At 71.2% G+C, this 922,746-nt stretch carries 761 protein-coding genes, 13 tRNA genes, 2 other RNA genes, 18 pseudogenes and 1 riboswitch (2 of these 795 cut by a window edge); of the genes and pseudogenes, 389 read left to right on the forward strand and 405 right to left on the reverse strand.

Annotated elements, in window-relative coordinates; genetic code table 11:
• From urtB to urtE, 4 genes are all read left to right on the forward strand, one after another.
• On the forward strand, positions 1-437 hold the 3' end of the coding sequence (urtB, locus tag WMF17_RS28625) for an urea ABC transporter permease subunit UrtB (protein ID WP_437596352.1). The gene continues 460 nt to the left of window position 1, outside the view; only the last 437 of its 897 coding nucleotides appear in the window; its start codon lies off the left edge, out of view; it ends in the stop codon at positions 435-437.
• Between the two features lie 14 nt (positions 438-451).
• Complete coding sequence (gene urtC, locus WMF17_RS28630; RefSeq protein ID WP_437596353.1) at positions 452-1,615, forward strand: urea ABC transporter permease subunit UrtC; 1,164 nt, start codon at positions 452-454, stop codon at positions 1,613-1,615.
• Between the two features lie 152 nt (positions 1,616-1,767).
• Positions 1,768-2,589: an urea ABC transporter ATP-binding protein UrtD gene (gene urtD / locus WMF17_RS28635; RefSeq protein WP_437596354.1), complete on the forward strand. Its 822-nt coding sequence runs from the start codon at positions 1,768-1,770 to the stop codon at positions 2,587-2,589.
• Positions 2,590-2,594: 5 nt separating this feature from the next.
• On the forward strand, positions 2,595-3,296 hold the full coding sequence (urtE, locus tag WMF17_RS28640; protein ID WP_437596355.1) for an urea ABC transporter ATP-binding subunit UrtE: 702 nt from the start codon (positions 2,595-2,597) through the stop codon (positions 3,294-3,296).
• Positions 3,297-3,465: 169 nt separating this feature from the next.
• Here the strand turns inward: urtE and WMF17_RS28645 are convergent, their stop codons facing one another.
• Positions 3,466-4,326: a DUF4351 domain-containing protein gene (locus tag WMF17_RS28645; RefSeq protein ID WP_437644235.1), complete on the reverse strand. Its 861-nt coding sequence runs from the start codon at positions 4,324-4,326 to the stop codon at positions 3,466-3,468.
• A 515-nt stretch (positions 4,327-4,841) separates the two neighbouring features.
• Between WMF17_RS28645 and WMF17_RS28650 the strand changes: the two genes are divergently transcribed.
• Positions 4,842-6,191, forward strand: coding sequence for a formylglycine-generating enzyme family protein (locus WMF17_RS28650; protein WP_437644236.1), 1,350 nt, complete (start codon positions 4,842-4,844; stop codon positions 6,189-6,191).
• 298 nt (positions 6,192-6,489) lie between these two features.
• On the opposite strand, the gene WMF17_RS28655 is transcribed toward WMF17_RS28650, so the two are convergent.
• Positions 6,490-6,843: an RNA-directed DNA polymerase gene (locus WMF17_RS28655; protein ID WP_437644237.1), complete on the reverse strand. Its 354-nt coding sequence runs from the start codon at positions 6,841-6,843 to the stop codon at positions 6,490-6,492.
• An 83-nt stretch (positions 6,844-6,926) separates the two neighbouring features.
• Between WMF17_RS28655 and WMF17_RS28660 the strand changes: the two genes are divergently transcribed.
• Positions 6,927-8,459 (forward strand): serine/threonine-protein kinase, encoded by a 1,533-nt coding sequence (locus tag WMF17_RS28660; RefSeq protein WP_437644238.1) that lies wholly within the window; start codon positions 6,927-6,929, stop codon positions 8,457-8,459.
• A 222-nt stretch (positions 8,460-8,681) separates the two neighbouring features.
• Complete coding sequence (locus WMF17_RS28665) at positions 8,682-9,755, forward strand: hypothetical protein (RefSeq protein ID WP_437644239.1); 1,074 nt, start codon at positions 8,682-8,684, stop codon at positions 9,753-9,755.
• A gap of 127 nt (positions 9,756-9,882) precedes the next feature.
• On the opposite strand, the gene WMF17_RS28670 is transcribed toward WMF17_RS28665, so the two are convergent.
• Complete coding sequence (locus WMF17_RS28670; protein WP_437644240.1) at positions 9,883-10,080, reverse strand: DUF433 domain-containing protein; 198 nt, start codon at positions 10,078-10,080, stop codon at positions 9,883-9,885.
• Complete coding sequence (locus tag WMF17_RS28675) at positions 10,062-10,199, reverse strand: hypothetical protein (protein WP_437644241.1); 138 nt, start codon at positions 10,197-10,199, stop codon at positions 10,062-10,064. Before WMF17_RS28675 ends, WMF17_RS28670 begins: the two co-directional genes overlap by 19 nt.
• Before the next feature lie 359 nt (positions 10,200-10,558).
• Between WMF17_RS28675 and WMF17_RS28680 the strand changes: the two genes are divergently transcribed.
• A complete protein-coding gene (locus WMF17_RS28680) occupies positions 10,559-11,755 on the forward strand; it encodes a formylglycine-generating enzyme family protein (protein WP_437644242.1) in 1,197 nt (398 codons plus the stop codon).
• A 10-nt stretch (positions 11,756-11,765) separates the two neighbouring features.
• Here WMF17_RS28680 and WMF17_RS28685 read toward each other — a convergent pair whose 3' ends face one another.
• A complete protein-coding gene (locus WMF17_RS28685; protein ID WP_437644243.1) occupies positions 11,766-12,734 on the reverse strand; it encodes an ornithine cyclodeaminase family protein in 969 nt (322 codons plus the stop codon).
• Between the two features lie 279 nt (positions 12,735-13,013).
• Here WMF17_RS28685 and WMF17_RS28690 point away from each other — a divergent pair, with 279 nt between their 5' ends.
• From WMF17_RS28690 to WMF17_RS28700, 3 genes are all read left to right on the forward strand, one after another.
• Positions 13,014-14,594 carry a DUF4215 domain-containing protein gene (locus WMF17_RS28690; RefSeq protein WP_437644244.1) on the forward strand — a complete coding sequence of 527 codons (1,581 nt, stop codon included), beginning with the start codon at positions 13,014-13,016 and terminating at the stop codon, positions 14,592-14,594.
• A gap of 67 nt (positions 14,595-14,661) precedes the next feature.
• Positions 14,662-15,714, forward strand: a complete 1,053-nt coding sequence (locus WMF17_RS28695) for a hypothetical protein (protein WP_437644245.1) — start codon at positions 14,662-14,664, stop codon at positions 15,712-15,714.
• 773 nt (positions 15,715-16,487) lie between these two features.
• Complete coding sequence (locus tag WMF17_RS28700) at positions 16,488-17,063, forward strand: HPF/RaiA family ribosome-associated protein (RefSeq protein ID WP_437596361.1); 576 nt, start codon at positions 16,488-16,490, stop codon at positions 17,061-17,063.
• 73 nt (positions 17,064-17,136) lie between these two features.
• On the opposite strand, the gene WMF17_RS28705 is transcribed toward WMF17_RS28700, so the two are convergent.
• The 20 genes from WMF17_RS28705 to WMF17_RS28800 all read right to left on the reverse strand — a co-directional run bounded on the left by WMF17_RS28705 (position 17,137) and on the right by WMF17_RS28800 (position 31,049).
• The gene (locus WMF17_RS28705; protein ID WP_437596362.1) at positions 17,137-19,302 is read right to left on the reverse strand and encodes a protein kinase domain-containing protein; all 2,166 of its coding nucleotides are present in this window, start codon (positions 19,300-19,302) and stop codon (positions 17,137-17,139) included.
• A gap of 113 nt (positions 19,303-19,415) precedes the next feature.
• The gene (locus WMF17_RS28710) at positions 19,416-19,934 is read right to left on the reverse strand and encodes an HNH endonuclease (protein ID WP_437596363.1); all 519 of its coding nucleotides are present in this window, start codon (positions 19,932-19,934) and stop codon (positions 19,416-19,418) included.
• Positions 19,935-20,065: 131 nt separating this feature from the next.
• Positions 20,066-20,139: transfer RNA gene (locus WMF17_RS28715), tRNA-Glu, on the reverse strand.
• Between the two features lie 99 nt (positions 20,140-20,238).
• A tRNA-Gly gene (locus WMF17_RS28720) sits at positions 20,239-20,312 on the reverse strand.
• A 166-nt stretch (positions 20,313-20,478) separates the two neighbouring features.
• A tRNA-Ala gene (locus WMF17_RS28725) sits at positions 20,479-20,550 on the reverse strand.
• Positions 20,551-20,719: 169 nt separating this feature from the next.
• A tRNA-Asp gene (locus tag WMF17_RS28730) sits at positions 20,720-20,791 on the reverse strand.
• 7 nt (positions 20,792-20,798) lie between these two features.
• Positions 20,799-20,919: transfer RNA gene (locus tag WMF17_RS28735), tRNA-OTHER, on the reverse strand.
• Between the two features lie 75 nt (positions 20,920-20,994).
• Positions 20,995-21,066: transfer RNA gene (locus tag WMF17_RS28740), tRNA-Arg, on the reverse strand.
• Between the two features lie 84 nt (positions 21,067-21,150).
• On the reverse strand, positions 21,151-22,830 hold the full coding sequence (locus WMF17_RS28745; RefSeq protein WP_437644246.1) for a TROVE domain-containing protein: 1,680 nt from the start codon (positions 22,828-22,830) through the stop codon (positions 21,151-21,153).
• Between the two features lie 97 nt (positions 22,831-22,927).
• Positions 22,928-23,002: transfer RNA gene (locus WMF17_RS28750), tRNA-His, on the reverse strand.
• Positions 23,003-23,014: 12 nt separating this feature from the next.
• A tRNA-Pro gene (locus tag WMF17_RS28755) sits at positions 23,015-23,087 on the reverse strand.
• 104 nt (positions 23,088-23,191) lie between these two features.
• Positions 23,192-23,263 (reverse strand) — tRNA-Asn (locus WMF17_RS28760).
• Positions 23,264-23,416: 153 nt separating this feature from the next.
• Positions 23,417-23,490: transfer RNA gene (locus WMF17_RS28765), tRNA-Lys, on the reverse strand.
• Positions 23,491-23,977: 487 nt separating this feature from the next.
• Positions 23,978-24,154: a hypothetical protein gene (locus WMF17_RS28770; protein ID WP_437596365.1), complete on the reverse strand. Its 177-nt coding sequence runs from the start codon at positions 24,152-24,154 to the stop codon at positions 23,978-23,980.
• Between the two features lie 256 nt (positions 24,155-24,410).
• Positions 24,411-25,646, reverse strand: coding sequence for a tetratricopeptide repeat protein (locus WMF17_RS28775; RefSeq protein WP_437596366.1), 1,236 nt, complete (start codon positions 25,644-25,646; stop codon positions 24,411-24,413).
• A gap of 25 nt (positions 25,647-25,671) precedes the next feature.
• Positions 25,672-25,905 (reverse strand): hypothetical protein, encoded by a 234-nt coding sequence (locus tag WMF17_RS28780; protein WP_437596367.1) that lies wholly within the window; start codon positions 25,903-25,905, stop codon positions 25,672-25,674.
• Between the two features lie 19 nt (positions 25,906-25,924).
• The gene (locus tag WMF17_RS28785; RefSeq protein ID WP_437596368.1) at positions 25,925-27,004 is read right to left on the reverse strand and encodes a protoporphyrinogen/coproporphyrinogen oxidase; all 1,080 of its coding nucleotides are present in this window, start codon (positions 27,002-27,004) and stop codon (positions 25,925-25,927) included.
• A gap of 108 nt (positions 27,005-27,112) precedes the next feature.
• On the reverse strand, positions 27,113-27,526 hold the full coding sequence (locus WMF17_RS28790) for a hypothetical protein (protein WP_437477975.1): 414 nt from the start codon (positions 27,524-27,526) through the stop codon (positions 27,113-27,115).
• Positions 27,527-27,672: 146 nt separating this feature from the next.
• Positions 27,673-29,151 (reverse strand): hypothetical protein, encoded by a 1,479-nt coding sequence (locus WMF17_RS28795; protein WP_437644247.1) that lies wholly within the window; start codon positions 29,149-29,151, stop codon positions 27,673-27,675.
• 239 nt (positions 29,152-29,390) lie between these two features.
• Complete coding sequence (locus WMF17_RS28800) at positions 29,391-31,049, reverse strand: Ppx/GppA phosphatase family protein (protein WP_437596370.1); 1,659 nt, start codon at positions 31,047-31,049, stop codon at positions 29,391-29,393.
• 50 nt (positions 31,050-31,099) lie between these two features.
• On the opposite strand from WMF17_RS28800, the gene WMF17_RS28805 reads away from it, so the two are divergent.
• The 4 genes from WMF17_RS28805 to WMF17_RS28820 all read left to right on the forward strand — a co-directional run bounded on the left by WMF17_RS28805 (position 31,100) and on the right by WMF17_RS28820 (position 34,948).
• Positions 31,100-31,720 (forward strand): hypothetical protein, encoded by a 621-nt coding sequence (locus WMF17_RS28805; RefSeq protein ID WP_437596371.1) that lies wholly within the window; start codon positions 31,100-31,102, stop codon positions 31,718-31,720.
• Positions 31,717-31,980 (forward strand): hypothetical protein, encoded by a 264-nt coding sequence (locus WMF17_RS28810; RefSeq protein WP_437596372.1) that lies wholly within the window; start codon positions 31,717-31,719, stop codon positions 31,978-31,980. Before WMF17_RS28805 ends, WMF17_RS28810 begins: the two co-directional genes overlap by 4 nt.
• A 39-nt stretch (positions 31,981-32,019) precedes the next feature.
• Complete coding sequence (locus tag WMF17_RS28815) at positions 32,020-32,196, forward strand: hypothetical protein (protein ID WP_437596373.1); 177 nt, start codon at positions 32,020-32,022, stop codon at positions 32,194-32,196.
• A 412-nt stretch (positions 32,197-32,608) separates the two neighbouring features.
• Complete coding sequence (locus tag WMF17_RS28820) at positions 32,609-34,948, forward strand: hypothetical protein (protein ID WP_437644248.1); 2,340 nt, start codon at positions 32,609-32,611, stop codon at positions 34,946-34,948.
• A gap of 104 nt (positions 34,949-35,052) precedes the next feature.
• Here WMF17_RS28820 and WMF17_RS28825 read toward each other — a convergent pair whose 3' ends face one another.
• Positions 35,053-35,856: a class I SAM-dependent methyltransferase gene (locus WMF17_RS28825; protein WP_437644249.1), complete on the reverse strand. Its 804-nt coding sequence runs from the start codon at positions 35,854-35,856 to the stop codon at positions 35,053-35,055.
• Between the two features lie 374 nt (positions 35,857-36,230).
• Here WMF17_RS28825 and WMF17_RS28830 point away from each other — a divergent pair, with 374 nt between their 5' ends.
• Entirely contained in the window at positions 36,231-37,160 is a 930-nt protein-coding gene (locus WMF17_RS28830) for an aldo/keto reductase (RefSeq protein ID WP_437644250.1), read from the forward strand.
• A 50-nt stretch (positions 37,161-37,210) separates the two neighbouring features.
• On the opposite strand, the gene WMF17_RS28835 is transcribed toward WMF17_RS28830, so the two are convergent.
• Positions 37,211-38,827 (reverse strand): ABC-F family ATP-binding cassette domain-containing protein, encoded by a 1,617-nt coding sequence (locus WMF17_RS28835; RefSeq protein WP_437596377.1) that lies wholly within the window; start codon positions 38,825-38,827, stop codon positions 37,211-37,213.
• Positions 38,828-38,994: 167 nt separating this feature from the next.
• Between WMF17_RS28835 and WMF17_RS28840 the strand changes: the two genes are divergently transcribed.
• The gene (locus WMF17_RS28840) at positions 38,995-39,339 is read left to right on the forward strand and encodes a hypothetical protein (RefSeq protein ID WP_437644251.1); all 345 of its coding nucleotides are present in this window, start codon (positions 38,995-38,997) and stop codon (positions 39,337-39,339) included.
• A gap of 8 nt (positions 39,340-39,347) precedes the next feature.
• Here WMF17_RS28840 and WMF17_RS28845 read toward each other — a convergent pair whose 3' ends face one another.
• Complete coding sequence (locus WMF17_RS28845) at positions 39,348-39,764, reverse strand: VOC family protein (protein WP_437596378.1); 417 nt, start codon at positions 39,762-39,764, stop codon at positions 39,348-39,350.
• A gap of 20 nt (positions 39,765-39,784) precedes the next feature.
• Positions 39,785-40,645 carry an alpha/beta fold hydrolase gene (locus WMF17_RS28850; RefSeq protein WP_437644252.1) on the reverse strand — a complete coding sequence of 287 codons (861 nt, stop codon included), beginning with the start codon at positions 40,643-40,645 and terminating at the stop codon, positions 39,785-39,787.
• A 936-nt stretch (positions 40,646-41,581) separates the two neighbouring features.
• Here WMF17_RS28850 and WMF17_RS28855 point away from each other — a divergent pair.
• A complete protein-coding gene (locus WMF17_RS28855; protein WP_437644253.1) occupies positions 41,582-43,093 on the forward strand; it encodes a hypothetical protein in 1,512 nt (503 codons plus the stop codon).
• A gap of 279 nt (positions 43,094-43,372) precedes the next feature.
• Here the strand turns inward: WMF17_RS28855 and WMF17_RS28860 are convergent, their stop codons facing one another.
• The 11 genes from WMF17_RS28860 to WMF17_RS28910 all read right to left on the reverse strand — a co-directional run bounded on the left by WMF17_RS28860 (position 43,373) and on the right by WMF17_RS28910 (position 59,722).
• Positions 43,373-45,247 (reverse strand): hypothetical protein, encoded by a 1,875-nt coding sequence (locus WMF17_RS28860; protein ID WP_437644254.1) that lies wholly within the window; start codon positions 45,245-45,247, stop codon positions 43,373-43,375.
• A 1,389-nt stretch (positions 45,248-46,636) separates the two neighbouring features.
• The gene (locus WMF17_RS28865) at positions 46,637-47,086 is read right to left on the reverse strand and encodes a hypothetical protein (RefSeq protein ID WP_437596382.1); all 450 of its coding nucleotides are present in this window, start codon (positions 47,084-47,086) and stop codon (positions 46,637-46,639) included.
• Positions 47,087-47,094: 8 nt separating this feature from the next.
• A complete protein-coding gene (locus WMF17_RS28870) occupies positions 47,095-48,069 on the reverse strand; it encodes a hypothetical protein (protein WP_437644255.1) in 975 nt (324 codons plus the stop codon).
• Between the two features lie 227 nt (positions 48,070-48,296).
• On the reverse strand, positions 48,297-53,324 hold the full coding sequence (locus WMF17_RS28875) for an AAA family ATPase (RefSeq protein ID WP_437644256.1): 5,028 nt from the start codon (positions 53,322-53,324) through the stop codon (positions 48,297-48,299).
• Between the two features lie 308 nt (positions 53,325-53,632).
• Positions 53,633-53,902: an Imm10 family immunity protein gene (locus tag WMF17_RS28880; protein ID WP_437596385.1), complete on the reverse strand. Its 270-nt coding sequence runs from the start codon at positions 53,900-53,902 to the stop codon at positions 53,633-53,635.
• 422 nt (positions 53,903-54,324) lie between these two features.
• The gene (locus WMF17_RS28885) at positions 54,325-55,254 is read right to left on the reverse strand and encodes a hypothetical protein (protein ID WP_437644257.1); all 930 of its coding nucleotides are present in this window, start codon (positions 55,252-55,254) and stop codon (positions 54,325-54,327) included.
• A gap of 264 nt (positions 55,255-55,518) precedes the next feature.
• Positions 55,519-55,887, reverse strand: coding sequence for a DUF5615 family PIN-like protein (locus WMF17_RS28890; protein ID WP_437644258.1), 369 nt, complete (start codon positions 55,885-55,887; stop codon positions 55,519-55,521).
• Positions 55,887-56,123, reverse strand: coding sequence for a DUF433 domain-containing protein (locus WMF17_RS28895; RefSeq protein WP_437644259.1), 237 nt, complete (start codon positions 56,121-56,123; stop codon positions 55,887-55,889). The genes WMF17_RS28890 and WMF17_RS28895 overlap by 1 nt, the downstream gene beginning before the upstream one ends.
• Before the next feature lie 262 nt (positions 56,124-56,385).
• Complete coding sequence (locus tag WMF17_RS28900) at positions 56,386-58,347, reverse strand: hypothetical protein (RefSeq protein ID WP_437644260.1); 1,962 nt, start codon at positions 58,345-58,347, stop codon at positions 56,386-56,388.
• Positions 58,348-58,437: 90 nt separating this feature from the next.
• Positions 58,438-59,022 carry an ATP-binding protein gene (locus tag WMF17_RS28905; RefSeq protein WP_437644261.1) on the reverse strand — a complete coding sequence of 195 codons (585 nt, stop codon included), beginning with the start codon at positions 59,020-59,022 and terminating at the stop codon, positions 58,438-58,440.
• Positions 59,023-59,032: 10 nt separating this feature from the next.
• The gene (locus WMF17_RS28910; protein ID WP_437651406.1) at positions 59,033-59,722 is read right to left on the reverse strand and encodes a DUF6531 domain-containing protein; all 690 of its coding nucleotides are present in this window, start codon (positions 59,720-59,722) and stop codon (positions 59,033-59,035) included.
• 117 nt (positions 59,723-59,839) lie between these two features.
• Here WMF17_RS28910 and WMF17_RS28915 point away from each other — a divergent pair, with 117 nt between their 5' ends.
• A complete protein-coding gene (locus WMF17_RS28915; RefSeq protein WP_437651482.1) occupies positions 59,840-60,310 on the forward strand; it encodes a hypothetical protein in 471 nt (156 codons plus the stop codon).
• Positions 60,311-60,424: 114 nt separating this feature from the next.
• Here the strand turns inward: WMF17_RS28915 and WMF17_RS28920 are convergent.
• From WMF17_RS28920 to WMF17_RS28930, 3 genes and pseudogenes are all read right to left on the reverse strand, one after another.
• A pseudogene (locus WMF17_RS28920) lies at positions 60,425-60,651 on the reverse strand (dihydrofolate reductase family protein); the annotation flags it as partial.
• 152 nt (positions 60,652-60,803) lie between these two features.
• Positions 60,804-61,253: a hypothetical protein gene (locus tag WMF17_RS28925; RefSeq protein WP_437596399.1), complete on the reverse strand. Its 450-nt coding sequence runs from the start codon at positions 61,251-61,253 to the stop codon at positions 60,804-60,806.
• A 130-nt stretch (positions 61,254-61,383) separates the two neighbouring features.
• Positions 61,384-61,563: a hypothetical protein gene (locus WMF17_RS28930; RefSeq protein ID WP_437596400.1), complete on the reverse strand. Its 180-nt coding sequence runs from the start codon at positions 61,561-61,563 to the stop codon at positions 61,384-61,386.
• Between the two features lie 388 nt (positions 61,564-61,951).
• Between WMF17_RS28930 and WMF17_RS28935 the strand changes: the two genes are divergently transcribed.
• Complete coding sequence (locus WMF17_RS28935; protein WP_437596401.1) at positions 61,952-62,143, forward strand: hypothetical protein; 192 nt, start codon at positions 61,952-61,954, stop codon at positions 62,141-62,143.
• A gap of 472 nt (positions 62,144-62,615) precedes the next feature.
• Positions 62,616-63,443 carry an NAD-dependent epimerase/dehydratase family protein gene (locus WMF17_RS28940; protein WP_437644262.1) on the forward strand — a complete coding sequence of 276 codons (828 nt, stop codon included), beginning with the start codon at positions 62,616-62,618 and terminating at the stop codon, positions 63,441-63,443.
• Positions 63,444-63,762: 319 nt separating this feature from the next.
• Here the strand turns inward: WMF17_RS28940 and WMF17_RS28945 are convergent, their stop codons facing one another.
• From WMF17_RS28945 to WMF17_RS28955, 3 genes are all read right to left on the reverse strand, one after another.
• Positions 63,763-65,106 carry a DUF1552 domain-containing protein gene (locus tag WMF17_RS28945; protein ID WP_437644263.1) on the reverse strand — a complete coding sequence of 448 codons (1,344 nt, stop codon included), beginning with the start codon at positions 65,104-65,106 and terminating at the stop codon, positions 63,763-63,765.
• Between the two features lie 522 nt (positions 65,107-65,628).
• Positions 65,629-66,246 carry a hypothetical protein gene (locus tag WMF17_RS28950; RefSeq protein WP_061626173.1) on the reverse strand — a complete coding sequence of 206 codons (618 nt, stop codon included), beginning with the start codon at positions 66,244-66,246 and terminating at the stop codon, positions 65,629-65,631.
• A gap of 104 nt (positions 66,247-66,350) precedes the next feature.
• Positions 66,351-66,737 carry a hypothetical protein gene (locus tag WMF17_RS28955; protein ID WP_437644264.1) on the reverse strand — a complete coding sequence of 129 codons (387 nt, stop codon included), beginning with the start codon at positions 66,735-66,737 and terminating at the stop codon, positions 66,351-66,353.
• A 350-nt stretch (positions 66,738-67,087) separates the two neighbouring features.
• Here WMF17_RS28955 and WMF17_RS28960 point away from each other — a divergent pair, with 350 nt between their 5' ends.
• Together WMF17_RS28960 and WMF17_RS28965 are read left to right on the forward strand one after the other, a co-directional pair.
• Positions 67,088-67,339 (forward strand): hypothetical protein, encoded by a 252-nt coding sequence (locus WMF17_RS28960; RefSeq protein ID WP_437644265.1) that lies wholly within the window; start codon positions 67,088-67,090, stop codon positions 67,337-67,339.
• A gap of 35 nt (positions 67,340-67,374) precedes the next feature.
• A pseudogene (locus WMF17_RS28965) lies at positions 67,375-67,809 on the forward strand (AAA family ATPase); the annotation flags it as partial.
• A 2,122-nt stretch (positions 67,810-69,931) separates the two neighbouring features.
• Here the strand turns inward: WMF17_RS28965 and istB are convergent.
• The 3 genes from istB to WMF17_RS28980 are packed head-to-tail and all read right to left on the reverse strand — an operon-like array spanning position 69,932 to position 72,589.
• A complete protein-coding gene (gene istB, locus WMF17_RS28970; protein WP_437644266.1) occupies positions 69,932-70,720 on the reverse strand; it encodes an IS21-like element helper ATPase IstB in 789 nt (262 codons plus the stop codon).
• Positions 70,713-72,218 carry an IS21 family transposase gene (gene istA, locus WMF17_RS28975; RefSeq protein WP_437644267.1) on the reverse strand — a complete coding sequence of 502 codons (1,506 nt, stop codon included), beginning with the start codon at positions 72,216-72,218 and terminating at the stop codon, positions 70,713-70,715. Before istA ends, istB begins: the two co-directional genes overlap by 8 nt.
• Entirely contained in the window at positions 72,215-72,589 is a 375-nt protein-coding gene (locus tag WMF17_RS28980; protein ID WP_437644268.1) for a hypothetical protein, read from the reverse strand. Before WMF17_RS28980 ends, istA begins: the two co-directional genes overlap by 4 nt.
• 876 nt (positions 72,590-73,465) lie before the next feature.
• On the opposite strand from WMF17_RS28980, the gene WMF17_RS28985 reads away from it, so the two are divergent.
• The gene (locus tag WMF17_RS28985; protein ID WP_437644269.1) at positions 73,466-74,629 is read left to right on the forward strand and encodes an integrase core domain-containing protein; all 1,164 of its coding nucleotides are present in this window, start codon (positions 73,466-73,468) and stop codon (positions 74,627-74,629) included.
• Between the two features lie 962 nt (positions 74,630-75,591).
• Here WMF17_RS28985 and WMF17_RS28990 read toward each other — a convergent pair.
• From WMF17_RS28990 to WMF17_RS29020, 7 genes are all read right to left on the reverse strand, one after another.
• Complete coding sequence (locus WMF17_RS28990) at positions 75,592-75,726, reverse strand: hypothetical protein (protein ID WP_437644270.1); 135 nt, start codon at positions 75,724-75,726, stop codon at positions 75,592-75,594.
• Positions 75,727-75,758: 32 nt separating this feature from the next.
• Complete coding sequence (locus WMF17_RS28995; RefSeq protein ID WP_437644271.1) at positions 75,759-76,679, reverse strand: restriction endonuclease; 921 nt, start codon at positions 76,677-76,679, stop codon at positions 75,759-75,761.
• A gap of 616 nt (positions 76,680-77,295) precedes the next feature.
• Positions 77,296-78,225: a hypothetical protein gene (locus WMF17_RS29000; RefSeq protein WP_437644272.1), complete on the reverse strand. Its 930-nt coding sequence runs from the start codon at positions 78,223-78,225 to the stop codon at positions 77,296-77,298.
• Between the two features lie 653 nt (positions 78,226-78,878).
• A complete protein-coding gene (locus WMF17_RS29005; RefSeq protein WP_437644273.1) occupies positions 78,879-79,592 on the reverse strand; it encodes a hypothetical protein in 714 nt (237 codons plus the stop codon).
• A gap of 130 nt (positions 79,593-79,722) precedes the next feature.
• Complete coding sequence (locus tag WMF17_RS29010; protein ID WP_437644274.1) at positions 79,723-80,244, reverse strand: hypothetical protein; 522 nt, start codon at positions 80,242-80,244, stop codon at positions 79,723-79,725.
• Between the two features lie 122 nt (positions 80,245-80,366).
• A complete protein-coding gene (locus tag WMF17_RS29015) occupies positions 80,367-80,906 on the reverse strand; it encodes a hypothetical protein (RefSeq protein ID WP_437644275.1) in 540 nt (179 codons plus the stop codon).
• Positions 80,903-81,769 (reverse strand): TIR domain-containing protein, encoded by an 867-nt coding sequence (locus tag WMF17_RS29020; RefSeq protein WP_437644276.1) that lies wholly within the window; start codon positions 81,767-81,769, stop codon positions 80,903-80,905. Before WMF17_RS29020 ends, WMF17_RS29015 begins: the two co-directional genes overlap by 4 nt.
• A gap of 413 nt (positions 81,770-82,182) precedes the next feature.
• On the opposite strand from WMF17_RS29020, the gene WMF17_RS29025 reads away from it, so the two are divergent.
• Positions 82,183-83,133: an integron integrase gene (locus WMF17_RS29025; protein ID WP_437335414.1), complete on the forward strand. Its 951-nt coding sequence runs from the start codon at positions 82,183-82,185 to the stop codon at positions 83,131-83,133.
• Positions 83,134-83,498: 365 nt separating this feature from the next.
• Here the strand turns inward: WMF17_RS29025 and WMF17_RS29030 are convergent, their stop codons facing one another.
• Positions 83,499-83,777, reverse strand: coding sequence for a helix-turn-helix domain-containing protein (locus tag WMF17_RS29030; protein ID WP_020464947.1), 279 nt, complete (start codon positions 83,775-83,777; stop codon positions 83,499-83,501).
• A gap of 505 nt (positions 83,778-84,282) precedes the next feature.
• Between WMF17_RS29030 and WMF17_RS29035 the strand changes: the two genes are divergently transcribed.
• From WMF17_RS29035 to WMF17_RS29070, 8 genes and pseudogenes are all read left to right on the forward strand, one after another.
• The gene (locus tag WMF17_RS29035) at positions 84,283-84,600 is read left to right on the forward strand and encodes an RNA polymerase sigma factor (RefSeq protein ID WP_437651408.1); all 318 of its coding nucleotides are present in this window, start codon (positions 84,283-84,285) and stop codon (positions 84,598-84,600) included.
• A gap of 5 nt (positions 84,601-84,605) precedes the next feature.
• Positions 84,606-85,232 carry a JAB domain-containing protein gene (locus WMF17_RS29040; RefSeq protein ID WP_437651410.1) on the forward strand — a complete coding sequence of 209 codons (627 nt, stop codon included), beginning with the start codon at positions 84,606-84,608 and terminating at the stop codon, positions 85,230-85,232.
• Positions 85,233-85,499: 267 nt separating this feature from the next.
• Entirely contained in the window at positions 85,500-85,724 is a 225-nt protein-coding gene (locus WMF17_RS29045; RefSeq protein ID WP_437644277.1) for an addiction module protein, read from the forward strand.
• A gap of 302 nt (positions 85,725-86,026) precedes the next feature.
• A pseudogene (locus tag WMF17_RS29050) lies at positions 86,027-86,272 on the forward strand (JAB domain-containing protein); the annotation flags it as partial.
• Between the two features lie 396 nt (positions 86,273-86,668).
• Positions 86,669-86,920: a UPF0175 family protein gene (locus tag WMF17_RS29055; RefSeq protein WP_129572626.1), complete on the forward strand. Its 252-nt coding sequence runs from the start codon at positions 86,669-86,671 to the stop codon at positions 86,918-86,920.
• The gene (locus tag WMF17_RS29060) at positions 86,913-87,059 is read left to right on the forward strand and encodes a hypothetical protein (protein ID WP_437644278.1); all 147 of its coding nucleotides are present in this window, start codon (positions 86,913-86,915) and stop codon (positions 87,057-87,059) included. The genes WMF17_RS29055 and WMF17_RS29060 overlap by 8 nt, the downstream gene beginning before the upstream one ends.
• Positions 87,060-87,087: 28 nt before the next feature.
• Positions 87,088-87,414, forward strand: coding sequence for a DUF3368 domain-containing protein (locus WMF17_RS29065; protein ID WP_437644279.1), 327 nt, complete (start codon positions 87,088-87,090; stop codon positions 87,412-87,414).
• Entirely contained in the window at positions 87,414-87,590 is a 177-nt protein-coding gene (locus WMF17_RS29070) for a JAB domain-containing protein (protein WP_437651412.1), read from the forward strand. Before WMF17_RS29065 ends, WMF17_RS29070 begins: the two co-directional genes overlap by 1 nt.
• Positions 87,591-87,655: 65 nt before the next feature.
• Here the strand turns inward: WMF17_RS29070 and WMF17_RS29075 are convergent, their stop codons facing one another.
• Complete coding sequence (locus tag WMF17_RS29075) at positions 87,656-87,898, reverse strand: addiction module protein (RefSeq protein ID WP_437644280.1); 243 nt, start codon at positions 87,896-87,898, stop codon at positions 87,656-87,658.
• Positions 87,899-88,110: 212 nt separating this feature from the next.
• Here WMF17_RS29075 and WMF17_RS29080 point away from each other — a divergent pair, with 212 nt between their 5' ends.
• The 4 genes from WMF17_RS29080 (at position 88,111) to WMF17_RS29095 (ending at position 91,478) form a co-directional block, all read left to right on the forward strand.
• The gene (locus tag WMF17_RS29080; protein WP_437596424.1) at positions 88,111-88,515 is read left to right on the forward strand and encodes a hypothetical protein; all 405 of its coding nucleotides are present in this window, start codon (positions 88,111-88,113) and stop codon (positions 88,513-88,515) included.
• Positions 88,516-88,549: 34 nt separating this feature from the next.
• On the forward strand, positions 88,550-88,972 hold the full coding sequence (locus WMF17_RS29085; protein ID WP_437644281.1) for an HNH endonuclease: 423 nt from the start codon (positions 88,550-88,552) through the stop codon (positions 88,970-88,972).
• 830 nt (positions 88,973-89,802) lie between these two features.
• The gene (locus WMF17_RS29090) at positions 89,803-90,672 is read left to right on the forward strand and encodes a formate/nitrite transporter family protein (RefSeq protein ID WP_437596429.1); all 870 of its coding nucleotides are present in this window, start codon (positions 89,803-89,805) and stop codon (positions 90,670-90,672) included.
• A 410-nt stretch (positions 90,673-91,082) separates the two neighbouring features.
• The gene (locus WMF17_RS29095; RefSeq protein WP_437596430.1) at positions 91,083-91,478 is read left to right on the forward strand and encodes a VOC family protein; all 396 of its coding nucleotides are present in this window, start codon (positions 91,083-91,085) and stop codon (positions 91,476-91,478) included.
• Between the two features lie 156 nt (positions 91,479-91,634).
• Here WMF17_RS29095 and WMF17_RS29100 read toward each other — a convergent pair whose 3' ends face one another.
• The 4 genes and pseudogenes from WMF17_RS29100 to WMF17_RS29115 form a co-directional block, all read right to left on the reverse strand.
• Positions 91,635-92,339 (reverse strand): NADPH-dependent F420 reductase, encoded by a 705-nt coding sequence (locus tag WMF17_RS29100; RefSeq protein WP_437596431.1) that lies wholly within the window; start codon positions 92,337-92,339, stop codon positions 91,635-91,637.
• 386 nt (positions 92,340-92,725) lie between these two features.
• Positions 92,726-92,812, reverse strand: a pseudogene (locus tag WMF17_RS29105) (alpha/beta fold hydrolase); the annotation flags it as partial.
• Positions 92,813-92,916: 104 nt separating this feature from the next.
• Positions 92,917-93,834 (reverse strand): hypothetical protein, encoded by a 918-nt coding sequence (locus WMF17_RS29110; RefSeq protein WP_437644282.1) that lies wholly within the window; start codon positions 93,832-93,834, stop codon positions 92,917-92,919.
• 305 nt (positions 93,835-94,139) lie between these two features.
• Positions 94,140-94,748 (reverse strand): GyrI-like domain-containing protein, encoded by a 609-nt coding sequence (locus WMF17_RS29115; protein ID WP_437644283.1) that lies wholly within the window; start codon positions 94,746-94,748, stop codon positions 94,140-94,142.
• Positions 94,749-95,461: 713 nt separating this feature from the next.
• Between WMF17_RS29115 and WMF17_RS29120 the strand changes: the two genes are divergently transcribed.
• The 5 genes from WMF17_RS29120 (at position 95,462) to WMF17_RS29140 (ending at position 102,405) form a co-directional block, all read left to right on the forward strand.
• Positions 95,462-97,081: a protein kinase domain-containing protein gene (locus WMF17_RS29120; protein ID WP_437644284.1), complete on the forward strand. Its 1,620-nt coding sequence runs from the start codon at positions 95,462-95,464 to the stop codon at positions 97,079-97,081.
• Between the two features lie 10 nt (positions 97,082-97,091).
• Positions 97,092-98,078 (forward strand): tetratricopeptide repeat protein, encoded by a 987-nt coding sequence (locus tag WMF17_RS29125; RefSeq protein ID WP_437644285.1) that lies wholly within the window; start codon positions 97,092-97,094, stop codon positions 98,076-98,078.
• A 37-nt stretch (positions 98,079-98,115) separates the two neighbouring features.
• Positions 98,116-99,741 (forward strand): hypothetical protein, encoded by a 1,626-nt coding sequence (locus WMF17_RS29130; protein ID WP_437644286.1) that lies wholly within the window; start codon positions 98,116-98,118, stop codon positions 99,739-99,741.
• Between the two features lie 160 nt (positions 99,742-99,901).
• A complete protein-coding gene (locus tag WMF17_RS29135) occupies positions 99,902-100,669 on the forward strand; it encodes a hypothetical protein (protein ID WP_437596437.1) in 768 nt (255 codons plus the stop codon).
• 56 nt (positions 100,670-100,725) lie between these two features.
• A complete protein-coding gene (locus tag WMF17_RS29140; protein WP_437644287.1) occupies positions 100,726-102,405 on the forward strand; it encodes a hypothetical protein in 1,680 nt (559 codons plus the stop codon).
• Positions 102,406-102,483: 78 nt separating this feature from the next.
• Here WMF17_RS29140 and WMF17_RS29145 read toward each other — a convergent pair whose 3' ends face one another.
• Both WMF17_RS29145 and WMF17_RS29150 read right to left on the reverse strand, forming a co-directional pair.
• Positions 102,484-103,350: a hypothetical protein gene (locus WMF17_RS29145; protein WP_437644288.1), complete on the reverse strand. Its 867-nt coding sequence runs from the start codon at positions 103,348-103,350 to the stop codon at positions 102,484-102,486.
• A gap of 7 nt (positions 103,351-103,357) precedes the next feature.
• Entirely contained in the window at positions 103,358-103,597 is a 240-nt protein-coding gene (locus WMF17_RS29150) for a hypothetical protein (RefSeq protein ID WP_437644289.1), read from the reverse strand.
• Positions 103,598-104,584: 987 nt separating this feature from the next.
• Here WMF17_RS29150 and WMF17_RS29155 point away from each other — a divergent pair.
• The 3 genes from WMF17_RS29155 to WMF17_RS29165 all read left to right on the forward strand — a co-directional run bounded on the left by WMF17_RS29155 (position 104,585) and on the right by WMF17_RS29165 (position 107,612).
• Positions 104,585-105,964: a S41 family peptidase gene (locus tag WMF17_RS29155; protein ID WP_437644290.1), complete on the forward strand. Its 1,380-nt coding sequence runs from the start codon at positions 104,585-104,587 to the stop codon at positions 105,962-105,964.
• Between the two features lie 90 nt (positions 105,965-106,054).
• On the forward strand, positions 106,055-106,810 hold the full coding sequence (locus WMF17_RS29160; protein ID WP_437644291.1) for a hypothetical protein: 756 nt from the start codon (positions 106,055-106,057) through the stop codon (positions 106,808-106,810).
• A gap of 40 nt (positions 106,811-106,850) precedes the next feature.
• The gene (locus WMF17_RS29165; RefSeq protein WP_437644292.1) at positions 106,851-107,612 is read left to right on the forward strand and encodes a hypothetical protein; all 762 of its coding nucleotides are present in this window, start codon (positions 106,851-106,853) and stop codon (positions 107,610-107,612) included.
• Between the two features lie 153 nt (positions 107,613-107,765).
• Here WMF17_RS29165 and WMF17_RS29170 read toward each other — a convergent pair whose 3' ends face one another.
• On the reverse strand, positions 107,766-109,403 hold the full coding sequence (locus tag WMF17_RS29170) for a glucose-6-phosphate isomerase (RefSeq protein ID WP_437644293.1): 1,638 nt from the start codon (positions 109,401-109,403) through the stop codon (positions 107,766-107,768).
• A 144-nt stretch (positions 109,404-109,547) separates the two neighbouring features.
• Between WMF17_RS29170 and WMF17_RS29175 the strand changes: the two genes are divergently transcribed.
• From WMF17_RS29175 to WMF17_RS29205, 7 genes are all read left to right on the forward strand, one after another.
• Entirely contained in the window at positions 109,548-112,475 is a 2,928-nt protein-coding gene (locus tag WMF17_RS29175) for a 2-oxoglutarate dehydrogenase E1 component (RefSeq protein ID WP_437644294.1), read from the forward strand.
• Complete coding sequence (locus WMF17_RS29180; RefSeq protein WP_437644295.1) at positions 112,472-112,936, forward strand: PaaI family thioesterase; 465 nt, start codon at positions 112,472-112,474, stop codon at positions 112,934-112,936. Before WMF17_RS29175 ends, WMF17_RS29180 begins: the two co-directional genes overlap by 4 nt.
• Positions 112,937-113,178: 242 nt before the next feature.
• Complete coding sequence (locus tag WMF17_RS29185; RefSeq protein WP_437644296.1) at positions 113,179-113,895, forward strand: hypothetical protein; 717 nt, start codon at positions 113,179-113,181, stop codon at positions 113,893-113,895.
• Between the two features lie 435 nt (positions 113,896-114,330).
• Complete coding sequence (locus tag WMF17_RS29190) at positions 114,331-114,705, forward strand: response regulator (protein ID WP_437596448.1); 375 nt, start codon at positions 114,331-114,333, stop codon at positions 114,703-114,705.
• Positions 114,702-115,748 (forward strand): response regulator transcription factor, encoded by a 1,047-nt coding sequence (locus WMF17_RS29195; protein WP_437596449.1) that lies wholly within the window; start codon positions 114,702-114,704, stop codon positions 115,746-115,748. The genes WMF17_RS29190 and WMF17_RS29195 overlap by 4 nt, the downstream gene beginning before the upstream one ends.
• A 101-nt stretch (positions 115,749-115,849) precedes the next feature.
• Positions 115,850-119,500, forward strand: a complete 3,651-nt coding sequence (locus WMF17_RS29200) for a hybrid sensor histidine kinase/response regulator (RefSeq protein ID WP_437644297.1) — start codon at positions 115,850-115,852, stop codon at positions 119,498-119,500.
• A gap of 163 nt (positions 119,501-119,663) precedes the next feature.
• Entirely contained in the window at positions 119,664-120,023 is a 360-nt protein-coding gene (locus WMF17_RS29205; RefSeq protein ID WP_437596451.1) for an S-adenosylmethionine decarboxylase family protein, read from the forward strand.
• A 53-nt stretch (positions 120,024-120,076) separates the two neighbouring features.
• Here WMF17_RS29205 and WMF17_RS29210 read toward each other — a convergent pair whose 3' ends face one another.
• The gene (locus WMF17_RS29210) at positions 120,077-121,501 is read right to left on the reverse strand and encodes a peptide MFS transporter (RefSeq protein ID WP_437596452.1); all 1,425 of its coding nucleotides are present in this window, start codon (positions 121,499-121,501) and stop codon (positions 120,077-120,079) included.
• Positions 121,502-122,007: 506 nt separating this feature from the next.
• Between WMF17_RS29210 and WMF17_RS29215 the strand changes: the two genes are divergently transcribed.
• Entirely contained in the window at positions 122,008-123,096 is a 1,089-nt protein-coding gene (locus WMF17_RS29215; RefSeq protein WP_437644298.1) for a hypothetical protein, read from the forward strand.
• Between the two features lie 301 nt (positions 123,097-123,397).
• Positions 123,398-124,486, forward strand: coding sequence for a proteinase inhibitor (locus WMF17_RS29220; RefSeq protein WP_437644299.1), 1,089 nt, complete (start codon positions 123,398-123,400; stop codon positions 124,484-124,486).
• On the opposite strand, the gene WMF17_RS29225 is transcribed toward WMF17_RS29220, so the two are convergent.
• From WMF17_RS29225 to WMF17_RS29235, 3 genes are read right to left on the reverse strand one after another with little or no spacing between them, the layout of a single operon-like run.
• Positions 124,455-124,838, reverse strand: a complete 384-nt coding sequence (locus tag WMF17_RS29225; protein ID WP_437644300.1) for a hypothetical protein — start codon at positions 124,836-124,838, stop codon at positions 124,455-124,457. The genes WMF17_RS29220 and WMF17_RS29225 overlap by 32 nt on opposite strands.
• The gene (locus WMF17_RS29230; protein WP_437596455.1) at positions 124,831-125,424 is read right to left on the reverse strand and encodes an RNA polymerase sigma factor; all 594 of its coding nucleotides are present in this window, start codon (positions 125,422-125,424) and stop codon (positions 124,831-124,833) included. Before WMF17_RS29230 ends, WMF17_RS29225 begins: the two co-directional genes overlap by 8 nt.
• Before the next feature lie 36 nt (positions 125,425-125,460).
• The gene (locus WMF17_RS29235; RefSeq protein ID WP_437644301.1) at positions 125,461-125,598 is read right to left on the reverse strand and encodes a hypothetical protein; all 138 of its coding nucleotides are present in this window, start codon (positions 125,596-125,598) and stop codon (positions 125,461-125,463) included.
• 81 nt (positions 125,599-125,679) lie between these two features.
• Between WMF17_RS29235 and WMF17_RS29240 the strand changes: the two genes are divergently transcribed.
• Entirely contained in the window at positions 125,680-126,753 is a 1,074-nt protein-coding gene (locus WMF17_RS29240; RefSeq protein ID WP_437644302.1) for an endo-1,4-beta-xylanase, read from the forward strand.
• 118 nt (positions 126,754-126,871) lie between these two features.
• Here WMF17_RS29240 and WMF17_RS29245 read toward each other — a convergent pair whose 3' ends face one another.
• A complete protein-coding gene (locus WMF17_RS29245; protein WP_437596457.1) occupies positions 126,872-127,450 on the reverse strand; it encodes an HdeD family acid-resistance protein in 579 nt (192 codons plus the stop codon).
• A 41-nt stretch (positions 127,451-127,491) separates the two neighbouring features.
• On the opposite strand from WMF17_RS29245, the gene WMF17_RS29250 reads away from it, so the two are divergent.
• The 6 genes from WMF17_RS29250 to tpx all read left to right on the forward strand — a co-directional run bounded on the left by WMF17_RS29250 (position 127,492) and on the right by tpx (position 133,429).
• Positions 127,492-127,980, forward strand: a complete 489-nt coding sequence (locus tag WMF17_RS29250) for a hypothetical protein (RefSeq protein ID WP_437596458.1) — start codon at positions 127,492-127,494, stop codon at positions 127,978-127,980.
• Between the two features lie 194 nt (positions 127,981-128,174).
• Positions 128,175-128,723, forward strand: a complete 549-nt coding sequence (locus tag WMF17_RS29255) for a tetratricopeptide repeat protein (protein ID WP_437596459.1) — start codon at positions 128,175-128,177, stop codon at positions 128,721-128,723.
• A gap of 157 nt (positions 128,724-128,880) precedes the next feature.
• Positions 128,881-130,233 carry an endo-1,4-beta-glucanase gene (locus WMF17_RS29260; protein ID WP_437596460.1) on the forward strand — a complete coding sequence of 451 codons (1,353 nt, stop codon included), beginning with the start codon at positions 128,881-128,883 and terminating at the stop codon, positions 130,231-130,233.
• A gap of 353 nt (positions 130,234-130,586) precedes the next feature.
• On the forward strand, positions 130,587-131,882 hold the full coding sequence (locus WMF17_RS29265; protein WP_437596461.1) for an SGNH/GDSL hydrolase family protein: 1,296 nt from the start codon (positions 130,587-130,589) through the stop codon (positions 131,880-131,882).
• A 413-nt stretch (positions 131,883-132,295) separates the two neighbouring features.
• Positions 132,296-132,667, forward strand: coding sequence for a hypothetical protein (locus WMF17_RS29270; RefSeq protein ID WP_437644303.1), 372 nt, complete (start codon positions 132,296-132,298; stop codon positions 132,665-132,667).
• A 267-nt stretch (positions 132,668-132,934) separates the two neighbouring features.
• Positions 132,935-133,429, forward strand: coding sequence for a thiol peroxidase (gene tpx, locus WMF17_RS29275; RefSeq protein WP_437644304.1), 495 nt, complete (start codon positions 132,935-132,937; stop codon positions 133,427-133,429).
• A gap of 24 nt (positions 133,430-133,453) precedes the next feature.
• On the opposite strand, the gene WMF17_RS29280 is transcribed toward tpx, so the two are convergent.
• Positions 133,454-134,923 carry a cytochrome P450 gene (locus tag WMF17_RS29280; RefSeq protein ID WP_437596463.1) on the reverse strand — a complete coding sequence of 490 codons (1,470 nt, stop codon included), beginning with the start codon at positions 134,921-134,923 and terminating at the stop codon, positions 133,454-133,456.
• Between the two features lie 244 nt (positions 134,924-135,167).
• Between WMF17_RS29280 and WMF17_RS29285 the strand changes: the two genes are divergently transcribed.
• Both WMF17_RS29285 and WMF17_RS29290 read left to right on the forward strand, forming a co-directional pair.
• Entirely contained in the window at positions 135,168-136,151 is a 984-nt protein-coding gene (locus tag WMF17_RS29285; RefSeq protein ID WP_437596464.1) for a 1-acyl-sn-glycerol-3-phosphate acyltransferase, read from the forward strand.
• A 374-nt stretch (positions 136,152-136,525) separates the two neighbouring features.
• Positions 136,526-137,056 (forward strand): hypothetical protein, encoded by a 531-nt coding sequence (locus WMF17_RS29290; RefSeq protein WP_437596465.1) that lies wholly within the window; start codon positions 136,526-136,528, stop codon positions 137,054-137,056.
• A gap of 4 nt (positions 137,057-137,060) precedes the next feature.
• On the opposite strand, the gene WMF17_RS29295 is transcribed toward WMF17_RS29290, so the two are convergent.
• From WMF17_RS29295 to WMF17_RS29310, 4 genes are all read right to left on the reverse strand, one after another.
• Positions 137,061-138,107: a glycosyltransferase family 4 protein gene (locus tag WMF17_RS29295; protein WP_437644305.1), complete on the reverse strand. Its 1,047-nt coding sequence runs from the start codon at positions 138,105-138,107 to the stop codon at positions 137,061-137,063.
• A 137-nt stretch (positions 138,108-138,244) separates the two neighbouring features.
• Complete coding sequence (locus tag WMF17_RS29300; RefSeq protein ID WP_437596467.1) at positions 138,245-138,643, reverse strand: 6-pyruvoyl trahydropterin synthase family protein; 399 nt, start codon at positions 138,641-138,643, stop codon at positions 138,245-138,247.
• Between the two features lie 9 nt (positions 138,644-138,652).
• Positions 138,653-139,720, reverse strand: a complete 1,068-nt coding sequence (locus WMF17_RS29305) for a zinc-dependent alcohol dehydrogenase (RefSeq protein ID WP_437644306.1) — start codon at positions 139,718-139,720, stop codon at positions 138,653-138,655.
• Entirely contained in the window at positions 139,704-140,393 is a 690-nt protein-coding gene (locus WMF17_RS29310; protein WP_437644307.1) for a RibD family protein, read from the reverse strand. Before WMF17_RS29310 ends, WMF17_RS29305 begins: the two co-directional genes overlap by 17 nt.
• Positions 140,394-140,732: 339 nt before the next feature.
• Here WMF17_RS29310 and WMF17_RS29315 point away from each other — a divergent pair, with 339 nt between their 5' ends.
• Together WMF17_RS29315 and WMF17_RS29320 are read left to right on the forward strand one after the other, a co-directional pair.
• Positions 140,733-141,422, forward strand: coding sequence for a hypothetical protein (locus WMF17_RS29315; protein ID WP_437644308.1), 690 nt, complete (start codon positions 140,733-140,735; stop codon positions 141,420-141,422).
• A 110-nt stretch (positions 141,423-141,532) separates the two neighbouring features.
• Complete coding sequence (locus tag WMF17_RS29320; protein WP_437644309.1) at positions 141,533-142,534, forward strand: alpha/beta hydrolase family esterase; 1,002 nt, start codon at positions 141,533-141,535, stop codon at positions 142,532-142,534.
• A 33-nt stretch (positions 142,535-142,567) separates the two neighbouring features.
• Here WMF17_RS29320 and WMF17_RS29325 read toward each other — a convergent pair whose 3' ends face one another.
• The 4 genes from WMF17_RS29325 to WMF17_RS29340 form a co-directional block, all read right to left on the reverse strand.
• Positions 142,568-143,143, reverse strand: coding sequence for a hypothetical protein (locus WMF17_RS29325; RefSeq protein WP_437644310.1), 576 nt, complete (start codon positions 143,141-143,143; stop codon positions 142,568-142,570).
• Between the two features lie 356 nt (positions 143,144-143,499).
• Positions 143,500-144,405, reverse strand: a complete 906-nt coding sequence (locus WMF17_RS29330) for a pectinesterase family protein (RefSeq protein ID WP_437644311.1) — start codon at positions 144,403-144,405, stop codon at positions 143,500-143,502.
• 779 nt (positions 144,406-145,184) lie between these two features.
• Complete coding sequence (locus WMF17_RS29335) at positions 145,185-147,083, reverse strand: DUF4215 domain-containing protein (protein ID WP_437644312.1); 1,899 nt, start codon at positions 147,081-147,083, stop codon at positions 145,185-145,187.
• 303 nt (positions 147,084-147,386) lie between these two features.
• Positions 147,387-148,298, reverse strand: coding sequence for a glutathione S-transferase family protein (locus WMF17_RS29340; RefSeq protein WP_437644313.1), 912 nt, complete (start codon positions 148,296-148,298; stop codon positions 147,387-147,389).
• A 180-nt stretch (positions 148,299-148,478) separates the two neighbouring features.
• On the opposite strand from WMF17_RS29340, the gene WMF17_RS29345 reads away from it, so the two are divergent.
• The 5 genes and pseudogenes from WMF17_RS29345 to WMF17_RS29365 all read left to right on the forward strand — a co-directional run bounded on the left by WMF17_RS29345 (position 148,479) and on the right by WMF17_RS29365 (position 152,572).
• Positions 148,479-148,943 carry a DUF3565 domain-containing protein gene (locus tag WMF17_RS29345; protein WP_437596476.1) on the forward strand — a complete coding sequence of 155 codons (465 nt, stop codon included), beginning with the start codon at positions 148,479-148,481 and terminating at the stop codon, positions 148,941-148,943.
• Between the two features lie 421 nt (positions 148,944-149,364).
• Positions 149,365-150,081, forward strand: a pseudogene (locus WMF17_RS29350) (glucuronyl esterase domain-containing protein); the annotation flags it as partial.
• A 324-nt stretch (positions 150,082-150,405) separates the two neighbouring features.
• Positions 150,406-150,867: a PaaI family thioesterase gene (locus WMF17_RS29355; protein WP_437596477.1), complete on the forward strand. Its 462-nt coding sequence runs from the start codon at positions 150,406-150,408 to the stop codon at positions 150,865-150,867.
• Positions 150,868-151,040: 173 nt separating this feature from the next.
• A complete protein-coding gene (locus WMF17_RS29360; RefSeq protein WP_437644314.1) occupies positions 151,041-151,604 on the forward strand; it encodes a hypothetical protein in 564 nt (187 codons plus the stop codon).
• A gap of 101 nt (positions 151,605-151,705) precedes the next feature.
• Positions 151,706-152,572 (forward strand): fibro-slime domain-containing protein, encoded by an 867-nt coding sequence (locus tag WMF17_RS29365; RefSeq protein ID WP_437644315.1) that lies wholly within the window; start codon positions 151,706-151,708, stop codon positions 152,570-152,572.
• 148 nt (positions 152,573-152,720) lie between these two features.
• Here WMF17_RS29365 and WMF17_RS29370 read toward each other — a convergent pair whose 3' ends face one another.
• Together WMF17_RS29370 and WMF17_RS29375 are read right to left on the reverse strand one after the other, a co-directional pair.
• Complete coding sequence (locus WMF17_RS29370; RefSeq protein ID WP_437644316.1) at positions 152,721-155,012, reverse strand: M20/M25/M40 family metallo-hydrolase; 2,292 nt, start codon at positions 155,010-155,012, stop codon at positions 152,721-152,723.
• A 70-nt stretch (positions 155,013-155,082) separates the two neighbouring features.
• Positions 155,083-157,389, reverse strand: coding sequence for a hypothetical protein (locus WMF17_RS29375; RefSeq protein WP_437644317.1), 2,307 nt, complete (start codon positions 157,387-157,389; stop codon positions 155,083-155,085).
• Between the two features lie 329 nt (positions 157,390-157,718).
• Between WMF17_RS29375 and WMF17_RS29380 the strand changes: the two genes are divergently transcribed.
• Positions 157,719-158,006 (forward strand): hypothetical protein, encoded by a 288-nt coding sequence (locus WMF17_RS29380; RefSeq protein ID WP_437596482.1) that lies wholly within the window; start codon positions 157,719-157,721, stop codon positions 158,004-158,006.
• Positions 158,007-158,043: 37 nt separating this feature from the next.
• Here WMF17_RS29380 and WMF17_RS29385 read toward each other — a convergent pair whose 3' ends face one another.
• Both WMF17_RS29385 and yedA read right to left on the reverse strand, forming a co-directional pair.
• The gene (locus tag WMF17_RS29385; RefSeq protein WP_437596483.1) at positions 158,044-159,120 is read right to left on the reverse strand and encodes an SMP-30/gluconolactonase/LRE family protein; all 1,077 of its coding nucleotides are present in this window, start codon (positions 159,118-159,120) and stop codon (positions 158,044-158,046) included.
• A 143-nt stretch (positions 159,121-159,263) separates the two neighbouring features.
• The gene (yedA, locus tag WMF17_RS29390; RefSeq protein WP_437644318.1) at positions 159,264-160,466 is read right to left on the reverse strand and encodes a drug/metabolite exporter YedA; all 1,203 of its coding nucleotides are present in this window, start codon (positions 160,464-160,466) and stop codon (positions 159,264-159,266) included.
• 155 nt (positions 160,467-160,621) lie between these two features.
• Between yedA and WMF17_RS29395 the strand changes: the two genes are divergently transcribed.
• From WMF17_RS29395 to WMF17_RS29415, 5 genes are all read left to right on the forward strand, one after another.
• Positions 160,622-162,070 (forward strand): PLP-dependent aminotransferase family protein, encoded by a 1,449-nt coding sequence (locus tag WMF17_RS29395; RefSeq protein ID WP_437644319.1) that lies wholly within the window; start codon positions 160,622-160,624, stop codon positions 162,068-162,070.
• Positions 162,071-162,231: 161 nt separating this feature from the next.
• Positions 162,232-163,998, forward strand: coding sequence for a hypothetical protein (locus WMF17_RS29400; protein ID WP_437644320.1), 1,767 nt, complete (start codon positions 162,232-162,234; stop codon positions 163,996-163,998).
• An 81-nt stretch (positions 163,999-164,079) separates the two neighbouring features.
• Positions 164,080-164,526, forward strand: coding sequence for an Rrf2 family transcriptional regulator (locus WMF17_RS29405; protein WP_437644321.1), 447 nt, complete (start codon positions 164,080-164,082; stop codon positions 164,524-164,526).
• A gap of 153 nt (positions 164,527-164,679) precedes the next feature.
• On the forward strand, positions 164,680-165,003 hold the full coding sequence (gene trxA / locus WMF17_RS29410; RefSeq protein ID WP_437644322.1) for a thioredoxin: 324 nt from the start codon (positions 164,680-164,682) through the stop codon (positions 165,001-165,003).
• A 379-nt stretch (positions 165,004-165,382) separates the two neighbouring features.
• Positions 165,383-167,356 (forward strand): serine/threonine protein kinase, encoded by a 1,974-nt coding sequence (locus WMF17_RS29415; RefSeq protein WP_437596489.1) that lies wholly within the window; start codon positions 165,383-165,385, stop codon positions 167,354-167,356.
• Between the two features lie 7 nt (positions 167,357-167,363).
• Here WMF17_RS29415 and WMF17_RS29420 read toward each other — a convergent pair whose 3' ends face one another.
• From WMF17_RS29420 to WMF17_RS29460, 9 genes are all read right to left on the reverse strand, one after another.
• Entirely contained in the window at positions 167,364-168,743 is a 1,380-nt protein-coding gene (locus WMF17_RS29420; RefSeq protein ID WP_437644323.1) for a hypothetical protein, read from the reverse strand.
• 13 nt (positions 168,744-168,756) lie between these two features.
• The gene (sat, locus tag WMF17_RS29425; protein WP_437596491.1) at positions 168,757-170,502 is read right to left on the reverse strand and encodes a sulfate adenylyltransferase; all 1,746 of its coding nucleotides are present in this window, start codon (positions 170,500-170,502) and stop codon (positions 168,757-168,759) included.
• A 124-nt stretch (positions 170,503-170,626) separates the two neighbouring features.
• Complete coding sequence (locus WMF17_RS29430) at positions 170,627-171,199, reverse strand: Mov34/MPN/PAD-1 family protein (RefSeq protein ID WP_437596492.1); 573 nt, start codon at positions 171,197-171,199, stop codon at positions 170,627-170,629.
• Positions 171,193-172,143, reverse strand: coding sequence for a PLP-dependent cysteine synthase family protein (locus WMF17_RS29435; RefSeq protein ID WP_437596493.1), 951 nt, complete (start codon positions 172,141-172,143; stop codon positions 171,193-171,195). Before WMF17_RS29435 ends, WMF17_RS29430 begins: the two co-directional genes overlap by 7 nt.
• Positions 172,140-172,499, reverse strand: coding sequence for a hypothetical protein (locus WMF17_RS29440; protein ID WP_437596494.1), 360 nt, complete (start codon positions 172,497-172,499; stop codon positions 172,140-172,142). Before WMF17_RS29440 ends, WMF17_RS29435 begins: the two co-directional genes overlap by 4 nt.
• Position 172,500: 1 nt before the next feature.
• Positions 172,501-172,779, reverse strand: a complete 279-nt coding sequence (locus WMF17_RS29445) for a MoaD/ThiS family protein (RefSeq protein WP_437596495.1) — start codon at positions 172,777-172,779, stop codon at positions 172,501-172,503.
• Positions 172,772-173,644, reverse strand: coding sequence for a HesA/MoeB/ThiF family protein (locus WMF17_RS29450; protein WP_437596496.1), 873 nt, complete (start codon positions 173,642-173,644; stop codon positions 172,772-172,774). The genes WMF17_RS29445 and WMF17_RS29450 overlap by 8 nt, the downstream gene beginning before the upstream one ends.
• Positions 173,641-174,699, reverse strand: coding sequence for a cysteine synthase A (gene cysK / locus WMF17_RS29455; RefSeq protein WP_437596497.1), 1,059 nt, complete (start codon positions 174,697-174,699; stop codon positions 173,641-173,643). The genes WMF17_RS29450 and cysK overlap by 4 nt, the downstream gene beginning before the upstream one ends.
• Positions 174,700-174,709: 10 nt before the next feature.
• Positions 174,710-175,189, reverse strand: coding sequence for an RrF2 family transcriptional regulator (locus WMF17_RS29460; RefSeq protein ID WP_437644324.1), 480 nt, complete (start codon positions 175,187-175,189; stop codon positions 174,710-174,712).
• A gap of 295 nt (positions 175,190-175,484) precedes the next feature.
• Here WMF17_RS29460 and WMF17_RS29465 point away from each other — a divergent pair, with 295 nt between their 5' ends.
• Both WMF17_RS29465 and WMF17_RS29470 read left to right on the forward strand, forming a co-directional pair.
• Entirely contained in the window at positions 175,485-177,173 is a 1,689-nt protein-coding gene (locus WMF17_RS29465; RefSeq protein WP_437596499.1) for an acyl-CoA dehydrogenase family protein, read from the forward strand.
• 489 nt (positions 177,174-177,662) lie between these two features.
• Complete coding sequence (locus tag WMF17_RS29470; protein ID WP_437596500.1) at positions 177,663-178,469, forward strand: helix-turn-helix domain-containing protein; 807 nt, start codon at positions 177,663-177,665, stop codon at positions 178,467-178,469.
• Positions 178,470-178,861: 392 nt separating this feature from the next.
• Here WMF17_RS29470 and ptsP read toward each other — a convergent pair whose 3' ends face one another.
• The 7 genes from ptsP to WMF17_RS29505 all read right to left on the reverse strand — a co-directional run bounded on the left by ptsP (position 178,862) and on the right by WMF17_RS29505 (position 185,312).
• Positions 178,862-180,859, reverse strand: a complete 1,998-nt coding sequence (ptsP, locus tag WMF17_RS29475; RefSeq protein ID WP_437596501.1) for a phosphoenolpyruvate--protein phosphotransferase — start codon at positions 180,857-180,859, stop codon at positions 178,862-178,864.
• Positions 180,856-181,140 (reverse strand): HPr family phosphocarrier protein, encoded by a 285-nt coding sequence (locus tag WMF17_RS29480; protein ID WP_437644325.1) that lies wholly within the window; start codon positions 181,138-181,140, stop codon positions 180,856-180,858. The genes ptsP and WMF17_RS29480 overlap by 4 nt, the downstream gene beginning before the upstream one ends.
• The gene (gene rapZ / locus WMF17_RS29485) at positions 181,137-182,198 is read right to left on the reverse strand and encodes an RNase adapter RapZ (protein WP_437644326.1); all 1,062 of its coding nucleotides are present in this window, start codon (positions 182,196-182,198) and stop codon (positions 181,137-181,139) included. Before rapZ ends, WMF17_RS29480 begins: the two co-directional genes overlap by 4 nt.
• Entirely contained in the window at positions 182,195-183,490 is a 1,296-nt protein-coding gene (gene hprK / locus WMF17_RS29490) for an HPr(Ser) kinase/phosphatase (RefSeq protein ID WP_437644327.1), read from the reverse strand. Before hprK ends, rapZ begins: the two co-directional genes overlap by 4 nt.
• Positions 183,487-183,966, reverse strand: coding sequence for a PTS sugar transporter subunit IIA (locus WMF17_RS29495; protein ID WP_437596505.1), 480 nt, complete (start codon positions 183,964-183,966; stop codon positions 183,487-183,489). The genes hprK and WMF17_RS29495 overlap by 4 nt, the downstream gene beginning before the upstream one ends.
• Positions 183,967-184,380: 414 nt before the next feature.
• Entirely contained in the window at positions 184,381-184,749 is a 369-nt protein-coding gene (gene hpf, locus WMF17_RS29500; RefSeq protein ID WP_437596506.1) for a ribosome hibernation-promoting factor, HPF/YfiA family, read from the reverse strand.
• Between the two features lie 239 nt (positions 184,750-184,988).
• Positions 184,989-185,312, reverse strand: coding sequence for a sigma-70 domain-containing protein (locus WMF17_RS29505; protein ID WP_437644328.1), 324 nt, complete (start codon positions 185,310-185,312; stop codon positions 184,989-184,991).
• Positions 185,313-185,673: 361 nt separating this feature from the next.
• Here WMF17_RS29505 and WMF17_RS29510 point away from each other — a divergent pair, with 361 nt between their 5' ends.
• Positions 185,674-186,540, forward strand: a complete 867-nt coding sequence (locus WMF17_RS29510; RefSeq protein WP_437596508.1) for an oxygenase MpaB family protein — start codon at positions 185,674-185,676, stop codon at positions 186,538-186,540.
• 61 nt (positions 186,541-186,601) lie between these two features.
• Here WMF17_RS29510 and WMF17_RS29515 read toward each other — a convergent pair whose 3' ends face one another.
• Positions 186,602-187,657: a serine/threonine-protein kinase gene (locus WMF17_RS29515; protein ID WP_437596509.1), complete on the reverse strand. Its 1,056-nt coding sequence runs from the start codon at positions 187,655-187,657 to the stop codon at positions 186,602-186,604.
• Positions 187,658-187,884: 227 nt separating this feature from the next.
• Here WMF17_RS29515 and WMF17_RS29520 point away from each other — a divergent pair, with 227 nt between their 5' ends.
• Positions 187,885-188,916, forward strand: coding sequence for an isocitrate/isopropylmalate dehydrogenase family protein (locus WMF17_RS29520; RefSeq protein WP_437596510.1), 1,032 nt, complete (start codon positions 187,885-187,887; stop codon positions 188,914-188,916).
• Positions 188,917-189,409: 493 nt separating this feature from the next.
• On the opposite strand, the gene WMF17_RS29525 is transcribed toward WMF17_RS29520, so the two are convergent.
• Positions 189,410-189,853 carry a gamma-glutamylcyclotransferase family protein gene (locus WMF17_RS29525; RefSeq protein WP_437596511.1) on the reverse strand — a complete coding sequence of 148 codons (444 nt, stop codon included), beginning with the start codon at positions 189,851-189,853 and terminating at the stop codon, positions 189,410-189,412.
• Between the two features lie 346 nt (positions 189,854-190,199).
• Positions 190,200-190,871 carry a DUF2378 family protein gene (locus tag WMF17_RS29530; protein ID WP_437596512.1) on the reverse strand — a complete coding sequence of 224 codons (672 nt, stop codon included), beginning with the start codon at positions 190,869-190,871 and terminating at the stop codon, positions 190,200-190,202.
• A gap of 536 nt (positions 190,872-191,407) precedes the next feature.
• Between WMF17_RS29530 and WMF17_RS29535 the strand changes: the two genes are divergently transcribed.
• Positions 191,408-192,121 carry a M15 family metallopeptidase gene (locus WMF17_RS29535; protein WP_437596513.1) on the forward strand — a complete coding sequence of 238 codons (714 nt, stop codon included), beginning with the start codon at positions 191,408-191,410 and terminating at the stop codon, positions 192,119-192,121.
• A 3-nt stretch (positions 192,122-192,124) separates the two neighbouring features.
• Here the strand turns inward: WMF17_RS29535 and WMF17_RS29540 are convergent, their stop codons facing one another.
• Positions 192,125-192,616 carry an acyl-CoA thioesterase gene (locus WMF17_RS29540; RefSeq protein WP_437644329.1) on the reverse strand — a complete coding sequence of 164 codons (492 nt, stop codon included), beginning with the start codon at positions 192,614-192,616 and terminating at the stop codon, positions 192,125-192,127.
• A gap of 134 nt (positions 192,617-192,750) precedes the next feature.
• Entirely contained in the window at positions 192,751-195,621 is a 2,871-nt protein-coding gene (locus WMF17_RS29545) for an ATP-binding protein (RefSeq protein ID WP_437596515.1), read from the reverse strand.
• 112 nt (positions 195,622-195,733) lie between these two features.
• Between WMF17_RS29545 and WMF17_RS29550 the strand changes: the two genes are divergently transcribed.
• Positions 195,734-196,867 (forward strand): hypothetical protein, encoded by a 1,134-nt coding sequence (locus WMF17_RS29550; protein WP_437596516.1) that lies wholly within the window; start codon positions 195,734-195,736, stop codon positions 196,865-196,867.
• A 120-nt stretch (positions 196,868-196,987) separates the two neighbouring features.
• Here WMF17_RS29550 and WMF17_RS29555 read toward each other — a convergent pair whose 3' ends face one another.
• Together WMF17_RS29555 and WMF17_RS29560 are read right to left on the reverse strand one after the other, a co-directional pair.
• Positions 196,988-197,605: a hypothetical protein gene (locus WMF17_RS29555; protein ID WP_437644330.1), complete on the reverse strand. Its 618-nt coding sequence runs from the start codon at positions 197,603-197,605 to the stop codon at positions 196,988-196,990.
• A gap of 147 nt (positions 197,606-197,752) precedes the next feature.
• Complete coding sequence (locus WMF17_RS29560) at positions 197,753-199,111, reverse strand: penicillin-insensitive murein endopeptidase (RefSeq protein ID WP_437644331.1); 1,359 nt, start codon at positions 199,109-199,111, stop codon at positions 197,753-197,755.
• A gap of 125 nt (positions 199,112-199,236) precedes the next feature.
• On the opposite strand from WMF17_RS29560, the gene WMF17_RS29565 reads away from it, so the two are divergent.
• The 6 genes from WMF17_RS29565 to glmM all read left to right on the forward strand — a co-directional run bounded on the left by WMF17_RS29565 (position 199,237) and on the right by glmM (position 205,673).
• Complete coding sequence (locus WMF17_RS29565) at positions 199,237-199,995, forward strand: CoA transferase subunit A (protein ID WP_437596519.1); 759 nt, start codon at positions 199,237-199,239, stop codon at positions 199,993-199,995.
• A gap of 25 nt (positions 199,996-200,020) precedes the next feature.
• Positions 200,021-200,686, forward strand: coding sequence for a CoA transferase subunit B (locus tag WMF17_RS29570; protein WP_437596520.1), 666 nt, complete (start codon positions 200,021-200,023; stop codon positions 200,684-200,686).
• Positions 200,687-200,696: 10 nt separating this feature from the next.
• Complete coding sequence (gene accD / locus WMF17_RS29575; RefSeq protein WP_437644332.1) at positions 200,697-201,554, forward strand: acetyl-CoA carboxylase, carboxyltransferase subunit beta; 858 nt, start codon at positions 200,697-200,699, stop codon at positions 201,552-201,554.
• Complete coding sequence (locus tag WMF17_RS29580; protein WP_437596521.1) at positions 201,551-202,873, forward strand: bifunctional folylpolyglutamate synthase/dihydrofolate synthase; 1,323 nt, start codon at positions 201,551-201,553, stop codon at positions 202,871-202,873. Before accD ends, WMF17_RS29580 begins: the two co-directional genes overlap by 4 nt.
• A gap of 84 nt (positions 202,874-202,957) precedes the next feature.
• The gene (locus tag WMF17_RS29585) at positions 202,958-204,010 is read left to right on the forward strand and encodes an SDR family NAD(P)-dependent oxidoreductase (protein WP_437644333.1); all 1,053 of its coding nucleotides are present in this window, start codon (positions 202,958-202,960) and stop codon (positions 204,008-204,010) included.
• A 220-nt stretch (positions 204,011-204,230) separates the two neighbouring features.
• Positions 204,231-205,673, forward strand: coding sequence for a phosphoglucosamine mutase (gene glmM / locus WMF17_RS29590; RefSeq protein ID WP_437596523.1), 1,443 nt, complete (start codon positions 204,231-204,233; stop codon positions 205,671-205,673).
• A gap of 43 nt (positions 205,674-205,716) precedes the next feature.
• On the opposite strand, the gene WMF17_RS29595 is transcribed toward glmM, so the two are convergent.
• On the reverse strand, positions 205,717-206,721 hold the full coding sequence (locus tag WMF17_RS29595; protein ID WP_437644334.1) for an ATP-binding cassette domain-containing protein: 1,005 nt from the start codon (positions 206,719-206,721) through the stop codon (positions 205,717-205,719).
• A complete protein-coding gene (locus WMF17_RS29600; protein WP_437644335.1) occupies positions 206,718-208,142 on the reverse strand; it encodes a sigma-54-dependent transcriptional regulator in 1,425 nt (474 codons plus the stop codon). Before WMF17_RS29600 ends, WMF17_RS29595 begins: the two co-directional genes overlap by 4 nt.
• A gap of 391 nt (positions 208,143-208,533) precedes the next feature.
• Between WMF17_RS29600 and WMF17_RS29605 the strand changes: the two genes are divergently transcribed.
• From WMF17_RS29605 to aat, 5 genes are all read left to right on the forward strand, one after another.
• Positions 208,534-211,503, forward strand: a complete 2,970-nt coding sequence (locus WMF17_RS29605; RefSeq protein ID WP_437596526.1) for a carboxypeptidase regulatory-like domain-containing protein — start codon at positions 208,534-208,536, stop codon at positions 211,501-211,503.
• A gap of 86 nt (positions 211,504-211,589) precedes the next feature.
• A complete protein-coding gene (locus WMF17_RS29610; protein WP_437596527.1) occupies positions 211,590-212,330 on the forward strand; it encodes a hypothetical protein in 741 nt (246 codons plus the stop codon).
• 63 nt (positions 212,331-212,393) lie between these two features.
• Positions 212,394-213,716 (forward strand): ergothioneine biosynthesis protein EgtB, encoded by a 1,323-nt coding sequence (egtB, locus tag WMF17_RS29615; protein ID WP_437596528.1) that lies wholly within the window; start codon positions 212,394-212,396, stop codon positions 213,714-213,716.
• 143 nt (positions 213,717-213,859) lie between these two features.
• Positions 213,860-214,861: a glycosyltransferase gene (locus WMF17_RS29620; RefSeq protein ID WP_437596529.1), complete on the forward strand. Its 1,002-nt coding sequence runs from the start codon at positions 213,860-213,862 to the stop codon at positions 214,859-214,861.
• Between the two features lie 66 nt (positions 214,862-214,927).
• Entirely contained in the window at positions 214,928-215,650 is a 723-nt protein-coding gene (aat, locus tag WMF17_RS29625; RefSeq protein ID WP_437596530.1) for a leucyl/phenylalanyl-tRNA--protein transferase, read from the forward strand.
• A gap of 39 nt (positions 215,651-215,689) precedes the next feature.
• On the opposite strand, the gene rbfA is transcribed toward aat, so the two are convergent.
• From rbfA to WMF17_RS29660, 7 genes are all read right to left on the reverse strand, one after another.
• Complete coding sequence (gene rbfA, locus WMF17_RS29630) at positions 215,690-216,064, reverse strand: 30S ribosome-binding factor RbfA (RefSeq protein WP_437596531.1); 375 nt, start codon at positions 216,062-216,064, stop codon at positions 215,690-215,692.
• A complete protein-coding gene (locus WMF17_RS29635; RefSeq protein WP_437596532.1) occupies positions 216,061-216,456 on the reverse strand; it encodes a DUF503 domain-containing protein in 396 nt (131 codons plus the stop codon). The genes rbfA and WMF17_RS29635 overlap by 4 nt, the downstream gene beginning before the upstream one ends.
• Positions 216,457-216,464: 8 nt before the next feature.
• The gene (gene infB / locus WMF17_RS29640; protein ID WP_437596533.1) at positions 216,465-219,584 is read right to left on the reverse strand and encodes a translation initiation factor IF-2; all 3,120 of its coding nucleotides are present in this window, start codon (positions 219,582-219,584) and stop codon (positions 216,465-216,467) included.
• Between the two features lie 15 nt (positions 219,585-219,599).
• Entirely contained in the window at positions 219,600-220,736 is a 1,137-nt protein-coding gene (locus tag WMF17_RS29645; RefSeq protein ID WP_437596534.1) for a DUF448 domain-containing protein, read from the reverse strand.
• A 46-nt stretch (positions 220,737-220,782) separates the two neighbouring features.
• Entirely contained in the window at positions 220,783-222,426 is a 1,644-nt protein-coding gene (nusA, locus tag WMF17_RS29650; protein WP_437574324.1) for a transcription termination factor NusA, read from the reverse strand.
• A 30-nt stretch (positions 222,427-222,456) separates the two neighbouring features.
• Positions 222,457-223,101, reverse strand: a complete 645-nt coding sequence (gene rimP, locus WMF17_RS29655; RefSeq protein WP_437596535.1) for a ribosome maturation factor RimP — start codon at positions 223,099-223,101, stop codon at positions 222,457-222,459.
• Between the two features lie 274 nt (positions 223,102-223,375).
• On the reverse strand, positions 223,376-224,560 hold the full coding sequence (locus tag WMF17_RS29660; RefSeq protein WP_437596536.1) for a phosphoglycerate dehydrogenase: 1,185 nt from the start codon (positions 224,558-224,560) through the stop codon (positions 223,376-223,378).
• Between the two features lie 61 nt (positions 224,561-224,621).
• Between WMF17_RS29660 and WMF17_RS29665 the strand changes: the two genes are divergently transcribed.
• Positions 224,622-225,635, forward strand: coding sequence for an FG-GAP repeat domain-containing protein (locus WMF17_RS29665; RefSeq protein ID WP_437644336.1), 1,014 nt, complete (start codon positions 224,622-224,624; stop codon positions 225,633-225,635).
• On the opposite strand, the gene WMF17_RS29670 is transcribed toward WMF17_RS29665, so the two are convergent.
• From WMF17_RS29670 to WMF17_RS29680, 3 genes are read right to left on the reverse strand one after another with little or no spacing between them, the layout of a single operon-like run.
• Positions 225,592-227,406, reverse strand: a complete 1,815-nt coding sequence (locus tag WMF17_RS29670; protein ID WP_437644337.1) for a hypothetical protein — start codon at positions 227,404-227,406, stop codon at positions 225,592-225,594. The genes WMF17_RS29665 and WMF17_RS29670 overlap by 44 nt on opposite strands.
• Positions 227,407-227,418: 12 nt before the next feature.
• The gene (locus WMF17_RS29675) at positions 227,419-228,057 is read right to left on the reverse strand and encodes a hypothetical protein (protein WP_437644338.1); all 639 of its coding nucleotides are present in this window, start codon (positions 228,055-228,057) and stop codon (positions 227,419-227,421) included.
• A gap of 15 nt (positions 228,058-228,072) precedes the next feature.
• Positions 228,073-229,818, reverse strand: a complete 1,746-nt coding sequence (locus tag WMF17_RS29680) for a protein kinase domain-containing protein (RefSeq protein ID WP_437581981.1) — start codon at positions 229,816-229,818, stop codon at positions 228,073-228,075.
• A 325-nt stretch (positions 229,819-230,143) separates the two neighbouring features.
• Here WMF17_RS29680 and WMF17_RS29685 point away from each other — a divergent pair, with 325 nt between their 5' ends.
• From WMF17_RS29685 to WMF17_RS29715, 7 genes are all read left to right on the forward strand, one after another.
• Positions 230,144-231,310 (forward strand): hypothetical protein, encoded by a 1,167-nt coding sequence (locus WMF17_RS29685; RefSeq protein WP_437644339.1) that lies wholly within the window; start codon positions 230,144-230,146, stop codon positions 231,308-231,310.
• 185 nt (positions 231,311-231,495) lie between these two features.
• Positions 231,496-233,241, forward strand: a complete 1,746-nt coding sequence (locus WMF17_RS29690) for a serine/threonine protein kinase (protein ID WP_437644340.1) — start codon at positions 231,496-231,498, stop codon at positions 233,239-233,241.
• A gap of 255 nt (positions 233,242-233,496) precedes the next feature.
• A complete protein-coding gene (locus WMF17_RS29695) occupies positions 233,497-236,115 on the forward strand; it encodes a TonB-dependent receptor domain-containing protein (RefSeq protein WP_437644341.1) in 2,619 nt (872 codons plus the stop codon).
• Positions 236,116-236,123: 8 nt separating this feature from the next.
• Positions 236,124-237,674, forward strand: coding sequence for a hypothetical protein (locus WMF17_RS29700; protein WP_437644342.1), 1,551 nt, complete (start codon positions 236,124-236,126; stop codon positions 237,672-237,674).
• Between the two features lie 133 nt (positions 237,675-237,807).
• Entirely contained in the window at positions 237,808-241,449 is a 3,642-nt protein-coding gene (locus tag WMF17_RS29705) for a S8 family serine peptidase (protein ID WP_437644343.1), read from the forward strand.
• A gap of 548 nt (positions 241,450-241,997) precedes the next feature.
• Positions 241,998-242,306, forward strand: coding sequence for a DUF6968 family protein (locus WMF17_RS29710; protein WP_437644344.1), 309 nt, complete (start codon positions 241,998-242,000; stop codon positions 242,304-242,306).
• A gap of 432 nt (positions 242,307-242,738) precedes the next feature.
• Positions 242,739-243,164: a DUF6968 family protein gene (locus WMF17_RS29715; protein WP_437596546.1), complete on the forward strand. Its 426-nt coding sequence runs from the start codon at positions 242,739-242,741 to the stop codon at positions 243,162-243,164.
• A 283-nt stretch (positions 243,165-243,447) separates the two neighbouring features.
• Here WMF17_RS29715 and tnpA read toward each other — a convergent pair whose 3' ends face one another.
• Positions 243,448-243,783, reverse strand: coding sequence for an IS66 family insertion sequence element accessory protein TnpA (tnpA, locus tag WMF17_RS29720; protein WP_437644345.1), 336 nt, complete (start codon positions 243,781-243,783; stop codon positions 243,448-243,450).
• Between the two features lie 123 nt (positions 243,784-243,906).
• On the opposite strand from tnpA, the gene WMF17_RS29725 reads away from it, so the two are divergent.
• Both WMF17_RS29725 and WMF17_RS29730 read left to right on the forward strand, forming a co-directional pair.
• Positions 243,907-244,515, forward strand: coding sequence for a hypothetical protein (locus tag WMF17_RS29725; protein ID WP_437644346.1), 609 nt, complete (start codon positions 243,907-243,909; stop codon positions 244,513-244,515).
• A gap of 550 nt (positions 244,516-245,065) precedes the next feature.
• Positions 245,066-245,335 carry a hypothetical protein gene (locus WMF17_RS29730; RefSeq protein WP_437644347.1) on the forward strand — a complete coding sequence of 90 codons (270 nt, stop codon included), beginning with the start codon at positions 245,066-245,068 and terminating at the stop codon, positions 245,333-245,335.
• A 366-nt stretch (positions 245,336-245,701) separates the two neighbouring features.
• Here the strand turns inward: WMF17_RS29730 and WMF17_RS29735 are convergent, their stop codons facing one another.
• The 3 genes from WMF17_RS29735 to WMF17_RS29745 all read right to left on the reverse strand — a co-directional run bounded on the left by WMF17_RS29735 (position 245,702) and on the right by WMF17_RS29745 (position 249,365).
• Positions 245,702-246,040 (reverse strand): hypothetical protein, encoded by a 339-nt coding sequence (locus WMF17_RS29735; RefSeq protein WP_437644348.1) that lies wholly within the window; start codon positions 246,038-246,040, stop codon positions 245,702-245,704.
• Positions 246,041-247,099: 1,059 nt separating this feature from the next.
• Positions 247,100-248,158, reverse strand: a complete 1,059-nt coding sequence (locus WMF17_RS29740; RefSeq protein ID WP_437644349.1) for a hypothetical protein — start codon at positions 248,156-248,158, stop codon at positions 247,100-247,102.
• 166 nt (positions 248,159-248,324) lie between these two features.
• The gene (locus WMF17_RS29745) at positions 248,325-249,365 is read right to left on the reverse strand and encodes a hypothetical protein (protein ID WP_437644350.1); all 1,041 of its coding nucleotides are present in this window, start codon (positions 249,363-249,365) and stop codon (positions 248,325-248,327) included.
• 690 nt (positions 249,366-250,055) lie between these two features.
• Between WMF17_RS29745 and WMF17_RS29750 the strand changes: the two genes are divergently transcribed.
• Positions 250,056-250,973: a hypothetical protein gene (locus tag WMF17_RS29750; RefSeq protein WP_437644351.1), complete on the forward strand. Its 918-nt coding sequence runs from the start codon at positions 250,056-250,058 to the stop codon at positions 250,971-250,973.
• A 529-nt stretch (positions 250,974-251,502) separates the two neighbouring features.
• On the opposite strand, the gene WMF17_RS29755 is transcribed toward WMF17_RS29750, so the two are convergent.
• The 3 genes from WMF17_RS29755 to WMF17_RS29765 all read right to left on the reverse strand — a co-directional run bounded on the left by WMF17_RS29755 (position 251,503) and on the right by WMF17_RS29765 (position 252,814).
• Positions 251,503-251,910 (reverse strand): HNH endonuclease, encoded by a 408-nt coding sequence (locus tag WMF17_RS29755; protein ID WP_437644352.1) that lies wholly within the window; start codon positions 251,908-251,910, stop codon positions 251,503-251,505.
• Entirely contained in the window at positions 251,907-252,122 is a 216-nt protein-coding gene (locus tag WMF17_RS29760; protein ID WP_437644353.1) for a hypothetical protein, read from the reverse strand. Before WMF17_RS29760 ends, WMF17_RS29755 begins: the two co-directional genes overlap by 4 nt.
• 467 nt (positions 252,123-252,589) lie before the next feature.
• On the reverse strand, positions 252,590-252,814 hold the full coding sequence (locus WMF17_RS29765) for a hypothetical protein (protein ID WP_437596559.1): 225 nt from the start codon (positions 252,812-252,814) through the stop codon (positions 252,590-252,592).
• Between the two features lie 901 nt (positions 252,815-253,715).
• Between WMF17_RS29765 and WMF17_RS29770 the strand changes: the two genes are divergently transcribed.
• Complete coding sequence (locus tag WMF17_RS29770; protein ID WP_437644354.1) at positions 253,716-254,681, forward strand: tyrosine-type recombinase/integrase; 966 nt, start codon at positions 253,716-253,718, stop codon at positions 254,679-254,681.
• Between the two features lie 15 nt (positions 254,682-254,696).
• The gene (locus WMF17_RS29775) at positions 254,697-255,842 is read left to right on the forward strand and encodes an IS91 family transposase (RefSeq protein WP_437644355.1); all 1,146 of its coding nucleotides are present in this window, start codon (positions 254,697-254,699) and stop codon (positions 255,840-255,842) included.
• Between the two features lie 249 nt (positions 255,843-256,091).
• Here the strand turns inward: WMF17_RS29775 and WMF17_RS29780 are convergent, their stop codons facing one another.
• The 3 genes from WMF17_RS29780 to WMF17_RS29790 form a co-directional block, all read right to left on the reverse strand.
• The gene (locus WMF17_RS29780) at positions 256,092-257,420 is read right to left on the reverse strand and encodes an ISL3 family transposase (RefSeq protein ID WP_437644356.1); all 1,329 of its coding nucleotides are present in this window, start codon (positions 257,418-257,420) and stop codon (positions 256,092-256,094) included.
• Between the two features lie 219 nt (positions 257,421-257,639).
• Positions 257,640-258,227: a hypothetical protein gene (locus WMF17_RS29785; protein WP_437644357.1), complete on the reverse strand. Its 588-nt coding sequence runs from the start codon at positions 258,225-258,227 to the stop codon at positions 257,640-257,642.
• Complete coding sequence (locus tag WMF17_RS29790; protein WP_437644358.1) at positions 258,224-259,162, reverse strand: PD-(D/E)XK nuclease family protein; 939 nt, start codon at positions 259,160-259,162, stop codon at positions 258,224-258,226. The genes WMF17_RS29785 and WMF17_RS29790 overlap by 4 nt, the downstream gene beginning before the upstream one ends.
• A gap of 294 nt (positions 259,163-259,456) precedes the next feature.
• Here WMF17_RS29790 and WMF17_RS29795 point away from each other — a divergent pair, with 294 nt between their 5' ends.
• Complete coding sequence (locus tag WMF17_RS29795; protein ID WP_437644359.1) at positions 259,457-260,086, forward strand: tyrosine-type recombinase/integrase; 630 nt, start codon at positions 259,457-259,459, stop codon at positions 260,084-260,086.
• Positions 260,087-260,450: 364 nt separating this feature from the next.
• On the opposite strand, the gene WMF17_RS29800 is transcribed toward WMF17_RS29795, so the two are convergent.
• Positions 260,451-260,732 (reverse strand): helix-turn-helix domain-containing protein, encoded by a 282-nt coding sequence (locus WMF17_RS29800; RefSeq protein ID WP_437644360.1) that lies wholly within the window; start codon positions 260,730-260,732, stop codon positions 260,451-260,453.
• A gap of 164 nt (positions 260,733-260,896) precedes the next feature.
• Here WMF17_RS29800 and WMF17_RS29805 point away from each other — a divergent pair, with 164 nt between their 5' ends.
• From WMF17_RS29805 to WMF17_RS29825, 5 genes are all read left to right on the forward strand, one after another.
• Positions 260,897-261,547, forward strand: a complete 651-nt coding sequence (locus WMF17_RS29805; RefSeq protein ID WP_437644361.1) for an RNA polymerase sigma factor — start codon at positions 260,897-260,899, stop codon at positions 261,545-261,547.
• Positions 261,544-262,170 (forward strand): JAB domain-containing protein, encoded by a 627-nt coding sequence (locus tag WMF17_RS29810; protein WP_437644362.1) that lies wholly within the window; start codon positions 261,544-261,546, stop codon positions 262,168-262,170. Before WMF17_RS29805 ends, WMF17_RS29810 begins: the two co-directional genes overlap by 4 nt.
• 202 nt (positions 262,171-262,372) lie before the next feature.
• Entirely contained in the window at positions 262,373-265,069 is a 2,697-nt protein-coding gene (locus tag WMF17_RS29815; protein ID WP_437644363.1) for a vWA domain-containing protein, read from the forward strand.
• A 156-nt stretch (positions 265,070-265,225) separates the two neighbouring features.
• Positions 265,226-265,468 (forward strand): hypothetical protein, encoded by a 243-nt coding sequence (locus WMF17_RS29820; RefSeq protein WP_437596568.1) that lies wholly within the window; start codon positions 265,226-265,228, stop codon positions 265,466-265,468.
• A 431-nt stretch (positions 265,469-265,899) separates the two neighbouring features.
• The gene (locus WMF17_RS29825) at positions 265,900-266,634 is read left to right on the forward strand and encodes a high-affinity nickel-transport family protein (protein ID WP_437644364.1); all 735 of its coding nucleotides are present in this window, start codon (positions 265,900-265,902) and stop codon (positions 266,632-266,634) included.
• A 27-nt stretch (positions 266,635-266,661) separates the two neighbouring features.
• Here the strand turns inward: WMF17_RS29825 and WMF17_RS29830 are convergent, their stop codons facing one another.
• From WMF17_RS29830 to WMF17_RS29865, 8 genes are all read right to left on the reverse strand, one after another.
• Positions 266,662-267,420 carry a response regulator gene (locus WMF17_RS29830; protein WP_437644365.1) on the reverse strand — a complete coding sequence of 253 codons (759 nt, stop codon included), beginning with the start codon at positions 267,418-267,420 and terminating at the stop codon, positions 266,662-266,664.
• A 4-nt stretch (positions 267,421-267,424) separates the two neighbouring features.
• Positions 267,425-268,612: a sensor histidine kinase gene (locus WMF17_RS29835; RefSeq protein WP_437644366.1), complete on the reverse strand. Its 1,188-nt coding sequence runs from the start codon at positions 268,610-268,612 to the stop codon at positions 267,425-267,427.
• Positions 268,612-269,133: a Rab family GTPase gene (locus tag WMF17_RS29840; RefSeq protein ID WP_437596572.1), complete on the reverse strand. Its 522-nt coding sequence runs from the start codon at positions 269,131-269,133 to the stop codon at positions 268,612-268,614. The genes WMF17_RS29835 and WMF17_RS29840 overlap by 1 nt, the downstream gene beginning before the upstream one ends.
• Positions 269,134-269,136: 3 nt before the next feature.
• On the reverse strand, positions 269,137-270,876 hold the full coding sequence (locus WMF17_RS29845) for an OmpA family protein (protein ID WP_437644367.1): 1,740 nt from the start codon (positions 270,874-270,876) through the stop codon (positions 269,137-269,139).
• Positions 270,877-270,970: 94 nt separating this feature from the next.
• Positions 270,971-271,561: a hypothetical protein gene (locus tag WMF17_RS29850; RefSeq protein WP_437596574.1), complete on the reverse strand. Its 591-nt coding sequence runs from the start codon at positions 271,559-271,561 to the stop codon at positions 270,971-270,973.
• 325 nt (positions 271,562-271,886) lie between these two features.
• Positions 271,887-272,585 (reverse strand): hypothetical protein, encoded by a 699-nt coding sequence (locus WMF17_RS29855; RefSeq protein WP_437596575.1) that lies wholly within the window; start codon positions 272,583-272,585, stop codon positions 271,887-271,889.
• Entirely contained in the window at positions 272,582-273,829 is a 1,248-nt protein-coding gene (locus tag WMF17_RS29860) for an MbnH family di-heme enzyme (protein WP_437644368.1), read from the reverse strand. Before WMF17_RS29860 ends, WMF17_RS29855 begins: the two co-directional genes overlap by 4 nt.
• 5 nt (positions 273,830-273,834) lie before the next feature.
• A complete protein-coding gene (locus tag WMF17_RS29865; protein WP_437596577.1) occupies positions 273,835-274,800 on the reverse strand; it encodes an MbnP family copper-binding protein in 966 nt (321 codons plus the stop codon).
• A gap of 307 nt (positions 274,801-275,107) precedes the next feature.
• Between WMF17_RS29865 and WMF17_RS29870 the strand changes: the two genes are divergently transcribed.
• Genes WMF17_RS29870 through WMF17_RS29880 form a run of 3 tightly spaced genes read left to right on the forward strand, consistent with a single transcriptional unit; the run spans position 275,108 to position 278,972 of the window.
• The gene (locus tag WMF17_RS29870; protein WP_437644369.1) at positions 275,108-277,210 is read left to right on the forward strand and encodes a TonB-dependent receptor; all 2,103 of its coding nucleotides are present in this window, start codon (positions 275,108-275,110) and stop codon (positions 277,208-277,210) included.
• An 8-nt stretch (positions 277,211-277,218) separates the two neighbouring features.
• Complete coding sequence (locus WMF17_RS29875; RefSeq protein ID WP_437644370.1) at positions 277,219-278,112, forward strand: hypothetical protein; 894 nt, start codon at positions 277,219-277,221, stop codon at positions 278,110-278,112.
• Positions 278,109-278,972: a hypothetical protein gene (locus tag WMF17_RS29880; protein WP_437644371.1), complete on the forward strand. Its 864-nt coding sequence runs from the start codon at positions 278,109-278,111 to the stop codon at positions 278,970-278,972. Before WMF17_RS29875 ends, WMF17_RS29880 begins: the two co-directional genes overlap by 4 nt.
• 164 nt (positions 278,973-279,136) lie before the next feature.
• On the opposite strand, the gene WMF17_RS29885 is transcribed toward WMF17_RS29880, so the two are convergent.
• The 7 genes from WMF17_RS29885 to WMF17_RS29915 form a co-directional block, all read right to left on the reverse strand.
• The gene (locus tag WMF17_RS29885) at positions 279,137-280,906 is read right to left on the reverse strand and encodes a protein kinase domain-containing protein (protein WP_437644372.1); all 1,770 of its coding nucleotides are present in this window, start codon (positions 280,904-280,906) and stop codon (positions 279,137-279,139) included.
• Positions 280,907-280,969: 63 nt separating this feature from the next.
• Positions 280,970-282,235 (reverse strand): NAD(P)/FAD-dependent oxidoreductase, encoded by a 1,266-nt coding sequence (locus WMF17_RS29890; protein WP_437644373.1) that lies wholly within the window; start codon positions 282,233-282,235, stop codon positions 280,970-280,972.
• A gap of 68 nt (positions 282,236-282,303) precedes the next feature.
• Complete coding sequence (locus tag WMF17_RS29895) at positions 282,304-283,068, reverse strand: class I SAM-dependent methyltransferase (RefSeq protein WP_437596583.1); 765 nt, start codon at positions 283,066-283,068, stop codon at positions 282,304-282,306.
• A gap of 80 nt (positions 283,069-283,148) precedes the next feature.
• The gene (locus WMF17_RS29900) at positions 283,149-284,174 is read right to left on the reverse strand and encodes a dipeptidase (protein ID WP_437644374.1); all 1,026 of its coding nucleotides are present in this window, start codon (positions 284,172-284,174) and stop codon (positions 283,149-283,151) included.
• A gap of 57 nt (positions 284,175-284,231) precedes the next feature.
• Entirely contained in the window at positions 284,232-284,549 is a 318-nt protein-coding gene (gene sugE, locus WMF17_RS29905) for a quaternary ammonium compound efflux SMR transporter SugE (RefSeq protein WP_437644375.1), read from the reverse strand.
• A 19-nt stretch (positions 284,550-284,568) separates the two neighbouring features.
• Positions 284,569-284,634: riboswitch (guanidine-III (ykkC-III) riboswitch) on the reverse strand.
• Between the two features lie 91 nt (positions 284,635-284,725).
• Positions 284,726-286,150: a pectate lyase family protein gene (locus WMF17_RS29910; RefSeq protein ID WP_437596586.1), complete on the reverse strand. Its 1,425-nt coding sequence runs from the start codon at positions 286,148-286,150 to the stop codon at positions 284,726-284,728.
• Positions 286,151-286,476: 326 nt separating this feature from the next.
• Positions 286,477-287,388, reverse strand: coding sequence for a LysR family transcriptional regulator (locus WMF17_RS29915; protein ID WP_437596587.1), 912 nt, complete (start codon positions 287,386-287,388; stop codon positions 286,477-286,479).
• Positions 287,389-287,506: 118 nt separating this feature from the next.
• Between WMF17_RS29915 and WMF17_RS29920 the strand changes: the two genes are divergently transcribed.
• The 4 genes from WMF17_RS29920 (at position 287,507) to WMF17_RS29935 (ending at position 290,207) form a co-directional block, all read left to right on the forward strand.
• On the forward strand, positions 287,507-288,277 hold the full coding sequence (locus WMF17_RS29920; RefSeq protein ID WP_437596588.1) for an SDR family NAD(P)-dependent oxidoreductase: 771 nt from the start codon (positions 287,507-287,509) through the stop codon (positions 288,275-288,277).
• A gap of 235 nt (positions 288,278-288,512) precedes the next feature.
• Positions 288,513-288,713 carry a hypothetical protein gene (locus WMF17_RS29925; protein WP_437596589.1) on the forward strand — a complete coding sequence of 67 codons (201 nt, stop codon included), beginning with the start codon at positions 288,513-288,515 and terminating at the stop codon, positions 288,711-288,713.
• Positions 288,714-288,750: 37 nt separating this feature from the next.
• A complete protein-coding gene (locus WMF17_RS29930) occupies positions 288,751-289,806 on the forward strand; it encodes a hypothetical protein (protein ID WP_437644376.1) in 1,056 nt (351 codons plus the stop codon).
• A gap of 5 nt (positions 289,807-289,811) precedes the next feature.
• On the forward strand, positions 289,812-290,207 hold the full coding sequence (locus WMF17_RS29935) for a hypothetical protein (RefSeq protein WP_437596591.1): 396 nt from the start codon (positions 289,812-289,814) through the stop codon (positions 290,205-290,207).
• Here the strand turns inward: WMF17_RS29935 and WMF17_RS29940 are convergent.
• From WMF17_RS29940 to WMF17_RS29950, 3 genes are all read right to left on the reverse strand, one after another.
• Entirely contained in the window at positions 290,113-290,898 is a 786-nt protein-coding gene (locus WMF17_RS29940) for a prolipoprotein diacylglyceryl transferase family protein (protein WP_437596592.1), read from the reverse strand. The genes WMF17_RS29935 and WMF17_RS29940 overlap by 95 nt on opposite strands.
• Positions 290,899-290,980: 82 nt before the next feature.
• Positions 290,981-292,450, reverse strand: coding sequence for a glycosyl hydrolase family 8 (locus tag WMF17_RS29945; RefSeq protein ID WP_437596593.1), 1,470 nt, complete (start codon positions 292,448-292,450; stop codon positions 290,981-290,983).
• A gap of 101 nt (positions 292,451-292,551) precedes the next feature.
• Positions 292,552-292,998, reverse strand: coding sequence for a hypothetical protein (locus WMF17_RS29950; protein ID WP_437596594.1), 447 nt, complete (start codon positions 292,996-292,998; stop codon positions 292,552-292,554).
• Between the two features lie 322 nt (positions 292,999-293,320).
• Between WMF17_RS29950 and WMF17_RS29955 the strand changes: the two genes are divergently transcribed.
• Entirely contained in the window at positions 293,321-293,707 is a 387-nt protein-coding gene (locus WMF17_RS29955; RefSeq protein WP_437596595.1) for a fucose-binding lectin II, read from the forward strand.
• Between the two features lie 1,022 nt (positions 293,708-294,729).
• On the opposite strand, the gene WMF17_RS29960 is transcribed toward WMF17_RS29955, so the two are convergent.
• Together WMF17_RS29960 and WMF17_RS29965 are read right to left on the reverse strand one after the other, a co-directional pair.
• Entirely contained in the window at positions 294,730-295,467 is a 738-nt protein-coding gene (locus WMF17_RS29960) for a pyridoxine 5'-phosphate synthase (RefSeq protein WP_437644377.1), read from the reverse strand.
• A 164-nt stretch (positions 295,468-295,631) separates the two neighbouring features.
• Entirely contained in the window at positions 295,632-295,973 is a 342-nt protein-coding gene (locus WMF17_RS29965) for an SPW repeat domain-containing protein (protein ID WP_437644378.1), read from the reverse strand.
• Between the two features lie 328 nt (positions 295,974-296,301).
• Between WMF17_RS29965 and WMF17_RS29970 the strand changes: the two genes are divergently transcribed.
• The gene (locus WMF17_RS29970) at positions 296,302-297,411 is read left to right on the forward strand and encodes a THUMP domain-containing class I SAM-dependent RNA methyltransferase (protein WP_437596598.1); all 1,110 of its coding nucleotides are present in this window, start codon (positions 296,302-296,304) and stop codon (positions 297,409-297,411) included.
• A gap of 67 nt (positions 297,412-297,478) precedes the next feature.
• Here the strand turns inward: WMF17_RS29970 and WMF17_RS29975 are convergent, their stop codons facing one another.
• Positions 297,479-299,530, reverse strand: a complete 2,052-nt coding sequence (locus WMF17_RS29975) for a protein kinase domain-containing protein (RefSeq protein WP_437644379.1) — start codon at positions 299,528-299,530, stop codon at positions 297,479-297,481.
• A 488-nt stretch (positions 299,531-300,018) separates the two neighbouring features.
• Between WMF17_RS29975 and WMF17_RS29980 the strand changes: the two genes are divergently transcribed.
• The 3 genes from WMF17_RS29980 to WMF17_RS29990 all read left to right on the forward strand — a co-directional run bounded on the left by WMF17_RS29980 (position 300,019) and on the right by WMF17_RS29990 (position 307,206).
• Positions 300,019-304,980 (forward strand): hypothetical protein, encoded by a 4,962-nt coding sequence (locus WMF17_RS29980; protein WP_437644380.1) that lies wholly within the window; start codon positions 300,019-300,021, stop codon positions 304,978-304,980.
• A 231-nt stretch (positions 304,981-305,211) separates the two neighbouring features.
• A complete protein-coding gene (locus WMF17_RS29985; RefSeq protein WP_437644381.1) occupies positions 305,212-305,814 on the forward strand; it encodes an N-acetyltransferase family protein in 603 nt (200 codons plus the stop codon).
• A gap of 189 nt (positions 305,815-306,003) precedes the next feature.
• A complete protein-coding gene (locus WMF17_RS29990) occupies positions 306,004-307,206 on the forward strand; it encodes an MFS transporter (protein WP_437596602.1) in 1,203 nt (400 codons plus the stop codon).
• 34 nt (positions 307,207-307,240) lie between these two features.
• Here WMF17_RS29990 and WMF17_RS29995 read toward each other — a convergent pair whose 3' ends face one another.
• Complete coding sequence (locus tag WMF17_RS29995; protein ID WP_437644382.1) at positions 307,241-308,428, reverse strand: M14 family metallopeptidase; 1,188 nt, start codon at positions 308,426-308,428, stop codon at positions 307,241-307,243.
• A 27-nt stretch (positions 308,429-308,455) separates the two neighbouring features.
• Here WMF17_RS29995 and WMF17_RS30000 point away from each other — a divergent pair, with 27 nt between their 5' ends.
• Complete coding sequence (locus WMF17_RS30000) at positions 308,456-309,067, forward strand: hypothetical protein (RefSeq protein ID WP_437644383.1); 612 nt, start codon at positions 308,456-308,458, stop codon at positions 309,065-309,067.
• A 237-nt stretch (positions 309,068-309,304) separates the two neighbouring features.
• On the forward strand, positions 309,305-311,719 hold the full coding sequence (locus WMF17_RS30005) for a fused MFS/spermidine synthase (protein ID WP_437644384.1): 2,415 nt from the start codon (positions 309,305-309,307) through the stop codon (positions 311,717-311,719).
• 23 nt (positions 311,720-311,742) lie between these two features.
• Here WMF17_RS30005 and WMF17_RS30010 read toward each other — a convergent pair whose 3' ends face one another.
• Entirely contained in the window at positions 311,743-312,555 is an 813-nt protein-coding gene (locus tag WMF17_RS30010) for an OmpA family protein (RefSeq protein ID WP_437596606.1), read from the reverse strand.
• A gap of 127 nt (positions 312,556-312,682) precedes the next feature.
• Here WMF17_RS30010 and larE point away from each other — a divergent pair, with 127 nt between their 5' ends.
• Positions 312,683-313,543: an ATP-dependent sacrificial sulfur transferase LarE gene (gene larE, locus WMF17_RS30015; protein ID WP_437596607.1), complete on the forward strand. Its 861-nt coding sequence runs from the start codon at positions 312,683-312,685 to the stop codon at positions 313,541-313,543.
• 159 nt (positions 313,544-313,702) lie between these two features.
• On the opposite strand, the gene WMF17_RS30020 is transcribed toward larE, so the two are convergent.
• The 3 genes from WMF17_RS30020 to WMF17_RS30030 all read right to left on the reverse strand — a co-directional run bounded on the left by WMF17_RS30020 (position 313,703) and on the right by WMF17_RS30030 (position 317,542).
• Positions 313,703-314,548 carry a pyruvate, water dikinase regulatory protein gene (locus WMF17_RS30020; RefSeq protein ID WP_437644385.1) on the reverse strand — a complete coding sequence of 282 codons (846 nt, stop codon included), beginning with the start codon at positions 314,546-314,548 and terminating at the stop codon, positions 313,703-313,705.
• Positions 314,549-314,649: 101 nt separating this feature from the next.
• Positions 314,650-315,750: a molecular chaperone DnaJ gene (gene dnaJ, locus WMF17_RS30025; protein ID WP_437596609.1), complete on the reverse strand. Its 1,101-nt coding sequence runs from the start codon at positions 315,748-315,750 to the stop codon at positions 314,650-314,652.
• 52 nt (positions 315,751-315,802) lie between these two features.
• Positions 315,803-317,542: a class I adenylate-forming enzyme family protein gene (locus WMF17_RS30030; protein ID WP_437596610.1), complete on the reverse strand. Its 1,740-nt coding sequence runs from the start codon at positions 317,540-317,542 to the stop codon at positions 315,803-315,805.
• Between the two features lie 48 nt (positions 317,543-317,590).
• On the opposite strand from WMF17_RS30030, the gene WMF17_RS30035 reads away from it, so the two are divergent.
• The 3 genes from WMF17_RS30035 to WMF17_RS30045 all read left to right on the forward strand — a co-directional run bounded on the left by WMF17_RS30035 (position 317,591) and on the right by WMF17_RS30045 (position 320,997).
• Complete coding sequence (locus tag WMF17_RS30035; RefSeq protein ID WP_437596611.1) at positions 317,591-317,995, forward strand: PilZ domain-containing protein; 405 nt, start codon at positions 317,591-317,593, stop codon at positions 317,993-317,995.
• A gap of 60 nt (positions 317,996-318,055) precedes the next feature.
• The gene (locus WMF17_RS30040) at positions 318,056-320,299 is read left to right on the forward strand and encodes a hypothetical protein (RefSeq protein WP_437596612.1); all 2,244 of its coding nucleotides are present in this window, start codon (positions 318,056-318,058) and stop codon (positions 320,297-320,299) included.
• Between the two features lie 134 nt (positions 320,300-320,433).
• On the forward strand, positions 320,434-320,997 hold the full coding sequence (locus WMF17_RS30045) for a hemerythrin domain-containing protein (RefSeq protein ID WP_437596613.1): 564 nt from the start codon (positions 320,434-320,436) through the stop codon (positions 320,995-320,997).
• A 50-nt stretch (positions 320,998-321,047) separates the two neighbouring features.
• Here WMF17_RS30045 and WMF17_RS30050 read toward each other — a convergent pair whose 3' ends face one another.
• Positions 321,048-322,205 carry a hypothetical protein gene (locus tag WMF17_RS30050; RefSeq protein ID WP_437596614.1) on the reverse strand — a complete coding sequence of 386 codons (1,158 nt, stop codon included), beginning with the start codon at positions 322,203-322,205 and terminating at the stop codon, positions 321,048-321,050.
• Positions 322,206-322,278: 73 nt separating this feature from the next.
• Here WMF17_RS30050 and WMF17_RS30055 point away from each other — a divergent pair, with 73 nt between their 5' ends.
• Positions 322,279-322,584: a PilZ domain-containing protein gene (locus tag WMF17_RS30055; protein ID WP_437596615.1), complete on the forward strand. Its 306-nt coding sequence runs from the start codon at positions 322,279-322,281 to the stop codon at positions 322,582-322,584.
• 47 nt (positions 322,585-322,631) lie between these two features.
• On the opposite strand, the gene WMF17_RS30060 is transcribed toward WMF17_RS30055, so the two are convergent.
• From WMF17_RS30060 to WMF17_RS30070, 3 genes are all read right to left on the reverse strand, one after another.
• Complete coding sequence (locus WMF17_RS30060; protein ID WP_437596616.1) at positions 322,632-323,918, reverse strand: FecR domain-containing protein; 1,287 nt, start codon at positions 323,916-323,918, stop codon at positions 322,632-322,634.
• On the reverse strand, positions 323,915-324,880 hold the full coding sequence (locus WMF17_RS30065; RefSeq protein WP_437596617.1) for an RNA polymerase sigma factor: 966 nt from the start codon (positions 324,878-324,880) through the stop codon (positions 323,915-323,917). Before WMF17_RS30065 ends, WMF17_RS30060 begins: the two co-directional genes overlap by 4 nt.
• A 320-nt stretch (positions 324,881-325,200) precedes the next feature.
• A complete protein-coding gene (locus tag WMF17_RS30070; RefSeq protein WP_437596618.1) occupies positions 325,201-325,587 on the reverse strand; it encodes a hypothetical protein in 387 nt (128 codons plus the stop codon).
• 101 nt (positions 325,588-325,688) lie between these two features.
• Between WMF17_RS30070 and WMF17_RS30075 the strand changes: the two genes are divergently transcribed.
• Entirely contained in the window at positions 325,689-326,540 is an 852-nt protein-coding gene (locus tag WMF17_RS30075) for a purine-nucleoside phosphorylase (protein ID WP_437596619.1), read from the forward strand.
• A complete protein-coding gene (locus tag WMF17_RS30080) occupies positions 326,537-327,001 on the forward strand; it encodes a cytidine deaminase (protein WP_437596620.1) in 465 nt (154 codons plus the stop codon). The genes WMF17_RS30075 and WMF17_RS30080 overlap by 4 nt, the downstream gene beginning before the upstream one ends.
• A 34-nt stretch (positions 327,002-327,035) precedes the next feature.
• Here WMF17_RS30080 and WMF17_RS30085 read toward each other — a convergent pair whose 3' ends face one another.
• Positions 327,036-330,158, reverse strand: coding sequence for a response regulator (locus WMF17_RS30085; RefSeq protein ID WP_437644386.1), 3,123 nt, complete (start codon positions 330,156-330,158; stop codon positions 327,036-327,038).
• 205 nt (positions 330,159-330,363) lie between these two features.
• Complete coding sequence (locus WMF17_RS30090) at positions 330,364-331,488, reverse strand: 6-phosphofructokinase (RefSeq protein WP_437596622.1); 1,125 nt, start codon at positions 331,486-331,488, stop codon at positions 330,364-330,366.
• 325 nt (positions 331,489-331,813) lie between these two features.
• On the opposite strand from WMF17_RS30090, the gene WMF17_RS30095 reads away from it, so the two are divergent.
• A complete protein-coding gene (locus tag WMF17_RS30095) occupies positions 331,814-333,058 on the forward strand; it encodes a lysylphosphatidylglycerol synthase transmembrane domain-containing protein (RefSeq protein ID WP_437644388.1) in 1,245 nt (414 codons plus the stop codon).
• Between the two features lie 47 nt (positions 333,059-333,105).
• Here WMF17_RS30095 and WMF17_RS30100 read toward each other — a convergent pair whose 3' ends face one another.
• The gene (locus WMF17_RS30100; protein WP_437644390.1) at positions 333,106-334,590 is read right to left on the reverse strand and encodes a Do family serine endopeptidase; all 1,485 of its coding nucleotides are present in this window, start codon (positions 334,588-334,590) and stop codon (positions 333,106-333,108) included.
• 285 nt (positions 334,591-334,875) lie between these two features.
• Between WMF17_RS30100 and proC the strand changes: the two genes are divergently transcribed.
• Entirely contained in the window at positions 334,876-335,733 is an 858-nt protein-coding gene (proC, locus tag WMF17_RS30105) for a pyrroline-5-carboxylate reductase (protein WP_437596625.1), read from the forward strand.
• 74 nt (positions 335,734-335,807) lie between these two features.
• An RNA gene (rnpB, locus tag WMF17_RS30110) (RNase P RNA component class A) lies at positions 335,808-336,227 on the forward strand.
• Positions 336,228-336,293: 66 nt separating this feature from the next.
• Here rnpB and WMF17_RS30115 read toward each other — a convergent pair.
• Complete coding sequence (locus tag WMF17_RS30115) at positions 336,294-337,145, reverse strand: sigma-70 family RNA polymerase sigma factor (RefSeq protein ID WP_437596626.1); 852 nt, start codon at positions 337,143-337,145, stop codon at positions 336,294-336,296.
• Between the two features lie 425 nt (positions 337,146-337,570).
• On the reverse strand, positions 337,571-337,894 hold the full coding sequence (gene erpA, locus WMF17_RS30120; RefSeq protein WP_437478668.1) for an iron-sulfur cluster insertion protein ErpA: 324 nt from the start codon (positions 337,892-337,894) through the stop codon (positions 337,571-337,573).
• A 395-nt stretch (positions 337,895-338,289) separates the two neighbouring features.
• Between erpA and metH the strand changes: the two genes are divergently transcribed.
• Together metH and WMF17_RS30130 are read left to right on the forward strand one after the other, a co-directional pair.
• Positions 338,290-342,045, forward strand: a complete 3,756-nt coding sequence (metH, locus tag WMF17_RS30125; RefSeq protein ID WP_437644392.1) for a methionine synthase — start codon at positions 338,290-338,292, stop codon at positions 342,043-342,045.
• 80 nt (positions 342,046-342,125) lie between these two features.
• Positions 342,126-342,932 (forward strand): class I SAM-dependent methyltransferase, encoded by an 807-nt coding sequence (locus WMF17_RS30130; protein WP_437596628.1) that lies wholly within the window; start codon positions 342,126-342,128, stop codon positions 342,930-342,932.
• A gap of 172 nt (positions 342,933-343,104) precedes the next feature.
• Here WMF17_RS30130 and WMF17_RS30135 read toward each other — a convergent pair whose 3' ends face one another.
• Both WMF17_RS30135 and WMF17_RS30140 read right to left on the reverse strand, forming a co-directional pair.
• Positions 343,105-343,809, reverse strand: coding sequence for a glutathione S-transferase family protein (locus WMF17_RS30135; RefSeq protein ID WP_437596629.1), 705 nt, complete (start codon positions 343,807-343,809; stop codon positions 343,105-343,107).
• Positions 343,810-343,979: 170 nt separating this feature from the next.
• Entirely contained in the window at positions 343,980-344,807 is an 828-nt protein-coding gene (locus tag WMF17_RS30140) for a DUF3025 domain-containing protein (protein ID WP_437644394.1), read from the reverse strand.
• 113 nt (positions 344,808-344,920) lie between these two features.
• Between WMF17_RS30140 and allB the strand changes: the two genes are divergently transcribed.
• Positions 344,921-346,276, forward strand: coding sequence for an allantoinase AllB (allB, locus tag WMF17_RS30145; RefSeq protein WP_437596631.1), 1,356 nt, complete (start codon positions 344,921-344,923; stop codon positions 346,274-346,276).
• The gene (locus WMF17_RS30150; RefSeq protein WP_437596632.1) at positions 346,255-347,808 is read left to right on the forward strand and encodes an allantoicase; all 1,554 of its coding nucleotides are present in this window, start codon (positions 346,255-346,257) and stop codon (positions 347,806-347,808) included. The genes allB and WMF17_RS30150 overlap by 22 nt, the downstream gene beginning before the upstream one ends.
• 91 nt (positions 347,809-347,899) lie before the next feature.
• On the opposite strand, the gene WMF17_RS30155 is transcribed toward WMF17_RS30150, so the two are convergent.
• On the reverse strand, positions 347,900-348,349 hold the full coding sequence (locus tag WMF17_RS30155; protein WP_437596633.1) for a CHRD domain-containing protein: 450 nt from the start codon (positions 348,347-348,349) through the stop codon (positions 347,900-347,902).
• Between the two features lie 317 nt (positions 348,350-348,666).
• Here WMF17_RS30155 and WMF17_RS30160 point away from each other — a divergent pair, with 317 nt between their 5' ends.
• A complete protein-coding gene (locus WMF17_RS30160; protein WP_437596634.1) occupies positions 348,667-349,335 on the forward strand; it encodes a TetR/AcrR family transcriptional regulator in 669 nt (222 codons plus the stop codon).
• 234 nt (positions 349,336-349,569) lie between these two features.
• Here WMF17_RS30160 and WMF17_RS30165 read toward each other — a convergent pair whose 3' ends face one another.
• From WMF17_RS30165 to WMF17_RS30175, 3 genes are all read right to left on the reverse strand, one after another.
• The gene (locus WMF17_RS30165) at positions 349,570-350,742 is read right to left on the reverse strand and encodes a formylglycine-generating enzyme family protein (protein ID WP_437596635.1); all 1,173 of its coding nucleotides are present in this window, start codon (positions 350,740-350,742) and stop codon (positions 349,570-349,572) included.
• Positions 350,743-351,024: 282 nt separating this feature from the next.
• Positions 351,025-351,366, reverse strand: coding sequence for a hydroxyisourate hydrolase (uraH, locus tag WMF17_RS30170; RefSeq protein WP_437596636.1), 342 nt, complete (start codon positions 351,364-351,366; stop codon positions 351,025-351,027).
• 68 nt (positions 351,367-351,434) lie between these two features.
• Positions 351,435-352,868 carry a DUF6986 family protein gene (locus WMF17_RS30175; RefSeq protein ID WP_437596637.1) on the reverse strand — a complete coding sequence of 478 codons (1,434 nt, stop codon included), beginning with the start codon at positions 352,866-352,868 and terminating at the stop codon, positions 351,435-351,437.
• A 213-nt stretch (positions 352,869-353,081) separates the two neighbouring features.
• On the opposite strand from WMF17_RS30175, the gene WMF17_RS30180 reads away from it, so the two are divergent.
• Complete coding sequence (locus WMF17_RS30180; RefSeq protein WP_437644395.1) at positions 353,082-355,364, forward strand: alkaline phosphatase D family protein; 2,283 nt, start codon at positions 353,082-353,084, stop codon at positions 355,362-355,364.
• An 87-nt stretch (positions 355,365-355,451) separates the two neighbouring features.
• Here the strand turns inward: WMF17_RS30180 and WMF17_RS30185 are convergent, their stop codons facing one another.
• Both WMF17_RS30185 and WMF17_RS30190 read right to left on the reverse strand, forming a co-directional pair.
• Positions 355,452-356,714, reverse strand: a complete 1,263-nt coding sequence (locus WMF17_RS30185) for a hypothetical protein (protein ID WP_437644397.1) — start codon at positions 356,712-356,714, stop codon at positions 355,452-355,454.
• Entirely contained in the window at positions 356,711-358,234 is a 1,524-nt protein-coding gene (locus WMF17_RS30190; protein WP_437651483.1) for a hypothetical protein, read from the reverse strand. Before WMF17_RS30190 ends, WMF17_RS30185 begins: the two co-directional genes overlap by 4 nt.
• A gap of 220 nt (positions 358,235-358,454) precedes the next feature.
• Here WMF17_RS30190 and WMF17_RS30195 point away from each other — a divergent pair, with 220 nt between their 5' ends.
• Positions 358,455-358,622 (forward strand): hypothetical protein, encoded by a 168-nt coding sequence (locus WMF17_RS30195; RefSeq protein WP_437651485.1) that lies wholly within the window; start codon positions 358,455-358,457, stop codon positions 358,620-358,622.
• Between the two features lie 32 nt (positions 358,623-358,654).
• Here WMF17_RS30195 and WMF17_RS30200 read toward each other — a convergent pair.
• Positions 358,655-358,729: pseudogene (locus WMF17_RS30200) on the reverse strand (zinc-ribbon domain-containing protein); the annotation flags it as partial.
• A gap of 136 nt (positions 358,730-358,865) precedes the next feature.
• Between WMF17_RS30200 and hisF the strand changes: the two are divergent.
• The 6 genes from hisF to WMF17_RS30230 all read left to right on the forward strand — a co-directional run bounded on the left by hisF (position 358,866) and on the right by WMF17_RS30230 (position 367,352).
• A complete protein-coding gene (hisF, locus tag WMF17_RS30205; RefSeq protein WP_437596641.1) occupies positions 358,866-359,669 on the forward strand; it encodes an imidazole glycerol phosphate synthase subunit HisF in 804 nt (267 codons plus the stop codon).
• Positions 359,666-361,942, forward strand: a complete 2,277-nt coding sequence (locus WMF17_RS30210) for a hypothetical protein (RefSeq protein ID WP_437644399.1) — start codon at positions 359,666-359,668, stop codon at positions 361,940-361,942. Before hisF ends, WMF17_RS30210 begins: the two co-directional genes overlap by 4 nt.
• 33 nt (positions 361,943-361,975) lie before the next feature.
• Positions 361,976-362,359: a TerB family tellurite resistance protein gene (locus WMF17_RS30215; RefSeq protein ID WP_437596643.1), complete on the forward strand. Its 384-nt coding sequence runs from the start codon at positions 361,976-361,978 to the stop codon at positions 362,357-362,359.
• Positions 362,360-362,678: 319 nt separating this feature from the next.
• Positions 362,679-364,304 carry a delta-60 repeat domain-containing protein gene (locus WMF17_RS30220; protein ID WP_437644401.1) on the forward strand — a complete coding sequence of 542 codons (1,626 nt, stop codon included), beginning with the start codon at positions 362,679-362,681 and terminating at the stop codon, positions 364,302-364,304.
• A 161-nt stretch (positions 364,305-364,465) separates the two neighbouring features.
• Complete coding sequence (locus WMF17_RS30225) at positions 364,466-365,896, forward strand: imelysin family protein (RefSeq protein ID WP_437644403.1); 1,431 nt, start codon at positions 364,466-364,468, stop codon at positions 365,894-365,896.
• Positions 365,883-367,352, forward strand: a complete 1,470-nt coding sequence (locus WMF17_RS30230) for an HTTM domain-containing protein (protein ID WP_437644405.1) — start codon at positions 365,883-365,885, stop codon at positions 367,350-367,352. Before WMF17_RS30225 ends, WMF17_RS30230 begins: the two co-directional genes overlap by 14 nt.
• Before the next feature lie 18 nt (positions 367,353-367,370).
• Here WMF17_RS30230 and WMF17_RS30235 read toward each other — a convergent pair whose 3' ends face one another.
• Positions 367,371-369,632 (reverse strand): TonB-dependent receptor family protein, encoded by a 2,262-nt coding sequence (locus WMF17_RS30235; RefSeq protein ID WP_437644407.1) that lies wholly within the window; start codon positions 369,630-369,632, stop codon positions 367,371-367,373.
• A gap of 443 nt (positions 369,633-370,075) precedes the next feature.
• On the opposite strand from WMF17_RS30235, the gene WMF17_RS30240 reads away from it, so the two are divergent.
• Positions 370,076-370,279, forward strand: a complete 204-nt coding sequence (locus WMF17_RS30240) for a hypothetical protein (protein ID WP_437644408.1) — start codon at positions 370,076-370,078, stop codon at positions 370,277-370,279.
• Here WMF17_RS30240 and WMF17_RS30245 read toward each other — a convergent pair whose 3' ends face one another.
• From WMF17_RS30245 to WMF17_RS30265, 5 genes are all read right to left on the reverse strand, one after another.
• Positions 370,280-371,215: an FAD binding domain-containing protein gene (locus WMF17_RS30245; protein ID WP_437644409.1), complete on the reverse strand. Its 936-nt coding sequence runs from the start codon at positions 371,213-371,215 to the stop codon at positions 370,280-370,282.
• Complete coding sequence (locus WMF17_RS30250) at positions 371,212-371,697, reverse strand: (2Fe-2S)-binding protein (protein WP_437644411.1); 486 nt, start codon at positions 371,695-371,697, stop codon at positions 371,212-371,214. The genes WMF17_RS30245 and WMF17_RS30250 overlap by 4 nt, the downstream gene beginning before the upstream one ends.
• Positions 371,694-374,039, reverse strand: a complete 2,346-nt coding sequence (locus WMF17_RS30255; RefSeq protein ID WP_437644412.1) for a xanthine dehydrogenase family protein molybdopterin-binding subunit — start codon at positions 374,037-374,039, stop codon at positions 371,694-371,696. The genes WMF17_RS30250 and WMF17_RS30255 overlap by 4 nt, the downstream gene beginning before the upstream one ends.
• Before the next feature lie 93 nt (positions 374,040-374,132).
• Positions 374,133-374,771, reverse strand: a complete 639-nt coding sequence (locus tag WMF17_RS30260) for a nucleotidyltransferase family protein (RefSeq protein ID WP_437596652.1) — start codon at positions 374,769-374,771, stop codon at positions 374,133-374,135.
• Entirely contained in the window at positions 374,768-375,712 is a 945-nt protein-coding gene (locus WMF17_RS30265) for an XdhC family protein (protein WP_437644414.1), read from the reverse strand. Before WMF17_RS30265 ends, WMF17_RS30260 begins: the two co-directional genes overlap by 4 nt.
• 188 nt (positions 375,713-375,900) lie before the next feature.
• Between WMF17_RS30265 and WMF17_RS30270 the strand changes: the two genes are divergently transcribed.
• Positions 375,901-377,805: a HEAT repeat domain-containing protein gene (locus tag WMF17_RS30270; RefSeq protein WP_437644416.1), complete on the forward strand. Its 1,905-nt coding sequence runs from the start codon at positions 375,901-375,903 to the stop codon at positions 377,803-377,805.
• A gap of 1,739 nt (positions 377,806-379,544) precedes the next feature.
• On the opposite strand, the gene WMF17_RS30275 is transcribed toward WMF17_RS30270, so the two are convergent.
• The 11 genes from WMF17_RS30275 to WMF17_RS30325 all read right to left on the reverse strand — a co-directional run bounded on the left by WMF17_RS30275 (position 379,545) and on the right by WMF17_RS30325 (position 394,741).
• Positions 379,545-380,858, reverse strand: a complete 1,314-nt coding sequence (locus tag WMF17_RS30275) for a hemolysin family protein (RefSeq protein WP_437596655.1) — start codon at positions 380,856-380,858, stop codon at positions 379,545-379,547.
• 60 nt (positions 380,859-380,918) lie between these two features.
• Positions 380,919-382,262: a glutamate--cysteine ligase gene (locus WMF17_RS30280; RefSeq protein WP_437596656.1), complete on the reverse strand. Its 1,344-nt coding sequence runs from the start codon at positions 382,260-382,262 to the stop codon at positions 380,919-380,921.
• A 60-nt stretch (positions 382,263-382,322) separates the two neighbouring features.
• Complete coding sequence (locus WMF17_RS30285; RefSeq protein ID WP_437644418.1) at positions 382,323-383,264, reverse strand: homocysteine S-methyltransferase family protein; 942 nt, start codon at positions 383,262-383,264, stop codon at positions 382,323-382,325.
• Positions 383,265-383,488: 224 nt separating this feature from the next.
• Positions 383,489-386,311, reverse strand: coding sequence for a VWA domain-containing protein (locus WMF17_RS30290; protein ID WP_437596658.1), 2,823 nt, complete (start codon positions 386,309-386,311; stop codon positions 383,489-383,491).
• The gene (locus WMF17_RS30295) at positions 386,308-388,215 is read right to left on the reverse strand and encodes a vWA domain-containing protein (RefSeq protein ID WP_437596659.1); all 1,908 of its coding nucleotides are present in this window, start codon (positions 388,213-388,215) and stop codon (positions 386,308-386,310) included. The genes WMF17_RS30290 and WMF17_RS30295 overlap by 4 nt, the downstream gene beginning before the upstream one ends.
• A gap of 2 nt (positions 388,216-388,217) precedes the next feature.
• On the reverse strand, positions 388,218-389,171 hold the full coding sequence (locus tag WMF17_RS30300) for a DUF58 domain-containing protein (RefSeq protein WP_437596660.1): 954 nt from the start codon (positions 389,169-389,171) through the stop codon (positions 388,218-388,220).
• A gap of 18 nt (positions 389,172-389,189) precedes the next feature.
• Positions 389,190-390,194, reverse strand: a complete 1,005-nt coding sequence (locus WMF17_RS30305) for an AAA family ATPase (RefSeq protein ID WP_437596661.1) — start codon at positions 390,192-390,194, stop codon at positions 389,190-389,192.
• 79 nt (positions 390,195-390,273) lie between these two features.
• Positions 390,274-392,211, reverse strand: a complete 1,938-nt coding sequence (locus tag WMF17_RS30310) for a hypothetical protein (protein WP_437596662.1) — start codon at positions 392,209-392,211, stop codon at positions 390,274-390,276.
• Between the two features lie 337 nt (positions 392,212-392,548).
• Complete coding sequence (locus tag WMF17_RS30315; RefSeq protein ID WP_437644420.1) at positions 392,549-393,406, reverse strand: response regulator transcription factor; 858 nt, start codon at positions 393,404-393,406, stop codon at positions 392,549-392,551.
• A gap of 118 nt (positions 393,407-393,524) precedes the next feature.
• Complete coding sequence (locus WMF17_RS30320; protein WP_437596664.1) at positions 393,525-394,190, reverse strand: hypothetical protein; 666 nt, start codon at positions 394,188-394,190, stop codon at positions 393,525-393,527.
• Positions 394,190-394,741, reverse strand: coding sequence for a hypothetical protein (locus tag WMF17_RS30325; RefSeq protein WP_437596665.1), 552 nt, complete (start codon positions 394,739-394,741; stop codon positions 394,190-394,192). Before WMF17_RS30325 ends, WMF17_RS30320 begins: the two co-directional genes overlap by 1 nt.
• A 506-nt stretch (positions 394,742-395,247) precedes the next feature.
• Between WMF17_RS30325 and groES the strand changes: the two genes are divergently transcribed.
• From groES to WMF17_RS30340, 3 genes are all read left to right on the forward strand, one after another.
• Positions 395,248-395,538, forward strand: coding sequence for a co-chaperone GroES (gene groES, locus WMF17_RS30330; RefSeq protein ID WP_437478775.1), 291 nt, complete (start codon positions 395,248-395,250; stop codon positions 395,536-395,538).
• 33 nt (positions 395,539-395,571) lie between these two features.
• On the forward strand, positions 395,572-397,200 hold the full coding sequence (gene groL / locus WMF17_RS30335) for a chaperonin GroEL (RefSeq protein WP_437596666.1): 1,629 nt from the start codon (positions 395,572-395,574) through the stop codon (positions 397,198-397,200).
• A 119-nt stretch (positions 397,201-397,319) separates the two neighbouring features.
• The gene (locus WMF17_RS30340; RefSeq protein ID WP_437478779.1) at positions 397,320-397,853 is read left to right on the forward strand and encodes a GNAT family N-acetyltransferase; all 534 of its coding nucleotides are present in this window, start codon (positions 397,320-397,322) and stop codon (positions 397,851-397,853) included.
• 88 nt (positions 397,854-397,941) lie between these two features.
• Here the strand turns inward: WMF17_RS30340 and WMF17_RS30345 are convergent, their stop codons facing one another.
• Positions 397,942-398,469 (reverse strand): TrmH family RNA methyltransferase, encoded by a 528-nt coding sequence (locus WMF17_RS30345; RefSeq protein ID WP_437596667.1) that lies wholly within the window; start codon positions 398,467-398,469, stop codon positions 397,942-397,944.
• A gap of 15 nt (positions 398,470-398,484) precedes the next feature.
• Positions 398,485-399,282: a PDZ domain-containing protein gene (locus tag WMF17_RS30350; RefSeq protein WP_437596668.1), complete on the reverse strand. Its 798-nt coding sequence runs from the start codon at positions 399,280-399,282 to the stop codon at positions 398,485-398,487.
• Positions 399,283-399,385: 103 nt separating this feature from the next.
• On the opposite strand from WMF17_RS30350, the gene asnS reads away from it, so the two are divergent.
• The 4 genes from asnS (at position 399,386) to WMF17_RS30370 (ending at position 403,953) form a co-directional block, all read left to right on the forward strand.
• Entirely contained in the window at positions 399,386-400,726 is a 1,341-nt protein-coding gene (gene asnS / locus WMF17_RS30355; RefSeq protein ID WP_437596669.1) for an asparagine--tRNA ligase, read from the forward strand.
• An 806-nt stretch (positions 400,727-401,532) separates the two neighbouring features.
• Positions 401,533-402,270, forward strand: a complete 738-nt coding sequence (locus WMF17_RS30360; protein WP_437478787.1) for a class II glutamine amidotransferase — start codon at positions 401,533-401,535, stop codon at positions 402,268-402,270.
• A 28-nt stretch (positions 402,271-402,298) separates the two neighbouring features.
• Positions 402,299-402,997 carry a hypothetical protein gene (locus WMF17_RS30365; protein ID WP_437644422.1) on the forward strand — a complete coding sequence of 233 codons (699 nt, stop codon included), beginning with the start codon at positions 402,299-402,301 and terminating at the stop codon, positions 402,995-402,997.
• A 41-nt stretch (positions 402,998-403,038) separates the two neighbouring features.
• On the forward strand, positions 403,039-403,953 hold the full coding sequence (locus WMF17_RS30370; RefSeq protein ID WP_437567525.1) for a patatin-like phospholipase family protein: 915 nt from the start codon (positions 403,039-403,041) through the stop codon (positions 403,951-403,953).
• Positions 403,954-404,002: 49 nt separating this feature from the next.
• On the opposite strand, the gene WMF17_RS30375 is transcribed toward WMF17_RS30370, so the two are convergent.
• The 5 genes from WMF17_RS30375 to WMF17_RS30395 form a co-directional block, all read right to left on the reverse strand.
• Positions 404,003-404,488, reverse strand: a complete 486-nt coding sequence (locus tag WMF17_RS30375; RefSeq protein ID WP_437596671.1) for a hypothetical protein — start codon at positions 404,486-404,488, stop codon at positions 404,003-404,005.
• 124 nt (positions 404,489-404,612) lie between these two features.
• Positions 404,613-406,547: a beta-ketoacyl synthase N-terminal-like domain-containing protein gene (locus tag WMF17_RS30380; protein WP_437596672.1), complete on the reverse strand. Its 1,935-nt coding sequence runs from the start codon at positions 406,545-406,547 to the stop codon at positions 404,613-404,615.
• Positions 406,544-407,410, reverse strand: a complete 867-nt coding sequence (locus tag WMF17_RS30385) for a hypothetical protein (RefSeq protein ID WP_437644424.1) — start codon at positions 407,408-407,410, stop codon at positions 406,544-406,546. The genes WMF17_RS30380 and WMF17_RS30385 overlap by 4 nt, the downstream gene beginning before the upstream one ends.
• Before the next feature lie 41 nt (positions 407,411-407,451).
• Positions 407,452-409,764 (reverse strand): beta-ketoacyl synthase N-terminal-like domain-containing protein, encoded by a 2,313-nt coding sequence (locus WMF17_RS30390; protein ID WP_437644426.1) that lies wholly within the window; start codon positions 409,762-409,764, stop codon positions 407,452-407,454.
• A gap of 25 nt (positions 409,765-409,789) precedes the next feature.
• Entirely contained in the window at positions 409,790-410,056 is a 267-nt protein-coding gene (locus tag WMF17_RS30395; protein WP_433927994.1) for a phosphopantetheine-binding protein, read from the reverse strand.
• Between the two features lie 83 nt (positions 410,057-410,139).
• Here WMF17_RS30395 and WMF17_RS30400 point away from each other — a divergent pair, with 83 nt between their 5' ends.
• A complete protein-coding gene (locus tag WMF17_RS30400; protein ID WP_437596675.1) occupies positions 410,140-410,931 on the forward strand; it encodes an enoyl-CoA hydratase/isomerase family protein in 792 nt (263 codons plus the stop codon).
• A gap of 113 nt (positions 410,932-411,044) precedes the next feature.
• The gene (locus WMF17_RS30405) at positions 411,045-411,893 is read left to right on the forward strand and encodes an RNA polymerase sigma factor (RefSeq protein ID WP_437596676.1); all 849 of its coding nucleotides are present in this window, start codon (positions 411,045-411,047) and stop codon (positions 411,891-411,893) included.
• Between the two features lie 59 nt (positions 411,894-411,952).
• On the opposite strand, the gene WMF17_RS30410 is transcribed toward WMF17_RS30405, so the two are convergent.
• Positions 411,953-413,497, reverse strand: coding sequence for a flavohemoglobin expression-modulating QEGLA motif protein (locus tag WMF17_RS30410; protein WP_437644428.1), 1,545 nt, complete (start codon positions 413,495-413,497; stop codon positions 411,953-411,955).
• A 129-nt stretch (positions 413,498-413,626) separates the two neighbouring features.
• Between WMF17_RS30410 and WMF17_RS30415 the strand changes: the two genes are divergently transcribed.
• On the forward strand, positions 413,627-414,661 hold the full coding sequence (locus WMF17_RS30415) for an AAA family ATPase (protein WP_437596678.1): 1,035 nt from the start codon (positions 413,627-413,629) through the stop codon (positions 414,659-414,661).
• A 25-nt stretch (positions 414,662-414,686) separates the two neighbouring features.
• Here the strand turns inward: WMF17_RS30415 and sixA are convergent, their stop codons facing one another.
• Positions 414,687-415,208 carry a phosphohistidine phosphatase SixA gene (gene sixA / locus WMF17_RS30420; protein WP_437644430.1) on the reverse strand — a complete coding sequence of 174 codons (522 nt, stop codon included), beginning with the start codon at positions 415,206-415,208 and terminating at the stop codon, positions 414,687-414,689.
• A gap of 82 nt (positions 415,209-415,290) precedes the next feature.
• Complete coding sequence (locus WMF17_RS30425; RefSeq protein WP_437644432.1) at positions 415,291-417,234, reverse strand: MopE-related protein; 1,944 nt, start codon at positions 417,232-417,234, stop codon at positions 415,291-415,293.
• Positions 417,235-417,492: 258 nt separating this feature from the next.
• Here WMF17_RS30425 and WMF17_RS30430 point away from each other — a divergent pair, with 258 nt between their 5' ends.
• The 3 genes from WMF17_RS30430 to WMF17_RS30440 all read left to right on the forward strand — a co-directional run bounded on the left by WMF17_RS30430 (position 417,493) and on the right by WMF17_RS30440 (position 419,690).
• Positions 417,493-417,660, forward strand: a complete 168-nt coding sequence (locus WMF17_RS30430; protein ID WP_437596681.1) for a hypothetical protein — start codon at positions 417,493-417,495, stop codon at positions 417,658-417,660.
• Between the two features lie 305 nt (positions 417,661-417,965).
• Positions 417,966-418,526, forward strand: a complete 561-nt coding sequence (locus tag WMF17_RS30435; protein ID WP_437644434.1) for an SMI1/KNR4 family protein — start codon at positions 417,966-417,968, stop codon at positions 418,524-418,526.
• 54 nt (positions 418,527-418,580) lie between these two features.
• The gene (locus WMF17_RS30440; protein WP_437644436.1) at positions 418,581-419,690 is read left to right on the forward strand and encodes an RluA family pseudouridine synthase; all 1,110 of its coding nucleotides are present in this window, start codon (positions 418,581-418,583) and stop codon (positions 419,688-419,690) included.
• On the opposite strand, the gene WMF17_RS30445 is transcribed toward WMF17_RS30440, so the two are convergent.
• The 3 genes from WMF17_RS30445 to WMF17_RS30455 all read right to left on the reverse strand — a co-directional run bounded on the left by WMF17_RS30445 (position 419,671) and on the right by WMF17_RS30455 (position 422,216).
• Entirely contained in the window at positions 419,671-419,934 is a 264-nt protein-coding gene (locus WMF17_RS30445; protein WP_437596684.1) for a hypothetical protein, read from the reverse strand. The genes WMF17_RS30440 and WMF17_RS30445 overlap by 20 nt on opposite strands.
• A gap of 84 nt (positions 419,935-420,018) precedes the next feature.
• Positions 420,019-421,560 (reverse strand): hypothetical protein, encoded by a 1,542-nt coding sequence (locus WMF17_RS30450; protein ID WP_437644438.1) that lies wholly within the window; start codon positions 421,558-421,560, stop codon positions 420,019-420,021.
• Positions 421,557-422,216 carry a Maf family protein gene (locus tag WMF17_RS30455; RefSeq protein ID WP_437596686.1) on the reverse strand — a complete coding sequence of 220 codons (660 nt, stop codon included), beginning with the start codon at positions 422,214-422,216 and terminating at the stop codon, positions 421,557-421,559. Before WMF17_RS30455 ends, WMF17_RS30450 begins: the two co-directional genes overlap by 4 nt.
• Before the next feature lie 233 nt (positions 422,217-422,449).
• On the opposite strand from WMF17_RS30455, the gene WMF17_RS30460 reads away from it, so the two are divergent.
• Positions 422,450-424,405 (forward strand): OmpA family protein, encoded by a 1,956-nt coding sequence (locus WMF17_RS30460; RefSeq protein WP_437644440.1) that lies wholly within the window; start codon positions 422,450-422,452, stop codon positions 424,403-424,405.
• The gene (locus tag WMF17_RS30465; RefSeq protein WP_437644442.1) at positions 424,402-425,283 is read left to right on the forward strand and encodes a PPC domain-containing DNA-binding protein; all 882 of its coding nucleotides are present in this window, start codon (positions 424,402-424,404) and stop codon (positions 425,281-425,283) included. The genes WMF17_RS30460 and WMF17_RS30465 overlap by 4 nt, the downstream gene beginning before the upstream one ends.
• 50 nt (positions 425,284-425,333) lie before the next feature.
• Here WMF17_RS30465 and WMF17_RS30470 read toward each other — a convergent pair whose 3' ends face one another.
• The 10 genes from WMF17_RS30470 to WMF17_RS30515 form a co-directional block, all read right to left on the reverse strand.
• Positions 425,334-425,927 (reverse strand): polysaccharide biosynthesis/export family protein, encoded by a 594-nt coding sequence (locus WMF17_RS30470; RefSeq protein WP_437596689.1) that lies wholly within the window; start codon positions 425,925-425,927, stop codon positions 425,334-425,336.
• A complete protein-coding gene (locus WMF17_RS30475) occupies positions 425,927-427,264 on the reverse strand; it encodes a hypothetical protein (RefSeq protein ID WP_437596690.1) in 1,338 nt (445 codons plus the stop codon). Before WMF17_RS30475 ends, WMF17_RS30470 begins: the two co-directional genes overlap by 1 nt.
• Before the next feature lie 95 nt (positions 427,265-427,359).
• Positions 427,360-427,935, reverse strand: a complete 576-nt coding sequence (locus WMF17_RS30480; RefSeq protein WP_437596691.1) for a hypothetical protein — start codon at positions 427,933-427,935, stop codon at positions 427,360-427,362.
• A 211-nt stretch (positions 427,936-428,146) separates the two neighbouring features.
• On the reverse strand, positions 428,147-429,589 hold the full coding sequence (locus tag WMF17_RS30485) for an AgmX/PglI C-terminal domain-containing protein (protein ID WP_437596692.1): 1,443 nt from the start codon (positions 429,587-429,589) through the stop codon (positions 428,147-428,149).
• A 190-nt stretch (positions 429,590-429,779) separates the two neighbouring features.
• The gene (locus WMF17_RS30490) at positions 429,780-430,370 is read right to left on the reverse strand and encodes a hypothetical protein (RefSeq protein WP_437644444.1); all 591 of its coding nucleotides are present in this window, start codon (positions 430,368-430,370) and stop codon (positions 429,780-429,782) included.
• A gap of 49 nt (positions 430,371-430,419) precedes the next feature.
• Complete coding sequence (locus tag WMF17_RS30495) at positions 430,420-430,674, reverse strand: hypothetical protein (protein ID WP_437644445.1); 255 nt, start codon at positions 430,672-430,674, stop codon at positions 430,420-430,422.
• Between the two features lie 8 nt (positions 430,675-430,682).
• The gene (locus tag WMF17_RS30500; RefSeq protein ID WP_437596695.1) at positions 430,683-432,035 is read right to left on the reverse strand and encodes a tetratricopeptide repeat protein; all 1,353 of its coding nucleotides are present in this window, start codon (positions 432,033-432,035) and stop codon (positions 430,683-430,685) included.
• Entirely contained in the window at positions 432,032-436,399 is a 4,368-nt protein-coding gene (locus tag WMF17_RS30505; RefSeq protein WP_437644447.1) for a tetratricopeptide repeat protein, read from the reverse strand. Before WMF17_RS30505 ends, WMF17_RS30500 begins: the two co-directional genes overlap by 4 nt.
• Positions 436,396-438,804, reverse strand: a complete 2,409-nt coding sequence (locus tag WMF17_RS30510) for a tetratricopeptide repeat protein (RefSeq protein WP_437596697.1) — start codon at positions 438,802-438,804, stop codon at positions 436,396-436,398. Before WMF17_RS30510 ends, WMF17_RS30505 begins: the two co-directional genes overlap by 4 nt.
• Before the next feature lie 26 nt (positions 438,805-438,830).
• On the reverse strand, positions 438,831-439,679 hold the full coding sequence (locus WMF17_RS30515; protein WP_437644449.1) for a hypothetical protein: 849 nt from the start codon (positions 439,677-439,679) through the stop codon (positions 438,831-438,833).
• Positions 439,680-440,172: 493 nt separating this feature from the next.
• Here WMF17_RS30515 and WMF17_RS30520 point away from each other — a divergent pair, with 493 nt between their 5' ends.
• Both WMF17_RS30520 and WMF17_RS30525 read left to right on the forward strand, forming a co-directional pair.
• Positions 440,173-440,793, forward strand: coding sequence for an RNA polymerase sigma factor (locus WMF17_RS30520; RefSeq protein ID WP_437644451.1), 621 nt, complete (start codon positions 440,173-440,175; stop codon positions 440,791-440,793).
• A 19-nt stretch (positions 440,794-440,812) separates the two neighbouring features.
• A complete protein-coding gene (locus WMF17_RS30525; protein ID WP_437596700.1) occupies positions 440,813-441,790 on the forward strand; it encodes a zf-HC2 domain-containing protein in 978 nt (325 codons plus the stop codon).
• Between the two features lie 72 nt (positions 441,791-441,862).
• Here WMF17_RS30525 and WMF17_RS30530 read toward each other — a convergent pair whose 3' ends face one another.
• Both WMF17_RS30530 and WMF17_RS30535 read right to left on the reverse strand, forming a co-directional pair.
• Complete coding sequence (locus WMF17_RS30530; RefSeq protein ID WP_437596701.1) at positions 441,863-442,363, reverse strand: TIGR02266 family protein; 501 nt, start codon at positions 442,361-442,363, stop codon at positions 441,863-441,865.
• Between the two features lie 123 nt (positions 442,364-442,486).
• On the reverse strand, positions 442,487-445,201 hold the full coding sequence (locus WMF17_RS30535) for a glycosyltransferase family 39 protein (protein WP_437644453.1): 2,715 nt from the start codon (positions 445,199-445,201) through the stop codon (positions 442,487-442,489).
• Positions 445,202-445,858: 657 nt separating this feature from the next.
• Between WMF17_RS30535 and era the strand changes: the two genes are divergently transcribed.
• Both era and der read left to right on the forward strand, forming a co-directional pair.
• A complete protein-coding gene (gene era / locus WMF17_RS30540) occupies positions 445,859-446,791 on the forward strand; it encodes a GTPase Era (protein WP_437596703.1) in 933 nt (310 codons plus the stop codon).
• On the forward strand, positions 446,788-448,629 hold the full coding sequence (gene der, locus WMF17_RS30545) for a ribosome biogenesis GTPase Der (RefSeq protein ID WP_437644454.1): 1,842 nt from the start codon (positions 446,788-446,790) through the stop codon (positions 448,627-448,629). Before era ends, der begins: the two co-directional genes overlap by 4 nt.
• A 76-nt stretch (positions 448,630-448,705) precedes the next feature.
• Here the strand turns inward: der and WMF17_RS30550 are convergent, their stop codons facing one another.
• Entirely contained in the window at positions 448,706-449,932 is a 1,227-nt protein-coding gene (locus tag WMF17_RS30550; protein WP_437644456.1) for an ArsA family ATPase, read from the reverse strand.
• Positions 449,933-450,034: 102 nt separating this feature from the next.
• Positions 450,035-450,601 (reverse strand): hypothetical protein, encoded by a 567-nt coding sequence (locus WMF17_RS30555; RefSeq protein ID WP_437596706.1) that lies wholly within the window; start codon positions 450,599-450,601, stop codon positions 450,035-450,037.
• Positions 450,602-450,648: 47 nt separating this feature from the next.
• Here WMF17_RS30555 and WMF17_RS30560 point away from each other — a divergent pair, with 47 nt between their 5' ends.
• The 3 genes from WMF17_RS30560 (at position 450,649) to WMF17_RS30570 (ending at position 454,270) form a co-directional block, all read left to right on the forward strand.
• Positions 450,649-451,383 (forward strand): tyrosine-protein phosphatase, encoded by a 735-nt coding sequence (locus WMF17_RS30560; RefSeq protein ID WP_437574469.1) that lies wholly within the window; start codon positions 450,649-450,651, stop codon positions 451,381-451,383.
• A gap of 72 nt (positions 451,384-451,455) precedes the next feature.
• Positions 451,456-452,070 (forward strand): TetR/AcrR family transcriptional regulator, encoded by a 615-nt coding sequence (locus WMF17_RS30565; RefSeq protein WP_437644458.1) that lies wholly within the window; start codon positions 451,456-451,458, stop codon positions 452,068-452,070.
• 85 nt (positions 452,071-452,155) lie between these two features.
• Positions 452,156-454,270: an ATP-binding domain-containing protein gene (locus tag WMF17_RS30570; protein ID WP_437644460.1), complete on the forward strand. Its 2,115-nt coding sequence runs from the start codon at positions 452,156-452,158 to the stop codon at positions 454,268-454,270.
• Here the strand turns inward: WMF17_RS30570 and WMF17_RS30575 are convergent.
• Positions 454,218-455,504, reverse strand: coding sequence for a serine/threonine-protein kinase (locus tag WMF17_RS30575; RefSeq protein WP_437644462.1), 1,287 nt, complete (start codon positions 455,502-455,504; stop codon positions 454,218-454,220). The two genes, WMF17_RS30570 and WMF17_RS30575, sit on opposite strands and share 53 nt — an antisense overlap.
• Before the next feature lie 438 nt (positions 455,505-455,942).
• Here WMF17_RS30575 and recA point away from each other — a divergent pair, with 438 nt between their 5' ends.
• The 4 genes from recA to WMF17_RS30595 all read left to right on the forward strand — a co-directional run bounded on the left by recA (position 455,943) and on the right by WMF17_RS30595 (position 459,974).
• Positions 455,943-457,121, forward strand: a complete 1,179-nt coding sequence (gene recA, locus WMF17_RS30580; RefSeq protein WP_437596711.1) for a recombinase RecA — start codon at positions 455,943-455,945, stop codon at positions 457,119-457,121.
• A 19-nt stretch (positions 457,122-457,140) separates the two neighbouring features.
• The gene (locus WMF17_RS30585; RefSeq protein ID WP_437644464.1) at positions 457,141-457,638 is read left to right on the forward strand and encodes a SixA phosphatase family protein; all 498 of its coding nucleotides are present in this window, start codon (positions 457,141-457,143) and stop codon (positions 457,636-457,638) included.
• Positions 457,639-457,967: 329 nt separating this feature from the next.
• Complete coding sequence (locus WMF17_RS30590) at positions 457,968-458,828, forward strand: hypothetical protein (RefSeq protein WP_437596713.1); 861 nt, start codon at positions 457,968-457,970, stop codon at positions 458,826-458,828.
• Between the two features lie 174 nt (positions 458,829-459,002).
• On the forward strand, positions 459,003-459,974 hold the full coding sequence (locus WMF17_RS30595; RefSeq protein ID WP_437596714.1) for an HDIG domain-containing metalloprotein: 972 nt from the start codon (positions 459,003-459,005) through the stop codon (positions 459,972-459,974).
• 21 nt (positions 459,975-459,995) lie between these two features.
• Here WMF17_RS30595 and WMF17_RS30600 read toward each other — a convergent pair whose 3' ends face one another.
• A complete protein-coding gene (locus WMF17_RS30600; RefSeq protein ID WP_437596715.1) occupies positions 459,996-460,730 on the reverse strand; it encodes a hypothetical protein in 735 nt (244 codons plus the stop codon).
• Positions 460,731-460,862: 132 nt separating this feature from the next.
• Here WMF17_RS30600 and WMF17_RS30605 point away from each other — a divergent pair, with 132 nt between their 5' ends.
• The 5 genes from WMF17_RS30605 (at position 460,863) to WMF17_RS30625 (ending at position 465,930) form a co-directional block, all read left to right on the forward strand.
• A complete protein-coding gene (locus WMF17_RS30605; RefSeq protein ID WP_437644466.1) occupies positions 460,863-462,302 on the forward strand; it encodes a hypothetical protein in 1,440 nt (479 codons plus the stop codon).
• A gap of 105 nt (positions 462,303-462,407) precedes the next feature.
• Positions 462,408-463,616: a serine/threonine protein kinase gene (locus WMF17_RS30610; protein WP_437644468.1), complete on the forward strand. Its 1,209-nt coding sequence runs from the start codon at positions 462,408-462,410 to the stop codon at positions 463,614-463,616.
• A gap of 110 nt (positions 463,617-463,726) precedes the next feature.
• Positions 463,727-464,194, forward strand: coding sequence for a peroxiredoxin (locus tag WMF17_RS30615; RefSeq protein ID WP_437644470.1), 468 nt, complete (start codon positions 463,727-463,729; stop codon positions 464,192-464,194).
• Positions 464,195-464,322: 128 nt separating this feature from the next.
• A complete protein-coding gene (locus WMF17_RS30620; RefSeq protein WP_437644472.1) occupies positions 464,323-464,871 on the forward strand; it encodes a hypothetical protein in 549 nt (182 codons plus the stop codon).
• A gap of 192 nt (positions 464,872-465,063) precedes the next feature.
• Positions 465,064-465,930: an alpha/beta hydrolase gene (locus tag WMF17_RS30625; RefSeq protein WP_437644474.1), complete on the forward strand. Its 867-nt coding sequence runs from the start codon at positions 465,064-465,066 to the stop codon at positions 465,928-465,930.
• Here the strand turns inward: WMF17_RS30625 and WMF17_RS30630 are convergent.
• Positions 465,896-466,642 (reverse strand): metallophosphoesterase family protein, encoded by a 747-nt coding sequence (locus tag WMF17_RS30630; protein WP_437644476.1) that lies wholly within the window; start codon positions 466,640-466,642, stop codon positions 465,896-465,898. The genes WMF17_RS30625 and WMF17_RS30630 overlap by 35 nt on opposite strands.
• Entirely contained in the window at positions 466,639-467,643 is a 1,005-nt protein-coding gene (locus tag WMF17_RS30635) for a hypothetical protein (protein ID WP_437644477.1), read from the reverse strand. The genes WMF17_RS30630 and WMF17_RS30635 overlap by 4 nt, the downstream gene beginning before the upstream one ends.
• A 238-nt stretch (positions 467,644-467,881) precedes the next feature.
• On the opposite strand from WMF17_RS30635, the gene WMF17_RS30640 reads away from it, so the two are divergent.
• Positions 467,882-469,288 (forward strand): NAD-dependent succinate-semialdehyde dehydrogenase, encoded by a 1,407-nt coding sequence (locus WMF17_RS30640; RefSeq protein WP_437596723.1) that lies wholly within the window; start codon positions 467,882-467,884, stop codon positions 469,286-469,288.
• Between the two features lie 153 nt (positions 469,289-469,441).
• A complete protein-coding gene (locus WMF17_RS30645) occupies positions 469,442-469,795 on the forward strand; it encodes a DUF1801 domain-containing protein (protein WP_437644479.1) in 354 nt (117 codons plus the stop codon).
• A 61-nt stretch (positions 469,796-469,856) separates the two neighbouring features.
• Here WMF17_RS30645 and WMF17_RS30650 read toward each other — a convergent pair whose 3' ends face one another.
• Positions 469,857-472,283 (reverse strand): substrate-binding domain-containing protein, encoded by a 2,427-nt coding sequence (locus tag WMF17_RS30650; RefSeq protein ID WP_437596725.1) that lies wholly within the window; start codon positions 472,281-472,283, stop codon positions 469,857-469,859.
• A 140-nt stretch (positions 472,284-472,423) separates the two neighbouring features.
• Here WMF17_RS30650 and WMF17_RS30655 point away from each other — a divergent pair, with 140 nt between their 5' ends.
• The 4 genes from WMF17_RS30655 to WMF17_RS30670 are packed head-to-tail and all read left to right on the forward strand — an operon-like array spanning position 472,424 to position 476,423.
• Positions 472,424-473,401, forward strand: coding sequence for a fumarylacetoacetate hydrolase family protein (locus tag WMF17_RS30655; RefSeq protein ID WP_437644481.1), 978 nt, complete (start codon positions 472,424-472,426; stop codon positions 473,399-473,401).
• On the forward strand, positions 473,398-474,072 hold the full coding sequence (gene maiA / locus WMF17_RS30660; RefSeq protein ID WP_437596727.1) for a maleylacetoacetate isomerase: 675 nt from the start codon (positions 473,398-473,400) through the stop codon (positions 474,070-474,072). The genes WMF17_RS30655 and maiA overlap by 4 nt, the downstream gene beginning before the upstream one ends.
• Positions 474,073-474,111: 39 nt before the next feature.
• Positions 474,112-475,263 (forward strand): 4-hydroxyphenylpyruvate dioxygenase family protein, encoded by a 1,152-nt coding sequence (locus tag WMF17_RS30665; RefSeq protein WP_437643348.1) that lies wholly within the window; start codon positions 474,112-474,114, stop codon positions 475,261-475,263.
• Positions 475,263-476,423, forward strand: coding sequence for a homogentisate 1,2-dioxygenase (locus WMF17_RS30670; protein WP_437595317.1), 1,161 nt, complete (start codon positions 475,263-475,265; stop codon positions 476,421-476,423). Before WMF17_RS30665 ends, WMF17_RS30670 begins: the two co-directional genes overlap by 1 nt.
• Before the next feature lie 14 nt (positions 476,424-476,437).
• Here the strand turns inward: WMF17_RS30670 and WMF17_RS30675 are convergent, their stop codons facing one another.
• The 4 genes from WMF17_RS30675 to WMF17_RS30690 form a co-directional block, all read right to left on the reverse strand.
• Positions 476,438-476,983, reverse strand: a complete 546-nt coding sequence (locus tag WMF17_RS30675; RefSeq protein WP_437644483.1) for a hypothetical protein — start codon at positions 476,981-476,983, stop codon at positions 476,438-476,440.
• Between the two features lie 14 nt (positions 476,984-476,997).
• On the reverse strand, positions 476,998-477,429 hold the full coding sequence (locus tag WMF17_RS30680) for a deoxyhypusine synthase family protein (RefSeq protein WP_437596730.1): 432 nt from the start codon (positions 477,427-477,429) through the stop codon (positions 476,998-477,000).
• 70 nt (positions 477,430-477,499) lie between these two features.
• Positions 477,500-480,721: a hypothetical protein gene (locus WMF17_RS30685; protein ID WP_437644484.1), complete on the reverse strand. Its 3,222-nt coding sequence runs from the start codon at positions 480,719-480,721 to the stop codon at positions 477,500-477,502.
• Positions 480,722-480,841: 120 nt separating this feature from the next.
• Complete coding sequence (locus WMF17_RS30690; protein ID WP_437644486.1) at positions 480,842-481,915, reverse strand: DUF72 domain-containing protein; 1,074 nt, start codon at positions 481,913-481,915, stop codon at positions 480,842-480,844.
• 556 nt (positions 481,916-482,471) lie between these two features.
• Here WMF17_RS30690 and WMF17_RS30695 point away from each other — a divergent pair.
• Positions 482,472-482,672 (forward strand): hypothetical protein, encoded by a 201-nt coding sequence (locus tag WMF17_RS30695; RefSeq protein ID WP_437596733.1) that lies wholly within the window; start codon positions 482,472-482,474, stop codon positions 482,670-482,672.
• Positions 482,673-483,049: 377 nt separating this feature from the next.
• The gene (locus WMF17_RS30700) at positions 483,050-483,454 is read left to right on the forward strand and encodes a hypothetical protein (protein ID WP_437596734.1); all 405 of its coding nucleotides are present in this window, start codon (positions 483,050-483,052) and stop codon (positions 483,452-483,454) included.
• 276 nt (positions 483,455-483,730) lie between these two features.
• On the opposite strand, the gene WMF17_RS30705 is transcribed toward WMF17_RS30700, so the two are convergent.
• The 5 genes and pseudogenes from WMF17_RS30705 to WMF17_RS30725 all read right to left on the reverse strand — a co-directional run.
• Positions 483,731-484,093: a hypothetical protein gene (locus WMF17_RS30705; RefSeq protein ID WP_437596735.1), complete on the reverse strand. Its 363-nt coding sequence runs from the start codon at positions 484,091-484,093 to the stop codon at positions 483,731-483,733.
• Positions 484,090-484,272 (reverse strand): hypothetical protein, encoded by a 183-nt coding sequence (locus WMF17_RS30710; protein WP_437478904.1) that lies wholly within the window; start codon positions 484,270-484,272, stop codon positions 484,090-484,092. The genes WMF17_RS30705 and WMF17_RS30710 overlap by 4 nt, the downstream gene beginning before the upstream one ends.
• Before the next feature lie 108 nt (positions 484,273-484,380).
• Entirely contained in the window at positions 484,381-484,770 is a 390-nt protein-coding gene (locus tag WMF17_RS30715; protein ID WP_437596736.1) for an RNA recognition motif domain-containing protein, read from the reverse strand.
• A gap of 503 nt (positions 484,771-485,273) precedes the next feature.
• Positions 485,274-486,197 carry an undecaprenyl-diphosphate phosphatase gene (locus WMF17_RS30720; protein WP_437644488.1) on the reverse strand — a complete coding sequence of 308 codons (924 nt, stop codon included), beginning with the start codon at positions 486,195-486,197 and terminating at the stop codon, positions 485,274-485,276.
• A gap of 851 nt (positions 486,198-487,048) precedes the next feature.
• Positions 487,049-487,312 (reverse strand): annotated as a pseudogene (locus WMF17_RS30725) (hypothetical protein); the annotation flags it as partial.
• Positions 487,313-488,009: 697 nt separating this feature from the next.
• Between WMF17_RS30725 and WMF17_RS30730 the strand changes: the two are divergent.
• A complete protein-coding gene (locus tag WMF17_RS30730) occupies positions 488,010-488,540 on the forward strand; it encodes a response regulator (RefSeq protein ID WP_437644490.1) in 531 nt (176 codons plus the stop codon).
• Between the two features lie 105 nt (positions 488,541-488,645).
• On the opposite strand, the gene WMF17_RS30735 is transcribed toward WMF17_RS30730, so the two are convergent.
• The 3 genes from WMF17_RS30735 to WMF17_RS30745 are packed head-to-tail and all read right to left on the reverse strand — an operon-like array spanning position 488,646 to position 490,064.
• Positions 488,646-488,978, reverse strand: a complete 333-nt coding sequence (locus tag WMF17_RS30735) for a VOC family protein (RefSeq protein WP_437651414.1) — start codon at positions 488,976-488,978, stop codon at positions 488,646-488,648.
• The gene (locus tag WMF17_RS30740; RefSeq protein ID WP_437644491.1) at positions 488,867-489,139 is read right to left on the reverse strand and encodes a hypothetical protein; all 273 of its coding nucleotides are present in this window, start codon (positions 489,137-489,139) and stop codon (positions 488,867-488,869) included. The genes WMF17_RS30735 and WMF17_RS30740 overlap by 112 nt, the downstream gene beginning before the upstream one ends.
• 55 nt (positions 489,140-489,194) lie before the next feature.
• Positions 489,195-490,064 (reverse strand): helix-turn-helix domain-containing protein, encoded by an 870-nt coding sequence (locus tag WMF17_RS30745; RefSeq protein ID WP_437644493.1) that lies wholly within the window; start codon positions 490,062-490,064, stop codon positions 489,195-489,197.
• 172 nt (positions 490,065-490,236) lie between these two features.
• On the opposite strand from WMF17_RS30745, the gene WMF17_RS30750 reads away from it, so the two are divergent.
• Positions 490,237-490,539, forward strand: a complete 303-nt coding sequence (locus WMF17_RS30750) for a hypothetical protein (RefSeq protein WP_437596740.1) — start codon at positions 490,237-490,239, stop codon at positions 490,537-490,539.
• A 46-nt stretch (positions 490,540-490,585) separates the two neighbouring features.
• Here WMF17_RS30750 and WMF17_RS30755 read toward each other — a convergent pair whose 3' ends face one another.
• The gene (locus tag WMF17_RS30755; protein ID WP_437596741.1) at positions 490,586-491,701 is read right to left on the reverse strand and encodes an ADP-ribosylglycohydrolase family protein; all 1,116 of its coding nucleotides are present in this window, start codon (positions 491,699-491,701) and stop codon (positions 490,586-490,588) included.
• Positions 491,702-492,353: 652 nt separating this feature from the next.
• Between WMF17_RS30755 and WMF17_RS30760 the strand changes: the two genes are divergently transcribed.
• The 10 genes from WMF17_RS30760 (at position 492,354) to WMF17_RS30805 (ending at position 506,013) form a co-directional block, all read left to right on the forward strand.
• Entirely contained in the window at positions 492,354-493,997 is a 1,644-nt protein-coding gene (locus WMF17_RS30760) for a glycoside hydrolase 5 family protein (RefSeq protein ID WP_437644495.1), read from the forward strand.
• Between the two features lie 76 nt (positions 493,998-494,073).
• On the forward strand, positions 494,074-495,156 hold the full coding sequence (xylF, locus tag WMF17_RS30765; RefSeq protein ID WP_437644497.1) for a D-xylose ABC transporter substrate-binding protein: 1,083 nt from the start codon (positions 494,074-494,076) through the stop codon (positions 495,154-495,156).
• Between the two features lie 552 nt (positions 495,157-495,708).
• On the forward strand, positions 495,709-497,499 hold the full coding sequence (locus tag WMF17_RS30770) for a multicopper oxidase family protein (protein WP_437644499.1): 1,791 nt from the start codon (positions 495,709-495,711) through the stop codon (positions 497,497-497,499).
• A gap of 285 nt (positions 497,500-497,784) precedes the next feature.
• A complete protein-coding gene (locus tag WMF17_RS30775; protein WP_437644501.1) occupies positions 497,785-499,746 on the forward strand; it encodes a multicopper oxidase family protein in 1,962 nt (653 codons plus the stop codon).
• Positions 499,747-499,988: 242 nt separating this feature from the next.
• Entirely contained in the window at positions 499,989-501,104 is a 1,116-nt protein-coding gene (locus tag WMF17_RS30780; protein ID WP_437644503.1) for a phosphotransferase, read from the forward strand.
• A complete protein-coding gene (locus WMF17_RS30785; RefSeq protein WP_437596749.1) occupies positions 501,101-501,634 on the forward strand; it encodes an adenylyl-sulfate kinase in 534 nt (177 codons plus the stop codon). Before WMF17_RS30780 ends, WMF17_RS30785 begins: the two co-directional genes overlap by 4 nt.
• Positions 501,628-503,253 (forward strand): protoglobin domain-containing protein, encoded by a 1,626-nt coding sequence (locus WMF17_RS30790; RefSeq protein WP_437644505.1) that lies wholly within the window; start codon positions 501,628-501,630, stop codon positions 503,251-503,253. The genes WMF17_RS30785 and WMF17_RS30790 overlap by 7 nt, the downstream gene beginning before the upstream one ends.
• 68 nt (positions 503,254-503,321) lie before the next feature.
• The gene (locus WMF17_RS30795) at positions 503,322-503,780 is read left to right on the forward strand and encodes a response regulator (protein WP_437596752.1); all 459 of its coding nucleotides are present in this window, start codon (positions 503,322-503,324) and stop codon (positions 503,778-503,780) included.
• 223 nt (positions 503,781-504,003) lie between these two features.
• Entirely contained in the window at positions 504,004-504,432 is a 429-nt protein-coding gene (locus tag WMF17_RS30800) for a CBS domain-containing protein (protein ID WP_437644507.1), read from the forward strand.
• 186 nt (positions 504,433-504,618) lie between these two features.
• Positions 504,619-506,013 carry a sigma-54-dependent transcriptional regulator gene (locus tag WMF17_RS30805; protein WP_437596754.1) on the forward strand — a complete coding sequence of 465 codons (1,395 nt, stop codon included), beginning with the start codon at positions 504,619-504,621 and terminating at the stop codon, positions 506,011-506,013.
• A gap of 30 nt (positions 506,014-506,043) precedes the next feature.
• On the opposite strand, the gene WMF17_RS30810 is transcribed toward WMF17_RS30805, so the two are convergent.
• The 3 genes from WMF17_RS30810 to WMF17_RS30820 all read right to left on the reverse strand — a co-directional run bounded on the left by WMF17_RS30810 (position 506,044) and on the right by WMF17_RS30820 (position 509,353).
• Positions 506,044-507,162, reverse strand: a complete 1,119-nt coding sequence (locus WMF17_RS30810; RefSeq protein ID WP_437596756.1) for a branched-chain amino acid aminotransferase — start codon at positions 507,160-507,162, stop codon at positions 506,044-506,046.
• Positions 507,163-507,402: 240 nt separating this feature from the next.
• Complete coding sequence (locus tag WMF17_RS30815) at positions 507,403-508,038, reverse strand: MBL fold metallo-hydrolase (protein WP_437644509.1); 636 nt, start codon at positions 508,036-508,038, stop codon at positions 507,403-507,405.
• Positions 508,039-508,084: 46 nt separating this feature from the next.
• Positions 508,085-509,353 (reverse strand): hypothetical protein, encoded by a 1,269-nt coding sequence (locus WMF17_RS30820; protein WP_437644511.1) that lies wholly within the window; start codon positions 509,351-509,353, stop codon positions 508,085-508,087.
• A gap of 838 nt (positions 509,354-510,191) precedes the next feature.
• Between WMF17_RS30820 and WMF17_RS30825 the strand changes: the two genes are divergently transcribed.
• A complete protein-coding gene (locus tag WMF17_RS30825; protein WP_437644513.1) occupies positions 510,192-511,280 on the forward strand; it encodes a serine/threonine-protein kinase in 1,089 nt (362 codons plus the stop codon).
• Positions 511,281-511,323: 43 nt separating this feature from the next.
• On the opposite strand, the gene WMF17_RS30830 is transcribed toward WMF17_RS30825, so the two are convergent.
• Complete coding sequence (locus tag WMF17_RS30830; protein WP_437644514.1) at positions 511,324-513,078, reverse strand: amidohydrolase family protein; 1,755 nt, start codon at positions 513,076-513,078, stop codon at positions 511,324-511,326.
• Between the two features lie 1,229 nt (positions 513,079-514,307).
• On the opposite strand from WMF17_RS30830, the gene WMF17_RS30835 reads away from it, so the two are divergent.
• The 5 genes from WMF17_RS30835 (at position 514,308) to WMF17_RS30855 (ending at position 521,001) form a co-directional block, all read left to right on the forward strand.
• Complete coding sequence (locus WMF17_RS30835) at positions 514,308-516,455, forward strand: TOMM precursor leader peptide-binding protein (RefSeq protein ID WP_437596762.1); 2,148 nt, start codon at positions 514,308-514,310, stop codon at positions 516,453-516,455.
• A gap of 11 nt (positions 516,456-516,466) precedes the next feature.
• The gene (locus tag WMF17_RS30840; RefSeq protein ID WP_437596763.1) at positions 516,467-517,249 is read left to right on the forward strand and encodes a SagB/ThcOx family dehydrogenase; all 783 of its coding nucleotides are present in this window, start codon (positions 516,467-516,469) and stop codon (positions 517,247-517,249) included.
• Positions 517,250-517,271: 22 nt separating this feature from the next.
• Positions 517,272-518,315: a TOMM precursor leader peptide-binding protein gene (locus tag WMF17_RS30845; RefSeq protein ID WP_437644516.1), complete on the forward strand. Its 1,044-nt coding sequence runs from the start codon at positions 517,272-517,274 to the stop codon at positions 518,313-518,315.
• Positions 518,316-518,435: 120 nt separating this feature from the next.
• On the forward strand, positions 518,436-519,971 hold the full coding sequence (locus WMF17_RS30850) for a serine/threonine-protein kinase (protein ID WP_437644518.1): 1,536 nt from the start codon (positions 518,436-518,438) through the stop codon (positions 519,969-519,971).
• The gene (locus tag WMF17_RS30855; RefSeq protein ID WP_437644520.1) at positions 519,949-521,001 is read left to right on the forward strand and encodes a hypothetical protein; all 1,053 of its coding nucleotides are present in this window, start codon (positions 519,949-519,951) and stop codon (positions 520,999-521,001) included. The genes WMF17_RS30850 and WMF17_RS30855 overlap by 23 nt, the downstream gene beginning before the upstream one ends.
• A 369-nt stretch (positions 521,002-521,370) precedes the next feature.
• Here WMF17_RS30855 and WMF17_RS30860 read toward each other — a convergent pair whose 3' ends face one another.
• Entirely contained in the window at positions 521,371-521,997 is a 627-nt protein-coding gene (locus tag WMF17_RS30860) for a JAB domain-containing protein (protein ID WP_437644522.1), read from the reverse strand.
• Positions 521,994-522,644 carry an RNA polymerase sigma factor gene (locus tag WMF17_RS30865; RefSeq protein WP_437644524.1) on the reverse strand — a complete coding sequence of 217 codons (651 nt, stop codon included), beginning with the start codon at positions 522,642-522,644 and terminating at the stop codon, positions 521,994-521,996. Before WMF17_RS30865 ends, WMF17_RS30860 begins: the two co-directional genes overlap by 4 nt.
• Positions 522,645-522,808: 164 nt before the next feature.
• Between WMF17_RS30865 and WMF17_RS30870 the strand changes: the two genes are divergently transcribed.
• Complete coding sequence (locus tag WMF17_RS30870; protein WP_437586511.1) at positions 522,809-523,087, forward strand: helix-turn-helix domain-containing protein; 279 nt, start codon at positions 522,809-522,811, stop codon at positions 523,085-523,087.
• Positions 523,088-523,453: 366 nt separating this feature from the next.
• Here the strand turns inward: WMF17_RS30870 and WMF17_RS30875 are convergent, their stop codons facing one another.
• Complete coding sequence (locus tag WMF17_RS30875) at positions 523,454-523,834, reverse strand: phage integrase N-terminal SAM-like domain-containing protein (RefSeq protein ID WP_437644526.1); 381 nt, start codon at positions 523,832-523,834, stop codon at positions 523,454-523,456.
• 386 nt (positions 523,835-524,220) lie between these two features.
• On the opposite strand from WMF17_RS30875, the gene WMF17_RS30880 reads away from it, so the two are divergent.
• Positions 524,221-524,850 (forward strand): hypothetical protein, encoded by a 630-nt coding sequence (locus WMF17_RS30880; RefSeq protein WP_437644527.1) that lies wholly within the window; start codon positions 524,221-524,223, stop codon positions 524,848-524,850.
• On the opposite strand, the gene WMF17_RS30885 is transcribed toward WMF17_RS30880, so the two are convergent.
• Positions 524,771-526,099: an ISL3 family transposase gene (locus WMF17_RS30885; protein ID WP_437644356.1), complete on the reverse strand. Its 1,329-nt coding sequence runs from the start codon at positions 526,097-526,099 to the stop codon at positions 524,771-524,773. The two genes, WMF17_RS30880 and WMF17_RS30885, sit on opposite strands and share 80 nt — an antisense overlap.
• Positions 526,100-526,231: 132 nt before the next feature.
• On the opposite strand from WMF17_RS30885, the gene WMF17_RS30890 reads away from it, so the two are divergent.
• Positions 526,232-526,636 carry a hypothetical protein gene (locus WMF17_RS30890; protein WP_437644529.1) on the forward strand — a complete coding sequence of 135 codons (405 nt, stop codon included), beginning with the start codon at positions 526,232-526,234 and terminating at the stop codon, positions 526,634-526,636.
• A 595-nt stretch (positions 526,637-527,231) separates the two neighbouring features.
• On the opposite strand, the gene WMF17_RS30895 is transcribed toward WMF17_RS30890, so the two are convergent.
• Both WMF17_RS30895 and WMF17_RS30900 read right to left on the reverse strand, forming a co-directional pair.
• Positions 527,232-528,974 carry a hypothetical protein gene (locus WMF17_RS30895; RefSeq protein ID WP_437644531.1) on the reverse strand — a complete coding sequence of 581 codons (1,743 nt, stop codon included), beginning with the start codon at positions 528,972-528,974 and terminating at the stop codon, positions 527,232-527,234.
• Positions 528,975-529,318: 344 nt separating this feature from the next.
• The gene (locus WMF17_RS30900) at positions 529,319-530,185 is read right to left on the reverse strand and encodes a hypothetical protein (RefSeq protein ID WP_437644533.1); all 867 of its coding nucleotides are present in this window, start codon (positions 530,183-530,185) and stop codon (positions 529,319-529,321) included.
• A gap of 949 nt (positions 530,186-531,134) precedes the next feature.
• On the opposite strand from WMF17_RS30900, the gene WMF17_RS30905 reads away from it, so the two are divergent.
• Positions 531,135-531,410 (forward strand): hypothetical protein, encoded by a 276-nt coding sequence (locus WMF17_RS30905; protein ID WP_437644535.1) that lies wholly within the window; start codon positions 531,135-531,137, stop codon positions 531,408-531,410.
• On the opposite strand, the pseudogene WMF17_RS30910 reads toward WMF17_RS30905, so the two are convergent.
• Positions 531,374-531,592: pseudogene (locus tag WMF17_RS30910) on the reverse strand (IS21 family transposase); the annotation flags it as partial. The gene WMF17_RS30905 and the pseudogene WMF17_RS30910 overlap by 37 nt on opposite strands.
• 395 nt (positions 531,593-531,987) lie before the next feature.
• On the opposite strand from WMF17_RS30910, the gene WMF17_RS30915 reads away from it, so the two are divergent.
• Together WMF17_RS30915 and WMF17_RS30920 are read left to right on the forward strand one after the other, a co-directional pair.
• A complete protein-coding gene (locus tag WMF17_RS30915; protein ID WP_437644536.1) occupies positions 531,988-532,512 on the forward strand; it encodes a hypothetical protein in 525 nt (174 codons plus the stop codon).
• A 2-nt stretch (positions 532,513-532,514) separates the two neighbouring features.
• Positions 532,515-533,393, forward strand: a complete 879-nt coding sequence (locus tag WMF17_RS30920; RefSeq protein ID WP_437644538.1) for a hypothetical protein — start codon at positions 532,515-532,517, stop codon at positions 533,391-533,393.
• Positions 533,394-533,403: 10 nt separating this feature from the next.
• Here WMF17_RS30920 and WMF17_RS30925 read toward each other — a convergent pair whose 3' ends face one another.
• The 5 genes from WMF17_RS30925 to WMF17_RS30945 all read right to left on the reverse strand — a co-directional run bounded on the left by WMF17_RS30925 (position 533,404) and on the right by WMF17_RS30945 (position 538,122).
• Entirely contained in the window at positions 533,404-534,051 is a 648-nt protein-coding gene (locus WMF17_RS30925) for a hypothetical protein (RefSeq protein ID WP_437644539.1), read from the reverse strand.
• Positions 534,052-534,062: 11 nt separating this feature from the next.
• Positions 534,063-534,740, reverse strand: coding sequence for a hypothetical protein (locus WMF17_RS30930; RefSeq protein WP_437644541.1), 678 nt, complete (start codon positions 534,738-534,740; stop codon positions 534,063-534,065).
• On the reverse strand, positions 534,737-534,967 hold the full coding sequence (locus tag WMF17_RS30935) for a hypothetical protein (RefSeq protein ID WP_437644543.1): 231 nt from the start codon (positions 534,965-534,967) through the stop codon (positions 534,737-534,739). The genes WMF17_RS30930 and WMF17_RS30935 overlap by 4 nt, the downstream gene beginning before the upstream one ends.
• Positions 534,968-535,378: 411 nt before the next feature.
• Positions 535,379-536,845, reverse strand: coding sequence for an OmpA family protein (locus tag WMF17_RS30940; protein WP_437644545.1), 1,467 nt, complete (start codon positions 536,843-536,845; stop codon positions 535,379-535,381).
• A gap of 11 nt (positions 536,846-536,856) precedes the next feature.
• On the reverse strand, positions 536,857-538,122 hold the full coding sequence (locus WMF17_RS30945; protein ID WP_437644547.1) for a hypothetical protein: 1,266 nt from the start codon (positions 538,120-538,122) through the stop codon (positions 536,857-536,859).
• A gap of 313 nt (positions 538,123-538,435) precedes the next feature.
• Here WMF17_RS30945 and WMF17_RS30950 point away from each other — a divergent pair, with 313 nt between their 5' ends.
• Both WMF17_RS30950 and WMF17_RS30955 read left to right on the forward strand, forming a co-directional pair.
• The gene (locus tag WMF17_RS30950) at positions 538,436-540,937 is read left to right on the forward strand and encodes a M1 family aminopeptidase (RefSeq protein WP_437644549.1); all 2,502 of its coding nucleotides are present in this window, start codon (positions 538,436-538,438) and stop codon (positions 540,935-540,937) included.
• A gap of 101 nt (positions 540,938-541,038) precedes the next feature.
• The gene (locus WMF17_RS30955) at positions 541,039-541,653 is read left to right on the forward strand and encodes a hypothetical protein (RefSeq protein ID WP_437644551.1); all 615 of its coding nucleotides are present in this window, start codon (positions 541,039-541,041) and stop codon (positions 541,651-541,653) included.
• Positions 541,654-541,688: 35 nt separating this feature from the next.
• Here WMF17_RS30955 and WMF17_RS30960 read toward each other — a convergent pair whose 3' ends face one another.
• Complete coding sequence (locus WMF17_RS30960; RefSeq protein WP_437644553.1) at positions 541,689-542,360, reverse strand: hypothetical protein; 672 nt, start codon at positions 542,358-542,360, stop codon at positions 541,689-541,691.
• Between the two features lie 253 nt (positions 542,361-542,613).
• Here WMF17_RS30960 and WMF17_RS30965 point away from each other — a divergent pair, with 253 nt between their 5' ends.
• From WMF17_RS30965 to WMF17_RS30985, 5 genes are all read left to right on the forward strand, one after another.
• Positions 542,614-546,762: a chemotaxis protein CheB gene (locus WMF17_RS30965; protein WP_437644555.1), complete on the forward strand. Its 4,149-nt coding sequence runs from the start codon at positions 542,614-542,616 to the stop codon at positions 546,760-546,762.
• A 312-nt stretch (positions 546,763-547,074) separates the two neighbouring features.
• Positions 547,075-547,512: a response regulator gene (locus WMF17_RS30970; protein ID WP_437596776.1), complete on the forward strand. Its 438-nt coding sequence runs from the start codon at positions 547,075-547,077 to the stop codon at positions 547,510-547,512.
• Positions 547,513-547,710: 198 nt separating this feature from the next.
• On the forward strand, positions 547,711-548,877 hold the full coding sequence (locus WMF17_RS30975) for an AgmX/PglI C-terminal domain-containing protein (RefSeq protein ID WP_437644557.1): 1,167 nt from the start codon (positions 547,711-547,713) through the stop codon (positions 548,875-548,877).
• Positions 548,878-549,006: 129 nt separating this feature from the next.
• Positions 549,007-550,149, forward strand: coding sequence for a hexokinase family protein (locus WMF17_RS30980; protein WP_437644558.1), 1,143 nt, complete (start codon positions 549,007-549,009; stop codon positions 550,147-550,149).
• A 387-nt stretch (positions 550,150-550,536) separates the two neighbouring features.
• The gene (locus WMF17_RS30985; protein WP_437596779.1) at positions 550,537-551,004 is read left to right on the forward strand and encodes a hypothetical protein; all 468 of its coding nucleotides are present in this window, start codon (positions 550,537-550,539) and stop codon (positions 551,002-551,004) included.
• A gap of 127 nt (positions 551,005-551,131) precedes the next feature.
• On the opposite strand, the gene gndA is transcribed toward WMF17_RS30985, so the two are convergent.
• The gene (gene gndA / locus WMF17_RS30990) at positions 551,132-552,664 is read right to left on the reverse strand and encodes an NADP-dependent phosphogluconate dehydrogenase (RefSeq protein WP_437596780.1); all 1,533 of its coding nucleotides are present in this window, start codon (positions 552,662-552,664) and stop codon (positions 551,132-551,134) included.
• A 253-nt stretch (positions 552,665-552,917) separates the two neighbouring features.
• On the opposite strand from gndA, the gene WMF17_RS30995 reads away from it, so the two are divergent.
• The 4 genes from WMF17_RS30995 (at position 552,918) to WMF17_RS31010 (ending at position 558,733) form a co-directional block, all read left to right on the forward strand.
• Complete coding sequence (locus WMF17_RS30995) at positions 552,918-554,966, forward strand: hypothetical protein (RefSeq protein WP_437644560.1); 2,049 nt, start codon at positions 552,918-552,920, stop codon at positions 554,964-554,966.
• 246 nt (positions 554,967-555,212) lie between these two features.
• Positions 555,213-556,757 carry a serine/threonine-protein kinase gene (locus tag WMF17_RS31000; RefSeq protein WP_437644562.1) on the forward strand — a complete coding sequence of 515 codons (1,545 nt, stop codon included), beginning with the start codon at positions 555,213-555,215 and terminating at the stop codon, positions 556,755-556,757.
• 139 nt (positions 556,758-556,896) lie between these two features.
• Positions 556,897-557,958, forward strand: coding sequence for a hypothetical protein (locus tag WMF17_RS31005; RefSeq protein ID WP_437644564.1), 1,062 nt, complete (start codon positions 556,897-556,899; stop codon positions 557,956-557,958).
• A gap of 61 nt (positions 557,959-558,019) precedes the next feature.
• Complete coding sequence (locus tag WMF17_RS31010; RefSeq protein WP_437644566.1) at positions 558,020-558,733, forward strand: hypothetical protein; 714 nt, start codon at positions 558,020-558,022, stop codon at positions 558,731-558,733.
• Between the two features lie 155 nt (positions 558,734-558,888).
• Here the strand turns inward: WMF17_RS31010 and WMF17_RS31015 are convergent, their stop codons facing one another.
• Positions 558,889-559,797: a hypothetical protein gene (locus tag WMF17_RS31015; protein ID WP_437644567.1), complete on the reverse strand. Its 909-nt coding sequence runs from the start codon at positions 559,795-559,797 to the stop codon at positions 558,889-558,891.
• Between the two features lie 181 nt (positions 559,798-559,978).
• Entirely contained in the window at positions 559,979-560,335 is a 357-nt protein-coding gene (locus WMF17_RS31020) for an arsenate reductase family protein (protein WP_437596786.1), read from the reverse strand.
• 290 nt (positions 560,336-560,625) lie between these two features.
• On the opposite strand from WMF17_RS31020, the gene WMF17_RS31025 reads away from it, so the two are divergent.
• The 3 genes from WMF17_RS31025 to WMF17_RS31035 all read left to right on the forward strand — a co-directional run bounded on the left by WMF17_RS31025 (position 560,626) and on the right by WMF17_RS31035 (position 565,330).
• Complete coding sequence (locus WMF17_RS31025; RefSeq protein ID WP_437596787.1) at positions 560,626-562,248, forward strand: ABC-F family ATP-binding cassette domain-containing protein; 1,623 nt, start codon at positions 560,626-560,628, stop codon at positions 562,246-562,248.
• 141 nt (positions 562,249-562,389) lie between these two features.
• Positions 562,390-564,954: an ATP-binding protein gene (locus WMF17_RS31030; RefSeq protein WP_437644569.1), complete on the forward strand. Its 2,565-nt coding sequence runs from the start codon at positions 562,390-562,392 to the stop codon at positions 564,952-564,954.
• Between the two features lie 118 nt (positions 564,955-565,072).
• Positions 565,073-565,330, forward strand: a complete 258-nt coding sequence (locus WMF17_RS31035; RefSeq protein ID WP_437644571.1) for a hypothetical protein — start codon at positions 565,073-565,075, stop codon at positions 565,328-565,330.
• 44 nt (positions 565,331-565,374) lie between these two features.
• On the opposite strand, the gene WMF17_RS31040 is transcribed toward WMF17_RS31035, so the two are convergent.
• Both WMF17_RS31040 and WMF17_RS31045 read right to left on the reverse strand, forming a co-directional pair.
• On the reverse strand, positions 565,375-565,752 hold the full coding sequence (locus tag WMF17_RS31040; RefSeq protein WP_437644573.1) for a hypothetical protein: 378 nt from the start codon (positions 565,750-565,752) through the stop codon (positions 565,375-565,377).
• A gap of 264 nt (positions 565,753-566,016) precedes the next feature.
• Entirely contained in the window at positions 566,017-566,652 is a 636-nt protein-coding gene (locus WMF17_RS31045) for a hypothetical protein (RefSeq protein ID WP_437596792.1), read from the reverse strand.
• Between the two features lie 393 nt (positions 566,653-567,045).
• Between WMF17_RS31045 and WMF17_RS31050 the strand changes: the two genes are divergently transcribed.
• The 7 genes from WMF17_RS31050 (at position 567,046) to WMF17_RS31080 (ending at position 573,143) form a co-directional block, all read left to right on the forward strand.
• Entirely contained in the window at positions 567,046-567,879 is an 834-nt protein-coding gene (locus WMF17_RS31050) for a hypothetical protein (protein WP_437644575.1), read from the forward strand.
• A 155-nt stretch (positions 567,880-568,034) separates the two neighbouring features.
• Complete coding sequence (locus WMF17_RS31055) at positions 568,035-568,439, forward strand: hypothetical protein (RefSeq protein WP_437644577.1); 405 nt, start codon at positions 568,035-568,037, stop codon at positions 568,437-568,439.
• 31 nt (positions 568,440-568,470) lie between these two features.
• Positions 568,471-569,352, forward strand: coding sequence for a DUF692 domain-containing protein (locus WMF17_RS31060; RefSeq protein WP_437644579.1), 882 nt, complete (start codon positions 568,471-568,473; stop codon positions 569,350-569,352).
• Complete coding sequence (locus WMF17_RS31065; protein ID WP_437644581.1) at positions 569,349-570,296, forward strand: HvfC family peptide modification chaperone; 948 nt, start codon at positions 569,349-569,351, stop codon at positions 570,294-570,296. The genes WMF17_RS31060 and WMF17_RS31065 overlap by 4 nt, the downstream gene beginning before the upstream one ends.
• Positions 570,297-570,334: 38 nt before the next feature.
• On the forward strand, positions 570,335-571,048 hold the full coding sequence (locus WMF17_RS31070) for an RNA polymerase sigma factor (protein ID WP_437644583.1): 714 nt from the start codon (positions 570,335-570,337) through the stop codon (positions 571,046-571,048).
• Positions 571,049-571,055: 7 nt separating this feature from the next.
• Positions 571,056-571,718, forward strand: coding sequence for an NrsF family protein (locus tag WMF17_RS31075; RefSeq protein ID WP_437644585.1), 663 nt, complete (start codon positions 571,056-571,058; stop codon positions 571,716-571,718).
• Between the two features lie 156 nt (positions 571,719-571,874).
• Positions 571,875-573,143: a lactonase family protein gene (locus tag WMF17_RS31080; protein ID WP_437644587.1), complete on the forward strand. Its 1,269-nt coding sequence runs from the start codon at positions 571,875-571,877 to the stop codon at positions 573,141-573,143.
• A 27-nt stretch (positions 573,144-573,170) separates the two neighbouring features.
• Here the strand turns inward: WMF17_RS31080 and rsmG are convergent, their stop codons facing one another.
• Together rsmG and WMF17_RS31090 are read right to left on the reverse strand one after the other, a co-directional pair.
• Complete coding sequence (gene rsmG / locus WMF17_RS31085; RefSeq protein ID WP_437644589.1) at positions 573,171-573,890, reverse strand: 16S rRNA (guanine(527)-N(7))-methyltransferase RsmG; 720 nt, start codon at positions 573,888-573,890, stop codon at positions 573,171-573,173.
• A 97-nt stretch (positions 573,891-573,987) separates the two neighbouring features.
• Complete coding sequence (locus WMF17_RS31090) at positions 573,988-574,446, reverse strand: VOC family protein (RefSeq protein WP_272095017.1); 459 nt, start codon at positions 574,444-574,446, stop codon at positions 573,988-573,990.
• A gap of 251 nt (positions 574,447-574,697) precedes the next feature.
• Between WMF17_RS31090 and WMF17_RS31095 the strand changes: the two genes are divergently transcribed.
• The 4 genes from WMF17_RS31095 (at position 574,698) to WMF17_RS31110 (ending at position 577,290) form a co-directional block, all read left to right on the forward strand.
• Positions 574,698-575,075 (forward strand): ArsR/SmtB family transcription factor, encoded by a 378-nt coding sequence (locus WMF17_RS31095; protein ID WP_437596809.1) that lies wholly within the window; start codon positions 574,698-574,700, stop codon positions 575,073-575,075.
• Entirely contained in the window at positions 575,072-575,575 is a 504-nt protein-coding gene (locus WMF17_RS31100; RefSeq protein WP_437644591.1) for an SRPBCC family protein, read from the forward strand. Before WMF17_RS31095 ends, WMF17_RS31100 begins: the two co-directional genes overlap by 4 nt.
• 12 nt (positions 575,576-575,587) lie before the next feature.
• Positions 575,588-576,139 (forward strand): hypothetical protein, encoded by a 552-nt coding sequence (locus tag WMF17_RS31105; RefSeq protein WP_437596812.1) that lies wholly within the window; start codon positions 575,588-575,590, stop codon positions 576,137-576,139.
• Between the two features lie 200 nt (positions 576,140-576,339).
• Positions 576,340-577,290: an epimerase gene (locus WMF17_RS31110; RefSeq protein ID WP_437644593.1), complete on the forward strand. Its 951-nt coding sequence runs from the start codon at positions 576,340-576,342 to the stop codon at positions 577,288-577,290.
• A gap of 93 nt (positions 577,291-577,383) precedes the next feature.
• Here the strand turns inward: WMF17_RS31110 and WMF17_RS31115 are convergent, their stop codons facing one another.
• Positions 577,384-578,409, reverse strand: a complete 1,026-nt coding sequence (locus WMF17_RS31115) for an SMP-30/gluconolactonase/LRE family protein (RefSeq protein ID WP_437644594.1) — start codon at positions 578,407-578,409, stop codon at positions 577,384-577,386.
• 157 nt (positions 578,410-578,566) lie between these two features.
• Here WMF17_RS31115 and WMF17_RS31120 point away from each other — a divergent pair, with 157 nt between their 5' ends.
• Entirely contained in the window at positions 578,567-579,085 is a 519-nt protein-coding gene (locus tag WMF17_RS31120) for an HD domain-containing protein (protein WP_437644596.1), read from the forward strand.
• 89 nt (positions 579,086-579,174) lie between these two features.
• Positions 579,175-579,552 (forward strand): hypothetical protein, encoded by a 378-nt coding sequence (locus WMF17_RS31125; protein WP_437596816.1) that lies wholly within the window; start codon positions 579,175-579,177, stop codon positions 579,550-579,552.
• 30 nt (positions 579,553-579,582) lie between these two features.
• On the opposite strand, the gene WMF17_RS31130 is transcribed toward WMF17_RS31125, so the two are convergent.
• The gene (locus WMF17_RS31130; RefSeq protein WP_437644598.1) at positions 579,583-581,001 is read right to left on the reverse strand and encodes a porin; all 1,419 of its coding nucleotides are present in this window, start codon (positions 580,999-581,001) and stop codon (positions 579,583-579,585) included.
• A gap of 496 nt (positions 581,002-581,497) precedes the next feature.
• On the opposite strand from WMF17_RS31130, the gene WMF17_RS31135 reads away from it, so the two are divergent.
• On the forward strand, positions 581,498-583,708 hold the full coding sequence (locus tag WMF17_RS31135) for an SUMF1/EgtB/PvdO family nonheme iron enzyme (protein ID WP_437644600.1): 2,211 nt from the start codon (positions 581,498-581,500) through the stop codon (positions 583,706-583,708).
• 13 nt (positions 583,709-583,721) lie between these two features.
• The gene (locus tag WMF17_RS31140) at positions 583,722-585,209 is read left to right on the forward strand and encodes a hypothetical protein (protein ID WP_437644602.1); all 1,488 of its coding nucleotides are present in this window, start codon (positions 583,722-583,724) and stop codon (positions 585,207-585,209) included.
• Between the two features lie 15 nt (positions 585,210-585,224).
• Here the strand turns inward: WMF17_RS31140 and WMF17_RS31145 are convergent, their stop codons facing one another.
• The 3 genes from WMF17_RS31145 to WMF17_RS31155 all read right to left on the reverse strand — a co-directional run bounded on the left by WMF17_RS31145 (position 585,225) and on the right by WMF17_RS31155 (position 588,505).
• Positions 585,225-585,980, reverse strand: a complete 756-nt coding sequence (locus WMF17_RS31145; RefSeq protein WP_437644604.1) for an SAM-dependent methyltransferase — start codon at positions 585,978-585,980, stop codon at positions 585,225-585,227.
• 34 nt (positions 585,981-586,014) lie between these two features.
• The gene (locus tag WMF17_RS31150; protein ID WP_437644606.1) at positions 586,015-586,887 is read right to left on the reverse strand and encodes an STAS domain-containing protein; all 873 of its coding nucleotides are present in this window, start codon (positions 586,885-586,887) and stop codon (positions 586,015-586,017) included.
• 1,030 nt (positions 586,888-587,917) lie between these two features.
• Positions 587,918-588,505, reverse strand: coding sequence for a thioredoxin family protein (locus tag WMF17_RS31155; RefSeq protein WP_437596834.1), 588 nt, complete (start codon positions 588,503-588,505; stop codon positions 587,918-587,920).
• Between the two features lie 352 nt (positions 588,506-588,857).
• Between WMF17_RS31155 and WMF17_RS31160 the strand changes: the two genes are divergently transcribed.
• Both WMF17_RS31160 and WMF17_RS31165 read left to right on the forward strand, forming a co-directional pair.
• The gene (locus WMF17_RS31160; protein ID WP_437596836.1) at positions 588,858-589,943 is read left to right on the forward strand and encodes an acyltransferase family protein; all 1,086 of its coding nucleotides are present in this window, start codon (positions 588,858-588,860) and stop codon (positions 589,941-589,943) included.
• A gap of 121 nt (positions 589,944-590,064) precedes the next feature.
• Complete coding sequence (locus tag WMF17_RS31165) at positions 590,065-591,936, forward strand: HEAT repeat domain-containing protein (protein ID WP_437596837.1); 1,872 nt, start codon at positions 590,065-590,067, stop codon at positions 591,934-591,936.
• Between the two features lie 575 nt (positions 591,937-592,511).
• Here WMF17_RS31165 and WMF17_RS31170 read toward each other — a convergent pair.
• Positions 592,512-593,429 (reverse strand): TIGR01777 family oxidoreductase, encoded by a 918-nt coding sequence (locus WMF17_RS31170; RefSeq protein ID WP_437596839.1) that lies wholly within the window; start codon positions 593,427-593,429, stop codon positions 592,512-592,514.
• On the opposite strand from WMF17_RS31170, the gene WMF17_RS31175 reads away from it, so the two are divergent.
• A complete protein-coding gene (locus WMF17_RS31175; RefSeq protein WP_437644607.1) occupies positions 593,410-594,678 on the forward strand; it encodes a hypothetical protein in 1,269 nt (422 codons plus the stop codon). The genes WMF17_RS31170 and WMF17_RS31175 overlap by 20 nt on opposite strands.
• A 70-nt stretch (positions 594,679-594,748) precedes the next feature.
• Here the strand turns inward: WMF17_RS31175 and WMF17_RS31180 are convergent, their stop codons facing one another.
• Positions 594,749-595,522 (reverse strand): acyl-CoA desaturase, encoded by a 774-nt coding sequence (locus WMF17_RS31180; RefSeq protein WP_437596842.1) that lies wholly within the window; start codon positions 595,520-595,522, stop codon positions 594,749-594,751.
• A 142-nt stretch (positions 595,523-595,664) separates the two neighbouring features.
• Between WMF17_RS31180 and WMF17_RS31185 the strand changes: the two genes are divergently transcribed.
• Positions 595,665-596,441 (forward strand): NTP transferase domain-containing protein, encoded by a 777-nt coding sequence (locus tag WMF17_RS31185; protein ID WP_437596844.1) that lies wholly within the window; start codon positions 595,665-595,667, stop codon positions 596,439-596,441.
• 34 nt (positions 596,442-596,475) lie between these two features.
• On the opposite strand, the gene WMF17_RS31190 is transcribed toward WMF17_RS31185, so the two are convergent.
• Both WMF17_RS31190 and WMF17_RS31195 read right to left on the reverse strand, forming a co-directional pair.
• Positions 596,476-597,465: a D-cysteine desulfhydrase family protein gene (locus WMF17_RS31190; protein WP_437644609.1), complete on the reverse strand. Its 990-nt coding sequence runs from the start codon at positions 597,463-597,465 to the stop codon at positions 596,476-596,478.
• Between the two features lie 18 nt (positions 597,466-597,483).
• Positions 597,484-599,295 (reverse strand): hypothetical protein, encoded by a 1,812-nt coding sequence (locus tag WMF17_RS31195; protein WP_437596847.1) that lies wholly within the window; start codon positions 599,293-599,295, stop codon positions 597,484-597,486.
• A gap of 208 nt (positions 599,296-599,503) precedes the next feature.
• On the opposite strand from WMF17_RS31195, the gene hutH reads away from it, so the two are divergent.
• Together hutH and WMF17_RS31205 are read left to right on the forward strand one after the other, a co-directional pair.
• Positions 599,504-601,084: a histidine ammonia-lyase gene (hutH, locus tag WMF17_RS31200; protein ID WP_437644611.1), complete on the forward strand. Its 1,581-nt coding sequence runs from the start codon at positions 599,504-599,506 to the stop codon at positions 601,082-601,084.
• A gap of 107 nt (positions 601,085-601,191) precedes the next feature.
• Positions 601,192-601,539 (forward strand): hypothetical protein, encoded by a 348-nt coding sequence (locus WMF17_RS31205; RefSeq protein WP_437479007.1) that lies wholly within the window; start codon positions 601,192-601,194, stop codon positions 601,537-601,539.
• 154 nt (positions 601,540-601,693) lie between these two features.
• Here WMF17_RS31205 and WMF17_RS31210 read toward each other — a convergent pair whose 3' ends face one another.
• Together WMF17_RS31210 and WMF17_RS31215 are read right to left on the reverse strand one after the other, a co-directional pair.
• Positions 601,694-601,894 (reverse strand): hypothetical protein, encoded by a 201-nt coding sequence (locus WMF17_RS31210; RefSeq protein ID WP_437596850.1) that lies wholly within the window; start codon positions 601,892-601,894, stop codon positions 601,694-601,696.
• 673 nt (positions 601,895-602,567) lie between these two features.
• A tRNA-Leu gene (locus tag WMF17_RS31215) sits at positions 602,568-602,650 on the reverse strand.
• 170 nt (positions 602,651-602,820) lie between these two features.
• Here WMF17_RS31215 and WMF17_RS31220 point away from each other — a divergent pair.
• Both WMF17_RS31220 and WMF17_RS31225 read left to right on the forward strand, forming a co-directional pair.
• Positions 602,821-602,988: a hypothetical protein gene (locus tag WMF17_RS31220; RefSeq protein WP_437644613.1), complete on the forward strand. Its 168-nt coding sequence runs from the start codon at positions 602,821-602,823 to the stop codon at positions 602,986-602,988.
• Between the two features lie 449 nt (positions 602,989-603,437).
• Positions 603,438-603,896 (forward strand): hypothetical protein, encoded by a 459-nt coding sequence (locus WMF17_RS31225; RefSeq protein WP_437644614.1) that lies wholly within the window; start codon positions 603,438-603,440, stop codon positions 603,894-603,896.
• Between the two features lie 15 nt (positions 603,897-603,911).
• Here the strand turns inward: WMF17_RS31225 and WMF17_RS31230 are convergent, their stop codons facing one another.
• Together WMF17_RS31230 and WMF17_RS31235 are read right to left on the reverse strand one after the other, a co-directional pair.
• Positions 603,912-604,475, reverse strand: coding sequence for a hypothetical protein (locus tag WMF17_RS31230; protein WP_437644616.1), 564 nt, complete (start codon positions 604,473-604,475; stop codon positions 603,912-603,914).
• A complete protein-coding gene (locus WMF17_RS31235) occupies positions 604,472-605,080 on the reverse strand; it encodes a hypothetical protein (protein ID WP_437596853.1) in 609 nt (202 codons plus the stop codon). Before WMF17_RS31235 ends, WMF17_RS31230 begins: the two co-directional genes overlap by 4 nt.
• A 333-nt stretch (positions 605,081-605,413) precedes the next feature.
• On the opposite strand from WMF17_RS31235, the gene WMF17_RS31240 reads away from it, so the two are divergent.
• The 3 genes from WMF17_RS31240 (at position 605,414) to WMF17_RS31250 (ending at position 607,667) form a co-directional block, all read left to right on the forward strand.
• A complete protein-coding gene (locus tag WMF17_RS31240) occupies positions 605,414-605,542 on the forward strand; it encodes a hypothetical protein (protein ID WP_437644618.1) in 129 nt (42 codons plus the stop codon).
• Between the two features lie 180 nt (positions 605,543-605,722).
• Positions 605,723-606,829: a M23 family metallopeptidase gene (locus WMF17_RS31245; protein ID WP_437644620.1), complete on the forward strand. Its 1,107-nt coding sequence runs from the start codon at positions 605,723-605,725 to the stop codon at positions 606,827-606,829.
• A gap of 148 nt (positions 606,830-606,977) precedes the next feature.
• Positions 606,978-607,667 (forward strand): MgtC/SapB family protein, encoded by a 690-nt coding sequence (locus WMF17_RS31250; protein ID WP_437596856.1) that lies wholly within the window; start codon positions 606,978-606,980, stop codon positions 607,665-607,667.
• A gap of 106 nt (positions 607,668-607,773) precedes the next feature.
• Here the strand turns inward: WMF17_RS31250 and WMF17_RS31255 are convergent, their stop codons facing one another.
• Positions 607,774-612,924 (reverse strand): AAA family ATPase, encoded by a 5,151-nt coding sequence (locus tag WMF17_RS31255; protein ID WP_437644622.1) that lies wholly within the window; start codon positions 612,922-612,924, stop codon positions 607,774-607,776.
• Positions 612,925-613,236: 312 nt separating this feature from the next.
• Between WMF17_RS31255 and WMF17_RS31260 the strand changes: the two genes are divergently transcribed.
• The 4 genes from WMF17_RS31260 (at position 613,237) to WMF17_RS31275 (ending at position 619,492) form a co-directional block, all read left to right on the forward strand.
• On the forward strand, positions 613,237-616,164 hold the full coding sequence (locus WMF17_RS31260) for an FG-GAP-like repeat-containing protein (RefSeq protein ID WP_437644623.1): 2,928 nt from the start codon (positions 613,237-613,239) through the stop codon (positions 616,162-616,164).
• Positions 616,165-616,438: 274 nt separating this feature from the next.
• Positions 616,439-616,711: a hypothetical protein gene (locus WMF17_RS31265; RefSeq protein WP_437604324.1), complete on the forward strand. Its 273-nt coding sequence runs from the start codon at positions 616,439-616,441 to the stop codon at positions 616,709-616,711.
• 597 nt (positions 616,712-617,308) lie between these two features.
• Positions 617,309-618,442, forward strand: a complete 1,134-nt coding sequence (locus tag WMF17_RS31270; RefSeq protein WP_437596859.1) for an alpha/beta hydrolase family protein — start codon at positions 617,309-617,311, stop codon at positions 618,440-618,442.
• 486 nt (positions 618,443-618,928) lie between these two features.
• A complete protein-coding gene (locus WMF17_RS31275; RefSeq protein WP_437596860.1) occupies positions 618,929-619,492 on the forward strand; it encodes a helix-turn-helix domain-containing protein in 564 nt (187 codons plus the stop codon).
• Between the two features lie 319 nt (positions 619,493-619,811).
• On the opposite strand, the gene WMF17_RS31280 is transcribed toward WMF17_RS31275, so the two are convergent.
• Positions 619,812-620,822: a glycoside hydrolase family 11 protein gene (locus WMF17_RS31280; RefSeq protein WP_437644625.1), complete on the reverse strand. Its 1,011-nt coding sequence runs from the start codon at positions 620,820-620,822 to the stop codon at positions 619,812-619,814.
• 563 nt (positions 620,823-621,385) lie between these two features.
• On the opposite strand from WMF17_RS31280, the gene WMF17_RS31285 reads away from it, so the two are divergent.
• Complete coding sequence (locus WMF17_RS31285) at positions 621,386-621,931, forward strand: protein kinase domain-containing protein (RefSeq protein WP_437644626.1); 546 nt, start codon at positions 621,386-621,388, stop codon at positions 621,929-621,931.
• Here WMF17_RS31285 and WMF17_RS31290 read toward each other — a convergent pair.
• Positions 621,865-623,409 (reverse strand): ISKra4 family transposase, encoded by a 1,545-nt coding sequence (locus WMF17_RS31290; RefSeq protein ID WP_437643636.1) that lies wholly within the window; start codon positions 623,407-623,409, stop codon positions 621,865-621,867. The genes WMF17_RS31285 and WMF17_RS31290 overlap by 67 nt on opposite strands.
• A gap of 216 nt (positions 623,410-623,625) precedes the next feature.
• On the opposite strand from WMF17_RS31290, the gene WMF17_RS31295 reads away from it, so the two are divergent.
• Entirely contained in the window at positions 623,626-629,325 is a 5,700-nt protein-coding gene (locus WMF17_RS31295; RefSeq protein ID WP_437644628.1) for an AAA family ATPase, read from the forward strand.
• Between the two features lie 278 nt (positions 629,326-629,603).
• Positions 629,604-631,310 carry a hybrid sensor histidine kinase/response regulator gene (locus WMF17_RS31300; RefSeq protein WP_437644630.1) on the forward strand — a complete coding sequence of 569 codons (1,707 nt, stop codon included), beginning with the start codon at positions 629,604-629,606 and terminating at the stop codon, positions 631,308-631,310.
• Here the strand turns inward: WMF17_RS31300 and WMF17_RS31305 are convergent.
• From WMF17_RS31305 to WMF17_RS31330, 6 genes and pseudogenes are all read right to left on the reverse strand, one after another.
• Complete coding sequence (locus WMF17_RS31305; RefSeq protein WP_437604388.1) at positions 631,302-631,550, reverse strand: hypothetical protein; 249 nt, start codon at positions 631,548-631,550, stop codon at positions 631,302-631,304. The two genes, WMF17_RS31300 and WMF17_RS31305, sit on opposite strands and share 9 nt — an antisense overlap.
• Before the next feature lie 511 nt (positions 631,551-632,061).
• Positions 632,062-632,421 (reverse strand): annotated as a pseudogene (locus WMF17_RS31310) (protein kinase domain-containing protein); the annotation flags it as partial.
• Positions 632,422-632,569: 148 nt separating this feature from the next.
• Complete coding sequence (locus WMF17_RS31315) at positions 632,570-633,616, reverse strand: hypothetical protein (RefSeq protein WP_437644632.1); 1,047 nt, start codon at positions 633,614-633,616, stop codon at positions 632,570-632,572.
• Complete coding sequence (locus WMF17_RS31320; RefSeq protein ID WP_437596865.1) at positions 633,613-634,470, reverse strand: hypothetical protein; 858 nt, start codon at positions 634,468-634,470, stop codon at positions 633,613-633,615. The genes WMF17_RS31315 and WMF17_RS31320 overlap by 4 nt, the downstream gene beginning before the upstream one ends.
• 4 nt (positions 634,471-634,474) lie before the next feature.
• Positions 634,475-634,828 carry a DUF4150 domain-containing protein gene (locus WMF17_RS31325; RefSeq protein WP_437479048.1) on the reverse strand — a complete coding sequence of 118 codons (354 nt, stop codon included), beginning with the start codon at positions 634,826-634,828 and terminating at the stop codon, positions 634,475-634,477.
• A 20-nt stretch (positions 634,829-634,848) separates the two neighbouring features.
• Positions 634,849-636,150 (reverse strand): DUF2169 family type VI secretion system accessory protein, encoded by a 1,302-nt coding sequence (locus tag WMF17_RS31330; protein WP_437644633.1) that lies wholly within the window; start codon positions 636,148-636,150, stop codon positions 634,849-634,851.
• 80 nt (positions 636,151-636,230) lie between these two features.
• Here WMF17_RS31330 and WMF17_RS31335 point away from each other — a divergent pair, with 80 nt between their 5' ends.
• From WMF17_RS31335 to WMF17_RS31410, 16 genes are all read left to right on the forward strand, one after another.
• The gene (locus tag WMF17_RS31335) at positions 636,231-636,515 is read left to right on the forward strand and encodes a glutathione S-transferase C-terminal domain-containing protein (RefSeq protein WP_437644635.1); all 285 of its coding nucleotides are present in this window, start codon (positions 636,231-636,233) and stop codon (positions 636,513-636,515) included.
• 529 nt (positions 636,516-637,044) lie between these two features.
• Positions 637,045-637,242 carry a hypothetical protein gene (locus WMF17_RS31340; RefSeq protein ID WP_437644637.1) on the forward strand — a complete coding sequence of 66 codons (198 nt, stop codon included), beginning with the start codon at positions 637,045-637,047 and terminating at the stop codon, positions 637,240-637,242.
• Positions 637,243-638,185: 943 nt separating this feature from the next.
• Entirely contained in the window at positions 638,186-639,988 is a 1,803-nt protein-coding gene (locus WMF17_RS31345) for a sigma 54-interacting transcriptional regulator (RefSeq protein ID WP_437644639.1), read from the forward strand.
• A 39-nt stretch (positions 639,989-640,027) separates the two neighbouring features.
• Positions 640,028-640,192 (forward strand): hypothetical protein, encoded by a 165-nt coding sequence (locus tag WMF17_RS31350; RefSeq protein ID WP_437644640.1) that lies wholly within the window; start codon positions 640,028-640,030, stop codon positions 640,190-640,192.
• On the forward strand, positions 640,185-643,769 hold the full coding sequence (locus WMF17_RS31355; protein WP_437644642.1) for a serine/threonine-protein kinase: 3,585 nt from the start codon (positions 640,185-640,187) through the stop codon (positions 643,767-643,769). Before WMF17_RS31350 ends, WMF17_RS31355 begins: the two co-directional genes overlap by 8 nt.
• A 107-nt stretch (positions 643,770-643,876) precedes the next feature.
• Positions 643,877-644,560 carry a hypothetical protein gene (locus tag WMF17_RS31360; RefSeq protein WP_437644644.1) on the forward strand — a complete coding sequence of 228 codons (684 nt, stop codon included), beginning with the start codon at positions 643,877-643,879 and terminating at the stop codon, positions 644,558-644,560.
• A gap of 19 nt (positions 644,561-644,579) precedes the next feature.
• Positions 644,580-645,854, forward strand: a complete 1,275-nt coding sequence (locus WMF17_RS31365; RefSeq protein ID WP_437644646.1) for a YcaO-like family protein — start codon at positions 644,580-644,582, stop codon at positions 645,852-645,854.
• Complete coding sequence (locus WMF17_RS31370; protein WP_437644648.1) at positions 645,851-646,624, forward strand: TfuA-like protein; 774 nt, start codon at positions 645,851-645,853, stop codon at positions 646,622-646,624. Before WMF17_RS31365 ends, WMF17_RS31370 begins: the two co-directional genes overlap by 4 nt.
• Positions 646,621-647,583: a hypothetical protein gene (locus WMF17_RS31375; RefSeq protein ID WP_437644649.1), complete on the forward strand. Its 963-nt coding sequence runs from the start codon at positions 646,621-646,623 to the stop codon at positions 647,581-647,583. Before WMF17_RS31370 ends, WMF17_RS31375 begins: the two co-directional genes overlap by 4 nt.
• Before the next feature lie 82 nt (positions 647,584-647,665).
• The gene (locus WMF17_RS31380) at positions 647,666-650,923 is read left to right on the forward strand and encodes an AAA family ATPase (RefSeq protein ID WP_437644651.1); all 3,258 of its coding nucleotides are present in this window, start codon (positions 647,666-647,668) and stop codon (positions 650,921-650,923) included.
• A gap of 75 nt (positions 650,924-650,998) precedes the next feature.
• Complete coding sequence (locus WMF17_RS31385) at positions 650,999-654,625, forward strand: AAA family ATPase (protein ID WP_437644652.1); 3,627 nt, start codon at positions 650,999-651,001, stop codon at positions 654,623-654,625.
• 66 nt (positions 654,626-654,691) lie between these two features.
• Entirely contained in the window at positions 654,692-655,681 is a 990-nt protein-coding gene (locus WMF17_RS31390) for a trypsin-like peptidase domain-containing protein (RefSeq protein ID WP_437651415.1), read from the forward strand.
• A gap of 316 nt (positions 655,682-655,997) precedes the next feature.
• Positions 655,998-656,261 carry a DUF3892 domain-containing protein gene (locus WMF17_RS31395; RefSeq protein WP_437644654.1) on the forward strand — a complete coding sequence of 88 codons (264 nt, stop codon included), beginning with the start codon at positions 655,998-656,000 and terminating at the stop codon, positions 656,259-656,261.
• Between the two features lie 361 nt (positions 656,262-656,622).
• Positions 656,623-657,351 (forward strand): class I SAM-dependent methyltransferase, encoded by a 729-nt coding sequence (locus tag WMF17_RS31400; RefSeq protein ID WP_437644656.1) that lies wholly within the window; start codon positions 656,623-656,625, stop codon positions 657,349-657,351.
• 290 nt (positions 657,352-657,641) lie between these two features.
• The gene (locus WMF17_RS31405) at positions 657,642-657,878 is read left to right on the forward strand and encodes a hypothetical protein (protein ID WP_437644657.1); all 237 of its coding nucleotides are present in this window, start codon (positions 657,642-657,644) and stop codon (positions 657,876-657,878) included.
• Positions 657,879-657,892: 14 nt separating this feature from the next.
• Positions 657,893-658,111: a hypothetical protein gene (locus WMF17_RS31410; protein ID WP_437644659.1), complete on the forward strand. Its 219-nt coding sequence runs from the start codon at positions 657,893-657,895 to the stop codon at positions 658,109-658,111.
• A 243-nt stretch (positions 658,112-658,354) separates the two neighbouring features.
• Here the strand turns inward: WMF17_RS31410 and WMF17_RS31415 are convergent, their stop codons facing one another.
• The 5 genes from WMF17_RS31415 to WMF17_RS31435 form a co-directional block, all read right to left on the reverse strand.
• Positions 658,355-659,014 (reverse strand): DUF4360 domain-containing protein, encoded by a 660-nt coding sequence (locus WMF17_RS31415; RefSeq protein WP_437644661.1) that lies wholly within the window; start codon positions 659,012-659,014, stop codon positions 658,355-658,357.
• Between the two features lie 60 nt (positions 659,015-659,074).
• Positions 659,075-660,010 carry a glycosyl hydrolase family 18 protein gene (locus WMF17_RS31420; RefSeq protein WP_437596893.1) on the reverse strand — a complete coding sequence of 312 codons (936 nt, stop codon included), beginning with the start codon at positions 660,008-660,010 and terminating at the stop codon, positions 659,075-659,077.
• A 402-nt stretch (positions 660,011-660,412) separates the two neighbouring features.
• On the reverse strand, positions 660,413-660,667 hold the full coding sequence (locus tag WMF17_RS31425; RefSeq protein ID WP_437596894.1) for a hypothetical protein: 255 nt from the start codon (positions 660,665-660,667) through the stop codon (positions 660,413-660,415).
• Positions 660,668-661,016: 349 nt separating this feature from the next.
• A complete protein-coding gene (locus WMF17_RS31430) occupies positions 661,017-662,531 on the reverse strand; it encodes an endo-1,4-beta-xylanase (RefSeq protein ID WP_437644663.1) in 1,515 nt (504 codons plus the stop codon).
• A gap of 91 nt (positions 662,532-662,622) precedes the next feature.
• Complete coding sequence (locus tag WMF17_RS31435) at positions 662,623-662,874, reverse strand: hypothetical protein (protein ID WP_437644665.1); 252 nt, start codon at positions 662,872-662,874, stop codon at positions 662,623-662,625.
• 215 nt (positions 662,875-663,089) lie between these two features.
• On the opposite strand from WMF17_RS31435, the gene WMF17_RS31440 reads away from it, so the two are divergent.
• From WMF17_RS31440 to WMF17_RS31455, 4 genes are all read left to right on the forward strand, one after another.
• Positions 663,090-663,404 (forward strand): hypothetical protein, encoded by a 315-nt coding sequence (locus WMF17_RS31440; protein WP_437644667.1) that lies wholly within the window; start codon positions 663,090-663,092, stop codon positions 663,402-663,404.
• A gap of 483 nt (positions 663,405-663,887) precedes the next feature.
• Complete coding sequence (locus tag WMF17_RS31445) at positions 663,888-664,388, forward strand: RNA polymerase sigma factor (RefSeq protein ID WP_437644669.1); 501 nt, start codon at positions 663,888-663,890, stop codon at positions 664,386-664,388.
• Positions 664,385-664,636 carry a hypothetical protein gene (locus tag WMF17_RS31450; RefSeq protein ID WP_437644671.1) on the forward strand — a complete coding sequence of 84 codons (252 nt, stop codon included), beginning with the start codon at positions 664,385-664,387 and terminating at the stop codon, positions 664,634-664,636. Before WMF17_RS31445 ends, WMF17_RS31450 begins: the two co-directional genes overlap by 4 nt.
• 412 nt (positions 664,637-665,048) lie before the next feature.
• A complete protein-coding gene (locus WMF17_RS31455; protein WP_437644672.1) occupies positions 665,049-665,321 on the forward strand; it encodes a DUF3892 domain-containing protein in 273 nt (90 codons plus the stop codon).
• A gap of 10 nt (positions 665,322-665,331) precedes the next feature.
• Here WMF17_RS31455 and WMF17_RS31460 read toward each other — a convergent pair whose 3' ends face one another.
• From WMF17_RS31460 to WMF17_RS31475, 4 genes are all read right to left on the reverse strand, one after another.
• Positions 665,332-665,508 carry a hypothetical protein gene (locus WMF17_RS31460; RefSeq protein WP_437644674.1) on the reverse strand — a complete coding sequence of 59 codons (177 nt, stop codon included), beginning with the start codon at positions 665,506-665,508 and terminating at the stop codon, positions 665,332-665,334.
• 82 nt (positions 665,509-665,590) lie between these two features.
• Positions 665,591-666,703 carry an IS1 family transposase gene (locus WMF17_RS31465; RefSeq protein ID WP_437644675.1) on the reverse strand — a complete coding sequence of 371 codons (1,113 nt, stop codon included), beginning with the start codon at positions 666,701-666,703 and terminating at the stop codon, positions 665,591-665,593.
• A gap of 192 nt (positions 666,704-666,895) precedes the next feature.
• Positions 666,896-667,192, reverse strand: a complete 297-nt coding sequence (locus tag WMF17_RS31470; protein ID WP_437644677.1) for a hypothetical protein — start codon at positions 667,190-667,192, stop codon at positions 666,896-666,898.
• A gap of 570 nt (positions 667,193-667,762) precedes the next feature.
• Positions 667,763-669,085: a glycoside hydrolase family 16 protein gene (locus WMF17_RS31475; protein ID WP_437644678.1), complete on the reverse strand. Its 1,323-nt coding sequence runs from the start codon at positions 669,083-669,085 to the stop codon at positions 667,763-667,765.
• Between WMF17_RS31475 and WMF17_RS31480 the strand changes: the two genes are divergently transcribed.
• A complete protein-coding gene (locus WMF17_RS31480) occupies positions 668,984-669,673 on the forward strand; it encodes a helix-turn-helix domain-containing protein (RefSeq protein ID WP_437604326.1) in 690 nt (229 codons plus the stop codon). The two genes, WMF17_RS31475 and WMF17_RS31480, sit on opposite strands and share 102 nt — an antisense overlap.
• Positions 669,674-669,753: 80 nt before the next feature.
• On the forward strand, positions 669,754-670,188 hold the full coding sequence (locus WMF17_RS31485; RefSeq protein WP_437596900.1) for a hypothetical protein: 435 nt from the start codon (positions 669,754-669,756) through the stop codon (positions 670,186-670,188).
• Between the two features lie 156 nt (positions 670,189-670,344).
• On the opposite strand, the gene WMF17_RS31490 is transcribed toward WMF17_RS31485, so the two are convergent.
• Positions 670,345-670,650, reverse strand: a complete 306-nt coding sequence (locus tag WMF17_RS31490; protein ID WP_437644680.1) for a hypothetical protein — start codon at positions 670,648-670,650, stop codon at positions 670,345-670,347.
• Positions 670,651-670,705: 55 nt separating this feature from the next.
• Here WMF17_RS31490 and WMF17_RS31495 point away from each other — a divergent pair, with 55 nt between their 5' ends.
• Positions 670,706-671,845 carry a DUF1552 domain-containing protein gene (locus WMF17_RS31495; RefSeq protein ID WP_437644682.1) on the forward strand — a complete coding sequence of 380 codons (1,140 nt, stop codon included), beginning with the start codon at positions 670,706-670,708 and terminating at the stop codon, positions 671,843-671,845.
• Between the two features lie 343 nt (positions 671,846-672,188).
• On the opposite strand, the gene WMF17_RS31500 is transcribed toward WMF17_RS31495, so the two are convergent.
• Positions 672,189-672,824 (reverse strand): HD domain-containing protein, encoded by a 636-nt coding sequence (locus tag WMF17_RS31500; protein ID WP_437644684.1) that lies wholly within the window; start codon positions 672,822-672,824, stop codon positions 672,189-672,191.
• Positions 672,825-673,135: 311 nt separating this feature from the next.
• Positions 673,136-673,258, reverse strand: a complete 123-nt coding sequence (locus WMF17_RS31505) for a hypothetical protein (RefSeq protein WP_437644686.1) — start codon at positions 673,256-673,258, stop codon at positions 673,136-673,138.
• A gap of 58 nt (positions 673,259-673,316) precedes the next feature.
• On the opposite strand from WMF17_RS31505, the gene WMF17_RS31510 reads away from it, so the two are divergent.
• Together WMF17_RS31510 and WMF17_RS31515 are read left to right on the forward strand one after the other, a co-directional pair.
• Positions 673,317-674,282 carry an NADP-dependent oxidoreductase gene (locus tag WMF17_RS31510; protein ID WP_437604327.1) on the forward strand — a complete coding sequence of 322 codons (966 nt, stop codon included), beginning with the start codon at positions 673,317-673,319 and terminating at the stop codon, positions 674,280-674,282.
• 735 nt (positions 674,283-675,017) lie between these two features.
• Positions 675,018-675,851: an alpha/beta fold hydrolase gene (locus WMF17_RS31515; protein ID WP_437644687.1), complete on the forward strand. Its 834-nt coding sequence runs from the start codon at positions 675,018-675,020 to the stop codon at positions 675,849-675,851.
• Positions 675,852-676,088: 237 nt separating this feature from the next.
• On the opposite strand, the gene WMF17_RS31520 is transcribed toward WMF17_RS31515, so the two are convergent.
• Positions 676,089-676,559 (reverse strand): hypothetical protein, encoded by a 471-nt coding sequence (locus WMF17_RS31520; RefSeq protein WP_437644689.1) that lies wholly within the window; start codon positions 676,557-676,559, stop codon positions 676,089-676,091.
• A gap of 726 nt (positions 676,560-677,285) precedes the next feature.
• On the opposite strand from WMF17_RS31520, the gene WMF17_RS31525 reads away from it, so the two are divergent.
• A complete protein-coding gene (locus tag WMF17_RS31525) occupies positions 677,286-678,590 on the forward strand; it encodes a peptidylglycine alpha-amidating monooxygenase (protein WP_437644691.1) in 1,305 nt (434 codons plus the stop codon).
• Positions 678,591-679,438: 848 nt separating this feature from the next.
• Here WMF17_RS31525 and WMF17_RS31530 read toward each other — a convergent pair.
• From WMF17_RS31530 to WMF17_RS31540, 3 genes are all read right to left on the reverse strand, one after another.
• Positions 679,439-679,651, reverse strand: coding sequence for a hypothetical protein (locus tag WMF17_RS31530; RefSeq protein ID WP_437644693.1), 213 nt, complete (start codon positions 679,649-679,651; stop codon positions 679,439-679,441).
• Between the two features lie 63 nt (positions 679,652-679,714).
• Positions 679,715-680,131, reverse strand: a complete 417-nt coding sequence (locus WMF17_RS31535; protein WP_437644695.1) for a hypothetical protein — start codon at positions 680,129-680,131, stop codon at positions 679,715-679,717.
• A gap of 120 nt (positions 680,132-680,251) precedes the next feature.
• Positions 680,252-681,382: a sigma-70 family RNA polymerase sigma factor gene (locus WMF17_RS31540; protein ID WP_437644697.1), complete on the reverse strand. Its 1,131-nt coding sequence runs from the start codon at positions 681,380-681,382 to the stop codon at positions 680,252-680,254.
• Between the two features lie 226 nt (positions 681,383-681,608).
• Here WMF17_RS31540 and WMF17_RS31545 point away from each other — a divergent pair, with 226 nt between their 5' ends.
• The 5 genes and pseudogenes from WMF17_RS31545 to WMF17_RS31565 form a co-directional block, all read left to right on the forward strand.
• Entirely contained in the window at positions 681,609-682,784 is a 1,176-nt protein-coding gene (locus WMF17_RS31545) for a hypothetical protein (RefSeq protein WP_437644699.1), read from the forward strand.
• Positions 682,785-683,005: 221 nt separating this feature from the next.
• A complete protein-coding gene (locus tag WMF17_RS31550; protein ID WP_437644700.1) occupies positions 683,006-684,469 on the forward strand; it encodes a hypothetical protein in 1,464 nt (487 codons plus the stop codon).
• 38 nt (positions 684,470-684,507) lie between these two features.
• Entirely contained in the window at positions 684,508-686,040 is a 1,533-nt protein-coding gene (locus WMF17_RS31555; protein ID WP_437644702.1) for a hypothetical protein, read from the forward strand.
• 658 nt (positions 686,041-686,698) lie between these two features.
• The gene (locus WMF17_RS31560; RefSeq protein WP_437596889.1) at positions 686,699-686,896 is read left to right on the forward strand and encodes a hypothetical protein; all 198 of its coding nucleotides are present in this window, start codon (positions 686,699-686,701) and stop codon (positions 686,894-686,896) included.
• A gap of 109 nt (positions 686,897-687,005) precedes the next feature.
• Positions 687,006-687,419: pseudogene (locus WMF17_RS31565) on the forward strand (class I SAM-dependent methyltransferase); the annotation flags it as partial.
• A gap of 605 nt (positions 687,420-688,024) precedes the next feature.
• Here the strand turns inward: WMF17_RS31565 and WMF17_RS31570 are convergent.
• The 4 genes from WMF17_RS31570 to WMF17_RS31585 all read right to left on the reverse strand — a co-directional run bounded on the left by WMF17_RS31570 (position 688,025) and on the right by WMF17_RS31585 (position 693,749).
• Positions 688,025-688,723: a DUF4230 domain-containing protein gene (locus WMF17_RS31570; protein ID WP_437644704.1), complete on the reverse strand. Its 699-nt coding sequence runs from the start codon at positions 688,721-688,723 to the stop codon at positions 688,025-688,027.
• A gap of 140 nt (positions 688,724-688,863) precedes the next feature.
• A complete protein-coding gene (locus WMF17_RS31575; protein WP_437596918.1) occupies positions 688,864-690,180 on the reverse strand; it encodes a hypothetical protein in 1,317 nt (438 codons plus the stop codon).
• A 121-nt stretch (positions 690,181-690,301) separates the two neighbouring features.
• Positions 690,302-692,626 carry a transglycosylase SLT domain-containing protein gene (locus WMF17_RS31580; RefSeq protein WP_437596919.1) on the reverse strand — a complete coding sequence of 775 codons (2,325 nt, stop codon included), beginning with the start codon at positions 692,624-692,626 and terminating at the stop codon, positions 690,302-690,304.
• A gap of 121 nt (positions 692,627-692,747) precedes the next feature.
• Positions 692,748-693,749 (reverse strand): hypothetical protein, encoded by a 1,002-nt coding sequence (locus tag WMF17_RS31585; protein ID WP_437644706.1) that lies wholly within the window; start codon positions 693,747-693,749, stop codon positions 692,748-692,750.
• Between the two features lie 127 nt (positions 693,750-693,876).
• Here WMF17_RS31585 and WMF17_RS31590 point away from each other — a divergent pair, with 127 nt between their 5' ends.
• A complete protein-coding gene (locus WMF17_RS31590; protein ID WP_437596922.1) occupies positions 693,877-694,965 on the forward strand; it encodes a hypothetical protein in 1,089 nt (362 codons plus the stop codon).
• A gap of 66 nt (positions 694,966-695,031) precedes the next feature.
• On the opposite strand, the gene WMF17_RS31595 is transcribed toward WMF17_RS31590, so the two are convergent.
• Entirely contained in the window at positions 695,032-696,480 is a 1,449-nt protein-coding gene (locus WMF17_RS31595) for an MXAN_5187 C-terminal domain-containing protein (RefSeq protein ID WP_437644707.1), read from the reverse strand.
• Between the two features lie 81 nt (positions 696,481-696,561).
• Here WMF17_RS31595 and WMF17_RS31600 point away from each other — a divergent pair, with 81 nt between their 5' ends.
• Positions 696,562-697,653 (forward strand): histone deacetylase family protein, encoded by a 1,092-nt coding sequence (locus WMF17_RS31600; RefSeq protein WP_437596925.1) that lies wholly within the window; start codon positions 696,562-696,564, stop codon positions 697,651-697,653.
• Between the two features lie 176 nt (positions 697,654-697,829).
• Positions 697,830-697,905, forward strand: a tRNA-His gene (locus WMF17_RS31605).
• A 63-nt stretch (positions 697,906-697,968) separates the two neighbouring features.
• On the opposite strand, the gene WMF17_RS31610 is transcribed toward WMF17_RS31605, so the two are convergent.
• Positions 697,969-698,286, reverse strand: coding sequence for a hypothetical protein (locus WMF17_RS31610; RefSeq protein ID WP_437644709.1), 318 nt, complete (start codon positions 698,284-698,286; stop codon positions 697,969-697,971).
• A gap of 221 nt (positions 698,287-698,507) precedes the next feature.
• Between WMF17_RS31610 and WMF17_RS31615 the strand changes: the two genes are divergently transcribed.
• On the forward strand, positions 698,508-699,890 hold the full coding sequence (locus WMF17_RS31615) for a hypothetical protein (RefSeq protein WP_437596926.1): 1,383 nt from the start codon (positions 698,508-698,510) through the stop codon (positions 699,888-699,890).
• 79 nt (positions 699,891-699,969) lie between these two features.
• Here the strand turns inward: WMF17_RS31615 and WMF17_RS31620 are convergent, their stop codons facing one another.
• Positions 699,970-700,251 (reverse strand): hypothetical protein, encoded by a 282-nt coding sequence (locus WMF17_RS31620; protein ID WP_437596927.1) that lies wholly within the window; start codon positions 700,249-700,251, stop codon positions 699,970-699,972.
• Between the two features lie 345 nt (positions 700,252-700,596).
• Between WMF17_RS31620 and WMF17_RS31625 the strand changes: the two genes are divergently transcribed.
• Both WMF17_RS31625 and WMF17_RS31630 read left to right on the forward strand, forming a co-directional pair.
• A complete protein-coding gene (locus WMF17_RS31625; RefSeq protein WP_437596928.1) occupies positions 700,597-701,100 on the forward strand; it encodes a response regulator in 504 nt (167 codons plus the stop codon).
• Between the two features lie 68 nt (positions 701,101-701,168).
• Positions 701,169-701,690, forward strand: a complete 522-nt coding sequence (locus tag WMF17_RS31630; RefSeq protein ID WP_437596929.1) for a YqaA family protein — start codon at positions 701,169-701,171, stop codon at positions 701,688-701,690.
• A gap of 17 nt (positions 701,691-701,707) precedes the next feature.
• On the opposite strand, the gene WMF17_RS31635 is transcribed toward WMF17_RS31630, so the two are convergent.
• Positions 701,708-702,367 (reverse strand): hypothetical protein, encoded by a 660-nt coding sequence (locus tag WMF17_RS31635; protein WP_437596930.1) that lies wholly within the window; start codon positions 702,365-702,367, stop codon positions 701,708-701,710.
• Positions 702,368-702,690: 323 nt separating this feature from the next.
• Here WMF17_RS31635 and WMF17_RS31640 point away from each other — a divergent pair, with 323 nt between their 5' ends.
• The 4 genes from WMF17_RS31640 (at position 702,691) to WMF17_RS31655 (ending at position 706,482) form a co-directional block, all read left to right on the forward strand.
• A complete protein-coding gene (locus WMF17_RS31640; RefSeq protein ID WP_437596931.1) occupies positions 702,691-703,602 on the forward strand; it encodes a hypothetical protein in 912 nt (303 codons plus the stop codon).
• 6 nt (positions 703,603-703,608) lie between these two features.
• Entirely contained in the window at positions 703,609-704,469 is an 861-nt protein-coding gene (locus tag WMF17_RS31645; RefSeq protein WP_437644711.1) for a protein kinase domain-containing protein, read from the forward strand.
• Positions 704,470-704,565: 96 nt separating this feature from the next.
• Positions 704,566-705,756, forward strand: coding sequence for a cystathionine gamma-synthase (locus WMF17_RS31650; RefSeq protein WP_437596933.1), 1,191 nt, complete (start codon positions 704,566-704,568; stop codon positions 705,754-705,756).
• Positions 705,757-705,915: 159 nt separating this feature from the next.
• Positions 705,916-706,482 (forward strand): hypothetical protein, encoded by a 567-nt coding sequence (locus tag WMF17_RS31655; protein ID WP_437596934.1) that lies wholly within the window; start codon positions 705,916-705,918, stop codon positions 706,480-706,482.
• A 42-nt stretch (positions 706,483-706,524) separates the two neighbouring features.
• On the opposite strand, the gene WMF17_RS31660 is transcribed toward WMF17_RS31655, so the two are convergent.
• Positions 706,525-707,388, reverse strand: coding sequence for a Stp1/IreP family PP2C-type Ser/Thr phosphatase (locus WMF17_RS31660; protein ID WP_437596935.1), 864 nt, complete (start codon positions 707,386-707,388; stop codon positions 706,525-706,527).
• A gap of 387 nt (positions 707,389-707,775) precedes the next feature.
• A complete protein-coding gene (gene frr / locus WMF17_RS31665) occupies positions 707,776-708,333 on the reverse strand; it encodes a ribosome recycling factor (protein WP_437596936.1) in 558 nt (185 codons plus the stop codon).
• Between the two features lie 237 nt (positions 708,334-708,570).
• On the opposite strand from frr, the gene WMF17_RS31670 reads away from it, so the two are divergent.
• The 5 genes from WMF17_RS31670 to WMF17_RS31690 all read left to right on the forward strand — a co-directional run bounded on the left by WMF17_RS31670 (position 708,571) and on the right by WMF17_RS31690 (position 714,506).
• Positions 708,571-710,046 (forward strand): sigma-54-dependent transcriptional regulator, encoded by a 1,476-nt coding sequence (locus WMF17_RS31670; protein ID WP_437596937.1) that lies wholly within the window; start codon positions 708,571-708,573, stop codon positions 710,044-710,046.
• A gap of 92 nt (positions 710,047-710,138) precedes the next feature.
• Positions 710,139-710,606: a peroxiredoxin gene (locus WMF17_RS31675; RefSeq protein WP_437596938.1), complete on the forward strand. Its 468-nt coding sequence runs from the start codon at positions 710,139-710,141 to the stop codon at positions 710,604-710,606.
• A 56-nt stretch (positions 710,607-710,662) separates the two neighbouring features.
• Positions 710,663-711,316: a DNA-3-methyladenine glycosylase gene (locus WMF17_RS31680; protein WP_437596940.1), complete on the forward strand. Its 654-nt coding sequence runs from the start codon at positions 710,663-710,665 to the stop codon at positions 711,314-711,316.
• A gap of 63 nt (positions 711,317-711,379) precedes the next feature.
• On the forward strand, positions 711,380-712,582 hold the full coding sequence (locus WMF17_RS31685) for a hypothetical protein (protein WP_437596941.1): 1,203 nt from the start codon (positions 711,380-711,382) through the stop codon (positions 712,580-712,582).
• A gap of 61 nt (positions 712,583-712,643) precedes the next feature.
• Positions 712,644-714,506, forward strand: a complete 1,863-nt coding sequence (locus tag WMF17_RS31690; protein ID WP_437644713.1) for a DUF885 domain-containing protein — start codon at positions 712,644-712,646, stop codon at positions 714,504-714,506.
• Positions 714,507-714,516: 10 nt separating this feature from the next.
• Here WMF17_RS31690 and WMF17_RS31695 read toward each other — a convergent pair whose 3' ends face one another.
• From WMF17_RS31695 to WMF17_RS31710, 4 genes are all read right to left on the reverse strand, one after another.
• Complete coding sequence (locus tag WMF17_RS31695) at positions 714,517-716,109, reverse strand: peptide chain release factor 3 (protein WP_437596943.1); 1,593 nt, start codon at positions 716,107-716,109, stop codon at positions 714,517-714,519.
• Between the two features lie 93 nt (positions 716,110-716,202).
• Positions 716,203-716,862: a hypothetical protein gene (locus WMF17_RS31700; protein WP_437596944.1), complete on the reverse strand. Its 660-nt coding sequence runs from the start codon at positions 716,860-716,862 to the stop codon at positions 716,203-716,205.
• Positions 716,863-716,964: 102 nt separating this feature from the next.
• Positions 716,965-718,818, reverse strand: a complete 1,854-nt coding sequence (locus WMF17_RS31705; RefSeq protein WP_437644715.1) for an NAD(P)/FAD-dependent oxidoreductase — start codon at positions 718,816-718,818, stop codon at positions 716,965-716,967.
• Positions 718,819-718,829: 11 nt separating this feature from the next.
• Positions 718,830-720,167 carry a wax ester/triacylglycerol synthase domain-containing protein gene (locus WMF17_RS31710; protein ID WP_437644717.1) on the reverse strand — a complete coding sequence of 446 codons (1,338 nt, stop codon included), beginning with the start codon at positions 720,165-720,167 and terminating at the stop codon, positions 718,830-718,832.
• A gap of 189 nt (positions 720,168-720,356) precedes the next feature.
• Here WMF17_RS31710 and WMF17_RS31715 point away from each other — a divergent pair, with 189 nt between their 5' ends.
• Positions 720,357-721,295 carry a LysR family transcriptional regulator gene (locus tag WMF17_RS31715; protein ID WP_437596947.1) on the forward strand — a complete coding sequence of 313 codons (939 nt, stop codon included), beginning with the start codon at positions 720,357-720,359 and terminating at the stop codon, positions 721,293-721,295.
• 83 nt (positions 721,296-721,378) lie between these two features.
• Here the strand turns inward: WMF17_RS31715 and WMF17_RS31720 are convergent, their stop codons facing one another.
• The 5 genes from WMF17_RS31720 to pilM all read right to left on the reverse strand — a co-directional run bounded on the left by WMF17_RS31720 (position 721,379) and on the right by pilM (position 726,782).
• Positions 721,379-723,643, reverse strand: coding sequence for a type IV pilus secretin PilQ (locus tag WMF17_RS31720; protein ID WP_437644719.1), 2,265 nt, complete (start codon positions 723,641-723,643; stop codon positions 721,379-721,381).
• Positions 723,644-723,794: 151 nt separating this feature from the next.
• The gene (locus WMF17_RS31725) at positions 723,795-724,445 is read right to left on the reverse strand and encodes a pilus assembly protein PilP (protein ID WP_437596949.1); all 651 of its coding nucleotides are present in this window, start codon (positions 724,443-724,445) and stop codon (positions 723,795-723,797) included.
• Positions 724,442-725,080, reverse strand: coding sequence for a type 4a pilus biogenesis protein PilO (locus tag WMF17_RS31730; RefSeq protein WP_437596951.1), 639 nt, complete (start codon positions 725,078-725,080; stop codon positions 724,442-724,444). Before WMF17_RS31730 ends, WMF17_RS31725 begins: the two co-directional genes overlap by 4 nt.
• Complete coding sequence (locus tag WMF17_RS31735) at positions 725,080-725,724, reverse strand: PilN domain-containing protein (RefSeq protein ID WP_437596952.1); 645 nt, start codon at positions 725,722-725,724, stop codon at positions 725,080-725,082. The genes WMF17_RS31730 and WMF17_RS31735 overlap by 1 nt, the downstream gene beginning before the upstream one ends.
• Complete coding sequence (gene pilM, locus WMF17_RS31740; RefSeq protein ID WP_437574671.1) at positions 725,721-726,782, reverse strand: type IV pilus assembly protein PilM; 1,062 nt, start codon at positions 726,780-726,782, stop codon at positions 725,721-725,723. The genes WMF17_RS31735 and pilM overlap by 4 nt, the downstream gene beginning before the upstream one ends.
• A 293-nt stretch (positions 726,783-727,075) precedes the next feature.
• On the opposite strand from pilM, the gene WMF17_RS31745 reads away from it, so the two are divergent.
• On the forward strand, positions 727,076-728,260 hold the full coding sequence (locus WMF17_RS31745; RefSeq protein ID WP_437644720.1) for a DUF882 domain-containing protein: 1,185 nt from the start codon (positions 727,076-727,078) through the stop codon (positions 728,258-728,260).
• Between the two features lie 107 nt (positions 728,261-728,367).
• Positions 728,368-729,366, forward strand: a complete 999-nt coding sequence (locus tag WMF17_RS31750; protein WP_437596954.1) for a sigma-70 family RNA polymerase sigma factor — start codon at positions 728,368-728,370, stop codon at positions 729,364-729,366.
• 52 nt (positions 729,367-729,418) lie between these two features.
• Here WMF17_RS31750 and WMF17_RS31755 read toward each other — a convergent pair whose 3' ends face one another.
• Together WMF17_RS31755 and WMF17_RS31760 are read right to left on the reverse strand one after the other, a co-directional pair.
• Positions 729,419-732,142 carry a hypothetical protein gene (locus tag WMF17_RS31755; RefSeq protein WP_437644721.1) on the reverse strand — a complete coding sequence of 908 codons (2,724 nt, stop codon included), beginning with the start codon at positions 732,140-732,142 and terminating at the stop codon, positions 729,419-729,421.
• Positions 732,139-733,521: a 3-keto-5-aminohexanoate cleavage protein gene (locus WMF17_RS31760; RefSeq protein WP_437596956.1), complete on the reverse strand. Its 1,383-nt coding sequence runs from the start codon at positions 733,519-733,521 to the stop codon at positions 732,139-732,141. Before WMF17_RS31760 ends, WMF17_RS31755 begins: the two co-directional genes overlap by 4 nt.
• A 58-nt stretch (positions 733,522-733,579) precedes the next feature.
• Between WMF17_RS31760 and uppS the strand changes: the two genes are divergently transcribed.
• The 3 genes from uppS to WMF17_RS31775 all read left to right on the forward strand — a co-directional run bounded on the left by uppS (position 733,580) and on the right by WMF17_RS31775 (position 736,710).
• Positions 733,580-734,413 carry a polyprenyl diphosphate synthase gene (gene uppS, locus WMF17_RS31765; protein ID WP_437604328.1) on the forward strand — a complete coding sequence of 278 codons (834 nt, stop codon included), beginning with the start codon at positions 733,580-733,582 and terminating at the stop codon, positions 734,411-734,413.
• A gap of 3 nt (positions 734,414-734,416) precedes the next feature.
• Positions 734,417-735,238 carry a phosphatidate cytidylyltransferase gene (locus tag WMF17_RS31770; protein WP_437596957.1) on the forward strand — a complete coding sequence of 274 codons (822 nt, stop codon included), beginning with the start codon at positions 734,417-734,419 and terminating at the stop codon, positions 735,236-735,238.
• A 146-nt stretch (positions 735,239-735,384) separates the two neighbouring features.
• Positions 735,385-736,710, forward strand: coding sequence for a Glu/Leu/Phe/Val family dehydrogenase (locus WMF17_RS31775; RefSeq protein ID WP_437596958.1), 1,326 nt, complete (start codon positions 735,385-735,387; stop codon positions 736,708-736,710).
• A gap of 21 nt (positions 736,711-736,731) precedes the next feature.
• Here WMF17_RS31775 and WMF17_RS31780 read toward each other — a convergent pair whose 3' ends face one another.
• The 6 genes from WMF17_RS31780 to WMF17_RS31805 form a co-directional block, all read right to left on the reverse strand.
• Positions 736,732-737,538 (reverse strand): hypothetical protein, encoded by an 807-nt coding sequence (locus WMF17_RS31780; protein ID WP_437644723.1) that lies wholly within the window; start codon positions 737,536-737,538, stop codon positions 736,732-736,734.
• 97 nt (positions 737,539-737,635) lie between these two features.
• A complete protein-coding gene (locus tag WMF17_RS31785) occupies positions 737,636-739,531 on the reverse strand; it encodes a hypothetical protein (RefSeq protein ID WP_437596960.1) in 1,896 nt (631 codons plus the stop codon).
• 99 nt (positions 739,532-739,630) lie between these two features.
• Positions 739,631-740,200, reverse strand: coding sequence for a contractile injection system protein, VgrG/Pvc8 family (locus WMF17_RS31790; protein WP_437596961.1), 570 nt, complete (start codon positions 740,198-740,200; stop codon positions 739,631-739,633).
• A gap of 1,029 nt (positions 740,201-741,229) precedes the next feature.
• Positions 741,230-742,231: a CAF17-like 4Fe-4S cluster assembly/insertion protein YgfZ gene (ygfZ, locus tag WMF17_RS31795; protein WP_437596962.1), complete on the reverse strand. Its 1,002-nt coding sequence runs from the start codon at positions 742,229-742,231 to the stop codon at positions 741,230-741,232.
• 76 nt (positions 742,232-742,307) lie between these two features.
• On the reverse strand, positions 742,308-742,937 hold the full coding sequence (locus WMF17_RS31800; protein ID WP_437644725.1) for a hypothetical protein: 630 nt from the start codon (positions 742,935-742,937) through the stop codon (positions 742,308-742,310).
• A 32-nt stretch (positions 742,938-742,969) separates the two neighbouring features.
• Complete coding sequence (locus WMF17_RS31805; protein ID WP_437596964.1) at positions 742,970-743,548, reverse strand: hypothetical protein; 579 nt, start codon at positions 743,546-743,548, stop codon at positions 742,970-742,972.
• A gap of 191 nt (positions 743,549-743,739) precedes the next feature.
• Here WMF17_RS31805 and WMF17_RS31810 point away from each other — a divergent pair, with 191 nt between their 5' ends.
• The 4 genes from WMF17_RS31810 to WMF17_RS31825 all read left to right on the forward strand — a co-directional run bounded on the left by WMF17_RS31810 (position 743,740) and on the right by WMF17_RS31825 (position 747,588).
• Positions 743,740-744,726, forward strand: a complete 987-nt coding sequence (locus WMF17_RS31810) for an L-histidine N(alpha)-methyltransferase (protein ID WP_437644726.1) — start codon at positions 743,740-743,742, stop codon at positions 744,724-744,726.
• Between the two features lie 138 nt (positions 744,727-744,864).
• Complete coding sequence (locus WMF17_RS31815; protein WP_437644728.1) at positions 744,865-746,193, forward strand: vitamin K epoxide reductase family protein; 1,329 nt, start codon at positions 744,865-744,867, stop codon at positions 746,191-746,193.
• Between the two features lie 7 nt (positions 746,194-746,200).
• Positions 746,201-746,899 (forward strand): hypothetical protein, encoded by a 699-nt coding sequence (locus WMF17_RS31820; RefSeq protein WP_437596968.1) that lies wholly within the window; start codon positions 746,201-746,203, stop codon positions 746,897-746,899.
• Complete coding sequence (locus WMF17_RS31825) at positions 746,896-747,588, forward strand: thioredoxin-like domain-containing protein (RefSeq protein WP_437596969.1); 693 nt, start codon at positions 746,896-746,898, stop codon at positions 747,586-747,588. The genes WMF17_RS31820 and WMF17_RS31825 overlap by 4 nt, the downstream gene beginning before the upstream one ends.
• 523 nt (positions 747,589-748,111) lie before the next feature.
• Here the strand turns inward: WMF17_RS31825 and WMF17_RS31830 are convergent.
• The 4 genes from WMF17_RS31830 to WMF17_RS31845 all read right to left on the reverse strand — a co-directional run bounded on the left by WMF17_RS31830 (position 748,112) and on the right by WMF17_RS31845 (position 752,696).
• On the reverse strand, positions 748,112-748,639 hold the full coding sequence (locus tag WMF17_RS31830) for a methylated-DNA--[protein]-cysteine S-methyltransferase (RefSeq protein WP_437644729.1): 528 nt from the start codon (positions 748,637-748,639) through the stop codon (positions 748,112-748,114).
• A complete protein-coding gene (locus WMF17_RS31835) occupies positions 748,620-750,143 on the reverse strand; it encodes an AlkA N-terminal domain-containing protein (RefSeq protein ID WP_437644731.1) in 1,524 nt (507 codons plus the stop codon). The genes WMF17_RS31830 and WMF17_RS31835 overlap by 20 nt, the downstream gene beginning before the upstream one ends.
• Before the next feature lie 126 nt (positions 750,144-750,269).
• Positions 750,270-752,009 carry a carbon starvation CstA family protein gene (locus WMF17_RS31840; protein ID WP_437644733.1) on the reverse strand — a complete coding sequence of 580 codons (1,740 nt, stop codon included), beginning with the start codon at positions 752,007-752,009 and terminating at the stop codon, positions 750,270-750,272.
• 129 nt (positions 752,010-752,138) lie between these two features.
• Complete coding sequence (locus WMF17_RS31845; protein WP_437644735.1) at positions 752,139-752,696, reverse strand: DJ-1 family glyoxalase III; 558 nt, start codon at positions 752,694-752,696, stop codon at positions 752,139-752,141.
• A 164-nt stretch (positions 752,697-752,860) separates the two neighbouring features.
• Here WMF17_RS31845 and WMF17_RS31850 point away from each other — a divergent pair, with 164 nt between their 5' ends.
• Positions 752,861-755,329: an SUMF1/EgtB/PvdO family nonheme iron enzyme gene (locus WMF17_RS31850; RefSeq protein ID WP_437644737.1), complete on the forward strand. Its 2,469-nt coding sequence runs from the start codon at positions 752,861-752,863 to the stop codon at positions 755,327-755,329.
• A gap of 620 nt (positions 755,330-755,949) precedes the next feature.
• Here the strand turns inward: WMF17_RS31850 and WMF17_RS31855 are convergent.
• Positions 755,950-756,504 (reverse strand): hypothetical protein, encoded by a 555-nt coding sequence (locus WMF17_RS31855; RefSeq protein ID WP_437644739.1) that lies wholly within the window; start codon positions 756,502-756,504, stop codon positions 755,950-755,952.
• On the reverse strand, positions 756,440-757,096 hold the full coding sequence (locus tag WMF17_RS31860; protein ID WP_437644741.1) for a hypothetical protein: 657 nt from the start codon (positions 757,094-757,096) through the stop codon (positions 756,440-756,442). Before WMF17_RS31860 ends, WMF17_RS31855 begins: the two co-directional genes overlap by 65 nt.
• A gap of 375 nt (positions 757,097-757,471) precedes the next feature.
• On the opposite strand from WMF17_RS31860, the pseudogene WMF17_RS31865 reads away from it, so the two are divergent.
• Positions 757,472-757,915: pseudogene (locus tag WMF17_RS31865) on the forward strand (formylglycine-generating enzyme family protein); the annotation flags it as partial.
• A 159-nt stretch (positions 757,916-758,074) separates the two neighbouring features.
• On the opposite strand, the gene WMF17_RS31870 reads toward WMF17_RS31865, so the two are convergent.
• The 3 genes from WMF17_RS31870 to WMF17_RS31880 all read right to left on the reverse strand — a co-directional run bounded on the left by WMF17_RS31870 (position 758,075) and on the right by WMF17_RS31880 (position 760,583).
• Positions 758,075-758,500: a hypothetical protein gene (locus tag WMF17_RS31870; RefSeq protein WP_437596977.1), complete on the reverse strand. Its 426-nt coding sequence runs from the start codon at positions 758,498-758,500 to the stop codon at positions 758,075-758,077.
• Positions 758,501-758,671: 171 nt separating this feature from the next.
• Positions 758,672-759,901, reverse strand: coding sequence for an MFS transporter (locus WMF17_RS31875; RefSeq protein WP_437644743.1), 1,230 nt, complete (start codon positions 759,899-759,901; stop codon positions 758,672-758,674).
• 34 nt (positions 759,902-759,935) lie between these two features.
• Entirely contained in the window at positions 759,936-760,583 is a 648-nt protein-coding gene (locus WMF17_RS31880) for a YkgJ family cysteine cluster protein (protein ID WP_437596979.1), read from the reverse strand.
• 78 nt (positions 760,584-760,661) lie between these two features.
• On the opposite strand from WMF17_RS31880, the gene WMF17_RS31885 reads away from it, so the two are divergent.
• Entirely contained in the window at positions 760,662-761,417 is a 756-nt protein-coding gene (locus WMF17_RS31885) for a glutamine amidotransferase (protein ID WP_437644745.1), read from the forward strand.
• A gap of 24 nt (positions 761,418-761,441) precedes the next feature.
• Here the strand turns inward: WMF17_RS31885 and WMF17_RS31890 are convergent, their stop codons facing one another.
• Positions 761,442-762,140 carry a TetR/AcrR family transcriptional regulator gene (locus WMF17_RS31890; RefSeq protein ID WP_437644746.1) on the reverse strand — a complete coding sequence of 233 codons (699 nt, stop codon included), beginning with the start codon at positions 762,138-762,140 and terminating at the stop codon, positions 761,442-761,444.
• Positions 762,141-762,460: 320 nt separating this feature from the next.
• Between WMF17_RS31890 and WMF17_RS31895 the strand changes: the two genes are divergently transcribed.
• The 4 genes from WMF17_RS31895 (at position 762,461) to WMF17_RS31910 (ending at position 770,393) form a co-directional block, all read left to right on the forward strand.
• Positions 762,461-766,069, forward strand: a complete 3,609-nt coding sequence (locus WMF17_RS31895) for a BadF/BadG/BcrA/BcrD ATPase family protein (protein ID WP_437596984.1) — start codon at positions 762,461-762,463, stop codon at positions 766,067-766,069.
• 74 nt (positions 766,070-766,143) lie between these two features.
• Complete coding sequence (locus WMF17_RS31900; RefSeq protein WP_437596986.1) at positions 766,144-768,072, forward strand: 2-hydroxyglutaryl-CoA dehydratase; 1,929 nt, start codon at positions 766,144-766,146, stop codon at positions 768,070-768,072.
• Positions 768,073-768,170: 98 nt separating this feature from the next.
• Positions 768,171-769,448, forward strand: coding sequence for an aminotransferase class I/II-fold pyridoxal phosphate-dependent enzyme (locus WMF17_RS31905; RefSeq protein ID WP_437644748.1), 1,278 nt, complete (start codon positions 768,171-768,173; stop codon positions 769,446-769,448).
• A gap of 102 nt (positions 769,449-769,550) precedes the next feature.
• Positions 769,551-770,393 (forward strand): SHOCT domain-containing protein, encoded by an 843-nt coding sequence (locus tag WMF17_RS31910; protein WP_437644750.1) that lies wholly within the window; start codon positions 769,551-769,553, stop codon positions 770,391-770,393.
• A 59-nt stretch (positions 770,394-770,452) separates the two neighbouring features.
• Here WMF17_RS31910 and WMF17_RS31915 read toward each other — a convergent pair whose 3' ends face one another.
• From WMF17_RS31915 to WMF17_RS31925, 3 genes are read right to left on the reverse strand one after another with little or no spacing between them, the layout of a single operon-like run.
• Entirely contained in the window at positions 770,453-771,010 is a 558-nt protein-coding gene (locus WMF17_RS31915; RefSeq protein ID WP_437644752.1) for a TlpA family protein disulfide reductase, read from the reverse strand.
• Positions 771,007-771,735: a hypothetical protein gene (locus WMF17_RS31920; protein ID WP_437596991.1), complete on the reverse strand. Its 729-nt coding sequence runs from the start codon at positions 771,733-771,735 to the stop codon at positions 771,007-771,009. Before WMF17_RS31920 ends, WMF17_RS31915 begins: the two co-directional genes overlap by 4 nt.
• A gap of 7 nt (positions 771,736-771,742) precedes the next feature.
• On the reverse strand, positions 771,743-772,009 hold the full coding sequence (locus tag WMF17_RS31925; RefSeq protein ID WP_437596992.1) for a DUF4911 domain-containing protein: 267 nt from the start codon (positions 772,007-772,009) through the stop codon (positions 771,743-771,745).
• A 421-nt stretch (positions 772,010-772,430) separates the two neighbouring features.
• Between WMF17_RS31925 and WMF17_RS31930 the strand changes: the two genes are divergently transcribed.
• Positions 772,431-774,128, forward strand: a complete 1,698-nt coding sequence (locus WMF17_RS31930) for a hypothetical protein (RefSeq protein ID WP_437644754.1) — start codon at positions 772,431-772,433, stop codon at positions 774,126-774,128.
• Positions 774,129-774,141: 13 nt separating this feature from the next.
• Here WMF17_RS31930 and WMF17_RS31935 read toward each other — a convergent pair whose 3' ends face one another.
• The 8 genes from WMF17_RS31935 to WMF17_RS31970 form a co-directional block, all read right to left on the reverse strand.
• Positions 774,142-775,434: an aspartate kinase gene (locus tag WMF17_RS31935; RefSeq protein ID WP_437596995.1), complete on the reverse strand. Its 1,293-nt coding sequence runs from the start codon at positions 775,432-775,434 to the stop codon at positions 774,142-774,144.
• Positions 775,435-775,541: 107 nt separating this feature from the next.
• Positions 775,542-778,124 carry a tetratricopeptide repeat protein gene (locus WMF17_RS31940; protein WP_437644756.1) on the reverse strand — a complete coding sequence of 861 codons (2,583 nt, stop codon included), beginning with the start codon at positions 778,122-778,124 and terminating at the stop codon, positions 775,542-775,544.
• A gap of 86 nt (positions 778,125-778,210) precedes the next feature.
• Positions 778,211-778,804, reverse strand: coding sequence for an MlaC/ttg2D family ABC transporter substrate-binding protein (locus tag WMF17_RS31945; RefSeq protein WP_437644758.1), 594 nt, complete (start codon positions 778,802-778,804; stop codon positions 778,211-778,213).
• Positions 778,805-779,044: 240 nt separating this feature from the next.
• The gene (locus WMF17_RS31950) at positions 779,045-780,490 is read right to left on the reverse strand and encodes a sensor histidine kinase (protein ID WP_437596999.1); all 1,446 of its coding nucleotides are present in this window, start codon (positions 780,488-780,490) and stop codon (positions 779,045-779,047) included.
• Positions 780,490-781,707: a type II secretion system F family protein gene (locus WMF17_RS31955; protein ID WP_437597001.1), complete on the reverse strand. Its 1,218-nt coding sequence runs from the start codon at positions 781,705-781,707 to the stop codon at positions 780,490-780,492. Before WMF17_RS31955 ends, WMF17_RS31950 begins: the two co-directional genes overlap by 1 nt.
• A 588-nt stretch (positions 781,708-782,295) precedes the next feature.
• Entirely contained in the window at positions 782,296-782,592 is a 297-nt protein-coding gene (locus WMF17_RS31960; protein ID WP_437644759.1) for a hypothetical protein, read from the reverse strand.
• Positions 782,589-783,740 carry an AAA family ATPase gene (locus WMF17_RS31965; protein ID WP_437644761.1) on the reverse strand — a complete coding sequence of 384 codons (1,152 nt, stop codon included), beginning with the start codon at positions 783,738-783,740 and terminating at the stop codon, positions 782,589-782,591. The genes WMF17_RS31960 and WMF17_RS31965 overlap by 4 nt, the downstream gene beginning before the upstream one ends.
• A 93-nt stretch (positions 783,741-783,833) precedes the next feature.
• Positions 783,834-784,709, reverse strand: coding sequence for a protein-L-isoaspartate O-methyltransferase family protein (locus WMF17_RS31970; protein WP_437597003.1), 876 nt, complete (start codon positions 784,707-784,709; stop codon positions 783,834-783,836).
• Positions 784,710-784,861: 152 nt separating this feature from the next.
• Between WMF17_RS31970 and WMF17_RS31975 the strand changes: the two genes are divergently transcribed.
• From WMF17_RS31975 to WMF17_RS31985, 3 genes are all read left to right on the forward strand, one after another.
• On the forward strand, positions 784,862-786,004 hold the full coding sequence (locus WMF17_RS31975; protein WP_437597004.1) for a serine hydrolase domain-containing protein: 1,143 nt from the start codon (positions 784,862-784,864) through the stop codon (positions 786,002-786,004).
• A 75-nt stretch (positions 786,005-786,079) separates the two neighbouring features.
• Positions 786,080-788,047, forward strand: a complete 1,968-nt coding sequence (locus WMF17_RS31980) for an AarF/UbiB family protein (protein WP_437644763.1) — start codon at positions 786,080-786,082, stop codon at positions 788,045-788,047.
• A 9-nt stretch (positions 788,048-788,056) separates the two neighbouring features.
• Complete coding sequence (locus WMF17_RS31985) at positions 788,057-788,578, forward strand: hypothetical protein (RefSeq protein ID WP_437597007.1); 522 nt, start codon at positions 788,057-788,059, stop codon at positions 788,576-788,578.
• A gap of 14 nt (positions 788,579-788,592) precedes the next feature.
• On the opposite strand, the gene WMF17_RS31990 is transcribed toward WMF17_RS31985, so the two are convergent.
• Positions 788,593-791,187, reverse strand: coding sequence for a protein kinase domain-containing protein (locus WMF17_RS31990; RefSeq protein WP_437597008.1), 2,595 nt, complete (start codon positions 791,185-791,187; stop codon positions 788,593-788,595).
• A gap of 169 nt (positions 791,188-791,356) precedes the next feature.
• Here WMF17_RS31990 and WMF17_RS31995 point away from each other — a divergent pair, with 169 nt between their 5' ends.
• The 5 genes from WMF17_RS31995 to WMF17_RS32015 all read left to right on the forward strand — a co-directional run bounded on the left by WMF17_RS31995 (position 791,357) and on the right by WMF17_RS32015 (position 797,014).
• Complete coding sequence (locus tag WMF17_RS31995) at positions 791,357-792,055, forward strand: TIGR00266 family protein (protein ID WP_437644765.1); 699 nt, start codon at positions 791,357-791,359, stop codon at positions 792,053-792,055.
• Positions 792,056-792,079: 24 nt separating this feature from the next.
• The gene (locus WMF17_RS32000; protein WP_437597011.1) at positions 792,080-792,748 is read left to right on the forward strand and encodes a TIGR00266 family protein; all 669 of its coding nucleotides are present in this window, start codon (positions 792,080-792,082) and stop codon (positions 792,746-792,748) included.
• 16 nt (positions 792,749-792,764) lie between these two features.
• Entirely contained in the window at positions 792,765-793,451 is a 687-nt protein-coding gene (locus tag WMF17_RS32005; protein WP_437597012.1) for a TIGR00266 family protein, read from the forward strand.
• A gap of 394 nt (positions 793,452-793,845) precedes the next feature.
• Positions 793,846-795,387 carry an FHA domain-containing protein gene (locus WMF17_RS32010; protein ID WP_437644767.1) on the forward strand — a complete coding sequence of 514 codons (1,542 nt, stop codon included), beginning with the start codon at positions 793,846-793,848 and terminating at the stop codon, positions 795,385-795,387.
• 49 nt (positions 795,388-795,436) lie between these two features.
• A complete protein-coding gene (locus WMF17_RS32015; RefSeq protein ID WP_437644769.1) occupies positions 795,437-797,014 on the forward strand; it encodes a GDSL-type esterase/lipase family protein in 1,578 nt (525 codons plus the stop codon).
• On the opposite strand, the gene WMF17_RS32020 is transcribed toward WMF17_RS32015, so the two are convergent.
• The gene (locus WMF17_RS32020; protein ID WP_437597016.1) at positions 796,972-797,178 is read right to left on the reverse strand and encodes a hypothetical protein; all 207 of its coding nucleotides are present in this window, start codon (positions 797,176-797,178) and stop codon (positions 796,972-796,974) included. The two genes, WMF17_RS32015 and WMF17_RS32020, sit on opposite strands and share 43 nt — an antisense overlap.
• 769 nt (positions 797,179-797,947) lie before the next feature.
• Between WMF17_RS32020 and WMF17_RS32025 the strand changes: the two genes are divergently transcribed.
• Positions 797,948-798,643 (forward strand): hypothetical protein, encoded by a 696-nt coding sequence (locus tag WMF17_RS32025; protein ID WP_437644771.1) that lies wholly within the window; start codon positions 797,948-797,950, stop codon positions 798,641-798,643.
• A gap of 117 nt (positions 798,644-798,760) precedes the next feature.
• Here the strand turns inward: WMF17_RS32025 and WMF17_RS32030 are convergent, their stop codons facing one another.
• Positions 798,761-800,383 carry an NTP/NDP exchange transporter gene (locus WMF17_RS32030; protein ID WP_437644773.1) on the reverse strand — a complete coding sequence of 541 codons (1,623 nt, stop codon included), beginning with the start codon at positions 800,381-800,383 and terminating at the stop codon, positions 798,761-798,763.
• A gap of 229 nt (positions 800,384-800,612) precedes the next feature.
• On the opposite strand from WMF17_RS32030, the gene WMF17_RS32035 reads away from it, so the two are divergent.
• Positions 800,613-802,049, forward strand: a complete 1,437-nt coding sequence (locus tag WMF17_RS32035) for a hypothetical protein (protein ID WP_437644775.1) — start codon at positions 800,613-800,615, stop codon at positions 802,047-802,049.
• A 16-nt stretch (positions 802,050-802,065) separates the two neighbouring features.
• Here WMF17_RS32035 and WMF17_RS32040 read toward each other — a convergent pair whose 3' ends face one another.
• Both WMF17_RS32040 and WMF17_RS32045 read right to left on the reverse strand, forming a co-directional pair.
• Positions 802,066-803,841, reverse strand: a complete 1,776-nt coding sequence (locus WMF17_RS32040) for a hypothetical protein (RefSeq protein ID WP_437644777.1) — start codon at positions 803,839-803,841, stop codon at positions 802,066-802,068.
• 50 nt (positions 803,842-803,891) lie between these two features.
• A complete protein-coding gene (locus WMF17_RS32045) occupies positions 803,892-804,974 on the reverse strand; it encodes an esterase/lipase family protein (protein ID WP_437644778.1) in 1,083 nt (360 codons plus the stop codon).
• A 495-nt stretch (positions 804,975-805,469) separates the two neighbouring features.
• Here WMF17_RS32045 and WMF17_RS32050 point away from each other — a divergent pair, with 495 nt between their 5' ends.
• On the forward strand, positions 805,470-806,216 hold the full coding sequence (locus WMF17_RS32050) for a hypothetical protein (protein ID WP_437644780.1): 747 nt from the start codon (positions 805,470-805,472) through the stop codon (positions 806,214-806,216).
• A 214-nt stretch (positions 806,217-806,430) separates the two neighbouring features.
• Here WMF17_RS32050 and WMF17_RS32055 read toward each other — a convergent pair whose 3' ends face one another.
• Positions 806,431-806,721 carry an oxidative damage protection protein gene (locus tag WMF17_RS32055; protein ID WP_437597026.1) on the reverse strand — a complete coding sequence of 97 codons (291 nt, stop codon included), beginning with the start codon at positions 806,719-806,721 and terminating at the stop codon, positions 806,431-806,433.
• 501 nt (positions 806,722-807,222) lie between these two features.
• Between WMF17_RS32055 and ssrA the strand changes: the two genes are divergently transcribed.
• The 3 genes and pseudogenes from ssrA to WMF17_RS32070 form a co-directional block, all read left to right on the forward strand.
• Positions 807,223-807,566: a transfer-messenger RNA gene (ssrA, locus tag WMF17_RS32060) on the forward strand.
• 91 nt (positions 807,567-807,657) lie between these two features.
• Entirely contained in the window at positions 807,658-807,897 is a 240-nt protein-coding gene (locus WMF17_RS32065; RefSeq protein ID WP_437644782.1) for a DUF433 domain-containing protein, read from the forward strand.
• A pseudogene (locus WMF17_RS32070) lies at positions 807,894-807,992 on the forward strand (DUF5615 family PIN-like protein); the annotation flags it as partial. The gene WMF17_RS32065 and the pseudogene WMF17_RS32070, both read left to right, overlap by 4 nt.
• On the opposite strand, the gene WMF17_RS32075 reads toward WMF17_RS32070, so the two are convergent.
• Positions 807,967-808,245 (reverse strand): hypothetical protein, encoded by a 279-nt coding sequence (locus WMF17_RS32075; RefSeq protein WP_437651487.1) that lies wholly within the window; start codon positions 808,243-808,245, stop codon positions 807,967-807,969. The pseudogene WMF17_RS32070 and the gene WMF17_RS32075 sit on opposite strands and share 26 nt — an antisense overlap.
• A gap of 357 nt (positions 808,246-808,602) precedes the next feature.
• Between WMF17_RS32075 and WMF17_RS32080 the strand changes: the two genes are divergently transcribed.
• The 4 genes from WMF17_RS32080 (at position 808,603) to WMF17_RS32095 (ending at position 811,897) form a co-directional block, all read left to right on the forward strand.
• Positions 808,603-809,022 (forward strand): hypothetical protein, encoded by a 420-nt coding sequence (locus WMF17_RS32080; protein WP_437644784.1) that lies wholly within the window; start codon positions 808,603-808,605, stop codon positions 809,020-809,022.
• Positions 809,023-809,563: 541 nt separating this feature from the next.
• Complete coding sequence (locus WMF17_RS32085; RefSeq protein ID WP_437644786.1) at positions 809,564-810,079, forward strand: hypothetical protein; 516 nt, start codon at positions 809,564-809,566, stop codon at positions 810,077-810,079.
• 482 nt (positions 810,080-810,561) lie between these two features.
• Positions 810,562-811,470 carry a hypothetical protein gene (locus WMF17_RS32090; protein WP_437644788.1) on the forward strand — a complete coding sequence of 303 codons (909 nt, stop codon included), beginning with the start codon at positions 810,562-810,564 and terminating at the stop codon, positions 811,468-811,470.
• 181 nt (positions 811,471-811,651) lie between these two features.
• Complete coding sequence (locus WMF17_RS32095; RefSeq protein WP_437644790.1) at positions 811,652-811,897, forward strand: DUF433 domain-containing protein; 246 nt, start codon at positions 811,652-811,654, stop codon at positions 811,895-811,897.
• Here the strand turns inward: WMF17_RS32095 and WMF17_RS32100 are convergent.
• Positions 811,894-812,787 carry a sulfurtransferase gene (locus WMF17_RS32100; protein ID WP_437644792.1) on the reverse strand — a complete coding sequence of 298 codons (894 nt, stop codon included), beginning with the start codon at positions 812,785-812,787 and terminating at the stop codon, positions 811,894-811,896. The two genes, WMF17_RS32095 and WMF17_RS32100, sit on opposite strands and share 4 nt — an antisense overlap.
• Before the next feature lie 492 nt (positions 812,788-813,279).
• Between WMF17_RS32100 and WMF17_RS32105 the strand changes: the two genes are divergently transcribed.
• A complete protein-coding gene (locus WMF17_RS32105; RefSeq protein WP_437644794.1) occupies positions 813,280-814,134 on the forward strand; it encodes a hypothetical protein in 855 nt (284 codons plus the stop codon).
• An 86-nt stretch (positions 814,135-814,220) separates the two neighbouring features.
• Here the strand turns inward: WMF17_RS32105 and WMF17_RS32110 are convergent, their stop codons facing one another.
• From WMF17_RS32110 to WMF17_RS32185, 16 genes and pseudogenes are all read right to left on the reverse strand, one after another.
• Positions 814,221-815,171 carry a TauD/TfdA dioxygenase family protein gene (locus WMF17_RS32110; protein WP_437644796.1) on the reverse strand — a complete coding sequence of 317 codons (951 nt, stop codon included), beginning with the start codon at positions 815,169-815,171 and terminating at the stop codon, positions 814,221-814,223.
• 86 nt (positions 815,172-815,257) lie between these two features.
• Positions 815,258-816,073 (reverse strand): class I SAM-dependent methyltransferase, encoded by an 816-nt coding sequence (locus WMF17_RS32115; protein ID WP_437597035.1) that lies wholly within the window; start codon positions 816,071-816,073, stop codon positions 815,258-815,260.
• A 227-nt stretch (positions 816,074-816,300) separates the two neighbouring features.
• On the reverse strand, positions 816,301-817,230 hold the full coding sequence (locus tag WMF17_RS32120) for an aldo/keto reductase (RefSeq protein WP_437644798.1): 930 nt from the start codon (positions 817,228-817,230) through the stop codon (positions 816,301-816,303).
• A gap of 73 nt (positions 817,231-817,303) precedes the next feature.
• Complete coding sequence (locus WMF17_RS32125; protein ID WP_437644800.1) at positions 817,304-818,137, reverse strand: ABC transporter permease; 834 nt, start codon at positions 818,135-818,137, stop codon at positions 817,304-817,306.
• A complete protein-coding gene (locus tag WMF17_RS32130) occupies positions 818,130-818,993 on the reverse strand; it encodes an ABC transporter ATP-binding protein (RefSeq protein ID WP_437644802.1) in 864 nt (287 codons plus the stop codon). The genes WMF17_RS32125 and WMF17_RS32130 overlap by 8 nt, the downstream gene beginning before the upstream one ends.
• 23 nt (positions 818,994-819,016) lie before the next feature.
• Positions 819,017-820,168: a sigma-54 interaction domain-containing protein gene (locus WMF17_RS32135; protein WP_437597040.1), complete on the reverse strand. Its 1,152-nt coding sequence runs from the start codon at positions 820,166-820,168 to the stop codon at positions 819,017-819,019.
• A gap of 292 nt (positions 820,169-820,460) precedes the next feature.
• The gene (locus WMF17_RS32140) at positions 820,461-821,228 is read right to left on the reverse strand and encodes an ABC transporter ATP-binding protein (protein ID WP_437644804.1); all 768 of its coding nucleotides are present in this window, start codon (positions 821,226-821,228) and stop codon (positions 820,461-820,463) included.
• Positions 821,229-821,246: 18 nt separating this feature from the next.
• Complete coding sequence (locus WMF17_RS32145) at positions 821,247-822,029, reverse strand: ABC transporter permease (RefSeq protein WP_437644806.1); 783 nt, start codon at positions 822,027-822,029, stop codon at positions 821,247-821,249.
• A gap of 22 nt (positions 822,030-822,051) precedes the next feature.
• Entirely contained in the window at positions 822,052-822,909 is an 858-nt protein-coding gene (locus tag WMF17_RS32150) for an ABC transporter permease (RefSeq protein WP_437597043.1), read from the reverse strand.
• Positions 822,910-822,998: 89 nt separating this feature from the next.
• Positions 822,999-824,078 carry an ABC transporter substrate-binding protein gene (locus tag WMF17_RS32155; RefSeq protein WP_437597044.1) on the reverse strand — a complete coding sequence of 360 codons (1,080 nt, stop codon included), beginning with the start codon at positions 824,076-824,078 and terminating at the stop codon, positions 822,999-823,001.
• 42 nt (positions 824,079-824,120) lie between these two features.
• Positions 824,121-825,332, reverse strand: coding sequence for a porin (locus WMF17_RS32160; RefSeq protein ID WP_437644808.1), 1,212 nt, complete (start codon positions 825,330-825,332; stop codon positions 824,121-824,123).
• Between the two features lie 444 nt (positions 825,333-825,776).
• The gene (locus tag WMF17_RS32165; protein WP_437644810.1) at positions 825,777-827,285 is read right to left on the reverse strand and encodes an amidohydrolase family protein; all 1,509 of its coding nucleotides are present in this window, start codon (positions 827,283-827,285) and stop codon (positions 825,777-825,779) included.
• 282 nt (positions 827,286-827,567) lie between these two features.
• Complete coding sequence (locus WMF17_RS32170; RefSeq protein ID WP_437644812.1) at positions 827,568-827,735, reverse strand: hypothetical protein; 168 nt, start codon at positions 827,733-827,735, stop codon at positions 827,568-827,570.
• Positions 827,736-827,778: 43 nt separating this feature from the next.
• Entirely contained in the window at positions 827,779-828,411 is a 633-nt protein-coding gene (locus WMF17_RS32175; RefSeq protein WP_437644814.1) for a DUF6151 family protein, read from the reverse strand.
• An 86-nt stretch (positions 828,412-828,497) separates the two neighbouring features.
• Positions 828,498-828,605: pseudogene (locus WMF17_RS32180) on the reverse strand (carbohydrate ABC transporter permease); the annotation flags it as partial.
• 123 nt (positions 828,606-828,728) lie between these two features.
• Complete coding sequence (locus tag WMF17_RS32185) at positions 828,729-830,984, reverse strand: prolyl oligopeptidase family serine peptidase (protein WP_437644816.1); 2,256 nt, start codon at positions 830,982-830,984, stop codon at positions 828,729-828,731.
• 394 nt (positions 830,985-831,378) lie between these two features.
• On the opposite strand from WMF17_RS32185, the gene WMF17_RS32190 reads away from it, so the two are divergent.
• Positions 831,379-831,636, forward strand: coding sequence for a hypothetical protein (locus WMF17_RS32190; RefSeq protein ID WP_437597050.1), 258 nt, complete (start codon positions 831,379-831,381; stop codon positions 831,634-831,636).
• A gap of 320 nt (positions 831,637-831,956) precedes the next feature.
• Here the strand turns inward: WMF17_RS32190 and WMF17_RS32195 are convergent, their stop codons facing one another.
• From WMF17_RS32195 to WMF17_RS32205, 3 genes are all read right to left on the reverse strand, one after another.
• Entirely contained in the window at positions 831,957-832,082 is a 126-nt protein-coding gene (locus tag WMF17_RS32195) for a hypothetical protein (protein ID WP_437597051.1), read from the reverse strand.
• A 324-nt stretch (positions 832,083-832,406) separates the two neighbouring features.
• A complete protein-coding gene (locus WMF17_RS32200; RefSeq protein WP_437597052.1) occupies positions 832,407-833,234 on the reverse strand; it encodes an SDR family oxidoreductase in 828 nt (275 codons plus the stop codon).
• Positions 833,235-833,352: 118 nt separating this feature from the next.
• Positions 833,353-837,378 (reverse strand): chemotaxis protein CheB, encoded by a 4,026-nt coding sequence (locus WMF17_RS32205; RefSeq protein WP_437597053.1) that lies wholly within the window; start codon positions 837,376-837,378, stop codon positions 833,353-833,355.
• Between the two features lie 332 nt (positions 837,379-837,710).
• Between WMF17_RS32205 and WMF17_RS32210 the strand changes: the two genes are divergently transcribed.
• The gene (locus tag WMF17_RS32210; RefSeq protein WP_437644818.1) at positions 837,711-839,876 is read left to right on the forward strand and encodes a hypothetical protein; all 2,166 of its coding nucleotides are present in this window, start codon (positions 837,711-837,713) and stop codon (positions 839,874-839,876) included.
• Entirely contained in the window at positions 839,873-842,662 is a 2,790-nt protein-coding gene (locus tag WMF17_RS32215) for a hypothetical protein (RefSeq protein WP_437597055.1), read from the forward strand. Before WMF17_RS32210 ends, WMF17_RS32215 begins: the two co-directional genes overlap by 4 nt.
• 34 nt (positions 842,663-842,696) lie before the next feature.
• Here the strand turns inward: WMF17_RS32215 and WMF17_RS32220 are convergent, their stop codons facing one another.
• Entirely contained in the window at positions 842,697-843,203 is a 507-nt protein-coding gene (locus tag WMF17_RS32220; RefSeq protein ID WP_437644820.1) for a DUF1993 domain-containing protein, read from the reverse strand.
• A gap of 598 nt (positions 843,204-843,801) precedes the next feature.
• Between WMF17_RS32220 and WMF17_RS32225 the strand changes: the two genes are divergently transcribed.
• Positions 843,802-844,344 carry a hypothetical protein gene (locus WMF17_RS32225; protein ID WP_437644822.1) on the forward strand — a complete coding sequence of 181 codons (543 nt, stop codon included), beginning with the start codon at positions 843,802-843,804 and terminating at the stop codon, positions 844,342-844,344.
• A gap of 925 nt (positions 844,345-845,269) precedes the next feature.
• Positions 845,270-846,838: a hypothetical protein gene (locus WMF17_RS32230; protein WP_437644824.1), complete on the forward strand. Its 1,569-nt coding sequence runs from the start codon at positions 845,270-845,272 to the stop codon at positions 846,836-846,838.
• A 42-nt stretch (positions 846,839-846,880) separates the two neighbouring features.
• Here WMF17_RS32230 and WMF17_RS32235 read toward each other — a convergent pair whose 3' ends face one another.
• From WMF17_RS32235 to WMF17_RS32245, 3 genes are all read right to left on the reverse strand, one after another.
• The gene (locus tag WMF17_RS32235) at positions 846,881-848,785 is read right to left on the reverse strand and encodes a response regulator (RefSeq protein WP_437597059.1); all 1,905 of its coding nucleotides are present in this window, start codon (positions 848,783-848,785) and stop codon (positions 846,881-846,883) included.
• A gap of 265 nt (positions 848,786-849,050) precedes the next feature.
• The gene (locus WMF17_RS32240; RefSeq protein ID WP_437644826.1) at positions 849,051-849,245 is read right to left on the reverse strand and encodes a hypothetical protein; all 195 of its coding nucleotides are present in this window, start codon (positions 849,243-849,245) and stop codon (positions 849,051-849,053) included.
• Between the two features lie 301 nt (positions 849,246-849,546).
• On the reverse strand, positions 849,547-849,957 hold the full coding sequence (locus WMF17_RS32245) for a hypothetical protein (RefSeq protein ID WP_437644828.1): 411 nt from the start codon (positions 849,955-849,957) through the stop codon (positions 849,547-849,549).
• Between the two features lie 577 nt (positions 849,958-850,534).
• Here WMF17_RS32245 and WMF17_RS32250 point away from each other — a divergent pair.
• From WMF17_RS32250 to WMF17_RS32280, 7 genes and pseudogenes are all read left to right on the forward strand, one after another.
• Entirely contained in the window at positions 850,535-852,079 is a 1,545-nt protein-coding gene (locus WMF17_RS32250) for an ISKra4 family transposase (RefSeq protein WP_437643636.1), read from the forward strand.
• Positions 852,080-852,092: 13 nt separating this feature from the next.
• Positions 852,093-853,280: pseudogene (locus WMF17_RS32255) on the forward strand (ISKra4 family transposase); the annotation flags it as partial.
• A 205-nt stretch (positions 853,281-853,485) separates the two neighbouring features.
• A complete protein-coding gene (locus WMF17_RS32260; protein WP_437644830.1) occupies positions 853,486-853,749 on the forward strand; it encodes a hypothetical protein in 264 nt (87 codons plus the stop codon).
• A 180-nt stretch (positions 853,750-853,929) separates the two neighbouring features.
• The gene (gene lspA / locus WMF17_RS32265; protein WP_437644832.1) at positions 853,930-854,421 is read left to right on the forward strand and encodes a signal peptidase II; all 492 of its coding nucleotides are present in this window, start codon (positions 853,930-853,932) and stop codon (positions 854,419-854,421) included.
• Between the two features lie 413 nt (positions 854,422-854,834).
• Entirely contained in the window at positions 854,835-855,131 is a 297-nt protein-coding gene (locus WMF17_RS32270; RefSeq protein ID WP_437597063.1) for a hypothetical protein, read from the forward strand.
• A 527-nt stretch (positions 855,132-855,658) separates the two neighbouring features.
• Positions 855,659-856,624 (forward strand): hypothetical protein, encoded by a 966-nt coding sequence (locus tag WMF17_RS32275; protein ID WP_437644834.1) that lies wholly within the window; start codon positions 855,659-855,661, stop codon positions 856,622-856,624.
• Between the two features lie 185 nt (positions 856,625-856,809).
• Positions 856,810-858,186: a hypothetical protein gene (locus WMF17_RS32280; protein ID WP_437644835.1), complete on the forward strand. Its 1,377-nt coding sequence runs from the start codon at positions 856,810-856,812 to the stop codon at positions 858,184-858,186.
• A 573-nt stretch (positions 858,187-858,759) separates the two neighbouring features.
• Here WMF17_RS32280 and WMF17_RS32285 read toward each other — a convergent pair.
• Positions 858,760-859,035: an FAD-binding oxidoreductase gene (locus WMF17_RS32285; RefSeq protein WP_437597066.1), complete on the reverse strand. Its 276-nt coding sequence runs from the start codon at positions 859,033-859,035 to the stop codon at positions 858,760-858,762.
• A 647-nt stretch (positions 859,036-859,682) separates the two neighbouring features.
• Here WMF17_RS32285 and WMF17_RS32290 point away from each other — a divergent pair.
• Positions 859,683-859,757: transfer RNA gene (locus tag WMF17_RS32290), tRNA-Gly, on the forward strand.
• Positions 859,758-859,812: 55 nt separating this feature from the next.
• On the opposite strand, the gene WMF17_RS32295 is transcribed toward WMF17_RS32290, so the two are convergent.
• The 3 genes and pseudogenes from WMF17_RS32295 to WMF17_RS32305 all read right to left on the reverse strand — a co-directional run.
• Positions 859,813-860,832 carry a DUF2891 domain-containing protein gene (locus WMF17_RS32295; protein ID WP_437651416.1) on the reverse strand — a complete coding sequence of 340 codons (1,020 nt, stop codon included), beginning with the start codon at positions 860,830-860,832 and terminating at the stop codon, positions 859,813-859,815.
• Between the two features lie 98 nt (positions 860,833-860,930).
• A pseudogene (locus WMF17_RS32300) lies at positions 860,931-861,215 on the reverse strand (5-oxoproline transporter, DUF979 family subunit); the annotation flags it as partial.
• Between the two features lie 49 nt (positions 861,216-861,264).
• Positions 861,265-861,657 (reverse strand): annotated as a pseudogene (locus WMF17_RS32305) (5-oxoproline transporter, DUF969 family subunit); the annotation flags it as partial.
• Positions 861,658-861,723: 66 nt separating this feature from the next.
• Between WMF17_RS32305 and WMF17_RS32310 the strand changes: the two are divergent.
• Positions 861,724-862,179: a GNAT family N-acetyltransferase gene (locus WMF17_RS32310; protein ID WP_437597068.1), complete on the forward strand. Its 456-nt coding sequence runs from the start codon at positions 861,724-861,726 to the stop codon at positions 862,177-862,179.
• Positions 862,180-862,496: 317 nt separating this feature from the next.
• Here the strand turns inward: WMF17_RS32310 and WMF17_RS32315 are convergent, their stop codons facing one another.
• The 8 genes from WMF17_RS32315 to WMF17_RS32350 all read right to left on the reverse strand — a co-directional run bounded on the left by WMF17_RS32315 (position 862,497) and on the right by WMF17_RS32350 (position 871,960).
• Positions 862,497-863,336 (reverse strand): hypothetical protein, encoded by an 840-nt coding sequence (locus WMF17_RS32315; RefSeq protein WP_437644837.1) that lies wholly within the window; start codon positions 863,334-863,336, stop codon positions 862,497-862,499.
• Positions 863,337-863,695: 359 nt separating this feature from the next.
• Complete coding sequence (locus WMF17_RS32320; protein WP_437644839.1) at positions 863,696-864,244, reverse strand: YwqJ-related putative deaminase; 549 nt, start codon at positions 864,242-864,244, stop codon at positions 863,696-863,698.
• Entirely contained in the window at positions 864,202-864,951 is a 750-nt protein-coding gene (locus WMF17_RS32325; RefSeq protein ID WP_437644841.1) for a hypothetical protein, read from the reverse strand. The genes WMF17_RS32320 and WMF17_RS32325 overlap by 43 nt, the downstream gene beginning before the upstream one ends.
• A gap of 107 nt (positions 864,952-865,058) precedes the next feature.
• Positions 865,059-867,329 carry a molybdopterin cofactor-binding domain-containing protein gene (locus tag WMF17_RS32330; RefSeq protein ID WP_437644843.1) on the reverse strand — a complete coding sequence of 757 codons (2,271 nt, stop codon included), beginning with the start codon at positions 867,327-867,329 and terminating at the stop codon, positions 865,059-865,061.
• Between the two features lie 2 nt (positions 867,330-867,331).
• Positions 867,332-867,790, reverse strand: coding sequence for a (2Fe-2S)-binding protein (locus WMF17_RS32335; RefSeq protein WP_437597074.1), 459 nt, complete (start codon positions 867,788-867,790; stop codon positions 867,332-867,334).
• Complete coding sequence (locus WMF17_RS32340; RefSeq protein ID WP_437597075.1) at positions 867,787-868,434, reverse strand: Isoquinoline 1-oxidoreductase subunit; 648 nt, start codon at positions 868,432-868,434, stop codon at positions 867,787-867,789. Before WMF17_RS32340 ends, WMF17_RS32335 begins: the two co-directional genes overlap by 4 nt.
• 167 nt (positions 868,435-868,601) lie before the next feature.
• Positions 868,602-870,215, reverse strand: coding sequence for a DUF1552 domain-containing protein (locus tag WMF17_RS32345; protein ID WP_437644845.1), 1,614 nt, complete (start codon positions 870,213-870,215; stop codon positions 868,602-868,604).
• Positions 870,212-871,960, reverse strand: a complete 1,749-nt coding sequence (locus WMF17_RS32350) for a DUF1592 domain-containing protein (protein ID WP_437644847.1) — start codon at positions 871,958-871,960, stop codon at positions 870,212-870,214. The genes WMF17_RS32345 and WMF17_RS32350 overlap by 4 nt, the downstream gene beginning before the upstream one ends.
• Before the next feature lie 573 nt (positions 871,961-872,533).
• Here WMF17_RS32350 and WMF17_RS32355 point away from each other — a divergent pair.
• The 3 genes from WMF17_RS32355 to WMF17_RS32365 are packed head-to-tail and all read left to right on the forward strand — an operon-like array spanning position 872,534 to position 875,627.
• Positions 872,534-873,988 carry a serine/threonine-protein kinase gene (locus WMF17_RS32355; protein WP_437644849.1) on the forward strand — a complete coding sequence of 485 codons (1,455 nt, stop codon included), beginning with the start codon at positions 872,534-872,536 and terminating at the stop codon, positions 873,986-873,988.
• An 11-nt stretch (positions 873,989-873,999) separates the two neighbouring features.
• Positions 874,000-874,938, forward strand: a complete 939-nt coding sequence (locus WMF17_RS32360) for a PEGA domain-containing protein (protein ID WP_437644851.1) — start codon at positions 874,000-874,002, stop codon at positions 874,936-874,938.
• Complete coding sequence (locus tag WMF17_RS32365) at positions 874,935-875,627, forward strand: hypothetical protein (RefSeq protein WP_437644853.1); 693 nt, start codon at positions 874,935-874,937, stop codon at positions 875,625-875,627. Before WMF17_RS32360 ends, WMF17_RS32365 begins: the two co-directional genes overlap by 4 nt.
• Positions 875,628-875,751: 124 nt before the next feature.
• Here the strand turns inward: WMF17_RS32365 and WMF17_RS32370 are convergent, their stop codons facing one another.
• On the reverse strand, positions 875,752-876,723 hold the full coding sequence (locus WMF17_RS32370) for a hypothetical protein (RefSeq protein WP_437644854.1): 972 nt from the start codon (positions 876,721-876,723) through the stop codon (positions 875,752-875,754).
• A gap of 305 nt (positions 876,724-877,028) precedes the next feature.
• On the opposite strand from WMF17_RS32370, the gene WMF17_RS32375 reads away from it, so the two are divergent.
• Positions 877,029-877,202: a hypothetical protein gene (locus WMF17_RS32375; RefSeq protein WP_437644856.1), complete on the forward strand. Its 174-nt coding sequence runs from the start codon at positions 877,029-877,031 to the stop codon at positions 877,200-877,202.
• Positions 877,203-877,298: 96 nt separating this feature from the next.
• Here WMF17_RS32375 and WMF17_RS32380 read toward each other — a convergent pair whose 3' ends face one another.
• A complete protein-coding gene (locus WMF17_RS32380) occupies positions 877,299-878,240 on the reverse strand; it encodes a hypothetical protein (RefSeq protein WP_437644858.1) in 942 nt (313 codons plus the stop codon).
• Between the two features lie 688 nt (positions 878,241-878,928).
• Between WMF17_RS32380 and WMF17_RS32385 the strand changes: the two genes are divergently transcribed.
• The 6 genes from WMF17_RS32385 (at position 878,929) to WMF17_RS32410 (ending at position 886,566) form a co-directional block, all read left to right on the forward strand.
• Positions 878,929-880,344 carry a hypothetical protein gene (locus WMF17_RS32385; RefSeq protein ID WP_437644860.1) on the forward strand — a complete coding sequence of 472 codons (1,416 nt, stop codon included), beginning with the start codon at positions 878,929-878,931 and terminating at the stop codon, positions 880,342-880,344.
• Positions 880,341-882,548 carry a hypothetical protein gene (locus WMF17_RS32390; protein WP_437644862.1) on the forward strand — a complete coding sequence of 736 codons (2,208 nt, stop codon included), beginning with the start codon at positions 880,341-880,343 and terminating at the stop codon, positions 882,546-882,548. The genes WMF17_RS32385 and WMF17_RS32390 overlap by 4 nt, the downstream gene beginning before the upstream one ends.
• A gap of 110 nt (positions 882,549-882,658) precedes the next feature.
• Entirely contained in the window at positions 882,659-883,603 is a 945-nt protein-coding gene (locus WMF17_RS32395) for a hypothetical protein (protein ID WP_437644863.1), read from the forward strand.
• A gap of 309 nt (positions 883,604-883,912) precedes the next feature.
• Positions 883,913-885,034 (forward strand): hypothetical protein, encoded by a 1,122-nt coding sequence (locus tag WMF17_RS32400; protein ID WP_437651418.1) that lies wholly within the window; start codon positions 883,913-883,915, stop codon positions 885,032-885,034.
• A gap of 30 nt (positions 885,035-885,064) precedes the next feature.
• Complete coding sequence (locus tag WMF17_RS32405; protein WP_437644865.1) at positions 885,065-886,135, forward strand: hypothetical protein; 1,071 nt, start codon at positions 885,065-885,067, stop codon at positions 886,133-886,135.
• Positions 886,136-886,158: 23 nt separating this feature from the next.
• The gene (locus WMF17_RS32410; RefSeq protein ID WP_437597091.1) at positions 886,159-886,566 is read left to right on the forward strand and encodes a hypothetical protein; all 408 of its coding nucleotides are present in this window, start codon (positions 886,159-886,161) and stop codon (positions 886,564-886,566) included.
• Here the strand turns inward: WMF17_RS32410 and WMF17_RS32415 are convergent.
• Positions 886,563-887,507 (reverse strand): hypothetical protein, encoded by a 945-nt coding sequence (locus WMF17_RS32415; protein ID WP_437644867.1) that lies wholly within the window; start codon positions 887,505-887,507, stop codon positions 886,563-886,565. The two genes, WMF17_RS32410 and WMF17_RS32415, sit on opposite strands and share 4 nt — an antisense overlap.
• Positions 887,508-887,811: 304 nt before the next feature.
• Between WMF17_RS32415 and WMF17_RS32420 the strand changes: the two genes are divergently transcribed.
• Positions 887,812-887,985, forward strand: a complete 174-nt coding sequence (locus WMF17_RS32420) for a hypothetical protein (RefSeq protein WP_437644869.1) — start codon at positions 887,812-887,814, stop codon at positions 887,983-887,985.
• Between the two features lie 963 nt (positions 887,986-888,948).
• Here the strand turns inward: WMF17_RS32420 and WMF17_RS32425 are convergent.
• Complete coding sequence (locus WMF17_RS32425; protein WP_437644871.1) at positions 888,949-889,164, reverse strand: hypothetical protein; 216 nt, start codon at positions 889,162-889,164, stop codon at positions 888,949-888,951.
• A gap of 181 nt (positions 889,165-889,345) precedes the next feature.
• Between WMF17_RS32425 and WMF17_RS32430 the strand changes: the two genes are divergently transcribed.
• From WMF17_RS32430 to WMF17_RS32465, 8 genes are all read left to right on the forward strand, one after another.
• Positions 889,346-890,731, forward strand: coding sequence for an IS4 family transposase (locus WMF17_RS32430; protein WP_437644872.1), 1,386 nt, complete (start codon positions 889,346-889,348; stop codon positions 890,729-890,731).
• A gap of 59 nt (positions 890,732-890,790) precedes the next feature.
• The gene (locus WMF17_RS32435; RefSeq protein WP_437644874.1) at positions 890,791-891,159 is read left to right on the forward strand and encodes a hypothetical protein; all 369 of its coding nucleotides are present in this window, start codon (positions 890,791-890,793) and stop codon (positions 891,157-891,159) included.
• 45 nt (positions 891,160-891,204) lie between these two features.
• Positions 891,205-891,429: a hypothetical protein gene (locus WMF17_RS32440; protein ID WP_437644876.1), complete on the forward strand. Its 225-nt coding sequence runs from the start codon at positions 891,205-891,207 to the stop codon at positions 891,427-891,429.
• A gap of 181 nt (positions 891,430-891,610) precedes the next feature.
• On the forward strand, positions 891,611-893,026 hold the full coding sequence (locus tag WMF17_RS32445; RefSeq protein ID WP_437644878.1) for a hypothetical protein: 1,416 nt from the start codon (positions 891,611-891,613) through the stop codon (positions 893,024-893,026).
• Positions 893,023-895,233, forward strand: a complete 2,211-nt coding sequence (locus tag WMF17_RS32450; RefSeq protein WP_437644880.1) for a hypothetical protein — start codon at positions 893,023-893,025, stop codon at positions 895,231-895,233. The genes WMF17_RS32445 and WMF17_RS32450 overlap by 4 nt, the downstream gene beginning before the upstream one ends.
• A complete protein-coding gene (locus tag WMF17_RS32455; protein WP_437644882.1) occupies positions 895,230-896,297 on the forward strand; it encodes a hypothetical protein in 1,068 nt (355 codons plus the stop codon). The genes WMF17_RS32450 and WMF17_RS32455 overlap by 4 nt, the downstream gene beginning before the upstream one ends.
• A 13-nt stretch (positions 896,298-896,310) precedes the next feature.
• Positions 896,311-897,372, forward strand: coding sequence for a hypothetical protein (locus tag WMF17_RS32460; protein ID WP_437644884.1), 1,062 nt, complete (start codon positions 896,311-896,313; stop codon positions 897,370-897,372).
• Between the two features lie 23 nt (positions 897,373-897,395).
• Positions 897,396-897,725, forward strand: a complete 330-nt coding sequence (locus WMF17_RS32465) for a hypothetical protein (RefSeq protein ID WP_437644886.1) — start codon at positions 897,396-897,398, stop codon at positions 897,723-897,725.
• 139 nt (positions 897,726-897,864) lie between these two features.
• On the opposite strand, the gene WMF17_RS32470 is transcribed toward WMF17_RS32465, so the two are convergent.
• Positions 897,865-898,836: a hypothetical protein gene (locus tag WMF17_RS32470; RefSeq protein WP_437644888.1), complete on the reverse strand. Its 972-nt coding sequence runs from the start codon at positions 898,834-898,836 to the stop codon at positions 897,865-897,867.
• Between the two features lie 305 nt (positions 898,837-899,141).
• Between WMF17_RS32470 and WMF17_RS32475 the strand changes: the two genes are divergently transcribed.
• Positions 899,142-899,315 (forward strand): hypothetical protein, encoded by a 174-nt coding sequence (locus WMF17_RS32475; RefSeq protein WP_437597093.1) that lies wholly within the window; start codon positions 899,142-899,144, stop codon positions 899,313-899,315.
• 63 nt (positions 899,316-899,378) lie between these two features.
• Here WMF17_RS32475 and WMF17_RS32480 read toward each other — a convergent pair whose 3' ends face one another.
• The 6 genes and pseudogenes from WMF17_RS32480 to WMF17_RS32505 all read right to left on the reverse strand — a co-directional run bounded on the left by WMF17_RS32480 (position 899,379) and on the right by WMF17_RS32505 (position 904,373).
• A complete protein-coding gene (locus tag WMF17_RS32480; RefSeq protein ID WP_437597094.1) occupies positions 899,379-900,287 on the reverse strand; it encodes a hypothetical protein in 909 nt (302 codons plus the stop codon).
• Positions 900,288-900,315: 28 nt separating this feature from the next.
• Positions 900,316-900,597: a hypothetical protein gene (locus tag WMF17_RS32485; protein ID WP_437597095.1), complete on the reverse strand. Its 282-nt coding sequence runs from the start codon at positions 900,595-900,597 to the stop codon at positions 900,316-900,318.
• Positions 900,598-900,615: 18 nt separating this feature from the next.
• Positions 900,616-901,227, reverse strand: coding sequence for a hypothetical protein (locus WMF17_RS32490; RefSeq protein WP_437597096.1), 612 nt, complete (start codon positions 901,225-901,227; stop codon positions 900,616-900,618).
• A gap of 50 nt (positions 901,228-901,277) precedes the next feature.
• Positions 901,278-901,781 (reverse strand): hypothetical protein, encoded by a 504-nt coding sequence (locus WMF17_RS32495; protein WP_437597097.1) that lies wholly within the window; start codon positions 901,779-901,781, stop codon positions 901,278-901,280.
• A gap of 69 nt (positions 901,782-901,850) precedes the next feature.
• Positions 901,851-902,374 (reverse strand): annotated as a pseudogene (locus WMF17_RS32500) (methyl-accepting chemotaxis protein); the annotation flags it as partial.
• Positions 902,375-902,684: 310 nt separating this feature from the next.
• Positions 902,685-904,373, reverse strand: a complete 1,689-nt coding sequence (locus tag WMF17_RS32505) for an alpha/beta hydrolase (RefSeq protein ID WP_437597098.1) — start codon at positions 904,371-904,373, stop codon at positions 902,685-902,687.
• Between the two features lie 1,037 nt (positions 904,374-905,410).
• Here WMF17_RS32505 and WMF17_RS32510 point away from each other — a divergent pair.
• Entirely contained in the window at positions 905,411-907,057 is a 1,647-nt protein-coding gene (locus tag WMF17_RS32510; protein WP_437597099.1) for a mechanosensitive ion channel family protein, read from the forward strand.
• Positions 907,058-907,090: 33 nt separating this feature from the next.
• Here WMF17_RS32510 and WMF17_RS32515 read toward each other — a convergent pair whose 3' ends face one another.
• Positions 907,091-907,465 (reverse strand): hypothetical protein, encoded by a 375-nt coding sequence (locus tag WMF17_RS32515; protein WP_437597100.1) that lies wholly within the window; start codon positions 907,463-907,465, stop codon positions 907,091-907,093.
• 259 nt (positions 907,466-907,724) lie between these two features.
• Between WMF17_RS32515 and WMF17_RS32520 the strand changes: the two genes are divergently transcribed.
• Both WMF17_RS32520 and WMF17_RS32525 read left to right on the forward strand, forming a co-directional pair.
• Positions 907,725-908,318, forward strand: a complete 594-nt coding sequence (locus WMF17_RS32520; RefSeq protein ID WP_437597102.1) for a transposase — start codon at positions 907,725-907,727, stop codon at positions 908,316-908,318.
• A gap of 370 nt (positions 908,319-908,688) precedes the next feature.
• Positions 908,689-909,504: a hypothetical protein gene (locus WMF17_RS32525; protein WP_437644890.1), complete on the forward strand. Its 816-nt coding sequence runs from the start codon at positions 908,689-908,691 to the stop codon at positions 909,502-909,504.
• Here the strand turns inward: WMF17_RS32525 and dapB are convergent, their stop codons facing one another.
• The gene (gene dapB, locus WMF17_RS32530; protein ID WP_437597105.1) at positions 909,505-909,876 is read right to left on the reverse strand and encodes a 4-hydroxy-tetrahydrodipicolinate reductase; all 372 of its coding nucleotides are present in this window, start codon (positions 909,874-909,876) and stop codon (positions 909,505-909,507) included.
• 546 nt (positions 909,877-910,422) lie between these two features.
• Between dapB and WMF17_RS32535 the strand changes: the two genes are divergently transcribed.
• The 7 genes from WMF17_RS32535 to WMF17_RS32565 all read left to right on the forward strand — a co-directional run bounded on the left by WMF17_RS32535 (position 910,423) and on the right by WMF17_RS32565 (position 917,993).
• Complete coding sequence (locus WMF17_RS32535; RefSeq protein WP_437597106.1) at positions 910,423-912,021, forward strand: SAM-dependent methyltransferase; 1,599 nt, start codon at positions 910,423-910,425, stop codon at positions 912,019-912,021.
• Positions 912,022-912,386: 365 nt separating this feature from the next.
• Entirely contained in the window at positions 912,387-913,013 is a 627-nt protein-coding gene (locus WMF17_RS32540; RefSeq protein ID WP_437597107.1) for a hypothetical protein, read from the forward strand.
• A 303-nt stretch (positions 913,014-913,316) separates the two neighbouring features.
• Positions 913,317-913,745 (forward strand): GxxExxY protein, encoded by a 429-nt coding sequence (locus WMF17_RS32545; RefSeq protein ID WP_437597108.1) that lies wholly within the window; start codon positions 913,317-913,319, stop codon positions 913,743-913,745.
• A 105-nt stretch (positions 913,746-913,850) separates the two neighbouring features.
• Positions 913,851-914,222: a hypothetical protein gene (locus tag WMF17_RS32550; protein ID WP_437597110.1), complete on the forward strand. Its 372-nt coding sequence runs from the start codon at positions 913,851-913,853 to the stop codon at positions 914,220-914,222.
• A gap of 61 nt (positions 914,223-914,283) precedes the next feature.
• Positions 914,284-915,891 (forward strand): hypothetical protein, encoded by a 1,608-nt coding sequence (locus WMF17_RS32555; RefSeq protein ID WP_437644891.1) that lies wholly within the window; start codon positions 914,284-914,286, stop codon positions 915,889-915,891.
• Positions 915,892-915,912: 21 nt separating this feature from the next.
• Positions 915,913-917,307, forward strand: coding sequence for a hypothetical protein (locus tag WMF17_RS32560; protein ID WP_437597112.1), 1,395 nt, complete (start codon positions 915,913-915,915; stop codon positions 917,305-917,307).
• A 356-nt stretch (positions 917,308-917,663) separates the two neighbouring features.
• A complete protein-coding gene (locus WMF17_RS32565; protein WP_437597113.1) occupies positions 917,664-917,993 on the forward strand; it encodes a DUF2325 domain-containing protein in 330 nt (109 codons plus the stop codon).
• Between the two features lie 293 nt (positions 917,994-918,286).
• On the opposite strand, the gene WMF17_RS32570 is transcribed toward WMF17_RS32565, so the two are convergent.
• The 4 genes and pseudogenes from WMF17_RS32570 to WMF17_RS32585 all read right to left on the reverse strand — a co-directional run.
• A complete protein-coding gene (locus tag WMF17_RS32570) occupies positions 918,287-918,703 on the reverse strand; it encodes a 2-oxoglutarate and iron-dependent oxygenase domain-containing protein (protein ID WP_437604330.1) in 417 nt (138 codons plus the stop codon).
• A gap of 36 nt (positions 918,704-918,739) precedes the next feature.
• Complete coding sequence (locus tag WMF17_RS32575; protein ID WP_437644893.1) at positions 918,740-920,143, reverse strand: SOS response-associated peptidase family protein; 1,404 nt, start codon at positions 920,141-920,143, stop codon at positions 918,740-918,742.
• 328 nt (positions 920,144-920,471) lie between these two features.
• The gene (locus WMF17_RS32580) at positions 920,472-921,071 is read right to left on the reverse strand and encodes a hypothetical protein (protein ID WP_437644895.1); all 600 of its coding nucleotides are present in this window, start codon (positions 921,069-921,071) and stop codon (positions 920,472-920,474) included.
• Positions 921,072-921,948: 877 nt separating this feature from the next.
• Positions 921,949-922,356, reverse strand: a pseudogene (locus tag WMF17_RS32585) (Uma2 family endonuclease); the annotation flags it as partial.
• Between the two features lie 67 nt (positions 922,357-922,423).
• Between WMF17_RS32585 and WMF17_RS32590 the strand changes: the two are divergent.
• Positions 922,424-922,746, forward strand: the 5' portion of a protein-coding gene (locus WMF17_RS32590; RefSeq protein WP_437644897.1) for a hypothetical protein. The gene runs 7 nt beyond the window's last position; 323 of the gene's 330 nt are visible here — the first part of the coding sequence; the start codon lies at positions 922,424-922,426; the stop codon falls past the right edge of the window.

Here is a 922,746-nt window from a genome sequence, read left to right on the forward strand (position 1 = left end):
TGATCGCCCTCGTGATCGCGTGCATCGTCGCCGTCTACACGTACCTGCACCGCTCCGCGGGCGGCAGGCGGCTGCGGGCGGTGATGCAGAACCGGCAGATGGCCTCGTGCCTCGGCGTCCGCACGCGCCGGGTCGACGCCGCGACGTTCGCGCTCGGCGCGGGGCTCGCCGGGGTCGCGGGGTGCGCGCTGACGCAGCTCGGCTCGATCGGGCCGTCGCTCGGGACGAACTACATCGTCGACGCCTTCATGGTGGTCATCCTCGGCGGCCTCGGGCGGCTGCCCGGCACGGTGGTGGCGGCGCTCGTGATCGGCGTCGCGAACACGCTGCTCGAGCTCTCGACGACGGCGTCGCTCGGCAAGGCGCTCGTGTTCGCGCTGGTGATCGCCTTTTTGCAGTGGCGGCCGACAGGCCTGCTCGCCCTGCGCACCCGATAGAAGAGGACACGGACATGGCCCTTCGAGACTCCACCCTTCGCAGCTTCCTCTGGACCTGGGGCGCGCCGCTCGCGGTGGCGTTGCCGCTCCTCGTCGCGCCGCTCGTGCTCTCGGACTTCCGGCTGAACCTGCTCGGCAAGTTCCTCACCTACGCCATCGTCGCCCTCGGGCTCGACCTCATCTGGGGCTACGGCGGGATGCTGAGCCTCGGACAGGGGCTCTTCTTCGGCCTCGGCGGCTACGCGATGGCGATGTACCTGAAGCTGGAGACGTCGGGCTCGCGCCTGCCCGATTTCATGAGCTGGAGCGGCCTCGAGGCGCTGCCTTTCTTCTGGGAGGCGTTCCGCTCGCCGGTCGTGGCCGTCTGCGCCGTGGTGCTCCTGCCGATGGCGATCGCGTCGGCGGTGGGCTACCTCGTCTTCCGCAGCCGCGTCCAGGGGGTGTACTTCTCGCTGATCACCCAGGGGCTCACGCTGATCGCGTCGATCCTCTTCATCGGCCAGCAGGCGCTCACGGGCGGCACGAACGGGATCACGAACCTGAAGACGATCTTCGGCTTCGCGCGCGGGGCGGCCTCGACGCAGACGGTGCTCTATTTCGTGACGCTCTTCTGCCTGGGGGCGCTCTACCTTTTTTGCCGGAGGCTCACCCAGTCGCGCTTCGGGCGCCTGCTCGTGGCGATGCGCGACGACGAGAACCGGGTGCGCTTCCTCGGCTACAACCCGGTCACCCTGAAGACGCTGGTGTTCGCGCTGTCGGCGGGCATGGCCGGCATCGCCGGCGCGCTGTTCGTCTGTCAGGTCGGCCTCATCTCGCCGTCCTCGATGGGCGTGATGCCGTCGATCGAGATGGTGACCTGGGTGGCGGTCGGCGGGCGCGGCACGCTGATCGGCGCGGTCGTCGGCGCGATCCTTGTGAGCCTGGGGAAGAGCGCGCTGAGCGAGTCGTATCCCGAGGTGTGGCAGCTCGCCTTCGGCGCGCTCTTCGCGGCGTCGGTCATGCTGCTCCCGACCGGCGTCGCCGGCTTCCTTCGGCGCCACGGGTCGAGGCTCGTGCGCCGCCACGCGGGCGGCGCGGCGGGTCGGGCGGGCGCGCTCGGCGAGGCCGCCGTGGCCGGGGCGGCGGGCGAGGTCGAGCCGGCGGCGCGCACCGAGGTGCCGGCGACGTCCGGGCGCTGAGGGGGAGGAGCGGAGATGAGCGGGGACGAGCGCGGGAATGAACGCGGGGATGGACGCGGGGATGGACGCGGGGATGGACGCGGGGATGGACGCGGGAATGGACGCGGGGATGGACGATGAATGAGCGCGACGACGAACAGAGGAGCGAGGGGATGAGCCGCGGCAACATCGTCGAGGTCCAGCAGGTGACGGTGAGCTTCGACGGCTTCAAGGTGCTGGACGGGCTCGACTTCTCCATCCAGCGCGGGGAGCTCAGGTTCCTGATCGGGCCGAACGGCGCGGGGAAGACGACGCTGCTCGACATCCTCACGGGCAAGACGCGGCCGTCGAGCGGACGTGTGGTGTTCCACGGAGGTGGGGAGTCGGGGCGAGAGGCCGTCGAGGTGCACAGGTTGCCGGAGCACGCCCTGGTCCAGCAGGGGATCGGGCGGAAGTTCCAGACGCCGGCCGTCTTCGGCAGCCTCACGGTGCTCGAGAACCTGGAGGCGGCGATGGGCTTCCGGGAGAGCGCGCCGGGGCTGCTCCGCGGGCTGTCCGCGGCGCAGGAGAAGGAGATCGCCGAGACGCTCGACCGGATCGGGCTCCGGCGGCGCGCGGAGCTGCGGGCCGCGGTGCTCGCGCACGGGGAGCGGCAGTGGCTGGAGATCGGCATGCTGCTCGTGCAGCAGCCGAAGCTGCTCCTGCTCGACGAGCCGGTGGCGGGGATGACCCGGCGCGAGCGCGACCGCACGGGGGAGCTCGTCCAGGAGATCGCCAAGCAGCGGTCGGTGCTGGTGGTGGAGCACGACATGGAGTTCGTGCGGCGCTACGCGAGCACGGTGACGGTGCTGCACGCCGGCAGGAGGCTGTGCGAGGGGCCGGTCGAGGAGGTCCAGGGCAACGCGCAGGTGATCGAGGTCTACCTCGGGCGGGCGCACGACGCAGGGCGCGCGCGCGGCGGCGCGGCGGCCGCGGCTGCGGCGGAGGAGCGGTAGAGAACATGCTGGTGATCGAGGATCTCGCGGTCTACTACGAAGAGAGCTGCATCCTGTCGCAGGTCAGCCTGGATGTCGCGCCCGGCCGGGTATCGTGCCTTCTTGGGCGCAACGGGGTCGGCAAGACGACGCTGCTCAAGGCGATCATGGGCGTGCTGAAGCCGCGGCGCGGAAAGGTGGCGCTCGACGGGGCGGACCTCACCTCGAGGTCGCCGAGCGACAGGGCGCGCGCGGGCATCGGCTATGTGCCGCAGGGGCGAGGGATCTTCCCCTATCTGACGGTGCGGGAGAACCTGCTCATGGGCTTCGAGGCGAAGAGCGACTCCGCGCCGAGCCCGGCGGCGCTGGAAGAGATGATGACCATGTTCCCCATCCTCAAGAAGTTTCAGGCGCGGGCGGCAGGGACGCTGAGCGGCGGGCAGCAGCAGCAGCTCTCTCTCGCGCGCGTGCTGCTGAGGAAGCCGAAGCTCCTCTTGCTGGACGAGCCGACGGAGGGGATCCAGCCGTCGATCATGCAGGAGATCGGGGAGGTGATCAAAGGGCTCGGGAAGCAGGGCGACATGGCGATCCTGCTCGTGGAGCAGTTCCTTGATTTCGCGCTCTCGACGGCGAGCGAGTACTTCATCATGGATAACGGGGGGATCGTGCGACGGGGGAGCGTGGCGGAGTTCGACGACGAGATCGCGAGAGAGTTTCTGGCGGTGTGAGCGGCCGCGCGACGACCTACGCCAGCGCCTCCTCTGCGCTGGCCGAGGTCACCGCCTGATCGAGCCATCGGTGCAGGGTGGTCAGCTCGGAGCAGGCGTCGATCTGGCAGCTCGCCGAAACGTGCGCGCAAGAGCCGCAGCCGGCGTGCCGGCCGGCCCGGCGGTTTCCTCAGCTCGGTTCGTCCAGCACTTCGGCGAGGGTCTTCGCGCTGAGCACCCGCTCGGCCCACTGCTCGAGCACCGCGATCTCTGCCCCCTCGACTCGAGCCACAGCAGCTTCCGGCAGCTCGCCGAAACGAGCGCGCAAGAGGCGCAGCAGGATGGCACGCTCTCCTTCGCGGCGACCCTGGTCGCGTCCCTGCGCGACGTACTTCTTCGCGAAATCGCTCTGGTACTCGTAGCCCTTCATCATCACCTCCAGCGCCCGGCGGGCCGCCGCGTTCAGGGAATTTAGCACGACATCGCCGTAGAACCTGGCCCTGTCCTCCTCGATCCCCCGGATCGCGGGCAGCGCGGCGGCGGCGATCCTCGCTCCCTGCTCGCTGCTGCCGTGCGCCAGGGCGGAGAGCACGGCCAGCTCGGGCCGGCGGACCGCCTCCGCGAGGTCCGTCACGACCGGAACCGCCTCACGCCCCAGCACGGGCGGGCGCAACACGAAGCCGGGGATGCCGGTCTCGATCGGCGCTGCGCACCAGGCGGCGACGTGGGGGTCGGGCGCGACGACGAGCAGGCCCACCTGGCAGCGGTGCGCGGCGCGCGCGCCCATGGTGTAGTCGGGCCAGCTGAAGCGCTTTCGTGGATCGATGCCGAGCTGGACCTCGACGATGAGCACCCAGATCGGCGCGTCGCCGTCGAGCAGGACGACGACGAGGTCGGCGCGGTACTCGGCAGGCTGGATCTCGGTCAGGTCGATCGAGGTGAGGCGCGCTCCCGAGTAGGGCGGGAGCGGGACGCCCAGCACCTCGACGAGGAGCTCGGCGGCGAGCGACGGGCGGTTCTTGAAGAGATCCACGAGGACCTCATGGGCCATGGAGGGCATCGCGACGTTGCTCGCAGGCGGTCGAGTTCAGGAGTGCGCGGGGTCTCCGCGGCGAAGGTCTGCTTCGCGCCCCCATCGAGGTGGCCCACGGCGGAGTGATATCAGCGCTCCCGGAGGAGGGCATTCGAAAATTCGATGTTGCGCAGCAGAAATGGAGACACCATTGTGGCAGCTCGCGCGTAATGGCGTGAGTCTGCGCGTCCCGCTGCCGGGCGGCTCGCCCGGCCTGCGGTGCTTCCGGAGTTGCTTGGCGGGTATCCTCTCGGCGCTCGGTTCGCTCGACACGAGGGAGCGGCCGCGGAGCGCCCCGGAGCCGCGTGACGGACGGCCACGGCGGAGCCGGCGCCGTCGGGCCGGCCGACCTGCTGGGCGCCGGAGAGCCGACAATGCCGCGGGCCCCCTGGAAGCCGCGCAGCGGGAGGGCGCGCAGGCGGCTCGCGGAGCAGGGCATGAGGCGGATCACGTGCGGCGGTGGACAGCGGCTGTGCGGCGGCCTAGGGGAAGACATGGAGAAGAGGCCGAGGGAGCGTGCGAGATGGCTGTGGGCGGCGTGGGCGCTCACGGCGGGCGGGTGTGCGATGCTCGCGGGGCTGGAGGACGGCTATTACGTGGTGGAAGGAGGCAGCGGCGGGACCGGGACCGGTGGGGAAGCCGGCGGCACGGTGACGGGGACCGGTGGGGATGCTGGCGCCGGAGGAGAGGCCGGTGGCACGGCGACGGGGACCGGAGGCGGCGCGGGCACCGGAGGAGAGACCGGCGGCGGAACCGGCGGCGGAACCGGTGGCAGCGGCGGTGGCGCAGAGTGCACGCCAGGGGGAACGGAGTGCGTGGGGCAGACGTGCGTGGAGGGGAAGTGCATCGGCGAGTGCGGCCCGGAGGACGTGCGGTGCTCGGAGAACCGGCCGCAGCGGTGCGGTGAGCGCGGGGCGTGGGAGGACGCGGCGCCGTGTCCTGCGGGAGCGCGCGTGTGCAGCCGAGGGGCGTGCGTGACACCGCCGAGCTGTGTCGGGCTGGCTGAGACGTGCGGGCCAGCGGGCAACGAGAGCTGCTGTGCGAGCGCGGAGGCGGTGCCCGGGGGCACGTTCAACCGAGGCAACGATCCAGCATATCCGGCGACGGTGAACGGGTTCTTGCTGGATCGGTTCGAGGTGACGGTGGGGCGGTTTCGAAGGTTCGTGGAGGCGTACCCCGGGAGCATGCCGGCGGCGGGAGCAGGGCGACACCCGTTGATCGACGGGAGCGGGTGGGATACGCGCTGGGACGGCAACCTGCCTGCGGATGCGGCGGCGTTGACGGCGGCCGTGAAGTGCAACTCGACCTACCAGACGTGGCGGGCTACGAACGAAGGAACCGAGCATCTGCCCATGAACTGCCTGAGCTGGTACGTGGCGTTCGCATTCTGCGCGTGGGATGGGGCGCGGTTGCCGACGGAGGCGGAGTGGAACTACGCGGCGGCCGGAGGGAGCGAGCAGCGGGAGTATCCATGGTCGAATCCGGCAGCCTCGACCACCATCGATGGAAGTCATGCCGTATATGAATGCACCGGGGACGGGTCAGCGTCCGGAGCGTGTGTGTTCAGTGATCTCCAGCCCGTGGGGTCGCGATCGACGAGGGGAGATGGAAGGTGGGGGCAGGCGAACCTGGCCGGGAGCATGTACGAGTGGGTGTTGGACTGGTACACGACGTACTCCGACGAATGCAACGATTGCGCCAACACGATCTCTGCCTCGTTCCGGGTGCTCCGGGGCGGGGGCTTCACCGATGATGCATCGCTCCTGCTCTCGTCCGCTCGCAGCAACCTCGTCCCGTCGTTCCGCTACAGCTACATCGGTGCCCGGTGCGCGAGGACACCGTAGCGACATGACACGAATATTGCTTATCACGACACTTCGTTTGAAGCTTGATCCTTGAACCCTTGTTCAAGCAACGATCCCCGCCGATGGCGGGCGATAGCCGCCGTAACGCGGAGAACCTGGGGTCCGGGGGCGGAGCCCCCGGCCCGGCTGCAGCACCGGTCATCGCCGTCCGCATGGAAACGCTGCTCGCCTGGGTCGCCGAGCGCGTCGCCAAGTTCCCCCGCGATCACCGCTTCACCGTCGGCGACCGCCTCCTCCACGCGTGCCTCGACGTCACCGAGAGCCTCATCGAGGCCTCCTACCGCCGCGACAAGCGCGCCGACCTCGCCGCCGCCTCGCGCGGCCTCGTCCGCGCCCGCGCGGCGCGTAGCCGCCCGGGGTCGTCATCGAAGACCAGCAGGTCGTCGCAGTATCTCACGAAGGAGCCGATCCCGAGGTGCGAGCCGAGGAGGTGGTCCACGGGTGTCAGCACCACGTTCGCCCAGATCTGCGACGTCAGGTTGCCGATCGGCAAGCCATGGGGTCGCGTGAGCGGCGCGAAGAGGTCGTCGCCCGGGAAGTAGAACCGCGTCCTCTCGACGTACGCGGGCGCGTCCAGGATGCGCTCGGTGATGGCCCACCACGCCTGGGGCGTGCGCAGGCGCAGCATCATGGCGGATCTCGCTCGCGACGGTCGATGGATAACGGGCCTCCTGACTCCTTGACGCCGCCCGGCCGGCGCGCGAGCCTCGTACCGTGTCGGTCATACTTGCGGAGGGGACCGTCTTCGCGCGCCGCTACCACGTCGTGCGCCTCATCGCCGCCGGCGCCATGGGGGCGGTCCACGAGGTGGTCCACCTCGAGACCGAACGCCGCCGGGCGCTCAAGGTGATGCACCCGCACCTCTTCCAGAGCGGCGAGATGCGCGAACGCTTCAAGCGCGAGGCGCGCATCGCAGGGAAGGTCGAGAGCGAGCACATCGTCGACGTCTCCGACGCGGGCGTCGACGAGGCGACGGGGACGCCCTTCCTGGTCATGGAGCTGCTCCGCGGCGAGGAGCTCGGCGAGCGCATCAAGCGCGCCGGCCGCCTGCCGCCCGCCGAGGCGGTGACCTACCTCTACCAGATGGCGCTGGCCCTCGAGCGGACGCACGCGGTGTCGATCGTGCACCGCGACCTCAAGCCCGCGAACATCTTCCTGTCGCAGCGGGAGGACGGCTCGGTCCGCGTGAAGATCCTCGACTTCGGCATCGCCAAGCTCGTCGCCGAAGGCGCGACCGCGGCCGGCGCTACCAGCAGCCTCGGCACGCCGATCTACATGCCCCCCGAGCAGTTCCACGGCGGCACGAAGCTCACCGCCGCCGCGGACATCTTCGCGCTCGGCATGATGGCCTATACGCTACTCGTGGGCATACCCTACTGGCACCCGGAGGCGAGCAGCGCCGACGGCGTGTTCGCGTTCGCGATGATCGCAATCCATGGACCTCGGGAATCGCCGGTGCAGCGGGCGCGCTCGCACGGCGTGGCGTTGCCGCCGGGCTTCGATGCGTGGTTCGCCCGGGCCACGGCGGTCGACCCGGCGGCGCGGTTCCGCCGGGCCCTGGAGGCGGTACACGCCCTGGGCGAGGTGCTCTGCGTCCCGGTGGGCGGCGACCGGGGGACGTTCCCCAGCGCGCCGTCCTGGCCCGGGGTGATGCCCGCCGCCACGGGGCTGCCCTCCGCGGTCGCGACAGCGGAGCCCGCGCCGGCGAGGAGCCCGGGCCCGGAGCGCGACGCGCGCTCGCAGGGCCTGGCGCTCGCGGGGACGTCGACCGGGGCAGCGGTGTCCGCCCTGCCAGCACGCTCCGGGGTGCCCGGCCGAGCGTCGCTCGCCGCGGTGGCCTTGCTGGGGCTCGGTGTGCTGCTGGGCGGCTGGCTCGCGCTGCGCGGCGCGGGCGGGGGCGATCCTGTCGCGGCGCCGGACGCCGCGAGCGCGGCAGCGCCGGAAACGACCGCAGCGGCAACGCCGGAGCTGCGCCCCGCAGGCCCGGAAACGACCGTCGCGGCGCAGGACACGACCGCCGCAGCGCCAGCACCAACCCCCACGGTCGCTCCGAGCGCCGCGGCTCCGAGCGCGCCGTCTTCGACGGCGGTGAAAACCGGCATGACGTCCGCTCCAGCTGCGCCTGCGGGCACGACGTCACGGGACACGGCGGTCAAACCGTCGCCGACCGGACCCAGACCCCCTCCGGTCAACAAGAAGCCGCCCCCGCCGCAGCCGACATCGACCTCCCCTTTCGGGCGGTATTGAGCGGCATCTCCGCCGCGACGCCGCCTCGCGCCCCACGCGCGCGGAGGGCGGCCTGGTCCGTCCCCGAGAGGTCCGCACGTCGTCACAAGCGCACAGAACGAGCGCACAAAGACCCGCTCATCTCTCCTTCCCGCCTCGCCGCTCTCATGTTCACATCCGTCCACACTCCGCGCCTGCTCTCGCGCGGGTCCCGATCTCTCCTCACCTGCTGAGTGCCAGAACATGCCCCCTTGGTTCCGCCGCTCCACGCATCTCCTCGCCATCGCCGGGCTGCTCTCCCTCTCTGCTCCTGCTGCGGCGCAGGACATCGCGGCCGCCGATGCGCTCTTCGAACGAGGCTTCGCCGACATGCAGGCGGGCCGCTACGAGACGGGCTGCAAGGCCCTCGCTGAGAGCCTGCGCCTCGACCCTCAGCCCGGCACGCTCTTCACGCTGGCGTCGTGCGAGGCGGAGTGGGGCCGCATCGCCACCGCGGCGACGCGCTTCGGAGAGTACCTTGCGCTGTTCGAGCGGCTCACGCCGGAGCAGAGGATCCGTCAGGGCAAGCGGCCGGAGCTCGCGAGACAGAAGCGCCAGCAGCTCGCGCCGCGGATCCCGAAGCTCGCGCTCTCGCTGCCGCCGCACGCGCCGACCGGCACCGTGGTGATGCGCGACGGCATCGCGCTGGGCGAGGCCGCGCTGGGCATCGCGCTGCCGGTGGACCCGGGAGAGCACCTGGTGTCGATCAAGACGCCGGGAGGGCCCGTCCGGGAACAACGCATCACCCTCGTCGAGGGCGAGGCGAAGGAGCTCACGCTGGAGCTGAAGGAAACGCCTCCCCCGGCAGCGCCCGCGCCGCCTCCGGCGCCCTCGCAGCTGGCGGCGCCCCCGCCCGACCCAGCACCTGCGCCGGCCGAACCGGACGCGCCGGCGGTCCCGGCCGGACGCCGGGCGGCCGTCTACGTGACGGGCGCGGTCGGCGCGGCGGGGTTCCTGCTGGGCGGTATCCTGGGCGCGCTCGTGTTCGACAAGAAGGGCGTCATCGCGGAGCACTGCGGCAGCGGGATCCAGGTCACGGATCGGAAGGCCTGTGACCCGACAGGGTACGACGCCGCGACAAGCGCGGACGCGATGGCCCGGGTAAGCACCATCGCCTTCGGGGTGGGGCTGGCCGGGCTCGGGGCGGCGGCGGTGCTGTACTGGACCGAGCCGAAGCCCACCGCCCCGGCGGCCGGCGCGCGCCCGAGGTGGATCAGCGCAGGGGTGCTGGAGGCAGGGCCGGCGGGGGCGACGTTCGGCGCGAGAGGGCGTTTCTGAGGCTGGCCGTTGCGCCTCCGAGGCGCCTCGTCCCAGGACTTTCCGTCCCCACGCTGATCCGGCCACCTCGTGCATGCGCCGCGTCGGCATCGTTCCGGGAGGGGGCTCCCCGGCCGCGCCTCACCCGTCAATACAGCACGAAAAAGGATGCCTGCGGGTCTGACTCTTCCGCGGTCAGATCCGGGAAGTCGGCGAGTATCTCCTCCATGGTCATGCCAGAGGCCAGATACTCCAGGACGTCAGTGACCGTGATCCGCAGGCCGCGCACACACGGCTTGCCGCCACGCTTGCCCGGATCCATGGTGTTCAACCGCTGGTCATCCATGGGAGAAGATAGCCGTCGGCCTGCACCCGCTCGAGCCGGACCTCGGGCGCGTCCTGCCATGCAGCGGCACCAGCCGTGACGCGCAACGTCTCCTCCGCGAACCGGCCCAGCTTTCCCACGCGGCTTCGATACCAGCGCTCCAGGAGGAGCGCACTTCGAACAACCGCTATCCATGGCAGATAAAGAGAGATGGGCGCACCGGGCTGCGTGTAATCACGCGAGGCCGCGTGTTCTGCTCAGCGAACAGCTCGCCACACGTCGGGTTCGGGGCAGCCTTGGCGCACTCCACTCAGAAGATAACCTCGCTCAGCTCGCGCCCGCGCCGCTGGCCGCGCGCTCCCGAGAGCGTCAGACACGGCGCGACGGTGCAATTCGGGAGGCACGCATCGCCGATGCGACGCAGCTGCTCGCTGACCAAACGCGAGCACGGGCGCGCGGCGCGGTGGACAGCGCCCGTGCGGCGGCTGTAGGAGTAAATATGCTCAGCAGGCGCGCCGGGTGGTGGTGGGCGGCATCGACCTTCCTGGCCAGCGGCTGTACGGCGCTCCTGGGGCTGGACAAGGACTATCACCCGCTGGATGGCGCGGGCGGCGGCGACGCAAGCTCGGGCGGCGGCGACGCAAGCTCGGGCCGCGGCGGCGGCGACAATGGCACCGGCGCCGGCACCGGAGCGTGCACGCCCGGCGATGCGCGGTGCTCGGACAACCGACCAGAGCAATGCAACGACCGCGGCCAGTGGGACGCCCCGGAGCCGTGCCCTGCGGAGGCGCCCGTGTGCAGCGGAGGGGCGTGCACGACACCGCCGAGCTGCGAAGGGCTGCCAGCGACGTGCGGGTCGGGCGCCGACGAGGGCTGCTGCGCGAGCGCGCTGGTGCCGGGGGGGACGTTCAACCGCGGCAACGATCCTGCGTATCCAGCGACGGTGAGCGACTTCCGGCTGGATCGCTTCGAGGTGACGGTGGGGAGGTTCCGGAAGTTCGTGGAGGCGTACCCCGGGAGCCGGCCCGCGGCCGATGCGGGAGCGCACCCGGACATCCAGGCGAGCGGGTGGAACCCGGCCTGGAACGGCGAGCTGCCCCCGGACGCGGCGGCGCTGCGAGCCGCGGTGACGTGCACTCCAGACAACCCGGACATGCGCACGTGGACGGAGGAGCCCGGCGCCCAGGAGCACCTGCCGATGAACTGCGTGAGCTGGTACGTCGCCTTCGCGTTCTGCGCCTGGGACGGGGGCCGGTTCCCCACGGAAGCCGAGTGGAACTACGCGGCGGCCGGAGGGGACGAGCAAAGGCAGTATCCGTGGTCGAACCCGCCGGAGTCGACGACCATCGACGCGAGCTACGCATCCTATGATTGCAGGGAGAGCGCAGCGCCCGGCTGCACGTTCCAGAGCGACTTCGGCGACATCGCGCCCTCCGGGTCCCGCTCGCCGAGGGGCGACGGGCGGTGGGCGCAGGCGGATCTCGGCGGGAGCATGCGGGAGTGGATGCTGGATGGATACGGGACCTACCCGGCGGAATGCGTCGATTGCGCCAACCTGACGGACACCTCGAGCCGGGTGGTCCGCGGCGGGAGCACCTTCGGCGCGCCGAGCTATCTGTTGACGTCCGCGCGGGTCAGCGTGGCGCCGTCAGCCCCCTACTACAGCCTCGGCGTGCGGTGCGCGAGGACGCCCTAGAGGGCCGCGCTCAGCCGAAGAAATCGAACGCCGTCCCGGCGCCCCGCTCGCGCGCGGCGGCGTAGACGACGCGCGCGAGCGCCACGTCCTGGATCGCGAGGCCGGTCGAGTCGAACACCGTGATGGCCGCGTCTCCGCGCCCCGCGAGCTTGCCCGCGACGACCTCGCCGATCGTCCCCTGGATGTGCTCGCGGTGCAGCGCGCCCGCGTGCAGCGGCACGTTGACCTCGCCGCTCTCGGTCGCCTGCGCCCAGTCGTCGATGATCACGCGCGCGTCCCGGAGGATCTCCGGATCGAGCTCCTGCTTACCGGGCGCGTCGGCGCCCATCGCGTTGATGTGCGCCCCTGGGCGGACCCACGCGCGCTGCACGACCGGCGCGCGCGCGGGCGTGGAGGTGCAGAGGATGTCGCAGCCGGAGGCCTCCTCCACCGAGACGGCGCGCCCGCCCGCCTCGGCCGCGAACCGCTCGCTCGCCTCGCGCGACACGTCCGCGGTGAGCACCTCCAGCTGAGCGCCGTAGACGGCGCGGTGGGCGTCGAGCAGGAAGCGCGCCTGCACGCCGCAGCCGATGAAGCCGAGCGTCCTCGGGTTGGGCCGCGCGAGGAGCTTCGACGCGATCGCCGCCGCCGCGCCGGTCCGCACCGCCGTGAGGCGGGTCGCGTCCATCACGGCGAGGGGCGACACCGTGGCCGGATCGCTGAGGATGTAGAGCCCCATGACGGACGGCAGGCCGAAGCGCGCCGGGTTCTTCGGGTGCGAATTGACCCACTTCACCCCAGCCGCGCCGTCGGCGTAGGCCGGCATCGCACGGAGATCCCCGTCGTGGGCCGGCAGCCCCAGGTACACCTTCGGCGGCATCGCGGCCTCGCCGCGGCCGTGCGCCGCGAACGCCGCCTCCACGGCGGTGATGGCCGCGTCCATGGCGAGAAGGGAGACCACATCGGACTGGGACAGGAGCAATGTTTTCTCGGACTTCATCGGGCGCGACCGTACGCGAGGCCGAAAGCGAGCGCACGCGTCCCGGCGGCGGGCAGGTGTGCTCGCATGCTCCGCGCACCGCCTTCGTGCGCCCTCTTTCCGCGAAAGGGACGCCTGGCCTGCTCGGATCTGGCAGCCGGGAGCGGCCGGTCACGGAACGCCGGCGACATGAACCGGGGGGTTGGCAGGCGAAGCCATTGCGCTGAAGATGGCGAAGCTGCGCCGTGGGGTGAGGTGCACCTCGCGTCTTGACGATCTCTCTTCTGGTGGAGCGAGTGGATGAACGTACGACTCGTTGCAGGTCTCTTTGTGCTCGCGTTCTCGGCGATCGCCGGATGCGGCGATGATGAAGGCGAAGGTGGCAAGGGCGGCGCCGGCGGCGCCGGCGGGAGCGGCGGCAGCGGCGCCGGCGCGTCGGACGCGACAAGCACGGGCAGCAGCGGCGGCGCCGAGCCCACCGGCACCGGCGGCTCCGGCGGCGCCGAGCCCACCGGCACCGGCGGCTCCGGCGGCGCCGAGCCCACCGGCACCGGCGGCTCCGGCGGCGCCGAGCCCACCGGCACCGGCGGCTCCGGTGGAGGGACGTCCGCCGGCCATGGCGCGGCGTGCACCTACGACGCGGCGTGCGCCGGTGAGTACTGCATCACGGAGACCGACTGGGGCTGGCCGGCCGGGGCCTGCGCGAGCCTCTGCGATCCCGCCGTGGGCGCCTGTTCCGACGGCGCCGTCTGTGTCGATTTCGGCGAGTCGCTCGGCCTGTGCATCCTTCGTTGCAGCACGACCGACGAGTGCCGCGATGGCTACAGGTGCAGCGACATCGGCGGCGAGATCACGGCGTGCATCCCGGGGTGCACCGTGAACTCGCAGTGCGCGGATCTCGGCGTGTGCGACAGGCTCGACGGCGTCTGCAAGCTGGGCGAGGCCGACTGCGCCGACGGCGAGGACGACGAGGGCGACGGCCAGATCGATTGCGCGGACAGCGACTGCGCCGCGACCTGCGGCCCGCTCGTCGACGCAGCCTGCGCGGGCGCGACGCCGGTGACGACGACGACGATCGAGGGCGACACGTCGAGCGGCACGCGCGCGCTCAAAGGCAGCTGCACCGGCGACGGGCCGGAGGAGCTCCACCTGTTCACGCCGCCCGCGGGCCAGTCGGGCACGCTCCTCGTCGTGCTCCAGTCGGAGAGCAACCACGGCCTCTATACCCGCACGGCGTGCGCGAATGCTTCCACCGAGCTCGCGTGCGCGGATGAGCACGCCGCCTCGGACGCCGCGCCCGAGGAGGAGTCGTTCGCGCTCGTCGTGCGCGAGGGCCAGGCGGTGCCGATCGTCGTCGACGCCCGAACGCGCGCCGACGCAGGGCCGTACACGCTGGAGCTCGTGTTCTCTCCGGCCACCTGCGGCGATCGGATCGTCAGCGCGCCCGAGGAGTGCGACGACGGCAACACGGTCGACGGCGACGGCTGCTCCGCCGCGTGCACCGCGGAGCTCGACGACGTCTGCGAGGACGCGTCCGTGGCCGTCCTGGGCGACAACCGGGGCGACACGACGGGCGGCACGGTGCTGTTCGCGGGCAGCTGCATCCGCCCCAACACGCCGGAGAGGATCCACTCGTTCACGCCGCCGAGCGCCGGCAGGCTCAGGCTGGTGCTGTCCTCCGCGACAGATCAGGGCATGTACGTGCGGACGGGCTGCACGGGCCCCGAGCTGGCGTGCATCGACGCCGTGCTCGGAGGCCGCGATGAGACGCTTACGGTCAGCGTCCAGGGCGGCGTGCCCCTGCTCATCTTCGTCGACACGGACAGCCAGAGGAACGCTGGGCCTTACACGCTCAACCTCTCCTTCACCCCCTCTCCCTGAGCTCCGGCGCCGCCGCGCGGCGCGACCGAGCGCCCTCCGGACGGGGCGGATGAGGTACGCTGCGCGCGTGCTTGCCGCCCCGCCTTCCGCCCAGCCGCCTCGCCGCACGCGCCTGCTCGCCGCCGCGTTGCTGACCGCGTGCGCCTGCCAGCCGACCTCCGCGCCGCCGGCCCGCGCCTTCCAGGACGCCCCGCCGCTCCCCGGCGCGCCCGGCGTCGCAACGCCGTCGCCGCACGACGCCACCCCGGCCCCGCAGCCCGCGCCGTCGACCGCGGGCGACGGCGCGTCGGGCGCGGGCGCCGGCGCGGCGCGCGCGACGCTCGACAGCAGGTCCCCCGTCAAGCTCGCGCCTCCGCCGTTCAGCCAGGCGCTCTTCCGGCCCGCGCCGGCCGGAGGCTCCGCCGCGCCGCGCCTCGTGAAGGTCGCCGAGCGGAAGAACGAGATCACGGACGGGGCAGCGTGGTTCACCACGAACGGCCTCTCCCTGCCGACGCTGCAGGTGCCGAGCGCGGCCGCGGGCGGCGCGAGCGGCGCCCGCCCCCTCCCCTCCTTCGTTCCCGAGGGCTACCGCGATCAAGCGCTCGTCAAGGCCATCGATCACGGCGACCACATCGCGCTGTTCTACGGCCCAGACTTCGCCGAAGCGCGCTTCGTCGCGATCCTCGACGCGGCGCACGAGGTCGTCGCCTTCTTCGACTTCGACAGCTTCCTCACGCCGCCCGAGTTCGCGCCCAAGGAAGCCGCGTTCGTGCGGGGCCACGTCGGCTGGGCCGTGGTCAAGGACGGCGTGCTCTACGTCTCGTCGGGACACAGGACGTATGCGGCCTCGTCGAAGGGCAAGAACGCCTACCTCTCGGCCATCGATCTCGCCTCTGGGCAGCTCCTCTGGCAGAGCGCGCCGCTCGTCTGCAACGCCGAGAACTTCGTCCTGCGCGGAGATCATCTCCTCTGCGGATACGGCTTCACGGCCGAGCCGGACTTCCTCTATGTCCTCGAGCGCGCCACCGGCAAGGTGGTCTCGAAGCTCCCGCTGAAGAGCGGACCTGAGTTCCTTGTCGAGAAGGACGGCAAGCTCTTCGTCCGCACCTACGACACGGATTACGTCTTCGAGATCCGCTGAAGCGGCGCTCGGGGGGCGGCCGGCGCGCCCGCTGACGGCGGGGGCCGGCACGCCGCGATCCGAGGGCTCCGCGGTACCTGCAGCTGCGGTCATCCACCCCGCGCTTCGCGCCGAGGATGTCCAGCGCCCCGGAACGGCCCGGGAGCGGGCGCTATGCCCCAGGGCGCCCACGGCTCCTCCGAGGGCGAGGCGAGGTGGCGCCGCGAGATCTCGCCCTCGTGCTCGCTCCCCTGTCGTTCCTCGGCGCCGGCGCGACGACGCGCCGTGCGCACCTGCTCCCGATCGGCACGGCATCTCGGCACGGCGGGCGGGGGCCCTCGCATCGCTCGGCGCGATGGCCCGCCCGCCGCAGCGGCCGCCCCTCGCTGCCTTCCATGGAAGAGCTCGCTCGCCGAGCGTCGACACGCCTTCCTGGACCGGACAGGCGTGTAGAACGCGATGAAATGCAACGGAATGACGCAAGACGCCCCGGGTGTCGCAGATTGCCCCAGGAGAGCACGCTCGTCGCTCCTCGCCCACGCCGCCCGCGCCAGCCTGGAGATCCACGAGGAACGCAAGAAGCTGCTCCTGTCGCGCAGAGCTTGCGCCGCCCCGGCCGCGCCCGGCGTCGCTCGAGCGCGAAACTCGCCGCCATCGGGCTGCCGCACGGCTGAGCGACCATGGCAGCGAACTTGCTACCTGCTCACTTCAAGCACACACGAGGTGTTACCTCACAGTTCCGGAGCGGCGCGCGTTCCGGGAGTCCAAGCGACGCAGGATGAAAAGGAGCGAGCATGCAAGTGGAGCTCACCTTCCGGCACATCGATAAAAGCCCCTCGCTCGAGGAGCTGATCCGCGAGCAAGCGAACAAGATCCAGCGCTTCAACGACCACATCAACAGCTGCGCCGTGGTCGTCGAGCGCGAACACGCGAGCCAGGGCACGGGCGGAGAGTACCGCGTGCGCGTCGACCTCCACGTGGCCGGCAAGCACGAGATCGTGAGCGAGGAGCGGGCCGCCAGGAACCTGCTGCCCACGGCGGTGCGCGACGTGTTCCACCGCGCTGGTCGCCAGCTGAAGAAGCTCGCGAGCGAGCAGCGGAGCGAGGTGAAGGCCCACCCGGCGCAGGACACCGCCGGCGTCATCACGAAGCTGTTCAACGACCACGGGTTCATCAGGACGATCGAGGGTCGGGAGATCTATTTCCACGAGCGAAGCATCGTATCGGCGCCGTTCTCCGAGCTGAAGATCGGCATGGGCGTCGCCTACACGGAAGAGGACGGCGACGACGGGCCTCAGGCGAGCACGGTGCGGGTCGTGGACGCGCGCGGCGGCAACCGCGGCCGCGAGGAGATACCCACGCTCAGCTAGGCCGAGCCAAGAGAGCGCGGGGCTCGTGCGCGCGGCGCCGGCCCTGCCGCTCCCTCGTTCGCCCTGCGGGCGGCTATATCGTCGTATCGCGCAGCCACGGCGGGAGAGGCGACCGCCGCGGCGTCGGGGCCATCGGGGGCTCGGCCGGCGGCGTCGCGATCTCCTCCATCTCGTCCTGTGCAGGCACCGCGTCCCCGTCCCGGGGAGGATCTGGCTGCGGCTGCGCCCTCTGCCGCCTCGTCTCCCACGCCTCGCGCTGCCGCTCCAGGTCGTCGATCCGGTCGGAGGCCTCGTCGAGCTTGCGCTCGAGCCAGCCCACGCGCGCGGATTCACGCCTCAGCTCCGAGAGCGCCGCCCTGAGCTCGTGATCTCTCGAGCGGAGGGCGGCCCTCGCCCGCTCGCGCTCGCTCTCGGCTTGCTCGATCCGCGCCGACAGGCGCTCGCGGTCGATCTCGAGCCCGGTGATCTCGCGCTCCATGGCGCTCTTCGACTGCTCGTAGCGCACGTCGGCCTCGGCCTTCGCCGCCGACGCGGCCTGGGCCGCGCGCCGCGCCCGGAGCTCGGCGTGCTCGGCCAGGCGCTTCGCCTCGTTCATCGACTCCTTGGCGGAGTTGGCGCTCTTCGCGTCGTCGCTCGCCCTCATCGCCAGGGCGAGCGCCTCCTCGGTCGCGCGCTGCGCCTCGCTCATCTTCGCGAGCGCCTCCTGCGCCGAAGCGTTCGCGGCCGCCTCGAGGCGGCTGTGCTCCCGCGCGGCGCGCTCGGCGGCCTCGGCCGTCTTCCGCGCTCGCGCCGCGTGCATCCAGAACACGGTGGTCGTCGCGACCATGCCCATCAGCACGACCACGCCGAGGGCGAGGAGCCCCCGCGTGAGGCGCTCGCGGCGCGCCTCCGCCGCGACGGCGGCGTCGAGGAAGGTGCGCTCCAGAACGGTGAGATCGTCGATGTCCCGGGCCCAGGCGGACAGCTCGTGCAGCGCCTTGCCGCGAGGCAAGAGCTTCGGCGCCTTGCCGCCGAGGACCCACCTAGAGAGCGCCTCGTCGAGCTCCTTCTTCGCCCGACCGAGCCGGTGGAGCGCGCTCGCCACCTCCGTCATGCGCGGCCGCGCCTCGGGCTCGAACGACAGCACCCGGTGGACGAGGGCGACGAGATCGGGCGGCGTGGAAGCGCTCATCGGGGGCGGCCATGCCCCGCTCGGCGCGTCGGGCGTCCGCCCCTCGAGCAGCTCATAGAGGATGACGCCGAGGGAGTAGACATCCGCCTTGACGTCGACGCTCCCGGAGTGGCGCTCCTGCTCCGGCGCCATGTAGCTCCTCGTCCCGAGGCCCCACACGCCCTCTTGCGTGAACGGCATCGTGGGCTGTCCCGCGCCCTCGCTGTGCGGCGCGGCCTCGATCGACGCGCGCGACCCCCGCGCCACCGCGGAGGAGGCCGCCTCGGGCGGGCCCTCGACCGACGCGGGGTGGATCGCGGACCTGCGGATGCTCACGAGGGGGAGGCTCCTGAGCGCGTCGTCCTCGCGCGCGTCGCTCTCTGAGGTTGCGCCCGCGGCGCTCGCGGTGCCCGCCGCGAGCGCGGGGCCGTTCGTGGTGGCCACCGTCGGCGCCTGCCGCGTCGAGAGCTCCGTGCGGATCGTGGGCACGGACGCGGGCGCGATGGATCCCCTCCCCTCCAGCTCCAGCACCTCGGGGAGACCGCCCCAGAGCACCTTCGCGATGCCGAAATCGAGGATCTTGACGCGGCTGCCCCCGGGCGCGAGCTCGTCGTCGACCACCATGATGTTCTCCGGCTTCAGATCGCGGTGGACGACCTTCGACGCGTGGGCCGCGGCCATGGCCGAGGCGATCTGGTAGCCGAGGCGCACGACCTGCCGCGGTCGATCCGCGGGCGGCGCCGCCTGCACCCAGTCGCGCAGCCCCCGCCCGTCGAGGTGCTCCATCACGATGTAGGGCGAGCCGTCCTCGAGCTCGCCGGAGTCGAAGACACGGACGATGCCCGGGTGGTTGATGATGTTGACGGCGATCGCCTCCTGCCGGAAGCGGGCCACGACGTCCGGCCGGCGGGCGTAGTCGCCGAGCAGCACCTTGATCGCCGCCCGCGCCCGCGTCTTCGGGTGCCGCGCCCGGAACACCCGCCCCATCCCGCCGCGGCCGAGCTCGCCTTCGATGAGCCAGCCGCGCAGGACCGCGGGGAACGGCGCGAGCTCGTCCTCGATGCGGTCGGAGGCCGGGCGCATCTCCATGCCCGACCATCCTGCACCTGCCCGCCCGGCGGCGGAAGCCCCGACGCGCGCCGGCGCGCCTGACCCTCGACCGTGGGACGGGGTCATGGACGCGCCGGCGCGCGGGGCTCGGGTCATCCCGCGCTCGCGCAGTAGCCTGCCCACACCTCCGGGATACGCCGCTCGCTCAGGCCCAGGACGGGCGCCGGCGGCAGCCACTTCGGCTTCACCGGGGCGCGGAGCAGCTTCATGCCGGCCTGCTCCGGCGTCCGGCCCCGCTTCATCGTGTTGCACGCGTAGCAGGACGCGACGATGTTGTCCCAGACGGTCCTGCCGCCCTGCACGCGCGGGACGACGTGGTCGTAGTTGAGCTCGCGGGCCTCCTTCTTCACGCCGCAGTACTGGCAGCGGAAGCCGTCGCGCAGGAGGACGTTGACCCTCGAGAACCTCACGCCGCGCTTCATCCCCAGCGTCGGCCGCTTCAGCCGCACCACCGCGGGTGCCTTGATGGAGAGCGACGGCGACCGGATGTCGTCGTCGTATTCCTCGATGACCTCCACCTTGCCCAGAAAGCTCATCGTGACAGCGGTCTGCCACGAGATGACCTTATGGGGCACCATCCATGGCGTCAAAAGCAGCGTCTGCGCGGTCATGGCCCACCTCTCTAGCGTCTCTTTCTCTTCATGATGTCACTCCACGTCACGTGCGATGAGATAGAATTGGCAGGCTCGCTCGCTCGGGCGCGGGCTCCCGAAGTAGCACGCAGGCGAGCGGAGCGGCCCGGTGTCCCCAGCGGGATTCGAACCCGCGTCTCCGGAGCGAAAATCCGGCCGCCTGAGCCTCTAGCAAGATGGGGACATGGTCACGTAACCACGCAATAGCGACCACCGGCCGCGGGAGCTCCCGGCTCCGCGGCGTCGCGGGCGCGGTCCTCTCCCGAGGCGCGGCTCTCGTGGCTGGAGCGGTGGAGGAGAATCGAACTCCCGTCGCGAGCTTGGCACGCTCGCACTCTACCATTGAGCTACCACCGCAGGTTCATGATGAAAAAAGGAGGCGGGCCGCCGGGCGCCGCGCGCGCCCGCACGATGTGCGGCACGCCGGCCGGCGGCCCGCCTCGGCGCCGAGAAGAACGAACGGGCAAGGGGCGCTGTGGGGGCTCAGGGTAAGGTGATAACCCACGAGCTTCGGCCCGTCCGGTGGAGCGACGAGGGGTCGAACCTCGATCCCTGCCGTGCGAGGGCAGTGTTCTCCCGGTTGAACTATCACCCCGCTTCAGCGAGTCGACCCTCGCGTCAGATCTTCATTGTCATCTCCTTCTCCATTGGCTCCATTGGACGGCTGTCCGCCGATTTCGTTGAGCCAGGCTCGCTCTTTTTTGGAGGGAGCCGGGCTTGCAGCAATCGAAGCGTCTCGCGGGAGCTCTGTAGAGCTCTCGAGGCGCCCCCGAGGAGGATCGAACTCCCCTCACCTGATCGACAATCAGGCTGCCTCACCAGATGCATACGAGGGCAACACGGCGCCGCCGGCGGGATTCGAACCCGCGACATCCTAGGGAATGATAACCGTCCTCCTTCGGCCCGGGTCGGGCAAGCGGGCGGAGAACGGTATAGGTGCTCTACCAGACTGAGCTACAGCGGCAAGGTCGGGATCCGAGAACCGTCGTCCCTCGGCCCGGGTCGGGCAATGGGCGGACAACGGAGGGCGGGATCCCGGCGCCCCCGGCGGGACTCGAACCCGCATCGACCGGCTTCGTAGGCCGGCCCCTGTCCATTCGGGCTCGGGGGCAGCTCCTGGGAGCCGGACGCTGGCGTCGAACCGCACCCGGCGTCGGACGGACGGGCCGGCGGAGCCCGTCCGTCACGCTTTCTGTCACGAGGTATCCCGGGTGAAATCCGCCATCACCTGGGGGGCCGCCCCGTCGAACCCCACGACATCGAGCATGCCGGGGTCCGTCGGGTCGGCGATCGAGAAGCCGGTCGACGTCATGCCGACGACGACAAGCTTCGCCGGTCGGCCCATCGCCTGCCGGTAGTCCCTGAGCGCCTGAAACGGGTGAACGCCGCCCGCCCAGGTCTCGTTGTCCGTGTAAATGACGAACGAGTCGACCTCCACCCGGTTCCGCTTCGCCCAGATCATCGGCAGCGCGCAGTCGGTGCCGCCGAAGGGAAGGCCCTCCACCGCGCGCAGCACGTCATCGAGCCGCTGCTCCGGCGAGATCGACAGCGGCAAGAGGCCGGAGACTCCCCCGCCCCACTTGCCGCCGTACCCGCCCGACGCCGCCGAGAAGCCGACCACGCTGTACTCGCGCTCGATCCTCGCCGTCGCCATGGCCATGGCCGCGCTCGCCACGCGCGGCGTCAGGCCGGGGACACCAGCGATGTTGCCGCTGGTCATGGATCCGGAGATGTCGAGCGCCAGGAGGTGCTTCTTCCTTGTCGGCTCGACCGCCCGGAACGCGAGGTAGAACGCCTCGTTCAGCGCGTCGACGATCTCGCGGACCGGGGTCCACGAGAGCGCGTTGGCGCGCCGGCGCGCGCGCTCGCCGTGGCCCTGCTCGTAGACCTTGAGAGCCGAGAGCACGGCGACGGGGTGGACCCGCGCCGCGGCCAGGCGGCCGGCGTCGGTGAGCTGTTGCGCCACCCTGCGGGACGCGTCGCTCATCGGCGAGAGCACGTCGATCGCGGTCATCTTCCCCAGGTTCCGGATGAGCGCGGTCTGCGGCATGTGCTCGAGCAGCGCCTCCCAGACCGCGGGGTCGTTCTTCCACTCGGTCTGGAGCATCTCGTGCGTGAAGCGATGCTGCCTGATCAGCGCGGTGACCTGCTTCCGGTTCGTCGCCGCGCGGAGCGACTCGAACGCGCGCACCGCGTCCGGCAGCTCCCCCGGGGGCAGCGCCTTGCCACGCGCCGACTCCTTGCCGAGCGCCTCGATACCGCCGACGATCCAGCGGTACAGGGCGTCGTGCTGCGGGGTCGGCGCGACCGGATGCGCGAGCCGCAGGAGATCGCGGTGGCTGAACCCGTCGCGCTGCTGGTACTTGATCGCCTGATACGCGACCCTGTCGACCGGCTTGCCGTTGTACCAGGCAGCGACGGCGGACCGGAGCCCGCGCCCCCACTTGCGGAAACCCCGCACGTCGCGGGCGAAGTGGAAGAGATCCGTCCCCGTGCGGCATACCTCGGGCAAGGCCGCGAGGGCAGCCTTCCGGGTCTCGATCTTCGGGTCGGCCGAGGCCATCGCGAGCGCGAAGATCGCAGGCGCGTTCTTCGGCGCTCGCCCCGAGCCGCTGATGTCGACGATGCGCTGCACGGCGCGGGGCCCGTCCGCGGCGAGGCAGGCCTCGACGGCGCGGGCGTTCTCCACGGTGAGCTTCCGCTCGCTCGCATAGTAGGTCCCCCCCTCCGCGCCGAGGATGAGCCAGCGGTCGAGCCTCGCCCACTCGTCGAGGGCGAAGGCGAAGCCACCGGCGCTGTTCTTCGCCTGATCGGCGCGGGCCTTGTGCCGCTGCGGGGTGACCAGCGCGGCAAAGTGCTTCAGATAATTGGCCATGACACCACCTCCGGCCCGAGAGCCCGGGCAAACGAGGACGGATAAGCGGCGCGCTCGGAGGATCTCCCAAAGATAACCGAGCGCGATCGACCCGTCCTGGGTGGGCGTACGGGGATCGAACCCGTCTTCGCAGGGTCACAACCTGCCCTCTTCACCAGAAGAGTAACACCCACGCAAGCTATCGTCGGGATGGCCGGATTCGAACCGGCGGATCTCCTCACCCCAGATGAGGCGCCTCTCCACTGGGCTACATCCCGGAGCGCCTGCCCACGGCAGGCGCCCACGGCCCCCCGGGCCCGGAGGCGAGCCCGAGCCTCGCGTGAACAAGGCGGGCCCTGACCTCCGAGCGCCGGGGGCGCGGCTCCGGCGGGAGGGATCGAACCTCCAACCCTCCGCTTAACAGGCGGACGCTCTACCATTGAGCTACACCGGAACATGGAGGCGCAGCGCGCCTCCATCTACATCGTACATCCTGGTTGTCACAGAACGAGCGACCCCCCCGCAGAGGGATCCACGAGAGCGCATCGGCGATCTCTGCGCTCTCACGCCGCGCTCGCCGGCATTTCACGCCGAGCGGTGCGCCGGGTGGACCCGAGAGGAATCGAACCTCCAGCCGTCCGCTTAAGAAGCGGCTGCTCTATCCATTTGAGCTACGGGTCCGCACGGAGGGCGCACCTCCGCATCGCCTGCCACGCGGGCAGGCCATCATCCTCTGAAGAGCTCGAACCTCCGCGTCGAAAGAGCGGATGATCTACAGCCGCTCGGGCCATCCCTCGCCCGGAGCGGGCGTACACGAATCCCGATCGCGCCCCCGCGAGCGCGCACCATGGCCCCCGAACGTCATTCGTTATCGATTCGAATGCTTCCAGCGCACTCTCTACCGCGCCTCCTTTCCATGGGCGCAATTCCCCCCTGCCGCAGCGCGCGACGACCTCGCACGCGCGGCAAGCAAGACAATCCCTCTCCTCGACGAGCCTGCAGCCCGCACCCCACAGCGGACCCGAAGCCCACAAGGGAGCCACGGCCCACAGCGGGCCTGCAGCCCACAACGGGCCTCCAGCTCACGAGCCCCAAAACGCCGAAGGCCGCCTGGGTTTCCCGAGGCGGCCTTCGCGAACGTCGTGGATCGACGCGTGCTTAGCTGCCTCTAGGCGCTATTCTCCGGGGTACCGAGCTTCCGCGACGGGCGGAGGCCGCAGGCGTGTCCGGGGTCGTGCGCCAAGGAATCGTCACCCAGCAGATGCTCCCATGCCACGATCGCTTCAGGCGTTCCCGCCTTGGGCTGGTTGGCGATGAGCTGCATGTCGTCGTGGCGGCTGAACATAACGAATCCTTGTGTGCCGGATAAGTACTCCCCTTGGACGGGCTGTGCAACCGAAAAGTTCCTGGAGTCGATTCTTTTTATTCTCCGCGCTCGATACCGGGGCTCTCCGGGCCGCAGCGCGGATCAGCGCAATCAGGGGATCCCGCGGTTTTCCGGGGGTTTGCCCGACGTATACCAAGGGCGGCGGCGGGCCCGATCACCGCGCATCATGGGAGGGAGGCGGCGGACGGTGGCAGCGCGGAGCACACATCGTGCCCTATCGGGCGCCGACCTCGATCCGGAATCGCTCATTGCACCCGGCGCCCGAGACCACCACGTGACCTCCCTCCACCGTCACGCTGGCCTCGCTCACTGCCGGCCAGCGCAGCGCCACCAGCGCTCGGCCGGTACGCGCGTCGTAGAACGTCTGCTCGCGGTGGCTCACGCCGTCGCGGCAGCGCTGCTCTTCGTTGGGCTCCCCGTCGAAGACCGCGCCGGCGCCGTCAAAGAACCCCTCGACAACGAGGAGCTCCCCCCTGGTCGAGCCGCTCACGGTGCGGAGCCCGTGGCAGCGCGCGGGCCAGCCCCCCGAGCGACCGCCGTTCGCGACCAAGAACCCCCCTGGCCGGCGGGGGAAGACGACATGGTTGTGGAGGTAGATATACGTCGCGTACTCGCGAGGGAAGATCCACGGCGGATCGCCGGCGCACGGGCCGTCGCTCGCGCGCTTGCCCTCGGGTCCGCACAGGTGCGCTCTCGCCGCGGCCTCGGTCGCCGCCTCGCCGAGCTCCTCCCCGCTGGGGCCGACCCGCTCGCGGAGCTCGGTCCAGCTCTTCGCGATGACCGCGCTCTCGAGGCCGGTCTTGCGGATCTCCACGGCGCACGTCGACCTGCCGGCGAGCTTGCCGCGCGTCGCCGGCGAGGGCCTGAGCGCGTGCGCGTTCGCGTAGGCGACCCGGGCCGCCTCGGCGTCGCCGGCGTTGTCGCGCAGGAGCCCGAGGTTGAACCAGATCTGGGAACGGAGCTCGGGGTCGCCCGCCCCCGCCAGCGCCGCGGAGAAATCGCCCTCCGCCGCGTCGCCGTGGCCGGCGCCGAGGTGCGCGAAGCCCCGCTCCGCGAGCGCCCGCGCGTCGCTCGGATCCGCAGCGAGCGCCTCGGTGAACGCCTGGACAGCCGCGCCGAAGTCCCGCTTCTTTGTCGCCAGCCGGCCCCTCGCCAGGGCCGCATCGTGCGCGGCGAGGGCCTGCTTCTCCTTCTCGGTGAGCGGGCGCGGCGATGCTCCGCCGCGCGCGGGCAGGGCCGGCGACGCTGGCGGGGCACCGCTGCTGGCGGACGAGGCGACGGCGGCCGAGCTCGCCGCGGCCGGCGGCGAGCTCTCGGCGACAGGCGGCGCACGCTCGGCGGCCGGCCTCTGCGGCTCGTCACGGCACCCCGCGACGGCGCACGCCGCCGCGAGCGCGAGGCCGAGCGCGAGACGCCCTCCCTGGGTCGTCGATCTGCTGGTGTTCCTCATGGTGCCGGCGCAGGCGTCGCGCTGCTCAAGCCTCTGGCCCGCTCGCGCTGCCGCTCTTCACGACGGCACTCGCGGCTCGCGTGGGGCTCTGGAGGTCGTCGAGCACCGGGCTCGCCCGCTCCGCGGCCTTGCGGATCTCCTCCAGCGCGCCGTCGAAGCTGCCCTGTCCCGCCTGCGGGTTCGCGGCGACATGGGCCTTCGTGGCTCGGGACGTGTCGATATCGAGCGCGCAGCAGCTGCCGCTGATGTCCATGGTCATGGTGTGCATCCTCTCGCGTCTAGGTCGACAGGGCGCCGGCGCGCTCCGCGGCCGCCTCGGCGGAGCGCACGGCGGCGTCGATCCCGGAGCCGTGGAACGCCGAGCCGGCGAGGAGCACGCCGCTGCCGGCGAGCGCCTGCTCGGTCTCCCGGACCCGCGCCGCGTGGGCGGGCGTGGAGACCGGGAGCGCGCTCGACCAGCGCGAGACCCACGCGCGCTCGGAGGGCCCGCGCACGCGCAGCACGCGCGCGAGCGAGGCCTCGGCGCGGGCCGCCCATGCGCCGTCGTTCATCTGCTCGAGATCCGCCGGCTCGGGGCGGAAGAAGAGGCGAAGCGCGACATGGCCGGCGGGGGCGCGATCGGCGAACTTCGAGGTCGTGAACGTGCACGCGCGGAAGCCGTGCGCCTGGTGCCCCGCGGCGACGACGAAGCCGGTCCCGTCGAGCGGGTGCTCGATCGCGGCGCGCGGGTAGGCCAGCGACACGGTCACGCTGGAGAGCGTCTCGGCGTCGCGGAGCGCCCGCGCCGGCTCGCCGAGCAGCGCGGCCGCGCCGGCGGCGTGGGTCGCGAGCACCACGACGTCGGCGTCGATCTCGGCCCCGCCGGCGAGCGCGAGCCGGAGGCCGCCGGCCGCCCGCTCGAGCGAGACGGCCGCCGCGGAGGTGCGCACGTCGACGCGCCCGTCGCTCGCGAGCGCGCGCGCGAGCGTCTCGGTCAGCTGCGCCATCCCCAGGCGAAAGGTCCGGATCCCCTTGCCGAGCTCGTCGCGCGGCACCTGGAAGCCGAGGAACGCCGCCGCCTCGCCCGGCGCGAGCTCCCGCAGCGCAGCGCCGTCGAAGCCGAACGACCTGTGCGTCTCCTGACCGACGAGATCGCCGGCGATGCCGAGCGCGTCCGCCAGCGCGGGGACCGCCTCGCTCCGCGCGATGAACCCCTCGGCGCCGTGCTCCACCACGAAGCCAGAGGTCCGCTCGGTCCAGAGCTGCCCGCCGATCCGCGGCGCCGCCTCGACGAGCGTCACCCGGTCGCCCGCCGCCGCTCGCCTGAACGCGACGATGCACCCGGCCAGACCGCCTCCGACGATGGCGATGCGTCGCATCGCACCCCTATACCACGACGCGGCGCCACGAGAGGCACGCTCGGCCGCGACCCCATGGAGGTCTATTGGACCCGATCGCGCTCTTCAGGGCCGAAGTTCGCCGGCGCCTCAGCCGAGCTGCGACAGGAACTTCCTGAGCTGCTGCGCCTCCACCATCGTCATCACCGGGACGAGCCAGGCCTCGAGCGAGGTGGTGTCGCGAAACGCCTTTCGGCTCGAGTTGTGCGCGTCCCGGATGAGCCGCTCGACCTGGAGACCCAGGATCGCGTTCGCCACCGGCAGCAGGTAGACCGTCCGATGCACCGTCGCGTTCTGGACGCGCATCATCTCCAGGAACTTCTCGGCGCTCTCGGGCGCGAGCACGTCGACCTGGAGCAGCTCGATGCACACCACAGCCCCGTGCCGGTTCTGGGTCACGATGCCCTGGATCCTGGCGATGCACGCGTCGACCTCACCAGCCGGGAGCGGTGAGGCGAGCCTCACCTCGATGAGACGACCGGCTCTGTTGTCAACGGAGTACATGAGCGAAATTAAACGTACCGTAGACGTCCGAGCCAGAGCGCGTCAATGAACGGCGAATTCGTGCGGTTCGGCCCCGTACGCGCGCCCACGCCAATGACGCTTTGTCTGCGGCCGCCTCCATAGGACAAAACCGCCCGAGACGGCGCTCACGCGTCGGACGAGAAGATCACCTTCCCGGGGCGCGCCTCTTCCTCGGAGGCCGCCTCCCGCTCGGCCTCGATGGCCTTCGCCTCGGTCTCCAGATCGGGAAACCGGTACCGGATCCCCTCGCCCGCCTCGAGATCCACGTCGCCCCCGAGCGCGACCACCTCGCGGGTGATCTCCTCCGAGCGCGGCGCCTCCCCCGCCGCGTCCTGCCAGGCCCGCTGGAGCACGGCCTCCGTGATCGGCTCCCGGCCCTGCCTGGCGCCGATGCGGGTGAGGATCGCTCGCAGCACCGCCCGCCGGGCGTTCCGCCGGGCGAGCCGCCGCCGCTTCAGCGGGCGCAAGAGCGCGCGGCCGAGCGGCAGCGCGAAGAGGGCGAGCGAGAAGACGAGCGGCACCACCCCGAGGGCCACCGCCGTCCCCGTGGCGGGCAGCTCCGCCATCGGCACCCCGCGGACCAGGAGCCCGAGGTTGTCCAGGGTAAGGTTCGCCCCGAGGGCGTAGAGGCTCATCAGCAGGTTGAACCCGTTGAGCGCCACGATGATCGTGTTCGCCCCCGGGCCGTTCCCGGTGAGCGGCGGCAGCTCCTCGCGCTTCGCCCAGACGGGCGACGGCGACCGCGACGGCGCCTCGGCCGCCGTCCGCCGGATCGCCTCGAACCGGTAGACGATCCCCCCCTCCTCCGAGACGTCGACCGTGCCGTCGTAGTCGAGCATCAGCCGCGCCATCAGCGGGTCCGCCTCATCGCGCGACAGCCCCGTCACGCGCATCACATCGGCGAGCCCGATCCGGCCCCGCTGCGCGCGGATCTCGGCCAGGATGAGCTTCTCGTTCTCCAGCGGATCGGGCGGCGCCGGCGTCGGACCGAAGAAGAACCGGTTCACCTTCTCGTAGAACGGCGTCTCGTCCCGGCGCTGCCCGAACGCCCCGCGGCGGCCGTGCGACGAGGACCACGGCGGATCGGCCGTCCACACGAACGGCGAGAACGGGTGGAACGTCCAGAAGATCGCGTCGAAGACCATCCGGAAGAGGAAGTAACCCGCGAACGATCCGGAGAAGCTGCCGTGATCGCGCGAGTCGCTGCTCGAGCGGGCGAACATCTGGGCGAGCAGGATCCCGACGAAGATCACGACGTACGCGATCAGGACGATCGCGATCCACGCGCGCACGACGAAGCGGGCCACGCCGGCGGCGCCGCGGAGGACGGCCCCGAGCGCGCGCTCGAGCCGCGTGCGGGTCTCCCACGGCTTGGTGAAGCCGTGCGGGAAGCGGAAGAGCAGCTCGCCTTCGGACGTCGCCTTGAGGTGCCCGCGGTACTCGCTGACGAGCAGGTGCAGGCCGCTCTCGGCGTCGCGCAGCGGCAGGCCGCTCCTGGCCGAGGCGTCGGCGAGCGTCAGATCGCCGGTGTGCCCGCGCAGGGCGGACTCCAGGATGCCGGCGGCGCGGCGGGCCTCCATCAGCTTTGGAGATTTCAGCGTCAACGGTCGCTCGCCCTCGTTCCGCGGCAGCGCAGCCGCCCTCGCTCGCGGCACCGCCGCGACCGCTGGCACGGCGTCGCCGCGCTCGTTTCCGGAGGCACAACTTCCCCCGTGCTGACCTACATGGTGACGCACAGGGTTCCGCGCAAAGGTCGCGGCGATTTTTTTCGCGCGCCAGCCGCCCGCGTTCGCGGCGGCTCCCGTCGCGCCAGCCGCCCGCGTTCGCGGCGGCTCCCGTCGCGTCAGCCGCCCGCGGCCGCGGCGGACGGGGGCGGGTGCGATCTCGGCGTGGCGTCGACCATCCGCACATCGAGGCCGAGGGCGTCGCGCAGCATCCCCGCCTTCGCGACGACCGTCCACTCCTCGAGCGCTCGATCCTCCGCGCCCTGCACCCCGAGCACCAGCGTGTCGCCCTCGATGCGGCCGCTCACGTCCACGACCTTGGCCCGATGCTCGCGATCGAGCGCGTCGGCGATGCGGAGGATCGACGCCATCGTCTTGACCTTGGCGCGCGCGTCGCGCGAGAGCGCGCGGAAGTTGTCGTGGTCCATGCTGGGCGGCGACTTCCTGTGGTAGCGCGCGATGTTCGCGACGATCGCGCGCTCCTCCGGGGTCAGGCCCATGAGGTCGCTGTGGGCGATGATGTAATAGCTGTGCTTGTGGTGCCCCTCGTAGCGAACGAAGTCGCCGATGTCGTGGAGCAAGGCCGCCGCGCGCAGGAGGATCCGGTCGCGCTGACCGAGGCGGTGGCGCGGCGCGAGATCGTCGAAGAGCCGCTCGGCGAGGCGGGCCACGAGCGCGCCGTGCTGCTCGTCGAAGTGGTAGCGGCGGCCGAGCCGGGTGCAGGCGTCGCTGACGGCGGCGGCCTCACCGCGGAAGTCGGGCCCGAGGAAGTGCGTGTGGGCGAGGTCGACGAGCACGCCCTCCTTCAGCCCGACGCCGGGCGCGACGATGAGCGGCTGCGCGAACGTCCGGACGATGCGCGTCAGGATCGTCGCGGCGGGGACGATGGTGTCGGCGCGGTCCGGGCGCAGGCCGTAGATCTGCGCGCGCTCCTCGGGCGTCTTCGACACCAGGTCGTCGAGCAGGCGGAACATCGCGGCCACGTCGATCGCCCGCCCCTCCACGGGCGCGCCCGACACGGGGCAGAGGTCCGCGAGCGTCTCGATGTTGCCGCCCGTACCGACGAGCAGATCGACCCCCGAGCCCTCGCCGAGCAGCTCCACGATCTCGCGCGTGGCGTCGGCCATGACGCGGTCGATGTATTCCTCGAGGAGCCGCCGGTGCCCCGCGTCGACGGGGCGGCGATCCTCGAGGAAGGTCTCGACCATCCGCACCGTCCCGACGGGGAGCGAGCGCGAGAAGACCGCCCCCCGGCCGCGCAGCAGCGTGAGCTCGGTGGAGCCACCGCCGATGTCGACAAGCAGCGCGGTCCGCTCGCCGAGTGGGACGCGCTCGCAGACGGCGAGCTGGACGAGGCGCGCCTCCTCGACGCCCTCGATGACCTCGACGTGGACGCCAGCCTCGCGCGCGGCGCGCTCGACGAAGAGGTCGCCGTTCTGGGCCTCGCGCGCGGCGCTCGTCGCCACGGCGCGGTAGCGGTCGACCTTGGCCGCATCCATCGCCGTACGGAAGCGCCGGAGCGCCTCGCAGGCGGCGCCGATCACCCCCGACTCGAGCCGGCCCTTCGTGAACACGTCGTGCCCGAGGCGCACGGGCGCGCGATCCCCGTGGACGTCGCGGAACGGGTGGAAGCGCGGTGCGTCATGCGCCCCGGCCGAGCCCCCGGCGAGCGCCGGCTCCCGGCCGGCGCCGAACGCCCCGAGCGCCGGAGGATCGACGTCGACGATGCGCAGCCGGATGGCGTTGGATCCGATGTCGATCGCAGCGAGCCGCGCCATGTCGGGAGAAGTAGCGAAGCTCCGGGCTGTTGGCTACTCTCATGCCGCTCATGTGGAGGAAGCTTCAACGCAGGTCGGGGGCCCACCAGCTCGGTCCCCTTCAGCATCGGTCTTCAGAGCGCGCGCTCGCGCCCGGGTCTGCCCGCGGCGCGCCCCGTCTCCTCGGCGGTGCGCGCGAGGCGGCGCGCGCCGCGCTCGGGATCGCGGCCACAGCGCTCGCGCTCGCCGGCTGCGGCGGCGGCGAGGCGCGCGCGCCGAACCCGCTGCGCTCCCTCGACGAGCGCCGGGCGATCGAGGTGATCCGCCGGGCGATGGCGCAGGAGGGCGCGAAGCCGGTGCTCGGGCGCCAGATCGATCTCGTGAGCGGGGCCAAGGTCCGCATCGACGTCGGCGTGCAGAGCCGCTCGTACGGCGTCGTCTACGTGACCGAGGAGGACGCCCAGGCGCTCGGCGCCGCGATCCCGCCGCCGAACGGCCGGGACGAGAAGCTGCGCATCGTCCGCGGCGGGCCGGACGGGGCCATCCGCATCGTGCTCCTCTACCAGCAGAACTACCTCTACGACGATCTCGTCGGCGAGTCGCACGAGCGCACGACGATCACGGCCGAGCGCGAGCTGACGCGCGACGTGCAGGACTTCATCACGTACGCGCGGACGCAGAAGTTCCAGTGAGCGCGCGCGAGCAAGACGAGGGCGCGCGCCGACCCGCGCGCCGCCGGGGACAGCCGACAGCGACCGAGGGCCGCGCGCGCCGCGCGCTCGGCGGCGGGGGGTTGCTCCTCGTGGCCGGGCTCGCGCTGGTCGGCGTCGGGCCGTCCGACGCCGGCATGGCGCTCACGGTGCTCGCGCTCGTCGTGCTCATCTACGGCATCCACTGCTTCGGCCGGCTGGGGCCGGAGCGCGACGAGCGGGCGCGGCTTCCGTCGCGTTGAGGCTTGCGGCGCGCGGCGCCTTCGAGCATATCCGCCGCCATGTATCGCCCTACGCGCCAGCACCAGCACCTCACCCTCAAAGTCACCCAGAAGCAGGAGAGGAGCGCCCAGAGCTCCCGCAAGCCCGGCCGCAAGACAAAGCGCTGGAACAAGTTCCTCGCGCAGTACGCGCCGCTCGTCGCTGGCGCCGAGACGGCCGCCCCCGCCGAGAGCTGAGCTCCGACGCTGGCCGACGGCGCCCCCTCGGCGCCCCGCCCTCTCGATTTCCGTCCTTTTATTACATTCTTACAACGCCATGACCGACGGGCGCGAGCCGCGTCCGCTCCGGGCGACGGCCGCGCCGTGTTCGTTCCAGGGGACGACCGCGCCGTCTTTGCTCCGGGCGATGGCCGCGCGGCCCCTGCGCCACGCCGCGACCGCGCCGCCCTCCCTGTGCTTCCTGCATTTTTCGTGATGGCGTCGCGCTCCTGTCGCCACGCAGCCAAGAGACCCCCCCCTCTCCGCGTCTGACTCGCGATCGCCAGGCGGCCTGTCATCCACTCCGCGCGAGACAGGCGCGCCGGCGCAGCGCGCGCGTCGTGTGCGACGCGCGAAGGGACCACTCCATCTCTCGCGCAAGGAAGGATCCATGGCCGATCGACCTCCGTCCCGCCCTGCCCGCGCGGCCGCGTTGCTCTGGTGCTCCCTCGTCGTGGGCGGGACATCGCTCATCTCGGGGTGCCTGAGCCGCCCCATCGCCCATCAAGATACCCGCACGACTGGCACCGTCGTCGAGCGGCTCCCGCAGCGCGTCGACAAGATCGATCTCCTCCTGACCATCGACAACTCGGCGTCCATGAAGGACAAGCAGGACATCCTCGCGCTGGCCGTGCCCGACCTCGTGAGGCGCCTTGTCGACCCCCGGTGCGTCAATCCGCTGAAGCCCACGGAATCATCCCCGCCGATGAACGGCAGCTGCCCGAGCGGCACGGAGCGCGAGTTCGAGCCCGTCCTCGACATCCACATCGGGATCATCAGCACGAGCCTCGGCGACCACGGCGCGGAGGGCCCGTGCAAGACGGAGGGGAACCACTTCTCCAACGACGACAAGGGGCACCTCATCGCCAGGAGCGACACGGACAACGACAACGAACCGCCGACCTATCAAGACAAGGGCTTCCTCGCCTGGGACCCGGAGCAGAAGCTGACCCCAGCGGGCGAGTCCATCCTCGACGACGGCCAGGGCGGCGGCCTCGTGCCGACGCTGACGAACATGGTCAGAGGCGTGGGCGACGTCGGGTGCGGCTACGAGTCGCAGCTGGAGAGCTGGTACCGGTTCCTCGCGGATCCAGCGCCCCACGATAGGCTCGTGGTGGTGAAGGACAACGCGGTGCGGGAAGGGCTGGACACCACGTTGCTGGAGCAGCGCAAGGCGTTCCTCCGGCCGGACTCGCTCCTCGCGATCATCATGCTGTCGGACGAGAACGACTGTTCCATCCGCGAGGGCGGGACGGCCTTCTGGGTAGCGAGGTCGAGCCGGATGCCCCGGCCGCGCAAGGAGTGCGAGACGAGCGGCCCGGATGACCCGTGCTGCAGGTCGTGCGCGTCGGAGAGGGGCGAGTGCCCGGTCGATGAGACCTGCACCGAAGGGGACAGGATCGCGGCGCTCGACGAGGAGCGGGACCCGATCAACCTGCGCTGCTTCGACCAGAAGCGGCGGTTCGGGGCCAACCTGCTCTATCCGATCGACCGCTACACGAAGGCGCTCACGGAGGCGCAGATCGCGGATCACGAGGGCGATCTCGTCGACAACCCGATCTTCTCGGATCTCGACCCGACCGACGAGAACAGCACGGTTCGGCCGCCGGAGCTCGTGTTCTTCGCGGGCCTCGTGGGCGTGCCCTGGCAGGACATCGCGCGCCGGAACGACGCGGGCCAGCCCGATCTCCGGGAAGGCAAGGATGGGGACGGCAATCCGATCGGCGGCTTCAAGAGCGCCGAGGAGCTGAGCGCCCCGAACGCCGGGTTCGCGAGCACCTGGGACATCATCCTCGGCGATCCCGGGGCGCGCCGCCCTCCCGCGGACCCCCACATGGTCGAGTCTCCGGTCCCCCGCGAGGGCGAGAACCCGATCACCGGGACGCGGATCGCTGGCCCGGACTCGCCGGACAACGCAAACGAGATCAACGGCCATGAGTGGAATCCCAGGACGGGATTCGGCGACCTCCAGTTCGCCTGCACCTTCCCGCTGCTCGCGCCCACGCAAGGCGGAGACTGCGCGAACGGCGGGGCAGACCGGAATAGCCCTCTGTGCGAGGACAACCCGGACGGCACCGACAGCGAGCTCCAGATCTACGCGAAGGCCTATCCGGGCCTGCGGCAGCTCGAGCTCATCCGGGACCTCGGGGAACAGGGCATCGTCGGCTCGGTGTGCCCGGCGCAGCTCAAGGACTCGGGGCCGGGCGACTCCGACTTCGGCTATCGGCCGGCGATCGGCGCGATCGTCGATCGCCTGAAGACGAGGCTCGGCGGGCAGTGCCTGCCCCGCGCCCTCCAGCCGAACGGGGCCGGACAGGTCAGCTGCCTGGTCCTGGAGGCGCGGAGCGTGCCCGACGGGCAGTGCCGCTGCGACGCGCTCGCGGCGCGGCGGAAGGTGCCCTCGGAGAACCTCGCCGCGGAGCGGATGGTGCTCGACGATCCGGTCGCGGCGGCGAACGGCTGGAACTGCGTCTGCGAGGTCGAGCAGCTCAGCGCCCCGGACGAGCTCAAGGCTTGCCAGGACACGATTCCGCCGGCGCCGGTCGAGGTCGGAGGCGAGAAGGTGCACGGGTGGTGCTATGTCGACCCGCGGCTCGGCCTCGGCAAGGACGAGGTCGTCGCCAAGTGCCCGTCCACCGAGCGCCGGCAGGTCCGGTTCACCGGCGACGGTGAAGCCCGCGACGGCGCGACGCAGTTCGTCCTCTGCTCCGGCGACACCGCCGACCAGTAGCGCGGCGTGGACCCGCAGCGCGACGGCGTTCACTCCGGCACCCATGCCGGCGCATCCCGCCGATCCGGGCGTGCCAGGAATGGCGAGAGCGGCTGGCGTCGAGGCTAGTTGCCGGCCGTGTGGGCAATCGCGAAGATGAGGTTCCGCTCGAGCCGGATCCCCTGCGGCGTGCGCCACGCTTCGAGCTCCCTCGCCAGCCGCTCGCGCACCTCGCGCTTCTCCTCGGCGCTCAGGTGCGAGAGGTGATTGCCGAACGAGCTCGAGCCGCTGTGCCTCAAGATCTCATCGATGTCGGCGGCGTGGTCGACGAAGGTGCGGATCTCCAGCGTGTCCACGATGAACCCGGCGCGCTGGAGCAGCGCCCGGGCCTCGTCGACCGTCAGCTTGTACGGGAGAGTGCCCTGCGCCTCTTTCCCGAGCTCGGCGAGCACCTTGCGCTGGATCGGCTCGAGCTGGTGCGGCTTCTCCCGCGATCCGGTGCTGAACCCGAGCTTGCCGCCGGGCTTCAGCACGCGCGCCGCCTCGGAGATGGCGCGCTGCTTCTGGGCCTCGTTCAGCCAGTGAAGGACGCTGTTCAGGTACACGACGTCGAAGCTGCTCGAGGCGAAGGCGGAGAGATCCTCGGCGCGCCCGACCGCGGTCGTGAGGTTCGCGCGGGTCTTCTGCCGGGCGATGTCGACGCGGAGCGGGAGGGGATCGATGGCCACCACGCTGCCCTCGGCGCCGACGCTCTCGGCCACGTGCGCGGCGAGTCGGCCGGTGCCCGCCCCCACATCGAGCACGCGCTGGCCGCGCCGCACGCCCAGCGCTTCGATGAGGAGCTTGCCGTGGTTGAACTGCCGGTCGCTGCCGCGCTCGTAGGCCTGGGCGAGCTCCGGGGTATCGAGAGAGAGGCTGATCGTGCTCATGCGGGCCGCCTGAGCAGGGGGCGTGCCGACGCCCGGTGCGGCGTGGCCAGCCGCGGGCGCGACGAGCCACGCCGGCGCCCCCCCCCGCGAGCGAGCCGCGGCCCGCGATCGCCGCTGCTCGTGGATCAGCAGCGCTGCTGCTCGGCTGCTGGGCGCCGCGCAGCTCGGCTGCTGGGCGCCGAGCAGCTCGGACAGCGCGCTTCCAGGAGCGGCCGGGGGCGGGCCACCCCGGAGCCGGCGGGCAGCGGCACAGGGCGTGCAATCCACGTGAGCTCGAGCAGCCTGCGCGTCCGCGCGCCCGGAGCCCCCGGCGGGCGACGCATGCCCGCCGGCGCAGGACCTGCGAGATCTCTCGTGTAGAAGGAATGATTCAGATGGAGAAGAGACGGCTCGGATCGCTCGACGTGTCGGTCGTGGGCCTCGGGTGCAACAACTTCGGCGGTCGCATCGACGAGCAGCGGACGGCGGCGGTGGTCGACGCGGCGCTCGACGCGGGCATCAACTTCTTCGACACGGCCGACATCTACGGCGGTACGCGCAGCGAGGAGCTGCTCGGCCGGGCGCTCGGCGGCCGGCGCGGCCAGGCGATCATCGCGACAAAGTTCGGCCTCCCGCTCGACGGCGAGCGCGAGGGCGGCGCGAAGCCGGCGTACATCCAGCGCGCCGTGGAGGCCAGCCTGCGGCGGCTGGGCACCGACTGGATCGACCTCTACCAGATCCACCGCCCGGACCCCGAGACGCCGATCGGCGACACCCTGGAGGCGCTCGACGCGCTGGTCCGCGCCGGCAAGGTGCGCGAGATCGGCAACTCGAACTTCTCGGCCTCCCAGCTGCGCGACGCCGAGGAGGCCACCCGCCCGGGAGCGGCGCGCTTCGTGAGCGTCCAGAACGAGTACAGCCTGCTCCAGCGCGAGCCCGAGCGGGAGGTGCTGGCGGAGAGCGAGCGCCTCGGGCTCGCCTTCCTGCCGTACTTCCCGCTCGCGAGCGGGCTGCTCTCCGGGAAGTACCTCCCCGACCGCCCCGCCCCCGCCGGCGCCCGGCTCTCGGCGCCCGACGGCGGGCTGACCGCCCGCTTCCTGACCGAGCAGAACCGAAGCGCCGCCGCGGCGCTCGCCGCCTTCGCGTCGTCCCGGGGCCACACGCTGCTCCAGCTCGCCTTCTCGTGGCTCGCCGGCCGGCCGGCAGTCGCCTCCGTGATCGCCGGCGCGACGTCGCCGGAGCAGGTGCGCGCCAACACCGCGGCCGTGGGCTGGCGGCTGACCGCCGACGACCTTCAGCAGCTCGATCGCCTCGCGCCACGCTGAAGAGGGGCCGGCAGCCCTGAAGCGCCGCGCCCCCGCCGCCTGGCGTGAGGCTACGACGCCTTGACGCCCTGAGCGCTCGGGTTCCCCGGCCCCTCGAGGTACTCGTCGTACGTCCCGTTGTACAGCTGCGGCCCCCGGGGCGACAGCTCGAGCACGCGGGTGCCGAGCTTGCCCACGAAGTGCCGGTCGTGGCTCGTGACGATGACCGTCCCCTTGTACTCGATGAGCGCCTGGAGGAGCGCGTCGATGCTCTCCACGTCGAGGTGGTTCGTCGGCTCGTCGAGCACCACGATGTTGTTCTTCACCAGGATGAGCTTCGCGAGGAACAGGCGCGCCGCCTCGCCGCCGGAGAGGTTCTCCGTCTTCTTGAGCCCGGCCTCGCCGCTGAACAGCAGCTTGCCGAGCACCGAGCGGACGTGCTCCTTGGGCGCGCTCGGGTCGAAGCGGTACAGCCACTCGTAGGCCGTGAAGCCCGGCTCGATCGCCTCGTGGTGATCCTGCGCGAAGTAGCCCACGTTCGTGTCGTGGCCCCACGTGACCTTCCCGGCGTCGGGCGTGAGCTCGCCGACGAGGAGCTTGAGCAGCGTCGACTTACCGATGCCGCTCGGCCCGATCACGGCGAGCTTGTCGCCGCGGTTCAGGTTGAAATCGAGCTTCTGGATGACGTGCAGGTCGCCGAAGCTCTTGGCGAGGCCCTCGACGCGCAGCACGTCGCGGCCGGAGGGCTTCTCGATCTCGAACTTGATGTACGGCCGGACGACGCTCGTGCGCCGCACCTGGATGCCCGCCTCGAGCTTCTCGATCTCCTTCACGCGCGACTGCGCCTGGCTCGACCGGCTCGCGCTCGCGCCGAAGCGGGCCACGAAGTCCTTGAGCTCGGCGATCTTCTTCTTCTTCTGCGCGGCGTCGGCGTCCGACTGGCGCTTGCCCGTCGTCTTCTGCTCGATGAAGTCGTCGTAGTCGCCCGTGTAGAGCGTGACCGTCTGGTAGTCGACGTCGGCGACGTGCGTCGCGATCGCGTTCATGAAGTGCCGGTCGTGGCTGACGACGAGCAGCGTGCCGCGGAAGGTGTCGGTGAGGTACGCCTCGAGCCAGCGGATCGAGTCGAGGTCGAGGTGGTTCGTCGGCTCGTCGAGGAGCAGGACGTCGGCGCCGGCGAAGAGCGTCTGGGCGATGAGGACGCGGAGCTTGTACCCGCCCGCGAGCGTGCTCACCGTGCTCGTGTGCCGGGCGGTCGCGATCCCGAGCCCCTCGAGGATCTCGGCGGCGCGCGCCTCGGCGGTGTAGCCGTCCTCCTCGCCGATCGTCCCCTCGAGCTCGGCCAGCCGCATGCCGACCTCGTCGGTCATCTCGCCCTCGTACAGCCGGTCGCGCTCGTGCATCGCCTCCCAGAGGGCCCGGTTCCCCATCAGGACCGTGTCGAGGATGCGGTGGGACTCGTAGGCGAAATGGTCCTGCTTGAGCACCCCGACCCGGAGCTGCTTCGGGATCTCGACGGCGCCCTGATCCGACTCCTCCTCGCCGGAGATGACCTTGAGGAGCGTCGATTTCCCCGCTCCGTTCGCGCCGACGAGCACGTAGCGCTTGCCGGGGTCGAAGCGCATCGACACGTTCTCGAAGAGAATTTTGGGACCGTACCGCTTGGTGAGCTTTTCGAGCGTGATCATCTCAGCGGCGCGGGGGATAGCACGTGGGCGCCTGCGCTTCCGGTGAATTCCGGCGGAAGCGCGCCCGCGCCAGCGGGCCACGACGAACGTGGCGCGCCCGCCGGCCGCGCCCGCTCCAGCCGCGGCGCCTGCCGGGGGCTCCCGGTGAGCTCCTGCAGGAGCTCCCGGTGGCTGACGCCCACCCCGGCCAGGCGCCGCTGCAACGTCCGCGCGCTCCTCCCGGAGCTCTCGCCGACGTGCACAAGGCTGGGGTCGCCCGCATCGAGCGCCGGGGCGTGCCGGAAGCCCGGCGCGAGCTCATCGTCGTGCGAGGCCGTGCCGCGGAGCAGCAGACGGGAGAGCGCCGCCTGGCCGATCTCGATCGGCTCGGCGTGGACACGTCGGCCCTGAGGTCCTCGGCCGAGTCGTCCCTCCGGATGTGGGGGCGCGCCCAGGGCCCGCTCCCCCGCCGGTCGCCGCTGCGAGGCCCTTGCTCACGCGCGTGCGTCTTCGCACGTCGCGTGCAGCACTAGCGTTGGGCTCACTCGGACCATTGCGGATTCCAGACGACCTCCCAGAGATGACCATCTGGGTCCTGGAAGTAACCGGAGTAGCCGCCCCAGAAGGTGTCGTGCGCGGCCTTGATGAGGACGGCTCCCGCTGCTCTCGCCTTTGCCATGACAGCGTCGACCTCCGCTTTCGATGTGACGTTATGGCCCAGCGTCATCTCGGTCGGGCTAGCACGACCTGCGGAGAGGCCCGTGTCATGCGCGATGCTCGTGCGAGGCCACAAAGCCAGACGCAAGCCAGGCTGAAGCTGGATGAACACAACAGCGCCGTGTTCAAATTCTTTGCCAACAATGCCTTCGGTCTGGAAGCCGAGACCCTCCCTGTAGAAACGCAGCGACACGTCGAGATCGTCGACGCCGATGGTGATGACTGTGATTCGTGGCTTCATGTTCTCTTCATTTCGTCGTCCTAACGCGGCCCCTCCGCGCGCCTGACGAAGGCGCTCATCAACGCGGCGCATTCGGCCGGATGGGTCTCGAGCAGGAAATGCGGGCCGTCGAGGATGTGCGCCTCCATGCGCGGGAGCGCCTTCATCCAGGAGAGGGTCTCCTCGAGGTCGAAGAAGGTATCGTGCCGCCCCCATAGCATCAGCGCCGGGGGCTGCCAGCGAGCGAGATAATTGGCAATTTCCACGAACCGCGCGAAATGGCTGCGATAGTCCAGCACCAGCGCACGCTGCGTCTCGAGCCGGCCGGGGAGCGACATGATCCGCCAGTCCTCCTCCCATCGGGGATCGATGCGCTCGGCGATGTCCCGGGGAACGCCGCCCACATATTGGTCGCGCGTCCCCTCGAAGGTCAGGTGTGCGGTCGCCTCGGCTTCCCGCTCCGGCGTGGGATCGTCCCAGTAGGCTCTGGTCGCCGACCATTGCGGCCCCATCCCGCTCTCATGGGCATTGGCATTCTGGACGATGAGGCTGCGTATCCTGCTCGGCGCGCGCGTGGCGAGATGAAGCGCTACCGCCGCTCCATGATCGTGGAGGTAGAGGTGGAAGGACCCAGCTCCGAGCCGCGCGAGCAGTCCGTCGATCATGTCCGCGAAACGCGAAAATGAGGGCCGCTCAACCGGCTCGGAGCCTCCGAACCCCGGAAGGTCCGGGGCGATCACGAAGCAGTCCCGCGCGAGGGCGCCGATCACGTTCCGGAACGATTCCGAGGAGCTTGGAAAACCGTGGATCAGGAGAAGCGCCGGCTTCTCCCGATCGCCCGCCAGGCGGACCGCCATTTCGGCACCTTCGATCTCAAACCTCACCAGCTCCGGCTTTCTCATCGCACCTGGTTCCTTCCATGCCTTCAAGCGCCTGACGAGCCTCCCCGCCGAGCTGGACTGTGGCGCGCCCCTCGGCCGTCAGCCCTTGGACGGATCGGAGCCAGCTCCATCGCGAGTCGGTGACCTCCTCTTCGGGCACGATCATGTGGAACGAGGCTTGTTCGGCGGCTGATTCGAGCCAGATGGAAGGCGCCGTTCACGCGGCGCGCTTCGCGCCTTTGCCATGAGCGCTCCGTCCCGACGTTCGCCGCGGCGGCGGCTTCCCACGCGAATGAGGCGGAAGCGCGATCAGCACCTCGGCCGGGATCTGCATCGATACGTGGAGCTTTCGGATCATCGGGAGCGTGAGCGCCCGTTCGCGGCCCAAGACCTCCGAGACGCGTCCCCTGGAGCCGATCAACCGCTCAAGCTCCTTGCGAGTCCACCCGAGCTGCTCGTCGCGTCAATCTCGTCGTATTCGGCATGCGTGCCGAGTCCAGAACTCAACGAGAGTGCTGCGGCTGAAGACCACTCACGGAGTGGAAGGCATATCATGCTCCCGCGGTGGGAGCAAGCCCTTCGAGTGCAGCCTCCGGTGGCGGCTGAACCACGCTCTCCGCGGTCGCCCGCGGAACGCACTGGTGCTCCCCCGTCGGGTGCAACGCCGGGTTCGGCGGCCCATTGCGACGCTACGGGGCCCGCCTGCCACGCCGAGCGCCGGCCGTCGCGGCGAGCTCGGCGTAGGACGGGCGGTCTGCCGGTCCGTCGTCGAGCACATACCGGCGGGTCGTCGGAAACCTGCCTCGCTGGGCCCCGCGCGAGAAATCGTCCGCCATGTCTAAAGGAACGCGGGGGCGGTGCGGAATAGGGTTATCGACGAGGCGACGTGACCATGAAATCAGTGGTCTTCAACGCTCGCGTCCTCGCGGTCATGCTTTCAATACAAGGGCAACAGCCATGCGAAAACTGTCATTTCCTTCATCTGCGTGCTTGCTCCTCGTCCTCTCCGGCTGCGTGACCGAGGGCGTCGAGCCCACGACGGCAGCTCCCGACGATCCGATCGTCGCGAGCGGAGCGCCCGCGACGGAGATCGTCGCGAGCGGAGCGTTCGCGACGGACGCCGATCGTGAGCGCTTCGAGGCGGAGGTTCTCCCTTCGGCGCGAGCGTTCCTCTCCTACTGGGCCGAGGTGGGGCTGGCCGTACCCCATGAACCCGCGCGCCTCTTCATCTCTCCGCCTCCCGGCATGAAGGCGTCAGAGGCTCTCCCGGAGCTCTACGGCGAGAGCATCTTCGATGACCTGCGGGCCCTCGAGGTCGATGTCGCGAACGCCGCCTCGAACCGAGCGGCGCTCGATCTGATCGACGCGTTCACGTGCGCGCATCCGCCGCTCGATCGCGGATTCCTCGAGGATGCCGAAAAATACGTGGATGATCCCGACATCCGCCCGGCCGACTTCGCGGAGGCCCTCCGGGAGTACCACGACGAGCGGATGGCGCCCGACGCAACGTTCTCGTTTCACGCCGACAACGGCGAGTTCGAGCTGCCGGCGAGGAGGAATTGCTCCTACGTCCTGCTGGGGCACGCCACGGAGCCCGCGCGCGCGCATCCTTACCTCGAGCGAGACGTCGTCAATCACGAGCTCGGCCATGCGCTCCACTATGGCCTCTGGATGGCCTCCGGCCCGCTCGGCGAGCGGCTCAGCGCCAGCGCGAACGAGGCCATCGCGGACATCCTGGCGCACGTGTTCGACGGTGACGCCTGCCACGGCAAGGTGCTGGACGAGCGCGGGGCGCCGGTCGGGTGCCGCCGGAGGATGGACGTCTACGAGTCGTCGGTCTCGGACGCGGTCTGGGAGCGGGGCCGCGGCGATCACGAGACAGGCCAAGCGCTCCGGCAGCTCGTCTGGACCCTTCGTGGAGAGGTGACGGCCGACGCTCTCAGAGCGGCTATTCGCGATGGTGTCGCCGCGGTTCAAGTCGCTCTGAACGAGATCGATGAGGAGCCGCTCTCCAATGTACCGGTGTTCGATGACGAGATCCTGGCGATGCGCTACCGCTTCGTGCGCGAGTATGAGGCGACGAGCGTCTTCTTCAACGCCGTATGCGGGAGCCTCGGCCATGCGCCGCGCGCCTGTGACGAGCACCAGGAGCGCCTCGGGGATCCACGCCTCGCGATGCGCGAAGCGTGGCTGGCGAACGCGCCGACCGCGATCGGGCCCAGGGGCGTCACGCTCACGGACGGCCGCCGTGTGGCGTTCGAGATCGAGGGGGCGCTCATCCGAAATATGACGGTCACGCTGGCCGATGGCGAAGGCGAGGTTTATCCGGGGGACCCCGATCTGGGGATCCCCGAAGAGGAGAGAGAGCCATCGAGCGGGCGCGTCACCCTGTGGTTCTCGGCTCCGGGCTCCGCGTCGCCAGGAGCGCAGGTCGGGTGGACCTCCGACGGGGCGCTGACGGCGCGGTGAGGGGCTACCCGATCGGCCGCGCAGGCTCGACGCGGTGTTGATTTGCGAACCCCTGAAGCCGTGGGGCTCGCTCCTGTCGCCGCTCGAAGCGGCGCAGGTCCGGCGCTGGGCGCGCGCGGACGAGCGGCGAGTGAAGGCGGCCCCTCGATGCCTGGATGCGTGTCGAGGCAGAGAGCTCGCGGCCGCGCTGTGAGCGGCTGGGTCCTGCGCTTCGCGACGCACACGGCGAAGCCGGCGATCTGCGCGCGCGAGGAGGCGCAAGAGGCCGCGATCGGAGCGCTATTGCAGCTGCACCGTATACGACGAGCTCCCGCCGAGGCCGGTGATCTGAATGAGCTGGACGACGTAATCGCCGGGCTCGCCGAAGAGCGACGACAGGTCGTTGTCGCCTCCCGTCAGATCGGTCTCGGCCGGAAGCTCTCCGTCAGGCGCGTCGCGTCGGGCCACCACGGCGAGTCCCCAGGCCGTCTGATCGAGCGTGACGTGGAGGGAGGTCGAGGCGTCCGCGCTGACCAAGAACCAGTCCTCGTCCGCGTTCGTGGTCAGCTCCCACGCGCCCTGCAGGGTCTGTCCAGCGCCGAGCACGGTCGCCGTCTCCACCGAGGCGCCATGGTCGTCCGCGTAGATGAAGAGATTGCGGTCGATCTCGTCGGAGGTGGGCAAGATCGGGGAGGAGACCAGCTGTTCTCCCAGCGAAGCCCGCAGGATGTACGTCCCCGCCACGCTCGGCCTCACCGAGACTCCCCGGTCCGAGGACTTCGCCAGCAGGCTTCCCTCGTCGTCGAGGAGCTCGATATTTACGCTTCCGCCGAAGGAGTAGAGCGCGCCCGCCTGCAGCTCGACGGCGAACATGTCCACGTCGCCGGGCGGCTCGAGGCGGGCCGTCCGCTCGCCGAGGTCGACCGCGCTGGCCGACTGAGGGAGACCGCCGTGGTCGTCCTCCACGTGACACAGCGGCCGTGACGGGTCGTCTGCATGGCCCTCGCAGGCGCGAAAGTCCCGAAGGAGCCCCAGATAGAGGGAGAGCCAGCGAGAGAAGACCTCGCGGTTCTGCTCGCTCATGCCCGACTGCTCGACGGCGCCCTGCATCAGCTCGGCCTTGCTCAGCGTCACGTCGATTTCGCTGAACAGGGGGGCGCTCTGGTTGCGCCGCAGCCAGTCTGCGAAGGCATCCCGGTTCTGCTCGATCGTCCGACCCTCGTTGGCCACGTAGTCCGGCCGAAAGACGCCGACCAGGTCGAAGTCGTAGGGAGCACGTAAGTACTCGTTGCGCTCGGGATCGACCAGCATGATGGTATTCTTGTTCCCGACCCAGTCGTACTGAACCACGAAGTTGTTCAGAAGATGCAGCAGCAAGAGCGAGTGCTGGTTCTCCGAGGGCGGCGCCTGGTCGACCGCGTTCAGGTCTTCTGCTTCTACCATGCCGCAGCGCTCGGCCATCTCGTCCTCGGGCTCGCGCACGAAGGCGAGGTGGGTCTCCTCGGTGTCGGTCTGCGTGTCGTGGTAGGTGAGCCGCACGAGCCGTGTTTTCAGCGAAGGTACCCGCAGCTGGTCGAGCACCTGATAAACCGCGTGTTCCATGAGCACGCGCTGCTCGTACGCCTCCATGGAGTCCGCCTTGAGCGCGGGAGGCAAGCCTTCTGTGTCGCCGCAATGTGTGGCGAACTTCACGGATTTGCCGAGGTGCTCGAAGACGTTGTCCTTCTGCTTCTCCGGAAACTTGAGCGAGAACGGACGGAACCCGCACAGGAAGCGCGAATGCCCGCGAGCGATGATCGTCGCGGCGCTCGTCGTTGCGCCGCCGTCCATCTCGATCACGGCCGCCGAGCTGGATTCTTCCTTCGTGGGCGCGGTGTTCAGCTTGGTGAAGTCGGCGGAAATCCGCATGTCCAGCACCTCACGGCTCTTGAACATGGGAGACGTCGAATCGCCGCAGATGAACGGCCGCGAGCCCAGGGGCTTCACGGGGTCCACGGGGTCCACGGGGTCCACGGGGTCCACGGGGTCCACGGGGTCCACGGGGTCCACGGGGTCCACGGGGTCCACGTCGTGCTCGTCGGGCGAAACACCGTCGGGCGAGGCATTGGAGGACCCGCCAGTACACGCTCCGCACAAGGCGAGCGTTGCGACCATGGGCAGGAATGTTCGTCTCATGTGAAGCTCCTTTGGATAGCCGACGGCGCGAGGGGGCGCTGGAAAGTGGGTCAGTTCACGAACCGCCGCATGGCAGCAGGCCGTCGTCGGAGCCGTCTCCGGCTCCGGAGGAGACGCCCCTATCGCTCCCTCGGCCGAGAGGGGCGCTCTCGTTCATGCACCCGGCGTGGGAGAGCGCCGAGGTCGCCGGGGGCAGGGTGGGCAGCGAGCGCGGCCAACCAGGGCCGCAAAGCTCGGCTCGCCGAGCCGCGGTGGCGAACGTGCGCATGATGCTCCCTGGATGCCGCCGGGCTCGCCGATCCTTCATCCAATCGCATGCGCTCGCGTCGTTTTTTCGCGGTGCGGCGGATGTGATCCGGCGTACCGCCCGCGTGACACGGCGCAGCCGCGCGGCCCCCTCGGCCCTCCTGCGCAGTCCGTCGGCCCTCCTGCGCGAGCCCCGGCGCCCTCCTGCGCGGGCCCGTCGGCTCTCCTGCGCGAGCCCCGGCCCCCCCTGCGCGAGCCCCCGCCCCTCCTGCGCACCACCGTTGGTGTCCTGCGCTACGCTCGCCCCCATCCTGCGCAGCCCCGCGCCCCTCCTGCGCGCCCCTGTTGGTGTCCTTCGTCACCCTCGTCCGGCTCCTGCGCAGCCCCAGTGGGTCTCCTGCGCAGCCCTGGCGCCCTCTCGTGCGCCATTTCTGTATGCTACGCAACATTTGCTCCCTCCTGCGCCCTCTTCGCCAGTTCCGTGGCCCGCTGCCCGCGGCGCCGGGCACGCCGCTCCCCTCGATGCCGCGGCACGCCGCCTCTCCCAACCCTCGGCCCCAGCGCCTCCCTCGCGACGTGACCGACTCGTGCTCTCCGCTGGCCAATGCCTTGTTCGCCGCTCCCCTCGCCGATGCGTCGGCCCCCCATTCCGCAGGGGGCCCCGACAAGGAGGCGTATCTTTACCATGGCAAAGGCATCCACCACCACGTCGCCCAGGACCAACAAGGTCGCAAGGAAGCGCGCTCCGCGCGAGAGACAGGGCGCGCCTCGGTCCTCGACGAGAGCAGCAGCGTACATGCTGAGCGCCGCCCGCGAGGCGGAGCTCCTCGGAGAGGAAGTATCTTCCCCGAGGGGGTCGCCTGCGCCGATTTCACGACGGCCGACATCAGGATGGCCGGCGTCCTGCGCAGCACCCGCAAGGCCGACCTGATGGAGCCCTTCCCGAGGCTCAAGGCCTACTACGAGCACTGTCAGGCCCGCCCGGCGTGGCGGCGCACCCTTGGCCTCTACGCCGAGCGACTCGGCGTGAACGTCGACGACATCCGCCAGAGCGTAACGATCCTGCGAATGAGCGGCGGGCGCAAGCCCGTCCGATCCATTCGCCAGTCAGGCCGCCTCTTGGCCTCTTCCTGCATGAACGCGTCACGAGCGATGTCGCGCGGTCGGCGACCATTCGAGTCGAAGCCTCGGACACTCATGCCCAAAGGGGTCTCGCTCCAGCTGCGCGGCTTTACTGAACTCGACATCTCGTGCACCATCAACGTAGAGCAGCCGAAACGGGCAGTAGCAGCCGTCGACAAAGGCGACGCAGAAGGTCGTAAACGGATTCGTCAGCCCCGCGGGGCCAAGGATGAACGCTTCAAGCTCCGTACGATTGGCGAAGCCCCAGACAGAGGACTCTGGCACATGGCCCGCGTGATCGACCACGATGAAGCGATCGTTCAGCTCGATCTCCGGGAAAAACGGCGGCTGAAGAATGCCAGCCGTCATTTCGACCCTGGAGAGCGTCTCCAAGAAGTCGCCGCCGTCGAACGCCCAGGGGTCAGCGACCGCGCATGCGGTCAGGGCGTCGGCCAGCTGAATCAGGCTCATAGAAGCGCTCATGCACTCGTTAGCCAGGACAGCGATGGCGACTGCTGGAGCCCGATACGCCACGCAGCCACAACCCCTTGCTTGGACGTCGTGTCGATCGCAATCAGAAGCTCACGATCATGAATGACCAACGCGGCCTCGAGCGAGGCTGGGAGCTTATGCTGTGCCGCGATCTCCACGGATGTCCCGTCGCACGTGCACACATAGACATCCTGCCCATCAGCAAGAACCAGTTGCCGGCCGTCAGGGCTCAGGCTCATCCAGGAAAACGGAACGGGGGCATCCATCGCGACTACCTTGGCGTCAGGCTGAGCTCGCACGAACGCCAAGCGTCCCGACATGCGATTGTGCGTCACGCTCTGGCTGGTCACGTCAAACGGAACGCCGAGACCAAGCAGAACCACAGCTGCCTGATCCGCATACGCTGCATGAATGAAGGGGCCGGGTGCTGCGATCGTTGTGAGTGTCACTTCGGCGACATCGAGCATCGTAACGACGCCCTCACTGCCTGAACATATCAGCGCGCTTCGAGCGTCATGACGATAGAGCCCCTGGCAGGAACCGACTGACTTGCGGCGACAGGAGCCGTCATCAAGGTTGAAGAGTCCTACCGTCGGTCCTCGCGAGGACATGCACACAGCAAGCTCGCCGATGCGCACAGAGCGATGAGCGTACTGTGGCACACCCTTGTCCCAACGCCTTGTCTCGCGCAGCGTTGCTCGTTCAAGCTCAAGAAGGCGCTTGCCGGACGCGACGAGGATGGATTCTGGCGAGGGGCTCAAAGCCGTCGAATACACGGCGGACCGGACGCGAGCGCCGCCGGTGACTTCACCGTCCGACAACGACAAGCGCCGAAGCGACAACGACGCGAAAGGAGTGCCCCAGCCATCCGAGACCAGCAGAGATCCCGTCATGGCGTCATAGACAGGCACCATCGAGCCGGTCAGCGAGTACGGAAGGTCGGTCGTCCAGATGGGTGTCATTGAAGCGTGGGAGGATGAAGAAACGGGCTTTCAGGGTCTCTGGCGTGACCAGCCCTCTCGACCGCTGACCGCCGCTTCCGCGTGGCGCGCCTTGAACTCCGACCCCACCCCCTCGCGCCGCCCCGATACATCGTGGCAAGATAGCGTATCCGAGGGCTGCCCCACCTTGTCAAGGAGACCGGCGCACGGTCGCCTGGCGCATGGTCGCCCTCCCCGGCGGCGGCGCCTCAGCCGCGGCCGCGGGTATGGGCGAGCGCGTAGGCCATGCCGCTCTGCAGCGTGCCGAGCGTCAGCAGGCCGCCGAGCCCGGCTGCATCGCGGACGAGCAGCTTGGCCGCCTCGGGCCGCACCCCGGTGAGGATCGCCTGGGCGCCGACCAGGCGCAGCGCGCTCGCGGTCCGGGCGAGGATCGCCGCCGGGGCGGCATCGAGCTGGCGCACGCCGGTGATGTCGAGGATCACCACCTGCGCGCGCGTGCGGACCGAGCCCTCGAGGGCCGTCGCCAGCACCTGCGACGCGCGGGCGTCGTCGAGCACCCCGATCAGCGGCATCACCACGATGCTCTCCGTGATCGGCAGCAGCGGCGCCGCCATGTCCGCCAGGCGCTCCTCCTGGACGCGCAAGATCTCCGCCTGCGCCGCCGACCGCTCGCGCTCGGCCCGCTCTCGCTCGCCGATCTCGCGGCGCGTCTGCGTGTGGGCCTCGCGCAGCGCCTCGCCCTGGCGCACCAGGTCGGCGTTGACCGCCTGGAGCTGCTCGAGCGCGGTCTGCAGCTCGTGTGTGCGCGCCTCGACCTGCTGCTCGAGCTGCTCGCGGGCCTGCTGCACGCTGGCGTACAGCCGGGCGTTCTCGATCGCCACCGCCACCTGCGCCGACAGCAGCTGCAGCAGCTCGACGCGCTCGGGCGCGAAGGCGTCGCGGGTCGCGTTGTTCTCGACGTAGAGGATCCCCGACAGCCGGCCCTGGTGGAGCAGCGGCAGGCACAGCACGGAGCGCGGGCGCTGGCTGGCGACGTAGGGGTCGCGGGCGAAGCGGGGCTCGGCGCCGGCGTCGCCGAGCAGCACGCCCTCGCGGCTGCGAGCGACGAAGCGGACCACCGAGGTCGCCAGGGCGGCGTCGTCGCGCATCGGCTGGTCGAGGCCGACGCGGACCTCGTCGGGCGCGGTGCGCATCTCGGCGGCGATCGACAGGCCCTCGCCCTGCGGCACGAGCAGGAAGCCGCGCTGGGCGCCGGCGCGGAGCATGACGATCCGCATCAGGCGGTCGAGCAGTCGGTCGAGCACCAGCTCGCCGGCGACCGCCTGGGCGGCGCGCATCAGGCCCTCGAGGTCGAGCGAGCTGCCGCCGAGCATGCGGTTGGTGGTCGTCGAGCGGCCCGTGCTGTGCCCGGCGCGTGCGGGCGCGGGCGGGGCGAGCAGGTCGGCGCGGGTGAGGAGCAGCTGGCTCGCCTTGGCGGCCGCGCCCCAGCGGGCGAAGCCGACGTGGGCGTCCTGCAGGTAGGCGCCGGCCAGCGCGCGACGGTTGCGGCGCAGGTGCAACCGCGCCGCGCACTCGCTCGCCAGCGCCGCGTGGAGCACGAACCCGCGCGCCTGCGCCTCGGTGATCGCCTGCTCGTAGCCCGCGATCGCCTCGGCGTCGCGGCCGGCCAGGCGCGCCGCCTCGGCGTCGAGCAGGTGCTGGAGCGCCACGAACTGCGACGGGTTGCTCGTCGACCACGGCCGCAGGGCCGCGCGCTCGCGGTCGAGCTGTTGCACCAGCGCCTCGCGCTCCGCCTCGCCGGCCGCGTCCCAGCGGGCCGCGGCGACCAGGCCCGAGTAGGAGTACTGCTCGGGCGAGTACATGTGCCCGGCCCCGGCGCCGCTCTCGTGCAGCTCGCGGGCGCGGACGGCGAGCTCGAGCCCGCGCTCGTGCTCGCCGTACAGGTAGGCGAGGCGCAGCTTGCTGACCGCGTAGAGCCACGGCACGAGCCCCCCGGGCGGCATGTGGGCGACGAACGCGTCCTCATCGAAGCCGTCGCCGCCGAGGGCGCTCGTCGCCGACTCGCCCATCAAGTTGACGACCACGCGGCGCATGAACTCGACCACCGCCGTCGACGCGACGTCGCGGGTCTTCCGCAGGAGCGTCGTGACGTCGTCGATGCGGGCCTCGGCGCCGCGGATGTCGGCGTCGGCGATCAGCGCCAGCGCGGCCGATTGCAGGCAGTAGAACGACACGTAGGCGAAGTTGCCGACCTCGAGCGCGACGCGCCGCGCCGAATCGCGGTACTCCTCGCCGGCCGCGTACGGCTGGCGGTAGAACACGACCGACGTGCCGAACAAGAAGTGCACCATGCAGCGGGTGCGCAGGTTGCCGGTGCGCTCGTTGAGCTTGACCCCGAGCTCGCCGAATTCGTAGGCCTTGCCGAGCTCGCCGGTGACGCCGGCGAGCAGGATGCTGTACACCGCGTAGCTGTAGTCCGACCCGTCGACGTTGCCGTGGCGCAGCGACAGGTTGACCATGTGCAGCACGATCAGGGGGAACAGCGCCGGCCTGCCGACGAACACCGGCCCCGACATCGAGGCCAGGAGCCGCATCACGACCTCGACGTCCGGGTCGCGCGCCGGCGGGGCGTCGAGCAGGGCGCCGATCCGCCGCTCGCCGAGGTTCTCGTGGGCCGCCGCGAACGCGGCCGCGACGGCCTCCTGCAGCGCCGGGCCCTCATCGGGCAGGCCGATGCCGTACATCGCCAGCGCCGCGCGCCCGGCCGCGACCACCGCCGCGAAGTCGCCCATCGCCGCGTGCAGGAGGACGCGGAGGTCGTAGACCTGCGCCCGCTCCTCGCGCGAGCGCGCCCGCGCGAGCGCCTCCTCGAACAGCGCGTCGGCCTCGGCGAACGCCCCGCACAGGTACGCGCACTCGGCCAGCTCGACGCGCAGCGCGAACCCGAGCTCGAACCAGTGCGCCCACGGGTCGGCGCCGAGGCACTCGCAGCCGGCCTGGAAGTACTGCCGCGCCGCGTGGTAGGCCGTCGCCGCGCGCGCCCGCCGGCCCGCGCGGAGGTTGAGTCGCGAAAGCTCGAGCCGCTCGTCGCCGCCGATCCGCGGCAGCGCCATATCGAGGTGGCCGACGACCTCGAACAGCGCCTCGTCGGGCACGCCCGCCGGGTACGCGTCGCGCAGCAGCCGGCCGACGCGCAGGTGCGTCGCCTCCCGCACCTCGCTCGCCAGCAGCGAGTCGGCGGCCTGCTGCACGCGGTCGTGGAGGAAGCGGTGGAGATCGTCGCCCTCGCCGCCGGCGAGCGGCACCACCAGGCCCTCGCGGACCAGCTCGCCGAGCGCCGCGGTCGCGTCGTCGCCGTCGTCGCCGCCGACGGCCGCGAGCACGCGCCACGAGAAGCGATAGCCGACGCACGCGGCCCGCTGCAGCAGCCGCTGGGCCGCGGGGGTCAGGCGGCGGATCTTGCTGGTGACGAGGGTGACGACATTGTCGGTGACGTCGCGCGCCTGCACCTGCGCGTCGTCCCACACCCACCGGCACGCGGCGGGGTCCCAGCGCAGGAGGCCGTCCTCGGCGAGCAGCAGCAGGAACTGGCCGATGAAGAACGGGTTGCAGTGGGTCTTCTCGCCGACGATCCGCGCCAGCGCGGCGACCTGCGGCCGCTCCATCACCAGCGTGTCCGCCAGCAGCTCCTCGACGTCGGCGAGCGCCAGCGGACCGAGCGGCACGTCGCCGACCTCGACCCCCGCCGCGCGCAGATCGGCGAGCGCGGCCGGCAGCGGGGGCCCGCGACCGACGTCGTCGTCGCGGTAGGTGCCGAGCACCAGCAGGTGCCTGCACTCGGCGTCGAGCAGCATCTCTTGCAAGAGGCGCAGCGACGCCGGGTCGACCCACTGCAGATCGTCGAACACGAGCACGAGCGGGTGGTCGGCGGCGGCGAAGACCCGCAGCAGGGCGGTGAAGATCAGGTTGAAGCGGTTCTGCGACTCGGCCGGGCCGAGCCGCGGGACCTCGGGCTGCGGGCCGACGATGAGCTCGAGCTCGGGGATCAGATCGGTGAGGAGCTTGCCGCCGCTGCCGAGGGCGGACGCGAGGGCGCGCCGCCACGCCTCGAGGACCTCGGGCGCGGCCGTCAGCAGGGTGCGGCACAGCTCGCGCAGCGCCGCGGCGATCGGGGCGTACGGCGCGCCGCGGTCGTATTGATCGCACTTGGCGGCGACGAAGAACCCGCCGCCGCGGGCGACCGGCGCCGCCAGCGTCTGGACCAGCGCCGACTTGCCGGCGCCGCCGGGCCCGCGCACGAGCAGCAGCGTGCGCGCGCCGTCGGCGACGCCGGCGTAGGCCGCGAGCAGGACGTCGATCTCCTGCTGCCGTCCGTACAGGCGCGGCGGGATCCGCGGGGTCGACGGCCGGTCGGCGCTGCCGAGCGCGAACGGCTCGATCGTCCCCGTCGCTGCCCACGCGGCCGCGCAGCGCTGCAGGTCGGCCCGCAGCCCGGCCGCGCTCTGGTAGCGATCCTCGGCCGCCTTGGCGAGCAGCTTCATGATGATGTCCGACAGCACCGGCGGCACCTTCGGCATCAGCACCGCCGGGGCGACCGGCACGCGCGCGAGCTGGCTGTGGACCAGCGCCATCGCGTCGCCGGCCTCGAACGGCAGCACCCCGGTCACCAGCTCGTAGAGCGTCACGCCGAGCGAGTACAGGTCCGAGCGCGCGTCGACCGGCCGGTTCATCCGCCCGGTCTGCTCGGGCGACATGTACGCCAGAGTGCCCGCCATCCCCGCGCCCGCATCGACGCGCAGCGCCCCGTCCTCGCCGCCGGCGATCGCCAGGCTGAAGTCGATCAGCTTCACCTGCCCGGTCGCCGGGTTGTGGACGATGTTGTGCGGCTTGACGTCGCGGTGCAGCAGCGGATAGCGGTGCAGCAGGTCGAGCGTGCCCGCCACCTCGACGCCGATCGCCAGCACCGCCGCGAGGTCGAGGGCGCCGGCGTGGAACAGCACGTCGAGCGAGCGGCCGCCGCAGTCCTCGAGCACCAGCGCGAGCTCGTCGCCGATCGTCTCGAGCGCGTGCGCCTTGATCACCCCCGGCAGATCGAGCGATCGCAGCACCGCGAACTCCCGCCGCAGCGCGCCGTGGATCGCCGGCGCGAGCGGCCCGCCCTTGCCGATCTTGACGACCACGCGGGCGCCGTCGCGGGCGCGGACAGCCCGATGGATCACCACGCCCGCGCTCTCGTGCAGCTTCGCGGTGAACGTGTACGCGCCCTGTTCTGCCATGCTTTTGTGCCTCGTGACCTGTCGATCGTCGCGCCCAGCCGCCGCGCGAACCATCGATCGCGCCACCGCTTCCGAGTGTACGTCCAGAGCGTACGTGGCGCGGCACCACCGGGTAAAGCATCGGCGTCAGCGCATCGCCGCCCCGCCGGCCGCCTCGCCGACCGCCGCGGCGACTCGAGGCGCGCGGACACCGCGGACTGTACGCAGCAACACGCGCCGGCATTCACCGCGAGGACCTCCGCGCCGGCGCCAATCACCGCACTGCGGGGTTGCGCTCGAATCCGCGTGCACCCCTGCCTTCGCGCACCTCACTCGGCGAAGACCATGTCTTCCGGGGGGAGAGTGCTCCCTCGGAGCCGGCACGCCTCGATCCCAGCGTAGGTCGTGGCGCCCGTGTGAGTCGAGATGGAGTACGTGTCCTGCCCCAGCTCTCGGTCCTGATCATCGAACGGGTCGAGCCGACGCTGGACCTCGATCCGCTCACCCTCGCCATCGGTCGACGACGCGAGCACGACGACGTAGGCGTCCATCTCCGGGACGGCGAGCGCTTCACCGGCTCGTGCGTGGAGCGTGGTCATCCGGGTCCGGCCTCCGTGGTCGCCGCGTAACAGGACGCGAACTCCCGGTCTGAGGAGGGTATCCACCCCGGCAGGAAGCTAACGTGCTGAACCTTGCAGCGCGGTCACGTGGCTAGCTCGAAGCAATATCGAGTCGAAGGCTGGCAGAGCAGCGCGCTGCACGACATGCACAAGGGTGGCATCTGTTCTGCGAAGTGGACCATTCTTGGGCTCTGACCATCCGTCGATTGGTCGACCGAAGCCGCCGGGCCAGGTCTGTCCAGATGGTCGCCGTCCGTGATCTCCTCACCGAAAATCTCACGGTTCGGCTCCGCGCCGCAAGGCCCAAGCGCTGTCCAGCGCCACAGGGTAGATTCGCCGAACAGCCGCGGCAGTCGCCGCCTCTCCGACGCATCGCCTTGTTGGGCCGCATCCGTCCATCCTCAGGAGAGCACTTCGGTGGCCGTCTTCGCCCCGAGGACGTTATCGATCCAGCGGTCGAGGGTCGCGACGTCCGTGCATGCCTGGATGTGCGCGCTCTCGTCCTCGGTGAGCGCGATCCCTGCACGCGCAAGCAGCCGCAGCAGCGTGTCCCTCTTGCCCTTGAGCTCGCCCTCACGCATGCCCTCGAGCTTGCCTTCACGCATGCCCTCACGCATGCCCTCGAGCTTGCCGCGATCGACGAGCTTCTGCACGAACGGGGGAAAGGTCGCCTCGCCTTCGATCTGCCGTTCCATGACCAATGCCTCCAGAGCCTGCCTCATCGGCTCACGCAACCCGTTCCAGATGAGCTGAAAATAGACCATCGCGTGCGCCTGGTCGAGCCGGCCGATGGCAGCGAGCGCCGCCTGCACCACGGTGAGCCCGCTCGGCCCGTTGCCGTGCGCCACCGCCGACAGCACGGCGAGCTCCGTCTCCTTCTCCGCGTCGGCCGGGTCGATGCTCTCGGGGACCACCGCCGGACCGAGCACCAGCGGCGCGACGTGGCCGCGCCCCAGGCCGAGGTCGATGTTCTCCGCGGCCCAGGCGGCCACGCCGGCGTCCGGCGCGATCACCAGGACGATCGTGCCGCAGCGCTTCCTGACGCGCACGACCGCGACGTACGCCGGCCACGAGTACTTCTTGTCCGGGTCCATGTCGCGCTGTACCTCGATGACGATCGCCAGCACCAGCGCGTCGCTCTCGTCGCGAAGCTCGAGCACCAGATCGGCGCGGAACTCCACCGGGATGAGCTGGTCGAGCGACGACTCGACAACCGCGACCGCGGCGTGCGGCGGCACCTCGACGTGGAGGAGCGTCGCGAGCCAGCGGGGCGCGAGCTCCGGGTGCTCGCGGAACATCTCGACGAGGGCGTTGTGCTCGAGCGTCGGCATGACGCTCGGCCTTCAGCACCCCCCATGCCGGCACGAAACGCCGGGAAAATGCGAGCAGATCTCCAGCTCAGGGGGTGGCGGCGCCATGGCGGACGCAGGCGGCCAGCGACGCCGGCTGGGAAGCGACCCCCTGTGCGGCAGGCGAAGAAACCTCGCCAAGCCTTGTCTGTGCCTGACGATTTGCCAATCTGCTGCGGACGCCCGCCCGAAGCGAGGAAGGGCGCACGTCAGCAGCACTGGCCTGTCCTACCAAGAGCCGTCAGATCAACGGTTCGGTTCGGGCCGCCGAACGCGAATCTTGATGTCCGTTGCAACCACGAAGCACCCGGCCCAGCGCTCGACGTCCTCTGTCCGGAAGAGACACTCGATGTAGGCCTTGAGCACCCGCCGGCTTGGATCAGCGAGGCGGACGAGCAGGAGCCCGTGGTGTGTTCCAGGGGCGAACTGCCGCAGATCCGAGAAGTCGAGATCCTGCGTGATCAGAAAACGCTTGTCCGCCTGAGCCGCCGCCCACACGCCGGCGTCTGGCGACCCCTGAAGCCCCTCTTGCTGCACCGAGTCCGCGTCGTGGCCGAGCTGCACGAGCGCCTCGACCAGCGAAGTCGGCGGATTCTCGTCCAGCTTGATGCGCATCAGAATCCGACGACATTGGGTGCCGGTAGGTCTTCCCGGACGGAATCCGCGGCGAACGCGATCACTGCGCGCACGTCGTCCGCGGTCAGGGTCGGGTAGTCGCTGAGGATGTCCTCGATCGAGTCGCCGTCCGACAGGCTGGCGAGCAGCGTGCGGAGCGTGACCCGCGTCCCCTTGATGACCGGCTCGCCCCCGCAGACGAGAGGATCTCGCACGATGCGATCGCGGTGGTTCATGACGTGAACTCTACCACAATTCCGGCTCGGCTTCAGCGGTCTCTGCTGCCGACCCCCAGTGGAGTCTGGCCGCTACGTCTTTGCTGGCGTGAGCCCCGTGCGGCGCGGCTCGCTGCGACCGGCCAGGCCATTCCTTGCGGCCCCCAAGCGGGTCCCTGTCGCCTTCGGTGTGCCTCGTCACGGTGCTTGTGCGTGCGCGAGCGCATCACTCGGTTGCACCTCGCGATCACCGCGCTGCGGCTCGGAAATCACGAATCGGCCATCATTGCATCGTGGAACGTCCATCGTCGAGTCCCGCGGGCGCGACCCCGGACGTCGAGCATTCCTTCGATCCGGCGTTTGCCCGCAATTTCCACCGGAGCGCCTCGGAGAGAACGCTCGCGGCGGCAGCGAGCGCTTCATCTCCGCCGATACGCGCGATGAGGGGCGCGAGCTGCTCCACGCCGCCCCAGCGGCTCAGGGTCGAGACGAGCGAGGCGTCCTCCGCCGCGTCCCCGAGGCTCACGACGAACAGCCTTGCCGCCGTCGCGAGCGACATCCAGGGAGCGCAGCGCACCACGCTCTCCAGAGCCTCGGTGCCCCGGTCGTCGTGGTAAGCAGTGACGGCGCGCGCCGCGAGCGTGGGGCGCGACGGCTCGGGGGCGGCGAGACAGAGCGCCGCGAGGGCCATGACGCGCGCGGCTTCCGAGCCACCTCCGCCGCCACCTTCGGCGATCGCCACCGCCGCCTCGAGCCCGAGCACCTGGATCGCTTCGGCCGCGTGATCACACACGAGCCCCGCGGCGACCCACGGGGGCTCCAGCGAGGCCACCGCGTCGCGCGCCGCTTGCACGAGGGAGCGGCCTCCCTCGGTCGCTGCGGCGCAGAGCAGCGGACGAGCGGCGAAGATCCCGCTGCCACAGAGCTCTCGGACGATGCCGAGCGCGCGTTCCGGATCGCCGAGCTCGGCGAACCGGACGGCCATCGCGGAAGGGGGCGGGAGGGCCTCGTCCAGCAGCCTGGAGAGCTCGGCCAGCCCGAGGAAGGGAAGTAGGGCCGCGGTGCACGCGCCGACGTCGTGCCTGTCGGCGCCCTCGTCGTGGTCGGCAAAAAACGTATCGAAGGACATCGAGACAGCGAGGGTCCGCTCTGCATCGGGCAGCACTGGCAAGAGGGGCGCCAGCGCGTTGGCGCGGGACGTCGGTGGAAGAGGGACCGCCGCGCCGAGGAGGGCGAGCACCTGGTTCCGCCCCATCCCTTTCGCCGTGGCGAGCCGCGCGAGCGCCTGCCCCGGCTTCGCGCTCGACAGCGCGCGCTGGATGGCTTGCTGGACGAGCGCTTCCGCCTCGGCGCGCGGCAGGAAGTCGGCCGCCGTGAGCCACGCGCTCAAGGTGCTGTCGGGCCCTCCTTCCGCGCGCCACGTGGCCGAGACCGCCCACCGAGCGAACGTCGACGCCTCGTCGCCCGATGCAGCGCGCGCCGCGGTGAGCAATGCGAGCGCATCTTCCCAGCCATCACCGCGCCATGCCGCGCCTGTCCGCCTCACGACGTCGAGCGCGGGCGCCTCGATGTCCGCGCGCAGCGAGGGAGAGGCGCGCGCCGCGAGGGCGAAGAGCGAGACGGCGAGCGCCCGCTCCGTGTCGCTCCACGCCTCCTCGTCAGCCCGGTCGGCTCCAGGAGGCCACGCGCGGTGCAGCGTCGCGAGCGCGCCCTGCGCGAGCGCGATCCGCACGAAGCTCGACAGCGCGTCGGGCGGGATATCCCTGGCGTCGGAGGCGCCAAGCGGCGCCGACATCGAGCGTCGCACGCGCCCCAGCTCCGCCCGGCGCGCAGCGAGATCCTCGCGCGAGCGCGGCCATGCCCACCGCGGTGCACCGAGCGGAAGGAGATCGGCGCGCGGCGCGCCGGCGGAGACGAGGTGATCGCCGGCGTACCGGCGGAGGTAGGTGACCGCGCCCCTCTCGCCTGTGTCGACGCTCTCCCAGGTGCGAACGAGCGCCCGGGCAGCCTCGGCGAACCGCTGCTCAGCGAGCGCGACGTGCTCCGGGTGCGCGGCCACCCAGGCGGCGCGCAGCGTTTCATGACGAAAGCGAATCTGGCGACCCTCTTCACACCACTGGAGAACCGGCTCCACGGCCTCGCGGTGCGTGTCGAGAGAGCCGATCACCTCGGCGACGTGCGCGCCGAGGAGCGGCGCCAGCTCGGTCGCGTCGAGCGGCGCGAAGGCGCACGCGAGGGTCGTCATGAGCTCTTCCAGCGGAGCCGCGCCGCGATCGCGGAGTGATCTCGCGATCGCGTCCACATGGGCGCGTGGACCTGGACCGTCAACCGCCGCCTAGGCGAGATGGTCGCGGAGAGATGGCTCGACGTCCTCCTGGCGGAATCCGTCGACCGAAACGTACGTCACGTCCGCGGCGCGGAGACCGAGCCGCTCTGCCCACCGCTCGGCAACGTCGCGCGCGCCGGAGACCGTCACCAGCACACGCGCGCCGGGGCCTGGCTCGTCCAGCACCGAGCGGCGAGGGTCGTCCGGCCAGTCCACGCAGGCATCAGGCGCGAGCAGGCCAATCAAGAGCTGCGGCTGGCCGTCCTCGCCGTCCCAGTTTGCGATGCGGTTCACGAGGCTCGTGCGGACACCGAAGTGAAACTCGTCGAATCCCGTGCCTTCGGGCCATGGGCCAGCCGAGAGCCGCGCGAGCACTTCCTCCTCGAAGGCCGCGCCAAACGTGCGTCCGGCGTGGACGAGGAGCTTCAGGGTGCCAGGACCCGGGATCGAGCGGAAGAAGCGTTCGACGACCGTGCTCTTCCCTGTGCCGGAGGGGCCATGGACGACGCACGCCGACGGGCGCCCCGCTTCATGCCAGGATCGCAGGGCCTCGAATGCCCTGGACTGGCCTTCACCAAAGAACGGTCCCTCCATCGAGCTCTCCTCAATGGTAGTGGAGCTGGATCCGGTTCCCGGCGCGATCTTCGACTCGAGCGAGGCGGAAGCGCCGGCGCGCCGGGTCGCCGAGATCCGGCTCGAAGATTCGCCGCGTGCCGTCGGGCACGTCGAGCGCGAACCCCTCCTCGTGCCGGTGGAGCACCCATCCGTGCGGTCCGATCACTCCCGTGCCCCGCTCGACGACGCCGAAGGACACGTCAAGACCGTCGTCCGTCCAGACCTTCGCGCCGCCGCCGCGGCGCAGCTCGACCTCCCAGGCGAAGCTGTGCGTCCAGCCGTGGCCAAGGCCGATATCCCGCTCGCGGCTGGTCGTGGAATATGAGCGCGCGAGCTCGAGCGGTAGCGGCCCTGGAAGATCGAGGTCCACGACGGGCGCGGTGAACACGCGGCCGGTGATGACGTCGATGGGATCTCCATGCGACGCCGCGCCGCTGCTGCTCCCGCCGTGGTGCTGGGGGCATCCGCCGCCGTCCTTCCCGGGGGAACCGCAGGCGCTCTTGCCACCGCCGCTGGCGCCGCTGCCTCCGTTCTTTCCGTCGGAGCCTTGGCCGTTCTTCGACCCGTTGCCGCCGCGCGCCCCGCTCCCGCCGCCGCCTCCTCCTCCGCCCATGACGAAGACGCCGGGGTTCATGCCGGGGATGGCAGGGATGTTCGGGACCGGGGCGGTACGGGCCATGCGCCGAGGATACGCCAGCGGACCGGGCGTGCGGAGCGGCTGCGGCAGGAAGGGCAGGCGGGAAGCCCGGGTCGGCCCAACCCGGGTCGGGTGCGGTCCGCGCAGGGCGGGCCTGCCGTGATGAACCCGTGCGAGGGCGGGCTCCCGAGCGTCGGCGGCAAGGGCGGTGACGGATTGCCCAGCGGCGCGGAGGACGGGCGCGACGGCGAGCCGACCCCGACGCCGACGCGGAACCCCGGCAACTACGGACGGCGAGGACGAGGGGACGTGGCCGACGTGGGCTGCACGGACGGCGACTACGGGATCTACGGCGCGCGAGGCCGCGTCGGCGCCCCCGGCCAGGGCATCGGGCGCATCCGCGAGGCCGGCTGGGAAGCGGACTGGGCCCGCGACGGCGGCCGGGGCACGCCGGGCCAGGGCGGCGGCGGAGGCGGCGGCCGCAGGGGCGGGCTCGGCGTGTGCGGCGCGGCGTCCAGGGGGGCGCCGGGGGAGGCTCGGGCGGGGCAGGCGGCTGCGGCGGCCGAGGCGGCAAGGGGGGCGAGAACGGCTCCCCGAGCGGCGGCATCGTCGCGCTGCACGCCAGGGTGACCGTGCGCGACAGCGAGATCGAGACGTCCGACGGCGGCCCGGGCGGCGACGGCGGCGAGCCCCAGCGAGGCGGACGCGGCGGCCGGGGCGCACCGGGCGGCGTGCTGGAGGACCCGCGATCGGACTGCTCGGCGCCTTTGGCCAGAAGCCCGACCAGATATCGTAGGTGCGACGGCCAAGCCGCAGATCGAAGCTCTCGTCATGCGCGGCGATGACTGCGTCCCGGCCAGCGGGGTCCGATAGGGCGCGGTCCAGTCGCCGTTGGGGAAGTCGCCGTCTTCGCCGGAGACCTGGATCATGCCGTCCAGCGAGATGTGTTCGATGATCGCGAGCTTTCTCAGTTGAGTCTTCGTGCTCTGGGGTGCCAACACCCAGGCATCGGCATCAAGCGATGTGTGCCGTCTGCCCAACGATCCTGCGAATCAACGGCGGCCGCAAGCCCGTCGGATCCATTCGCCAGTCAGGCTGCCTCTTGGCCTCCTGCATGGACGCGTCACGAGCGATGCTGCGCGGTCGGCAGCCATTCGAGTCGAAGCTTCGGATACTCATGCCCAGAGGGATCGCGCTCCAGCTGCGCGGCTTTGCTGAACTCGATATCTCGTGCACCATCAACGTATAGCAGCCGAAACGGGCAGCAGCTGCCGTCCACAAAGGCGACGCAGAAGGTCGTGAACGGATTCGTCAGCCCCGCGGGGCCAAGGATGAACGCCTCAAGCTCCGTACGATCGGCGAAGCCCCAGACAGAGGACTCTGGCACATGGCCCGCGTGATCGACCACGATAAAGCGATCGTTCAGCTCGATCTCCGGGGAAAACGGCGGCTGAAGAGCGCCAGCCGTCATTTCGATCCTGGAGAGCGTCTCCAAGAAGTCGCTGCCGTCGAACGCCCAGGGGTCAGCGACGGCGCATGCGGTCAGGGCGTCGGCCAGCTGAATCAGGTTCATAGAAGCGCGCGGGAGGCGGCTACGTAGGTCGGCCTGACGTCTTGGGCTTCTGCCGCGTGTGGGTGCGCTGCGCGCGCCCACACGCCGGTCAGCAGGCCCTTGTTGGGCGGAGCTATCGCCCATCGCCTCGTCACGAGGCGTTGCGAACGAGCGTCACCTCGCGCGGTGGCAGCCGTACGATCTTCCGCCCGCTCTTGGCCTCGCGCGCCTTGAGCGCCTCGGCGAGCTTATCAATATCATAGTCGTGCTCCTTGGCGATGGCGTCGCGGGGAGCACGGACCTCGTCGATGATGGAATCGGAATAGCGCATGATGTTACTCCTCCACGAGCTCCAGAGGCGTGCAGATAACCGGAGGCTCGAAGCCACCAGCTCGGCAGATCTCCGGGGTCGCCCGCCGAAGCTTCGTCGACCACGAGCTGCGAGATGTACAAATCGTAGGCGTCCCGCCGTGCCCACCACTCGCCGGTCACCTCTTGATGCGCCGCTCGCACCAGATCGCGGCTCGGCCTGGCAGTCAGGTAGCTGACGATGCTGGTTTCCACCTAGACGCTCGGTTTCATGCACGGGCCTCGGGGATGAAGCTCGTGGATCGTACAGGCCCGCGGCAGACCAGGCAACGCTCATTCGGCCACCCCGACCGACGAGCGAGCAGGCGGTCTGCATCGCCGCGAGGAGGCCGAATCGTTCATGGCGGCGGGTGCTCGCGCTGCACGGCGCCGTCTGCGTGCTCGCCGCGCCCGCCCTCGCCGCGCTCCCTGCTGTCGTGGCGCTGAACGCGGCGGTGTCGCTGGCGCTGCTGGCCATCGCCGTCCGCGCGTTTCCGCCGCCGCCGATCGTGACCATGCTGGTCGCGACGGCGTGCTTCGGCGCGGCGCTCGTGGTGCGCTGAGCGTGCGGGCGATGATAGCTCATAGCCCATCGCAGTCGCCACGAGCGGCCCGTCGGACGAACCGTTGCGGCATCGCTCGTTCAGGTTCCGGCGCACCGCGCTGCAATCGTGAGGCGGCGGCCCGAATGCGCGCTGGCTCGTCTCGGTACACGACGAGATATGGAAAGCGACGCACCCGCTGCCGCGCGCCGAACGCATGCGCTTCGAGCCCGCGTGGCGCCGCCGGCCCGAAGCGAAACATCAGCTCGATCTCGGGGCGCGGGATCGAGACGTGCGGCGCGTCGCCTGTGCGCTCGTTCGCGAACAGCGCCTCGACGGCCGGCGCAATCGACGCGCTGGGCGCGAGGCGATGGCGGCGGGGGCTCGCGTGCAGGACCGGAGGACGAACGTGCGCGCCGATCGCGCATGCCCGCGCGTGACATTGTCCGCTTCTTCCAATTCCCAACCCGCGCGCGTCGCTAGCATCGCGGTCATGAAGATCCTCGTCACCGGAGCGACCGGAAAGGTCGGAAGCCGTCTCGCAAAGCGCCTCGCCCGCCGGGGCGATCATGTCCGCGCCCTCGTGCGCGATCCGAACCGCGCCGCCGAGCTGCGCGAGCACCGGGTCGAGACCGTGAAGGGCGATCTCCTCGACGAAGCCTCGCTCGCGCCCGCGGTGCGCGGCATCGACGCGGTCGTCCATTGCGCCGCCTTCTTCCGCGGCGCCACCCCGGAACAAGCGCACACCGTCAACGACCTCGGCACGCAACGACTCGCGGCCGCCGCCCGCGCCGCGAACGTGAACCGCTTCGTCTTCACCAGCACCGGGTTGGTTTACGGACCGAGCGGCGGCCGCCTCGCCCACGAGGGCGACGAGTGCGCGCCGCCACCGGGCTACCCCGCGAGCAAGCTCGCCGCCGAACGCGCGCTCTTCGCCCTCGAGGGCCTCGATGTGCGCGTCCTCCGCCTCCCCTTCGTCTACGGCGACGGTGATCCGCACATCGAGGAAGCGATCCCGATGATGCGCGGCTGGCCGCCGTCGCAGCGCATGGCCCTGAGTCATCACGCCGACGTCGCGCAGGCTGTCGCGCGCGTGCTCGACACCGCATCGCCTTCGCACCGCATCTACAACGTGGTCGACGACGAAGCCCCCGACCTCGCCACCGTCTTCGCGTCGGTCGGCGCCCCACCGCCCGACGGCTCGGCCGGCGAAGCGGCCCGAGCCTTCGACGTCCTCCTCGACGGCCGCCGCATCCGCGAAGATCTCGGCTTCAAGCCCGAGTTCCCGCGCCTCCAGGATGCGATCGCGGCGGGCGCGTGATGTTCTCCGGTCGTCCAGGTAGGCGGACGCGCATGCCTCAACACGCGCGCCATCGACCACAGTCGGTCAACGAGCGCCACGAGACGCGGGGCACCGCTGGATACGGCGCTCCACATCGCCGGTGAAGTCGGGTAAGTCCGCGCCACAGTCGCGAGGCGGCGGCCCGCAGGCTGGGGCGTGAAGGCGACCCGCGGGCGCGTAGCGACGACGAGCACGTGGAGATCCACCCGATCGTCGATCTCGACGGTCGAGGATGGCTCGCGCCCGCCGCTCGCGCCGGCGGCGAAGCTCGCCTTCAGCCAGGCATCGCGGGAAATGCCTACATGAGGTTCGTGAGCGGCCCGGTGCAGTACTCCGGCGCGCCGAACCTGGTCCGGGTGTCGCCGAACAGGTTCAGGATCGAGACGAGCAGGTTGTTGTGCGGGAGGTTCGGGTACCGGACCCAGCGCCCGGTGCGCAGGCCCCCGCCGCCGCCGGCCAGCAGGAACGGCATGTTCGTCTTCGCGTGGGTCGGCGGATGCGAGATCTCGGAGCCGAAGAAGACGACGCTCTCGTCGAGCAGCGAGCGCCCGCCCATGTCGACCTTCTCCATCTCCTGCAAGAGATAGAGGTGCTGCTCCGAGTACCAGGTGTAGATGAGCTCGCACTCGGCCGGCCTGAAGCCGCCCATTTCCTGGTAGAAATGGTGGTGCTCGGTCAGGTTCAGCCACGGCAACGTGTACTTCGCCTCGGTGTCGCTCCACTGCAGGGTGCCGACCGCGGTGATGTCGCAGGCGAGCGCCATCACCAGCATATCCATCATGAGCTTGCCGACCTTGGGGATCGCCGCGTCGGTCGAGGTGTCCTTGATCGAGCCGGTGTCGTCCGAGCCGAGCCCCGCGCTCGGGTTGTAGTCGGACGTGTCGACCCTCGTCGGGACCCGACAAGCGCTCGTCGCAGCCGGCGTGCTGCTGAGGCTCTGCTCGATCTCGCGGATCTTCGTCAGGTGCTGGTCGATCTTCTGCTTGTCGGCCGCGCCGAGGCGCGCGGAGAGGGCGGCGTAGCGCCGGTCGAGGAAGTCGAGGATCGATTGCTTCCGCGCGAGGCGGCGGGCGGCGTCGTCGCTGGCGCCGGGGTCCAGCGTGCCGAAGAGATCGGTGAAGATCTCCACCGGATCGAGGCGCGGCGGGATGGGGTTGTACGGCGCGGTGTCCTCGAAATTGGCGACGTTCATCGGCGACATCAGGCCGTGGGACTTGCCCGTCGCCCAGCGCACCGCGAGCTGGAGGCTCGCCTTCGCCGTCCGACCGGCGGAGATCCGGGAGGCGATCACCTGATCGATGGACGGCCCCCCCGCGTAGCCGTTCGATTGAGCTATCTGAGCCGTGCCCGTGAGCCAGGCGATGATCCCGGCCTGGTGCTGCTCACCGCGCGCGCTCTTCATGTCGAGGCCGTCGACGACGAGCAACCGGTCCTGCACCTGCGCGAGCGGCGCCAGGATGGGACCCAGGGTGAAGCTCGTCTCGGTGCCGGTCGGACGCCAGCGATCGATCAAGGTCCCGCCGGGCGTGTAGACGGCGACGAAGCGCCGGGCGGGGGCGGGTTGCGCGCGCGCCAGGCGCTCGGTTCCCATGATCTCCAGCCACGGGAGCGCGACGGCGATGGCGCCGGCTCCTCGCAGCATGGCACGTCGGCTCAAGCGGAATTTCGACATACCCCTCTCTCCTGTCGTCGGGATGGCCGAGCGAGGCCCCCGAGACGACGCGCCTGCTTTGCTGTCACGCCTCGTCCGCTCCGGACGCACGGAGGCTTCCTCATCGAACCACAGGCATTCTTTATGAGGAGTTCGAGGTCATCGCGAAGGCCACGAACGGAGCTTCCGGCAGCGCAGAGAACTCCAGCATCGTTCTGGCGAATCAACGGTTTCACCAATGGCAGTAGCAGATCGCCATCGGACCGGCTCACCACGAGAGCAGATATTGCCGGAGCGAAGTTTTTCCGTCGCAGCGTGAACCTGCTGCTCACCGCGACGTGGCATGCCACAGCATCTCGGTCGCGGCCCGCGCGTTCGGCCGCCGCCGTGCTCTTCCCCGGCGGACACCCCTCGCCCCCATCACGCCGCCGCGCCGGCCCGCCCGCCGCGGTGCCTGAGCTCCGGCGTCCAGGAAGAGCACCGGGGCATCATCCCCAGCAGCCTGCTCGCGGTTCAAGACGAGGGGCGCAGCGTGGGATCGTCGCCCGAGAGCTGGGGAAGCATCGCGACGAACGCCCAGTCTTGCCCGCCCGAGTCATCGAACGTCAGGTGAACGCGGTCGCCGTCGCGCTCGAACGTGATGGTGAACGGCGCACGATCGAGCAAGGCGTCGTCCGTCGTCGTGAACGGCTCCTCGTAGTCCTCCTCGACGAGGAACTCGGCCGACGCCGCCGCGCGAGCCTCGGGATCGTCCACGCGCACCACCAGCCGCGGCGCGTCGGTGGAATGCACCGCGCCGAGCCCGCGCAGCAGCACCTCACGCAGCCACGCGCCGCCGAGATCGAAGCCGCCGCCCCAGAAGAACACCAGGCGATCGACGCTGAGCACGTTCGCCTCGTCGTTGAACAGGCCCTTGAGCAGGAACCGCGACGTTGCGTCGCCTGGCCACGGCACGCCGTGCCGCCGCCCGAACTCGACCAGCGGCGCGGGCACGGCGCCCTCGCTCCACGGCGCGTCGGCGGTCTTCTCGTAGATGGCATAGTCGGCGACGAGCCGCCGCAGCTCCGCCGCGGCCTGCTCCGCCGCAGCGACCGTCGAGAACTCCGCTGCCTGCATCACGACCTGACTCATGCATGCAGCGTATACGATTCCGCGGGGCGACTGCGAGGAAATCGCCTGTTCACGGGACGCCGCGCTCCAGGCGGCGGGGAGGAGCGGTGAGCGGAGACGAACGGTCAGTTGATGTCGAAGAACTGCTGGCAGCAGCCCTGCGTGAGGTGACACACCTCCCTGGGCGCGCCGTCGCACGTCCCGACCTCGACTCCCTCGACGAGACACGAGCACATCGTCGTACCGTCCTCGGATGGCCCGCACTTGACCTCGTGCTTCTTGCTGAGGCACGTGGACGAACACGCGCACTCGTTGCCCTCCAGGCCGTGCGGGTAGTCGCACTCCAGCCCGATGCACCCGTGAGCGTCCAGGCACGCGTAGTACGCGTCCTTCTCGTCCTGGCAGTCGGCGGGCAACCCCTGCTTACAGGTGGAGGCTTCAGGCAGCCAGCACGAATAGTACGCGACGAGCTCGTCCTCGCACGCGGGGCAGGACAGCGGGACGACTATCAAGCTACAGTCCTGGACGCAGTTCGTATCCGGCGGATCGCAGCCGTACAGCTTGTGCGCCTCACAGATAGCCAAGCACGTGCGCGGCCCCGACGCCCTCCTGTGCGGCCCCCGGCGCCCTCCTGCGCGGCCTCGGCGCCCTCCTGTGCACCGCCGTTGGTGTCCTATGCAACAGTCGCCGCCGTCCTACGCGGCCCCGTGCCCCTCCTGGGCGCGTCCATTGGTGTCCCTTGTTACAACCGTCCGGCTCCTGCGCAGCCTCGGTTGTCTCCCGCGCAGCCCCGGTGGTCTCCTGCGCAGCCCCGTCGCCGTCTCGGGTGACGGTGATGGGGGACAACATCCGAAGAGACGTGATGAAAGAGCAGAAAAAGGTGCGCGTTCAGGACCGCATGACCCCCGAGCAGACCGACGCCGAGGTGAACCGGCGCATCAAGAAGAAGTTCCAGGACGAAGGCCTCTCGATCGAGACGTACGACAGCGCGAAGATGCGGAAGCGGGTCGACCCGTGCGAGAAATGCGGAGCGATGTTCGAGAGGCTCGGCATTCAGGAGCACGTCATCGGGGTGAAGGGCAAGAAGGGCCAATACGGCGTTTACAGGGCCTAGAACAGCGGAGGCGAACGCCCCACGCCGAGGTGCGCATGCAGCAAAAGGAAAAGGAAAGAGCTCCCGCGCCCATCTCGTGGACCGAGGGGGAAGAGCGCGCCCGTGAAGCGCTCGAGCGATGGCGCGCTGCTCCGGGCCCCGCGTGCGTGCTGCACGGCCCTCCGGGAGCCGGCAAGACGGCGCTGTGTACCCGGCTCGTTGACGAGGCGGTCGAGCGCACGCGGGGTTGTGTCGCCGCGGTGCAGGTAGGACGGGCGAGCGCCTTCGTCTTCGAGCAGGAGATCCTCGCGTCGCTCCTGGAGCAGCTCGGCGAGGACGTGCTGCACCCTCCGCGGGACGTCCTGAAGCTGCGCTCCGAGCTCCGGAACAGGCTGGCCAATGGCCAGGACGAGGACGAGCCCGAGGTGCTCCTCGTGCTCGATGGTCTCGACGACTGCGTCGACTGGCCTCGCGGCGCTCGGGGTTCGACGCTCCGGGAGCTAGGACTGCGCGTCCGATGTCTGGTCTCCATCTCGGGCGGAGAGGGCGAAGCGCACGCCTGGAGGGAGCGCCTCGGATGGGAGGACGCGGATGCGCTCCTCGTCGAGGTTGCACCACCTTCCCCCGCCGCGGCGGAGAGCCGAGGCATTCCGAGCTGGGCGGCGGCAGGGGGAGACGGCGGACCGGAGGCGCTCGCCGCGGAGGTCGAGCGTGAGCTCCGGCGCCTCGACGGAGGAGAGGTCGCGCTGGAGGTGCTCTCCCTGCTGGCGCGCGCGCTCTCGCCGCTCGATGCAGAGGATGTCGCGGAGCTCCTGGAGATTGACGACTTTACCGCGCGCGGTCTCCTGCACGTGGTCCTACCGTCCCTCGATTGGATCCTGCGCTGGGATGGGCCGGCGCGCGCGCTGAGGTTCCAGCATGAGGCGCTGCGGGTCGCGTGGGCGCAGCGGAGCGCCGGTCGCGACGAGGCGATCGAGGCGCGTTACCGGGACGCGATCGCGCGATGTACCGCGGAGACCTCCCGCCGCCGGCCGGCCTACTTCCGCCGTCATGCGAGCGCGCACCTCGCGCTCGGCGGCGCTCCCGTCGCCTCGATGCTCGCCTTTGCCGAGCCGGGCTGGGTAGCGGCTGCCTCTGCCGAGGCGCTCGCCGATGCCCTCCTCGATCTCCGCCGCCTGCGCGATCGTATCGGAGAGGAGGTGGAGCGCTGCGGCTCCATGCCTCCCTCCCTCGCCGCAGCGCTCGTCCGCTGTGCGGCGGCGCAGGGCGCGGCGGCGACGCTGGGAGACGCGGAGCCCTGGGCGACCCCGGACGCAGACCTCGTGACTCCATGGCTTGAGGCGGACGCGGCGCGCGCGCTGTCGTTAGTCGCCCTCTCTGCGGAGGTCTCGCCGTCCGCCCGAGCCGGGGTCCTCGAGCGAGCGTTCGAGATCGCCGAGAACACGGGCGCGGGGTGGTCAAGCCCCTCGGCGCTGGTCGCCGTGGCGGAGGCGGCGGAGGGCGAGAGGCGCATCCGGGTTGCGCGCTTCGCGCTCGCAGCGGCGCGCCGGTCGGATGAGGGGGATGCGGTCTGGGGGCTCGTCGCGGCGGCGGGCCTGCTCCCCGAAGAGGAAGCCCGGGAGGTCGCGGCAGAGGCCATCGCGCGCGCGGGAGGGGCGCCGCCCGCGCTCGTGCCTGGGCCGAGGGTGAGCGAAGCTTCCGCCGTCGCGCTGGAGCGGGCTTCGCGTTCCCTGCCTACGCCCCAGCGGATCCGCGTCCTCGCCCGGTTGCTCTCCGCGCTGCCGGCAGAGGCGAGAGTTCGTGCTGTCCAGGAGATCGAACGACTCTGGGCGCCCTGGTGCTTCGAGACCAGGGAGGAAGCCGAGGCCGTGACGCCTTACCTGTCCGAGCCTCTCCTGGAGAGGGCGCTCGAGGAGGTTCCGGTCTGGCCGGTGCATGCTCTCGGTGCACGCCTGGTCTCGGTCGGGCGAGAGGACGAGGCGCGCGCGCTCGTGCTGCGGTGGGCGGGGAGCAGCGCAGGCTACCGGGCGGACGCGTTGCTTCGCCTTGGTGAGGCGCTCCCTCCGGGCCGGCGGCCGGTGGAGGAGGTGCGGGCACTCTTCGAGGAGCTCGCCCCGGAGGAGCGGTGCAATTGGGTCAAGGAGCACCCTTCCGCTTCGGTCGCGCTCCTGGGGGACGAAGCGGCTTTACGAATCGCGGAGGGCTGCGTCGAGCCCTCCGGGAGCTATGCGCGGACTGGCGCGCTGGCGCGGCTTGCAGGGGCGCTCGCTGAATCGATGCGCGCCGAGGCGGCACGGCGTGCGGTGCTTGCCTTCGAGGCAGGAGGCCACGACGCTGACGCGCTCGGCGATCTCTGCGGGGCCGCCCCCTGGATAAGCCCCGCCGATGCGGCGCGGCTGCTTTCGGCGAGCCTGCTGGACGCCTCGGGGACTCCGTCGCTGGCCGGTGTCTTCCAGGGATGGGCGAGCGTGGCGCAGCTCGCCGGCCTCTTCCGTCGAGCCGGAGGGGAGGAGACCGTGCTTGCGGCCGCAGATGTTGCTGGACCGTTCAAACCGCGGAAATCTGAACAGCCCGGCCGACCCCTGAGCGGGTGGCCGGGCTGCCGGGCAACGCCTACTTCTTCTTGTTCTTCGGCACCCCGTCGTCTCGCGGAGACGGTGCTCGCCGGCCGGCGTGCTCCTTGGCTTCGCGCAACCGGTAGCTCTCCCCCTCGATCGCGATCACGTCGGCATGATGGATCACCCGGTCGATGAGCGCGGTGGCGCACGTCGCGTTCGGGAAGACCGTCGGCCAGTCGCTAAACGCGAGATTGGTGGTGAGCACAAGGCTCTTCTTCTCGTACCGCCGGCTCACCACCTGAAAGAGCAGGTCGGCGTTGCGGTTGTCGAAGGCGAGGTAGCCGACCTCGTCGAGCACGAGCAGGCTGATCTTCGCGTAGTGCTTCAAGCGACGGTCGAGGGCACGTGAGGACTCCTGTGAGCCCAGATCGAGCAGGAGCTGCGCGGCGGTGACGAAGAGGACCGAGTGGCCCATCAGGACGGCCTGGTGCGCGAGATTCTGGGCGATCATCGTCTTTCCCAGGCCTTGCGGGGCGGCGAGCACGATGTTGCGCGCGGCGGCGAGATAGCCCCCGCCGAGCGAGTGCTCGACGAGCTCGCGGTCGATCTTCGTCGGCCAGGCCCAGTCGTAGTCGATCATCGGCTTGAAGCGGCCGAGATGGCTGTCCGAGAAGCGCCGCTCCAGGCTGCGCCTCACGCGGTCCTTCTCGTCGAGATCGACGACCCGTTCGAGCAGCTGCACCGGGCTCCAGCGCTCTTTCGTTGCCAGGGCGATGAGATCGTCGAGCCCCGCGCCGGTGGCGCGGAGCCCGAGGTCGTCAAGACGTTCTGCGAGATCACTCATGACGCTCCTCCGGGTCGCTGGCGCCGAGCGCGTCGTAGCGGCCGAGCGCGTGCGGCGTGATCCGCAGTCCGTGGATTCGCGGATCGTCGGACATGACGTGTTCGAGCGGCGGCGGGGCCCCGGCGGCGCGCGTCGCCTGATCGAGCACGTGCGCGACCGACTGGGCCGAGAGCGCGCCGCGCCCGAACGCATCGGCGATCGCCCCATCGAGGGGCGCCGCGCCGAATCGATCGAGCAGCCGCAGCAGCCGAGACGTGGTGCCACCGAGGTGCCCGCCCCGCAGCGCAATGGCGTCGAGAAACGCCTCGGCATGGGCGCAGGCGGTGCGCAGACGGTCGCGCCCGCGCAGCTCGTGCGCGTGGCGCTTGTGGTCGGCGAGCGTCTGGAGGTGCGTCGGGTCCTCCACGGTTTGAAGCCGATCGTAGGAGCGGCGGTGATGGGCGACGACGGTCTTGCCGTCGACAATCCGGACACTCTCCTCCGAGGCGATCAGCGTGAGCGGCTTGCGCACGAGAGCGTGCGGGATCGAGTAGTCGTTGAGGTCGAAGCGGAGGTACGGCGTCTTGCCCGAAGCCGCCGGTCGCACCAGATCGCTCTCGAAGGCATGTTGCGGCAGCGGCAGCAGGCGCGGCCGCTCCTCGGTGAGCGCCTCGGCGACCAGGCGTCCGTCGGGATCGCCGGGGACGCGGCGTGTGTGGGCGACGGCCGCGATCCAGGCGGCAAGCTGCGTGTTGAGGTCGGCCACCGAGGAGAACGAGCGAGCGTCGAAGAAAGAGTAGCGCAGGTAGCGAATGGCCCTCTCGACCTTGCCCTTCTCGTTTCCCCGGTACGGCGCGCAGGGCTTGGTGGCAAAGTGGTAGTGGCCCGCGAGCTCGAGCAGACGAGGATGAAAGCGAATGATGTCTCCCTGCCGCTCGAGCACGGCCGTCTTGAGGTTGTCGTAGAGCAGCGCCCGTGGCACGCCGCCGAGCGCCTCGAAGGCGCGCATGTGGCAGCGGACGAAGCTCTCCAGCGTCTGGTCGAGGGTGAAGTAGGCGTAGACGGCGCGCGACCACCCGAGTACCATCACGAAGCACGACAGCGCTCGCTTGGCCCTGCCAACGAGGAGGGTCCCAAAGCATCCCCAGTCCACCTGGGCCTGCTCCCCCGGCAGGGTGCGCAGGCGAAAGAACGCCTCGTGGTGCGAAGAGGGTCGGATGGCGCGCACGTACCGGCGCAGCTGCACCACCGAGCCTGCGTAGCCACGGGACGTGATCATGTCGTAGAGCCGGGTGGAGAGCAGCTTCGGGTGGTCCTTGAGCGTGAGCTGGATAAAGCTCTTGTAGGGATCGAGGACCGAAACGTGCGCTCGGTACTGGGTGTTGACGAAGCGCGTCGCATCGATGGCGAGGCGCACGGTGTCGTGGTGGACGCCCAGCTCGGCGGCGATCGTCCCCACCTTCCAGTGCTCGGCGAAGTAGAGCCTTCGCATGCGGGAGCGCAGCTCTTCCGAGATCATCGCGACACCTCTCCGATCAGCAGTCGCTCGAGATCATGAAAGCGGCCCATCCCCGCGATCCCCGGCCGTCTTCGCCTTCGCCCGGCGACGGGGACCCAGGCGACGGTGAACAGCGGATCGATTCCGTGGTCGGTCAACCGATCTCGACAGAGACTCGAGTCGCACGAAGTCCGCTCGTCGTCCGCAGCGAGCGCAGCGTGGACGTGCATCCCCTGCCAGAGCGCGATCGCCTCCAGGAGCGTCGCGAGCGCGCGCGGGTGCGAGGGGTCGCGGCGCAGCCTCGCCTTCAGGAGCGTCTCGCCCGCGCCGTGCATCGCCAGCACCCGCGTCGCGGTCGGGCCCGGGGCGATTCCCATCCAGATCGAACTCATGGCTCTTCTCCTCGCCGGCGCTCGCGCCCCTCGACACGAGGAGCGAATCGGCCGGCGAGGGGAGAGTCGCGGGTGGGGCAACTTCTCGGGTAGCAGCGTCCGTTACAATCGTCGCGCGCTCCTTCCGGAGCTGTCGGACCCGGAGCAACGTCATGTGCTTGCCCTCCGGACTCCTCCAGTAGCGCTGCGCGCTCTCATGCCGCGCCAGCCGACGCCGGAGGTCCTTGCACACGGCCCCGCAGTACCAGTCGCCGCGGTCGCACCGCGGACAGAGGTAAAAGAGCCGAGCGCAGGCCGGATTTGCGCACTGAACCTGGCGAACGGAGTCCATCCCGCACCGAGCGGAAAGTTGGCCGAGCCGGGTGGACCGTGCGACACCACAAGGCGTCGACCGCGTCCATCCGCGAACGACCGAGGGCTCGGAGCGGCGAACTCCGGGCCCTCATTCTTTCTGCGGGCCCGAGCATGCGCCTCCTCCGCGACCTGGGCCAAGCCGGCGGTTGCGCCTGCCCTGGGCGCCGCGAGCGCCCGGAGGCGGTGACCTTCCCGCTTCCTCCGCCGATCAGCTCGTCGCCACCACCACGCCCGAAACGATCGCGGTGACCCTGGGGGGTGACGAACGACTCACCCAGCGCTCGGGCTGTCCGGAATTCCGCGGTTTGCAGCGAGCGCCAACACGCAGAGGAGGTGGCGCTCGCCGGAAGGTGGTTGCACCGCGTGGGGTGACCGCGTGCGCACACGCTTCGATACCCCCTGGGCCGTCGGTACGGACCGGTGGCCTGGGTAACAGTTCAGACCGGAAGCCTGGGTTGCACCCGGACGGACCGGGAGCTTAGGTGACACATGTCGTAGAGGACCGGCGACGGAGGATCGCTGGTGCCCTGGAAAGAGACATGTTCAGTGGACGAGAGGCTTCAGTTCATCGCGCAGGTCAACGAGTCGGACGAGACGTTCGCGGAGCTGTGCCGGCGGTTCGGCATCAGCCGGAAGACGGGGTACAAGTGGGTAGAGCGCTACGAGCAAGCCGGACCTCGAGGTCTGGAGGAGCGGCGGCCCGTGGCGCATACGTTCCCGCACGCGACGCCAGCGGCGCTCGTCGACGCGCTGGTCGAGCTGCGGAAGGAGCGCCCCACCTGGGGGCCGAAGAAGCTGCGCGCCCGGCTGGAGAGCATGGGCCTCGAGGGGCTGCCGGCGACGAGCACCATCGGCGAGCTACTCAAGAAGCACGGGTTGATCCGGCCCCGTCGCCGCCGTGTGGTGACGCCGACGTCAGCGATGCCGTCGACGCTGGCTCCAGCGGAGCAGCCTAATGACACATGGTGCGCCGATTTCAAGGGACACTTCGCGCTTGGCGACAAGACACGGTGCCACCCGCTGACGTTGACGGACCAGGCGTCGCGCTACCTGCTCAAGTGCGAGGGCGTGGCGAAGCCGGACGAGGCTTCGGTGCGGCCGCACTTCGAGCGCGCGTTCCACGAGTTCGGGCTGCCAAACCGAATCCGCTCGGACAACGGCCCGCCGTTCGCCACGCTGGGCATCGGCGGGCTGTCGGCGCTGTCGGTGAGCTGGATCAAGCTCGGCGTGGTTCCCGAGCGCATCGAGCCCGGCAAGCCCCAGCAGAACGGCCGTCACGAGCGCATGCACAAGACGCTGAAGGCGGAGGCGACCTCGCCGCCACAGGCCACGCTCGCGGCGCAGCAGCGCGTCTTCGACCGCTTCCGGCACGAGTACAACGACCAGCGGCCTCACGAGGCGCTCGGCCAGAGGACGCCGGCATCGCGCTACACGCCGTCGCGGCGGACGATGCCAAGCAAGCCCTCGTCGCCGGAGTATCCGGACACGATGGCCGTTCGACGCATCGACCACATGGGAAAGGTGAAGCTCGGGGGCGCGCACGCGTTCGTCTCCAAGCTGATCGCCAACGAGCCGGTGGGGCTGCTTCCGATCGCGGACGACGTCTGGGAGCTGTACTACGGTCCTGTTCTGCTCGCGCAGGTCAACCTCAAGAACAAGGAGCTGCAGCTCATCAAGGCGCGTTGACCTGCGCGAGCTCACGCCGGACCGTGAGGGCAGGCTCCTGTGCACCGAGACCGAGGGGAGCGGTTGGTGTATAGATTCTGGCGGTCCGAGAGAGCGCGGCGAGCGTGTCGCGTCGACAAGGATCCGGCCCCTGCTTCCAGTCCTCCCGGAGCATGGGGCCGTGGCTCAAGGAAGTGTCACCGCGGCTCCCGGTCTGAAGTGTTACCAGGGCTCCGCTCGTACAGTCCTGCGCAGCCCATTGGCCCTCCTGGATAAGCCCCAGCGCCGTCCTGTGCGGCCCCGGTGGGCCTCCTGCGCAGCCCCGGTGGGCCTCCTGCGCAGCCCCCGGCGCTCTCCTGTGCGGTCCCGGCACCCTCCTGCGCGGCCTCGGCGCCCTCCTGTGCACCGCCGTTGGTGTCCTATGCAACAGTCGCCGCCGTCCTACGCGGCCCCGTGCCCCTCCTGGGCGCCTCCATTGGTGTCCCTTGTTACAACCGTCCGGCTCCTGCGCAGCCCCGGTGGTCTCCCGCGCAGCCCCGGTGGTCTCCCGCGCAGCCCCGTCGCCGTCTCGGGTGCCCTTTGTGGTTGCTGCGCAACCCTTTCTCCCTTCCGGCTCGCCGTCTTCCGTTCCGTCGTCCTGCTACCCGAGCATCGGCCTCGTCGCGCTGCACGCCGGGGTGACCGTGCGCGACAGCGAGATCGAGACGTCCGACGGTGGCCAGGGCGGCGACGGCGGCGAGCCCCAGCGAGGCGGACGGCGGGCTCTCGAGCGTCGGCGGCAAGCGGGCTGACGGATTGCCCGGCGGCGCGGAGGACGGACGCGACGGCGGCCCGGCGCGGTCGGCCGGTGAGACCATTCGGTGCCGTATTGAAATGTCCAGGGCCGTGCTCCAGGTCCAAACGGCAGCATGTGGAGCGCCCCCGCCAGGGACCGGCGGCAAAGAAACGAGGGCTGTCATGAGGTGCCGTGCACAGGTGCTGTTTCAGGTGGCCGCGTGGGCGTGGGTCGTCACCGGGATCGGGCACCTCGCGATCAGCGCGCTGCTGCTCGGTCGCCCCGCGACGCCCGCCGCGGAGACCGCGGTCCTCGGCGCGATGCGGGCGCACTGGATGACCATGTTAGCCGGCGCCAATCGGACGGCTCGGTTAGCTAAGAATATGGCTTAAAGAACGCTTCTCCAGTCTCATGCGCACGGCGAATCTTCCGCGCGAGAAGGTCACGAAGATCTACCTGCCCTTCAAACACCGGCATAAGCTCCGTTCCCTCCATCAGGATCATCGAACGGGCGCCACCGCCGCCAGCTTTCTCCACCGCCGCGGGTGAGTAACCGGACATGGATACGAACAACCCAAGTGTCGTCTTGAGCTTGTCCTCGACCTTCTGACGAAACACGCCGATCGGCGCGGTCTCGATGGGCTTTGTCTCCCACTTCGCTTCGACGAGGATGTGTTGTCCCTCGTGAATGATCGAGCCGTCGATCTCCTCCCCGTCTGGGCGAAACGAGCCTCGTGGAGAAAGGTCGAACAGTTCAAAGAGGTCTTTGAGAAGCACTTCGAATTGCTTGCCGCGACCCTGGTGGTCGCTCGCCGCAAACAGTGCCATGAAGCGACCGCGGAGCCCTCGGAGCATCGATGCACGATGCTGAATCAGCGAAGCATCCAGGCGGCTCTTTTCGAGGCCGTCCTGCCGTTCTCGTTTCCTCCGTTCGGCAGCGAACTCGCCGCTGACGAGGTCCTTCAACTCTGACAGAGCGCGACGTGCGCTCGCTACGCGCTGTTCACCGTCTTCGAGCTTTCTAAGCCTTGGAAAGTCAAGGTCCTCCGCCAGTAGGCCTTGAATGATGAGTCGCATCAACTCGGTCCCCGTGGCAGGATGAGCCGCGAGCCCGTCCACGAGCATTCTCGCGCTGACCCGGCGAGGTGGCCCGTTCCGCGTAAACTGACAGGCTTGCACAGTGTCTCCCGGGACACCGCAGCGCACTAAGAATGAACCGAGATCCTCCTTGTAGTGGAACGAGGTGGCAAGAGCTTCAACCACCGCATCCGCAACCTGAGCAGAGTACCGCTTCATGCGAACATGGAGAGTACCACGAGCCGGCCTCGGACGCGACCAACGTCGCCGGTCGAGCGATAAGTGCCCGGAAATCCTTGCTTTTTGGCCCAGTCAACGGCCTGCGGGTGAGCCGGAACCCCGCCGAGGAGGACGCCGTGGCGCGCCACGACCTCGCGTCTTGTTCAGCTGGCTGCGGAGCAGTCGCAGTCCGCGGTCAAGCACCACGCACGTTCCCCGTCAATGTGCCGCGAATCTCGTCGAACAGGCCCCTCGTTCGAGGACCGGCGCTGAACATCGTTCGTCCATATGGCGTCTGTTCCCACCTTCGTCCGGTCATGTCGTTGTCAGCGGATTTGGTGGCCTCGAATAGGTCCGGCTAACGCCCTTTGCATCAGCTGCGGCGGCTTGCCCGCGAGGCCGCAGGCGGCGCGGGTCCAGCCCGGCGAAGCCGGGGTGGACCGCCGTCAGCTGCATGCAATTGTCCGGCGGCGGTCTTGCGCGCGGGCGGCGAAGTCGGCTGGTCGGCCGATACTATCTATCGGCCAGCGGACACTCTCAGTCATCCTGAGCTGCTGTTCAAGCAACGGCCGCGAGCCGCGATCGCCCACGAGCGAGGTTGACCGACCAACAGACGCTATGGAATCGGACCTGTAGGTGGCGCCGCGCTGCGAATCATGCCGATCGTCTCCGAGAGGATGCGCCTCCGATGTTCGAGATCGAGCAACTGCCCGGTCAGCAGGAGTAAGGACTCCCGGACCGGGATCGCGATCACATGGACAACCATCTCGTACGCTTCGTCGGAGTTGTTGGGTCGGGCCAGCTCGTAGCGCATTCGCCCGCCTGGAAGTGGCATCACGATGCGCGCCGTGAGCATGTGTGATGCACCGTTCGGGTGAACAAAATCGCAAAGCATCCCGTAAAAGAACGCCGTCCCGCCCTTCACGGTCTGCGGCAGCTTGTCGATGAGCGTGAGTACGTTCGTCGCCTTGCTGCCCCCGTCGACACTGCCGGAGTGATCGTAGAACCGATCGAGATCCCCAGCGATTCCTGCGGCCCAGTTGAACCGTGTGCTCTGCGCGAACCTCAGCGCAATGCCGTAGCCCTCCACCAACCCGCGCACGACGTCCCGGAAGGCTGACGAACCGAGTAAATCCAACGACTGGGCCACGTCGCGATAGAACGAGTTCAACACCGCCGCGTGCTCCATCAGCGAGCGCGCCGCTGTTACGACTCGCAGTGGGCGCGCATCGTTAAGTCCGGAAATCACATCGTCCACCAATTCCGACGTCTTGAAGACCGTCGCATAGACCGCGAATCCTAACCAGCCGTGCAGATTCTGTGCGACCAGAAGCAGAGCCTCATTTTTCGACACACGGTTTGCTTCGAGCGTGGCCAGTCGCAGATCTGGGTCGGCATCGAACGCGAATTCGCGGGGCAGTTCGTCGAGGGTCCCGGCGACCAGGTCGATCGCGGCGAGGAGACCCGCGTCGCCGGGATAACGGTGCTCGACGCGGTCGATAATTTCTCGAATCTTGGGCTCAAGCTGATGTTCTGCGCGTTGCACCTGATTAGCGTATCAACGCGGACATCCCGGGGCAACGACTTCCGTTCCCCATCGCGACGTGCAGCCGTCGTCGTCCTGCACCTTCGAGCGGTCGCCCAGACGACCGGGAACTGAGCGGCAAGCAACGACCGGGGAGACCGCCACCATCGACCGAAGGGCTTCGAGCTCCGTCCGCCGAACGGCTCGCGGCCCGCCCGCAGCAGCGCGGAGTTGGGCCGCACGCGTGGCAATCATCGCGGAACAACACAGCGAAACCCTACGTCAGTGGCCACCACCACAGGTACAACATCCAGGTCGATACCGCTGTGAAGCGTGATTCGGGGATGCGGCTCCCACGAAATCGCTCTGGTGGCCGTTCCTGTTCACGAACACGTAGCACTTGCGCGGACTCGTTGCGATCCACAGGCCTCCATCGAACGGCTTACCTTCAACGTCGGCAGAGGGTTCATCCTTGCCGTGCGATACGATGAAGTCACCCCTGCTTCCCAGGTTCGTAAGTGCCTTTTCCCAGGCATCGGCCAACTGTTGCGCCTTTGCCCTGCTCTGGGAATCGTTCACGGCCGGAGAGACATGTACGGTAGCCATTGCACCTCTTATACTTCCGAATCGCTAGGATCCAAGAGACTCGCCGCGCTCGGGAAGAACTAGGCTATTCAGGTGCTCTCCTTATCTTGTTCGCCTGCATTCAGCAGAAGCGGCTTGGAGATGCGTTCCTGTCTCAGTCGACCCCGATCGAGCCATAGAAGAATCGTATCCGCGTGGGCCTTCTTCGCAGATGGCAGGATTACAGCGCCCAGTTCGTCGTGGGGCCGAAGGAGGGCGGGGCCATACCAGTCAACCAGCCCCATGAGCGTCTGAGCCAGCTTGGAGCACCGCGTACTCGCATCTTCACCGTCTGCTCCTCCCACACGGGCGAAGAACAGTCGCGTGGCGCTCGGTACGATGAGGAGCTTGTAGAAATCCCAGGAGTACCCATCCTTACTCGTCAGCGAGTCTCCGACGCCATGAGCCGCATACGTCTCGCTCTCTCCGGTGAGCTGAATAGGGCTCGATGCGTTCCAGTTGTGAACAGAAAAATCAACGAGCACTTGCTCCGGCTGATGCAGGCGCGAAGATCCGTTGGTCCACAGTGCCTTGAGAATCTTGTCGTTATCTTCCTTCTTATCTCCTGCACTGCAGGCGGCCGTCAGCTCATTTCCAGCGCATCGGTCGTGGGCCGCGTGGATGAAGAACGCTAGAGCCCAGGCCGACGCATAAGCTTGCTCGGAACCCGTGGTCATGGGCCACCAGTCTGATCCGAACTTAAGTTCGGCGATGGTGCTCGCTCTTGCGGCCGTCAGCCACGTCTCGAGTTCTACCTTGTTCATTCGTAGTTCTCCGGGTTCGTAGGTTACGCGTTCTGTGGGTCAGAAGAAAGCCCCGTCGGCATGACTCTACGGACCGATGTCGGATAACGTGGTTACGATGTGCAAGGTACTCCGCGGCCCAACACCTGAGTTAAGCCGCGCCGCGAAGCGGCGTCGGCTTGGACGAACTGTTAGAGGGCGCCGACCGTGCTCTAGCAACCCCGGCCTCAAACAGCCCTGGATCTAGTACGAATGTCTCCCGCATGCCGTCGGCCGTCATTGACGTGCCGAGAAGCTCGCGATGGATCAGTGACTCGATTGCCGGCCCGCGCAACTCTAAAGCGTTGACTTGGGACCACGTGAGAACTGCCCCGCCTGCCTCGACGAAGGCTTGCACAACGGCCTGCTCATGCTCGCTCAGGCGGCTGTAGTTCTCTGCTGCATCTTCTCGGTTCATCCGGCGCTTCTCGGCCCGTTGTCGGCGCTCATGAATGCGAGCGGACGCTAGGCGAACGACTGGGAACACGATTACTGCCGAGAAAGCAGCAATAACCCAATCACGCTGCACTAAGTAGATGACCAAGCCGACTATGCCGGCAACCGAAGTGGCGATGCTACGAGCAAAGTCGGTTTCTGAGTAGAGCCTCTCTACCAGCTTGTCGAGATTGTTCATGCGCCCTCTAACGTGGGTAATCAGCTGCAACCGCCGGGAGCAAGCGCAGCGGCCGAAGGACGCTGCGTGCCGCGACGGCGGTTGTCAGCTGCATTGCCGTGTTAGCTTGCTCTCTTCTCATGCTACTCGTGTTGAAGGTAAAATCGTTCGACCAAATCCATGATCAAGTCTGAGGGATCATCACCTCGCTCTTTGATGGCGAGCATTTCCAAGAAGTGGTCTCTGGTAAGAAAGAGAATAACTTTCCGCTCCTCGCTAAAAATGGTGTTACGCTTAATGTGTGCTGCGCGATCCGGAATCTTGTTGCAGCACATGATAGCGAGACGTCCCATCGGCGCGGTCAAATAGTTGCGCGTCTGATTTGTCTCTTCCTTGCCGATCTCCTCGGAGTCATAGTTCTTGAACTCGAACAAGATCATGCGTGCCGCGAGTTCGGTGTATAGCTGGCCCCAAGTGTTCGACGAGCCAATATTCCTATTGGGAAACACCGCGTCACGCCGATCAATGCCAGAGTAGGAGCGTGGCTGAATATGGGGCTCATGCAGTGGAGGCACAAAGAGAAATCGGAGAGCTTCGATGCAGATGTTCTCGAATTCCCTCCAGCCGGGGCGACCCGGAGGACAGTGCTTTATGCGCTGGCGAAGGATACTCGCCGGCGTCATCGCAGTTGGCTCCCGCGGAAGTGGCGGCGCATCAGGTCGGGGTGCTGAACGAGGATGGTGACCAATTCGGCGCCATCGACGACCCGTATGGCGTGACCAGTCTTCTCCGCGTGCTCGGCAAGAAATTCGCGCGCGACCGAGGTCAGCCGGCTGTTCGTCACCACGAGACCGTGGTTGATGCCGGGCAGGCTTGAGAGGGCGCCAAGGAGCTGCATCAACACCTGCACGCCGACGCGCTGCTGCTTGTAGAGCTTTGTCTGGACTAGCCACTTTTCGGTCTTCTCAGCGCCGAATGGATCCTTGGTACGGTAGGATGCGACCAAGTCGAAGCCGATATCGCGGCCGACGACGACCGCTACCTCTACGAAGCCGATTGTGGTGAGAAGATCGGTGATCAATGCCTCGAATGCCGGCGCATCAAGAAGAGTGAAGTCGACGTCGGGAATTGCATGAAATTGAGTTGCAAAACGACGAACGCGAGCTTCTAGATCGTCGCGCAGGTCAAGGTACAATCTATTGTAAAGAGCCGTCGGGACTTCGCAGTCCTCAATCAGCGCTGGAATCACAGTGATCGCACGATCCCGTAACTCGCCAGCCAGAGTCGCAGCCAGTTCTGCCTGAATCCATCGCGACTCGAGAGCGTGGTGCGAGAGGAGAACAACGATGACATCCGCCGACGCGAGGGCCTCGTCAACCCGACTGGCGATCGAATCACCAGGGCCGAGCTCCCATTCGTCAAGCCAGACGTGTCCACCGCTGGCCTGAAAAGCTTCTGCCACACGACGGGCGATGGCTTTGTCCTCATCCGCATAGCTCAGGAAAACCCGAGGAGGCCTCGCGGTCTCGGAGGTGGAAGAAATCATGTTCTCATCCGTCTTTTTACCAAGCTAACATCGCAATCATCTGTGCCGCGCGACATATCTTCGCATTTTTGCATGTAGGCTGCGAACCGCGGTGCCCGATCACCGTGTTCTCGCGGATGAGTCGCGGCACCCCGCAGCATATCTAGATATCCCCGCGGATAGGTCGCGATCTTCCGCAGGCTATCTGCGCATCTCCGGAGATAGGCCGCCGCTACACAACTACGTATCGCCGTTGATGGGCTTCGGACGGCGACGGTGTGACGAGAAGCAAGATGCGTGCCTGTGATTGATTGCCTCGGGCGACTGATGTGCGGCCCAAATATCCGCTGGCCGCCGCAACTCGCGCCCGCCCTGCGCCGATAAGGGTCACTGCGGGTCCGACGAACCGGCCCCAACCAATCGGAACCACCCCCATGACCCTCATCGAAGCCGTGCGCGCCACCATCCGGCGCCTGCATTACTCGCCGCGTACCGAAGAGGCGTATGTCCATTGGATCCGGGCATTTATTCGCTTTCATCACGGCAAGCACCCACGGCAGATGGGCGCGGAAGAGGTCACGGCCTTCCTCAACGATGTTGCGGTCGCGCGCCGCAGCGCGGCGTCCACGCAGAACCAAGCGCTGTGCGCGCTCCTCTTCCTTTACAAGCGGGTCCTCGACCTGCAGATACCCCGGCTCGAAGCGCTCGAGCGTGCCCGCCGGCCGGAGCACCTCCCCACGGTCCTCTCGCGAAAGGACGCTCTCACCTTGCTCGAGCACCTGATTCCACCTTTTCGACTCATCGGCGAGCTCCTCTACGGAAGCGGCCTCCGCCTCCTCGAAGCGCTTTCGATTCGCGTCAAAGACGTCGACCTTGATCGACGGCAAATCATGGTGCGCCGCGGGAAAGGACAGCACGACCGGCCGGCCTTGCTCCCCGCTCGGGCGCGCGACGAGCTGCAGGCCCAGCTCGACGCCGTGGCGCAACGGCACAAGAAGGAACTCGCGGCTGGCCGCGGCGAGGTCGACCTGCCCCACGCTCTGCGAGCGAAGATGCCAGGAGCAGCCACGAGCCTCCCCTGGCAGTACCTCTTCCCCGCCTCTCGCCCTTGCACCGATCCAGCGACGGGTCGACAGGTCCTCTACCACCTGCACGAATCGGCGGTGCAAAGGGCCGTGAACAATGCCGGACGGGCGTCGGGGCTCACCAAGCGCGCGACATGCCATACCCTCCGCCACAGCTTCGCGACCCACCTGCTCGAGGCGGGCACCGACATCCGGACGATCCAGACATTGCTCGGCCACAAGGATGTGCGGACCACGATGATCTACACCCACATCGTCGACCGCGGCCCTCTCGGCGTAATCAGTCCTCTCGACCGCTGACCGCCGCTTCCGCGTGGAGCGCCTTGAACTCCGCCCCCACCCCCTCGTGCCGCCCCCATGCATCGTGGAAAGGTAGCCTAGCCGACGGCTGGTCCACCTTGTCAAGGAGGCCAGCGCAGGACCGAGCGGGCTCTCCAACGGACGAAGGCGCGAGCGGTTCCTCGATGCCCTACCCCTCCGAAGCGAAGAAGTGGCCCTGCAATGGCCCGGCCAGTCATCGGCTGGGGCCCTCAAGCTGCTACGGCCTGTAGAGTTCGCCGCGGCGCGGTGCAGCGTCTGCGCAAAGCATGCGCCAGTTCTGCGTCACGGTGAGGAGCACCGGCGATAGCCGTAGGCGGTCGACTGCGGGCAGCGAGGGATGGCCGTCAAGGGCCGGCGAGACGCTTGCGCGGCCTCCCGCGCGTCGTCTCCGGCATCTCGGCTGGCCGGAACAGTGCTGCTGGTGTCACGCCGAGGGCGTTGGCGATCGCCACAAGCGCCGCGACGCTGACGTTGGTCTTCGCGCGCTCGAGGCGATGGAGCAGGCCAGGGCTCACGTCCGCCGCTGCCGCCAGCTCGTCCTGGGTCAGCCCTCGCCTGACCCGAAGCCGCTGCACGTTCGCCGCGATGTACCGAAAAACCGTATCAGTCTCGATGGGTTCCATCGCCACGGGCTGAACCTGGGAGGGCCAAAAGTAGTCGTGGATTGCGACTTTACTTGACTCGGATCGTGCCTCGCACGTACCCTGAACAAAACACAAAGTGCCCCCGCGACGGCTGGCACCGTCCGGAGGCGTGGCCGAACCCCGCGTTCACGAGGTCCGACATGGAAACCGTACGTCTACGCCCTGACCAGGGCCAAGAGATCGATCCGCCCTCCCGTCGCCGCCCCCGCCCCGCTGCTCTTAGCCGGCTCGCCCGCCCGTCCAAACCCCTTCATCCCCAGCCCCCGCACCCCGCCGTCTATCTCGACCCCACCGCGCTCCTCGAACAGCGCCCGCTCATCCGCAGCACCCTCCGCGCCCGCGGCGTTCTCCCCGCCGATCTCGACGACCTCACCCAGGACACCCTCCTCGGCGCCTGGCGCAGCCTGCGCGCCGGCCGCTTCCGCCCCTCCCCCGCTCTTCCGCTCTTCCTCCCGCCGACGCCCTCCGCCGCTGGCTCGCCGGCATCGCCTCGCGGCAGGCCTCGCACTACCGCGACAAGGCCCACCGCCGCCACGAGCTCCCCGCGGTCGACCCTGACCGCCTCTCCGCCTTCGCCGCCCCCTCTCCCGAGGCCCGCCTCGTCGCCCGCGGCCTCCTCCGCGCCTTCCACCGTCTCCGCCCCGAGTTGCGCGAGATCCTGTCGCTCGCCGCCACCGGCCTTTCCTCGCTCGAGATCGCCGCCTCCCTCTCGCTCCCGCGCCCCACGGTCGCCACCCGCCTCCGCCTCGCGCGCCGCCTCTTCGCCCGCGCCCTCACCCGCTCTCGGAGGTGGCCCCGATGAGCCCGATGAGCCGCGCCCCCGTCGACGCCCCCGCCGAGACGGCGGCCGAGCTGCCGACCGCGACCGAGGCCGCCCTCCTCGAGATGGTGCTCGGCCTGCCCGGCGTCGGCCCGCGCCTCCTCGGCACGGCCGCTCTCCCCTCCCTCGGTCGCCTCTCGCCCGCGGCGCTCGCCGAGCGCACCCAGATCGCCCTCTTCGACGCGACCCGGCTCGCCGCCGCCTTCGAGCTCGGCCGCCGCACCCACGCCGCCCGCGCGCGCCGGGGCGCGCTCCTCACCGACGCCGCCCGCGTGGCGCGGTACTTCGGCCCGAGGCTCGCCTCCCTGGTCCACGAGGAGCTCTGGATCGCCGCGCTCGACAGCCACGGCCGCGTCCGCGAGACGCGCCTGCTCGCCCGCGGTTCCGACGACGCCCTCTACATCGGCCGCTCCACCGTCCTGCGCACGGCGCTGGACATGGCCGCCCACAGCTTCGTCCTGGCCCATAACCACCCCAGCGGCGACCCGACGCCGACCCGCGAGGACCAAGCGATGACCCTGGAGCTGCGCCACCTCGGCTCGGAGCTGCACGTCCCGCTCACCGCCCACGTCATCGTCACGCCCAGCGGCCGCTACGCCGCCGTCCACGAGTAGGTCTCCTCGCGGGCACAGCGCCCCTGCGCATCCAGCAGCCAGCCTCCCGCGCACCGCCCCGGCCGGGAGCTCCGCGAGCCCCGGCAGCCGCAGAGGCGCTGGAGCACGTGGAGCAACCGACCATGGCTTGGCTAGCCCGAGCTCGGTCAGGTCGCTCCGTGCCTGCGCCACGCCAGTCGACGTCGGCCATCGCCGTCGTCGCGGCGTCTCCTCGCCGATGGGGAAGCGCGCCTGGGCAGCCTCCGAGCCGCGCGGTACAATCCCCCCGTGAACCTTCCCGAGCTGGAAACCGAAGCCCTGAAGCTGCCCGTCGCGGAGCGGGCACGTCTCGCAGAGACGCTTCTGGAAAGCCTGGATGAGCTCTCCGAGGAGGATCACAGACGCCTCTGGACCGAGGAAGCGACGCGCCGGGACGCAGAGCTTGACGCAGATCCGTCCCGGGGCCGACCGGCCGAGGACGTCTTTCGTGACGCCCGCGCGCGGCTCCGGTGACGCTCCCGGTCATCGTTCACGACCTGGCTGAGGTCGAGCTGAACGAGGCCGCCGCTCACTAAGCTCGGGCACGTCCTGGCCTTGGCGACACCTTTCTCGCCGAGGTTCAAGGTGCAGTCGATGCCCTGGCTGCGTCCCGCTCACGGGGATGGCAGTGGAGAACGATGTTCGCTGGGGGCTCGTGCGGCGATTTCCCTACAGCGTGCTGTACCGGGTACGCGACGATCACCTTCGTATCCTCGCGATTGCACATCAGAAGCGGCGGCCCTTCACCTGGCGCGGGCGCCAATAGTCCGGCTCGGCGCCTGCTCGCCCGCGGTTCCGACGACGCCCTCCACGTCGGCCGCTCCACCGTCCTGCGCACGGCGCTGGACATGGCCGCCCACAGCTTCGTCCTGGCCCATAACCACCCGAGCGGCGACCCGACGCCGACCCGCGAGGACGAAGCGATGACCCTGGAGCTGCGCCACCTCTCCGCGGAGCTGCACGTCCCGCTCACCGCCCACGTCATCGTCACCCCCAGCGGCCGCTACGCCGCCGTCCACGAGGTTGCCCTCGCGGCGCGCTGCGCCCCGCCGCCGGCGCGCCCCGCCCCTGCGCATCCAGCCGAAAGCCCCGGCGCATCGCGCCGGCCGACTGCTCCCCAAGCCTCCGGCAGCGGCGGCTCAGACTGGCGGATGGCGTCCCCGCCCCATCTGGTCCGGCCTGGTGGATGGCCATCGCGGAAGTCTCTGGTCACAACACCGGGCAGGATCCGCGCAATGACGGTCGGCGAGACGCCTGGCGCCGCTTGCCTCGCCCGTGAGAGCAGGCGCGCGCGAGGACCGCATGCTCGCTCCGATGAAGATCGCTGAGCTCCTCAGCGTGCTCGCCCGGCACCTTTCGCGCTAAAATTCGTGCTAAAAGCAGAGTTGCCCGCCCCTCCGAGCAACCAAGGACGGAACATGGCAACTCGACAGATTGTGGTGGATGTGCCCGAGAAGGTGCTCCTTGCGGAGAAGATGGACGAAGCTGAGTTCGCGCGAGAGCTCCGCACCCTCGCCGCGGTCAAGCTGTACGAGCTGGGGCGGCTCTCGTCCGGCCGCGCTGCGGAGCTCGCCGGCATGGCGCGAGTCGAATTTCTCTTGAGTCTGGGTCGCTACAAGGTTTTCCCTCTCGACGCCGAGCTCCGCGCGCTGGAGGCCGCAGTTGGTTGAGGCCATCAGCAATACCTCACCCCTGCTGTACCTTCACCGCATCGGCGCCATCGACTGGCTCGCCGAGATGTTCAAAGACGTCTGGGTCCCCAGCGCTGTCGATCTTGAGTTGAAGGAGGGGCGACGCCAGGGGGTATGAGGTCCCCACGCTGAGCACTCATGGGTGGGTGAAGATCGTCGACCCCCAATCCAAGCCATCGGAATGGCTCGCGCTCGACCTGGGAGCGGGAGAGCTTGCAGCCATGGCCCTGGCGCTGGAAAATCCATCCCGTGTGATTCTCCTCGACGATGCGCTGGCACGACGCACGGCTCAAGCGGCAGGGCTGGTCGTCTGGGGAACGCTCAAGATCTTGCTGGAGGCAAAGTCTCGAGGGATCACGCAGAACGTCGGACCGTGGGTCGACAAGCTCGCCGATGCGGGCATGTGGCTGTCTGGCGAGATCCGCCAGAGAATCCTGTCGCTGGCTGGGGAACTGGGTGAGCGGCCGCCTTGATGAATCGTCGATCGTCGAAGCGCCAACGATCCCACCCCAGCAGCGACCCGACGCCGATCCGCGAGGACGAAGCGATGACCCTGGAGCTGCGCCACCTCTCCGCGGAACTGCACGCCCCGCTCACGGCCCACGTCATCGTCACGCCCAGCGGCCGCTGCGCCGCCGTCCACGAGTAAGCCCTCGTACCAGTCCGCCGCCTCCCGGATGTCCAGCTCGGCAGACGGGCGAACGAGGAGCCGACTCATCGACGCGTTGCGAGGCGCGCACGGAGGTCGGCCTCGACCTGTTCCCAGGACCGGCCAGCATCCGGTGCGGCCTCGTACTCGGCGAACCGGCGATCGAGCTCGGCCTTGTGCCACTCGGATACCGGCACCTCGTCCTCCCTCGCCGCGATCCGCTCCCAGAGCGCCTGGACGTACTCGATCTGCTCGTGCACGGTGAGATCGTCGAAGCCGGGCGGCGGGCCCTGGATGGCTCGTTCCATGAGCCGCAAGATACCACGAGGCACCGCGACGGCGCAGCACACGGCCCTCGCGGTCGAGAACGAGCAGCGCCGACGACGAACCACGCACTGCCGCGCCATCCGGCCGAGCCCGGGCCGCCTCGTCATCGCGGTCGGCGGAGAGGAGCGGGGGGTGCTCCTCGTGCTAGGCTCGACGGCGGAGCGGGCTTGCCTCCCGCGTCCACCCCAGCGCGATGTCGACCGCCACCGTCACCCTCGCTCTCCCCGAGGCGCTCTACCAGCGGCTGAGGGGGACTGCGCTCGCGACCCGACAGCCGCTCGAAGCCGTGATGCTGCGGGCGCTGAGCCTCGGCAGCCCTCCCGCCTGGGACGACGCGCCCCCGGAGTTCCAGGTCGACCTCGCCTGCCTCGACAAGATGGACGACCAGGCGCTCTGGCAAATCGCGAAGAGCCACAGGTCCGAAGCCGAGCTCGCGCGCTACGACGAGCTGCTCGACCGGAACACTCAGGGGCTCCTCACGCCGGCGGAGCGCATCGAGCTCGCGCGTCTTCGCCACGAGAGCGACCTGTTCATGCTCCGCAAGGCGCACGCTGCGGCGCTCCTGCGATGGCGCGGGCACGCGGTCGCTTCTCCGTAGCGCGCGCCCTCCACGAGATGGAAGACGGACTGCGGTGTCAACCTACGTCTCCGAACTGCTCCGTTCTCGTATCGAGGAGGCCGATCGGCGCCGCTGTCAATACTGCCTGACAAGCGAGGCCAATAGCGGAATTCCCCTGACTTACGATCACATCACGCCGGTCTCGAAGGGCGGGCCGACCTCGTTCGAGAATGTATGCCTCGCATGCCGCCCATGCAACGAGTTCAAGGCAGGCGCCACGGAGTCGGTCGACCCGCTGACGGGAGAAGTCGTACCGCTCTTCAATCCGCGCCTCCATCGCTGGAGCGATCACTTCACGTGGAGCGTCGACGCAACCAGGGTAGAGGGCGTGACACCGTCCGGTAGAGCAACGGTCATCGCGCTCCGGATGAACCGCCCGACGATCGTCGCCGCACGTCGGCGCTGGGCCCAGGTGGGCTGGCACCCGCCCGCGTAGCGCTGGCTACCCCTTCATCGCTCGGCGGAGCTGCACGTCCCGCTCACCGCGCACGTCATCGTCACCCCCAGCGGCCGCTACGCCGCCGTCCACGAGTAGGTCTCCTCCCGGGCGCAGCGCCCCTGCGCTCCTGCGGCGGCGCGCTGCGCCCCTGCGCATCCAGCCGAAAGCCTCCCGCGCACCGCCCCAGCCGGCAGCCCCGCGGTGCGTTCGCTCTCGTCATCGCGGCTGGCCGGGGAGGAGCCGGGGTGCTCCTCGTGCTTGGCTCGACGGCGAAGCGGGCTTGCCTCCCGCGTCCACCCCGGCGCGATGTCGACCGCCACCGTCACCCTCGCTCTCCCCGAAGCGCTCTACCAGCGACCGAGGGGGACTGCGCTCGCGACCCGACAGCCGCTCGAAGCCGCGATGCTGCGCGCGCTGAGCCTCGGCTGCCCTCCCGCCTGGGGGAGAAGGAAGTCCAGACGTTTCGGAGACGTCAAGTCCCACCGTTGGGACTCTTCATCCAGAATTCCGATTCGCAGGACAAGACACGGCAAACGCGCCTCGGCGGGTCCACCTGGGGCGGCGTGAAAGGGGCTCCCTGCGCCGGCCCCAAACCTCTCCTTTCGATAAATCGCAGTTCGATCGTCGACGGAAACATTGACGAAATGAAGCCGCGTCTACACTCCGCGGGACGTCGAGGGAGCTCGATCACTCCGGCACACGCCGGGGCGATCCGTTCGCGCTGCCGCCCAGGCCGCGCCGGCCAGCGCGGCGCGGCCTGACAGGGGCGGGCGCGCCAAGCTCGAGTCCTGTCGCAAGTCACGTCTTCACGGAGGAAAGCCAAGCTTATGTCCTATTTGGCGCCGGCAGAATTTGTCACCAAGATGGTCGATGCGGGCGAGTCCAAGGTCTTCATGTCGACCCGGGACACGTTGATCCGAGCGTACATGGCCGGCGCGCTGCTCGCGCTCGCCGCCGTCTTCGCGGTGATGGTCACCCAGCAGACGGGATACCCGATCATCGGCGCGATGCTGTTCCCGGTCGGCTTCTGCATGCTGTACCTGCTGGGCTTCGATCTGCTCACGGGTGTGTTCGTGCTGTCGCCGCTGGCGCTGATCGATCGCCGCAAGGGCGTCACCCTGGGCGGCGTCCTGCGCAACTGGGGCCTGGTCTTCACGGGCAACTTCGCCGGCGCCGTCACCGTCGCCGTGATGATGGCGGTCGTCTTCACCTTCGGCTTCTCCACGGAGCCGAGCGCCGTCGGCAAGGCCATCTCCGGCATCGGCGAGGCGCGCACGCTCGGCTACAAGGAGTATGGCGCCGCCGGCATGCTGACGCTCTTCGTGCGCGGCGTGCTCTGCAACTGGATGGTCTCGACCGGCGTGGTCGGCGCGATGATCTCCAACACCGTCGGCGGCAAGGTGACGGCGATGTGGATGCCCATCATGCTGTTCTTCGCGATGACGTTCGAGCACTCCGTGGTGAACATGTTCCTGTTCCCGTCGGCCATGCTCATGGGCGGCAACTTCTCGGTCATGGACTACATCGTGTGGAACGAGATCCCGACCGTCGTCGGCAACATGCTCGGCGGCATCACCTTCACGGGCCTCACCCTGTACGTCACCCACCTCAAGACCGCCCCCAAGCTCGTCCCCGCCGCCAGGGAGCGCGAGCTCCCCGCCGAGCCGCTCCGCGCCTCCACCAGCTCCGCCTCCTGACGCGCCCGCAAGCAAGCGGCCCGCCCCCGGCGCTGCGCACCTCCAGAATCCACGTCCGCAGCCCCTGGCAGCACAGGCCGTGCGTCCGACGGCGGCCGGGCCCCGGCGGCAGGCCCATGATGCGCGTTGCGACCTGCGCTGGACGGGCCCCCTCCGGTGTTCCGCAGCCCCGTCTCGGGTTCCAGCCGAGGCGGAGCGCTCTGCCCGACGTGCAAGGTAGCACGGAAACCTACGTTTCCCGGCGTTTCCACGTCGATGTGACATCACGCGTCCTGGCCCGTGCGCGACGGGCCGCTCCCGGCGTTGGGCCTGCCCATGGAGCTGCCGGCGTGGGGCGCGAAGATTTTTTTCGAGCGACCGATGACTTCTCCGCGGGCGGGGGGTCCATGGAGCAAAAGGAAGACCACCTCATGTCCCACAAGCTCTTCGTCAGCCTGCCCATCAAGAACCTCGATCGCACCATGGCGTTCTTCAAAACCCTCGGCTTCACGTTCAAGTTCACGGACGAGAACGCCGCCTGCATGCTCATCGGCGAGCACGCCTACGCGATGCTGCTCGTCGAGCCGTTCTTCAAGACGTTCACCAAGAAGGAGATCTGCGACACCGCGACGCACGTGGAGGGGGCCTTCGGGCTCTCGTGCGCGAGCCGCGCCGAGGTGGACGCGATGGTGGCGAAGGCGCTCGCCGGCGGCGGCAAGGAGGCGGGGCCGCCGCAGGACCACGGGTTCATGTACGGGCGGAGCTTCGAGGACCTCGACGGGCACCACTGGGAGGTGCTGTGGATGGATCCAACGGCCGCGCAGTAAGCCGCACGGATCTCGGCGGAGGAGGAGGGATTCGAACCTCTCGTCCCCGGTCGGTCGATCCTGGCAGCAGCCGTCAACTGCCTGGTGGGCCGTCTGCCCTGATCAGGGCACCACCTCTCGACACCCTCCGGGTTGAATTCAATTCTCCCCGGAGGCTCAGCTCGGGCTCTGCGACGCGATGAGCGATCGCAGCCAGTCGTCCGAGGCCTTGCGGTACTCGGGGACGCGGCTCCGCTCGGCCGCGGCGAGCGCCTCCTTCAGCCGAGGCGCGTCGAAGTCGTGGATGTAGCAGGGGGTGCCCGGCTGCTGGCGCCACGAGTCCTCGAGGCCGCCCGCGTCGACCGGATCGAAGCCGAGCTCGTCGACGAGGCGCATGACCTTCGCCCGCGCTTCCGGCGGATCCCCCGCGATCGGGAGGGCGACGCGCCCCGGCGTGCCCTTCGGACTGCCCTTCGCGAGCAGGCTCTCGAAGTAGATGTTGTTGAACGCCTTGACCACCGGCCGCCCGATCTGCTCGGCGACCCACGCGCTCTCGACCTGCCCCGCCTCGATGGCCGGGATGCTGCCGTCGCGGACCGGGTAGTAGTTGTTTGTGTCGATCACGACCACGTCGGCGGGCACGCCGGCGAAGAGATCCTTCGGCAGGTCCACGACCGCGCGCTGGGGGATCGTGACGACCACGATCTCGCCGCCGCGCGCGGCCTCCGCGGCCGTGACGGGGGTGGCCCCGGTCTCGGCGGCGAGCTCGCGGAGCGTTTCCGGCCCGCGCGAGTTCGCGATCACGACCTGGTGACCGAGCTTCCCCAACCGCTTCGCCAGCGACCCGCCGATCAAGCCGGCACCGATGATTCCGATCTTCATTCGTCACTCCTTCGAGCCGAGCCGCCCGCGATCGAGCGCGGAGGCCGGCGGTCCAGGTGCGTCGTCTGACGCAGACGGGCGATCGCTCGCGCCGTTCACGTCGGAGACGGGCTGTACCACAACGGGCCGCCCCCGGCCCGCGCAGGAGGCTGCCCCCAGGACGACCTTGCCCTCGGGGGTTGACCTGACCCTCAAGGTAGGACGACCTCATCCACGGACAGCGCGACGTCGCGCCCTTGCTGGGCCAGCAGCGGGCGCGTGCTGCGCGTGCAGCAACACCCGATTCGGCACAGCGGACGAGTGACCGCAGCGGCTACGCCAGCTCACGCAAGAACGACAGGACCACCTCTCCCAGGCGCTCGGGTTGTTGAAATCGATCTCGGGCGAAGGATGAGGCCGCGGATGGCCCCCGCTCCTCGACTCGCCACCACCGCGGCGGTCATGCCGCCCATCGAGTGGCCAAGCAGAACCGGAATAGCTGGATTCGAGCTCGCCCGCGCCCTCGCAACGCCCCACGATGAATCAGCCGGCGAGGCCCGTCGGATTCATCGCCTTGCTGGGCCGCGTCCGACCATCGTCAGGAGAGCACTTCGGTGGCAGTCTTCGCCCCGAGGACGTTATCGATCCAGCGGTCGAGGGTCGCGATGTCCGTGCATGCCTGGATGCGCGCGCTCTCGTTCTCGGTGAGCACGATCCCTGCACGCGCAAGCAGCCGCAGCAGCGTGTCCCTCTTGCCCTCCAGCCTGCCCTCACGCATGCCCTTGAGCTCGCCCTCACGCATGCCCTCGAGCTTGCCGCGATCGACGAGCTTCTGCACGAACGGGGGAAACGTCGCCTCGCCTTCGATCTGCCGTTCCATGACCAATACCTCCAGAGCCTGCCTCATCGGCTCACGCAACCCGTTCCAGATGAGCTGAAAATAGACCATCGCGTGCGCCTGGTCGAGCCGGCCGAGGCCGGCGAGCGCCGCCTGGACCACGGTCAGCCCGCTCGGCCCGTTGCCGTGCGCCACCGCCGACAGCACGGCGAGCTCCGTCTCGTTCTCCGCGTCGGCCGGCTCGGTGATCTCGGGGACGACCGCCGGACCGAGCACAAGCGGCTCGACGTTGCCGCGGCCCAGGCCGAGATCGATGTTCTCCGCGGCCCAGGCAGCCACGCCGGCGTCCGGCGCGACCACGAGGACGATCGTGCCGCAGCGCTTCCTGGCGCGCACGACCGTGACGTACGTCGGCCACGAGAACCTCTTGTCCGGGTCCACGTCGCGCTGCACCTCGATGACGATCGCCAGCACGAGCGCGCCGCTCGCGGCTCGAAGCTCGAGCACCAGATCGGCGCGGAACTCCACCGGGAGGAGCTGGTCGAGCGACGACTCGACAACCGCGACCGAGGCGTGCGGCGGCACCTCGACGTGGAAGAGCGTCGCGAGCCAGCGGGGCGCGAGCTCCGGGTGCTCGCGGAACATCTCGACGAGGGCGTTGTGCTCGAGGGTCGGCATGACGCTCGGCCTTCAGCACCCCCCATGCCGACACGAAACGCCGGGAAAATGCGAGCAGAGCTCCAGCTCAGGGGTGGCGGCGCCATGGCGGACGGGGATGGCCACCTCGCGCCACGCCAGGACACGGCGGCCCAACGTCGTCGTTCACTTCACACGCGGCCGGAGGCCGTCGGGTGGAATCACCACAGCCGGGGCAGTGTGCGTGGGCGATGACGACGTCGAAAAGCCCCATGATCCTTCGCTCGGCTAACGCCTGAGTCAAGCCGTGCCGCGAAGCGGCGTGGGCTTGAACGATCGGTCAACCATCACTCCATAGGCTGGCGGACGATGGTCTTCCACTTGGCCGGATCGGCGCGACGTATGTCGCTCAGATACACCTCGTGGTGCTTTCCTGCAAGCGCCGAGCGCGCACCGATAAAATCATGGACTCGCTCGATGGTCGGTCCTTCTTCAGTGAAGGGGCCAATGTGAAGTACCTGAGCACATGATCCTTCGGCGAAGCTCTCCAGCCTGAGCGCGTCCACCGCGGGGAGCGCCTTCTTTCGCCTCACCTCCACCATGGCCCCCTGGATCACCGCCTCCTCCACCAAATGAGGCTGCATGATCATCATCGTCCATTTCCACCTCGACCTATCGTCGGAGGTGAAGACGGACATGTCATCCGACCACCAAAGGCCTTCGAGAGGCATCACCGCATAGTCGATTCCTTGCGCCCCCTTCTTCACCATGAACTTCGTCGTGTAGGAAACGGAGAACAGCGCTTCCACTGCCCCGGCATACCCCTGTGATGTGTTGGGGTCGCCCTCGCCGTCGATCATGAGGAACCGAAACGTTGGCACTTCAACCTGAACCACCTCCTTCGCGGATGCCTGGTAGAGATGCTTGAGCTCCCTCTTGAGATCAACCTTCGACACGAATGCACCTGTTGATAGCCAACGGCCGCGTGCTCGCCAGCGGCTGACCGAGCAGCGAGGCCGGGCGGCGGGCCCTGGATGGCTCGTTCCATGAACCGCAAGATACCACGAGGCACCGCGACGGCGCAGCACACGGCCCTCGCGGGGCGCAGCGGCCCCGCCGCCGGGGCGCTGCGCCCGTGCGCATCCAGCCGAAAGCCTCCGTCGTTCGGGGAACCATGGACTCCCCCTGGCGGGTTCAAGGTCGATGGTGGCTCCGTCAGCATGGAATGATGGGTCGGCCATCATTCCATGCTGCAACGGCCATCGTCGAAGCCTGCGGGGTCAACCCCGGAGCATGGCTCGGCCAACCTCCAGCACGGGTTCAGCAACATCGCGAACGGCCAGGCGTTCACCCTCCCAGGATGGGGGCATGCTGGCGAGGACTTGCCCGGGCCGAGCCGTACCCCCGACGGCGCCGATTGGGATGTACGGCGGCGACGCGTGCTCGGCGGAGACCGTGGCCGACGGGCCTGCCGTGGTGAACCCGTGCGAGGGCGGGCGCGGGCGTACCTTGACGGTTTCGCGCCCCGCCGCGCCAGACCGGGGTAACATGCGCCCGTCATGCATCGCGCGCCCGCCAGCCATCCCTGCCGCGCTCGCCGCGCTGGCTTCGCCGGCCTGGCCGGCGCAGCGATGACCCCCGTGGCCACGACCGGGGGTGGTCTTCGCCGATGACCCGAGTCGAACCCGCGGGCTTCCGGCCCGAGGCGCTTGTAGGCCAGGTCCTGCGCGGCAAGTGGCGCCTTGAGCACCTGCTCGGCTTCGGCGGCATGGCCATGGTCTACGCCGGCACGCACCGCAACGGGATGCGCGGCGCGGTGAAGATCCTCCGCCGCGAGCTGTCCGAGGACCAGGAGGCGCGCTCGCGGTTCCTGCGCGAGGGCTACGTCGCCAACCGCGTGGACCACCCGGGCATCGTCCGGGTGCTCGACGACGACGTCACCGACGACGGCTCGGTGTTCCTGGTCATGGAGCTGCTCGAGGGCGAGACGGTCGAGGCGCGCCGCGCGCGCGAGCCGAGCGGCATGCTCGGCGTGAACGAGGTGCTCGGCATCGCCGACGACCTGCTCGACGTGCTCGCCGTCGCGCACGAGCGCGGGATCGTGCACCGCGACCTCAAGCCAGACAACCTGTTCCTCACGCGCCAGGGACAGCTGAAGGTGCTCGATTTCGGCATCGCGCGGTTGCGCGAGCTCTCGTCCCCGACGAACAACGCGACGACGCGCGCCGGCACCCTGATGGGGACGCCGCAGTTCATGCCGCCCGAGCAGGCAAGGGGGCAGTGGGACAAGGTCGACGCGCGCACCGACCTCTGGGCCGTCGGGAGCACGATGTTCCAGCTCCTCTCGGGGCGGTACGTGCACGAGGCCGAGACATTCCCGCTGCTCCTGCTCGCCGCCATGACCCAGCCGGCGCCGCCCGTGGGCAGCGTCCTGCCCGCCGTGCCCCCGCCGATCGCCGCCGTCATGGACGTGGCCCTCGCGTTCGATCCCGACCGGCGCTGGCCGAACGCCCACGCGATGCAGCGCGCGCTCCGCCAGGCGCGGGGGGGCGCGGCGTTCGACCCGGCCCCGGGCTCGCACGCGGATCCGGCGCGCATGTCCGCGCACCCGGATCGGGGGCGCGCGCTCATGTCCTCGGATCCCGGGCGCCCGACCGTGCAGGCGCGAGGCCCAGGGAGCGGGCCGCGCGGCACGGAGCTCACCGCGGCGAGCCCGGGGAGCGGCGGCGCGGTCAGCGCCGGCTCGGCCGGCGGCGGCACGGCCGGCGGCGGCACGGTCTCGCCGGTCGTGGAGCGCTCGGTCGGCACGGAGCGCCCGGCGCCGCGCTCGGCGGTCCTGGGCGCGATCCTGGCCGGCGCCGGCGCGCTGGCCGTGGGTGCCCTTGTCGCGCTCGTGTGGTGGCAGCGGGGGAGCGCTGGCGGGGACGCAGAGCACCCGTCCAGCGGATCCGCGGTGGAGGCCGAGCCGCGCCCTGCCGCGAGCGCCGGGGCGGAGCCGGAGCCGCACGGCGGCGCGGGCGCGCAGCCCGCTCCGTCCGGCGACGCGGTCCCGGCGATCGCGCCGTCCGCGCCCGCGCCCACGCCGCCGCCCGCGCCCACGCCGCCGCCCGCGCCCACGCCGAGCGCGTCGGCGACCGGGGCGCCGTCGAGCGCGACCGCGGCCACCTCGAGGCCCGCCTCGGTGGGAAAGGCGCGACCGCCCGCGACCGCTCCGGTGAAGACGCCGCCCGCGCCGACGCCGGCTCCCGCGCCGACGCCGGCGGAGGACCCGTACAACCGGAGACGTTGAGGTCGCACGGATGGGTAGATTGAGCTCGCGTAGACGATTCCCGGCCGAGGTGCTCGCCCTGGGAGGGGCCGCGCTCCTCGCCTGCCCCGACGCCTCGGCGCAGGCGCGCGATCCCGCGGTCGCGGAGGCGCTGTTCGACGCCGGCAGGGCGGCGCTCCAGGCGAAGGACTACGAGACCGCGTGCCCGAAGTTCCGGGAGAGCTACGAGCTTGATCCGGCGCCCGGGGCGCTGCTCAACCTCGGCGACTGCGAGGAGAAGCGCGGCAAGATCGCGACCGCGTGGTCGATCTTCCGGCAGCTCGCGCGCGATCTGCCGGCGAACGACGACCGGCGCCCCATCGCGCAGGCGCGCGCCGCCGCGCTGGAGGGCCGCGTGCCGAGGCTCACCATCCGGCTCGCGCCCGGCGCGCCGGCGGACACCGCCGTGCAGCGCTCGGGGATCCCGGTCGGCGCGGGCTCGCTGGGCGCGCCGTTGCCCGTGGACCCGGGCGAGGTCCAGGTGACGGCGACGGCGCCGGGCCGGAAGCAGAAGACGTTCACGGCGCAGCTCGCCGAGGGCGCGCAGGCCGAGCTGCTCGTGGCGCCTGAGGAGCCCGCGGCCGGCGGCGCGAGCGCAGGGCCCGCGCTCCCCCCGAAGCAGGGCCCGCAGGGGGCGGGGAGCTCGACCTGGCGAACGGCCGGCTGGATCGGCGCCGGCGTCGGCGCGGTCGGGATCGGCGTCGGCGCCGCGTTCGGGCTGCGCGCGCTCGGGAAGAAGGGCGACGCGGAGGCCTACTGCAACGAGGCCAACGTCTGCGGGGAACAGGGGATCCGGCTGCAGGAGCAGGGCACGACCGCAGGGACGATCTCGACGGTCGCGTTCCTCGTCGGGGCGGCGGCGCTGGGCGCCGGCGCGGTGCTCATCTTCACGGCGCCTTCCCCGGCGCAGGCGTCCTCGGCCCCCAGGGCGATGGTGGGCGTGGTGCCAGGAGGCGCCGTGGCGAAGGTGATCTTTTGACGGCGGCCGTACGCGCCGCGCCACGGGAGGCGGGAAGATGACGCGCGATCTCACGAGCACTCGACCCCTGTTCTGCGCCGGGCTGCTCGCCGTCGCGGCCACAGGGGGCTGCAACGCGATCATCGGGCTCGAGGTCGGCGAGCTGGACTCCTCGTCCGGCAGCGCGGGCGCGACGTCGGCGAGCGTGTCCGCGGTCGGCACGGGCGGCGGCGGCCATGGCGGGGGTGGCGGCGGCGGGGGTGGCGGCGGCGGGGGTGGCGGCGGCGAGGGTGGCAGCGGCGGGGAGGAGGCGCTCTGCGGCCATGTCCGCGAGGGGGCTGTCCGCGCGCCGTCGAGCGAGTGGGGAAAGCTGTCGGGCCTGTCGGTCGCCGGCATCGCGGCGCTGGACGGCGCGGTGACGGCGATCGTCAAGGAAAGCCGAGGGCTCGACACCGCGCCCGACAAGATCGGGTTCTCGGTCGCGAGGTGGGACCCGTCCGGGACCCTCGACGGCGCGTACGGGATGCGGACCGGCGACCTGCCCGGCAGCGTCTGGCCCGAGCACCTCCTCGTCGTCTCGGACGTCGCCTACGTGACCGGGTCGTCGGATGCGCCGTTCGCCCTGCTCACGCCGGACGGCGGGTGCTCCGTCGGCGCGCACGTCGATACCGGGCATAAACCGAGCTTTCTGGCGGCGCTCGACCAGCTGGGCAAATGCAGCTGGATCTGGAGCGTCGACGCCGAGCTCAACACCTCCCCGATCGCTCTGGCGGCGACGCCCAAGCGGGTCGTGTTCGCTGTCTCGGTGTCGGGAGCGGCGCGCGCGAGCACCGACGATTGCCTCCTCGGGACCGGCGACGCGCGCGGGTCCACGGAGCTCGTGGGGCTCGACGCGGACGGCATGTGCATCTGGAACCTCGCGTTCGATACCACCGCGACCGTCCGCGTCGAAGAGCTCGTCGCCTCCCCGGAGACCGGGGAGGTGCTCGTCGTCGGCGACTACAATGCGCCGGATGGGGGGATCAAGATCCAGGCGAAAGAGCTCCCCGCCACACCGGATCGCGACCTGTTCGTCGCGCGCGTCCGGCTCGAGGACGGCGAGGTGACGGAGGTCCTCCCGCTCAGGGCCCCTGGAAACCAGTCGGCGGCGCGACACGGGGCCGCGCTGCTCCCGGGCGGCGACCTCGTGCTCTCCGGGACGTACACCGGGCCGTCCTTCAGCTTCCAGGACGACTGCCCGCTCCTGCCGGAGGCGGGGGAGACGGAGAACACCTTCGTCGCGCGCGTCTCGAGGGGTGGAGTGGCCTGGAGCCGTGGATTCGGCGACGCCGCGGAAGATCAGATGGTCGTCAGCCTCGAAGTGGACAGCGTCGGCTCGATCTACGTGACGGGGACGCTCGAGGGCGAGATTCCTCTGGGGCCCGGCGAGAGGCTCGCGGCCGAGGCGGATCAGCTGTCGAGCTATCTGATCGTGCTCAGTCCGGGCGGCGGCGTCCTCTCGGCCACCGCGCTCGCGGGGGCCGGCACCGTGGCCGTCTGGTCGGTCGCGCCGGGCGCGACGCTCGGCGATCCGCTCTACATCGCCGGTGAGCTGACGGACACGTTCCCTCTCGTGCCCACCGACAACCATCCCATCCAGGCGCCGGGAGAAGGGTTCATCGCTCGGTTGAAGGGCATGCCGTGACCGCCGCGCGCGCTCTCGAGCGCGCGCCAGGCGAATAGCCCACGACATTTCCACACGACACCGCAGAGCCTGCCACGCACGGGAGAGCCTGCCAGGTGCGGCGCGGCGCATAATCCAGCCACCGGTTGACGCCGGTGGGATCGGCAGCTTCCATTCGTGCATGCGCTTGCTTCACCGATGTTTCCACCTGGCTCTCCCCACCGCCGCCGCCGCCCTGAGCGCCGCAGCGGGGTGTGATTTCCCCGACGCCACGTTCACCGACGACACGAGCGCCGCGAGCGCTGGCGGAGCCGGCGCCGGCGCCACCACGTCGTCGGCGAGCACCGCCGCCTCGTCCTCGGACGCAGCGGGCTCCGGCGGCGGCGCGGCGACCTCCGGCGCGGGCGGCGACGGCGGCGGCGCGGCGGCCTCCGGCTCCGGCGGCGCGGGCGGCGCGGGCGGCGACGGCGCTGGCGGCAACGGCGCGGGCGGCGACGGCGCGGGCGGCGACGCGGCGACCTCCAGCGCGAGCGCGAGCTCGGCGGTCTCCGGCTCCGGCGGCGGCGCGGCGAGCTCCAGCTCCAGCTCGGCCGTCTCCGGCTCCGGCGGGGGCGGCAGCGTCGACTGCGACGCCGACGACGATGGCTATCGTTCGACCGCGTGCGAGGGCGGCAACGACTGCAACGACAACAACCCCTCGGTCCACCCCGGCCAGCCCAGCACGTTCTACGAGACGCCGATCAGGCCGGGGGGCGGCTTCGATTACGACTGCAGCGGCGCGGAGGAGCGGGAGCTCCCGGTGGTCAACTGCAGCGGCCTCGTTTGCGCGGCGACGACCAACGTGTTCCTGACGAACGTCGCGTGCGGAGCCCGAGGTCCATTCGGCGGTTGCAACGCCCTCTGCCAGACCACCATCATCTATCCTGACTCCGTCAGGGCTTGCCACTGAGCCCGCGCTGGCGCGATGGTGGCCTCGGGGATGCCACGCAGCGGAGAGCCGAGCCGATGAAACGCGAACCTCGTACGATCCGATCCATCGTGTCCTGCGCCGGCCTGTTCGCCGCCGTGGCGGGCGGCTGCAACGCGCTCATCGGGCTCGAGGTCGGCGAGCTGGATTCATCGCAGGCCGGCGCGGGCGCGGCCCCGGGCGCGACCTCCTCCTCGGAGGTCTCGGGCACCGGCGGCTCGGGCACGGGCGGCATGGGCGCGGGCGGCTCCGGTGCGGACGGCTCCGGTGCGGGTGGCTCCGGCGCCGGAGAGTCGGGCGGCGGGGGCTCGGGCGCGGGAGGTGCGGGCAGCGGCGGCGGGGGCAGCGGCGGCGGGAGTCCGGTGTGCAGCGACGCCGGGGGCGCCATCATCGAGCCGTCGGCCAAGTGGGGCGAGACCCTCGGCTTCGACGTGGGCGACCTCGCCGCATCGGGCGGCGCGTTGACGGCCGTCGTCACGGATGTCCTCGACGATTCGGCGTATCAGTTCACGGTCGCGAAGTGGAGCGCCGGCGGGGCGCGCGACAGCCGCTACGGGCTGGCGGCGAAGGGCGTGTGGGGCTTGCACCTGGCTGCCGGCAGTGACTTCACCTATGTGGCCGGGGAGTCCGAGGGGGCCATCAACCTGCCCACCGGGAATCTCAGCGCATGCCGCGTTGGCCCGCCTCTGCTCGATACCGCCTTCACGACGAGCTTCGTGGCGGCGCTCGGTCCAGAGGGCAAGTGCGGGTGGGTGTGGAGCGTCGACGCCAAGCACGGTACCACCGCGCGCGGCCTCGCGGCGACCTCCGAGGCGGTCGTCTTCGCCGTCGACGTGTCGGAGGCCGGCAGGAGCTTCGGGCCGTGCGCGCCCGGGGACATCCCGGCCGATTCGGCGCTGCTCGCCGCGCTCTACCCGGCGGACGGCGCGTGCAGGTGGCAGCGCCGCCTCGGACCGCGAGCGGCCGTGACCGTCAAGGCGATCGCCGCCGACACGAGGTCGGGGTCGAGGCTCGTGACCGTCGTGGGCGACTACGACTCGCTGAGCGGAGACGTCTCGTTCGGCGGAGACACCCCCTTCGCCTCGCAGCGCCGCGATGTCTTCATCGCGCGCTATGTGTCGAGCAGCGGCGCCCTGCAGGACGTGAAGCCGCTGAACCTCGACGGCGATCAGCAGGTGGCGCAGCACGGGGCCGCGCTGCTCCCGGGCGGCGACGTCGTGATCGCCGGCACGTACCGCGGGCGCATCAGCTTCGGCGATCGCTGCCCGGCGCTGCCCGACGCGGGGGAGACGGAGAACTTCTTCATCGCGCGCGTCTCGGACGATGGCGTCGTGTGGAGCCGCGGGTTCGGCGACGCGACGGAGAGCCAGATCGCCGCCGGCGTGGCGGTGGACGAGGGTGGCTCGATCTACGTCACGGGCGAGTTCACGGGCGCGATCGCGCTGGGGAGCGCCGGGATGCTCACGACCTCCCGGAAGCGGGCGGGATTCCTCATGAGGCTGGATGCCCAAGGCAACCTCATCTCGGCGGCCCGGTTCGAGGGAGACGGCTCCGTCGCCGTGCGGATCGTCGCGGCGAGCGGGGCATCCGGCGAGCCTCTCTACATCGCAGGCGTCGTGGCGGGGACGCTCGACCTCCCCGGGCTCGACAAGCCGCTCGGCAGCGACGGCGATCGGGAATCGCACGGGTTCATCGCGAGGCTGTCGGGCATGCGCTGATCCGCGGGCGCGTGCGCGGACGCGCCGGGAGCGGCGGCTCCGGCGTGGAGGATCTGCGGGACCAGGAGGGGACCGGGGTCAGCGGTCGCAGCACGCCACGTGCGTCTCCCCCGGCTCCAGCTTGCCGCCTTCGATCGTGGAGACCGAAGGGGTGCAGGAGCCGGGTTCGTCCTGGATGAAAGCGGATCGCATCGCCGCGAGCGGTGCGTTGGCGACCCTGCTGCACAGCGGTGACTCGATGTTGGTGATCAACGTGTTGCCAAGTGCGTCGAAGCAGCGTTCATCCTGGTAGAGCGTGATTTGCGCCGTGCATTCCCCGCCGGTCGGCGCGCCGCAGGAGCAAGGCGTGCAGGTGCGGGCATCGATGACGGTGGAAAAATCATGCCGAAACGGGTAGCCCTTCCAGCATTCTCCATTGGCCTGCGTAGGGTAGCAAGAAAAGGCGTATCCAGGAATCCGGTGTGGAGTCTTGGGCTTGCAAGCCCTCACATCTGCCAGGGGACGGCGCCACGGTTCCGGCGCCGGTGCCACGGGGGCGCAGGGAGCCAGCGCCGGCGGCTCGAAGGTCACGGACGCGAAGGCGTCGCTCTGGATGGGCGTGGCAGCCGCCGCGCAAGACCCGTCCCAGGATTCGCTGGCTTCCACGGAGCCGACGTCGTCCTCGCCAGGGCAGACCGAGGCGTGCACGGTCACCTTCGACGGCAGCGTGCAGGCGGCTGGGCCGCACTCGCAGGCTTCGCATTTGTCCGGCGTCTCCTTCCCGACCAACCCCTCCCACAAGACCTCATCTCCGAAGAGGCAATCGGTGCTATCGCCATGGTTCTCAAACCGAACGTAGAAGTGTTCGCGCTCGTCTGGAGACGGCAAATCGTAGGACTCCGGCGAACAGCCGATGGGAGCGAACGCGGTCAACGTGAGGAACACAGCCGAGCGCATCGTGGTCACCAACCCTTCACGGCAGCGGTTCCGTGGCGCAGCAGAACACGCGCGTATCGTCATGTTCCACCAGGCCGCGAGTTTCGGAGGTGCTCGTCGTCGGCGTGCAGGTGCCCGGCTCGTCCTGCGTGAGGATCACGCGCACAGCCGAGAGCGGCTCGGGCGCGGGGGTGTCGTGGCATGTCGTGTCGTTGAGCCCGACCCCGAAACCCGTGTCAAGCCGATTCACACACGTGGTATCGCCGTACAGGAGCACGTCGACCCTGCAATTACCTCCTGACGCTGCAAGCACACGGCGTACACGTGCGGTTGTCCCGCCCTCGATGGGTGTTCGCTAAGATGCAAGCTTGCATGGCTCGCCGCGCCGGACGCGAGGGGACCTTATCCGGCGTGGCGTTGCTCTCTACATCATCTAGCCGCCGGCAGGGAGCGTCCCAGCTGCCACCGTGTTTCATTCGTTCAAGATTGTCGCATTGGGAAATCGACAACAAAATTCTCACTCGATAACAAAAAAAAAGCACGTAACAAGGGCGACGGGCCGTCAGGAGCGGACCGTTCTGTTGATTTTTTGGGACTCCAAGGTGATCGGTACTCTAGGTCCGCCGGCGCGGAGCCGCCGCGAAGCGGCGCAGAAGTCCGGCCATCCTGGCCGACCTCCTGGCTGGCGGGACTGGTCAGCGGGTCGGGACGGGTTGTGTGCCGCAGCGTCGAAGGCCATGGTGTGCCGAGCGCCGTGGACCGTGGGGCTGGCGAAGAGCGTGAGGAGGCCCAATTGCTGCGCAGGACACATACAAGACCGCGCAGGAGGGTACCGGCGCTGCGCAGGAGGGTACCGGCGCCGCGCAGGAGGGTACCGGCGCCGCGCAGGAGGGTACCGGCGCCGCGCAGGAGGGTGCGCGACGCTGCGCAGGAGGACACCGAGGCTGCGCAGGAGGGACGGCGACGGTGCGCAGGCGCCGAACCATGGTTGCGCAGGACACGAACAGGGCTGCGCAGGAGGGTGCGCGACGCTGCGCAGGACGCGCGCGATCCTGACGCAGGACACCCCAACGGGTGCGCAGGAGGAGAGCGCCGGCTGCGCAGGACGCCGCCGAGACGCTCTGCAGATGCGCCCGGGTCGGCCTCGCCCACGCCTCGCCGCCGCGCCGGAGCCCTGGATCTCGCTGCGATGCCGTGACCTCCTTCACGGACCCGAGCGGCTCCGGTTGCGCCGGCGGCGCGGGCCGTCGCACCCTCGCGCGCGATGCCCGCCCCATGCTCGCTCCGCCGGCCGCGGCGCGCCGCGGCCGGCGCGAGCGCGGCGCTCTCCTGCGCCTTGCTCGCATGCGCCGCGCTCTCCTGCGCCCCGGCGCCGGCGCTCTCCCCCACGAGGGAGCCCGCGCCGCTCCGGAGCGTGCGCATCGCCGACGGTGATCTCGACGGCGAGCCGCGGACCGTGTCCGCGGCCGAGGCGCTCCGCGATCTCGATGACGCGCGCTACGCCTTCGAGCACGCCTACGCGGGCCTCGACGGGCGCTCACCGTCTCCCTCGCCGCTCGCGATCGCCCGGGCCCAGGGCGCGCTCCGCAGCCGCGCGGCGTGGCGCCCCGCCGAGCTCGCGCGGCTCCTCCACGACGTGTTCGCGGCGCCCGACGGTCACCTCGCGTTCGGCCACGGCGGCCGCGCGCCGCTCCGGCTGGCCGCGACCCCGCCGCCCGCGCCGCGCCTCGAGCGCGCGGCCGCCGCCGAGACCGCGCCCCGCGCGGCACCTCCGCGGCGGCGCGATGCCCCTCCGCGGCGGCTCGATTCGCCGCGCCGCCTCGGCCACGGCCCGCCCGTCGAGCTCACGCGGAGCCGCGATGGCGTCCCCGTGCTCGCCATCCGCACCTTCAGCAGCGCCGCCGCCCCGGCGCTCGCGGCGCTCCCTGCGCTCGCGGCCGAGCTGCGGCGAGCGCCCGCCTTCGTCGTGGATCTGCGCGGCAACGCCGGCGGCAACTACCTCTTCGCCGAGCGCTTCGCGCTCGCGCTCACCGACGCGCCGCTCTGCGCGCTCGACGAGCGCGAGGTCATCTCCGTCGCGGCCGCCGAGGGGCGCGCCAACAGCGTCCGCCGGCGGCTCGCGCGCGGCGACGTCCCGGACGAGGCGCGACCGCGCTTCGTCGAGCACCTCGCCGCGCTCGAGCGCCTCGCCGGGACGCTGCGGGCGCGCGCCGTGGGCCGCGGCGCCGCGGCGCCGCGCGCCGACCTCACGACCCGCGGCGCGCAGGTCCGCGGGCGGGCGGCGGGGCCGCTCGAGGGGCGCGCCGTCTTCCTGGTCGACCGCGGCTGCGCGTCGGCGTGCGAGATGCTGCTCGCGCTGGTCCGACAGATCCCGGGCGTCCTCGTGGCCGGGCAGAACACCCGCGGCGGCATGAGCGTCGGCGAGCTCGCGTTCTTCCGGCTCCCGCGCTCGGGCGTCACCCTCTCGTTCGGCACCCGCGCGTTCCGCGACCCGCTCGGCGACTTCGCCGAGCTGCGCGGGTTCGAGCCCGACGTCCGGCTCGACGGCGCGGACCTCGTCGAGGAGGCGGCTGCGCTCGCGCTGCGCGGAGCGCCCTCGGGCCCACCCCGCCGCGACGCGCGGACATCGTGCGCGCCTCGTTGAGTTCGCGAGCGGTGCGCGTATCCTGGCCTCGCTGCACCGAAGCCACCCGCAGTTCCTTGGAGTCGCCGCGCGAGCGCGACGGGAGCCAGCATGCCGATCGGGCATACCGAAGGGAGTATCGTTCCACGTCGCCGCCTCGCCGCGCCGCGCGCCCGCTGCGCGCAGGCCGCCGCGCTGCTCGCGGCGCTGCTCGGGCTGGCCGCGACGGCGGCCGCGCAGGAGCCGGCCGCGCCGCCGGAGCCCGCGCTCGGCAGCACATCGGCGAGCCCCGCCGCGCCGAGCGCTCCTCCCGCGCCTGCGGGCGCTCCTCCCGCGCCTGCGGGCGCTCCTCCCGCGCCTGCGGGCGGCGCGCTGGTGCCCGTTCCGCAGGGCTACTACTTGCCGCCGCCGTCGCTCCCGCCGTGGGCGAACCCGCGGACCATCCAGTACGAAGAGGGGGACCCGATCCCGCGCGGCTACGCGCTCAGGACCAGGCCGGACCGCACGCTCCTCGGGGCGGGGCTCCTGACGTTCGGCGTTCCGTACGCGATCTCGTTCACGGTCGCGGGCATCGCGACCCTCGCGGACGAGGATTTCGACGAGTTCGGGCCGCTGTTCATCCCGTTCGTCGGCCCGATGATCGGCACGGCGACCATGGACGTCGAGGGCGCGGGCCTCTTCTGGCTCGCGATGGACAGCGTGCTCCAGGTGAGCGGGCTGCTCCTGTATGCCGCCAGCTTCGCCCACGAGGAGGTCTATTTGGAGCGCCAGTTCTCGGTGAGCCCGCGCGGCCCCGAGCACGCTGCGTCCAGGTGGCCTGCGATCTCGATAGGCCCGTCGTCCGCGGAGCTCCGATGGCGATTCTGAGCCGGCGATCCTGCGCCGGGAGCTCTCACCCCGAAGGGAGATGCACGTGATCGCGATCCGCACTGTCCTTTCGATGGCCTCGCTGCTCGGCGTGCTCGCGCTCGCTACGCCGGCCGCCGCGGAGGGCGTCGCACCGTCCGTGCAGGGCGCGCAGCCGCCCCCTGGCTACCCGCCGCCGGGCGACGCGCCTCCAGGCTACCCGCCGCCTCCAGGCTACGCGCCTCCAGGCTACGCGCCTCCAGGCTACCTGCCTCCAGGCTACGCGCCTCCAGGCTACCTGCCTCCAGGCTACGCGCCTCCAGGCTACCCGCCGCCGCCGGGCTACGCGCCAGCTGCACCGCCCGTCATCCTCGGCATGCCGCGGACGCTGCCCTTCAAGGAACGCGAGCCGCCGCCGGCGGGCTACCGCCTCGAGACGCAGATGAGCCGCCGACTGGTGGTCGCGGGGTCCATCGTCCTCGGCACCGCGTGGGCGCTCGCCGCGCTGACGGCCGGGAGCATCCTCGCCGAGGGAGAGAGCGAGGCCGGCAGCTACACGCCGCTGTTCGTGCCCGTGGGCGGCCCGTTCATCACGCTCGCCACGGGCGAGGACATCGACTTCTCCAGCGACGGCGGCCAGGTCGCCGGCTCGCTCGTGCTCCTCAACGGGCTCACCCAGGTGACGGGCTTCGCGCTGCTCGTCGCGGGCCTCGTCTCCAATCAGCAGGTCTGGGTGCGCAGCGACATCCCGCGCAAGGTGTCGCTCCACACCCCCGAGCTCCTCGTCGGCCCGACCGGCGGGACCCTGCGCGTCCAGTTCTGAGGCGCGAGCGCCAGGAGCGCCAGGAGCGCCAGGAGCGCCTCTCGGCTCCCGGCGCCTCCTGCGTCCTTCACGCCTCGCCTCGCGCCTCGCCGGGGGCCCGTCGGCCGCCCCGAGCAAGGCAGCACGCTCCCCCCGGGGGGGTGGACGCCCCCCTCACCGCGCCAGCCGGTACGTCGCGTCGAACGGCGAGCCCCCCTGCGGCACCTCCCGGACGACCCCGCGCTCCGGGTTCGCCGCGAGGTGGCGCAGGATCCAGAAGACCGTCTCGACGTCGTCGGTGCCCGCCGCGCGCGCGATCTCCTCGATCGGCAGCGCGCGCCCCGCGCCGGCGGCCAGCGCAGCGAGCACCTTGGCCTGCAGATCCAGCACCTCCTGCGCGGCCTTCTTCCCGGCCTCGACGCCGGGCTGGTGGTACGCGTTGATGCCCACGAGCGACGCATACAGCCCGACCGCGCGCTCGTAGAGCGCGATCAGCATGCCGACGGCGCGCGCGTCGACCGTCTCGATCGTGATCGAGATCGACTCGCGCCCGCTCTCGCTGAGCGCCTTGCGCGTTCCCTGGAGGAAGCCGGAGAGGTAGTCGCCCGTCGTGACGCCGGGGTCGACCTCGATCGCGCCGCGCGACGGCGCGCGATCGCGGAGCACCTCGATGAACGTGACGAAGAAATTGTCGAGCCCGTCACGCAGCTGCTGCACGTACGCGTGCTGATCGGTCGAGCCCTTGTTGCCGTAGACGGCGATCCCCTGGCAGACCTCCTTGCCCTGGCGATCGAGCCGCTTGCCCAGCGACTCCATCACGAGCTGCTGGAGATAGCGGGAGAACAGCTCGAGCCTGTCCTTGTACGGGAGCAGCACCATGTCCTTCCGGCCCACGCCGCCTGTCGCCGAGTACCAGGCGAGCGCGAGCAGCGCCGCCGGGTTCCGGGGCACCTCCTTCGAGCGCGTGACCTCATCCATCTCGCGCGCCCCCTGCAGCATCTCCACGATCGACAGCCCCTGCAGCGCCGCCGGCAGCAGGCCGACCGCCGAGAGCTCGCTCGTCCGCCCGCCGACCCAGTCCCACATCGGGAAGCGGGCCAGAAAGCCGTGCTTCGTCGCGAACCTGTCGAGCTCGCTCCCCTCCCCTGTCACCGCGACCGCGTGCGCGCCGAGCGAGAGGCCGAGCCGCCGGTACGCCGCCTCGAGCTCGAGCATCCCGTTGCGCGTCTCCTTCGTCCCGCCCGATTTCGAGACAATCACCGCGAGCGTCGCGCCGAGATCGTCCCCGATCGCGTCCAGCGTGCGATCGATCCCGTCAGGATCCGTGTTGTCGAAGAAGTACGGCTGCATCCGGTCGGCCGGCGTCCCCAGCGCCGACGCGACGAACTGCGGCCCGAGCGCCGAGCCGCCGATCCCGACGACGAGCACCTTGCGGAAGCGGGCCGCCCGCTCCGGCCGCACGCGCGCCGCGTGCACGTCCGCCGCGAAGCTCAGGATCCGCGCGTTCGTCGCCTCGATCGCGGCGCGCAGCGCGGCCTCGGGCGCGAGCTCCGGCGCGCGCAGCCAGTAATGGCCGACTCGGCGGTCCTCGTCGGGGTTCGCGATGCTCCCGCCCTCGAGCGCCGCCATCTCGGCGAGCGCCGCCTGGATGCGCGGCTCCATCGTGGCGAAAAAGTCTTTCTCGAAGTGGATCCGGCTCACGTCCAGCCAGAGACCGAGGCTGGGGTCGTGGAAGAGGTGGTCCCGGAAGCGATCGAAGGGGAGGACGGCGGGCGCCGGTCCTCGACCCGGGGTTGCGCGGTCTTGATCCATGGTCCCCCTTGTACCGCTTCTCCCTACCATTTCTCCAGGCGCTCGGACCCCTTGTCCGGACGATGATCCGCCCCATGAGCCGGAGTCATCGGAAAACGACTCTAGCGTGCCGACCCGACCCGCGTTATTTGCACCACGAACACGATGCAGCTTGATTTCGGAATCAATGCAGGGCTCGTCGAGGAGCTCTATGCTCAGTACCTCGAGAACCCCGAGTCGGTAGACCCTGGCTGGCGCTCGTTCTTCGAGAGCAAGAACGGCGGAGCGGCGCCCATCAGGCTGCCCGCTCCCGCCGCGCTGCCGGCCATCCAGCCTCACGTGCTGCGGCCGTCGACGGCGCCCGGGAACGGGCACGGCAAGACGAACGGCGAGGCCGCGAAGACGCTGGAGGCCGCGTTCGCGCAGACGCTCAGCGAGCACCCGACCTCGCTCGAGACGCCGCGCGATCTGAAGGTGCTCGCGGAGGCCGCGCTCAAGGCGCGCGTGTACGCCCTCGTGAACGCCTACCGCGTGCGCGGCCACCTCTTCGCGCACGTCGACCCGCTCGGCCTGCCGCCCGCCACGCCGCCCGAGCTCGACCTCACGAACTTCGGGCTCCGCGTCGAGGACCTCGACCTGGCGTTCCCGACGACCGACCTCGCCGGCGTGCCGCCCGTCCTCACGCTGCGCGAGATCATCCGCCGGCTCGAGGAGACGTACTGCCGCTCGATCGGCGTCGAGTTCACGTTCATCGAGGAGCCCGAGGCGCGCCAGTGGCTCCAGCAGCAGATGGAGTCGACGCGCAACCGCCTCACGCTCGACCGCCAGAAGCAGCTCCGGATCCTGACGAAGCTCTCCGACGCCGAGATCTTCGAGCAGTTCATCCACAAGTCCTACGAGGCGGGGACGAAGCGCTTCTCGCTGGAGGGCGCCGAGAGCCTCATCCCGCTGCTCGACCTCATCATCGAGCGCGCGGGGTCGCACGAGGTCGACGAGATCGTGGTCGGCATGGCGCACCGCGGCCGGCTCAACGTCCTCGCGAACATCATGGACAAGAGCCTGCGCGAGATCTTCGCGGCCTTCGAGGACAAGGAAGCGGAGCGCCACCTCGGCAGCGGCGACGTCAAGTACCACCTCGGCTACTCGACCGACCGGACGCTCGAGAACGGGCGCAACGTCCACCTCACGCTCACGTTCAACCCGAGCCACCTCGAGTTCGTGAACCCCGTCGTGCAGGGGCGCGTCCGCGCGAAGCAGGACCGGCGGCTCGCCGACGGCGCCCCCGACGCGCGCCGCCGCGTGATGCCGCTGCTCATCCACGGCGACGCGGCGTTCATCGGCCAGGGCGTCGTCGCCGAGACGCTCAACATGATGAACCTCCCCGGCTACACGACCGCCGGCACGGTCCACGTCATCGTGAACAACCAGGTCGGCTTCACGACCGATCCGATGGAGGGGCGCTCGACCCGCTACGCGTCGGACATCACCCGGATGCTCAAGGTCCCGGTGTTCCACGTGAACGGCGAGGACCCCGAGGCGGTCGCGCACGTCGCGCAGCTCGCGATCGACTACCGCGCGCGCTTCGGCTCGGACGTGGTCATCGACATGTACTGCTACCGGCGGTACGGCCACAACGAGGGCGACGAGCCGCGCTACACGCAGCCGCGGATGTACGCCGCGATCGACAAGAAGCCGACCGTGCGGCAGGTCTACGTCCGGCGCCTCATGGAGCTCGGGCAGGTCACCGAGGAGAAGGCCGAGGAGATCGTCGTGCGGCGCCGCGAGGCGCTCGCCGCCGCGCTCGACGAGGTGAAGCAGAAGGGCTTCGCGCCGGTGCTCTACTCGATGGGCGGCGTGTGGTCGCACTACCGCGGCGGCGCCGATCACGCGACGCCGGACGTGCCGACGAACGTGCCGGCCGAGAAGCTCATCGCGCTGTCGGAGCGGCTCCTCGAGCTGCCCCAGGGCTTCAAGGCGCACCCGAAGGTGCTGCCGACGCTCAAGCTGCGGCACGAGCGGCTCGTCGCCGGCGAGCCGTTCGACTGGGGCACGGGCGAGATGCTCGCCTACGCGACGCTGCTCGCCGAGAAGACGCCGGTGCGGCTCTCCGGGCAGGACGCGCAGCGCGGCACCTTCAGCCACCGGCACGCGGTGCTGCGCGACGTGGAGACGAGCGCGCGCTACGCGCCGCTGTCGCACGTGGCCGAGGCGCCGGGCCGCTTCGAGGCGTTCAACAGCCCGCTCAGCGAGGCGGGGGTGCTCGGCTTCGACTTCGGCTACAGCCTCGACTACCCGGACGGGCTCGTCATCTGGGAGGCGCAGTTCGGCGATTTCCTCAACGGCGCGCAGGTCATCGTCGACCAGTTCCTCACGTCGAGCGAGGACAAGTGGCACCGCCTGAGCGGCATCGTGCTCTACCTGCCGCACGGCTACGAGGGCCAGGGGCCGGAGCACTCGAGCGCGCGCATCGAGCGCTGCCTGCAGAACAGCGCCGAGGACAACATCCAGGTGTGCAACCTGACAACGCCGGCGCAGCTGTTCCACGTGCTGCGGCGGCAGGTGCACCGGCCGTGGCGCAAGCCGCTCATCATCGCGACGCCGAAGAGCCTGCTGCGCGTCCCGGCGACGTCGAAGGGCCCGCACCGGCCGGTGTCGACGATCAAGGACCTCGCCGAGGGCAAGTTCCACCGCGTGCTGCCCGACACGAGCGGGGTCGATCCCGCCGACGTGAAGCGGGTCCTGCTCTGCTCGGGCAAGGTGTACTACGACCTCGCGCTCGCGCGGGAGGCGCGCGGGCTCAAGGACGTGGCGATCCTGCGGCTGGAGCAGCTGTTCCCGCTCAACGAGGAGATCGTGAACGCGCTCGCGCCCTACAAGGACGGCACGCCGCTCGTGTGGGTGCAGGAGGAGCCGCGCAACTACGGGGCCTGGTACTACATCCTCGCGGTGCTCCGGCAGCGCATCGGCGACCGGCTGCCGCTCTCGTGCGTGAGCCGCTCGCCGAGCGCGAGCCCGGCGACCGGCTCGCGCGCGAGCCACCTCCTCGAGCAGAAGATGCTGATGGACGAGGCGTTCGTCGGGGGCAGGAGTTGAGCGAAGCGGCGAGCCTGCAGGACAGGTACGCGCCGCAGAGCCGCTGCTTCGGGTGCGGGCCTGCGAACGACAAGGGGCTCCGGCTGAAGAGCCGCGTCGAGGGCGACGCGGTGGTCTGCGACTTCACGCCGGAGCCGCACCACGAGGCGTTCCCCGGGATGCTCAACGGCGGCATCATCGGCGCGCTGCTCGACTGTCACTCGAACTGGACCGCGGCCCACCACCTCATGCAGGCGCGGGGGGCCGACGCGCCGCCGTGCACGGTGACGGCGGACTTCCACGTGAAGCTGAGGAAGCCGACGCCGCTCGGCCCGCTGCGCCTGCGAGCGCAGGTGGCGGAGGCGGAGGGCGACCGCGTCGTGATCGAGGCGACCCTGGAGGCGAGGGGCCGGGTCACGGCGACGTGCCGCGGGACATTCGTGGCCGTCAAGGAAGGGCACCCGGCCTACCACCGCTGGTAGGCCTGCGGGCCGCGCCGGGCGGCGTCGTGCGGTGAGCGGCGGGCGGCCTCTCGCGCCGCCGCGCCGCCCGTCCGTGACCGAGAAGGCGGTGCTCGCCGCCCCGTGGCACACGCGATGCTCGCGCCCCGGCGAGCGGCGCCCCCGGCGGGTCGCGCGGCGCAGGTCGCGCAGCGCGGATCGTGGAGCGCGGATCGCAGATCGGCTCCGCCGCCTCGTGGCGCCGCGAACGAGGAGGATCCGCAATGAAGGCAAACACGGGGTTCGTGGTCGCCGCGGGCGCGCTCGGCGTGCTCTGCGCGCGCGCCGCCTCGGCGCAGGATTTCGGGGGCGACGTCCCGCCGAGCTACCTGAGCTCGCCGCTCAGGGCGCCGAGCAACGCGCTCGAGCTCGGGGTCGGCGCCGGGTACACGCAGGGGTTCGGCCGCATCGGGAGCGAGCGGCGCCTTCGCGACGTGTCGGGCCCCGGCGCCGGCGTGGCCGTGAAGCTCGGCTACCGCGCGACGCCGAAGCTCGGCCTCGGCCTGACGTCGAGCTACGAGCAGTACATGGCCATGGGCCCGGAGCGGCGCGAGACCGACGTCCGCGGCATGACGGCGGGCGTGGAGGCGAGGTTTCACCTCGCGCCGTTCGAGCGCATCGATCCGGTGATCTCGCTGGGCAGCGGCTACCGGGCCCTCTGGACCGCGACGCCGGGCCGGCAGCGCGACACGCTCACCCACGGCTTCGAGCTCGCGCGCCTCGGCGCGGTGATCGACGTCCGCATGTCGGACAGCGTCGCGCTCGGCCCATCGATCGGCGGCGGGCTCGACGTGTTCCTCCTGGAGCGCACCGGGGGCGCCAGCGCCGCCCGCGAGGTCCGGGGCAGCCGCGTGAACAGCTTCGTGTTCGCGGGGCTCGAGGGGCGCTTCGATATCGGCGGCCACCGCGCGCGCGAGATCGTCGAGATCGCGCGGCGCTGAGCGCCCGGGGACCGGCTCGCTCCGGCAGCGTACGTCCTGAATCGACTCCTCCCACCTGCGACAGGCCATCTCGCGGCCGCGCCGCTCTCCCCGTCACCGCTCGACACGTGCTGGACACAACGCAGCTCCCCCGCCGGGGAGAGGCGCCGACCGAGGACACCCGCTCTCGGAGAAGCACCTTCGTGACGGAGCAAACACCGATTTCTATGGACCCTCAAAAACCGATACCGTAACGTACGAGACATCGACTCGACGAAGGCGGCGCAGACGGGGGACACGACCGCTCGGGAGCTCTTGAAGGCGGAATAGCCGCCTGCCGACGCGGCGCTCGCGGGCAGCGCGGGGCGCCGCCTCCTGGCGCGCGTCGGCGTGACGGCGGCCGCGTTCGTCATCGGGCGGGGCGCTGCGAGATCTTGCTTTCAAGGGGGCCACCTCATGACCACCATTCTCCTCGTCGAAGACAACGAGATGAACCGTGACATGTTATCGCGACGCCTGCTTCGCCGTGGATACGCCGTGGTGACCGCCGTGGACGGCGAGTCGGGGGTGGAGCTGGCGCGGGCCAAGCAGCCGCAGCTGATCCTCATGGACGTCGGCTTGCCCAGCATCGACGGCCTCGAGGCCACCCGTCGCCTCAAGGGAGACACGCGCACCAGGGACATTCCCATCATCGTCCTCACCGCCCACGCGATGACCAGCGACAGAGAGCAGGCCATCGAGGCGGGAGGCGACGACTACGACATCAAGCCCGTCGAGATCGAGCGCCTCGACGCGAAGATCCAGACGCTGCTCGGCCGGGAGTCGCCGTGAAGCGCCCGGCCGATCCCCTCGCCGGGCGCAGCGCCGCGACGAGCGACAGGCCTGGCCGACAGGAGCTCTGGAGATCGCTCGTCGCGCACCTCCGCCACGAGCTCCACACGTCGCTCACCGCGATCGTGGGCTACGGCGACCACCTCCTGGAGTGCCTGCCCCTCGACGCGCCGACGAGCACGTTCGACGCGCTCAACGGGCTCCGGGGCATCGGGGCCTTCGTGCTCACCCAGGTCGACGAGCGCATCTCGGAGGAAGCCCTCGGCAGCCGCGACGCGCAGGCGCTGCTCTGCAGCCTGCGTGAGCTCAACGCCGCCACCGAGCCGCACACGAGCAAGATCGAGCCTCTCTGCGCGGAGCTGCTCTCCCGGTTCGAGCGCGAGGAGCGGTCCGCGTTGATCCCCATCCTCTGCAGGATCCAGGCGGCGGGGGTGATGCTGCGCAACCTCATCGCGGGGTACTCGCAGAGCGCCCTCCCGAAGGCCCCGTGGCTCGGGCTGCCGCTCGGCCAGGACGAGCCTGCCCCTCCTGCGCCGCTCCCCCAGGCCAGGGCCGGGGGCATCGGAGGGCGCCTGCTCATCGTGGACGACAACTCCGTGAACCGCGACATGCTGACCTCGTGCCTCGAGCGGCGGGGGTACGAGGTGGACCAGGCGCCCGGGGGGCGCACGGCGCTGCAGCTCATCCGCGAGAACGACTATGACTTGATCCTGCTCGATCTCGTCATGCCGGATCTGAACGGCCTCGAGGTCCTGGAGAAGCTGAGGGGCGAGGGGCGCCTCGGCTTCGCGCCGGTGGTCCTGCTCTCCGCGTCCGACAAGCTCGGCGACGTGGCGCGCGGCATCGAGTGCGGCGCCGAGGACTACGTGACAAAGCCGTTCAACATGGTCCTGCTCCACGCGCGCATCCGCGCCTGTCTCGAGCTCAAGCGGCTCAGGCAGTGCGAGGAGGCCTATGTCACGCTGCTCCGCGAGCACCGGGCGCGCGCGGAGGAGGCGCAGCGCGCGGCGCGCGGCGCCGCGGACGAGCCGGGCGGGGGCTGAGCGAGGGGGACCGCTCCGGCCGGGGCGCGTCGCGGGGCGAGGGTCCGTGAACACCAGGGCGCCTGGCCGCGGCGTGCCGCGGCGGCGCGGAGCGGCAGGCCATGCAGGTCATCCACAGCATCGTCAGGGAGAGGCGCGAGTACAACAGCTGGGTCGCCAACGAGACCATGGAGGACTACTCCCTCCGCTACGCGCCGAGGTCGTTCCGGAAGTGGTCCCCGGCGCTCCTCGCCAACACGGCGCTCGGCGGCATCTCGTTCCTGGCGCTGGAGGCCATCGGCGGCTCGCTGATCGTCAGTTACGGATTCACGAACTCGCTCTGGGCGATCCTTGTCTGCAGCGCCGTCATCTTCCTCACGGGCCTGCCGATCACCTATTACTCGGCGACCTACAACCTCGACATGGACCTCCTGACGCGAGGCGCCGGGTTCGGTTACATCGGCTCGACGATCACGTCGGTCATCTACGCGTCGTTCACGTTCATCTTCTTCGCCCTCGAGGCCGCCATCATGGCGCAGGCCCTCGAGCTCTACTTCGGGCTGCCGCTCGTGCCCGGGTACCTCGTGTGCTCGGCGGTGATCATCCCGCTCGTGCTCTACGGCGTGACCCTGATCAACAAATTCCAGCTCTGGACCCAGCCGCTGTGGCTCGTGCTCATGGCGCTGCCGTTCGTCTTCGTGCTCCAGAAGGACCCGGAGGCGCTGTCCGGCTGGACGAGCTTCGCCGGCAGGTCGCCGAGCGGCAACGCGTTCGACCCGCTCCTCTTCGGCCTCGCGGCCAACGTGAGCTTCTCCCTCATCGTGCAGATCGGCGAGCAGGTCGACTACCTGCGGTTCATGCCGGACAGGACGAGATCCAACCGCCGCCTGTGGTGGATCGCGCTGATCCTCGCGGGCCCGGGGTGGATCCTCCTCGGCGGCGCCAAGCAGCTGGCCGGCGCCTTCCTCGCGTCGCTCGCGGTGAGGCAGGGCTCCAGCGTGGACGCGGCGCTCCGGCCGGTGGTGATGTACCTGGCCGGCTACGAGCACGTCTTCTCGAACCGGAGCGTGGTCCTCCTCGTGGCGATGGCGTTCGTCGTCGTCTCGCAGCTCAAGATCAACGTGACCAACGCCTACGCCGGGTCGCTCGCGTGGTCCAACTTCTTCTCGCGGCTCACGCACCGCCACCCCGGCCGCGTCGTGTGGCTCGTGTTCAACGTCGCGATCGCGCTCCTCCTCATGATGTTCGGGGTCTTTCAGACCCTCGAGAAGGTGCTCGCGATCTACTCCAGCGTCGCGATCGCGTGGATCGGCGCGATCGTGGCCGACCTCGTCGTCAACAAGCCCCTCGGGCTGAGCCCGCGGTACATCGAGTTCAAGCGGGCGCACCTCTACGACGTGAACCCGGTCGGGGTCGGCGCGATGGGCGTGGGCGCCGCGGCGTCCATGCTCTGCTTCGCCGGGGTGTTCGGCCCCGCCGCCGCGGCGTACTCCTCGTTCATCGCGCTCGGCCTCGCGTTCGCGCTGTCCCCCGCCATCGCCTGGCTCACCAAGGGCAAGTATTACATCGCCCGCCACAACGCTCATTTCTCGAACGACAAGGACCATGGCGTCGCGCAGTGCTGCGTCTGCGAGCACGGCTACGAGCCGCAGGACATGGCGTACTGCCCCGTGTACGAGGGGGCGATCTGCTCGCTCTGCTGCACGCTGGACGCGCGCTGCCACGACGTCTGCAAGACGCCGCGGGCCGGGGTCGACGCGCGCCGGGCGACGGCGCTCCGCGCCTTCGTGGCGGAGCGGCTGTCGGCGCGGCTCTCGTCGCGGCTCCTGCGCTTCGCGCTCGTGTTCCTCGCCATGGCCGGCGTCGTCGGGGCGCTCTTCTGGCTGTTCTACTGGAGCGCTGCCCTGACCCCCGAGGCGCGGCCGGAGGTCCTCGCCGCGTTCATCAAGCTCTATTCGGCGGTGGTGGTCCTCATCGGCGTGGGCGCCTGGTGGCTCGTCCTCTCCTGGGAGAGCCGGGAGCTCGTCGAGGAGGAGCTGGATCGGCAGAACGAGCAGCTGCAGCAGGAGATCGCCCTGCACAAGGAGACGGAGCGGGCGCTGTCCCAGGCGATGGAGAGGGCCGAGGTCGTGAACCTGCAGCTCTCCGAGGCCAAGACGCACGCCGAGGCCATGGCGAGGGCGGCCGAGCGCGCGAACCTGGCCAAGAGCCAGTTCGTCGCCAACATGAGCCACGAGCTGCGGACGCCGCTCAACGCGATCCTGGGCTACAGCGAGATGCTCCAGGAGGACGCGACCGACCTCGGCAACCAGGCGTTCGTGTCGGACCTGGGGAAGATCCATCAGGCCGGCGCCCACCTCCTCGGCCTCATCAACGACGTCCTCGACATGTCGAAGATCGAGGCGAGCAGGATGGAGCTCCACCCCGAGTCCTTCGACGTCCAGGCCCTGCTCGACGAGGTGACCTCGACCGTGCGCCCGCTGGTCGCGCAGCACCGGAACACGCTCTCGATCCACCGCCCCGACAGCGCGATCACCCTGCACGCCGACCCGCGGAGGACGCGGCAGATCCTCTACAACCTCCTCAGCAACGCGGCGAAGTTCACCGCCGACGGCGCCGTGCGGGTGCGGGTGGCGCTCGAGGGCGGGCCCGGCCGGCCGACGCTGCACCTGCAGATCGAGGATGAGGGCATCGGGATGACGGAGGAGCAGCTGAAGCGGCTGTTCCAGCCGTTCGTCCAGGCCGACTCGTCGACGTCGCGCAGGTACGGCGGCACCGGGCTGGGCCTCATGCTCACGAAGCGGCTCGTCGAGCTCATGGGCGGCGCCATCGACGTGACGAGCGAGCCCGGCAAAGGCTCCACGTTCAGCGTGCGGCTGCCGCTCGCGGCGGCGCCCGACGAGGCCGCAGCGCGGAACGGCGCGGCGGACGGCCACGGCCGAGCCGGCGCCGAGGCGTGGACACCGGGTCACGGGGACGCGCAGCGGCTCGTCCTCGTGGTGGATGACGACGCCACGGTGCGCGACCTGCTCAAGCGGCACATCGAGGCGCTCGGCCACCACGTGGCGCTCGCGCCGGGCGGAAAGGAGGGGCTGCGCCTCGCCGGCACGCTGTTTCCCGATGTGATCACGCTCGATCTCCTGATGCCCGAGATGGACGGCTGGCGGGTGCTCTCGGCGCTCAAGTCGACCCCGGCGCTCGCGTCGATCCCGGTGATCGTCATCTCGATCGTCGAGGAGCGGGGCATCGGGTATTCGCTCGGCGCCGCGGACTACATCACGAAGCCGGTCGAGCGCGAGGCCCTGGAGCGCGCCCTCGCGCGCTGCGCGCTCCGGAGCGGGCGCAGCCCGCGCGTCCTGGTGGTCGAGGACGACGCGCCGAGCCGGGAGCTGCTCGAGGGGATGCTGCGCCGGTCGGGCTGCGACGCGCTGTCGGCGGCGAACGGGCGGCTCGCGCTCGATCTCCTGGCCACCGACACGGAGGCTCCGGACGCGGCCATCGTCGATCTGATGATGCCGGAGATGGACGGGTTCGAGCTGATCGAGCGGCTGCGCCTCCACGAGCACTGGCGCCGGATGCCGCTCATCGTGCTCACCGCCAAGGAGCTCACGGACGAGGATCGCGCGCGGCTCCGGATGGGCACGGAGAGGGTGTTCCAGAAGGGCCAGCTCGGCCTCCAGGAGCTGCTGGAGGAGGTCCGTGTCTGCGTCGAGGCCGCGGCGCGGGCCGGCACCTCCCGGGCGCCAGCGCCGGCCGGAGCGCCCGCGGCGTGAGCTCGCCGGCGCGCCCCGCGCGGCGCCGGCGCGCCGACCCGCTCCTGCTCGCGGCGAGGCGCGCCCCCGCGGCTCGGGCCGCTCCGATTCCGGTCCCGCGCCGCCCGGCCTCGGCTATCCTGCCCAGCCAGCGCGGCGCCGCCGCTGCGCGCCCTGCCCACCGATGCGGTTGTACGTCGCCCTCGCTCACTTCGAAGGCTGTCCCTTCGACTTCCTGAACAGCCCGACCGCGCTCCGCGGGGCGCTGGAGGCGGCCGTGGCCGCCGGGCCGTTCACCCTGCTCGAGGTGGTGGTCGTCCCGTTCTCGCCGCAGGGCATCACCGCGTGCGCGGTCGTCAGCGAGTCGCACGTGGCGCTGCACTCCTGGCCCGAGTCGGGGCGGCTCTTCGTCGACGTCGCCTCGTGCAGCACGCTGGAGAGCGTCCGCCGCGCCGTGGCCGCCATCGGGAGCGCGCTGCCCGAGGGGCGGCTCGCGGTGCTCGACGAGCGGATCGTCGAGCCCGGCGGGGCCCGGGCGCCCTGACGCGGGCGGCGCCCCCCGCCTCGGGGGCGCCGCCGCGCCGGGAGCTGCCCGGTTCACTGATTGCCGATGACCCGGCGGAGCGGCTTGTTGAACGCGAACATCGCGGCGCCGGCGCCGATGCCGAGGACGGTGAGCATCAGGAAGAACATGTCCTTCGACCAGCGCTCGTAGAAGATGCCGAGGAAGCCGCTCAGCGTGTTGCCGAAGAAGCTCGAGACGAACCACATGCCCATCATCATCGAGACGATGCGCACCGGCGAGACCTTGGTCACGAGCGACAGGCCGATGGGCGACAGGTAGAGCTCGCCGATCGTGAGGAGCAGCGTGCAGAAGAGCGGCCAGAACAGGCTGCCCTTGCCGTCGCCGACGGCCTGCGCGCCGAGGATCATCACGATGAACGACACCCCGAGGAGGGTGCAGCCGATCGCCATCTTGGACACGCTCGTCGGCTCCGTGCCCCGCCTCGCCTGCCAGCGCCAGAAGATGTCGAGGAGCGGGGCGAGCAGGATGATGCAGAGCGGATTCCACGACTGGAACCACGTCGAGGGGAGCTGGAAGCCGAGGACGCTGGGCCATATCGTCTTCTCGTCGGCCCAGCTCTGCATCGTGTTGCCCTGCTGCTCGTAGACCGCCCAGAAGACGATGTTGAGGGCGCAGAGCGCCACGAGCGCGCCGACGCGCTTCCACTCGTCGCTCGTGAGCGGCTGCTTCTCCTCGCCGGTGCCCTCCGCCGCCTTCATCAGGTTGTCCTTGGCGAGGTACTTCTGCCCCATCAGGTAGACGACGAGCCCAAGGCACATCCCGACGCCCGCGGCGGCGAAGCCGTAGTGCCAGCCGTAGATGGCGGCCAGCGTGCCGCACGCCAGGTTGCTGATGAAGGCGCCGAGGTTGATGCCCATGTAGAAGATGGTGAAGGCGCCGTCGCGGCGCGGATCACCCTTCGGGTACAGGCTGCCGACCTGCGTCGAGATGTTGGGCTTGAACGCGCCATTACCGAGGATGAGCAGGAGCAGCGCGAGGAAGAACGAGTTCTCCAGCGCCATGACGAAGTGTCCGACGGCCATCAGGACACCGCCGATCACCACCGTCTTGCGCTGGCCCCACACCCGGTCGGCGAGGATGCCGCCGAAGAACGGGGTGAGGTAGACGAGGCCCGTGTACAGCCCGTAGAGCACGGACGCCTGCTCGCCGGGCGCGCTCGGGAGCAGGCCCCGGATGAACTCCCAGCCGAACACCGAGGCCGGATCGCCATGGACGAGCTCGCACGGCGGCGCGTGCTGTCGGCACCCCTGGTACGCCTCGCGCGCCGTGACGAACAGGTAGTTCGCCATATACAGCTTGAGGAGGCCGCGCATGCCGTAATAGGAAAAACGCTCCCACATCTCCGCGAAGAAGAGGATCACGAGCCCCGGCGGGTGCTTGAAGCGCCTCTCGAAAGCGGTGACGGGGAGGGCGGGCTCGATTGCTTGCTCGCTCAATGCTGTCTCTCCACGAGCCGGGACCACGCTGCGTGGTCGTCGGGTGATGCAGGGGATCGTGGGGCGTGATGCCCCTCGCAGGCGGATGCTAGACGATCCGCGACGCCCACGTCACGCCCTTGTTGCGCACAGCGTCGAGCCGGGTGAGCAGGGTGTTCACGTGGGCGACCCCGCCGCGCCGTGGCGACGACCCGGCGTTCCAGACCGGCGGGATGTGCTGGGGTCGCCCTACCCCGGCAGCGCAGCCGCCGCGCTGGCGGAGAGGCCGCCGCGCCGGCGCCCCCCGGCGGGACGGCGGTCGCGGCGACTGGGCAGCATCGGCCCGGGCTGTCCTCGGTTGTGCCGGGAGCGCCACGGAGGCCGCGGGATCCGCCCTGGCCGCGTGCTGGCCTTGTCTTCCGGCAGGGGAGATCGCCAGTCGAGGCTTCCGGTGAGGCGCCGCCGGTCGCAGGTGATTCGTGATGCGAACTCCCCAGCTCCGCTCCGTCCCGAGGGACAGAGCACGTTTGAAGAGTCTCCTCTGGATTCCGCTCCTCCCTGCCTGCGCCGGGCTCGAGCCCTCGCCGCCCGCGGCGTGCGCTCCCGGCGAGGAGCTCTTTCGCGGGCGGTGCGTCCACCCTGCTGCCCGCTACGAGCCTGAAGCGCGCATCGACCGGGACAACGTCGTCGCCTTCGGCGAGCCGCCCACCCGGCTCACGCTGCCGGAGCCGCCGCGCAGCGGCTTCAGGATCATCGCGCCGCCGCGGCCCCTCGCGCCCGGCGAGGAGGCGACCTTCTGCCTCTCATGGCCCTTCCCTGCCCTCGTGAACGAGACCGTCCACGCGGCGCGCGTTTACACGACGGCCGGGCTGCACCACAGCAACGTCATCGCCAAGCCGGTCGATCCATCGCTCGGGCCGAACCCGTACCCGGACTGCCATCCTGGCGCCGACGACCCCTTTGGCGCGCTGCCGGCGGTCATCCCCGACGTCCTCTTCGCGAGCTCCACCCAGGTCGTCGGCGACGAGACGCTCGTCTTCCCGGAGGGGATGGGCTTCACCCTCGACTCGTCCCGCGAGATCGCGACGAGCGTCCACCTGCTCAACACGTCGGCCGAGCCCGCGGTCGTCGAGCTCGCTTACGACTTCTTCACCATGCCTCTCTCGGAGCGCACGGAGGAGCTCGTGCCGTTCGTCATGAACGTGAACGACTTCCTCGTCCCGCCGCGCGCCACCCGGACCGTCGGCGCCGCGTGCTCGACGTTCGGCGGGAACATCGTCTCCCTCATGCCCCACACGCACCGTTACGCCGAGGCCTTCGACGTGGATGTCGTCCGCGAGGACGGCGGCGAGGCGCGCGTCTACGCGGGCGGGGGGTTCGACCTGGAGGGCGACATCGAGGTCTACCGGCCCGCGATCGCGCTCGAGGAGGGCGACTCCCTCCGGTACGCGTGCAGGTTCCGGAACACGTCGGACCACGATCTCACCTTCGGCCTCGGCGACAACGAGATGTGCACGCTGTTCGGGTACATGTACCCTCCCGAGAAGCAGCTCGCGGCGTTCTCGGTGCGCGACGGAGAGCCCTGTCTCTCGTTCGGCATCGGCGCGTTCCGGTGAGGGGCTGTCGTCGCCGGCGGGCCGCTGCGCCTCCGAGGAGGGTCTGTCGAGCGTCGGGGGTGGAGAGCTCACGCCGGCCGGCCCGTCACCTCGGACCGCCGTGGCTGCCGAGCTTGCCAGCCCCCCGAGCCGCGCCTTCACCCACATAGATGTGACCTGGCACACTTTTTCCATCACAAAACATTGTACAACGATTGCACAATCATGAACAAACAGTATACATCGGGACGCTCGCCGCGCATAACAGTAAGCTAAATCACAATACCCTTTCGTTCGAAGGCCACGTTCAGGAGATTCGACCGTGAAGCAAGAGCTCCTCCATTCACCGCACGTGATGCTGGGCGCAGCGCTCCTCGTCTCGGCCTTCGGAGGGCTGGGGGCCTGTCGAGAGACCGAGGGGGAGCCCGGCGGCGGCGCCGGCGGCGTGGGCACGGGCGGCGCCGTCTTCCAGTGGCCCGAGCAGGCCTGCGTCGACCCGATGGCCGGCGAGCCGGCCGGGCAGAGCGACGGCAAGGTCTGCACGTTCGGCGCGATCTCGGGCTGCACCGAGCCCGGCCGCCTGTTCACCGACTACGCGTCGTGCGAGCCGGTCTTCACGCAGCGCCCGTACTGGCCCGCTCCTCCCTCGGAGTACAGGACCCCGAGCGATGATCCACGCCTCTCCGACCCGCAATGGCTCGGCGAGCTCGCCTGGGTCACGGAGCAGACCGAGGCGTGCGGGTGCGTGTGCTGTCACTCGGAGGACGCCGCGCCGGCCGCGGGGCCGTCGAACTGGTACATCGAGGCCGGGCCGGTCTGGACCGACAGCTTCTATCCGGCGGGCCTCGCGCTGGTCGCCGGCTGGGTCTCCTCGGATGCGCTCGGCGCGTATCCGGCGGACCAGAACAACGGCTTCTCCCGCGACGTCGCCGGCCTGCCCACCACCGACCCGGCGCGGATGGTCGCGTTCTTCGAGGGCGAGCTCCGGCGCCGCGGATTCACGAAGGAGGATTTCGCGGACCAGACCCCGTTCGGCGGGCCTCTCTACCAGCAGAGCCTTTACGCGCCGAGCGCGTGCGCGGCGGGGGAAGGCGTGGACGCCGCAGGCAAGATCACCTGGACCGGCGGCGACGCCCGCTACGTCTATGTCTTGTCGGCGGACGCCGAGAACCCGGGCGCCCCGCCCAACCTCGACCTGCCCGAAGGGACGATCTGGCGGCTCGACGTGCCCTCGAGCGGCGAGCCTGTGAAGAGCGGTATCACCTACGGCGAGGTTCCACCGGATACGAAGCAGGGCTATCCCGCCGACGGGAGCCCCGAGGAGCTCGTCCCGGGCACGAGATACTACCTGTACGTGTGGGCGGACGTCGCCATCCCGATCACGCGGTGCCTGTTCGAGGTTTCACCCTGAAGCCAGCCTGCTCGACCGGTGGCTGTGGCGCCGAACCTGTCGCGGGCGCCACCAGGCCTCGGAGGAATATTCTGTGGGTCAGATTCCTCGTCATGCCGTATTCGATCCTCAGCTTCCAGCGACCCGCAGACCGAAGGAATCGGCTTGTGTAAGATCGGCGCCCCGCGCCCGCCACGACGCCGCCGACGCCCACGGCCGCGCCCCCCGTGCTCGCCGCGGCCGCGACGACGCCGAGCGCGATGAGCGTGCGCCGGGTCAGGCCGCTCGGCGGGCTCTCGTCGAGCGCCGCGCGGAGGAGCGTCGTTTGCAGCGCTCTCTCCTTCTGGTCCAGGAGGCGCTCAGGATCACTCATGGCACTCACCTCGCAAATGGCCCCGCGCCTCGAGCCGCCTCACGGCGGCCTGGAAGTGCTCCCGCGCGCGGCGGAGGCGAGAGGCGACCGTGCCCGGTGGGAGCTCGAGCATCGCGGCGATGGCCGCCATCGTCATCTGCTCCAGCTCGAACAGCACGAAGATCGCGCGCAGCTCGAGCGGCATGCTCTCGAGGATGGCGTCGAGCGCCTCGCGGGCGCGAGCACGATCCATCATCTCCTCGGGATCCGGCGCCGGATCCACGCGCTCGTGGGGCTCCTCCAGGAGGACCTCCCGTCGCCGCTGCTGCGTCCTCCGCGCGTGCCAGGCGATCCGCTGCGCCGTGCTGAACAGGAACGCGGACTCACGGCCGGTCTCGATGGCCGAGAGCTTCCGGGTCGCCACGAGGAAGACCTGCTGCACCGCGTCTTCCGCGTCGGCGCGCGGCACGCCGAGCCGCACCAGCGAGCGCCACACGAACTCCGAGTGCTCCGCCACGAGCGCGGCGATTCGCCCCGCCGCCCCCCGGCCCTCGGTCAGAACGGCGGCGGGGAGATCCATCAGGGTCAGCGCTTCACCACGGCTCACACCTCGTGCAATCTCCGGATCGCGACCGCCTGATCATCAAAAAGAGAGGCCTGCGCCGACATGGAGCGCCCACGTGACCGCGGACACCCCGTGGATGAGCAGGGCGGGCTCCTCGAACACGAACGAGCGCCGCAGCAGCGGAAATTGCGGTCCATCGTGCGCGTCGGCGCGCACGCGGGCACCGTGCGAGTACAGGTTTACTGTACCTGGCTGGCGCGTGCGCTGGCTGCACGAGCCGCTCGGCTGAAACGAGGAATGCCGCACTCGCCTGGCGACCTTGGCGACCCCAGGAACCTAGCGGAGAAGTACGCGAGCTACTTCCCGATCGGAGCAGCGGTGGATTCGCAGTCGTACATGACGCACGCCGCGCTGCTGAAGACGCACTTCAACAGCGTCACCGCCGAGAACGAGATGAAGTTCGAGTCGCTGCAGAGGACCGAGGGCAGCTTCTCCTACGACGCGGCGGATCGCATCGTGAATTTCGCGGTCGCGAGCGGGATGAAGATCCGCGGACACGCCCTGGTCTGGCACAGCCAGAACCCCGCTTGGCTGTTCTCGAACGGCTCTGGCGGCACCGTCTCGAAGCAGACCTTGCTGGCACGCATGAACAGCCACATCAGCAACGTGATGCGTCACTTCCGGGGCAAGGTCTACGCGTGGGACGTCGTGAACGAGGCCATGATGGAGGACGGCACGTACCGCACGGGCAACCTGGCGGAGGGCCAGAAGAGCCGCTGGCACGAGATCATCGGCGAGAGCTATATCGCGGAGGCCTTCAAGGCCGCGCACGCAGCCGACCCGGACGCCAAGCTGTTCTACAACGACTTCTACAACTACATCCCCGCCAAGCAGCAGGGCATCTACAACATGCTCAAAGGCTTGCTCGCTCAGGGCGTGCCAGTCCACGGCGTGGGGCTGCAAGCTCACTTCAACGTCGAGCCCTCCACGGTGACCACGAACCAGGCATATTACCAGCACGTGGCCAACCTGGAAGAGGCGATCAAGCTCTATTCGTCGCTCGGCCTGGAGGTGCAGGTCACGGAGCTCGACATCTCGTTGTACATCCCCGGCATGACGTACAACCAGAGCACGTTCTACACGGCCGCGACCTTCACCGACGACCTGAAGGCCAAGCAAGCCGCGCGCTATCGGGAGTTCTTCGAGCTGTTCCGGGAGTACAGGACCGTGATCACGGGCGTCACCTTCTGGGGCATAGCGGACGACAACACCTGGCTGTCCGAGTTCAGCTCGGGGCGCAAGGACTTCCCCCTGCTCTTCGACGTCAACCACGACCCGAAGCCGGCCTACGACGCCGTGGTGGGCTTCTGAGCGGTCACGAAGGCGATACGAGCTGACCTGGCGCGACCGGGGGGGGGCGTTCGATCTGGAGGGCGACATCGAGATCTATCGGCCGGTGAGCGCGCTCGATGAGGGGGATCCCTCCCCCTCAGGTCCCGTGGATCGGACCGGCGCCCTGGCGCAACCTGGCGACGCCGATCCCGCGAAGCCGGATCCCCAGCGCGATCAGGAACACGCCGAACACGAGCGCATACGCCCCGATCCACACGATCATCACGAGCGCGCCAGCGCCGGGCGACGCGAACATGAACACCCCGAGCGCGATGGAGAGCACCCCCGCGAGGCCGAGCAGCCACTCGCCCTCGATGTGATCGCGGAGCCGGATGGCCACGCCGATCTCGAGCGCGCCCCGGAGGATTGCCCACGCGCCGATCCAGAAGACGAGCGCGACGGCGGTGATACCCGGCAAGAGCAGCGCGATGAGCCCGATGCCGACGCCCACGATCCCCTCGAGGAGCAGCACCCACCAGCGCCGCCGCTCGTCACCGCCTCGGACAGCGCCGGCGATGCTCGTCACGCCCTCCGCGACGGCATAGACGCCGAAGACCAGGATGAGCGCCTTCAGGCTGATCCGCGGCACGGCGAGCGTGAACGCGCCGAAGAGCACCGCGAACACGCCGCGGAGGACGGGCGCCCACCAGTTTCGAACAACGAAGTCGGTCATCATCGCATTCTCCAAGAAGGCGCGCCCTCGGGGCGACGTGCATCATGCGACGCACCATCGCGAAGGCGCTGAGCCTGCCGCCCGCCGCCGTAGCGACCTATCTGCTCGTCCGCTCGCTGCCGCTGCATTCCGGTGCATTCACCGCCGGCCCCCTGAAATGCCGGCTGTCCGGTCGCCCGGCTGCTCTGCTTGCCTTGCTGCGACCTGGAGACCGGCACGCCCTGGTCCGCCTGCTGGCGCTGCTGTTCCGCCATGGGAACCTCCTCTCCCCTGAGCGATCAGCAAGCGCAGTGCCGCGCCACCAGCGTGAAGCAACGCGCTGCACGGCGAGCGGGCGCGACGCTTCGCGCTGTGCAAGGCCACGCCGCGCGCGGCGCGACGTCGCAGAAAGCCCACAAGAGCCCGCCTCGCGGGGAGAGCGCGCCCGGGAGAGCCTCGAGGAATCGGCCATCGCCACTGCGCGACTGCCTCACGATCTCCACGAAGCGCTCGAGGCTGTACGGCTCCTCGGCCGGAGCAGCGGCTCGTGCTGAGCGGGCAACTCTCGCGCGGGGGCCGCCCTCATCAGCAAGCGCACGAGCCATGGCCTGCGGCGGATCCATGTCGACGGCACCGACGTCTCCCCCGCCTCGCTGACGCCGGCGGCGCCATCTCTCGTGAGCGGCTCTCCCCTTCTCCTCACTCCGATCGCTACCGCCCACCGCCCCTCCGCGCTACGTTGGCCGCCGTGGACGCACCCCGACCGTCCGGCCCCCGCCGCGCGCTGCTCATCGGCCTCCCCCTCGCCGCGCTCGCCACGGCGGCCTTCTTCTTCATGGACCGCGACGAGCCCCCCGCACCGAAGGCGCGGCCGTCGAGCGCCGAGTCCACCGCAGACACGAGGCCGCAGCGACGCGATGAGCCATCGGCCATCCCCCCCGCGCCGCCGCCGGCCGCCGCCACCATGCGCGCCGCAGCACGGGAGTTGGAAGCAGCGCCAGCCCCGCCGGACACCGACCCCGAGGCCCGTGTCATCGAGCGTATGCGCGCCGCGTTGACGAGCGACCCCGAGGAGGTGCTCCGGCTCGACGACGCCGCGTCGCGCGACTTCGGCGACAGCCCCCGCGTCGCCGAGCGCGGCCTGCTCCGCGTGCGGGCGCTCGTGCGCATGGACCGGACCGGCCAGGCCCGCAGCCTCGCGGAAGACCTCGTCGAACGCTATCCGGACGACCCCTCGGCGAAGAGCGCCGCCGCGTACATGGGGATTCACCCCAGGCCGCGTGGGCCCTCCCGGTAAGGCGAAATACGCTGGCTGCCTTGCAGGAGAGGCGATGACCTCGCCAGGGCCGCTGTGACAATCATCTTGTAGCCATGGCAGAACGTTACGCGCCGAGTCACTGAACCGATTAAGAGATCGGGCTGGCTCGCTCGCGCGTTTCTGGCGATAATCGGCCATGCGCAACTGGCTTCTTCTTGTTGGGGTTCTCCAGCTCACCACGGCTGGACTGGGCTGTGGCGACGGGGCAGGCTACGGCGGCGAGGGCGGCGAGGGCGGCGCGGGCGGCGACCCGGCGGACAGCGGCCCTACCGGCAGCGGCTCCTGGGGCACGGCCGGGCCGACAGGCACGGGCGCCGGCTCGCCCACCGGCACGGGCGCCGGCTCGCCCACCGGCACGGGCGCCGGCTCGCCCACGGGCGGGCCCGCGAGCACGGGCAGCGGCGACCCCGTGGGCAGCAGCACCAGCAGCGGCGGAGAGCCCAGCACCTGCACCGAGGAGGACGTCTGTCCGTTCGACGCAGGGGTCGAGATCGCCTGCCGCCTCCGCTTCATGTACGGCGTCAACTACGCCTGGCGCGACTTCGGCGCCGATTTCGGCGGTCAGTCCCGGTGGAGCCAGGCGGGCATCTCGGGCAAGCGGGGCCAGGTGCTCGCCGATCTCCAGGACATGCGCGCCAACGGCGTCGACGTGGTCCGCTGGTGGATCTACCCCCGCTTCTACGGGGACCAGATCACGTTCGACGGGCAGGGCAACCCGACCGGGCTCGGCGGCACCTCGAAGCAGGACATCCTGGCGGCGCTCGAGCTCGCGGACCAGGCGCAGGTCAACGTGATGTTCACGCTGTTCTCCTTCGACGGCTTCCACAAGACGTCGCACAACCCGCCGAACGGCCTGTCGGTCTGGAGCATGGGGCCCCTCGTCGCGGACGCGGGCCGGCGCGCCCGGCTCATCGAGAACGTCGTCCGGCCCATCGCCCAGACGGTCGCGTCGAGCCCGCACCGCAGCCGCATGCTGGCCTGGGACGTCATCAACGAGCCCGAGTGGGCGATGACCGGGCCGAGCCTCCACGGCGACGACCCGCCGTTCGAGGGGGACTCCAGCAAGTTCGACCTCGTCACGCACCCGCAGATGGAGGCGCTCGCCAAGGAGTCGGCCGCCGTGCTGAGGGGCGAGACCGGCGCGCCCGTGAGCGTCGGCAGCGCCGCGATCAAGTGGGGTCAGGCGTGGACGAAGTCGGACGTCGACTTCTACCAGGTCCACATGTACGGCTGGGTCAACGACCACTTCGCGTACAACAAGCCCCTCTCCGAGTACGGGCTCACGGACAAGCCGGTCGTCATGGGCGAGTTCCCCATCAACATGGCCGAGATGAACGTGGGCTACGACAAGTTCGTGAGCGATCTCTACAACATCGGCTATGCGGGCGCGCTCTCCTGGTCGATCACCGATGGGAACTTCCCCTGGTCGTCCCACAAGACCGCCGTGAAGGCGTTCGCCGATCAGCACCCCTGCGAGACGCGGTACTGAGCACCGGGTGAGCGCCGCTGTCCGCGGCGCCCCGCACCGCTCCATCGAAGCCGAACCTGGCTGTCACGCCGGCGTGGCGAGCTCGTCCCGGACAGGCCAGGCCGCGCCGGTGTGACAGATTGCCCCAGCGTGTGGCGCATTGGCGCATGGGCGCTCGGCGGCGCCCTATCGAGCCCGGCGAGGCCATCTTTCGGGGTGCCGGCGCTCCTTCTCCGCTCCTCCGGCGGCTCATGCCGCCCCCCGGGGCATCTACCGATCTCGGCGTCTCCACGCCCGCATCGCGGAGTCTGGTCCCGGTTCGCAGGGAAAGATTGGTGTTGTGTGCGCCACGGGCCTGCAGCATCCTCCGCCGCATGAAGACAGCTGCTTACACAAGCCTCCCGAAGCTCGCTTTCGCCGTCTGCATCGCCTTGTCGGCGCTGGCCGGGTGCGGGGACGACGATCCGAACGGGACGACGGGCGCAGGCGCATCGACATCGACCAGCGCCTCGGGCGCAGGCGGCGACGGCGGCACCGGCGGCACCGGCGGCGCAGGCGAGGGCGGCGCAGGCGAGGGCGGCGCAGGCGCAGGCGCGACGTCGTCGAGCGCGAGCGGCACCGGCGGGGGAAACCCCTCCGGGGACACCATCCGCTTCATCGGCCGCTTCGACACGACGAAGCCCGAAGGCCCCCGCTTCTCCTGGGCCGGCAGCGCGATCGCCACGCGGTTCTCGGGGACGTCGATCAGCGTCCGCTTCAACGACGCGTCGACCGCGGCGCAATCCAACTTCTTCCAGGTGGTGATCGACGGCGAATCGAAGGGCGTCCTCAAGGTCAACGGAGACGAGGAGCTCTACAAGGTCGCCGAAGGGCTGCCCGACGGCGAGCACGATCTCCTGCTCCACCGCCGGACCGAGCCGCTGGTCGGCGTGACGCAGTTCGTCGAGTTCGTCCCGGAGCAGGGCGAGGCGCTCCTGCCGGTCCCGCCCGCGCCCGAGCGCCGGATCGAGGTGATCGGCGACTCGATCTCCGCCGGCTACGGCGTCGACGGCGCGGACGAGACCTGCCCCTTCACGAGCGACACGGAGAACAACTACCTTGCCTACAGCGCCCTGACGGGCCGGATGCTCGAGGCCGACACCACGATCGTCGCCTGGTCCGGCAGAGGCGTTTACCGGAACTACGACGATGAAGCGGCCGACACCATGCCGAAGATCTACGGCCGGACGATCGCCGACGAGCCGCAGCCCGCATGGGACTTCTCGTCCTGGGTGCCGCAGGTCGTCGTGATCAACCTGGGCACGAACGACTTCAGCATCAACGTCCCGGCCGACGCCCAGTTCCGTGGGCCGTTCACGAACGCCTACGCAGGCCTCGTCGACACGGTCAGGAAGAACTATCCGGACGCGTTCATCTTCTGCACCATCGGGCCCATGCTCAGCGACGGTTTCCCGGAGGGCGCCGAGGCGCTCAGCCGCGCGCGCGACTACATCGGCCAGGTGGTGGAGGACCGGACCGAAAGCGGCGACGATCGGGTGCGCTTCCTCGAGTTCCCCCCGCACGCCAAGGAGACGGATGGGCTCGGCTGCGACTGGCACCCGAGCGCGAAGAAGAACCAGCAGATGGCCCAGCAGCTCTCCGAGGCCATCAGCGAAGAGCTCGGCTGGTAAGAGCAGGGCGACGAGGCGCAGGGACATCGATCCTCCCCTGCGCCCCCAGCCGCGCCGCGGCTCGTCGCTCTCTGCGCTCCACCGAGCAGCCTACCCACCAGAGCGACCTTTTCTCCAGCACCCCGCAGCAGCTCGACGCGCCGAGCCACCGCGGGACGACCGCCGTGCGGCGCCGGAGCATCGTGTCACCGGCGCCTCTCATCCGCTGTGGCACGCCGCTACACCCGCTGCACATCCGGTACAGCGCGCGCGCCACGGCGCGCGAAAACCGATCCGATTTCCTCGCCAAAGCGTGATCAGGATGGCGTTCCAGCCTTGGTACACGCGGTGCATCTCTTTTTATGTCAGAACACCGGGCGGGCGGCGCAGCGGGAAGCGCGTGGGAGTGCCGCCGAGCGAGGAGATGATCCATCATGCAGACCAAGCAAGACGGCTCCCAGCGGGCCACCCGCAGAAGCCACGGACAGGATATCGTGGAGGCAGCGCGCAATAGCGCGAGTCGCGCGGACGATCGCGACGCGTTCATCCCCGACCCGGGGGACGGCCCCACGCAGGGGGTGGACGAGTTCGCCGAGCAGATCGCCGAGCAGTACCTCGCCTCCGCGACGTCGGGCAGGGGCGACACCGCCGAGGATTACGAAGACACGATGGATTCCGAGGAGCTCGGGGGCCCCTTCATCGTCACCACGGCCGAAGAGGAGATGGGGTACAGCAGGGATTCGATGAACCCCGACGACGCCGAGGTCGAGCCGTTCCCCCTGGTCAGCCGCTCGCCCATCGGCTGAGGGTCCAGCGCGAGCGGCGGCTCGCGCTGGTGGGCGCGACCGAGAGCTCGCGCTGACGGATGCGCGCGGCAGCTCTCGCCGGCAAAACGGTCCGACAGCGCATCGCCCACGCGGCAGGTCGACCGGCGCCTCGAAGCCGGCGGCCTGGGTGGATCTGCTTGGCTTCCGCCCTCCGCGCGCTTACGACCGCCGCTGCCGCACAGCTGCGCAGAAACAGCTGCACAGAAACAGCTGCGCAGAAACAGCTGCACAGAGGAGGATACGACCATGGCTCAGACCAAGTTCAAGGGAAGCCCCGTCCACACCGCCGGCGAGCTGCCGTCCGTCGGCGCGACTGCCCCCGATTTCACGCTCGTGAAGAGCGACCTCTCGGAAGGAAGGCTCTCGTCCTATTCCGGCAAGAAGATCCTCAACATCTTCCCGAGCGTCGACACGGGGGTCTGCGCGAAGTCCGTGCGCACGTTCCACGAGCGCGCCGAGAAGCTCCCGGGCGTGACGGTGCTCAACATCTCGGCGGACCTGCCGTTCGCGCACGGCCGCTTCTGCGCGGCCGAGGGCATCAAGAACGCGGAGGGCCTCTCGACCTTCCGGGGCGATTTCGGCGAGAAGTACGGGGTCAAGCTGGTGGACGGGCCGCTCGCCGGCCTGCTCGCGCGCTCGGTCCTCGTGCTCGACGAGCAGAACAAGGTCGTCCACGCGGAGCTCGTCCCGGAGATCGCGCAGGAGCCCGACTACGACGCGGCCCTCGCCAAGGTGCGGTGAGCCGGATCGCGGGCGGCTGCGCCCTCACGTGCACGCGCGCCTGGTGAACCGGATGCGCAGCCCCTCCGGCTGCATCGCGAACGCCATCCGCTCCCGCACCGGCGCGGTGTGATCCGCGAGGTGCACCGTGAAGCTCCGGAGCACCATGCCGACCGTCACGGCGCACTCCAGGAGCGCCATCGAGCGACCCGGGCAGATGCGCGGCCCGCCGCCGAAGGCGAGCGCCATCCTCGGCTCGTGCGGCAGCGTCGCGGGCGCGCCGGCGAGCCAGCGCTCGGGGAGAAACGACTCCGGATCGCCGAAATACTCGCGCTTGCGACCCGCCGCGCGCGTGAGCGCCATGACGCCCGCGCCGGCGGGCACCGCCACGTCGCCCACCGCGGTGTCGTGGTTCGCCTCGAGGCAGAGCAGCGGCGCCGCGGAGCGCAGGCGCAGCGTCTCGTGCGTGACGGCGCTCGTGTACTCGAGGCGCTTGCTCTGCTCGAGCGTCGGGATCAGGGCGGCGCCGAGGACGCGATCCGCCTCCTCGCGGGCGCGCGCCTGCACGTCGGGGCGCGAGCCCAGGTAATAGAGGATCCACGCGAGGGTGTTCGCCGTCGTGTCCTCGCCGGCGAGCAGCATCGTGAGGACGTTCGCGTAGACCTCGGCGTCCGAGAGGCGCGCCTTCGGGTCCTCGCCGTCGCGCGCCGCGATCATGAGCTCCAGGAGCGTCCGCGGGCGGGCGGGCCGGTCCGCGCCGCCCTCGATCTCGCGCCGCGCGGCGGTCACGAGCTCGAGGATGAACCGCTTCACCGCGACCACGGCGCGGTCGTAGGCGCGGTCGGCCGGGAGGCCCAGGTAGCGCCAGTAGGGCAGCGGCGCGAGTATCCGCCGGTTCAGGCCGAGAAAGACGCGCTGGAGGTGCTCCTGGAGCGCGTCCGGCCCGCGGGCGAGCGTGTTGAGATCGCGACCGAAGGCGACCGACGAGGTGACGTCGACCGAGTAGCGCATGAGATCGCCGAGGACGTCGCGCGCGGCGCGCTCGTCGGCCGCCTGCGCCCAGAGGTCGCGCAGCCTGCCCGTGATCTCGCAGATGCTCGGGAAGAAGCTCTCGATGTGCCGCGCGTGGAACGTCGGGTTGATGAGCTGCCGCTGCTTCCGCCACGTGTCCCCGTCCGCCGAGAACAGCCCGACCATGTCCGCCTCGCGCGACACGTCCTCGATGGTGCGCATCCGCCGGAACACCGCGGGGCGGCGGTGGAGCACGTCGCGCACGAGCTCGCCGTCGGCCACGACGAGGATCGGCCGGCGGCCGAGCCGCACGACGAACAGGTCTCCATGGACGCGCCACCATCGCTCGAACTCGAGGTGCCAGCGGTCGGGGTGGATCGCGAGCAGATTGCCGATCACGGGCAGCCCCCTCGGCCCCGGGAGGTCCGCCAGCGCCCGCCGCGGGCGCGCGGGCTCGGCGCCGCGGCGGATGGAGTCATCCATGGCAGGGAGCGTGGCCTTCATGCTCTCTTCATACAGAGCCGGCGCGCCCCGGCGCAAACCCGACAGGCCATGAAGGACGCGCGCTGGTCGCGCGCTGGTAACGCTGGGCCCATCGAGGCAGGCGCGCTCTGCGTCGGCGTCCAACAGCGGCGCCGGTGGGCGTGCGTCGAGGCGCTCGAGGCGGTGCGGATCCGGGCGCCTCGCGATCGGCCGGGCGGGAGCGCGGCGCTGGCGTGGCGGCGTGGGCGCGGGTAGAGACGCGGACATGGCGGAGCCGCTGGAGAGAGAGCTCGCGAGGCTGTCCGGCGAGGAGATGGTGGCGGCGCTCGGCCTCGGCGGGGCGCCCGCGTGGGTGCGCCGCGCGGGGTGCGCGGCCTTCGCGGTGCCGTCGTTGCCGCTCGGGCGGGTGCTCGCGCGGTTCGATCGGCGCACCGGCGAGGCGGGGCTCCACGTGGCGGCGCGGGAGGCGCTCTCCGGCTTCGGCGCGCGGTGGGCGGCCGACGCGGCGCCGCCGTCGCGGGGGGCGCTGCTGGTGGTGTCGAATCACCCCGGGGCCTACGACGCGCTCGCGCTGATGGCGGCGCTCGGCCGGGGGGATCTCATGATCGTCGCGGCCGAGCGGCGGTTTCTGCGGGCGCTGCCTCATGTGAGCCAGCGGCTGCTCTTCGTGCCGATCGACGCGGGCGGCGGCCGGCGCGAGCTCGCGGCGCGGACGGCCGGGGTGCGCCGCGCGCTGCGGCACCTGCGCGGCGGGGGCGCGCTGCTGCACTTCCCGGCGGGTCGCATCGAGGCGGATCCGGCGTTCGCGGGCGCGGGCGAGGCGCTGCTCGGGGCGTGGCACCCGAGCGCCGGGACGCTGCTGCGCGCGGCGGCGGCGGCGGGGGGGCGCGTCGCGGTGGCGGTCGTCTCGGGGGTGCACTCGCCGCGGGCGAAGCGGCTGGCCGTCACGCGGTGGGCCGAGCGCCGCGGGATCAGCACGCTGGCGCCGCTCCTCCAGGTGGCGCTGCCGGGCTTCGGCGACGTCGACGTGCGGGTGCGGCTCGGCGAGGCGCGGGAGGCGGCGGCGGTGGTGGCGGGCGGGAGGGACGATGACGCGGGGCTCACGCGGCGGCTCCGGGAGGAGGCGGCGGCGCTGCTCGCGGGGGACGCGAGGGGCGCGGGGGGCTCACCTCTCCAGCGGCCCTCCAGGCCTTGGGTCCGCTCGCCGGGGGACGACAGAAAACGAGATTGTCCCGGCTGCTGCGGTTGAGTGCATGCAACCGCCTCAAGCGGTCGGCCGACGCCACGGACAGCCAGACATCTGACCAGGAATCCATCGTGCAAGACGAGAGCACGAGAGGACGAGAGCACCGCCACGCGCCACGGCAGTTCGAGCCGATGCGATGAAGCGCACAGGCGAGTCCATTCCCGCGAACAGGACAAAATTGTCGCAACCTGAGCTGATTATCGTCCGAAAGGCGCACGAAAGGTGATGAGGGTCGACGGGAAGACGGATTTCCACACTCCCGGCCCTGATCATTCCCATGGGCTCGCGCAAATTACCGCGGCAAAACGCGCAAATTGGTCGATTTGCAGATTGACTTGTGGATCGACCACGCATGATCCTCACGACTGAGGACACCCATGCTCAGAACACTGCTCGCCACCGCGTTGTTGCTCGCGCCGCTCGGGTGCGGCAGCGACTTCGAGCCGCCGCTGGTCGCGGGGAGAGCCGTGCTCACCCTCGGGGCGAAGCAGTTCTTTCTCGACACGGGCAACAACGGGGAGACCGCGGTCGCGTTCGACGAGGACAATCAGCGCAGCTGGTACACCGATTGTGGGGTGAAAGGCGATGAGTTCGAGGTGATGATCCTCAACAGTCCAATCCGCGAGAAGAAGGGGTTCTGGGGGATCACCCTCCGCGCATCCCACGACATGAGCCAGGACGCCTGGAACGTGTCCGCCAACCTGGGCGACGACGCGCTCAACGGTGTTTGCCAGCTGAACCACAAGACGACGCGCGAGAAGGACCCTTACGAGGGGGAGCTCTCCGTGGCGGCGTGCATCGTGAAGGACCCGACCCCCGACGCGGACGGCCTGCAGGAGGCCCGGTTCGACGCCTTCGTCCGCGCCAAGCGGTGCTTCCTGCGCAATCCCGTCGGCGTCGCGGAATGACGGCTCAGCGCGCCGTCGCCACCCGCGCGAGCACCGCGCGCACCGCGACCGCGGCGCCGTCCCAGGTGGGCAGCGCCGCAGCCCGGAGCAGCGCCGCGCGGCGCATGCTCTCCCGCAACGCCCCGTCCTCGATGAAGCGGGAGAGCGCCCGCACGAGCCCCTCGCCGTCGTCCCACAGCAGCGCCTCGGCGCCGTCCTGCACGACCTCGGCGATCGCGCCGGCGCGGGCGGCGAGCACCGGGACGCCGGCGCGGACCGCCTCGGTGAGCACCATGCCGTAGCCCTCCAGCAACGAGGGCAAGACCAGCGCGTCCGTCTCGGCGAGCGCGGCCGCGAGCGCCTCGTCGTCGAGCACGCCGGGCACCGCGACGCGCGCCCGCAGGTAGGCGGAGCCGGCGATCGCCCGGCGCACCCGCTCGGCATAGGCCGGATCGCGCGCCGCATCGCCGATGAGGCGCAGCGTGGCGCGCGCGCTCCCGACCCGCTCGAACGCCGCGAGCAGCTCCAGCAGCCCCTTGCGCGGGATGAAGCTCCCCACGAACGTGAGCCGCAGCGGGCCGCCGTCCCGCGCGGCGCGGGGGCGCAAGGGGAGCCGGTCCGCGCCCGGCGTCGCCACGTCGACCCGGTCGAGCCCGTGCTCGCGCCGGAGCCGCGCCGCGGTCGTCGCGCTCGTCGCGAGGTGCGCATCGCAGAGCCGGATCACCGCCCCCTCGGCGAGCGAGAGCGCCGCGCGCCGCGGGCCGGGCGGGAGCTCCCAGGCGCTCAGGTGGTGCACGAGGAGCACGCGCGCGATCCGCCGCGGCAGCGCCGCGAACGCCGGCACGAGCTCCGGGAAGCAGAGCTCGTCGCCGACCACGACGGCAGGGTCGATCCGGGCGAGGCGCCGCGCGAGCGCGAGCCCGGCCAGCGCGCGCGACCGCGGCGCCGGGTCGAGGGACACGACCTCCACGACGTCGCCCCGCGACCGCAGCCGCTCGATGACGAGCCGATCGTAGATGTACCCGCCCGTTGTCTGGTCGAGGGCGCCGTAGACGATCCAGGCGATGCGCATGGGTCCGGAGAGCAGCTCGACCTGATATACCCCCCTCGCGACGCGCAGCAACGCGACGCCTGCCCTGGCCCCGCGGCGCGGCTCGCCCGACGCCCGCCCTCGCGGCACGCCCCGCGGGGCTCGCCCGGCGGCGGGCGCTACAGGTCGCGCTCGAAGCCCGCGTACGCCGACGGCGACTCGCGGACGAGCACCCGCAGCGTCGCGCCCGGGTGCGGCGCCTCGTCGGCGGGCAGCTTCGCGATGTCCGCGGCGAGGAGGCCGGCCACGTGCTCGGCCACGCGCTCGGTCGTGGAGGTGCGCCCGGGGAAGGCCTGGTGCTCGTCGAGGTTCTGGTAGTCGATCGTGTCGAGCGCCCGGCGCAGCGCCGCGTGCAGCGCGCCGATGTCCATGACCACGTGGTGCGGGCCGAGCGCCTTCGCGCGGATCTCGACCTCGATGGCGTACGTCGCGCCGTGCATCCGGGTCGCCGGACCGAAGAACGGATCGGAGAAGCTGTGCGCGATCATCACGTGATCGCTGACGCCGAGGAGGAACATGGCAGACCTCTAGGTGGCCTCTCGCGTACCCGATCGCGCGCCGTACTGGAAGACCGTCTGCAGCCTCGCCCCGGGCGCGGCGGCGAGCTCGGCGTACACGGACGGCGCGGCGTCGAACGGGACGGGCGGGTCCAGCAGCGCGTCGAGGGCGGCGTCCTCGAGGAGGGCGCGCACCAGCGCGAAGCGCCGCGCGTGATCCCAGCGGGGCGCGCGCTCGGGCGGGATCGTCGAGACCTGGCTCGCGCGCAGGCGCAGCCGACGGCGGTGGAACTCGGCGCCGAGCGCGACCGGGCTCGTCCGCGCCCCGTAGAACGACGCGACCGTCACCGTCGCCTCGCGCGCCGCGTGCGCGATCGCGCGGTCGAGCTCGCCCGGGTCGCCCGTCGCGGCGATGACGATGTCCGCGTCGCCGCGCGGCCGGTCGTCCTCCGGCCGGATCGCCGCGGCAGCGCCGAGCGCGAGGCCGGCCAGGCGCCGCCGCTCGCTCGGCTCGATCAGCCGCACCGCTGCCCCGGCGCGCCGCGCGAGCGCCACGACGAGCAGCCCGACGACGCCGCCCCCGAGCACCACCACGGCGTCCCCGAGGCCCACCCCCGCGTCCCACACGCACGTGATCGCCGTCTCGAGGTTCGCGGCCAGCACCGCGCGCTCGCCCGGGATCGCGCGGGGCAGCGCGCGCGCCGCGCCCGGCCCGAGCAGGTGCAGATCGCCGTGCGGCGCGAGCGCGAAGACGCGGTCGCCCAGGCCGAGCGCCACGCCCTCGCCGCGGGCGACGACCTCGCCCACCCACGCATAGCCGTAACGGCGCGGGTAGGTCGGCGCGCCCGGCGCGTCGAGCGAGGGATCGAACGGCGTCGGCCCCTCGCCGCGGAAGAGCAGGAGCTCGGTCCCCTGGCTGACGCCCGAGGCGACCGCTCGCGCCACGACCTCGCCGGCCCGGGGCTCGCGCGGCGGGGCGCCCCGGCGCACCTCGACGAGGCCGGGCCGGACGAACCAGAGCTCACGGGCGGGCGGCGCGGGCATCTCCGGCGGCGCGGGCATCTCCGGCGGCGCGGGATCGTCAGTCGGGATAGGCAACTTTCCCTCGCAAGAGCAGGTTGCTCCCCAGGAGCTCGAGCGCCGTCTCCCGCAGGTCGATCGCCGACGCGGGCGACGCCTCTCCCAGGGCGCCGACCGCGGGGATCGCCGTATCACCGAGCAGGCGCGGCGCGATCTCGACCTCCGCGCGGTCGGCGAGCCGCGCGCGCAGGAACGAGGTGAGCACGGCGCCGCCCCCCTCGACGAGCAGCCGCCGCACGCCGCGCGCATGGAGCTCGGCGAGGGCGTGCGGCAGCGAGACGCGGTCGTGGTCGTCCGCGGGCACGACGACCACCTCCGCGCCGTGCTCCTCTAGCCGCGCGCGCGCAGCGTCCAGCGCGCGGCCTGCCGCGCCGAGGACGAGCACGCGCCCGCCGGCCGGCTGCCCTCGGCTGGACGACCGCAGCAGGCGCGCCCCCTCCGGCACGCCGAGGGCGCTCGCCAGCACGACGCGCATCGGCTGCGGGCCCTCGCACAAGCGTACGGTCAGCAGGGGATCATCGATCACGACGGTGCGGATCCCGACGAGCACCGCGTCGTGCTCCGCGCGCGCCCGGTGGGCGTGCTCGAGCCCCGCGGGCGTGCTGATCTCGACGCGCTTGTCGAGGGTCGCGATGCGGCCGTCGAGCGTCTGGGCGAAGTGGAGCGTGACCACCGGGCGCGGAGGGCTCATGGCGTGCTCGCGGGCGCCCGCGCGGCGCGGCTGACCGCGCGCGCCGCGCGGGCGTTGGGGGACGGCGTCTTCGTCCCGAGCCGGAAATCGAGCCTCCGCGCCACGGCGCCACTCTAGAACAGAACGCCTTATCCGGGGAGGAGGGCGCGCCCTGAGGAGCGCGCGGCGCTCGCGCCGGATGAGCAGGGCCCCCGGGTTGCCCGTCTGAACTTGTACCCCGTCTCCGAGCGCCTTCATGCCCACGACGGAAGCCTTCATGCCCGCGACGGAAGCCTTCGCGAAGGCGGCGGGGCCAGAGCTCGCTTGCCGCGCCGGTCCGGGCGCCTTAAGCGAGCCCTGGTGCCCATCGGCTGGCCAGATCTCTCGGCGCGCTGCGACCGCGCGGGTATCCCGCTGCGCGGCGGCTTCCACCCCCTCGACGCCGACGGCGTCCCCGCGGCCGGAGGCCTCGCCGCGGGGACGCTCGTCCTGCTCGGCCATGCCGGCCCGTCCATGTGGCGCGCCTTCTCCCGCGCTCGCGCGCAGGCCCCCGATCTCGCGCTCGACGACTGGACCCTCGCGGTGGTCTCCGCGCTCGCCGCGGAGCTCGGCGCGGCCGCGCTGTTCCCCTGCACCGGCCCTCCGTACTGGCCTTTCCAGCGCTGGGCGCAGCGGGCCGAGCCGGTGTACCCGTCGCCCCTCGGCATCCTCATCCACCCGCGGTTCGGCCTCTGGCACGGGTATCGCGCCGCCCTCGTCTTCGCCGAGCGGCTGTCGCTCCCGCCGCGCGAGGCCCCGCCGAGCCCCTGCGCGTCCTGCGCCGACAAGCCCTGTCTTGGCGCCTGCCCCGTCTCCGCGTTCTCGCCCCGCAGCTACGATGTCGCCGCCTGCGTCGGCCGCCTCGACGCCGAGCCCGCCGGGGCGTGCATGACCGGAGGGTGCCTGTCGCGCCGCGCGTGCCCGGTCGGGCAAGAGCACATCTATCCCGACGAGCAACGCCGCTTCCACATGCGCGCGTTCCGCCGCGCCGCGCCGCCCGCGGGACGCTAGACCAGAGCGCCGCGTCGCCCGAAGCCGCGAAGCGGGGGCACGACGCACCCGGCGTGCAGGACGCGATCGCAGGTGACAGCACGGGACCGCTGGCAGATAGTGAGCCCGCCATGCTCCAGCGCCCCCTGCCAGCCCTGATCGCCTCGCTCTCTCTCGTGGTCGCGTGCAGCAGCGACAACCCCGGCGCGGGCGGTGGAGGCGCAGGCGGCGCGATCTCCCAGGACGGGGGCGGCGGCGGCGCAGGCGGCGCGGCATCCGGTGCGTCGGGCAGCACAGGCAGCGGCGCCGGCGCGGGCGGCGGCGGCACGTCCGGCAGCGGGAGCGCACAGGGGAGCTCGACAGCCAGCAGCGGCGGTGGCTCCGGCGGCGCGAGCCCGACGCCGAGCGCCGGCTGCGACAAGGACGCCTCGCAGCCCCTCGCGCAGTGGGTCGCGCAACCCGACCTGAACATCGAGTCGGTCGATCGGAAGTGGTGGGTATGGCTGCCCGCGAAGTACGACCCGACGCGAGCCTACCCGGTGGTGTTTCTCTTTCATGGCTGCAGCTCGGGCGACAACAACGTGCCGATGCAGCGCCAGACAGGGGAGGACGCCATCCTGGTGCGCGGCGTCGGCGTGTCGAGCAACACCTGCTGGGACGCGTCCGCGAACGGCCCCGACGTCGCTTTCTTCGATCGGATGCTCGACGCCGTGCTCCAGGATCACTGCGCCGACGCGTCGCGCGTCTTCGCGGCCGGTTACAGCAGCGGCGCGTGGCTCATCAACACGCTCGAGTGCCGTCGCGGCGACAGGCTGCGCGCCGCCGGGTCGGTGGCGGGCGGCGCGGTGAACCCCCGCGACTGCGTCGGACAGGTCGCGCGCATCTTCGTGCACGACGCGAACGACAGGGACAACGACATCAGCGGCAGCGTTGTCGAGCGCGACCGCCTGCTCGAGGCCAATCACTGCGACGCCGAGCGCGAACCGGTGCCCGAGGCGCCGTCGCCGTGCGTGCGCTATCAGGGCTGCGACGAGGGGTACCCGGTGATCTGGTGCGAGACAAGCGGACAGGGCCACGATCGCCAGGACGCCCTCGCGCCCGCTGCGTTCTGGGGCCTGTTCACCGAGCTCTGAGCCGGAAACGAGCGACGCGCAGCTCCGCGCCGGTCAGCGCGGGCTGCACTGCACCACGCAGATGGCCGAGGCGCCCTTCGCACGCGCGCTCGCCTCGCACGACCGCTTGGCTTGCTGCGAGGCCAGGAAGCGGTCCTTCCCTCCGCCGTTGCCGAACACCATCTGATAGTTGCAGGCGCCCGCAAAGCCGCAGACGCGCACGGATGCGCTCGCCGTGCACCACCAGGACGCCCCGCCCGTCGCGCTACCGCTGCTGGGGCCTCCGTTCGAGGAGCCCTCGCTCGGCGCGGTGGGCGTCCGCCCCCCAGCCAGCGAGGGCGTCGGCGCTTCGCCCTTCCCGTCGTCGCCGGAGGGCGACGCGACATCGCCCGCCACCTCATCGGCCTCCAGGTCCGGGCGGAGCGGGGTGCTCGTCGACGCGGGCGGCACGGGCAGCAGGGGCGAGCCGCCGCCCGTCGTCGACACGTCGGAGAGCACGGGCTCGCCGACCGCTTGCTCCGGCTCCGCGCTCGCCACCAGGTACACCGCGCCGCCGATCACGACGAGGGCGCCCACGCCGAGCGCGAACAACCCGCCCACGACGGCGAGCACGATCACGAGCGGCGACACGCCGGGCTTCGGACGCTGCGGAGGGGGCGGAGGAGGAGGGTAGTAAGGCGGCCGCTGGGGAGGATAGTAAGGCGGCGGCGGCGGACGGTTCTGAGGATGCCCATGACCGAACATCCCGCAGTCGTAGCGCAACGGAGCCGTCCGCGCTGCGTGGGATACTTGCTCACGCTGTCGGCGAACGACGGTTCACGAGGCGACCGAGGCCGCCCGCACGCCGGCCTTGCCGCGCGCGCGCCTTCGCCGGCTCGGCGGGGGGAGGATCGGACCGGGGGCTCATCCCCCGCCTCGTCGCGCTCCCGGCGACGCAGAGGCCGACGTCGTTGGTCGTGAGCGACAAGGGCTGACGAGCGGCGCTCTCAGTCCGCAAAAGTGGGTGTCCAGGGCGCGAGCATGTTCTCGACCGTATAGCTTGCAGCCTCGGCCGCGCTGAGCTGCTTGGACTCGCGGGCTCGCTCGCTCGGCCTCGCGCCGGGTCCCGTGGTCATGTGCTCGGCGAAGCGCGCTGTCGCGAGCGTGTTTTCGCTCATGCGGACCCATCCGACGGCCGAGATGTGCGCGCCGAGCTCGGTTCCGAGGTAGGTGGCCGCGCCGTAGGGTCTCCAGTTGCGACCGAGGGCGATCGAACCGGACCTGATCGATCCGGCCGCCGTGGCCTTTCCTCCGAGGAACACGATTCCGAAGGGAATGGATGCGTCCGTGCTCGGCGCGGTGATCGCCGTCCCGCTCGCGACGTTATGGACCGTACAGTCCTCGAACACGGCCGTGGCGCCTCCGAAGATGAAGTCGACGGTGCCCTCGATGTAGCAATCCCTGAAGTACTGCGATCCGTTCTTCACATAGAGCGTGTCCTGATAACCGATGGCCCGGCAGCGACGGAACTGCACGCGACTGCCGGAAACGAGGAGCGCCACGGCCTGCACGCCTGGGCCCGTGCTGTTGGCGAAGGTGATGTTCTCGGCGGAGACGTCGTTCGCGGAGATATTGACGCTGAAGCTCCCCGAGGTGCCCAGCGTGCCCCCTGCGCCGTTCGAGGTGTTCGCGCTATCGCCGTAGGTGAGCACGGTCGTCTCGGCCTGACCTGTCTGGCCGCAGAGCGTCACGTGGGGACGGTCGACGACGAGCTTCTCGGCGTAGGTCCCGGGGGCGATGCGAAGGATGGTGGGCGTCGTGTTCGACCTGGCGACGCTGTTGATCGCGGCCTGAATCGAGGTGAAATCACCCGAGCCATCTCGGTTCACCTCGATGAGCGGCCCCCTCGTCACGCTGTTGCAGTCGGACGTACCGCTGCCGCCGCCTGAACCACCTGCGCCTGAACCACCTGTGCCTGAACCACCTGCGCCTGAGCCGCCGGTCCCCGAGCTTCCGCCGGTACCGCTCGCGGGGCCGCGACACAGGCAATGGTCGGACTGGTGCCCCGAGTCGCACGACACGGGCGGGAGCGCCTCGTCGGCGCCGCAGCTTCCCTCGAGGTTCTCGGAGGCGGCCTCACAGGCGAGACCTGCGGCTGCGCACACCGCCGTGCAGCCGCTCCCGTCCTGGAAGACGGCGCCGCAGAAATCCTCGCCCGAGGTGCAAAGCTCGAAGCCGGCCGCTTCGATCCGTGAGCAATCGACGGGCGCGCCGGCGCTCCCGCCGGTGCCTGCGCCTCCCGAGCCCCCGGGCGACACCGTACCGCCGCTCCCCGTCGTGCCGCTCGATGGCCCGCCGGACGCGGCGGACGAGCCGCCTCCGGCGGGCGCGGCCAGATCATCGGGGCCTTGCTCGCTCGAACAGGCGAACGAGGCGAATGAGCAAAAGAGAGCGAGAAGCGACGGGAGCGCGAGACAGGAGCCAGGACGCGACATAGGGGAGTTCTCCAGAACGCAGGCAGGGGGCGTGTCAGGTGCACCTCAGCGAGCGGATGCGAGGCGAGCCGGCGGCGGACGCGTCCGCAGGAGCCAAGGGGCGAGCGAGCGACGGATCTCCAGCGCTCCCCAGCTCGCGCGCCGCCGTCCAGCTGCTCGTTTTGAGCGGGCATGGCGAGGGGCGCGCCTCCGCCGGCTCAGCGGGGGACGAGGTTGCGGCAGCCGCTGCCGCAGGCGTCGCCGTCGCGGTTGTTGCCATCGTCGCACTCCTCGACATCCTGCACGATGCCATCGCCGCAGAACTCGCCGAGCTGGCAGCTCGGTCCGCACTCGCCATAGCCGCCGTCGTTCACGCCGTCGTCGCACTGCTCGCCCAGGCCGACGACGCCATCGCCGCAGATCGCGGTGCACTCGCTGCGCGCCGTCGCGAAGCCCTGCAGCGTGAGCTTGAACGTCGACGCCGCGGTCTGGCGCTCGGCGTGGAACACGGCGATCTGATAGACGCCGCCGTCCACGAGGCCGAGGTCGACGTTCCGCGTCGGGATGACGTCGTCCTCTCCTCCGGCGTAGGTCACCCGGCCTGCCCCGCTTCCGCCAATGACGAGGTGCCCGGTGACGGCGCTGTGGATGCCGCCCACGTCGACCGCGAGGCGATCGTTGATGAACACCCACACGTCGTCGTCGCCGGTGAAATCGAGCACGTACTCCTCGCCCGCCGTGTACTGGAACCAGTAGCGGATCTCGCTCGTGAAGTGGAAGTTGTGGTCCGGGGTGCCATCCTCTTTCAACCAGCTCCCGTCCCCGTAGCTCGGGAAGATATCGGCCGGGACGCGCTCGGCCGCCGGGGTGAAGCGATCGCTGTCGACCGGAAAGAACAGCGGGTTCCCGTCGTAGGTGGCGTCCACGTACCTCGCCCAGTAGACCCCGCCGCGCGCCTCGCAGCTGTGGAACTCGGGGCTGTCGATATCGCCGCAGGCCGCGGTGTTCTCGGTCGTCGAGGTACAGGGCTCCCCGTCCTCCTCGTTACCGACGTTGCCGCAATAGTGCGCGCTCTCCGGGGACAGCAGGGTCCACGGCTCGCCGTCCGCGCCCCAGCGGTTCACGAAGCGACCATCGCCGGTGTCCCACAGCGTGAGGGTGGCGACCGTGGTGCTGTTGGTGCCGGGCACGTCGTGGTACCAGTCGGCGAAGCTCTGCACGCTCGTGACCAGGCTGTTCGCGACCGCCATGTGCGCAGGCTTCTTCTCGGCGTCGAGCCGGTTCGCGACCATGCCGAAGACCGGCACGCTGCGGCCGGGACCCTTCGGCTCGAAGTCGGGGTGGGCCGCCCGGAAGTCGCGGAACACCACCGGCACAGCCATGGATCCCGAAGGCTGGGGCACGGCGCAGCGATACCCGGGCTCTGTCGTGCAGGCCCCGGAGCACCCGTCGCCGTCGATGTTGTTGCCGTCGTCGCAGTCCTCCCCGAGCACGAGGCCGTCTCCACAGCGGGAGGCGCAGGAGCCCGCGGAGCAATCGGGCTCGGCCTGACACGTCGAGGAGCAGCCATCGAAGGGCATCGTGTTGCCGTCTTCGCAGCTCTCGGCCCCCTCCTGGGCGTCGTCGCCGCAGGTCGTCTCGGTGCAGGCGCTCGGGCTGCCGCCGCATTTGTAGCCCACCTCCACCTTGCAGGTCGGCGAGCAGCCGTCGCCCGGCTCGGTGTTGGCGTCGTCGCAGAGCTCCGGAAACACCACGGCACCGTCCCCGCAGCGGGCGGCGCGGGTGCAGGCAGCGCCGGGCCTGGGGCAGGACCAGCCCGGCTCGACCGAGAGGCAATCTGCGGGGCAACCGTCGCCTCCCGCGAGGTTGCTGTCGTCGCAGGCTTCGTCCGAGGTCAGGATCCCGTCACCACAACGGAATGTGGCGCCGTTGTCGCCGATACCGAAGTCGCCGCCGCCGAGCCCGCCGCCGGTGCCGGTGTTGTCCCCGGCGCCCGAGCCACCGCCGCCGGGGATGCCCGTGCTGTTGCTCACGCCGGACGCAGAGCAGCTCGCCAGCACGGCAAGGCTGCTCGCGATGGTGATCGTCGACCCAAGCCACGAAGCACGAGCACGCATGACCCGCTCCTTTCGGCCGCGCCCCCGATCGCTCGGGACGCGTGAAGCGGCCGCAGTCTTCCACGCGGATGCCCTGAACTCGAGCCCCTCGTGCGCCGAGCCGACGCCCGCACGATCGTGGCGTGGAGGATACGCCTTCGCCGCGCGGAGAAATCCCGACACAGCGTTGTTTTTCTGCGAGGGTGGATCGCAGAGGGCTCTTGATCAACCAGGTATGCAGCGTGGCTGTATGATGGGGCGGAGGCCGCGAGGGGCTTGCTTTTCGGATCCCTTCTCATCGCGCGCCTGACACCTCGGCGCGGCTCACTGCTTCGTGATGCGATACCCCGCGCGCGGGAAGTGCAGCGCGATCTCGCCCACGGCCGGATCGTGGCGCCGGACCGTGATCTCGGAGGCCGAGAGCCGCACGACGACGCCCCGGCTCTCGTCTGGACCGTAATCGTCGGCCGCGATCGCCACCGCATCTCCCGGCCGGAGGCCCTCTCCTGCCGCGATCTCCCCGCCTGCGACGTCGGCCGGCTCGGACGCCCGGGCGCCCGCGAGCGCCTCGGCGGCGCTCATCGGTCGAGGGTCGCCCGGGCCGAAGGCCTCGATGCGCGCGAGCCACGCCGCGAGCGCCGGACGCGCCTCGACCGCCGCGAACAGCCTCACGCCTTGTTTCATGAACCACACCGGGTGGAAGCACGCCGCGTCCGCGATCGAGAACGCGTCGCCCAGCAGGAAAGGCCGGTCGCGCAGCTGGCCGTCCAGGCGATCGAGCGACAGCAGCGCCTGACCCAGGGCGTGCGGCGCCGCCCCGAAGATCGCGTCCTTGCTCAACGCCGGCGACATCGCCGCGCGATCCGCGAGGATGCCGGGCGGCAGGACAGGAAACAGCTCGACGACCACCGGCGGCACGATCTGCTGCATCAACCGGTGGTCCGCCCAGTCCTCGATCAGCCCGGCCAGCCCGGCCTCCCCGGGCGGGAAGCAGGCAGGCTCCGGCCGTAGCTGCTCCAGGCGCCGCGCGATGCACGCCGTGTCGCAATAGACGTCCGCGCCGATCTGCATGACCGGGATCCGCCGGTAACCGCCGGTGAGCGGCGTCAGCTCCGGCTTCGGCGCCGTCATCGGCTGTTCGACCGAGCGCCACGCGATCTTCTTGTATGCGAGGCTCCGGCGGATCTTCTCGGCGAAGAGCGACAGGGGATAGTGGTGGAGAACGATCTCGGCCATGGGAAAACCTCGCGTCGGGGCGACCTTCTCTGGTCGACGCTCATCCTGGACAGCGCGCCGCGCGCCGTTCCTGGAGGATCTTGCGATCTTTGAGCCATCGCCGGAGGCGCTCGGCAGAGCGCCCGCCAGGCCGGCGGAAGCCGGCGTGACACCCGTCCTCGGATCGGGTAGCTCGACGCCATGCATCGAGCGATCACGGGCTACCATCGGGACGACGCGAACGACTGGGTGGCCGAGCTGAGCTGCGGTCACGGCCAGCACGTCCGGCACACCCCGCCCTTCATGGTGCGCCCCTGGGTGCTCACGCCCGAGGGCCGTGCGTCCATGCTCGGAACCGAGCTCGACTGCGTGCGTTGCGATCGGCTGGAGATGCCCGACGGGATGGTCGCGTACAGCCGGACGGCCGAGTTCGACGAGGGCACGATCCCGGGCGGCCTGAGAAAGAACCACACGACCAAGCCCGGTGTGTGGGGCGTGATCCACGTCGTCTCGGGGCAGCTCCGCTATCACATCGACGGGCTCGGCGGTCGCGAGATGCTGCTGGATCCGGAGTCCCCGGGGATCGTCGTGCCAGAGGTGCTGCACCACGTCGACCTCCACGGTCCAGTCCGGTTCTTCGTGGAGTTTTACCGCAAGGCAGGGTGACCTCGATCGGCCGGCCGCGTCGATTATCGGTAGAGCGTCGCATTTCCAGGAGAGTGAACGAGCCTCATAAGGTTCTATGCCCGAGCCAGCGCGCGCAACGTGACTGTACGCTGCACGGCAAGCTGCACGCGAACAGCACGGCAAGCTGCACGCAAACAGCACGCAAAACCGCCTCGACCAATTAAAGAGTCTTGACTTTCGCCACGAATTTGCATCAATGTTTTTTGGCGGCTGCGCGTCCGAGCTGCTCTTGCTTTCTAAGATGCCCAGCCTCCTCACGCGGTGTATCCGCAGGTGAGCATCTCTCCGACCAACATCGTGGTTGCCAGGCATGTCGTCGGCACAGGCCCGCGGGTGCGACCGTGATCGGGAGCACGCTGGCCGCTCATCTTGAACTCTAACCAATGGATCGGGGGGCGGCTCACGTGGGACGGGCAAGTTCTACGACCTCTACGGCAGGAACCACTCGGCCAGCTCGATGATAGCGTGGGCGTGGGGTATCAGCCGGATCATCGACGCGCTCGAGAAGACCCCGTCAGCCAACATCGACCCGAGGCGCATCGCCGTGACGGGTTGCTCGCGGGATGGAAAGGGCGCTCTCACTGCAGGCGCGTTCGACGAGCGCATCGTGCTGACGATCCCTCAGGAGTCGGGCGCCGGAGGCTCGGCGAGCTGGCGCGTCTCGCAGGCAGCCGCCAACTCTGGGCAGAACGTGCAGCCCCTGTCCAACGCGGCCAATGAGCAGCCGTGGTTCCGCCAGAATTTCGGCTCGACCTTCGGCAGCAGGGTGAATAACCTCCCCTTCGATCACCACATGGTCATGGGCCTCGTCGCGCCGCGCGCGCTGCTCGTCCTCGACAACAGAATCGACTGGCTCGGCATCGATAGCACCTTCACGGCTGGGGCCATCGCCCACGCGATCTGGGAGGGCCTCGGCGCGCCCGACAAGATGGCCTACTGGCAGCTCGGCGGCCATGAACACTGCCAGTTCCCCGCCGCGCAGCGGGCGCTCCTCGAGGCCTACGTGAAGAAGTTCCTCGTCGGAGGCGGCAGCGGCGAGACCAACGTGGTCAGGAGCGACGGGGCGAGGGCCGACCTGAACCGGTGGATGAGGTGGACGGCGCCGCGCCTCGAGTGACCGCTCCCGCCGGAGCGGTCGCCTGGCCACCGCACGAAGCGCTCGTGCAGACGACATGATGTCTGCCGCCGGCAGGGCGCGTCACTGGACGCGCCTGCCCGCGCGCACACTCGGGAGCAGCCCGTGACACCGAGCCGTGCGCGGCGTCGATCCAGAGAAGATCGGTGCGCTCTGGAACGAACCAGCGCTCGTCGCCCATGCGCTCTTCACCTGTACGATAATTTTACACCGAATGCCATATCGGCTCACGGCTCACGGCTCACGGCTCATCAAGGCGCCCGGAATTGTCACCAATCAACCTGAGCGGTGCTCTACGCTGTCTCCATGGCCGAAGGGGAATCCGAGGACTTCGCCGCGGCGCTCAACGCCGCGAGCATCGACGGCTGGGTCAGCGCCATGGGTCTCCGGCTGATCCGCGCCACGGGCGACGGGGTGGAGGCCGAGCTCGACGTCGGACCGCAGCACCGGCAGGCGTACGGCATCGTGCACGGCGGCGTCCACGCGGGGCTCATCGAGACGCTGGCGTCGGTCGGCGCCGCGCTCCACGCCCTGCCGGCCGGCCGCTCGGTCGTCGGGCTCGAGAACCATACGAGCTTCCTGCGCGCGGTCCGGTCGGGGCGGCTCCGCGCCACGGCGCGGCCGCTCGACCGCGGGCGGCGCACCCAGGTCTGGGAGGGCTCGGTCCACGACGAGGAGGGCCGGCTCTGCGCCACGGGCCGCGTGCGCCTCCTCGTGCTGGAGCCGGACGCCGTGCTCGCGGGCCAGCGCGCCGGCACGCCTGGCTGACGCCGCCTGGCCGCCTGATCGCAGCCGCCTTCGCGAGGTGCCCCCGTTGCGCGACGCAGCCGCCCTTCGGATGATCGATCGCATTCCCCGGCTCGGGTGGGTCACCGCGCCCTCGCCGGTCGCCGCGCTGCCGCTGCCGCTTCCCGCGCTCGACCGCGGCGGCGTGGTCCGCGGTGGGCGGCATCGGCTCGGGCAACGTGGCGGCGCTCGCCGTCGCGGCGGAGCGGCTCGGCCGGCGGGTGCACGCGCACCTGTTCTGGACCGACCCGTCCAGGAGCGTGATCGACAACCTCGCGTTCATCGCCTCGGGGCCGACCTCGATCCGGTTCTATCCCTCGCGCCTCGAGCTCGCGCTCGCGCGCCCTTCGCTCTTCCTGCCGCTGCGCGCGCGGGACGGCGACGGCGCGGCCATCGTGCCGCTCGGCGCCACGTCGGCGCTCGGCATGGTGGGCGTCGTGCGCGCGGCGCTCGAGTCTACACCGGCAAGGCCATGGCCGCGCTCATGGCCGACGCGCGGGGTCGGCGGCTCGGCCCGGTGCTGTTCTGGCAGACCGCGCGGCGCGAGCCCCTGCCCCGCCCATCCGGCTTCTGCGAGCGGCTCCCGTCGGCGCTGTCGCGGCGGCTCGACACCTACCGTGGCGGCAGCTCTCGATAAAAAACCTACCTACCTACCAGCGCGTCTCCGGTGGACCGGCCGCTGTCGCGTCGTCACAATTTTGTGGTTCGACCCGCTATGATGGCGGGATAAGATCGTTTTCTCCCTTGCGCCCTGGGCCGGCGTTTGGTTTGGCTGCCCTGGCGCGTATCCGCGCAACTCACGCTCAGAAGGAGTCTTCGCATGCTTCAGCCGCTGCAATCGAACTGGTGTGCTCCGCTCGCAATGATGCTGGTCCTGGCCGGGGTCGCCTGTGGCGGCGACGACGGCGGGTCGAACGGCTCCGGGGACAGCTCCGGCGCCGGGGCTGGCGCGGGCGCGGGCTCGGGCGGCGACGACTTCGGAAGCGGCGTGGCGGTGGGGCCGGGCGCGGGAAGCGGCAGCGGCAGCGGCAGCGGCAGCGGTTGCGACGCGAACCTCACGGGCATCGTGCGCGACTTCCGCGCCTATGCCCGCGGCGACGGGCACCCCGACTTCGAGACGTTCACGGGCAGCGGCCTGAAAGGCATCGTCGAGCGCGAGCTGGGGCCGGATCAGAAGCCCGTCTATGCGCACCAGGGGGGCACCGAGCACACAACCGGGCCGGCCGAGTTCGATCAGTGGTATCGCGACGTGCAAGGGGTGAACATGCCGATCCAGTTCACCATCACGCCCACGGTCGACGCGAACGGCATTGCCACCTACGACAACCGGGCGTTCTTCCCCATCGACGGGAAGGGCTTCGGGAACGAGCGGAGGGAGCACAACTTCCACTTCACGTTCGAGCTCCACATGAAGTTCGTTTACAGCGGCGGCGAGGTGTTCTCGTTCAGGGGCGACGACGATCTCTGGGTGTTCATCAACAACCGGCTCGCCATCGATCTCGGCGGCCTCCACAGCCCGCAGTCCGACGAGCTCGACCTCGACGCGATGGCCTCCGAGCTCGGGATCGTGCCCGGCCAGGAGGTTCCGCTCGACTTCTTCCACGCCGAGCGGCACACGGACGAGTCGAACTTCGTGATCCAGTCGACGCTCGCGTTCACGAACTGCGAGCCCATCTTCGTCGACTGAGCAGGGCTCGCGCGGCGCGCGGAAGAATTCGAGGCACAGAGCCACAGAGCCACAGAGGACACAGAGTTTCTCTGTTCTCTCCTCTGTGTCCTCCGTGCCTCTGTGGCTCGAATTCTCATGAACCCACAGGCGACGTGGCGACGCGGCGCTAGAACCGGAACGACCCGCTGACGAACGTCGAATCCGCGAGCCGGTAGGGCACCCCCATGATCTCCCTCGGCCGCGGCCCGCGCGCGAGCTCGCGCGGGAGCTCGTAGGTCTGGTCCATCAGCCGGATCTCGAGCGGCCCGGAGTCCTCGACCTCCAGCGACCACTCGATGCCTCCGGGCGGCAAGCCCATGTAGGTGAATCCCCAGCGGACGTTCCGCCTCGCCCCCGCGCCGCGGGCCGACTCCTCCACGCGCCGCCCGTCCACCTCCGCGCGGATCACCTCGGTCGGGGACGCCACCTCGGCGAGCAGCCAGGGGGCTCCCCGGGGCGACGCGACGCGGACCCGGAGCGACCGGACGCCGCCGCGCACCGCGTCGCCGAGCACCGTGAGCGAGGGCGGCGGCAGGGCGAGGGACGGCGCCTCGCTCTGGCGGGTCACGCGCACGAACGGCACCGCGAACGAGGGCGACTGCGCGCGCTCCGCCGGGAAGTACCCGGCGGTCCACGGGTCGAGGTCCCGGTCGGCCGAGAGCCAGTGGGCCCGCTCGGCGGCGGTGTCGAGCGCGTAGGCGAGGCTCGCGGGCCGGGGCTCTGCCTCGGTGAAGCCGAGGGGCGCGCAGGCGACGACGAGCGCGGCGAGGCCCGGCAGGGCGAACGCGAGCGCGAGACGCCGCGAGAGGCCGCCGCCGAGCAGCTCGGCGTGCGGCAGGAAGAGCCCGAACACGAGCGCGACGGCGAGGGCCGGCGCCGCCGCCATCGGCAGCCCCAGCGCGACGAAGAGCAGGTACGGGCCGGGCACGGCCAGCGCGACCACCGGCACCGCGGCGGCGACGAGGAGCGCCGCGTCGGCGAGCGTGGGAGGAGCGTCGCCGCGCCGGATCGTCACGGCCACGAGGCCGAGCAGGGAGAACGCGAGCGGCCAGGCGAAGTAGAAGCTCGCGCCCGGCATGAAGAGGCTCGCCCCGACGAGGAGCAGCAGCCACAGGAGCAGCGCGCCGAGGGCGAGCTCGCAGGCGCCGAGGCGCCGCCGGAAGAGCCGGTAGCCCGCCGCGGAGACCGCGAGCGCGGCGAGGGCGAGCGCGAGCCGGAACGCGGGCGCGTTGTAGGGCTCGAACGGCATCACCCGCAGCACCGGGTGGACGCGCCGGAGGATCCACCCGAGCCCGCCCACCGCCGCGGCGGCGCCGGCGAGCAACGCAAGAAAGGCGAGGAATCCCGCGGAGATGCGGCCGAGCGAGGCGACCTGCCGGCGCCGCGCGACAACGACGGCGCCGGCGAACAGGCCGGCGACCAGCGCGGCGATCGGGCTCGCCCAGCCGATCGGGTAGGAGACGACGTGGGCGCCCCAGGTGTTGAAGTACACCGCGTCCTCGCGGTCCCGGTGCCGCAGGTCGAGCCCGCCGAAGCGGCGCGCGAGCGAGAGCGCGTAGTCCCCGGCGTGCTGCACGCTCCGGAGGTCGAGGTTGCTCAGGGTGTCGGACGGCGTGTGGTAGTGCGCGGCGTCGTCGCTGAAGGCGAAGTTCAGCCCGGGGATGCCGGCCCGCTTGAAGACGCTGAAATCGGTGCTGTGGCCCAGGCGCCGCGCGACCTCGGGGAAGAGCGACGACGCGATCGGGAACGGCGCGGCGCGGCCGAGCTCGCGGACGGGAAACGCGTCCCCGGGCCCGGTCTCGAACATCGCGACCACGCCGCCGGCGCCGCGGGCGTCGAAGTTGAGCGCGATCCCCACCTCGCCGCGCAGCGGGTGCTCGTCCATGAACGCCTTGCCGCCGAGCACGCCTCCCTCCTCCGCGTCCGTGAACAGGAGGAGCACGTCGTTGCGCAGCGGTGGGCCGCTCTTCAGCGCGCGCAGCGTCTCCAGCAGCGCCGCCACCGCGCTGCCGTCGTCGGCGGCCCCCGGACTGCCGGGCACCGAGTCGTAGTGCGCCACGAGCGCGACCGCCCGGGTGCTGTCCGCGCCCGGCAGCCGCGCCACGAGGTTCTCGACGTGCGCGGCGTCGTACGGCAGGCCCCACTGCCGGCTGAGGACCGAGGTGCTCTGGACCTCGGCCTGCACGCCGAGGTCCGCGAGCTTCGCCAGCAGGTAGTCGCGCGCCCGCCGGTGCCCCGCCGAGCCCGTGGGGCGCGGCTCCGCGGCGATCTCCAGGAGGTGCGCCCTGGCCCGCTCGGCCGAGAACACGTCGGGCGGGGCGCTGGCCGGGATGACGCTGGGAGGGCTCAGCTGCGCGATGCGCAGCGCGACGAGCGCGAGGAGCGCAAGGGCCAGGGCGAGACGGGGCGACCGCGCCATGCCGCGGTCGTATCACCGTTCCTCGGCGATGCAGAGCGCGCGGTCTGCCCGCTCTCGCCCGGGCTCCGCGTCAGCCCACCGGCGGGGCGTGCCTCGCGCCGCCCTGCGGCCTGCCGCCGCCCCCGCCGGGCCGGTCGATGTCCGGGCCGTCGTCCTCGGGCCGGCGCGACAGGCGCACGGCCGCGCGCCGGTAGAGCTCGGTGAGCGGCGCGCGGTGCGCGGCGAGGAGGATCGTCGCCCCGGCCAGCCACAGCAGCGCGAGCGGCACGAGCGCCGAGGACGTCGTGTAGATGAGCACGGGGTGGAAGACGCGATCGCGCGTGACGAGCTCGCGGCTCGCCTGGACGGCGCGGTCGTAGTCCGGGAGCGTCAGCGCCACCGGCGTCACCCCCTCCAGCACGGCGCCGCCGGGCGCGAGGGAGCCTCCGCCCTTGGCCTGGTCGTCCAACTTGGCGATGCGCGCGGACGAAGGCGGCGCCATGGACGTCTCGTACGACGAGTTCCATCGCTCGCCCCGGTAGCGCCCCGCCGAGACCGCGAAGAGCCCGACCAGCAGCGCGATGCCGCCCATGCCGAGCAGCACAACCATCGCGACCGCGCGGCTCGTGCCCCGGAAGAGCCGCCCCACGAGCCACGCCGCCCCGGCCGTCGCGATCCCGACCAGGAGCGCCACGAACGTGGCAGGCGCCACGAACCACAGGCCCGCCATGATCAGCCCGCCCAGCGCGCGCAGCGCGCGCAGGCGCCCGCGGCTCGGCGCCCCGCCGGGGCGGACGGCGATCCACGCCGCCACGAAGCCGAACGCCACGGCGACGGCGTCGCCCGAGTCCGCGAACCACACCGGCCGGTCGCCGCCGAGCAGCGCGAGCGGCACCACGCGCTCGGGCAGCCCGACCGTGAGCGCCACCTCGCTCGCGGTGAGCGGGTAGCTCGGCATCGGCAGCTCCATGGATCCGCCGAGCGGGCGCACAACCGCCTGCGCCAGCGACTGCACCTGGATCCTGTGGCTCCCCGTCTGCAGGGGCACGAGGACCTCCTCCGCGGCCGCGCCCTGGTGCATGATCCGCTGGGCCTTGCCGTCGGTGGCGAGGAAGATCGGCCGCCCGCCGGGCGCGTAGGTCAGGTAATCGATGCCGTTGTTCTCGTAGGTCAGCGCGTCGTCGGCCACGAGGTCCCCGCGCTCGGTCAGGATCAGGGTGCGGCGGTGCTCGCGCACCACCGCGGCGAGCACGTCGACGCCCGCGAGCGGCTCGACCTCGACCTCGACGCGCTGCCCTCGCTTCAGGAGCAGCAGCCGCGACGTCGCCTGGGTCCGCGGAATCGGCGACTCGGCGGCGTCGACCTGGCGAATGTCGCCCTTCACCGTGAGGCGGTGCTCCACGTCCGACTCGAACAGCCACCACTCGTAGGCGGAGCGCGGATCGGGCGAGAAGCCCCCGACCTTCGGGAGCGTGCCCGAGATCGTCATCTCCGCGGTGCGGCCCGACGTGGGCAGCACGAGCTCCCCGCCCTCGATCCGGAAGCCGCTCGCGCCGGTGACGTCGAGCACCTTCTCCCCGAACGCGAGCGGCAGGCGCACCACGCCGAGATCGCTGCCCGACCGCAGGACGAGCCGGTACTCGAAGCTGACCTCCCGCCCGACCCGCACCGCGCGCGCGAGCTGGAAGACCGTGGGGCCCGCGCTCTGCGCCGCCGCGCCCCCGTCGCGGCTGAAGTGGAGCGTCGCCCCCGAGAGCCCCGAGAGCTGGGCGCCCTCCGCGACCGAGCCGCCGGTGACGTCGGCCTCGAACGTGTTGAGCGGACCGGCCACGAGCAGCGTGAGGTCGCCCTCGAGCCACAGCGAGCCTCGGAGCACGAAGCGGCGCGCGGCCGTCCAGAGGTAGTAATGGCCCTCGGCGAAGCTGATCGGCGCGGCCTCGCGGCGCGACGCGGGCCTTCCATCGTCGAGCACGGCCTCGATGCGGAGGTGCGCCGGCGGCCCGAAGAGCGGGATCGCCACCGGGCCGTCCGCGAGCACGCCGCCCGAGAGCTCGAACTGGAGCGGCCCCTCGCCCACCGCGCCGGTGATGCGCAGCCGGTCGAGCGCGTAACAACGCTCCGCGCAGCGCCCCGGGCCGCGGCGCTGGTCGACCCAGCGGGAGAGCATCTCCAGCTGGCCTGCCCACGAGTCCGGTGGAGGCCCAAGCGCCTGTGCCTGCGCCTGCGCCGCGGCCGTCTTCGCCGCGGGCGCCGCGGGCGCCGCGCCCGCGGCAGGCGCCGCCGTCGGCTCGCCCGGCCCCTGCGCCAGCGAAGGCGCGGGAACGGCGAGCAGCAACAGCACCACGAGGAGCCAGAAGAGCCTTGAAGGCGCCGCCTTGTTCCAGCGCGCTAGCGACATAGGGAAACTCCCTTCCTTGACCTGCCGAGCGAACGCGATGGCCGCCGCAGCGTCCTCATCAAACAACTTAGTGAAAAGCGACTGCAACAAAATCGACATGAACCCTTGACAGTTAACGCGTTGCGTCGCAGTGTCGTGACGTCGCGCTTGTGCCTCCGACGGGACCACCGAGTGGCGCTGTTGGCTGGCATGGCCGCGCGGCGAGGCCCCTCGCTCCAGTGCACATCGCGTCTTGCGGCGACGCGCGGGACCGGGAGGTCTGCGCTCGATGGATCCTTTCTGTACGCCCGCGGCCGTCGCGGGGGGACAAACGAAGTGGGAGGCAGATCATGAGTGAGACCCAGAGCATCACGGAGCCGAAGGCCGAGAACAGCGTGAACGGGAGCGCCGCCCCCGCAACGCAGGCGGACGCGGGCGCCGCGACGCCGGCGACCAAGCCGCCCTTCGTCGAGACGCTGCGCGAGCTGGGCACCTCCTGGGCGGGGGTGGCGATCGGGTATGGGCGGATCGCGCTCGAGCACGCTGCGCGCACCCTCGACCGGACGGCGGGAAAGCTCGGCGAGCTTCAAGGGAAGCTCAAGAAGGGTGACGTGGCCGCGGCCGAGGGCGCCCGCTGAATTGCCACCGATCCGGCGCGCCGCCGAGGAGCGTTCATCACGGCGCTTCTGGCGGCGCGGGGACCGGCGCGCCGACGATGCCGACCGCAACAGCGTAGATCGAGCCGGCTGCGCCCCCGACATAAAGGGTCCTTGCATCGAAGCCGGGGCCCGATCCGAACTGCGCATTGGCGACCCCGGTCGGAAAGCTCGCCAGGAGCTCCGGCCCTCCCAGGGCCGCGCCGCCCCGATCGAGCCGCACGCGATAGAGCTCTCTGTCCTTGTTATCGAGCGTGTAGAGGTGACCGCACGTGTCGAGGACGAGCCCATCGAGCGTGGCCGACGCGACCGTCGCCACGAGCGCGGGCCGCGCGTCGGGGGCGGCGAGGTCGATCCTGCGGATCTCGCCCGCGGAGGAGTTCGTGTAGAAAACCGCCCTTCGCGCCGGGTCGAAGACGATTCCGTTCGGCTGGCTCACCTCGGGAGCGCCGCTCGCGATCTCGTCGACCGTGGCGTCCGGGTTGAGGCGGAGCACCCGGCCGCCGGCGAGGTCCGTCGCCCAGACATTGCCGTCCGCGTCCGGAGAGAGACCGTTCGGGTCCTGGAGACCCTCGACGTACTCGGAGACGATGCCGGTCGCCGAGATCTGGACGACGTCGCCCTGGCGGGGCCGCGCCGCCACGAGGGTCCCGTTGGACCGATAGCGCAGCCCGAGCACGTCGCCCGGCAGAGACGCGAAATTCGAGGTGTGCGTCGTGGCGTCGAAGCGAACGAGGTTCGGCCCCTGCTTCGCGACGAGGTAACCCTGGCCATCGAACGCGAAGTCCTCGCTGCCGCTGAACACGTTTGTGACCAGCGTCGGCTCGAAGGGCCCGGGCGCGACCGCCGCGCACTCGCCCGTCGGGCCCCCACCGCCGCCGCCGCCCGCGCCCACGCCCACACCCGCGCCCACGCCCACGCTGCCCTCCGGCCCGCCGCCTTCGCCGCCGACGCCTTCACCGCCGCCCCCGCCGCCCGAGCTGCTCGACGTCGCGCCCGCCCCGCCGCCCGACGTCGCGCCGATGTCGCCGCCGCAGGCCGAGGGCGCGCCTGAAAGGAGCAGCGCCCATCCGAGCAGCCGGAAACCTCTCCTCATCTACCTCGCCTCCTCGCGGCGCACACTACACGTCGCCCCCCGCATTGCCTACGGTCGACGGCGTTCGTGCAGAGCGGCGTCCGCCCGGCGCCCCGTCCGGAGACCACCACCGCGGCCGAGGCGCCCCACGCTGCCCCCGCTCTCTAGTGGCGGGATCGGGAGACGATGATGACGCCGGCGCCGACGATGGCGGCCGCCGCCCACGTCGTCGCGGAGGCGCGCTCGCCGCCGAGCAGGATGCCGAGCGCGATGGCGACGATCGGGTTCACGTAGGCATAGCTCGTCGCGATCGCCGGGCGCGTGTTCCGGAGCAGGAACGTGTACGCGCTGAGGGCCACGATCGACCCGAACACCGTCATGTAGCCGAGCGCGAGGAGCGATCGCGCAGACGGGGGCGCCGCGAGGTGCTCGCCGGTGAGCGCGCTGATCCCGAGCATCACCGGGCCCGCCGCCAGCATCTCCGCCGCGACCGCCATCGGCCCTTCAGGCAGCGGCAGCGAGCGGCTGTACATCGAGCCGAGCGCCCACGCCACGGGGGCCAGCACGATGAGCAGCGCCCCGGCGTGCGCCGCGTGGAGATCGCCGCCGAGGTGGAGCAGCGCCGCGCCGGCGAACCCGACGAGGAGCCCGAGCCATTCGCCCCGGGAGACCTCCGGGGCCCCGGCGGACGCGCCGCGCGCGCCGCGCACGGTCGTGAACAGCGCCAGCCAGAGCGGCATCGTGGACACCACGACGGCGGCGACGCCGGAGCTCACCCACTGCTGCGCGACGACGACGAGCCCGTTGCCGAAGACGAGCAGCAGCACCCCCACCCGCGCCGCCGCGCCCCACTGCCGCAAGGTCGGGCGAGGGACGCCGCGCAGCCGGAGCCCCCCGTAGAGCAGCGCGCCCGCCGTCACGAAGCGCACCCCGGCCAGCAGGAACGGCGGCAGCGTCTCGAGCGCGATCGAGACCGCCAGGTACGTCGAGCCCCAGATCAGGTACAGCGCGGCGAGCGAGAGGAGCACGAGCCAGCTCCCCCGCGCCCCCTCGATCGCCGCGCGCCCCCGATCGAGCGCCGCGCGCACCGTCCGCTGCGCCTCGCCCGCGGCCACCGCGATCTGCGCCGGCTCGAGCGCCTCCACCACGAGGAGCCCGCGCCCCTCGCCTCCATAGCTGGCCCCCGCCTCCAGCACCACGTCGTCCGGCGCCCCCTCCCGGGTGATCCAGACCGAGCCGGCGGTACAGCTCAGGAGCAGCGGCCCGCCCCGGAGGCGGTGCGTCCACAGGCCCCCCTTCCCCAGCGCGATCCGCGACGATTCTCGGGGGCGCGAGCGCGCCTCCGGAACAAGTGAGGTCAATTTCATGGCGCCGAGCTTGGGCTCAAGCGAGCGACCGGCACAGAGGCAGTCCGCCCGGCATTGAGGCCGGCACAGTTCGCGGAATCGGCGACTGTGCTGGTCCTCACGCCCGCCGGCTGTACCGGTACCGCAGCGCCCGCCCGGTTGTACACTCGTCCCTCGTGCAGGTGCCCATCGAAGCGGAGGCCGAGGCCCATCTCTACGATCGCGTCGCCGCGCACATCGCCGCTCTGATCGGGCGCGGCGCGCTGCGGCCGGGCGACCGGATCCCGTCGGTGCGGCGGCTCAGCCGGCAGCAGGGGGTGAGCGTCGCGACGGTGCTGCAGGCGTACCTGCAGCTCGAGAACCGCGGGATCATCGAGGCGCGCCCGCAGTCGGGGCACTACGTCCGCGCCCGCCGCCTCTCGGCCCTCCCCGAGCCGCGGGCCGCGCGCGCCTGCACAACCGCCTCGCGCGTCAGCGTGAAGAGCCTCGTCTCGAAGGTCTACCGGGCCTCCCGGGATCCGCACATCGTCCCGTTCGGCGCGGCCTGCCCGAGCCCCGAGCTCCTGCCCACCGACAAGCTGAACCGGATCCTCAGCGCGATCGCGCGGAGCGCGGGCGGCGCGGGCGTCTCGTACGACCCGCCACCCGGCCTGCCGGCGCTGCGGCGGCAGATCGCCCGGCGCTCGGTCGAGTGGGGCATCGCGCTCTCCGCCGACGACATCGTGACCACGGTCGGTGCCATGGAGGGGCTCCACCTCTGCCTGCGCGCGGTCGCGCGCCGCGGCGACACGGTCGCGCTGGAGTCGCCGGCGTACTACGGGCTCCTCCAGCTCATCGAGAGCCTCGGCATCAAGGCGATCGAGGTCCCGTCGCACCCCCGCACGGGCATGGACCTCGACGTCCTCGAGGAGATGCTGGGCCGCCACCGCATCAAGGCGTGCCTCGCGATCCCGAACTTCAACAACCCCCTCGGCAGCGCCATGCCCGACGAGGCGAAGGAGCGGCTCGTCGCGATGCTCGCGCGCCGCGACGTGCCGCTCATCGAGGACGACATCTACGGCGACCTGCACTTCGGCGACGTCCGCCCCCGCCCGGCGAAGGCGTTCGATCGCAAGGGCCTCGTGATGCTCTGCTCGTCGTTCTCGAAGACGATGGCGCCGGGCTACCGGGTCGGCTGGACGGCCCCCGGCCGCTTCCTCGACGAGGTCGAGCAGCTCAAGTTCGGGCAGAGCGTGGCGTGCGCGACCTTGCCGCAGATGGCGGTCGCCGAGTTCCTCGAGATCGGCGGCTACGACCACCACCTGCGGACGCTCCGGCGCCGGCTCGCCGCCCAGGTCGCGCGCATGAGCGAGGCGATCGCCGAGCACTTTCCCCCCGGCACCCGCGTCTCGCGCCCGGCGGGCGGCTTCGTGCTCTGGGTCGAGCTCCCGCCCGGCGCGAGCGCGCTGGACGTGCACGATCGCGCGCTCGAGCACGGCATCAGCGTCGCGCCGGGGCCGATCTTCTCGGCCAAGCACCGGTTCTCGAACTACATCCGGGTGAACTGCGGCTACCCGTTCACCGACCTCACCGAGCACGCGGTCCGGACGCTCGGGCGGCTCTGCGCCGAGGCGGCGGAGGCGTGACCCGCCCGCCGAGGCGGCGAGGGGCGCCCGCGCGTCGGGACGGCGAGGGCGCGCCGCGGCGGACGGCGCGGCGGGCCACGGGCGGTCGCGCCCTGGATGCCGTACCCGCCCTGAAGTAGAACCTCGTCGCTCGCCACGAGCGCCCCGACGAGCCCACGACCTTGCGTCCCAGACTTCCCGCGTCCCTTCCTTCGCCCGCGCCGCCGCCTGCGCTCCGTCCCTCCAGGCCCGCGTGCGCGGCCCGTCCCTCGCCCGCCCGCGCGGCCTGGGCGCTCGCGGCCCTGCTGGCGGTCGCGCCCGCCTGCCGCGCCGGGGCGACCGCCTCGCCGGGCGCGCCGGCGCCGGAGGCGCTGCGCGCGCTCCCGGATCGCATCGACGGCAGCACCCTGCTCGGCCGGGACGCGCAGCGCGCCGCCGAGGCCGGCGCGGGCCCGCTCCGGGTGATCGGCGCCGACATGGCGTCCGACGGCGATCGGGTCGGCGCCTTCGTCGAGGTGCCCGCCGGGGAGTGCATGCTCGCGATGGCGCGCGTCTCGCCCACGATCGGCGACGTCGACCTGTTCGCCTTCGAGGACGACGGCAGCGCCTTCTCCACGGACGAGGCCGCCGACGCGCGCGCCTCCATCCTGGTCTGCCCGCCGCACCCGCGGCGGCTCTATGTCATGGCGCGCGTCATGTCGGGCGCCGGGGCGGTCAGCGTCGGCGTGCAGGGCGTCCCGGTCAAGGCGGCCGACGCCGTCGCCCGCGCCGTCGGCGCGCGCGGCCGGGCCGGCGACGAGAGCGGGCGGCTCGAGTCGTGGCCCGGCCTCGAGGCGAAGGTCCGGGCGCACCGCGGCGCGATCGGCGCGCGCTGGGAGGACGTCCGGCGCGTCGCGCTGCCCGTCGGCTCGAGGACCGCGAGCCGCATCGGGGCCACCCTCGACGGCGGCCGCTGCATCGACGTGCTCGTCTCGCCGAGCGACGAGGTCGCCTCGCTCGAGGTGGTCGCGGAGGACGAGACCGGCAGGATCGTCGCGCGCGCCCGCGAGCGGGGCCAGGATCGCCTGCTGCTCCTCTGCTCGACGATCTCGATCGAGCTCTCGATCGCCGTCCGCTCGCGCGGCACCCAGGGCCTCGTGGCCGTGGTCGTCGGCCGCTCGCAGCCGGGCGCCGAGGCGGAGATCTCCGGGGCCACGCCGATCGAGCGCGTGACCGAGAGCCGCGACCTCGCCGAGGCGCGGGCGGCCCACGGCCGCGCGCTCGCGGGTCGGGGCTACGGCGCGCCGCGCGTGTCGACCGGGGCGGCGCGGCTCGGCAGCCGCACGACGCTCCCGATCGAGCTGCCGGCCGGCTGCGCGCGGATCGACGTGCTGGCCGGCAGGCCGCTCGCCGACGTGCTCGCGGAGCTCTGGAGCGACGCCCACGCCCTCCTCGGCCGCGCCCGGGGCGGCGCCCGGGCGACGCTCTTCGCCTGCGGGAGCGGCGGCCCTGCCCGGATCGACGTCGAGTCGATGGCGCAGCCCGGCCCGTTCGCCGTGGAGGTCCGGAAGGAGCCCAAGGCCCCGCCCGCGCTCGTCGCGCACCCGCTCGCCGCCGCGAGGCTGCTCGGGCGCATGAGCGCCGCCGGCCTCGTCGACGCCGCGGCGGCCTCCGGCGCCCAGGCGGTGGCGCTCGACGCCTCCCGCCTCAAGATCCTCCCGCTCCAGATCCCGGCCAACACGTGCGCCGAGGTGATCGCGGCGCTCGACGCCGGGGGCGCCGGCGTCGATCTGCGGCTCGTCGACACCTCGACCGGGGAGAGCTCGCTCGCCCGCGCGCGCCATATCGTGTCCGACAGCCGCTGCGCCGGCGCCTCGCCCGTCCCCGCGTCGATCGAGCTCAGGCTCGCCGACGGCAAGGGCGAAGCCCTCGTGCTGACCCGCACCTCCTCCCGATCGCCGTCGCCCTGAGGCCGCCGCCGCGGAGCGGCGCCTTCGCAGGCTTGACAGCGGACACCTCGGAGCCCTCAGATACGGCCGAGAGGCCCTTTCATGTCGTCGGGTCGCTTCGCCATCGCCACGCACGCCCTGGCGCTGCTCGCGCAGACCGGTGAGAGCTGCGCGAGCGACGCGCTGTCGGCGAGCATCAACACGAACCCGGCGTTCCTGCGGCGCATCCTCGCGCGCCTGTCGCAGGCCGGGCTCATCGAGGCGCGGGAGGGCCGCGCGGGCGGCTATCGCCTGGCGAGGCCGGCGAAACGGATCCGGCTGAGCGAAGTGTATGCCGCCGTGGAGCCGGAGGGCGCCATCGCGCCGAGCCCGTGCGAGCCGAACGCGAAGTGCCCGATCGGGGCGGGGATCCAGCGGGCGTTCGACGAGGTCGCGGACGCGGCCAACGAAGGGCTGCTGCGCGGCCTCTCGCAGAAGACCGTCGCGGACATCGCGCTCCGGGCGCAGCACCTCGGTCGCCCTGCGCCGGCGCCGGCCAAGGCCCGCTGATCGGCCCGCGCGGCGGTCTCCCCTCCCCTGGCAGAAACTGAAACCGTGCCTATAACAGTTCATGCGAGCGTCGCTGTCGCGACAAGGCCGGCGTCGAGCCGGCGCGCGCGGCAAGGGGCGCTCGCTCCCGAGGAGAACTGAAAGGACAGCGCCATGGGCAGCAGCAACGTCATTGAAGTCAACGACCTGAATTTCACTCGAGAGGTCCTGGAGACGGACACACCGGTGCTCGTGGACTTCTCCGCGTCCTGGTGCGCCCCCTGCAAGCGGCTCGCGCCGATCGTCGATGAGATCGCGGCGGAGACGGCGGGCCAGGTCAAGGTGGTCAAGCTGGACGTCGACGCGTCGCCCGCAGCCGCGAAGCGCTTCGGGATCCGGGGGCTGCCGACCGTTGTCGCCTTCCAGAACGGCGAGCCTCTGGGGCGGCACATCGGCCTCACGAACAAGAAGACGCTGCTCGCGCTCCTCGGACGTTGAGCATGTCGAGCGCGCCGGGCCTTCCGCCGGCGCCTCACCGCCGATCGCCTGCGTCGTGATGCTCCCCACACATGACGCGGATGCCGCCGCGGCGGCGTGCGCGGGTTTCCGACATCGACCTTCATTTGCGCGAGTCGCGCGCCTTCACCGCAGCGGCGCGCGTGGTGTGCGACGCTGCATCGCTCGTCCGCTGTCTTCGACGGACGCAGCATCCCGTTGACATCACCCCCCGATACGAGATCCTCTCGGCAAGGAAGCCCAGCATTCCGCAGCGCTGCTCGCGGCCGTCCGTCGAGGAGGTCCGGGGGTCGCCACGCGGAGCCCTGCCGGTGTGGGGTTTTGCTGGCATGGCGCGACTCAGCCTGGCTTCCCGAAGGCCATGGCTCTGTTCGACGACGACTTCGAGACGCTCGAGCAGCTCCCCGAGATGCGAAAATCTCGCGGAAAGGGCGGGGATTCGCACGGCCAGAGCCCCACGCCCGTGAACCCCGGCCGCGCCCGGGCGGAGCTCTCGGATCTCACGAGCGACGGCCCCCGCTACCAGGTGCGCTCGCTCCTCGGCGTCGGGGGGATGGGGGAGGTCCACTTCTGCAGGGACCGCCGCATCGGCCGCGACGTGGCCATGAAGGTCATCCGCGCGGAGCACCAGGGCGACACGACGCTCCGCCACCGGTTCCTCCGCGAGGCCCGGGTCCAGGGCCAGCTCGAGCACCCCTCGATCGTGCCCGTCTACGACCTCGGCCTGGACGCCAAGGGCTCGGCGTACTTCACGATGAAGCGCCTCCGGGGCCTCACGCTGGCGAGGATCCTGAACGAGCTCCGCGAGGGCGACGCGACGGCGCTGCAGAGCTTCTCGCGCCGCAAGCTGCTCACCGCGTTCTCGTCCATCTGCATCGCCGTGGACTTCGCCCACTCGCGCGGCGTGCTCCACCGCGACCTCAAGCCCGCCAACATCATCCTCGGCGACTTCGGCGAGGTGTACCTGCTCGACTGGGGCGTCGCGAAGCTCATCGATTCGCCGCACCAGACGATCGACATGGGGGAAGATCCCATGAGCACGAGGACCATCCCCGGCGACGTGCTCGGGACCCTCGGGTACATGTCGCCGGAGCAGGCGCAGGGGTGCGTCGACACGCTCGACGTGCGCAGCGACGTGTACTCGCTCGGGGCCATCCTCTTCGAGCTGCTCACGCTCAAGCCGCTCCATCCGAAGAAGGATCGCGGCGAGATGCTCGACTCGCTCATCCACGGGGCCGACGCGCGGGCGTCGGTGCGCGCGCCCGAGCGCGAGGTGCCCCCGGAGCTCGACGCCATCTGCGTGCGGGCGACCCGGCGCGAGCCGTCCGAGCGGTACCCGACCGCGCGCTCGCTCTACGAGGCGGTCGAGCGGTTCCTCGACGGCGACAAGGACGTGGAGCTCCGCCGCGGCCTCGCGGCGCGGCACGCGGGCCTGGCCGAGGAGAAGGTCGCCATGGCGCTCGCCGGCGGGAGGGAGGCCGAGAGCGCCCGCAAGGCGCTGCTCAGCGAGGTCGGCCAGGCGCTCGCCCTCGATCCGTCCAACGAGCGCGCCCTGGAGACGCTCCGGCGCATCCTGACCGAGCCGCCGCGCGAGATGCCGCAGGAGGTGCTCGCCGAGCTGGACGCGACCGCGGCGACGCGGCACCGGCTGCAGCTGCACGCGGGCATCCGCGCCGAGCTGCTCGCCACGGCGATCGCGACGCTCGTGGCCGCGGTGTGGCTGGGCATCCGCGAGTGGCAGGTCTTCGGCTTCATCCTGGGCTTCACGGCCCTGGCGGCGCTGATGAAGTTCATCGCGGCGCGCCTCGTCCACCGCCGGTCCGCGGAGTGGTACGCCTACGCCGGGTTCGTCTTCAACGTGCTCAGCTTCCTGTTCATCGCGCGCGGCTTCGGCCCGCTGCTCTTCATGCCGATGCTCCTCGTGATCTTCACGTACGGCAATTCGTTCACGTACCGGACGGCCTACCGCGTCGCCGTCGTCGTCACCGGCTGCGTCGCGGTGCTGGCCGCCGCGTGGATCGAGTACTCGGGCATCCTGCCCCGCTCGTACGAGTTCACGGGCGGCGCGATGGTCATCCTGCCCCAGGCCGTCGAGCACTCGAAGGTCCCGACGATCACGGCGCTGACGCTGACCACCCTGTTCATGCTTGTCGTGCCGGCGTTCATGATGGGCCAGCACCAGCACGCGCTCCGCGACGCGGAGCGACGCGCGTTCCTGCAGGCGTGGCAGCTCCGCCAGCTCCTGCCGGAGCGGGCCCAGTCGGGCGCCGTGACAAGGCCCACGCCGGAGCCGATCACCTCGCGCCGCCCGAGACGCCCCCGCACCGAGGGGTGAGCCGGCGTCAGTCCATGGGCCAGACCGAGAGGACCCAGACCGGCGAGCCGCCGCGCGCGGACACGCGGACGGCGGCGCTCTCCTCGATCTCGGAGCAGAAGGCCACGCCGGCGCCCTCGCTGTGCTCGCCCGCGTCGTCGCGCGCGGCGCGATCGCCCAGCTCGACCGAGATCCGGAGCGCGCGCATCTCGCCCCGGACCAGCGCCGCCGCCGCGAAGTAGCAGCGGCCCGGCTCGACCTGGACGGGGACGAGCGTGTCGCCCTGCGCGCCGACGGCCTCGACGATCGCCTGCGCGCGCGGCGCGGGCGCGCGGCGGCGCTGCAGCGCGAAGGCCAGGTTGCCCCGGGCGCGCGCGCCGAAATACCCCGGCACGTGCGAGGGCATCGGCCACTGCGCGTCGGACAGCACGACCTTCACCGGGCCCGCCGCCCCGAGGAACGGCACCTCGACGACCCCGGGCTCCCCGAGACAGAAGTCGAGCCGCGTGTCGGGCGCGTCGGACCGGTCGCGACCGAGCAGCCTCCCCGTGCCCACCTCGCGCGCCTCGGCGTCCAGGTCGGTCGCGCGGCGCACCGCGACGCCCGGGACCTCGGCCATCAGATCGAGCCGGTGACAGCCCTCGCTGAGCTTGACCGAGAACTGCCCGGTCCCGACCGATGAGGCGCGCATCTCGACAGGCGCGACGCGCGACGCCCCGTCCGCGCGGGCGCGGCGCGCGGCGCGCGCGACCCGGGCGTCGAGCGGCCCCGGATCGGCCGGTCGCCCCGGGTCGCCGCGCGGCGCGATGGGCCCGGACACCCGCTCGGGCAGGATGGCCTCGAGGCGCTCCGGCGGCCCGCTCGACGCCGCGACAACGACATCGAAGGCGCCTCGTGTCGAGAGCACCTCGACCGCCACGCGGCGCAGCCCCTCGCGCGCGGCCCCGCACCGGAGGATCGCCGCGGCCCCGGCGACGCTGTGGATGCGGCGCTCGTCCTCGGGATCCTGGCCCCGCAGCCGGTGCACGAGGCCCTCCAGGGCGGAGGGCTCGCCCGCGAAAGAGTCCGGCTCCAGCGTGAACTCGACGGTGCGCGACGCGAGGAACACGACGGTGAGGCACTCCTCGGCCTTCGGTCCAGCCGCGCCGGCCGCGCCGGCCGGCGGCGGGTCCACCGCCACCACCCTGACGCGGCCGTGCTCGATGAAGAGGGGGGAGAGGCGCGCCACGCGCGCGCCCGAGAGCGACCACATCCGCGCGACGCGCGCGGCATCATCGCTGAGGTCCGCGCGCGCCGGCGCCGCCGCGGAGAGGCCGGCGAGCGCGGTCAGGAGCGCGAGGGCCGCGCCGCGCGCGGCGCCGGCGGCCGCGCGGCGGCCCCGCTCGACGAGGCCGCGCGCCGCCGCCATCACGGCTCCAGGGCTACGACGAGCGGCGCATCGCCTCGATGAGGATGCGCGCGACCTCCGGACGGGAGAACTCGGGCGGCGGCAGCTCGCCGCGCTGGAGCATCTCGCGCACCTTCGTCCCGGACAGATTGACCTGCGTCGACGCGTCGCCCGGCGCCGTCTTCGCGGTGGCCATCGCTCCGACCACCGTCGAGTAGAACGCGTTCTCGAAGTTGAGCGTGGCGATGCCGAGCTCGCCGGGGCTGAAGACATTGAAGATCTCCTGCGCGTCGTACGTGCCGTAGTAGCTGCCGACGCCGGCGTGATCGCGCCCGACGATGAAGTGCGAGCAGCCGTAGTTCTTGCGCGCGAGCGCGTGGAAGATCGCCTCGCGCGGGCCCGCGTAGCGCATCGCCGCCGGGTAGATCGAGAGGAGCACGCGGTCCTTCACATAGTACTTCGCGATGAGCTCCTCGTAGCAGCGCATCCGGACGTCCGCCGGGATGTCGTCCGACTTCGTCGCGCCGACCAGCGGGTGGATCATCAGCGCGTCGCAGCTCTCCAGCGCCGTCTTGGTGATGAACTCGTGCGCCCGGTGGATCGGGTTCCGCGTCTGGAACCCGACGATGCGGCGCCACCCCTTCTCGGCGAAGTACGCCCGCGTCACCGCCGGGCCCCGGTCGTACGCCGGGAACGGCGACTCGACCGGCCGCTCCAGCACGCGGATCTCGCCGCCGACGTACACGGCGCCCGTGCTCATCAGGTAGGCGACGCCCGGGTGCTTCGTCTCGGTCGTCCGGAACACCTCCTGCGCCTCGAGCTCCTTGTTCGGCCGCCACTTGTCGCTCAGCTCGATGACCGCCACGATGCGGCCGTCGCGCGCGCGGAGCGCGGCCTCGGAGCCCACGCGGAGCCCCTCCGCCGCCTGCTCCGAGACGGCGAGCGTGATCGGCATCGACCACGGCAGGCCGCTCTCGAGCCGCATCTCGCGCACCACGCGCAGGTAGTCCTTCGAGTTCATGAAGCCGCGCAGCGGCGAGAACGCGCCGACCGCGATCATCTCGACGTCGCTCTCGGTCCGCTCGTCGAGCTCGATGACCGGCAGGCCCTTCGCCCGCTCGGCGAGCGACGCCTTCTCCGCGCCCTCGACCCACCGGTTCACGAGCTCGCCGCCGTGCGGCGCGATGAGCCCGCGGCCGCCGCCCGCCGCCGCCCCCGCGGCAGCAGCGCCGGACACCGCGACCGCGGCGCCGCGGCGCGGGACGTACCCGACCTCCTCGAGCTTGGCGAGGATCTTGGCGAGGCTCTCCTCCTTGGTCTCCTTGTCCGTGTAGACGACCACCTCGGGGCTCTCGGGCGCCTCGTACGGGTCGTCGATTCCCGTGAAGTTCTTGATCTCGCCCGCGAGCGCCTTCTTGTAGAGCCCCTTCGCGTCGCGCTCGGCGAGCACGGGGATCGCACAGGAGCAGTACACCTCGACGAACTGCGGGATCTGCGCCCGCTGCTCGTCACGGATCGCCTTGTACGGGCTGATGGCGGCCGTCATCGCGCACGCGCCCGAGCGGGCGATGAGCTTCGCCACGTATCCGATCCGCCGGATGTTCGTATCGCGGTCCTCCTTCGAGAACCCGAGCCCCTTCGAGAGGTTCGTGCGCACCTCGTCGCCGTCGAGCACCTCCACGTGGACGGAGCGGGCGCGGAGCTCGGCCGAGAGCATCGCCGCGAGCGTGCTCTTGCCAGCGCCGCTCAAACCGGTGAACCAGACAACAAAACCTGACATTTAGGCAACTCCTTCGATGATCAAGTGACAACTGCGGAATCGGCCTCGCTGGGCCTCGGGAGTAGATCCCTGCGAGCGGGTGCGGGCAGCGCGAGGACGACGGACGCGCCCCGGCGCGATGAGCTCAATCGACGACGGTGAACGTCGACGCGACGAACGCGGTGCCATCCCAGACGAAGAGGCGGTGCTCGGCGATCCGGGGCTTCCCGTCCGGGCCCCCGTCGCCCGAGCCGCCGCGCACGCTGGTGACGAGGAACGCGAGCGGGAACGCTGGCCCGGGCCCCATCACGATCTGGGCCCCCTCCTCGGCCGGCGGCTCGCCGCCGCTCATCATGGCGGCGTCCGTCGGGCTGAAGTAGGCGCCGGCATCGAGGTGCGAGTGGTATAGCACCTTCACCGGGCGCCCCTCCGCGGCCCCCTTCTCGACGGCATCGGAGAAGCGCTTCCCGTTGAAGTCGAAGAACGTCCGCGCCGTCCGGAAATACCGCTCCGGATCGACGGCGTGGAGCTTGTTCGCGATGTTATCCATCCGGATGTGCTCGTCGCAGAGCAACGACTCGCCCGCGGGCCCCTTCAGGTACCCGCAGGCCTCCTCGTCGCGCGCGTAACCGGCCAGCGCCTCGTCCTCGACCGCCTTCAGGACGCCCGCCTTCAGGACGACTCCGCCGGCGGTCCACGGGTGAGGTGACATCACCATAGGTAACGCTTCTCCCATTTCATAGGCGCAAAATAGCGGTCGCCCCGGTCCGGGACAATCGCCACCACGCACCCTCCCTGCTGTTCGCGGTGCAGGCGCTTCGCCACCTCGAAGGCGGCGAAGATGGCCGCGCCGCCCGAGTGCCCCACGTGCAGCGCCTCCTCGCGGGCGAGGCGGTCGGACATGTCCCAGCCGTCCTCCGTCGTGATGCGCATCGTCTCGTGGTACGCGCCCCCGTCGTGGATGGCGGGCACCAGCGAGCTCGGCAGGTGCTTGAGCCCCTCCAGCCCGTGGAGCGCGTCCGCGGGCTCGACCGCGATGCAGCGGATCGGCCGGTGGTGCTCCCGGAGCCGGCGGCTCGTCCCGACGATGGTGCCGCTCGTGCCGACCCCGGCCACGAAGTGCGTGATCCGGTCGCCGACCGCCTCGAGGATCTCCCGCGCGGTGCCGTGGTAGTGGGCGAGCGGGTTGTCCTCGTTCGAGTACTGGTCCGGGTAGAAGTACTTCTCCGGGTCCTTCTCGACCAGCGCGCGCACGTGGCGGATCGCGCCGTCGGAGCCCTCCATCGGGTCGCTGAGGATGAGCTCCGTGCCGAACGCGCGCGCGATGTCCTTGCGCGCCTTGGACACGTTCGACGGCATGACGAGCGCCACCTTGAAGCCCATCGCCGCGCCGAAGATCGAGTAGGCGACGCCGGTGTTGCCGCTCGTCGAGTCGATGAGCGTCTTTCGGCTGGTCAGGCGGCCATCTTCGGCCGCGCGGCTCATCATCCGCAGCGCGGCGCGGTCCTTCACCGAGCCGCCGGGGTTCGTGAACTCGAGCTTCGCGTACACCTCGACCGACGGCGTCTCGCGGCCGATGCGCGAGAGGCGCACGAGCGGCGTGTCGCCCACGGCGTCGACGACCGACCCGAGCCGGATCGAGCGGGCGAGGGAGTGCCTCATGACGGCGCGCCCTCCGGCAGCCCGCCCTCCGGCGCGCTCCGCTGCCCCGCCCCGGCGCCGCCCCGGCCGAGCGCGACCCGCATCTCGGCGAGGGTCGCCCGCGCCCCGGCGAGCACCGCCCGCGCGGCGGGCGACGCGACGAGCTCCGCGGGCGCGAGCGCGGCGACGTCGATCGCGCCCTCCGCGAGCGCGCCGAAGCCGGCGCCGCGCGCGTAGCGCTCCGCCACCTCGTGCGCGAGCGGCGGCGCGCCGCCGCTGCCGCCGAGCACGCGCGCCGTCGCCGCCCCGAGCCTCGCCTGTCCCTCTGGACCGATCTCCGCGAGCAGCACCTGGCGGAGATAGCGCGGGTCGTCCACCTCAGCCCCCGGCGATCGCCGGCACGATCGCGATCTGATCGCCGCCCTTCACGGGCGTCTTCAGCCCGTCGAGGAAGCGGATGTCCTCGTCGCCCACGAAGATGTTCACGAAGCGCCGCACCCCCTTCTCGTCGAGGAGGCGGTCGCGGATGCCCGGGTAGCTCTTCTCGAGGTTCTCGAGCAGCTCGCCGACGGTGCCGCCGGCGGCTTGGACCTCGTCCTGCCCGCCGGTGAGGGTGCGGAGCGGGGTCGGGATGCGGACGGTCGCGGTGTCAGCCATGGTCTTGGTCTCCAGTGTTGAGATGGGTCGGGGAGCCGCTCTCGCGGTCCTTTTCAACGTGGGTCGGGGAGCCGCTCTCGCGGTCCTTTTCAACGTGGGTCGGGGAGCCGCTCTCGCGGTCCCCTTCTTCTACAGCACACGAGATCACGTAGCGGGACGCGTCGATGGTCGCGATGTCGGCGCGCTCGCCGCACAGGGCGCAGCTGGGGCGCGCGGCGACAGGAACGCTCCGCAGGGTGTCCGAGAGGCCGTCGTAGGTCGCGATCCGGCCGTAGACCGACGTGTCGCCCGCGAGGATCGCGAGCGCCCGGTCCGCCGCGAGCGCGCCGGCCACGCCGCACACAGGGCCCGCCACGCCGGCCGTGGCGCAGTCCGGCGCGTCCCCGGTCGGCAGGTCCTCGAACAGGCAGCGGTAGCAAGGCCCCCCCTCCGCCGCCACCGCCATCACCGTCGTGCGCCAGCGGATCGCCGCCGCGTGCACAACCGGCGTCCTCGTGAGGCGACACACGTCGGCGATCAGGAACCGCGACGCGAAATTGTCGGTCGCGTCGACCACGACCGAGACGCCCGGCAGCAGGCCCGCCGCCGCGCTCGGCGCGAAGCGGCCGTGCCGGCGGTCGACCCGGAGCCCCGGGAAGCGGCGGCGCAGCGCCTCGGCGAAGGCGTCGAGCTTCGGGCGGCCGACGTCGTCGGCGTCGAACAGGATCTGCCGGTGCAGGTTGGTGAGATCGACCTGGTCGTCGTCGACCACCCGGAGCTCCCGCACGCCCCCCGCCGCGAGCACGAGCGCGGCGGGCGCGGCGATGCCCCCCGCCCCGACGAGGAGCACGCACCCGCGGATCGCCTCGCCGTCGCCGCCGCTCATCGGAAATACTCGTCCAGGCTGAAGTACCGCTCGCCTGTGTCGCAGAGGACCGTCACGACGTTGGCGTCGGGGCCGAGCTCGCGGGCGACGTCGAGCGCCACCCGCACCGCGGCGCCGGCGCTGATGCCGACGAGCAGCCCCTCCTGCCGCGCGAGCGCCGCCTTCGTCTCGTACGCGGCGCGATCGCTGACCGTGCGCACCTCGTCGACCACGCCCGGATCGTAATTCGCCGGGACGAACCCGGCCGCGAGCCCCTGGATCTTCGTGGGCCCGCGCTCGCCGCGCGAGATCGTCGCGCACGACTCGGGCTCGACCGCGATGACGCGCGTCGCGGGGCGCAGCCGCTTGAGCACGCGCCCGACGCCGCTCACCGAGCCGCCCGTCCCCACGCCGGCCACGAACGCGTCGATCGCCAGCGACTGCCGCGGGCCGGACCGCCCGGGCCGGTCGAGGCCGGCCATCGCGTGCAGGATCTCCCGCGCGGTCGTCTCCGCGTGGACGCGGGGGTTGTCGGGGTTGTCGAACTGGCTGAGGATGACCGCCCCCGGGATCTCGGCCGCGAGCGCGCGCGCCCTCTCGATGGCGCCCTCCATCTGCAGCTCGGGCTCCGTCAGCACGACCTCCGCGCCGTAGGCCTCGAGCAGCTGGCGCCGCTCCAGGCTCATGCTCGCCGGCATCGTCAGGATGCACCGGTACCCCTTGGCCGCGCACACGATCGCGAGCCCGATCCCGGTGTTCCCCGACGTCGGCTCGATGACCACGCCGCCCGCGCCCGCGCCGAGCTGCCCGCGCGCCTCGGCGCCCTCGATCATCGCGAGGCAGATCCGGTCCTTCAGCGAGCCGCCCGGGTTGTACTGCTCGGCCTTCCCGAAGACGCGCCCCCGGGGCGTCGCCACGTCGACGCGGCCGACCTCGAAGAGCGGCGTGTCGCCCACGAGGTCGAGCACGCTGTCGACGACGCGCGGGTGCGAGGGCAGCGGGGGCAGCTCGGCCTCGCCCGCCGCGGGTGCGCGGGGGACGCCGGGGGACAGGTCGGCTTGGTCGGGGCTTCTCATGGCTGTCAGCTCAGATCACGTAGGTCGACCGCTCCGGCCGCCCCTTGCGGTGCACGCCGAGCTCGACCCCGCGCTCACAGACGTCGGCGATCGACACCGAATCGAAGCAGCGCTCGATCGCGAGGGCCAGATCGAGGAACACCGCCGTGGGCGGATCGAGCGGCGAGCTCTCCGGGCTGCCGTCGTCGTCCGGCACGAGCACCGCGACCGGCCCTTCCAGGGCGCGGACGACGTCGCCCAGGCTGATCTCGCTCGCCGGCCGCGCCAGGTGGTAGCCCCCGCGCGGGCCCCGCTTCGAGCTGATGAGCCCGGCCTTCTTCAGATCCTGGAAAATCTGCTCCAGGAACCGGGCCGGGATGAGCTCCCGCTCCGAGATCTCGCGGATCTGCGTCGGCCGCCCGTCGTTGTGGAACGCGATATCGAACAATGCGCGCACACCGTAGCGACCCTTGTTCGAGAGCTTCACCGACAGCCATATGCATTGGTGCATCGGAGAAGTCAAGAACCGCACAAAGAGCGACTTGTGCTTCGTTCCGTGCGACACGGCACCCGAACAGCGCACAGAAACCGGGCGGCGCGCCGAAATTGACAGCCGGGGTTCACCGTCCGCTGCGTCACGGCGACGCGTCGCTCGGCTTCCTGTTGAACCGGATGGGACGTGTTCAGTAGCTTCGAGTCGATGAGGCTGCGAGTCGCCGCGCCTGCCCACATGGGCGCGCGGAACCGGATCGACGCGTCCGCGTCGGACGGTTCGGGCTGCGGCGCACCAACCCAGGAGTCGGCCGGTGGCTTTCTATCAAGACCCCCCATCACTCGGGAACCAGTACGACGATGACCGCGTGCTGCGGTCCTACCTCGCGCGGGTGCTGCCGCGCGAGGTGGCCGCGTCGATCACGCCCTCGCTCCGGGAGATGGGCGAGCTCGCGGGCGGCCGCCTCTACCGCCTGCAGCTCGCCGATCGCCCGAACGAGCCGAAGCTCACGTCGTGGGACGCCTGGGGCAAGCGCGTCGACCAGGTCGAGGTGACGCAGCTCTGGAAGGAGGCGGCGCGGATCGCGTGCGAGCACGGGGTCGTCGCGACGGCGTACGAGCGGGCGCACGGCGCGCTCTCCCGTGTCCACCAGTTCGCGCTCGCGTACCTCTTCGACGCGTCGAGCGACGTGTACACGTGCCCGCTCGCGATGACCGACGGCGCCGCGCGGGCCCTGCTCGCGAGCGAGAACCGCGCGCTCATCGACCGCGCGGTGCCCCGCCTGACGAGCCGCGACCCGGCGCTCGCCTGGACGTCGGGGCAGTGGATGACCGAGCGCGCCGGCGGCTCGGACGTGGGGCGGAGCGAGACCGTGGCGCGGCCCGGGCCGGACGGGGCCTACCGGCTCTACGGGACGAAGTGGTTCGCCTCGGCCGCCACGTCCGAGATGGCGCTCGCGCTCGCGCGCCCCGAGGGCAACCCGGAGGGCAGCCGCGGGCTCGCGCTGTTCTACGTCGAGCTCGCGGGCGAGGCGGGGCGCCGCGAGGGCGTGCTGCTGAACCGGCTGAAGGACAAGCTCGGCACCCGCAAGGTCCCGACCGCCGAGCTCACGCTCGACGGCGTCCTCGCGACGCCCGTCGCGGGCCTCACGAACGGCGTCCGGGCGATCGCGCCGATGCTCAACGTCACGCGCACCTGGAACGCGATCGGCGCCATCGCGGGGATGCGGCGGGGGCTCTCGCTGGCGCGCTCCTACGCCCAGAGCCGCGTCCAGTTCGGCACGACGCTGGCGGAGAAGCCGCTGCACATGGACACGCTCGCCGAGCTCCAGGCCGAGTTCGAGGGCGCCTTCCACATCACCTTCCGCGCGATCGAGCTGCTCGGGCGCGAGGAGACGGGCTCGCTCACCGAGTCGGAGGCGAAGCTCCTGCGGCTGATGATCCCGCTCGCGAAGCTCACGACCGCGAAGCAGGCGGTGTCGGTGCTGAGCGAGGTGCTCGAGGCGTTCGGCGGCGCCGGCTACGTCGAGGACACGGGGCTGCCCCGCCTGCTGCGGGACGCGCAGGTCCTCACGATCTGGGAGGGCACGACGAACGTGCTCGCCCTCGACGCGCTGCGGGTGATCCAGAACGACGGCTCGCTCGACATCCTCGCGGCCGAGGTGGCGCGCCTCCTCACCGGCGTGGTCGAGCCGAAGCTCGCCGAGGCCGAGACGGCCGCGTCGCGCGCGGTGTCCCACGCCCGCGCGTGGATCAAGGAGATGGCCGCCAAAGACCGCCCCGGCCTCGAGGCGGGCGCCCGCCGGGTCGCGATCACCCTGGGCCGGGCGCTGCAGCTCGCCCTGCTGGTGCGCCACGCGGCGTGGGCCATGGACCGCGAGCGCAGCCGGACCGCGCTGGCCGCGGCGGTCCAGTTCGAGCGCAACGGGGTCGACTGCATCCGCGACCACGACCCCGACACCATCGGGGCGCTCGCCGAGACGCGGCAGAAGCCCGCCACCTGAACCGACGACGCCGCACACGGCACTGAACAGCGCCCCGAGCAACCCGGGTGCTGCGCCGCCTTCAGCGGCCGGATCCGTCCTGCCTCGCGAGCCTGCGACGAATTTTCCGCGGACTACCTGCGTTCTAAGCGCACAGAATAAATGATGGGTTTCAGATAGTTGCGGACGCCGTGACGGACCGGATGCGGACGATCTTTGTCCTACCGGCGCGCGAAGGCACTAGACGGAATTAACTGAACGGGCATACAGTAATCCGTAGCTGCGGCGCTGAACGCGTGCCCGACGGGGGCGGCGTGCGGGTGGTCCTGTCCCTGGGGGCGGGGGCCGCCGGCGCGGCGTCTCCGGTGGGGCGAGATCCGCCTGCGCGCGCCCGCTCCGGCGCGTGAGGGACTTCGTCCGCCTCGTGGACGGATCGGGCACGCGTGGCCCCGGGCACGCGTGCGGCGCGCGGTGGTGGCGAGCGCACACGACGAGCTGCGAAGAGGCGAGATGAAGACGCAATACACGCTGCTGTCCGGCGAGACGGTCGAGTTCGCGACGCCGACCGGCGAGCTCGGCACCTTCCTGTGCCGGGTGCTGGCGGCGGCCCGGGATCCGTCGGTGTCCGAGGCCGAGTTGACCGAGCTCGTCCTCGGTCCGGAGAACCCGCTGCTGGACAGGACCGCCGTGGCGGGGCGGAGCATCGCGACGGCGGAGGTGTACCGCGATCCGGCGTTCCACGTGATGCTCGACTGCCTGGCGCGCAAGCGGCTGCCGCCCGAGTCGGCGGTGGCCACGCCGCGGACGCGGTACACGATGACGGTGCCCGAGGCCGCGCAGCAGCTCGGCATCTCGGAGAGCGCGGTGCGCCAGGCGATCTACGCGGGGCGGCTGCGCGCGAGCAAGGAGGGCGGCACCTACTACCTCGATCCGCACGCGGTGGCGGGTTACCGGGTGAGCAAGCGCGGGCCGCGGCGGCAGGACCAGGACGCGAAGGGGCCGCCCGGGGGGACGCTCGACGCGCGCATCGGATCAGGCCCGGACGCGAGCTTCCGGGTGAAGCACAGCCGCGACGACTTCGAGCTGACGGAGAAGCGCGGACCGGAATGGACGGGCAGGATCCCGGCGGGGTGGCGGCGCATCGCCGTCCTCGGCACGTCGAAGGATCGCTCGCGTTACTGGGAGATCGAGCCGGCCGAGGGGGAGAGCGTGCTGCACTTCGAGGGATTCTACGTCCGTGGGGGCTTCCGCATCGTCGAGACCGTGAGCAGCACGCAGCGGGCCGTGGCGGCGTTCAAGGGGTTCCAGCCGCGATGAGCGCGGGCGGCGCCCGCCGGATCAGAAGCGGGCCTGGACGCTCGTTCCGACGCCGATGTTGTTCCTGGACAGCGCGGCGAGGTCGACGCGGAGGACGAGCGAGGCCTCGGTGTCCAGCCCCTCGATGAACCCCGGCATCTACCGAGCGCCACCGCGCAGGCGGTCAGCGCGCGCGACACGCGCGACGCGGCCGGCGCCGCGGGCGAACGCCCCGGCGCGCCCATCGCGCCGCGCGCCGGAGAGGGGGAGCCTCGGAGGGCGGTGTCGTTGCCCCCGGCGCCGCGTCCATGGCTGTACGGGACTTCATGGAGCGGTATCACGCCAGGAAGCGATCCACGCGAGCTCAAGCGAAAAGGAGGTGAGCGGGCGAGGCGGTCGACCCGCGGCGCAGGTCACCGCGCGTCGCGCTCTCCCGTGAGCAGATCGTAGAGATCCGGCGCGAACGCCGCGGCGACGCAGCACTCGACCTCCTCCGCCGTGGCGTAGGCGAGCGCCTCCGCCGCGACCGACTCGGCCTCGGCGACCGTCACGCGCCGGAGCGTCTCCTTGATTTCGGGGATCGCCGCCGCCTCCATCGAGAAATCGCGGAGGCCCAGGCCGAGCAGGAGCAGGGCGGCGAGCGGGTCGCTCGCCATGGCGCCGCAGAGCGAGACCGGACGACCGAACTCCTGCCCCGCCCGGATCACCTTCGTGATCAGCCGGAGGATCGAAGGATCGAAGGGCGAGGCCAGGTAGGCGAGCGAGCGGCTGGTCCGATCGACCGCGAGCGCGTACTGGATGAGGTCGTTCGTCCCGAGGCTCATGAACGCGGCCTCGCGCGCGAAATGGTCGACCATGATCGCCGCCGCGGGCACCTCGATCATCACGCCGAGCGGGATCTCGTCGGCGCACGGCTGGCCGCGGGCGCGCACCTGCTCCTGCGCGCGGTGGAGCAGCGCGCGCACCTGCCGGAGCTCGCCGAGGCCCGCGACCATGGGGATCATGATCCGCACGTCGCCGTAGGCGGAGGCGCGCACCATGGCGCGGAGGTGCTCGAGGAAGACGTCGGGGCGCGAGAGCGCGAGCCGGACCGCGCGGAGGCCGAGCATCGGGTTCATCTCCGGCGGCACCTGGAAGGTGGAGACGAACTTGTCGCCGCCGATGTCGAACGTGCGCAGCGTGACCGGCTTCGGGCGGAGCGCCTCGACGACGGCGCGGAAGATCTCGAACTGCTGGTCCTCCGAGGGGGGGGACGTGCGATCGATGTAGAGGAACTCGGTGCGGTAGAGGCCGATGCCGTCGGCGCCCTGATCGCGCGCGAGGATCGCCTCGGCCGGGAGCTCGACGTTGGCCCGGAGCGACACCTTGACCCCATCCTTCGACTGGGCCGCGCGGTGCCGGGACTCCGAGAGCTCCTTGGCGAGCGCGCCGAGGCGCTCGGCGCGGGCGCGCGCCTCGGCGAGCTCGGCGGGCCCGGGGCGGACGATGACCGAGCCGCGCAAGCCGTCGATCACGACGATGTCGCCCGTGATCACGCGCTGCAGCACGTCGCTGACGCCGACCACAGCCGGGATCTCCAGCGCGCGCGCCATGATGGAGGTGTGGCTCGTGCGGGTGCCGACCTCGGTGACGAAGCCGACGACCGGTTCGTCGACCATGGCCGCGGTGTCCGCTGGCGACAGATCGTGCGCGATGAGGATGGTGGGCCCGGAGAAGCGCGGCAGCGCCGCGCCGAACGTCGCGGGCATGGCGATCGAGTTCTGCAGCTCGATCAGGCTGCGGGTGGAGAGCGGCGAGGTGTCCCGCGAGGACGGCGGCTCCTGGGGCGGGAGGCTGAAGGCGCGCAGCAGGCGCTCGCCGACGAACATGACGTCGTGGCTGCGCTCGCGCAGGTAGGGGTCGTCGAGGGCGGCGAAGCGGCCGGCGATCGCCTCGCAAGCGGTCGCGGCCGCCCACTCGGCGCATTGCCGCTCCTCGGTGACCTGGCGCTTCACGGCGTCGGCGAGCACCTCGTCGCCGAGCATCAAGAGGTACGCTTCGAGGATCGACGCCTCGGCGCGGTGATCGCCGACGCGCTTCGCCATGTCGCGGAGCTCGTCCTGCGCGCGCTCGACCGCGGCCTCGAAGCGCTCGATCTCTGCCTTGATCTCGCCGGAGCTGACGCGGCGGCGCGGGTGATCCGTCCTGTGCCCGCCGATCACGACGGCGGCGCCGATGGCGACTCCGGGCGACCCGGAGATGCCCCGCAGCGTCTCGGTCCGGGCGCCGGGCGGCAGCGAGCTCCCGCGGGCGCCGGGCGTCGCCGGGTCGCTCGTCGCGCCGGGCGCCGCCGGGTCGCCCCGGGCGGCGTCCGCCGGGGCGGGAGGATCGCCCGGGGCTCCCGCGGAGAGCGCGCTCCGGCCGCGCGTCACTCGGGTTCTCCGAAGCGCGAGGCGATCAGCGCGCCGATGGCGGAGACCGCGTCGGCGGCCTGATCGCCGGTCGCGCGGACCTCGATCACGGTGCCCATCGAGCCGCAGAGCAGGAGCACGCCCATCACGCTCTTCGCGTTGGCCGACTGCCCATCAGGCCCGGTCAGCGAGATCTCGCAGTCGTAGCGGCCGGCGAGCTGCACGAGCTTCGTCGCGGCGCGCGCGTGCAGCCCGCGCACATTGATGATGGTGAACCGCATCGTCACCGGCTCGGTCGTCACCGCTCGCCCCCCGTCACGCTCTTGTCCGACGCCGGGCGAGACTCCGGCGCGGCCGCTCCCGGCTGAACCCGCCGGAGATCCACGCTGGGCGTCCCGGCCATGCCCTCACCCGCCCCCGAGGGTACTATACTACTGCTCACCCGGGCGACGTCCCGGTGCACGACTGTGATCGGGAGCCCCGTCTTCCGCCGCAGGCTGTCGCTGAGCACGTTGGTGAGCACGACGGAGCGGTGCCGGCCCCCGGTGCACCCGATGCCGATCGTGAGATAGCTCTTTCCCTCGCTGGCGTAGCGCGGCATGCAGAACGAGAGCAGCCCCTCCGTTCTGCTGATGAACTCGAGGGCATCTGCGTTCTTCAGGATGTACTCGCGCACCGGCTCGTCGTTGCCCGTCAGCTCGCGGAGGCCGTGGACGAAATACGGGTTGTCGAGGAAGCGGACGTCGAAGAGCAGATCGGCGTCGAGCGGGATGCCGTACTTGTAACCGAACGAGATGAACCGGGTGGACATCCGGGGCACATCGACCTTCGCCGGGCGCAGCCGCTCGATGACGACGCGGCGCAGGTCGTGCGTCGACAGCCGCGTCGTGTCGAGCTCGATGGTCGCCCTCGCCCGCAGCGACGCGAGCCGCTCGCGCTCGAGGAGGACGCCGTCGAGCATCGCGATGGCGCCGCTGCCGCCGGTCGTCAGCGGGTGCGGGCGCCGGGTCTCGCTGAAGCGCCGGAGCAGCGTCTCGTCCGAGGCGTCGAGGAAGAGGATCACCACGTCGCGGCCGACCCGGATCGAGTCGAGCGCCGCCGTGGCGCCCGCGAGGAACGAGCCCACCCGGACGTCGATGCCCAGGCCGATCCGGGTGATCCCGCCCGCCTCGCACGCCTCGACCGCCGGCTGGACGAGCGACGTGGGCAGGTTGTCGACGCAGAAGAAGCCGAGATCCTCCAGGGCGTGGAGCGCCGTCGACTTGCCCGCGCCCGAGAGGCCCGTGACGACGACGACGCGCGACGTCGCGCCGTCGGGCGGCGGCTGCGCGGGCGGCTGCGGATCGCCTCCGCCGCTCACCCTCGCCTCCTCGGCCGCGGCAGGCTCACGGACGACTCGGTGGCGTCGAACCCGGGGCTCGGCCGCTCCGGGGGCGGGGGCGGCCTCCCCCGCTCCACGGGCTGCCGGTAGGCGCTGCTCGGCGGGCTCTGCAGGTCCCCGTGGCCCGGCCGCGGCGGCCGGGGCGGGCCGTGCGGCGCCGCGTGGCGCGGGGCCCCCTCCTCCGCGAGCCTCACCGGCGGCGGGACCGACGACTCCTCGGCCGAGCGCTCGCGGAGCAGCTCGCCCTCGACGGAGCCGAAGAACTCGCGCGCCGCGTGGAACCCGGCGTTCTTCAGGAGCTCGTTGCGGGCGGCGACCTCGAGGATCGACGCCATGTCGCGGCCCGGGCGCACCGGGATGACGAGCTCGCGGATCTTCACGCCGAGGATTGTGTGGTACCGCTCGTCGAGCCCGAGCCGGTCGTACTCGGTGTCCTTCGACCACTCGACAAGCTTCACAACGACGTCGATCCGCTTCCGCTCGCGGATCGAGGTGACGCCGAAGAGGTCCTTCACGTTGAGGATGCCGAGGCCGCGCACCTCGAGGTGGTACCGGAGGAGCTCCGCCGGGGCGCCGAACACCATGCCGGGCGGGCGGTAGTCGCACTCCACGGCGTCGTCGGCCACGAGCCGGTGGCCGCGCATCACGAGGTCGAGCGCGCACTCGCTCTTCCCGATCGCGCTCGATCCCATGAGCAGGAGGCCCACGCCGAAGACGTCGACGAGCACGCCGTGCAGGCGGATGCGCGGCGCGAGGCGATCGTCGAGCAGCGCGTGCAGGGCGGTGATCGTGACGCTCGACCGCACCGCCGAGACGAGGAGCGGCGTCCCGCTCTCCTCGGCGCACTGCGCGAGCTCCGGCACGGGGACGAGCCCGATGCCGGAGCCGTTGGTCTCGAACGGCTGGTCGCCCTGCGTGATGATGACGCAGCAGAGGCCGAGCTCGAAGAAGCCGCGCAGCGACAGGAGCCGGTCCTCGCGGGTGAGCTTGTGGAGGAACGAGAGCTCGGTCTGCCCGAGGATCTGCACCCGCGTCGGGACGATGCCGTGGAAGTGGCCGACGAGCGCGAGCCCCGACTTCTGGATGCGGGTGTTCATGATGGGCCGGTCGAGGCCCGCCGCCCCGGCGATCAGCGTGAGCTCGATGCCGAGCCCTTCGTCGGCCATCAGGCTCCGCACCGTGAGGGCGGGGCGGTCGGGCCGCCCTGCGCCGGTGGGGGGCACCCGGCCGCCTCCGTCCCCTTCCTGTGTGCTGCCGCGCGAGCTGCTCATGATACCGACCTCCCTTCCTCGGCGGCGATGAGCTCGAACGCCGCCCGCCCGGTCGAGGCGCCGAGCAGCCGCCTTCTGAACGCCTCGTCCCGCAGGAGGCGGGAGATGCGCGCCAGCGTCTTCAGGTGCTCCCCGGTGGCCCGCTTCGGCCCGATCACGGCGACGAGGATGGACACCGGCGCCCCGTCGATGGCGTCGAAGTCGATCGGCTTCGGGCAGAGCAGCACGGCGCCGATCAGCCGCTCGACGCCCTCCATGGCGCCGTGGGGGATGGCCACGCCGCTGCCGACGCCGGTGGACTGCAGGCGCTCGCGCTCGGCGAGGACGCGCTCGATGTCCTCGGTCTTGACCCCCTGCTGCCCTGTCGCGAGCAGGGCGGCGAGCCGGTGGAGCGCGTCCGCCTTGGAGCGGACGACCCCCTCCTGCTCGCTGGCGACGGAAACCTGGTGCGCGGTCAAGATGTCGCAGACTTGCATGCTGATTTCGGCGCTCGGGAGAGGTGAGAGGGCTCTGGAGTGGCGCCCGTGGCACGGACGGCGCGGCGCTCGGCCAGGGCCAGGCGCGCCGACGGTGGCCATCGTACCCTGGGGACCTCGGGTACGCGACTCAAGGACGCTATCGCGGCCAGCGGCCCCGGAGGGAGCGTTCTTCGCCTCGTGATCGCGGGCGACCGCCGCAGCGCGGGCGGCGGGATCCCGCACGCGTTGCCAGCACGCGTGCGGGATCAGGCCCGCGGCGACGATCGCCCTTCGACGCCGCGGCGGCTCGCTTGCGGGGAGCCGCGGCCGCCGCGACAGCGAGCGCGGCGGCTCACCTGCGGGAAGCCGCCGCCGCCGCCGCGACAGCGAGCGCGGCGGCTCGAATGGGGTGCGCCCCGCCGACTCGGCGGCTCAGGATCGGGTGCGTCCCGCCCCTGCCACCGCTTCCCTCTCCACCTCGGCGGCGTACTCTCCGGCGCTCGTGCCGCCGCGCTTGCGCGCTATGGTGTGCCCCTTTCCATCGCGGATCTGCCGCTCGATCTTGTCGTGGACCATGTCGATCGATGCGTACATGTCCTCACCCTGCTCGGTCGCCTGGAAGGCCAGGCTGCCGGAGGAGATGCGGACGTCGGCGACGTGGGTCAGGCCCTCGACGGAGAGGGTGACCTGCGCCGTCATCGCCTGCCTAAGGAATTTCTGGAGCTTGGCGACCTTCTCGTGAGCATACTTTTTGACGGCCTCGGTACCCACCATGTGCCGGAACGTGATCGTAATGTTCATCAGGCCAGCCTTCCTTCCCTGACGCGTACAGGAAACAATCGACTACGGATACAGAGCACCCCTCCATCTCCATAGTAACACTGCTGTAGAGCTCTGGTCTGCCCTCAACGGCGCGGCGCTTTCGTTTTGTTTGGCTCCGTTTCGTTCTGCTCGTTCTGCATGCCCTTGCTGGGTCTTGCCGAGTTTTGCCGCGTCTTGCCGCGCTGCGCTGCGTCCGGCGTGGCCTCCACGCGTCCTCTTCAACAAGTCTTGGCACGCCCGGCTTGTTCCAGCGCCCGGCGCACCGTGTGCGGGGCATGGCCAGAAGCCAGCGCGATCTCGCCGATCGTGGGTGTGCGCCCAAGCTCGGCCGCGAGCCGCCTCGCGCTCGCGAGGACGGCGCGGAGCACCTCGACGTCGCCCGAGTCCAGCGGCTCGGCAACGCGGAGGCCCTCGGACTCGAGCTGGTCGATGATGTGCTCCACCTCCTCATACGAGACCGGCCGGCGGTCGATGACCTCGGCGATGTCGTTGAGGTCCACCCGACCGGTCGACCGATGGCGCGTAAGGAGCTCCTGGATCATGTCGTCAATGACAGGCTGCACGGAGCTAGGGTGCCACCTTCGCGCAGGCAGCGCACGCGTAGCCGCCCCAGCGCCGGCGCCCGTACCTCTGAGCCGCCCGAGCGCTCCGGCCCGTCCTCCGCGACCGCCCCGGCGGCCGGGGCGGTCGCGGAGGCCTGAACAGCTGACGCGCGGGGCGCGGGCCGCCTCGCCCCACCCCCACGTCATGGCCACGGCGCCCGGTGTCCGTCCTCACCTCGTCTGCTCCACCTCGGCGCATGGGCAGCCCCCGCACCGGCTCAACGACGTCTCCGCCAGAGACCGCGGAGATATGATAGACACAGTGGAGTCATCGAGCGGATACATATCAGGAGATCTATCCATGCGCTGGGCTCCTCCCGAATCGCGATCCCGTTATGCGATCCGCGACCATATCGAGGCGAACCTCGATCCGGTCAAGGACCATCAAGAAATCGCGTTTCTCACGACATACTATGATTTCCCGTGGGACACGCGGCGCGCCCTCGAGCTCGCGCTGCTCCGTGTCTTCGGCATCGCGAAGGGCACACCGCTCCTGGTGCAGACAGGGGAGCTCCTGCAGCGCACCCAGAAGCGCTACGACGACACGACCCTCATCCTCTCCGAGATCCTGGAGAACGGATACGACAGCGAGCGCGGCCGGGCGGCGCTGCGCCGCATGAACCAGCAGCACAGGCGCTACACCATCCCGAACGACGAGTACCTGTACACGCTGTCGACCTTCATCTTCGAGCCCGTCCGCTGGAACGAGCGCTTCGGCTGGCGGCCGCTGACCCGGAAAGAGAAGCTCGCGGGGTATCACTACTGGAAGCAGGTCGGGACGCTCATGAACATCCGGGACATCCCGCCGAGCTTCGAGGCGTTCGAGCGCTTCAACCTCGAGTACGAGGCGGAGCACCTGCGGTTCTCGGAGAACAACCATCGGCTCGCCGTCGCGACGCGCGACCTCATGCTCGGCTGGGTGCTGCCGAAGGCCCTGTGGCCGCTCGGGGCGCAGGTCATCCACGCGCTCATCGACGATCCCCTGCTCGACGCGGTCGGGCTGCCGCGGCCGCCGCCCGCGCTGCGCCGCATCGTCGCGGCGGCGCTCCGCGCGCGCGGCCCGCTGCTGCGGGCGATGCCGCGCCGGCGCTCGCCGCGCCTGCTCACCAGGATGAAGAACCGCACGTATCCGGAAGGTTACCGCGTCGAGGACCTCGGCGCGCGGTGACCCTGCATCGGCCCGTCAGCGCATCGGCGCATCCGCGCCGGAGGGGATACCGCCTGTCCGTTCAGGGCAGCTGGCGCCGCAGGAACTTGAGCGCCTCGCGCGCCGCCGGGTTCACCGGCTCGTAGACGTCGGGGGTCTTCCGGAGCGGCGCGCCGATCGGCTCGCCGGGACGGGCGCCGAGGATGCGCTCGACGTCCTCCAGGAGCGATTGCATCGAGTCGAAGCGGTTCCCGGGCAGCTTGCGGAGCGCGGTGGCGACCAGCGCCTCGAGGCGCCGGTCGATGCCGGGGCGGATCGTGCTCAGGCGGGGGGCCGGCGTGCAGGCGTGCTGGGCGACGACCACCACGTCGTCCGGCGAGGAGAAGGGCAGCTGGCCGGCGAGCATGCGGAACATCGTGATACCGAGGGCGTAGATGTCGGTGCGGCCGTCGACCGGATCGGCGAGGGCCTGCTCCGGGGCCATGTAGGGGACGGTGCCCAGCACGAGGCCGGCCGCGGTCACGGGGCCGGATCTCAGCTTGGCGAAGCCGAAATCCATCACCTTGAGCACGCGCCGGCCGCTCGGGGAGCGGACGAGGAACATGTTGTCCGGCTTCACGTCGCGGTGGACGATCCCGACCGCGTGCGCGTCGGCGAGCGCCGACGCCGCCTGCCGTATCAGCGGCAGCGCGACGGCCTCGCTCACGGCCACCTCGCGGCGGAGCAGGACGCCGAGCGACTCGCCGGTGAGGAGCTCGAGCACGATGAATGGGGACCCGTCCTTGCGCTCTCCCGCGTCGAAGACCCGGATGATGTTGGGGTGCCCGAGCTCGGCCGCCACCTCGAGCTCACGGAGGAACCGCTCGCGCTGGGTCCGGTCCGCGGCGAAGTTGCGGTTCAGGATCTTGATCGCGACCTGCTCCTTCGTGCGGCTGTCCACCGCGAGGTACACGCGCGACATCCCGCCGGCGCCGATGAAGCCCTGGATCACGTAGCGATCCTCGAGGACGGCGCCGAACTGCCGCGTCGGCTGCGCGGGCGGCGCGGACGACAGGGACTCGACGAGGCGGGCGCCGTCGTCGGGGCAAAAGCCGTAAGAGCGGTCGGCGTACGCGCGGTGGCAGCGCGGGCAAATCATGGACGCGCGTCATGATGGCGGCGCGAACGGGGAACCTCAAGGGGACTTGCGCCCGGCGGGCGATCTCGCGAGGGGCCGACCGGACGAGGGGAGGCCGCGATCTACCTCGCCGGAGCGGCGGCGCGTCCCGCCGCTCCGGCGAGGTAGATCGCGGCGTGCACCTCGGTTATGTGTGCGACTTTCCTCCTCAACGCGACGATCACCTCGAGCCCGAGAAGAGACAGCCCGTGACCTCACCGAAGCACCCTGCGACCCTGATCCCCGGCGACGGCATCGGCCCCGAGATCGTGGAGGCGACGCTGCGCGCCCTCGACGCCCTCGGCGCGCCTTTTGAATGGGAGACGTGCGTGGCCGGCATGGCCGGCGTCAAGGAGGCCGGTGATCCCCTGCCCCGGTCCACGCTCGACAGCATCCACCGCACGCAGCTCGCGCTCAAGGGGCCGCTCGAGACGCCGATCGGCGGGGGATACCGCTCCTCGAACGTGCGCCTGCGGCAGGAGTTCAAGCTCTTCGCGAACGTGCGGCCCGCGCGCACGCTGGTCCCGGGCGGCCGCTACGAGAACATCGACATCGTGCTCGTGCGCGAGAACCTCGAGGGCCTCTACGTGGGCTTCGAGCACTACATCCCGATCGGCAGCGACGAGCACGCGGTGGCGATCGGCTCGGGCGTGAACACCCGGGTCGGCTCGCGCCGCATCGCCGAGTTCGCCTACGACTACGCCGAGAAGCACGGCCGCAAGAAGGTCACCATCGTCCACAAGGCCAACATCATGAAGGCCCTCACCGGCCTCTTCCTCGAGACCTCGCGCGAGGTGGGCAAGGGCTACGAGGGCCGCGTGGCGACCGACGAGCGCATCGTGGACGCGTGCGCGATGCAGCTCGTGCTGAACCCGTGGCAGTTCGACGTCATCGTCACGACGAACCTCTTCGGCGACATCCTCTCGGACGAGATCGCGGGCCTCGTCGGCGGCCTCGGCATGGCGCCGGGGGCCAACATCGGCCAGCACGCCGCCATCTTCGAGGCGGTGCACGGCTCGGCGCCGGACATCGCCGGCAAGGGCGTGGCGAACCCGATCGCGCTGATGCTCGCCGCCGCGATGATGCTCGACCACGTGGGCCACGGGGAGCTCGCCGGCCGCCTGCGCGCCGGGATCGACGGGGCGCTGAACGTGGACGGGGTGCGCACCCGCGACCTCGGCGGCAAGTCGGACACGAAGGCGCTCACGGACGCCATCGTGGCGCGCATCCAGAACGGCTGAGCGGTCGCGGCGGACCTCGTGTCGGCCGTCGCGGCGGAGGGCGCCGCGGGCGCGGGATCAGTCGCCGCCCGAGGGCGCGGCCGGGAGCGGGAGCGTGAAGTGGAAGGTCGTCGTCTCGCCCGGCTCGGCAGGTCGTCCCCTGGCCGCGCGCCGCCCGGACGAGGGGCATCTCGTGGCGCGGAAGGGGCTGCCCGCCCGGCGCGCAGAGGAGCACGCGCTGGGCGGGCGCGGGCGTCGTGAGGGGGTGCGGGCCGCCGCAGAGCTGCCGCAGCGGCGGCTCGCCTCCGCGAGCTGGGCGGAGGCCGCTGCGGGCTCTCCGTTCGTGCCCGGGGTCCGGTCATGCGCCGAGATCATCGTCACGCGTCCTGGGGCTTCGGCCTGGCACCTGCGGAGGAAGGCGCCGCTCGATCGGATGGCGCGTCGGCCTCGTTCCGGCGGCGTGAGCGAGCGGACGGGGGCGGGCGGTCCATGCTGTGGGCCGAGCTGTCGGCGGTCAGCGGGACGGATCGAAGCGGCGTTTGGCCCAGCTCACGAGCGGGCTGTTGTCGCGGGTCCGCGCGGCGCCGGGCGCGCCACGACGTTTCCGCCAGTCGCCTTCGCGGACGCGGCGGCATCCTGCGGCCTGTTCCATCGAGAGGAGGTAGGCCTGGGCCTCCCGCCCGTCGGCGAGGCGAACGGCGGCGCGACGGTGCAGGATCGGGTGTCCCCGGTGCACGTCGAGCGCGGCGAGCGCGGCGAGCGCGACGGCGTAGAGCTCGCCGGTCACGGCGACGAGCCCGCCCTCGACGAGGGCGCCGCTCGTGCCCAGGTCGACGAGCGCGTACTGGGGGGTCGTGCTCGCCTCCCCGAGCGGGCGTGCCGCCGAGAGCCACTCATGCTGGTCCTCGCCCTTCATGAGGTTGTCGTAGACGAAGAGCGTGATCTCGCTGGTGGTCATCTGGCGTGGTCCCCGGGACGGGCTCGGCGGCCCGGCAGAGACCCTCGCAAAGGGAGGGGACGGGCGCAAGGTCGGCCGGGAGGACGCGGGCGGGGAATCGGCGGGAGATGCAGCGCCATGGGAACGTTGCACCTGCCCGCTCGGGAGCTGTGACTCGGGGTTGAGGCTCGGACGAGGGGGGTGCCGCGATGAGGGGAGATGGCTCGTCGACTCTTGAGCTGTCGGTCAGCGCGTGGACGAACGCGCCTCGCGTACGTCGGTCTCGGCAACACCCGATCTCGCCACGGTATCTCGCGATCGGCTTTACGACCGGATTGACCGCCCTCTTACCGCCGCCGGCGTGGCCCTACCAGCTCACCACGAACTGCAGCGCGTCCGGCCCTCGCACATCCACGGAGATCGTCGGCTTGGCGCCGTATCCCATGACGAGCGCCTCGAAATTCCCCAGCGGGTACTCCAGCGTGCCACGGAAGCTGCTGATGTCGATCTGCACCTCCGACGGACCCAGCTGCCGCGCCCTGGCCGACGGCCCCTTCACGAGGGCGCCGAGGCTGCCCGTGTAGCGCATCAGCGCGGCGCCCGGGTCGGTCGCGAGGTGCATCGTGATCCGACCGAGCGCGCTCTCCCTGAACGCCGCGACCTGCTGCCGCGCCAGGCGCCGGTACGCCTCGCGCGAGCTCCGGTTCGGGTGCGAGAGCCGCGCGGCCGCGTCGTAGAGTCGCAGGAAGTCCCGCATCGGATAGTCCGAGAACGGCAGGTAAAGCCCACCCCGCGGCGGGCTGGCCAGCGTCGTCACCACCTGCGCAAACCGCTCCCCGAGCGTCGCCGCCAGCGCGTTGAAGAACATCCCCTTCATCGCGTAGAACTCGGGGACACCTGCGACAGCGGCGTCGATGTCGATGTTGCCGAGGAGCGGGTCGGACGGACGCGCCTCGAAGGACGCACCGTTCGGCCCCACGAGCGGCCCCTCGGCGGCCGGCGCGCTCGACGGCATGACGCTCCGAGGCACGGTGCGCACGACACCGCTTCTGGGAATCGGCGTCTCGTTCGCTTGCCGTTGCTGGTCGCTGCGGACCTCTTTCATCATGGTGCTCGCCGCGGAAAATCCTCGACACGGGGCCGCTTGCGGTAACCACCGCAGCAGAGGGAACACTCCCGCTATTGCAACGGCCATGCCGCCCGATGTCGGCACGAGTCACCGCACGAACACGGGGGTTCACGGCGGATTTCCCTTGCATGGATGAAACGCCGCTTCAGCGGTGCAACCGGGGGCGATGGCCCAGACGGTACCGACCTCCGCTCCGGCCGCGAGCACGCGTAGGCGGAGACACACATCCGAGAGCGCCCGGGGCGAAGGGATACCGCGTCTGCGCCGCGGCGCCATCGCGGTGACGCGGTCGCTGCGACGCAGTGCGCCGCCTGCCGCAAGGGTGCGCCCTGTCGCCTGACAGCGCTCTCCTGACAGGCGCCTGCGGCAAGTCCTTGCCGCGCCTGACGCGGCCTGCTTAACCTCCGCGCGTGAACGCGAACGGTCGGACACGGGTGCATCTGCTCGTGGCAGCAGCGATCGCTCTGCTCGCGGCCGGCCCCTCGGGGCTCGGCGGCGGGCCCGTCGCGGAGGCCAAGGAGGCCGCCGGGGGCAAGAGCAAGAAGAAGAAGGCGCCGCAGTACGAGTGCCGCCCGCAGAGCCCGCAGAAGTTCCTGAAGCGGCGCACCTTCGTCCAGAAGGGCATGCTCAACCCGAAGAAGCACGCCAAGGCGGTCCGCTACCTCGCCGAGCATTACGGCCACGTCGATACCGAGGAGACGCGGCGCTACAATTCCGAGAGCGCCCACGCCCAGGCCACGACCGTGCGGTTCATGGGCCTGCCGCTCTCCATCCACGAGAAGGTCGCGCCCGCGCTCCACTGCGTCGAGAAGCGGATCCGCGCGACGTGCAACAGCAAGTCCCGCCGCTACACGCCGCGCGCTGTCGGCGGGTTCCGCACGGCGAACAGCTACCGCGGCGCGGAGATCTCGAACCACCTCTTCGGCACCGCCATCGACATCGATCCCGAGCGGAACCCGTGCTGCGGCTGCGTCGATCCGTGGCCCACGAGCCCGCTGTGCCAAGAGAAGAAGCGCACCGCCTACGAGCGCGCGGCCCTCTCCCGCTGCTGGATCAAGGCGTTCGAGCGCTACGGCTTCGACTGGCTGGGCCACGACGACCTCGAGGACACGATGCACTTCGAGTTCCTCGGGGATCCCGACCGGTTCAAGAAGAGGTAGCGCTCACGCCCCGCCGCGGCCGCCCGCGCGCCGGGAGAGCCGGCGCGCGCGCCGCTCTGCCGCGGCCTCGGCGAGGCGGCGATCCTCGTCCGTCTCCAGCCGGAGCGGCGGCACCGCCGTCGGCCGCAGCGACGCGTCGACGGCCACGAACGTCACGAAGGCCGTGACCGTGGGCCAGACGTCGCCCGTCGTCGCGTCCTCCCCCTCGACCGACACAAGGATCTCGAGCGACGTGCGGAAGGTCGCCGTCACCCGCGCGGACAGGCGCACGACCTGACCGACCTTGATCCCGCGGTCGAACGAGAGATTGTCGATGCCGGCGGTGATCACCGTGCTGCCGGTGTGCCGCTGCGCGCAGATCGCAGCGCACAGGTCGACCCAGGCGAGCACCTGCCCCCCGAAGATCGAGCCGAGCGCGTTCGTGTGCGTCGGCAGGACGTACTCGGTCATCGTCGTGACCGAATCGGAGGCGCGCTTCTCGTGCTGTGCTTTCACCCGCCAGATGTATCACCGCGCCCCCGAGCTCGTCCCCGGCGCCGCGCCCACGACAGGCCCCCGGGGCGGGGGCCGGACGCCTCGGCGAGACCTCCCCTCCCGCGCGCTCAAGGACGAGCGCGGGCGACGCGGCGCTAGCTGGAGGTGGAGACCCGCCCCGGGCTCGGGAACAACGCCGGCTCCTCCGGGGTGGGCGTGCGGCCCGGGCTCGACGAGGAGGCCGGTGGCCTGGAGAGCCCCGCCGGCCCCGTCGGGAGCGTGGGCTCGTCCTCGAAGCGCATCGACGTGACCTTCAGCCGCGCGAAGATCGCCTCGGCCCGCTCGTTCATCGTCACCGCCTCGCGCCGCGCCGCCATGTTCGCCACGAAGCTCCGGTCGGTCGTCAGGAACCGCGCGTAGGCCTGGAACGTGCGCGCGAGCTCGAGCTCGTTCCCCGTCTCCTCGAAGATGCTGACCGACCGCGCGAAGTAGGCGCGCGCGCTCTTCGTGTGCGCGCTGCCCCAGCCGCCCGCCGCCGTGATCTCGCCGAGCGTCCGCAGCGCGATGCCGAGGTGCACCTTGCTCCGGACCGAGGCGAACAGGTCCACCGCCCGGCTGATCGAGTCGCGCGCCTTCTCCAGATCGCCCCGGAGCATGTAGGCCTTCCCGAGGGCGCGCCGCGCCTCGGCCAGGCCGAGCCGGTCGCCGAGCTCGTCGCAGAGCTCCTCGGCCTGCTGCAGCACCCGCACCGCCTCGTCGGGATCGCCGCTCCGGTAGAGCGTCCCGCCGATGTTCGTCAGGATGAGCGCCGTCCGGTTGCGATCGCCGACCTGCCGCGCCACCTCCAGCGCCTCCTCGAAGAGCTTGAGGGCGCGGCGGTGGTCGCGCTGGTCCTGCGCGATCATCCCGAGGTTGTTCAGGCTCATCACGACGCCGAGCAGATCCGAGATCTCGCGCCGGATCGCGAGCGACCGCTCGAACGTGTTGAGGGCCTGCTTGAACTCGCCCGAGTCCTGCAGGGCGAGGCCGAGGTTGTTCAGCGACAGCGCGATCGAGCGGCGGTCGCCCATCCGCTCGCGGCGGGCGAGGGCGTCGCGCAGCCATTTCAGCGCCTCCTGGTACTCGCCCCGGAGCCAGTGCAGCTTGCCGATGTCGTCGATGGTCGAGGCGATCCCCCGCTCGTCCCGCGCGCCCTCGAAGAGGCGGAGCGCCGTCGTGAGGTGCTTGCCGGCCTCGTCGAGCGAGCCGCTGTCGCGGTAGAGCCGCCCGATGCGGTTGTGCGCCGCGCCGCCCTTGCGCCGGTTGTCGAGCCGGTAGGCGAGCGTCAGCATCTCGCGGAAGGCGGCGAGCGCGTCGTCGATCCGCCCGGCGAGCTGCTGGACGTCGCCGTAGTCGTGGAGCGCGTCGATGCGCCGCGCGACGTGCGCGTCGCCGAGCAGCGACAGCCCGCGCGCGTAGTACTCCGCGGCCTTCGCGTTCGAGTAGCGCCCGCGCGCCACGTCCCCGGCGTCGAGCAGCGACAGCCCCGCCCGCACCGCGTCGCCGATGCGCTCGCGGTGCGTCGCGAGCTCGGCGAGGAACTCCTCGCTGGCGCGCACCGCCACCTGCTGCTCCAGCCACTCGGCGATCGCGTGGTGGTACCGCCGCTGGGCCGCGGCGCTCATCCGCTTCTGGAGCGCCTCGCGCTCCTTGTCGTGCATGAACACGAACTCGTCCGAGCCCGCGAAGCTCGACTCGCTCTGCTTGCGCAGGTAGCCGCGGTCGCACAGCGAGCGGAGCGCGGCGTTGATCCGGTCGAGATCCTTGTCGCTCTCTTCCTCGCCCCACAGCTCGGGCGCCTGGCAGCCGGCCCGGCCGAGCACGAACAGCGCGCCGCTCCAGAACGCCGGGCCGATGGTCGCGGCCTGCTCGAGCAGCTGCCGGCAGTCGTGATCGAGCGCGGCGAGGCGGACGTTCACCGCGTCCTCGACCGTCATCGGGAGGTGCGCCGTCGACAGCTTGCCGAGGTGCACGCGCCAGCGCGGCCCGCCCGAGTCGGGCGCGAGCTCCTCGATCACGCCCTGGTCGTGGCAGATGCGGACCATCTGCTCGACGAGCGCCGGGTTGCCGTTCGCGAAGGAGCAGGCCGCCTCGACGAGCTCGGGCGGCGCGCCCGGCCGGCCCTGCGACTCCGCGCCCGCGGCGTCGACGACGACGACGTCCTCGCCGCCGCGCGGCATGCAGGGCGCGAGCAGCGCCCTCGCCAGCTCCGCCGCCTCGGCCTCGCCGAGCGGCGTGAGCTCGATCAGCGCGTGGCGCCGCTCGCCGACCTTGCCCCAGTCGTCCTCGCGGGTGAGCAGCTCCGGGCGGGCCGCGCAGACGATCAGGACCGGGCCCGCGAGGTACTCGATGAGGTAGCGCAGGAGCGCGAGGGAGTCGTCGTGGGCGGCGTGGATGTCCTCGAAGACGAGGCACACGGGGCCCTGGGCGGCGTCCGCCTCGAGGAACGCCTTCAGCACGGCGCGGCGGATGAGGTCGGCCTGCGCCGGGTCGTCCTGCACCGCGCGGGTGAGCGGGCTGTCGCCGAACGCGAGCCCGATGAACTGCCCGAGGAAGTAGATGACGTCCCCGACCTTGCGGTCGCCCATCACGTGCGCGACCTGCGCGCGGACCTCGGCGCGGGCCGCGTCCTTGTCCATGCCGTCCGAGAGGCCGAAGCGGGCGCGCAGGAGCCGCGTGAAGATGCCGTACGCGGACGCCATGTCGCCGGCGCTGCCCGCGTAGACGCGCAGCGCGGCGGAGCCCTGGCGCTGCCGCTCGAGGAAAGCGCGCGCGAGCCGGCTCTTGCCGATGCCCGGCGGGCCGACGAGCGTCACGGTCCGGGTGGAGCGCTCCCGCTCGACGGCGTCGAGGGCGCGGGCCAGCGCCGACAGCTCGGCCTCGCGCCCGATCAGCGGTGCACGGGCGGGCGTCGCTGCGCCAGTTGCACTGTCCTCTCGGCTCATCTCCATGGCCTCCACGTCGCCGGGGGCCGCAGCGCGGGACATTCCCCTCGGCTCATCTCCCTGCCTCCGCGTCCCCGGGTGCCGCAGCGCGGGACACGATGTCCCGAGCCTATACCAGGTTCGGCTTCGGTGGCGCGTGCGGTAAGCTGCGGGCGTGGACGACGAGGTCACGGGGACGCCGCGGAGCGCCGGCAACACGGCGCGCAACGCCGCGGAGATCCGCGGGCGCATCACGGCCTGCTTCAGCCTGGCCGAGCTGCGCCGCTTCGCAGAAGCGCTCGGCGTGCCCGACATCCCCTGGGATCGTGGGATCCAGGGAGCGGCGCACGAGCTCGTCCGCCGCTTCGAGCAGCGGCGCGAGCTCTTGTCGCTCGTCGAGCAGCTCCGCGCGGTGCGGCCGCTCGTGGAGTGGCCCGACATGCCGATGGTGCCGCCGGCCACATCGATCGCGCAGGCGCACACGGACATCCCGCGACCGGCGCCGCTGCCGAAGCTCGCGCCGCTGCAGGTCCCCTCGCCTCCCACGGAGGTCCCGACGCTGGCGCCGCCGCCGATCCCGCCGACCACACGGACGCCGACCGTCCCCATGGCGGAGCCCGCGAAGCCGAGGTCGCCCGGCGCCGCCGGGCCGGCGTACCGCGCGGCCGGCCCTCCGGGCGCCGTCGAGCGCGCGCCGGCCCGCGCCTCGCGCCGCATCGATTCGCGCCTCCTGCTCGCGGCCCTGGGGCTCGTGGCGGTCAGCCTGCTCGTCGCCTTCCTGATCGGCAGGGCGTCGAGCGCGCCGGACGACGCGGCGGCGCGGGCGAGCGCCGCGCCCGCGAGCGCCGCTCCCGCGAGCGCCCCGCCGCCGGCGGCCCGGCCGGACGGGGTCGCGGCGCGCGCGGCCGCCGCGATCGAGCGCCGGATCGAGAGCGTGGCGCGGGCGTGCGAGATCCCTCCGGGCTCCGCGGAGGACGTGATGCGCCGCGCCTTCGAGCGCTGCGGACGGGCCCCCCACCCCCCGGCGCAACGGACGGCCCCGGCGCAGGGGAGCGATGCGCCGGCGGCGGAGCTCCCGGCGTCGCCGCCGGCCGCTGCAGGCGCGGCGCCTCGCGCGGCCGCCGCGGCCGGCAACGCGCCCGCCGGCGGCAACGCCGGCTGCGTGGGGGCGTGCGAGCGGCGACACAAGGCGTGCAGGGCGACCCAATGCGGCAAGGAGCCCACGCAGGGCAGCCAGTACCAGCGCTACCAGAGCTGCCTGTCGACGTGCCTGGAGCAGGCGTCCAGGTGTCGCCTCGGCTGCCTCTGAGCTCCCTCCCGCTCGCGGGCGCTCTGTGAACGGCGGCGTCGCGCGGGCCCCGTGAACGGCAGGGCCCCGCGGGGGCTCGCGCCAAGCGACAGGCGCCAGCCGCGCGATCGCGGGCCGGCGTCAGAGCGGCGGGCGGCTGCGGCGCATCACGCCGACCGTGGCGGTCGGCTGGTGCTCGGGGCAGCCGGTGCGGCCGGACCGGTTCGGGTCGAAGTCGATGCGGAGGCAGGTCTTGCAGACGCAGAGATAGGCGTCGTGGAACTCGCGGTAGTTCAGCATGTCCGCCGAGAACAGGCTGAGGACGATGTCGCTGAGCAAGTCCTCTTCGCGCGGGCACGACTCCCAGAGCGCGGCGTCTCCGGCGCGGCGCACGCGCCCGCCGTCGATCGCGGCGGCGAGGAAGCGATCGTCCGCGGCGGGCGGCATGAAGGCGCGGAGCGAGGCGAGCACCCGGAACCGCGCCGCCTCGACGAGCTCCTGGAGCTCGGGCTCGTCCGGTTCTACCGGGGCGAGCGCCACCTGCTTGGAGAAGCCCTCGGTCACATAGGCCGGGCGTGGCATCCGCCCGGGCGCCACGAGGTGCTTCTCGAACCAGCGCGCGAGCGCCACGCCGCTCTGGGGAGGCTTGTCGACGAACGTGAGCGCCGCGAGCAGCGCGCGCCGATCATGACCGCTGGCGACGAGCGACGGAGTAGATGGAAGCGTGGGAATCGAGGTGTGGGAGTCAGCTTGGCGCATGAACACCCCCCTTTATCCATCCCAGTCTGCACGAGGATTTCTCTCGCGGTCCAGATGCGATGGCGCCCCGGTCAAAGATTGCGGAACCGCCTGCGACGCACTGCATCATCGACGCCTGGCTGTGGCGGCGCGCGGAGGAGGCGGGCCTCAGTCCGTGATCTTGAGCGCCCCGCTGTCGTCGAGCGCGCCGCTCGCGTCGGCGCCGTCCGAGTCGGCCTCGACGTCGTCGTGAGGCGTGGACCCTCGCAGAAACGACAGGTCGAGGCCGCCCATGGGCTGCCGCGCTGCCGCGCGCGCGGCGGCGGCGGCGGGGAGCGCGTCGGCTCCACCTGCGCGCGGCGCGGCGCGGCGCCCCTCCTTTTCAGGGCGCGGCTCCTCGCGGCGCGGCTCCTCGCGGCGCGAGCCCTTCGCGAGATCGCGCCGGCTCGCTCCGGCCTCGCGGGGCCGCTCCGGCGCGGGCGTCGCGGGCGTCGCCTGCGGGCGCGCGGCCTGAGCGCGGGCGGAGGGGGTCCGGAGCGCCTTGTCCGTCTTCGCCATGCGCGCGCGCGTGCGGAACGAGGGGGCGTTCTTCGCGAGCTCGATGCAGCTGCCGCGCCCGGCGCGCGGGCAGGAGATGCGCACGTGCATGTGGTCGTCGTGCGGCTCCGCGCCCGTCGGCTGCATCATGGCGAACTGCGCGCGGACGAGCAGCGCGCGGGAGACGCCGATGCGCTTGGCGTGGGCGAGCAGCGCGTGCCGCAGCGGATCGGAGATGAAGATGTGGCTCACGTGGGCGCGGGGGTCGGTGAGCAGGTGCTGCACGAGCAGCCAGTTGCGCGGCAGGTCGAAGCGCGCCCCGGGCAGGCTGGTCGAGGCGAGCCGGGCGTTGAATCGCAGGAAGCGCGGCGCGTGGACCTGCTTGCCGCGGCCGTCGAGCGCATAGAAGCCGAGGTCGACGTCGCGGCCGCTCTCGTGGGAGCCGTGGCGGTGGACGTCGCCGCCGCGCTGGCGCGACAGGTCGCCGACGTCGAGCACCGCGCCCGGGAAGCGCCTGGCCACGCCGCGCGCCGCGCGCTCGATCATGCCGACGAGCGCCGGCATGCCCCAGCGGACGTCGGCGTGCGCATAGGCGGGCACGACGCGGATGTCCTTGCGCGAGGTGTCGAGCCGCACGCCGCCCTCGAGGCGCCCCTCGTTCGGGTGGCCGACCGACGCGGCGGGCGCCTTGGGCGCGGCCTTGGTCTTGGCCGGCTCGGCCGATCTCGACCCGGCGTCGCCGGCGCGGGGACGGTGGCCCTTGCCGGCGTCCTTCGTGACCCGCGCGCGCGGCGCCCCCGCGCGCGCCCGTGTGCCCGCGGCGGGGCGCGCCTTCGAGCCCGCCGGCTCTTTCGCGGCGGAGCGCGCCTTCGAGCGCGCCGGCGTCTCCGCGGCAGAGCGCGCCTGCGCGTCAGGCGCCGCGGCGACCGCCGGGGCGCCGGGCAAGGAGAGCGCCAGGATCGTGAACAGCAAGGAGAGCGGTCGAGGCACACCGGTGCGTTACGGGGTTTCGGCGGGTAGGGCCAAAAAGCCGGCGCCGCCCGGTCCCCGTGCCGCGCTGCGGCGGCAGCGGAGGCTTTTGCCTCGCGGCCAGTTGGGCTACCTCTCGGTCGGCCATGGACAAGGTCTTCAAGAGCGCGCTGGATGCCGTGAGGGACATCCCCGGCGGCGCCACGATCCTCTCGGGCGGCTTCGGCCTCTGCGGCATCCCGGAGCGCTGCATCGCTGCGCTCCGCGAGCTCGGCACGAAGGATCTCGTGGTCGTGTCCAACAACTGCGGGGTCGACAGCTTCGGCCTCGGGATCCTCCTTCAGAACCGCCAGATCCGGAGGATGATCTCGTCGTACGTCGGCGAGAACAAGGAGTTCGAGCGGCAGTACCTGAGCGGGGAGCTCGAGGTCGAGCTCACGCCGCAAGGCACGCTGGCCGAGCGCATCCGCGCCGGGGGCGCCGGGATCCCGGCGTTCTACACCCCGACCGGGGCGGGCACGGCCATCAGCGAGGGCGGGCTGCCGGTGCTCTACAACCCCGACGGCACGGTGAAGAGGTACTCCGAGAAGAAGGAAGTGCGGCAGTTCGACGGCCGCGACTACGTGCTCGAGCCGGCCATCCGCGGCGACTTCGCGCTCGTGAAGGCCTGGAAGGGCGACCGGTTCGGCAACCTCGTCTACCGCCACACCGCCATGAACTTCAACCCCATGATGGCGATGGCCGCGAAGGTGACGATCGCCGAGGTCGAGGAGCTCGTCGAGGTCGGCTCGCTCGACCCGGACCACATCCACACGCCCGGGATCTTCGTTCACCGGATCTTCCAGGGCGAGCGCTACGAGAAGCGGATCGAGCGGCGCACGGTGCGCAAGGCGTCGGCCGCCTAGGCGCGGCGCCGGGACAGGGGACACGATGGGACTCACGCGGGAACAGATCGCGCAGCGCGCCGCGCTGGAGCTCAAGGACGGCTACTACGTCAACCTCGGCATCGGGATGCCGACGCTCGTCGCCAACTACATCCCCGCCGGGGTCGAGGTGGTGCTCCAGAGCGAGAACGGGCTGCTCGGCATCGGCCCTTACCCGGCCCCGGGCGAGGAGGACCCGGACCTCATCAACGCCGGCAAGGAGACGGTGACGATGCTCCCCGGCTCGGCGATCTTCTCGAGCGCCGAGTCGTTCGCGCAGATCCGGGGCGGCCACATCGACCTCGCGATCCTCGGGGCCATGGAGGTCTCCGAGAAGGGCGATCTTGCCAACTGGATGATCCCCGGCAAGATGGTGAAGGGGATGGGCGGGGCGATGGATCTCGTGGTGAGCGCGAAGCGCGTCGTCGTGATCATGGATCACGCGGCGAAGAACGGCGCGCCGAAGATCCTGACCGAGTGCGCGCTGCCCCTCACCGGGCGCGGCGTGGTCCACCGGATCATCACCGATCTCGCCGTGCTCGACGTGACGCCCGAGGGGCTCGTGCTGCGCGAGCTCGCGCCCGGCGTGAGCGCCCGAGAGGTGCAGGAGAAGACACAACCAACGCTCCGGGTCCCCTCCGATGTCCAGGAGATGGGCCAGCGGGGCGCCTGAGGGTTCGCCGATGACCTGGCCCGAAAAGACCCTGCCGACGACCGACGCGAGCGAGAAGCGCTCGCTGGGAGCGGGCGTGTTCCGTCGCTGCGACGGCTGCTCGCACACCCACGACGCCTCCGAGCTCGCCCGCACCTTCGAGGTGTGCTCGCAGTGCGGCCACCACCACAAGCTAGACGCCGAGGGGTGGCGGAGGCTCCTGCTCGACGAGGGCGAGCTCGCCCAGTGGGACGACCACCTCGTCCCCAACGATCCGCTCCGGTTCAGCGACGGCAAGAGCTACCGGGACCGCGTCGCGGCGCTCCACAAGAAGGGGCGCGCGAAGGAGGCGATCGAGATCGGCCGGGCCAGGCTGGACGGCCGCGACATCGCGTACGGCGCGTTCGTCTTCGCCTTCATGGGCGGGAGCATGGGCTCCGTCGTCGGCGAGAAGATCACGAGGCTGTTCGAGCGCGCGACGCGGGAGGAGCTCCCGGTGGTGCTCCTCCAGTCGTCGGGCGGCGCGCGGATGCAGGAGGGCATCCTCTCGCTGATGCAGATGGCGAAGAGCGTGGCCGCGCTCGAGCGCTACCGCAAGACGCGGCTCCCGTTCCTCTCGGTGCTGCTCCACCCGACCACGGGCGGCGTGGCCGCGAGCTTCGCCTTCCTCGGCGACGTGAACATCGCCGAGCCGAAGGCGCTCATCGGCTTCGCCGGCCCCCGGGTCATCGAGAACACGATCCGGCAGACGCTGCCGGAGGGCTTCCAGCGGGCCGAGTTCCTGCTCGATCACGGGATGGTCGACGCCATCGTGCCGCGCCCCGAGATGAAGGCGTACATCGGTACGCTGCTCCAGCACCTCGTGGGCAATCGCCAGGCGCGGCGATGAGCTCGGCGGCGCCGCGGCTCCCGGCGCTGCTCGCGGCGCTGGGGCAGCGGGCGCCGCGGGGCATGGTGCTCGGGCTCGACCGGGTGCGCGAGGCGCTCGCGGCGCTCGGCGACCCCCAGGCCGCTCTCCGCGCCGTGCACGTCGCCGGCACCAACGGCAAGGGGAGCGTGTGCGCGATGGTCGAGTCGGTCGCGCGCGCGGCCGGGCTCCGCACCGGGCTCTACACGTCGCCGCACCTGTCCCGCTTCGCCGAGCGCATCCGCATCGGCGGCGACGCGATCGGCGACGCGGCGCTCGAGCGCGCGCTCGCGGCCGCGCTGGAGCGGGTCCCCTCGCCGCTCACGTTCTTCGAGGCGCTGACGGTGGCCGCGTTCGTCGCGTTCCGCGACGCGGACGTCGACCTCGCGATCCTCGAGGTCGGGCTCGGCGGGCGGCTCGACGCGACCAACGTGATCGCGGCGCCGCTCTGCACGGCGATCACGTCGATCGCGTTCGACCATGTGGCCCTGCTCGGCCCGACGCTGGCCGACATCGCCCGGGAGAAGGCCGGCATCCTCAAGCCGGGCGCGCCCGTGGTGCTCGGCCCGCTCGATCCCGAGGCCGACGCCGCGATCGAGGCGGTCGCACAGGCGATCGGGGCCGGGCCGCGCCTCCGCGTCACACGGGCCGAGCGCGGCGGGCGCGCGGGCGAGATCGCGGTGGGGCGCGCGGGGCCTGGAGCGCGCGCGACGCGCGTCGCCGGGCCGGGGCGCCGCGCGATCGAGGTGGAGCTCGGCCTCCGCGGGGCGCACCAGGCGGAGAACGCAGGCGTGGCGTGCGGGATCGCGTGGCGGCTCGCGGGCCGGTGGCCCGAGATCGAGCGGGCGCTCCCGGAGGGGCTCGCCGCGGCCCGCTGGCCCGGCCGGCTGGAGCGGATCGACGCGGGCGCCGCCCAGGTCCTGCTCGATGGTGCGCACAACCCGCACGGCGCGCGGGCGCTCGCCGCGTGGCTCGACGAGGAGGGTCCGGGCGCGGCGCGCACCGCGCTCGTGTTCGGAGCGATGGGCGACAAGGGGTGGGGCGAAATGCTACAGACGCTCGCCCCGCGTGCGCAGCGGCGGTTCTACGCGACGCCGCAGGGCCGCGCGGCCGCTCCGCTCGATGCGCTGCGCGACATCGCGCCGGGCGAGCCGATCGGCGATCCGCGCGCGGCGGTGGCGAGGGCGATCGAGGTCGCCGGGCCGGGTGGGCTCGTCGTCGTGGCCGGCTCGATCTACCTGGTCGGCGAGGTGCGGTCGGCGCTGCTCGGCATCGTGCCGGACCCGGTCGTGACGCTCTGAAGCGAGCGCGCCGCCGTGCGATGTGCAGGCGCGTCGCTGCGTGACGGCGCGCCGGTCTGGCACGGGCGATGCCGGTCCGGCGGCATGGCGTTCAGGAAGCGGCGTTCTCCGGTTCTCTTTCCTGCGGCGGCCCTCGGGGCGGCCGCGTTCGCGCGGACGGCGTTCCGCGCCCTGCGGCGGCTCGACCTGCGCGGCCGGGTCGTGGTCGTCACGGGCGGCTCTCGCGGGCTCGGGCTGCTCCTGGCCGAGGAGTTCGGCCGGTACGGCGCCCGGGTGGCGATCGCCGGCCGCGACGCGGTGGCGCTCGACCGGGCCGAGCAGCGGCTGCGGGCGCTCGGCATCGAGGTGCACGCGGTGGCGTGCGACCTCGGCGATCGCGCCGCCGCCGAGGCGTTCATCGACGGCGTTGCGAGCGTGTTCGGCCGGATCGACGTGCTCGTGAACAACGCCGGCGTGATCCAGGTCGCGCCGATGCAGGACCTCGGCGTGGAGGAGCTCGAAGACGCGATGCGCTCGAACTTCTGGAGCGCGGTCTACACGACGCTGCGCGCGCTGCCGCACCTCCAGCGGCAGGGGCGCGCGGCGCGGATCGTGAACGTGGTGTCCATCGGCGGGCGCGTCGCCGTGCCGCATCTGCTCGGGTACAACGCGTCGAAGTTCGCGATGATGGGCTTCTCGGAGAGCCTCCGAGCCGAGCTCTGCCACGGCAGCGCGCCGGGCCCACGCGTCACCACGGTGATCCCCGGGCCCATGCGCACGGGGTCGATCTACAACGCCGAGTTCGGCGGCAGCCCCCAGCGCGAGTTCGGCTGGTTCAGCCTGGCCTCGTCGATCCCGATCGCGACGATCGACGCGCGGCGCGCGGCGCGGCAGGTGGTGGCGGCGGCGCGCGAGGGGCGCGCCGAGGTGAAGCTCGGGCTGTCCTCGCACCTGCTCAGCTGGGCGCACGGGATCGCGCCTCAGACGACGGTGCGGTTGATGGGCCTGCTCAACGCGCTCCTGCCGTCGCCCCGCGGCGGCGCGGGGACGACGCGCGGGCGGGATCTGCACGCGCCGGCGCAGGCGTCGGTCCTGCTGCGGCTGAGCAACGAGGCGGCGCGGCGCAACAACGAGGCGCCGCCTGAAGCGGCGCGGTGACCGGCGCGCCGCCGCCGGCGCGGTGACCGGCGCGCCGCCGCCGGCGCGCGGTGACCGGTGGCGCGGGGAGCGATCGCGTCGCACGGAAGCGGCGCGATGAGCGACCGCATCGAGACCGGAACGATGAGCCCAGGGTCGCCGCGCCGGCAGTTGGCCGTAGGCTGTCTTGGCAAAGGTTGCTAAGGGTGGTCTCCTCAGCCCAGACCCACAGAGAGGGACCGTGCCGAAGCACACCAAGAAGGATCATAGGGAGGGCGCTCCGTCGGCGACGGGCGCACCACAGAAGGCCTCCGGGGGGCGCAAGCTCTTCGGCACCGACGGGGTGCGCGGCGTGGCGAACCAGCCGCCGATGACGCCCGAGATGGCGTTGCGGCTCGGGCGGGCGATCGCCTTCGTCGCGAGCCACGGGAAGTCGCGGCAGGTGCGGGTGGTGATCGGGAAGGACACGCGGCTGTCCGGCTACATGCTGGAGACCGCGATCGCGTCCGGCGTGTGCGCCATGGGCGGCCGCGTGATGCTGAGCGGGCCGATCCCGACGCCGGCGGTCGCGCAGCTCACGCAGAGCATGCGGGCCGACGCCGGGGTCGTGATCAGCGCGAGCCATAACCCGTATCAGGACAACGGCATCAAGATCTTCGGGCCCGACGGCTACAAGCTGCCCGACACCGCCGAGGAGGAGATCGAGCGGCTCATGGAGAGCCACGAGCTCGACGAGGCCCGGGTGGTGGGGGCGGCGATCGGCAGCGCGGTGAAGCTCGACGACGCGCGGGGGCGGTACGTCGTGTTCTGCAAGAGCACGTTCCCCACGGCGCTGTCGCTCGACGGCGTGAAGATCGTCGTCGACGCGGCGCACGGGGCGGCCTACCGCGTGGCGCCCTCGGTGTTCACCGAGCTCGGCGCGCACGTGACCGCGCTCGGCGTGAAGCCGAACGGCCGCAACATCAACCGCGAGACGGGCGCGCTGCACCCGGAGAACGTGACGACCGAGGTGCTCAAGCGGGGCGCGGCGATCGGCATCGCGCTCGACGGCGACGCGGACCGGGTGATCATGGTCGACGAGCGCGGCCAGGTCGTGGACGGCGACGCGATCATGGCGCTCTGCGCGCTCAGGATGCTGCGCATCGGCAAGCTGCCGCGGAGCACGATCGTGACGACGGTGATGTCGAACCTCGGCCTCGAGCGCGCGCTCAAGGCCCAGAACGGGCACGTCGTGCGGACGGCGGTCGGGGACCGCTACGTCGTCGAGGCGATGCGGAACGGCGGCTACTCGTTCGGCGGCGAGCAGTCGGGGCACCTCATCTTCCTCGACCACGCGACGACGGGCGACGGCATCGTGGCGGCGCTGCAGGTGCTCGCGATCATGATGGAGGAGGACAAGCCGCTGAGCGAGCTCGCCTCGAGCGCGATGCAGCGGGTGCCTCAGGTGCTGGAGAACGCGACGTTCTCGACGCGGATGCCGCTCGACAGCATGCAGCGGACGCGGATCGCGGTCGATCGCATCGAGAAGACGCTCGGGGACAAGGGGCGCATCCTCGTGCGGTGGAGCGGGACGGAGCCGAAGCTGCGCGTCATGGTCGAGGGCGAGGACGCATCGACCATCGAGGCCTATGCGCTCGAGATCATCGAGGCGGCCAAGCAGGACGTCGCCGGCGCCACGGCCTAGCGCCCCCCTCTCCTCCCCATCCACGGCGCAGCGCGAGGCTCGCTCAGAGGGCGCGGCGCATGAAGAGGTCCTCGAGCGTCTCGCGGCGCGGCGTCACCTCGACCACCTGGGCGCCCGCGGCGAGCGAGCGCTGAAGCACCTCGCGCACGCCCGCCTCGCCCTCCACGTCGACCATCACGACGTCGCCGCGGCGCGTGGTCGCGAAGCCCAGCGCGCCGAGCTCCTCGAGGAGGGCCGGGCTCGCGCCCGCCAGCGTGACGTCGGTGCGCAGCACGTCGCCCCGCAGGAGCTGCCGGATCGCGCCGCTCACCACCACGTGGCCCTCGCGCAGGATCGCCACGCGATCGCACATCGCCTCGACGTCGCTCAGGATGTGCGTCGAGAAGAAGATCGTCCGGCCCTGATCGCGCTCCGCAAAGATGAGATCGCGCACCTCCTTGCGGCCCACCGGATCGAGGCCGCTCATGGGCTCGTCCAGGATCAGCATCTCGGGATCGGCGACAAGCGCGGCGGCCAGCCCCGTGCGCTGCAGCATCCCCTTCGACAGCCGGCGCACCTGCCGATCCGCGGCGTACGCGATCTTCACCTGATCGAGCACCTCCATCGTCCGCCTGCGCAGCGCCGCGCCGCGCATCCCGGACAGGCGGCCGCAGAGCTCAACGAACTCGCGCGGGGTGAGGTAGGGATACACGTACGGGTTCTCCGGCAGAAAGCCGATCTTCCGGCGCGCCTCGGGCGACGGCACGCGCGCGCCGAACAGGTACGCCTCACCGCCGGTCGGGGCGATGAGGCCCGTCAGCATCTTGATCGTCGTCGTCTTGCCGGCGCCGTTCGGCCCGAGAAAGCCGAAGATCTCGCCGCGGCGCACGCCGAAGCTCACTCCCTTGACCGCCTCGACCGCCTTCCGGCGCAAGAAGCCCACCTGGAACGTCTTGAGGAGGCCGCGGACGTCGATCAGCAGCTCGCCGTCCAGCGCCTCCCCGCCGGCACCGGCCGGCACGGCGCGCCCGCCGCGCTCCTCGACGATCGATCCGGCACCGCTGCTCATGCGCCCTCCTCACCCTCGGGGCTCTCGCCGGACGCGCCGTCTCCCGGCCGCGCCCGGCCACGCCCGGCCGCGCTGTACTCGTGCAGCTTGTACTGGATCTTGCGCGGGCTGATCCCGAGGATCGTCGCTGCCTTCGAGGTCGAGCCCTTGCACGCCTCGAGCGTGCGCAGGATCGCGTAACGCTCCAGGTCGTAGATGGTGCTCCCGGGGACGCGCGGCATCGCGTCGGACGCCTCGGCCGGCTCGGACCCCATCTGCGCCGGCAGGTGCCGGAGCTCGATGCGCGCGCCGTCGCAGAGCACCGCCGCCCGCTCGATCGCGTTCTCCAGCTCGCGCACGTTGCCGGGGAACGAGTAGCTCGTCAGCGCCGACAGCGCCTCGTCCGTGAAGCCATCGATCCGCTTGCCGTTCTCCTGCGCATAGCGGCCCAGGAAGAACGTCGCGAGCTCGGGGATGTCGCTCCGGCGCTCGCGGAGCGGCGGGATCTCCAGGGTGACGACGTTGAGCCGGTAGTAGAGATCCTCCCGGAACAGGCCCTCGGCGATGCGCTGGCGCAGGTCGCGGTTCGACGCGGCGAGGATCCGCACGTCGACCTTGAGGGTCTCGTTGCCGCCGACCCGCTCGAACGTGCGCTCCTGCAGGAAGCGCAGCAGCTTCACCTGCGTGGCGAGCGGGATCTCGCTCACCTCGTCCAGGAACAGGGTGCCGCCGTTCGCCTGCTCGAAGCGGCCCTCGCGGCGGCCGACGGCGCCCGTGAAGGCGCCGCGCTCGTGGCCGAACAGCTCGCTCTCCAGGAGCGACTCGCTCAGGGCAGCGCAGTTCAGCCGGACGAGCGGCGCCTTCGACCGCGGGCTCGCGCGGTGGATCATCTCGGCGATGAGCTCCTTGCCCGTGCCCGTCTCGCCCACGATCAGCACGCTCGCGCGGCTCGGCGCCACCTGCTCGACCAGCCGGAGGAGCTTCGCCATGCTCGGATGGCTCGCGATCACGTGGCCGAACGCGTTGCGCTCGCGCAGCCGCTCGCGCAGGCGCGAGTTCTCCTGGAGCAGCCGCGCCCGCTCCACCGCGCGCTCGACCACGACAGCGAGCACCGAGAAATCGAGCGGCTTCGTCAGATAGTTGTACGCGCCCTTCTTCACCGCCTCGACGGCGCTCGAGATGGTGCCGAACGCCGTCATGACGACGAACGTCGCGTCCGGCAGCGCGAGCTGAGCCTTTTCCATCATCCGGATGCCGTCGAGCCCCGGCATCTTCAGGTCGGTCAGGACCACATCGGGCGCGAACTCCTCGAGCTTGCCGAGCGCCTTGAAGCCATCGGCCGCGGTCTCGGTCGTGTATCCCTCCTCGCGGAGGATCTCGGAGAGCGCCGCGCGCGCGTTGGCCTCGTCATCGACGATCAGGATGCGCCCGCGGGATGCCATGGTGATGGCTTTCCTAGCATGCGTGCCCGCAGAATTGGGCGACTGCTCGGCCTCGGCCGAGGAGCGCCGTCGCCCCGGGGAGGGGCGCCGTCGCTCGGGGCGCCGCGGTCGAGCACGTTTGCGACCGGGTCGCCGGCGCCGCGTGCGCGCAGAACGCGCAGAACGCCGAGCCCGCCGCAGAAACGAGGCGCGAAGCAGGCCGAACGACCGGACCTCACCGGCGCGGCGAGGCCGCACTTATCGAGGCGTGCGGCGCGGCCTGTCGAGGAGCTGCCGCCGAAGAAAACCGCTGTTTCGTGTGCGGCCCGGAGTGGTACAACGGGCCGCGCGCGAGGTCTCCACCGTCCCGATTGGCGGGCGTTTCCTTGTTCGATCTCGCGGATGAGGCTCGATGCATACGCTTCGGAAGGTGTTCGCCGACAGGCTCCGGCGCGCTGCGCTCACGGCGCTGCCGCTCGCCGGCTCGCTCACGCTCGCGGGCGCTGCCGAGGCGCAGCAGCCGCAGCCGCCCTTCGGACCGCAGCCACCTCCGGGCCAGCCGGCGCAGCCGCCTGGCTCGTTCGGGCCCCAGCCTCCTCCCGCCCAGCCCGGTCCTTTCGGGCCGCAGCCGGGCTTTCCGGGCGACGCGTCACCGCCGCAGTTCGGCCCGCAGCCGGGCTTTCAGCCGGGCTTTCCGGGCGACGCCCCGCCGCAGTTCGGCCCGCAGCCGGGCTTTCAGCCGGGTTTTCCGGGCGACACGCCGCCGCAGTTCGGGCAGCAGCCGGGGCAGCCGCCGCCGGACGCGAGCTTCTCCTTCGGTGCGCAGGCGTCCGCCGGCGATCAGGGCCTCCAGGCTGGCGCGACGGCGCCGCGCTCCACCGCGTGGGACGAGGAGGAGCGCGCGCTCTCGCTCGCCGCGCAGCCGAACCTGTGGGGGTCGACCGGCCTGCTCAGGACGTCGTACGCGGGCTCGGGCGCGCCGGGCACCTTCCGGGTGTCGTTCCTGCTCGACTGGTTCTCGACGAGCGGCTTCCTCTGCGATCCGGCCGAGTCGACGCTCGCCGGCCACCCGATCACCTGCGGCCCCGACGCGCAGGAGGACTCGGCGAGCCACGTGGGGGCGTTCTTCACGCTGAACGCGACCCCCCTGCCCTTCCTCGAAGGTTACGCCTCAATCCGCACGTTCGCGAACGCGAACGACCAGGGCCGCCCGCGGCTGCTGCAGGTGCTCGGCGACACGACGCTCGGCGTGAAGGCGTTCACGCCCCCGAAGATCGGCAAGCCGTTCACCTTCGGCGGCGAGGCGCAGCTGCTGCTGCTCAACGGCACGGGCGACGTGGGCCTCGCCGGCGGCGGCACGAGCGCGGTCTTCCGCGGGCTCGCGACGCTCGATCTGCGCAAGCCGCAGGGCAAGGGGTTCCCGCTGCGGGTGAACGTGAACCTCGGCTACAAGGTCGACAACTCCGGCAAGCTCGTGGAGGAGGTCGAGAAGGAGCGGGCCAAGGCGTTCACTGACGAGCGTGATCGGCAGCCGATCTCGCGCATCGAGCGGTTCGGGCTCGGCATCAACCGGGTCGACTTCTTCCAGACCCACCTCGGCGTCGAGGTGCCGCTGCCGAAGGTGCAGCCGTACCTCGAGTACACGCTCGACATCCCGGTGAACCGGCAGGGTTACGAGTGCCACACGAGCCGCGTGTCGCGCGGCGACGTCTGTCTCGGGCTCGACGACTTCGCGTCGCCCGACCCCCAGAGCCAGGGCGGGCCGGGCTACGCCGCGGCGCCGTCGCGGCTGTCGCTCGGCGTGCGGGTGACACCGTTCGAGAAGGCGTTCCGCGGGCTCTCCGGGCATGCGGCGTTCGACCTCGGCCTGTCGGCGACCTCCGTGTTCATCGAGGAGGTCGCGCCGCAGGCGCCGTGGACGCTGTATCTCGGGATCGGCTACGCCTACGACACGAAGCAGAAGGCGCCGCCGCCGGCCCCTGCGCCGCAGATCATCAAGGAGCCGCCGCAGCTCGTGCCGGCGCCGCAGAGCTTCGTGCGCGGCTTCGTGCACGAGCAGAACCGGCCCGACGCGGCGGTGGCCGACGCCATCGTGACGGTCGATGGCGCGCCCCAGCCGCCGTACGCGACCGGTCCGGATGGCCGCTTCCTCACGCGGCACCTCGAGCCGGGGACATACACATTCAACATCCGGGCGAACGGCTACAAGCCGGGCACCTGCCAGGCGACCCTCCCCGCCGGCGGGGCGGCGCCGGGGCAGCCCGGCATGTTCGGCCCGCAACCGGGGCAGCCCGGCGCCTTCGGCCCGCAGCCCGGCGCCTTCGGCCCGCAGCCCGGACAGCCCGGCGCCTTCGGCCCGCAACCGGGGCAGCCGGGCGCCTTCGGCCCGCAACCCGGCGCCTTCGGCCCGCAACCCGGACAGCCGGGCGCCTTCGGCCCGCAGCCGGGCGCCTTCGGCCCGCAGCCCGGCGCCTTCGGCCCGCAACCCGGCGCCTTCGGCCCGCAGCCCGGCGCCTTCGGTCCGCAGCCCGGCGCCTTCGGCCCGCAGGCCGGACAGCCCGGCGCCTTCGGCCCGCAACCCGGACAGCCCGGCGCCTTCGGCCCGCAGCCGGGGCCCTTCGGCCCGCAGCCCGGGCAGCCGGGGCCCTTCGGCCCGCAGCCGGGGTTGCCCGGCGCTGCACCGAGCGCGGCGCAGCCGCAGGGGCCGACCTTCGTGGACGTCGACTGCTCGCTCGAAGCGCTGCCCAAGACGGGCAACATCGTCGGGACGGTGAAGGACGCGGAGAGCGGGGACGCGGTCGCCGGCGCGACGATCCGGCTTGTCGACGCGGCGGGCCGCGAGCAGACGGCGACGGCCGACGCGAGCGGCGCCTTCCGCTTCCCGGATCTGCCGGCCGGCGCGGTGACGCTCAAGGTCGAGGCGCAGGGATACATGAACCACGTCAACCAGGCCGACGTCCGGACGAGCGAGGACACGCGCGCCGCGCTCACGGTGAACAAGCGGCCGAAGGTCTCGCTCGTGAAGGTGCAGGGCAACGAGATCAAGATCTCGCGGCAGATCCACTTCGAGACCGACTCGGCGAAGATCCTGGGCGACTCGAACGCGCTGATGGAGGAGATCGCGGACGTGCTCCAGCGGAACCCGAACATCCGCAAGGTCGAGATCCAGGGGCACACCGACAACACGGGCGGACGTGAGCACAACCAGACCCTCAGCGAGGCCCGGGCGAACTCGGTGCGCGCCTGGCTGGCCAGGGCCGGCGTGGACGCCTCGCGGCTGCTCGCGAAGGGCTACGGACAGGACCGCCCGGTCGCGCCGAACGTCACGCCCGCGAACAAGGCCAAGAACAGGCGCGTGCAGTTCATCATCGTGGAGAAGTGAGCCTGGCCCGCCGTCGGGCGGGTCCGGCGCACGGCCGCGCCCCGGGGTCGCTTGTCGGCGCCGGGGCGGTGCGATAGGGCACGCGCATGATGAAGCACGTCGTCGTGGGCGCGCTCGCGGTGATGACGGGTTGCGCGGCGCCCACCCCGGTGCCGGACGCCCAGCCCGTCGAGAGCGCCCGGCCCCCCTCGGCCGCCGCCGCGCCCACGGCGGCGGCGGGCGCGGCCGAGGCGGCGCCGCCGCCGGAAGACGCAGGTGCGCCAGGCCCGCCGCAGGATGGGGGTGCTCGCACGGCGGCCGAGGCGGCAGCGACGGACGGGTCATCCCCGCCGGGATCGCCGCCTGTCCCTGGCGCGGATGCCGGCGCCACGGCGACCGCCCTCGCGACGAACAAGATCCTGCCGCCGCTCGAGAGCGAGGAGCTCACGGCGCGGGCCAGGGCGCTGTTCGACGCCATCGTGAAGAACGAGCCGGCGCTGGCCGATCCCTTCTGGTTCCCCAAAGAGCCGTTCATCCCGCTCAAGGACGTGAAGGATCCCGGCAAGTACTGGGACAACCTCCACGCCGCCTACGCGAACGACGTGAAGGCGATGCACCGGAAGCGCAAGAGCTGGGAAGGCGCGCAGCTCGTCGGCTTCGAGGTCGGCTCCAGGCCGAAGTGGGTGCCTCCGGGCGACGAGGTCAACAAGATCGGCTATTACCGCTCCTTCCACGGCAAGCTGAAGTACGAGATCGACGGCAAGCCGGCGAGCCTCGATGTCCACACGATCATCTCCTGGCAGGGTCGCTGGTACATCACGCACCTCGGCGACTTCAAGAAGCGCTAGGTGCCCGCTCCCGGTCGCCGCGGCGACACCTCTCGTGGAGACGAAGGACCCCAGAGGAACGCGATGGAACAGCCAGAGCGCGTCGCGGGCAGGCTGAGGGCGCGGTACGACGCCGTCCGGGCGTTCACGGAGTCGCTCTGCGCGCCGCTCTGCGCCGAGGATTACGTCATCCAGTCGATGCCGGACGCGAGCCCGGTGAAGTGGCACGTCGCGCACACGACGTGGTTCTTCGAGACGTTCGTGCTCGGCGAGCGCGCCGGATACGCGCCCTTTCACCCGCGGTTCGGGTACCTCTTCAACTCGTATTACGTGACCGTGGGCGAGCGGCACTGCCGCCCGCGGCGCGGGATCCTGTCGCGCCCGACGGTGGAGGAGATCTACCGCTACCGGCGCCACGTGGACGAGAGGATGCGCGAGCTCCTCGACGAGATCGGCGCGGGCCAGCACCTCGATCTCGCCTTCACGATCGAGGTGGGGCTGCACCACGAGCAGCAGCACCAGGAGCTGATCCTGACCGATCTGAAGCACGCGATGGCGCAGAACCCGCTGCGCCCCGCGATCTTCGGCGGCGCGCCGCCGGGCCGGAGCAGCGGCGGAGCTGCCGGGGAGCTCCGCTTCGTGGAGCACGCCGAGGGCGTCCGCTGGATCGGCGACGGCGGGGGCGCGTTCGCGTTCGACAACGAGACGCCGCGGCACCGCGTGTTCGTGGGCGCGTTCGCGCTCGCGGAGCGGCCGGTGACGTGCGGCGAGTATCTCAGGTTCATGCAGGACGGCGGGTACGCACGGCCGGAGCTCTGGCTATCGAGCGGCTGGGATGCGGTCGCCGCGAACCGGTGGGAGGCGCCGCTCTACTGGGAGCATCGGGACGGAGGGGCTCAGCTGTTCACGCTCCACGGGCTCCGCGAGGTGGACCTCGATGAGCCCGTCTGCCACGTGAGCCACTACGAGGCCGACGCCTACGCCCGCTGGGCAGGCGCGCGGCTCCCGACAGAGGCCGAGTGGGAGACGGCCGCGCAGGGCGCGCTCTCCGGCGCCGAGGAGGTCCCTGGCAGCACCTCGCCCGGCGTGGCGCCACCGGGGAATTTCGCCGAGCGCGGGCGCTTTCACCCGGAGCCCGCGAGCGCGCCGTCGCGACCGGGAGCCCCGCGACAGCTGCTCGGCGACGTGTGGGAATGGACGTCGAGCGCGTATGCGCCCTATCCCGGCTTTCGCCCGTGGCCCGGAGCGCTCGGCGAGTACAACGGCAAGTTCATGAGCGGCCAGCTCGTGCTGCGCGGCGGCTCCTGCGCGACCCCGGCGACGCACGTCCGCGCGACGTACCGGAATTTCTTCCCGCCGGACGCTCGGTGGCAGATGAGCGGCATCCGGCTGGCCCGCGATCTCTGACGCGGGCCGCCTGACGCGGGCCGTATCGGCGCCCGCCCGGTACCGCGCATCGCGGCTCGCCGCGCCGACGCGCCCCGCCGGCGAGCCGCGGGCGGCGCTCCCTTCCTGTGGACGCTGCGCCGGCGCGCCGCCATGGTCTCGGCATGGCGCCGCTCGTCTCCGTCTTGCTCCCGTACCGGCAGGCGGAGGCGACGATCGAGGAGGCGCTGGAGAGCGTGCTCGCCGAGCGCGAGGTCGATCTCGAGGTGATCGCCGTGGACGACGGCTCCACCGACGCCGGCCCGGCCAGCGTCGCGCGCATCGCGCAGCGCGACCCCCGTGTCGTTCCGATCGCGACGGGCGGCGTGGGGATCGCGCGGGCGCTCTCGCGCGCGACGGAGGCCGCGCGCGGCGAGCTCATCGCGCGCATGGATGGCGACGACATCTCGGTCGGCGGGCGCCTCGCGCGGCAGGTCGAGGCGCTCCGGCGGGATCCAGGGCTCGGCGTCGTCGGGGCCCGCGTCGAGGCGTTCGCGGCGGGGCCGATCGGCGAGGGCATGCTCCGCTACGTGGACTGGCTGAACTCGATCCTCACGCCCGAGGACCACGCGCGGGAGATGTTCGTGGAATCCCCGCTGTGTCACCCGTCGGTGATGCTGCGGCGGAGCGCGCTGGAGCAGGTCGGCGGGTTCCGTGAGACCCCCTGGGCGGAGGACTACGACCTGTGGCTGCGCCTCGACGCCGCCGGCGCGCGGATGGCGAAGCTCCCGGAGCTCGGCCTGCGCTGGCGGCACCGCGAGGGCCGGGCGACGTTCGCGGATCCGCGGTACGCGATCGCGCGCTTCCTCGAGGCAAAGGCGCACTACCTCGCGAGAAAGCTCGGCTCGGCGCGCCCCGTGGCGGTGTGGGGCGCGGGCAAGACCGGCCGGCGGCTGGCGAGGGCGCTCGCCCGGAACGGCGTGACGCCCGAGCGGTTCGTGGACATCGATCCGCGCAAGATCGGCCGGATCGCGCAGGGGGCGCCGATCGTCGACCCGTCGCGGCTTTCGCGGGGCGCGCAGACCCTCGTCGTCGCCGTGGGGGCGCGGGGGGCGCGCGCGCTCATCCGCGCTCACCTCGCCGCGCGCGGCTTCGTCGAGGGCTCCGACTATGTGTGCGCGTCCTGAGCGCGCGGCGCGCAGAGCGCCTCTTTGCAACCGCAGGCTCTGGTGGGAGGATTCGAGGTCACAGCGATGCGCGTCCCGGTGCTCACGAGCAAGCTCGACTTTCCTCCGCCCGAGCGCGCGACCCCCGAGGGGATCGTGGCCGTGGGCGGCGAGGCCTCGCCGGAGCGGCTGCTGACCGGCTACCGCCGGGGCATCTTCCCGTGGCCCCACGAGGGGCTACCGCTGCTCTGGTTCTCCCCGGATCCGCGCTTCGTCCTGCCGCCGCGCGAGGCGCACATCCCGCACTCGCTGCGCAAGCGGGTGCGCCGGGGCGAGCTCGAGGTCCGGACCGACACGGCGTTCGCGGACGTCATGCGGGCCTGCAGCGCGTCGCCGCGGCCCGGGCAGAGCGGCACGTGGATCACCGAGGAGCTCGTCGACGGATACACGGCGCTGCACGCCGCCGGGGTCGCGCACAGCATCGAGGCCTGGTCGAACGGCGAGCTCGTCGGCGGCCTCTACGGCGTGTCGCTGGGGCGCATGTTCTTCGGCGAATCGATGTTCGCGCGCGCGCCCGACGCCTCGAAGGTCGCGTTCGCGACGCTGCTCGGGAACCTCGTCGCCTGGGACTTCACGCTGGTGGACTGCCAGGTGTACACGGAGCACCTGGAACGCTTCGGCGCCGTGGAGTGGTCGCGGCGCGAGTTCCTCCGCGCGCTGAAGACGGCGCTCGACGCCCCGACGAAGGTGGGGCCGTGGCGCTTCGACCTCGAGCCCGCGCAGGCGATCGAGCGGCTCATCCCGCGGTGATCGCGCCCGGAGAGCGCGCGGCGCTGCCCGGCCCCGGCGCTACGAGCGCGGGGTTCCTGGCTCCTCCTTGATCTCCCGGAGCAGCTCATCGATCCGCCGCTCGGCGTCGGGGCCCTCGTCGTAGAAGAAGCGCAGCGTCGGCACGACGCGCAGGCCCATCGTGCGGGCGACGTCCCTGCGCAGCCGGCCCGACGCCGCCTCGAGGCCCTTGAGCAGGGCGCGGCGCGACGCCGCGTCCTCCGCCCCGAACTCGTGGCGCACGTGGATCTTCGCGCTCTGCAGATCGTCGGTGATCTCCACGCGCGACACGAGCACGCCGGCGATGCGCGGATCGCGCATCTCCCGGAGCAGGTTGGACAGGTCCTCGCGGAGCCGTTCTGCGACCCGCGTCGCCCGCTTCACCGTGCCGCTCATTCGTCGTCCTCTGCGTCCTCGAACATGTCGGAGGCCGCTCCCAGATCCCTGTCCTCGCGATCGAGCGCCTGCTCGATGCCGCCCTGCACCCCCGCTCCTCCCTCACCGAACGGCACGATCTCGGTCGCCCGGTCGCTGAGGACGGCGTGGGGCAGCGATCCGGCCATCGCGGCCACGTCCGCGAGGACCTTGTCGCACATGGCCGCCGAGTTCGAGACGACCGCGACGCCGAGCGTCGCCCGCCTCGGATCGTCGAGCACGCCGACCTCCGCGATCGACACGCGCATCCGGCTCTGCGCCCGCTCCTTCAAGGATCGCACCACGCTGCGCTTGTCCTTGAGGGAGCGGGCCCCGACGATATCGAGGCGGAGACGGAGAACGCCGACGAACATCTAGCGGCTCAGAGCTTCGTCTTGATCTCTTCGATCTCGAAGCTCTCGATGAGGTCGCGCTCCTTGATGTCCGAGTAGCCGTCGAGCGAGATACCGCACTCGAACCCCTCGACCACCTCTTTCACGTCGTCCTTGAAGCGGCGCAGCCCCGAGAGGCGCCCCGTCCAGATGACGGCGTTGTCCCGGATCAGGCGCGCCTCGGCGGTGCGCTTGACCGAGCCGCTCACGGCCATGCAGCCGGCGACCGTGCCCGCCTTCGTGATCTTGAAGACCTGGCGAACCTCGGCGCGGCCGAGGACCTTCTCCACCTTTGTCGCGGGGAGGAGCCCCTCCATCGCGCTTCGGATGTCGTCGACGGCGTTGTAGATGATGTTGTAGAGCCGGATCTCGACGCCCTCGTTCTCGGCCAGAGCGCCCGCCTTGCCGGCCGATCGGACGTTGAAGCCGACGATGATCGCCTTCGACGCTACCGCCAGGTTGACGTCGCCCTCGGTGATGCCACCGACGGCGCCGTTCACGATCGTGACCTTCACCTTCTCGGTCGTGAGCTTCGCCAGCGCGTGGGTGATCGCCTCGACCGAGCCCTGCACGTCGCCCTTGATGATCAGCTTGAGCTCGAGCTGATCGGCCTCCTGCAGGTTCTTCGTGATCGACTCGAGCGAGACGCGCGAGTCCTGCGGGATCAGCGTCTTCGACGCCTTCTTGCGGCGGGTCTCGGCGATCTCCTCCGCGGTCTTCCCGTCCTTGACGGCGTGGACGGGATCGCCCGCGCTCGGCACCTCGGCCAGGCCGAGGACCTCGACGGGCGTCGCCGGGCCGGCCTCGGCGACGGAGCGCCCGAGCTCGTCGGTCATCGCCCGGACCTTGCCCCACGCGGCGCCGGCCAGGAGGATGTCGCCCGTGCGGAGCGTGCCGTCCTGGACCATGACGCGCGCGACCGGCCCGCGGCCACGATCGAGCAAGGCCTCGATGACGGTGCCGCTGGCGCGCTTCTTCGGGTTGGCGCGGAGGTCCTGGACCTCGGCGAGGAGCAGGACCGACTCGAGGAGCTGGTCGATGCCCTGCCCCAGCTTCGCCGACACGCTGCAGAACATCGTCTCGCCGCCCCATTCCTCGGGCTGCAGCCCGAGCGCGGCGAGGTCGCGCTTGATCTTGTCCTCGTCGGCGCCCGGCTTGTCGATCTTGTTCACCGCGACGATGATCGGCACCTTCGCGGCCTGCGCATGCGAGATCGCCTCCTTTGTCTGGGGCATCACGCCATCGTCGGCCGCGACCACCAGGATCACGATGTCGGTGAGCGAGGCGCCGCGGGCGCGCATCGCCGTGAACGCCTCGTGACCCGGCGTGTCGAGGAAGGCGATCGTCCCGCGCGGCGTGTCGACGCGGTAAGCGCCGATGTGTTGGGTGATCCCGCCCGCCTCGCCCTCGGCGACGGTGGCCTTCCGGATCCTGTCGAGCAGCGACGTCTTGCCATGGTCGACGTGACCCATGACGGTGACGATGGGCGGACGGTTCTCGAACTCCTCGTCGGCCTCGGTGCCGGCCTGCATGGCCGCGGTCAGCGTGTCCTGCTCGCTGACGGCCACGTCCTCGACGCTCCAGCCGAACTCGCTCGCGAGGATCTTGGCTGTTTCGGCGTCGAGCGTGCTGTTGATGTTCACGCCCGTCATGCCCATCGACAGGAGTCGCATGAGCACGTCCGTGGCCTTCAGGCTCATCTTCGCGGCGAGCTGCTGGAGGGTGACCTGCTCCTCGATCTTGATGACCTTCTTGTGCGAGGCCATCTCCTGCGTGGAGACCTGGACCGGCTTGCGCGGGAGAGAGCCCGGGCGCGGCCGCCCGAACATCCCCGGACGCGTGTTCCGGCCGCCCATGGGCCGGCCGCCTGGACCGAAGCTGGGACCGCCGGGGCGCGCTTGCTGGGCGTTCGCACGCGGATCGTAGGTCGTGCGCCGCGCCGGCGGCGTGCCGGTGCGGGCAGCAGGCATCGTGACGCCGGGGCGCCCCTGCCACACCTCGATGCCGGTCTTCGGCGGCGAGGACGGCCGGCGCGGCGCCTGGCTCGCGCCCGCCGCGTCCTCCGGCTTGGCCGCGGACGCCGATGCGGGCGGCGCTGTCGGCCGGGATCCCGGGCGGGCCGCGGACGACGCAGGGTGGTGCGCCGGACCGGAAGGCCGATGCGGCGTGGAGGGCGGCTGCGTCGACCGAGACGCCCCTTGCGCCGGGGCAGGCACCGAGGCGGCCTGTGTCCGGGCCGGCGCAGGCGCCGCGGTGGACGCGGTCGCTGCGGCAGGCGCGGGCGCTGCAGGCTTCGCCGGAGCCGGCGCAGTCGCCTGCGCCGCGGTGGGCGCGGGCGCTGCAGGCGCGGCGGGAGCAGGCGCTTGCGCCGGTGAGGGCGCAACCGCGGCGGGGGCCGGCGCGGCAGGCGCCGACTCGGCAGGGGCCGGCGCGACGGCGGCGGCAGATGGCGCCGCGGCGGCGGCGGACGGAGCAGGCTTCGGCTCGGGCGAGGTCACCTTCGTCTCCTCCGCGAGCGCGGGCGCGGACGCCGCGGCAGACGCGGGTGCTGCGGGAGCGGGAGCCGCCGGAGGCGGCGGCGCTGCCGGCGCTACCGCAACGGGCGGCGCTGCCGGGGCAGGTGCGCTGGGCGCGGGCGCTGGCTCGCGCGGGCTCGCGGCGACCACCGGCTCAGGAGCCGGCGGCGGGGGCGATGCGATGGAAGCGGCGGGCGGTGGAGCGGGGCGATGGACCAGCGCCTCTTCTTCCTGAGCAACGCGCTCGTGCGGCGGGGGAGCAGCAACGGACGCAGCCGCAGGCCGCGAAGGCGCCGGCTCCGGAGCGGCGCGCACCGGCGCCTCCGGATCCGGCCCGCGGCCCGGCGACGACGGCTCGGGATCGGCCCCAGGCCGAGCACGGCGCTTTACGACCGTGGGGCGGATCCGCTCCTCCACCACCTCAGGCGACTTCTGCCGCTCGAGGTGCCGCTTAACCCGCTCGACGACGTCGGATTCGACGGCGCTCATGTGATTGCGCACGTCGCCAATACCCATGGATTGGAAGAGCGCGACCAGCGTCTTCTGGTCCATGTTCAGCTGCTTGGCGACCTCGTAGACCCGGACTTTGCTCATGCACCTCGCTCCACGTTAACCAATCCGCTTCACCCATCCGCGCGGGCGACCCGTTGCGGCCACTCTGTCCACCGTCGTGGCGCGTCCGGTAGAACCGGACCTCGCCGCCGTGCCCCCGACCGGGCCGCCTTCCCCGGTGCCCCGCGCGATTGCAAGAAGCCGACCGGACCCACTCTTTGACGCCAGCCGCTCGTCGCGGCCAGCAAGCCCGCCCGCCGGGCTGTCAGGTTTTTCCCCGCCCCCCTCGGACGCCGGCCGAACGCCAGCGCTGAGGTGCTCGACGTCCACCCCCGCCCTCCCCGATCCACGGCGAGGGGCCGGGCCAGCATGGCCGGACGCAGCCTTCCGTCGTTCGGGGCCCCCACCTGCCTCCGACCGGACAGCCGCGTTGCGCGCCGACCGCCCCCTTCGACCGGAGCTGCCACGCCCGCCCTCCGCGGCGCCCTCGCCCCGCTCGATGCGGGCGCAGGTGTCCACGACGTGCGCTGCGTGCGCGACGGCGACCGCGAGCGGCGCCGAGGAGATGGCCATCACCGCCACGCCGCTCTCGCGGCCCGCCAGGGAGCCGAGCACCTGTTGGGTGCCCCATGCGACAGCGCGCCCCGCCGCGATCGCCCGCCGCACCTCGGGTAGATCCGCGCCTGCCGGCGCGTCGCACGCGACCAGCAGGAGCGCGGCCTCTCCCCGCTCGCACGACCCCACGACCGCATCGGCGCCGATCGCCACGCTCCGAGAGCGGACGGCCGCACGGATGAGCCCCTGGAGCCGGCGCTCCGTCGCCCCCCGGATCGCCCGCGCCAGCGAGACGGCCGTGAGCGGCTCCGCGCCCGGGGCGGCCTGATCGCCGTCGCCCTCCGCGCCCGGGCCTACATTTCCCCGGATCGCGTGGACCCGTCCCTTGGCGGCACGGGCGAGCCCCCGGGCGACCGCGGCCGCCACGCAGTCCCGCTGCGGATGGACATGCGCGCCCCGCCCGAACCCGCCGTCGCCCGGATCGACCGCGATCACGCCGCCGGGACCGAGGATGAGCCGGACGAGCGGACGAGCGCCGCGGACGTCATCGACGCCGACGCGCTCCCCGCAACCGACGCACGTGCGCACCCGCCCCCTCTCGAAGGGCTCGCGCTCACCCGCGTCGTTCTGTCTGCTCACCGCTGATTCCATCCTCGGTCCTCTGAACCCCGCTCCTTGAAACGCGTTACACGTGTCTCGCTTCGGCGGCTCGGCGAATGTCCGCCCGCGCTGCATCGAGCACCTTCTGCTCGCTCTCGACGAAGTCCCGCGCGCCCTGCTTGATGGCGCGCGCCTTCTTGATGCCAAGGCCCGTGCGGATCGCCAGCCGATCCTCGTCTTCTCGCAGCAGGTCCTCCACGCTGCGGTACCCGGCTTCCTCGAGCAGCACCACCGTCCGCTCGCCGACGCCGCGGATGAACATCAGCCGCTCGCGGTCGGTGAGGGGCTCGGTGCGCGAGCTCGCGGTACGGATGCGCTCCTGACGCAGCCGCTCCATCGTCGTGTCCGCCTGCGCCTTGATGCGCTCGGCGGCCTCGGCGCCGCCGAGGCCCGGGATGGCGGCGAGCTCCTCGACCGAGGCCTCGCTCACCTCTTCCAGAGCACGGAAGCCGAGCCGGTACATGGACTTGGCGATCTGCTCGGTCACCCAGTCAATCTGCTGCAGGGCGGAGATCGCCTCCTCCTCCATCTGCTTGAACTTTGTCTCGCTGATGATGTCGAGCTTCCAGTTCGTCAGCTGCGCGGCGAGCCGCACGTTCTGGCCCTTGCGCCCGATCGCCAGCGACAGCTTCTCGTCCGGGACCACGAGCTCCATGCGCCCGTCTGCCTCGTCGACGATCACCTTGTGCACCTCGGCCGGCTGGATCGCGGCGATGACGTAGCGCGCCGGATCCCTGTCGAAGGGCACGATGTCGATCTTCTCGCCGCGGAGCTCCTGGACCACGGCCTGCACGCGCGAGCCCTTCATGCCCACGCACGCGCCCACCGGGTCGACGTCCGCGTCGCGGCTGGTCACCGCGATCTTGGAGCGGGCGCCCGGCTCGCGGGCGACCGACACGATCCGCACGATGCCCTCGTAGATCTCGGGGACCTCGGCCTCGAAGAGCTTCTCGACGAGCCGGGGATCGGAGCGGGAGAGGATGACCTGCGGGCCGCGCGCCTCGCGATCGATGTCCTTCACGTACGCGACGATGCGGTCCCCCGGCCGGTACGTCTCGCGCGGCGTCTGCTCGCGGAACGTGAGCACACCCTCGGTGCGGCCGATGTCGACGATGATGTTGTTGCCCTTCTCGAACCGCCGCACGATACCGCGGATCAGCTCTCCCTTGCGATCCTTGTACTCATTGAAGATGAGATCGCGCTCGGCGTCGCGCACGCGCTGGAGCAGGACCTGCTTCGCCGTCTGCGCGGCGATGCGCCCGAAGGTCGTGCGGCCGTGCTTGAGCTTCAGGATGTCGCCGTACTCTTTGTCCTGATCGCGCGCCTTCTCCGCGTCCTCGGGGCGCCAGAAGACCTGGAAACCGAGCTCCTCGCCCAGGGTCGCGTCCAGCTTGAGCTTGTCCACGTCAGTGATGGAGATCTCGCGCTCCGGCTCCGCCACGGCCTCGACCACGGTCATGTACTGGAAGAGGTCGATCTGCCCGCTGTCCTCGTTGAAGCGCGCCTCGAGCTCGCGGGTCGGGCCGAAGACGCTCTGCGCGGCCTTCAAGATCGCGGCCTCGATCGTCTCGACAAGGATCTTCTTGTCGATCCCCTTCTCCTTCGCGACCTGATCGAGGATGCTGCCGAGGCTCGTCTCCGAGGTCGGCATCGCTGCCATCGTTGCCATGACGTCCCTGTCTCCTGATCTTTCTTCTCTCTACTTGCGCTTCTCGGAACCGCGCGCGCTCCGCATTGAGGCCGGTCGCGGAGCCGCCTCCGCGAGCCGCTTCGTCGGCCCCGACTCCTTAGCGGTCTCCTTGCCCTGCCGCTGCCCCTTCTTGGGCTTGGGCTGCGACGAGAGCTCGAAGACGAGGCGCGCCTCGATGACATCCGAAAACGGCGCCTCGATCCGCTTGCCGTCGACCAGGACCGCGACCTGCCCCTCCGGAGCCGTGAGGAGCTCGCCCCGGAGCAGCCGCTGGCCGTCCGGCGCCGGGCGCGACAGCTTCACCTTCGCCGTCTTGCCGAGGAAGCGGGCGAACTCGGCCGGTGTGCGCAGCCGCCGGTCGAGGCCCGGAGAGCTGACCTCGAGGTTGTAATGGTTGGGTATGAGATCCTCGACGTCGAGGACCGAGGAGACGTCGCGCGACACATCCACGCAGTCCTCCAGCGTGACGCCGCCGCCCACCTCGGCCGCCCCCTCGCGCTCGATCGTGAGCCGAAGCGTCCAGCCCGCGCGCTCGGTGGTCCACTCCAGGTCGACGAGCGTGACCCCGCGCGTGGCAAGCACCGGCGCGAGGGCGTCGCGAACGCGCCCGAGATCGAACACAGCTCCGGTCGAAGGCTCCATCAGTTGCGGCATGGGAGAGACGTCACCCTTGGCGGATCCGGGAACTTTCAGCGCCATGAACCCCGAGCGACGGTGCCCGGCGCCCCTGCGCCAAAAAAAAAGAGCCGATTCCCGAACTGGGAACCCGGCTCGCGGATCCGCCTAGTTGTCGGCGGACAACCTAGTCGAATGCTGGGCCTCATGCAAGGGGGGATACGGGCAAACCGCCCCCTCGTGGCCGGGGATCTCCCCGCCGGTTCGCCCCCGCCTTGGCCTGCGCCGCGTCACCGCCGGAGGGCGGGATGCCTTACGCCAGATTCGGCAGCGCGACGATATCCACGTGCAGGACCTCCTCAAACGCCGCGATTTCCTTCAGGCAGGCTTCGCTCGGCCGGCCGGAGACCCGCATCTTCGTGCACGTGGCAGTGGCCCCATCGAAGACGGTATTTGAAATCTCCTCGATGTTGATCCCGTGCCGCTTCATGACGCTGAGCGTGTTCGCGAGCACGCCGACCTTGTCCAGCATCCGGACGACGACCGCGTAGCGAGCGGGCGAGGTAGCGCAGATGTTGACCACGTTGGGCAGCTCCTCCTCCGTCATGAAGGAGCGGATGATCCGGGCCGTCTCGAGGGCGATGGCCCGCTGGGCCTGCTCCGTCTGCGCGGCGATGTGCGGGGTCCCATAGACGAGCCCCCGCGCGAGGAGGTGCGACTCGAACGGCGCCGAGCCCCTGTCGGGCTCGCCGGCGAAGACGTCGAGGCCGACCCGCAGCCCCTTGCGCGGGATGAGCTCCTCGAGCGCGGCGTAGTCCAGGACCTCCGGGCGCGCGGCGTTCACGACGATCGCGCCGTCGGGGAGCGCCTCGAGGACGCTCCGGCCGACGATGCCGCGCGTCTGCGGGGTGGCGGTCAGGTGGATGGTGAAGATGTCCGAGCGGGCAGCCAGGTCCTCCAGGGTCCGGGCGTAGCTGACGTCGAGCTTGGCGGCGCGGCCCGGCGTCAGCGAGCGCGACCAGGCGTGCGGCTCGAGCCCGAAGGCGCGGGCGCGCACCAGCACCTCGCGGCCGATCGCGCCGAGCCCCGCGATGCCGATCCGCCGGCCGAACAGCCCCCGGGCCGCCGAGTACTTCGTCTTCTCCCAGCGGCCGGCCCGGAGCTCGGACGTCGCGTCGACCAGCCGGCGGTCGAGCGCGAGGATGAACGCCATCGTCAGCTCTGCCACCGCGGTCGCGTTCTTGCCGGGGCAGTTCGCCACGTAGACGCCGCGCGCGCTCGCCGCCGCGACGTCGATCGTGCCCACGCCGACCCCGGCCCGCACGATCAGGTTGAGCTGACGGCCCGCCTCGATCGCCTTCGCGGTGACCTCCGTCGAGCGAACGACGAGAATGCCGATCCCGTCCAGGGCCGCCGGCAGCGTGTCCTTGGTGAGCTCCGGCCGGGACTCGATCTCGATCCCGAGTACCTTGAGCTCTTCCAGAGCCGAGAGATCCATCTTATCGGCGACTAGCAGGCGCATGCGGAAGGGAACGGTAACAGAAAAGCTCTCGCTGACGATGTGCGTTTTGCTCATCGCCTGCGCCAGCGATCATCAGGTCTCGCCCTGGGGCACCGCGCGCAGGCCGCGCCTCGGCGCGTACGTCGCGCCCCCGGACCTCGAGGCTCAGCTGCGCGCCATCGACGTGGAGACCGCCGAGCTCGGGCTGAAGCTCGAGGTCGAGCTCCGCGGCGCGCTCCCGCGCCGCGGGGGCGAGGTGGTGCTGCGCGGCTACCGCGGGACCGACGCGCTCGGGCGCCGCACCTCGGCGGTCCGCGTGGCGACCCCGCGCGGCGTGGTCATGGCCGCGGGGCCCCTCGACAGCGGGCGCGTGGACCGCAGCCAGGCGACCCAGCTGGTACCGTCGCTCCTCCCGGGATCGCAGCCGGACGCGACGGAGCAGCTCGGGGCGTTCCGCTCGGGGACCGATCTCAACCGCGACGGCGCGCCGGACGTCGTGCTCAGAAACGAGGCGGGAGAGCTGGAGATCTGGGGCGTACAGCCGCTCGGCGCGGCCCGGTACGCCGTCGAGCTCGCGACGCCGCCGCGGTTCGCGCTCGACGTCAACCACGACGGCACGCTGGAGCTCGCCGGTCGGATCCACGTGGCCGAGGAGGATCCCATCGCGCCGGATCTCCTCGACGTCGCGGGCTTCGAGGGCGATCGCTACACACACCGGGGCAGCACGGCGCAGGCGTTTCATGAGACGCGCGCGCGAGGCCCGGGCGCGGAGGCGGCCGGGCCGGGCACGCGGCAGGAGCCGCCGAAGGACGACGCTGCGCGGCTCAGGGGCGCGCTCGAGCAGGCCTGGCACGCGCTGCTCGCGGGCAGGCCGGCGGCGGAGACGCTCGCGGCGCTCGACCGGGAGCCGGTGCCGCCCGCGCTCCGGGGGGTGTTCGCGGCCCACCGCGCGCGGGTGGCGAGCGCCGCCCCGGCGGCGCCGAGGGGCGCCCCGGCCGGGGAGGAGCCACGCGGACGCGACGGCGCGCCTACTCGTCCGCAGGGAGCATCGGGAACGCCTGACCGGCGCTGAGGACAATGATGCCCGGGATCGCACCGGGCCCGCTGTAGCCGCGCGTGAGAGGGAAGCCCCAGTCGACGCGCGTGACGATGCGGTTGAACTGCGGGAAGAGGGCCCGGAGCCCGAAGCCCGCCGACTGCTTGAGGCGCAGCTCGTCGTAGTCGTCGAACGCGTCGCCGGCGTCGAAGAAGGCCGCGCCAGCGAGCTGACACGACCAGATCTCCACCGGGCGCGTGCGGAGCTCGAGGTTCGCGGAGAGCACGTCCTGGCCGATGAACGCCGCCGACTTGTACCCGCGGAGGCGCGTCTCGCCGCCGAGCGGCGACCGCCTGTTGAGGTAATTCCGGTAGCGGTCGAGCAGCCGCACGTCGAACACGAGCCGCCCGACGCCGAAGCTCGGCGTGTGCACGCGCGCGCGCGCCTCGATCGAGGCGTCGAAGATCTGGGAGCGATCGAGCTCCGTGACGCTCTTGACCACCGCGCGCGCGAGGCCGTCGCCGAGCGCGACGGTGTACGCCGCCGCGGCGGAGACCCCGAGGAAGCTACGGGTGGAGTTGAGCGCGGTCGTGACCGGGTAGAGCACGATCGAGAGCTCGTGTCCGAGCCGGTAGTCCTCCTGAAGCGCGAGCGTGTTGAAGTCGAGCACGCGCGAGAAGCGGGTCGAGTACGTGGAGTACTTGAACGTCGGCGCGACGCGGGTGTCGCTCACCGGCATCACGCGCGCCTCGAACTCGGCGATCGCGGCCGGGGCGAAGCCCGCGGGCGCGACCATGCGGTACACCTTGCGGCTCGCCTCGATGCCCACCGAGAAATCGTGCTTCACGGCCGAGGCGGCGGCGCCGAAGCTGCGCGTGACGGCGTAGCCGCCCACCAGGAGATCGCTCCGGTAGAGGTACGGGATGCGGTCGTCCTCCGTCGTGGCGCTCGCGTCGAAGGTGGCGAGCTTCGTGCCGATGAAGCGGCGGGTCACCTCGTCGCGCCAGGTGACCTCGGCGTCCCAGGCCCACTCCGCCTCCGTCGCGTAGAGCGGCTGCCCGTACACGAACTCGCCGCGCGTGCCCTCGAGCTCGCCGGTCTTCCGATCGATGATCGCGTTCAGCTCGGTCCGCATCCGCACGTGGCTGCCCCCGATGCCCGGCATCGCGTAGGCGACGCCGAGCGAGAGCGCGCCGGGATCGAGCGTGAGCTGCGCCGCGACGGCGTGGTGGATGCCGAGCAGGTTCTGCTCGGCGGCCTGCAGAAAGAGCTTCTCGAGCTCCCCCTCGGCGATGCGGTAGTCCGTGTTGAGGCGCAGGCTCCAGACGTCCTTGGTGGCGACCGCGACCCGCACCCGATCCGACGCGCTGCCCCGCACGGCGAAGACGAGGACGAGCGACACCTGGCTCAGGCCGCGCAGGTTGCGCGCCGACTCATCGGCGAGCGCCTGCGCGTAGGGACGCCCGACCGCGAGCAGCACCTCGCGCCGGATGACGTACGGCCGCGAGAGCGCGTGGAACCAGTTCAGGAAGGACGGCGCGGGATCGCGGTCCTCGATCACCTCGAACGGGACCACGTCGATCCCCTCGACGATCTTGCCCTCGGGGGCGGGATCGAGCGTCGCGCCGAGCCGCGCCAGGGCGCGCTCGATCGTGGCGCTCTCGTAGCTCGAGTAGCCCTCGTGCCGCCGAGGCTCGGCCGGCGCAGCCGGCGCGCCCTGCTGCGCCTGCGCCTGCGCCGCGATCGCGATGAGCCCCCCGAGGAGCGAAGGCGCGCAGCGCATCAGCACGATCGACGCGCGCCGCACGAGCCGCGCGCCTCAGAGGGAGTCGCTGGCAGGGTACGTCGCCATGACGTTGATCTTGTACTTCACGTACTGGTGCGGGATCGTCCCCCAGTCGGGCGTCGGCATCGCGCGCTTCACGCAGCGGAGCAGCTCCTTCGTCTTCGCGCGGTTCACCGTCGTCGACTTGCCGGCGTAGATGTTGGTGCGCTTGCGCCGGAAGTCCATCTCGAAGACGAAGCTCACCGTGATGCTCGCCTTGCCGGACGGGGCGCACTGGACGTTGTCGCGGATCGCGCGCGCGAGGGCGTCCTCGAAGAACGTGACGTGATCGCAGCGCTCGGGCGGCGTGGTGCCCGGGCCGGGGTTCTCGCACTTGATCGTGGTGAACGGCGAGAGCTTGACGCCCTCGGCCAGCGCGGCGCCCGCGTCGGCGAGCGCCCCCGCGTCCCAGGCGTAGGCGCCGGCGTCGGCCGTCGCGGCGTCGGCGGACGGGATCGACTCAGGCTTCGGGCGGCGCCAGAGGTAGAGCGGCACCGCCACGAGGATGAGCCCCGCGACGAGCGCGATGATGATCTGCAGCCGCACGGGGCGCTCGCCGCCGCCGCGACCGAGGTAACGGTACGGCGAGGGCTGAGACGGCGGGCTGGACGGGAACGGAGGCCGGCTGTTCATCGGACGCGCTCAGGTTCAATCGATGAGCGTCCGCGCAGGGCGCCCGGGCTCGCCCTTCACCAGCGTCGCGCCAAGCTCAAGCGTCTCGGGGAGCATCCCCTGAACCTGAGCGACCACCTGCTCGACCACGTGGCGAGCCTCGTCGATGCTCGGACCCACGATCGAGACCACGAACTTGAGCGGACCCGTCCGCCCCGCCACGGCGGGGGTGAGGCTGAGCAGGAGCATCTCGGTCAGATCGATCACCCGCTGCGCCGCCTTCCGCAGGGCGAGCATCTCCAGGATGGTCGGGCGCTCGCTGACCTGGCGGTTCGGCCCGCGCAGCTCGTAGCGCGCGACCTGCATCGGCACCTCGGCCCAGTCGGCGAACAGGCCGTCCTCGTCGATCGCCTTCATCAGGTGCTCGCGCACGAGCAGGCCGGTGAGGCCGTCGCGCTTCGCGAGGTACTGCTTCGCGCGCCGGTGCTGCGGCGAGTCCGGTCCGAAGGTCACGAGCTTCATCCGGCACTCGCCGACCTGCACCTCGCCGCCGTGCAGCAGCGAGACCTGCGACTTGCGCTCGTAGTTGAAGTCCGCGTAGGTGCCGTTCGTGCTGCCCTGATCCTCGATGAGCCACGAGCCCGTCTGCCACTTGAGGATCGCGTGCGCCCCCGAGACGGTCGCCTCGGGCACGCACAGGCTCTGATCGCTGCGCCGGCCGAGCGCGAGCTTCGTGTCGTGCAGCGGCAGCAGCGAGCCGACGATCTCGGGCGCGTTCGTCGCGTACGTCACGAGCAGCGACTGCGCCGCGGGGGTGAAGTTCAGCTTGAGCGCGCCGCCCGGCGGCGGCCCCGGATCGAGGCGCTCGCGCGGCAGCTGGATCGGGCTCGTCGTGAGCTGCGACGGGTTGAAGAAGCGCATGTGCCGCGCCTGCGGCCGCATCGACGGATCTTCGTTGAGGCCGCGGAAGATCTGCCGCACCTCGTCGATCGACAGGCCCGCCGGGACGTCGAACATGATCTGCTGCTTCATCGTCTTGAGCCGCGGCTTGTAGCCGGGCTCAGGGACGCGGCAGGTCCACATCTCCCAGAGCGTCAGGGCCATGGCGTACACGTCGTCCTCGGGGCTCGCGCCGCCGTTGCGCAGCCGCTCGGGAGACATGTAGTTCGGCGTGCCGCCGTCGGGCGGCGCGCCGGGGCGGCGCGCCGAGGCGCGCGCGCGCTCCTGCGCGAAGCCGAAGTCGAGGATCACCGCGCGGCCCTCGGAGACCATCACGTTGCCGGGCTTCAGGTCGCCGTGCACGAGGCCCTGCGCGTGGATGGCCGCGAGCCCGTTGCAGACCTCGCTCGCTATCTTGCGGAACTCGTCCGCCGTGTAGCCGCCCTGGGCCTTGCGCTTGCGGATGTGCGTGTGGAGCGTCTGCCCGGGGATCTGCTCCATCACGAGGATGGGGCCCCAGGGGCTCGGCGCCAGATCGTGCACGCGGCAGACGTTCGGGTGGCCGACCGAGCGCGCGAGGAGGAGCTCCTGGCGGAGCGCCTCGTCGTCGCCCGGCATGCGCGACTCTTCGCGGACCACCTTCAGCGCCACGGTCTGCTGGGTCGAGCGATCAAAGGCCAGGAAGACCTCGCCCATGCCGCCTTTACCGAGGCTCTGACGGATGTCGTAACGGTCGTTGATGACCGTTCCGGCAGTAATGGGAGGGGGGGGTGTCTTGGTCACGGCCCGCGGTGGATAAAAGGAGCGCGAACCGGAGCGTGCCCGACACCGGCTGCGGCGCACAGCGTCGTCCATCTGAACGTGGAGCGCAACGGTCGTTCTGGGGGACAGGCAGGACACCGCGCGGCGGCAGCCGCCGGCCCGCTGGTTTGTGCCGAGATCGCCCCTCCGGACGCCCCGGGCGCCGGGATCTCTTGACGATGGCCGCCGATTTGTTTACGCGCCTCGATCAGCCCGGCGCGACCGCCGCGCGCCGGCGCTGGCGACGCGAGGTGCACCGGGCTGACCGAGCCGGTGGAGCCGTGATCCGGCGCAGCCCTCCGCCGGCCCGGAGCCCGGGACGGACGCGATCACCGGACCGCAGCGCCGCGGATCCTCGGAGGCATCGATGCGCTGGGACGGCTGGATCCGACAGGGAAGAGCGCGCCTCGCCGCGGCGGCGCTCTGCGCGGCGGCGGCGCTCGCGCTGGGCTGCGGCGACGACACGGACGGGAGCGCCGGAGCGACGTCGGGCGGGAGCGGCGGCGCGGACGGCGCCGGGTGCCTGGACGCGCGATCCCACGACGCGCTCTTCTCGCTTGTCGACCCCGCGTGGTGCGCCGTCGCCGTCTACAGGACGGACGAGGAGCTCGGCTTCGCCTCGGTGACGTGGGGACGCCACGGCGGACCGATGCTCGCGCGGACCGACGCCGAGGGCGCCGTCGAGATCGTGCGGCTCACGCCGCCGGACGGAGCGGACGGGGCGCTCGCCGCGGCGCGGACGACCGTCGACGTCGGCATCCCCGACGGCGCCTTCCTCGGCGGACAGGCCGTGGACCTGCCCTTCTTCGGCTGGACGGCGATCTCGTGGACCCGCGCGTTCCCCGACACGCGCGGGGAGCTGGTCCTGATCGAGGACCGCGCGGTGGCGAAGCGCTACGAGGTGAACGGCTTCTTCGCGGCCGCCGCCGTCGAGGGGCGCCTGCTCCACACCGGGCTCTCGCCGCTCGGCGATCCCGCCGCGGGCCCGAACGGCCTCTATGCAGCCGACCGCTGCGGCGCGGCGGGGCAGGACGCGCGGCTCGTGCCGGAGGGCGACGCGAGCTGCGCGGAGCCCGCCGCCGTCGGGGCGTGGGGCGACAGCTCCGGCCCCGTCGCCGCCGACCTCCGCGGCAACGTGTTCGCCGTGCTCCCGTCTGCAGACGGAACGCAGCAGGCGCGCGGCTTCGCGGCCAGCGCGATCGCGCGGGGCGCCGGGCCTGCGGAGGGCGACGTCCTCTTCTCGCTCCCGGGCAGCGGCATGAGCCTGGCAGCCCTCGCGCCCGAGCAGGGCGCGCCGGGCCTCCTCGTCTTCCAGCCGAGCGACCCCGCGACCTACGAGGCGCTCGCGCCGGTCGCCGTCGCCTTCAGCGACGACGGCGGTCGCGTGCGCGCCGACGGCTCCCCGGCCCCGCTCCTCGAGCTCGCGACGGCGGGCACGTCGCTCTCGCTCCTCGCCGACGAGGCGAACCGCCTCTGGATCGGCGGCCCCCTGCCGAGCGGCGGGTTCCTGTTCGCTGTCGCCGTCCGACGCTGAGCCGCGGCCGCGGCACCGCGGCTCACCGACCGTCCGGACGGCAGCGCACCACACGTCGCGCATTTCCTGCGTGTATCGTGGCACTGCAGATTGACACGTCAGAGTCGCCTCAGTCACACTGCTCCCGAGGCGGCTGCTGTGTGTCCAATCTTCACCTCCTCACGCTGCCCGAGGAGAGGCACGACATGCCTGATGGCCGACAGCGAGAGGTAAACGGCAGCTCGAGGACATCGAGGTCTGCCGCGCCGGATCCGCTGCTAGGGCGTGTCATCAACGGCCGCTTCAAGGTTGTCAGCGTCATCGCCCGCGGCGGCATGGGCAAGGTGTACAGGGCCGAACAAGCGCCGCTCGGCCGCATCTGCGCGCTCAAGGTGCTGAGCCCCAAGTACGAGGGCGACCACGATCCCGAGTTCCACAGGCGCTTCTTCCTCGAGGCGTCGACCGCGGCGAAGCTCTCGCACCCGAACACGGTCACCGTGTTCGACTACGGTCATAGCGACGACGATATCTACTACATCGCGATGGAGTACATCGAGGGGAAGACCCTCCACCGCGTGCTCCGCGAGGAAGGGCCGTTCCTCGAGGCGCGCGCCGCGCACATCGCCCGCCAGATCTGCCGGTCGCTCCGCGAGGCGCACGCGATCGGCGTCGTGCACCGCGATCTCAAGCCGGGCAACGTGCTGCTCGTCGACCACGAAGACGAGCAGGACCACGTGAAGGTGCTCGATTTCGGGCTGGTCAAGGACACCCAGAGCGGCGAGGACCTGACGCAACAGGGCCTGTTCATGGGCTCGCCCAAGTACATGGCGCCCGAGCAGATCGCCGGCTGCGACGTGTCCGCGCGCACCGATATCTACGCGCTCGGCGTGATGATGTACGAGATGCTGTCGGGACAGGTGCCCTTCGACAAGGGCGCGAGCGTCGGGACGCTCATGTCGCACGTCCACGACCCGGTCCCGCCCATGCAGGTGCACAACCCGACGCTCTCCATCTCTCAGACGATGGAGGGGATCGTCTACCGCTGCCTGGAGAAGGACCCGGCGCAGCGCTTCTCCTCGATGAACGAGCTCGTGACCGCGCTCAAGTTCGCCGCGGGGGGCATCTCCACGCGAGACACGGGCGAGACCGCGCCCATGCTGCCGGGCGCGACGAGCTACCGCGCGTCGGCCCCCTCGTATCCGTCGGCCTCGTCGTATCCGTCGATCCCCTCGTATCCGTCGGCTCCGTCGTACTCGACGATGGGCGAGCTCCCGGGCCTCTCCACGCCGAGCTCGTCACCGCCCACGAGCTCGCCCGTGACCTATACAGGCCCCCTCGCCACCGACAGCGCGCTGAAGCCGCCGGCGGCGCCCCTCTTCGTCGCCCCGTCGATCACCGACTCGATGGGGCCGCGCCCGGCGCCGCACGCGGAGGGCCTCGCGTCGACCCAGCCCGGCGCGAGCCCGGGTCGGAAGGTCGTCCCCTGGGCGATCGCCGCGGCCCTCGCGGCCGTGGTCGGCGTCGCCGCCGTCATGACGGCCCGCGCGCCGGCGGTAGAGACGAGCGCGGCGGCGCCCGAACCGGGCGCAGGGAGCGCGCCGGCCGCCGAGACGGCCCCGGAGGCGAACGCGCCCGCGGCGAACGCGCCCGCGGCGCGCCCGCTCCAGGTCGAGAGCACGCCGCCCGGAGCGGCGGTCAGGGAAGGCAACAAGGAGCTCTGCACCGAGACGCCGTGCGAGATCATCTGGCGCGGGAGGGCGGCCGCGCTCGCGTCCGAGCACGAGCTCGTGTTCGAGAAGCAGGGCTACAAGCCCGCGATCGTGCGCGTCTCCGGCGCCGAGGAGAAGGTGCGCGCGAAGCTCGATCCGGCCCCCATCCCGGCGCCGGGGACGCCGAGCAAGCCCCGGGCGAACGTCCAGAAGGCCGAGCCGTACAAGAGCAACCCGTACTGACGAGCGCGCGGACGCGCGCCGGCCGCTCTGTTAGAATCGCCGCGCCTTCGCGGTTGGGACCTCTTACCATGACCGCGGCGGCTTCGCGCGAGGGGCGTGGCGGGCGCTCCTCGCGTCGATGAAGTGTTCGGTGTGACGTGGGGAGCAGCGCCGTCCGCGCTCCCGAGCTCTCGCCGGGATCGCCGTCGCGACCCGGCCTTTGTCGCCGGAGGCTCGCGGTCGCGCCCCCGGCCCCGATGAGGACAGGGCGAACGCATGTCGTCTTCCGATTCCTGCTCGCGCGGCCTCCGCGGCGCCGCCCCGGCGCCCGCCCCGACGAACGACGCCCGCGCAGCGCGGCCGCGCGGCGGGGCCGCGCTCGGGCGGAGGCTCTTCGCCTGCGCCGTCGCCCTCGGCGCGATGACCGCCGCGCGAGGCGCGCTCGCCGACGCCCGCACCGAGGCGCGCCTCCACTTCCGGGCGGGCATGGACCTCATCGCCCAGAAGCAGTTCGACGAGGGCATCCGCCAGCTCCAGAAGGCCAACGAGATCCTCCCGCACCCGAACGTCGTCTTCAACATCGCGCGCGCGCACGCCGAGGCCGGCCACATCGAGCAGGCGATCGCCGCGTACCGCGAGTACATCGCGAGCGACCCCCCGGACAGGGAGCTGGCGACGCGGATCATGGAGCAGCTGGAGCAGCGCCTCGCCGCGCAGCGCGCCGCGGCGGCCCCGGAGCCGAAGCAGCCGCCGGCGCCCGAGCCGCAGCCGCCCGGGCCGCAGCAGGGCGCCCCCGGCAACGCGCCCGCCCAGCCCACCGCCGAGGGCGCGCCCGCGAGCGCCGCGGTCCCGGCGCCGACATCGAGCGCGGCCCCCGTCGACGCCGCGGGGCTCGTCGGCGCGGCCCGCACCGAGGACGTCTACCAGGAGACCGTCATCACCGCGTCGCGCGGCGCCCAGAGCCCGCTCGACTCCCCGAACTCGACGACCATCGTCACCCGCCAGGACATCCGGCTCTCCGGGATGACCCGCATCCCGGAGCTGCTCCGGCGCGTCGCCGGCATGGACGTCATGCAGATCACGGGCGGCGACGAGAACGTCTCGATGCGCGGCTTCAACAGCCGCCTCGCCAACAAGCTCCTCGTCCTCGTGAACGGGCGCACGGTCAAGAACGACGTGCTCGGCTCGACCTTCTGGGAGGCGCTCTCGATCGACGTGGATCAGATCGAGCGCATCGAGGTGGTGCGCGGCCCGGGCTCGGCGCTCTACGGCGCCGACGCGTTCGCCGGCATCGTCAACATCATCACGATCGAGCCCGGCGTCGGGAAGAGCGGCTTCCGCGCGGGCTACGGCGATCACCAGCAGGGCTACGGCTCGGTGTGGACCTCGGCGCGCGAGGGGGACTTCGCGTACCGCCTGTCGGCGGGCTACACGCGCTACCCGCGGTGGACGCGCGAGGTCGCGGACGACCGGATCGACCTCGAGACCAGCGGCCAGAGCCAGGATCTCGGCGCGCAGAGCGTGCGCATCGACCTCCGGGCCACGCAGCGGCTCGGGCCGCAGCGCGAGCTCGCGGTGGGCGCCGGCTACTCCCGGAGCGAGCTCGACGTCTACGGCATCGGCCCGTTCAACGACTACAACCTGGAGGCCGCCAACACGGACGCCTCGGTCGCGTACCGCAGCGAGAACGTCAACGCGCGGACGTACTACTCGCACATCGACGGGTACTCGCAGCTCAACGCCGCGTACCTCGGGCACCCCCTGTACGCGGGGCGGCCGCGGCAGCACATCGTGAACGCCGAGCTCGAGTTCGTGAAGACGCTCCGGGCGCCCGCGCCCGTCGTGCACGACTTCCACATCGGCCTCGGCTACCGGCTCAAGGCGACCGACTGGAGCTACCTCGACGACGACATGCCGATCGAGCACCACGGCTCGGTGTTCCTCCAGGACTCGATGAAGCTCGGAGAGCGCGTCACGCTGGTCGCCTCCGGCAGGCTCGACTACGTGCCTTACCTGGAGCGGCTCATCCCGTCGCCGCGCGGCTCCGTCATCGTCAAGCCGACCCCGCGCCAGGCGATCCGCGTCTCCGGCTCGACCGCGTTCCGCTCGCCCACGTCGCTCGAGGCCTACGTCGACCTGCCGATCCAGCTCGCGATGCCCGGCCTCGAGTTCCTCTCGACCACGCGGCCGCCGGTCAGGTCCGGCGTCATCATCGACCCCGAGCAGATCATCACCGCCGAGGCGAGCTACCTGAACCAGCAGAGCGACCACTTCGAGTTCGAGCTCACCGCGTACTACAACCGCGTGAGCGACCTCATCGTGCTCGCCGAGCCGCAGCGCACGACGCTCTCGCAGCGCGCCCAGGGGTTCGGGGGGCTGAACCCGGAGACGGGGCGCTACACCTCTGGCCTCGGCGGCTTCGAGAACCAGTGCGACATCTACCACGGGGTCGGCGGCGAGCTCGGCGGCCGCGTCTACCCCGCCGAGGGGCTCGACGTCTTCGCCAACTATGCGCTCAACCTGTCGGAGCAGGAGCTCCCGGCCGGGTGCAACGCCCTCAAGGACGGGCGCACAAGCCAGCACAAGGTGAACGCGGGGGTCCAGGTCCGCACCCCGGTCGGCGTCGACGGCGAGGTCACGTTCCACTACCAGTCCGAGCAGAAGTGGGCCGAGCAGGTCCCGGCGGGGACGGCCATCGCCACGCACATCTACGAGCTGCCCGCGTACACGCTGCTCAACGCGCGCCTCGGCTACCGCTTCCTGAACAACCGCGCCGAGATCTCCGCGACCGTCTTCAACGCGCTCGACGGGCTCGGCGATCAGCCGCTGCAGATGCACCCGTTCGGCAACCGCATCGGCCGGCGCTTCATGGGATTCCTCAGGTACTCGCTCTAGGCACCCCCATGCTCGGACCCACCCCCCGCACCGGTCTCTTCCTGCTCGGCGCACTCCTCGCGGCCCTCCCGGGCTGCGAGGCGGTGGACGTCTTCATCCCGCTGCCGGACCACAGCGGCCCCGCCGGGGTGCTCGACGGCACGGTGACGTACGCCGGCCCCCGGCCTTGCACGAAGGACGGCCGCGTCGTCGGCGCCGCTGTCGTGCTCGGCTTCGACACGCGCCTCCTGCCGCCGCCGGAGGGGCTCGGCACCTCGGCCGCGAGCATCGACGTGATCCCCGGTGACGAGCTGTTCGGGGGCCTGGGCGCCGCGCTCGATCTCACGAGCGACGGCGTGCTCCGCTGCCCCGAGCCGGACGATCCGCCCGTGACCGTGAGCGCCACCTGGAGGCTGTCGCCGCTGCCCGCCGGCACCTACCAGATCCGCGGCTTCTACGACCACGACGGCGATTTCGACCCGACCTTCAGCATCGCCAACCTGCCGAGCCAGGGTGACGTGGCCGGCGGCGCGATCGAGAACGCGACCGAGGTGCTCGGCGGCGCCGCCCCGCGGTACCGCGAGATCACGCTCGCCGCCCCGATCCCCGCGACGGGCGCGCGCGTCAGCGGCATCGCGGTCACCCTCGGCCTCCCGCTCCCGCTGGAGCGGCCGATCTTCCACGTCGCCGAGGTCCTCGCGCCAGCCTCCGGCGTCCGCCAGAGCTCGAGCGAGGTGGTCATGGCTTCCGACTTCCAGCTGGAGACGTTCACCCTTGTCGATCCCGTCGGCACCGAGGCGTCGCTCCTGCGCCTGCGGCTCGCCGCGGGGGTGCCGGGCCGAGAGGTCGCGAGCGCGGCGAAGCCCCCGATCTCGCTGCCGGTGGGCGGCGAGCCCGCGCCGACCCTCACGTACGCGCGCCAGGACGTGAACCGCGACGGAGCGATCGACGCCGACGACCACGTCCCCGACTCGGCCCTGATCCCGGCGCTCTTCCCGATCTCGGTGTTCGCCAAGCTCGACGACGACGACCCGCTGGTCCGCCAGGCCGCGCCCGCGGTGCTCCTCCAGGGGCTCACGATCTACGACGACCTCGCGACCACCGCCACGCTCGGCGCGGAGCCGCTGGACGAGCCGCGCGAGAGCGTGCTCGTCGGCGTCCGGCCCGCTGCGCTCTGCATGCACCCGACCGAGCCGAAGGGCGTCCTCGTGATCAGCCACGCGACGGACACGGAGGGCAACGCCATCCTCCCCGAGCCGGATGACGAGAACGCCGACGCATGGGACGTCCGCGACGTCGAGGAGGCGCTCACGCGGCAGTTCGGGCGCGCGATCGAGGTCGTCTACGGCTGCCTGCCCGAGGGGCGCTACGCGCTCAACCTCATCTACGGCACCGGCCAGGCCTGGACCGTGCCCAACGAGGCCGGCGTGTGCGCGCCGTCGGAGAGCGCGTCCACCAACGCATGCGGCGCGCGACCGCGCCTCGCGTCGCAGGACATGGTGCTCCGCATCGGTCCGCCGGACGACCCGGCGTACTGCGCCCAGCACCCCACCCCCGAGGCCTGCACGCCCTCGCCCTGAGCGCCGCCGCCGCGCCCGGTCCCCCGCGGCGCGCAGACCTCCGCGAACCGGGCGCGGGCGCGGGGAAAGCGCCGTTTCCTGCGGCTGGCGCCGGTTGCCTCGCGCGCATGGACCGATGGTAGGGTCTCGGCATATGCGCTGCATTCGCTTTTCCTCGCTTGCTTTTCTGGGGGCGCTCGGCGGCGCCGCGGCGGGCGCGCTCGTTCCCTCCGATGCGTCCGGCGGCTGGCCGCCGCCCCCCTCGGCCAGCGCAGCGGACATGGCCGATCCGGAGAGCTGGCCGAGCGATCCCGAGTACGGCACCTCGGCCACGCAGAGCGGGCAGTGGAGCTTCTACTCCTTCATCCCGGCCCCGAGCGAGGGCGTCCGCCCGCGCCCGGAGGAGACCGCCGCCGGCATGGCGATCGATCTCGCGTGGCGGCTCACCCAGGGGGACCCGCGCGTCAGGATCGCCGTCACCGACTCCGGGATCCTCTGGGGCGAGGAAGATCTCCTCGAGAAGGTGTGGATCAACCGGGGCGAGCTCGCGTCCTACCAGCCGCTGCACGCGGACGGCGCGCCGTGCGCGGGCGACGGCGAGCTCGCCGGCTTCGACTGCAACGGCGACGGGGTCCTGTCCGCCTCGGACTACAAGAACACATCCTGGCTCACGCCCGCGGCGTCGGAAGGGCGGCCGCAGGGCGACCGGAACGGGAACGGCCGGCTCGACGCCGGCGACCTCATCCTGCACTTCTCGGACGGGGTCGACGACGATCAGAACGGCTACGTCGACGACATCGCGGGCTGGGACTTCTTCAAGAACGACAACGATCCGTTCGACGACACCCGGAACGGCCACGGCACCGCGGGGGCGAAGACCTCGGCGGCGCAGACGAACAACCAGCTGGGCGGCGCGGGCGTCTGCCCGCGATGCAGGGTCGTCCCGCTGCGCGTCGGCGACAGCCACGTCGCCGACGCGCAGGACCTCGCGAAGGCGCTCCTCTACGCGGCCGACCTCCGGGCCGACGTCGTGCAGTGCCCTGTGACCGCCGTCGACAGCACCGCCTTCCTCCAGGAGGCGCTCGACCACGCCTACGCCAAGGGGACGCTCGTCGTCGCGTCGATCGGCAACGAGGGCTCGCGCCACCACAGCGCGCCCGCGACGAGCAACCACGCGCTGCCCGTGAGCGCCGTCCGCTACGACGGCCAGAGCGTCACGACGTCGACCTCGTTCCTCGACGCCTCGCCGTGCTCGAGCTTCGGCGGCAACAACCTGCTCGCGGTGTCGAGCGCCGGCTGCGCCAGCGATGCGACCGCCGAGCTCTCCGGCATCGCGGGGCTCCTGTACTCCGCCGCCCTGGAGCGCGGCGTGACCCTGTCCCCCGGGGAGGTGCGGGGCCTGCTCATCGCGAGCGCCGACGACATCGCCGTGCCGGAGTCGCGCGAGCCGGGGTCGCCGTACCGCTCGTCGCAGCCCGGGTTCGATCAGCGGTTCGGCCACGGCCGCGTCAACGCGAACCGCGCCGTCGAGGCGCTCCACGACGGGCGCGTGCCGCCCGCGATCGACCTCACGTCGCCGGGGTGGTTCGAGGTCCTCTACAAGGATCAGGTCCAGGTGCCGGTGCCGATCGAGGGCACCGTCTCGGCGAAGCGGGCGACGGCGTACGACTACTCGGTCGCGTGGGCGCCGGGCGTGCAGCCGCTCGCCGCGGACTTCAAGGTGATCCACCGGGAGGTGAACGTCGCGCCGACGGTCACCACCGGCGGCCAGGGCCCGATCGCCTCGCTCGACGTGCGCACCATCGACACGTCCCACGCCCGCGACGCCGACAGCCCCCACGGCGAGAACGATCGCGCGATCACGGTGCGCATCCACGCGGTCGCCCACTACGGCGGGGCCACCGGCAACGTGGAGAGCGAGGCGCGGCGCACGTACTACGTCGCCAGCGATCCGACGCTGGTCCAGGGGTTCCCCCGCTTCATCGGCGACAGCGGCGAGGGCAGCCCGAAGCTCGCGGACCTCGACGGCGACGGGGCCCGCGAGCTCATCTACCCCACGGCCGGCGGCGAGCTGCACGTGCTGACGATGACGCCGAAGGGACCCGAGCCGCTGCCGGGGTTCCCGTTCCAGACGCGGCACGCCGACGGCCTGCTCGATCCCGCGCCGTCGCGGGCCACGCCCGTCTACCGGAGCGCCCGCGCGTACGGCGAGGTGGCCTGGGAGCTCGGCCGCGAGCCGATCCTGGGCGCGCCCGCGATCGCGGATCTCGACGGCGACGGCGCGCAGGAGATCGCGGTCTCCACCTGGCCGGGCACGATCTACGTGGTCGGCGCGAACGGCCTCCTCCGGGACGGGTGGCCGGTACGCCTGCCCGAGATCCCCTCGTGCCCGCTCGCTCCCGGCGCGCCGGCGAGCGCGCCGTGCATGTCGGAGGGGGCGCGGATCGCGCGGGGGGCCTCCGCCTCGCCGGTCATCGCCGACCTCGACGGCGACGGCCGGCTCGACGTGATCCAGGCGGCCTTCGACGGCAAGGTCCATGCGTTCGACGCGAACGGCCGCGCGCTGCGCGGCTGGCCCGTGGAGGTGCACTACACGGGACCGCTGGCCGCCGAGCCGGCGCGGAGCCGCCTGCTCGCGACGCCGGCCGTCGCCGACTTCAACGGCGACGGCCTCCCCGACCTGCTCGTCGGGTCGAGCGAGCGGCTCGGCGACGACGGCGAGGCCGGGGCGGTCTACGTGCTCGACGCGCGCGGCACGGCGGCGGCCTCCGGGCCGGTGCTCGCGGGCTGGCCTGTCACGATGCCGTCGCTCTCGCTCGCCCCGCTCGTTGCGCAGGGGATCACGGCCTCGGGCGTCGTCGGGCGGTTCGACGGCGCGCTGGCCGGCGTCGTCCAGGGCAACGGCGCCGCGCCGCTCGTGCTCCCGGCTTCGCCCGGCGCGCAGGACGCGCTCCTCGCGACCCCGGCGGGCGCGCTGCCGCCGGCGCGGGGGGGCTCGCAGGCCGGGCTCGACCCGACGTTCGGCCCGCTCTCGCCCGCCGCGGGCGCGCGGACGATGCTCCCGCTGCTCTCGCATCCCGCGCTCGGCGACGTCGATCAGGACGGCACGCCCGACGTCGTCGCCGCCGGCTCCTCGGAGGCGGCCGCGCTGGCGCTGGCGGGCGCGCGCGGCGCGGAGCAGCCGGGGCCTCACCTGCTCGCGGTCTGGAGCGGCAGGTCGGGCGCGATGCTGCCGCGCGCGCCGTTCGTCCTCGAGGATCACACGCTCGGGAACAGCCAGGCGGTTGTCGATCTGAACGGCGACGACTATCCCGAGGTGCTGACGGGATCGAGCGGCTATTTCCTGCACGCCTTCGACGGGTGCGGCCGGCAGCCGCGCGGGTTCCCGAAGCACACCGGCCAGTCGATCGCGACGACGCCCGCCGTGGGCGACCTCGACGGCGACGGGACGCTCGAGGTCGTGGTGGGCACCCGCGACGGCTGGCTCTTCGCCTGGCACACCGAGGCGACGACGGACGCGGTCATCGCCTGGGAGAGCTTCCACCACGACAACCGGAACACCGGCAACCTCGAGACGCCGCTCGATCAGGGCAGCGGGCGGCGCGCGCCGCGCCCGCTCACCGTGGACCTGTGCGAGGGGGCGCAGCAGCCTCCGGTCCTCCTCCGTCCAGGCGGCGGCTGCGCCTGCGCGACCGCGGGCGCCCCGCAGCGCGGGGGCGGCGATGGCGGCCAGCGCGCGGCGCTGGGGGCGGCGCTGCTCGGGGCGATGGCGCTCTGGGGGCGGCGGCGGGCGTAAGGCGGGAGGGGGCTGGGCGGCGGAGGGGGGGGCTCGCCAGCCGATCGGTTGACGAACAACCCGGACCACTAGGGTATCCTCCTCCAACGCAGCTTCTGGTTCATGTACCTGGTCAACAGTGCACGGCTGGATGGAGCAACCAATGAGGGCGATGGCGACAAATCGATTTGTTCTCATGCCACGAGTCCAGCGCTGGACGTGGTCCACCGTCGGCTGACTCGGTCCGGAACATCGTAGCCCCAGGCCGCCGATGATCGTCCTGGAACGCCGAACAGGTTAAAATTCAGCTAAATTCAACAGACTGTGGCAGCCGTCGGAGCCGCCGAGGAGCACGCTGGAAGGGCACGGCACCCAGTCAGACGAGAGACCGCAAGGGCGCGAGAGGCGCAAGGGAACAGAGACAGAATTATATTCTTCTCCCCCCCTTGCGCCCCTGGCGCCCTTGCGGTCCTCTTCCCATGAGTCGATTTTAGCGAAATTTCAATGTGATCGGCGTTCTAGGCGTGCTGGGACAGGCGCGACGCGCCTCACCTGGGTTAGGCTCGGGCATGCCCAAGAAACGCATCGACACGCGCGTCGGCGAACCCATCGCCGTCCGTGGCTACGGCGTTGCAGGCCAGCACGACCGGGAGATTGTGCTCGTCATTGGCAAGCCGCTCGCGCCCCGCGAGCCCCAGGGAGACTGGCGCTGCGCCGTGCTCATCGTCGGCATCGACGAGGGGATTTTTCACGTGCAGGAGGGCGTGGATGCGCTGCAAGTCCTCCAGCTCGCCCAAGGCTTCGCCAAGCGGACGCTGGAAGCCTCAGGGTTGTCGCTCACGTGGGCCGGCGGAGAGCCGGGAGACCTCGGACTATAAGCCCGATCTCCTCGCCCTACGGGCTGTGGTTCCAGCGCCTCGCGGAGCAGGCGCTCGACCACGCGCTGGAGGCCGTCGCGTCGCTCCGGAACGAGCCGTCACGTCCGTCGGAATACGCAAGCGGCGGAGATGGTGTTTGATGGCGCCAAATCCAGATGGCGCTCTGGGGGCGGCGGCGGGCTTAGGGCGGGAGGGGGCTGGGCGGCGGCGGGCCGGGGCCGTTCGCCAGCCGATCGGTTGGCGAACACCCGGACCCGGGGGCGCTCCGCTGTCAACGGACGTGCCGGCACCGGCAACCGTGGTGCGTCAAGGAGGCGTTCTGTCGCTCGCTCAAGGAAAGTGACCAACGGGGGCGTTGCTGGTCGCATCGCTTCGACAGGCCCATCAAGTGGATCAACTGGTGCATCTACGAGTTTTAGCTATCCTGCGCAGATGGCTCGGCAAAAGTACAAGGTCATAGCTGTTCGTCGATATAGCGTCGCAGGTGAACCAGGTCGCGAGATCGTCCTAAAGATCGGTGAACCAATACAGCCGGCGTCGCCCAGTGGATCGTGGACGTGCCCTGTCTTTCTTGAGGGGCTAGAATCGGACATCCAGTATGTCGAAGGGATCGACGCCGTCCAGGCAATCCAAAGTGCCATGCGGTACACGCGGCACGCGCTGGACAAATGCGGGCTGCCGATTACCTGGATGGAGCAGGAGCCAGGAGACATCGGACTGCCGCTTCCTATAGATAGCCCGTTTGGTCTCTGGTTTCAGCGCAGGCTAGAAAAGCTCGTAGATGATGAAACGGAGCGCATGGGCGAGATAGTGGCCGAGGTTCTCAAGGAACGGGCACGAAGGAAGCGTGGGCCTTGAGGCTCGCTCGGTATCCCGCGGCGTCGAGGTGGACAACGGCGCGCTCGGGAGCGCGCCGGCGTCGCGCTAGACCCCAGGACCTCGAGCCAGCGCGCTCGACGAGCTCGTCCCAGGACGTCGACGCCGGCGCGCTCGACGAACTCGCGCCCCAGGACCTCGACGCCGGCCGCACCGGGGGCCGACGCCGGCGCGCTCGACGAGCTCGCGCCCCAGGACCTCGACGCCGGGGCCGCGCACCGGCGCGATCTCTGGCTTGCCCATAGGTCCAGCGTTGGCGGTGCTTCTACCTGGAGGAGATGATCCCCTCGTCGAGAGGCGAGCCACCCGAGCTCCCCCGCGCGCCCGTGCTGCCGCTGACGGCGCTCGCGGCCCTGGAGCGCGCCGGCGTCGGACGGTAAACGGTCACCACGTGCACCGGCAGGAAGCGCGGCGTTTCCGTCAGCGACGACGGCGCCGGCTGCCAGGGCCCGTCAGCCCGCAGCTTCCAGCGCCAAAAGGACTGCTGCTTGGGCTTGTAGCCCTCGCGGCGCGCGAACTTCTCGGCACTCAGCCCGCTCCGCTCCCATCGACCCACCCGCTCGGCCCGGGCGAGCTGTAGACGACGCCGGCCAATGCGCACGGCCGGCGGATCGCAGACTCTATAGAGGAGGGAGGCGGGCGAGCGGCGGCGCACGGGCGCCCCGGCCCACCCACACGACCCGCCGCGCTCGGCACGCCGATGCAGGGGCAGCGAGGACGCAATGTGGTCAAAATCACCGTTGACGCGGCTCTCCGGTGGGAGGAGCATCCGGAATCAGGGGAAGGTATGGGGCACGGGCTGAGGGGGAGGGCGAGCGCGCTCGTGCTGTGCGGCTGTGCCTGTGCGCTCGTCAGTGTTCCGGCGCCGGCACAAGCGCTCGAGTTCAGCGGCGGCGTGAGCGTGGGCGGGATCCAGGTCGGGATTGAACCAAGGCTCGCCGTGAGTCCCTTCGCCGGGTGGCTCTGGCGCAACGAGGGGGACTTCCGGCTCGAAGTCCACAACATGCTCAGCATCGTTCCAGGGGCAGGCGTAGGGGTCTACGACCGAACGGCCGTCACTCTTGGGTACGCCACGAAGACAACCACCGTCAGCCTCGGGCCGTCCCTGGCGATCTACTCGATGTCGGCTTGTGGTGCCGTGATCTGTGACCGCGTGGTGGGCGTTGCTCCAGGCGGCCGCGCGCAGTCCGACTGGTACTTCGCCGGGCCCTTGGGCGTATCCACCAGCGTCCATGTGGACTGGGCTGGCGGCAGTAGTCGCGTTCTTCCTGGAAGTCTGGTCGTGATGGTGACCACTGGACCCATTTGGAGACTTGAGGTAAAGCCGAGATGAACAGGCTATTTTTTGTTCTGTGCTTCGGTCTCACGGCGTGCAATTACGACGTAGGTGAGTGCTATGTCCGGGGTGAGGGAAACGAAGGCGTCGGCGGCAGCATCATCACACCGACAGGAGGGGTTGGAGGCTTCGGGTGGTATGTGCCACTGGAGCCGCAAGATCACACGGGCTTCGATGCGGATCCGTGCTCGCAAACCGTGGAATGCACGGTCACGTGGAAGGCGGGGTCGGCTGTTTGCAGTAACCAGGGCGCGGCCGGTAGCTGCACGACGCGGTACCAGGGCGAGCATGCAAGTCTGGACGAAGCCAAGGATCGATGTGAGGAAGCCTCTGGGGTTCGCAACGGCTCCGGTGCGCAGTCGTGCGACTCATGTCGATGGGCGGCAGGCTCAAGCTCGTCCGACTGCAAAGAGGCATGCAAGGAAAAGTGCGATCAACTCTGGGAACGGTGCTACGACAACTGCCCTAAGGGGGACAGGAACTGTCGGAGCCAATGCACCGAAGAACTTGGGCGATGCCTCAAGGACTGCGACAGGAGGTGCAAGTGATGCTCGAACTAGTCTTCAAGGTGACCGGAGAGGACGGCGAGCCGCGCGACATCGTGGTTCGCCTCCACGAGCCGACCCGAAACCCACCGGAGAAAAAGTGGCCTTGGGTTGTCCCTGTGGAAGTCGACGGGCGCAATTACAATGTATCTGGGGAAGATCCTCTCGACGCGATCGAGAGCGGAGCTCGGCACGCGGCGATCCTGCTTCGCGAGATCCATGGCGATGCGCTCGAGCCGCCCCTTGAGCCGCGAATGAAGGAGGGCCAATGAGCGACTTGCGGACGCGCCGAGTCTACCCATCGCTGGAACCGAGGCGTACTCGGCTTCAACTCCCGGGGTGTTGCTCGAAGACGGACGGCTCGCTCGGCTGTGAGGGATAGCGTTACACCGGGCCGGCCCGCGCGTCTGACCGAGGGCATGGGGGCCGCTGGCTCTCCGGGCGGCGCCGACAGACGCTCCGTTTGCAGCCCCCTCGCGCTGAACAACGAGACGAACATCAGCCGCCGTACACAGCGCATGATGGCGGAGTGTACGGCGGCGTAGAGGGTCCTGGACCTGTGCTGCCAGCTCGGGTTTTGCGGTCGTAGAGCGACGGGATCGAGGCCCCAGGTGCCTCACTCTCCACTTGCCGCCGACTCAGTCGGCAGTGTCCGGTGGCGTGCTCGTATCCGCCAAAAGCGCCCATTCCGGAAACAAATCATCTCCGTGGACTGGCAAGGTCAGGCGCCCTCTCATCGTGTACCACGCGATGTATTTAGAAAGCCCGATGATTCCGGAGATGACGGCGCCAAATCCATCGTGTCCCCATACTGGCGGCAATTTCCATTCTTTTTCTGGGTCGATGATGTCGATGTCGACCTCCCAATCGTTATCCGGCCGTTGTCGGGGTCGGCCGACGCGAAGCAAAATTTCCCGTTCCTGCTCCGCTTCTTCTGCTGGCCAGAATGCCAGTTTCCGTTCGCCGATGACGTCCATGATGGCATCATAGCACCAGGCTTTTGGAGGAGATGATCGCCTCGTCGAGAGGCGAGCCACCCGAGCTCCCCCGCGCGCCCGTGCTGCCGCTGACGGCGCTCGCGGCCCTGAAGCGCGCCGGCGTCAACGACTACGGCGAGCCCGGGGGGCACCCCGCTGCTCCCTCATCAGAACTGGCAAGGCAGGCAGTCCGCGCCGCAGTCGATGTCCTCCTCGTCGCCGTTCCTCATGCCGTCGTCGCACGTCCTGGGCTGGCACTCTCCGGCGAAGCAGACCTTGTTCACGCAGTCGTCGTTGACCTTACAGCCCTGCCCGTCATTGCACGGGCCACAGTACCGGCCGCCGCAGTCCAGGTCCGTCTCAGTGCGGTTCTTGACGCCATCGCCGCAGCGTTCGTAGACGCATTTCTTGTCATCGCCGCAAACTCCGCTGAAGCAGTCCGCATCACTGTTGCAAGGATCCGTGCCGATGCATCCGTCACATGGACCGCCACAATCTCTACCTGTTTCTCCCAGTGACTCGTCGCGCACCTCGTTCGCGCATGCGAGGGGAACGCAGTGGCCATCTCGAGAGCACGTCAAAGACGTGTCTTCGCAATCCTCGGCGTTGAGGCAGTCAACGATGCGTCCGCTGTCGTTACAGAACCCAGTACCGTCCGGTACCGGTCCCGGATCGATGAGATCGTGGCGAGGGGTTACGCTGTTGCCCGTCTCGCCGCAGTAGTCTCGCGTGCACGGGTTGCCATCGTCGTAGAAGTCTTCGAGCTCCGGTCTCGCTACGCCGTAGCCGGCGCTGTCGCACATCTCGACGTGGCAGTCTCCGCGGAGGTCGCTCCGGCTCTGGACGTAGATGTCCAGCTTGCAGAGTCCATCGACGCACGAGCGCGTGCCGCACAAGTGTGTCAGCGGCACGGGGCAGTCTTCCTCGGTTTGACATGGCTTTGGAGCCCACGGATTGAAGACGGTCGGTGGTGTTTCGGCTGAGCAAGCGAACCAGAAGGCCGCGGCGGCAACTGCGGCGAGGGCTGAGCGAAGTGGCTTCATCAGGTGTCTCTGCGGTTCAGGGGCGCTCGTCGGCGCCGGTGTTGAGGTAGAGCGGGCAGGACTGGCACATGCCGCCGCAGTCGATCTCTGTCTCGTAACCGTTCTGGGCGCCATCGCCACACGATGCCAGCTGACATTGGCCGCTTCTGCAAATGCCGCTTTCGCAGTTGTCGTGCGCGTGGCACCTCAGGTCAGCAGCGCACGGCGGACAGCTAGACGATCCGCAGTCGACATCTGTTTCGCTGCCGTTCTTGATACGGTCGTCGCACTCTGGCGCCGTGCACTTCTTGTTCGTTCCGCATTTTTGTTCGATGCAGTCGGAGTCGGATTCGCAGGCGACGCCCACCGCGCACGGGTCGCACGGGCCTCCGCAGTCGATGGCGGTCTCGCCGCCAACGGTGTCCTTGACGCCGTTGGTACACCACGATGGAACGCAGTTCCCTTGCAAGGAGCAGAAGATCGCGGGGTCGCCGCAGTCCTCGTCGGTAACGCATTCGACACGTCGTCCAGCGCCGTCGCATCGCGCGGCGCTGCCTGGTGATGGTCCCGCGCTGTAAGGAGTGTTCGCGATCTCAGAGCCCATGCACATGTCGAAAGTGCACTCGTTGGCGTCATTGAACACGTCTGTCGGATCTTCCTCGAAGAGGATGCGGCCGGTTGGGTCGCAGACCCTGCTCTTGCAGTCGCCAACGAGCTGAACGAGCGCCTTGGTCATTTTGAGGCGGCACACCCCTCCAACGCACTGCGCGTTGCCGCACCGCGAGTCGACCGGTCCCGCGCACTCCTCCGACGTCGTGCAGAGATCCACGTGACACTCGGCGGCCGGACGGCACTTCCGCTCGCACTCGTTGAACGCCGCGCCGGGCTCGCAGCACGCCTCTTCGTCGGGGTTGGGGCACTCGCAGTACCCCTCGATGCACTCCGTTCCATCCTCGTACTCGCCGCTGGGGCAGTCGTCCGTCGTGTCACATGGAAGCTCGAGCCGAGCATCGACGAACGTCTCCCCGGCGCAGGCTCCCCAGAGGGCTGGGATCGCCACGATCATCAGACAGCAGGCGCCGGCCTTCTTCCGCATGCGCGGGAGGGTACCAGAGCAGCAGGCGAGCGAGAGCCGACATGGTGGGCCGGCTTCGAGCGCGGAGGCGAAACCCCGAGTACGACCCCATTACGTAGAGCGCCGATTTTTTCCACGAAAACGTGATGAAGCGGTGGTGCCGAGGCGCTCTGCGTTGCTCCGCGGCCTACCAGGAGACGGAGACCCCCGCCCCGGGAGCGCTCCCGACCCGGACCGGCGCCTCCGGCGCCAGCAGGTAGGCTGCCGCCCCGGCGCCGCCGGCAGCCAGCCCTGCGCCGATGAAGGCGCCGACGGAGATCGCCGTCCAGGTCGTCGCGCGGCCGTCGGCCGCCGTGAACTCGCCGCAGGCGGAGGCGCCGGGGCAGCCGTGCGCGTTCTCCCATCGAACATGGTGGAGGGCCCTGGTCCGGTCGCCGGCCGCATCATTGGCCCTGGCGGCCGAGACGCCCCCGAGGACGCTCAGCGCCGCGGAGCTGGCGGCCAGCGCGCCCACGGTCCACCAGCGCAGCGTGGGACCGGGCTGGGAACGAGGCGGCGGCGCCGCCGGCGGCAAGCCGCGTCCGCCGCTCGCTACCGGCCGCAAAGGCGGCACCGCCGGCTGGGCGGGGACGAACATGAGCCGCACGGTCCGCTCCCCGCCCGCCTCGACAGCGACGACATCGCCGACCTTCGCGCCGCCGAGCTGCGCCGCCACCTCGTGCTGGCCAGGGGCCACGAAGACGGGGTGCTTGAGCGGAGAGACGCCCACCTGACGCCCGTCCACGAGCACGTCAGCGCCAGGATCGCTCACGCGCACCTCGAGCGCGCCGATGTGCCGGCGCGCCTCGGCGAAGTTCGCCCGCGCGGCCTCGTACTTGTCCTTATGGCGGGGCGGAACCTGGATCTTCGGCGCGTCGGGCGTACCGACCCTGTCGAAGTAGATCGTCAGGAACTCCGCCGCGGTCACGAACTCGCGGAGCCTGAACGACAGCATCCCCACGTTGAACGCGTCATAGGCGCTCTGGGTGAGGCGCCACAGCGTCAGGTGAACGTCACGCGCGTCGGCGATGCGCCCTTCGGCGACCAGCCGCTCGGCCTGCTGCTGCAAGTCGTGCTCCGCCTTGCTCGGCGGGGGGCGCTGCGGCAGCGGCGGCCCTGCCGCGGCAGGCGACGGACACTCCAGCAGCAGCGCAAGCGCGAGGATCGGGCCATAGAGCGGGCGTCGCATGGTCTCACTCCGGGAGCTCGGGGGTGGGGATCGCCCCGCGCGTCCGGGGCGTCGTCATCGCTACCTCCATCCGGGCCGGCGGCGAAGCGCTCTTTCCCCTGTCCGCGCCGCGTCGCCCTGCCAGCACCTCCCGGCGGCTGCCCCAGCAACCCCGGGACGCGGGCCAGCACCCGCTGGTGCGGCTCCTCGGACCTGCTGGTACGCCTCCTCGGAACTGCTGGTACGCTTCCTCGGACCGGCTGGTACGCTTCCTCGGACCGGCTGGTACGCTTCCTCGGACCGGCTGGTACGCTTCCTCGGACCTGCTGGTACGCCTCCTCGGACCTGCTGGTACGCCTCCTCGGACCTGCTGGTACGCCTCCTCGGACCTGCTGGTACGCTTCCTCGGACCTGCTGACACGGTTCCGGGTCGTCTCGGCGGCGCTGGCCGCGCTCCCCGGCCCGCCGGCCGCGCTCCGCGGTCTGCTGGATTCGCGCCCCGGCCTGCTGGGACGCGTCCCGGCGCGCCGGCGCAGCTGCCCGGCGTTGACAACGTGCTCTTCGGACGGCCGAGACCGTCTGGACTGGATTGCCCCGAGTCGGCGTCGACAACGTGCTCTTCGGACGGCAGAGCCCGTCTGGATCGGATTGCCCCGAGCTCTGCCGTGGTGTTACGCTCGCCCGCTCGCCACCCCCACTGGAGGTAGGTTCATGGGAATCGAACTGTCGCAAGAACAACACGCGGTCCTGAGAGAGACCCGCGCCGTCGCTACCCCCGCAGAGTTCCAGTCCTTCCTGGAGATCGCGCGCCCCGAGATGGACCGCATCGTCCGCGAGGTCATGGAGCCGAGCCAACCCATCTCGACCACCCTCACGGAGCTCCGGGACCTCTATCTGTCGGTCGTCCAGTACGAGGCGCCGCTCGCGAGCAAGGCCTACGGCCCCGAGCGCCGCGCGCTGCTCCGCGGCGCCATCCAGCTCCTCGACACGGCGAACCTCTGGTTCGGCGAGGGCAAGCGCACCGGCGCCTACCAGGTCCGGCCCGTCGACCAGGTGATCAAGGCGAGCCGGCCGTGGCGCGCGCGGCTCAAGGCGTTCGCCGACCAGGCGTTCGCGTTCGAGCCGGACGTCGCCGAGCAGTTCGCCGACGTCAACACGAGCGGCACGCTCACCGAGGAGACAAGCGATCTCGCCATGCTGCTCCGGCTCGCCCAGCAGCACCAGACCCGCCTCTCGCCCGTCGGCCTCACCGAGGTCTTCCTGCGCGAAGGCAGCGCCCTGCTCGACGAGGTGAGCGGCCGCGACCTGCTCGGCATCCTCGGCCTGCGCAACCGGGAAGAGGCGATGGTGCTCCGCAACTCCATCGTGACCTATGCCACGCTGCTCGGGAACGAGGCGCGCGCCGCCGGCGTCAACGCCTGCTGGGACATCCCCGAGGGCAAGCGCCGCTTCAGCGCCACCTCGTTCCGCAACGCCCTGCGGAGGCTCCGCCCGAAGCGCCGGGGCACCGCCGCCGCCGCCAAGCCCGAGCCCGAGCCCGCCGAGCCCGCCGAGCCCGAGCCCGCCGAGGCCAAGCCCGTCGAGGCCAAGCCCGTCGAGGCCAAGCCCGTCGAGCCCGCGCCGGTCTGAAGCCGCGCTTCCGGACCGGCCCGCCGACGTGACCCCTCTGTCATGCCGGCAGGAGCACGTGACCCAACCGGTCGCGCTCCGCCTGGGCGGGGCTGTCCGCCGGGATGATCACGTTGACGTGCTCCGCGCACCGCGCAAGGCACCGCACGAAGTCGGCGAGCCGCGCCAGGTTCTCATCGGCGCGCGCTGGCCGTTTCGGGAGCGCCTGCGAGGGGCTGCGGCGCGGGTCTTCAGCCTGGGCGCGGCGCGGACGGGAGCGGCGGGGACACCGCGCCTGCGCCGAGGGCGCGCGCCGCGAGCGCGCTCGGTGGAAGCGGCGCGCCGCTGCGCGAGGGCTCGCGACTCCGCGCGATGGCGGGCGGCCGGCGAGCCACGCGCGCCGCGCCGCGGCGGCCTCCTTGTGCGGCCGCCGCGCTCGGATCACGAGCCGCGCAGTCGCCCGTGGCGGGTGCGGGCCGAACGATCTGCCGGTGTACCGCGCCGCGAAGCGGCGTCGGTACCAGCGGCTTGTTCGGCACGCCTTCCCGACTCATGGGTATCGGTTTCTGCGCAATAGCAGCGCGCGTAGGCGAGCTCGGTCCTCGTCATTCATGTCCAGGAGCTGGACTGTGGCGCGCCCCTCGGATGTCAGGCCTTCGATGGTGCCATCGCGCGCGGCCGAGAAGTGCTCGTGCCAGGAGTGCTTCCTAGGATGATACAGCGCCACGACAGCACCGTTCTCGGGATCAATTGATGCGATGTTGGGACCCTTCTTCAAGTTGCAGTGGACGCAGCAGAGACACAGGTTGGCAACATCGTCCGAGCCACGGTGTTGCCTGCCGATGATGTGGTCGACTTGATGGGGCAGAATTGACGCTTCCTGAGGAAGCCGGCAATACTCACACGCGCCGTGAGCGCGCAGCTGGACCGCCTCCCGCACCTCGTTCGAGAGCTTCACGACGCCGCGCGCACCGTCCAGAACTCCTCGGCCTCGAGCTTGAGAAGGCTGAGCCTGTCGTTCAAGCGGACGACCTCTTCATATTCCCTATGCTCCTCGACAGTGAGGGTGCCCTCGGTACTCTTCTGCGCGAGCTCTTCTACGCGCGGGGCCAGGTCCCTGCTGACGGCATCCAGAGCCGCCTCAAGCTGTTCGAGGGTTCGCTTTTCCATGAGATCCTCCGTCGGCCATCGACGCGGAAAGCATGCCACCCCGGCGCTCTCGCAACAAGGTCCGCCCATGGCGGGCAGCCGAAGCGGCTCCGTGCTCGGGCGTGCGTACGAGCACCGCGACAGAAATCACACCGCATCCCGTGGCGTAGCGGTCCCATCCCGCCGATCTGGCGTCCGCTGTCTTCAGCGTCGGCAGGCGGCCCCCCTCCGAGCACCAAACCCGCCCGCCGAACGCCCTGACGATGAGCCGCCGTGCCCGCAGGCGCGGTCGGTGTTGGCGCTCGCTGCAAACCGCGGAATTCCGGACAGCCCGAGCGCTGCGCGAGGGCTCGCGACTCCGCGCGACGGCGGGCGGCCGGCGAGCCACGCGCGCCGCGCCGCGGCGGCCTCCTTGTGCGGCCGCCGCGCTCGGATCACGAGGCGCGCAGTCGCCCGTGGCGGGTGCGGGCCGAACGACGCCTTGGCAATCAGCGGCGAGGTGCGGGCGTCGTCGCCTGCGCCTCGTCCGCTGCATTGCCTTGTTGGGCAGCCTCCGGGCCACCGCTACGCGGAACGATCGAAACGTGGTCTGTGGCGCTGCCTGCTTCAAGGCGTCGAAACGCCTTGAACAGCTCGTGAACGTCATAGCCACATTCCTTCGCAATTTCGTCGCGAATTGCGCGAACTTCATCGACGATGGCATCGCGAATCATTTCTCCTCCTGTGGCGGCAGCTCGTCTGGTGTGCAGATGATGGGCGGTCGAAACCCACTGTCTCTACACACGGACTCTATGCGTGGTCGCATCGTAGCATTCGCAATATGCGTGCAGTTCCATGTCAGCAGAAAATCGAGGCCATGAACGGCCGCTATGGCCACGTGCGCGGCGTCGACGATTGCCTTTGCGGGCATGGCTGCCTGCTTGATGAGGGCCGCGGCAAGCGTCTCCGCTTCCTCGGCTCCTGACAGGACAGCGATCCCCGCGGCTGCCCCGAGCCGCCGAGCAGCTGCCGCGGGGTCGCCCCGGCGCGCTTCGGTCAGCACCGGGTCGGAGAGGAACAGCTCGAACTCGTCGCCGCGCCCACCAGCCGATCGTGACCTGCTGGCGGGCGGCCTGGATGACATCTCGGCTTGGCAGCGCGGTCAGATAGCTCAAGATTGACGTTTCGACATAGACGCGCGGTTTCACGGGCTGCTCCTGGCGAAGGCGCGCTCCCGCCGACGCACCTGGAGCATACCAGGCCCAGGCACGCGCGCCCAGGTCGTCCCGCGCAAGTCCTCGTATTGATCGGAAAAGTCGGGAGGATCAGGACGGTTCAGAGAGTGGGCGGCCTGCTGGTCGTCGAGACGGGCCCATCCGGGCTCGAGCGCGCATCCTCGATCGTCGAGACGGGCCCGTCCGCGCGAGCCCGCCAGGGGCAGACGCCTGGGAGGCTGTACTCCGCTGGAGCCATAGCTGCCTCGGCTCACGCCTGCCCGCCCAACGCCTTAGCGCTGTGCTGCCGCGCCGCAGGCGCGGTCAGCATCAGCGCCTCGTTGAACGAAACCGCGCAAGCGCGGTAGCTCCAGACTGCGGCACACGCCAATAGGAGCGTTGATCGCTGCGCGCGCTCACCATGTCTCTCGTGGGATGGCTTGCCTGTCGCCAGCCCGTATCGATACCTGGCACTCTTGTCCTCGCACGGCGATGCAGTGTCGCCGCGCGCTCGACGGAGACGACCATGGTGACGCTTACGACCTGGCGGGAGCGAATGAGTGAAGACATGCGGCTGCGCGACTTTCGACCGCGGACTCAGGAGGGATACCTGCTCGCGGTGCGGCAGTTCATCGATCGGGTAGCGCGGGAGCCGGAGGCTCTCACGGACGAGGACGTACGCGCATACTTCCTCTACCTCCGAGAGGAGAGGAAGCTCGCGCCATCGAGCATCAACATCGCCGTGCACGCGCTCCGCTTCTTCTTCATCCACACCATGCAGCGCGACTGGAAGGTGTTCGACTTGCTTCGGGTCAACAAGCCGCGCATGTTGCCGGTCGTCCTGAGCCAGGGCGAGGTGCGCGCGGTGCTCCGCGCCGTGCGGCATCCCGTACGGCGCATGGCCCTGACGACGATCTACGCCCTCGGCCTGCGGCTCGGAGAGGGCCTTTCGCTCGAGACCGGACACATCGACGGCCAAAGGCTCGTCGTCTGGGTGCGCGACGGCAAGGGCGCCAAGGATCGCGGCGTGCCGCTGCCGCGCCCGCTGCTCGCGCGTCTGCGCCAGTACTGGAAAACCGAGCGGCCCCGGTCCTCGGCACCGTACCTGTTCGTCCCGCAGGACGGCATCGCTCCCGTGCACGAGACGACGCTGCAGAAGACGTTCACGGCGGCACGCGCGGATGCCCGCATCGAGAAGGACGCGACGATCCACACGCTGCGCCACAGCTACGCGACGCATCTGCTCGAGGCCGGCGTCTCGCTGCGTACCATCCAGCAAGTGCTCGGTCACAAGTCGCTGCGCACGACAGAGCTCTACATGCATGTCACGCAGCCCGGCGCCGAGCGCTTGCAAGAGACGCTCGACCGGCTGATGGTCGATCTGTAGCGCGGGCCCCGAGCTATGCTCCGGCTCGCCGACGTGGTGCGGCGGCACGGTCCAGCGTACATGGAGCGCCATGGCGCGTCCATGATGCCGAGTCATGTGCGCGCCGTAAAGGCTATTCTGCACTGCCGCACGCCGACCATGGGCGGCCATGTCGCGGCGTGCCCGCAGTGCGGGCGCGAGCACGTTCTTTATCACTCGTGCCGGCATCGCGCCTGTCCTCAGTGCGGACACGACGCGACGAAGCGCTGGCTTGTCCAGCAGCGCGAGCTTCTCCTGCCGATCCCGTACTTTCACGTCGTGTTCACGCTGCCCGCCGAGCTGCGGCGGCTCGTGCGCTCGCATCAGAGGGCGCTCGTGCCGGTGCTCTTTCAGGCGGCGTTCGAGTCGCTGGCGCGCCTGTGCGCCGATCCGCACTTTCTCGGCGGGCGGATCGGCGCGCTCGGGGTGCTGCACACCTGGACGCGCACCCTCGAATGGCATCCCCACGTCCACCTGCTCGTGCCGGGCGGCGGCATCGCTCCGGACGGCCGCACCTGGCGCGCGGCACCGCCGCGGCGCACGCGCTACCTCGTCCCGGTGCGTGCGCTCTCCAAGCTCTTTCGAGGGCGCTTTCTTCACCTCGCGCGGCGCGCCCTGCCCAGGGTCGCCGTTCCCCAGATCCCGTGGAGCAAGTCCTGGGTCGTTTTCGCCAAGCCGGTTGTGCAAGGCGCGGAGAAGGTCCTTGAGTACCTCGGCCGCTACGTGCACAGGACGGCGATCTCCGATCAGGGTCTCGTCGGCTTCGACGACCGCACGGTGACCTTCCGCTACCGGGACAGCCGGGATCATCGACGCAAGACCATGACCCTTCCGGCCCACGAGTTCCTCCGCCGCTTCCTCCAGCACGTGCCACCGAAAGGGTTGCATCGCGTCCGCGCATTCGGCCTGCTCCATCCGGCGCACCGCGACACGCTCCAGCGGCTCCAGCTCTTGCTGGCGCCGCGGCAACGGCCCGAGTCGTCCACGCCGGGGCCGCGGACACCGCCGCGTCGCTTGTGCCCGCATTGCGGGCAGGGGTCCCTAAGCCTCGTGCGCCGCCTGTCCCCAGCGGAGTGCGTCGCGCTGGCCAACGCACTCGCCGCCGAGTCCACGGTGCAGCCCCCTGCGCGTGCGCCGCCGTGACCCCGGTACTCGCGACAGGAGCGGTGGAGCCATGACCCCCCCGCTGGCACCCCACGGTAAGGACGCCCCGTGCGTTCCAAGGGACACGTGCGCGCATGACCCGAAAAACATCACGATCGCCGCTCCTCAATCCCACCGACATCGCCCGCCCGCGGCCATGAACCCCCCGCAAATCCTCGCTCGCCCCTCCACACACCGCCCTCGCAAGGATGCCGCCGTGCCTCCGCCGGCGTGAAATCCGGCTCTCTTTTAGGTTTGGTGGAAGCGTGGCCACGTGTGAACAGGTTGCAGCGAGAGACCTGAACAGCAGAGATGAATCAGCGCGATGAGGGAGGAGGCTCCGTGGAGGCCGTAGGACCGTCGCGTGATGGTGCGCACCTTGCCATTGGTGCCTTCCGAGCGTGCGTTCGACAGCCCGCTCGCGACGTAGGCGACGATGCCGTCGAGATGGTGACCAATCGTTCGCGCCGCTTTGGCGAAGGGCTTGAGACCCGAGTGCGTGGCCCACGACATCCACTCTTCGAGTTTCGCCAGTACGACATTCGGCTGACGCCGATCGAGAATGGCTGCGAACGACTCCTTGAGCAGGTAGGCGCGGTAGAGCGTCGCGTTCGTCTTCGGCAGTTCCGTCAGCTTCGCTTGCTCGATTGCAGTCAGATTCCAAGGGTTCTTCTGCAACGCGAATCGGGTATGCTTCAGCGCGCTGCGGTCTTCGGGGTCTTCGATTGTCCTCACTTCTGCACGGCGTACTTCGTCGAGCGCGTCATGAACCAGCCGCTGGACATGAAAGCGGTCAAAGATGATCTGCGCGTTCGTCGCCGACTCCGAGACCGCCGAGATGTACGCTTTCGACATGTCGATCGTGACCGCCTGGATGAGCGCGCATCGCTCCGAGCCGAGCTCTTGGAAGAAGGCCCGGAGCGTGTCGGCGTTCTTCCCCTCTCGCGCCCAGACCACGCGCCCGGTGACGTGGTCGACCACGATGGTCACGTACTTGTGGTGTTTCCTGTAGGAGAGCTCGTCGATGCCGATGTGCGTGAGCCCGTCGAGGATGTCGCGGGGAAGCCGCCGCTCGACCACGCGACTAATGATTGCACCGACCGTCGCCCACGCGACGCGCATCATCGTCGAGACGACGGTCTTCGAGGTCATCTGCGCCAGGTAGCCGACCGTCTCCTCGAAAGCGTGCGTGAACCAGCTCATCGGGTCGGCCCACGGCACCATCTCGGTAGTCACTCCGCACCGCGGGCAACGCAACCGCCGCGGCGAGTACCGGAGCTCCAGCGACATCCCCGCGAGGTCGAGGTGACGCCAGCAACGCGGTTTCCGCTGGTCGTACACCTTCCTCACCGGGCGACCGCACCCTCCGCAGCGAGGGATCTCCGTGGTCGGCTCGACGTCGCAGACCAGCCCGTCCGCCGTGAATTGCGCGCCCGTGACGCGAGTGAACTTGATTCCGAGGACATTGTTGAGCAGAGTGGTCGCGCGCACAGCCGATCGGGCTCCAAGGGTTGGTGTCGTAACCCCCGAGGTAGCCCGTCGGCTGTGCGCGTTCCATCCCCAATCGCACCGCGCCATTCCTGCGCCGAGCTCGCCCGCAACGCCGCGGGGGCCGGGACCAGGTCACGCAGCCGCGCTTCCACCAAACATCTCGGAGAGCCTGAAATCCCCAGTCACCTGCTGCTGCCATCCGGGCGGGTTTGTTCAACCAGCGTTTTAACGCCGGTCGGAGCGCCGCTCGCTTCGCGAGCGCCACTCCGCCGCCGCGAAAACGCTATTTCGTTGGGCGGCGCCACGTCACTTCGGCGGAGCGGCCATGATGCGGTCGTAGAGTTCGGAAGCGATCGGCCATGACTCGGCTGCGAGTTGAGAGGCGAGCTTCGCAAAAGAGTCGCCCTCCTTCGGGAGGATCCTTCCAAGGCGGCAAGAGCACTCTGCGTTGCGCAGGTCGAGGTTCCTCTCCTGGGCCAGCGCACTCAGCAAAGGAAAGTAACGGCGCTGCGTTCGAATATTCGCAAAAAGCTTTATCGGATTGCCGTTTTCGGAGGTCTTCCACAGGGCGAACGTTATCCAAGCCTCCCATGCGTTGCGAATGAGAAGAGGTACATCGGTGTAAGTTCTCTCCCAGATGGTGTCTCGCCGGCTCTTGTTTTTCTCGAGCGTCGCTCTATTCTTGGCGTCACCGGCCGCACTGAGAAATGCTTGACGGCACGCAAGCAAAAGGTCCACGTACGAGTCTCTTACGTGTGGCGTGATCAACTCAATCGCCTCCCGCTCCTCCGGCTTCAGTTCAGGAATCTCCTCGGTTGCGAACAAAATCGATTCCGTGAATTCGCCGTTCTCGAGAACAAACGCGAATGCTTTACTTACAACTTCGATGCTCACGTGGACTCCACCTCGGATTCAAGAAACCGTAGTGCGTTCCTTTGCGTTCGGAGTGACCAGTAATCGAAGGTGTCCGCCTCCGCCAGGCCATACAAGTGGACCGCCACAGTTTTCAGGTACATTGACAAATACATGTGCTCCGACGTTCGTCCTGAAATCGCCACCGGGAGCCATAGCCTGAGAAGATCGCGGAAGATGATGTGTCGCGCAGCTTGTTTGACGCTAGGCCGTTGCTCCGGGTCTTGTGTTAGGAACACGAGGATGCCCTCGCGAGCGCCTTGTGCGCAGAGCTCGCCGAGAGCCGCGGCGTAGTCCGGTACCTGTTGAAGCCCCTCCGCCGCGTCGACCTTGACCTCAATGAGCACTACGGCACGAGGTGACTCGATACTGATATCGACTCTACCGTGCTTCCCGAGGTGGCGCTCGGTGCGCACTTCTGCGCCGACGAAGTTAAGGGCCTCCGGAATGGCCCCCTCTTCTTCCTCACTGGTCGGATGTATGAGAAACGTTCCGAATGCAGCTCGGCAGGCCGTGCCAACATCCCCGCTCTTTCGTGGATCGAGAAAGTGGGCGACGAGCGCCGAGTGCACTACCTCGACATGCGCCTGACCGAGCGGGCCAAGAAGGTCCGGACGCGTTTCCAGAACGCCAAGCATTGCGCGACGGGCAGAAGGCAGCGCTTTCCGTCTTTCCACACTGGCTCCCGCCACGCGCCACAGTATATCTTTGGGGCTCGCCATGATGACGCGCTCAAAGATCTCAGTATTAGCGGGGGACGCCGGCACAGGACCATGCTGGGCCGCGAGATCCTTCGCGAGAGCGACGAGCTGCCCAAGGTAGGTTTGCCGGCGACGCAGCAAATCCTCCGATTGAGCCTGAACGTCCAACGTAGCCGCGAGTGTCACCAGAGAGTCGAGATAGTCCTGCCGGTTCATGGTCGTTCCGCGCTGCCCCAAATAGGTGACAGTTGCGCCTAGTGGCTCCAGTTCCGGGCCGCCCAACGTCGCAATTAGCTGTGACGCATGACATATCTATGCATTTCACATGTAGGCCGCGAACCGTGGCACCCTATCTCCATATTCCCGAGGATAAGTCGCGGCCCATCATGGCCTATCTCCGCAATCCCGCAGACAGGCCGCGACCTTCCGCAGCCTATCTGCGGGATTGCGGAGATAGGCCGCCGCTGCGTACCTACGTATTCCCGTTGCTAGGTCTCGGACGGCGACGGCGTGTCGTCGCGCAAGATTCGCGCCGATGGCTGGGTACCCATCCGCTTCCACAGCGGCAAGCCCCCACGGCAGATGGGCGCGGAAGAGGTCACGGCCTTCCTTGACGAGCTTGCGGTCGCACGCCGCACCGCGGCATCCACGCAGAACCAAGCGCTGTGCGCGCGCCTCTTCCTTTACAGGCGGGTTCTCGACCTGCAGATACCCCGGCTCGAAGCGCTCGAACGCGCACGCCGGCCGGAGCACCTCCCCTCGGTCCTCTCGCGGCAGGAGACGCTCACCTTGCTCGAAGACTTCGTCCCGCCTTTTCGGCTCATCGGCGAGCTCCTCTACGGAAACGGCCTCCGGCTCCTCGAAGCGCTTTCGATTCGCGTCAACGACGTCGACCTCGATCGACGACAAATATCGGCAGTGCAAAGGGCCGTGCACGATGTCGGACGCGCGGCGGAGCTCGCCAAGCGCGCGACATGCCGACCCCTCCGCCACAGCTTCGCGTCCCACCTGCTCGAGGCGGGCATCGACATCCGGACGGTCCAGGCGCTGCTCGGCCACAAAGATGTGCGGACCACGATGATCGACACCCACATCGTCGACCGCGGCCCTCTCGGCGTCATCAGCCCCCTTGGCCGCTGACCGCCGCGTCAGCGGGGAGCGCCTTGAGCTCCGACCCCACCCCGTCGTCCCGGCCCCACCCATCGTGAAAGGTAGCGTACCTGACGGCTACGCCGCCTTGTCAAGGAGACCAACGCGTGTTCGTGCGGGCTCCACACCGGACGACTCGAGCTCGGCCGCGGCGTCCACGCCGCGCGCTCGCGATGGGCATCCCCCGCGCCGATCCCGTCATCGTCACGCCCACCGGGGCAGCTCCGTCCCGAGGCAGGCGGGCGGCCCAGGATCTGGGCACCGGCGTGCCATGGGCGATGCCGCGCGCGACGCACGTGACGTGGGCGCCGCCTCGTTCCGCAGCGGCCTCGAAGCGCTTGCCCAACGGTCGGGATCACAGCTCGCGGGGTCGTGCCTTGCGTGGCCGGCCCCGCTTCACCGGCGGTAGCTCCCGCTGGCGGAACAGCGCGCCAGGCCGGACGCCGAGCACGTCGGCCAGCCTCACGAGGACGGCCACCCCGACGTTGGTCTGGGCGTGCTCTACCTTCTTGAGGTTGCGGAGGCCGACCCCTGCCGCGTCGGCGAGCTCTTGCTGCGTCATGCCGCGCTTGAGGCGGATCCTTCGGACATTGGCCCCGATGAAGTTGAGCACCTCCTGCAGCCGGGGATCATCCATGGGGAGCTCGTCGGCTCTCGTGCGAGCTGGAATAGTGCCCTCTAGGGCACATTTGGATTGCTGGGTCCCTCTGCACCACGTAAGCTCCCCGCAAGCAAGTGCTGCCCGCGACGGGTGCAACCGTCCGGGCAGCGTGGCCGAACCCCGCACACACGAGGTCCGACATGACAACAGTACGTTCCCGCCCCGAACAGGGCCAAGAGATCGATCCGCCCTCACGCCGCCGGCCGCGCTCCACGGCGCGCGGCCGGCTCGCCCGCCCGCCCGAGCCCCGTCACCAATCAGCTCACCCCGCCGTCTATCTCGAAGCCGCCGCGCTCCTCGAACAGCGCCCGCTCATCCGCAGCACGCTCCGCGCCCGCGGCGTTCGCGCCGCGGATCTCGACGACATCACGCAGGAGACCGTGCTCGGCGCCTGGCGCAGCCTGCGCGCCGGCCGCTTCCGGCCGTCTCCGGGACAGCCGCCGGCCGACGCCCTCCGCACCTGGCTCGCCGGTGTCGCCTTGCGACAGGCATCGCACTACCGCGAGAAGGCATACCGCCGGCACGAGGTGCCCGCGGTCGATCCTGACCGGCTCGCTCTCCTCGCGGCGCCCTCTCCGGAGGAACGAATCGTCGCGCGCGGGCTGCTCCGTGCCTTCCACCGTCTCCGCGCGGAGCTCCGCGAGGTCCTGGCGCTCACCGCCACCGGCATGACGATGCGCGAGATCGCGGCGGCGCTCGCGATCCCGAGGCCGACGGTGGCCACGCAGCTCCGCCTCGCGCGGCGCCTCTTCGCCCGGTCCCTCACCCGCCGGCGGAGGTGGCCCCGATGAGCAGCGCCCCCGTCGACGCCCCCGCCGAGACGGCGGCCGAGATCCCGACCGCGACCGAGGCCGGCCTGATCGAGATGGTGCTCGCCATCCCGACCGTGGGGTCGCGCATCCTCGGCACGGCCGCCCTCCCCTCCCTCGGTCGCCTCTCTCCGGCGGCCATCGCCGAGCGAACCCAGATCGCGCTCGTGGACGCGACCCGCCTCGCCGCGGCCTTCGAGCTCGGCCGCCGCGCCCACGCCGCGCGCGCTCGCCGAGGCGCGCTCCTCACCGACGCCGCCCGCGTGGCGCGGTACTTCGGCCCGAGGCTCGCGCCCCTCGTCCACGAGGAGCTCTGGATCGCGGCGCTCGACAGCCACGGCCGCATCCGCGAGACGCGCATGCTCGCCCGCGGTGTCGACGACGCCCTCTACGCGGGCCGCGCGACCATCCTGCGCACGGCGCTGGACATGGCAGCCATCCGCTTCGTCCTGGCCCATAACCACCCGAGCGGCGATCCGGCGCCGACCGGGGAGGACCAAGCGATGACCCAGGAGCTCCGCGATCTCTCCTGCGCGCTGAACGTCCCGCTCCAGGCGCACGTCATCGTCACGCCCAGCGGGCGGTACCAGGCCGTCCTCGAGTAGGCCATCGCGGGGGCGGCGCCCCCGCCTCACCTGACCCCCTCGTCCCCGGAACCTCCGCGCGGCGCCGCTGTCTTTCCGCAGGCACGACGGACAGCCGGCCAGCGCGGCCGAGCGCCCGCCTGAAGGACGCGGATCCGCGCGTCCTCGGCGCGGTTCCTGATGACGTGAGCGCGCCGCTCCGCGCGGCGCACAGGGGAGATCTATGCCCAGCGCGAACACGACGGACGCCGGGGATGGCGCCACCGCCGCCACCCATCCAGACCTCACGGCCGCGAGCCCCACCGACGCGGCGAGCACCGGCGAGGCCGCGGTGGCCGCGGTGCGCTCCGTGGAGATCCTCATCTCCTGGGGCACGACCGTCCTCCTCGTCCAGCACCTCGCGCCGCCCCGCGCGTTCGACGTCGGCGAAGGGCGCGCCGACGGGCGCCCGTGCGACGGCTTCCTCCCCGAGCGCGTGCTCGGCGCGCGCCGCGCGCCCCTCCTCGAGGTCGATCGCGCCGGGCGCGTCCGCTTCGTCCTGCTCGGCGCCGCGACGGGGACGCTCACCCTGGGCGGCGCGCCCCTGTCCGCCGCCGCCGCGCGGGAACGGCACGCCGGCGCGGCGCACGCGGAGATCCCCGGCGCGGTGCTCGTCCCCCTCCCCGCGCACGCCCGCGTGGACGTCGAGATCACGGGCGTCCGGATCCAGGTCGGCGCCGACGTCGCCGCGGGCGAGCGCGCGCGCCGGTCGCTCGTGAGCCGGAAGAGCCTCGCCCTCCACGCCGCCTCGGCGGCCCTGCACCTCGGGCTCCTCGGCGCGCTCGCGCGCTGGGCCCCACCCCCCGTCGACCCGTCCTCCGGCATGAGCGCCGATCGGATCGCGCTCGTGCAGCAGTACCTCGCGTCCGCAGACGAGCGCGAGCTGCGCGCTTCGCACGAGGAGGAAGGCGAGCAGAGCGCGGACGCGAAGGAGGGCGGCACGGGAACGAGGGCGAAGGGCGAGGAAGGATCGATGGGCAACCCGCACGCGCCCGGGATGGCGATGGGGAACCGGTGGGGGGTGGCCGGCCCGAGCGATCGCCACGCGCCGCACGGGACGCCGCAGGAGGCGCTGCGCGACGCGGCGGAGTTCGGGATGATCGGCCTGCTCAACCGCGGCGCCGGCGGCCAGCCGAGCGCGCCGACGACCGCGTGGGGCCACCCCAGCGCGCCCGCGGGCGCCGGCGGAGCCGGCCTCCCCCTGGACGGCCTCGGGGACTCAGGCGGCGGGGGGCTGGGGCTCGGCGCCATCGGGACGATCGGGCACGGCGCGGGCGCCGGGACAGGCCAGGGGTTCGGCAGCGGTCTCGGGCGCGCCGGCGCCGCCGCGCCGCCGGGATCGCCGCGGGGCGCGGCCGCCCACGCTCCGGAGGCCGAGGTCCCGCTCGATCCGAACGGCCGCTTCGCCACCACGTACCGGCCCGGGGGCGGTCACCTCGCCGCCTTCGAGGCCGCCCTCGCGCGCGGCGTCGTGCCCGAGGCGGAGCGCGAGCTCGTCAGCGACGTCGGCGCCCGCTACGCCCCGGAGGTCCCGCTCGCTCCCGGCAAGGCGCTCGGCCTGCGGACCGACCTGGAGCGCGCCGCGCTCGGACCGGGCGGCGGCGCCCTCCACCTGCGCCTCGCGCTCCGCTCCGCCGCGGCGGCGGCGGCGCGGCCGCACCTCTCGGTGCACCTCGTCCTCGACACGAGCGGCTCGATGGCCGGCGCGCCGATCGAGAGCGCCCGCCGCGCGGCGCAGGCGCTCGTCGACCGCCTCGCGCCCACCGACGACTTCTCGCTCACCACCTTCTCGAGCGACGCCGAGGTGAGGATCGAGGACGGCCCGGTCGGCCCGCGCCGCGCGGCGATCCGCGGCGCCATCGAGGGGATCCGCGAGGGCGGCGGCACGAACATCGGCGCGGGGCTCACGCTGGGCTACGCGCAGGCCAGCCGGCCCGGCATCCCCGAGGACGCCGTGCGCGTGGTGCTGCTCGTCTCCGACGGCCGCGCGACAAGCGGCCTCACCCACGGCGAGCGGCTCGCGCGGCTCGCGCTCGATGCCTTCCAGCGCGGCGTCCAGACGAGCGCGCTCGGGCTCGGCGACGACTACGACGGCCAGCTCATGAGCGCGATCGCGAGCGACGGAGCAGGCGGCTACTACTACCTGCGAGACCCCGCGCAGATCGCGCCCGCGCTGTCGACCGAGCTCGACAAGCGCCTCGACCCGGTGGCGACCGCCGTCGAGGTGCGCGTCCGCCTGAAGCGCGGCGTCGACCTGCTCCGCGTCTACGGCTCGCGCCGGCTGAGCGACGCCGAGGCCTCCCGCGTCCGCGCCCAGGAGATCGCCGCCGACGTCGCCGCGCTGTCCCGGGACAGGATCGCGGTCGACCGGCGCGACGACGCCGAGGGCGGCATGCGCTTCTTCCTGCCGATGTTCGCCCGCGATGACCGGCACGCCCTCTTGCTCAAGCTGAGCGCCGAGCCCGGCACCGGGAAGCGTACCCTGGCGACCGTCGAGCTCAAGTACAAGGACCGACTCTCCAGGAAGAACGTGATCGAGGAGATCCCGATCGAGGTGCGCTACGCGGACAGCGACGCGGCGAGCGCGGCGTCCGTCGACGCGTCGATGACGCGGACTCTTCAGGGCTTCGCCGCGGGCGAGTCGCTCGCCGAGGCCGCCGCCCGCGTCGGGCGAGGCGACCCGAGCGGCGCGGCCGCGCTCCTCACCGAGCGCGAGGGCATCCTGCGCGAGGCGGCGGCCCGGCTGAACGAGCCGCTGTTCCTGGAGGACGCTGCGCGCCTCGCGCGCCTCCGCTCGCACATGGGCGCAGAGCACGGCCTCGGCGACCCGCTCGTGCTCGCGATGCTGCTGGAGACGGCGGGCCGATCCCACCTGCGCTGACGCGCGCAATCGCAGCGCGCGCACGGGCGGAGGCGTCGCCCAGGTGGTAGGCTGAGCGCGGCCATGACAGAGAGAGTCTCATCGACCGGCCGCGCTGCGCTGCGAGAGTCGCTGCTCCAATTCTCCGCCTTCGCCGACGCGCTCGAATCCCGTGCCATGCGCGAGGCCATCGAAGCCTGCGTTACCGTCCTGGACGCTCCAGGACCGCTTGACAAACGCGTCCTTGCCCCGTGGCTCAAGGTCGTCCACGAGCGCGCCGCCGAGGTCTTTCGTCGGGGCATCCGCGAGACCTCGGGGATGCTGCGCCAGCAGATGATGCACGGGCTGAAGCAGGCCGAAGAGGACGCGGTCTGGATGCAAGAGGCCATCGACGCGCTGAGTCGAGACCACGCCAACTGACACGCCGGGAGGAGACGGCATCTGGGGTCCTGGGGACCAGGCGCTCGTACAAAAGATCTGTATTCCTCGAACCACGCTGGAAGCGACGCGGCGTGGGACGATGGTTGTGGATGGACTGCTGATCGACGGCTGATCGACGGCTGATCGACGGCTGACCGGCTGCTGCCGGCTGCTGATGGATGAGCGCGCCTCGTCAGGCTGCGCTGTTCGTGTGTCACGCATCACCGCGCCCGACGAACCGACTTTCTTGGGCCGAGTCAAGACGGCATTCTTCACCGGATCTGCCGGGAGTCCAGGGAGCTCCGCGGGCCGGACGAGACGAGACCGCGCGCTGGAGCGCCACGCGAGGGCCGGTGCGCCGCGGGCGCTGCAGGGAGCCGCCCCTTCGCCGGCGTAGCACGGGGCGCGTGGTCCGTGCTACGAAACGGGCCATGTTCGCCTCGGCGTTTCCGCTGCTGCTCCTCGGCTTCTCCCTCGGTATGCGCCACGCCACCGACGCGGACCACGTGATCGCGGTGGCGACGATCGTGAGCCGCGTCCGGAGCCTCGGGGTGGCGCTGCTGATCGGCGCGATGTGGGGTCTGGGGCACACCCTCACGCTGATGCTCATCGGGGGTGGCATCCTCCTGTTCGGGCTCGTTGTGCCGCCGCACGTCGGCCTGGCCATGGAGCTCACGGTCGCGCTGATGCTGATCGGCCTGGGCGCGTACCATCTCCTGCGGCTCTACCGGGCGGTCCGGCGGGGCGAGCCGCAGGCGCAGGGGGCGGAGCATCACGACGGCCACCGGGACGGCGTCGGCTGGGCGGATCGCGTCTTCGGCCGGTCGCGCGCCTACGTGAGCCTCCGGCCGCTGCTCATCGGCGTGGTGCACGGGGTGGCGGGCTCCGCGGCGGTCGCGCTCCTCGTGCTGACCACGGTGCGCGATCCGCGGTGGGGGCTCGGGTACATCGCGCTGTTCGGCGCGGGCACGATCGCCGGGATGATGCTGATCACCGGGATGCTGGCCGTGCCGTTCGCGTACACGAACGCCCGCTTCGGCGGGATGCACCGCGCCCTCGGCGCGGCCGCGGGCCTGCTCAGCGTGGGCTTCGGCCTGTTCCTCGCCTACGACATCAGCGTCGGGTCCGGGCTGTTCACGGCCAACCCGCAGTGGACGCCCGGCTGACGGCGCCCGCCCGAGGCCGCGGGGCGCCTACCGGCTCGCGGTCGACCACGCGCGCTCGGCCTCGCGCGGCGGCGCCGGCGCGAGGTGGGCGTCGATCTGGGTCATCAGCCAGTCAATGAACTCGTCCTTCAGGATCGTCTGCGCCACGTGCAGGTCGGTCCAGACGGGCGCGCGCGCCGCGGCCCGATCGCTCGTCTGCACCACGACCGGGATCGTGCAGAACCTCGCGTCGGCGCGCATCGCGCGGATGAGCTCCATCCCGTTCATGACGGGCATGTGGACGTCCACGATGGCCAGCGCCACGGGCTCGCTCGAGAGCAGCGCGAGGGCGTCGCGCCCGTTCTCGGCCTCGAGCACGATGAAGCGCGGCTCGAGGATGAACCGGTAGCACGCGCGGATGTCCGCGTCGTCGTCCACGACGAGGACGGCGACCCCCTCGGCGGCGCCGAGCACGCGCTCGACGGCGGCGCGCAGCTCCGCGGCGGTGACGGGCTTCCGCACGTAGCCGGCGACCCCTCGCAGGATCGCCTCCGCCGGCTTGTTCACGACGGAGACGAGCATCACGGGCACCCGCTCGCGCGACTGCACGAGCCGGTTGAAGGCGAAGCCATCCATCTCGGGCATCAGAAAATCGGTGAGGATGAGGTCCGGCGTCCAGGTCCGGAGGAGCTCGATCGCCGCGCTCCCGCTGGTCACGGTCCGGACGTCGTACGCCGCGCCGTCGAGCGCCTCGGCCATCCACGCGAGCGTCCCCGAATCATCGTCGACCAGCAAGAGCTTGGCCATGTCATCACTCCCTTCGCGCTTCGCGCTGGGCCCCGCCGCCCGTCGCCTCGCCCGCCGCGCCGACGCGCCGCAGCCGGACCCAGAACGTCGCCCCTCCTTCCGGCCGCGCCTCGTACCCGATCGCCCCGCCCCACCGCTCCACCGCGATCCGGGCGCCGTAGAGCCCGAGGCCGCTGCCCGCCCCCGGGTCGCGGCCGTGCGCGAACTTCTGGAACAGGCGCGGCGCGATGGCAGGCGAGACGCCCGGGCCCTCGTCCTCCACCGTCAGGCGAGCCCACCCGGGCTCGTCCTCGTGCACGAGGACCCGCACCGACGTGCGCGCAGGCGTGAAGCGGAGCGCGTTCTCGACGAGGTTGGAGACGACGCGTGCGAGCCTGCGCCCCTCGCCGGCGACGCAGCACGGCGGTCCCCCGCCGCTCTCCGGCGGTCCTTCCAGGCGAACACACCGGCTGCACGCCATGGGCAGGAGCGCCTCGACGACCTGAGCGACGGTGCCGCGCAGGTCCGCCACCTCAGGGAGCTCGCCGCCGGAGGCATCGAGCGCGGCCCCCTCGGCGGCGAAGGTGTCGAGGATCTCCCGGATGAGCTCGCGCTGGCGCAGGGCGGCCTTGAGCGCGATCGCGGCGAGCGCGCCGCTCTTCTCGGGGAGCGGCTGCTCCTGCAGCAGGGAGAGGGCGCCGAGGAGGCTGTTCAGCGGGCCGGAGAGGTCGTGAACGATGCAGTGGACGAGGACGTCCTTCCGCTCGACCTCGCGCGACAGCGCCTCGTGCACGAGGCGCAGCTCGCGCGCCCGCTGGAGGACGCGGCGGCGCTCGTGAAACAGCGCGTCGTTCCGGGTGATCACGAGCAGCCGCGAGGAGCCCACGCAGAGCGCCGTCGCCTCGAGGTGCAGCGCCTCGTCGTCCTCGGTCATCTGCGTCCAGCAGTCGGATTGCACGCCCCCCTGCGTCCAGCAGTCGGCTCGCGCGCTCCGCGATGCGTCCGTGGACCAGGCCCGCTCCGCCTCGGGGAGGAACACCTCCAGGAACGGCAGCGCGCGATCGATCCGGAGCGGTGTATCGCGCCACGGCGGCGCGATCCCGAGCCGGAGGAACCACGGCGGCGGCTCGCCGCGGACGACGAAGGCGCCGTCGCGCAGGCGCTCGAGCACGAGCATGTCCAGCGCCGAGAGGAGCCAGGTGTCCACGTCCATCAGCCCCGCCACAAGGGCGCATCGCTCGCCAGCATGGCGCGCGCGAGCGCGCTGAACGCGCCCTCGACCCCGGCGCCGGTCTTGGCGCTCGTCCTCGCGACCAGGAGGCCCGCCCTCCTCAGCCTGGCCTCGGCGGCCTCGTCGATCTCCCACGCTGCCGTGAGATCGGCCTTGTTCAGGGCGACGACGGACGGGAGCTCCCCGGCCGTCGCCCGCGCCGCGGCGTGGAGGCGGAGCCCCGTCTCCACCGTGAAGCGCCGCGTGCCGTCGATGACGAGGAGCAAGCCCGCGGAGCCGCGCACGTACGATATCTGGACGTCCTGGAACTCGTCCTCTCCGCTCAGGTCCCAGAGGACGAGGTCGAGCTCGCGATCATCGCACCTCACGCGCCGCGTCTCGATCGTCACGCCGATGGTCGTCAGGTAAGACTCGGAGAAGATGCTGCGCGCGAAGCGGGCGACGAGGCTCGTCTTGCCGACCCCCGTGGCGCCCAGCACGCAGACCTTGCGTTTCTCCGCCATGACTCACTCCTTGCTCGCCGCGCGCAGGTCCACAAGGAAGATCACGCTGCGCGCGCGCCGCGCGTCCGCGCCGGTGATGCACCCGCTCGGCGCCGCTCCCCCGGGGCAGGACGGGGACAGGAGCTCGCGCCGCAGGCCCACGCCGCTCACGCGCAGCCGGTCGGCCGGGATCCCGCGCGCGCCGAGCTCGGCCGCGACGTGCTCCGCGCGGGCCGCGCTGAGCGCTCGATTCGACGCCTCCGACCCGACCGGATCCGCGTAGCCGATCACGCGGATCTCGGCGGTCATGCCGGCCTCGCGCGCGAGCGCGAACAGCCGCTCGGCCGCGGCCGCGGCCTCGTCGACGCGCGCGCGCTGCCCGGAGGAGAGCCGCGCAGCGCCGCGGCGGAAGAGGAGCTCGATCCCCTCGAGGGATCTCGCCGCGGCGCGCGCCCGGTCGATCGACTCCTGGGCCTGCAGGCGCTCGCCGTCGAACCCCGAGACGCCCGGGAGCACCGCCGCCGACCAGCGCGCGCGCTCGATCCAGCGCTCGGGCGCGACGCCGCTGGCCACGAGGACGCCGTCGCGCAGCGAAAGAGAGACCCCCGGCGGCGGCTCCAGCGCCCGCGCCGCCCGGCGCTCGACGATCTGCGGGTGGAGAGAATAGAAGGGCTCGAAGCGCAGCGTGACCGCCGGGGGCGCGGGGACGCCGCGCTCGATGACCGCCCTCGGATCGGCGGCGAGCGGATCGCGCAGGCCCGTGAGCGCGACATGGCCGTCGCGCCGCTCCGCCGCGGTCACCAGCAGGCCGGGCTCGCGCCGCAGCGCCTCGACGCAGTCGGCGAAGCGGCGCTGGTCCTCCCACGAGGCGCGCATCCAGAAGACGAGGGCGGTCGCGGCGAGCGCGGCCAGCACGGCGGCCGCCGCGACCGCGGCCCGACCTCGGCCCGGGGCCGGCTTGCGTTGCTGTTGCAGGCAGCTCGAGAGCAGCTCGCGGGCGCCGGAGAACGGCGTCCGATCGCCGCGGAAGCCGGCGAGCTCGCCCCCGTACGCGAGGTGAACGCGCTCCAGCGCCTCGCACAGGACGGTCCCGTACGCCGGCGGCGCCACGCCGCGCACGATGGCCACGAGGAGGGCCGACGGGCCATGCTCCACCCACCCCGTGAGATCTCCCACGCGAAAGCGCTCCAGCCGCGCATCGGTCCGAAACGCGTCGTGGGCGAACGCGTCGATGGCGGTGAGCATCGCCGAGACCTGATCGGGATCCCTGTAGGGGATGTCCTTGGCGCTCACGTGCTCGAGGACGATCCCCGTCCCGCGGTGGACAAGGAAGAGCTGCTCGGTCCGGTAGACCATCGAGCGGAGCAGCACCACTTCGGCGAAAGAACGCCCCGTGCGGCGCGCCTCGAGGCGCCAGCGCAGGCTCTCCCAGGAAAGGCCGAGGGCGAGCGCCTCGTTGAGGCGCTGGATCATCGCCCGGAGAGCGCAGGCCACGGCCCCGCGGATGGCCGGCCCCATGGCGGGGGAGATCGCTTCCGCGAACGACCCCGGGTCGCGGCGCACGCGCTCGTGGATCGCGGCGGCGATGAGCGGCTCCAGCGCCCACGAGAGCGCCTCGCCCTTCTTGCGGCTCTCGATCACGGCCTCGGGCAGCACCCCCGCGACCATCTCGGCCATGGACTGGTCCAGCCGCTCCTCGAGCCGCCGGATGCGGCGCTGCTCGGGGCCCACGAGCAGGGGGCGGAGGTCTTCGAGCGTCCTCACCGGCGAGGGTGCCCCGCGACGCGCTCTCGGCTGTCCCATCGTTCGTCTCCGGACCTCCGCGCCCGCACCCGCTCACCGGAGCGGCGCCGTCGCCTCACGCGGCCTCGTCCGAGCGGCGCTCCGTCTTCTGGTACCGCTCGGACTCCGCGGCTCCCTCGCGCGTCGGCGTGTCCGGCGCGCCCGCGTCGATGCTGTCGGCCCACATGGCGGCGAGCTCGCGCTCGAGCAGGTTGCTCAGCTCGCTCCGCGTACGCCGCGTCTCGTCGAGGAACGATTTGGACTGCTCGAGCAGCTGTTGCCGGAGCTCGCGCTGCGTGCGCTCCACGAGATCTTCCAGCCGCTGGACCCGCTGATCGAGCAGCTCGAGCGCCTCGCGCGAATCGCGCGCGACGTTGCCGAGCGCGCCGGCGCTGGCCGCGCGGTGGGCCTCGGTCGACGCGCTGAGCGCCTCGATCTCCCTGCGCACGTGCGCCTCCAGCACGTCCAGGCGCCGTCGCGCCTCGATCCGGAGCTCCTCCGCCTGGGCGGCGACCTGAGCGTCGGTGTGCGAGAGCCGGCGAGCGAGCTCGCGGAGCTGGGCGCCGCACAGGATGTCGCGCACCTGCTCCAGGCTGTTGGTGATCGCGGACTCCGCGTGCCCTGCGCTTGCATCGAGCTCCGTCCGCCCGCTCGTCCTCATGGTCATGATGAAGATCCCCCGACGCGCTACATGGGTCAGCGCCGCGGCTGCTGGTAGCCCTCGGGAGGGCGTCGGGGCTGGCCACACAGCGCGGGCCGAGAAGCCGCTCGGCCGCTCCGGGGCGGCGCACGGGGGCTCCCGGAGCGCGGGAAGATGCGTGCGCGCGGGGACGGACCGCCCTCCTGCGCGACGGAGGGCCTCCGGGCCGCCACGGAGGCCCTCAGGGCGTCACAGGAGAGGCCCTCAGCCTCCAGGGCGCCACGGAGGCCCTCAGGGGCGCCACCGAGGCCCTCAGGGCGCCACCGAGGCCCTCAGGGCGCCACCGAGGCCCTCAGGGCGCCACGGAGAAGGAGACCGGCTCGCCGGGGAACGGTCCGCCGCCCTGCACGATGCGGTTGTTCTCGAACACCGCGTTGATCACGCTGGCGGTGATCGGCGCGCCGGCAGCGCGGAGCTTTTCCCAGGCCGCCGCGTCCGGCGTGTAGCTCAGCTTCGTCGTGAACACCCGGAGCAGCCCGTCGCGCTCTGCAGTCGAGAAGACAAGGAAGTAGGCGCGCCCGTTGATGGGCGTCCCGTGCGCCCGCGCCGCGCGCACCGGCCCGAGGAGCGCGCCGACCTCCGCCCAGAGCGCCCCCCCCGCCGCGCCGAAATCCCCCGCCCCCGCCGCGGCGCCCGCGAACCGCAGCGCCGGCGCGGCCCGAGGGGCCGTCCACTGCGCCGCGCCCGCGACATGGAAGGTCAGCTCCGGCGCGGCGTCGCCGGCGAGCGTCGCGCCCTCCGCGGGCGCGTCGAACACCGTCCCCTGCGACGGCTCGTCCTTCGGCTCCGCCGCGAGCAGCGCGAGCAGCGCCTCGTCGGTCGCGCCGCCCTCGTAGATGACGTCGTCCAGGTCCGGCCCGGACGATGTCCCGCTCGACGTGTCCCCGTGGTCGTGGTCGTGGCCGCACGCGCCGGCGTACATCGCGGCCGACACGAGCGCCGCCAGCGCGGGGACGAGGAGCGCCCTCTGGAGGATGGGGGCCCGGCTCACGGCGCCTCCGCCCACGGATCCGCGTAGCGCGGGTCCTTCAGAAACGCATCGTCGGTCAGGCTCTGCAAGAAGGCGATCACGTCTGCTTTCTCCTCTGCTGTGAGATCGAACCCGGTGATGAGCTCGCTCTTGAACTTGTTCTCGCTCCCCACACCGGCGTTGGGGCCGTCCTCGATCGTGCGCCCTCCAGCGGCGTAATGGTCGAGCACCTCGTCGAGCGTCGCGACGCTGCCGTCGTGCATGTACGGCGCCGTGAGGGCGATGTTGCGCAGCGTGGGCGCGCGGAACCGGCCCATGTCCGCCTCGTTGCGGGAGATCTCGTAGACCCCGGCGTTGCCCTCGGGGTAATCCCCGCTCCCGCCGATGTTGTAGAGCCCCGTGTTGTGGAACATCACCTCCGTGAAGGTGGTCCCGTCGTGCTGCACCGAGTCCGACAGGTTGAAGCCGCCATGGCAGTGGAAGCACTCGAGCTTCTCGGAGAAGAAGAGATCCATGCCGCGCAGCGCCGCGTCCGGCATCCCCGAAGGGTCGCCGTCGTAGCGGTACCGGTCGTAGGGCGAGCGGTACGAGAGCAGCGACCGCTCGAACGCCGCGATCGCCTTCGTGATGTTGGCGAGGTCGATGGGGGCCTCGTCGCCGGGGAAGGCCGCGGGGAAGAGCTCCTGGTACAGCGGCTCGCCCCGGAGCCGCTCGAACAGCTCTTCTTCCATGCCCACGAGCCCGAGCTCGACAGGCGTCTCGCCGAACATGGGAAGGAGCGCCTGCTCCTCGAGCGTGTCGAGGAGCGGGTTCCCCCAGGTCAGCGTCGTGAGGTAAGCGACGTTGACCAGGGCCATCGAGCCGCGCGAGTGCAGCTGGCCGGTCGACCCCTTGGCGCTCGCGAGGCCGTCGGTGAACGCGAGCTCCTGGACATGGCACGAGCCGCAGGAGTACGTGCCGTTGCCGGACAGGCGCCTGTCGTAGAACAGCCGCCTGCCGAGCTCGACCTTGACCGACGACATCGGGTTGTCCTGGGGGACCTTCGGCACGGGAAAGCCCGGCGGCAGCCCCCATACGTACGGGCCCGCGTCGCCTCCCCCGCCATGTCCACCATCGCCCCCGCCCTGGCCGCCGGCGCCCTCCCCCGAAGGCCCGCCCGCGCCCGGCGAGACGTCGCCACAGGCACAGGCGAGGGCCGCCAGCGCGGCCAGGGCAGAGGAGAGCGCGGAGCGGCGGAGGGCGGTCACCAGAGCGAACATCGTCATGGCTCCTAGTCTATCCTGAAGAACGACTGCTGCTCGGGGCGCGGCGAGCCGTCGGCGGTGTCGATGCCGAGGTGGAGGAACAGCGGCGGACAGTCGGGATCCGTCGCGTCGGACATGCAGCCAGGCGTGCCGCCGGCGTTCCCCGACACGTCGGTGTCCGAAACGAGCGCCGCATAGTCGACGAGCACCTTCGTCGTGAGCGGATCGATGTCCTGGATGACGATCTCGGCCACGTTGGGGCGGTCGCACGCGGTCACCTCGCCGCCCTCGCCGGCGACGCAGCCGGTGCTCCCGATGTGCACGATGAAGGGGATCGCGCCCACCTCGGAGACGCTGTCGATGCGCAGGAACTTGTACCCGGCCTGCCAGCTCCAGAACAGCCCGGTCAGGTTGAGCGGCGACGGCGCGACCGAAGCGTCGCCGTGGTTGAGCTCGAACGGGACGCCGAGCTTGAACGACAGGCCATCGTACTCCCCGGCCGGAACCGTCCCGCGCACGAGCCCGTTCGTCTCCTGCGTCCCGTTGGCGCAGCTGCCCGACCTGTCCTCGAAATCGAGGAGCACGACGTTCTCGTGCTGCCACAGCCCGTCCTGTTCGAGCGAGAGCGGCACCTCCTCGCCGTCCGCGCGGCGCAGGCGTACATCGTGAATGTACAGGCGGAAGTCGTTGAGCTTCACGTCCGTCGCCGCGGTGCCGACAGCGTACGTGTCGCTGCAGGAGAACACCTCGTCACGGACGCGGCCCTCGAACTGCAGCTCGACAGCGACCGCCGCGTCGCCGCCCCCGGCCCCGCCGCCGCCTGCCTCGCCGCTCCCCCCCTCGCCGCCGGCCCCGCCGCCGGCGGCGCCCGTCGAGGTCGATGATGTGCCATCGGCGGGGCTCCCCCCACCATCGCTGCCGCACGCCGTGAGCGAGAGCGCCGCCCCGACCAGCGGGAACAAGAGCCATGACGCACGAAGACCGCGTTTCATGAGAGTCCTCCTGAGGAACCAAGGAACGATGCGCGCCACGATAGGCCGCGTCATCACCAACCTGAATGCGACATCTTGTCGCGACCGCTGTCGCGCTCCGCTCCATCCCACGAATCGAGCGGGCATCGAAAAATAGCTCCTGCTCGTCCCGGTGCGGCGCCCCGCGGCCAGCGACAAGGAACGCCGCGGACACCCCGCGCCGGCCGCCTGAAACCTCTAGCAGGCGCGCCGGTGGGATCCCAGGCGAGCGAGCGCATCCAGCCGCGTAGCACGAATTCAGAAAAACGTGCTACGGAGCGGTCCCGCTGTGATCCTCTCCCTGCGCACGGCGCTCGCGCCGCTCCTTATCACCACGGCCGCCGTCCCGGCGCGCGCCGGCGACGCCGCCGCCCCTCCGCCGCCCGCGGCGGCCGAGGCCGCGACCGGCGACGCCGCGCCGATCGCGGTCGTTGTGCAGGGCGCGCCGCCGCCGCGCAGCGCCTCCGAGGCGGTGCGGGAGCGGGCCGAGGTGCGAGCCGCGCCCCACCGCACCGCGAGCGACGTGCTGCAGCTCGTGCCGGGCGTGTTCGCCGCCCAGCACAGCGGCGAGGGCAAGGCCCACCAGATCTTCTTCCGCGGCTTCGACGCGGTCCACGGGCAGGACCTCGAGATCTGGATCGCGGGCGCGCCGGTCAACGAGGTGTCCAACGTCCACGGGCAGGGCTACGCCGATCTCCACTTCGTGATGCCCGAGGTGATCCGCGAGCTCCGCGCGCAACCCGGGTCGTACGATCCGCGCCAGGGGGACTTCGCCGTCGCCGGCACCGTGCGCCTCGAGCTCGGCTACGACGAGCCGGGGATCACCGCCACCGCCTCCGCCGGCTCGTTCGGCGCGCGCCGGCTCTTCCTCGCCTACCACCCCGAGCACGCCGAGGAGACAACGTTCGCCGCGTTCGAGGCGTACACGACCGACGGCTTCGGCCCCGCCCGCGCCGCGAGCCGGACCTCGGCCATCGCGCAGGGCGTCTACGAGCCCCTCGCGGGGGTCCGCGCGCGCGTGATGGTGTCGGCGTTCGCCTCGCGCTTCGGCTCCGCCGGCGTGCTGCGCCTCGACGACCTCGAGGCGGGCCAGGTCGACCGCTTCGCCTCGTACGACCCGGATCAGGGCGGCGACTCGTCGCGCGCGCAGCTCGTCGTCGACCTGCGCTCGTCCGGCGGCGACGCCGCCCGCGGCGAGGGCCTCTCGCTCGCGCCGTTCGTCGTGCTGCGCGCGCTCCGCCTGCGCTCGAACTTCACCGGCTACCTCGCGGATCCGACCTCCGGCGACGCCACCCAGCAGCTCAACGAGGCGATCACGGCGGGCGCGACCGCCTCGTACCGGCTCAGGTTCCCGGTGCTGTCGGAGCGCGACACGTTCGAGGCGGGCGTCGTCGCGCGCACCGACTGGATCGAGCAGTCGCAGCGGCGCCTCGCGGCCGTCGACGGCCGGCCGACCGCGACGCTCGTCGACGCGAAGGTCCGCGCGACAGACCTCGCCGGCTACCTCGACGCGTCGATCCGGCCGGCGCGGCGGGTCACGGTGCGCGGCGGGCTGCGCGCCGACGGGCTCGCCTACCAGGTCGTCGACCACGCCGGCGAGGGCGCGCAGGCGCGCAGCGCGCAGGGCGTCCACGTGGGCGGCAAGGGCACGATCGACGTGACGCTGCTCCCCGGGCTGCACGCGCTCGCCAGCGTGGGCCAGGGGTTCCGCTCGCCCCAGGCGCGCAGCCTCGGCGAGGGCGAGCGGACCCCCTTCACGCGCGCGCTCTCCGCAGAGGCCGGGCTCCGCTACGCGGACGAGCTCGTGAGGGCGTCGGCGGCGCTGTTCCACGCGCGCCTCAGCGAGGATCTCGTCTTCGACGAGGCGACCGGCCGCAACGAGCCCGTCCCCGCCACGGCCCGCACCGGGGTGGCCCTCGACGCTGTCGCGCGCCCCGCGCCGTGGCTCGTGTCGAGCGTCGGCCTGACCTACACCCGGGCCGCCTTCACCGCCGCGGGCGGGCGCCACGCGGCGGGCGATCTCCTCCCGTTCGTGCCGCAGGTCGTCGCGCGCGCCGATCTCGCGGTGACGCCGCGCCTCGGCGCGCTGTTCGGCCGGCGCCTCGAGGCCCGCGCGGGCGCCGGCGCGACGCTGCTCCACGGACGCCCGCTGCCGTACGGAGAGCTCGGGCGCGACGCGCTCCTCACCGACGTGACGGCGCACGTCCGCTACCACCGCGTCGAGCTCGGGCTCGACGTCTACAACCTCCTCGACGCGGCCTGGTTCGACGGCGAGTTCGTCTACCCGTCGAGCTTCACCCGGGGCGCGGCGCCCGACCTCCTGCCCGCGCGGCACGTGACGGTCGGCGCCCCGCGCAGCTTCCTCGTCTCGCTCTCGCTCTTTCTCGGATGAGGTCCTCGATGACATCCACCACAGCACACGAAAGGCCCCGCCGGCGCGCCGCGCTCGCCGCGGCGGGGCTCCTCGCCGCGGGCGCGCTCGCCGCCGGGTGCGGCGCCGCGGGCGGCGACTCGACCGCCGGCAAGCGCCTCACGCTCGCGACCGAGATCGTCGCCGACGCGGCGCCGGCCGAGCCGTTCACGAACGCGCTCGGCTGGACGATCACCCTGTCGAAGGCGCACCTGTCGGTCGGGCCGCTCTACTACTTCGAGGGCGCGCCGTTCACGGCGCTGCGCGCGGCGCCGGGCCGCGGCGGCGCGCCCTCGCTGCTCGACCGGCTCGCCCGGTGGGCCGTTCCGGAGGCGCACGCCCACCCGGGCCATTATCGAGCCGGCGAGGCGAGGGGCCAGATGACGCAGCCCACCTCGGTCGACCTGCTGGAGGGGGCGACCGCGCTCGCGGACGCCGACGCGGTGAGCGGCGTCGTGCGATCCGCGCGCTTCACGTTCGGCGTGCCGCCCGCGGGCCCGTTCGCCGCGGAGCTCGACGGGCACGTCGTCGCCCTCGAGGGCCGCGCCGAGAAGGGCGACGTCGCGCGCGTGTTCCGCGCGCGCGCCCTGCTCGCGGACGTCGTCAGCGACGCGACCGGCGAGCCGGCGGTGGAAGGGTGCGTCTTCGAGGAGCTCTACGTCGACGGGCCCGGCGTCGTCACGCTCGTGGTCAAGCCGGCGGTCTGGCTCGACCAGGTCGACTTCGAGGACGTGGCCGGGAGCGACGACGGCGCGCCGGCGGATCTCGAGCCGGAGAGCCAGGCCCGGCGCGGCTTCGCGCGGGGCCTCAAGAAGGGGACGGCCTACGCGCTCTCGTTCGCGCCCGGCGCCCCGCAAGAGCAAGAGAAAGAGAAGGAGCGATGAGGATCACCGGAGGAATGTACGCAGCGACGCTGTCGCTCGCCGCGACGGCGCTCGCCGGCTGCGGCGATGACGGCGCGTCGGGGGCCGGGAGCGTGGCGTTCTCGACGTGGGGAGAGGAGTACATCGAGCAGGAGATCCCGGCCGCGGATCTCGAGGACGGCTGGAGCGTCCGGTACGAGAAGTTCCTGTTCGTCCTCCGGAACGTGACCGTCGCCGATCGCGAGGGGAACGTCGGTGCGCGGATGGAAGGCTCGATCCTGTACGACCACACGAAGCCCGGCGTGAAGCCGGTGGTGACGTTCGAGGGCCTCGAGGCGAAGCCCTGGGAGCGCGTATCCTACGAGATCGGCCCGGCGGACGCGGACACCGCGCTCGACGGGGCGACCGAGGAGGACAAGGCGCTGATGCTGGCAGCGGGCGCGTCGGTGCACATCGAGGCGATCGCGCGGAAGGGGGACGGCGGCGACGAGAAGCGCCTCGACTGGACCTTCTCGCTCGCGACGCGCTACGCCGACTGCCAGGGCGAGAAGGCCGGCAAGGAGACCGAGGGCGTCCTCGTCACGAACGGCGGCACCGACACCGTGGAGCTCACGATCCACGGCGACCACTTCTTCTACGACGACCTCCAGTCCGCGGCCGCTTCGCGCCGCTTCGCGCCGATCGCCGCCGCGGACGCCGACGGCGACGGCGACGTCACCCTGGAGGAGCTCGCCGCGGTCCGCCTCGTCGCGATCGCGGAGGGCGGCTACGGCACGGGCAGCGCCGGAAATATCAATGATCTCGGTGCGTTCGTCGCGGCGCTCTCGGGCACGCTCGGGCACTTCCGCGGCGAGGGCGAGTGCGTCTCCGAGGGCCCGTGACCGGGCCGGCCGGCGGCTAGCTCCGCCCGCCAGAAGTCCGGCCAGGGTTGGCCGGACTTCTGCGCCGCTTCGCGGCGGCTTCGCGCGGGCGGCCCTAGTTTTGTTGCCTCGGGGCTCCGCCCCGAACCCCGGCGTCCGCTTCGCGGCCGCCCCGCCCGCGGAGCTCATTCGATCGCGACGGTCGTCGAGACCTCCTGGAGCTCGTTCCCGTCGAACGGCGGCACCCGCGTGGAGCCGAGCACCATGTGCACGCAGCTCCCGGCCGGGGTCATCGCGACCCTCGGATCGATCCCGATGCGCTGCACCGCGCCCGCGGGGTTGAAGAACACGCGCGCCGTCACCGCCTTCGGCCCCTGCTTGCCCTTGCAGTGGACCGGCGCGGTCGACCCCTTGCGTTGCAGCGCGGCGTGGGCCGCCGCGTGATCGAACGGCCTCGCCGCGCTCGGCTGCGCCGCGCTCGGCTGCGCCGTGGTCGCGGGCGCGCCGCCTTCGCGCGAGGGGCGCGGGGCCTTCGGCAGGAGCACCGGCCCGTGGCGAGGGCCGGGCGCCGGCTGCTGGGCGTCCGCGCCGTCCGCGCCGGCGGCCGACGCCGGCGGGCGCGCCTCGTCGCCGCGCCCCGCGCTGACCACCGTGGGGTGCGCCGGCGCGGGCAGGCGCTGCACCAGCTCGACATCGCGCGGCGGGCGGCCGGTGGCGAACGCGAGCGCCGCCGCCGCCGCGGCGCCGCCGAGCAGGCCGCCCGCGAGGAGCAGCATGGGCCTCCACCAGGCCGGCCGCGGGGGGGCTTCCGCCGGCGCGCTGCTCGCCAGGGCCGGCGCGCTCGCCGGCGGAGAGGACGCGCCCTGCCGCGACCGATCCGCCGGCTGCGAGGAAGGCGGCGCACCCCCGCGCGCGCCGGGGGCCGTTGACGGCGGGCGCTGCGCGTCGGCAGCCACCTCGGTCGGGCCGGTCATCAAGAGGCGCGAGGCCATCCCCGCGGCCGTGACAGCCGCCGCCGCGATGCCGGGCGGCGCCACCGAGATCGCGGCGCCGCGCGGGTCGACGAAGAGCGCCGGCCCGAGCGCGTCGAACGCCTCCTGCGCCGTCTGGAAGCGCTGCGACGGCTCGCGCGCGAGGCAGCGCGCGAACCAGGCGTCGAACGGGTGCACGATGCTGCCGGCGCTCCCGAGCGCCGTCGCGCGCGTCGAGGCCGGGTCGATCGGCTCGAAGAGGATCTCGCGGAGCAGCACGGGCATCGCGGTGCCCATCGGGTCGTTCGCGGCGCGCCAGTACGTGCGGCCGGTGAGCATCGCGAAGGCGATGAGCCCGAGCGCCCACACGTCGGTCGCCGGCGCGATCTGCCCGCGCGTTTCCGTCTGCTCGGGCGCCATCCAGAGCGGCGTGCCGAGCGACGCGGTCGCCATCGTGCTCGCCTCCGCGGCGATCTTCGCGATGCCGAAGTCGAGGACCTTGACCGACCACGGCGCCGTCGCGCTGTGCGTCTTCGCGAGGAAGACGTTCTGCGGCTTCATGTCCCGATGGACCACGCCCGCCCGGTGGGCGGCGCCGAGCGCGTGGCAGAGCTGCCGGAAGATCTCGTGCACCTCCTGGGGCGGGAGCGGCCCGCAGCGCTTCATGCGCTGCGCGAGGTCTTCCCCTTCGAGCAGCTCCATCGCGAGCCACGGCACGCCGCTCGCCGGGTCGATGCCGGCGCCGATCACCTGCACGATGTGATCGCTCTCGACCAGCGCGCCGACCCGCGCCTCCTGCTCGAAGCGCTCGCGCAGGCGGGTGTCCGCGCAGAGCTGGGGATGCATGAGCTTGAGGGCGCGCAGCTTGCCGGTGCTCGCCTGCTCGGCGATGTACACGGCGCCCATGCCCCCGGCGCTGAGAGGTCGAACGATCCGGAACTCTCCGAAGAGCATCCCGGCCGCCGGCTGGATCGGCGCGATCATGGCCGGCGATGCTAGCATGGTGCTGTCGAGGGGGGCCGGCGCGCACCGGCGCGGCGCGGGTCGCTACGGGTGCGCGCCAGCGCCGTCGCCATCGCCATCGCCATCGCCATCCACGCCCCGCGGGGGGATCGACGCGACGAGGCGCTCGATCCCGAGCCGGCCGACGACGAGCGCGCCCGTCGCCGCGGCGCGGAGCGCGTCGGGCGCCGGCTGGGGTCTGCCGGCGAAGTGGCGCATGCCGAAGCGCAGGAACGACGGCTCGCCGAGGAGATAGCGCTCGACGCGCTCCCGCGGCGCGCCGTAGAAGGCGCGCATCACCCGGCGGCGGAACCGGATGTCCAGGCCGAGCAGCGAGCGCTCGACGCGCCGGGCCCAGTCGTGGAACCCGAGATCGCGGGCCTCGAGCTTCTCGGCGAGGTACTCGCCCGCGAGGGCGCCGTACGTGATCGCCTGGGCGATCCCCTCTCCCAGCATCGGATCGATGCCCGCGGCCTCGCCGACGAGCAGGACCGCAGGCCGCGCGACCGCGGCCCTCCGGTCGAGACCGCGCTCGGCGAAGCGCTTCCGCCGGTAGCGGTCCGGGTCGAGGCCGAGCGCCGCGAGCCGGCTCCGGAGGACGCGCTCGGCGTCGGGCGCGGGGCGCGCTGCGCCGAGGGCGCCCTCGTGCAGCACGTACGCTCCCCGGCAGACGAGCTCGCGCCCGCCCACGATCGTGGGAAAATCCCACAGATAGCCGGGGAACGAGCGGTCCCGCATCTCGAAGTGCAGGAGGTCGCGCGCCCGGTCCGCCGCGACGGGCTCGGTGTCGACCTCGACGGCCTGCGCGCGCAGCCTGCCGAACGGCAGCCCCATCGCGCGGCGAACGACGCTGCCGACCCCGTCCGCGCCGACGACGACGCGGCCGTCGAAGGCCCCGGCCGAGCTCTCGATCCGGGCGCCGTGGGGGCTCAAGGAGGCGCCGGTGACCCGCGCCCCCTCGACGATCCGGACGCCTCTCGCCCGCGCGGCGAGGGCGAGGGCGCGATCGAACTCGACGCGCCGGACGACGCGGCCGATGTTCCCCTCGCGGAGCGCGATCTCGCCGGTCTGGAACGCCGCGCTGACGCCGTGCACCACGACCGAGGGCACGTCGATCGTCACCCCGATCGCCGCGAGCGCCCTGTCCGCTCGCTCGCCGAGCCCCCCCGCGCAGCACTTGTCCCGCGGGTAGCGCTCCTTCTCGAGCACCACGATCCTGTCGGTGAGGGCCGGGCGATGGTGGGCAAGGAAGATCGCCGTGCTCAGGCCCGCCGGCCCGCCGCCGACGATCACGACTTCATGCGCCGACATGCGGCGCCGCTCTAGCACGGCGCACCCCGCAGCGGGCGCACGGGATGCTCGGCGGGCGCGCGGGACGCTCAGCGCCGCTCGTAGGAGGCCACGAGCGTCCGGTACGGAAAGAGGTACACGCTCTTGCCCGCGAGGTCCGGGTGGTTCCCGGCCAGCTCGCGGACATCGTTCAGGACCGCGTACCGCTCCTTCAGGGGGAGCGCGGAGATGTAGCTGGTCGAGGCGATGCGCTCGAGGAGCCCGTCGAGATCGAGCTCCTGCGTGTGGGTGAGCTCATGCTCCCGGATCGACGCGAAGAGGCGGGAGTCGGAGAAAGGCTGGCGCCAGGCCCCGAACCGGTGGACCGGAGCATCCCGGCCGTAGCGGTCGAGGATGTGGGAGATGCGAGCGACCCAGTCGACGCGCTCGTCCCGCAGGTTGAAGAGCAGGGAGAGGCGCCCCCTCGGCCGGAGCACCCGGTGGATCTCGGTGAGCGCGAGATCGCCGTGGAACCAGTGGAACGACTGCGCGGCGACCGCGGCGTCGACCGACGCCTCGGGCAGGGGGATCGCCTCGGCCACGCCGTCGAGCGGGATGGCCGATGGGACCATCTGGCCCAGCTTGCGGCGCATCCCCTCGACCGGCTCGAGCGCGAGGAGCCGGGCGCCCGTCGGCACGAGGAGGCGCGTGAGCTTGCCGGTCCCCGCGCCGAGATCGAGCACGGTGCTCGCGGCGTCGATGCGGAGGGTATCGAGCAGGAGCTCGATCGCGCCGCGCGGGTAGTCGGGGCGCCCCTTCTCATAAGCATCCGCTGCAGTGGCATAGCCCTGTGCAGCGAGGCGATGGAGAGTCATGGCCTGCATCCGCTCCGCGTGAGGATGAGTTCGTGCAGCGCCGGAGGGACCACCCACCCCGACGGCCCTGTCGAGCGAGACTACGCAGCCTGGAGCCTCGTTGGAAGCGGATTATCGCCCAAGGTGCGCATTACGTTATCACGCAGCAATTTGCCGATGACACGCTCGCTCAACCCAGCTTGGAGCAGCGCATCCGTCAAGAGCGGAAGATGGGCGGCATCGCACAGCTCTCGTGTGGGAACGATGAAGCCGTCCCAATCGGATCCAAGCGCGGGGGTGTCCTCGCCGGCAACGTTGATGATGTGCAGGAGGTGCTTGACCACGGGGGCGAGGCCGTTGCCGCCGAGGTAGAGCGGGCAAAAGATGATCCCGGCGCACCCGCCGCGGTCGGCGAGGGCGCGGAGCTGCTCGTCATCGATGTTGCGCCAGTGCTCGAACGCGCCGGCAACACCGGTGTGGCTGACCATGGGTGGCCGGCGCGCGAGCGCGCACGCCTCGAGGAAGCCAGCGCGGTTGATGTGCGCGAGGTCGACGATGACGCCGAGATCCTCGGCGCGGCGCACGACCTCGCGGCCGAAGGGGGTGAGGCCTTCGCCGTCCCTGCGCCCGCGGCCGTAGGCGGGATAGCACACGTCGTTGGCGCTGAAATGGCAGAGCCCGAGGTAGCGCACGCCGCGCCGCGCGAAGCGCTCGAGCGTGTCGAGGTCGCCCTCGAGGGCGTGCGCCCCCTCGATCCCGAGCAGCGCCGCGACGGCGCCGCGGGCGCTCGCCGCCTCGATGTCCTCGGCGGTGAGCGCCTTCGTGAGGCGGTCCGGCTGCGCGCGGACGGCCTGTTCCAGGAGGTCGATCTGCTCGTCGACGACGGCGGCGAGCCCGCGCCGCTGCCCGATGGGCACCGAGACCAGGCCGAAGAACTGCGCGCCGACGCCGCCCTCGACGAGGCGGGGGACATCGACGTGCCCGGCCAGGGCAGCGAGCGGCAGCGGCGGCTCGTGGCGCTCGTGCAGATCGTAGCCGACCCAGCGCGCCCACATGAGGCTGTCGGCGTGGAGATCGATGGCGGGGAACTGCGCGTGCAGGGCGCGGGCTTCGGGGGTTCCGTGCATGGAGGGGAGGTTAGTCGACCCGAGGCGGTCAGTCGTGCGCGCGGAGGCGGAGATCGCTCAGGCGCTCGACAGCTTGAGGCCGAGGATGGACACGACGAGCAACGCGAGGAAGCCGAGCCTCGCGGGCGTCGCAGGCTCGCCGAACAGAAGGATGCCGGCGATCGCCGCCCCGAACGCCCCGATGCCGACCCAGACGGCGTAAGCCGTGCCGATGGGCAGGGTCCGCGAGGCGGCCTCGAGGAGAACGAGGCTCGCGATGATCGCGGAGATCGTGAGCACGGTGGGCAGCGGGCGCGTGAAGCCCTGTGTGTACTTGAGCCCGATAGCCCAGCAGACTTCGAGCAGACCTGCGAACAGCAACAACAGCCAGGACAAGACGAATCTCCTCGTGGTGGCTGCGTCGTCTTGTCCTGACCGGGTACGGCGCGTCTCGTCCGGGACGCTCGCGTGGAGCGCCGCGGGGAACCTAGCAGGCGCAGCGGGCTGCGCAACGAGCTGGGCGGCGACGCGGTGCGGCGCGGCTTGCTCGGCCTCTCACCCTGTCCGGTGTTCTAGTCGAGCTCGTCGCCCTGGGGCATCGCCAGGCTGCTCTCGGCATCGCTGATCAGCGCCGCGGCGAGCTCGTTGATGTACTCCTCGACCGCTGTGTATCCGGACGACATCACCTTGCTGTGATCGCCTGCGTTGGACGGGCTGAGGCCGCGCGCGCGCTCCCACGCGTCCGCCATGCCGTCGCCGTCGGCGTCGGCGGGCGCCTTCCCGGGGGTGAGCCCTTCCATCAGGTTCTTCGCGTAGCGAGCGCCCCACGCGCCGTCGCGGCGCTCGATGTTCTGAAGGACGCCTCTCGTCACGACGTCGTGCGGCAGCGCGCCCGCCTGCGCGAGGACGAGCCGAGCGGCGTCCGCCGCGCTGTGCGTCGTCACGGGGATGTACCCCGGGACGTCGCGCGAGAAGTTGAACTGCGACGACGCGCGGTGCGACTCGGGCTTGTTGAGACGGCTGAAGCTCGGGTGGAGGAACGGCTTCTGCCAGGGGTTGTTCACCACGCCCGTGAACCTGCCAGGATCGTCGATGTAGTTGTCGGCGAGGAAGTACTTGAGCCCCGCGCCGGCGCTGCCGTCGAAATAGAAGGGGATCAGCTGATCGCTCGGCCCCTTGATGTACGCGTTCCCCACGATGTTGAACTGGCCGCTCGCCCGGTTGTGATGCACGAACCCGTGCCTGACATTGTAAGCCACGTTGTTGCGGATATCGGCGGGGCCGTTCGCGACCGCCGGGCACCTCGCCTTGTGATGGGCGAACAGGTTGTGATGAATCGTGATCCGATGGCCATCAGGGCCGTTGATGAGACCGTAATTGTGCGCCCCCTCTGGATGGCCCGTGGTCGACGACGACTCGATGGTGGACCACTGCACCGTGACGTCATCCGCCTCATAGAGATCCAGGGTCTCGTCGACGCCCCAGGCGATGGAGACGTGATCGAGGATCAGCTTCGAGTTCAGCGAGAACTGCGCGCCGTCGAACTGCTCTCCGGCCGAGCCGCCGAACACAGGGCGGACTCGCAGGAATCTTACAATGACATTGTTGACCGCGTTCGAGTACCTGGAGAGGAGGCGGCCGCGCACGGTGATGCCCGCGCCCGGCGCCGTCTGGCCCGCGATCGTCACGTTTCCATTGCGGATGACGGCATCCCCTTCGATCACGCCGCTCACGTCGAAGACGATGATGCGCGGCCCGCTCGCGTCGAGGGCCGCCTGGAGGCTCCCCGCCCCGCTCGCCCGCAGGTTGGTGACCTTGATGACGCGCCCGCCGCGCCCGCCGGTCGCGACGGCGCCAAAGCCCTCTGCACCGGGAAACGCCGGGAGCGCGCTCGCCGGAGCCGACAGCGCCGTGAGCGCAGACACCGCCGCGATCACGCAGCCGAAGCGGCGAAGCCCCTGTGCTCCAATGGAAGAACAAGTAGGAAGGTATGTCATGACGTTCGCTCCCCTTTCGTACGTCTTAACCTCAAGCCGTAGTGTGATGACCCTACAGGACCGACTTCATCGACGGCAATCGACAATTGCCAATCCGTGCGACAGGGCACACCAAAAGCGATCTGGCGATTTCAACTCGCCAGATGAAGCGAGCTTGGTTATCCTGCACGTGAAGCGCACAGGCGGGCTCATGACATACCGAGACGCTCCCACCCGCGACGACAGCGGGCACACGCAAGAAGAACAAACACCGAACAACGCGCGCGCGGGGAGAGGAGATTGCCAGTCTCGACGACCGCGCAGATCGATTGAACACGCCCGCGCGCTCAGCGGTCGAGCGCGTCGAGGTGCGGAGAGAGCACCTCGGTGATCCAGCTCATCACCGCGCGCACGCGGCGCGGCACGCCCCTGCCGTGCGTGTGGAGGAGCGAGACCGGCATGGGCGCGCAGGTGAGGGCGGGCAGGACCTCGACGAGCACGCCCGCGGTGATGCTCTCGAGCACCCCTACCCGCGGCGCCTGGATGATGCCGAGGCCCGCCACGCACGCCGCGCGATAGGCGTCGGCGCCGTTGACCGTCACCACGCTGCGCATCGGCCGCTCGCGGTAGCCGCCGTCATCGGGGTACTCGAACGACGGCGCCTCGGCGCCGAGCGCCGACGAGTAATGCACGACGAGGTGCCGGTCGAGATCCTCGAGTCGACGGGGCGTGCCGTGCTTGCGCAGGTACGCCGGGCTCGCGCAGTTCATCATCCGCAGGACGCCGAGCCTGCGGCCGACGAGCTCCGCGTCGCCCGGCGCGCCGACGCGCACGACGCAGTCGAAGCCCTCGCGGAGCGGCGCGACGCGCCGGTCGGTCGTGCTGACGACCATCTCGAGCTCGGGGTGGCGCGCGAGCAGCTCGGGCAGGCGCGGGATGATGACGTTGCACGCGAAGTTCACCGGCAGATCGATCCGCACGCGCCCCCGCAGGGCCCTCGCCGACTGGAACATCCCGCCGATGTCGTCGGCCTCGAGCACGAGGCGGCGCGCCCGCGGGAGGAGCGCCTCCCCGTCCGGCGTGAGGCGCACGACGCGCGTCGAGCGCTGGAGGAGCCGGCTGCCGAGCTCCGCCTCGAGCGCCTTGAGCCGCAGCGACACGCGCGCCTTGGGCATCCCGAGGTGCTCGCCGGCGCGCGTGAAGCTCTCGAGCTCGGCCACCTTCACGAAGATCTTCAGCGACTCCAGGTCGACGCTCATTGTTTCGCCTGGCGAAACAGTGTGTCGGTTCTCCCGGCCTTTATCAACCCGGAACGGAGCGCTATTCCTGCTCTCAGACAGCGGCGAGCGGCCGCGTCACCCGCGAAAGGACCTGATCATGAGCACATCGAAGCCCAATCCCGTCGCCCTCATCACCGGCGGAAGCCGCGGTCTGGGAAAGAGCATGGCCCTCCACCTCGCCGATCGCGGCGTGGGCGTCGTCATCACCTACCGCAGCGGCGCGGCCGAGGCGGCGGACGTGGTGAAGCAGATCGAGGCCAAGGGGAGCACCGCGGCGGCCCTCGCGCTCGACGCCGCCGATACGCGCAGCTTCGACGCGTTCGCCGGGGCGGTGAAGGCGGAGCTCGCCGGCCGCTTCGGGCGCGACCGCCTCGATTACCTGGTGAACAACGCCGGCATCGGCGCCCACGCGAGCTTCGCCGAGACGACGGAGGAGCAGTTCGACGCTCTCATGAACGTCCACCTGAAGGGGACGTTCTTCCTCACGCAGAAGCTCCTTCCGCTCATCGCGGACGGGGGGCGGATCCTCAACGTCTCGTCGGGGCTCACGCGGTTCTCCTTCCCCGGGTACGCCGCCTACGCCGCGATGAAGGGCGCCGTCGAGGTGCTCACCCGCTACATGGCGCAGGAGCTCGGATCGCGGAAGATCGCGGTCAATGTGCTCGCGCCGGGCGCGATCGAGACCGATTTCGGGGGCGGCGCCGTGCGCGACAACGCCGAGCTCAACAGGATGATCGCCGCCCAGACCGCCCTCGGCCGGGTCGGGCTCCCCGACGACATCGGCGGCCTGGTCGCGCTGCTGCTCTCGCCCGAGGGCCAGTGGATCAACGGCCAGCGCATCGAGGCGAGCGGCGGAATGCTGCTCTGAGGCGCGTCCGGTCCGTGCGAGCGGCGAAGAGAGACAGCGAAACGATTCGACGAGCTCAGGGCGAATCGCCGCGCTCACCTCGGGTGGCAGCGAGCCTGGAGCCCCCCTCCCCGCGCATCGGTTCGTCGGTGGTGCTCCCCGGTGTCCTCCCAAACCCGGCCGAGGTCGTCTATCATGAGAGAGGGCGCTACCAGGGCCCGCGCACCCGTCCTTGCTTTGTCCACCGAGAGGATCGATGAAGACTTCTTTTCTGCGGATGGCGTCCCGGTTGAGCTTCTTCGCGCTCGTCGGCGCCGGCTTCGGCGCCCGTGACATGTGCCTCGGCAACGACGGACCGCCCCCTGCCCCGCCCCCCGAGCCCGCGGACGCCGGCGAGGACGGAGCCATGAGCCAGCGCCCCGCGGTCCCGACCCCGCCCGACGTGCGCCCCATCTGAAGGCGCGCCGAGGGCTTGCGTGGGAGGGCGGCTTCACGTGCTCGCAGGGTCGGTCGGCGCCATCCCGGCGCCGCCGCTCGACGCCCCGCTCGCGGGCCTCGATCACCTGCGCCGCCTCGGCCTGCGCCTCCTCGGTCCCTCCCTCTCGCGCTCGCTGCTCGTCGAGCGCGAGCGCCGCGTCGCCGTCCTCGGTTCGACCCTCCTCGTCGCCGCGCTTCTCCTCGCCTCGACCTGGCCCGTGGTGATGCTCGTGCTCGGCCCGCTCCTCTGGGGCATCCCGCACGTGCTCGCGGACGTGCGGTACCTCGTGGCGCGCCCGGGCCTGCACCGGCGGCCTCTCGTGCTCGCGGCGATCGGCGCGGGCATCGTCGCCGCGGGCCTCGGCTACGGCGTGCGCGGAGGCCTCTTCGGTGCGGCGCTCGCGCTCTGCGCGGCGCGCGCCTCGTGGCCGCGCCGGCTCGTCGGGCTCGGGGTCGTGGGCGCGCTCTTTGCCGTCGCGCAGCGCGCGGGGTACGCCGCGGACCTCGCCTTCGCGCACCTGCACAACCTCGCCGCCGTCGTGATCTGGTGGGCCTGGCGGCCGCGACAGACGCGCCTGCACCTCGTGCCGATCGCGCTCTTCGCGGCGGGCGCGGCGGCGCTGCTCCTCGGCGCGGCGGGGCCCTTGCTCGCGTGGAGCGGCGGCGCGGAGGCGCCGTGGACCGGGCTCGAGATGCGTCACCTCGCGTGGACCTTGAGCCCGACGCCGGCGGGCCCGCTCGCCGAGCGGTTCGTTGTGCTCTACGCGTTCGCGCAGGCGACGCACTACATCGTCTGGCTGCGGCTCATGCCCGAGGACGACCGGCCGAGCAAGACGCCGCGCTCCTACCGGCAGAGCTTCCGGGCGCTCGCGACGGACCTCGGCGGGTGGATCCTCTGGCTCTCGGTGCTCGGCGCGCTCGGGCTCGCCGGCTGGGCGTTCTTCGGCCCCGGAGCGGCGCGTGACGGCTACCTGCGCCTCGCGTTCTTCCACGGCCACCTCGAGCTCGCCGCGGGCGCGTTGCTCTGGGCCGAGGGGCGCCGCGCCCTCTCCCCGGCGCACGCCTCCGCCTGACGCGAATGTCGACCGGGGAGACGCTCGTCCGCGCCTGCGTGGCGTTCGTGCTGACCCAGGTGATCGAGGTCCCGATCTACCGACGTGCGCTCGGCGTGCGCCCGCTCGTCGCGTTCGGAGCGAGCCTGATCACGCACCCGATCGTGTGCTTCGTGATGCCGGCCGCGTGGAGGACGCTGTACGTGGCCGTGATCCGAGACGATCCGCGCTTCGTGCTGGGGGAGACGGGCTACTTCCTCGGGTATGGGGTCCTCGCGGAGGGGTTCGCGGTGGCCGTGGAGGCGGCGTACTTCTGGAAGGTGGGGATCACGGCGCGGCGGGCGTTCGGGTGGGCGCTCGCGGCGAACGCGACGAGCTCGCTCCTGGGGCTCGTGCTCCGGGCGGCGACGGGGTGGCCTTGAGCCGAAGCAAGGCGATCCCGAGCGGGATCAGCGCCCCGAGGCAAACCCACTGCGCCGCCGTGAGCCCCTGCCATCGGGGATCCGGCATCCCGCCGAAGTCCTCGGCGCGCAAGAAATCGAGCCCGAGACGCAAGACCCCGTACGCCACCGAGAGCGCGCCCGTCACGACGCCCGGCCGCGACGCGCGACGCGAGGTGAGGACGACGATCCCGACGAGGAGCGGCGTCGCCATCCACTCCAGCAGGCCGAGGTCGAAGCGCGCGCCGCCCGGGTACCGCACCGCGAGCCACGATGTCGAGAGCCGGCCCGGGTGATCGTGCGCGAAGGCGCACGCCGCGCGCGCGAGCAGCCATCCGAACGGGAAAGCGAACGCCGTCGCGTCGGCCGCGGCGAGCAGGGGCATGCGGAGCGCCCGCGCGAGGCCCACGAGCCCCACGATGGCCCCGAGGCACCCGCCCGCCGACGAGAGCGTCCCGCCCCCACCCACGAGCCGCCCCACGCCGTACGCGCCCCCGATCGCCGCGGCCGCCGTGCCGATCGCCAGCGCCTCGATCGCCCCCGCCGAGCCGAGCCCGAGCGCGCGAGCGCGCCGCACGAGCGCGAGGTGGTTCACGACCACCGAGAGCGTGAGCAGCAAGCCGAACGCGTGGAGCCCGAACGGCAGGGTCGGGAACGTGAGCCAGGGGATCACGGGCTACGGCTGCGATATTGGGCGCCCGCAATCCCCGGAGGAATCCGAGCGCCCACGCCCTACCGCCCCCACACCCGCCGGACTAGCGCTTACCGGAAGCAGGAGACGCCGAGGCCTGCGCTGGCGGCATGATGACGCGGAACTTCCCGCTCAGGTGCAGCAGGGACATCGTATAGAGCATGCCGTCATAATACCGCCACTTGCCCGTGGGCGCCTCACGTTGATACACGTCCTCGACGAAGCGCCAGGCCCGCGGATGGGTAGCAGCCAGCGCCGCAACGCCGTTCATCGACACGAGTCCGAGCGAATCGTGCTCGACGATGGGCTTACCCTCGAGGGTGAAGTTGGCCCGGTACTTCGGGCCCTGTGACTCGAAGAACGCGAGAAGTCTATCGCTCAGCTCGGTCTCCCGCGGATCCTTCGCCCACCACGCCGCATCCACCGACCAGTTCATCGCGGTGCGGAACGCGTCGTAGCGGAAGTTGGCGGTCCCTGCGTCCCAGGAAGCGGCCTTGGGGGTGCCATCGAAGTTGGCGTAATCCGGAGCGAGCCCGGTCTTCGGATGGGTCGTCTTGACGAAGTAATCGCGGCTCACCTTGGCCGCTTCGGCCCAGAACGCACGATCCGCCTCGGGGCCCCAGGCCGCCCAGAGCTCGTAGAACGCAGGCAGGTGATACGATGGATCGGTATGATCGCCGTTCTTCGAGAAGTTATCCGAGTCCGGCGTGAATCGCACCATCTTGTGCTCGGCATTGAAGAGCGAGAGCAACGTGGTCTTGCGCTTGTCGGCGTTGACCGGTCCGGTGATGGACTTGCGGTTCTTCATCGCGTCGAGGAGGCTCAAGGCCTCCTTCCGGTAGTCGTAAATCCCTTTGCCGTTTCCCCAACGGTGGGACGCAAACAGCAATGCCGTCGCAAAATACTCTTCCGCGTCGGCGGCAGGATTCTCATCGATGGCCGTGCCATCCGGGCGCATCTGCCAGGAGAAATAGCCGAATCCGGGGTGACGCGGATCCGCGTGATACATGTGAGACTTGGCCCAGTTCCACAGAGCATCGAAGTCAGCCTTTTGATCGACCTGCACGGCGATCATCATGCCGTACGACATCCCTTCGGAGCGGATGTCATTGTTGCCGATGTCCATGATGTACGCCTTGGGGCCGTTCGCGTTCTTCCCCGCCGCGAACATGACGGCTTGTTCCTTGGGATCGCCATGGAACAGCTGCGCGTAGGCCTTCGCGATCTTGGCGTCGATCTCTGCGGGTTTGTGCCCCAGCTCGGCGAACAAATTGCGATACTCACCCGTGACGTACGCCCCTTTTGCAGCGGGCTGAAGCGGAGGACCCAGGGGCGCGGGCTCCGCCGCCGGGGGCGCCTGAGCCGCGCCGCCCTGGCTCGAGGTGCCGGCCGGAGCGGCGCTGCTGGCTTGATTCGTGGCGCTCGCCTGGTTGGGAGAGCCAACCTGGTTGCCTTGGTTGCTCGGCGCGCAGGCGATCACCGTGAGCGCAAACCATGACGATGCGACCGGAAACTTTAGCATTCTCAAGTTCATCACTGTCCTCTTTAGCGAGCTCGCATCCTATCGGAAAGGTGCTCGGCGTCAACATCATTGGCGAGCTAACATGTGCCATGCTCGCAAAGTGCCGCCCTCACTCAACAGCCTCGGGGCTCCGCCGTCGCGGCGCGCCCCCATGCGGCCTCGATGGCGGCGCGGACAGGGCGAGCCAGCAAGCCCTCGTCTTCAGCCGCGAGCGACAAGCCGCCTTCGCCAGGAGCGATGGCGGCCTCGATGAGCCACGACGGCAGGCCTGTTCGTCCTCGATCCATGTCCCGGCAGCCGCGGCCCTGGCCCGGCACGCCGGGCGAGGAGCAGGAGCGCCCGAGGATGGCCGCCGCGGAGCGCGTCCTTGGGAACGACGCCCCGGCGCGAGCGCCGCTCGAGGCGCGACGCCACGGCCTGCCGGGCGTCGCGCCCGCGCCGGACACGGCGGAGCGGCCGCCGAGCACGAAGAACGGCGCGCCGGCGGCGCCGAGCGAGCGGGCCCCCTCCTCGTCGGCGCGCGCCTCGGGCGCGTGCGAGGTCGGACCACACGTCCGCACGGAGCTGCTCCATGAGCCGGAGCGTACGTCGCGGCGGATTACGAACGGTAGGACTTTTGCCCATGTCAAGCCCGGCGGGGACGGCGCCCGGCGAGCCGTCCTGGCCCGTGAGACACCAGCTTGCCCCGTCGCAGGACCGGCGCGCCGTGCTTGGCTAAGTCAGATCGGTCTGCCCATGACCGCTTCCAGCACGGGAAGATGTTTGTCGTTGCACGCTTGCGGCAGGTTTGATAGCCATCCTCTGACGCCGCGAAACCGTCCCCCTTCTCGACGGTCCTTCTCCCGGCCGCGGGGCGCGATCCATAGGAAGGAACATGAGCACATGCCTCAATTGACCGGCAACACCTGTGAAATCGATGAGCTTCCGGATGGTGTGACCGTAACCATCAAAGTGACGACCAACTCAAGGTACACTCAAAAGATCACCGTGACTCGCAACGATGAGGTGCTGTGCGTCTTCGCAGGCTCTGGTGAGCGCAACGCGATGACGGGCCAGTCGACCGTCGTCTCCAATGCAAGAGCGAAGCTGCGAGCGAAGTTCGAGTATCAAACGGACATCAACGCAGAATGGCTCAAGTCCCGCCAGCTGAAATCTGGCGGTCCTTATGTGATAGGCAACTACAACCTCATGGTGATCGTCGCTGAGAATGGAGACGACGGCGACTACAACGACAGCATACTTGAATTCAGCTGGAACACGCCCACGTAGCGGTGTCCGGAGCTCCGGAGGCGGGGCGCCGTGGGGGTCCGCGGGCGGCGCCCGACGGCCCATTTCCGTTCGATGTGGCACCGGGCGAGCGCGTCGTCCTCGAGGGTGGCGGCCCACCGAACGTGAACGACGGAGACCGCCTCAAGGACCGCGACGCGCGAGTCGACTACACGTTCGTCGCGCCGAAGTATCGCTGCACCGAAGCGAAGTTGGTGATGCCGGGGAGAGCTTCTCGGAGAGAGCTGCTCAAGGCCGGAGGGCGTGACCCGCAGCCCCGCACACGACTTCCACAAACGACGTGATATCGTCGCTTTCGGACATCAAGAAGACACGGCCATCGGCCAGAAAAAAGCCACCGCCTCGTGTCGAGATCACCGAGCCGGAGACCTCGCCAGCGAGCGCGACGAGCTCTCCGTTCATCAACCTTGCAAAGGGGGATCGACCGGGATTCATGCGCGAGCACACCGTGCTTCGTCCCGGCCAAGGAAGAGCAGTCGGCCACTGCCGCGCCTCCGGACTCGATGAGGAAGAGCGCATCACTCACCGTTTGCCCGTCTTTGTCGAGAAGAATGATGCGGGGATCCCAGGTTACGTGGGCGTTACCCGGCGCAACACGCTCACCGTCGGCCGACGGTTGCGACCGGATTCGCGGCCATAGCGCGAGTGAAGGCGTCGAGGACCCTTTCAGGACCCACGTTGGTTCCGTCGGGAAAAAGTCGGTGCACCAGGATGGCCCCTTCATATCCCGACCCCTCATCCTCCGAATAAGCCACCAACACGTGGCCGTGCCGGACGCGCCCGCATCGCCTCCCCCATCGCTCACCAAGGAGCCAGCCGCTCCGCCGTCCGCGCCGGTCCCACTCGCTCCCGAGCCACCCGCATCCTCTCTGAGGGAGGCGAGGTTGGCCGCGCGCTCCAGGCAGCGCGGGCTCGGCGATCTCCACCTTCGGCGTCGCGGAGCGGCGCTCGACCGCAGAGATTCACCGAAGCCGGTGAGATCCCCCTCCGCGGCGTCCGCCCCGCTACCGCGCCGGCGCGCGGCGCCCCTCGACCGCTGCGAGGTAGTCGAGCACCGACTGCTTCATGCCGACCTCGAGCGCGAGCGCCACGAGGTGGTGGCCGATCGACACCTCCTGGATCTGCGGCGCCTCGCTCACGAGCGGCGCGAGGTTCTCCACGGTGAGGTCGTGCCCCGCGTTGATCCCGACCCCGGCCGCCGCGGCGGCCCGCACGGTCGCGACGATCTTGTCGAGCTCCGCGCGGTGATCGCCGCGATCGAACGCCTGCGCGTAAGGCCCGGTGTAGATCTCGATGCGATCGGCCCCCATCTCGGCGACCACCGGCACGACCGCGGGGTCCGCCTCGACGAAGAGGCTTGTCCGGATCCCCTCCTCCTTGAGCCGCTTCACCACCGGCTGGAGGAGGAAACGCCACTTCACGACGTCCCAGCCGCGGTGCGAGGTGAGCTCCCCGGGCGTCACCGGGACCAGTGTGCACTGCGTCGGCCTGAGCTCGAGCGTGAGGTCGAGGAACTCCTCGCGGAGATCGCCCTCGAAGTTCGTCTCCACGGCGGTGATGTGGCGAGTCACGGCCCGCGCGTCGTCCGGTGTGATGTGCCGCCGATCGGCCCTCGGATGGATCGTGATGCCGTGCGCCCCGTAGGACACGATCTTCCGGGCGAAGGAGAGGACGCTCGGGGCGTCGTGTCCCCGCGAGTTCCGCAGGAGCGCGATCTTGTTCACGTTGACGCTGAGCTTCATGGGGGCATCCTCTCGCCGGCTCGGGCGCGGCGCTCGCGACGCCGCTATACACGATCGACGCCGCGAGGCGAACACGACACGAGCCGGCCGAGGGGACGCGGCCTGCCGGCGACGCCGGACCGGACACCGCGCCCCGCGCTCCCGCCCGCCGCGGCCCGGCAGCTCTACAGGCGCGGCACGGTCCGCGCCCCCCGCACCGCGACCTCGGTCGGGACGAGCGACACGATGAAGATGCCGATGGCGACGAGCGCGTTGTTCCACACCGTCCCCGCCGACAGCGCGGGTATCGACCAGGCGCTGACGAAGAGCCAGATCGCCAGGATCGTGTTGAGGTAGCGCGCCCGGGGCGCCCAGATCGCGAGCACGGCGAAGAGCACGCACAGCGCGCCCACCACCCAGATGTTGGTGAACTGCCCCTGGCTGTGCCGCCAGAGGAACGCGGAGATGACCAACCAGACCCCGAGCGCGATGTTGATGCCGCGCACGGTCGCCGTCCGACGCTGCATGGCTTCACCCCTCCTCTCCTGTCGCCGTGCCGGCGCTCTCCGCCGTGCGGCGCCCCCGCTCCCTCGCTCCCCCGCCCGCTCGCCGCAGCCCGCGCGCAGGCGTCACGCCCCCGAGCGGCCCGGAAAGGCCGAGTCCGCTCACCCCCTCATTCCGCTCACCCCCTCATGCCGAGCGCCGGCGTGCCCTGCGCCCGACCCACACATCAACGAGCTCGCCGAGCTCCGTGCGAATCCAGTGCCACCGCCGCGGCCCGCCCGGCTCGCCCGGCAGCCGCAGGGCCGTTCGTGAGGGCCGCCGCGCGGCGGTTCGGCTACAAGCCCGGTCGCCATGGACTTCTTCGCGACCGCCGCCAAAGGCACCGAGCCCGCCCTCCGCGACGAGCTCCGCGAGCTCCGGTTCCGCGGCGTCCGCGCCGATCGCGGCGGGGTCCACTTCGCCGGCGCGGCGGACGAGGGCTTCCGCGCCTGCATCGAGCTCCGCACCGCCGTGCGCGTGCTCGCGGAGCTCGCCTCCTTCGACGCGCCCAGCGGGGACGCGCTCTATGAGGGCGTCTCCCGCGTCGACTGGGCGCCTTACCTGAGCCCTGTCCACACGCTCGCGGTCCGCTCCTCCTGCCGCTCGAGCGCGTTGACCCACACCCAGTTCATCGCCCAGCGGACAAAGGACGCCATCGTCGACCAGATCCGGCGCCGCGTCGGCGCGCGCCCGTCGGTCGACCTCGAGGACCCGGACCTCGCCCTCTTCGTCCACCTCGTCCACGACCACGCGACGCTCTACGCGGACCTCGGCGGCGCCGCGCTCCACCGCCGCGGCTACCGCACGCACATCGGCGAGGCGCCGCTCAAGGAGACCCTCGCCGCCGCGCTGCTCCGCCTCTCCGGCTGGGACCGCGCCCGCCCGCTCGTCGACCCGATGTGCGGCGCCGGCACCATCGCCCTCGAGGCGGCGCTCTGGGCGCGGGACATCGCCCCCGGCCTGCGCGCGCAGCGCTTCGGCTTCGAGCGGTGGGCCTGCCACGATCAGGCCGCCGCGCAGCGCACGACCGCCCTCCGCGACGCCGCCCGCGCGCGGATCCGGCCCGAGGGCCCGCCCATCCTCGCCGCCGACATCGATCCCCGCGCCGCCGAGATCACCCGCGGCAACGCCCGGATGGCCGGCGTGCAGATCGACGTGCGCTGCCAGCCCATCTCCGCGCTCTCGAAGGCCGAGCCGCCGGGCCACGTGCTGACCAACCCGCCCTACGGCGAGCGCCTCCCGGGGACGCTCGCCCTCTACCGCGACATGGCGGCCGCGCTCTCGCGGCTCGCGGGCCACCGCGTCGCCCTCCTCGCCGGCACCGAGGACATCGAGCACGCGATGCGCCGCCGGCCGGAGCGGTCGCTCGTCGTGTTCAACGGCCCGATCGAGTGCCGGCTGCTCACGTACGACATCCCCTGAAGCGCGCCTCCCCGCGCGGCGCGCGCCGATCGCGCGGAGAGGCGCGGCGCGCGTCAGCCAGAGCGCGTCAGGAGAAGAGGCGCATCAGGAGCACCATCGCCGCCGCCGTGAGGACCATCCCCGCGACGAAGCCGATGATGAGCCCGCGCTTGCCGGCGAGCCAGCTCGGCTCCAGCACCGGCGACGGCGCGGGCGGCGCCTGCGGCACGAGGAAATGATCCGGCATCGTCGCGCTGCGCTCCAGGACCGTGCGCTCCGCTGTGAGCGTCGAGGCGAGCCCGAGCGGCAGCGACTCTGCCGCGGACCCCGGCGCGGCGCCGCCGGCCGCGGTCTGTCGGCCCACCTCGGCGCTCCCGGCGACCTCTGCGCTCGCCGCACCCAGCCCTGACGGGCTCGCCGCCTGCAGCTCGCCGGGCTGAACCGTGGGCATCTGGCTGTCGGCCGGCGGCGGGTACGAGACAAGCCGGAGCGTGTTGGCGACGCGCTTCGGTCTCCCCTCCCACGCCGCCGCGTCCGGGTCGAGCTGCGGGCTCGGCGGCGTCGGCGGCGTCGGCGCGGAATCGACGCGCACCAGGCCGACCTCGGCCCGCTTCTCCGGCGTGCCCAGCCCGAAATCCTCGGCGGAGCGGAGCGTCGCCTTCACCTCGCGCCCCGGCGGCGTGAGGTCGAGCTCGTCGCCCTCGTCATACGCATCGTACGACCCGGTGTGGACCCGGACCCTCGCCGGACCGAGCAGCTCGTCGCGGCGGACCATCGTCAGCGTGCTGTCCTCGCCCGCATCGCCCGCATCGCCCGCATCGTCGGACGAGCTCGGCCCGGCCAGGCCGTTCCCCGAGAGCAGCGCCTCGCTCTCGCTGTGGGACCAGGACGGGAGCTGCAGCGAGATCTCCGGCACCGACTCCGCGGCCCAGCGCTGCGGCTCGGCGCCCATCGACGGGTACACGCCCGGCGGATCGAGCGTGGGCGGGAAGTCGAGGGGGGGCGTGCGGAGCTGCACCGGCGGCGGGGGCCCCGTCTCCGGCGCGACCGTCCCGGAGACGAGCGTCCGGGCCGACTCGATCGACGCCTCCGCGCGCGGCTCCGAGCCGAGGAGCGGCACCGACGTCGAGCTCGGCAGCGACGTGAGCGGCGGGAGCGACGACTGCGGCCGCGGCGGCACGTCCCGCGAGAGCACCGAGCTCGGCTGCCGGCGCGAGATCGGCCCCAGCCCCACGGCCGTATCGGGCAGATCGGCGAGCAAGGTGTGCAGCGCATAGCCGAGCTCGCGCGCCGTCTGATGCCTGTCCGCCGGCTGCTTGGCGAGCACCTTGACGAGCAGCGCCTCGAGCCGAGGGTCGATCCCCGGCGCGCAGCTGCTCGGCACCGGCACCGGCGCATGGATGTGGAGCGTCGCCGTGTGGAGCGGCGTCTCCCCCTCGAACGGCAGCCGCCCCGTGACGAGCTGGAACAGCAGCACCCCGCACGTGTACAGATCGGCCCGCGGATCGATCGGCAGCAGCCCGCACTGCTCCGGGGACATGTAAGCCGGCGTGCCCACGAACGTGTTCGCGCGCGTGACGACCGACAGCGGATCGGCGTGGATCCCGGGCTCGTCGCCGGCGAAGGCGGTGTCGAGGATCTTCGCGATCCCGAAATCCAGCACCTTCACCCGCTCGCCGTGAGGGTGCGTCAGGTCCGGGACCACCATGATGTTCTCGGGCTTGAGATCGCGGTGCACGACGCCCATCTCGTGGGCGACCGCGAGCGCCTCGCACACCTCCGAGAGGATGCGGACCGCCCTCACCTGACCGATCGCGCCGTGGCGCTCGAGGAGGACGTAGAGGTCGTCGCCCACGAGCAGCTCCATCACGATGTAGCTGAGCGCGCCCTCGATCCCGTACTCGAAGATCTTGACGGAGTTCGGGTGCTTCACCCGCGCCGCCGCCTTCGCCTCGCGCTGGAAGCGCCGGACGAACGCGCGGTCCGCGGTGAACTCCGGGTTCATGATCTTGATCGCCACCCGGCGGGGCTCGGCGTCGCGCTCGGCGATGAAGACGCTGGCCATCCCGCCCTCGCCGAGGAAGCGGGTGATCGTGAACCGCCCGGCCACCTTGCGGCCGAGGAGAGCGTCATGCCTCATGCGCCTGGCACCCGCCCGCGCCTGCGACGTTCGCTCGTCACCGGGCCGCCGTACCGCCCACCTGCTCGCGGGCGCCCGCGCAGAAGCGCACCGCCACCAGGGCCGTCCGCGCGCCTGCGCGACCCGCGCGCTCGATGCGAGGGGGAGTGCACGCGGCGACCATACCAAAGAACGTGACAGGGGACGACTTGTCGACCCCCCGGCGGCGAACACGGCCGCCTCCCAGCGCGCCATCGGCCGTCCCGACCACCGTTCCCGACCACCGTCACCCCGGACACGGCGCCGGTCGCAGGCTCGACCGACGGCAGTTAACTCTTTAACGCCACCCCAGGTGCAAATGTGCGACAGTTGCTTAACTTATCGAAAGGGTTCGCCTTCGAGCGTTGGCAGCATTCTTGCTTGGGGGAAACGCCTCGCGCCGCGCCGGGTGCGTCGCGAAGGGCCGGCTTGTGCATCGATCTCGACAGGCAGCTTCCGGAGGATCGTTGATGAATCGAATTTTTAGGCGCGCGGTGCTCCTTGGCACCGTTGCGCTGACCGTCGTGGGGGCGGGCTGCGCAGAGGAGCGGCAGTCCATCAGAAAGGTCCAGAGCGATGCGCTCGCCAAGTCCTTCTTCGTCGGAGGGAGCTTGGCCGACATCGCCGACGACCCCGAGTTCTACATGCGGGGCACGGTCATCGACGTCGGGTACGGCGCTGCCCAAGATGGCCTCTTCACGTCGACGTACGCCCAGCCCGTCTCTCGCATCAAGTGGGAGGTCACCGAGCACCAGCTCAATGCGCGGCTCGCTTACGAGCGCATCGAGGGCACCGACACCAAGGGCAACACCTATAACGGGCTCACCAAGAAGACGACGAACGACGGCCAGATCGTCGCGAGCTACGCGATCGAGTCGCACTTCGACATCCGCCGCGACTACAACCCGGCGACGGGCGAGGAGTCGAACGTCATCGTCGAGAACACGACCGACAAGCTCTGGTTCGATCGCGAGTACATGCGCGTCGACTGGTCGCGCAACCTCGCGACCGACGCCTACGACTTCGACACCCTCTCGATGCTCGGCATCTACGGAGGCGTCGAGTACGAGCCGCTCGCCTATTACGTCAACGATCCCAACGCCGCCGACGCCCCGAAGTTCGACGCCAAGAACGGCTACTTCGACGTGACGACGAAGGCGTTCGCCACGCCCGCCCTGCTCGACCTCTCGAGCCTCGGCTGGGGCATCGACAAGTTCCCGGCCTGCATGCTCCCGGGCGAATTCGCCGGGGGCACCGACCCGTACGGCAACTGCAACCCGGTCGAGATCACGATCCGGCAGTCGTTCAAGAAGGTGGTCGACACCGACTACGAGCCGGTCGACTTCGACGGCGTCCGGTTCCAGGCGTTCGGCATCTTCAACTTCGACTACCGCTACGGCTACGAGCGCAACTACGGGATCCTGGACAACCAGTGGCGGCGCTTCGCGGCCCGCTACAACCTCTGGAAGCGCAGCCACTACTACACGAGCCCGGAGACGATGGAGGGCGCGATCGCCTGCGCGACCCGGGAGACGACCCAGGGCTCGAGCGGCGTGATCGCCGATCCGAACCGCGACGAGGACAAGGACGGCACCGCGGACGAGTGCGCCGCGGCCGGCCCGGGCTCGCAGTGCGACGTGTACAAGCAGAAGTGCACGCTGCCCTACGCGCAGCGCGAGGCCGTCGTCATCCCCTGGTACCTCGGCGGCAACACGACGGAGGACCTCTTCGAGGCGACCCACTGGGCCGCCGAGGAGTGGGATCTCGCGATGAAGACCGCGATCCAGACGTCGCGCCTCGTCGAGTGCAGGAAGACCGGCGGCGGCGCCGACTGCGACGCGCGGTTCCCGATGTGGAGAGGCCAGCAGGACGACATCGACGAGGCCATCGCGATCTCGCGCGACCTGAACGCGTGCCGCCGGGCGAACGGCTGGGACGCGCCGCAGTGCGACCAGGCGGCCTGGGCGGCCGTGACGAACCTCTCGGAGCGGCGCGACAACGACCAGGCGACGCTCGCGATCGGCAGCGTCGTGACGCAGCCGCCCGTGATCGTCCTCTGCCACAACCCCGTCATCGCGGGCGATCACCCGGCCTGCGGCGAGGAGGGGCTCGCCCCGCGGCTCGGCGACCTCCGCTACAACAGCGTCCTCATCGTCGACAAGCCGCAGACCCCCTCGCCGTGGGGCATCATGGCCGACGCCGACGACCCGATCACGGGCGAGAAGCTGGCCGCCAGCATCAACATCTGGAGCCACGTCACCGACTCCGCGGCGCAGGGGCTGCTCGATCTCGTCCGCTACATCAACGGCGAGCTCCCGACCGCCGAGATCACCGAGGGCAAGTACATCCGCGACTGGGCGCAGGCGAGCCGCGTCTCGGGCGGCGGCCAGGGGCCCACGATGACGAAGGACGAGGTGACCTCGCGGCTCGCGAGCGCCACGAAGCTCGACCCCGAGGCGTACAAGGCCCTCGTCGCGCAGGGCGCCTCCCCCGCGCTCAAGGCGATCATCCAGCCGATGAAGGCCCAGGTCGCCGACATCGCGGTGCGGGGCGACATCGCCTCGCCGCAGCAGGCGGTCGTGAGCGCCCGCATGAAGGCGGCCCGCGGCAGCCTCGCCGAGGCGGAGCTCATGAACCCGGCGATGCTCCAGCGCGCGGGGATCCCCGCCGGCATGCCCGTCGAGGGCCCGCTCGCCGACGCCGCGTCGCCGTTCGGGATGAACAACCCGAAGGTGCAGTCGCAGCTCCGCCGCATGCACGACAACGCGCTCGCCAAGCGCGGCGCCTGCATCCTGCACGAGGCCCCCGAGGCCTCGGCGATGACGGGCCTCGCGGAGGCGCTCCGCGAGAAGTTCCCCGTGGGCGACAAGGAGACCGACGCGGACAAGCGGGGGCGCTACGAGCGGATGTTCAAGTACATCCAGCGCCGCTACCAGTACGCGGTCATCGCGCACGAGATGGGGCACTCCGTCGGCCTCCGGCACAACTTCGTGAGCACCTACGCCTCCCTCTTCTTCCGGCCCCAGTACTGGCAGCTCAGGACGAAGAACGGCACGATCAAGGCGGCGTGCACCGGCGAGGCGGGCGAGAACCCGGAGGAGTGCGTCGGCCCCCGCTACTTCGACGCGATCACGGACGAAGAGCAGAAGAACATGATCTGGATGTTCCAGCACTCCACGGTCATGGACTACCCGGGCGACGTCTCGCAGGACCTTGTCGGCCTCGGCGTCTACGACTTCGCCGCCGCGCGCTTCTTCTACGGCGACACGGTGAGCGTCTATGACAACGGCGACCGCAACTACGCGGCCGGCGGCAAGGTCGGCGGCGCGCTCCTCGCCGCGACCGACTCCTTCGGCGGGCTGGCCGGCATCAAGTACGGCACGTTCGCGAAGGGCGACGCCAGCGTCACGGACTTCCACTACTCCCAGCTGCACTCGCAGTACGGCATGATCCGCGACTGCTACGACGTGCCGACGGAGCCGCCCGCGAGCTGGAACGAGGCGGTCGACGGCAAGTGGCACCAGGTCATCGACGGCGGCATCGTCACGGTCGGCAACGAGACGAAGCGCTGCCGCCAGCAGCCGGTCGACTACGTCGGCTGGAGGCACCTGCGCAAGCCGACGGACAAGGAGACCTCGATCGGGAGCTTCCGCGGCGGTCCGGCGGTCGACGAGCAGAACCGGGTCCGCGTGCCGTACGCGTTCGCGAGCGACAACTGGGCTGACACCGGCAACGTCTCGGTCTTCCGTCACGACAACGGCGCCGACCCGTACGAGCAGCTGATGTTCCTGCTCACCTCCCAGGAGAACCGGCACATCTTCGACAACTTCCGGCGCGACCGCACGACGTTCAGCGTCCGCAGCGCGGCGGATCGGTCCTACAGCCGCTACAGCGAGAAGCTCCTCGGCATCGCGGGCGGCATCGGGTTCTTCGGGACGATCTACCAGGATCTCGCGACGAACCAGGGCCTGTCGTTCGACACGCTGTGGCCGCTCCTCATCGACGGCGGCCTGGAGGAGAACGTCGTGGCCGCGACCGTGGCCTTCGACCACTTCGCCCGGCAGCTCTCGCGCCCGGAGGATGGGCCGCACTACCTGCGCGATCCGCTGTTCAACGACCCGGTCCTCCGCTCGAACAAGGACGGCGACGACTACGGCGCCGGCACCGACTTCGGCGGCTTCGGCGGCACGACCAACAGCCCCGTGCTTGTGCAGATCCCGAACGGCTCGACCGGCTACCTGAAGGACGTCGGGTTCGGCGGTCACCCGCTCGAGAACGCGAACTCGGAGGACAACGGCGACTTCGACACCGACTTCACGATCAACGCGGGCAGCTACTACGACAAGATCCACGCGGCGATCCTGCTCTCCGAGTCGGAGGACCGGTTCGTGAGCAGCTCCCGCCGCGACTTCTACGACGCCCGCTTCCGCGCGGTCGGCATGGCCGACGTGCTGCCCGAGGGGTACCGCCGCCTGCTCGCCAACGCCCTCACCGGCGATCGCTCGCTCCTCGCGCCTCGCCTCGAGGCCGACGCGAACGGCTTCCCGGTGGTCGACGCGGACAGCACGGATCCCGACCCGCTGGCGAAGGAGTTCCCGGCGCGCCCGATGGGCTGGGTCAGCTGGTGGCCGAACGAGGGGCCGAAGGTCTGCTTCCCGACGGACGGGAAGAACCTCTGCTCGAGCTACCTCGGCGGCGACTTCAACCCGGAGACCGTCCCCCGCACCATCGCGGTCGATCCGCAGATCGGCTGGGAGGTGCAGAAGTTCCTGATCGCCTGGACGCTCGCGTACATCCCCGCGAACGGCAAGACGAACTGGATGGACATGCTGCGCATCTACCGGCTCGGCAGGGACGCGGATCCGGGGATCGAGCAGCGCATCGAGTGGCAGGATCCGACGTCCGGGCAGATCTACTACGCCCGCACGTACGGCATGGAGTGCCTCTTCGGGATCGGCAAGGACAGGGCGGCCTGCGAGGGCACCGGCGGCAAGTGGGTGCAGAAGGGCATCGCGGCGCGCGTGCTCGAGTACGCCAACGCCCTCACCGCGAAGGGGTACCAGCTCGACCCGAGGCACGAGGCGCAGCCGGGCAACCCCACCGACAGCATCCCCGCGGATCCGGCGTACGTGGCCGGGTACGGCCCCGGCTTCAACAGGTACGGTCGCGCGATGGTCACGTACCACCCGGACGGCACCGCCATCATCATCCCGGACCCGGCCATCAAGGACGTGCCCCCGGTCGGCACGCTCAAGGAAGTGCCGGCGTGCGATCAGAACATCAACCCGAACTGCACGCAGCTCACCGTCTACAAGAACCACTACGCGTACGAGCTGAAGAGCTACAAGTCGGTGCCCGACTACATGCTCCAGATGATGGCCAGGTTCGGCCTCGCCGATCCTGAGCAGCTGGGCTTGTACTCGACGGATTAGCGCCTCGCTGCGCCGGGGGCCCCGCGCCGGGGCCCCCGCCCTCCTCTCCCCTTCCAGCTCCAGCAACCCGAGCGCGCGGACCACGGCCTTCGCGGTTCGCCCCGCGCGCCGCCGTCGCCGGCCATCCGCCCGGCTCAGCCGGGGCCGCCCGATCCCGCCTCCGCCGCCGTTAGAGGTCGCGCGGGCGCCGCGGCGGCATTACGCTCCCCGCGGCGCAGCGCGCGCCACGGCATGGACGTTTCCCTCGCCCTCCCCGCCATCACCCCGGCGCAGCGCTCGGACGCGCGGGCCTTCATGACTTACCTCGTCGAGCACGTGGCCGAGTCCGGCCGCCGCGGCGCGCCCCATTTCGCCGTCGTGACGTTGCTCGCCCCCGACGAGGTCGAGAAGAGCGCGCGCGACCGCTGGAGCAAGGCGCTCGACGAGCCGCTCTGGGGGCGGGCCTGGCTGCTCCGATCGACCGAGCCGCGGGCGCGCGTCATCGGGCACATCGAGCTGCGCGGCGGCCGCGTCTGGTCCGAGAGCCACCGCGCCGTCCTCGCGATGGGCATCCTCGGCCCCTACACCGGGCAGGGCCACGGCCGGCGCCTGCTCGAGACGGCGATCGCATGGGCGCGCGACAAGGCGGGCCTCTCGTACCTCGATCTCGGGGTCTTCTCCAACAACGAGCGCGCCCTGCGGCTCTACGCGCGGATGGGCTTCGTCCCGATCGGCACCCGCGAGGACGCGTTCCGGGTCGACGACGCCATCCTGAACGACATCCAGATGACGCTCGCGCTGCGCGCTCCCGACCCTCGCCCGGACGCGCGCGGGGCCAGGCAGGCCGGGCGCTGACCCCCGGCGCAGCGGCGCTCCGGGCCGGCGCGCCGGCCGGGCGGGGCCGCCGAGGCGCGCTGGAGGGTACCCACCGCGCCGCAGATGCGTCATGAGGACACCGCCGTCCGGGCGCCCGTCTGCCGATCCGGCCACCTCCGGCACGGATCTCCGCGGTCCTCACCGCCGTCATCGCCACCGAAAGCCACCATGCTCCGCTCGCCGCTCCTGCCGATCTTCCTTACCGTCTTCGTCGACGTCCTCGGCCTCACGCTCGTCCTGCCGCTGCTGCCGTTCTATGCCGAGCACTTCGGCGCCAGCGAGCTCATGGTCGGCGTGCTCGCGGCGAGCTACGCGGTCTGCCAGCTGATCTCCGGGCCGATCCTCGGGCGGATCTCGGACCGGGTGGGCCGCAAGCCGACGCTGCTCGCGAGCCAGACCGGCACGTTCCTCGGGTTCCTCGTGCTCGGCTCGGCGGGCTCGCTGTCGATGCTCTTCGTGGGGAGGATCATCGACGGCCTCACGGCCGGGAACCTGACGATCGCGCAGGCGTACATCAGCGACGTGACCCGGCCGGAGGAGCGCACAAGGGCGTTCGGCCTGATCGGCATCGCCTTCGGCGCGGGGTTCCTGCTCGGCCCGGCCGTCACGGGGGAGCTCGCGAGCCGGTTCGGCTACGGCGCCCCGGCCTACGGCGCGGCGGTGCTGTCGCTGCTGTCGATCGTCCTGACGGCCACGCTGCTGCCGGCGAAGCCGATCGTGCCGGCGGCCTCGCCCGAGGCGGCCGCGGCCGCGCCTGCTCGTGCGGCGACGACCGGCCGCGGGGACGCCTTCCGCCGGCTCTTCGATCGGCCGCTCCCGCGCCGCCGGCTGCTCGAGTTCTTCGCCTTCACCCTCTCGTTCTCGACGCTCATCGGCGGCCTCGCGCTCTTCCTCGAGCGGCGCTTCGCGTTCGGCATCAAGGAGACGGGCTACCTCTACGCGTTCTCCGGCCTCATCGGCGGGAGCATCCAGGGCGGCGCGATCGGCCGGCTGGCGAAGCGGTACGGCGAGGAGCGGCTCGCGCTGATCGGCTTCGGCGCGATGGCGGTCGGCTACGGGCTGCTCGGCGTGGCGTCCGCGCTGCCCACGCTGCTGGTGCTCGTGGCGATCGGGGCGTTCGGCTCGGCGGTGGTGCGGCCGGCCGTCACCACGCTGCTCACGAAGAGCGTCGGCCGCGACGAGCAGGGGGCGGCGCTCGGCGTGAGCCAGTCGCTGGCGAGCATCTCGCAGATCATCGGCCCCATCGGCGCCGGCTGGCTGATCGAGCACCGGGCGCTCGCGGCGTACGGCCTGATGGCCGCGAGCTTCGCCGCCGTCGGCGTCGTCCTCGGCCTGCAGAAGATCCCCGTCGGCGAGCCGGTCGAGTCCTGAGCGGCGCGCTCGGACCGACCCCGGGGCGGCGCGCTCAGGGGCGCGCGCCCTTCACGAAGGGCAGGACGGCCTCGACGAGCGGCGGCGTGGCGTCGTCGAGCTTCCGGGGGTTGTACCAGGCGAACGGCTCGACGAGCCGCGATGGGCGCAGGCCGAGCTTGCCGCGCGAGCACTCCACGAGGAGCGACAGCGCCCCGTGGCGATCGTGGAGCCAGTCGATCTCCAGGCCCGCCTTGCGGATGCCCCAGGCGAAGCGGACGTAGGACATGGCGCGGTACGGCGTGCGGTCCGCGGCGCGCGCGACGCGCAGGGCGAAGGCGCGGTGCTCGGCGGCGTCGGCCACGGGCCGGAGGCTGTGCGCCGGCGGGTACAGCACGGCGCCGCCGGCGCTGTGCAGCGACAGGGCGCGGTCGATCCGGCGCGAGGACAGCGCGTGCGCGATCGCCTCGACCTCGGGCTCGCTGGCGGGGCGGCTGCCGGGCGAGACGACGAGCCCGATGAGGCGCTGCACGAGGCCACGCTCGTACCACCCGGCGTCGAAGTTCCGGTTGAGGTCGACGCCGCGGGCGTTGCCGCGCACGTAGCGGTGGCGGCCGGAGCGGAGGTTCATCTCGACGCGGAGGAGCCCGTCGGGGTTCACGATCGGGACGGCGAAGATCGACCGGCCGCCGAGGTCCTCGGTCGCGAGGCGGTCGAGCAGCGCGATGTGCGCCTCGATGCCGACCCATTCGAGGGGGTGGATCCCGGACAGGATCACCGTGGTCCGCCCGCGGCCACGCGGCCCGGCGCCCGCGGAGCCGCGCGGGTCGAGCGGACCGGCGCGCACGGGCGGCTCCGCGACGGCGTCGCTCGCCGACGGCTCGTCCGCGCCGCCCGGCGCGCCGCTGCCGCCGTGGGGCGGGGCGCCGTTCGCGGAGCTCCGCCCACCCTGGGAGAGCAGCGCCGGGCGCCCCACACCCAGCCGATCGCCGGCGGCCGGGCGGGCTGCGCCGAGGTGGACGGCGAGCAGCGGCTCGCCGCGGACCGAGCGCCCGATCAAGGAGAGCTGCGCTCCCCGGTCGGCGAGCCGCTCGATCGCCTCGAGGAGCTCGCCGTAGCCGCGGTAGGGGCCGAGGCCGCGGCGAGCGAGCTGGCGCGAGAGGGGCGCGCGGCGATGCACGAAGAGGGCCGCCCTCAGGGCGGCCCGACCTTGCTCTTCCGACGCCGGATCGGACTTCGGCATGCAGGGCTCACCTTTACCCGAGATGACATGAACTATAGAGCACTGGTCGTGCCTTCGCGCGACCCGGACCAGGCCGATCCCGGGATTACCGTGACAGCGGGCGCACGAATGGAATTCGATAGCAACGGGTGGGCGGAAGGACGTATCGAGCTCTTGCCGCCGGGCCGAGGCTGGTCGCTGCTGTCACCCGAGCCGGAGGCGCGGATCGACGAGCACCGCTGGGCGCATCAGGCGCGCGTCTTCTTCGGAGCGGAGCTCGCGGTCGTGCAGAAGAAGGCGTATCCGTCGGGGGCCACGCCGATGGTCGACGCCGTGGAGGTCGACATCGCCCGCGCCGGCGGCGCGCCGAGCCGGGTGCTCGTGCTGACGGCGCCGCTGGATCGTGCGCCTCTCCTGCGGACGGCGGCGGCGGCGGGGGTGCGGGCGATCGGCGGGCGCGGGTTCGACGCGCTGCTCGCGCGGGCGCGGCGGGCCTGGCAGGTGCGCGAGCCGCCGGTCGCCGGCGATGACGCGCGAGCGCCGCTGGTCGTGACCGCGGTCCTCGCGGCGGTGCTGCTCGCGCCCGTTGTGCCGCCCGGCGAGGAGACGATCTTCGGGGTGAAGGGGGCTCGGGAGCGGCTGCAGCGGCTCGGCTGGTGACGGCGCGGCGCGGGACGCTCGCTCTGTGGAGCGCCCTATCGCGCCGCCGCCCGCCCCTATCGCGTCGCCGCCCGTCCCTATCGCGCCGCCGCCCGCCCCTATCGCGCCGCCGCCCGTCCCTATCGCGCCGCCGCCCGTCCCTATCGCGCCGCCGCCCGTCCCTATCGCGTCGCCGCCCGTCCCTATCGCGCCGCTAAGGTGCCTGCTCCTCGCGCGCCTGTACTAGCTTGCGCGCCCGTGCGCACCCGCTTCCCGCTCGTGGTCGCCCTGTTCTTCGTCTCCGGCGCGACCGGCCTCCTCTACGAGGTCGCCTTCTCCAAGCTGCTCGCCTACGTCTTCGGCGCCACCGCCTATGCCGTGAGCACGGTCCTCGCCGCCTTCATGGGCGGCCTCGCCCTGGGCGCGCACCTCGGCGGCCGCCACGCCGCGGCCGCCCGCCGCCCGCTCGTCGTCTACGGCGTGCTCGAGGCGATCGTCGGCGCCATCTGCGCCGTCTCGCCGTTCGTGTTCGAGGCGCTGACCTCGACCTACGTCGCCGTCGCCCGCGCCGCGCCGGACTCGCTCGCGCTGCTCACCGCGGCGCGCGCCGCGCTGACCGCCCTCGTGGTCGTCGTCCCCACGGTCGCGATGGGCGCCACGCTCCCGGTGCTCTCGCGCATCCTCCGCGCCGGCGCCGCGCCGGACGGGGGCGCGCCCCCCTCCGAGCACGAGGCCGCGCGCCGCCTCGCCTCGCTCTACGCCATCAACACGGCGGGCGGCGCGGCCGGCGCGCTCGCCGGCGCCTACGTCGTCCTCCCGCACCTCGGGATCCGCGGAGCGCTCTGGTCCGCGGCGATCGCCAACCTCGTCCTCGGCGCCATCGCGATCGTCGCCGGGCTCCGCGGCCCGGCGCCCGTCCTGCCCACCGCCGTCGCGACCGACGCCCCCGAGGCTCGCTCCTCGGAGGCTCGCTCCTCGAGCGCCCCTCTCCCGCCCGCCATCGGCCGCGCCGAGCCGCCGTTCCTGCTGCCGCTCGCGTTCGCCTCGGGCTTCCTCGTCTTCGCCGCCGAGGTGGTCCAGACGCACCTGCTCGCGCTGCTCATCGGTAACAGCGCCTACGCCTTCGGGCTGATGCTCGCCGTCTTCCTCGTCTGCCTCGCGGCCGGCGCCGCGCGCGCGCCGGCCCTCGCGCGCCGTCACGGCGAGGGCGCGCTCTGGCGCGGGCTCGTCGCCGCGGCCCTCGCGCTCGCCGCCACCATCCCGCTGTGGGACCAGCTCCCGCGGCTCTTCGCCTTCGCGGGCAAGCACGTCGACGGGTGGGCCGGCCGCGAGGCGTGCCGCGCGCTCGCCGCGCTCGCGATCCTCGCGCTGCCCACGCTGTGCATGGGCATCACCTTCCCCCTCCTCCTCGCGCGCGCCGCCGCGCACGCCGACGTCGCCGCGCGCGTCGGCAAGCTGACCTCCGCGAACACCCTGGGCACGATCGCCGGCGCCATCATCACCGGCTACCTGATCCTGCCCGCGCTCGGCTCGGAGCGCGCCCTCCTCGCGATCGCGCTCGCCTTCGCCCTCACGGCCGTCCTCGCCGCCGCGCGCGCCCGCGCGGAGCTCCCCCGCGCCCTCGCGGTGGCCGCCGCCGCGGCGGCCCTCGTCGCGCTCTCGCCTCGCTGGGACATGGCCCGCCTCACGAGCGGCGCGAACGTCTACTTCGCCATGGGGCCGCGCCCCGAGCGCATCGACTTCGTGCGCGAGGACGTGCACGGCGGCGTCACCACCGTCGCGCGCCGCGCCGGCGTCACGACCATGTACACGAACGGCAAGTTCCAGGGCGACGACGGCCCCGAGATGACGGCGCAGCGGCGGTTCGCGCACTTCCCCTCGCTCTTCGTCCGCGACACGCGCGCCGCGCTCGTCATCGGCCTCGGTACGGGCACGACGACCGGCACCATCGCGGCCTACCCCTTCGAGCGCATCGACGTCGCCGAGATCTCGCCCGCGATCGTCGAGGCCTCTCGCCGCTTCTTCGCGGGCCCGAGCCTCCGCGCCCTCGACGACCCGCGCGTCCGCCTCTCGCTCAACGACGGCAGGAACGAGCTGCTCGTCGCCCCCGAGGGCCGCTACGACCTCATCGCGATCGAGCTCACCAGCGTCTGGTTCGCGGGCGCCGCGAGCCTCTACAGCCGCGAGTTTTACGAGCTCGCCCGGTCCCGGCTGACCGAGGGCGGCGTCCTGCAGCAGTGGGTGCAGCTCCACCACATCCGGCAGCGCGAGCTCGCCGTCGTGATCCGGACGATGCGCAGCGCCTTCCCGCACGTGGCGCTGTTCGTGGGCGGCGCGCAGGGCATCCTGGTCGCGAGCGCCGCGCCGCTCTCCGCCTCGGAGGCGCGCCTCGCGGCCCTCGACGCGCGCCCGGCGCTCCGCGCGACGCTCGCCGGCGCGCGGCTCGCGGATCTCCTCGACGATCTCGTGGCCTCCGGCGACGATCTCGACCGCCTCATCGCCGACGCGGCCGAGGACGGCGGGCCGATCCTGTCCACGGACGACAACCTCTACCTCGAGTACGCCACGCCGAAGGGCAACGTGCTCCCGTACGGCGCGTCGCTGGAGGCGGCGCTCGCGCTCCTGGAGCGGTACCGCACGCGGTCGCCGCGCGCGCGCCACCTCGCGCCCTGAGGGCGCTCAGGCGCTGAGGGCGCTCAGCCCCCGCCCGCCGGGGGAGCCCCGTCCTTCGCCGGCGCTTCCTTGGCAGGCGCGCTCGGCTTGAGCGGCTCGCCCTCCGGCCCCCCGGTCTCGGCCGGCCGCTTGACCGGCACCGGCTTGATCTCGTCGCCCGTCGCCACGAACGCCTTGCGGGGCGGGGGCGCCTTGGGCGCCGCCTGCGCCGCGCGCAGCTTGCGCTCCTCGAGGCTCAGCACCTCCAGCGCGAGGCCGCCCGCGTACGGGTCCTGCCCCTGGAAGGGGCGCCCGTTCACCTCGGCCACGTGGAGCTCGACCCGGCGGTTCTCGCTGCGACCTGCCGCGATCTCGTTCGGCCCGAGCGGGCGCGACTCGCCGAAGCCGACCGCGATCAGCCGGAGGTTCTCGACCCCGCGGTCGACCAGCCAGTCGGCGACCGCGAGGGCGCGCCGCGCGCTGAGCTCCTGGTTGCGCTCCTCGCTCGACTGCGCGTCGGTGTGCCCCTCGATCCGCAGCCGCGTCACCTCGGGGTGCTCCTTGAGGAACTGGAGCAGCGTCTCCAGCGTCTTCTCGCTGCCCGGCCGGATCACCGCCTTGCTCGTGTCGAAGACGATCTTGCCCTCGATGTAGACCTGGCTCTCCCCGCCCTGCTCCGACCAGGCTCTCTCCGGGTACCAGCGCGGGAGCGGCCGCTGATCGTCCGCGCGCGGCAGGTCCCGCGGCGGCAGCCGGTTGTCTCCGCACCCCTGGCCAGCGTGCGCGGCGGCCGCGAGCGCCACCGCGACCGCGAACGGCAGGGCGGTGCGGCCTGCCTGCTTCCTCTTCGGGTCCATCTCGCCCTTTAGCGTGTCAGAACCGGCGCTCGAACCGCAAGTAACCTGGCGGCATCGGGCGCGGATCCCACCGCGGGCGCCGGGCCGACCGGCGCACCAGACGGCTTGTGGTAAAGGGAGGAACGCCATGTCCGCGCCGTCGCTCACGCCCGAGGGCTCCCCCATCGACCCCAAGCTCGCCGGGCTGCGCGCCCGGCTCCGGGAGCTCGGATCCGTCCTCGTCTGCTACTCCGGCGGGGTGGACAGCGCCTTCGTCCTCGCGGTCGCCCACCAGGAGCTCGGCCCGAAGGCCGTCGGCATGACCGCGGTCTCGCCGAGCCTCGCGCCCGCCGAGAAGGACGATGCCACGGCGATCGCCCGGCTGATCGGCGCCGACCACCGCCTCGTCGCGTCGTCCGAGATCGACGACCCGCGCTATGTGGCGAACAACCCCGACCGCTGCTTCCACTGCAAGAGCGAGCTCTACCGGATCGCCGTGCACAAGCGGTCCGAGTGGGGGCTCGCGGCGATCCTGAACGGCACCAACACGGACGACCTCGGCGACTACCGCCCCGGGCTCGAGGCGGCGCGCGAGGCCGGCGTGGTGAGCCCCCTCGTCGAGCTCGGCTTCAGCAAGGCCGACGTGCGCGCCGGCGCGGCGCGCGTCGGCCTGCCCATCTGGGACAAGCCGGCCGCCGCCTGCCTCTCCAGCCGCATCCCCTACGGGACCAGCGTCACGCGCGAGCGGCTCTCGCAGATCGGCGGCTTCGAGGGCGCGCTGCGCGGCCTCGGGTTCCGCCAGGTCCGCGTCCGCTACCACGACGACCTCGCGCGCATCGAGCTCGACGCCGGCGAGCTCGCGCGCGCCGCCGAGCCCTCGTTGCGCGCCGAGATCGTGGCCGCCGGCAAGCGGCACGGCTTCCGGTACGTGACGCTCGATCTCGGCGGGTACAGGACCGGTAGCCACAACGAGGTCCTCGTCGGCCGCGCCCTCAAGATCGTGAGCTGACCGGCGGCGCGCCCCGCCGCACGCCCATCTGGACACGCCGCACGCCCATCTGGACACGCCGCACGCCCATCTGGACACGCCGCACGCCCATCTGGACACGCCGCTTTCCTGCCTTCGCGCCGTGCGGCGGCGTCGCGCGTCCCGCTCGGCCGCGCGGCCTCACATCAGCGACGAGCGCGCGGCCTTCGCGCGCTCGTCGCGCTCCTTCAGGTGCTCCAGGATGATCACCGCCGTCTCCTCGATGGCGCGCCCCGTGACGTCGACAACCGGCCACTCCGGGTGCGCGGCGAAGAGCCGGCGCGCGTAGTCGAGCTCCTGCCGGACGTGCTCGCGCATCGCGTAGTTCGTCTCGGCGGGCATCCCGAGGTGGCGCAGGCGCGCCTGCCGGATCTCGCAGAGCTGATCGAGCCCGATGGTCAGGCCGACGACCCTGTCCTGCGGGGCGTCCACGAGCTCGGGCGGCGGCGCGACGCCGAGCACGAGCGGCAGGTTCGCGACCTTGAGGCCGCGCTGCGCCAGCAGCGTCGACAGCGGCGTCTTCGACGTGCGCGAGACGCCGACGAGCACGATGTCCGCCCGCTTGAAGTTCCTCGGCTCCTTGCCGTCGTCGCTCTTGACCGCGAACTCCACCGCCTCGATGCGCCGGAAGTACTCCTCGCTGAGCGGCAGCATCGCGCTCGGCAGGTTGATCGGCTCCCGGTCGAGGAAGGTGCCGAGCCGGCCGATGAGCGAGCCGATCAGATCGATCGCCTCGATGTTCAGCTCGGCCGTGGAGGCGTGCACGAACTCGCGCAGCTCGGGGCTCACCACCGTGAACACGACGAGCGCCCCCTCCCGGGCCGCGCGCTCGAGCACCGGCCGCGCGATGTCCGGCGTGCGCACCCGGGTGTGGAGGCGGATCTGCACCCCCGCGTCCGGGAACTGGAGCAGCGCGGCGCGCACGGCCTTCTCCGCCGTCTCTCCCGTGGAGTCGCTCAGGACGTCGATGAACTTCGGTCTATCCATGTCCGATGCCTCCTTCGCCATGTCGGCTCAGACGCTCGAGGCAGCGCTCGTGCCTCTGCGTTCAGCGGGACGCAAAGGATCACCCGCGGGCGCACGGCAGGTCAACCAAACAGACCCTTGAGCTTGTCCATGAAGCTGGCCTGCTGCGGCTGCACGTTCTCGCCGAGGTCCTTCGCCAGCTGGGAGATGAGCTCCTTTTGCGAGGCGGTGAGCTGCGTCGGCACCTCGACGCTCACCTCGACGAGCTGGTCGCCGCGCCCGCCGACGACGCGGCGCGGGATGCCCTTGCCCTTGATCCGGAGCACCGAGCCGGGCTGCGTGCCCGGGGGGATCCGCAGCCTGCCCTTCCCGTCGAGGGTCGGGATCTCCAGCTCGCCGCCGAGCGCCGCGCGCGCGAACGAGATCGGCACGGCGCACACAACGTCGTCGCCGACGCGGCGGAAGAGCTCGTGCGGCGCGACGCGGATGGTGAGCTCGAGATCGCCCGGCCCGCGATCGGGGCGGACGGCGTTGCCGCCGCGCTCCACGAGCCGGGTCGCGCCGTTCTCCACGCCCGCGGGGATGGTCACCTCGATGGTCTTCTGCTTCGCCGCGAGGCCGGCGCCGCGGCACGTCGTGCACGGGTCGGTCACGATCCGGCCCGTGCCGCGGCACCGGCCGCAGGGGCGCTCGATCGCGATGGGGAACATCCCCTGCTGCATCCGGACGCGGCCGCGGCCCGCGCACGCCGCGCAGCGCTCGGTCGACGCCCCGGGCGCGGAGCCCGAGCCGGCGCAGTCGCCGCACGGCTCGACGCGATCGTAGGTGATCTGCTTCGTGCAGCCGAACGCCGCCTCCTCGAAGCTGATCCGCACCTCTTTCTGCAGCGTCCCGCGGTCGCCCACCTTGATGCCGAGGGCGCCGAGCAGGTCGCCGAAGATGGCGTCGAGGTTGAGGTCCTGCATGTCGAAGGGCACGCCCTGGAAGCCCGAGCCGGCGGGGGCGCCGACGGCGGCGGGGCCGAACCGGTCGAACGCCGCGCGCTTCTGGGGATCGCTGAGGATCTGGTAGGCCGCGTTCAATTCCTTGAAGCGGACGTGCGCGCCCTGGTCCCCCGGGTTCTTGTCGGGATGGTGCTGCGCGGCGAGTCGCCGGAAAGCGCTTTTGATTTCATCCTGCGTCGAGGAACGCTCGACGCCCAACACTTCGTACGGATCCCGCACGAGGTGCGAAATAGCATCGATCGCCCTCCCGGGACAGCAGCTACCGGCGCGCCTACTCCGCTGGTTTCGGCTCGGGTCCGGCGAGGTCGCGCTTCATCACCTTGCCCGTCGGGTTGCGCGGCAGCGCGTCGACGAAGACGATCTCGCGCGGGACCTTCGGGCCCGCGAGCTCTGCGCGGCAGTGCGCCTCGATGTCGTCCTCGCTCGCGACCGCGCCGGGGCGCAGGGCGACGAACGCGCGCACGCGCTCCCCCCACGCGCGATCCGGGACGCCCACCACGGCGGCCTCGGCGACCGCCGGGTGATCGTGCAGCACCGACTCCACCTCGGCGGGGTACACGTTCACGCCGCCCGAGATGATCAGGTCCCGCTTGCGGCCTTCGATGTGGTAGCAGCCGCGCGCGTCGCGGCGCGCGAGGTCGCCGACCGAGAAGTAGCCGTCCAGCATCGACTCGCGCGTGGCGTCCGGATCTCTGTGGTAGCCGGAGACGAGCAGGGGGCTCCTCACATAGAGCTCGCCCACCTCGCCGTCGCGGCACGGCTCCCCGTCCTCGCCCACCAGCATGAGCTCGCTGCCGGCGACCGGGCGCCCGATGGTGCCCGGCGACGCGCGCAGATCCTCGGGGCCCGCGATCGTCACGATGCCCGTCTCGGTCGCGCCGTAGAAGTTGAAGAGCCTGTCGCCGAACACCCCCATCACCTTCGTCGCGAGCGCCGGCGGCAGCGGCGCGCCGCCCGTGAAGATCGCGGTGAGCGACGACGTGTCGTGGGCGCGGAGGCGCGCCTCGCCGAGCTCGAGCACGCGGTGGAGCATCGTCGGGACGACCGCCGTGGTCGTCACGCGGTAACGCTGGATCGCCTCGAGGAAGAGCTCCGGATGGAACTCCGGGAGGATCACGATCGTCGCGCCGAGGACCAGGGAGAGGTTCACGAAGCCGAGCGCCGTGAGGTGGTAGAGGGGGCACACGGCGAGGTGCACGTCCCCCGCGCGCATCGGGGTCGCGCCGATCGCCCCGAGCGCCGACACGACGACCCCGCCGCCGAAGCCGCGCACCGCGCCCTTCGGCTTGCCGGTGGTGCCGGAGGTGTACATCACCACCGCGGCCCGCTCGCTCCGATCCGGCGCGGCGCCGCGCTCGGTGATGAGCTCGTCGAAGTGCGCGAAGCCCGGGGCGCGCTCGCCGACCGCGATCATGCGCTCGCGCGGGATCCCCTCGAGCCGCGGCGCGGCCTCGCGGATCACGTCGGCGATATCGGCGTCGAACACGAGCAGGCGCGCCCCGGAGTGGACGGCGAGGTAGGAGAGCTCGGCGGGGGTCGATCGCCACGAGGCCGTCACGACGGACGCGCCGACGCGGGCGAGCGCGATCTGGCTCATCACGAACTCGGGGCGGTTCTTGAGCGCGAGCAGCACGGTCGCGCCCGGGCCGACGCCGCGCCGGTCGAGCGCGTAGCCGAGCCGCTCGATCGCCTCGTTCAGCGCGAAGAACGAGTAGACCCGATCCTCGGCCGGGGCCTTCACGTCGCCCTCGGCCGCGCCGCGCGCGAGGCTCCGCGGGTCGACCACCGCGATGCGGTGCGGGCTGTTCTCGGCGTAGAACCGGAACAGGAGCGACGGGTTCGCCTTGCCCTTCGCGAGCTCGCGCGCGAGGACCTTGAGCCCCGGCCAACGCAGCGCGGCGAGGAGCCCCGTCTGCGTCACCGCCCGCCCGGCGACGAGCGCCCCGTCCTTGAGCGCGCCGATCCTGCGCCGCCCGCTCGCGACCGCGGCCCTGGCACCACCACGTTCCATGGGCGGCGACTTTACTCTGGGCCGCGCGCGCCGTGGTAGGGTGGTGCCGTGACGGAGACGGACCGCCGCTCAGCCAATCGGGCCGCGATCGAGCTGAGCGTGGAGTACAAGCGACTCAACACGTTCTTCGCCGACTACACGCGCAACATCTCGAAAGGCGGGACGTTCATCCGGACCGATCGCCCGCTCGCGATCGGCACCGAGTTCGTCTTCGCCCTCTCGATCCGCAACCTGGCCGAGCCGCTCCGCCTCCGCGGGCGGGTGAAGTGGATCGTGATGCCCGCCGAGGCGACGGAGGAGGCGCCGGCGGGGATGGGCATCGAGTTCCAGTATGCGAGCGAGGCGGAGAGCGCCGCGACCGAGGCGGTGGTCGAGCAGCTGATGATGAGCGAGCTCGGCGAGACGCTCGCGTCCAAGCTGCTCGGCCGCAGGCTCGGCGACGGCTCGCGGTAGCGCTGGCGACAGAGCCCCGGGGGGGTGCGCGCACGCTTCGCCCGTGTACACTGCCCCGCAATGTCGCTGCCGACCTTGCTCCCCCGGCGCCGTCTCGCCCGGGGTCTCGCCGCGCTCGCCCTCGCGCTCTCTCCCCTCGCCTGCGGGGCCTCCGGTACGCCGGGGGCGAAGGGGCCGCCCGGCGCCGAAGGCCGCGCCGCTGTCGTCGAGGTCCGCGACGCCGATTTCTCCGGCAGCCTCTTCACGATCGTGCGCGACGGCAAGCAGAGCCCGCAGCGCACGGGCCTGCTCATCGGCGTGATCCGCAGGCAGCTCGCGCACGCCGCGGCGCGCTTCCACGCCGGGCAGCCCGACCGGGCCGTCGACAGCGTCCTCGGCGCGCTCTACCTGGTCCGTCCCGGCGAGGGCCACGCCGAGATGATCGACGCCGTGGGCGAGCGCGCCCTCGCCGGCGCCATCGAGCGGCTGAGCCCGCGCGGCGACGAGGGGCGGGTGCGGGCGCTCATGGAGCTCCGCGCCGCCGCGCTGCCGAGCGGCAGCCGGGCCCGCGCCGAGGTCGACGAGCACCTGGCCGCCCTCGATCGCTGGATGAAGGAGACGCGCACCGGCGGGCCGCTCGAGCAGCTCGGCATGGAGCAGCGCGCGTCCGTCTCGCGCGCCCTCGTCGACAGCCGCCCGGAGACGATCCAGCGCGCCGCCGCCGCCACCGCGGCGTGGATCGACCGGGCGATCGAGTTCAACATCGAGTTCCGGCAAGGGGGGAAGCGGCCGGAGCGCGAGGAGGCGGTCGAGGCGGCGCGCGCGCTGGAGTCGGGCGGCGCGAGCATGGCCGCGCTGTTCCTCCGCTACGGCGACGCGAAGGGCGCGCTCGAGCAGATCGACCGCACGAGCGCGCGCCGGGTGATCCCGCCCGGCCTGTACGAGCGGATCAAGGCCGCCGCGTCCAGCGACGACGCGGTCTCGTGGCAGGCGCTCGCGACCGCCTTCGCCCTCCACGACACGCAGGAGCGCGACGCCGAGACCGGGATGCTGCAGGACCTGCTCAACGGGGCGATCTGGGGCACGGCCCTGGAGGCCTACCGGCGCGATCCGCTGAGCTACGACAGCGCCACGCTGATCTCCCAGGTGATGATCCGCCTCGGCATGTCGGAGGCGACGCCGCTCGTGGTCGCCGGCGCGCTCGGCGACCGGCCGAGCCCCGGCGCGCTCGGGGCCGCGCTGGGGCTCCTCTTGGGCGCGCTCTCGGAGGAGGCGTCGAACGACGATTTCGAGGCCGCCCGGCGCACCTACAGCGCCGCGGGGCCGCTGCTCGTGCTCGCCGACCGGGCGGCGCGCGGCGGCGCCGTGCTCGATCCGTCGGGCGCGCGCGTCCGGTCCCTCATGGCGTCGCTCGAGCTGCGCGCCGGCAACCTCGCCGGCGCGCTGCCGCTGCTCCGCGCCGCCACGGCGGCCGAGCCGACGGTCAACGGGCTCACGCTCCTCGCGATGGCCGAGCGGCAGTCCGGCGAGCTCCAGGCCGCGCTGGAGGACGTGCGGCGGGCGCTGGGAGCGCCGGACGCGCGCACCGCGCCGCTCGAGATCATCCAGGCGCACGTGCTCGCCTTCGAGCTCCACCGCGAGGTGGGCACGCAGGAGCGGGCCAAGGAGTCGCTCGACGCGGCGCTCGCCGCCGCGCTCGACGCCCGGCAGCGCGCGCGAGATCCCGGCACGAAGGCGCGGACGGAGCGGCTGCTCGGGCGCATCCTCGATGGCTATGGCGACGAGAAAGGCGCGACCCGCGCCTACGAGCGGGCGTTCGCCCTGGTGGCCGCCGAGCCGCCGCAGCTCGGCGCCACGATGCTCGACGCCGTGGGGCGCGCGCTCGTCGAGCGCGATCTCCCCGCCGCGCGGCGGGCGCTGAAGCGCGGCCTCGAGGCGAACGTGGACGAGGAGGATCTCGTCTACGGCGGGCTCTGGGTCCTCCTGCTGGAGCGCGCCCTCGGCGTCGCGACGGACGGCACCGCGGGCCGCGCGCTGGACAGCGCGGCGAATCGCGCGTCCTGGACAGGGAAGCTCGCGGCGTGGGCGAACGGCAAGCTCAGCGACGCGGATCTCGACAAGCTCGCCCAGAGCGCGGCGCAGCGCGTGGAGGCGCAATTTTACACGGCGATGGCCAAGAAGGCGGCCGGCGATGCGGGCGCGGACGAGCGGCTCCGGGCGGTGTCGAAGAGCCCCGTGATCGACCTGCTCGAGGTGCACCTCGCGCGCGAGATGCTGGCCCCCGAGCTGCGGATCGAGCTGCCCCGCAACGCGAGCCTTCCTTGAAGGAAAGGTGGGATGTCGCGCCCCGCGCTGGTCAAGCGGCGAGGTGATCGGACGGCCAGCGCGCGGGCGCGCGAAACCGCGAGCGGAGAGAAAAAAGCTTCCACGCCTCCGCGCACTTGCTCGATCATCGATTGATGCCCGATGACCGGAACGATCCGCTCGAGAAGCTCACCGCCGCTCACCGGAGCCTGGAAGAGAACCTGAACGACCTCGCGCGCGCCGCGCGGGCGCTCAGCGATGCCCCCGGGCGCGCCACGGCGCTCGAGGGTCTCTCCAGCGTTGTGGCCTACTTCGAGCGGTCGATGAGCCGGCACCAGGAGGACGAGGAGCGCTCGCTGTTCCCGCGGCTCGCGGTGCTGGAGGCCATCGCGCCGACCCTCGATCGCCTCCGGCAGGAGCACAAGGCGCATCAGCGCGCGATCAACGCGCTGCGCGCCGCGATCGAGCGCGACGGCGGCCCCGAGGCGGTGGAGGTGCTCCCCCAGCTCATCGAGAGCCTGCGCGCCGCGTACCAGAGCCACGTGGCCTGCGAGGAGCAGGAGGTCTTTCCGGCCGCTCGCCGGTTCCTGCAGGCCTCGGCCATGCAGGGGATCATGAACGAGATGGAGACGCGCCGGGGGCGCGGCGCGCAAGGCAACCCTGCCAAGGGGATCAGCGGGCGCCCTCACCGCCCCGGCGGGATGCGCAGGGGCCCGTAGCGGCTCGGCGCGCCTGCTCGAGTCGCTTCTCGAGCGCGGCGCTCGGTCCGCTAGAACGACTCCTCGCTCGCGCGCTCCAGCGCCGCGCGCAGGTGGTTCTGCGCCCGCAGCGTGTACGCCCCGTCGGGGTGCTGCTCCAGGTGACTGCGGAACGCCTCCGCCGACTGCACGAACTTCCTCAGCCGGTAGAGGGTGACGCCGCGGGCGAGGTGCCTGGGATACGCCGGGTCGAGCGCGGCGAGCTCGTCGATCTTCTTCAGGCGATAGTGCTCCTCGGCGCGCTGCGCCTCCGCCGCGCGGAGCGCCGCCGCGCGGAGCGCCGCCGCGGGCGAGCGCGACCCCGGCTCGCCGGCCTGCTGCTCCGGGCGCGCCGCCGCCTCCGCGGCGGGAGGCGCCGCGAGCTCCTGCGCGCTCCTCCCGCCGAGCGGGTGCGACAGCAGGAACTTGAACAGCGCGCGCTCCTCGTCGAGCGCCACCCCGAACGGAGCTCGCTGGAGGCCCACGATGGCGCCCCAGCGCTTCTTGAAGAGCACCCCGAGCACGGCGCCATCCATGGCGACGCGGCGCGCCTCGCCGCCGCCGCGCGGCCCCGCCTCCCCTCGCCGCAGCCATGTGTTTCGCCGGAGCAGCCCGATGAAATTGCCGCCGAGCTCGCGGAGCTCGTCGGACTCCTCGCCGGTCGCCTCGAAGCGGCGCACCTCGCGGACGAACGAGCGCATCTGGTAGGCCCGCAGCCGGAGCACCGCCTCGTCCCCCTGGGCGAGCGCGGGGCCCACGGCCTCGAGCACGCGCTTGCGCGCGGCGAGGAGCTCGGCCTCGGTGTGATCCGCGTCGGCGTCCACGACCCCGAACGCGCGGATGGCGGAGCCGAGCTCGCGCACCTCGGCGTCGAGCCCGAGCTGCTCGGCCTCTCCGGCGCGCGCGATGTCCGCGTCCCGCGTCCGCGCGAGGGCCTGCGCGTCGGCGAGCGGCAGCGGCAGCTCGGCGGGCTCGACCGATCGCGGCACCGTGAGGATGGCCGCAGTTCCCGCGATGAAGATGGCCACGAGCCCCGGCTCCCAGCCGTCGAGGTGCCGCTTCCAGCCGCGGCGCTCCGCCGGGCCCTCCGCGCGCGGCGACGCGGTGGAAGACGCGACGGCCCGGCTGCGGCTCGACCGAGCCGAGCGCGGCTCCCGGCGCTTGACAGCGACGCTCTCGGCTCGCGACATTGATCGTCTCCTCTGCGCTCCAGAATACCCCACGCGGCGACCTCCAGCGCCGCACACCTAGCCAGCGAGGCACGTGCGAGATCACCGCAAGCACCCGCGCAAGCTCATCGAGCTCTCGATCGCGTTCCGGATCGGCGACGGCCCGCCCGTCGATGCGACATGCCGCGACATCAGCCTCGGCGGGATGTTCATCAATACCAGCTCGCCCGCTCCCTTCGGAGCGACCATCGAGGTGCTGCTGTCCCTGGCGGGCCTGAAGCAGGCCGCCGCGATCCCGTCGGTCGTGCGATGGACCACCTCCGAGGGGATGGGGGTGCAGTTCGGGGTGATGGGCGCGCGGGAGACCTACGCGCTCACGCAGCTCCTCGGCTCGCTCTGAGCCTCCGCGCGGACGGCCGCGCAGCGCTCCCCGCGCGACGGCCGCGCTCAGTCCTCGATGGTCAACGGGATGGCGAGCTGCCTCGGGCCCTCCGCGAAGCGACCCTGGTAGAGGCCTGCAGCGCAGGCCTGCAGCGCAGGCCGGAGCGGCGGGTCGAAGCGCACGGCGGCGACGCTGCCGTCCGGGTGCACGGAGATGCGCAGCGTCGAGACGATCGACCTGCGGACCAAGGACGAACCGCCAGCGCTCTCGCGCGCGAAACAGCTCGACAGCAGCGACTGCACGGACGCTGACGTCAGCGCCGGCAGGTGAGCGGTCGCCTGCGGGTCGGAAACCGGCTCTGCGACGGCCAGCGACGGCTCGATCGGCGACGGCGGAGGCGGCTCGTCGACCGCCGGGGCGGCCGCCTCGGCGGCCGCCGAGAAGACGGGCGAGGCGGGCTCCTCCACGTGAGCGACGGCCACCGGGGCCGCAGCAGCTCCGCTCGGCGGACGCACGCCGGCGGTCGGCCGGGGCGACTCAGGCGGACGCGCCGGCTCCGGGGGCGCGGCGAGGGCGCTGTCCTGCGGCGCGGGGCGCTGGAGGAGGCGCGCCTCGCGGCCGCCGTCGAGCGAGAAGGTGCCGCGCGACGGACCGACGAGCAGGTGCGCGGTGGTCGCGCCGCGGTACGCCGCGGGACCGACCGCGACGGTGCCGTGCTCCACGTCGACCTCCACGCGATCCTCCAGGCGGGTCACGGTGAAGAGCGTGCCGTGCACCGCGACGCGGGTGCCGTCCACCTCGACGGCGAACGCCTCGACGAGCCCCTCCTCGGGCGCGCGCGTGACGACGTCGGCCCGCACCGAGCCCCGCTCGAGCGCGATCACGTGGCCGACCCCCGCCGCGCCCACGGCGCGCACCACGGCGCGGCTGTTCGGCAAGAGCGTCCAGCGCACCGAGCCGACATCGACGAAGGAGATCGCGTGGGCCGCGGCCTCGACGGAGTCGCCTGGCCGGAGGGCGCGAAAATCCAGGTCGTCGGCCGCCCCGGCGGCCCTGGGCACGTCCGCGAGATCGCGGGCGCGCGGCGGCGTCGACGTCGCCGCGACGGGCGGGGCGGAGCGCCCGGCCGCGAGGACCGCGAACGCGATCGCCGCCGCGGCCGCCGCGAACGCGAGCGCTCGCCCGAGCGGCGAGCGCTGCGGCGGAGCGGCGCGACGCTCCGAAGAGGGCCGATCGATCCGCGCGAACAGCTCGCGCTCGATGGCGTCCCAGCGAGGCTCCGGAGGCTCCTCGGCGCGGAGCAGCCGCTCCATGTGCTCCCGTGCCCGCTCGTACTGCTTTGCGCCGCTCACATGTCCTCCGCGTCGACAGCCGCTTGATCCGCCGCGGGATACCCCACTGCAGCGCCCCCTCTAGAAACCGGTTCGCGCGTCGCCTCCGGACCTGTGGCGTCCACCTTGTCCGCGCCGCCCTCGGCCAGCTCGACGGCGAGCTGGGCGAGCGCGGGCTCGGCGCGCATCATCGCCTCGATCTCCCGGCGCGCATAAAACAGCCGCGTCCGGACGGTCAGGACCGGGGCGCCGACGATCTCCGCGATCTCGGTTGGCGCGATCCCCTCGAGCTCGTGGAGGACGTAGACGACCCGCTTCTTCTCGGGGAGGCGCTCCAGCACCCGCCGGAAGGCGTCGATCCTGCGAGCGCGAGCGGCGTCTTCGTCCGGGAGCATGCCGCGGTCGGCCTCAAGATGGATGCTGGGCTCGCCCGCGAACACCGGCCGGGAGCGCGCCGCGCGCCGAGTCATCAGCACCGCATTGACCGTCACCCGGTGGAGCCACGTCGAGAACTTCGACTGCCCCCGGAAGTCCCCCAGGCTCCGGTGCACCTGGATGAACACCTCCTGGATGACGTCCTCCGCGTCGGCGGTCGGCCCGAGCATCCTGAAGACGAGCCGCGCGACGTCGCGGCGATAACGACGGAAGATCTCGGCAAAGGCCGTAGGGTCGCCGCTCTGGAAGCGGCGGATCCACTCGCCCACGTCGTCGGGCTCGGTCACGGGCGGAAGCCTATCCGCCCCCTCGGCGCTCATGGAGCTCGATGGCGAGACGACGAGCGCCGGACGGCGAGATAGGTCATGGCGCGCGAGCGCCGCGTCGAGCGCCACGCGCGCGTCCTGCGCGGCCCGGGCGTCCGCGCGGCCGTTCGGCGCCCCCCAGCCGAGGGGGAAGAACGACAGCGGGAGGTGCGCCCAGAACGCCCCCGTCTCGACCGCCACGGTATGCACGAAGGTCTCCGATGCGCCGAGCAGCCGGACCATTCATGGCGCTGCGAAGGCCGATGGCCCGTGCAGCGCCGCCCCGGGCCGCGATGACGCCCGGAAGCGCACAAAAGTTGTTCCTCCGGGCACATCGGCGCGACCTTCCGGCGCATGATCATCATCGCCGTGTCGCTGACCGTGGCCCTCGTCGCCGCCGACCTGCTCGAGCTGGGCTCGCGCCGCCGCGATCGCGCGTAGCGACCGGCTTCAGGCCCTGGACAAAAAGGTGCCCGGCTTGAGCCCACTTCGGCCTCGGGCCGACGTGCGCTCAAGCCGGGCGACGGGAAGAACCGTGGGTGTACCCGGGTCGTCCGGCCGGATCAGCCCGCGGCCTCGGCGCCCTCCGCCGCGGCGCCGCCCTTCTTCGGCAGCTCGAAGAGCGCCGACAGCTCGACCTTCTCCTGCTTCTTCTGCTCCAGGATGCGGTTGACCGCGCGCAGCAGGCGCGTCTTCGCAGGGCCGCTGATCGGCTTGCCCTGCAATGCCGCGCCCAGCGTGCGGTCGGTCACCGGGCGGCCGCTTCGCGGCTTCTTGGTGCTGGCGGCCTCCTTCTTCTTCGCAGCATCCTCGCTGCTGCGCGCCAGCCGCTTGGTCAGGCGGATCGCCCGATCCTCCGGCTGCAGCCGCTCGATCTTGACCGACACCGCAATGATGCGGCGGGGGTCGATCTTCTGTTCCTTCAAGAAATTTTCGATCTTGGTGCCCATCGTCGTCACTTACCCCGAAAGGGCGGCGACCCTATCACGCTCGGTGCCGCTGTGCATCTGCGACGTTTACCTCCCGCGTCGCCCTCGGGTAGCTTGTCGCGGTGACCCTCCTGGCCGAGCTCGACGAAGCAGCGCGCATCATTCACCAACGAATTCCGGCGTCTCCGAGCATCGGCGTGGTGCTGGGATCAGGGCTCGGGGGCTGGGGCGACGAGCTCTCCGGGCTCGTGAAGGTCCCCTACGCGGAGATCCCCGGCATGCCCCGGCCCGCCGTCGAGGGGCACGCCGGCTTCCTCTGCGCCGGGCGCGTCGGCGATGTGCCGGTCGTCTGCTTGCAGGGGCGCGCGCACCTCTATGAGGGGCACCCGCCGGCGAAGGTCGCGTTCGGCGTCCGCGTGCTCGCGCGGCTCGGCTGTCGCGCCGTGCTCCTGACGAACGCGGCGGGCGGCATCCATCCCGGCTTCGCCGCCGGCGACCTCATGCTGCTCACCGATCACCTGAACCTGATGGGGGTGAACCCGCTCCTCGGGCCGAACGACGAGGCGCTCGGCAAGCGCTTCCCCGACATGACCTACGCGCACGATCCCAGGCTGCTGGAGCTCGCGCGGGCGGCGGCGAGCGACGCGAGCGTCCCGCTGCGCGAGGGGGTCTACGCCGGTCTGCTCGGGCCGACGTACGAGACGCCCGCCGAGATCCGGATGCTGCGCGCGCTCGGGGCAGACGCGGTCGGGATGAGCACGGTCCCGGAGATCATCGCGCTCAGGCACATGGGCGTGCCGGCCGCGGCCATCTCGTGCATCACGAACCTCGCGGCGGGCCTGACGCAGCGCGAGCTCGACCACAAGGAGGTCGAGGAGACCGCCCGGAGGGCGCGCGCCCAGTTCACGGCGCTGCTCTCGGCGTGGGTCCGCCGCGTCGGCGAAGGCGCCGCGGCCGGGAGCTCTGCGTCGTGAGCCGCGCCCCGCAGGACGCCGTCGAGGCGCCCGCCGCTACCGAGGCGGCGCGGGCGATCGACTGGGACGCGCTCGACCGGGCGGCCCTCGCCGTCCGGGAGCGGGCGCACGCGCCGTACTCGGGCTACTGGGTAGGCGCGGCGATCCTCGTGCGGTCGGGCCGCGTGTTCGCCGGCTGCAACGTCGAGAACGCCTCGTACGGGCTCACGCTCTGCGCGGAGCGCTCGGCCATCGCGCAGATGGTCGCGGCCGGCGAGCGCGACCCGATCGCGCTCACCGTCGCCACCAGCGGGCCCATCCTCGGCAGCCCGTGCGGCATGTGCCGGCAGACCCTCGCCGAGTTCGCCGTCGATCTCCCGATCCGCCTCATCGCCGCCGGAGGCGGCAGCGTGGCGCCTCGGATCACCTCGCTGGCAGCGCTCCTGCCCGAGGCGTTCGGGGCGGCCGCGCTCTCGCGCTGATCGCCCCCGCGCCCCGCCGGCGAGCGCCGCCGGCTCACTCGATCGACAGCGCGTCACCCTGATCGATCTGCGACAGCGCCGAGGCGAGCGCCTCCCGCGCGCGCTCCAGCGAGGCGCGGTCCTCGCCCCACTTCGAGCGCGCCTTCTGGAGTCGGGCACGCTCGACGGCGAGCTGCTCGGTGAGCTGCTCGCCCTGCGTCCTCAACGTGTCGCGCTCCTCGGTCCGGTCCGAGAGCTGGGCGCCGAGCTCGCGCTCCCGCTGCTCGGCCTCGGTGAGCCGGCCCTGGAGCGCCTCGACGGCGCGCGCCCGCTCGGCGAGCTCCCCCAGCAGGCGATCGCGCTCCTCGACGCGGGCGGACAGCTCGCCCGTGCGCTGCTCCAGCTGCTGCTCGAGGTCGCGTGAGCGGGCCTCGAGGTGCGCCACCTGGTTGCGCGCCTGCCCGAGCTCGGTGGAGAGCCCGCGGGCGATCTCGTCCAGCTCGTGTTTCTGCGCCGTCCAGGCGGCCTCGCGCTCGGCGATCTCGGCCTGGTGTGCGCCGCGGAGGTCGGCGAGCGCCTGCGCGTGCGCCGCCTCGATCTGCGCCTGCCGGTCGGCGGCGCGCGCCTCGATCTCGGACACCCGGGCCGCATGCGCCTGCTCGGCGGCGCGAACGGCCTGCTCGCGCTCCTCGATGAGCTCGCGCTCTCGGGCTGCGAGCCGCGCCGCGAAGTCCTCTCGCGTCGCCTCGAGCGCCCGCGCGTGCTCGTCCGCCTGTCCCTCGATGGCGCGGGCGTGCTCGGCTCGCAGGCTGAGCAGCGCGGCCGCGTGCTCGCGGTCGCCCCGTTCCACGTCCTCCGCATGCTCGCGCCGCAGCGCCTCGACGGCGGTCGCGTGGTCGCCCCGCAGCGCCTCCAGCGCGGCGGCGTGCTCGGCCTGCTGCCGCTCGACGGCGGCGACCTGCTCGGCGCGCACCACCTGCAGCGCGGCCGCGTGCTCCGCGTTGATCCGCTCGACGCCGGCGGCGTGCTCGACGCGCGCCGCGTCCAGCCCGGCGGCGTGCTCGGCGCGCGCCGCGTCCAGCGCGTCGGCGTGCTCCCGGTCGCGCCGCTCCGTCTCGCCCGCGTGCTCGCGCCGGAGCGCATCGACGGCGGCCTCGTGCTCGCCCTGCGATGTCTCGACCGCCGCGGCGTGCTCCGCCCTCAGCCGGTCCAGCGCCGCGGCGTGCTCCGCCCTCACGCCGTCCACGGCCGCGGCGTGCTCCGCCCTCACCCGCTCGATCGCCGCAGCATGCTCGGCGGCCTGCTTGTCGGTGGCCGCGGCGTGCTCGCCGGCCAGCCTGTCGGCGGCGGCGCGTTGCTCGGCGGCCTGCTGCTCCACGCGGGCGGCGTGCTCGGCGTTCAGCCTCTCGACCTCCGTCCGATGCGCCGCCGTCGCCTGCTCGAAGCGCTCCCGCTCCGCCTGCGCGCTCTCCTCGATCTCGCGCCGCGCCGACGCTTCGACGGCGGCGATCGCCTGCGCCCTCTCGTCCGCCGCGGAGCGCAGCGCCTCGGTGTGCGCGGCCTCGACGCTCATCAGGGCCTGCCGGGCCGCCGAGACCTCCGCGTCGCGGGCGACGACCTGCGCCTGCATCTTCTCGGCGCGCGCCTTGAAGTCGTCGGCGCGCTTCGCCGCGAGCTCCTTGTCGGCGCGCAGCGACGCGAGCTGCCCGTCGAGGTCCTCGCTCGCACGCTCGAGCTCCAGGATCCTGTCGACCTGATCGGCCTTCTCCCGATCGAGCGACAGCGATTGATCCCTGAGCTCCAGGAGCTCCTTGTCCTTGCGCGACATCTGGTCGCGGAGCGCGAGGATCTCCTTGTCCTTCTTGTTCAGCGCCTCGCGCAGATCGAGGAACTCGCGGCTCGACACGCCGCCGGGCCTGGAGCCGCTGCCGCCGGCCGCGAGCTTCGCCTTGACCTCGTCGAGCTCGCGCCGCAGGCGGACCGCCTCCTGGCTGCCGTCGTTCGCCGTGGAAATCTCGCCCTCGAGGCGGAGCGACGTGGCGCGCGCAGCGGCCACCTCCTTGGTGAGGCGGACGATCTCGCTCTTGGACCTGTCCACCTCGGCGCGCAGGCGCTCGATCTCGCCCGCGTCGACGTCGGAGCGATGCGGCGCTGGCGGCGCCGGGGTCAGCCGTCCGCGCTCGGAGACCGGGGCGCGGTAGGCGCCCCCGCGCTCGGAGACAGGAGCGCGGTAGGCAGCCACCGGCGACGAGCTCACCGGCGGGGGCACCGAGGCTGGCAGGGGCGTGCCGGTGGACGTCGGCGTCCGCGTCGACGGCACGACCGAGGGCGTCCGCGTCGACGGCGTCCGCGTCGACGGCGCGACCGAGGGCCTGACGTCGGTCAGCTCCTCCTCTTCGTCGCGGATCAACCGGGTGAACGCGCCGCCGATGAACTCCTCGATGTCCTCATCCGACTTGCGGGAATCCGACCTCACGACGGCGGCCTGAGGAGGCTTCGTCGGTCCTGGCGCCCGCACACGCTCCTGGGCGGACGGCGACGGCGGCGCGGCGGACGGCGGCCTCGGCACAGCCGACGGCGGCCTCGGCGCGACGGACGGCGGCCTCGGCGCGACGGACGGCGGCCTCGGCGCGACGGACGGCGCCGGCGGCGCGACGGACGGCGCCGGCGGCGCGACGCTCGCAGACGTGCCGTTCGAGCCCACCGCCGCGGTGATGATCGTGGGATCCCCGGAGTCCTCGTCGATGTCGGCCTCGAGCACCTCGGCCTCATCGATCATGATCGGATCGGCCTCCGCGTCGTCGCCGTCGAGCGGGACATGGTTGCGGATGTGCTCGAGGAGCTCGCCGAACGCGATCGGCTTGTGGATGTAGTCCTCGGCGCGCGTCCTGAGCTTTCGGTGCTGCTCGAACGTCTCCTCGCTCGACTCGCTCGACATGATGACGAGCGGGACGTCCTTGAGCTGCATGTCCTTCTTGAGCTTGTTGCAGACCGAGAAGCCGTTCATGCGCGGCAGCTCGATCGACAGCAGGATGAGGTCGGGGCGATCGGCCGCGGCGGCCTGCAGGCCGACGTTGCCATCATCGACGACCTGAACGGTGCAGCCGAGGCGGCCCAGTTCCGTGCGGAGCTCCCCGGCAAACGCCGGATCACTCTCAAATACGAGGACTTTCGTCATGTTCCGGGGTGTGCGCGGGTTCGGAGGGGAACCCAAGATATCGGCCCCCTTCGACGAGTGTCAAACACGAGGCTGGTCGCCATGCTCAGGCCGCCCGGCCGGCGGCGCGCCACGCGAATGAGACCCGGTGGAAGGCGAGCCTGGACAATCCGCCACGGCTCCTGCCGGGCCGACGGCCGACAGCGGCACACCCGCGCGCCCGGGATCAGGAGGCGGCGAAATGGCCGGACGGCTCGTCGCCGAAGCACAGGCCTATCTCACGGGCCGTGACGACCGTGTCCGAATCGAGCGGCACCGTCTTCGTCTTGCCGGCCACGTCGTCGAGGGAGACCAGCTCGATCCGGTTCCCCCGCAGCGCGACCATCCCGCTCCCGCAGTCCTCGACGAGGAAGCGCATCGCGGACGCGCCGAAGCGGAGCCCGAGCAAGCGGTCCGCCGTCGTGGGTCCGCCGCCGCGCAGCAAATGGCCGAGCACCATCGAGCGCGCTTCCTTGCCCGTGCGGGTGGCGAGCTCCTTGGCGACGCGCTCCGCTACGCCCCCGAGGACGGGGGTGCGGCGGAAGGCGTCGCCCGCGTCCTTGATGACGAGCTCTCCCCCCTGCGAGCACGCCCCCTCCGCCGCCACCACGATGGAGAAGCGCCGCCCGCGCGACTCCCGGAGGCGGATCTTCTCGGCGATCGGCTCGTACTGGAACGGGATCTCCGGCATCAGGATGACGTCGGCGCCCCCGGCGATCCCGGCGTTGAGCGCGATCCAGCCTGCGTGCCGCCCCATCACCTCCACGACCATGATCCGCTCGTGCGCCTCGGTCGTGGTGTGAAGCCGATCGAGCGCCTCGGTCGCGATGGAAACGGCCGTGTCGAAGCCGAACGTGACGTCGGTGCAGCAGACGTCGTTGTCGATCGTCTTCGGCACGCCGATGACGAGGGGCAGCCCGCGCTCGAGGAGCTGGTGCGCGATCCGCATCGAGCCGTCGCCGCCCACCGCAATGAGCGCGTCGAACCCGAGCGCGCGGAACCGCCGCACGAGATCCTCGGACCGATCCCGCGGCACGAGCCCGTGCTCGCCCGGCATCGGATAGTGGAACGGATCGCCGCGGTTCACGGTACCCAGGATGGTGCCCCCGAGGTGCGCGATGCCCCGCACCCGCTCGCGGTCCAGCCGGATGAGCCCGTCCGGAGAGTCTTCGAGCAGTCCGCGGTAGCCCTGCCGGATCCCCCAGACCTCCCAGCCGCGCTCGATCGCGGCGAGCGTGGCCGCGCGGATCACAGCGTTGAGCCCGGGCGCATCGCCGCCTCCGGTATTGATAGCGATCTTACGTGCCGCCATGAGACGGCCAGCATCGCGAGCCCTCCTCGGCGACGCAATAGACAATAGACATCTTCCTCGCCCCGGCCTCGAGAGCCGCGGAACGAGCGTGAGAGCCGCGCTTCGCGGCGACCACGAACGACGGCGCGCGCCGCGCTGGACGAGCGCTGGACAACACAAGAAACGCCCCCGCGAAACGTCGTTCGCACCGGCCACGCGCGTCCTGCGGTCGGGCCGCCCCGGGACGCGTCTGGCGCGCCGGGGCGAAGCGCCGCATGACGGTCGCGAGCGCCGGCGACAGGGTATAGGGCATGCGCAGGCGATCATCCCGGCTGCGCGCCCCCGTATGAACCGCGCCACCCTGATCCGAGGCATCCAGGTCATCGTCACGCTCACGCTCGCGTCGTTCGCTTACGTGCTCTACAGCGAGATCCACGACAAGCAGGCGAGCCTCGCCGCCGGGCTCGCGCACGTGCGGCCGGGCTGGCTGCTCGTCGGCGCCGTGCTGGCGCTGCAAGAAGGCGTGTTCGGAGGCCTCAGGATCTGGGTCCTCGGGCGCGTGCTCTGGCCCGAGCTCCGCGTCCGCACCGCGGTGACCGCGGAGTTCGTGCTGATGTTCTGCGCCGGCGTGACCCCGGGGCAGGCCGGCGCGGCGCCCTCGCAGGCCGCCGTGCTCGTCCACAGCGGCATGCGGCTCGTCGATGTGGCCACGGCGGAGCTGCTCACCGCCTCGTGCACCGTCACGTTCTTCCTTCTCTCGGCCCTGGCCATCTTCGTGCTGCGGCAGAACGGGGCGCTGGTCATGCACGGGGGGGCGCAGATCGAGTGGCTGCTCTTCTTCACCGTGACCATGTTCGGCTCCGCGCTCGTCGCGCTGATCGTCGCGGCGGCGTACCCGCCGCTCCTCAAGGCGATCGTCCGCGCGCTGTCGGTGCCGCTCGGGCAGCTCCTGCGCGCCGCGCTGCTCGGCGCCCGGCGCGTGCCCCGGCTGCGGGCCCGCGCCGACGCCGCGCTCGCCGCGCCCGGCGCCATGACCGCGCGCCTGCTGCGGAGCGTGGACAAGTTCCACGAGGGCTTCCGCGTCTACATGCGCCGCGGCAAGCGCGCCTACGCCGCCGCGCTGCTGCTCACGTTCGGCTTCTTCTGGTCGCGGTTCGCGGTCGCCTACTTCATCCTGCTCGGGCTCGGCATCCCGACGTCGCCCTCGACCTTCGTCTCGGTGGGCCCGCCGATCGTCCAGGTCGTCCTGACCCAGACGCTGCTCAACTTCGCGCTCTACATGAGCCCCACGCCCGGCGCGAGCGGCGTCGCCGAGCTCGGCTCGAACGCGCTCATGTCGCCCTGGGTCCAGGGCGCGTTCGTGGTGCCGTACATCGTCATCTGGCGGGTGCTCGCCCTGTTCCTCTGCATGTTCGTGGGGGGCATCTATGTCTTCCGCTACCTCGGCGCCGACGTGCTCGAGGAGCGCGTGAAGCGGACGGAGGCGGAGAAGCGCGCGCTCGCGGAGGCGGCGCGCGCCGCGGACGCCTCGCCTGCGAGCGCGCCCGAGGGAGGAGAAGAGACCGCCGGCCGACGGCAAGGCGTGGGGTGATCGGGAAAGACCGGCGCGGACCGGCGCGCGCCGGCCGCGCCGCAGGATCAGCGCGCAGGGATGGGCACGGCCGCGAACTGGACGAGCTTCCCGCGCCGCACCTTGAGGAGCGCCATCGACCCCTCCTTGACCTTGGCGATGACCGCGCGGAGGCCGGCGGTGTCCTTGATGGGGGTGCTGTTCACCTCGACGATCACGTCGCCCACCTGGAGATCCTTGACGTTGCTGCCCGACGCGAACCCGTCGACCCGCACCCCGCCGCCGGGCGCGTCGGAGATCTGGATGCCGAGCTTCTCGGAGCTCTGCTGCCGCTCGGGCCGGGCGCCCTGGCTCGGCCGCGCGCGGCTGGCCGCGTCGCCCTCCTCGTCCTGCAGCGCGTCCAGCTTGGCCCGGAGCTCGTGCCGCTTCTGGGCGCGCACCACGGTCACCTCGATCTCGGAGCCGGGCGCGTTGCGCGCCACGTTGCGCCGAAGCTCCTCGGCGTGGTGGATCGGGACGCCGTTCACGTCCACGATCACGTCGCCCGGCTTGATGCCGGCGCGCGCGGCGGCGCCGCCCGGCTCGACCTCGGCGACGAGCGCCCCGCTGGGCGCGTCGAGCTGGAGCGCCGCGGCGAGCTCGCGCGTGACCGGCTGGAACAGGAGGCCGAGCTTGCCGCGCTCGACGTGCCCCTTCTCGCGGAGCTGCGGGAGCACGTCCTTCAGCGCGTCGACCGGGATCGCGAAGCCGATGCCGTTCGCGCCCGCCCGGATCGCGGTGTTGATGCCGACGACCTCGCCCCGCCAGTTGAACAGCGGCCCGCCGCTGTTGCCCGGGTTGATCGAGGCGTCGGTCTGGATGAAGTCGTCGTACGGCCCCGCGCCGATCGCGCGCGCCTTCGCGCTGACGATGCCGAGCGTGACCGTGTGGCCGAGCCCGAACGGGTTGCCGACCGCCAGCACGTGCTCGCCGACCCGCAGCTGCTCGCTCGTCCCGAGCGGGGCCACGGGCAGGCCGTTCGCGCCCTTCAGACGGAGGAGCGCGAGATCGAGCTTGGGATCGCGCCCGACGACGTCGGCCTCGAACTCCCGCTCGTCGGCGAGCCGCACGCGGACGCCGGACGCGTCGTGGATGACGTGCTCGTTCGTCACCACGTAGCCGCTCGGATCGATGATGAAGCCGGTCCCGAGCGCCGTCTGCGGGGGCCGCGGGCCCCGCGGGTCGAGCCGGCCGCCGCCCTGCGGGCCGAAGAAGTACTCGAAGGGATCGAGCCGCTCGGGACCGCGCGACTCGTGCATCGTCGTGATGTTGACGACCATCGGCCTGACCCGCTCGGACAGCGCCGCGACATCGAAGGTGGCCGGCACCGGCGCCGGCGGAAGCGTCACGGTCGAGACGGGCGGCGGTGCTGCAGCGGGCGGCGACGCGACGGCAGCCTGCGTGGAGGGGGGCGTGGCGTGCGCCTGCTGGCCGCACCCACCGAACGCCAGCGCCGCCATCGAGAGCAGCGCGAGGGCCGAAGCGCGAGAGCGAGAGGAAACCGCTTGAATCATGGAATCTCCGTCGGGCAGTCGAAAGGTCCCGTCCTGCGTTCGGCGAACAGGGAACCGACTGCGTTCATTCCGCCGCACAGATAACGCCACGACGTCCGCTGACAAGGGCGCTCGCGGCGCGCCGGGGGAAGGCGCGCCGGGGGAAGGCGCGCCGGGGGAAGGCGCGCCGCGCGTCCGCCCGCCCGTCCATGGCAGCACGCCGCGCTGGCGGCGACGACCGTCGAGATTTGAGCCGCGGGCTCGGCAGGGCTGCTAGGGTGCGCGCTCCTGGAGGCGAGCATAGCGATGGGGAGCGACGACGGCCGGCTGCGAGGGCGCAAGATCGGGTTTCTTGGCGGCGGGAACATGGCAGAGGCGCTCATCCGAGGCCTGCTCCAGGGGGGCGCCGTGGGCGCGGAGCAGATCCGGGCGAGCGATCTCAAGAGCGAGCGGCTCTCGTTCCTCCACACGCGGTATGGCATCGAGACCACGGAGGACAACGAGGCGCTCTGCCAGTGGGCCGACGTCCTCGTCATCGCCGTCAAGCCGCAGATCGTCGATCGCATCCTCGCCCCCCTCTCGTCGGGGCTGGGCCGCACGGATGTCGTCATCTCGGTGGCGGCCGGCGTGCCGATCGACGCCATCGAGGCCCGCCTGCCGGAGGGCGCGCGCGTCATCCGCAGCATGCCGAACACCGCCGCGATCGCGCTGGCCGGCGCCACGGCGATCTCCGCCGGGAGCCACGCCACGAGCGACGACGTCGAGATCGCGCGGACCCTGTTCCAGGCGGTCGGCCGCGTGGTCGTGCTCGACGAGTCGCTGCTCGACGCGGTGACCGGCCTGTCGGGCAGCGGCCCTGCGTACATCATGCTGATGATCGAGGCGCTGGCCGACGGCGGTGTGAAGGTCGGCCTCGGCCGGGACGTGGCGCTGCTGCTCGCGGCGCAGACGGTGTACGGCGCCGCCAAGCTGCAGCTCGAGACCGGCGAGCACCCCGGCCGCCTGAAGGACATGGTGACGAGCCCCGGCGGCACGGCGATCGCGGGGCTCCACACGCTGGAGGCAGGCGGGCTCCGGCGCACCTTGATCGACGCGGTCGAGGCCGCGTCGAACCGGTCGGCCGAGCTGGGCGCCCAGATGGCGCAGAAGCTCCGCCGCACCTGAGTGAAGGGGCAGCCTCGGGGGCGCCGCGCGGAGGTGTTGGCGTTCGGCCGTCTCTTGACTATCTTCGCCGCGTCGCAGCGGGACAGGCGATCGCCGGCGGCCGGGGAAACCCGGTCGCGGGAGGAAAGTCCGAGCTCCGCAGGGCAGGGTGCCGGGTAACGCCCGGTGAGAGCGATCTCGAGGAAAGTGCCACAGAGAACAGACCGCCGCGCCGCGCGCTCCGCGAGGGGCTCGCCGCGCGGCAAGGGTGAAACGGCGGGGTAAGAGCCCACCGCGCCCTTGGCAACAAGGGCGGCACGGCAAACCCCACCTGGAGCAAGGCCGCGTAGGGAGGCGTCCGCGGCGGCAACCGCCGCCACGGCAAGGGTTGCCCACCCCAGGCCTCCGGGTTGGCTGCTTGAGGCGCGCGGCAACGCGCGTCCTAGAGGAATGATCGCCGGCGCGAGGGGGGCGACCCCCCGCGCAACAGAACTCGGCTTACGTCCCCTGCGACCACGGAGCCCCGCCTCGGCGGGGCTCCGTGCTTTTGTGCTCGCCCGCCGCTCACCTGTGGCAAATCGCTACGCCGCCAGCGGCTGGAGACGGTCGCGCAGCTTCTTCTTCGCGCGCGCCTCCAGCTGCCGAGCCCGCTCGCGCGACACCCCGAGGCGGCGCCCGATCTCGGCGAGCGACAGCTCCTCCTCCGGATCCGCCATCATCCGGGTCTCGACGATGTACCGCTCGCGCGGGTCGAGGTTCTCGACGGCCTGCGTCAGCCGCTCGCGGAGCAGCGCCCCCTCCTCCGCGCGGGAGAAGCGCTCCTCCTGGTCCTGCTCGTCCGCCGGCAGCGTATCGACCAGCGACCGGGCGCCGTCCTCGAACACCTTCGTGTCGAGCGAGACGTCCCGGGCCTCGAGCCGGTGGGCCATCTCCAGCACCTTCTCCGCGGGCGCGCCGAATTTCTCGGCCAGCAGCCGATCGCCCTCCTCCCCCTCGCCCACGAGGCCCGCGATGCGCGCCCGCTCCCGCCGCAGGCGAAAGAACATCTTCGAGCGGAGCGGGCCCGAGCCCACGCCGACCAGGCTCCAGGAGTGAATGACGTGGTTCAGGATGTACGCCCGGATCCAGTAGGCCGCGTAGGTCACGAAGCGATTTCCACGGTCCGGGTCGTACTTGCGGATCGCGTGGACGATCCCGAAGTTCCCCTCGGCGATGAGATCGGCGAGCGGGATCCCGTAACGCCGGTAGCTGATCGCGATCGAGACAACATGCCTCAGGTTCGCGAGCGCGAGAGCGGCCGCGGCCCGCTCGTCGCCGTGGTCCCGCCACCGTCGAGCGAGCTCGACCTCGTCCTCGCGCGACAGCTCCGGGATCTGCCGAACATGCGTGATGTAGCGCGAAACCGCGCTGGCCTGATCTCGGGACGTTTGCACAGGATTTCCTTCAAGGTCCGAAGACCCCGTTTCGGTTGATGAGGCCGGCCGATGCCGTACCTCGGCTCCTGCTGTCGAGGCCGGCCGACGCCGGGCCTCGATCGCGTTGATCGCTTCGCCGGCACTTGCCGCCGAAGTAGTTGGTTCGAGATACCGAAGAGAGCAGCCCACCCAGGCTGCGATGCAGCTGGCATGCCGCCCCGGGCGGGCAGGTTGTACACCGTGGCTGCGAAGCCATGGCGCACGCCGCTCAGGCTCGCCTGCGCGAGCACTGAGGCAAAAAGGAGGCACGAGAGAGCCGGGAGGGTCTCGATGCTCCGGGCGGAGACGCCCGGGAGCTCGTGTGCATCTCACGTCGGCCGCTCCGCCGAACGACGGAGCGAGCCAGGGCGGACGTGAGGGTCAGCCGGAGTGCGAGCGCGCGCTCAGACGGAGAACGAGGAGCCGCAACCGCAGGTGCTCTTCACCGTCGGGTTGCTGAACTTGAAGCCGGAGCCGTGGAGGCCCTCGACGTAGTCGATCTCGGTTCCGTCGAGGTACTGGTAGCTCAGCGGGTCGATGTAGAGCTTGATGCCCCGGTCCTCGAACTCCTCGTCGAACTCGGTCGGCTTGTCCTCGAAGTACAGGTCGTAGGAGAAGCCGGCGCATCCGCCGCCCACGACGCGCAGGCGCAGCCCCTGCCCCATCAGCTCCTCCGCGGTCGCGATCTCCATCACCTTCTCGGCGGCCTTCTGCGTGATCGTGATCATCCTGAAATCTCCTCTGCGTGCTTTGTCCGGCCGGGGACGGCTGCCCTGCCCGAGGGGGCGCTCGCCCCGCTCGAGGCGAGCCGCGCGGTGAGCCCGGCCGGCCGTGCCCTGGGGTGGGGTGCTCAGGGCTAGCCAAAGATACGCACCTCTAGCGATGTCCGCCAGTGCCTCAGCCGGAACGGGGTACGCGATCGACCCGACGCCGCCCGTCCAGGTGTAGCCGCCATTCGCCCAGGGGCCCGCCCCCTCGTCCCAGGTGAGAGCGCACCAGGTGAGGCCTCGGACCAGAGGAAGACCGCCGCCCTCGCCGACCGCAGGCGGCGCTTGACGCGTGCCCGCAGATCCGCCAGGCTACCATCTCCTTATCCGGATTAGTGGATAGAAAGAGCAGGGCCATGAGCGGAAGCGAACACCCCACGCGCATCGAGGAGATCCTCGACACCCGGATCCTGTGCCTCGACGGCGCGATGGGCACGATGATCCAGCGCTATGGCCTGGGCGAGGCCGACTACCGCGGCGAGCGCTTCCGCGACCACGCGATCGACCTCAAGGGCAACAGCGATCTCCTCGTGCTGACGCGGCCGGACGTCATCGCCGAGATCCACGGCGCGTACCTCGAGGCCGGCGCCGACCTCATCGAGACGAACACCTTCACGGGCACCTCGATCGCCCAGGCCGACTACCGGCTCGAGTCGCTCGCCTACGAGATCAACGTGACCGCGGCCCAGATCGCCCGGAAGGCGGCCGACGCGTGGACGGCGCGCACGCCCGACAAGCCGCGCTTCGTCGCGGGCTCGCTGGGACCGACGCCGAAGACGCTGTCGATCTCGCCGAGCGTGAGCGACCCGTCGTTCCGCGCGGTGACCTTCGACGAGCTGCGGCGGGCGTTCGCCGAGCAGGTCCGCGGGCTCGTCGACGGGGGGGCCGACGTGCTCCTCGCGGAGACGTTCCTCGACACGCTGAACCTGAAGGCGTGCATCGTCGCGATGGAGGAGGTCTTCGCCGAGAAGGGGCGGCGCCTCCCGATCCTGCTCAGCGTGACGATCACCGACCGGAGCGGCAGGACGCTCTCCGGCCAGACGATCGACGCGTTCTGGACGAGCGTGGAGCACGCGAGCCCGCTCAGCGTCGGCCTCAACTGCGCCCTCGGCGCGAGCGACATGCGGCCATACCTCGCGGATCTCGCGAAGGTCGCCCGGGCGCGGGTGAGCTGCTACCCGAACGCCGGCCTCCCCAACGCGTTCGGCGAGTACGACGAGCTGCCGGAGACGACGTCGCGGCTGCTCGCGGAGTTCGCGGAGAGCGGCCTCGTGAACATCGTCGGCGGCTGCTGCGGGACGACGCCGGACCACATCCGCGCGATCGCCCGGGCGACGGCCGAGCTCAGGCCGCGGCCCCTGCCCGCGGAGCGCGACGGCTTCGGGCGCTTCAGCGGCCTGGAGACGCTCGTCATCCGGCCCGACACGAACTTCATGATGATCGGCGAGCGGACCAACGTGACGGGCTCGGCCCGGTTCATGGAGCTCATCAAGAAGGGCGACTTCACGACCGCGCTGGAGGTGGCGCTCGACCAGGTGCGCGGCGGGGCGAACATCCTCGACGTGAACATGGACGAGGGCATGCTCGACTCCGAGCAGGCGATGACGACGTTCCTGAACCTCATCGCCACCGAGCCCGAGATCGCCCGCATCCCGATCATGATCGACAGCTCGAAGTGGTCGGTCATCGAGGCGGGGCTCAAGTGCATCCAGGGCAAGGGGATCGTCAACTCGATCAGCCTCAAGGAGGGGCCGGAGGACTTCCTCAAGAAGGCGCGCGTCGTCCGGCGCTACGGGACCGGGGTCGTGGTGATGGCCTTCGACGAGCTCGGCCAGGCCGAGACGGTGGAGCGGAAGGTCGCGATCTGCCAGCGCGCGTACAGGCTGCTCATCGAGGAGGCCGGCTTCGATTCGCAGGACATCATCTTCGACCCGAACATCCTCGCGATCGCGACAGGCATCGAGGAGCACAACGAGTTCGCCAAGAACTTCATCGAGGCGACGCGGATCATCAAGGCGACCTGCCCGGGGGCGCGCGTGAGCGGCGGCGTGTCGAACCTGTCGTTCTCGTTCCGCGGGAACAACGCGGTCCGCGAGGCGATGCACTCCGCCTTCCTGTACCACGCGATCCGGGCGGGCATGGACATGGGCATCGTGAACGCGGGGCAGCTCGCGGTCTACGAGGACATCCCGAAGGACCTGCTCGAGCGGGTGGAGGACGTCCTCTTCAACCGGCGCCCGGACGCGACCGAGCGGCTCGTCGATTTCGCCGAGCAGGTGAAGGGCAAGGGGAAGAAGAAGGAGCTCGACCTCGCCTGGCGCGAGGCGCCGGTCGAGCAGCGGCTGTCGCACGCGCTCGTGAAGGGGCTCGTCGACTTCATCGAGGCGGACGTGGAGGAGGCGCGCAAGAAGTACGAAAAGCCGCTCTCCATCATCGAGGGGCCGCTGATGGACGGGATGAAGATCGTCGGCGAGCTGTTCGGCGCCGGGAAGATGTTCCTCCCGCAGGTGGTGAAGAGCGCCCGGGTGATGAAGCGGGCCGTCGCGTACCTCATGCCGTTCATGGAGGCCGAGAAGGCCGCGGGCGAGTCGTCGTATCAGGGGAAGATCGTGATGGCGACCGTGAAGGGCGACGTGCACGACATCGGCAAGAACATCGTGGGCGTGGTGCTCGGGTGCAACAACTACGAGGTGGTCGACCTCGGCGTGATGGTGCACCAGGACAGGATCCTGGAGGCCGCGCTGAACGAGAAGGCCGACATGATCGGGCTGAGCGGGCTGATCACGCCGTCGCTCGACGAGATGGTCAGCGTGGCGCGCGAGATGGAGCGGCGGGGCATCCGGCTGCCGCTGCTCATCGGCGGGGCGACGACGAGCCGGCAGCACACGGCGGTGAAGATCGCGCCGGAGCTCGGCGGGACCGTGGTGCACGTGCTCGACGCGTCGCGGGCCGTGGGCGTGGTGTCGAGCCTGCTCGACGCGGCGAAGCGCCGGGCGTTCGACGCGCAGAACCGGGAGGAGCAGGCCCGGCTGCGCGAGCTGTTCGCGAGGAAGCGGGCGAAGCCGCTCGTGACGCTCGCCGCGGCGGACGAGGGGCGGCTCAAGATCGCATGGCGGCCCGAGGACATCGCGGCGCCGTCGTTCACCGGGCGGCGCGTGGTGGACGACATCTCGCTCTCCGAGATCGCGCGGTACATCGACTGGACGTTCTTCTTCACCGCCTGGGAGCTCAGGGGCCCGTTCCCGCAGATCCTGGAGCACCCGCAGTACGGCGAGGCGGCGCGCGAGCTGTTCGAGCACGCGCAGAAGGTGCTGCAGCGGATCATCGACGGCGCGCTGCTCGAGGCGCGGGGCGTCTACGGGTTCTGGCCGGCGAGCGGCGAGCAGCGGGACATCGTGCTCTACGGGGACGCGGCGCGCTCGCGGGAGCTCCTCCGGTTCAACATGCTCAGGCAGCAGCAGGTGAAGGCCGCGGGCGGCGCCGAGGAGGACGGCGAGAAGGCCTCTTTCGGGGCGAAGCCGCACCTGTCGCTCGCCGATTTCGTGGCGCCGAGGGAGAGCGGGCTCGCCGATCACGTCGGCGCGTTCGCGGTGACGGCGGGGATCGGGCTCGATGAGATCGTGCGCGCGTACGAGCAGGACAAGGACGACTACAGCGCGATCATCGCGAAGGCGCTCGCGGACCGGCTCGCTGAGGCGTTCGCGGAGCTGCTCCACCAGCGGGCGCGGAGGGACTGGGGCTACGGCGCGGGAGAGGCGCTGACCAACGACGCCCTCATCGAGGAGAAATACCGGGGTATCCGGCCGGCGTTCGGGTATCCGGCGTGCCCGGATCACACCGAGAAACGCAAGCTGTTCGCGCTGCTCGACGCGCCCTCGGTCGGCATCGAGCTGACCGAGACCTGCGCGATGATGCCGGCGGCGAGCGTGAGCGGCATCTACCTGGCGCACCCCGAGGCGCGGTATTTCATGGTGGGGCGCCTCGGCAGGGATCAGGTCGCCGACTACGCGAAGCGCAAGGGGATGACGCTCGAAGAGGCGGAACGGTGGCTGTCGCCGAACCTGGGGTATGAGCCGGGGGCGCTCGAGACAGGCGCCAGGAAGGCTTCATGACGGCAGGCGTCGGAGCCTGCAGGGGACGACCGTCACGGCCGCGCGAGGCGGCACGGCTCGGGCCGTGATAGACGGCGTCCATGCCCGAAGCCGAATGGTTCGACATGAACCGCGCCGCCTGGAACACGCGCACCCGCGTGCACCTGGCCTCCAAGTTCTACGATCTGACCTCCTTCCGGGCCGGCGCGAGCTCGCTCAAGCCGATCGAGCTCGATCAGGTCGGCGACGTGCGCGGCAAGTCTCTCCTCCACCTCCAGTGCCACTTCGGTCAGGACACGCTGTCCTGGGCGCGCCTGGGCGCGCGCGTGACCGGGCTCGACCTCTCCGACGAGGCCATCCTCGCCGCGCGCGCGCTCGCGGAGGAGCTCTCGCTGGACGCGCGGTTCGTGGAGGCCAACGTCTATGACGCTCCAGCGGCCGTCGGCGGCGAGACCTTCGACATCGTGTTCACATCGTACGGTGTGCTCGGCTGGCTCCCCGACATGACGCGCTGGGCGCGCGCGGCCGCCGCGTGCCTGAAGCCCGGGGGCGTCCTGCACCTCGTCGAGTTCCACCCCGTCGTGTGGACGTTCGACGACGCGTTCGAGCACATCGCCTATCCGTACGACGGGCACGGAGAGCCGATCCCCACCGAGGAGACAGGCACGTACGCCGACCGCGACGCGCCCGTGAGGCTCAAGGAGGTCGGCTGGAACCACGGTATCGGGACGGTTGTGACGGCGCTCCTCGACGCCGGGCTCACGCTGGAGCGGCTCCGGGAGATCGACTGGTCTCCGTACGACATCTTCCCGGACATGGCGGAGGGGCCGCCCGGGCAGTTCCGCATGAGGAGGTTCGGGCGCCGCTTGCCGCTGGTCTATGCGCTCGCGGCGCGGCGGCGGTCCTGAACGGGGTTCGCCGGCTCGCGATTGGCGTTCGACCCCCGTGCAGCCTGGCGTTGGGCCTGGTCGCGGGGGGCTCGACCCCCGTACAGCCTGGCCTTGGGCCTGCTCGCGGGGGGGTTCGACCGCCGTACAGGGCTGGGTCTTCTCAGCTCGTCCTGCGTGGGCGAGCGGCCGCTCAGGCCACGAGCGCGTTTAGCGGGCTCTTCCGGCCGAGGCCGCCGTGGAGATCCTGGACGCGGCCGAGCCACGCGAGCAGCGGGTCGTCGCTCTTGAGGAGCGGGGCGGTGGCGATCGACGCGATCCAGAGCAGGAAGCCCGCGACGATGTAGTCCGCATAGCCGGGGTGCGCCCCCGAGAGGAACGGACCGCCGCCCTGTAGCGTCAGTCGAACCGAGTCGAAGCCCGCGCGCGCCGCGTCGATGCGCTCCGCGCGCTCGCTGGCCAGCTCCTCGAGCGTGCGGCCGAACAGCTTCTCCCGGCTCTGCCGGAAATAGGCGCGGTCCCTCTCGAGCGCGTGATCGTGAATGTCCTTCAGATAGCTCATGAGGAGCGATCTGCCGGCGCTCACGAACAGGCTGGCCTCGACGAAGCGACAGAGCTCGCGCTCCGCCGCCGAGCCGAAGAGGCGCGGCTGGTCCGGATAGGCCTCGTCGAGGTAGTCCGCGATCACCCAGGAGTCGCCGACGGTCTTGCCGTCATCCTCGATGATCGGCACGGTCTTGTGCGCGCCGCCCGCGATCGACGGGATGTCCGTGAGGGCGGTGGGCACGGTCTCGAACGGGAGGCCCTTGTGGGCCAGCGCGTACTTGATACGCCAGCAAAAGGGGCTCGGCCTGCGATCGTCGCGCACCTGGAGATCGTAGAGTCGGATGGTCGTCATGGCGGCGGCCATCATCCGGGCGACCCGCTCGCGGGCGCAAGCCTCGCGCACGATCTAGGCGCGGCCGCGCCGCCGGCCGCCTTCCTATACGACCTCGCGCCCCCCAGACCACAGCCGCGCTCCGGGGAACGCCTCCTCGATCGTCGCAACACAGAGCGGCGCTCACCCGCTCAGCACAGGACGCGCTCGTCGACCGGGAGCCGCGCGCTGCGCTCGGGGTGCGCGAAGCTGCCGGGCGACCGCAGCGCATCGCGGAGGCGCGCGTCGGCCAGCGAGACGAGCGCGTCCGGCGCCGCCGGCAGCGGGCCCTCGCACGGGATGGGCTGCACCAGCGCGTACACGGTCGGACCGGGCCGGAGGAGGCTCTCGTAGAGCGCGTGGCCGAAGACGAGCGCCGCGACCTCGCCCCGCTGCACGGCGTCCCGCACCTCGCCGGCGCAGCGCCCGAGGTCGGAGGCGTCGACGAGCAGGGGCGCCCGGCGTGCGTGCGTGTCGTCGTAGAGCAGCAGCAGCCCACCCTCGTCGAGGAGCGCGAGCCCGTCCAGCTCGCGCGTGCGCGCCGCCGGGAGCGCCTCGGCAGACGGGTCGAGGCGCTCGGCGATCGCCCGGTGCTGGCGCGCGTGGAGCGCCGCCTTGGCGCGCGGGAACGCGGCCCACACGAGCATGTTGAGGAAGTCGTGCCAGTTCCTCGGACGCGTGGGCACGCAGCCCTCGACATGGATGCGCGCGTCGTAGAGCGCCGAGAGGTCCAGCGGCCCGTGCCGCCCGCGGCGCCGCGGCCTCGGCGGCTGCTCCACGAAGCGGACGGGGAAGCCCTCGCCGAGCGCCCGGTTGTAGTCCTCGACCGGTGGCCAGTCGACGCACCCCGCGAACGCCTCGGCCCGCGGGCGGATCGGCCAGTAGAGACGGCTCTTCTCGTGGAAGAGCGGCTCCCAGGGGACGGGGCCGCGCCCCGGTGCGCCGCCCTGGCGCGGCGCAGCTCGGCCATCGGCGCTCACGCCGGCAGCGTAGGAGCAGGACGGCGAGAGCTCAAGCCGCGACGGAGCGCCGCCTGGGCGGGCCGCCCGGCGCCTCGGCGGGCCGCTCGGCGCCGTGGTATCGTCGCATCCCGATGACGCCGGACCTCATCGTTCGCGGGCTGCGGGTGGTCACCGGAGGCGTCGTGCGGCCGGCCTCGGTGCACATCCTGGGCGGCACGATCGTCGCCGTCGCCGGACATGACGAGGTGCCGGAGGGCTGCCCCGTCGTGGACGCGCAGGACGCGGTGGTGATGCCCGGCCTGGTCGATGCGCACGTGCACATCAACGAGCCCGGACGGACCGAGTGGGAAGGGTTCGAGACGGCGACGCGCGCCGCGGCCGCGGGCGGCGTCACGTCGCTCGTCGATATGCCCCTCAACAGCATCCCGCCGACGACCACGGTCGCGCACCTCGAGGACAAGGCGCGCGCGGCGGAGGGCCGGTGCCTCGTCGACGTGGGCTTCTGGGGCGGCGCCGTCCCGGGCAACGCGGGAGAGCTGATTCCGCTGCTCGAGGCCGGCGCGCTCGGCTTCAAGTGCTTCATGGTCGACTCCGGCGTGGCGGAGTTCGGCCACGTCGCCGAGGCGGATCTGCGGGCTGCGCTCGAGGTGCTCGCGGGCACGGGGGCGCCGCTGCTCGTCCACGCCGAGCTCCCCGGCCCCATCGACGCGGCGCGCGCGGCGCTCGCCGGCCTCGATCCGCGGACGTACGCCGCCTACCTGCGCTCGCGGCCGCGCGAGGCGGAGGACGAGGCGATCGCCCTGCTCGCGGCGCTCTGCCAGGCGACGGGCGCGGCCGCGCACGTGGTCCACCTCTCGTCGGCGACGGCGCTCGGCATCCTGAGGCGGGCGCGCGACGGCGGCGCCGCGCTGTCCGCGGAGACGACGCCGCACTACCTGCACTTCGCCGCCGAGGAGATCCCAGACGGCGCGACGCCCTTCAAGTGCGCTCCGCCGATCCGGGAGCGGGAGAACCGCGAGGAGCTCTGGGCCGCGCTCCAGGGCGGGCTCATCGATCTCGTCGTCTCCGACCACTCCCCGTGCACGCCCGAGCTCAAGCGGATCGAGGCCGGCGATTTCGACGCCGCCTGGGGCGGGATCTCGAGCCTGCAGCTCGGCCTCTCGATCGTGTGGACCGACGCCCGCCGCCGGGGCATCCCGCTCGAGCGGCTCGCGGACTGGCTGTGCCGAGGGCCGGCGCGGCTCGCCGGGCTGCGCCGCAAAGGGGAGATCCGGCGAGGGTTCGACGCGGATCTCGTGATCTGGGATCCCGAGGCGACGTTCCGGGTCGAGCCGCCGCTCCTCCAGCACCGGCACAAGGTGACGCCGTACGCCGGGGAGGAGCTCCACGGGGTCGTTCAGGCCACCTACCTTCGCGGCGAGAAGGTGTTTTTTCGCGGGAGCTTCTCCGGGGAGGCGAGGGGACGATGGCTGAAGAGAGAGGGGTGACGGCGCCGGCGTTCACGGAGGCGCTCGATCTCGCCTCGGAGCGCCTGGGCGGCGCGGTGATCTCGGCGAACGACGAGTTCTTCGCGCCGAAGGAGAACCTGCTCAAGGCCGGAAGACCGGTGTTCCTGGAGCACGAGTACACAGATCGCGGGAAGTGGATGGATGGCTGGGAGACGCGCCGGCGCCGGACTCCCGGGTTCGACTGGTGCCTCGTCCGGCTGGGGCTGCCCGGGATCATCCGCGGGGTCGTCATCGATACGGCGTTCTTCCGGGGCAACTACCCCGAGCACTGCTCCATCGAGGCGTGCGCGGCGCGGCCGGATACGCGGGTGGAGGAGCTGCTGAATCCGCGGACCCACTGGGTCGAGATCCTGACGCGCTCGGCGCTCGCCGGCGACGCGCAGAACGCGTTTGCGGTGAGCTGCCCCTCTCGGCTCACGCACCTCCGCCTGAACATCTATCCGGACGGCGGGGTGGCGCGGCTCCGGGTGCACGGCGATGCCGTCCCCGACTGGCGCCGGCTCGACCGGCCGGGCGCGGAGCTCGACCTCGGGGCCGCGGAGAACGGCGCCCGCGTGCTCTCGTGCAGCGACATGTTCTTCGGGGTGCGCCACAACCTCATCCTGCCCGGCCGGGCGGCGAACATGGGAGAGGGCTGGGAGACGCGCCGCCGGCGGGGGCCCGGGTACGACTGGGCGCTCGTGGCGCTCGCCGCCCAGGGCGAGATCCGCCGGATCGAGGTCGACACGAACCATTTCAAGGGCAATTACCCCGACAGCTGCATGATCGAGGGGATCGACGCGGCGGGGCGCCCCGTGGAAGAGCTCGCCGGCGCGGGCGACTGGCGGGAGATCGTGCCGCAGACGAAGCTCCAGGCGCACACGCGCCACCTCTTCGAGGAGGAGCTCCGCGCGGCGGGGCCGTTCACGCACGTCCGCCTGAACATCTATCCTGACGGCGGCGTGAGCCGGCTCCGCATCTTCGGAAAGGCGACCCGGAGCGGGGCGGCGGAGCAGCGGCTCCGCTGGCTCGACGCGCTCACCGAACGGGAGGCGGAGGCGGAGCTCCGCGCGGCGTGCGGGGCGTCGTCGTGGGCGTCGCAGATGGCGGCGGCGCGGCCGTTCCGCGACGAGGAGGCGCTGCTCGCGACGGCGTCGGCGGTGTTCGCGCGGCTCGGTCCGGAGGACTGGCTCGAGGCGTTCCGCGCGCACCCCCGCATCGGGGAGACCTGGCCGCAGGCGGAGGCCGCGGAGGCGAGCGCGACGGCGAGGCGATTCTCGAGCCAGGAACAGGCGGGGATGAACGCCGCGGCCGAGGAGCTGCGGGAGGCGCTCGCGCAGTACAACCTCGCTTACGACGAGAAGTTCGGGTTCATCTACATCGTCTGCGCCACCGGGAAGAGCGCGGACGAGATGCTGGAGATGCTGCGCGAGCGGATCGAGCACACGCCGGAGGAGGAGCTGCACATCGCGGCGGAAGAGCAGCGGAAGATCACGGAGATCCGGTTGAGGAAGCTGCTGCGGGGCGGGTAGATCCGGGGAGGCACGGCCCCCGGGGAGGGAGCTCTTCATCGGCACAGCGCCTGTCCGGGCTGCCGGGGTGACCGGGCTCCTGGCGAGGCGTTCAGCGCGAGAGCTGGCCTCGCAAGGCGCCGTCGGGGAAATCGGCGGTGCGGACGGCGACGTAATACCGCTCCGGTGCGGTGAGCAGCGCGCTCATGTCGTCGCGGGCCGCGCTGACGCAGCCGCTGGAGCTGCCGCCCGTCGGCGGCATCAGCGTGATGACACCGCGGCCCGCGTGGCCGGCCCGGCCCTCGTGGACGCGCGCCGCGACCGCCGGCGCGATGCCGGCGACCGTGAGGTCGAAGCAGACCTCGCCCCGGACGAGATCGAACGTGAGACGGGCCGTGCCGCTCCCCCTGGGATCGCCGGGACCGGGCACCTCGTCCTGCCCGGTCAGCGCGGCTGTGAGCGGGCAGGCCGGGCGCTCAGGCAACGCCGCGGGCAACGCCGCGCGCGAGAGCGCCGTCGCGAGGAGGACGGCGCCCAGAGCGGACATCGTGAGATGCTGCATGTCTCCCTCCTGCACATCCCAGGGATGCGCCATGCAAGGGCGCCACAAGGAGCAAAGACGACGCCGGGCCCACGCGCCGCGCGACGCACGCCCGGCACGTCGCGCGGCGGCGCCCGGCGAGGGCTGCGACGGACACGCTTCCTCCCCGGGTCGCGTCGGGCAAGCCGAAGAGAGGACGCCAGCGGAACAAGAGCGCAGCAAGAGTGTAACGAGAGCGCGGCAAGAGCGTAACGAGAGCGGCCCAATGCATGAACCGGAGTCGCCGCTTCTGCCGAGATTGAACCCGGATCGACGGAAGCGTAGGGTGTCCGCCTCTCATGATCTCGACCCGAAAGCCGTCCCGCGCCGCGACGTCCCGGCGCGTCGAGGGCAAGCCGCCCCGCCAGCGGCTCGACCTCGACGCGCGCCGCGCGCAGCTGCTCGCGCTCGGGCTCGAGCTCTTCAGCCAGCGAGCCTACGACGACGTATCCATCGACGAGGTGGCGCAGGCCGCAGGCATCTCGAAAGGGCTTCTTTACCACTATTTTCCCACCAAGCGCGATTTCTATATCGACGTCCTGCGTGAAGCGGCGCGCGAGCTCGTCGAGCGGTCGCTGGACGTCGACGACGTGCCGGAGCCGGAGCGGCTGCGCACCGGGCTGGACGCCTATCTGGCGTATGTCGAGCGACAGGGGATCTCCTACGCAGCCATCTTCCGGGGCGGCATCGGCTCGGACGCCGAGGTGCTGGCGATCATCGAGGAGACCCGCAGCCGGTTCCTCGACAAGCTGCTCGCCGATGCGCCGGTGGCCGAGCGGCCCCCGGCGCTCCGGGTGGCGCTCCGCGGGTGGATCGGGTTCGTGGAGGCGACCAGCCTCGACTGGATCGAGCGCCACGAGCTCGACCGGGCGTCGCTGCGCGATCTGCTCGCCGATCTGCTGCCCGAGGTGGTGAGGCTGGCGCTGCTGCACGCGGGCGGACAGGGCGCGGCCGGGGGTCAGGGTTGACGGCGAGTCCGCCTTCTGCCAGGAGACGAGCGCGCGCGACGCGCGCGGAGAGCACGGCGGAGGACCACGATGAGCACAGAGAACCCGAAGATCGAAGACGACTGGACCATGCCCAAGCTCATCGCGCTTGCAGCCGCGACGCTCACCGTGGCCTTCACGGTCATCTATCTCATCTCCCCCTGACCGCGGCGCCTCACGGCGCCGGTCAGCGTGGCTCACGAAGCGCGGCCGGCGCTACAGCGGCCTTGCGCAGCGGACGCCGAGCGCGTCCGTGAGATCGGCCGGGTCCCAGCTCTCCCGAAGGGGAGTGGAGATGTCCTCCGCTTCGGGCTGCCACCAGCTGCCGCCGCGGATCACCCGCGTGGAGCCGCCCTCGACCTTCGCGCAATCGGAGCACCGAGCGAGGTACGGCCCATGGAAATCCAGGGTCCACTCCCACAGGTTCCCCGCGAGGTCGGCCTGCCCCCACCGGCCATCGCCTCTCGGCGATTTCGAGCCGACAACCGCGCTGCCCGCCGCGTCGTACACGGCGTACGTCGCGTTGGGAAACGCGTTGCCCCACGGATACTCCCGTTGCTCGCCCCCGCCGGCAGACGCATGGTTCCACTCCGCTTCCGTCGGGAGCCGCCCGCCATCCCAGGCGCAGAACGCGAACGCAACGAACCAGCTCACACAGCTGATCGGCCTGGCCTCGTTGTCGCCCGTGTCGTCAGTCCACGTGTGCAATCCCGGCTTGCACTTCAATGCCTCCCTCAGCTCGGCCTGGGTCGCCGGCAAACGGGAGCCCCACCCGTCGTCCCAGCCGCTTCGCGGGATCGTCGGGTGAGCTCCGGCGCCGCCGGCAGGTCGGCTCTCGGGATACGCCTCGACGAAGCTGCGGAACCGTCCGACCGTGACCTCGTACCGGTCCAAGCGAAGATCGCTCACCTCCGCAGGATAGGCCTCGTCGTTGCTCCGGTCGTACCTGCCGCCCGGAACGCGTGGGCTCGCGCAGCAAGGCTGGTTCCGCTCCGGACCGCAGGCCTCGCCTGCTCCGGGCGAGCCGCCCTGGCAGCTCCGCGGCACGACGCACGCGCCCGCGCCGCACCACCCAGCGCAGCCGACAGGTCGCCACTGCCCGTCTCCGCCGCACGCCTCCAGGAGATCGCCGGCGCACCGCGCCTCCGCGGGAGAACACGCCACGGGGCTCCCCCCGCCGCTGCCAGCCGCCTCGCCACCGCTGCCAGCCCCGCCGCCGCCCGCCTCGCCACCGCTGCCAGCGCCGCCGCCGCCGCCCGCCTCGCCGCCGCGACCGCCTCCCGCAGCGGCGGATCCACCTGCTCCACCGGCGGCGCCATCCCCTCCCGTGGCGCCTGGACCGACGAAGCGCCGCTCCTCCGGCGCACACCCGGGCGAGGGCGCAACCATCGCGACGACGAGCAAGCCAGCACCGCGCCGGCGATCCCGCGCTTCACCTGAGCGAGTTCGTAGAGAGCCCACCGTTTCCCCTCCAGCTGCCCCAATACCGAGCAGCGTCCATCGTATCATGCGCTCCATCGCCGTGCGTCACGCCGGGGCCGCCGCCGCCGCGGACCCCTCGATCGCATCCGCATCAGGCGCGACCAGCGCACGCGCTCCAGCGCGCGACGCTCGAGCGCCCATGCTCCGTCGCGCCGCCCGCGGGAGCGCGCTCAGCTCTCAGCTTCCGCCTCAGCTTCCGCGGTACGTGGTGTAACCGTAAGGGCTGAGCAGCAGCGGCACGTGATGGTGCTGCGCCGGGTCCCGGATCTCGAAGAGGATCGACACGGTGGGGTAGAAGCTCTCGACCCCGAGCGCCGCGTGATAGGCGCCGGTGTGAAAGGTGAGCCTGTAGGTGCCCTCGAGCGGCCGCTCGCCGGGCGGGAGCAGGCCTCTCTGCCGGCCGTCGTCGTCGGTCGGGCCCCGGCCGACCTCCCGGTAACCGCCGCCGTCGCCGACCTCCAGCACCACCAGCACGCCGCTCGCCGGGCAGCCCCGCGACGTGTCCAGGACGTGCGTCGTGATCGCGCTCATCGGTTCTCCTCGGGCCCGGGCCCGCGGCCCGTGCCCCTGTGCGATGCGTCCGTTCCGATGCTCTCCTATCACACGCTCCGGCGCGCCACGATGGCATGGAAGGATCGCCCCCTGAGCTCGTCCGGCGTGAGGCCGGTCCTCTCCGCCGCCTCGACCTCCGTCATCGCGCCCGCGCTGATCGCGCGCAGGAAGAAGCGCAGGAGCCCCTGCCCCGTCGCGGCGTCGTCGAACACCGTCCCGGCGACGGTCGCCTGGGCGGCCCGCTCGATGAAGCCCCGCAGCCGGGCAGAGCTCGCCTCGACGCCCTCCAGGAAGAAGGCGTAGGTGGCCGCGTAGCGCACCGGGAGCTCCGCCGGGTGCAGGTCCCAGCCCTGGTAGTAACCGCTCCCGAGCGCGCGACGGACCTGCTCGTACTTCAGCCGCCATGCGCCCACGACGGCGCGGCGGTTGTCCTCCATCTGCTGCGGTGTGAGCGGCGCCCCGCCGGGCCGCGCGCGGTGCGGCGCGACGGGCAGGACGTTGCTCGCGCCGTCGGAGAGCCAGACCCCCGAGCCGGCCAGGGCTATCTGCATCACGTGTCGCGCGAAGTCGCACGCCGGGTGGGCAAGGTGCTGATGCGCGGCCGTGATCTCGCAGCTCGCCGTGTAATCGTAAGCACCGAAGTGCGCCCCCGCGCACCGCCCGCGGGCCGCCTCGACCATCCCGGGCAACGCGATCTCCCCGCGCGGGCCGAGGATCGACGCCGGCGTCTCGACCATCAGCTCGATCCGGATCGAGCCCGCGGGCAGGCGCAGCGCGCCCTCGAGCGCGTCGAGGGCGTCGGCCAGCGCGGAGACCTGCTCGGGCGCGACAACCTTCGGCAACGTCACAACGAAGCCGGGCGGGAGCGCGCCGCCCGAGGCGGCGACGAGCGAGGAGAGGAAGAGGTCGAGCGTCCTCAGGCTCCGCTCGGCGCATTCGTCGCCGAGCGACTTGATCCTGATCCCGAGGAACGGCGGCAGGCCGCCCGCGGCCATGCCGAGGGCGACCTCGCGCGCGGCGGCGGCGGCGTGCGCGTCCTCCTCGTGGCCTGGGCGCACGCCGTAGCCGTCCTCGAAGTCGATGCGCAGGTCCTCCACGGGCTCGCGGCGGAGCTTGTCGAGCACGCGTGCGTACACGGCGTGCGCGAGCCTCGCCGGCCCGGAGGCGCGCGCCGCCGCGCCGCCGCCGGCCTCGATCGCGGCCGAGAGCGCGAGGGCCTCGGCGCGCTCCTCCGGGAGCCCATCGGCCCCTGGCAGGCCGATCGCCCGGGCGAAGACGGCGAAGTCGGGGGCGTGCTCGTCGACGACGCGGAGCGCCACCGCCCCGAGCTTCCGGGCCGTGTCGGCCTTGAACAGGTGGGCGCCGCCGTAGACGGTATGGACCGGCTGGCGCGCGCCGGCGCGGCCCCGCTCGGGATGCCCGCCGCGGAGGCGCGCGAGGGCGCCGCGCAGCGCTTCAGGGGAGAGGTTGGTCTGGAACATGACATCCTTTCAGCGGGTCGAGCCCGCACGAGAGGCCGCCTTACTCGGCACGTCAAGTAGCCCTCGCGCCCTTCGCGCGGAGGCGCCATGCTGCGGCCCGCGGCGCCCGAGCGAGCCCGAGGAGCGCGCGGGCGCGCGGCGCGAGGGCGGGCCCGGCGCCGCCGTTGCGCGCGCAGCGCCCGGGGTGTATCCGTCGTTGGAGGACTTCAATCGATGATGAGACGCCGAGACTTTCTTCGCGCCACCCTGGTGACCGCCGGCTCGGTGGTCGTGTCGACTTCCTGCACCGACGAAGAGGGCGGGCCCGGCGCGTGCGATGTACAAGAGGATGACGCGTCCTTTCCCCAGTCGGTGGCCTCCGGAGACCCGAAGCCCGACAGCGTCGTGCTGTGGACCCGGCTCGTCGACAGCGACCAGAAGACGGATCTCAGCCTGTCGCTCGTCGTCGCGCTCGACGAGGGGTTCACGCAGCTCGTGACGCTCAAGGCGACCTCCGGCAACGCGGCCACCGTGGGTTCGAACAGCACGCGGTTCCCCGTGACCGCCCGGGCGGAGTTCGATCACTGCGTCAAGGTCAAGGTGAGCGGCCTGAGCGCCGGGACCACCTACTATTACCGCTTCTACTACACGACGGGAGACGGCTGTGTCAGCTCGCGCATCGGCCGGACGCGGACGGCGCCGGCGCCCGACGCGGACGTGCCTGTGCGCTTCGCCTTCGTGTCGAGTCAGGACTACGTCGGTCGCTACTACAACGCGTATGCGGCCCTGGCGAGACAGCAGCTCGATTTCATCGTCCACCTCGGGGACTACATCGTCGAGACGACCGGCGATCCGAGCTTCCAGGCCCCCTCGGAGGAGCGCAAGATCACCTTCTCGGACGCGAACGGCGCCATCGCCTTCGAGCCGGCGCAGGGCGCCCCGTACCACGCCGCCAAGTCGCTGAGCAACTACCGGGAGCTCTACAGGACGTACCGGTCCGACCGGGCGCTCCAGAGGGTGCACGAGCTGTTTCCCATGATCGCCGTCTGGGGCGATCACGAGTTCTCGGGCGATTGCCACGGCGCGACAGCGACCTATTTCAACGGCCGGCAGCCGGAGACGGACGAGGAGCGGCGCAAGGCGGCGAACCAGGCCTGGTTCGAGTACATGCCGGTCGATTACACGGCGGGCGACGACTTCCGCTACAGCAAGACGGTCGAGTACCCCGAGGACATCACCATCTACCGGGACTTCACCTTCGGAAAGCACGTCCACCTCGTGATGACGGATCTCCGCACCTACCGCGCGGATCACCTGATCCCGGAGGACGGCTTCCCGGGTAAGATCTTCGCGAAGATCGGCGCTTTTGGCGCCCCGAACGACGTGCCCGAGCTAGCGGGCAACTACATCGAGAACATCGATACCTTCGAGGACGGCTACTACGCGAACGTGCTGAAGGAGGCCGCGCCCGTGCTCGGCTTCGATCCGAGCCTCGGGTACACGCAGGACGAGCGGACCCGCACCATCAGCGTCGCCTTCGTCAATGCGATCGTGGAGAAGCTGAACGAGCAGGGGGCAGAGCCGCCGCTGGACCTCATCGACCCAAGCGTGAGCGCCTTCTGGGATCGCGGGCTCGCCTACGTCGATCTCGGAAAGTACGTCGATCTCGCGCTCGAGAAGCCCGACTTCTACAGCGCGTTCGGGTCGCGCTATTTCGTGGTCAAGGACACCTTCGATGCGGCCTCGCTGATCGCGTTCAAACCGACGCCCACCGGGCCCCCCGCCGAGGCCATGGTCATGGGGGAGGCACAGCTGGCGTGGTTCAAGGACAAGATCAACGGGTCCAAGAGCACATGGAAGGTGTGGGGAAACGAGTACTGCCTTTCACAGCTCGCCATCGATATAACGATGTCCGCCACAGAGCCGGTCAACCGGCGCTTCTACCTGAGCTGCGACGGCTGGGACGGCTTCCGCGAGCAGCGGAACGCGCTGCTCCGCGAGATCGCGGCCCCCAACGTGGTGGCGATCTCGGGCGATCCCCACGCCTTCTTCGCAGGGACGCCGGCCGTCGACAGCGCCGACGCCGACCCGCCGAAGATCGTGGAGTTCGTCGGCGCCGCGATCTCGTCGACGACGTACCAATCGCGGCTGCAGAAACAGGTGGCCAGCCATCCGCTGCTGAAGAAACTCAACGAGATGGCGAACATCGCCGAGCTCATCAACGTCGACCCCTCCGAGTCCAAAGCGACGATCAATCCGTACCTCGCCTTCAGCAACACAACGAGCAACGGATTCTGCATCGCCGAGGCGAACGCCGAGGAGTTCGTCGTGAGCATGCACATGCTCCCCGCCGACGCGCTCGCGAAACCCCTGTACGAGGAGGCCGACGCGGCGACGCTCGACGACCAGATCACGATCACGCGGTTCAGGACGGCCGCGGGCGAGTCGGAGCTGTACGTGGACGAGGAGGGCACCTGGAAGAAGTGGACCCCGAACACGACGAGCCAGGACGGCTGACCCACGGCCGTCCCCGATGCACCGCGCGGGCGCGTTGATCGCACGCGCGCGGCCGGCCGCAGGGGGCGCCGGGCCCGGGCGCGCGGCTCAGCGCGCCAGCATCACCACGGTGCCGTCACGGCAAGCGATCGCCATCCGCTCCTCGCCCGCAGGGACGACGGCGACCGGGGCAGCGCAGACACGCTCGGCGGCGATCGAGACGTTGCCGTCCGCCTCGACAACGCCGGCACGGCCTCCCGCACGGACGAAGCCGACGCGGCCCGTGCGATCGATCACGACCGGCGGGCTCGGCTTCGCGTCCGCCGCGCCCAGGAAGCCGGAGAGCCCGACGGCGGGCGGGGCGGCGAGAGGCCGGTCGATGGCGACCCGGAGCGCCTCGTTGCCCGAGGCGTCGACTCCGAGGAGCAGGCCGACGTTCGAGAGGACCACGGCCACGCCGCCGACGCCGACGGCGGGCGGCCCGTCGAGCCCGCCGAAGGCGCCGCCGACGCGGACACCGGTGGTCCCGGTCGGCAGATCCAGCGCGACGAGGCGGCGGCCGTCGATGACCGCGAGCAGCGTGCGGGCGTCGGCGAGCGCGGCGCCGCGGCGGGGCAGGCCGCCGAGGGAGCCGAGCCGCCTCGGCGCGCTGGGCGGACGCCAGGTCAGCACCGCGCCCGACTCGGTGGTGACGAGCGTGCCGCCGGGGCCCGCGAGCAGGGCGCCGGTCGCGCGCTCCGGGATCTCGGCGCGGGCGCGCACGCTCCCGTCCGCGGCGAGCTCGACGAGGGAGCGCCCCGCGGCGACCACGAGCCCGCCGTCGTCGAGCGCGAGCGGCGTCACGTCGGCGTCGCGCCCGCGGAGGCCAAGGGGGACCGCGAAGCGCACGCTCCCCGCAGGCGTGAGCCCGACGGCGAGGCCGGACGAGGTGATCAGCGCGAGGGTGCCGTCGCTCGTGATCGCGGCGGGCGCGAGCGGCGCGCTGTCGCCGATGCGCACGCGCCAGCGCTCCCGGCCGTCGGCGCCGAGCTTGACGACCTCGGGGACGGTCAGCGTGAGGAGGAGGTCGCCGTCGGCGTCGACGAGCGGCGCCGCGTCGATGCCGGCGCGGAGCTGCCTCCGCCACGCCTCGCGCGCAGGGATGGGCAGCCGCGCCGCGGAGCGGCCGGTGCGGTGCGCGTCGAGCCGGTCGCTCGGGGCGAAGCCGCGGGGCGCGCCGACCACGATCGTGCGCGGCCGGCTCGTGTCCACCGCGTCGGCGAAGGCGAGCGGCGCCGTGGCGGGGAGCAGGGCCGCGGCCGCGGCGAGGCCCGCCCTCCAGAGGCGACGCGGCCGGCGCGGGCCGCGCTCTGTCGCGCGCGCGGCGCTCATCGGCCACCCTTCAGGGTGAACTCGACCCACACCTCGGGGATCTCGGCGCCGCCCGGCGCGGCGAACGGGGGCGCGACGCTGCCATAGGCGGTGAGGACGTCCCCGCGCTGGGCGGGGTTCTCGGCGCCGTGGACGAGCCGGACCTTGCACGCATCCGGCGAGCGCGCCGCGGCGCCGGGGCTCGCGCTCGCGGCGGTCGCGCCGGCCTCCTTGCAGCCGGAGGCGGGCGGAACCGAGAGCAGGATCAGCGTCGAGTACCCCTGCCGGCGCGCCTCGAGGACCTCGCCGGTCAGCGCGATCGGTTTGCCGATGTGGTCCTTCCCGCCCGCGGCGAGCTCGGCGTAGCCGATGGGACCGCGGCCGGCGAACTCCTTCGCGGCGGCGGCGAGCCGGTCGACCCGGCGCACCGCGATCTTCGCGATGCGCGGCGCCATGCCCTGCATCTTGGCGCGCACCTCGAACTGGGTCGCGCCCACGGATGAGACGTTCATCACGTGCGCGAAGGTGCCGTCGGGGCGGACCGCGATCGGGTGCGCGCCGGCGAAGAGCTGGGCCCCGCGGGCCGTGCGCCCGGCGAGCACGAAGCTCTCCTTGTCGATGACCACGCTCGGGCCGGGCGCCTCGATGCCGAGCGGGACGATGCCGACCGCGACGCTCACCATGCCCTGCTCGCGCGGGCCGTCGGGCGGCGCGACGGTGTACGGCACCTGCCGGCTCAAGGTCTTCGTCTCGTCCGAGAGCCCGGTGACCGCCGCGGTGACGTCGATCGACTCGATGGCCCGGCCGCTCGTGAGCGCGACCTCCTTGCCGTCGAGGATCACCTGCGTGCCCTTGCTCGCCTCGACCACGACCTGGATCGACGGGCGCTCCCCTTGCAGGGTGCCGAGGTCGGGGCGGATCCGGTAGGCGACGTGGATGGAGACGCCGACCGTCTCGTCGCGCCCCCTCCCGGGGCGGTCGATGGCGACCTTCATCCGGTTTTCGCCGACGGAGAGCGGGCTCGCGAGCGGGATCTGCGCGACGCGGGCGGCGATGGTCGCGCGGCCCTCGCCGATGGAGACCGCCGTGCCGTCGGGGCAGCTGTCGCACCGGAGCTCGATGACCTCGCGGCCACCGGCGTCGGCGCGGGCGCGCGCGGTCACCGGGGGCGCGCTCGGCCAGAGCAGCGCGAACAGGACGGCGCCGAGCGCGAGCACGCCGCCCGCGGCGACGACGACGACGGCCCGACGGGACGTGCGCGCGCGCGTGCTCGGCGGCGCCGGCGCCAGCCGCTGCTTCAGGCGCAGCGGGCGCATGAGCGCCGGGTTCCGCAGCGCCGGGGCACGGAAGCGCATGGGGGCGATCGTCGCGCCGAGCTCGCCGGCCGGCTGGTAGCGCGCCTCGAGCTCGGGATCGGGCTCGGCCGGGGCGCCGGGCGCGAGCGGCGCGATGCCGGGCCGAGCGACGCCGACCAGCGTGCGGGACGCTGCCGGCGGCGGCGCCGGACCGCGCGCCGCGGGGAGGCTCGGGGCGAGCGGCACGGTAGAATCGAGGAGCTGCGCGCCCGGCGGCGGGTACGCCGGTGCGCCCGGCGGCGGGTACGCCGGCGCGCCCGGCGGCGGGTACACAGGCGCGCCCGGCCGCGCCGGCGCATCGAAGCGCGCGCCTGACGCGACTGCGCCCGGGGTCCCGACGGCAAGCGTGCCCCCGGACAGGCGCGGATCCGCCTGCACGGGCGCCTGGCCGAAGATCGCGGCGGGCATGCCGACGATCGTGCGCGATGCGGCGCTCGGCGCGCCGGCCATGGGCGGCAGCGCGGCCTTGCCGTGGCCCGCGCCGCCCGGATCGGCCGGGGCGGGCGGCGTCTGCCGGAGCAGGTCGGGGAGCGCGACGCCGACCATGGTGCGGGCCACGGGCTTCAGGCCGTGATGGCCCGCCGCTCCGCCCGGCGGCATGAGCGCGGCGCCACAGTGCGGGCACGCGTTCGAGCCCTCGGGGATGGGTTTCCCGCAGTGCGGGCAATGCATGGGCGCCATGGTAGCGAGGAACCGCGGCGCGGTCAGGCTCCGGGCGTCCAGTCCACGCGGGGCCCCGTCGCTGCGACGGAAACGCCGGCGAAAGCGCGCCTCGCAACAGTTGGCCCACGCGCGGCAGGTACGCTAACGCCCACGTATGCTCGCGAAGCGCATCATCCCGTGCCTCGACGTCAAGGACGGCCGCGTCGTGAAGGGCGTCCGCTTTGTGGGGCTGCGGGACGCCGGCGATCCCGTCGAGGCCGCCCGCCGTTACGACGCCGAGGGCGCCGACGAGATCACGTTCCTCGACATCACCGCGTCGCACGAGAAGCGCGGCATCATCCTGGACGTCGTGGCGCGCACGGCGGACGTGCTGTTCACCCCGCTGACGGTCGGCGGCGGCGTCAAGTCCGAGGAGGACATCGAGGCGCTCCTCCACGCCGGGGCCGACAAGGTGGCGATCAACACCGCGGCCGTGAACGATCCCGACCTCGTGCGCCGCGCCGCGGATCGGTGGGGCGCGCAGGCGATCGTGGTGGCGATCGACGCGCGCCGGATCGCCGATCCCTCGCGTGTGGCCTGGACCGTGGTGACCCACGGCGGCCGGCGGGATACGGGGCGCGACGCGGTCGCGTGGGCCGAGGAGATCGCGCGCGCGGGCGCCGGCGAGCTGCTCGTCACGAGCATGGACCGCGACGGCACGCGGGACGGGTACGACCTCCTGCTGACGGCCGCCATCGCGCGGGCCGTGCCGGTCCCGGTGATCGCGTCGGGCGGCGTCGGGACGCTGGATCACCTGCGCGCCGGCCTCGTCGAGGGCGGCGCCGACGCCGCGCTCGCCGCGTCGATCTTCCACGACGGCGAGTACACGATCGGCGAGGCGAAGGCGTACCTCGCGGCGGCGGGGGTGCCCGTCAGGCCGGCGCGCGCGAGCGACGCGGCGGCGCGGGGGCTCTCGTGAGCGCCTGCGTCACGCTGGAGGAGGTGCTCGCGGCGGCGCACGCGCGATGCGCCTCGCTGGTGCCGGAGACCTCGGGCTACCTCGCGCTGGCGGTCAGCGACGCGACGTCGCGCCTGCCCCTCCGGCTCGACCATCGCGCGGTGCTGCTCACGACCGAGGGCACCGTCACGCTGCGCTCGCGCGGCGAGGCGGTGGCGCCCGCGGAGGCGGCGCGGCTGCTGCGCGATCTGCTCGCGCGGCTGCTCGCCTCGTCCGCGGGCAGCATGCCGAGCCTCGCGGCGACCGCGCGCCCGCGCCCCGCGTCCGAGCAGGACCCGGACGCGGTGGCGCGCGAGCTCGAGGCCGCGCTGATCCCGGTGAACCGCAACGCCGCCCGGCGCGCGCTGGCGCGGCTCGCCCGCGAGACGCTGCGCGCCAAGGAGGCCGGCCGGCTGAAGCGCGCGCGGGCGGAGGTCCAGGCGAGGCCCGCGGCGCAGGAAGCGAGCGAGAGGGCGCAGCCGCCGCCCGCGCGATCGCAGCACGAGCCGCGCGCCGAGGCAGCGGTCGCGCCCCGCGGCCAGGCCGCCGTGGCGCCGCGTGACCCAGCCGCCGCGATGCGCGACGAGGCCGCGCCGCCGGCGCCGGCGATCGTGGCGCTCACCCTCAGCCCCGGGCCGATCGCGCCTGCGATCGTGGAGCTCACCCTCAGTCCCGGGCCGGTCGCGTGCGAGACCGCCGGGCCGCCGCTCCAGGCCTCTGCGGTGGCGGGCGAGGTCGCCGGGACCTCGGCCGTCGAGCCGTCTCCCGAGCATGCCGCGCGCTCCGAGGCGCAGACCGGCGCGGTCGAGCCCCCCACGCACGCCGGCGCGCAAGCCGAGGCCTTCCCGGAGCCGACACCCACCATCGTGCAGGCGGTGGTGGAGATCGAGACGGCCGGAGCGCCGGCCGAGGTCCCGGTGATCCCGGAGCTCATCGAGCCTGTGCGGTCGATCGCGCCCGTGGCGCTCATCGCGTCGAGCTCGCCGATCGCGCCGGCGGTGGCGGCCGTCGCACCTGAAGGGACGCGCGCCGTGGCAGGATCATCGCCCGTCGCCTGCGCCTCGGGGTACGGGGAGGCGCTCACGAGCCCCGAGGGGATCGAGGTGTTCCTCGTCGACTTCTCCCCTGCCCCCGCCCGCGTCGCGCCGCCTCCCCGGGAGCCTACGCCGACCGACTCGATCCTCGTCGAGCTCTCGCCGGATCCCGCCGGCGTCGTCCCGCTCTCGCAGGAGCCGACGCCCACCGTGGCCACGGCCGTATGGGCGGAGAGGATGGCGGCCGAGGGCGCCGCGGCCAACCACCTGGCGGAGGCGCCCGCCGGGGCGACCGAGGTTCCGGCGGAGGCCGGCGAGGTTCCGGCGGAGGCCGTCGAGACTGCGCGCGCCCCCGCCATCCATTTCAAGGTCGAGGAGGCGGCAGCTCTCCAGGTCACCCCGGCCTACGACGGCTGGCCGCTCGTCCGTCGGGAGCACCTCGGCGCCGTGCCCGCGGGTCCTCGAGCGCCCGTCGCGTCGCTCGAAGAAACGCCGGAAGCGCGACACACGCTGCCCTGGCCCCTTCCGGCGCAGCGCGGCGACGGTGCTCCGGCCGCGGCGGCCGCGCCTGCGGCGGCCGAGACCTCGGCGGCGGTGGAGGCGGATGCCCCGGTGTCGGCGCTCGACGCCGTGCCGGCAGACCCGCCCGCGGACGCGGCCCCGGCGGAGGAGCCGTGCCCGGCGGGCCTCGCTCCCATCGACGCCATCGTGTGGAGCGCCTCGCGTCGATCCCGGAGCGCGCGCCCCCCGGCGGACGGCGCCGGAGCTTCCCGGGTCGACGAGCTCGTCGCGCGCTTCGTGGCGCAGTCGGAGCACAGCGCGCAGCGCCGCGCCGCGCGCAGCATGAAGGCGCTCGCAGGCCTCGACCTCACCCTCACGCCTCCCCCGGTCGCGGCTCTCTCCGCGAGCTCCGCGCTCGCCATCGCGGGCGTGCGCTCGCCCGTCCCCGGGGCGGGGCGTCCCGTTCCGTCCGAGCGGGCCGCGCCCGAAGCCGAGCCGGTCGCGCTGGACGAGGGCAGCAGGCCGCCTGCGCCCCTGGTGACCCGGCGCCGGAGAGGCCTGTCCCTGTGGCTCGCGCTCGTCGCGCTCGCCCTGCTCTTCGCCGGGCTCGCCGGGACGCTGCGGCCGGAGCTCTTCGCCTCGCTGGCCGGGCCGCTCGCGCGCGGCGCCCTGCACGTCGTGCCGCACGCGGAGGCGAGGACGCCGCCCCCTCACGATTGACGTTGCCCCGGAGGAGCGACGACACTCGTCGCCATGCAAGAGCAGAGCATGGCGATCGTGAAGTCGCTCGTGAGCGTGGCGTGGGCGGACGGCGAGCTCCACGACACCGAGCGCGAGATGGTGGAGGGGCTGATCGCGGCGTTCGAGGCAAGCGAGGACCAGGCCAAGGAGATCCGCGCCTACGCCGCCGAGCGGAAGACCCTGGACGACGTGCCCCTCGGCGAGCTCGGCGGCGACGACCGCCGCACGCTGCTCCAGCACGCGGTGCTGCTCACCTTCGTCGACGGCGAGCAGCACGACGCGGAGAAGCAGTACCTCGCCGCGCTGTGCAAGAAGCTCGAGATCCCCGAGCTCGAGTCCGAGCAGCTCATCCAGTCGGCCGAGGCCCGCGCCCGGCGCCTCCTCACCTTGCTCTGACGCGGCGGCGGCGGCGCCCGCGCGCTGCCAGCCCGAGCGGCACGACGTCGAGACCGCTGCGCGATTGAGGCGGACGGAAGACCGGCAGCAGGGATGCGCCGAGGATCGCCGTGGCACAGCTTCGATCCAGGCGATTCGCGCCTCGAGAACGGGCGTGGAGGCAACGCCGCGCTGCCCGTCCCGGCGAGATCCCCGGCAATCACCGGCCCATCGACGCGCCAGATCCAGCGGAATCTCTTGACAGAGCGGTCTTCCTGCACATACATTTCCGCCTCAGTTAGCGACTTTCATTATCATCTTCATGAAAGGGTCGTCGATCATGCCTTCGAGGAGAACCTGGCTGTCCGCTCATCGGACCGTTCTCGCGACGTTCGGAATTTCCTGGTGCGTGCTGTTCGGCGGGGTGGCTGCGTGCGGTGACGACACCGACGGCCAGGAGAATTCTGGAGGCGCCGGGGGTACAGGCGGTGCGACCTCGACGAGCAGCACCGGCGGGGGCGGTGAGGGCGGGGGCACCGGCGGCGCGAGCGAAGGCGGCGGCGGCCCGGGCGAAGGCGGCGGCACCGGCGGCGCGAGCGAAGGCGGCGGCGGCGCGGGCGAAGGCGGCGGCACCGGCGGCGCGGGCGAAGGCGGCGGCACCGGCGGCGCGGGCGAAGGCGGCGGCACCGGTGAGGAGCCCTGGGCGGACGGCTTCGCAGGGGTCGTGGCGCTCGATGAGGCCGCCGACGACCGCTTCTGGGCCGTGGCGTTCGACGCCGAATCGAAGGCCTACGCCGCGGGACACGTGGCCGTGGAGGGCGACACCCACATGGTGGTGGCGCGCTTCAACACCGATGGCTCGCGCGACACCACCTTCGGCACGAACGGGATAGCGAAGGTCAACGTGGTCGCGGGCGGGACCGCAGAGACCGCGCGCGGCATCGTCCTGCAGTCCGACGGCAAGGTCGTGCTCGCGGGCAATGTCGAGCACGACCCGAGCGCCACGCCGCCCGACGCGGATCTCGCGGTCGTACGGTTCAACACCGACGGCACGCTCGACACGACCTTCGGCACGGACGGCATCGCCATCCACGATCTCGGCGCCGGTGACGGCAACACGGGCGACATGCTCTGGGGCGTCGACCGCGACATCGACGATCAGCTGGTCCTCTTCGCCTCCAAGAAGGCGGAAGGCCGCGCCGATCGAGACCGCGCGATCGTGCGGCTCACCGCGGACGGCGATCTGGACACCACCTTTGCGACCGAGGGGGTTCACACGCTCGACGTCGACGGGCTGAACCTGGGCGACAACCCGCGCAACGGGCTCGTGCAGCCCGACGGCAAGATCTTCTCTTCCGGTTACACGAGCGTGGGCGGCAGGAACCAGATCGTGCTGCTGCGGCTGAACGACGACGGGACCCCCGATACGACCTTCTCGTCGGACGGCGTCGTGAGGCTCGCGCCGTTCCCGGTCGGCATGGCCGAGGCCTACGGCGCGGCCCTCCAGTCGGACGGCAAGTACGTGACCACCGGATACGGGCGCGCCGAGGAGAGCGGCCCTGTGGACCTCGTGTCCTTCCGCGTCACGGCCACCGGCGGTTTCGACGCCTCCTGGGGCGTGAGCGGCGGCTTCCTGCTCGACGTGGCCGGCGACAACGATCGCGGGCGCAACCTCCTCGCCCTGCCCGACGATCGCGTCGTGATGGTCGGGAGCGCCACCCCGGCCACGGGGAATGTCGATGCCATGATCGCCGTGCTCGATCGGAATGGCGCCCCGGACGCGCGCTTTTCTCCGAGCGGACATCGGCTCTACAGCTTCGATCGTTCCGATGACTCGCTCTTCGGCGTCGCGGTGTCCCCGAACGGCGCCTGGATCGCGGCCGCCGGATACCGGTCCGACGGCAACGGGCCCGAGGACGACGACGCGACGCTGGTCCTGCTGCCGGTCCCGGCCCCGAGGGACTGACACGACCGATACGAGAGGCAGCGCGCTCCCCGCCTCGTGTTGACGGACGGGGAGCGACCGACGATCCTCCCGTGAAACGAGCCTCGGCCGCCGCGACGCCGCGGGGCCCGGGGCGAGCGCCCGTATCCCAGGAAGGCTGCATGAACAGCGTGAGGCCGAGAATGAACCGGGCCCCGAACGGGAGCGCAGCCCACCGCCTCCCGGCGGCGCTCCTGCTGTCGCTCGTCGGCGTCGCCACGGTCGTCGCGTGTCGCAAGCCTCCCCCGAACGAGGTTGTCTACACCGGCCAGAACGCGGGCCCCGGCGGCGCGCAGCCATCGGGCAGCGGCGGGGCTGCGCCCGCGCCTTCGACCGGGAGCGGCGCCGGGAGCGCCACGACGGCGAGCGCCACGACGACGGGCGCCACGACGGGCGCCTCCACGAGCGCCGCGACCGGAGGCGCGGGGGGCGGCGAGCCGGGCGTCGGTGACGTCTGCGCCCCGGTCCCCATCGCTGAAGGCCCCTTCACGAAAGCCAAGCTGCTCTCGGCGGCCGCCGACTGCGCGCTGAACCGCGCCTGCGAGTTCGAGGCGCAGGCGCGCGCGCTCAGCGAGAGCGCCTCGGCCTTCGCCAGCGACCCGGGCGAGCCGAGCGCCTCCGCCGCGCGCGGCGCCTGGCTCGCCGCCATGACGGTCTGGCAGGAGGCAGAGATCTTCCGCTTCGGCCCCGCGGCGAGCTCCGCGCATCCTGGAGGGCAGGATCTCCGGGACCAGATCTACGCCTGGCCCCTCGTGAGCCGGTGCAAGATCGAGGAGCAGATCGTGAGCCGGGCCTACGCGCAACCGAGCTTCTCCTCGTCGCTCATCAACGCCCGCGGCCTCGCCGCGTTCGAGTACCTCGTCTTCCACGGTGGCGGCGACAACGCCTGCTCGCAGTTCTCGACCATCAACGCGAGCGGCACCTGGGCGGCGCTCGGCGCCGGAGAGCTCGCGCGGCGCAAGGCCGATTATGCCGCCGCGGTGGCCGCGGACGTGCTCACCCGCGCGGGCGCGCTCGCGCGCGTCTGGGCGCCCGAGGCGGGGAGCTTCCGGGAGAAGCTCACCCAGGCCGGCCACGGGAGCCCCGTCTTCGCGACCGAGCAGGACGCGCTCAACGCGGTGAGCGACGCGATGTTCTATGTCGAGAAGGAGCTCAAGGACTGGAAGCTCGGGCGGCCGCTCGGCTTCACCGCGGACTGCGTGACGCCCACCTGCCCGGAAGCGCTGGAGTCCCGCTTTGCCCTGGTCTCGGCGGCGCACCTCCGGGCGAACCTGAGAGGCTTCCGGCGCCTGTTTCAGGGCTGCGGCGAGGGCGGCGAGGGCGTCGGGTTCGACGACTGGCTGCGCGAGATCGGCTCGGGCGATCTCGCCGATCGCATGCTCTTGGCGCTCTCGGGAGCCCAGGCGGCCGTGGACGCGCTCGACCTGCCGATGGAGCAGGCGCTCGCGACCGACCGGGCGAAGGTCGAGGGGGTCTACAACGCCGTGAAGGCCCTGACGGACCTGCTCAAGACGGAGTTCGTCAGCGCGCTGAACCTCGAGCTGCCCCAGTCGTCGGAAGGTGACAACGACTGAGCCCCCTGACCGCGCGCCCTCCCGCGGGCTCGCGGCGGCGTGGTCGCGGGCGGCCGGGGCGCTGGCTCGCCCGGTCGATATCGCCTGGCTCGCCGCGTTCCGCGCCCTGTTCGGGCTCACGATGTGCGTGAGCATGGCGCGCTTCATCGCGTACGGCTGGATCGACGAGCTCTTCGTCAAGCCGAGCTTTCATTTCAAGTACTGGGGCTTCGCCTGGGTCGAGCCGCTGCCGCCGGCCGGGATGCACGCCCTGTTCTGGGCGCTCGGGGCGCTCGCCCTGGCGATCGCCCTCGGCCTCATGTTCCGCGTCGCGGCGCCCTTGTTCGTCGTCGGCTTCACCTACCTGCAGGTCATCGACGTCACGACGTACCTCAACCACTACTACCTCGCGAGCCTGCTCGGCCTCCTGCTCGCGGTGTCGCCCGCGCACCGCGCCTGGTCCGTCGACGCGCTGTTCTCCCGGCGCCGCGAGCGCTCCGTCCCGGCCGCGTGGCTGTACCTGTTCCGCTTCCAGGTCGGCGTCGTCTACACGTTCGCGGGGCTCGCCAAGGCGCACGGCGACTGGCTCCTGCACGCGCAGCCGCTCAGGATATGGCTCGGCTCGCGCACCGACATGCCGGTCCTCGGCCCGCTCTTCACGCACCCGTGGGCCGCGCCGCTCATGAGCTGGGCGGGGTTCCTGTTCGACACAAGCATCGTCTGGCTGCTCCTCGTCCGGAGGCTCCGTCCCTTCGCCTACGTCGCGGTGATCCTGTTCCACGCCGTCACGCGCGCGCTGTTCCCGATCGGGATGTTCCCGGTGATCATGGTCCTGTCCGCGCTCGTGTTCTTTCCCCCGACGTGGCCCGGGTGGCTCGTCGCCCGGGCGCGCGCGCTCCTCGGCCACGGCAGCGCCGGCGGCCACGGCAGCGCCGGCGAGCAGCCCGCGCTCGCGGGCGACCTTGCCGCCTCGCCGGCGGCGCCCCCCGCGCGACGGCTGCGCGCGCTCGGGCTCGCGCTCGGCGCCGCGTACTGCGCGGTCCAGCTCGCGCTGCCGCTCCGGTTCCTGGCGTACGGCGGCAACGTGCGCTGGCACGAGCAGGGAATGCGCTTCTCGTGGCGCGTGATGGTCCGCGAGAAGAACGGGAGCGTCACCTTCATCGTCCGCAACACGCAGACCGGCCGGACGTGGCACGTGAGCCCGCGGGAGTACCTGACCCGCCAGCAGGAGCGCGAGATGGCGGGCCAGCCCGACCTCATCCTGCAGCTCTCTCGCCACATCCGGGGAGACTTCGAGCGCCGCGGCCGCGGGCCCGTGGAGGTGCGCGCCGACGCCCTCGTCTCGCTCAACGGCCGCCGCATCGCGCGCCTCATCGATCCTGGCGTCGACCTCGCCTCGGTCCGCGACGGCATCGCCCCGGCGTCTTACATCCTCCCGGGCCCGAAGGAGCCTCCGCCGCACCTCCGGCCGCTCTGATCGACGCCAGGCTCCGCGTCAGAACGACGCCTTGGCCCCGACCTGGATCCAGCGCGGCGCGTTCGGCCGGGCGCCGAAGGGCCGGCGCGACACGATGTACTGGGAGCCGAGGATGTTGCGCGCGTTCGCGTAGAGCACGAGCGGCCCGACGACACGCACCTTGGCGCTCGCGTCGATCAGGAGCTGCTCGTCGGTGGCGAGCGCCTGGGACATGGGCTCGCCGCCGGCCTTCTCGCGCATCGCCGACACGTAGCTTGCGCCCACGACGACGCCGGCGCGCTCGTGCTCGACCCCGACCGACAGGCTCGCCTGGTGCCGCGGCACGTAGGGCATCTCGTCCCCCTTCGCCACCCGGCCGAAGATGGGGTCGTCCGAGGTGAAGCTCGAGAGAAACTCGGTCTGGGTGAGCGTGTAGGCCACGGTGATCGGCAGCTTCAGCTGGCCGAGCGGGACCTCGTGCTCGGCGTAGGCCTCGACGCCGTAGATCCGGGCCTCGCCCGCGTCGTACTGGCGGTCGAGATCCGCGTCGAGGCAGCCGCTCGAGAGCGTGCAGACGTCCGTGATGTTCGAGTAATCGTTGTAGTAGCCGATGAGCTCCGCGCGCAGCGGTCCGTCGGCGAAGCGCGCGCCGCCCTCGTAGTTCACGCTGAGCTCGGGCAGGACGTGCTCGTCGCTCCCCGGCGCCGGCGGGCTGAAGCCGCGGTAGACGCCGGCCAGGAGCCCGAGCGCCTCGGTGAGCGCGTAGTAGGCGCCGGCGCCGGGCAGGAGCGCCCGCGCGAGCCGCGTCTGCTCGCTCCCGGCCGCGCGATCCACGAACGCGGAGCGCATCATCTCGATCCGGACGCCGGGCGTCACCGTGAGCGATCTCCACGTGACCGCGTCGCTCGCATGGAGCGCGGCCGCCTCGGTCCACGCCTCGTTGAACTGGGTCACGACGGTCGGGCCGCCGTCCGGCACGAGCGTGCCCCCGAGCACGTGAAACCCGTTCTCGCTGTGACGGCGCTCGACCCGATCGTAGTGCAGGCGCAGGCCGTACTCGACGCGGTGCGAGACCGGCCCCGTGGTCGTGTTCCAGCGGACGCGGGTCTCCACGCCATGGGCGGCGAAGTCGCGCTCGTTGGGGCCGATGAGCAGCGCCTCTCCCGGCGTCGAGCTGTCGAGCTGCCCGGTGAGCACGGCGTAGTACACCGCGTTCTGCGGCGTGTCGGGGGCGGCGAGCACGTCGAACAGGTTGGCCCCGCGGAAGCCGTTCACCTTGCGCCACGCGCGCGAGAAGTCGTTCCGGTAGACGGTCGTCGTCACCGACAGGTCCGGGGACGGCTCGATCACGTGGGTCAACGCGACCGCGGTGCGGTGGTTGCGCATCCGGTCGAGCGCGCTCACGCCGTAGCGGCGGCGCGGGCTCGCCTCGAAGTCCTCGTCCGTGATGCCGAGGTACGTCTCGTTCGAGAGCTCTTCCGAGTACGTGAGCTTGAGGCGGAGCTCGTTCTTGATGCGCGCGGTCGGGTCGACGACGTAGCTGCCCTTGAGCATCACCTCGTTGCGGTAGAACCCGGTGTCCGCGCCGCCCGGGAGCTCCTTGAACCCGTCGCTCCGGAGGTGCACGCCCTCGACGAGGAAGTCCATCTGACCGTCGCTCGACCCGAGATAGCCGTGCGCCTTGCCGTAGCCGTACTCGCCGAGGGCGAGGTCGAGCGCGCCCGAGGCGAGCGACGGGGCGGAGCGGGTGATGAGATCCACCGTGCCGCCCACGGTCTGCGGGCCGTACGCGATGGCCCCTGGCCCCTTGATCACCCGCACGTTCGACATGCGCGTGATCAGGGGGAAGTAATAGGCTGCTGGCGCGGAGTACGGCGCAGGCGAGATGGGGACGCCGTCCTCCATGAGCGTCACCTTCTTGCTGCGATCGGGGTTGACGCCGCGCACACCGATGTTCGGCCGCAGGCCCAGCCCGTCCTCGCCCCTCACGTACACGCCTGGGACGCTGATCAGCACCGCGTGCGGGTCGTCGTGCTCGAAGCGCTCCAGCTGGCGGCTCTTGATCACATGGGCAGAGCCCGCGGTCCTCGTCACGCGCGTCCCCGCGACCGTGACCTCCGCCGGCGCTTCGCCACGAGGGGGCGGCGCCTGCTCCGGTGCGGCAGCGCCCTGGACCTCCACCGGCGCTTCGCCACGAGGGGGCGGCGCCTGCTCCGGCGCGGCAGCGCCCTGGACCTCCGCCGGCGCTCCGCCACGAGGGGGCGGCGCCTGCTCCGGCGCGGCAGCGCCCTGCACCTCCACCGGCGCTCCGACATCCGGAGGGGGACCCGAAGCAGAGGGGTCCCCTGGGCTCGGTTCAGGAGACTGCGCATGGGCGCGGGTCAGGGTGAGCAGAAGCACGGGCGCGGCGAGGCCAAGCCCGCGTAGGGAGGTACGGAGCAGCATCAAATGTAATAAATTATACAAACTAAAATTACCGTGCGGCGCTCGTGTCGGGCTCGCAGTGTCGCGAGCGCGCGGGTACCACGACCCCGTGCAAAATGAAAGTCAAAATCAATTAAGGTCACCGAGCGGCTCTTCTCGCATGTCCTGGAACGTCGGCGCGGCCCGCTTTTCGAGCCGCGAACCCCGGCGAACCGAGGCTTCCGCGCGATGTTTGCCGCGCCGTCGCGCGCGCGTCGCCCCGCCAGCGCATCCTCCCGCCGCTCGGGCCGTCCCGGAGCGTTCGTCGTCGAGGAGTGCTCATGAACTACGATATCGGCATGATCTGCCAGGCCTGCGGCTGCGTCACCATTTTCCAGGCTGGCACCAACACCCCGCGGCGATGCGCTCGCTGCGATGACGTGGACATGGATCCCCCGCCCGCGCCGCCGTCGCTCGAGCGGCCGGCGTGCTCCGGCGGGCGCAGCCGCCGACTCGAGGCCGCGCAGCTCGACTGGATGGAGTGATCAGACCGGCGCGCCGAGCTGCCGGAGGAGCTCTCGCATCACCCCGCGAGCGCAGTGCTCCCGGTAGGCGCGCGTCGAGCGCACGTCGTCGATGGGCGAGATGTCCTGCGCCACCGCGGCGTCGAGCTCCGCCGCGGTGAGCTCGTCGAGCGAGCGCGACATGCAGAGCGCGCGCACGCTCGGCAGGAGCGCCGTCGTGGGCGCGACCGACGCCATCCCCAGCCCGAGCCGCACGAGCCGCCCGGATCGCACCTCGGCCACCCCCGCGAGCGCGACCTTCGAGATCGCCTGAGCACGGCGCGCGCCGACCTTCCGCCAGTACCAGGGCGATCCGGCCTCCGGCAGCGCGATCTCCACCGCGACGATCACCTCGTCCGGCGCGCGCGACGTGCGCTTGTAGCCCGTCTGCAGGGCGCTCATCGGGATGCGCCGCTCCCCCCGGACGCTCTGCACCACGACGATCGCGTCGTAGGCGGCGAGCGCGGCCACGCCGTCGGCCGCCGGCGACGCGGTGGCCAGGTTGCCGCCGAGCGTGCCGCGCGCCTGGATCTGCACCGCGCCCACGTCGCGGCCCATCCGCGCGAGGAGCGGCGCCCGCCGGGCGATCGCGTCGCTCCGGCGCATCTCCAGGTAGGTCGTCGCGGCGCCCACCCGGAGCGTGTCGCCCGAGATCGAGATGCCGCGCAGGTCCGGGAGCCGGGACACGTCGACGACGATCGGCGGCGCCGCCGGATCGGCGCTCGCCGGCGGCGCCGCCGCCGCCGGGGCGGGCACACCGAGCGGAGGCCTGAGCTCCTGCTCGACGACCCAGTCGGTGCCGCCGGCCAGGAGCGCGACCGGCGCGCCGCGCGCGGCCTGCTCCGCCACGAGCTCGCACAGGGGGCCGAGCCCGGAGACGCGCCGCATCTCGAACAGGGGAAGATCCGCGATGCTCACGGGGCCCTCCCCCCTCCCCCGCCCCGGCGCAACGCCGCCGCGGCGCGGACGCTCTCGACGATCCGCTGGTAGCCGGTGCAGCGGCACAGGTTGCCCGCGAGCGCCTCGCGCACGTCGAGCTCCGAGGGATCCGGGTTCCGCACGAGCAGCGCCTCGGCGGAGACGAGCATGCCGGGCGTGCAGATCCCGCACTGCGCGCCGCCCTCCTCGATGAAGCAGCGCTGCAGCGGCGACAGGTGCCCGGCGGCGGCGAGGCCCTCGACCGTCGTCACGTGCCGCCCCTCGCACTGCCCGATCGCGACGAGGCACGCGTTCACGGGGTCGCCGTCGATCAGCACCGTGCACGCGCCGCACTCGCCCTCCGCGCACCCCTCCTTCGTGCCCGTGAGCCCGAGCGGCCCCCGGAGCGCGTCGAGCAGCCGCGAGAGCGGCGGCAGGTCGACCTCGCGCGGCGAGCCGTTGACGACGAGCGATATCTTCATGCGCGCTCCCCTCTCCCCGCCGCCGGCCGTGGCGCCGCGGCGCCGCGCGCCGCCTCGAGCAGGCGCTCCGGCGTGAGCGGCAGCGCGCACGCGGCGATCCCCGTCGCGTGCTCGACCGCCGCGGCCACCGCGGGCGCGCCGCCATCCATCGGCATCTCGCCGATGCCCTTGGCCCCGCCGCCCGGGCCGAGCGGGAACGGCGCCTCGACAAGGACGACATGGAACGGCGGCGCGTCGAGCGACGTCGGGATGATGTAGTTGGTCATCCTCGGGTTCCTGATCTTGCCGCCCTGCCAGACGATCTCCTCGGAGAGCGCCCAGCCGATCGCCTGGAGGCTGCCGCCCTCGATCTGCCCCTTGCACATCACCGGGTGGATCGCCTTGCCCACGTCCGCGGCCGACCAGAAGTCGACGACGGTCACCTCGAACGTGTCGAGATCCACCTCGACCTCGACCACGTCGCACGCCCACCCGAAGCACGGGTACGCGTCTCCCTTGTAAGCCTCGTCGTCCCAGCGCACGTGGCCCGGTGGCTCGTACTGCTTCAGCGACGTCACCTGCCCCTCGCGGGCGAGCAGCCGGTCGGCGGCCTCCTCGAAGCTCAGCGCCGCCGGCGCCGCTCGGCTGGCCTGCCCCTCCTGCGCGGCGCGCGGCGGCCGCGCCGCCTCCTGCTCCTCGCGCACGCGGCTCGCCAGCTCGCGCGCCGCGGCCTCGAGGATCGACCCGACCACCATGACGGTGCGCGACGCGACCGTGGGGCCCGAGTCGGGCACCCTCGTCGTGCACGGCACCTCGAACTCGACCCGGTCGATCGGCAGCCCCGCCGCGTCCGCGGCGATCTGCCGGAACACCGTCTCCGTCCCCTGGCCGATGTCGGTCGACGCCGTGCGGATGCGGAGGCGCCCGCCGGGCGCGAGGTCCACCGCGATCTTGCCCTTGTAGTAGCGCTCGCCCGACCCGGTGAAGCCCGCGCCGTGCATGAACACGGACAGCCCGATCCCGCGCGCCACGCGCCCGCGCACGACCGGGCCGGCCGCGCGCTTCTGCCGGTAGCCGCTCGCCGCGATCGCCTTCGCGATGCACTCCTCGCCCGCGACGCTCTCGCGGAGCACCTGCCCCGTCGCCGTCGAGTCGCCGGGGCGCAGCACGTTCTTCGCCTTCAGGTCGAGCGGATCGCAGCCGAGCTCCCGCGCGACGCGGTCGAGGTGCCGCTCGATCGCCCAGATCGTCTGCGGCGCGCCGAAGCCGCGGAAGGCGCCGTTCGGCGGCGTGTTCGTCGCGACCGCGGTCGCCTCGATCCAGACGTCGTCCCAGCGGTAGGCGCCCGACGCGTGGAGGGCGCCGCGCGACAGGACCACCTGCGACAGCGTCGCGTACGCGCCGCCATCCATGAGGACCCGGACCTTCAGCGCGCGGAGCGTCCCGTCCCGATCGCAGCCGCTCGTGATCTCGCAGGACGCCGGGTGGCGCTTCGTCGTCGCCTCGATGTCCTCCGTCCGGTCGTAGATCATCCGCACCGGGCGGCCGCTCTTCCTCGCCAGGAGCGCCGCGTGGAGCGCGATGATCGACGGGTACTCCTCCTTGCCCCCGAAGCCGCCCCCGGTCACCGACTGCGTGATGTGAATCCGGTCGGGCGGCAGCCCGAACGCCTTCAGGAACGCCTTCTGCACGTAGAACGGGCACTGGATCGAGCCGGTCGCGTGCGCGCCTGCCTCGTCCCACCAGGCGATGACCCCCTGCGGCTCGATGTAGAGCTGCTCCTGGTGGTGCGAGGCGTACGTCCCGGTGACGACCACCTCGCAGCGCGCGAGCGCCGCGTCGATGGCGACCTCGCTGCGCTCACGCTCGGCGTCCGCGCACCCCTTCGTGATGAGGTACCGCTTGATGACGTTGTCGGTGCCCCAGAGGATCTCCTCGCCCTCGAGCGCGGCGCGCATGTCGAGCACCGGCGGCAGCGGATCGATGTCGAGCGCGACCGCCTGGACCGCCCGCGAGAGCTTCAGCCGATCGGCGCAGCCGAGCAGGACGATCGGCTCGTAGGCGTGGTTCACCTTCCCGGTCCCGAGGATCGGCTGATCGTCCAGGATCAGCGCGACCACGTTGACCGGGACATCCTCGGCGAGCACCACCGTGACGTCGCTCCAGTCGAACGCGGGGTCGAACCGCACCCCCCGGAGGATCCCGCGCGGCACCGGGCTCCGCACGGTGCGCCCGAAGATCTCGCCCGGCATCGCCGGGAGATCGTCGACGTAGCGCGACGCCCCCGTGACCTTGGGGGGGCCGTCGGCGCGGGGCACGCTGCTCCCCACGGCGCTTGCTGAAGCTGGAGGGCTCGTCGCCATTCTTCTGCTCCTCCTCACCGACGATAGCCCGGTCGCCCTGGCGACGTCGACCCAGGCGCGCTGCGCGATGTCGTCGACGATCGCCGATCGCCCTCAGGTGAGAAAGCGCGGCGGCCCCCCGAGCACGCGGATCACGTCCACCGGGATGTTCAGGTCGTGCAGCACCCTCGGATCGTCCACCTCCTCGCCCACGCACCTGTCGCCGAGCGCCCGCAGGTGATCCCGGAGCGGCGGCGGATCCGGCTCGAGGTAGCGCTGCAGCGCCTCGGCGCGCAGCACCACCGGGTGGCCGCCGCGGCCGAGGTGCCGCGGCCGCACCGCGAGCGGCGGCGTCGCGGACGACGCGCCCGCGTCGAGCCGGGCGAGCAGCCGCGCCACCGTCGCGGCGCTCGCGGGGGGCACGTCGACCGGCGTCACGACGACGGCATCGGCGTCGCCGATGCGCGGCGCGGCGACGGCCAGCGAGCCCGCTGGGCCGAGGTCGTCCGGGGCGGTCCACGAGACGAGGTCGATGCCTGGCCGCACGTGGGCCAGGAGCGCGTGAAAGACGGAGGTGCGCACCACCACGAGCACCCGCGCGCTCTCGGCCGCGAGCCGCGCCTCCGCGTGCGCGATGGCCAGCGGCCGCTCGGCCCCTCCCTTCGCCCCCGCGGGCCAGGCGAGGAGCGCCTTCGGCCCCCCGAGCCGCTTGCCCGCGCCCGCGGCGAGCACGATCGTGATCACGGTCTTCATCGAGCCTGCTCCTCCCCCGCCAGCGCAGTCGCGGCGGGCGACCACCGAGCACGCTGTCGCCCCGAGCGCCAGGCGACCAGCTCCGCGGAGAGGGCGACGCTGATCTCGGCCGGGGTGCGCGCCCCGATGTCGACGCCGACCGGCATCCGGACCCGCGCGACGTCGCTCTCCGACACCCCCTTCGACTCGAGCCGCGCGCGCGTGCGCGCCGCCTTCGCCCGGCTCCCGACCCCGCCGACGTAGCCGAACCCGCGCGCGAGCGCCCACTCGATGGCCGCCTGGTCGAGCCCGTGGTCGTGCGTCATCACGAGCGCCGCCGCCTCGCCGAGATCCCTCGGCAGGCCCGCCGCCACCTCGGGGTCGTCGTGATCTGCAAGCACGAACCGCACCTGCCCCGCGAGCGCCGGCAGGGGCCCCTGCTGCGCGCCGTCATGCAAAGGCGGCACGCCGGCCAGCGGCCCCGACGGCGGCACGCGGGCGGGATCGGCGGCGGCGGCGCGCGCGTCGCAGAGGGTGACCCGGAAGCCCAGCGACGCGAGGAGCGGCGCCGCGAACGCGCCCACGTGCCCGGCGCCGATCACGAGCACGTGCACCGCGGGCAGCATCGGCTCGATGAGGACCTCGACCGAGCCGCCGCAGCACATCCCGAGGCTCGGGCCCAGCCGGAAGGTCTCGAGCTTCGGGGTGCTGGCGAGCTCGTCGAGCGCGCGCCCCATGATCCCGAGCGCCGCCCGCTCGACGGCGCCGCCGCCGATCGTGCCGATCGCGGTGAGATCCTCGAGCAGGCAGAGCTTCTGCCCCGGCGTCGACGGCGCCGAGCCGTGCCGCGCCACCACCGAGGCGAGCACCACCCGCCGCCCCGCCTCGATCGCGCCGAGCGCCGCGCGCAGCACGTCGTGCGGCAACGCCGTCCGCGGGATGACCTGGCTCAGATCCGGCATGGTGGAACTCTAGCGACCCGGGGACCGAAGACGAGAGCGCCGAGAGGTCCTACGCTGAAAGAGCTTGCCGGAACGGCGCGCTTGTCGCGAAAGTCGAGCGCGCGCGGCGAGCGACGCAGGCACCCCCTGGATCCCGGCCGGCTGCATCCGCTGGGATCCCCAATGAAAACGTGGAGATCCCAGACTCGATGAGCTCCCCCGCCACGCCCGACCCCGACCTCCAGCGCGCCCTCTCGGACCCGGGCTTCACGCCGGGGCGCCGCCACTTCACCGCCCTCCTCTCGCTGCTCGAGACGGCCGGCGAGCCCGCCGAGCGGGCGCTGCGGCGCGCCGGCGCGGCCGCGCTGCCGGCCGCGCTCGAGCGCGCCGCCGGCGCGGCGCCGTCGCTGCGCGCGCCGCTCACCCGGCTCATCGGCAAGCTGATGGCCGCCGCGCCGCTCGATCCCGAGGTCTCCGAGCGGGCGCGCGACTACCTGCTCGCCTGCCTCCGCGACGACGATCGCCGCACGCGGCGGATGGCGGCGGTGGCGCTCGGCAAGCCGAAGGCGGCGGATCTCGGTCGCCCGCTCGTCGAGCAGGCGCTCGCCGAGGCGGCGCGCAGCGAGCGCTCGCCCGACGTCCGCCGCGCGCTGATCGACGCGCTCGGCAAGGTCGGCGGCGGCGCCGCGCTCGACGTGCTGGCCGAGCTCGGCGGCGACGACGACGTCGCCGGCGTGCGCGCGCGCGCCGAGCTCCTGGCCAGGAGGACCCTGTCGCGCGGCGAGCCGTCGGAGATCGCCGGCGATCGCGCGCCGGAGCTCCCTGTCCGCGTGGCGGTGCGCTGCCGGCGCGGGCTCGAGGCGCTCCTCGCCGAGGAGCTCGCGGCGCTCGACAAGGGCTCCCCCGGCGGGGCGCTCGTCCCCGAGCTCCGGAGCGATCCGTGCGGCGGCACGCGCGTCGAGGTGATGCTGAGCGGCCGCCTCGACGTCCTGTTCGGGGCCCGCACGATGCTGTCGATCGCGCTGCCGCTGCCGCTGCGGAAGCTCGATCCGGGCGCCGATCTCGCCGCGGCGGTCGCCGAGCGGCTGCTCTCGCGGGAGTCGCTCGAGATCCTGCGCCGCTTCACGCGCGGCGCGATCCGCTACCGCATCGACTGGGCCGGCGGCGGCAAGCGCCGGGCAGCGGTGTTCCGCGCCGCGGCGGCGGTCGAGGCAGGGGCCCCGGAGCTCGTGAACGATCCGACGCAGAGCACGTGGGACGTGGTCGTCTACGAGGGCGCGGGGCGCGTCCGGGTCGAGCTCGCGCCGCGCCTGCCCGACCCGAGGTTCGCGTACCGCCAGGGCGACGTGCCCGCGGCGTCGCACCCGACGATCGCGGCGGCGCTCGCGCGCATCGCGGGGGTGCGCGCCGACGACGTCGTCTGGGATCCGTTCGTCGGCTCGGGCCTGGAGCTCTGCGAGCGCGCCCTGCTCGGGCCGTACCGGCGGCTCGTGGGCTCGGATCGCGATCCTCGGGCCCTGGAGATCGCGCGGGAGAACCTCGACGCCGCGGGCGCGCGCGACGCGGAGCTCCTCCAGCGCGACGCGTACGGCGGGCCGCCCCCGGGCGACGCCCCCACGCTGATCCTGACCAACCCGCCCCTCGGGAGGCGCGTCGAGCGCACGGGAGATCTCGACGCCATGCTCGAGCGCTTCGTCGAGGGCGCCGCGCGCGCGCTCGCGCCGGGCGGCAGGCTTGTGTGGATCTCGCCGTTCCCCGAGCGGACCGAGGCGGTCGCGCGCCGCTCAGGCCTCCGGCCCGAGGCGCTCCAGCGCGTGGACCTGGGCGGCTTCGACGCCCAGATCCAGAGCTTTCACAAGGCGGCGGTCCAGCCGCAGGCGACCCTCGACCGAGGCGACGGCCGGCGCGGGGATCGGCTGGACCGTCCCCTCCCCGGGCGCACCGGGCGCGGCCCCCAGCAGGCCCAGCTGCGCGGCGAACAGCATCGCCCCCGCCGCCAGGAGGAGCGCCACGAGCACCGCGATGATCATCCCAAGCCGCCCCGAGCGATCGGGGGGCGGGTCGGTGGTCATGCCGTCGAGCCTGCCGAAGGACGACGGCGCCGGCGCGGCTGAGCCCTGCTGCGCCGGCGCCGCGCTCGGCTGCGCGGCGAGGGCGTCCTGCGGGGGCGGCGACGCTGGCTGTGGCGGGCTGATCGCGCCGACGGCAGCGACGCGCGGCCCGGGGAGCCCGCCGCTCGCGGCGTCGGGGCTCCCGGACGCAGGGGCCGGGAGCACCCCCGGCGCGCGATCGACCGGCGCTCCAGCGGGGCGGCCTTCCGTCGCCGCGTCGGCGAGCGCCTGCGGCGTGCTGACCGGCGCTGCCGCCATGACCTGAAGGGGCGCGTCGGACGTGGCCTGGGATGCCTCCCGCATCCGCGTGGGGACGTCGTCCTCGTCGTCCTCGTCGTCGACGACCGTGGGCGCATCCAGCGTGAGCTCGTCGTGGATGTCGTCGTCGAGATCGCCCAGGAAGGGCATGTCGTCGTTGCGCTGCGGATGCGGCCTCGCCAGCGCGCCGTGCTCCGCGCCCGGACGCTCGCGCCCGACGAACGCCGGGGCCGGCACCCCGAGCGCCGACGGCTCGCGAGGACCTCCGGCCGGCAACCCCGCGCTCGCTCCGGGCCGCCCGGCGCTGCTCACGCGGTGCGCGACGGAGGGCGTTCCTCCGAAGGGCGGCGGCGCTGCGGCCGCCGGCCCCGCCGCTCCGCGGAGGTCCAGGGGCGACCCCTCCCGCGTGAGCGTCATCGGCTTCTCGCCTTCGCGCTCATCGCCGAACGACTGGATCAGCGGGACCGCCCCGACGCCCGGGAGCCGCCCTCGCGCGGCCGGAACGCGGCCTCGCGTCGCCGGAGCGGCTGGCGTTGCAGGCGCGGCCACGGGCGCCCTGGGGACGGGGACGGCACCCAGCCTCGGCGGCGACGCGCCGTGGTACGCCGCTGGAGGCTGCAGGCGCTCAGGCGGAAGTTGCGGCGGCGGCTGCCCTGCGGCCGCTGCCGCCGCGCGCTCCGCGATGATCGCGTCGAGCTGGCTCGAGCTCAGCGGCGCGACGCGCATCAGCGTCCGCACCTCGTCGTCGTCGTCGTCGTTCGTCGCGTCCTCGTCGTCGAGCGGGAGCAGCGTGCGCACCGCGGGGTCGGGGTGCCATTCCTCGAGGGCGCGCCGGAAGGCGGCGGCGTTCGTCGTGCGGACGGAGCGATCGCGCTGGAACGCGTCGTCGAGGACCCGCTGGAGATCGTCGTCGCCAACGTCGAAGACCGCGAGCGGCGCCGGCGAGGAGCTCCCGATCCGTTGCCGCGTCTCGGCGTCGCTCCCGCCGCCGAAGGCGCTCGTTCCGGTCAGCACCTCGTAGAGCGTCGCCGCGATGGCCCACACGTCGTCGCCGGGCGAGAGCGTCCCGCCCGCGATGCGCTCGGGCGACTGGTAGGCGGCGCGGCTCGGCGTCTGGCGCAGATCGGCCAGGATGGCCTTCGAGGTGCGGTCGACCGCGGTCGTGAGCACGCACTCGGGCGAGATGGCCCCGTGCGCAACGCCGAGGGCGTGCAGCGCCTCGATCCTCTTCGCGAGGCGGATGGCCCAGCCGACGGCGTCGAGCTCGTTCAACGGGCCATCGCGCAAGATCCGAGTTGCAAGCGTTTCCACTTACGAAGCCAGCGTAGTACCGGTTCGCCGAAGTTTGTACCGGGATCCGCGTGCAGTTCGCATCGGGACCGACCAATTCCGGGATGCGCGTCCAGCCGCGCACCTTCCTCCGGGGCGGCGCCCCCGACGGACGGCGCCGGCGCGCGGCTCTGCGGCGCGGGGGGACGCGCTCGTCACGACCGCTCGCCCCCGGTCGCGTCGGTCGGGACGATGCGGACGCGGCGCACCCTCCGGCCAGCCACGTCCATGGCCACCAGCGTGTAGCCCTCGCACTCGACGCGCTCCCCGGCCTCCGGTGGGTGCTCGAGCCGGCCGAGCATATAGCCGCCGACCGTCTCGACGGTCTTCACCTCGGGCAGCAGCACGATATGGGCGTCGCGCTCCAGGTCCGCGAGCAGCACGCGGCCGTCGACGTCGACGATGCCGCCGCCGCGGCGGTGGATGGGCGGCACCTCCTCGTCGTTCTCATCGCGGATCTCGCCGACGATCTCCTCGATGAGGTCCTCCATCGTGACGAGCCCGATGAACTCGCCCGAGGCCGAGGTGATGATCGCCACCGGCACCTGGCGCGCCTGCATCTCGAGGCGGAGGCGCTCGACCGAGGTGTTCTCGCGCGCGAAGATCGGCTTGCGGAGCAGCTCGGCCACGCGCGCCGCGCGGCGTCGGTGGCTCAGGACGTCGAACAGATCGCGGAGGTGCAGGTAGCCGAGCACGTTCTTGCCCTGCTCATCGAGCACCGGGTACCGGGAGTACCCGGCGTCCGCCACGATCCGCACCGCCTCCTCGATCGTCATGTTCGCGCGCAGGATCGCCGCGTCGGAGCGGAGCGACATCACGTGCCTCGCCGTGCGCCGGCGCAGGTCGAAGATGCGCACGAGCATGCTGCGCAGCGCCGGATCGAGCCCCGCGGGGCTCTTGGTCAGGAGCAGCCGGAGCTCCTCCGAGGTGTGCGCGATCTCGGCCTCGCCCACCGGCCGGAGCCCGAAGAGCCGGACGAACCCGTTCGCCATCGAGTTGAGCACCCAGATCACCGGCCACATCAGGACGAAGAACACGTGCAGCGGCCGCGCCGCCCAGAGCGTGACCTTCTCCGTCCGCTGGATGGCGAGCGACTTCGGCGCGAGCTCGCCGATCACCGTGTGGAGCGCCATGATCACGATGAACGCGATGCCCACGGCGAGGGCGTGCGCGCCGACCCCAGACCACGCGCCGAGCGGCGCGAGCATCGGCTCGATCAGGTGGGCGATGGCGGGCTCGCCGATCCAGCCGAGCCCGAGGGACGCGAGCGTGATGCCCAGCTGGTTGGCCGAGAGGTACTCGTCGAGCCGCTGCGACATCTGCAGCGCGAGCCGCGCGCGCGCATCCCCCTCGCGCACGAGCTGCTCCAGCCGCGTCGGCCGCATCTTGACGATGGCGAACTCGGAGGCGACGAAGAACGCGTTGAGGAGCACCAGGAGCGCGGTGCCCAGGAGATAGACAAACGTCATGCCGGTCGACGTCCTCCCGCGGGCGCGCCTGCCCCCCCGCGCCTCGGCGACGAGCCGCGCTTAAATCCGCGCACGATCGAGGATCTTGCTTCGCAGGTCCGGGTCGTCGTTGCTGAGTCCATCGACGAGAGCATCGGCCGGGGACTGGCCCTTGGCGATGAGCGCGCTGAGCCGCTCGAGGTGGACGCGCTCGTCCTTGCCGCTCTTGCTCAGGCGCGCGCGCCGCTCGAGGCCGCCCGAGGCGATCGACACGAGCTGCTCGGCCAGCGCCGCGAGCGGCTTGCCGCGGAACGTAGCGCGGAGCGCGCGCTCGGCGATCATCGGGCGCACAGCTTCGAGCTCGTCGAACCTGAAGCTCTCGGACAGGGCGTCGGCCTCGTCGAGCGCGCGCGCGTCGTACAGGATCCCCGCCCACAGCGCCGGGAGCGCGCAGACCAGGTTGCCCGGCAGCGAGTCCGCGCCGCGGACCTCGATGGTCCGCTTCAACCGGACCTCCGGGAAGAGGGTGTTGAGGTGCATCTCCCAGTCGGCGCGGGTGGCCCGGTGCCCCTCGCGGCCGTGCTCCAGGAACTCACGGAACGTCTGCCCCGTGTTCTCGATCACCTCGCCGTCGCGCTTGATGAGGAACATCGGCGCGTCGACCGCCCACGCGACGTAATCCGAGAAGCGGCGGCCGCGCTCGAGCACGTTGCGGAGCAGCCCCTGCCGCGACGGGTCGACGTCGAGCCAGACCTTGGCGCGGTAGCTCCGCCCGCCGAACAGCGCGCCCTCGTAGAACGGCGAGTTCGCGAAGATGGCCGTCACCAGCGGGGAGAGCCGGAGCGACACGCGGAGCGCGCGCATCGCCGCCTCCTCGCTGGCGTAGTCGAAATTCGCCTGCACCGTGGCGGTGCGGCGCATCATGTCGAGGCCGTGCGCGCCGCGCGTCGGCAGGTAGCGCCGCATGATCGCGTAGCGCGACTTGGGCACCCAGGAGAGCTCGGCTTGCGACGCGAACGGGTGGAACCCGATGCCGAGCCACGCGAAGCTGAGCTCGGCGGAAATGTCGCGCAGCTCCGCGAGGTGCCCGCTCATCTCCATACAGATCTGGTGGATGTTCTCGAGGGGCGCCCCGGACAGCTCGAGCTGCCCGCCCGGCTCGAGGGTCACCGAGGCGCCGGCCCGGGCGAGCGCGATCAGCGGACCGCCGGGGGTCTCGTGCTCGGGCGTCCAGCCGTGCCGCTCGACGAGCGCCTGGAGCACGGAGAGGATGCTCCGCTCACCCTCGTAGGGGAGGGCGGCGCCCGTCCTTGCATCGACCCCGAACTTCTCCGCCTCGGCGCCGATCCGGTGGAGCGACTCGGGCTTCACCGCTTCGTGGAAGGGAAACAGCAGATCGTCGAACGTCTTCAACGGTTGAGACATCGACTCGCTCGCGTGGCTTGCATCGGCCATCATCACGTTTCCGGTTTATTTCGTTCTCGCCTAGAGCGCGCGCCTAAGCAGGGGCGCGCGCTGCGTCGTACGGAGCATCTTCGCGAGCGCACCGACGTGCGCCAGCGTTGTCCCCGTCCCTCCCCCGAGCATTCGCGCGCCGGCCTCGATGAGCCGCACCGCGGACGCGGCCCAGGCGTCGCACGCCTCGGCGGGCGAGAGGCGTTCGGCCCCCTCTCCGTGCGCGGGCTCGACGCCGAGCAGCACGCCGACCTGGGCCTCGTGGGCGACGCCCTCGAGGCGCCGGAGGATGTTGAGCCCGAGGTCGACCGACGCGATCTCGAAGAGCAGCGCGTCCGCGCCGCTGTCGAGCGCCCCCCGGGCGACCTCCTCGAAGCCCTCGCCGTCGACGGTACGTCCGGCCCCGTCGAGCTCCACGAGCGCCCACGTCGCCAGCTGCGTCGTGCTGGCGCTGACCACCGCCGCGCGGCGCGCGAGCCGCGCGACCGCGGGGGAGACGCACGCCGCCTGGACGGGATCGAAGCCGCAGGCGACGAGGATCTCGCAGCCGGCAGCGGCCAGCCTGGCCGCATGGACCGCGTAATCTTCCGCAATCCGGTCGGCCATGGGCGCGGCGGCAGTGTGGCCCAGGATACCGGCCACCGCCACGCGGCGTGCGGCCGCGCCTGCCGCCTCCGCCGCGAGCTCGACCGCGGTTCCGGTCAGCGCGGCGGCTCGGAACCCCATGCCGATGGGCGCCAGGGCACGCGTCGTCGTCGCGGACGTGAGGGCCCGGATCACGTCGATCCCCAGCGCGATCTCCTGCTCGTGGAGCTCCGCGATCGTCCGAGGCGACTCGCGGAGCAGCCGGCCGAGGGCGGTGTTGGAGGAGACCGAGGCGCCCCGGCCGCGGAGCGAGGCGAGCGGATCGCCGCTGATAATGAGCGGACGACCTACCGGAGGCCGAGAGGTGGAGGCCTCGAGCGCGTTCACGTCCTTCGCTGCTTTCCAGGGCTCCTCTACCACCGGTCTATAAGGGGAAACTAGCCCAAGACAGCCCCTCCGCGTCGCGAAATGGTGCGGGCCAGCGGTCTGGAGCACAGCGATCCATGCAGCGGAGTCGGGGGCAACCTGATGGATGCTCGCCGATGCTGGGCGTGACGGCGGCGCGAAACGGGGGATCTGCGATCATAGGGGCTCGGTTGTGCCGCGGGCCGTCATACGGCGGGGAGGCTCCGGCCTCCTACCCCGCGGCCGCGGCGCGCGACGAACTTCCGGTCGAAGAGCCGCACCCGCCGGACGAACAGATCGAGCAGGAAGACGAGCATGGCGGCATAGATGAACCGCTGCCAGAGCTCCTCGTGGAAGGTCACCTTCTCCCCGGCCGGGTCGAAGATGGCCGCCACGCCGTTCGGATCGACCGCGCCGCCGGTCGACGTCGCGGCCTTCTCGAGGGTCGCGAGCTCGGGTTCGAAGCTCGCGTACTCGCGGGGGTACGGGTTCGAGACGTGGCCGTAGCTGACGGCGACGGGCCGGAGCGAGCCGTCCTCGGCCTCGCGAAGGTGCTCCGCCCGCAGCAGGAAGGAGCCGTACCGATCCAGCGCGAGCGCCGTCTCGTACCGGCCCGGCGCGGTCTGACGCATGTCGACAACCCGCGTCGTCCCGCCCGGCTCGGGCCCGATGATGCTGAGCCGGGAGGTCAGGTTGTTCTCGAACCGGTCGTCTGCCCCGAACGCGTCCACGGACGCGCGCAGCTCTCCGTCCACGATCTCGGCCTTCATGTCGAGCTCGCGCCGGTGCTTCTGGCGCATGTGCTCATGGATGAGCTGCCCCCAGAACTTCTCGAAGCCCGGCCACCTCAGCCACTCCACGGCCCAGCGCGCCTTGACGTCGCTCGTCCAGGCCAGCGTCCACCCGAGGCCGACCCGCCAGCGCGCGAGGATCGGCTCCTCGGTGTCGCTCGTGAGCAGCTCCTGGGCCGGCGACGGCTTCAGCTTGGTCGAGACGTAACCGTGCAGGTTCGGCGCCGTGCGGATGTCGATGCCGCGGAGGAACGCCGCGTCGCCGACCTGCGTGACCGGAAACCACTCCTCGACGGCGGCGGCGCGCGCGACCATCTCGGTCTCCTTGGTGAAGATCCGCGGCAGGTTGTTCGGATCGGGGACCGCGTGGAAGCGCCCTCCGCCCACGTCGGCGATCATCTTGAGCAGCTGCTCGTCGAGGTCGTTCCCCAGCCCCACGGTGGTCACCGTGATCGACTCCGCGATCATCGCGGACACGAGGTCGCGGATGCCGCCCGTCGACGCCTTGCCGTCGGTGAGGAGGATGACGTGCTTCTTGCGCGCCTGGGTCACGGTCATGTCCTGGTAGGCGGCGTCGAGCGCGCTGAAGATCTCGGTCCCGCCGCCCGGCTGGATGCGCGCGATCTCGCCGGCGATCCGCGAGCGGTTGCGCGCGGGCTGCATCTTCACGTACCGGGTCGGCGCCGAGTCGAACGCGATGACCTCGATCAGGTCGTCGGACGACAGGACCCCGGCGGTCGCCTTCGCTGCGGCCTTGGCCATCTCGAGGGGCAGCCCGGTCATCGACCCCGAGCGATCCATGACGAGCGCCATCGCGACGCTCGGCATGTCCTTCTTCCGCTCGTTGTCCATCCGCACCGGCAGGATCCGCTCGATGGTGGTGCGGTACCAGCCGCCGAGGCCGTACCCTGACTCGCCGCCGGCGAAGAGGAACCCCCCGCCGAGATCGCGCACGTAGCTCTCGATGATCTCCTGCCCCTGCAGGCTGAGCGCTTCCTTCGGGGTATCGGACACGATCAGGAAATCGTAGCGCTCCATCTCCTTGAGGGAGCCGGGGAAGCCGGCCGGCGGCCTGACGTCGACGTCGAGCTGCTGCGCGGTGAGCGCGCTCGAGAGCGGGCCGGCGTGCTGCGGCGTCCCCTCGATGTAGAGCACCGACGGGCGCCCGGGCACGTCGATGGTGGTCGCGTACCGGTTGTTCTCCTTGAACTTGTCGTCGGCGATCTGGTCGAGCTCGAGCGCGTAGGTCACCTGCCCCGCGATGCGCACGACGCTCTTGAACACGACGTCGTTCGGCCCCGCCTTGAGCTCGAGATCCCGGATGCCCTCGAGGCCGTTCAACGCCTCCCCCTGGAACAGCCGCACGCGGGCCCTGGTGGCGCGGCTGGCATAGATGTCCGCGTGGATCTCGAACGTCTCGCCGACCTTGACGCGGTCCGGCATCCTGAGCTCGCGCACCGCGACCTCGGGCGGCGCGGGTCGCCGGTATGGGATGGCGAACAGCCGTACCCCGAAATCGCGCGCCCGGTTGGCCTCGGCCAGCACGTCGCCGTCGGTCTGGACGCCGTCCGACATCAGCACGGCGCGCTTGAGGTAGCCGGGCGGGTACAGCCCGTAGGCGAGCTGGAGCGCCGCCTGGAGGTTCGAGCCGGCGCCGAGATCGCCGCGCTGTCCTTTCTCGTCGAGGTGGCGGCCGATGGCCGGCGCGCGCCGCTCCGCGTCGCGGCCGGCCGCCTCGCCGGCGGCGTGCTCGACGAGCCGCGGCCGTCGCGCGAACGTGATCACCTTGATCACGCCGTCCTCCGGCTTCTCGGCGAACGCCTTGTCGAGCGCCGCGCGCGCGTCGCCGAGCGACTCGTCGGTGACGGACTCCGAGACGTCGATGAGATAGATGGTGGCGACCTTCTCCGTGGTCGCGGTCCTCGCGAGCCGCGACAGCCCGAGCGCGATGAGCGCGACGAAGGCGATCCTCAGCAGCACGGAGAGCACGCGCTGCGGGAGGGGAAGGTCGGCGAGCGATCCCGCGAGGACGCCCACGAACCAGGGGGCGAGCAGGAGCGCGCCGAGCATCTTCGGGTTGAGGAGCTCGTACTTCACCCCCTCGCGCACCCACGTGAGCGTCGGATCCGGATGCAAGATGACGTACTTCCGGTACGCCCAGAACAGGATCCCACCGAGGGCGGCGCAGGTGATGGCCCACGCGACGACGCGGAACTTGCGGCCACTGAACGCGCTCACACCGTCACCCTCCTGTGGTACGTGAACCACTCGATCGCGGTCACGAGGAGCACCGCCGCGAGCAGGTAGACCCAGAGCTCACGGCGAACGCCGATCTTGAACTCGCTCACCGCGCCCGCGCCGCGTCCGTCGACCTTGAGCTCGGCGGCGGGTGCGATCGCGCTCTCCTGCGGCGCGGAGAGGTTCGCGGCGAACATGCTCTCCTCCTGCGCGCCGGCGGCGCCGACGCGCAGCGTATAGAAGCCGGCGTGCTGCCCGAGGAAGACGGCGCGCCCGTCCTGGATCGGGACCGCCCGCTTCGTCCCGTCGGGCAGCTCCAGGCTGGCCGACTCCGCGGACGAGGACGCCGGGATGTGCCAGACCGCGCCCGTGCGGAACGAGGAGATGTAGCTCGTGTCCTCCTCGACGAAGTCGTTGATCGCGTTGAGCAGGAAGAGCGGCCAGGCGATGCGGAGGGGGAAATCGCTCTCGCGGACGTCGAAGCCGAGCGCGACGAATTTGACGCCGCCGCGCCGCCCCTCGATGAGCAGCGGGCCCTTGTAGCTCCGGCCGACGACCCTGTCTTCCTTGTTGCCCTTGAGCACGTGGGCGCGCGCGATGTTCACGTCGCTGAGCGCCGTGTAGCGCAGGAGCGGGTGCTTCGCGTCGAGCTCGTCGAACCCCAGACGGTAGTTCGGATCGTCGTCCAGGATCTCCTTGCCTACCTCGAACGGGAGGGTGGTCCCGGTCGGGTTGAGGTAGAGCAGGCTCCCGCTCCCCGGCGCGACGCTCGGCGCCACGCCGTCGAAGATGGTCACGTCGAACGACGACGCCGTCGGGTAACGCTGCGGCTCGACGTACGTCACGTCGAGGTACTCGTCGAGGAGCAGCGCCGCCTCGAGGAACATGTTCCCCGCGGAGACGACCTGGACGCGCGCGCGGCGCCGCTCGGGGAGGAGCGCGTACGCGCGGTTGTCCGCCGGGAGGTCATCGGAGCTGCCGTCGGCCAGCGCGAGCTTCGCCTCGAGCGTCTTCGATGCGCCGGAGAGGTTCGGGTAAAAGCGGGGCAGCTTCTCCTTGGGCTTGAGCCGGAGGCGCGTCAGATCCGTGAGCTGGCCGTCGCCGAGCAGCGACAGCTCGAGATCGAGCGGCTCGTCGCTCGTGTTCGTGACCTCGAGCATCACCTCGTAGCGGCTCTTGTCGAGCGGGTAGCGCCGCACCGAGAACTCGGTGATGGCGGCGTTCCTCTGGCCCGTACCGATGGGCAAGAACGAGAGCTTGATGTCGCCGAGGTGCACCGGCCCGCCGGCGTCGGCCGGTTCGCCGAGCGCGCCGTCGCTCACGACGATGACCTCCGGCGACGGGAGCCCGCTCAGGGTATCGCCCGCGAAGCGGAGCGCGCGCGCAAAATCGGCCGTGGCGTCGGTCGGCTTCACCGCCGCGACGGCGGCCTCGAGATCGGCGATCTCGCCGGTGAGCGTGGACAGCGGCGTGACGGCCGCGTCCATCTGGGCCAGCAGCATGCGGTCGCTGCCGGACAGGCCACGGACCATCTTCCTGACCTCTTCCTTCGCGAGCTCGATGCGCGAGGGCGCGACGTCGACGGCCTGCATGCTCGCGCTCGCGTCGACGAGGACGACGATGTTGCGCCCCTCGACGAGGTTCGCCTGCGGGCGAGGATCCCCGAGCGCGAGCAGGAGCAGCGCGAGGAGCGCGAGCTGCAGCAGGAGCGAGAGGAGCCGCTTCAGCTGCGAGAACAGGCTCGTCGCCTCCTTGTCCCGGAGGACGCGCTCCCAGATCTTCGAGAAGGGGACCGCGACGGGCCGCCGGCGCAGCTTCAGGATGTAGAAGACGACGACCACCGCGCCCGCGAGGGCGCCGATCTGGAGCAGAGTCTGCAGCGGGACGCCGGTGAAGTGCAGCATCGCTACCGGAGGAAGCCGCCTCTGCGGAACACGCGCAGGATCAGCTCGTCAAAGGGGACGGACACGTCGGCGCGGAAGTAGCTCACCTGCCGCGACGTGCAGAAGCGGCGGATCTCGTCGAGGTACTGGTCGTACGCCTCGGCGTAGCGATCGAGCACCTTCGCGGTCACCGTGACCTCGCGCTCGTCGCCGGTCTCGCAGTCGTAGACGCGCACGTCGCCGCGCAGCGCGGGCCGAGCCTCGCCCGGGTCGACGATGTGGAGCACGAACGGCTCGAACCGGTTGTAGCGGAGCACGTTGATGCCGCGCTCGAAGCCCACCGGATCGTAGAGGTCGCTGAGGATGACGGCGAGCCCGCGCCGCTTGTGCTGCGCCACGAAGGTCTTCATCGCCTCCCCCAGATCGGTCGCGCCGCCTGTGCGCGCCTGCCCGAGGAAGCGGAAGATCCTGAAGATGCGCGCCTTGCCGCGGGTCGACTGCATGCGCCCGCTGATCTCGTCGGTCGCGGTGACGATCGCGATGCGGTCGAGGTTGGCGAGCCCCACGTACGCGAGCGCCGCGCAGAGGCGCTTCGCGTGCCGCAGCTTCGCGCCGTCGCCGAACGCCATCGACGCCGACGTGTCGAGGATGAAGTAGATCGAGAGATCTTCCTCCTCCTCGTAGAGCCGGATGAGGAGCCGGTCGAAGCGCTGGTACGCGGCCCAGTCGAGGTACCGGAAATCGTCGCCGGGGGCGTAGTCCCGGTGATCGGCGAACTCGACCCCGGAGCCGGTCTTCTTTGTCCGCCGCTCCGCGCGCATCGCTCCCGAAAAGACGCGACGGCTCACCATGGCGAGGTAGTCGAGCTTGCGCTGGAACTCGTCGTCGAAGAGCTCCTCGTCGGGGGCGCCGGCGGAGAGCGCGGAGAGCCGGCGCAGCGGCGCGGCGGCCCTCTTGAACGCGTCGAAGAGCCCCATGCTACCCTAGGCGGCGCCTCATTTGCTCTCCGGCAAGTGCTTGAGGATCGCCTGCAGCACCTGGTCGGTCTTCACGCCCTCGGCCTCTCCCTCGAAGTTGAGGAGCACGCGATGGCGCAGCGCGGGCAGCGCGCACGCGCGCACGTCGTCGACCGACGCCGCGAACCGCCCCTCGAAGAGCGCCCGGATCTTCGCGGCGAGCAGGAGCGCCTGCGCCCCTCGCGGCGACGCGCCGAACTTCACGAACCGCTTCACCTCGTCGAGGCTGTCTCCCTCGGTGGGGTGGGTGGCCTGCAGGAGCCGCACCGCGTAGTCCTGCACGTGCTTCGCCACGGGCACCTCGCGGACGAGCCGCTGCATCGCGACAATCCGCTCCCTGTCGAGGACCGGGCGCACCGCGACCGCGTCGGTCCCGGTGGTCCGCTCGAGGATCGAGTTCAGCTCGTCGCGGCTCGGGAACGGCACGTGCAGCTTGAAGAAGAACCGATCGAGCTGCGCCTCGGGCAGCGGGTACGTCCCCTCGCTCTCGAGGGGGTTCTGCGTCGCCAGGACGAAGAACGGCTCCTCCAGCGTGTAGCTCTGCCGCGAGACCGTGACCCGGTGCTCCTGCATGGCCTCGAGGAGCGCGCTCTGCGTCTTCGGCGTCGCCCGGTTGATCTCGTCGGCGAGGACGATGTTCGCGAAGATCGGCCCCTTGCGGAACGAGAACGACCGCTGCCCGCCCGCGCTCTCATCGATGACCGTGGTGCCGATGATGTCGGCGGGCATCATGTCGGGCGTGAACTGGATGCGTGAGAACTGGAGCTCGAGCGCCTCGGCCATGGTGCGGACGAGCATCGTCTTGCCGAGCCCCGGTACGCCCTCGAGCAGCGCGTGCGAGCCTGCGAGCATGCACGTGAGCACCCCATCGACCACCTCGCGGTTGCCGACGATGACCTTCCCCACCTCCTCGCGCAGCCCTCCGATGCTCGCGCGGAACTCGTCCACCTCGGCCCGCGCTGCTTCCTTCGTCTTCTCGGCCATAGCTTCCTGCTTCGCGCCCGCTGTCGCGGAGCGCCGCTAGTCTAGAGAGGCGCGGTCGCGCTCGAGCCGCCGGCTCGACTCACTCGCGCGGCCTGATGAGCTGGAAATACCGGTTCACGTAGAACCGGTATCCATCAGGGATCTGGTCCTTGTTGATCTGCTGCTCCGCGACCGTGTGATAGTCCGTGAAGACCTTCTTGTAGCCGGTCCCCTTGAAGCCCCGCTCGGCGGCGCTGAGGATCACTTCGCTGTTCGACGGCCCCTGCTGCGTGTCGAGCCCCTGCGCCTGGACGTCCTGGGTCCCCATCTTCGGGTCCGTGCGCTTGCCCGCGACCTCGCCGCCGCGGCTGGAGCCGGCGCCGTCGCCCCCGGGCTGATTGCCCCCGTTGCTGTTGCCCTGGCCGCTCCCCTGCCCGTCCTGTCCCTGCCCCTGCCCGCCGGGCATCAGGATCTTCTTGCCGCCGGGCCCGATCACCAGCTCCTGACCCTTGCCCTGACCGCCCTTGCCCTGACCGCCCTGGCCTTGCTGACCGTCCTGGCCTTCCTGCTCGCCGTTGCCCTGCCCCTGCTGGCCCTGCCCCTGCTGCTCCTCGCCGCTGCCCTGGTTGCCGCGCGCGCGCTTGCCGAAGCGGAGCATCCTCGCCATCCGCTGCTTGCCGCCCTGCCCTTGCTGGCGCACGAGCTCCCGGAGCTCTTCGAGCCGCTGGCGCAGCTCTTCCTTCTCCTGCTCGGACATCTCCTCCTGCTGCATCCGGTTGATGTCCTCGGCGGCCTGCTCGAGATCGTCCGCTGACATCCCGAGATCGCGCATCAGATCCTCGGCGGCCTTGGCGAGCTCCCGGTCGAGCCGGTCGAGCTGGCGCCCGGTCCGCTCCTTCTGCTCGGCCTCGCGGTCGAGCCGCTCCAGCTCGCGCTCCTTCTTCTTGAGCAGCCGCTCCTCTTCGGACTTCTGCTGCTCGTTCGCGGAGGCCTTCTGCTTCTGCTTGAGGAGCTGCTCGCGCACCTCGGCCCGCTTCTCGTTGATCGCGGCGAGGGCCTCCTTGCGGCGCGAGGCCGCCTCGGCGAGCGCCTTGCGCAGCCGCTCGATCTCGGCCTTGTTGAACTTCTGCTTCTTGTCGCGGAGCTTCTCGGCGAGCTCCTTCAGGTCCTTCTTCGCCTTCTCGAGGTCCTTCTTCTCGAGGGACTCCCCCACGCCCTTCGCCAGGTCGCTCTTTTTGAGATCGATCCCGGTCTCCTTCAGCGCCTCTTCGAGCGCCTTCAGGTCGGCCTCGGCGCCCTTGAGGAGCTCGCGCTCGAGCGCCTCCATGCGGCGGAACGCCTCGGTCCGATCGAGGCGCTTGTTGGCGATGTCCTCGATGAGCTGGTTGAACCGCTCGACCGCGGACTTCATTTCCGGGCTCTGGTCCTGCCGGTCGAGCGCCTTCGCCGCGTCCTTGAAGAGCTCGAGGTCGTCGGGCGACATCGCGAGCGCGTCGATGGTCTGCGCGACAGGCGCTTGCTTCCGCGGGGTGCGCACCTCGAGCAGCGCCACCGCCAGCACGCCGAGGCCCACCGCGGCCGAGGTCCAGAGCTCGCGCGGGAACGCGAGCGGCGCGGCGCCAGCGGGGCGCAGCGTTGCCGCGTGCTCGCAGGCGTCGTCGATCGCCGCCTCCATCAAGGGGGTCCGCTGCGCCGCGGGCAGCGTCTCGAAGGCGAGGGCGTTGGTCAGCCGGTCGTGGAGACCGTGGTGCCGGTCGAGGGCGATCGTGCCGGCGCGGGGAGGCAGGCGGCGCAGCATCGCCAGCGCGAGGGCGACCAGCACGAGCAACCCCGCGCCGAGCAGGATCTGCCGCGCGCGCGGCTCGCTCAGGTGCGCGGGGAGCGCCTTGTGGACCGCGAGCGTCCCGGCTGCGAGCGCGAGCGCGAGGGTCAGCGCGGTCGGCAGAGCGCGCAGCGCGCGCCCGAACCGGAGCCTCAGCTCGACGGCGAGCGCGGCGCTGCGGATGCGGTCGAGATGCTTCGTGCGAGAGTCGCTCACGGTGCTCAGCGCTCCGGGCGCCCCCCGCGGGGGCCCTCGAGGAGGAAACGTCGCAGCATTGTACCCGCTGACGGGTCATGCGCCCGAAAGTTCCTGGGAGGCTGCGCGCGACGCGTGAAGAGCATGACGCGCGGCGAACCCCGATCATTCCCGCGCAGGGCAGCCTCTGCGCTCAGCGGACTTCCGGCATCGATCGCGCTCCGGAGAGTGCGTGAGGGCTCTCCCTCCGATTTCCGACCGGATGGATCCCCTGCGCCCAGGCGCCAGCAGGCAAACGCGTGCGTTCTATTGGGAATGACGTGACCGGGCGCGCGCGCGGCGCGGGCCCCAGGGTGGCTTACTTCGCCGTCTTCTTCTTCTTGGGTGCCGCCTTCGTGGCGGCTGTCTTCTTCGCCGCGGCCGGCTTCTTCGCCGCGGCCTTCTTGGACGCCGCTTGCCTCGCGGCCGGCTTCTTCGCCGCGGCCTTCTTGGACGCCGCTTGCCTCGCGGCCGGCCTCTTCGCCGCCGGCTTCTTCGCCGCGGCCTTCTTGGACGCCGGCTTCTTCGCCGCCGCCTTCTTCGCCGCCGGCCTCTTCGCCGCGGCCTTCTTCGCCGCCGGCCTCTTCGCCGCGGCCTTCTTGGACGCCGGCTTCTTCGCCGCCGCCTTCTTGGACGCCGGCTTCTTCGCCGCCGGCTGCTTCGCCCCGGTCGCGCGCACTGCGGACGGTTGCTGCGCGCGCGGCGCCTCCGCCTCGCGCTCCTCGCCTGCTGCGCTCGGCTGGACCTTGCAGCCGTTCGCTTCGGGCAGCTGCTTCGCGTAACGCGCGAGCGTCTCGCGCACCCGCGCATCGAGATCCGCGAAGTCGAACGGCTTGTTCAACCAGGCGTCCGCGGCGAAGAGCGGCGACGTCATCTCGTTCAGGTTCTCGCCGATCCCGGTGAGCATGATGACGCCGGTGCTCGCGAACGGCCGGCCGTCGGACGTGTCGCTCTTCAGCCGCTTGCAGATTTCCCAGCCGCTCATGCCGGGCATCATCACGTCGAGGATCACCAGGTCCGGCTGGTGCTCGCGCGCGAGGTCCCAGGCCGAATCGCCCTCGGAGGCCTCGATCACCGAGAAACCCAGGTTCCTCAGGTGACGCGCAACGAGGCTCAACATCGCCGGTTCGTCTTCGGCCACCAGCACACGGGGCGGCATCATGCTCGCGGAAGGCATCTTGGATGCGGATGAGAGTACGTGCGCGCGAACCGGTCAAGAGAGAACGAGCCCGCGGCCGCGACGGGCGCTCGGAGGCGTCCCCCAAGGACGACCCCGAGCGCCGGCGAGGACGCGATCAAGCGGCTCGCGCGAGGGCTATCTTTTCCGTCTGCCCCGCCGCGTAGAAGCGTCGGAGCGCGGCGAACAGCTCGGCGTGCCGGCCGCGGCGGGCAAACTCGGCCTCCAGCCGGCCCGCGAACCGCGCCGCCAGATCGTTCGCGATCCGGTAGCGATCGCCGGTCTCCGTGCCCGGGGGATCCATGAACGTGACGCGCTCGAACAGGTGGGCGCGGATCCGCGCGGCGCGCTCGGGCTCGAAGCACGCGGGCCCCGGTGGAGCGACCTCGCGGCGGCGCCGGAGCGGCGGGCCCGGAGGCTCCACCTCCTCGGCCAGACCGCCGTGGACGAGCAGCACGTACTTGTCCACCTCGGCCTGGAGCTCGAGCTCGAGCTGGGTCGTCGGGAGCTCCCTGCGCGCCCGCTCGGCCACATAGATGAAGTGGCTCACCCCCTCGACGATCTGGCAGATCTCGTCGAACGTCCCCTCTCGTCCCCGCGTGATCGCGCGGCGAGGCAGGTGCAGCGCCACCTCGATGTCCCCGTCCGCGTGCCGGATCAGCAGCGCTTCGCGCGCGCTGCCGTCCGTGGGCCGGATGAAATCGTCGACGGCGGGCGCGTCGTCGAGCGCGTAGGTGCGCGCGAGGTGCTGCTGGATCCGACCGGGGAAGGTCGCGCCCGGCATCAGTTGAGCCCGCCCGTGCCACGGCCCGGCACGATCCCACGCGCCCCGAGCTCCTCGGCGAGGCGGCTGGAGCCGGTGCGGACCCAGCGCTCGTACAGCCGGAGCACCGAGCGCTCGTCCCGAGCACCGGACGCGAGCGTACCGTCGGCCACATCGTTCAAGACGCTCACGAAGCGCTCGAACTTCTCGGCCATCTCCGAAAGAACATCCGGGCCCTGGCCGACGCGCGCGTTGAGGCGCAGCATAGCGGCGGCATGGTGGTAGGCGGTCGACCCGACCCCGACCACATAGCCGCGATCGACGCCCTTGAGCTCTATGTGGCCGCCGAAGAAGCCGACCACGTAGAGAACGCCGTCGCCGAGGTTGCGCAGCCGGCGGAAGCGCTCGGCTCCGGAGGCCTCCAGGGCATCGCGCAGGAGAAAGGTCAGGGGCTGGTTGAAGGCTGACTCGGCGTGCTCGTCCGGGTGAGCGAAAGCACAAAGCAGACCGACCAGGTAACTCGACGCCGCCTCGGTCGCGGCGACGTTCCGAACTCGGAGCGCCTCGTCCACAACCTCTCGAAAGTAGCGGGTCATGCTCGGGGACACAGAGATCGCTTGGCTCACGGGGGCACCTCACCTGCGCGGGCGCCCTGGATACCGACGTAACCCGGGCCACCGCGCGCTCAGGCCAACCAGACACGTCCTGTCGGCCTCCATCGGGCTGGAGACCGTGAGGGCGTCGCGTCACGCTGCTGCCGCATTTCCGCCCTCATAGGCTCACTTTAGCCGATGGCCCTGAGCGAGCCCAGCCTCACGCCCCGGACCTTTCCTTGGGATCTTCAGGGTTTACAGCCACCCCGGCGCCTGGCTGCTAGCCCGAAAAGTGCCGGACTGGCCCGCGCTTGACACCCCGGAGAGGGTGGCTATCTTCCGCGCGCTCGCTAGCACTCTCCTGAGGTGAGTGCTAGCAAAGTGCCCAGACTGCAATCGTATGGGACCTTGCGGCAGCTCAGGCGGGCTGTCTGGGTCCTGCCGTCTCGAGGGACGCGGCCGCTCGTCCCCGGAGGATTCGCAAGATGAAGATTCGACCGCTCCAGGACCGCGTGATCGTTCAGCGCGTGAAGGAAGAAGAGAAGACCAAAGGGGGTCTCTACATCCCGGACACGGCGAAGGAGAAGCCGATCGAGGGCACGGTCATCGCCGTCGGCAACGGCAAGGTCGGCGAGGACGGTACCGTGCGGAAGCTCGACGTCAAGGAGGGTGATCGCATCCTCTTCGGCAAGTACTCGGGCACCGAGGTGAAGATCGACGGCGAGGAGCACCTCATCCTCCGCGAGGACGACATCCTCGGCGTGATCGAGAAGTGACGCGGGCGACAGCAGGAACTTAGGAGAGACACCATGGCAGCCAAAGAAATCATCTACAACGAGTCCGCCCGCAGCATGATCCTCGCGGGCGTCAACGCCCTCGCCGACGCGGTCAAGGTCACCCTCGGCCCGAAGGGGCGCAACGTCGTCATCGAGAAGAGCTTCGGCTCGCCGACGGTCACCAAGGACGGCGTCACGGTCGCCAAGGAGATCGAGCTCGAGAACCGCTTCGAGAACATGGGCGCCCAGATGGTCCGCGAGGTCGCCTCGAAGACGAGCGACATCGCCGGCGACGGGACGACCACCGCGACCGTGCTCGCCCAGGCGATCTACCGCGAGGGCTCCAAGCTCGTCGCGGCCGGCCACAACCCGATGGAGATCAAGCGCGGCATCGACAAGGCGGTCGAGGCGATCGTGGCGCACCTCCACAGCACGGCCAAGCAGACGAGGGACGCGAAGGAGATCGCCCAGGTCGGCACGATCAGCGCGAACGGCGACGAGACGATCGGCAAGCTCCTCGCCGACGCCATGGAGAAGGTCGGCAAGGAGGGCGTGATCACGGTCGAGGAGGCCAAGAGCGCCGACACGACGCTCGACGTGGTCGAGGGCATGCAGTTCGACCGCGGCTACCTCTCGCCGTACTTCGTGACCGACCCCGAGGCCATGAAGGCGAACCTCGAGGACGCCTACATCCTCATCTCGGAGAAGAAGATCTCCAACATGAAGGACCTGCTCCCCGTGCTCGAGGCGATCGCCAAGAGCCAGAAGCAGCTCCTCATCATCGCCGAGGACGTCGAGGGCGAGGCGCTCGCGACCCTCGTCGTGAACAAGCTCCGCGGCACGCTGCACTGCGCGGCCGTGAAGGCGCCGGGCTTCGGCGATCGCCGCAAGGAGATGCTGAAGGACATCGCGACCCTGACGGACGGTCAGGTGATCGCGGAGGAGCTCGGCCTCAAGCTCGAGAACGTCACGATCAGCGATCTCGGCCGCGCCAAGACGGTCATCATCGACAAGGACAACACCACGATCGTCGGCGGCCAGGGCAAGAAGGACAAGATCAAGGCCCGGCAGCAGGAGATCCGCGCCCAGATCGAGAACACCACGAGCGACTACGACCGCGAGAAGCTCCAGGAGCGGCTCGCGAAGCTCGTGGGCGGCGTCGCGGTGGTCAAGGTCGGCGCTGCGACCGAGACCGAGATGAAGGAGAAGAAGGCCCGCGTCGAGGACGCGCTCCACGCGACCCGCGCGGCCGTCGAGGAGGGCATCGTCCCGGGCGGCGGCGTCGCGCTCATCCGCGCGCAGAGCTCGCTCGAGAAGATCCAGGTCAACGACGAGCAGCGGTTCGGCGTGAACATCATCCGCCGCGCCATCGAGGAGCCCCTCCGCCAGATCTCGGCCAACGCCGGCGAGGAGGGCTCGATCGTCGTGCAGAAGGTGCGCGAGGGCAAGGACTCGTTCGGCTACAACGCGGCGTCGGGCACCTACGGCAACCTGCTCGAGATGGGCGTCATCGATCCGGTCAAGGTCGTCCGGTCGGCGCTCCAGAACGCGGCCAGCGTCGCCAGCCTGATGCTCACCACGGAGGCGCTCATCGCCGAGCGGCCGAAGGACGAGAAGGCGGCGGCCGGCGGGGCCCACGCGGGCCACGGCCACGACTTCTGATCGCGGCGCGGGCAGCTAGCCCCGCGGGCGAGGGCCGGCTTCCTCCTGGGGAAGTCGGCCCTTCGCCATTTCGACTTCCGGCAGGCCGCGACGCGTGATCTGATCCGCGCAGGTTCGCGATGAGCACCCTGACTACCGAGCGCCTAGATCTGACCCCGGTCTCGCTGCCCCTGCTCGAGGCGGTCATCCGCGGAGATCGCCTCGAGGCTGAGGCGATCTCGGGGGCGCGCTTCCCCGACGCCTGGCCCGGGCGCGCGCTCGTCGAGCGCGCCTTCAGCTCACCCCTCGACCGGCTGCGCGAGGATCCGGACGCCTTCCTGTGGGGCACGCGGCTGATGGTGACGCGCGGGCAAGAAGAGCGCGTCGTCGTGGGCAGCGTGGTGCTGAACGGCCGGCCCGACGCGACCGGCACGGTGGAGATCGGCTACGGCGTCGAGGGCAGGTCCCAGGGACAGGGCTACGCGACCGAGGGGTCGCGCGCCGTCCTGCGCTGGACGCTGCAGCAGGCGAGCGTGAGGCGCGTGATCGCCACCACGCCGGCCTGGCACCGCGCGTCGCTCCGGGTGATCGAGAAGCTCGGGATGCGCCCCGCCGGGACGCTCGATCACGACCTCCTGGGCGAGCTCCTCGTCTTCGAGCGCTTCCGCGAGTAGCGGCCCCTCGCCCCGCGCGGACACCGCGCGGCGGCGCGGCTCAGCCACCCGCGGCTCAGCCACCCGCGGCTCAGCCGCCCGGCGCGGCTCAGCCGCCGGCGCGGCTCACGCCGCCGCGCGGGTCGCGCCGCCGCGCCCACTCGCACAGGGTCATGCCTGCGGCGATCGCCACCGGGTACGAGTGGTTGATCCCGTACATGGGGATCGCGATCACGTCCTCGCACGCGTCGAGCAGCACCGGCGGCAGCCCGTCGTCCTCGCTGCCGAAGAGGAAGACGAGCCCGTGGGGCAACGGCGCCTCCCAGAGGGTCCGCCGCGCGTGATCGCGCTCGACGCCGATGAGGGGGCGGCCGCGCGCCGCCTCGAGGAAGGTCGCCTCGTCGGGGCACTCGACGAGGGTCTCGTACTTCTGCATGCCCATCGAGGCGCGCTCGTAATAGGGCTCGGTCCCGATCAGGAAGATCTCCCGCACCAGGAAGGAGTGCGCGACGCGGATGATGGCGCCGATGTTGAACGGGTTCTTCGCGCGGCAGACGGCGATCGAGAAGTCATTCCGCAGGGGGGCGAGCTCTTCGCGGATCTCCCGGGTGGTGAGCCCGAACGGCGGGATCTTCACGGTGCGCTGGCTCCTTTACTCGCCGGCAGAGAAGCGATCGAACAGGGGATAGATGGGCCCCTCGTGGACCCTGAGCCGCTCGGTCGCGCCTGTTGTGTGCTTGACCAGGAGCACGAGCCCGGCGCGCGGCGCGGCGTCGAACACGCCCCGGATCGCGGCGACCGACAGGCGCCGCACGGGCCGCCCCGCGATCTCGAGCACCTCGTCGCCCTTGCGGAGCCCGGCGCGCTCGGCGGGCCCCCCCTCCACGGTCCGCGAGATGAACGCGGAGCCCGAGTGCAGCTCGTACCAGAAGCCGAGGCCGAGCTTGGCGTGGGCCGGCTCGAACGCCAGCGTGAGCCAGCCGCCCCCGTCGAGCTCGACCTCGATCTCCGCGGCGGCGCGCTGCGCATCGGTCGGCCGGCCGATGTCGCGCACCCCGATCGGCGTGTCGAAGAGCGCGTCCGACTCCCAGACCTCCACGCGGAGCCGATCCTCGGGCGAGATATGGAAATTTCCGCTGGGACCGCCGGGCCACGTCGGGTCCAGGGTGTCCGCTTGCACCTTGGTCCGAAAGATCTCCTCGCCGTTGAGCAGGACGCGGACATAGGGGTCGGGGAGGCCGCCCGCCTCTGGATCCCAGGCTCGACCGTCCCGCGTGCGCTCTGGAATCCTGGCCTGGACGATCCGGAGCCACCGCACGTCCTCAGGCGGCGGAGGATGCAGCTCCTGCCCTGGAGGGGGCTCGTGGAGCCGGGTCGCGAGCTCCGGGTAGAGGAACGAGCAGCCACCTGCGGCGAGCAGGATGCTCCCTGCGGCGAGCAGCTTGGACAACGCAAGCGCACAGAGCGCGCGACGCTTTTGGAAGGCCACGATGGCGCCATTTTTGGCCGGTGCCGGCGTCAGCCGCAACTAAACCGTGCTATTTCGGGCCCCCATGCAGGACTCGCCCGTCATCGCTACCAGCGACCTCAGCGAGCACGTCGACAGCAGGGTCGTGCTCCGCGGATGGCTCTACAACAAGCGCTCAAGCGGCAAGCTCCACTTCCTCGAGCTCCGCGACGGCTTCGGCACCGTCCAGTGCGTGATGGCGAAGAGCGACGTCGGCGACGAGGTCTTCGCGGCGGCGGACAGGGTGACCCAGGAGAGCGTGATCGAGGTCACGGGTCAGGTGAAGGCGCACCCGAAGCGCGCCGGGGTGGTCGAGGTCGTCGCGTCCGGCTTCCGCCTGCTCGGCCCCACCACGGGCGAGTACCCCATCTCCCCGAAGGAGCACGGGACCGATTTCCTCATGGATCACCGCCACCTCTGGCTGCGATCGAGGCGGCAGCACGCGATCTTGCGCGTGCGTCACACCATCATCCAGGCCATCCGCGACTTCTTCGACGGGCGAGGGTTCACGCTTGTCGACGCGCCCATCTTCACGCCGAACGCCTGCGAGGGGACGAGCACGCTCTTCCAGACCGACTACCACGGCGACAAGGCGTACCTCACCCAGTCGGGGCAGCTCTACATGGAGGCAGCGGCGGCCGCGTTCGGGAAAGCGTACTGCTTTGGCCCCACGTTCCGCGCGGAGAAGTCGAAGACCCGCCGCCATCTGGCCGAGTTCTGGATGGTCGAGCCCGAGGTCGCGTTCATGGACCTCGAGGGGGATATGGACCTCGCGGAAGACTTCCTCTGCTTCATCGTCGAGCGCGTCCTCGAGCGGCGCCGGCCCGAGCTCTCCGTGCTCGAGCGCGACGTCACGAAGCTCGAGTCCGTCAAGAAGCCGTTCCCGCGCATTCGTTACGACGAGGCCGTCGCCCTCCTGAACGAGGCGCGCGTGGAGAAACGTAAGACAGCGGCAGAGTCTGAAATTCCAGACTTTCCCTGGGGCGAGGATCTCGGCGGCGAGGACGAGACGATCATCTCCAGCCGGTATGATCGCCCCGTCATGATCCACCGTTATCCGGCCCAGGTGAAAGCCTTCTACATGAAGCGCGATCCGACGGACAGCCGGCTCGCCCTCTGCGTCGATGTCCTGGCCCCCGAGGGCTATGGTGAGGTGATCGGGGGCGGGCAGCGCGAGGACGATCTCGCCACACTCGAGCGGGCAATCGAGACGCATCAGCTGCCCCCCGAGGCGTTCAGCTGGTACCTGGATCTGCGCCGGTATGGCACCTTCCCGCATGCGGGCTTCGGGCTGGGTGTCGAGCGGAGCGTCGCCTGGATCTGCGGCCTGCCCCACGTGCGCGAGACAATCCCGTTCCCGCGTATGCTGAATCGGCTCTCGCCTTAGTGCCGCGCGTCAGAGCTCCTGACCGTATGTCTGGCCGCCGCCCTGCCGCCCCTCGCGCGCCGCCCGGGGCTGCTCCTCGGGTCCTGGCCGCGCGCTCCGCTCCGAAGGCCGCGCATGCACAGCTGCCGCTGCGCAGCGGCCCGCGGTGCAGCAGCCGCCTGTGCCGGCCGCACGTCGCGCGGCCAGAGCGAGCTACCGGCGGGGCGGCCGAGCGCTGCTGGACGCGCGCCACGGCGCGATGCGCCACGGCCTCGACGCGATGAGCCGACGCGTAGAGCAGAGCAGACGAGGCTAGCCGCTCGCGGGGGAAGGAGCGGCAGCGGGAAGGAGCGGCACGGGGAAGGAGCGGCACGGGGAAGGAGCGGCAGCGGGAAGGAGCGGCACGGGGAAGGAGCGGCAGGTAGGAGCGCGCCGTGCGAGGAGCGTGAGTAAGAGGTAACGCGACCGGCACCGGCGGCACCGGCACAATGAGAACGAGCGGCGGGCAGTGTGGTCAAGCCGTGCCCGCGACCAGCGTCGCCGCCGGGGATCCGTTTTTGCTCCGCTTGCACGGCGACTCTGTCGTATCAAGAAAGCATAGGGCGCAACCCGCGACCCACGCTCACTCGGCCGACCGACGGAGCCACCCCTGCTTGCAGATGAGGGAGCGCTCTACCGGCGAGCCGGACCCTGCCCCCGCCCCCGGCCCAACTCGCGAGGACAAAGCTATGGCTCGTCTCGTCGGCTTTATCGGTAACCGTCCGGATCTCGGCGCGCGTGCGATCGAGCTTGAAGACCGTGCCCTCACGGTTCGGCGAAAGGAGGGCGTGATCCCTGGCTGGGGCGTCGGCTTCTACCAGGGAGGAGAGATTCTCCTCAAGCGCCGGCCGATCGACGATCGACCCGAGATCAGCCTGGTCGACATGACCAAGGATGTGCGCGCCGACATCCTCGTGGCGCATGTCCGGGCTGCGACGGTCGGCAGCCTGCGCACCGAGAACACGCACCCGTTCCGCTACCGGCAGTGGCTGTTCGCCCACACGGGCACGGTCGAAGGGTTCGCCCGACTGCGGAGCCAGCTGAGCGACTCGCTGCCGCAGTTTCTCCAGCGCGACGTCCGCGGCGAGACGGACAGCGAGATCCTCTTCCACCTGTTCCTGTCGTTCCTCCACGACAGCGGCCAGCTTGATCGGCCCAACGTGGACGCGGCGAGCGCGCGGGCGGCCCTCCGGTCCTCCGTATCGCTCGTCGATCGGCTCTGCGCGGAGGAAGGGGCCGGACCGAGCGCGATGAACATCGTGGTCACGAACCCGGAGTACCTGCTCGCGGCCCACGGCGGCACGCCGATGGCGTACCGCATCTACCAGGGCAGCGACGACATGGAGCGGCTCCTGAGCGACGGCGGCCTCGGCCGGATGCGCATGCCCGATTACGCCGCGAGCCGGTTGACGCTCGTCGCGTCGGACTTCGACGACGACCAGGCCCCCGCGGGGTGGACCGACGTCGGCGAGCGTGCGATCGTGACGTTCACGCGCGCCGATGCTCCAGCGATCGAGCCGATCTGACCGCCCTCATGGCCCGCAGGGGGCCGGGGTGCATGCATGGCCGGCCGGCGTCTCCGACGCCTCGCAAGCGCCGCCGGCGCTCCCTTCGCTGCTCATCGCCGTGCTCATCGGCTCATCCCTCCTGGGGTGCGGATTTGGAGGAACGGCCGCGTTTCCCGCCGCTTCCGAGCTCCCCGACGAGCGTCGCCGCCCGGACGGCGTGGCGATCGATCCGGCGAGCGCTCCGCCGCAACCCGCGAACCAGGCAGACGCCAGCGACAGCGTCGTGACCCTCCGGACGCCGCTCGGCGTCGGCCTGGCGCTGGACGTCGTGGCCGAGTTCTTCAAGCGGATCATCGCCGAGGACAGCGAGGCCCTGGGCGAGCTGCTGACGCGCGATGCCCTCGCGATCCACACCGGCTCCGGCGGATCGGGGCAGCCGCCGAGCGCCGGGCTCTGGTGGGAGCAGCGGTTCAGGCGCCTCGAGTATGGAAAGCTCGCCGGAGAGCCGGTCTACCGGGAATCGGAGCTCCAGATCTTCCGGGCGGAGGACGTGCTCGCGACGCCGCAACACCCAGCGATCCAGCCCGAGACGCTCGACGACCAGGACATCGTGATCCGCGTGCCGATCATGACGGCTCGGATCGCGGCGGATCGGCTGCTCGGCGACGAGCTCGTGGTCTGGCTGCGGCGAGACGGACCGAGATTCAAGATCTATCGGCTGCTCGAGGATTTCCAGTTACAGTAGGCTTTGCGCTTGTGCCACATCTCCGACAAGATCAGGGCTCGATGAGCCGCCTCAAGATCGCGTTCGTTGGCTCCGGGGGGGCAGCGCGAGGTCTGGCGCACCTCGGCGTGCTGAAGGCTTGCGAGGAGCTCGGGATCCATCCAGAGATCTACGTGGGCGCGGGGGCTGGCGCGCTGGTCAGCGCGACGTACGGGCAGGACATCCCGCTCGATGTGCTGCTCGACGCCTACCGCCTCCCGTGGAGACGGCGTCACCGCGGACCTCGCCTCCACGTGTCGAGCTTCTTCGGAGCGCCCGCGCTGCGCGATCTGCTCGACCCGGGGTACCTCTGCTCGGGGGTGTTCTCGATCGATCGGCTCGAGCGCTACGTGCGCCGGACGCTGCCGATCAACGACTTCCGGCAGCTGCCGCACGCGGTCTACGTGACGGCGGTCGACGTGGACAGCGCCAAGCGCGTCGTGTTCGGCCCGGGCTATGACGAGGCCACGCCGATCAGCCAGGCGGTGGCCGCGAGCTGCTGCGTGCCCGGCCTGTTCCGGCCCTATCGCATCAATGGCCGCTATCACCTGAGCGGCGAGGTGATCCGGACGCTCTCCGCCGACGTGGCCGTGAACGCTGGCGCGAACATCGTGATCATCTCCAACATCTACCGCCCCGAGGAGCGCGACGAGTCGCAGCGCTCGATCGCGAGGAGCGGCGCGCCCGGCGTCGTCCGGCAGTCGCTCAGCATCCTCCTGGCCGAGAAGGAGCGCCGCGGCGTCGAGCTCCTCTCGAAGCTCTACCCGAACGTCACCTTCCTCGACGTGGCGCCCGCGATCGGCCGATACAGCTACATGAACCGGTTCGCCGCGAAGCCGCTCGTCCTGCGCGGCTACCGCACGGCGCTCCGCGTGCTCGCCGCCGCGAAGGAGAAGGGCGTCTTCGATGCCCCCTCATCGAAGAGCGCGCTGAACTAGCTCCGCCCCCTGCGTCGCTCGACGGCGCCGCAGGGCAGCGGCCGAGCGGCTACATCCCCGCGACGATGCGAAACTCGTCCTGGTGCTCCACCAGCTCGAGGCGGTTGTCGTCCACCTTGCGGCGCCACTCTTCGCCCTTGCGACCCGGGATGCGGTAGCTGGCGCTGAAGGTGTAGTCGACGAAGATGAGGTCATCCTCCCTGAGGACGCGCCGGTAGCGGATCTCGTAGCGGATGGCGCGCGCCTCCTGGAACTTGCCGGTGAGGTACTCGCGCAGGCCGGCGTAATCGAGGTCGTCCGCCGCGTCGATGTTGCCGCCGTCCTCGTAGTACTTGGGCGAGGCGAGCTGGAGCAGCGCACCGACGTTCTTGCTCTCCACCGCGTTGCGGTACTTCTCGCAGAACGAGATGATCTTGCGGTTCTCGTCGTTGTCCTCGACGTCCGTGTTCGGGATGTAGTGGGTCGCGCAGCCGGCGAGGACGGTCGAAGCGACGACGAGGAACGAGGCGACAGCTTTTGTTTGGCGGCAGAGCATACGCGGGCAGGACAACGCTCAGGGGAAGTAGCTGATTCCAGCCGGGGGACCTTGCCAGATCGAGGTGCAGATCGGCAAGCGAAGCGATCAGGACCACGGCGGATGACACGGACGGGCGTACCCGCTACCCGTGCTCATCGAGCCAGCGGAGGAGGGCGAGATGACCGACCGGCCCCTCGTGGTCGACAGGGAGGTCGAGCTCGACCTGGCGCAGGCGCCCGGCATCGCCGGATGCCGCCTGCCCGGCGTCGCCGGGAGCCGCCTGGAGGAGGAGCGCGACGGCGCCGCAGGCGAGCGCGCGGTGCTGCGCGCCGGTGAGGCCGAGCAGCTCGCGCGCGACCGGCCCCGCGTCGTCGGCCGCGACGACGACCATGCGATCGGCGTCGGAGGACGCGACGAGCTCTGCCGCGGCGCGGAGCGCCTCCAGCGCGCCGCCGAGCCCGGCGCCGACCGCGAAGCTCGGCCCGGTGAGCTGGTACGCGATGGCGCACTCGCCCGCGATCGCGTTCGGCGACGTGGCGGGAAAGAGGCGCGGCTCGACAAAACGGGCGCCGCGCGCGCGACGGCGGGCGTCGTAGACATCGTTTGTGTCGATCGTCGCGAGCGCATGGCCCGCGACGATGCCGGCGCCCCGCAACGAGTCGGCGCCGACGACGCCGGCGAGGGCCGCCACCGCGGTCAGCCCGAGACGGCAGAGCGCGTCGAGGCGCGCGAGGCGGTCGCGCGCGATGCCGGTCGCCTCGGCGAGGCGCGCGAGATCGAAGCCCGTCACGCGCGCCTCTGCGCGAAGGTACACGGGGCGAGCGCGCCGCGGCGTTCGACCGCTCGCGCAGGACGTGAGCAAGAGCGCGGCGTTGGCGCCGCCGAAGGCCGCCGAGAGCTTGAGCGCCGCAGCGAGCGGGCGAGGCTCGGCGCGCTCGAGCAGGAGGGCCGGAGCGTCGGGATCGAGCTCGCCCTCGGACGCCGCCGGCGGGGCGATGGACGCCGCGAGGGCAGCCGCGGCCGAGAGCGTCTCGAGCACGCCCGCGGCCCCGAGCGTGTGTCCGATCTGCGCCTTGAACGGGTGGACCACGGGCGGAGGGAGACGGGCGCCCGGCGGCTCGCCCGAGCCCTCCGCGAGGCAGGGCGTCGCGAGCAGCGCGGCGATCGCGCGCGACTCCATCGCGTCGTTGTAGGGCGTCGCCGTCGCGTGGGCGCTGACGAGGCCGACGCGCGAAGCAGGCCACCCGGCGTCGGCGAGCGCCGCGGCGCCGGCGCGCATGAGCCCCGAGCCCGTCCGATCCGGGGCGGTGATGTGCACCGCGTCCGTGGAGGCGCCGAAGCCGGCGACGCGAACCATCACCGGGGCGCCGCGGCGGCGATCCTCGCGGACGAGGGCGACGACGGCCGCGCCCTCGCCGAGCGCCATGCCGTCACGGCCGAGGCGGAAGGGCCGCGACCTGGACGCCGTCGTCGCGCGGAGCGCCTCGAAGCCGGCGGCGACGAAGGTGCTGAGGGCGTCGTAGCCGCCGGCGAGCACGAGATCGCAGGCGTCGCGATCGAGCCAGCGGAGGCCGAGGCCGATGGCCAGGGTGCTCGCGGCGCACGCGGCGAGCAGGTGCGTGCGCCGCGGGGTCCGCTCCAGCCCGAACGCGGCGAGCGCATCGTTGAACGGCGCGAAATAGGTCGCGCCCGAGGCCAGCGCGGCGCGCGAGGCGGCGTCGGCCCCCTCGGCCCGGGCAGCGAAGAACCGCTCTGCGGTGAGCATGCCGCCGCTGGACGTGCCGAGGGCGATGCCGATGCGCTCGCCCCGCCAGCCCGGGCGCACGCCCTCCAGCGCCGAGAGCGTCTGCGAGAGCGCGGCCTTCAGGAGATCGGTGGCGCGATCGGTCCCCGGAGCGACGCCGAGCGCTGCGGGCGCGCGAGCGGCGAAGGGCCGCAGGAGACCGGCGCGCACGAGCCCTTCGTCGCGCGCGATCGCGACGGGCGCGGACTCGCCAGCGTCGGGGACGCGGTAGGCGAGAGGGCCGAGGCCGAGCGCGGAGACAGCGCCCGAAGCGATGACGCAGGCATCGCTCATGAGTCGTCCCCCGGCCCGATCGCATCGGGATCGACGAAGGCGCGCGGATCCGGCGCGCGGTCCCGCTCCTCGGCCTCGCAGATCACCGTGACGAGCAGCCCGGTCGATGCCTGCGCGTAGCGCACGTGGCCGCAGCCCATGCCCTCGGCGATCACGATCTCCTCATCGAGCCGGCGCCGGCGCGCGCCCTCCGCCGACCACGTCGTGCGGCGCGCGCCGATCAAGCCGCGCTCGTTGATCCTCAGATCGATCACGGCGTCGCCGTCGCGCAGGACGAAGGCGGCCGTGCTCGCGGCGCGCTCGTACCAGAGCAGCGTCCCCGCTGCCGGGTGGAGCATCCACCAGCGCAGGAAATCTACCGGCAGGCCGCGGAGCGATGCCCGTGGCGTCGCGGCATCGCCGCGCTTCAGCAGATCGAGCGCGGGGACGGCGAAGCGGAAGCGGTCGCCGCGTGCCCATAGATCGAGCGCGGTGGTGCCGCCTGGCCCGAGGAGGATCATCCGGAGCGCGCCCTCCGGATCGAGGACCGCGCTACCCGCCGCGGGGGGGCTCCCGTCGATCGCCGGCGGCGCGATCGCGATCGCGCCGCGGGCCTCGAGCACCTGGCCGGTGCGCGGCTCCCGCAACGCCAGGCGGACGCGGAGCGTGCGCGGGCCGGCCCCCTCGACCTCGCGGCGGAGATCTGCGAGGCGCTCTCGCCCCTCGCGCCACGCCGATCGGTCGGGCCGCGCGGCGGACGTGCCCGGCGACGGGGGAGGCAGCATCCGCGCGAACTCGGCGTCGAGCGGGCCGCCGCGCCGCGCGACGTTGGCGGCGCAGGCGGGGGCGCACGCGAGCGAGAGCAGGAGGCACACAGCGCTCACGGGGCGGCGCACACGACGGCCGGGCGCAGGCAGCGATGTCGTCACGCGTCGCCGGGAGCGACAAGCAGGATGGCGTATCCGCGGTCGGGTGCGCCGCCCACGATGAGCACGCTCGCGAGGGCGCCGCTCGCGAGCGCCGCGACCGCCGCAGCAGCAGCGAACCCGCCAGCGCCCTCGTGATCCCCTGCGCGCGGCGCCAGCGTGGAGCACGGCACCTCGGCCCACGGCGAGCCCCGCAGGCAGGCGACGATGCGCTCCGCCTTCCGCCCGACGAACACGGCGGCGGGCGTCGGGACGCTGGGCTGCACGCGCTGCGCGACCTCTTCGGGAGGGCCGGGGGGCGCCGGCGCCGGCGCTCCCGCGAGCATCCCCGCGCCGTCGCCGCGCCAGGAGCTCCACCAGGCCACCGTCGCCACCGGGCGCGCCCCCCGCTCGCGCACCCGCGCGGCGCTCTCGAAGAGCAGCACGGCGGCGCCCTCGCTGCGCACGCCGCAGCTGGCGACCTGCGAGCAGATCGGACCGAGGCACCGCTCGACCATGGGGCTCGCCTCCTCGACGCTGCCGGCGGCGAGCACCTCCCCTTCCCCGGCGGTGATGAGCTCGATGGCCGTGACCATGGCCGCCTCCGCGGTCGCGCCGAGATCGGCCATGGCGAACACTGGCCCGCGGAGGCCCAGGTAGATGGAGGCGTGCCCGACCGGTGACGAGGGGACCAGGTTCGGGAAATCGGCGGGGCTCGCGTACTTCGCCCCCTTGTCGTAGATGCGCCGCATGTAGGCGGTCGAGGCGTCGACGCTGCCGAAGGAGGCGCCGACGATGGCGCCGGGCAGGGTGCGGCTCGGCGCGACGTCAGCCGCCGGGTCTCCCGCGCCGGCATCGCCCTGAGCCGCGCCGCCGAGGCCGGCATCCGAGATCGCCGTGAGGATCGCGGCCGTCGTCAGGCGGCCGGCGCGATCGAGCCGCCTCGCGCGCGCGAGATCGAGGTGCGCGCCCGTGTTGAAGGCGATGGGGCCCTCGGGTGGCGGAGGGCCGGGCTCGAGGTACGCGGCGCCGCCGCGGGACGCGAGGACGCCGAGCGGACCGATCGTCGCGGCCGCCGTCACGACGACCGAGCGCCGCACAGGCGCGCTGCCGACGCCGAGCGGCGGCGGAAACCGATCGGGCTGCGCGAACACGAGCACGCTGTCCGTGCCGCCGAAGCCGAAGGAGTTCGACATCGCCGCCCGGATGGGCGCCTCGCGCGCCTCCTTGAGGTGCAAGAGCTGGCACGCCGGGTCGACCTCCTCGAGGCCGCCGGTCGGCGGCATCACGCTGCGCGCGACGGCGAGGGCGGTGATCGCCGCCTCGAGCGCGCCCGCAGCGCCGAGCGTGTGCCCGATCTGCCCCTTGGACGACGAGACGGCGATGCGGCTCACCTCGGCGCCGAGACAGGCGCGCAGGGCGGCGCTCTCCATGACGTCGTTCAGCGGCGTCGCGGTGCCGTGCGCGTTGACGTAGTCGAGATCCGACGGCGAGAGGGCCGCGCACCGGAGCGCGTCGCGCATGACGCGGGCGGCGGTGCGCCCCTCGCGCTCGGGGTTCGTGATGTGATGCGCCTCGGCGCCGGTCGCCCATCCGCGGAGCTCGACGATGGGCTCCGCTCCCCGCGCGCGCGCGGCATCCTCCGACTCGAGCAGCAGGAACGCCGCAGCCTCGCCCAGGTTCAGCCCGGCGCGCCGCCGATCGAACGGGCGGCACGGCTCCGGATCGACGGCCGCGAGGGCGCCGAAGCCGGTGTACGTCAGCCGGCACAGGCCGTCGGCGCCGCCCGCGAGCACGCGGGTGGACAGGCCGGCGCGGAGCCAGGCCGCGCCCAGCAAGACGGCATTGGCGCCGCTCGAGCAGGCGCTGCAAACGCTCCTCACCCGGCGGAACGGGCCGACGACGGCGCGGACGTGATCGGCCGTCGACGAGAGCGGGTGCGAGAGCATCCGCTTCAAGGGAGCGATCGCGCTGGGATCGTGCGAGAGCCAGGCGAGCAGCTCCTCCGTCTCGAACATCCCGGCGGTCGTCCCGCCGACCACCAGGTCGACCGGCATGACCCCGGGGTCGACGCCCGCGTGTGCGAGCGCCTCGCGGGCCGAGAGCACGGCCATCGCGTCGGTTCGAGACCACCCTTCCGCCTCGCCCGGCGGAGCGACCTCCTCGGCGGAGAGATCGCGGACCTCCGCGGCGATGCGCGCGCGCGTCCCGGGGATCTCGAACAACGAGAGCGGCGCGAAGGCCCGGTCTCCTGCGACGAGCCGGTCCATCGTCGCCCTCGCCCCGCGCGCCAGAGGCGAGACGACCCCGATGCCCGTCACCCAGATTCGCACGCTCGAACGGCTCTCTGCGGCGGGATCACGCGGCCGCGGTCGACTTGAGGATGTGGGCCACGAGCGCGTCCACCGATGCGAAGATCGGCCTCGCCTCGTCGCCCTCCGGGATGCGGACGCCGAAGCGCTCCTCCACGCTCATGGCGAGCTGGAGCGCGTCCAGCGAATCGAGGCCCAGCCCCTCGCCGAACAGCGGCGCGGCGTCGTCGATGTCGGCCGGCGTCTTCCCCTCGAGGTTCAGCTCCTCGACCATGAGTTCTTTTAACTTCTGCCGCACGTCCTGCGCGTTCATGAGCACGTCCCTGCGGGGTAGCACAATCTCGCGCCATTCTACCAGGGGGCAGCGCTTTTTCTGACGGTTTGGTAAAGAGGCCCATGGCTCTCGTCGACTACGCCACCTCTGCAGGCGTCGCGCTGCTTACCCTCAATGATCCGCCCGTCAACGGGTACACCCACGAGATGATGAAGGACCTCGACGCGGCCATCCTCGAGGCCCGCTTCGACAACGATGTACATGTCATCGTCATCACCGGGCACGGCGAAAAGTTCTTCTGCGCCGGAGCGAACATGAACATGCTCCGCGAGTCGGATCCGACGTTCAAATACTACTTCTGTCTCCACGCAAACGAGACGCTGAGCCGCCTCGAGCACACGCCAAAGCTCTGCATCGCGGCGCTGAACGGTCACACGGTAGGCGGCGGCCTCGAGATCGCGATGGCCTGTGACCTCCGCATCGCCCGCAAGAACGCCGGAAAGATCGGCCTCCCGGAGGTAGCGCTCGGCGTCCTTCCCGGCACGGGCGGCACCCAGCGCCTCGCCAGGCTCATCGGCAAATCCCGGGCGATCCAGCTGATCTGCGAGGGCCAGACGTTCGATTTCGAGACGGCGCTCGCGGTCGGCCTGGTCAACGACGTCTGGGAGACGGCCTCCCACGACGAGTTCATGGTCCGGATCCTCGCGTACAGCCACACGTTCACGCTGCCGGATCGCGCGGCCCTGGCGGTCGGACGCATCAAGCGCGCGGTGCAGACCGGCTTCGAGGTGGGACTCGAACAGGGGCTCGCCCTCGAGCGAGAGCTCCAGGCGGAGCTGTTCGCATCGGAGGACGCTCGCGAGGGGCTCGCCGCATACATGGAGAAGCGGAAGCCGGTGTTCCAGGGCAAGTGAGCTCGCGCTGCACGTGCCATGCAAATTTGTAATTTATATTACAAATAAACGGCTTCCCTGGGGTGGTCTGACGATTTTCAAATCAACGGGGATTGCTGCACGTAAGTTCAGGCATGCAAGAGCCTCTTGGGCACGTACCGCTCCTGGAGCGGCCCAGCTTCGAGACCGTGTACACGGTCGGCCTGTCGTTTCTCCGGCAAGCGCTCCGCTGGCTCGGGGTCGCGGAGCGCGACATCGACGACGTCCAGCAAGACGTGATGATCGCTGCATATCACGCCCTGGAAAGCTTCGATCCGAGGCGCAGCACAGACGGGGCACGCGCCGGCCACCCCCCTTCCGGGCACAACCCCAGCTCGGAGCGCAGGGCTCCGCAGACGGCGATCCCGCTCGGCGAGCCCCTCAAGCGCTGGCTGTTCGGCATCGCGTGGCGACAGGTAGGCCACTACCGCGGGCGAGCCCATCGCCGCCGAGAGATCGCGGTCGGCGCGGGGACGAGCTGGCCGTTCGACCTCGCCGACCCAGGCTTGAGCTCGGAACAGCTGCTCGCGCGCGAGCAGAGCGGCCAGCTCGTCGGCCGGTTGCTGGGAGCGATCGACCTCGAACGACGGGTCGTCCTGATCATGCACGACCTGCTCGACGTGACGACCGCCGACATCGCGCGCGATCTGGACGTGAACGAGAACACGGTGCGCAACCGACTCCGGCTCGCCCGCGAGGACTTCCGCGTGGCGGTGAAGCGCATGAACGCCGAGGACCGGCGCGCGCTCCGCGATCCCTTGAGCCTCCCGGTCGCGGAGCGCTCAAGAGCGGTGGACGGAGAGGCGCTCATGAGCGCGGCCAGGCTCGTCCCCGAGGTGCCGGAGGCGATCCGGCGCAGGCTCTGGATCGCGGTGACGCGCGCGATCGCACACGCGCACACGGCCGGATCGAGCGCGCAGGCAGCCGCCGCGCCGCCCGTTTGAGCGAGCACCGAGCACGTCGAGACGGGCGCCGCCGGGAGCGGCGCGCGGGTCGGGCGCGATCAGTGCTCCAGCATCCTGCCGTAGTGCTCGGCGAGCGCCGTCCCGCCGAGGCGAGAAAAGAAGGATGAATAGCAGATCCAGATCGCCAGCCCGTTCATGTCGTCGAACAGCGGCGGGAGATACGGGGGCGGGCGGATGATCCCGTCGGTCACGTGCGCATGGAGAACAGGGACGTCCTCGTGCGCGACTTTCCCCACGAACAGGAAGGGAATGAGCATCGCTCGATCTTGCTGAATGGCAGCGCGCATGAAGGCGTAGTTGAGGACAATCCCCTTGCAGTAGCAGGCGTCCTTCGTGAACGGCGCTCCCCCGGCGAGAACGCCGCCGCGGAAGACGCGCCGGGCATTCTGGAAGCACTCCTCTTCCTCGTACCCTTCGGTGCGGTACCACTCGAACACGTCGAGGAAGGACGCCCCGTCCTCCGCTTTGTCCACCGCGAGGATGCGGTCGTTCAGCTTCTTCGCGCGACGCGGCGTGCTCCTGAAGGTGAGGATCTCGACCAGGACGGCGAGCCCTTCCTGAACCGCCGTGGTGCGCGGAGGCCCCTTCGCCAGCCAGCGCGCCACAGGCTGAGCCTGCCCGTTCAGGCTGGTCGCGACGTGCACCCACCCCTCGTGCGCCTCGAGGATGTCGACGTCGCTCCTGGAGAACATCGCGCCGCTCCTGATCTTCACATAGTCGCTGCCAGCGGCGGCGTCCGCGAGGAGCGTGTCGTCCACCTGGACGCGGATCGACGCGCCGCCGAAGAAGCGGTCGAAGCGGCCATTCAGCTCGAGCGCCGCCATCTCCGCCGTGATCTCGCGCTGCTGCGACGGGCCGAGCCGCTCACCGCCGATCGCCGTCAGGAGATCATAGAGCACGAACCCCATGTCCCGCACGCTCGTCTTCCCGTCGGGCAGCTTGTCCTTGGGGGAGCCGTACAGCTCGCGGGACAGGGTGTAAAACGCCTTCGTTCCCCGCCCCATGAGCATGGTCACGACCTTCCTGTACTCGTCCGCGGTCGTGCGGAGGATCTGGCCGAGCCGATCGCGCTTGCCGAGCTCCCGCTCGGCGTCGCGGAGGATCTCCTCGAGCTCGCGCTGCTTCGCCGCCGGGTCGAACCCGAGATCTTCCGAGTAGGTCACCCTGGGCAGCTCGCGCTGCTTCGAGCGGAAAAACTGCTCCTCGACCTCGCCTTCCCACCGGAGCGCCTGGAGGATCCGGATCGGACGCTGCGCCTCTAGCACCCGCTGGGCCAGGGTCGCGAGGATCTCCTTGTAGGAACGCCACGGCCCCGCGACCGGCGGAAGCGGCGCGTGCGGGATCGGTCCGTCGTGCAGGCTCAGCGACTCCAGCGGCGCCGACGGCGCTTCGCCGTTCGCCCCACCGCCCTCGTCAGGGCCGCCCTGTCCACCCGCCGCGGGGGCCTCGATGCCGTCCTCCGCCGCGCCGGTGCCGCCGCGGGGCGGCTCGTCCGCTGGCTCGCTCACCGTGAGCTCGCGCTGCGCCTCCCCGTCCGCCGTGTGCGCCCCCCTCCTCTCCCGGGCCTCAGAGCTCTGCGCCATTGCGATCGATTGCTAACACTGGCTCACCGGTCGGAGCAAACCTCCACGGAGCAGAACGCCGCCGCGGTGAGCGCTGGCTCCGCCGGGTCCTTGTCGGCATCGCGGCCTCGGGGTACGAGCCCTGCCCGTATGAGCGACCCCGAGCCCACCAACGACGCCGAGACGACCGCCGACGAGGAGTCGAGCTCCCTCTCGGATGCCGCGCTCCTCGAGCGCACAGCGGAAGGAGCCAAGCGGCTCCGCTCGGCGATCGCGGCGGCGGTGGTCGGGCAGGACGACGTGGTCGAGGCCATGCTGATCACGCTCGCCGCGCGCGGGCACGCGCTGCTCGTCGGCGTCCCGGGGCTCGCCAAGACGCTGCTCGTGTCGTCGCTCGCCAAGGCGCTCGACCTCAGCTTCGGGCGCGTCCAGTTCACGCCGGACCTGCTGCCCGCCGACATCACGGGGACCGACGTGCTGCACGAGCAGCACGGCTCCCGGAGCCTGCGCTTCCAGCCCGGCCCCATCTTCCACAACCTCGTCCTCGCGGACGAGGTGAACCGGACGCCGCCGAAGACGCAGGCGGCGCTGCTCGAGGCGATGCAGGAGCGCAAGGTGACCGTCGGGACCACCACGCACGCCCTGCCCGACCCCTTCCAGGTGTTCGCGACGCGGAACCCGATCGAGCAGGAGGGGACGTACCCGCTGCCAGAGGCGCAGCTCGATCGCTTCCTGCTCGAGATCCACGTCACGTACCCGAGCGAGGCCGAGGAGCGCGAGGTGGCGCGGAGGACGACCTCGGGGAAGCCGCCGACGATCGCGGCGGTGCTCCGGGCCGCAGAGGTGCGTGCGATCGGCGGCCTCATCCCGAGGATCCCGGTGACCGACGAGGCCGTGGATCTCGCGGTGCGCCTCACCAGGGCGACGCGGCCGGGGACGGAGCGCGCCGCGCAGGAGGTCCGGGACTACGTGCGCTACGGCGCAGGGCCGCGCGGGAGCCAGGCGCTCGTGATCGCCGCCAAGGCGCGCGCAGCGCTCCGCGGCGAGGCAGCTGCAGACGTGGACGACGTGCGGGCGCTGCTGATCCCAGCGCTGCGGCACCGGATCGTGCTGTCGTACCGCGCCGAAGCGGACGGCGTGCGCGACGTCGACGTGCTGAGCGCCGTGGAACGATCGGCGCGCTGAGCGCGCGTCCGTACCTCCCCGCCGCTCAGCGGGAGCGGGGCGCCTGCTGCTGCGCTTCCTTCACCGGGTCGACCGCCTTCATGGCCTTCAGATCCAGGGCGAAGCGCAACGTCCCCGGCCCACGCCCGTCCCAGCTCACCGCAACGACGCCGCTCTTCTTCATGCCTGTCCAGCCGACGTCGCCGAGCAGCGACGTCACCAGCGCCGACAGCGAGGGCTCGTGCCCCACGAGCGCCAGCGGCTGCGGCCCCTGGTACTGCGAGAGGAGGCGGAGGATCTCTGCGGTGTCCCGCGAGGGAGATAGCTCGGCGACCACCGAGACCTCGTCGGTGAGCTCGGCAGCCTCGGCGATGATCTCCGCGGTCTGCACCGAGCGCACGAGGGGGCTCGTCCAGAGCGCCGCAGGGCATCGGCCCTTCTGCTTCGCGAGCCACTTGGCGACGCGCCGGGTCACCTTGCGACCCTTGCCCGTCAACCAGCGACCGGCGTCACCGAGGTCGGGCGCGTCATCCACGGCCTGGCCGTGGCGAATGATGAGGATCTCCATGCCGTGACCTTAGCCCGGGCGACCGCCAGCTGGGGAGCGCCGTGCGCGCGGACGAGGCGAGGGGGCGCCGGCCTCCGAGCCCTCAGAACTCGCACTGGCTGGTCGCGTCGTTGCAGTGCGAGCCCGGCGCCACGAAGGGGCAAACGCTCCCGAAGAAGCTGTTGCACGGCAAACCGCACGTGTACGCCGTGTGCGCGTAGCAGATCTGCCCCGCGTCGCAATCGGCGTCCGAGGCGCATCGGCAGTTGAAGTCGTCGGGGATCCCGTTGCCGTTTTCATCGAGGCCGTCGCAGCACTCCGTCACGTAAAAGTCGCTTGCGCTGCAGTCCTCGTCAGCGCAGTCGAGCGTGCCGTCGCAGTCGTTGTCGATCCCGTCGGTGCACGCGGCGGACCCGAACTCGGGACCAGGCGCGGCGCCGTTCGCGCAGCCCCGGCAGGGACCGAAGGCGGCGCAGTCGGGATCGGCGCAGTCGACGTAGTGATCGCCGTCGTTGTCGAGACCGTCGTCGCAGCGCTCGCTCGGGTTCGGGGCGATCGCGACGTTGAGCACGAAGGGGCCCTCGTTCGCGCCGCCCCCGGGATCGATCGTGTAGCCGTCGAGGAAGACGAAGTACGTGCCAGGGTACAGGATGCTGAAGTCGAGCAGCGAGGACCCCGACGCGCCGCCGCTGTCGTCGTCGCAGCCGATCTCCCGGCCGGAGTTGCAGATGCCGGTGCGGACGTAGAGCACCGAGTCGAAGCTCGACCCCCGCGAGTCGAGGCGCACGCGCGACGGCGCGGTGAGCACGAAGAAGAAGACCGCCTCGCCGGCGTCGCCGCCGCACGCGCCCCGGGTCTCGCTCACGTGGCCGGTCGTGTCCCCCGTGTAGGTGCCGGTCCCGGGGATGCGCCTCGGCGAGAGGCAGTTCGCCTGCGCGAGCACGCACACCGGGCTGCTCGCGCAGTCCGGATCCCGGCAGTCGATCAGGGCGTCGCGGTCGTCGTCGAGCTCGTTGTTGCACTGCTCCGGCGTCGGCTCGCAGTTCGGCGCGAAGACGCAGGCGGCGTCGGCGCAGTCGATGTGCTCATCGCAATCGTTGTCGACGCCGTCGTCGCAGACCTCCGGCACGCAACGATCGCAGGCCGCCGCGGAGATGCACTGCGGGTCCGCACAGTCGATCCTCCCGTCGCAGTCGTTGTCCTGGCCATCCTCGCACCGCTCCAGCGAGCCGGGCGGCTCGCACACGCAAGGGAAGAAGTTGCGGCAGTCCGGGTCGGCGCAGTCGACAAGGAGATCGCAGTCGTCGTCCGCGCCGTTGTCGCAGCGCTCTCCCTGGAGGCTGCAGGCGCACAGCGGGTCGGCCCCGCAGCTGTCGTCATCGCAGTCGAAGACGCCGTCGCAGTCGTCGTCGACGCCGTTGCCGCATTTCCCGGCCTCCGAGGCGGAGCAGCCGCAGGCGGGGGTCCCCGAGCAGTCCGCGTCGAAGCAGTCGACGATGGTGTCGCAGTCGTCGTCGACGCCGTTCTCACAGCGCTCGCCGGCGGGGCTCGGGGTACAGCCGCAGTCCTGCCCTGCGGCGCACGCGGGATCGAAGCAGTCGCTCACGCCGTTGCAGTCGTTGTCCGCCGCGTCCGTGCAGATCTCCGGAGCGCCCGGGAAGACGGACGGGTTGAAGTCGTTGCAGTCGCTCCCGCCGCAGATCGTCGGCCCCACGCCGTCCCCGTCGTCGTCGCGGGGACGGTGCTCGCAGCGCCCGGCCTCGCAGTCGTCGCTCGTGCAGGGGTCGCCGTCGTCGCAGTCCGTGGGGCTGCCGCACGCCGCGGAGCCTCCGGCGCCGTCGCCGCCGTTCGACGACGTCGACGCGCTGGTCGTGCTGGCGACCCCACCTCCGACGCCGGCATCCGAGGGCTCGAGGAGGCTCGTCCGGCCGCACGCCCCCACCAGCGCGCCGAAAGCCGCCCACGCCCCGATCGCGACGAGGGATCGTCGAATCCCGGGGGACCGCGGATGCGCCTCCCCGACCCATGCTGAAGAGCCCGGCTTCATCTCTGACCCTCTCGGACCGGCCGCATGGTGCCCACGCGTCGATTCACTTTACACGCCCGAGTTTCCAGGGAAGCAAGTCTTGATCCCCCTGATGCTGTCCGGTCTGCCTGCGCGGCCCCGAGGCCCACCGCCTCGAGCGACGCGGCTGGATCACGAGGAGGTGCCAGGACGGCTGGCGGGCGGGGTCGTGCGCCGATCAGGCTGGCTCGCGCCGCGGATCAAGTTGCGGGTCGACGAATCCGCGTGTAACGAGGCGCGGTGGGCGCGCAGCTCCAGATCGAGTACGAGCGGCCGCCCGACGGCCTTCAGCGCGGCCGTTACCCTGCGCCACAATGGGTCATCCTGGCGGTCGGCGCCGCCGTGGTGCTCGGGGCGGTCGCCGTCCTGATCTGGCGAGCGCGGCGCAGCTTCCGCTCACGAGAGTAAGGCGGACCGCGTTCGGCGGGACGCCGGTGACGCGGAAAGCGCCGGTCGCTCGCTCCCGGCGGATGAATGATCGACAGCAGGTGCGATCGCAGGTTGACACCGAGCAGACCGGACCGGTAGGCACCTTAGAGGGACGCGCTCCCGGTCGGCTGATGTAGAGTGCCGCCCGAGCGCGCGACGCGCCCGCAACAACCGGGGCCGAAAACGCGGCCTAGTGAGGCCCTTTGGTTCCTGAAGAACGCCGCGCAACTGCGGCCCGTGGATACATGGCACCGATCGAACGTGGCGTTGAGCTTGTGCATCGGGTGATCGCGCAACTGAAGAAGCGCCCTTCCAGCCATGCCGCCGTGGGAGCGAGCCAGGCGGCGCTCGATGCGCTCGAGTCGAAGTTGATGGTCGAGCTGCCGCCCACGCTGCGGGTGTTCCTGGAGTTCGATTTCACCCTCGATAGCCTGGGCCCGCGGTTCAAGGGGCGGCATCGCTTCGGCCAGGACCCGTCGGCGCCTCGACCGAAGCTCACCTCGGTCCGCAAGCTGGCCGAGGCGAAGACCGACCTCGGCTGGACCGAGTCGCGCCTCCGGAGCAAGGTCGTGCGGTTGCCCAACCTCCCCGGTCAGCCGTGGAACGCGCTCTACCTCGGAGAGGCCAGGCGGGACGGCGAGCTCGTCATCCTCGGCCTCGACAACGAGGACACGAACGTCCGGGTCTTCCCGCGCTACACGGCGTTCGACCTGTACCTCGTCGAGCAGTGCGGCCTCGGCAGGCTGTCCGAAGCGCAGCGGCTCGAGGACCTCGAGTCGCACATCGCGCTCAACCCCGAGCTCGGGACCGCCGAAGAGGACGACGAGGGCGATACGGAGTATTGATCGCGCGGCGAGCGACGCCCTCGCGCTGGCGCCGCTCGGCCGTGAACGACGCCCGTGACGAACGCGATGGCTGCCGGTGGGGAAGCGCTCCACTTCCGAGTGGACGACGGCGACCCGCGTGACCGGCTCGACAAGCTCGTCGTCCACCTGCTGGAGCGCGCGGGCCGCGCGACCTCGCGCGCGGCGGTGCAACGATGGATCGCCGCCGGTCGGATCCTCGTCGATGGGGAGCCGGCGCGCGCGTCGGTGGCGGTGCGCACGGGCGCGCTTGTCGACATCCGGCCGGAAGGGCCGGCGCCCTCCGCCGCGACGGCCGACCCTGGCGTGGTCATCCCGGTGGTGTACGAGGACGAGCACCTGCTCGTGATCGACAAGCCGGCCGGGCTCGTCGTGCACCCGGCGCGCGGGCACGAGTCGGGCACGCTGGTCAACGGGCTGCTCGCCCTGCCCGGGTTCGCGCTGGCGCCGGCCGATCCTCGCGACCCCATGGGGCACGTCCGCCCCGGGATCGTGCACAGGCTCGACCGAGGCACGAGCGGCCTGCTCGTCGTGGCCAAGGACGAGCCCACCCGCGAGGCGCTGAAAGCGCGGTTCGCCAGGCACGAGATCGAGCGCGAGTACGCCGCGATCGTGGCCGGCGAGGCGCGAGACGCCACCTACGACACGCTCCACGGCCGCCACCCGACCGACAGGCTCCGCTACACGTCCTGGATGCGCAGCGACGCCGGCCGCAGCGACGCCGGCCGCAGCGACGCCGGCCGCAGCGACGCCGGCCGCAGCGACGCCGGCCGCAGCGACGCCGGCGCGCGCGCCACGGCGCCGCGCCGCGCGGTGACGCACGTCCGCGTGCTCGAGAGGCTCGGCGACGCGGCGACGGTCGTCGCGTGCTCGCTCGAGACGGGCCGCACCCACCAGATCCGGGTGCACCTCGCCGAGCGCGGCAGGACGCCGATCCTCGGAGACCCGCTCTACGGCAAGCCGCCGAAGAAGCCGGCGGTACGGGCGATCGCGGAGGAGCTCGGGCGGCAGGCCCTGCACGCGCGCGTGCTCGGGTTCATCCACCCCGCCACGCGAGAGCCGGTGCGCTGGGAGAGCGCCCTGCCAGCGGACATGCGCAAGGCGCTCGACCAGCTGCGCAGGCTCGCTACCAGATCTTCGATTTGATGTGGCCCTTGGACTTGATCAGGATGTCCACGAGGGCGCGGTCGTAAAAATTCTTCTGGAAGAGATCCGGCGACACGCGGCTCTTGTAGAGGGCGCGACCCTCCTCGATCTCCTCGGACAGGACCGTGAAGAGGTCATCCTGCTGGATGCCCTGCACGATCTTCTCCTCGTTGTAGAGCGAGAGATCGCTTGCGATGGCGCGCGCAAGGCGGCGCGCCGCCTCTTCGGTTTCAATCAAGGGCATCCGTCTCTCCTCCATGTTCGCCGGCCGGGGGCACGCGCTCCCGAGCCGGCGGGCGCCTAGGATGCAGCAGCCCAGGCGGCGCTGTCAAAGTAGCTCGTCTTCCGGACCGCTCGGCGGCGCGGAGACCGCCTCGCCCGTGGGGTGCGGCGCGCCGGCGCGAGGCGGATCCGAGCTCTGGCGCGCCGCGGCGAGGGCGGCGAGCCCCGAGAGGAGGGGGAACGCGACAAGCGCGTAACGCCCCGCGCCGAAGAACACGGCGTGCGTCGCCGCGGTCGCAGCGAGGACGGCGAGCGCGGCGACCGCGAGCACCGGCGCCCGGAGGAGCGCGCGGCCCTGGAGCAGCGCGAGGCCGAGGAGCGCGAGGTAGCCCACCCACGCATGGACGTGCAGCGCGGCGACGACCCCCAGCGCGAACAGCGCGAGCCGAGCAAGCAAGAGCGCGCGCTGCGCGAGCCAGCGACGGCGAGCGCGATCACGAGGAGCGACGGGCGTCTGCGCGGGCTTGCGCGCTGCCCACATGAGCGCGAAGAGGAGGACGAACCGCTCGAACGCGGTCTCGACGGCGCCGAGCGCGACCTTGTCTCCCTCGCTGAACGCCGCCGGGTTCGAGGCGTGCAGGTACCACCCGGCCGCGCCACAGTAATCGAACGTCGCCGCGAGCTTGCGGGGCACGAGCCCGAGCCATGCGCCGGGGTGCTCCGCGATGTAGCGGCGCGCCTCACGGCCGAAGCAGGCGTCCTTGCCGGCCTCGTCGAAGACCTCGCGGCACGCCTCGGGCACCTGGATGGGCGCCCAGGCGCCGGTGGAGGCCGGGTCCGCGCCGATGAGGAGGTTCCAGCCGCCGTTCACGCTGACCAGCGCGCACTGGTTCATCCGCACGCAGTTGCGCGCGGTCCAGGGCGCGCACACGAGGAGCGCCGCGATGACGGTCACCAGGACCGGCGCCGCGCGTCGCGCCGCGCGCGCGGCGAGGGGCTCATCGATCCGGGCACCGTCGCCGGGCGGAGAGCCCAGGAGGGCGAGGCCGGCGAAGAGGGGCGCGAGCAGGAGCGCCTGCGGGCGGACGAGGGTTGCGACGCCGACGAGCAACCCGAGGACGGCGAACGGAGCCAGCGCCGGGCGGCGCTCGCGCGCCCACGCAGACGCCCACGCCGCGCAGGCGACGAGCGCGCCGGTGACGCCCTCGGTCATGAGGGCCGGGGTGTACGCGACGAGCCCGGGGTGGAGGGCGACGAGCGCGCCCGAGAGCGCCGGCACGGCGCGCGAGCGCGGCGCAGCGCGGGCTGCCAGGCGGTGGACGGCGAGCGCCGCGAGCGCGCCGAGCACCGCGTTCAGCAGCATCGCGACCGCAGGGTGCGCGCCGAGCAGCGCGTACAGCGCCCCGACGGCGCCCGGATAGCCGACCGGATAGTGCGCGGCGTACGTGACGACGCCGTCGGGCCACAGCCACGTGTAGCCGAGCCCCGCCGCGATCCGCTCGGCGATGCGCTGGTAATAGGCGCCGTCGGCCGCGGGCGGGAAGCGCCCGGCCGCCCAGACGACGACGGCGATCCGCACCGCGAGGGCGAGGCCGAAGATCGCGCCCGCGTCGCGCCGGCGCGCGGCCATCGAGACGTCGTCGCTCATGACGAACGCGCGGGCGACAGCGGGAAGCGCGCGAGCAAGCCGGCGGCGCGCAGCGCCGCGACGACCTCGCACGCGGGCAGGCCGACGACGTTGGAATAGGAGCCATCGATGCGCGCGACGGCGAACGCGCCGACGCCCTGGATCGCGTAGGCGCCGGCCTTGTCGAGCCCCTCGCCGGTCGCCGCGTACGACGCCACCTCGTCGTCGTCGAGCGCGCGGAAGCGCACGCGCGTCACGACCGTCTCGGCGTGGAGGGCCGCGGCGCGGCCCGGGACACCCGCCGGCGCGAGATCGACGTGACCGCCGCCGGCGATCGCGAACCGGGTCCAGACCTGGTGCTCGCGGCCCGAGAGGGCGCGGAGCATGGCGCGCGCGTCGGCCTCGTCCCGCGGCTTGCCGAGGATGGAGTCCTCGAGGATGACCGAGGTGTCAGCGACGAGGATCCCGCCGGTCCCGGCCGCCTGGTGCAGGCGCTGCGCGGCGGCGAGCTTCGCCAGGGTGACTCGCTCCAGGTAGGCCATGGCCCCCTCGCCGGGGCGCCCCGCCTCGTCGACCTCGGCCGCCGCGACGCGGAGAGGCAGGCCGAGCGTGGTCAGGATCTCTCGCCGGCGCGGCGAGCCGGAGCCAAGCAGGAGCGGATGCGCGTCGTCGATCATGGTCGTGCGGACGCCGGCGGTGCCGGGCCCGGCCGGGCGTGGTCGTAGCACGGCGCGAGAGCGACCGCGGGGCGCAGCGCATCGCGGAGCGCCGGGTGCCCCCCGGATCGCGCCGAGACGATTGCTGTTTTGACTCTCACCCCGGCAGTAGTAGAGGGTCGGGCGCGATGCGCGCCAACTGCAGGGTGCCGGCACGATCAAGCCTTCCGCTGCTGGTGGCCTCCGGGATCTTCATGGCGGCGCTCCTTCCCGCGCTGGCGCGCGCGGACGAGTGCGCGCCAGCGAACGGGCTGTCGGGCTGCATCGACGCCGACAACCTCTGGCCCCACGCGGGCGGCGGCCCCTTCTTCGCCGTGGGGAGCACGGGGACGGCGCCGAGCGCGAAGGCCTCGTTCGGCCTCGTGGCGAGCTACCTGTCGCGGCCGGTGGGCCTGCGCGTCGCCTCGCCCGACCCTGACGGGACGGTCGTCCACGTGCTCGACAACATGTTCGACGCGACCTTCCTGTGGTCGCTCGGGCTCACCGATCGCCTCGAGGTCACGGTCGCCGCTCCCGTCACCCTGTACCAGGACGGCGCGGGCTTCTCCGATGTCCTCGGCACCGACACGGAGCTGCAGCGCAGCGTGATGCGCGACACGCGCCTCGGCGCAGCGTTCGCGATCGTGCCGCCGCCCCGGCAGGGTCCGCTCGACGGCTTCTCGCTCGCAGCGCGCCTGGAGCTGGGTCTGCCCACCGGCGACAAGACCGTGTTCGCCAGCGCCGGGACCGTCACGTTCGCGCCGACCGTCACTGCGGCGTACCAGCTCGGCGAGCTCCGGCTCGCGGCCGAGGCCGGTGCCAGGCTCCGCGGCTCGAGCGCGCTGATCGACGTCGCGATCGGCTCGCAGCTCCTCGGCGCCCTCGGCGCCGCGGTCGACGTGCTCCCGGACCGCTGGCTCACGGCGTCTGCAGAGGCGTTCGCCCTCTACACGCTCGCCGAGCAGCCCGTCCGGGGCGCGGCGCCGGTGCCGGCGGAGTGGATCGTCTCGGTGACGAGCGCCCCGCTGCTCGCCGGCGACGTCTCGCTGTCCGCAGGCGGCGGGAGCGCCCTCCCGTTCTCCTCCGAAGGCGCGCTCACCGCGCCGCGCTTCCGGTTCAACCTGGGGCTGCGCTATGCGCCGACGGGACGCGACGCGGATGCCGACGGCGTCCTGGATCGCGACGACGCGTGCCCGCTCATCGCGGAGGATCGCGACGGGTATCAGGATGGCGACGGCTGCCCCGATCCCGACAACGACGGCGATCGGATCCCCGACGGGCGCGACAGGTGCCGGGACGAGGCCGAGACGATCGACGGCTTCCAGGACGACGACGGCTGCCCCGATGCCGACGACGACAACGACGGCATCCCGGACGACATCGACGCCTGCCGGAACGCCGCCGAGGATCGCGACGGCTTCCAGGACGACGACGGCTGCCCTGATCCCGACAACGACGGCGACGGGATCCCGGACGAGCGCGACATGTGCCCGAACGGCGCAGAAGACGTCGACGGCTTCAAGGACGACGACGGCTGCCCCGATCCCGACAACGACATCGACCAGGTCCCTGACGTCAGTGATCTGTGTCCGGACGCGCCCGAGGATCGCGACGGCTTCCAGGACGACGACGGCTGCCCCGATCCCGACAACGACGAGGACGGCGTGGCCGATGCGGCCGACGCATGCCCGGTGACGGCCGAGACGATCGACGGTACGAGCGACGCCGACGGCTGCCCCGAGCCGGCGGCCAGGTCGCTGCCGCAATGGTCCGGCGACCGGATCCTCCTCGACGGCCTGGTCCGCTTCCCTGCGGGGAGCGCACGGGTACCGCCGGCCCTGGCCGCCCAGCTCGGCATGATCGCCCAGCTCATGCGCGGGCGCATGCCCCTCGACGTCGTCATCGTGGAGGCCTACCCCGATCGCCAGGGCGATCAGTCGACGCGCGCGATCGAGCTCGCTGGCGCGCGCGCGAGCGCCGTCAAGGAGCTCCTCGCAAGCGCAGGATTCCCGGCGGACCGGATCACGGCCGCCGCTGGCGACACATCAGCCATGCGCGCGAAAGACGCGCCCCAGATCGAGGTGACGGCGACCCGTGCTCGGCGCTCGGAAAAAGCCCCCCGTGCTCCGGGCGCAGCCTCCTCGACCCCCGGAGAGAAGAAACCGCGATGAACGTTCTCGAGGCACGCCGTGCCCGCCATTTGATCATCCGCCTCGATCGGGGCGAGGAGCTCCCAGCAGCGCTGGTGCGCGCCCTTGACGAGGCCGAGGCGCGCGCCGGCTGGATCGAGGGGACAGGCTCGCTCGAGAAGGCGGAGATCGCGCTGTTCGATCAGGCCTCCCGCACCTACGCGAAGACGCGCGTCCTCGAGGGGCCCTGCGACGTGGTGGCGCTCTCCGGGAGCGTCGCGCTCCAGCAGGGCGAGACCTCGCTTCGCCTGTCCGCCACGCTCGCCCGCGAGTCCGGCGTCGGTCTCCAGCTCGCCGCCGGCGAGCTCGTCTGGGCGCGCGTCTACGGGCTCGAGCTCCGCGTCACAGCGTTCGACGATCTGCCCCTCGTGCGGGCGTTCGACGATCGAACGGGCCTCATGCAGCTCGCAGCCCAGTCGACCGGCATCGCGGCGACCGTGAGCGAACCGCCCCGGATGGCGCCTCCGGCGCAAGCCGCCGAGCCGACGCGCACGGCGCCTCCGGCGCAGGCCGCGGAGCCGCCCCGCGCGATGGCCCCGGAGCCGCCCCGCGCGGCGGCCTCGGTTGCCGAGCCCGCCCGCGCGGCGACGACCTCCGTCATGGAGCCCGCCCCTTTGCCGCTGCACCGCCCGGTCCGCCCTCGCCAGGAGGAGGAGAGCTATCCGGAAGTGGGCGACAGCGTGACCCACTTCCACTTCGGCGAGTGCACCGTGATCAGCTCCGACGGCGAGCGGATCCGCCTCCGCCAGGAGCGCGACGGGCGCGTGCGCGAGGTCTCGCTGACGATGCTCCGCATCGAGCCTCACACCGTGGATCCGGCGACGGGCAGGAAGCAGTTCCGCCTCGCGCGGAAGAACTGAGCGCACGGCGCGCCACCTCGCTCGAGAGGTGGCGCGCAGCGCGTCGTCGCTCAGAAGACGCGCTGCGCGACGTTGATCGAGTCCCCTGCCTGGAGAGGCACATCGGGGATCTTGTTGTCGATGATGTCCTCGACCGAGACGGTGGCGAACACGGTCTTGCCCTGGGACTTCCTGCGGATCGTGACGCGATCCTTATTTGCGATGCTGTTGAATCCCCCCGCCATCGAGATGGCGCGGAGCAGCGTCATGCCAGGTTGAAGCGGCAGGGACCCGGGCTTCTGCACCTCGCCGAGCACCTCGACCCGCTTCGAGTTATACTCCTTGATGCTCACGCTCACGCTGGGGTCGGTGAGGACCTGCCCCTCCATGAGCTTCGCGCGGACGAGCTCCGCCACTTCCTGAGGCTCCAGGCCCGCGATCTTGAGCCGCTTCACGTAGGGGAAGTCCACGGTGCCATCCGGCGCGACGGTGAACGCCGTGGGCAGCTTGTCTTCCCCGACGATGCGGAGCTCGAACACATCTCCGACACCGATGGTCGTCGCCTCCACCGGAGGGGGCAGGTTCACCGGCTCGGGCTGGCGCGACGAGCAGGCGGCGATCACCAGCGCGAGGAAGGCGGCGGCCCACCGACCGGAACGCCGCATCACATGAACCAGCGCACGCCCAGGTAGGCTTCGAGCTGCTGCCATCCGAGATAGTTCGTCGCCCCGGACTCGTCGAGGATCCTCAGCGCGGTGCTGCTGACGTTGTTGCCGTACCGCAGGGTCGAGTTGATCCCCAGAGAGTCCCCTATCCGGTACTCGCCGAACAGAGAGGCATCGATACGGACGTCCGTCCAGGGCTCCTGACGCTCGACCAGGCGTCCGTTGCCCGCCGGGATCTCGGGAAACACATGGGCTGCCACGCCGCCGTCGACGATGAGCAGAAACCGTCCGCCGAAGAAGTAGGTCAGCTTGAGGTACCCGCGATCGCGCTCGAAGTAGCTCGCGAGGAAGCTGTCGTGAAAATCGCGCGTGAAGCCAGCCGAGAGCGAGGAGAGCGCGAGCGTCGCCGCCTCAGGATCGGTTGACGGGTTCGGCGTCAAAAACCACTTCAGCTCGAGCTGGCCAATGACGCTGTCGAAGTCGTGCACGACGTCCCCGGCGTTGTTCGGCGTGTAGAAGCTCGCGCCCCAGCCGGCCATCGCGAGGAGACCGAAAGACGGCGTCACAAGACCGTTGATCCCGATCTGGGCCCGCAGAGGATGAGAGGCGAGCTGAGCGCCCGGATTCGGGTAATCGACGAACCCGAGCGACGCGTCGTAGATGAGCGCGGTGCGCGGCAAGAAGCGCCAGCGGCCTCGCGTCCGGACGATATGATGCATGTTCGTCAGGCTGTCGTACTCATCGACCTCGAAGAACGTGCCCATGAAGCGATAGCCCAACCGCCAATCGAGCAGCCCCCCGCCCGGCGTCCACACAAGCTCTGCTCCCGCGCCCGCGTTGACGCGCCGGAAGCTCTGGTTGGAGATCCCGATATCGGAGGAGGCGATGGTCCGGCCGAGCGACGCATCGAGGATCGCGGACCACGGGCGTCGGGGCAGGATCGTCAGGTTGGCGTCGAGTATGCCGCCGATGTTCCGCTGCTGACTCAGCCGCTCCTGCCCGCGCTCCGACCCGGATACCGGGACGAACTCATCGTAGGTCGCGGCGATGCCGCCGCGAAACTCGACATCCGGCGGCGGCGCGCCGGGCGTCGCCTCCTGGCGCTGCTGGCTGAGCGTCGAGAGCGAGAAGGACGGCGTGATCCGGAGCCGCATCGAGCCCACAGGCCCGATGTCGTCCGCGCTGGCCTGGTCTCTCTCGGCCCTGCGGAAGAAGTTGGAGTCATAGCCGAGCTCCGCGGCGACGCCCGGGTGCAGCTCGAGGTCGCCGGTGCGTATCCCGATGCCCTCGGTGTAGCGACGATCCTTGAGCCAGGGCTGATCCTGCGCCAGGGCCAACGCCGGGGACAGAGTGAGCGTCAATACGGCAGCGGCTATGGTTTCACGAAGTTTCATCGCCTATTGGGCAGTGGCAATCCGAGAGAGGCGGTCGCCTACCGAAAACAGCTGCTGCACGCAGGCGGCTCGATGATGATCGGGTTGACGGGATACTCGGAAGGATCCTCCTGGGGGAGATTCGGATCGATCGTGGCCGTGACGGCACTGTCGCCGACGAAGCCCGCTTCCTGGCCGATGCACTGGTTGGCCTCAGCCGTCAGTTGCTCGGCCCGCTGCCGCAATACCGTCAGGATCGTGAACTCGTGATTGGAGAGATCGGCATCCCGCCGATTCACGGCGAGCTCCAGGCCCTGCCGCCGCTCGCGGGCGGAACGGATGGCGACGTCGATCTGATTCAGCTTGTCGTTCAGGCAGAGCGTCTTCACGACGTCTCGCTGCGAACGCGCGGTCTCGAGCTGGCGACGAACGGACGTCCGGGCCCCGTCCATCCGGGCGAGGAAGGTCTCGCTCTGCGCGAGCTGCTCGGCAGGCGAGAGCGTCACCTGCCGCGCGAGGCCCGCGGATGCATCCGGCGGAGGCGCCGTCTGCGCCTGCGCAGCAGCGATGCCATGGCCGATCACAACCGAGATCAGCGCGACTGCTGCGAAGCCGGGGATCTGTTCACGCTTCATCGAAGCCTCCGAAAGTCAGGCCCGCGCAGTATAAGTGCGGGCAGACGCCGTTGTCAAAACGCAATGAACATGCCGGGCATCCAGCGGCTCACCCCATCGGGAGGACCCGTACGAGGTACTTCCCCATTGGATGCGCGACGCCAGCACGCCATTCACCTTCAGGCGAAGCGAGGAGATTGCGCCTTGTCCACGGAGTCGGGTGGCATCGGGTCTATTGGCTCACGAAGGTGACAGGAATCACAACCGTCGCGCCACCGCCCTCGGGCGGCGCGAACTGCGCGCTCTGGACGCGCGCGACGACGCAGGAGACCACCGTCCCGGACAGGCCGGAGCCCCCGGAGGGAGTCGCCGAGAGCACCTCACCGTTGGGGCCGATCTTCGCGGTGACCCGGACCGACCCCTTCATGCTCGGGTCCTCCTGAAGACCCTTGTTGTAGCAACGACGGAAGCCAGCCGTCATCCCTGCCACAACGGAGGGTGCGTTCGAGACGCTCCCGCCGGAGACCGCGGCACCGCCCACCTGGGCGTTGCCCACCGGTCCCTTCACCGTCTGCGCCGAGCCGGCGGTCGCCGGGCCGCTGGTCCCGGTGTTGCCGATGCTCGCAAGGCCACCGCCGCCGGCGGAGCCAGGTCGCACTGTGCCCCCACCGGCGGCGCCCATGTTCAATCCCGCCACACCGCCCTTTCCGACGCCGGACCCGGAGGCGGCCGCGTTTTCGAGGAGGCCGGTCGGCACATCGCCCGAGCTGAGGACGCTGGCTGTGGCGTTCGCGCTCGAGTTGAGCGCGCCCAGCATCTGCATGTCGAGCTGCGCGAGCTCGTTGGTGAGCGCCGAGGCGCGAGCGTCGCTCATCCCGCCGGAGCCCTTCCCCGGGCTGGCAGCCGCGCCCTTGTTCCCGCCGCCGCTCGCGGCCTTCGGCGCCTCGGCGGTGGGCGCCGCCGTCGCCGCCGTCGCCTCGGCGTTCTCCTTCGGCTGCTCGACCGCCGGCGGCGGGGGCAGCTGCTTCACGGACTCGAGCAGCGCCGCGACGTCGACCTCATCGTCGACGACCGGGTCCATCCAGTCGGAGTAGATCGACCCCACGGCTCCGAAGTGGAACAGGAACGAGAAGGCGGCGATGATCGTTGTCGTCCAGTCGATGTCGTTCGCGATCCCCGACTTCACCGAGACGGGCAGCTGCGGCTTGGGCTGCACCGGCGGCGGCGCGACGAACTGGAACAGGAACGTCGTCTCCCCCACGACGATCTTGCCGCGCGCCTCTTCGCTGAGCTGGACCTGATAGGCCTGGGCATTGCCCACGGCCGCGCGCTTGGCAGATGACTTGAGCGTGGAGAGCTCCGAGACGCCGGCCTTGAAGGCGACCCGGCCGGTCATCCCGTCCAGGAAATTGAGGAAGTACTCGCCGCCCACGAGCTCGAACAGCCGAAAGCTCGGCGGGATGCTCTTGCTCGGGATGACGAACATGCTCTTTTCGCTGGGACCGATGGTGACGTGGGTGCGCTGCTTGATGACACGCTCCTCGATCACCTTTCCCCCCTGGACCAGGCCGATCCTGAGGACCTTCGGGCCGGTCACCGGTGCGACCGCCCGCATGACCGCGGTCATCTGCCCGGGCTGCCCGGGGCGCGACGGGGTAGGGTGCTGCTGGGTCATTCCAAGGGGCTCCGGGAGAGAGGGGACGATGCAGGGGCCGCCGCCGATCGCGCGCGGCAGGCGGAGTCGCACCCCCGGGCCCGGTGGGCCCCGGGCCTGGAACCGCGGAAGGAGCGCTGCACGGCGGAGGGCACCACAGCTCGCGAGGGTACACGGACAGGTGGGGGCGGTCCAGGAGAGCGCGCCGCGCTCAGGGGCGCGCGCGGCGCGATCGCCGCGGTGATACAGAGGGCGCGCTGGCGGCCCGGACGACGCTGTCGAGCGGTCCGAGAGCGACGCCGACGAGCGCATCGACGGCCTCGCGCTTTCGCGAGGCGGCGGTGCGGCCGACGCGCCCGGCCGCCGCGGACGCGATCGCACCAGCGGCGCCCGCGACCAGGACGAGCGCGATGACCGATGGCCCGGCCCGCGCGAGGAAGGAGAGCGTGGCCAGGAGCAACGCGGCGAGCGCCGAGAGACGCGCCGCCGCGCGCGGCCAGCCCGCGCCGGCGTCGAGCCGCTGCTCGAGCTCGACGAGGAGATCGTTGGCCGCCGCGATCTTCGCGCGCGGGTCCGCGGCGGACATGACCTCGAGCGCGAGCCGGCGCTCCCAGCTCTCCGGCGGCGACCGCCTCGCCAGCTCGGCCAGCCGCGCCTCGCCGGGCAGCGCGCGGAGCGAGCGCGCGAGCGCCGTCAGGTCGCCGCCCGTCGCGCGCGCGACCTGCGCCGGATGCTTCCACGAGATCACGGCGCAGGCGCCGCTCGCCGCGAGCGACACCGCGATGAAGAGCGCGGCGGACACACCGCCGCCTAGCGCTCGGCGCGCGAGCCGCCGCCGGCGGCGCGAGGCACTAGAACGGCTCCTTGAAGATCGCCTGCTCGATGCGGTCCAGGAAGGGCTGACGCAGCTCGGCGAGCGTGAGCTTCGGCTGGATCCGGCTGACGTCGACGGCCGCGATGGGCTTCTGGATGCGGCCGGTGATCGTCACCTCGGCGAGCGTGATGACCCCGCGCTGCTTGCCCTTCTCCTGCGCGCTCGCGCGCTCGCCGTGGCAGAGGATCGCGAGCAGGACCGAACCCAGCGCAAGTGTCTTGTACGTGCTCATGGTCTCCCTCACCTGTCGGTCGCGGCGTCGGCGACGCCTCCATCCGCCGCGGCGGCAGGAGGTGCCGCGGGCTGCGCTGCGGCCGCAGCCGCGTCGAGCTCGCCCTCCTTGAGCTTGGCGCGGTTCAGGAGCTCCTCCGAGTCGTCACGCTGGCCCTTGTTGCGCAGCTCCTGGAACTTCGTCAGCGATTTTATCGCCTCCGCCACCTGCTGCTTGGGCGTCATGCCGGGGACGCTGGGGGCGAACAGGTAAAGCAGGCCGAGGTCGTAGTGGACCTGGGGCAGGTTCGGATTCCGGGCGAGCACCCAGTCGAACTCGCGCTTCGCGTCGCCGTAGCGCTCGATCAGGCGGTAGGCGTCCCCGAGGTTGAGGTGCGCGGCCACGTGCTCGGCGTCGAAGCGGACGGCGCCCTCGAGGAGGGGCAGGGCCTCCTGGGCATTGCCCGCCTCGAGCAGGTAGGTCGCGAGCTGCACCCGCGCCTCGACGAGATCGGGGCGGCGCGTCACCGCCTTGCGGAACTCCTCCAGCGCCGCGGCGCGCTGCCCCTGCTCCCGGAAGATCAGGCCGCGGAGCAGCAGCGCCTCCGCGTTGTCCCTGTCGCGCGGCGGGTTCTCGCTGACCGGCTCGAACCCGTCCAGGATCGCCTGGAGCGCGTACAGCGCGAGATCGAGGCGCCGGTTTCTGTAGTGATCGCGGGCGATGACGACCATCGCCGGCCGGTAGTCCGGGTTGATCTTCAGCGCTTCCTGCGCGATCCGCTGGGCCGAGCCGGTGTCCTTCTGGAGCGACTTGATCTCCGCGAGCGTCGCCGCGACGGCCGCCGATTTCGGCATCTGGCCGCGCTTCTCGTTGAGGAGCCGCTCGGCCTCGCCGAGCTGGTTCTTCCGGGCGAGGAGCATCGCGTACGCGATGATGGCGGGCTCGTAAGCCGGCACGAGCGTGAACGCCTGGCGGTAGCTCGCGCCGGCGCCCTCGTCCCGGAGCCGCTCCTGCACCACGCCGAGCGAGTAGAAGGCCTGGTGCGCGCGCGGATCGGCCTGCGCTGCCTGCGTGAACTGCGCCCTCGCGTTGGCGAGGTCGCCGATCGCGAACGACTGCAGGCCGCCCTGGTAGAACGCCGCCGCCCGGGCGTTCATGGCCGGATGCGTGGCCTGGGCAGGCTGGTCGTACGGTCGCGTCGAGCTCGGCGCGTCGTTCATGCCGTACGGCGCCTGGACGGGCGGGGCCGCGCCAGGACCCGTCATGGGGCGGGTGGGCACCTTGGGCGGCGGGGTCGCCTCGTCGCCGCAGGACGCGAGGGCGAACGGCGACACGACCGCGAGCAGGCTGACGAAGAGGGTGACAGAGAGGCGGCGCTTCATGGGACGACCGGCAGGGGCAGGGGGAGGCCGTCGGGCGCGAGCGGCGGAGTCATGCCGGGCCGCGTCCGGAGGAAAAGGCCATCCTTGTACTCGAACGGACGCTTCGTCTCGGGGTCGATGATCCCCTGACTCCACTCGCGGAGCTTGGCGTCGCCGAGGATGTCCGTGAAGAACGCGAGCCGCTGGATCGCATAATCCACCGCCGGATTCCGGACCTTCCACGCCTTCGCCCAGACGACGGACTCGACGTAGAACTTGACCATCGCCTTGTCGGCGTCGGTGAGGAGCCGCTCGCGCGCCGCGCGCCACTGCTCGCGCCGGTTCTGGCGGAGCGCGTCGGCCGTCTCCTGGAGATCCTCGCGATCGCTCGTCTCGGCGAGCTTGAGCAGCTTCTCTTCCTTGTCCGTGTAGAGCCTCAGGCCCGGCGGGCGTGCGTTGTAGAGGCCCGTGCGGCAGGAGTCGTAGAGCGAGCCCTGCCGCGCGCGCGCGGCGACCGACCACTGCCGCGATTCGTAGGCGGCGATGACCTCCTGGAGCTCCTTCCAGTACCGATCGTTGGCCCTGGTGATGTCGGCCTCGAAGGCCCGCTTCACCTGATCGATGACCCCCTCGTAGCGGTGGTGCCCCGTGTCGTAGTCGAACTCGGCCTTGATGCGATCATCGATGGCCTTGTAGGCGCACTCCGCGGCCATGTCGGCCTGCACCGATCCCAGGGCCTTCGCCTTGTCGCCGGTCGCCGAGCTCCGGAACGCCGTGAAGGCCGTCATGGTGTTCTTGCACCACTCCCGCGCCTTCGGATCGGCGGCGGCGCTGCGCATCTTGGACGCGTGGTAGGCCGCCTGGACGACATACCCGCGCGCGGCCGGGTTGTTCTTGTTGGCCGCATGATAGGCCTCCATCGATTGCATGGCCTTGGTGCGCGCGGCGCGGTTCGGGCCCTCGTCGGACCCCTGCTCGTCCCAGGCCTTCAGGTCCGCCGACGCGACGAGGAAGTCGATGTCGGCCTTCTGCTCGGGGGGCGGGTTCAGGCTCATGAAGGTGGCGCGCGAGGCGGTCATCTTGTCGCGCTCCCCGATGTTCGCGTAGAGCAGCGCCGAGTTCCGGGCCGCGTCCCGGCGCGCCGCCTGCTCGAACCGGGTGTTGCGAGCGATGGTGTCGTAGGTCTCGGCCGCGCTGCGGTAGTTGAAGAAGAGGACATACGCCGCGGACAGCGCGTCGTAGGCCTGCTTCAGGTACTTCACCCGCTCGGCGTAGCGCTTCGGATCCGGGTTCTTCGGAGGGTTCGCGTCCGGATCGCCCTTCTCGAGCTTCGCCAGGTTCTCCTCGTTTCCGTACTCCTTGATGAACAGGGAGTACATCGCGATGGCCTGGTCGTAGTCGCCCACCTGCTTGTAGCAGTAAGCGCCGTTCATCGCGGCCTCCGGCGCCTCGTCGCGGGCCGGCGCCTTCTCGAGCGCGACCTTGTAGAGCGCCGCAGCCTCGCGCCAGGCGGCGACGCGCGCCGGGCCGTCCGGCATCTTCTCGGCCTTCTCGAAGGCCCGGGCAGCGTCGAGGTAATAGCCGCGGGAGATCGTCGGCCGGGCGATGTCGCCCTCCTTCAGCTTCTGCTCCTCGCTGACAGCGCAGCTCCGCGTGAGCGCCGCCTCGGCCAGCTTGCGGCTCTGCTCGACGTTGTTCTCGAGGTTCGACATCGTCGTGAGCCGCTCCCACGCCTTGTAGCCGAACTCCGTCTTGCCGCACTGCGCGTTGTAGATGGGCTCGAGCCGCCTGCGCGCCTCGGCGAACTGGCCGTAAAGGAAGTAGTAGTCGGCCGCCTGGAACGCATAGAGTTCGATGTTCTTCGGGGCGTCGAGCGCGGGCGGGACGCGCTGGATGTACTCGTCCCGGGCGGCGACGGACGCCTGGACCTGCGGGGGCAGCGGCTCGGCGATCACGCGCTGCTCGTCGCCCTCGCCGACGAGCTTGACCTTCTCGCGCGGCTCGAGCCCCTCGGCGCCGTTCGTCCGCTGGAAGAGCTTGTGCCGATCCAGGAGCGCCTGGTGGGCGGTGTCGACGACCATGTACGCCGCGGGCTGCAGGTACTTGTCGTCCTCGTTGGAGTCCCGCACGCTGACCGCAGAGCTCCTCGCCAGCTCGACCTCCTGCGGGGTGGGCGAGCGATCCATGGCCACCGCGATCACGACGACCATGTGGTGCGCGTCGGCCAGCCAGTACCGGCTCTCGTACGCGTCCGGAGCGTTCTCGTCCTGGGCCAGGTAACCGGCCCAGCCCTGCGCGGCGAGGCGATACTCGCCGAGCGCCCGCTCGAAGATCGGGTCGCGCGTCTCCTTGTCGCTGACGGTCAGCGCCTGCTGCACGAGGGCGCTGCCCGCGTTGGTGTGATCGGCGGCAGCCCGGCGGAGCCCGCCGCGCACGAGCCGCTCGGCGGTCTGGATCGCCTCGGGATCGTCCTTGTTGGCCTCGACCCACGGGGTCGTGCCGACGTACTGGGCGAGCTTCGTCCGCGCCTCGAGCGCCTTCGCCGAGTTCATCGCGCGCTCGGCCGTCCCCTCGCGCGACTGCGACGTGAGCGTGTCGTAGATGTCCGCGATCTGGTTCTGGATCACGGGCGCGTCACGGTGCATCGGCCACTTCTGGAGGATGATCTCGCTCACCTCAATCGTGTTCCGGTACTGGTTGAGCTCCTTGAACTCCAGCGCGAGCGCCTTGTAGACCTCGACAGTCCACTTCTGATCCTGCGGGATCAGCTTGGGATCCTGGACGCGCTCGATGGCGATCCGCATCTTCTGCTCGGCCATGCGCGGGTCGGTCTCGACGTCGAGGACGTCATTGCGCGGGATGTAGGGCTCGTCCGGCCCGGGGCCGACGAAATCCAGGTACGTGAGCGAGCCGGCGATATAGGTGTACGCCTCCGCCCGGAAATCCGCGCCTGGGTCGCCCGTGAGCTTCTCCTGCTCGTCGGTGTAGCGGAGCAGCTCGATGAACTGGCGTACCGAGGTCTCGTAGCGCTGCTGCTTGAAGTACGTCCAGGCGAGCTTGTACATCGCGACGCCGTGGACAGGAGGCTTCTTGTACTTGATCGACTGCCGGTAGGACGACTCCGCCCTGTTGTAGTTGAACGGGCCGCCGGCGCGGTCGATCTCGTTGAAATGGTAGTCGCCGATCTGCCACCAGACCTCGGCGATGTAGCGGGGCTCGGCGCCGAGCGCCGTCTTCTGCGGGATCGGCTGGCAATCGTCAGGATATGGCGTGCTGTAGGCCGTCTCGTCCTCGACGACGGGGGCCGCCCCCCTCGCGGCCCTGCGGGCGGGCTGGATCGCCCGGCCGCCCGGCGTGGAGCGGATGGGCGTCGGGTGGCGCGCCTCCCAGCCGGTCCAGTAATCGTCGTCGTGGTCCTGCGGGAGCCTGCCGACCGTGTCGCGCGTCGGATCCTTCGGGTCGGGCGCGACGGGATAGGGATACCTGTCGTGGCACACGAGCGAGCGCCACACCTGCTGCGCCTCGGGGAACCGGACCGAATCGTTCAGCGCATGGCCGAGGTAATAATAGATCCCGGCGAGCTCGCGGTACTGAGGGAACTCGTTGATGACGCGCTTGTAGAGCGCGATGGCCGGGAGCAGCGCGAGGCTGAGATCCTCGCTCGCGTCGGTGTCGGTGCGCGCGCGCTCCTCGTAGAGCGCGGCCAGGCGGAACATCGCGTCGGGGGTGTTCTCGGGGTGAGCGTTCGGGCCGCTGTAGCGCTGGACGAACACCTCGAGCCGGCGGATCGCCTCTTCCCGGGCGTCGCGGAGGCCCTTCCGCTCCGTCTCGATCTCCCGGTCGAGCGACGAGAGGATGCGGCGGCGCCTGTCCTCGTAGTGGTGCTGCACGATGCGCGTGATGGCGCTCCGGTAGTCGCGGGCCGCCTTCTCGTAGGCGGCCGCTTCCTTCTCGAGCGCGGCGAGCGCGGCGAGCTGCGCGGGCGTCGGCGGTGGAGGCGGCGGCGCCTGCTTGCGCCCGACGGACATCGGCGGCGCGAAGGGTTGCGCCGGCGGCAGCGCCGCCGGCGCAGGGGCGGCTCCGGCCTGCGCAGCAGGCGCCCCGGCCCCTGGCGAGGCCGTGGTCGGCGCGGCCGCAGGAGCGGCGGAGGTCGCCGGCCCGGGCGACGGCTGGCCGCCCGGCTGCGAGCGCGCGAGGGGCGCGACCGCCAGCACCAGGGCAAGGCTGGCAACCCCGAGCGCGCCGCGCGGGCGACGGCGCCCCGCTCTCACGGCGTCGCCGAGCGGCACGCGCGCGCCCCCGGGCTCGAGGATCTGCGCCCCTGCCCCTGCGCGCGGTGCGCCAGCGTTCTGCGGCGCGCTCGCGCCGCCCTGCTGCTTGCTCACTTCTCGTCCTCCGGATCGCCGCTGTCGTCGAGGACCTCGTCGAGCTCCTCCTTGAGGAGCCGATCCTCACGGGCGCGCTCGACCTGCAGGCTGCGAACACGCGTCATCTGCTCCTCGCGGACCTCCCACGCCTCCTCGGTGATGCCGACGTCGGCGCGGAGGATGATGTTCTTCAGCCTGTCGCGGACGAGGCCGAAGTTTCGCATCGCGACCTCGCCGACGACGAGGCGCGCCTCCCGGTCGAGCGCGTCGAGCTGCACCGAGTAATGCACGACGCTCGCCGTCTCCCGGCTGACGATCTGCCGGAGGCCCGAGGACTTCTGGGCGACCTCTCCCTCGATCTCGCGGAGCGCCGCCTCGACCTTCGCGTCCGCCGCGTCGCCGGCGCGGAGCACCGGCGTGACCCGCTGCGCGTACGCCGCGAGATCCGGGCCGCCGGCGCCCGCCGCGGCCAGCGCGACCTCGCGCGTCAGGGCGTCGCGGTGCGCCTTGCGCGTCTGCGCGTCCTCGATGAAGCGCTGATCGCCGAAGCCGACCTGGACCCGGCCCGCGCTCACCTGCTTGCGGAGCACGTCCGCCTGCTGGCGATAGAGCGCGAGGTCGCGCTCGTTCTGCGCGAGCTCGTGCTCGAACCGGGCGATGCTCGCGGGATCTCGGACGACCCCGGCGTGCGGCCCATCGCGGAGCAGCCGCCTGAGCCCGTTGACCGTCGCCTGCAGCGTGTCCATCTGCAGCGTCAGCTGCTGGAGGCGCTGCGACTGGGTGTTCCACTGCTTGAGCGCCTGCGTCTCGCGATCCTGGAAGTCGCCGTCGGTGACGGGCACCCGCGAGAGGCGCTTCTCCAGCGCGCGGCGCCGCGCGCGGACGCCGCCGATCTCGCCCGAGAGCGAGCCGTCCTCCACGTCGTCCATGCCCTGGCCGAGCGCGAGGCGCGCCAGCGCGACCCGGTTGAGCAGCGCGAGCGCCTTCTCCTCGCCGGCCTTGAGCTCCGGGAACGCGCGCACCCGGTTGGGCGAGCTGAGCACGGCGTTCAGCTTCTCGATGAGCTCGTTCGATTGCTTGATCAGCTCGCGGCAGTAGTGGATGTCGTCGATGACCGCGAACGCAGCCGGCCCATCCTCGGCCTCGCGCGCCCACTGCACCGCGAGCGGCGGGAGCGCGGAGCTCGTGTCGAGCGCCTCGAGCTGCTCCTGGCTCAGCTTGTCGTAGTAGACCGCGGGATCGCTCGTCGAGCCGAGGAACGCATCCACGCGCGCGCGCATCGGATCGTAGGTGGCGCGGACGCCCTCGTACACCTTCAGCGCCTTCTCGAAGCGGCCGGCGCGCAGCATCAGGTCGCCGCGGAGCAGCGAGCCGTCCGCGATGTTCTGGCTGTCCGGCTCCGCGATGGCGAGGATCTCGAGCGATCGCTGGGCGCGATCCACGTCGCCCAGGCGAACGTAGACCCAGGCGAGCTCGTAGAGCATGGCCCCGAACTCGGGCGAGACGCGGTCGATGTGGCCGTACGCCTGCACGGCCTGTGCCCACTGGTCAGCCTCGTAGAAGAGCCGCCCGATCGCGAGCCACGCAAGGTCGATGACGCGCCGGTGCTCCGGGGTGTCGGCCGGCAGCTGCGTCACCTTCTGGAACAGGTCGATCGCGGCGACGTAGCGGGTCTTGGGCACCGCCGGGGGCACGTCGCCCTCCTTGAGCGGCTCCGGCGGGGGCGTCGCTTCCTTCACCGCGATGAGGCCGAGCAGGTATCTCGCCTGGTGGAAGTACTCGCTCCGCGGGTCGACCGCGCCGAGCGCCGCCTTCGCGCCGGCGAAGTCCTTCTTCACGTAAAGGCCCTTGCCGCGCGCGTACGAGAGGGCGCTCCCCGCCGCGGAGGACGGGATGTTGTTCATCGACGCGAAGATGGCGTCGAGGGCGTCGTAATCCTTGATCCGGAGGCAGATGTCCACGAGCCGTCCGAGCGCCTTCGCCTGGTAGGCGGCGAAGCGCGGCTCGGCGCTGCTCGCGACGATCCGCTGGAACGCGCGGCGGGCCGAGAGGTACTGCTTCGAGCGGAAGTACGTCTCGCCGAGCAGCGTGAGCGCGTCCGGGAAGGCCGTCGGATGGTCAGGGTACTTCTCGACCACCTGGTTCAGCACGTTCGCCGCGCGCTCGTAGTCCCTGGAGCCCATCAGCAGGACCGCATCCGCGATGCGCTGCGCCGGGGTGCGCTGCTCGCCGCGGGACTTCTGGATCGCCGCCTGGATGGCGCCCAGCCCGGAGCCGACGCCGCTGATCTGCTGAGACGCGCTCGTGTAAGCGCGCTCGGAGTCCAGGGCCCACGCATCGGCAGGGGCCACGGTCGTGGCCGCGCCGAGCAGGAGCAGGCCAAGCAAGGCAGGGGTAACCCGCGATCCGGAGTCCCAGGTCATGGCGACTTGTCCTAACGAGCTCGAACCTACTTGCCACCCGCGGCGGCGGCCGGCTGCCCGGAAGCATCCGAGAGGCCGCTAACGATCTTCTCGACGAAACGGACCGCCGGGCGCTCTTCGAGCGGGGTCGTGACCCCCCCCTTCTCGAACGCGACCGCCTGGAGGTTCATCGTTTTCCCCTCGACCGCCGTGAAGGAATGGCTGGAGCGCACCTCGAAGCGGTAGCCGCGGAGGTAGGAGAACACCCCGTAGCCGTTGCCCTGCAGGTTCACGAGCACCTGGAGGGTGTGATCCCCCGGCGGAACCGAGCCGTTGAAGATCGGGATCTCGGTCTGCTCCGCGAGGGCGCCCGACTGATCGGTCTTGTTGTACTGAACGGCACCATCCAGGACGATCAGCACGCGGGTCACGCGGAACGCGCTCGACAGCTCGTTGTTGAACCGGATCGAGGCGCGCGAGCCGGCGCCGCCCCCGGAGAGGATCGTGTCGCTGAGGAGCGAGAGCCGCGTATGGCTGCGGCGGATCTGCTCCTTGAGCTCATCGATGCGCTGCTCCAGATCGCGTAGCCGCACCGCGTAGGTCGGGCCGTCCATCGCCGGGGCGGCGGTGGCGCCCGCAGCCGGCGCGGCCGTCGATGCAGCCGCGGCGCCCGTCGTGGCAGGCGATGCAGCCGTGCCCGCAGCCGGGGCGCCCGCCGTGGCGGCGGGCGCAGGGGCGGCTTGCGCTCCCGCCGCAGGCGCTGATGCGGCCGGCGCCGCAGAGGCGGCAGGAGCAGCGGCCTTGCCCGACGCGCCGTCGGGGCTCTGCGCGAGGGCGGGCATGACCATCAAGAACGAGGCCCCCACCCCCACAGCCAGCATCCTGATAAGTCGCATCGAAAGGTAACCTCGTGGTTTTACCCTCGTCAGCAGAGGGGGGCGACCTCACGCCCGGTGCCGGCGAGTCTAGTGGCGGCGGGCTTCCGAGCGCAACGACCTGGACAGCTTCCTCACCCCCCGGCAGAGCGCGTCGCCGCTCGCGACGCAACGGCGGCGCGAACCATGCAGCGAAAATCCTGCGGGAGCCCTCACCCAGCGCACGTCCGCGGCGTCCTCAGCCGGTCGACGATGCGCTGCCACGAGGACGCCACGCGACCGAAAGCGGGCTCCCCTCCGGACGCCCGCGCCCCTCCCCTCGCCGCGGGCGAAGGGGGCTCGCTCGCTCGGGGGCGGATCCGCTAAGGTGCGCTTGTGTCAGGGGAAGGAGAGCGCCTCAGATCTTCGAGCCACGCTGCGCGTCCGATCCGACGCCGCGGTCGTCGCCACGAACACCCCGCCGGTCGGGCCGCCGAAGGAGCGCCGCAGAGGCTCGGCCGCTCCGGGAGCTAGGATGGTCCCGATTTCTCGAGAGGAGGTCACCGACGAAGCCCTGATGATGCGTTTTCAGGGCGGCGACCGCGCCGCATTTGCCGGGCTCGTCCGGCGGCACAAAACGCCCATCTACAACTTCATCCTGCGGCAGATCCGCGGGCCTGCGATCGCCGAGGATCTGGTGCAGGATGTGTTCGTGAAGATCGTGCAGAGCGCGTCCGACTTCAAGCATGAGGCGAGGTTCACCACCTGGGCCTACGCCATCGCGCGCAACGTCTGCATCGATCACCTGCGCAAGATGTCGCTCCGGCGCCACCCGTCGCTCGACCAGGGCTCCGGCGACGGCGGCGACGGGCCCACGCTCGGCGAGCGGACCGCGGACCCGGCGCCCCAGGCCGCGGTGGACCGGGTCGCGATCGGCGCCGAGATGGGGCAGCTCATCGTGCGCGCGGTGGAGGGCCTCCCGCACGAGCAGCGGGAGGTCTTCCTGCTCCGGGAGATCGGGCACGTGCCCTTCAAGGACATCGCCCAGATCGTGGGGGTGCCCGAGAACACGGTGAAGAGCCGGATGCGCTACGCCCTGGAGCGGCTTCAGGAGGCGCTCTCGGAGTACGAAGATTACGCGAGGGCGCTGCGCTAGCGCGCCGGAAGAGCTGTCTATGGACTGCGAGAAGTTCGACCAGCACGTGATGGACGCGCTCTACGACGAGCTCGACGAGCTGACGCATGCGGCCATGAAGCGGCACATGGACAGCTGCGGCCGGTGCGCCTCGGCGTTCGCGGGGCTGCGCGCGGCCCGCGACGCCGGCCCCTTGCCGCTCGAGGAGCCGAGCGAGGAGCTCGAGGCGCGGATCCTCGACGCGGTCGAGGTCGCGCAGAAGAAGACGCCGTTCCGGCGCAAGGCGCTCCGCGCGCTCGCCTGGGCCGGCAGCCACGCGATGCGGCCGCAGCTGGCGATGGCGGCGCTCTTCGTGCTCGTCATCGGCTCGAGCCTGCTGCTGCTGCGGCCGAAGACCGGCGTGGCCCCCGTGCGGGTCACCGAGTGGGGCCAGCCTGCGTCGGTTCACCATGAGCCGCCCAGCGTCCCCGCGCCGGCCGCCCTGGCCACGTCGACGGAGGAGGGCGATGCCCGGCGCCCGGCCGAAGCGAAGGCGGGCGAGCCGCCGAGGACGCTGGTGGAGGCGGCGAAGGAGAAGAGCGCGCGCGCGGCCGCGGCCCCCGAGGACGGCGCGAGCGCCGCGCTCCGGGAGGCGCAGACGCTGCAGCGGAAGTCGGGCTGCGCGGCCGCCGTCGGCAAGCTCGACGAGGTCGGCGCGCGGTACCCGGGCACGCCGGCCGCGCACGCGGCGATGTGGGAGGCGGCCCGGTGCTACGAGGGTGCCGGGGAGACGGAGAAGGCGCGAGAGCTGCTGCTCGCGCTGCGCCCCGCGAAGGGGTATGGCGACCGCGTCGAGCAGATGCTCGCGGGCCTCGAGACGAACGTCGGGCGCTCGCAGGCCAAGAACGCGATTCCGATGGCCTCCCGCCCCGCGGCGGCAGCTCCACCTCGGCGCGCCGCGCCGAGCGCGAAGCCCGCGGCGCCGCCGCGCGCAGACGACGCGCAGGAGCCGGCGCAGGCGGCCCCCTCGACGCCGTGATGGGACGCTGACGGGCCGCGGGCGCACGCGCCGGCGTCGCCGCGATGGACGCCGCGGGCGCACGCGCCGGCGTCAGTTCGACCTCACCGGCGCATCGCGGATGTAGGCGATCGTCCTGATCGTGTCGACGATGCGCTCGCGATCGTCGGGCGTGAGATCGACGAAGCGGATGCCCATGCCCGGGTTCGGGTTGTCGTGGAGAGGGCGCACCTCGTTGATCCACTGCACCGTCCCCTCGAGCACGTACGAGCCCTCGGCCCCCGGCGGCGAGAAGCGGAGCGTGAGCCGCGTGCCGATCGAGAGCGGCTGCGTCGTGCGGACGAAGATGCCCATCTCCGAGATGTTGGTGATGGAAGCGTAGAGGAACGTCTCCTCCGTCTCGCAGTCCACGAGCCACGTGACGTAGAGGCGCTCGGACGAGCGTCGGTTGAGCGAGTCCGGGGCGGAGCTCTCGCGCTCGTCCTCTCCGCCGGCGTGGCGTTCGTCCCCGTAGGCGCCGCTCTGCGCGGGGGATGCCGATGAACCGCCAGGCACGTCGGGCGGATGGTTGGAATCACCACGGCCCCCGGTCATGTTTCTGCGACTAGCCGCTTTCCGCACGCGCGTCGAGGGCGCTCGACGACGAGGACCGCGCGCGCCAGGCGCACAGGGGACCCGCGCGCCATGGCATGCGTCGGGCACCCCACAACGAGCGGCTCACCGCACGCGGATGACGCCGCCGCGGATGCGGTTCTCGTGCTCAGGCCCGCGCGACACCTGAAAGCGCGTCTCGCCGGCAAAAAGGCCGAAGTAGAACGCGTAGTCGCCCGGGGTGAAGTTGGGCTCGAGCCGGAGCTCATGGTCGTCCACGATGACGTCGCCCGGTTGCCACAGGCTCGGCGGGTAGCGCCCCTCGAGCACGGGGTGGTCGCCGTTGTAACGGCGCTGGAACCCATCGATGTGAACGAACATCTTCCAGTTGCCGACGATCGACCGGTGGACCCGGAAGTAGGTCCGCAAGTGGTAGGTCTTCTGGGGGACCACGCTCGAGACCTTCTGGCCATCGTCGTCGGTCAGCTCCCAGCCGAGCACCTCCAGCTGATCCTCGAACATCGCGTCGATCGGGTTCGCGGGCGCGACGGGCTCGTCGAGCACGACACGGCTGAGCCAGCTCTCGTTCGGTCGACCGCCGAGCTCGTTCGACGCGAGGAGGATCTGGCTCGATCGACCGTCGAGCACGGGCAGGTTGCGCTTGTGGTGCTTGCGGAAGAGGCTGTTCAACCGGGGCAGCTCGTCGGATTTGACGACGAGCCAGCGGCGAGCCCCGGGAGCGGCGGATCCCTCCGCAGCGCTGTCCGCCGTGGCGGTGAGCCAGGCGAACGCCCGCGGGACGTCGTCGAACGACGCGATCTCACCGCCCTGGTAGTAGGCCGCCGCGCGGCTCCGGACGCCGAGCGTCGCGAGCGGCTCGCCGGGTCTGCGCAGCGACCCGTACGACGCGAAGACCGCCTTCGGGGAGAGCTGAGCGGCGAGCGCCGGGTAGTACCAGAAGCTCAGCGCGAAGCCGGCGAGGAGGCCGGCGAGCAGCGTGCCGAGGGCGCGGGGCATGGCAGCGCGCGCGACGACGAAGCGGAACGCGTCGCGCATCGCGATGAGCACCACGGGCGCCGCCGCGAGCAGCAAGGGCAGCGCCCACCACGCGTTCATCCCGTACGCGGCGAGGTGGTTCGGCATCCGCGCCACGGTCCCCCATCCGATGCGCCTGCCGACGAAGAGCATCGCGCCGACGCCGACGAGCGCCGCCTCGAGGACGATCAGCAGGAAGAGCAGGTTGCCGCCCCAGATGCGGGCGAGCTCCCCGGCGCCGGCGTGGAGCTCGTCGGCGAGGCGCCGCGCCCACGCCTTGAAGCTGCGATCGAGCTCGCGGGGCTGCTCCTCGATCCAGGTGAGCGCGACGAGGCCCCCGAACGCTATCAGGACGAAGCGCATCGCGGAGGCCGCCTCTTCCTCGAAGCTCTTCGGGAAGACCGGCTTGTCGACGGAGAAGACGCTGAGGGCCCTGTCCGGCGAGAGGACGAGGTCGCGGTAGAGGACGAACGCGAGCACGGAGCAGCCGACGGCGAGCGCTCGCGAGGAGGGGGCGCCGCGCTCGAGATCGCGGATGGCGAGCGCGGCGATCGCGGCGAGGAGCGCGGGGCCGCTGAACGGGAGCGCCCCGGCGTGCGGCGCGAGCAGCGCGAAGGCGCCGTAGGCGAGCGCCGACGTGACGACGAGGGCGATCCGGACGCCTGCCTCGCGATCGAGGCCAGGCGCGACGACCTCGGCCCCTGGCTCCACGGCAGGGGCGCGGAAGATGCGGCCGATGGCGAACGGCAGGAAGGCGCTCCACGGGAAGAGGGCGTGTCCGAGCTGGCGCAGCGTGAGGTCGAACGTGGACTCGACCGGCGGCTTCTTGAGGAGCGCGACGCCGAGGGCGCGGGGGAGCGGCGCGTCGGCGCTGGAGCTCGCGAGCACGAGGAGGCCCTTCGCCGTCGCGGCGACGCCGAGCAGGAGCGCAGCGCAGCCCACGAGGTCGCCGAGCGTGGGGCGCGGGCCCTCCGGCCCGGGCCAGGCGCCGGACGTCCGGAGCACGAGCCAGGTCAGGCCGGCGCCGAGCGCGGGGACGGCGACCCCGATCAGCAGGCCGCGGCTGAGGTATCCGGCGGCGAGGCCGAGGATCCCCACCGCGAGCCACGCGGCCGGCGCGAGCCGGGCGCCGCGTTGCGCTCGTCGCCTGCCCTCGATCAGCGCGCCGGTCAGCCCGCAGAACGCCATCGTGAGCGCGGCCATGGTGACGATGTCGCCGAGCATGGTGCGGGCCTGCATCACGTAGAGCGGCATCGTCGCGAGCACCGCGACGCCGTACAGGCCGGCCTTGCGGTCGACCAGGCGCGCGAGAAACTCGTAGAGCACGAGCGCGCCGGCCAGCCCCCACAGCGCGAGCGGGAGACGCCCGGCCCAGTCGTGCAGGCCGAACAGCCGGAAGCCGAGCGCCATCGAGGTGAACCCGAGCTCGCCCATCCCGAGGTCGGTCAGGGTCGGCAGCTGCCCGGCAGACGCTGCGAGATCCACGCCGCGCGCGCCGAAGACGTGGATGGCGATGCGGCGGGCAAGGTCGGCGTTGTCGAGCTCGTAGGGGTCCCAGATCCCGCTCGTGCCGAGGAGGGGCAGCAGCGCGAGGGCCGCGAGCGCGAGGGCCGCGAGCCGCGCAGGGCCGGCTCTCCAGGCGCCGTCCACCGCGCCGGCGCGGCCCCTGGCCGGCGCGCTGCCGGCCTCGGCCGAGCGGTCCTCGCGGGGTGGTGCCTCGTCGTGGGACGGGGCTCCGGTCGCTTGCGGGTCGGGGGCGGCGGGCGGGGCTCCGCTTTGTGGATCCCCTCGGTGGACGCTCGACATGCGAGGCATCCCCTTACCGCCTTCGCGCACGCTTGACCACGGATCGTAGGGAAGCGTTTGTAGCCCCCCTGGGCGTCTGCTATCGCGCGCGGCGTGGTAAAAGGCCGTCCCCAGAGTGCGCCCAAGGGCGCGAAAGCGCGCCAGCAGGCGTCGAAGCCCTCCCCGGCTGCCGCCGGCCCCCGTCCCGCCAGGAACGGTGGCCGAGGCAGCCGCCGGGGAGCGCAATCCGACGAGGAGCCCCGGACGGGCGAGGCGGCGACCCCGCCGGCGCGCCCGCCCCGGGGTGAAGACGAGGCGCACGCCGACGACAGGCCGCGAGGCGCGGGTAAGCGGGGCGGCGACGCGCGCGCTGCCGGGCGGGGCGGCGCCGAGCGCGCTGCCGGGCGGGGCGGCGCCGAGCGCGCTGCCACCAAGGCAGGGGCTACCGAACGGGGCGCCAGGAAGAGCCGGAGCTCTGCGGCGTCTGCGGCGCGCTCCTCCGGTGCAGCCCGCGGCCTGGCAGGACGTGAGCCCCGCCCCGCTGGCGACGCGAAGAGGCGACCGCTCCCCGAACGGGCGGCGGGCGCGCGAGGCGGCGGGCAGCAACAGCGAAGGAAGAACGCCGAACCGAGGCGGACGGAGGAGCCGGACGCTTCTCTGCCGCGGCGCTCCGGGCGCGTGGCCCTGGTAGGGCGGCCCAACGTGGGCAAGTCGACGCTGCTCAACGCGGCGCTCGGCCACCCGCTCGCGATCGTCTCGCCGATGCCGCAGACGACGCGCGACGCGATCCTCGGGGTCGTGCACCACGGCCAGGCGGAGATCGCGCTGCTCGACACGCCCGGGCTGCACCGGCCGCGCACCGAGCTCGGGCGCGTGATGAACCAGGCGGCGCGCGAAGCGGCGCGGAGCGCCGACGTCATCGTCTTCGTGACGGAAGCGCCGGATCCTGCGCGCCTTCCGCGGCGCGCGAAGGAAGGCGAGGACGGCCCGCCGCTCGTGCCGCATCCGGGCGATCTCACGCTGCTCGCAGACCTGGGGAGCGAGGCGCCGGTGGTGTTCGTGCTCAACAAGGTCGACCGGATGCGGGACAAGGCCCGGCTGCTGCCGCTCCTCGACGCGTTCGGCAGGCTGCGGGATTTCGCGGCGATCGTCCCCATCTCGGCGCTGCGCGAGAACGGCGTTCAGCGCGTGCTGGACGAGGTGGCGAAGCTCTGTCCCGAGCGGGACTGGGGCTTCGCGCCCGATGAGCTCACCGACAAGCCGACGCGCTTCTTCGCCGCCGAGTACGTGCGCGAGCAGATCCTCCGGGCGACGAAGGCCGAGGTGCCGCACGCCAGCGCCGTGCAGATCGAGCGCTACGTCGAGCCGGCGGGCGACGGCGTGCTGCACATCGACGCGACGATCCACGTGGAGCGGCCCGGGCAGAAGAAGATCTTGATCGGCGCCGGCGCGGAGCAGCTGAAGCGGATCGGCACGGAGGCTCGGCTCCGGATCGAGGAGCTCGTCGGGCGGCAGGTGAACCTCAAGCTCTGGGTGCGGGTGACACCGGAGTGGCGGGAGTCGCTCCAGCGGCTGGAAGAGCTCGGTTACAACAAGGGAGAGACCACGTGAGCGCGGCAAAATCAGCTCTTTCGAGGACGACCAGGCGCGGTCAGGGTGCCGCCGGAGGGGGTCGGGCGACGAAGAAGGGCGCCGCCCCCGAGAAGAGGCGCGGCGCCGCTCCCACGAAGGGCGCCGCCCCCGAGAAGAGGCGCGGCGCCGCTCCCACGAAGGGCGCCGCCCCCGAGAAGAGGCGCGGCGCCGCTCCCACGAAGGGCGCCGCCCCCGAGAAGAGGCGCGGCGCCGCTCCCACGAAGGGCGCCGCCGTCTCCAGCAAGAGCGCCGTCGCTGTCGCTCCCAGAAAGAACGCGGCAGCGTCCGGCAAGGGTGCTGCAGCGTCCAGCAAGGACGCCGCCGGTTCGAAGAAGGGCAGAGGATCGGGCCCGAGCAAGGGGCGTGCTCCCTCCGAGCAACGCAGCCACGATCCGACCGAGCACAGGGAGGAGCCCGCGGCGGAGCTCGCCGATGAGGCCCTCGCGGCGGCCGAGGACGCCGCGGCCGATGCGCCTGCGCCGCTCCCCTCGGCCGGAATCGTGGCGCTGGTCGGGCGGCCCAACACCGGCAAGAGCACGCTGTTCAACCGGCTGGTCGGCAGGCGCGTCGCGATCGTGCACGACGAGCCCGGCGTGACCCGCGATCGCCACTACGGCGACGTCATCTCGCGGGGACGGCGCTTCACGCTCGTCGACACGGGCGGGTTCGACCCCGAGAGCGGCGATCCCATGCGGCAGGGGATCAAGCGGCAGATCGACCTCGCCATCGCCGAGGCCGACGTGATCGTGTGCGTGCTCGACGCCGTGACGCCGGTCACGCCGTCCGAGCACGCCGAGCTCGGCCTCCTGCGCCGCGCGGGCAAGCCCGTGATCTACGTCGCGAACAAGGCGGACTCGACGCGCGCCGAAGCAGAGGCGGCGGAGCTGTACCGCCTCGGGATGGAGCGGCTCATCCTGATCAGCGCCCTCCACGGCCGCGGCATCTCGGATCTGGAGATGGCCATCGAGGCCGCGCTGCCCCGGGAGCCCACGGCGCCCGAGGAGTCGGCCGAGGGGGCGCTCCGCATCGCCATCGTCGGGCGGCCGAACGCAGGGAAATCGTCGCTCGTCAACCGCATCGCGGGCGAGGAGCGCATGCTGGTCGACGCGCAGCCGGGCACGACGCGCGATCCGATCGACACCCTGGCCGAGCGCGGCGGGAAGCGGTTCTTGCTCATCGACACGGCCGGCATCCGGCGCAAGGCGAAGGTGACGAAGGAGGACAGCGCCGTCGAGGCGGTCAGCGTGATGCACGCGATCCGCGCCATGGAGCGGGCAGAGGTCGTGCTCCTGCTCTGCGACGCGGCCGAGGGCGTGGCCGAGCAGGACGCGAAGATCCTCGGCCTCGCGGTCGACCGGGGGTGCGGCATCGTGATCGGCCTCAACAAGATCGATCTCCTCGATCGGAAGGCCCTCGCGAAGGCGGAGCAGGACGCCCGCGACAAGCTCGCGTTCGTGTCGTGGGCGCCGATCGCGCACGTGAGCGCGCGCAGCGGGCGCGGCGCGACGAAGCTCCTCGAGACCGTGGCCCAGGTGGCCGACGCCTACCGGAAGCGCGTGCCCACCGGGGAGCTCAACCGCTTCTTCGAGCAGATCCTCCTCACGCACCCGCCGCCCACGCACGGCGGCCGCGCGCCCCGCCTGTTCTTCGTCACGCAGGCCGAGACGTCGCCGCCGCTGTTCGTCGTGGTCGCGAGCGACCCCGAGAAGCTCCACTTCAGCTACCGGCGCTACGTGGCGAACCAGCTGCGGCAGGCGTTCGGGCTGGAGGGCGTGCCGGTCCGGGTGAAGTACAAGGAGCGCCGGCGCCGCGAATAGCCGGCGCCGCGTGCGCGCGTGCGGCCACGCCCGCACGCGCGCACGCAGCGCCGCACGTCGACAGGAGGGGCGGGCGCTACCCCGCCGCCCCGGGCAGCGGCGCCAGCACGTCGGCGATCCTCGCGAGGCCGGCCACATCGTAGATGTCGTAGGGGAAGGCCGGGACGTCGACGCGGACGCTGCCGCCGGTCTGCTCGTCTTCCAGCGCCGCATCGAGGGCGATGAGGTTCAGGTGATCGAGCTTGCCCATGCGGCTCTCGTCCTCGGTGGCCTGGAGCAGGCGCGCCGCGGCGCCGGGGCCGAGCGCGAGGCCGCTCCCGTCGAGCGCGGCGGCGATCTCGGCAGCGCCGGGGAGCGCGCCGTACACCGGGTGGACGCGGTTCACGACGAACGCGTCGCGCCGCATCTCCTGCTCCCGCAGGCGATCGGCGAAGTACAGCACCTCGCGCACGCAGAGCGGATCGGGCGTCGTGACGAGCACGTAGGCCACGTCGGGGCCGCGCAGCGCCGAGGCCACCGCGTCCGCCCGCCGCTTCCAGCCGCCGAAGACCGCGTTCATCTCGTGGATGAACGCCGCGATCTGCTCGAGGAGGCCGCTGCCTGTCAGCTTGCCGATGCCCCGCAGCACCGCGGCGGTCGAGCGCGCCAGCAGGTTGAGCGACAGCTTGCCGGAGCTCTGGAAGGCCTGCACGAACCAGCGCGTCGCCGCGCTGTCGATGGCGCCCACGAGCCGCTCCGGCGCGTCGAGGAAATCCAGCGCGTTCGCCGTGGGCGGCGTGTCGAGCAGGACGAGGTCGTAGCTCGGGTCGCTCCTCACGGCGTAGAGCTTCTCCATCGCCATGTACTCCTGCGTGCCCGCGAGCGACGTGGAGATGTACTTGTAGAGGACGTTGTCCAGGATCCGGTCGCGCTGCTCGGGCGACGGGGCGAGCGAGGCGACGAGGCTGTCGAACGTCGACTTTGTGTCGAGCATCATCACCGTCATCGAGCCGGGCACGTCGACCCCCGCCCTTTCGAACCGGGCGGGCTCGATCGTCTGCGCCTCCGTCTTCATCTCCTCGATCCCGAGGCTCTGGGAGAGGCGGCGCGCCGGGTCGATCGTCAGGCAGAGGACGCGCTTGCCGCGGCGGGCCGCGGCGAGGCCGAGCGCCGCGGTGGTGGTCGTCTTGCCGACGCCGCCGCAGCCGACGCAGAGGATCACCCTGCGCGAGGCGAGCAGCGGGGCGAGGCCGGCGTCGTCCGCCGGGAGGGGTGCGTGAACGGCGGGCGGGGGGTTCCGAGGGGGTGCGAGCGGGCCGGGCATGACGCGCGACCTGAGGTCGCGGCCCCTTGTAGCACGAACCGGGGAAACGCGAGCGCTCGGCCTGCTGCGGGGCGAGCGCTCGGCCCGCGGCCGGGCGAGCTCTCAGGCTGCGGTGCGCAGGATGCGCAGGCACCCGGCGGCGGCCCGCGCGATGGATGCGCCGCGCTCCGCCGTGCCGCCGCGGCCGCAGAGCAGCACCTCGCTGCCCGCCACGGAGAGGCTCTGGACCTCGACCTCCGCGGTGAGCGCGGCGATGCGCGAGCCGAGCGCCGCGCTCTGGACGGCGTCCGGGTTGACGAGGAGCGGGGCATAGGCGGCGAGCTCCTCGCACGCAGGCCACGCGCCCGCCCCCGCGACGAGGCAGCCGCTGTCGTCCACGAGGACCACGACGTCCAGGTTCGCCTCGGAGCGCGTCGTCGAGAGCTGATAATGCAGCGCGGTGATCGGGTCCTCGCTGCGACGGCGCCGCCGTTCGGAGGCGGGGACCGCCTCCTCCGAGGCGTTCGCGCCCCCCTCGGCCGAGAGCGCGCCTGGGTCGACCGGCCGCTGGGCGCGGCCTCCCTGCTGGTCGCCGCGCTGGCCCCCTGCGCAGCCCTCCGACCCGGGCTGAGGCACAAGCTGCTGGTTCGATAACGAGAGCGACACGAACACCTCCTCGCCGCGAAGCATCGTCGTAGCGCACGAAGGAGGCCAACTTTGCTAAGTTCGAGGCCACGATGCGCGGCTTCATCGATCTCCACTGCCACTGGGTCGCGGGCATCGACGACGGCGTCCGCACCGTCGAGGAGAGCTTCGCCCTCCTCACCGCCCTCCGCGGCGCCGGGTTCGACACCGTGGTGGCCACGCCGCACATGCGCCCCGGGATGTTCGACAACACCCAGCAGAGCCTCCGGGCCGCCTACGACGCGACCTGCGCCGCGCTGCGCTGCGCCGACGGCGCGCGCGACCTGCCCGCGCTCGACCTCTCGTCGGAGCACTTCTTCGATGACGTCGTCTTCCAGCGCCTCCTCGACGGCAGCGCCCTCCCCTACCCCGGCGGCCGCGCGGCGCTCGTCGAGTTCCCGACCCGGAGCTTCCCCGTCCGCATCGCCGAGCGGCTCTTCGACCTCAGCCGCCGCAAGCTCCGCCCCGTCATCGCCCACCCGGAGCGCTACGAGCCCGTCCTCGACGACTGCTCCTCGCTGGATCCGCTGATCGACGCCGGCGCGGTCCTCCTCCTCGACGTCGCGGCCCTCACCGGCAAGTACGGGCGCGCCCCCCGCCGGGCCGCAGAGCAGCTGATCGAGGCAGGCTACTACTACGCCGCGTGCAGCGACGCCCACGCCGCCAGCGACGTCGCCGCCGTGCGCGGCGGCATCGACGCCCTCTTCGCCAGGGTCGGCGAGGAGGAAGCGACCTTCATGCTCATCGACGGCCCGCGCGCGATCCTCGAAGGAAAAATCGAGCCCTGAGCCCACGAGGGCCCGCTCCCTTGACGGCACCGCGCGCCCCGCTATAAGTGAACCAACCGTTCATTATTTGCCATGGCACAGGTACTCAAGGACGACGTCCAGGAGAGCATCGCCGCTGCCGCGCTGACGATCTTCGCACGGAAGGGGTACGAGAGCGCGACCATGGCCGAGATCGCCCGCGCGGCCGGCGTCTCCACGGGCAACATCTACCGGTACTACGCGAACAAGGACGCGCTCTTCTACGCGGTCGTGGACGACGGCTTCGCCCGCGCCCTCACGCGCCTGCTCCGCCGCCGGATGAAGGCGCTCGACGGCGTGGAGGACCTCCGGACGCTCGCGCCGACGGCCCCGTACCACCGGGTCGCCGAGGAGCTCCTCGGCTTCTGCATCGAGAACAGGCTGCGCGTCGTGATCGTCCTCGGACGGGCCGCCGGCTCCAGGTACGAGCGGTTCTCGGAGGAGACCGTGGAGCGCCTCGTCGCGCTCTCGATCGAGCACTTCCGCTCCGTGAACCCGTGCCTGTCGGTGACCGAGGCGATGCGGTTCAACCTGGACCAGATCTACCAGAGCCTCGTCAGGACGATGGTCGGCGCCCTCGCGCGCTTCGAGGACGAGGCCGCCATCCGCGAGGCGATCCACGGCTACTCGAAGTACCACCTCGCCGGGCTCAGGTGCTTCTTCGCATGAGATTTTTTCGTCTCAAAAGTGAATGCATCGTTCATCAATGCGAGCTCAGCCCCTCGCGGCGGCGAGGGGCGCACGGAGGCCCACCATGCTGGAAAGCAGGCTTGATCTGCCGGTCGAAGCGCGCGCCGTCATCGAGGAAGAGGAGGCGCTCCTCGAGCGCGTGCGCGCGGCCCTGGAGCGGGCGCGGGAGCGCGCGGCGCGCCCGGCCGCGCCGCGCGAGCTCAGGTCCGTCGCCGCGCTCCGGGAGCTCCGCGACGAGGCGGCCGCTGCCTCGGCCGACGATCTGCCGGCCGTGCTGCTCGAGATGAGCGTGCGCCAGCGCCTCATCGCGCTGGAGACCGGGGAGGCGCTGCCCGACCCGCTCTGCCCTTACCTCGCCCACCTCCGGGTCGACGAGGGCAAGGGGGCGAAGGATTACCTGCTCGGCCACACGACGTTCCTGGATCCGTCGGCCGACGTGCGGATCCTCGACTGGCGCGTCGCGCCGGTGGCGCAGATCTTCTACCGGTACCGCGAGGGCGACGAGTACGAGGAGGCCTTCCCGGGCCGCGTGGCCGAGGGCGTGGTGAAGGCGCGCCGCATCGTCGTCGTGGAGCGCGGCGTCCTCACCCGGATCGTGGGCGACGGCCTGGTCCTGACGCAGGGCGGCGACGGGCGGTGGACCCTGGCGGACCGCGCCGCGCTCGCCATGCAGCCGGGAGGCGCCGGGACCGCCGCGCGCCCCGGCAGCCTGGGTGTCGGCGCCGGCGCCCAGGAGCGCGCGCGGGCCGCCGAGGTCACCGCCCTGCTCGACGCCGACCAGTACGCCGCGGTGTGCGCGCCGCCGGAGCAGCCGCTGCTCGTGCTCGGCAGCGCCGGGAGCGGCAAGACGACCGTGGCGCTGCACCGCCTCGCCAGGATCGCCGCGCTCGATCCTGCGCGGTACCCGCTCGCGGCCATGAGCGTCGTCGTCCCCGAAGAGGGGCTCGCGCGGCTGTCGCGCCGCCTGCTCGCCCCGCTCGGCGCGGGCGAGGCCCAGGTGAAGACGCTCGACGCCTGGTCGTCCGCGACCGCGCGCGACGTCTTCGGCCAGCCGATCGCGCTCTGCGCCGACCCCCCGGCGCTCGTCTCGAGCCTCAAGCGCCACCCGGCGCTCTACCGCGCGCTTCGCGACCGCTTCGCGAAGCTCGCGCGGGCGAGCACGACGCTCCCGCGGCTGCGCCGCCGCCTCGCCGACGTCTTCACGGACCGAGGGTTCCTCGAGGGCGTCGTCGCCGCCTCGGGCGGGGACATCCCGCGGAGCGCCGTCGAGGAGACCGTCCGGCACACCCTGCTGCAGATCGCCGAGCCGCTCGACCGGCAGCTCGCCTCGATCACCGTGGCCTCGATGAAGCAGGCGCTCGACGGCCGCGCCATCGCCGAGGGGACCCCGGACGAGCTCGCGGGGACGCTCGACGTCGATGATCTGCCGATCTTGCTGTTCCTGCGCGCCTCGCGCGCCGGCCTCGACGGGGCGGGGTGGTCGCACCTCGTGCTCGACGAGGCCGAGGACGTCTCGCTGTTCGAGCTGTTCGTCCTGGGGAAGCTCCTTGGCGAGGCGCGCAGCGTCACGCTCGCCGGCGACGAGGCGCAGCAGACGGCGTCGAGCTTCGCCGGGTGGGACGGGGCGCGCTCGGCGCTCGGCGTCGGCGACGCGGCGGCCTGCCGCCTCGCGGTGTCGTACCGGTGCCCGCGGCCGGTGACGGAGCTCGCGCGGCGGCTCCTCGGCGAGCTCGCGCCCGAGGCGCCCGCGCGCGCGGCGCGGGACGGCGCGCCGATCGGGTTCTTCCGCTTCCCGAGCGAGGCGCAGGCGCACCTGTTCCTCGCCGGCGCGCTCCGCGACCTCGCGGACCGCGAGCCCCGCGCCTCCGTGGCCGTCATCGCGCGGGACGAGGCCGCCGCGCGGCAGTTCCACGCGCTCGTCGCGGAGCTGCCGGAGGCGCGGCTCGTTCTGGAGGGGGAGTTCTCGTTCGAGCCGGGCATCGACGTCACCGACGTGGACAGCGCGAAGGGGCTCGAGTTCGACTACGTCGTCGTGCCCGACGCGACCGCGGCGGCGTACCCGATGACCGACGAGGCCCGCCGGCGGCTCCACGTCGCGGTGACGCGGACGTCGCACCAGCTCTGGCTCATCTCCGGTGCGGCGTGGTCGCCGCTCCTCGACGACGTGGGGGCGAGCTGACGTTGCTCGCGGCGCTCTCCGCGCGCGGCCCGGCCGGGGCGGTGAACGCGGCCGGCGGGAGCGGGCTGTCCTTCACCGCCGTGCTCCCGGCGAGCGCGACCCCGAGGACGGCTGCCCCGAACGCCCACGCCGTCTGCGCCCATCGCCGCGGGGAGCCCGGAGGCTCGGTCTCGTCGACCGAGCCGCCCCCCGGATCGAGCGACTCGAGCGCGGCGCGCAGCTGCTGCGTGCGGAGGTGGGACGTGTCCCCGAGGACCTGCCCGATCCAGCTCGCGACCAGCACGTCGTTGCCCGGGTGCGAGGCGCCCGGGACCGCCTCCTCGAGCGCGCGCATGAGCTGCGCGGCGGTCGCCGTGCGCGCGGTGGGCGACTTGGCGAGCGCCTCGGAGACGAGGCGATCGAGCGCGGACGGGATCGGCTCGGGCGGCGGCGCGGAGCTCAGCCGCTCCGCGAGCCCGCGCCGGGACGGGACGGCGCGCGACGACAGCGGCGCGGCGGGCCGCTCGCTCGCGATGTGGGTCATCGTGCTCTCGCTGTCGTCGGCCTGGAACGGGTGCGCGCCCGACAGGAGCTCGTAGAGCAGCACCCCCACCCCGAAGAGATCGGCCCGCCGGTCGCACGGTTGCCCGCGGATGTGCTCCGGCGCCATGTACGGCGCGCTGCTCCTGAACAGGAACGCGCCCCCCTCGCCGCCCGCCGCCGCGGCGAAGGCGCGCCTGCCGTCGCCCCGCAACGACGGAGGCCGGCGCTCCGACAGCCGCTCCTCCTCGAACTTCGCGATGCCGAAATCGACCAGGCGGACGAGCCCCTCGGACGTGATGAGGACGTTGTCCGGCGAGACATCGTAGTGGAGGAGCTCCCGGGGGTTGCCGACCTCGTCCCGCAGCTCGTGCGCGGCGTCGAGCGCCGCGCAGATCTGGTAGGCCAGCCTGGCCGCGGCGAGCACGGGCGCCGGGCGCCCGCGCGCGGCGCGCAGCACCGACGAGAGGGGCTCCCCGCTCACCCACTCCATGACATAGAAGAGGGTGCCGCCCTCCTCGCCGAGATCCACGACGGGCACAACGTTCGGGTGCCGGATGCGCGCCGCGAGCGCGGCTTCCTCCAGGAACATCCGCACGGCGTCGGGGTCGGGCGAGAGCTCGGGACGAAGCACCTTGATGGCAAAGAGCTTCTGAAACCCGTGCTCCCGCCTGAGCCGCCCCGCCCAGATCTCTCCCACGTCGCCTGCGGCCACCCGCAGGACGAGCTCGTACCGGCCCAGGGAAAACCCCGGGAAAAAGCGGCCCCCACCCCCCACTTGGAAGGTGTGGCCCACAGAGGAAGAGTCCGCCAGCGTTCCCCGTGTGCGACGATCACGATTGTTGCCTGGATTGTGAGACTCCACATCAGCCGGGAAACAGCGCTTCCGACCACGACAGGATCGCCCTGTTCGGAGGCGGCCAGTCCGGGGGTCGCGCCCGGGCCGCGCCCGACGCGCCGCCGAGCGCGCCCGCCGCCAGTCCGGCCGGGTCGCTGCGCGGACGTTTTCGGTCCTATCCTGGGTGCGGGAGTCTTGCTTCCTGAACAACCGGACAGTAAAGCTGCCGGAAACTGTTGGCCCGCGCGTCGGGGGTTCGCCGGCGCGATCCCCTTCGGTCACCCCCTCCCTTTCGCCCCCCTCCCCGAGGTACGCATGAGTGACGAGAAGAACACCAAGCAGAAGTCTGCCGCCCTCGAGCTCGCGATCGCCAGCGTCGAGAAGGAGTACGGCAAAGGGGCGATCATGCGCCTCAAGGACGGGCAGAGCCTGCACGAAGAGGTCGCGGCCGTGCCGACCGGCTCGCTCGGCCTGGACATCGCCCTCGGCATCGGCGGCTACCCGCGCGGCCGCATCGTCGAGGTCTACGGGCCGGAGTCGAGCGGCAAGACGACCCTCACCCTCCACGCCATCGCGGCCGTCCAGAGGGCGGGCGGGACGGCGGCGTTCATCGACGCCGAGCACGCCCTCGACGTGAACTACGCCAAGCGGCTCGGCGTGAAGACCGAGGAGCTGCTCATCTCCCAGCCCGACTACGGCGAGCAGGCGCTCGAGATCGCCGACATGCTGGTCCGCTCGAACGCCGTCGACATCATCGTCGTCGACTCCGTCGCGGCGCTCGTCCCCAAGGCGGAGATCGAGGGCGACATGGGCGACAGCCACGTCGGCCTCCAGGCCCGGCTGATGAGCCAGGCGCTCCGCAAGCTGACCGGGACGACCTCGCGCTCGCAGTGTCTGCTGATGTTCATCAACCAGATCCGCATGAAGATCGGCGTCATGTTCGGCAGCCCCGAGACGACGAGCGGCGGCAACGCCCTCAAGTTCTACGCCTCCGTCCGGCTCGACATCCGCCGCATCGGCGCCATCAAGGAGGCCGCCGCGGGCGGCAAGGAGCCGGCGGTCGTGGGCAATCGGACCCGCGTCAAGGTCGTGAAGAACAAGATGGCTCCCCCGTTCCGCGAGGTGGAGTTCGACATCCTCTACGGCCACGGCATCAGCCACAGCGGCGACGTCATCGACCTCGCGACCGAGGCGAGCATCATCGAGAAGAGCGGCTCCTGGTTCTCGTTCCAGGGCGAGCGCATCGGCCAGGGCCGGGAGAACGCCCGCACCTACCTCGAGCAGCACCCGGCGGTGCTCGAGAAGATCGAGTCGATGGTCCTCTCGAAGCACGGGATCTCCCGCACCGGCGCGGGCGCCGCGACGAACGGCGCCGCAGCCGCCGGCGCGAAGGGCGGCGCGGCCGCGGCCGAGCCCCCCGCGCAGGCGAAGGGTCGCGGCGAGGCAGCCCCGTCCGGCACGGACGCCCGACGCCCCCCGGGCAAGACGAACTGACGCCGATCGCCCCATCGCCATGCACCTCTACGTAATGCGGCACGGCCCGGCGGAGGACCGCTCGGCGAGCGGACGCGACGCGGACCGGAGGCTCACCCCCGAAGGCCGCGCGCGCGTGGAGCGGGTCGCGATCGAGCTCCATCGCATCCGGGGCGGCGCCCCGCTGTCGCGGGTGCTCGCGAGCCCCCTCGCGCGCGCCCGCGAGACCGCCGAGATCGCGGTGCCCCTCTGCGGTGCGCCGGAGGTCGAGGTCCGGGACGAGCTCTCGATCGACGCAGACCTCCCGCTCGCGCTGGTCGCTGCGCTCGCCCGAGGCGGGGCCGACGCGCTCCTGGTCGGCCATCAGCCGAACGTGGAGCACCTCGTCAGGACGCTCATCGACTCGCCCGGCCGGGGCGCGACGGGCCTGCTCCTCGCCAGCTTCTGCACGGCCCTGGTCGTCGCCCTCGAGCCCGAGCCACGCACGCAGGACCGCTGGCGCGTGGCGCAGATCGTCGACCCCCGCGCGCTCGCCTAGCGAAGGAGCGCCGCGTGCGCGCCGTGGGCGCGCCCTGTCATGGAGAGGAAGCAGGAGCCAGACGGCACGCGTCCGAGGCGGAAGGCGGGTCGACCGGAGCCAGCTCGACCGGAGCGGTCCCGCGGCGGGCCGCGGCGATCCACGCAAATCCATGAAAGTGCTTCAGAAATCCGGGTAGCAGGCGGACGGCGGCGGCGACTCCCGCCAACCCCCTGCGGCGAGGTCGGCCCCCTGCTTACGTAATCATAAAGCCAAACGATTTCGATGATCTCGGCCGCTCGCTTGACAAGGATCCCACCCGAGAATACGCCCAAATAAGGAGGATTGAGATGGCGGGACAGATGGCCTTCCCCTTCGCTCAACCCCCTCCAGGCCGTCTGTCGCGCAGCGGTGGGAAGGGCGCAGCATCCTCTTCCCTGTGGCCGCGCGTCTCCCGGGCCGTCGTCCGGGTGCCGGACCCCCGGCACCATCCGCTCCACATCGGCCTGCCGTCGGGCCAGCCGCAGATCTACGTGCACGAGGGGGCGCGCCAGGCGCTCATCCGGCGCCTCGAGCTGGCCCAGAAGCGGCCGGTCCTCCTCTCGGTGACCGACAACTACCGGCAGATGATCTCCTCGTCGCTGCGGGAGGGCATCCTGCAGGCGCGCGTCCACCACATGTTCCTGGATGCGCCCGCGGTCGTCCAGGAGGCGCTCGTCCGGTACGTGGTGACCCAGGACCGGGCCGCGTCGCTCGTGGTCGGTCAGTACATCGACGAGAACGGCCACCGCATCCGGGCGAGCCGGCCGGTGAGCACGCCGCTCTCGACGCAGGGGCAGACGCACGATCTGCTGACCCTGTTCCAGAAGCTCAACCACGCGTACTTCGGCGGCGTGGTCGACGCGCTGATCACCTGGGGCAAGCGGACCAGGGCGCGGAAGCCGCGGCGCACCATCAAGCTCGGGAGCTACTCGGCGGTGGAGCGACTGATCCGCATCCACCCGGTGCTCGACCGGCCCTGGGTCCCCCGCTACTTCATCTCCTACGTCATCTACCACGAGATGATCCACCACGTGATGCCGGCGAGCCACGGCATCGGGCGCCGGATGCTCCACCCGCCCCAGTTCCTCGCCCGCGAGCGGCTCTTCCGCGACTACGAGCGCGCCCTCTCCTGGGAGAAGGACCACGTGGTCAGGCTCCTCCGCACCTGAGGCGCCGTCTCCGGCGGACGCTCGCCATCCGGCATCGCCGAGCGACGAACCTGCGCCGAGCGACGAACCATTGCGCGGAGTACCGGCTGGCTCTAAACCGGCGGACCCCGTGCGGGCCGCGCGAACCGGCGCGCCACGGGCGCTCCCGTAACCTCGAAAGTGTGGAAGGCCAGCGTGCAGGAGATTCTCACCCAGGAAGCGAGCCCGAAGCGGGCCATGGAGGCGCTCGAATGGGCCGTCCAGCGATCAGAGACGGCCGAGCCCGCGCAGCCCGAGGCGGCCACCGAGCCACGCTCCTCGGCCAGGGTGATCTCCGGGCGCCCCGCCGACTTCAAGGCGGCGGCGGCGATCTACCTGCCTGACGTCCGCAAGCTGCTCGATCGGATCATGATGAGCAAGGACGCCGAGGCCGGGCTCGACGCGCTGCTCGAGTCGGGCGCCCTCGCGGCGATGCTGCCCGAGGTCGAGGCGATGGTGGGGTTCGGCGACGGGGAGTGGCGCCACAAGGACGTGTGGAAGCACACGAAGCAGGTGGTGCGTCAGGCGGTCCCGAGGCTCGAGGTCCGCTGGGCGGCCCTGCTCCACGACATCGGCAAGACCAGGACGCGCTCGATCTCGCCGTCGGGCGAGGTCCATTTCTTCGGTCACGCCGAGGTCGGCGCGCGCATGTTCGACAAGATCGACCGGCGGCTGCCGCTCTTCGCGAAGGAGGAGGCGCTGAAGGGCAGCATCCGCTTCCTGATCCTGCACCACCTGCGGGCGAGCCAGTACGACCCGTCGTGGACCGACAGCGCGGTGCGCCGCTTCGCGAAGGAGATGGGCGACTGCCTGAACGACGTGCTCGACCTGTCGCGGGCGGACATCACGACGAAGCGGCCGGAGAAGAAGCGGAAGGGGCTGAAGCAGATCAGCGACCTGGCCGACCGGGTGCTGCATGTCCAGGCCGAGGACGCGGTGGTGCCGCCGCTGCCGAGCGGCATCGGCGACGCCATCATGCGGGCGTTCGGGCTACCGCCGTCGCGGCGGGTGGGCGAGGTCAAGCGGGCGCTCGAGCAGGCGGTCGAGGTGGGCGAGGTGCCGTCGCACCAGGAGGCGGACGTCTACATCGCGTTCCTGCGGGACAACGCGGAGCGCTTCGGGATCTGAGAGGCGGCGGGCGGCCGCCGCTCAGCGGAGCGGGGCGTCGCAGGTGATGCAGCGGGAGGGGATGCCGTCTTTGTGGTAGAGCTCGCCGCAGCGGCCGCAGAGGCGGGCGTCGGCCTCGAAGGAGATCAGCTTGTCGGTCGCCTTGCAGTGAAGCCCGGCGACCTGCGGCGGGTCCAGCGGGCGCACCTCGCCGGTCGCGTCGTCGGGCGGAGGCAACGCGCCCTCCTTGATGTCGACGACTCGCCCGGGGACGCGCTTCCTCGCCTCCGCCAGGACGCGGGAGGCCGCGGGGAGATGCGCGCGCAGCGGGATGGCGAGCACGGTGCCGCCGCCCTGAACCGTGAGCGAAGACTCCGTGAGCAACAGGCCCGTGACATCGTGCCAGCCGATCCGCTCGATCTCGCCAGGCCCGTTCTCGATCGCCACGCCGGCATCACCGACACGGATGGACTTCATCGACCACTGACCGAACAGACTCGCCGCCGCGCCGAGGAGCAGCGCGCCGACGAGCAGGTACGGAGCAGCCGGGTGCGAGCCCGCCTCCTCGCCCCGGAACCACTGGCCGTAAACCCCCGCCCCCGCCAGCAGCGCCGCGACGGACATGCCGAGCAAGGTGAGGCCGAGCTCCAGCGAGGCCTTCGGCTCGAAGCGCCGCTCGCTCCGCGGATCGGTCCGCTGCCGTAGAAGAACCTCGCCCCCCTGCCCCGTGGCCCCCGAGCCCTTGCGCCTGCGCTTCACCGGTCTGTCGCCTGCCATCGGCGGCTTCCTATCGGAGGAGACGCCCGGACGCAAAGGGGCTCGGCACGAACGACGGCGCTCCGCACGAGCAGCCAGCCCGATCCGAGCCCCGACCGCGCCGCAGGGACGGAGAGGTATGCTGGGGCAACCATGATCTCGATGCCCAACGCGGCGACCTATGTCCTGCCTGCGCTCAGCATCGGGCTCGCGGCGCTCGTGATCCTGGGACCAGGTGCGCAGCGCATGGCCACCGGCGTGCGGGTGTGGGGAGCGCCCGTCGCCGGAAGCGAGGCGCTGGCGCTCCGCATCGAAGGGGTGCGCCGGCTCTACGGCGCCGACGATCCAGCTGCGCTGCCGGAGCTCGAGGTGAGCGCGGCGTCCGCGGGGGCGCCGCTCGAGCGATGGATCGGCTCGACCGGGAAGGACGGCATCGGCGAGGCGCTGCTGCGCGCAAAGGGCGGGCTGAAGGCGCCGGTCGTGGTGCGGATCGCGCGGGGCGGCGAGACGCTCGTGGAGCAGGAGCTGCCGCTCTTGCCCCCGCTCCCCGCGGCGGAGACGAGCGCGCTGCCCGGCGCGGCGCACACGAGCGCGCTGCCCGGCGCGGCGGACGGGGAGCTCCGCCTCCGGGTCACGGCCGCGCGGGGCGCCCTGGCAGCGCCGTTCCCGGAGCCGGTGCGCGTCGCGGTCGAGACCGAGAACGGAGCGCCCGTGCCAGGGGCGCGCGTGGAGGCGAGCGCCGTCGGGGCGGATCTCGAGGGGCAGGGCAGCGGGCCGGTGCAGCTCGCGGCCGATGCGCGCGGCGCCGCGGAGCTCACGATCAAGCCGCTGGCGCACGCCGTCGAGCTCACGCTGCGTGCGACGCGCCCGGGGAGCGCGCCGCCGGGGCCGCCGGGGTCACGGGGGGCGAGCGGCACCTGGGAAGGGAGGCTGCCCGTGATCCCTGGCGCGATCTGGCTCGACCCGGCCGGGCTCGCGGCCGGGCGGCCGCAGCTCCGGCTCACCTCCCCGGCGCCGAAGCCGCGCGCCTACGTCTCGATCGGAGGCGCGCACGGCCGCCTGCTCGGGGCGGTCGTCCCGCTCGCGGCCGACGGCGCAGGCTTCTTCTCGGGGACGCTGGCGCTCCCAGACGGACCTTCGCCCGGCGCAGCGGGCTGGGCGGTCGTCGCGAGCGACCCCTACGAGCAGGGCGCGGGTACGGTGGCCTGGCCGCTCTCGCCAGCCGCAGGCCCGGCCCTGCCGCGGCGCGTGGCGCTGCTCGCGGACGGGGTGCCGGCGGCCGAGGCGCGCGAGCGGGGCCGCGCCTCGCAGGCGCGGCGCGCAGGCCTCCTGGTGCTCGGCGCCGCCGGGGTCGCGCAGATGATGCTGCTCGCGCTGCGATCCCGGACCGCGCGGCGGCGCCTGGAGGCACACCTCGCCGCCGCGTCGGGCGGCGAGGGCGAGGACGGAACCGACGGAGCGCCGCTGTCCAGGGAAGATCGCGGCCGGCTGCTCGCCACCGTGCGGGCGGAGCCGCTCGTGTCGGTGCTCGCGCTCGCCGCGCTCGTCGGGCTCTCCTTCGCGGCGGTCGCGGCGCTCGCCACGTTCCGATGACCTGCCAGGCGCGAGGCGGCGCCGCATGGATTTCATCCGCTGCGGGGCCCGAGCCGCTAGACTGGGCAGACAGACGGGACGGGGCGGGAGGACGACAGACAGGGCATGTCCGAGCAGCAGCGTTACCGGGTCATCAAGCGCCTCGCCTCCGGCGGCATGGCGGAGGTCTTCGTCGCCGAGAGCGCGGGGATCGAAGGGTTCAAGAAGCAGGTCGCGATCAAGCGCGTCTTGCCGCAGCTCAGCAAGAAGGAGCAGTTCATCGCGATGTTCCTCGACGAGGCGCGCCTCTCGGCGCACCTCTCGCACTCGAACGTCGTGTCCGTGTTCGACATCGGCGTCGGCGACGGCACCTACTTCATCGTCATGGAGTACGTGGACGGCGCCGACCTGAGGGCCCTCCTCGAGCACCAGAAGAAGGTCGGCCGGCCGATGGAGGTCGAGGTCGCCGCGTTCATGGCCGCGAAGATGTGCCAGGGCCTCGCCTACGCGCACGATCTCGCGACCGCGGACGGAAAGCCGCTCCAGATCGTGCACCGGGACATCACCCCGGCCAACGTGCTCATCACCCGCTACGGCGAGGTGAAGATCGTGGACTTCGGGCTCGCGAAGGCGTCGAGCCAGCTCGCCGAGAGCGACGCGGGCATCATCAAGGGGAAGTTCGGCTACCTGGCGCCCGAGACGGTGCTCGAGCAGGGCGTCGACCAGCGCGTCGACATCTTCGCGCTCGGGATCATCCTCTGGGAGATGCTCGCCGGGCGCCGGCTCTTCCTCGGCGACTCGGACTACATCACGGTGCGGCTGGTGCGCGACGCGGTGGTCCCGTCGCTCCAGCAGGTCAACAGCGAGGTGCCGCGCGAGCTGGAGCAGATCATCCGCCGCGCGCTCGCCCGCGATCCGGGGGCTCGCTACCGCAACGCGCGCGACCTCGGGCGCGACCTCACCCGCTTCCTCTACCGCTACGGCCGCCCGGTGAGCGAGGACGACGTCGCCGCGCTCGTGGAGCGCACGAAGGGCGGGCCGGCGCGGACGATCGACGGGACGCAGAAGATCGCCGAGCTCATCGACCTGATGCTCCTCGAGTTCAAGTCGCTCACGAAGGAGCCGACCGCGGTCGGCAGCGGCCTCAGCCTGCTGCCCACCCTGGACGGGGCCACGAGCCTGACGCACGGGCAGGCGCACCCGAGCTCCTCGCCCCCGCGCAGCGAGGCGCCGCTCGGAGGGCTCGCCGACGAGCTGGAAGGACCGGACTCGCTCCACCAGGACGAGTCGTCCTCGTCGGTGGCGGCCTGGTTCCGGGGGCTCATCCCGCGCTGATCCCGCGCGGGCAGCGACGTTGACACCCGCGCCGCACCGCTCCATCGTCCCACGAGCGGTCACCGGCCAGGAGGAGCCTTCCTCCGGCCCACAGCAAAGGTAAAGAGAAGATGAGCGTCGAGATTGGAGAGCCGTTCCCGCGGTTCGCCCTGCCGAACCAGGACGGCAAGACCGTGAAGCTCGAGGACTTCGCGGGCAAATGGCTCGTCGTCTACTTCTATCCGAAGGACGACACGCCGGGTTGCACCGTCCAGGGCAAGTCGTTCACCGCCTCCAGGGAGGACTTCGACAAGGCCAACATCACCGTGGTCGGCGTCAGCGCGGACGACGTCGCGTCGCACAAGAGCTTCTGCGACAAGTTCGCCTTCACCATCGATCTGCTCGCCGACACCGGGCACGAGCTCCTCAAGGCCGCAGGCGTCGGGCAGAGCGAGTGGAAAGGCAACCTGTACTGGGACCGGACGACGTTCGTCGTCGATCCGCAGGGCGTGCTGCGGAAGACCTACCTGAAGGTGAAGCCCGAGGGGCACGAGCAGACGCTCCTCCAGGACATCGCGGAGCTCAAGGCCCAGGGCTGAGCTGGAAGGCGCCCGCGGCGCGTCCCCGGGATCCGGGAATCCGGGAATCCTGGGGATGAGCGGCGCGTCCCGCGCAAAACCTGCTCTCGCTGGATTTGCCAGCGTTGCCCCCCTACCCTGTCGCCTTTGTGGCTGCACGCCTTCCCTTCGCGCCAGGTCGAATCGTATCGCTCACAACCTTCGCGGCGCTCGCCGCGGCGGCGCTCGCGACCGCTGCCTCCGTGGGCGCCTGCAAGGACCCCGGGGTCGGCGGGGCCGGCGGCGGCTCGGGCATGGGCGGCGCCGATGGCTGCCCGATGGGGCCGCGAGAGGCGATGTTCACCATCACCGTGCGCGCGAAGGGCGCCCCCGTCCCGCCGGACGCCACCGTTCACGTCGCATGGAGCGCAGCGGAGGAGCCGACCTTCGTCCTGAACGACCCGACCACCTGGAAGACGCTCGACGAGGCCAACCTCGTGTGCGCCGTCGATCGCGCGAAGCCGCCTCCGGACGCGCTGGAGGCGCTCGTCTGCGAGCTGTGGACAGCAGGGGTGACGCAGGTGGAGATCTCGGGGACAGGCTATGAGGACTTCGAGCAGACGCTCACGCCCGTCATGAGCGAGGAATGCGAGGACTTCGTTCCTCAGGAGGTCGACATCGAGCTCATGCCGGCGGCGGACGGGGACAGCGACGAGTAGCCGGCCTGAGACCCGGGGGGCGGGGTCCCCGGTCGTGGCGCCGCGCGCTCGCGGACACGCTGGAGGAGGACGAGACAGGCGGGCTGTCGCCGTGATGCGCCCCGAGCGCAGGAGCGGCCCTTCATCGACGAGCCCGCGCCGCTCCGTTATCCTCCGCCCGTCGCCGCCGCATTCACGGAGGGTCATCACGCCATGCCGACGAACCAGCCCCAAAGCTCCCTCGAGGAGCTCTTTCGCGAGCTCGAAGCGACCCCTCACGCCGCCGGCATCTTCTATCCGAGGCAGGTGAGAAAGGTCCCGCTCGGCGGCGCGACGGACTACGACGTCCCCGTCGCCCCCGGGGTGACCGTCGGGGCGCGCTGGCACCTGTCCGACCCGCAGAACCCCACGGTGCTCGCCTTCCACGGGAACGGCGAGACCGTCCCCGACTACGACGATATCGCCCGGGAATGGCAGGAGATCGGGCTCAACTTCTTCATCGTCGATTACCGTGGCTACGGCTGGAGCGGAGGGCGTCCGACGCTGCGCTCGCTCCACGACGATCCCGCGAAGGTCGCCGGCTTCTTCGAGCGGGAGCTCGCCGAGAAGAGCCGCGCCGCGGGCCTCGACCGGCCGCCGAAGCCGCTGCTCTTCGGCCGCTCGCTCGGCAGCTCGCCCGCGTCGCGCATCGCCAGCGAGCGCGGCGGCGCCTACCGCGCGCTGATCCTCGAGAGCGGCTTCAGCGACGTGCGGCACCTCCTCGCCCTCTTCCAGATCGAGCTCGGCGACCTGCGCGACGAGGCGCACCGCCGCTTCTCGAACCCGGAGCTCCTGAAGCACGTCGAGATTCCGGTCCTCTCCCTGCACGGCGCGCACGACAGCCTGCTCCCGCCGTTCCACGCCCGCGAGAACCACGCGGCCGTCCCGCACGAGAAGAAAGAGCTGCGCCTCATCGACGGCGCCGGACACAACGACATCCTCCTCTTCGCCCCCGCCTACTTCGGCGCGATCCGCGAGTTCCTGCAGAAGCACGGATCCGGTGCCATTACACCTCGATCAGGAGGAACGACCGCCCGGTGAGCTTCCTGAGCAGCGGCATGGCCACGTTGTAGACGGGAGTCCCCTTCGGCGTGCGCCCTTCGAGCGCTCCGTGGTGCGCGTGGCCGTGGAAGACCACGTCGGCGCCGTACAGATCGATCGGCGCGACAAGCCGGCTCGTCCCAAGGAAAGGCCTTATCTCCACGTTCTCGCCGACGGTCGTCTCCAGGATCGGCGTGTAATGCATGATCACGATCCGCTTGTCGCTGTCGAGCTGCGAGAGCGCCGTCTCGAGCTTCAGCGCCTCGGTCACGGCCTCCTGGACGAAGGCCTTGAGCGGGCCCTCGCCGAACGCCTGCAGCGTCGCGCTCCCGAACCCGCCCATGAACCCCTTCACGCCGGCAACGCCGATGTCGTCGCGCAGGATCAGGTGATCCCCGTCGAGCACCTCGACGCCCGCGTCGCCCAGGAGCCTCGCGACCTCGGCGCCCGCGCCGCGGTCGAGGTCGTGGTTGCCGAGCACGGCGGCGCACGGCACCGACAGCCCGGAGAGCGCGTCAGCGAGCACCTTCGCCTCGTCGGGATGGCCGCGATCGGTGAGATCGCCGCACAGGACGAGCACCTCGGCCTCCGCGTTCACCGCCTTCACGAACTCGCGCATCCTTCCGCCGTGCTCCGGCCGGCAGTGCAGGTCCGAGGCCGCCGCGACGCGCCGCTTGCCGCGGTCCCCGTTCCCGCCGGCGCCGGCGCTCATGATCCCGGCTTGCGGAGCCGCGCCGCCTCGACCTCCGCCCCCAGACGCTCCGCGCCGCCCGGAGCCCCCTCGCGGCTCGGCCCCCCCTTGCCGAGGTGCCGCCGCGCCGCCGCGGGCGGCCGGCGCTTCCGGCACAGCGACCCCCGCATCACCTCGGGCTCGAGCCCGGCGGGCGCAGCCATGAGCCCGAGCTTCTCGTAATCATGGGTGTACTGCCGCCGGCTGATCAGGTTCCCCCGGCAGACCCGGTGCGGCGCGTCGCCAGCCCGCGACTGCTCCAGCGTGCGCCGGCAGAGCTCCTCGACGAGCCACTCGGGCACCCGGCTCCGCGCGCCGGGATAGACGAAACGGTAGAGCGTGACGTGCGCGAACAGGACCTCCCAGTGCGGGCCGAACCGGTCGAGGAGCCGCTCCCAGTCCATCTCGTCGCCGCACGTGTAGATGAGGTGGTTCACGTCGGCCCCGTCGTACCGCTCCCGCTCGTCCACGAACGCCTTCGTGAAGATGATCTCCTCGACCGGCGCGATCAAACAGCTGTGCCCCAGGATCGTCGCAGGACGCGCGTGCTCGAACCAGCCGCAATCCACCACGCCCAGGCCGTTGCTCGACGAGAAGATGAGATCGATGAACCTGTCGCCGGCATACGCCTTCGCGATCCACCGCGGATCGAGCACCTCCGTCTGGAAGCCGGCCCGCTCGAGCGCCCTGAACGCCGCCGGCACCTCCCGCTCGTCCAGCATCACGTCGAGATCCTTCGTGTCGCGGAAGATGCCGGTGTACGCAAAGAAGGCATACGCCCCCGCCACCATGAACGGCACACCGGCGCACAGGAGCGACTCCAGCGCCTTTCCCCTCACCTCCAGCTCGCCCGCACGGGATAGCGGGCCGGCGGCATCGTCCACGGGCGGCGGAGGGAGCGTCGCGCGCTCGCCGGCCCGCGTCGCCCGGGCAGAAACCGCGCGCTCCGCGTCGTCGACGGCAGGGGATCCGCTGCGGGCCATCCCGTTCTGCGTAATGAACAGAACGTGCGATGGCGACCCCCTTCCGCCCCCATGCGACCGCGCGCTGCGGCAGAAGGGCGAAAGCCGCTGGGAACGGGAACATAGGCGGGCTCGTCCTCGCTGACCATTGCAAGAAGAGGCAGGTCTGGCTCAAGCTCGCCTGCCGGGATCGCTCGGCGCGCCCTGCGCACGCAGGAGACAGGGCGCGGCCCCCGGCGCTCGAAGAGGAGGCACATCCGTGAACACCGCCATCGCGACGATCAATCCAGCGACGGGAGAGACGCTCGAGACCTTCGAGCCCCTCTCGTCGGCGGCGCTGGAGCAGAAGGTGGCGCGCGCGCACGCCGCGTTCCGCAGCTTCCGGCAGACCCCGGTCGCCGACCGCGCCCAGAAGCTGCGCCGGGCGGCCGAGATCCTGGAGGGAGAGAAGGAGCAGCTCGGGCAGCTCATGACGGTCGAGATGGGCAAGACCATCGGCTCCGCCATCGCCGAGGCCCAGAAGTGCGCGACCGTGTGCCGCTACTACGCCGACAACGCCGAGCGCCTGCTCGCCCCCGAAGAGGTCGCGACCGACGCCGACAGGAGCTACGTGGCGTTCCACCCGCTCGGCCCGGTGCTCGCCATCATGCCGTGGAACTTCCCGTTCTGGCAGGTCTTCCGCTTCGCCGCGCCGGCGCTCGTCGCCGGCAACGTCGGCCTCCTCAAGCACGCCGCGAACGTCCCCCGCTGCGCGCTCGCCATCGAGGACATCCTCCGCCGGGCCGGCTTCCCGGAAGGGGCCTTCCAGGCGCTGCTCATCGGGACCGACGCGGTGCCGCGCCTGCTCGCCGACCCGCGCGTCGTGGCCGCGACGCTCACCGGCAGCGAGAACGCGGGGCGCAGCGTCGGCGCCCACGCGGGGAAGCACCTCAAGAAGGTGGTGCTGGAGCTCGGCGGCAGCGATCCGTTCATCGTCCTCCCGAGCGCCGATCTCAACGCCGCCGTCGGGACCGCGATCAAGGCGCGCATCATCAACAACGGGCAGTCCTGCATCGCGGCGAAGCGCTTCATCGTGCACGAGTCGATCGTGCCGGAGTTCGAGCAGCGCTTCGTCGCGGCCATGCGGCGCCTCCGGGTGGGCGACCCGATGGACCCGTCGGTCGACGTCGGGCCGCTCGCCACGGCGCAGATCGTCACGGAGCTCGAGGAGCAGGTGCGGGCGTCGGTGGCCGCGGGCGCGCTCCTCCTCACCGGCGGCAAGCGGCTGAAAGGCCCGGGCAACTACTTCCCGCCGACCGTGCTCACCGACGTCCGGAGCCCCTCCCCCGCCGCCGACGATGAGCTCTTCGGCCCGGTCGCCGCCGTCATCCGCGTCGCCGACATCGATGAGGCCATCTACATGGCGAACGCCACCCGATTCGGCCTCGGGGCGAGCGCCTGGACCCGCGACCCCCAGGAGCGCGAGCGCCTCATCGACGAGCTCGACGCCGGCCAGGTGTTCATCAACGGGATGGTCGTGTCCGATCCGCGGCTGCCGTTCGGCGGGGTCAAGATGTCCGGCCACGGCCGCGAGCTCTCGTCCTACGGCCTGCGCGAGTTCGTGAACATCAAGACCGTCTGGATCGCCAAGGACGAACGCCAGAGAGGCGTGCCCGCCACCGAGTGACCCATCCCACAGCGAGCGCGTGCGCCCGACCTCGCCTGCGCTGACCTGACAGGAAGCAAGCGCCCGAACCGGAACGTCACGTCGCGACGCGCAGCCGGTTGCGTCTTCGTGGGCGTGGACCTAGCGTGGGTGATTGTGTCGGAAGATCCGGCCGTGGCCGCTCTGCTGAGCGAGTACCCGCCCGCAGCACAGCAGCTGACCTTGCACGTGCGCAAGCTGCTCCTCCGCGTCATCCCCGACGTGCACGAGCACGTCTATCCAGGCTGGCGGATCATCAGCTTCCGGATGGGCGACGGGCACGAGCACCAGATCTGCTGGCTCGCCCCGCAGCGCTTCGGCGTGAACCTCGGCTTCGAGCACGGCGCCGAGCTGCCCGATCCGAACCGCGTGCTCACCGGCAACCCCAAGTCGGCCAGGAACGTCCATATCCGCTCCGCCAAGGACGTGGACGTCGCCAAGATCGCCGCGCTTGTCGCGACCGCCATCGAGCTCCACCGGGACCGCTGATCGCGCGGGGCCCCGCGGCGCGAGGGCAACGGGCGCCGCCGCGGCTCGAAAGCGACGGGGCTCAGGAGCGACGGTAGACGACCCGCCCGCCGGTCTTGCCGAGCGCGTACGAGAACCCAAGCTCCAGGGTGGAGCGGGTGACGATGTCCCCGAGATCGAACCCCTGCTCCACCATGAGCCGCGCCGCCTCGGGCGCGATCCCGACGAGCACCACCTCGGACCCGAGCATGGCGGCGGAGCGCGCCGCCTGCACGAGGTGGCTCGCCGCGCTCGCGTCGACGACCGCCATGCCGGTGACGTCGATGATCACGACGCGCGCCTGGTGCTCGGAGATCTCCTTCAGCATCACCTCGATGAAGCGGCCGGAGCGCGCCGCGTCCAGCGCGCCGACGATCGGCATGACGAGGACGCCGGGCGCGATCGGCACGACCGGGCTCGACATCACGGCGATCGTGTCGAGGAGCGCCACCTGGCGGCTGCTCAGCGACTCGAGCTCCCTCGTGCGCTCCTTGATCCGCGAGAGCAGCCGCGCGTTCTCGAGCACGACGGCCGCCACCGAGGCCACGCGCTCGATCAGCGCCAGGTCGTTCGCCGAGCACGCGTCGGGCTGCGGGCTGCTCAGGACGAGGACCCCGAGGACCGCGTCCCGGGAGAGCAGCGGCACGCCGACCAGCGTGCGCGCCCCGTTCCAGCGGGCCTCGACGACATCGCTGAAGTGCTGGTACTCGCTCGACGCGGTGTCGATGACGAGCGAGCAGCACGAGCTCATCACCCGTCCCACCAGGGAGTCGTCCACGATCGGCGCGCGCTCGTCGTCGACGAGGCTCTCGCGCTCGGCCATGCCGATCACCAGAAACTCGAGCGACGGCGCGCGGCTCGCCGCGCCCAGCCTGCGGTTCGCGACCCGGCGGGCGGAGCTCATGGCGAGGTGATCCGAGAGCGCGACCGAGCGCGGCGTGCGCTCGACGGTGACGACGTCGACGCCCGTGTCGATGAAGCGCGACGCCGGCAGATCCGCGAGCGCCGCCTCGGCGCCCCGCGTGGCCATGTCGTAGAGCACCTGCACGCAGCGGTACCCCATGTCGTACTCGCGCTGCACGATCGCGGCGTGGATCGCGCCGTCCTGGAGCATGGCGACGGTGGGCGTGATGAGATCGAAGGCGAGGATCTTGAGGTCTCCGGCCCTGCCGAGCGTCATCGACGCGGTGCCGAAGCTCGGGCCGTTCTCGCTGCACACCCCGAAGGCGCCGGCGATCCCGGGCTTGTCGCGCAGCGCCGAGAGGGCGAGCTCGACCCCGCGCGCGGGGTCGAAATGGTTCTCGAGGGGAGCGTCGAGGCGGATCGCCGAGCCGGTGACGGCCTCGCGGAACCCCTCGAGGCGCTCGCTGGCGTTGGACACGGCGAAGGAGGGCGCCTGGGTGAGGACCAGCCCGCCCTGCGGCAAGAGCCGCTGCATCATCTCGCCCGCGAGCCTGCCGGCGACCCGGTTGTCGGTCCCGATGTAGACCGGGGCCGCGCTGCCCTCCACGGTCGGCGAGTCGATCGCGACCACCGCGACCCCCGCCGCGACCGCGCGGCGGATGAGCGGCTCGAGCGCGACCGGATCGATGGGGGCGACGGCGATCCCCTTCACGCCCCGGCGGAGCCCTTCCTCGAACAGCGCCTCCTGGGACGCGGGATCGGCGCCCACCCCGCTCCTGAACGCCACGGCGCCCCGCAGGTCCCGCCCCGCGGCCAGCGCGCCGTCGCGCACGTTGTTCCAGTACGCCGTCATGGGCCGGCGGGGAGCCCGGTAGAGGCGCAGCGTCCGCCGCGCATCCGCCGCGGGCCCTCGCCCCGCGTCCTCCAGGAGGGCGAGGTCGATCGTGCCCCAGCGCGGGCCCGTCTGCACGCTCCTGATCCCGTCCGCGAGCGTCTCGATGAGCTCGAGGAGATCGACCGACTCGGCGACGGAGCTCAGCACCTCCTCGAGCAGCCGCAGCTCCTGCGCGACCTGCGCCTTCTCCTCGAACAGGCCGCGCCGCTCGAGCGCGGCGCCCGCGCTCTCCGCGACCGACTCGACGAGCGCGCGGTAAGGGCCCGACAGCGGCGCGTCGTCCGGCTGCTCCAGCGCGAAGTAGGCGCCCGGCGCGCCGAACAGGTGCACCGGCACGACCTGCACGTGGGCCCCCTCCGGAGGCCAGCCGGGCCGCTGCGCGACCTCGGGCAGGTGCGCCCGGTACCACACAGCCGCGGGGACGAGGCACGGGCCGCGCGCCGCCTCGGGCGCCGCGGCGGGGCCGAACGGCGCCGACGCGCTCAACAGCCCGCCGTCCGACGGCATGTGCACCCGGCCCGGCAGGATGCCATCGAGCCCCACGGACGCCCTGTACACGAGCCGTCGTCCAGCGCGCACCAGCAAGCTGCCACGCTGCGCCCCGGGGAGGCTGGCCATGGCGCGCTGCACCAGGTGGTGGAGCGTCGAGAAAACATCGAGTCCGGTATTCATGCAGATCCGTTCAGCCGGTCACCCGGTCGCACGTTGCGCACGGCGCAAGAGAGCACAAGGGCTAGCAGGCGTGAGCCGCGTCGTGCTTGTCAAGCGAAGACGATGAGACCACCGTAACGCCACGAGGAGCTCGCACGCGCATGAAGCTCGCCTCTCTCCGCGGCCCCGGCCGCGACGGCACGCTCGTCATCGTCCGCCGCGACGGCCTCGCCTACGCGCCGGCCGGCGCCGCCTTCCCCACGCTCCAGGCCGCGCTCGACGACTGGGAGCGCGCCGAGCCCGCGCTCCGCCGCATCGCCGACGACATCGAGCGCGGCGACGCGGCGGTGGCCCCGCTCGTCATGGAAGAGCTCGCTGCGCCCCTGCCCCGCGCGTACGAGTGGGTCGACGGATCGGCCTACATCCATCACATCGAGCTCGTGCGCAAGGCGCGCGGCGCCGAGCCCCCCGCGACGCTCACGACCGATCCGCTCGTGTACCAGGGCGGCTCCGGCGTCCTCCTCGGGCCGACCGACGACATCGTCCTGCGCGACGAGGCGTGGGGCCTCGATTTCGAGGCCGAGGTCTGCGTCGTCCTCGGCGACACCCCGCAGGGCACGCGCCGTGACGAGGCCGACCGGCAACTCCGCCTCTTCCTGCTGGCCAACGACGTGACGCTGCGCAACCTCGTGCCCGCCGAGCTCGCGAAGGGGTTCGGCTTCTTCTGCTCGAAGCCCGCCACGGCGTTCTCCCCGTTCGCGATCACGCCCGACGAGCTCGGCGACGCGTTCCGGGACGGGCGCGTCCACCTGCCGCTCCGCTCGACCTACAACGGCGCGCTCATCGGCGATCCCGAGGCCGGCCCGGAGATGCACTTCTCGTTCTTCGATCTCGTCGAGCACATCGCCAGGACCCGCAGCTTCACGGCCGGGACCCTGCTCGGCAGCGGCACCGTCTCGAACCGGGATACGGCGCGCGGCGTGTCGTGCCTGGCCGAGAAGCGCATGCTCGAGATCCTCTCGCACGGCGCGGCGAGGACGCCTTTCATGAAGCCAGGAGACACGATCATGATCGAGATGCTGAGTCGCTCGGGCGAGAACCTGTTCGGGCGCATCGCGCAGCGGGTGGTGGCCGGATGACCGCCGCGATCCAGGGGCTCACGCTCTACGGCTACTGGCGCAGCTCGTGCAGCTGGCGCGTGCGCATCGCCCTCGCCCACAAGCGCGCCCCGCACGCGTACCGGCCGGTGAACCTCGTCCGGGACGGCGGCGAGCAGCTCCGCGACGACTACCGGGCCAAGAACCCGATGGCGCAGGTGCCGCTGCTCGAGTTCGAGCAGGGCGGCGCCGTCCGGCGCGTGTCGCAGTCGGTGGCGATCATCGAGCTGCTCGAGGAGCTGATCCCCGCGCCGCCGCTCCTGCCCGCGGATCCGTACCTGCGCGCCAAGGCGCGGCAGCTCGTCGAGATGATCAACTCCGGCACGCAGCCGATGCAGAACACCGCCACCCTGAAATACGTGCAGAGCGAGCTCGGCGGTGACGAGAAGGCATTCGCGCGGCGCTTCATCGCGTCGGGGCTCGCCGCGTTCCAGGCCGCGGCCGTCGAGCTCTGCGGCCAGTTCTGCGTCGGCGATCAGGTCACGGTGGCGGACGTGTTCCTCGTGCCCCAGCTTTACAATGCGCGACGCCACGGGGTCGATCTCGCGCCGCTCTCGACCCTCACGCGGATCGAGGCGGCGTGCATGGCGCTGCCCGCCTTCCAGGCCGCCCACGCCGACCGCCAGGCCGACGCGGTCGCCGCGAGCACGTAGCTCACCCCCTGCGTACGCCCCTCGCGACGGAGGATCCGGATGGCCAAGGTGGAGTCGATCGGCATCAAGCGGGTAGAGGCGCTGCACTACTACGTGCGCGACCTGGAGCGGAGCCGCAGGTTCTACACGGAGAAGCTCGACTTTCAGGAGATCGCCGCGAGCTCGCCGGAGCTCACGGCGGCGGCGGCGCAGCGGTCGGTCGTCTTCCAGGCCAGCGAGTGCGCCATCGTGTGCTCGCAGCCGCTCGGCGAGGGCGGGCGGGCGTGGCGCTACCTGCGCAAGCACCCCGACGGGGTGGGCACGATCATCTTCGAGGTGGAGGACGTGGGCCGCGCCTTCCGGCTGCTCGAAGGCCGCGGGGGCACGCCGATCGACGAGATCCACCGGGCGACGGACGAGGGCGGCACGTTCGCGTCGTTCTCGATCACGACGCCGTTCGGCGACACCACCTTCCGCTTCGTGGAGCGGCGCGGCTACCGGGCGCTGTTCCCCGGCTGCGTGGCTTACGACGCGCCGCGCGGCGGCGAGAACCGCTTCGGGCTCGCCCGGTTCGATCACATCACCTCGAACTTCCAGACGATGGCGCCCGCCCTGCTCTGGATGGAGCACGTGCTCGGGCTCGAGCCGTTCTGGAAGATCGCGTTCCACACGAACGACGTCGCGGAGGGCGCCGATCACGGCTCGGGCCTGCGCTCGGCCGTGATGTGGGACCCGGGCTCGGGCGTGAAGTTCGCCAACAACGAGCCTTACCGGCCCTACTTCAAGAGCTCGCAGATCAACGTCTTCAACGAGGAGCACCGCGGCGACGGGGTGCAGCACGTGGCGCTCGCCGTGGAGGACATCCTCGCGGCCGTGCGGGCGATGCGCGCGCGCGGCGTGGAGTTCATGCCGACCCCGGCCGCCTACTACGACATGCTGCCCGAGCGCCTGCAGCAGCTCGGCGTCGGGCAGCTCGACGAGGACGTGGCGGCGCTGCGGGAGCTCGAGGTGCTGGTCGACGGCGACGGCGCGAGGTCGTACCTGCTCCAGATCTTCCTCAAGGAGTCGGCCGGCACGCACCGCGATCCCGACGCCGGGCCGTTCTTCTTCGAGCTCATCCAGCGCAAGGGGGACCGCGGCTTCGGCGCCGGCAACTTCCGGGCGCTGTTCGAGAGCATCGAGCGGCAGCAGAAAGCGGAAGGGAGCGGCTGATGCTCGATCGCGTCGTCGCCGGGAGCGTGCCGCGCAAGCACCACATCGCCCTCCGGAGCGAGGCGGGGGAGCTCCGCTACGAGGAGTGCCTGACGCGGGAGGGCTTCGACGGCCCCTACACGATCGCCTACCACGAGCGCCGACCGCACGAGCACCGGGTCGCGCGGGCGGCGCACGGCTTCGCGCTGCCGGTCGCCGCGCCGGCGCGCCCGCTCGCGAAGCGGCACTACCGGTCGCAGGAGCTGCCGCGCCGGGGCGGGCCCGCGATCGACTGCCGCGTGCCGCTGCTGTTCAACGACGACGTGGTGATCGGGATCGCCCAGCCGGACGCCGACGATCCGGTGTACTTCGCGAACGCCGACGCCGACGAGCTGCTCTTCGTCTTCCGCGGCGGCGGCGTCCTGCGCACGATGCTCGGCGATCTCCGCTTCGAGCGGGACGACTACGTCGTCGTCCCGAAGGGGCTCTTCCACCGCTTCCTCCCGGACGCCGCGCCCCAGCAGTGGCTCTCGATCGAGGCGGCGGACATCCACCTCCCGCGCAAGTGGCGCAACGAGGTCGGCCAGCTGCGGATGGACGCGCCCTACTCCCACCGCGATTTCCGGCGGCCGACGTTCGTCGGCCCCCTCGACGAGGGCATCCGCGCGCTCGTCGTGAAGCGCGGCGGCGCGTTCCACGGCTTCGCCTGCGAGCGCTCACCGCTCGATGTCGTCGGCTGGGACGGGACGGTGTACCCGTTCGCGTTCCCGATCCAGAGCTTCCAGCCGCGCGTCGGGCTGGTGCACCTGCCGCCGGACTGGCACGGGACGTTCGCGGCGCGGGGCGCCCTCATCTGCAGCTTCGTGCCGCGCCCGGTCGACTTCCACCCGGAGGCGATCCCCTGCCCCTACCCCCACTCGTCCGTCGATTGCGACGAGCTGCTGTTCTACTGCCGCGGCAACTTCACCTCGCGCCGCGGCGTCGGCCCCGGCAGCATCTCGCACCACCCGGCCGGCGTGCCGCACGGGCCGCACCCCGGCGCGTACGAGGCGAGCCTCGGGAGCCGCGAGACGAGCGAGCTCGCCGTCATGCTCGACACGATCCGCCCGCTCGCGGCCACCCCGGCCGCGCTCGAGGTGGAGGACCCGGGCTACCAGGACAGCTTCATCGCGGGCCCCTGATCCGGATCAGGCGCTCAGCGCATCGAGAAGCAGCGGTTGTTGCACTCGTTGAAGCGCTGGGCCTCGTCGAAACTGGTCCCGTTCAGCCCGTCGCAGGACACGCCGAGGATGCACTCGGCGTTGCACGCGATCTGCTCGGAGCACGCCTCGGCGCCGGGCGCGAAGGGGCGCCCCTGCCCGCACGCCACGAGGTGGTCGTTGGCGTGCTCGCAGACGGTGCGGAAGACGAAGACGCCGCACTGGCGGAGGCTCCTCTCCTGGTCCTCGCAGCCGTCCAAGGAGAACGCATCGTCCTTGCACTCGATCTCCTCCTCGAGGCAGGCCAGGTACTCGTCGAAGGCCGCGGGGCAGCTCGCCTCCGCCACGGCCGTCTTCGCGGTCTCCGTCTTGTCGACGCAGTCGAGGTACCGCGCCTCGCTGCAGCCGGTGCAGTCGCAGATGAGATCGCACACGCGCTCCTCCTGCGAGGGGCAGCCGGCGGACAGGAGCGCGCCGCCGGCGGCGGCCAGGGAGAGGAGCACCTCGAGGAGGCGCGGCGGGCGGGGTGTGACGGCGAGCACGCTGGCCTGCTCCGCTATTTCGGCATCTTGCCGAGCCGCTCGCGGAGGGCGCGCACGAGGAGCGGCCAGGCGACCATCGCGTCCGCGTACACCTCGGAGAAGCGGCCGCCCTCGCGCGGCGGGGTGAACTTCCCCCAGCTCACGCCCTCGGAGTAGGTGCAGCCGGAGAGGCCGCCCCGGTGCACGGGCTCGGGGCAGATGCGGACGCCGTACTGGGACCGCGGGTGCTCGGCCTCGATCCCGAGGCGATCGCCCACGATGTCGTAGAACGGCGCGACCTGCTGGGCCCAGTTGCGCGGGACACCTCCGCCGATGGTGATCCGGCTCATCGCGCGGAGCAGGTCGTCGAACGACCCGATCTTCAGCGGGTCGAGCGCCTCGAGCTTGTCTTCGACCCCATCGCCGAGATGGCGGTGCGAGGAGCGCGGGTGTTCCGGAGAGGACATGGCGCGCGAACATATATACCCGCGCGGAGGGTGGGGCGTCGAGCACGAAGGCCCTCGCAGCAGCGGCGCTTCAGGGCCGGACAGGCAGGGAGCACGCGAGGCGGCGCGCTGTCCCGTGTACCGTTCCGCGTACCGTTCCGCGCGCTGTCCCGTGTACCGTCCCTCCGCCACTCCCAGCGCCTTCGCCGATCCCACGCTCGCCACCTTCGGCGCGGCGGGCCGCGAGATCGGCGCGGACGAACGCGATCTCGCCGGCGCCGGGGCCGGCGCTGGGCTCGCCTCCGGTCCGGCGATCGAGATCGATCAGCGCGGCGACCTTCGCCACGCAAGCGTCAGGGCCTGACACACGAACGTCATAGACAGCCGTGCTCGCGGTCGCGCCGTGACCGTCGATGGACACGGAGGCGCTCGCGCGGTCGAGCACGAAGCGCGCGCCGCGCGGGCGCGCGGGGCACGCCGGCAGGCGGGTGAGCTCGGTGCGGACATTCGGGGCGATCTCCCAGCCGTCGAGCGGCAGGAGCGGCGGGACCTTCGCGGGCGTCCCCGGCGCGGTCTTCTCCGCGGGCGGGATCGGCACCGTGCGGCCGAGGGTCAGGTCGCGGAAGCCGAGCAGCAGCGGCACGCCGGCGCTCGTCGGCTGCCCGAGCGCGCGCGCGCCTCGGCTCGCGAGCGAGGCGATCGGCCGCGGGGCGTCGCCGGATTGCCAGGCGATGAGCGACGCGCCGCGGAGCCACGCAATCGGCCCGTCCGGCGCCTCGCTGAAGGCGACCTCCGTCTCGGGCATCAGCTCCTGCGGCACCTCGACGACCTCGGGGCCGCGGCCGGGCCTCGCCCGGATCAGCAGGTCGCGGCCCGGGGCGCGCACTCCGAAGACGAGCCGGTCGCCGGACGCCGCGAACCGCGTGAGGATCGCGTCCCGCCCGACGCCCTCGGGCGCGAGGCCCGTCCACGAGCGGACCCTGGCCTGGAGCTCCGTGGGGTCGAGCCAGCGCAGCGTCCACGTCACGCGCCGTGCCGCTGCGGCGCCGCCCCCCGGGCCGACGCTCCTGGCCGCGCCGTCGGGCGCGCGCGCCTCGAGCACGGCGACGGTGGAGAGCAGGCCCCAGCGCCGATCGCTCACCGACGAGACGTGCCGCTGCCCCGTGGGCGCGGGCTTCGCGTCGCTCGCGAGCAGCGCGAGCGCCTCCTGCGCGCTGCTCGGCGGCGGCACGCCCGGCGGCGCGGGCGGCGGCCCCGGCTGCGTCGTGCAGGCGAGCGCGCGCTCGGGGAGCCCCGGCGCCGGTGGCGGGCGGTGCGGCAGGAGCAGCGCGGCCTCGAGCGCCGGCCCGGCGGCGGGCGCCCCCTGCGCTGGCAGCGCCGGCCCCCAGCCGACGCGCAGGTGGGCGTCGATCTTCAGGCCGACCTCGTTGACGGCCAGCACCCCTGGCTCGGCGAGCAGATCGCCGAGCTGGGCGGCCGCATCCATGGCGCGGGGCGGGACCTCGATGGGCGCCCACGAGCGGCCGGCGTCGGCCGACGCGAGCACCTTCCCCTCCCCGACGGCGACGCCATGGCCGCCGTGGATCAGGGCGTGCGCGGCGCCGGCCAGGCGAGCCCGCGACGCCTCGCCGCCGGGGGGCAGGACCACCGCGGTGAGCTCGCCGGCCTCGTCGGCCACCACGAACGACAGGGCGCCGTCGTGCCCCTCCTCGATCGGGCTGACCACGTGGATGTCGCCGCCCCCGTCGCGCAGCCAGCGGAGCGGGATCAGCGGCTCCTCCCTGCCGCGGGCGTCGATCACCGCGACGTGGGCGCCGGCCGCGGCGCCCTCGCGGCCCTGGCCGCCGCGCGGCGCGGGCTCCCCGCGGGGCGCGGGGTCCTCGCGCGGCGCCACGTCGCTGTTCCAGAGGCCGCGCACGATCGCGATCCGGCCATCGGCGAGCGGCCCGGCGCCGCGCCAGTGGATGTCGGTGCCCGGGCGGACCGTGATCCATTGCCCGCTCGGCTGGCGCACGCACGCGCTGCCCTCCTCGTCCGCGTCGCACGGCGCGAGCAGCATGGCGCCGCCGCTCGGCGACACGCGCAGCTCGACCTCGCCGCTCCGCAGGAGGACCGGCGGCTCGCGGCCGAGGGGGCCGCCAGCGGCCGTGACCTGGAGCACGCCGAACGGATCGTGATGCCCGTCCGCCCCCTCCTCGCCGAGCGCGCAGGCCACCCACGCCGAGCGCCCCGCGCGACCGACGCCGCAGGCGCTCAGCCACCTGTCGCCGCGGCCCACGGGGGCGACCTCGTGCAGCGCGCCCGAGGCGAGGTCCACGCGCGCGAGGAGGCCGTGGCTCGCCGTGATCGCGGAGCCCGTCCACGCCGCACCGCTCGCGATCGCGGCCTCGAGCGGGTGGCGTCCTGTCGCGCGGATCCAGCGGAGCAGCGGGGCGCCGGCGCCGGGCTCGGGCGCGCCGCCGGCCGGCGCGAGCCGCGCCTCGGCGACAAGGATCCGCACCTCGCGCTGCCCCGGCGGCGCGGCCGCGCCCGGCGTCACGGCGAGCAGCTCGTCGCCGCGCAGCCGCAGGCCGGCGATGTGGAGCAGGGCCGCGGGGTCCGCCTCCTGGCCGTCGTCGCGCAGCGCCGGCGCGACGGCGCGCCACGACGCGCCGCCGTCGGCCGTGACCGCGAGCCCTGTCGCCTCGAAGAGCCCAGCCCCCTGCCGGGGATCCCGGAACGCCACGGCGCGGAGCGGCAGGGCGGGCAAGCCCCGCAGCGCGCGCGGCTGCCCCGTCTCGATGTCGAGAAAGCTCGGCAGATCCGAGGCGGCGTCCCACACCGCGACGACGGCGGGCCCGCCGCCCAGGCGCAGGAGCTCGGTCTCGGACCGGGCGAGGAGCGCGGGCGCGCCGAGCGGATCATCGAACCGGTAGACGCCGTGGACCCCGCGCCCGACGAGCCGCGGGCCGGCGGCGGACGGCACGAGGACGAGCTCGATCAGGGGCTCGGGGCAGGCCGCTGTCTCCGGCCGAGCTGCGCCGTCGCTCCCGACGAGGAAGCGCCGGCCGCCGAGCAGGGCCATGGTGCCGCCGGCGACCCGGGGACCGACCGTTGTCGCGCCGCTCGCGTCGACCCAGCGGGCGCGCAGGAGCTCCGGCGCCGGCCGCGGGGGGTGCGCCGACGCGGGCGCGCGGCCCTCCTGGGGCGCGGGTCGGGGCGGCGCGCCCCCGCAGCGGGCGAGCGCGAGCGCCGCGAGGAGCGCGGCCGCTCGCCGCGACCGGCGCGGGGGAGCTGCGAGGCGGGGAGCGCCCGCCGCTCTGGGCTGCATCATCGCGGCGGAGCCTACCGTGATCCGCGGCCGTGGCGACGCCGCGACTGGCCGCAGGCGCCCGCGCGCGGCGCCGGCCACCGGATGCGGGGTGTCCACGGACGCTGCGGGGGCCACGAGGGCTCAGTGGACGGTCGAGGCGACCTGGACCGGGACAGTCTCGCTGTCCAGCGACTCGGCCCTGCGGGCGAGGAGCGCCACGAGCCCCTTGGCCCCGAGCACGGCGTAGTCGGACACGCAGTTGTTGAAGATCGCGTGTACCCGCTCCGCCTCCTGGGAGAGCCGCGCGACGGTCTCGGCCCACGGATCGAGCTCTGCGGGATCGTAAACGTACCTGAACTTCTCGTTCACGCTGACCGAGGCGCCCCAGGTCTCCGCGCGCCGGCCATGAAAGCGCACCACGGCGAGGCGCGGATCGGCGACGAGCGGGGTGGGAGGCATGCTGTTCTCCTTGCCCTGCGGCTCGTCGACGATGACGTAGAAGGCGCCGAGATCTCGCAGGAAGTCCACGACGCGCTCGATGCGATCGGGCGCGCCCCACGACGCATGCCGGAGCTCGACGGCGAACGGGATCCCGTCCATGCGGCCGCGGCAGTCCTCGATGACCCGCACATTGCCGCGCGTCGCCGTGAACCACGGGGGGAACTGGAAGAGCACGTACCCGAGCTTTCGCGCCTGTCGCAGCGGAGCGAGCGCTTGCCGGAAGCGCTCCCAGAGCACGTCCCTGGTCTCGGCCGGCAGGTCGCCCGGATACAGGCGCCGCCTGTCGAGGAGCCCTGCCGGCAGGGCGCGCTGGACGTCCGCGGGGAGGCGGGCGGGCTCCACCGGGTGCTGGGTGAGCGGCGCGAATGCCTTCATGTCGAGCACGAAGTCGGGCGCCGTCCGCTGGACCCACTGCTCCACCATCGCCGGGCGGGGGAGGGCGTAATAGGTCGAGTTGACCTCGACGACCGGGAACTGGGACGCGTAGAACTTGAGCCGTTGCTCCGGGCTCGACACGCCCTTCGGGTAGAATCGCTGGCTCTTCACCAGGGTGGGATCGGTCCACCCGGCGGTCCCGGCCAAGACGCGATCGAGGCGGGCGGGCACAGGCGCGCACGCCGCGAGGGCGGTCGCGCGCGCGAGCCGCTCCTCGTCCTCGCGCGGAATCTCCTCTGGAGGCGACCGCGGCGGGTCGCGCAGGGCTGCTTCGTGCATCTCGAGAACACCCTAAGGCCCTTTCGCGGCGACGGAAGCGCTCTCCGGGGGAGAGATGGCGAAGGGTCAACGTGTCTTTGAACAGTCCGCTCTCGCCTCCTGTGCGACCGCCCGCGCCCGCTCGCCTCGCTCGACACATATTCCGTCGGCATCGGGCATTTCTCACACGTTCTGCGGGCGCTCGGGGCCGCGAGCGGGTCGCAGGGCGCCTGTGTGGTTCACGAGGGGAACCGCGACGAAATTGCCGGCGGGCGGCCCCTGCGCGGCGAGCGTCGCCGTCCCCGCCCGGCGGACCGAGCCGACCCGTCCCGTCCCTCGGCCGCTGCCCCACCGCGGGCCGCAGCGGCAGCCGGTTCGGGTCGCCGCGCCGGCCCCGGTCGACGGCGGCGCGGCGAGCGCGAGCTTTGGTCCCTTTCCGCCGGGCCTTCGCCTATGCTGCCTTGCTGCCCGGGCCGAAGGGCAATCGCTGCCCTGCCTCGCCGCACCTCGCGGCGAGGTGCTCCTGTAAGCGCGCAGCAAGTCGAAAGGGCGCAAGCCGATGCTGAAGAAAACTCTCTTGGAAAAATTGACGACGGCGAAGCAGGAGATCACCGACGCGGAGGGCAACCTCGAGCAGGCCCTCGCGGAGATACAGGTCGCGCCGCGCGCGGACAAGATGGCCGTCAGCGAGGTCGTCCAGGAGGCGTTCACCAAGCTGAGGGCCGCGCGGGTCAACCTCACCGAGCTGGAGAGGCTCGTCCTGAGCGACGAGGACTGAGCCGCGCGGACGCACGAGAATGGAAGCACGGAAGCACGGAAGGAACGAGCGGCGACGCCGACCTCGGTACGAGGCGCGCTCGGCACGGAATGGAGCCGCTCGCCTCACGCGATCCTGCGCTCCTCTCCACGTCCAGCGCATCCGCATCGAGCTCTTCTGCCCATCCCCTCGCGCCCGCCGGCCAGCGCGGCGTGCTGGCCTGTGATTGGCTGTCCTCGGCTGATGTGACTTCGATGCAGGCGCTCTCCCGTTACCCCCTCTCGTGGCCGATCGACGCCACCCAGGAGAGCCCAGATTGTGCATGCACCGCGCCGTCGACTGCGCTATACTGTACAAGGGCAGGGGCTTGGTGCATTCCTGCGCGACCGAGGTGGTAGATGTACTCAGCGAATCGTCGCAGGAATATCGAGCGGGAGGAGCGCATGCTCCTCCGCGGGAAGCGGGAACAGGCGGCTGGCAAGCTCCTTCAGAAGGTGCCGGATCTGACGAGCTTGAACCTGGAGATCCGCGAGAGCCGCCCCAACGGACTCACGAACGACACGCAGTACATCCGTCGTGTCGTCGTGGAGCACGCCCATGCGCTGTTCGAAATGCCGTGCTCGTACTCTTCCTGCGACAACGGGGGCTACGACGTGACGCGAGAGGTCCTGAACGCCCTCGCTTCGCGCGCGGCGCGCTTCGAGGGTGAATGCGCCTGTCGGGGGAGCTGTGGTGGCGAGTTCTGCTCCAGGGTCCTCCACTACGTCGCCACGGCCACGTACCGGTCGGGCCCCGAAGCGTAGAGGCGGGGGGGCGAGCGTTGTTCGCCCCGTCATCACCCGAGGCGTGTCTCGGGTGATGAGGCGTTGCTCGACGGACGCCGCGAGCGGCCCGAGCCCCGGCGATCGACGCTGCGGGCCGTCTGTCGCCGGGCCAGAGCGGTGCTTGAACGAAGAAAAGTGAGCCGCCGAGACCCCAAGAAGAGACCTTCTTGGTTCCCTTGGCGTCCTGACGGTCTTCATTTCTGAGTCGTTGCACCGGATGAAGCCGGTGCACCGATCGAGAGCGGTGATGTTACGTTACGGCGTCTCGGGCTCGAGGTGTCTGCGCCACTCGTTCCGTGCGCTTGCGTACGCGGTCCGGGCGGCGAGCTCGCGCTCCACGCCGGTGATGGCGGGCATCTTGCGGTGCAGCAGCTCGCTCGGGAGATTGATCTCTACCTGAGTCCGCGCTTCGCGCAGCGTGCCGGGCCATCCGCCAGCAGCGGGGCGGCCTTCGCGATGAAGGTCTTGACGCCACTGCTTGGCCCACGCCTGTCCCAGCGTGGTCGCGCTCTGCTCGATGAACCGTCGCCTTGCGGTGGTCTGCGCCGAGCTTTCCGGATCAGTCTCTGGCTCGGACGGGGCGCTCTCGGCGCCCTGGCTCGGCGCTGCGCGTTTCACTCTACGACCGGAGGCTGAGGCCCCGGGATGATCCCCGCAATGTCCGGATCCTCTCCCGGTGAACCGTTGTCGCCGGGGCCCTTTTCCTTGCGGCGTGCGACGCGGTTCGCGTCTTTCTCGCGCTGCTTTTCTTGGCGCGCGCGTTCTTTTTGCCGCTTCAATGCTCCCTGCTTCTGCATGCGGAACCAGGCCTTTCGGCGCCTTCGGGCGCGTTCTTCAGCGCCCTGTGGCGCGTTCTGAAGGCGCAGGCGCGGCGGCGCACGAGCTCCGCCGCGCCGCGCCGGTGATCAGTACCGGTCGCGACCGCCGCGGCCGCCGCCACCGCCGCCGTAGCCGCCGCGGCCGCCACCACCACCGCCGCCGCCGTAGCCGCCACCGCCACCGCCGCCGAAGCCACCACCGCCGCCGCCGCCGCCGAAGCTGCGCGCCGGGCGCTCCTGCGCCTCGTTGACCTTGAGCGCGCGGCCGTCGAGGACGGCGCCGTTGAGCTGCGAGATGGCGCTGTTCGCGGCCTGGGCAGAGCCCATGGTCACGAACGCGAAGCCGCGGGGCTGCCCGGTCTCGCGATCGGTCGGCATCGCGACCTCACGGACCTCGCCGGCTGCGGCGAACGCGGACTCGAGGGTCTCGCGGGTGGTGCTGAACGAAAGGTTACCTACGTAGAGACGATTTCCCATGCCATCCTGCTTTTTTTACGGCTTTCTGGTGCGCCATGCGGCGCTCTCGGCCTGCCATCCGACGAAGCCGTATCGGATCGAACGGAGACGTGCCGCGCGGAACCCCCGCGCGGTCACACGGTGCGTCGTCCAGTCGTCCGAGCGAGCTGCAGTCTCCCTCGCGAAAGAGGGAAGAGGGAAAGCGTCGTATCGAGGGCCAGGGACGTTCGTGAGGAGGAGCATCCTAGCCCGACGCGACGTCTTTCGCAAGCAGGCCGTTCCGTCTTCCGTCGCGAAGGCTGCTCCCGAGGACGCGGGCGCGCGGTCACGGTCGGCGAAGGCGCCGACGAGCTCGCGAGCGCCTTCGCTTCGACCAGGGCGCCCTCACGGATGGAATATGACGTGAGTCTGACATTGAAGAAGCTGGCCGGCTGCAACCGCGCCGCGGGTGCAATGCGCGGCATCTTGCTGAGCCCGGGTGCGTCGCGGAGAGCGCGGGGCTGGCGGTCCCGAGCGTGGCGCGCCTAGGGGCGGCTCGGGTGATCGTCGGCGCGGGCGAGGCCGTCCTCTGCGGCCGCGACGTCCCCGCGCGGTGCGGGCTCGGCCGCGGCGGCGCCGACGTCGACCGGGGCGGTGCGGCTCGCGAACCAGAGCCACACGACGACGGTGCCGAGCGCGATGCGGTACCAGCCGAACGGCGCGAGGCCGTAGCGCTTGAGGTAGCGCAGGAAGACCGCGATCACGAGCAGGGCGACCGCGAACGAGACGGCGAGCCCTATGACGAGGGCCGCGGCGCCGCCGGGCGCTTCGAGGAGGGCGCGGCCGTTCTGGGCGAGGTCGAAGACGGTCGCGGCGCCGAGCGTCGGGATGGCGAGGAGGAACGAGAACTCGGCGGCCGCGGCGGTGCTGAGGCCCGAGAGCTGGCCGCCGACGATGGTGGCCATCGAGCGCGACGCGCCGGGCCAGAGCGAGAAGCACTGCGCGACGCCGATCGCGAGCGCGCGCCGCAGCGTGACGTCCTCGAGGCGGGGCGCGCCCTGGTCGGGCCGGCGCCGGCGGGCGGACTCGACGCCGATCATCAGGAGGCCGCCGGCGATGAGCGCGACCGCGACGGGGCCCGGACCGAAGAGGTACGCCTTGATGGCCTTGTGGAAGAGCAGGCCGACCACGGCGGCCGGGACGAAGGCGACCGCGAGGGCGAGGGCGAGGCGGAGGCTGTCGGGGTCGCGGCGGAAGATGCCGCGCGCGGTGGCGGCGAGGCGCTCGCGGAAATAGACGACGACGGCGAGGACCGCGCCGAGCTGGATCACGATATCGAGCGTCTTCGCCGCCTCGCTCTGGTGACCGAGCCACGCGCCGAGCAGGATGAGATGACCGGTGGACGAGACGGGGAGGAACTCGGTCAGGCCCTCGAGGACCCCGAGCAGGACGGCATCGAACCAGAACATTGCGCGGAGTCTAGCCGCATGCGGGGCGCGGCGGATCGAGAGCGCGCAGAGGATCGACCGGCGCGGCGGCGGGCGCCGGAGGCCGGCGTGAGGGTGGAGCCCTGGCTCACCAGCGCCGGCGCGCGATCCGGCCAGCGAGCGCGCTCCTGGCGAGCCGCAGCCTGCTGGCGGTCGTGGCGGGGCTCAGGCCGTGCGCCCTGGCGTGGGCGGCGAGGGTCCGAGGGCCGGCAACGGGGAGGAGGTTCGCGATGGAGGGTGGATGTTGTTCCGGCGGCACGCCGGAGCACGCCGGTGTTGCGTTCTACGGTGAGCCATTGCCGCTCCTCGAATGACGCGTCCATGCACGCGAGTTCCCTGACGGTCCAGCGCTTCGCTGCGAAATCGATCAGGCGCGCTCGTTTTCACGCCCGTGATTCCGACGCGGCGCTCGCGCCGGCGTGATGACAGATCGAGCGCGTCTCCGGCTGAAGGGGCCAGAGAGAGACAGAGAGAGAGGGCTCGAAGGGCTCAAGGCGCCCTGGACGCCAACCAGAGAAGCAGATCTCCTGGTGCTCACGGTGCCTTGACGGCTCGCTGTTCCGGTCGAGGGGAGCGGGCGTGGGCTCGTCTTCAACGGAGAGCCGTTCAACGCGTCCTCGATGGCGGGCAGGTAGGCGCTGCCAGGGAACACCTCGCGAAACCGGGCGGCTCGCGCTGCGGCCCCGGCGCGCATCCCCCCTGCCCCGGGCGAGCACCGACGCCTCGACCCAGGAGCGCACGGGGACCCACACATACCCTGCGACGACCGCCTCGGACGGCGATCCGCTCCTGTTGAGCCGCTCGCGGTAGGCGAGCGTCTGCGGGGACGCCTAGACCTGGGCCAGGTGCTCGTCGGGCTCGTTCATCGCGACCGCCGCGGTGACCTCGATCGCCACCTGCTCGAACCCGAGGGTGGTCTCGAGCACGGACAGGTCGCCCGGCAGGAGCCAGTTCACCATGCCGTTCATCAAGATGATCCGGACGCGGGTGAACGCGCCATCGCTCAGCTTGCTGGACGGGATGCTGACCAGCTCCCGCCAGTCGAACTGCTGCTTGTCGAGCGGTGTGCCCCGCTCGTTCAACAAATCAAGTGCCACCTTGACCTCCAGTCCCCTGGCGCCGCGCCTTTGCAACGGGCGCTCCACGCAGGCGCCTGCCCTGTCCACGACATGCGAGCGCCGGATGAGGCACTCGGCCACAGCTTTCGCAAAATCGCCCGCGCGCTCCTTAACTGACGGGCTCAGCGGAGATCCGGGGCGCGCGCGACTGGCAGGCTCCAGCGGGGTAGAGACGTACGTGACTGTGAAGATTCAAACATCGGACAGTTGTTAATTATCGCGCATCCGCGTCCGCGAGCCCGAGGCGCGCTTCCGCAGCCGCGATGAGCCGGTTCGTTCACGTTACACCTCCGACGGTTCCGGCTGCCTGGAAGACGCCAATTCACGCAGGCCGAACGGAACTCCAGATCTTCGTGCTGGCCTGTCGAGAGGGCGTGTTGCGGTGTTGACTCCAACAAACCGGGTCGTGTAAATCTCCAAAGCAGAGGCCGTCGGCGCGGGGGCGCCGGGCAGGCGCTCTACACCACGTAAGCGCGCTCGCGCACCTCCGCGACCAGCGGCACAGGACGCGGACCCGCGATCGTCGCAGGAGGCAGCCATCGTGTCATCGACCGTAAGAGCTCATCGCACCTCTTCGGAGGGTCAACACAGAGGCGCCGTATGCTCATCGTCCCGGCGGAGATACTGCGTCCTCGTTGTCGAGGACGACGAGCATGCGCTGAGCAGCATCTCTGCGGTGCTCTCCACGGATGTCGACGTCGTGGAATGTACGTCGGCGGAGCAGGCGCTCGCGCTGCTCGAAACGAAGGAGTTCCACCTGGTCTGCTCCGATCTCATGATGCCCGGAATGAAGGGAGACGAGCTCCTCCGGAAGGTCGCGAGCATGCCCGTTTACACGAGCTGTCTCCTGATCACCGGGGCCGAGGAGCACGCGCGCTCGAAGGAGACGGGAGTTCACCATGTGCTGCTCAAGCCGTTCCATCCCGAGCGGCTGATGGCGATCGTCCTCCAGCTGGCGCGCCTCACCGAGATGAAGCGCTCGGTTCACTCGATGGCGGACTCGCTCACGCCGACCGACCCCGGGGGCGAGCTCATGTCGTGCGACGGGTCCGACACCGGGGCCGCGCCGGAGTCGTCCTCGCGGGCGCCGAGATCCACGAGGTTCGAGGCCCGCGTGACGCGCGGTGCCGCGCTCGATCTGCAGGAGCCGGAGTCGGCGAGGGCCGCCGCGCTCTCGTCCCGCGCCCGGCGACGGCCGGCCCGGTGAGCCCGCGGGGCGCGCCGCGCGCCGCGGCCCGCGTGAGCGCGTGAGCGCGCGCGGCGACGGGGCGACGGAGCGACGGGTCGAGGCCCCGGGCGGACGCCGCGCGGCTCAGGCGCCGCTCGGGCCCTTCTCGTCCCACCACCTCGCCATGCGCACCTGCATCTCCTCGACGGAGACGTCCTCGATGACGGCCGAGAGGATCCACTGGTGCCCGAACGGGTCCTCGATCCTGCCTTCGCGCCGGCCGTAGAACTGGTCGTCGATCGGGTAGATGATCTTGGCCCCCGCCTCGACGGCGCGCGCGGCGACGGCGTCGGGGTCCTCGACGTTCAGCGTGATGACGATGGGCGAGCCGCCGAGCGCCTTCGGGCCGCGGGCGTTCCACTGGGGGCCTCGTCCGCGACGCTGACGACGGAGTCGCCGAGGACGAGCTCGGCGCAGACGATGGCGCCGCCGAGCTTCGGGTCGGCGAGGCGCATCTTCTCGGTCGCGCCGAACGCCTTCTTGTAGAACGCGATGGCGTCCGTCGCGCCCGCGACGACGAGGTGCGGCACGACGGTGTGGTACGGGGGCGGGGCGATGGGGTGAGGTCGCTGGGTCATGGGCGGAGGATGCCCACGCGGCCCGAGCGGGTATTGTAAAAACGTGCCGGCCGGGTCAGCCGTCGAGCGGGACGTGGTTCCGCTCGCGCCGCCTCGCGACGTACTCGGTCGGGGTGAGGCCCGCGAACGCGCGGAAGTCGTGGATGAAGTGCGCCTGGTCGTAGTAGCCGCACGCGGCCGCGAGGCCCGCCCACGAGACGCGCTCGTCGCGCGCGATCGCCGAGATCGCCTGCTGGAAGCGCTGCACGCGGCAGTAGCGCTTCGGGGTGAGGCCGACCTGCTCGGTGAAGCTGCGGATGAACCGCTTCGAGCTCATCCCGAGCTGCCCTGTCACGTCGGCCACGGTGGTCGCGCGGGACGGGTCGGCGAACGCGGCGAGCGCGAAGTCGACCGCGGGGTCGCGCGCGAGCGGGCGCGCGGGGCGGCGGAGGAGCCGCGCCGTGAGCGCGGCCTCGAGCGCGCGGAGCCGTTCGTCGGGGGTCCTCGCCTCGAGGACGCGCTCGCGGACGAGGGCGGCCTCGCGGCCCCAGAGCGCGTCGAGCGAGACATGGGTGCCGCTGAGCGCCTCGTTGTCCGGGCCGAAGAACGGGGGCGCGCCGCCCGGCGTGAGCTCGGCGCCGACGATCGCGCGCTGCTCGGCCGTGTCGATGGCGAAGTGCTCGGCGTGGGCGCCGCAGACGGCGATGCCGGAGAGGCGGTGGCAGCGGGCGGGGGTGACAGGGGCGGCAGGCGCGGCCTCGTACCAGCGCAGCTCGTCCTCGGCGAGGTTGATGAGGAGGCTCATGGCGCCGGTGGGGAGCACGCGCTCGAGCAGGTCGGGGAGCTCGGGGGCGGCGTAGTACCAGAGCAGGCTGACGAAGCGGCCGAGGGGGGGAGGCGGGGCGTACGTGACGAACTGCATGGGGTGGCCCGTGGGAGGCAGCATGCCACGAGATGAGCAGAGGACGGGCGGCAAGGAGGCCGTTCCGGGCGAGCCGTGCCGCGGCCCCGCAGCGAGATCGACGGCGGGAGCTCGCCGGCAGGACGGTGGCGAAGGCGATCTCTAGGATGCGGGCTCGTGACGAGGGCCTGCGACAGGCGAACGCGGGCCGTATCCGGTGCCGGAAGCGCAGCGGGGCGAGTTGCGCGTGCTGGTGGAGCGGTGGGGGCAAAAGGGCTTCGTGGATGCCTTTCCGGAGGCAGATCTCTTCGAGATCCGGTGCGCGGAGGAGCGCGCCGTGCTGGACGCGGCAGCGCGCGGCGAGGCGATCACCAACGTCCTGCTCCACGAGTGGGATCAGGCCAAGTTCACAGAGGGCGCGGCGATTGTTCACCTCGGCGATGTAGCCGGACCGGTGCTCCTTCGCTCGCAAAGAGGGCGCCTGCCGGCAGAGCTTCAATCCGCCCGAGCGCATCCCTGATCGGATACTGATCGAGCGCGCAATCCGATCATGGCCGCGGGCCACCTCAATAAGGCGGCAGCATCCTCCGGAACCCGTGCCCCAGCGCCAGCGCCAGGAAGAGCAGGTTCCGCACCGGCAATGCCGGCCAGAAGAGGCCGAGAGGCCCTTCTCCGCCCGAAGCGCGCTCGCCCGCCGCGGCGCTGCCCTCCTCGCCGCGGAACACCCGCGCGAGCCGCGCGCCGAGCCGCCGCATCCACGGGATCGATCGCGGGAAGTCGACGATCCCGTCCAGCCAGGCTCCGGGGATCCCGCGCGCCCCGAGCGCCGCGCCCGCGAGGCCGCCGACGATCGCGCCGGTGCTGTCGGCGTCGCCGCCGAGCAGGATGACGTCCTCCACCGCGCGCCGGAAATCGCCCGGGTGCGCGAGCCAGCAGAACAGGGCCGCTGGAGCCGTGTCGACGATGAACCCGCTCACCCCCTCCTGGAGCCCGATCGCCGCGGCGAACTCCTCCGCCGAGGCGCGCCGGTCGAGCAGCTCCGCCGCGCAGTCGAGCCGGCGGCGGAGCTCCACGTCCGAGACGCGCTCGCGGAGCAGCGCCAGCAGCTCGGCCGGATTCACCTGCTCCGGCGTGCGCACCGCGGCGTACGCGGCGGCGAGCGCGATGATCCGCGCCCCCTCCTCGGCGCGCGGGTCGGTGTGCGTGAGGCGCGTGGACGCGCGCACCATGGGCTCGACGCGCGAAGGCGTGAGGGCGAGGGCCGCGCCCAGGATCGGCGCGCGCATCGCAGGGCCGTTGCCGGCCGAGAAGACGCCGCTCCGCTCCGGAGAGAACCCGAGCCAGAGCTTGAGCGTCGCCCGCAGCGTGGCGTATCCGACGCCCGCCGGGAGCGAGGCGAGCCAGCCGCGGAGCTGCCAGCCGAGCGAGCGCGCGAACCGCGCCGCGTCTGCCGGAGCGGCCAGGAGGGCCTGGGCCGTCATGCACGCATGCTCGGCGTCGTCGCTGATCATCCCGCGGCCGAGCACGAAGCGGTGCTCGAGCGGCGACGCGCCGAAGAGGCGGGCGGCGCGGCGGCGCGAGAGGCCTTCACGAGGGAGGCCGAGCGCGTCGCCGACCGCCGTGCCGAGGAGGACGCCGGCGAGCCGGTCCTCGCGATCGATCGATGTCATCTCGATGGGCATGCGAGCGCGCCTTTCACGCCCCGTGCCCGGCGAGCGCCCGGAGTCATTCGCGGAGATCCGCGCCCCTCTGGCGTCCTACCCGAGGCGCCGGCCTGCCAGCATGGCAGCCCCGAGTCAGAACGGTAGACATCATGTCGCGCCTCCGACGGCGCTTCCAGATCGGCGTTTTCGGCGGCAGCGCACTCCAGTGCAGTAGTGCTCCGAGCGCCAGCGGCCCAGAGCGGCGGTCACCCGCACAGGAGACGGGCTCAGATCGGCGTTTTCGGCGCGGAAGCGCAGATGGCTCCACAGCCCGCCGGCACATGGCTCCACAGCCCGCCGGCACATGGCTCCACAGCCCGCCGGCGCATCGCGCCACACCCCGCCGAGCACCGCGCGTCCGGGCCAAAACGGCGCCGCCCGGCACGCTCTTCCCTGTTGACGCTGAACCGTTTAAGTGGTCTGCCACGACGCGCACCGGTGCGAGAGTGACACCCTGAGCGGAGATTTGCATCGGCGCGAGAACCGGGGAGCTCGCTGTGGCCACGGCACCACGATCACCACGACGGCGACGCGACAGCCCGGCACGTCACCACACGCCGGCCGTGGGCTCCGGGCGGCAGAGCTCAGCCACTTTTGAGGAACGAACCTCGTACCAGGTAAGGAACCGACCATGAACAAGACCTTGTTGCTCGCTTTGGGTTTGCTCTCCCTCGCCGCGTGCACCTCCGACACGACCGACCCCGAGCCCTCCGGCGGCACCGGCGGGGCCGGCGGGGCCGGCGGCAACGACGCCACCGGCGGCGGCGGCAGCGACGCCACCGGCGGCGGCGGCAGCGACGCCACCGGCGGCGGCGGGGACGGAACCGGCGGCAGCGAGCCGCTCGACTGCGCCGAGCAACCCGAAAAGTGCTACGTCCGCGCCGATGGGAGTATGCTCACGCTCAACGGGAAACCGTACAAGTACATGGGCACGAATTTCTGGTCGGCTCCTTACATCAGCCTCGAGCGCCTGCGCCTCGAGCTCGACATCCTCGAGGCCCATGGCGTCATGAACCTCCGGCTCATGGCGCTCAGCGAGGGCGACATCCCCGAGGCGCAGCAGAACGACGCGCAGTACGGCCCGCAGCGGATCTACCCCGCGTCGTCCAACGAGCCGTGCGCCGATCCGGAGCTCGAGACGTTCGCGGACAACCTGGCGACGGTGCTCGACGAGATCCACAGCCGCGGCATGAAGGCGGTCATGACCCTGAACGACTTCTGGCACTGGTCCGGCGGGATGCCCCAGTACATGAAGTGGGCCCACGACGAGGCCGACACCTCCTGCGGGGAGGACTTCGGCGCGTACCAGGTCGGCCTGACCCACCCCGAGACGGGCGCCGACCTGCTCGCGGCCGGCCACCACGTGCCGTTCGCCGGCTCGATCCGCTTCCAGGAGGGCACCGGCGAGGACTGCCAGGCCGTGGCCATCAACGAGTGGGCGATCCCGCACTCGGGCACCCTCGACCCGACCACGAACCCCTGGCCCGACCAGATGGACCTCTCCAGCCTGTTCTTTTGCAACAAGAAGGCCCAGGAGTTCTACTTCAGCCGGGCCAAGGTCGTGATCGAGAAGCTCAAGGATCACCCGGGGATCATGGCGTGGCAGCTCGGGAACGAGCCGCGCTCCTTCAAGGGCTGGGGCCCGCTCTTCAAGCTCTGGGTCGAGAGGAACGCGAAGTTCATCAAGGACATCGACCCGAACCACCTCGTCTCCATCGGCTCGGAGGGCGACCTCTCCTACAACTGGGGCGACTACGCCAACAGCGATTTCCGGGACTTCCACGACGTGCCCGGCATCGATTACCTCACCTTCCACGTCTGGCCGGAGAACTGGGAGTGGTACGACCCGTCGCTCCCGATCGACAGCTCCGCCGACAGGTCGCTCCGGTCGGCCATCACCAAGAGCGACGAGTACATCGAGCTGCAGATCGCGCACGCCAAGGCGCTGAACAAGCCGATCGTCGTCGAGGAGTTCGGCCTCGCGCGGGACGACAAGTCCGAGCCGGTCGGGTCGCCCGTCGCCAAGAGGAACGAGTACTACTCGTCCGTCTTCGACGCCGTCGTCGACAACGCGGAGCTCGCCGGCGTCAACTTCTGGGCCTGGGCCGGGACCGGAAGGCCGTCGGACGACGACAACGAGTACTGGCTCCTCGGAAACGATTACATCGGAGATCCGCCCCACGAGCTCCAGGGGTGGTACTCGGTGTACGACAACGACACGGAAACGCTGAACATCATCATGGGCTACGCCGATAACATCAGTACGATCGAGTAGCTCCGGCCCCAACACAGCCCCACATTTCTCATCATCTGACTCGGAGGTCACCTTGATTCGTCGCTCCACCTTTCTCATGGCGCTGCTCTCTCTCTCGTTCTCGGCCGGCTGCTCGAAGCCGGCCTCCGAAGGCGAGGCGGGCGCGGCCAAGACCGAGGACAAAACCGCGAAGACCGCGGACGCCAAGGGTACGAAGAAGATCACCATCGGCTTCTCGATGGATACCCTCAAGGAAGAGCGGTGGCAGCGCGACCGCGACCTGTTCAAGGCGAAGGCCGAGCAGCTCGGGGCGCAGGTGCTCGTGCAGTCCGCGAACAGCGACGACGCCCTGCAGAACTCGCAGGCAGAGAACCTGCTCACGCAGGGCATCGACGTGCTCGTGGTCGTGCCCCACAACGCCAAGACGACGGCCACCATCGTCGAGTCGGCGCACAAGCAGGGCGTGCCCGTCATCGCCTACGACCGGCTGATCCTCGACTCGGACCTCGATCTCTACGTGTCCTTCGACAACGTCCGCGTCGGCGAGCTCCAGGCCGACTACCTCGTGAAGAAGCAGCCGAAGGGGAGCTACGTCCTCATCGGCGGCTCCCCCACCGACAACAACGCGAAGCTCTTCCGCGATGGGCAGATGAACATCCTGAAGCCGCTCATCGACAAGGGGGACATCAAGGTCGTGGCGGACCAGTGGGCCAAGGACTGGCAGCCGGTCGAGGGGCTCAAGATCACCGAGAACGCCCTCACCAAGAACAACAACAACGTCACGGCGGTGGTCGCCTCGAACGACGGGCTCGCGGGCGCGGCCGTCCAGGCCCTCGGCGAGCAGAAGCTCGCCGGCAAGGTCGTCGTCTCGGGGCAGGACGCCGAGCTCGCCGCCTGCCAGCGCATCGCGGCCGGCACCCAGAGCATGACCGTCTACAAGCCGCTCAAGGCGCTCGCCGAGAAGGCCGCCGAGCTCGCCGTCAAGCTGGCGAAGAAGGAGCCCCTCGGCGAGAAGTCGCAGACGATCAACAACGGGAAGAAGGACGTCCCGAGCGTGCTCATCACGCCGGTCGCCGTGGACAAGGACAACCTCGCCTCCACGGTGATCGCGGACGGGTTCCACAAGGTCGAGGACGTCTACAAGGACCTCCCCAAGGACCAGTGGCCCGCCGGCAAGTAGTCGCCCTCAGGCCGGGCCGCGCGGGCCCGGCGAGCACCCCGGCCGCCGCGAGGCGGCCTGTCGGGTCGGGTCCGCCCCTCCTGCCCCACCTGCACCTGTCTTGATCGCCGCCATCGTCCTGGGGCTCTCCGCCCGGGGAGCGGTCGGCACGCCACGCGCCATCTCGACCACGACCCGCGCGCGGCGCATCGTCCGAGGCAATCCCGATCCGCGCGGCTGAACGCCGCGCATCGCCAGGCACCTGACGATCGCGGGATCGTCCGTGATCCCAGAGCTCCCCGAATCCGGAGCTTCCTGGGTGGACCGGACCCGTGCGCTGATCATGATACTGCGCCATCGCAGCGCGCTGCGGAGGCAAGGAGATGCGATGTCCTCCATGAAGCGACGACAGCTCCGGAAGCACGGGCCGGCCGCGACGGGCTCGTGGCGCTCCGGCGCGGTGGCGTGGTGAAGGCGGCCGTGGACACATGTCCGACCGTCCCGGGCTCGGCCCGGACCCTTCCCGGCGCCGCGATCCCCAGGTACACGCGCCCGCTGCTCATCCCGCAAGTCATGCCCAAGGCGATGGGGCTCGACACGGGCAACGCAGGCCTCGATGACTACGAGATCGCCGTACGGCAGCACAAGCAGCAGCTCCTGCCGCCCGAGCTGGGTCTGCCCCCGACGACGGTGTGGAGCTACGGCTCCGTCCATCACCCGGAGACGTTCACCTATCCGGCGTTCACCATCGAGGCCAGGTGGCGGCGGCCGGTGCGCGTGAAGTGGATCAACGATCTCAAGGACCCCGCGACGGGCCGCTTCCTCCCTCATCTGCTCCCCGTCGATCCCACCCTCCACTGGGCCAACCCGCCCGGCGGGACGCAAGGTCGCGACCGGCGGCCCACGTTCACGGGCGACTGCCCGCCGGGGCCGTACCGTGGCCCGGTGCCGTTCGTCACGCACCTGCACGGGACCGCCAGAGTGCAGCAGGAGAGCGACGGCTATCCCGAAGCCTGGTATCTTCCGGCGGCGACCGACATTCCCGAGGGGTACGCGGAGACCGGGACCTTCTACGACTACTACAAGCGCACGTCGCCGCTCGGACAGCTGTGGGAGCCGGGGGCGGCCGTGTTCGAGTATCCGAACGACCAGCGGGCTGCGACGCTCTGGTACCACGATCACGCGCTCGGCATCACCCGCCTCAACGTCTACGCGGGGCCTGCCGGCTTCTACCTGCTCCGCGGCGGGCCGGACGACCTCCCGCACGACGTCCTCCCAGGACCAGCCCCGCGACCAGAAGACCGCCCGGGAGCGAGGGTGTACGAGATCCCGCTCGTGATCCAGGACCGCTCCTTCAACGACGACGGGTCGCTCTTCTATCCGGCCTCGCGCGGGCTCTCCCCGCCGCTCGACGCGCTGTACGTCCCGAAGGGCGATATTCCGCCGATCTGGGTCCCGGAGTTCTTCGGCGACTCCATGCTCGTCAACGGCCAGACATGGCCCTACCTCGAGGTCGAGCAGCGGCGGTATCGATTCCGCATCCTGAACGGCAGCGGCTCGCGGTTCCTGCTCCTGAAGATGGATAACGGTCTCCCGTTCTGGCAGATAGGCTCGGACGGCGGATTCCTCCCCTCCCCCGTGGAGCGCGGGACCCTCCTGCTCGCTCCGGCCGAGCGCGCGGACGTGATCGTGGATTTCAGCGGCGTCCGCGCCGGTACCGAGATCGTCCTCCTCAACCTCGGCCCGGACGCGCCCTTCACCGGCGGCCCGCAGACCCCGGCCGACCCGGCGACGACAGGGCAGGTGATGCAGCTCCGCGTCGTGCCGGCGACCAGCACGGACACGAGCACGCCCCCTCACCAGCTCGAGCTGCCGCGGCTCACACGGATCGGAGACGCGGCGGTCGTGCGGCAGGTGTCCCTGAACGATGTGAGCTCCGCGCTCCAGCCCGCCGCCGGCCTGACGGCGGCCGTGCTGGGCACGCTCGAGCCTCCTCCGGGCTCCGACACGCCCAGGCCGCTCTTCTGGCACGATCCGATCACGGAGAACCCGGCCGTGGGATCGACCGAGGTGTGGGAGATCTACAACTTCACCGTGGACGCGCACCCGATCCACGTCCACGAGCGCCACTTCGAGATCGTCGATCGCCAGCCGTTCGACGGCGCTCCGCGCCCGCCGGATGCCGGAGAGGGGGGCTTCAAGGACACCGTCATCGCGCTGCCGTCCGAGATCACGCGCATCAAGATGACGTTCGAGAGGCCCGGCCGGTTCGTGTGGCACTGCCACATCCTCGAGCACGAGGACAACGAGATGATGCGGCCATACCAGATCGGCCCGATGCCGGACGACATGCCGGGACGGTAGCCGCGCCTCGCGCGCGTCAGGCCGACCCACACCCCCATCGAGGAACAAGCAAGGACGTGAGCCGCGCGCGGAGCCCGTCGTGCGCGCACGGCTCGTCGCCCGGGACGGCCCCGATCCGTGCATCTGCGTCCACGCGGCGCCGGAGGTCTGACGACTCCGGGTCATCCTTCATAATCATGCACATCGCCGAATGCGGCGCTTCCTGGATTGCCCGGCTCTCTTCGCTCGTCATGATACCTCGCGCTCACAGCGTGGGCTGTGGCCGAAGGATATTGGGTGTCCTCCATGAAACGACGACAGCTCCTGAAGCATGGTTTGGCCGCGACGGGCGGGCTCTTGGTGCTCCGGCGCGGCGGTCCGGCGAGCGCGATGTTCGACGAGTGTCCGGTCGTCCTGCCACAGGGACCGACCCTCCCCGGCGTCGACATCGCCCCATACCGGTATACCGTCCCGCTGCTCATCCCGCCCATCATGCCCAGGGCGAGCAGGCGCCATGATCACGGTTCGCACTACGATTACTACGAGATCGCCGTCCGGCAGTTCAAACAGCAGGTCCTGCCAGGCCGTATGCCCATGACGACGGTGTGGGGCTACGGGTCGATTCAGCACCCGGAGACGTTCAGCTACCCGGCGTTCACCATCGAGGCGACGTGGCGAAGGCCGGTGCGCGTGAAGTGGATCAACGATCTCAAGGACCCCGTGACCGGCCACTTCCTCCCTCACCTGCTCCCCGTCGACCCCACCCTCCACTGGGCCAACCCGCCCGGCGGAGAGGAAGGTCGCGACAGTCGGCCCATGTTCCCGGTCGGATGCCCGCCGGAGCCCTACGGGGGCCCGGTGCCGATCGTCACGCACCTCCACGGGATGGTCAGGGTGGCGCAGGAGAGCGACGGCTACCCGGAAGCCTGGTACCTCCCCGCGGCGACCGACATCCCCGAGGGATACGCGGAGACCGGGACCTTCTACGACTACTACAAGCGCACGTCGCCGCTCGGGCACCTGTGGGAGCCGGGGGCGGCCGTGTTCGAGTATCCGAACGACCAGCGGGCTGCGACGCTCTGGTATCACGATCACGCGCTCGGCATCACCCGGCTCAACGTCTACGCGGGACCTGCCGGCTTCTACCTGCTCCGCGGCGGCCCAGGCGATCTCCCGCCCGGCGTGCTCCCCGGCTCGGCCCGGACGCGGGACGACTGCCATGGATCCGGGACATACGAGATCCCGCTCGTGATCCAGGACCGCTCCTTCAACGACGACGGGTCGCTCTTCTACCCCGCGACACGCGATCCCGAGTTCGCGGACGTGTACATCCCGAACGGCGACGTCCCGCCGATCTGGGTCCCGGAGTTCTTCGGCGACGTCATGGTCGTCAACGGCCGGCCGTGGCCCTTCCTCAACGTCGAGCAGCGACGTTACCGCTTCCGCATCCTCAACGGCAGCAACTCGCGGTTCCTGCTCCTGAAGATGGATAACGGTCTCCCGTTCTGGCAGATCGGCTCGGACAGTGGATTCCTGCCCTGCCCGGTGGAGCGCGATACCCTGTTGCTCGCGCCGGCCGAGCGTGCGGACGTGATCGTGGATTTCAGCCGTGTCCGCGTCGGCACCCCGATAGTCCTCCGCAACCTCGGTCCGGACGGGCCGTTCAACGGCGGCCCGCAGCCCCCGGCCGACCCGGAGACGACAGGGCAGGTGATGCAGTTCCGCGTCGTGCCGGCGAGGAGCAGGGACACGAGCACGCCCCCTCACCGGCTCAGGCTGCCGCGGCTCAAGCCGCTCGGAGACGTGGACGCTGTGCGGCGGGTGTCCCTGAACGAGGTGACGTCCACGAGCGACCCCGCGGCCGGCCCGATTGCCGCCCTGCTGGGCACGTTCCGGCCGCCGGGCTCCGACACGGCCAAGCCACTCTTCTGGGACGATCCGGTCACGGAGAACCCGGCCACGGGATCCACCGAGATCTGGGAGATCTACAACTTCACCATGGACGCGCACCCGATCCACGTCCACGAGGTCCACTTCGAGATCGTCGATCGCCAGCCGTTCGACGGCGCTCCGCGCCCGCCCGAGGCGGGCGAGGAGGGCTTCAAGGACACGGTGATCGCGCTGCCCGACGAGATCACGCGCATCAAGATGACGTTCGAGAAGCCTGGCCGGTTCGTGTGGCACTGCCACATCCTCGAGCACGAGGACAACGAGATGATGCGGCCCTACCAGATCGGCCCCACCCCCCCCGATATTCCGGATCGCTGACCCAGCCTCGCGCGGCGCGGCGACGCGCACGCCTCGCGCGGGGGCGCAGGTCTTGCGAGCGCGCCCCGCCCGGCCCGGCGCCCTGCTCGCCCTCATCGCCCGCCGCCGACCCCGCTGAAGCCAGGATCCGGCTGCGGCCTGCGGTGCGCCAAGGACAGGCTCGGCAGGCACGCGGCCTGCTTCTTGCCGCAGGGTCACAGAGGGTCACGTCGGCACGCCGCCACGCCCTCCCCGAGGAGACCATGAACGCCCCGCAGACCCTGCCTGAAGCCGATCCCTCACGCCAGGTCCGCCAGCTCGTGGAGGCGGTGTTGCCGGACGCGCGGGTCGAGGACGTCACCACCCTGGGACCGGACGGCGGCCCGGGCAACGACCTGACCGAGAAGGCCGCCGGCTACGGCGTTCCCCGGCGGATCACGGTGGTGAGGCCCGACGGCTCGACGCAGCGGCTGGTCCTGCACACGTCGACCGCCAACGCGTTCGGGCACGACAGGCGATCGGATCGCGCGGCGGAGATGCTGCTCTCGTTCGACACCTTCGGGTCGATCCCGGCGCACGTGGAGGTCGTGGACGTCGGCTCGCTGACCCGCGACGGGCGCTTCCTGTCCCTGCGGGACGCGGGCGAGTTCTACCTCCTGACCACGTACGCCGAGGGGGACGTCTACGCCGCGGATCTGCGGCGGATCGCGAAGGAGCGCCGCGCGCGCCCGGAGGATCTGGTGCGCTGCGAGGCGCTCGCCAGGTACCTCGTCGCGCTCCACGGCGCGAAGGGCGCGCAGCCGGGCAGCTACCGCCGCGCGGTGCGCGACCTCGTGGGCCACGGCGAGGGCATCTTCGGCATCATCGACGGCTATCCGGACGACGTGCCCGGCGCGCCGCCCGCCCGGCTCCAGGCCATCGAGCGGCGCTGCGTGAAATGGCGCTGGAAGCTCCGCGGCCGCGACCAGCGGCTCGCGCGCACGCACGGCGATTTCCACCCGTTCAACATCGTGTTCAACGAGGCGTCGCAGCTCACGCTGCTCGACACGAGCCGCGGATCCCAGGGCGACCCCGCGGACGACGTCACCTGCCTCGCCATCAACTACGTCTTCTTCGCGCTGGGCGCGCCCGGCGCATGGCAGGGCGGCCTCCGCGCGCTGTGGCAGCGGCTCTGGGACGTCTACCTCGGCTGGAGCGGCTCCGCGGGCGTGCTCGACGTGGCGGCGCCGTTCCTCGCGTGGCGCGCGCTCGTGCTGGCCAACCCCGGCTGGTATCCCGCGGTCACGGCGAGCGCGAGGGACGCCCTGCTCGGCCTCGTGGAGCGCGCCCTCGACGCCCCGCGCTTCGATCCGGCCGACGCCGAGAGGCTCTTCGCGTGAGCGGCGGGGTCGTCTGGATCACGGGGCTCCCCGCGTCGGGCAAATCCACCCTGGCCGCGCGGGCGCACCGCGAGCTCCTCGACGAAGGCCGGGCGAGCTGCCTGCTCGACGGCGACGAGGTGCGCGACGCGCTCGTCCCGCGGCCCGGGTATGCGCCGCGAGAGCGCGACGATTTCTACGAGACCCTCGCGCGGCTCGCGGCGCTGATCGCGCACCAGGGGCCGATCGTGATCGTGGCGGCGACCGCGCACCGCCGCGCCTACCGGGAGCGCGCCCGCGCGCTCGCGCCGCGGCTCGTCGAGGTGCACATGGATGTCCCTCCCCGGGTCTGCCGCGAGCGCGATCCGAAAGGGCTCTACCGGGCCGCCGGCGCCGGCGAGATCGACGCGCTCCCCGGCGCAGGCCCCGACTACGAGGCGCCGCCCGCGCCGGAGATCGTCGCGCGCGGCGGCGAGGATGAAGCGGCGCTCGGGGCGATCCTGGAGCGCGCGAGATCGTGGGCGGCCGCCGCGGAAGCGCGCTCATGGTAGGCTCCCGCGCCGTGCCCGCGCACGAGACGCTCTTCGACGAGATCAAGCGCTACGTTCGCTTCGACGACGAGGACGCGGGCTGGCTGGCCGCCTTTCGCGCGCACGCGGAGCCGCACTTCCCCCGCATCGCGGACGAGTTCTACGATCGCATCCGCGAGCACGAGGGCGCGCACGAGGTCTTCACCGGCGAAGAGCAGGTGGAGCGCCTCAAGCGATCGCTCGTCCGCTGGATGACGCGGATCTGCACCGGGCCCTACGACGACGCGTACTTCGACGAGACCGCGAAGATCGGGCGGATCCACGTCCGGGTCGGCCTGCCCCAGCGGTACATGTTCACGGCGATGACGCTCATCCGGCTCGCGTTCTACGAGATCGCCGAGGGCACGCTCGGCGCGCAGGCGATCCCGGTCCGATCCGCGGTGAGCAAGGTGCTCGATCTCGAGCTCGCCATCATGCTGGAGACGTACCGGGACGACTTCCTCGCGCGCGCGCAGCGCGCCGAGCGCCTGGACCGGGAGGAGGTCGGCCGCACGCTCGCGCGCACGGAGCACCGGTACAAGAGCGCGGTCGAGCTCGCGCGCGTCCTCGTCGTGGGCCTCGACGCGCACGCGGTCGTGCGGCTCTTCAACCGGGAGGCCGAGCGGATCACCGGGCTCGGACGCGAGGACATCCTCGGGATGCCGTTCGTCGAGATGCTCCTCCCCGAGGAGATCCGCGCGGATCACGGCGCGCTCGTGGAGGACGTCGCCGCGGGCCGCCGCGCCGGCGCCGACCTCCTGGAGAGCAGCCTCCGCACGCGCGCCGGCAAGATCCGCGACGTGCGATGGCAGCTCGCGTACGCCCCCTCCGCGGCGGACGACGAGGTGGTGCTGTTCGCCATCGGCCAGGACACGACCGACGAGAACGCGCTCGCCGCGCGCGTGCGTCAGAGCGAGAAGCTCGCCGCGGTGGGGACGCTCGCGGCCGGCCTCGCGCACGAGATCAGGAACCCGCTCAACGGCGCGCAGCTGCACGTGACCTTCCTCGAGCGGGGGCTCGCGCGCGCCGGCATGAACGACCCGGACACCGTGGAGGCCATCCAGGTCGTCCGCGACGAGATCCGCCGCCTGTCGGAGCTGGTGAGCGAGTTCCTGGACTTCGCCCGGCCGAAGCCGCTGGTCCTGAAGCCGACGTCGGTCGTCTCGCTCTGCGAGCGGGTGGCGCGCGTCGCCGTGGCGTCGGACGGCGACGGCGCCGGCACACACGTCGAGGTGAAGGTCGATCTGCCCTCGACCGACATGGTGCTCGACCTCGATCCCGGGAGGATCGAGCAGGTCCTGCTGAACCTGCTCCGCAACGCGATGGAGGCGGCGGGGTCGGCCGGAGGCGGCACCGTCACCCTCCGCGCGCGCCGGAAGCCGCGCCACGCCCTCCTCGAGGTGGAGGACGACGGCCCCGGGGTCGCGAGCCCGGACGCGCCGATCTTCGACCCGTTCTACTCGACGAAGCCGGACGGCACCGGGCTCGGCCTGGCCATCGCACATCGCATCATCACCGATCACGAGGGGACCATCGATTTCCAGAGCCGCCCGGGGAAGACGCTGTTTCGCGTGACGCTGCCGATCCGCCTGTCCGGCTGAGCTCCCCGCCGTCCGCTGGCGCGCGGGCGCCCCCCGGCGCTGGCACGCAAGTTGGTAGATCGCCCAGCGTGGAACCACGCAGCATCATCGAACAGCCGCTGATCCTCCTCGTGGACGACGACATCCGCACCGCTCGCCTGCTCGCGCGCCTGCTCGAGGACGACGGCTTCCGGGTGGAGCTGGCCACCGACGGCGCCCTCGCGATCGCGCGGCTCGCCCGGACGCCGGTCCCCGACGTCCTGGTGACCGACTTCCGCATGCCCCACGCCGACGGCATCGCGGTGGCGCGCTTCGCGCGGTCGCTCCGGCCCGATCTCCCGCTCTTCGTGCTCACCGGCTACCCCGTGCTCGCGGCGCGGCTCGGGCGAGGGCTCGTCCCCGAGGCGGTGGTGCACACAAAGCCGGTGGACTACACCGCCCTGAGCGCCGAGCTGCGCTCCAGCGTGGAGGCGGTGTCCTCCCGCGCCGCGCACGCGCAGCCGAGCGCTGCGGCCCCCGGCCCGCTCCCGTCCCCCATCCCGGCCTGAGCCCCCGACGCGAGCCGGCGATCGCCCTCCCGGGCGAACGGCTTGCGCCCCCGTGCAACCGCTGCGATCCGTCACCCCGCCGCGGCCGGCTGGCAGGCCGCCGCGCGGCCTCCCTCCGCCATGGAGCCCGAGCCTGCGGCGCGCCGTGGACGCGGGCGCGCGACGCAGGGAGCCGGGAGCCGGGCGGGGGCGGCGTGGCGCGCATCGTGCTTTGGATCCGGGCATGTCCCTGTGCCGATTTGAACATGGCGCCGTGTGCGCAGAGCTCACCGAGACCGCGATCGACGTCGCGCGCAGGATGCGCGAGTTCCGCGTGGGCTGCGTCGTCGTCACGCAGGGCGCGCGCGCCATTGGCATCCTCACCGATCGCGATCTCGTGATGCGGGTGATGGCCGACGCGCGCGACCCCGGAAAGACGCTCGTGTCCGAGATCGTGACGTACGATCCCACGACGCTCCAGCAGACCGACAGCATCGAGACGGCGCTCCGCCTGATGCGTGAACGCGGCGTCCGGCGGCTGCCGATCGTCCGTCACGACGGCAACGTGACCGGCATCGTCACGGCCGACGATCTCATCGTGATGCTCGCCTCGGCGCTGGCAGACCTCGGCGCCGGCATCCGCGACAACGTCGACGCGACCGAGAGCCGCTGACGGCTCCTCGTCCTTTCCGGCAGACCGCACGACGCGCCGCTCGCCCCGCGGCCCTTGCGCCACCCTCCGGGCGGTGCTTGCCTGCCGCGCCGTCGCCGACGGAGGCCGCCGCAGCCGGAGGAGCGCCACGACGCGCCTCCTTCGACCACGGCGCGGTATCCTCTGGCGGTCTTCGGAAGGGACGACATGAACGCTGAGAAGAGACAGGGCTCGCGGGTGCTCGTCGTGGACGACGAGGCGAGCGCGCGCTCGGGGCTGGAGAAGCTCCTGCGACAGGAGGGCTACGCTGTCGACGCGGCGGCGGACGGCGTCGAGGCGCTCGAGGTCGCGGCGGAGCGGCCGCCGGACGTCGTGGTCACCGATCTGAAGATGCCGAACATGGATGGCGTGACGCTGCTCGGGAAGCTCCGCGAGCAGGACCCATCGCTGCCGGTGATCGTCGTCACCGCGTTCGGCGATGTGAGCTCGGCGGTGCAGGCGATGCGGGCCGGGGCCGAGGACTACCTGACGAAGCCGGTCGACTTCGACGCGCTCCTCCTCTCCCTCGAGCGCGCCCTCGAGCGGAGCGCGCTCCGGGTCGAGGCGGAGAACCTCCGCCGGCAGCTGCGCGAGCGCGAGGGAGAGGGCGTGGAGGGGCTCATCGGGACGAGCCCGGCGATGCAGAAGGTCTACCGGATGGCCCGGCAGGTGGCGGGCGCGCGGGCGACGGTGCTCATCACCGGCGAGAGCGGCACCGGCAAGGGGGAGCTCGCGCGCGCCATCCACGCGAAGGGCCCGCGCGTCAAGGGCCCGTTCGTGACGCTGCACTGCGCGGCGCTCGCGGAGTCGCTGCTCGAGAGCGAGCTGTTCGGCCACGAGCGCGGCGCGTTCACCGGCGCCGACAAGCGGCGCATCGGGCGGTTCGAGCAGGCGCACGGCGGGACGCTCTTCCTCGACGAGGTCGGCGAGATCGCGCCGTCGACGCAGGTGAAGCTGCTCCGCGTGCTCCAGGAGCGGAAATTCGAGCGCGTCGGCGGGAACGACACCGTGTCGGTCGACGTGCGGCTCATCGCGGCCACGAACCGCGATCTCGCGGCGGCCGTGCAGGAGGGCCACTTCCGGGAGGACCTCTACTACCGGCTCAACGTCGTCCACATCGACATGCCTCCGCTGCGCGTCCGCGACACCGACGTGCTGCTCCTCGCGAATCACTTCCTCCGCCGGTTCGCCGCGGAGAACCACCGCAAGATCGAGGGGTTCGCCGACGAGGCGCGGGCGAAGCTCGTCGCGCACCGGTGGCCGGGGAACGTGCGCGAGCTCGAGAACGCGATCGAGCGGGCCGTCGTGCTCTGCGACGAGACGCGCATCGACGCGGAGCACCTCCCCATCGACGCGGCGCCGGTCGCCAAGGGAGCCCTGCGGATCCCGGGCGCCACCATGGCGGAGATCGAGCGCTATGCGATCCTGTCGACGCTGGAGGCGACGAACGGCTCGACGACGCGCGCGGCCGAGCTCCTCGACATCAGCATACGCACCATCCAGTACCGCCTGCACGAGTACGGCCTGACGGCGAAATCCAAGCGATCGCCGGCCACGGAGTAGGCGCCGCGCGACGCCGGCGCAGGCGCCTCGTCAGACCACGTCGTGCATCCAGCCGTGCCGGTCGGGGGCGAGGCCGTGCTGGATGTTGAGCAGCGCCTCGCGGAAGCGCGCCGCCACCGGCCCCGTCTCGTTGTTGTGGATGGCGAAGCTCTCCTCTCGCGACTTCACGGCGCCGATCGGCGTGATGACCGCGGCCGTGCCGCACGCGAACGCCTCGGTCATGCGGCCCTCGCGCACCGCCGCGCCCCACTCGTCGAAGGTGACCTTGCGCTCCTCCGCGCCATAGCCGAAATCCCGGGCGAGCTGGATGATGCTGTCGCGGGTGATCCCCGGGAGGAGCGTGCCTGTCAGCTCGGGCGTCACGAGCACCGTGCGCCCGCCCTCCTCGTAGACGAAGAAGATGTTCATTCCCCCCATCTCCTCGACGACCTTGCGATGCACCGCATCGAGCCAGACCACCTGCGCGCAGCCCTCCGCCGCGGCGTTCATCTGCGCGAGCAGGCTCGCGGCGTAGTTGCCGGCGAACTTGGCCGCGCCCGTGCCGCCAGGCGCCGCCCTGACGAAATCCTCCGAGATCCAGACCGTCACCGGCTTCACGCCCTGGGGGAAATACGCGGCCGCGGGGGACGCGATCACCAGGAAATCGTACTCGCGTGACGACCTCACCCCGAGCGCCACCTCGGTCGCGAACATCAGCGGTCGGATATACAGGCTCTCGCCCACCGCCGCGGGCACCCACGCGCGATCCTGGCGGATCAGTGCGTCGACGGAGCCCACGAACAGCGGGACCGGCATCTCCGGCATCGCGAGCCGCCGGGCAGAGCTGTTGAAGCGGTGCGCGTTCGCCTCCGGCCGGAACGTCCTGATGCGCCCGTCCGGCTGGCGGTACGCCTTGAACCCCTCGAAGATCGCCTGACCGTAGTGCAGCACCATGGCCGCGGGATCCAGCGTGAGCGGCGCGTACGGCTTGAGCTGCCCCCGGAGCCAGCCCCTGTCCGCCGCGTACGGGATCACGACCATGTGCTCCGTGAACACGCGCCCGAAGCCGGGGTTCTGCATGCGCTGCGCGCGCTCCGCGTCGCCGAGAGGGTGCTGCGTGGGGAGGATCTCGAGTTCGACCTTCGTGGCGGACGCGCTTTCGGTGCTCATCGTGCTCGACTTCCGCGACGGACGGCGATCGATCCGGCTCAAGGGAGCCGGTGCGCGCTCTCGTCGTGCGGCATTTTTCGGAAGAATCCTGGCAAGATGCAAGCACTTTCTCGCAGGAAAGCGGCGCCGGCGCGCGGGCTGTTCAAGGCGGGAAGGCGCGAAGATGCCGGAGCTTTTCTTCCAGCGTTCCCGCTTTACACGTCTTCGCCCCCGGCGACAGCGCGATCGGCCGGCGGCGGATCACGCACGCAAATAAGGGTTTGTGTCGCGCTCCTCACCGATGGTCGTGGAGGGGCCGTGTCCGGTCACCACCCGGGTCGACGGGTCGAGCGTGAGCAGCTTGCTCCGGATGGATGTGAAGATCGCCTGCGCGTCGCCTCCCCAGAGGTCGGTCCTGCCGATGCCGCGCCGGAACAGGGTGTCCCCGGTGAACGCCACCGCGCCCGTCGGCGAGAGGGCCAGGAACGACACGCTGCCCGGCGTGTGCCCCGGCGTGTGGAGCACGTGCAGATCGAGCCCGCCGGCCTTCACGACCGCGCCGTCGTTCAGGTCGCCGTCGAGCTCGCAGCGCTCCGGCAGCGCGATGCCGAGGAACGCCGCCTGGTCGGGGAGCAGATCATAGAGGAAGCGGTCGGCCTCGTGGATGCGCGCCGCGGCGCCCGACCAGCGCTGGAGAGGCGCGGTGGCGCCGACGTGATCGATATGGGTGTGCGTGTGCACGATGGCCGCGACCGTCGCCCCGGCCTGCTCGAGGCGCGCGCGGATCCTGTCGAAATCGCCCCCGGGGTCGATGACGACCGCGGCCTTGCTGGCCGGGTCGACGACGATCGAGCAGTTGCAACCCAGCGGACCGACGGCAAACGTCTCGAGCAGCACGGGGCGGGCTTGTAGCACGCCGCGCCCCGGCCTCCACGCGCGACCTCTATTTCGGGGCGCTCACGATGGTGCCGCCCATGCCGAGCCCGTTGGTCCAGTAGACGCGGTTCGCGTCGAGGGCGATGCCGAAGGGCGACAGCTCCCTGGCGGCGAAGGCCCCGATGATGCCGTTCGGCAGCATCCGCATGATGTGCGGCGACGTCGGGTCGGTCCAGTAGACGCCCGTCGCGTCGGCGACGATGCCCCTCGGGTTCCCCTGCTCCGTGACGATCGCCGTGGGCTCTCCTCCGGTCTTGGCCACGCGCATGACCGTGCCGGTCCTGCTGGTCGTCCAGTACACGTGCGTCGCGTCGATCGCGATCTCGCGCACCTCGCCTTGCTCGGTCGCCAGCTCGTTGAACGGACCATCGCCCGTGGAGTCCTTCGGCGCGGACATCACCCGGCCGATCTCGTCGCGGACCGTCCAGTAGACATGGGTCGCGTCGACCGCGAGCGCGTGGGTCGTCCCCCCGCGGTTCGAGATGGTGACGAACGGTCCATTGCCGTCCGAGTCCTTTCGCGCGCGGACCACGGAGCCGCCGCGCTCGCGGTTCGTCCAGTAGACGAACTCGTCGTCGAGCGCGACGCCGAACGGGGCGGCCTGCCCTGCGGCGATGGCGATCGGCGCCTCCTCGCCGCCGATGCGCGCCCTCATCACCTGGCCGTCGTTCATGCCGCTCCGACCCTGGTTGGCCCAGAAGACGTGGGTGTCGTCGGCCTTGATGTCGGCCGGCTCCGGCTGATCGGTGGCGAGGTTGATCGCGCTGGTCTCGCCGGGCGACCACTGCCTGATGACGCCCTGCTCCCCGTTGGTCCAGAACACAGTGCCGCGGGAGACCGCGATGTACAGCGGATCCTGCTGGCCGGAGACGTGGGTTGTGGTGCCGGCGCAGACGCCGGCCCGGCAGACGCCATCACACACGACGGGGCACGTGCCGCAGTGGAGGGCGTCGTTCGTCACGTTGATCTCACAGCTGTTCTCCTCGTCCGCGTCGCAGTCGACGTAGACGTCGCCGCACACCGGCGGCTCGTCGACGATGACGGGCCCCGCGCCCGCGCCCCCGGTACCCGCGCCTGCGCCCCCGCCCGCCTCGCCCCCGTCGCCGCCCACGCCCGCCGCGCCCCCGTCGCCCGGGGCGCCGCCCTCGCCTCCGCTCGCGGAGGTCGCGCTCCCCGGTCCAGAGCCGCCGGTAGCGAAGAGGCTCGACGCATCGGGAGCGGAGCAAGCTGCCACGGAAAGCCCGGAGAAGAGCGCGAGGAGAACGGTGCGACGCATTGTGCTCTGCATGGAAACCTCCACGAATACAGGCTACACGAGCCCGTCGAGAAAGCGCATCTGCGAACTTGGCGTGTTGCTCAAACGGCGTTCGTCCACGCACGACGGGCGCCGATGTGGGCTGCTCGTGGCAGAACAGCCGGCGCGCGCCCGCCAGAGCAGGCTCGGCCGTCCGGCCGCGCGCGGGGCCGGAGCTCCGGCGAGGTCGCGGGGTCTGCGGAGAGGTGGTCGCGCTCCGCCGGCGACGGGCAGGCGCCGCCCGGCGCGCAATGGGGTCTCTCTCGACGGGGGTGCGGGCGCGACTCCGCATCTCGTTTCCAGCGTCTCTCCTTGTTCGCGCCGCCGCGGGCCACAGGCCATGAGGGCTCCTGGCACGCTGTCCGGCCGGAGGCACGATGCGCCTGCGCCTTCATCAGAGCAGGAGACGGCGCAGCCGGCGATTCCCCGTCACGGCGGAGCGGTCGAATCCCGGGCGCGTGGCCACACGGGCACGACGATCTGCGGGCAGGCCCTCGCGGCAGCCCCTCGCCGAGGGGGGCGAGCGCTGCCGTTCCCGGGCTCGCTCGGGAGGCGCGGCTCACCCGTGCTCCGCGAGCTCCAGCCTCGGCGCCGCCCGCACCCGCGCGGGCGCGCTTCCCGCCCGCGCGCCGATCCGTGACGATGGCGCTGGGCACGGAGGGGCGCTACCCTCCGAACGCCCGGTGCGTGAGCGTATGATGTCAGCAAGGGTGGAACCGCCGTTCCACCGCGAGACGCCTTGCGGGCGCGGCGCGGCTGTACCCGCCCTGCGCGGCGGCGCGGCCTGCGCGCGAGGGGTTCGGCCTGGAGGCGCCGACGCATGAACGGGCCCATGGTCATCGCGGGTGGTCAGGCGAGCTCCGCGGCGCACGAGCGGGCCATGACGCTCATCGGGCGCACGCTCCTCCACCGGTACCGTATCGAGGAGCTCGTCGCGATGGGCGGCATCGCCGCCGTCTTCAGGGCCACGAAGCTCGCGACCGGCGAAGACGTGGCCGTCAAGGTGCTCCACCCGGACGCCGAGGAGCTGCCGGAGCTCATCGAGCGCTTCGAGCGCGAGGCCATCGCCGGCCGCCACATCTTCCACCCCAACGTCGCGGCGGTCTACGAGATCAACCAGCTCGACGACGGCGCGTGGTTCATGGTGATGGAGTTCATCCGCGGCATCACGCTGCGCAAGCTCCTCGACCAGGGCCCCATCCCCTCGCCGCGCGCGGCGAACATCGCGCGCCAGATCGCGACGGCGCTGAACGCAGCGCACGATTTCGGGATCGTGCACAGGGACGTGAAGCCGCTCAATATCATGGTCCTCGACGGGCCGGAGGAGCGCGTCCAGCTCATCGATTTCGGCCTCGCCAAGGTCCCGATCGAGCAGTTCTCGTTCACGGACGAGGGCTCGCGCCGCTCGCTCACGAACGCGGGGGTGCTGCTCGGCACGATGGCGTACATGGCGCCCGAGGCGGCGCTCGGCATGCGCTCGATCGACCGGCGGGCCGATCTCTACGCGCTCGGCATCATCCTCTACGAAATGCTCGCGGGCCAGCACCCCTTCACGGCGGTCGAGCCCTCGGCGCTGTTCGCGCAGCACCGATCGACCGAGCCGCCGCCGATCGCCGAGCGCTCCCCCGGCATCGTCGTCCCGCCCGCGCTCGAGGCGGTCGTGATGCGCCTGCTCGCCAAGGATCCGGATCACCGCTTCCCCCACGCGCGCGCCGTGCTCGTGGCGCTCGACGCCGCCATGCAGAAGATGGGCGCGCGGGACAGCAGCCTCGGCATCGCCGCCCCGGCCAGCCTCCGGGCGGCCGCCAGCTTCATCGAGCGGCGGACCTCGCGCGCCGTGCTCGCCGGCGCCGGCATCCTGTTCTTCACGCTGGGGGGCGTGATCGCCTGGCTGCTCGTGTCGCGCTGAGCGCGCTCGATGGCTCCACGCGGGCCCCGCGGGGCTTCCCGGCCTACTCGCAGACGCCCACGGAGAGGCCCGCGATCGCCGCGAGGTCGACGCATCGCTTGCCGCCCGGGCACGGCTCGCCGCGCTCGCCGCGCGGATCGCAGAGATCGACGCACGCGCGCGCGGCCCCGTCGCACACGCTGCCGGGCGCGCAGGCGAAGGACGCGTCGCACGGCTGCCCGTCCGAGCCCGCGCCGGCGAACCAGCAGGACGTCGAGCCGTTGCCCCAGAACACGCAGGCGGCGCCGTTCTCGCAATCCTGCGCGAAGAGGTCGCAGCCGTCGCCCGGCGCGCAGGAGCCCCCGGTGGCGGAGGCGCCGTCGAAGAGGCACGCGCTCCCCGGCGCGCAGCCCGCGGCGTCGCGGCATGTCGCCGCGCAAACCTGGGCCGGGCTGCACGACTGCGCGGGCGCGCACTCCGAGGCGGCGAGGCACGTCTCGCCGGGGCCGGAGCCCGTCCTGGGCTCGCGCGCGAGGCTCGCCCTGCGGGGCAGCGCGAGCGCGTCGCGATCGAGGAGGACGCCCGATTTGTAGACGCGCGACACCCGCTCGAGCGCGCGGATGTCGGCGAGCGGATCGCCGTCGACCACGAGCACGTCCGCGAGCGCCCCCTCCTCGAGGCGACCGAGATCGGGCCGCCCGAGCACGTCCGCGGCCGCGCGCGTGGCGGCGGCGAGCGCCTCGATCGGCGGCATCCCGGCCTCGACGAGGAGCGCGACCTCGCGGCGCAGGGCGGGCCCGTGGAAGACGCCCGGGTTGCCGGCGTCGGAGCCGGCGGCGATGGCGACCCCGGCCTGATAGCAGGTGAGGAGGTTCGCGGCCGCGTGATCGCGCCACGCCCTCGAGAGCTCCTGGAAGCGCGCAGTCCTGAGCTCCGCGAGCAGGGACGGGTCGCGCAGGGCGGCGATCACGCCGGCCGGCACGTCGTCGGCGAGGGCGGGGTCGTCGAGCTCGGTGAGCGTGGCGTGGGCCGTGCGATACAGGCCGTCCGTCATCGAGAGGGTGGGGACGACGACCGCATGGGCAGCGGCCATCCTCCGCGCGAGCTCGGGCGAGATCCGCTCCTGGTCCGGGACGTGCGCGAAGAGCGTCACGCCGGCATCGAGCGCGGCCTCGATGTCGACGGCCTGTGTCGCGTGGGCGATGACCGGGACGCCGGCGGCCGCGGCGGCCTCGGCGATGGCCGCCACGGACAGGCGCGACAGGCGCGGGAGCGACCGGGATCCGCCCGACTCGAGCACGATCTTGATGACATCGGGGGCCCTCGGGACGAGCGCCTCGAAGGCCGCGGCGACGTCGGCGGGAGCGTCGATGAAGAGGCAGAAATCGCCGGGCGGGCTGCCGTGATAGCAGGGGTGTCCTCCGGTCGGAGTGAGCAGCGGCCCCGCGGCGAAGAGCTGCGGCGCGAGGAGCTCGCCGGCGTCGATGCGCGCTCGCTGCTCGAAGATGACGTGCTGGGACGAGCCGAGATCGAGGTAAGAGGTCACGCCCGCCCGGAGCATCGCCTTCGTGTGGTCCTCGAGGTGGAGCTCATCGTCGTAATAAGCATAGGGCCCGGCGACGCTCAGCGAGTGAACGTGGAGATCGATCAGCCCGGGGAGGACCGTCTTTCCGGCGACGTCCACGACCTCGCCGCCCCCGGCCTCGACGCCGGCGAGCGCGACGTCGCCGAAGACGACCTGCCGCACCCTGTCGCCCTCGATCACCACCGCTCCTCGGCCCGAGCGCGCGCCGTCGAACACCGTACCTCCCTTCAGCACGGTGCAGCCCGAACACGTTATCTCGGCCGCGGCGAGCGCCGAGGAGCCCTCCGCGGCGCCGCAGCCCGCGAGCGATGTTGACGCAACAAGGATACAAAAAGAGAGACGGCCCATCGCCGGCCCAAGCGAGGTACGATGCATGACACTCCTTTGCTGACGGGCGCCGAGCGCCCACGAGGGAGGCGGGCCGGGTACCGGAGGCGGCGCAGAAAGGCAATTGAATGAGGCGTCGCTCACGGCGCGATGAGTGCGCACGCGCAAACTGCCGGGTTATCCAGGATTGTTTGCGGCGAGCAGGACGACGCGAAGAAAGCGCTCCGTCCCGGTCGCCCCTCTCGGCTTTCCGGCCCGAGCGCGTGGCCGCTCCGGATCACAGGCGAGCTTGCCGACGTCTGGCACAGCGATCCGGACGAGAGATCCGCCAAGACGCCAAGGACGCCGGGAGGGCCGAGGAATTTCTCTTTATGGCGTCCTTGGCGTCTTGGCGGTTCAACTGCTTCTCGCCTTCTTCTCGCGTGAACGCCGCGATGGATCCGCGGTTTTATCGCGCTGTCCGCGGCCCCGGTCGCCCTGGATGACCAGGAGTCCGCTGGAGCCTCCGCTGCCCAGCAAGGAGTCGTCGGATTGACGAAGACCCTTTGCGTGCCCCACCTACTCGTGGGAGGCTCTGCGATGAGTGATTCGAACAACGGAAATGATGCGCCGAAGGATCTGGATGTCTCGATAAAGGAGCTCCGCAACGCCATCGACGATTTGTCGGGCAAGCTGGAGGCGATGGAAGTAGCGACTCCAGCCAGCTACAGATGCGGCTGTGGCGGCAGATGCGGCTGTGGCGGCAGATGCGGCTGTGGCGGCGGATGCGGCTGTGGCGGCGGATGCGGCTGTGGCGGCGGATGCGGCTGTGGCGGCGGTTGCGGCTGTGGCGGCAGGTGCGGTTGCGGTGGCAGGTGCCACTGTAGGTAGTCCTGAGACCAGCGTGGCCGAGGGATAGAGCTCCGGAGGAAGACGAGGAGCGCGAAGTACGCAGAATGGCATCGTCAATGGCATCGTCCCGTCTTCCCCGGCTCGCCACGACCGCGCGCGATCGCGCGCCGGCCGCCGGCGAGGCTCTCCTCCTCTTTGCTTGTCGGGGCACCGATCCCTGAGCGCCGGAATCGAACCTCTTTACCGAAGGTGCAGGGCGACGCCGGTCGAGGCGCCGCCGCGCTGCCCTTTCCTGGAGATCTCGCGTGGCCATTCAACTGCCCAGCTCCACGACCACCGCTCCCTCGCTCGACGGGACCGCCCCGCCCGAGCCGACGGAGGCGCACGAGAAGCTCGCGCGGGCGCGCGTCCTCGTGGTCGGGCTCGAGCCGTGGGGCGCCGTCGCGGCCATCGAGCTCGTGTCCGCGGGCGTCGGAGCGCTCCACGTCCTCGACGACATGGAGGTCACGGCGGACGATCTCGGCCCCTTCGCCGAGGCGGATCTCGGGAAGGATCGCGCGGTATCGCTCTCCCTCGCCCTGTCGCGGCTCGCTCCCGGCTGCGCGGTCACGGCCGGGACGCTGCTCGCCGAGGCGGATCGCCCGCTCGCCCTGGAGGACACCCGATGGGACCTGATCCTCGCGTGCGTCCCGGGCGATGATCTCCTCGTCTTTCAGAGCGTCGCCCGCTTCGCTCACGCGGCCTCCGTCCTCTCGCTCAGCGCGCACCTCGACGGGCTCGACGCGGTGATCGGCCCAGCCGTCGTGCCGGGCAAGACCGCGTGCTGGAACTGCTGCCGTCTCCGGCGGCTCGCGACCAGCGATCAGCCGGAGGCGGATCACGCGCTCCAGGCGCCGCTCCTCGCCGCGCGCCCCGCGCGCCGCGCGCGCACCTATCCCGCACCGATGTCGGCGTTCCTCGGCGACGCCGTCGCCCTCGCGGCCCTCGATCTGCTCGCGAACCGGGCCGCGTCCCGGCTCGCGGGCCAGCTCATGGTCCAGAACCTGATCGATCCGGAAACGTCGCTCCACGCCGTCCTGCGGATGCCCTGGTGCCCGGTCTGCGGCGGCGCCGCCGAATCCCGGCGCAACGGCAGCGCGCGCCGGCAATCGGGCGTGCGCCTCCGCGACGCGCGCGACCCCGCGGCGCTCCGGCGGATGCTCGCCGGCATCGTCGACGCGCGGACGGGCATCGTCCGGCGCCTCACGCTGGACGCGACGAGCCCGGTGCTCGCCCCCGAGGCGCCCGTCACGGCCACGGCGCTCCTCAGCGACACCAGAGGCGGCTCGGAGCGCGCTCACCGCTGCGATGAGCCGGAGGTCGGCACCGGAAAGGGCATCACGCCCGTCGAGGCCCTGATCCGGGCAACCGGCGAGGCGGTCGAGCGCTACTCCGCCGGGATCGTCGACCGCGACGCGCTGCTCCGCGCCTCGGTCGCCGAGATGAAGGGCGACTTCATCGCTCCGGAGCGGCTCTGTCTCTACGACGAGGAGCAGTACGCCCGGCCCGGGTTCCCCTTCGCGCCGCTCGATCCGGCCACGCCCATCGCGTGGGCCCTCGGGCGCTGGCTGGACACCCGCGCGCCCGTGTATGTGCCGGCGCTCCCGACCTACTACGGCTACTGCGCCGGGCCCGACGCTCACTTCTGCCAGGTGACGTCGAACGGGCTCGCCGCCGGCGCGACGCTCGAGGCCGCGTCGATGGGCGCCACGCTCGAGCTCATCGAGCGCGACGCGTTCATGATCTCGTGGCTCGCGCGCCGGCCGGGGCGGCGGATCTTGCCCGACGACACGGTCGACCGCGAGGTGCACGAGATTGCCCGGCAGCTCGAGGAGCGCGGCGCCCGGATCGAGCTGTACCTCCTCGACGCAGGCGTCGCGGTGCCCGTGGTCATGTGTGTGGGCTTCGGCGACGGCAAGCGCTGGCCCGGCGCGGTGGTCTCGATCTCCGCCCACCTGAGCCCCCTCACCGCGATCAGGAAAGCCATCCTGGAGCAGGGCCAGATAGGCAATTACATCTTCCGCCTGATGACGGGCGAGGAGATCGCCGTCCCCGAGCGGCCGGAGGACGTGCGCTCGCTCGAGGATCACGCGGTCTACTACCTTCCCCCGAGCCGCGCCGCGGCCTTCGCCTTCCTCCGCGACGGAGGCACGGTGACCGCCGCCGAGCTGGAAGAGCCCGAGGAGGTCACGCTCTCCGAGCTCGCCCGACGCGTGGAGGCCGCGGGGCTGCGCGTCGCGATCGTGGACGTGACTTCGCCCGATCTCGCGCCGACCCCCTTCCGCGTCGCCCGGGCCCTCGGGCCCGACTTCCAGCAGATCCACTTCGGCCACGAGCTCGCGCGGCTCGGCAATCCGCGCCTCCGCGCGATGGCCCCCCGCGGGATCAACCCTGACCCTCACCCGATGGCCTGAGAGAGGACACCATGGCAAGGAGCAAAGAGGCGGACGTCGCGCGGCTCTATCACCTCCAGTCCTCCCACGTGAGGTCGCGGGCGCTCGAGCCGCCGTTCGACGAGGATCTCCAGCCGCTCCGCTTCCGCACGTACGCCGGCTCCACGCGCACGCCGCTGCCCGGGCGCGATTTCTCGATCGACGCCCCGCTCGGCGCGGTGCTGGAGCGGCGGCGATCGGTCCGCGATTTCGCCCTCGGGCCGATGCCGGCGGCGACGCTCGGGCGGCTCCTCCACGCGAGCTACGGCGTCAGTGGCATGCGAAAAATCGAGGGTGAGTGGAACCATGATCGCCCGGCGCCCTCGGCCGGCGCCCGGTACCCGCTCGAGATCTACGTGGCGACGCAGGCCGTCGAGGGGGTCCCGGACGGCCTGCACCACTACGACGCGCGCGCGCACGAGCTCGAGCTCCGCCGGGAAGGCGTCGCCCACGCGGCGCTCGCGGAGCTGGCCGTGGACCAGGACATGGTCCTGAACGCCAACGTCGTGGTCGTCATCACGGCGATCCCGTTCCGCACGATGTGGAAGTACGGCCAGCGCGGCTATCGCTTCCTGTGGCTCGACGCGGGGCACCTCGGCCAGAACCTCTATCTCGTCGCGACGGCCCTGGGCCTCGGCCCGGTGGCGATCGGCGGCTTCTACGACGAGGAGCTCAAGCGCTTCCTGGCGCTCCCGCCCGAGGAGGACGCCATGTACCTCGTCTGCATCGGTCAGCCCGCGCCGGCAGAGGGCCGGACCGGGGCCCAGCAGGCCTGAACAGGGATCGTCGGAGAGCACCATGCCCAGCATTCGACTCAGCCGCTCGGCCAGCATCACGCCCACCGACGTGGGCGTCATCCTCCGCTCCGATCTCGGCGCCTTCCAGCTCACCGGCGCGGACGTGGGCGCGTTCCTCGAGCGGATGGTGCCGCTGCTCGACGGGTCGCGCGGCCGCGAGGCGCTCGTCGAGGCGCTCGCCGACTACTCGCCGCAGAGCGTGACCGCGTTCCTCGACCTGCTCGAGGCGCGCGGGCTGGTCGAGCCGGCGCCCGACGCGCCGCCGTCCGTCGATCGCGAGCGCCTCCGCGGGCAAGGCGAGTTCCTGCGCAGGTGGTCGTCGGCCCCGGAGCAGGCGGCCGAGCGGATCGCGCGCGCGCGCGTGCTCGTCGTGGGCCCAGAGCCCTGGGGCGCCGCGGCCGCCCTCGCGCTCGCGGCGGCGGGGATCTCGGCGCTGCGCCTGATCGACGGGCGCGGCGGCGCGGTCGACCCGCGCGACGTCGCGGGCGTCCAGGCGCGGGGCCAGGCGGCGCTCGGCGCGCCCCGCCGCGGCGCCGTGGCGGCGCTGATCCGCGAGCGCGCGCCGCTGTGCCGGGTGGACGAGAGCCCCGCCGCCGCGCTCCTTTCGGACGACCTCCTCGCGCCGGACGAGCGCCCCCACCTCCTCGTCGCGGCGGTGCGCGGCGACGACGCGGAGCTCCTTTCGCGCGTCGCGCGGTTCGGCCACCGCGCGCGGATCGCCTCCCTCTTCGCGCACCTCGCGGGGGCGACGGCCGTCCTCGGCCCCCTCGTGTTCCCGGGCGAGACGGCGTGCCGGGTCTGCGCGATGGCCGAGGCGCTGAGCCCCCTGCCCGCGGCCGCCCTCCGGGCCGAGCCCGCGCCCCACGCCGGCGCGATGGGGCAGCTGCTCGGCCACCTCGTGGCCATGGAGGCCCTCAAGGTGCTCTCGGCGTACACGCCCTCGAGGCTCGGGGGCCGGCTCCTGATCCAGGACCTCTCGACCTTCGAGACGTCGCACCACACGCTCGTGAGGCTGCCGTGGTGCAGGTGCTGCGGCGAGGGATGACGCGGGGGCGGAGGTGCTCTAGCCTGCAGCCGTGAAGAGGGCTCGCCCCCAAGCCGCCGCCTCACGCCTCGCCGACGCGCTCGCCAAGGCGGCCGTCGCCGGCGTTCCGGGCCTCCCGTCATGATCGGTCGAGTCCTCGACGACCGCTACGCGATGCTCCGGCTGCTCGGCCAGGGCGGCATGGGCGCCGTCTACGAGGCGCGGCACACCGGCACCGGCCGCCGCGTCGCGGTGAAGGTCATCCTCGGCCAGGCCGCCGACGACGAGCTCCTCCGCCGCTTCCAGCGCGAGGCGCGCGCGGTCGGCGCGGTCGAGTCGGAGCACATCGCGCAGGTGTTCGACACCGGGCGCGACCGCGAGACGGGCTCGCCGTACATCGCGATGGAGTTCCTCGACGGCGAGGACGTGCAGGCGCTCATCGAGCGGCTCGGCCCGCTGCCGGTCGATCTCGCGCTGCGCATCGGCCTGCAGGCGTGCCTCGGGCTCGAGCGCGCGCACGAGGCCGGCGTCGTCCACCGCGACATCAAGCCGGCGAACCTGTTCCTCGCGCGGAAGCAGGGCGGCCAGCGCGTCGTCAAGCTGCTCGACTTCGGCGTCGCCAAGATGACCGACCAGAGCCTCGGCAACGGCGGGATGACGAAGAGCGGCGCGCTGCTCGGCTCGCCCCTCTACATGTCGCCCGAGCAGGCGCGCGGCAGCGGCGCCATCGACGCGCGCTCGGACATCTGGTCGCTCGGGATCAGCCTGTACCACGCCCTGGCGGGGCAGCGCCCCAACCAGCACCTGACCGGCCTCGGCGAGCTCGTCCTCGCCATCTGCACGACCCCGGTGCGCTGGATCCAGGAGATCGCGCCGTGGGTGCCGCCGGAGGTCGCCCACGTTGTGCACCGGACGCTGATCATCGATCCGGCCGGCCGCACGGCGAGCGCCGGCGAGCTGGCGGCGGCGCTGCGCGCGTTCTTGCCGCACGGCGAGGCGATCGTCGAGGCGATGCTCGTGCCGCTCGACGCCGCCGTGCGCGCGTCGCGGGCGCCGTTCGGGTCCGCCGCGCCGTTCGGGGCCGCCGCGCCGTTCGGGGCCGCCGCGCCGTTCGGGGCCTCCTCGGGGCCGCCGCGCCTGTCGGGCGCGCCGTTCGACGCCGCCTCGACCCCGCAGCGCCTGTCGGGCGTGCCGTTCGGGCCGCACGCGCTGTCGGGCACGGCGCCCGCCACGAGCGTGGGGCTGTCGAGCCGCAGCGAGCGCCCGGCGTCGCGCGCGCCCATCGCCCTTGTCGCCGGCGGCGTGCTGGCCGCCGCGATCGCGGGCGGGGCCGGCGTCTACCTCGCGGTGCGCGGCGGGTCGCCCCCGGCCGCCCCCTCGGCCGCCCCTGAGCCCCCGCGCGCCGAGGTCGAGCCGCCGCCGCCGTCCGCGGGCGCCGAGACGAGGCCGGCGCCTCGCGCCGACACGCCGGCGCCGGGGGACGCGCCGGCGCCGGGGGACGCGCCGGCCGCGGCTTCATCGACGCCCGAGGCGCCCCCCTCGGCGACCGCGCGCGTCGCGGCGTCGGCGAGCGCGGGCGCCGTCGCGCGCCCGCCCGCGCCGAGGCCGCCCGCGGCCAGGCCGCCGTCGACTCCCAGGCCTCCGAGGAATGATGATGACGAGACATCGAGGAAATAGCCGCGTCGCGTGGTGTGTCGCCGCGCTCCTGTCGCTCTCCGCGGGCGTCGCCCGCGCGGAGCCCTCGGCGGATCAGGCCGCCGCGGCCGAGGCGCTCTTCCGCCAGGGGCGCGATCTCGTCGCGCAGGGCAAGCTCGTCGAAGCGTGCCCCAAGTTCGCGGCGAGCCAGCGGCTCGACCCGGGCTACGGCACCCAGTGGAACCTGGCGGACTGCCTCGAGCGGCTCGGCCGGACCGCGAGCGCCTGGGCCGCGTTCCGCGAGGCCGCGGACATGGCGAGCCGGGCTGGCCAGGCCGACCGCGAGGCGAAGGCGGCGCGCCGCGCGGCCGATCTGGAGAAGCGGCTCGAGCGCCTCGCCATCGCGGTGAGCGCGCCGGCCGACGGGCTCGTCGTGCGGCGCAACGGCGCGGTCCTCGACGCCGGCGCGTGGAGCGCGCCGCTCCCGGTCGACCCGGGCACGCACCGCATCGAGGCGACCGCGCCCGGCAAGAAGCCGTTCTCGGTGGAGGCGCAGACCGCCGGCCCCGGCAAGGTCGTCACGGTGGCGGTCCCGCCGCTCGAGGACGACCCCGCGGCGGCCGGGGCGACCGCGGCGGCCCCGTCGCAGCCCGGAGGGCCGTCCGCGCCGGCGCCCGGGGCGCCGCTCCGGCCGGTCGCGGGCGGCGACGGCGACGACGGCGCGAGCACCCGCCGCACCCTCGCCTTCGTGGCCGGCGGCGTCGGCGTCGCGGGCGTCGTGACCGGCTCGATCTTCGGGCTCATCGCCAGCGCGCGGTGGGGCCGGGCCCAGGACGACCACTGCCGGACCGCGACGCTCTGCGACGATCAGGGCGTGGCGCTGGTCGACGACGCCAAGAGCGCGGCGACGCTGTCCAACATCGGCTTCGTGGTCGGCGGGGTCGGGCTCGCGGCCGGCGTCGCGCTGTTCGTGACGTCGCTCGGCGACGCCGAGCCCGCGGCGGCGCGGATCGTGGTCACGCCCGCCATCGGGACCACCGGAGGCGGGCTCGGGATCCAGGGCCGCTTCTGACGGGCGGCAGCGCAGGCAGGAATGGATGCCGGCGCCGAGGGCGATGCGCCGGTTGTCCTCGCGCAGGATCTGCGCCGACGGCCCTCCTGTCATCGTAGCTTGGGGCGCCATCGAGGAGCAGGGCCCGGCGGGGACGGCGGACCGAGCCCGGGCGCGAGCTCTGCGCTCCTCCCGCGCATGAAAGACACGTCATCGTCATCACGGGGGGCGAGCACAGGCATCGGCGCGGCCATCGCGCGACGTCCATGTCCACGTTGACGAGGAGTCCTGCTCGGCGTTCGAACGACCCCACGGCCCAGGTGCCAACGACGCCACCCGGCCCCCTCAGCAGGAGCTCAGGTGAGGCTGGCGCGCTGCGGCCCGCGATGGCTACTCCATGACGGCGGCGTAGCGCCCGCCGGGCGTGACGATGACGTGGGCCTGGAGCGGGACGTTCAGCTCATGGGACAGGTGGCGCAGCTCGTGGGTCATCGCTTGGTCCTCCCCGGTCGGCGTCGGATCGCCGCTCGGGTGGTTATGGGCCAGGACGAAGCGGATGGCTGCCATGTCCAGCGCAGCCCGCAGGATAGTTGCGCGGCCTGCGTAGAGGGCGTCGTCGACACCGCGGGCGAGCATGCGCGTCTCGCGCACGCGGCCGTGGCTGTCGAGCGCCGCGATCCAGAGCTCCTCGTGGACGAGGGGCGCGAGCCTCGGGCCGAAGTAACGCGCCACGCGTGCGGCGTCGGTGAGGAGCGCGCCTCGGCGAGCGCGCGCGGCGTGGGCGCGGCGGCCGAGCTCGAAGGCCGCGGCGAGCCGGGTCGCGTCGAGGAGCGCGATCTGGGTTCGCTCGGCGAGCGCCGCCGGAGAGAGGCGACCGAGGGACGGGAGGGCGGCCGTGCCGAGGATGCGCGGCCCGACGGCCGGGATGCCGAGCACCATCTCGATCAGGCCAGCCTCGGTCGCGGTCGGGATCTCGGCCGCCGTCTCGCCGGGTGCATCGACGGGCGCGCTGCTCATCGGGGCCACCTCCGCCGGCGGGTGAGGGACCGGGCGAACAGGCGCCGCGCGAGGCGGAGCCGCGTGGCGACCGTCGGCCTCGGGATCGCGAGCGCCGCCGCGATCTCGTGCATCGTCAGGCCGGCGGCGGTGAGCGCCAGGACCTCGCGGAGCTCCGCGCGGAGGCAGTGGAAGGCACGGAGCAGCCCGCGCGCGACGATGCGCTCCTCCGGAGAGGGAGCTGCGAGGGGAGCGAGCCGGTCAGGATCGACCGCGGGCACCTCATGCCGCCGGTGCGCCTTGTCGCGGTGGTGCGAAGCCTGCCGCGAGGCGACCGCGGCCAGCCAGGCGCGCAAGGCATCGCACGGCGGCTGATCGGGGGACGGCCGGAAGCGGCCGGCGCGCATGCTGCAAAAGGCGCCGAGCACGGTCTCCTGCGTGACGTCGTCGAGATCCGCGGCGCGGACGCCGCGGGCGCGCAGCGTGCTGCGGATGAGCGGGCGCTGTTCGAGGAGCGCGGCGGCTTCGAGATAGACGGCGGGGTGTTGCGGCCGGTGATGGAGCTCGGGCGGGCGGGCGAGCCGGCCACGAGCCGTGGAGCGCAGGCGGCGGCGTGAGGGCGGATCGATCTCTTGGCCCTGTTCGGGGCGTGGACGTACGGTTCTCATGTCGGACCTCGGTTGTGCGGGGTTCGGCCACGCTGCCCGGACGGTTGGCGCCGTCGCGGGCAGCACTTGCTTGTGGGGAGCCTACGTGGTGCCGAGGGACCCAGCAATCCAAATGTGCCATATGGGCCACTATTCCAGATCGGACGAGAGCCGACTCCTTCGCCATGCCTGATGCGCGGCTGGACGAGGTGCTTCGCTCCATTGGGGCCAACGTCCGCCGCATCCGCGAGAAGCGCGGCATGACGCAGCAAGAGCTCGCGGACGCGGCCGAGATAGCCCTCCGCTTCCTGCAGAAGGTCGAGCACGCCCAGACGAATGTCGGGGTGGCCGTCCTTGTGAGGCTGGCCGACGTGCTCGGCGTCCGGCCCGGGGTGCTGTTCCGCCAGCGGGAGCTACCGCCGGTCAAGCGGGGCCGGCCACGCAAGGCACGACCCCGGGCGTAGTGATCCCGACGTTGGGCAAGCGCTTCGAGGCCGCTGCGGAACGAGGCGCCGCCCACGTCACGTGCGTGGCGCGCGGCATCGCCCATGGCACGCCGACGCCCAGATCCTGGGCCGCCCGCCTGCTTCGGGACGGAGCTGCCCCGGTGGGCATGACAATGACGGGATCGGCGAGGGGGATGCCCATCGCGAGCGCGCGGCGTGGACGCCGCGGCCGAGCTCGAGTCGTCCGGTGTGGAGCCCGCACGAGCACGCGTTGGTCTCCTTGACAAGGCGGCGCAGCCGTCAGGTACGCTACCTTTCACGATGAGTGGGGCCGGGACGACGGGGTGGGGTCGGAGCTCAAGGCGCTCCCCGCTGACGCGGCGGTCAGCGGCCAAGGGCGCTGATGACGCCGAGAGGGCCGCGGTCGACGATGTGGGTGTCGATCATCGTGGTCCGCCCATCTTTGTGGCCGAGCAGCGTCTGGATCGTCCTGATGTCGAGCCGCGAGAGGACCGAGGGGAGGTGCTCCGGCCGGCGTGCCCGTTCGAGCGCTTCGAGCCGGGGTATCTGCAGGTCGAGAACCCGCTTGTAAAGGAAGAGGAGCGCGCACAGCGCTTGGTTCTGCGTGGATGCCGCGGGGCGGCGTGCGACCGCAAGCTCGTCAAGGAAGGCCGTGACCTCTTCCGCGCCCATCTGCCGTGGGGGCTTGCCGCTGTGGAAGCGGATGGTTACCCAGCCGTCGGCGCGAATCTTGCGCGACGACACGCCGTCGCCGTCCGAGACCTAGCAACGGGAATACGTAGGTACGCAGCGGCGGCCTATCTCCGCAATCCCGCAGATAGGCTGCGGAAGGTCGTGGCCTATCTGCGGGATTGCGGAGATAGGCCATGATGGGCCGCGACTTATCCTCGGGAATATGGAGATAGGGTGCCACGGTTCGCGGCCTACATGTGAAAATGCGTAGATATATCGCGCATCACGGCTGATTGCGACGTTAGGCCGAGATCGAATTTCGCGGAGCAAAAGCGCCGGCCCGCCGCCCCCGGTCTCACGGGCCGGGCTGTCATCCCTGCCGCCGCCGCGCCACCCTGCCGCTTGACTTTCGGGTTGGTGTCGGGCTAGGTCGAGACCCTCGTGCGCGAACGGTGAACATGTCGAACGATGAAGATGAGATCGCGGTGTTTTGGTCGTGGCAGTCCGACTCTCCTGCGGACGCCAACCGATCGTTCATCGAGAAGTGCCTCACCAAGGCCTGCAAGATCGTAGCGAAAGATCACGCCATCATCATCACTGTTGACCGCGACACGCGCGGCGTCGGCGGGAGTCCGGCGATCGCCGAGACGATATTGGCGAAAATTCGGAGCGCGGACATCTTCGTTTGGGACGCAACCTTCGTCACGCTGGCGCCCAAGGCTGCTCCTAATCCAAACGTACTCTTCGAACTCGGCTACGCCTTTGCCGTACTCGGAGAGGGGCGCCTGATTGGTGTCATGAACACTAACGGCATTCCTGCGGGGACGCCGCTTCCGTTCGATCTTAATCATCGGCGCTGGCCTATCAAATATGACTTGGCCCATGGTGCTATCGAACGTGAAGCCGTACAAACGGAACTCACGGCAGACTTCGTTGCGGCGCTCAAGGCCGCAATCAAGGAGCCGAAGGTCGGCATTCAGCGGTCCGACGTTGATTTTCGGCTCTCTTTTAGGTTTGGTGGAAGCGTGGCCACGTGTGAACAGGTTGCAGCGAGAGACCTGAACAGCAGAGATGAATCAGCGCGATGAGGGAGGAGGCTCCGTGGAGGCCGTAGGACCGTCGCGTGATGGTGCGCACCTTGCCATTGGTGCCTTCCGAGCGTGCGTTCGACAGCCCGCTCGCGACGTAGGCGACGATGCCGTCGAGATGGTGACCAATCGTTCGCGCCGCTTTGGCGAAGGGCTTGAGACCCGAGTGCGTGGCCCACGACATCCACTCTTCGAGTTTCGCCAGTACGACATTCGGCTGACGCCGATCGAGAATGGCTGCGAACGACTCCTTGAGCAGGTAGGCGCGGTAGAGCGTCGCGTTCGTCTTCGGCAGTTCCGTCAGCTTCGCTTGCTCGATTGCAGTCAGATTCCAAGGGTTCTTCTGCAACGCGAATCGGGTATGCTTCAGCGCGCTGCGGTCTTCGGGGTCTTCGATTGTCCTCACTTCTGCACGGCGTACTTCGTCGAGCGCGTCATGAACCAGCCGCTGGACATGAAAGCGGTCAAAGATGATCTGCGCGTTCGTCGCCGACTCCGAGACCGCCGAGATGTACGCTTTCGACATGTCGATCGTGACCGCCTGGATGAGCGCGCATCGCTCCGAGCCGAGCTCTTGGAAGAAGGCCCGGAGCGTGTCGGCGTTCTTCCCCTCTCGCGCCCAGACCACGCGCCCGGTGACGTGGTCGACCACGATGGTCACGTACTTGTGGTGTTTCCTGTAGGAGAGCTCGTCGATGCCGATGTGCGTGAGCCCGTCGAGGATGTCGCGGGGAAGCCGCCGCTCGACCACGCGACTAATGATTGCACCGACCGTCGCCCACGCGACGCGCATCATCGTCGAGACGACGGTCTTCGAGGTCATCTGCGCCAGGTAGCCGACCGTCTCCTCGAAAGCGTGCGTGAACCAGCTCATCGGGTCGGCCCACGGCACCATCTCGGTAGTCACTCCGCACCGCGGGCAACGCAACCGCCGCGGCGAGTACCGGAGCTCCAGCGACATCCCCGCGAGGTCGAGGTGACGCCAGCAACGCGGTTTCCGCTGGTCGTACACCTTCCTCACCGGGCGACCGCACCCTCCGCAGCGAGGGATCTCCGTGGTCGGCTCGACGTCGCAGACCAGCCCGTCCGCCGTGAATTGCGCGCCCGTGACGCGAGTGAACTTGATTCCGAGGACATTGTTGAGCAGAGTGGTCGCGCGCACAGCCGATCGGGCTCCAAGGGTTGGTGTCGTAACCCCCGAGGTAGCCCGTCGGCTGTGCGCGTTCCATCCCCAATCGCACCGCGCCATTCCTGCGCCGAGCTCGCCCGCAACGCCGCGGGGGCCGGGACCAGGTCACGCAGCCGCGCTTCCACCAAACATCTCGGAGAGCCTGATTTTCATGCCAGTAGGTCACTTTGGAAGAGCGTCGACTCCGAATGGTTGCGTGACTGGTACGAGGCGCAATGCACGTCTCCACAGTACGAGAGGCGCGAAACGCTGACGGTGCTGGGGACCTATATTCGCCTGGCCGAGAAGCCCGAGAACCGTTTCCGAGAAGAGAAGCTTGCCGGGCTGCACGATACTGTGGTTCGCGCCATGGATAAGTACCTGCACGTCTCCGGAATTCAACGCGTCCCCGATGTTGTTTCGCACCAGTTTGTAATTTCGACAAAGGCAGCTAGCGGCTTTGTCGAGGACTACGATGCGAAGTACGAACGTCAGCTCAAGGTGCTCGAAACTGCCGTCGAAGGGTTGTGGGGAGCGTGGAACGCCTACGTGGATGAACTCCGGAGCCGCTATCCGGAGGTCACGACGAGCGTAGAACCGCCTGATGCGAGTGAATAGCGAATGGCTTTGGGCGAGGCCGATGGCTCGCTCTCCGGTCTAACGAGGCAATGCACTCGACGGCGCTTCGCGCCGCGAGTGATTGCCAGGGCGTTCGGCCCGCGCGCCACAGGCGACCGCGCACCTCGTGATCCGAGCGCGGCGGCCGAACAAGGAGGCCGCCGCGGCGCGGCGCGCGTGGCTCGCCGGCCGCCCGCCGTCGCGCGGAGTCGCGAGCCCTCGCGCAGCGGCGCGCCGCTTCCACCGAGCGCGCTCGCGGCGCGCGCCCTCGGCGCAGGCACGGTCTCCCCGCCGCTCCCGCCCGCGCCGCGCCCAGGCCGAAGACCCGCACCGCAGCCCCTCGCAGGCGCTCCCGAAGCGGCCAGCGCGCGCGCCGATGAGAACCTGGCGCGGCTCGCCGACTTCGTGCGGTGCCTCGCGCGGGGCGCGGAGCAGGTCAACCTGGTCTTCCCGGAGGAGAGCCCGGCCCTGGCGGAGCGCGACCGGCTGGGCGAGGCGCTCCTGCCGGAATGACGGAGGGGTTGCGGCGGGTCCGCAGCGCTAGCCTGGATTTTCACAGCAGAAGATCGGTTAACACAAAGGCCACTGACACCGGTCAGGGGAACGCGACTTCGAGCGAAGCTCCTCCCCACCAGGGGACAGCGACCGGCGTCGCGAGCACGCCGGACTCGAGCAGCATGGGGTTGTGAGCCCGACGAGGGAGGCGCACGTGGACGCGCTGCGGGCTGACCTCGACCCTCGCCGTCGTGTCGAGAAAGCGGCGGAAGATCTGCCGCGCCTTGGCGTGCTCGAAGCCGTGCAGGTGCTTACCGAGCAGCCGGTAGAGGCCGGTGGCGATGACGGTCAAGGTCACGTCGAAGTCGACCTTCATGGCCACAGCGGACGACAGCGCATCGACGTGGAAGAAGTGGACCTGGTCCTCGAGGTTGTTCTCGATCAGCATGCGCCGAGCGTAGCGCTCGAGGATCGTGCGCGGCGTCGAGCGGGTGTCGTTGGTCAGCAGGATCGTGGGCTCGTCGTGACCGAGATCGCGCGCGCAGATCTGCCGGATCGGCGCTGGATAGTCCTTGCCCAGCCGCACCGTTTCGTCGAGGACCTTGGGGTTGCGAAACTTGCGGTTCGGTACATCGAGCTCCACTCGACGCCAGGCTGCGGCCGGTGCGTTCAGCACATGGCGCTTGAGGACATCCGTGCGGCGGCGCAGCGTGACGAAGGTGATCCCCTGGGCATCCAGGCGGCCCAGATTCTTGTAGGTGGTGAGCTTCGAGTCGAACACGAGGTGCGGGGGCACCTTGCCGTACGTCTTCTTCCAGAAGTCGACGAAGCGCAGGACCTCATCGCTCTCTTCTCCTTTGCGCAGGTCGGCGTTCGCGTAGCAGAGCACATCGGCGTCGGCGTCCTGGGCGATGAAGGTAAGCACGGCCTTGTCGCGGCGGCTGCGCTTGGAAAGGTAGTGGCGCTCGACGAACTCGTCCTGCCCGAAGAAGGGAACGGCATGAAAGTCGAGGTTGAACGACGCGCCCGCGAGCGCAAGATGAGTGCGCAGGTGATCGAGCCAGCCGCGCAGCAGTCGGACGGAGCTCGAGCGTCCCAGGCGATCGGAGTACTGCGCGAGGAAGGTTGTCTTCGGGATGACGTTGGGCCCCGCGAAGAGCGACAGGCCTTGGTCGAAGACCAGGTCCATCACGTGGCTCTTGCGCTCGATGGACGTTAGCTTCAGCGCGAGGGCCGCGAGCAGCGCGTGGGTCGCCGGGATCGCCTTCGAGCCAGGCAGGGCAGCTTCGCCGGCGAGCCGATCAAAGCCAAGCTTGACGAGCAGAGGCAGGAGCACGAACAGACCGCCGACATGGGTCTCGAACGTCGCAGGGACGAGCTGAAAGTTGCGGACATCGGCGCGGCTGGCGCGCTCGGGACGCGTCCTGGCGGGGCGCTCGTCATCCTTCCGACGCGGCAGCCTGGAGAAGCCTTCCTCGCGCAACACCTCGGTGATGGCCGTGGGGCTGAGCTCGATCTGCTGGCTCCGGAGCTCCTCGGCGATGTCGTAGATCGACAGGTTGCGCTTGCGCATCGCGATTATCAGGCGCCGGGCGCGGGACTTCTTCGGCTGCTCGTGCGGGCCGCGCATCGGTTCGGTGAAGAAGGCACGCTCGGGATCGTGCCGGAACTGATGGCAGAGCACGCGGAACGAGCCGGGAGTGTAGCCGAAGGTCTGCGCGACCTCGGCGCTCGAGCGATGCTCCACAAAGTACGCGCGCAGCGCCTCGTACTGGCGGTGCCGCGTCTGGGCGGGCACCCGGAAGAAGCGGGCGGGGTCAGTTAGTGGAGTTGGTGCGCTCATCGTGAAAAACGTGACCCACACATAAGGGATCTCGTCAAGGTAAGGAGAGCGGCGTCGAGAGGCGATGCAGCCAATTTTTGCTGGATTTCAAGGTTGATCTGCACCGCTGATGCATCAACTACGTCCACCGAGGGGGAGAAGCTGACGGACGAGAAATTCGCCCATAGCGCATCCTTTTCCCTCATGACGTCCTTGATGCCGCCGCTTGCCTGGCTCACGCCGTTCGGCGTGAAACCGCGTCCTCCGGTTACCCAGCCGGAGGGACGGCCTCATGCTGCGCCGTTAGGCAAACTATCTCGGTGAAAATCCAGGCTAGCGCGCCGCGTTCTCGATCCGGCGCGGCGTCAGACCGGCGCGCCTGTCGGCTCGACCGGCGCAGGCTCGGGCGGCGCCGGCTCGTCGGGCGCGGCGGCGCTGCCGCGGCGCTTCGGGCGGAGCCTCCGCAGGGCGTTGCGGAACGAGGCGGCGCTGAAGCGGCGCTTCGCCTCGGGGAGGTCCCAGCAGGCGTTGACGCCGGCGGCGCGCGCCTCGTTCCCGAGCAGCGTGGCATAGGTCACGATGGAGTTGCGGAGCACCATCGCCTCTTCCCGGTTGCGCAGGCCGAGGATGCCGAGCAGGTCGCGGCCGCTCACCTCGTCGAGCAGGGCGCTGCCTTCGCGCAGGAAGCCCTCGGTGAGGCCGACGGGCGAAAGGCGGGTCTGGTGCTGCTCGGCGAGCCGGAGCAGCATGGCGAGGTCGCTGGTCTCCTCGGTGAGCGTGCCGCTCGTGTTCACGTCGGCGAACTGCTCCGCGACGTCCGGCTCGAACGCGAACGCCTGGTCGGCGAACGCCTTGAGCCGCGCGCGCCAGGGCCGGCTCGCCTTGAGCACCTGATCGATCGATCGCACCTGGTAGGCGCCGGTGCGCTTGCCCTCGCCGAACCAGAGGTTCGCCGTGTCGAGGAGCTGGATGGCGCCGCGGAGAAGCGCTCGGCGCTCGGGGCCGTAGGCCTTGCTCGCGAGCGGCGCCTCGTACTGGACGACGGACAGATAGAGGTCCCGGAGCTCCGTGAGGGTGGTCGAGATGGGTTGGCTCGGCTCCATGACCTCGCGGACGATGCGGTCCATCTCGGGACGCGCGGTATCGAGGAGGGTCCGGAACTCCGCGGGGGTGGCGACCGCGCGGGTCTCCTTCAGGACGGCGTGCTGCTCTTGCGACAATTCGATTCCCATGAACCTACCTCCTGTGGGGGTGGCGAGCGGGCAGGCGTAGCACGACGGCAGAGCTCGCAGCGACCCACGCGGGCTCCGGCGATCCGGAGAGCACGATTACGTCTCCGCACAGCTGCGCCGGCGCGCCCGGGGGGCGCCCCAGCGGACCGGCGCGTGGGCCCAGCGGGCCGGGAGCGCGGCCAGCGCCGCCGAGACGGCCGAGGATCGTGTCAGCAGGTCCGAGGAGCCGTACCAGCAGATTCGAGGAGCCGTACCAGCAAGTCCGAGGAGCCGTACCAGCAGGTTCGAGGAACCGTACCAGCAGGTTCGAGGAGCCATACCAGCAGGTCCGAGGAGCCGTACCAGCAGGTCCGAGGAGCCGTACCAGCAGGTCCGAGGAGCCGTACCAGCAGGTCCGAGGAGCCGTACCAGCAGGTCCGAGGAGCCGTACCAGCGGGTGCTGGCAGGCATCCCGGGGCTGCTGGTGGAGTCGCCGGGAGGTGCTGGCAGGGAGCCGGGAGGTGCTGGCAGCCCACCGGGCGATGCTGGCACGGCGCGGCACGTCGCGGGCGTCACGCGCAGCGGTGCGCACGACGGCGAGTGGACGCAGGCGTGCGAAGCGGTCAGCGCCGAGGCGCCGTACCGGCCGCCGCTCGTGACACCGAAGCCAAAGGTGACCGGGAGCGACTGCGCCACCGTGGTCGAGCCGGCGGGCGAGGAGATCCACACCGACGAGCTCGGGCGGGTGCGCGTGCACTTCCACTGTGACCGCGAGAGCCGGCTCGACGATCGGCGTGGACGAGAGCGCGGACGTCGGCGGCGATCAGCGCGTCAGCGTCGGCGGCGACCAGCGCGCCAGCGTCGGCAGGGACCGGGCGATCGCGGTCGCTGGGTCGTCGGCGCTGTCGAGAAGACCGCTGCGCGCGCGCATAGGACGGCGCGATGAGCACCGCGCAGACCGCGAGTCAACGTGACGATCGACAAGGCCGAGCGCATCGTGGTCGACGACGCAACCGGCAAGGCCGTCGCCGAGCGGTGCGAGGTCGCTCGGGATCCGGCGACCGGTGAGGTGACCGAGACGCGGCAGCGGACCGTGATCGACCCGGCGACGGGCGAGATCAGGATGCAGCAGGTCGCGATCACGACGGGCGAGGACGGGGAACGAAGATACGAGGTCGTCGCGGGGCGGTTCGAGCCGAGAGAGCAGCGCTTCGCTTGTCGGTTGAGGGCGCCGAGGTCGGCGTAGCTCCGGGCCTCGAAGAAGGCCTCGCGGACGTAGCGGATGGCGCACTCGACGCGGCCCTTCTCGTTGCCGCGGGCGACGGCCACGGGGCGCGGCTCGAAGCGGTAATGCGCCGACAGAGCCAGCAGCGTGGGGTGGAACTGGATCGCGTCGCCGTGGCGCTCGACGACGGCGCACTTGAGGTTGCCCGGGCGGGGCGGCGAAGAGTCCCCATCGGGTGCAGCAAGGCGAACAACGCACGATTCTATCTGGACGAAATCCTATGGGGCGAGCGGCTGTGGTGCCCGGCGTCCGTCTGCGCTCCACAGACTGCGAGGTAGGACGCCGCTGCCGAGCGCGGGGCGGCCGACGCGGCGGCGCGTGACGACGCGAGCTCGTCCCGAGATGTGCCTCGGCCGCGGCGGCGATGTCGTTGAGGAGCTCGACGACACCTGCCGCAAACGTTGCGGCGACCGAGCCAGTAGTTTATGTCTGGGAGGGGCCTTCCTCGGGGGGCCGGCGCTTGTCGGATGCGTTGTTGAGAGGCCCTTCGCGACGCACGCCAAGGTCCAGCGTGTCGTCCCCTCGAGGAGATTTACACATGAGGCGCCAGGAATTGAGGAACTGGGTGGATGCCCGGATCACCCGGACGGCGGTTCGAACCGCACCCATGGTCATCGCCGCTGCTGTCGCGGCGCTCGCCCTCGCGGGCTGCACGTTCGGCGATGACCCGCAGAGAGCTCAGCCCGTCGTCGGGAACTGGTTCGATCAGAACTGCATCCCCGTGGAGTGCTTGTTCGAATGTTGTCAGGGGTGGAATTACAATAGAGATCCGCTCCTCCGCGGAAGAAAATGGTATGGTCCTCAGTGCGAGGAAATCCGGAAAAAGAGCGCCGTTTATTCGGAGTACGTTTATTTGATGTTACTGGAGCAGAATTGGTGCACCGAGGATTTTACCTTCTTCGAGTCGGGGTACTGCGCGGTCGTTAATCCCCCCGACGTCATCAAAGAGTTCGGGCCCGATGGACAGCCCGTGTATGCGAGGTTGAGCTTCTTGGTCTGCCCGCCGCGGGGACAGCCAGCGGCGCACCCCATGGAGGATGTGGAGCTCATCCCCGAGGAGTGAGGGTGGTAGTGATGGTCCTGCCTGCGCGCATCCTCGCGACCGCCATTATCGTCGTCTCCGCCTTTGTCCGCCCCTCGAAGGTGTTCGCTCACGCGGGCCCGTGCGCGGCCCCCGAGCCCTTCAACGGGTTCTGGGGCGTTGGGCAGTTCCAAGTGAGACAACGCGTGGCGGGAATTCCGCTCCTCGCCATGACGCGCTTTTCGTACAGGCAGATACGATACTCTCCCTGCGCCGGCGGGATGCCCGTGCTCCCTCTCGGGATCGGCGAAGCGAGCATTGGCGTGGGGGTCCCTCTCTTCGACAACCGGCGCGGCGGGTGGCTTCTGCAAATGGCCGCCAAGGGGCAGGGCTCGCAGAGGCCGAGCGAACCCGTGAGCGGTGTCATCACCAGCGCACCCGCCACCGCGGGTCACATCAACCTTTGGGAGACCGCGCTGCCGTTGATCCAGCTCACGGGGGCGGCGTCGGCGGCCATCATGCCGCAGTCCTCAGACGTTCACCTGTCGATTGCGTATCTCGGCGGCGTGCGGTTCTATGCTCTTCATGGCAAGCGCGCGCAAGCGAATCTGGGGATCATGGTCGGCGGCAAGAATGGTGTCGTCAACGCCGTTCCCTCGCTCGCGGTCCGGGGCAGCGACCTGGCGATATGGGGTCATAAAGTCGCGATGGGATTAGAGCTCCGCTCACCCATCGAGTTCTCTGGCGGCCCGATACCCGTTCGGTGGCGGCTCTGGGGTGCCTTGACCTTCGCGCTCGACAAGCTGGACGACGGGAGAGGCGACCACGCGCGCGACACGCAAACGCCCTGGTCTTCCTCCGACCTGGTCGGTTCACCCATCGAAGCCCCACCCACCCAGACGGTCTGGGAGATGACGTTATGAACGCGTTCGTTCATTCGGGAGACAGTCCGAATCTTTTGCGGCACCTGCGGAATGTCTCTTGCACATTACGTGTCAAGTCGTTCTTTGTCCTCAATGCGCGGTTTTGCTCTGACTGTGCGACTCTAAATTTTTCTTCTTGCGTTAGCTCGTCTTCGTCCAGATGCGCTGGAAAGTCGTCGAAGTTTGTGCATTTTTCGAGACTATTGACGAGAAACTCTCCAACCCCCGCCTCGTCCACGCATGATGCGCTGTATGTCAAGACGAACAGCAGGTTGTTATGATCTGTAATGGTGCCGCAAACGTAGGCATTGGACAAGGTCTCTCGTACTCTGCATTCTTCTACCTCTTTTTGCAGTGCCTCGACCTTGGCGGCGGCTTTCTCCACCCCGGCGTCGTCCGTTTCTCCCGGAGGAGACGTCGCCGTGGCCGGCGGGATGGCTGTGGCTCTCGCGCGCGCTTTCACTGCGCGTCGGCACGCAGCGAGCTCCCGCTTCACGTCCGCATCAGGGATGGACGCCGCGCTCTTTTCCATGGCCGGAGGTCTGCGCTCCCGCGTCGCCCAGCCGACCAGCACGCCACCACCAAAGACGAGGCCGAGCACGGCCACCGCGATGAGGAGATGAACCATGAGGCCGGCGCTCTCGGGGGGTTTGCTCATGTGTCAACCTCCTAAGGCTTCGGTGCCTGCTTCATCATCGGTGGGAGTTTCGGGGGCGTCTCCGTGCACGTCCAGACGAACTCTTTCAGGCTGCGGAGCAGCTCGTCTTCCGTGAGCGTCTGACGAACCCGGATCGCTTCCGCGACGAGGCTCGACTCTTCCTTCGTGAGGTCGCCCGAGCGAAAATCCGCGGGAATGTCCGAGAGCGCCGCGCAGCTCTCGAAGTTCTGCTCGATGAGATCGGCAGACCTGGACTTCGGCCCGCACATCAACCCATCCTTCGGTAAAGCCATCAGCGCGCTGAACTGACGAGCCGCGGCGCTGCAAACCTCAGCGTTGACCAGGATTTCGCTCTTCCTGCACCGTTTCAGCTCCACCTCGAGCTCCTCGACGGTGGCTGCTTTTTCGGGAGCGTCTTGTTGCCCTTCCCCCGGAGGAGCATCGGCGGCCGAGGCGGTCGCTTGCGGCTCCGAATGACCTGCCAGTTTTTCTTGACATGCAGCGAGCTCTCTCCGGTCTATCCGCTTCCGGGGATCCGAAGCAGGCTCCGCTCTCTTCTCCTCCGCCGGTGGCCTCCGGTCCAGGATCGATCTGCCGACCAGTACCCCAGAGCCAAAGGCAGGGACGAGCAGAACCGTCGCTGCCAGAACACGAATGGCGTGCCCCGTTTTCTTGGCGCTCTCCGTCATGAGTCGCGCGTCCGCCCCCCGAGCTCGGCCCGGCCCGCGTCGTCGATGAGCTCGTCGCATGCGGCGCGATCCGTCGCGTCGATGACGCCACACCGCGCGACGAGCTGCCGGAGGTCATGGCGGTCTTTGCTCGGATCGCAATCCTCGGCCGGGGATTCTTGTTTTGCGCGCGCCGGCTTGGTTTTCGTCGAGAACGCGCTGTTCGCAGGAGATTCCGGTTCCGGCATGGAAACGAGGGTACACCCAGGTGCCGAGCTCTTGCCGCCATCCCGCCGGCGTGGTCCCGCTCTCGCAGGAGCCGCGCCGACCGTGGCCACGTTCGTCTGGGCGGAGAGGATGGCGGCCGAGGGCGCAGCGGCCAACCTCCTGGCGGCGGCGGCCGCCGGCGTGACCGATGGTCCCGCGGAGGCCGTCGAGACCACGCGCGTCCCCGCCAACCTTAACCGGGCAGGATTCGCACCCGCTGGACAGCAAACCCGATTTCAGAAGCTACCGCTCACTCCTTTCCCTCGGGACCAGCCTTGCCTGGTCGCCCCCTTCCCGCCTTCATGTGAATCACTCCGGGGCCAATTGGGCCAAGCCCCTGTCGTGCTGAGCTGCGATCGCGGAGGCGCGGCGCGCTCCAGGAGGAGCGCGCCTCAGTTGTCGACCACGAACTCCACGCGGCGGTTCTTCGCCCGGCTCGCGTCGTCGTCGCCCTCTGCGAGCGGCTTGTCCGGGCCGAAGCCCTCCGCCGTGAGCCGGCCAGGGCTGACGCCCTTCTGGATAAGGTACTTCCGGACCGTGTCCGCGCGCTCCTGGCTCAGCCGGAGGTTCAGCTCGCGCGTGCCGGTCTCGTCGGTGTGCCCCTCGATCCGCAACCGCTCGACCTCCGGGTTCGCCTTCATGACGAGCGCCACCTGGTCGAGGGTCTTGTACGACTCCGGCTCGAGCTCGGCCGACCCGGACCGGAAGCGGACGGTATCCCGCATCACGATCTGACCCTGCTCGTACGAGACCCGCGGTTCGCCCTTGTCCGGGCAGCCGTCGTCGTCCTCGACGCCGTTGATCGTCTCCTTCTCGTCCGGGCACTCGTCATCCACGTTCGCCACGCCGTCCTGATCGTCGTCGGCGTCCTCCTCGGGGCAGCCGTCGCTGTCGTAGTCGGCGTCGCGATCCTCGGGCACGTCGGGGCACTGGTCGCGCTCGTCGTCGACCCCGTCGCTGTCGCGGTCGTGCGACGTTGGCGTGTACTTCACCCCCGCGAACACGCGGAAGATCGGCACGCCGTAGCCGGCCAGCGCGCCGATGCCCGGGCCCGCGACGATCTCCCACTCCTTGCTCGGGTTGATCTTCACGTAGCCGAGCGCCTCGAGCGGCGTCTCCTCCTCCTTCAGGTCGTCCGCGGTGAAGCCGATGCCGCCGTTCGCCTCGGCGCCGATCTCGACCTTGCCGTCGATGCCGCCGAAGCGGTAGCCGAGCGCCGCCGCGTAGGTCAGCTCGCTCCCCGCCTCGACGTTCGCGTACGTCGTCCCCTCGCGGATCGCGACGCCCGCGTTGACGCCGAACCGCAGGCCGGGCGCGAACCGGTGATCGAGGATGATGCGCGGCCAGAACACAACGTTGCGCGCGCCGCCCGAGAAATCGCCGGTGTGCGTGGGCACGCGCAGCTCGGCCACGAGGCCGAGGCCGATGGAGTCGCGGTCGTCGAGGATGCGCAGCTTCGGCACGAGCCGGATGTCGCCGATGCCCCCGAACGACGGCGAGCCCTCCCCCGACTGGAAGAGGAAGAACGGGATGTCGAGGCCGAGCGCGAACGGCTCGGCGATGGTGACCGAGGCCATGAGATCGCCGCCCAGGCGGCCGCTCACGATCTGGGTCCGCAGGTCCCCGTCGCCCGTCGCGACGATGAGCGGGTTGCGCGCGTAGTTCAGCAGCAGCCCGAACTCCCAGGGATCCTCGGGCTCCCGGACGCCGGAGCCCTCGGTGACCACGAAGGCGTCGTGCGTGACGGCGGGCTTGAAGCGCTCGATGTCGATGTCGGTCTCCTGCGCCGACGCGCTCGTCGCGGCGGCGAGGGTCGTGAAGATCGTGCAGGCGGTGGCGGCGGTGATCCGTGCGCGCATGGGTCTCCTCTTCATCGGCCGGCCTCCGCTCCGCGGCGGGGGCGTCTGCGCCAGGCGAGCGCGAGCCCGCCGGCGGCGAGCAGCGAGAGGGCGCCGCCGCCGAGGGGCGCGGGCCCCGTCGCGCAGGCGCAGGCGCCGCCCTGGACCGCATCGCCCTCAAGCAAATCCGGCTCGCCGGGCCCGCCCGCGCCGCTCGACGCCTCGCCGTCGACGCAGCGCCCGGTCGGCGCGCAGCGCGCGCCCGGGCCGCAACTGTCGCCGCCGAGCGAGCACGGGCTGCACTGCCCGCCCACGCACACGAGGTCGCCGCAGCCGGCGTCCGACGTGCAGCTGCCCGACGGCGCGGGGATGCACCGGTGATCCGGCGAGCAGTCCTCGTCCCCGGTGCAGTCGGTGTCGTCGACGCACGACACCGGCAGCACGCAGTCGCGCTCGACGCACACGCCCGCGCCGGCGCAGTCCGCGTCGCGGGTGCAGCCGGACGACGGGACGATCACGTCGGGCACGCGGTCGCCGTCCCCGTCGTCGGCCACGCACGAGGCGGAGAGGCCGATGTCGAGATCGCCCGGCCCGATTTCCGCGGCGTCGTTCACCGACCGGAAGTACAGGTTCGCCGCGCACGCGACGCTGACGCCCACGATGTCGAGATCGATGGATCCCTGCACGTATCCCCGCATCGCCTCGCCGATCAGCAGGGGATCGACGTCCGTCCTTGCCTCGGTGGCGACCTGCATGTCGGTGACCGTGACGCGCTCGTAGCTCCCCGGCGGCGCCACGAACCTCCAGACGTCCGAGAGCGTGCCGTCGCCCTTCACGCCGAGCACGTACTCGTAGCCGCCCATCGACGCGTCGGCCGTGAACCGCGGGTCGATCTCGGGCGCCCTCGCCGTGCCGCCGGTCGCCCGGTTCTTGTCGGCGTCGATGAACACGAAGAGCGTCGTCTGGGCGCCGATCGCGGTCGTCCCCGACACGTAGGCGCGCACCCAGAGCCGCCCGGCGTCGGCGACCGCGTAGGCGGTGCGGAAATCGATCGACCGCTCCGGCTCCGCGAAGGTCGCCGCGCCGTCCTTCGCGACGTCCTCGTCGCCGTAGGGCCAGCGCGGCTCCCCGGTCCTGTCGATCGCGACGATCTCGTCGAGCACCGGCGTCGTCCGTCCGCCGGTCCACGTCTGCGCGGACGAGCTCTTCGGAACGAGCGCGACGGCGAGCGCCGCGCCCACAGCCAGGGGCGCGGCCAGCCAACGCCCCCTCCTCCACCCCTCTCGATGATGTGCCATGGCGGGCAGCATCCTCGCATAGGTCGCTGTAACCCTTGCAAATGAACGGCGAAACGACAGACGAGCTGCGCCCGGGGTACGCAAGGGTGCGCGCGCCGCGTGCCCGTGGCGCACCCAACCGAGCGCCCTGCTTTTTCAACGCCGAGCCTCCCCGCCGCGATCTCCGGCGCGTCACCTCCGCTTGGCCACGGGCGCGGGTTCTGTAACTGTCCATAGGTCAGTTACGCGTCGCTGCGCCTGTCTGGGCTCGGGTTACCGGGCTGCAGCCTCCGGCCGGCGAGATGAATCGCCTCTTCCGATCGAAGGAGACCGGATGCACTGCACTGTCCAGAAACACCGCCCCGGAGCGTTCCGGGTGGCCTGCCTGCTGCTTGGATCGCTCGTCGCGGCGTGCTCGGGGGAAGGCCCGGCGCCGCTCGAGGGGAGCGCGTTCGACGTCGAGCGATACGATCTCCGGGGCGAGTTCGACTGGGAGCGGGGCCGCCTCGTCGCGACGCTGGGCCTCACGCTGTCGGTCACCGGCGACGGCCCGCGCGTCGTCGTGCTCGACAGCGCCGTCGCCGAGGTGAAGGAGGTCCGGCAGAAGGATGGCGGCGCCCTCCCGCACCAGCTCGATCCGACGCGCGCGGCGCTCGCGGTCGATCTCTCGAGCGTGCCCGAGGCGACGCGCGGCGAGCCGATCGCGATCGAGATCGACTACGAGGCGCTCTCCGGCGACGCGCTCCGCGCGGTGCCGGCGCGCATGGGCGATCCCGTCCCCGTGCGCGCCGTCTACACGGTGTCGGAGCCGCTCGGGGCGTCGCGGTGGATGCCGTGCCACAACGCGCCCTCGGACCGGGCCTTGTTCTCGGTCGCGATGCGGGTCGACGGCGGCGAGTCGCTGATCGCGAACGGCGATCTCGTGGGCGACGAGGACCTCGGGGCCTCCGGCCGCCTCGTCCGTTACGAGACCGCCTATCCGCTGCCGCCTTACCTCATGGCGTTCGCGATCGGCGATTTCGAGGTCGAGCGCGGGGCGAAGGGGGATCTCCCCATCGCGATCTGGCGCCGCCGCGGGCTGCCCGGCGATCACGGCAAGATGCTGGACGAGATCGCGCGCGCCATCGGCCGCTTCGAGGAGCTGCTCGTGCCGTACCCGTTCGAGAAGTACGCGCTCGTGCTCCTGCCGGACTTCTCGGTGGGCGGGATCGAGCACGCGAGCATCAGCTTCCAGCGCGAGGAGCGGAGCACGGAGCCTGCGCTCGCCTCGGATCTCCTGCTCACGACGCACGAGCTCGCGCACCAGTGGTTCGGCGACCTGGTGACGGTGGAGACCTGGGACGATCTCTGGATCAAGGAGGGCATGGCGACGCTGCTCGAGCAGGAGGGCGTCCGCGCCTACACGGACGAGAGCGGCGCGGGGACGCTGAACGGCGACGAGCTCGGCCCCCACGCGGGCGATGCCGTCCGCGATCCATCGCTCGCGCCGGGCGAGAAGTACACGAGCGGCCCCTACGGCCGCGCCGCCTGGCTGCTCACCCAGATCCGCAGCCTCACCGGCGAGGACGCCTTCTGGTCGGCGCTCCGCGGCGTGCTCGAGGAGCACCGCTTCGGGACGATCGGCACGGACGAGTTCCTCGACGCCTTCGCGCCGGCGCTCGGCCCGGAGGCGTTGGCCCGCGCGCGGCGCGCGGTCGCGGCCAGGGCGCTCCCCTGGCTCACGGTCGAGCCCGCGGCCTCCGGCGGGGCGTTCGTGACGCTGCACGACCCGGACGGCGCGCTCGTCGCCCCGCTGGAGCTCGCCTGGGTGGCCGGAGACGGCCTCACCCGCGTGCAGACGCTCGCGCCCGCCGAGCGCGTCGAGGTCGCGCCCGGGGCGCCTTCCGAGCTCCTCGTCGTCGATCCGCTGGATCGCCACCCCGAGTGGGCCTTCCTGAGCACCGAGCGCGATCTCGACACCTACGCCGCGACGCTCGCCCCGCGCCGCGTGCCGTCGGATCCCGACGCGGTCTCGCGCTTCCTCGACGTCGGCGGCGCGCACCAGCTCGCCGCGCTCCAGGGCGGCCTGCCCCCGGGGCTCGCGCCCGAGCAGCTCGAGGCGTTCGTGGCCGGCCTCGACGCCGAGGCGGCCCGGGCCGTCGCGCTCGCCGCGGCGTGCGACGCCGCGAGCGCGCCGGGCCTCGACGTCGAGATCCGCGGCGCGTGGTCGAGCGTGCTCACCGACATCTTCGCCGGGGCTCCTTACAGCTACGGGCTCGACTACGTCGACAGCTACGCGGCGTGCAGCAGCGTCGTCTCGCCCGAGGATCTGTTCGCCGAGGACTGGTCCGCGCTGCGGACCGGGCTCGCGACCGGCGGCGTCTCGGACGCGCGGCTCCAGTACCTGTCCAAGTTCAGGTTGCCGCCCGACGCGGCGCTCCGCACGTGGGGCCAGGTCGCGCTGGCGTCGAGCTCTGTGCGCGCGCGCGTGCTCGCGCTCCGGCACCTCGCGGCGTACCTGGAGGGGCTCGACCCTGCCGCCCTCCCCGCGTGGCGCGCCTTCTTCGCCGGCGTGCTCCGCGTGACCGACGTTTCCGATGTCCTCACCGCGGATCTCCGCGCCGTGGTGGCCTCTGCCGCGCCCACGGCGGCAGGCAACGAGGAGGCGCTGGAGGGCCTGACTCGGGTGCTCCGCGCGCCCGCGGCCCGCTCGGTCCATCCCCGCGCCGTCTGTGCGGCCCACGCATTGACGGGCGGTGACGAGCAGGCGTTCCGCCGCTTCGCCGCGGGTCTCGACGGCGCCGACTTGACGGATCTCGCCGCGGCCTTGCTGCGTTCTCCCTCCGACTGCGGCTGAGGCGTCGCTCGCCGCGACATGGCGCCTCGCCCGGCCGGCCTCGTTTCAAGGCGAGGCTGGCCGCCTGCGCCGAAGCGGAACGCTGCTAGGCTCCTCTGCCCATGTCGGAGCTCATCCAACTTCTTCGCCAGAACGCCCCGGTAGCTCGCCTCGCCGAGCACCTTGATGGCCTGACGCACGACGAGCGCCTCCACGCCCTGTCGACCACGACCCGCGCGGATCAGCGGTCGCTCTACGCCGCCGCGCTCCACGCCCCCCCGCTCACGCTCGACTTCTTCGTCCCGGACGGCACCCCGCGTCGTGTTGCAGTTCATCACAAGGGCAGGAACAGTCTTCCTCTCCCGTCCCCGCTCCGCTCCTTCGAGAAGCGCTTTGCCTTGCCCGAGGACGGCAGCGCGCGGCTCTTCGGTTACAACGAGGGGCTCACGCGCTCCTGGATTGGCCCTGGCTTCTTCGTCGCGCTCCCGACGGCGGGCAATCTAGCGTGGCAGGAGCGCGGCGCGGTCGTGATCGATTACTTCCAGGTCCCGGACGGCCCCGTGCCCGACGGCTGGCCCTCGGTCGTCCCCAACGACAGAGGCCTCCAGTTCTTCGTCTACAACGGAACGCGCGACTTCATGCGCCGAGTGTCAAAGGACGTCTCCATCGGCGCCGCGTTCAAGGGTGAGAAGTCGCTCGATCATTATTTCACGCTCTGTCGGTCCCCGTCGTCCTAGCCCCCCCTCACTTCCCAGAGGCGTATCCGCCGCCCCTAGTTCGGCCCCGTCCCCCCCGTCCCCGACAGCCGCGCGATCATCCCCTTTCTCAGGAGCCCCACCTTGTTCCGCATCGCGGTCACCTGCTGCCGCATCCCGTCCGCCTGCTCCGCGAGATCCACGATCCCCGCCTCCGTCGCCGCCTGAGCCAGCTCGCGCGCCTCGTCCGCGAGGCGCCCCATGCGCCCTTCGACCTCGTCCATGGCGGCCACCACCTCCCCGATCTGCTCGGGGCTCGTCGCCTCGCGCTGGCGCGCCGCGGCCTCCTGGACCAGCTGGTTGATGTTCCGCCCCTCCTCGCCGAGCGCCGCGAAGCGCTGGAACAGCTCCCCGAGCTGCTCTGCCCGCCGCTTGATCTCCTCGCCGCGCCCCGCGAGCGCCGTCGCCGTCGCCTCGTGGCGATCCCGCGCCGCGGCGATCGCCGCGATGAGCGACCCGAGCGCCACGCTCACGCGCTGCTGCGCCTCCGCGGCCTCGGTCGTCGACCTCGCGGCGCGCTCGAGCCCCTTGCGCGTGTCGAGGGGCAGCCTCCGCGCCGACTCCGCGAGCTCCTCGAAGCGGATGAGCTCGCGCTCGAGCGCGCGCGCCGCCTCGGCGAGCTCGCCCCCGCCCTTGCCGTGATCGTCCTTCCCGCCCCCGCCGCGGCCGTTCTTCTCGCGCTTGTTCACGTTGTGCACTCTCGACCGCCCCTCGCGTCCGTCCGCGTGAGGCGCCCTGCATCCTGCACGATCCCCGGCCCGCGCGGCAGCCCCTGCCCTCGCCCGCCGCGCGATCCGGCCCAGCAGCCGCCACAGGCGTGTCGCGGGCGCGCCGTCGCCTGCGGCCCCCTGCGCCGGCCCGGGCAGCGTGGTACCGGATGGTCCCCTACGCCCGCGTCCGGTATCCTCGCGACCCCGATCCCCTCGCGGTCTGTTGTTGTCCATGAGCACGAAGAACAGCACCCGCGCCAGGCGGCCATCCAGCAGGAAGAAGAAGCCAGCGACTGCGCAGGTCACACCCAGGCTGGATGTTCGTACGTCTGGCCCGGTCGCCGAGCGCGCCGAGGACACCGGAGCGCCGGCCCCCCGCGCGCCGCTCGCCCACGCGAGCCCCACCTATGTCGTCGGGATCGGCTCCTCCGCGGGCGGCCTCGCGGCGCTCAGGGTCCTGATAGGCGGCCTGAAGACCGCCGACCGGATGAGCCTCGTCATCGTGCAGCACCTCGCGCCGCAGCATCGGAGTCGGCTCGTCGAGATCATCGGCCACTGCACCGCCCTGAGCGTCAAAGAGGTCTCCGATGGCGAGGTCCTCTGCGCGAACACGGTCTACGTGACCCCGCCCAACGCCGACGTGGTGGCCGACGGCCGCGTCCTCCTCCTGCGGCAGCCCGAGACCCGGGTCGGCCCGAAGCCCTCGGTCGACCTGTTCTTCAAGTCGATCGCCGAGCACCACGGCGAGAACGCCATCGGCGTCGTCCTCTCGGGGACGGGGTCGGACGGCGCGCAGGGCGTCCGCGCCATCAAGGCCGCGGGCGGGGTCACCCTCTGCCAGACCTCCGAGTCGGCCAAGTACGACGGGATGCCGCGCGCCGCGAAGCAGACCGGCGCCGTCGACCTCGAGCTCGGCCTGGAGGAGATGGCCCATCAGCTCAGCAAATTCAACGAGCTCGCCGGCCGCTCCGACCCGCCGGACGCCTCGCTCAGGCAGCTCGGCCTGAGCCAGCAGGATCCTTATCATAGCATCCTCTCCTTCCTGGAGAAGGCGAGCCGGGTCGACTTCGCCCAGTACAAGCAGACCACCGTCCGCCGGCGGATCGAGCGGCGCGTCATCGCCACGCGCTGCGAGTCCATCGAGGCCTACGCCGACTACCTCCGCGTGCGCCCCGAGGAGGGCAGGCTCCTCTTCCAGGACGTCCTGATCTCGGTGACGTCGTTCTTCCGCGACGAGCCCTCGTTCAGGGCCCTCGCGGCCGCCATCGCGGAGCGGATCGACCGGAAGCGGCCCGGCGACAGCTTCCGCGCCTGGGTCGTCGGATGCGCCACGGGCGAGGAGGCGTACTCGATCGCCATCCTCGTGTTCGAGGCGCTCGCGAAGGCGAACAAGCAGCTCAACGTCCAGATCTTCGCGACGGACATCGACGAGCAGGCGATGTCCGTCGCGCGCAAGGGGCTCTATCAGAAGGCCTCCGTCGCCGACATCCCCTCCCGGCTGCGGTCCAGATACTTCGACGAGCAGGACCCGTCGTTCAGGATCAAGGACTACATCCGCGACGCCATCGTCTTCGCGCGCCACGACGTCGCCCGGGATCCGCCCTTTCTCAAGCTGGATCTCGTCTCGTGCCGCAACGTCCTCATCTATTTCAACCCCCACCTGCAGGAGCACACGCTCAAGACGTTCCACTTCGCGATGGACGACCAGGGCGCGCTGTTTCTCGGCAAATCCGAGTCGGCGACGACCGTGGGCGATCGGTTCGAGCTCACGGACAGGAACGCGAAGATCTTCGTCCGGTCCGCCAGGAAGGGCGACCTCCCGCGGTCGTACTCGAGGCAGGAGTTCAACCGCGAGAGCGCGCTCATCACGAAGGATCGCCAGTCCACCACAGCCATCGATCTCTTCAACGCCATGGTGAACGGCTTCGCCCCGGACTCGGTCCTTGTCGACGACGACCACCGGGTGCGGCACGTGTTCGGGAACGCCAACCGGTACCTGAACTTCCCCAAGGGCGAGCCCACCGTCTCGATCCAGAAGCTGCTCCCGCCCGACGCGGCGATCGAGCTCACCGCGCTGCTCCACCGGGCCGAGCGGTCGGGTCACGCTGCGAAGGGGGACCAGCGGCACGCGTTCGTCGTCGACCGCGAGGAGAGGCGGCTCCAGCTCACCGTCGTGCCGCTCCCGTCCGACGGCCGGACCGAGTTCATCATCCGCTTCAGCCACGCGCCGCACGCTCCGCCCCGCCCGGTCAAGGCGCCCGCGAGCGCCTCCCGCCTCGCGCCGGGGGAGCAGATCCGGCGGCTCGAGCAGGAGCTCGCGGCGACGCGGGAGCACCTCCAGACCCTCGTCGAGGAGCACGACACCGCGGGCGAGGAGCTCCAGGCCCTCAACGAGGAGCTCCAGTCGTCCAACGAGGAGCTCCAGTCGTCCAACGAGGAGCTCCAGTCCACCAACGAGGAGCTGGAGACCACGAACGAGGAGCTCCAGTCGGCGAACGAGGAGCTGACGACGCTGAACCAGGAGATCAACGTCAAATCGTCCGAGCTCACGACGCTCAACCAGCGGCTCGTCGCGATCCAGAACGCGATCGCCTATCCCCTCCTCGTCATCGACAAGAACCTCCGCCTGACCGACTACAACCCCGCCTCCCGCCACCTGTTCCGCATCTCGGAGGTGGATCGCGGCCAGCACGTCCGCGCCGCCCTCGCGCACCTCAACGTCGATCCCGTCCTCGAGATGATCATCGAGAGCGCGCGCGAGCGGCGGCCGATGAAGCTCCAGCTGGAGGTCGTCGACCGGCACTTCGAGGCGCGCATCCAGCTCATCCCGGGGCCGGAGGGCGAGGTGGACGGGGCCGTCGTGGGCTTCGTCGACAACACCGAGCTCGTGCACGCGCTGACCCAGAGCAGGCTCGGCAGGGAGCGGCTCTCCGCCATCCTCGACAACACGCCGGCGCTCGTGACCATGAAGGACGCGATCGGCGCCTACGTCTACGTCAACCAGCGCTTCTGCGACGTCCTCGGGCGCGCCAAGAAGGACGTGCTGGGGAGGACGGACGAGGAGCTGTTCGGCCAGAGGGCCGGCAGCGCGCTGCGGGAGCGCGATTTCGAGGTGCTGAAGAGCCGGTCGCCCACGTGGCAGGAGGAGAGCCTGCATGTGGGCGGCAGGCTCCGTTACTGGCTGTCGTCGAAGTTCCCCCTGCTCGACGACAGGCGGAACGCCCAGTCCGTCTGCACGATCGCGCTCGACATCACGGAGCGGGTGCTCCACGAGCAGCACCTCGAGGTCTTCAAGAAGGTCGTCTCCGCGTCCAACGCGGGCCTCGCGATCCTCGAGTCGGACGAGGGGCTTTACCGGGTGACCTTCGCCTCGAACGAGTTCGCCGACAAGGTCGGCAGGGGCGAGGCCGAGCTCCACGGTCTCGCGCTCGACGAGCTGCTCGGCATCGTCCTGCGCGGCGCGGAGTCGCCGCGCATCGCCGATGTCTCGGAGGCGGCCCGCCAGAGGCCGCTCGCGTCGTTCACCATCAACCTGGCAGAGCGGACGGGCGGCGAGCTCTGGATCGAGCTCCGGACCGCCACCGTCAACTTCGGCGCCGAGGAGCCGAGCTACCTCATCCTCCTGATCTTCGACATCACGCAGCGGGTCCAGGCGCAGCGGATCATCCTCTCCCAGCAGGAGGAGCTCTCGAAGTTCAGCAAGCTCGCGTCGCTCGGCGAGGTCGCGGCCGGGATCTCCCACGAGATCAACACGCCGCTCAACGTGATCACCACGAAGACCGATCTCCTGAAGAGGCTCGCGGAGCGGGGGCAGCTGGAGAAGGAGCGCCTCGCCCGCGTCGCGACCGAGATCGACCGCATGGTCGAGAACATCACCAACGTGATCTCCGGCCTCAAGTCCATCACCCGGATGGAGTCCGAGACGCTCCGCCCTCACGACGTCCAGGAGCTGATCCGGGAAGCCGTCCGCGTCAGCGGCTTCCGGCTCCAGCCGGCGAGCGTCCAGCTGAGCTTCGATCTACCGCGGGAGGAGCTCGTCATCGACTGCTACCCCGTCCAGATCGTGCAGATCCTCATCAACCTGATCAACAACGCGGTCGACGCCATCTCGGCGCTCCGGGAGCGATGGATCCGGATCGAGGCGCGCTCCTCGGACGACAAGGTCCACGTGCGCTTGATCGACAGCGGCAAGGGGATCGATCCCGGGCTCGCGGAGAAGATCATGACCCCGTTCTTCACGACGAAGAAGGAAGAGCACGGCACCGGGCTCGGCCTCAGCCTCTCGCGGAACATCGCGCAGCACCACGGAGGCGATCTGAGGCTCGTCACGGAGCACGAGAATACCTGCTTCGAGCTGGAGCTACCCCGGAAGCAAGCATGAGGCCCCCCGCGCACTTTGTGCGCACCTGGGCTCGCCGCAGGCGTGGACGGGCTCGTCCGAGCGGCGCCCCCGGGCTTCGTTCCCCGGGCCGGCCCCCTTGAATCGACGGTGAGTTTGCGTAGAGTACACGACTTCATGTAAGGTTGAACCTTACGCCTGCCTCACGCCTACTTGGAGCGCTGGAGACGGCCCGCGCCTCGAGCAAGGCGCGCCCCTGGGACTGGAAACCTCGACGTCCGTCGCACGAACTGCTAGTCCGTCGTGAATGCCCTGCGTGCGTGTTGGCACGCAGGCCCATGTGGTGGTGGGAGCATGCTCCTGAACATCATCATCGTCGAGGACAGCGAGGAGCTGTGCGAAGGGTGGCAGGACATCCTCACGCTCGACGGCCATCGCGTGCACTGCTTTCTCCACGGCAGGGATGCCCTCGAGAATCGGGCGCTCATCATGCAGGCCGACGTCCTGGTCACGGATTATTACTTACCCGATATCAATGGATTGACGCTGGTCTCCATGGTCCGGAAGGTCCGCGCGGACCTCCCGATCATCCTGCTCACCGGCACGCGCGACCCGGCCATCCGAGAGGGCCTCCGCCAGGTGGAGAACGCGATGTTCCTGAGCAAGCCGATCAGGATAGAGCAGCTGGAGCGCAGCATCCGCGAGCTCATCGCCGCCTCGTCGAAGGCCTCGTCCGCCGAGCCGGACAAGGTGGACAACGAGGGGGACCGCACGCGCTCCTCGCCGTACTGAGCCGCGCGCTCCGGGGCGGGCCTCGCGAGGTGAGGGGGTGTGGGGAGGGGGTGTGTGAGAGGGGCGCGCTGCCCCGCCTGTCGCACTTCCGGGAGGGCGCCGCCGTTTCGCGTGCAGCTTTCGCGTGCAGCGGTTGTTCGGACCGGTGTACTGTATCAAAACGGCGGACCGTACGTCGGACGCACCTCGGAGGAACCGATGCGAAGCGCGCTGCTCGTCCTCGTCGGAGTTCATGCCCTGCTGGGCTGCGGGGCGGCGTCGCGGAGAGAGCCGGCAGCCGACGCTGGTCCCGCGCACGTCCTGAGCGCCGCCCAGCACGGCTCGCTCGGAGAGACGCACGCCCCCCCGCCCTCGCCCGAGGAGGCCCCCCTGCCCTCGCCCGAGGAGGCCCCCCTGCGCGCGCCCGAGGAGAAGGAGCGCGCCGCCCTGCGCTTGCCTGGAAGCGAGCGCGCCCGCGACAGCGCGCCTGACGCCCCGAAGGAGCGTGCCCCGATCCCCCTGTCCGACAAGGGGCGAACGCCCGTCCACTCGGCCGACAAGGAGCGCGCCCCCGTCCGCCCGGCCGACAAGGGACGCGCCGCCCGCTCGCTCGAGGCCGACTGCAAGGCGCTCGGGCCGGAGGTGCAGAAGGCCTCACGGATGATCGAGGTGCTCCGGCAATCCGATCTGAACACGCCGCCCGACGTGCTCCGGCGGATCGCGGACCGGCTCGAGCTCTGGGCCCGCACGGCCGCGGTTCCGGCCTCGGATCCGAAGCTCGCCCAGGCGGCCACCGAGCTCCGGGAGAGCTTCGCCCGGACCGGCGCCGCGGTCCGCAAATTCCGGGCGTCCCTCGTCGCGCCCGACCGCAAGAAGGCCGGCGCCAGCCGCGCCGGGCTGGAGCGGGACCTCGATCAGGACGCCAAGGTCGTCCGGAGCATCGTCGGCCATTGCAAGAGCAACCCCTATGATCCGATCAAGGGCAAAGCGCACATTCCACCCCAGGTCGTGCGGCGCGTCGTCCAGGAGAACTTCGGCGCAATGCGCGCTTGCTACGAAAAGGGCCTTCGCCAGAACCCGAAGCTCCAGGGGCGCATTCCCGTGCACCTCGCCGTCGATGGCGAGGGGAAAGTGACGTACGCGGGGGACGCCGATCACCCGCCCGCGGACGCGCCCCTCCTCATCGCGCTCCCCTCGCCCGGCGCATCGGCGCCGTCGTCGACCGCTCCGCCGCTCCGCGATCCAAAGGTCGTTGGCTGCGTGCTCGACGTCTTCCGCGGCCTCCGGTTCCCCTCCCCCACGGACCGCAAGAGCGTCGCCACGGTGGTCTATCCCGTCGTCTTCGGTGTGGACGACAACCGCTCTTCGGCCACGTCCGCCAGGTGACGCAGAGCGCAATCGCCGGGGCGAGGCGGTGAACATCTACCGTCCGAGCGGGGCCGGCGCCAAGCATGCTCGCGGCCTGATGTGCAAAGTTATTTCCTTCTCAGGGGCCAGAGGGTAAGCATTTCCCCGATGAAGCTCTCGCTCACCGAGCTCCAGGACATCCGCCGCACGCTCGCGGCCCGCATCGTCTTCGGCCTCTCCACGCCCGGCACCGAGATCGCCGCGCTCCCTGCGTACCTCGCGCCGCCGCCGGACGGGATGACGGGCCGCGCCGTGGTGGTCGACGCCGGCGGCACGAACCTGCGCGCCGCGGTCGTGGAGCTCCTGCCGGGCGGCGTGTCGCGCATCGTCGCGGGGCCCGAGCCGGCGAAGTTCCCGGGCGGGCCGGAGGTCGCGGGCGACGCCTTCTTCGATGTGCAGGCGGAGCTTGTCGAGCGCCTCGGCGCCGTGCACGGGCTGCCGGTGGGGTACTGCTTCTCGTATCCTTCGGAGACGCTGCCGTCGCTCGATGCGCGGCTGCTCCGCTGGACCAAGGGCGTCCAGGTCGCGGGGGTCGAGGGCACCTGCGTGGGCGAGCGGCTCGGCCGGGCGCTCGGCGCGCGGAGGCTCCGGCCTGGCCCGGTCCGGGTGCTGAACGACACGGTGGCGAGCCTGCTCGGGGGCGCCTTCGCGCACGGCGGGTCGCAGGCTGCGGCGTTCGTCGGGCTCATCGTGGGGACGGGGACCAACATGGCCACGTTCCTCCCCGCCGGCCGCATCCCGAAGCTCAAGACGGGGCACTTCGTCGCGCCGATGGCGGTCAACCTCGAGAACGGCAACTTCAACCCTCCGCACCTCCAGCCCTTCGACGCGGAGGTCGACGCGAGCTCGGAGAACCCGGGGGCCCAGCGCTTCGAGAAGGCGGTGTCCGGGGCCTACCTGCCGCGGCTCTTCGCGCGGCTGTGCCCGGATCATGCCCCCCTGACGAGCTCCGCCGATCTCGTGCGGCTCCGCGACGAGGGCACGGGGGACGCGGGGCGGGTCGCCGGCGACCTGCTCCAGCGCTCGGCCGACCTCGTGGCGGCGGCGCTCGCGGCGGTCGCCGACGTGCTCGAGAGCCCCCCGGGGATCGGCATCCTCGCGGAGGGCAGCCTGTTCTGGGGCGATCCCCGCTACGCGCCGCGGGTGCAGGAGACGCTGCGCTCCCTCGTCGGCTCGCGCGTCGAGCCGCGGATCGCCCGGCTCGACCACGTCAACCTGATCGGGTCGGCCTGCGCCGCGCTGTTCGCCTGATCGGCCGCGCGCGTCGCCTTCGCTCGCCGCTCGGCGCGCGGCGAGGAGCGCGCCGGGACCGGAAGCGCGAAGCCTGAACAGGTTGCCAGGAGCGCGAAAGGACACAATTTTCCAGGATTTACGCTTATCTATCCAGAGCGACCGCGGCGTCCGGCCTGGCGGCGCGACCCTGCCGCGGGCATCCTGTGGCGGCAGGATCGCACATTTCTGGCCGTATCCGCCGTTTGGGACCACCATGGCGCAGCGTTGACCCCGTGGGAGGAGTTCGGTCGGTGATGTGTGGAACAGCAGCATGCTTCGGCGTTGCCGGACCGGATGGGCCGGCGGGGCGCCTCCGGTCGTCGCGGGCCGGCCCCGGCAGCCGGAATGGCTATCGTCGTTAGAGACATGCTCCCGTCGAACCGCAGACTCGCGTTCCGAAGGCAGCCGCACCTGCTCGACGACAGCGGGAGCGTCGGGGTGTGGATCACGCAGCCGTCGGGCATGGTCGTGCAGCTCCTGCGGGAGACGGCGGCGACGGGCGACCTGGCGCGGTTCATCTCGGTCGACGCGTACCAGAAGCTCGTGGGCGTCATGCGCCCGGGGGAGCGGGCGTACTTCATCTACGACATGGCGCTCATGGTGCGGTACGAGACCGAGGCGCGCGTGGTCTTGACGCAGTGGGGGCTCAGCGTGCGCGACAGGATCGAGCACATCGTGGTCCGTCCGCCGCCCGAGATGAACAAGCTCGGGCGCATGGGGATCCAGACGATCGCGGCCGCGATGAGCCTGGCGGGGGTGCAGCTCGACATCATGGACGACCTCGAGCCGTTCCTGCGCGAGCGGAACCTGCGGCCGCGGATCAGCCTCACCTGAGGGGGTGCTCCTGGGAGAGGGCCCTGAGGCCCTCCTGGAGACCCGGCCCCAGGAGGGAGGTCCGGCGGGCCTGGCTGGACCTGCTCAGCCCTGCGCTATCACGATGGGCGTGCGGAGCCGGCGAAGGTCAGTGCCCGCCGCCGGTCCCCTTGATCTCGAGCTGAGGACGGGAGGGATGCGGCCAGTCGAGGTGGAAGGACTTGCCGCGCGGCTGGTCGGTGCGCTCGTAGGTGTGGGCGCCGAAGTAGTCGCGCTGCGCCTGCAGGAGGTTCGCGGGCAGGTGGGCCGCGCGGTAACCGTCGTAGTACGACAGGGCCGACATGAACGCGGGCGCCCAGACGCCGTTCTGCGCGGCGATCGAGACCACCTTGCGCCAGTTGGACTGACCCAGCTTGATCTGATCGTTGAAGTACGGGTCGAGCAGGAGATTCGTCAGGCCAGGATTGCGCGTGTACGCCTCCGTGATCTTCTGGAGGAACCGGGCGCGGATGATGCAGCCGCCGCGCCAGATGCTCGCGATCGTGCCGAAATCAAGCTTCCACTTGTACTCCGCCTGGGCCGCCGCCATGAGCTGGAAACCCTGGGCGTAGGCGCAGATCTTCGAGCAATACAGCGCGTCGCGGATCGCCGTGATCGTCCCCTGCCGGTCCTTGACCGGGGTCGGGGTCGGTCCCGCGAGCTGCTTCGAGGCCTCGACGCGCTCGTCCTTCAGCGCCGAGAGGCAACGGGCAAACACCGCCTCGGCGATGGCGTTCGCGGGAATGCCCATATCGAGCGCATTGCTGCTCGTCCACTTGCCCGTGCCCTTCTGCCCCGCCGTGTCGAGGACGAAATCGACGAACGGCTTGTCCTGGTGGACAGGATCCTTCTGCTGGAGGATATCCGCGGTGATCTGGATGAGGTACGAGTCGAGATCGCCGCTGTTCCACTCGGCGAAGACCTGAGACATCTCGTCCTTCGACATCCCGAGCAGCCCGTCGAGGAGCGTGTACGCCTCGCAGATGAGCTGCATGTCGATGTACTCGATGCCGTTGTGGACCATCTTCACGTAATGGCCCGCGCCGTTCGGCCCGATGTACGCCGTGCAAGGCACGCCGCCCTCCACCGGCTTGCCAGGGGACGCGTCCTCGAGCGGCTTGCCGGTCGCAGGATCCACCTTGGCGGCGATCGCGCGCCAGATCGGCTCCAGGTGCTTCCAGGACTCGGGGTCGCCGCCGGGCATCAGCGAGGGGCCGAAGCGCGCCCCCACCTCGCCGCCGGAGACGCCCGAGCCGAAGAACTTGCACTGCTTCGCGTACTCCTGCTCGCGACGGATGGTGTCGGTCCAGAGCGAGTTGCCCAGGTCGACGACGATGTCGTCCGGCTCGACGCCCGCCTCGAGGAGCTGCTTGACCACCATGTCCACCGGCGGACCGGCCTTGACCAGGATCACCGCCTTGCGCGGCTTCTTCAGGGCGCGGACGAAGTCCTTCAGCGTCTCGCAGTAGACCAGGCCGCCGGGGGTGCTCGGGTTTCTCGCGACGAAGTCCTTCGCGACCTGCACCGTGCGGTTGTACACGGCCACCTTGAACCCGTGGTCGGCCATGTTGAGCGCGACGTTCTCGCCCATGACGGCCAGGCCGATCATGCCGATGTCGCAGCTGGATGTGGCATCATTCATCCCGGTTCTTCTCCTTCACACGTTGCTCATGCTCCGTCAGCGACCGGTTGTCTTGCGCGCATCGGAGGGCTCAGCAAGGCCCCGGCCCGCGCGCCGTCAATCTCGTTCGGTCGGCTGGCAGCCACGGCCGCGCATTCTGAGCAGGCCGGCGGCGCGGCGTCCAGTGCGCTCGCGACCGGCCGCCGTATGCGGTCGCTGGACGCCGCGCCGCCGGCGTGGAGCCGCGCTCGCGCGCCGTGGTAGGCTCGCGCCGGTGCGACCGGGCCCGGCGCTCGCAGGCCTCCTCCTTGCCGCTGCCGCAGCCTCGGCCTGCGGCCCCGCCACGTACAACGTCCGCGCGGCGCGCGCCTTCGCCAACGAGGACGCCCGCCGCGCGATCATCGACGACCGCGCGGCCGATCTGGAGCGCGCGGCCTGGCTGGCCGACGAGGTCCTCGCGAACACGCCCTACTCCCCGGGAGACCCGTGGGTCGCGGCGCTCCGCCTCGACGACGACGAGGGCGAACGGCTCCGCGAGCGCCTCGAGGAGGCGGCGCCGTACGACGGGGAGCACGAGGTCCCGCTCGCCAAGCTCTACCGCGTGAAGCTCGACGAGGCGCTCGCCCGCGCGGCGGCGCCCCGGCCGGCGCCGCCCGCGTTCGCGCGGCTCTTCGACGCGCTCGCGGCGCTCGCGGCGCCCGCGTCAGCGTCCGGGGAGAGCGCCGCGAGCCGCCTGCCGGCCGCGTGGCAGGCGCTCGTGGAGCACGCGCGGGCGCTCGCCGCCGAGGAGCGGAACGTCGAGCGGCTCTCGGCCGGAAGGCCCCTCGGCGCCCCCGACACGCCCGAGATCGGCGCCGCGAAGGGGAGGGTCGCCACGCAGCGGCGGGCGCTCGCCGGAGCGCAGCGGGACATCGCGGGCGCCGCCGCCACGCTCCGCGCGGCGGGCGCGGGGCAGGAGCCCGCCGCGACCCTCGCGCGCGACGCCCTCCGCGTCACGTCGTTCCTCCTGCGGATGCACACCGAGGCGCTCGCCGTGGCGCCCTACGTGGTGAAGCAGGCCCGGCGCGTCGCGCGGGGCGAGCCCGGCTACGGGGCCACCGTGGCGCGCGCGGAGGCGCTCTCCAGGGTCCTCGAGGAGCAGCGCGAGGCGCTCTCCGCCTGCGCCGAGGCGCTCTCCGTGCCGGCGCGGACGCCGCTCGAGGACACGGCGGGCTTCGAGATGCAGGAGAGCCTGCTCGATCAGGGCAGGGCGATCAGCCTCGACGCCGTCCACCTGCAGCTGAGGGGCGACGTCGAGCTCCTCTTCTTCCACCAGCTCGCGAGCCCGAGCTCCTCCGGCGGCATCAACGATTACCGGGGCCGGACGCGGCGGCTCGCCTACGACGTCGATCCCGTGTTCATGGTCGGCGGCCGGGCGCTGCTCACGTACGACTTCGAGCACGTGCGCAACGCCGCGCGCCTCAACGCCGGGTTCAAGACGGACCGGCTGTTCTCGTCGGGGGGCGACATCGCGTACGACAGCTCGCTCGGGAGGCTGATCGGCCTGAACGGGTTCGCGAGCGACGTCTTCGACATCGGCGCCGACCTCGCCGGCATCAGCACGAGCCTCAAGATCGCGCGGTTCACCGCCGGGACCGTGACCGAGCTCGCCGTCGATCCGGTGACCGGGCGGGACGCCGGCGCCCTGGCGAGCGCGCCGTTCCAGCTCCTGGTCCGCCAGGTGGACGTCGGCTTCGACGTGACGAAGCTCTTCCCGGAGGCCGCGGACGATCTCTATCTCGAGGAGCTGCTCGTCGGCTTCCGGTACATGGATTACAAGCTCCCGCGCATCTTCTATGCGCTCCGCGAGCGGGATCCGGGCACGGGCGACATCTACGTCTTCGAGCGGCAGAGCCCTGCCCAGAGCGTGACGTCGCGCTTCTACCAGGGCGGCTTCAGCGTGCGGATGGGCAACGGCGAGTGGCCGCGGCTCGCGCCGTTCGGCGACCTCGGCCTCTACGGCGGCGCCGGACCGGTGCGCTACGCCTTCCCGGCGGATCCCGCGGTCCCGGGCGGCGCGCGCGAGGCCGACGAGGCGACGATGATCGCGCTCTCCGGCAACCTGTCCCTGGGGCTCCGGCTCCGGCTGACCTCGAACCTCAGCCGGCTCCGCCTGCTGACCGAGCTGTCCTACAACGTCGAGGCGATCGGCCAGGGCATCGTGTCCAGCATCCACGCGACGAGACGCGGAGACGAGACGACCTACACGGTCGGCCGCAAGCTCGATATCGGCGGCTTCGACCTGTTCCACGGGCCCCGGCTGCTCGCGGTGCTCGTGCTCTGAGCCGGATCTGCCGCCGCCCCGAGCCTGTCTGTCGAGGCATGGCACGCTGTCACGGCCGGCGCCGACAACAGACCTCGACAACACATCGCGAAAGGCGCAAATTGCGTCAATCGCAGACAGCGCAGACAGCGTAGGTCGAGCGCGCAGCCCCCACACCTCGTCCTTGTTGTAGGGAGGCGTACGACGTCCAGTTCCTGAGTGCAGCCGTCCGGCCTCAGGTGTAAGCTCGTTCGACGCGGTGGACCCATGTCGCTGAACTTCAACGAGGGGAGGCTGTTCGCAGGCAGGTACCGCATCGTGCGCAGCATCGCGACCGGCGCGATGGGCGCGGTCTACGAGGTCGTGCACGTCGAGACGGAGCGGCGGCGGGCGCTCAAGGTGATGCACCCCCACCTCGCCGACAACCCCGAATTCCACGCCCGGTTCAAGCTCGAGGCGCGCATCGCCGCCCGCATCGCGACCGAGCACATCGTCGAGGTGTTCGACGCCGGGATCGACGAGGAGACCGGCATGCCGTTCCTCGTCATGGAGCTGCTCCGCGGCGAGGAGCTCAACAAGCGCCTCCGCCGCGCCGGGCGCCTGTCGCCGGCGGAGGTCATCGCCTACCTGCGCCAGACGGCGATCGCCCTCGACAAGACGCACGCCGCCGGGGTCGTCCACCGCGATCTCAAGCCGGCGAACCTCTTCCTGGCGGCGAGCGACGACGACGACGAGCTCCGCATCAAGGTGCTCGATTTCGGCATTGCCAAGCTCGTCGCCGAGACGTCGCTCGACTCGGCGACGACCGCGGCCCTCGGGACGCCGCTCTACATGGCGCCAGAGCAGTTCAGCGGCGCGTCGCTCTCGAAGGCCGCCGACCTCTTCGCCCTCGGCATGATCGCGTACACGCTCCTCGTCGGCAAGGCCTACTGGGTGAACGACATGCGGGAGTTCAGCAACACGCTCGCGTTCGCGGTCATCGCAATGTACGGCCCGCAGGAGCCCGCGTGCGCGCGCGCGGAGGCCGACGGGGTGACGCTGCCCCCGGCCTTTGACCCGTGGTTCGCGAAGGCGACGGCGCGCGACCCGGCGGCGCGCTTTTCGACCGCATCGGCCGCCGTGGAGGCGCTCGCCAAGATCTTCGACATCGTGCCCGTGTCGATGAGGTCGTCGCTCCTGTCCAGGGTGGACACGCCGGACCCGCGTGGGGGCCAGGGGCCCGCGTCGTCGGTGCCTGCGGCCGCCCAGTCCTCCAGCACGGGCCTGGAGACCCGGATCGTCGTCGCCGCGAGGCCGCGGAGCCGGTCCGCGATCGCTGCCGCGGCCCTCGTCCTGGCCGGCGGAGGCGCCATCGCGCTGACCTCGCTGCGCGGGGGTGTGCCCCCTGCCCCCGGCGCTGCGGAGGACGTGCCGGCGGCCGTGGCTGCAGCCGCCTCGCCGACCCCCGCGCCGACGTGGACCGGGCCGGCTCCCGCCCTCCCCGAGGCCTCCGGGGCGCCTGGAGCGGCCGGCCTCCTGATGCCTGCGACGAAATCCTCCGCGTCGCGCGAGGACGGCGACCGAACGCCCGCCCCCGCAGCAGCGCCTGCGAGCGCGAGGGCCTCGATGCCGCCGCCCGCCGCGGCGCCCTCGCCCGCCGCAGCGCATTCGCCGGGCGCGGCGCCCTCGCCCGCCGCAGCGCCTTCGCCTGGCGCGGCGCCTTCGCCCGGCGCGGCGCCTTCGCCCGACGCGGGGCACGGGCCCACGCCGGCCGCGGAGCCGTCCGCTTCCTCCTCGGCCAGGCCCCGGGAGGCGCTCTACTCGGCGGACTGACGTCGCGGCCTCTTCGGCGGCCGGATGCAGCGGCAGCGGAGCGGTGCTTTTCTCGCCTGGGGCGAACCCGGGGATGATATCTCCTGCTCCACCGATGCGATTCGTCTGGCCTGCGCCCGTGTTGAGCGGATTGCTGAGCATGGCCCTCATCGCTCCGGCCAGCGCGCAGCCCGACGCCGTCGCCGTGGCCGAGTCGCTCTTCAACCGCGGCCTCGCGGACATGCTGGCGGGCCGGTATCCGGCGGGCTGCCCTGCCCTCGCCGAGAGCCATCGGCTCGATCCTCGCGCAGGGCGGCTGTTCACGCTCGCCGAGTGCGAGGCCCTGTGGGGGCGCATCGCCACCGCCGTTGCGCGCTACAACGATTTTCTGGCGCTGTACTCCCGCATGTCGGAAGCCGAGAAGCTCCAGCAGCACGAGCGCTACAAGGTCGCGCTCGAGCAGCGCAACGCGCTCGCGCCGCTCGTGCCGCAACTCACGCTGTCGCTGCCGGGCGGCGCGCCCGCGGGCACGGTCGTGCAGCGCGACGGCATCACCCTGGAGCGGCCTTCCCTCGGCATCGCGCTCCCCGTCAACCCGGGAGAGCACGTCGTGACGACGAGGGCGCCAGGGGGGCCCGTGCACGAGGTGCGGTTCACGATCGACAAGTCCGCGTCGACGACGATCGAGCTCGAGGTGAAGCTCCCCGTCGAGGAGCCGTCGCGCGCGGGACCGATGGATTGGCCGCCCAGCCAGGTCGTCGGGCCGCCCGTGAAGCCCATCGAGGGTCCTGCCCCGTCCACGCAGGCGTCCGGGACCAGCGGCCGCCGCATCGTGACCTACGTGGCGGGCGGGCTCGCCGTGAGCGGGCTGGTCCTCGGGTCGGTGACCGGATGGATGGCGCTCGACGAGAGCAGCCGCGCGGCCGAGGCGTGCGAGGACGACAGCCCCGGCGCGGCGATATGCACCCCCAAAGGAAAGGCCGCCGGCGACCGCGCGAAGGCCCTCGGGAGGGTGAGCACGATCGGCTTCAGCGCCGGGGCGGTGCTGGCGGGCGCGGCGGTGCTGCTCTTCCTGACGGAGCCGTCCCCGCCCGGCCCGCGGGCGGCCGCAGCAGCCCGCTCGCTGGCCAGCGCCGCACCCCGCCCGAAGGCCGGCGCGGTGAGCTGGTCGCTGCTCGCCGGACCGAACGGCGGCGGCGTCGCGGTGCACAGCCGGTGGTGAGCCAGCCCGCACCCGGGCCGGCGCGCCCGGGTGGTAGTTGGCGATGAGGAAAGGACAACTCATGATCACGAAGACCACGATGACCATGTTCGGGCTCGCCGCCTCCGGGTTGCTCGCGGGCTGCACGGAGACACTCGACTCGAAGCAGATCCGCACCGGAGGGATCTCGGCGACCCTGGAGGCGACCGCCGAGAGCGCGTCGTCGACGAGCCTGAAGGCCATCCTCAAGGCAGGCGGCGACGAGAGCAACACGTACGTCATCCTGAGCGCGGGAGACCGGATCTTGGCGACCGCGGACGACGAGGAGGTCGAGATGCGCTCCGAGAGCGCCGGGGTCTATGTGGCTCACTTCGACGTCGGGGAGGGAGGCACCGAGCTCACGGTGCGGCTCGACCGCGAGGACGACGACGACGCGCCGAACAACGCCGGGACGCTCCCCGACCCGTTCGAGCTCGAGGCGCTGCCCAAGGAGCCGGTCTCGCGCGCCGAGGACATCACGATCGCGTGGTCGCCGAGCGGCTCGGGGGACGACATGGTGATCCGGGTGGACGGCGACTGCATCTTCTCCAAGACGTTCGATGTGGGGGGCGACACGGGGACGTACACCATCGCCGCGGGCGTGCTGGACCCGACGAGCTCACAGGAGCCCGAGAGCTGCGATGTGGACATCGTGATCAGCCGCACGCGCGGCGGCACGACGGACAAAACCCTGGACCCGGAGAGCTCGTTCGAGCTGAGCCAGGTCCGGGAAGGCCGCTTCACCTCGGCGCCCTGACGCGTCCCCGGCCCTCTCCCCCCTCGCGCGGCGCCTCCCCGGCGTCAGCGCGGGGCGGCGGGCTCAGCCGGACAGCGCGGCGCGGTCGTCCTCGCGAGGGCCCACCAGCATCCGGTCCCCTTCACCAGCACGGGTCAGCCTGCCGAGACCTGCGCCTACCGGTAGAAGGCGAGATCGTCGATCCAGATATCGAACTCCTGCCTCGGATCGAAGCTGAAATAGAAGCCCCAGAGCCGGTCCATGGCGGGCGCGTCGAACTGCTGACCGAACCCTCCCTGTTTGAGGCACTCCACTGGAATCTTGAATTGCTTCCAGTCGCCCGCCAGCACGACGTGCTTGTGGAAATGGTCGTTGCATCGGTCGTTCGCGTTGTCGCAGATGCCCCCCGTATGGCGGGTCTGCTGTTCGACGAACATCACCTTCAGCCTCCTGGAGGAGCCCTCCTCGGCGCGGGCCCAGAAGGTGATGCCACGGTACTCGGAGGCATCGCCGTAGTCATCGTAGTACACATAGACGGCGACACCGGCTCCCCAGACACGGAAGCCGTCATTCGCGCTCGTGCGCAGGGCCACGAGGCTATCGCCGCGCGGAGGGTCGAGGGGGGTCATCAGGTCAGGCTCGTTGACAGGCTCGTGGATCCCGTCCACGGACTCGTCGTGGTCCATGAACCAGTCCCCTCCTCGAGGGATTGCGCTGTCCCCCTCGGGGATCGCGAGGTCCTCGTCTTCCATATCGTCGATGATCGACAGGTCCAGGCTCTCCCCCGGCATCACCTCGAGGACCGCGCACGCCGGCTCCGCACCGCCGCCCCCAGCGCCCCCTCCCCCGGCGCCGCTGCTCGCGGTCGTGCCCCCGGCGCCGCTGCTCGCGGTCGCGCCCCCGGCGCCGCTGCTCGCGGTCGCGCCCCCGCCGTCACCGCCTCCTGCGCCGCCGCGCCCGTCGGCCCCGCCCTCGGTGTCGTAGCTCTTGTCGAAGCCGAAGATCTGCGCGCATCCGAGCCCGAGCATCGCGAGGGCACATGCGCCGGCGCACCCAACGAAAAACAGCCCTGTCTTCCTTCTCATGGCAGTCTTCCAGACATCTTCTATCCACGAGGGTAGGACGGTGACCGCCCAAATGAAATGGGGACATGGCCGAGGCGCCTCGCTGCCGCCTGCCGCCCTGCCCCCGAGGAGCCGGTCGCCGCACATTCCCCGGCGCGGCGCGCTGCCGCGCATCCGGGGCTCGCAGGGGAGCGGCGCCGGCTCAGCCGAGCAGCGCGGCGTAGTCGTCCTCGCGAAAGCCCACCAGCACCCGGTTGCCCTTCACCAGCACGGGCCGCTTGACGAGCTTCCCATCCTCGGTGAGCCACCGCGCGACCTCCGCGTCGCTCGCGGCGTCCACCCGCGCCTTGCCGAGCGCGCGGTAGCTCTGCCCGCTCGTGTTGAGCCACCGGCGCACCGGGAGCCCGCTGGCCGGGACCCACCGGGCGAGCTCCTCGGCCGTCGGCGGCTCGTCGACAATGGGCCGGACGGCGACGTCCACGCCGCGCTCGCCGAGCCACTTCAGCGCCTTCTTGCAGGTGCTGCAGCCGGCATAGGAGAGGATCTGAACCTTGCTCATGCCCGCCTTCTGCCCTCGCCCGCAGGAGAGAGCAAGCGCGACGAAAATGCAGGAGAAGCGCAGCCGCTGCCACAGCCGAGGGCCGTCGCTGGAAAGATTCCCCATAGCAAGAGAGAAACCCGAGCTCGCATAAGCAAAGACCTCGGTCCGGAAGCGAGCAAAGCGCAGAGTCACCACGGCTCAGCAGCGCGCCCAGGCCGCCGCGCAGGGTGCAAGAATTGCTACATCGCGCGACGGGCCGTCTGGTATACGTGCGCGGAAAGGAGCCGCCTCCAGCGGCAGCGACCCTCGTGATCCGCCTCGATTCCATCAGCAAGCAGCACGGTAAGCAGATCCTCTTCCTCGAGGCCTCCGCGGCGGTGAACCGCGGCGAGAAGATCGGCCTGGTCGGGCCGAACGGCTCCGGCAAGACGACGATCTTCCGGATGATCACCAAGGAGGAGGCGCCCGACGGCGGCCAGGTCGCGATCGACCGCGGCGTCACCATCGGCTACTTCAGCCAGGATGTCGGCGAGATGAAGGGCAGGAGCGCCGTCGCCGAGACCATGGACGGCGCCGGCCCGGTCTCCACCGTCGCCGCGGAGCTCCGCGAGCTCGAGGCCGCGCTCGCCGACCCCGAGCGCATGGACGAGATGGAAAGCCTGATCGAGCGCTTCGGGCAGGCGCAGGCCCGCTACGAGGAGCTCGGCGGCTACGCGCTCGACGCCAAGGCGCGCGAGATCCTCGCCGGCCTCGGCTTCAGCCAGGCCACGATGGACGGCGACGTCGGCGCCCTCTCGGGCGGCTGGAAGATGCGCGTCGCGCTCGCGCGCATCCTCCTCATGCGGCCTGACGCGCTCCTGCTCGACGAGCCGACAAACCACCTCGACATCGAGTCGATCATCTGGCTCGAAGGGTACCTGAAGCAGTATCCAGGCGCGCTCGTCATGACCTCGCACGACCGCGAGTTCATGAACCGCATCGTCACCAAGATCATCGAGATCGACGGCGGCGAGCTCACCAGCTACTCGGGCAATTACGAGTTCTACGAGCAGCAGCGCGCCATCAACGAGCAGCAGGCCGAGGCCCAGTACGAGCGCCAGCAGGCGATGCTCGCGAAGGAGATGCGCTTCATCGAGCGCTTCAAGGCGCAGGCCGCCAAGGCGGCGCAGGTCCAGTCGCGCGTGAAGAAGCTCGAGAAGATCGACAAGGTCGAGCCGCCGAAGCGCCGGAGGACCATCCGCTTCGAGTTCAAGCCCGCGCCGCGCTCGGGCGACGACGTGGCGCGCCTCGACGGGGTCACGAAATCGTTCGGAGGCCGCCCCATCTACGACGGGCTCGATCTCCTGATCCGCCGCCGCGAGCGCTGGTGCGTCATGGGCGTGAACGGCGCCGGCAAGTCCACCCTCCTCAAGCTCATCGCGGGGGCCTCCGCGCCGGACGCCGGCGAGGTGAGCGTCGGCGCGAGCGTCAAGATGGGGTACTTCGCGCAGCACGCGATGGAGCTCCTCGACCCGACCCGCTCGGTCTGGGAGTCCATCGTCGCGAGCTTCCCCCAGGCCTCCATCGGCTCGCTCCGCACGCTCGCCGGCGCATTCGGCTTCTCCGGCGACGACATCGACAAGCCCTGTCGCATCCTGTCCGGCGGCGAGAAGGCCCGCCTCGTGCTCGCGATCATGCTCTACGATCCGCCGAATTTCCTCGTCCTCGACGAGCCGACAAACCACCTCGATATGGCGACCAAGGAGATGCTCGTCGGGGCGCTCGCCTCGTTCGAGGGCACCATGCTGTTCGTCTCGCACGATCGCCGCTTCCTCGCCTCGCTGTCGAACCGCGTCCTCGAGCTCGTGCCCGAGGGACCGCGCGTCTACGGCGGCGGATACCTGGAGTATGTCGCCCAGAGCGGACACGAGGCGCCAGGCATCCGGAGCTGACGGGGACCTCGCGCATGGCCGCGCGGGCCGCGCCCGGCCATGCGGGCTGTACCTGAGCTCGACTCCCGCTCGTCGGCTCCGCTCACCACGCGGCGCGAGGTGAACACACGCTCAAGCTTTCGCGCTATCGTAAGGGCCCAGATGGATCAGCTCGGTAGACCGAGCCCAAAGCGGCTCTCCGGCTTCGTCCAGCGCCACCACGGCGCGATCCTGGAGGCTTGGAAGCAGCGAGTCCAGGCGCTGAGCCCGGCGCGGCGGCTGTCGGATCCGATGCTGACCGACCATATCCCGAACGTCCTCGACTACATCGCCGAGGTCACGGGCAGCGCGAGCACGCGGGCCGCGATCGACCAGAAGCTCCAGGCCATGCCCGGGTATCACGCGCTGAGCCGGCTCGCCCACGGGTACGACCTCGCCGACGTGGTGATGGAATACGCGGCGCTCCGCGCCGTGATCCTGGAGCTCTGGGAGCGGGACGGCGACGGAGACGGCGGGCGCGAGCTGATCCAGCTGAACGCGGCGCTCGACGAGGCGATCGCGGACGCCGTGTCGCGCTACCAGGAGGCGCGCGTGCGCGTGCTCCAGGCGCTCGACGCGATCTCGGCGGCCGCCCTCGGCAGCAGCGACCTGGACACCTTCCTGGAGGCGCTCATCCGGGCCACGCGGGAGGCGGCGGCCGCCGTGGACGTGGCGATCGTCCTGCTCGGGGACGGGGACCACCTCGAGGTGCACGCGACGGCCGGCCTCGGCGACGGGCCGCTGCTCGGCCCGCCGCTCGAGGCGACGCGGGAGCTCGCCCGGGCGGTCCTCGCGCTGCGCGGTCCCACCTCGCTCGACGCCGCGCTCCCGACCTTGCCCGTGACGGCGCGCGAGATCCGGTCGAGGGGGCTGCGCGCCGTCTACGGCGTGCCGCTGCTCCACGAGGGGCACCCGATCGGCGTCGCGATCCTCGGCTCCCGCAGCGCCGCGGAGTTCTCCGAGGAGGACCTGCTGATGCTCCGCACGATGACCAGCCGGGCGACCGGGATCATCGTGCAGGCGCAGCTCGTCGCGAAGGAGCGCGCGTCGCGGCACCAGGCGGACGACGCCCGCGCGCTGCTCGCGACCGTGATCGAGCAGATGCCGGCGGGGCTCATCATCGGCGAGCGGGAGACGGGGCGCGTCCTGCTCACGAACCAGCAGGCCACGGCGCTCTTCCGGGGGTCGCTCGCCGGCGTCCAGAGCATCGAGGGCTACAACCTCTACCGGGGGTTCCACCCGCGGTCGGGCAAGCCGTACGAGACGTGGGAGTGGCCGCTCGCGCGCACCGTCACGACCGGCGAGGTCGTGAACGACGAGGAGATCGACGTGCTCCGCGGGGACGGCACGTGGGGGCGGATCCTCGTGCGCTCGTCGCCGGTCCGGGACCCGGTCGGGCGCGTCTCGGCGGGCGTCGTGACCTTCTTCGACATCACCGAGCGCACGCGCGCCGAGCAGGGGCAGCGCTTCCTGGCCGCCGCGAGCGCCGCCCTGAGCGACAGCCTCGATCTCCAGAGCACGCTCGACCGGCTCGGCCGCCTCACGGTCCCCGAGCTCGCGGACTGGTGCGTCATCCAGACGCTCCCGGAGCTCGAGGCGGCGCGGCGGGTCACGGTGACGCACGCGGATCCGGAGGCGGTCCGGAGGGCGCACGCGATCTTCCGCGAGGTGGATCCGCCTCCGGGGCTCGCGGCGCTGATGGAGAAGGTCCCCTGCATCGAGCGCCCGGAGCTCGTCCGGGACCTGTCGCACCCGCTGCTCGCCTCGTTCGGCGAGCACGCCGCCTTCCGCCGGCTCGTCGGCGAGCTCGGGATCACGTCGGCCATGGTGGTCCCGATGGTCGCGCGGGGCCGCACGTTCGGCTGCATCACCCTGGCGACCGCGGAGTCCGGCCGGATCTACGACGAGGCGGACCTCGCGGTCGCGCACGATCTGGCGCAGCGGGCGGCGCTCGCCGCGGACAACGCCCGGGTGTACGAGGCCGCGCAGCGCGCCATCGAGCTCCGGGACAACGTGCTCGCCACGGTGTCCCACGACCTCAGGAACCCCCTGAGCGCGATCATCACGGCGGCCGCCGTGATGACCAAGCGCGCGGCGGTGCGCGGGGAAACGGGCGAATCGAAGGCGATCCAGGCGATCCAGCGCTCGGCGCACCGGATGGATCGGCTGCTCCACGACCTGCTCGACTTCGCGAGCCTCCGCGCCGGCCGGCTGGCGCTGCGCCGGCAGCCGCAGGACCCGCGGGAGATCGGCCGGGAGGCGGTCGAGACGTTCGAGCCGCAGGCCCAGGAGAAGGGGATCCACCTGGGCGTCGTGTCGTCGACCGAGGACGTCCCGCTCGTCGTGTGCGATCGCGATCGCGTGCTCCAGGTGCTCTCGAACCTCCTGAGCAACGCGGTCAAGGTGACGGGCGCCCAGGGGTCGATCACGGTGCGGTGCGAGCACCGGCAGGAGCACGTCCTCTTCTCGGTGGCGGACACGGGGCCGGGGATCCCGGAGGACGAGCTGCCCTACCTCTTCGAGCGGTTCTGGCGCGGCCAGCGGAACGGCTACAAGGGCACCGGGCTCGGGCTGGCCATCGCCCGCGAGCTCGTCGTCGCGCACGGGGGGACCATCCACGTGGAGAGCCGCGTGGGCGTGGGGACCACCTTCCGGTTCACGATCCCGGTGGGGAACGCCGAGGGCTGAGCCGGCGGCGGGTCCGCGCGGCCGCGGGATGAGCCTGCGGCGAGCGCGCCGGCGCGGCCTCCGCGGAGGAGTGGACGATCGAGCGCGCTGGCCCCAGACGCCTCCGAAAGGAGGATACATGGGAGACGAGACAACGCACGACCAGCTGGGCGCGCCGCGCGCCGCGCGCGAGGTCAGCGAGGAGAAGCGACCTCACCCGCAGGCGGACGTCCCCGGCGTCCGCGGGCCGATCACGTCGTCCGGCGAGCGAGAGGACGCTCCCCCCGGCGAGGTCGAGACCTGGGGCAGCGAGGGCGGCGCTGGCGTGTACGAGGGAGGGCCGATCGTCTCGGACACGAAGCTCCCCGCGGGGAGCTCTGGACGCAAGCCTTCGTAATTACTATGTTTTATCGATGCCGCGGTCCGCGGCGGGCCGCCGGCTCACGGCTGCTGCTGCTGCTGCGTCGACCTGGGCGCGCATCGCTGCATGTAGGCGGGCTCGGGGCAGCCCTCGTGGGTCAGGATCTCGTTTTCCTGGCACTTCACGAGCGCCGCCCGGATGTCGAGGCACTTCCCCGGCCCTGCCTCCACGCATCGGTGCACCGTGGTGGTCCCGTTGGCGCAGCCATCGAGCTGTCCCTTGGGGCACGTAAGAAGCGGCCCGACCGAGCAGTCGCTCTCCGGTGTCGGGCCGGTCGCTGTCGTCGACGTCCCCTGGGTCGCCTGCGGCCGGGGCGTGCAGGCGGCGCTCCCGGCGAGCGCGAGCCCCGTGAAGAGGAAGAGCAGGCCCCGGCGGGGCGAGCTGCTGCGCGTGTTCATGCGGTCGTTCTCCGTGGGTGAGGTCGTGCCGGGAACCCGAAAGGCAGGTCGCCGCCCGGCGCGCCCGGCAGACTACTCCACGGAACGACGTCGCCCGGGCGCTTTTGCCGGCTGCCAGAGAGGCAGTCCCGCGCAACCTCAACCCCGGTCGGAACGAGCCACCCGCCTCAACCCCGGTCGGAACGAGCCGCCCGCCTCAACCCCGGTCGGAACGAGCCGCCCGCCTCAACCCCGGTCGGAACGAGCCGCCCGCCTCAACCCCGGTCAGAACGCGCCGCCGCCGTGCGCGATCAGGGCCCAGCTGTCTCCGCCCGTCTGGGTCGCCGAGCCGCGGACGGTCAGGTCGTCGAAGAAGGCAGGGCGGAAGTTGAGCCGGACGCCCAGCTTGACGTTGCGTGTGACCAGCCGCTCCACCCCCGCGGTGAGCGGCACCGACACCGCGAACGCGTCGCCGCCCTCGCCCGCCCAGCCCGTGTAGCCGACCCCCGCGACAACGAACGGCTGCACGATCGCCTCGTCGGCGCGCAGGACGTTGTAGCGCAGCCCCGCGTCGAGCGAGGTCATCACGAGCGACTTCCCCAGCGTCGCTCGCTGGTTCACCGAGCCGATGTAGTTCCCCTCGACGGCCACGCGCGGCGACATGGTCCCGGTCACGCGCACGTTCCAGGTGGGCCCGACGCCCGCGGCGCCACCCAGGTAGCCCAGCATGCCGAAGCCGCCCTCGACCGCGATCGAGGGCTCGGGGATGCGCCGGATGAGCGGCTGATCCGCCGGAGGGACGTTGCCCGCCGGCCGATCGCGCTGTTCCGCTCGCGCCGCCCCCTGCGCTTCCGCCGCGCCGGCAAACGCCATCATGGCGGCGGCGGCCAAGGCCGGCGCCGCGAATCGTTGCGTGCTCATTGCTGTTCTCCCCCCGTGGACCGGTTCCGTCGTCGACGCCGCCTCGTGCACACCGCAGGCCACACGCGGCTGTGCAGCGCGGGTCCGGCGGCCCCACCCCGCGTCACCCGTCCGCCCCCGCGCGGCCGCGTCCGCCGGCGAAACCGCGCCGCCGCTCGCACGTAATCCGTACGTGGAAGTGAAGCGAGGCGCGCCGAGCGACCGCTCGCTCGCTCGGATCGGACGCCGCTCGCGGCCGCGAACCAGCTCGGATCGACGGCCACATCGAGCGAGCGGGTGGGGGGGACGGGCAGCCCCGATCTTCCTTCCCGTCCTCCTGCCATCCTGTTCAAGTGGAGAGCTCCACGCGACCGGGGCGGCCGCGCATCAACCCATGGAATCCAGGAGACGAGCATGAAAACGAGGCGAACAAGGCCCCTGCTCTTCCTCGTGCTCGCTGCCGCCGGGCCGGGCGCGGCCGCATGCCAGGGCGAGCCGCCGCCCCCCCTCGCGCCCGCCGCGACCGAGCTCAAGGCGCCGGAGGCGAAGGCGCCCGCCGCGGCGGCCTTCGCGATCGACAGGGCGGGCAGCAGGGTCGAGCTCGCGATGGACGCGCCGCGGGAGAAGATCCGCGGGCGGATCGAGGGCGCCGCCGGCGGAACGTTGCAGGTCGATCCCGCCGACATCACGAGGACGACGGGCCTCATCATGGTCGACCTCTCCACGCTCGAGCTCTTCCAGACCGCCGTGGGCGACGACGGCAAGCCCGGCGAGGAGAAGAAGAGCGACCTGCAGAACGAGCACGCGCGCACCTGGCTCGAGATCTCGAAGGACACGCCCGGCGACGTCCGAGAGAAGAACGAGAAGGCCCAGTTCGCGATCCGGTCGATCTCGACCTCCGGCGAGAAGGACCTCTCGAAGCTGTCCGGCGCGGAGCGGACGGTGACCGTCACCGCGTCGGGCGACCTCCTGCTGCACCAGCGGCAGACCCCGAGGACCGTGGAGCTCATCGCCACGTTCAGGTACGAGGGCGACAGGCCCGCCGCCGTCACCGTGAAGACGGCGAAGCCGTTCTCGGTCGGGCTGGCCGAGCACGACGTCCGCCCGCGCGAGGCGTTCGGCAAGCTCGCCCAGAAGACGCTCGAGGTGCTGTCGCCCAAGGTCGCCAAAGAGGCGATGGTGTCGCTGGAGCTCACCGCGACCGCGGGCGCTGCGGCCACGGCGCCCGCAGGCAGCGCCGCGCGGTGAGCGCCGCGCGCCGCCGGTGGAACCCCCGGTGAGCCGTTGCGGCCCCCTGGCGGGTCTGAGAGACATGGCGCTCCGGACGCCGCCGGGAAACCGGATCACGCCTCGCCCGTAGGGGGTGCAGGCCCGTCGATGACGAGAACCAGAGGAGCCACACGATGCTGTCGAAGAAGAGCATTTACGAGACGCTCGCCGCGCTGAGCGCCGGTGCCATGCTGATGAGCGGCTGTGGCGGCGCGCAGGCGCCGGTCAACGCGACCGAGGTCCCCGCCGAGCAGGAGGCGACCCCGGTCGCGCCGGCCGAGCCCGCGCCGGCCGAGACCACCTCCGGCGACGCCGCCGCGGGCGCGAATGTCCCCGCGGCCCCGGCCGCGCCCGAAGCCCCGGCGCCGGCGCCGGCGAGCGACGTGCAGTCCGCCGCGACGGCGCCGCTGGTCGCCCCCACGGCCACCCCGGCGCCCGTCCCGCCCACCCCGACCTCCGCCCCGGCCAAGCCCGCCGCGAAGAAGGTGGGCGCCAAGAAGGCCGGCCACGCGGGCTGCGGTCAGGGCACCTGCGGCTGATCCCGATCGGCCCTGCCCGCCCCGCACCCCCATGACCGGCAGCGCGCTCACCGGCGTCGGCCTCGGGCTCCGATGGGAGTTCCTCGACGAGGTGCTCGCGGCGCTCGATGCGCCCGGCGAAGGCGCGCGCGGCGCGGCGCTGGCCGTCCCCTTCTTCGAGCTCTCCCCCGAGAACTACATGCGCCGCGGCGGCTACTTCCCCGCCGCGCTCGAGCGCGTCCGCGAGCACCGCGCGATCCTGACGCACGGGCTCACCCTGTCGGTCGGCGGGGTCGACCCGCTCGACGATGGCTACCTGCGGGCGCTGCGGGGGTTCGTCGATCGGCTCGACCCCCCCTTCCACAGCGATCACCTGTGCTTCTCCGGCGTGGGCGGCAGGTTCCTCCACGACCTCTTGCCGCTCCCGCTCACCTCCGCGGCCGCCGCCCACGCCGCCGCCCGCATCCGCGAGACGGAGGAGCGGATCGAGCGCCCGATGGCGATCGAGAACATCACCTACTACCTGGTCCCGGGCCGCGCCTCGCTCGACGAGGCCGACTTCCTCGTCGAGGTGCTCGAGCGCGCCGGCTGCGGGCTCCTGCTCGACGTGAACAACGTCTACGTCAACGCCCGGAACCACGGCTTCGACCCGATCGCGTACCTGGAGAAAATTCCACCTGCGCGCGTTGTCTCGATGCATGTGGCCGGGCATGCGTGGCGCGACGATGCGGAGGTCCTCGTCGACACGCACGGCGCGCCGGTCATCGAGCCCGTGCTCGACCTGCTCGCCCACGCTGTCGCGCGGACCGGGCCGGTGCCGGTCGTGCTGGAGCGCGACAACGAGGTGCCGCCGCTCGAGGCGCTGCTCGCCGAGCTCGCCGAGGTCGACGCGGCGTACCGGCGCGGGCTCGCGGCGCGCGAGGCGCGGGCGTGAGCGCGGCGCGCGGGGCGCTGAACGAGCCGCCGCCGGAGCTCGCGGCGCTGCAGCGAGCGCTCCAGCTGAGCGTGAGCGCGCCGGACGGCGAGGCGCTCGCGGCCGATCCGCGCGCGTGGCTCGCCCGCGCCGGGCTCGAGGGGCCCGACCTCGAGGCGATGGCCGCGCTCCCGCCGAAGCGGCTGCTGCTCTACCGGAGCCTCATCCGCCGCGGGCTGACGGGCGCGATCCGCGCCGGGATCCCGCGGACCGCGGCGCGCCTCGGCGCCCGGTTCGAGGCGGACGCGGCGCGCTTCCTCGACGTGGAGCTGCCCCGCTCGCGCTACCTCCGCGACGTCGCCTTCGAGTTCGTGGGCTTCGCGGCGCCGCGCTGGGCCGAGGACCCGGAGGTGCCCGCCTACCTCGCGGATCTCGCGCGCCATGAGCTCGCCGCCTTCGCGGCGTCGTGCGCCGAGGCGGACGGGGAGGAGGCCGGCGCAACGGGCCGACCGGACGCGCCGGACGCGCCGGGGGCGCCGGGGGCGCCGGACGCAGCGGACGCGCGGGGCGCGCCGGCCTCCCACGAGGAGCTCTCGCTCGACCGGGGCGCGCGCTTCCAACGGGCCGCGGCGCTCGTGCGCTACGAGCACGCGGTCCACAGGCTGGAGGGCGGCGAGTCGGCGCGCGACGTGCCGGCGCGCGAGCCGACGCGCCTGCTCGTGTACCGCGACGCCGGGCACGATGTCCGCTTCCTGGAGCTCACGCCCCTCGCGGCCGAGATCCTCGGCCGCCTCCTCGCGGGCGCCGCGCTCCGGGACGCCGTGGTCGAGGGCTGCGCCGCGCTGAGCCGCCCGGTCGACGGCCCGGTGCTGGAGAGCACCGCGACCCTCCTGAGCGACCTCGCCGAGCGCGGAGCGCTTCTCGGACCGTCGCGCGCGCCGCAGGCCCCTGGCGCGCCGCGCTGACCGCCGACGCGCAACGGGTGTATGCCGTCGGAGCCGCCATGGACGAGCTCGCCTTGAACGCAGCGATGGACCGGTACGCGTGCGGCGACGCGCGCGCGTTCCCGGAGCTGCACCGCGCGCTCTCGTCACGCCTCCTCGCGTACCTCACCCGCATGTGCGGCTCCGAGACGCTCGCCGGCGACCTGACCCAGGAGACGTTCTTGCGGATACACCGCGCCCGATCGACCTTCGCCCAGGGCGGCGCCGTCACCCCGTGGGCGTACGCCATCGCGCGGAACGTGTACGTCGACCACGCGCGCGCCCAGAAGCACCGCAGCACCGAGCGGCTCCCGAGCGATCCGGGCGCGGAGCCGCCGGACGCGCACGGCGCCGACGGCGAGGCGGTCGCGATCGCCTCCGAGACGGCGCGGGCGGTCGAGCGCGTGCTCTCGTGCCTCCCGGCGTCGCAGCGCGAGGCGTTCATCCTGCTCCGGTACGAGGGGCTGAGCGTGCAGGACGCCGCGGCCGTCCTGGGGACGACCGCGACCGCGGTGAAGCTCCGCGCGTTCCGCGCCTACGAGGCGCTGCGCGCCGCGCTCGAGGAGCTCAAGCGGCGGCCCGAGGCGGAACGAGGCGCCGGCAGGAGCGTAGAGAACAGGAGCGTAGAGAAGGGCATGGAGAAGGGCGACAGGCCCGCGGCCACGGGGCCTGAGCGGAGCGGCCGCCGTGGCAAGGGGCAAGCGGGCGTCCGGGGAGGTGCCGATGGCGAATGAGCCCGATTTGTTGAGTAAAATCGAGGACATCCCTGATCCCGCGGCCCACCTCGCCGCGCGCCCGCCGCCCGCCCTGGCCGAGGCGCTGGCCGAGCCGTCGCTGACGCGCCCGGCGCGCGAGCGCCTCGCCCTTGGCGCGACCCTGGCCGGGCTCGCCTGGGTCCTGCTCTTCAGCTGGGGCGAGGGCCTCCGCGACGACCTCGGGTCTCCCCGGGTGCTCGTCCCGCTCGCCGTCGTGGCGGTGCTGTCCGGCCTCGGCCTGCTGCTCGCGCTGAGGCCGCGCGCCCGGGGGCTGCCGGCGAGCGTGAGGGCGATCCAGGCGCTCGCCGTCGCGGTGCCGGTCGGGTTCCTGGCCGCGGCCGTCGTGAGGTCGCGCGTGGCCGATCCGCCGGTGCCGCTCGATCTGCACCTCCGGTGCATCGCGAGCGCCCTCTGCACGGCGCTCGTGCCGTTCGCGCTGGCGGCGCTGGTGCTGCGCCGCTCGTTCCTCTCGGCGCCGGCGTGGCGCGGCGCCGCGATCGGGTCCCTGTGCGGCCTCGGGGTGGTGGTCGGCCTCGAGGCGCACTGCGCGCTCGACGATCTCCTCCACGTCGCCTTCGCCCACGGCCTCCCGATCGCGGCCGGCGCGCTCCTCGGCGCCTCCGCCGGGGCGCTGCGCGGGCGCGCCTGAAGCGCCGCGCCGCGTCGTGCGCCCTCCCCGGACAGGGCCGCGCGGGGCGCGCCGGCCGCGCCCGCCTCGCCCTGCATCGCGACGGGGAGCGCCGTGGCGCTTGCCCCGCGGCGCAGTCCGGGGATAACCCAGGTCCAGGTGAACGTGGATCGATCGATGCAGCGCACCCTCCTCTGCCTGGCGGCCGGACTGTGGCTCGGATGCGGCAGATCCGGCGCCGGGACCGCGAACAACGGCGCGACGACAAGCATCTCCGGGAGCGGCGGTGACAGCATGAGCCAAGGCAACAGCGCGACCAGCAACGGCACCGGCGGCAACGGCAACACCGCGAGCAGCACCGGCACCGGCGCCGGCGCCGGCGGCGGCGCGCAGCCGACCGGCGCACCCCTGGTTTACGTCGGGGGCCACGAGGGTATCTTCGTCTTTCGCCTGAACGAGGCCGACGGCGCGCTGTCGGCCGTGCAGGGCCCGCTCGACGCCGAGATGAACCCGACCTTCCTCGCCGTCGATCCCGCGCGCCAGCGCCTCTTCGCGGTGAACGAGCTGAGCGAGGTGGACGGGGAGATGTCGGGGGCGGTCAGCGCGTTCCGGATCCACCCGCAGGACGGCACGCTCGAGCGCATCAACCGGGTCTCGTCGAAGGGCCAGGGCCCTGCCCACCTGTCCACGGATCGGGCCGGGCGCTTCGTCCTCGTCGCCAACTATGGCGGCGGGACGGCGGCGGTGCTCCCCGTCGGCCAGGAGGGCGCGCTCGGCCAGGCGTCCTCCGAGGTCTCCTTCGGGCGCCGGACGCGGTCGCACCACGCCGTGACCGATCCGGCCAACAGGTTCGCCTTCGTCACAAACCTCGGGAGCAACGCGATAGCCCAGCTCACCTTCGACGCGGAGACGGGCCGGATGGAGCCGAACGACCCGCCGGCGCTCTCGTTCCCCGCGGGCACGGGGCCCCGGCACCTCGAATTCCACCCGAACGGCCGGTTCGCCTACGTGATCAACGAGTCCGCCGACTCGATTACCACCCTGAGCTACGATCCGTCGCGCGGGACGCTGTCCGCCCTCGACACCGTCTCGACGCTCCCCGACGGCGTGAGCGGCGAGGAGAACACGTGCGCCGAGATCCAGGTGTCCCCGTCGGGCAAGTTCGTTTACGGGTCGAACCGGGGCCACGACAGCATCGCCATCTTCGCGGTCGATCCCGAGCGGGGCACGCTCACGCCCGCCGGCCATGCCTCGACGCAGGGCATGACGCCGCGCCATTTCCAGATCGCGAAGACAGGCAAGCTGATGCTCGTCGCGAACGAGGATTCGGGGAACATCGTCGCGTTTCGCGTGGACGAGGCGACGGGCGCCCTCGAGCCGACAGGCCGTGTCACCGAGGTCCCCGAGCCCACCTATGTCGGGATCGTGGCCCTGCCTGACCGCTGAGCGGGGCGAACCGAGCACCGCCGGGGATCACCGCCCGGGATGGCGCTTCGGCTCCTCCCCCGACTTCCGCAGCATCACGATCTTCCCCGTCGGCGTCGCCACGGTCTTCACGAAGGCGGCCCGCTGTCGCCCGAGGACCCAGCTCGCCTCGGCGAGCTCCTCCTCGGCGCGCTGGCCCTTCACCAGCAGCACGATCCCGTTGGGCCGCACGAAGGGCACGGTCAGCGGGATCAGCATGACCAGGCGCCCCACCGCGCGCGCCGTCACCGCGTCGAACGCGCCGCGGAGATCGCCCTTGCCGAGCTGCTCGGCGCGCTCGGCGCGCACCGACACGTTGGTGAGCCCGAGGCCCGCGGCCACCGCGACGAGGAACGAAGCCTTCTTCTGCGTCGCCTCCACCAGCGTCACCCTCAGATCGGGCCGAGCGATCGCGAGCGGAAGGCCGGGGAGGCCCCCGCCCGAGCCGATGTCGGCGAGGCGCGCCCCCGCGCTCAGCTCCTCCAGGAGGGGCAGGAGCGTGAGCGAGTCGAGGACGTGTTTCTCCCAGACCTCGACCGGATCCGTGATCGAGGTGAGGTTCATCAGCTCGTTCATCGCGAGCAGGCGCGCGAGGTAATCGCCGAGCTTGGCGATCACCGCGGCGTCGAGGGTGATACCGATCGCCGCGAGGCGCTCCGCGAAGCCCTCCGGAGGCGTGAGCGGAGCGGGAGCCGGCAGCGGGAGAGGAGCGCGTTCGTCAGGGAGCATGGACGTCCGCACACCCTAGCAAGCTCCCCCTCGTGAAGCGCCGCAATTGTCGCGCTCGCCCTCCCCGCCCGCTCCGGGCCGCCCTTGTGACGGCTCGCTACATCGCCGAGAGGCGCCTCTGCAGCTCCTCGGGAGAGACGTCCTCGATCCGGCTCGCGAAGGACCAGCGATGGCCGTACGGATCGCGGAGCCAGGCCGTCCGGTCTCCGAACGGCTTGTCCTGCGGCGGGCGATCGATGGTCGCGCCTGCCGCCGCGGCCTGCGCGACGAGCGCGTCCACGTCCTCCACGTAGACGACGACGGCCGGGCTGCTGCCTCCCAGCGTCTCGGGACTGACGGCGCCGAGCTCGGGATACTCGTCCGACAGGAAGAACCGGGCGGGGCCGATCGACAGCTCGGCGTGCCCGATCCGCCCGTCGGGCATCGGGATGCGCGAGTCCTCGCGCGCGCCGAACGCGCGCTTGTAGAACTCGATGGCTTCCGCGGCGCTCCGCGCGCTCAGGTAGGGGAAGCACGTCTGGCCTTCCGGGACGGGGTGGACCTTGCTCTTCGTCATCGTCGCGCTCCTTCGTGCTCGTATCGAGTCGTGACCTTTCCCGGGGGAACGGCGGGAATTGCCTTGACGGTCGTGCAGCGCGCCTCGCGCGCCCGGGCGAAGGCGAGCCTCTCCCGGCGCCCGCCGCCTCGGCGATCCGGGTCGGTGCTCATCCTGGACCATCGCGCCGACCGCGTATTGGACGAAATTTACCTGCGCGCTCGGCCGTGCGGCTTGACGAACGCGTAACACATCGGTTACACATCACGCCGATGGACGCTGTTGCCCAGGCGCTGGCGGATCCGATCCGGCGGGAGATCCTGCGGATGCTGCGCGATCGCACCGCCACGGCGGGCGCCATCGCCGGCGCGTTTCCGGTCAGCCGCCCGGCGGTCAGCCGGCACCTGCGCGTGCTGCGCGAGGCGGGCCTGGTGCGCGACGTCCAGTGCGGTCGCGAGCGCGAGTACCGCCTCGATCTCGGTGCGCTCGCCGAGCTCGAGGCGTTCCTGCGAGAGCTGCACGCGGAGGGCCCGTGGCATCGCCGGTTCGACGCCCTCGAGACCGAGGTGCACCGCGTCGGCCGGCAGCGGCGCATGGCGACCGCCCCGCCCTCCCACGACGAAGCGAAACGAAGAAAGGAGACCGCATGAGCCCCCGACCCACAGGCCGCGTCCGGAGCACGGCGACAGGCGCCGATCTCGTCATCACGCGCAGCTTTCGCGCCCCCATCGAGGATGTCTGGCAGAGCGTCACCGCGTCCGAGAGCACGGCGCGCTGGATCGGCCCGTGGGAGGGCGAAGCGGGGCCCGGCAAGACGGTGCGCCTCCAGATGGCGTTCGAGCAGGGGGCACCGCGGTGCGATATGTCGATCGATACATGCGAGCCGCCGCATCGCCTCGCGCTCACGGCCAAGGACGATCACGGCGGGTGGCGGCTCGAGCTGTCGCTCGCGGCGAGGGGTGAGATCACCGAGCTCACCTTCATCCAGCGCCTCGCCGATCCAGCGCTCGCCGGCGATGTCGGGCCGGGCTGGGAGTACTACCTCGACATGCTCGTCGCCTCCAGGCTCGGCGATCCGCTGCCCAGCTTCGCCGACTACTATCCGGCGCAGCGCGACTATTACCTCGGCGACGCGCGCACGCCCTGCTGAGGTCGCCGATCGATGGGCTCGCCGGCAGTGATCCTCTTCGTTGGCCTGCCGGCCTCGGGCAAGACCACGTTCTTCCGGGCCCACTTCTCGGCGACGCACGTGCATGTCAGCTCCGCCGCCGCCAGCCTCTCGCTCTCGCTCAGCGCGCCGGTGGAGTTCGACGCGCGCCTGTGGCTCGGCGCCCGGCGCGGAGACGTGGTCGACTGCTTCCGCTGGCGGCAGACGGACGCGACGCGCTCCGCGCTCAACAACTGGTGCTATTGGACCCTTCGAAAGGAGGGCAAGAGCGTCAAGGAAGCCACCCATGCGATGCTCGGCCTCTCCGTCGCTGGAAAGAACGAGCTGCTCTTCTCCCGCGGGATCAACTTCAACGACGTGCCCGCGTGGCAGCGCCGGGGATCGGGCGTTTATTGGGAGACGATAGCCAAGGTAGGGAAGAACCCCAGGACCGGAGAGAGCGTCCCGACCACCCGTCGCAGGCTTCACGTCGACGACGATCTGCCCATGAAGGAGGCTTACGGGAAGTTCGTGCGTCAATTCCTCAAGGAGCAGGCCGAAGCATGACGAGCGCCCGCCCGCGCGCCGCCGCCTGAGGGGCTGGGCGAACAGGCCACCATGCGCTCCGGGGCGCGGGCGCGCTGGCGGCGCGCCGCCAGCGCGCCCGCGATGGGCAAGCTCTCGCCCGGCGCCGGCGCGGCGTGATCGCGTGATCGCGTGGTCGCGCCGGACTGTGCATTAGCGGCTGCCCGAGGTAGGCTCGCGGCATGAAGATCGTCCTCCCGGGCGGGAGCGGACAGGTGGGTCAGATCCTTGCGCGCGCCTTCGCGGCCGACGGGCACGAGGTGATCGTCCTGTGCCGCAGCGCGAGCGTGCCCGCAGGGCGGGTCGTGCCGTGGGATGGACGCACGCTCGGCCCCTGGGCGCGCGAGCTCGACGGCGCCGACGTGGTGTTCAACCTCGCTGGCCGCAGCGTGAACTGCCGTTACACGGACGAGAACCTCCGCGCGATGAGGAGCTCTCGTGTCGACTCGACGCGCGCCGTCGGCGAGGCGATCGCCGCCGCCTCGCAGCCGCCGCGCGTATGGCTGCAGATGAGCACGGCCACGATCTACGCGCACCGCCACGACGCGCCCAACGACGAGGCGACCGGGCTCCTCGGCGGCGACGAGCCGGACGTCCCCTCGTATTGGCGCAACAGCGTCGAGATCGCCCGAGCGTGGGAGCAGGCGCTGGACGAGGCCAGGACGCCGCGCACGCGCAAGATCGCGATCCGCGCCTCCATGGTGATGAGCCCTGATCGCGGCGGCATCTTCGACGTGCTGCTCGGGCTCACCCGGCGGGGCCTCGGCGGTCCGGCCGGCGGAGGGCAGCAGTTCGTGTCGTGGATCCACGATCGCGACTTCGTGCGAGCGACGAGGTTCTTGATCGAGCGGGACGACCTCTCCGGGCCGGTCAACCTCGCCTCGCCGGGGCCGCTCCCCTACCGCGATTTCATGCGCGCGCTGCGCGAGGCCTGGGGCATCGGCTTCGGGTTGCCCGCGATGAAATGGATGCTGGAGGTCGGCGCGCTCGTGATGCGCACGGACACCGAGCTCGTGCTGAAGAGCCGGCGCGTCGTCCCCGGGCGCCTGCGCGAAGCCGGGTTCACGTTCGCCTTCGCCGAGTGGTCGGCGGCGGCGCGCGACCTCGTGGCGCGATGGCGCGCCGAGAGCTGAGGAGGTGAACAGCTCGACGCCCGTGAGGCGTCAGCATTCCATCGTCGCCTAGAGGAGGCCTTCCTCCATCGCGAGGGGTCTTTCGTCCACAGATTATCTCAGCTCATAGACGTCGACCGTGTCCGCCATCACATGGGGCACGAGGACGCGTCCACGCTTCGTGTCGTAACCGATGTCCGCGGGCGTCTTCTGCTCGGGAATCGCGACCTCGAAGGTTCCGCCGAGCTTCCCGCGAAGCACCGCCGACGCTTCGTGGCTGGTCACGAGGAGCGAGTCCCCGAGGGAGATCAGGCCGTCGAGGCGGCCGCCGGGCGCCGTGGTGGTCGCGTCCTGCTTGGCGCCCTTCTCGTCGAGGCGGAAGACCTCGGGAGCGCCGCTCGAGCAGACCACGAGCCCCTTGTCGGACCATGCGATGCCGTTCGGCATGTGCAGGTCGGTGGTCTTCACCAGCGCCTTGGCCTTGCCCTTCTCGATGACGTACATGGCATCGCTCGACGTCGCCTCCAGGTTTCCGATCGCGCCGATCTTGAAGCCGGAGTCGGACACGTAGACCTTGCCGTCCGGAGCCGCCGCGACGTCGTTCAGCAACGTCGTACCGGGGATGGCGATCTCCCCCTTCGGCGCCCCGGTCTTGAGGTCGAACATCCGGACGGTCGTGAGGTCGGCGACGTAGAGCACGCCCTTCGCGATCGCCGATCCTGTCGGCGCGTCGAGCTTGACCTTGGCCTTGCCGCCCTCGATCCACTTCAGGTTCGTCACCTGACCGTCGGGCGAGAGCACGGAGATGAAGCCGTTGTTGTCCTTGTCGTCCGGATTGCCGTTGATGTTCGAAACGAGGTATCGGTCGTTGTCCGCGTCGTAGAGCACGCTCTCCGGCTTGGCGAAGCCGGTGTACCTGGCGACTGGGCTCGGCGCGGGGAGCCTGGGCAGCTCGGGCGCCGCCGTGGACGCCGCGGGGGTAGCCGGAGCCGCAGGCGGGGGCTCGACGCTGTTCGTCGCGATGGGCGCGGCGGAAGCCGAAGCCGCCGGTGCCAGCGCGGGCGGCGGGGTCTCCCCTCCGCAGGAAACCATCGCGGCCGCAGCGGCGATGGACGTGAAACGGCCACGGGTTCGTGCCACGAAAAGACCTCCGGGCCGCGAATCTACCACAACGCCGAGCGCTTGCGGCGCAGCGTCAATCCATGAGACTCTCCGTGGGGAAGTTCATAAAAGGCGACGATCTGGACAGACCTGGTCCGCCGGCTTCAGTTGACCAATCGGCTGATGGTTAGGCCTTATGGGTACCACGAGAGAAAAGGCACGGTTGTATGCGGTCGCTGCGCACGGGGACCAGCGGTATGGCGACCGTCCGTACTCCTGTCACCTGGATGCGGTCGCGGCGCTGGCGGAGCCGTATGGAGAAGAGGCGGTGGTCGTCGCCTACCTGCACGACGTGGCGGAGGACACCGACGTTACGCTCGCAAGCATCGAAGCGGAGTTCGGATCGCGCGTGGCCACCTGCGTCGGCCTGCTCACCGACGAACCCGGTGCGAATCGCAAGGAGCGGAAAGCAAGGACCTACGCCAAGCTGGCGCAGGCCAAGGGCGAGCTCGCGCTCGCGCTCGTCGTGAAAGCGGCGGACCGCCTCGCCAACGTTCGCGCGTGCATTGCGGACCGCAAGGCGAGCTTGTGGCGGCTTTATCAGAGCGAACAGCAGGCGTTCAAGCAAGCGGCCTTCCGCAGCGGACAATGCGATCCGCTGTGGTCGGAGCTTGACCGATTGCTCGCAGATGGAGCCTTCGATGGCCAGGCGTGACCCGTCCCTCGAGCGAACAAGGTCCCGGCAAGCCGGGCCCTGCCGCTCCTGTCGAACGTTGGACAGATCCGGGAGCGGATGAAGAGCGCATGAGCGGAGAGAGCAAGGTGCTGGAGCCGGAGGTCGAACACAAGCTGGCCGCCGCGTGGCCTTCCGGGGAAGACCGTGCGGCGGCGCGCGCCGAGCTCAGCCGGTACGGCGTCGAATCGTACGAGCGCGAGACCGAGCGCGTCCGCCTGGCGATCCTCAAACTCAGCGAAGGTGCCCTCGGGGAGCTTCGCCGGATGACCGACGCCGCGAAAGGCGACTACCGCGATGTCTTGATGTGGGCCGAGTCCCCGGAGGAGGCAAAGGCACTCTGGGCAGTGAATCCGGACCTCACCGACGAACAACGCCATGAGCTCAAGGCCATCAGGAGTCGCGACCGAGCGCAGATGGACGCCTGGCGACGGAAATCTGAGAAGTGATCATGATTTCCCCATGGCCGCGCGTCGCCTTCAGAACGAGGCATCCAGCTGGAGCCGACCGACGTGGCGGGCGTCGGCGCCTTCCTTGCCGAAGATGTAGAAATAATCGCCCTGGATCTTCAGCGCATAGCCGTTCACATAATAATTGAGCCCGCCGCCGACCTGCTTGCCCTGCGCGTCGACGAGACCGACGAGCTTCGGATCGGTGCCGCGCTCCGCGAAGATCTGGTCCCAGCGCGCGGCGACCTCGACCCGGTCGGTCAGCAGGTAGCCCGCCTGGGCGAAGTAGCCGTAACCCGACCGGGTCCACTCCCGCACGGCCGCGCCGTCGACCTCGCCCTCGAAGGAATCCCGCTTGGCGTGGCGCACGACGGCCTCGGCCGAGAGCGAGAAGCCGGCGTACTTGAAGATGAGATCGGCCGCGCCGTGCAGGTAATCCGCCGCCCCGAGCGTGAGCGTCGTGCCAAAGGTGCTGTTCTGGCGGTTGGTCTGGTGGTTGTAGGCGCCCGTGACGCCCACCGCGAGCCGGGGCTCCGCCTCGCGCTTGAGGTCGCCGTCCTGGTCGTCGTCGAACGCGCCGAACGGGCGGACGGCGAGCCGCGCTACCGCGAGCGGACCGTGCTTCTGGCCGCCGAAGCGATTGCGCCCCTCGCCGCCGCCGACGAAGAGGTTGTACGACAGCTTGCCTCCGAAGCCGAAGAGATCGGGCGACGAGAACATCAGGCCGACGTCGCGATCGAGGTTGAACTCGCGGACGGCGATCGGGCGATCGGTCTGCTGGAGGGAGGGCTCGCGCAGCGTCCGCGCCCGGTTGAACGGGGTGAGGAACTGGCCAACACGCACGTTGAGATCGCGGATCCCGGTGTACTCGACGAAGGCGTCGAGGATGGGAGATGGGCTGTCCTTCTCGAAATCGTTGCCGCCGAAGGCGAGCTGCACGTTGTACTTCAGGTCGGGCGAGAGGATATGCCCGCTCGTCGTGAGGCGCACCGTCTTGACGTTGATCTCGTTTGTGTCGTCCTCCGCCGTGTGCGTGATCGTCTCGCGGATCTGCAGGCGGGCCCGGATCGTGGACGAGAAGCTGTCATCCGCCGTCCTGACGGTGAAGCCCTTTCCGGGGGCCGCCGTCACCTTGACGCCGCCGCCCTTGTCCTTCGCCTCCTGCTTCTGCCCGGCGCCGGCCTCTTTCTCGGCGGCCGCCCGGCGCTCCGCGGCGAGGCGCTCCTGCAGCGCGCGCTGCTGCTCCTCGAGCTCCGCGACCCGGCGACTCAGCTGCTCGACGGCGGCCTCCTGCGGGGCCAGCGTCGGGGGCGGCGCAGGCGCCTGTGCCGGAGGAGGCGGCGCCGCGGGCTCCTGCGCCGACGCCTGGAAGGGGAGCGCGGCGGCGAAGAGCGAGAGCGCTGCCGCCGCGCGGACCGTGTGCGACTTGGTTCGATTGATCGATTTCAAGCGTCTTTATCCTCGGATCAGACCCTCTGCTGCGCGCCCAGCCGGCACAGGCCGCCGGCGCGAAGGCGCACAACGCCCTCGCAGGCGGCGGACCAGCGCTCCCAGGCCTGCGCTTCGCGCCACACGCGCAGACGCCGGACAGCAGTCACGAGCGCCCAGCTGGGATCAGCGACGCCAGCAGGGAACCACCGTGTCCTTGTCCAATATAACGGACGCCAGAGACTGTCAAGACATCCTGAAGATGGTGGCAGCAGCGTGAAAACACAGAAGTGTGCGCGCCACTACCTGCCTCGAAAATCCGTCATGTCGGACACCGAGGACCGTCTCCGGCAGCGCTCGCCGACGCTCGCCGGGCGCGGCGGCGAGCGCCGGCGCCGGGGCGGCGCGGACGCCCGAGCGCGCGAAAGAGTTCCAACCGACCGCGGGGCCACTAAGATGGCCCGGACCACGCACGAGGCGCTCCGATCGGCGCCCCGTCGCGGCGCGTAGAGATCTCATGAGCCAGAACCCGGACCGCAGCGATCCGCTCAACATCGCCGGCAGCCTGATCGCCGACAAGTACAGGATCGAGCAAGCCGTCGGCGAGGGCGGCTTCAGCGTCGTCTACAGGGCCGAGCACATCATCTGGAAGCAGCCCGTCGCCCTCAAGTGCTTCACGCTCCTCGCGGACGCGCCGGCCGAACAGCGCGAGCAGTTGCTCCAGGCGTTCATCCAGGAGGGCAAGCTCATGGCGGAGCTCTCCAGCCGCTCGGCCGCCATCGTCCAGGCGCGCGACATCGGCACGTTCAACGCGCCCGACGGGCAATGGCTGCCCTACATGGTCCTCGAGTGGCTCGACGGCAAGCCGCTCGACAGGGTCCTCCACGAGGAGACGACCCAGAACGCGCCGCCGCGCGATCTGTACGCGACGGTCGCGCTGCTCGAGTCGGCGGCGATCGCGCTCGAGCTCGTGCACTCGCGGAGCATCGCGCACCGCGACATCAAGCCGGCGAACCTGTTCGTCATCGGCCCGCCGCGCGACGCCTCCACCTTCGTGAAGGTGCTCGATTTCGGCATCGCCAAGGTGATGGCCGAGCACGCGGCGGCGGCGACGGCGCTCGCCCACACCGGCAAGGACATCACCGCGTTCACCCCGAGCTACGGCGCCCCCGAGCAGTTCAGCCGCACCCACGGCGCGACCGGGCCCTGGACCGACGTGTTCGCGATGGCGCTCATCATGATCGAGGTGATGCTGGGCGGAGCGCCGGCGCTGCAAGGCGACGACTACCTCCAGCTCGCCGTCGCGAGCCGCGACCCGTCGCGCCGGCCGACCCCGCGGACCCTGGGGCTCACGGTCAGCGACGAGGTCGAGGCGGTCTTCGCGAAGGCGCTCGCCGTCGCGCCGGCGGATCGCTTCCCCACCATGGGCCGCTTCTGGGCGGCGCTGCACCGGGCCGTCTTCCCCGACGATCCGGGCTGGGCGCTCGCCACGGGCGGCGGCTCGCTCGCGCCCCCCTCCGGGGCGACGGCGACCCGCGGCTCCGCCCCGCGGATGTCCTGGCCGCAGATCGCGCCGACGATGGCGGCGCCCCCCACGGCGCCGGGGTCCCTGCGCGCGGCCACGTCGCCGACGGTCGCCGCGGTCGGCCCGAGCACCACGGGCGGCACCGCGAACGACGCGTCGACGCAGCGGTCGGCGGCGGCGGCGCCGAGGTCGAGGGGCGCGCTGGCGCTCGGCGGCGTCGCGGTCGCGCTCGCGGCCGGCGGCGCGATCGCCTGGAGCCTGCTCCGCTCCGAGCCGCCCGCGCCGGAGGCGTCGCACATCGATCCGGTCGCCACCGCGTCCGCCGCGGCGGCCCCGACGGCGAGCGCCGCGGCCGCGCCGGCCGCGCTCCCCGCGCGGCGGACCGAGTGCCCTTCCGGCATGGTGCTCGTCCCGGGCGGCAAGTTCTTCATGGGCTCCGACGAGCCGGCCTTCAAGCTGTGGCAGCCGGCGCACAAGGTGACGCTCGACACGTTCTGCATCGACATCCACGAGGTGACCGCGGGCGACTACAAGGCGTGCTCGGACAAGGGGGAGTGCAAGCGGCCGCCGTCCACGCCCGACTTCCCGAAGGCGGACGGGGTGTCCGCCGCCGAGCACGAGAAGACGCTCACGGCCCTGGCCGAGCTCTGTACCTTCGGCAAGCCCGAGCTCGCGCAGCACCCGATCAACTGCGTGCCGTGGAGCCTCGCGGACGCCTACTGCGACGTCCACGGCAAGCGCCTGCCGACCGAGGCCGAGTGGGAGTACGCGGCGCGCGGCTCCGACGGGCGCAAGTTCCCCTGGGGCGACGCGCCCGGCGATCAGACCTTCATGAACGCGTGCGGCACCGAGTGCACGGCGTGGGAGAAGGCGCGCGGGCTCACGCCGAGCGCGCGCATGTACGAGGCCGACGACGGCTTCTTCGGCACGGCGCCGGTCGGCTCGTTCCCGAAGGGCAAGACGAGGTTCGGCGCCGACGACGTCGTCGGCAACGTCTGGGAGTGGACCGCGGACTGGTTCGAGACCTACAAGGACGAGGAGCAGGTGAACCCGAAGGGGGCGCCGGCCGGCGATCGCAAGGCGATCCGGGGCGGCGGCTACAACGGCGGCGTCTCGCTCTGGCTCAACCCGGCGTTCCGCTACCACCAGCTCGCGACGGCGAGCGCGCCGGGCATCGGCCTCCGCTGCGTGACGAACCTGTAGGCGACCTCTGGCCGTGCCGGTCCCCGCCTCGCAGCTCGCGAACCCCTCGATCGCCGGCCCCCTCGGCACGCTCGCGTTCTCGCAGGTCCGGCCCCTGAGCTCGTCGCTCGCGCTGCGCGCGATCCGCTGGCACCAGAGCCTCGAGCGGCTCGGGGTGGTGCTGCCGTTCGCGCTGGTGCACGACGCGGGCCTGCTCTTCTCGACGCCGCGCGAGCAGATCGAGATCGGCCCGCGCTGCGACGCGAGGGAGCTCGCGGGCCGGCTCCGCGACGCGGAGCGCATCCTGGACGGGTACCGGGCGGTGCTCCAGGAGCTCGCCGAGAGCGAGGCCGCGCGCTGCGCGGCGCAGCTCCGGATGAGCGACGACCTTGTGACGGTGGTGCTCTCGCGGCTCTTCGGCGCGGTCGCGGCGCGCACCCACGCGGCGCCGGCCTACCGCGCGATGCTCCCCGCGGACGCGGCGCTGTTCGAGGGGATCGAGCCGCAGCTCCGCGGCCTGTTCCTGTCGGCGCGGCGCGAGTTCGAGCAGCGGGCGCTGGAGGCGCTCGACGTCTCGCGGCTCTACGTGCTCACGATGTCGGACGCGCTCGACATCGAGACGCTGCGCCTGTTCGGCATGCTGGGCTCGGAGGCGTCGGCCGGGGCGCTCGCCCAGGTCGACCTGCTCGCGGCGCTCTCGTCGCCCGAGGCGAACGACATCGTGAACTTCTCGCTGGAGATCTTGCCGAGCGTGCTCGAGACGAAGACGCGCCCGGCGGCGGGCACGACGGCGGCGCACGGCTACTCGGGGCTCGGGACGCGCGGCTCGATCGACAGCATGGTCCTGACGGAGCTCGCCTGGGACGACGTGGAGCTCGCGCGCCGGATCGCGGACAACGAGGTGCTCTATTTCGCCCGGGAGCAGAGCCGGGACGAGCAGCGGCGCATCCACTATCTCCTCATCGACGCGTCGGCGTCGATGCGCGGCGATCGCCAGACGTTCGCCCGCGGGATGGCGATCGCCACGGGCAAGCGGCTCCTGCTCGAGGGCGAGGACGTGGCGTTCCGCTTCTTCGACGCGCGCCTCTACGAGCTCCACCGCGCGAAGAACGGCCAGCTCCCCACGGCGCACCTGCTGTCGTTCAAGGGGGAGCGCGGCAGGAACCCGGCGCGCGTGTTCGCCGAGCTCGCGACGGACCTCGATCTGACGCGGCACCACGACCCGCGCACGCCGGTTGTGCACCTCTTCACGCACGCGGCGCTCTACATCCCGCGGGAGATGGTGCAGGCGGTGCTCAATCACGCGCACATCTCGGCGGTGTTCATGCTGCCTTCCGGGGGGCAGCTCGACCTCGAGTACCTGGATCTCCTGGACGCGCACTGGGTGGTCGACCACGCGACGGTGGCGAGCGGGGCGGCGAGGACGAGCGCGGCCAAGGCGATCCTCGGGGAGAAAGACCGGCAGGACCGGCCCGAGGAGGGAGGCCCCGCCGCGCGGCGCCCGGGGGCCCCGCCGAGCTAGCGCACAGCCGCGCCTTCAGTGGTGCGCGATCAGGCCCAGCATGTCGAACGGGCTCGACTCGTACTCCTCCTGGGTCAGGAAGTCCTCGAGGTCGAGCCACGCCGCGAGCGACCGGCACGCATGCACCTTCCATGGCTTCATGAGCGCCGCCATCTCCTCGGGCGTGCGGGGGTAGACCTTGATCCCGGCGAGGGCCCCTGCGCTGTTCAGGTGGTGCGCCGCGGAGGCGCCGCGTGGCACAAGGAAGCTGAGGGCCAGCACGCTGCCAGGGGCGCAGAACGCGTGCATCTTCCGCAGGAGGTCGCGCGAGCTCTCATCGTCCATCATGTACAGGATACCGATGCATCCCAGCGCGATGCGGCGGTCTGCGCCGAAGAACTGCGCCGCGGCCGCGAGGAGCGGCGACGTATCTCGCAGATCGGCCTGGAGGTAGCGCATGTTCGGCTTGTCAGCCAGGATCTCCTCGCCGTAGATCACGCTCACCGGGTCGATGTCCGAAAACAGGATGCGCGCCTCGGGCAGATAGTCGTTGAGGTGGCCCTGCGTCGGTAGCCCCGAGCCGAGATCGAGCACGTTCGTGATACCCGACTCGGACCATTGCTGTCCCACGAGCTGGATGAACCAGCGGTTGAGCCTCGCCCACTTCGGATAAGTCGGCACGAGCTTCATGATCTCCGTGGCAGCGCGGCGATCGACCTCGTAGTTGTGGTGTCCTCCGAGGACGTAGTCGTAAACCCGACCGATGTGCGGCTTGCTGGTGTCAATCTCCATGGTCCCCTCCTAGAGCAAGGTCGCGGTGCGCTCCTCAGCGGCCGCGGTACAGGCGAGCAGCCCCGCGCTGCGGGAGCGGACTGGCACACACCTCGAGCCCCTCGCGCCGCAGCGCATGGACGATACCGCTTTGAAGGTTGGCCAGGACCACGATGCCCGCGAGGTGGGCGCCCTGATCGCTCAGCGCGCGGGCTGCCTCGGGGCGGATACCGACCAGCACCGGGTGAGCGCCGAGGAGGTCGACCGCGCGCGCGGTGCGCACGAGCGCGTCGACGGCCTCCGCGTCCATCACCGGCACGCCGGTCACGTCGATGATCGCGGTGCGCGCTTGCCGGTCCACCACGTCACGCAACAGGCACTCGGTGATCCTGCTCGCTCGCTCTCTATCGAGCTTTCCGATGAGCGGCAGCACCAGGATGTGGTCGTACACCGGCATGATCGGCGTCGAGAGCTCCAGGATCACGCCGCGCAGCTCGCGCTCGCGGTTCTGCACCGCGCGCGCGAGCGCGAGCTGCATCTCGTCGCGCTGGACGCCGATCTCGCGCCTCTCCTGCTCCGCGAGCGCGTCAACGAGCAGCGTGAGGTAGTCGTTCACGCGCGCCGCCTCCTCCAGCGCTTCGGGCGCATTTCCGGGCAGGCGCGCCAGCACCTGGCGCAGAAGAGCGCGGCTCAGCCCGAGGAGGGCGCGCAGCCCGAGCCCCTGATGCCCGAGCTTGTGCCCGAGCGACAGGACGGGCGCCGTGTCGCCGGCGGACATGAAATGGAACAGCTCGTCCAGGAGCTGCTGCGCGACCTGCGGCAACCGGAACGGTGGGAGACCGCTGCGGTTGTGCACGACGTTGTCCTTGAGCACCTTCGCGGCGCTCTTCGCCAGCGCCTGGCGCTCCGGATCGATCCAGCTCTGCATAGGAGGTCCGCTTCCTTGGGCTCGGCCTTGGCCTGGGCCATGTCATGTCGTATGGGCGCTCATGAAGTAGGAGAACAGATCACTGTTGGACCGCGCAAGCTTGTGTGTGCGCCAGACTGGAGTGGATCTCGTCGCCATGCCGCAATCCGCTCGTCATGCAGACGAATGTCGTGACTTCGCAAGGTGCTCCCCCACCGAGATGCGACCGAACGCCCCCGCGCCGTCTCTCTACATACCAGTATCCTGGCCGTCTGTGCTCCATGACAAACGCGGCGTGCAGCGGCGCAACCACAGCGCCCGGTGGGCCCGCGCCGCGGCTCGTAGGGACGGATCTGGCATGATCGATGGCCGAAACCTCCTCCTTGTCGTCCCGCCAGCGGGCGGCGATCGAGCGGTGCGGCAGGCGGGTAGCGGCCCGCCGATGTGACGCGCGCTGGCATGCGCCTCGCAACGCAATTCCGCGCGCGACGGATCGCGTCGCCTGGAGGTGGCCCATGCACACGACAGGATCGGCCTGCCCCTGGCCGCGCTCGTCGGAGCGTCGGCCTGTGGGACCGCGGATGAAGCGACCGGGGCACTGGCGGACCCCGAGGGTGGCGTCGAGGTGCCGCCGCGGAGCTCCTACGTCGAGCTGAGCCAGAGCACAGAAGATGGCCAAGGGCCGCAAGCGCGAGGTCGGCGGCGGCGCGCACGTCGGCGACAGGCAAGAGACCTCCGCCGGCAGCGGCCCACAGCCAGCGACGCCGCGGTGGTGAGAGCAGCACCCGCGGCGCGGTCCGTGACAGCGGCAGGTGGGGCTCATCGTGCCGTCCCGGCAGGTCAGCCCCCGCGTCTTCTCGAAGGCAGCGCGCTCGGCCTGCAGCACAAGAGCCTCCTTCAACGCGAACATCGAGGACAGTAAGAGGATGACGCCAGCCTTCTGGGTGAACGTGAGCCCGCCCCAGCCCGAGGGATCTCGGCGACGGGGCACGGACGCGTGCCCGCCACGCCGAGCAAGCCGGTAGGCCTCGGCTCCAGCATCCCGTGATGCCTAGGGCTGTTGACCGTAATACTCCGGCTCATGGCCGGGCTTCCACTTGATGTTGCAACCGATGCTCGGGCGCTGATCCGAGGGGACGGGCGCCGACGCGAGCACCGCGTCGATGGCGGCGCGGAGGTCGCGGCCAGTCACCGGGACGTCGTTGCCAGGACGGCTGTCGTCGAGCTGACCGCGATAGACCAGCCGGCGATCGGGGCCGAAGAGGTAGAAGTCCGGCGTGCAGGCCGCCCGATAGGCCTTGGCCACCTGCTGCGACTCGTCGAGGAGGTACGGGAACGTATAGCCGACCTCGCGCGCCTCCCTCGCCATCGCCTCGGCGTTGTCCGCCGGATAGGCAGCGATGTCGTTCGGGTTGATGGCCACGATGGCCACATCCTCGGGGCGATAATCGCGGCGCAGCCTGGCGAGCTCGTGGCGGACGTGTTTGACGAACGGACAATGATTGCAGATGAACATCACGAGGAGCGCCCGCTCCCTGGTGAAATCCGACAGCGCAACCTGCTTTCCGTTGAAGTCCGGCAGCCTGAAATCGGGCGCCGGGGTGCCCAGCTCAAGCATCGTGGACGGAGTGCGTGCCATGACAGAATTCTCCTCTCGCTGTAACGGGGCGCACCATACCACGCGGGAGGGCAGGAACGCCCGCGCCGCGCGCACGAGCGTCGCAGCGCCGCCGCCCCCTGCCCCGGCCGCCTGCGGCTCAGCGCGGCCGCCGGGCTGCGCGACGTCGATCCGCGCCGGCGCCCCCGCCTGGAGACGCGAGGACGGGCCGCCGGCGACCAGGCCCAGGCGGCGCGCCGCCATGAACACCCGGACAACAAGGGCACGCCAGACAGCCACGGACGAACGCACACCACGGCAAGATCGCTGACGGACAACGCACGACAACAGACGATCTCGTGGCTCATCAGCCCACGCAAACTACATTCGTCGCATGCGACTCCAATCGCTGGACATCTTCCGCGGGATGACGATCGTCGCGATGATCCTCGTCAATTTCCAGGACAAATTCCCGGCCATCTATCCGCCCCTGGCCCACTCGCACTGGGACGGCTGCACCCTCGCAGACACGATATTTCCATGCTTCCTCTTCATCATCGGCGTGACCCTGCACATCTCCATGTCGGCCCGCCGCGCGCGCGGCGCGACCGACGGTGAGCTCGCCCTCCAGATCGTCAAGCGCGGCGCCATCTTCGTCCTCCTCGGGCTCTTCCTCTCGGCGTTCCCGTTCTTCCTCGCAGAGCACCCCACGGCGCTGCGCATCCCGGGCGTCCTCCAGCGCATCGGCCTCGCGTACGTGCTCGCGGCGCTCATCTGCCTCAAGACCACGGCCCGGCAGCAGGCGGGCATCATCGCCGGCGCCCTGATCGGCTACTGGCTCCTCTTGCGGCTCTATCCGCTCGACGACCCGCACCGGACGCTGGCGGCCCAGGTGGATCGGGTTCTGCTCGGAGAGCACATCGCGCGCAAGGGCTGGGACGCGATGGGCATCCTCCCCACCCTCCCCGCGGCGATGACGGTGATGCTGGGGAGCCTCGGCGGCCGCTGGCTCACCGCGACCGCCGGGCTCCGCACGCGCGTCGCCGGGCTCCTCGGAGCCGGCGCCGCGGCGATCGCGCTGGGCCTGCTCTGGGGCCAGTGGTTCGCGTGGAACCGCAGCCTGTACTCGAGCTCGTTCGCGCTGTTCACCGCCGGCGTGGCCGCGGTCGCCCTCGCCGCCTGCATGTGGATCGTGGACGTGAAGCGATGGCGGCGGTGGGGCGCTCCGTTCCTGATCTTCGGCGCAAACCCCATCGCGGCCTACGTGGGCTCGACCATGATGGAGTACCTGCTCCATCACTCGATCAGGACCGGAGACGACGGCGCGAGGACGAGCGCGCTCCAGCTCCTTTATACGCGCCTCTTCGCGCCGTGGCTCTCGCCGCTGAACGCCGCCCTCGCCTTCGCGCTCGCGGCGGTCGCCCTCTGGCTCGTGCTCCTCTACCCCCTCCACCGCCGGGGCATCTTCCTCAAGGTCTGAGCGCGCGCGGGTAGGATAACGCCGGGGTCACCTCGAGGAGCGGCGGTCCGCGCTCCTCCTTCCCGCGCGCGGCCGCCCCCTCCGGCGGCCGCTGCCGTTGTGTACTACGCTCGCTCCCCGCATGACCCAAGGCGTCCGCCCCCTGCACGAGCTCCGCGACGAGGCCCGCTCCGCGCTGGCCAGGGGCGATCTCCCGCGCGCGCGCGACGCGCTCTTCAGCGCCCTCCAGCACACAATCGCCCGCGAGGACGACTACGTCGCCATGACGGACGAGCTCCGCGACGTGCTGGTCCGGCTGGGCGACCCGAGGAGCGCCCTCACCGTCGCCTGGTACGCGGGCAGCGAGCACAGCCAGCGCCCCCTCATCGCGCACGTCCCGCCCATCGACCGCGCGCGCACGATGCTCGCCTGGGCCGAGCGCGAGCAGGACCCCGAGCGGCAGAAGCGGCTCCACGCCCGCGCCGCCGACGAGTACGAGGCCGCCGGCCTCGTCGCGCAGGCCGCCATCGCCCGCGAGCGCGGCCAGGACTTCGCCCGCGCCCGCGCCCTCTGGTCGCGCCTCGCCCAGCTGCTCTCCTCGTCGGGCAGCGACCTCTACGCCGCCGGCCTCGCCCGCTTCAACCTCGCCCGCACCTCGCTCCGCACCGGCGACGCCGCGGCCGCGCGCGAGGCCGTCTTCGCCTCCGTCCACCTGCTCGAGGAGGCCGCCGACCGGTACGAGACCATCGGCCAGCGCGAGCGCGCCTTCGACTGCTACCAGGTCCTCATCGCCGTCGGCCGCGAGAGCCGCGCCTTCGAGCACGTGCTCGAGGGCTACGTGAACGTCATCCGCATCCTGCGCGAGGACCACCTGCGCTACTACGCGCTCCAGTCCTACGAGGAGGCGGTCGCCGCGGCCGAGAAGCAGGGCGAGATCTCCGCCGCCGCCACGCTCGCCCGCGAGATGGCCGCGTACGCCCGGAAAGAGGGCCTCACCGCCGTCGCCAACTTCGCCGTGCTCACGCAGGCCCGCCTCTGGCAAGAGGTGTCCGCCGTCTCGCAGAAGCGCGCCGCCCCCCCCGAGATCGCCGAGAACGCGCTGCTCGCCGCCGTGATCGCGCTCGGCGAGGCGGGGCAGTACAGCAAGGTCGGCACGATCTATCGCGCCCTCACGCAGCTGCCGCTCGAGGAGACCCGGAAGAAGCACTACGCCCGCGCCGGCGGCCGCTACGTGAGCGCGCAGGACCTGCCGATCGACGCGTCGCCGCTGCCGGCGCACCTCCGCCACGAGCTCGGCTTCCCCGACGTCTGGCACATCGATCTCGTCGAGTGGGAGCAGGCCGGCAGCGCCAGCCAGGCGTGCGGCGACATCGTCCTCGACCCGGCGCAGTGGTCCGAGGTCACCCGCCGCCGCGCCATGCTCGCCCGGCTGACCGCGCTCGCCGTGGAGGGCGCGACGCCCGAGGCCGCCCCCGCGCAGCGGTCGCCCGCGCAGCAGCTCATCAGCCTCGCCGAGCAGCTCGCGACGGTCGAGCTCTACACGATCCTCTCGCCGCTCGAGCACCTGTTCCGCCGCCCCGAGCCGAAGATCCGGGTGGCCGTGGTCCGCGCCCTCTCCCGCTTCCTCTACAAGCGCACGTTCATCACGCTCCGCGACGCGCTCGTGGATCCCGACCCCACCGTGCTCCACGAGGCCGCGCGCGCGCTCGAGGAGCTCCGCTTCGCCCACGCCTTCGAGCCGCTCGCCCGCATCTACCGCGAGTCGCAGGCGCCCGCCGTCCGCGCCAGCGCCGTGCGCGCGATCGCGAAGATAGACACCCTCGAGGCCGGCGAGATGCTCCTCGGCATCCTCCAGCACGAGGGCGCCGAGGAGCGCGCCGCGGCCGTCGAGGCGCTGAAGCGCGCGCGCGGCATGAAGTTCGTGGAGCTCGCCCGCGCCTCGCTCGCCGAGCTGCCAGGCTCCGCGCAAACGGTGGTGCGCGAGATCCTCCAGAGTCGCGGCATCAACCCGTGAGCGCACCAGCGCGCCTGCGCGCCCGCCGGTCGCGCAGGCTCCCCGCGCCGGGGTGGTTGCCTGTCAGGACGTCAACAGCAGACTGCCCCCGGTCCCCACCTCCGCTCATGCGCTGGAAAGCCGGATCAGACGAGCAACCCCGCGATTGTGCGCCGCGGCAAGGGGATTTCCCTAACGACTTTGTGTCTGGCGTCGCGGTGGGGGGGTGCACGGCACCTTCCAGTCGGGATGCCCTGCACGCGCCAATCCAACTCATCCCGAAAGCCTCTCGGCGCGTAATGTCGTAAGCATTGAAGCGGACGGAGCGCTTGGGGGAGCGCTGGGAAACCGCCGTCCGGGCTCCCGGTGGTGCGCTGCTCGACAACGGTCGACTTCTCAGCGCACCACCGGCGGCTCTTCTTGCGTGGGCAGCAGCTGGGCGCCGTGCGGCGGCGCCCAGCTGCCCTGGCAGACACGTCGCGGCCGGGGCGACGCGCGCCGGCTCCTCCGCGGGCGCTCGGCGGCCAAGGCCAGGCGCTCGGCGGCTGAAGAGCGGCTCGAGCGCGGCGCTCGCGGGCGACGGCTGCGAGCGGGGCTCAGCGGCTGAAGATCGACTCGAGCGCAGGCACCAGGCGGGCGTGGCGGAACGTGTAGCCGAGCTCCTCCGCCCGCCTGGGATGGACGCGCTGCCCGGTGGTGACGATCTCGGCCGCGTCGCCCATCCCGAGCTTCACCACCGCCTCGGGCACACGGAGCCACGACGGCCGGCGGAGCACGGCGCCGATCGCCTGCGCGACCTCCTCGCCGGTCGCCGCGTGCGGCGCGGTCATGTTGAAGGGGCCCCGCACCGCGTCGTTGTCGAGGGCGAGCAGGGTCATCCCCACCACGTCGTCGCGGTGGATCCACGAGATCACCTGCTTGCCGTCGCCGATCGGCCCGCCCAAGAAGAACCTGAAGGGGGCGATCATCTTCTCGAGCGCGCCGCCGCCCTCGCCGATCACCACGCCGATCCGCAGCTGCACCGAGCGGACGCCGTGCTGCTCCTCGACGGCGCGGGCCGACTCTTCCCAGCGGACCACGACGTCGGCGAGGAAGCCCTCCCCGGGCGGGGCGCCCTCGTCGAGCACCTTCTCGCCCGGCTGCGGGCCGTAGTAGCCGACCGCGGAGGCGCAGAGGAACGCGCCCGGCTTGCGCTTGGCCTTGCCGATCGCCTCGCCCATGAGGCGGGTCGTGTCGACGCGGCTGTTCACGATCTCGCGCCGCGCGTCCTCGGTCCAGCGCTTGGTGATCGACTCGCCCGCGAGGTGGATCACCCCGTCCACCCCGTCGAGCTCCTCGAACCACGGCCCCGCGCTGTAGGGGCTCCACGACACGACACGCGCCCCGGGCAGCGCCGCCTGCGTCCGCCCCACGTCGCGCGTCAGCACCGTCACCCGATCCCCCCGCGCGAGCAGCTCCTTCACGAGACCACGCCCGATAAACCCGCTGCCGCCGGTGACAAGAACCGTCTTCACGAGATCGTTCTATCACGGCTCGGACGGAGGCGGGCTTCCCTTCGGGCGCCTCGGGCGCCCGGGCGCCTCGGGCGCCACGACGGAGGCGCGCCGGACGGGCGGCAGCTGTCCAGTCGTGACGCGGAGCGCGGGAGACGGTAAGACGCGGGACGTGATGGATGACCTAGAGACCTTCAAGAAGCTTCCTCTCGGCGGCCTGGATCGCCGCTCGCTCGTCGGGGCGCTGGCCGAGCACGGCGCGCGCGTGGCGACCGAGCAGCTCGCGGCGCACCGCGCCCGCATCCGCCCGGCCGGCGCGAAGATCGCCCCGGACGCGGCGGTGCTGATCCTGGGCGGCTCGAACGGCATGACCCGGGCGCTCGCGCTGCAGCTGCTCTTCGGGGAGCGGGCCGCCGTCTTCGCGGTGCACTTCGACAGCGAGAAGATGCAGATCGGCCCGCACCACGTGAAGGCGATCTCGGACGCGGCGGAGGCCGAGGGGCTCACGGCGCGCTTCTGGAACAGCGACGCCACGAAGCCGCAGGTGATCGACGAGGTGGTCGCCGCGCTGAAGGAGCGGTATCGGGCGGTGCACCTCGTGAACGGCATCGCGGCCGGCGCGATGAAGCGGTACGCGGAGCACGGGCCGACGAAGGTGAAGGACCTCGACGTCGCGTTCGATCCGGTGCTCCAGGTGCCTGATTTCTCGCGCCCCGAGAACGTCCGCAAGCTCGGGCTCGTCGAGGTGGACGTCGCGAACGAGGCGGACATCGAGCGGACGAACAAGTTCATGGGCACCTCGTCGCTCCTGTGGGCCGAGCCGCTCGCCGCGGCGGGGCTGCTCGCGAAGGGCGAGAGCGTGGTGTCGTTCTGCGACTACGACTACCCGAGCGACGATCCTGTCTACGCGATGGGCCCGCTCGCCGGCGCGAAGCAGCTGCAGCGCAAGACGATGGCGGAGATCCAGGAGCGGTTCGGGGTGCGGACGGCGCGCATCTGCTATCCGGCGCTGGCGACGACGGCGCTCGGGGCGATCCCGGGAGGGCTGCTGATGTACGGGCTCAGCACGCAGATCCTGAAGGAGCGCGGGCAGTTCAAGGACGTCATCGATCTCGCGGGCGAGACGATGGAGATCTGGCGCCCGGGCTGGGATGGGAGCGATCTGCGGGTGGACGCGGCCTATCAGGCCTGTCTTCCGGAGTTCAACGAGCGCAAGGAGCAGCTCGGGCCGAAGGACGTCCCCGGCGCGTTCCGGCTGCTGTTCGCGTAGCGTCGAGGGGAGCCGCGCGCGGGGCCGGCGCGGCCGGCCCCCTACCCTTCGGGCCGCGCGGCCGGCGCCCCTACCCTTCGGCCCGCGCGGTCTCGGGCTCCAGCCGGGCGATCTGGCGCTTGTCGGACATCTGGAGGATGCCCACCCAGCCGAGCAACCGGATGACCTGATAGGCCGGGTCGATCTCGAACCACCGCACCGCGAAGTTCGGGCTCATCGCGTACTTGTGGTGGTTGTTCTGGAAGAGCTCGCCGAGCGTCACGACGTCGAGGATCAGCGTGTTGCGCGAGTCGTCGTCGCTGTTGAAGTTGCGGTAGCCGTAGCGGTGGCCGCACCAGTTGACGATCGCCCCGTGCAGCGGGCCCATGGTCCAGTGGAGCGGGAGGAACAGGAACTGCCACCAGTGCGAGGCGAAGGCCACGTAGAGGAGCGTGTACCCCGTGCCCCACGCGAGGCGGCCGATCCACGAGTTGCCGATGCGATCGAGCGTCGGCCACTCCGGGTAGCCGCCGAGGAAGCGCGGCTCCACGTCGGCCTTGCCCTCGTAGATCGCGTCGTAGCGCTTCGCGGTGTCCAGCATCATCGAGACGACCCCCGAGTAGTACCGCGGCGAGTGCGGATCCTTCGGCGTGTCGCTGTACGCGTGGTGCATGCGGTGCAAGATCGCGTAAACCCACGGAACCAGGTACGAAGAGCCCTGCGTGAGGTAGGTCAGGAAGTGAAAAATCCGCTCCCATCGCTTCGACATCGTGAACATCCGATGCGAGGCGTACCGGTGCAGGAAGAAGGTCTGGAAAAAGACCGAAAGCGTAGAGTGGGCGATGAGAACGATCGCGATCTCCATGCTCCGCTCGTAGCCCGGCGGTCGGCGGCAGGGGGTCAGGGCACCGTCACGTTTCCGTAACGGGGGCCTGGATCCTGCGTGTTTTCCGGCTGCCTCCTACGTCCCTGGGCTCTCCCGAGTCCGTCCGTGGTACGGCGGCGTCGTGAAGGCCGTGATCATCGGTGCGGGCCGGGGCAGCCGGCTGCGTCACCTGACCGAAGAGCTGCCGAAGACGCTGGTTCCGATCCTTGGCCGCCCGATGCTCGACAGCATCCTCGACGCGCTCGCGGCGGGCGGCTTCAAGCGGTCGGATGTCGTGTTCGTCTGCGGCTACAAGGCCGACGTGATCCGGGCCGCCTACCCGGATCTGACGTACGTCGAGAACCGCGACTGGGAGCAGAACAACATCCTGCTGTCGCTCCTCTGCGCGCGCGAGCACCTCGAGGGCGGCTTCGTCTCGACGTACGCGGACATCGTCTACCGGCCCGAGATCGTGGCGGATCTCGTGCGCTCTCCGCACGACATCGCGCTCGCCTGCGACACCGACTGGCGGCGCCGCTACGTGGGCCGCTCGCAGCACCCGGAGACCGACGCCGAGAAGCTCCGCGCCGACGCGGCCAGCGCGGATCGCGTCGTGGAGCTCTCGCGCCGCATCCCGCCGGAGGCCGCGGCGGGCGAGTTCATCGGGGTGATGAAGCTCTCCGCGCGGGGCGCCGCGCAGTTCCTGGCCGCCTTCGACGCCGCGCGCGCCGCCTTCTCGGAGCGGCCGGAGTTCCGCGAGGGCCGCTCGTTCCGGCGCGCCTACCTCATCGATCTGCTCCAGCACATGCTCGAGTCCGGCGCGGCCCTCCACAAGATCGACACGCACGGCGGCTACATGGAGATCGACACCCTGGAAGACGCGTCGCTGGCCGACGCGTGGTGGCGCGGCGCGACCTGAAGCGGCCGGCGCGCGCGCGGCGGCTCGCGCCGCCCTAGAAGACGTCGGCGAAGTCGGCGCCTTGCACGAGGAGGCCGGGCAGGCCGCCGGTGTGCAGGAACAGCACCCGCTTGCCCGAGAGCTCGCCCCGCTCGGCCATGTCCCAGAGCCCGGAGAACGCCTTGCCCGTGTACACCGGGTCGAGGATGAGCCCCGACAGCCGCGCCACCTTCAGGATCCGCGCCCGTTGCTCCGGCGTGGAGACCGCGTAGGCCGGCCCCCTCGCGGAGTCGTCGATCACGAGGTGGACGGGCGCGCCGAGGCGCGGATCGAGCGCGCGCGCGTCGTCCATGATCTGGACCGCGATGCGCGCGAACATCGCCCTGTCCTCGCACACCGCCATCGCGCGCACCTCGCCGGCCACCTCGTAGCGGGCCGCGCCGAGCGCCGTGCCCGCCGCCGTCCCGCCCGAGGCGCACGCGTGCACGATGACGTCGAACGGCTTGCCCCCCGCGAGGCCGAGGTCGAGCTGCTTGCGGATCTCCTCCATCGCGCGCACGTAGCCGAGCGCGCCGAGGCCGTTCGAGCCGCCCTCGGGGATCACGTACGGCCGGCCGCCCGCCGCGCGGAGCTCGGCGGCCGCCTCGGCCATCACGGCGTCGCGGCTCCGGTACGCCTCGGGCGAGATCAGCCGGATCTCGGCGCCGACGAGCCGGTCGAGCAGCGTGTTGCCCTGGAGCGGCGCCCCGGCCGACGGATCGGCGGTGCGCAGGAACAGCACCGAGCGCAGGCCGAGCGAGGCGCAGAGCAGCGCGGTCGCGCGCGCGTGGTTCGACTGCAGGCCGCCGCAGGTGAGCACGCAGTCGGCGCCCTCTTCGCGCGCGGCGGCGAGCAGGTACTCGAGCTTGCGGATCTTGTTGCCGGCCTCCGCGCCCGCCGTCATGTCGTCGCGCTTCACGTGGAGGTCGACGCCGAGCGCCTCGGCGAGCCGCCGCGGGCGCTGGATCGGGGTCGGAAGGTGGCTCAGCGCGAGTCGTTTGCGCATCGTTTCTCTCCCATGCGGTCAATGGATCACGCCCAGCTTGAGCGTGAGCAGGTACTGGTCGGCGAGCTCCGTGCCGGAGGCGTCGTCGAACGCGCCGCCGGGGAAGAGGACGCCGGCCTCGGTGCCGAGCTGGATTGTGACGAGCCTGCCCATCGCGATGCGCGCGTCGACGCCGAGGTCGAGCTCGACGCCGAGATCGCGGCGGCGCGAGGGCCCGCCGTCGTAGTTGGCGAGGCTGCCGCCCGCCCGGGGGGTGCTGTGCGGGTCGACCACATCGGTCGTCGCCTCGGCGATGATCGCCCCTGCCTTCAGGTCGAGCCAGCGCGCCGGCCGCACGACGACCCGCGGGTTCACGTAGGCGGCGCCGAACACGCCTCCCTTGGAGGGCAGCGACCGGATCCCGGGCTCGGGGGACGCGGCGAAGAGCTCCCGCTCGGCGATCGTGGCCGAGCGCGCGGTCTTCCAGGCGAGCACCTGGTCGAACAGGAGGAGCCCGACGTTGTGGCTCGGGTCGAAGGTGAACCGCCGCGAGACGCCGTCCCTGGGGTCGTCGTCGCCCGACGCGTAGCCGGCCTCGAGCTCCGTGACGACGCGCCCCCACTGCTCGGCCGGCCGCCGCCCGCGGCCCGCGACGTGCACGGCCCCGAGCGTGGCCGCGCCGCCGACCGAGCGCACCGCCACGGGCGCGCGCCCTGCCGCCGCGCCCGAGGGCGGCGCGGGCCCGCGCGGGATGAACGACGTCGAGCCCAGGATCACCGCGGCCTCGATCTCGCCGTAGACGTGGGCGCCGCCCCCCGGCACTGGCGCGTCGAACTTGCCGGTCACGTCGATCACGGCCGAGGCGAGCGTCTCGGTGGACCGGGCCGGGCTCGTCTTCGCGCGGCGCTCGCGGGCCTGCCGCCGCAGGGCGCCGTAGATCCCGACCTCGCCGCGCCGCTCGCGCCAGAGCGCCGACACGACCGCCTGGAGCGCGCGATCGCCCTCCCCTTCGTCCTGCCCCTCGACGTCGTTTCCGAGCAGGTCGGCCGCGCTGTCCTCGAACACGAGGTCGCCCGCGATCGTCACGAGGAGCGGTCCGGTCCGGCCCATCGGCGTCGCCGCGAAGAGGACGCGCTGGACGAGCGATCCGCGCTCGTAGTCTCCGAAGAGGGTCGCGCGCTCGCCGTCGTTGGCGACGAGCCCCATCCCCCAGTGCGCGCCCTGCTGGCCCAGCCGGAAGACGCCGACGGACGACGGCAGCTCCAGGTAGAGGTAGCGCGGGTGCACCTCGTACCAGGCCAGGGCGGCGCGCGCGTCGCGCACCTGCTCGACGTGCCGCGTGACATCGCCGGCGATGAGCCCGCGGACGACGTCGATCTGCGCGACGATGGACGCCTTGTCCTTGTAGTGGAAGCGCGGCGAGAGGCGCAGCCAGTGAGCGATGTACTGGTTCTGCCCGAGCGTCGTCGCGCCCGGAGCCGAGAGGCGCGGCGCCCGGAGCCGGAGATCGCTCATGGCGCGGTAGCGGAGCTGGTACTCGCCCTGCAGCGAGAACGTCGACCGGGTCGGGTCCGGCGGGGGCGGCGGCGAGCGGCCGGTGTCCAGGACGAGCCGCTGCTCGAAGCGGTCGACGGCCGGCGCGGCCGGCGCGGACGGCGGCGCGCCCAGCCCCGCGCTGCTGGCGCCGTCCGCGTCCTCCGCGCTCGCGTCCTCCGCGCTGGCGGCGTCTGCGCTCGCGTCCTCCTCGTTCCCACGCTCCGCGCTCGCGTCATCGACGGGCTGGGCGGCGCTCGGCGAGGCGACCGCGACAGCAAACGCAAGGGGGGCGAGGAGGGCCAGGGTGAAACGCATCGGAAGCAAGCGACCGCGCGCCGGCGCGCGGCCGGGAACGCGCCGGCGAGGATAGGCGGATCGATCCCCGCGGGGCACTGGATTCTGCGTTTTCCAGCCGGGGGCGCTGCCGGGGCCCCGCGGGCCGCCGGCGAGCGATCGAGCGGCGCCGCGGATCGCCGCTCGGGCGGCTTTTCTCGCGGCATCCGCCGCTCTAGCGTGCGTCCCCGTGACCCCCTCCACGCCGCGCGCCGCCGCTGTCTCTCCCTCTCCGTTGCTCCTGGGCCGCCCCCTCTCGCTCGCGGATCTCGAGGACGTCGCGCGACGCGGCCGTCCGGTGGCGATCTGCGCCGAGGCGCGCGAGCGCGCCGAGGCCTCGCGCCGCGCGATCGACGCGATCGTGGCGGCGGGCGACGCCGCGCCTGCGGTGTACGGGATCAACACCGGCTTCGGCGCGCTCGCGGAGACGCGCATCGCCGATCACGACATCCGGGCGCTCCAGCGGAACCTCGTGCGGAGCCACGCCTGCGGGGTGGGGCCCGATCTCGGCGAGGCCGAGGTGCGCGCGATGATCGTCCTGCGCGCGCAGGTGATCGCGCTGGGGCACTCGGGGGTGCGCACGGAGGTGCTCGACCTGCTCGCCGCCCTGATCGAGCGCGGCGTGTGCCCGCGCATCCCGGCCCAGGGCTCGGTCGGCGCGTCGGGCGATCTCGCGCCGCTGGCGCACCTCGCGCTCTCGCTCATCGGCGAGGGGGAGGCGCGCTTCGAGGGGCAGCTCATGCCGAGCGCGGTGGCGCTGGCGAAGGCCGGCATCGCGCCGCTCGCGCTCGCGGCGAAGGAGGGGCTCGCCCTGATCAACGGGACCCAGTACATGACCGCGCTCGGCGCGCTCGCCCTGCGGGACGCGGCCGCGCTCTGCAAGGTCGCGGACATCGCCGGCGCGGTGAGCCTCGAGGCGCTGATGGGCTCGAAGCGCCCGTTCGACGAGCGGCTCATGCGCGTGCGCCCGCACCCGGGCCAGGCCGGCACGGCCGGCAACCTGCGCGCGCTGCTCGGGGGCAGCGAGATCATGCAGAGCCACGCGGACTGCCCGAGGGTGCAGGACGCCTACTCGCTCCGCTGCATGCCCCAGGTGCACGGCGCGACGCGCGACGCGCTCGCCTGGGCCACCGAGGTGCTGACCCGGGAGGTGAACAGCGTCACGGACAACCCGACGGTGTTCCTCGGCGAGGGGGGCGCCGAGCTGATCTCGGGCGGCAACTTCCACGGGCAGCCGGTCGCGCTGGCCCTGGATCTCGCCGCGATGGCGGCGGCCGAGCTCGCGAACATCAGCGAGCGGCGGGTCGAGCAGCTGGTCAATCCTGCGCTCTCGACCGGCCTCACGCCGTTCCTCGCGCCGCGCAGCGGGCTGCACTCGGGGTTCATGATCGCCCAGGTGGCGAGCGCCTCGCTGGTCAGCGAGAACAAGGTGCTCTGCCACCCGGCGAGCGTCGACTCGATCCCCTCGAGCGCCGGCCGCGAGGACCACGTGAGCATGGGCAGCATCAGCGCCCGGAAGCTCTCCCAGGTGATCGAGAACGTCCGCAGCTCGCTGGCGATCGAGCTCATCACGGCGGCGCAGGGGGTGGACCAGCGGCGCCCGCTCCGCCCGAGCGCGGGGGTGGCCGCCGCCCACGCCGCCATCCGCCGCGTGGTGCCGGAGCTCGTCGAGGACCGCCCCCTCTACCTGGACATCGCGGCGGCCACCGAGCTCATCCGGAGCGGCGCGCTCATCGCCGCGGTGGAGGAGGTGGTGGGTTCGCTCAACTGATTTTTTCTGTTGTCACAATTACATCTGAGACGATTTTTTGGAAATCGTATGCGACTCACCGGAATGCAACTGCTCCATCGAAGGGGGAGTTGCTGTACATTGGCTCAGTGCCCATTCCGGTCAGCACCCCGCCGTTTCCATTCGATGCCGTTCGAGATCTGCTCGGCGTGGTGCGGGCGATCTACGCGGCGGCGAAGGACGGGGGGGCGTCGCGGGAGCAGCTGGCGCGCATCGAGCGGGTGGGCCGGGAGCTGAGCCGAGCGCTGGACCTGGCGGGGTCGCCCCAGCAGGGGGTGTCGGGTCACTCGACGGCGTGGAAGGTGACGGACAAGGCGATGCTCCAGGTGAACGACCTTGTCGATCCGCTCACGCCGGCGGCGCCGCTCCTGCTGGCGGCGCGGAGCCGCGTCACGGGGAGCCGGCTGGCCGTGCGGAGCAAGCCTCAGGGACGGTAGGGGGCTGGGGGCGAGGGCGAGGACGGGACGTCCGGGCGGGGGTGCCGGGAGCGGGGGCGGCAGGAGCGGGGCCGCGGGGAGCGGAGAGCGGAGGCGGGCAGGAACGGGCTGCCGGCCGGCGCGCTTCGAGGAACGTACCGCAGGGGTGAAATCGTCAGCTGCGGCCGAAAAACCTGCGACCGCGGGAGCGCTCGGCGTCGCGCCGGATGCCCTGCATCACCATGCGGATGAGCTCGCGGTTGTAAGCGCGCCTGTCATGGCGCTTGTGCTCGGGCAGCTTGACCCCCAGCGCGTGTGCAAGACGTTCGACGTTCTCTACTTTCGCCTCGCGCAGACAATCGATATCCAGATCCATGTAGTGGCGCTCCCATTACTAGAGTCGACTTGGTTTGTCGAGCCCAGAGGAGACAGGACACGGCTGCGCGCCGGAGTGGCATCAGACCGTGACAGGCGCCATCAGCCCGTGACGGGGGCGCGGCGCCTCGGGCACGTCAGCGCCACGAGGGACACAGAGCGACCTGGTCCCGTTCGAGGCGGGCATCGAGGCGGGCAAGCAGCTCAGGTCAGCTGCTGCCGCGGGAGGTCGATCCGCCGCTGCCGCTCGGTTCCCGGCCCATCGTTCCCGCCCGTCGTTCCCGCCCGTCGTGACGCACGATGTCAGGCCAAGGTCACGAGCTCACCGCAGAGAGGGTGAGGGGGGAAGCGCTCCACAGCAGCGGAGGGTGTGAGGTGCCGTGAGCGGCAGCAGAGGGCGTGTCCGGTGGGGTCCCGGCCCAGCGCCCCGGGCAGGGAAGCAGAGGAGAGAGGAGAGAAGGGATTACGACGAAGCTGCAAGATGGCCATGAGCCTGGCGGACGCGCGGCGCGGAGCCGAGCTCGACAGCCTCCAGGTCGAAGCGCGGTCCCCCCTGGCTGCGCTCGACAGCCCCCAGGTGGAAGCTCGATGCGCCCGGCGGCTCTCGCCGGCCGGACGCACCGAGGGCCCCCATCACGTCGGCGGGGGTCAGATCGCCACGTCACCCCACGAGGTAGCCCCGGCCGGACTCGAACCGGCACGCCCAAGAGGGCCGCGGATTTTAAATCCACCGCGTCTGCCATTTCGCCACGGGGCCAAGTAGTTGATTTTGCTTAGATTTATGGCTTTGATCTGCTCCGCATCATCCCCGCCGCTGGCCATTCCGCTGACTTTTCCCCCAGCTCGGGGCTCGCATCGGCGAGGGAAGCTAGCTCGCCAAGGCCCAGCTCTGCAAACGTCCTGGAGGCTCGGCGGTACCTCTGGATCATGATGGAGCTCCGGTGCCCGGTCCGGTCGGCGACCCAGGCCTCGCTGCGGCCGTTCGCCAGCGCGACAGTGATGAAGGTCGAGCGCGTGTCGTGGGCGCGCACCTGCTGGCGCTCGTCGGAGTCCTCGAAGAGCTCCGGGCGATCGATGCCGGCGAGCTGGAGGTGAGCGCGGAACCGCTCGGCCGCGCGCTCGACGCTCGGCCGCGCGCTCGACGCTGAAGCGATCGCCGTCCTCGTTGACGAAGAGCGGCGCGGAGGGTGCCGGGGTGCCACGGAGCGCGAGCCAGGCGCGCAGCGCCTGCGACACGCCGGGAGAGAGCGCCCAGGCGCGGGGGTCGTTCGGCTTGTTCTTCTCGAGGCGCAGCGCGCCGCGCTCGAGGTCGACGTCCTGCACCTGCAAGCGGGCCGCCTCGCTGATCGCGGTCCCTCGCGGTTCTGGAAGCCCCACAGGACGCGCCAGCACAGCGGGATCGCGGTGCTGGCCAGCAGGCGAGCGTCCTCGCCAGCGCAGAGGCATGCCTTCGCCTTCGCGGGGCCGAGCTTCGGGAGGAAGCCGCGGGGGAGCGGGTTCGTCGCGAGGAGACGGCAAGGGAAGACGGCCTTCGCCATCATGCGGTGCAGGAGCTGCGCGATGTGACGGCGCGACGCGGGCGACATCGACGGGAGCGCGCGCATGACGCGCTCCGCGTCGTCGAGCGTGAAGGCCGCGACGGGGATGCGGCCGGCGATCGGATACACGTGGCGGTCAAGCCGGTAGACGTCTTGTTCCACGCTCCGCTTCGTCTTGACAGGGTCGGGGACCATGCGCGCGAGCTCGCCCGAGGTCCAGAGCTCGCCGAGCTGCTGGAGGGTGACATGCTTCGGCGCCGAGCCGCCGCCGTGCTCGGCACCGTTCGCCGCGCGCTCTGTCTGCGCGCGCTCATCGGTCCGAAATCCTCCAGCCGGCGTCGTCGAGAATCTCGGATTTCAACGCATGCGCCACAGATCCAGCGGAGGAGCCATATTGTCTACGCCGCGCTGAGAGCTCAGGTCGGGAGCGACGTCAATTGCGCGACCATCGAGGAGATCACTTGAGGCCGCCCCGAGCTCTCACAGCGGCTCGATGCTCAGAAGATCGCCCACCAGGTGATACACGCGGTAGTGGGCGCCGTGCGTCGTCAGCTCCCACGCTTTCTGCGAGACGACGAAGGCGACTCCGCCGATCACGTAGCGCCATTGGCTCGGCATGCCGCCGCGGCCGTCGATGTGCACCTTTTGGAGCGGACCCTGGGCGACCAGCGCGGGGCTCTGGGCGTACGCCTTGCGCCTCGCGCCGACCTTCCTGAACGTCAACAGCGCGCCGATACCGAGCAACCCGCCCAGCACGACGCCGCCCCCGCCGAGCGCGTAGAGCCCGTTCATGTCGATGTCGGAGATCGGCTTCGAGTAGTCGTCGTAGAGGTAGAGCGCACCTCCGACACCCCCGGCGGCGACGAGTAACCCGAGCAGGAGCAAGAACACCCCGCCGCCGATGCCGGAGCTCTTGCCGCGCTTGGCCTGCGCCGGATGAAGGCGCCCCTGCCGGTTCACCTCGAGCTCTTCGAGCGTGAAGCCGTGGGCCGCTCCGAGGTCTCGGAGGTACGCCTGCCGCGGGTCGGAGGGTGAGGCCATCATGCGAGCCTCGAGTGCCCCAGGGCGACAAGGGCGTGGATGGGGGCTTCGAGCTCGGCGGGCTTCAGCGGCTGACCGCCGTAGGAGAGACAGAGCTCGCCGTTGTCGTAAGAGAGCCCGACCTGATTCATGGGCAGCTTGAGCAGCGCTGCCTGCACCGCCGAGTTCATGAGCGCGCGAGAGAGGGCGGGCGAGTCGCTCCTGAGCGAAATCATGCGATCGAAGTTCGGGTCGCCCGTCGGCACCAGGTGGTACTGCGGGCCCCCCGCGCCGCGCGTGATCTGGAGCGAGAAGCGATGCGGCGCCGGATACAACGAGCGCGCATAGAAGGCCGTGGAGGTGGTTCTGGTGTTGCCCACCATGCTCCAGGTGGAGATGACGCGGAGCGGCACGTTCTGCACGGCGCCGGTGAGGGACTTGACGCGGCGCTGTGACGTGAGCGCGTTGCCCTCGTTCTGCTGATCGAAGGTCAGCCCGTACCTCGTCGCACAGTTCGGCCAGACCGCGTCCGTCGCGCGCGAGAGCTTGATCGCGCCCGCCACGATCGCGACCAGGACGAGGGCGCCCGCCCCGAGCCCCAACCATTGGAAAAGTTCGTACGTGCTCATGTCGTGTTCGCTATCCCAGAAAGAGATTACTCGCCTTTGGAGAGGCGCGACAACGGGAATACTGCCGCGGATTTTCTGGTACCCGCCCGGGTGCCCCGCTTGAGGTCTGCCCGCAGGTCCCGCTGCTTCAGCAATTTCCCCGTATTTTAGAGCAAGGCGCATGCCGGTACTGGACCGAGCCTCCAAGGTCTGGCAGATGTCGTTTCGAGACCCCCTTGCCCCTTCCGCGGAGGCGCTCGCGGGGATGGTTCGAAGGATGCGCGATCGCGCAGCTCCCTGGCTGAGGAAGCGAAGAATGCATTCCGCAGCAAGGGCATCACCTGCTACGGATTCATGCCGCTCCACCTCACGATGGCCGGCGCCGAGCGAGTCCACGGCCGGGACGAGCGCATCTCCGCAGAGGTGCTGGAGCACGGCGCGACCGCGATATTCGAGCTCGTCCGGGCCGTGGCAGGCCGGTAGGCGGTGGCGAAGCGCTGGCGTGCCCGGAGGAGACCTGCCGCGCCAGCGATGCGTCCGCGAAGGGGGCCCGCCGGGCGGCCGGGGTTGACGCGAGCGACGCTCGCGCATAGCGTCGGCATGTCTCGTGCCCCTGTCACTGCCGCCAGGGCTCGCCGGTGCCATAGCGCAAGGTGATCTCCGATGCCGGGTGGAAGCCCCAAGCAACCCGAGCCCACTTCCGACGGCTGGTCGCCTCGCACCGAGGCCTCGTTGTGGCTCGGGCTCGGGCTGCTCGGCGTCGGGGTCGTGTGGTTCACGGTGCGCGCCATCGAGATCGACAGGTCGCTCGACGCCGCGAGCCGGCAGCTCGCGAGCGCCGGGCCTCCGGACGCGCCGCCGGCGCCGGCTCCCGACGCGGGCGCAGAACCGCACCTCGCGCTGGCCTGGACCGTGGGAGCCCCGGGCGAGCCGGCGGAGCCGCTGGCGAGCGTGCGGCGGGCAGCCGAGGAGCTGCTCGCGCGGCGCCTCCCTCACGGGCTCCGTCGCGGGGCGGTGATCCGCGCCGTGGCCGAGGCCGCCACGGCGCCGAAGGAGCCTCGTATTCTGGCGCTCGACGTGCGGGCGGCCGGGCAGCCGGAGGCCCGCTTCTACCGGTTCGACGGCAACGCCACGGGGCGGCTGGTCGACGAAGAGGGACGCGAGCCGATGCCGAACCCGTGGCAGGCGCCGCTCGCCACGCTGCGTCGGACGTCGCCGTTCAACCCCAAGCGGATGCACCCCATCTTGCACCGCGTGAGGCCGCACGAGGGCACGGACTACGGCGCGCCGTCGGGAACCCCGGTCTATGCCGCGCTCGAGGGCAGCGTCTCCTGGGTGGGGCCGCATGGTGGTCACGGCAAGTGGGTCGCGATCCAGCACGACAACGGCGTCGAGACAGGCTACGCGCACCTCTCGAGGTTCGCGGCGGGCCTGAAGCGCGGAGACCACGTGGCGACCCATCAGCTCGTCGGCTACGTGGGGTCGACCGGGCGCTCGACGGGGCCGCACCTGCACTTCAGCGCGAGCCGCAACGGCGTCTACTTCGACGCGGAGACGCTGCTCGCGACGCCCCTGCGGGAGCTCCCCGCCGATCGGCGCGACGCGTTCCGCGCCGAGAAGGGTGAGCTCGACCGCGAGCTCGACGACATCGGGGCTCCCCTCCCCGCCGCGCCGCGGCCCGGACGCGGGGACGAGCCGGCGTCGCCGGCGAACGATTCGGAGTCGCAGCCGCACGCGGCCGCGTCGGGCGCCCGGCGCCAGCGGCGGTGACCGCCGGCGAGGCCGCCCGGCGGCCTTGTCTCCCCCTGCGGGTCGGCGAGCCCTATGTACGGGGACGCGCCGCTGCGCGTCCGGCGAGGACGCGCGCGGGCGCAAGCGCGCCGCAAGCCTCGGCCACCCTCGGGAGGTGCAAGCACAGATGGACACCATGCACGTCGACCTGTTGATCCGGATCGTCGCGGGCGCGGCGCTCGGCGGCATCATCGGATACGAGCGCGATCGCCACGGCCGCCAGGTCGGGCTCCGGACCCACCTGCTCGTCGCGATGGCCGCGGCGACGTTCATGGTCATCTCGGTGAAGTTCGTCTACTTCCAGCATTACGGAAAGGAGGATCTGGTCGCCGTCGACTCCTCGCGCATCGCCGCGTCGATCGTCGCCGGCATCGGCTTCCTCGCCGGCGGCTCCATCCTGCGCACCGGGACCACGGTCCAGGGCATCACGACCGCGGCGGGCCTGTGGCTCGTGACGGCGATCGGCATGTGCTCGGGCGCGGCGATGTACGTCGAGGCTGTCGTCGTCACGCTCCTCGGCGTGCTCGCGCTCACGACGCTCCGCCGCTTCGAGGACAAGGACGACCGCAGCACCCGGCGACGGATCGCCCTCGTCCTGGGCGAGGAGTCGGCCGGCGTGGCTGACATCATGAAGGCGCTCGAAGCGCTCGGGGCCGTCGTCTCGGACATGGATTACGAGCGCCGCCTCGACGACAAGCGGCGCGTCAACGTGACGCTCGACGCGAGGATCCCGAACACGATCGGCGTGGAGAGGCTGATTGACCAGCTCGCAAAGCAGCCCGGGGTCCGGCGGGTCCACGTCCAGGCGCTCACGTGATGGAAGCCGCGCTGCGCACGGTCGCGCCGTACGGTGGGACCGGTGATGCCGAGAGCCCTTCACCGCGGGCGACGCGGCGGCGCAGCGCCCACGCGCGGGGGTCTCCTCAGGACGCCTGCGCGAGGCCGAGCTCGCCCTCCGGCTCGACAGGCAGCTCGACGAGGAACGTCGTTCCCGAGCCCAGCTGACTGTGCAGATCCACGCGCCCTCCATGCGCTCGCACGATCTCCCGAACAAGGTACAGCCCGAGCCCGAGGCTCTGCGCTTGATGAAGCCCCGTCGCGCGCTCGAACGCCTCGAACACGCGCCGCTGGTCGGCCTCGGCGATCCCGATGCCCTGATCGGAGACCGAGAGGCGAGCGACGGCCCCGTCCGCGTCGGCCACGATCCGAACCGGCTTCCCGGCTCCGTACTTCATGGCGTTCGTCAAGAGGTTCGTCGCGACCTGCTCGAGCCGCAGCCGATCCCACTGGCCCCAGACGGCGCGCTCCCCCTGCACGTGGAGCGCACATCCAGCCAGATCGGCCTGCTCGCTCAGCCTCCCGACGACGTCCCGCACGAGGGCCGTCAGGTCCACCGGCTCACGCGTCAGGGCGAGCCGCCCCACCTGGACGCGCGAGAGGTCGAGCAGGCTGTCGATCAGCAGGCTGAGCCGACCGAGCTGACGCTTGAACGACGTGAGGGACGACGACAACCAGGATGAGGATACCGTCTCTTGCTGCTTGATCGATCGCGTGAGCGTGTCGAGCTTCAGATGGAGACCTGTCAGCGGTGTCTTCAGCTCGTGGGCGAGGAACGCCGTGCGCCTCTCCGCGGCCTCTGCCGCCGCCCGCGCCTCTCGCTCCCTGGCGAGCAAGAGCGCGTTCTCGAGGGAGATGGCCGCTTGCGTGGCGAGCAGCTCGAGGGCGAGGAGCCGCTCGGGCGTGAACGCGTGCGTGGTGAGGTTGTTCTCGAGGTAAAGCAGGCCGATCACCTCGGCCTGCCGCGAGATCGGAACGCAGAGGACCGACCTCGGATTGTGCCGGACGATGTACTCGTCCCCCGAGAACCTGCCCGCCTTCGCGGCGGCATCATCGAGGAGCACGCGCTCCTTGGTGAGCCGCACGTAGTGGAGGATCGAGGCAGGGATGAGCTGGGAGGAGGACACCGGCAACGACTGTAGAACCTTGGTCACGGTCCCTTGTCGCTCCTCGATCGCGGCTTCCGCCTCGATCGTCAGGTCGCCGTTCCGCACGAGGAGGAGGCAGCCCTTCTGGGCACCTCCCTGCTCGAGGACGAACTCGAGCAGGGTTCGCAAGAGCTTCTCGAAGAGGATCTCGCCCGAGATCGTCTGCGACGCCTTGACGACCGAGAGCACGTCGAGCAGGTCCGTGCGCGCGGCGAAGGTGGCGGTGGGCGCGAGCGGCCGTCGCTCGAGGAGCTGCGGATAGAGCTGTTCGAGCTGCCTCACCTTGCCGTCGGCCCCCCAGCGCACGTAGCACGAGCGGGCTTCGCGCAGGTACGTATCGGAGAAGCACTCGAACCCTCGCGCTCGATAGAACCGAGACGCGAGCTCGTAGGCAAGCGCTTCATCGTGGACGAAGCCGCTCTCGCGCGCCGAGCGGATGGCCTCTTCATAGAGGCGCATCGCGTCGAGATCCCGGCCCTCGATGCGGGCGGCCTCGGCGGAGACCAGGGCGTAGCGGCTCCGGAAGTTCTCGGGGCAGCTGTCGGCCCAGTGCCTCAGCTTCTGCAGCTGCTCCTCGAGCGTCCGAGCCAATTGCTGCCGCTGCTCGGCCGGCGCCTGCGCGTGGAGCGCCGTCACCGTGAGCGCGTAGTAGAAGCGGTGCGCCGCCCCCATGGCCAGGGACGCCAGCTGGTCCTGCATCAGCGCGGCGCGGGCTGCGGACTCCAGCGCTTCAGCGTGACGTCCATGCATGAACGCCGCGATCTGCTTCATGATATGATACGCGGCGATCCCGAGGCCGAAGCCCGCCTTCTCGAGGATCGCGAAGCTGCTGTCCTCGTCGAAGCCGCCGCTGTTGAAGCTCGTGGATGCCCGCGTCGCTCCCTTCAGGCTCGCCGCGAGCTGCTCTTCGAGCCGGACCACGTGGTACACGACGTCATTGTGGGTCTGCCGGGCGAAGGCGGCGTACTTCCGCGCGACGTCAATGACGTGATCGAGCGGGTCGCCGTTCTCCAGAACAAGCCACACCATGTTGTACGTCAAGTAACCTGCAAATATGAAGTCTCCGACATCGAGGCAATCGGAAAATGCCTTATCCAGGAGCGGGAGGCTCGTCGCGTAGTGCCTGTACCAGATGCTGATGACGCCCGCGTGGTGGAAGAGCAGCCTCCCCTTCATCATGGCCGTGACGCTCTTGAACTTCTCGTTCAGCCTGAGCGCCATCTCGGAGAACTGGAACGCGCACGGGATGTCCCCGAGGATGGACACCATGACGCCAGCGTAACAACTGTAGACGAAAGAGGACTCCTCGGCGTGTCCGCGCTGCAGGGAGACGTTCACCCCCTTGGCGGTGAGCAGCGGCCAGAGCGCCGGTCGCACGGAGAATACGAGGGGGCACGACTCGGCGATCAGGCCGATGAACACCCGCACGTCTTCGTCGGTCGCCACGGGCGCATCGACGAGATCGGCGATGCGACGCCCGCGCAGGGCGTCCGGGACCTGCCGGATCTCGGCCTCCACGGCCGCCTGGATCTCCTCGTCGGCCTCCGGGAGCGCCACCCCGTAGAGCCGCAGGGCCTCGATCATGACCGTCATGGCATCGCGGTGCCGTCCGGCGATCTGGTAGAGCCGCATGCGCAGCCGGTGGGCCCTGGCCCGGTCGGACCTGGAGCGGGCGTCCTGGAGGATCCGATCGAACAGGGCGTCGGCCGGCTGGAAGTTGCCGGCGAGGGACTCGCATTCGGCGAGCTCCAGGTAGAGCGTGAGCGTGTCCTCGTACCGAGCGCTCCAGGCGTCCGGTGGCAAGAGAGACGCCGCCTGCGCCAGATAGATGCGCGCCGAAGCGTAGGCGACCGAAGCCTTTGCCTTGATCCCTGCCGCGAGGTTGAGCCGGCAGAGCGCCTCCCTCTCGCGTGGATCGGTGATGAGGTGGGCGCCGTGATTGAGCTGGTTCGCGACGTCGAAAGCCCGCTCCTCGATGGCCCCGGCGGGCAGATGAGACACGAGGCGCCGGCCGATCTTGAGGTGCGCTGCGGCCCGCAGATCCTCCGGGATGAGCGAATAGGCCGCCTCCTGGACGCGGTCGTGGAGGAACCTGTACGTGCCTTCGTGGCAGAGGACGAGCCCCGCGCGGACGGCCTGCCAGACCTCCGCGTGCAGCTCCTCCTCCGAGCGGCCGCACGCCATCGTCAAGACGCCGACCTCCGTGGCGTTCCCGAGGCAGGCGAGCTGCTTCAGCGCCTCCTGGGTGCCAGCAGGGAGCCGCGCGAGCTTGTCGACCATCAGGTCGACCACGTTGTCGGTGAAGCCCTTGGCGCGGATCTTCGCCATGTCCCACCGGAACGCGCCCGCGCGGGGGTCGAGCTCGATCAGCCGCTCTTCGTAGAGGGCGATGAGAAACTGGATCGCGAAGAACGGGTTGCCGGCCGTCTTCTCGTGGACCAGGGCCGAGAGCGGCGCGGCGTCCGCAGGGCGGCATTGAAGCAGCTCACTGACGAGCATGGACAGGTGCTCGCGGGAGAGCGGGCCGAGCACGATATCCCGGACGCGCGCGCCCTCCCCCCTCACCTTGTCCAGCGCCGTCATGAGCGGGTGCGAGGGCGTCACCTCGTTGTCGCGATACGCGCCGATGACGAGGAGATGACCCGTGTCGAGGTGCGTCACCAGATCCTGCAGGAGCCCGAGGCTCGCCGAATCGGCCCACTGGAGATCGTCGAGGAAGAGCACGAGGCGGTGCTCCTTCCGGGCAAACACCCCGATGAAGTGCCGGAAGACGATGCGAAACCGGTTCTGCGCCTCGACCGGCGGCAGCTCGGGAGCCGGCGGTTGCGGGCCGATGACCAGCTCGAGCTGCGGGATCAGGTCCACGATGAGCTGCCCGTTGACCGTGAGGACCTCGAGCAACCGCTGCTTCCAGGCCGCGATCCTCTCGCTGTCGGCGAGGAGCTCGAGCACGATCTCCTGAACGGCCTGGACGATGGTGGAGTAAGGGATATCGCGCTTGTGCTGATCGAATTTTCCCGAGGCGAAGAACCCCCGCTCGCGGGCGACGGGCTTGTGCAGCTCGTGGACCAGCGTCGACTTGCCGATGCCGGAGTAGCCGGCTATCAGCGCGAGCTGCGGCGATCCGGTGTCGACAACGCGCTCGAAGGCGCGCAGCAGCGCCGCGATCGCCTCGTCGCGCCCGTAGAGCTTCTGCGGGATCTGCAGGCGGCCCGACGCGTCCTGCTCGCCCAGCGGGAAGGGCTCGATGCTGCCACCGCAGCGCCATGATTCGAAGCACCGTTCCAGGTCATGGCGAAGGCCGCGGGCCGTCTGGTAGCGGTCCTCGGGCATCTTCGCGAGGAGCTTGATCACGATGCGCTCGACCGCCTCGGGCACCTCGGAGACCACCTCGGAGGGAGCCGCGAACGCGCGGGCGATGTGACAATGGATCCATTCCAGCGGATCGCGGGCATCGAATGGAAGCTTCCCCGTGAGCATCTGATAGAACGTGCCCCCCAGGGAATACAGATCGCTGCGGCTGTCGATCCCACGGTTCATCCGCCCCGTCTGCTCGGGCGACATGTAAGGTAGGGACCCCTCGATGAGGCGTGCTGGCTCCGCGGCCTGCTGTTCGCGGGGGAGCCACAAGGCGAGCGCGAGATCGGCGATCTTCACCGCGCCGGTGGCAGAAATGACCAGGATATTCGCGGGCTTGAGGTCTCTGTGAACGACGCCTCGCTGGTGAATGTCGGAGACGGCCCCCGCAATGCGGATAGCGAGCTCGAGGAACGTGCCGATCGCCATCGGCGCGCCGAGCAATCGATCGAGCGGCTCAGCGCCGGAGTCTTCCATGACGAGGGCGAGCGCCCCATCGTACGTCTCGAGGGCGAGGGGCCTGACGATGGCTCCCACGTCGAGCATCTTGCCCGTCTCGTACTCCCTCTTGAGCCGGTCGAGGTCCTTCGGCCGGCAGCTCCTCGGGTCGAGCACCTTGAGGACCACCGGATGGCCGTCGGCGTTTCGAATGGCGCGGTACACGGCGGTGCCGCGGCCCTCGTAAACGGTCTCGCAGATCGTGTAGGAAGAGGGAGGAGACGGGCTCGTCATGCAGGCGCTGGGAGAGGCAGCCTCGGCAGTGGCAGCAGGACCCCGCCTCCCCCGAGGAGGTATAACATTCTCCGCCCCCGTCATGGCCGGCGTTGCTTCGAACATCGAGAAGATCGCGACGATCGCCGGGGCATGGTCCGGATGGAACCCGGGCCGCACGCGCTCGCCCAGGCGTCATGCTCGACGGAGCCGTGGCCGGTGCCTCGCGCCGGGGCTCCGCCGGCGTGTCGAATTTCGGTTCACACCCGCGCCGGCGCGGGCTTGCCTGGGGGAACGCCGGCGGAGGGCCGGCCTCACCCGAGGAGCGGAGCCATGACTCGCATCGATTCGAGAGCACACCTGTGGACCAAGGCGGCGCGGATCCTGACGGCGCTGGGCGCACTGCTGGCCGCGGCGGCGGCCCCGGCCAGCGCGCGCGCCGAGATCCTCGCTTACGACGAGCACGACGGCGAGGCGGGCGGCGCCGTCGGCTGGACGGACGATTGGCCCTTCGCGCGGGCGGGCGGCGAGCTCGCACAGACCCACGGCTACTGGCGCCGCCGGTTCGCGGCCCCGCTGTCGGCCGCGCACGCCACCCGGTGGATCGCCGTCACCGGGCGCATGGCCGCGCCCCCCGTCGGCTACGCGTACCACGTGCCCATGGGCGTCAGCTCCTGGACGAGCGCCCACCAGCACCACGGCCTCCATTTCGACACGTCGAGCCCCGCGGGCCTGCTCGTCGACGACGCCGGCCCGACGAGCGCCATCGCCGGGACCACGCAGCAGACGTGGCTCGCGCGGTACGTCTTCGGCCCCGCCAATGCGAGCGGCCGTCACAGCGCCACCGTGAGCATCTGGGCCGGATCCGGCGCCGGTCGCCGCATCGATCCGGGGGCGCCGCCCGTCGTCGTCCGCACGCTCACCGACACCACGCTGGACAGCCTCTATTCCGGGCAGAGCGACGCCCAGAACATCTTCTTCGTGGAGCGCGAGAGCGTCGCCACGACGGCCAGGGAGGCGCTCGCCGCGCCCGAGCGCGATCTCTACGTGGTCGCGCACCAGGACGACGACCTGCTCTTCATGAACCCCGACATCGCGGATTCGATCCAGGCGGGAAATTTCGTGCAGACCGTCTACGTCACCGCGGGCCTCGGCGGCAATGGCCTGCCCGTCATGGACGAGCGGGAGGCCGGGATGAAGGCCGCGTATGCGGCGATGGCCGGCCTCGCCAATGGCTGGAGCTGCACCGAGGCCGCGGTGCTGGGCAAGGAGCTCGTGCGCTGCGCGCTCGACGGGAGCGCCGGCCGCGTCGGGCTCGTGTTCCTGCGGCTCCCATCGTACCCGGACTCCGCGCTCCTGAGCGACCTCTGGAATGGGGGCGCGCCGACCGTGCCGCGGGTCGACCGCACCGACGATGACCCCGCCGGCGCGGTCCCCGTCGATTACACCCGCGAGGAGCTCGTCGCCGTCCTCTCGCGCCTGATGTCCGATTTCCGCGCGAGCCGCGTCGGCACGCTGAACAGCGACCACGGCCACGCCGGCGACCACACCGACCATTACTACACATCGATGTTCGCGTTCGCCGCGCACCAGGTCTACGCCGCCGGGCACGCGCTCCAGACCTACCGGGGCTACGACATCTCGAGCGAGCAGGCGAACGTCTCCGACGCCGAGTTCGACATCACGTGGGACGCATTCCGGTGGTATGCGCAATGCGACCGGTTCACCTGCACGGACATGAGCGCGTGCGGCACCGGGACCACCTGCGACCCGGACAAGCCCGACTATCGCGCCTGGGCGCGGCGCCGGTACGTGGGCTCGGCGATCGCGGGCGTCTCGGGCCGCCTCGGCGCGCTCGGGGGCAAATGCCTCGCGGCCGGCGGCACGTCGAACGGCGCGCCCGTGGTCCTCGCCGATTGCTCCACGGCCTCGGCGCAGAGATGGACCGTCGCGGAGGACCGCATCGGCGGCATCGGCGGGCGCTGCCTCGGCGTCGCCGGCGGCGCCGCCGCGAACGGCGCCCTCGTGGTGCTCGAGAATTGCGCCGAGACCGCGGGCCAGGTGTGGACGATGCTGGACGGCGGCCAGATCCGCGGCCTCCAGGGGAGGTGCCTCGCGGTCGCCGGGGGCAACACCGCGAACGGCACGCCGGTGCAGATGATCGACTGCAATGGCGGCGAGGCGCAGCGGTTCGCGATTCAGCTCTCGGCGCCCACGCGCTGGTCGTCCGGCAACGATTTCTCGGACGCCCAGATCGGCACGAGCGAGTCCACGACCCGCACGGTCCGGCTCGGCGACGTGAACGGCGACGGCAAGGCCGACGCGTGCGTGCGGCGCGCCGACGGCGTGTATTGCGCGCGCAGCGACGGCGCAGGCAGGTTCCTCCCCGCGCAGCGGTACACGACGGAGTTCTCCGACGCGAACGGCTGGCAGCCCGCGAGATACGGCAACACGATCCAGCTCGCCGACATCGACGGCGACGGCAAGGCCGACGTCTGCGGCCGCGGCATCCACGGCATCCTCTGCCAGGTCGCGAGCGCCGCCGGCGACGCCTTCGTGATCTCCGGCGACGTCTGGTGGACGTACAGCTTCTCCGACGCGGAGGGGTTCGCCGACGCACCGAGCCATTACCGCTCGATCCACCTCGCCGACGTGGACGCCGACGGCTACGCCGACGTCTGCGGCCGCGGCGCCGACGGGGTGCGCTGCGCGATCAACACGACCGCCGGGAGCTTCGGGGCGGCGACGCTCTGGCTCGCCGAGATGTCCGACGCGAACGGCTGGCTGCCGGAGCGTTACGGCGCCACGATCCAGCTCGGCGACATCGATGGCGACGGCGCGGCGGACGCCTGCGGCCGCGGGCCGTCGGGCGTCGTGTGCGCCGTGGCGAGCGCTTCCGGCCCCGGGTTCGTGCGGCCGCACGTCTGGTCGTACAGCCGCGGGGGCGCGCCCGATTACGGCGACGCGTCCGAGTTCGGCGCGGCGCCGGGCCACTGGGGGAGCCTCGGCCTCGGCGACGTCGACGGCGACGGCGACGCCGACCTCTGTGGCCGCGGCGCCTCCGGCGCGCTGTGCGCCATGTCGAACCGCCTCGATTTCGGCGCGGCGCGCCCCGCGTCGCTCGGCGCCTTCGGCAATGCCCAGGGGTGGCTCGCCGCGCGGTACGGCGCGACGGTGCAGCTCGGCGACGTCGACGGCGACGGCCGCGCCGACCTGTGCGGCCGCGCGTCGGACGGCCTCTGGTGCGCGCTCGCGCCGTGAAGCGGTGTCCACGGTCGAGGATTCGATCACGAGCACGATGAGCGCCGTCGCATGGCGGCGGGATCGTCGACCGCGGAAGGTCGGCGGACGGTGACATCCTCGGCGCCACGATGTCCGTCGATCGAGAGCACCTCGAGCGCGAGGTCCGCGAGCGCTGCGAGAGCGGCGCCGTCACGCGGGCCGCCGAGCTCGCCATTCGCGGCGACGGGCCCGAGATCTCGGCTTCCTGACCGCGCTCCTCCGCCCCGAGGAGGACCCCGACGACGTCTTCTCGCTGTGGTGCGAGCGCATCCTGCGCGGGCTACCGACCTTCGCGTGGGCGTGCTCGCTACGCACCTTCGCCTACACGATCGCGCGGAACGCGGCGAAGAACCACGCCCGCGACAGGCGCGTGCGCCCCTCGCTCGGGACGACGGAGCTGAGCGCGATCGAGCAGCAGGTGTGTGGCCCAGCGGGGCGCCCTGCGCCGCCGCGTCGCCCGCGGTCGAGGGCTCGCGGCATCACCGGTCCCACCGTACGGCCACGCTGCACGCGCCGGGTGACATAGAGAACCGTGACCTCCCCGAACGCGAGCTCCCCCGCACCGCGCCGCGAGCGCATTCCGTCCCATCGCACATTTGTGAACGCACACACACGTCGATGATCACATCGCCTCTGCGCCAGTCGAGCGGGCCGGCGAAGATCGCGATCCTGCGCCCACCCCGCTGAACGCGGCGCTCCGGACGGACCCTCGCTCGACGCGGCGCTCCGAAGGAGACCCGCTCGCCTCGTCCTCCCTCGGGCTCGAGGACAGCCGCAGGCCGGTCGATTGGCATTGACATCCAATATGTTAACGCTCACATTTGCCTGGAGGTGCATCCTTTTGCTTGGGCGATCGACGGCATGTCGCCGGGGTCCGTGGGGCGCCTGAAGGCCCGTGTACATCTGCCCCGTCAGCACCACGGGAGGATGGCAAGATCAAATCAACCTCGCCCGGTCGGCGCCGGGCCGGACGCTGCCGCATCCGGGTCGCGATGAATATTCATAGTATGAATCGGATCGAGGGCGACGCCTCGGGGTCATACTTGTCTACCAGCGACTCGAATCGCGGAGAGACGCGAATGGGGCCCCTCTCTTCGATCGCTCGATGAAATATGGAATCGCTATGAAGACCAAATCGAATTGGGCTGTCACCTGGGCCGCGCTGGGCATGATTGTCGGCGCTTGCGGCGGCTTGAATGACGACGGCAACCTTGGGGGAAGCGGCGGAGCCTCGGCGGCCACAGGAGGGAGCGTGAGCGGCTCGGGCGGCGAGCAGGCGGGCGCCACCGGAGGGTCTCTACCCACGGGGTCGGGTGGCTCACAGAACACGACCGGAGCGTCCGAGCCCTCCGGCTCGGGCGGCGGATCGCCTGCCGGCGGCGGGGAAATGGCGGGCGGGAACGGAGGCTCGGGCGACGGCAGCGGCGGCGGCTTCACCGGCACGTGCACCGAGTCACAGCCGGTTCGCCGAAACGTGTCGGGGAGCGGCCCTCATGAGGTGGTCGTCGAGACGAACCCAGACCCGGGCATCAACCAGGGAACTATCTTCCGTCCGGCGGATCTCGGTGGGGACGCCAAGTATCCGATCTTCGTCTGGGGGCAGGGCGGATGTTCGCGAGACGGGTTCGCGACTGAAGCGGCCATGGCCGAAATTGCCTCGCATGGCTACTTCGTGGTGGCGGACGGGACACCGGGAAACACGGAGCCCAACCGCGAGCTCGGGGGCGGAGGCGACGTGCTGCTCGCCTACGTCGACTGGGTGATCGCTGAGAACGGGAAGCCTTGCAGCGCCTACTACCAGCGTATCGAAACCACGAAGGTCGCCTCGAACGGCTTCTCCTGCGGCGGCTTGATGGCGGCGGGGACCGCCGCAGATCCCAGAATGACGACCTGGGGACACACGAGCAGCGGCTCTTTCTCGGCGAATCAGGCATTCTACAAATCGATTCATACACCCGTGTTGATCGTCACCGGCACCGAGGATAGCCTGGGCGCGGACGAGAACGGCGCGAGAGACTTCGAGAACATCGCCGCCCAGGGTGATATCCCGGTCATGATGTTCGCCAAGGTCGGCGCGGATCATGGGGGCGATCTGTGGGCTCGGAACGGCGGCGAGTTCACTCAGGTCAACCTGGCGTGGCTCAACTGGTGGCTCAAGGGCGACCAATCGGCCACCGGCAAGGGCATGCTCGTCGGCGCGAGCTGCCGCTTCTGCAGCGACAGAAGCTGGAATATCTCTTCTGCCAATCTGCCCTAGAGTGGATCGCCAACCCGCCTTGCTCCGAGGAGCAGGGCGGGTTGACCGACAAGGAGGGCCCCGCAAGCCGTGGCGTGAAGGCGCCCGGTCGATGCGTGGATAAGCTGTTTGTCACGTCGCAGGGTCATGGCGCCCCCCCCGTCGCAGGGTCATGGGGCCAGGGGGCCGCCCCCGCCCTCCACGGGCTGGCCCCATGAGGCTGCAAGCTGCCATGACCGCAAGCGGGACAGGCCGGCGCCAGCAGACGCACGCGCGGCGCGGCTTGTCCTACATCATCGCCTCCTGCTCGCCCAGGCTGCGCCTCGCGCGCTCCTCCTCGCCCAGGCTGCGCCTCGCGCGCTCCGTTGTTCAACCTTGACAGGTGAACAGTACTGCGCAAAGGTTCGACCGGGTATGCCTGCGCCCGCACCCCCTTCGAACGAGGAGACGACAATGCCCATGATCGGACGACAGTGCACACGCGATGGCAGGACGGTCTGCCTTCCGATGAGTCAGACCGGTCTGCCGGTGAATCAAGAGGAGCCCGGGCTCACGCTCGTTTACGGGTGGTCGAGCGAGGAGCGCCGCGCGCAAGGGCTTCCAGCTTCGATCCAAGGAGTCGAGCTCCGCACCGACTCGGGCAAGGTCCTCGCGTTCGACTATTGCCCGTTTTGCGGCGAGAAGTTCGCGGGGAGCGCGAGGAGCGTCCGAGCGACCGTCGCGCGGCGCACCGCTTCGGAAGGCGCCCGCACCGAGTCGCCGCCGGTGGTGGTCGAGCGCGCGCAGCGGGCCGGGCGCGCGATCGAGGTCGCGCCGCCTCCCCCTCCGAGCGCACCGGCGCGCGCGCAAGCGGCGACGGGCTCGACGACGCTGAAGGTGCTTCGCGAGAAGCTCGGCCTCTCGCAGGCCGAGCTCGGCGAAAAGCTCGGCCTCGCGCGCAGCTCGGTCGCCAACTACGAAAACGGACGGTCGCCTCTGTCGCAGCGGCTCCGCAAGTGGGTCGCAAAGCACGAAGCGAAGCTCACCGAAGGGCGAAACGGCGCAGCCGGCCGCAGGAGCGCGGCCGCCTAGGACCGCGTTCCCCGAGCTCGTCCCTGGATCTGCAGCGTGCCCTCCCCGCTGCGACGCGGCCGACCGGGCTCATGAACGGAGCGGTCGTCGCGGAACAGACGCGACGGCCGACCGCGCAGCGCCACCGCCGAGGGAGCTCCTCGAGGGGCGCGCCGTCGAGCTGTTCTCCATGGCCGGGGCGAACAGGGCGCTCGACCACACCCGCCGGGGCAAGGCGCGGCTCCGCACCGTGATGTCCGGGCTGGCTCGCAGGACCCGCCCCGCGCTCGAAACGACGAGTTTCAGCTGAAGTACAGTTGAATCGTCCTCTCCTGCCCGCTCATTTCACGACGACCTTCGCCGTCGTGAACTTGACTGTCCCGCTGTTGGACTGGGCTTCGAGCAACAGCTTGATCTCGTGCAGATTCCCGAGAGGAAGGCCGAACTTTTCCCACTGGGTGAAGTGTTCGGAAACGGAGATGGTGCCGCACGTGCGCGCCGTCCGACGGATGCTGAAATACTGATCGAACGTTTCACTTGAACCAGTGATGGCCGGCTTGTTCACGCGGGTTTTCTTCCACACGTCGTAGGTCTCGCCATCGGCAGTGAGCGTGCCCACCTCGTCCCGCGGCGTGCCGTCGGAAGAAAACCCTCCCGGCTTTTGGCTCCCCCAGTCGTCGAGGATGTAGAACTCGCGCAGCGGGTTGACGGTCCAGCCGTAGATGCCGATGTACGTGAAGCCGCCGTCCTCCTCCGTCTTTGTATGCGCGAACTCCGCCGAGATGGTGCCGATCTGGGTGTGCTTCTGGGTCTGGTTGAAGTCGAGCCCGACGCGCGCCAGGAAATCCTCGACGTCGTTCCATGCCGCGCTGAACGTGGCGTCGACGCCGTGCACGGTCATGCAGCCCGACCCGCCTCCTTCCGCCCAGAGCTCATAACCGTAACCCCTGCCCGCATTGCCTCGGCGGTTCGAACAATACTCCATGCCTCCGGTCAGGGGTGTCGCAGGCGGGCAGGTGTCCGCGCCGCCGCCCGTGGGCCCGCCGCCGCCGCCGCCGTCGCCGGTGGAGCCACCTCCACCCGTCGCTCCGCCCGCACCAGGGAGCCCGCTGCTGCTGCTGCTGCTCGCGCCGCCACTCCCCGTGACGCCTCCAGTAGCGGAGGCAGCGCCCGCGCCCCCGGCGCCTGGTTGGCCACCGCTGCCGCTCCCGCCGGTGGATCCTGCGATCGAGCCGCCGCTCCCGTCTTCGTCCTTCACCTCCCCGGAGCCGGAACAGCCCGCGAAGGCCACGGCAGCGAGGCAAGCGGCGAGGGTACCCAGCGACCAGCGGGACGGAACGAGAACCTTCATGGCTGGAGCATGCCAGAGTCTGCACAGTTTGATCAAGAGAGGCGAACCGTTTGAAGGATAGCTCGTCGTCGGGTTGCCGCATCGGGCAGAAGTTTCCAGAACCGCGCGAAGATTCCCTTCACTTCGTCACGCCCGACCCTGCCGAGTGAGGACCAAGGTCCCCACTCACCTCACGATCGTCGCCGCGGCGCGCCCTCCCGCTGGTGGACCGTTCGACAAGCCTTTCAACGTAGTCATCGAGCAGGCCGCGCAACCGAGCGGCACCTCAGGTCCGGGACCAGCGCGAACAATGGCGAGCATTGGTTATCTTCACTGCTCGCCTGATCGCCTGAAAGCGCCTGACAAGTTGACCGGTGCGGGGGGACGGGGCGAGCAGGAGCCTGCACGGTTGCCGGGAAGCGTGGGGACGGCCACGGCTTTGCCGTGCAGCAGAGGTTGCCCGAAAGATTCCCCAGCGGGAGGGGAGGATCGGTGGTCGCATTCCGCCCCGTTCGATACTACGATGATTTTACTACGATGATGCTCGGATAACAGCGCCCCTCAACGACGCGAGGGGGGAAACGATGGAGCTGCGGGATTACACGCTGGAGAAGGTAGTCTACGACGGCGACGAGACACGGGTATGGCGCGCGGTCCATGTCCCCTCGCGGGCGCGCGTGGCAATCAAGATCCCGGTGGCTGAGGTGCCCAGTCCGCGCGTGATGGGGCGGCTGATCCACGAGCGCAAGGCGCTCATGCAGCTCGCCGAGGTGCCCGGGGTGGCGCGCGCACGGGCGCTGGAGCAGCAGGGCGGCACGGCGGCGCTGGTGCTGGAGGATCCTGGCCTCGGCTCGCTCGATCGCCTGCTCGCCAAGCAGGGGCGCTTGCCGGTCGGGACCGCGCTGCGGCTCGGCCGGCTCCTGTCACGGGTGCTCGAGGGGGTGCATGCCGCTGGCGTGATGCACAAGGACATCAAGCCGCAAAACGTGCTGGTGGACGAGGCGTGCGAGGGGGTCACGCTGCTCGATTTGGGTGCGGCTCTTCTGGAACGAGGGCGTTTTGCTCATTTCACCCGGCGCAGTTTGGGTCGAGGCGGCGGCAGCGGTGAGGGGACATCGCCTCCTGCATAACGTGCACGGTGCGTTCGGTCATGCTCCTGCTGCAGGTGGAACGCCCAGTAGGCTTCGAAGTCGCCGCTCGAGCGCAGCGAGCGGAGGCGCAGCACCGCCTCTGCGCCTTGGAGCGACCAGCGAGCCCCGGTGCGGTCCATGCGATCCTTGACGAGATGGCGGCATGCGCCCTCGATCACCCCCGTGGCGATGGGCAGCCCCGCTGCGAGCGCGCGATCGTAGTGCAAGAGCGTCCGATGCTTCACGAGGTAGCCGATGCAGGTATCGAGCGTCACCGCTGTCCCCATGTCCACCACGCGGCTGCTGGCATGGCGCCGGATGGTGCTGGCAATGGCTCCGGCCGTGCGCCCCGCGAGCAGCTCGTGCAGCCGGCACGTCACCCACTGCTCGACCTCCTTGGTCCCGTCGGCGAAGAAGCAGTGCGCGGCCTTCCAGAGATATTCAAGCACGTGGATGATATCGAGGACTATTGTGATCTCGACGCATGCCTTCTTCGCGGCGCGCTTGACCAGGGTGATCTGGTCCTTGTTGCCGTCGACCAGCACCACCCACCGCCGAAGGCGTTCCGGATCGCGACGCAGGCCTTCAGCAAACGCCGCCGAGATCACCTCTCGCGATGACTTCTCCACGCTCGCCCAGACCCGTTTGTTCACCGGCCGCGGCCGTTGCGCGGCGACGTCATGCACAGGGCGCAAGTCGTTCACGATGTCGTCAGGCGTGCGGACCCAGGGGTCTATCGTGTAGAGGGTGGCGACCTCGGCCATTCGCTTCCGGTTGCGCTTCTCGCCCTTGGCGAGGCGCTTCGTGAGCTTGTGTTTCCCCGCTTCCGCAGCCTTCCGCGTCGCAGGTCGGAGGTCTTCGCGCCGCATCGCGATCCCCTTGCCGTCGAAGCTGAGTACCAGCAGCGCCTGAGTGTCCTCGACTTCGACGGCGCGGGTGGAGTAGAACGCATCGAAGTCCTGCGCGGCGCGCTCCGCGAGCTCCTCCACCTGGCGCTTCGGCACCGCGGCGCCGGTCGATTTTCTCAATCCCTCAACGACCTCATCGAACGAGCTGCGGGCGGCGCTCTCGGCGACGTAGCGACGGACGCTGTGCGAGTAGAGCTCGTCCGGGAGGCTCAGCGCCGCATCCATCGGATGAAGACCGGGGACGCCCGGCGCCTGATAGGCCGCGCGTGGCACATCGACCTCTCCGACGACCGACATGAGCGCTCTGCTGCTGAGACGTCGATGCTTGCGCTGAACGCCGTCCGCGCCCTTGACCTCCACGGGCCTTTCGCGCTCGGCCCGAAGCTCGAGGTGGGCCTGGAGGAGCCGCCGCTGGTACTCGCGCCCCTCGTCGACGACGAACCCCTCCAGCTCGGCATGCGTGCTCTCCATCGACTCGGATGACCGAAGATGCTTCTCCATGGCTTCTGCCTGCTCCCGGGCGCTCTCGAAAGGGTCCTGACCTGCTGCAACGGCGTACGCGGCGCTCACGACCAAGTCCTCCTGCCGGTCCAACCTGCCTGTCGGGACCGGCCTCTTGCAGAGGCCATGGATACGTCAGATTCGTGGAATTTCAACGCGTTGCATTTTCGCGCCCGGAATTATCACCTGTGGCGAAGTATACGATCGTCAATCCGTCGAATGTGGCCTCGCCCGCGCCCGGATTCTTTCACCTCTCGCGGCCGAACCTGGGCTGCGGCTTCGCGCTTGGGCCGGCGGATAAGTGCACGGCATCAACGTCGCAGGGGGGCCAAGTCCACCGGCTACGTCGACGGGCGTCTGCGTCGATGTGATAGGGGCGCGGTCCCAGGGACCGCGCCTTCGGCGCAACACCATGAAAGCGCACGGACTTTTGTCGTCGCCAAGGATCTACACCCGCTCGATTTCGGCATCGCCTCGTTCCTGTCCCAAGAGGCGACCGAGGCGAGCATCCCCGAGGCGCTGGAGGGGACGCTGGTCTATATTTCCCCGGAGCAGACGGGGCGCACAGCGCGCGCGCTCGATACGCGCACGGACCTGTACTCGCTGGGGGTGACGCTCTTCGAGGTGATGTCGGGGCGGCTGCCGTTCACGGAGCGCGATCCGCTCTCGCTCGTGCACGCGCACCTGGCCAAGGACCCGCCTCCGCTCGATTCCGTCGCTCCGGAGGTCCCTGGGGCCGTGGCAGCCATCGTGGCGAAGCTCCTGGCCAAGGATCCGGAGCGACGCTACCAGACGGCCCGCGGCGTGGCGGAGGATCTGGAGGAGGCTCTCCGGCAATGGGACGAGCGGGGCGCGGTGGAGCCGTTCGGCCTGGGAAGAAAGGACTTCTCGCGCAAGCTCCGGTTGCCGCAGGTCCTGGTGGGGCGGGAGCGCGACGTCGAGCGGATGGGCGAGTCCTTTGCGCGCGCCGCGCAGGGCGTGACGGAGCTCCTGCTCGTCGGCGGCCCCTCGGGCATCGGCAAGACGGCGCTGGTGCGCACCGTCTACAGGGATATCGCGCAGGCGGGGCGCGGGCTCTTGATCGCGGGCAAGCACGATCAGCTCGCGCGGTCGACGCCGTACGCGGCGCTAGCGCGAGCGTTCGGGGCGCTGATGCGCCAGTGGCTCTCCAGCTCGGAGGCGGTGCTCGAGGCCTGGCAGGCGCGGATCCGGCGCGAGGTCGGGGACAACGCGCGGCTCATCGCGGACGTGGTGCCCGAGCTCGACCTGGTCATGGGCAAGCTGCCGCCGGTGCCGCCGGTGGAGGGCGAGCAGGTGCTCAACCGGCAGAAGCTGACGTGGCTGAATTTCGTGCGAGCCGTCACGGCGCCGAACCCGCCGCTCGTGATGTTCCTGGACGACATGCAGTGGGCCGACAGCGCGACGCTGATCATCCTGCAGACGCTGCTGACGGACGTGGAGCGTAAATCGCTGCTGGTGATCGCGGCGTACCGCGACAACGAGACGCCGCCCGAGCACCCGCTGTGGAAGCTCGTGGAGGCGGCGGAGAAGAGCGAGGCCAAGGTCTCGCGAATTACGGTGGGTCCGCTGTCGGGAGAGCAGGTGCAAACGTGGTGCTCGCGGACGCTGGAGAGCGAGCCCGCGCGGGTGGAGCCGCTGGCACGCGTGCTTTCGCACAAGACCCGCGGAAACCCCTTCTTCCTGGAGCAGTTGCTGCTCTCCCTGCACCGGCAGAAGCAGGTGGTGAGGGACCCGGAGAGCGGGGCGTGGCAGTGGGAGCAATCGTCGCTGGAGAAGGCGGGCGTCACCGATAACGTGGTGGCGCTCTTGACAGACGAGGTGCGCGAGATGCCCGAGCCGACGCAGCAGCTCCTGGGGCTCGCGGCCTGCGCAGGTCACACGTTCCACCTGCAGGACCTGGAGCGGCTCAGCGGGTGGGAGCGCGCCCCGGTGACGGGGGCGTTATGGCCGGCGCTGGATGCCGAGCTGGTGGTGCCGGTCGATGGGGCTTACCGCCCCGCGCAGGCGCTCGGAGGCACTGGCGGGGTGGCGCTGGACGCGGCGTACCGGTTCCTGCACGACCGCGTGCAGCAGGCGAGCTACGAGCGGATCTCGCCGGAGCAGCGGGTGCTCGCGCACTTGGAGATCGGCCGGCGGCTCCAGGCGCGTTATCGTGCCGAGGGGGGTACGGCCCAGCAATTCCTGGAGCTCGTGCGGCACCTGAACCTGGGCTCGGCGCGGCTCGAGTCCGTGGAGGAGCGCGAGGCGCTCGCGCGGCTGAACCTGCAGGCCGCGCGCGCCGCGAAGGCGGCGAGCTCGTACCGATTGATGGCCAACCTGCTGGACAGCGCGCAGGCGCTCCTCGGCGAGCGCGCCTGGGAGCAGGAGCGCGAGCTGTCGGCGGAGATCGGGTTGGAGCGCCTGGAGGCCGCCTATCTGTTGCGGGAGTTCGACGACGTCGAGGCGCGGGCGCTCGCCTTGCTGGACAGGTCTCCGCCGGAGGTCGCCTGGCTCTCGGCGCAGGAGATCCGCACGCGCTGCTGTGTCGCCACGGGGCAGTACGCGCGGGGAATCGGGCTCGGGATGGCCGCGCTTGCGAGGCAGGGCATCACGTTCCCCGACACGGATGAGGCGTGTCAGGCAGCGCTCCTGCAGGAGTCCACCGAGCTGGATCAATGGCTCGAGCACGACCCGGACGGGTTTGATCGAATGCAGGTCGATCAGTCGCAGGAGCACCGGCTCATCGACGCCCTGATGACGCAGGCGCAGCTCTGCGCGATTTACGGTGGCCGGCCGATGTTGTATTCGCTCGTCATCGCCCGCATCGTGTCCGAGGCGATACGGCGGGACGCGCTCACGCCGGCTGCCACCTTCATGATCTGCAGCTTCGCCAACGCATGGTCGGTGGCGACGGGCATGTATCGCCGTGTCATGCGCTGGCTCACGCCCGGGGTGCGCGCCGCAGAGCGTGTGGGCTCCCAGATGCTCCCCGAGTGCATCGCGCTCAAGGGGATCTACCTTGTCCACTCGAGGCCCATCGATGAAGCGTCCCTCGTGTACGAGCAAGCCGTCGCAGCCGGCTTGAAGATCGGGTCGTTTCAAGGCACGAGCTGGGGGCTCCTGTCCGACCTGCTCTACTACCGGGTGTGGCGTGGTCTGCCGCTCGGCCAGGTCGATGCGCAGCAAAAGGCTCGCTGGGAGCTGGTGCAGCGCGCAGGGGACGCCGTCGGGCGACACCACTTCGAGCTGGTCGCGTCCTACTGCGAGGTCTTGATGTCTCCTGACGGAGCCAAGCGCCTCCTGGAGGAGGAGCCGTTGCCACGAGGTTCGCGCTCCCTCCTGGCCGATGGGGACAGGTACACCGGAGGGTTCGCTCGTACCCTGGAAGGGTATCTGTTCTGTGCTGTCGGCAAGTGGGAGCGGGCGCTGGCGAGGATGCGGGAGGCGGAGCTGTTCCAGGCAGACATCCTTGGAGTTCCGCCAGTGACGGACATCGCGCTCTTCCTCGCGCTCGCGGCAGCGAAGTGCTGGCCCAGCGCCGCCACGAGCGAGGAACGGGCGCGGCTGCGGCGGCACATCGAGCACGGCCTCGCGCGATTGCGCTGTTTCACCGAAGGCTGCGAGGCCAATTTCCTCCACAAGCTGCGCCTCGGCGAGGCGGAATACGCCCGCGTCCTGGGCAAGCCCGATGAGGCAGCGGCCAAATACGACGAGGCCATCGAGCTGGCGCGCGAGCACCGCTTCCTGCACATCGAGGCCCTGGCAGCCCAGCTCTCCGCCGAGTTTCGACTGGAGACGGGCAAGAGCCACGTCGGGGCGATGTACCTGCGCGAGGCTCACGATGCCTACGCGCGCTGGGGCGCTCACGCCGTGGTCGCCCATCTGCGCGCGAGGTATCCCGCCGTGCTCAAGGTGTCCGTGCACACGTCGACCCCCGAGCGTACGACCGTAACGGCGACCACCACGACCACGGGTGGGTCCACGGGCGCGCATTTCGACGTGAAGACCGCGGTGCGCGCGGCGCAGGCGCTCTCGGTCGAGCTCGACCCGGGGCGCGTGGTGGGCCGGCTGATGGAGCTCACGCTGGAGAACGCGGGGGCGCAGCGCGGCGCCCTGGTGCTCAGCGAAGGGGAAGCGCTCTCGGTCGTTGCTCGGCTATGGGTGGAGGAGACCCGCATCGAGGCGGGGCTGTCGGAGCCTCTCGGGCAGAGCCACGACGTGCCGGTGGCGGTGGTGCAGTATGCGGCCCGCACGGGCGAGCCGGTGGTGATAGGCGACGCGAGGTCCGAGGCGCGCTTCGCCGGCGACCCGTACCTGGCATTGCACGCGGTGCTCTCGCTGCTGGCGCTGCCCTTGACGCACCGGGGCCATGTAGTCGGCGTGCTGTACCTGGAGCACCGCGACGTGCCGTCGGCGTTCCCTCCCGCGCGCGTGGAGCTCTTGTCGGTGCTCGCCTCACAGGCAGCGATCGCCGTCGAGAACGCCGTGCTGTATCGGGACCAGGAGGTCAAGATCCAGGAGCGCACGGCGCAGCTGCGGATCGCCAAGGAGGCTGCCGACCGCGCCAATCGAGCGAAGAGCGATTTCCTCTCGAGCATGAGCCATGAGCTACGCACGCCCCTCAATAGCATCCTGGGTTACGCTCAGTTCCTCATGCGAGCGCCCGAGCTCTCGCCGAAGAGCCGCGAAGGGGTGCAGATCGTGAAGAGATCGGGCGAGCACCTGCTGGCGTTGCTCAACGACCTCCTGGACCTGGCGAAGATCGAGGCCGGCAAGATGGAGCTCGTCCCCCGGACGTTCGACTTCCCCTCCTTCGTGCACAACGTGGTGGACCTCTGCGGCGTGCGCGCCGAACAGAGGGGCATCGCCTTCACCCACGAGGTGCGGGCCCCGGCGCTCGCCGCCGTGCACGCCGACGAGAAGCGCTTGATGCAGGTGCTCCTGAACCTGCTCGGCAACGCCATCAAGTTCACCGAGCGCGGCGCGGTCGCCCTGCTCGTCGACGTGCTGGACGAGGGCGGAGGAGATGGGCAGCGCGAGGTGCGCTTCCGGATCGAGGACACGGGCACCGGCATCGCCCCGGAGCACCTCGCGCGCATCTTCGACCCCTTCGAGCAGGTGGGAGACCAGAGGGTGAAGAGCGAGGGCACCGGGCTCGGCCTCGCCATCAGCAAGAGGATCATCGAGCAGATGGGCGGAACCATCCATGTCGAGAGCGAGATCGGCAAAGGCAGCGCCTTCACGGTGGCGCTCACGCTAGCCGAGGCGCTCCCTCCCGCGGCCGCCGCCGAGGCCCTGGGGTGGGACACGATCACCGGTTATCGCGGCGAGCGCCGCAAGATCCTCGTCGTGGACGACAACCCCGGTAACCGCGCGTTGTTCGGCGATCTGCTGGTCCCCATAGGCTTCGACCTCGTCGAGGCCGACGGCGGCGAAGCCGCGCTGCGGCTGGCGCTGGAGCACAGGCCGGCGCTGATCCTGATGGACCTGGCCATGCCAGGGCTCGACGGCTATGAGACCACGCGTCGCCTGCGGCAGATGCCCGAGCTCGACGGGGTGGTGATCCTGGCCTCGTCGGCGAACGTCACCGCCGCCGAACAGCCGAAGGGGGCCCACGCCGGCTGGGACGACTTCTTGCCCAAACCGGTGCAGGCCGGCCTGCTCTTCGAGAAGATCGGGCGTTCCCTGGGCGTGGAATGGACGCATGAGCCGGCGAGAGCCGCGGCCCGCATGGCGGTGAAGCGGGATAGCGCGCTGGTGCCGCCCTCGGCCGAACAGCTATCGCGGCTATCGTGGCTGGTGGCGTCGGGCCATATCCGGAACGTGCTGGCGGAGGCGGAGCGGATGCAGCAAGACGAGCCGCGACTCGGCCCCTGGCTCGAGCAGCTCCAGACGCTGGCGCGGACCTATCAGCTGCGGAAGCTGCAGGAGTTCGTCGAGGAGCATGCCGCGGTAGGCCGGGCGGTGGCCGGCGAGAGCACCTGACGAGCAACCGACGAGGAGGCGGATCGTATCATGGAATCCTGGGCGTGGACCCCGTATCAGATCATATGGCCCTCACGGCTTTCCCTGCGGCCGCGGCCAATCGGATTGCTGTCGCCCTGTCGCGCGAGTGATCGGCGTCCATGGGAAATTTCGGTCCGGCTGCCCCGGGGGTTCGCGTGGAAGGTGATGCCGGGTCTCGGTGCGCGTCTCGGTGCGCGTCTCGGTGCGCGTCTCGGTGCGCGTCTCGGTGCGCGGCGCGCCTTGGGCGGTCAGCGATCATGAGCAGAGCCTCCGCGCCCGGTGCTCGTGAGGGCACGATCCTCATCGTGGATGACATGCCCACCAACCTGGCCGTGCTGGTGGATCATCTGGAATCCGCAGGTCATCGGGCGCTCGCCGCTCAGGACGCGGAGGCGGCCTTGAAGCGGGCTGGCCTCATGAGACCCGACCTGATCCTGCTGGACGTGGTGATGCCTGGGATCGACGGCTTCGAGACCTGCCGGCGCCTGAAAGCGGCGGAGAGCACCCGAGACATCCCGGTGATATTCATGACCTGCCTCGGAGAGGTGGCGGACAAGCTCGTGGGGTTCGAGGCGGGGGGCGTCGATTACATCACCAAACCATTCGAGATTGAAGAGGTGCTCGCGCGGATCAAGACGCAACTGATCTTGCGCGAGGCACAAAAGGAGCTCGTGGCGAAGAACGCGCAGCTGCAGCGTGCCCATCAGGAGCTGGAACAACGGGTGCGAAGGCGCACGGCCGAGCTGGCGAGCTCGAACGCTGCTCTCAAAGCGGAGAACGCCGAGCGCCGACGCGCGGAATATGCTTTGCGCGAGAGCCAGCATCTGCTTCAGGCCATCGTCGAGAACTCCGCAGCGGTCATCTACGTCAAGGACCTCGAAGGCCGATATTTGATGATCAACCGCCGCTTCGAAGAGTTATTTCATGTGCCCGCGCGGTCGATTATCGGCAAGACCGACTATGACTTTTTCCCCGTGGAGCATGCCGGCGCATTTCGCGCTTTCGACCAGCAGGTGGCGGCGGCCGGGGGGCCGCTGGAGAAGGAAGAGATCGTGCCCCAGGACGATGGGCTCCACACGTACATCGCGATCAAGTGCCCGCTCCTCGACGAGTCGGGCCGGCCGTATGCGGTTTGCGGGATCTCCACGGACATCAGCGAGCGAAAGCGGGCGGAGGCGGAGCGGGAGGTGCTCCTCTCTCGCGAACAGGCGGCGCGGGCGGAGCTCGAGCGCACCGGGCGGCAGAAGGATGAGTTCCTGGCGCTGCTGAGCCACGAGCTACGGACGCCGCTCACCGCGATTCTCGGCTGGTCGCACCTGCTCCGGATCCACGGCCCCTCGGACGAGATCCTGCGCCGGGCGCTCGGGACGATCGAGCGGAACGCGCGGGCGCAGTCCAAGCTCATCGACGACCTCCTGGACATGTCGCGTATCATCAGCGGGCGGCTGAGCCTCGACGTGGAGGTTGTCGATCTGGCCAAGATGCTAGAAACGCTGCTGAAATCGGCGGAGCCGGCGGCGAATACGAAGGGGATCCGCCTGGAGCTCAGCGTCGAGTCGACCGGAGAACAGGTCATCGGGGACCCGAATCGCCTCCAGCAGATCGTGCGGAACCTGCTCAGCAACGCGATGAAGTTCACGCGGCAGGGCGGGCAGGTGAAGGTGTCGCTTCGCCGCGAGGGTTCGTACGCGCATCTCGCGGTGAGCGACACGGGGATCGGCATCGATCCGGAGTTCTTGCCGTATATATTCGAGCAATTCAGGCAAGCAGACGCTTCGACCACGCGTGAGCACGGCGGGCTGGGTTTGGGTCTTTCGATCGTGCAGCACCTGGTGGAGCTGCACGGGGGGACGGTGGAGGCGGCCAGCGCAGGGAAGGACCAGGGGGCGAGCTTCACGGTGAAGCTGCCGCTGGAGGCCAAGCATGCCGAGGCTCTGGCCGGAGGAGAGCCGCCCTCAGCGTAGCAACGACGCTACCGCCGCAGGCTGCGGCGTGAAGGCGGTCAGCGTGGCGGCGAAGCGCGCGGGGCGCCGCACGCCGCGGGCATCCATCCACGCGTCCGCCGAGGCGACGAGCGCGCGCGCGTCGGCGAGGGCGAGGACGCGCAAGGCGATCGCCCGGGCGCCGCCGCGCGCTGCGACCGCGAGCGACGCGAGGGCGCGCAGGTAGTGGAGCTCGCCCCGCACCACCGGGATCGCGACCACGCCGGAGCCGATGAGAGGCGGCGTCCCTGCCAGGACGAAGCGCAGGGCCGGGGCCGCGTCGCCCTCGTAGAGCGCGATCCGCCCGCGGGCGAGGACCTCGCGGAAGCGCTGGAGGTGGTCGCGGTGGCGCGGGGAGCCGCCGGATGCGCCCCGCGAGCAACGCGGACAAGGTCGGCGCGGCGCCGCCCGGAGGGCCGCTCTCGCCCGCGAGGCGCGCGAGCTCGGTGATGAAGAGCGGGCTGCGGTGGGCCTCCGCCGCGATCCGCGCCGCCGCGCCGCCTGACGCGCCCGCGCCCGCGAGCAGCGCGCCCGCGAGCGCCACGGCGTCAGCGGGAGGCAGCTCGCCGACGTCGATCTCGTGCACGCGCACGTCCGCCGCGAGGCCTTCGCGCAGCGCCGCGAGCAGCGCGCGGAGGACGGGGCTCGTGGCGGCCTCCTCCACGCGGTACGAGGCGATGATATCGCGGTGGAGCTTGCCCGCCTCGTGCAGGAACGAAAGCCCCTCGGCGATCTCCCGGAAGGCCGCGCGCAGGCGCGCCTCGTCCGGGCCTTCCTCGCCGCGCACGTGCGTGATCACGTCCGTGCCCGAGACGAGCTCCAGGGTGAAGGACCAGCGCGCGTCATCCCTGTGCAGCTCGTAGAGCCGGACGAGGCGCGGGTGGACGATCCCGGCCAGCGCGCGAAGCTCCTGCTTGAACAGGTAGATGGCCCTGGCGTCCGGGCGCCGCAGCAGCTTGAGCGCGACGAGCGCGCCGCGCTTTCCGTCGAAGGCTTCGTACACGGTGCCGAACCCGCCGCTCCCGAGGCGCCGGAGGATGGCTGGGATCGGTGGCCTTCGCGGGACAAGCAGGGGCTCCTGAGGAAGGAGCATACCGCGGGCGCGCTTCACGAGTCAGGCTCCGCCGACGCGAGCGCGGGCGTGAGGGGGTGTATTCACCCCCGAGGACGTTGTCACCGCTGCGACTGTTATCGCAGTAGCACGCTGAGGCCGCGCGTCTCCGCGCCGCGCACCAAGTCCATCACGCCGGGCTCGATCTCGGAGCTGTCGTTCCCTCCGGCGCCTCCGGGGCATGGACGCGGGTCCACGTCTCGCCGTCGAAGCGCGCGACGTCCGTGGGGCCGACGCACCAGAGGACGCCGCCGGCCTGTTCGATCGTGTGAATGTAGCGCAGCTCCTGCTCGAGGCCGGTGCGCACCCGCACGGCGCGCCGGCGCTCGAGGTCGTAGCGGAAGAGACCGAAGTTCGACCCGAGATAGAGGGTCTCCTGGTACAGGGCGACGGCGTGGAAGAGGTGCGGGCTCCTCTCCCTCGACACGCTCTGGAAGCCGTCGCGGTGATTGCCGACGAGCAGCGCTCCCTCGTGCCCGCACACCCAGATGCGCTGCGCGCTCTCGACGTGGACCGCGTTGAGCCCGCCGATCGGCGGCACCTCGAGGCGGCGCCACCGCGGGCCGCCCAGATGATACAGGCTCCCTTCGAGCCCGAGCGGGCCGAGCTGCTGCGCGGCCAGGTAGATGTCGTCCTCCGCCGGCCCCTGGAGGTCGATGGGCCTCACGAGGTCCTTGAAGTCCACGCCGGGCGCCTGGAGGAGGCCCGCGTCCGCGTGCGCCCAGCGGCCGGGACCGAGCCTCCGGTACACCTGTCCCGCGCTCCCGCAGGCGAACAGGCGGTCGCCGACGCGGCGCAGCGCCGTGAGGAAACCGTATCCCTTCGACGTCGGCCGGTAGAGCCCGGCCTCCGGGATCTGCTCGATCACCGCGCCCCGCGCGGACAGGAGCTCGACCTCGCCGTCCAGGGAGAGCGCGAACAGCGTGAGATCTTCCCCGGGGGCGGCATGCTGCTCCAGCCCGACCGTGAAGAAGCCGGCATCGTGCGCCGTCCACGGCGGGGCGCCGCCCTCGTCGTACAGGAAGAGCCTTGTATGCGGGGTATAATCGCCCGGCGTGGCGAAGGTCGCCGAGAGATAGACGCTGGAGGCGCTCAGGGCGAGCGCGCCCGTGATCGTCATCGGGGTGTCGCTCGGCTCGTCCGGCGTTGCTCGGGGATCCGCGCCGCTCGGGTTCATCTGATCTTCACTCGCTGGGTGGTGTCGATCCCCTGGAAGGCCCTGCCCACCTCGCGGATGATCTGGGCAGTACACTCCGGCTTGAACGCGACGGTCACGCGGAGCGCCGATCCTATGACGTCGGAGAGCGGGAGGGTGCCGTCGGTCGACAGGCCGGCGGCGACCTTGTTGTTGAGGAGGTTGTTCAGGTCCGCGTGGATGGCATTGTGCAGCGTGCCCTTGATGAAGGCATTTCCGGGGATGCAGATGGCGGCGCCGTCGTCCTCGGAGAGGATCCGGTACTGGGAGCCGTTGCGCGTGCCCGATCGAACGAACTCGTCGGGGACGATGTGGTGCGACTGGGAGCCCTCGCCCGGCAGCAGCTTGCAGATCTTCTTGAGGTCGCCGTGCCGCCCCACGAGGCACCGGGGGCCCGTGACCCGGACGTTTGTGTCGAGCCTCGGGGACGCGCGGGGGCCGAGGCCCATGTCCAGGCCCAGGAAGGGCGTGCGCATCGGCCGCTGAGACGGATCGGTGAGCGCGTCCTCGGTGAGGGCACGGGTCCGCGAGATGCCGATCAGGCCGATGCCGCCGGCGATGGCGCCCCACACCCCCGCGCCGACGGCCGCTCCGCCGGCCGCCGGGCCGAGGGTGGACAAGGCGCCCGGCGCCGCCCTCTTTGCGGCCTCCTCCGCCGCTTTCCTGGCGGCCTCCGCCGCGAGCTGCCTGGCGAGCTCCTCGTCGAGCAGCGCCACCTGCGTTCCCTCTCTCTGTGTCGTGTAGACGCGCCCGAGCGCGTTGGCGGCTGGGTTGCCGTCGCCGGGCGTCTCGCCCCGCACGGAGGCGTCGATCTGCGCGCTGGGAGGGAGGGCCACGGCGTCAGGCCTTCACGTTCATCCAGCAGCGATCGCCCCTGCGCACGATGCGCCGGCCGTCGGCGCGGACGTTCGTCGACGCCTCGTGCGACCACACCTTGCCCTGGTTCACGCCCGACTTGACGCCGCCGCCGGTGCCGGGCTCGTCGCCCTGAACGGTCGGCGCCAGGCTGTGATCGTAGACGTAGGTGGGCTTGCCGTTGAGGTTCACGTGCTCGATGCACTTCATGCTGCTGTCGAAGCTGGCGTAGAGCATGTACGGGACCGGCACCATCGCGCCGCCCACCGGGGTCAAGCACACGTCCGGGGCGAGGGTCACCGCGTAGAAGCTGCTGTCCTTTCGAGCTCCGATCGGCATGTTCTTCCTCCGTCCTTCGACTACGCCGCGCCCGTCTGTTGCATGTACCCGAACGCCAGGAGGCTCATGCCCTCGACCTCGAGCGACGCCGGGATGCACGCGCGCCACACGAGCGACAGGCGCATCTGCTCGAGGTCGACGATGACCGTGTCGATGGGCACGGCGGCGAAGCTCACCGCGGCGTCCTTGCCGGTGAGCCGGACGACCACGGCGGCCTCGGGCACGTGGAAGCGGCAGGCGGTGCCCGCGGTCTCGGGCGTCACGCCCGGCGCGCTCCGCGGCAGCAGGTTCCACAGCTCCGCGAGCTCGCCGCCAAACAGGTAGTCGCACTGCATGTCGGGGTGCGCGCCGTTCCAGTAGGCCATGTCGAAGTCGGGCGGCATGTACGGCCAGCGCTCGGCGAGCCAGCGATCATCGAAGGTGCCGGCCAGCTTCAACCGCGGCTGCCATGGCTTGGCGATGACGCCGACCCCGCGCGGCGACAGCTCCGGCACCTCGCCGGCGCGCACCTCGCCCGCCACCATCCGCGCGAAGATCTCCGCCGTGATCTCGGCGCCGGGCGCCTCGATCTGCGGGGCCGGCCAGCGCTTCACCTCGGCCGCGTCGGCGTACCAGCCCTCGAGGAAGCCGACGCCGAACGGATTGTACGCGCAGGTCGCGTGCGCCACCGGGGCAGCGTCCGCCTCCGGGTGCGCCCGGCGCGCCGCCTCGCTCAGCCGGTGCGCGTCGTCGACCCGCTTCGCGGCCTCGTCCTCGGCGTACACCTTGAGCTGGCCGCCGAAGGCGTGCTCGTAGCGCAGCGGCAGCGCCGCGAAGGGCTCCGGATCCGTCAGCGCCCATCCATCGTCCTTGCGCTCGAACGCCCGCGCTCCGCGGACGGCCAGGTGGTGATCCAGCAGCGTGCCGGCTTCCGCCAGGTTGGGGATCGCGGCCAGGCGCCGGATGCGGGCTCGCACGTCGACGCGCGCCACAGCCTCGCCGGCCGGAGCGTGCGCCGAGCCGATCACGATGACGTCGCACCTCGGCTTGCTCTGCGCAAGATCGCTCTCGTACTTGACGCTGCTGCGGTTGATCTCGCCGTGGACCACATCCGAGAATACGAGCTCCCCCTCGGTGATGGCGGCAACGTGGGTGATCCTCGCGCCGTCGCTCTCGCCCGCCTCCGGCGCGGCGCGCAGCGCGTAGCTGCCCCGCGCGACGACGACGTGCGATTCGTCGCCCCGAGCGTCGACGACGTCGTACTCCAGCGCAGAAAACGGAGTGCGGTTCTCGAGCTCCATCGCGGCCGCGGCAGGATACCCGACCGCTTCGGAGCGGAGCAAGGTCGCTCGCGGCGGGGACTCACGGCGGGGATCGGCGTGGGATCGGCCGGTGCGGCTTGAAAGGCGAGGCCGCTTGGGGCGTGCGCGCCCGCATCGCCACCACGCTCTCCGCCCTCGCCGCCCGCCTCGACGGAGGCCGCGACTACCTCGACGGCGACCGCCCGAACGCGCTCGACGTCTACGCAGCCACCTTCCTGACCCCGCTCTGCCCGATCCCGGAGAGCGACTGCCCCCGCCTCCAGCCCTTGCTCCGCCAGGCCTTCGGGACCGCGCGCGAGGAGATCGGCGACGCGGTGCCGCGTGCGCTCTTCGAGCACCGGAGTCGGATGTACGAGCGCCACCTCGGCTGGCCGATCGAGATCTGACGGCATAGGTACCCATCCAAAGGTCGCCTTGCGCGCATTCGCGGCGAGCACGCTCGTGGCCTGCGGCGGGCCTCCATGATCGCCCCGCACGCAGGCTGTGGCGTGAAGGTGGCATCCTTCGATGCTTCGATGCACGGATAAATTGCTGATGTAGGATCGCCTTTTGAGGGGGCGGATCGCATAGAGAATCTTCTGTTATTTCGAAGGCCTGGAAGGCCGGGTCTATCGCAAGCGACGCCAGCGCTTGAGCACGTGCGCGAGGTGCTTGCGGCCGGCCGAGGGTGAGCCGCGAAGAGGCCGCCTCGACGGGCAGCTTCAGGATCCGGGCGACCTGGCTGACCTGGTCGCCTTCGCCGACCAAGAGCCAAGAGGAGGACAATGCGCTCTCCCGGGCCCCATCAGCGGAGCGCTCACGCCGCGGCTCCCCCCGTTCGCCTGGACACGCTCTCGTCAGCTCGTCAGCTTGAGCCAGGCTCGAACCAGCCGCGTGGCCGCGCAGCCTACCCTCAATGTCTGGTATGCTCGCGGTGTGCCTTCCGCCCGCTATCCCCGCTCCGCCGCCGAGATCCTCCGCACCGTCCCGCCGCGCCACCGCGCCGTGCTGCTCGGGTTAGGCCTGAACCTGGACGACCCTGCGGACGCGGCGCTCTTCGTCTCGGGTGTCCATGCCGCAGACGACGCGATCACGGCGCAGGAGCGCTGGGAACGGGAGAAAGGGCTACGTTGAGCGGTCCACCCCGCGCTCCGGTCTGCATTTTCCGCACTTGGCGCCGTCGATCCAACAGACGTCCCGTCGAGCCTTCGCCATGAGCCATCGACGAGACAGCACCGCCGCCCAGCGTACGCGGGCCAGCCGCTCGCCGTCTGCTGAACCCGCGGTGCGTGCGCGCGGGCAGGACGTGTCGGCACGAGGCCCCACGCCGGATCCCTGACATCCGCGGCGGTCTGCGGGCATCGAGCCCTGCTGCGCTGCCGGCGTGCCCAGGTGGACGACCGCTGAGATCGCCTCCGTGATCATCGCCGCGCTTGCCGGCGGCGCCAGACGCGGCGAGGGCGAGCTCGACATCGCCGGCGCGTGCCTCGTGCTGGCCGGAACGGTCGCCCTGCAGCTGGAGGCGACCCGCTTGGGCTCGGGCGGCCTCCGGCTCTGGGCGCGTTGCCCCGGCTGCTCCGCGCGAGCGGCCGTGCTCTACCTCGATGCGCCGGGCCTGCTGCCGCCGCTGCGCTGGGCTCGTCTATCCTTCGACACGGGAACGTCCCGAGGAACGTGTCCTCGAGCAGGCGCTCGCACCGCGGACGAGGGCGCGAGCCGCGCTCGGCGCTGGGTCAGACCCGCGGGAGCCGAACCCGCAACGACCGCCGAGCGTACGCTCCTCGACATGGGTGCGCCGTCTCGACAGGCTCCACGAAGCCGACGCCGCGGTGCAAGCCGCGCTCGGCGCGCTCATCGATCGGATCGGCGCCCGCTCCGGAGTGTTCGCACAGAAGGCCGGCCTCGCCGCGCCGCTGGTTGCGCCCACGCCTGAGACGCCTTCGAGAGAGGGCCCGCAGTGGAGGATAGGGTGGGCAGAGCATCGCCGCCGGAGGCGATCGCGGCGGGGAGCCCATCGGGCATCTTGAGCATCGACGTCGGGCGGGTTGCGCCTCTACTCTTCGCGATGGGAGGAGCCATGGCCGACCAGCGGCACGACAACGGACGGGACGACACGAGCACCGAGAGGCTCCCGGGCGGCGGGGATGGGCCGCCCGCACGCCCGCGGCCGCACGGCGTCTCCGTCTTGTTTTTTCATCGCGGCGGTGTCGAAGCGATGCGGCTCGATCCTGGCCAGCCGAAAATGGTCGTCGGCCGGCGCGCGCCCGCGGGTCTGCGCATCCCCGATAAGCGGATTTCCCACCTGCACGCGCGGTTCACGCTCGTCGACGGCCACGTCCTCGTCGAGGACCTCGACTCCACCAACGGCACCTGGGTGAACTGCGAGCGGATCACCGCGCCCACCATGCTCGCGCCAGGCGGCGATGCCATCCTGGGAGACGTCAGCGCTCACGTCGTCGCGATCGGCCCCATCGCCACGCCGGTTGTGCTGGACGAGGCGACCTTTTATCGGGAGCTCGATGCGGAGCGCACACGTGCGCGGTGCTTGCGCCGAAGCTTTGCAGTCCTCGCAGTCCGCCCCGGTGAAGTGGAGGCCGCGCACGCGAAGGCTGGGGAGTGGGCCATGCAGCTCCCGGCGAATCTCCGGCCTATCGATCGCATGAGCATGTGGAAGGACACCGCGCTGGTCCTCGTCCCCGAGGCGGACGCGGAGGATGCCATTCAGATAGCGCACGCGGTCGCGTCCGGCGGCGGCAGCCAGGGTGGCGTTCGCCGCGTCGGGGTGGCCGTGTACCGGAAAAACGGAAGCGCCCCCCAGAAGCTGATTGATGAAGCGTGCAACGCGGCGGACCTCGCGACCCTGGATCGCCCCGTGATCGCCGCCTCGTCCACCTGCAGCGCAGCGCCCGACGCTCGACCGATCTTCGGTGTGGCCCAGCAACAGGTCGTCAACGAAGCGAAGAAGGTGGCATCGAGGAGTCTCTCCGTGCTGATCCTTGGCGAAAGCGGCACAGGCAAGGAGGGGTTGGCGCGTTTTATTCACACTCATAGCGAACGATCCGACAGGCCCTTCGTGCCCGTGAACTGCGGCGCTATTCCCAGCAACCTCATCGAGAGCACGTTCTTCGGCCATGAAAAAGGCTCATTCACCGGCGCCGCTCAGCAGCAGGGCTGCTTCCAGGCTGCCCATGAGGGCACGTTGTTCCTCGACGAGATCGGTGAGCTCGAGCCCGAGGCACAGAAGAAGCTTCTCCGGGTGCTCGAGGCGCGCACGGTCTCTCCCGTGGGCTCGACCAAGGAGATACCGGTCGACGTGCGGGTCATCGCAGCTACCAACCGCAACATCGACGCGATGCTCAAGGACGGCAGCTTCCGCGAGGATCTCTACTACCGGCTGGACATCTCGTTGCGGATCCCTCCTCTCCGCGAGCGCCTCGACGAGCTTGAACGGCTCGTACATCGCTTCATCCAGGAAGAACGGACGATCGTGCACGACATCGCCCCGGAGGCGATGACCCTGCTTCGCTCGTACCGATGGCCAGGAAACGTGCGTGAGCTCCGCCGCGAGATCCGCCGAGCGGTCGCGATGACCGAGGGGGATCTGATTCAACCCGAGGATCTCTCGTCGCATCTGCACCCAGCGGAGCCGCCAGCGACAGCTGCCGACGATGGTACGGCGGCCCCGTTTCGGTCGGGCGCAGAGGAGCCGCCAGCGGGCCGCGACCTCAGGTCACAGCTGGAGCAGATCGAGCGGCAAAAAATCGAGGCGGCGCTCCAAAAGGGCAATACCAAGGCCAAGGCCGCAGAACAGCTCGGGATTTCACTCCGTACGCTCTCGCGCAGGATCAAGGAGCTCGGCATCAAGCTCCCGGAGCGATAGGCCAAGCTTGACCGCCAGCGGGCCAACCTTGGCCTGCGCGTGGCCAACCTTGGCCTGCGCGCCGCGCTGCGGATGAGCAACGACGTGGATTTTCACGGAGATCCGCGGCGCACCTGGCTCGGCACGCAACGTGCTGAGTGTCCGCAACGTGAGCGCGAGGAGCGAAAGCAGCACGACGATGCCGCAGAGGAGACCTATGGGTGAGCGCCTCCAGGGGCCCGCGTCTGCCCCGCCGTCTCCCCGGAGGATAGCACGCCAGGGAGGCGTTGAAGGTGCGGTAGCCTTCTGCTCTCCAATGAACGACGAGCAGGGGACAGCCCGCGACGCACCGGACGAGCCTCGCCAGCTCGGCCCGTACCGGATCATCGAACGCCTCGGCGGAGGCGGCATGGGGGTCGTCTTTCGCGCCGCACACGCACGGACGGGCGAGGAAGTGGCCATCAAGACGGTGCGCGGCGTGAACGACGCCGGCCACCTCGCCGCGATACGCCGTGAGACGCGGGTGCTCCGCCGCTTGAATCACCCTGGCATCGTTCGCTTCCTCGACGAGGATGTCACCGGCGGGGTGCCCTGGGTCGCGATGCCGCTCCTCCGGGGCGGCACGCTCCGGGACCGCCTCGCGGCTACCTTTCCGAAGGACGCCGGCATGGCGGCGGCGGTCACCGTTGCCGCGCAAGCTCCGGGGCTCGTTCCGGCCAGCGTCCGTCTGCGCACGGACGCGTCCGCGGCGAGAGCAGACGCGCGTCCGCTCGGCCCGGTGCTCACGCTGATCCGTCGCCTCTGCGCGCCGCTCGCCTACCTGCATGGCGAGGGCCTGGTGCACCACGATCTCAAGCCCGCGAACATCGTCCTCCAGGACGACGTCCACCCTGTGCTCGTCGACCTGGGGATCGCCCTTCACTTCGGCGGTGCTGGCCGCGAGGAGCTCGACGTGGATCCGCTCGCCGGCACCGTGGATTACATCGCCCCGGAGCAGCTCCTGCGGGAACCGGTCGACGCGCGCGCCGATCTCTACGCACTCGGCTGCATCCTCTATGAGTGCGTGACAGGGCGGCCTCCTTTCATCGGCGATACCTGGGCCGTTTACGAGCAGCACTGCTCCGCCCCGCCTCAGCGCCCATCGCGTCTCGTCCCGGGCCTCCCCGCGGCGCTCGACGACCTCATCCTCACGCTCCTGGCCAAGGATCCACAGCATCGGATCCAGTACGCCGCCGACGTGGCCACAAAGCTCGTCGCACTGGGCGCGGAGGCCGAGCGTGACGAGGGCCCGCCCCCACGCGTGTACCTCTACCGGCCCGTGCTCGCAGGCCGCACCGACGCCGTTTGCAAGCTGCAGGAGCTGGCTCAGCTCGCCGCCTCTGAGCGGCGAGGCGGCATCGCGCTCGTGCTCGGTGAGAGCGGCTCGGGCAAGACGCGGCTCGCGCGGGAGCTGAGCCGCACCATCACGGCGAAGCGGCTGCCGCTCGAGCTGTTTTCGGGAGTGTGCGTCGCGCCCGGGGCCGGGCAGGCGGACGCGACGGCGGCGATGGCCGCCCCGCTGCAACCGCTGCGTGCGACGCTCTTGATAGCCGTCGACCGAGCGCGTGCATCGGAGGCCGAAGCAGCGCGGCTCTTCGGGGGGCGCCGCGAGGTGCTCGCGGCCTACATGCCAGAGATGCGAGATCTCGGGGGTCCGTCGGAGCCCGCTCCCCTGCCGCCCCTACAAGCGCGGAAGCGCGTCGTCGCCGCGCTGCGGGAGACGCTTCGGGCGCTTGCCAAGGCGAAGCCGCTCTGCCTTATCCTCGACGACCTGCAGTGGGCCGATGATCTCACCCTGGCCCTGCTCGATGCCTTTGCCCGAGCCGAGCCCGAAGAGCGCGGCGGCGTGCTGATAGTCGGCACCTACCGGATGGAGGAGACGCGCCCAGAGGTCGAGAAGGTTGCAAGCGCCCCGGGGACCACCTCGATCCGGCTCGGCAAGCTGACCGATCGGGACATTGAGGACATGGTCATGGGCATGCTCTCGCCGAGCATGCCGCCCAGGAACGTGCTCGACGCGCTCATCCGCAATGCGAACGGCAATCCCTTCTTCGTCGCCGAGTACCTGCACTCGGCCCTCGATGCAAGGGAACTCCAGCGGGACCAGGACGGCAGCTTCTCCTTCAAGGGGCAGGGGGCAGCGGCGCTCGGGTCCCTACAGATCCCGGGCACGCTGGACGAGCTGCTCGCGCGGCGGCTCGACCTGCTCGATGCGGAGGCGCGGGAGCTCGCGGCGTGGGCGGCGGTGCTGGGGCAGGAGCTCGACGACGAGCTCCTCTTCGCGGGCCCGCGCGGGCAAGACGCCGCCGTCGAAGCCGTTGCGGAGCTCCGGGCGCGGCGAATTCTCGAGGAGACGGAGACGGGTCGGCTGCGCTTCGTGCACGACAAGCTCCGCGAGAAGATCTACAGCCAGCTCGACCATGGCGCGCGGGCCGCGCTGCACCGGCGTGCCGGCGAGGCGCTCGAGGCGCGCGGCGCCGACGCGCCGGTGCTCGCGCACCACTTCGCGGGAGCGGGCCTCCACGACAAGGCCGGTACACACTCCGCGCGTGCCGCGCAGCGCGCCGTCAAGGTCTATGCGAACGGCGACGCCGTCCGCTTCTACCGCATGGCCATCGCCGCCTTCTCGACTGCGGGCGCCGCCCCCGCAGGACTCACGGAGCTCCACGAGGGGCTGGGCGACGTGCTGGGGCTCGTCGGGCATCAGGCAGAGGCCCGCGATGCCTACGGGGCGGCGCTCGGCGCGACGTCTTCCGGCGTCGACCACGCCCGATTCCATCGCAAGATCGGTAAGACCTGGGAGATGCACCACCAGCACGCCAAGGCGCTCGAATGCTACAGACAGGCGGAGACCGCCCTCGGTGGGCAGCCCGAGCGAGCCTCGTGCGGAGCCCAGGCGTGGTGGAACGAGTGGATTCAGATCCACCTCGATCGCATCTCCGTGCATTACTGGCTCGCCGATCTCGCCCGCCTGAACACGCTCATCGAGACCGTCCGCCCCGTGCTGGAGCACAGGGGTACACCGCTGCACCGCGCCCACTACCTGCACGCGCTGACGCAGGGGGGCATCCAGCGCGATCGGTTCGTCGCGTCCGCCGAGACGCTGCGCTACGCCGACGAATGCGTCGCGGCGTACAAGGCCGCTGGCGCGCCACCGAGCGGTCACTGGGTCCTGGCCTCTCGCTGCAGCCTCGCCATTATCCGGATGCTGTACGGCGACCACGACCAGGCCGAAGCGGAGATGCGCGATGCGCTCCCCATGGCGGAGCGGAGCGGCGACCTCGAGGTCATGACGCGCTGCCTGACCTATCTCACGCTGATCCAGCGCCGGCGGAGCCTCGTCGAGGGCACCGAGAACCTGGCCAGGAGGACCTTGAAGCTGGCGAGAACTGAGGACGTACGCGAGTACGTCGGAGCCGCCCTCGCCAACTTGGCGTGGTGCGCGCTCCAGCACGGCGAGCTCGCGCGGGCCGAGGAGACAGCCCGGGACGCGCTCGCGTGCTGGGACTCACTCCCCCTCGTCTATCCCTTCCAATGGCTGGCCAGGCTGCCGCTCTGCTGGGTGGAGCTCTCCTATGGCCGTCTGGAGGACGCCATCGCGCAGGCGCGCGCGGTGCTCGACCCGCGGCAGCAGCGCTTGCCGGGGCGGCTCACCAAGCTGCTCGAGACGGCCGCTCACGCCTTCGCGGCAGGCCGAGAAGGCCGCGCTTGCCGTCCGCTCGCGCTGGCGCTCCGCGGCGCCCGCCACGGCGGCTACGCATGAGCTGAGCCTCGACTCAACCGATCTTCTGGACGGCGCGCCGACGCGCCCGCCGCGCGGCACTCGTCCGCGCCCGGGCCGCGGCGGCGCGCGCTAGGTATGCAGTTGCGATGACGACAAGAAAACAACAACGGAGCCTAACCATGTCTAATGAGATCCAGTGCACCAACGATCGAAGGGGCATCCTCTTCACCATTGATCGCGAATCGAATCCTGTTTACCAGCTGGAGTCCAGCGCGTGGGCCAGCGCAGAAAATCGATGCAACGAGAGCGATATTCCACCCGAAATCCGCGACAAGGCCGCCTCTCTTCAGGAGACCGGCAAACCCGGAGCATTCGCACATTTCCTGCAGGGCGACATTGGGGTCTATGTCATCTACGAAAAGAACATTAAGAACATTCCCGAAGCGGCAGACGACGATCTCGTCGTCCCGGGGACGCGTCCAAAGCTCGACAACTCGCGAGGGCTCGCCGCTTACGATCTGGTCATCTGCGCCAAGAACGGTACAATCTGCGCAGAGAACGGCGAATCCTTCGAGACCCGCGAAGGCGACTACTACATCGTCCGCTGTCAATCGTGGAGCCGCTTCGTGCTGAATCCCGCCTTGAGACCCGGGTTCGTCGAGACGACCAAGGAAGTCTTGCTCCTGCTCGAGGGCCTCCACCGCAAGAACTTCCTCTCCATGAGCCCCGATCCCACGGACGAGAGATTGCCCCCGGACGTCGTGACGCCGACAGCCGTCCCCGTCGGGATCAACTGCTACGTCCTCAACTTGTCGCGATTCAAGCGCTGAGCGCAGAACGAGGGTTTCCATGGCCACCTCCACAACCCCCACCGGAGCAGAGCAGCGTTCGGGCCCTCCGCCGGCGGCGCTCAAGCGATATCTCGGGGGCACCCACCGCCTGGTCTCTCCCGATGAGACGGTGGAGCGCGTCCGTCCACTCCTGCCCGCGATGGGCATCACCCGGATCGCCGACGTCACCGGCCTCGACACGCTCGGTGTGCCGGTGGTCATGGTCACCCGCCCCAACGCGCGCTCCATCGCGGTCTCGCAAGGCAAGGGCTCGACCCTGGCTGCCGCGCGCGCCTCGGGCGTCATGGAGTCGATCGAGCAATGGCACGCCGAGCACATCCAGCTCCCGCTCAAGCTCGGCACCGCGAACGAGCTCCGCCACCGCCATCGCCTTCTCGACGTCCACGGCCTGCCGCGCCTGTCCGTCGTCGACTACCATGATCATCTCCGCCTCTTCTGGGTGGCTGGCCTGGATCTCGTGACAGGCGCGCCCACCTGGGTCCCGTTCGAGGTCGTCCACACGGACTACGCACTTCCCTTGCTTGCCGCGAGCGGAGCCTTCGTGATGAGCTCGAACGGCCTGGCCTCCGGCAACCACCCGTTCGAGGCGGTCAGCCACGCCATCTGCGAGTTGATCGAGCGCGATGCGGCCACGCTCTGGAAGCTCTCGGGCCGGAACCACCAGCGCCGCACCCGGGTCGACCTGTCAACGGTGGACGATCCGACATGCCGCGCGCTCTTGGAGCGGGTGGAGCGTGCCGACGTTTGCGCCCTTGTTTGGGAGATCACCTCCGATATCGACGTCCCGGCCTTCAGCTGCACGCTCGTCGACCGCGCGCCCAACCTGCACCGGCCCATCGCGCCGATGGTCGGCTTCGGCTGCCACCCCGCCCGCGGCGTGGCGCTCCTGCGCGCGATCACCGAGGCAGCGCAGAGCCGGCTCACCGTCGTCACCGGCGTGCGCGACGACGTCCGCGCCCGCGGTAACGGTCCCGACGACGATCTCCGTGCGGCAAGCCGCTTCCTGGAGGAGCACGCGGGCGAGCCGCCCCAGCGCGGCTTCGACGATGCGCCCGATCATGTGGGCGAAACCCTCGACGACGACGTCGCCTGGGAGATCGAGCGCCTACGCACCGCGGGCCTTCACCAGATCGTCGCTGTCGACCTCACCCGGCCTGAGCTCGAGATCCCGGTGGTGCGCGTGGTCATCCCGGGCCTCGAGTCGCTCGACGACGTCCCCGGTTACATCCCCGGCGCGCGCGCGCAGCGGCGCCTTTCGGAGCGCAGATCATGACAATTTGCATCTTTACAGGTCCCACCCTCCCGGCTGCGGAGGGCCAGCAGCAGATCGACGCCATCTTCCTGCCGCCCGCGGCCCAGGGCGATATCTACCGCGCGGCGCTGGACAGACCCGTCGCCATCGGCCTCATCGACGGATACTTCGAGCGCGTCCCGTCCGTGTCCCACAAGGAGATCCTCTGGGCAATGGCGCAGGGAGTCCACGTCCTCGGCGCGTCGAGCATGGGGGCGCTCCGCGCGGCCGAGCTCTCGCCCTTCGGCATGGAGGGCGTGGGCGCCATCTACGAGGGGTACGCGCGCGGCGATCTCGACGCCGACGACGAGGTCGCCGTGGCCCACGCGCCCGCCGAGGACGGTTATCGCCCGCTGAGCGAGGCGCTGGTGAACATCCGCGCCACGCTGCGCGCCGCGGAGCGAGCCAGCGTGATCCCAGGCGCGACGCGCGAGCGGCTGGAGGCGCTGGCCCAGCAGCTGTTCTACCCGGACCGCTGCTATCCGATCCTCCTGCGGCGCGCCGAGGAAGAGGGCGTGCCGCGCGAGCAGACCGCGACGCTGCGGGAGTTCCTGCGGGATGGCCGGGTGGACCAGAAGCGCTCCGACGCGCTGGCGCTCCTGGAGGTCCTGCGCGGTCGCTTCACGGGTGCCGTCGAGCCGAAGCAGGTGCGCTATCACTTCGAGCCGACCGACGCGTGGGAGCTGATCCGCGAGCGCGTGGACCGCCGCGCCGCGAGGCCCACCGCGAGGGCGATGGAGGTAGGCCGATGAGTTCCAGCGAACAGGTCGCCCTCTCCGGCCTGGGCACCTACGTCCTCGGCCGGCTGCTCTGCAAGCTCGAGGGTTTCACCCCGCGCGAGATCGCGAAGACGCTGATGTTTCTTTTCAAAGGTAGGCAAGATCAAAACGATACGACCCGACTCATCGAGAACGAACTCATCGACTTCGTACGACTCGGTTTCGCCGAGCGCGTGAGGAGATCTTCCTATAAGATCACCCGCGACGGTCAAAGAACCATCCGCGCGGCTCTCCACCTGGCGCACCACAAAAGCGTGAGCTGGAAGAAGATCAAGGATCTGGTGGCGGGCCGGATACTCGACGAGGAGACCTCAGCGGCGAAGGGCCGGGGGGAGATCGCCGTCGACGTGCCCCCCGCGGAGGCCGCGCGCATCGCGACGCTCCTCGCCAGCGCCTTTCACCTCAACCTTGGCCAGGCCCCATCGCTCTCACGCGTGCTCGGCGCGGTCGCCTGGAGCGCCATCGGCGTCACGACGGCAGATCCCTTCACCCTGGAGACGGGCATGCGGGTGCTGCTGAGCCGTCAGGCCGACGCGCCTCCTCAAGCGACACTGAAGCAGGCGCTCGACCTGCTCGTGAGAAAGGCGTCGGCCCTCGGCACGGGAGCACGCGGCCAGCTCGCTCCGCAGGCAGCCCCCTTGCCCGCGGACGAGTCTGCCTTCGCCGCGCGCGTGCTCGAGGCGGCGCGGGCGTCGAAGAGCGGGCGGTTCGGCGACAACAAGGTCTTCATCTCGCACGTGCTCCAGCGCCTCGCCGAGGACGGCGTACCGATCGGCGACGCGGACACGTTCAAGGCCCGGCTGGTCTCCGCGCATCGCCGTGGGCTCCTGGCGCTCAACCGCGCCGACCTGGTCGAGGCCATGGATCCGGCCGACGTCGACGCCTCGGAGACCCGGTATCTCAGCACGACGTTCCATTTCGTGCGCATCTGACGTGGGGAGCGCCGGCGAGGTGCGCGCGCAGGGCGCGCGCACCTCGCCGGCGCCCATGAGCAAGAGGGAGAAGGGGTGCATCATGACGAAGCAGGACGCCCTGCTCGACGTGTTCCTGTCGACAGCGAAGAAAGACGTGTTCCACTCCGTGGAGCACCGCGGGCAGATCTGGCGCGAGGATCCGTTCGACGTCGATTCCGTACATGAAGAGGCCCGCACGGCCTTCCAGCGGCTGCTCACCCAGGTGACGACCCCGCCGGGCCTCGACGCGGGCCGGATCCTCCTGCTCCTCGGCGAGTCCGGCAGCGGAAAGACGCACCTCGTGCGCGCCTTCCGAAACCACGTTCATCTCAACGGGCTCGGCTTCGTCGGGTATATGCAGATGACCACGTCGGTCACGAGCTACAGCCGTTACCTTGTGAGCAACCTCGTCGACTCGCTCGACCAGACCTACTACGAGGCGCTGGGGACCGGCTCGGGGCTGCTCCGGCTCTCCAACGCGGTCGCGGCGAGGTGTGGTGATCCGGAGTCCATCCGCTCCTTGAACGAGCGCGAGGACCTGGACGAGGACGAGGTCGTCGATCTCGTGGAGCGCGCCGCCGACAGGCTCATCAGGCACCCCCGCTACGCCGACCTCGACCTGGATCTCATCCGCGCCCTGCTCTATCTGCAGCGGCAAGATCCGGCGCTGAAGAAGCGGGTCGTGAAGTACCTGCGCTGTGAGGTGCTCTCGGAGCGGGAGCAGAAGCTCCTCGGGGGTCTATCGCCGAAGCGCGAGGACGAGGACGCCCAGCGCCTCGTCGAGGAGCTCGGCCGATTGATGTGGGCGTGCGACTCCCGCGCACTGGTCCTCTGCGTCGACCAGTTCGAGGACGCGTACCGTGTCAACGATGCCGAGTCCCTGTTCCGGCGGGTGATGTCCTCGCTCTGCGCGGTCGCCGATCAGGTGCCCTCGTCAATCATCGTGATCGCCTGCCTCAAGGACTACTACGACACGATGCGCGTCCGCCTCACCCGGTCGACGCTCGATCGGGTCGAGCGCGACCCGGCGCCTGCTCTTCTGGTCGCGGAGAGAAGCAAGGAGGAGGTTGGGCAGATCATCCAGAAACGCCTCGCCTACCTGTACGAGACGGCGGGGCATGCGCCGGCGGACGGCGCGGCCGATCCCCTCTACCCCATCCCCCGAGAGTTCGTGGAGCAGCTCTCGGGGATGAGCGTCCGCGCGGCGCTCAACGAGTGCCAGGTCTTCCGGGATGCGTGCAACGACGCCGGCCGGATCGTGGCGCAGTGGGGCACGAGCGCTCCTCCCAGCGCACGGCCCCGGGCCCCCGCGGCTCAAGACCTCCGCGCGGCCAAGGAGAAGATCGAGCAGGAGTGGAACGACTTCCTGGCGCAGTTCGAGGACGACCCGTCCGTGGACGACGCCGAGATCGCCGCCCTCTTCGGGTGGGCGGTGAATCATTGCGCCGAGGAGATCGAGAGTGGCGTTCGCTTCGATGCCCGGCCACGCGACAAAGCGATCGAGATCGACATCCGGGTCCCGATCCCGGGCGGAGCGACTCGCGTCGTCGAGGAGATCCTCGTCGTGGTCTGCAACCGGGCACCCCAGGGTGGCGGGCTCCGAGCCGAGTTCGAGGATGCGCGCAAGCGCGCCGGGCGCCGGACCCTCGCGCTGCTCCGCTGCGGCGAATTTCCGCGCAATCCAAACACGCAGGTGCACTCGACGCTCGCCGAGATCCTCAAGAACGGCGGCCGCAAGGCGGTCTTCGAGGAGAGCGATCAACGCACGCTGGCCGCGTTCCACAGGTTCCACGAGACCCACGCGCGACGCGAGCATTTCCGCGATTGGCTCAGGGAAGAGAACCACATCTCGCGTCTCTTGCCGCTCATCCACGTGCTGGATCTCGACCGCCTCGACCGCTTCGAGCAGGAGCGCTCACCGTCCGCCCCGGCGCCTCGGTCGCGGGGAGCCGCGCCGTCGCCCTTCGATACGTCACCTGCGCGCCCAGGCGCACCACCCCCGGCCGCCGGTCCCGACGGTGCGACGCCAGGCAGCACGGACGGAGCGGCGCCGCGGGAGGCCCTCGCCCTCGCGCTCGGCACGACCGGGGAGCTCGTCTCCCACAAGCTCACGCTCGACGCCGGGCAGCTCACGGCGCACGCCGCGTTCCTCGGCAGCACGGGGAGCGGCAAGACCACGCTGGCGCTGAACCTGATCGAGCAGCTCCTGCTCCACGGCATTCCCGCCATCCTCATCGACCGCAAGGGGGATCTCTGCGGCTACGCGCGCCAGACGCTCTTCACCCGCGCGCCCCAGGAGGCGGCGCTCGACGCCCGGCGCCAGGCGCTCGCGGAGCGGCTCGACGTTGCCCTCTTCACGCCGGGCCACCCCGGCGGCCGCCAGCTCGGGCTCTCGCTGATGCCGAGCGGCATCGAGGCGCTCCCGGACCTCGAGCGCGATCAGGCCGCCGGCTATGCGGCCCACGCCCTCGGCGACATGCTCGGCTACAAGCAGACGCGCAAGGACAAGGGGCTCCGTACCATCCTCGTCCAGGCCTTCCAGCTCTTCGCGGCGCACGGCGCCTCGCGCAAGCTCGACGTCGCGTCGTTGCTCGAGCTCATCGCGAACGAGGATCCGGCCCTCGTCGCTACCCTCGGGCGGCTCGATACACGGCTGTTCAAGGACCTCGTGCACGACCTCGAGGTGCTCAAGCTGAACACCTCGGACCTGCTCTCGATGGACGGCGAGGCGCTCGACGTCGAGCTGCTCCTCGGTCTCGGGCCCCACGCGCAGCCTGGAAAGACGCGGCTCAGCATCGTCAGCACGAAGTTCCTGGGCGACAGCGCGCGTGTCCTCTTCTGGGTCGCGCAGCTCCTGCTCGCGCTGAGCCGCTGGGTGAGCCGCGCGCCGTCGCCCCACCTGCGCGCGGTGGTGTTGCTCGACGAGGCCGACATGTACCTGCCGGCGCAGTCGCAGCCAGCGACCAAGGCGCCCATGGAGAACCTCCTGCGCCGCGCGCGCTCCGGCGGCCTCGGCGTCCTGCTCGCGACGCAGAGCCCGGGAGACCTCGACTACAGGTGTCGTGACAACCTCCGGAGCTGGTTCGTTGGTCGGGTGACCCAGCAGACGGCGCTCGACAAGATGAAGCCGCTCCTGAGCGACGCCCGGGTGGACGTCAGCGCCCGCATCCCCGGCCAGGAAGCAGGCGAGTTTCATCTGCTCCAGGATGGACGGGTGACGGCCTTCAAGAGGGATGTCCCGCTGCTCCGCGCCGAGCAGGTGCCAGAGAGCGAGATCCTGAAGCTCGCGAGGCGCCGCCCGCGCGACGCCACCCGCTGAGCCGGCGCGGGCGAGCGCAAGGCGCACATTTTAACGTTGAATTCATCGGTGTCCATCGGCGCGAGGAGTGACACAGTGAGCGGCGCAATCAACGATTCCGAAGAAGAACGATCCCGGCACGGCGAGCTGCTCGGGCGCGACAACGTGGTCGAGAGGCTCCTCTGGCTGATTGGCGACAGCGCGCCGCGTGGCGGGTGGGTGCTCTTCCTGGGGAGCGCCGGCGCCGGCAAGAGCGCCATCATCAACCGCCTCCTGGACCTGTTGCCCCAGCACACGCCGCACCATTTCATCCGGCGCGATCACGACGACTGGGATCGACCCGACGCGGTGGTGCACAACCTCTGCGCGCAGATCGAGGGGATCCACCCGGAGCTGGCGGATGCCGAGCAGCCCGTGGAGACCCGGCTCGGGGAGCTCTTGCGGCGCGTCTCGAAGCGCCACCTCGTGCCTCGCGGCGGCAGGCTCGTCGTCGTCATCGACGGGCTCGACGAGGCGGCAAAGGACCGAAGCGGCAAGAGCCTCTTGCCGCGCTTCTTGCCGCGCGTGCCGCCGAAGGGCGTCGTGCTCCTCGGCGCCTCGCGGCCGATGTACCGCCGGCACGACTGGCCCGGCGTCCTCGAGCACGCGCGCACGCTCGACCTCGACGACGAGGAGTGGGCGCCCTCCAACGAGGCCGCGTGCCGAGCCATCTGCGAGCAGCGCTCGCGCTCGCTCGTCGCGCCGTTCGACACCTCGCTCATCGACGTGATTGTGCGCAGCGCTCGAGGAAACATGCTGTATGCGAGCGGGATCTGCGACTGGCTCGCCGGCCAGCCGCCGGCGCAACGCACAGCGGCGCGCATCACGCAGGGGCTCACCCCCTTTCTCCGCCAGATCTTCGACGAGCTTCGCGACCTGGACGAAGCGCGACGCGGGCTGATCCTCAAGGGCCTCGGCCTCGCCTGCGCCGCGCGCGAGGCGCTCCCGCCGCACGTCTTCGGCGAGCTGCTCGGCAGCGATCCGACGATCGCCGCTGGCGACGAGTTCCTGCGCGCCACGTTCCACCTGCTGCGCAAGGAGCCGGCGCACTGGCACGACGACAGCCAGTTCGGCTATCGGCTGCGTCACGAGCACGTGCGCGAGGTCTTCGTCAACGAGCTCGGAGAGCGGGTGATCCGTAATCATCACCTGCACCTGCTCGGAGGGCTCGCGGCGTGGCCGCCCGACGAGGGAGACCCGGCCGGACGGAGCTATGCCCTCCGGCATGCGGTGATGCACCGAATCGAGGCGGGCGACGTGGACGGCGCGCAGCGCCTGTGCGTCGACGTCGGCTATCTGGACGCGAAGTGCCGCGAGCTCGACGTCACCTCCATCGAGCGGGATCTGGAGGCGGTCATCGGCGCCTCGGAAGGCAGCGCGACCTTCGATCTCACAGCCGTGCTCGCCGCGGTGCGCGCGGAGGCGACCCGGCTGTCCGCCTACCGCGATCAGGGGCTGCTCCCCTCGCTGCTCTACAACCGCCTGCGCTGCGCCGGATGGCCCTCCGAGGAGATCGCGCGCATGCTTCACTTCGAGGGAAACCTGCCCCCGCTGCGCCTTTTGCACGGGGTGCGCCTCGGACCGACGCCGCTGCGCACGTTCTGCGAGCCGACGAAGGCGATCGTCGCGTGCGTCGTGAGCCCGGACGGCCGCTGCGCCCTGTCGGCCTCGGCCGATCGCACGCTGCGCTACTGGGCGCTCGTCTCCGGCGAGGTGCTCGCGACGATGCAAGGACATAGCGACGAGCTCACGGGCTGCGCGCTCACGCCGGACGGCAAGCTCGCGCTGTCGACGTCCGTCGACATGACGGCGCGGCTCTGGGACCTCGCGACAGGCCACTGCATCGGCGTGCTCGACAACAGCGGTCGCTGGGCCACCGCATGCGCGATCAGCCACGACGGCCGGACGCTCGTGGTCGGCTCGGACAACGGCGCCCTCACGCTCTGGGATAGAGGCTCGCTCCAGATCATCGGCACGCTGGAGGGTCACGGCGATTACGTGACGGTGTGCATCACGACTCCCACGGGTCAGCTCATCTCCGGCTCCCGGGACGCCTCGGTGCGCGTCTGGGACCTCGCGTCCCGAGAGCGCCTCTACGAGCTCTCCCCGACGGGCGGGGGGCGCTCGCCCTCGCCGGCAGCCTCGGAGCAGGGTTGGATCACCGCTCTCGCCCTCATGCCGGGCGGCGAGCAGGTGCTCGCCGCGAGCGGGGACGGCACGCTCTCGCGCTGGGATCTCGCCCTCGGCCAATGCCTCCAGCGCGTCGGTGCGGGACAGGGCCGCGTGGACGCGCTCGCGATCCTCCCGTGGGGTGGTCACCTGCTCTGCGGGATGGCGGACGGCGCGATCGCCGTCTGGGATCTCGCCGCCGAGCGCCGCATCCTGCGCCTCGCGGCGCACGCGAACGCGGTGTCCGCGTGCGCCGCGACGTCGGACGGCCGCCGGATGCTCTCCGCGTCGCACGACCGCTCGGCCAGGCTGTGGGAGCTCGGAGGTCCGGAGAGCCTCATGGCCCAGGACGGGCACGCCGCGCCGGTCACCGCGGCCGCCGTGACCCTCGATGGCCGGCTCGCGGTCTCGGCATCGGAGGACCGGCTGCTCAAGCTCTGGGACACCGCGACCGGCGGGTGCCGCGCCACGCTGACGGGGCACGCCGACCTGGTGACTGCCTGCGCGATCTCCCGCGATGGGCGCCGCGTGCTCGCCGGCGCGCGCGACGGCGGCGTGCTGCTATTCCACCTGGATCTCGAGCGCGCCGAGGTGCGCGTGGAGACCGCCAAAGCGCACCAGAAGCTGGTGTGTGGCTGCGCGTTCCTGCCCGACGGACGGATGATCACCGCCTCCCGCGACGGCGCGCTCTGGATCCGCTCCGAGGCGACGCTCGACCAGCCCTCGCAGCTCGGCGCGCACGACGGGCAGATCAACGGCATCGCGCTGACCCCCGACGGGAAGCGACTGATGTCGTTCTCTCGAGACGGCGCGGTGAAGCTCTGGCACCTCACCGACACCTCACGTGCCCCCTCGTCGATCCGCCTCACGGGCGGGCTCCTCGCCGGAGCGATAACGCCGGACGGCGGGCGCGCGGTGCTCGCCCGCGCCGACGGCCAGATCGAGGTGCGCGAGCTGCCGAGCTTTGGCTATGTCCGCCAGTTCCCCGGTCACACCCGGCGCGTGTTCGGCTGCGCCGTCTCGCCCGACGGCGCGCGCGTGTTCACGGCATCCGAGGACGAGACGGTACGGGCCTTCAGCCTGGAGACGGGGCGGCCTCTGGGAACCCTGGTCGGGACCTCGTGGTTCCGGTGTGTCGCAGCATGCTCCGGGTTGCTCTGCGCCGGGGACGAGGAAGGTAACCTCTGGATGATCGTCGACGGCTTGGCCGCTGTCGACCCCCGCGCGAAGAGGAGCGCGAGGCGGCGACCCACGCTGTCCGACAGCGATATATTCCGCCTCCGAAACACGCTCGCCGTGCTCTACGACACCGACCACGCCGCGCGGCGCATCGCCAGGGAGGCGGGAATCAGACTGCTGTTGGTCAAGATCTCCGGGAGCATCATCGACATCTGGGACGCCATCCTCGAGGAGGCAAGAAAACAGCATTGCCTCGCAGATATCGTGCGTTGCGCGCTGAGCGAATACCGCGACGACGACGATCTCCTAGAGCTCGCACAGAAGCTCGCTCGCTGAGAGACCCACGTCGCGGCCTGCACGCGGCGACGACGCCGGCGTGCTCCACCGGAGAACGAGGAGATGATGAACCAGGCTTTTTCCCCCGAAGCGATACGTACCTTGCGAGAGGCTCTTTCGTGGAAATACCCGTCCGACGCCGAGGTGCGCCGGTTCCTCTCTGACATCAAGCTCGACGCGACCCGCATCGCCTTCCACAACCGAGCGGACCTCACCTGGCACAGCGTCCTCGACGAGGCGCAGAAGCGGGGCGCGCGGTGGGTCTGCGCGGTGCTCGACCGCGCTATCGAGGAGTACCCCGAGGACGAGATCCTCAGGCGCTTGCGCGAGGGCGCCGCGGTGCGCTACGCTGAAGGGCCAAGCATCACCTCGCTCCCATGGCGGGGCAGCGGCGGTCCGGCGCTGGAGAAGATCCTCGGCGCCCAGAGCGCGCTCGTCCCGGTGAGCTTCCTCCAGATCGGCGCACGCCGAGAGCAGGCGGTCGCGCGCATCCAGGTCCCCGACGGCTCGCTCGGAACGGGCTTTCTCGTCCCCGGTGACCTCCTGGTCACCAATCACCACGTCCTCGGTGACCGAAACGCCGCTGCCGACGCGACCGCCCAGTTCAACTACCAGAAGACGGTCGAGGGCCGCGACGCGGAACCGGAGGAGTTGTGCTTCGATCCCGACGCCTTCTTCGTTACCTCCAGCGACGACGACTGCACGATCGTCAAGGTCGCGGGCGAGCCCTCCGCACGCTGGGGGACGATCGCGCTCCAGCCGGCCCGGGTCGAGCTCGGCGAACGGGTCAACATCATCCAGCACCCCGGCGGCGATCAGAAGCAGCTCTCGTTCTTCCACAACCTGGTTGTTTACGTGGGCGAGGGCCGCGTGCAGTACCTGACCGACACGCTGCCCGGCTCATCCGGCTCGCCCGTCTTCAACAAGGACTGGGAGCTCGTCGCGCTGCATCACAGCGGCGGATGGCTCCTCGAGCCAGGAACCAAGGACCATTTCTTCCGCAACGAAGGGATCCACGTCGATCGGGTGGTGGAGGTGCTCCGCACGTGCCGCTGAGATACGGAGCTCATCACCTGCCGATCCAGGCCAGAGGGCATCATCTACGAGGTGATACCCAATGAAGATCGCAAACGATCCATCTTTCGAAGACACGCGATAACGAATCGAATTATCCCTCTCTCGGCGCTCGTAGCGCCAGAGTCGCACGCGAGTCGCAGACAACACAAAAAAAACAACCCGACCACTAAATCCAGTGCCAACGAGCGCAACCTTGACCTGGAGACAGCTCCCAACAGAGTTTATCTACAGAATCTCAGAAGCACCATTATTAATAACTTTCGAAGAACCGGTTTGACATCAAGAATGGATACACATGGCAAAGCGACAGGTTACGAGGACGGGCAAGGACACCAACGGCGACATCATCAGGCTGTGCAATCACGGGGAGGCTTGGTCGCCACGGGGTAAGAGCGACGCCATCCGCGACATTGATTCGGGAGTTCACACATACTTCGTTTCCTGGCCCGACGGGCGCCGGACCGAGGTCCGGGTCGTGAATGGGCCCACAGGCAGGTACCTGCGGACGGACCGGGACTCCACGACACGAAACAACCTGGCCGACCTCCCGGACTGCTGAGCACACAGGAGAAGAAGAAACGGCCAACTTCATGGTTCGTGTCGAGCTGCATTGTGTGACCTCGGACGACTACAACACGCTGCACGCCACCATGGAGGTAGCTGGGTTTAGTAGGGACGCCGGCGTTCGAGGTCACGCTCGTCGGCCTGCCACGTTGCAGGGTCATGAAGCCACCCTTTGTTGCAGAGTCATGGGGTCACCCCGGTAGGATCCGGCGCAGGGCGTTCCATGGTTCTTGCCTGGGCACTCCTCCCCGTCCATGCTCGAGGCGCAACCCCGGGACCGCCTGCCTGACGCCCCCGAAAACCCGCGACGGCGAGGCTCGGGTCGGCTATCTGCGTGGCTCGCGGAGGCGTGAGCCGTGACCCAGAACATCTACGACGATCCCGGATTCTTCGAGGCCTACAGCCAGCTTCGCCGGTCCGTCGAGGGCCTTGACGGCGCGCCGGAGTGGCCGGCCCTTCAGGCCCTCGTGCCCGACCTGACGGGCCTGCGCGTGGTGGACCTTGGCTGCGGGTTCGGCTGGTTCTGCCGGTGGGCGCGCGAGAACGGCGCAGCCTCTGTGCTCGGTCTGGACGTGTCCGAGCGCATGCTGCAGCGGGCCAGGTCAGAGACCTCGGACGAGGCGATCCTCTATACGCGGACGGATCTGGAGCGCCTCGACCTGCCGGAGGCGGCGTTCGATTTCGCGTACAGCTCCCTCGCCCTGCACTACATCGAGAACCTCGGCGGGCTGCTCGCCGCGGTACGCCGGGCCCTGGCGCCTGGAGGGCGCCTGGTCTTCTCGGTCGAGCACCCGATCTACACGGCGCCGAGCCGCCCCGGCTGGCGCGTCGAGGCGGACGGGCGCAAGACCTGGCCAGTCGATGGCTATCTGGCGGAAGGCCCGCGCACGACGAACTGGCTGGCCGAGGGCGTGGTGAAGCAGCACCGCACCCTGGGCGCCACGCTGAACGCGCTCATCCGCGCAGGCTTCGTCATCTCGCACGTGGAGGAATGGGGCCCGACCGAAACGCAGATCGCCGCCCGGCCGGAGCTCGCGGAGGAGCGCGAGCGGCCAGTCTTCCTGCTGGTGGCCGCCCAGCGCTAGAAGGGTCGACGACCTCGCGAGGTCCCGTCGAAGAGCCCGCGCCAGGAAGCCCGAAGCTATCCCGGCGCCCCCGCCCGGGGCGGCCGGCATGCTGTGAACCCATCCGGGTGAGCTGGCTCGTCCACGCGGGAGATGGGTCGCACCCATCTCCCGGTGGACGTGCCTCCAACAAAACATGGGTCGCACCCGTCTCCCGGTGGACGTGCCATGTGATCTCCGCGGGGATTCCGCGGCGATGTAGGGTCGAACACGCGAGCGACGACGAGACGTCGCTCGTGAAGGAGGCCCTCATGAGCCAAGACCCGCGGGCGACGGCGCGCCCGCCACGGGCCGGCAACCCGAGCCTCATGACCACCGAGCTCAAGGCCACGCTCGCCGACCACGCCACCGGCAACTACCGCGTGATGATGAACCTCGCCGACGAGATGCTCGCCGCCGCCGCGGACCGCGAGCTGCCGCGCCTCGACGAGAAGCTCTACCTCGATGTCTTTGGCCAGTCTCCCATGCCCAAGCCGCGCAAGCGCTGAAGGAGATGCACGCCATGCTCCGCTCCCCCGCGGTGTCCTTGCCCGTCGCCGAGCCGCTCGCGCTCATCGACGCGACGCTCCTCTTCCTCGTCCAGGTTCTACTCGCCAGGCACCCCGAGCTCTACGCACCCCCGGAGAGTGGTACCGAACCTCGGCCTCCACCCGGCACACGTGCCGCCCACCACATCATCGACGCCATTCGCGAGGTGCACAATTCTCGGAGCCGTTCCTGACTCGCGCAGACCGACTGTATGAGCTCATCGACAGAACGGGCCTTGTGCGATCAGGCAGGTCTTCCACGCCTGAAACGCCTGGGATTACCGCGACGTAGCACCAAGCGGAAGGCATCCTACCGTATAGCTGCACCCTACTGGCGTGCTTCCCGGGAAGGGCTTTCGCTGGGACTTGAGCGCGGCCTGATCGCAGGGTGACAAGACAGCGCGAGCGGTTGACGCGACGGCAGGCCCTGGGTCGGTTCATTGACAGCGGCGCCAGCGGATCAGCCCATCAATATAGTTAAACTCGACGGATGCTCTTCCCGTGCCACCGATCGTGGCGCGGAGCTGCACGTCGACCGTAGCCGAGGTGGCACCACACGGGGCGCTGCCCGCTTGTCCCCCGGCAGGGATAGAGAGCAGCTCGAACACCCCTTCGACGTCCGTGTCGATGTTCTCAAACGTCTTGGAGACGCTGGCCGTGCCGGCCAGTGATTGGCTTGCTTGAACCGTGACGACAGCTGCGTCCTCGGTATACACGTCTCCAAACACATCCAAGGACGGCGCATCGAACGTGTAGCCCGCTGGAAACGTATAGGTAACCTCGACGTCACAAGCGACGTCGTACGTGCCAAAGTCGTCGCGGCCCCCGCGAGCGTCATCGAACGTGAGTGCGTATTCCGCGTTGACAGCCCCAACCTGCGTATTCATGGTTCCGCAGCCGGAAGCAGTTGCCTTGATCGAGACCTGGCTCGGGTCAGGCACGTCGCCGCCGTCGAGGGCGGCCGGCTCGCTTTCCACCATCTCGCCTTCGTCGGAGGTGTCGGCGCACGCGACGCACAGGGAGGAACAAAGCAGCATCGCAAGACACGACCGAACATGACGGCTCAAAATCTCGTTGGCAAACTGGAATCGTATCATAACGTCCTCTCATGGTGACCGGACGATGCGTTACCCCCCGGGGGGCCGCGCGGCGTCGCTTCAGTCCGTGACCAGAGGCCCGATGCGGTCGGCGAACGGCCAACCCTGGCTCTCGTCGGTGTGGATCTGCCAGTCGAACGCCCCGCGGAGCGTCGGGTGGTTGCCCTCGACCTCGTTCCACGTGGGGATCGCCTCGTCGATCGACATGTAGTGCTGCGCGTCCCAGATCCCGAAGCCCACGACCACGTGCGTGGGACCGAGCAGCCAGACCCACTGGTCCACGTTGTCCACGATGTAGGACTGCTGGTCGAGGTCGGGGCCGTCGTAGTACTGCGGGGCGGCGTAGTCCATGGCGCCGGCGTCCACCATCGCCTTGCAGAAATCCTTGTCGCGCGGGTTCCAGGGCGCCGGAGGCGCGGTGATGATGAAGCCGGGGAAGCGCCGCTTCAGCTCCAGGCTGATCCAGATCATCTCCTCGGTGTCGGGGTTCTGGTTGGCCTCGAAGGTGTTCCAGTCGATCCCGTCGAACCCACCCAGGTCGTTGTAGATGCCGACCACGCTGTCGACGAACGTCTGCGACTTCCCGCGGTCCGGGAAGCTCATGCCCTGGCCGGCGCCGCCGATGGAGAGGATGATCCTGCGATCCTGGGTCGTCCGGGCGTACTGGATGTCCTCCTTGAGGTGCGTCGCCGCTCCCCTGCCGTCGCCCGGCGGCGTCCAGGTGACGGCGCCGGTGGTGCCGGGCGGCCCTCCCACGGGATGCGCGGCGAAGAGGTAGATGAGGTTGTAATTGCTGTTGATGTCGCGGATGCGGACGGGCGACGGCGTCCAGTTGGGGTAGTAGCCGGCGACGACCTTCGCGGGGAGCGCGCCGACCGCGCCGGGCTCGGGGGTGTCGGTGCAGGCGGAGTAAGGCTCCCAGAAGTACGTGCTGACCGTCGGGATATAGCCGGGATTGCCGTGCTCGGCGATGTAGGCCGATCCCTGGTAATTCACAATGGTACCCTCCTCGTACCACTGACCTTCCTGCCACTCCGGAGAGCCAGCGCACACGGCAGATTCGCTGTGCCCTACATCGACCTCGCCCTGCGACGATCCGGAATCGAGGCATCCGATTCCGCCCGCGGCGATGGCGACAAGGAGAAAAGACATCGCGGTAGCAGTGAAGATAGAATTATGCATCATGGTAGCACCCTTTTCGCACATCGGCCCAGAGCACACAGGACAGCTCGCCTCCCGGATCCGGGCAGCTCATGGACTTGATGGCGCGACGGGGACCAGCCCTTCAGATTATTTGATCAGGGCGTGTTCAGCCCGTTCGCTTGTCCGCCGCGTGATGATGCGGTTACGAACGGGTTGACCATGTACCGAGGCACGGCATTTCCTGCCGCGACGAAATCATCCGTTGTCGCGGGACCACGGATCCACCTGGGTGACGCGGTGTTGACGCTGGAGGTACGAAGCGCGGCGGTCGTCGGGGTGGCGTGCCGATGAGCGGCCTTGGCGCAGCGCTTCCGGCGGCTCCTTGAGCACGCAGAGCGCGATCTCGGGATCGCAGGTGACCTGCTCCTCGAGATCGGGGTTGATCCCGGACCCGGTGAGCCTGCCGGCCGCGATGTCTGCCTGCGGGTCGCAGAGGCCCGGGTCCGTCACGATCTCCTCCGAGCCTTCCATGGCCGGCGCGGCGCACGACACCGACGGCCACAGGCGGATAGGACAAGCAAACGCGTTCCGCAAAGTCAAGATTCTCGGAGCCGTTCCTGACTTGTGCAGTCCGACTGTGCGAGCTCATCGACAGAACGGGCCTCATGCTATCAGGCAGGTCTTCCACGCCTGAAACGCCTGGGATTACCGCGACGTTCGAGCTGTCGAGGGATGAGCGAGCAGTCGACGAGGGGCGGGATGGGGATCGGGGGGAGATTCAAGCCGCCGATAAGTGCGCTGGCGAGACGTGCACGGGCTCGCACGGTGCCGCCCCGCCCAGCTCGTGATCGAGGTTACGTCACCGGCCGAGGAAGCTCATGAGCCAGCTCATGGCCGGCCGCATCCTGCCGTCCGAATGCTGGAGTCCGGTGTTGTCCCGCCACGTGGCGCCGACGATGTAACCCCAGAGGGTGATGCCGGGGACGGCGGGGTGGTTCCAGAACATCGTGAACTGCTCCTCCATCACCCGCCTCTGCTGGTTGTCGTCCGCGATGCCGATGTCGTACTCGGTGATGTGCACGGGCTTGCCGAGCGAGGCGAGCCTGTCGATGTACCCCTTCACGGTGTTCGTGTTGATCTTGTAGGCGTCGTGGGCCTGCGCGCCGAGGGCGTCAACGGGGGCGCCCGCTCGGATGACCGCCTGCGCGATCCTCATGAAGTTGTCGTGATCGCCTTGGTACTCGATGTTGTTGTAATCGTTGAGGATCAGCACCGCGTTGGGGCAGTACTCGCGCGCCCACTTGAACGAGTTGACGATCCAGTCGTAGCCGCTGGCGCCGTCGCCGCCGATGCCGTTCTTGTAGCTCGGCGTCGTGTGGGGCGGCGGCTCGTTGACAACGTCGATGTACTTCGTGTCCGGGTAGCGCGCGCAGAACGAACGCATCCAGTCCTTCACGGCCGCCTGCTGCTCCGACCCGGAGAGGCCGCCGATCCAGCTCGGCTGCTGGGCACCCCACACGAACGTGTGCTGCTTGAAGATGAGGTTGTTCGCCTTCGCGTAGTTGTAGATCCGGTCGAGCGCTGCCCAGTTCTTGTTCCCGCGCGTCCGCTCGACGGCGTCCCACTTGCCCTCGTTCTCGGGCGTGATCTGGTTCCAGTACCTCGCGAAGCCGTCGCGCACGGCGCCGTTGGTCGTGATGTTGCCGACGAACTTCCCGCCGGTGGCGCCGCCACCGCCGCCGGAGCCGCCGCCGCCGCCGGAGCCGCCGCCGCCGCCGCCGGCGCCCGAGCTGCTGGAGCTGCTGGAGCTGCTGGAGCTGCTGCTCGAGCCGCTCCCCACGGCCCGGAGCGAGAACTTCTGGTTTGCGCCGTTCGCCCAGCCCCACTGCTGGATGCCTGTGCCGTCGGCGCTGCCATAGACGTCCAGGGACTTGCCGCTGTGGCGCGCCGTGAGACGCACGCCGCCGGCGACGTCCGTGAACGACCACTGCTGGTTTGTCCCGCTCCAGCAGGAGTATTGCTGGATGCGGGCGCCGTCGCTGGTGGAGGCGCCCGCGACGTCCATGCAACGGTTGCTGCCTACGTTGCGGACGCGGTAGTAGCCGCCGCCTGTCGACTCCACACGGAACTGTTGCCGCGTCGAGCCGTTGCAGCTGGCGATCTGCAAGCCCGCTCCGTCAGCGGTGCTGCCTCCAGCCACCTCGACGCATTTTCCGCTCTGCACGCCGACGATCGTGTAGGTCGCGCTCGCATCGATCGTGATGGCGCCCTCGAGGGTCCCCCCCTCCTCGGTCTCGGCGTCGTACGCCTCCTCGGCATCGATGACGCACGACACGGCGAGGATACCCGTCGCCGCCGCAAGCAAGGCCTGCATCGTTCCAATTCTCATTTTATTCTCCTCGACAGCTAAGTAAGCCAAATACGGTTTGATCTACGGATAGACGCTGCCCTCTGCGAGCGCGCCGTCACAACTGCCCGAGACGACCGAACGACAGAGTCGGTGAAAAATTCGACCCGATGACGGAGATCCCGGCGCTCATGACGACCCACGCAGGGAAGAATCGAAGGATGAGACCATTGTGAGCGCTCACATATTGGATGTCAATTCCGATCTGCCGCCCGCGGCGATCCGCCAGTTTGAACACTTCTTGATCTCCGTGGCGCGGGCGCTCGTCACCGGGCGTCGCGCACACGGCTGCCTCGCCGTTGGGGAACACGGCAGCAGGTCGGCAGCGTGAGTCGCACATCGTACCCCGCGGCGGCGGCGGCGGGCGTCGCGGGGCCGGCGCGGCGGGTCGGGTGAGTCGGTGTGCGACGATCTCCGCGCTGGTGTCTCGGCCGCTTCAGCGTAGGATGGGACGCGCTGCGAGGCAGACCGGATGGCGCCGATCGTTCCCGACAAGAAGAAGATCAAGAGCTCCCCTGAGGGGCCGTGCTCGAAGCGTGGCTGGCCGCAAACCACGCACGTGAAGCGGCGCTGTGGCTGAAGATCTACAAGGAGGGCTCCGGCGCGCCGACGGCGACCCGCGCGCAGGCGCTCGACGTGGCGATCCGGAACGCGAGCCCGCGGCGTGAAGCAGCGTCAGGACCGCGCGCCGAGAGCGGCGGCGGCGCCGCCGGGCAGCGGGACGACGTGCACCGCGGGGTAGTGTCCGGAATTGCACCCTTGAAACGGCGAGTGTCCGGCATCCGAAGATGCAGTGTCCGGAATGTCGATATCTGTTGTGACCTCGTGATCGGTCCGTAGGCTCTGGCCGAAGTAGTGCGGCCCGCGGGTGTTGGAAGCACCCCGGGCCGCGTGGCCGAACCCCGTAGCACCGAGGTCCGACATGCTGACCGTAGTCCGTTCGCCTTCGGGCGAGCAAGAAGGCGGAGGTGCGCCCGCGCGCCAACGCCCCGTATTCGTCACCAGATCCCTCACCGAACCCGAGCGCATGCGGCTCCGCGCCGCGCTCCGCAACCTCCACGCCGCTTACGGCTCGTGGTCATGCCTCTCCGAGGTCATGGGCATGCAGGCCCGGACGCTCCGCGCCATCGCCAGGGGTGCGAGCGCAGGATCCCACGGCAGCGCCGTCCGCGCAGCGCGCGCCGCTGGAACCACGGTCGAGCGGCTCTTGGGCCGGCCCGTGGCGGCTGACCGCTGCTCCACGTGCGGGAGGAGCGGGTGAAGCCCCGGCGGAAGGGGGCGCAGAGCCCGCCTGCCGCACGACATCGAAGCCAGCGCCCGACGATGCAGGCGATCCTTGCGGAGCGCTCGGTCATCATCGCCGTGCTCATCGCCAGCGGCGTGCCAGATCGCGACCGGCTCGACGTGGAGCAGCAGGTGTTGTTCGGCGCGTGGAGCTCCGTTCGGCGCGGCATGTACCGGCCTGACCCCGCAGAGGACGCCCGCAGGGCGCTCCGGAAGTGGCTCTACGGCATCTCCTGGCGCAAGGCCGGGCACTATCTCGGGAGCGCGTACGTGCGCCGCGCCGTGCTTCACCCGCAGCCACTCGGGCTTCTCCGCGAGCCCGTCGGTCCGAGCTTGCACGCGCAGCTCGAGGCTCGCGAGATGTTGCAGGCGCTCTCCGGGCTCCCGCGCTGGCAACGCGAGGCGCTGCTCGCCGTCGATGCTCCCGAGGCGCTCACCGAGTACGCTCGGCGGCGGGGCATGAACCCATCGACGGCGGCGTCCAGGCTCAGGATCGCCCGGGAAGCGCTGGCCCTGCGGCTCAAGAGGTGGCGCCGATGAGCGCCCGAGACGAGCGCGAGAAGCGCCGCGTGCTGACCAGCGAGGACCTCGTCTACATCGCCCAGCGGGCGCGCGCTCTTGAGGCATACCCCGTCTACCCATGGGATCGCGAGCGGCTCTGGGCCCAAGTGCTCGCCGATCAGATGGAGGCGAGGACCCGCGCCGAACGCGAGGCCGTCGCAGAGGCGCGCGGGGCGTTGCAGGTGCTCGACGCCATCGAGCGGCACTTCGCGCGCCGCGACAGGTAGGCAACTCTGATCTTGACACGAGCAGGCGGCTGTGCACCCGCCGGCCTTGGCGTCGCCCATGGTGGATCAAATCACCACCCATGGATCCGAGAGATCCCACCTTCAATCTCAATGATTGCGCGCACTTAGAAAGTACGCGCAGTGGCCGCGCTCCCCACTGCTCAAGGCCGCGCGGCCGATGGCGATTGACGGCCACGAGAAAGCGAATGCATGCTAGCGGCCGTGGGGCGACCTAGTCAGTCCCCATGCAGACGGAAGCCTGGCGGTCACTACACCGCCAGGACTCCCTTTCGTCTGCTCCCGTTCAACAGCGTCGCTGAAAGCCGGGCCCAGACCTCGTAGGGGCAGGATCGCTCATGCGTGTGACCCTGTCAAGCCCGAGCCGCCAGCGGCATTCCATGGAGAAGCCATTATGGTGGTTTACATTACGGGTATTCATATGTCCGGAGGGACGAGTCACGAGCACATCGCCGAATTCGAATGGCTGAATAAGGCCAACAACGACACAGGCAAGACCACCACAGAAGATATGGTGGACTGGATCAAGAACAAGAAAGGAGAGGCCAAGGTGACCGACGGTAAAAGCACTGTATCCGTCGTTGTTGTTGACAAGCCACATCCGCATCTGCGAACCCATGCAGACGGGAAGTGGACCAACAACCTACTCTCGCTTCCTCGCTACTAATCAGCGACGGTCACTTGCCTTCGGCTAGATCGGCAGCGTCATCTGGCGAAGAAGTAGGCGGGTCGTCGCCAGGGCGACCCGCGTATTCCAGAATCTTCACTTCCACGACTCTGTTGGCGAGCAACTCTCCAGTCACCGTAACGATTGCGCCGCCGCAGTGTTCCACGTCAACAATCCTGATCTCCATAGCTCATTCCTATATCTTGCCGAAGAGTGATAGTTGAGCCGTCTGCGCGACTCCGGCCTCCGCGCAGACGGCCGTATCTCCATCAGACCAGCCGCAGAAACCCCCTGCCACCTGGGAGCTCGCGCGCAGGCTTCTCCTCTGCCCCGGGCCGCACCTGAAGTTTGAGCGGCTGCGGTGCGGGCGGCGCCGTCTCGCCTTCGGCAAGCGCAGCGGTCACGAGCTCCGCGAGCGTCCACGGGCCCTGGGCGACCCTCGCCGCAACGGCCGGCGTGGTTCCCAGGGTGCCGTGCATCCGGACGAAGTTGTAGGCGCAGATCCCGAGGGCGACCGCGGCACGGTGCCCGCGCAGCGTCTTGCTGAAGGCGAGGCAGAGCCGGCGCGTGCGGCCGACCGTGTGGCGCGTGGTCAGGTTGAACCGCTCGACGTAGGACGTGGACAGGAGCTCGTCACGCGGCGCGCCGCAGATCGGCGTCTTGGTGATGAACGGGTCGCGCGGCGGCTCGTACCTGTGATCGTCGTCGCGGCGGGGCTTCCGGCTGTAGTGCTTGACGCACTGGCCGTAGTCGACCGAGCCGCGGAAGTTCTGGCCGACGGCGGTAATGTACGATTGCCATCCGTCGCTCGTGATGTGCGGGACGACCGACAGGCGCGCGCGGAGATCCTCGATGAAGAGATGCGTGTTCACGTCGTCACGCTTCCCGACGTGGAAAGAGATCGACAGCTTCGTGTTCGCGTCGATCGCGACATAGAGATAGGCGTCGCCGCGCTCCTCCGGCTCGTCGGGCTTCACGCGCGCCTGTTTCTTCTGAACGAAGCTCCACATCTCGTCAATCTGGATGACGTGAGCAACGATGTCGCGCATCAGTCGACCGTGGAGCCGGCCGCAGCCTTCTCCGACGCGAAGCGCCAGGGCCATCACGGTTTCCTTGTCGACGCCGACCATGCGCGCCGTCGCACGGATCGAGTTGCCTTCCACGAGCGCAGAAACAACGCGAACGCGCGTCTCCAGGGGGAGAGGTCCGGGCACAGCTTGCCTTTCTCCCGGCGCTGGCCCATGCTCGCGGTGCGATGCGCGTTCGGCGGGCCAACCGCCGGATGTTTCGCTGCCCCGCTCCCGGCTGCAACCGAGGGCGGGGCGCTTTGCTTTGTGCCCTGAAAGTAACACGAAACCGTGGAAATACGCGTCCTGGACCACGAGGCTCGGACCGCTGGTGTCACACCCGCGAGCGGCGATCGATCGCGCAAATGCACAACCTCGATCGAGCGTCAATGGGGCACGTTGTAGATTCATGCGAGCCGACCCGAGGACGCTCGGCGCGCCAGGTACACGATCCATTCAATGGATGCGAGTGTACGGAACCGGCTGCACGAGTGTCCGGAACCAGGGCTACCACGGCCGGTTCCGGACACCACCCACCGCGGCGGCGGCAGGCGCGGCGGGCGAGGGGCCGCGCAGGAGGAGCGCGGCCGCGGCGCCGCCGAGCGCCGCCACGCCGAACGCGACGTTGGCGGCGATGACCTTGGTCCGCGCCGCGTCGACGTCGGCCTCGGCGCAGCGCGGGGGGCAGGTCGTCCGCAGGCGGCCGGCGTCGGCGCGCGCGCTCAGGCCGAGCGCCGCGTAGGCGACGCCGCCAGCGACGGCGACGCCGCCGAGGCGGATAGGACAAGCAAACGCGTTCCGCAAAGTAAAGATTCTCGGAGCCGTTCCTGACTCGCGCAGTCCGACGGTGCGAGCTCATCGACAGAACGGGCCTTATGCGATCAGGCAGGTCTTCCACGCCTGAAACGCCTGGGATTACCGCGACGTAGCACCAAGCGGAAGGCATCCTACCGTATAGCTGAGGGATCCCCTCATTTCGTGACGAAATTTGGCAAAATTGATGGTCGCATAGGACCGCCCCATGATCGGCACATGCAGGCTCTTTGGCGACAGGATTCATCGATACCCTGAGCTTCATGGAGCTCGAAGCGAAGAGTTGCGTCGTGCGGGTGAGAATTCGTCGTCGCTGACCGGAATATACATTGGTAGGAGGCGACCAGCGAGCTTAGCGCATGCCCCGTTGGTCCAAGCGACCGCGCAGAGAGTGACGCATCACAGGGTGATGGAAGCCGCGGCCGCGTCGATGTTTCAGTTCACAACCACGGGAGGCCGCGGAGTCTTACGGCGCCGCGCTGCTTCCCGTCATCCGTCCTGCGCCCGGGACGGTCGTCCATGCGCGACCGCCGGCGTCGGCGGTCACTGGCATGCCATCCGTTACCCGCCGGGGGTGAACTCGTACAGCTCGATCCAGTCGTACACCGAGGCCGCACCGCGCGTCGCTGCGGTGACGGGCCCCGCCCACGCAGCGCTCGACGACGCCCAGATGGTGAGCAGTACGTTCTGGGGCAAGGTCATCAGGTCGATGCGCTTGGTCCAGGTGTGCCGGAGCACGTCGTCGACACGGAAAAACGCACCTTCCGGCGTCCACTCGATCTCATACACGTGAAAGTCCTCGCTCGAATCGAAGCCGAGGCTCACCTTCGTGGGGTCCTGCGTGGGGCTCACGGACGACGTGACCGGTGGCGTGACGGGAGCTCCGGTGTAGACCATCGCGTTGAACTGAACCTGGGACGGGTCCTGTCCCAGGCACTCGATGTCCAGCTCGTTCCAGTTGTCGGCCGGCCACGGCGTGTAGATGGTGACCAGCGAAGACACCACCGCGGAGCCTCGCGCCAGCTTGGCGCGGGTGCGCACGCGCCCGTACGTCAGGGTCGCGACCGAGCGCACCTCCGCTCCCAGGAAGGACTTGGGTGCACTGCCGTCCGTCGTGCCCTCGGGCGCGGGAAGCAGGGTGAGAGACAAGCGCCCGTCCGCGTTCGACACCGCCTTCGCGGAAAAGAGCGCCAGGTTCGTGTCCCAGGAGTGGGTCATGATGCTCCAGCGGCTCGGGTCGAGCGTGTCGAGCTCGTCGCGGAAGAGCAGGGTGAACGCCGAGTCGGGCGCAGGTTCGTCGCTGCCGCCACCGCCCGAGCCACCGACCGCCGCCGTGCTGCCCGAGCCGCTGACCGCCGCCGTGCTGCCCGAGCCGCTGACCGCCGCCGTGCTGCCCGCACCGGCCGTGCCGCCGGTGGAGGACGCGCCTCCCCCGACTCCGGAGCCCGAGCCGCCGACGCCCGGCGCACCTCCGGTCGAAGCGGTTCCTCCCGTGTCGTCACCGGTGCGGGTCGTTTCTCCCGTGTCACAAGCCAAGAGGAAGCAGGAGAGCAAGAGCGGCGTCCAGCGGGCGAACATGCCGACGATTTGCCGGCGGCCGGCGCGGACTGCATCTCGTTTTTTGCGCGCGGGCGCTCGACGACGCCGCTTCGCTGAACCATCTTGCCGGACGTGACCGAGGCTCTCTACCAGCCCTTTCCCATGCTCGAAGGACGCCAGGCGCAGTCGTGGCGGTACCAGCCTTCGTACACGCGCCCGCGTCACTTTCACGACGAACCGGAGATCAACGTCGTGCTGCACGGGCACGCGACCCTCGGTATCGGGCGCAACGTCCTCGAGCTTGGTCCGGGGCAGTTCGCCTGTTTCGCCCCAGGACAGGATCACGTCTTGCTCCACGCCTCGGACGATCTCGACTTGTTCGTGCTCGCGCTCACGCCCGCTCTCGCAGAGCGAGCCATGGGAGCGCGCGTCCCTCGCTCGTGTCAGCGAGCCCAGCTCTCCGAGGAGGCGCTGTCGAGCTGGCGCGATCGGCTGGTCGAGCTCGATCACACGGCGTGTGCGAGCGCCACCGAGACGTCCCTGGTCGGCCTCTTCGCGGACGCCGAGCCTCGGGTGGGCAGCGGTCACGTGACGGCGCGACGCGCGCTCAAGGAGATCTTGCGTGAGCCGGGCGTCTCGGCGACTACCCTCTCGGAGCGCCTCGGGACCGGCCCCTGTGAGCTGAGCCGCCGCGTCCACGGTCAGTGGGGGGTCCCGTTCGTCGAGCTCCGCGCGCGGGCCAAGCTGATGAAGTTCGTCGCGCTCGTGGATCGCGGATCGGCGCTGACGCGAGCTGCCCTCGAAGCCGACTTCGGCAGTTACGCGCAGTGCCACCGCGTCTTTCGCAAGCGCTTGGGTTGTTCCCCGTCGGAGTACTTCGCAGGCAGGCGCCTCGCCGTGGCCAGCGCGCTCAAAGACGGCGACGCCGCGTAGCAGCACGGCACGGACGGGGAGCGCGGCGACGGGGCTCGCGCTGCTGGTCGAGCCCTTCGGTCCTGTGTTAGAGAGGGCCCATGACCAAGTACCAGTTCGCCAACCACCGAAAGATCGACGGCGCCGACTACAAGGACGCGCGCGTCTGGGCGGGTCCGTGGTTGAAGGTCGAGCAGTTCCTGGGTCACGAGGTCGCGCAGCTGCGCGCCGTGCTGAAGGAGTACGGGATCAAGGGCGACGACCCGTTCGCGATCCCCTGCGGCAAGTTCGAGGGTCTGGCCGAGGTGCCGCTCGAGCGCTGGACGGTGACCGAGGGCGGTCAGCCCATCTTCGACGTGTGGAACTACACCGATAGCGGCACCGTCTTCCGCCACGGCACCACCGATATCGTCGGCGTCTTCGTCCAGTTCAGTGGTGAGTTCGAGGACGCGGCGCTCGCCGCCGCGCTCGAGGCCAGTCGCAAGGCCGCCAAGGTGGCAGATCCGAGCGCGTCGCTCCCGCACAGCTTTACCTGACCCGATCCCGAGTCACGCCGCCAGCAACGCCTTCTCCCGCTCTCTCTGGAGGCGACCGAGCCGATCGGCGCCCTAGCGGCGCTGCCGCTGCTCGATGACCGCCGCCGCGGCCTCCGCCTCCGCCTGGACGGCGACGTCGTCCGGCAGCGGCAGCGCCTAAACCGCAGGGAACCGCACGCCGAACACGCCAGCGCCCGCGTCGACCGGCGCCACGCGCTCGCTCGTGGTCCGCGCGTCGAGCTCGACGATCCGGTTCACCGTGCGCTGCATGGCGATGGCGACGAACAGCCAGGTGATCGGGCCGGCCAGGAGCTGGATGTACGGGATGACGCGCGCCACACACGCCGCGATGACCAGGCCCCGCGGCACGCCGTCGGGCATGCCCCGCAGGCGGCACTGCAGGTTCACGCGATCACAGAGCCGGAGGCCGTTCCAGAAGATCCAGGCCGATAGGACAAGCAAACGCGTTCCGCAAAATCAAGATTCTCGGAGCCGTTCCTGACTCGTTCCGTTGTTCATGAACACGATTGGTGGAAATGACAACGCTCAGTCGGCGATCTCCTACTCCGCTGCCGAGACCCTCTTCAAGAGCATCTCCGCATCGCAGGTCTTCAGCAGCCTCACCGGCCTCTTCGAGGCGGGGAAGCCGACGTCTCCGGACACCTACGCGGCGATGCGCGGCAAGAGCATCCTCGACATCGTGAGGGATGATCTGCAGACGCTCGAGCGGTTCGACATGAGCCGTGCCGACAAGCAGAAGCTCGCAGCCTGGAAGGAGCTCCTCCACCCGACAGGAAACGTGGTGGTTCCTTCGCAGTGCGACACGTCCCTCGCGACGGCGCTCGGTGTGACGCGAGAAAACATCGACCTGCAGAGCACGCGCCCGAGCGTCGACGACTGGCTGACGCGGCGAATCTCGGACGGTCTGGACGGAGCCGACCTCTATTCGAACCTCGCCGTGCTCGCGGCGGCGTGCAACGCGAACCCCGTCATCTTCCTGAAGTACCCCGCGGCCTACACCTTCACGGGGCTCGGCCTGACGCAAGAGAGCGAAGGTCTCTCGAGTCGCTTGGACCACGCGGGAGTGCAGGGCCCCTGCGTCCCGGGTGTGCTCGACATGCTCCTCACGATCGACGACTACCATGCAAGGAAGTTCGCCCACCTCGTCGGGCAGCTGAACGGTATCGACGAGGGCGACGGGACGCTCCTCGACAACTGCGCGGCCGTCTGGTTCCAGGAGATGTCGGACGGCTGCGCCCTCAACCTCAACAACCTGCCGATCGTCCAGGTCGGCAGCGCCGGCGGCTATTTCAAGACCGGCTGGGCCGTGAACGTCGATGACGGCTCGCCCGATCTCACGACCGGCAACAGCGAGATCACGTGTGCCGAGGGCACTCCGGACGAGGTCGACGGGTACTCCCAGGAAACGGGGACCGATCCGTCGCTCGCCAGCGCGCCGATCAACAAGTACTACTGCAACTTGATGAACGCCCTCGGGGTCAAGGCGGGCGCGGATGGTTTCCCGGCGCGGGGCGATCCGGGACCCGTGACCCACTTCGGCATGTATGACCGGACGGAAGACTTCATCGGTGGAGGGACCAATCCCCCCACCCTCCACGATCCAGGCGAGTTCACCGCGCTCAGGGCGAGCTCCTGAGCGGTCTCGTCCCCGCGCCTGTCGCGCGCCCGGATCATAGGTCCCCGACCTGCGCTGCGCGGACAATCCCGTCCGCGATCACGGAGCCCGCCTGCGCATTGCCTTTCGGTCGCACCGTCGCCCGATACCACCCGGCCCCGTACGACAGAAGTGCTGCCGGTGCGCTGCGAGACAGTTTCCTTGTCTGCGATTTTCCGTTACAGTCGACGCTTCGCCCTGTAAAGCGGATGACGCGGAGAGCGCCCGCGGCCTCTCCTCATCTCGGCCTCGTCGGCGATCGAGCCGCGCGCGTCGTCGGAAGCTCGTTGTCACCCTGGCCACAGTTCTCGACGCGTGGGTCCGGTCACTCCTTGAACGGCGCCGCCAGGATGACGTCGTAGAAATTGGGGGCATGAAAGCCCGGGATCAGGCGCTCGGCGATATCGGCCGTGAAGTTGTAGAAGGCGGTCTCCGGCTTGCTGGCGAGCATGTCAGCGATCGCCTGCGGAAATGCGCGCTTGAAATCGAGACGCGGGTACGCCTGGAGCACCTCATCCACCTCGTCCGCAGAGAGCTCCTTCAAATCATTGCCAATGATGTCCATGATAGTTCCGACGTGAAGCAGCGCCACCTCGGGCCGCTTGTATGGCGGGACCCCCCTCACGGTGTGCAGCGCAATTGCCTCCCACACGACGCCGATCGCCTCCTCGGGCACGCCGTGCTGCTTCAGGAACTCGCTCGCCGCGTTTGCGCCTTCGACCTCGTACCGCTCCGGGCCCCGGAACCTCTCGACCAGGCCGAGGTCATGGAGCGCCGCCCCGAGGTAGAACAGCTCGTGATCGAGCACGAGCCCGCGCCGCTTCGCGAGCAGCGCGCCGAAGAGGTACGTGCGCATGACGTGGTTGAAGAGGAAGGGCGCCGACATCTCCCGCGCGAGCTCGGTCGCCTCCGCGGCCAGGTGGCTGTCAGGGATGCGGATGCCAGCGATCTCGTCCTTCACGGTCCTCTCTCCTTCGTGTGGCGCCGAGCCCGGAGGGGATCTTCGGCCTCGCGCCCGGCCGGGCACAGGATGGTGGTGCTGTCATCTGAACATGAATGAACATGAAGGCAGGGAGGTGGGAAGAAAACCTGAAGGACGTTCTCTCCTTCCCGTCTTCATGTGGAACCTCTCCGGGCAAATGACAGCACCATCCACAGGACCTGGGCCCTCGGCTGCCTGGCTCGGTCCGGCTTTGTTCGGCGCTCTTAGCTCCGCGGCATTCGGCCGCCCTTCTTGCCGAACAACCTGCGGGCGACCCGGCGTGACCACCATCAGAAGGATCCGCCAGCTTCGGTCAACTGCATACCCGATGTGCTGTTCACCAGGTCCGCCTGTGCCTTGCCGGGATGAATGGAAACACAGAGATGAGAAAAAGGTAAAACAATCCCGTTCATGGCTGCCCTCGCGATGTCTTCCGCCAGCGCCTCCCTCGACGCGCACGAGGTCCACTCCATGTTCGTGACGATGCTTCCCAGCTCCACCGACGCCGCCCGAATCCACCGGTTCGGCGGTCCCGAGGTCATCACCATCGAGAAGGTGCCGGTCCAGCTGCCCGGCCCGGGCGAGGTGCTGGTCCGCGTCGCGGCGGCCGGGGTCGGGCCGTGGGACGGCTGGATCCGTGCCGGCAAGAGCGTGCTGCCCCAGCCGCTGCCGCTGACGCTCGGCTCGGACCTCGCTGGTACCGTGGCCGCGGTCGGCCCCGAGGTGACTGGCCTCGCGCCGGGCGAAGAGGTCTTCGGCGTCACCAACAAGCGCTTCACCGGCGCGCACGCCGCCTGTGCCCTGGCGCAGGCGGGCATGATGACGCGCGCGCCTCTCCGGCTCGACGACGTGCAGGCCGCCTCCGTGCCGGTCGTCGCCGTCACGGCGTGGCAGGCGCTGTTCGATCAGGCCCAGCTCGAAGCCGGACAGACCGTGCTGGTGCACGGCGCGGCCGGCAGCGTCGGCGCGTACGCGGTGCAGCTCGCGCGCCGGGCCCGCGCCTGTGTGATCGCGACGGCCTCGGCCAAGGATCGCGACTTCGTCCGCGGTCTCGGTGCGGACGTCGTCGTGGACTACCGGAGCGAGCGCTTCGAGGATGCCGCCAAGGACGTCGATGCCGTCATCGACCTCGTCGGTGGCGACACGCAGGCGCGGTCCTTCGCCGTGCTCAAGCCACGTGGCACCCTGGTCTCGGCGGTGTCGACCCCTGATCAGGAGGAGGCCGCCCGCCGCGGCGTGCGGGCAAGCTTCTTTCTCGTCGATGTCACGACGGCCCACCTCGACCGCATCGCCGCCCTGCTCGACGCGGGCGAGCTCTCGGTCGACATCGGCGCCGTGCTGCCGCTCGCCGAGGCCCGCGGCGCGCATGAGATGCTCGACGGCACCCGCCCCCGCCCGCGTGGCAAGATTGTCCTCGCAATGGGGCCTGCTCGTTGAGGTCCGAGAGCAGCGGGCCTCCGGGCGCGTCCGACGAGGCCAGTCTCCTGAGAACACGCTCAGCAGAGCCTGCGAGCGCGAGCTGCAAGGCCCCGGCGCCGACCCGACGCGAGCAGCGGGCTCGACCACCGGCGCGAGGGCCTCCCCCTCGAGGAGGCCACCGCACAGGCAGAGCACGAGCTGCGCGAGGCCATCGGGCTCGGCGGTTCCGGCTTCGACCCCGGAGCGCCCGGCCATTCACTTCAGCTCTTCGGAGACGACAGCGACGGCAACGCGTATCTCCTCGCGCTGAGCGCCGCATTGCTCAGGTCACCGTGCCTGTTGTTGTTGGCGCCCTGCACGCGGGACACGCAGTTCGTGGCCCTGTGCAGCCGCATCGCGGCGGACCTCGCCGATGACGGGCGCATCGCGCCAGAGCTGATGGATCTGCTCAGACCTCGGGTATGGCTTCTCCACGGTCAGCGGCCGCTGTCCGCGGCGCCACGTCGGTCTCGTGACGTGCGGCGCATCGCCTCGCGCTTCGCGGGCTGCCCCTGCACCACGTCCGCCTCGCCCTCGACGACGCACGGGGGCTGCCAGGGATTGGAGGACCGCTCCTCGCTCGCGGCAGCGCCCCTGCCGCGCTGCCGCGAAGGAGCGCCGGGTTGCTTCGGACGAGCGCCTCGCCTACCCTCCGCGCTCGCAGCGCAACACGGCTCCTTCACGCGGCCACACACGCCGAGGTAGCAGACGCACATGCGTTCCCAGACCGTCGCGGGCCCCGCGGGCACGCTCCACATCGTCGATCATCCCGCCGCAGGCGCTCCTCCGGCCGCGGGCGCTGGTCCCTCACGCGAGGCGCTGCCGGTCGTGCTCGTGCACGGAATGGTCGGCCACGCCGGCTTCTGGGAGGCGCCGCTCGCGCACGTCTCCGGCCGGCGCCGCGCCGTGGCCATCGATCTCCGGGGGCACGGCGCGTCCGAGCCCCCGCCCGACGCGGACTACGCTCCCTCCGCGTGCGCTGCCGACGTGCTCGCGGTCCTCGACGCCCTGGCTCTCCCCCGCGTGGCGCTCGTCGGCCACAGCTACGGCGCCCTCGTGGCGCTCGCCGCCGCGGCCGCCCGTCCGGAGCGGGTCGCTCGCCTCGTGCTCGCCGACCCGCCCCGCGACTTCACGCAGATCCCGGCGGAGGTCCAGGCGCAGCACTTCCCGCCCTACCTCGCCGCCCTCGAGGCGGACGGCTGGCGCGACACCGCCTTTGCGACCTTCAACGAGGCGCTCGCGGGCAGCACGCCCGCGACGCGGGAGACGGTGCTGGCGCGCGTCGCCTCCACACCGCACGACCGGATGCTCGGCATGTCCCGGAGCTTGCTGCAGTTCGAGGCGGCGAACGCGCTGGACCGCTACCTCGCCGCCCCGGGCGCCCGCGCCCACGCCCTCCTCGCCCCCTCGAACGCGTGGCCGCAGAGCCTGCACGTGCTGAGGCCCGCGCTGGCGTCCGTCGTGCTGCCGGGGACCAGCCACTGGCTGATGCTCGACGCCCCGGCAGCGTTCGCCGCGGCGCTCGAGGCCTGGCTCGACGCCGGCTGACCGAACCGTCCTCTTCCCTTCTCTCCTCTCTGCCTCTGTGATTCCCTCTCATCTCATCTCCTCTCATCGCACGGGCATCGTCGCGCTCCGGCTCAGCGCCGCCCGCGCTTCCCCGCGGCGAGCGCGTTCTGGTCCTTTTCGGCGGGGCGTTCCCGGCCCACACTGCCGCCATGCAGCGGCGCGAAGGCGCATGGCGGCTCGCTCCCCGGCCCGACGTCCCGCGGGAGCGCCAGGGTCCTACCCGACCACCCTGGCGGATATGGTCTTGGTCTCAATATCGATCCACAACCGAGATCTTCGAGCCTGGAGCTCCTTCGCGTAGAAGATCTTCGGGTAGAGCTGACCGTTGAGCGTCACCCCTTGTTTGCAGGCGGCCGCGATGGCCGCCTTCGTCGCGGCGAACAACCTGGCCACGTTGGTCTTCCTGGCCAAAGGGCGGATCGTGACCTGCTCGAGATCCTCACCGCGCTGACGCGCGCCGGCGAACTCGAGCAGATCGGCGGCCTCGCGGTCGACGAAGCTCCAGTCCTGCTCGCTCGCGGGCGCCTTCCGCAGCGCCAGATACACAAGCTCATAGCCGCCGCTCAGGTACTCGTCGGCCGCGAGAGGGGTTGCTTCGACGACGGAGAGCGCCGCGCCATGATGAGCGGTCTCGAAACGCTGGAGCACGAGGCGCGCCTTGTGAGGACGAGCGACGTCGGCGATCATCTGAAAGAGCATCGCTGTCGGAACAAATGCCTCTATCCTGGTCATGCGGCCCCCGCGAGGATGAACGCGTCCGATCTCGCGCGCAAGGCCTCGGCGGCGAGCCCATCGACCCAGGGGTCACTCTGGCCAGGCGGAAGGGCAAGGCGGATAGGACAAGCAAACGCGTTCCGCAAAGTCAAGATTCTCCGAGCCGTTCCTGACTCGTGCAGTCCGACTGTACGAGCTCATCGACAGAACGGGCCTCATGCGATCAGGCAGGTCTTCCACGCCTGAAACGCCTGGGATTACCGCGACGTAGCACCAAGCGGAAGGCATCCTACCGTATAGCTGTACCCTACTGGCTCGGGCGCGCCCCGTAGATGGATCCCCGCGCGCGACCCTAGTCCGCAGCCGAGCTTTGACCAGACGGCACCGCGCCTCCTGGCGCGCGAGCGCCTCGATACCTTCCGCGTGAGCGCACCGTTGAACATTCTCAGAGCGGGCGGGCACTCACCGAAGTAGCACCGACGCCAGGTCGCAGGCCCGTCCGTAGACCTGGGTCGCCGGTGCTCTCACGCGCCAAGTCTCCCGCTGTTCTCGGGAGCTCGCGGCGCGCGTTCTTCGTCCACCCAGTTCGACGGCGTTTTTCGGAATCTCGGTCTTCGACCGCCCTTCCGAAAAGATGCAGATCAGCGCTCGATACCCTCGAACGCCGATTCAGGTCGCACTTTTCCCCGAGGAGCTCGCATGAATCGTAGTCGCTATTTGTTCTCGGCGCTGCCCTTCCTATCCGCTCTCGTGGTCGTCGCGTGCAGCGACGCCGAGAAGGGCAGCAGCGGCTCATCCGGCTCCGGTCCGGAGAACGGCAACGCGGAAGCGCTGCCGTGCGACGTCGACAAGATCCTCTCCACGAAGTGCCAGACCTGTCACGGGGCGTCCCCGAAGTTCGGCGCGCCGTTCCCGCTGGTCGACCGGAGCGATCTGCTCGCGCCCGCGGTGAGCGATCCCAACAAGAAGGTCTACGAGCTCGTCGCCGCACGCGCCCGCGACACCGCGCGCCCCATGCCTCCGCCCCCAACCGAGCGCCTGACCGCCGCGGAGCTCGCGATCTTCGATCAATGGATCGCCGCCGGCATGCCGGCCGGTGAAGACACGTGCGTCGACCCGGGCGGCGGCGGAACCATCGACCCTCCGACCCTGAGCTGCACACCGGATGTCCTGCTAGCGCCGTCCGCGCCTTACGTCATGCCGAAGGACGTCCAGGACCAGTATATGTGTTATGGGGTCGATGTAGAGATCGGCCAGAAACGACACCTCGTCGGGATCGCACCCCAGATCGACAACAGCACCATTGTACACCATATCCTGCTCTTCAAGGCGGATGAGGCGTCTCCCTCGACGCCCACGCCCTGTGAGGGGGGCGACATCCAGGGGGCTCTTTTGTCCGTCTGGGCGCCCGGCGGCGAGGCCACGGAGCTGCCGCTAGAGGCGGGCTTCCCGCTGGAAGGCACGGCACACTTCGTAGTCCAGGTGCACTACAGCAACATCAAGGGCCTCGACGGGCAGCAAGACAGCACCGGCTTCAACGTCTGCACGACGACGGAGCTCCGCCCCAACGACGCCGGCATCTTCTCGTTCGGCACAGAAGACATCAACATCCCGCCTCACGGCTCGCTCGACGTGAGCTGCGATTACCAGTTCCCGCGGGATATGGGGGCGATTTCGGTAATCAGTGTTATGCCGCACATGCACGATCTCGGCAAGCACCTGTCGAGCAACACGGTGCCCACGGACGGCAGCGAGCCGAGCAACCTGGGGCTCGCCGATCCGTGGAACTTCGACAACCAGATCTGGTACGACAACGATACCATCCTTCGAGGCGGCGACACCGTGAGGACGCGTTGCGCGTGGGACAACCCGGGCAACAGGGCCGTGGAATTCGGGGAGCGGACGGTGGATGAGATGTGTTATAATTTCGTGATGTACTATCCGTCTCAAGAGATAGAGTTGACTACTCCGACGGACGACGCGTCCTGTGTGACGACAAAATAGACCAGCTCGTGCAAGACGCGCGGCCTGTGCCCAAGCGGAGGCGCGCGCCGTTCGGTGAGAGCGCTCGTAAGCCTGGCGAACAGGAGCACCGCGCGCGCCGCCGGGCGCCTTCGAGGGTCTCTTCGATCCGCGCGCCACCCCGAACGGCCGCGTCGATCGCTTCGCTTTCAGCGAGCGGATAGGACAAGCAAACGCGTTCCGCAAAGTCAAGATTCTCGGAGCCGTTCCTGACTCGTGCAGTCCGACTGTACGAGCTCATTGCCAGAACGGGCCTTATGCGATCAGGCAGGCCTTCCACGCCTGAAACGCCTGGGATTACCGCGACGTAGCACCAAGCGGAAGGCATCCTACCGTATAGCTGTACCCTACTGAGCTCGTCCAAACGGCCGCCGTCGCGGTTCGCGGCGCGTCGTGATGGCCGGCGCACGCACCTCAGGGCAGACTTCCCCCCGGCCACGTCGTCGAGCAGCGTCCCTCCCTGTCGGTTTCGTCACGCGGGGTCCGCCGGGTACCGCGCGCGGCACTCCAGCGGCTCGGCGAACAGACCGAGGTGGCTCAAGATCTTTTTCGCCGTCGCCTTATCCGTGATCGCGGCCATGAGGCGCATCCGTCCGCTGCATCGCGGGCACGCGAGAACATCTACGGCGTAAGTCCGCCGCAAGAGCTTCGCCCATTCGACGCGAGGCGACGTCGCCAGAAGGAGCCCATCCAGCAGCCGATCAAGGTGCCGGACCGAGATCCCCTCCGACACGAATCCAACCGCGCCCTCCGTACTTGCCGCGGTAGGCAAAATTGCGGCGCGGCGGGCCGGTTGCGTCGACGCCACGATGACGCGGGTTCGTCGGCAGCTAGATGGCGGCCTCGTCATCCCTCAGAAGCCCGTCAATCTTGCTTAGCAAATCTCGCTTGACCCGCTGCCGGTTCAGTTCGTCTTCGTAACCGGCCTTGACAGATGCCACCTTGACAACGCCCTTGATCATCATCAGCGCGTCGATCGTTCGCTGCGCCTCATCGTCATCCAAGTCGCGCCGAAAGTGGACAACCAGGCCCTTGACGCTCATTGCAATCCCACTCCCCGCACCGAGATCTCGCTGGCTTTCCGAAGCATAATGACATGACGCAATTCACCCATGGCTCCCTACTCCCGGAAGTGTCGTGTTCAGCGGAGAGCGCTCTACGCCCGTGCTCTCGGCCAGCTTTCTCCTCCACGAAGGTATCGTCGCGCAGAACGACTCGAGGACCCTTCCTGGCCAGGGGACGCGGCGCGCGCGGGCGTCTGTCAGCTCTGCGAGCACCGCATCGACGTGACAGTCCAGAAGGCGCCGGGTTCGATCCCGGTCCCCCACGGCCTGCTCCTTCGCATCGGTGAGGGCTGCCTCCTCGTCGTCATGCGCGTGCTCGCGCGCCTCGCGAAGCCCCCGCTCCCGTCCCAGGGCTTCGCGCGCGGTGACCGCGAAGCCGATCGCGACACAGGCTATCATCGCGAGCCCGAGCGGCGAAATGAGCCACATCGCACCGAGTAGATCCTCCATCGTAGTCATCGCGTTTCGCCTCCTGGACGTGATCGCTCATGTCGGGATGCAAGGCGGATCTTCGCCTTGTGCTGTCCGAAGACATCACCAAACTCACCGCCTGTGAGCTGCCGAAGGACAGCCGAGGATTCAGCGAAGCTGCCGGAAGAGTGCTTCGCGCTCGGCGACGAACCGCCCACGGGGGAACTCTTGCGCGTGGGTGTTCAGCAGCCGGAGAGCCTCGAGGTTCGCCGTGACATTGCGCGCCTCGATGGCCCTCCGGGCCTGGTTGATCAGGCTCCGCTCGCGCTCCCCGCCGGTCGGTCGAACGGCGCTCGCCGGAGACGCGGGCCGGCGATCTGTCGTCGTTGAGGGAACGGGCGTGCTGCTCGCCACCGGCTGCGCGCGCGCGCTTCCTTGCTCCCTCGGCGACGAGATCTCGCGCGCGATCGGCGCGGCCAGTACCGCCGCGCTGTGCGCGCGTTCTCCGCCGGCGGGCGCCGCGTCGCTGTGCACGCCGTCTCCGTCCCGCGCAGGCGACGCCGCAGCCTCCCGCGTAGCGGGCGGGGTTGCAGGGACGCTGACCGCCGCCGCCCCGTACCACGATTCCAGGTCGGGCAAGGAGGGCGCTGAGGAGACGAGCGCGCCGGTCAGCAGGACGAGCCCGCCCTGGACGAGGATCCTCACGCCCAGACGGCGCAGCGAGGCCACCCACGACGCGCGACGGCCGAAGCCCAGTGCGAGCGGCACGCAGAGACGATCGTCCCTTCCCTGCGAGCGCTGCTGCGCCTGCCACCGCTCCCGCTGCACCCGGAGCTCCTTGTGCGCCCGCCAGTGTCGCGTCCGCACCGTGTCCAGCGGAAGTCCCTGCTCGGCCGCGATCTCGGCGAGCGGAACCTCTTGGAGGTCGTGCTTGACCACGAGATCCCGGTACTTGGGATCGAGTTGGTCTATCAGCTCCCGCGTGAACTTTTCCCGCTGCCGTCTCCGGAGCAGCTCTTCCGGCGTGGGGTACTCGTCTCGGATCTCGCACTCTTCGAACGACGTCAGCACCTCGCCGCGGCGGCGTGCGTCACGGACGTGGTTGCGCGCCTGGTTGATGGCGATCGTGACGCGGTATGGCGCTGGGGCTCCCCCCGGGTCGAGTCGCTTGTCGGCCTCAAGCCCGCGCAGCAGCGCTTCCTGAGCGACATCGTCGGCGTTTCGCGCCGGCACACCGTGGCGCCTGGCGAGGCGCCGGAAGAGCTCGAAGCCGGGGAAGACGGTCGGTGGCTTGCCCACGGTCAGCAGCACACTTGAGCGGGCCCAAACGCTTCAAAAAAAAGAACCAACGAGCAATATTGGTCGGACCATGTAGACCAAGGTCGCATCCTCAACTACGCGAAAGCGGGTCTGGAGGACGACTAAGCACATTCCGTCAGACGACCGCCAATTCTCGTCCAAACGGCCGATGCGTCGCGATTTCTGGCGGTTGACGCCGAACGGCCGGCATCAGTAATGTCCCTGGATGCGTTGCGTCGCGCATTCGCTCTCGATATTTCTCGCGCTCGGGGTCGCAACAGGGTTCCCGACCTCGGCCAGCGCCGATGATGCCCGCTCGAAGGCGCAACAGGCTTCACGAAGTCTGCCAGCGCCGGCGATGTCCCCCGCGAAGGCGGGACCGAACGACAGTTCATCGATGAAGGGCCATGTTCGCCGTGGTCAGAGAGCGCGCAATGCCGGGCGGTGGAGCGAGGCATACGCTGCCTACAAGGCGGCTTTCGACGCCGCGGACGCGACGACCAGCACCGAGCGAGAGCGCGCGGAGATCACCGGCGAGCTCGGCCTTTGCGAGGTCGCGTTGCACGAGTACCGCGATGCGGCCGAGCACCTTGCCAAGAGCCTCGAACAGCGCGAAGCGCTGCCGGACGCGCTCGAGCGTCGATTCCAGGCAGGCCAGCGCGAGGCAGTGAAGCGCGTCGCTACGCTCGTGCTCTCGGTGGATCCGCCCGACGCCGAGGTGCTCATCGACGGCGAGCGCGTCGGACGGACCGCGCGCACCTATACGCTCTTCTTCGAGCCGGGGGACAAACACATGGTGCGGGGCCGTGCACCGGGCCACGCGGACGCGTTTCAGGGGTTCCTTGGCGTGGCGGGCGTAGAGCACGAGATGACGATGGAGCTATCCCGCGCGGCGGCGGGGAGCGCCACGGAGGCGAGCAGCACGAAGGACACCGCGCCAGCGACGCCGACCCCCTTGCGCACGTTGCCCGCTGCGCGCGCGAAGGCTCCCAGCCCGTGGGCCTCCTGGCCGGGAACGCTGCGCATCACGGGGATCGCCATCACGACGGCTGGCGTGGCGGTGGGCACCCTCCTCATGATCCACGCGGGCAAGCTCGATGACGACCTGAGCGCCCGGCGAGATCGGCTCCAAAGCGAGCCGTCATCGAGCGCGTCGATGTGCTGGCAAGCGCCTCGGAACTCGCCATGTGGCGAGCTGGCGCGCCTGCAGGACGCGCGAAACATGTTCGGCCGCGCCGGTCTGGCCACGGTGATCACGGGCGGCGTCGTCGGTGCCGTGACCGCCGCGTCATTCTTCACGGACTCCTCTTTCCTGAGATTCAAGCCGGCGCAGGATCGGGTCAACGTATCGCCGGTGGCGAATGGGAACGAGATCGGCGCGCGAATCGAGGGGGTATGGTGAGCACGCGGGGGGCCGAGAGAATGGGTCCGCTGGCAGACCGAGGCGCCGTGACGTCGGTCGTCGCTCTCGCAGTCTGCGTGTGGGGAGCGAGCCCGCTGACAGCTTGCGCTGCCTATTCCGAGGATTGCTCGGAAAAGCTGGCGTGTGCTCCCGATCCGGAGCCTCCGCCCGACCCGTGCGCGGGAACGCCCGGCACAGCGCCAGCGCTCGACAGGTGCGGGGTGTTCGTCAGCGAGCAGGGCGACGACAAGAACCCCGGCACGAAGGACGCGCCGGTGAAGACCTTGCAACATGCGGTCGGGCTCGCCGCAAGCGGACGAGGGAACGGCGAGACTGCGACCAGGCGCGTGTACGCTTGTGGTGGGGCGTTCAAGGAGGCGATCTCGCTCCCGCAGGGAGTCGACCTCTGGGGCGGCCGTCTGTGTGCCGGCGGCGACTGGTCCTACGGAGGGCCGCTCGACGGGCAGAGCGCGTTGACCGTCATCGCTCCGCCCGTGGGGATCCCGGTGCGGGTCCTCGGGGGGGAGGATGCGGTCATCGCGACGGACGATACGACGTCCGTGATCTTCGGCGTGCGCGCCGTGGCGGCCGACGCCTCCGCGAGCGACGGCAAGTCGTCGATCGCGATGCTCCTGAGCCCTGGGGCCAGGGCGATCGTGCGGGCGAGCGAGATCCTCGCAGGCGACGGCAAGGATGGAGAGCCGGGCGAGGACGCGCCGAGCTACCGCGCGAGCGCCGGCGTGGTGGGGAACAACGGCGTAGATGCCTGCACCGCGGACGTGGCGCTGGGCGCCCTTCCGGTCGTGACCGTGTGCGACGACGGCATCGAGTCGACGGGTGGCCAGGGGGGCGATGGAGGCCTCGAGACGGGCGGCGACGGGACGTCAGGATTGCCGGAACCGGTCGGGACTCCGGACAATCGCGGCTTGGCTGGCGGTGGCGCGTCCAGCATGTCGTGCAAGGATGGGGAGAGGGGAGCAGACGGCGCCGATGCCGAACGCGCTGCCGGAGCGGTTGACCCTGGTCGTCTGGGCCTCGACGGATGGGTCGGCGTCCGCGGGAAGGACGGGGGGAAGGGCGGCGCAGGTCAGGGCGGCGGCGGGGGTGGTGGCGGCAAGGGGCGCGACGACATGAACGCGTGTCCGGCAGGTCGACCCCAGGGCGGCGCGGCCGGCGGATCGGGCGGCGCGGCCGGCGGATCGGGCGGCAGCGGCGGCTGTGGGGGCAAGGGGGGCCAGGGGGGCGGCTACGGCGGCGCGAGCATCGCGATCGTGGCCTTGCAAGGGAGCGACCTCACGGTCGATGACGACAGCACGGTCCTCGGGGCTAAGGGCGGCAATGGCGGGGTCGGCGGAACGGGCCAGTGGGGAGGCCTTGGCGTCGGCGGCGGCCTCGGCGGAAACAAGCTTCTGACCGACACGTCGCGAGGGTGTGCCGGCGGCGATGGCGGCCACGGCGGTCGCGGGGGCGATGCCGGCGGCGGTCTCGGTGGCCACTCGCTCGGCATCGCTTCCGTGGGCGCCGCCGTGGCCATCTTGCCGCATGCGACGGTCTCGCCCGGCCAAGCCGGCACCGGGGGGCTCGGCGGGAATGCAACCCCGGAAAGCCACTCCGGTCAGGCGCATGACGGGACTAAGGTGTTCTGGTACCGGTTCGATGCGCCGGCCCCGGAACCGCCTCAGTGAACCGCCCTGTGCCGGCCGGCGCACGTCAGGAGACGCACATGAACAAAAGCACCGCAGCGACCTTGGTCCTTCTGCTGTCCCCGTGGGCCACTGGCTGCGGAACTGCTCCCGGCGTGAACGACCCTGGCGTGACGCCTTGTGAAGGCTCCTCGTGCGAGGACGGGCCGCCTCCGGAGTCGGTCTGCGTCGAGCACGTCGCGGCCGATATCATCGACGACGGCTGCGGCGTGTTCGTCGCCGGGGCATTGGGTGGGGGCGACGACGGGAACCCCGGCACGAAGGCGAAGCCGGTGTTCACCGTCGAGCGCGCCGTCGAGCTCGCGCGCACTGGACGAGGGCGCGTGTTCATCTGCAACGACGGATTCCAAGTGCATCAAATCAGGATGCCCTCCGGCGTGGATCTCCTCGGGGGCTTCGACTGCCGGCGATGGAATCGCGACTCTCGAATCCCGCTGTCCTCGTTTTCTCACAAGACGGTCTTCGGCCCCATGGTGATCGTCGAGCCCGCGGGCCCCGAGGACCGGGGGGCCGCGGACGGGGTGTCGACGCTCGCCGATCTCTACGTCCGCTCGGCGGGCGAGATCGGCGTGCTCATTCAGTCCAACACGGTGGTGGAGATCCTGCGGAGCGAGATCTCCACCCGCGGAGGAAATGGAGGCAGTCCTGGCGCGAAGTGGCAGCAGTACAGCCAACCGGATGGACCGGATGGCATGTTCGGTGGGGACGCGTGCTCGGCGGTCGTCGTTGCCGGCGGGCCTGCGGCCGTGAACGAATGCGAGAGCGGGCTCACGAGCGTTGGCGGCAAGGGCGGGGATGGGCTGCCCGACAGCGCCGAGGATGGAGGCGACGGGGAGCCCGCCGACGCTTCGCCCTCGGGACGCGGTGGTACCGCAGAGCAGGACGACGCCAGTTGCTACGTCGGATCCAAGGGGGGCCCGGGGGCTCCGGGGACGCAGGGCGGGCCCGGCAAGGGTATCGGACGCCTCACGGAGACAGGATGGGAGGGCGACACGGGGGGCGCAGGGACCTGGGGCACGCCGGGCCAGGGCGGCGGCGGCGGCGGCGGCCGTCGGGGCGGGCTCGCCCTATGCGACGTGGCCACCAAGGGAGGCCCGGGAGGCGGCTCGGGAGGGGCCGGAGGTTGCGGAGGCCGAGGAGGCCGCGGGGGAGCGAACGGACAGCCGTCCATCGCTGTCCTCGCGCTTGACGCCCGGGTGACCGTGCGCGACACAAAGATCACGGCGGACTTTGGCGGCAGCGGTGGCGACGGCGGGGAACCCCAGCGAGGCGGCCGAGGCGGCCGAGGCGTACGGGGCGGAGCGCTGGGGAATGGGTTTTACTCCTGTCTCGGCGGCCATGGAGGCGAGGGTGGGCCCGGCGGCTACGGCGGCCCAGGGCGCGGCGGCGACTCCATCGGCGTCGCCTACCTCGACGAGGACCAGCTCACGCTCGAGGGCGTGACCATCGAGACCGGACAGCCGGGCAAGGGCGGCATGAGCTGGAACCACGATGGCAGCACGACGGTGGGAGAGAGCGGCCAGGCCCACCCGACGCTTCGCTTTCCCGAATAGCCGAAGTCACGTCCCGGCGAGGACGGCGCAGAGCTCCACGACGGCGACGAGGGAGCTTCGGAATCCGAGTCCACGAGCCAGCTATCCAGGAAGCTGGAGGCCCAAGCGACCCTGGAGGCCGGCGGCTCGCCTTCACCGTCCCACGAAGCGACCAGCGCTTCGAGCTCACGCTTGGCAGCCATGGCGCGGAGAGTCCCCGGCGATTCGTCGTGCGGGCGCATGCGCGCGAGCTCCTCCAGCATCTTGTCCTTGTGCAGAAGGTCATCCGTCGACGCTGACAAAAAAACCGCTGCCGACTGCCGATCTGACTCCGGCAATCTTCGAACCATCGCAGGCCACCTGAGAGTCAATCCAATCTGGTGATGCGCCCGGAGCACAGTAGGCACCGCAACGAACCGTTCCGGGAGGCTGCTCTCATCGACCTTTGCACGGGGTGCCGGCACTTCGGACGGCGTCAGGCAGGCGGTCCCGGGTGGCGCTTCGATCCGATGCAGCGCTCGACACGGATCTCGGTGCTCCGGGACGTGGCGACGCCGCGCGCGCACCCGATCCACCGCACGACGACCACGACCAGGCTCTCGCGGCAGGGCTCCGGCGGCTCTTCCGATCCGCGCCGCCAGCCGCGCAGCCTGCCCTCGACATCTGGTATGCTCGCGAAGTGCCTTCCGCCCGCTATCCCCGCTCCGCAGCCGAGATCCTCCGCACCGTCCCGCCGCGCCACCGCGCCGTGCTGCTCGGGTTAGGCGTGAACCTGGACGACCCTGCGGACGCGGAGCTCTTCGTCTCGGGTGTCCATGCCGCAGACGACGCGATCGCGGCGCAGGAGCGCTGGGAACGGGAGAGCGGACGACGTTGAGCTGGTCCATCCCGAAGCGCGACCCGGGACCGCCTGCCTGACGCCCCCCGAAAACCGGCGACGGCGAGGCTCGGGCCGGCTATCTGCGTGGCCCGCGGAGACGTGAGCCGTGACCCAGAACATCTACGACGATCCCGGATTCTTCGAGGCCTACAGCCAGCTTCGCCGGTCCGTCGAGGGCCTTGACGGCGCGCCGGAGTGGCCGGCCCTTCGGGCCCTCGTGCCCGACCTGACGGGCCTGCGCGTGGTGGACCTTGGCTGCGGGTTCGGCTGGTTCTGCCGGTGGGCGCGCGAGAACGGCGCAGCTTCTGTGCTCGGCCTGGACGTGTCCGAGCGCATGCTGCAGCGGGCCAGGTCAGAGACCTCGGACGAGGCGATCCTCTATACGCCGACGGATCTGGAGCGCCTCGACCTGCCGGAGGCGGCGTTCGATTTCGCGTACAGCTCCCTCGCCCTGCACTACATCGAGCACCTCGGCGGGCTGCTCGCCGCGGTACACCGGGCCCTGGCGCCTGGAGGGCGCAGATCGCCGCCCGGCCGGAGCTCGCGGAGGAGCGCGAGCGGCCGATCTTCCTGCTGGTGGCCGCCCAGCGCTAGAAGGGTCGACGACCTCGCGAGGTGCCGTCGACGAGCCCGCGCCAGGAAGCCCGAAGCCGTCCCGGCGCCCCCGCCCGGGGCGGCCGGCATGCCGTGAACCCATCCGGGCGAGCTGGCTCGTCCACGCGGGAGATGGGTCGCACCCATCTCCCGGTGGACGTGCCTCCAAGAAAAGATGGGTCGCACCCATCTCCCGGTGGACGTGCCTCCAAGAAAAGATGGGTCGCACCCATCTCCCGGTGGACGTGCCTCCAAGAAAAGATGGGTCGCACCCATCTCCCGGTGGACGTGCCTCCAAGAAAAGATGGGTCGCACCCATCTCCCGGTGGACGTGCCCGCGTGTCGTGCAGGAGGCGCTGTACCTCGACATCCTGCGCCTTGTCGCGGCGGGCTTCGGCGTCTCCATCCTCCCGGAATCCATCAAGAACATCCGGCGCCGGCGTATCGACGTGCGCCCCGACCGTCGTCCCCCAGTAACCAACCGTCGCCCCGCCCCCGCCTCCCGAGACGTCCGGCTTCCCGGGGGAGCCGTCAGTCGCCCCCGACGCCCACCTCGCGCCAGCGGATGTCCACCCGCTTCGCCCCGAGCTGGGTCGCGAGCGCCGTGAGCTGCCGCTCGGCCTGCGCCCTCGCGCGCACCATCACGTCCCCCTCGAGCGCGGCCTTCTCGATCGCCGCCGTCGCCTCCTTCCGGGCCCGCGACTCGAGCTGCTCGTTGCGCCGCGCGAGCAAGCTCGTCGACCGCGTGTAGACGTACGTCCCGTCCTCGTCGAGCCGCGTCGAGAAGACCTCCGGCGCCGGCAGCGTCATCCGCGCGACGCCGGTCTCCGGATCCATCGCGATGTCGTCCTCGCCGAGCCGCGCGAGATCGACGCCGATCGTGACGTGCCCCACCGCGACGAGCAGGAGGGCGTCGCTGGCCTGCACAAGGCCGAACAGGCGGCTCTGGCGGTCGGCCAGATCCACGACCTTCTCGACGTGCACCTCCGTGGTCTCGAGCCGCGACAGGTCGCGGATCGCGACGAGGATCGCAGGAGACGGCCGCACGACCACGGCGCTCTCCGGCGCGGGCGCGCGGAGGCGCGGCGCCACGACGAGCGCGCCGAACCCGATCGACGCGAGCGACGCGACGACGAGCAGCGCGATCCGCGCGGCGCGGCCGGCCTGCGCGCGGGGGCGCGGCGCGTGAACGGCGACCGAAGCGTAAGGATCCTGGAGCGGGCCTTCCATCGGGGGCTACCTCGGAGGGCCACAGGCGCGCTGGCGCCCGCGGCAGCTCGGCTGGACACAGACCCGCGGAGCCGCGCGTCCTCGGGAGAGAGTTCTGGGAACAGGAAGGCCGGAAGGCGAGAAGAATCGACCTGCCGGCCTCACGCCGCCGGCGTCACGCACCGCGGCGCGGACATCGCCGGCCGCGCGGCCGAGGACGAGAGGGCCTGCTCGAGCATCCCGTCGTCGATGTCCCCCTCGGCCGCCTGCTCGATGGCGAGCCGCACGTCGCGGTTCGCGCAGCCCTCGGCCGCGATCCGCAGCCGCTCCGCCGTCTGGACGTCGCGCGACGACGAGAGCGCGAGCGCGGCGCCGATGCGGAGCTCGGCCGGCGCGCCGCCGTCCTCGAGCACCGCGAACGCCTGCTCCCGCGTGAGCGTCGCCGTGCGGTAATCGGCGCCGGCCTCGCTCACGAGGCGGCGCAGCGCCGCCCGCCAGGCCGGCGCAGGCAGGCCGCGGCGCTCGAGGAGCGCGCCGGCGCGCCCCACCTCGCGCGCGCCGCACCCGCTCCGCTCGCGCAGCAACGCGAGCAGGTGCTCGCGGCGCCGCTCGGCGAGCACCATGCTGAGCCCCGTCTCGCTGGGATCGCGCAGCAGCTGCGGCGACACGAGGGTGAGCGGGAGCTCCTCGCCCCCCGTGAGCAAGAGCTCGACCCCGAGCGCGGTCTCGTCGACCCGCTCGATGCAACCGAACGAGACAAAGCGCTCGCCGGCCTCGTCCCGGAGCGAGAGCCCGTCGCTGCCCGCCACGAGCACGCGGCGCGCAGAGCCCTCCCTGAGCAGCGCCGCGAGCGCCCACGCCGAGCCGCCCGTGACGACGCCGAGCGAGAGCGCCAGGTCGAAATCGAGCACCGCCCAGCAGATCAGGGACACGAGCGACGCGACCCCGACGAACAGACGGCGCCGGAGCAGCGGCGACACGTCGTCATAAAGCCGAGCGCTCCACGTGCCCCGCGCCCGCCCGGCGGCGATCGCGCCGAGCAGCCGCTCCGCGTCGACCGGGTCGTCGACGCGCACGCGGATGACATCGCCGTCGTCGGTCCTCAAGGTGACCTCGCCACCGGAGCTCGAGAGCCCCGCGCGCGTGAGCGAGAGGAGCGAGAACGACCTCCGATCACCAGGACGCTCGATCCACAGCGCGTTGCTCACCCGGACGACCGACGCGCCGGACGAGCCCACCGCCGCCCAGAGCCAGGCGATCGGCGTGTACAGCATGCACGCGAGGCAGAGCAGCGCGAGCAGCAAGCCAAGCAGCACGAACGGCGTCAGGAGCACCGTCGCCAGCGGGCCGGCGATGGGCTCGACGAGCGAGGCGATCGAGAAGACGACAAGCAGCCAGGCGAGCGCCGACATGAGCAGCCGGCCGACGAAGCGCGCCTCCGCGTAGGGCTGGATGAGCACCCCGCAACGCTTGAACACGCCGTCACTTCCAGCGGTTCCTGCCACCCCATCACGGTGAGCTCACCCGCCCGCAAGTTCAAGCGTACAGCACAATTCTAACGTAGGGAGAACCCTTGCGCCGTCGCGGCGACGGCCGTCCTCAGTACGCGTCCGCCGGAGCGCGCGCGTCCGCGGGGAGCGTGAGCGGGAGCATCCCCACGGCCGCATCCCCGCCGTCCAGCCACTGATACCGCGCCAGGTTCGAGAGGACACGGCCCACGTAGGCGCGTGTCTCATCATATGGGATCCGCGCCACCCACACGTCGGTGTCCCGGTCGATGCCCCCCTCGAGCCAGTGCGACACGGCCTTCGGGCCGGCGTTGTACCCCGCCGTCGCGAGCGGCAGGCTGCCCTCGAACGTCCGGAGCAGCTTGCCGATGTAGAAGCCGCCAAGGCGCAGGTTGATCGGCGCGCTCTTGAGCTGCCCGAGCTCGAAGCCGAGCGAGAGCTCGCCCGCCGCCTTCCGCGCCGTCGCCGGCATGAGCTGCATCAGCCCGACCGCGCTCGCGGGGCTCACCACGACGGGATCGAACGCGCTCTCCTGGCGCATCAGCGCGTGGACGAGGCCCTTCGGCAGCCCGTGCTGCGCCTCGAGCGCGCGCACCTCGCCGACGTACGGCTCCGGATAGACGCACTCCCACGTCCAGCGATCGGCCCCCGAAGGCGCGCGCTGGAGCGCCGCGGCGGAGACCGCCTGCGTGCCCACCCGGTAGCGCCGCTTCGCGGGCGAGAGCATGCCGTACATCCTGCAGAGCGCCTCGCTCTCCTGCCCCGCATAGGCCGCCGTCACCTCGCGCTCGTTCTCGGCGAGGTAGCTCTCCGCGTCGCGGTCGAGCCCCATCGACGCGAGCAGCGACGCGGCCGGCGGCAGCTTCACCTCCACGGGCAGCGCGTCCGGGAGCGACGCCGGGACGAGCAGCGGCGGCATCGGCGCGCCCACGGCCGCGAGGCGCGACCGCGCGAGCAGCGCGCCCCACGAGAGCGGCTGCTCCTTCATCACCTGCGTCCAGAGCCGCACCGCGCCGGCGCGATCGCCGCCGCGCAGCGCCGCGAGCCCCGCGAGCTCGCGCAGCCTCGCCGCGTCGGCCGCGCGCGCGCCGCGGGCGAGCTGCTCCAGCGGCTTGCGCGCCCGCGCGGCGCCGCTCGTCGAGAGCGTCGCGAGCGCGCGCTCGTAGAGGGCGTCGTCGCGACGCTCGCTCCGCGGGTAGGCGGCGATGAACCGGCCGTACTGCGCGACCGCCTCCGCGTAGCGGCCGACCTGCATGAGGAGGCGCGCGGACAGCAGGCTCGAGAGCTCGCCCCAGCGGGTCTTCCGGAACCTGCGCGCGACCGCGAGGTGCCGCTCGATCGCCTCGGCCTCGCGGTGGAGCCGCGAGAGCGAGCGCGCCGCGAGGTGCAGCTGCTCCGCCTGGCGCGCCGACGGCGAGGCCGCGACCTTGAGGAACGCCTCGGCCGCGCCCGCGTAGTCGCGCGCCTGGTACAGCGCCGTGGCCCTGCGGTGGCGGAGCTCCGACGCCGGCACGCCCGAGAGCTTGTCGAGCTCGGCGATCGCCTCGGCCGCGCTGCCCCCGGCGACCATGGCGTCGACCTTCTGGAGCCGGTCCTCCTGCGAGAGCTGCCCCGGCATCGCGGCGAGGAGCGCCGCGGCCTCGCGCCCGTCGGGCGACGACCGCGCGTTCTTCACGATCCACCGGAGGTCGGCGAGCGCGAGCGCCGCCGCCGCCGCCGCCGCCTTCGCGCCTCCCTTGTCCTGAGGCCGCTCGGCGGCCTCGCGCACGCCGAGCTGGACGCGCGCCCGCGAGAGCCGCGCCGCCGCCTCGTCGCGCGACCTCCGCGCGCGCTGCGCCGCCGTCACGGCCCGATCGGCGAGCGCGCGGGCCTGCTGGAGATCGCCGCCCTTCATGTAGGCGATCGCCGCGCGCGCGAGGCCGGGCGCGCCGCTCGAGGCCTCGAAGTACGCCGCCGCCGCGAGGAACGGCCCCGCCTCGAACGCCGCCTCGGCGCGGTGGCGCGCCACCTCGCGGGCGAGCAGCGGCAGCTCCTGCTCCAGGCCGTGGAGCAGCTCCACGGCCTTGCCGTGATCCCCGTGCTCGAGCGCGACGCGCGCCCGCGCGTACTTCATCGCGGGCAGCGCCCGCTGCTCCATCGGCAGGGCGTCGAGCCGCTCCGCCGCCTCGGCCCAGCGCTCGAGCCGCACCGCCTCGACCCACGCGCCGTCGGCCATGAGCGGCGCGAGCGGCGCGACGGCGGCCGCGGCAGGCGGCGCGGCGGAGGGCGCGGCGCGCGCGGTGCTCTGCGAGGGCGGCGGCCCGGACGCGTGGTGCTCGGCGCACGCGACGAGCGAGGCGCCGAGGAGACACACGGCGGCCAGCCGGCGGCGCGCCTCCCGCGACGACGGCTTCGATGGCGACGGAGCCCGTTTCATAGCCGACCCGGCGCGGTGGACGCCCCACCGGCAGCGCGCCACGAGGACCGGGCCCCGCGGGACGACGGCCTCCGCGCGCAGGCCGCTCGAACCGCAGCGCTCGCGCTGCCGACCCCTCTAGCTAGCAAGCTTCGGCCCGAGGTCGCAAACAAAGTGTCGGGCCCGACGCGATCCACCGCTTTCCGATCTCGACGTCCTCCTCGAACAGAAAAGCCTCGACCTCGTCGAGCGAGCCGGCGCGGTTCGGCGGCGCGCCGAGGCGGAGCGCCGCGGCCTTGCCGAACGCGGCGACCACCGGGTGCGGCGAGCTCGCGAGCCGCAGGAGCTCGGGCACGAGCTCCGCGGCCCCGAGCACGCCCGCGAGGATCGCCGCCAGCGGCCGCGGATCGGCGGGGCAGTCGTAGCTCCACGACAGCGCCGAGCGCAGCACCGCGATCGTCTCGGGCGCCGCCGCGCGCGCCGCCGCCGTGCGGTAGCCGCCCCCCGGGAGCACGAGCTGCGCGGCGCCGCGGCTCGTCGCGCAGACGCCGTCCGCCGCCTGCAGCAGCGCCGCGGCGATCGGCTCGGTCACGCCGTCGCCGAGCACCGTCAGCCCGTCGATGTCGCCGGCGACGGGCCGCGCCGCCTCCTGCGCATAGCCCTCGAGGTTGGCGAGGAGCCGATCGAGGTCCACCGCGCCCGCGGCGCGGCCGGCCAGCACGTCGCGCGCGGTGTGCACCGTCACGAGGCTCGACACGACGGCCGGCGTCCCGCCGCGCATCGTGTGCGAGACATCGACGCTCACCCGCTCCACGGCGGGCCACCGCAGCACCCGCGGCGCGGTGTCCGGGTCGACGAGGATCCCCCAGGGCACGACGGCCATCGCCACCTCGCGCGCGCCGCGCTGGACCCGGAGGCGCTGCTCGGCGCGGGCCAGCGCGAGCGCGCCGAGCGCGCTCCCCATCGCCATGAGCCCCAGCGCGAGCGCCTGGCTCCCGGCGCTCCACATCGCCGCGGAGGCCCCCGCGAGCCCCGCGGTCCCCGCCGCGGCGAGCGCGCCGGTCGAGCCGGGCCCCGGATGGAGCCCCACGTAGCGAAAATCCGGCGGAGGCAGCTTGCGCAGCACGGTGACGACCCCGGACAACGACTCTAGGCCGCCGCGCCGCCGCGCGCCACCGGATGCGCGGGGTCGCCCCCCCCCCGCGCGGGGTGGCGCTGGCGGGCGCTGCCGTCGCCACCCCGCGCGCGGGGCGGTGATAACTTCGCGGGCGGTGCTGCTCTCCCGCGTCCGCCTCGCCCATGTCGGCCCGTTCGATGACCTCTCGCTCTCCTTCGAAGACGCCGCCGGCGCGCCCCGCCGCCTCGTGGTCCTCTTCGGCGGAGACGGCGTGGGCAAGACCTCGATCCTCTCGGCGATCGCGTCGACGCGGCCCGGGTACGCGGTCGCACAGCTGAGATCGCGCGGAGACGACGGCTCGCCCCCGCTCGTGGTCACCGACTGGATGCTCGGCACCGACGACCCGGCGCGCGCGCACCCGCTGCGCGTCGCGAGCCCGAACGCGCGGCTCGACGAGCCCGAGGACGCGGCGCTCCTGCGGCGGAGGGAGCAGGCGCTGTTCGAGCGGCGCGCGGCGGAGGGGGGCTTCGTCCTCGTGGCGCTCTCGGGCGCGCGCTGGTTCTCCCGCACCTCGATCCTGCTGACGACGCCCGAGCGCAGCATCCTCCGCTACGATGTGCGCGCGGCCGCGAGCTTCGACGACGCGACGCGCACCGATCTCGCCCGCGAGACGAAGCAGGTCCTCTCGTTCATCCACATCGCGGCCGCGATCGCCCGCGACCGCGCGAAGAGCCAGCCGGAGGCGCGGCCTCCCGCGCGCGCGGACGCACAAGGAGAGCGGCTCGGCGCGCTCGAGCGCGCGCTCAAGGAGGTGCTCGAGGCGCTGCTCGAGGGCCACGAGGCGACGTACGCGGGCGTCGATCCGCTCCGGCTCGAGCCGATCTTCGAGCGCGCGGACGGCCAGCGCGTCGATTTCGACGAGCTCGGACGGAGCGCGCGGCACACCATCGCGTTCGGCGCGCTGGCGCTCCGCGCGCTCGCCTCCGCGCACCCGACCGGCGATCCGCGGCTCGCCGAGGGGGTGGTGCTGATCGACGACATCGAGGCGCAGCAGCCGGTGCACCGCCAGCGATCGCTCGCCGCGCGCCTGCGCGCGGCGCTGCCCAACGTGCAGTGGATCGTCACGACGTCGTCGCCCGCGATCGCGCTCGGCTGCGAGCTCTCCGACGTGATCGCCCTCCGCCGCGAGCCCTCGTCGGGGCGCGTCGAGCTGCACGAAGGCCCGGACGCCGCGCTGCACTGAGCCGCGCGGCGGCGGCGCTGCGCGCGCCGCCTCTCCCCTGGCCCGCGGGTCCTGGCGCCGCGCGCGTCAGGCGAGCGGCACGGCGAGGAGCACGATCTCCTTGCCGCGGACCTCGACCTTGTAGCGCATGGGCTTGCCGTGCTTCTGCCCGAGCTCGAGCTCGCTCGACTTGAGGCGGGCGACGAACGCGTCGCGGGTGATGTGATCCATCGGGTCGCCGAGCGACCTCTTCGCGGCGATGTACTCGGCGAAGATGCGCGCGTAGTAGGCGCCCTCCGGCTCCTCGAGGAGCGCCTTGGCGTCGGCCGGGATCTCGCCGGGGGACAGCGCGACCATCCGCTCGTCGACCTCGAGGGCGTCCCGGAACGACGCCGACGTGGGCGCGCGCGACGGGCGCCCCTCGGCGTCGGTCTCGTCCTCCTGCACGCCGAGCAGCTGGTTCAGGAGCGAGTTCAGCCGGAAGACGAGCCCGCCGAGCTCGGCGTGCTCGATCTCGAACCGGAGGTCGGTCCGGCCGTTCATGATCGCGAGCAGGCCGTCCTCGATCTCGGAGACCGGCTGCGAGATGTACGCGTCCAGGAAGTAGGCGGCGATCACGACGAGCACGAGCCCGAGCGCGGTGACGCCGAGCAGCGGCCAGAGCAGCGAGCTGGCGAGCCCCGGCGTCTGGAGCTGCGCGATGCTGAGGAGCACCGCCCGCCGCCCGTCGCCGTATCCGTCGAGCGCGTGCCCGACCGCGCTGTACTCGCCGGAGAGCCCGCTGATGTCGACCGACCGCCCGGAGCTCAGCGCCTGGAGGGCGCTGTCCTTCGCCGGCGACGCCGTGAGCGCCGCGACGAGCTGCGGCCGGGCGTCGCGCGACTTCGCCACCACGTCGAGCCCGTCGCCCGACTGCATCGCGACCACGAGCAGCCGCCCGCTCGTGCGCTCGCTCGCGTTGGTCAGCCGCTCGTCGTTCAGCGCGGTGCCCACCGCGACGGCGCCGATGATCTGCCCGGCGTCATTGCGGATCGGCGCGTAGGACGCGAGCAGCTGCTCGTTGCGCGCCCGGCTCACCCACACGTCCGAGCCGGTCACCCCCTGCTCGATCGCGCGCTTCAGCGACGGGTAGACGGCGCCGAGGTTGTCCCCGCGCATGAGCGCGGAGGCGTTTCGTCCGAGCACCACGCCCTTCGTGTCCACCAGGACCACGAGAGAGGGCGGGGTCCTGGCCAGCTCGGGCGAGGCGGCGACCGCCTCCCGGATGGCGTTGGCGGCGCTGGTGGCCGCCTCGGCGCGGGCCGGGGCGGTGCCGGCGTTGAACGGCTCGCGCAGCTTCGGGTCGCTCGCGTGGGAGGCGAGCCACCGCTCCAGCACGAGGCCGTCCACCTGAAGCTGCGCCATGGCGGCGGCGAGCGCGCGCGACGCCTCGCCCGGACGCCCGATCTCCCCGAGGGGGGCGCGCGTGAGGGCGTACGAGAGCCCTCCGACCATGAGGACAATCACGGCGAAGACTGCGATGATCTTTCCGCGCATCCTGCGTCTCCACTCCTTCTTTCCGGGGCTCAGGGCACGCTACCATCCGCTGCGGCGCTGCTACAACTCTCCACCCAGCTCATGGTGCACTTGAATCAGCCGCACTCCGAGGCCCCGCGCCTCTACGTCGTCGACGACGCGCTGTTCGAACAACATCGCGCGCGCGGCGCCCACCCCGAGCGCCCGGAGCGCCTCGAAGCCGCCCGGCGCGCGATCGAGCGCTGCGCGGCGTCCGGCCTCTCGCTCGAGAGCGTCGCGACGCGCGACGCCACCGAGGAAGAGCTCGTCCGGGTCCACGCACCCAGGTATCTGGAGTCGCTGGATCGGGTCAGCGGGCACTACGCGGCGCTCGACCCCGACACGTACGTCGTCCCGCGCTCGGTCGACGCGGCGAGGCGCGGCGCCGGCGCCGCGGTGGCGCTTGTCGAGGCGGTGCTCGCCGGCCCCGGTCGGCTCGGGGTCGCGCTGCTGCGGCCGCCCGGCCACCACGCGACGCGCGACGCGGGCATGGGCTTCTGCCTCCTGAACAACGTCGCCGTGGCGGCGAGGGCCGCGTTGAACAGCGGGCTCTCGCGGGTGGCGGTGATCGACTTCGACGTGCACCACGGCAACGGCACGCAGGACATCTTCTGGGACGACCCGCGGGTGCTGTTCTGCTCGCTGCACCAGTGGCCGTTCTATCCCGGCACCGGCGCCGCCGAGGAGCTCGGCGGCGGCGAGGGCTCCGGCTACACGGTGAACGTGCCGCTCTCCGACGGGGCGACGGATGCGGTCTACGAGGCGGCGTTCGACGAGCTCGTCCTGCCGGTGCTCGACGAGTACGCGCCCGAGCTCATCCTGGTCTCGGCCGGGTTCGACGCGCACGAGCGCGATCCGATGGCGGCGATGAAGCTGTCGCGCTCGGCCTACGCGGCGATGGGTCGCCGGCTCGCGGCGATGGCGACGGCGAAGGCGGGGGGGCGGCTCGCGATCTTCCTGGAGGGCGGCTACGACCTGGCCGCCCTCGAGAGCTCGCTCACGGCGGCGCTGCTCGCGGCTTCCGGCCGCGAGACGGCGGACGAGCCGGCGGGCGCGGCCGGGCCGCCGGCGCAGCGCGCGCCGATCTCGACGCGCCACCGCGCGGACCTCGACCGCGCCCGCCGGGTCGCGCTGCGCCGGTGGGCGACGCTCTGAGCGAGGCGTCCGGGGCCGGGGGGGGGGGCGCAAATGTCGGGGCGCGGGAGCGCCAGAGGGAGGCCGCCGGAGGCCGCGGGAGGGAAAGAGCGACGCGCTGAGCGTTTACCCGATTGCACTCTGCGCGGAGCTGAGTATTCTGCCAGGCCTTCGCAGCCCACGGGCCGCGAAGAACGGTGGGTATAGCTCAGTTGGTAGAGCACTGGATTGTGGCTCCAGTTGTCGCGGGTTCGATTCCCGTTACTCACCCCAGGTAGAACAGCCCGAGATCGTTGGCGAACCCCGTCAGGGCGCCCTCGTCGGGGCTCCCCTTCGTTACTTCGACCAGAGCGCCGAGAGGTCGAGCTCGACGGCGTCGAAGGGCTCTACCCGAACCCGCGCCGCGGTGGAGCGGGCCGCGCTCCCAGCCCCGGCCCGCTCGTTGAGGATCCACCAGCCGCCTGGGCCGCCGCGACCGCGATGGAACGGGCCGCCGATCTCCATGATGAGGGCGGCGCTCGCGTTCGCATGGCGCGGCGCTGGCCGGGGCATCACGTGCAGCTGGCCGCCGATGAGCTCCGCCACCTTGTTCGGCGGGACGGCTTCCATGTCGGCGTACGTGGCGCGGCGCTGCTCCTCGGCGGGCTGGCCCATGACCGGAGCCTGCCCGGGGACGCACGGCGGGGCAAGGCGAGGCGGCGGGCGCTGGCGAGGGCGCCGAGGAGCCGGCCGTCGGGCGCCTCTCTCCGGGCACACCGCAGAGTTTGATTCATGGATATCCACCCATCGCGGTGAGCCATTATCCCCTCTCCCGGAGACAGCAAGTCTCGCCTCTGTAACCCGTTCGCCACAGTACCCGCGTAGCGTCCGCGCGCATGAAAACCACTCTCCCTGGGAGCCGCGCGCTGGCCGCGCGCCTCATCTCTGCCGCTTTCCTCGCGGCCTTCGCGCCCGCGCTCGCGGCGTGCGTCGCCCCGCCGGGCGATGTCGCGGATCCTGCCGAGCTGCCGGCACCCGGCGCTGTCGATGTCGTCCAGCCGCTCAAGCTGTCCGAGCGCGCCCGCGTCCCCGAGAAGGAGCCGGGGTTCGTCGCCGCGGAGCTCGGGGATCACGAGCTCGTCATCACCCACGACGGCAGCCTGTCGCCGTTCGCCGCGGGCGACGTGCTCGGCGGCACGCAGGGCGGCGGCTACCTCGCCCGCGTCGTGCGCGTCCGCGTGCTCGACGGGGCGCGGGTCGCGCTCGAGACGACGCCCGCCGATCTCACCGAGTTCATCACCGAAGGGCATTTCCACGTCCACTACGACGCGCGCGAGTACGCGCAGGCCATCGACGAGCACCTCGCGCGCGCTCGCGAGATCGGCGTCGAGGACGGCGAGCAGATCGCGAGCCAGGCGGAAGCCCTGAAGATCTCGTCCGGCGCCTCGATGAAGCTGTTCGAGCTCTCCTCGGCCTCGCTCCCGGCCTCGTGCGGGGTCGACGCGCACGGGACGGCGGCGCTCGACGTCACGGCCGAGCTCTCTCCGGTGCTCGACTTCGAGGTCCACGTCGGCCCGCGGGGCACCATCAACCCGGTGCCGGAGCTGAAGCGGCTCCGCTTCGTGGCGTCGGGCAGGCTCGACGTGAGCGCCGAGCTCCACGGCGCCGGCACGGTCACGGGGCGCTGCACGGTCGATCTGCTCGAGCTCGCCGGGGGCGTCCCCAGCGTGCCGCTGCCGACGCTGACGTTCTGGGTGGGCCCCGTGCCCATCGTCGTCACGACGAACGTCGTGCCGAAGGCGAAGGCCGAGGTGGGGCTGTCCTTCATCGCCGCCGAGGTGGCGGCCGAGGCGCAGACGACCGCCGAGCTCAGGGCCGGGGTCGAGTACAAGAACGAGACGTGGCGCACGATCTGGGAGCCCTCGTGCTCGGCCTCGGGGACGGCCTCGATCGAGGCGCCCGGCCCGATCACGGCGTCCGGCAAGGTGAGCGCCGGCGCGGAGCTCCGAGCGCGCCTGTACGGCATCCTCGGTCCGAACATCGGAGTCCAGGCGTATGCGCGCGTCAGCGCGGAGACCGCGCCGCCCTACTGCTCGTACGACGCGCGGGTCGACGGCGGCGTGCACGCCTACGCCGAGGCGGAGGCCGGCGTGTCGGTCGGCCCGCTGGACCTGACGTTCAAGAGCCTCGATCTGGTCGATCTCGAGCTCCTGCGCTTCGACGGACCGCACACCTCGGGCAAGCTCCGCGACGCGCCCGAGTGCGACGCGGAGCCGTGATCGCGCCGGGCATCATCGCGCCGGACATCCGGCCGGGAGGCGCGGCGCGCCCCGCCTCCCGCGCAGGCGCTCGCCGGGCTCAGGGGTCCGCGCACGCGACATAATCACAGGACGCCTCGTTCACGCACGCCTCGGTTCGTTCCACGAGATCGGCTCCCTCCATGCCGAGGCACGCGGTCTCACAGCCGGTCTGGCTCGGCGGCGGCGCCTCTTGCTCCTCCGCGCAGAGGATGCGGTGCTTGCAGAGCTCACTGCACGCATGCAAGCTCTCTTCTCCCTTGCACCCGGCCGCGCCCGCGACAGAGAGGCCGAGAGCGGCGGCGATGACGAGGGGAATCGATCGGAGTCCTGCGTTCTTCATGGGCAGCTCATCTCGGTTGTAGGGCTCTTCCCGGCGAGCGACCGGCTGCCCGGGTCAGCGCACGAGAAGACGAGCGAGCGACCCGGCACGATCGCAGCGCTCTGCAACAGGCCAGCTGGCCTCACCATGAGGCCACGCCTCCGCCCAGCATAGACGAATCCCAGGCCGCCGCCCACGGCGCGCCGCGCGCGCGGACGCGCAGACGCGCAGACGGCAACCTCCACGCACCGCCGCACCGCCGCACCGCCGCCCGCCGCACCGCCGCGCGGCCGCGCTGGCTCGATGCGCAGGACGTGGTACATTGTGTCATGGGTGTCCCGACACGCCCTCCACGTCCCAGGCCAAATGTCGTCCAAGGAATCCGATACCCTGCTCGCGGCCGACCCAGCCCGGCGGCCGGATCACGAGAAGCCCGAGTCCACGCGGCTCCCTCTCGTGCTCGTGGTCGATGAGGACAGCAGCCTCTGGCAGCCGCTCGGCGCCTTCCTCTCGGAGCGATATCACCTCGTCGTGTGCACCTCGGCCCTCGACGGGGTCGCCGCGTTCACCGAGGATACCTGCGCCGTGATCATCGATGTGCGGATGTCGGGGCAGGACGGCTTCTGGGTCTGCGACCAGATCCGGAAGGTGCAGCCGGAAGTGCCCGTGATCTTCTATTCGGCGTATCAGGACGAGAAGGACTCGTTCGAGGTCATCAACGCGCACCGGCCGTTCGCCTACGTCGACAAGCACGGCGCCGCGCAGAGGCTCCTCGACGCCCTCGAGAAGGCGACGCGGATCTTTCAGAGCACGCTCCGCAGCAGGCGGATCATCGAGCGGCTCCAGCGCCGCCGACAGGAGGCGGTCTGACGCCGCAGACGAGCGAGCCGCGCCAGCGCGACGACCGACGAGATCTGTGGCGCGCGCTGGTCCAGCTGGTGCTCAGCCTGGGCGCGCTCTTCGCGCTCATCGCGCTCGCGGCGCACCTCGCGCGCGACCAGCTCGACGCGCTCGGCCGCGGGTTCGTGCAGCGCTTCGGCCTCGCCGGGATGTTCGTCGGCACCTACCTCGCCGATGCGTTCTCCTTCCCGATCCCGCCGCAGTTCTACATGCTGACGGCGATCTCCTCGGGAGGCTCGCAGGTCGCGCCCATGATCACGATCTCGGCGGCCTCGCTCCTCGCCGGCTGCACGGGGTACCGCCTCGCCGGCCACCTCGCGCGTCTCCGCATCTTCGCGGCGCGCCTCGAGCGGACGCGGCCCAAGATAGACCGGCTCTTCGACCGTTACGGCTACTGGGCGATCGCCGTCGGGAGCCTCTCGCCGATCCCCTTCTCGATGCTCTGCTACATGTCGGGGCTGTACCGGATCCCGCCGCGGTACTTCTTCACCATGGTACTGTTCCGGGTGCCTCGCCTCCTGGTCTTCTACGCCCTCATCCGGCTGGGATGGAGCCAGTGACGCGGGAGGCGTGAGCTCTATCTGGGGCTGTCCGTCTCCTCGGACGGGTTCACCCGGACGCGCTCCAGGATCTGATCGACCATGCCGAGATCGATCCCGGAGCGCTCCACGACGTTCCTGGAGAACAGCCGAGTCGCCTCCTTCGCGAGCTCCTCGTCCGGGAGGAACGGCCGCGCGGGCGACCGCGGCGCCGGCAGGCCGATCTCCTTCTCGAGCTCGGAGATCGCCCGGATCATCTCCTGGTAGCAGGCGGAGGCGATCTGCACGGAGAACGGGAAGACCTGGGCATTGCCCCGGCCGGCGCGCACCGCGTGCAGCGTCGCGGCGGCCTGCTCGGCGAACTGGCGACTCCCGAACGCGTTGGCCATGTGCGCGTACATCGCGATGGACTCCTGGTCCGCCGCGAGGTCCTCCTCCCTCGAGCGCGGCGCCCCGGCCGCAGGCGCCGAGGACCACCGGACGATCGTCCGCGCGTAGTCGTCGAGCGCGCGCCGCTGGAGGGCCAGTCGCACCAGGAGCGCTTCCCGCCGCTGTCTCTGGAGCTCCGCCCTGGCCTCGTGCTCGGCCCGCCGCTCCGCGCTGAGATCTGCCGATCTGCGCGCCAGGTAAGCGCCGATGAAGAGGGCGACGCCGTTGCTAACAGCGATGAAGAGCATCTCCAAGATCTTGGGATCCATGCCGCTCTCAAGACTTCTAGCACGTTCGCGCAGAACGCAGAGATATGCCGCATGACGCGAAGAAAAGTTGGCCACCTCCCTCCCCCCGTGCAGGTGCGTCGCCATCCCACAGGCCGCCGCGGCGCAGCGCTCGCCGGCGAGCTCGCCGCGCCACGGCGCCCGGCGCGCCGGCCGTGGCCCCATGTGCCCCGGAGTGATTCACATGAAGGCGGGAAGGCGGGAAGATCATTGATCTTTTCTCTTCCCGCCTTCCCGTCTTCATGTTCGAATCCGGCCACCACCGGGGCGCCCGGGCGCGCGGGCGGCCGTGATACGATGTTCGCATGACCGGCTCACGCGACGCAGGGGCGGGCCCGCACCTGGCCTGGCTGGAAGGCCCGCTGCGCGAGGCGCTGGAGAGGAGCCTCGCCGACCGGCTCGCCGGCAGCCCCGGGGCGGAGCGCAACCTGGACAACGCGTTCTGGGGCGCCCCCGCGCCCCGCGACCTCGGCGAGGCGCTCACCCGGCTCGGGCCGACGTGCGTCAACGTGGTTGCGCGCGTCTTCGAGCGGTTTCGCGACATCGACCCTACGCTCGGGCTGTGGGCGCAGATCAGGTATCTGCGCAACGTATGGGTCGGCGGGAGCGCGGGATTCAAGGTAGTCTACGCCGAGCCGGCGGCGATGCGCGAACGCCTCGACGGCCAGTTCGCGGGGACGGGCGGCCGCCGCATGGCGCGCGACACGATCCTCGGGGGGATCGAGCACCAGCGAGGCGCGCTGTTCGGCGCCCTCGCGGGGAGCATCGGCTCGCTCCTCCGGGGCGGCGAGCCGCTCGACGCGGACAGCTGGCGCGAGGTGCACCGGCCCGATCAGGAGGCGGTGCACGTCTGCGTGGGCAAGCGCGAGCCGCGGCCGCCGGAGCTCGATGACATCCACCTCGACTGGAGGTCGCCGGTGGTGGGCGTGAACGAGGCGACCCGCCGCTGCCGGTATGGCCTCCTCATCGGGGTTGTCCACTGGACGCAGGCGCGGTTCGGGCTCGGCAAGCCGGTGTTTCCGTTCCAGAGCATCGATGACCGGATCGCCGCCCTCCCCGCGCGCGAAGGCGCGCCGGCGCGCTGGGCCGAGCTCGCGGCGCGCTGGCGCGACGCGCGGTGGACGCTCGCGATGCGCGGCAGCCACGGCGCGGACGAGGCGCTGCGGTGGCTCCGCGAGTGCGACGAGCTGGCCCCGGCGCAGGGAGAGGGCGGCTGAGGGCCCATGCCCTACCCCGCTCCCGACGGCACCGAGCTTGTCGAGCACCTCGGCGCGGGCGCCACGTTCGACGTGGCGCTGGTCCGGCTCGGACGCCCGCCGCGCGCTCCCGCGCTCGTATGCAAGCGCCTCGTCCCCGGCGTCCTGCACGAGCACGCCGGGCGGGCCGCCATGGTCCGCGAGGCGAAGGCGCTCTCCCTCGCCCGGCACCCTGCCCTGCCCGCGCTCGCGCGCGTCGGCGCCGACCGCCACGGCCCCTTCCTCCTCGAGAGCCGGCGCGAGGGCGCCTCCCTCCGCGACGTGCTCGACGGATGGCGCGGCCGCGGCCGGTCGCCGCCCGCCTCGCTCGTCGTCCACGTCGTCCGGACCGCGATCGAGACCCTCGCCGAGCTCCAGGAGCTCGAGGACGCCGAGGGGCCGCTCGGCTTCGTCCACGGCGATCTCGGCCCCGATCATGTGCTGCTCGGTCCGCTCGGCGACATCGGCCTCGTCGATCTCGGCGCCGCGCGGTTCCGCGGCATGGATCCGGATCTCGAGACCGCCGACCGGGGCACCCTCCCGTTCGTTGCCCCCGAGATCGCCCGCGGCGAATCGCCGCCGACCGCGCGCGGCGACGTCTACGCGATGGCGGCGACCCTCGTCGCCTTCGCCACCGGCGCGCCGCTCACGCGCGCGCGCGAGCAGGCCGCGATGCTTGTCGAGATCGGCGAGTCGGGCCTCCGCCTCGACGCGCTCGCCGCGGCGGAGGCGCTCTCGCCGGGGCAGCGCCGCGCGCTCGTTCGCGCGCTCGATCACGATCCGGAGCGCCGCGTGGAGAGCGCGCGGGCGCTGCTCGACGACGTCGACGCAGGCGCTCCGCGGGGCTAGCTCCGCCCGCGGAAGCGGGGGAGGACCCCGCGCGCGCCCGGCCCTCGTGCCCGCCAAAGGTGGACGCACGCGGCCCATGGGATAAGTCTCGCTCGCATGAAGCCCCACCTAGGTCACGACAGGCTCGCCCTCGACACGCTCGCCATCCACGCCGGGCAGCCGCCGGATCCGACGAGCGGCGCGGTCATGACGCCGATCGTCCTCGCGAGCACCTTCGCGCAGGAGCGGCCGGGCGATCACAAGGGGTTCGAGTACTCGCGCAGCGGCAACCCCACCCGCAAGGCGCTCGAGACGTGCCTCGCCGCGCTCGAGGGAGGGCGCCACGGCTTCGCCTTCGGCAGCGGCTCCGCGGCGACCGCCACCCTGCTCCACACGCTCCGGCCCGGAGATCACGTGCTCTCGGGTGACGACGTCTACGGCGGCACCTTCCGGCTCTTCGACAAGGTCATGCGGCCGATGGGCATCAGCTCGACCTCGGTCGACATGAGCGACCTCGACGTCGTCCGCGAGGCCCTCACCCCGGCCACGCGGATGATCTGGATCGAGACCCCGACGAACCCCATGCTCAAGATCTCGGACATCGCCGGGATCGCCGGGATCGCGCGCGCGCACGGGGCGCTGCTCGTTGTCGACAACACGTTCGCCACGCCGGTGCTCCAGCGGCCGCTCGACCTCGGCGCCCACGTCGTGGCGCACTCGACAACGAAGTACCTGAACGGGCACTCGGACGTCGTCGGCGGCGCGCTCATCACCTCGGAGGACGCGCTCGCCGAGCGGGTCGGGTTCCTGCAGAACGCGCTCGGCGCCGTGCCGAGCCCGTTCGATTGCTACATGGTGCTCCGCGGGATCAAGACGCTCGGCGTGCGCGTGCGCCAGCAGTGCGCGTCGGCCGCGCTCATCGCCGCGAAGCTCGCCGAGCACCCCGCCGTCCAGGCGGTGCACTACCCCGGCCTGCCCACGCACGCCGGCCACGCGCTCGCCGCGCGGCAGATGCTCGCGCCAGGTGCGATGATCTCGCTCGTCGTGCGCGGCGGCCTCCCCGTCGCCTCGCGGTTCCTCGAGCGGCTCGCGATCTTCTCCTGCGCCGAGAGCCTCGGCGGCGTCGAGTCGCTCGCCGAGCACCCCGCCCTCATGACCCACGCCTCCGTGCCCGCGGCGGCGCGGGAGGCGCTCGGCATCGCCGACGGCCTCCTCCGGCTCTCGGTCGGCCTGGAGGCCAGCGAGGACCTCTGGAACGACATCGCGCAGGCGCTGGGGGACGCGCGCGCGCCGGCGTCGACCGCGTGAGCGCGCCGGACGCGCGAGCGCCCGCGGCGCGGAGGCGCGCGCGGGGCGCGGAGGCTCGCGCTCGCCGCGTGAGGCGCGGCCGCCGTTTGATCGCGGGCCCCCGAATACGATAGAAGCGAGGTGCGGCCTCGGGGCCGCCATCTACCACCGGAGCTTGCCATGAGTCTCGCCCGCCTCGGCTTCGTGCCCGTGCTCGGTCTTCTACCCCTGCTCGGCCTCGGCTGCAGCGACCCCGAGGCGCCTATCCCGCGCGCCGCCTACTCCCTGAACTTCGTCGACCCAGGCATCAACTGCAACGTGTCAGGGCACTCCGAGACCCTCGGCGACATCACCGCCGACCAGAGGGTCCAGATGCTCGCCGACGGCGAGGACGGCGCCACGGTCGACTGCACCGTGACCGGATCGGGCACCTTCGCCGTCACGGGGAAGGCCAGGAACAGCGCCACCGCCACGGAGATCCGCGTCAAGATCGACGGCATCAGCCCCGCGGCGACGCAGGAGATGCCCGCGACCGGCAGCGTCAGCTTCTCGTCGGCGAGGACGAGCGGCATCACCTTCACCTCCACGACGGAGGAACAGTGCACGTTCTGGTTCGATCCCGACAGCGAGCAGGGGGTCAACGCTGGCAAGATCTGGGTCGTCTTCGAGTGCACGGCCGTGAGGAGCGGCCGCGATATCTGCGAGATCAGGCGGGGCACCCTGGCCTTCGACAGCTGCGGGGGCTGAGCCGACCGGGACGCGCGGGGCGCTGACCGCGCGCCCCGGGCGTCAGCTCTTCTCGGAGCGCGAGCCCGACACCGCCGGGACCGTCGAGCGCTCGCCCAGGGTGACCTGCTGCGAGTCGGCGGGCGGGCCGATGGTCGCGCTGTTCGGGAGCGCGACCTCGTCCTGATCGTCGATCCGGATCACGAGCGCCGTGATGTTGTCCTCGCCGCCGTTCTCGTTGGCCTTGGCGATGAGCTGGCGGCACATCTCCGGCACCTCCGCCGTCGAGCTCACGATCTGGAGGATCTGGTCGTCCGAGAGCATCCCGCTCAGGCCGTCGGAGCAGAGCAGGTAGACGTCGCCGGGCTGCGGCTCGTCGTTGATGAGATCCACGGCGACGCTGTCGTTCATCCCGAGCGCGCGGGTGATGACGTTGCGCGGGAGCTCGGCCCGCTGCTCCTCGGTGAGCTCGGGCATCGCCATGATGTAGTCGTTGAACAGCGAGTGATCGCGCGTGAGCTGGCTGATCGAGCCCTTGCGGACGCGGTACGCGCGGCTGTCGCCGACATGGCCGACGTAGATGCGGTTCTTCTTCTTCGAGAAGAGCGCCCCCACGACCGTCGTGCCCATCCCGGCGCAGTCGCGCGACCGGATGCTGCGCTCGAAGATCTGACGGTTGGCCACGCGGATGCCCGCCTGGAGCCGGTTCTCCTCCTCCGACAGGCTGGTGTCGAAGTGGAACGGCCAGGTGGCGTCCTCCCGCGACGTGGACCGGAAGAAGTCCGCGATCGACTCGGTCGCCAGCCTGCTGGCGACGTCCCCCGCGCGATGGCCCCCCATGCCGTCCGCGACGATGAACAGATCGTACTCCGACAGGACGGCGTAGCTGTCCTCGTTGTGGTCGCGTTGGAGACCAACGTCCGTCATTCCTGAAGCGATCGCTCGCATAACCTCGGGAATCCTTGAGACGGCTCCGGGCCTTCGGCTTCGAACACCAACCGTTTCATGCTACCGAAAACCTGTCAAGCAGGGCCTCTCGCACCGCAACGGGCGTCTTGAAACGTCCACTCGCCGACCTTCCTGATCCTACCGACTCGGACCGGGGGGACCGCAAGCCTCTTTTTCATTGAACGCTTCATTGTCGGCCCCGGGCCTCGGTGGCCTCGGTCCCGGCACGGCCTCGGGTCGCGCGCCCCGACAGCACGGCGAGGCGCCTCCGGGTCGTTTTCGACGAGGCGCACGCGCGGGCGTACGCAGCGCCACCACCCCGCTCTTCGAGCTCGGCGGCCGGCGCCACGCTGCCGCGGATCCCGCTCACACGTCCAGGATGTCCTTTTCCTTGGAGGCGATCACCGCGTCGACCAGCCTCGTCCCCTCGGCCACCACGTCGTCGACCTTCTTCTTCGAGCGGTCGGCCTCGTCTCCGCTGACCTCGCCGTCCTTTTCGAGGGTGTCGATCATCTCGTTGGCGTCCCGACGATGCTTCCGGATGGCAACTTTACAGTCCTCTCCGTTCTTCTTCGTCAGCTTCACCATCTCGCGGCGCCGCTCCTCGGTCAGCGGCGGGATCGGGAGACGGATGAGATCCGCGTCGACCTGGGGGTTCAAGCCAAGGTCGTTCTCCCGGATCGCCTTCTCGATCGCCTTCACCTGGTTCTTCTCCCAGGGCTTGACCGTGATGAGCCGCGGCTCCGGCACGGACACGGTGGCCATCTGCACGAGCGGCGTCGGCACGCCGTAATAATCGACGCGGATGCCGTCGAGCATGGCCGCGTTCGCGCGCCCGGTGCGCACCTTCGCCAGGTCTCGCCGGAGAGCTTCGATGGCCTTGTCGATCCCTTCGCGCAGCTCCTTGATGACGTCCTCGAGCATGATCCGGCTTCCTCCGTGTGGGGCTCGCCCAGCCCACCTTCTTCGCGGGCGGGCGCGGAGCTTACCGCGTATTTCTCGGCCGGCGGAGAAATCGATCCGACCCGGTGCCGCCGGCGTCGCGGGCGGGCGAATGCTCGCCCCCGTCCGGGCGCGGCGCAGGCGCGCGCGCCCGGGCGCGCCACCTCCGCTGCCACGGTCGCGCCGAGCTGTAGTAACTCTGGGAGGCAGGGCGACCCGATGCGCGATCTGGACTGGAACAGCTTCGACGTCCTCGTCGTCGACGACGAGCAGGACAACCTCGATGCGTTCCGGTTCGCCTTCAGGAAGTCGTTCAAGGTCCACTATGCGCTGGGCGGCGCCGAGGCCCTCTCGCTCCTCGCTCGGCTCGATCCTGCGGTGATCGTCGCGGATCAGCGGATGCCGGGGATGAGCGGTATCGAGTTCCTCAAGCAGGCGAAGGAGCGGCGGCCGGACGCCGCGGGCGTGCTGCTCACCGCCCACGCCGACATGACGGTGCTCATCGATGCGGTCAACTCGGGCGCGGTCGACCGCTACGTGCAGAAGCCCTGGAACTCGAAGGAGCTCGCCGTCATCCTCCGGCAGGCGATCGGCGGGGTCGCGACCCTCCGGGAGAACCGGCGGCTGCGCGAGCAGCTCGCGCACTACGCCGGCTACCTCGAGCGCGAGCAGCGGGACCCGATCGATTTCGGGGAGATCGCCGGCGAGAGCGGGGCCATGCGCGAGGTCGCCGCCCGGATCGGCGAGGTGGCGAAGGCCGCGACGCACGTGCTGATCGAGGGCGAGGAGGGGGCGGAGAAGGAGGTCGTCGCCCGGGCGATCCACGTGGGCTCCCCGCGGGAAGAGCAGCCGTTCGTCAAGGTGACGTGCGCCGCGTTCCGGGGCGACGCGCTCGAGCGCGAGCTGTTCGGCTGGCGGCGAGGCGCCTTCGACGGCGCGTTCGCCGAGCGGGCGGGCCGGCTCGAGCTCGCCCACCGGGGGACGATCTACCTCGACGAGCCGGCGCCGCTCACGCCCTCGCTCCAGGCGCGGCTGCTCCGCATGCTCACCGACGGCGAGGTCGAGCGGCTCGGGTCGACCGAGATCACCCGCGTCGACGTGCGCGTCGTGCTGTCGCTCACGCCCGGCATCGAGGAGGCGTGGGCGCGCGCGGGCGTGCTGCCCGAGCTCGTCTCCCGGCTCTCGGTGTTCCCGCTGCGGCTGCCGCCGCTCCAGGAGCGGCGCGAGGACATCCTCGCCCTCGCCGAGCACTTCCTGCGCAAGGTCGCGCGCCGCAACGCGCGCGCGGCCACGACGCTCTCGGACGAGGCGATCGCGAAGCTCACGGCCTATGCGTGGCCGGGGAACACGCGCGAGCTGGAGAACGTGGTCGAGCGCGCCGCCATCCTCTCCCGCGGCGACGTGATCCTGCCCGAGCACCTCGCGTTCACCGCGCGCCCCCAGCCGGCCGAGCCGCCCGCCCGTGCGCCGAAGGCCGCGGACCCGGAGGGGGACGCGACCGGAAAGGCGCTCGCGTCGCCGGCGTCGTCGCGGCCGAAGCTCGACCTGAGCTCGCAGCTCGACGACATCGAGCGGCGGGAGCTCCTCGCCGCCCTCGAGCGCTGCGGAGGGAACAAGGCGGAGGTCGCGCGGCACTTCGGCATGCAGCGCACGACCCTCTATTACCGGCTGAAGCGGCTCGGCATCGACACGTGACGTCGGGCGGGCGGAGCGCGGCACGCGGCGTGACCGCGCCGCCTCGCCTCGCCAGTCGACGCGGGCGGCGACTTGCGGCAGATTGCCGCGACATGCTGAAGGTCGGTGAGCTCGCGCCGGAGATCGACAAGCTGGCGACGGACGGCCAGCGCTTCGTGCTGTCCGGGCAGGGCGGGCTCTGCACGGTCGTGTTCTTCTTCCCGAAGGCGTTCACGCCCGGATGCACCGTCGAGACCAGGCAGTTCCGCGACAACCACGCCGAGCTCGTGCTCGCCGGGGCGAGCATCGTCGGCATCAGCACCGATGATCACAGGACGCAGTGCAGGTTCGCCGGGTCGAACAAGGTCGCTTTCCCCATGATCGCCGACGACGACCGCAGCGTGTGCCGCGCCTACGGCGTCCTCTGGCCGATCATCGGCGTCGCCCGGCGGGTCACCTACGTCATCGAGCCCGGCATGCGCATCGCGGCGGTGTTCCACCACGAGCTCCAGGCCACGAAGCACCGCGACGACGTGCTCTCGTTCATCGACGAGCGCTTCCGGGCGGCGCGCCCCCACTGAGCGGGGCGCGCTCGTCCCGCGCGCCGGACGTCCCGCCGGAGAGCCGAGAGCCCGCCATGCGCCCCACGCCCGAGCCTCACGCGCCCCGCGACGGAGCCGCCGCGCTCCTCGAAGGGGCAGCGCCGCTGCCGCGCGACTTCTACGCTCGACCCCCGCTCCTCGTCGCGCGGGCGTGCATCGGCAAGGTGCTCGTCCACAGGAGCCCCGAGGGCATCGCCGCCGGACGGATCGTCGAGACCGAGGCCTATCGCGGCCCGGAAGATCTCGCCGCGCACAGCGCCGGAGGGCGACGGACCGTGCGGACGGAGGTCATGTTCGGCCCGGCGGGCCACGCCTATATGTTCATGCTCTACGGCATGCACTGGGCGTTCAACCTCGTCGTGGCCTCGGAGGGGGAGCCGCACGTGGTGCTCGTGCGCGCCATCGAGCCCGTGCTCGGGCTCACGCTCATGAGCCGCCGGCGGGGCGTCGCGGCCGGGCGGGTCGAGCTGACAAACGGCCCTGGTAAGCTCTGCAAGGCCCTGGGGCTCGACCGCTCCGCCTACGGGATGGATGTCTGCGGAGCCCAGCTCTCGCTGCTCCCCGGCGCGGCTGGGCCCATCGGCAGGTCGCCTCGCATCAACGTGGACTACGCAGGTGTGTGGGCGAAGAAACCGTGGCGCTTCTACGAGCGCGGCAATCGCTATGTATCGGCGCCGCCTCGCCGCTGAGCGGGCGCGAGGGCGCGCTCGAAGCGCTCGCGCCCGGGCCACGGATCGCGCGAGAATGGCCGCATGGGATTCTGGCCTTTCGGGAGCCGCGAGCCTGCCGACGTCGAGAGCGCTTCGCAGGTCGTCACGGCCGCCATGCGCCGCGAGACCGTGAGGGGAAAGCTGACGCTGTATTTCAAGGATCCGCAGACGCAGAGCGCCGCGGAGAGGGCCGCGGAGCGGTGCGCGCAGCTCGCCGGAAACCTGCTGCGCGAGACCGGCGAGCAGGAGCCGCTCCTCGGCAGGGAGGCAGAGCTCGCCGCGGCGATCGCGGCCCGCGCGCCGCGCGGCGTCCCGGCGCTGCGCGCGATCGAGCTCGCGTCGCTGCACGTCGTGGCGGAGCGCACCACGCAGTCGCGGCGCAGCAGGCCGACCCCGGTGCCGCCGCTCTTCCAGGATGCGCCGCGGAGCGCCGGCGTGCGCGCGCCGTCGAGCCGGCCGCCGGCGGGCGGCGCCGGCCGGCTCGCCAGCCCGGCGCCGCCGAGCAGCCGCGGCTTCGGGCAGGTGCCCGGCGCATCGCCGGTCGTCGACCCCAACCCGCCGTCGAGCATCCCCCCTCCCAACAGCGTGCGCCCGCCGCCGAGCTCGAGCGCGTACCGCCTCCGCGGCGCTGGGGCGGGCAACGGGCGGGGGTCGAGCCCGGGGCTCATCGGCTCGCCCCTCACGGTGATCGCCGCCGCGCTCGCGCCGCTCCTTCGCGACGCGTCAGCGCGGCTGCTCCTCGGATGTCTGCGTGCGCATGACCTGATCATCGTGCGCCGCGTCGCGATCGATCCCGGCTCGGCCGATCACCTGGCGGCGCTCCTGCCGGTCTCCGAGGCGCCGCCGGGCGAGTTCGAGGCGAGCCGGGCCGCCGAGCTCTCCCGCTGGCACGCGGCGCTCGGCTCGCCCGTGATCAGCCAGCTGCGCACCGAGTCGTGCACGATCGGCGCGCAGAAGGCCCGGATGGCGCTGAGCAGCGCGGCCATCGCGCCGGGCATCGTGGGCGAGCTGGTCGACGCGCTCTGCCGCACCGCCTTCCCGGGCCTCGCGCTGTCGAGCGCCCACATCGATCGCTACGTGGAGCGCGATCTGAGCGAGCTGGCGGCCGAGAGCGTGGCGCGCATCCTCCGGCACCCGAACTCGAAGCAGCTGCGGCTCGCGCTCGGCCTGCTGCTCGACGCGGTGCAGACCGACATGGACGCGATCTCCGGCCTCGCGAAGGCCTCGCTCGGCAGCCCGCCGTGAGGGAGGCCGCCGCTCCCCGGGGCGCGTTCCCTTCTCCGCGGGCCTTCGCTAGAAGGCGCAGGTGCGACACCATGGTCTCCTCGATGAGCTCTCCACCGTCCAGAGGTCGCTACGCGGCGGCCTTCCCCTGCTCGTCGCGCTGCTCTGCGCGTGCGGGTCAGCCGAGCCCACGGTCGCGCCGCCCGCGCAGCCCGGGGCGAAGGGGCCCGTCGTGAGCGCGGCCGTGGCGCCGCCCGGCGCCGTGGGCGCGGAGGCGGGCGCCGAGCAGGCGCTCGCGGCGCTGTCGGCGCGCGTGCTCGAGGAGTACCTGCGCGACGAGCCGGTCCGCGCCACCGAGGCGGGGGACCACCGGTACGACGGCGCGTGGCCGGACGTCACCGAGCAGGGCGAGGCGGCGCGCCGGCGCACGATCGAGGCCGCGCTGTCCGAGCTCCGGGGGCTCCCGCTGGAGCAGCTCGGCCTCCAGAGCCGCGTCGACGCGGCGATGATCGAGAACCAGCTGCGCTCGTGGCTGTTCGCGATCGACGAGCTCCGCGAGGCGACGTGGAACCCGATGGTCACCACCGGCCTCATCGGCGACGGGCTCGACCCGCTGATCACGAGGAGCTTCGCGCCGCTCGAGGAGCGCCTGCGGAGCCTCGGGGGCCGCCTCTCGGGCATCCCCGCGCTCGTCCGGAGCGCGCAGCAGCGCCTCACGGCGGCGCCGCCGCGCATCCACACCGAGACGGCGATCGCGCAGAACAAGGGGCTCATCGCGCTCTGCAAGGCCGAGCTCCCGGCGCTGTTCGCGTCCGCGCCGGCGCAGGAGGCCGAGCTCGACGCGGCCGCGAAGGCCGCCGCCGCGGCGCTCGAGGGCTTCCAGGCGTTCCTCGAGAAGGACCTGCTCCCGCGGAGCGACGGCGACTTCCGGCTGGGGCGCGCGCGCTTCGAGAAGAAGCTCCGCTTCGCGCTGGACGACGCGTCCGTCGACGTCGACGGCGTGGTGACGGGCGCCCGCGCGCTGCTCGCGGCGACGCACGCCGAGATGCTGGAGACCTCGCGGGAGCTCTGGCCGGAGCTCTTCGGGAAGCAGCCGTTCCCGCGGGTCGAGACGCAGGACGAGAAGATGGCGGCGATCCGGAGGGTCCTCGACGCGATCGCGGCCGATCGCCCGACGAACGCCACCATCGTGAACGCGTCGGAGAAGCTGCTCGCGGAGGCGACCGACTTCGTCCGCAAGCGCGACCTCGTGCGCGTCCCGGAGGAGCCCTGCCGGGTGATCGAGATGCCCGAGTACCGCCGCGGCGTCGCGATCGCCTACTGCGACGCGTCCGGCCCGCTCGAGGCGAAGCAGGAGACGTTCTTCGCGATCGCGCCGACGCCGAAGGACTGGCCGAAGGCGCGCGTCGACTCGTTCTACCGCGAGTACAACACGAGCATGCTCGCCGACCTCACCATCCACGAGGCGATGCCGGGGCACTTCCTGCAGCTCATGCACAACAACGAGTTCCCCTCGAAGTTCCGCGCGGTCTTCTCGAGCGGCCCGTTCGTCGAGGGGTGGGCGGTCTACACCGAGTGGCTGATGGCCCACCACGGCTTCGGCGGCCCGAAGGTGCGGATGCAGCGCCAGAAGATGGTGCTGCGCATGGCGGCGAACGCCATCATCGACCAGGGGGTGCACGCGGGCGCGATGGACGAGAAGGAGGCGCTCGCGCTCATGACGAAGGACGCGTTCCAGGAGGAGGGCGAGGCCGTCGGCAAGTGGCGGCGCGCCCGGCTCACGAGCGCGCAGCTCACCACGTACTTCCACGGCTTCACCGAGATGATGCGCCTGCGCGCCGAGCACCAGGCCAAGCCGGGCTTCTCGGAGCGCGCCTACCACGACCGCCTGCTCAGCCACGGCTCGCCGTCGGTGCGGCACCTGAAGGCGCTCCTCGCGCAGTAGCGCCGCTCGTTCAGACCGGGGAGATCGAGCCGCCGAGCTCGACGAAGCGCGCCTTCGGGAACGCCTTGGCGCAGGCGTCGAGCTGCCATTCGCCCTTGAAGAGCACGACCGCGTTGCCGTGCACGTCGAGGGCGCCGTAGCCGTAGAGGTTCGACTCGAGCTCGGCGAGGGGCACCGGCTCGCCCTCGACCCAGCGGGCCAGGCTGAACGAGAGCCGCTCGATCCGGGCGTCGACGCCGTATTCGGCCGCGAGCCGGTGCTTCACGACGTCGAACTGGAGCTCGCCCACGACCCCGAGGATGGCCTCACCCTCCCGCCCCTCCGGCGGCCGGAAGAGCTGGACCGAGCCCTCCTGCGCGAGCTGCTCGAGCCCCTTCTTGAGCTGCTTGCGCTTCATGGGGTCGAGCATGGCGACGCGGGCGAACTGCTCCGGCGGGAACTGCGGCAGCGCGGCGTACTTCACGGGCGGGCCGCTGCAGAGGGTGTCGCCGATGAGGAACAGCCCCGGGTCGAAGACGCCGATGATGTCGCCCGCGAAGCCGTCGTCCACGAGCGTGCGCTCCTGGGCCATGAACTGCACCGGGTTGGTGAGCCGGATGTCGCGGCCGAGGCGCACGTGGTGCACCTTCATCCCGCGCTCGTAGCGGCCGGAGCAGACGCGGAGGAACGCGATCCGGTCGCGGTGGGCCCGGTCCATGTTCGCCTGGATCTTGAAGACGAACGCGGTGAAGCGGTCGTCGTCCGGGGCGATGGGGCCCTTGTCGCTGCCGCGCGGCGCGGGCGGGGGCATGAGCTCGATGAAGGCGTCGAGGAACTGCGGCAGGCCGAAGTTGGTGATGGCGCTGCCGAAGAACATCGGCGTGACCTCGCCGCGGGCGAGCTTGCCGCGATCGAGCGCGTCGCCGGCGGCGTCGATGAGCTCGATGTCCTCGCGCAGCTGGCGCGCCCCCTCCTCGTCGAGCGCCTCGACGAGCTCGGGCGCGTCGAGCGACACGACCTCCATCGGGGCGATCTCGGCGCCGTGCGCGACGAGCTCGAAGAGGAACACCTGCTTGCGCTCGCGGTGGTACACGCCGCGGAACTTGCCGCCCGCCGAGATGGGCCAGGTGACCGGGTAGACGCCGATGCCGAGGACCTCCTCGACCTCACCGATGAGCTCGAACGGGTCGCGCCCGGGGCGGTCGAGCTTGTTGACGAAGGTGAAGATCGGCATCTGCCGGAGCTTGCAGACGCGGAAGAGCTTCTTCGTCTGCACCTCGACGCCCTTCGCGCAGTCGAGGAGCATGATGGCCGCGTCGGTCGCCATGAGCGCGCGGTACGTGTCCTCGCTGAAATCGGCGTGGCCGGGCGTATCGACCAGGCTCAGCAGGCGGCCCTTGTAAGGGAACTGGAGGACGCTGGTGGAGATGGAGATGCCGCGCTCGCGCTCCATCTCCATCCAGTCGCTGACCGCGTGGGCCCGCGCCTTCTTCGCCTTCACGGCGCCGGCGAGCTGGATCGCGCCTCCGTACAGCAGGAGCTTCTCGGTGAGCGTGGTCTTGCCAGCGTCGGGGTGGGAGATGATCGCGAACGTCTTTCGGCGGGCGATCTCGCGGGTGAGCATTGGATCGGGCACAGCGGCGCGGCAGGATAGAGTCCGGGAGGGCTGCGTCAACCCGAGGGGCGACGGAGCCGGGGCGGGCGGGGGGCGGGGGCGTTATTTCGGGGCGCGGAGGGAGAGGGTGACGGTGACGCCCACGGGGTCGGCGCTGGGGGTGCCGATGTGCCGGTTCTTGAGAAACTGGCGGATGCAGCGCTGAGCGTCGGGGGTCACGCCACGGGAATCGAGGATCTCGACGCCCTCGGCTCGGCCACGGACGCGGACAAGGAACTGGAGCTTGATGCTGCCCGTCACGCCGGAGAGGCCGCCATGATCGGCGACGCACTTCGCCAGGTCGGGGGAGACCTTCTCCAGCCGCTTGGCCACGTTCGGGACGTCGCCGTTCATGAACTCGGGCTCCTTGACCTCCACGAGAGGAGGCGGGGCCGAGACGATCGAGGCGTCAGGGGCGCCGCCGTCGATGGAACCGCCGTCGGGCGGCGGGGCGCCGGCGTCGTCCGGAGGGGGCTCGGGCTGCGGGGACGGCGGCAGCCAGCCGGCGTCCGCCTCGCCCGGCTCGAGACACCGCACGAAGCCACGGTGCGGGTCCTCCAGCGCGCCGTGCGGACACCGCGGGCCGGCATCGGCGTCAGGCGTCGCGGCGGTGATCCACCCCTGCGCCGGCGGATCCTGCGGCGACGCGGCCTGCGCGCCGCCTTCGGTCGCCGCGCCGACGCAGGCGCCGATGGCGCTCATCGAGAGCGCCAAGGAGACCATCCACTGACCCAGACGCCCACCTGCTGCTCGCCACCGCATCGGCCGCTGTGATACTGCGGAACGGGCGCGCGTACAGCGGAAACGGCGCTTTTTTGTCCAGGATCAGAGGGTGACCTGCGCGAGCGAGCCCGCCGAGGCGTCCCAGAGCGCCCGGGCCCGGGCGAGGACCTCCGCGTGCGCCCCGGTCCCCGCGGCGGGACCCGTCACCGAGACCTCGCCGCCAGGCCCGAGCTCCACCCGCTCGACCCCGGCGTCCGGGAACTCGCCGCGGAGCTCCCGGGTCATGCGCTCGCCGATGCGCTCGAGGAGGCGCGCGAGCCGGTCGGGCGTGATGTCCCGGAACACGAGCACCTGGGGGAGCTTGAGCTCCGAGACGAGGGGGGCGCGATCGGACAGGCCCGGCTCGGCGAGCCGCCGCTCCACGAGCGCCGCGAACACGCTCCCGTAGGCCCGGTCGACCTGCTCGCGCCGGAACCGCTCGTCGATCGCCGGACCGAGCCGCGTCTCCAGCTGCGCGACGCCGTTCAGCCCGTTGGCGAAGCGCCCCTCGTTCTGCGCGAAGTACTCGCCCCGCGCGCGCAGGTCAGACGCCAGCGACGCGAAATGCTCGCCCATCGTCGAGAGGGCCCGCAGCACGAGATCGGTGAACCGGAGCTCCTCCCGGATCCAGCCCACGTCCGTCACACGGTCGGCCATGAACGGCCAGGCGACGAGGTTGTAGTAGTTGTTGAAATCGAGCAGGTACTTCAGCCGGTAGAGCTCGAAGCTGCCGAACACCGGATACATGCGCTCGTAGAGCCGGAGCGTGCTGTCGTACTTGAAGCGATAGTACGCGTCGTACGCCCCCACCCTCTCCTCGAACCCGGACCGGTCGCCGCCCACGTCGGCGAGGATCATCTGCGTGATGAACTCGTTCGCGGTCGCGATGAAATCGGAGCCGGGGCTGTAGAACGGATCGGTGAACGCGCCCGCCTCGCCGGTGACGGCGTAACGGTCGGTCGAGAAGTACCGATCCGCGTGGTACGGCAGGTGCGCATAGCTCTGGAAGTCCTCGAGCTCCGCCCCCTCGAGCAGCTCGCGCACGGCGCGGTGGGCGCCCAGGAAGCGCTCGAAGTCCGCGCGCGTGCGCGGCCCGGGCAGCGCGCCGCCCTCGCCGATGCGGTCCTTGTCGAAGACGACGCCCACGCTCATCAACGCGGGTCGGGGATCCGCGTTCGCGGTCCCCTCCAGGTCGCCCGCGAGCGGGATGAACCAGATCCAGTACCCGTCGTACATGAAGTGGTTCGTCGACAGGTGGCGCGACGTGTACCGCGCGCGCGACCGCCACGCCGCGTCGGCGACCGCATCGAGCCCCGCGACGCCGCGGTAGCGCCCCCACGCGGCCGCCGTGTTGAGCCGCGTCTCCTTGTGCACCTTCACGCCGAGCTTGCGGAGGAGCACGTGCCGCCGGCCGGAGGCGTCGCACACCCAGCGGCAAGCGACCTCGCGCCGCTCGCCGCCCTGCTCGTAGACCACCCTGTGCCGACCGCGACCGTCGATCGCGACGTCGACCACCTTGGCGCCGAGCTCGACCTCGGCGCCCGCCGCGCGGTTCATCGCGACGAGATCGCGCTCCAGCCGCGCGCGCTCGAGCTGGAAGCTCGGGTGGAACGGCATGTGGTCGGAGCCGATCTCGCTCATCCGGGGGAGCGGGAGATCCTTGCCCTCGGAGTCGAAGAAGAAGCGGAGCCCGTTCTTGGGCAGCTGGTGCTGGTAGAGGTACGTGCCGAGGTTCAGCCGGCGAACCATGTAGTTCGCCGCGACCTCCACCGTGCTCTCCCCGACCTTGTAGTCCTCCATCGCTCCCGCGGCCTCGAGCACGAGGACCCCGAGGTCGGGGCAAGCGAGGCGGAGCTGCCGCGCGAGGAAGCCCCCGGCGATGCCGCTGCCGATGATGACGACGTCGAACGTGCGCATGACGCCGGCCCTTATACCCCGCCGCGGGCCGGCGGCCCGGGCGCTCCGAGCAGCTCGGCGCGGAGCGCGCCCGGCATCGCCGCCGCCTCGTCCGGGCGGAGCAGCCCGTCGCCGTGGACGATCGAGGCCGAGAGGCGCCCGCCGAAGCGGCTGAAGATGACCTGGAAGCCCGGCGGCGTGACGACCGCAGGCAGCGGGTACGCCGAGCGCACGGGCAGCCCCGCGAACCGGTCCACCGTCACCGCGCCGGGGTTCGAGACGATGAGCGAGGCGAGCTCGCCATGGAACGGCTGGTCGCCGAGCCAGCGGTAGACCGGCCCGGGGAGCCAGCGGGCCAGATCGAGCGCGGCGACCATGCCGAGATCGAGCCGTTCGCGCACCATCGCGCGCTGCTGCTCCGCCAGGCGGGCCACCGCGCGGGCGTCGTCGTGGAGCTCGTCGCGGCCGAGCGAGAGCAGGACCATCGTGAGGTGATTGCCGAACAGCCGCCGCGCGCCCCCCTTGGGGTCGAGCGAGACGGGCAGCGGGACCACGTGGTGCGGCGGGGCGAAGCCGCGGGCCACCAGCGCGCGATCGGCGAGCCGCGTCGCCGCGATCAGCAGGAGGCTCGACTCGGCGAGCCGCGCGCGCTGCCGCACCCGGAGATCGAAGGCGCGGGTCTCCTCCGCCGAGAGCGTGAGCCGGACGACGCGGGAGGTCGCGGCCCGCACCCCCGGACAGGCGCGCGCGAGCGACAGGATGGGCGCGCGGCCGAGCGCCAGCACGTGGGCCTTGTACGCGCGCGCCAGCGCGAGCCGCTCGTCGCGGCCCATCGCCGCGAGGAGGCGCTCGGGGGCGTCGTGCCGCTCCTGCCGCAGCGGCGGGTCGTCCGGCGCGTCGCCGCTGCCCGAGCCGAGCCACGCGACGAGCCGATCCGCGCCCCTGCCGTCCGTCAGCGCATGATGGTGGCGGAGCACGACGGTATCGCCGTCGCCCGCCCCGCGCACGACGTCGAGCGCCCACGGCCGCTCGCCCGAGGTCCGGTCCGCGAGCAGCGCCTCGATGCACGCCGCGCGCTCGCGCTCGCCCGCGACCTCGTGGAGGCGCGGCTCGGGGGCGCGCCGGTGGTGATCGACCACCCAGCGGGGCCGCCCCGCCCGCCCGAGCACGCTGTTGTCGAGCCGGAAGCGCAGCTCGGGCAGCGCCCGCGTCGCGCGATCGAGGCGCGCCGCGAGCCGGCCGAGGTCGAGGCGACCGTCGAGCTCGAGCACGAACAGGCAGTGATTGCCCGCCTGCCCGCGCGATCGCATGGCGCGATCGTTCATGAGGTGGAAGTGGTCGATCCCCCCGAGCAGAACGGTCGATGTCATGGTCTCCGCGGGGCGCCGCCGGTCAGGTGGAGCCGCGGGCGACCCTAGCAGCCACCCCGGCCGCCCGACAGCGCCCGCAGGCGCCGGGCCACGCACGTTCCGGCACGCCCGTGCGCTCCGACACACCCCGCGCGCAAGAAAACGTAAGTATCCGTCCTGTGGATATGCATTTAGCTCTATATTCTGCGCGTGAATCTATCGGCGATCGACGTCAACCTCGTCATCGCGCTCGACGCCTTGCTCCAGGAGCGCAGCGTGACCCGCGCGGCCCGCCGGGTGGGGCTCAGCCAGCCCGCCATGAGCCACGCGCTGATGCGGCTGCGCGAGCTCTTCTCCGACCCGCTGCTCGTCCGGGTCGGCCGGCAGATGGCGCTCACCTCGCGCGCCGAGGCGATGACCCCGCAGGTCGCGGCGATCATGCACGATCTCGCGAGCCTCTTCGGCGGGACGAGGCCGACCTTCGACCCGGCGACGAGCGAGCGCACCTTCCGGATCGCCACGACCGAGTACGTGGAGCTCCTGCTCCTGCCGCAGCTCAACGCGGCGCTCGCGGAGGGCGGACCGAAGCTCGCGCTCCACCTGCTCCCCCTCGACGCCCGCGCCGTCGACGCGCTCCGGAACGGCGAGATCGATCTCGCGATCGGCGTCTTTCCGGAGGACACCCTCCCGTCCGACCTGCGCCGCGCGGCGCTCTTCGACGATCGCTTCGCCGGGCTCGCGCGCGCGAGCCACCCGACGGCGCGCAGGCGCGTCGACCTCCAGAGCTACGCCGCCCTCGGGCACATCGTCGTCCCCGGACACGGCGCCCACGACGGGACCGCGGACGACCTCATCGCGGCGCGCGGCATCGCGCGGCGCGAGGCCATGGCGGTGCCGCACGTGTTCCTCCTGCCGCACGTCGTCACGACGTCGGACCTCGTGGCCACCGTGGCCACGCGCCTCGTCAGGGCGTTCTCGAGCCTGCTGCCGCTCCGCACCTTCGACCTGCCGTTCGAGCTGCCGCCCATCGAGATCGCGATGGCCTGGAACGGCCGGACCGAGGACGATCCCGCGCGGGCGTGGCTGCGCGGCGTCGTGACGGCCGCCGTCCCGCCCATGCGGGAGGCGGCCCACCGGAAGCGCGTCTGACGGGGAGTTCTGGCGTGGAACTCTGGCGTGGAACTCTGGCGTGGAACGACGCGCGCCGCGGCGAACGCGCGGCCGCGGGAGCGCTAGCGGCCGAGGGACTCGGCGCGGTTCACGATGCGCGGCGTGAGGAAGATGACGAGCTCGCTCCGGGTGTCGCTCGCGCGGCGCCGCTGGAAGAGCAGGCCGAGGACGGGGATGTCCCCGAAGAACGGCACCTGGTCGAGGTTCCGGCCGGTGTTGCGGGTGAAGATCCCGCCGATCACCGCCGTGTGCCCGTCCATGATCAGGAGGTCGGTCTCCGCCTCGCGCTTCAGGATGGTGGGATCGCCGCGGGCCGAGGTCTGGTTGAAGTCGGGCTCGTCGCGGTTGATCTTCACGTGCATCGCGACGCTGCCGTCCGACGTGACGTGCGGCTTGACGAGCAGCTGGAGCTTGGCCTCCTGGAACGTCGTCTGCACGCCCTGGGCGCTGATCTGCGAGAACGGGATCAGCGTGCCCTGGCTGATCCGCGCCTCCCGGTTGTCGAGCGTGAGGATGCGCGGGCTCGAGATGATCCGCAGCATGCCGCTGGCCTCGGCCGCGGAGAGCCGGACGCCGAGGTTGACGGTGTTGTTGATCGAGCCGAGCGTGAAGCCGAGCGCGCCGCCCTGCCCGGCGCCGACGATGGCCGGCAGGTTCACCGCGAAGTTCGGGTTCGCGACCTGGCTCGCGAACGGCGAGAGGCCGCCGGTCGGGGTGTTCGAGTCGGTCGCGCCGCCGGCGACGCCGATCGCCGAGGGGAACACGAGCCCCGTCGGGTTGCCGGTCGCCGCGCTGAACGTCCCGTCGCCGCCCCACTGGATGCCGATGTCGCGCACGTAGCGGCTCGTCGCCTCCACCACCCGCGCCTCGATCAGCACCTGCGGCGTCTGCGTGTCGAGCGAGCGGACGAGCTCCTCGATCTGGTTCAGGTTGCCCGCGACGTCGCGCGCGATGAGCACGTTGGTCCGCTCGTCGACCGCGAGCGAGCCGCGCGGCGAGAGCATGTCCTTCGAGCGATCCTGGAGGTCCTTCGCGTCCGCGTAGTTGATCGGGATGAGCCGCGTCTCGATCGGCGCGAGCTGGAGCTCGCTCTTGCGCCGCGCGATCGCGAGCTCCCGCTCCTTGTTGAGATCGGCGATCGGGGCGACGCGGATCATGTTGCCCTGCCGGACCACCCCGAGGCCCTTGGCCTGGAGCACCGTCTCGAGCGCCTGGTCCCACGGGACGTTGCGCATCCGGATGGTGACCGTCCCGCTCACGTTGTCGGCGGTGACGATGTTGACCCGCCCCACGTCCGAGATCAGCCGGAGGACGTTGTGGATGTCCGCGTCCTTCAGGTCGAGGTCGATGCGCCGCCCTGTGAACCGCCGCTGCTGCCCGGCGAGCGCCGGCGTGAAGGCGCCGGCCTGGTCCGGCTCGGCGAGCGACTCCTGGCTGCTCGCGACGCCCTCGAACGAGGTCTCGATCTCCGGCGCCCCGGCGCCCGGGAGCTCCTCGCGCGCGACCGTGCGGGTCCGCCGCGCCGCGCCCCCGTCGACGCCGATCCCCGAGAGGGTCGAGGGCAGCGCCCCCTTCGCGACGCTGAGCACGAGCGCGTTGCCCTCGCGCGCCAGCGCGCCCGCGGCGCCCTCGGCCTGCTCGACCTCGACGACGACCCTGGAGCCGTCGCTGTTGCGCCGGAACGTCGAGATCGCCCGCACCGGACCGCCGAAGGCGCCGACGTCGAGCTTGCGCTGGAGGGCGTCGGGCAGCCGGACGCCGCTGAGCTCGATGACGCGGCGGCCGGCCCTGCCGGTCGACTCGCGGTAGCTCGGGATCGACGAGAGCTCGATGATGACCCGATCGAGCGTCGCCTGGTGCTCGAAGCGCACGTCGGTGATCGTCGCCGGCTCGCGGGCCGGCGCCGCCGCCTCGGGTGAGGCCGGGGCCCGCGCCGCCATGGGCGCGGTCGCGTCGGCGGCGGCGAGCTCGATCACGAGCGCGCCCTGCTCGGCGCGGATCCGGTAAGCCGCCGGGCGCGCGAGCTGCACGAGCACCCGCGTCGTGCGCTGCGCCGCCTTGCCGAACCCCTGGGTCATCACCCCCGCCACGATCGCGTTGCCGTCCGTGATGGCGCCGGGCGCCCCCGCCGACGACTCGGCGCCCTCCAGGTCGACGAGGAGCCGCTTGCCGCCGTCCGCCACGCGCGCCGAGAAGCGCGGCACCCCGCTCGTCGCGACAACGATCTCGGCCCTCCCCTCTGAAGGCGCCGTGAGCCTGACGTCGCTGACCTGGATCGGGGCGGCCGCGTCTGCGTCTCCCGCAGGAGCGCCGAGGATCAACATCATCCCGAGTGCCGCAGCACGGCGAAGCGCGCCCCGCCTCGGGCGATAGTCTCGATTGCTCTTCATTGCACTCCCGCTTCGCGGTGACGCGAGATCTGCGTCACGCTGCCGGGAGGCTACTTCGAGTGCCCTGGGCGGGCCCAATTCGTGGCGGTCAGGGCGAGCCGAAGGTCGGCTCGTTCGTCTCGCCGAGCGGCCTCAGCGCGATCACGCGCGTGGTCGGCGGGATCTCCGGGTGCGACGGATCCTCGCGGATGAAGACGAGGTCGGAGTCGCGGATCCGATCGACCCGCCAGTTCACGGCCACGTCGACGCCCGTGGGGCCGCCGGCGTGCACGATCTCGGCCTTGCCGACGAAGTCGCCCACCTTCACCACCCACCCGAGCCCCGTCGGATCGGTGAGCAGCGCGCGGGCGGGCGCGCGCGAGACGACGCCGACCAGCTTGAGCTCGTCGAGCGCGAAGCGATCCACGAGGACCTGCCGCTGGATCGTCACCCGCCCCCGGGCCTGCGTCGCGAAGAGCGACTCGAAGCTCCGGAACGGGTCGCGGCTCCGGCCGCTCTCGGAGAAATCGGCCTCCTGGAACTCCCGGAGCGGCAGCGGCGGCATCTCGGGCGCGCCGGCGTCCGCGGCGGCGGACGCGCCGGCCGCGGGGGTGCGCGCCGACGAGGCGCTGGCCTGCGGCTTGGCCTTCGCGCCCGTCTGGCTGGAGGTGACGACCGGCTCGTCCTCGCACCCCGTGAGCGAGAGGGCCGCGGCGATGGTCGCCCCGAGGGCGAGCAGCAGCATCCGGCCGGCGTTCACCGCACACCTCCGGCGCCCCGCCGCTTCACGCCGCTCGTCGGGCTCTCCCCCGCGCGCACGGCGCGGAACGCGGTCGCGAGGCACTCCACCTGGACCTCCACGTCGGACCCCACGACCTTCGGCTCCTTGATCTGGACCTCCTCGAGGTTGATGATGCGGTCGAGCTGCCCCACGCCGTGGAAGAACTTCGCCACCTGGTGGAATTTGCCGGAGAGCGTCAGCTTCATCGGCACCTTGGAGAAGAACTCCTGCGGGATCTCCTCGGTGGGGCTCCATGACGTCAGGTTGACGCCGGAGACGGTCGCGATGCCCTGGATCGCGGAGAGGAAGGCCGGCGTCTCGGACTCGTCCGGGAGGATCTTCTTCTGCTCGCGGCTCAGCTGCTCGCGGCGGGTCTTCTCGTCGAGGTCCTTCTGGTAGGCGGCCTTCGACGCTTGCGCCTTGGCGAGCTCCGCCTGGAGCGACTGCTGCTTCTGGACGGCGCCCTCGATCTGCGAGTCCACCTCGGCGTAGAAGCCGACGAAGTACAGGATGCCGACGAGCGCCGCGAAGAGCGCGCCGACGCCGACCTTCGCGAGCGGCGGCAGCCGATCGAGCGCCGAGCCGGCCTGCACGGGCTGGGGCTTCGTGGCCATCAGTACCTCACCTTCAGCTGCAGCGCGAACGAGACGAGCTCGAGCCGCGACGCCTTCTCGTTCTCCTTCTTCCCTGGCAGCAGCTGCACGTCGTAAAAGTACGACGACAGCTTGAGCCGCTGGGCGAGCTCGTAGACGTCGGTGCCGTCGCGCGCGAGCCCCTCGACGCGGACGGTCCGATCGGACTCGATGTAGCTCGAGAGCCACAGCCGCCGGCTGTCCCAGGAGGGGTTGTAGACGGCGAGCGGGTTCTCCTTGCGGAGCTGCGCGAGCTTGTCCGGGTCGGCGGTCGGCCCCTTGCCGTTCGTGAGCAGCTGCGCGAGCTCGAGCAGCACCGCCGTCGGCCCGCTGCGCGCCGCCTGGAGCTTCGCGATCGCGTCCTCGCGCGCGCGGAGGACCTCGAGCGACTTCTTGATCTCCTCGTGGTTCGCGACGAGCGTGCGGATGTCCTGGATCTGGCTCTGGAGCACCGAGTTCTTCCGCGTCTGCTCCCCGAGCTCCTCGACCTTCGTCTGGTGGAAGAGGAAGAGCGCGACGATCTCGAGGATCACGACGCCGAGCGTGACGAGCAGCCACCGCTGGCTCGCCTGGGGAGCGGCCCCGCGCGTGCCGCGCCGCTGCGGGAGCAGGTTGACGCGAATCACGAGCGCTTCTCCCGGTCCTTGCGCATCGCGAGCCCGAGCGAGACGCAGAACTGCGCCGCCCGGAGCCGGAGCAGCTCCTGGTTGACTTCCTTTGCTTCCACGGTGATGCGCTCCATCGGCTGGATCAGCTCGACGGCGACCCGGGCGCGCCGCCCGATCGCGGCGGGCAGCGCCGGCAGGTTGGACGAGCCGCCGGTCAGGTAGATGCGGTGCATGTCGCCCTCACCGCTCGTGGCCAGGAAGAAGTCGAGCGAGCGCTGGATCTCGCCGGCGATGGAGTCGCACACCTGCTCGATGGTCTCGATGACCTGGGCGGGCACGCCGCCCGGGCCCGAGGTCACGCTGGCGCACTTGAACTCCTCGGCCTGCTCGAAGCTGATCCCGAGCTTCCGCTGGATCTGCTCGGTGATGTAGTTGCCGCCGTTGCCGATGTCGCGGGTGAACGCGCTCGCGCCGCGCGACACGATGTTGATCGACGCGAGGCTCGCGCCGACGTTGATGATCGCGAACGTCTGGTCCGGCGGGACGCCGCGGTTCACCTCGAACAGGTTCTGCACGGTGAACGCGTCGATGTCGACCACCATGGGCTTGAGCTTCGCGTTCCTGGCGATCTGGGTGTAGTCGTTGATCTCGTCGCGCTTCGCGGCGACGAGCAAGAGGTCCATCTGCCCGGCCTCGGGGCGGCGGCGCAGCACCTCGTAGTCGACGTGCACGTCCTTGATGTCGAAGGGGATGTGCTGCTCGGCCTCCCACTGGATCTGCTCGTCCAGCTCGGCGGCGGTCATGAGCGGCACCGTGATCTTGCGGATGATGACCGCCTGGCCGCTGATACTGAGCGCGATCTCGCGCTGGCGGATCCTGGCCTCCGAGAAGGCGCGGCCGAGCGCCTCGACGATGGCCTGCGCGTTCATCACATGGCCATCGACGATGGCCTGCGGCGCGAGCGGCGCGTAACCGAGCCGCACGAGGCCGTAGCCCTTACGACCTTCCTTGATCTGAGCGATCTTGATCGCGCTCGATCCGATGTCGACCCCGACCAAGTTCTTGCCTTCCGACATCCCGTCCGTCCTGCTCCGCGCGCGCCTCGATGAAGAAAGGGAGGCCGGGCCGCGTTGCCCGGTCTCCCGGGCGCCCGATCCCCTCTGATCGCTTCTGGCCGCTTCTGGCGAAGCTTCGCACCACAGCCGATCGCGGGGCAAAAAACCGCTTTACGCTTGCCTCTCGTCCGCCTATCGAAGCTCGATATGCGGCACGGCGCCGCCGGTCGAACCGGCAGGCGCGCGCCAGCCCAGGGTAGCACCGTCCGGGGCTCGGTCGTCGGGCACGGATGAGGTCAGGTCAGAGTCCCCTCATGCATCCGGAGATCTCCCGTTTGTGCGGCACCGGCGGCCTCCGTGCCGGGACCGCGATGGAGCCCCGCCCTCGGCCGTCGCGGCTGCGGTCCATGGTCGCCGCCCTCGCGGCGGCCTTTCTCCTGAGCGCCGCCCCGGGCGCGGCGCTCGCCGAGCGCGCCGAGGACGGCCAGCACACGGTCTACGCCGGCCAGACGCTCGGCAAGATCGCGAAGCGGTACCGGATCACGGTCGACGCGCTCCGCGAGGCGAACGGGCTCAAGCCTGGCCAGCGGATCCACCCGGGCCTCGTCCTCGTGATCCCCGAGCGGGGCAAGCCCGGCGCGCGCTCCACGCGGACCACGCCGGGCCGGGCGGCCTCCCAGCGCAACGAGCCGGAGCGGGGCCGCGGCGCCAGCGCCAAGCAGCGGATCGCCGAGACCCGTCCCCCGGGCAAGGGGTCGACGAAGCGGGACGCGAAGGCAGATGCCCGGTCGCTGCCGCCGAACAAGCGTTACACCCAGCGGCCCAAGCGCCCCGGATGGGTCCGCCTGGTGCGCGGCGCCGAGCGGCTCGAGCTCCGGGTGCTCACGCCGAAAGGGCGCCTCGTCCCCAAGGCCCTCCCCAAGCTGAGCCGGCTGATGCGCGCGTCCCCCACCGCCTCGGTCCCGATCGACCCGCGCCTGGCCACGCTGCTCGGCATGGTCAGCGACCACTTCGGCGGCAGGACCCTCCGCGTCGTCAGCGGTTATCGCCCCTACTCTCCGACCCAGTACACCCCGCACTCCAACCACAACTTCGGTCGCGCTGTCGACTTCATGGTCGAGGGCGTGCCCAACACCGTGGTCCGCGATTTCTGCCGCGGTTTTCGCAACGCGGGTGTCGGATATTACCCCAACTCGACCTTTGTTCACCTGGACGTTCGTTCAGACAAGGTCTACTGGGTGGATTACTCGGGGCCTGGAGAGGCGCCGCGCTACGGGGGACCGAAGGGCTCTGTCGCGGCCGACGAGGCAGCGCGCGATGTCCCCGTCTCGGCGGAGGAGGAGGTGTATGGGTCAGGTGAGCCCCGCGCCACCCAGGCGCAACCCTCGAATACCACAGGGACAAATTCGGACGCGGGGCGCAGCGGTGGCGAGCCGCCGAGGAACGTGGGTGCAGGTACACCCACCCCGGCTCCTGCCACGTCAGTGGTGGAAAGGTGAGCTGCCCAGGCCGCTGGCTAGTATCCACACACTGAACATCCGCACCAGACACAATTGCACGGCTCTACCTTGCACGCTGCGAGAGTTGTGGCACCAATCCACCTCACGTGCAGCAATCGACCCGACTGCAGCGGGAGGAGTTTGCTCCTCCCAGGCCACTCCCCCCGTGCTGTGACGGGGAAGAGTGTGTCCAGCCGGTCATCCTGGGCACGACGTGCCCGGTCGTCACGTGTGATCGCGCGCTGATCGAGGCGCCCGACGCGGTCGACCTCGACGCGCTGGACGCTGTGCGTGGCGCCGCGGTGCAGGCGCCCGTCGCGGCGCTCGCGCACGATGCGTGGGAATCCGTGGAGGTCACGTCAAGCTGCGCGCACGACATCTGGGAATCCGCGGAGACCCCGTCCCCCTGCGCGTACGACGAGGGGTGGCCCGCCGCGGAGCCGGACAGCGGCGCGAGCTGCCCGCCGTGCTGTACCGAGGCGGCGTGCGCGAGCGAGTCGCAGCGCCGCGAGCCGCCGGGCGCGCCGCTCCGTCCGGAGGTGCTGAAGGGGTACTTCCCGCTCGTCCGCAAGCTGGTGCGCCAGGTGTCGCGGCACCTGCCGCCCAACGTGCAGCGCGACGATCTGCTCAGCGCAGGGATGCTCGGGCTCGTCGACTCGCTCCGCAAGAACGGCGGCAGCGGCGGCGAGACGTTCGCCGGCTACGCGAAGCTCCGGATCCGCGGCGCGATCGTCGACGAGCTCCGCGCGCAGGACTGGCTCTCGCGGCGGGCGCGCGAGGCGGTCGAGGCCGAGGCGGCGGCCGGCAAGGTCGGCGGAGCGGCCGTCTTCGTGAGCCTGAGCGAGGTGACGCCCACGGAGGAGTCGGCGCACATGTCCGGCGGCGACGACCCGATCGAGGTGATCGCGGCGCAGGCGACCCGGCGTGCCCTGTCCTTCGCCATCGCGCAGCTCCCCGAGCGAGAGCGGCGCGTGATCGGCATGTACTACTTCGAGGGGGCCAAGCTGAAGGAGATCGGCGCCGAGCTCGGGGTCGGCGAGCCGCGCGTGTCGCAGCTGCACACGCGCGCGCTCGGGATGCTGCGCGGCATGCTGTCCCACGCCTGACCGCCGCGCCTGACCACCGCGCCCGACCGCCGCCCGCACCGACCGCGGTCGATCAGGGGCCCGCCCCCTCCGTGAGCCACCGCGCCCGGCCGGGCATCGCGAGGCCGACCGCGAAGAGCGCGGTCTCCTCGTAGGCCTGCTGCAGCGCGGGGTCGCCGGAGGCGCGGTGCACGAACGCGTTGCGGTGCGCGCCGCGATCGAGGGCGACCACGCGCGCGCAGCCGAGGTCGAGCAGCGCCTCGGTCGTCGCCTCGTCGCTGTCGAACGTCGTCGTGGCCACGAGGAACGTCCCGTCCTCGAGCACACAGGCGGCGCTGCGCCGGCGCATGGTGCCGATCTCGCGCGCCTCGGGCCGCAGCCTGCCCTCGTCGGCGGTGAGCGGCAGCTCGGTCGCGTCCATGCCCGGCGCGACCTCGACGCCGCCGGCCGGGCGGATCTCGACGCGGCCGCGGCGGACCAGCAGCAGGCCCCCCTCGCCCCGGAAGCGGAGCCCGACGGTGCCGCCCACGGCGAGCCCGCGCGGGCCGCGCCGCCGGCCGGTGCCGACGCCGATCGCCGCCATGACGTGCGACCGCTCGTCGGCCGGCACGTCGGCGTCGAGCTTCGGCGCGGTCCGCGGCGAGATCTCTCGGGAGCCGGCGCGGAGGCGGAAGAGGAACCGATCCGGCGCGAGGGCGTGGACGCGGACCTGCGCGCCGAGGTGCACGGTGTCGGCGGCGTACACGGCCGGGCTCCACGCCGGCGGCGGCTGCGCGCCGCTGTCCGCGGTCCAGCCGACGCGCTCGCCCGGGAGCGACAGATCGGGCGCCGGCGGGCCGTCCGTCGAGCGCGACTCGAAGTAGAGGAAGGGGCGCGGGGAGGCCGACGCGACGTGCGCCGGCGGCGCGAGCGACATCGCCGGCGCGAGGCGCTCCGCGGTCAAGCTGCCGTCCTGCTGGCGGCTCAGGAAGGCGACCCCGAGGGGCTCCGGCGCCCGGCCCAGCGAGACGCCGGCGAGGCACCGCGCGCGCTCGAGCGCCGCCCTGATCGCGGCCGCGTCGGCGGCGCTGCTCCACGCGTGGACCACGAGGCCGCGATCGGTCATGCACAGCGCCGAGCGCTCGACGACGAGGTCGTCGCCGTCGCCGGGCGAGAGCGTCGCGTCGGCCGGGGCGCGCTCCCCGAGGGGGCCGGCGAGGGCGGCGAGCGCGGCCGCGGGGCTCGCCGCCTCGAAGAAGGAAGGGCCCTGCCAGAGCGCCCAGGGAAAGCGCTTGCCGCCCCCATCGCGAAGATCGCGGGGGCTCGCGGCCGGCGGGCCCTGCCAGAGCGCCCAGGGCACGCGATCGACGTCGCCGCGCGACGGCCACGCGCCGAAGTACGGCCGGCCCGAGAGGTCGACCGCGAGCGTCGCGGCGCCGTCGCGCGGCGGCACGAGCGCGCGGCCGCCGACGACCATGCCGAGCGCCTCCGCCCCGGCGGGGGGCGCGGCCGGGTCGCGCGGCCCGACGCCGAGGCCGATGGCCCCGCGGAGCGTCGACGCGTCGGGGAGCTGCCCCGTGCCGCGCGGGCCGACGGACGGCCTGGGCGCCTCGAAGCCGGCCTGCAGGGTGAGCTTGATGTGCCGCGTGTCGATGGCGAACAGGTGAACGCGCACCTGCTCCCGCTGCGGATCGGGGCGGATCGTCGTCGCGGCGAAGGGGCTGGACGGGCGCTGCGGGTCGCCCTCGATGCCGGGGAGCACGCGCGGGAGCGAGGGCGCCACGAGCACCCAGTCTCCCTCCCCCGGGAGCGGGGGCTGGATCGCGGGCAGCACCTTCGGCGGCGGCCAGAGCGAGGGCCACCCCTCCGGCGCAGGCTCCGGGGACGCGGCGCCGTGGGTCAGGTACGCGGCGGCCGGCTCGGCGCCGAGACCCACCGCGGCGCGATCCGCGCCGAGCGCGAGCCGCTCGACCGCGGCCGCCGCCCCCGGACCGAGCAGGCGCCCGGCGGACGGCCCGGCGAGCTCCAGGAACGACGGCACGCGGGGCGGGACGAGGTGCACGCGGGCGCCGAACGGATTGCGCCCGCCCGTGTCGATCTCGCCGGTGGCGGTGTTGAGCGCCGCCGGCAGCGCCTCGGGCCCGAGGGCCATCACCAGGCCCTCGTCGACGAGATCGAGCCGCGCCGACGCGGGCGGGCTGTCGAAGGCGATCTCGCTGCGCGACGCGCCGTCCACGCTCCCGGTCTCGATCCAACCGTCGACGGCCACGCGGAGCCGCTCGCCGAGGGGCCGAGACCCCGGGGGCGCGCCGCCGCCGAGATCCAGCAGCGTGATCCCCTGCACGACGCCGAAGGCGGAGGTGGTCACCGCGACGCGGCGACCGCGGGCGACAAGGCTGCGATCGTCGCCGAGGGGCGTCTCGGTCAGGTTGCGGACGCCGCCGAGGCTCAACGGCCGGCCGGAGCGGGTGAGCCGCACGCGCGCGCGGTACAGGTCGGCGGCGCCGCGCCCGTCCGCCGCGGGCTCCGCGCCCGCCGCGGGCTCACCGGCCGGCGGCCGCGGGACGCCCAGGAACAGCACCCGGCGGCCCAGCAGCGCGTCGGAGAGGAACCCGCCGCGCTCCTCCCAGACGAAATCGTCCGGGCTGACGGCGCCGCCGATCGCCTCCCCGAGCATCCGGGCGATGGCGTCGGTGGTCCGCGCCGGCGGGGACGGCGTCGAGAGCCGCGCGACCGCCCCGAGCAGGGCGACGCCGAGCGCGATCGGGAGCCGGCCCCGGAGGTGATCGATCCACGTGGAGAGCGGTCTTTCGGTCATCCCTGCGCGAGCGCGCTCCCTCCTTCAGTCCCGCCGGCCTGGGCCGCCGCGGCGCGCGGGCCGATCCCGAGGAGCTGGCGCGCCCGGTCCGGATCGACCACCTCTCGGCCGATGCTCCGCGCGAAGGCGGCGGCGCGCGCGACCAGCGGCGCGCTCCCCTCGGCGAGCACGCCCTTGTCCAGGTAGATGTTGTCCTCCAGCCCCACCCGCGCGTGCCCGCCGAGCTGCATGGCGAGCTCGGTCATCGGGCGCTGGTGGCGGCCGACGGCGGCGACTCCCCAGCTGGAGCCTCGCGGGATCTGGCTGATCATGAACCGGAGCACGTCCTCGCGCGCCGCGATGCCGCCGGGCACCCCCAGCACGAACTGGAAGTGGAGCGGCTCGGCGAGGAGCCCCTCGGCGAGCAAGCTGAGCGCCTCATGGATATGGCCGACCTCATAGCACTCGAGCTCGGGGACGCTCCCCGCCGCGCGGATCCGGGCCGCCATGTCCCGGATGAGCGGCCGGGTGTTGTCGAAGATCCCGTCGCCGAAGTTGAGCGTGCCGCAGTTCAAGGTGGCCATCTCGGGGTTGCAGAGCAGCGGCTGGGCGCGCTCGTCGACGTTCATCCCGACGGCGCCGCCGGTCGACGTCTGGACGATGACGTCCGTCGTCTCCTGGATGGCGGCGATCGCCTCGGCGAAGAGCGCGCGCGACTGGCTCGGCGTCCCGTCCGGGTTCCTGACGTGCAGGTGGACCACCGCGGCGCCCGCGTCGCGGCAGCGCGCCGCCTCGTCGGCGAGCTCGCGCGCCGTGACCGGCAGGTGCGGCGTCTGCGCCCGGGTCGTCTCGGCGCCGACGATCGCCGCCGTCAGGATCAGGGCGCTCTGCAGCGGCGTGACGATGATCCGGGGGGGCGGCGTGATGATCGGCCGCGGCTCCGGGAGCTGCGCGTGGTCCGGGGGCGGCGCCGACAGCGCCGGCAGGACGAGGCGCGGCCTTCGCTGGAGCTCCTTCGGGACGACGCAGGTGCCGAGCGCCCGGCAAACGATGATCGGCTCGGCCAGCGCGTCCGCCGCCGAGGGCGCTACCCCGGCTTCGCGGACGCTGGCGACGACCTTGCGCGCCTCGAAGGCCATCGCGCGCGACGTGGCGCCGACCTTCGTGACCACGCCGGTCGCCTCGATGAAGTCGCCTGCTCGGACCGGGGCGAGGAACTCGACCGCCTCGTACGCACGGAAGAGCCCCTCGTCGCCGTCCAGACGGATGAGGAGCTCGGTGGCGACGTCGCCGAAGAGCGCGAGAATACGCGCGCCATCGCACAGCTCCCCCGCGTAATGTGCGTCGTGCGCGCCCATCCTGACGCGCAGCGTGATCGTGAGACCAACCCCAGTGCTCATGGGCGTGAAGACTCAACAGTCGACAGTCGTTAGTCAACAAGGGAAACTCCCCCTGCCGATGAACCTCGTAGAAGCCAGAAATCTCCCGCGCCACGTCGGAATCATCATGGATGGCAACGGCCGCTGGGCGGAGCTGCGCGGCGAGCCGCGCGAGGCCGGGCACAAGGCCGGCAGCGCCGCCGTGCGGCGGATCGTGCGCGTCTGCCGGAGGCTCGGCGTCGAGGCGCTGACGCTGTACGCGTTCAGCGAGCAGAACTGGGCGCGGCCTCAGAACGAGGTCGACGCGCTCATGGGCCTCTTGCGCGAGTTCCTGATGACCGAGCGCGGCGAGATCCTCGAGAACGACATCCGCCTGGTCGCGATCGGCGACATCAGCCGGCTCCCCGAGGCCGTGCGCGACGTGCTCGACCCGCTCCGGAAGGCGTCCGCCACGAACCGGCAGATGACGCTCGCGCTGGCGCTGTCCTACGGGGCGCGCGAGGAGATCGCCGCCGCGGCGCGCGAGCTCGCGATGGAGGCGGTCGCCGGCAGGCTCGATCCGGAGGCGATCGACGGGGCGCTGCTCGCCGCGCGGCTGCCGAGCCTGAGCGTGGGCGAGCCGGATCTCATCATCCGCACCGGCGGCGAGCAGCGGCTCTCCAACTTCCTGCTCTACGGGGCCGCGTACGCCGAGCTGTCGTTCACGGAGCGGCTGTGGCCGGACTTCACCGAGGACGACCTCTTCGCGGCCATCGCGGCCTACCAGCTGCACGACAGCGACGACGAGCCCGCGGAAGGCGCGGAGGGCGGCGGCGAGGGCGAGGCGGTCCGCGCGAAGGGCGCGCTCGACGCAGGACGGCCGTGGCGCGCGCGCGACCTCGCCTCTCACAACGGTTCACGAACGGGAGTCTGACGCTTGGCTGCTTCCAACCTCACGACGCGGGTCATCACCGCGATCGTGGCCGCTCCGCTCCTCCTCTCGCTGCTCTACCTCGGCCCGAGCTGGGGGTGGGCCGCGCTCGTCGCGGCCGCCGCGGCCATCGGCGCGCTCGAGTTCTTCGCGATGACGCACGCGGACGACCGCGCGGCGCGCGTCGCCGGCGTCGCGCTCACCCTCGCCGTCGTCGGCGTGCTCTGGCGCTTCGGGGGCTCGCCGGGCGCGCTCCTCGCGCTGATCTTCCTGCTCCCGTTCGTCGCGATGCTCGTCACGCTGGTGCGCCTCGGCGAGATGCGCACCGCGGCGCTGCGCGTGCTGGCGATGACCTTCGGCCCGCTCTACGTGGGCGGCGGGCTCGGCGCGCTGGCGCTCCTCCGGCGCGACGCCGGCGCCGACGGCCCCTCGTTCGTGGTGCTGGCGCTGCTGCTCTCCTGGTTCTCCGACACGGGGGCCTACTTCGCCGGCCGCTTCCTCGGCCGGCGCAAGCTCTACGAGGCGGTGAGCCCCAAGAAGACCGTCGCGGGCGCCCTCGGGGGCCTGCTGTTCGCGGTGCTCGGCGCGCTCCTCGCCCACGTCTGGTTTCTCCGGTCGCTGCCGGTCGTCGACGCTATCGCGCTCGCGATCGTCGCGGGCGGCCTCGGTCAGGCGGGGGATCTCGGGGAGTCCCTGTTCAAGCGCTCCTTCGGGATCAAGGACTCTGGCGGGATCGTGCCCGGCCACGGCGGCATCCTCGACCGGGTCGACGCCCTGCTCGTCACCGGGACCATCACCTATCTGTACGTCCTGTGGTCGAGATCATGAACGGCGCCTCGCGTCGCGCGGCGCCGCGTCGCGCACTGCCAGACTGACGCATTGTCCCGGCCGTCTGGAGCCGCGATGACGCAGCGCATGATTGCGCCCGCAGGCATTGAAATGGGGGGCGCGGCGCACTAGAGAGTTACAGAGCCATGGAAGATCAAGTCAGTACCAAGGTCACGACGGCGTCGGTGAGCACGCCTCCTGCGCCGGGCCAGAAGCACAAATACGAGTTCTTCAAAGTCATCCAGGGTTATCTCGACGAGGCCGCCCGCCTGATCGAGGTGCCGGGTTACATCACCACGATCTTGAGCCAGCCCAAGAACGAGGTCATCGTCAATTTCCCCGTGCGGATGGATGACGGCAGTATCCGGCTCTTCAAGGGTTACCGGATCCAGCACAACAACCTCCTCGGGCCGTTCAAGGGGGGTGTTCGCTATCACGAGACGGTGTCGCTCGACGACCTCAAGGCGCTCGCCGCGATGATGACGTGGAAGTGCGCGCTCATGAACCTGCCGCTCGGCGGCGGCAAGGGAGGCATCAAGTTCAACCCGAACGAGGTGTCGCGCGCCGAGCTCCAGCGCATCACGCGCCGCTTCTTCCATGCGCTCGGCTCGAACATCGGCCCGGAGACGGACATCCCTGCTCCCGACGTCGGCACCGACGCGAAGACCATGGCGTGGGCCATGGACACGTACATGAACACCGTCGGACAGCTCTTCAAGCAGGCGGTGAAGGGCGTCGTGACGGGCAAGCCGGTGGCGTCGGGCGGCACGTACGGGCGAGAGAAGGCCACGGGACAGGGGGTCGTCCACTGCATCACCGAGTGGGCCGAGGACAACGACGTGAACCTCGGCGGCGCGACGCTGCTCGTGCAGGGGTTCGGCAACGTCGGCTCGAACACGGCCGTGCTCCTGTCGAAGCTCGGCGCCTCGACCGTCGCGGTCGGCGACCACACCGGGTATCTCTACAATCCGGAGGGGTTCAATCCGCACAAGCTGCAAGACTACGTGAAGAAGCACCGCTCGATCGCGGGCTACCCGGCCGGCAAGCCGATCAGCCGCGAGGAGTTCTTCCGGCTCAAGGCGGACATCTTCATCCCGGCGGCCCTGGAGAACCAGGTCGGCGTGGAGGAGGCGAGCTGGCTGCAGGTCCGGCTCGTGGCCGAGGGCGCGAACGGGCCGTGCTCGCCCGAGGGGGAGAAGGTCCTCCTGGAGCGCGGGATCGACATCCTGCCGGACGTCCTCGCCAACTCGGGCGGCGTCACGGTGAGCTACTACGAGTGGGTGCAGAACAAGCGCTCCGAGACGTGGACGCTCGAGGAGGTCGACGCCCGGCTCGAGAAGGCGATGAAGCGGGCCTACCGCGAGGTGACCGAGATGGCGCGGCAGAAGAAGTGCACGCTGCGCCTCGCCGCCTACGCCGTGGCGCTGCAGCGGCTCGCCGCCGTGTACGGCGAGCGCGAGATCTTCCCGTGAGCCCGCGCGGGCCGCGCCCCGCTACGCCGTGAACTCGATGAGGAGAGGGAGGTGGTCCGAGCCCACCTTCCGATCGGGGAAGCCGCGATGTACATCGCAGAGGGCCGTCGAGCCCGCGTGCGTCAAGAACGTCACCTTCGGCTTTCCGCAGCGAACGATCTCGGCCGACACGAGCGCCTGATCTGGCATCGACCACGGCCCCGCGCTGTGCGTGCTCTTGCCGCGGCAGCGGCTCCCGTAGGGCGGCCCGCCGCGCTGCAAGGCGGAGAGCGTCGCGTTGTACAGAGGTCGATACGACATGTCTCGCCGGCTCGCCTTCGACAGCACCCATTCAGGGTCGCCGCGCGCATGGAAGCCGTCGCGGCCCGTCATTGAACTGTCGTGGGGCTCAAGGTTGAAGTCGCCGCTCACGATCTCGCCCCGGGCGGGATGGTGCGCCCTGAACCTGCGGAGATCGGCGAGCGGCTCGCACCGCGCCAGGGCCCGCCGCTCCTCGGAGTCCTTGAAGAGGATCGATAGGTGCATATTCCAGAACCCGAGGCCGAGCCCTCCGGCGCGGGGATCGATCAGGACGACGAGCGCCCTCCAGCGCTCCATCCCGCTGTAATCGAGCACCTTCCATGCCGGCTGAAGGATGACGGTCGCGATGCCTCCCGGAGCCGAGATGACCTGATATCTGGGGCCGAGGACCCGCTGGCGCTGGAGATCTTCGGGCGCCTCCTGAAGCGCCACGATGCTCGGAGCGTGCTCGGCCACCAGCGTCCCGAGGACGCCGAGCCGCGACCGCCGGACATCCTCCGAGAGATCGCGGTCGTAGTAGATGCCCATGTTCCACTGGAGGACGGTGTGCCGCCGGCCGATCATGGCGCTGGTCGCCCCCCGGGCAGGCATCCGTGGTCCGCGAGGCGGCGGATCCCGAGCTCGGTCATGGCTCCGGCGGCTCCCGAGCAGCCAGCATGAGCCCCTCGACGAGCTGGCGCGTCTCGTCGCTGTGCGCGAGGTCCGTCACGAAAGAGGCGATCTTCGACTCCCTTGTGAACGTGCGCTCCCTGTTGCTCCAGTCCTCGATCTTGATCGCTCCGCTCAAGGTCTCGTGGATCTTGAGCAGCAGGATTCGAGCCTTAGGTTTGCCCACGGGCGCCAGGACAAACTCGAACGTGGCGAGCTCTCCAGGGGCCGGGGCGACGGGCTTGACGCTCGCGGTGACCAGCCCGTTGGCCTTGGCCTCCAGCCCCTCCGCGAAGGAGGCGATCGCCGCGATCGGTCCCTGGATCGGCACCTTCGGTTCGACGAAGAAGGGCCAGGAGTCGCGCATATCGCGCGGCATCTGGCGCGCGCGAGCAGGGGCGACGAACCGCTTGATTCGCTTGCCGGCGCTCCTCTCCGCGGGCCACCACGGGCGGGAAGGAGCGTCGGACGGCTCGGAAGGCGACCTCTCCCACGCGCAGATGGGCCCCTTGTACCCCACCGCCTTCGCCACGAGCGCCACCAGGACGGCCTGAAGGATCGCCGCGCTCCTGCCGTCCGGCCGCGCCTTGTCCTCTCCCAGGAGGTAGGCTTCGGCGGAGGAGAGCGCCGCGTCGATCTCATCGAGCGGGGCTAGCCGGACCTTCGCGAAGGCCGCGCGGATCAAGGCGCTCGCGCGCCCCTGCTCTGCGCGCTGCAGGGAGGCGAGGAGCTCGGCCGACAGCGCAGGCCCTTTCCGCGCCTCGATCCTTCCGCGGTGCTGCGCGAACCAGTCGTTCCAGCGCTGCCTGTCCGCGGCCTGGAGGGCCTCGTCGCCGAGCACGCTCCTCGCGGCCATGCTCGCTCCGTGCAGCAGCTTGAGCGCGGCGCCCTCGGTCGAGGTCTCGTGGATCGCCTCGACGAACCTCGTGACCGCCGCGGCGAGCGCGCCGCTCTGCGCATCGTCGCGCGCGACGTGGCTGGACAGGACCGTGAACAGCGCCACGGGCCAGGGCGCATCGTCGCCGCGCAGCGGGACGGGAGGGCGCTCGCGCTGACGCCCTGGAAGGCGCGCCTCGACGCCCATCCTGAAGAGGCCGGCCCGCCCGCCGTCCCCGTCCAGGCCGTGGAGCACCCCCACGTGGAACGGTTGTCCGAAGCAGAAGGCGATGCAGGTCAGGTCACGGCGGAGGACGTCGCGGTCCAGCGTCGTCGCGTCTCGCGGATCCAACGCGAGGATCCAGCGGGTCTCACCGCGGTGCGCGCAATGAACCAAGTAGTAGGTGTACGATGGCCCCTCGAGGCAATAGTGCCGCCACGAGCCGGTGCCTTCGCCCGCGGTCGTGCGGTGGCCGGGACGAAGCGCCGGCTGCGCAGAATCGCCGGTCCGATGGCGGCTCGTCGGCCCACGCTCCGCGACCAGGTCCAAGTTGCCGTTGCTCGAGGGCAGCGCAGCATCGGTGATCCCCGCCCACAGCAGCGGCCTGGCCGCGGGCCAACGGATGGCCCAGTCGTCGTACGTGAGCTCCACCCTGCAGACGCGCTCTTCCCTCTTCTTCCACGACCGGACGGCCGCGTTGCGCGCAGAGAACGTGGCGCCGTCCTTGCAACGCCCCTCCAGCTGAAGGCGGCTCAGGTCCTCCCGCGCAATGTCGCTCAGCGAGCCGTCCGGGCTGTCGACGTCGCACGAGACGATCAGCGTATCGCCGTCCACCCGGAGCGTACCCGCGGTGACCCTCGGCTTCGAGCCCACCGCCCGGAGCTCGACGAGCTCCTGCAGCAGCCCCGAGCTCGGCAGGGAGCCGAGCGAGAGGCGATGGAGCGTCACGAGCTTCGGCCCGGATATCTTGACGGGCGCGCCGCCGCCGGTGGTCATGACCGTGAGCGGCCTGGGGCGCGGCAAGACCGGACGGCGACGGGCAGCACGTGGGCGACCATACACCAGGAGGCGCTGCGATTTCAAACCGGGTCGAGCCTAGGCGCCCTCCGAGTCCGAGATGACGAGCACGTCACGTCCCTCGCCGTGCGCGAAGGAGAGGGAGAGCCCCGTGAGCTTGCAGAGCTCCTGAAGGAAGCCGAAGTCGGTCCGATCGTGCTGGACCAGGCGCGCGTGCGGCGGGTGCTTGCGCCGCAGGCGAAAGAGGAAGTCCTCACCCTCGTTGAAGCCGGCGGCCTTGAGCTTCCGGGCGACGAGCTCGGGGACGGTGCGGTTGAGGAAGGTCCCCTTCGCGGACGCCTGCGTCATCTCCCAGACGCGTGGCACGACGGCGAGACGGAGGCTGTTGCGGTCGAGGTCCGCGCGCTGGATCTGCTCGAGATCCACGACCATGCCGTGCACGGAGCTCTCCTCGCCGTCCGTCACGAAGATCAGGGTCGCGCGGCTCTTCCAGAGCGCACGGTCAGCCAGGCTCGCCGGCACCTCCATCGCGAGCTCAACGTCATAACGGTACAGACCATGGATGTCGACCGAGGGTTGTATCCTGCGCACAGCGAAGGGGATGCCCGCCAGCGCGGTCCACTCCAGGCGATCGAACTGTTGAGCCATCGCGAGCCCTCGGCGCCTCTCTCCTCCGAGAGATGATGGAACAACGCGACCCTATCAGGAGCGAAGTCCACGTCAAGGCGGCTCAACGCGCATGATCAGCAAGACCCCCTGGCTCCTCGCGCAGGAAGCAGCATTGTTATCCAACTCCATAAATTACCACGATAAAGAGACATTTATTTTTGACGATCTGTGATAATTTTCTGACTTACAAAGCAATGCACGCGGCTGTGCGTTCTCTTTTCTTCGCGCACGTGCACGCCCGCCACATTTCCGCTCACGCGCGCTCGCCCCTCCTCTTCGCGTTGTCCCCGGCCCTCTCGGCGGACGAGCACGCCGCCGGGAGGATCGGCGGTCCGGAGTATCCGTTCTGTAGACCGCATCCTCGCGAGGTGCGCGCCGTCGCCGTAGATTCGCGACGCGATGCGAGAGCAAGAGCGGCCTGCGACGACGGGTGGCTGGGCGCAACAGCAACCGGGGGCGGCGGTACGCCTTCACTTCGCGGCCTAGTGGACGGCGACAGCGGGCAGCTCGGCGCCGGTGGCGTTCAGGATGGGCTTAAGATCGCGCGCGCCGGGCGCTAGCGAGGTCGACAACAGGCGCTGTCCGCGGCGTCGCCTGCGGGGCGCTGAGGAGCTCCGAGAGGGTGCGAGCGGAGATCTGCGCGGTCGCGAGATCGCCCGCCGCATGGGCAGCGGCGATGGTCTGCGTGAGGGTCGCGACGAGCACCTGGCGCGGGCTGCGCGCCGGGGGCGTGTTCAGGGCCGCTTCGGATCGGGGGGAGGTCGCCGGCGCTGCCTCATACGTGGGCGCCGAGGGCACCGCCGGAAGCGTCACGGAATCGTCCGGCCGACCAGAGATCGCGGGGTTAGCGCCCACGATCGGCAGACTGACACCGGCCTCGGCCCCCTCGAAACCCGCCCGATCGTGTCATCCTGCTCCCCCACCCCGCGCGACGAACACCCTCTCCGCGGGCCGGGTCGCTCGGCAAGACCTCCTGCCGAACCGGGGACGAACTCGGCCGACGAGGTACTAGACCTTCGCCTGCCCCGGCGCGCCCCCCGCCCCCGGCGCGCGCGTGATCTCGGCCGCCCGGCCGGCGACCCGGAGCGCCGTGCCCTGGAGGGCGTGCTTGTACTTGACGTAGCCGAGCGCGAGCACCCGCTGCCCGCGCGGATCCTTGACCTGGCTCGTGACGGCGCCGACGGCGGCGCCGTCGGGCAGCGCGATCTCGGCGCCCGCGGGCACGTCGCCTTCCCCCTCGACGGCGAGCTGCACGAGCCGCTTCTTGGCGTGGCCGCGCATCTGGAGCATGAACACCGTCTCCTGCCCCAGGTAGCAGCCCTTGTTGAACGAGACGGCGCGCTCCTCGAGCGAGGCCTCCTGCGGGAAGTTCTGGTCGTCGAAGTCGACGCCGAACCGCGGGACGTTGTTCTCGACCCGGAGCACCTCCCACGCCGCCGCCGTCGTGGGCAGGACGGGGCCGGCCTCGCCCGGGGCCTGGAGGAGCGCCGCGAGCACGGCGCCCTCGGCCTGCCGGGGCGCGACGAGGAGCGCGCCCCCGAGGCCGGTCCAGTCGACGATCGCCGCGTCCGCGCCGGCCGCGCGCCCGGCCACGGAGAGATCGGCCGCCCGCGGGCCGTGGGCGAAGACCCAGGCGTGCTCGCCGGAGGCGTCCGCGACCTCGGCGTCCTCCATGATGAGGTAGCGCTCGAAGCTCTCGCGCAGCGCCTCGACGCGATCCCGCAGCGCGCCGACGTAGATGCGGTCCTCCGCGATCACGATCCACACCTCGGCGAAGATCTTCCCGGTCTTCACCACGTTGAGCCCGTACGCCCCGCCCGCGGGGGGCGGGACCTCCGCCCCGGCGGGCAGCGGCTTCTGTGGGGCGAGATCGCAGGTGACCAGGCCGTTCAACCAGGTCTGCCGGTCCGAGCCGGTGACGATCAGCGTCCCGAGCTCGGGCATGGCCTGCACGAGCGCCCCTTCGCGGAGCGCGCGCCGCTGCTCGTCCAGTTCGTGGGCGTTGTTCATCGGGGCCTGATCGTGGAGGCGGGAGCCCGGGGCGTCGAGGGGCGGCCTGACATTTCGGCGGCCGCCCCGCCCGCGCTCAGGGATCGACCTCGGCGACGAGCGCCGGGAACTGGGCCGACGTGTGGACGGCCGGCGGGACGATCACCGCGTCGACGTGGCCCACGAGCCGGCGGAGCGCGTCGGCGTCGGCCGAGAGCACCTCGGCGACGACGGTGAGCGCCCTCGGGAGCGACGCGATCGACGCGATCACCGCCTCCGCCGTGGCGCCCCGGACCAGGATCGCGCGCGCGCCGACCTTCGCGGCGGCGTCGACCCCTTCCGCGCTCTCGGCCAGGGCGAGCGGCAGCATGCGCATCGTCCTCGCCCCCTTCGCGAGGCGGTCCCACTCGTCGAGCGGCAAGAGCGCGTCGATGCAGACCCCGTCCGCGCCGTGGTAGCGCGCCGCGAGCGCGCCGTCGCGATCGCCCACCCGGGACAGGCAGAGCGACGGCACGGTCCTCGTCGCGCGCGCGGCCCCCTGCATGGCGGGCCCCGCCTCGACAAACGCGAGGGCAGAGATGTTCAGCTCATGGAGCCGCAGCGCATCCTCCGCGGGCGACTCCGAGCCGACGAGCCCGACCAGAGCCATGTTCTTTCTACGGGTGGAGATCACCTGGAGAAGATCGCGTGTGGACGGGACGATCGATCCCGCATCGAAATCCGGCATGGGAGGGCCGGTAGACGAGCCGAACGCGCGGGTCAAGCGAGGGATCGCTCGAGCTCCTCGAGCGCGGGTCGGGAATCCATGGCTGGAACGTCCTGCGCGCGCATCCACACCGCCGTCTGATCGCCCTCGTAGCAGACGCGGTCTTCGTGCCGGAACTCGAACGCATAGCGGATCATGTGCCGCTTTTCGCCGAGCCGGGAGCGCGTCGCCACGCACGTGGCCTCGATGGGCGCGCCCGGCTGGACCAGCTTGCGAAAGACCACCCGGTGGATGTTTGTGCCATAGCCGATCCAGCCCGCGCGGTGCCGCAGGCCGAGCAGGTGGTAGGCGTGCACGAAGCCGAGCATCCCCGTCGCGTGCACGAGGATCGCGCCGGCGACGTGGCGCGGGTGCAGCAGCGGGTGCGCCCGCTGCGCGTCGACGAGCGGCATCGGCCGGTCGGTCGGCATGCGACAGCGCACCAGGCTCTTCCCGGCGTCCACCTCGAGGAGCTCGTCGAAGAAGAGGACCGAGGGGTCGTAGGGCAGGTCCGCGAGGAACTCGGCGTCGAACGGACCCAGCTTCACAGGAGGGGGCGCGCCGCTCGCCGCGCCGGGTGCAGAGGTCGTCATCGGTTGGCTCCGGGATCCCGGATCCCAAGAGGCAGCTCCTAGCAGCGGCCGATCGCGTGGGCAACGGTCGTCACGAGCTGGAGAAAATTCGGCGCCTCATCGGAATGAGCCAAGAGGGGTACCTCTGGAAATCATTGGAGCTCCATGGATTTCCAGGCGCTCTATCGAAGGTCTGCGGCTAAGGTTCCGTGATGCACACGACAGACTCCCTCGACCGCTTCATGGCGGATGTCCGGGCGGGCCTGAACGCGTCGCCGAAGCACCTCTCGCCGGAGTATTTCTACGATGCGCTCGGCTCGCACCTCTTCGAGGCGATCTGTCAGCTCCCGTGGTATCCGCTGACGCGCGCGGAGCGGGCGCTGCTCGAGCGGCACGCCGAGGCGATGGTCGCGCCGTTCGGGGCCGGCGCCTCGATCGTCGAGCTCGGCTGTGGCAGCGGGGAGAAGCTCGCCTTGCTGGCGGCGCCGCTCTGCAAGCGGGTGCCTCGCCTCGGCGTGCACCTCGTGGACGTGTCGGAGACGGCGCTCGACCTCTCGCGCCGGACCCTGGGCCGCCTGCCGCGCGTGGAGACGTCGGCCCACCGGGCGAGGTACGAGGAAGGCCTGTCCCGCGCGACGGCGCGGCGCGCGATCGACGCGCGGGGCGGCGATGGCGCCGTCCTCGTGCTGTTCCTCGGCTCGAACATCGGCAACCTGGCCCCGGCGGCCGCGGCGGCGTTCCTCGCGGCGCTGCGCGCCTCGCTCCGCGCCGGGGACGGGCTGCTGCTCGGCGCCGACCTCGTGAAGCCCGCGGCGGATCTGGTGCTCGCGTACGACGATCCGCTCGGCGTGACCTCCGCCTTCAACAAGAACCTGCTCGCGCGCATGAACCGGGAGCTCGGCGCGACGTTCGACCTCCGCTCGTTCGATCACCGCGCGGCGTGGAACGCGCAGGACTCGCGCGTCGAGATGCACCTCGTCAGCCGCCGGCGGCAGTCGATCCGCGTGGACGCGCTCGACCTCGAGGTCGCCTTCAAGGAGGGCGAATCCATCTGGACGGAGAGCTCGTACAAGTACGAGCCGGACGACGTCGTGCGCATGGGGGAGCGCGCGGGCTTCCGCTGCTTCAAGCAGTGGATCGAGCCGATCGGGCGGTTCTCGACGACGCTGCTCCTCGCCGAGGAGCGCGCGGGGAGATGAGCCGGCAGGCTCAGCGCGGCGCGCCGTCCGGCGGGATCGCGACACGGCGCGCCGCGCGTCATGCGCCATCAGGAAATGCCCGTACGCACAGGCATCCTAATTTGACGCGTTGCCCGGCGTCGCGTAATCCACTCGGTCATGTCAGGCAGTCGTAGTCCTCGCGGGCCTGCGGCGCTCGCGCTCTGCGGGTCGTTGCTGGGACTGGCGTTCAGCGCCTCGTCGACGTTCGACTACATCCGGCACCTCGACCGGCAGGTCCATGATCTGCACTGCAGCTTCATTCCCGGCCTCGACGCGCAGGCGGGCGCCGACACCGCGTGCCGCGTGGCCATGTACAGCCCCTACTCCGCGCTGTTCCGCGAGAGCTTCTGGGGCGGTATCCCGATCTCGCTGTTCGCGCTGGGCGCGTTCGCGTTCTTCGCGGCGTTCGCGCTCTACGTGCTGCTCTCGGGCCAGCACGCGCCGCGGCGCGCGGCGCACTTCCTGTTCGTCGCGGGCCTGACGCCGCTCGCCGTGTCGATCCTGATGGCGCTCATCTCGGCGGTGCGCCTCGGGGTGTTCTGCAAGACGTGCGTCGGCATGTACGTCTCGTCGGCGCTGCTCGCGGCCGGCGGAATCTGGGCGTTCGTCGAGGACCGCAGGGCGGCGCGCGCCGCGGCCTGGTCCAGCGCGACGCCGCGCCCGGCCGGGGCGGCCGGGGTGGGGCCCACGGTGCCCATGGCGCCCCTGGGCGTCGACGGGCCGGGCCGAGCGGCCCCCGCGCCCGCGCGCCGCATGGGCTCGAAGCTGCTCCTGCCGGGGTGGCTCGTCGCGCTCGGCGCGTGCACGGTGACGCCGGCACTGCTCTACGCGAGCGCGCTGCCGAGCTACGCGAGCTACCTGACCGGCTGCGGCAAGCTGGAGAAGCCGACCGAGCCGAACGGCGCGCTGCTCCACGTGAAGCAGCCGGGCGCGGTCCAGCCGGCGACGATCTTCGTCGATCCGCTCTGCCCGACGTGCAAGGCGTTCCACCAGCGGCTCGTGTCCGAAGGGGTGTTCGAGAAGCTCGACACGACGCTTGTGCTGTTCCCGCTGGACAGCGAGTGCAACTGGATGCTCGACCGGCCGGTGCACCCGGGCGCGTGCCTCCTCTCCAAGGCCATCCTCTGCAGCGATCACCGGGCGATGGATGTGCTCGAGTGGGCCTACGACAACCAGGAGGATCTGCTCGAAGGGGCGAAGGCGGGGGCCGGCACCGCCAACGTGCAGGCGGCGATACGGCAGCGCTGGCCGGGGCTCGACGCGTGCATGGACTCGAAGGAGACGGCGCTGCGGCTGAACCGGATGCTCCGTTACATCGTCGACAACAAGCTCCCTGTCTCGACGCCGCAGATGTTCCTGGGCACGACGCGGCTCTGTGACGAGGACACGGACATCGGGCTGTCGTATGCCATAAGGCAGCTCGCGCCGGCCCTCCGGACGAGGTGAGGTGGTCATGAGAGGCGCAGGGATCATCGGGATCGTGGCGGGGTGCGCGATGCTCGTCGCGTCCGGCGTGACGGTGCACGGGGAGGTGCAGGCCGCTTCGCAGCGCCTGAAGACGGGGGTGGCCGCGGCGGTGAGGCCGGCGGTGGCCATCGCCAACGACGCCGAGGCGCCGTACTGCACGCCGGCGTTCAAGACGGTGCTGCAGCGGGTGCTCAACGCGTGCGGCCTGGTCGGGGCCGAGGCGCGGCGCGGGTGCCAGCCGGCCGACGTGAAGACGCTCGCGTCGATCAGCGACGACGACTTCAACGCGCTCTTCACGCCGCTGAAGACGCGCGGCGGGGTCGTGATGTTCGACGACGCCTCGGAGAAGCTCGACGACGACTCGAGGAAGATGGTCGAGGAGATGTGGCTCGATCGGCGCGGGGCGCGCTACTTCTTCATCGTCGCCCGGGCGTCGAAGACGGGGACGCCGGAGTTCAACCGGACGCTGTCGCACAAGCGCGCGAACAGCGTGCTCTTCGACATCTCGGACAAGTTCAAGGAGCCGGACCTGGACAAGAAGGTCGGGATGCTGTGGCTCGGGAACGAGTTTGCCCAGCTCGGCGCGGAATACTGCCAATGGAACGTCTCGCGCAAGAACAAGGCATGTACGGCAGAGGCCATCAACCGGAGCGCGTTCGTCTCCTGGGTGGACTGCCAGCTGTGAGCGCCGTCAGGAGGAGCTTCGCGCTCGTCGCGCTCGCCGTGGCCGCGGGGCTCGCGGGCGGGTGCGATGGGGAGAAGGCGGATCTGCCGCCGCCCCCGACGCCCGGCCAGGGGCGGAGCAACGCGGTGACGGCGCCGGGCGCGGCCGCGACGGCGAGCGCCAGGGCGCCCGCGAGCGCGGCGGCGCCGGCCGCGCCGCGGCTGCTGTGCGCGGGGCAGTCGCCGCGGCCGGCGCCCTCGTCGGGTGGGCTCACGGCGGTCGCGGCCCAGGGCGCGGAGCCGCTGCCGGCGAACATCGGGTTCGGCGTCGGCAAGTGGGTGTGGGTGAACTTCTGGGCGGCGTGGTGCAAGCCGTGCCTGGAGGAGATGCCGCGGCTGCTCGCGTGGCAGCAGAAGCTGCGGGCGGCCGGCGTGCTCGTCGATCTGGCGTTCATCTCGATCGACGACGACGAGCGGCAGCTGTCGCGGTTCCTGGAGGCGCAGCCGGGCACCGGCGTGCGCGCCTCGTACTGGCTGCCCGACGGGCCTCAGCGGGCGGGGTGGCTGCGGGCGCTCGGCGTGAAGGAGACGACCGAGCTGCCGGTCCACGCGCTCGCGGCGCCGAGCGGACAGGTGACGTGCGTGATCCAGGGGGCCGTGGAGGACAGCGACTATCCGACCATCGCGGCGCTGCTCGGGGCGAAGAAGTAGGAGCGCAAGAAACCGCCGCTCGCGCGGCTTGTTCGATGGTCGCGATCGCGCTTATGCTCGAAGAAGCGCCTCGTGAGAACCTCCCTGCCGAGACATCCTATCGCCTTTCTCTTTCGCCTTTCCTTGCTGAGCGCGTCGACAGCGCTCCTCTTCGCGAGCTGTGGCGGCGGCGCGCCGCAGCAGCCGCAGCAGGGGTCAGGGGAGCCCTGCGAGAGCGCAAAGGACTGCGCGGACGGCGTCCCCTGCACCGTCGACAGCTGCTTCGGCGGTCGGTGCGAGTCGGTGGCGGACGACACCCGCTGTCCGGGCGGGCGCTGTGATCGGGCGAGGGGTAGCTGCGTCAACGAGAAGGCGTGCGCGACGCCGGCCGACTGCGTGGATGCGGATCCGTGCACCCAGGAAGAGCGCTGCGACGAGTCGCTCCGGCAGTGCGTCTTCGAGGGGCTGGACGGCGATGGGGACGACGAGCTGCCCGTGATCTGCGGCGGCGCGGACTGCGAAGCGGGAGCGCTGCGGCCTCTTCCTACGAGCGGAGGAGCCGCGCTCCTGTTTCCCCTGAGGCGCCCTCGTGCGCGAGCAGCCACCGCTTGCGCGCGAGGCCGCCCGCGTAGCCCGTGAGGTCCCCGCGGGCGCCCACGATGCGGTGGCAAGGGATGACCAGACAGACCGGGTTCCGGCCGTTGGCCAGGCCCACGGCGCGTGACGCCGACGGCTGCCCCAGGGACGCCGCGACGTCGCCGTAGGAGCGCGTCGCGCCCGGGAGGACGCGCTGGACCTCCGCCCAGACGCGGCGCTGAAACGGCGTGCCGCCGGGCTCGACCGGGATGCCCGAGAGCGCGCCGAGATCGCCGCGCCAGTAGGCCCTCAGCCGGCCGGAGAAGCCGTGAGGATCCGCGGCGCTGCGCAGCGTGACCGCGCCGTAGCGCGCCTCCAGCGAGGCGCGGAGGCGGGGCGCGCAGTCCGCGAACTCGAGCCCGTGGACCGCGCCGCCCCCGGCCGCGAGGAGCATGGCCCCGAGCGGCGACTCGACCTCATCCAGCAAGAGCTCCATTCGATACCTCCCTCTCCGCGGGCCGCGCTCCCTGCGCGTCCTCCGTCCACAAGAGCATCGCCGCGTAGGCGCGCCACGGGCGCCACGCCTCCGCCATCTCCAGGAGGCCTGCGCCGGAGACGCCGCCGAGCGCGCGCCGCAGGCCGAGATCGGTGGCCGGGAACGCGTCCGGCTCGCGCAGCGCCCGCATCGCGACGTACTGGGCGGTCCACTCGCCGACGCCCGGCACCCGGCAGAGCGCGCGCACGGTCTCCTCCAGGCCGCGCGAGGCGTCGAGCGCGACCTCGCCGCGAGCCACGTGCGCCGCGAGCGAGGTGATCGCCGCCGCGCGCGCCCGCGGCACGCCGAGGTCCGATAGGTCGGCCGCGGCGAGCGCCCCGGGCGTCGGGAAGACGAGGCGGAGGCCCTCGGCGCCCTCGGGCGGGCCGCCGGGCAGCGAGAGCGGCTCGCCGTGCCGCTCGACAAGGCGGCCCGAGAGCTGCGTGGCGGCGCGCACGCTCACCTGCTGGCCCAGGATCGCCCGCACCGCGAGCTCGAAGCCGTCCCACGCGCCCGGCACGCGCACCCCCGGCAGCGCCGCGACCCGGGGGGCGAGCTGCGGGTCGGCCCCGAGGTGCGCCGCTATCGCGTCGGGATCGGCGCCGAGGTCGAAGAGCCGCCGCAGGCGCTCGGCGCAGTGGATCAGCCCCTCGGTGCCGGGCAGCCGCAGCCGCGCGAGGAGGCAGGCCTCGCCGGGCACCGGGCGCACCTCGACGACGCCGTGCCCGCCGGCGACGCGCACCGTGCGGCGGTACGCGCCGGGGCCCGCCGACTCCACGCCCGGGATGGCGCGGGCGCCGAGGAAGCCGACGAGGGCGTCCCAGTCGAGCGGCGGGCGGAACGGGAGGCGGAGCGCGATGTCCGGCGCGCTGGCGTCCGCGCGCGCCGCTCCGCCGCCCCGCCGCGACGCAGCCTGCCGCAGCTCGCGCGGCGTCCGCGCGTAGGTGGCGCGGATCGCGTCGTTGAAGCGGCGGACGCTCGAGAACCCCGACGAGAGCGCCACCTCGGTCATGGAGAGCGCGGTCTCGTCGAGGAGCTTCTTCGCGAACAGGAGGCGCCGCGTCTGCGCCACCGCGAGCGGGGAGGCGCCGACGTGCCGCAGGAAGAGCCGCCGCAGGTGGCGCTCGCCCACGCCGAGCCGCGCCGCGAGCGCCGGGGCGTCCGCGTCGTCGAGCGCGCCCTCCGCGATGAGCCGCAGCGCCCGCGAGACGACGGCCGAGGTGCCGAGCCACGCGGGCGTCCCGGGCGAGGCCTCGGGGCGGCAACGCAGGCACGGGCGGTAGCCGGCCTCCTGCGCGGCGGCCGCCGAGGGGAAGAAGACGCAGCGCTCCCGCTTCGGCGTCCGCGCCGGGCAGATCGGGCGACAGTAGATGCCCGTCGACCGCACGCCCGTGAAGAAGCGACCGTCGAAGCGGAGGTCGCGGGTCTCGATCGCGCGATAACAGGCGTCTTCGTCGAGCCGCATGCAAAGCGTCGTAGCGCAGGCGCCGCCGCGCCTCTGGCGCTTTTCGGACCTGTGAGAGCGGACGGTACCCGCCGCTCCCGATCGCCCCCCGGCTGCCCGCCGCTCCCGATCCGCGATCCAGCCCCCTCAGCGCGCCGGGCCGGGCGCCGGCTCGACGGCCGGGCCGTTCTTCAGGGCCTTCACCGCCTCGACCATCAGCGACAACGCGAGCCCGATCAGCGCGAGCCCCACGAGGCCGTTCAGCGTCGTCGCGTTCAGCGTGAGCCCCTCGGCCCGCACGGCGACGAGCGCGCTCCGCACCTGCAGGATGAGGGCCCACACGGTGATCGTCATGACGAACACCATCGGGATCGCCGTGTACCAGATGCGCCGCTTCTCGCGGTGCAGCCAGACCGTGACCGAGAGGAGCGTCAGCGCCGCGAGCAGCTGGTTGCTCGTGCCGAACAGCGTCCAGAAGTCGAGGTACGCGGGCCGCACGCCGGGCGCGGGCGGGCGCGCGGTCATGATGAACAGCGTGGGCGGCGCCAGCGAGAGCGCGGTCGCGGCCGCGGACAGCACCCTCCCCTTCCAGTGGAACAGCTCCTCGAGGATGTAGCGGCTGAGGCGCGTCGAGACGTCCAGCGTGTCGAACACGAAGGTGGAGAACGCCATCGCGCCGAACGTCGCGGCGAAGAGGAAGTGCTCCTTGCCGATGATCACGGTGAGGAACTTGCCGATCCCGTCGCCGTAGATCTTGCCCGGGCCGCCCAGCTTCGTCCCCTGCGCCACGATGACGAGCGTCGCGAGCGCGATCAGCGCGACGAACGCCTCGGCCAGCATCGCGCCGTAGCCCACGGAGTGGGTGTGCGTCTCCTTCGAGATCTGCTTCGACGTCGTCCCCGAGCAGACGAGCCCGTGGAAGCCGGAGCAGGCGCCGCAGGCGATGGTGACGAAAAGGAACGGGAAGAGCATGCCGGTCGCGCCGCCGGCGTCCCACGTCGTGAACGCGGGCTGTCGGAGCTCGAACTCCCCCGGGTACCGGAGGTTCCCGAAGAAGATCCCGATCACGCCGACCGCGAGCGCGATGTACAGAACGAACCCGCCCAGGTAGCCGCGCGGCTGGAGGAGCGACCAGACCGGCAGGAGCGAGGCCACGAAGCAGTAGACGAGGATGATGAGGCCGAAGGCGCGCTGCGGATTGTCGACCGGCAGCACGAACGCGGTCGAGATCTTCGTGCCGAGCCAGACGACGGCGAGCGTCGCGGGGACGAAGAGCAGGGTGGTGAGCCAGAGCGGCGGCTTGAGGTACCGCTCGACCACGCCCATGGTGAGGGAGAGGCCGAGGTAGGCGGCGCTCGCCGCCGCCACGGCGCCGCCGGGGTTGAACTGGAACGCGCCGCCCTCGAACTCCTCGGTCTTGCCGACGAAGGTGCTCGCCGTGATGTCCGTGAAGGCGACGATCACGTAGGAGAGCGCCAGCCAGATGAAGATCATCATCGACAGCCAGGCGCGCCGGCCGATGTGCCGCTTCGCGATCTCGGCGACGCTCTCGGCCTCGTGGCGGACGCTCGCGATGAGCGCGGAGAAGTCGTGCACCGCGCCGATGAACACGACGCCGATCGCGATCCAGAGGATGCACGGGAGCCACCCGAACGCCTGGCCGGCGAGGATGGGGCCGGCGATCGGCCCGGCGGCGGCGATGGCGCTGAAGTGCTGCCCGAAGAGGTAGAACGGCTTCGTGGGCACGTAGTCCTCGCCGTCGTTCACCTTGACCGCGGGCGTCACCGCGCCGTCGTCGAGCGCGTAGTTGCGCGCGACCAGCCTCCCGTAGAAGCGGTAGCCAAGGCACAGCACGACGATGACGGTCAGAGCGAGCAGCGGCAGCACGCGGCGGAGTATAAGTCCAACCGCGCGCAGCTGTGAGCCTGCAAACGCCCCGAGCCAGGAGGGGCGACGGGGTGGACGCGCGCCGCTCCGGGACGCGAGCGCCGCAGGGCCTCCCTGGACGGCGCAGGCTCAGGACGGCAGCATCATCGGCGCGCGCACCTTCGCGGCGACCTCCTCGCCGCGGAGCCGCGCGACAAGCGCGAGCGAGAACGCCATCGCGGTGCCGGGCCCCTGGCTTGTCACGAGCTGCCCGTCCTCGACGACCGGGCTCGCGACGAGCGCGCCGTGCGCCGACACCACGTCGTTCACGGACGGGTGGCACGCCATCTTCTTCCCCTGGAAGAGCCCGTGCGCCGCGAGCGCGATCGGCGCCGCGCAGATCGCCGCGACGAGGCGGCCCGCCTGTGCTTGCGCGCGGAGGCGCTCGCCGACGGCCGGCGAGCCGGCCAGACGGTCGGCCCCGCCCTTGCCGCCTGGGAGGACCACGACGTCGAAGTCGCCCGCAACCGACGAGAGCTCCGCGTCCGGCACGAGGCGCACGCCGCGGCTGCAGCGCACCGGCCCCGGGCCGTCCAGCCCGGCGAGGACGACCTCGACCTCGGCGCGGCGGAGGACGTCGACGAGGATGGTCGTTTCCATCTCCTCAGCTCCCTCGGCCAGGATCACGAGCGCTCGCGGTGTCTTCATGAGCGCCGGCATGGCGCCACGAGCCACCGGATGCAAGCGGGCGTGACGAGGGAAGTAGAGGGAAGAAGCGGAGGGAAGCAGAGGGAAGCAGAGGGAACAGAGAACGCAGGCTGGCGGCGCCGAAGCCCCTTTGCCTGCGAACGGCGACGCGCTAGGAGCGGGGCATGGTGGAGCCGTCCGACGATCCTTTCGGCCTCTCGGGGCAGACCATCGAGGGGAAGTACCGCGTCGCGGCCGTCATCGGCGATGGCGGGTTCGGCGTCGTCTACCGCGGGATTCACGAGGGATTTGGCGAGCTCATCGCGATCAAATGCCTGAAGATGCCGACCTTGCTCGACGCCGAGCAGCGCGACGCGCTGCTCGAGACGCTGCGGGGCGAGGGGCGGATCTTGCACCGGCTGTCGCGGGCCACCTCGGGCATCGTGCAGGCGCTCGACGTCGGCGCGTTCACGACCCAGGCCGGCGTGTGGGTGCCCTACCTCGTGCTGGAGTGGCTGGAGGGCCAGACGCTCGGGCAGCACCTCCGGGACCGGCGCGACCGGGGGGAGTTCGGCATGTCGATCGCCGAGGCGATCCAGCTGCTCGCGCCGGCCGCGCGCGCGCTCGCCGTCGCGCACGCGCACAAGGTCGCGCACCGCGACGTGAAGCCGGCCAACCTGTTCCTCACCGACGTCGGCGGGGTGCGGACGCTGAAGGTGCTCGACTTCGGCATCGCGAAGGTGCTGGCCGACCACCCCACGTTCACCGAGGCGCTCGCGGCGACCCGGCAGGGGCCGAGCGCGTTCACGCCGCGCTACGGGGCGCCCGAGCAGTTCAACAAGGCCCGCGGCGCGACCGGCCCCTGGACCGACGTGTTCGCGCTCGCGCTCATCTTCGTCGAGCTCGTGAGCGGCAAGCGCGCGCTCGAGGGGGACGACCCCACGCAGCTCTACATCGCCTCGGCCGACCCGGCGGTGCGCCCGACGCTGCGCGCGCGCGGGCTCCCGGACGCGCCGGAGGCGATCGAGCGCGTGCTCGACAGGGCGCTCTCCATCGAGCCCAAGCACCGCTTCACGAACGCGGGTGAGTTCTGGGACGCGCTCTCGGCCGCGGCGCGCGGCGAGCGCGCCGGGTCGGGCGCGGGGCTCGACGCCCCCGGCGCGGAGCACGCGGGCGGGCTGTCGACCGCGGAGTACGCGGCCTCGCGCGGGCTCGGCATCGCGACCGGACACGCCGGCTTGCCGATCGAGCCGACGATGCTCGCCGACGCGCACGCGCCCGCCCCGGCGCGGCCCGCCGTGGTCAAGGTGAGCCACGGCGCGAGCGGGCATCCGACGGGCGGCGCCGCCGGCGCGGCCGGCGCGGCTGCCGCGCTGGCGACGGGGGGCTCCCGGACCGCGCAGGTCGACGACTCCATGATCGAGACGGTCGCGCCCGCCGCCTACCCCGCGGCCCGCCCGCCGCCCCCGCCGCCCGGCGCCGCCCCGCCCCCACCGCCCGCGGCGGGCGGGCCGCCGCACGCCGCGCCGCCCGTCGCCCCGCCGCAGCAGCGCCGCAGCCCTGCGCGCGCGGCGCTGCCCTGGCTCCTCGCGACGCTCCTGCTCGGCGGCGCCGGCGCGGCGGCGTACTTCCTGACGCAGGCGCCCGGCGGCAAGAAGCCGGCGCGGGCGCCGGCCGCGCGCGCCCCGGCGAAGGCCTCGCCCACCGGGCGCGCCGCGGCGGCCCCCGCGGGCGCGGCGGAGGCGATCGCCACCGCCGCGCCCGCGGAGAGCGCCGCGGCGGCGGCGTCGGCCGCCGTGCCCGCCGCCGTGACGGCGCCGCCGGCCGACATGGTCTTCATCGGGCCGCTCACGACAACGATCGGCGCCGCGGGCGAGGCCCGCCAGGTGACGCTCACCCGCGGGTTCTACATCGATCGCAACGAGGTGACCGTCCGCGCCTACCGCGCCTGCATGCAGCAGCGCATGTGCTCCACGGCGGATCACGTCTCGCTGACCCCCGAGCTCCTGCCCGGCGCGCTGGCGCCGGCGGCGTCCGAGGACCAGAAGGAGGCCGAGCTGTGGTCGCGGCGCTGCAACGAGCCTCGCAACGCGACCGGGCACCCCATCAACTGCGTCGACTACTCCCAGGCTGAGAGCTACTGCCGCTTCCGGGGCCGGCGGCTGCCCACCGAAGCGGAGTGGGAGGTCGCGGCGCGCGGCGCGGCGGGCCGGGCCTTCGTCTGGGGCGACGACGCGCCGACCTGCGAGCGCGCCTGCTACGACCGCAACGAGGCCTGCCTCGCGCGCGGCACCGAGGTCGCGACCTGCGCGTCCGGCGCCCACCCGAGCGATCGCACGCCCGAGGGCGTCTACGATCTCGCCGGCAACGTGTCCGAGTGGGTCTCGGACGGCCTCGTCTTTCCGCCGCCCGGCGGCGAGGACCCGCAGGGCGACCCGTCCTTCCCGCTCAAGGTGGTGCGCGGCGCGAACTTCCTGGACGGCCCCGAGAAGCTCTCCACCACCTACCGCACCGCCGCGGCGCCCGTGACGGCGCACGCCTGGATCGGCTTCCGCTGCGCCATGGATGCGCCGGCGCAGGAGGACGCCGCCGCGCAGCCGCCCGCCCCCGCGCCGCAGGCTGCGCCGGCCGAGCAGGGAGCGGCGGCCCCCTGAGCTGAAGCGCTGAGCCCCTCGTCCTCCCGCACGGCATGGCCGGATCCGGTGCCGTGCGTCCACGGATCACCGATCCGACAGGGCCTGGGCGGGCCGTTTCGCTCGATTCCTGAGCATTTTCTCTGGATCCTGGGCAGATTGTTCTGGTTCCCAGAGTCGATTCTCTCGATGTGGCTTTCGATCACCTGGATCTGACAGATTAAATTCTGAACGGAGCCTTCATTTAGCCAGAATACAGAATTGATTCTCTAAATTCCGTCTACATTTAGCCCGTTTCCTGGCTAAAATGTCTCGGTGCCGCTGATCCCGGGGCCCTCGCTACGTCAGCGCCGAGCCGCCGCCCCAGCTGACCGACCACGACGAGATCCGCTACCAAGAGCGTCGAACAGAACCTCCCGTCGCCTGCCCGGGGCGGGGCGGCGGGGCAAGGCGGGGCGACGTGGTGCGCGGCGAAGCGCTTTGCAGGCCGGGCACTCGAGGACATCGATCCTGCGAACGTGCGGCGCAGAAGCTCGGCGCGGGTCGTCGACCGCTCCGCCCCGCTTGCGTCTGGGAGCACGGCGCCCCGGAGCGCCGCGTCCATCGCCTGCGGGCCGGAGCAGGCCCCCCCGCCCTGCAGCTCACAGGACGATGAACTTGTCGTCCGTGTACACGAGGACGAAGCGCGTGTCCGTCGGCGCGCCGCTGGCATCGAAGCAGGCGACGTTGACGTTCGTGTTCGTCTCGGTGCCGGACCAGCCGACGACCTTGCAGTGCTCCGGTCCGGTGCCGTACGCCGTGATCTGCACGTTCGAGCCCGACGCCGACATGCCGGGCAGGCTGACGGAGTAGCGGCCTGCGGACGTGCGCCCTGCGGTGATGTCGGTCTCCACCTCGCCCAGGTCCCCCGCGATGTAGCCTTCCTGATAGGAGAGGCTCGGCGTGTACGCCGCCGCCGTGGCGTTGTTCGCCCAGGCGTAGCTGTAGGAGAGCCCGCCGTTCACCTGCCTCGAGCGCGCGAAGTTGAGGGTGAACTGGCTATCCGACGGGGCGCCCGAGCTGTCGAAGCAGCGCACGCCGACCACCGCGTCGCCTCCGGACTGCCCCCAGCTGCTGACCTTGCAGTGATCGCTACCCGGGCCGTAGGCCGTCACCTCGACCGTCGCGCCGCCCGCGGTCTGCCCCGGCAGGGTCACCGCATAGTAGCCCACCCCCCTGGCGCGCGATCGTGTTGTTCACGCCGCTCGAGTTGAACTGGTACGTCGCGACGGGCGCGTACGCCGACGCCGTCGGGTTGTTCGCCCAGACGTACGCCTCGTCCGAGGATCCGGTGCCCGACTTGTGGACATATGCGACGCTGAACTGGGTGTCGACCGGCGCGCCGCCGGCGGTGAAGCAGTTGACATAAACATCCACGTCATCGCCGCTCCTGACCCAGGAATTGACCTTGCAGCGCTCGGCGCCCGCGCCGTAGGCCGTGACCTGGACATGACCGCCCGGCGCCGCGCCCACGTCCGGAAACCGCACGCGATACTGGCCCGCACCGAGCTGCGTGATGGTGTTGTTCACGCCCTGCCCAGATGCGTCTCCGGAGGAGTTCCGCGAGTAGCTCGAGCTCGCGGTGAACGAGCCCGTCGCCTGGTGCGCCCACGCATACGCCCACGCATGGGACACGAACGCTTGCTGGGCGTCGCCCACCTCGCCCTCCTCGGCCTCGTACGCCACGGCGCAACCTGCGCCCATGATGCCGACGACGAGCGATCCCAGCAGCAGTGCATTGCTCCTCATGACATGCTTCCTTTCCACTCCACGAGTTCGATGTTGGATAACGGCCATCGCTGCCCCAGCGCGACCGCGACGAGGCGATTGCAACGCGCATGCCGCGCGCGGCCGCCCGGCGCGTCCAGCGATGGCTCTGCCTCCTGTTCCGGGGGCGAGACGCCGGATCGGGCGCGATCAGGCCGTGATGGCGACACGCCGGCCGCGACCAGCGACCGGGTTGCTGCACGTCGCTGTCACGCGCTCCTGACACCCTCGCTGTCACGCTCCCATGACAGGCGTCATCTCCGCGTGTAGGGTCGGTCCGGCGCGCGTTCAGCGAGCAAGAGGCCGGCACCGCCGCTGCCGCCGGCTCCGCCGTCACTCCCGCCCTTCACGGGGCCGATGCACGCCGCGAGAGGCGTGGCGGTGCCTGGTCGCCGAGCCGGACCTCCCCATGTTCTCCCCCCGCGCGCGCAAGTACCTCCTGGCGGCGCACGCGCGGCTCCGAAGGAGGCCGAGCTGTGGTCGCGGCGCTGCAACGAGCCTCGCAACGCGACCGGGCACCCCATCAACTGCGTCGACTACTCCCAGGCCGAGAGCTACTGCCGCTTCCGGGGCCGGCGGCTGCCCACCGAAGCGGAGTGGGAGGTCGCGGCGCGCGGCGCGGCGGGCCGGGCCTTCGTCTGGGGCGACGACGCGCTGGCCTGCGAGCGCGCGTGCTACGACCGCAACGAGGCCTGCCTCGCGCGCGGCACCGAGGTCGCGACCTGCACGTCCGGCGCCCACCCGAGCGATCGCACGCCCGAGGGCGTCTACGATCTCGCCGGCAACGTGTCCGAGTGGGTCTCGGACGGCCTCGTCCTTCCGCCGCCCGGCGGCGAGGACCCGCAGGGCGACTTCGAGGAGCCGCAGCGGCGCTGGCCCGACGCGCTGCGCGAGCAGGGCGCGCCGCGTGGCCGCGACGCGCGAGGCGACCGTCGCGACAGCGGGCGCGCGGGGCTGTGGCTACTCGACCCGCTCGCGGACCCGCTTCACGGCGTTCCTGACCATGTCGCCGTACGGTCCCGCGGGGAGCTCGTCGAGCCTCGCCGCCGCGCGCTCGTAGAAGGCGCGCGCCTCGGCGATGTCGCCGAGCACTTCGTGCGAGTGCCCCATGTTGAGGAGGAGCGACGGATAGAACCCGCGCACGCGGTCGTCGCCCACGGCGTCGGCGCGGCGCAGGGCTTCCTGGTTCCACGCGAGCGTTCCCTGATCGCTCCCCTGGTGGCGGGCGAGGTAGTGGGCGGCGAGGCACGCGTCGTAATCGTCGGCGCACGCGGCCCATGCTCGCTCGAAGAGGGCGCGGGCGTCCTCGTGCCGCCCCTCGCCTTCGGCCTGCATGCCCTCGGCGCAGAGCCGCACGACGGGATTGTTCGGGTCGATACTGTCCATGCTTCGAATCTCCCGGCTCCACGGAGCCACCTGGAGCCAGACCGAGGAGCGCAGGCTCACGACCGTGCCTGCGGGCGTGTCACCTCCTGGCGCGGTGAGCTCCTGTCGCCCTCGTGCTCCGCGCCGGATGGTCGCACGAGGGCCTCGTCGCACGAGGGCCTCGCCCGCCGGTCAGGTCTCCAGGCGCTCGCCGGGTCGACCCCCCGCGTCCTGCACCGCGGGCGCCGGCCCGCCCGCGGCCCCGGCGAGCAGCACGATGGCGAGCGCCCCGACCACGATGAGCGACAGCGCGACGGGGAGGCTCGTGGCCGCGGCGATGTGGCCGACCACGGGCGGACCGCCGAGGAAGGCGAGGTAGCCGAACGTCGCGACGGCCGCGATGGAGCTGCCGGTGGGGCCGGTGCGCGCCGCCGCGCTGAAGACCGTGGGGATGACGCACGAGAGCCCGAGCCCCACGCTCGCGAACCCGAGCAGGCCGGCCATCGGACGGCCGATCAGCAGCGCCGCGGCGAGCCCCAGCGTCACGAGGACGGCCCCGCCCCGCACCACCGCGACCGGGCCGAGCCGGGTGCTCACCCCGTCGCCGAGGAAGCGGCCCGCCGCCATCGCCACCGAGAAGGCCGCGAACCCCGTCGCCGCGAAGGCCGCCGACGTGCCGAGCGTGTCGCGGAGGTACACCGCGCTCCAGTCGGCCATCGCGCCCTCGCCGAACATGCACAGGAAGGCGATCGCGCAGAGCGGCCACATCGCGCGGGGCGGCAGCGCGAAGGGGTTCCTCGGCGGCTCCGGCGCCGGGACGCCGGGCCGCACCCAGGCCGAGAGCAGCCCGACGAGGAGCAGCGCCGCCACCGCCGCGAGGGAGAGGTGCGCGGCCGGCGCCACCCCCGCGTGCGCGAGCCCCCCCCCGGCCGCCGCGCCGGCGAGCCCCCCGACGCTGTAGAGCGCGTGGAACGACGACATGATCGGCCGCCCCCACGCGAGCTCCACCTCGGCGGCGTTGGCGTTCATCGACACGTCCATCACGCCGTTCGAGACGCCGAAGAACGTCAGCGCCAGGAACAGCTCGACCGGCGTCCGCGCGAACCCCAGCCCGAACAGGCTGAGCGCGAACGCCGCGCCGGAGGACACCGCCACCGCGCGGCTCCCCAGGCGCGCGACGAGCCACCCGGCCATCGGCATCCCCACGAACGCGCCGAGCGCCGGCGCGAGCAGCACGTTGCCCAGGGTCGCCTCGTTCAGCGCGAGCGCGTGCTTGAAGTCGGGGATGCGCGTCACCCACGTGCCCATGCAGAAGCCGTTGGCGAGGAAGATCAGGAGCCCGGCGATGCGCTGCGCCCCGAGCCGCGCGGCGGGCGCCCGCTCCCCGGCCTCCCTGGAGGTCTCCGCGTCGCGCGCCGCCATCACGAGACCGCCGCCCGGGCGGGGATCTCGCCGCTCACGGCTCCACGGGCGCCCCGTCCCGTAGCCCGAGCGTCTCCTCGCGCGCCGACAGGCACGCTTCGCTCCCCACCACGAACGCGCGGCAGTTGTCCGGCCTGAGCTCGTAGATCGCGCAGCGCAGGTCCTCGCCGAGGTGCTGGCACCGCCCGCTCGCCGCGAAGCGCAGCGTGATCTTCCCGTCGCGCGCCCGCCGCACGTAGGCGCGCGCCGTGAGGTCGCCCCGCCCGGCGTCCCGAAAGCGCGACAGGTCCACGTCGTCGAGCACCACGTGCGCGTCGTGGCAGCACGCCCCGCACGCAAGGCAGTCGAGCGCCACCTCGCGGATCGCCCCGGGGTGCACGCTGTCGCGCTCGCACCAGTCGAGGACCGAGCCCTCGTACTCCCGCTTCACCCGCGCCGTCGCGAGCCCCAGGGCCGGGCCCTCGCTCACGCGCCGGAAGCGCTGCTGCTCGATCGACAGGAGCGACCACAGCCCGAGCTCGGTCAGCTTCCCCTGCGCGTCGACGGTGAGGAGGAGATCGACCCGCTCGTCCGGCAGCACGATGGCCGCGTGCCCGCCCGCCCTCACGTGCGCGGCGGCGCGGGGCAGGAAACGCGGACGAAACCGACGCCACACCGGGCGCGGCACGACATAGGAGGACATCGGGGAGCATCTTCGCGCCCCGGCCCCGCGCTGCCAAGTCCCGCTCTCGCCCGCCGGCCGCTCTGCTATGTTGAAAGGGTGGGGCATCCGAAGAAGATCGTCATCGTCAAGACCGGTGAGCCCGTGCCCCCGGTCCTCGAGCGGCGCGGCGACTTCGCGGCCCTGATCGAGCAGACGATCGGCGCCGCGTGGCGCGGCGGCTACGCCACCTTCGACGCCCGCACGGGCGACCTCCCCGCGCCCGACGCCCCCGGGACCGCCGCCTTCGTCCTCACCGGCTCCTCGGCCAACGTCCCCCACCGCGAGCCCTGGATGCTCCGCTGCGAGGCGTGGCTGCGCGACGTCGTCCGCGCCGGCGCCCCCACGTTCGGCATCTGCTTCGGCCACCAGATCCTCGCCCAGGCCCTCGGCGGCGAGGTCATCCGGAACCCGCGCGGCCGCGAGATCGGCCGGATCCGCGTCCAGCGCCGCGCCGACGACGTCATTTTCGACGGGCTCCCGTCGAGCTTCGAGACCCACGCGACCCACGTCGACACGGTCGGCGCGCTGCCCGAGGGCGCCCGCAGCCTCGCGTTCACCGAGCTCGACGACCACCAGGTCATCCGCTTCACGAACACCTGCTACGGCGTGCAGTTCCACCCCGAGATGGACCACGACGTCATCGCCGGCTACATCGCGTGGCGCCGCGAGGTCTTGCAGGCCGAGGGCCTCGACGTCCCGGCGCTCCTCGCCCGCATCTCGCCGGATCAGCTCGGCACCCGGACCCTGCTCAACTTCATCGCGCACATCGTCGCGCCGCGCCTCGGCCGTACGCCGCCCACCGGATCGGCGTAGTCACGGCCCTGACTGACGCGCCGGTCAGTCCCCCTTCGGCCTGGCGCGGCGGGCGCGCGGCGGGCTCGCCCGCTCGGGCGCGGCGTCCCCCGGCGCGGGCGCCCCGCGCTCGCCCTCCCCGCGCTGCGCCGGCTGCCCGGGCGCGGCGTCCATCCGGAGGTAGCCGCGCCGCAGGAGATCGTAGAGCGCCGTGACGATCCGCTCGCGCGGGCGGGCCTGGTCCTCGAGGGCGTTCTCGAAGAGCACCTCCTTCAGCGCGCCGATCGTGAACGTCGCGTAGAGCTCGGTGTCTCCCGGCTCGATGATGCCGAGCCGCTGCCCCTCCGCGAGGCTCCGCTCCAGCAAGAGCTTCACCTCCTGCCGGAAGGCGCGCAGCTCCTTGACGAACGCCGGGTCGAGCCCCGCCGCGTGCGACAGGAGGATGCTCGTCAGCGCCGAATCGTCGAGCAGGACGGCCACGATCGCGCGGATGTTGTGCTTGATCTGCGCCTCCACGTCCGCCGACGGATCCACGCGCAGGATGGCGCCGCCGAGGCGCGAGAAGAGCCCGCCCACGAGCTCGCCGAACACCGAGCGCTTGTCCGGGAAGTAGAGGTAAAACGTCCCCTTCGCGACCTTCGCGAGCGCGACGATGTCATCGACCTTCGCCTCGTGATACCCCTTCTCGGAAAACACGGTGCGCGCCGCGCGGAGGAGGGCTTGGCGACGCTCGGACTTGTTCATGGGCCGGTCGCTTTACCATCACCGGCCCGTCCTCTGGGGCTCGATGTCTCCCTGCGCCGTCGCGCGGCCGCGCCGCCCGAAAAGCGCCTGGAAAGATCGGAGGCAGGCGGACGACACGCGTGGGACGCCGTGCCGAGCCCAGCGACGAAATCGTGCGCCCTGGACGCAGATCCCCGGGAAAACGGCGTTCCACGCTCTCCAAACCCGACCGAGACACACCGAATCATTTTGATTTTCGGGACATCTCGTTGTAGCCATCACGACTGACCAGCCAGTCAGTCGGACGCTGGTGACCGGCGACGGCGGTGGGAGGAGCTCCGATGGGAAGGCAGATCCAGGATCCGGTCGTGGTCGGCATCGATGTCGGCTCGACGACCGTGAAGGCGGTCGTGCTCGATCCGCAGACGCTCGAGATTCTCTGGAGCGACTACCAGCGGCACCAGACGAAGCAGCCGGAGAAGGTGCTGGAGCTCCTCGAGGTGATCGAGGCGTCGTTCCCTGCGTCGCCCCGGGAGCGCTGGCGGGTGTTCATGACGGGCTCCGGCGCGGCGCCCCTCTGCGCCGGCCTCGGCGCCAAGTTCGTCCAGGAGGTCAACGCGGTCACCCTCGCGGTCGAGAACCTGCACCCGGACGTGGGCAGCGTCATCGAGCTCGGCGGGCAGGACGCGAAGATCATCATCTTCCAGCGGGACGCGAAGACGGGCGACAAGACGGCCGCGCCGTCGATGAACGACAAGTGCGCCTCCGGCACGGGCGCCACCATCGACAAGTGCATGATCAAGGTGGGCCTGCCGTCGAGCGATGTGGTCAAGATCCACTTCGACGACTCGAAGCTCCACCACGTCGCCGCGAAGTGCGGAGTCTTCGCCGAGACGGACATCGTGAATCTCGTGAAGAGCGGCATCCCCTCGACGGAGATCCTCTGCTCGCTCGCCGACGCGATCGTCCTCCAGAACCTGTCGGTGCTGACGCGCGGCTCGACGTTGAAGCACAAGGTCCTCCTGCTCGGCGGCCCCAACACCTACCTCCCCTTCCTCCAGGAGTGCTGGCGCAAGCGGATCCCCGAGACCTGGGACGAGCGCGGCTACGCCTGGCCGAAGGACCAGCCGGTCGAGGAGACGATCTTCGTCCCGGAGAACGCGCAGTACTACGCGGCGTTCGGCGCCTGCGTCTACGGGCTCAAGGAGGCCGCCGAGGTCGGCCTCTACGCCGGCAAGGCGGGGCTCATCGAGTACATGACGAACGGCAGGAAGGCCCGGCTCGGCGAGAGCGCGGGCCCGCCGCTCGTGAAGACCCGGAACGAGGTCGAGGACTTCCGCAAGCTCTACAGCATCCCGCGGTTCACGCCGATGAAGCTCACCCCCGGCCAGGTGGTGCGCGGGGTCATCGGCCTCGACGGCGGCTCCACCTCGTCGAAGGCGGTGCTCATCGACGAGGACGGGGGCATCGTCTGCAAGGCCTACCAGCTCTCGAAGGGCAACCCGATCCAGGACGCGAAGGAGCTCCTCGCCCAGCTCCGGCAGTACGTGCTCGACGAGGGCGCGACGCTCGAGGTGCTCGGGTTCGGCGGCACCGGGTACGCGGCCGACGTGCTCCAGGAGTGCATGCGGGCCGACGTCAACATCGTCGAGACCGTCGCCCACATGATGAGCGCGGTGAAGTTCTTCGGCGACGTCGACGTCATCTGCGATATCGGCGGACAGGACATCAAGGTCCTGTTCATGAAGAACGGCGATATCGCGAACTTCCGCCTCTCCAACTCGTGCTCTGCGGGCAACGGCATGCTGCTCCAGGCGATGGCCGACCAGTTCGGCCTGAAGGTGACCGAGTACGCCGACACGGCGTTCGGCGCCGAGCTCGCGCCGAAGTTCAGCTACGGCTGCGCCGTCTTCCTCGACACCGACCGGGTGAACTTCCAGAAGGAGGGCTTCTCGAAGGAGGAGCTGCTCGCCGGCCTCGCCCAGGTGCTGCCGAAGAACGTGTGGCAGTACGTCGTGCAGATCCCGCGGCTCGCGGCGCTCGGCACGCGCTACGTGCTCCAGGGCGGCACGCAGTACAACCTCGCCGCGGTCAAGGCGCAGGTCGACTACATCAAGGAGCGCGTCCCCGGCGCCGAGGTGTTCGTCCACCCGCACACCGGCGAGGCCGGCGCGCTCGGCGCCGCGTTCGAGACGCTCCGGGTCGTGAAGCGCAGAGGCCGGTCGACGTTCATCGGCATCGATGCGGCGATCGCCCTCGAGTACACGACGAAGAACGACGAGGAGACCGTCTGTCACTTCTGCCCGAACGAGTGCAAGCGGACGTTCATCGACACGAAGCGCCCTGACGGGTCGACGAGCCGCTACATCTCGGGCTTCTCGTGCGAGAAGGGCACGGTCGAGAGCGAGCAGGCGATGCTCGCGCTGGTCGCCGAGCGGAAGAAGATCGCGAAGCAGTTCCCGAACCTCGTCGACTACGAGTCGAAGCTCGCCTTCCGCCACTTCTACGACACCGCGCCGCTGCCGGAGGGCGGGGCGCCGGTGAAGGACGTTGTCGTCAAGAAGGGCTTCCTCGGCATCCGCCGCGTGGAGACGACGCGCCCGTTCCGGCGGAGCGGCCCCGAGACGCGCGAGCGCCTCCGCCGCGTCCGCATCGGCATCCCGCGCGTCCTCAACATCTACTCGACGGGCCCGTATTACCGGTCCTACTTCGAGGCGCTCGGCGTCCCGAAGCAGAACGTCGTCTTCAGCGACGCGACGAGCGAGGAGATGTGGGTCGAGGGCGGCAAGTACGGCTCCATCGATCCGTGCTTCCCCTCCAAGGTGGCGCAGGCCCACGTCCACAATCTCCTCTTCCACCACCACACGGACGAGAAGAAGCTCAATTACATCTTCTTCCCCATCCTCACGCACGTGCCGAGCTTCGGCGAGGGCGTGATGGACAAGACGAGCTGCCCCATCGTCGCGGGCGTGCCGGACGTCATGAAGGCGGCGTTCACGAAGGAGGTCGACTTCTTCAAGACGCGCGGGATCGAGTACCTCGATCCGCCGCTCACGTTCTCCGAGATGACGCTGACGGCGCGCCGGATGTTCGAGACGTGGGGCCCGCGACTCGGCATCACCGAGGACGAGAGCGATCACGCGCACCGCGAGGGGATGCGGGCGCTCTCGCAGTTCGAGCGCGACCTGCAGGACAAGGGGCGGGCGATCCTCGAGACAGTCGAGGCCGAGAACCGCGTCGCCATCCTGATGATCGGGCGGCCGTACCACTCCGATCCGGGCCTCAACCACGGGATCCCGGAGGAGTTCCAGGTGCTCGGCTATCCGGTCCTCTCGGTGCGGTCGATCCCGCGCGACATGGAGTACCTCGCGCGGTACTTCAAGGACGAGATCGCGGCGGGCCAGCACCCGCTCGACATCAACGACGTCTGGCCGGAGAACTACTCGGCGAACAGCGCGCAGAAGGTCTGGGCGGTCAAGTTCGCCGCCCGCCATCCGAACGTCGTGCTGCTCGACCTCTCGAGCTTCAAGTGCGGCCATGACGCGCCGACGTACGGCATCATCGACAGCATCGTGACCTCGAGCGCCACCCCGTACGCCGCGCTGCACGACATCGACGCGAACAAGCCGGGCGGCTCGATCAAGATCCGCGTGAAGACCTACGCGCACAGCCTCAAGCTGCACGAGGAGGCGCTCGAGGACGCGGCGAAGAAGAAGGCGCAGCTGGTCCAGCGCATCGACGAGAAGCGCCTCGAGCTGCTCCAGGTGAAGCGGGAGCAGCAGGCGGCGCGCAAGATCACGGATCCCACGCTCGAGCGGGAGATCGCGGCGCTCGCCGACAAGGTGAGGAGCTACGTCGCGCCGGTGTCTCCGCCCGAGGCGCCGAAGACGGGGCTCGTGCAGCTCAAGAGGAAGCAGTCCGACGGGACCGTCGTCCCCTTGGAAGCCTGAAGACACGACCGAGGTCGAGGGGGGGACGGCGCGGCCGGCCCCCTTCCAGCATCCAAGTGAAGGGAAGCCACGCCATGGAACAGACGATCACGCAGAAGACGCGCCTTCCTCTGGTGGGCGAGACGAGATCCAGCAAGACGGACATCGACGTCGAGGCGGAGCTCCGGGCGTTCGAGGAGGCCGAGCGCGAGCGGCTCGGGATCAAGGCCGAGCGGCGGCAGTGGGTCGACGGCATGCTCAAGCCGAAGATGACGAAGAAGGAGCGCGACAACGTGACGCTCCTCATCAGCGGCCTCACCGCCGCGCAGGACTTCCTGTGCGAGGGCGCGCTGAAGGGCCTCGGCTACAACGTCACCTACTTCGGGATGAGCGACAACGCCGGTCTCCAGACGGGCAAGGAGTTCGGCAACCGCGGGCAGTGCAACCCGACGTACTTCACCGTCGGCGGCCTCGTGAAGCACCTCATCGATCTGCGCGACAAGCAGGGGATGTCGACCGAGGACATCATCAAGAACTACGTGTTCCTGACGGCGGGCGCCTGCGGGCCGTGTCGGTTCGGCATGTACGTGACCGAGTACCGGAAGGCGCTCCGCGACGCCGGCTTCGACGGCTTCCGGGTGATGCTCTTCCAGCAGACGGGCGGCCTCTCGCAGGCGACGGGCGATGACGTCGGCCTCGAGATGAACCCTGCCTTCTTCATCGCGATCATCAAGGCCATCGTGTGCGGCGACACGCTGAACGCGCTCGGCTACCGCGTCCGGCCTTACGAGATCGAGGCCGGCGCGACGAACCGCGCGATGGAGAGCGCGAAGCGCATCCTCTACACGGCCCTCTACGAGCAGACGAACATCTTCCGGGCGCTCTACGAGGCGCGCAAGGAGTTCGAGGGCGTCCGGGTGGACAAGCTCCGGCCCAAGGCGAAGACGTCGATCATCGGCGAGTTCTGGGCCATGACGACCGAGGGCGACGGCAACTACGCCCTTCAGCGGTTCCTCGAGAGCGAGGGCGGCGAGAACGACATCCAGCTCACGACGGCGTGGCTCCTCTACAACATCTGGGAGTGCGCCCGCGACACGCGCGAGCGGCGCGACCTGCGCGGCGCCGACGAGGGCAATTACGGCCTCGCCAGCCTGGACGAGTTCGGCGTGGCCAAGCGCCTCGCGACGATGCGCCTCGCCGAGGGGGCGCTCCGCGTCGGCTTCCAGGCGTTCGCGCTGCCGCTCGGCCTGTTCGATTACCACCTTCCGGACATGGAGCTCGTGGCGGATGTGGCGAAGGACTACTACTCGAACGACCTCCGCGGCGGCGAGGGGCACATGGAGGTCGGCAAGCTCATCGTGAACGCCGTGAAGGGGAAGGCGCACGTCACGGTGAGCGTGAAGCCGTTCGGGTGCATGCCCTCGTCGGGCGTCTCCGACGGCGTCCAGTCGCTGATCACGTCGCGCTACCCGGGCACGATCTTCTGCGCGGTCGAGACGAGCGGCGACGGCGCGACGAACTTCTACTCCCGCATCCAGATGTACATGTTCAAGGCGCGCATCCTGGCCGAGCAGGAGCTCGCCCGCGTCTACGAGGAGACGGGCGTCACGGAGGCCGAGGTGCGCGCGTTCCTCGAGAAGAACCCGAAATACGCGAGCCCGCTCCACCACGCGCCGCACCGCGTTGCCGGCTCGGCCGCCAACCTTGTCTACGAGGTGGCGCCGCTCATCAAGCAGTCGGCGGCCGAGCGCGCCGTGGTGAAGGCCAAGGCGGCGGCGGGGGCGCTCCGCGATGCGGTGATGTCCGCCCCGGCGAAGGCGAACGCCGCCAGGGCGTTCCTGACGAACCCGGAGACGCTCTCCCGGGCGCGCGAGGACGTCGCGCTCCTCCGCGACATCGTCGGCGGCAAGGCCTCGGAGCGGTTCAAGCCGCTCGTGAAGCGCCTGGCCGGCAAGGCGTACTTCGAGAACAACCCCGAGGTGAGCCACACGGCCTACAGCGGGGAGGCCATCGCGGCGGAGTGAGGTGGACGCCGCCGGGCTCATCCCGGCGGTCGCCTCGGCTCCTCCGGATCCACTCGGGTCGCGACGTGGCGGCGAAATTCTGCTAGATATCGCCCGCCATGACTGAACTGCGTTCGTTGTCCCCCGAGGCTCTTGCCTCGCTCACCCGGGAGCTCGAGGCACGTTATGCTGCCTTTGAAGCCCGGGGCCTCAAGCTCGACATGACGCGCGGCAAGCCGTCGTCCGAGCAGCTCGACCTCGCGAACGGCATGCTCGGCCTGCCCGACGCGAGCGACCTCGTCGCCTCGGACGGCTCGGATACGCGCAATTACGGCGGCCTCGACGGGCTGCCCGAGATGAAGGCGATCTTCGCCGAGCTGCTCGAGGTGCCCTCGGCGCAGGTCATCGTCGGCGGCAACAGCAGCCTGACGATGATGCACGACGCGGTGGTCCGCGCGCTCGTCCACGGCGTGCCCGACGGGAACGGCGCCTGGTCGAAGCAGTCGAAGATCAAGTTCCTGTGCCCGAGCCCCGGCTACGATCGTCACTTTGCGATCTGCGAGCACCACGGCATCGAGATGATCACGGTCGATCTGAACGACGCCGGCCCGGACATGGATCAGGTCGAGCGGCTGGTCGCCGAGGACGCGGCCATCAAGGGCATGTGGTGCGTCCCCAAGTACAGCAACCCGACCGGCACCACGTACGCTCCCGAGGTCGTCCGCCGGCTCGCCAGCATGAAGACGGCGGCCGCGGATTTTCGCCTGTTCTGGGACAACGCCTACGCGGTCCACCACCTCTACGCCGAGGGCGATCGGCTCGCGGACATCGTGTCGGCGTGTCAGTCCGCGGGCAACCCCAACCGGCCGTTCGTCTTCGCCTCGACGTCGAAGATCTCGTACGCGGGCAGCGGCATCGCGGCCATGGCGTCGAGCCCCGCGAACGTGGCGGACGCGAAGAAGCACCTCGCCATCCAGACCATCGGCCCGGACAAGGTGAACCAGCTGCGGCACGTGCGGTTCTTCAAGGATTACAAGGGCTTGCTGAGCCACATGCAGCGCCACGCCGAGCTCCTGCGGCCCAAGTTCGAGGCGGTGACGAGCATTTTCGAGCGCGAGCTCGGCGGCAAGGGCATCGCCAGCTGGACCTCGCCGCGCGGCGGTTACTTCGCCAGCCTCGACACCCTCGACGGCTGCGCGAAGGAGGTCGTGCGTCTGGCCAGCAAGGCGGGCGTGAAGCTCACCGGCGCCGGGGCGACGTACCCGTACGGCCGCGATCCTCGCGATCGCAACATCCGGATCGCGCCGTCGATGCCCCCGCTCGATCAGATCCGCGTCGCCATGGACGTTGTCACGGTCTGTGTCCAGCTCGCGAGCGTGCGCAAGCTCGCTGGCTGATCGCCCTTATCCCCCTCATCGCCATCCGCCTCGCCGCTCGCGCGCGTTGCGAGCGGCGGACCCCCGTGCCAGGCTCGCCGCTTCCTCCTGGAGCGCCTCATCATGCAGCAACTCACCCCCGAAGGTCAGCGGCGAGTCTCCGACCTGTCACAGCGCTATTACGTCAGCACCGACGCGGTGATGACGCTCCTGCAGGCGCTCGTGAACGGCCATGGGACGATGGCGCAGTTCTACCACCCCGAGCTGGGCGGTGGAGGGCAGTGGATGCAGGGCGGCATGACCATGATCGGGGACATGTTCAACAGCTCTCTCAAGACCAAGGTGGAGGGCCTGTGCGCCGAGCTGTCGAGTCTCCTGGCGAACCAGCCGTTCGCTCCGGCGCCCACGAGCCATCAGTCCCAGGCGCAGGGAGGGCAGCAGCAGCAGCAGGGTGGCAATGGCGGCTTCGGGGGCTCGCCGGTCAGCCTGTTCGTTCCGGCGTCGGGGGGCGGTTCTGGCAGCTGGTGGCCCGGGGAGCTCGGCGTGCCGAGCTCCAGCGGGTCGCAGAACGACATCCGGTATGCCTATTTCCCCGGAGCGCGCCGCGTGGCTGTCGACGTCAACGGGCGAGTCAGCGTCTATGACACGCTCGATCATCAGATCAGCGGTGTGTCGCAGCAGCAAGGGTCGGGGTCGTCGGTCACGTTCACGAGCCAGTACGGCGTGGTGAGCGTGCTGAGCTTGCCGATCATCTCCGGCGACCTCGCCGTGCAGCAGGCGCCGAGCGCTGCCCCCGCGCAGGCGCCCGCTCCGGCGCAGGCCGACGCCGCCCTGCCCCGCTCCGCGTCGGCTCCGGAGGCGGATATCTTCGCTGCCATCGAGCGGCTCGCGGACCTGCGGCAGAAGGGGATCCTCACCGAGCAGGAGTTTGCTGCGAAGAAGACGGATCTCCTGAGCAGGCTCTGAACGCGAGCCCGCGAGACGCGCGATCGCCGAGGGCGAGAAGGAAGCGGGCGAGAAGGAACCTACCGCGCGTCCTCGCGCTCCAGCCCGCGGAGGACCTCCTCGAGCGCTTCCTGGGGGATGAGGCCGACGTGTCGGAACGCCTCCCTCCCCTCGGGGTCGAGGATGACGACGCTCGGCACGTGGTGTAGCCCGGCAAAAGGCCCCTCCCCGGCGATCGTCGGGGCGTCCGCGAGCGCAACCGGGTACGGGAGCTTGAGCGTCGCGACGAAGGCCTCGACGAGCGGCCGGTTCTCGGGCGCCTCGAGGACGAGGAGCGCCGCGTTGATGCGCGGCGTGTGATCGCGGAACAGCCCCGCGAGGAACCGCGCCTCCACCTGAGACGCCACGTCGTAGGTCGCGACGAAGGCGATCACGCTGAACCTGCCCGCAAGCGACGCGGTGGAGATCTCGCCCCCGTCGAGCGTCTCGTACGAGAAGCTCCGCGCCTGGCCACGCGCCGGGGCCGCCGCCGCGACCTGCGGCGCCGCCGCAGGCTCCCGGACCGCGTCGCCCCCGCCGCCGGCGCAGCCGCTCGCGAGCAGCACGAGCGGCAAGCAGACTGGCGCCAGCGACCTCATGGCAGCGGATCCCCCTCCAGGTGCGCGTCGAAGAGATCGGCGCAGAGCTGCAGCGACGGCGGGAGCTCGGCCCCCTTGCGCTGCTGCGCGAGGATCGCATGGCACAGCTCCTCGATGACCAGCTTGATCGGCGTCACCTCGATCTGCGCGCCGTCGAGCAGCATCCCGGGGCCGGGCGCCTCCTCCGCCCGGACGATCGGGTCGTGCCGCGCCCAGGTGATGCCGTCCTCGGGGAGATAACGACACCAGAGCACCCGCACGAAGCGCAGGTAGAGCGGCGTCACGAGCGCCACCACCCGATCGCCCCCCGCGGCGATGCCGCGCAGCGCGAAGCCCCCGGCCGGACGCGGGGCGAGCTCCCCCTCCCCCATCGCGATCGCAATCTCGATCCGCTCGCGGCGCGCCGCGTCGCTCTCGACCGACAGCAGCGGCGCGTAGATCGCGACCGTCGGGACCTGCAGCTTGGGCACGTCCTCGGCGAGCACGTCGAGCCACGCCTCGCGCGCCTCGGGGCCGAGCTCGCCGTACACGTGCGCCGCGGCGATGGCGGCCTCGGCGTCGGTCGCGAGCGCGGCCAGCCACTCCCGCCAGGCGGCGAGGATGCGCGGATCGAGCAGCGCGCCCGAGGACGCCGGCAGGCCCTGCGCCGCGCCGTCGTGCGCAGCGACATCCAGCGAGGCGTCCTGGACGAGATCGACCGAGCTCGGATCGCGGTGCTCCGTCATGCCCGCCTCAGCGTTGCGCGCCGCGGCGCCGCGCGCCGATGTCCTGCTCCAGATCGCGCAGGAGCTCGGCGAACTCGTCGCCCCGACCGAGCGGCGCCGCGAGGGTGATCTCACCGCCGCGAGCCGCGAACAGGAGCGCGATGCCCTCGCTCGCCTCGAGGATACCCTTCACGAACACGACGTCCGCTGGATGGACCAGGACATCCTGGACCAGCATGCCGGCGCTCGCCTCCGCGATCGAGAGCGGGCCGCGAGCGGGCCCGAGCGGCCCCACGCCCGCCTCCGAAAAGTGCCCATCGGCCGGAGACGCGGGGGCGACTCGGCTTGAATTGCTGTCGCGCCGGCCCATCGACGGCGGAGCTAAGCACCGCTCGCCGGAGGGATCCAGCAGGCATACCGGGCGGGGATGACCAGGGCCCTCGCCGCGTCAAGAGGCCGCGGTCGTCCCTCGATCCGCGGACCCCGAGCCGCTCTCGAGCCAACCGAAACGCTTCGCGAGATCGTCGGGCCGCTCACCTTCGAACGAGCGGAGCTCGAGGCGCGGCGGGCCACGGGCCGGCGTCGGGCGGCGGTGGCGGTCCGCGCGCCGCGGCAGGCGGGCTCTGGGGGGCGACGGTGCGCGTGGAGGAGGCGCCGCGAGGGGCGAAAGCGCCGCGAGGGGCGAAAGCGCCGCGAGGGGCGCTACACTCCCGCCGATGTCAGCTTCACGAGCCTGCAGCGAGCGTACGGAGCAGCGCCGCGAGACGTGCCCGGCGCCGCAGCCGAAGACCGCGGTCGACGAGGATGAGCGCGAGCACGACGAGCACGACGAGCACGACAACAAGCTGATCGACCTGCCGCCGCTCGGACACGAGGAGGAGGCGGCGGGCGACGAGAGCTTCGAGGAGCTCCTGCAGACGCTCGACGACGCGGAGCACGGGCTCGACGACGCGAACGCGAGCGACCTCGAGGTAGGCGTCGAGCTCGCCGTGGACGAGGGCGCGAGCGGGGAGGACGAGCCCGCGGAAGAGGGCGTCGACGTGGGGGCGCTCCACGAGGGGATCGCGGACGCCGACGCGGGCTCGTGGCTGTCCGACGAGGCCGCCGAGCACGACGACGCCGAGCACGACGATCTCGACGACGGCGAGGGGCACGGCGACGACGGCGGCGCGGAAGGGACAGGAGAGGATCCGTCGGACGACGTCGACGAGGGCGAGCTGCCCGCGCTCGACGCCGATCAGGACGGCACCTACGAGGGCGAGGATCTGCTCGCGGAGCTGCCCGACCTCGCGGACGACCGGGCCCCGGTCTGGGACGCGCTGCCGTGGACCGTGGTCGAGGGCGCCGGGGCCGCGGTCCCGTGCAGCACGCTCGCGGTGGCCGGCGGCCACGTCGTCGCCGGAGGCGCCGGCGCCGAGCCCGCGCTGGCGAGCGAGCCGTCCCCGCGCGCGGCAGGCCGCTCGCGCCGCGCGGACCGGGCGGGCGGCGATCGCGGGACCGTGCTCGTGATCGACGCGGGAGCGCTGTCGGCGCGCCGCGCCGGCGTCGATACGTCGGCGTCGTCGATCGTGCTGTCGGACAGCGCGCTCCTCATCGCCACGCGCCGCGGCAACCTGCTCCTGAGCGACGACCGGGGGAAGACGGCGAGCCCGCTCGGCGCGTGGGGGTCGGGCGGGGCGCCGGTGACGCTCGCGACGACGCCGGGGCGGCTCTGGGTGCTGGCCGGCAAGACGCTGTGGTCGCCCGCGACCGGCGCGATCGCCGTCCCGCCGGAGACCGGCTCCGCCGTGCCCCCCGGATCGCCGCGCAGCGACGCCGCGCCGTCGCCGTCGCGGGGCGCCCCGTCGCTGTCGCCCGGGCCCGCGCTGCGGGACGGCGTGCTCCGGATGAGCGCGAGCGAAGGGGTGATCGTGGCGCTCACGATCACGGCCGGGGGCCCGCAGCTCGAGCGGCTCCGCGGCGACGACGAGGGCTCGCCTGTCGTGCCGCTGTCCGGGGCGGCGCGGCGCGCGGCGGAGGCCGACGACGGCCGGCTCGCGGCGGCGGCGGGCGGGCGCTCGATCGCGCTGTCGGGCGCCGGGCTCCTGTGCGTGTCGCGCGACGGGGGCGAGAACTTCCGCGTGATCGAGGGCCTGAGCGCGGTCGTCGCGCTCGCCTTCGCGGGCGACCCCAAGGGCTCGCCGCTGCTCGCGCTCGTCGCCCGCGAGGGCGAGCGCCGGGCGCAGCTGGTCCACGTGCCGTCGAACGCCGCCCCCACGGTGGTCGCCGAGATCGGGGCGACGCTCCACGGCGCGGCCGAGGAGGACGCCGCGTCCGTCGGTCCGGCCGCGATCGCGTGGGACCCGTCGCGCGAGGTGGTCTGGATCGCGTGCTGGGCAGGGCTCATCGCGCTCACCCGGCAGCGCAAACACTAGCGTCGCGCGGCGCTCAGGTCTCGACGAACGACGCGTGGAGGAGGCGCTGCGCGGGCGCGGCGTCCGCGGCGTCGACGAGGGCGCCGAGGCGCAGGGGGCCGGCCACCGTGAGCCGGGAGGCGATGCCGGCGCGGCCGAGGACCTCGACGAAGCGGGCCAGCGGCTCCGCGGTCGCGGTGAGGCCGTCGCCGACGACGCTGACGGCCGAGAGCCCCTCGACGAGCTCGATCGACGGCAGCAGCGCGGCGAGCTTTCGCCTCGCGCCCTGCCAGTCGGGCACGTTGAGGAGCGGGAGCACGAACGCCCCGCCGCCGTGGCCGAAGGAGAGATCACGGAAGCCCAGCCCGAGCTCACCGGCCGCGCGGAGGAGCTCGTCGAGCCGGTGCCCGGCGTGAGCCCGCGCGAGGACGACGTTGCCCTCGGCGACGATCGCGCGCGCGGAGAGCGTCGAGGACGCCGAGCCCGGCGCGAAGCGGCGCACCACCGTCTCCCGCGCGCCGGAGCCGGCGTCGAAGGTCGAGCGCGCATGGAGGGCGACGCCGGAGCGCCGCGCCCACTCGACCGCCTGGGCGCAGACGACCTTCGCCCCGCACTCCGCCATCTCCTGGAGGACCGCGCAGTCGAGCTCGGGCAAGTGACGCGCGTCCGGGACGACCCGGGGGTCGGCCGAGTACACGCCGTCGACGTCGCTGTAGATCTCGCAGCGCTCGGCGCCCAGCGCCGCCGCGAGCGCCACCGCCGTTGTGTCGGAGCCGCCGCGGCCGAGCGTCGTGATCTCACGGCGGTAGCTCATCCCCTGGTAGCCGGCGACGATCACGATGCGGCCGCGCGCGAGCTCGTCCTCGATCCGGAACGGGCGGACCTCGATGATGCGGGCGTCGAAATGGCGATCGTTCGTCAGGATGCCGGACTGGGAGCCCGTGAACGAGATCGCCTCGAAGCCCCGGGCCTGGATCGCGATCGAGAGCAGCGCCATCGAGACGCGCTCGCCCGTCGAGAGCAGCATGTCGAGCTCGCGCCGGGGAGGATCCGCGGCCGCGCCCGCGCTCGCCGCCTGCCGGGCGAGGGCGAGCAGGCCGTCGGTCGTCTTGCCCATCGCGCTGACCACGACCACGACGTCGTTGCCGGCGCGCTTCGCGGCGACGACGCGCTCGGCGACCTTGCCGATCCTGTCGACGTCGGCGACGGACGAGCCGCCGTACTTCTGCACGAGGATCGAACCGCCCGGCTTCGCGGGCGAGGCGCCCGACGCGCACGGCGAGCCCTCCTGCTGGACGCGGTTCGGCGGCTGCTCCGGCTCGGCCATGCTGCACCTCCAGGCGCAGCGCGCGCTGCGCAGGAGATCCGGCTATCACGGGCGCGGAGCGCGGGCCAAGCGCGCGGCGGCGCCGGGCGAGCTCCGCGCCGGCGCCGTCAGGTGAGCTCGCTGTGGAGCAGCATCTCGTAGAGCTCCGCCTCGGAGTCGCGCCCCTCGGCCCGCGCCCTCCTGGCGAGCCGCGCGAGCACGTCGCGCCGCCGCGGCGCGACCTCCAGGCGGGCGGCCTCGTCCCCCTCCTCCAGGCGCGCGGAGAGCAAGGCGAGGAGATCGAGATCGCGGCCGAGCCGCTCCAGCACGTCGGCGAGCGCCATCGCCACTCCCTGGTCGGTGGGATCGGCGCGGACCCGATCCGCGAGCCGCTCGGCCAGGAGCTCGTCGTCGACGCCGAACGCGCGGGCCAGCGGCACCTGCCCCTCCGCGAGCGTGACGCTGTTCGGGACGGGCGCCATGTCGGTCGACGTGTCGCTGCCGTCGAGCGTGGGCATCTCGTCGAGGAGCCCGGAGTCGCCCGGCGCGATCGGCGCGGCGACGGCCGGCGCGATCGGCGCGGCGACGGCCGGCGCCCGGGCGACAGGGGCAGGCACGATCGGCGGCGAGCGAGGGGGCGCCGGGGTGATCACCACGGGCTCGGGCGGGGCCGTGCGCCGGCGCGGCACAGGGACGTGGACCTCGATCTGCTGCTCGGTCGCGCGGGGCCGCTCAGCCGGGCTCGACGACGCCGCGGGCGGGGGCGCGATCGGGGGCGCGAGCTCGCCCGAGACGCGGCGGAAGGCGGCGGTGATGGCCGGGTCGCGCGGGCGGAGGCGCAGCGCGAGGCCGAGGTGGCGCTGCGCGGCGAGGAGGTCCCCCCGGGAGCGCTCCTCGATCTCGGCGGCCTCGGCGAGCATGGCCGCGACGGCGGTGGGGCCGCCGCCGAGCAGCGAGCCCGCGGCGCGGGCGGATCCGATGTCGCCGGCGGCGCGGCCCTGCAACGCGAGCTCCACCGCGTCGCGCAGCCGCCCGAGCGCGACCGACGCGCCCCCGAGATCGCCGAGCTCGGCGCACCAGCGGCCCTCGAGCAGCCGCGCCTCCAGCGCCTCCGGCACGCCGGGCGGGATGGCCCGCACGCGCGCGACCGCCGCGGGGAGATCCCCGGCGATCTCGGCGAGGCCGCGGCCGAGCTCCAGGTCGAGCGCGCCGGCGGGCGCCCCGCTGCGCGCGGCGAGCGCGCGCGCCCGGGCGAGGAGGTCGAGCGCGCGCCTCCCCTCCCCGGCCGCCCGCAGCGAGCGCCCGAGGCCCGCGACGACGTCGGGGCTCTCCGGGGCGTAACGGAGCGCCCGCTCGAAGAGCACCCGCGCGTCGGCCACGTGGCCCCGCGCGAGGAACGCCTCCGCGGCCCCGCGGGAGACGGCGTGGCGCGCCTCGGCCCCGCGCGCCGAGGCCTCGAGGTGCTCGGCGTCGGCGAGCGCGCCGCGCACGTCGGCGACGTCGAGCCGCGCCGCGAGCCGCGCCCAGCGCAGCGCCTCGATCCCGGGCGCGCGCGCGACGCCGAGGTTCAGCGCGTCGAGGCGCACGTCGAGGGCGTCCGCGAGCCTCGCCGCGCGCAGCCAGGCGAGCGCGGCGAGCGGGCCGTACGGCTCCGCGTGCGCGGCGCGCGCGAGCGCCGAGAAGGCGCCGTCGCGATCGCCGACCGCCTCGAGGAGCGCGCCGCCGAGGAGGCCGGCGTCCACGGCGGGCATGGCGTCGACGACGGTCGAGAGCGCCCCCTCGGCGCGCTCGCCGATCACGAGGTCGATCCAGGCGAGGCGCGAGGAGATCTCGGGGTGCCGCGGGGCGCGCTCCAGCGCGGCCAGGTAGGCGCGGCGCGCGTCGTCGAGGCCGCCCGCGAGCGCGAGCTCGTCGGCGGCGCCCGCGAGCTCGGCCGCCTCGAGCGCCCGGAGCGCGCGGTCGCCCAGCGCCGGAGGCGCCGCATCGAGCGCGCCCTCGGCGCGGAAGCGGCCCGCCTCCGCGACGACCGCCATCCACTGCACCCCGGCCACGGCGGGCGCCCTCGCGCCGGCGGCGGGCAGGAGCAGGCGGACGATCCGCTCGACCGCGGCGTCCAGCACGATCGCGCCCTCGACGATGCGGCCGTGCGCGCCCGCCATCATCGAGAGCGCCTGGAGCGCGAGCGCGTGCGGCGGGGCCGCGAGGCCGACGCCGCGCGCGCGCTCCGGCAGGAGCCTGAGCGCGCGCTCGCCGGGCGCGACGGCGACGTCGAACGCGAGCGCCGCCTCGCCCGATCGCAGCGCGACGAGCGCGCCCTCCTCGATGGGCGCGATGATCAGCTGCGGCGCGCCGTCGCCGAGGAGGCCGCGGAGCCGCGGCGCGGCCCAGCCGGCGAGCTCGGTCCCCTGCGCCTCGACGGCGAGCCGGACGAGCTGGCCGCGCCGGTGCCGGAAGCGCGCGACCCCGCCGGAGAGGTCGACCGGAAACCGGATCCCGGCGAGCCGCACGACGAGCTCGGTGACGCGGAGCGGACCGAGCGCGAACGGCTCCCCGAGCTCGATCGCGAGCGCCCCCTTGCTGACGGCGAGCCGGAGGACGGGTCGGTCGTCGGGCGGGCGCGGGGCCGCACCGCCGCCGGGCGCGAGCGCGCGGAGCGACGGCGACAGGCCCAGCGCGCGCGCCGGCCGGCCGCGCCTCTGTCCAGCAGCCATACCCGCCAAGGGTATCAACCCTGCGGCGATCCAGGCGAGTTAGCGGCGATCACGCCGGGCGAAGCGCAACGTGACGGAACGGGCGCTCAGAGGTCGCCCTTGGCGAGCTTGTCCTTCATTTTCTGGATGAGCACGGGGAACCCGTCCTTCTTGATGATCTTCGTGAACTGGGCGCGGTAGCTCCCCACCAGGCTGACGCCCTCGGTGACGATGTCCCGCACGAGCCAGGTGCCGCCCTTCTGGGCGAGCTTGAAGGCGATCTCGACCGGCTCCTCGCGCGCGTTCTTCCTGGAGACGGCCCTCGTCTTGACCGTCATGACGCCGCCGCTCTCGGTCTCGCCCGTGTACTCGATGTTGAAGTCGAGCGTCTTCTTCAGGTTGCGCTCGTAGGCCCTGCGGACGAGCTGCTTGAGCAGATCGCTGAACTGCTTCTTCTCGGCGTCGGTCCGGGCCGCCCACTCGCTGCCGAGCGAGCTCTCCGCCAGCGCCGAGTAGTCGAGCATCTCGTCGAAGACCGAGCCGACCTGCTTCTGGCTCTCGCCCCCTCCCTTCTTCAGGAGGTCGAACAGGACCGTCTGCTTGGCCTTGACGACGTCCGTCGCCGGCCCGGCGTTCGCGAGGCCCACCGGGCCGAGCGTGAGCGCGAGCAGCGAGAACGTCGCCGCGAAGAGATGGGTCATCGTGCGTGTCACGTAGGGTTCTCCTTCTGTGCCTGCGGGCTGCCAGCGAGCCTCGCGTCGCTTGTACCGCTCGCCCTCTGTCCGCGCACTCTATGCGCGAGGCAAGCGGCCTGCCACGTCGGACGGGGGCCACGGCGGCCCGGTGACGTCCTGTCCCTGCTCTCCATGAACACAGCGAAACGACACGGCAATCCGCCGGCGCTGGGCCGCGCTCCAGGGGCAGACGACGGTCTCCGCGGGCTATTCATCCGCGGGAGCGGGCTCCGCGGCGACCTCCGGCTCCCCGGCCGCGGGCGGCCGGTCCGGGACCCGGACCCGGAACGCGGTGCCCTCGCCCTCGCGGCTGTCGACCTCGATGGCGAAGCCGTGATCGTCGAGGATCCGCTTCACCACGGCCAGGCCGATGCCCATGCCGTGCGTGCGGGTCGTGAAGAACGCATCGAAGAGGCGGTCGCGGGCGGCAGCAGGGATGCCTCGCCCCTGATCGCGGATCTCCAGGAGCCAGGCGCTCGCGTCGCGCCAGAGGCGCACGGTCACGACCGCCCCCGCCGAGCTCGCCTGGATCGCGTTCCGCGCGAGGTTCCAGACGACCTGGCGCATCTGGGCGGCGTCGGCGATCACCGGGGCGGACGGCGGCCCCTCGAAGCGGACCTCGACGTCGCCGCCGCGGCCCGAGCGCGCGGCGAGCACGACGACGTCGCGGGCCGTCGACGAGAGGTCCACGCCCTCGAGCGCCGGCACCCGCGGGCGCGACAGATCGAGCATGTCGCCCACGAGGTCGTTCAGGCGCGCCGTCTCGCGCTCGATGATCTCGCAGAGCTTCCGGTCCTCGTCGGAGAGCGTCCCGCCCGTGCGCAGGAGCTCGATCGATCCCGCGATCGAGCCGAGCGGGTTGCGGATCTCGTGGGCCAGCCCCGCGGCGAGGCGGCCCAGCGCCGCGAGCCGCTCGGCCTGCTCCGCGCGCGCCGTGGCCTGCACGAGCCGGCCGCCGGTCGCGCGCAGCCGCTCCGCCAGGTAGCTCGCGAGCAGCGTGACCACCACGATCGCGAGCAGGTTGACGAACATGGGGTACCGGAGCTCGCCCCACTGCGTCACGTACGCGCCGGAGGGCTGGTCCGGCGGCACGCCGAGCAGGTGCAGCCCGAGCGCGGCGCACAGGAGGAGGTACGCGGCCGCCCCCGACGCGGCGGCGACGATCGCGCCGGGGAGCCCGAGGAGGATCGCCCCGGTCAGGCAGGTGAGGCCGTAGAGCGACGTGGCGCCGCTCGTGGCCCCGCCGGTGATGTACACGAGCGCGGTCCAGGTGATCTGGTCGGTCACGAGCTGCGCCCGGGCGATCGCGCGGAGGGCGCGCTGCATGCGCAGGAACACCGCGTAGATCCCCGAGACGCCGTACGCCGCGGCGACCGTCACGAGCGCGACGATGCTGGAGAAGCCCCCGGAGGTGAACCCGCGGAGGTACACCGCCGCGGTCACGACGAGGAAGACCGTGAGCACCGCGAGGCGCAGCGCGATGAGCCAGGTGAGCCGGCTCGCGAGCGGCGCCTCGGCGCCGCCGGGAGCGCCGGACGGGAGCGGCGTCGCGACCGGCGAGCCGCGGGCGTCGATCGACGGCCCGGCCCCGCCCCGGTCTCGCCGCGCGACGGCCTCGCCGCCCGGGCTCGCCGGCGAGGCCGAGGGCGACATCACTCCGCCTTGATCTTGCCGGCGAGATCGAAGATCGGCAGGTACATCGAGATGAGCACGACGCCGACCATGCCGCCGACGACGACCATGAGGAGCGGCTCGATCAGCGACGTCAGCGCGGAGACGGCGACGTCGACCTCCTCCTCGTAGAAGTCGGCGATCTTGTTCAGCATCGTGTCGAGCGCGCCGGTCTGCTCGCCGACCGCGACCATCTGCACGACCATGCCGGGGAAGACCTGCATCTCGCCGAGCGGCTCGGCCATGTTCTTCCCCTCCGAGATCTTCTGGCGCGAGTACATGAGGCCCTCCTCGACGACGACGTTGCCGGCCGTCTTCGCGACGATGTCGAGCGCGTCGAGGATCGGCACGCCGGAGCCGAGCAGCGTGCCGAGCGTGCGCGCGAACCGCGCCACGGCGATCTTCTGCATGACCGGGCCGAGGATCGGGAGCCGGAGCAGGAGGCGGTGCACCATCCGCTTGCCGGCCGGCGAGCGGTAGAAGTAGGTGGCGCCGACGGCCCCGGCCACGGTCAGCACGACGATGAGCGGGAGGTAGGTGACGAAGGCCTTCGAGGTCGCGATGACGATCTTCGTGAGCTGCGGGAGCGCGTCCTTCGCCCCGAACTCGGCGAACATCGTCTCGAAGGACGGGATGACGAACGACATCAGCACGATCATGACGACGATCATGATCACGATGACGGCGATCGGATACGCGAGCGCGCCGCGCACCTGGCGCGCGAGCTTGACGCGCTTCTCGATGTAGATCGCGAGCCGGTTCAGGATGCTGTCGAGGATGCCGCCCACCTCGCCGGCCTGGACGAGGTTGACGAACAGGTCGTCGAAGATCTTGGGGTGGCGCCGGAGCGCGTCGCTGAACGTGGCGCCCTGCTCGACCGTGTTCTTGATGTCCCGCAGCGCCGCCTGGAAAACCTTGTTCGGCTCCTGGTTCGACAGGATCTCGAGGCACTGGACCAGCGGGAGGCCCGCGTCGATCATCGTCGCGAACTGGCGGATGAACTTGACGAGGTCCTTGGCCTCGACCCCCGAGCCGAAGCTCAGGTTGAAGCTGAGCTGCGCCCCCTTCTTCTTGACCCGGGTCGGGCTCAGCTGCTGAGCGCGGAGCCGGTTCTGCACCGCCGCCTCGTTCTCGGCCTCCATCGTGCCCTTCCGGATCTCTCCGGAGCGGCCGCGCGCCTCCCAAACGAACTCCGCCATAGTGCTTCCGGTCTTCTCCCTGGGTCCACGGCGGGCCGAGCCGGCGCGCCGGGGCGGCCCCGCCTCCGGGGACGCCAGGATAAAGTTCGGCGAGGCCGGGGGTCAAAGACGGTGGGTCGTTCTCTGAGCCAGCCGGTGAGGGGGTGGTCCGACGTGGGCGCTGGGGGGGCTCGGGCGGACGCGGACGCGGACGCGGACGCGGACGCGAACGCGAACGCGGAACCGGAAGGAGCGTCGTGCCCAGCGGCACGCGCCGGCATGGCGCTCGGTGCGCCCCGACGTGAACGGATGGCACACATCGTCGCAGTTCGCGCCTGAAAGGTGTGCCACCAGGACGCCGAAGCGCGTCGTCTGGACATCGAGGTGGGCCATCTGGACATCGAGGTGGGCCATCTGGACATCGAGGTGGGCCATCTGGACATCGGGATGGGCCATCTGGACATCGAGGCGGGCCATCTGGACATCGGGATGGGCCCATCCGGACAACACAGCCCTCGAACCGACCAGGGAAGGCGACGGCCCCGTGGTCGAGGCATCGCAGCACCCGGTCGGAAGCCCAACGATCGCCACGAGGTCAAGGGCGACGCCTCAACGGCGCTGCACGACCGGCACGAGACGCTCCTGCACCTCGCGCACGAAGCGCGCGAGGCCGCACGCCACGCCGTTGGCTTCGAGGCGCTCGACGGGAACGTCGGCCCAGCGCGCGTCCGCACCTCGCCCCGCGCTCGTCAGCACCGTGAGGACCCGCTTCGCGTCCTTGCGATCCGCTGGGTTCTTCGAGGTGAGCCGCTCCGGCTTCGCGCAGGGGTCGAAGTGGAGCTCGCCGCGGAGGGCGGCGAGCCGCTCACGTTCCGAGTCGTCCTCGGCGATGCCAACAGCGCTCACTCTCGTCCCTCGCTCACCCATCCCTCGCCGACGAGGCTCCACAGCTCCCCCGGCCGGAGATATCCGCCGCGCTTTTTCGATGTCGGGTGCTCGTCGAGCCGGCGCAGGGCCGAGCCCCCTTCACGGCCGCGGCTCATCACGAGGACCTCGTCCATGCGCAGCTCGTCCAGGAGGAACGGCGAGTGGCTCGTCGCCACGATTTGCAGCTGGGGCGTCGCCTCGAGTACGCCGCGGAGGTGCGCGACAAGCCTGCGCTGCGCAACGGGGTGCAGCGCCTTGTCCAGATCGTCGAGCAGGACGAGGCGCGGCGCGTCGAAGCGCACGACCGTGATGAGGCCGAGGGCGAGCAGCGTCCCCTCGGAGAGCTGGCCGGCCGGCACCCACCCCAGCCCTTCCCACTCGACCTCGAAGCGGGCGCCGGTGACGTCGCGCGACTGATCGGCCCAGAAGTCCTGGCCACCGACGGAGATCCGTTGCTTCTCCCGGCGCCGGACGCGGGCGGGAAGCGCGCGGATACGCTGCGCGCCGGGGACGATGGTCGCCAGATCCCGTTCGATCGCTTCCAGGGTTCCGTCACGCAGCCCCTGCAGGTATTGCACCACGGAAGCCAGACCCTCACCGTCGTGTCCGACGCGTGGGATCTCCTCTTCAGAGTAATGCTCCGCGGCGAGCGTCTCGGCGTGCAGCTTGAGCCGGACGACCGATCCGAGCTTCGCCTCGCGGGGACCTCGAAAGAAGAGCCGTTCTTCCTCCTGGTCGTCGCAGGGCAGAGAGAGCTCCGTCTCCTGCCCTTCCTTGCCGAACCACAGGTGCAACCACTCAGGTCCCGGCTCCTCCTTCACGGCCCCTGCGCGAAGACCGAACCGCCTGCCGTCCGCCAGGACGGCCTCCAGCTCGAGCTCGGTGGCGTCCGGCTTCGCGACAAGGTCTTCCACCGCATGCTTGCCCAAGATGCCCAAGAAGAGCGACGCCGGACCGAGGGTCGCGAACCCGGGCTTCGCGGAGGCAAGCTGGAGCAGGTAGTGCATCCCCTCCAGCACGGTGCTCTTGCCCACGGCGTTCGGGCCGACCAGCACGTTGAGCCGACCGAGAGGCAGCCTCACGTCTCGAAGCAGCTTGAAATTCTTGAATTTTGCTTCCGCGAGCATCGCCGCTTCCCTTACTCCGCGATCAGCGCCGGGTACAGGAGCCCCCGCCTCCGTCTCCACCGCCACGGACCCCCGGCGCCGGCCGAAGCGAAGCTAGGGCTGCCCCCGCTCCGCCACGTAGCGGACCGCGCCGTGCACCTCGCGGAGGAGCGCGCCCTGCCGGCGCTCGACCCGCATGAGCTCCTGGTGGCCCTCCCACGCGCCGACCGGCGCGACAAGGACGCCGCCGTCGGCCAGCCGCTCCTCGAGCGCGGCGGGCGGCTCGGTCAGCGCGTAGGTCACCGCGACCTTCCACGAGCGCTCCGAGGGCGGCGTCGGGCCGCACGCGAGCACCCGCTCGGCGAGCGAGCGCCCGTCGCCGCACAGCAGCGTGACGCTCGCGCCCTCGTCGGAAGGGCCGGCGCCGCTGCTCGCGAGCGCCTCGTCGTCGCCCCGGCGATCCGGCCGCGCGCCGAGGAGCCGCGCCGCGCGCGCGTGCAGGGCAGGGTCGATCTCGATCGAGGTGACGTGCCCGGTCGGGCCCAGGATGCGCCGCGCGAGCGCCGCCCCGTAGCCGGTGCCCGTGCCCAGCTCGAGCACGCGATCGCCGGGCACGAGGCCGAGCAGGCTGTACGTGAGCAGGTACGCGTGCGGCGCGCTCACGGTCGCGTGCCCGGCACGGTCGAGCGGCAACGGCGTGTCGTCCGCGGAGGCCGCGACGTCCTCCGGCAGGACGAAGCGCTCGCGCGGCACGAGCAGGATCGCGTCGAGGTAGCGCGCCGGGAACTCGAAGCGGCGCGCGAGCTCGGTCACGAGCGGCGCACGCGCCACGCGCCCGGCCTCGGCGAGCTCGACGTCGCGCTCGATGGCGGCGTCGAGCGGCTCGGGGACCTGTGCCCAGCGATCGGGGCGGCGATCGTCGTACCTCGCCGCGAGCGCAGCGAGCGCCGCAACGGCGGCGCGGGAGTCGATGCTCGGGGGAGAAGCCACGGCGAGATCCTGAAGCAGGACCGACCGCACCGCTCGATCTTTCCTCGATTTTTCGGGGATCTTTCGGGGATTGTTCGGCGTTTCTCCGGGCCCATCCGGCCCACCGCCAGAGCTCGTTTGACAAGGGTGCACGAGCCTCTTCATCCTCGGCCATGGCCCTCGTCGATCTCACGCCGATCGCAGCGATCGCGATCGAAGAGCACCGCGCCGCGCCCTGCGCCTGCGTCGCCGCCGCGGTGCGCACGCGAAACGACGTCCGGTACGGATCCGGCGCCGCAGGACGGCTGTGGTTCGAGGACAGCCCGCCGGCCGGCGCGCGCGGCGCGACGCCGCCCGCGGCGACGGGCGACGCCATCTTCGATCTCGCGTCGGTGACGAAGCCGTTCACCGCGCTCGCGTTCGCCCGGCTCGTTCGCGCCGGCAAGCTGAGGCTCGACGAGCCGCTCGGGCAGGCGCTCCCCGAGCTCGCGGGCACGCGATCGGCGCGCGTGCCGCTCGAGCTCCTCGCCGCGCACCGGGCCGGGCTCGAGGCGCACCGCCCGCTCCACCCGCCCGGCGACAGCGCGCCGATCGATCCGCTCGAGGCGCTGCTCGCCTGCGCGGACGGGCGCCGCGAGGCGTGCGCGGGCGATCCTCCCGACGGCGGGTTCCCGCCTGTGTACAGCGACCTCGGCTACCTGCTCCTCGGCGCCGCGGTCGCGCGGCGCGGCGAGGCCGAGCTCGACGAGGTCGTCGCGCGCGAGGTGACAGGCCCCCTCGGGCTCGCGGTCGCGCCGCCGCGCCGGCTCCGGCGCCGCGATCCGCGGTTCGACGAGCGCGTCGTCCCCACCGAGGACGTCGGGTTCCGCGGGGGAATGATCCGCGGCGCGGTGCACGACGACAACGCCTGGACGATCGCGCGCGACGGGATGGCCGGGCACGCGGGCCTCTTCGGCGACGCGATGTCCGTGGCGCGGCTCGGGGTCGCGCTGCTCGAGGCGCTCGCGGGCGAGCGGCCGGAGTGGCTCTCGCGCGAGGAGGTCCGGCGGCTGATCGAGCCGCGGCCGGGCGGGTCGCTGCGCGCCGGGTTCGACGGCAAGAGCGGCGAGAGGCCGAGCGCCGGCGCCCGCTTCGGCCCGCGGACCTTCGGCCACCTCGGCTTCACCGGGACGAGCCTCTGGATCGACCCGGACGCCGAGCTCGTCGGCGTGCTGCTCACGAACCGCGTCCACCCGACGCGCGCATCCGACGCGATCCGCCGCGCGCGACCCGCCGTCTACGACGCGATCGCGGAGGCCATGGCGCGCGCGCGATGACGCGAGGAGGCGACGGCGCGCCGCATCGAGCCCGCGTTTTCGCGGGCTGACGCCGGGCGATGCTAGGCTGCCGCGGTGTCACACGGCGCCGCCTCCGAACCGCTGGGCCCGTCCTCCGGGTCGCTCCGCTCGCCCGCCGAGCCCGCGCGCGCGCCCGGCGAGCTGCGCCCCGGCGCGGTGGAGCTCGAGCCCGACAGCGCGCCGAGGCCGCCCGACGCCGCGGACGATACGTGGCCGTCCGGCGGCGCGGTCAGCGCGCCGAGTCCATCCGGCGGCGCGCCGAGTCCGTCCGACGGCGCGCCGAGTCCGTCCGACGGCGAGGGCGCTGCCCCGCCGCCCGCGGCGCTCCATCCGGCGCAGCGCCCCGCGGCGCAGCCCCGCTCGCTCCGGCAGAACGCCGCGCAGAGCGGCCGCTTCATCCGCGCCTACCTGACGACGTTCACCGTCATCGCGAGCTACCTCTGGTTCTTCTTCCTGCGCCGCCTCTTCGGCGACGCCTGGGCGCAGAGCCGCGTGGACGAGGTCCACGCGAGCAACGCCCGGCGCATCGAGCGCACGATCGTCGAGCTCCAGGGCCTCTTCATCAAGGTCGGCCAGATGCTCAGCATCATGGCGAACTTCCTCCCCGCGACGCTGCGCGCGGGGCTCGAGGGGCTGCAGGACCAGGTGCCGCCGCGGCCCTACGAGGAGATCGAGCAGCGCATCGCCGAGGAGCTCGGGCGCCCCATCGACGAGGTCTTCGCCCGCTTCCACAAGGAGCCGCTCGCGAGCGCCTCGCTCGGCCAGGTGCACGAGGCGTGGCTCATGGACGGCACGCGCGTCGCCGTGAAGGTGCAGCACCGCGACATCGACGAGATCGTCCGCCTCGATCTGCTCACCATCCGCCGCATCATGGCGATCGTCGCGAAGTTCGTCCCCGTGCAGGGGCTCGACGCCTACTACCACCAGATCCGCTCGATGATCCTGGAGGAGCTCGACTTCGTGGGCGAGGCCAGGAACATCGTGCGCATCGCCGACAACTTCGCGAAGCAGCCGCAGGTCCGGTTCCCCAGGCCGATCGAGCCCTACTGCACGCGGCGCGTGATGACGACGACGTTCGTCGAGGGCATCAAGGTGGGCGACGTCGCGGCGCTCGACGCGCACGGCGTCGACCGCAAGGCGCTCGCCCGCCACATCGTGCAGGTCTTCTGCCAGCAGATCTTCATCGACGGCGTCTACCACGCGGATCCGCACCCGGGGAACATGCTGGTCGGGCCGCGCGGGGAGCTCATCCTGCTCGACTTCGGCGCGGTCGCCGAGCTCTCCCAGGAGATGCGCGAGGGCATCCCCGAGTTCCTCGAGGCCGTGATCCGCCGCGACACGGAGGGGATCATCAAGGCGCTGCGCAAGATGCGCTTCTTCTCGCGGCGGGACGCCGTCGACATCAGCGAGAAGGTCGTCGAGTTCTTCCACCAGCGCTTCCAGGACGAGGTGAAGCTCGAGTCGTTCAACCTGAAGGACATCAAGCTCGATCCGCAGAAGGGCATCGAGAGCCTGATCGACCTCAGGCGCATGAACATCGGCCTGAAGGAGCTCTCCGGCGCGTTCCACGTGCCGCGCGACTTCGTGCTGCTCGAGCGCACGCTCCTCCTGCTCACCGGGGTCTGCACGCAGCTCGATCCCGACCTCAACCCCATGGATGTCGTGCGCCCGTACCTGCAGGACTTCGTCCTCGGCAGCCGCGACTGGGCCCAGATCGCCCTCGAGGCGGCGAAGGACATGGGGATCAAGGCGCTGACGATCCCGGACGACCTGCGCAAGTACCTCACGCGCGCCAACCGCGGCGAGGCCGAGGTGAAGGTCCGCGGCCTCGCCCAGGCCGCGTCGCTGGTCTATACGGGGGTGCGCCAGCTCATCTACGCGGCGCTCGCTATCGCGGCCGGCTTCGCGGGGCTACAGCTCTACCTGGCTGGCCACGCGGCGCTCGCGCGCTATTGCCTCTACGGCGCCGCGGCGGCCGGGGCGCTGCTCGCTGGGAGCATCCTGTTCACGAACCGAGGTTGACGACACGCCATGAGCTCGATCGATCTGTCGCAGTACGAGGCCGAGGTCGCGGCCGCCGAGGCCGAGGTCACGCGGATCAGGGAGGCGAACGCGGAGCTCGCCGAGGAGCACCGCGGCGATCGGGCGCACGGCGCGCACGAGATCCTGCGCCGCGGCGCGGCGGCGCTCGCCGCCGCGCGGGACCGCCTGGAGACGGCGCGCGTGGCGCTGAAGCTCGCGGAGACGACCGGCTCGCCGCACGGGCTGCTCGCGCGCGAGGGGTTCGTCCTGGGCTCGGTCGCCGTCGCCATCCCCGCCGGCACGACGAGCGGCGAGCGGGTCCGGCTCATCGAGGAGGCGCTGGCGGCCGAGCTCACGGGCGCGGCGCGCGACGTCGGGGTGGTGCTCGCCGCCCCGGCGGAGCGCTACACGCGGGAGCGACCCGGGCGCGACGCGGAGGGGCGCACCGTCCTCGATGTCTCCGGGCACGTGGAGGGCGACGTGCTGATGCCCGCCATCTCCAGGAACGCCAAGAACGCGCGCAGGAGCTGAGCGCCGCGCGGCGCTCAGGCCTTGAACGCGGCGATGACCGCCGCGGCGCGCTCCTCGACCCGCGCGCGGAGCGGGGCGAAGCGCGCGTCTGCCCGCGCGCGGTCGAGCACCGCGCAGCGCTGCATCCAGAGGGCGTCGAAGAGCCCCGCCTCCACCGCGCTCGCGAGCGTGCGGAAGAGCGCGTCGTCCTCGCCGAGGAAGGCGAGGATCTCGGCGTACATCTGGAGGAAGAGCGGGCGCAGGCGGCTGCCCGGCTCGGAGCCGTCCGCCGTCGAGCGCAAGAACGCCCGCTGCTCGTCCGACAGCCGCGACGTCGCGAGCACGTCGCGGTAGAGGCGCGCGTACTGGACGGGGACGTTATCCATCCCGTGCGGCAGCTCGTCGACGGAGAACGGAGCGCCGTGCCACAGCCCGAACCGAGCGCGCATGATCGCCTTGTGAAAGCGGCTCGACGGGTCCTCGGTCGGCATGTCGAGCAGCGCGCCGGCCGCGGCCCAGTCCCCCAGCAGCGCGCGGCCGCGCGCGAGCTCCCAGCGCGGGAACAGCTCGCCCGGGTCGAGCGACAGCGCGGTGTCGAGCCGGAAGACCGCCTCGTTGACGAGCCCCGCCTCGAGGAGGATACGGCCGAGCAGCTCGTGCGCCTTGGCCAGGCTCGGCGCGCACTGGAGCGCCTTGCGCAGCGCCGGCACGGCGCCGACGGGGTCGCTCGCGCTGAAGCGGACCGTCGCGAGCGCCACCCACGGCTCGCCGAGCGAGGGGGCCTGCGCGATCGCGCGCTCGGCGGCCTGCTGCGCCTTCGCGAGCTGCGCCCTGCCGTCGCCCCGCGCGGCCATCAGCCGCGCCGAGGCGACGGCGTAGCCGGACAGGATGTTCGGGTCGTTCGGCGAGAAGGACAGCGCCTCCTCGAAGAGCGCCACGGCCGGCGCGGCGTCGCCGTACCAGAGGTGCCGCAGCTGGTGGCGCGCGCGCAGGTACAGGTCGATCGCGCGCGGGTCGCTCGGCGCCTCGCGGTCGCGGCTGGCGGCGTCGACGGTGAGCGCCCCGGAGATGGCGCTCGCCGCGTCGTCGCTCACCGCGAGCAGCGCCTCGGGCGAGCTGTCGAACCGCTTCGCCCAGAGCTGGAACCCGTCCTCGACGCTGATGACGCGCGCGGTCACGCGCACGCCGGCGGGCGCGAGGCGTGACCCCGGCCGCGAGTACGGCGCCTGAGGCTGCGAGCGCGGCCCGTCGTGCCCGTGGCTGGCGCCGCCGGTGCGGCGGATCGACCCCTCGACCACGACCTGCACGCCGAGCTCGCGGCCGATGTCCCGCGGGTCGCGGTTGTCGAGCCGCACCCGGGACACCGCGGCGTGCGGCCGCACCTTGAGGCCCGCGGTCATCGAGAGGGTGTCGGTGAGGTCCTCGGTGAAGCCGTCGGCGAGGTAGTCGTCGTCCGGGGCGCCGCCGTTGCGGAACGGGAGCACGGCGACGGTCTTCAGCGCCGGCGAGGACGCGGACGAGGGCGCCGGCGCGGGCGCGGGCGTGAGCACAGGCGCCGAGAGCGTGGGCGACATGAGCCGCGGCTGCGGCGCGGTGATCGCCTCGGCCGACGCGGCGACCCGGGTCGGGCTCTGCTCGACGGGCTGCGGCGCGGTCGGCGCGGCCGTGGCCGTCGACGCGGCGATGGCCGAGACGAGCGACTGCGCCGGCTGCGGGGCGATCGACACCCGCGAGCGCGCGAGCAGCAGCGCGCGGTGGGCCTCGGCCGCGCCGGCGTAGCGGTCCTCGCGCCGGATCGCCATGCACCTCAGGACGACGTCCACGACGACGAGGGGGACGTCCGGACGGACGGAGCGCGGGTCGGGCGGCGGGGACCGCAGCCGGGACATGGCGGCGGCGATCGCGCCGGCGCCCGGCCACGCGCGCCGGTGGGTCAGGCACTCGAAGAGGATCATGCCGAGCGCGTAGATGTCGGTGCGCGCGTCGATGTCGGGCTCACCCGTCAGCTGCTCCGGCGACATGTACGCGGGGGAGCCGAGCACGAAGCCCGCCGACTCGCCGGCGCTCGGCCCGGACGAGGTGCGGGCGATGCCGAAGTCGGTGATGACGACCCGCCCGCTCCTGTCGAGGAGCACGTTCTCGGGCTTGAGGTCGCGGTGCACGATGCCCGCCGCGTGCGCGGCGCCGAGCCCGTCGCAGAGGGAGCAGCCGATGCCGATGGCCTGCTGCGTCGGCATCGGGCCGGTCCGCGCGAGGACGCTGTGCAGCGACTCGCCCTCGACGCACTCCATCGTGAGGAACTTCTCGCCCTCGTGGTCGCCGAAGTCGAACGTCCGCGCGACGTTCCGGTGCGTCACGCGCCGCGCGAGCTTCACCTCCTGCCGGAAGCGCTCGATCATCCCGGCCGTGCTGGCGAGATCGCGCCGCAGCATCTTGAGGGCGACCACCTCGTCGAGCTCCACGTCGCGGACGCGGTAGACGCTGCCCATGCCGCCGGTGCCGAGCAGGCCGAGGATCTCGTAGCGCCCGGCGATGCGCTGGGGCGCGGCGACGAAGCCGGAGCCCTGGCTCTCGCTGCGCGGCTCCGCGCGGGACGTCGGCTCGGAGGCCGTAAGTCGCCTGTCGCTCACGCGCTCAGTCTACCCACGCCGAAGGGTAGAAGTCAGCGCGAGCGAGCCGCTGGACAGAAAACATGAAATTCGCCGCGCTCCGCTCACCCCGACACACCTCCTTGCACCTTCTTCCCGCTTCCGCTTCCGGCGTGGGTCCGTTATATGTACGTGCCCCGCAGGTGGACGAATGCAGCATCGCACCAAGCATGAGCCGTCGTCCTCGCTGCTGGAGGTCAGCCTCGATCCGGGCGAGGCGCTGCTCGCGGAGGCGGGCGCGATGGTCGCGCGCTCGCCGAGCCTGCGGACGATCGTCCGGCTCAACGCGGGCCGCGGGGCCGGGCTCTTCGGGCGGCTCAAGGCCTTCGTCATCGCGCTGCTCCGGAAGCTCGCGGGCGGCGAGACGTTCTTCGTGAACCACATCGAGGCGCCCGAGGGCGGCGGGTGGGTGTGGCTCGCCCCGCCGCTCAGCGGCCGCGTGAGGCACGTCCCCCTCCAGGGGGAGACGATGCTCTTCAGCGCGGGCTCGTACCTCGCGAGCGCGGGCGACATCGACGTGAAGGTGCGCTGGGGTGGGCTGCGCGCCGTGCTCGCGCGGGAGGGCATCTTCTTCATCAAGGCCTCCGGCGTCGGCGATCTCTGGATCACGAGCTACGGCGCGATCGAGGAGCTCCCGTGCGACGGGTCGCTCGTCGTGGACAGCGGGCACCTCGTCGGGTTCGACGCGTCCCTCGCGCTCAAGATCAGGAGCCCTGGCGGCGGGCTCATGGGCCTCATGGTCTCCGGCGAAGGTGTCGTGTGCGAGTTCACCGGCCGCGGCCGCGTGCTGATCCAGTCGCGCAGCGCCGGCGCGCTCGTGGGCTGGCTCGCGCCGCTGCTCCCGCCCTGAGCGGGCGACGGAGACATTCGTCCGATGCAGGTGAATCTCCTCTACCGTCCCTCCCAGGCCCTCGCGCAGTGCTGGCTCGCGCCGGGCGAGCGCGTGATCGCCGAGAGCGGCGCGCTCGTGGGCATGTCGACCAACGTGCGGGTGGAGACGCAGGCGGGCGGCATCATGTCGGGCCTGAAGCGGATGCTGGCCGGAGAGTCGTTCTACCGGAACGCGTTCGCCGCCGAGGGCGGCGGCGGAGAGGTGCTGTTCGCGACGCCGCTCTCGGGGGACATGGCGGTGCTCGAGGTGGGCGACAGGCAATGGTGCGTCCAGAGCAGCGCGTATGTCGCGTCCAGCCCGGCGGTCGAGGTGAAGACGCGCTCGGGCGGCCTGCGCGGCTTCTTCTCGGGAGCGGGGCTCTTCGCCCTCGAGACGGCGGGGCAAGGTCAGATGATCATCGGCGCCTTCGGCGCGCTCGAGGAGCTCCCGGTGAAAGGCCACGTCGTCGTCGACACGGGCCACCTCGCAGCGTGGGAGTCGACGCTCTCCTGCCGGATCGACAAGAACACGTCGACGTGGCTCGGCACGTGGCTCTCGGGCGAGGGCCTCGTCTGCCACGTCGAGGGGCGCGGCAGCCTGTGGGTCCAGTCGCGCAACGCCGGCAGGTACGGCGCGGCGATCGGCGCGCGGCTCGCCCCGCGGCAACCCTAGAGATCCAGGGGGCGGCGTGCGCGACGAGATCCGAGACAACCCCGAGTTCGGCGTCCTCCACGTGACCTTCGAGCACGCCGGCGAGCAGATCATCGCCGAGAGCGGCGCGATGGTGGCGCGCGACGCGGCCATCGACATGAAGACGAGCCTGCAAGGGGGGCTCGCCAGCGCGCTCAAGCGCAGGCTGACGGCGGGAGAGAGCCTCTTCCAGAACACCTTCACCGCGACGGCGCCCATGCAGTCGATGCGGCTCGCGCCGGCGCCCGAGGGGTCGGTCGAGCGCATCGTGCTGCGCTCGGGGATGGAGGTCTTCCTCCAGTCGGGCGCCTACCTCGCCTCCACGCCCGGCATCACGCTCGACACGAAGTGGCAGGGGGCCAAGGGCTTCTTCGCCGGCGGCCTGTCGCTGCTCCGGGCCTATGGCGAGGGCCTGATCTGGTTCTCGAGCTACGGCGGTATCCACGCGATCGACGTCGGTCGCCAGCACGAGGGATATATCTGCGACAACACACACCTGCTCGCGTTCACCGAGGGCCTGCGGTATCAGGTGCGCAAGCTGGCCGGCCTGAAGGGCCTGTTCCTGTCCGGCGAGGGGCTCGTCTGCGAGTTCCAGGGGCACGGGCGGCTCTGGCTGCAGACCCGGAACCCGGGGGCGCTCTCGGCGTTCCTCCACCCGTTCCGGCCCGTGGGAGGCGGCCATTAGCCCGCTGCGCGTCACGAAGGCCGCGGCCCCCGGGCGGGTCGCCGGCGGATCGCCCAACGGACGCGATGTTCCGCCGCGGCTGCGCGCGGGCCCGGCGCCGCCGCGTCCCGCCGGCGGGCTGCGGGCGGCTGGCCGCGCAGGGACGCGCCCCTGCCGCCGCGCCGGCAGGCTGGCCCGCCCGGTGCTTGCCCGGCGCTGGCTGCCGGCGGCCGGTGAGACGTTGCGGTCCGGGCCGCCCGCCATGGGGTGGTGCGCCGTCATTGCCTTCCCGGAGGCGGACTCGCTAAAGTAGGCGGGCCTCGCTGAGGAGGCTCGTACGGCGAGCGGTGGATGCCACGGATCTACAGGCGCTCGCGGAGCGTGCCTGGCTTCGCCTGAATGCCCCGAACCCGCTATGTGGAAGCTGACGATCGAGGATGACGAGGGGAAACAGACGGGGCTCCCCCTCGCCCATGAGGAATATGCGCTCGGGCGCGGAGAGTCGAACTCGATCCGGCTGACCGACCGCAACGTCTCGCGGCAGCACGCGACGCTGGCGAAGAACGGCCAGGGTTGGGTCATCCGCGATCTCGACAGCTACAACGGCACGTACGTCAACGGCGGACGGGTCACCGGCGAGCAGCACCTGCGCCACGGCGACCTCGTGCAGCTCGGCGACTACCGCATCGAGATCGTCGATGAGGCGCTGTCGTCCGCGGTGACGAGCCCGACGCCGCCGCCCGGCAGCCGCAGCACGGCGCACCTGCCGCTCCACACCCGCCCCAACCGGCTCGTCATGGTCGTCGGCCCGACCCCCGGCGCCGAGTTCCCGCTCGACGGCGAGCGGTTCACGATCGGGCGCTCCGAGGACGCGACGATCTCGATCAACCACAGCTCGGTGAGCCGCCTGCACGCCGAGCTCATCAGCCTGGGCAACGGCCGCTACGAGGTCGTCGACAAGCAGAGCGCGAACGGCGTGCGCATCAACGGCGTCGAGCTGAAGCGAGGCCTGCTCGAGGCGGGCGACGCGCTCGAGCTCGGCGACGTGCGGCTCCGCTTCGTCGCCGCCGGCAAGATCTTTCGCGCCGGGCCGGACGGCGCTTCCGGCTCGGCGGCCGCGCCGGGATCGTACGGGAGCGTGGCCCCGTCGGTGCCGTCGTCCCGTTCGCTCGGCGGGACGAGCAAGGCGATGGGGCTCCTCCTTGCGGTCGTCGTGATCCTCATCATCGCCGTGGTCGCGGTCACCCGCGCCCGCTCGCAGGGGCCGGAGGCGCCCGAGCCGGACCCGCGGCCCCCGGCGCCGGAGCTCGGGGGGAACGACGCGCAGCTCCTCGACGCGGCGGAGGAGCACTTCCGCGCGGGGAACATCGACGTCGCGCACCGGAAGCTGCAGGAGATCGCCGAGACGGCGCCGGTCCGGGAGACGCAGCGCTTCCGGGAGATCGAGGAGCGCTGGGCGGAGGCGATGTTCCAGCAGGTCGAGCGGGCCGGGACGAAGGAAGAGAAGCTCGCGCTGCTCAACGAGATCGCGAAGACGACGAGCGTCCCGACGGCGCTCCGCGCGCGGGTGGCCGAGATGCGGCGGCAGGTCGACCCCGAAGCGCCGCCCGAGCCCGAGCCGGAGCCCGCGCCGCAGCAGAGCAGCCCGCAGACGTCCTGGTCCCCGCAGCACACGCCCTCGCCGGCGCCCGCGCCCACGCCGTCGGCCTCGACGCCCAAGGTCGCCGACGCGGGCACCCCGCAGGCGAGCTCTCCGCTCGACTCGAGCGCGTACCCGGCGCAACGAAAGACGCTCGAGCCGAGGGTCTGGGGCGGGCGCGCGTCGGCCAGCGAGATCAAGCTGCTGCGCGCGATCTGCATCCACCAGGGCGACATGAGCTGCCGCGACAGGGCGACCGCGGCCCTGGACAAGCTGGAGAAGCGCACGCCTCCGCCCGATCGGGATGCGTCCCCCTGAGCGGGGCGTGTCGCCGCAGAGCGCCTCCCTCTCCCGTCCGCGCGCGTCGATGACCTCCACGAGCAGCACAAGCGCCCACGAGCCGGCCGTCCACGAGCCGGCCGTCCACGAGCCGGCCGTCCACGACGTGCCTCCGCCCGGCGGACGCGACGCTCCTCCAGCGGGCGGCGCGCCGGTGGGCTCGCCGCGGAATGGGCTCGTCTCGTCGGCTGCCGGGGCGCTGGCGACGCTCGCGCTGCTCGTGCTGTTGCCCTACGCGCACCCGAGCCTGTCGCGGCTGCGGCTGCTCACGCCGCTGCCCGAGGGCGAGGGGCTCGTCGTGGTCCCGGCGCCGGCGCCCGTGGCATCGATCGGCGAGACGACGCTCGTCACGGAGACCACCGAGCAGGCCGAGCTGCGCCAGCCCGAGGAGGTCGCGCTGCCGGCCGCGGCCGCAGAGCTCTTGCCGGCCGCGGTCGCCTCCGAGGGGAAGCCGCCGCGCCCGATCGAGGACCCGAGCGGCAAGGCGATGACGCCGTTCTTCCGCGCGCTCGCCGCCGTGGAGCGCAAGGCGCCGGGCTCGATCGCGCGCATCACCTACTTCGGCGACTCCATCGTGGCGAGCGACTTCGTGACGTCGACGCTGCGGCGCAAGCTGCAGAAGCGGTTCGGCGACGCGGGCCACGGGTTCATGCTGATGGCCAACGCCTGGCCTGGATATTTCCACAACGACGTTGTCCGCTTCGCCAGCCGCGGCTGGCAGGTGAGCCGCGTCGTGGGCCCGTTCGCCAAGGACGGGCTCTACGGGCTCGGGGGCGTGTCGTTCCGCTCGCAGGGCGCGGGGGTGTTCTCGCGCTTCGCCACCGCGGAGACCGGGACCTACGGGCGCGCGGTCTCGCGGTTCGCCGTCGATTACCTGAAGCACCCCGAGGGTGGGCGGATGGAGATCAAGATCGACGGCGAGAGCCGGGAGATGATCGACACCCGGGCCGCGGAGGCCGGCTCGGCGATCGCGACCTACGAGGTGCCCGACGGGCCGCACGGGATCGAGGTGCGCGCGCACGGCCCGGGGGTGCGCGCGTTCGGCGTCTGGATGGAGCGGGACGAGCCGGGGGTGGTGCTCGACGCGATCGGCATCCAGGGCTGCCGCATCCGCTTCCTCGACAAGAGCGATGACGCGCACTTCGCCGAGCAGCTGCGCGCGCGGAGCCCGTCCTTGACGGTGTTCCACTACGGCATGAACGAGAGCGAGGACGGCGAGCTGTTCCCGCTCGATCAGGTCGAGTCGACGATGAAGGCGGTGCTCGAGCAGGTGACGGCGGCGCTGCCCGAGTCGTCGTGCATGCTCGTGGGCCCGATGGACCGCGCCGACAAGAAGGGCGAGGTCTACAGGAGCCGCCCGGTGATCCCGAAGCTCGCGGCGATCCAGCGCCGGGTGGCCGCGCAGGTCGGCTGCGGCTACTTCGACACGTTCGGCGCGATGGGAGGCTCCGGGTCGATGGGGGTCTGGGTCCAGCGGGGGCTCGGCGGCGCCGATCTCGCGCACCCGTCGGGCGCGGGGGCCGAGGTCATCGGCCGCTGGCTGTACCTGGCCTTGATGGAGGCCTACGAGGCCTGGAAGGCGAGCGCGGCCGCGGGCCGGCCCTGACGCGGGTTCGGTGCGTCGGAGATCCCGCCAGAAACGAGCTGGGTGAAGAGGCCGCTCAGCGCTTCATTTGTGCGGCGCTGCTTGCTGCGGGTGGCGCTCAGCTCCTCGACTTCCTTCAGCCGGTAGCTCTCGGCCTCGATCTCGATCACCTCGGCGCGGTGCACGAGCCGGTCGACGAGCGACCTCGAAGAGCAGGTCGACGTAGCGTCGCCCTGCTTCAGTAGGGCTCCTCGTCGCGCCTAGCGCTGCACCCACCCTCGGCTGCCTGGCTCGGTCCGGTTTTGTTCGGCGCTCTTAATCGTCGGCCACGCTACCTACCCACCATAGACCGGGGAAGGACATGCGGGGGTGGAAAGGATATCCAAGCGCGTCATTCAGGGGGGTCAGCGGTCGAGATGGCCAATGACGCCGAGCGGGCTGTGATCGATAATATGGACCGTGGGACCGGAGGGCGGGCTCGAGCGCCACGCATGAGACGAGCCACGCTGAGCCAGAATCGACATGGCATGCATTTTCATCCAGACTGACCATGGAGGTGGCCTTGAAGACGCACACGCTCGTCACAACGCTCGTTTCATTGCCATTTATCTCCAATACCGCGCCCGCGAAAACACCACACGAGTCTTCCCAGCCATTCAATGTTAGCGGACTTCAAGAGAAGTCCTACAAGCGCTCTCTTCGCGCGTGCGACCCGTACTCCGACGCCCTCTTGGCCCCATCGGACCCGCCAACTTACCGAATTCGTGCATGTTTCCGGCGCATCGAGACGGCGTCGCGCTCCGGGCATCACGTCAACGGGCATGTGGGGCAGGATGGCACTGGACCGCCGGAAGGCGTCTGGAAGCGCTACCATCCCACCCTCTACCCTCTACCCTCTTTCCGCGACAGCGTTCGGCGCGCGCTCGAGGATCGACCGGCGCTAAGGTTGCGCTCATGACGTCCACCGTGACCCGCAACACCGGCTCCACCATCAAGTACGCCGTCATCACGGCGGTGCTCGCCGGCCTCTCGTTCCTCTGTTTCCGCGCGATGATCGGCCGCTCCGGTCCGCTGTGGCTGCTCTGTCTGGTCGGCGGCATCGGGTTCGCGGTGTTCGCGTTCGGGTCGCTCCTTGTCGCCAGGGACCTGGCCGGCACCGCGACGTGCCCGCGCTGCCAGGCGACGCTCGCGGAGATCGAGCTCAACCACACCGACGACCCGGCGTTCTGCGACAAGTGCCAGGCCGCGTACCTCGTCGACAAGCGCGTCCTCACCGTGCTCGCCGGCGACTACGTCCACCCGCAGCCGGGCTTTCCGGTGCCGGTGACGAGCGAGACGATCAGCTGGCCGGAAGGCTGCTGCGTGTGCGCGAAGCCGGCGACTCGCGGCATCGAGGCGAAGGCGGACGACGGCCAGACCGGGACCAACGTGGCCGTCGCCGCGGCCGGGCTCGCGCTCGGGAGCATCGCGGTGCGCACCGGCGGCGGCACGAGCTACACGCTGCGCATCCCGCACTGCGCCGAGCACGACGACGGCGCGAAGCTCGAGATCAAGAGCGGCAACGAGCCGCCGCTGCAGATCCGCTTTCGCTCGTACGCCTACCAGCGCCGCTTCCTCCAGCTGAACCCGAGTCCGGCGAAGGCCGCGTAGCTCCGCTTCAGCCCGACCTTCTCGAGGTCATCGACGGCACCCGCTTCGTCGTGGAAGCGACGGATCGCGACGGTTCGGCGCCGCAGAACAGTCCCGCCAGGAATCCCGCCAGGGGAGCTACGCGGCCTTCAGGCCCTCGGCGTCCGGCTCGTCCGCGGCGCGCCGCTTGTGCTCCCGGGCGATGCCGATCACGACGCCGAGCCACACGAGCGCGAGCGCGATGTTGATCATCGCGAAGTGGCGGATGGAGAGCGCGAGCACCTGGCCGACGATCACCCCGACGGCGGCGAGCACGTCGCCCGCGCGGACGACGAAGGTGTCGATGGCGGCCTTGGCGCTGTACTTCGCGTCGCGGCCGACCGGCAGGAAGAGCGCCTGCCGCGCCGTGTTCTGGACCGAGTAATCGGTGCTGTTCTCGGCGATCTTCGCGACGCGCACGACGGCGAGCGCGGGCAGGACGGCGAGGGACGCGTAGCCGAGGACGGCGATGGTCGGGAGGAGGAACAGGGCGAACCGCACGCCGAGGTACTTGAAGATGCGCGAGACAAGGAAGAGCTGCAAGATGACGCCGAAGGTGTTCACCCAGTAGAAGAAATCGCCCTTGAAGGTGCCGATGATCGCGCCGAGCGCCGCCGCTTTCCCCTTCTCGGTGCGCGGGTGGACGAGCCCCTTCTCGGCGCCCTCGACGACCTCGCCGCCGGCCTCGACGTCGAACGCCCCGCCCTTGACGGCGGCGATCTTCCCCTCCAGCAGGCGCGACGCCGCCGGATCGACGAGGTAGACCGGGGCGCCCGCCGCGAGGGGCGCGCCCGGGTCTGCGCCCTCGGCCCCGGCGGCGGCCGGCTCCCTTTCGCCTGCGTCGCGCGGCGCGCTCTCCGGGCTGAGCGCGCTCGTGGCGGACTCGATCAGGGTGCGATCGAGGATGTACTCGCCTGTCGAGTTCACCCAGTTGAGGACGAGCGTCAGGCCGGCGATCAGGAGAAGATAGCGGTCCCCCGCGATGATCTTGAATCCGCCGGCCGCGCCGCCGGGCGGCGCGTCGGCCCTGGCCTTCTCGCCGCCGAGGCGCGCGAGGTCGTCGCGGTGGACGATGTACGTGAGCCACAGGCAGGCGAGCAGCACGCCCGCCGCGAGGAGCATCATGTTGTAGGGGCCGATTGGCACGTAGACGCGCTTCGCGATCTGCGCGCCGAGCATGGCGCCGAGCGAGCTCCCGATACCGACGATCGCGAAGAGCCGTTTGCCCTGCTCGGGGGTGTAGACATCGTTGGCGAACGACCAGAACTGCGCGATCACGGTGAGGTTGAAGCAGCCCACCCACAGATAGAACGGCACCCCGAGGGGGACGCCGAGGCGCGCGAGGAGGAAGAAGAGGACGAGGTTGCCGGCGAAGAAGAGCGTCAGCGCGGTGGTGAGCTGCATGCGTCCGAAGCGCCTGGCCATGGCGCCGTAGGCGCGGACCACGCCCACGAGGAGCAGCGCCTGGCCCGCCGCCGCGTAGGCCTTCACCTCTGGACCGTCGAGGTCGAGCTGCTGTCCTCCGATCTCGAGCCCGCCGCCCGCGAGGATCAGCGGCTCGCGGACCACCTTGAGGAGGTAATAGCCCGTGAGCAGGAGGAAGACGTTCAGCGTCAGGACGAGGACGCTGAAGACCTCGCGCGGCTTCACCTCGGCGAAGATGGAGAGGAGCCTGTGGAGCCCCCCTCGGGATCGTGCCTCGTTCTCGCCTGTGCTCGCCACGCGCCGCTCCATCCCGGGAAGACCGCCGTTCAGGCGGCACCGGAACAGGACCGATGCCCGAACGCGGGAGGCTATCGAGCCTTGTCCCGGCCGGCAACATCCCTCTCGGCGCCGTCCGTGTGAAGCGCCGCACAGGGGGTTCGACAGGGGCGCGTGGCGCGGACAAAAGTCTCTCGGGCCGGGAACTCCGCTAGGCTCCCGCGTGGCGACGTGCGAGAGACGAGGCGGATTGGGCACGAACGAGAAGGGATGGACGCGCGCGCTCGGCCCGGGTTGGCGGCGGCGCACGGCCGCGCTCGCGAGCTGCGCCGTGCTGTCGCTGTGCGCCGAGGCGCTGGCCGCGCCGGAGGCGAGGGAGGCTGAGCCGGCCCCGCCGGGGCGATCTCCCGCCGCGGCGCCGCAGGCGCCCAGCGCGAAGCGTCCTCTGCCGGACTACGATGGTCGTCCGGACGAGGGGGCGAGCGTCGGCGACGCGCTGCTCTGGGTGCCGCGCGTCGCGCTCTTCCCCGCCTACCTCGTCAGCGAGTACCTGGTCCGGCGGCCGCTGGGCTATCTCACGGTCGCGGCGGAGCAGGGCAAGTGGATCGAGGAGCTCAAGGACATCTTCACCTTCGGGCCCAACGACACCATTGGCATCGTCCCGACGGCGCTCCTCGACTTCGGGTTTCGCGCGAGCGTCGGTGTTTACATCTTCTATGACGACCTGTTCTTCCCCGGCAACGAGCTCCGCGTGCACGCGGCGACCGGCGGGATCGACTGGCTGAGGCTCACGATCGCCGACCGCATCCCGCTCGACGAGCGCGCGTACGTGAAGCTCCGCGGCGAGGCGGACGCCCGGCCTGACTGGCTGTTCTCGGGGATCGGCCCGAGGTCCCTGGGGCGCGACTGGGCCCGCTACAGCGCCCGCAGCGTCGAGGGGAGCGCGACGGTCCACGTCGGTTTCGACGCGTTCAGCTTCGTCGAGGCGTACACCGGCGCGAAGACCGTCGATTTCGACGACATCTGCTGCGAGCCGACGGTCGGCTGGCGGGTCGCGAACGGCCGCTATCCGCTGCCCCCCTCGTTCGACGCGGGGTACACGGCCTACCGGATCGGCGCCCGGGCCGCCCTCGACTCGCGGCGGCCGCGCCCCGAGCGGGGCCACGGCGTCCGGCTGGAGCTCTCCGGGGAGCACGCCGCCGACCTGGAGCGACCGTTGCAGAGCCGATGGCTCCGCTACGGCGGCACGCTGGGCGGCTTCGTCGATCTCACCGGGCACGAGCGCATCGTGAGCCTCGCCCTCTCGGCGGCCTTCGCGGACCCGCTCGGCCCCGCCGAGGTCCCCTTCGCCGAGCTCGTCGAGCTCGGCGGCGGCGCGCCGATGCATGGGCTCCGCGAAGGCCGCCTCCGCGGGCGGAGCGCCGCCGCGGCGACGCTCGAGTACCGTTACCCGGTCTGGGCGTTCGTCGACGGCACGGTGCAGGTCGCCGCGGGCAACGTGTTCAGCGAGCACCTCCGCGACTTCGATCTCGACCTCCTGCGCATGTCGTTCGTGCTCGGCCTGCGCACGAGCGGTTCGCGCGACCACTCCTTCGACTTCCTGATCGGCTCGGCGACCGAGACGTTCGAGCAGGGAGCCAGTCTGCAGGAGCTGCGCCTCATGATCGGCGCCAGCCGCGGATTCTGAACGGCGGGGGGGGAGCTCAGTCGGGCGGATCGGCCTCGTCGGGGCGCTCGATGCCGACGAGCTTGTAGCCGCGGCGCGGGCCGAGATCGTAGAGGTGGGCGCGCAGCGGGCCGGGCGCGTGTCCGTTCAGGAGGTCGACGATGGCGTAGCGCGAGGGCGCGTCGTCGGGCGCGCCGCCATCGGCTTCGATGTGCGGGAGCGAGAGGCACACGCGGCCGTCCGGCGAGGGGCGCACGACCGGCCGCGCGCGCGGGGAGAGCGCCTCGCCGGCGTACATCGCGGCCTCGTAGCGGAGGTCTTGCGCGCGCGCGACGCCGGTGCGCCGCGCGAGGTCGACGCCGCACAGCTCCGCCGGCGAGGCCAGGGCGACGTCGGCGATCGGCGACAGGCGCGTGAGGTAACGCGCCATGATCGCGCGCTTTCGCTGGATGAGCTTGTCGATCAGGAACGCTGTGTGCCGCGGGGCGGTGAAATCGCCGATCCGCACCGCCGCCTCGATGAGCTCCGGCGTGAAGCGCGCGAGCGTCCGGGCGGCCCAGGCGCCGTCGAGCTCGGTCATGCGCGCGAAGGCCGGGTTGGGGTAGCCGCCGCGCCAGCCCTCCGGCCGGAAGTCGCGATCGCTGAAGAAGCCGAAGATGTCGCCCTGCGGGTCGCGGGTCGCCCGGTCCCACGGCCGCTCGGGGATGCCGAGCGTGGCGAAGTCGAGGAGCGCGTACTCGGCGTCGAAGTAGTAGGCGTGGCCGAGGCGCTTCGAGATGTCCTCCCACTCCCACTCGCTGCCGAAGCAGTCGCCGAGATCGATGGCGTAGTGCCGCACGTGGCCCGGCGATGCGTCCTTGTCCTCCCCGTCCTCGGCGAGCCAGACATCCATCGAGTTCTGCTCGCGCGAGTCGAAGTGGTTGAGCCACGCGGCGAGCAGGCGCCCCCCGCGCAGGTCGCGCCGGTCCTCGTGCGGGATGACGTCGTTCGGATCGTCCTCCCGAGTCCCCTCGTACTTGAAGGGCCCGAGGGCGCGGCCCGGCAGCCAGCGCGAGGCGACCATGCGGACCCGGTCTCCTCGCTTCGAGGCCTTGGCGAGCACGCCGTCGAGCGCCGCCCGGTCGAAGGGCCTCGTGGTCCCGCTGTTGTCGGTCACGGTGAGCCCGGGCGAGAGCTTCAGGACCGACGGCTTCAGGTAGACCACCGAGTCGCACGGCGCCCAGAAGCCGGCGGCGTGGTAGAGGCGCGCCGCGATCGCCGTGGCGCCGGTGGCCCGCTCGGGCTGGTCCGAGGGGTCGGCCTTGAGCATGAACTTGCCGATCCCCTCGACCTTGATCCGGAAGCCGGGGTTCGCGCCGTTCGGCTTGCCCATGTCGATGACCCAGGACCCGTCCGGCGCCTCGTCGTCCAGCGTCCTGTCGCCGCACGGCCCGCGCACGAGCTCCTCGGCGGAGAGCGGCCGCTTCCCGATCCGATTCGTGAACCAGCTCGAGTCCGGCACCTCGTCGAGGCTGTTGACGTTGACCGCCTCCCCTCCCGGATCCACCGCGAAGAACCGCGTCACGGGCCGGAAGACGAGGTTGTCGGCCGCGTCCCACGCGAACGACGACTCGTACGGCTCAGGCGTGCAGAGGCGGTGCTGCGGATCGTCCCTGGGCGCCTCGGGATCGGGGCTGCAGGGCACCGGGACGGGGTTCAGGTCGGCGTCGCGCCAGACCGGATCGCGCAGGGGAAACCGGCGCACGTCGCCGCTGCAGGCCGCGCTGAGCAGGGCGAGCAGCGGGAGCGAGCAGGTGAGCGGCGCCTTGAGCATCGACCGGGAAGGGTACTGGACGGGGCGCCGATCGGGGCGGCTTTCGCTCGTCAGAAGCCTTCTTGCCGGAGCCGCTCGATCACGGCGCGGTAGAAGTCGATATAGAGCCAGGGGTTCCCGTCGCCCGGGCTCTGTCCGAAGAGCTGGCCGATCTCGTCGAAATGGTCGGCCGGGAGACAGCCCCAGAAGTGGCCCCATCGCGCGTCCCGCGCGCGCACAAGGCCGTCGTTCGGGATCGACTCGCCGAAGCCGCCGTCGAGGATCGTCTCGGTCAGCGAGAGCAGCGGGTGCACCGGATCGAGGCCGTCGTCGAACTGCGCGACGAAGGGCGCCGGGACGAGCGTCGTGCAGTCGCGGCCGCCGAGCGCGCGGTCGGTCCGGCCGCCGAAGGAGGCATAGAACACCCCGGGCGCGTCTGTGTACTTCGCGTTGAACTCCGCGATGCCGGGCGTCGAGAACTGCTCGAGCGAAGTGAAGACGCTCGTCTCGTTGCCTATCTGATCGTAGAGCGGCGCCCCGATGGCATTGAGGAGATCGTCGAGGACGTCCTGCAGCCGCTCGTGGGCGACGAGCTGGAGCGCGATGTCGGCGATCTTCGAGCCGAGATGAGGCGTGGCGACGGTCACGACGGAGGCGACGAGATCGGGCCGCTCGTGCGCGACCACGCGGGCGTCGAGGCCTCCCTGCGAGTGGGCGATGAGATTCACCTTCTCGTGGCCCGTCTCGGCGAGGATGTGCTCGATCCGCGCGAGCAGCTGGGCGCCGCGGTACGTGGAGCTGTTGAACGGATCGACCGAGGGCGTGAAGACCACCTCGCCGCCCTCGCCGAGGGAGTGCTTGAGGTTGTAGAAGTAGCTGACGTATCCCGCGCCCGCGAAGTCCTCGAATCCGAAGAAGCCGTGGGCGAGGACGATGGGATAAGGCGGCCCGAGCTTCCCTGACGACGGCCAGCCGCCCCCGCCGCCGCCCGAGCCCTCCGCGGCGCCCTCCCAGCCGCCCGAGGCGGAGCTGCCGCCCGCCCCCGTGAGCACCTCGCCGGTGTCCCACGGATCGAACTGCTCCTCGGCCGCGCCGCAGCCGGCGAGGAGCGCACAGGATGCGAGTGTTGCACACCTCCGGAGACCAGCGGACACCCGTCGTCCCCCTGGACGAGCGTCCGTGTGAGACTTGCACTTACGCAAACCGCCAATACGCGATGATGAGAGTGCGAACGAAGAAAGATCCAGCACGACCACCTCCTGCCGGAATCAGCTCAGACTCTGCTGATGGGGCTCTGATGTCAAGTGCTGTCGGAAAACTGAACCATTTGAGAGCGTCTGGCGAGACCGTATGGCGAGAGCGCCTGGCGACGCCTGGCGAGACCACGATCGAGACCGTCTGGCGAGACCGACGATCGACACTGACGAGAACGTCGAGAACGTCGAGGGCGTCGAGGAGGCCGTCGAGACGACTGGCGCATTGCGTCGTAAACGGTGGCGCGGGTTTCCTGCATTGCGCCATGGGGTTTCGAGGCCGCGCTAGCGCATTGCGTCGCGGGGTGATGTTATTTTTCCATGCGGAGGGGCGTGCCGGCTCCGGTAGGTTCGTGGGCCATGCGATCTGTCCAGAGCTCTTTTACGCTTGTTCTGATGGGTTCCCTGGTCGCTTGCGGCGGCGCGACGCCTCCTCCGTCGGAGCCGGATCCGGCGGACGCCGAGGCGGCGGCGACGCCGGCAGCGACGTCGGGCGGCGAGGCGGCGGAGGAAGGGGACGGGAAGAAGGAGGAGGACGCGGCGGCGGATGCGTCGAAGCAGGTCCCGACGACGTGCGAGCAGCGGGAAAAGATGTGCTTGCCGCCGGCGGCGTTCGTGAAGCGGCTCTGCGGCGGGTTCTATCCGGACGTGGCGCTCAACCTGTTCGCCAAGGGGACGCCGTTCACGCGCGGGTACCTCACCCGCGATACCGAGGCGTGGAACGCCTCCGGCGGATCGTCATCGAACGACAAGCTGCTCTTCGATGAGGAGGTGCTGATCCTCTATCAGCGGGTGCCCGACACGGGCGGCATGGTCGTGAGCGGCGCCGGGGGCGGCTACGACGTCCTGCGCTGGGACGGGACCTGCGCGTCGCTGATGACGGAGGAGGTCCGGCTGCACGTGCCGCCGAAGCCGAAGTTCGCGCCGATCCCGTGGAAGAGCCTCGATCAGAAGACGCGCGACGCGTTCCAGGCCGACGAGAAGGTCGGCAAGGTGGTCACCGAGCGGCGGAAGGAGTGCAAGGGCGCGACGATGGGGGCGGTCAGCGCGAAGTGCGAGAAGGTCGACAAGCAGATGGGCGCAGCGCTGATCGAGTACGTGCGCGGCGGAGGAGCGCTGCCGGCACCGGGGCCGCTGCCGTGAGGGCGGGCGGGGGGGCGGGGTGAGCCGGGGAGGCCGGTGAGCGGGGGGCCGGGGGGGGGGTGAGCTAGCGGTGCGAATGAGGGGGGCCGGGGCGCAGGACCGCGGCCGGCAGGTGACGGGAACGCAGGACCGCAGCCGGCAGGTCACCGGAACGCAGGACCGCAGCCGGCAGGTGGACGGGAGCGCCGCCGGCGACAGGGCCGACGGGGAGCGGCTACTCCTGCTTGTCCTTGGGCGCCACGTAGTCGGGCGGGAGCTGCGGGGCGTCGTTGCCGCCGCTGAAGAAGTACTTGTCGAGCTCGGTCATCCAGAGCCGCTGGCCGGCCTCGGAGATGAGATCGAGGCGGTACTCGTTGATCAGCATCTTCGAGTGCTCCAGCCACATCCGCCACGCCTCCTTGGAGACGTTGTCGAAAATCCGCTTGCCCACCTCGCCCTTGAGCGGCGGCTTCTCCAGCCCCTCCGCCTCACGGCCGAGCTTCACGCAGTGGACCATCCTCGCCATAAGTTGCCCGTCTCCTTTTCCTTTTCGCGGGGTTCTTAGCCGAGCCAGGGGGAGCCGTCGAGAGCAGCAGGCAGGCAGGCGACGTCGGCAGGAAAAAGCGGGGGGCGGCCGGCGTGGGAGGGAGCGGCGGGTGCGACCGGCGTGGGGGAAGCGGACCGGGGTCGGGGAGCGGCGGGTGCGACCGGCGTGGGGGGAGCGACCGGAGTCGGGGAGCGGCGGGTGCAACCGGAGGCACGCGCGAGCAGCTCGCCGGGGAGCGGACGGGGAGCACGGTGGAGCCGGGACGCAGGCAAAAACGCAGGCCAGAACGAGCCGTGCCGGCTGGACGCGCCCGGACCGAGCCGGCAGAACCGGAGAACCGCGGATCGACGGTGGACGGCGGATGGCGGACGGCGGACGGGAGGCGCGCTCAGCGGCAGGGCGATCTGACGCCGAGGGGCGCGGAGGGGTTGACGGCAGCGCAGTTTCTAGCAATGTTTGGTCCGTCTGAACGAACCACGAGGGGGCGATCGGCTTCGACGTGGGGACTGAAGGTCTGTCTGCGTGCTGGCGGCTCCTGCTCCGCCTATCAAGCGGGACGTACAATTGCGAACGACAACGCATACGCTGTTGCGGCCTAAGAACCGCTAAGCCATCCGAAGAGAAGGTCGTCCTAGTACTCCAAGGGTGTCAACCACAGGGCTGGGCCGCGTGAGGATGCCCTCGATAACGCGACCGAGATTCAGTGAGGGATAGGTCGTAGCCGAATCTACGAACGCCGTCGTCAGCGTAAGGCGACTACGCACGTGAACGAAGGTAGACTGGATGCCTTGCGGACCCGGGTTCGATTCCCGGCGCCTCCACCAAAAAGACACGGTGAAAACCGTGTCTTTTTTCTTTTGTGTGCCCTGCGTGTGACCTGACAAATTTTGCGGCATCCTTCCCCCTGGTGCCGCGATGAACCGCGACGAGCTGCTGGACCGGATCTCCATCGACCCCAACGTCTGCTTCGGCCGAGCTTGCATCCGCGGGCACCGGATCTGGGTGTCGCTCGTGCTCGACTTCCTCGCCAGCGGCCTGTCCGTCAAGGAGGTGATGGACGAGTACGGGATCGAGGAGGCCGACGTCCTCGCCTGCATCGCCTACGGCGCCGAGATGGCCCGGTTCGCCGACGTCGCGGTGTCGCAGGACGCATGAAGTTCAAGCTGGACGAGAACCTCGGCAGACGAGCGGCCGACCTGCTCCGGGAAGCTGGACACGACGTCGCTACCGTGCCGGAGCAGGGGCTGTCACCCCGTGGATCCCCCCTCGAAGCGCCCCGCGCGGGTCCTCCCGCGGGTCCGGGCGGTAGAGGCTGCACCTCACCGAATCCCAGGCGCCGATGAGCACCTGCTGCTCGACGTCGGCGCGTTCGCGCGCAGGCACGCCGCTGGCGAGGAGCACCGCCCGGATGAGCGGGCGCTCCACGAAGATCGCCTGCACCGGAGGGCGCTTCTTGGGATAGTGCGCGGGAGGCGGGCGGCGAGCCCCCTTCCGCGGGCGCATCACCCGCGCCTCCTGTGATCCCTGTGGGGAACCGCAGGCCCGTGGGCCGGTCTGCGGGACGGCCAGCGGACGGGCGAGGTGCCCGTCCTGAGGGCGGATCGGTTCTTTGGCCCGCCGGAGGGGCGTAAGTATACAAACGGACATGTCGGACCTCGCGCTATCGGGGCTCGGCCACGCCGTCCGGGGTGTTACCAGCACCCGCGGGCGGTACTTTGCTTGTCCGGCAAGCTTAGGTGGTCAACACTAGAATGTCAATCGACACTCATGCTCGGCGACGACCGAATCGCACCGTCCGGGTTTCTGACAACGAGACGGTCGTCTCGTTGTCAATCTTCGCGAACGCTCTGGACTCCAAGCATGACGACGCCGCCCGTACCCTCCACAGAACGCTCCAACGGGAAACCATCGCGCTTGGCGCCCCTGACATGCATCGTATTTGGAATAGCGCCGCTATCGAGCTCGTTTGCTGGATTCGTCCTCAGCGACAGAGCCGCTGTCGTAGCCATCGCTGCGCCAACGCTGCTACTCGCCATGGCGTTTGCACGAATCGACCTGTTCCAGGAGATCAAGGGCGCTGGTGTTGAGCTGAAGCTTCGCCAGGCAGAAGAGGTAACAAGAGAAGCAAAGGCAACAATTTCAGAACTCCGGCTCGCGGCCAACACGATGACAAGGATCTACGACGCCGCCCTCGCCCAGGTAGCAGGATCCGCGGGGTTGCCGATGCCCCGCCCTCGCCGGGTCTCCTGCGGCGGCCTATCTTCGGAGATGCGCAGATAGGTCGCGGAAGTCGCTGCCTATTCACGGGAATACGCAGGTATGCCGCGGAGCGTCGCGACCTATTCGCAGGAATACGGAGATTGGCCGCGGCGCCTCGGCGCCTTCATGCTACAACTCGCCGCTAGGCCCTGCGACGCAACTGATTGCGACGTTAGCCGACGGACGCACATCCGAGACAAATATGTCCGAGCCTCTCTTCAACGACGCTCTCTGGTTCACAATGGGCACGCACTGCCCAGGAAGGCACTACGTGCTGGGAAACCCGCACACATTTCCGGGCCGGATGATGGCGTGGTGCCCAGCGAAGCAGAAGAGCTTTTTCTTTTCTCTGAGCGATGTCGACGAAGCAGCGAGCGCGGCTAGAGCATGGATGTCGGGGTTCCTCGCAGGCAACGAACCGCCCCCACCTTGTGGCCGTGATGGACAGGTCGACTTCGGCAGTGACGAGTACAAGCGATGGCGCCGACGAGCGGACGATTTTAGGCGCACCGGCCACTGGTCCCCAGAGGAATGACGACGAGGCCATGTCTTGAGAGCAACCGTGATCACCCTTCACGAAGCTCAGGACGTCGCGCAGCGGTATGCCGAGCAGAGGAAAGCGGTCTGGTTCAACAATTCCGTCATTGACGGAGCCACATATTGGTTCTTTGCTGTTGGACATATTGGGTCGCAGGGCGTCATCGTCGACAAGGCGGATGGTCGTCTCCACGTCCTTGGATCCGCCTTGTCACTAGAGGACTGCTTTTGGGCACATGAGCACGGGTTCTCGCCCGAGTTCGTCGCGCTGCGCATCACCCGCGTGCACGACCGCGAGCACACCATCGAGCTGCTCCTCCACATCATTGAGGAGGGGCCGCCACGACTTCCCAATCCAAACCCAAAGCGCGCTTGGCTTGCGGAGCGTATTGACCAGCTGCCGTGCGAGTTCCTCCGGCAGCGCCTGGGGCTCTCAGTTCCGGCGCTACGGCGCGCGGCTGAGCAGGGCTGGTTCGAGTATCAGGCGGTAGATCCATCCACGGAGGCAACTCCGCTTCCCCTTTCTGGCGGGGTCGGCTAACAAGCGGATGCTGCCGGCCGCGCTTCGCGCGGCGGCAGACCAGCAGGGCGTTAGACCGCTTACGCGCCGGAGTGCTCGACCTCCTTGTCTCTGCTGCAGCAGCCGCCCGATGGTCTCGTAGGCGATGCGCGCCGCCTCCACGTCGCTCGCCGCGAGCGCCGCCTCAGCCGGGGCTACCCGCCGCGCCGGCTACGCTCCGCCGCGAGCTCGATCACCCCGCCCGCGTCCGCCCCTGCCGCGCCGAGCAAGCGCCCGATGGTCTCGTGGGCGATGCGCGCCGCCTCCACGTCGTCCGCCGCGAGCGCGGGCCCAGCCGGGGCTACCCGCCGCGCCGGGTGCGCTCGGCGGCGAGGTCGATGACGCCGGCCGCGTCGCAAGCGGCCGAGGTGTGGCGCCCCGTTCACGCGTCGCGTCTCGCGCCGCGATTTGGGCGGAAAGTCCGCATGGATCGGGGAGGTACGAGCTTTGCTCCCACCGCCGTCATGAGTAACTACTTTCGTTCGCTGGTTCTCGTGGGGGCTCCTTTCATCTTCGTCGCGGGCTGCGGCGGATCGGACGGCGACACGATCGCCGAGCCCACCGCGGCGCCGGCAACCCCGTCGACTCCGGCGGAGGTAGACACCACCTATGAACAGATCGGGCGCGGCTGCGGTGACAACGGCTACCTCGTTCGCTCGCTGACGCACGTCCCCGCGCTCACCACCAACAACCTCTGGATCGCCCCAAACAACGACGCCGCCGGCCTGGCCGCGTCCAAGAACGACAATGGCTGGGGAGCGAGCGTGGGCGTCTACGAGCTCGGGTTCGAGTCGAGCGGGGACAACATGGAGAGCCGCTCCGCCGAGCAGGCCGCACGATGCGACGCGGTCGGCGAGATCTTCGACCCCGCCGGGGACGGCGCGCGGCAACGCTTCCTCAACGTCCTCGTCTACGCCGGCGATCACCCGCACGCCGAGGCGATGCCCGCCGAGGGGCTCCCCGCCGCGGTCGAGGCGCCGGTCCGCCTGAAGGGCTATCTGGACGTGGCCGCGGGCACGCGCGAGGAGATCAAAGACGGCGTCGTGTACCGGGACGCGCAGCACCAGTACCTGCCCATCTACGTTCGCTGCGAGAAGCCCATGAAGATCACCCACGAAGAGCGCCTGTTTTCGCGCGAGGAGGTCGAGGCGCTGAAGATCGACACCCGCATCTGTCGCCCCGTCGCCGAGGACGGCTACGGCTGCCTCTTCGAGCGCCCGCAGCCGGTCGAGGGTGCGTGCACGTTCGTGGCGGCCGACGCGAAGTACGTGGCGACGAGCGGCGAGGAGCACAACATGTCGCTCGGTGGCCGCATCGAGCGCGGCGAACAGCTCAGCTACAAGATCACGGTCGACCGCTTCGCCTTCCGCTGAACGAGGGTCCTCGGTCAGGGAGCGTGACGTCGGAGCGCGTGCACGTGCACCGAGATGCGCTCGAGGGCGCACCGAGCAGCCGCCCGATCGTCTCGTGGGCGATGCGCGCCGCCTCGACGTCGCCCGCGGCGAGCGCCGCCCGCATGCCTTCCGCCAGCTGACCGATCCCCGTGGTACCGCGATGAACCGCGACGAGCTGCTGGACCGGATCTCCATCGACCCCAACGTCTGCTTCGGCCGGGCCTGCATCCGCGAGCACCGGATCTGGGTGTCGCTCGTGCTCGACTTCCTCGCCTGCGGCCTGTCCGTCAAGGAGGTGATGGACGAGTACGGGATCGAGGAGACCGACGTGCTCGCCTGCATCGCCTACGGCGCCGAGATGGCCCGGTTCGCCGATCTTCCAGTGCCACCGGATCGACCGAGCTAGCTGGATACGGAGACGTCCTCGCAGAGTCGGAGTTCCACGGCGGGCACCAGGCCGGCAGGGCGGATGCCGGGTCCGAGCTTAAGCGCACCGCTCGGGTCCTCCCGCGGGTCCGGGCTGTAGAGGCCGCACCTCACCGAGTCCCAGGCGCCGATGAGCACCTGCTGCTCGACGTCGGCGCGGTCGCGCGCAGGCACGCCGCTGGCGAGGAGCACCGCCCGGTTGAGCGGGCGCTCCATGAGGCGAGAGGAGCTGCGCCCCTCCGCCGTCGCCTCAGGTGTCCCGCGCCCGCCGCGCCGGCCCGCGCTCGACGGGCAGGTGCTCGCGTCGGCTCCAGACTCGTCTGGCGGGCGCGCGTCCACGAGCACCACGCCGGGATCGTCGAGGTGGGCAGCCACCCAGTCCGCGTCCACGACGCGCTCGGGCTCCGGCTTGCTCGTCAGCGTGCCCGGCCGAGGCTCCGCGGCCTCCGACGAGATGGGATGACCCTCGGCCCGCCAGGCACCGAGACTCCCGTCGAGCAGGGCGGCCCGATGGCCATGCCCGATGACATCGAGCGCGAAGAACGCGCGCGCGGGCGCGAGGCCGTCCATCCCGCCGTAGAGCACCACCTGGGAGCCATCGACGACCCCGGCGCGCTCGAAGGCGGCATTCACGTCCGCGAGCGGAGGCAGCTCGTTGGGGACGTCCCGATCGACCGCCAGGGCGTCGGCCGACAGGAAGCGCGCGCCGGGGATGTGCTGCCGGTCGTACGTGCGGCGATCGCGGTCGGCGTGGATCACGACGACGCTCGGATCATCCAGGTGCGCCGCGACCCAGCCCGGCGAACGGAGGAGGCTCGCTCCTGGCTGGGGCGCGCTGGCGCTGGTCTCCAGGGCCTCAGCGCGGGTCACGCAGCCGGACAGACCGAGGGCAGCCGCGATCAGGGTGGCTCTTCGGGATGCGCTCTTCATGGTGGACCTGCGGAGAGCAACCGGCGTTCCGCGCCGGCGCGGCGCAGAGGACGAGCCCGACGCCGCGCTTGCCGCATCGGCCGTATCCGGACGAGAGCCGCCCGCGCGGATGAGCTCATCGAGCGGATCCCTCTCGGCTATCAGACCCTGATCGGTCGCGGCGGTGTGGCGCTCTCCGGCGGCGAGCGGGCTTGTCGGGCCGAGAGAGGGGCGCCGCCGCCATCTCGCCATCCCATGAGAGCGCGCTCCGCCCTCCCCCGCTCCCGATGCTCGCCCGGGCTGCGGGAGGGGGGAGGGAGAAGGGAACTTGGCCCGAGGGGGCGCCGCCCGGCAGCGTTACGCGACGATGGTTGGAGCTCGCCGGTGAGCGATGGCACACGAGGGGGCGGAGACGGCCGGGGGGAGGGCGCGCGCCCGCCGCACCCGGCGACCGTGGCGCAACGCAAGGGGCTGCCGCCTCACCCGGCGACGGTGGTGCAGCCGAAGGCGCCGCACCCCGCCACGGTGAGCCAGCAGCGGCCACCACACGCCGCCGCGGTGGCTCAGCAACGGCGCGCGGCGGGCGCACCGGCCGGCCGGACGGCGCCGGCGCCCGCCGTGGCTCAGCGGTGGTGGATCCTCGACGCCATGTTCGGCAGTTGCACCGATCGGTTCCGGCCAGCCCGTGCCTATGTGCCGCTGGGAAACGTGGCCATCGGTCCGTCGCTCGCCGACCTGCGGGCCATCGCTGATGCCGACGCCATGTTGCAGAGGAGCAACACCATCTCTGGAGACCAGTGCTCGGGGAACGCTAGGGCGGCGTTCGAGGTGCTCACCGGAGAAGATGGTCCGAGCATGCGTGATGGGCGCCGGGACGACTGGGAAGGGTTCGAGCGAGCCTGGGAGCTGGGAGACGGCGTCTTCAGATTGGATATCTCGATCGGGGAGGTGATGCCCTACTGGGGTCATGCGTTCGTGCTGCTCAAGGTCGGCGGCGCGAGCATGCTCTATCAGGCGTTCCTCGGTCACTACACCATGAGGGAGTGGATCGCCGGCGTCTTCGAAGACGACACGAAGCGCCCCGCGAAGCTCAGAGACCGATGGGACGCGGCGCTGTTTTTCGAGGAGATACGAGCCGTGCTGCAGCTGGTCGCTCGCGGCTCGCTCGACGAGGTCAAGGGAGCGTTCGGACCGCTCAACCGCAAATGGTTCGCGAACGAGACCGACCACGACATGAGACTAGGCTGGTTTCGCGACTGCTCTGAGTTTCACACGTACTGGCGCCGCGGGGTGCCGCAGATCGGGTGAGCGGCGCCGGAGAGGCCGACGACTTGGCCGCGCCATCATCCTGGCCTGCCCATCGGCACGAACCTCCAAGCCGAACAACAGGGAAATCAGGCCTCGGCCGAGGCGCCGGCGCCCTCGCGCTTCGTCGAGGAAGCGCGCGGCGCCTTGCTGCGCGTGGCGCTGCGCCGACCGTCGACGCTGACGGGCACGTCCCCGTCCACCGTCACCCGGCGCACCACGCGGTGCTGGTCGCCGTAATCGTTGATCGCATAGTGCTGCGTGGCGCGGTTGTCCCAGACCGCCACGTCGCCCACGGCCCAGCGCCACCGCACGGTGTTCTCGAGGCGCGTCACGTGCTCCTGGAGCACCTGGAAGAGGTGCGCGGAGTCATGGGACGAGACGCCGACGAGGTTCTTCACGAAGTGCCCGAGCACCAGCGCGCGCTCCCCGGTCTCCGGGTGGACGCGCACAACGGGGTGCTCGGTCTCGTAGACGGTCGACGTGAACACCTCGTGATAGCGACGCACGTCCTCCGCCGAGGACTTCGGCTTTCGCGCCTGGTAGTCGTACTGGTTGCTATGGACCGCCCACAGCTTGTCGGCGAGCTCGCGGAGCGCGGGCGTGAGGTCCTCGTACGCGGCCACCGTGTTGGCCCAGACCGTGTCGCCGCCGTACGGCGGGACAACGAGCGCCCGGAGGATCGATGCCTTCGGGTACGCGTCGACGAACGTCACGTCGGTGTGCCAGGAGTTGGCGCGACCGCCGTACCGCGAGTCGAGCTCATGAATGAACTCGGTGCCCTGCACGACCGGGACCGTCGGGTGCGCGACCGGCTTGCCGCTGAACAGCGCGGTCAGCGACTCCTGGCTTCCATCGTCGAGGTGCTGCTGGTTCCGGAAGAAGATCACCTTGTAACGGAGCCATGCCTTGCGGATCTCGCTGACGGTCGCGGCGTCGAGATCGGCCGAGAGGCGCACGCCGCGCACCTCCGCGCCGATCCGGCCGGCGACCGGCACGATCTCGAGAACATTGCTTGTGGGATTGACCTGGGCGCTCATGCGTCTCTCTCTCCTCGTGGCCATTCGGCCGATGGACAAACTGGGATGACGTCGCGGGACGGCCGTCGGCAGACGGACAGGCCGGCTCAGTGCGACGCGGGCTTGTGCGCGATGGCGAAGAGCCTCTTTCCCTCGAGCCGGATGCCCTCGGGCGTCCGGAAGGCCTCGAGCTCGCGCTTGATGTCCTCGATGGCCTGGCTCCGCAGCGACTCGGGCAGGTGCCCGAGGAAGTTGCCGAACGAGCTCGCCTGCGAGAACGCAATGGCGGTGTTGCCGTCGGGCTGATGGTGGACGTTCGCCTGCGCCTCGATCCTCTGCGCGGTGAAGCCGGCGCCGCTGAGCAGCTCGGCGAGCTCCTGCGCCGTGACCCAGTGGGGCGTGCCGGCCTGGGCCTCCGGGTACCGGGCGTACGGCTCCCTCGACAGCACCTGCTTCTTGATGCTCTGCAGCCGGTTCGGCTGGTCCTTCGCGCCCGTGGTGATCCCGAGCCGGCCACCCGGCTTGAGCAGGCGATGGATCTGCCTCAGCGGCTCCGCCTTCTCGGGGAGCCAGTGAAAGACGGCGTTGAGGTACACGACATCGAAGCTGCCCGCCGGGAGCTCGCCGAGCGCATAGGCGTTCCCGACCTGGAACGACAGGTTCGGCCGCGCCTTGCGCTGGGCGATCTCGATCCGCAGGGGGAGCGGGTCGATCCCGAGCACCTTGCCGGTCGGCCCCACCAGGCCCGCCACGTGCTCCGCGAGCAGCCCGGTGCCGCTCCCGATGTCGAGCACGTGCTCGCCCGCGCGGACGCCGAGCTCGGCGATCAGCCGCTGGCCGTGGAGGAACTGCCGCTCGGCGCTGCGGACCTCGTATTGCTGGGCGAGCTGCGGTGTATCGAAGGAAAGACTGAGTCCGCTCATGGGATGCTCCAGGTGAAGGGGTTATTCCGGACGTTGTCGGCGGGGCGACGCCCTGCTCCGCGTCTTCGCCCCTGTCCTCATCCTCGCCATCGCCGCTATCGCACGCGCCGTGCCAGGCGTCTTCGCGCGATCTTTCGGGGTCTCGCGCGCCGGGTGCTGCGGTATGAGCACGCGGTCAGCAGCTCGTGCTGCGCAGGCCGCATCTCGCCCGCCGCGGGCCCCTCCCCTCAATGACCCGACACGTCGTCGACCCGCCCAAACGCCTCGATGAGGCGCTCGCGGGCCCTCGCCGTCAGCGGCGGGGCGTCGATCGATCGCGCGTTCTCCAGCAGGTGCGCCGCGCTGCTCGTCCCCGACAGGATCACGTGAGCGCCTGGCTCGTCTCTGCAAAAGCGGTACGCCGCGTCCGGCAGCGAGGCGATGTGCTCCCCCTCCAGGAGGCCATCCAGCCCCTCGGCGGCGAGCTCGGGCGACACCTTGCCCCGCGCTGCCAGGTCGGCGAGGAGCTCTCTCAGCCGCTCGGGTCGGCTCAGCGCGCGCCGGACCGCGAACATGATCAGCGTGCCGACGTTCTTCGCCCGCGTCAGCGGGAACACGCTCGTCCGCGCCGACTGGTTCAGGAGGTTGAACCCGACCATCACCACGTCCCAGAGGTCGTCTCGAAGCGCCTGCTCGAGCATCGCGTGCGACGGGTCGGCGGCGAACGCCTCCGTGATGCCGAGGAACCGGATCTTCCCCTGCTCGCGCAGGCGCAGGAGGACAGGGACGATCCGCTCGCGCAGGTCGGCGTAGTGGTGCGGGAGCACGCCGTGCAGGTGATAGACGTCGACGTGGTCCGTGCCGAGCCGCTCCAGGCTCGCGTGCAGCGACGAGACCACGTCCTCGGGCCGCACCGGCGCATCGAGGCGCGTCGTCTTCTTCGTCGAGAGCACCACGCGCTCGCGCGGCACCTCGCGGAGCGCCTTCCCGAGGAGCGCCTCGGTCCCGTACGCCTCCGCCGTGTCGATGAAGTTCACGCCCCGCTCGATGGCGGCATGGACGAGCCGGAGCGAGTCGGCCTCGGCGATGCGCCCGGCGCCGAGCCGGCTGTCGCCGCCGGCGCCCAGACCGAGCACGCTGACCTCCAGGCCGGTTCGACCCAGGATGATGCGATTCACGTGGTCCTCTCTTTCCGTGTGCGGGGGTGAGCGCCATGGCGCCGCGACGCGGGGCGCTCGCGCGGCCGCGGGCTCACTCCTTCGGGGCGACCTTCCACGACGTGAAGCGCCGCTCGACGCGCATGAGCAGGTGATTGAACGCCAGTCCGAGCGTCGTGATCGTCAGGATGCCGACATACATGCTCGGGATCTGGAAGTTGTACTGTGCGTAGATGATGAGGTAACCGAGCCCCGCCTTGGCCCCGATCATCTCCGCCGCGACGAGGACGAGCAGGGAGTACGCGCCCGAGAGGCGGATGCCCACGAAGATCGTCGGGACGGCCGCCGGCAGGATCACCTTGCGGAACAGCTGGATGGACGAGAGACCCATGGTCCGCGCCGACTTGATGAGCAGCGGATCGACCCCGCGCACGCCGCTGATCGTGTTGAGGAGGATCGGCCACGTGCACGAGTAGATCACGAGCGACACCTTGGAGGCCTCGCCGATCCCGAGCAGGAGGAGGAACACCGGCAGGAGCGCGAGCGCCGCGGTGTTGCGCAGCACCTCGAGCAGCGGGTTGATGGCGTCCGCCACCCCCTTGTACCACCCGATCGCGAGCCCGAGCGGCACGCCCATCACGATCGCGAGGGTGAAGCCGAGCAGGGAGCGCGACAGGCTCGCCTTGATGTGACTCAGGAGCTGCCCGTTCTGGAGGAGCTGCCACCCGGTCGCCAGGACCTCGGAGAGCGGCGGCAAGAACGCCGGCTCCACGAGGCCCACCCGCGGCGCCGTCTCCCAGATGGCGGCCACGAGCAGCAGGATCCCGGAGCGGGCGACGGCGCGGCCGAGCCACCTCCCCACGTCGGAGAGGAGGTGCGTCGGCTGCGCCTCTTCGCGCAGATCGAGCGATTGTTCCAGGCTAGCCATTGACCGCGACCGCGACGGCGCGGCTCTCCAGTGCGAGCTTGAGCTTCTTGCTCCGCTCCTGTTCCTCTGCCCTGAGCACCTCCTCGCGCAGGAGCGTCCAGATCTCGTGGCGCAGCCGGCCGAACTCCGGCGTCGACCGCGCGTCCTCGTAGCCCCGGAGCTCCTGCGGGATGTCGATGACCCGCTTCACGCGGCCGGGCCGCGAGGTCATGACCGCGACCCGCTGACCGAGGAACACCGCCTCATCGATGCTGTGCGTGATGAAGAGGATCGTCTTGCGCGACTTCTCCCAGATACGGAGCAGCTCGGCCTGCAGCGACTCCCGCGTCTGCGCGTCGAGCGCCGCGAACGGCTCATCCATCATCAGCACCTCCGGGTCGTAGGCGAGGCTCCTGGCGATGGCCACGCGCTGCTTCATGCCGCCCGACAGCTCGTGTGGATGCCGATCCTCGAAGCCCGAGAGGCTCACCAGATCCAGGTAGCTGCGGGCGATGTCCCGGCGCTGGCCCACCGGGACGCCCTTGGCCTCGAGGCCGAACTCGACGTTCTCGAGCGCCGTCCTCCAGGGGAAGAGCGCATACTGCTGGAACACGATCCCCCGATCGAGGGCCGGGCCCGTGATCGGCTTGCCGTCGAGCAGGAGCTTCCCGCTGCTCGGCTTGGACAGCCCGCCGAGCAGGTCGATCAGCGTCGATTTACCGCAACCGCTCGGCCCGACGAGGACCATCAGCTCGCCCGCCCGCACGTCGAGGCAGAGGTCCTCGATCGCCGTGAACCGCGCGCCCTCCTTCGACCCCGACGGCCCCTTGACGGCGAACGTCTTGCTCACGTTGTGAAACTCGATCTTGTTGCTCATGCCTGCTCCTACTTGTGCTGAGCTCATCCAAGCGCGCTCGCGGGGGCGCCCGTCTCGATCTTGCCGGAGTGGTTGAGAGGGCCGCCCGCCCCGCACGCGGCTGCGCCAGGGGCGGGGGTGCACGAGCGCGAGCGCCGCGCGAGCTCGCCGAACTGGGCGAGGCGAGCGCGCACCACGTTCCGGCTGATGCCGAGCAACCTCGCTGTCTGGAGCTGGTTGCGCTCGCAGTACTGGTAGGCGGCGCGGATGATCGTCTCCTCGACGTGCTCGTAGAGGTTCGGGACATTCTGGTCGAAGAGGTCGAGCAGCGCGTCCTCCAGCGAGCTCCGCTGCGCATTGCCGGGCGGCGGCGCCGGCGTCTTCGGCTGGAGCGTGGAGAGCCGCAGATCGGCCACGGCGATCCGGCTGCCGTGGCACACCAGGAGGGCGTGATGGATCGCGTTCTCCAGCTCGCGGATGTTGCCAGGCCAGGGGTGCTCCACCAGGCGCTCCGCGGCCTCCCGCGTGAGCGTGACGGCGCCGGAGCCGAGCCGGCTCGTGTAAAGGTCGAGGAAGTAACGCGCGAGCGCGAGGATGTCGCCGGGCCGCTCGCGCAAAGGCGAGAGCGCGAGCGTCGCGACGTTCAAGCGATAGAACAGATCCTCGCGGAACTTGCGCGCGACCACCGCCTCTTCCAGGTTGACGTTGGTCGCCGCGATGAGCCGCACGTCGATGGGTATCGGCTGGCGCGACCCGAGCCGCACGACCTCGCGCTCCTGCAGCACCCGGAGCAGCTTCACCTGCAGCGGCAGCGACAGATCGCCGATCTCGTCGAGGAACAGCGTGCCGCCGTCCGCCGACTCGAACCAGCCCGCCTTGGCCCCGATCGCCCCGGTGAACGCGCCCCGCTCGTGACCGAAGAGCTCGCTCTCGATCAACGATTCGGACCATGCGCCGCAGTTCACCGTGACGAAGGGCTCCTTGTTGCGGCGGCTCAGCTCATGAATATGGCGGGCGACGATCTCCTTCCCCGTCCCTGTCTCGCCCGTGATCAGCAGCGTCGCGTCGCTCGGCGCGAGCTGGTGGATGCGTTCGAGCAGCTCCCGCGATCGCGGATCCTCGAAGACGAATGCCCTCGCGCGGACCGATGGAGGAGTGGAGCCGACATGAGGGAGTGCAAGCAGCGGTATTGTCATAGACGTTCGCCGTGTACTTCACCAACGGATGCGCATCCATTATAGCGGATGAACCGATCTTGCCAAGTGACAACTCGCACCGGTGAGGCGATTGCGCGGCCCGCAGGGAAAATCGGGGTCCGGCGCGGCACGGCGGCTGCCCGCGGTGGACGTTCACCTCCGCGCACCGCAGCGCCAAGCATTACACCGACAATGAAATATGCTGGTACTGTCAGCAGATGCGGCGATCGGCGGAGGACCACCTGGAAGAGCGCCACTCGAGGCCGGGGAGCTCCCTGCCTCGCCCGAGCTCCTACGAGCCTCTCGGCGTCTCGAGGATGTAGCTGCGCACCTCGTCCGCGAGGGTCTTCAGCGCGTGGTCCGTCCGATCGCGCGGGTGCGGGACGCCGACGGGGACGACGCGCTTGATGCGCCCCGGCCGCGGCTGGAGCACGACCACCCTGTCGCCCAGGAACACCGCCTCTTCCACGTCGTGGGTCACGAGGACCATGGTGATCCCCTCCTGCTGCCAGATGCGCTGGAGCTCCTGCTGCAGCTTCGTGCGCGTGAGCGCGTCGAGCGCGCCGAACGGCTCGTCGAGGAGCAGGATGCTCGGCCTGTTGACGAGCCCGCGGGCGATGGCCGCCCGCTGCGCCATCCCGCCGGAGAGCTGGTGCGGATAGGCGCGCTCGAAGCCGGACAGGCCCACGAGGGCGATGTGCTCCTCGACGGCCCGCGCCCTCTCGTCGCTCGACCACGTCGAGTTCTCCAGCCCGAGCGCCACGTTCTGCTCGATGGTGAGCCACGGGAACAGCCGGTGCTCCTGGAACACGATGCCTCGATCGAGGCTCGTCCCCCGGACGCGCGATCCGCCGACGAGGATCTCGCCCTGGTAGTCGTCGTCGAGGCCGATGACCAGCTTGAGGAGCGTCGATTTGCCGCACCCGCTCGTGCCCACGATGCTCACGAACTCGCCGGGCTCGATGGTCAGGTTCAGCCCGTCCAGGACCGGGAGCACCTCGTCCTTGACGACGTACTTCTTGCTCACATCTCGAATGCTGATGACTTCGGGCTCACTCATGATCGACTCCTTGAATTGTCACACGCTGCGGACGCGCCAGCGGAGCAGGCGGCTCTCCACGACCGAGGCGACGGTGTTCAGCCCGAACCCGACGAGGCCCGTCACGATCACGCCGAGCAGCACGATGTCCATGGCGAACCGCTCGCGTCCGTCGGTCATCAGGTTGCCCACGCCCGGAGCGGGCTCCAGCAGGTACTCGGCGCCGATGGTGCCAAGCCACGCGTAGATGAGCGCCTGCTGCACGCCCGCGAAGATCGACGGCGTGGCCGCCGGGAGGATGACCTTGCGCAGGACCTGCCAGCGCGAGAACCTGAACACGCGGGCGACCTCGATGTGCTCCAACCCGACGCTCCGGACACCCTCGTGGGTGTTCACGACCACCGGATAGAACGCCGCGAGCGCGATGAAGACGACCTTGGCGGCCTCGCCGGACCCGAGCCACACGGACATGAGCGGGATCCACGCGAACAGCGCCACCTGCTTCGCGGCGTGGAAGCTCGGGCCGAGCAGCCTGTCGGTGAGGCGCGACAACCCCATCGCGCCGCCGACCAGGAGGCCGGCCGTCGTACCCAGGGTGAACCCGGCGAGATCCCGGGCGAGGCTCGCCTGCAGGTGTTCGAGGAGACTGCCGCTCGCGAGCTGCGCCTTCGCGGCCGCGAAGACCGCGTGCGGCGGGACCAGGATGTGGGTGTTGACGAGGCCATACGCGCAGGCGAGCGTCCAGCCCGCGAGCAGGGCGATCGGGAGCGACAGACCCCGGCGCGCCCTCGCGCCGATGAAGAAGTGAGCTTTTGAGTTCATGATAGGACCGCCTCGCGAGAGGTCACACCGCCCCGCGCCGCCAGTGGAGGAGGCGCGCCTCGATCTTCCCGAGCCCCGAGTCGAGCAGGAGGCCGACGACGCCCACGACGAGGATGGACGCGAGCACCAGGTCGAGCTGGAAGAGCTGCCGCCCCCACACGATCAGGTACCCGAGCCCCTCGGACGACGCGAGCAGCTCGACGGTCACCAGCGCGAGCCACGCTTGCGTGAGCCCGTACCGTATCCCGACGAAGATCGAGGGGACCGCCGAGGGGAGCACCACCTTGCGGAGCAGCTGCGCGCGCGAGAACCGATAGACCCGCGCGACCTCGAAGTACGAGCGGGGCACGCCGCGGATGCCCTGGAGCGTGTTCAGGGCGATCGGGATGAGGCTCGCCTGCGCGATGATGATGAGCTTGAGCGGCTCGCCGATGCCCACGATCATCATGAGCAGCGGCAGCCAGCCGAGGACGGGCACCTGGCTGAGCGCCTTGAACGTCGGATGCAGGTAGTCCTCGACGCGCCGCGAGAGCCCCATGCCGACGCCGAGCAGCAGGCCGGCGGCGCTGCCCGCGGCGAACCCGGCGAGCACGCGTCCAAGGCTGATGGCGATGTTGCTGGGCAGGTCCCCCGTGCGCACCAGATCGACGAGGGTCGCCCAGACGACGCCCGGCGCGGGGAGGATCTGCGGCGGGACGAGCTCGCGCTCCGCCGCCACGGTCCACGCGACGAAGAGCGCCGCCGGGAGGCAGAGCCCGAGCGCCGCGCTCGCCGCCTTCGACCCGAGCCGCGAGACCGCCGTGCCGGGGAGCGCCGCCCGCGACGGCGCGAGGTTGTACGCAATGTCCGGCTGATCGCTGTGAACTGTGGACTGAGTCATCTCTTGAGTGCCTTTCTCACAGCGCGACCGCCGCCTGGCTCACGGCGGCGGTCGCGCTCGGCTATCCGGCTTTGAAGCGCGAGCGGAGCTCAGCTGCCGGGGCGCTTCAGGTTGCCGCCCGCGTCGAACTCCGGCCAGTAGCGCTCGAGGTTCAGCTCCTTGAGCGCTTCCCTCAGGAAGCGCTGATCGATCCACGCGTCGACGTCGAACGTGTTCCGGATGAGCCCGAACTTCTTCGCGTCGGCGACGGCGCTCTTGTAGCGGGCGATCAGGAACTCGTCGAAGACGGGGCTCGAACGGACCTTCAGCGACTCGCCCGTGTGGTCCTCCTTGTAGTTCGCGAAGGGCACCCCGGACTTCGACCACAGCTGGTAGACGGCGGCCGGGTTCTTCTCGTTCTCCGAGACCCAGTGGGCCGCCTGGACGAGGACCTTCACCACCCGCTTCGTCGCGTCCGGGTACTTGTTCGCGAACTCCTCGGTGACGATCAGGTGAGCGTTCCGGAGGAACGTCGGCGACTGGTTCTTTGTCGAGTAGACGATCTTCACGATCCCCTGGTCCCTGAGCGACAGGAGGTCGGTCCCACCGAACGCAGCGTCGATGTCCTTGGTCGCCAGCGCCGCCTTGGCGGTCGCGGTGTCCATGTTGATGACGCGCAGGTCGCGCTCCGTCAGCCCGCTCCCCGCGAGGATCTTCGCGATCGCGAGCTGGATGTTCGTCCCCTTGAAGATCGCGACCTTCTTGCCCTTCAGGTCGGCCAGCGACGTCACGGGGGAGTCGGCCGGCACCGCGAGGTACGTGTGCTGCCGGATGGCCGTCCCCGCGAGGAGCTTGGTCTTCAGCCCCCCGGCCCTCCCGATGGTCGACGGGAGATCGCCCTGCAGCGCGAAGTCGAGGAGGCCGTTGGCATAGGCCTCGTTCACGGCGGGGCCCGCCCCCCGGAAGAACGACCACTCGATCTTCACGTTGTCGCGCTTGAACTCCTCCTCGAGGAGCCCTCGCCCGTGCACCACGCTCAGGCTGCTCCCGCCGACGACGGGCCGGTTGCCGACGCCGACGCTGGCGAACCCGATCCGGATGACCTTCGGTGCGTCCGCGAGCGCCGCGCCCGCCGGGAGCGCCAGGAACACCACAAAAGCGAGCTTCAGTATCGTGATAAGTCTTTTCATGAAGTGCCTTCTTCCTGCATCTGTCTACGGGCGAACTGGCGCCTAGAAGCCGCCCTGGAGCTGAGCGAGCACCTCGTTCCCCGCCCCGAGCGTGTCCGCGCGGTCGTTCCGCCTGTTGTAGTTCAGCTGAAATTTCGACGTCTCCGCGAAGAACACGTTGAGACCGAGCGTGTAGGTGTCGACGCGGCTCCTCGCCTGGTCGATGTCCGGATCGAACGTGTCGATGCGGATGAACGGCTGGTAGGTCTTCGGCCACCAGTCGTCGTACCTCCCCTGGTTCCTCATGCTCTTCAGGAACTGCGCGCCGAAGCTGTAGAAGAACGTCGCCACGTGCGAGACGCTCTGCAGCTCGGTCTTCCGCGGGTCCTCGGCCGTCGTGCCGAGCGTCACCTCGTCCTGGCCGTAGATGAACTCGTACGTGATCCCGAACGGGAAGTGGTTGTAGTAGAGATCGGCGCCGTACCGGCGCTTGATCCCCTTCCCCGACAGCGTCTTCTTCTCGTCCTTGAGGAACGTGTTCTGCCAGCCGAAATAGACGCTCCCGCCCAGCGTGATCTGCCGGAGCCACGAGTGGTAGTCGGTCGGCACGGTGAACGCGAGGCGCCCGATGAAGTCCTTCTCGGTATTGTCGTCGGTCGTGTTGGGGCCGTTCCCGTCGATGACGCCGAACGCGTACGCCAGCGTGCCGACGCGGTAATCGTAGCCGTAGTCGACCTGAGGGAACAGGTCGCCGCGGATGATGAGCCCGATGTCGCGCCGGGCGAGCCCCAGCCTGCTCGTGAACTGGGCGTTGGTGATGACCGGCTTGAGCTCCTCGCTGGCCGGCACCTCCAGGCCGAACGGCAAGAGCTGCTGCCCCAGGGTGATCAGGAGGGTGGACTCTTCCGGGCTGATCGTGGGGACCGGAGAGTACGAGATCTGCGCGTCGAGGAGGTTGAGGAAGCTGTTGTTCGTGGCCTGCTGCGGCGAGGCGCCGAAGCGCAGCTGGTAGGTCAGGTTGCGCCCTTCCTCGTAGTCTCGATAGAGCGAGCCGTTGAACGAGAGGAGCGCCGCGCCGATGCTGAACGTCGCCCTGCGGTCATTGACGGTCGCAGAGTTCACGGCCTCGTCGCTCCACCCGACGCGCGTCTGGACGACCCCCCCGATGAGGAGGCCGCGGGTCGTGCGGGCGGTGTGCAGGTCACGCTCGCGCTGCCATTGAAACTTGAAATTTTCTACATCGGAGCTCAACCCCCGCAGATCGTCCTGCGTCACCTCGTTGGGATCGTAGTCCGGTATCTCGGCCGCGGGCTCCGCCGCCGCGGCGCCGGCGCCTGGCTGCGGCGCCGCGGCGTCCCCCGGAGGGGAGCCCGCGCCGGGTGCGGCGGGCTGCGCTGCGGCGGGCGCGGCGGGCGCTGCATCGGGTGCGGCGGGCGCAGCGCCGGGTGCGGCGGGCGCCGCCGGCTGCGCAGCGCCGGGTGCGCCCTGCGCGTGTGCCCGTCCCGCGCCGAGGACGAGCCCGCACGCGAGGGCCGCCCATAAGGCTCTTTTCGAAGGGTCAAACGTTGTCATCCATCGATCCCGAAAGCTCGTTGTATCGTCACGCATGATTGGAGTGTCGCAGGCGGGTCTACCTGGGCCCTGCGGAGCTCGAGGCTCGGCTCCGCGTCGGCGCCGCGCGGGGCTCATGAGGGCGAGCCCGGCGCGGCGCCCGGCCTGTCAGGCCGCCTTCACCTTCCGGAGCTTCTGCTCCACGGCGGTGCCCTTGAAGAACTCCGGGTTCTTGCCGGCGAAGAAGTTGTACGGGTGCGTGAACACGAGGTCGCGGAAGTTCGCCTCCGTCAGCGCCCCGCGCTCGACGAGGCTCCACGTCTCCGCGAGCACCTCGGTGAGGTCCGGAACATCCCAGTGCCCGCTGTCCGACGCCCAGAAGGCGTTGAGCTGCACGCCGAGCGGGTTCACCTTGGTGTTGAACGCGTACGCGATGGTCGGGTCGTCCGCCTCCGAGCCGAAGTAGAAGTTCGGCACGTAGCGATCGCGGATGTCCTCGATCCGCTCGATGCCCGCCGCCGCGAAGTCGTCGAGCGCGCCCGGATCCTGCGGCTGCCTCCGGGAGTTGTTCGACACGCCGAGCGCGCCGCCGAGGACGGCGTTGATGTCGCCGAGGCGCGCCTCGACCTCCTTGCCGCCGTACTCCTGGTACAGCGCGTGGAGCAGCTTGGCGTCGATGTGATCGGGGTTGTAGTTCTGAACGGCCTTTCCGTTGCGCTTCTCCCAGTGGCCGACGAGATCGGCGTAGAGCGTCGCGCCCCAGGCCGCGCCCCCTTCGAGGAAGCCGACGCGAAGATCCGGGAATCGCCGCGTCACTCCGCTGAAGAAGAGCGACTTCGCCAGCGCCTCCGAGGCAGAGGCGAAGTGGCCGATGTGGTTGTACATGTAGCTCGTGACCGAGCTGCGGCTCGTCCACCCCATCCCCGCGGAGTGGGTGGTCAACACGGTCTTGAGCGCGACCGCCTTGGCCCAGAACGGATCGTAGTTGTGCTCGCTGTCCACGCCGAACGTGTCGAGCCAGTTCGCGTGCCGCGCGACGTCGGGATGGTGGCGCGACGGATACTTGTCGGCGATCTCCCGGATGGGCCGGCGGAGGTTGCCCGGGATGAGCGCGACCTTCAGGCCGAGCTGGTTGACCGCGAACTCGAGCTCCTCCACGCCCTCCTCCGGGGTGTGCAGCGGGATGGCGGCGACGGGGGTGAGCCGGTCGGCGTAAGGCCGGTAGACGTCGGCGTGGTAGTGGTTGACCGCGCGGACGAGCACGCGACGGAGATCCTGCTTGCCCACGTGGGTGGCGAAGGTGGAGACGTTCGGGAACAGAACGGCGTAGTCCGTCCCGGACTCCTCCAGGCGCTCGTGCAGCAGCCGGGGCAGCGACACCGTCGCGAGGTCCAGGGTGTTCTTCGTCGGAAGAGCCCACCACGGCGGCCGCGTCGCGCGCCGGGCGGCGCGCTGCTCCGGCGAGAGCTCGTACCACTCGTTGCTCAGGTAGCCGAAGCCCTGGTTGATGGCCTTGCGGAACTCGTCGACCGCGCTCGCACCGCCGTACTTCGCGATGTAGTCCTCCAGGATCGGCGCGAACTCGATGGTGTGCAGATCGGTGTCGATGACCGGGTAATCGAGGTTGGCGCGGAGCGCCCTCGAGCGCGACGGCTTCTTGAACTGCGTGGTTCCCATGATGGTATTCTCCTCGCGCGGTCGCCGGCAGGACCGCCGGGCCGCGTTCGCTTGGCCTGTTAAGGTGACGTATCGAGCCGGAGCGCCGGCTACCTCGGGTTGCCCTCTCTGTCGTACGAAGGACAGCGGTCCACGAGGCGGATCAACGCGAACGACACGGCGGCGAGGCGAACCGACAGGTGCTTCATGGGATTGCGAATGAGGACAAGCGGGTGCGGCTGGCATCGTGTCGCTCGTGGTCGAGCCCTCGAAGCCGGGGTCGCGCTCCTCGCCGACGCGTGCTCAGCTGGTAATTGCAGAGAAATGCAGGCGGCGTGCCAAGATCCGGATCCGTTTTAACGGACGAAACTCACGTGAAGCGGGCAGCGGGTGCTGCGCCAGCAGCAGTTCCGTGCTTCCGGGGTGCTGCGCCAGCAGCACCAGGCGGTGCGGGACGTCGGGTTCAGCCACGGGCTCGGCGCGCTGGAGGCGAAGCGCGAGCTCGTGGCGTGGATCATCCGCGCGCGGGGCGCGGGCCGCACAGCGGGCGCAGCGCGTCGCGCTCGGCCGGGGAAAGCACCGTGATCGGGTGCTTCGGATGGCCGCTCGCGCGGTCGAAGAACGGGTGTGGCCACGCCTTGCCGCGCAGCTTCCAGCCGAGCACCTTCCGGATCGTGCGCGCGAGGAGGCGCACGTTCGGCTTCACCGACCCGGGAGGCGGCTCCCCGACGGCGAACTTGCCGAAGATCCCGCCGCGCGGCGCGCCGAAGACCTCGTCGCACGGGAGCGCGCTCGGCGCGTGCTGGAACAGCTCGGTGACGATGCCGACGAACGGCAGTCGCGGCGCGACCGTATTGCCGAGCGGCGTCTTGCAACAGCTCGCGTACCAGCGATAGAGGCCCTTCGGCGTGAGGCGCACGGCGGTGACGAGCTCGCTGCCGCGGTCGAACGAGATCGACGAAGGAGCGACCTGCACGATGTCCGAGCCGCCGTGCTCGTCGAGCAGCTCCGCGCGACCGAGATGGTGCAGGAACGCCTGACAGTCGCCGCAGTAGCAGACGGCGCGGTTCACCGTGCTCGGCGAGGCGTCGCACAGCCATCCGTGGACCTTTCCGCAACGACACTGGAGCTCGACGTCTCTGGACATGAAGCTCGCATATCATGTCTCGATGGCGCCGTCATAGCTCCTGATCATGGCGGGCCTGGATCGACGCGAACGTCTGTCCCGGCCGCTCAGGTCTTCACGGCGCCCGCGGTGAGCCCCTGGACGAGGTAGCGCTGGAGCAGCAGAAACCCGGCCACCACGGGCACGCTGACGACCACCGAGGCGGCCATCACCTGCACTTCCCCTTGCGCTCGACGTGGGACCGATCTCGTGGGCGTCAACGCCTGTTGCACGTTCCCGTCCGGCTGGAGCGGCCCGGCTCCGCGGCCGCCCCCCCCCCGGCGGCCGCGGACGCTCGGTCACCGGAGCGCCGCCTTCTCCTTCGCCGGCGCCGCCTCGAGCCCGAGCTGCTTGAAGAGGAACGCGAACACGTCGGCTTGCTCCTCGATCTCCTCCGCGAGCGGCGTCCCGATCCCGTGGCCCGTCGAGCCGCTCGCCCTGAGCAGGATGGGCGCCGAGCTCGACGTGGCCGCCTGCATCCGCGCCGCCATCTTCCGCGAGTGGAACGGGTCCACCCGCGCGTCGTTCGCGCCCGTCAGGAGCAGCGTGGCCGGGTACGCGGTCCCGCCCTTGACGTGGTGGTACGGCGAGTAGGCGTGGAGCGCCTTGAAGTGCTCCGGGTCCTTCACCGTGCCGAACTCGGTCACGTTGAACGCCCCGTTCGGCGTGAGCTCCACCCGGAGCATGTCGTAGATGCCGACGTGCGAGACCACCGCCTTGACCATCTCCGGGTGCTGCGTGAGCTGCGCGCCCATCAGCAGGCCGCCGTTCGAGCCGCCGAGGATCGCGAGCCGGTCCGGGCTCGTCATGCGCCGGTCGACGAGGTGCTTCGCGCACGCCGCGAAGTCGTCGAAGACGTTCTGCTTCTTCGTCAGATTGCCGCCGCGGTGCCACGCCTCGCCGAACTCGCCGCCGCCCCGCAGGTTGGCGACCGCGAACACCCCTCCCTGGTCGAACCACAGCCGCCAGATCGGGTTGAACCCGGGAGATACGCTGAGCCCGTAACCTCCGTATCCGGTGAGCAGCGCCGGCGCGGTCCCGTCGAGGACCGTGTCCTTGCGGCGCAGGATGCTGATGGGCACCTGGGTCCCGTCCTTCGAGGCGCACGTCTCGCGGGCGACCTCCACGTCGGCATAAGAGACGGGGGAGGCCATCGCGAGCGGCGTCTTCGTCACCCTGCCGTCCCTGGCCGAGTACGCGAACCAGGCCGCCGGCTCGGTGTAGCTGACCCCGCGGAAGAGGATGTCGTCGCCGGTCGCGCGCACGAGCTGCCGCACCGACGAGACCGGCGGGGTCGGCACGGTCCCCAGCGCCTTGCCCTTCAGATCGAAGACGCGGACCTGGGACGGGCCGCCGAGCAGATCCCGGACGTAGAGCCGCCCCCTCGTGGGCAAGAAGCCCTGGATCACCGCCTCGCTCTCGGGCACCACGAGCTCCGCCTTCGCGAGATCCGGCTTGCCCGGCGCGAGGCGCACCACCTTGCCGCGCGGCGCGTCCTTGCGCGACAGGAGATAGAGCCGATCGTCGTCGCCGAACCCGGCGTGGATGATCTTGTCGGGCAGGTCGGCGAAGCGGGTCCATCGGCCCGAGGCGTCGAGGAGGTAGTGCCAGTACTCGCCTCCATCGCCGTTCTGCACGCTGGCGAGCACGAGCCTGCCGCTCTCGCTCGTCGTGAGCTCCACCTCGGCGATGCGGGGGAACTCCTTGCCGAGCGAGTACGTGTCTTCCTTCTCCGGCGCGCCGAGCTTGTGGAAGTAGATCTGCTGGAAGAAGCCCATGTCCTCCTGCGGGCGCTCGCCGGGGCGCGGGTGGCGGGTGAAGTAGAACCCCTTGCCGTCGCCGCTCCAGGCGACGCTGCCGCCCGCCGTGCCGCTGCTCGCGTAAGGGATGGTGTCGCCCGTCTCCTTGCCTGTCGCGACGTCGTAGACGCGCACGGTGCCGTTCTCGGTGCCGCCCTCGGAGAGGGAGACAGCGACCTTCTTGCCGTCGCGCGACGGGACGAACCAGTCGATGGTCGTGTGCCCTTTCGGGTCGACGACCTCCGGGTCGACGAGGATCCGCTCGGAGGCGGGCTCGCTCGCCGACCTCAGGACCACCAGGAACGGCTGCTGCTTGGGCGGCTGGTCCTTGAGCGCGAAGAGCTGCCCGCCGGCGTCGTCGAGCGCGTAGTAGTTCGCGGAGGTCGCCGACAGGATCTCCTGCACGCGCGCCCGGACCGCGCTGCGCGCGGGCAGCGCGTCGAGGTAGCCGCGCGAGAGCCGGTTTTGCTCCGCGATCCAGCGCTGGACCTCGGGAGCGTTCGCGTCCTCGAGCCACTGGTAGTCGTCGACGACCTTGGTGCCATGGTACTCGTTCGCGACCGGCCGCTTCGCGGTCTGCGGGTACGGCAGGCGAGCTCCCCCTGCCGGGAACGCGGCGGGCGCAGCGAGCGGCGGCGGGGCCGCGGCGCCGGGGGCCGCGGCCGGTCCGTCCGGCGGCCTCGGCGCAGGCGCGCTGCACGCCGCGAGCAGCGGCAGCGCCAGGGTGATGGCGGAGATCGTGCGCAGGCGGTTCATGCGGTCGAAGCTAGCCCCCACCACGACCGCCGCGGAAGAGAATCGGCCCGGCGGGCGGGCGCGCCTCGCGGTCCTGCAACGGTGCAAGGCCGCCCTCGCAGGATCGAAACCGCATGTCGATGTCCGAGACAAAAATGCGGGGAAATCCGCAGGGATGGACCTGGTACGGGGGATGCTTATCCCCCGACCAGCACCGCCGGCGGCCTCCGCTTCCCCCCGAGGCGCCCGGCGGCGCTGCTATTTTGTCTCTCGATCTCGGGCGGCGCGCCCAGGATCGCGCGGGCTGCTTGCGAGCTGGCCTGGGTCGACCGCGCGGGCTCCAGCGCCCTGCCTCGATGGCAGAGGTCGCTCAGGCGCCGCGGGCAGCGACGCGCTTCGTGCTAGCGTGCGTCGCATGGCGACATACGAGAAAGAGGGAGCGACCGCGACCGCAGACGTCGAGGTCCGCGAGGTCGACGACAGCGTTCTGAAAGATCTCGAGTCGAAGTACGCCGAGGTGGCCTGCCCGATGCACGGCGGGCCGCCGAGCTTCGAGCTCGCCTCCGACGGTTCCGTGGTCGAGCGCTTCTGCTGTCCGGCCCTGCTGTCGATCGTCCGCGAGCTCCAGGTCGCCGCGGGCGAGCGGCCTCCGCCGGCGGAAGAAGGCGAATAGAAAGAGCCTGTGCTCCTGAGCTACCTCTCTCCACGACAGATGGCCTGAAGGGTCTCGCGCGTGTGCCCGCGCAGCCATGCGTGTGCCTTGTCGCTCTCGTAGCGCTTGTGCCACAGCTGGACGAACGGAATCTGCCGCCCGCGCGCGGCCCCCGGTCTTCCTTCGCTCGAACCGCCCCCGATGACGTCGTTCTCCCGCTGAGCCGCCCGCGGTTGTCGAGCTTGCCCGGCCGCGCGGGTGCTCGCGCCTGCGGCCAGCGGCGGCGATCGGCGCACCTGAGCGCATACCGCCTGCGCGGCAGGGCCGAGCGCGAGAATTCGTCAGCCATCTCTGAAGGACCCGGGGGCTGACTCGGATCGTATGATCTCCTCGGGGAGGAGGACGACGACGGGCTCGCCGTCCTGTTCGGCGTCGAGTTCTATCGACTCGACCTCAGGTACCGGCATCGGTTCCAGGGTCCTCGCCACCGGCGAGTGCGGCTTTTTCTACTATATCGGGCCCCTGCACCGCGAGCACCACGACGACCTCGAGGTGAAGAAGTGGCTGGGTCCTGGCGTGACCGAGCAGGATCTGGCCCTCCTCGAGTCGCTGTCGGCCGGCGTGTACGTGGAAGGCAAGGCGACGAAGGCGGCGGTGACAAAGGTCTTCCGGTGGAGCTTCGTCTCCCAGGATTTCTGCCATCCAGGGTTCGACGAGGGCGCTGGCGAGGGCTCGGGCGCCACGTTTCGTGTGGGCTCCGGCGCGACCAGGCGGCCAGCGCGCGGCGGCGACTACCCCGCCAGCGCCTCCGTCAGCTTCCAGAGCCGCTCCTGCGCGGCCTCGTCGAGCGCCGCCGCCGCCGCCGGCTTGATGCGGCTCTTCTCGAAGTACTCTCCCGTCACCCCGGCGAGATCCGGCGCGGTGGCGACGTGCAGCGAGCACGCCGCGCCCAGCTCGGGCGTGAGCATGAACAGGCTGAGGATCTTCAGGACGAGCTTCGGGTAATCGCGCGAGAGCTCCGTCGCGACCACGCCCGGATGGACCGCGTTGACCGTGACGCCGGTGCCCTCGAGCCGCCGCGAGAGCGCCCTGGTGAAGAGCACGTTCGCGAGCTTCGACTGGCAGTAGGCCGCAAACGCGCTGTACTTCCGCCGCTCGAACTGCAGATCGTCCCAGCCCATCTGCCCGCGGTAATGCACAGCCGACGACAGGACCACGATCCGCGACGGCGCGCTCCGCTTCAGCAGCGGCAGGAGTTCCTGCGTGAGCAGCGACGTGCCCACGTGGTTCACCCCGAACGTCGCCTCGAGCCCATCCTTCGTCGTGCTGCGCGAGCGCGGCCACACCCCCGCGTTGTTCACCAGGACATCGAGTCGATCGTGCTTCGCGCGGAGCTCCTCTCCGAAGGCCCGGACACTCGCCTTGCTCCCGAGATCCAGCGCGATCACCGCCACGTCCCCGCGGCCGGTGGTGCGCGCGATGTCGTCGCGCGCGGCCTCGCCCTTGTTCACGTCGCGGCACGCCAGCACCACCGTCGCGCCACGCTGCGCCAGCCCACGCGCCGTCTCCTTGCCGATACCCGTGTTGCCGCCGGTGACGACGCAGATCTTCCCGTTCATGCCGCTCTCTTTCTCAGGTTCTGGTGGCCAGCGCAAGGCCGACCGCCCGATTGACCCTCACGCCGCCGGGCGGGTAAACCCCGGAGCGCCTGCCAGAACGCCCATCAAGGCGAGCGCTTCAGGCGCGGCGCTCGCCGGCCATCGGCTCGCTGTCGGCGAGCAGCCGCTTGAGCGTGGCGAGATCGACAGGCTTCACGAGATGCTCGTTGAACCCGGCGCCGCGCGCCCTCTCGCGGTCGCCCTGCTGCCCGTAGCCGGTGAGCGCGATCAGATAGACGTTCTCGTGCTGGCGCTTCTCGCGCACGCGGCGCGCGAACTCGAGGCCGTCGATCCCGGGCAGCCCGATGTCCACGATGGCGACGTGCGGGAGCACCTCGTCCATGAGCTCGATCCCCGAGATCCCGTGGTCCGTCGAATGGCACTCGAACCCGGCGCGCGCCAGGAGCGCGCAGAGCGCCTCGCGGCTGTCGGCGTTGTCCTCCACGACGACGATCCGCGATCCCCTCGGGAACTTCTCGAGGTGCGAGCCGCGCGTCGCCTCCTTCTCGGACGTCCGCTCGGTGATCGGCAGCCGCACCTCGAACTCGCTGCCTTTGCCCTCCCCGTCGCTGCGCGCGCTCACGGTGCCGCCGTGCTTCTCGACGAGGCCCCGGACGAGCGTGAGCCCCACGCCGAGCCCTCCTGCCGACCGGTCCAGGGTGCGGCTCGATTGCACGAAGAGCTCGAACACGGTGTCGATCATCTCCTTCGGGATCCCGACGCCGTCGTCCTTCACACGGACCACGGCGTGCCCGTCCACGCGCCTGGCCTCCAGGGTGACATGACCGCCCCGCGACGTGTACTTTGCGGCGTTGTTCAGCAGGTTCACGTGGACCTGCTGGAGCCGCGCCGGGTCGCCCTCGACCCAGATCGGCTCGGGATCGACGAGCGCCGTGAAATCGACGCCGCGCGTGTCCATGAGGTTCCTGACCGCGTCGGCGGCGTCCTTCACCACGGCGCCGAGGTCGAGCACGCGCTTTCGGAGCTCGATCTTGTTCTGCGTGACGCGGCTCGCCTCCAGCAGATCGTCGAGCAGCCGCGCCATCTGCGCCGACTGACGCTCGAGGATCTGGAAGACCTTCTCGTCGAGCCCGGACGCGCCGTTCGACGCGGCGCAATCTTCCTTGAGCAGCGCCGTGGCGTGGACGATCGCGCCGAGGGGGTTGCGGAGCTCGTGCGACAGCATGGCGAGGAACTCGTCTCGCCTTCGTACGGCGTCCTTGATCTGCTCCTCCGACCGCCTCTGCGCGGTGACGCTCCTGAAGATCCCGATGATGCCCACGATGCGGTGCGCGGCATCGATGAGCGGGAGCCGCGTGACGAGGTCCCACTCCACGCCGCCATCCTGCCCCAAGCGCCTCTCCAGCTTGTAATGCTGCGCCTCGCCGGTCCGCAGCACCACCTCGTCCTGCTGGTGAACGGCGAGCGCCGTCCGGTGCCCCGGCAGCTCGAAGCCGGTCTTGCCCGCGGCCTCGCGCGGATCCGAGAGGCCGAGGCGCTCGGCCATGGCGTGGTTCGTGCGAATGAACCGGCCGCGCGCGTCCTTGAAGTAGATCGCGTCGGGCACGCTGCCGAGCAGGCTATTCAGGAGATAGCGCTCGTGGAAGAGCGCGTCCTCCGCCGCTTTCAGGCCGCTCACGTCGATGAGCGTGAGCACGACCCCCGCGACGGTGCCCTTGGCGCGGTAGGGGAGGATGCGGAGAAAGAACGAGCGATTGTGCCGATCGCGCAGCTCGCGCTCCACGCGCTCCCCCGTCGCGAGCACGCGCTTGAGATCCTCGGTGAGCTCCGGGTGGTCGACCGCGTACGTGAACGTCTCGATCGGCCTGCCCACGTCCTGCAAGAGCAGATTGAAGCTCTCCGCGATCTGCGGCGTGAACTTCCTGATCTTGAGCTCCTTGTCGAGGAAGATGGTGCCGATGTCCGTGCTCGACAGGAGGTTCTCCATGTCGTTTCCGAGCTCGGTGAGATCGGCGATCTTCCGCTGGTACTCCGCGTTCACCGAGTAGAGCTCCTCGTTGACGCTCTGGAGCTCCTCGTTCGTGCTCTGCAGCTCCTCGTTGGAGGCGAGGAGCTCCTCGTTCGCCGCCTGCAGCTCCTCGTTGCTCGCCTCGAGCTGCTCGGTCGTCGCCTGCAAGGTCTGCTTCGTGTAACCGAGCTCCGCCTCGAGCGCGCCGAGCTGCTCGCGCGAGACGTCGTCCAGGTCGATCTCCTTCTCCGGGATCGCCGCCCGCCGCGGCGCCCCCTCGATCGCGTCGAAGGTGATCAGGACGTGGGGCAAGGTACCTCGTCGGCTCTCGGCCCGGCGCATCGTGATCTTGTAGACGCCGCCCTCCGCTTGCACCCCCTTGAACACGATCGCCGTGCGCTCCTTGATGACGCGCTGCAGGCCCCCCGTCAGCACCATCTTGAGGTCGCAATCCAGCATCTCGAAGGCGTCGAGCCCCTGTCTGCCATCCTTGACCTTCAGGAACCGGCTCGCGCCGCCGAACGCGTGGACGAGCTCGCCGGCGTCGTTGACGAGCAGGCTCGGAGGCATGAACTCGTCGAGCAGCGCGTCGTAGGTCCCGAGCAAGTGCGACACCGGGTGGCGCGCGACGGGCGCGTTGATCCCCGAGCGCGGGGCGCTCTGGCCCTTCGGCGACGCCGGCTGAAAGCGGGGCTCGACCTGCATCCGCCGGTCGCTGTACTTCCGGTAGATCCGCCATTGCTTGTCGACGATCTCGAAGTCGTGCGCGAGGTGCCCCGGGGTCTCGCTGGGCCCGAGGAGGACCACGCCCCCGCGGTTCAGCGCGAAGTGAAAGAGGCTCAGGACCTTCTGCTGCGCCGCCGGCTGGAGGTAGATGAGCATGTTACGGCAGCTGATGAAGTCGACGCGCGTGAACGGCGCGTCCTTGATCACGTTGTGGTGCGCGAAGACGACCGCCTGGCGCAGATCGGGGACGATCTGGTAGCTGCGCCCGCGCCGGATGAAGTGCCGGTCGAGGCGCTCGGGCGAGACGTTCACCACCGCCTCTTCCTCGTAGAGCCCGCGCGTCGCGACCTCGAGCGATCCGTGGTGCACGTCGGTCGCGAAGATCTTGAACGGGCGGTGGCCGCTCCGGGACGTGAGCTCGTGGAGGAGGATGGCGAGCGAATAGACCTCTTCGCCCGTCGCGCAGCCGGCGACCCACACGCGGAACGGCGCGTCGCGCGGCCCCGCGCGCAGGAGCTCGGGGAGCACCTCCTGCTCGAGGATGTCGAACGCCTCCTCGTTCCGGAAGAAGCGCGTCACGCCGATGAGGAGGTCACGGTAGAGGACGTCGAGCTCGCTCGACTCGCTCTTCAGGCGCTTGATGTACTGTTCGATATCGTCCGTGTGCGCGAGCTGGATTCGTCGCTCGATGCGCCGGGTGACCGTGCTCGGTTTGTAGTGCGTGAAGTCGATGCCGAACTGCTCCTCGAGCATCGTGTAGACCGCGCTCATCCCCTGATCGACGCCGGCCGCGCTCCGCTCCGGCCGGCGCCCCTCGGACCTCACGTGCTCGAGGAGGACGCGCGGCATGTCCTGGGGAGGCAGGACGCAGTCGGCCACGCCGGCGTCACGCGCGGTCTTCGGCATCCCATCGAACTGCGCGCTGTCGACGTCCTGCACGACGACCAGGCCGCCCGCCTCGTGGACCGCGCGGATCCCCCGTGAGCCATCGCTCCCACCCCCGGAGAGGACCACGGCGATCGCCCGCGGGCCGCAGTCCTGCGCGAGGGATCGAAAGAACACGTCGATCGGCAGCGCGAGCTCCTGGTCGCGGTCCCGCTCGCTGAGGAGGAGGCGGTCGCCGGAGATGATCATCTCCTTCTTCGGCGGGATCAGATAGATGTGGTCGGGCTCGACCAGCATGCCATTCTCGACGAGGTGAATGGGCAGCTCGGTGCGGCGCCCGAGGATCTCGTCCATCAGGCTCTTGAAGTCCGGCGACAGGTGCTGGACCACGACGAAGGCCATCCCGCTCTCCTTCGGGATGTTGTCGAAGAAGTGCTCGAGCGCCTCGAGCCCCCCCGCCGAGGCGCCGATCCCCACCACGTAAGGCGCCACGGCGGGTCGGGCTGCGCGGGGTCTCGTCGTCATGGGGTCGCGCACATCGCGTTCGGTCGACATAGCCGACCTCAACGGCAGCAAGCATGCCCAGGCTGTGACCGCTCTCAAATGGCCTTCACCGGGGCCAGATCCTCGGAATTTGGGCGACCAATGGGCGTCCGACGTGTGACAAAATGTCACGCTGTGCGCCACCTGTGGTGGTCTTGCGGAGTCGATGTCCGACACGAGCGAGGAGGTGACGGCCGCGCGCCACGTCACGCCGCCGGGCGGGCACCTCGCAGCTCCGCCGGACCTCCAGGAACAGCGCTCGTCGCGAGCGTTGACACGGCGAGCGCGCGCCGCGAGCATCGTGCGCTCCAGCCATGCGTCGACCTTCGCTCTCTGTGTGTCTCGTGGTGTCGGCGCTCGCGTACGGCGGCCCCGGCTGCGGTGATGACCAGCTCTGCGCCCCGGGCGCGCGCTCCGTGTGCTTCCTCCCCGACGGGGCGCTCGGCGCGCAGCAATGCAACGAGGATGGCACCGCGTTCGGCGCCTGCGGCAGCGCGCCGGGGGGGCGCGGGAGCGGGTGCGGCCACCTGAGCGAGGCCTGCTGTCCCGCGCTCCCGGCCGAGCTCCGGGCGAGCTGCGACGCGGCGGCGGCGGCGGCAAACGACGCCGCGTGCGACGACTATGCCGGCAGCGCCAGCGCGGCCGGGTTCTGCGGCGGCGGCGCCGCGCCGGACGGCGTCCCCTACGGCCCGGGCTGCGCCGGCCTGCTGAACGACTGCTGTGCGTCGTTGCCCGCGCAGCTCGAGTCCGCCTGTCACGCCACCGGATTCCGCGGCAATGAGGGGCTCTGCCATGGCTTCCTCGAGCGGGACGCCCAGGCGAGCGGCTTCTGCGAGGGGGCCGATCACGCGGCCGAGAGCTGCAGCTACCTCGCCGACCGATGCTGCCCCTCGCTCCCTGGAGGTCCGCGCGAGCGCTGCGAGGAGCTCGCCGCCGAAGCGGACACGGACCTCTGCGTGGACTACCTGAGCGGCGCCGCGGACGCGGGCCGCTGCCCCACGCTCGGCGGCGGCGAGCCGCCCTCGGCGGCCGCGTGCGACGCGCTGCTCGAGACCTGCTGCGGCGCGCTCGAGCCCACGCTCGCCCACGAGTGCGATCTGAGCGCGCTCTCCGGGAGCCGCGCGCGCTGCGAGGCGTTCGAGGGCGCCGCCCGGGCCGCCGGCCTGTGCCTCGGCGACGGCGGCGGCGGCGCGGGCGGCGGCTGCGGCGACACGTCGAGCGACGTGGACAACTGCGGCTTCTGCGGGAACGTGTGCGGCGACCAGCACGCCGTCCCCTCCTGCGCGGCCGGGGCGTGCTCACTCGCCTGCGACCTCGGCTTCGGCGACTGCGATCGCGACGCCGCGACCGGCTGCGAGGTCGATTTCGAGAGCGACGTCGACAACTGCGGCGGCTGCGGCGAGGCCTGCAGCGACAGGAACGCCTCGGCCGCCTGCGAGGCGGGCGCGTGCGTGCTCGCGTGCGATGCGGGCTTCGCCGACTGCGACGGCGCGCCCTCGACGGGCTGCGAGGTCGAGCTCGCCGCCGACCCGTTCCACTGCGGCGCCTGCGGCAACAGCTGCTCCGGCGGCGCCTGCGAGGACGGGACGTGCGGCCCCGGCGCGCTCCAGCTCGCCTCGGGCCTCGCGGTCCCCTCCGCGCTCGCGGTCGACGCCACCTCCGTTTACGTCGTCGGCTTCCAGCCCGCCGGCGGCATCGCCGTCCGCGTCGACAAGGCGTCCGGCGCGACGACCTGCCTCGCCACCGGCGCGACGCCGGGCGCCGCGGCGTGCGGGAGCGAGCGCTTCGAGGGCATCGCCCTGACGGGCGCCGGCGCGTTCGTCACCGGCTCCACCGGCGTGCTCCGGTTCCCGCCCTCCGGCGCCGCGGCCACGGTCACCGCGAGCGTGCCCGACCCGTGGGCCGTCGTCAGCGACGGCGCCGCGGTCTGGTTCACGTCGCTCTCCCAGGGCGGCCTGTACCGCGCCGAGGCGCTCTTCGCCGGGCAGCTCGCCGCCGAGATCAGCGGCGCCGCCCGCGAGGTGGGCGGCGCGCTCGCCGCCGACGCCGATCACCTCTACTGGACCTGGTCGGACGGCACCGTCATGAAGCTCCGCAAGGACGGCTCCGAGCGGCGTCAGATCGCGTCGGCGCAGGATTTCGAGCGCACAAACCTGACGCCGCAGTACCTCGCGGCCGACGCCGCGCACCTCTTCTGGAGCACGCCGAGCGGCTATCTCTTCCGGCTCGACAAGGACGGCGCCGGGCTCGTGGCGCTCGCCGACGGACAGCCCGGTCCGGCGGGGATCGCGGTGGATCCCGAGGGCGGCGGGGCCCTCTACTGGGTCAACCGCCTCGGCTCGGTGCGCAAGGTGTCCAAGGCGGGCGGCGACGTGGACACGCTCGCCGTGGGGCAGGTCGGCGCGATCGCGATCGCCGTGGACGAGGCGTTCGTCTACTGGGCGACCCAGGCGGGCGACCTGCGGAGGATCGCCAAATGAGCCCCGTTCATCGACCCGCCCGTCGCTCGCTCGCGCGTCTGTGCGGCGCGACCGCCCTCCTGCTCGTGGGCGGAGGGCTGCTCGGCGTGGGCTGCAGTCAGGAGCCGCCGGCGGGCGCCATGGCGCCGCCGCCGCTCGGGCCGCAGGCCGACAGCGACGCGTGCGAGTGCGCCGCGGGCTTCTATTACAACAACGAGCCGATCCCGCCCGAGGAGACCCGCTGCGACGCCTTCGTGTGCGGGCGCGACCTCATCGCCTATCAGTGCCTCGACGGCGACACCGCCGCCGACACGTGGCGGAGCTATCCCGAGAACCGGTGCGGCGAGCTCGCGTGTACGGCCAACGGGACGTTCTGCGGCGAGGACGTGGTCAACGGCGAGCCGGCCGCGCTCTACGAGTGTCCCGGCGCGGGGCAGATCCCGCTCTCGTGGCGCATCTGCCCGGGCGGCTGCGAGGACGGCGCCTGCACCGGCGCGGCGAGCGGCGAGTGCCCGTGCCCGAGCCCGCCCATCCCGGGGGGCGATCGCATCCCGCCCCGCTGCGGGATGACCCTCTGCTTTCCCACGGGCGTCGGCAACGCCGGCGCGAGGCAGGTGTGCTCGGCCGAGGGCTGGCGCAGCCTCGGGCTCTCGTGCAATCAGCCGCGAGGCGCCTGCCCGGCGTGCCGCGGCGTGCAGGACAGCTCCGGCCGCGAGGTCACGATCACGGCCTGCGGCGAGGAGGTGTGCGGTCTCGGCGTCGGGAACCGCAGCCGCTGGGTGTGCGGGGAGGAAGGCTGGATCGACCTCAACCTCCCCTGCGATCCCGGCAAGTCGACGGGAGAGGCGGGCGCGGAGCTCGGCCGATGTCCGGTGGAGTTCCGCGACAACGATGGCCAGTGGAAGGGCGTCGAGCCGGGCCAGACCTTCTGCGGAGATCAGGTGTTCGGCGGCCGCGCCAACAAGGACCTCGCCATCAACGCGGGCGAGCGGGACCTCCGCATCCATGGCCGGGCGGATCATCTCTATTCCTGCCCGGGCCCCGGCGCGCGCCCCGTGCCTTACCACGACTGCGGCGCGCGGGACGGGAGCGGCGCGTGCATGCCTGTACGGGAGATCCCGCCCGTGCGCTACCGTGAAGTGACGGGCTTCCAGTCCGCCGCGAACGCGCCGAAGCTCCGCGACTGGGACCGCTGCGACGAGTCGTGCCCGCCGGTGAGCCGCCCGTGCCCACCGGAGGACGCGTCGTGCAAGCCGGCGCGCGACCTCAAGTACTTCCACATCCCCGGTGGGAACAACGGGTACAACGATTGTCAGCATCTCTTCTGCGGCCAGCACGAGATCACCGGTCGCGTCGGGACCCTCTATCGCTGCGCCTACGAGTTCGGTGCCTCGACCACGTGCCCGCCCTCGGCGGGGGACACGGCGGCGGTCGTGGGGCGCCCCGTCCCGTACGAGGAGTGCCCGAGCGGCTGCGGGCTCAGGGATCCCGGGAGCAACAGCGACCGGTGCGACGGGCAGTCGGAGCAGCAGCCGTTCGGCATGCCGGATCCCACGCCCACGCCGAGCATCACGTCGGAGTGCGATCCGACCGTCGACTACCAGGGGAACCCGGTGCCCGCGCGCTCGCTCCGCCTGGGCTCGCAGATCTGCGGCCCGGGCGGGCAGGTGCTCGCGTGCGACGAGCGCCGGCTGAACCGCCCTGACGGCTGGCGCGCCACGGGGATCTCCTGCGGCACCTCCTGCGGCGTCTGCAGCCCCGACCCGTACGGCGCGCAGACCCCCGTCTGCGCGTACTTCGCCAGCGCGGAGGGCCTCACGTGCGATGACGCGAGCTTCGAGCAGCACTGGAACCCATGCTTGAACGGCAACCGGAACGTCACGGAGAACGACCCGGCGTACTGCGGGCACAACCTCGCCGGCCGCGCCGCGGGCGACCCCAACATGCTGTATTTCTGCAAAGCGTACTGCACGCGCGTCGAGGGCGGGAAGACCGTCACGAAGCCGTGTGACGGCACCGAGGGCGATGGCCGGGGCGGGCGCTCATGGGACCGCGAATACCGCTTCGAGCGCTCGGTGTACTGCGCGTTCGGTTGCCAGAAGAACGACCCGGAGAGCGACGAATGCAAGCGGCCCGGGGGCGACAAGCGGATGGCTCCCCTCCGTGACAGCCGCGTGATCCGGGGGTTCGGCGTCGTGGCCGAGGACTACGGCGGCCGCCACCTCGGCGAGGATCTCGTCATCTCGGGCGGCACGGCGGGCGCGGAGGTGCATCCAGTGGCCAACGGCAGGCTCCTCTGGAAGGGCATCAACAGGTCGCAATACCTCGGCGTGGCGCTTGTGGAGCACCCGCCCAAGGACGAGACCGGAGAGCGCTACTGCTCCTTCTATGGCCACCTCGACGTCGACGGGCTGGGGCTGGACCTCGTGGCGCGACAGGAGGTGACGACCGACGACGTGCTCGGGAAGGTGGTGCGCTGGAACGATATCCCTCGCCTGCACAACCTCAACTTCGCCGAGAAGTGGGTGGAGTGCCCGACGTCCTCGAACGATTTCGACTGTGATCTCGTCGTCGGGCCGCGGGACAACTCGCACCTGCACTACGCGGTGCTCTCCGACGAGCAGTGCAAGCTCTTCACCGGCAGCCTGGGCGCGCCGTACGGTTACGACGAGTGCAAGACGCCCGACAAGGACGCCGTCGCCCTCACCGCGATGAAGGCGGCAGACGACTGCACGGCGCCGATGTCGGGGGCGACGACGGAGGGGTACATCTCGCCGACGTGGTTCCTCGAAGCGCCGCCCCGGTGAGCGGCGCTCTCCGCGGCGGTCGACCGCCGCTCCCTCAGGGCTTGCCGAGGAAGTCCATCTTGCCGATGTCGAGCCCGTTGTGGCGCAAGATCGCGTAGGCGGTCGTCACGTGGAAGAAGAAATTGGGCAGGACGAAGTACAGCAGGTAGGCCTGGCCCTTGAACTTCAGCGGCTGATCGCGCGTGGGGATCGTGATCTCGCGGTCCTCGGAGCCGTCGATCTGCTCGGGCCGCAGGCTGTTCAGGAACTCGATCGTCTTGGCGATGCGGGCCTGCAGCTCGTCGAAGCTCGCCTCTTTGTCCTCGTACTTCGGCGCGTCGATGGCCGCCAGCCGCGCCCCACAGCCCTTGATCGTGTCGCTGGCGATCTGCACCTGGCGCGTGAGCGAGAGCATGTCCGGGGCGAGGCGCGCGTCGAGCAGGACGCGCGGCTCGATCTTCCTCGCCTCGGCGTACGCGGCGGCCTTCTTGAGGATCGCGGACAGGTTGCCGAACGTCCTCACGAACACGGGGATCGAAGCCTGATACATCGAGATCGCCATCTTCATCTCCTTGCTGTCACACGGTGCGGAAAGCGCGGCCCCGGGTACGTCACGGGGAGCGCGGTGCGGGAGCACCGCCGGCGGGGACGCGCGCAGGCGCCAACCTTGTGGTCGCCCCGCGGCCTAGGCAAGCGCTCCGCCGCACAGAAATCACCTGTGCCTTCCCGGGCGCTCCAGCGCCGCCCTCGTCCGCCGGAAACCACGTACTCCGGCGCCGAGAGCGCGCCACGCAGGCGCTCCGCCGCGCGGAAAACCTGTGAAGTAATGTAAAAACTCTTGACGAACCGGGGTTCCGGTCTTCTTGCAGACCCAGGCTCGGGCGAGCGCAGCCGCGCGCCGGTTCCACACGTCGTGAAAGGATCCTTGTCGGTAGAAGCCAGGCCACGCCGCTCGCCCTCTCGCCTGCGCGCGCCCTCCGCCGTGGCCCTCGGTCCTGCGGAGTGGAGCCGCTCGAGGATCAGCGATCCCTGGACGGCGCCGAGGCGGCCTTGAACGGCGCTGTCGACGGGCGACGCGGGCAGCGGCGTCGAGCGCTCCCGAGGAGCGCGCGGCGGTGCTCCTCGACGGCCGCGCCGGCGGTGCGCTATAGGAGACGGTCATGCGGAATCATCTTGTTATCTGCTTGATCTCGGCGGCGTTCGCGGCCGCGTGCGGCTCCACGACGACCGATCCCGATCCGACCGGGAGCGGCGGGTCGGCCGCCAGCTCGACGAGCGCCAGCTCGACGAGCGCCAGCTCGGCCACCGGGACGTCGTGCGTGCCCGGCTCGACGATGCAGTGCACCTGCCACGCCGTCAGCGCGCCGGGCGTCGCGACGTGCTTCCCCGACGGCAGCGCCTACGGGGCGTGCATGGGCGAGGACGGCAGCGACTGCACCTGTCCCCAGGGGCGCGGCGACGGTTGCTGTCCGGGCGACGGCCTCTGCTGCGCGTGCGTGCAAGGCTGCGATCCGAGCACGGATCCGCTGCAGGATCCGGAGACGGACGCGCTCATCGACTGCGTGTGCGCGGCGGGCGTGTGCGCGGACGAGTGCGAGGTGGAGTGCGCCGGCGGGGGCATCACGGCGAACTGCGCGCCCTGCGTGCAGCAGGCGGGGATGGACGCGTGCAAGGCGCAGTACGAGGCCTGCGGCGGGACGTGAGCCCCGCGGCGCGGCGCTCGCGGGGCGCCGCGCCCGCATCGCGCTCGGTTCGATGCTCTCCAGTCCATTCTCGCGCTCGACGAGGCGCGCGGCAGGTCGTGTATCGACCTGGATCCCCGCGGCGCTGCACATGCCGCCTGGGGGGACATCTTCGAGAAAGACGAGCGCGGTCGGCGATCGGGAGAGCTCTGTCTCGACACCACGCTCCATGGAATGGCGAGCAAACCGAGCAGTGGACGTTTCGAAGGGGCCGGCCGCTGTCAGTCCATCGCTCGCCTCGTCTCCCCCGCGCTGCGCTCCCCATGCTGTAGGATCAAGCGCTTCAGGGAGATGCGGTGCTCCTTACGAAGCCATCGGGCGCTCGTCCACCACACGTAAGTACTGATAGAAGCCGCGCAACCGTGACGCGAGCTCGCGTTCGTGGCGCTGCCTTACGCGCCCCGCACCTCTCCTGGAAAATTGAACCTGCATCAAATATCCATACATCGAAGGGGCGGCCTTCACTCCACGGCCAGCTGGGCTCGACACCCACGTGCCTGGGCGCATCGAAGACAGAAACTATCAATCCCTCTGGATTCTGGGAAGCGGAATTGAGCAGGTGGTACTGGAGGCGAAATGGACGCTGATCTGGAGATCAAAATTCGCGATCGCGGGAATTACTTAAGATCCATGGCAAAAATCGCGCGCGTAGGCGCGGCGGACTGGACAGTCCTGGGCGAGTGGCGGCAGCGACGGCACCGGTGGCATCAACGGTGGTGTCTACAATTTTGATTTCATCGCACAATGATTGATAAATATACAGGCACCGCAACAGCCAGATGTTCTTGTTGACGACGCATGTATGCCACTGGTAGAGTGTGGCCGCCCGCCCGCTGTGGGGCTGGACGCGCCTGACGGACTGAGCTTACCGGCCTGCGAGAGCGATATGCAATTGAACGATCTGCACCACGCATCTGCAACCGACCGCCGCAAATCCCGACGACGCCTGGCCACGTTCGTGGCGCTGGCTGCGTTGTCACTGAGCGCATGCGGCGGCGATGACAACGACAATTCGTTGAGCGGCGCCGGGGAGGGCGGCGCCGGGGGCCCCGGTGCGACGACAGGCGAAACAGGCGGTCCGGGCCCGGGATCGAGCTCCGTCTCGGGCGGTGCTGGTGGCAGTGACACCGGCAGTGGCAGCGGCAACGGCAGCGGCAGTGGCAGTGGCGGCACGGTCGACCACGAAGATATGAGTGACCACTGCGTGTACGGCTATCCTCCCCACGAGAGCGACTCGAGCCCGACGATGAAGGATGGCCCCGCGGACTTCTTTCCGCCCGGCAACAACGATCCGAACATCGTCGATACCACCGTGCAGCCGGAGGTCCTGAAATGGATGTATGACAACTCCTGGCAGGTGGCCCACATCGAGTGGCACGCGGTCCGCACGTGCAATGGCCCCTTCGGCGGTGGTGGGAGCAAGGTGGGCATCTGCGACTTCAAGCAGCTGATCCCGGCGGATCAGAACTGTCAGACCGCCGGCGACGGCTATCAGTTCCTCGTGTTTCACCGCCACATGATTCAAGCGCTGAAGCAGCTCTGGCCCAATCACAGCGAGCAGTTCACCGGCTTCACCAAGTTTCCGACCTCGGCGGAGGACGTGCCGCCCCAGTGGCGCTCCGCGTGGCGGAACTGGGATGCGTCCGCCCTCGAAGCCGGGAGGATCGGCGACGAGATCGACAAACCCGAGAACCTCGCGAGGTTCCCGGACGAAGGCACGCTCGGCTTCTGGCTCCAGTGCAACGTGGGCCAGGCGCTGAGGGGGGCGACCAACATGCCGTGGGTGGGCCTTCACTTCGTGCTGCACGCCAAGTGGGCGCGGCCGGGCAACACGACGCACGGCGTGAACAACACCGAAGCGAACATCGACAACTACATGTTCTGGAAGCTCCACGGCTGGATCGATAACGTGTGGGAGAAGTATCGCCTCGCCAAGGGGATGCAGCCGACGGATCAGAAGTTGAAGGACGATCTCGCCGCGCAGTGCCGCGAGATGGACACCCACATCAAGATCATCAAGCAGAACCTGGACCCCGACGAGGTCAACAATCCCAACGAGCCTTTGCCGGTGGAATCAGGGTTCTTCCACGAGAAGGTGCGGCCCATCTTCGCGACAAACAAGAACCTGTGCAGCGGCTGCCACGCCGAGACGGGCGCCAATGCGAAGCTGATCCTCGGTGGCCACATCAGCTCCAGGAAGATCGTCGACGGTCTGGTCAACAAGCCCTCCCGCGACGGCGGCCAGTTCAAGCTCGTCGTCCCGGGCGATCCCGAGAACAGCTGGCTCTACCGCAAGGCCGCCGGCACGGCGGAGACCGCCGGCTGCGTGGAGTCCGCCACGGCAGTGTGCATCTCGGGCGTGATGCCCCCCAGCGGGGCCGGGCCGACCGTCAGCCAGGACGAGCTCGCGATCTTGCGGCAGTGGATCCAGGACGGCGCCGCGGGCCCTCCCTGATACGTAGCAGCGACCCGAGACAGCGCCTGCCCTGAGCCCCGGCTACGTCCCTCCCGCCGGCTCCACCGCCCTCGCCGGCAGCAGCGCCTCCACGCGGCGGATCAGCTCCGCCGGATCGATCGGCTTCGGCAGCACGCGCCCCCCGTGCGCTGCCAGGAACCGCCTGCTCGCCTCGCTCGTCCCGCCTCCGGTCATGAACAGCACCCGGTCCGCCAGCGCCGGCAGCTCCGCCTCGATCCACTCGTGGAGCTCGATCCCCGTGCCTTCCTGCATCACGAGGTCGCAGAGCACGACATCGAAGTCCGCATCGAGCCGGAGCGTCCTTTGCGCCTGGGCGCCCGAGGACACGCACACGACCTCGTGGGATGTCCCGAGGAGCCCCCGCAGCGCCCGCAGGATGAGCGGCTCGTCGTCCACGACGAGGATCCGGGCGCGCCGCGTCGGCCCCTGCTCGCGCGCTGGCGCGGGCAGCGCCGCGGGCTCCGCGCTCGTCCAGGCGGGCAGACGGACGCGGACGCAGGTGCCCACGCCGGCCGTGCTGCTGATCCCGATGGTCCCGCCGCACGACTCGACGATGCTCCGGCAGATCGCGAGCCCGAGCCCCGTCCCCTCCCCGGCGCGCTTCGTGGTGAAGAACGGCTCGAACAGCCGGTGGATGTGCTCCTCGGCCACGCCGCAGCCCGAGTCCACGATCTCCGCGACGACCTCGCGCCCCTGCTCGCGGGTGCGCACCTTGACGAGGTTGTCGGCGACGCGCCCCTCCCGGATGGACTGCGCCGCGTTGATCAGCAGGTTCACGAACACCTGCGTGAGGCGCCCCTCGGCCCCACCCACGCGCGAGACCGGGGCGAGCTCGCGCACCACGCGCGCGCGGTGCTTCATCTGGGCGTGGACGATGTTGAGCGCGCTCTCGAGCACCGCGTTGACGTCCGTCGGCCCGATCGCCTCGTTCGCCTCGCTGCGCGCGAACACCCCGAGATCCCGGACGATGTGCATCACCCGCGCCGCGCCGTGGCGGGCGTCGTCGAGCGGCTGGGCGAGCTGCTCGGTGGCCACCCCGTTGCCGGCGAGGCGCCGTATCTCACGGGCGAGCAGCTCGAGGTTCGCCACCACGTAGGCGAGCGGGTTGTTGATCTCGTGGGCCACGCCCGCCGCCAGCTGCCCGACCGCGGCGAGCCGCTCGCTGCGCTCGAGCCGGAGCCTCAGCTCCTCCCCCCGGCGCCGCCCGGTCACGTCGCGCAGGAGCGCCATGCGCGAGGGCCGCCCCTGCCAGTCCACGTCGACCCAGCGAACATCGATGAAGACCGTGTCCCCGCCGAGCTCCAGGCTCGTCTCGCCGGCGCGCAGCGCCACCGGGCAGCCCCGCCCGGCGACGAGGCGCCCCTCGCCGAGCAGCGCCTCTGCAGCGGGGTTCGCGAACAGCACTGTGCCGCCGGGGTCCAGCACGATCACCCCGTCGGCGCTCCGGGCGATGAGCTGGTGGAGATTGGCCTCGTTCTCCCGGGCCTCCGCCATCGTGCGCGCGAGCTGCGTCACGAGCTGCTGGCGGCTGACCGCATAGCGGATGGCGCGCCACAGCGTGTCGGTGTCGAGGCTGCGCTTCACGAGGTAATCCTGCACCGAGGCCCCGAGCGCGCGCTCCGCGAGGCGGACGTCGTCGTGGCCCGTCAGCACCACGATGGGCACGTGGGGATCCACGTCCCGGACGCGCTCGACCACCTCGAGGCCCTCCCCGTCGGGCAGGGAGAGGTCGAGGAGAACGACATCCCACCCTTCCTTCACGCGTGCGAGCCCTGCCGCGAGCGTCTCGGCGTGTGCGAGCTCGGCGCGCTGCCACGGCACCGCGTCGAGGTGGCTCTGCACGATCGAGGCGGCGATGGCGCTGTCCTCGATCAGCAGGAGGCGAAAGCACGGCCCTGGCGGAGCCCGGCTGGGTTCGGCGGACATGAGTGACCCCCTGGGTCTAAGGAGCTCAAAGGCCTTCCCGGAAGTCAAGCGTCTCGCACGCGCGGCGGTGCCATCGGCGCTATCGTCGGCGGGAATGGAGTTCCTCCCCTTCCCCAAGATGCCGTGCCTCGGCGCGAGCAGCGCAAGGAGTGGCTCCGGAACGACGACCCTTCTCCGGCTGGCAGCTCCTCCGCGCGTCGCTCCGGGACGCCGCCCGCGCGACGTTCGCGGCGTTCGCGGCGGTCGGCGCGGATCGGCGCGTCCTCTACGGTGAGCTCTTCGGCGGCGGCGACCCCCATCCGGACGGCCCCACGGGCGGCGTGATCCCGGTGCAGACCGGCGTCTGGTGTGCGCCCGACCTGCGGTGGGCGCTCTTCGCGCTCCGCGCCGTCGACGAGGGCGAGGACGCGTTCCTCGCCTTCAGCGAGGCGGCCGCCGTCGCCGCCGCCGCCGGGCTCATGATGCCCCCGCTCCTCGCCCGCCGGCGCAAGGCGGAGGTCACCGCCCTGCCCGAGCGCTTCCCGCCCACGCTGGTCCGCTGGGGCGAGCGGCTCGCGAACGGCCCGCGCCTGGCCTCCGGTGAGGGCGGCGATCGCGGGGCAGCCTGCCGCAGCGACGAGCGATGCCGCGCACAACCAACGTTGAGCCCTCGCAAGGATCGGCTCGGGCCAGTGGGATCTCTTCATGGACGTGCAGCCGCGAATCCGTGGACTCGCGCAGCTCTGGCCGATACGGGCACACCCACCCGTGACGGAGGCCGGTCAGTCGGCTGGAACGCAGGATTGCTCTGCCGTGTCGCAGCGGTACCCGTCCCGGCAATTGGCATCGGTGAAGCAGAAGTGGAGACAGCGCGCGACGCCGTCCGCAACACCGCACGTGCTATCCGGGGGGCAGACCAGGTCGCCGTCGCAATGGTCCGTGGCGCAGGAGCCCCCGGGCCAGCTCGTCAAGCAATATCCCTCCAGGTTGCCGAACGAGGGGCACTGCGCATCATCGGTGCACGGGTCTCCGACCCGCTTCCTCTCCGTACCGCCGCCGCCGGCGGCGTCGCCGCCGCTGCCTGAGCCAGCGCCGCCGGAACCGCCCGTGTTCCCGCCGCCCGTCGTCGACGAGCTCCCCCCCGCCGTACCGCCCGCCCCGGCGCTCGTCTCATCGTCGCCGCCGCACGCCATCGGTACAAGGAGTGAGCACAAGATCGGCAAGGCAGGAGTTAAATTGCGCATCTCCATCGATCTCCTGCGCGGAGCCTAGCAGCGCGATCTCGCGCCGGTCAAGCGTGCTCCTGCGCTCTGGGCTCGTGCCCCCAGGATGACGGCATCGCCGCCGCCAGGCCGCTTGGCGTGCCGTCGCATCCATACGATATGGGTGTAGATCCTTGGCGACGACAAAAGTCCGTGCGCTTTCATGGTGTTGCGCCGAAGGCGCGGTCCCTGGGACCGCGCCCCTATCACATCGACGCAGACGCCCGTCGACGTAGCCGGTGGACTTGGCCCCCCTGCGACGTTGATGCCGTGCACTTATCCGCCGGCCCAAGCGCGAAGCCGCAGCCCAGGTTCGGCCGCGAGAGGTGAAAGAATCCGGGCGCGGGCGAGGCCACATTCGACGGATTGACGATCGTATACTTCGCCACAGGTGATAATTCCGGGCGCGAAAATGCAACGCGTTGAAATTCCACGAATCTGACGTATCCATGGCCTCTGCAAGAGGCCGGTCCCGACAGGCAGGTTGGACCGGCAGGAGGACTTGGTCGTGAGCGCCGCGTACGCCGTTGCAGCAGGTCAGGACCCTTTCGAGAGCGCCCGGGAGCAGGCAGAAGCCATGGAGAAGCATCTTCGGTCATCCGAGTCGATGGAGAGCACGCATGCCGAGCTGGAGGGGTTCGTCGTCGACGAGGGGCGCGAGTACCAGCGGCGGCTCCTCCAGGCCCACCTCGAGCTTCGGGCCGAGCGCGAAAGGCCCGTGGAGGTCAAGGGCGCGGACGGCGTTCAGCGCAAGCATCGACGTCTCAGCAGCAGAGCGCTCATGTCGGTCGTCGGAGAGGTCGATGTGCCACGCGCGGCCTATCAGGCGCCGGGCGTCCCCGGTCTTCATCCGATGGATGCGGCGCTGAGCCTCCCGGACGAGCTCTACTCGCACAGCGTCCGTCGCTACGTCGCCGAGAGCGCCGCCCGCAGCTCGTTCGATGAGGTCGTTGAGGGATTGAGAAAATCGACCGGCGCCGCGGTGCCGAAGCGCCAGGTGGAGGAGCTCGCGGAGCGCGCCGCGCAGGACTTCGATGCGTTCTACTCCACCCGCGCCGTCGAAGTCGAGGACACTCAGGCGCTGCTGGTACTCAGCTTCGACGGCAAGGGGATCGCGATGCGGCGCGAAGACCTCCGACCTGCGACGCGGAAGGCTGCGGAAGCGGGGAAACACAAGCTCACGAAGCGCCTCGCCAAGGGCGAGAAGCGCAACCGGAAGCGAATGGCCGAGGTCGCCACCCTCTACACGATAGACCCCTGGGTCCGCACGCCTGACGACATCGTGAACGACTTGCGCCCTGTGCATGACGTCGCCGCGCAACGGCCGCGGCCGGTGAACAAACGGGTCTGGGCGAGCGTGGAGAAGTCATCGCGAGAGGTGATCTCGGCGGCGTTTGCTGAAGGCCTGCGTCGCGATCCGGAACGCCTTCGGCGGTGGGTGGTGCTGGTCGACGGCAACAAGGACCAGATCACCCTGGTCAAGCGCGCCGCGAAGAAGGCATGCGTCGAGATCACAATAGTCCTCGATATCATCCACGTGCTTGAATATCTCTGGAAGGCCGCGCACTGCTTCTTCGCCGACGGGACCAAGGAGGTCGAGCAGTGGGTGACGTGCCGGCTGCACGAGCTGCTCGCGGGGCGCACGGCCGGAGCCATTGCCAGCACCATCCGGCGCCATGCCAGCAGCCGCGTGGTGGACATGGGGACAGCGGTGACGCTCGATACCTGCATCGGCTACCTCGTGAAGCATCGGACGCTCTTGCACTACGATCGCGCGCTCGCAGCGGGGCTGCCCATCGCCACGGGGGTGATCGAGGGCGCATGCCGCCATCTCGTCAAGGATCGCATGGACCGCACCGGGGCTCGCTGGTCGCTCCAAGGCGCAGAGGCGGTGCTGCGCCTCCGCTCGCTGCGCTCGAGCGGCGACTTCGAAGCCTACTGGGCGTTCCACCTGCAGCAGGAGCATGACCGAACGCACCGTGCACGTTATGCAGGAGGCGATGTCCCCTCACCGCTGCCGCCGCCTCGACCCAAACTGCGCCGGGTGAAATGAGCAAAACGCCCTCGTTCCAGAAGAGCCGCACCCCTACTCGCACAGCGTCCGTCGCTACGTCGCCGAGAGCGCCGCCCGCAGCTCGTTCGATGAGGTCGTTGAGGGATTGAGAAAATCGACCGGCGCCGCGGTGCCGAAGCGCCAGGTGGAGGAGCTCGCGGAGCGCGCCGCGCAGGACTTCGATGCGTTCTACTCCACCCGCGCCGTCGAAGTCGAGGACACTCAGGCGCTGCTGGTACTCAGCTTCGACGGCAAGGGGATCGCGATGCGGCGCGAAGACCTCCGACCTGCGACGCGGAAGGCTGCGGAAGCGGGGAAACACAAGCTCACGAAGCGCCTCGCCAAGGGCGAGAAGCGCAACCGGAAGCGAATGGCCGAGGTCGCCACCCTCTACACGATAGACCCCTGGGTCCGCACGCCTGACGACATCGTGAACGACTTGCGCCCTGTGCATGACGTCGCCGCGCAACGGCCGCGGCCGGTGAACAAACGGGTCTGGGCGAGCGTGGAGAAGTCATCGCGAGAGGTGATCTCGGCGGCGTTTGCTGAAGGCCTGCGTCGCGATCCGGAACGCCTTCGGCGGTGGGTGGTGCTGGTCGACGGCAACAAGGACCAGATCACCCTGGTCAAGCGCGCCGCGAAGAAGGCATGCGTCGAGATCACAATAGTCCTCGATATCATCCACGTGCTTGAATATCTCTGGAAGGCCGCGCACTGCTTCTTCGCCGACGGGACCAAGGAGGTCGAGCAGTGGGTGACGTGCCGGCTGCACGAGCTGCTCGCGGGGCGCACGGCCGGAGCCATTGCCAGCACCATCCGGCGCCATGCCAGCAGCCGCGTGGTGGACATGGGGACAGCGGTGACGCTCGATACCTGCATCGGCTACCTCGTGAAGCATCGGACGCTCTTGCACTACGATCGCGCGCTCGCAGCGGGGCTGCCCATCGCCACGGGGGTGATCGAGGGCGCATGCCGCCATCTCGTCAAGGATCGCATGGACCGCACCGGGGCTCGCTGGTCGCTCCAAGGCGCAGAGGCGGTGCTGCGCCTCCGCTCGCTGCGCTCGAGCGGCGACTTCGAAGCCTACTGGGCGTTCCACCTGCAGCAGGAGCATGACCGAACGCACCGTGCACGTTATGCAGGAGGCGATGTCCCCTCACCGCTGCCGCCGCCTCGACCCAAACTGCGCCGGGTGAAATGAGCAAAACGCCCTCGTTCCAGAAGAGCCGCACCCATACGATATCGGCAACGCGTGCCAGGCACTCGTGCCTGCAACACGTGCCTGGCACCGGGCCTATGTCCCCTCCGTGACACGCGCGCGCCGGGCCAGCGTCGCCTCCGCGCTCGCGCACGAAGCGCGCTTCAAGGTAGGCGAGCCGGGACGCGAGCGGCGACTGCGTCAGCCATTGCGATATGGCCTGGGTGGCAATATCGATTTCGAGCTCAACCCGAGCACGCTCCTGGGGACGGGCAGCGAAGAGAAGATCGCGAACGTGAGGGCGAACGCAAAGCCCTACGCCTTCGCGGGCGTGGGTCTGTTCGTGGGCGTCGGCTTCGACGCGGGCCCGCTGGCGCTCAAGGCCGGCGTGCAGGGCGATCTAAAGCCGATCCGTTCGGCGTGCGCGAGGCGAGCCTCGGCGCGGGGTCCCCCCGGCGCCGCCACGCGCTAGCTCGTCAGCTGGGGGCTCCACGCCGGCGCTTACCTCGGCGTCCTCGTCGGCGTCTTCCTGGACGGCCGACCCGCCCTCCGCCGATCGCCCCGGCCGTGAAGTACGATGACGAGCTCATCCCACACCGTCCTCTCTGGAGAGAGCGGGAATGACCCGCCGCGACCATGCGTTCCGGCGGCCATGGCGCGACGCGTGATGAGCTGGGTCCTGATCCTGTTCACGATGGCCCTGGTGGGGTGCGATCACGCGACCAAGGCGGTCGCGCAGGCCGCGCTCGAGCGGCGAGCGCCCCTGTCGATCGTGCCGGGGGTGCTCGATCTCCGCTACGCCGAGAACCGCGACATGGCCTTCAGCCTGCTCCGGGGCATCCAGTCGCCGGCCAAGGTGGCGTTCCTCTTCGCGTGCTCGATGATCGTCCTCGGCGTCGTGATCCTGGGCTGGTGGCACAGCCGCCGCGCCTCGCTCGCCGAGCAGGCCGCGTACGCGCTCATCGTCGCCGGCGCGATCCGGAACGCGATCGATCGCGCCGTCCGCGGGTACGTCATCGACTTCATCCACCTTCATCGCTGGCCGGTGTTCAACGTCGCCGACATCGCCATCGTGGCGGGCGGGATCCTGCTCGGGATCGTGATGTTCCAGCGTGCGCGCCGGGAGCCGCGCGAGGTGTCCTGAGCTTCCTCATCACCACGCTGCTCTCGCGCGAGCACGCGGCGACCGGGCGAATCTCCGCGAAAGCACGGTGCTGGCGGAGCCCGGCTGGGTTCGGCGGACATGAGCGCCCCCCTAGGTCTAAGGAGCTCAAAGGCCTTCCCGGAAGTCAAGCGTCTCGTGGACCTCGAGGCGGCGTTCCCGGGCGCGATGCGCGCCCCCTCGCCCGAGGACAGCGAGGCGCCAGGACGCCATCAGAGAGGGAAGAGAGAAGGAATGATACGCCCGCGCGGCTGGCGGCGTCGGTTTCATTTCGACCCCAGTACTCTTCTGGCGTCCTTGGCGCCTTGGCGGCTCATTCTCCTCTCGCGGGAGCACCGCCGTCCATCACGGATCTGAGCTCTCGACCCACGACGGCCCTTCGCTATCATCGCCCGGTGCCGACCGAACCGCCGCGCCTCGTTCGTCTCGTCCTCGTCACCAGGGCGGGAGAGCTCCTGGGCGCGCTGCCGCCCTATCCGGTCGCGATGCCGTGGTGGCAGGAGACCCAATCGGTCCTCCAGGGAGCTCGCGAGCGCCACGGCATCGAGGTGACGGTCCTCCGGATGCTCGCCGCCGAGCTCCCGGTTCCCCACGGCGGGGCGGTCACCTACCTCGCGGAGACCGAGGCGCCGCCGCCGCCCGGCGTCGAGCGCCCCGCGCCAGGGCTCGACGCCGGGCGGGCGCGGGCATGACCGGCCTGCCGGCCCGGCCCGGAGGGGCGCTGCTCCGGCTGCGGCTGCCGGGCGAGCGTTGCAGTGGACGGGAGAAAAAGCGAGCCGAACGGCTTTGGGGGGCCCATGGCGCCCGTCGGAGGTCGCCAGCGCGAATCCTGCGCTCGCCGAGATCCACGACAGGCCTTTTTCTGGGAGCTGCACTCCTGGCGACGGCTCATGTTTCCTGCCGCTCCGGCGGTGCGGCTCCAGGTACCCTCTCGCTCGGCAGCGACGCCGCGCGACGTGCACCGGACGCAACGGGGCCATCCCTCCCGCGACCCCAAATTTCGTTTGGCAAGGTCGCTGAGCTGCCCGTCCGTACGGCCCATCTGTGGCCCCTGGAGGGTGGACAGATCTTGCTGGAGCGCAATGGCACCTCCTTCGCCTTGATCGAGGGTGACCATGTAGGGTCGTCGGCAGAGATCGCCGAAGGCCTGCCCATGGAGTCCTCCGTACCGGACGGAGAGATAAGGACCCTCGTCGGGCGCTGGCCCGATGCGGCATGGATGGTCTTGCGCACCCCGGACAACTCGAGCCGGGATTACCCATTCTATCATGAGCGCGTGTTCCGTCTCGGTGGTGCTCGCTGGACGAGGGTCCACCAGGCACCGGAAGGCGACTACGCCGAGGACCTGTACCAGGACCTGTGGGATCAAGGCAGCGGGTGCCTTGTCGGCCTGCTCGTGGACAACGAGGACGCGACAAATGCCTGGACGGCGCGCCAGGAGGTGCTCGATTGCCCCGGACAACCAGCGCCGCGTCCCTCGTACAAGGCGACGAACGAGAAGACGTACGGGATAGCCGCGGCGCGGGGCTGGCGCTCGGGAGACGTGCTGGCGCTCGAGGCGCACGCTGCAATGAAGGAAGGCGAGCCAGCGCCGGTCCGGCTCGTCCTGTCCCGCCCGGGGCGGCCGGACAGGACCGAGATTCTCCTCCCGCTGCCGCCCGAAATCCGGCGCGACAGACGGAAATTCTACCCATGCGACACCCGCCTGCTCGGAGAGAGCCCGACCGACGTGTACGTTGTCGGCAATCATGAGCTCGGTATAGAGGCACCCCAGGGGGTGTATGGGCCTTACCCCTCGGAGGAGACGTCGCCGCCCCTGCTCTTCCATTTTGATGGGACCGCTGTCTCGGAGATGCCCGCCCCACCGACAAGGAGGATCCTGAACGCTGCTCGCGGGCAGGACGGAACGTTGGTGATCCTCGGCCTGCCGCGAGACGCTTCCCGAGGTGGGAAGGCGCCGGAGGTCTGGGCTCTCCCACGGGGCGGCGCCTGGGTGCAGGTACAAATGCCCGTCGATCCGGAGGTGAAGGCCGCGTACACGCCGAAAAGCGTCGCGGCGCGGTCGCTGTCCGACATCTGGGTCGTCGGCGTTCATGAGAAGAGTGAGAGGGATCGCCGGCTCGCCCTCTTCCGCTCTCACCGCCTGACCGAGATCGCGCCGGGATCGGGCCCGACGCACCGGTAGCCGGTCGCCCGTCCCGCAGAGCGCGCGGTCGCCGGATGCGTGCTCACGCGGCGCCGCTCCTTGCAGCCCGCCCCCCCGGCTCCTGGTACACTGCGAGGGAGCGGCGCTCTCTTCGAGCTGGCAGCGGACGGGCGTCGCGGGAGGGGAACAGGGATATGGCGACGCGAAGCGTACTGTGCACGCTGGTGAACTATACGGGCGAGCCGCTCACGTTCGTGGGCCCTCCTCGGCTCGACCACGGGATCCTCACCCCGGGCCGGGAGCCACCGCCGGCGTGCCGATCGACGGCAGTCTGGTCGGCCGAGTCCGACGGCGTCATGACCGGGACCGAAGGCCGCGTGACCTACCGCGGCCCGAGCGGATCGGTGACGGTGTACTGGAACAACCCCTTCGTCGGCGGCAACGACTACGGCGCCACGCCGGACGGCGCCTATATCATCACCAAGGTGCAAGGCCCGAAGGTCGGCAGCAACGTGAACGCCACCTACGTCGTGGACCGCAAGCACGAGGCGGCGCCGGAGGCAGATGCGCCCGGCGGGGCCGCCCCCGCGCAGGCCCAGCCGCAGGCCGAGCGGCCGGAGGAGCCGGGGAAGAACAGCCACCTGCCCACGGGGACTGGGCAGGTCATCGTGATCAGCCCGAAGGACTGGCTCGTCGACATCGCCTGGCAGGCCGTCAACAGCATCGAGTGGAGCCCGCTCATCCTCGAGATCACCGAGAACCGACACGGCAGCCAGAGCGGCGCTGCGTGCCCCGGCATACTGCCCACCTTCCCTGGGGTCAAGGCGAGCGGGAAGTGCCAGCTGCAGCACCAGGCGAAGGCAGCGGAGCGAGAGGCGAAGTACGCCGCAGCGTTCGAGCGGCTCAAGAAAGAAGGGATGGAAGAAAAGCTCGCCCGGGCCAGGGCTCGCGAGGAATCCAGCCAGAATTACAATGACTTTCACTCCTGGTGCGGCGACTTCGTGACCTGGGTGTTCTGGAAGGCCTGGGCCTTGCGTGGCGAGCCGGAGGACAAGATCACGAGCGCGGAGCTCGGCAAATTCCTCAACCGTGAGGCCCTCAACGGCGCGTGGAGACCCGGGGCGAACCTGAACATGATCGAGGCCTATGCGAAGGGTCTCTCGCTCGAAGCATTCCGCGAGAACCAGAACGCGAAAGGTACGCCCACCGGCCTCCTCGTCTGGCATGCGCCGGGGGACGGGTATGCGCCCAAGCCGGGAGACATCTTCATGGCCAACCGCAAGTCCGGAGGCCATATATCCATCGTCGCGTCCTGCGAGCTCGAGGCGATCTATGCCCCGTCGGACACGCAACGGCAGCATCCGCACTATCGATTCACGACGCTGGACGGCAAATCTTTCGATTTCCGCGACGAGGACGGCGAGGCCGGCTGGAACGAGGCGCTGGCGGAGCTCAGCCCAGAAGAGCGCAAGGAGATCGAGGTTCCGCAGGGAAAGTGGCAGGGGGTTGCCCAGAACGAGCGCAGCACCGACGCGACAAAGGACCCGCTCCGGGGTTTCATCGACACCTCGAAGCTCCGGGAGGCCCTCGGGTACCGTTGATACGGGACGGGTCGGCCGCTTCGACCAGGTTCGTGGCCGGCGCGACCAGACGGATCCGCGGCGAAGCGATTAACCTCCTTGCAGGCGTCCACCGGGTAGCGGTCGACGCGCTGGAGCAGGCGCCATCCCTCGGAGAGATCGTCATCGTAGAAGCCGTGAGCGACGAGCGCCGCGGCGACCTTGTTCTTGCGGAGCCCCATGAGCAACAGGAGCACTCGCTCAGCCTTCTGACCTATCGTGAGCTTTGCCACGATCCACCTCCCGGCATACGGCTATCAAGGAGGTAGAGGGGTTTCGAGACGTCGAGTGCGCCCGGAGCGTGCTCTGCGCGCGTGATCCCCAGGGCCGGCAGAGAGAGGAATGGGGTCCGGGAGAATCGCGCCGGGGTGCGTGGCAAGGGCGCCGGCGGTCGACGAGAGGAGCCCCCGGCGCGGGCGGCGGGCGGGAGCCCCGGGACGGCGGAGGCCGCCCCCGGGTCGGGAGACGAGCGCCCCCCGGGGGAACGAGGCGGGCGAGGTGGGGGGTGAGTCGGGCGAGCCGGGGGACGAGACGGGCGAAGCGGATCTCTGTGTGTCAGGCGCGCGCCATCGCGATGGCTCTCCGCCGCTGAAAGGCGGCGCCCTCGAGATCGCCGTTGAGCACCCCCGGCTGGACCACGGCGAGCATCGCCGCCTCGTCGATCGCGACGATCCGGTTCATGCGTTCGAAGCTCACCACCACGCAGCCGTCTCCGGCGGCCGCCCCGCCCGCCACCCCGGTCCCGGCGCCGCGCGGCACCAGCGCGATGCGGTGCCGGGTCGCCCACCGCGCCAGCGCCTGCACCTCCGCGGTCGACGAGGGCCGCGCCACCGCGAGCGGCCAGCCGCCCGCCGCCCAGATCGCGTGATCCTGGCGATATCCCCCCCATCACATCCCGATCGGTGACCAGGCCACCACCCAGCGCGAGGGCGAGCTCTTGAAGCGCGCTCATGTGTCGTGGACCTCCGAGCGGCGCGCCCGCAGGAGCGCCGCGGCCGACCTCGCGTCGCGGGACCGCAGGACCGTGGAACCCCGAAGCTGCGAGACCCGCACGCCGCTCCTCATGGGCAGGGCGGCCCGTCCGGAACGCGGCATCGCGCCTGCTGACCAGGCCGCGCTCGATCCCGGGCCCCCGACCCCGACCCCGGCCCCGGCCATCTCCCGATCGCCCCCCAAGAGGCGCCGGCGCCCGAGCGGGTCATGCGGGCTCCCTGACGCCCACCGCGCCGGTCTCCGGGCTCCCGGGACCAGCAACGCCGGGCACGGCAAGCCGGCCGGGCGGGCTCGTGCCGTCCGGCACGCACGATTGCTCCAGGACCACGCACCTCCGTGCTTGACTAAGGCGCCGCCGGTTGATACTCCTCCGCCGCCTCGACGGAGACAGCCATCCGACGACGGCTCGACGCACTCGGCGTATTCTCCGAGAGGCGCCGGGATGAGTGGATCTCCAGATCCCTCGGTTTCTGTGCTCGACGTTTGCGGGAGTAACTCAGTGGTAGAGTGCAACCTTGCCAAGGTTGACGTCGCGGGTTCAAATCCCGTCTCCCGCTCCACGACCTAGACGCTGCGACACGAGCCGCGGCCGAGCGCCGCGATCTCTGTGGCGCGTCACCCCGCGCCGGCGCCCAGCGCGAGGAGCGCGAAGCTCGCCAGCCAGTGCTCGCCCGCGTAATCGCCGGCCACGTGCGGCAGGCTCGCGTCGAGGTGCCGCTCCGCCGCGTCGAGGGCGCGGGCGCGCACCGGATCCGCTCCGGGCAGGGCCGCGGCGACCGAGCGCCAGCAGAAGGCGCGGCTCAGGTTGAGCCCGTCGAGGTGGGCGATCTTGCCGTCGCTCCGGTCGCTGACCGTCGCCGGCTCGAACAGGGTCGCGGGCTCGCCCGCTGCCGCGCGCGGCAGGAACCGCGCGAGCCAGCCGCGGAACTCCGGCCCGGACAGGACCCGGCGCATGCACTCGGCCTCCATGAGCGCGGGCGAGAGGAAATCGTCCTGCGAGGGCTCCCACGCCTGGCAATCCGCGTCGCGGCCATACCATGCCCGGGCGGCCTCGGCGCAGCGCCGCGAGAGCCGCTCATCGCCCTTCACGGCGGCGTACTCCAGCGCGAGCGCCAGCGCGAAGGCGCTGTTCGTGTGCGCGCCGGCGCGGACCGGATACGTGGCCCTCGGCAGGTACTCGACGAACCGCTCGGCGAACGCGTCGCCAAGCGGGGCCAGCGCGGCCGACCACCGCCGGCCCTCGTCGGTCTCGTACCGCGCGAGCTCGGCCGCGAGCAGGAGCAGCCACGCCCACCCGTAGGGCCGCTCGAAGCCGCGGCTCGCCGGCCGCCGGACATAGGCCAGCTCGACCGCGACCTTCTCGGCCGTGAGCTGCGCGTCGAGCAGCGCGCGGATCGCGGCCGCGCAGGGGGCGCCGGGGAAGAGGCGATGGACCCGCGCGAGGAGCCAGTGGCCGTGCACGCACGAGTGCCAGTCGAAGCTGCCGTAGAAGATGGGGTGCAGGTCGCGCGGGCCCTTCACGTCCTCGGGGCCGGCCATGACGTGATCGAGCTTGCTCGGATACTCCCGCGTCACGTGCCCGAGCGCGATGGCGGCGAGGCGCGTGGCGATGTCCGGTGTCAGGACGTGCGTCATGGGTGGAGACCTCGGCGCCCGAAGACGAGCACGGCCACGAGCCGATGGCCACCCGGACGCGGGGAACGGGCGCGGCCTCAGCGCCGGAAGACGAGCAGCTACATGAGGAGCGTGTTCCCGATCAGCAGGAGCAGCGCGGTGGGGATCTGGGCCTTGATCACGCCGTCGCGATCGGGCAGCCCGAGCAGCGCCGCGGGCACGATGTTGAAGTTGGCGGCCATGGGCGTCATCAGCGTCCCGCAGAAGCCGGACAGCATGCCGATGGCGCTCATGACCGCCGGGTCGCCGCCGAGCCGGCGCACGATCAGCGGCAACCCCACGGCCGCGGTCATGACCGGAAACGCCGCGAACGCGTTCCCCTTGATCACCGTGAACACCGCCATAGATGAGCAGGATCGACGCGATGGCGAGGAAGATGTCCTCTCCGAAGAACAGCGCCACGTTGTCGACCGCCGCCGCCGAGGCGCGGATCAGCCAGCGTGTCCTGTCCGGCAGCGGCCCGTACCGGTTCTCCGCGGCGGCCTCGGCCACGGGCGCGATCAGCGGCCGGACCATCTGCGCGTGGCCGCCCAGCGAGGTCATGCCGAGGGCCGCGCTGAGCTGCCGTATCACGAAATACACGAGCAGGAGGCGCCCGGTCGTGGCGGTCTTCACCCGCGAGACCAGCGCGCGCGCCCGCTCCTGGAGGCCGGAGCGCTCCAGGAGACCGATGACCGGCAGGACCAGCCAGATCCACGGGCGCGCGCTGGATCGAGCCCGCGCCGGCGCCTCCTCTTGACGCCGCGCGGTCCCTCGGATGCTCTCCCCGGAGAGCGACGGACACACGGGTCGCTGGAGGAGCCGTCAGGGACCAGGACCCCGAGCGCGCAGGCTGAACGGAGGATCGCCACAGTGGAGCATGAGGCAGCTGAAGACATCGTCATCTCGTCGGACAAGGCGCTCCTCGACATCGAGCGGATCCACGCCTTCCTCGCGTCTGCCTACTGGAGCACGGGCATCCCCCGGGAGGTGGTCGAGCGGGCCATCCAAAGCTCGCTCTGCTTCGGCGTCTACAAGGCGGGAGCGCAGATCGGGTTCGCCCGGGTGATCACCGACCACGCGACGTTCGCGTACCTGGCCGACGTGTTCATCGTCGAGGCGGAGCAGCGCCAGGGATACGGCAAGGCGCTGATCGCCCACGTCGCCGAGGCCCTGGGTCACCTCCGGCTGCGGCGGACGCTGCTCGCCACCGCGGACGCGCACGGGCTCTACCGGCAGTTCGGCTTCACACCGCTCGAGAAGCCGGACCTGTTCATGGAGATCAACGTCAAGGACATCTACCAGCAGGGAAAGGCGGGGAACTCTTAGCGCGCCGAACAAAACCGGACCGAGCCAGGCAGCCGAGAGCGGGTGCAGCGCTAGGCGCGACGAGGAGCCCTACTGAAGTAGGGCGACGAGGAGCAACGACGCGATGCGCCCGCTCTCGGCTGCCTGGCGACGGGAGGTTTTGAGAGGCGCTCTTGGCCGAGGGGCGCGCCCATCCGGAGGCCCTGTCCCCCGCGGGCGCGATCTCCACCGGCAGGGACTGCAGGGTTGCGGAGCATCACCGCCTAGCGCTGCCAGTCCTCCTCCTGCCTGGCGGGCCGGATCCTCGGCCGGTACGGGAGCAGCCGCTCGCGGACGACCTACCCCGAGAGGAGCGCGCGCGCCCTTGCCTCAGCCTGGGAGGTGAAGCATTTCAAGAACGCTCGCTCACCGGGCCGCTGGAACGCTATGAGGTCGCTGGAGACCGCCAGGGTCGCCCAGTCATCGGTTCCGATCGGGTCGACAACGAGCCCGAGACGCCCGCAGAGCTCGACGATCGGGAGGTCTGAAGCGTGCGTGGCCGCGATCTTCGCGTCGAAACGAAGGATACGCTCGACGTAGGCGGCGTAGCTCGACGCCGAGACGGACCACAGGTCGTCCTCGAACGTGTAACGGTAGATGCGGCGGTCCTCACCGAGGTAGAGGAACGCTTCCGATGTCCCGATGTCCCAGTAGCCGACGAGCAGCCGCGATGACTCACCCGCCGGAAGCCAGGGGTCACCGGATCGCAGGAGCGGCGATTCGAACGCCTGTGCGGAAGCGGCGCCCGCGAAGAACTCTGCGTGGCAGAGGACGGGACCACACATGGCGGCTCGATCGAACCGCCGGATGCCACGCCCGATGCCGAGCGCGTCCGAGACGGCATCGACGAGGCACGATGACGGTCCTTGTGCATGCAGCCATGCGAGGAAAGCGGGGCAGCCCTCGTCGTTGATGACCACGAATGCCGGGACCGTGGGCACGCCGTCAAACGACGACTGCCACGGGTCGTGCAAGCGCACTGTCGCTCGTTTGTCGAGCCCCAGCGACATCTCCCCGCCAGGGAGGCGGTAGCGGACTGCCGCGCTGCCGTTGCGCACCAGGAAGGCCCCCTCGACGCCCGGCTCCCGGTCATCGAACAACAGCCCCTCGCCTTCCAGCGGCTCGCTCTCGGCAAGCACGGCCGAGTAGGCAGGGAACCAGATCGGCTTGCGAGGCTGCCGCTCACCGAAAGCCCGGAGCCAGGGGACGAGCTGCTCGGCGCTTCGCGCATGAAGGCACCACGTGTCCCGGTTCTCGGTGACCAGCACCGAGCCCTCGTACCACCTGAAGGAGCCACACGACTCCGAGGCAGGCGGCACGTCACCACCCCGCGCGCGTACGGCGTCGAGGATCTCGTCGCGGGCGACGGTGGGGGCGCCCGTGCAAGCGAGATAGCTGTCGTTCCACCCCGCGAAACGCGAGCGGAGCCGTTCGCGGTCCCTGGACGGGATGCCGGGGAGCGCGGGGAAGTCGAGCACCTGTGGTTCCAGCGATGAGGTCATAGCTGCTGCCATTGGCCATTCACGTAATCGTATGTGCCCGGGTTCATGGCGCCGACCCGCCCCACGCGTCGGTCCCGCTCGGCCCGTGACATCTGTCCAGCGGCCACTTGCTGGTCCAGCGTCTCCGCGTACCTCGCCGTATTTGCGCGGTTCGCGTCGGCCACATTTCCGGCGTTGATGTCGTTGCGGAGCTGCGTGTTGGGAAGCGCCCCGCGAGCCGCCGTCGGCGGCGGCAGCGGGGTGCCGGGCGGGGCGTTTCGCGGTGGTGGTGGCGACGCCGGGGTCACGGGCGGAGGCTGACCCGCGCCCGCCATGGCATAGAGGCGCGAGAGCATCTGCGAGCAGTTCGGGCACGGAGCGCACGCGGTAGCGTTGGGGTCGCTATCATTGCTCCCGATGCTGCCCATCCGACGAAGAGCCCGCCGCAGATGCCGCTGCCCTCGCGGAGTGCCGGGGTCGCACGAGACGCCATTTCGCCGCTCGTAGTCCTGAAGGTAACGGCTCACGGCGTCCGGCTCGGAGCAGCCGCCGGCCGGCCTTGGCATGGCATTGCGCGTCGGGAGCGCGGCCGCGCCGGCGGGGTGGAGCTGCCGCTGGTACGGCTCATTGCTGCCAGGCTCGGTCGGCGGTGTCCTCGGGTCGCGCGCCGACGCCTGCGCGATCGGCGCCGGTGAGCCCGGCGAGTACGCATAGCGCCGGCGCTCGACCAGCATCGGTAGTCGAACCGCAAGGTCTCCGGGCCGCCCAGCTTGCCGACCCATACGGGTTCGCCCGGACGGTCGACGGCGGTCCCACGGCCGGAGACGGCCGAGCGGAGGACGTTGCCGTGCGCGTCCCTCGTGAGCGCGATGCCCCCGCCGCCCGCGAAGAGGCGCCCCGTCTCGGCGTCCATCGGGTCGTACGCGAACGTCGCGATCGGCTGGTCCGCGCCCCTGTCATCCGAGAAGAAGAGCGCAGAGCACCGCCCGGCGGGGTCGCGCGGGGTGGCGATCGAGACGGCGCCGAGCACGGTCATCCTCGTGCGGTTCATGCCGGCGTCGTACAGCTGCTGGACGCTCGCGGCGGAGGCAGGATCGTTGACCAGCGCCGTTTCCTCACGGATGCAACGCCCTCGCGCGTCGTACGTGTACTGCGTGCAGGCGGCCTCCGTCTCGAAGAGCACGAGGCGGCCGCGCTCGTCGTACTCCAGCTTGTGGAACGTGTCGTCCGAGAAGGCGCGCTCGATCACCCGATCGAGGTCGTCGTAGGTCATCTCGACGAACTCGCCATCGTCGAAGGTGATCCTCGACAGCCCCCGGGCTGAATTTCAATTCACCCGGCCCCCCCTCGACCCCCTCCGGCTCGATCCCCCCGCCCCCCTCACAGCCCCAGCCGCCGCAGCGGGAGCTCCCGCGCGCGCGTCTTCGTCAGGGCGAACACGGCGTTCGCGATCGCGGGCGCCACAGGCGGCACCCCGGGCTCCCCGACGCCCCCGGGCGGCGCGTCGCTCTTCACGATCTCCACGTGGATCCGCTGCGGCACCTCCGTGGTCCGCACCACCGGGTAGTCGCGGAAGTTCGTCTGCTCGACCGCGCCGCCCTTCACCGTGATGGCGCCGTGGAGCGCGATGCTCATCCCGAAGACCACCGCCCCTTCCATCTGCGAGCGCACGCGGTCCAGGTTGATGACCGTGCCGGCGTCGGCGACGAGCCACACCTCGTCGACCTGCACCTTGCCGAGCGCGTCCTTCGACACCGCGGCGACGACCGCCACGTACGTGAGGAAGCTCCGGTGCGCGGCGAGGCCCACCGCGCGGCCCGCCTTGCGCGCGGCGCTCCACCCCGAGATCTCCGTCACCCGCTCGATCACGTGCCGCAGGCGGCCCACGTCGACCGGGTGCTTCTCGATCGGCGCCCCGTAGTTCGGGACCTTCTGGACCCCCAGCTCGGCCGGCGTCGCCTGGCGCGCCGGGCCGAGCACCTCGAGCAGCACATCGCGCGGATCGGCCTGCCGCGCGTGCGCGATCTCGTCGATGAAGCTCTGCACCGCGAAGGCGTGGAAGATGTTGCACACCGACCGGAGCCACCCGATCCGGACGTGCGCCGGCGCGTCGCAGGCCTCGGCGCGGACGTTCGGGGCCGCGAGCGCGAGGTCGAGCACGCCGAGGCCGAGCTCGTTGTCGCTCGGGGTCTTCACCCTCCCGTCGAACGTCGACGGGATCGGCGGAAACGCCGTCCGGTGCAGCCAGGCGCTCACCTTGCCGTCCGCGTCGAGCCCCGCCTTGAGGTACTGCGCGCTCACGCTGTGGAAATAGCCGCTCTGCACGTCGTCCTCGCGGGTCCACTGCACCCGCACCGGCGTCCCCATGGCGCGCGCGAGCAGCGCCGCCTCGGCCACATAGTCCGGCTTGGACTTCCGCCCGAACCCGCCGCCGAGGAACGTCACGTGCACGGTCACCTTGCCCTCGTCGACCCCGAGCGCCCGCGCCACCTCGGTGCGCGCCGACTGGGGGTTCTGCGTCGGCGCCCACACCTCGCAGCCGTTCGCGTCGACCCGCGCCACCGCCGAGGGCGGCTCCATGGCCGCGTGCGCCAGGTGCGGCACGTAGTACTCGGCCTCGAGCGTGCGCGCCGCCTTCGCGAGCGCCCCGTCCACGTCGCCGACCTTCCGCACGACCTTGCCCGGCGCGCGCGCCGCGCCCGAGAGCGCCTCGCGGTAGCTCGCCGAGTCGTACGCCGCGTTCGCGCCGTGATCCCATTCGATCTGCAGCGCCGCCCGGCCGCGCATCGCGGCCCACGTCGTGTCCGCCACGACCGCGACGCCGCCGAGCGGCTGAAACCCGACCGCGCCGCCCTGCGGACCCGGCAGCTCCACGAGCTTCTTCACGCCCGCGACGGCCAGCGCGCGCGCCCCGTCGTACCGCACGACCTTGCCCCCCACGACCGGCGGGCGCGCGATCACCGCCGTGAGCATGCCCGGCAGGCGCACGTCCGCGCCGAACTGCGCTGTACCTGTCACGATGGCCGGTGCGTCGAGCAGCGGGAGCGGGCCGCCGACGCGCTTCAGCTCCGAGACGGGGCGGAGCGCGACGGTCTTCGCGTCGGGCACCGGGAGCTTCGCCGCGTCGGCCACGAGCTCGCGGAAGTCCAGCGAGCGCTTCGACTTCGCGTGGTGGACCGCGTGCTGCTCGGCCACGCACTCCGCGGCGGGCACGCGCCACTTCTTCGCCGCGACAGCGACGAGCATCGCGCGCGCCGTCGCGCCCACGCGGCGCATCGGCTCGTAGCCGTCGCGCACGCTGCGCGAGCCGTCGGTGTTCTGATCGCCGTAGGCCTTGTCGCCGTCGCCCTGCACGATCTTCACCCGCGCCATGTCGGCCCCGAGCTCGTCGGCGACGAGGACCGGCAGCGAGCTGCGGATCCCCTGCCCCATCTCCGACCGGTGACAGACGATCGACACCGTGCCGTCGGTCGCGACGTGGAGAAACACCCCGGTCCGGAGCCCCGGCTGCGACGGCAGCGCGGCGGACCCGGGCGGCGGCGGGGCGGCCTCGGCGTCGCCCTCGGCGAGCCCGAGCGCGAGCCCGCCGGCCGCGAGCCCGAGCCCCGCGAGGAAGGAGCGGCGGAGGAGGACGACGCGTTGCTGTTCCATCTTCACTCCGTCGGGAGGCCGGCGGCCTTGCGGACCGCGGCGCGGATGCGCGTGTACGTCCCGCACCGGCAGATGTTGCCGGCGAGCGACTTATCGATATCGTCGTTCGACGGCCGCGGGTTCTTCCGCAGGAGCGCGGCCGCGCTCATGATCTGCCCCGCCTGGCAGAAGCCGCACTGCGGGACGCCGAGCTCCACCCACGCGCGCTGCAGCGGGTGATCGCCGGCCGGGCTGAGCCCCTCGATGGTCGTCACCGAGCCGCCCGCCGCGCGCTTCACCGGCGTCACGCAGGCGCGCACGGTCTCGCCGTCGAGGTGCACGACGCACGCCCCGCAGAGCGCCTGGCCGCAACCGTACTTGGTCCCCGTCAGGCCGAGCACGTCGCGCAGCACCCAGAGCAGCGGCGTCTCCGGATCCACGTCGAGCTCCTGCTCGGCGCCGTTCACCTTCAGGATGATCATGGTCGGGACTCCTCGGGCGGGCACGCGGCGCCCGCCTTCACCCACGCATCGATGAGCGCGGCGAAGACCGCCTGCGAGCCGGGCGCCTTGGTGCGGCCATGCCCGGGCGCCCACCCCCACGCGACGAGCTCGTCGTGCGCGGCGTGCTCGACGATCTGCGCGAGCGTCTTCTTGCCGTTGCGCGCCGGATCCTTGATCTGCCCGCAGATCGCCGCCGGCGAGCGGCCGAGCCACGCCATCTCCGCCGGCGCGAGGTGCCAGCCCGGCGCCCCGGGCACGCGGGCGAAATCGAGGTTCTGCGCCTGGTGGCACGACGTGCACTCCATCGCCGCGACCCCGCGATCGGTCGGCCCGCGCTCGGCGGGCGGACTGTGCCGCTCGCCGGCGTCGCCCTGACGCGGGACGCCGTCGTGCGGATGGCAGTTCACGCAGCGCGGATGGAGCAGCACCTTGCTCGCCTCGAGGAAGAGCGAGGCCGCGCGCGCGCCGTCGTCCCGGATCGACGCGAACGCCTCCGGACTGCGGAGCTCGCCCGCCGGCACGGGCGGGAGCTGGACCGGCCTGGGCGCCTCCGCGGGAGGGGCATCGCACGCCGCGGCGAGGAGGCCGACGCCCGCCAGGAAGCAGAGGAAGAGAGGCTGCATCGCGGCGCGTAGACTGATGGCTTCCTGCGCGCAGCACAAGCCCTTCCTCGGACCCCGGCTCTCCGCGCGCCGCGCCCCCGATGAGCGCCGGACGCCGCCCGCCCGCCCGCTCGCCCCGCGCGCTCCCCGCGTCGCGCGAGCCCCCCCCGAGGACCTGAAGCAGCTCGTCACGCCTTGATGGCGTCGAGCTCACCCGGGTTGCTGATGCCTGGCCCGTCGATGACGTTGCCTGCGCCATCCGTGGTGAACGACGGAGCGCTGCCACCGAAGCCAGCCGAGACCGCGTCCGACACGCCGAATCGATCGACCGGAACCCACTCGGGCGTCCCGGCGCCGAGCGCGTTGATCAAGGTCGTATAGAGCTTGTTCAACGGGACGGTTCCGCCCGATGAGCCGGTGTTGCCGCTGTTGTTCTCGTCCTCCCCGCCGCCCGCGCAGCTGGCTTCGCTGTTGCCCACCGCGAGGTTCCCGCCCGCGAGGTTCACCGCCACGCCCTGCTTGAGGTAACCGCCGGCGCCGCCGGCGATCACGATGGGTAAGTTGTTTGTGTTGTGCGCGTTGCCATCGGCGAGCTCCGGCAGCCACATGACCGCGGAGTTGTCGAGCATGGTGCCGCCCCCCTCCTCGATGCTGTCGATGGTCTTGACCAGCTTGGCGTAGCGCCCTGCGTACCAGCGGTCGATCTCGTGGATCTGCTCGAGGACGCCGCTCACGCACTGGCCGCCCGTGGCGGCGCTCCCGTTCCGGTGCGAGAGCCCGTGATGATCGTGGGTGTGGCTGATGCCGTCCCACTTGAACGTCACGAAGCCCGGCCACTGGAGCACGATGGAGCGGTTATTGTCGCACATCATCGTGAGGGCGATGAGGCGGATCATCATCTCGCTGCCCAGCGTGTACACCGTCTCGCTGTTACCGCCGAAGCCGCCGCCGCGGGCGGGGTAGCCCGCCGCCGTGAGGGCAGCGTCCGTGACGCCGAGCGCGGCTGCAGCTTCCGCGGTGCAAGCAGAGGGCAGGACCCGCTGCTCCGTCTCGCGGAGCAGGGCGAGCCAGTCGTCGACCTTCCTCCGATCGGCGCCGCTCATTTTCCGGGCCTTGAGGGCGTTCAGATCATGAGTCACGAGATCGATGATGCTCTCGCCGCGAGCCACGCGATGATCCGCCTCGGTCTCGGAGCCGCTCGCGAAGAGCCCGGTCAGGCTGCTGTACACCGTGCGCGCGTTTGTCACGGGGGCGAACGGCGTACTCGACGCCGAGTACGACACGATGCCCTTGACGTTCGTGAAGGCATTGCCGACGGAGAGCACGAGCGGGATCTTGTTGGTGCCCTGGTTGAAGCGGCGCGCGATCTCGTGGTCGAGCGAGTGCGACAGCGCCCAGTGCTCCCCGGCGGGATCGAGGGGCGCGCAGGTCAGCTTGCTGCCCATGCCCTGATCGTGGGGATCGAAATGCACGGTGCCGTCCACCTTGTTGTTGAGCCCGTTCAGGGGCATCGCGAGCCCGCGCGGGAAGAGCAGCTTCGCCGCGTAGGGAGCGAGCGGGGCGAGGGTTCGAGGCTTCCCATCCGCCTGCACCGTCTCCAGGGACGCCGCGGTGACGCTCCCGGCCCCGTTCTCGATCGTCGGGAACCAACGGTTCGTCAGGCAACCGTTGTTTGTGTAGAAGATCACCAGGCGCCGCGGCGACGGGGCTTCCTGCGCTCGCGCGGAGCGGACGAGCGAATTCAAGAAGGGAACCGCGAGCGCTGCGCCACAAATCCCGCGCAGGAATAATCTTCGGTTCACGGCGCCACCTCCGTCTGTAGTGCACGATATCGGAACGACTGACTTTGCGTGAGGTCTGCGATCAGGTCGAGCACGGTGTAGCCGCCCTGGGTGAGCTTGGCGGTCAGCTCGTCCACGGTGCAGGAATCTTCGTTGTTGAGCTCGCGCTGGTAGGCGAACGAGACCCACTTTCGCACGTAGCACCTGTGCGCCTCCGGGGAGCTCGCGATGGCCTCGGAGAGCGCCACCGGGCCGTCGAGCTCCACGATGTTCTCGCCCATGTCGACGCTCACCCGTGTGTCGATGGACGCGCCGGAGAACGACTCCGTCTGCTGGTAGGCTCCCACGGCGTCGTACGCCTCGAGCGCGAAGCCCGTCGGGTTGATGTACGGGTGATGGCAGAACTTGCAGCCGTCTCCCGCCGTCTGTGCGTCGACGCGAGCGCGGTTTGTCGTGAGGTTGTCATCCGTGGGCAGCGGCGTGCCCTCCACCATCGGTGGTGGCGGCAGGATGTTCGCGCAGAGGATCTCTTTCTGCAAGAACGCGCCGCGCAAGATGGGCGACGTCCGGTCGTACCCCGAGTGCGACACAAGGAAGCCCAGGCGAGTGAAGAGGCCGGAACGCCGCGTCGGGTCGAGATCGACCGGTACGAGCTCCGCGCCGTTGAACTGCGCAGGATCCAGGTCGTAGAGCGGCGCCAGGGAGGCGTTGGCGAAGCCCACCGGCGTGGTGACGAGCTCCTGGAACGTCCCGGCCTGGTCGAAGACCACGTGCTCGATGAAGCGCTCGGTCTCCTCCGACAGAAGGGGGACCATCGAGGCATTGAAATCCGGGAAGGCGTCCGGATCACGCTGGATGTCCGACCAGCGCGTGCCGGGCCCCATGTGGAGGTAGTGCTCGTGGAAGCCTTTGACCATCGCGCGGCTCCTGGGATCCGCCAGCATTCGCTGTGCCTGCGCGAGAATTTGCTCGGGTGTGAGCAGCGCGTCGGCGTCCGCTGCGGCGAACAGCGCGTCGTCCGGCATGCTCCCCCAGAGCAAGTACGAGAGGCGCGACGCCACCTCGTGGCTGTTCAGCGCGAAGTACTCGCCCTCGGCTTTCTCGCTGATCTCTGCTCGCGTCAGGAAGGAGGGCGAGAGCAAGAACGCCTCGATGATCAGCTGGGCGCCGTCGGCGAACGAGCCGGTCGGCGTGAGCGCCTGGCGGCGGGCGTAGAGGGCCTGGAAGAGCCCCCTCTCCTCGTCGGTGAGCGGGCGCCGGAAGGCGCGCCGTCCCAGCGTATCGATGAGCTGGTGCGCGCACGCGGTGCCGTCGGCGTCCGGGGTGCAGGGGATGGTCCTGGCTCGCGCCCCGGGGTCTGCCATGACCGCCGCCGCCACCGTCGCTGCGGCGGTTTTGTACCCATCCCACGCGCGCTGATCGACGCTTCCGACGCCGTCCGGCGCGAGCATCGACGACGGCTGGTTGTCGATGCCGACCAGATCGCGAATCGTGTTGTCGTACTGCCCCCTCGTCAGACGCGGCAGCGCCGACGTTCGCGGGACCCCCGGCACGCACACCGTCGGCTCGACGTCGGGGTTGCCACCCGTCGAGCCGCTCCCGCCGCTGCCCGCTCCGCTGCCAGGCCCGCTGCCAGGCCCGCTGCCGGGCCCGCTGCTCCCCTCTACGTCGTCTCCGCCGCCGATCATTGCAGTGCAGCCGGACATGGCCGCACAACCCGTCGTGAGCAGCGCAGGAACGATGAACCGTCTCGCCCACGTGTTCATAGAACTCACCTCATCCGGGGGGCTCTCACATCGGCCATCGCCCAGACATAGAATGCCCTGTCAGGGGGTCGCTGATCACTATTTTTCTCGTATTTTCGTGCTGACGCAAGTTTGCTTCTGCCTCGAAATTCGCTCGGGCGAGACGTTTTGGGGGCCGGCCCTGTCGAACAGCGCGCCGTGCTCCGCCTCCGTGCGCTCTTCCCGGCCGACACGCGCATCCTGCGGATATCGAACAGCTTCGAGAGGGTGTGTCGACGAGGGTGTGCGACCGAAAGATCTATTGTCTCCATCAGGGCTTCAAGGACCCACGCGCGCTGTGGTGCGCCACCTTCGACGGGGCGTGGTGCCCTCCGCGGCACCCCTTGGTGTAGCGAACTGTCACGAGGGCTCTGCACAGCGCGGCCCCACGCCACGATGCGCCACGCCGACGCCAGCTCATGCCCCCGTAACCCCTCAATCGAGCCGCTGGCTCGCCGCATGCAAGCCGGCTCCGGCATGAGCAACACGGTAGGAATGGGTGAGGCCACACAGCCATCGCCGTGCCTGATCGCCCCATCTGAGGCAATCCGCCACATGGCGCCGTCGAGCTCGGAACGCGGGCCGCTGCCCGGGATGCAGGTGAGCTCGCAGCTCCGGCTCCTCCGCGCGCTCGGTCAAGGCGGCATGGGGAGCGTCTGGCTCGCCGAGCACGCCGCGCTCAGGACGCAGGTCGCGGTGAAATTCCTCCGCGACATCTACGTCGATCACCCGCTCGCCGTCGTCCGCCTCCGGCGCGAGGCGGAGGCCGCCGCCCGGATCCAGAGCCCGCATGTGGTGCGGGTGTTCGACCTCGGGCTCACCGACCAGGGGGTCCCGTACATCCTGATGGAGCACCTCGAAGGCGAGACGCTCCAGGACCTCGTCGAGCGGCGCCGGCGCCTCTCGCTCGACGAGGCGGTCTCCATCCTGCGCCAGACCTGCGCTGCGCTGGCCAGGGCGCACGAGTCGGGCATCGTTCACCGCGACATCAAGCCAGAGAACATCTTCCTCGTGGAGGGCGAGCGCGAGCCGTTCGTGAAGGTGCTCGACTTCGGCATCGCCAAGAACACCGTCGAGGAGGCCGATCGGCTCACGGTCACGGGCGCCATCCTGGGGACGCCGCACTTCATGTCGCCGGAGCAGATGGCGGGCGGAGCGCGGGTCGGGCCGCACAGCGATCTCTGGGCCCTCGGCGTCGTGGCCTACTTCTGCCTGACCGGGCAGCTCCCCTTCGGCGGGGCCACCATCGCGGCGGTGGCGGTCGCGATCGACCGCGGGTCGCCCCCGCCGCCGTCCCGCTTCGCGCCGGGCCTGCCGCCCGCGATCGACGCCTGGGTCCTCTCGCTGCTCGAGCCGGACCCGGCGCGCCGCGCCCAGAGCGCCCGCGCCGTCCTCGAGGCGCTGGACGCCGCCATCGCCGCCCCGCGCGACGCGCGGCCCTCCCCCGGCCCGACCGAGCTCATGCCCCCGCGCGACACCCTCACCTCGGGCGAAGGCTTCTCGTCCCTCGTCACCACGCTGATGCCCTTCGGCACCCTCGGCGCCGCCGCGCCGCGGCCGCGGGCGCGGGCGCGCACCTGGGCCATGGCGGCGACCGCCGTGATGGGGATCAGCACCCTCGCCTGGGCCGGCGTCACCCGGACGACGACCCCCCAGGCGGCGCAGGCCGCGTCGCTCGCCAGCATCGGAGCCGGGCCGTCGGCGCACCCCGCCGCCGAGCCCGCAGCTCAGTGCGCGACGAGCGCGCCGCAGGCCGCGGCCGACGCGCCGCCCACGCCGAGGGCGCCGTCGCCGGCCATGCCGCAGCCGGCGCCGGCCACGCCGCAGCCGGCGCCGGCCACGCCGCAGCCGGCACCGGCCACGCCGCAGCCCGACGTGCAGCCTGTCGCGACGGCGCCGGCCGCGGCGCAGGCCGACCCCAGGGCGCCGGGTGTCGCGCAGGCGGCGCGCGTGGCGCCGTTCAAGCAGGTGGCCACGCGGACGCGCCCGCGCCGCGATCTCGGGTTCTGACGGGGGAATGCATGCACTCCGGGCCCAGGACCCTGATGATGATCGCCGGCCTGATCATCGCGGCCTCACCGGCGCTCGCCGGCGAGGACGCGGGCGCCGCCGCCGGCGGCGAGGCGGACGAGGAGGCGCGGATCGAGGCCCGGGAGCTCGTGTACATGGGCGACGAGCTCTTCGCCCAGAAGAAGTACGCGGAGGCGCTCCGCGCCTACAAGCGCGCCGAGGGGCTCGTCTGCGTGCCCACGACCACCATCGAGGTGGCGAAGACGCTCGCCGCGATCGGGCGGCTCAGCGAGGCGCGCGAGCTCGCGTCGACGATCACCGCGTCGCGCGCGACCCCCGGAGAGCCCTGGCCGTTCACGCAGGCGCGGCGCCGCGCCGACGCCCTGCGCAGCGAGCTCGATGACCGCATCCCCCGGCTGAAGGTGAGGCTCACGCCGAGCCCCGCCGGCGCCCGGCTCAAGGTCGACGGCCAGGCGGTGAAGGCCTCCGCCGAGGGGTCCCTGATCGATCCGGGCAACCACTGGATCGAGGTCGAGGCCGACGGCTACGTGGGCGCCCGGCAGCGGGTCTATGTCCCTGAGCGGGAGATCACGACGCTCGACGTCGCCCTCACCCCGGAGACTCGCTCGGGCGGCGCCTCGGCGTGGGCCATCGGCGGGTTCGTCGCCTCGGGCGCCGGGCTGGCGGTGGGGATCGGCGCAGGCGCGGCCTACCTGGACGCGCGGAGCGACCTCGAACAGGCGTGCCGGCGGGGCGCCACGAGCTGCTCCGACGACGCGCGAGGCAGCGCGAACGCCGTGGGGTGGGTCTCGAACGTGGGGTTCGGCCTCGCCGTCGCCGGCGCGGCCGTCGGTGGGCTCGCCCTCGGGCTGGAGCGCTCGAAGACGCCGGCGTCGAGCGTCACCTGGGCGGTCGGTCCGGGCTACATCGGCGTGCGAGGGACGCTGTGAGGGCGCGCCGCGCTGCCGCCTGCGCGTTCGCCGCGTGGGTCTCCGGGTGTCAGGTCGTCGCCCCGCTGCCCGGCGCGGACGGCGAGGGCGGCGGTCCCTCGGCCGAGAGCGCCGGTGTCGACCGCGACGCTGCCGCGAGCGACGCGGGCGACGCCGGCGATGGAGGCCAGGAGCGCTGGGCTCCGCCACCGCAGGAGACGGGCCCGTGCGACATCGCCACGTGCTCGGCGCACTGCGCCCGGTCGATGGATCTCTGCGAGCTCACGCCGCAGTATCCGTCGGTCGAGGCGTGCTGCGCTGTCTGCGAGGCGATGCCGTCGCCCGAGGGTTATGCCGGGTGCCGCGCGGCGGAGACCGGCGATCCCGCCGGCTGCACCGCCGCCGGGCCGCTCGGCCCGGAGGGCGACGCCGGGTGCGTCGGACGGTGCGAGGCGATGTGCGCGCTCTATGCGGCCGTGTGCCCGCGCGAGCTCGCGGACATCGCGGCCTGCGAGGCCCGCTGCGCGGTCTTGCCGGCGCCGCAGGTGTTCGACGCGTGCGGCTCGCTCACGGCCGAAAGCTCGCTCGGGTGCAGTACGCAGCAGATCTACGCCGCGCTCGGCGCGATCGACAAGAAGGAGCGCGACAAGGCGTGTCGCGACATCCTGCAAGGCCGCTGCCCGAAGCCGGCGTGCGCGGACAGCGACTAGCTCGCTCCCGCCTCGCGAACGGCACCGCAAGCGGCGGAGTCTGCCTGCTCTCCGCCGGTGCGTTCGCCTGGGCAGCCGATCCTTGGGAGCGGGAAGCGCTCGCCGCGGAGGCGGGCGGCGACGTCTAGCTGGTAGGCGCCGTGCCGTTCGGTGCGGCGCCGGGCACCGCGGGCGCTGCCATGCCGTTCAGCGCAGCAGGCGCTGCCATGCCGTTCAGCGCAGCAGGCGCCGCCGTGCCGTTCGGCGCGGCGGGGGTCGCAGCGCCGGGCGCCGCCGGTTCAGCCGGCGCCTCGTCGCCCGGGGCGGCGACGGTGTCGCTGTGCGCCGTCGCGCGGCCAGTGCGGCCCTTGTAGAGAGAGGGGGCGATCGTATCGGCGTCCTCCTCGTCCCAGCGCAGGTACGCGACGGCGCGGCGGGTCTGGTCGTAGGCGTGGACGAGCAGCGAGAACGCCCGCGCCCTCCTGTCCGCCGCCTCGGTCGGCCCGGGGCCTTTGCCGTGCTCCCGCACGCCGAGGGCCGCGAGCAGCTGCGGCCCGATCTCCCCGGCGCGCCTCACCTCCTCCTCGGTCGCCGCCGTCTTGTTGGCGACCTCCGCCCAGCTCACGGTGAACAGCGCCGAGAGCGCGACAAGGTCGTTCGCCGTGTCGATGTGCCCCAGCCCAGCGCGGATCTCCGCGACCGTGTCCGCGTCGAGCAGGCCGCGCCGGGCCAGCGCCTCGGCGTCGCTCAGCAGGTCCTCGCGCAGCGGGGCCGCCTCCGCGAGCAGCGGCTTCACCGCGTTCTCGGCGCCTCCGCTCGACAGCCACGCGAGGTGCGCGTACCAGGTGGCCAGCGCGTAGGTCTCGAGCCGGTCGAGCAACGCGACATCGTGCGTCGGCACGTGCTCCGCGATGGCGGAGCGCAGCGCGAGGAGGCCGGGCAGCACGCCCAGCACCTGGGAGACGACCCGGGGAATATCGAGGTTGATGACGATCAGCCGATCCGGGCTCAGCGCCTCGATCTCGGGCAGGATCTTGTCGAACGCCGCCGCCGCCTGGGGCGGGGCCGCGGGCTTCTTGGGAGCGGGCTTCTTCTTGAGCGGAGAAGGCTTCTTCATGAGGGGATGACCTCTCGTTGTTCGTCGTCGCGGAGCAGCGGAGAACAGGTACGTCGCGCTCCACCCCCGCGCGCTGGACGTGTTGAGAACGTCAGGCGCACGCCGGACGTTCCGGGCAGGGATAATCACCCCCGCGCACCCGTCAATCGACCTGCCGGCTGATTTTCTGACGGCGCGCCGCCCCTCGTCGTGATCTTGCGTCATGGACTGGGCCCCGCGAGGCTCGCGAGAAGTCGCCTGAAGGTGTCATGTGCCCGGCGCGCGGCGGGGTGGCGTCACGCGCGCAGCGAAGGTGGATGGGAGCGATGACCGCCCCATTGCCGATGCGGCTCGTCTTCAACTGCGCTCCGTCCGAGGCGCAGGAGGGGGCCTTTCCGAGTCCCGTCGTTCAGCCGGTTGCGCGGCGGGTCTACGCGCCGGTGGCGAGCCCGGCCTTTGCGGAGCACGAGCGGCTGGGCCAGGCGCTGCTGGGGTCCTGACCGGCACGCGGGGGTGTGCTGCTCTCGTTACGGCGCCTGGTAGCTGCTGGTGTCAGCACGCAGTCAGCACGCAGTCAGCACGCAGTCAGCACGCAGTCAGCACGCAGTCAGCACGCACCATGCCATCCGCGTGTGGCGGTTCGCGGCCGACCGTTTCCGTTGCCGGCAGGGCTGCCGGCTGCCTCCCCCAGACCGTTTCCGTTGCCAGCAGGGCTGCCGGCTGCCTCCCCCTGACCGTTTCCGTTGCCAGCAGGGCTGCCGGCTGCCTCCCCCAGACCGTTTCCGTTGCCAGCAGGGCTGCCGGCTGCCTCCCCCAGACCGCTTCCGTTGCCAGGAAGGCTGCCGGCTGCCTCCCCCAGACCGTTTCCGTTGCCAGGAGGGCTGCCGGCTGCCTCCCCCTGACCGTTTCCGTTGCCAAGAGGGCTGCCGGCTGCCTCCTCCAGACCGCTTCCGTTGCCAGGAGGGCTGCCGGCTGCCTCCTCCAGACCGCTTCCGTTGCCAGGAGGGCTGCCGGCTGCCTCCTCCAGACCGTTTCCGTTGCGACCTGCGGCTCGTCAATGCTGCTCGACGCCCGAGCCCTTCCGGAGCACGAGCGCCACGTCGTCCCGCGCGGTGCGCCCCAGGGGGCGCTTTACGCTGTTCGCGAGCAGCAGCACCGAGTTCCTGCATCAGCGGCTCGTCGATCGCGAGGCGGCCGGCGGTGTCGTAGATGATGACGTCGCGGCCGAGCCGCTTCGCCTCGCCGCGGGCCGCGGCGCAGATGGCAACCGGCGACTCGCCCGGGAGGTTGAACACCGGGATCTTGAGCTGGTCGCCGAGGACCTTGACCCGTGGGCTGTCGCCGCTCTTGCCGAGCGCACTCGCGTTCGCCAAGCCGCTGTGCGCCTCGCTGGATGGCTTCACCTTGCACGCCAACCTGACGGTGCGCGACACCGTGATCGAGACGCTGGCCGCGGGGCCGGGTAGCGACGGCGGGCCACCCGAGCAAGGGGGCAAAGGCGGTCGAGGAGCATCGGGCGGCGCCGTGGGGGACGGCACGTGGTCCTGTCAGGGTGGCAACGGCGGCCGAGGGGGTGAGGGCGGCTACGGCGGCCCCCCGGGCGCGGCGGCGACTCGATCGGCATCGGCTACGTCGACGAGGACCAGCTCACGCTGGAGCGGGTCAAGTACCAACTGGGACCGCCGGGCAAGGGCGGCGTGAGCTGGGATTGGTCTGGCGAAGAGATCCGAGGGGAGGACGGCACCCGGGTCGAGACGCTGCGTTTCCCTGAATAGGATCACGACACTTCAGGCGAACCCTGTCGTGACAGGGCGCCGTCGGTGGCACACTCGGAGCTCCACGAGGGCGCCCGCGGGCCTGCTGGTGGCGACGTGGACAGCCGCGCGGCGCCCCAGGAGCGCGACGCCGAGACCTCGCTCGCGGAACTCGCCGGCGAGCGTCACGAGCTCAGCGGCCTCCGCCTCGACCCCGCGGCCGGTCCGCAGGCCGTGGCGCCACGCACCCCCAAGCACACCTCTCCGGTTCCGCGACTGTCCGCGCATTGAGGACGGACAACCTGGCGCTCGGGGCGCGATCCACGGCCGAGCAATGTCCTAGCGCTCTGGTGGGGACGCTTGCTTCTGGAGGACGTGCGGGCGAGCGTGCGCGGGCAAGAAAAATCGCGGGGTGGAGGGAATGAGCATGAGCGAGAGATCGAGACCGTGGCGACGGAGGACGATCCTTGCGGTGGCTGTCGGCGTCCTCGCGCTTGGGGCGGCGGGGGCCGGGTGTTTGTGGGAGCGGGAGGACCGCACGTTCGGGAGCTTCTGCGCGGCCTCGGTGGGCGGCGACGAGCATTGTGTTGGCGAGAACCTTGGCCCGGGCATCGCGTGGAGTCAGGCCGAGAAGGACGGCGCCCTGCCGATCGAGATGTGGGCCACGTGGCCGACCAACAAGACGCTGGAGGAGATCGTCGCGAGCGGCACCTCGCTCGACGTCTGGTTCGGCCATGTGGACGAAGCGATCGACTACGTGCGGGACGACGCGAGGAACGCCGAGTCGCTGCGGGCGACGCTCGCGGGCAGGCTCGAGTCGCTGCTCGACGAGGCGACGGACCGCCAGAGAGCGCTGCTCGCGCAGGCGCCGGTCGACGCGACAGGCAGCTTCAAGGCGGCGATGATCGACAAGGCGAGCGCCGAAACGGAGCCGCTCGCCGCCGCGCTCGCGGCCGACAAGCAGGCAATGGCGGTCGTGCAGGCGATCTTCGACCAGGCCAGGGACGAGGCCGCGCCGCTGCGATCGAGGTACGCGGGCGCTGCAACGCGGTTCGCCGCGTACCGCGCGACCGAGGCGGCGGAGACAGCGGCGTACGCGGCGCTCTCGGCGCAGGCGTCGCGGTCGGACATCGACGGCCTCGACGGCGTGGAGCAGGCGGTGCTCGCGGCGGCGCGCGAGGCGAGCCGGGCGCCCGGCGAGCTCACCGCCGAGATCCTGAGGTCGTCGGCGGCGCTCCAGGTCTTCGCGGCCTCCTTCGACGAGGCGATGGCGCCGCACAGGGAGCTCCTCGCGACGCACGGCGCGGTGCTGCCGGACATGACCTCGGGCGCGCTGCGCTCGCTGAACGCGATGCTGGGCTACGTGAAGGGTCGCGTCGCCCGGAGCGACGCGACGGCGACGGCGCTGCTCGGCGGCATCGCGCTGCGCCGGCAGGCGCTCCGCGTGCTGCAGATGGACGAGGCGTCGCGCGAGGCGATCGCAGGGGCACGGACCCGCAAGGCGTCGGAGATCTTCGGGGAACGCGCGCGCGCACAGGTCGCGGCGCTGTCGGCGGCGCCGCCGGTGAGCGAGAAGCTCGGGCTGCCGCTGCTGGCCGAGCGGTGCGGGGAGCTGGCGGGGCTCGTGCAGATGCGGCCGCTCTGCGGGGCGGCTGGGTCGTCGTGGCGCGAGGCCGGGTGCGCGGCGCTTCGGGAGCGGTTCGACGCCGCGGAGACCGAGCTCAGGACGGGATTGCCGCGGAAGATCGCGGAGGGCCTGGCGGCGCTGCGGGAGAAGGGGATGGCCGCGGCGGCGCTCGACGCGGCGCAGGCGAGGCTCGACGCGAGCGATGTGAAGGGCGCCGCGGTTGCGTATGACGCCGCCGTGCGCGGCGCGGAGGGGACATGAGAGCCTCGAAGGACGTTGCGCGGCCTGGCTGGAGTGCCGCGGCGCTGCAGAAGCTCGTCGCGCTGATCACTGCGGCGGTGTTGGTGGCGCCCTCGTTGGCGCGGGCCGGCACGCCGTACACCCTCGACTGGGTCTCCACCCAGTTCAACCCGGGGTGTCTCACCCCCGAGCTCCTCAACCCTGGAGCGCCGTACTTCCGCGTGAACGATACGCCGCTTCCCACCTACGAGGTTCCGGGCGAGTTCGCGTTCCATGACGACGGCTCGGAGAGCAACCGGATGGAGGCGGCGTTCGATTCGGTGTTGCTCGGGATGGGCATGAACGACTTCCACTTCCACGTCAGCAGGGAGGGGGGCGACAACACGTGCGTCAACGCGCGCGAGGTGGTGAACCTCGTGTCGGTGCCGCTCGGGCTGAACAAGCCGCTCTTCGACGTCCGTCGCCGCGGGGTGGCGTTCTCCGGCGACACGACCCTCGACCTGAGCCTCGCGGAGATCAACCCGGCGCTCGCGCGCGACATCGAGATCCTGCTGGCCGAGATCGCCAAGGAGCGCAGGGATCTCGTGGCGAACGCCCCGCGGGTGGCGCGCCTGGCGGAGAAGATGGACCTGCTCCAGCAGCTCGACACCGAGCTGAAGGACCTGGTCAGCCGGCCGCTCGACGAGATCTCGCGGACCGATCTCGACGCGATCCTCGACCGGTACAAGGAGGCGGTCGGCGCGGAGACGCGGGCGGCGATGGAGCAGCTCGTCGACGACCTGAAGAAGAGCGTCAGCGATCTCGAGGACGAGCTCGCGCGGCTGATGGACGAGTTCGGCGCGCAGGCGGACGAGGTGGCGGACCTGGCGACGCAGGACGCGCGCGCCGAGTGGTGGAACCCGGACGACGCGGGGGCGTACGCGCTTGGAGCGAGCGAGGTGCCGTGGGTCGAGGTGCCGGACGTCTCGGAGGTGGACGGGGCGTTCGACGAGGGGAGGGACCCGTACGCGGCGTACGCGGACGCGGTGCTCGCGGCGCTGGAGGCCGATGTGAGCGGTCGGGTGGTGGTCCTTCGGGCGGACTTCGTGGCGAACGTGAGGGCGTGGCGGGACAACAGCGCGGCGCTGGAGATCGCGCTGCGCGACCGGATGGGCGTATCGCTGGCGGAGACGAACGCGTTCCTGAAGGCGCAGAACCGGATCACGGGGTTCGTGCGGCAGTTCATGGATGCGTCGGACTGGTTCGAGGACTCGCCGGTGCCGGCGGACCTGCGGGCGCAGGTGGACACGGTGCTGAAGCCGCGGTTCGACGCGCTGGCCGACCAGATGAAGGACAGCCTGAACCAGTGGACGGGCGACGGGCTCGACCTGGAGCAGACGCAGCTCTACCAGACGATCAGCGCGTTCGCGGGGGCGATGTCGACGGTCGGCGAGGGCTTCGAGGCGTACGCGGAGGTGATGCAGACGCTGGTGCACGCGACGACGCGCATCGGGGTGGGGTTCGTGCCGGTGGTCGGGCCGGCGCTCGACCTGTGCGAGGCGGTGACGGGAAAGGCGTGGTGCTTGCCGTCGGGGGAGGAGCTGAGCGACGAGGAGCGGATCTTCTCGGGGCTGGGCTTCGGGCTCGGGGCGGTCGGGCCGATGTGGCGGGTGGTCAAGACCAGCGGCGGGCTCAGGCCGTCCGCGATCCGGGTGGCTGGGGAGATCGCCGAGATCGAGGAGTTTTTCGCTCAGATCGTGAAGACGAAGCGCGTCAGGGGTTACAAGAACCTCCGCGGGGCGGTCACGAAGCAGAAGAAGGTGGACATCTTCGAGAAGAAGGCGGCGAAGTTCCTGGTGGACGACGGCCGATCGCTCGTCGGGGTCGGCGACGACGGCGTGCGCGACGTGCTCGGGATTCCGAAACACTCAAGCCCCGGTGGTAGCGAGGGGGCGGCGCCCGACTTCGTGTCGGTGTCCAGCGGGCACAAGCTCATCCTGAGCGAGGCGAAGGGCGGAAAGATCGATGTCTTCGAGGTACGCGATCAGCTCTCGAACGGGATGGAGGGGGTGAAGAGGAAGGGGCTCGTTGGAGACGTGCAGCGGGTCGAGCTCATCATGGAACAAGGTGCCGAGTTCAAGCAGAAGAAGTTCATCGTCAAGGACGGCTACCTGTTCGATTGGGACGCTGGCAAGACGGTTACGCTCGAGGGCTTCAACAAACCCATCATGGTGATCCGGCTATGAGTAACTCAGGACCTCAATTCTTTGCCTGGTGTAACGAGCCAGAACGGATCGATGCGTTCGCGACGGCGCTGTCTGCGCTGGTCATCCCAGGGTATATGATCAGCCTGGGGATGAGCGCGACCATCTCGTGCCGGACGTGCTCCATCGACGAGGTGCTCGCCATGGTGCGCGCCCACTTCGGAGGTTTGAAGAGCGCTCACGTCGGCTCCAGCGTGAGGCCGAACGATTCCAAGCGCGTCATGATGCTCAGGCTCGCGTGCTACCCTGAAGAAAGCGAACGTGACCATCCGTACGGCCCCCTCGAGGCGAAGGCGGGCGAACGCAAGTGGGATTTCTACCCCTACGAGATCCCCGTGGGCACGGGCCCCCGCTCCGTGGAGGCCGAGGCCGCAGCCGCCTACCACCTGGTCCAGGGCGACGTCGAGGACCTCCTGCTCCGCTTCTGCGCGCCGGACGCGAGCGGCCGCGTGCCGACCGGCGCGTGCACGGACAAGGAGGACTGGATCGCTCCGGTCGAGATGTGCGCGACCTACAACGCGAACGCCGCGGAGCTCGCGCGCGATCTCGCCCTCTCCTGGGTGAGCCTCCACGACAAGGAGCGCGTCCCGCGCATCGCGGGCACGCCGCTGGAGGCGCTCCGCGCGCGGGTGGAAGCCGCGCCGCGCGGCGCGCGTGTGTCCATGAAATGCGAGAGCGAGCTCACGGGCTCGCTCTCGCGTGAGACCGTGCTGAAGGTTCTCGCGACGCCGCCGGCGGCGCTGCTCGATGCGCTCGAGGCCGCGGCTGTGCCCGACGACGCGTGGCGCGCGGTCGAGCCGAAGGCGCGCGAGCTCCTGGAGCTACGCCGCCAGCTTGACGACGAAGCCGCGGGGGAGGTCCCCCCCGCCTTCTGGGTGGACGTCACGACGCGCGAGCACACCCGCTTCCTCGAAGAGCACGCCCCCTTCCACGTCCGGCGCCTCCCGAGCGGCGGCGTGGTGCTGGCCACGCACCCCTACCGCACGCTCTGGCCGCTCTGGGCCGATGCGATCTTCGTGCTCGGCCTGATGTCGTGACGTCAAGCTAAGCAACACGCTCGGGAGGCCGTGATGCTATGGGCCAGGATCAAGCCCGGGGAATGACGGCTGGGGCCGGCCGGCAAGCGGGCCGCGATGGTGGCCGACCTGGTTCTGTGACGAAGGGAAACCAATGGTCCGTCAGCAAGGTGTAAATGATGTAGCCGTTCCGCTCAGGTCGGAGGGCATCGCGTCGTGAGTCGCGCAAGCAGCTATCGTACGCTGAGGGAGGAGCCCCTTCGCTTGTATGCGGCGTGCGACGAGGAACACAGGGTCGACGCGTTCGCGGCTGCTCTGTCCGCCCTCGTCATGCCGGGGTGGTTCATCAGGCTCTCGATCCATCCGCTCGCCGGTCCCGATAGGTCTTACGCCGCGCTTCCCGTCGAGAAAGCCGTGGCGGTGGCTCGCTCGGCCTTCGGCACAGATGTGCGCATCGGAGCGGGCTTCTGGACCATGACGAGCTTCGGCCACGGCATCCCGCTCACCATCGGCTGCGCCGACGAGAAGCACGAGCGCCGGTCCCCGGACGGTCCTCTGAGCGCATCGAGCGGCGATCATCACGATCTGCTCCCACGCAGCATCGACGTGGCTGTCGGCGCCCGCTCCGTTGAGGTCGAAGCCGCGGTGATGTCGGTGCATGTTCAGCAGGACATCAAGGATTTCTTGGTCCGTGTCTGCTCGAGCGAACACGTGACGACCGGCGGGTGCTCAGACCTCAATGCCTGGGGTCCACCGATCGAGCTCGCCGCAACCTACCACGCGGATTCCTTCGTCGCGCGCGATCTCGCCCTCTCATGGGTGCACGTCCACGAGGGCTACAAGGTGGCGCGCGCCGCAGGCAACTCGCTCGATGGGCTCCGAGCGCGTATCGAGGCCGCGCCGCGCGGGACGCGGATCGCGGTCGCCGGCACCGTCGCGCGCGCGCGCAAGCACGCCGAGCTGGAGCATTTCGCAGAGGGGGAGAGGATGGGGTTGCTCGTGCGCGATGAACCCGATCCGCGCGCGCGCTGGAGGAAGACCATCGAGCTCACAGAGCGGGAGGACGCGCTGCGCGCGCGCGGCGAGGTTCTGCCGCTCGGCACGCGCGTCGCGCTCGCGGGCGACGCCGAGCTGACGCGCGAGCAAGTCCTTGCAGCGCTCTCCACGCGGCCGGCCACGCTGCTTGAAGCACTCGAAGCCTCCGCTGTGCCGGACGACGCGTGGCACGCGATCGAGCCGATCGCGCTCGAGACCATTCAGGCAGCGAAGGAGGGTGCGCCCACCGAGGACGTGATCGTGAATACGGGCGCGCACACTCGATTCATCGAGCATCACGCCCCCTTCCACGTGCGCCGCCTGCCGAGGGGCGGCGTAGTGCTGGCCACGCACCCGTACCGCACGCTCTGGCCGCTCTGGGCCGACGCGCTCTTCGCGCTCGGCCTGATGTCCTGACGCAGGCTACACCATGAGGATGATCGAGCGATGAGAGAAGGGCCGTTTTTCTTCGCCTGGTGTGACGAGGCACAGAGGGTCGATGCGGTCGGCGCGGCGCTGTCGGCCCTCATCAAGGAGCCACAGTACAGTATGCGCGCGATCATGGACCGCGACACGGAGTGCAACACGACCTCCGTGGACGAGGTGGTCGCGATGCTCCGCGCCCACTTCGGGCGCACCGACGCCGAAGCCTACTTCGTCGCGTCGTTGAGCCAGGAACACTTCGTCCATTGCATCCTTCACTGCTTCACCGACAGGAGCGAACGTCTCAAGCCGATGGGCCCCATCCACATGCACGCCCGCGAGATCGAGGATTTTTCCCCCATGCACATGGACCTCGCCCTGGGGAGGGGCCCGCGTTGCGTGCAGGCCGAGGCCGTGCTCGCGTGGCACATGGCGCTGGAAGACATCGACGACGTCCTGCTCCGCCTCTGCGCGCCGGACGCGAGCGGGCGCGTCCCGACCGGCGGCTGCACGACGGCGCGGACCTGGCTCGCGCCGGTCGCCCTGTGCGCGACGTACAACGCGGACGCCCGCGACATCGCGCGCGATCTCGCCCTTTCGTGGATCTGCCTCCACGACAAGGACAGGGTGTCGCGCACCGCGGGGCTGTCGCTGGAAGCGCTCCGCGCGCGGGTGGAAGCCGCGCCGCCCGGCGCGTGCGTCGCGTTGAGACATGCCAGCGCGCATTCGAGCTCGCTCTCCCGTGAAGCCGTCCTCAAGGCGCTGGAAACTCCGCCTTCCGCCTTGCTCGAGGCGCTCGAAGCGGCGGCGGAGGCGCCCGACGGCGCGTGGCGCGCCGCAGAGCCGCGCGCGCGCGAGATCTACGAGCGGACGCTCCCATTCAGGGGGCGCGACGAGCAGGGCACGGAGACGGGCAACGGCTCGCCCCTCTCGCAGGTCGAGATCACCCTCGATCACTTCGAGTTCCTGGTCCACCACGCCCGGTTCCACGTCCGGCGCCTGCCGAGCGGCGGCGTGGTGCTGGCGACCCACCCCTACCGCACGCTCTGGCCGCTCTGGTCGGACGCCCTCTTCGCGCTCGGCCTGATGCCCTAACGATCCCGCCCAGCCGCCGCGGCGTGCCCGCCTCGCTCGTGCGCATCGACCTGGTCGTCGAGATCGCCGGCCGGCGCTTCGAGGAGCGATTCGCCTGCCCCTGCGAGCCGAACAGCGAAACGACGTTCTCGTGGGACGGCAAGGACGCCTCCGGGCGCCCCCTCGAAGGCGCGCAGCCGATGACGGTGCGGATCGGCTACGTCTACCGGGGTGTCTACATGGAGCCCGCGGAGCGCAGGAAGGCGTTCGCAGCGTTCTCGATCACCCCGATCGCCAGCACCAGGACACGCGACGACGTCACGCTGTGGAAGGTCTGGCGCGGGGCGCCCGCAAGCGGGGGAGTCTGCCTGCTCTCCGCCGGTGCGTTCGCCTGGGCAGCCGATCCTTGGGAGCGGGAAGCGCTCGCCGCGGAGGCGGGCGGCGACGTCTAGCTGGTAGGCGCCGTGCCGTTCGGTGCGGCGCCGGGCACCGCGGGCGCTGCCATGCCGTTCAGCGCAGCAGGCGCCGCCGTGCCGTTCGGCGCGGCGGGGGTCGCAGCGTCGGGCGCCGCCGGTTCAGCCGGCGCCTCGTCGCCCGGGGCGGCGACGGTGTCGCTGTGCGCCGTCGCGCGGCCAGTGCGGCCCTTGTAGAGAGAGGGGGCGATCGTATCGGCGTCCTCCTCGTCCCAGCGCAGGTACGCGACGGCGCGGCGGGTCTGGTCGTAGGCGTGGACGAGCAGCGAGAACGCCCGCGCCCTCCTGTCCGCCGCCTCGGTCGGCCCGGGGCCTTTGCCGTGCTCCCGCACGCCGAGGGCCGCGAGCAGCTGCGGCCCGATCTCCCCGGCGCGCCTCACCTCCTCCTCGGTCGCCGCCGTCTTGTTGGCGACCTCCGCCCAGCTCACGGTGAACAGCGCCGAGAGCGCGACAAGGTCGTTCGCCGTGTCGATGTGCCCCAGCCCAGCGCGGACCTCCGCGACCGTGTCCGCGTCGAGCAGGCCGCGCCGGGCCAGCGCCTCGGCGTCGCTCAGCAGGTTCTCGCGCAGCGGGGCCGCCTCCGCGAGCAGCGGCTTCACCGCGTTCTCGGCGCCTCCGCTCGACAGCCACGCGAGGTGCGCGTACCAGGTGGCCAGCGCGTAGGTCTCGAGCCGGTCGAGCAACGCGACATCGTGCGTCGGCACGTGCTCCGCGATGGCGGAGCGCAGCGCGAGGAGGCCGGGCAGCACGCCCAGCACCTGGGAGACGACCCGGGGAATATCGAGGTTGATGACGATCAGCCGATCCGGGCTCAGCGCCTCGATCTCGGGCAGGATCTTGTCGAACGCCGCCGCCGCCTGGGGCGGGGCCGCGGGCTTCTTGGGAGCGGGCTTCTTCTTGAGCGGAGAAGGCTTCTTCATGAGGGGATGACCTCTCGTTGTTCGTCGTCGCGGAGCAGCGGAGAACAGGTACGTCGCGCTCCACCCCCGCGCGCTGGACGTGTTGAGAACGTCAGGCGCACGCCGGACGTTCCGGGCAGGGATAATCACCCCCGCGCACCCGTCAATCGGCCTGCCGGCTGATTTTCTGACGGCGTGCCGCCCCTCGTCGTGATCTTGCGTCATGACTGGGCCCCGCGAGGCTCGCGAGAAGTCGCCTGAAGGTGTCATGTGCCCGGCGCGCGGCGGGGTGGCGTCACGCGCGCAGCGAAGGTGGATGGGAGCGATGACCGCCCCATTGCCGGTGCGGCTCGTCTTCAACTGCGCTCCGTCCGAGGCGCAGGAGGGGGCCTTTCCGAGTCCCGTCGTTCAGCCGGTCGCGCGGCGGGTCTACGTGCCGGTGGCGAGCCCGGCCTTTGCGGAGCACGAGCGGCTGGGCCAGGCGCTGCTGGGGTCCTGACCGGCACGCGGGGGGTGTGCTGCTCTCGTTACGGCGCCTGGTAGCGGCTGGTGTCAGCACGCAGTCAGCACGCAGTCAGCACGCAGTCAGCACGCAGTCAGCACGCAGTCAGCACGCAGTCAGCACGCAGTCAGCACGCAGTCAGCACGCAGTCAGTACGCAGTCAGCACGCAGTCAGCACGCAGTCAGCACGCAGTCAGCACGCAGTCAGCACGCAGTCAGCACGCAGTCAGCACGCAGTCAGCACGCAGTCAGCACGCAGTCAGCACGCAGTCAGCACGCAGTCAGCACGCAGTCAGCACGCAGTCAGCACGCAGTCAGCACGCAGTCAGCACGCAGTCAGCACGCAGTCAGCACGCACCATGCCATCCGCGTGTGGCGGTTCGCGGCCGACCGTTTCCGTTGCCGACAGGGCTGCCGGCTGCCTCCCCCAGACCGTTTCCGTTGCCAGCAGGGCTGCCGGCTGCCTCCCCCAGACCGTTTCCGTTGCCAGCAGGGCTGCCGGCTGCCTCCCCCAGACCGCTTCCGTTGCCAGGAAGGCTGCCGGCTGCCTCCCCCAGACCGTTTCCGTTGCCAGGAGGGCTGCCGGCTGCCTCCCCCTGACCGTTTCCGTTGCCAAGAGGGCTGCCGGCTGCCTCCCCCAGACCGTTTCCGTTGCCAAGAGGGCTGCCGGCTGCCTCCCCCAGACCGTTTCCGTTGCCAGGAGGGCTGCCGGCTGCCTCCCCCAGACTCGACCGAGCCGCCGATCGACAGGCCCTTGAAGCGGCCGGCGATCGCCTTGCCCACGATCACCTCGTCCGTGCCCGGCTGCGCGGGCCGGCCCTCGAGGATCTTCACCTGCGAGCGGAGCGCGAGCGCGTCGTCTGGCACCCCGCGCACCGCCACGTTCGAGACGCCGTCCGTGCCGAGCTTGTCGAGGAGGATGACCGCCACCACCTCCCCCACCCCGTCCGGCTTGCCGTCCTACCGCTTCGCCACCTCGGCGCTCGCGAGGATCACGCCGATCTGCGGCTCGTGCACGTTGTCTTTCTCGACGGGGCTTACCACGAAGACGGCGCAGAGCTCGTGTGGAACGAGCTCGGTCACCTGCAGACGCGCGCGGTCGGTCAGGTGCTCGAGGACGCCGTCCGGCGCATGATGCGCACCCTGCGACGGCACGGGCTGTTCGAGCTCAAGCATGGCGTCGACAAGGACGACGAGCCCGAGGCCGCGCTGTGCGCCTCCGCCGTCTCCGGACGAGAGCCGCCTGCCGGACCGCAATGGCGTCGTGGGCTGTCGCCGCTCTTGCCGAGCGCACTCGCGTCTCAGGATCCTACACATCTCGCTTGATGTGTGCTGGGCGGCGTGATCAAAGCTGCGGATGGGTTCACCTGCGGCAGAGCACGCGGCGGCACTCGCCGAGGAGATGAGCGAAGCGCACTTCGGTGATGCGCGGCTTTCGAAGCGTCAGAGCAAGCTGGTGCAGAAGCTGGCGCAGGCGCCGGACAAGAGCTTCCCCTCGCTCTTGTCCGACAGCGAGCTGGAGGCGGCGTACCGCTTCTTCGGCAACGACGCCGTCACGCCCGCGGCGATCCTGGCTCCCCATGTGCGCGCCACCCTGGCGCGCATGGAGGCCGAGCCGGTCGTGCTCGCCATCCATGACACCCCGACCGTCTCCTTCCGCTCCGACGGCCAGCGACAGGGGCTGGGTCGGCTGCGCTCCTCTGGGCAGACGTTCTTCGCCCACTTCACCTTGGCGGTCAGCGGCGATGGAACGCGCCGCCCGCTCGGCGTGCTCGATCTGAGCACGCACGTGCGCGACGACCGCACGACGGGCAACGAGCACGACCGCTGGGGAGAGCAGGTGGAGCGAGTCGCGGCCCTCGGCTGCGCTCCTCAGCCCTTGGTGCACGTCATGGATCGCGAAGGCGACGACTACGGCCTGTTCGCTCAGCTGCTGAGCGCAGGGCATCGGTTCGTGATCCGACTCGCCCACAATCGCCTCGTGGAGGCGACGGCCTCCGGAGAGGAGGCGAAGCTCGAGCAGGCGCTCGCACACGTCCGAGCGGTAGCCGTGCGCGAGGTGGAGCTTTCCTTAAGGCCGGCAGGCAACCGCAGCCCTCAGCAGAAACGCCTGCATCCCTCGCGCGCCGGACGCTTGGCGAAGCTGGCCCTCGGAAGCACGCGCGTGACGCTACGGCGACCGAGATCCCAGCCGCGCGAGCTGCCTGCGACGCTCTCGCTCCAGGTCGTACGCGTCTGGGAGCTCGAGCCGCCACCGGGCGAGGCGCCCGTCGAGTGGGTGCTGCTGACGAGCGAGCCGGTCGAGTCCGATGAGCAGCTGGCCCAGTTGGTCGACTGGTACCGCGCGCGCTGGATGGTGGAGGAGTTCTTCAAGGCCCTGAAGACCGGATGCGCCTACGAAAAGCGCCAGATCGAAGACCTGCACGGCTTGCGCAACGTGCTGGCGCTCTTCGCTCCCATCGCCTGGCAGTTGCTGCTGCTGCGCAGCGAGGCCCGACGCGCTTTAGAGCAGCCCGCGAGCGCCGTGCTCACGCCCACCCAGCTCGACGTGCTGCGGGTCTTCGCCCGCAAGCCGCTCCCCGAGAACGCCACGGCCCGCGATGCCTTCCTGGCGATCGCCGCGCTCGGCGGACACCTCCGGAGAAACGGCGAGCCCGGCTGGCAGACCTTGGGGCGTGGCTACGAGCAACTCCTCATCCTCGTCCAGGGCTGGAGCGCCGCGAAGAAGGAGGGGGAAATATGATCAATCCTGAGACTCGCGTACGCCAAGCCGCTGTGCGCCTCGCTGGATATGGCTTCACCTTGCACGCCAACCTGACGGTGCGCGACACCGTGATCGAGACGCTGGCCGCGGGGCCGGGTGGCGACGGCGGGCCACCCGAGCAAGGAGGCAAAGGCGGTCGAGGAACATCGGGCGGCGCCGTGGGGGACGGCACGTGGTCCTGTCAGGGTGGCAACGGCGGCCGAGGGGGTGAGGGCGGCTACGGCGGCCCCGGGCGCGGCGGCGACTCGATCGGCATCGGCTACGTCGACGAGGACCAGCTCACGCTGGAGCGGGTCAAGTACCAACTGGGACCGCCGGGCAAGGGCGGCGTGAGCTGGGATTGGTCTGGCGAAGAGATCCGAGGGGAGGACGGCACCCGGGTCGAGACGCTGCGTTTCCCTGAATAGGATCACGACACTTCAGGCGAACCCTGTCGTGACAGGGCGCCGTCGGTGGCACACTCGGAGCTCCACGAGGGCGCCCGCGGGCCTGCTGGTGGCGACGTGGACAGCCGCGCGGCGCCCCAGGAGCGCGACGCCGAGACCTCGCTCGCGGAGCTCGCCGGCGAGGGGCACGAGCTCAGCGGCCTCCGCCTCGACCCCGCGGCCGGTCCGCAGGCCGTGGCGCCACGCACCCCCAAGCACACCTCTCCGGTTCCGCGACTGTCCGCGCATTGAGGACGGACAACCTGGCGCTCGGGGCGCGATCCACGGCCGAGCAATGTCCTACCGCTTTCGTGAGGACGCTTGCGTCTAGAGAACGTGCCGGCGAGCGTGCGCGGGCGAGAAAAATCGCGGGGTGGAGGGAATGAGTATGAGCGAGAGATCGAGACCGAGGCGACGGAGGACGATCCTTGCGGTGGCTGTCGGCTCCCTGGCGTTCGGCGCGGTGGGGGCCGGGTGTTTGTGGGAGCGCGAGGACCGCACGTTCGGGAGCTTCTGCGCGGCCTCGGTGGGCGGCGAGGAGCATTGCGTGGGCGAGAACCTGGGCCCGGGCGCCGCGTGGAGCCAGGCCGAGAAGGATGGCGCGCTGCCCATCGAGATGTGGGCCACGTGGCCGAACAACAAGACGCTGGAGGAGATCGTCGCGAGCGGCACCTCGCTCGACGTCTGGTTCCGCCATGTGGACGAGGCGATCGACTACGTGCGGGACGACGCGAGGAACGCCGAGTCGCTGCGGGCGACGCTCTCGGGCAAGCTCGAGTCGCTGCTCGACGAGGCGACGGACCGCCAGAGAGCGCTGCTCGCGCAGGCGCCGGTCGATGCGGCCGGCAACTTCAAGGCGGCGATGATCGAGAAGGCGAGCGCCGAGACGGAGCCGCTCGCCGCCGCGCTCGCGGCCGACAAGCAAGCCATGGCGGTCGTGCAGGCGATCTTCGACCAGGCCCGGAGCGACGCGGCCCCGCTGCGATCGAAGTACGCGGGCGTCGCGGCGCGCTTCGCCGCGTACCGCGCGAGCGAGGCGGCGGAGACGGCGGCGTACGCGGCGCTCTCGGAGCAGGCGTCGCGGTCGGACATCGACGGCCTCGACGGCGTGGAGCAGGCGGTGCTCGCGGCGGCGCGCGAGGCGAGCCGCTCGCCCGGCGAGCTCGCCGCGGAGATCCTGAGGTCGTCGGCGGCGCTCCAGGTCTTCGCGGCCTCCTTCGACGAGGCGATGGTGCCGCACCGGGAGTTCCTCGCGACGCACGGCGCGGTCCTGCCGGACATGACCTCGGGGGCGCTGCGGTCGCTGAGCGCGATGCTGGGTTACGTGCAGCGGCGGGTCGGCCGGAGCGACGCGACGGCGACGGCGCTGCTCGGCGGGATCGCGCTGCGCCGGCAGGCGCTCCGCGTGTTGCGGATGGACGAGGGGGCGCGCGAGGCGATCGCAGGGGCGCGGACCCGGAGGGCGTCGGACGCCTTCAGGGAACGTGCGCGCACGCAGGTCGCGGCGCTGTCGGGGGAGCCGCCGGTGAGCGAGAAGCTCGGGCTGCCGCTGCTGGCCGAGCGGTGCGGGGAGCTGGCGGGGCTCGTGCAGATGCGGCCGCTCTGCGAGGCGGCGGGGTCGTCGTGGCGCGAGGCCGGGTGCGCGGCGCTTCGGGAGCGGTTCGACGCCGCGGAGGTCGAGCTCAGGACGGGGCTGCCGCGGAAGATCGCGGAGGGCCTCGCGGCGCTGCGGGAGAAGGGGATGGCGGCGGCGGCGCTCGACGCGGCGCAGGCGAGGCTCGACGCGGGCGACGTGAAGGGCGCCGCGATGGCGTATGACGCCGCCGTGCGCAGCGCGGAGGGGACATGAGAGGCTCGAAGGACGTTGCGCGGCGTGGCTGGGGCGCCGCGGCACTGCAGAAGCTCGTCGCGCTGGTCACCGTGGCGGCCGTGGTGGCGCCCTCGTTGGCGCGGGCCGGCACGCCGTACACCCTCGACTGGGTCTCCACCCAGTTCAACCCGGGGTGTCTCACCCCCGAGCTCCTCAACCCTGGAGCGCCGTACTTCCGCGTGAACGAGACGCCGCTTCCCACCTACGAGGTCCCGGGCGAGTTCGCGTTCCATGACGACGGCTCGGAGAGCAACCGGATGGAGGCGGCGTTCGATTCGGTGTTGCTCGGGATGGGCATGAACGACTTCCACTTCCACGTCAGCAGGGAGGGGGGCGACAACACGTGCGTCAACGCGCGCGAGGTGGTGAACCTCGTGTCGGTGCCGCTCGGGCTGAACAAGCCGCTCTTCGACGTCCGTCGCCGCGGGGTGGCGTTCTCCGGCGACACGACCCTCGACCTGAGCCTCGCGGAGATCAACCCGGCGCTCGCGCGCGACATCGAGATCCTGCTCGCCGAGATCGCCAAGGAGCGCAAGGCGCTCGTGGCGAACGCCCCGCGGGTGGCGCGCCTGGCGGAGAAGATGGACATGCTCCAGCAGCTCGACACCGAGCTGAAGGACCTGGTCAGCCGGCCGCTCGACGAGATCTCGCGGACCGATCTCGATGCGATCCTCGACCGGTACAAGGACGCGGTCGGCGCGGAGACGCGGGCGGCGATGGAGCAGCTCGTCGACGACCTGAAGAAGAGCGTCAGCGATCTCGAGGACGAGCTCGCGCGGCTGATGGACGAGTTCGGCGCGCAGGCGGACGAGGTGGCGGACCTGGCGACGCAGGACGCGCGCGCCGAAGGGTGGGACCCGGACGACGCGGGGGCGTACGCGCTCGGAGAGAGCGAGGTGCCGTGGGTCGAGGTGCCGGACGTCTCGGAAGTGGACGGTGCGTTCGACGAGGGGAGGGATCCCTACGCGGCGTACGCGGATGCGGTGATCGCGGCGCTGGAGGCCGATGTGAGCGGCCGGGTGGTGGTCCTTCGGGCGGACTTCGTGGCGAACGTGAGGGCGTGGCGGGACAACAGCGCGGCGCTGGAGATCGCGCTGCGCGACCGGATGGGCGTATCGCTGGCGGAGACGAACGCGTTCCTGAAGGCGCAGAACCGGATCACGGGGTTCGTGCGGCAGTTCATGGATGCGTCGGACTGGTTCGAGGACTCGCCGGTGCCGGCGGACCTGCGGGCGCAGGTGGACAGGGTGCTGAAGCCGAGGTTCGATGCGCTGGCGGACCAGATGAAGGACAGTCTGAACCAGTGGACGGGGGACGGGCTCGACCTGGAGCAGACGCAGCTCTACCAGACGATCAGCGCGTTCGCGGGGGCGATGTCGACGGTCGGCGAGGGGTTCGAGGCGTACGCGGGGGTGATGCAGACGCTGGTGCACGCGACGACGCGCATCGGGGTGGGGTTCGTGCCGGTGGTCGGGCCGGCGCTCGACCTGTGCGAGGCCGTGACGGGCAAGGAGTGGTGCCTGCCGGCCGGGCGAGAGTTGAGCGATGAGGAGCGGATCTTCTCGGGGCTGGGCTTCGGGCTCGGGGCGGTCGGGCACATCTGGCACGGCGTTGCTGCCGCCGGCGCGCTACCGCCGCGTGGGATCCGGATCGCCGGGGAGATCGCGGAGGTCGATAAGGTCGTTGTCGAGGGGTTCGAGGTATGGAGGCTCCGCGGGTTCAAGAACCTGAAGGGGCACGTCACGGAAGCCGCGTTCAACACCTTCGAGAAGGCGGCGATCAGCCACATGACCCGCGAAGGGCGGGCGCTCCTCGGCGTCGGCGACGAGGGCGTGCGCAGAATGCTCAAGATGCCAAAAGAGTCGCTCCCTGGCATGTCCGGCGGGAGGGCTCCTGACTTCGTGACGGTGTCCCGCGGGCAGAAGCTCATCGTGAGCGAAGTGAAAGGGGGCAACACCGTCAAAGTCGACGATGTGGTCAGGCAGCTGTCGAACGGGATGGAGGGGCTACGGAAGGAGGGGGTCGTCGGGGATGTCGAGCAGGTCGAGCTCATCATGAAGCGCGGTGCGAAATTCAAACCGGAAGATACCTATACCGTCAAGGATGGGTACCTCTTCAATGTGAAGAAGGGCAAGAGGGAGACCCTGAACGGATTCAACAGACCCATCAAGGTGACCCAGCTATGAGTGAATCAGGACCGACCTTCTTCGCCTGGTGTGACGCGGCAGAGACGCTCGAAGCGTTCCTGGCGGCGCTCTCGGCGCTCGTAGACCCACGGCTTCCTATCTGCGTGCGGAAAGACGGAACCCTCACCGACACGACCTCTATGGACGAGGCGGTCGAGATGATCCGCACCGAGTTCGCCGAAGGCCCTGCCGGTGGAGCACTCTTCGACGTAATGTTGAGCGCCTCCAAGCGCATCTTCCCGTGCAGCGGCTACTGTTACACGGAAGAGGCCGCCCGTGACATCTCGGCCGGCCCCATCGACATGTCCACGAGCGACCAGGAAGGCTTCCTCTACTCCTACCTCGAGCTCGCCTGGGGCAGTGGCCCGCGCTCGATCGAGGCCGAGGCCGCGGTCGCATGGCACCTGCTCCGGGACGACCTCGAGGACCTCCTGCTCCGCCTCTGCGCGCCCGACGCCAGCGGCCGCGTTCGGACCGGCGCATGCACGAACGCAGGAGACTGGATCGCGCCGGTGCGCATGTGCGCGACGTACAACGCGGACGCGCGGGACATCGCGCGCGATCTCGCCCTGTCGTGGCTACAACGCCACGACAAGGAGATGGTATCGCGCAACGCGGGCCTGTCCCTGGAAGCGCTCCGCGCGCGGGTGGAAACCGCGCCGGCTGGGGCGCGCGTCCCGCTGAAGGGCGGCAGCGAGCGCGCGCACGCGCTCTCCCGCGAGACCGTCCTCAAGGCGCTGGCAACGCCGCCCGCCACCCTGCTGGAGGCGCTCGAGGCCGCGGCGGCGCCCGACGACGCGTGGCGCGCCGCCGAGCCGCGCGCGAGAGAGATCCTGGCGCTGACGAGCCAGATCGCGGAGACGGGCGAAGGCCCGCCCACGTGGCCGGTGCACACGGACACGCGCGCCCACGTCCGCTTCCTCCGAAAGCACGCGCCTTTTCACGTGCGCCGCCTCGCGGGCGGCGGCGTGATCCTGGCGACCCACCCGTTCCGCTCGCTCTGGCCGCTCTGGGTCGACGCGCTCTTCTCGCTCGGCCTGATCCCTGACCCAGCAACCTCATGAGGGTGAACCAAGGATGAAACCAGGGCCGTACTTCTTCGCCTGGTGTGACGAGGCAGAGCGGATCGGCGCATTCGCGGCGGCGTTGCGGGCGCTCGTCGCGCGCGGGAGTTCTATCCGCGTGAGGATGGGCTCCGACGTGGATCGCACGGTGAATTTCGTGGACGAGGCGGTCGCGATGATGCGCGCCCGCTTCGGACGCACCGATGCCGAGACCTACTTCGACATGGAGCTCGACGACCGACGCATACTCTGTGGCCACTATCGCTGCTTCACCGGCAAGAGCGAACGTCTCAAGCCGATGGGCCCCATCCACCTGGTCTCTGCCGACATGGCGGACATTCTCCCGCTGGATTTGTACCTCGCCCTGGGCAGCGGACCGCGCTCCGTGGAGGCGGAAGCCGAGCTCACGTGGCACATCGTTCTGGACTACCTCGAGGACCTGCTGCTCCGCCTCTGCGCGCCCGACGCGAGCAGGCGCGTCTCGACCGGCGGCTGCACGAGCGCGTGGACCTGGCTCGCGCCAGTCTCGATGTGCGCGACGTACAACGCGGACGCCCGCGACATCGCGCGCGATCTGGCCCTGTCGTGGGTCAGCCTCCACGACAAAGAGAAGGTCTCGTTGATCGCGGGCATGTCGCTGGAGGCGCTGCACGCGCGTATCGACGCCGCGCCGGCCGGGGCGCGCGTGGTTCCGACGGACAAGAGCGGGCGCTCGATCCCGCTCTCCCGCGAGACCGTCCTCAAGGCGCTGGCCATGCCGGGCTCCGCCCTGATCGAGGCGCTCGTGGCCGCCGCCGATGTGCCCGACGAGGCGTGGCGCGCCGCGGAGCCACGCGCCGAGGAGATCCACAACCTGACGGTGCAGGCCAGGGCGCGCGGCGAGCAGTTCACCCGCGGCGGCGGGTCCCTCACCTGGGTGGAATTGACGGGCGAGCACGTCTACTTCCTGGTGGATCACGCCCGGTTCCACGTCCGGCGTCTCCCGAACGGTGGCATCTTGCTGGCGACCCACCCCTACCGCACGCTCTGGCCGCTCTGGTCGGATGCCCTCTTCGCGCTCGGCCTGATGCCCTAACGATCCCGCCCAGCCGCCGCGGCGTGCCCGCCTCGCTCGTGCGCATCGACCTGGTCGTCGAGATCGCCGGCCGGCGCTTCGAGGAGCGATTCGCCTGCCCCTGCGAGCCGAACAGCGAAACGACGTTCTCGTGGGACGGCAAGGACGCCTCCGGGCGCCCCCTCGAAGGCGCGCAGCCGATGAGCACCCCGATCGCCAGGACCAGGACACGCGACGACGTCACGCTGTGGAAGGTCTGGCGCGGGGCGCCCGCAAGCGGGGGAGTCTGCCTGCTCTCCGCCGGTGCGTTCGCCTGGGCAGCCGATCCTTGGGAGCGGGAAGCGCTCGCCGCGGAGGCGGGCGGCGACGTCTAGACACCGATCACGTTGATCGAGCGAGAAATGAACCGCCAAGGCGCCGAGGACGCCAAGAAGAGAACAAGATCTTGGCGTCCTCGGCGCCTTGGCGGTTCGATTCTCTGCTCTTTCGAGCGGTTTCAACCCGTTTGTCGTTCTAGCTGGTAGGCGCCGTGCCGTTCGGTGCGGCGCCGGGCACCGCGGGCGCTGCCATGCCGTTCAGCGCAGCAGGCGCCGCCGTGCCGTTCAGCGCAGCAGGCGCCGCCGTGCCGTTCGGCGCGGCGGGGGTCGCAGCGCCGGGCGCCGCCGGTTCAGCCGGCGCCTCGTCGCCCGGGGCAGCGACGGTGTCGCTGTGCGCCGTCGCGCGGCCAGTGCGGCCCTTGTAGAGAGAGGGGGCGATCGTATCGGCGTCCTCCTCGTCCCAGCGCAGGTACGCGACGGCGCGGCGGGTCTGGTCGTAGGCGTGGACGAGCAGCGAGAACGCCCGCGCCCTCCTGTCCGCCGCCTCGGTCGGCCCGGGGCCTTTGCCGTGCTCCCGCACGCCGAGGGCCGCGAGCAGCTGCGGCCCGATCTCCCCGGCGCGCCTCACCTCCTCCTCGGTCGCCGCCGTCTTGTTGGCGACCTCCGCCCAGCTCACGGTGAACAGCGCCGAGAGCGCGACAAGGTCGTTCGCCGTGTCGATGTGCCCCAGCCCCGCGCGGATCTCCGCGACCGTGTCCGCGTCGAGCAGGCCGCGCCGGGCCAGCGCCTCGGCGTCGCTCAGCAGGTCCTCGCGCAGCGGGGCCGCCTCCGCGAGCAGCGGCTTCACCGCGTTCTCGGCGCCTCCGCTCGACAGCCACGCGAGGTGCGCGTACCAGGCGGCCAGCGCGTAGGTCTCGAGCCGGTCGAGCAACGCGACATCGTGCGTCGGCACGTGCTCCGCGATGGCGGAGCGCAGCGCGAGGAGGCCGGGCAGCACGCCCAGCACCTGGGAGACGACCCGGGGAATATCGAGGTTGATGGCGATCAGCCGATCCGGGCTCAGCGCCTCGATCTCGGGCAGGATCTTGTCGAACGCCGCCGCCGCCTGGGGCGGGGCCGCGGGCTTCTTGGGAGCGGGCTTCTTCTTGAGCGGAGAAGGCTTCTTCATGAGGGGATGACCTCTCGTTGTTCGTCGTCGCGGAGCAGCGGAGAACAGGTACGTCGCGCTCCACCCCCGCGCGCTGGACGTGTTGAGAACGTCAGACGCACGCCGGACGTTCCGGGCAGGGATAATCACCCCCGCGCACCCGTCAATCGACCTGCCGGCTGATTTTCTGACGGCGCGCCGCCCCTCGTCGTGATCTTGCGTCATGGACTGGGCCCCGCGAGGCTCGCGAGAAGTCGCCTGAAGGTGTCATGTGCCCGGCGCGCGGCGGGGTGGCGTCACGCGCGCAGCGAAGGTAGATGGGAGCGATGACCGCCCCATTGCCGATGCGGCTCGTCTTCAACTGCGCTCCGTCCGAGGCGCAGGAGGGGGCCTTTCCGAGTCCCGTCGTTCAGCCGGTCGCGCCGCGGGTCTACGCGCCGGTGGCGAGCCCGGCCTTCGCGGAGCACGAGCGGCTGGGCCAGGCGCTGCTGGGGTCCTGACCGGCACGCGGGGGTGTGCTGCTCTCGTTACGGCGCCTGGTAGCTGCTGGTGTCAGCACGCAGTCAGCACGCAGTCAGCACGCACCATGCCATCCGCGTGTGGCGGTTCGCGGCCGACCGTTTCCGTTGCCGACAGGGCTGCCGGCTGCCTCCCCCAGACCGTTTCCGTTGCCAGGAGGGCTGCCGGCTGCCTCCCCCAGACCGCTTCCGTTGCCAGGAAGGCTGCCGGCTGCCTCCCCCAGACCGTTTCCGTTGCCAGGAGGGCTGCCGGCTGCCTCCCCCAGACCGTTTCCGTTGCCAGGAAGGCTGCCGGCTGCCTCCCCCAGACCGTTTCCGTTGCCAGGAGGGCTGCCGGCTGCCTCCCCCAGACCGTTTCCGTTGCCAGGAAGGCTGCCGGCTGCCTCCCCCAGACCGTTTCCGTTGCCAGGAGGGCTGCCGGCTGCCTCCCCCAGACCGTTTCCGTTGCCAGGAGGGCTGCCGGCTGCCTCCCCCAGACCGTTTCCGTTGCCAGGAGGGCTGCCGGCTGCCTCCCCCAGACCGTTTCCGTTGCGATCTGCGGCTCGTCGATGCCGCTCGACGCCCGAGCCCTTCCGGAGCACGATCGCCACGTCGTCCCGCGCGGTGCGCCCCAGGGGGCGCTCCACGCTGTTCGCGAGCAGCAGCACCGAGCTCCTGCATCAGCGGCTCGTCGATCGCGAGGCGGCCGGCGGTGTCGTAGAGGATGACGTCGCGGCCGAGCCGCTTCGCCTCGCCGCGGGCCGCGGCGCAGATGGCGACCGGCGACTCGCCCGGGAGGTTGAACACCGGGATCTTGAGCTGGTCGCCATGTGTGCCCGCGGCACGCCGATGCGCCCCTTTGCACGCCCTTTGCACGCCCTTTGCACGCTCTGCGCCACGCGGGGCCCACTCTTTCGACCCATGAACGACGCGTCGCGACGCTCGCGGTCCCGCCACTTCGATTCGCCGCGCCACACTTCTTCGCGCAGCGATCCGGCTTCCTTTACCTACGCGCCGCCGTGCGATCGGGCAACAGGTCGATGGAGACCCGCCGCTCGTGAACGACAAGGATCGTGCCGTAGGCGTGCCCGCGCCGGATCGCCCGATCGTCCACCCCCACGATGCGCCGGGGCGGGGCCGGGTCGACCTCGGCATGGTGCACGAGCCGGAGGAGCGTGTCGGCGCTGCTCTCGAAGCCGAGCGGGCCACCACAGTTGCCGCAGAGCGGCTTCGTCCAACCGCGGCTGTAGTACTGGACGGTACTGACGATTCCCCCACGAACCAAACGCTGTCGACCACGAATTCACGCAGGCGGAAGATCGATGACGACGAATATGCCGTTGAGATCCTTGCTCTCTGCAAGCAGCGGTGAGCCGGCAGGATGCGCGTTCCATGGCCGTCGGAGCGTGCCCACTTCTTTCAGACGCGACTCCTGGCAGAGTTTGTACACCAGGTCAGGCGGCTCGTGCGTCTCCGGCGTGTCCGAAGCCTTCCACTCGACGCGAGGAGGATCCTGCGGCGGCGCGCAACATATCTCGTTGATGAGCTTCCTGACATCGGAGTCGGAGTACCGCGACACGGACGGCGCGAGCCATGCAGTGTCGACCCGCGACCAATCACTGGGGTGGGACGGCAGTTTCGCTGGATTGAACAAGCCGATGCCGGTCTGCCATGGACCAAGCTCGCACCCCTCAGGAACCAACGTATTCGCCAGCCTGAAGGCACGCAGGATATCCTCGGAACGAAAAGGACCTGCAGCGATACTCTCCGCTGTCCATCCATCCTCCACGAGCCAGAATTCGCCCTCCCGACCCCTGCGAACCACGACGTAGCGAAGCTCGTCGGATGGCTTGTACAGCAACCTTCCTGCGGGCAGTACAATGTGAGACGCAGCTCGAACATCTGTCATTTTCATCTCAGGACCAGCCCTATTCTTGCTGGTTCACTCGCACGAGCGCCGTAGCATCAACGCTGGAAGCTCGTAGCGGAGTCAGCCCAGATACTGTAGATGTCCTGCCGGATCACCCCAGCCTCTTCGGATGTCAAACCTCTTCCCAATTCATTCTCCGCCTCCGAGATCACAGCCGCCGATCTATCTTGGATTTTGCTGAAGTTCGGTCCCAGCCCGACAGGGATCGACTCGAGAAGCCCAAATGGGCCAGCCCATTCCAGAGCCGTCTCGAACCAAGATTTCTCATCTTCTGCACTCTTGTATCTGGTCGCGGTATCAAGGTCTGCCGCCTGGGCCTCGTTCTCATAGAGCGTGGCCAGCAAAGCGGCCGCGGCGATCTGCGCCGACACTTGAATACCTCTGATCGCGACACGCTTGAGGAGATTATCAACCGGGAACGCCGTCACGACCCTTCCTTCCTTGTCCACGACGACCCGGAGTATGCGTTGGCCCTTTTCTCCGATCTTCTCCTTGAACTCTTTCTCGAACACCCAGGCGAGCTTGCCATTCTCGGACATCTCGCTCAGGACGGGCTTGCCTCCAGTTCTTACGGTATCCTTGATGAGGCCGAGCAGCTCCGGCTTCTTTTACCTACGCGCCGAGATCTGCTCGATCGCGCTCGTGATCTGGCGCCCGCCGCGCGCCTGCTCCGCCGTGGCGGCGGCGATCTGCTGCACCGTCTCGGCGATGCGGCCGATCGCGCCCGTGACCTGTGCTTCGACCCCTTGGCCTGCTCGACCGTGGCGCGGGCGATGGCGCGCACCATGTTGGTCGACTTCTGCGAGCTCTCGAGGATCTTCTTCAGGGCCCGCTCGGCCTCGTTCGACACCTCGACGCCGCGGTCGACGTTGTGCGCGCCGCGCTCGACGGCGGCGATCGCGTTCTTCGACTCGGACTGGATCGTCTTGATGAGCTCCGCGATCTCCTTCCTGCTGCCGCCGGCGCGCTCGGCGAGGTCCTTGATCTCGTCGGCGACGACGGCGAAGCCCTTGCCGTGCTCGCCGGCCTGGGCGGCGATGATCGCGGCGTTCAGCGCGAGCAGGTTCGTCTGCTCGGCGACGTCGTCGATGACGGCCAGGATCTGCCCGATCGCCTCGATGCGGAGGCCGAGTCGTGTCCCGGGTCGCGCCGGACGCGGCGCGCTCGGCGCGGTACCGGGAGATCCACGCGGTGTACCGGGGGCTCTACAACGACCTGCGCGGGCAGTTCCGGGAGCTCGGCAGGCTGGCGTGATGGGGTGACAGGATCCAGGCGGCTACGGTGACGCGGTCGTTGTCCCGGTGGGCGTGAGGTCTTGCCGGGTCGCCCGGCGCCCAGAGAGGGGGTTCTCCGCGCGGGGCCCCACCCCGCGCGGAGAACCCCCTCTCTGGGCGCCTGCCGCTCGCACTTGCGCGACCGGGACGCGCCTGGCAGGTCGCGGACTACCGGGGCCTCGGGCCCGTGCCGAGGATGTAGCGAATCCAGATCGGGAGCGCGGTGTCAAAGTCCGGCGAGAAGGAGTGCTGTTGCTGCTCGGCGTAGGGCTTGTGGAAGACCTCGGCGCCGAGCGCGCGCAGCCGCGTGGCGTCGCGCTCGGCGAGCCAGACGTTGCCCGGCGACTCGCCGGCGCCGACCACCACGACACAGCGGCGCTGGGCGAGCTCGGGCGAGCGCGGCACGCCGTCGAGCGAGAGCTCGGTGGCGGACCCGGGAGACATGACGACGGCACCGGCGTAGTGGCGCGGATCCCGGGCCGCGATCTCGGCGGCCATCTGGCCGCCCTGCGAGAAGCCGATCAGGATCACCTGGCCGGGGGCAACGGTCACCCGGTCGCGCACCTCGGCGAGCGCCTCGTCCAGCCGCGCGCGGTCGCGCGCGGGCGACTCGGACCATACGAACTTGCGTGGTCCGCGCGGCAGGGTGCCGCTCACCGAGACGAAAGCGACCGAGAGCGCGTCGGCAGCGCGCTGGACGCTCTCGTCCGTGAAATCCTCCGGCTGCGACCCCAGGCCGTGCATGCCCATCACGACCGGGATCGGCTTGCCGGTGCGATAGCCCTTCGGGAGCACCAGGAGCGTCTTCTTGATCCCGGACTGCTCCCAGTAGCGCCCGGCCCGCGCCAGGTAGGGATAGACCGTCGCCCATCGCGCATCGCTGCGCAACGCCTCCAGGTCGGAGTCCCGGGCTGCCCAGTCCGGGTCGACGCCCTCCTCGACCGCAGCGCGCTCCAGCCAGTGGAAGGAGGCGTCGAGCTGCCCGGTGCGGGCGTAATAGCACGCCAGGTTGTATTTCCCGTCCACCCCGCCCGCCACGGCCCAGTGCTGGATCTGCGCCGCGGCCTGGTAATCGCCGTGCGCGGCGGCCCTCCGCGCTTCCATGAAGAGCCGCACGGGCTCGATCTTGCGGAGATCGTGGCCATCGCGCTGCGCGGGCGGCTCGGGCGGAGCCGGGAGCGCGAGGGGGCGCTCGGGGAGCACGCGCTGGGGAGGCTCGGGCGGCGGCGGCTCGAAGGAGCGAAGCATGGCCTCGATGTCCGGGCGCACCTTGGCCATCGCCTCCGCAGGGACGATGCCGACCAGGTGATAGCCGATCTGGTCCTGGACGAAGACGCCCGTCATCAGCTCGACGCGGTGCGCGTCCTTCTGAGCGCGCGCGTGGACGACCACCCCGCCCGCGGCGCGGCCAGGGAACGGCTCGCGGCGGGTCTCGTCCAGACCCGACATCCCATCCCGCATCCTCTGCACGAAGGTGTTCGCGACGTCATCCGCGGTGAGCGCCTCGTTGGCGACGGGAAGCACCTTCACCGAGAGCGAGGCGGAGGTAGGCTCGTGAAGGAACGCGAGATCCACGCTCCCGTCCTGCGCGGACGGCCCCCGCTCGCGGTGAATCCTCTTCCACGCAGGGCTCGCCGGCGTGATGCGGTAGCGCGCGGCGATGCCTTCGACGGCCACGCCCGGGCGCGCTCCGGGTTCGACGGCGCCGCTGTGCGCGGTCGGGCTGGGCGGCGAGCCCTCGGGGCCGCCCGCAGGCCGCGCGGTCCACCAGGACGTCAGGCCGACTGCTCCCGCGACGACGAGGGCGATCAGCGCGATCCTGGCATTCGCTGGGCGCGGCAGCGCTACGGGCGGCACGCCAGAGCGTTCACGGGACGAGCTCTTCATGTGAGGCGGGGCCAATGTGACCCCATGCTACCGCCCACCGCGGCGCGCAGTGCACGAGATTCCAGCGCGCGGCGCGCCGAGCGGCGTGGCCGCCGCGTTGTCTAGCTCTACTGCGGGAAGTCGGCCGGGGAAGCGAACCGCCAAGCCGCCAAGGGCGCCAAGAAACACGGGGAATAGGGGGCAATGCCGCGGACGGTTCCCTTCCCCCTCTCCCCTTGGCGTCCTTGGCGGCTTGGCGGTTTTTCTGCTGATCCGGGGCAACTTCCCCACGGAGAGGGGATGATCGACCCTGGATGGCTGGATGGTCAATCCACGGAGAGTGGATGGTCGACCCTGCATAGGGGGATGGTCGACCCTGGATGGGCGGATGGTCGACCCTGGATGGGCGGATGGTCGACCCTGGATGGGCGGATGGTCGACCCCCGGCCGGTGGTGATCCCGCCCGTCCGCGCATCTTTGCGCAATCACGCAGCGGCTTGCGGCGATGCATTGCGCAGCCACCGCTCCTCGCGCGTCGCCGGACCGCGTGTGTCCGGGCGTTCGGCCGCGGGCACCGTCGTTGATTGCGCCCTGCGCAGACCTGCGCGCCGCGCCGACCGGGACGACCGCCGTGGCGCGCGCCCTCCAAGAGGAGCCCATATGCCGTCGCGAAAGGCGCGCTGTTCGAGACGCGGGCGGCGTCCATCGTCGAGGGGCGAGCCCGGGCCGCGAGGGGCGCGGCCGCCGTCGCGCGCCCTGGGGCCGCACAGCCCCAGGGCGCGCAGCCCCAGGGCGCGCAGCCGCCGGGCGCACAGCCGCCGGCCGCGCCGTCGCCGGGCGTACAGCCGCTCCAGGCACCTCCGCAGACGACGTGAGCCGCCGTCCCGCCGGACCGGCGCCGGCGCGCGCCGCGCTCGAGTTTGTTTGACTTCAAAGTAATATGCGCGAAGCATCCCGGCCGGTTCGGCCCGGGACGAGCACGTGTCCCGCCGCCGTGTGCTCGGTACCAGATCCCGGAGATCGACGAAGTGAAGCGAACCCGATCGGGGATCGCGGCGGCGGCGCTGCTCGCGCTGCTGACCGCGATGCTCATGTTCTCGACGCGCGCGGTCGCGGGGCCGCAGGACGGCCTGCCGCCGGCCCCCGCGGACGCGGACCGCTCGACGCCCCGGCGCGCCCTGCGGCTGCTCATCGACGCCTCGCGCGAGGGGCGCCACGACGTCGCGGCGTACGCGCTCGACCTGTCCGCCGTCCCGCGCGCCGCGCAGGCGGAGCGCGGGCCCGAGCTCGCCGCGCAGCTCACGTTCGTGCTCGAACAGCGGCTCTGGAACGCGTGGGAGGAGCTCTCGGACGAGCCCGAGGGCGACCCGGCCGACGGGCCCGGCCGCGACGAGGTCGGGCGCATCCCGCTCGGGGACACCGGGATCCCGATCGTCCTGAGCCGCGCGGCCGGCCCGGGCGGCGCGCCGCTCTGGCTCGTCTCGCGGTCGACGATCGCGGCCGTGCCCGAGCTGCACGAGGCGTTCGGTCCGGGGCCGATCGCCGAGCGGCTGCCGGCGGTGCTCTCCCGGGTGCGCTTCCTGGGGCTCGCCGCCTGGCAGTGGCTCGGCCTCGTGGCGGCGCTCGCCGCGTCGTCGCTCGGCGGCCTGCTGCTCGGCCGCCTCGTCTCCGTCGCCGTCGGCAGGCTCGTGCGGCAGACGGAGGTGCCATGGGACGACCAGCTCTTCGACGGGGTCCGGACGCCGCTGCGCGCGCTCTTGACGCTGGCGCTCGCGAGCGGCCTCGTCAGGCCGCTGCGCCTGGCCGCCCCCGCGCAGGAGGTCGTCGACACGCTCCTCCAGACCCTCCTCATCGCCGCCGCGGCGTGGCTCACGACGCGCCTCGTGCGCTTCGCCAGCGACACGGTGACCGAGCGCGTGACCACGAGCGTCACGGACATGGCGCTCGCGCGGGGCAGCAAGACCCGCGTCGCCATGCTGCGGCGCATCGCCAACGCCCTCGTGGGCGTGGTGGCCGTCGCGCTCGTGCTCCTCCAGTTCGACGTGGTCCGGAAGGTCGGGGTCTCTCTGCTCGCCTCCGCCGGCATCGCCGGCGTGGTCGTCGGCTTCGCGGCGCAGAAGTCGATCGCCACGCTGCTCGCCGGCCTGCAGCTCTCCTTCTCGCAGCCGATCCGCATCGGCGACACCGTGATCGTCGAGGGGGAGTGGGGCTGGATCGAGGAGATCACGCTGACGTTCGTGGTCGTGAAGGTCTGGGATCTGCGCCGGCTCGTCGTGCCGATCACCTACTTCCTCGAGAAACCGTTCCAGAACTGGACGAAGGAATCGCCGGATCTGCTCGGCACGGTCTTTATCCACGCCGACTACACGGTCCCGATCGACGAGATGCGCGCGGAGGTCGCGCGGCTGTGCGCGGCCAACGCGAACTGGGACGGGAAGGTCGCGGGCCTCGTCGTGGTCGAGGCGACGGCGCAGACCCTAGCGCTCCGGGCGCTGGTCTCGGCCGCCGAGTCGGGCAAGCTCTGGGACCTGCGCTGCGCGGTGCGCGAGGGGCTCATCAAGCGGCTGACGTCGCTGGAGGGCGGGCGGTACCTGCCGCGGGCGCGCGTGGCGATCGAGGGAGAGGGCGAGCCGCGGGGCGCCTCGGGCCCGACGGGGGGGATCGCGTCGGCGTGAGCCGGCGGCGCCCCGTCGGCGCCCTGCGCGGGCCTACGTCTCCACCGGCTGCGGCTCCTCGTGGAACATCCCTGCGAGGATCCGCTCCGCCGCGTCGGCCAGGATGTCGCGCGAGAGCCGGGTCTCCTCGTCGAAGAACCGCGTGGCCACCCCGGCGTCGAGCGCGTGCGTCGCGAGCAGCGCGAACGCCTCCGCCTCGTCGAACGTCGCCTCGGCGGTGAGCACGCGCTTTCCGGGCCTCAGGTCCTCCTGATCGAAGCGGCCCTGCCACGTCTCGCCGAGGATCACCGAGAAGTACTGCGCAGCCACGTTCCCCGGGCGGGCCGTGTGCGAGACAGCGACCACCGCCCGCAGCCGGTCGCGCTCCTCGATGAAGCTCGCCGCCATGATCGCCGAGCCGAGCAACATCGCCCGCTTCCTCACCGCGCTCGGTGAGCCGACCGACGTTCCAGGCCGCTCACCCAGCGCCGACGCGGCGGCCGCACTGCTGGGGGTTCGGGGCGCAGGGCGCCGCAGGCGACCCGGAGCCCCGAGCGTTGAAGAGCACCGTCCTGCGCCGCAAGGCGCTCGGACACGCCGCGTCGCCGCAAGAACATCCCGGGCCAGACCAACGCCCGGAGGGCGATGTAAGGGACACGGTCTCTGCCCGAGCTGCGGAGCACGGCGCATGTGCAACACGGCGGCGCACGTGGTGGAGGCGACGGGGAAGGCGTGTAAGGGCGAGCAGCGCGCCGGAGCTGATAGCGCGGGCAGCGATGACAAGAAGACGACGATCACGCCCATGCCGACGAGGCAGGCGCCGAAGGGGCGGGCAAGAGGCATGGCGAAGCCGTCGCGCAGAGGAGGCGAGCGAAGGGAGGCGGCGCCGTCGGCAGTGTCGGAGCGAGGCGCTCGGGACGTGGCGGTTGGGGCGCTGCTGACGATGGTGCATGGCGAGGTCGAGCGCGAGCGGGTGTCGACTGCGCTGGGCGCTGTGCTGCCGTGGGCTGATGTTGGATTCGTGTCGGAGGGAATCTCGGTCCGGCACCTTGATCGGCTGCTGGATGGGCTCCTTCTGGCGACGTCGCCTCGCGTCGAATGGGCGAAGCTTTTGCGGCGGACTTACGCCGTAGATGTTCTCGCGTGCCCGCGATGCAGCGGACGGATGCGACTCATGGCCGCGATCACGGATAAGGCGACGGCGAGGAAGATCTTGAGCCACCTCGGTCTGTTCGCCGAGCCGCTGGAGTGCCGCGCGCGGTACCCGGCGGACCCCGCGTGACGAAACTGACAGAGAGGGACGCTGCTCGACGACGTGGCCGGGGGGAAGTCTGCCCTGAGGTGCGTGCGCCGGCCATCACGACGCGCCGCGAACCGCGACGGCGGCCGTTTGGACGAGCTCAGTAGGGTACAGCTATACGGTAGGATGCCTTCCGCTTGGTGCTACGTCGCGGTAATCCCAGGCGTTTCAGGCGTGGAAGACCTGCCTGATCGCATAAGGCCCGTTCTGCCAATGAGCTCGTACGGTCGGACTGCACGAGTCAGGAACGGCTCCGATAATCTTGACTTTGCGGAACGCGTTTGCTTGTCCTATCCGCGAACCTCGTCGCCTCGAACCGCCCATGCGTGTACGCCTCTTCGCACTCCTCGCCTTGCTGATCACGGCCTGCCACACGCCCGCGGTCCCCGTTCCTCCCCCTCCCAGGCCGGAGCCTCCGGCTCCTCCCCTCGCGTGCCCATCGCTCCCCGAAAACCCCGAACGAATCGCCGTCCCCGACCCCATTCCCGGCGAGCTGCACGAGGTCTTCGATCTCCCGGACGAGCCCGCCCTCTGGGCCCCCGCGCCGCCGGATCCGGAGCGGGATCGTTATCGCGCGGGCCTCCTCGCCAAGGTCGGCAGCGACGAGGGGCTCTCCCAGCGCGCCTTGCTCGAGCGCGCGCGCAAGGTGATGACCGGGCCCCCCGGATACCGCGAAATCGAGAACGTCAACGTCATCCTCGACGGGAAAGCGGGCGCCGTGCAGCCCATCTCGTGCCTCGAATGGCGCCTCTTCCAGCGCCAGGCGCGGAGGTATCCGATGATCGAGCACCCGACCGAGTTCGGCGCGTACATCCTGCGCGGAGAGGCCCGCGTAAGGGTCTACTATTCAGGGGCAGATCGCGTGGGCGGGAAACTACGCGGCGAGGTGAAGGAGCGCGTGGTCGCCGATCTCGGGCGCGGGTTCGTTCCGTTCGCGCACCTGCATAACCATCCGTTCCTGTTCGACCGCGTCCCCGGCGATCGCATGTGGACCACCGAGGAGACGAAAAACAACTACGAGGGCGGCGTCGCCCCGAGCCTCACCGACGTGCACGCTTATCGAGGGATGCGGGACGATTTCGGGCTGCGAGGCGCCTGGGTCACGAATGGGCTCGACACGGCCCATTTCGAGGCGGCCGATTTCGACGTGCTCTCGGCGAGGGATTGATCAGCCGAGCACGTCCGCCATCGAATACCGCCCCGCGGGCTTGCCGAACAGATACCTCGCCGCCCGCAGCGCTCCCCGGGCGAACAGGTCCCGGTTCGTCGCCCGGTGCGTCAATTCGAGCCGCTCGCCCGGGCCGAGCAGATGCACCGTGTGATCGCCGATCACGTCGCCCCCGCGCACCGCGAAGATGCCGATCTCGCTCTCCGCCCGCGGCCCCACGTTGCCCTCGCGCCCCGTCACCGTCCGCAATCCTTTGCGCGCGTCCCGCACGGCGTCCGCGAGCCGCGTCGCCGTCCCGCTCGGCGAGTCCACCTTCGCCTTGTGGTGTGTCTCGACGATCTCCACGTCGAACCCGGGGCCGAGCCTGCGCACCGCCTCCGCACGATCTCGGCGAGCACCTGCACGCTCAGTAGGGTACCGCTATACGGTAGGATGCCTTCTGCTTGGTGCTACGTCGCGGTAATCCCAGGCGTTTCAGGCGTGGAAGACCTGCCTGATCGCATAAGGCCCGTTCTGTCAATGAGCTCGTACCGTCGGACTGCACGAGTCGGGAACGGCTCCGAGAATCTTGACTTTGCGGAACGCGTTTGCTTGTCCTATCCGCCCAAGCGCTCTCGACCGGTGGCCTGGCGCCGTGCGTGGCGCGCGGCTGGCATGATTTACGGATTCTTGGCCCATTCCTCCGCCCCGTGACATTGCGGCTGACGTGGAGGAGTACTGCGCATGAACGGCTCCCTGCTCTCGTCGCTAGCGCCTGTCCTGGTGGAGCGGCCACCGCTGGCCTCCAACCACGAGGCCTCTTGCGAGCCATGCGAGCCATGCGAGACATCAAAGGACGCCTCGTGCCCGGACGCCGGGCCCTGCGAGACCTCTCTGCTCGCCGATTCCTCCGAGCCCAGCGCCCCTTCCGAGCCCGCCGTGCTCGAGCGCGCCGAGCGCCTGTCGCGCTCGCTCTTGTGGAAGCTCCAGCGAGCGTACTTCGAGCGGACCGGCATCGATGCCTGGCGCAAGGGCCAAGTCCCCCACTACATCACCTCCAACCCGTTCGTCGCCGCCTCCTACGCGCGCGTGGTCACCGGCTTCCTGCGCGACGTCTCGGCCGCCAGGACGCTCGCGCCGGGCGAGCCGCTCACCATCGTCGAGCTCGGCGCGGGCTCTGGCCGCTTCGCCTACCACTTCCTCCAAAAGCTCCTCGCCGAGCCGCGCGTCCCTCTGCTCGATGGCGCCCCGATCCGCTACGTCATGACCGACGTATCGCCCAACAATCTCGCCTTCTGGCGGGCCCACCCGCAGCTCCGCCCCTTCTTCGACGCCGGCGTGCTCGACGTGGCCCTCTTCGACGCCGAGCGCGATGAGGCCATCCACCTCGAGATCGCCGGGACCGAGCTCGCGCCGGGCTCACACGCGCGGCCGCTCGTCGCGATCGCCAATTATGTGTTCGATGGCCTCCCGCAGGACGCCTATCGCCTGAAGGACGGCGCCCTGTTCGAGGCCCGCGTCACCCTCAGCGCATCCGGCCCGCTCGGCGACCTGTCAGAGCCGCCGCCGCTCGATCAGATCCACGCGGCGTACGAGCACGTCCCCGTGACGGGCGAGCCCGACCTCGACCCCGACTTCCGCTTCCTCGTGGAGCACTACCGCGACGTGTTCGGCGAAGGCGCGTTCCAGATCCCGACCGCCTCGCTCGCGTGCGTCCGTACGCTCGCGCGGCTCGCGGGCGGCGGCCTGCTGCTCCTGTCCGCCGACAAGGGGTATTGCCACGAAGAAGAGCTGCTCGACCGCTCCGAGCCCGAGATCGCGCGCCACGGCAGCGTCTCGCTGTTGGTCGATTACCACGCCATCCGCCGGTACATCGAACGCGCCGGCGGGCGCGCGCTCTTCCCGCCCCAGCCGTCGCAGAGCCTGTGCGTCGGCGCCTTCCTGATCGGCGCGCCCGCGGGCGGCGCGGAGACGATCGCGGCGTTCTCCGACGCGGTCTCCGGCTTCGGGCCCGACGGCTGGTTCTCGATGAAGAAGAGCGTCGAGGCGGCGCGCGAGGCGATGAACCTCCGGCACCTCCTGGCCGCGCTGGCGCTCGGCGAGGCGGACGGGAAGCTGTTCTTGGATGTCTTCGACCGGCTGATCGAGCTCTCGTCCTCGACGTCCGGCATCTCTGGCGAAGAGCGGCGGGTGTGCTTCCGCCTGGCGCGGCGGATATCGGAGCTCCACTACGAGCTCGGCGAAGGGCGGGATCTCGCGTTCCACCTCGGAGTGTGGATGCGCGAGCTCGGATACCTCGGAGAGGCGATCCGCTATTTCGAGCAGTCGAAGGCGCTCTACGGGCCATCGCCCGAGACCGCCTACAACCTGGCGTACTGCCCCTTCGGGCAGCAGCGTTGCGAGGAGGCGCTCCGGTGGATCGACGCGGCGCTGGCCGAAGCGCCGGATCTGCCCGGAGGACGGGCGCTGCGCGTACAGATCCGCGCGGTGGCGCGGGACGAGGAACGGCCGCGCGGGGCAGCGCGCGCGGCGTCGTGAGGGAGCGGGAGGCGGAGGCACGGATGGGCGCTGGAAACCGGAGGGATCCGCGGTTGCCGCCGCACCCGGCGACCCTGCAGCCGCGCGAGCAAACAGGGGCGCTGCCGCCGCATCCGGCGACGACCGCGGCGCCGCGCGCCCCGCACCCGGCGGCGCTGCAGAGACGCGAGGTGCCGCTCGGGCCGTCGAAGACTCCGCCGCATTCCGCCACGTTGCCGGGGAACGATCCCCCGCAGTCGAAGACGGCGCCTGGGAGACCGCGCCATCCGGCGACGATGCAGCCGCGGCCTTTGCCGTTTGGAATTCCGGGGACCCGGCCGCCGCACCCAGCCACGCTCCTCGGCGTGGCGCAGCGGCCCCTCGCCGTGCAGAGGGCCGAAACTGCCCCGTCCAGCGACACGAAGGATGTCAAGCAAGACAGGAAGCCGGACCCCGGCGCCATCAAATCCGATGGCAAGTCCAGCGGCCACCAGTTCTTGAAGAAGCTGTTCACCCATAGCAGAGACACGAAGACGGAGACCGTCTATGGGCGAAACAGCGAATTCACGAAGAAGAGTGACTACGGGACATACCTTTATCGTGCCTTCTCGGAGACGCAGTTCGCTGCATTCCTGGAGAACGGGGGCAAATTCCCCGAGACCAGATCCTTCGGAGGACTCACCGGGAATCCTCGCTATTCGTCCGGTCTCATCGGCAACAAGGTGAAGGACCAGAATGAATTGTACAGGTATCTGGTGGAGTTCTACATCGAGGACGACGCCGTCGTGAAAGAGATACGGGACGAGCTGAGCAAGGGGAAGCCCGAGGGCTACCACGGAGAGAAAAAGGGGCTCGAGAAGTGGGAGAAGGCACTCTACCCCAAATCCCTCTCCAACATGTCGATCGGGCTGGGTGCGACCGGCGCGGGCGGCATCGACGTGAAGACCTTCAACGGCTGGATCGAGGAAGGCCAGGTCTGGTGGATGGTGATCAAGATGCAGCTGCCGAGGTGACCCGCGCTGCCGCCGGGCATCCAGGCGAGACGCCTGCTCTACGGTCCGAGATCATGGCCGCGCAACCCGGCGGGCTCCGTGCCAACATGCAGGAGCCCCTTCGCCGCTCCCTTTCTCGCCGCTCCCTGTGGCGTCCGCAGTTCCGCCACGGCGTCACCAGGGCGTCCGCGGAAGCGGGGGAGGACCACTCCCTCGATGCCCTCTGTGTCACCGTCGAGGGATCCCACACTCTCCAAAGGGTCGACTGCATTCTTTTGCGGCGGAGTGCACAACTGAAGGTGGGGTTGTGTCGATAGACACGAGATGAACCGCCAAGACACCAAGGACGCCAAGGAAGAAGTGAGGAGCGAGCCCGACGCGGAGTTGGATCGCCTCGCCCACTGCGTGATCGGCGCCGCGCTCGAAGTGCGCCGAACTCTCGGCCCTGGCTTCCTCGAAGCGATCTACGAGGAAGCGCTCTGCGTCGAGCTTTCCTTGCGCCGCATTCCGTTCGCCCGGCAAGTGCCCATCGGCGTGGACTACAAGGGGAATCTGGTGGGCCAGGCTCGTTTGGATCTCGTGGTGGATGGTCAGCTCGTCGTCGAGCTCAAGGCCACCGAGGGCATTGCCCCGATCCACGTTGCGCAGCTCCTGTCGTATCTCAAGGCGGCAAGACTACGGCTTGGCCTCTTGATCACCTTCAAAATGGCCTTCCTCCGTACCGGTGTCAGGCGCGTGGTTCATTCCCCGTAAATTTGGCGTTCTTGGCGTTCTTGGCGTTCTTGGCGTTCTTGGCGGTTCCTCTCTTTCCGCGACGAACCTCCCGCAGTAGTGCTAGCCAAGGTTGCATCCCCCGTCGTGGTCGACGATGACGATCTCCTCCTGGGGCCATCAAGAATCGATCCGAAACGTCATCGTGCTGCGCGCGTTGGATACTGGGGTGGAGAACCGTCCACCGATCTCAATGAAGAGCTTGCGCGTTCTGATGGGCCGCCGGTCTGCGTGGCGCTTCCACCGACACCAGGCGGCCTGATGAGCCTCTGTCGGATCTGCGCTTCCGTAGTCGAGCGAGGGCGCGCGCTGTTCGTCGTTGATCTCAGCCCAGACGCCGCCGGAGCATTCAAGCGCAGGGGAGCAGACCGGTTCTGTCGTGAGAAGCGGCTTGATGCGTCGACGTGCGCGCGTGTGATCCACGCCGAGATCTTGGCGCTCGATCCGGCGCCCTGGTAGGACGATGCGGCCGCGGGCTCGCGCATGTCGCGCGGGGCGCGCGCGAGCGAAAAGGCGATCCATGATGGCGTCGGAGCGCACGGCGGCGGCGTCGCAGGAGGACGAGGCGCCGGAGAGCGGCAAGGCGTTCGTCCTCGAGCGGGCGCGGCCGCTTTCGCAGTCGGCGCTGTGGGGCTTGCAGCGGCGCTATTTCCACGACCGGGGCGTCGAGGCGTGGAGCTCGTCGAGCGTCCCCTGCTACGTCACCACGAACCCGGCGCTCGCGCACGCCTACGCCGAGGTGCTCTTCGGCTTCCTGCGCGATTGCGTGGCCTCGCGACCGGCGCCGGGCGAGCCGTTGACCATCGTCGAGCTGGGCGCCGGGAGCGGGCGCTTCGCGTACCTGCTCGTGCGCGCGCTCCGCGAGATCGTGGAGCAGTCGCCGCTCCGCGGGCTGCGGTTCCGGTACGTGCTCACCGATTTCACCGAGACCAACGTCGCCTTCTACCGGGCGCACGAGGCGCTCCGCCCCCTCGTGGCGCAAGGGCTCGTCGATTTCGCGATCTTCGACGCGGAGCGCGACCGGGAGATCCGGCTGCTCGAGGCGGGCGAGACGCTCGGGCCGGGCGGGCTCGCGGATCCCCTCGCGGTGGTGGCGAACTACGTGTTCGACGGGATCCCGCAGGACGGGTTCTCGTTCAAGGGCGGTCGGCTGGAGGAGGTGTGCGTCGCGCTGTCGTTGCCCGAGCGCGCGCCGGATCCGGCCGATCCGGCGCTGATCGAGCGCCTCACCGTCGGCTACGAGCTCCGGCCGGCGCCGCTCGCGTACTACGGAGATCCGGATCTCGACGCGATCCTGGCCGACTACGCGGGCAGCGTGGAGGGGGCGGTGCTCTTCCCCTCGGCCGCGATCGGGTGTCTCCGCCGCCTCGCCGAGCTGTCGCGCGGGCGGGTGCTGCTGCTTTCGGGGGATCGAGGCGGCGTGGGCCTCACGCCCTCGGCGCAGCTCGACGCGCTCGGGATGGCGACGCACGGGAGCTTCTCGTTCCCCGTCAACTACCACGCCGTCGGCGCGTACACGCGGCGCGCGGGCGGGCGCGTGCTCGCGGCGTCCCACGCGCAGCCGCACCTCGCGGTGGCCGTGTTCCTGCTGGGCGAGCACCCGACGGCGTACGCCGAGACGGCGCTCGCGTATGCGCGGGCGTTCGAGCAGGGCGGGGCGAGCGATTTCTTCGCGTTGCGCCGGGGCATTGAGGACCATTACGGGGAGCTCGATCTCGATCAGCTGACGTCGCTCCTGCGGCTCAGCCGGTGGGACCCGCGGATCCTGCGCGACTGCCTCGCCGCGCTGTGGGGCCGGATCGAGGGGGCCTCGGAGGAGGCGCGGCGCGAGGTGACGCGGGCGATCCACGCGGTGTGGGACAATTACTATTTCATCGGGGAGGAGCAGGATCTGGCGTTCGAGCTCGGCCTCCTGCTCCACGCGCTCGAGGAGCACGGGGCGGCGATCCGGATGTTCGAGGCGTCGGAGCGGCTCTGGGGCGGCGATCCGCGGGCGCGCTGGAACATCGGGCTCTGCCATTTCGCGACAGGGCAGATCGAGGAGGCCCTCGGGTGCTTCCGGGCGGCGGGGGAGTGGCCTGGGTTCCGGCCTGCCGGTGGCGTGCAGGTGAAGCGCGCGCTTCCATGACGGCTCCGCGAGCGTGACGCCATGACCGATCGATCTCCCCCCCGCGCGGCGCGCCCGCCGCATCCCGCGCTGTCGACGCGATCGGCGCCGCCGCACCCGGCGACGGTGGCGCAGCGGAAGGAAGCGCCGCACCCGGCGACGGTGGCGCAGCGGAAGGAAGCGCCGCACCCGGCGACGGTGGCGCAGCGGTCGACGCGGTACGCGGCGACGACCGGACCGGCGGCGGGGGCGCGCGCCGTGCAGCGGAAGATCGGCTTCGAGTTCGAGACCAACTGGGTCGTCAAGGGGCCCATCACCATGAAGAAGGGCATGGTGTTCTTTCGCGGGAAGGGATGGGAGGCCACCGGCGACGAGCATCACGACTACAACAACCCGCGCGCCGCGAGGGTGCACGAGGAGCTGAAGGTCTCGTTCATGCAGACCAAGCGGAAGTACGGCAAGTTCATGGCCCTCGAGTTCAACATCCTGCCGCTCGAAGAGGACGATCAGGAGGGCCTCCGTGCGGTGTTCGAGGACCTCGACCTGTTCATCAAGGCCCTGATCAAAGAGCGGTCGAAGGACCGGAAGACGCCCGCGAGCCGGATCTCGGGCTTCACGCGGGGGGACGTCGACGAGAAGGCGCTCGCCGGCTACACGTTCGACTCGCGCAAGCTCCCCCTCCAGGGGAACCCGCAGCTCACGGCCGGAATCCAGCGCGGCCGCACGCTCGCCGCGCTGCGGGAGATGACCGAGAAGAACTCGCCGCTGCTCGGCCATATGACCGAGGCGAGCTACCGGATCGAAGGCATCCTCGACCGGGCGAAGACCGTCGCGAAGGGGTATCGCGCGGCGTACAGGAGCGCGTACCTGGACGCCGTGCACGTGCACCACGGCCAGGCCATGCCGAGCCTCGACGAGGTCGAGGCGGCGTGTGAATCGCTGATCGCGCTGCTCGCGATCTACGTCGCGGAGACGTTCCGGAACGTCCGTTACAAGGAGCACCCGAAGGACTTCGTGCCGATCCTGAGCCGCACGGCGCCGGCAGCCTTTCCCATCCTGGACATCGTTCCACCGGCGGCGATCGCTCATGGAGTGTGCGAGGCAGCCGGCGTCCAACCCAACGCGAGCCTGCCGCTCCACAAGCGGATAGGGAAGGAGTACAAGGCGTCGGCGCTCGTCGAGGAGGTCCTCCTCGTCGCCCAGAAGTACCGGTATGTCTTCGAGCAGCAGGCGGACTGGAAGCGCTGGGAGCCGCAGGAGGTCGGCCCGCGCGGGCACCGGAGCGTCGGCCACGTCTACGAGCTTCGATCGCTCGCGCGGGAGGTCCCTTACCAGAAATGGCTGCCGGTCGCGCTCGAGCTGGCGGGTAAGATCAGCGCGATCAATCGAGGGGGCGCCGATGACAAGAAGGCTCCGGCGCCGACCGGCGCGACGTGAGGGGAGGGCACGGGCGGCGGAGAGAGCTTGTGCTCGAGATCGGTCGAGAGGACGTAATCCCAGGCCCAGCGCTCGATGGTGCCGGGCGGGGGCGCGTCGCTGGGCGGTGCTGTGGGAGACGGCATGGCGCGGCAGGACAAGGGCGGGCTGCTCTCCCTACCACAGCGCCGGTGCTCCCGCGCTTGTCCTATCGGCAGCGCCGCCGAGCCAGCGCGGTCGCCCTGTCACGATGACAAAGGTCCCCGCGCCGCACCGACATTTTGCCGGAAAATCCCCGGGAATAGATCAGAACGACGAGATTTGCGCGGAGATGACCGCTCGAGAAGCGTGGCTTACGCCTTGCTCTGAGACTCGGCATGAAGGCGGAGCGGCGTTCCCAGGCGGTCGACAGGAAGCGCGAGGAGCAGACGGTGCTGGTCATCGGGGGCAGCGGCGGCATGTCCAGCCGCTACCGCGATGTGGTCGAGAAGCACGGCTGGTCGCTGCGCCATTACGAGAACCGCGTGCCGCCGGGGGCGCGCCGCGGCGTGGGCAGGATCGCGCTCATCGTGATCATGGTGACGATGGTCTCGCACGCGCTGCGCGATCAGATGCAGAGCCTCGCGGCGGACGGCGCTCAGGTCGTGTACCTGCGCAGCGCTTCCGTGTCCGCGCTGCGGGCCGCCATCGAGCAGGCGGCCGCCTGACGGGCGGCGGCGACCCGGCGGAGGACGGGCCACACAGCGGCTCAGCGCACGCCGACGAGGCGCTGCATCAGGCGCTGGAACTCGGGGACCGAGAGATCGATGTGCTCGACGACGCGGCCGTAGAGCGTGGCCGTGGGCACGTTCCATTCTTCCTCCGGAAACATAGGCCTTCGACTACACGATGCAGCGCGGCGACCATGGGCGGCATCCGCAGCCCGCGGCAGCGCGGGAGCGCGTCCTCGCGAGCACCGACCTCGCCGAGCTGGACCGCTGGATCCGCTAGGCCGCCGTCGTCATCGACGCCCGGGAGCTCCTCGCCCACGCGGGCCTCGCAGAGGGAGCCCCGTGCCCTGGCGTCGGGGCACACGGAGGTCACACCGCGTGACGAATCCGGAAAGCTGACCACGATTCGAGCTGGAGATAGCCGAGCGGCCCTGCGGGAGGACCAAGGCCTCGAAGAGATCGGGCGAAGGCGCCTCGATTCCGAGGCTGTAGCTCAACGCTTCGGTCCCCCGCGCCGCATACCCGCGGTTGATCCCGGGATGCGCCGGCCGCACCAAGAGCTTGCGATCGAGCGGTAGCGCGACGAACTCGTCGCTCGCGGCGCGCATCGCGGCGATCATCGACTCGGGGATCCCGTGTCCGACGACCTGCAAGAACCCGCTCGTTTCGCACGCCGCTGCCACCGCGCTGGCCACTCGCGCGCGCATAGTCACCGATCCGAGGCGCCCCGACAACCGGCAACTCTAGAGGCAACCGCAAGCGAGCGAGCCTTCGCGCACCGAAAAGCCGTCGGCGTCGGCGTCGTCGGTCCAGAAGAACGGCTTGACGCCGCCGCTGCACTCCGCGTCCGGCGCGAGCGCGATGCCTTCGTTGTTGGAGTCCGGCAGCCCGCCGGGGTGCGTGAAACGCCGCTCCAGCACGAAGCGCCCGAGCGCGTCGTCGATACCGAGCACGGCGGATTGGTTGTCGCACGTGTCGTCGCAGTAAGCCCACAACCTCCCGGTGTCACGGTCGAGCTCGAGCCCCATCACGCCCCCGAGCGGCGTCGAGATGCTGGCCACCAGGGTGGCCGCGCCGCTCTCGTGGTTCAGCGCGAAAGCGTACACCTTGCCGGTCTGTTCCACGCCCACCAGAAACAGGCCGGCGCCGTGCTCGCCGTAGTCGCTCGGGACGTAAGCTCGGGCCTTGCTCTCGTCGAAGAAGCGGTGCGCCGTGAGCAAGCTGTCAGCCGCCCAAGTGATCGCTTCCAGACCCGCGTTCGCGCCGACCTCGGGCAAGAGCGCGGTGAGGTTCCATTCGTGAGTCGCGGTCAGCGTCGCTCCGGCGGCCGTCACGTCGTAGCGCAACACGGACAGCCGGCTCACGGAAGAATCGTCCGCGTCGCGCTCGGCGCACACGTAGACGCCCGCGGCGCTCGTGGCGGCGAACGTCACGCCCTCCGCGTCGGGCGTGCCCTTGCCGTTCGGGTAATGCAGCCGTTTGCCGGAGGCCCAGTCCTTGGACGTGTCCGGCGCGTAGCTCCCTCCGCTCTTCAGCAACCGAAACAGCTTGGCGGAGAGGTTGTCGGTCGCCCACAGCACTCCGGGCGCCTCGTAGGTCAGCCCGCTCAGATCGCGCTCGAACGCGTCCTCCCTGTCGAGCGTGCGGACCTCGGCCTTGCCGGGCCACGGCGACAGCTGCGTCGAGCCCGCCGGGCACGCGCCGGCACCGCCCGCCCCCGCGCTCGCACCACCGGCTCCGGCGGCGCCCCCAGCGTTCGAGGTGCCGGCCGCGCCGGCCGAGCCCGCGACAGCCGCAGCGCCGCCGCTCCCTCCCGCAGCACCTGCTTGTGCTGCGCTCCCGCTCGCCCCTCCTGCCACGGATGAGGCGTCGGCCGCCGACATACCGCTTGCCCCGCCCGACGGCGCTGGCAGAGGCGGCTCGCTCGAGCCGCTGCTGCACGCGGCCAGCCATGCCATCGCGACGACGGTCGCGTGAGCCCGGAGGTTCATCGTCTTCTTCCCCGCGGCCTTGAACTCTCGCCAACCGGTCGCTGACACAAAGCAACGATAGCGCTCGAGCGCGCCACGCCACAATGGCTCGTGTTCGAGATCCTCCGCGCGAGCGTCAGCGTGGCGTGGACGAGTGGTGTGCCGGCGGCGCGTCACGTCGTGACGGCGCGTTCACTGCTGGCTGCGGCCGGCGAAATTTTTGCGGCTCCCCGTCTGCGACGCATGCGCTCAGCGCGGGCGGCGCTTCGGGCGACCGAGCAGCAATCCCAGCGCCGCGAGGAGCTGGCCCCGTGAGGCTGCAAAAAACCTCGGAAGCTGGCCCATGACCTTGCAAAGAACTGGGTCACGCCCCCGCGCGGGTGGCCCCATCCTCCTGCGTTTGGGGTGGCCCCATGGCCGTGCAAAAAACGCCGTCAGGTGGCCCCATGAGGCTGCAAGCTGGCAGGGAGGAGTGGTTTGGTCAGCGTCGCCCCGCTCGCTGCGCTCAACCGAGCGACTGCAAAATCGAGCTGAATCCGTGCTGGCCGGGGCGGGTGCCCTGCGGGGACAGCCACGCTTCGTATGTGTCGCCGCTCGGCGAACGGAGCTGGATGAACTCGAGGCTCACGAGAGGGTTGAAGGGGTTGCCGGGGCGGGAGCCGATGTCTTGGCCGGGATACGTCGCGTCTTGGTTGAAGGCGCGGGTGCCCTGATCGAGGGCGGCGTGGTGCTTGTAGTTGCCGCGTTTGCCGAAGTCGCTGTACTCGCGAGAGACGAGGACGCGGCCGCTGCTGGTGAGGCCGACGTGGACGTTGGGAACGTAGCTGGAGACGCCGATCATGGCGGCAGATGCGGCGTTGAGGGCTCCGCCGGCGATGCGGCGGGCCGTGCCGGCGGGCACCTGGTACTCGACTCCGCTCCAGTTGCCAATGATGCGCTCGCCGGGCTGGAGCTCGTAATACGGGGCGTAGAGGTCGCTGAATCTTTGCTCGTTCTGCTCCGGGGTCATGCTGGCGGCCTCGGCCATGGCCTTCTTGCGGACGTGCATCGAGTACGCGAAAGCGGCCGCCATCAACACGAGCGGGATCAAGTAATACATCTGCATGACCATCTCCTCCTAGAGAACCCACGCTCCACTCGGGAGCCATCGAAGGCGATGGTTACGCGGCGGCGCACGCCAGGTCAAGGGGGCGCGCTTCACGTGATGACCATGCCCTCGGCGCCCGCCGCCGTCACTGCCTCTTCTATCTGTTGATTCTGGAGCTCCATGGATTAACGCGGCATCCGGCACGCCGAAGTGCGCGTGAGAGCATGTCAAAAAAAAAACACGTTCACTGGTCATCACACGGACGACACGGCATATCGGCAGTTCATCGCCGGCGAGGGAGTCTTTGCCCCCCGCAAGGCAGCCGCGCCACGCCCGGCGGCATCCCCGACGCGGAGCGCGCGCCGTGTGCCCTCGCCGCCCCCCCGGCCGCTCGGGGGAGATCCGCGCCTGCGAAGGTGAAGGCGGGCGACGCAGCGACGCGCGCCCGACTCCTCGCCCGCCGTGCGGGGCGTCCTGCAGAACGCTCCGCGCGCTGCGGTTCGCCAGGCCGTGAAGACCTGGCCGCGCGTCGACAGCGCCGGGGGGAGCACCAAGGCCGCGCGCGGCGCGCCGTCGCCCGAGGGGCGTGTTGATGCTCGGGAGAGCGGGCGCGGCGGGGACCGGCACGATAGCCGTGCATCGCGCCTCCCTCCGGAGCAGAAGCGCGAGCTTGACGCGCGGATAGGGCTCGCATCGACGGAGAAGCCGATCCGACGGGAGGGGAGCAAGGTGATCTTCGGACCGCTGACTCCCGAGGAGGCGCGGCGCCTGCTCGCGTCGCGAGCGCCCCGCCCGTGACGGCCACCCGGCGCTCGAGCGCTCGCCCGGACCCCTGTGCGGGTCCACGCGATGAAGCTCACCTGTGCCCGGCGGTCAGCCGGGAGATCGGGAGACTGATTGGCATCTTCTCGTCGCGGTCGACGTCCTCCGTCGACGGGCTCAGCACCTCGCAGATCCAGTCCGGGGCGAGCGCGAAGTACGCCGTGTCGGGCAGTTCGGGCATGCGTTCGCGGCGCCAGCCGGCGAGGTCGGGCACGAGCGCGTCGATCTCGCCCGGCGCGTGCGGGTCGGGGAAATGGAGCTCGGGCTCCGGAAGGATCCACCCCCCGCCCGGACCGCCGCGCCCGCGGTGGAAGGGGCCGAAGAGCTCTCCTTGCAGAGCACCCGCAGCATTCGCGTGCCGCGGCGCCGGCCGGGGGACCACGTGCAGGGTGCCCCCGATGATCTCCGCCACCTTGTTCGGCGGGACGGCCTCGAGGTCGGCGTACGTGGCGCGCCGCTGCTGCTCGGCGGGCTGGCCCATGGACGAAGCCTGCCCGGGGGCGGGCGGCGAGGCAAGGCGGTGAGGAGCAGGGCCGGGGCGGCGCGCCGTGGAGGACAACCCGCGCCTGCTCCAGGAGCTGCCGCCGAGCCGGGTCATGCAGCAGAGCGGCAACATCTTCAAACCAGAGCTGTTCCACCTCGACGAAGAGGCGGGCATCGTCTACCGCAAGGAGCAGTTCGAAGGCGACGGGCGGCCTCCGGGCGAGTACATCGTCCGCGACCGGCGCTACACGCGCGAGGACGTCGCGGCGATGTGCGGCCAGGCGGGGCTCAGCCTCGTCTGGGCGAGGCCTGTGGCGCTGGGGATGTGGGAGCAGGAGCTCGCGGCGGACGATCCGAAGGCGAAGGAGATTCTGTTTCTGGTGGAGCG

Origin of the sequence: Sorangium sp. So ce362 (assembly GCF_051519845.1) — a bacterium.
Taxonomy (GTDB): domain Bacteria; phylum Myxococcota_A; class Polyangia; order Polyangiales; family Polyangiaceae; genus Sorangium.

Coding starts and splice junctions, on each gene's coding strand:
- urtC (WP_437596353.1), top strand. CDS start 452: ATGGCCCTTCGAGACTCCACCCTTCGCAGCTTCCTCTGGACCTGGGGC.
- urtD (WP_437596354.1), top strand. CDS start 1,768: ATGAGCCGCGGCAACATCGTCGAGGTCCAGCAGGTGACGGTGAGCTTC.
- urtE (WP_437596355.1), top strand. CDS start 2,595: ATGCTGGTGATCGAGGATCTCGCGGTCTACTACGAAGAGAGCTGCATC.
- WMF17_RS28645 (WP_437644235.1), bottom strand. CDS start 4,326: ATGGCCCATGAGGTCCTCGTGGATCTCTTCAAGAACCGCCCGTCGCTC.
- WMF17_RS28650 (WP_437644236.1), top strand. CDS start 4,842: ATGGAGAAGAGGCCGAGGGAGCGTGCGAGATGGCTGTGGGCGGCGTGG.
- WMF17_RS28655 (WP_437644237.1), bottom strand. CDS start 6,843: ATGATGCTGCGCCTGCGCACGCCCCAGGCGTGGTGGGCCATCACCGAG.
- WMF17_RS28665 (WP_437644239.1), top strand. CDS start 8,682: ATGCCCCCTTGGTTCCGCCGCTCCACGCATCTCCTCGCCATCGCCGGG.
- WMF17_RS28670 (WP_437644240.1), bottom strand. CDS start 10,080: ATGGATGACCAGCGGTTGAACACCATGGATCCGGGCAAGCGTGGCGGC.
- WMF17_RS28680 (WP_437644242.1), top strand. CDS start 10,559: ATGCTCAGCAGGCGCGCCGGGTGGTGGTGGGCGGCATCGACCTTCCTG.
- WMF17_RS28685 (WP_437644243.1), bottom strand. CDS start 12,734: ATGAAGTCCGAGAAAACATTGCTCCTGTCCCAGTCCGATGTGGTCTCC.
- WMF17_RS28690 (WP_437644244.1), top strand. CDS start 13,014: ATGAACGTACGACTCGTTGCAGGTCTCTTTGTGCTCGCGTTCTCGGCG.
- WMF17_RS28700 (WP_437596361.1), top strand. CDS start 16,488: ATGCAAGTGGAGCTCACCTTCCGGCACATCGATAAAAGCCCCTCGCTC.
- WMF17_RS28705 (WP_437596362.1), bottom strand. CDS start 19,302: ATGGAGATGCGCCCGGCCTCCGACCGCATCGAGGACGAGCTCGCGCCG.
- WMF17_RS28710 (WP_437596363.1), bottom strand. CDS start 19,934: ATGACCGCGCAGACGCTGCTTTTGACGCCATGGATGGTGCCCCATAAG.
- WMF17_RS28745 (WP_437644246.1), bottom strand. CDS start 22,830: ATGGCCAATTATCTGAAGCACTTTGCCGCGCTGGTCACCCCGCAGCGG.
- WMF17_RS28770 (WP_437596365.1), bottom strand. CDS start 24,154: ATGTTCAGCCGCCACGACGACATGCAGCTCATCGCCAACCAGCCCAAG.
- WMF17_RS28775 (WP_437596366.1), bottom strand. CDS start 25,646: ATGAGGAACACCAGCAGATCGACGACCCAGGGAGGGCGTCTCGCGCTC.
- WMF17_RS28780 (WP_437596367.1), bottom strand. CDS start 25,905: ATGACCATGGACATCAGCGGCAGCTGCTGCGCGCTCGATATCGACACG.
- WMF17_RS28785 (WP_437596368.1), bottom strand. CDS start 27,004: ATGCGACGCATCGCCATCGTCGGAGGCGGTCTGGCCGGGTGCATCGTC.
- WMF17_RS28790 (WP_437477975.1), bottom strand. CDS start 27,526: ATGTACTCCGTTGACAACAGAGCCGGTCGTCTCATCGAGGTGAGGCTC.
- WMF17_RS28800 (WP_437596370.1), bottom strand. CDS start 31,049: ATGGCGCGGCTCGCTGCGATCGACATCGGATCCAACGCCATCCGGCTG.
- WMF17_RS28805 (WP_437596371.1), top strand. CDS start 31,100: ATGTGGAGGAAGCTTCAACGCAGGTCGGGGGCCCACCAGCTCGGTCCC.
- WMF17_RS28815 (WP_437596373.1), top strand. CDS start 32,020: ATGTATCGCCCTACGCGCCAGCACCAGCACCTCACCCTCAAAGTCACC.
- WMF17_RS28820 (WP_437644248.1), top strand. CDS start 32,609: ATGGCCGATCGACCTCCGTCCCGCCCTGCCCGCGCGGCCGCGTTGCTC.
- WMF17_RS28825 (WP_437644249.1), bottom strand. CDS start 35,856: ATGAGCACGATCAGCCTCTCTCTCGATACCCCGGAGCTCGCCCAGGCC.
- WMF17_RS28830 (WP_437644250.1), top strand. CDS start 36,231: ATGGAGAAGAGACGGCTCGGATCGCTCGACGTGTCGGTCGTGGGCCTC.
- WMF17_RS28835 (WP_437596377.1), bottom strand. CDS start 38,827: ATGATCACGCTCGAAAAGCTCACCAAGCGGTACGGTCCCAAAATTCTC.
- WMF17_RS28845 (WP_437596378.1), bottom strand. CDS start 39,764: ATGAAGCCACGAATCACAGTCATCACCATCGGCGTCGACGATCTCGAC.
- WMF17_RS28850 (WP_437644252.1), bottom strand. CDS start 40,645: ATGAGAAAGCCGGAGCTGGTGAGGTTTGAGATCGAAGGTGCCGAAATG.
- WMF17_RS28855 (WP_437644253.1), top strand. CDS start 41,582: ATGCGAAAACTGTCATTTCCTTCATCTGCGTGCTTGCTCCTCGTCCTC.
- WMF17_RS28860 (WP_437644254.1), bottom strand. CDS start 45,247: ATGAGACGAACATTCCTGCCCATGGTCGCAACGCTCGCCTTGTGCGGA.
- WMF17_RS28865 (WP_437596382.1), bottom strand. CDS start 47,086: ATGAGCCTGATTCAGCTGGCCGACGCCCTGACCGCATGCGCGGTCGCT.
- WMF17_RS28870 (WP_437644255.1), bottom strand. CDS start 48,069: ATGACACCCATCTGGACGACCGACCTTCCGTACTCGCTGACCGGCTCG.
- WMF17_RS28875 (WP_437644256.1), bottom strand. CDS start 53,324: ATGGCAGAACAGGGCGCGTACACGTTCACCGCGAAGCTGCACGAGAGC.
- WMF17_RS28880 (WP_437596385.1), bottom strand. CDS start 53,902: ATGACCACGCTCCACGCACGAGCCGGTGAAGCGCTCGCCGTCCCGGAG.
- WMF17_RS28885 (WP_437644257.1), bottom strand. CDS start 55,254: ATGCCGACGCTCGAGCACAACGCCCTCGTCGAGATGTTCCGCGAGCAC.
- WMF17_RS28890 (WP_437644258.1), bottom strand. CDS start 55,887: ATGCGCATCAAGCTGGACGAGAATCCGCCGACTTCGCTGGTCGAGGCG.
- WMF17_RS28895 (WP_437644259.1), bottom strand. CDS start 56,123: ATGAACCACCGCGATCGCATCGTGCGAGATCCTCTCGTCTGCGGGGGC.
- WMF17_RS28900 (WP_437644260.1), bottom strand. CDS start 58,347: ATGACGACCCTCGCGTGCGCCTTCGCGCCGCTCGACGCGACCGAGCTG.
- WMF17_RS28905 (WP_437644261.1), bottom strand. CDS start 59,022: ATGGAGGGACCGTTCTTTGGTGAAGGCCAGTCCAGGGCATTCGAGGCC.
- WMF17_RS28910 (WP_437651406.1), bottom strand. CDS start 59,722: ATGGCCCGTACCGCCCCGGTCCCGAACATCCCTGCCATCCCCGGCATG.
- WMF17_RS28925 (WP_437596399.1), bottom strand. CDS start 61,253: ATGAACCTGATTCAGCTGGCCGACGCCCTGACCGCATGCGCCGTCGCT.
- WMF17_RS28930 (WP_437596400.1), bottom strand. CDS start 61,563: ATGCGCTATTCCGATTCCATCATCGACGAGGTCCGTGCTCCCCGCGAC.
- WMF17_RS28940 (WP_437644262.1), top strand. CDS start 62,616: ATGAAGATCCTCGTCACCGGAGCGACCGGAAAGGTCGGAAGCCGTCTC.
- WMF17_RS28945 (WP_437644263.1), bottom strand. CDS start 65,106: ATGCTGCGAGGAGCCGGCGCCATCGCCGTCGCGCTCCCGTGGCTGGAG.
- WMF17_RS28950 (WP_061626173.1), bottom strand. CDS start 66,246: ATGAGTCAGGTCGTGATGCAGGCAGCGGAGTTCTCGACGGTCGCTGCG.
- WMF17_RS28960 (WP_437644265.1), top strand. CDS start 67,088: ATGAAAGAGCAGAAAAAGGTGCGCGTTCAGGACCGCATGACCCCCGAG.
- istB (WP_437644266.1), bottom strand. CDS start 70,720: ATGAGTGATCTCGCAGAACGTCTTGACGACCTCGGGCTCCGCGCCACC.
- istA (WP_437644267.1), bottom strand. CDS start 72,218: ATGATCTCGGAAGAGCTGCGCTCCCGCATGCGAAGGCTCTACTTCGCC.
- WMF17_RS28980 (WP_437644268.1), bottom strand. CDS start 72,589: ATGAGTTCGATCTGGATGGGAATCGCCCCGGGCCCGACCGCGACGCGG.
- WMF17_RS28990 (WP_437644270.1), bottom strand. CDS start 75,726: ATGGTCATCCAGTGCGCCCGCATCGCGCCGAGGACCGCGGTCTCCGCG.
- WMF17_RS28995 (WP_437644271.1), bottom strand. CDS start 76,679: ATGAAGCGGTACTCTGCTCAGGTTGCGGATGCGGTGGTTGAAGCTCTT.
- WMF17_RS29005 (WP_437644273.1), bottom strand. CDS start 79,592: ATGAACAAGGTAGAACTCGAGACGTGGCTGACGGCCGCAAGAGCGAGC.
- WMF17_RS29010 (WP_437644274.1), bottom strand. CDS start 80,244: ATGAACAATCTCGACAAGCTGGTAGAGAGGCTCTACTCAGAAACCGAC.
- WMF17_RS29015 (WP_437644275.1), bottom strand. CDS start 80,906: ATGACGCCGGCGAGTATCCTTCGCCAGCGCATAAAGCACTGTCCTCCG.
- WMF17_RS29020 (WP_437644276.1), bottom strand. CDS start 81,769: ATGATTTCTTCCACCTCCGAGACCGCGAGGCCTCCTCGGGTTTTCCTG.
- WMF17_RS29025 (WP_437335414.1), top strand. CDS start 82,183: ATGACCCTCATCGAAGCCGTGCGCGCCACCATCCGGCGCCTGCATTAC.
- WMF17_RS29030 (WP_020464947.1), bottom strand. CDS start 83,777: ATGGAACCCATCGAGACTGATACGGTTTTTCGGTACATCGCGGCGAAC.
- WMF17_RS29040 (WP_437651410.1), top strand. CDS start 84,606: ATGAGCCGCGCCCCCGTCGACGCCCCCGCCGAGACGGCGGCCGAGCTG.
- WMF17_RS29055 (WP_129572626.1), top strand. CDS start 86,669: ATGGCAACTCGACAGATTGTGGTGGATGTGCCCGAGAAGGTGCTCCTT.
- WMF17_RS29070 (WP_437651412.1), top strand. CDS start 87,414: ATGAATCGTCGATCGTCGAAGCGCCAACGATCCCACCCCAGCAGCGAC.
- WMF17_RS29075 (WP_437644280.1), bottom strand. CDS start 87,898: ATGGAACGAGCCATCCAGGGCCCGCCGCCCGGCTTCGACGATCTCACC.
- WMF17_RS29080 (WP_437596424.1), top strand. CDS start 88,111: ATGTCGACCGCCACCGTCACCCTCGCTCTCCCCGAGGCGCTCTACCAG.
- WMF17_RS29090 (WP_437596429.1), top strand. CDS start 89,803: ATGTCCTATTTGGCGCCGGCAGAATTTGTCACCAAGATGGTCGATGCG.
- WMF17_RS29095 (WP_437596430.1), top strand. CDS start 91,083: ATGTCCCACAAGCTCTTCGTCAGCCTGCCCATCAAGAACCTCGATCGC.
- WMF17_RS29100 (WP_437596431.1), bottom strand. CDS start 92,339: ATGAAGATCGGAATCATCGGTGCCGGCTTGATCGGCGGGTCGCTGGCG.
- WMF17_RS29110 (WP_437644282.1), bottom strand. CDS start 93,834: ATGCCGACCCTCGAGCACAACGCCCTCGTCGAGATGTTCCGCGAGCAC.
- WMF17_RS29120 (WP_437644284.1), top strand. CDS start 95,462: ATGACCCGAGTCGAACCCGCGGGCTTCCGGCCCGAGGCGCTTGTAGGC.
- WMF17_RS29125 (WP_437644285.1), top strand. CDS start 97,092: ATGGGTAGATTGAGCTCGCGTAGACGATTCCCGGCCGAGGTGCTCGCC.
- WMF17_RS29130 (WP_437644286.1), top strand. CDS start 98,116: ATGACGCGCGATCTCACGAGCACTCGACCCCTGTTCTGCGCCGGGCTG.
- WMF17_RS29135 (WP_437596437.1), top strand. CDS start 99,902: ATGCGCTTGCTTCACCGATGTTTCCACCTGGCTCTCCCCACCGCCGCC.
- WMF17_RS29140 (WP_437644287.1), top strand. CDS start 100,726: ATGAAACGCGAACCTCGTACGATCCGATCCATCGTGTCCTGCGCCGGC.
- WMF17_RS29155 (WP_437644290.1), top strand. CDS start 104,585: ATGCCCGCCCCATGCTCGCTCCGCCGGCCGCGGCGCGCCGCGGCCGGC.
- WMF17_RS29160 (WP_437644291.1), top strand. CDS start 106,055: ATGCCGATCGGGCATACCGAAGGGAGTATCGTTCCACGTCGCCGCCTC.
- WMF17_RS29165 (WP_437644292.1), top strand. CDS start 106,851: ATGCACGTGATCGCGATCCGCACTGTCCTTTCGATGGCCTCGCTGCTC.
- WMF17_RS29170 (WP_437644293.1), bottom strand. CDS start 109,403: ATGGATCAAGACCGCGCAACCCCGGGTCGAGGACCGGCGCCCGCCGTC.
- WMF17_RS29175 (WP_437644294.1), top strand. CDS start 109,548: ATGCAGCTTGATTTCGGAATCAATGCAGGGCTCGTCGAGGAGCTCTAT.
- WMF17_RS29185 (WP_437644296.1), top strand. CDS start 113,179: ATGAAGGCAAACACGGGGTTCGTGGTCGCCGCGGGCGCGCTCGGCGTG.
- WMF17_RS29190 (WP_437596448.1), top strand. CDS start 114,331: ATGACCACCATTCTCCTCGTCGAAGACAACGAGATGAACCGTGACATG.
- WMF17_RS29200 (WP_437644297.1), top strand. CDS start 115,850: ATGCAGGTCATCCACAGCATCGTCAGGGAGAGGCGCGAGTACAACAGC.
- WMF17_RS29205 (WP_437596451.1), top strand. CDS start 119,664: ATGCGGTTGTACGTCGCCCTCGCTCACTTCGAAGGCTGTCCCTTCGAC.
- WMF17_RS29225 (WP_437644300.1), bottom strand. CDS start 124,838: ATGAGTGATCCTGAGCGCCTCCTGGACCAGAAGGAGAGAGCGCTGCAA.
- WMF17_RS29240 (WP_437644302.1), top strand. CDS start 125,680: ATGCCGCACTCGCCTGGCGACCTTGGCGACCCCAGGAACCTAGCGGAG.
- WMF17_RS29245 (WP_437596457.1), bottom strand. CDS start 127,450: ATGATGACCGACTTCGTTGTTCGAAACTGGTGGGCGCCCGTCCTCCGC.
- WMF17_RS29250 (WP_437596458.1), top strand. CDS start 127,492: ATGCGACGCACCATCGCGAAGGCGCTGAGCCTGCCGCCCGCCGCCGTA.
- WMF17_RS29260 (WP_437596460.1), top strand. CDS start 128,881: ATGCGCAACTGGCTTCTTCTTGTTGGGGTTCTCCAGCTCACCACGGCT.
- WMF17_RS29265 (WP_437596461.1), top strand. CDS start 130,587: ATGAAGACAGCTGCTTACACAAGCCTCCCGAAGCTCGCTTTCGCCGTC.
- WMF17_RS29270 (WP_437644303.1), top strand. CDS start 132,296: ATGCAGACCAAGCAAGACGGCTCCCAGCGGGCCACCCGCAGAAGCCAC.
- tpx (WP_437644304.1), top strand. CDS start 132,935: ATGGCTCAGACCAAGTTCAAGGGAAGCCCCGTCCACACCGCCGGCGAG.
- WMF17_RS29280 (WP_437596463.1), bottom strand. CDS start 134,923: ATGAAGGCCACGCTCCCTGCCATGGATGACTCCATCCGCCGCGGCGCC.
- WMF17_RS29285 (WP_437596464.1), top strand. CDS start 135,168: ATGGCGGAGCCGCTGGAGAGAGAGCTCGCGAGGCTGTCCGGCGAGGAG.
- WMF17_RS29290 (WP_437596465.1), top strand. CDS start 136,526: ATGCTCAGAACACTGCTCGCCACCGCGTTGTTGCTCGCGCCGCTCGGG.
- WMF17_RS29295 (WP_437644305.1), bottom strand. CDS start 138,107: ATGCGCATCGCCTGGATCGTCTACGGCGCCCTCGACCAGACAACGGGC.
- WMF17_RS29300 (WP_437596467.1), bottom strand. CDS start 138,643: ATGTTCCTCCTCGGCGTCAGCGATCACGTGATGATCGCGCACAGCTTC.
- WMF17_RS29310 (WP_437644307.1), bottom strand. CDS start 140,393: ATGAGCCCTCCGCGCCCGGTGGTCACGCTCCACTTCGCCCAGACGCTC.
- WMF17_RS29320 (WP_437644309.1), top strand. CDS start 141,533: ATGCTCCAGCGCCCCCTGCCAGCCCTGATCGCCTCGCTCTCTCTCGTG.
- WMF17_RS29335 (WP_437644312.1), bottom strand. CDS start 147,083: ATGCGTGCTCGTGCTTCGTGGCTTGGGTCGACGATCACCATCGCGAGC.
- WMF17_RS29340 (WP_437644313.1), bottom strand. CDS start 148,298: ATGGCCGAGATCGTTCTCCACCACTATCCCCTGTCGCTCTTCGCCGAG.
- WMF17_RS29345 (WP_437596476.1), top strand. CDS start 148,479: ATGCATCGAGCGATCACGGGCTACCATCGGGACGACGCGAACGACTGG.
- WMF17_RS29355 (WP_437596477.1), top strand. CDS start 150,406: ATGGCCGAAGGGGAATCCGAGGACTTCGCCGCGGCGCTCAACGCCGCG.
- WMF17_RS29365 (WP_437644315.1), top strand. CDS start 151,706: ATGCTTCAGCCGCTGCAATCGAACTGGTGTGCTCCGCTCGCAATGATG.
- WMF17_RS29370 (WP_437644316.1), bottom strand. CDS start 155,012: ATGGCGCGGTCGCCCCGTCTCGCCCTGGCCCTTGCGCTCCTCGCGCTC.
- WMF17_RS29375 (WP_437644317.1), bottom strand. CDS start 157,389: ATGTCGCTAGCGCGCTGGAACAAGGCGGCGCCTTCAAGGCTCTTCTGG.
- WMF17_RS29380 (WP_437596482.1), top strand. CDS start 157,719: ATGAGTGAGACCCAGAGCATCACGGAGCCGAAGGCCGAGAACAGCGTG.
- WMF17_RS29385 (WP_437596483.1), bottom strand. CDS start 159,120: ATGAGGAGAGGTTTCCGGCTGCTCGGATGGGCGCTGCTCCTTTCAGGC.
- yedA (WP_437644318.1), bottom strand. CDS start 160,466: ATGAAATTGACCTCACTTGTTCCGGAGGCGCGCTCGCGCCCCCGAGAA.
- WMF17_RS29405 (WP_437644321.1), top strand. CDS start 164,080: ATGTCGTCGGGTCGCTTCGCCATCGCCACGCACGCCCTGGCGCTGCTC.
- trxA (WP_437644322.1), top strand. CDS start 164,680: ATGGGCAGCAGCAACGTCATTGAAGTCAACGACCTGAATTTCACTCGA.
- WMF17_RS29415 (WP_437596489.1), top strand. CDS start 165,383: ATGGCTCTGTTCGACGACGACTTCGAGACGCTCGAGCAGCTCCCCGAG.
- WMF17_RS29420 (WP_437644323.1), bottom strand. CDS start 168,743: ATGGCGGCGGCGCGCGGCCTCGTCGAGCGGGGCCGCCGCGCGGCCGCC.
- sat (WP_437596491.1), bottom strand. CDS start 170,502: ATGTCAGGTTTTGTTGTCTGGTTCACCGGTTTGAGCGGCGCTGGCAAG.
- WMF17_RS29430 (WP_437596492.1), bottom strand. CDS start 171,199: ATGGTGATGTCACCTCACCCGTGGACCGCCGGCGGAGTCGTCCTGAAG.
- WMF17_RS29435 (WP_437596493.1), bottom strand. CDS start 172,143: ATGAGGCACTCCCTCGCCCGCTCGATCCGGCTCGGGTCGGTCGTCGAC.
- WMF17_RS29445 (WP_437596495.1), bottom strand. CDS start 172,779: ATGGCTGACACCGCGACCGTCCGCATCCCGACCCCGCTCCGCACCCTC.
- WMF17_RS29450 (WP_437596496.1), bottom strand. CDS start 173,644: ATGAGCGGCGGCGACGGCGAGGCGATCCGCGGGTGCGTGCTCCTCGTC.
- cysK (WP_437596497.1), bottom strand. CDS start 174,699: ATGAGAAGCCCCGACCAAGCCGACCTGTCCCCCGGCGTCCCCCGCGCA.
- WMF17_RS29460 (WP_437644324.1), bottom strand. CDS start 175,189: ATGCACCAATGCATATGGCTGTCGGTGAAGCTCTCGAACAAGGGTCGC.
- WMF17_RS29470 (WP_437596500.1), top strand. CDS start 177,663: ATGAAGACGCAATACACGCTGCTGTCCGGCGAGACGGTCGAGTTCGCG.
- hprK (WP_437644327.1), bottom strand. CDS start 183,490: ATGAGCAGCTCGCGCGGCAGCACACAGGAAGGGGACGGAGGCGGCCGG.
- WMF17_RS29495 (WP_437596505.1), bottom strand. CDS start 183,966: ATGCAAGTCTGCGACATCTTGACCGCGCACCAGGTTTCCGTCGCCAGC.
- hpf (WP_437596506.1), bottom strand. CDS start 184,749: ATGAACATTACGATCACGTTCCGGCACATGGTGGGTACCGAGGCCGTC.
- WMF17_RS29505 (WP_437644328.1), bottom strand. CDS start 185,312: ATGATCCAGGAGCTCCTTACGCGCCATCGGTCGACCGGTCGGGTGGAC.
- WMF17_RS29510 (WP_437596508.1), top strand. CDS start 185,674: ATGCGCTGGGCTCCTCCCGAATCGCGATCCCGTTATGCGATCCGCGAC.
- WMF17_RS29515 (WP_437596509.1), bottom strand. CDS start 187,657: ATGATTTGCCCGCGCTGCCACCGCGCGTACGCCGACCGCTCTTACGGC.
- WMF17_RS29525 (WP_437596511.1), bottom strand. CDS start 189,853: ATGACCACCAGCGAGATCACGCTCTTCGTCTACGACAACCTCATGAAG.
- WMF17_RS29545 (WP_437596515.1), bottom strand. CDS start 195,621: ATGTCCCGCGCTGCGGCCCCCGGCGACGTGGAGGCCATGGAGATGAGC.
- WMF17_RS29555 (WP_437644330.1), bottom strand. CDS start 197,605: ATGCGCCAAGCTGACTCCCACACCTCGATTCCCACGCTTCCATCTACT.
- WMF17_RS29565 (WP_437596519.1), top strand. CDS start 199,237: ATGGACAAGGTCTTCAAGAGCGCGCTGGATGCCGTGAGGGACATCCCC.
- WMF17_RS29570 (WP_437596520.1), top strand. CDS start 200,021: ATGGGACTCACGCGGGAACAGATCGCGCAGCGCGCCGCGCTGGAGCTC.
- accD (WP_437644332.1), top strand. CDS start 200,697: ATGACCTGGCCCGAAAAGACCCTGCCGACGACCGACGCGAGCGAGAAG.
- WMF17_RS29580 (WP_437596521.1), top strand. CDS start 201,551: ATGAGCTCGGCGGCGCCGCGGCTCCCGGCGCTGCTCGCGGCGCTGGGG.
- WMF17_RS29585 (WP_437644333.1), top strand. CDS start 202,958: ATGGCGTTCAGGAAGCGGCGTTCTCCGGTTCTCTTTCCTGCGGCGGCC.
- WMF17_RS29595 (WP_437644334.1), bottom strand. CDS start 206,721: ATGAGCAGCGGTGCCGGATCGATCGTCGAGGAGCGCGGCGGGCGCGCC.
- WMF17_RS29600 (WP_437644335.1), bottom strand. CDS start 208,142: ATGGCATCCCGCGGGCGCATCCTGATCGTCGATGACGAGGCCAACGCG.
- WMF17_RS29605 (WP_437596526.1), top strand. CDS start 208,534: ATGCATACGCTTCGGAAGGTGTTCGCCGACAGGCTCCGGCGCGCTGCG.
- WMF17_RS29610 (WP_437596527.1), top strand. CDS start 211,590: ATGATGAAGCACGTCGTCGTGGGCGCGCTCGCGGTGATGACGGGTTGC.
- egtB (WP_437596528.1), top strand. CDS start 212,394: ATGGAACAGCCAGAGCGCGTCGCGGGCAGGCTGAGGGCGCGGTACGAC.
- WMF17_RS29620 (WP_437596529.1), top strand. CDS start 213,860: ATGGCGCCGCTCGTCTCCGTCTTGCTCCCGTACCGGCAGGCGGAGGCG.
- aat (WP_437596530.1), top strand. CDS start 214,928: ATGCGCGTCCCGGTGCTCACGAGCAAGCTCGACTTTCCTCCGCCCGAG.
- rbfA (WP_437596531.1), bottom strand. CDS start 216,064: ATGAGCGGCACGGTGAAGCGGGCGACGCGGGTCGCAGAACGGCTCCGC.
- WMF17_RS29635 (WP_437596532.1), bottom strand. CDS start 216,456: ATGTTCGTCGGCGTTCTCCGTCTCCGCCTCGATATCGTCGGGGCCCGC.
- infB (WP_437596533.1), bottom strand. CDS start 219,584: ATGAGCAAAGTCCGGGTCTACGAGGTCGCCAAGCAGCTGAACATGGAC.
- nusA (WP_437574324.1), bottom strand. CDS start 222,426: ATGGCAACGATGGCAGCGATGCCGACCTCGGAGACGAGCCTCGGCAGC.
- rimP (WP_437596535.1), bottom strand. CDS start 223,101: ATGCCGCAACTGATGGAGCCTTCGACCGGAGCTGTGTTCGATCTCGGG.
- WMF17_RS29660 (WP_437596536.1), bottom strand. CDS start 224,560: ATGGATCTCTCGGCTCTGGAAGAGCTCAAGGTACTCGGGATCGAGATC.
- WMF17_RS29665 (WP_437644336.1), top strand. CDS start 224,622: ATGTGCGTTTTGCTCATCGCCTGCGCCAGCGATCATCAGGTCTCGCCC.
- WMF17_RS29675 (WP_437644338.1), bottom strand. CDS start 228,057: ATGAACAGCCGGCCTCCGTTCCCGTCCAGCCCGCCGTCTCAGCCCTCG.
- WMF17_RS29685 (WP_437644339.1), top strand. CDS start 230,144: ATGCGCTGGGACGGCTGGATCCGACAGGGAAGAGCGCGCCTCGCCGCG.
- WMF17_RS29690 (WP_437644340.1), top strand. CDS start 231,496: ATGCCTGATGGCCGACAGCGAGAGGTAAACGGCAGCTCGAGGACATCG.
- WMF17_RS29695 (WP_437644341.1), top strand. CDS start 233,497: ATGTCGTCTTCCGATTCCTGCTCGCGCGGCCTCCGCGGCGCCGCCCCG.
- WMF17_RS29700 (WP_437644342.1), top strand. CDS start 236,124: ATGCTCGGACCCACCCCCCGCACCGGTCTCTTCCTGCTCGGCGCACTC.
- WMF17_RS29705 (WP_437644343.1), top strand. CDS start 237,808: ATGCGCTGCATTCGCTTTTCCTCGCTTGCTTTTCTGGGGGCGCTCGGC.
- WMF17_RS29710 (WP_437644344.1), top strand. CDS start 241,998: ATGCCCAAGAAACGCATCGACACGCGCGTCGGCGAACCCATCGCCGTC.
- WMF17_RS29715 (WP_437596546.1), top strand. CDS start 242,739: ATGGCTCGGCAAAAGTACAAGGTCATAGCTGTTCGTCGATATAGCGTC.
- WMF17_RS29730 (WP_437644347.1), top strand. CDS start 245,066: ATGCTCGAACTAGTCTTCAAGGTGACCGGAGAGGACGGCGAGCCGCGC.
- WMF17_RS29735 (WP_437644348.1), bottom strand. CDS start 246,040: ATGGACGTCATCGGCGAACGGAAACTGGCATTCTGGCCAGCAGAAGAA.
- WMF17_RS29740 (WP_437644349.1), bottom strand. CDS start 248,158: ATGCGGAAGAAGGCCGGCGCCTGCTGTCTGATGATCGTGGCGATCCCA.
- WMF17_RS29745 (WP_437644350.1), bottom strand. CDS start 249,365: ATGCGACGCCCGCTCTATGGCCCGATCCTCGCGCTTGCGCTGCTGCTG.
- WMF17_RS29750 (WP_437644351.1), top strand. CDS start 250,056: ATGGGAATCGAACTGTCGCAAGAACAACACGCGGTCCTGAGAGAGACC.
- WMF17_RS29760 (WP_437644353.1), bottom strand. CDS start 252,122: ATGGAAAAGCGAACCCTCGAACAGCTTGAGGCGGCTCTGGATGCCGTC.
- WMF17_RS29765 (WP_437596559.1), bottom strand. CDS start 252,814: ATGATTCGCGATGCCATCGTCGATGAAGTTCGCGCAATTCGCGACGAA.
- WMF17_RS29770 (WP_437644354.1), top strand. CDS start 253,716: ATGTCTCTCGTGGGATGGCTTGCCTGTCGCCAGCCCGTATCGATACCT.
- WMF17_RS29775 (WP_437644355.1), top strand. CDS start 254,697: ATGCTCCGGCTCGCCGACGTGGTGCGGCGGCACGGTCCAGCGTACATG.
- WMF17_RS29780 (WP_437644356.1), bottom strand. CDS start 257,420: ATGGCGCGGTGCGATTGGGGATGGAACGCGCACAGCCGACGGGCTACC.
- WMF17_RS29790 (WP_437644358.1), bottom strand. CDS start 259,162: ATGAACCGGCAGGACTATCTCGACTCTCTGGTGACACTCGCGGCTACG.
- WMF17_RS29800 (WP_437644360.1), bottom strand. CDS start 260,732: ATGGATGATCCCCGGCTGCAGGAGGTGCTCAACTTCATCGGGGCCAAT.
- WMF17_RS29805 (WP_437644361.1), top strand. CDS start 260,897: ATGACAACAGTACGTTCCCGCCCCGAACAGGGCCAAGAGATCGATCCG.
- WMF17_RS29810 (WP_437644362.1), top strand. CDS start 261,544: ATGAGCAGCGCCCCCGTCGACGCCCCCGCCGAGACGGCGGCCGAGATC.
- WMF17_RS29815 (WP_437644363.1), top strand. CDS start 262,373: ATGCCCAGCGCGAACACGACGGACGCCGGGGATGGCGCCACCGCCGCC.
- WMF17_RS29820 (WP_437596568.1), top strand. CDS start 265,226: ATGCGCGAGGCCATCGAAGCCTGCGTTACCGTCCTGGACGCTCCAGGA.
- WMF17_RS29825 (WP_437644364.1), top strand. CDS start 265,900: ATGTTCGCCTCGGCGTTTCCGCTGCTGCTCCTCGGCTTCTCCCTCGGT.
- WMF17_RS29830 (WP_437644365.1), bottom strand. CDS start 267,420: ATGGCCAAGCTCTTGCTGGTCGACGATGATTCGGGGACGCTCGCGTGG.
- WMF17_RS29835 (WP_437644366.1), bottom strand. CDS start 268,612: ATGGACGTGGACACCTGGCTCCTCTCGGCGCTGGACATGCTCGTGCTC.
- WMF17_RS29840 (WP_437596572.1), bottom strand. CDS start 269,133: ATGGCGGAGAAACGCAAGGTCTGCGTGCTGGGCGCCACGGGGGTCGGC.
- WMF17_RS29850 (WP_437596574.1), bottom strand. CDS start 271,561: ATGACCATGAGGACGAGCGGGCGGACGGAGCTCGATGCAAGCGCAGGG.
- WMF17_RS29860 (WP_437644368.1), bottom strand. CDS start 273,829: ATGACGATGTTCGCTCTGGTGACCGCCCTCCGCCGCTCCGCGCTCTCC.
- WMF17_RS29865 (WP_437596577.1), bottom strand. CDS start 274,800: ATGAAACGCGGTCTTCGTGCGTCATGGCTCTTGTTCCCGCTGGTCGGG.
- WMF17_RS29875 (WP_437644370.1), top strand. CDS start 277,219: ATGACATCCACCACAGCACACGAAAGGCCCCGCCGGCGCGCCGCGCTC.
- WMF17_RS29880 (WP_437644371.1), top strand. CDS start 278,109: ATGAGGATCACCGGAGGAATGTACGCAGCGACGCTGTCGCTCGCCGCG.
- WMF17_RS29885 (WP_437644372.1), bottom strand. CDS start 280,906: ATGATCGCGCCGATCCAGCCGGCGGCCGGGATGCTCTTCGGAGAGTTC.
- WMF17_RS29890 (WP_437644373.1), bottom strand. CDS start 282,235: ATGTCGGCGCATGAAGTCGTGATCGTCGGCGGCGGGCCGGCGGGCCTG.
- WMF17_RS29895 (WP_437596583.1), bottom strand. CDS start 283,068: ATGACTCTCCATCGCCTCGCTGCACAGGGCTATGCCACTGCAGCGGAT.
- WMF17_RS29900 (WP_437644374.1), bottom strand. CDS start 284,174: ATGCACGGAACCCCCGAAGCCCGCGCCCTGCACGCGCAGTTCCCCGCC.
- WMF17_RS29910 (WP_437596586.1), bottom strand. CDS start 286,150: ATGACATACCTTCCTACTTGTTCTTCCATTGGAGCACAGGGGCTTCGC.
- WMF17_RS29915 (WP_437596587.1), bottom strand. CDS start 287,388: ATGAGCGTCGACCTGGAGTCGCTGAAGATCTTCGTGAAGGTGGCCGAG.
- WMF17_RS29920 (WP_437596588.1), top strand. CDS start 287,507: ATGAGCACATCGAAGCCCAATCCCGTCGCCCTCATCACCGGCGGAAGC.
- WMF17_RS29925 (WP_437596589.1), top strand. CDS start 288,513: ATGAAGACTTCTTTTCTGCGGATGGCGTCCCGGTTGAGCTTCTTCGCG.
- WMF17_RS29935 (WP_437596591.1), top strand. CDS start 289,812: ATGTCGACCGGGGAGACGCTCGTCCGCGCCTGCGTGGCGTTCGTGCTG.
- WMF17_RS29945 (WP_437596593.1), bottom strand. CDS start 292,450: ATGAACTTGAGAATGCTAAAGTTTCCGGTCGCATCGTCATGGTTTGCG.
- WMF17_RS29955 (WP_437596595.1), top strand. CDS start 293,321: ATGCCTCAATTGACCGGCAACACCTGTGAAATCGATGAGCTTCCGGAT.
- WMF17_RS29960 (WP_437644377.1), bottom strand. CDS start 295,467: ATGAAGCTCAGCGTCAACGTGAACAAGATCGCGCTCCTGCGGAACTCG.
- WMF17_RS29965 (WP_437644378.1), bottom strand. CDS start 295,973: ATGCAGCGTCGGACGGCGACCGTGCGCGGCATCAACATCGCGCTCGGG.
- WMF17_RS29970 (WP_437596598.1), top strand. CDS start 296,302: ATGGACTTCTTCGCGACCGCCGCCAAAGGCACCGAGCCCGCCCTCCGC.
- WMF17_RS29975 (WP_437644379.1), bottom strand. CDS start 299,530: ATGAGGCATGACGCTCTCCTCGGCCGCAAGGTGGCCGGGCGGTTCACG.
- WMF17_RS29980 (WP_437644380.1), top strand. CDS start 300,019: ATGAATCGAATTTTTAGGCGCGCGGTGCTCCTTGGCACCGTTGCGCTG.
- WMF17_RS29985 (WP_437644381.1), top strand. CDS start 305,212: ATGGACGTTTCCCTCGCCCTCCCCGCCATCACCCCGGCGCAGCGCTCG.
- WMF17_RS29990 (WP_437596602.1), top strand. CDS start 306,004: ATGCTCCGCTCGCCGCTCCTGCCGATCTTCCTTACCGTCTTCGTCGAC.
- WMF17_RS29995 (WP_437644382.1), bottom strand. CDS start 308,428: ATGCCGAAGTCCGATCCGGCGTCGGAAGAGCAAGGTCGGGCCGCCCTG.
- WMF17_RS30000 (WP_437644383.1), top strand. CDS start 308,456: ATGAACTATAGAGCACTGGTCGTGCCTTCGCGCGACCCGGACCAGGCC.
- WMF17_RS30010 (WP_437596606.1), bottom strand. CDS start 312,555: ATGGACCCGAAGAGGAAGCAGGCAGGCCGCACCGCCCTGCCGTTCGCG.
- larE (WP_437596607.1), top strand. CDS start 312,683: ATGTCCGCGCCGTCGCTCACGCCCGAGGGCTCCCCCATCGACCCCAAG.
- WMF17_RS30020 (WP_437644385.1), bottom strand. CDS start 314,548: ATGGATAGACCGAAGTTCATCGACGTCCTGAGCGACTCCACGGGAGAG.
- WMF17_RS30030 (WP_437596610.1), bottom strand. CDS start 317,542: ATGGAACGTGGTGGTGCCAGGGCCGCGGTCGCGAGCGGGCGGCGCAGG.
- WMF17_RS30040 (WP_437596612.1), top strand. CDS start 318,056: ATGTCGCTGCCGACCTTGCTCCCCCGGCGCCGTCTCGCCCGGGGTCTC.
- WMF17_RS30045 (WP_437596613.1), top strand. CDS start 320,434: ATGCCCGATGACCGGAACGATCCGCTCGAGAAGCTCACCGCCGCTCAC.
- WMF17_RS30050 (WP_437596614.1), bottom strand. CDS start 322,205: ATGTCGCGAGCCGAGAGCGTCGCTGTCAAGCGCCGGGAGCCGCGCTCG.
- WMF17_RS30065 (WP_437596617.1), bottom strand. CDS start 324,880: ATGGTCCGGCTGCTCGGCGCATCGGAGACCTTCGTGCATACCGTGGCG.
- WMF17_RS30070 (WP_437596618.1), bottom strand. CDS start 325,587: ATGGGCACCAAGATCGAAAATTTCTTGAAGGAACAGAAGATCGACCCC.
- WMF17_RS30085 (WP_437644386.1), bottom strand. CDS start 330,158: ATGACGAAAGTCCTCGTATTTGAGAGTGATCCGGCGTTTGCCGGGGAG.
- WMF17_RS30090 (WP_437596622.1), bottom strand. CDS start 331,488: ATGGCGGCACGTAAGATCGCTATCAATACCGGAGGCGGCGATGCGCCC.
- WMF17_RS30095 (WP_437644388.1), top strand. CDS start 331,814: ATGAACCGCGCCACCCTGATCCGAGGCATCCAGGTCATCGTCACGCTC.
- WMF17_RS30100 (WP_437644390.1), bottom strand. CDS start 334,590: ATGATTCAAGCGGTTTCCTCTCGCTCTCGCGCTTCGGCCCTCGCGCTG.
- proC (WP_437596625.1), top strand. CDS start 334,876: ATGGGGAGCGACGACGGCCGGCTGCGAGGGCGCAAGATCGGGTTTCTT.
- erpA (WP_437478668.1), bottom strand. CDS start 337,894: ATGATCACGATCACGCAGAAGGCCGCCGAGAAGGTGATGGAGATCGCG.
- metH (WP_437644392.1), top strand. CDS start 338,290: ATGAGCGGAAGCGAACACCCCACGCGCATCGAGGAGATCCTCGACACC.
- WMF17_RS30130 (WP_437596628.1), top strand. CDS start 342,126: ATGCCCGAAGCCGAATGGTTCGACATGAACCGCGCCGCCTGGAACACG.
- WMF17_RS30135 (WP_437596629.1), bottom strand. CDS start 343,809: ATGACGACCATCCGACTCTACGATCTCCAGGTGCGCGACGATCGCAGG.
- allB (WP_437596631.1), top strand. CDS start 344,921: ATGACGCCGGACCTCATCGTTCGCGGGCTGCGGGTGGTCACCGGAGGC.
- WMF17_RS30150 (WP_437596632.1), top strand. CDS start 346,255: ATGGCTGAAGAGAGAGGGGTGACGGCGCCGGCGTTCACGGAGGCGCTC.
- WMF17_RS30155 (WP_437596633.1), bottom strand. CDS start 348,349: ATGCAGCATCTCACGATGTCCGCTCTGGGCGCCGTCCTCCTCGCGACG.
- WMF17_RS30160 (WP_437596634.1), top strand. CDS start 348,667: ATGATCTCGACCCGAAAGCCGTCCCGCGCCGCGACGTCCCGGCGCGTC.
- WMF17_RS30165 (WP_437596635.1), bottom strand. CDS start 350,742: ATGGTTGCGCCCTCGCCCGGGTGTGCGCCGGAGGAGCGGCGCTTCGTC.
- uraH (WP_437596636.1), bottom strand. CDS start 351,366: ATGAGCGCGATCACGACGCACGTCCTGGACACGTCGCGGGGCTGCCCG.
- WMF17_RS30175 (WP_437596637.1), bottom strand. CDS start 352,868: ATGTTCCAGACCAACCTCTCCCCTGAAGCGCTGCGCGGCGCCCTCGCG.
- WMF17_RS30180 (WP_437644395.1), top strand. CDS start 353,082: ATGATGAGACGCCGAGACTTTCTTCGCGCCACCCTGGTGACCGCCGGC.
- WMF17_RS30185 (WP_437644397.1), bottom strand. CDS start 356,714: ATGAGCGCCGCGCGCGCGACAGAGCGCGGCCCGCGCCGGCCGCGTCGC.
- WMF17_RS30195 (WP_437651485.1), top strand. CDS start 358,455: ATGCCGACGATCGTGCGCGATGCGGCGCTCGGCGCGCCGGCCATGGGC.
- hisF (WP_437596641.1), top strand. CDS start 358,866: ATGCTCGCGAAGCGCATCATCCCGTGCCTCGACGTCAAGGACGGCCGC.
- WMF17_RS30215 (WP_437596643.1), top strand. CDS start 361,976: ATGCAAGAGCAGAGCATGGCGATCGTGAAGTCGCTCGTGAGCGTGGCG.
- WMF17_RS30220 (WP_437644401.1), top strand. CDS start 362,679: ATGCCTTCGAGGAGAACCTGGCTGTCCGCTCATCGGACCGTTCTCGCG.
- WMF17_RS30225 (WP_437644403.1), top strand. CDS start 364,466: ATGAACCGGGCCCCGAACGGGAGCGCAGCCCACCGCCTCCCGGCGGCG.
- WMF17_RS30240 (WP_437644408.1), top strand. CDS start 370,076: ATGAACTACGATATCGGCATGATCTGCCAGGCCTGCGGCTGCGTCACC.
- WMF17_RS30250 (WP_437644411.1), bottom strand. CDS start 371,697: ATGAAGATATCGCTCGTCGTCAACGGCTCGCCGCGCGAGGTCGACCTG.
- WMF17_RS30255 (WP_437644412.1), bottom strand. CDS start 374,039: ATGGCGACGAGCCCTCCAGCTTCAGCAAGCGCCGTGGGGAGCAGCGTG.
- WMF17_RS30260 (WP_437596652.1), bottom strand. CDS start 374,771: ATGAAGACCGTGATCACGATCGTGCTCGCCGCGGGCGCGGGCAAGCGG.
- WMF17_RS30265 (WP_437644414.1), bottom strand. CDS start 375,712: ATGCCGGATCTGAGCCAGGTCATCCCGCGGACGGCGTTGCCGCACGAC.
- WMF17_RS30270 (WP_437644416.1), top strand. CDS start 375,901: ATGAGCTCCCCCGCCACGCCCGACCCCGACCTCCAGCGCGCCCTCTCG.
- WMF17_RS30275 (WP_437596655.1), bottom strand. CDS start 380,858: ATGACGTTTGTCTATCTCCTGGGCACCGCGCTCCTGGTGCTCCTCAAC.
- WMF17_RS30280 (WP_437596656.1), bottom strand. CDS start 382,262: ATGTCTCAACCGTTGAAGACGTTCGACGATCTGCTGTTTCCCTTCCAC.
- WMF17_RS30295 (WP_437596659.1), bottom strand. CDS start 388,215: ATGCTGCACTTCACCGGCGTCCCGCTGCAGACTCTGCTCCAGATCGGC.
- WMF17_RS30300 (WP_437596660.1), bottom strand. CDS start 389,171: ATGGGGCTCTTCGACGCGTTCAAGAGGGCCGCCGCGCCGCTGCGCCGG.
- WMF17_RS30305 (WP_437596661.1), bottom strand. CDS start 390,194: ATGGCCGAGAAGACGAAGGAAGCAGCGCGGGCCGAGGTGGACGAGTTC.
- WMF17_RS30315 (WP_437644420.1), bottom strand. CDS start 393,406: ATGCCTTCCGCGAGCATGATGCCGCCCCGTGTGCTGGTGGCCGAAGAC.
- WMF17_RS30320 (WP_437596664.1), bottom strand. CDS start 394,190: ATGCCGGGCGCGACCTTCCCCGGTCGGATCCAGCAGCACCTCGCGCGC.
- groES (WP_437478775.1), top strand. CDS start 395,248: ATGAAGATTCGACCGCTCCAGGACCGCGTGATCGTTCAGCGCGTGAAG.
- groL (WP_437596666.1), top strand. CDS start 395,572: ATGGCAGCCAAAGAAATCATCTACAACGAGTCCGCCCGCAGCATGATC.
- WMF17_RS30340 (WP_437478779.1), top strand. CDS start 397,320: ATGAGCACCCTGACTACCGAGCGCCTAGATCTGACCCCGGTCTCGCTG.
- asnS (WP_437596669.1), top strand. CDS start 399,386: ATGCAGGACTCGCCCGTCATCGCTACCAGCGACCTCAGCGAGCACGTC.
- WMF17_RS30370 (WP_437567525.1), top strand. CDS start 403,039: ATGAGCCGCCTCAAGATCGCGTTCGTTGGCTCCGGGGGGGCAGCGCGA.
- WMF17_RS30375 (WP_437596671.1), bottom strand. CDS start 404,488: ATGCTCTGCCGCCAAACAAAAGCTGTCGCCTCGTTCCTCGTCGTCGCT.
- WMF17_RS30380 (WP_437596672.1), bottom strand. CDS start 406,547: ATGAGCGATGCCTGCGTCATCGCTTCGGGCGCTGTCTCCGCGCTCGGC.
- WMF17_RS30395 (WP_433927994.1), bottom strand. CDS start 410,056: ATGAACGCGCAGGACGTGCGGCAGAAGTTAAAAGAACTCATGGTCGAG.
- WMF17_RS30400 (WP_437596675.1), top strand. CDS start 410,140: ATGGCTCTCGTCGACTACGCCACCTCTGCAGGCGTCGCGCTGCTTACC.
- WMF17_RS30405 (WP_437596676.1), top strand. CDS start 411,045: ATGCAAGAGCCTCTTGGGCACGTACCGCTCCTGGAGCGGCCCAGCTTC.
- WMF17_RS30410 (WP_437644428.1), bottom strand. CDS start 413,497: ATGGCGCAGAGCTCTGAGGCCCGGGAGAGGAGGGGGGCGCACACGGCG.
- WMF17_RS30415 (WP_437596678.1), top strand. CDS start 413,627: ATGAGCGACCCCGAGCCCACCAACGACGCCGAGACGACCGCCGACGAG.
- sixA (WP_437644430.1), bottom strand. CDS start 415,208: ATGGAGATCCTCATCATTCGCCACGGCCAGGCCGTGGATGACGCGCCC.
- WMF17_RS30425 (WP_437644432.1), bottom strand. CDS start 417,234: ATGAAGCCGGGCTCTTCAGCATGGGTCGGGGAGGCGCATCCGCGGTCC.
- WMF17_RS30445 (WP_437596684.1), bottom strand. CDS start 419,934: ATGCCCTTGATTGAAACCGAAGAGGCGGCGCGCCGCCTTGCGCGCGCC.
- WMF17_RS30450 (WP_437644438.1), bottom strand. CDS start 421,560: ATGAGCGACGACGTCTCGATGGCCGCGCGCCGGCGCGACGCGGGCGCG.
- WMF17_RS30455 (WP_437596686.1), bottom strand. CDS start 422,216: ATGATCGACGACGCGCATCCGCTCCTGCTTGGCTCCGGCTCGCCGCGC.
- WMF17_RS30460 (WP_437644440.1), top strand. CDS start 422,450: ATGGCGGCGCTCCTTCCCGCGCTGGCGCGCGCGGACGAGTGCGCGCCA.
- WMF17_RS30465 (WP_437644442.1), top strand. CDS start 424,402: ATGAACGTTCTCGAGGCACGCCGTGCCCGCCATTTGATCATCCGCCTC.
- WMF17_RS30470 (WP_437596689.1), bottom strand. CDS start 425,927: ATGCGGCGTTCCGGTCGGTGGGCCGCCGCCTTCCTCGCGCTGGTGATC.
- WMF17_RS30480 (WP_437596691.1), bottom strand. CDS start 427,935: ATGAAGCGTGAACAGATCCCCGGCTTCGCAGCAGTCGCGCTGATCTCG.
- WMF17_RS30485 (WP_437596692.1), bottom strand. CDS start 429,589: ATGACCCAGCAGCACCCTACCCCGTCGCGCCCCGGGCAGCCCGGGCAG.
- WMF17_RS30495 (WP_437644445.1), bottom strand. CDS start 430,674: ATGAGCACGTACAAGACACTTGCGCTGGGTTCGGTCCTGCTCGCGATC.
- WMF17_RS30500 (WP_437596695.1), bottom strand. CDS start 432,035: ATGAAGCGCCGCCTCTCTGTCACCCTCTTCGTCAGCCTGCTCGCGGTC.
- WMF17_RS30510 (WP_437596697.1), bottom strand. CDS start 438,804: ATGACCTGGGACTCCGGATCGCGGGTTACCCCTGCCTTGCTTGGCCTG.
- WMF17_RS30515 (WP_437644449.1), bottom strand. CDS start 439,679: ATGCGACTTATCAGGATGCTGGCTGTGGGGGTGGGGGCCTCGTTCTTG.
- WMF17_RS30520 (WP_437644451.1), top strand. CDS start 440,173: ATGGTCCCGATTTCTCGAGAGGAGGTCACCGACGAAGCCCTGATGATG.
- WMF17_RS30525 (WP_437596700.1), top strand. CDS start 440,813: ATGGACTGCGAGAAGTTCGACCAGCACGTGATGGACGCGCTCTACGAC.
- WMF17_RS30530 (WP_437596701.1), bottom strand. CDS start 442,363: ATGACCGGGGGCCGTGGTGATTCCAACCATCCGCCCGACGTGCCTGGC.
- WMF17_RS30535 (WP_437644453.1), bottom strand. CDS start 445,201: ATGTCGAGCGTCCACCGAGGGGATCCACAAAGCGGAGCCCCGCCCGCC.
- WMF17_RS30550 (WP_437644456.1), bottom strand. CDS start 449,932: ATGCCCGGCCCGCTCGCACCCCCTCGGAACCCCCCGCCCGCCGTTCAC.
- WMF17_RS30555 (WP_437596706.1), bottom strand. CDS start 450,601: ATGCTTCGCGGCGAGGAGGTGTTCGTGTCGCTCTCGTTATCGAACCAG.
- WMF17_RS30560 (WP_437574469.1), top strand. CDS start 450,649: ATGCGCGGCTTCATCGATCTCCACTGCCACTGGGTCGCGGGCATCGAC.
- WMF17_RS30565 (WP_437644458.1), top strand. CDS start 451,456: ATGGCACAGGTACTCAAGGACGACGTCCAGGAGAGCATCGCCGCTGCC.
- WMF17_RS30570 (WP_437644460.1), top strand. CDS start 452,156: ATGCTGGAAAGCAGGCTTGATCTGCCGGTCGAAGCGCGCGCCGTCATC.
- recA (WP_437596711.1), top strand. CDS start 455,943: ATGAGTGACGAGAAGAACACCAAGCAGAAGTCTGCCGCCCTCGAGCTC.
- WMF17_RS30585 (WP_437644464.1), top strand. CDS start 457,141: ATGCACCTCTACGTAATGCGGCACGGCCCGGCGGAGGACCGCTCGGCG.
- WMF17_RS30590 (WP_437596713.1), top strand. CDS start 457,968: ATGGCGGGACAGATGGCCTTCCCCTTCGCTCAACCCCCTCCAGGCCGT.
- WMF17_RS30600 (WP_437596715.1), bottom strand. CDS start 460,730: ATGGCAGGCGACAGACCGGTGAAGCGCAGGCGCAAGGGCTCGGGGGCC.
- WMF17_RS30605 (WP_437644466.1), top strand. CDS start 460,863: ATGATCTCGATGCCCAACGCGGCGACCTATGTCCTGCCTGCGCTCAGC.
- WMF17_RS30610 (WP_437644468.1), top strand. CDS start 462,408: ATGTCCGAGCAGCAGCGTTACCGGGTCATCAAGCGCCTCGCCTCCGGC.
- WMF17_RS30615 (WP_437644470.1), top strand. CDS start 463,727: ATGAGCGTCGAGATTGGAGAGCCGTTCCCGCGGTTCGCCCTGCCGAAC.
- WMF17_RS30625 (WP_437644474.1), top strand. CDS start 465,064: ATGCCGACGAACCAGCCCCAAAGCTCCCTCGAGGAGCTCTTTCGCGAG.
- WMF17_RS30630 (WP_437644476.1), bottom strand. CDS start 466,642: ATGAGCGCCGGCGCCGGCGGGAACGGGGACCGCGGCAAGCGGCGCGTC.
- WMF17_RS30635 (WP_437644477.1), bottom strand. CDS start 467,643: ATGGCCCGCAGCGGATCCCCTGCCGTCGACGACGCGGAGCGCGCGGTT.
- WMF17_RS30650 (WP_437596725.1), bottom strand. CDS start 472,283: ATGAATACCGGACTCGATGTTTTCTCGACGCTCCACCACCTGGTGCAG.
- WMF17_RS30655 (WP_437644481.1), top strand. CDS start 472,424: ATGAAGCTCGCCTCTCTCCGCGGCCCCGGCCGCGACGGCACGCTCGTC.
- maiA (WP_437596727.1), top strand. CDS start 473,398: ATGACCGCCGCGATCCAGGGGCTCACGCTCTACGGCTACTGGCGCAGC.
- WMF17_RS30665 (WP_437643348.1), top strand. CDS start 474,112: ATGGCCAAGGTGGAGTCGATCGGCATCAAGCGGGTAGAGGCGCTGCAC.
- WMF17_RS30670 (WP_437595317.1), top strand. CDS start 475,263: ATGCTCGATCGCGTCGTCGCCGGGAGCGTGCCGCGCAAGCACCACATC.
- WMF17_RS30680 (WP_437596730.1), bottom strand. CDS start 477,429: ATGTCCTCTCCGGAACACCCGCGCTCCTCGCACCGCCATCTCGGCGAT.
- WMF17_RS30685 (WP_437644484.1), bottom strand. CDS start 480,721: ATGATGCAGCCCAGAGCGGCGGGCGCTCCCCGCCTCGCAGCTCCCCCG.
- WMF17_RS30690 (WP_437644486.1), bottom strand. CDS start 481,915: ATGCACGAAGCAGCCCTGCGCGACCCGCCGCGGTCGCCTCCAGAGGAG.
- WMF17_RS30700 (WP_437596734.1), top strand. CDS start 483,050: ATGTACTCAGCGAATCGTCGCAGGAATATCGAGCGGGAGGAGCGCATG.
- WMF17_RS30710 (WP_437478904.1), bottom strand. CDS start 484,272: ATGCAGAAGCAGGGAGCATTGAAGCGGCAAAAAGAACGCGCGCGCCAA.
- WMF17_RS30715 (WP_437596736.1), bottom strand. CDS start 484,770: ATGGGAAATCGTCTCTACGTAGGTAACCTTTCGTTCAGCACCACCCGC.
- WMF17_RS30720 (WP_437644488.1), bottom strand. CDS start 486,197: ATGTTCTGGTTCGATGCCGTCCTGCTCGGGGTCCTCGAGGGCCTGACC.
- WMF17_RS30740 (WP_437644491.1), bottom strand. CDS start 489,139: ATGACCCAGCGACCTCACCCCATCGCCCCGCCCCCGTACCACACCGTC.
- WMF17_RS30745 (WP_437644493.1), bottom strand. CDS start 490,064: ATGCTGCCTCCCACGGGCCACCCCATGCAGTTCGTCACGTACGCCCCG.
- WMF17_RS30755 (WP_437596741.1), bottom strand. CDS start 491,701: ATGCCCATCGAGATGACATCGATCGATCGCGAGGACCGGCTCGCCGGC.
- WMF17_RS30760 (WP_437644495.1), top strand. CDS start 492,354: ATGAACAAGACCTTGTTGCTCGCTTTGGGTTTGCTCTCCCTCGCCGCG.
- xylF (WP_437644497.1), top strand. CDS start 494,074: ATGGCGCTGCTCTCTCTCTCGTTCTCGGCCGGCTGCTCGAAGCCGGCC.
- WMF17_RS30770 (WP_437644499.1), top strand. CDS start 495,709: ATGCCCAAGGCGATGGGGCTCGACACGGGCAACGCAGGCCTCGATGAC.
- WMF17_RS30775 (WP_437644501.1), top strand. CDS start 497,785: ATGAAACGACGACAGCTCCTGAAGCATGGTTTGGCCGCGACGGGCGGG.
- WMF17_RS30780 (WP_437644503.1), top strand. CDS start 499,989: ATGAACGCCCCGCAGACCCTGCCTGAAGCCGATCCCTCACGCCAGGTC.
- WMF17_RS30790 (WP_437644505.1), top strand. CDS start 501,628: ATGGTAGGCTCCCGCGCCGTGCCCGCGCACGAGACGCTCTTCGACGAG.
- WMF17_RS30800 (WP_437644507.1), top strand. CDS start 504,004: ATGTCCCTGTGCCGATTTGAACATGGCGCCGTGTGCGCAGAGCTCACC.
- WMF17_RS30805 (WP_437596754.1), top strand. CDS start 504,619: ATGAACGCTGAGAAGAGACAGGGCTCGCGGGTGCTCGTCGTGGACGAC.
- WMF17_RS30810 (WP_437596756.1), bottom strand. CDS start 507,162: ATGAGCACCGAAAGCGCGTCCGCCACGAAGGTCGAACTCGAGATCCTC.
- WMF17_RS30820 (WP_437644511.1), bottom strand. CDS start 509,353: ATGCGTCGCACCGTTCTCCTCGCGCTCTTCTCCGGGCTTTCCGTGGCA.
- WMF17_RS30825 (WP_437644513.1), top strand. CDS start 510,192: ATGAACGGGCCCATGGTCATCGCGGGTGGTCAGGCGAGCTCCGCGGCG.
- WMF17_RS30840 (WP_437596763.1), top strand. CDS start 516,467: ATGGCAAGGAGCAAAGAGGCGGACGTCGCGCGGCTCTATCACCTCCAG.
- WMF17_RS30845 (WP_437644516.1), top strand. CDS start 517,272: ATGCCCAGCATTCGACTCAGCCGCTCGGCCAGCATCACGCCCACCGAC.
- WMF17_RS30850 (WP_437644518.1), top strand. CDS start 518,436: ATGATCGGTCGAGTCCTCGACGACCGCTACGCGATGCTCCGGCTGCTC.
- WMF17_RS30855 (WP_437644520.1), top strand. CDS start 519,949: ATGACGAGACATCGAGGAAATAGCCGCGTCGCGTGGTGTGTCGCCGCG.
- WMF17_RS30860 (WP_437644522.1), bottom strand. CDS start 521,997: ATGAGCAGCGCGCCCGTCGATGCACCCGGCGAGACGGCGGCCGAGATC.
- WMF17_RS30865 (WP_437644524.1), bottom strand. CDS start 522,644: ATGAGAACCGTACGTCCACGCCCCGAACAGGGCCAAGAGATCGATCCG.
- WMF17_RS30870 (WP_437586511.1), top strand. CDS start 522,809: ATGCCTGATGCGCGGCTGGACGAGGTGCTTCGCTCCATTGGGGCCAAC.
- WMF17_RS30880 (WP_437644527.1), top strand. CDS start 524,221: ATGTCGAACGATGAAGATGAGATCGCGGTGTTTTGGTCGTGGCAGTCC.
- WMF17_RS30885 (WP_437644356.1), bottom strand. CDS start 526,099: ATGGCGCGGTGCGATTGGGGATGGAACGCGCACAGCCGACGGGCTACC.
- WMF17_RS30895 (WP_437644531.1), bottom strand. CDS start 528,974: ATGAGCGCACCAACTCCACTAACTGACCCCGCCCGCTTCTTCCGGGTG.
- WMF17_RS30900 (WP_437644533.1), bottom strand. CDS start 530,185: ATGGGAATCGAATTGTCGCAAGAGCAGCACGCCGTCCTGAAGGAGACC.
- WMF17_RS30915 (WP_437644536.1), top strand. CDS start 531,988: ATGAGGCGCCAGGAATTGAGGAACTGGGTGGATGCCCGGATCACCCGG.
- WMF17_RS30925 (WP_437644539.1), bottom strand. CDS start 534,051: ATGAGCAAACCCCCCGAGAGCGCCGGCCTCATGGTTCATCTCCTCATC.
- WMF17_RS30930 (WP_437644541.1), bottom strand. CDS start 534,740: ATGACGGAGAGCGCCAAGAAAACGGGGCACGCCATTCGTGTTCTGGCA.
- WMF17_RS30935 (WP_437644543.1), bottom strand. CDS start 534,967: ATGCCGGAACCGGAATCTCCTGCGAACAGCGCGTTCTCGACGAAAACC.
- WMF17_RS30940 (WP_437644545.1), bottom strand. CDS start 536,845: ATGCGCGCACGGATCACCGCCGCCACCGCCTGCACGATCTTCACGACC.
- WMF17_RS30945 (WP_437644547.1), bottom strand. CDS start 538,122: ATGGCACATCATCGAGAGGGGTGGAGGAGGGGGCGTTGGCTGGCCGCG.
- WMF17_RS30950 (WP_437644549.1), top strand. CDS start 538,436: ATGCACTGCACTGTCCAGAAACACCGCCCCGGAGCGTTCCGGGTGGCC.
- WMF17_RS30955 (WP_437644551.1), top strand. CDS start 541,039: ATGTCGGAGCTCATCCAACTTCTTCGCCAGAACGCCCCGGTAGCTCGC.
- WMF17_RS30965 (WP_437644555.1), top strand. CDS start 542,614: ATGAGCACGAAGAACAGCACCCGCGCCAGGCGGCCATCCAGCAGGAAG.
- WMF17_RS30970 (WP_437596776.1), top strand. CDS start 547,075: ATGCTCCTGAACATCATCATCGTCGAGGACAGCGAGGAGCTGTGCGAA.
- WMF17_RS30975 (WP_437644557.1), top strand. CDS start 547,711: ATGCGAAGCGCGCTGCTCGTCCTCGTCGGAGTTCATGCCCTGCTGGGC.
- WMF17_RS30980 (WP_437644558.1), top strand. CDS start 549,007: ATGAAGCTCTCGCTCACCGAGCTCCAGGACATCCGCCGCACGCTCGCG.
- WMF17_RS30985 (WP_437596779.1), top strand. CDS start 550,537: ATGCTCCCGTCGAACCGCAGACTCGCGTTCCGAAGGCAGCCGCACCTG.
- gndA (WP_437596780.1), bottom strand. CDS start 552,664: ATGAATGATGCCACATCCAGCTGCGACATCGGCATGATCGGCCTGGCC.
- WMF17_RS31000 (WP_437644562.1), top strand. CDS start 555,213: ATGTCGCTGAACTTCAACGAGGGGAGGCTGTTCGCAGGCAGGTACCGC.
- WMF17_RS31005 (WP_437644564.1), top strand. CDS start 556,897: ATGGCCCTCATCGCTCCGGCCAGCGCGCAGCCCGACGCCGTCGCCGTG.
- WMF17_RS31010 (WP_437644566.1), top strand. CDS start 558,020: ATGATCACGAAGACCACGATGACCATGTTCGGGCTCGCCGCCTCCGGG.
- WMF17_RS31015 (WP_437644567.1), bottom strand. CDS start 559,797: ATGAGAAGGAAGACAGGGCTGTTTTTCGTTGGGTGCGCCGGCGCATGT.
- WMF17_RS31020 (WP_437596786.1), bottom strand. CDS start 560,335: ATGAGCAAGGTTCAGATCCTCTCCTATGCCGGCTGCAGCACCTGCAAG.
- WMF17_RS31030 (WP_437644569.1), top strand. CDS start 562,390: ATGGATCAGCTCGGTAGACCGAGCCCAAAGCGGCTCTCCGGCTTCGTC.
- WMF17_RS31035 (WP_437644571.1), top strand. CDS start 565,073: ATGGGAGACGAGACAACGCACGACCAGCTGGGCGCGCCGCGCGCCGCG.
- WMF17_RS31040 (WP_437644573.1), bottom strand. CDS start 565,752: ATGAACACGCGCAGCAGCTCGCCCCGCCGGGGCCTGCTCTTCCTCTTC.
- WMF17_RS31045 (WP_437596792.1), bottom strand. CDS start 566,652: ATGAGCACGCAACGATTCGCGGCGCCGGCCTTGGCCGCCGCCGCCATG.
- WMF17_RS31050 (WP_437644575.1), top strand. CDS start 567,046: ATGAAAACGAGGCGAACAAGGCCCCTGCTCTTCCTCGTGCTCGCTGCC.
- WMF17_RS31055 (WP_437644577.1), top strand. CDS start 568,035: ATGCTGTCGAAGAAGAGCATTTACGAGACGCTCGCCGCGCTGAGCGCC.
- WMF17_RS31060 (WP_437644579.1), top strand. CDS start 568,471: ATGACCGGCAGCGCGCTCACCGGCGTCGGCCTCGGGCTCCGATGGGAG.
- WMF17_RS31070 (WP_437644583.1), top strand. CDS start 570,335: ATGGACGAGCTCGCCTTGAACGCAGCGATGGACCGGTACGCGTGCGGC.
- WMF17_RS31080 (WP_437644587.1), top strand. CDS start 571,875: ATGCAGCGCACCCTCCTCTGCCTGGCGGCCGGACTGTGGCTCGGATGC.
- rsmG (WP_437644589.1), bottom strand. CDS start 573,890: ATGCTCCCTGACGAACGCGCTCCTCTCCCGCTGCCGGCTCCCGCTCCG.
- WMF17_RS31090 (WP_272095017.1), bottom strand. CDS start 574,446: ATGACGAAGAGCAAGGTCCACCCCGTCCCGGAAGGCCAGACGTGCTTC.
- WMF17_RS31095 (WP_437596809.1), top strand. CDS start 574,698: ATGGACGCTGTTGCCCAGGCGCTGGCGGATCCGATCCGGCGGGAGATC.
- WMF17_RS31100 (WP_437644591.1), top strand. CDS start 575,072: ATGAGCCCCCGACCCACAGGCCGCGTCCGGAGCACGGCGACAGGCGCC.
- WMF17_RS31105 (WP_437596812.1), top strand. CDS start 575,588: ATGGGCTCGCCGGCAGTGATCCTCTTCGTTGGCCTGCCGGCCTCGGGC.
- WMF17_RS31110 (WP_437644593.1), top strand. CDS start 576,340: ATGAAGATCGTCCTCCCGGGCGGGAGCGGACAGGTGGGTCAGATCCTT.
- WMF17_RS31120 (WP_437644596.1), top strand. CDS start 578,567: ATGGGTACCACGAGAGAAAAGGCACGGTTGTATGCGGTCGCTGCGCAC.
- WMF17_RS31125 (WP_437596816.1), top strand. CDS start 579,175: ATGAGCGGAGAGAGCAAGGTGCTGGAGCCGGAGGTCGAACACAAGCTG.
- WMF17_RS31135 (WP_437644600.1), top strand. CDS start 581,498: ATGAGCCAGAACCCGGACCGCAGCGATCCGCTCAACATCGCCGGCAGC.
- WMF17_RS31145 (WP_437644604.1), bottom strand. CDS start 585,980: ATGGAGATTGACACCAGCAAGCCGCACATCGGTCGGGTTTACGACTAC.
- WMF17_RS31150 (WP_437644606.1), bottom strand. CDS start 586,887: ATGCAGAGCTGGATCGATCCGGAGCGCCAGGCGCTGGCGAAGAGCGCC.
- WMF17_RS31155 (WP_437596834.1), bottom strand. CDS start 588,505: ATGGCACGCACTCCGTCCACGATGCTTGAGCTGGGCACCCCGGCGCCC.
- WMF17_RS31160 (WP_437596836.1), top strand. CDS start 588,858: ATGCGACTCCAATCGCTGGACATCTTCCGCGGGATGACGATCGTCGCG.
- WMF17_RS31165 (WP_437596837.1), top strand. CDS start 590,065: ATGACCCAAGGCGTCCGCCCCCTGCACGAGCTCCGCGACGAGGCCCGC.
- WMF17_RS31180 (WP_437596842.1), bottom strand. CDS start 595,522: ATGGAGATCGCGATCGTTCTCATCGCCCACTCTACGCTTTCGGTCTTT.
- WMF17_RS31190 (WP_437644609.1), bottom strand. CDS start 597,465: ATGCGCAAACGACTCGCGCTGAGCCACCTTCCGACCCCGATCCAGCGC.
- WMF17_RS31195 (WP_437596847.1), bottom strand. CDS start 599,295: ATGCGTTTCACCCTGGCCCTCCTCGCCCCCCTTGCGTTTGCTGTCGCG.
- WMF17_RS31210 (WP_437596850.1), bottom strand. CDS start 601,894: ATGGATCTGGATATCGATTGTCTGCGCGAGGCGAAAGTAGAGAACGTC.
- WMF17_RS31220 (WP_437644613.1), top strand. CDS start 602,821: ATGATGGAGCTCCGGTGCCCGGTCCGGTCGGCGACCCAGGCCTCGCTG.
- WMF17_RS31230 (WP_437644616.1), bottom strand. CDS start 604,475: ATGATGGCCTCACCCTCCGACCCGCGGCAGGCGTACCTCCGAGACCTC.
- WMF17_RS31235 (WP_437596853.1), bottom strand. CDS start 605,080: ATGAGCACGTACGAACTTTTCCAATGGTTGGGGCTCGGGGCGGGCGCC.
- WMF17_RS31240 (WP_437644618.1), top strand. CDS start 605,414: ATGCCGCTCCACCTCACGATGGCCGGCGCCGAGCGAGTCCACGGCCGG.
- WMF17_RS31245 (WP_437644620.1), top strand. CDS start 605,723: ATGCCGGGTGGAAGCCCCAAGCAACCCGAGCCCACTTCCGACGGCTGG.
- WMF17_RS31250 (WP_437596856.1), top strand. CDS start 606,978: ATGGACACCATGCACGTCGACCTGTTGATCCGGATCGTCGCGGGCGCG.
- WMF17_RS31255 (WP_437644622.1), bottom strand. CDS start 612,924: ATGACGAGCCCGTCTCCTCCCTCTTCCTACACGATCTGCGAGACCGTT.
- WMF17_RS31260 (WP_437644623.1), top strand. CDS start 613,237: ATGACTCGCATCGATTCGAGAGCACACCTGTGGACCAAGGCGGCGCGG.
- WMF17_RS31270 (WP_437596859.1), top strand. CDS start 617,309: ATGAAGACCAAATCGAATTGGGCTGTCACCTGGGCCGCGCTGGGCATG.
- WMF17_RS31275 (WP_437596860.1), top strand. CDS start 618,929: ATGAGTCAGACCGGTCTGCCGGTGAATCAAGAGGAGCCCGGGCTCACG.
- WMF17_RS31280 (WP_437644625.1), bottom strand. CDS start 620,822: ATGAAGGTTCTCGTTCCGTCCCGCTGGTCGCTGGGTACCCTCGCCGCT.
- WMF17_RS31285 (WP_437644626.1), top strand. CDS start 621,386: ATGGAGCTGCGGGATTACACGCTGGAGAAGGTAGTCTACGACGGCGAC.
- WMF17_RS31300 (WP_437644630.1), top strand. CDS start 629,604: ATGAGCAGAGCCTCCGCGCCCGGTGCTCGTGAGGGCACGATCCTCATC.
- WMF17_RS31315 (WP_437644632.1), bottom strand. CDS start 633,616: ATGAACCCGAGCGGCGCGGATCCCCGAGCAACGCCGGACGAGCCGAGC.
- WMF17_RS31325 (WP_437479048.1), bottom strand. CDS start 634,828: ATGCCGATCGGAGCTCGAAAGGACAGCAGCTTCTACGCGGTGACCCTC.
- WMF17_RS31345 (WP_437644639.1), top strand. CDS start 638,186: ATGGCCGACCAGCGGCACGACAACGGACGGGACGACACGAGCACCGAG.
- WMF17_RS31355 (WP_437644642.1), top strand. CDS start 640,185: ATGGGTGAGCGCCTCCAGGGGCCCGCGTCTGCCCCGCCGTCTCCCCGG.
- WMF17_RS31360 (WP_437644644.1), top strand. CDS start 643,877: ATGACGACAAGAAAACAACAACGGAGCCTAACCATGTCTAATGAGATC.
- WMF17_RS31365 (WP_437644646.1), top strand. CDS start 644,580: ATGGCCACCTCCACAACCCCCACCGGAGCAGAGCAGCGTTCGGGCCCT.
- WMF17_RS31370 (WP_437644648.1), top strand. CDS start 645,851: ATGACAATTTGCATCTTTACAGGTCCCACCCTCCCGGCTGCGGAGGGC.
- WMF17_RS31375 (WP_437644649.1), top strand. CDS start 646,621: ATGAGTTCCAGCGAACAGGTCGCCCTCTCCGGCCTGGGCACCTACGTC.
- WMF17_RS31380 (WP_437644651.1), top strand. CDS start 647,666: ATGACGAAGCAGGACGCCCTGCTCGACGTGTTCCTGTCGACAGCGAAG.
- WMF17_RS31390 (WP_437651415.1), top strand. CDS start 654,692: ATGAACCAGGCTTTTTCCCCCGAAGCGATACGTACCTTGCGAGAGGCT.
- WMF17_RS31395 (WP_437644654.1), top strand. CDS start 655,998: ATGGCAAAGCGACAGGTTACGAGGACGGGCAAGGACACCAACGGCGAC.
- WMF17_RS31405 (WP_437644657.1), top strand. CDS start 657,642: ATGAGCCAAGACCCGCGGGCGACGGCGCGCCCGCCACGGGCCGGCAAC.
- WMF17_RS31410 (WP_437644659.1), top strand. CDS start 657,893: ATGCTCCGCTCCCCCGCGGTGTCCTTGCCCGTCGCCGAGCCGCTCGCG.
- WMF17_RS31415 (WP_437644661.1), bottom strand. CDS start 659,014: ATGATACGATTCCAGTTTGCCAACGAGATTTTGAGCCGTCATGTTCGG.
- WMF17_RS31430 (WP_437644663.1), bottom strand. CDS start 662,531: ATGCAGGCCTTGCTTGCGGCGGCGACGGGTATCCTCGCCGTGTCGTGC.
- WMF17_RS31445 (WP_437644669.1), top strand. CDS start 663,888: ATGCAGGCGATCCTTGCGGAGCGCTCGGTCATCATCGCCGTGCTCATC.
- WMF17_RS31450 (WP_437644671.1), top strand. CDS start 664,385: ATGAGCGCCCGAGACGAGCGCGAGAAGCGCCGCGTGCTGACCAGCGAG.
- WMF17_RS31455 (WP_437644672.1), top strand. CDS start 665,049: ATGGTGGTTTACATTACGGGTATTCATATGTCCGGAGGGACGAGTCAC.
- WMF17_RS31460 (WP_437644674.1), bottom strand. CDS start 665,508: ATGGAGATCAGGATTGTTGACGTGGAACACTGCGGCGGCGCAATCGTT.
- WMF17_RS31485 (WP_437596900.1), top strand. CDS start 669,754: ATGACCAAGTACCAGTTCGCCAACCACCGAAAGATCGACGGCGCCGAC.
- WMF17_RS31495 (WP_437644682.1), top strand. CDS start 670,706: ATGAACACGATTGGTGGAAATGACAACGCTCAGTCGGCGATCTCCTAC.
- WMF17_RS31505 (WP_437644686.1), bottom strand. CDS start 673,258: ATGAACGGGATTGTTTTACCTTTTTCTCATCTCTGTGTTTCCATTCAT.
- WMF17_RS31510 (WP_437604327.1), top strand. CDS start 673,317: ATGTTCGTGACGATGCTTCCCAGCTCCACCGACGCCGCCCGAATCCAC.
- WMF17_RS31515 (WP_437644687.1), top strand. CDS start 675,018: ATGCGTTCCCAGACCGTCGCGGGCCCCGCGGGCACGCTCCACATCGTC.
- WMF17_RS31520 (WP_437644689.1), bottom strand. CDS start 676,559: ATGATCGCCGACGTCGCTCGTCCTCACAAGGCGCGCCTCGTGCTCCAG.
- WMF17_RS31525 (WP_437644691.1), top strand. CDS start 677,286: ATGAATCGTAGTCGCTATTTGTTCTCGGCGCTGCCCTTCCTATCCGCT.
- WMF17_RS31530 (WP_437644693.1), bottom strand. CDS start 679,651: ATGAGCGTCAAGGGCCTGGTTGTCCACTTTCGGCGCGACTTGGATGAC.
- WMF17_RS31535 (WP_437644695.1), bottom strand. CDS start 680,131: ATGACTACGATGGAGGATCTACTCGGTGCGATGTGGCTCATTTCGCCG.
- WMF17_RS31545 (WP_437644699.1), top strand. CDS start 681,609: ATGCGTTGCGTCGCGCATTCGCTCTCGATATTTCTCGCGCTCGGGGTC.
- WMF17_RS31555 (WP_437644702.1), top strand. CDS start 684,508: ATGAACAAAAGCACCGCAGCGACCTTGGTCCTTCTGCTGTCCCCGTGG.
- WMF17_RS31570 (WP_437644704.1), bottom strand. CDS start 688,723: ATGGAAGGCCCGCTCCAGGATCCTTACGCTTCGGTCGCCGTTCACGCG.
- WMF17_RS31580 (WP_437596919.1), bottom strand. CDS start 692,626: ATGAAACGGGCTCCGTCGCCATCGAAGCCGTCGTCGCGGGAGGCGCGC.
- WMF17_RS31595 (WP_437644707.1), bottom strand. CDS start 696,480: ATGCGCGGAAAGATCATCGCAGTCTTCGCCGTGATTGTCCTCATGGTC.
- WMF17_RS31600 (WP_437596925.1), top strand. CDS start 696,562: ATGGTGCACTTGAATCAGCCGCACTCCGAGGCCCCGCGCCTCTACGTC.
- WMF17_RS31610 (WP_437644709.1), bottom strand. CDS start 698,286: ATGGGCCAGCCCGCCGAGGAGCAGCGCCGCGCCACGTACGCCGACATG.
- WMF17_RS31615 (WP_437596926.1), top strand. CDS start 698,508: ATGAAAACCACTCTCCCTGGGAGCCGCGCGCTGGCCGCGCGCCTCATC.
- WMF17_RS31620 (WP_437596927.1), bottom strand. CDS start 700,251: ATGAAGAACGCAGGACTCCGATCGATTCCCCTCGTCATCGCCGCCGCT.
- WMF17_RS31625 (WP_437596928.1), top strand. CDS start 700,597: ATGTCGTCCAAGGAATCCGATACCCTGCTCGCGGCCGACCCAGCCCGG.
- WMF17_RS31635 (WP_437596930.1), bottom strand. CDS start 702,367: ATGGATCCCAAGATCTTGGAGATGCTCTTCATCGCTGTTAGCAACGGC.
- WMF17_RS31640 (WP_437596931.1), top strand. CDS start 702,691: ATGACCGGCTCACGCGACGCAGGGGCGGGCCCGCACCTGGCCTGGCTG.
- WMF17_RS31645 (WP_437644711.1), top strand. CDS start 703,609: ATGCCCTACCCCGCTCCCGACGGCACCGAGCTTGTCGAGCACCTCGGC.
- WMF17_RS31650 (WP_437596933.1), top strand. CDS start 704,566: ATGAAGCCCCACCTAGGTCACGACAGGCTCGCCCTCGACACGCTCGCC.
- WMF17_RS31655 (WP_437596934.1), top strand. CDS start 705,916: ATGAGTCTCGCCCGCCTCGGCTTCGTGCCCGTGCTCGGTCTTCTACCC.
- WMF17_RS31660 (WP_437596935.1), bottom strand. CDS start 707,388: ATGACGGACGTTGGTCTCCAACGCGACCACAACGAGGACAGCTACGCC.
- frr (WP_437596936.1), bottom strand. CDS start 708,333: ATGCTCGAGGACGTCATCAAGGAGCTGCGCGAAGGGATCGACAAGGCC.
- WMF17_RS31670 (WP_437596937.1), top strand. CDS start 708,571: ATGCGCGATCTGGACTGGAACAGCTTCGACGTCCTCGTCGTCGACGAC.
- WMF17_RS31675 (WP_437596938.1), top strand. CDS start 710,139: ATGCTGAAGGTCGGTGAGCTCGCGCCGGAGATCGACAAGCTGGCGACG.
- WMF17_RS31680 (WP_437596940.1), top strand. CDS start 710,663: ATGCGCCCCACGCCCGAGCCTCACGCGCCCCGCGACGGAGCCGCCGCG.
- WMF17_RS31685 (WP_437596941.1), top strand. CDS start 711,380: ATGGGATTCTGGCCTTTCGGGAGCCGCGAGCCTGCCGACGTCGAGAGC.
- WMF17_RS31695 (WP_437596943.1), bottom strand. CDS start 716,109: ATGCTCACCCGCGAGATCGCCCGCCGAAAGACGTTCGCGATCATCTCC.
- WMF17_RS31700 (WP_437596944.1), bottom strand. CDS start 716,862: ATGGTCTCCTTGGCGCTCTCGATGAGCGCCATCGGCGCCTGCGTCGGC.
- WMF17_RS31705 (WP_437644715.1), bottom strand. CDS start 718,818: ATGCGCACGTTCGACGTCGTCATCATCGGCAGCGGCATCGCCGGGGGC.
- WMF17_RS31710 (WP_437644717.1), bottom strand. CDS start 720,167: ATGACATCGACCGTTCTGCTCGGGGGGATCGACCACTTCCACCTCATG.
- WMF17_RS31720 (WP_437644719.1), bottom strand. CDS start 723,643: ATGATGTTGATCCTCGGCGCTCCTGCGGGAGACGCAGACGCGGCCGCC.
- WMF17_RS31730 (WP_437596951.1), bottom strand. CDS start 725,080: ATGGCCACGAAGCCCCAGCCCGTGCAGGCCGGCTCGGCGCTCGATCGG.
- pilM (WP_437574671.1), bottom strand. CDS start 726,782: ATGTCGGAAGGCAAGAACTTGGTCGGGGTCGACATCGGATCGAGCGCG.
- WMF17_RS31745 (WP_437644720.1), top strand. CDS start 727,076: ATGCATCCGGAGATCTCCCGTTTGTGCGGCACCGGCGGCCTCCGTGCC.
- WMF17_RS31755 (WP_437644721.1), bottom strand. CDS start 732,142: ATGACCGAAAGACCGCTCTCCACGTGGATCGATCACCTCCGGGGCCGG.
- WMF17_RS31760 (WP_437596956.1), bottom strand. CDS start 733,521: ATGAGCACTGGGGTTGGTCTCACGATCACGCTGCGCGTCAGGATGGGC.
- uppS (WP_437604328.1), top strand. CDS start 733,580: ATGAACCTCGTAGAAGCCAGAAATCTCCCGCGCCACGTCGGAATCATC.
- WMF17_RS31775 (WP_437596958.1), top strand. CDS start 735,385: ATGGAAGATCAAGTCAGTACCAAGGTCACGACGGCGTCGGTGAGCACG.
- WMF17_RS31780 (WP_437644723.1), bottom strand. CDS start 737,538: ATGGGCATCTACTACGACCGCGATCTCTCGGAGGATGTCCGGCGGTCG.
- WMF17_RS31785 (WP_437596960.1), bottom strand. CDS start 739,531: ATGACCACCGGCGGCGGCGCGCCCGTCAAGATATCCGGGCCGAAGCTC.
- WMF17_RS31790 (WP_437596961.1), bottom strand. CDS start 740,200: ATGGCTCAACAGTTCGATCGCCTGGAGTGGACCGCGCTGGCGGGCATC.
- ygfZ (WP_437596962.1), bottom strand. CDS start 742,231: ATGAACAACGCCCACGAACTGGACGAGCAGCGGCGCGCGCTCCGCGAA.
- WMF17_RS31800 (WP_437644725.1), bottom strand. CDS start 742,937: ATGCCGGATTTCGATGCGGGATCGATCGTCCCGTCCACACGCGATCTT.
- WMF17_RS31805 (WP_437596964.1), bottom strand. CDS start 743,548: ATGACGACCTCTGCACCCGGCGCGGCGAGCGGCGCGCCCCCTCCTGTG.
- WMF17_RS31810 (WP_437644726.1), top strand. CDS start 743,740: ATGCACACGACAGACTCCCTCGACCGCTTCATGGCGGATGTCCGGGCG.
- WMF17_RS31815 (WP_437644728.1), top strand. CDS start 744,865: ATGTCAGGCAGTCGTAGTCCTCGCGGGCCTGCGGCGCTCGCGCTCTGC.
- WMF17_RS31820 (WP_437596968.1), top strand. CDS start 746,201: ATGAGAGGCGCAGGGATCATCGGGATCGTGGCGGGGTGCGCGATGCTC.
- WMF17_RS31830 (WP_437644729.1), bottom strand. CDS start 748,639: ATGGAGCTCTTGCTGGATGAGGTCGAGTCGCCGCTCGGGGCCATGCTC.
- WMF17_RS31835 (WP_437644731.1), bottom strand. CDS start 750,143: ATGCGGCTCGACGAAGACGCCTGTTATCGCGCGATCGAGACCCGCGAC.
- WMF17_RS31845 (WP_437644735.1), bottom strand. CDS start 752,696: ATGAAGACACCGCGAGCGCTCGTGATCCTGGCCGAGGGAGCTGAGGAG.
- WMF17_RS31850 (WP_437644737.1), top strand. CDS start 752,861: ATGGTGGAGCCGTCCGACGATCCTTTCGGCCTCTCGGGGCAGACCATC.
- WMF17_RS31860 (WP_437644741.1), bottom strand. CDS start 757,096: ATGAGGAGCAATGCACTGCTGCTGGGATCGCTCGTCGTCGGCATCATG.
- WMF17_RS31870 (WP_437596977.1), bottom strand. CDS start 758,500: ATGGACAGTATCGACCCGAACAATCCCGTCGTGCGGCTCTGCGCCGAG.
- WMF17_RS31875 (WP_437644743.1), bottom strand. CDS start 759,901: ATGGCGGCGCGCGACGCGGAGACCTCCAGGGAGGCCGGGGAGCGGGCG.
- WMF17_RS31880 (WP_437596979.1), bottom strand. CDS start 760,583: ATGTCCTCCTATGTCGTGCCGCGCCCGGTGTGGCGTCGGTTTCGTCCG.
- WMF17_RS31890 (WP_437644746.1), bottom strand. CDS start 762,140: ATGAACAAGTCCGAGCGTCGCCAAGCCCTCCTCCGCGCGGCGCGCACC.
- WMF17_RS31895 (WP_437596984.1), top strand. CDS start 762,461: ATGGGAAGGCAGATCCAGGATCCGGTCGTGGTCGGCATCGATGTCGGC.
- WMF17_RS31900 (WP_437596986.1), top strand. CDS start 766,144: ATGGAACAGACGATCACGCAGAAGACGCGCCTTCCTCTGGTGGGCGAG.
- WMF17_RS31905 (WP_437644748.1), top strand. CDS start 768,171: ATGACTGAACTGCGTTCGTTGTCCCCCGAGGCTCTTGCCTCGCTCACC.
- WMF17_RS31910 (WP_437644750.1), top strand. CDS start 769,551: ATGCAGCAACTCACCCCCGAAGGTCAGCGGCGAGTCTCCGACCTGTCA.
- WMF17_RS31915 (WP_437644752.1), bottom strand. CDS start 771,010: ATGAGGTCGCTGGCGCCAGTCTGCTTGCCGCTCGTGCTGCTCGCGAGC.
- WMF17_RS31920 (WP_437596991.1), bottom strand. CDS start 771,735: ATGACGGAGCACCGCGATCCGAGCTCGGTCGATCTCGTCCAGGACGCC.
- WMF17_RS31930 (WP_437644754.1), top strand. CDS start 772,431: ATGTCAGCTTCACGAGCCTGCAGCGAGCGTACGGAGCAGCGCCGCGAG.
- WMF17_RS31935 (WP_437596995.1), bottom strand. CDS start 775,434: ATGGCCGAGCCGGAGCAGCCGCCGAACCGCGTCCAGCAGGAGGGCTCG.
- WMF17_RS31940 (WP_437644756.1), bottom strand. CDS start 778,124: ATGGCTGCTGGACAGAGGCGCGGCCGGCCGGCGCGCGCGCTGGGCCTG.
- WMF17_RS31945 (WP_437644758.1), bottom strand. CDS start 778,804: ATGACCCATCTCTTCGCGGCGACGTTCTCGCTGCTCGCGCTCACGCTC.
- WMF17_RS31950 (WP_437596999.1), bottom strand. CDS start 780,490: ATGTCGCCCTCGGCCTCGCCGGCGAGCCCGGGCGGCGAGGCCGTCGCG.
- WMF17_RS31955 (WP_437597001.1), bottom strand. CDS start 781,707: ATGGCGGAGTTCGTTTGGGAGGCGCGCGGCCGCTCCGGAGAGATCCGG.
- WMF17_RS31965 (WP_437644761.1), bottom strand. CDS start 783,740: ATGCTCGCGGAAGCAAAATTCAAGAATTTCAAGCTGCTTCGAGACGTG.
- WMF17_RS31975 (WP_437597004.1), top strand. CDS start 784,862: ATGGCCCTCGTCGATCTCACGCCGATCGCAGCGATCGCGATCGAAGAG.
- WMF17_RS31985 (WP_437597007.1), top strand. CDS start 788,057: ATGAGCTCGATCGATCTGTCGCAGTACGAGGCCGAGGTCGCGGCCGCC.
- WMF17_RS31995 (WP_437644765.1), top strand. CDS start 791,357: ATGCAGCATCGCACCAAGCATGAGCCGTCGTCCTCGCTGCTGGAGGTC.
- WMF17_RS32000 (WP_437597011.1), top strand. CDS start 792,080: ATGCAGGTGAATCTCCTCTACCGTCCCTCCCAGGCCCTCGCGCAGTGC.
- WMF17_RS32010 (WP_437644767.1), top strand. CDS start 793,846: ATGTGGAAGCTGACGATCGAGGATGACGAGGGGAAACAGACGGGGCTC.
- WMF17_RS32015 (WP_437644769.1), top strand. CDS start 795,437: ATGACCTCCACGAGCAGCACAAGCGCCCACGAGCCGGCCGTCCACGAG.
- WMF17_RS32025 (WP_437644771.1), top strand. CDS start 797,948: ATGACGTCCACCGTGACCCGCAACACCGGCTCCACCATCAAGTACGCC.
- WMF17_RS32040 (WP_437644777.1), bottom strand. CDS start 803,841: ATGCTCAAGGCGCCGCTCACCTGCTCGCTCCCGCTGCTCGCCCTGCTC.
- WMF17_RS32050 (WP_437644780.1), top strand. CDS start 805,470: ATGGGTTCCCTGGTCGCTTGCGGCGGCGCGACGCCTCCTCCGTCGGAG.
- WMF17_RS32055 (WP_437597026.1), bottom strand. CDS start 806,721: ATGGCGAGGATGGTCCACTGCGTGAAGCTCGGCCGTGAGGCGGAGGGG.
- WMF17_RS32065 (WP_437644782.1), top strand. CDS start 807,658: ATGAACCGCGACGAGCTGCTGGACCGGATCTCCATCGACCCCAACGTC.
- WMF17_RS32075 (WP_437651487.1), bottom strand. CDS start 808,245: ATGCGCCCGCGGAAGGGGGCTCGCCGCCCGCCTCCCGCGCACTATCCC.
- WMF17_RS32080 (WP_437644784.1), top strand. CDS start 808,603: ATGACGACGCCGCCCGTACCCTCCACAGAACGCTCCAACGGGAAACCA.
- WMF17_RS32090 (WP_437644788.1), top strand. CDS start 810,562: ATGAGTAACTACTTTCGTTCGCTGGTTCTCGTGGGGGCTCCTTTCATC.
- WMF17_RS32095 (WP_437644790.1), top strand. CDS start 811,652: ATGAACCGCGACGAGCTGCTGGACCGGATCTCCATCGACCCCAACGTC.
- WMF17_RS32110 (WP_437644796.1), bottom strand. CDS start 815,171: ATGAGCGCCCAGGTCAATCCCACAAGCAATGTTCTCGAGATCGTGCCG.
- WMF17_RS32115 (WP_437597035.1), bottom strand. CDS start 816,073: ATGAGCGGACTCAGTCTTTCCTTCGATACACCGCAGCTCGCCCAGCAA.
- WMF17_RS32125 (WP_437644800.1), bottom strand. CDS start 818,137: ATGGCTAGCCTGGAACAATCGCTCGATCTGCGCGAAGAGGCGCAGCCG.
- WMF17_RS32130 (WP_437644802.1), bottom strand. CDS start 818,993: ATGAGCAACAAGATCGAGTTTCACAACGTGAGCAAGACGTTCGCCGTC.
- WMF17_RS32135 (WP_437597040.1), bottom strand. CDS start 820,168: ATGACAATACCGCTGCTTGCACTCCCTCATGTCGGCTCCACTCCTCCA.
- WMF17_RS32140 (WP_437644804.1), bottom strand. CDS start 821,228: ATGAGTGAGCCCGAAGTCATCAGCATTCGAGATGTGAGCAAGAAGTAC.
- WMF17_RS32145 (WP_437644806.1), bottom strand. CDS start 822,029: ATGAACTCAAAAGCTCACTTCTTCATCGGCGCGAGGGCGCGCCGGGGT.
- WMF17_RS32150 (WP_437597043.1), bottom strand. CDS start 822,909: ATGACTCAGTCCACAGTTCACAGCGATCAGCCGGACATTGCGTACAAC.
- WMF17_RS32155 (WP_437597044.1), bottom strand. CDS start 824,078: ATGAAAAGACTTATCACGATACTGAAGCTCGCTTTTGTGGTGTTCCTG.
- WMF17_RS32165 (WP_437644810.1), bottom strand. CDS start 827,285: ATGGGAACCACGCAGTTCAAGAAGCCGTCGCGCTCGAGGGCGCTCCGC.
- WMF17_RS32175 (WP_437644814.1), bottom strand. CDS start 828,411: ATGTCCAGAGACGTCGAGCTCCAGTGTCGTTGCGGAAAGGTCCACGGA.
- WMF17_RS32185 (WP_437644816.1), bottom strand. CDS start 830,984: ATGAACCGCCTGCGCACGATCTCCGCCATCACCCTGGCGCTGCCGCTG.
- WMF17_RS32190 (WP_437597050.1), top strand. CDS start 831,379: ATGGCGACATACGAGAAAGAGGGAGCGACCGCGACCGCAGACGTCGAG.
- WMF17_RS32195 (WP_437597051.1), bottom strand. CDS start 832,082: ATGCCGGTACCTGAGGTCGAGTCGATAGAACTCGACGCCGAACAGGAC.
- WMF17_RS32200 (WP_437597052.1), bottom strand. CDS start 833,234: ATGAACGGGAAGATCTGCGTCGTCACCGGCGGCAACACGGGTATCGGC.
- WMF17_RS32205 (WP_437597053.1), bottom strand. CDS start 837,378: ATGACGACGAGACCCCGCGCAGCCCGACCCGCCGTGGCGCCTTACGTG.
- WMF17_RS32210 (WP_437644818.1), top strand. CDS start 837,711: ATGCGTCGACCTTCGCTCTCTGTGTGTCTCGTGGTGTCGGCGCTCGCG.
- WMF17_RS32215 (WP_437597055.1), top strand. CDS start 839,873: ATGAGCCCCGTTCATCGACCCGCCCGTCGCTCGCTCGCGCGTCTGTGC.
- WMF17_RS32220 (WP_437644820.1), bottom strand. CDS start 843,203: ATGGCGATCTCGATGTATCAGGCTTCGATCCCCGTGTTCGTGAGGACG.
- WMF17_RS32225 (WP_437644822.1), top strand. CDS start 843,802: ATGCGGAATCATCTTGTTATCTGCTTGATCTCGGCGGCGTTCGCGGCC.
- WMF17_RS32230 (WP_437644824.1), top strand. CDS start 845,270: ATGCAATTGAACGATCTGCACCACGCATCTGCAACCGACCGCCGCAAA.
- WMF17_RS32235 (WP_437597059.1), bottom strand. CDS start 848,785: ATGTCCGCCGAACCCAGCCGGGCTCCGCCAGGGCCGTGCTTTCGCCTC.
- WMF17_RS32240 (WP_437644826.1), bottom strand. CDS start 849,245: ATGAGCCCGGCGGCGGCGGCGACGGCGGCCGCCTCGCTGAAGGCGAGG.
- WMF17_RS32245 (WP_437644828.1), bottom strand. CDS start 849,957: ATGGCGTGCGGCGGCGACGATGAGACGAGCGCCGGGGCGGGCGGTACG.
- lspA (WP_437644832.1), top strand. CDS start 853,930: ATGGCGCGACGCGTGATGAGCTGGGTCCTGATCCTGTTCACGATGGCC.
- WMF17_RS32275 (WP_437644834.1), top strand. CDS start 855,659: ATGGTCTTGCGCACCCCGGACAACTCGAGCCGGGATTACCCATTCTAT.
- WMF17_RS32295 (WP_437651416.1), bottom strand. CDS start 860,832: ATGACGCACGTCCTGACACCGGACATCGCCACGCGCCTCGCCGCCATC.
- WMF17_RS32320 (WP_437644839.1), bottom strand. CDS start 864,244: ATGCCAAGGCCGGCCGGCGGCTGCTCCGAGCCGGACGCCGTGAGCCGT.
- WMF17_RS32325 (WP_437644841.1), bottom strand. CDS start 864,951: ATGACCTACGACGACCTCGATCGGGTGATCGAGCGCGCCTTCTCGGAC.
- WMF17_RS32330 (WP_437644843.1), bottom strand. CDS start 867,329: ATGGAACAGCAACGCGTCGTCCTCCTCCGCCGCTCCTTCCTCGCGGGG.
- WMF17_RS32335 (WP_437597074.1), bottom strand. CDS start 867,790: ATGATCATCCTGAAGGTGAACGGCGCCGAGCAGGAGCTCGACGTGGAT.
- WMF17_RS32340 (WP_437597075.1), bottom strand. CDS start 868,434: ATGCAGCCTCTCTTCCTCTGCTTCCTGGCGGGCGTCGGCCTCCTCGCC.
- WMF17_RS32350 (WP_437644847.1), bottom strand. CDS start 871,960: ATGAACACGTGGGCGAGACGGTTCATCGTTCCTGCGCTGCTCACGACG.
- WMF17_RS32355 (WP_437644849.1), top strand. CDS start 872,534: ATGGCGCCGTCGAGCTCGGAACGCGGGCCGCTGCCCGGGATGCAGGTG.
- WMF17_RS32360 (WP_437644851.1), top strand. CDS start 874,000: ATGCACTCCGGGCCCAGGACCCTGATGATGATCGCCGGCCTGATCATC.
- WMF17_RS32370 (WP_437644854.1), bottom strand. CDS start 876,723: ATGAAGAAGCCTTCTCCGCTCAAGAAGAAGCCCGCTCCCAAGAAGCCC.
- WMF17_RS32375 (WP_437644856.1), top strand. CDS start 877,029: ATGACCGCCCCATTGCCGATGCGGCTCGTCTTCAACTGCGCTCCGTCC.
- WMF17_RS32390 (WP_437644862.1), top strand. CDS start 880,341: ATGAGAGCCTCGAAGGACGTTGCGCGGCCTGGCTGGAGTGCCGCGGCG.
- WMF17_RS32395 (WP_437644863.1), top strand. CDS start 882,659: ATGAGCGCGACCATCTCGTGCCGGACGTGCTCCATCGACGAGGTGCTC.
- WMF17_RS32400 (WP_437651418.1), top strand. CDS start 883,913: ATGCCGGGGTGGTTCATCAGGCTCTCGATCCATCCGCTCGCCGGTCCC.
- WMF17_RS32405 (WP_437644865.1), top strand. CDS start 885,065: ATGAGAGAAGGGCCGTTTTTCTTCGCCTGGTGTGACGAGGCACAGAGG.
- WMF17_RS32415 (WP_437644867.1), bottom strand. CDS start 887,507: ATGAAGAAGCCTTCTCCGCTCAAGAAGAAGCCCGCTCCCAAGAAGCCC.
- WMF17_RS32420 (WP_437644869.1), top strand. CDS start 887,812: ATGACCGCCCCATTGCCGGTGCGGCTCGTCTTCAACTGCGCTCCGTCC.
- WMF17_RS32425 (WP_437644871.1), bottom strand. CDS start 889,164: ATGCTTGAGCTCGAACAGCCCGTGCCGTCGCAGGGTGCGCATCATGCG.
- WMF17_RS32430 (WP_437644872.1), top strand. CDS start 889,346: ATGGGTTCACCTGCGGCAGAGCACGCGGCGGCACTCGCCGAGGAGATG.
- WMF17_RS32450 (WP_437644880.1), top strand. CDS start 893,023: ATGAGAGGCTCGAAGGACGTTGCGCGGCGTGGCTGGGGCGCCGCGGCA.
- WMF17_RS32455 (WP_437644882.1), top strand. CDS start 895,230: ATGAGTGAATCAGGACCGACCTTCTTCGCCTGGTGTGACGCGGCAGAG.
- WMF17_RS32460 (WP_437644884.1), top strand. CDS start 896,311: ATGAAACCAGGGCCGTACTTCTTCGCCTGGTGTGACGAGGCAGAGCGG.
- WMF17_RS32470 (WP_437644888.1), bottom strand. CDS start 898,836: ATGAAGAAGCCTTCTCCGCTCAAGAAGAAGCCCGCTCCCAAGAAGCCC.
- WMF17_RS32475 (WP_437597093.1), top strand. CDS start 899,142: ATGACCGCCCCATTGCCGATGCGGCTCGTCTTCAACTGCGCTCCGTCC.
- WMF17_RS32490 (WP_437597096.1), bottom strand. CDS start 901,227: ATGAAAATGACAGATGTTCGAGCTGCGTCTCACATTGTACTGCCCGCA.
- WMF17_RS32495 (WP_437597097.1), bottom strand. CDS start 901,781: ATGTCCGAGAATGGCAAGCTCGCCTGGGTGTTCGAGAAAGAGTTCAAG.
- WMF17_RS32515 (WP_437597100.1), bottom strand. CDS start 907,465: ATGTTGCTCGGCTCGGCGATCATGGCGGCGAGCTTCATCGAGGAGCGC.
- WMF17_RS32520 (WP_437597102.1), top strand. CDS start 907,725: ATGTGCAACACGGCGGCGCACGTGGTGGAGGCGACGGGGAAGGCGTGT.
- WMF17_RS32545 (WP_437597108.1), top strand. CDS start 913,317: ATGAACCGCCAAGACACCAAGGACGCCAAGGAAGAAGTGAGGAGCGAG.
- WMF17_RS32555 (WP_437644891.1), top strand. CDS start 914,284: ATGATGGCGTCGGAGCGCACGGCGGCGGCGTCGCAGGAGGACGAGGCG.
- WMF17_RS32560 (WP_437597112.1), top strand. CDS start 915,913: ATGACCGATCGATCTCCCCCCCGCGCGGCGCGCCCGCCGCATCCCGCG.
- WMF17_RS32565 (WP_437597113.1), top strand. CDS start 917,664: ATGAAGGCGGAGCGGCGTTCCCAGGCGGTCGACAGGAAGCGCGAGGAG.
- WMF17_RS32570 (WP_437604330.1), bottom strand. CDS start 918,703: ATGCGCGCGCGAGTGGCCAGCGCGGTGGCAGCGGCGTGCGAAACGAGC.
- WMF17_RS32580 (WP_437644895.1), bottom strand. CDS start 921,071: ATGCAGATGTATTACTTGATCCCGCTCGTGTTGATGGCGGCCGCTTTC.